765 protein-coding genes, 1 tRNA gene and 68 pseudogenes (2 of these 834 only partly in view) are annotated in these 922,746 nt (G+C 57.4%); 434 read left to right on the top strand and 400 right to left on the bottom strand.

Annotated elements, in window-relative coordinates; genetic code table 11:
- From ACYZT7_RS18035 to ACYZT7_RS18015, 5 genes and pseudogenes are all read right to left on the bottom strand, one after another.
- On the bottom strand, positions 1-62 hold the 5' end (the start) of the coding sequence (locus ACYZT7_RS18035) for an enoyl-CoA hydratase/isomerase family protein (RefSeq protein ID WP_462037621.1). Its footprint begins 1,045 nt before the window's first position; 62 of the gene's 1,107 nt are visible here — the first part of the coding sequence; its start codon is at positions 60-62; its stop codon lies off the left edge, out of view.
- A gap of 134 nt (positions 63-196) precedes the next feature.
- The gene (locus ACYZT7_RS18030) at positions 197-907 is read right to left on the bottom strand and encodes an HPP family protein (RefSeq protein ID WP_462037620.1); all 711 of its coding nucleotides are present in this window, start codon (positions 905-907) and stop codon (positions 197-199) included.
- Positions 908-1,067: 160 nt separating this feature from the next.
- Positions 1,068-1,274, bottom strand: a pseudogene (locus ACYZT7_RS18025) (MFS transporter); the annotation flags it as partial.
- Positions 1,274-2,118 (bottom strand): annotated as a pseudogene (locus ACYZT7_RS18020) (ArnT family glycosyltransferase); the annotation flags it as partial. The pseudogenes ACYZT7_RS18025 and ACYZT7_RS18020, both read right to left, overlap by 1 nt.
- Positions 2,091-3,470 (bottom strand): UDP-glucose dehydrogenase family protein, encoded by a 1,380-nt coding sequence (locus ACYZT7_RS18015; protein ID WP_462037619.1) that lies wholly within the window; start codon positions 3,468-3,470, stop codon positions 2,091-2,093. The pseudogene ACYZT7_RS18020 and the gene ACYZT7_RS18015, both read right to left, overlap by 28 nt.
- Positions 3,471-3,750: 280 nt before the next feature.
- Here ACYZT7_RS18015 and ACYZT7_RS18010 point away from each other — a divergent pair, with 280 nt between their 5' ends.
- Positions 3,751-4,689, top strand: a complete 939-nt coding sequence (locus ACYZT7_RS18010; RefSeq protein ID WP_462037618.1) for a site-specific integrase — start codon at positions 3,751-3,753, stop codon at positions 4,687-4,689.
- 10 nt (positions 4,690-4,699) lie between these two features.
- Here ACYZT7_RS18010 and ACYZT7_RS18005 read toward each other — a convergent pair whose 3' ends face one another.
- The 10 genes from ACYZT7_RS18005 to ACYZT7_RS17960 form a co-directional block, all read right to left on the bottom strand.
- On the bottom strand, positions 4,700-5,770 hold the full coding sequence (locus tag ACYZT7_RS18005) for an ABC transporter ATP-binding protein (RefSeq protein ID WP_462037617.1): 1,071 nt from the start codon (positions 5,768-5,770) through the stop codon (positions 4,700-4,702).
- A complete protein-coding gene (locus ACYZT7_RS18000; RefSeq protein ID WP_462037616.1) occupies positions 5,767-7,365 on the bottom strand; it encodes an ABC transporter permease in 1,599 nt (532 codons plus the stop codon). Before ACYZT7_RS18000 ends, ACYZT7_RS18005 begins: the two co-directional genes overlap by 4 nt.
- 3 nt (positions 7,366-7,368) lie before the next feature.
- Positions 7,369-8,382 (bottom strand): iron ABC transporter substrate-binding protein, encoded by a 1,014-nt coding sequence (locus ACYZT7_RS17995; RefSeq protein WP_462037615.1) that lies wholly within the window; start codon positions 8,380-8,382, stop codon positions 7,369-7,371.
- 150 nt (positions 8,383-8,532) lie between these two features.
- Entirely contained in the window at positions 8,533-9,093 is a 561-nt protein-coding gene (locus tag ACYZT7_RS17990) for a PqiC family protein (RefSeq protein ID WP_462037614.1), read from the bottom strand.
- A 17-nt stretch (positions 9,094-9,110) separates the two neighbouring features.
- Positions 9,111-10,766: a PqiB family protein gene (locus ACYZT7_RS17985; protein WP_462037613.1), complete on the bottom strand. Its 1,656-nt coding sequence runs from the start codon at positions 10,764-10,766 to the stop codon at positions 9,111-9,113.
- Positions 10,747-11,403, bottom strand: coding sequence for a paraquat-inducible protein A (locus tag ACYZT7_RS17980; RefSeq protein ID WP_462037612.1), 657 nt, complete (start codon positions 11,401-11,403; stop codon positions 10,747-10,749). The genes ACYZT7_RS17985 and ACYZT7_RS17980 overlap by 20 nt, the downstream gene beginning before the upstream one ends.
- Positions 11,400-11,996 carry a paraquat-inducible protein A gene (locus tag ACYZT7_RS17975; protein ID WP_462037611.1) on the bottom strand — a complete coding sequence of 199 codons (597 nt, stop codon included), beginning with the start codon at positions 11,994-11,996 and terminating at the stop codon, positions 11,400-11,402. The genes ACYZT7_RS17980 and ACYZT7_RS17975 overlap by 4 nt, the downstream gene beginning before the upstream one ends.
- A 137-nt stretch (positions 11,997-12,133) precedes the next feature.
- Positions 12,134-13,435, bottom strand: coding sequence for an NAD(P)/FAD-dependent oxidoreductase (locus ACYZT7_RS17970; RefSeq protein ID WP_462037610.1), 1,302 nt, complete (start codon positions 13,433-13,435; stop codon positions 12,134-12,136).
- Entirely contained in the window at positions 13,432-14,520 is a 1,089-nt protein-coding gene (locus tag ACYZT7_RS17965; protein WP_134096930.1) for a polyamine ABC transporter substrate-binding protein, read from the bottom strand. The genes ACYZT7_RS17970 and ACYZT7_RS17965 overlap by 4 nt, the downstream gene beginning before the upstream one ends.
- 165 nt (positions 14,521-14,685) lie before the next feature.
- The gene (locus tag ACYZT7_RS17960; RefSeq protein ID WP_282378368.1) at positions 14,686-16,044 is read right to left on the bottom strand and encodes a glutamine synthetase family protein; all 1,359 of its coding nucleotides are present in this window, start codon (positions 16,042-16,044) and stop codon (positions 14,686-14,688) included.
- A gap of 161 nt (positions 16,045-16,205) precedes the next feature.
- On the opposite strand from ACYZT7_RS17960, the gene ACYZT7_RS17955 reads away from it, so the two are divergent.
- Complete coding sequence (locus ACYZT7_RS17955; protein WP_462037609.1) at positions 16,206-17,108, top strand: helix-turn-helix domain-containing protein; 903 nt, start codon at positions 16,206-16,208, stop codon at positions 17,106-17,108.
- A 16-nt stretch (positions 17,109-17,124) separates the two neighbouring features.
- Here ACYZT7_RS17955 and ACYZT7_RS17950 read toward each other — a convergent pair.
- A pseudogene (locus tag ACYZT7_RS17950) lies at positions 17,125-19,512 on the bottom strand (DUF3772 domain-containing protein).
- 182 nt (positions 19,513-19,694) lie between these two features.
- Here ACYZT7_RS17950 and ACYZT7_RS17945 point away from each other — a divergent pair.
- Positions 19,695-20,150 (top strand): hypothetical protein, encoded by a 456-nt coding sequence (locus ACYZT7_RS17945; RefSeq protein ID WP_462037608.1) that lies wholly within the window; start codon positions 19,695-19,697, stop codon positions 20,148-20,150.
- Here the strand turns inward: ACYZT7_RS17945 and ACYZT7_RS17940 are convergent.
- The 3 genes from ACYZT7_RS17940 to ACYZT7_RS17930 are packed head-to-tail and all read right to left on the bottom strand — an operon-like array spanning position 20,135 to position 23,841.
- Entirely contained in the window at positions 20,135-21,163 is a 1,029-nt protein-coding gene (locus ACYZT7_RS17940; protein WP_462037607.1) for a DUF2955 domain-containing protein, read from the bottom strand. The genes ACYZT7_RS17945 and ACYZT7_RS17940 overlap by 16 nt on opposite strands.
- The gene (locus tag ACYZT7_RS17935) at positions 21,153-22,292 is read right to left on the bottom strand and encodes an HlyD family secretion protein (protein WP_462037606.1); all 1,140 of its coding nucleotides are present in this window, start codon (positions 22,290-22,292) and stop codon (positions 21,153-21,155) included. The genes ACYZT7_RS17940 and ACYZT7_RS17935 overlap by 11 nt, the downstream gene beginning before the upstream one ends.
- Positions 22,285-23,841: an efflux transporter outer membrane subunit gene (locus tag ACYZT7_RS17930; protein WP_462037605.1), complete on the bottom strand. Its 1,557-nt coding sequence runs from the start codon at positions 23,839-23,841 to the stop codon at positions 22,285-22,287. Before ACYZT7_RS17930 ends, ACYZT7_RS17935 begins: the two co-directional genes overlap by 8 nt.
- 116 nt (positions 23,842-23,957) lie before the next feature.
- Between ACYZT7_RS17930 and ACYZT7_RS17925 the strand changes: the two genes are divergently transcribed.
- The 5 genes from ACYZT7_RS17925 (at position 23,958) to ACYZT7_RS17905 (ending at position 29,563) form a co-directional block, all read left to right on the top strand.
- Complete coding sequence (locus ACYZT7_RS17925) at positions 23,958-24,482, top strand: transporter suffix domain-containing protein (RefSeq protein ID WP_462037604.1); 525 nt, start codon at positions 23,958-23,960, stop codon at positions 24,480-24,482.
- Positions 24,483-24,628: 146 nt separating this feature from the next.
- Positions 24,629-25,153, top strand: coding sequence for a cupin domain-containing protein (locus ACYZT7_RS17920; RefSeq protein WP_462041820.1), 525 nt, complete (start codon positions 24,629-24,631; stop codon positions 25,151-25,153).
- Positions 25,154-25,801: 648 nt separating this feature from the next.
- Positions 25,802-27,637, top strand: coding sequence for a Mu transposase C-terminal domain-containing protein (locus tag ACYZT7_RS17915; protein WP_462037603.1), 1,836 nt, complete (start codon positions 25,802-25,804; stop codon positions 27,635-27,637).
- A 1-nt stretch (position 27,638) separates the two neighbouring features.
- Positions 27,639-28,499 carry a TniB family NTP-binding protein gene (locus ACYZT7_RS17910; protein ID WP_462037602.1) on the top strand — a complete coding sequence of 287 codons (861 nt, stop codon included), beginning with the start codon at positions 27,639-27,641 and terminating at the stop codon, positions 28,497-28,499.
- A complete protein-coding gene (locus ACYZT7_RS17905; protein ID WP_462037601.1) occupies positions 28,496-29,563 on the top strand; it encodes a TniQ family protein in 1,068 nt (355 codons plus the stop codon). The genes ACYZT7_RS17910 and ACYZT7_RS17905 overlap by 4 nt, the downstream gene beginning before the upstream one ends.
- A 68-nt stretch (positions 29,564-29,631) precedes the next feature.
- On the opposite strand, the gene ACYZT7_RS17900 is transcribed toward ACYZT7_RS17905, so the two are convergent.
- Positions 29,632-30,528: a TIR domain-containing protein gene (locus tag ACYZT7_RS17900; protein ID WP_462037600.1), complete on the bottom strand. Its 897-nt coding sequence runs from the start codon at positions 30,526-30,528 to the stop codon at positions 29,632-29,634.
- Positions 30,529-30,750: 222 nt separating this feature from the next.
- Between ACYZT7_RS17900 and ACYZT7_RS17895 the strand changes: the two genes are divergently transcribed.
- The 3 genes from ACYZT7_RS17895 (at position 30,751) to ACYZT7_RS17885 (ending at position 36,288) form a co-directional block, all read left to right on the top strand.
- Entirely contained in the window at positions 30,751-35,094 is a 4,344-nt protein-coding gene (locus ACYZT7_RS17895; RefSeq protein ID WP_462037599.1) for an NACHT domain-containing protein, read from the top strand.
- Between the two features lie 80 nt (positions 35,095-35,174).
- Positions 35,175-35,387, top strand: coding sequence for a hypothetical protein (locus ACYZT7_RS17890; protein WP_462037598.1), 213 nt, complete (start codon positions 35,175-35,177; stop codon positions 35,385-35,387).
- Positions 35,388-35,466: 79 nt separating this feature from the next.
- Positions 35,467-36,288, top strand: a complete 822-nt coding sequence (locus tag ACYZT7_RS17885; RefSeq protein WP_462037597.1) for an abortive infection family protein — start codon at positions 35,467-35,469, stop codon at positions 36,286-36,288.
- 94 nt (positions 36,289-36,382) lie between these two features.
- Here ACYZT7_RS17885 and ACYZT7_RS17880 read toward each other — a convergent pair whose 3' ends face one another.
- Positions 36,383-37,363, bottom strand: coding sequence for a hypothetical protein (locus ACYZT7_RS17880; RefSeq protein ID WP_462037596.1), 981 nt, complete (start codon positions 37,361-37,363; stop codon positions 36,383-36,385).
- A gap of 191 nt (positions 37,364-37,554) precedes the next feature.
- On the opposite strand from ACYZT7_RS17880, the gene istA reads away from it, so the two are divergent.
- Both istA and istB read left to right on the top strand, forming a co-directional pair.
- Positions 37,555-39,069 carry an IS21 family transposase gene (gene istA, locus ACYZT7_RS17875; RefSeq protein WP_462037595.1) on the top strand — a complete coding sequence of 505 codons (1,515 nt, stop codon included), beginning with the start codon at positions 37,555-37,557 and terminating at the stop codon, positions 39,067-39,069.
- 20 nt (positions 39,070-39,089) lie between these two features.
- A complete protein-coding gene (gene istB / locus ACYZT7_RS17870; RefSeq protein WP_024264899.1) occupies positions 39,090-39,845 on the top strand; it encodes an IS21-like element ISPsy14 family helper ATPase IstB in 756 nt (251 codons plus the stop codon).
- Here the strand turns inward: istB and ACYZT7_RS17865 are convergent.
- From ACYZT7_RS17865 to ACYZT7_RS17840, 6 genes and pseudogenes are all read right to left on the bottom strand, one after another.
- Positions 39,842-42,265, bottom strand: coding sequence for an SNF2-related protein (locus ACYZT7_RS17865; protein WP_462037594.1), 2,424 nt, complete (start codon positions 42,263-42,265; stop codon positions 39,842-39,844). The two genes, istB and ACYZT7_RS17865, sit on opposite strands and share 4 nt — an antisense overlap.
- A gap of 186 nt (positions 42,266-42,451) precedes the next feature.
- Positions 42,452-43,030, bottom strand: coding sequence for a plasmid pRiA4b ORF-3 family protein (locus ACYZT7_RS17860; RefSeq protein ID WP_034112255.1), 579 nt, complete (start codon positions 43,028-43,030; stop codon positions 42,452-42,454).
- Between the two features lie 3 nt (positions 43,031-43,033).
- Positions 43,034-44,539 (bottom strand): annotated as a pseudogene (tnpC, locus tag ACYZT7_RS17855) (IS66 family transposase).
- Between the two features lie 37 nt (positions 44,540-44,576).
- A complete protein-coding gene (gene tnpB, locus ACYZT7_RS17850; protein WP_020723502.1) occupies positions 44,577-44,921 on the bottom strand; it encodes an IS66 family insertion sequence element accessory protein TnpB in 345 nt (114 codons plus the stop codon).
- A complete protein-coding gene (gene tnpA / locus ACYZT7_RS17845) occupies positions 44,918-45,295 on the bottom strand; it encodes an IS66-like element accessory protein TnpA (RefSeq protein WP_158243614.1) in 378 nt (125 codons plus the stop codon). The genes tnpB (ACYZT7_RS17850) and tnpA (ACYZT7_RS17845) overlap by 4 nt, the downstream gene beginning before the upstream one ends.
- Positions 45,296-45,517: 222 nt before the next feature.
- Positions 45,518-46,207, bottom strand: coding sequence for a DUF5677 domain-containing protein (locus tag ACYZT7_RS17840; RefSeq protein WP_462037593.1), 690 nt, complete (start codon positions 46,205-46,207; stop codon positions 45,518-45,520).
- Positions 46,208-46,579: 372 nt separating this feature from the next.
- Between ACYZT7_RS17840 and ACYZT7_RS17835 the strand changes: the two genes are divergently transcribed.
- Positions 46,580-49,675: a TrlF family AAA-like ATPase gene (locus ACYZT7_RS17835; RefSeq protein ID WP_462037592.1), complete on the top strand. Its 3,096-nt coding sequence runs from the start codon at positions 46,580-46,582 to the stop codon at positions 49,673-49,675.
- A 279-nt stretch (positions 49,676-49,954) separates the two neighbouring features.
- Here ACYZT7_RS17835 and ACYZT7_RS17830 read toward each other — a convergent pair whose 3' ends face one another.
- Positions 49,955-50,554 (bottom strand): hypothetical protein, encoded by a 600-nt coding sequence (locus ACYZT7_RS17830; RefSeq protein WP_462037591.1) that lies wholly within the window; start codon positions 50,552-50,554, stop codon positions 49,955-49,957.
- A 420-nt stretch (positions 50,555-50,974) separates the two neighbouring features.
- Between ACYZT7_RS17830 and ACYZT7_RS17825 the strand changes: the two genes are divergently transcribed.
- Positions 50,975-51,631, top strand: a complete 657-nt coding sequence (locus ACYZT7_RS17825) for a hypothetical protein (RefSeq protein ID WP_462037590.1) — start codon at positions 50,975-50,977, stop codon at positions 51,629-51,631.
- A gap of 84 nt (positions 51,632-51,715) precedes the next feature.
- Here the strand turns inward: ACYZT7_RS17825 and ACYZT7_RS17820 are convergent, their stop codons facing one another.
- Complete coding sequence (locus ACYZT7_RS17820) at positions 51,716-52,615, bottom strand: TIR domain-containing protein (protein ID WP_462037589.1); 900 nt, start codon at positions 52,613-52,615, stop codon at positions 51,716-51,718.
- Entirely contained in the window at positions 52,612-52,890 is a 279-nt protein-coding gene (locus tag ACYZT7_RS17815) for a hypothetical protein (protein ID WP_462037588.1), read from the bottom strand. Before ACYZT7_RS17815 ends, ACYZT7_RS17820 begins: the two co-directional genes overlap by 4 nt.
- 246 nt (positions 52,891-53,136) lie before the next feature.
- Here ACYZT7_RS17815 and ACYZT7_RS17810 point away from each other — a divergent pair, with 246 nt between their 5' ends.
- The 3 genes from ACYZT7_RS17810 (at position 53,137) to ACYZT7_RS17800 (ending at position 55,292) form a co-directional block, all read left to right on the top strand.
- Positions 53,137-53,406: a hypothetical protein gene (locus ACYZT7_RS17810; protein WP_462037587.1), complete on the top strand. Its 270-nt coding sequence runs from the start codon at positions 53,137-53,139 to the stop codon at positions 53,404-53,406.
- 466 nt (positions 53,407-53,872) lie between these two features.
- Positions 53,873-54,904: a GGDEF domain-containing response regulator gene (locus ACYZT7_RS17805; protein WP_462037586.1), complete on the top strand. Its 1,032-nt coding sequence runs from the start codon at positions 53,873-53,875 to the stop codon at positions 54,902-54,904.
- A gap of 67 nt (positions 54,905-54,971) precedes the next feature.
- A complete protein-coding gene (locus ACYZT7_RS17800; RefSeq protein ID WP_462037585.1) occupies positions 54,972-55,292 on the top strand; it encodes a hypothetical protein in 321 nt (106 codons plus the stop codon).
- A gap of 560 nt (positions 55,293-55,852) precedes the next feature.
- Here the strand turns inward: ACYZT7_RS17800 and ACYZT7_RS17795 are convergent.
- Positions 55,853-57,405, bottom strand: a protein-coding gene (locus tag ACYZT7_RS17795) for an IS3 family transposase (protein ID WP_462037356.1) whose coding sequence is annotated in 2 segments (ribosomal slippage) — positions 55,853-56,943 and positions 56,943-57,405 — 1,554 coding nt in all. Because the reading frame shifts where the segments join, the coding sequence is not laid out codon by codon here.
- A 140-nt stretch (positions 57,406-57,545) separates the two neighbouring features.
- Here ACYZT7_RS17795 and ACYZT7_RS17790 point away from each other — a divergent pair.
- On the top strand, positions 57,546-57,980 hold the full coding sequence (locus ACYZT7_RS17790) for a hypothetical protein (RefSeq protein ID WP_462037584.1): 435 nt from the start codon (positions 57,546-57,548) through the stop codon (positions 57,978-57,980).
- Positions 57,981-58,181: 201 nt separating this feature from the next.
- On the opposite strand, the gene ACYZT7_RS17785 is transcribed toward ACYZT7_RS17790, so the two are convergent.
- The 3 genes from ACYZT7_RS17785 to ACYZT7_RS17775 form a co-directional block, all read right to left on the bottom strand.
- Entirely contained in the window at positions 58,182-59,321 is a 1,140-nt protein-coding gene (locus tag ACYZT7_RS17785) for a phospholipase D-like domain-containing protein (protein WP_462037583.1), read from the bottom strand.
- Positions 59,322-59,523: 202 nt separating this feature from the next.
- The gene (locus ACYZT7_RS17780; RefSeq protein WP_462037582.1) at positions 59,524-60,462 is read right to left on the bottom strand and encodes a ketopantoate reductase C-terminal domain-containing protein; all 939 of its coding nucleotides are present in this window, start codon (positions 60,460-60,462) and stop codon (positions 59,524-59,526) included.
- The gene (locus ACYZT7_RS17775) at positions 60,420-60,779 is read right to left on the bottom strand and encodes a 2-dehydropantoate 2-reductase N-terminal domain-containing protein (RefSeq protein WP_462037580.1); all 360 of its coding nucleotides are present in this window, start codon (positions 60,777-60,779) and stop codon (positions 60,420-60,422) included. Before ACYZT7_RS17775 ends, ACYZT7_RS17780 begins: the two co-directional genes overlap by 43 nt.
- Before the next feature lie 302 nt (positions 60,780-61,081).
- Between ACYZT7_RS17775 and ACYZT7_RS17770 the strand changes: the two genes are divergently transcribed.
- The 3 genes and pseudogenes from ACYZT7_RS17770 to ACYZT7_RS17760 all read left to right on the top strand — a co-directional run.
- On the top strand, positions 61,082-62,788 hold the full coding sequence (locus ACYZT7_RS17770; RefSeq protein ID WP_462037579.1) for a hypothetical protein: 1,707 nt from the start codon (positions 61,082-61,084) through the stop codon (positions 62,786-62,788).
- A gap of 214 nt (positions 62,789-63,002) precedes the next feature.
- Positions 63,003-64,055 carry a phospholipase D family protein gene (locus ACYZT7_RS17765; protein WP_462037578.1) on the top strand — a complete coding sequence of 351 codons (1,053 nt, stop codon included), beginning with the start codon at positions 63,003-63,005 and terminating at the stop codon, positions 64,053-64,055.
- A gap of 121 nt (positions 64,056-64,176) precedes the next feature.
- Positions 64,177-64,730 (top strand): annotated as a pseudogene (locus ACYZT7_RS17760) (TolC family protein); the annotation flags it as partial.
- Between the two features lie 161 nt (positions 64,731-64,891).
- Here the strand turns inward: ACYZT7_RS17760 and ACYZT7_RS17755 are convergent.
- A complete protein-coding gene (locus ACYZT7_RS17755; protein ID WP_462037577.1) occupies positions 64,892-65,254 on the bottom strand; it encodes a hypothetical protein in 363 nt (120 codons plus the stop codon).
- A 50-nt stretch (positions 65,255-65,304) separates the two neighbouring features.
- Positions 65,305-66,177, bottom strand: coding sequence for a hypothetical protein (locus tag ACYZT7_RS17750; protein WP_427630147.1), 873 nt, complete (start codon positions 66,175-66,177; stop codon positions 65,305-65,307).
- 393 nt (positions 66,178-66,570) lie between these two features.
- On the opposite strand from ACYZT7_RS17750, the gene ACYZT7_RS17745 reads away from it, so the two are divergent.
- From ACYZT7_RS17745 to ACYZT7_RS17710, 8 genes and pseudogenes are all read left to right on the top strand, one after another.
- A complete protein-coding gene (locus ACYZT7_RS17745; RefSeq protein WP_462037576.1) occupies positions 66,571-67,395 on the top strand; it encodes a WYL domain-containing protein in 825 nt (274 codons plus the stop codon).
- 27 nt (positions 67,396-67,422) lie between these two features.
- Positions 67,423-68,112, top strand: a complete 690-nt coding sequence (locus ACYZT7_RS17740; RefSeq protein WP_462037575.1) for a hypothetical protein — start codon at positions 67,423-67,425, stop codon at positions 68,110-68,112.
- Positions 68,113-68,524: 412 nt separating this feature from the next.
- Positions 68,525-68,857, top strand: a complete 333-nt coding sequence (locus ACYZT7_RS17735; RefSeq protein WP_462037574.1) for a hypothetical protein — start codon at positions 68,525-68,527, stop codon at positions 68,855-68,857.
- Between the two features lie 134 nt (positions 68,858-68,991).
- Positions 68,992-70,611: an SIR2 family NAD-dependent protein deacylase gene (locus ACYZT7_RS17730; protein WP_462037573.1), complete on the top strand. Its 1,620-nt coding sequence runs from the start codon at positions 68,992-68,994 to the stop codon at positions 70,609-70,611.
- A 344-nt stretch (positions 70,612-70,955) separates the two neighbouring features.
- Positions 70,956-71,333 (top strand): IS66-like element accessory protein TnpA, encoded by a 378-nt coding sequence (tnpA, locus tag ACYZT7_RS17725; RefSeq protein ID WP_158243614.1) that lies wholly within the window; start codon positions 70,956-70,958, stop codon positions 71,331-71,333.
- Positions 71,330-71,674, top strand: a complete 345-nt coding sequence (gene tnpB, locus ACYZT7_RS17720; protein ID WP_020723502.1) for an IS66 family insertion sequence element accessory protein TnpB — start codon at positions 71,330-71,332, stop codon at positions 71,672-71,674. The genes tnpA (ACYZT7_RS17725) and tnpB (ACYZT7_RS17720) overlap by 4 nt, the downstream gene beginning before the upstream one ends.
- Before the next feature lie 37 nt (positions 71,675-71,711).
- Positions 71,712-73,217: pseudogene (gene tnpC / locus ACYZT7_RS17715) on the top strand (IS66 family transposase).
- A 3-nt stretch (positions 73,218-73,220) separates the two neighbouring features.
- Positions 73,221-73,799 (top strand): plasmid pRiA4b ORF-3 family protein, encoded by a 579-nt coding sequence (locus ACYZT7_RS17710; protein WP_034112255.1) that lies wholly within the window; start codon positions 73,221-73,223, stop codon positions 73,797-73,799.
- A gap of 421 nt (positions 73,800-74,220) precedes the next feature.
- On the opposite strand, the gene ACYZT7_RS17705 is transcribed toward ACYZT7_RS17710, so the two are convergent.
- Both ACYZT7_RS17705 and ACYZT7_RS17700 read right to left on the bottom strand, forming a co-directional pair.
- Complete coding sequence (locus tag ACYZT7_RS17705; RefSeq protein WP_462037572.1) at positions 74,221-74,670, bottom strand: antitoxin Xre/MbcA/ParS toxin-binding domain-containing protein; 450 nt, start codon at positions 74,668-74,670, stop codon at positions 74,221-74,223.
- Between the two features lie 45 nt (positions 74,671-74,715).
- Entirely contained in the window at positions 74,716-75,024 is a 309-nt protein-coding gene (locus ACYZT7_RS17700) for a helix-turn-helix domain-containing protein (protein WP_462037571.1), read from the bottom strand.
- 91 nt (positions 75,025-75,115) lie between these two features.
- Between ACYZT7_RS17700 and ACYZT7_RS17695 the strand changes: the two genes are divergently transcribed.
- Genes ACYZT7_RS17695 through ACYZT7_RS17685 form a run of 3 tightly spaced genes read left to right on the top strand, consistent with a single transcriptional unit; the run spans position 75,116 to position 76,402 of the window.
- Positions 75,116-75,538 (top strand): hypothetical protein, encoded by a 423-nt coding sequence (locus ACYZT7_RS17695; protein ID WP_462037570.1) that lies wholly within the window; start codon positions 75,116-75,118, stop codon positions 75,536-75,538.
- Positions 75,539-75,547: 9 nt separating this feature from the next.
- Positions 75,548-75,922: a hypothetical protein gene (locus ACYZT7_RS17690; protein WP_462037569.1), complete on the top strand. Its 375-nt coding sequence runs from the start codon at positions 75,548-75,550 to the stop codon at positions 75,920-75,922.
- A 15-nt stretch (positions 75,923-75,937) separates the two neighbouring features.
- Positions 75,938-76,402, top strand: coding sequence for a hypothetical protein (locus tag ACYZT7_RS17685; protein WP_427630134.1), 465 nt, complete (start codon positions 75,938-75,940; stop codon positions 76,400-76,402).
- Positions 76,403-76,573: 171 nt separating this feature from the next.
- Here ACYZT7_RS17685 and ACYZT7_RS17680 read toward each other — a convergent pair whose 3' ends face one another.
- A complete protein-coding gene (locus ACYZT7_RS17680; protein WP_462037568.1) occupies positions 76,574-76,765 on the bottom strand; it encodes a hypothetical protein in 192 nt (63 codons plus the stop codon).
- A 182-nt stretch (positions 76,766-76,947) separates the two neighbouring features.
- Between ACYZT7_RS17680 and ACYZT7_RS17675 the strand changes: the two genes are divergently transcribed.
- From ACYZT7_RS17675 to ACYZT7_RS17655, 5 genes are all read left to right on the top strand, one after another.
- Entirely contained in the window at positions 76,948-78,219 is a 1,272-nt protein-coding gene (locus tag ACYZT7_RS17675; RefSeq protein ID WP_462037567.1) for a TIR domain-containing protein, read from the top strand.
- 412 nt (positions 78,220-78,631) lie between these two features.
- Positions 78,632-79,048 carry a TIR domain-containing protein gene (locus ACYZT7_RS17670; protein WP_462037566.1) on the top strand — a complete coding sequence of 139 codons (417 nt, stop codon included), beginning with the start codon at positions 78,632-78,634 and terminating at the stop codon, positions 79,046-79,048.
- A gap of 103 nt (positions 79,049-79,151) precedes the next feature.
- On the top strand, positions 79,152-80,426 hold the full coding sequence (locus tag ACYZT7_RS17665; RefSeq protein ID WP_462037565.1) for a tetratricopeptide repeat-containing protein: 1,275 nt from the start codon (positions 79,152-79,154) through the stop codon (positions 80,424-80,426).
- 62 nt (positions 80,427-80,488) lie between these two features.
- Entirely contained in the window at positions 80,489-80,965 is a 477-nt protein-coding gene (locus ACYZT7_RS17660) for a TIR domain-containing protein (RefSeq protein ID WP_462037564.1), read from the top strand.
- 4 nt (positions 80,966-80,969) lie between these two features.
- The gene (locus ACYZT7_RS17655) at positions 80,970-81,833 is read left to right on the top strand and encodes a DUF4231 domain-containing protein (protein WP_462037563.1); all 864 of its coding nucleotides are present in this window, start codon (positions 80,970-80,972) and stop codon (positions 81,831-81,833) included.
- Positions 81,834-81,916: 83 nt separating this feature from the next.
- Here ACYZT7_RS17655 and ACYZT7_RS17650 read toward each other — a convergent pair whose 3' ends face one another.
- The 3 genes from ACYZT7_RS17650 to ACYZT7_RS17640 form a co-directional block, all read right to left on the bottom strand.
- Positions 81,917-82,759, bottom strand: a complete 843-nt coding sequence (locus tag ACYZT7_RS17650; protein WP_462037562.1) for a hypothetical protein — start codon at positions 82,757-82,759, stop codon at positions 81,917-81,919.
- A gap of 275 nt (positions 82,760-83,034) precedes the next feature.
- A complete protein-coding gene (locus ACYZT7_RS17645) occupies positions 83,035-83,553 on the bottom strand; it encodes a phage infection protein (RefSeq protein ID WP_462037561.1) in 519 nt (172 codons plus the stop codon).
- A gap of 138 nt (positions 83,554-83,691) precedes the next feature.
- On the bottom strand, positions 83,692-84,258 hold the full coding sequence (locus tag ACYZT7_RS17640) for a phospholipase D-like domain-containing protein (RefSeq protein WP_462037560.1): 567 nt from the start codon (positions 84,256-84,258) through the stop codon (positions 83,692-83,694).
- Between the two features lie 297 nt (positions 84,259-84,555).
- Between ACYZT7_RS17640 and ACYZT7_RS17635 the strand changes: the two are divergent.
- Positions 84,556-85,043, top strand: a pseudogene (locus tag ACYZT7_RS17635) (IS21 family transposase); the annotation flags it as partial.
- Positions 85,031-85,491: pseudogene (locus ACYZT7_RS17630) on the top strand (helix-turn-helix transcriptional regulator); the annotation flags it as partial. The pseudogenes ACYZT7_RS17635 and ACYZT7_RS17630, both read left to right, overlap by 13 nt.
- 198 nt (positions 85,492-85,689) lie before the next feature.
- On the opposite strand, the gene ACYZT7_RS17625 reads toward ACYZT7_RS17630, so the two are convergent.
- Entirely contained in the window at positions 85,690-86,613 is a 924-nt protein-coding gene (locus ACYZT7_RS17625) for a LysR family transcriptional regulator (RefSeq protein WP_462041819.1), read from the bottom strand.
- Between the two features lie 105 nt (positions 86,614-86,718).
- Here ACYZT7_RS17625 and ACYZT7_RS17620 point away from each other — a divergent pair, with 105 nt between their 5' ends.
- The 3 genes and pseudogenes from ACYZT7_RS17620 (at position 86,719) to ACYZT7_RS17610 (ending at position 88,885) form a co-directional block, all read left to right on the top strand.
- The gene (locus ACYZT7_RS17620) at positions 86,719-87,471 is read left to right on the top strand and encodes an SDR family NAD(P)-dependent oxidoreductase (RefSeq protein ID WP_140678581.1); all 753 of its coding nucleotides are present in this window, start codon (positions 86,719-86,721) and stop codon (positions 87,469-87,471) included.
- A 214-nt stretch (positions 87,472-87,685) separates the two neighbouring features.
- A pseudogene (locus ACYZT7_RS17615) lies at positions 87,686-87,997 on the top strand (nuclear transport factor 2 family protein); the annotation flags it as partial.
- Positions 87,998-88,480: 483 nt separating this feature from the next.
- Complete coding sequence (locus ACYZT7_RS17610; RefSeq protein WP_140678585.1) at positions 88,481-88,885, top strand: nuclear transport factor 2 family protein; 405 nt, start codon at positions 88,481-88,483, stop codon at positions 88,883-88,885.
- A 50-nt stretch (positions 88,886-88,935) separates the two neighbouring features.
- Here the strand turns inward: ACYZT7_RS17610 and ACYZT7_RS17605 are convergent, their stop codons facing one another.
- Positions 88,936-89,841 (bottom strand): AraC family transcriptional regulator, encoded by a 906-nt coding sequence (locus ACYZT7_RS17605; RefSeq protein WP_462037559.1) that lies wholly within the window; start codon positions 89,839-89,841, stop codon positions 88,936-88,938.
- A gap of 109 nt (positions 89,842-89,950) precedes the next feature.
- Between ACYZT7_RS17605 and ACYZT7_RS17600 the strand changes: the two genes are divergently transcribed.
- The 3 genes from ACYZT7_RS17600 (at position 89,951) to ACYZT7_RS17590 (ending at position 91,296) form a co-directional block, all read left to right on the top strand.
- The gene (locus ACYZT7_RS17600; protein WP_462037558.1) at positions 89,951-90,292 is read left to right on the top strand and encodes a carboxymuconolactone decarboxylase family protein; all 342 of its coding nucleotides are present in this window, start codon (positions 89,951-89,953) and stop codon (positions 90,290-90,292) included.
- Between the two features lie 174 nt (positions 90,293-90,466).
- Positions 90,467-91,042: a reactive chlorine resistance membrane protein RclC gene (gene rclC, locus ACYZT7_RS17595; protein WP_462037557.1), complete on the top strand. Its 576-nt coding sequence runs from the start codon at positions 90,467-90,469 to the stop codon at positions 91,040-91,042.
- Positions 91,039-91,296 (top strand): DUF2790 domain-containing protein, encoded by a 258-nt coding sequence (locus tag ACYZT7_RS17590; protein WP_462037556.1) that lies wholly within the window; start codon positions 91,039-91,041, stop codon positions 91,294-91,296. The genes rclC and ACYZT7_RS17590 overlap by 4 nt, the downstream gene beginning before the upstream one ends.
- Before the next feature lie 77 nt (positions 91,297-91,373).
- On the opposite strand, the gene ACYZT7_RS17585 is transcribed toward ACYZT7_RS17590, so the two are convergent.
- The gene (locus ACYZT7_RS17585; protein WP_462037555.1) at positions 91,374-92,876 is read right to left on the bottom strand and encodes an aldehyde dehydrogenase family protein; all 1,503 of its coding nucleotides are present in this window, start codon (positions 92,874-92,876) and stop codon (positions 91,374-91,376) included.
- A gap of 437 nt (positions 92,877-93,313) precedes the next feature.
- Here ACYZT7_RS17585 and ACYZT7_RS17580 point away from each other — a divergent pair, with 437 nt between their 5' ends.
- Both ACYZT7_RS17580 and gorA read left to right on the top strand, forming a co-directional pair.
- Entirely contained in the window at positions 93,314-93,547 is a 234-nt protein-coding gene (locus ACYZT7_RS17580) for a hypothetical protein (protein WP_462037554.1), read from the top strand.
- 46 nt (positions 93,548-93,593) lie between these two features.
- Positions 93,594-94,955 carry a glutathione-disulfide reductase gene (gene gorA / locus ACYZT7_RS17575; RefSeq protein WP_462037553.1) on the top strand — a complete coding sequence of 454 codons (1,362 nt, stop codon included), beginning with the start codon at positions 93,594-93,596 and terminating at the stop codon, positions 94,953-94,955.
- Between the two features lie 144 nt (positions 94,956-95,099).
- On the opposite strand, the gene ACYZT7_RS17570 is transcribed toward gorA, so the two are convergent.
- A protein-coding gene (locus tag ACYZT7_RS17570) for an IS3 family transposase (protein ID WP_462037356.1) occupies positions 95,100-96,652 on the bottom strand; the annotation gives its coding sequence in 2 pieces (ribosomal slippage) (positions 95,100-96,190 and positions 96,190-96,652; 1,554 coding nt in all).
- Positions 96,653-96,727: 75 nt separating this feature from the next.
- On the opposite strand from ACYZT7_RS17570, the gene ACYZT7_RS17565 reads away from it, so the two are divergent.
- Complete coding sequence (locus ACYZT7_RS17565) at positions 96,728-97,291, top strand: ferric reductase-like transmembrane domain-containing protein (protein WP_462041818.1); 564 nt, start codon at positions 96,728-96,730, stop codon at positions 97,289-97,291.
- Between the two features lie 303 nt (positions 97,292-97,594).
- Positions 97,595-98,218 carry a glutathione S-transferase family protein gene (locus tag ACYZT7_RS17560; RefSeq protein WP_462000915.1) on the top strand — a complete coding sequence of 208 codons (624 nt, stop codon included), beginning with the start codon at positions 97,595-97,597 and terminating at the stop codon, positions 98,216-98,218.
- 503 nt (positions 98,219-98,721) lie between these two features.
- On the opposite strand, the pseudogene ACYZT7_RS17555 reads toward ACYZT7_RS17560, so the two are convergent.
- Positions 98,722-99,563, bottom strand: a pseudogene (locus ACYZT7_RS17555) (IS3 family transposase); the annotation flags it as partial.
- On the opposite strand from ACYZT7_RS17555, the pseudogene ACYZT7_RS17550 reads away from it, so the two are divergent.
- From ACYZT7_RS17550 to ACYZT7_RS17535, 4 genes and pseudogenes are all read left to right on the top strand, one after another.
- Positions 99,560-100,202 (top strand): annotated as a pseudogene (locus tag ACYZT7_RS17550) (LysR substrate-binding domain-containing protein); the annotation flags it as partial. The pseudogenes ACYZT7_RS17555 and ACYZT7_RS17550 sit on opposite strands and share 4 nt — an antisense overlap.
- Positions 100,203-100,342: 140 nt before the next feature.
- Positions 100,343-100,972, top strand: a complete 630-nt coding sequence (locus ACYZT7_RS17545; protein WP_462037552.1) for a glutathione S-transferase family protein — start codon at positions 100,343-100,345, stop codon at positions 100,970-100,972.
- Positions 100,973-101,176: 204 nt separating this feature from the next.
- Positions 101,177-102,097 (top strand): LysR substrate-binding domain-containing protein, encoded by a 921-nt coding sequence (locus tag ACYZT7_RS17540; RefSeq protein ID WP_462037551.1) that lies wholly within the window; start codon positions 101,177-101,179, stop codon positions 102,095-102,097.
- Entirely contained in the window at positions 102,097-103,008 is a 912-nt protein-coding gene (locus ACYZT7_RS17535) for a LysR family transcriptional regulator (RefSeq protein WP_462000912.1), read from the top strand. The genes ACYZT7_RS17540 and ACYZT7_RS17535 overlap by 1 nt, the downstream gene beginning before the upstream one ends.
- A 41-nt stretch (positions 103,009-103,049) precedes the next feature.
- On the opposite strand, the gene ACYZT7_RS17530 is transcribed toward ACYZT7_RS17535, so the two are convergent.
- Positions 103,050-103,826 (bottom strand): alpha/beta fold hydrolase, encoded by a 777-nt coding sequence (locus tag ACYZT7_RS17530; protein ID WP_462037550.1) that lies wholly within the window; start codon positions 103,824-103,826, stop codon positions 103,050-103,052.
- Positions 103,827-104,089: 263 nt separating this feature from the next.
- On the opposite strand from ACYZT7_RS17530, the gene ACYZT7_RS17525 reads away from it, so the two are divergent.
- The 4 genes and pseudogenes from ACYZT7_RS17525 (at position 104,090) to ACYZT7_RS17510 (ending at position 108,281) form a co-directional block, all read left to right on the top strand.
- Positions 104,090-104,713, top strand: a complete 624-nt coding sequence (locus ACYZT7_RS17525; RefSeq protein WP_462000910.1) for a DJ-1/PfpI family protein — start codon at positions 104,090-104,092, stop codon at positions 104,711-104,713.
- Between the two features lie 43 nt (positions 104,714-104,756).
- Positions 104,757-105,302 (top strand): cysteine hydrolase family protein, encoded by a 546-nt coding sequence (locus ACYZT7_RS17520; RefSeq protein WP_462041817.1) that lies wholly within the window; start codon positions 104,757-104,759, stop codon positions 105,300-105,302.
- Between the two features lie 32 nt (positions 105,303-105,334).
- A pseudogene (locus ACYZT7_RS17515) lies at positions 105,335-106,014 on the top strand (glutathione S-transferase family protein).
- A gap of 194 nt (positions 106,015-106,208) precedes the next feature.
- Positions 106,209-108,281, top strand: a complete 2,073-nt coding sequence (locus tag ACYZT7_RS17510; RefSeq protein ID WP_462037549.1) for a 2Fe-2S iron-sulfur cluster-binding protein — start codon at positions 106,209-106,211, stop codon at positions 108,279-108,281.
- A gap of 17 nt (positions 108,282-108,298) precedes the next feature.
- Here the strand turns inward: ACYZT7_RS17510 and grxC are convergent, their stop codons facing one another.
- From grxC to cynS (ACYZT7_RS17490), 4 genes and pseudogenes are all read right to left on the bottom strand, one after another.
- Positions 108,299-108,562, bottom strand: coding sequence for a glutaredoxin 3 (gene grxC / locus ACYZT7_RS17505; RefSeq protein WP_214383432.1), 264 nt, complete (start codon positions 108,560-108,562; stop codon positions 108,299-108,301).
- A 30-nt stretch (positions 108,563-108,592) separates the two neighbouring features.
- A pseudogene (locus tag ACYZT7_RS17500) lies at positions 108,593-109,255 on the bottom strand (carbonic anhydrase).
- Positions 109,256-109,292: 37 nt separating this feature from the next.
- Complete coding sequence (locus ACYZT7_RS17495; protein ID WP_462037548.1) at positions 109,293-109,541, bottom strand: DUF2790 domain-containing protein; 249 nt, start codon at positions 109,539-109,541, stop codon at positions 109,293-109,295.
- Positions 109,542-109,645: 104 nt separating this feature from the next.
- A complete protein-coding gene (cynS, locus tag ACYZT7_RS17490; RefSeq protein WP_462037547.1) occupies positions 109,646-110,113 on the bottom strand; it encodes a cyanase in 468 nt (155 codons plus the stop codon).
- 151 nt (positions 110,114-110,264) lie between these two features.
- Here cynS (ACYZT7_RS17490) and ACYZT7_RS17485 point away from each other — a divergent pair, with 151 nt between their 5' ends.
- Positions 110,265-110,807 carry a hypothetical protein gene (locus ACYZT7_RS17485; RefSeq protein ID WP_462037546.1) on the top strand — a complete coding sequence of 181 codons (543 nt, stop codon included), beginning with the start codon at positions 110,265-110,267 and terminating at the stop codon, positions 110,805-110,807.
- A 98-nt stretch (positions 110,808-110,905) separates the two neighbouring features.
- On the opposite strand, the gene ACYZT7_RS17480 is transcribed toward ACYZT7_RS17485, so the two are convergent.
- The 8 genes and pseudogenes from ACYZT7_RS17480 to ACYZT7_RS17445 all read right to left on the bottom strand — a co-directional run bounded on the left by ACYZT7_RS17480 (position 110,906) and on the right by ACYZT7_RS17445 (position 118,666).
- Complete coding sequence (locus ACYZT7_RS17480; RefSeq protein WP_462037545.1) at positions 110,906-111,265, bottom strand: hypothetical protein; 360 nt, start codon at positions 111,263-111,265, stop codon at positions 110,906-110,908.
- Positions 111,266-111,447: 182 nt separating this feature from the next.
- Positions 111,448-112,047 carry an NAD(P)H:quinone oxidoreductase gene (wrbA, locus tag ACYZT7_RS17475; RefSeq protein ID WP_462037544.1) on the bottom strand — a complete coding sequence of 200 codons (600 nt, stop codon included), beginning with the start codon at positions 112,045-112,047 and terminating at the stop codon, positions 111,448-111,450.
- Between the two features lie 44 nt (positions 112,048-112,091).
- Positions 112,092-112,568: a nuclear transport factor 2 family protein gene (locus tag ACYZT7_RS17470; protein WP_214383422.1), complete on the bottom strand. Its 477-nt coding sequence runs from the start codon at positions 112,566-112,568 to the stop codon at positions 112,092-112,094.
- A gap of 68 nt (positions 112,569-112,636) precedes the next feature.
- Positions 112,637-113,269 (bottom strand): carbonic anhydrase, encoded by a 633-nt coding sequence (locus ACYZT7_RS17465; protein WP_462037543.1) that lies wholly within the window; start codon positions 113,267-113,269, stop codon positions 112,637-112,639.
- A gap of 206 nt (positions 113,270-113,475) precedes the next feature.
- Positions 113,476-114,448, bottom strand: a pseudogene (locus ACYZT7_RS17460) (LysR substrate-binding domain-containing protein).
- 366 nt (positions 114,449-114,814) lie between these two features.
- Positions 114,815-115,144 (bottom strand): annotated as a pseudogene (locus tag ACYZT7_RS17455) (EamA family transporter); the annotation flags it as partial.
- A gap of 140 nt (positions 115,145-115,284) precedes the next feature.
- Positions 115,285-116,574 (bottom strand): hypothetical protein, encoded by a 1,290-nt coding sequence (locus tag ACYZT7_RS17450; RefSeq protein WP_462037542.1) that lies wholly within the window; start codon positions 116,572-116,574, stop codon positions 115,285-115,287.
- 811 nt (positions 116,575-117,385) lie between these two features.
- Positions 117,386-118,666, bottom strand: coding sequence for a tyrosine-type recombinase/integrase (locus tag ACYZT7_RS17445; protein WP_462037541.1), 1,281 nt, complete (start codon positions 118,664-118,666; stop codon positions 117,386-117,388).
- Between the two features lie 1,520 nt (positions 118,667-120,186).
- On the opposite strand from ACYZT7_RS17445, the gene ACYZT7_RS17440 reads away from it, so the two are divergent.
- Positions 120,187-121,464, top strand: a complete 1,278-nt coding sequence (locus ACYZT7_RS17440; protein WP_462037540.1) for a hypothetical protein — start codon at positions 120,187-120,189, stop codon at positions 121,462-121,464.
- Positions 121,465-121,595: 131 nt separating this feature from the next.
- Here ACYZT7_RS17440 and ACYZT7_RS17435 read toward each other — a convergent pair.
- From ACYZT7_RS17435 to ACYZT7_RS17425, 3 genes and pseudogenes are all read right to left on the bottom strand, one after another.
- Positions 121,596-122,776 (bottom strand): IS3 family transposase gene (locus ACYZT7_RS17435; protein WP_462037539.1). Its coding sequence is split into 2 segments (ribosomal slippage): positions 121,596-122,512 and positions 122,512-122,776, totalling 1,182 coding nucleotides; the frame shifts between segments, so codons are not numbered across the junction.
- 64 nt (positions 122,777-122,840) lie between these two features.
- Positions 122,841-123,479: pseudogene (locus tag ACYZT7_RS17430) on the bottom strand (UvrD-helicase domain-containing protein); the annotation flags it as partial.
- Positions 123,476-125,545, bottom strand: coding sequence for an ATP-dependent nuclease (locus tag ACYZT7_RS17425; protein WP_462037538.1), 2,070 nt, complete (start codon positions 125,543-125,545; stop codon positions 123,476-123,478). The pseudogene ACYZT7_RS17430 and the gene ACYZT7_RS17425, both read right to left, overlap by 4 nt.
- A gap of 469 nt (positions 125,546-126,014) precedes the next feature.
- Between ACYZT7_RS17425 and ACYZT7_RS17420 the strand changes: the two genes are divergently transcribed.
- From ACYZT7_RS17420 to ACYZT7_RS17410, 3 genes are read left to right on the top strand one after another with little or no spacing between them, the layout of a single operon-like run.
- Positions 126,015-127,049, top strand: coding sequence for a restriction endonuclease-related protein (locus tag ACYZT7_RS17420; RefSeq protein ID WP_462037537.1), 1,035 nt, complete (start codon positions 126,015-126,017; stop codon positions 127,047-127,049).
- A complete protein-coding gene (locus tag ACYZT7_RS17415; protein WP_462037536.1) occupies positions 127,037-130,177 on the top strand; it encodes a hypothetical protein in 3,141 nt (1,046 codons plus the stop codon). The genes ACYZT7_RS17420 and ACYZT7_RS17415 overlap by 13 nt, the downstream gene beginning before the upstream one ends.
- Positions 130,155-132,515 carry an RNaseH domain-containing protein gene (locus ACYZT7_RS17410; RefSeq protein ID WP_462037535.1) on the top strand — a complete coding sequence of 787 codons (2,361 nt, stop codon included), beginning with the start codon at positions 130,155-130,157 and terminating at the stop codon, positions 132,513-132,515. Before ACYZT7_RS17415 ends, ACYZT7_RS17410 begins: the two co-directional genes overlap by 23 nt.
- A gap of 105 nt (positions 132,516-132,620) precedes the next feature.
- On the opposite strand, the gene ACYZT7_RS17405 is transcribed toward ACYZT7_RS17410, so the two are convergent.
- Positions 132,621-133,379, bottom strand: a complete 759-nt coding sequence (locus tag ACYZT7_RS17405; protein WP_462037534.1) for a hypothetical protein — start codon at positions 133,377-133,379, stop codon at positions 132,621-132,623.
- Between the two features lie 126 nt (positions 133,380-133,505).
- Here ACYZT7_RS17405 and ACYZT7_RS17400 point away from each other — a divergent pair, with 126 nt between their 5' ends.
- A complete protein-coding gene (locus ACYZT7_RS17400; RefSeq protein WP_462037533.1) occupies positions 133,506-133,697 on the top strand; it encodes an antitoxin Xre/MbcA/ParS toxin-binding domain-containing protein in 192 nt (63 codons plus the stop codon).
- 57 nt (positions 133,698-133,754) lie between these two features.
- Here ACYZT7_RS17400 and ACYZT7_RS17395 read toward each other — a convergent pair whose 3' ends face one another.
- The 4 genes from ACYZT7_RS17395 to ACYZT7_RS17380 all read right to left on the bottom strand — a co-directional run bounded on the left by ACYZT7_RS17395 (position 133,755) and on the right by ACYZT7_RS17380 (position 138,606).
- Complete coding sequence (locus ACYZT7_RS17395) at positions 133,755-134,393, bottom strand: hypothetical protein (protein WP_462037532.1); 639 nt, start codon at positions 134,391-134,393, stop codon at positions 133,755-133,757.
- Positions 134,383-135,261, bottom strand: a complete 879-nt coding sequence (locus tag ACYZT7_RS17390) for a hypothetical protein (protein WP_462037531.1) — start codon at positions 135,259-135,261, stop codon at positions 134,383-134,385. The genes ACYZT7_RS17395 and ACYZT7_RS17390 overlap by 11 nt, the downstream gene beginning before the upstream one ends.
- Positions 135,262-135,467: 206 nt before the next feature.
- Positions 135,468-136,889 (bottom strand): UvrD-helicase domain-containing protein, encoded by a 1,422-nt coding sequence (locus ACYZT7_RS17385; protein WP_462037530.1) that lies wholly within the window; start codon positions 136,887-136,889, stop codon positions 135,468-135,470.
- A complete protein-coding gene (locus ACYZT7_RS17380) occupies positions 136,876-138,606 on the bottom strand; it encodes an ATP-dependent nuclease (RefSeq protein ID WP_462037529.1) in 1,731 nt (576 codons plus the stop codon). The genes ACYZT7_RS17385 and ACYZT7_RS17380 overlap by 14 nt, the downstream gene beginning before the upstream one ends.
- A 140-nt stretch (positions 138,607-138,746) precedes the next feature.
- Between ACYZT7_RS17380 and ACYZT7_RS17375 the strand changes: the two are divergent.
- Positions 138,747-139,043 (top strand): annotated as a pseudogene (locus ACYZT7_RS17375) (DUF7693 family protein).
- Positions 139,044-140,173: 1,130 nt separating this feature from the next.
- Here the strand turns inward: ACYZT7_RS17375 and tnpC (ACYZT7_RS17370) are convergent.
- From tnpC (ACYZT7_RS17370) to ACYZT7_RS17285, 18 genes and pseudogenes are all read right to left on the bottom strand, one after another.
- Positions 140,174-141,488, bottom strand: a pseudogene (gene tnpC / locus ACYZT7_RS17370) (IS66 family transposase); the annotation flags it as partial.
- Between the two features lie 61 nt (positions 141,489-141,549).
- Complete coding sequence (gene tnpB / locus ACYZT7_RS17365; protein ID WP_462037528.1) at positions 141,550-141,885, bottom strand: IS66 family insertion sequence element accessory protein TnpB; 336 nt, start codon at positions 141,883-141,885, stop codon at positions 141,550-141,552.
- Positions 141,886-141,940: 55 nt separating this feature from the next.
- Complete coding sequence (tnpA, locus tag ACYZT7_RS17360) at positions 141,941-142,213, bottom strand: IS66-like element accessory protein TnpA (RefSeq protein WP_462037527.1); 273 nt, start codon at positions 142,211-142,213, stop codon at positions 141,941-141,943.
- A gap of 107 nt (positions 142,214-142,320) precedes the next feature.
- Positions 142,321-143,124, bottom strand: coding sequence for a LuxR C-terminal-related transcriptional regulator (locus tag ACYZT7_RS17355; protein WP_462041816.1), 804 nt, complete (start codon positions 143,122-143,124; stop codon positions 142,321-142,323).
- A gap of 125 nt (positions 143,125-143,249) precedes the next feature.
- On the bottom strand, positions 143,250-144,482 hold the full coding sequence (gene eutH, locus ACYZT7_RS17350) for an ethanolamine utilization protein EutH (RefSeq protein WP_462037526.1): 1,233 nt from the start codon (positions 144,480-144,482) through the stop codon (positions 143,250-143,252).
- Between the two features lie 81 nt (positions 144,483-144,563).
- Complete coding sequence (locus ACYZT7_RS17345) at positions 144,564-145,328, bottom strand: SDR family NAD(P)-dependent oxidoreductase (RefSeq protein WP_462037525.1); 765 nt, start codon at positions 145,326-145,328, stop codon at positions 144,564-144,566.
- A 509-nt stretch (positions 145,329-145,837) separates the two neighbouring features.
- On the bottom strand, positions 145,838-147,331 hold the full coding sequence (locus tag ACYZT7_RS17340; protein WP_462037524.1) for an aldehyde dehydrogenase: 1,494 nt from the start codon (positions 147,329-147,331) through the stop codon (positions 145,838-145,840).
- A complete protein-coding gene (locus ACYZT7_RS17335; RefSeq protein ID WP_461959793.1) occupies positions 147,328-148,233 on the bottom strand; it encodes a dihydrodipicolinate synthase family protein in 906 nt (301 codons plus the stop codon). Before ACYZT7_RS17335 ends, ACYZT7_RS17340 begins: the two co-directional genes overlap by 4 nt.
- A gap of 95 nt (positions 148,234-148,328) precedes the next feature.
- The gene (locus ACYZT7_RS17330; protein WP_462037523.1) at positions 148,329-149,660 is read right to left on the bottom strand and encodes an MFS transporter; all 1,332 of its coding nucleotides are present in this window, start codon (positions 149,658-149,660) and stop codon (positions 148,329-148,331) included.
- 172 nt (positions 149,661-149,832) lie between these two features.
- On the bottom strand, positions 149,833-151,152 hold the full coding sequence (locus ACYZT7_RS17325) for an NAD(P)/FAD-dependent oxidoreductase (RefSeq protein WP_461959791.1): 1,320 nt from the start codon (positions 151,150-151,152) through the stop codon (positions 149,833-149,835).
- Positions 151,153-151,249: 97 nt separating this feature from the next.
- Complete coding sequence (locus ACYZT7_RS17320; RefSeq protein WP_461959790.1) at positions 151,250-151,972, bottom strand: GntR family transcriptional regulator; 723 nt, start codon at positions 151,970-151,972, stop codon at positions 151,250-151,252.
- 297 nt (positions 151,973-152,269) lie between these two features.
- On the bottom strand, positions 152,270-153,253 hold the full coding sequence (locus ACYZT7_RS17315) for a GlxA family transcriptional regulator (protein ID WP_462041815.1): 984 nt from the start codon (positions 153,251-153,253) through the stop codon (positions 152,270-152,272).
- Between the two features lie 134 nt (positions 153,254-153,387).
- Entirely contained in the window at positions 153,388-154,386 is a 999-nt protein-coding gene (locus ACYZT7_RS17310; RefSeq protein ID WP_462037522.1) for a 4-hydroxyproline epimerase, read from the bottom strand.
- 12 nt (positions 154,387-154,398) lie between these two features.
- Positions 154,399-155,250 (bottom strand): ABC transporter permease, encoded by an 852-nt coding sequence (locus ACYZT7_RS17305; RefSeq protein ID WP_462037521.1) that lies wholly within the window; start codon positions 155,248-155,250, stop codon positions 154,399-154,401.
- Complete coding sequence (locus ACYZT7_RS17300; protein WP_461959787.1) at positions 155,247-156,095, bottom strand: ABC transporter permease; 849 nt, start codon at positions 156,093-156,095, stop codon at positions 155,247-155,249. Before ACYZT7_RS17300 ends, ACYZT7_RS17305 begins: the two co-directional genes overlap by 4 nt.
- Positions 156,092-157,210: a quaternary amine ABC transporter ATP-binding protein gene (locus tag ACYZT7_RS17295; protein ID WP_462037520.1), complete on the bottom strand. Its 1,119-nt coding sequence runs from the start codon at positions 157,208-157,210 to the stop codon at positions 156,092-156,094. The genes ACYZT7_RS17300 and ACYZT7_RS17295 overlap by 4 nt, the downstream gene beginning before the upstream one ends.
- Before the next feature lie 74 nt (positions 157,211-157,284).
- Positions 157,285-158,133: a glycine betaine ABC transporter substrate-binding protein gene (locus ACYZT7_RS17290; protein ID WP_461959785.1), complete on the bottom strand. Its 849-nt coding sequence runs from the start codon at positions 158,131-158,133 to the stop codon at positions 157,285-157,287.
- A gap of 187 nt (positions 158,134-158,320) precedes the next feature.
- The gene (locus tag ACYZT7_RS17285; protein ID WP_461959784.1) at positions 158,321-159,007 is read right to left on the bottom strand and encodes a GntR family transcriptional regulator; all 687 of its coding nucleotides are present in this window, start codon (positions 159,005-159,007) and stop codon (positions 158,321-158,323) included.
- Between the two features lie 529 nt (positions 159,008-159,536).
- Between ACYZT7_RS17285 and ACYZT7_RS17280 the strand changes: the two are divergent.
- Positions 159,537-159,830: pseudogene (locus ACYZT7_RS17280) on the top strand (IS21 family transposase); the annotation flags it as partial.
- A 209-nt stretch (positions 159,831-160,039) separates the two neighbouring features.
- Positions 160,040-160,228: pseudogene (locus tag ACYZT7_RS17275) on the top strand (AbrB/MazE/SpoVT family DNA-binding domain-containing protein).
- A gap of 75 nt (positions 160,229-160,303) precedes the next feature.
- Here the strand turns inward: ACYZT7_RS17275 and ACYZT7_RS17270 are convergent.
- The 8 genes and pseudogenes from ACYZT7_RS17270 to ACYZT7_RS17235 form a co-directional block, all read right to left on the bottom strand.
- A complete protein-coding gene (locus tag ACYZT7_RS17270) occupies positions 160,304-161,071 on the bottom strand; it encodes a methyl-accepting chemotaxis protein (protein WP_462041814.1) in 768 nt (255 codons plus the stop codon).
- Between the two features lie 93 nt (positions 161,072-161,164).
- Positions 161,165-162,247, bottom strand: a pseudogene (locus tag ACYZT7_RS17265) (cache domain-containing protein); the annotation flags it as partial.
- Between the two features lie 799 nt (positions 162,248-163,046).
- Positions 163,047-164,126 carry a quaternary amine ABC transporter ATP-binding protein gene (locus ACYZT7_RS17260; protein WP_461959783.1) on the bottom strand — a complete coding sequence of 360 codons (1,080 nt, stop codon included), beginning with the start codon at positions 164,124-164,126 and terminating at the stop codon, positions 163,047-163,049.
- The gene (locus ACYZT7_RS17255; protein ID WP_461959782.1) at positions 164,119-165,006 is read right to left on the bottom strand and encodes an ABC transporter permease; all 888 of its coding nucleotides are present in this window, start codon (positions 165,004-165,006) and stop codon (positions 164,119-164,121) included. Before ACYZT7_RS17255 ends, ACYZT7_RS17260 begins: the two co-directional genes overlap by 8 nt.
- An 88-nt stretch (positions 165,007-165,094) precedes the next feature.
- Positions 165,095-166,144, bottom strand: a complete 1,050-nt coding sequence (locus ACYZT7_RS17250; RefSeq protein WP_461959781.1) for an ABC transporter substrate-binding protein — start codon at positions 166,142-166,144, stop codon at positions 165,095-165,097.
- A gap of 714 nt (positions 166,145-166,858) precedes the next feature.
- Complete coding sequence (locus ACYZT7_RS17245; RefSeq protein ID WP_462037519.1) at positions 166,859-167,809, bottom strand: ornithine cyclodeaminase family protein; 951 nt, start codon at positions 167,807-167,809, stop codon at positions 166,859-166,861.
- A gap of 97 nt (positions 167,810-167,906) precedes the next feature.
- A complete protein-coding gene (locus ACYZT7_RS17240; protein ID WP_461959779.1) occupies positions 167,907-168,878 on the bottom strand; it encodes a D-2-hydroxyacid dehydrogenase in 972 nt (323 codons plus the stop codon).
- A gap of 11 nt (positions 168,879-168,889) precedes the next feature.
- Entirely contained in the window at positions 168,890-170,281 is a 1,392-nt protein-coding gene (locus ACYZT7_RS17235) for an NAD(P)/FAD-dependent oxidoreductase (protein WP_462037518.1), read from the bottom strand.
- A gap of 339 nt (positions 170,282-170,620) precedes the next feature.
- Between ACYZT7_RS17235 and ACYZT7_RS17230 the strand changes: the two genes are divergently transcribed.
- Both ACYZT7_RS17230 and yddG read left to right on the top strand, forming a co-directional pair.
- Positions 170,621-171,673: a GlxA family transcriptional regulator gene (locus tag ACYZT7_RS17230; RefSeq protein ID WP_461959777.1), complete on the top strand. Its 1,053-nt coding sequence runs from the start codon at positions 170,621-170,623 to the stop codon at positions 171,671-171,673.
- Between the two features lie 166 nt (positions 171,674-171,839).
- Positions 171,840-172,736, top strand: coding sequence for an aromatic amino acid DMT transporter YddG (yddG, locus tag ACYZT7_RS17225; RefSeq protein ID WP_461959776.1), 897 nt, complete (start codon positions 171,840-171,842; stop codon positions 172,734-172,736).
- 19 nt (positions 172,737-172,755) lie between these two features.
- On the opposite strand, the gene ydiJ is transcribed toward yddG, so the two are convergent.
- From ydiJ to ACYZT7_RS17205, 4 genes are all read right to left on the bottom strand, one after another.
- Positions 172,756-175,812, bottom strand: coding sequence for a D-2-hydroxyglutarate dehydrogenase YdiJ (gene ydiJ, locus ACYZT7_RS17220; protein WP_462037517.1), 3,057 nt, complete (start codon positions 175,810-175,812; stop codon positions 172,756-172,758).
- A 178-nt stretch (positions 175,813-175,990) separates the two neighbouring features.
- Positions 175,991-176,344, bottom strand: coding sequence for a RidA family protein (locus ACYZT7_RS17215; RefSeq protein ID WP_461959774.1), 354 nt, complete (start codon positions 176,342-176,344; stop codon positions 175,991-175,993).
- A gap of 2 nt (positions 176,345-176,346) precedes the next feature.
- Positions 176,347-176,697, bottom strand: a complete 351-nt coding sequence (locus tag ACYZT7_RS17210) for a cupin domain-containing protein (RefSeq protein WP_462037516.1) — start codon at positions 176,695-176,697, stop codon at positions 176,347-176,349.
- Between the two features lie 79 nt (positions 176,698-176,776).
- On the bottom strand, positions 176,777-178,096 hold the full coding sequence (locus tag ACYZT7_RS17205) for an NAD(P)/FAD-dependent oxidoreductase (RefSeq protein ID WP_462041813.1): 1,320 nt from the start codon (positions 178,094-178,096) through the stop codon (positions 176,777-176,779).
- A 339-nt stretch (positions 178,097-178,435) separates the two neighbouring features.
- On the opposite strand from ACYZT7_RS17205, the gene ACYZT7_RS17200 reads away from it, so the two are divergent.
- From ACYZT7_RS17200 to ACYZT7_RS17170, 7 genes and pseudogenes are all read left to right on the top strand, one after another.
- Complete coding sequence (locus tag ACYZT7_RS17200) at positions 178,436-179,221, top strand: pyrroline-5-carboxylate reductase family protein (RefSeq protein ID WP_462037515.1); 786 nt, start codon at positions 178,436-178,438, stop codon at positions 179,219-179,221.
- Positions 179,222-179,309: 88 nt separating this feature from the next.
- Positions 179,310-180,953 carry an acetolactate synthase large subunit gene (locus ACYZT7_RS17195; protein ID WP_461959771.1) on the top strand — a complete coding sequence of 548 codons (1,644 nt, stop codon included), beginning with the start codon at positions 179,310-179,312 and terminating at the stop codon, positions 180,951-180,953.
- 75 nt (positions 180,954-181,028) lie between these two features.
- Complete coding sequence (gabD, locus tag ACYZT7_RS17190) at positions 181,029-182,480, top strand: NADP-dependent succinate-semialdehyde dehydrogenase (RefSeq protein ID WP_462037514.1); 1,452 nt, start codon at positions 181,029-181,031, stop codon at positions 182,478-182,480.
- 546 nt (positions 182,481-183,026) lie between these two features.
- Complete coding sequence (locus tag ACYZT7_RS17185) at positions 183,027-184,361, top strand: MFS transporter (RefSeq protein WP_462037513.1); 1,335 nt, start codon at positions 183,027-183,029, stop codon at positions 184,359-184,361.
- A gap of 96 nt (positions 184,362-184,457) precedes the next feature.
- Complete coding sequence (locus ACYZT7_RS17180; RefSeq protein ID WP_462037512.1) at positions 184,458-185,510, top strand: proline racemase family protein; 1,053 nt, start codon at positions 184,458-184,460, stop codon at positions 185,508-185,510.
- A 125-nt stretch (positions 185,511-185,635) separates the two neighbouring features.
- Positions 185,636-185,920, top strand: coding sequence for a site-specific integrase (locus ACYZT7_RS17175; RefSeq protein WP_462037511.1), 285 nt, complete (start codon positions 185,636-185,638; stop codon positions 185,918-185,920).
- 139 nt (positions 185,921-186,059) lie between these two features.
- A pseudogene (locus tag ACYZT7_RS17170) lies at positions 186,060-186,302 on the top strand (transposase domain-containing protein); the annotation flags it as partial.
- Positions 186,303-186,381: 79 nt separating this feature from the next.
- On the opposite strand, the gene ACYZT7_RS17165 reads toward ACYZT7_RS17170, so the two are convergent.
- Entirely contained in the window at positions 186,382-186,999 is a 618-nt protein-coding gene (locus tag ACYZT7_RS17165; protein WP_461959767.1) for a helix-turn-helix domain-containing protein, read from the bottom strand.
- A gap of 131 nt (positions 187,000-187,130) precedes the next feature.
- On the opposite strand from ACYZT7_RS17165, the gene lhpI (ACYZT7_RS17160) reads away from it, so the two are divergent.
- From lhpI (ACYZT7_RS17160) to brnQ, 3 genes are all read left to right on the top strand, one after another.
- Complete coding sequence (lhpI, locus tag ACYZT7_RS17160) at positions 187,131-188,081, top strand: bifunctional Delta(1)-pyrroline-2-carboxylate/Delta(1)-piperideine-2-carboxylate reductase (protein WP_462037510.1); 951 nt, start codon at positions 187,131-187,133, stop codon at positions 188,079-188,081.
- A gap of 90 nt (positions 188,082-188,171) precedes the next feature.
- Positions 188,172-189,419: an NAD(P)/FAD-dependent oxidoreductase gene (locus ACYZT7_RS17155; protein WP_461959765.1), complete on the top strand. Its 1,248-nt coding sequence runs from the start codon at positions 188,172-188,174 to the stop codon at positions 189,417-189,419.
- Positions 189,420-189,477: 58 nt separating this feature from the next.
- On the top strand, positions 189,478-190,806 hold the full coding sequence (gene brnQ / locus ACYZT7_RS17150) for a branched-chain amino acid transport system II carrier protein (RefSeq protein ID WP_461959764.1): 1,329 nt from the start codon (positions 189,478-189,480) through the stop codon (positions 190,804-190,806).
- A 326-nt stretch (positions 190,807-191,132) separates the two neighbouring features.
- Here brnQ and ACYZT7_RS17145 read toward each other — a convergent pair.
- From ACYZT7_RS17145 to glnT, 6 genes and pseudogenes are all read right to left on the bottom strand, one after another.
- Positions 191,133-191,375: pseudogene (locus ACYZT7_RS17145) on the bottom strand (transposase); the annotation flags it as partial.
- 1,022 nt (positions 191,376-192,397) lie between these two features.
- A complete protein-coding gene (locus tag ACYZT7_RS17140; protein ID WP_462037509.1) occupies positions 192,398-193,726 on the bottom strand; it encodes an ammonium transporter in 1,329 nt (442 codons plus the stop codon).
- Between the two features lie 170 nt (positions 193,727-193,896).
- On the bottom strand, positions 193,897-195,219 hold the full coding sequence (locus ACYZT7_RS17135; RefSeq protein WP_461959762.1) for an FMN-binding glutamate synthase family protein: 1,323 nt from the start codon (positions 195,217-195,219) through the stop codon (positions 193,897-193,899).
- 15 nt (positions 195,220-195,234) lie between these two features.
- Entirely contained in the window at positions 195,235-195,918 is a 684-nt protein-coding gene (locus tag ACYZT7_RS17130; RefSeq protein ID WP_461959761.1) for a GltB/FmdC/FwdC-like GXGXG domain-containing protein, read from the bottom strand.
- A gap of 11 nt (positions 195,919-195,929) precedes the next feature.
- Positions 195,930-196,835, bottom strand: coding sequence for a class II glutamine amidotransferase (locus ACYZT7_RS17125; RefSeq protein ID WP_462037508.1), 906 nt, complete (start codon positions 196,833-196,835; stop codon positions 195,930-195,932).
- Between the two features lie 73 nt (positions 196,836-196,908).
- On the bottom strand, positions 196,909-198,243 hold the full coding sequence (gene glnT, locus ACYZT7_RS17120) for a type III glutamate--ammonia ligase (RefSeq protein ID WP_462037507.1): 1,335 nt from the start codon (positions 198,241-198,243) through the stop codon (positions 196,909-196,911).
- A gap of 235 nt (positions 198,244-198,478) precedes the next feature.
- On the opposite strand from glnT, the gene ACYZT7_RS17115 reads away from it, so the two are divergent.
- The 9 genes from ACYZT7_RS17115 (at position 198,479) to ACYZT7_RS17075 (ending at position 207,970) form a co-directional block, all read left to right on the top strand.
- The gene (locus ACYZT7_RS17115) at positions 198,479-199,084 is read left to right on the top strand and encodes a helix-turn-helix domain-containing protein (protein WP_462041812.1); all 606 of its coding nucleotides are present in this window, start codon (positions 198,479-198,481) and stop codon (positions 199,082-199,084) included.
- Positions 199,085-199,389: 305 nt separating this feature from the next.
- Positions 199,390-200,256, top strand: coding sequence for a formyltetrahydrofolate deformylase (purU, locus tag ACYZT7_RS17110; RefSeq protein ID WP_461959758.1), 867 nt, complete (start codon positions 199,390-199,392; stop codon positions 200,254-200,256).
- Positions 200,253-201,158 (top strand): bifunctional methylenetetrahydrofolate dehydrogenase/methenyltetrahydrofolate cyclohydrolase FolD, encoded by a 906-nt coding sequence (gene folD, locus ACYZT7_RS17105; protein ID WP_461959757.1) that lies wholly within the window; start codon positions 200,253-200,255, stop codon positions 201,156-201,158. Before purU ends, folD begins: the two co-directional genes overlap by 4 nt.
- On the top strand, positions 201,140-202,381 hold the full coding sequence (locus tag ACYZT7_RS17100) for an FAD-dependent oxidoreductase (RefSeq protein ID WP_461959756.1): 1,242 nt from the start codon (positions 201,140-201,142) through the stop codon (positions 202,379-202,381). The genes folD and ACYZT7_RS17100 overlap by 19 nt, the downstream gene beginning before the upstream one ends.
- A 13-nt stretch (positions 202,382-202,394) precedes the next feature.
- Entirely contained in the window at positions 202,395-202,700 is a 306-nt protein-coding gene (locus tag ACYZT7_RS17095) for a sarcosine oxidase subunit delta (protein WP_461959755.1), read from the top strand.
- Positions 202,697-205,594, top strand: coding sequence for a 2Fe-2S iron-sulfur cluster-binding protein (locus ACYZT7_RS17090; protein ID WP_462037506.1), 2,898 nt, complete (start codon positions 202,697-202,699; stop codon positions 205,592-205,594). The genes ACYZT7_RS17095 and ACYZT7_RS17090 overlap by 4 nt, the downstream gene beginning before the upstream one ends.
- Before the next feature lies 1 nt (position 205,595).
- Positions 205,596-206,186 carry a sarcosine oxidase subunit gamma gene (locus ACYZT7_RS17085; RefSeq protein ID WP_462037505.1) on the top strand — a complete coding sequence of 197 codons (591 nt, stop codon included), beginning with the start codon at positions 205,596-205,598 and terminating at the stop codon, positions 206,184-206,186.
- Positions 206,187-206,283: 97 nt separating this feature from the next.
- Positions 206,284-207,063, top strand: coding sequence for an IclR family transcriptional regulator (locus ACYZT7_RS17080; RefSeq protein ID WP_461959752.1), 780 nt, complete (start codon positions 206,284-206,286; stop codon positions 207,061-207,063).
- A 655-nt stretch (positions 207,064-207,718) separates the two neighbouring features.
- A complete protein-coding gene (locus tag ACYZT7_RS17075; protein WP_462037504.1) occupies positions 207,719-207,970 on the top strand; it encodes an AbrB/MazE/SpoVT family DNA-binding domain-containing protein in 252 nt (83 codons plus the stop codon).
- A 352-nt stretch (positions 207,971-208,322) separates the two neighbouring features.
- Here the strand turns inward: ACYZT7_RS17075 and ACYZT7_RS17070 are convergent.
- The 12 genes and pseudogenes from ACYZT7_RS17070 to ACYZT7_RS17015 form a co-directional block, all read right to left on the bottom strand.
- Positions 208,323-208,487, bottom strand: a pseudogene (locus ACYZT7_RS17070) (transcriptional regulator); the annotation flags it as partial.
- 109 nt (positions 208,488-208,596) lie between these two features.
- Positions 208,597-208,818 (bottom strand): annotated as a pseudogene (locus ACYZT7_RS17065) (aconitase X swivel domain-containing protein); the annotation flags it as partial.
- A gap of 281 nt (positions 208,819-209,099) precedes the next feature.
- The gene (lhpI, locus tag ACYZT7_RS17060) at positions 209,100-210,035 is read right to left on the bottom strand and encodes a bifunctional Delta(1)-pyrroline-2-carboxylate/Delta(1)-piperideine-2-carboxylate reductase (protein WP_461959750.1); all 936 of its coding nucleotides are present in this window, start codon (positions 210,033-210,035) and stop codon (positions 209,100-209,102) included.
- Positions 210,036-210,328: 293 nt separating this feature from the next.
- Positions 210,329-211,609 (bottom strand): NAD(P)/FAD-dependent oxidoreductase, encoded by a 1,281-nt coding sequence (locus ACYZT7_RS17055; RefSeq protein ID WP_461959749.1) that lies wholly within the window; start codon positions 211,607-211,609, stop codon positions 210,329-210,331.
- Between the two features lie 71 nt (positions 211,610-211,680).
- Entirely contained in the window at positions 211,681-212,403 is a 723-nt protein-coding gene (locus ACYZT7_RS17050; RefSeq protein WP_461959748.1) for an amino acid ABC transporter ATP-binding protein, read from the bottom strand.
- A complete protein-coding gene (locus ACYZT7_RS17045) occupies positions 212,396-213,043 on the bottom strand; it encodes an amino acid ABC transporter permease (protein WP_461959747.1) in 648 nt (215 codons plus the stop codon). Before ACYZT7_RS17045 ends, ACYZT7_RS17050 begins: the two co-directional genes overlap by 8 nt.
- A gap of 10 nt (positions 213,044-213,053) precedes the next feature.
- Positions 213,054-213,719: an amino acid ABC transporter permease gene (locus ACYZT7_RS17040; protein ID WP_461959746.1), complete on the bottom strand. Its 666-nt coding sequence runs from the start codon at positions 213,717-213,719 to the stop codon at positions 213,054-213,056.
- Positions 213,720-213,965: 246 nt separating this feature from the next.
- On the bottom strand, positions 213,966-214,784 hold the full coding sequence (locus tag ACYZT7_RS17035) for an ABC transporter substrate-binding protein (protein WP_462037503.1): 819 nt from the start codon (positions 214,782-214,784) through the stop codon (positions 213,966-213,968).
- A 487-nt stretch (positions 214,785-215,271) separates the two neighbouring features.
- Entirely contained in the window at positions 215,272-215,850 is a 579-nt protein-coding gene (locus ACYZT7_RS17030; RefSeq protein ID WP_462037502.1) for a plasmid pRiA4b ORF-3 family protein, read from the bottom strand.
- Between the two features lie 3 nt (positions 215,851-215,853).
- Positions 215,854-216,771 (bottom strand): annotated as a pseudogene (gene tnpC, locus ACYZT7_RS17025) (IS66 family transposase); the annotation flags it as partial.
- 6 nt (positions 216,772-216,777) lie between these two features.
- Positions 216,778-217,035 (bottom strand): annotated as a pseudogene (gene tnpB, locus ACYZT7_RS17020) (IS66 family insertion sequence element accessory protein TnpB); the annotation flags it as partial.
- A pseudogene (locus ACYZT7_RS17015) lies at positions 217,032-217,328 on the bottom strand (transposase); the annotation flags it as partial. The pseudogenes ACYZT7_RS17015 and tnpB (ACYZT7_RS17020), both read right to left, overlap by 4 nt.
- Before the next feature lie 714 nt (positions 217,329-218,042).
- On the opposite strand from ACYZT7_RS17015, the gene ltrA (ACYZT7_RS17010) reads away from it, so the two are divergent.
- Entirely contained in the window at positions 218,043-219,329 is a 1,287-nt protein-coding gene (gene ltrA / locus ACYZT7_RS17010; protein WP_462037501.1) for a group II intron reverse transcriptase/maturase, read from the top strand.
- Between the two features lie 217 nt (positions 219,330-219,546).
- Here ltrA (ACYZT7_RS17010) and ACYZT7_RS17005 read toward each other — a convergent pair whose 3' ends face one another.
- Both ACYZT7_RS17005 and ACYZT7_RS17000 read right to left on the bottom strand, forming a co-directional pair.
- Positions 219,547-219,912 (bottom strand): histone-like nucleoid-structuring protein, MvaT/MvaU family, encoded by a 366-nt coding sequence (locus tag ACYZT7_RS17005; RefSeq protein WP_462037500.1) that lies wholly within the window; start codon positions 219,910-219,912, stop codon positions 219,547-219,549.
- Between the two features lie 56 nt (positions 219,913-219,968).
- Entirely contained in the window at positions 219,969-220,325 is a 357-nt protein-coding gene (locus ACYZT7_RS17000) for a hypothetical protein (protein ID WP_461959742.1), read from the bottom strand.
- Between the two features lie 134 nt (positions 220,326-220,459).
- Between ACYZT7_RS17000 and ACYZT7_RS16995 the strand changes: the two genes are divergently transcribed.
- Both ACYZT7_RS16995 and ACYZT7_RS16990 read left to right on the top strand, forming a co-directional pair.
- Entirely contained in the window at positions 220,460-220,696 is a 237-nt protein-coding gene (locus tag ACYZT7_RS16995; protein WP_462037499.1) for a hypothetical protein, read from the top strand.
- A 185-nt stretch (positions 220,697-220,881) separates the two neighbouring features.
- Entirely contained in the window at positions 220,882-221,286 is a 405-nt protein-coding gene (locus tag ACYZT7_RS16990) for a hypothetical protein (RefSeq protein ID WP_461959741.1), read from the top strand.
- Between the two features lie 193 nt (positions 221,287-221,479).
- Here the strand turns inward: ACYZT7_RS16990 and ACYZT7_RS16985 are convergent, their stop codons facing one another.
- From ACYZT7_RS16985 to ACYZT7_RS16965, 5 genes are all read right to left on the bottom strand, one after another.
- Positions 221,480-221,827 carry a hypothetical protein gene (locus ACYZT7_RS16985; RefSeq protein WP_462037498.1) on the bottom strand — a complete coding sequence of 116 codons (348 nt, stop codon included), beginning with the start codon at positions 221,825-221,827 and terminating at the stop codon, positions 221,480-221,482.
- Positions 221,828-222,125: 298 nt separating this feature from the next.
- A complete protein-coding gene (locus ACYZT7_RS16980; protein WP_462037497.1) occupies positions 222,126-222,536 on the bottom strand; it encodes an antitoxin Xre/MbcA/ParS toxin-binding domain-containing protein in 411 nt (136 codons plus the stop codon).
- A 27-nt stretch (positions 222,537-222,563) separates the two neighbouring features.
- Entirely contained in the window at positions 222,564-222,941 is a 378-nt protein-coding gene (locus ACYZT7_RS16975) for a hypothetical protein (protein WP_461959739.1), read from the bottom strand.
- A 19-nt stretch (positions 222,942-222,960) separates the two neighbouring features.
- Positions 222,961-223,374, bottom strand: a complete 414-nt coding sequence (locus tag ACYZT7_RS16970) for a DUF6957 family protein (protein WP_461959738.1) — start codon at positions 223,372-223,374, stop codon at positions 222,961-222,963.
- 627 nt (positions 223,375-224,001) lie between these two features.
- Positions 224,002-224,733, bottom strand: a complete 732-nt coding sequence (locus ACYZT7_RS16965; RefSeq protein WP_462037496.1) for a metallophosphoesterase — start codon at positions 224,731-224,733, stop codon at positions 224,002-224,004.
- Positions 224,734-224,996: 263 nt separating this feature from the next.
- Here ACYZT7_RS16965 and ACYZT7_RS16960 point away from each other — a divergent pair, with 263 nt between their 5' ends.
- Positions 224,997-225,455, top strand: a complete 459-nt coding sequence (locus ACYZT7_RS16960; RefSeq protein ID WP_462037495.1) for an XRE family transcriptional regulator — start codon at positions 224,997-224,999, stop codon at positions 225,453-225,455.
- Positions 225,456-225,811: 356 nt separating this feature from the next.
- Here ACYZT7_RS16960 and ACYZT7_RS16955 read toward each other — a convergent pair whose 3' ends face one another.
- The gene (locus ACYZT7_RS16955) at positions 225,812-226,819 is read right to left on the bottom strand and encodes a DNA-binding protein (RefSeq protein ID WP_462037494.1); all 1,008 of its coding nucleotides are present in this window, start codon (positions 226,817-226,819) and stop codon (positions 225,812-225,814) included.
- Between the two features lie 198 nt (positions 226,820-227,017).
- Between ACYZT7_RS16955 and ACYZT7_RS16950 the strand changes: the two genes are divergently transcribed.
- Complete coding sequence (locus ACYZT7_RS16950; RefSeq protein ID WP_462037493.1) at positions 227,018-227,965, top strand: site-specific integrase; 948 nt, start codon at positions 227,018-227,020, stop codon at positions 227,963-227,965.
- Between the two features lie 393 nt (positions 227,966-228,358).
- Positions 228,359-229,879 (top strand): RNA-directed DNA polymerase, encoded by a 1,521-nt coding sequence (locus ACYZT7_RS16945; RefSeq protein WP_462037492.1) that lies wholly within the window; start codon positions 228,359-228,361, stop codon positions 229,877-229,879.
- Positions 229,880-229,945: 66 nt separating this feature from the next.
- Here ACYZT7_RS16945 and ACYZT7_RS16940 read toward each other — a convergent pair.
- From ACYZT7_RS16940 to ACYZT7_RS16880, 13 genes and pseudogenes are all read right to left on the bottom strand, one after another.
- A pseudogene (locus ACYZT7_RS16940) lies at positions 229,946-230,233 on the bottom strand (DUF6957 family protein); the annotation flags it as partial.
- Between the two features lie 562 nt (positions 230,234-230,795).
- A complete protein-coding gene (locus ACYZT7_RS16935; RefSeq protein WP_462037491.1) occupies positions 230,796-231,179 on the bottom strand; it encodes a histone-like nucleoid-structuring protein, MvaT/MvaU family in 384 nt (127 codons plus the stop codon).
- Positions 231,180-231,295: 116 nt separating this feature from the next.
- Positions 231,296-231,589, bottom strand: coding sequence for a hypothetical protein (locus ACYZT7_RS16930; RefSeq protein WP_462037490.1), 294 nt, complete (start codon positions 231,587-231,589; stop codon positions 231,296-231,298).
- A 916-nt stretch (positions 231,590-232,505) separates the two neighbouring features.
- The gene (locus tag ACYZT7_RS16925) at positions 232,506-235,067 is read right to left on the bottom strand and encodes a TniQ family protein (protein WP_462037489.1); all 2,562 of its coding nucleotides are present in this window, start codon (positions 235,065-235,067) and stop codon (positions 232,506-232,508) included.
- Complete coding sequence (locus tag ACYZT7_RS16920; protein ID WP_462037488.1) at positions 235,067-235,933, bottom strand: TniB family NTP-binding protein; 867 nt, start codon at positions 235,931-235,933, stop codon at positions 235,067-235,069. The genes ACYZT7_RS16925 and ACYZT7_RS16920 overlap by 1 nt, the downstream gene beginning before the upstream one ends.
- Before the next feature lie 2 nt (positions 235,934-235,935).
- On the bottom strand, positions 235,936-237,762 hold the full coding sequence (locus ACYZT7_RS16915; protein ID WP_462037487.1) for a transposase: 1,827 nt from the start codon (positions 237,760-237,762) through the stop codon (positions 235,936-235,938).
- A gap of 62 nt (positions 237,763-237,824) precedes the next feature.
- Entirely contained in the window at positions 237,825-238,367 is a 543-nt protein-coding gene (locus ACYZT7_RS16910; RefSeq protein ID WP_462037486.1) for a hypothetical protein, read from the bottom strand.
- 588 nt (positions 238,368-238,955) lie between these two features.
- Positions 238,956-239,414 (bottom strand): RES family NAD+ phosphorylase, encoded by a 459-nt coding sequence (locus ACYZT7_RS16905; RefSeq protein WP_462037485.1) that lies wholly within the window; start codon positions 239,412-239,414, stop codon positions 238,956-238,958.
- On the bottom strand, positions 239,414-239,896 hold the full coding sequence (gene parS, locus ACYZT7_RS16900) for a type II RES/Xre toxin-antitoxin system antitoxin (RefSeq protein WP_462037484.1): 483 nt from the start codon (positions 239,894-239,896) through the stop codon (positions 239,414-239,416). Before parS ends, ACYZT7_RS16905 begins: the two co-directional genes overlap by 1 nt.
- Before the next feature lie 130 nt (positions 239,897-240,026).
- Positions 240,027-240,227, bottom strand: a complete 201-nt coding sequence (locus ACYZT7_RS16895; RefSeq protein WP_462037483.1) for a hypothetical protein — start codon at positions 240,225-240,227, stop codon at positions 240,027-240,029.
- Between the two features lie 30 nt (positions 240,228-240,257).
- The gene (locus ACYZT7_RS16890; RefSeq protein WP_462037482.1) at positions 240,258-240,830 is read right to left on the bottom strand and encodes a hypothetical protein; all 573 of its coding nucleotides are present in this window, start codon (positions 240,828-240,830) and stop codon (positions 240,258-240,260) included.
- A gap of 376 nt (positions 240,831-241,206) precedes the next feature.
- Complete coding sequence (locus ACYZT7_RS16885; RefSeq protein ID WP_462037481.1) at positions 241,207-241,521, bottom strand: type II toxin-antitoxin system Phd/YefM family antitoxin; 315 nt, start codon at positions 241,519-241,521, stop codon at positions 241,207-241,209.
- A 474-nt stretch (positions 241,522-241,995) separates the two neighbouring features.
- Positions 241,996-242,523 carry a hypothetical protein gene (locus ACYZT7_RS16880; RefSeq protein WP_462037480.1) on the bottom strand — a complete coding sequence of 176 codons (528 nt, stop codon included), beginning with the start codon at positions 242,521-242,523 and terminating at the stop codon, positions 241,996-241,998.
- 84 nt (positions 242,524-242,607) lie between these two features.
- Between ACYZT7_RS16880 and ACYZT7_RS16875 the strand changes: the two genes are divergently transcribed.
- On the top strand, positions 242,608-242,883 hold the full coding sequence (locus ACYZT7_RS16875) for a helix-turn-helix domain-containing protein (RefSeq protein WP_462037479.1): 276 nt from the start codon (positions 242,608-242,610) through the stop codon (positions 242,881-242,883).
- Positions 242,884-242,991: 108 nt separating this feature from the next.
- Here the strand turns inward: ACYZT7_RS16875 and ACYZT7_RS16870 are convergent, their stop codons facing one another.
- The 3 genes from ACYZT7_RS16870 to ACYZT7_RS16860 form a co-directional block, all read right to left on the bottom strand.
- Entirely contained in the window at positions 242,992-243,642 is a 651-nt protein-coding gene (locus ACYZT7_RS16870; protein ID WP_462037478.1) for an alpha-ketoglutarate-dependent dioxygenase AlkB family protein, read from the bottom strand.
- 33 nt (positions 243,643-243,675) lie between these two features.
- The gene (locus tag ACYZT7_RS16865) at positions 243,676-244,263 is read right to left on the bottom strand and encodes a cytochrome b (protein ID WP_462037477.1); all 588 of its coding nucleotides are present in this window, start codon (positions 244,261-244,263) and stop codon (positions 243,676-243,678) included.
- Between the two features lie 604 nt (positions 244,264-244,867).
- Positions 244,868-245,770: a LysR family transcriptional regulator gene (locus ACYZT7_RS16860; protein ID WP_462037476.1), complete on the bottom strand. Its 903-nt coding sequence runs from the start codon at positions 245,768-245,770 to the stop codon at positions 244,868-244,870.
- A 147-nt stretch (positions 245,771-245,917) separates the two neighbouring features.
- On the opposite strand from ACYZT7_RS16860, the gene grxB reads away from it, so the two are divergent.
- The 7 genes and pseudogenes from grxB (at position 245,918) to ACYZT7_RS16825 (ending at position 251,620) form a co-directional block, all read left to right on the top strand.
- Positions 245,918-246,577 (top strand): glutaredoxin 2, encoded by a 660-nt coding sequence (gene grxB / locus ACYZT7_RS16855; RefSeq protein ID WP_462037475.1) that lies wholly within the window; start codon positions 245,918-245,920, stop codon positions 246,575-246,577.
- 549 nt (positions 246,578-247,126) lie between these two features.
- Positions 247,127-247,819: a 3-oxoacid CoA-transferase subunit A gene (locus tag ACYZT7_RS16850; protein WP_462037474.1), complete on the top strand. Its 693-nt coding sequence runs from the start codon at positions 247,127-247,129 to the stop codon at positions 247,817-247,819.
- An 8-nt stretch (positions 247,820-247,827) separates the two neighbouring features.
- Positions 247,828-248,469: a 3-oxoacid CoA-transferase subunit B gene (locus ACYZT7_RS16845; RefSeq protein ID WP_462037473.1), complete on the top strand. Its 642-nt coding sequence runs from the start codon at positions 247,828-247,830 to the stop codon at positions 248,467-248,469.
- A gap of 169 nt (positions 248,470-248,638) precedes the next feature.
- Positions 248,639-249,067, top strand: a complete 429-nt coding sequence (locus tag ACYZT7_RS16840; protein ID WP_462037472.1) for a MarR family winged helix-turn-helix transcriptional regulator — start codon at positions 248,639-248,641, stop codon at positions 249,065-249,067.
- 49 nt (positions 249,068-249,116) lie between these two features.
- Positions 249,117-250,373, top strand: a complete 1,257-nt coding sequence (locus ACYZT7_RS16835; protein WP_462037471.1) for a M20 family metallopeptidase — start codon at positions 249,117-249,119, stop codon at positions 250,371-250,373.
- A 7-nt stretch (positions 250,374-250,380) separates the two neighbouring features.
- Positions 250,381-251,007, top strand: coding sequence for a trimeric intracellular cation channel family protein (locus ACYZT7_RS16830; RefSeq protein WP_462037470.1), 627 nt, complete (start codon positions 250,381-250,383; stop codon positions 251,005-251,007).
- 284 nt (positions 251,008-251,291) lie between these two features.
- Positions 251,292-251,620 (top strand): annotated as a pseudogene (locus tag ACYZT7_RS16825) (OprD family outer membrane porin).
- Between the two features lie 96 nt (positions 251,621-251,716).
- Here the strand turns inward: ACYZT7_RS16825 and ACYZT7_RS16820 are convergent.
- Entirely contained in the window at positions 251,717-252,181 is a 465-nt protein-coding gene (locus ACYZT7_RS16820) for a transcriptional regulator, SarA/Rot family (RefSeq protein ID WP_462037469.1), read from the bottom strand.
- A 252-nt stretch (positions 252,182-252,433) separates the two neighbouring features.
- On the opposite strand from ACYZT7_RS16820, the gene ACYZT7_RS16815 reads away from it, so the two are divergent.
- The 4 genes from ACYZT7_RS16815 (at position 252,434) to ACYZT7_RS16800 (ending at position 257,401) form a co-directional block, all read left to right on the top strand.
- On the top strand, positions 252,434-253,054 hold the full coding sequence (locus tag ACYZT7_RS16815; protein ID WP_462041811.1) for a TetR/AcrR family transcriptional regulator: 621 nt from the start codon (positions 252,434-252,436) through the stop codon (positions 253,052-253,054).
- 121 nt (positions 253,055-253,175) lie between these two features.
- Positions 253,176-254,684: an efflux transporter outer membrane subunit gene (locus ACYZT7_RS16810; protein ID WP_462037468.1), complete on the top strand. Its 1,509-nt coding sequence runs from the start codon at positions 253,176-253,178 to the stop codon at positions 254,682-254,684.
- A complete protein-coding gene (locus ACYZT7_RS16805; protein ID WP_462037467.1) occupies positions 254,681-255,868 on the top strand; it encodes an efflux RND transporter periplasmic adaptor subunit in 1,188 nt (395 codons plus the stop codon). Before ACYZT7_RS16810 ends, ACYZT7_RS16805 begins: the two co-directional genes overlap by 4 nt.
- 12 nt (positions 255,869-255,880) lie before the next feature.
- Positions 255,881-257,401, top strand: a complete 1,521-nt coding sequence (locus ACYZT7_RS16800; RefSeq protein WP_462037466.1) for an MFS transporter — start codon at positions 255,881-255,883, stop codon at positions 257,399-257,401.
- Positions 257,402-257,426: 25 nt separating this feature from the next.
- Here the strand turns inward: ACYZT7_RS16800 and ACYZT7_RS16795 are convergent, their stop codons facing one another.
- Positions 257,427-258,329 (bottom strand): LysR family transcriptional regulator, encoded by a 903-nt coding sequence (locus ACYZT7_RS16795; RefSeq protein WP_462037465.1) that lies wholly within the window; start codon positions 258,327-258,329, stop codon positions 257,427-257,429.
- Positions 258,330-258,495: 166 nt separating this feature from the next.
- Here ACYZT7_RS16795 and ACYZT7_RS16790 point away from each other — a divergent pair, with 166 nt between their 5' ends.
- From ACYZT7_RS16790 to ACYZT7_RS16775, 4 genes and pseudogenes are all read left to right on the top strand, one after another.
- Complete coding sequence (locus tag ACYZT7_RS16790) at positions 258,496-258,693, top strand: tautomerase family protein (protein WP_003445639.1); 198 nt, start codon at positions 258,496-258,498, stop codon at positions 258,691-258,693.
- An 86-nt stretch (positions 258,694-258,779) separates the two neighbouring features.
- A complete protein-coding gene (locus tag ACYZT7_RS16785) occupies positions 258,780-259,133 on the top strand; it encodes a putative quinol monooxygenase (protein ID WP_462037464.1) in 354 nt (117 codons plus the stop codon).
- A 70-nt stretch (positions 259,134-259,203) separates the two neighbouring features.
- Entirely contained in the window at positions 259,204-259,818 is a 615-nt protein-coding gene (locus ACYZT7_RS16780; protein WP_462037463.1) for a nitroreductase family protein, read from the top strand.
- 356 nt (positions 259,819-260,174) lie between these two features.
- Positions 260,175-260,383, top strand: a pseudogene (locus ACYZT7_RS16775) (arsenical resistance protein ArsH); the annotation flags it as partial.
- Between the two features lie 9 nt (positions 260,384-260,392).
- Here ACYZT7_RS16775 and ACYZT7_RS16770 read toward each other — a convergent pair.
- Complete coding sequence (locus ACYZT7_RS16770) at positions 260,393-261,784, bottom strand: MFS transporter (protein WP_462037462.1); 1,392 nt, start codon at positions 261,782-261,784, stop codon at positions 260,393-260,395.
- A 103-nt stretch (positions 261,785-261,887) separates the two neighbouring features.
- On the opposite strand from ACYZT7_RS16770, the gene ACYZT7_RS16765 reads away from it, so the two are divergent.
- Complete coding sequence (locus ACYZT7_RS16765; protein ID WP_462037461.1) at positions 261,888-262,760, top strand: LysR family transcriptional regulator; 873 nt, start codon at positions 261,888-261,890, stop codon at positions 262,758-262,760.
- Between the two features lie 87 nt (positions 262,761-262,847).
- Here ACYZT7_RS16765 and ACYZT7_RS16760 read toward each other — a convergent pair whose 3' ends face one another.
- Positions 262,848-263,642: an SDR family NAD(P)-dependent oxidoreductase gene (locus ACYZT7_RS16760; protein ID WP_462037460.1), complete on the bottom strand. Its 795-nt coding sequence runs from the start codon at positions 263,640-263,642 to the stop codon at positions 262,848-262,850.
- Between the two features lie 139 nt (positions 263,643-263,781).
- A complete protein-coding gene (locus tag ACYZT7_RS16755) occupies positions 263,782-264,690 on the bottom strand; it encodes a LysR substrate-binding domain-containing protein (protein WP_462037459.1) in 909 nt (302 codons plus the stop codon).
- Between the two features lie 167 nt (positions 264,691-264,857).
- On the opposite strand from ACYZT7_RS16755, the gene ACYZT7_RS16750 reads away from it, so the two are divergent.
- The gene (locus tag ACYZT7_RS16750; protein ID WP_462037458.1) at positions 264,858-265,811 is read left to right on the top strand and encodes an alpha/beta fold hydrolase; all 954 of its coding nucleotides are present in this window, start codon (positions 264,858-264,860) and stop codon (positions 265,809-265,811) included.
- 19 nt (positions 265,812-265,830) lie between these two features.
- On the opposite strand, the gene ACYZT7_RS16745 is transcribed toward ACYZT7_RS16750, so the two are convergent.
- Positions 265,831-266,730, bottom strand: a complete 900-nt coding sequence (locus tag ACYZT7_RS16745) for a LysR family transcriptional regulator (protein WP_462037457.1) — start codon at positions 266,728-266,730, stop codon at positions 265,831-265,833.
- 109 nt (positions 266,731-266,839) lie between these two features.
- Between ACYZT7_RS16745 and ACYZT7_RS16740 the strand changes: the two genes are divergently transcribed.
- From ACYZT7_RS16740 to ACYZT7_RS16725, 4 genes are read left to right on the top strand one after another with little or no spacing between them, the layout of a single operon-like run.
- Positions 266,840-267,469 (top strand): NADPH-dependent F420 reductase, encoded by a 630-nt coding sequence (locus ACYZT7_RS16740; protein WP_462037456.1) that lies wholly within the window; start codon positions 266,840-266,842, stop codon positions 267,467-267,469.
- A 20-nt stretch (positions 267,470-267,489) separates the two neighbouring features.
- A complete protein-coding gene (locus ACYZT7_RS16735) occupies positions 267,490-268,332 on the top strand; it encodes a DODA-type extradiol aromatic ring-opening family dioxygenase (RefSeq protein ID WP_462041810.1) in 843 nt (280 codons plus the stop codon).
- Complete coding sequence (locus ACYZT7_RS16730) at positions 268,325-268,996, top strand: alpha/beta hydrolase (protein ID WP_462037455.1); 672 nt, start codon at positions 268,325-268,327, stop codon at positions 268,994-268,996. The genes ACYZT7_RS16735 and ACYZT7_RS16730 overlap by 8 nt, the downstream gene beginning before the upstream one ends.
- A 17-nt stretch (positions 268,997-269,013) precedes the next feature.
- Positions 269,014-269,415, top strand: a complete 402-nt coding sequence (locus ACYZT7_RS16725) for a DoxX family protein (RefSeq protein WP_462037454.1) — start codon at positions 269,014-269,016, stop codon at positions 269,413-269,415.
- A gap of 70 nt (positions 269,416-269,485) precedes the next feature.
- On the opposite strand, the gene ACYZT7_RS16720 is transcribed toward ACYZT7_RS16725, so the two are convergent.
- Positions 269,486-270,367, bottom strand: coding sequence for a LysR family transcriptional regulator (locus tag ACYZT7_RS16720; protein WP_462037453.1), 882 nt, complete (start codon positions 270,365-270,367; stop codon positions 269,486-269,488).
- A 158-nt stretch (positions 270,368-270,525) separates the two neighbouring features.
- Between ACYZT7_RS16720 and ACYZT7_RS16715 the strand changes: the two genes are divergently transcribed.
- From ACYZT7_RS16715 to gfa (ACYZT7_RS16680), 8 genes are all read left to right on the top strand, one after another.
- Complete coding sequence (locus tag ACYZT7_RS16715; RefSeq protein ID WP_462041809.1) at positions 270,526-271,542, top strand: LLM class oxidoreductase; 1,017 nt, start codon at positions 270,526-270,528, stop codon at positions 271,540-271,542.
- Positions 271,539-272,339: a sugar phosphate isomerase/epimerase family protein gene (locus tag ACYZT7_RS16710; RefSeq protein WP_462037452.1), complete on the top strand. Its 801-nt coding sequence runs from the start codon at positions 271,539-271,541 to the stop codon at positions 272,337-272,339. Before ACYZT7_RS16715 ends, ACYZT7_RS16710 begins: the two co-directional genes overlap by 4 nt.
- Positions 272,340-272,354: 15 nt before the next feature.
- On the top strand, positions 272,355-273,161 hold the full coding sequence (locus ACYZT7_RS16705) for a sugar phosphate isomerase/epimerase family protein (RefSeq protein WP_462037451.1): 807 nt from the start codon (positions 272,355-272,357) through the stop codon (positions 273,159-273,161).
- 35 nt (positions 273,162-273,196) lie between these two features.
- Positions 273,197-274,180 (top strand): LLM class flavin-dependent oxidoreductase, encoded by a 984-nt coding sequence (locus ACYZT7_RS16700; RefSeq protein ID WP_462037450.1) that lies wholly within the window; start codon positions 273,197-273,199, stop codon positions 274,178-274,180.
- A gap of 14 nt (positions 274,181-274,194) precedes the next feature.
- Positions 274,195-274,557, top strand: a complete 363-nt coding sequence (locus tag ACYZT7_RS16695; protein ID WP_462041808.1) for an ArsR/SmtB family transcription factor — start codon at positions 274,195-274,197, stop codon at positions 274,555-274,557.
- A gap of 185 nt (positions 274,558-274,742) precedes the next feature.
- Positions 274,743-275,018 (top strand): formaldehyde-responsive transcriptional repressor FrmR, encoded by a 276-nt coding sequence (frmR, locus tag ACYZT7_RS16690; RefSeq protein WP_103408668.1) that lies wholly within the window; start codon positions 274,743-274,745, stop codon positions 275,016-275,018.
- 67 nt (positions 275,019-275,085) lie between these two features.
- On the top strand, positions 275,086-276,195 hold the full coding sequence (locus ACYZT7_RS16685) for an S-(hydroxymethyl)glutathione dehydrogenase/class III alcohol dehydrogenase (protein WP_462037449.1): 1,110 nt from the start codon (positions 275,086-275,088) through the stop codon (positions 276,193-276,195).
- 67 nt (positions 276,196-276,262) lie between these two features.
- Positions 276,263-276,841, top strand: coding sequence for an S-(hydroxymethyl)glutathione synthase (gene gfa / locus ACYZT7_RS16680; RefSeq protein WP_462037448.1), 579 nt, complete (start codon positions 276,263-276,265; stop codon positions 276,839-276,841).
- A 118-nt stretch (positions 276,842-276,959) separates the two neighbouring features.
- Here the strand turns inward: gfa (ACYZT7_RS16680) and ACYZT7_RS16675 are convergent, their stop codons facing one another.
- The 6 genes from ACYZT7_RS16675 to ACYZT7_RS16650 form a co-directional block, all read right to left on the bottom strand.
- A complete protein-coding gene (locus ACYZT7_RS16675) occupies positions 276,960-278,084 on the bottom strand; it encodes a glycerol dehydrogenase (RefSeq protein WP_462037447.1) in 1,125 nt (374 codons plus the stop codon).
- A 74-nt stretch (positions 278,085-278,158) separates the two neighbouring features.
- Positions 278,159-278,941 carry a (S)-acetoin forming diacetyl reductase gene (locus ACYZT7_RS16670; RefSeq protein ID WP_128871343.1) on the bottom strand — a complete coding sequence of 261 codons (783 nt, stop codon included), beginning with the start codon at positions 278,939-278,941 and terminating at the stop codon, positions 278,159-278,161.
- Positions 278,942-279,001: 60 nt separating this feature from the next.
- Positions 279,002-280,333 (bottom strand): carbohydrate porin, encoded by a 1,332-nt coding sequence (locus ACYZT7_RS16665; protein ID WP_462037446.1) that lies wholly within the window; start codon positions 280,331-280,333, stop codon positions 279,002-279,004.
- Between the two features lie 112 nt (positions 280,334-280,445).
- A complete protein-coding gene (gene gabD / locus ACYZT7_RS16660; protein ID WP_462037445.1) occupies positions 280,446-281,894 on the bottom strand; it encodes an NADP-dependent succinate-semialdehyde dehydrogenase in 1,449 nt (482 codons plus the stop codon).
- Positions 281,891-283,570, bottom strand: a complete 1,680-nt coding sequence (locus tag ACYZT7_RS16655; RefSeq protein ID WP_462037444.1) for a flavin-containing monooxygenase — start codon at positions 283,568-283,570, stop codon at positions 281,891-281,893. The genes gabD (ACYZT7_RS16660) and ACYZT7_RS16655 overlap by 4 nt, the downstream gene beginning before the upstream one ends.
- Before the next feature lie 126 nt (positions 283,571-283,696).
- Complete coding sequence (locus tag ACYZT7_RS16650; RefSeq protein WP_462037443.1) at positions 283,697-284,497, bottom strand: SDR family NAD(P)-dependent oxidoreductase; 801 nt, start codon at positions 284,495-284,497, stop codon at positions 283,697-283,699.
- A 313-nt stretch (positions 284,498-284,810) separates the two neighbouring features.
- Here ACYZT7_RS16650 and ACYZT7_RS16645 point away from each other — a divergent pair, with 313 nt between their 5' ends.
- Positions 284,811-286,679, top strand: coding sequence for a sigma-54-dependent Fis family transcriptional regulator (locus ACYZT7_RS16645; protein WP_462037442.1), 1,869 nt, complete (start codon positions 284,811-284,813; stop codon positions 286,677-286,679).
- A gap of 42 nt (positions 286,680-286,721) precedes the next feature.
- On the opposite strand, the gene ACYZT7_RS16640 is transcribed toward ACYZT7_RS16645, so the two are convergent.
- Genes ACYZT7_RS16640 through ACYZT7_RS16615 form a run of 6 tightly spaced genes read right to left on the bottom strand, consistent with a single transcriptional unit; the run spans position 286,722 to position 293,284 of the window.
- On the bottom strand, positions 286,722-287,651 hold the full coding sequence (locus ACYZT7_RS16640; RefSeq protein ID WP_462037441.1) for an electron transfer flavoprotein subunit alpha/FixB family protein: 930 nt from the start codon (positions 287,649-287,651) through the stop codon (positions 286,722-286,724).
- Positions 287,652-288,416, bottom strand: coding sequence for an electron transfer flavoprotein subunit beta/FixA family protein (locus ACYZT7_RS16635; RefSeq protein WP_462037440.1), 765 nt, complete (start codon positions 288,414-288,416; stop codon positions 287,652-287,654).
- A gap of 59 nt (positions 288,417-288,475) precedes the next feature.
- Positions 288,476-289,714: a CaiB/BaiF CoA transferase family protein gene (locus ACYZT7_RS16630; protein ID WP_462037439.1), complete on the bottom strand. Its 1,239-nt coding sequence runs from the start codon at positions 289,712-289,714 to the stop codon at positions 288,476-288,478.
- 24 nt (positions 289,715-289,738) lie between these two features.
- Complete coding sequence (locus ACYZT7_RS16625) at positions 289,739-290,941, bottom strand: 3-oxoadipyl-CoA thiolase (RefSeq protein WP_462037438.1); 1,203 nt, start codon at positions 290,939-290,941, stop codon at positions 289,739-289,741.
- Between the two features lie 24 nt (positions 290,942-290,965).
- Positions 290,966-292,495, bottom strand: a complete 1,530-nt coding sequence (locus tag ACYZT7_RS16620; RefSeq protein ID WP_462037437.1) for a 3-hydroxyacyl-CoA dehydrogenase — start codon at positions 292,493-292,495, stop codon at positions 290,966-290,968.
- 3 nt (positions 292,496-292,498) lie between these two features.
- Positions 292,499-293,284: an enoyl-CoA hydratase gene (locus tag ACYZT7_RS16615; RefSeq protein WP_462037436.1), complete on the bottom strand. Its 786-nt coding sequence runs from the start codon at positions 293,282-293,284 to the stop codon at positions 292,499-292,501.
- A gap of 237 nt (positions 293,285-293,521) precedes the next feature.
- Here ACYZT7_RS16615 and ACYZT7_RS16610 point away from each other — a divergent pair, with 237 nt between their 5' ends.
- From ACYZT7_RS16610 to ACYZT7_RS16600, 3 genes are all read left to right on the top strand, one after another.
- Positions 293,522-294,388, top strand: a complete 867-nt coding sequence (locus ACYZT7_RS16610) for an IclR family transcriptional regulator (RefSeq protein WP_462037435.1) — start codon at positions 293,522-293,524, stop codon at positions 294,386-294,388.
- A gap of 61 nt (positions 294,389-294,449) precedes the next feature.
- Positions 294,450-295,604, top strand: coding sequence for an acyl-CoA dehydrogenase family protein (locus ACYZT7_RS16605; RefSeq protein WP_462037434.1), 1,155 nt, complete (start codon positions 294,450-294,452; stop codon positions 295,602-295,604).
- 55 nt (positions 295,605-295,659) lie between these two features.
- Positions 295,660-296,934 (top strand): MFS transporter, encoded by a 1,275-nt coding sequence (locus tag ACYZT7_RS16600; RefSeq protein ID WP_462037433.1) that lies wholly within the window; start codon positions 295,660-295,662, stop codon positions 296,932-296,934.
- An 84-nt stretch (positions 296,935-297,018) separates the two neighbouring features.
- Here ACYZT7_RS16600 and ACYZT7_RS16595 read toward each other — a convergent pair whose 3' ends face one another.
- The 5 genes from ACYZT7_RS16595 to ACYZT7_RS16575 all read right to left on the bottom strand — a co-directional run bounded on the left by ACYZT7_RS16595 (position 297,019) and on the right by ACYZT7_RS16575 (position 303,508).
- Positions 297,019-298,470: an aldehyde dehydrogenase gene (locus ACYZT7_RS16595; RefSeq protein ID WP_462037432.1), complete on the bottom strand. Its 1,452-nt coding sequence runs from the start codon at positions 298,468-298,470 to the stop codon at positions 297,019-297,021.
- A 27-nt stretch (positions 298,471-298,497) separates the two neighbouring features.
- Positions 298,498-299,643, bottom strand: coding sequence for an NAD(P)-dependent alcohol dehydrogenase (locus tag ACYZT7_RS16590; protein WP_462037431.1), 1,146 nt, complete (start codon positions 299,641-299,643; stop codon positions 298,498-298,500).
- Positions 299,644-299,691: 48 nt separating this feature from the next.
- The gene (gene catA, locus ACYZT7_RS16585; protein WP_462037430.1) at positions 299,692-300,630 is read right to left on the bottom strand and encodes a catechol 1,2-dioxygenase; all 939 of its coding nucleotides are present in this window, start codon (positions 300,628-300,630) and stop codon (positions 299,692-299,694) included.
- A gap of 80 nt (positions 300,631-300,710) precedes the next feature.
- A complete protein-coding gene (gene salA / locus ACYZT7_RS16580) occupies positions 300,711-301,994 on the bottom strand; it encodes a salicylate 1-monooxygenase (protein ID WP_462037429.1) in 1,284 nt (427 codons plus the stop codon).
- Between the two features lie 176 nt (positions 301,995-302,170).
- Positions 302,171-303,508, bottom strand: coding sequence for an MFS transporter (locus ACYZT7_RS16575; RefSeq protein WP_462041807.1), 1,338 nt, complete (start codon positions 303,506-303,508; stop codon positions 302,171-302,173).
- A 334-nt stretch (positions 303,509-303,842) separates the two neighbouring features.
- Here ACYZT7_RS16575 and ACYZT7_RS16570 point away from each other — a divergent pair, with 334 nt between their 5' ends.
- From ACYZT7_RS16570 to ACYZT7_RS16555, 4 genes are all read left to right on the top strand, one after another.
- On the top strand, positions 303,843-304,745 hold the full coding sequence (locus ACYZT7_RS16570; protein WP_462037428.1) for a LysR family transcriptional regulator: 903 nt from the start codon (positions 303,843-303,845) through the stop codon (positions 304,743-304,745).
- Between the two features lie 130 nt (positions 304,746-304,875).
- On the top strand, positions 304,876-306,771 hold the full coding sequence (locus ACYZT7_RS16565) for an oxidoreductase (protein WP_462037427.1): 1,896 nt from the start codon (positions 304,876-304,878) through the stop codon (positions 306,769-306,771).
- Complete coding sequence (locus ACYZT7_RS16560) at positions 306,768-307,310, top strand: VOC family protein (protein WP_462037426.1); 543 nt, start codon at positions 306,768-306,770, stop codon at positions 307,308-307,310. Before ACYZT7_RS16565 ends, ACYZT7_RS16560 begins: the two co-directional genes overlap by 4 nt.
- A gap of 166 nt (positions 307,311-307,476) precedes the next feature.
- The gene (locus ACYZT7_RS16555) at positions 307,477-308,403 is read left to right on the top strand and encodes an AraC family transcriptional regulator (RefSeq protein WP_462037425.1); all 927 of its coding nucleotides are present in this window, start codon (positions 307,477-307,479) and stop codon (positions 308,401-308,403) included.
- Positions 308,404-308,460: 57 nt separating this feature from the next.
- Here the strand turns inward: ACYZT7_RS16555 and ACYZT7_RS16550 are convergent, their stop codons facing one another.
- Positions 308,461-309,399 (bottom strand): LysR family transcriptional regulator, encoded by a 939-nt coding sequence (locus ACYZT7_RS16550; RefSeq protein WP_462037424.1) that lies wholly within the window; start codon positions 309,397-309,399, stop codon positions 308,461-308,463.
- A gap of 119 nt (positions 309,400-309,518) precedes the next feature.
- On the opposite strand from ACYZT7_RS16550, the gene ACYZT7_RS16545 reads away from it, so the two are divergent.
- Complete coding sequence (locus tag ACYZT7_RS16545; protein WP_462037423.1) at positions 309,519-309,746, top strand: DUF2790 domain-containing protein; 228 nt, start codon at positions 309,519-309,521, stop codon at positions 309,744-309,746.
- 21 nt (positions 309,747-309,767) lie between these two features.
- Here ACYZT7_RS16545 and ACYZT7_RS16540 read toward each other — a convergent pair.
- Positions 309,768-310,160 (bottom strand): annotated as a pseudogene (locus ACYZT7_RS16540) (methyl-accepting chemotaxis protein); the annotation flags it as partial.
- Between the two features lie 494 nt (positions 310,161-310,654).
- Positions 310,655-311,923 (bottom strand): OprD family porin, encoded by a 1,269-nt coding sequence (locus ACYZT7_RS16535; protein ID WP_462037422.1) that lies wholly within the window; start codon positions 311,921-311,923, stop codon positions 310,655-310,657.
- Between the two features lie 340 nt (positions 311,924-312,263).
- Here ACYZT7_RS16535 and ACYZT7_RS16530 point away from each other — a divergent pair, with 340 nt between their 5' ends.
- From ACYZT7_RS16530 to ACYZT7_RS16515, 4 genes are all read left to right on the top strand, one after another.
- The gene (locus ACYZT7_RS16530; protein WP_462037421.1) at positions 312,264-313,187 is read left to right on the top strand and encodes a LysR family transcriptional regulator; all 924 of its coding nucleotides are present in this window, start codon (positions 312,264-312,266) and stop codon (positions 313,185-313,187) included.
- Positions 313,188-313,522: 335 nt separating this feature from the next.
- The gene (locus tag ACYZT7_RS16525; protein WP_462037420.1) at positions 313,523-314,812 is read left to right on the top strand and encodes an MFS transporter; all 1,290 of its coding nucleotides are present in this window, start codon (positions 313,523-313,525) and stop codon (positions 314,810-314,812) included.
- 4 nt (positions 314,813-314,816) lie between these two features.
- The gene (locus tag ACYZT7_RS16520) at positions 314,817-316,001 is read left to right on the top strand and encodes a M20 aminoacylase family protein (protein ID WP_462037419.1); all 1,185 of its coding nucleotides are present in this window, start codon (positions 314,817-314,819) and stop codon (positions 315,999-316,001) included.
- A 212-nt stretch (positions 316,002-316,213) separates the two neighbouring features.
- Entirely contained in the window at positions 316,214-317,554 is a 1,341-nt protein-coding gene (locus tag ACYZT7_RS16515) for an OprD family outer membrane porin (RefSeq protein ID WP_462037418.1), read from the top strand.
- An 84-nt stretch (positions 317,555-317,638) separates the two neighbouring features.
- Here ACYZT7_RS16515 and ACYZT7_RS16510 read toward each other — a convergent pair whose 3' ends face one another.
- From ACYZT7_RS16510 to ACYZT7_RS16430, 17 genes are all read right to left on the bottom strand, one after another.
- Entirely contained in the window at positions 317,639-318,097 is a 459-nt protein-coding gene (locus tag ACYZT7_RS16510) for a cupin domain-containing protein (protein ID WP_458961943.1), read from the bottom strand.
- A gap of 386 nt (positions 318,098-318,483) precedes the next feature.
- Positions 318,484-319,644, bottom strand: coding sequence for an L-talarate/galactarate dehydratase (locus tag ACYZT7_RS16505; protein ID WP_462037417.1), 1,161 nt, complete (start codon positions 319,642-319,644; stop codon positions 318,484-318,486).
- 37 nt (positions 319,645-319,681) lie between these two features.
- Positions 319,682-320,998 carry an MFS transporter gene (locus tag ACYZT7_RS16500; protein ID WP_462041806.1) on the bottom strand — a complete coding sequence of 439 codons (1,317 nt, stop codon included), beginning with the start codon at positions 320,996-320,998 and terminating at the stop codon, positions 319,682-319,684.
- 251 nt (positions 320,999-321,249) lie between these two features.
- Complete coding sequence (locus tag ACYZT7_RS16495; RefSeq protein ID WP_462037416.1) at positions 321,250-322,302, bottom strand: LacI family DNA-binding transcriptional regulator; 1,053 nt, start codon at positions 322,300-322,302, stop codon at positions 321,250-321,252.
- A 362-nt stretch (positions 322,303-322,664) separates the two neighbouring features.
- Positions 322,665-324,308 carry an arylsulfatase gene (locus tag ACYZT7_RS16490; protein ID WP_462037415.1) on the bottom strand — a complete coding sequence of 548 codons (1,644 nt, stop codon included), beginning with the start codon at positions 324,306-324,308 and terminating at the stop codon, positions 322,665-322,667.
- Between the two features lie 54 nt (positions 324,309-324,362).
- Entirely contained in the window at positions 324,363-325,157 is a 795-nt protein-coding gene (locus ACYZT7_RS16485) for a cyclase family protein (protein WP_462037414.1), read from the bottom strand.
- Positions 325,135-326,139: an NAD-dependent epimerase/dehydratase family protein gene (locus tag ACYZT7_RS16480; protein WP_462037413.1), complete on the bottom strand. Its 1,005-nt coding sequence runs from the start codon at positions 326,137-326,139 to the stop codon at positions 325,135-325,137. The genes ACYZT7_RS16485 and ACYZT7_RS16480 overlap by 23 nt, the downstream gene beginning before the upstream one ends.
- Positions 326,140-326,149: 10 nt before the next feature.
- Positions 326,150-327,133, bottom strand: a complete 984-nt coding sequence (locus tag ACYZT7_RS16475) for a fumarylacetoacetate hydrolase family protein (protein ID WP_462037412.1) — start codon at positions 327,131-327,133, stop codon at positions 326,150-326,152.
- Positions 327,130-327,711: a cupin domain-containing protein gene (locus ACYZT7_RS16470; RefSeq protein WP_462037411.1), complete on the bottom strand. Its 582-nt coding sequence runs from the start codon at positions 327,709-327,711 to the stop codon at positions 327,130-327,132. Before ACYZT7_RS16470 ends, ACYZT7_RS16475 begins: the two co-directional genes overlap by 4 nt.
- A gap of 13 nt (positions 327,712-327,724) precedes the next feature.
- Entirely contained in the window at positions 327,725-328,972 is a 1,248-nt protein-coding gene (locus tag ACYZT7_RS16465) for an MFS transporter (protein ID WP_462037410.1), read from the bottom strand.
- Positions 328,962-331,427, bottom strand: a complete 2,466-nt coding sequence (locus tag ACYZT7_RS16460; RefSeq protein WP_462037409.1) for an efflux RND transporter permease subunit — start codon at positions 331,425-331,427, stop codon at positions 328,962-328,964. The genes ACYZT7_RS16465 and ACYZT7_RS16460 overlap by 11 nt, the downstream gene beginning before the upstream one ends.
- A 4-nt stretch (positions 331,428-331,431) precedes the next feature.
- Positions 331,432-332,526 (bottom strand): WD40/YVTN/BNR-like repeat-containing protein, encoded by a 1,095-nt coding sequence (locus tag ACYZT7_RS16455; RefSeq protein WP_462037408.1) that lies wholly within the window; start codon positions 332,524-332,526, stop codon positions 331,432-331,434.
- A gap of 61 nt (positions 332,527-332,587) precedes the next feature.
- Positions 332,588-333,976: a DUF1329 domain-containing protein gene (locus ACYZT7_RS16450; RefSeq protein WP_462037407.1), complete on the bottom strand. Its 1,389-nt coding sequence runs from the start codon at positions 333,974-333,976 to the stop codon at positions 332,588-332,590.
- 12 nt (positions 333,977-333,988) lie between these two features.
- On the bottom strand, positions 333,989-335,686 hold the full coding sequence (locus ACYZT7_RS16445; protein ID WP_462037406.1) for a DUF1302 domain-containing protein: 1,698 nt from the start codon (positions 335,684-335,686) through the stop codon (positions 333,989-333,991).
- 57 nt (positions 335,687-335,743) lie between these two features.
- Positions 335,744-336,868, bottom strand: coding sequence for an FAD-dependent oxidoreductase (locus ACYZT7_RS16440; protein WP_462037405.1), 1,125 nt, complete (start codon positions 336,866-336,868; stop codon positions 335,744-335,746).
- 87 nt (positions 336,869-336,955) lie between these two features.
- Positions 336,956-337,366: a Rieske (2Fe-2S) protein gene (locus tag ACYZT7_RS16435; protein ID WP_462037404.1), complete on the bottom strand. Its 411-nt coding sequence runs from the start codon at positions 337,364-337,366 to the stop codon at positions 336,956-336,958.
- A 7-nt stretch (positions 337,367-337,373) separates the two neighbouring features.
- The gene (locus ACYZT7_RS16430; protein ID WP_462037403.1) at positions 337,374-338,312 is read right to left on the bottom strand and encodes a VOC family protein; all 939 of its coding nucleotides are present in this window, start codon (positions 338,310-338,312) and stop codon (positions 337,374-337,376) included.
- A gap of 277 nt (positions 338,313-338,589) precedes the next feature.
- Between ACYZT7_RS16430 and ACYZT7_RS16425 the strand changes: the two genes are divergently transcribed.
- Together ACYZT7_RS16425 and ACYZT7_RS16420 are read left to right on the top strand one after the other, a co-directional pair.
- Positions 338,590-339,552: a LysR family transcriptional regulator gene (locus tag ACYZT7_RS16425; protein WP_462037402.1), complete on the top strand. Its 963-nt coding sequence runs from the start codon at positions 338,590-338,592 to the stop codon at positions 339,550-339,552.
- Between the two features lie 59 nt (positions 339,553-339,611).
- Positions 339,612-340,769, top strand: coding sequence for an alpha/beta hydrolase family protein (locus tag ACYZT7_RS16420; protein WP_462037401.1), 1,158 nt, complete (start codon positions 339,612-339,614; stop codon positions 340,767-340,769).
- A gap of 68 nt (positions 340,770-340,837) precedes the next feature.
- Here ACYZT7_RS16420 and ACYZT7_RS16415 read toward each other — a convergent pair whose 3' ends face one another.
- Positions 340,838-341,224 (bottom strand): nuclear transport factor 2 family protein, encoded by a 387-nt coding sequence (locus ACYZT7_RS16415; RefSeq protein WP_462037400.1) that lies wholly within the window; start codon positions 341,222-341,224, stop codon positions 340,838-340,840.
- Positions 341,225-341,484: 260 nt separating this feature from the next.
- Between ACYZT7_RS16415 and ACYZT7_RS16410 the strand changes: the two genes are divergently transcribed.
- On the top strand, positions 341,485-342,834 hold the full coding sequence (locus tag ACYZT7_RS16410) for a metal-dependent hydrolase family protein (protein WP_462037399.1): 1,350 nt from the start codon (positions 341,485-341,487) through the stop codon (positions 342,832-342,834).
- An 11-nt stretch (positions 342,835-342,845) separates the two neighbouring features.
- Positions 342,846-343,280, top strand: a pseudogene (locus tag ACYZT7_RS16405) (GlcG/HbpS family heme-binding protein); the annotation flags it as partial.
- On the opposite strand, the gene ACYZT7_RS16400 reads toward ACYZT7_RS16405, so the two are convergent.
- The 4 genes from ACYZT7_RS16400 to ACYZT7_RS16385 form a co-directional block, all read right to left on the bottom strand.
- Positions 343,277-344,212: a LysR family transcriptional regulator gene (locus ACYZT7_RS16400; RefSeq protein WP_462037398.1), complete on the bottom strand. Its 936-nt coding sequence runs from the start codon at positions 344,210-344,212 to the stop codon at positions 343,277-343,279. The pseudogene ACYZT7_RS16405 and the gene ACYZT7_RS16400 sit on opposite strands and share 4 nt — an antisense overlap.
- Positions 344,213-344,444: 232 nt before the next feature.
- Positions 344,445-346,493: an AAA family ATPase gene (locus ACYZT7_RS16395; RefSeq protein ID WP_462037397.1), complete on the bottom strand. Its 2,049-nt coding sequence runs from the start codon at positions 346,491-346,493 to the stop codon at positions 344,445-344,447.
- Positions 346,490-347,023, bottom strand: a complete 534-nt coding sequence (locus ACYZT7_RS16390) for a hypothetical protein (protein ID WP_462037396.1) — start codon at positions 347,021-347,023, stop codon at positions 346,490-346,492. The genes ACYZT7_RS16395 and ACYZT7_RS16390 overlap by 4 nt, the downstream gene beginning before the upstream one ends.
- The gene (locus ACYZT7_RS16385; RefSeq protein WP_462037395.1) at positions 347,023-348,342 is read right to left on the bottom strand and encodes an SIR2 family protein; all 1,320 of its coding nucleotides are present in this window, start codon (positions 348,340-348,342) and stop codon (positions 347,023-347,025) included. The genes ACYZT7_RS16390 and ACYZT7_RS16385 overlap by 1 nt, the downstream gene beginning before the upstream one ends.
- Positions 348,343-348,785: 443 nt before the next feature.
- Here ACYZT7_RS16385 and ACYZT7_RS16380 point away from each other — a divergent pair, with 443 nt between their 5' ends.
- The 4 genes from ACYZT7_RS16380 to ACYZT7_RS16365 are packed head-to-tail and all read left to right on the top strand — an operon-like array spanning position 348,786 to position 353,716.
- Positions 348,786-350,285, top strand: a complete 1,500-nt coding sequence (locus ACYZT7_RS16380) for an SAVED domain-containing protein (RefSeq protein WP_462037394.1) — start codon at positions 348,786-348,788, stop codon at positions 350,283-350,285.
- A gap of 1 nt (position 350,286) precedes the next feature.
- Positions 350,287-351,429 (top strand): SMODS domain-containing nucleotidyltransferase, encoded by a 1,143-nt coding sequence (locus ACYZT7_RS16375; protein WP_462037393.1) that lies wholly within the window; start codon positions 350,287-350,289, stop codon positions 351,427-351,429.
- Positions 351,426-353,219: a ThiF family adenylyltransferase gene (locus ACYZT7_RS16370; protein ID WP_462037392.1), complete on the top strand. Its 1,794-nt coding sequence runs from the start codon at positions 351,426-351,428 to the stop codon at positions 353,217-353,219. Before ACYZT7_RS16375 ends, ACYZT7_RS16370 begins: the two co-directional genes overlap by 4 nt.
- A complete protein-coding gene (locus ACYZT7_RS16365) occupies positions 353,216-353,716 on the top strand; it encodes a Mov34/MPN/PAD-1 family protein (RefSeq protein ID WP_462037391.1) in 501 nt (166 codons plus the stop codon). Before ACYZT7_RS16370 ends, ACYZT7_RS16365 begins: the two co-directional genes overlap by 4 nt.
- Before the next feature lie 322 nt (positions 353,717-354,038).
- Here ACYZT7_RS16365 and ACYZT7_RS16360 read toward each other — a convergent pair whose 3' ends face one another.
- The gene (locus tag ACYZT7_RS16360; RefSeq protein WP_462037390.1) at positions 354,039-354,911 is read right to left on the bottom strand and encodes a DNA-binding protein; all 873 of its coding nucleotides are present in this window, start codon (positions 354,909-354,911) and stop codon (positions 354,039-354,041) included.
- Between the two features lie 69 nt (positions 354,912-354,980).
- Between ACYZT7_RS16360 and ACYZT7_RS16355 the strand changes: the two genes are divergently transcribed.
- A complete protein-coding gene (locus ACYZT7_RS16355; RefSeq protein WP_462037389.1) occupies positions 354,981-356,093 on the top strand; it encodes a site-specific integrase in 1,113 nt (370 codons plus the stop codon).
- Positions 356,094-356,636: 543 nt separating this feature from the next.
- Here ACYZT7_RS16355 and ACYZT7_RS16350 read toward each other — a convergent pair.
- Both ACYZT7_RS16350 and ACYZT7_RS16345 read right to left on the bottom strand, forming a co-directional pair.
- Positions 356,637-357,218, bottom strand: coding sequence for a DNA-binding protein (locus tag ACYZT7_RS16350; RefSeq protein WP_462037388.1), 582 nt, complete (start codon positions 357,216-357,218; stop codon positions 356,637-356,639).
- Between the two features lie 31 nt (positions 357,219-357,249).
- On the bottom strand, positions 357,250-358,188 hold the full coding sequence (locus ACYZT7_RS16345) for a hypothetical protein (protein WP_462037387.1): 939 nt from the start codon (positions 358,186-358,188) through the stop codon (positions 357,250-357,252).
- 253 nt (positions 358,189-358,441) lie between these two features.
- On the opposite strand from ACYZT7_RS16345, the gene ACYZT7_RS16340 reads away from it, so the two are divergent.
- The 5 genes and pseudogenes from ACYZT7_RS16340 to ACYZT7_RS16320 all read left to right on the top strand — a co-directional run.
- Positions 358,442-359,110 carry a hypothetical protein gene (locus tag ACYZT7_RS16340; RefSeq protein WP_462037386.1) on the top strand — a complete coding sequence of 223 codons (669 nt, stop codon included), beginning with the start codon at positions 358,442-358,444 and terminating at the stop codon, positions 359,108-359,110.
- A 10-nt stretch (positions 359,111-359,120) separates the two neighbouring features.
- A complete protein-coding gene (locus ACYZT7_RS16335; protein ID WP_462037385.1) occupies positions 359,121-360,983 on the top strand; it encodes a hypothetical protein in 1,863 nt (620 codons plus the stop codon).
- Positions 360,980-361,960 (top strand): TniB family NTP-binding protein, encoded by a 981-nt coding sequence (locus ACYZT7_RS16330; protein WP_462037384.1) that lies wholly within the window; start codon positions 360,980-360,982, stop codon positions 361,958-361,960. Before ACYZT7_RS16335 ends, ACYZT7_RS16330 begins: the two co-directional genes overlap by 4 nt.
- A gap of 25 nt (positions 361,961-361,985) precedes the next feature.
- Positions 361,986-363,455, top strand: coding sequence for a hypothetical protein (locus tag ACYZT7_RS16325; protein WP_462037383.1), 1,470 nt, complete (start codon positions 361,986-361,988; stop codon positions 363,453-363,455).
- A gap of 724 nt (positions 363,456-364,179) precedes the next feature.
- Positions 364,180-364,254 (top strand): annotated as a pseudogene (locus tag ACYZT7_RS16320) (hypothetical protein); the annotation flags it as partial.
- Positions 364,255-364,271: 17 nt separating this feature from the next.
- Here ACYZT7_RS16320 and ACYZT7_RS16315 read toward each other — a convergent pair.
- Positions 364,272-364,463, bottom strand: a complete 192-nt coding sequence (locus tag ACYZT7_RS16315; protein ID WP_462037382.1) for a hypothetical protein — start codon at positions 364,461-364,463, stop codon at positions 364,272-364,274.
- A gap of 72 nt (positions 364,464-364,535) precedes the next feature.
- On the bottom strand, positions 364,536-370,091 hold the full coding sequence (locus tag ACYZT7_RS16310) for a CHAT domain-containing protein (protein ID WP_462037381.1): 5,556 nt from the start codon (positions 370,089-370,091) through the stop codon (positions 364,536-364,538).
- Between the two features lie 338 nt (positions 370,092-370,429).
- Between ACYZT7_RS16310 and ACYZT7_RS16305 the strand changes: the two genes are divergently transcribed.
- Positions 370,430-371,233 (top strand): hypothetical protein, encoded by an 804-nt coding sequence (locus ACYZT7_RS16305; protein WP_462037380.1) that lies wholly within the window; start codon positions 370,430-370,432, stop codon positions 371,231-371,233.
- An 892-nt stretch (positions 371,234-372,125) separates the two neighbouring features.
- Here ACYZT7_RS16305 and ACYZT7_RS16300 read toward each other — a convergent pair.
- A complete protein-coding gene (locus ACYZT7_RS16300; RefSeq protein ID WP_462037379.1) occupies positions 372,126-372,803 on the bottom strand; it encodes a dTMP kinase in 678 nt (225 codons plus the stop codon).
- Positions 372,804-373,185: 382 nt separating this feature from the next.
- On the opposite strand from ACYZT7_RS16300, the pseudogene ACYZT7_RS16295 reads away from it, so the two are divergent.
- The 4 genes and pseudogenes from ACYZT7_RS16295 to ACYZT7_RS16280 form a co-directional block, all read left to right on the top strand.
- Positions 373,186-373,278: pseudogene (locus ACYZT7_RS16295) on the top strand (TRIC cation channel family protein); the annotation flags it as partial.
- Positions 373,258-373,668, top strand: a complete 411-nt coding sequence (locus tag ACYZT7_RS16290) for a trimeric intracellular cation channel family protein (RefSeq protein WP_462037378.1) — start codon at positions 373,258-373,260, stop codon at positions 373,666-373,668. The pseudogene ACYZT7_RS16295 and the gene ACYZT7_RS16290, both read left to right, overlap by 21 nt.
- Positions 373,669-374,075: 407 nt before the next feature.
- Positions 374,076-374,192: a DUF7693 family protein gene (locus tag ACYZT7_RS16285; protein WP_462037377.1), complete on the top strand. Its 117-nt coding sequence runs from the start codon at positions 374,076-374,078 to the stop codon at positions 374,190-374,192.
- A 54-nt stretch (positions 374,193-374,246) separates the two neighbouring features.
- On the top strand, positions 374,247-374,489 hold the full coding sequence (locus ACYZT7_RS16280) for an AbrB/MazE/SpoVT family DNA-binding domain-containing protein (RefSeq protein ID WP_462037376.1): 243 nt from the start codon (positions 374,247-374,249) through the stop codon (positions 374,487-374,489).
- Positions 374,490-374,706: 217 nt separating this feature from the next.
- On the opposite strand, the pseudogene tnpC (ACYZT7_RS16275) reads toward ACYZT7_RS16280, so the two are convergent.
- Positions 374,707-375,850 (bottom strand): annotated as a pseudogene (gene tnpC / locus ACYZT7_RS16275) (IS66 family transposase); the annotation flags it as partial.
- A gap of 1 nt (position 375,851) precedes the next feature.
- Between tnpC (ACYZT7_RS16275) and ACYZT7_RS16270 the strand changes: the two are divergent.
- The 8 genes and pseudogenes from ACYZT7_RS16270 to ACYZT7_RS16235 all read left to right on the top strand — a co-directional run.
- Positions 375,852-375,983 (top strand): annotated as a pseudogene (locus ACYZT7_RS16270) (hypothetical protein); the annotation flags it as partial.
- 31 nt (positions 375,984-376,014) lie between these two features.
- Positions 376,015-377,242, top strand: a pseudogene (locus tag ACYZT7_RS16265) (NAD(P)/FAD-dependent oxidoreductase).
- A gap of 433 nt (positions 377,243-377,675) precedes the next feature.
- Positions 377,676-378,485, top strand: a complete 810-nt coding sequence (locus tag ACYZT7_RS16260) for a response regulator transcription factor (RefSeq protein ID WP_008145715.1) — start codon at positions 377,676-377,678, stop codon at positions 378,483-378,485.
- Positions 378,486-378,590: 105 nt separating this feature from the next.
- Positions 378,591-379,718: an ABC transporter ATP-binding protein gene (locus tag ACYZT7_RS16255; RefSeq protein ID WP_462037375.1), complete on the top strand. Its 1,128-nt coding sequence runs from the start codon at positions 378,591-378,593 to the stop codon at positions 379,716-379,718.
- Positions 379,719-379,757: 39 nt separating this feature from the next.
- Entirely contained in the window at positions 379,758-380,900 is a 1,143-nt protein-coding gene (locus tag ACYZT7_RS16250) for an ABC transporter substrate-binding protein (protein WP_462037374.1), read from the top strand.
- Between the two features lie 31 nt (positions 380,901-380,931).
- Complete coding sequence (locus ACYZT7_RS16245) at positions 380,932-381,849, top strand: ABC transporter permease (RefSeq protein WP_462037373.1); 918 nt, start codon at positions 380,932-380,934, stop codon at positions 381,847-381,849.
- 1 nt (position 381,850) lies between these two features.
- Positions 381,851-382,678 (top strand): ABC transporter permease, encoded by an 828-nt coding sequence (locus tag ACYZT7_RS16240; RefSeq protein WP_095128548.1) that lies wholly within the window; start codon positions 381,851-381,853, stop codon positions 382,676-382,678.
- Positions 382,671-384,143 (top strand): aldehyde dehydrogenase family protein, encoded by a 1,473-nt coding sequence (locus ACYZT7_RS16235; protein WP_462037372.1) that lies wholly within the window; start codon positions 382,671-382,673, stop codon positions 384,141-384,143. The genes ACYZT7_RS16240 and ACYZT7_RS16235 overlap by 8 nt, the downstream gene beginning before the upstream one ends.
- A 55-nt stretch (positions 384,144-384,198) precedes the next feature.
- On the opposite strand, the gene ACYZT7_RS16230 is transcribed toward ACYZT7_RS16235, so the two are convergent.
- From ACYZT7_RS16230 to ACYZT7_RS16185, 10 genes are all read right to left on the bottom strand, one after another.
- Positions 384,199-385,155 (bottom strand): NTP transferase domain-containing protein, encoded by a 957-nt coding sequence (locus ACYZT7_RS16230; RefSeq protein WP_462037371.1) that lies wholly within the window; start codon positions 385,153-385,155, stop codon positions 384,199-384,201.
- A gap of 25 nt (positions 385,156-385,180) precedes the next feature.
- Positions 385,181-386,689: an aldehyde dehydrogenase family protein gene (locus ACYZT7_RS16225; RefSeq protein ID WP_462037370.1), complete on the bottom strand. Its 1,509-nt coding sequence runs from the start codon at positions 386,687-386,689 to the stop codon at positions 385,181-385,183.
- Complete coding sequence (locus ACYZT7_RS16220) at positions 386,676-387,743, bottom strand: aminoglycoside phosphotransferase family protein (RefSeq protein WP_462037369.1); 1,068 nt, start codon at positions 387,741-387,743, stop codon at positions 386,676-386,678. The genes ACYZT7_RS16225 and ACYZT7_RS16220 overlap by 14 nt, the downstream gene beginning before the upstream one ends.
- A gap of 5 nt (positions 387,744-387,748) precedes the next feature.
- A complete protein-coding gene (locus tag ACYZT7_RS16215) occupies positions 387,749-388,093 on the bottom strand; it encodes a cupin domain-containing protein (protein WP_008145703.1) in 345 nt (114 codons plus the stop codon).
- 25 nt (positions 388,094-388,118) lie between these two features.
- Positions 388,119-388,487: a cupin domain-containing protein gene (locus ACYZT7_RS16210; RefSeq protein WP_462037368.1), complete on the bottom strand. Its 369-nt coding sequence runs from the start codon at positions 388,485-388,487 to the stop codon at positions 388,119-388,121.
- Positions 388,480-389,763 carry a nucleotide disphospho-sugar-binding domain-containing protein gene (locus ACYZT7_RS16205; RefSeq protein ID WP_462037367.1) on the bottom strand — a complete coding sequence of 428 codons (1,284 nt, stop codon included), beginning with the start codon at positions 389,761-389,763 and terminating at the stop codon, positions 388,480-388,482. Before ACYZT7_RS16205 ends, ACYZT7_RS16210 begins: the two co-directional genes overlap by 8 nt.
- A gap of 33 nt (positions 389,764-389,796) precedes the next feature.
- Positions 389,797-390,876 carry an ABC transporter ATP-binding protein gene (locus tag ACYZT7_RS16200; RefSeq protein WP_462037366.1) on the bottom strand — a complete coding sequence of 360 codons (1,080 nt, stop codon included), beginning with the start codon at positions 390,874-390,876 and terminating at the stop codon, positions 389,797-389,799.
- Positions 390,869-391,675: an ABC transporter permease gene (locus tag ACYZT7_RS16195; protein WP_462037365.1), complete on the bottom strand. Its 807-nt coding sequence runs from the start codon at positions 391,673-391,675 to the stop codon at positions 390,869-390,871. Before ACYZT7_RS16195 ends, ACYZT7_RS16200 begins: the two co-directional genes overlap by 8 nt.
- On the bottom strand, positions 391,672-392,532 hold the full coding sequence (locus ACYZT7_RS16190) for an ABC transporter permease (RefSeq protein ID WP_008145697.1): 861 nt from the start codon (positions 392,530-392,532) through the stop codon (positions 391,672-391,674). The genes ACYZT7_RS16195 and ACYZT7_RS16190 overlap by 4 nt, the downstream gene beginning before the upstream one ends.
- 97 nt (positions 392,533-392,629) lie before the next feature.
- Positions 392,630-393,685, bottom strand: coding sequence for a polyamine ABC transporter substrate-binding protein (locus ACYZT7_RS16185; RefSeq protein ID WP_462037364.1), 1,056 nt, complete (start codon positions 393,683-393,685; stop codon positions 392,630-392,632).
- 193 nt (positions 393,686-393,878) lie between these two features.
- Here ACYZT7_RS16185 and ACYZT7_RS16180 point away from each other — a divergent pair, with 193 nt between their 5' ends.
- Together ACYZT7_RS16180 and ACYZT7_RS16175 are read left to right on the top strand one after the other, a co-directional pair.
- Positions 393,879-394,811, top strand: coding sequence for a GntR family transcriptional regulator (locus ACYZT7_RS16180; protein WP_462037363.1), 933 nt, complete (start codon positions 393,879-393,881; stop codon positions 394,809-394,811).
- Between the two features lie 96 nt (positions 394,812-394,907).
- Positions 394,908-396,209: a nucleotide disphospho-sugar-binding domain-containing protein gene (locus tag ACYZT7_RS16175; RefSeq protein ID WP_462037362.1), complete on the top strand. Its 1,302-nt coding sequence runs from the start codon at positions 394,908-394,910 to the stop codon at positions 396,207-396,209.
- Between the two features lie 89 nt (positions 396,210-396,298).
- On the opposite strand, the gene ACYZT7_RS16170 is transcribed toward ACYZT7_RS16175, so the two are convergent.
- Together ACYZT7_RS16170 and ACYZT7_RS16165 are read right to left on the bottom strand one after the other, a co-directional pair.
- Positions 396,299-396,658 carry a cupin domain-containing protein gene (locus ACYZT7_RS16170; RefSeq protein ID WP_462037361.1) on the bottom strand — a complete coding sequence of 120 codons (360 nt, stop codon included), beginning with the start codon at positions 396,656-396,658 and terminating at the stop codon, positions 396,299-396,301.
- An 18-nt stretch (positions 396,659-396,676) separates the two neighbouring features.
- A complete protein-coding gene (locus ACYZT7_RS16165; protein WP_462037360.1) occupies positions 396,677-398,074 on the bottom strand; it encodes an NAD(P)/FAD-dependent oxidoreductase in 1,398 nt (465 codons plus the stop codon).
- Between the two features lie 158 nt (positions 398,075-398,232).
- Here ACYZT7_RS16165 and ACYZT7_RS16160 point away from each other — a divergent pair, with 158 nt between their 5' ends.
- Both ACYZT7_RS16160 and ACYZT7_RS16155 read left to right on the top strand, forming a co-directional pair.
- A complete protein-coding gene (locus ACYZT7_RS16160; protein ID WP_462037359.1) occupies positions 398,233-399,051 on the top strand; it encodes a helix-turn-helix domain-containing protein in 819 nt (272 codons plus the stop codon).
- A 109-nt stretch (positions 399,052-399,160) separates the two neighbouring features.
- Positions 399,161-399,451 (top strand): annotated as a pseudogene (locus ACYZT7_RS16155) (P-loop NTPase family protein); the annotation flags it as partial.
- 223 nt (positions 399,452-399,674) lie between these two features.
- Here ACYZT7_RS16155 and ACYZT7_RS16150 read toward each other — a convergent pair.
- Positions 399,675-400,712: a GGDEF domain-containing protein gene (locus ACYZT7_RS16150; RefSeq protein WP_462041805.1), complete on the bottom strand. Its 1,038-nt coding sequence runs from the start codon at positions 400,710-400,712 to the stop codon at positions 399,675-399,677.
- A 478-nt stretch (positions 400,713-401,190) separates the two neighbouring features.
- Positions 401,191-401,436: pseudogene (locus tag ACYZT7_RS16145) on the bottom strand (transposase domain-containing protein); the annotation flags it as partial.
- On the opposite strand from ACYZT7_RS16145, the pseudogene ACYZT7_RS16140 reads away from it, so the two are divergent.
- A pseudogene (locus tag ACYZT7_RS16140) lies at positions 401,431-401,648 on the top strand (DUF4158 domain-containing protein); the annotation flags it as partial. The pseudogenes ACYZT7_RS16145 and ACYZT7_RS16140 sit on opposite strands and share 6 nt — an antisense overlap.
- Positions 401,631-401,884 (top strand): annotated as a pseudogene (locus ACYZT7_RS16135) (cupin domain-containing protein); the annotation flags it as partial. The pseudogenes ACYZT7_RS16140 and ACYZT7_RS16135, both read left to right, overlap by 18 nt.
- A 299-nt stretch (positions 401,885-402,183) precedes the next feature.
- On the opposite strand, the gene ACYZT7_RS16130 reads toward ACYZT7_RS16135, so the two are convergent.
- From ACYZT7_RS16130 to ACYZT7_RS16095, 8 genes are all read right to left on the bottom strand, one after another.
- Positions 402,184-403,095: an ABC transporter permease subunit gene (locus ACYZT7_RS16130; RefSeq protein WP_462037358.1), complete on the bottom strand. Its 912-nt coding sequence runs from the start codon at positions 403,093-403,095 to the stop codon at positions 402,184-402,186.
- Entirely contained in the window at positions 403,092-403,973 is an 882-nt protein-coding gene (locus ACYZT7_RS16125) for an ABC transporter permease subunit (protein WP_462041804.1), read from the bottom strand. The genes ACYZT7_RS16130 and ACYZT7_RS16125 overlap by 4 nt, the downstream gene beginning before the upstream one ends.
- A gap of 35 nt (positions 403,974-404,008) precedes the next feature.
- Positions 404,009-405,151, bottom strand: a complete 1,143-nt coding sequence (locus tag ACYZT7_RS16120; RefSeq protein WP_462037357.1) for an ABC transporter ATP-binding protein — start codon at positions 405,149-405,151, stop codon at positions 404,009-404,011.
- A gap of 111 nt (positions 405,152-405,262) precedes the next feature.
- Positions 405,263-406,815, bottom strand: a protein-coding gene (locus ACYZT7_RS16115) for an IS3 family transposase (RefSeq protein WP_462037356.1) whose coding sequence is annotated in 2 segments (ribosomal slippage) — positions 405,263-406,353 and positions 406,353-406,815 — 1,554 coding nt in all. Because the reading frame shifts where the segments join, the coding sequence is not laid out codon by codon here.
- 87 nt (positions 406,816-406,902) lie between these two features.
- Complete coding sequence (locus ACYZT7_RS16110) at positions 406,903-407,811, bottom strand: helix-turn-helix transcriptional regulator (RefSeq protein WP_462037355.1); 909 nt, start codon at positions 407,809-407,811, stop codon at positions 406,903-406,905.
- Positions 407,808-409,229 carry an aminotransferase gene (locus ACYZT7_RS16105; protein ID WP_462037354.1) on the bottom strand — a complete coding sequence of 474 codons (1,422 nt, stop codon included), beginning with the start codon at positions 409,227-409,229 and terminating at the stop codon, positions 407,808-407,810. The genes ACYZT7_RS16110 and ACYZT7_RS16105 overlap by 4 nt, the downstream gene beginning before the upstream one ends.
- A gap of 31 nt (positions 409,230-409,260) precedes the next feature.
- On the bottom strand, positions 409,261-410,364 hold the full coding sequence (locus ACYZT7_RS16100; RefSeq protein ID WP_462037353.1) for a polyamine ABC transporter substrate-binding protein: 1,104 nt from the start codon (positions 410,362-410,364) through the stop codon (positions 409,261-409,263).
- Between the two features lie 278 nt (positions 410,365-410,642).
- On the bottom strand, positions 410,643-411,587 hold the full coding sequence (locus ACYZT7_RS16095) for a LysR substrate-binding domain-containing protein (RefSeq protein ID WP_462037352.1): 945 nt from the start codon (positions 411,585-411,587) through the stop codon (positions 410,643-410,645).
- 93 nt (positions 411,588-411,680) lie between these two features.
- Between ACYZT7_RS16095 and ACYZT7_RS16090 the strand changes: the two genes are divergently transcribed.
- The 7 genes from ACYZT7_RS16090 to ACYZT7_RS16060 all read left to right on the top strand — a co-directional run bounded on the left by ACYZT7_RS16090 (position 411,681) and on the right by ACYZT7_RS16060 (position 424,770).
- A complete protein-coding gene (locus ACYZT7_RS16090) occupies positions 411,681-413,123 on the top strand; it encodes an aldehyde dehydrogenase family protein (protein WP_462037351.1) in 1,443 nt (480 codons plus the stop codon).
- 13 nt (positions 413,124-413,136) lie between these two features.
- Positions 413,137-414,123 carry a dipeptidase gene (locus tag ACYZT7_RS16085; protein WP_462037350.1) on the top strand — a complete coding sequence of 329 codons (987 nt, stop codon included), beginning with the start codon at positions 413,137-413,139 and terminating at the stop codon, positions 414,121-414,123.
- A gap of 57 nt (positions 414,124-414,180) precedes the next feature.
- Positions 414,181-415,731, top strand: a complete 1,551-nt coding sequence (locus tag ACYZT7_RS16080) for a BCCT family transporter (protein ID WP_462037349.1) — start codon at positions 414,181-414,183, stop codon at positions 415,729-415,731.
- Between the two features lie 26 nt (positions 415,732-415,757).
- Positions 415,758-417,452: a hypothetical protein gene (locus ACYZT7_RS16075; protein WP_462037348.1), complete on the top strand. Its 1,695-nt coding sequence runs from the start codon at positions 415,758-415,760 to the stop codon at positions 417,450-417,452.
- A 2-nt stretch (positions 417,453-417,454) separates the two neighbouring features.
- Entirely contained in the window at positions 417,455-418,147 is a 693-nt protein-coding gene (locus ACYZT7_RS16070) for a DUF3726 domain-containing protein (protein ID WP_462037347.1), read from the top strand.
- 33 nt (positions 418,148-418,180) lie between these two features.
- Positions 418,181-418,564: a RidA family protein gene (locus ACYZT7_RS16065; RefSeq protein WP_462037346.1), complete on the top strand. Its 384-nt coding sequence runs from the start codon at positions 418,181-418,183 to the stop codon at positions 418,562-418,564.
- Positions 418,565-419,154: 590 nt separating this feature from the next.
- Positions 419,155-424,770: a putative Ig domain-containing protein gene (locus tag ACYZT7_RS16060; protein WP_462037345.1), complete on the top strand. Its 5,616-nt coding sequence runs from the start codon at positions 419,155-419,157 to the stop codon at positions 424,768-424,770.
- A gap of 221 nt (positions 424,771-424,991) precedes the next feature.
- Here the strand turns inward: ACYZT7_RS16060 and ACYZT7_RS16055 are convergent, their stop codons facing one another.
- A complete protein-coding gene (locus tag ACYZT7_RS16055) occupies positions 424,992-426,362 on the bottom strand; it encodes an HlyD family type I secretion periplasmic adaptor subunit (protein WP_462037344.1) in 1,371 nt (456 codons plus the stop codon).
- Positions 426,355-428,076, bottom strand: coding sequence for a type I secretion system permease/ATPase (locus ACYZT7_RS16050; RefSeq protein WP_462037343.1), 1,722 nt, complete (start codon positions 428,074-428,076; stop codon positions 426,355-426,357). The genes ACYZT7_RS16055 and ACYZT7_RS16050 overlap by 8 nt, the downstream gene beginning before the upstream one ends.
- A 469-nt stretch (positions 428,077-428,545) precedes the next feature.
- Between ACYZT7_RS16050 and gfa (ACYZT7_RS16045) the strand changes: the two genes are divergently transcribed.
- The 9 genes from gfa (ACYZT7_RS16045) to ACYZT7_RS16005 all read left to right on the top strand — a co-directional run bounded on the left by gfa (ACYZT7_RS16045) (position 428,546) and on the right by ACYZT7_RS16005 (position 441,253).
- A complete protein-coding gene (gene gfa / locus ACYZT7_RS16045) occupies positions 428,546-429,124 on the top strand; it encodes an S-(hydroxymethyl)glutathione synthase (protein WP_462037342.1) in 579 nt (192 codons plus the stop codon).
- A gap of 667 nt (positions 429,125-429,791) precedes the next feature.
- Positions 429,792-431,030 carry a non-hydrolyzing UDP-N-acetylglucosamine 2-epimerase gene (gene wecB / locus ACYZT7_RS16040; RefSeq protein WP_462041803.1) on the top strand — a complete coding sequence of 413 codons (1,239 nt, stop codon included), beginning with the start codon at positions 429,792-429,794 and terminating at the stop codon, positions 431,028-431,030.
- A 42-nt stretch (positions 431,031-431,072) separates the two neighbouring features.
- A complete protein-coding gene (locus ACYZT7_RS16035) occupies positions 431,073-433,286 on the top strand; it encodes a hypothetical protein (RefSeq protein ID WP_462037341.1) in 2,214 nt (737 codons plus the stop codon).
- Between the two features lie 12 nt (positions 433,287-433,298).
- Positions 433,299-435,413 (top strand): glycosyl transferase family protein, encoded by a 2,115-nt coding sequence (locus tag ACYZT7_RS16030; RefSeq protein WP_462037340.1) that lies wholly within the window; start codon positions 433,299-433,301, stop codon positions 435,411-435,413.
- Positions 435,410-437,953 (top strand): NfrA family protein, encoded by a 2,544-nt coding sequence (locus ACYZT7_RS16025; RefSeq protein WP_462037339.1) that lies wholly within the window; start codon positions 435,410-435,412, stop codon positions 437,951-437,953. Before ACYZT7_RS16030 ends, ACYZT7_RS16025 begins: the two co-directional genes overlap by 4 nt.
- An 8-nt stretch (positions 437,954-437,961) precedes the next feature.
- Positions 437,962-438,615 carry an alginate O-acetyltransferase AlgF gene (locus tag ACYZT7_RS16020; RefSeq protein ID WP_462037338.1) on the top strand — a complete coding sequence of 218 codons (654 nt, stop codon included), beginning with the start codon at positions 437,962-437,964 and terminating at the stop codon, positions 438,613-438,615.
- Positions 438,612-439,601 (top strand): alginate O-acetyltransferase AlgX-related protein, encoded by a 990-nt coding sequence (locus ACYZT7_RS16015; protein WP_462037337.1) that lies wholly within the window; start codon positions 438,612-438,614, stop codon positions 439,599-439,601. Before ACYZT7_RS16020 ends, ACYZT7_RS16015 begins: the two co-directional genes overlap by 4 nt.
- Positions 439,602-439,678: 77 nt before the next feature.
- Positions 439,679-440,461, top strand: a complete 783-nt coding sequence (locus tag ACYZT7_RS16010; protein WP_462041802.1) for an alpha-amylase family protein — start codon at positions 439,679-439,681, stop codon at positions 440,459-440,461.
- Between the two features lie 132 nt (positions 440,462-440,593).
- A complete protein-coding gene (locus ACYZT7_RS16005) occupies positions 440,594-441,253 on the top strand; it encodes an MliC family protein (RefSeq protein WP_462041801.1) in 660 nt (219 codons plus the stop codon).
- A gap of 20 nt (positions 441,254-441,273) precedes the next feature.
- On the opposite strand, the gene ACYZT7_RS16000 is transcribed toward ACYZT7_RS16005, so the two are convergent.
- The 5 genes from ACYZT7_RS16000 to ACYZT7_RS15980 all read right to left on the bottom strand — a co-directional run bounded on the left by ACYZT7_RS16000 (position 441,274) and on the right by ACYZT7_RS15980 (position 447,186).
- Positions 441,274-442,458: a patatin-like phospholipase family protein gene (locus ACYZT7_RS16000; protein ID WP_462037336.1), complete on the bottom strand. Its 1,185-nt coding sequence runs from the start codon at positions 442,456-442,458 to the stop codon at positions 441,274-441,276.
- 101 nt (positions 442,459-442,559) lie between these two features.
- Positions 442,560-443,024, bottom strand: coding sequence for a MaoC family dehydratase (locus ACYZT7_RS15995; RefSeq protein WP_462037335.1), 465 nt, complete (start codon positions 443,022-443,024; stop codon positions 442,560-442,562).
- Between the two features lie 66 nt (positions 443,025-443,090).
- Positions 443,091-444,191 carry an AI-2E family transporter gene (locus tag ACYZT7_RS15990; protein WP_462037334.1) on the bottom strand — a complete coding sequence of 367 codons (1,101 nt, stop codon included), beginning with the start codon at positions 444,189-444,191 and terminating at the stop codon, positions 443,091-443,093.
- 78 nt (positions 444,192-444,269) lie between these two features.
- Entirely contained in the window at positions 444,270-444,905 is a 636-nt protein-coding gene (locus ACYZT7_RS15985) for a response regulator transcription factor (RefSeq protein ID WP_462037333.1), read from the bottom strand.
- A gap of 4 nt (positions 444,906-444,909) precedes the next feature.
- Positions 444,910-447,186 (bottom strand): PAS domain-containing sensor histidine kinase, encoded by a 2,277-nt coding sequence (locus tag ACYZT7_RS15980; protein ID WP_462037332.1) that lies wholly within the window; start codon positions 447,184-447,186, stop codon positions 444,910-444,912.
- Positions 447,187-447,416: 230 nt separating this feature from the next.
- On the opposite strand from ACYZT7_RS15980, the gene ACYZT7_RS15975 reads away from it, so the two are divergent.
- The 10 genes from ACYZT7_RS15975 (at position 447,417) to ACYZT7_RS15930 (ending at position 460,425) form a co-directional block, all read left to right on the top strand.
- Positions 447,417-449,039 (top strand): acyl-CoA synthetase, encoded by a 1,623-nt coding sequence (locus ACYZT7_RS15975; RefSeq protein WP_462037331.1) that lies wholly within the window; start codon positions 447,417-447,419, stop codon positions 449,037-449,039.
- Between the two features lie 132 nt (positions 449,040-449,171).
- Complete coding sequence (locus tag ACYZT7_RS15970) at positions 449,172-449,498, top strand: DUF485 domain-containing protein (RefSeq protein ID WP_462037330.1); 327 nt, start codon at positions 449,172-449,174, stop codon at positions 449,496-449,498.
- Positions 449,498-451,168, top strand: coding sequence for a cation acetate symporter (locus tag ACYZT7_RS15965; RefSeq protein WP_462037329.1), 1,671 nt, complete (start codon positions 449,498-449,500; stop codon positions 451,166-451,168). Before ACYZT7_RS15970 ends, ACYZT7_RS15965 begins: the two co-directional genes overlap by 1 nt.
- 64 nt (positions 451,169-451,232) lie before the next feature.
- Positions 451,233-453,005 (top strand): acyl-CoA dehydrogenase C-terminal domain-containing protein, encoded by a 1,773-nt coding sequence (locus tag ACYZT7_RS15960; RefSeq protein WP_462037328.1) that lies wholly within the window; start codon positions 451,233-451,235, stop codon positions 453,003-453,005.
- A 129-nt stretch (positions 453,006-453,134) separates the two neighbouring features.
- On the top strand, positions 453,135-454,403 hold the full coding sequence (locus ACYZT7_RS15955) for an OprD family porin (protein ID WP_462037327.1): 1,269 nt from the start codon (positions 453,135-453,137) through the stop codon (positions 454,401-454,403).
- 102 nt (positions 454,404-454,505) lie between these two features.
- Positions 454,506-455,012 carry a polyhydroxyalkanoate synthesis repressor PhaR gene (gene phaR / locus ACYZT7_RS15950; RefSeq protein ID WP_462037326.1) on the top strand — a complete coding sequence of 169 codons (507 nt, stop codon included), beginning with the start codon at positions 454,506-454,508 and terminating at the stop codon, positions 455,010-455,012.
- A 332-nt stretch (positions 455,013-455,344) separates the two neighbouring features.
- The gene (locus ACYZT7_RS15945; protein WP_462037324.1) at positions 455,345-456,202 is read left to right on the top strand and encodes a c-type cytochrome; all 858 of its coding nucleotides are present in this window, start codon (positions 455,345-455,347) and stop codon (positions 456,200-456,202) included.
- 15 nt (positions 456,203-456,217) lie between these two features.
- On the top strand, positions 456,218-457,588 hold the full coding sequence (locus ACYZT7_RS15940; RefSeq protein WP_462037323.1) for a cbb3-type cytochrome c oxidase subunit I: 1,371 nt from the start codon (positions 456,218-456,220) through the stop codon (positions 457,586-457,588).
- Complete coding sequence (locus tag ACYZT7_RS15935; RefSeq protein WP_462037322.1) at positions 457,588-458,403, top strand: AAA family ATPase; 816 nt, start codon at positions 457,588-457,590, stop codon at positions 458,401-458,403. Before ACYZT7_RS15940 ends, ACYZT7_RS15935 begins: the two co-directional genes overlap by 1 nt.
- Positions 458,404-460,425: a nitric oxide reductase activation protein NorD gene (locus ACYZT7_RS15930; RefSeq protein WP_462037321.1), complete on the top strand. Its 2,022-nt coding sequence runs from the start codon at positions 458,404-458,406 to the stop codon at positions 460,423-460,425.
- Between the two features lie 93 nt (positions 460,426-460,518).
- Here the strand turns inward: ACYZT7_RS15930 and phaP are convergent, their stop codons facing one another.
- On the bottom strand, positions 460,519-461,088 hold the full coding sequence (gene phaP / locus ACYZT7_RS15925; RefSeq protein WP_462037320.1) for a TIGR01841 family phasin: 570 nt from the start codon (positions 461,086-461,088) through the stop codon (positions 460,519-460,521).
- Between the two features lie 255 nt (positions 461,089-461,343).
- Here phaP and ACYZT7_RS15920 point away from each other — a divergent pair, with 255 nt between their 5' ends.
- Positions 461,344-463,773, top strand: coding sequence for a DUF3141 domain-containing protein (locus ACYZT7_RS15920; protein ID WP_462037319.1), 2,430 nt, complete (start codon positions 461,344-461,346; stop codon positions 463,771-463,773).
- A 57-nt stretch (positions 463,774-463,830) separates the two neighbouring features.
- Here ACYZT7_RS15920 and ACYZT7_RS15915 read toward each other — a convergent pair whose 3' ends face one another.
- A complete protein-coding gene (locus ACYZT7_RS15915) occupies positions 463,831-464,835 on the bottom strand; it encodes an AraC family transcriptional regulator (RefSeq protein WP_462037318.1) in 1,005 nt (334 codons plus the stop codon).
- A 325-nt stretch (positions 464,836-465,160) separates the two neighbouring features.
- On the opposite strand from ACYZT7_RS15915, the gene phbB reads away from it, so the two are divergent.
- The 7 genes and pseudogenes from phbB to ACYZT7_RS15880 all read left to right on the top strand — a co-directional run.
- Entirely contained in the window at positions 465,161-465,907 is a 747-nt protein-coding gene (phbB, locus tag ACYZT7_RS15910; RefSeq protein WP_462037317.1) for an acetoacetyl-CoA reductase, read from the top strand.
- Between the two features lie 64 nt (positions 465,908-465,971).
- Positions 465,972-467,150, top strand: a complete 1,179-nt coding sequence (locus ACYZT7_RS15905; RefSeq protein WP_462037316.1) for an acetyl-CoA C-acetyltransferase — start codon at positions 465,972-465,974, stop codon at positions 467,148-467,150.
- A 96-nt stretch (positions 467,151-467,246) separates the two neighbouring features.
- On the top strand, positions 467,247-468,950 hold the full coding sequence (gene phaC, locus ACYZT7_RS15900) for a class I poly(R)-hydroxyalkanoic acid synthase (RefSeq protein ID WP_462037315.1): 1,704 nt from the start codon (positions 467,247-467,249) through the stop codon (positions 468,948-468,950).
- 550 nt (positions 468,951-469,500) lie between these two features.
- Positions 469,501-470,010, top strand: a complete 510-nt coding sequence (locus tag ACYZT7_RS15895; RefSeq protein ID WP_462037314.1) for an antitoxin Xre/MbcA/ParS toxin-binding domain-containing protein — start codon at positions 469,501-469,503, stop codon at positions 470,008-470,010.
- Positions 470,007-470,495, top strand: a complete 489-nt coding sequence (locus ACYZT7_RS15890; protein ID WP_462037313.1) for an RES family NAD+ phosphorylase — start codon at positions 470,007-470,009, stop codon at positions 470,493-470,495. The genes ACYZT7_RS15895 and ACYZT7_RS15890 overlap by 4 nt, the downstream gene beginning before the upstream one ends.
- A gap of 157 nt (positions 470,496-470,652) precedes the next feature.
- Positions 470,653-471,807 (top strand): MalY/PatB family protein, encoded by a 1,155-nt coding sequence (locus ACYZT7_RS15885; RefSeq protein ID WP_462037312.1) that lies wholly within the window; start codon positions 470,653-470,655, stop codon positions 471,805-471,807.
- 41 nt (positions 471,808-471,848) lie between these two features.
- A pseudogene (locus ACYZT7_RS15880) lies at positions 471,849-472,195 on the top strand (SDR family oxidoreductase); the annotation flags it as partial.
- Positions 472,196-472,204: 9 nt separating this feature from the next.
- On the opposite strand, the gene ACYZT7_RS15875 reads toward ACYZT7_RS15880, so the two are convergent.
- Both ACYZT7_RS15875 and ACYZT7_RS15870 read right to left on the bottom strand, forming a co-directional pair.
- A complete protein-coding gene (locus ACYZT7_RS15875) occupies positions 472,205-472,654 on the bottom strand; it encodes a DUF421 domain-containing protein (RefSeq protein WP_462037311.1) in 450 nt (149 codons plus the stop codon).
- A 7-nt stretch (positions 472,655-472,661) separates the two neighbouring features.
- Positions 472,662-473,180, bottom strand: coding sequence for a hypothetical protein (locus ACYZT7_RS15870; RefSeq protein WP_462037310.1), 519 nt, complete (start codon positions 473,178-473,180; stop codon positions 472,662-472,664).
- Between the two features lie 301 nt (positions 473,181-473,481).
- Here ACYZT7_RS15870 and ACYZT7_RS15865 point away from each other — a divergent pair, with 301 nt between their 5' ends.
- The 3 genes from ACYZT7_RS15865 to ACYZT7_RS15855 all read left to right on the top strand — a co-directional run bounded on the left by ACYZT7_RS15865 (position 473,482) and on the right by ACYZT7_RS15855 (position 476,042).
- Positions 473,482-474,825 (top strand): cation:proton antiporter, encoded by a 1,344-nt coding sequence (locus tag ACYZT7_RS15865; protein WP_462037309.1) that lies wholly within the window; start codon positions 473,482-473,484, stop codon positions 474,823-474,825.
- 188 nt (positions 474,826-475,013) lie between these two features.
- Positions 475,014-475,310, top strand: coding sequence for a hypothetical protein (locus ACYZT7_RS15860; protein ID WP_462037308.1), 297 nt, complete (start codon positions 475,014-475,016; stop codon positions 475,308-475,310).
- A 255-nt stretch (positions 475,311-475,565) separates the two neighbouring features.
- Positions 475,566-476,042: a hemerythrin domain-containing protein gene (locus ACYZT7_RS15855; RefSeq protein ID WP_282378026.1), complete on the top strand. Its 477-nt coding sequence runs from the start codon at positions 475,566-475,568 to the stop codon at positions 476,040-476,042.
- 69 nt (positions 476,043-476,111) lie between these two features.
- On the opposite strand, the gene ACYZT7_RS15850 is transcribed toward ACYZT7_RS15855, so the two are convergent.
- Positions 476,112-476,648: a hypothetical protein gene (locus ACYZT7_RS15850; protein ID WP_462037307.1), complete on the bottom strand. Its 537-nt coding sequence runs from the start codon at positions 476,646-476,648 to the stop codon at positions 476,112-476,114.
- An 83-nt stretch (positions 476,649-476,731) separates the two neighbouring features.
- Here ACYZT7_RS15850 and ACYZT7_RS15845 point away from each other — a divergent pair.
- A pseudogene (locus tag ACYZT7_RS15845) lies at positions 476,732-476,976 on the top strand (hypothetical protein).
- 9 nt (positions 476,977-476,985) lie between these two features.
- On the opposite strand, the gene ACYZT7_RS15840 reads toward ACYZT7_RS15845, so the two are convergent.
- The 4 genes from ACYZT7_RS15840 to ACYZT7_RS15825 all read right to left on the bottom strand — a co-directional run bounded on the left by ACYZT7_RS15840 (position 476,986) and on the right by ACYZT7_RS15825 (position 483,974).
- Positions 476,986-478,908 carry a hybrid sensor histidine kinase/response regulator gene (locus ACYZT7_RS15840; protein WP_462037306.1) on the bottom strand — a complete coding sequence of 641 codons (1,923 nt, stop codon included), beginning with the start codon at positions 478,906-478,908 and terminating at the stop codon, positions 476,986-476,988.
- A gap of 86 nt (positions 478,909-478,994) precedes the next feature.
- Positions 478,995-479,903 carry a zeta toxin family protein gene (locus tag ACYZT7_RS15835; protein WP_462037305.1) on the bottom strand — a complete coding sequence of 303 codons (909 nt, stop codon included), beginning with the start codon at positions 479,901-479,903 and terminating at the stop codon, positions 478,995-478,997.
- Between the two features lie 127 nt (positions 479,904-480,030).
- Complete coding sequence (locus ACYZT7_RS15830; RefSeq protein ID WP_462037304.1) at positions 480,031-482,310, bottom strand: ATP-dependent DNA helicase; 2,280 nt, start codon at positions 482,308-482,310, stop codon at positions 480,031-480,033.
- A complete protein-coding gene (locus ACYZT7_RS15825; RefSeq protein WP_462037303.1) occupies positions 482,307-483,974 on the bottom strand; it encodes a VRR-NUC domain-containing protein in 1,668 nt (555 codons plus the stop codon). Before ACYZT7_RS15825 ends, ACYZT7_RS15830 begins: the two co-directional genes overlap by 4 nt.
- 207 nt (positions 483,975-484,181) lie before the next feature.
- Between ACYZT7_RS15825 and ACYZT7_RS15820 the strand changes: the two genes are divergently transcribed.
- Complete coding sequence (locus ACYZT7_RS15820) at positions 484,182-484,406, top strand: YgdI/YgdR family lipoprotein (RefSeq protein WP_462037302.1); 225 nt, start codon at positions 484,182-484,184, stop codon at positions 484,404-484,406.
- A gap of 119 nt (positions 484,407-484,525) precedes the next feature.
- Here ACYZT7_RS15820 and ACYZT7_RS15815 read toward each other — a convergent pair whose 3' ends face one another.
- The 11 genes from ACYZT7_RS15815 to ACYZT7_RS15765 all read right to left on the bottom strand — a co-directional run bounded on the left by ACYZT7_RS15815 (position 484,526) and on the right by ACYZT7_RS15765 (position 497,840).
- Entirely contained in the window at positions 484,526-486,379 is a 1,854-nt protein-coding gene (locus tag ACYZT7_RS15815; RefSeq protein ID WP_462037301.1) for a polyurethane esterase, read from the bottom strand.
- Between the two features lie 62 nt (positions 486,380-486,441).
- Entirely contained in the window at positions 486,442-487,806 is a 1,365-nt protein-coding gene (locus ACYZT7_RS15810) for a TolC family outer membrane protein (protein WP_462041800.1), read from the bottom strand.
- Positions 487,807-487,808: 2 nt separating this feature from the next.
- The gene (locus tag ACYZT7_RS15805; RefSeq protein WP_462041799.1) at positions 487,809-489,143 is read right to left on the bottom strand and encodes an HlyD family type I secretion periplasmic adaptor subunit; all 1,335 of its coding nucleotides are present in this window, start codon (positions 489,141-489,143) and stop codon (positions 487,809-487,811) included.
- Between the two features lie 11 nt (positions 489,144-489,154).
- Entirely contained in the window at positions 489,155-490,930 is a 1,776-nt protein-coding gene (locus tag ACYZT7_RS15800) for a type I secretion system permease/ATPase (protein WP_462037300.1), read from the bottom strand.
- A 157-nt stretch (positions 490,931-491,087) separates the two neighbouring features.
- Positions 491,088-491,510, bottom strand: a complete 423-nt coding sequence (locus ACYZT7_RS15795; RefSeq protein ID WP_462037299.1) for an AprI/Inh family metalloprotease inhibitor — start codon at positions 491,508-491,510, stop codon at positions 491,088-491,090.
- 68 nt (positions 491,511-491,578) lie between these two features.
- On the bottom strand, positions 491,579-493,036 hold the full coding sequence (locus ACYZT7_RS15790; protein WP_462037298.1) for a serralysin family metalloprotease: 1,458 nt from the start codon (positions 493,034-493,036) through the stop codon (positions 491,579-491,581).
- A gap of 362 nt (positions 493,037-493,398) precedes the next feature.
- Positions 493,399-493,863, bottom strand: a complete 465-nt coding sequence (locus ACYZT7_RS15785; protein ID WP_462037297.1) for a hypothetical protein — start codon at positions 493,861-493,863, stop codon at positions 493,399-493,401.
- Positions 493,864-494,039: 176 nt separating this feature from the next.
- Positions 494,040-495,125 carry a polyamine ABC transporter substrate-binding protein gene (locus tag ACYZT7_RS15780; protein WP_462037296.1) on the bottom strand — a complete coding sequence of 362 codons (1,086 nt, stop codon included), beginning with the start codon at positions 495,123-495,125 and terminating at the stop codon, positions 494,040-494,042.
- A gap of 60 nt (positions 495,126-495,185) precedes the next feature.
- Positions 495,186-495,527: a cupin domain-containing protein gene (locus tag ACYZT7_RS15775; protein ID WP_462037295.1), complete on the bottom strand. Its 342-nt coding sequence runs from the start codon at positions 495,525-495,527 to the stop codon at positions 495,186-495,188.
- Positions 495,528-495,570: 43 nt separating this feature from the next.
- Complete coding sequence (locus ACYZT7_RS15770; RefSeq protein WP_462037294.1) at positions 495,571-496,974, bottom strand: NAD(P)/FAD-dependent oxidoreductase; 1,404 nt, start codon at positions 496,972-496,974, stop codon at positions 495,571-495,573.
- 50 nt (positions 496,975-497,024) lie between these two features.
- Entirely contained in the window at positions 497,025-497,840 is an 816-nt protein-coding gene (locus ACYZT7_RS15765) for a helix-turn-helix domain-containing protein (protein WP_462041798.1), read from the bottom strand.
- Between the two features lie 265 nt (positions 497,841-498,105).
- Here ACYZT7_RS15765 and ACYZT7_RS15760 point away from each other — a divergent pair, with 265 nt between their 5' ends.
- On the top strand, positions 498,106-498,378 hold the full coding sequence (locus tag ACYZT7_RS15760; protein ID WP_033054957.1) for a DUF1652 domain-containing protein: 273 nt from the start codon (positions 498,106-498,108) through the stop codon (positions 498,376-498,378).
- Positions 498,379-498,442: 64 nt separating this feature from the next.
- Here ACYZT7_RS15760 and ACYZT7_RS15755 read toward each other — a convergent pair whose 3' ends face one another.
- Positions 498,443-500,917 (bottom strand): UvrD-helicase domain-containing protein, encoded by a 2,475-nt coding sequence (locus ACYZT7_RS15755; RefSeq protein WP_462037293.1) that lies wholly within the window; start codon positions 500,915-500,917, stop codon positions 498,443-498,445.
- A 280-nt stretch (positions 500,918-501,197) separates the two neighbouring features.
- Between ACYZT7_RS15755 and ACYZT7_RS15750 the strand changes: the two genes are divergently transcribed.
- Positions 501,198-501,893, top strand: a complete 696-nt coding sequence (locus ACYZT7_RS15750; RefSeq protein ID WP_462037292.1) for a pirin family protein — start codon at positions 501,198-501,200, stop codon at positions 501,891-501,893.
- Positions 501,894-501,984: 91 nt separating this feature from the next.
- Here ACYZT7_RS15750 and ACYZT7_RS15745 read toward each other — a convergent pair whose 3' ends face one another.
- The 6 genes and pseudogenes from ACYZT7_RS15745 to ACYZT7_RS15720 all read right to left on the bottom strand — a co-directional run bounded on the left by ACYZT7_RS15745 (position 501,985) and on the right by ACYZT7_RS15720 (position 511,827).
- Positions 501,985-503,175: a reverse transcriptase domain-containing protein gene (locus ACYZT7_RS15745; RefSeq protein WP_462037291.1), complete on the bottom strand. Its 1,191-nt coding sequence runs from the start codon at positions 503,173-503,175 to the stop codon at positions 501,985-501,987.
- Between the two features lie 241 nt (positions 503,176-503,416).
- Positions 503,417-504,686: pseudogene (gene ltrA, locus ACYZT7_RS15740) on the bottom strand (group II intron reverse transcriptase/maturase).
- A gap of 824 nt (positions 504,687-505,510) precedes the next feature.
- Positions 505,511-507,157, bottom strand: coding sequence for a phosphoglucomutase (alpha-D-glucose-1,6-bisphosphate-dependent) (pgm, locus tag ACYZT7_RS15735; protein ID WP_462037290.1), 1,647 nt, complete (start codon positions 507,155-507,157; stop codon positions 505,511-505,513).
- A gap of 110 nt (positions 507,158-507,267) precedes the next feature.
- The gene (locus ACYZT7_RS15730; protein WP_462037289.1) at positions 507,268-508,668 is read right to left on the bottom strand and encodes an aminotransferase-like domain-containing protein; all 1,401 of its coding nucleotides are present in this window, start codon (positions 508,666-508,668) and stop codon (positions 507,268-507,270) included.
- 82 nt (positions 508,669-508,750) lie between these two features.
- On the bottom strand, positions 508,751-510,226 hold the full coding sequence (locus ACYZT7_RS15725; RefSeq protein ID WP_462037288.1) for a hypothetical protein: 1,476 nt from the start codon (positions 510,224-510,226) through the stop codon (positions 508,751-508,753).
- 578 nt (positions 510,227-510,804) lie between these two features.
- A complete protein-coding gene (locus ACYZT7_RS15720; protein WP_449645500.1) occupies positions 510,805-511,827 on the bottom strand; it encodes a zinc-dependent alcohol dehydrogenase family protein in 1,023 nt (340 codons plus the stop codon).
- A 268-nt stretch (positions 511,828-512,095) separates the two neighbouring features.
- Between ACYZT7_RS15720 and ACYZT7_RS15715 the strand changes: the two genes are divergently transcribed.
- On the top strand, positions 512,096-513,010 hold the full coding sequence (locus ACYZT7_RS15715; RefSeq protein ID WP_462037287.1) for a LysR family transcriptional regulator: 915 nt from the start codon (positions 512,096-512,098) through the stop codon (positions 513,008-513,010).
- Between the two features lie 183 nt (positions 513,011-513,193).
- Here the strand turns inward: ACYZT7_RS15715 and ACYZT7_RS15710 are convergent, their stop codons facing one another.
- The 4 genes from ACYZT7_RS15710 to ACYZT7_RS15695 all read right to left on the bottom strand — a co-directional run bounded on the left by ACYZT7_RS15710 (position 513,194) and on the right by ACYZT7_RS15695 (position 517,304).
- A complete protein-coding gene (locus ACYZT7_RS15710) occupies positions 513,194-513,571 on the bottom strand; it encodes a fe2+ zn2+ uptake regulation protein (protein WP_462037286.1) in 378 nt (125 codons plus the stop codon).
- A 70-nt stretch (positions 513,572-513,641) separates the two neighbouring features.
- Entirely contained in the window at positions 513,642-515,876 is a 2,235-nt protein-coding gene (locus ACYZT7_RS15705; protein ID WP_462037285.1) for a TonB-dependent receptor, read from the bottom strand.
- A gap of 110 nt (positions 515,877-515,986) precedes the next feature.
- Positions 515,987-516,388 (bottom strand): ParB N-terminal domain-containing protein, encoded by a 402-nt coding sequence (locus ACYZT7_RS15700; protein WP_150655993.1) that lies wholly within the window; start codon positions 516,386-516,388, stop codon positions 515,987-515,989.
- A 25-nt stretch (positions 516,389-516,413) separates the two neighbouring features.
- Positions 516,414-517,304 carry an HpcH/HpaI aldolase/citrate lyase family protein gene (locus ACYZT7_RS15695; protein ID WP_462037284.1) on the bottom strand — a complete coding sequence of 297 codons (891 nt, stop codon included), beginning with the start codon at positions 517,302-517,304 and terminating at the stop codon, positions 516,414-516,416.
- Positions 517,305-517,331: 27 nt separating this feature from the next.
- Between ACYZT7_RS15695 and ACYZT7_RS15690 the strand changes: the two genes are divergently transcribed.
- From ACYZT7_RS15690 to ACYZT7_RS15600, 19 genes and pseudogenes are all read left to right on the top strand, one after another.
- A complete protein-coding gene (locus tag ACYZT7_RS15690) occupies positions 517,332-517,643 on the top strand; it encodes a hypothetical protein (RefSeq protein ID WP_462037283.1) in 312 nt (103 codons plus the stop codon).
- Positions 517,644-517,913: 270 nt separating this feature from the next.
- A complete protein-coding gene (locus ACYZT7_RS15685) occupies positions 517,914-519,308 on the top strand; it encodes a Y4yA family PLP-dependent enzyme (RefSeq protein WP_462037282.1) in 1,395 nt (464 codons plus the stop codon).
- A 14-nt stretch (positions 519,309-519,322) separates the two neighbouring features.
- Positions 519,323-520,366, top strand: a complete 1,044-nt coding sequence (locus ACYZT7_RS15680; RefSeq protein WP_461963782.1) for a PLP-dependent cysteine synthase family protein — start codon at positions 519,323-519,325, stop codon at positions 520,364-520,366.
- Between the two features lie 28 nt (positions 520,367-520,394).
- Positions 520,395-521,555 (top strand): NAD/NADP octopine/nopaline dehydrogenase family protein, encoded by a 1,161-nt coding sequence (locus tag ACYZT7_RS15675; protein ID WP_462037281.1) that lies wholly within the window; start codon positions 520,395-520,397, stop codon positions 521,553-521,555.
- A 36-nt stretch (positions 521,556-521,591) separates the two neighbouring features.
- On the top strand, positions 521,592-523,442 hold the full coding sequence (locus ACYZT7_RS15670; RefSeq protein WP_462037280.1) for an IucA/IucC family protein: 1,851 nt from the start codon (positions 521,592-521,594) through the stop codon (positions 523,440-523,442).
- A 13-nt stretch (positions 523,443-523,455) separates the two neighbouring features.
- Positions 523,456-524,700, top strand: coding sequence for an MFS transporter (locus ACYZT7_RS15665; RefSeq protein WP_462037279.1), 1,245 nt, complete (start codon positions 523,456-523,458; stop codon positions 524,698-524,700).
- Between the two features lie 15 nt (positions 524,701-524,715).
- A complete protein-coding gene (locus tag ACYZT7_RS15660) occupies positions 524,716-525,900 on the top strand; it encodes an aminotransferase class V-fold PLP-dependent enzyme (protein ID WP_462037278.1) in 1,185 nt (394 codons plus the stop codon).
- Between the two features lie 85 nt (positions 525,901-525,985).
- On the top strand, positions 525,986-526,501 hold the full coding sequence (locus tag ACYZT7_RS15655) for a sigma-70 family RNA polymerase sigma factor (protein WP_462037277.1): 516 nt from the start codon (positions 525,986-525,988) through the stop codon (positions 526,499-526,501).
- Positions 526,502-527,479 (top strand): FecR domain-containing protein, encoded by a 978-nt coding sequence (locus ACYZT7_RS15650; RefSeq protein ID WP_462037276.1) that lies wholly within the window; start codon positions 526,502-526,504, stop codon positions 527,477-527,479.
- A gap of 97 nt (positions 527,480-527,576) precedes the next feature.
- Complete coding sequence (locus ACYZT7_RS15645) at positions 527,577-529,991, top strand: TonB-dependent siderophore receptor (protein ID WP_462037275.1); 2,415 nt, start codon at positions 527,577-527,579, stop codon at positions 529,989-529,991.
- A gap of 62 nt (positions 529,992-530,053) precedes the next feature.
- Positions 530,054-531,235 (top strand): ABC transporter substrate-binding protein, encoded by a 1,182-nt coding sequence (locus ACYZT7_RS15640; protein WP_462037274.1) that lies wholly within the window; start codon positions 530,054-530,056, stop codon positions 531,233-531,235.
- Positions 531,232-532,293 (top strand): FecCD family ABC transporter permease, encoded by a 1,062-nt coding sequence (locus tag ACYZT7_RS15635; RefSeq protein WP_462037273.1) that lies wholly within the window; start codon positions 531,232-531,234, stop codon positions 532,291-532,293. Before ACYZT7_RS15640 ends, ACYZT7_RS15635 begins: the two co-directional genes overlap by 4 nt.
- Positions 532,287-533,042, top strand: a complete 756-nt coding sequence (locus ACYZT7_RS15630) for an ABC transporter ATP-binding protein (RefSeq protein WP_462037272.1) — start codon at positions 532,287-532,289, stop codon at positions 533,040-533,042. Before ACYZT7_RS15635 ends, ACYZT7_RS15630 begins: the two co-directional genes overlap by 7 nt.
- 542 nt (positions 533,043-533,584) lie before the next feature.
- A complete protein-coding gene (mexE, locus tag ACYZT7_RS15625; protein ID WP_462037271.1) occupies positions 533,585-534,838 on the top strand; it encodes a multidrug efflux RND transporter periplasmic adaptor subunit MexE in 1,254 nt (417 codons plus the stop codon).
- Between the two features lie 15 nt (positions 534,839-534,853).
- Positions 534,854-538,036, top strand: a complete 3,183-nt coding sequence (locus tag ACYZT7_RS15620) for an efflux RND transporter permease subunit (RefSeq protein WP_462037270.1) — start codon at positions 534,854-534,856, stop codon at positions 538,034-538,036.
- Positions 538,033-539,454, top strand: coding sequence for an efflux transporter outer membrane subunit (locus ACYZT7_RS15615; RefSeq protein WP_462037269.1), 1,422 nt, complete (start codon positions 538,033-538,035; stop codon positions 539,452-539,454). The genes ACYZT7_RS15620 and ACYZT7_RS15615 overlap by 4 nt, the downstream gene beginning before the upstream one ends.
- Positions 539,455-539,633: 179 nt before the next feature.
- Positions 539,634-540,689 (top strand): tetratricopeptide repeat protein, encoded by a 1,056-nt coding sequence (locus ACYZT7_RS15610; protein WP_462037268.1) that lies wholly within the window; start codon positions 539,634-539,636, stop codon positions 540,687-540,689.
- Positions 540,690-540,806: 117 nt separating this feature from the next.
- Positions 540,807-540,989, top strand: a pseudogene (locus tag ACYZT7_RS15605) (ATPase domain-containing protein); the annotation flags it as partial.
- Positions 540,990-541,033: 44 nt separating this feature from the next.
- Positions 541,034-541,461, top strand: a pseudogene (locus tag ACYZT7_RS15600) (response regulator); the annotation flags it as partial.
- Between the two features lie 96 nt (positions 541,462-541,557).
- Here the strand turns inward: ACYZT7_RS15600 and ACYZT7_RS15595 are convergent.
- From ACYZT7_RS15595 to ACYZT7_RS15575, 5 genes are all read right to left on the bottom strand, one after another.
- Positions 541,558-541,935: a response regulator gene (locus tag ACYZT7_RS15595; RefSeq protein WP_462037267.1), complete on the bottom strand. Its 378-nt coding sequence runs from the start codon at positions 541,933-541,935 to the stop codon at positions 541,558-541,560.
- 77 nt (positions 541,936-542,012) lie between these two features.
- Positions 542,013-543,194: a hybrid sensor histidine kinase/response regulator gene (locus ACYZT7_RS15590; RefSeq protein WP_462037266.1), complete on the bottom strand. Its 1,182-nt coding sequence runs from the start codon at positions 543,192-543,194 to the stop codon at positions 542,013-542,015.
- The gene (locus ACYZT7_RS15585) at positions 543,188-543,781 is read right to left on the bottom strand and encodes a chemotaxis protein CheB (protein ID WP_462037265.1); all 594 of its coding nucleotides are present in this window, start codon (positions 543,779-543,781) and stop codon (positions 543,188-543,190) included. The genes ACYZT7_RS15590 and ACYZT7_RS15585 overlap by 7 nt, the downstream gene beginning before the upstream one ends.
- Positions 543,778-544,593 (bottom strand): CheR family methyltransferase, encoded by an 816-nt coding sequence (locus tag ACYZT7_RS15580; RefSeq protein ID WP_462037264.1) that lies wholly within the window; start codon positions 544,591-544,593, stop codon positions 543,778-543,780. The genes ACYZT7_RS15585 and ACYZT7_RS15580 overlap by 4 nt, the downstream gene beginning before the upstream one ends.
- A complete protein-coding gene (locus tag ACYZT7_RS15575; RefSeq protein ID WP_462037263.1) occupies positions 544,593-548,063 on the bottom strand; it encodes a response regulator in 3,471 nt (1,156 codons plus the stop codon). Before ACYZT7_RS15575 ends, ACYZT7_RS15580 begins: the two co-directional genes overlap by 1 nt.
- Before the next feature lie 260 nt (positions 548,064-548,323).
- Between ACYZT7_RS15575 and ACYZT7_RS15570 the strand changes: the two genes are divergently transcribed.
- The 17 genes from ACYZT7_RS15570 (at position 548,324) to ACYZT7_RS15490 (ending at position 570,108) form a co-directional block, all read left to right on the top strand.
- Positions 548,324-548,683 (top strand): response regulator, encoded by a 360-nt coding sequence (locus ACYZT7_RS15570; protein ID WP_462037262.1) that lies wholly within the window; start codon positions 548,324-548,326, stop codon positions 548,681-548,683.
- Positions 548,684-548,748: 65 nt separating this feature from the next.
- Entirely contained in the window at positions 548,749-550,044 is a 1,296-nt protein-coding gene (locus tag ACYZT7_RS15565; protein ID WP_462037261.1) for a glycosyltransferase, read from the top strand.
- Positions 550,045-550,181: 137 nt separating this feature from the next.
- On the top strand, positions 550,182-551,045 hold the full coding sequence (locus tag ACYZT7_RS15560) for a phospholipase (protein ID WP_462037260.1): 864 nt from the start codon (positions 550,182-550,184) through the stop codon (positions 551,043-551,045).
- A 188-nt stretch (positions 551,046-551,233) separates the two neighbouring features.
- Positions 551,234-552,121: a phospholipase gene (locus tag ACYZT7_RS15555; RefSeq protein WP_462037259.1), complete on the top strand. Its 888-nt coding sequence runs from the start codon at positions 551,234-551,236 to the stop codon at positions 552,119-552,121.
- 81 nt (positions 552,122-552,202) lie between these two features.
- Positions 552,203-553,108 carry an AraC family transcriptional regulator gene (locus ACYZT7_RS15550; RefSeq protein WP_462041727.1) on the top strand — a complete coding sequence of 302 codons (906 nt, stop codon included), beginning with the start codon at positions 552,203-552,205 and terminating at the stop codon, positions 553,106-553,108.
- Between the two features lie 228 nt (positions 553,109-553,336).
- Complete coding sequence (locus tag ACYZT7_RS15545) at positions 553,337-554,647, top strand: ABC transporter substrate-binding protein (protein ID WP_462041726.1); 1,311 nt, start codon at positions 553,337-553,339, stop codon at positions 554,645-554,647.
- A gap of 168 nt (positions 554,648-554,815) precedes the next feature.
- On the top strand, positions 554,816-555,715 hold the full coding sequence (locus ACYZT7_RS15540) for a carbohydrate ABC transporter permease (RefSeq protein ID WP_282383457.1): 900 nt from the start codon (positions 554,816-554,818) through the stop codon (positions 555,713-555,715).
- 10 nt (positions 555,716-555,725) lie between these two features.
- Positions 555,726-556,556, top strand: coding sequence for a carbohydrate ABC transporter permease (locus ACYZT7_RS15535; RefSeq protein WP_462041725.1), 831 nt, complete (start codon positions 555,726-555,728; stop codon positions 556,554-556,556).
- Between the two features lie 33 nt (positions 556,557-556,589).
- Positions 556,590-557,693: an ABC transporter ATP-binding protein gene (locus ACYZT7_RS15530; protein ID WP_462041724.1), complete on the top strand. Its 1,104-nt coding sequence runs from the start codon at positions 556,590-556,592 to the stop codon at positions 557,691-557,693.
- A 15-nt stretch (positions 557,694-557,708) separates the two neighbouring features.
- Complete coding sequence (locus ACYZT7_RS15525; RefSeq protein ID WP_462041723.1) at positions 557,709-559,184, top strand: mannitol dehydrogenase family protein; 1,476 nt, start codon at positions 557,709-557,711, stop codon at positions 559,182-559,184.
- Positions 559,185-559,213: 29 nt separating this feature from the next.
- Positions 559,214-560,710 (top strand): xylulokinase, encoded by a 1,497-nt coding sequence (gene xylB, locus ACYZT7_RS15520; RefSeq protein WP_462041722.1) that lies wholly within the window; start codon positions 559,214-559,216, stop codon positions 560,708-560,710.
- 13 nt (positions 560,711-560,723) lie between these two features.
- On the top strand, positions 560,724-561,662 hold the full coding sequence (locus ACYZT7_RS15515; protein ID WP_462041721.1) for a carbohydrate kinase family protein: 939 nt from the start codon (positions 560,724-560,726) through the stop codon (positions 561,660-561,662).
- A 177-nt stretch (positions 561,663-561,839) separates the two neighbouring features.
- Positions 561,840-563,894 (top strand): type VI secretion system Vgr family protein, encoded by a 2,055-nt coding sequence (locus ACYZT7_RS15510; protein WP_462041720.1) that lies wholly within the window; start codon positions 561,840-561,842, stop codon positions 563,892-563,894.
- Positions 563,885-564,748 (top strand): DUF4123 domain-containing protein, encoded by an 864-nt coding sequence (locus ACYZT7_RS15505; protein WP_462041719.1) that lies wholly within the window; start codon positions 563,885-563,887, stop codon positions 564,746-564,748. The genes ACYZT7_RS15510 and ACYZT7_RS15505 overlap by 10 nt, the downstream gene beginning before the upstream one ends.
- A gap of 36 nt (positions 564,749-564,784) precedes the next feature.
- Positions 564,785-568,081, top strand: coding sequence for a hypothetical protein (locus tag ACYZT7_RS15500; protein WP_462041718.1), 3,297 nt, complete (start codon positions 564,785-564,787; stop codon positions 568,079-568,081).
- A gap of 15 nt (positions 568,082-568,096) precedes the next feature.
- Complete coding sequence (locus ACYZT7_RS15495) at positions 568,097-569,071, top strand: tetratricopeptide repeat protein (RefSeq protein WP_462041717.1); 975 nt, start codon at positions 568,097-568,099, stop codon at positions 569,069-569,071.
- Positions 569,072-569,073: 2 nt separating this feature from the next.
- Positions 569,074-570,108 (top strand): tetratricopeptide repeat protein, encoded by a 1,035-nt coding sequence (locus ACYZT7_RS15490; protein ID WP_462041716.1) that lies wholly within the window; start codon positions 569,074-569,076, stop codon positions 570,106-570,108.
- Between the two features lie 218 nt (positions 570,109-570,326).
- Here the strand turns inward: ACYZT7_RS15490 and ACYZT7_RS15485 are convergent, their stop codons facing one another.
- Both ACYZT7_RS15485 and ACYZT7_RS15480 read right to left on the bottom strand, forming a co-directional pair.
- The gene (locus ACYZT7_RS15485) at positions 570,327-571,304 is read right to left on the bottom strand and encodes an IS5 family transposase (protein ID WP_462041715.1); all 978 of its coding nucleotides are present in this window, start codon (positions 571,302-571,304) and stop codon (positions 570,327-570,329) included.
- Positions 571,305-571,407: 103 nt separating this feature from the next.
- Positions 571,408-571,704 (bottom strand): hypothetical protein, encoded by a 297-nt coding sequence (locus tag ACYZT7_RS15480; RefSeq protein WP_462041714.1) that lies wholly within the window; start codon positions 571,702-571,704, stop codon positions 571,408-571,410.
- Positions 571,705-572,212: 508 nt separating this feature from the next.
- Between ACYZT7_RS15480 and ACYZT7_RS15475 the strand changes: the two genes are divergently transcribed.
- The gene (locus ACYZT7_RS15475; protein ID WP_462041713.1) at positions 572,213-572,479 is read left to right on the top strand and encodes a DUF2790 domain-containing protein; all 267 of its coding nucleotides are present in this window, start codon (positions 572,213-572,215) and stop codon (positions 572,477-572,479) included.
- A 94-nt stretch (positions 572,480-572,573) separates the two neighbouring features.
- Positions 572,574-572,969, top strand: coding sequence for a hypothetical protein (locus tag ACYZT7_RS15470; RefSeq protein ID WP_462041712.1), 396 nt, complete (start codon positions 572,574-572,576; stop codon positions 572,967-572,969).
- Here the strand turns inward: ACYZT7_RS15470 and ACYZT7_RS15465 are convergent.
- Entirely contained in the window at positions 572,966-573,235 is a 270-nt protein-coding gene (locus ACYZT7_RS15465) for a DUF1652 domain-containing protein (protein WP_462041711.1), read from the bottom strand. The genes ACYZT7_RS15470 and ACYZT7_RS15465 overlap by 4 nt on opposite strands.
- A gap of 296 nt (positions 573,236-573,531) precedes the next feature.
- Between ACYZT7_RS15465 and eco the strand changes: the two genes are divergently transcribed.
- Positions 573,532-574,014, top strand: coding sequence for a serine protease inhibitor ecotin (gene eco, locus ACYZT7_RS15460; RefSeq protein ID WP_462041710.1), 483 nt, complete (start codon positions 573,532-573,534; stop codon positions 574,012-574,014).
- Positions 574,015-574,033: 19 nt separating this feature from the next.
- Positions 574,034-574,339 carry an NIPSNAP family protein gene (locus ACYZT7_RS15455; protein ID WP_074876451.1) on the top strand — a complete coding sequence of 102 codons (306 nt, stop codon included), beginning with the start codon at positions 574,034-574,036 and terminating at the stop codon, positions 574,337-574,339.
- Between the two features lie 24 nt (positions 574,340-574,363).
- On the opposite strand, the pseudogene ilvA reads toward ACYZT7_RS15455, so the two are convergent.
- A pseudogene (gene ilvA, locus ACYZT7_RS15450) lies at positions 574,364-575,359 on the bottom strand (threonine ammonia-lyase, biosynthetic); the annotation flags it as partial.
- Positions 575,360-575,607: 248 nt separating this feature from the next.
- Between ilvA and ACYZT7_RS15445 the strand changes: the two are divergent.
- Positions 575,608-575,940, top strand: a complete 333-nt coding sequence (locus ACYZT7_RS15445; protein ID WP_462041709.1) for a DUF2834 domain-containing protein — start codon at positions 575,608-575,610, stop codon at positions 575,938-575,940.
- On the opposite strand, the gene ACYZT7_RS15440 is transcribed toward ACYZT7_RS15445, so the two are convergent.
- Positions 575,921-576,844 carry a magnesium transporter CorA family protein gene (locus ACYZT7_RS15440; RefSeq protein WP_462041708.1) on the bottom strand — a complete coding sequence of 308 codons (924 nt, stop codon included), beginning with the start codon at positions 576,842-576,844 and terminating at the stop codon, positions 575,921-575,923. The two genes, ACYZT7_RS15445 and ACYZT7_RS15440, sit on opposite strands and share 20 nt — an antisense overlap.
- 7 nt (positions 576,845-576,851) lie before the next feature.
- A complete protein-coding gene (locus ACYZT7_RS15435) occupies positions 576,852-578,426 on the bottom strand; it encodes a RimK family protein (protein WP_462041707.1) in 1,575 nt (524 codons plus the stop codon).
- Positions 578,427-578,518: 92 nt separating this feature from the next.
- On the opposite strand from ACYZT7_RS15435, the gene rimI reads away from it, so the two are divergent.
- A complete protein-coding gene (gene rimI, locus ACYZT7_RS15430) occupies positions 578,519-579,616 on the top strand; it encodes a ribosomal protein S18-alanine N-acetyltransferase (protein ID WP_462041706.1) in 1,098 nt (365 codons plus the stop codon).
- A 22-nt stretch (positions 579,617-579,638) separates the two neighbouring features.
- Here rimI and ACYZT7_RS15425 read toward each other — a convergent pair whose 3' ends face one another.
- A complete protein-coding gene (locus ACYZT7_RS15425; RefSeq protein ID WP_462041705.1) occupies positions 579,639-580,790 on the bottom strand; it encodes a PQQ-dependent sugar dehydrogenase in 1,152 nt (383 codons plus the stop codon).
- A 51-nt stretch (positions 580,791-580,841) separates the two neighbouring features.
- Positions 580,842-581,198: a hypothetical protein gene (locus tag ACYZT7_RS15420; RefSeq protein WP_462041704.1), complete on the bottom strand. Its 357-nt coding sequence runs from the start codon at positions 581,196-581,198 to the stop codon at positions 580,842-580,844.
- Between the two features lie 203 nt (positions 581,199-581,401).
- Between ACYZT7_RS15420 and ku the strand changes: the two genes are divergently transcribed.
- Positions 581,402-582,250, top strand: a complete 849-nt coding sequence (ku, locus tag ACYZT7_RS15415) for a non-homologous end joining protein Ku (RefSeq protein ID WP_462041703.1) — start codon at positions 581,402-581,404, stop codon at positions 582,248-582,250.
- Positions 582,251-582,395: 145 nt separating this feature from the next.
- Here the strand turns inward: ku and lpxO are convergent, their stop codons facing one another.
- Complete coding sequence (gene lpxO, locus ACYZT7_RS15410) at positions 582,396-583,295, bottom strand: lipid A hydroxylase LpxO (RefSeq protein ID WP_462041702.1); 900 nt, start codon at positions 583,293-583,295, stop codon at positions 582,396-582,398.
- A gap of 414 nt (positions 583,296-583,709) precedes the next feature.
- Between lpxO and ACYZT7_RS15405 the strand changes: the two genes are divergently transcribed.
- Positions 583,710-585,299: an ABC-F family ATPase gene (locus ACYZT7_RS15405; RefSeq protein WP_462041701.1), complete on the top strand. Its 1,590-nt coding sequence runs from the start codon at positions 583,710-583,712 to the stop codon at positions 585,297-585,299.
- 247 nt (positions 585,300-585,546) lie between these two features.
- Positions 585,547-586,734 (top strand): MFS transporter, encoded by a 1,188-nt coding sequence (locus ACYZT7_RS15400; protein ID WP_462041700.1) that lies wholly within the window; start codon positions 585,547-585,549, stop codon positions 586,732-586,734.
- A gap of 64 nt (positions 586,735-586,798) precedes the next feature.
- On the opposite strand, the gene ACYZT7_RS15395 is transcribed toward ACYZT7_RS15400, so the two are convergent.
- Complete coding sequence (locus ACYZT7_RS15395; RefSeq protein ID WP_462041699.1) at positions 586,799-587,836, bottom strand: alpha/beta hydrolase family protein; 1,038 nt, start codon at positions 587,834-587,836, stop codon at positions 586,799-586,801.
- Positions 587,837-588,015: 179 nt separating this feature from the next.
- Complete coding sequence (locus ACYZT7_RS15390) at positions 588,016-588,627, bottom strand: FMN-dependent NADH-azoreductase (RefSeq protein WP_462041698.1); 612 nt, start codon at positions 588,625-588,627, stop codon at positions 588,016-588,018.
- Positions 588,628-588,756: 129 nt separating this feature from the next.
- Between ACYZT7_RS15390 and ACYZT7_RS15385 the strand changes: the two genes are divergently transcribed.
- Both ACYZT7_RS15385 and ACYZT7_RS15380 read left to right on the top strand, forming a co-directional pair.
- On the top strand, positions 588,757-589,665 hold the full coding sequence (locus ACYZT7_RS15385) for a LysR substrate-binding domain-containing protein (protein ID WP_462041697.1): 909 nt from the start codon (positions 588,757-588,759) through the stop codon (positions 589,663-589,665).
- Positions 589,662-590,021, top strand: coding sequence for an MmcQ/YjbR family DNA-binding protein (locus ACYZT7_RS15380; protein WP_462041696.1), 360 nt, complete (start codon positions 589,662-589,664; stop codon positions 590,019-590,021). The genes ACYZT7_RS15385 and ACYZT7_RS15380 overlap by 4 nt, the downstream gene beginning before the upstream one ends.
- Here ACYZT7_RS15380 and ACYZT7_RS15375 read toward each other — a convergent pair.
- Positions 590,018-590,446 (bottom strand): DUF1294 domain-containing protein, encoded by a 429-nt coding sequence (locus tag ACYZT7_RS15375; RefSeq protein WP_462041695.1) that lies wholly within the window; start codon positions 590,444-590,446, stop codon positions 590,018-590,020. The genes ACYZT7_RS15380 and ACYZT7_RS15375 overlap by 4 nt on opposite strands.
- Complete coding sequence (locus ACYZT7_RS15370) at positions 590,443-591,273, bottom strand: undecaprenyl-diphosphate phosphatase (RefSeq protein ID WP_462041694.1); 831 nt, start codon at positions 591,271-591,273, stop codon at positions 590,443-590,445. Before ACYZT7_RS15370 ends, ACYZT7_RS15375 begins: the two co-directional genes overlap by 4 nt.
- 294 nt (positions 591,274-591,567) lie before the next feature.
- Between ACYZT7_RS15370 and ACYZT7_RS15365 the strand changes: the two genes are divergently transcribed.
- From ACYZT7_RS15365 to ACYZT7_RS15325, 9 genes are all read left to right on the top strand, one after another.
- Positions 591,568-593,202 carry a methyl-accepting chemotaxis protein gene (locus tag ACYZT7_RS15365; RefSeq protein ID WP_462041693.1) on the top strand — a complete coding sequence of 545 codons (1,635 nt, stop codon included), beginning with the start codon at positions 591,568-591,570 and terminating at the stop codon, positions 593,200-593,202.
- A 92-nt stretch (positions 593,203-593,294) separates the two neighbouring features.
- Positions 593,295-593,858 carry a nicotinamide riboside transporter PnuC gene (gene pnuC / locus ACYZT7_RS15360; protein WP_462041692.1) on the top strand — a complete coding sequence of 188 codons (564 nt, stop codon included), beginning with the start codon at positions 593,295-593,297 and terminating at the stop codon, positions 593,856-593,858.
- Positions 593,855-594,379 (top strand): AAA family ATPase, encoded by a 525-nt coding sequence (locus ACYZT7_RS15355; RefSeq protein WP_462041691.1) that lies wholly within the window; start codon positions 593,855-593,857, stop codon positions 594,377-594,379. Before pnuC ends, ACYZT7_RS15355 begins: the two co-directional genes overlap by 4 nt.
- Positions 594,380-594,710: 331 nt before the next feature.
- Positions 594,711-595,148 carry a hypothetical protein gene (locus ACYZT7_RS15350; RefSeq protein WP_462041690.1) on the top strand — a complete coding sequence of 146 codons (438 nt, stop codon included), beginning with the start codon at positions 594,711-594,713 and terminating at the stop codon, positions 595,146-595,148.
- A 1-nt stretch (position 595,149) separates the two neighbouring features.
- Positions 595,150-595,722: an adhesin gene (locus ACYZT7_RS15345; RefSeq protein WP_462041689.1), complete on the top strand. Its 573-nt coding sequence runs from the start codon at positions 595,150-595,152 to the stop codon at positions 595,720-595,722.
- Positions 595,723-595,773: 51 nt separating this feature from the next.
- A complete protein-coding gene (locus ACYZT7_RS15340) occupies positions 595,774-597,222 on the top strand; it encodes a heme utilization protein (RefSeq protein ID WP_462041688.1) in 1,449 nt (482 codons plus the stop codon).
- 63 nt (positions 597,223-597,285) lie between these two features.
- Positions 597,286-597,966: a C39 family peptidase gene (locus tag ACYZT7_RS15335; protein ID WP_462041687.1), complete on the top strand. Its 681-nt coding sequence runs from the start codon at positions 597,286-597,288 to the stop codon at positions 597,964-597,966.
- A gap of 33 nt (positions 597,967-597,999) precedes the next feature.
- Positions 598,000-598,740: a hypothetical protein gene (locus tag ACYZT7_RS15330; RefSeq protein ID WP_462041686.1), complete on the top strand. Its 741-nt coding sequence runs from the start codon at positions 598,000-598,002 to the stop codon at positions 598,738-598,740.
- A 46-nt stretch (positions 598,741-598,786) separates the two neighbouring features.
- Positions 598,787-600,067 carry a hypothetical protein gene (locus ACYZT7_RS15325; protein ID WP_462041685.1) on the top strand — a complete coding sequence of 427 codons (1,281 nt, stop codon included), beginning with the start codon at positions 598,787-598,789 and terminating at the stop codon, positions 600,065-600,067.
- 70 nt (positions 600,068-600,137) lie between these two features.
- Here the strand turns inward: ACYZT7_RS15325 and ACYZT7_RS15320 are convergent, their stop codons facing one another.
- The gene (locus ACYZT7_RS15320) at positions 600,138-601,133 is read right to left on the bottom strand and encodes an IS110 family RNA-guided transposase (RefSeq protein WP_462030744.1); all 996 of its coding nucleotides are present in this window, start codon (positions 601,131-601,133) and stop codon (positions 600,138-600,140) included.
- A gap of 381 nt (positions 601,134-601,514) precedes the next feature.
- Complete coding sequence (locus ACYZT7_RS15315; RefSeq protein WP_462041684.1) at positions 601,515-602,840, bottom strand: sigma-54 dependent transcriptional regulator; 1,326 nt, start codon at positions 602,838-602,840, stop codon at positions 601,515-601,517.
- Between the two features lie 343 nt (positions 602,841-603,183).
- Between ACYZT7_RS15315 and ACYZT7_RS15310 the strand changes: the two genes are divergently transcribed.
- From ACYZT7_RS15310 to nhaB, 3 genes are all read left to right on the top strand, one after another.
- Positions 603,184-603,453 (top strand): hypothetical protein, encoded by a 270-nt coding sequence (locus ACYZT7_RS15310; RefSeq protein WP_462041683.1) that lies wholly within the window; start codon positions 603,184-603,186, stop codon positions 603,451-603,453.
- Between the two features lie 240 nt (positions 603,454-603,693).
- A complete protein-coding gene (locus ACYZT7_RS15305) occupies positions 603,694-604,983 on the top strand; it encodes an NHL repeat-containing protein (protein WP_462041682.1) in 1,290 nt (429 codons plus the stop codon).
- Between the two features lie 78 nt (positions 604,984-605,061).
- The gene (gene nhaB, locus ACYZT7_RS15300; RefSeq protein ID WP_462041681.1) at positions 605,062-606,564 is read left to right on the top strand and encodes a sodium/proton antiporter NhaB; all 1,503 of its coding nucleotides are present in this window, start codon (positions 605,062-605,064) and stop codon (positions 606,562-606,564) included.
- 107 nt (positions 606,565-606,671) lie between these two features.
- Here nhaB and ACYZT7_RS15295 read toward each other — a convergent pair whose 3' ends face one another.
- From ACYZT7_RS15295 to gnd, 3 genes are read right to left on the bottom strand one after another with little or no spacing between them, the layout of a single operon-like run.
- Positions 606,672-607,496 (bottom strand): HAD family hydrolase, encoded by an 825-nt coding sequence (locus tag ACYZT7_RS15295; RefSeq protein ID WP_462041680.1) that lies wholly within the window; start codon positions 607,494-607,496, stop codon positions 606,672-606,674.
- Positions 607,493-609,016, bottom strand: a complete 1,524-nt coding sequence (gene zwf, locus ACYZT7_RS15290) for a glucose-6-phosphate dehydrogenase (protein WP_462041679.1) — start codon at positions 609,014-609,016, stop codon at positions 607,493-607,495. The genes ACYZT7_RS15295 and zwf overlap by 4 nt, the downstream gene beginning before the upstream one ends.
- Positions 609,013-609,993, bottom strand: a complete 981-nt coding sequence (gene gnd, locus ACYZT7_RS15285; RefSeq protein WP_462041678.1) for a phosphogluconate dehydrogenase (NAD(+)-dependent, decarboxylating) — start codon at positions 609,991-609,993, stop codon at positions 609,013-609,015. Before gnd ends, zwf begins: the two co-directional genes overlap by 4 nt.
- Positions 609,994-610,264: 271 nt before the next feature.
- Here gnd and ACYZT7_RS15280 point away from each other — a divergent pair, with 271 nt between their 5' ends.
- The 4 genes and pseudogenes from ACYZT7_RS15280 to ACYZT7_RS15265 all read left to right on the top strand — a co-directional run bounded on the left by ACYZT7_RS15280 (position 610,265) and on the right by ACYZT7_RS15265 (position 615,099).
- Positions 610,265-610,447, top strand: coding sequence for a DUF6026 family protein (locus tag ACYZT7_RS15280; RefSeq protein WP_056739988.1), 183 nt, complete (start codon positions 610,265-610,267; stop codon positions 610,445-610,447).
- Between the two features lie 199 nt (positions 610,448-610,646).
- Positions 610,647-612,379 (top strand): annotated as a pseudogene (locus ACYZT7_RS15275) (phosphoethanolamine transferase CptA).
- 168 nt (positions 612,380-612,547) lie between these two features.
- Positions 612,548-614,785 (top strand): TonB-dependent siderophore receptor, encoded by a 2,238-nt coding sequence (locus ACYZT7_RS15270; protein ID WP_462041677.1) that lies wholly within the window; start codon positions 612,548-612,550, stop codon positions 614,783-614,785.
- 98 nt (positions 614,786-614,883) lie between these two features.
- The gene (locus ACYZT7_RS15265) at positions 614,884-615,099 is read left to right on the top strand and encodes a hypothetical protein (RefSeq protein WP_462041676.1); all 216 of its coding nucleotides are present in this window, start codon (positions 614,884-614,886) and stop codon (positions 615,097-615,099) included.
- Positions 615,100-615,145: 46 nt separating this feature from the next.
- On the opposite strand, the gene ACYZT7_RS15260 is transcribed toward ACYZT7_RS15265, so the two are convergent.
- The 5 genes from ACYZT7_RS15260 to ACYZT7_RS15240 all read right to left on the bottom strand — a co-directional run bounded on the left by ACYZT7_RS15260 (position 615,146) and on the right by ACYZT7_RS15240 (position 618,593).
- Positions 615,146-615,637 carry a GNAT family N-acetyltransferase gene (locus ACYZT7_RS15260; RefSeq protein WP_461964218.1) on the bottom strand — a complete coding sequence of 164 codons (492 nt, stop codon included), beginning with the start codon at positions 615,635-615,637 and terminating at the stop codon, positions 615,146-615,148.
- A 100-nt stretch (positions 615,638-615,737) separates the two neighbouring features.
- The gene (locus tag ACYZT7_RS15255; RefSeq protein ID WP_462041675.1) at positions 615,738-616,319 is read right to left on the bottom strand and encodes a DinB family protein; all 582 of its coding nucleotides are present in this window, start codon (positions 616,317-616,319) and stop codon (positions 615,738-615,740) included.
- An 18-nt stretch (positions 616,320-616,337) separates the two neighbouring features.
- Positions 616,338-617,456: a cell division protein ZapE gene (gene zapE, locus ACYZT7_RS15250; RefSeq protein WP_462041674.1), complete on the bottom strand. Its 1,119-nt coding sequence runs from the start codon at positions 617,454-617,456 to the stop codon at positions 616,338-616,340.
- Positions 617,457-617,482: 26 nt separating this feature from the next.
- Complete coding sequence (locus ACYZT7_RS15245; protein WP_449643258.1) at positions 617,483-617,824, bottom strand: nuclear transport factor 2 family protein; 342 nt, start codon at positions 617,822-617,824, stop codon at positions 617,483-617,485.
- A gap of 52 nt (positions 617,825-617,876) precedes the next feature.
- Positions 617,877-618,593 carry a helix-turn-helix transcriptional regulator gene (locus ACYZT7_RS15240; RefSeq protein ID WP_462041673.1) on the bottom strand — a complete coding sequence of 239 codons (717 nt, stop codon included), beginning with the start codon at positions 618,591-618,593 and terminating at the stop codon, positions 617,877-617,879.
- Positions 618,594-618,732: 139 nt separating this feature from the next.
- On the opposite strand from ACYZT7_RS15240, the gene ACYZT7_RS15235 reads away from it, so the two are divergent.
- On the top strand, positions 618,733-618,882 hold the full coding sequence (locus ACYZT7_RS15235; protein WP_462041672.1) for a hypothetical protein: 150 nt from the start codon (positions 618,733-618,735) through the stop codon (positions 618,880-618,882).
- 115 nt (positions 618,883-618,997) lie between these two features.
- On the opposite strand, the gene speB is transcribed toward ACYZT7_RS15235, so the two are convergent.
- Both speB and ACYZT7_RS15225 read right to left on the bottom strand, forming a co-directional pair.
- Positions 618,998-619,957, bottom strand: coding sequence for an agmatinase (gene speB / locus ACYZT7_RS15230; RefSeq protein ID WP_140678502.1), 960 nt, complete (start codon positions 619,955-619,957; stop codon positions 618,998-619,000).
- A gap of 13 nt (positions 619,958-619,970) precedes the next feature.
- Positions 619,971-621,062 (bottom strand): polyamine ABC transporter substrate-binding protein, encoded by a 1,092-nt coding sequence (locus tag ACYZT7_RS15225; protein ID WP_462041671.1) that lies wholly within the window; start codon positions 621,060-621,062, stop codon positions 619,971-619,973.
- A gap of 102 nt (positions 621,063-621,164) precedes the next feature.
- Between ACYZT7_RS15225 and ACYZT7_RS15220 the strand changes: the two genes are divergently transcribed.
- The 3 genes from ACYZT7_RS15220 (at position 621,165) to ACYZT7_RS15210 (ending at position 623,323) form a co-directional block, all read left to right on the top strand.
- Positions 621,165-622,067, top strand: a complete 903-nt coding sequence (locus tag ACYZT7_RS15220) for a LysR family transcriptional regulator (RefSeq protein WP_462041670.1) — start codon at positions 621,165-621,167, stop codon at positions 622,065-622,067.
- A gap of 209 nt (positions 622,068-622,276) precedes the next feature.
- A complete protein-coding gene (locus ACYZT7_RS15215; RefSeq protein ID WP_462041669.1) occupies positions 622,277-622,750 on the top strand; it encodes an LEA/WHy family protein in 474 nt (157 codons plus the stop codon).
- 27 nt (positions 622,751-622,777) lie between these two features.
- Positions 622,778-623,323 carry a GNAT family N-acetyltransferase gene (locus ACYZT7_RS15210; protein ID WP_462041668.1) on the top strand — a complete coding sequence of 182 codons (546 nt, stop codon included), beginning with the start codon at positions 622,778-622,780 and terminating at the stop codon, positions 623,321-623,323.
- Positions 623,324-623,359: 36 nt separating this feature from the next.
- On the opposite strand, the pseudogene ACYZT7_RS15205 reads toward ACYZT7_RS15210, so the two are convergent.
- Positions 623,360-623,470: pseudogene (locus tag ACYZT7_RS15205) on the bottom strand (carbon-nitrogen hydrolase family protein); the annotation flags it as partial.
- Positions 623,471-623,494: 24 nt separating this feature from the next.
- Here ACYZT7_RS15205 and ACYZT7_RS15200 point away from each other — a divergent pair.
- On the top strand, positions 623,495-624,421 hold the full coding sequence (locus ACYZT7_RS15200; protein ID WP_462041667.1) for a LysR family transcriptional regulator: 927 nt from the start codon (positions 623,495-623,497) through the stop codon (positions 624,419-624,421).
- Here the strand turns inward: ACYZT7_RS15200 and ACYZT7_RS15195 are convergent.
- Positions 624,405-624,656 (bottom strand): hypothetical protein, encoded by a 252-nt coding sequence (locus tag ACYZT7_RS15195; RefSeq protein ID WP_282379433.1) that lies wholly within the window; start codon positions 624,654-624,656, stop codon positions 624,405-624,407. The genes ACYZT7_RS15200 and ACYZT7_RS15195 overlap by 17 nt on opposite strands.
- 165 nt (positions 624,657-624,821) lie before the next feature.
- On the opposite strand from ACYZT7_RS15195, the gene ACYZT7_RS15190 reads away from it, so the two are divergent.
- Positions 624,822-625,139: an ElaB/YgaM/YqjD family protein gene (locus ACYZT7_RS15190; protein WP_462041666.1), complete on the top strand. Its 318-nt coding sequence runs from the start codon at positions 624,822-624,824 to the stop codon at positions 625,137-625,139.
- A 79-nt stretch (positions 625,140-625,218) separates the two neighbouring features.
- On the opposite strand, the gene ACYZT7_RS15185 is transcribed toward ACYZT7_RS15190, so the two are convergent.
- Positions 625,219-626,259 carry an Ldh family oxidoreductase gene (locus tag ACYZT7_RS15185; RefSeq protein ID WP_462041665.1) on the bottom strand — a complete coding sequence of 347 codons (1,041 nt, stop codon included), beginning with the start codon at positions 626,257-626,259 and terminating at the stop codon, positions 625,219-625,221.
- Between the two features lie 231 nt (positions 626,260-626,490).
- Here ACYZT7_RS15185 and ACYZT7_RS15180 point away from each other — a divergent pair, with 231 nt between their 5' ends.
- Positions 626,491-631,338, top strand: coding sequence for a dermonecrotic toxin domain-containing protein (locus ACYZT7_RS15180; protein WP_462041664.1), 4,848 nt, complete (start codon positions 626,491-626,493; stop codon positions 631,336-631,338).
- A 97-nt stretch (positions 631,339-631,435) separates the two neighbouring features.
- The gene (locus ACYZT7_RS15175; RefSeq protein ID WP_462041663.1) at positions 631,436-632,437 is read left to right on the top strand and encodes a FecR family protein; all 1,002 of its coding nucleotides are present in this window, start codon (positions 631,436-631,438) and stop codon (positions 632,435-632,437) included.
- A 55-nt stretch (positions 632,438-632,492) separates the two neighbouring features.
- On the opposite strand, the gene pvdQ is transcribed toward ACYZT7_RS15175, so the two are convergent.
- Positions 632,493-634,838, bottom strand: coding sequence for a bifunctional acylase PvdQ (gene pvdQ, locus ACYZT7_RS15170; RefSeq protein ID WP_462041662.1), 2,346 nt, complete (start codon positions 634,836-634,838; stop codon positions 632,493-632,495).
- Positions 634,839-635,083: 245 nt separating this feature from the next.
- Here pvdQ and ACYZT7_RS15165 point away from each other — a divergent pair, with 245 nt between their 5' ends.
- Positions 635,084-635,455, top strand: a complete 372-nt coding sequence (locus ACYZT7_RS15165; protein ID WP_462041661.1) for a fe2+ zn2+ uptake regulation protein — start codon at positions 635,084-635,086, stop codon at positions 635,453-635,455.
- Between the two features lie 19 nt (positions 635,456-635,474).
- On the opposite strand, the gene ACYZT7_RS15160 is transcribed toward ACYZT7_RS15165, so the two are convergent.
- On the bottom strand, positions 635,475-635,663 hold the full coding sequence (locus ACYZT7_RS15160; protein WP_461960119.1) for a hypothetical protein: 189 nt from the start codon (positions 635,661-635,663) through the stop codon (positions 635,475-635,477).
- Between the two features lie 150 nt (positions 635,664-635,813).
- On the opposite strand from ACYZT7_RS15160, the gene ACYZT7_RS15155 reads away from it, so the two are divergent.
- The 11 genes from ACYZT7_RS15155 to ACYZT7_RS15105 all read left to right on the top strand — a co-directional run bounded on the left by ACYZT7_RS15155 (position 635,814) and on the right by ACYZT7_RS15105 (position 648,820).
- Positions 635,814-635,951 (top strand): hypothetical protein, encoded by a 138-nt coding sequence (locus ACYZT7_RS15155; RefSeq protein ID WP_462041660.1) that lies wholly within the window; start codon positions 635,814-635,816, stop codon positions 635,949-635,951.
- Between the two features lie 255 nt (positions 635,952-636,206).
- Positions 636,207-637,448 carry an MFS transporter gene (locus ACYZT7_RS15150; protein ID WP_462041659.1) on the top strand — a complete coding sequence of 414 codons (1,242 nt, stop codon included), beginning with the start codon at positions 636,207-636,209 and terminating at the stop codon, positions 637,446-637,448.
- Between the two features lie 21 nt (positions 637,449-637,469).
- Entirely contained in the window at positions 637,470-638,600 is a 1,131-nt protein-coding gene (locus ACYZT7_RS15145; protein WP_462041658.1) for a LuxE/PaaK family acyltransferase, read from the top strand.
- A 1-nt stretch (position 638,601) separates the two neighbouring features.
- A complete protein-coding gene (locus ACYZT7_RS15140) occupies positions 638,602-641,004 on the top strand; it encodes an acyl-CoA reductase (RefSeq protein ID WP_462041657.1) in 2,403 nt (800 codons plus the stop codon).
- A gap of 64 nt (positions 641,005-641,068) precedes the next feature.
- The gene (locus ACYZT7_RS15135) at positions 641,069-642,358 is read left to right on the top strand and encodes a phenylacetate--CoA ligase family protein (protein ID WP_462041797.1); all 1,290 of its coding nucleotides are present in this window, start codon (positions 641,069-641,071) and stop codon (positions 642,356-642,358) included.
- Positions 642,358-643,311, top strand: a complete 954-nt coding sequence (locus ACYZT7_RS15130) for a GNAT family N-acetyltransferase (protein ID WP_462041656.1) — start codon at positions 642,358-642,360, stop codon at positions 643,309-643,311. Before ACYZT7_RS15135 ends, ACYZT7_RS15130 begins: the two co-directional genes overlap by 1 nt.
- Positions 643,312-643,709: 398 nt before the next feature.
- On the top strand, positions 643,710-645,701 hold the full coding sequence (locus ACYZT7_RS15125) for a methyl-accepting chemotaxis protein (RefSeq protein ID WP_462041655.1): 1,992 nt from the start codon (positions 643,710-643,712) through the stop codon (positions 645,699-645,701).
- 161 nt (positions 645,702-645,862) lie between these two features.
- Positions 645,863-646,309, top strand: coding sequence for a DUF411 domain-containing protein (locus ACYZT7_RS15120; RefSeq protein WP_462041654.1), 447 nt, complete (start codon positions 645,863-645,865; stop codon positions 646,307-646,309).
- A complete protein-coding gene (locus ACYZT7_RS15115) occupies positions 646,309-646,743 on the top strand; it encodes a YqaA family protein (protein WP_462041796.1) in 435 nt (144 codons plus the stop codon). The genes ACYZT7_RS15120 and ACYZT7_RS15115 overlap by 1 nt, the downstream gene beginning before the upstream one ends.
- A gap of 84 nt (positions 646,744-646,827) precedes the next feature.
- Positions 646,828-647,853 carry an alpha/beta fold hydrolase gene (locus ACYZT7_RS15110; RefSeq protein WP_462041653.1) on the top strand — a complete coding sequence of 342 codons (1,026 nt, stop codon included), beginning with the start codon at positions 646,828-646,830 and terminating at the stop codon, positions 647,851-647,853.
- A 13-nt stretch (positions 647,854-647,866) separates the two neighbouring features.
- Positions 647,867-648,820: a D-2-hydroxyacid dehydrogenase family protein gene (locus ACYZT7_RS15105; RefSeq protein ID WP_462041652.1), complete on the top strand. Its 954-nt coding sequence runs from the start codon at positions 647,867-647,869 to the stop codon at positions 648,818-648,820.
- Between the two features lie 64 nt (positions 648,821-648,884).
- On the opposite strand, the gene glgB is transcribed toward ACYZT7_RS15105, so the two are convergent.
- From glgB to ACYZT7_RS15090, 3 genes are all read right to left on the bottom strand, one after another.
- Complete coding sequence (gene glgB, locus ACYZT7_RS15100; RefSeq protein ID WP_462041651.1) at positions 648,885-651,116, bottom strand: 1,4-alpha-glucan branching protein GlgB; 2,232 nt, start codon at positions 651,114-651,116, stop codon at positions 648,885-648,887.
- 2 nt (positions 651,117-651,118) lie between these two features.
- Positions 651,119-654,460 carry a maltose alpha-D-glucosyltransferase gene (gene treS / locus ACYZT7_RS15095; protein ID WP_462041650.1) on the bottom strand — a complete coding sequence of 1,114 codons (3,342 nt, stop codon included), beginning with the start codon at positions 654,458-654,460 and terminating at the stop codon, positions 651,119-651,121.
- A gap of 154 nt (positions 654,461-654,614) precedes the next feature.
- Positions 654,615-656,609, bottom strand: coding sequence for an alpha-1,4-glucan--maltose-1-phosphate maltosyltransferase (locus ACYZT7_RS15090; RefSeq protein ID WP_462041649.1), 1,995 nt, complete (start codon positions 656,607-656,609; stop codon positions 654,615-654,617).
- Positions 656,610-656,839: 230 nt separating this feature from the next.
- Here ACYZT7_RS15090 and ACYZT7_RS15085 point away from each other — a divergent pair, with 230 nt between their 5' ends.
- Positions 656,840-657,007, top strand: coding sequence for a hypothetical protein (locus ACYZT7_RS15085; protein ID WP_449643286.1), 168 nt, complete (start codon positions 656,840-656,842; stop codon positions 657,005-657,007).
- An 11-nt stretch (positions 657,008-657,018) separates the two neighbouring features.
- On the opposite strand, the gene ACYZT7_RS15080 is transcribed toward ACYZT7_RS15085, so the two are convergent.
- Entirely contained in the window at positions 657,019-657,525 is a 507-nt protein-coding gene (locus ACYZT7_RS15080) for an MgtC/SapB family protein (protein ID WP_462041648.1), read from the bottom strand.
- Between the two features lie 137 nt (positions 657,526-657,662).
- Here ACYZT7_RS15080 and ACYZT7_RS15075 point away from each other — a divergent pair, with 137 nt between their 5' ends.
- The 3 genes from ACYZT7_RS15075 to mapR all read left to right on the top strand — a co-directional run bounded on the left by ACYZT7_RS15075 (position 657,663) and on the right by mapR (position 661,062).
- Complete coding sequence (locus ACYZT7_RS15075; RefSeq protein WP_462041647.1) at positions 657,663-657,896, top strand: DUF3203 family protein; 234 nt, start codon at positions 657,663-657,665, stop codon at positions 657,894-657,896.
- A 195-nt stretch (positions 657,897-658,091) separates the two neighbouring features.
- The gene (gene ccoG, locus ACYZT7_RS15070; protein ID WP_462041646.1) at positions 658,092-659,522 is read left to right on the top strand and encodes a cytochrome c oxidase accessory protein CcoG; all 1,431 of its coding nucleotides are present in this window, start codon (positions 658,092-658,094) and stop codon (positions 659,520-659,522) included.
- Positions 659,523-659,652: 130 nt separating this feature from the next.
- Entirely contained in the window at positions 659,653-661,062 is a 1,410-nt protein-coding gene (mapR, locus tag ACYZT7_RS15065) for a GntR family transcriptional regulator MpaR (RefSeq protein ID WP_462041645.1), read from the top strand.
- Positions 661,063-661,212: 150 nt separating this feature from the next.
- On the opposite strand, the gene ACYZT7_RS15060 is transcribed toward mapR, so the two are convergent.
- From ACYZT7_RS15060 to ACYZT7_RS15025, 8 genes and pseudogenes are all read right to left on the bottom strand, one after another.
- Positions 661,213-661,959, bottom strand: a complete 747-nt coding sequence (locus tag ACYZT7_RS15060) for an SDR family oxidoreductase (protein WP_462041644.1) — start codon at positions 661,957-661,959, stop codon at positions 661,213-661,215.
- Positions 661,960-662,052: 93 nt separating this feature from the next.
- A complete protein-coding gene (locus tag ACYZT7_RS15055) occupies positions 662,053-664,134 on the bottom strand; it encodes a putative bifunctional diguanylate cyclase/phosphodiesterase (RefSeq protein ID WP_462041643.1) in 2,082 nt (693 codons plus the stop codon).
- 205 nt (positions 664,135-664,339) lie between these two features.
- A complete protein-coding gene (locus ACYZT7_RS15050) occupies positions 664,340-665,821 on the bottom strand; it encodes an efflux transporter outer membrane subunit (RefSeq protein ID WP_462041642.1) in 1,482 nt (493 codons plus the stop codon).
- Positions 665,818-668,925, bottom strand: a complete 3,108-nt coding sequence (locus ACYZT7_RS15045) for an efflux RND transporter permease subunit (RefSeq protein ID WP_462041641.1) — start codon at positions 668,923-668,925, stop codon at positions 665,818-665,820. The genes ACYZT7_RS15050 and ACYZT7_RS15045 overlap by 4 nt, the downstream gene beginning before the upstream one ends.
- Positions 668,922-672,026: an MdtB/MuxB family multidrug efflux RND transporter permease subunit gene (locus tag ACYZT7_RS15040; RefSeq protein WP_462041640.1), complete on the bottom strand. Its 3,105-nt coding sequence runs from the start codon at positions 672,024-672,026 to the stop codon at positions 668,922-668,924. Before ACYZT7_RS15040 ends, ACYZT7_RS15045 begins: the two co-directional genes overlap by 4 nt.
- Entirely contained in the window at positions 672,023-673,339 is a 1,317-nt protein-coding gene (locus ACYZT7_RS15035; protein WP_462041639.1) for an MdtA/MuxA family multidrug efflux RND transporter periplasmic adaptor subunit, read from the bottom strand. Before ACYZT7_RS15035 ends, ACYZT7_RS15040 begins: the two co-directional genes overlap by 4 nt.
- Before the next feature lie 178 nt (positions 673,340-673,517).
- Positions 673,518-674,018 (bottom strand): thiol peroxidase, encoded by a 501-nt coding sequence (gene tpx / locus ACYZT7_RS15030; protein WP_462041638.1) that lies wholly within the window; start codon positions 674,016-674,018, stop codon positions 673,518-673,520.
- Between the two features lie 167 nt (positions 674,019-674,185).
- Positions 674,186-674,362 (bottom strand): annotated as a pseudogene (locus ACYZT7_RS15025) (polyketide cyclase); the annotation flags it as partial.
- Positions 674,363-674,430: 68 nt separating this feature from the next.
- Here ACYZT7_RS15025 and ACYZT7_RS15020 point away from each other — a divergent pair.
- The 15 genes and pseudogenes from ACYZT7_RS15020 to ACYZT7_RS14950 all read left to right on the top strand — a co-directional run bounded on the left by ACYZT7_RS15020 (position 674,431) and on the right by ACYZT7_RS14950 (position 692,628).
- Positions 674,431-674,856, top strand: a complete 426-nt coding sequence (locus ACYZT7_RS15020; protein ID WP_462041637.1) for a YciI family protein — start codon at positions 674,431-674,433, stop codon at positions 674,854-674,856.
- Between the two features lie 272 nt (positions 674,857-675,128).
- A complete protein-coding gene (locus tag ACYZT7_RS15015; RefSeq protein ID WP_462041636.1) occupies positions 675,129-675,920 on the top strand; it encodes a hypothetical protein in 792 nt (263 codons plus the stop codon).
- Between the two features lie 10 nt (positions 675,921-675,930).
- Positions 675,931-677,382 carry a DUF1254 domain-containing protein gene (locus ACYZT7_RS15010; protein WP_462041635.1) on the top strand — a complete coding sequence of 484 codons (1,452 nt, stop codon included), beginning with the start codon at positions 675,931-675,933 and terminating at the stop codon, positions 677,380-677,382.
- Between the two features lie 27 nt (positions 677,383-677,409).
- The gene (locus tag ACYZT7_RS15005) at positions 677,410-678,813 is read left to right on the top strand and encodes a DUF1254 domain-containing protein (RefSeq protein WP_462041634.1); all 1,404 of its coding nucleotides are present in this window, start codon (positions 677,410-677,412) and stop codon (positions 678,811-678,813) included.
- Positions 678,814-678,825: 12 nt separating this feature from the next.
- Positions 678,826-679,779: a SphA family protein gene (locus tag ACYZT7_RS15000; RefSeq protein WP_462041633.1), complete on the top strand. Its 954-nt coding sequence runs from the start codon at positions 678,826-678,828 to the stop codon at positions 679,777-679,779.
- Between the two features lie 18 nt (positions 679,780-679,797).
- Positions 679,798-680,834 (top strand): annotated as a pseudogene (locus ACYZT7_RS14995) (hypothetical protein).
- Between the two features lie 27 nt (positions 680,835-680,861).
- Complete coding sequence (locus ACYZT7_RS14990; RefSeq protein WP_462041632.1) at positions 680,862-681,842, top strand: AAA family ATPase; 981 nt, start codon at positions 680,862-680,864, stop codon at positions 681,840-681,842.
- The gene (locus tag ACYZT7_RS14985; protein WP_462041631.1) at positions 681,839-682,774 is read left to right on the top strand and encodes a DUF58 domain-containing protein; all 936 of its coding nucleotides are present in this window, start codon (positions 681,839-681,841) and stop codon (positions 682,772-682,774) included. Before ACYZT7_RS14990 ends, ACYZT7_RS14985 begins: the two co-directional genes overlap by 4 nt.
- The gene (locus tag ACYZT7_RS14980; protein WP_462041630.1) at positions 682,771-683,376 is read left to right on the top strand and encodes a DUF4381 domain-containing protein; all 606 of its coding nucleotides are present in this window, start codon (positions 682,771-682,773) and stop codon (positions 683,374-683,376) included. The genes ACYZT7_RS14985 and ACYZT7_RS14980 overlap by 4 nt, the downstream gene beginning before the upstream one ends.
- Positions 683,363-684,355, top strand: coding sequence for a vWA domain-containing protein (locus ACYZT7_RS14975; RefSeq protein WP_462041629.1), 993 nt, complete (start codon positions 683,363-683,365; stop codon positions 684,353-684,355). The genes ACYZT7_RS14980 and ACYZT7_RS14975 overlap by 14 nt, the downstream gene beginning before the upstream one ends.
- A 1-nt stretch (position 684,356) precedes the next feature.
- Positions 684,357-685,937 (top strand): vWA domain-containing protein, encoded by a 1,581-nt coding sequence (locus tag ACYZT7_RS14970; protein WP_462041628.1) that lies wholly within the window; start codon positions 684,357-684,359, stop codon positions 685,935-685,937.
- Complete coding sequence (locus tag ACYZT7_RS14965) at positions 685,934-687,241, top strand: hypothetical protein (RefSeq protein WP_462041627.1); 1,308 nt, start codon at positions 685,934-685,936, stop codon at positions 687,239-687,241. The genes ACYZT7_RS14970 and ACYZT7_RS14965 overlap by 4 nt, the downstream gene beginning before the upstream one ends.
- A complete protein-coding gene (locus ACYZT7_RS14960) occupies positions 687,238-688,266 on the top strand; it encodes an HAD family hydrolase (protein WP_462041626.1) in 1,029 nt (342 codons plus the stop codon). Before ACYZT7_RS14965 ends, ACYZT7_RS14960 begins: the two co-directional genes overlap by 4 nt.
- Before the next feature lie 73 nt (positions 688,267-688,339).
- The gene (locus ACYZT7_RS14955) at positions 688,340-689,920 is read left to right on the top strand and encodes an arylsulfatase (RefSeq protein WP_462041625.1); all 1,581 of its coding nucleotides are present in this window, start codon (positions 688,340-688,342) and stop codon (positions 689,918-689,920) included.
- A gap of 194 nt (positions 689,921-690,114) precedes the next feature.
- The gene (locus tag ACYZT7_RS14950) at positions 690,115-692,628 is read left to right on the top strand and encodes a spermidine synthase (protein ID WP_462041624.1); all 2,514 of its coding nucleotides are present in this window, start codon (positions 690,115-690,117) and stop codon (positions 692,626-692,628) included.
- A 133-nt stretch (positions 692,629-692,761) separates the two neighbouring features.
- Here ACYZT7_RS14950 and ACYZT7_RS14945 read toward each other — a convergent pair whose 3' ends face one another.
- The gene (locus ACYZT7_RS14945; protein ID WP_462041623.1) at positions 692,762-693,433 is read right to left on the bottom strand and encodes a DUF3313 domain-containing protein; all 672 of its coding nucleotides are present in this window, start codon (positions 693,431-693,433) and stop codon (positions 692,762-692,764) included.
- A 215-nt stretch (positions 693,434-693,648) separates the two neighbouring features.
- Between ACYZT7_RS14945 and ACYZT7_RS14940 the strand changes: the two genes are divergently transcribed.
- The gene (locus tag ACYZT7_RS14940) at positions 693,649-696,000 is read left to right on the top strand and encodes a tetratricopeptide repeat protein (protein ID WP_462041622.1); all 2,352 of its coding nucleotides are present in this window, start codon (positions 693,649-693,651) and stop codon (positions 695,998-696,000) included.
- Between the two features lie 71 nt (positions 696,001-696,071).
- Here the strand turns inward: ACYZT7_RS14940 and ACYZT7_RS14935 are convergent.
- The 3 genes and pseudogenes from ACYZT7_RS14935 to ACYZT7_RS14925 form a co-directional block, all read right to left on the bottom strand.
- Positions 696,072-696,547: pseudogene (locus ACYZT7_RS14935) on the bottom strand (DUF934 domain-containing protein).
- A complete protein-coding gene (locus ACYZT7_RS14930) occupies positions 696,544-696,726 on the bottom strand; it encodes a hypothetical protein (protein WP_462041621.1) in 183 nt (60 codons plus the stop codon). The pseudogene ACYZT7_RS14935 and the gene ACYZT7_RS14930 overlap by 4 nt, the downstream one beginning before the upstream one ends.
- Positions 696,727-696,737: 11 nt before the next feature.
- Positions 696,738-697,184: pseudogene (locus ACYZT7_RS14925) on the bottom strand (nitrite/sulfite reductase); the annotation flags it as partial.
- Between the two features lie 57 nt (positions 697,185-697,241).
- Here ACYZT7_RS14925 and ACYZT7_RS14920 point away from each other — a divergent pair.
- On the top strand, positions 697,242-697,643 hold the full coding sequence (locus tag ACYZT7_RS14920; RefSeq protein ID WP_462041620.1) for an integrase core domain-containing protein: 402 nt from the start codon (positions 697,242-697,244) through the stop codon (positions 697,641-697,643).
- Positions 697,644-697,699: 56 nt separating this feature from the next.
- On the opposite strand, the gene ACYZT7_RS14915 is transcribed toward ACYZT7_RS14920, so the two are convergent.
- Complete coding sequence (locus ACYZT7_RS14915) at positions 697,700-698,194, bottom strand: hypothetical protein (RefSeq protein WP_462041619.1); 495 nt, start codon at positions 698,192-698,194, stop codon at positions 697,700-697,702.
- 149 nt (positions 698,195-698,343) lie between these two features.
- Between ACYZT7_RS14915 and ACYZT7_RS14910 the strand changes: the two genes are divergently transcribed.
- Complete coding sequence (locus tag ACYZT7_RS14910; RefSeq protein ID WP_462041618.1) at positions 698,344-699,042, top strand: aspartate/glutamate racemase family protein; 699 nt, start codon at positions 698,344-698,346, stop codon at positions 699,040-699,042.
- A gap of 2 nt (positions 699,043-699,044) precedes the next feature.
- Here the strand turns inward: ACYZT7_RS14910 and ACYZT7_RS14905 are convergent, their stop codons facing one another.
- The 3 genes from ACYZT7_RS14905 to ACYZT7_RS14895 form a co-directional block, all read right to left on the bottom strand.
- Positions 699,045-699,566 carry a GNAT family N-acetyltransferase gene (locus tag ACYZT7_RS14905; protein ID WP_462041617.1) on the bottom strand — a complete coding sequence of 174 codons (522 nt, stop codon included), beginning with the start codon at positions 699,564-699,566 and terminating at the stop codon, positions 699,045-699,047.
- Positions 699,567-699,618: 52 nt separating this feature from the next.
- Entirely contained in the window at positions 699,619-700,596 is a 978-nt protein-coding gene (locus ACYZT7_RS14900; RefSeq protein WP_462041616.1) for a LysR substrate-binding domain-containing protein, read from the bottom strand.
- 87 nt (positions 700,597-700,683) lie between these two features.
- The gene (locus tag ACYZT7_RS14895; protein ID WP_462041615.1) at positions 700,684-701,124 is read right to left on the bottom strand and encodes a carboxymuconolactone decarboxylase family protein; all 441 of its coding nucleotides are present in this window, start codon (positions 701,122-701,124) and stop codon (positions 700,684-700,686) included.
- A 207-nt stretch (positions 701,125-701,331) separates the two neighbouring features.
- Here ACYZT7_RS14895 and pdxR point away from each other — a divergent pair, with 207 nt between their 5' ends.
- The 4 genes and pseudogenes from pdxR to ACYZT7_RS14875 all read left to right on the top strand — a co-directional run bounded on the left by pdxR (position 701,332) and on the right by ACYZT7_RS14875 (position 704,098).
- On the top strand, positions 701,332-702,765 hold the full coding sequence (gene pdxR, locus ACYZT7_RS14890; RefSeq protein ID WP_462041614.1) for a MocR-like pyridoxine biosynthesis transcription factor PdxR: 1,434 nt from the start codon (positions 701,332-701,334) through the stop codon (positions 702,763-702,765).
- A gap of 122 nt (positions 702,766-702,887) precedes the next feature.
- A complete protein-coding gene (locus ACYZT7_RS14885; RefSeq protein WP_462041613.1) occupies positions 702,888-703,181 on the top strand; it encodes a putative quinol monooxygenase in 294 nt (97 codons plus the stop codon).
- A gap of 97 nt (positions 703,182-703,278) precedes the next feature.
- Positions 703,279-703,404: pseudogene (locus ACYZT7_RS14880) on the top strand (cupin domain-containing protein); the annotation flags it as partial.
- 227 nt (positions 703,405-703,631) lie between these two features.
- Positions 703,632-704,098 (top strand): annotated as a pseudogene (locus ACYZT7_RS14875) (hypothetical protein).
- Between the two features lie 196 nt (positions 704,099-704,294).
- Here ACYZT7_RS14875 and ACYZT7_RS14870 read toward each other — a convergent pair.
- From ACYZT7_RS14870 to ACYZT7_RS14855, 4 genes and pseudogenes are all read right to left on the bottom strand, one after another.
- Entirely contained in the window at positions 704,295-705,485 is a 1,191-nt protein-coding gene (locus ACYZT7_RS14870; RefSeq protein WP_462041612.1) for a reverse transcriptase domain-containing protein, read from the bottom strand.
- A gap of 239 nt (positions 705,486-705,724) precedes the next feature.
- Positions 705,725-706,994: pseudogene (ltrA, locus tag ACYZT7_RS14865) on the bottom strand (group II intron reverse transcriptase/maturase).
- 829 nt (positions 706,995-707,823) lie between these two features.
- Positions 707,824-712,725 (bottom strand): NAD-glutamate dehydrogenase, encoded by a 4,902-nt coding sequence (locus ACYZT7_RS14860; RefSeq protein ID WP_462041611.1) that lies wholly within the window; start codon positions 712,723-712,725, stop codon positions 707,824-707,826.
- A gap of 422 nt (positions 712,726-713,147) precedes the next feature.
- A complete protein-coding gene (locus tag ACYZT7_RS14855; protein ID WP_462041610.1) occupies positions 713,148-714,542 on the bottom strand; it encodes a hypothetical protein in 1,395 nt (464 codons plus the stop codon).
- A 317-nt stretch (positions 714,543-714,859) separates the two neighbouring features.
- Here ACYZT7_RS14855 and ACYZT7_RS14850 point away from each other — a divergent pair, with 317 nt between their 5' ends.
- The 7 genes from ACYZT7_RS14850 (at position 714,860) to ACYZT7_RS14820 (ending at position 722,351) form a co-directional block, all read left to right on the top strand.
- Positions 714,860-715,213 carry a hypothetical protein gene (locus tag ACYZT7_RS14850; RefSeq protein ID WP_462041609.1) on the top strand — a complete coding sequence of 118 codons (354 nt, stop codon included), beginning with the start codon at positions 714,860-714,862 and terminating at the stop codon, positions 715,211-715,213.
- Positions 715,214-715,508: 295 nt separating this feature from the next.
- Positions 715,509-716,468, top strand: coding sequence for an AAA family ATPase (locus tag ACYZT7_RS14845; RefSeq protein ID WP_008150800.1), 960 nt, complete (start codon positions 715,509-715,511; stop codon positions 716,466-716,468).
- Positions 716,469-716,473: 5 nt separating this feature from the next.
- On the top strand, positions 716,474-717,418 hold the full coding sequence (locus tag ACYZT7_RS14840; protein WP_462041608.1) for a DUF58 domain-containing protein: 945 nt from the start codon (positions 716,474-716,476) through the stop codon (positions 717,416-717,418).
- Positions 717,415-717,909, top strand: a complete 495-nt coding sequence (locus ACYZT7_RS14835; RefSeq protein WP_462041607.1) for a DUF4381 domain-containing protein — start codon at positions 717,415-717,417, stop codon at positions 717,907-717,909. Before ACYZT7_RS14840 ends, ACYZT7_RS14835 begins: the two co-directional genes overlap by 4 nt.
- A complete protein-coding gene (locus ACYZT7_RS14830) occupies positions 717,902-718,978 on the top strand; it encodes a vWA domain-containing protein (RefSeq protein ID WP_449643316.1) in 1,077 nt (358 codons plus the stop codon). The genes ACYZT7_RS14835 and ACYZT7_RS14830 overlap by 8 nt, the downstream gene beginning before the upstream one ends.
- On the top strand, positions 718,975-720,714 hold the full coding sequence (locus tag ACYZT7_RS14825) for a tetratricopeptide repeat protein (RefSeq protein ID WP_462041606.1): 1,740 nt from the start codon (positions 718,975-718,977) through the stop codon (positions 720,712-720,714). The genes ACYZT7_RS14830 and ACYZT7_RS14825 overlap by 4 nt, the downstream gene beginning before the upstream one ends.
- On the top strand, positions 720,711-722,351 hold the full coding sequence (locus tag ACYZT7_RS14820) for a BatD family protein (protein ID WP_462041605.1): 1,641 nt from the start codon (positions 720,711-720,713) through the stop codon (positions 722,349-722,351). The genes ACYZT7_RS14825 and ACYZT7_RS14820 overlap by 4 nt, the downstream gene beginning before the upstream one ends.
- A gap of 6 nt (positions 722,352-722,357) precedes the next feature.
- Here ACYZT7_RS14820 and ACYZT7_RS14815 read toward each other — a convergent pair whose 3' ends face one another.
- Positions 722,358-723,941: an ABC-F family ATP-binding cassette domain-containing protein gene (locus ACYZT7_RS14815; protein ID WP_462041604.1), complete on the bottom strand. Its 1,584-nt coding sequence runs from the start codon at positions 723,939-723,941 to the stop codon at positions 722,358-722,360.
- A 212-nt stretch (positions 723,942-724,153) separates the two neighbouring features.
- Here ACYZT7_RS14815 and ACYZT7_RS14810 point away from each other — a divergent pair, with 212 nt between their 5' ends.
- The 4 genes and pseudogenes from ACYZT7_RS14810 to ACYZT7_RS14795 form a co-directional block, all read left to right on the top strand.
- Positions 724,154-725,398 carry an exonuclease SbcCD subunit D C-terminal domain-containing protein gene (locus ACYZT7_RS14810; RefSeq protein ID WP_462041603.1) on the top strand — a complete coding sequence of 415 codons (1,245 nt, stop codon included), beginning with the start codon at positions 724,154-724,156 and terminating at the stop codon, positions 725,396-725,398.
- Positions 725,395-729,036 carry an AAA family ATPase gene (locus tag ACYZT7_RS14805; RefSeq protein ID WP_462041602.1) on the top strand — a complete coding sequence of 1,214 codons (3,642 nt, stop codon included), beginning with the start codon at positions 725,395-725,397 and terminating at the stop codon, positions 729,034-729,036. The genes ACYZT7_RS14810 and ACYZT7_RS14805 overlap by 4 nt, the downstream gene beginning before the upstream one ends.
- Positions 729,033-729,629, top strand: coding sequence for a glutathione S-transferase (locus tag ACYZT7_RS14800; protein WP_462041601.1), 597 nt, complete (start codon positions 729,033-729,035; stop codon positions 729,627-729,629). Before ACYZT7_RS14805 ends, ACYZT7_RS14800 begins: the two co-directional genes overlap by 4 nt.
- A gap of 143 nt (positions 729,630-729,772) precedes the next feature.
- Positions 729,773-730,387, top strand: a pseudogene (locus ACYZT7_RS14795) (IS110 family RNA-guided transposase); the annotation flags it as partial.
- Between the two features lie 408 nt (positions 730,388-730,795).
- On the opposite strand, the gene ACYZT7_RS14790 reads toward ACYZT7_RS14795, so the two are convergent.
- The 13 genes from ACYZT7_RS14790 to pedF form a co-directional block, all read right to left on the bottom strand.
- Positions 730,796-732,523, bottom strand: coding sequence for a PAS domain-containing hybrid sensor histidine kinase/response regulator (locus ACYZT7_RS14790; RefSeq protein WP_462041600.1), 1,728 nt, complete (start codon positions 732,521-732,523; stop codon positions 730,796-730,798).
- A complete protein-coding gene (ercA, locus tag ACYZT7_RS14785) occupies positions 732,507-733,670 on the bottom strand; it encodes an alcohol dehydrogenase-like regulatory protein ErcA (protein WP_462041599.1) in 1,164 nt (387 codons plus the stop codon). Before ercA ends, ACYZT7_RS14790 begins: the two co-directional genes overlap by 17 nt.
- A 137-nt stretch (positions 733,671-733,807) precedes the next feature.
- Positions 733,808-734,950, bottom strand: a complete 1,143-nt coding sequence (gene pqqE, locus ACYZT7_RS14780) for a pyrroloquinoline quinone biosynthesis protein PqqE (RefSeq protein WP_462041598.1) — start codon at positions 734,948-734,950, stop codon at positions 733,808-733,810.
- On the bottom strand, positions 734,928-735,200 hold the full coding sequence (gene pqqD / locus ACYZT7_RS14775; protein ID WP_462041597.1) for a pyrroloquinoline quinone biosynthesis peptide chaperone PqqD: 273 nt from the start codon (positions 735,198-735,200) through the stop codon (positions 734,928-734,930). Before pqqD ends, pqqE begins: the two co-directional genes overlap by 23 nt.
- Positions 735,197-735,949, bottom strand: coding sequence for a pyrroloquinoline-quinone synthase PqqC (gene pqqC, locus ACYZT7_RS14770; RefSeq protein ID WP_462041596.1), 753 nt, complete (start codon positions 735,947-735,949; stop codon positions 735,197-735,199). Before pqqC ends, pqqD begins: the two co-directional genes overlap by 4 nt.
- A gap of 127 nt (positions 735,950-736,076) precedes the next feature.
- A complete protein-coding gene (gene pqqB, locus ACYZT7_RS14765; protein WP_462041595.1) occupies positions 736,077-736,991 on the bottom strand; it encodes a pyrroloquinoline quinone biosynthesis protein PqqB in 915 nt (304 codons plus the stop codon).
- Between the two features lie 55 nt (positions 736,992-737,046).
- Complete coding sequence (gene pqqA, locus ACYZT7_RS14760; RefSeq protein WP_003253598.1) at positions 737,047-737,118, bottom strand: pyrroloquinoline quinone precursor peptide PqqA; 72 nt, start codon at positions 737,116-737,118, stop codon at positions 737,047-737,049.
- Positions 737,119-737,375: 257 nt separating this feature from the next.
- Positions 737,376-738,896, bottom strand: coding sequence for an acetaldehyde dehydrogenase ExaC (gene exaC, locus ACYZT7_RS14755; protein ID WP_462041594.1), 1,521 nt, complete (start codon positions 738,894-738,896; stop codon positions 737,376-737,378).
- A gap of 246 nt (positions 738,897-739,142) precedes the next feature.
- Positions 739,143-740,921: a PQQ-dependent methanol/ethanol family dehydrogenase gene (locus ACYZT7_RS14750; protein ID WP_462041593.1), complete on the bottom strand. Its 1,779-nt coding sequence runs from the start codon at positions 740,919-740,921 to the stop codon at positions 739,143-739,145.
- A 276-nt stretch (positions 740,922-741,197) separates the two neighbouring features.
- Positions 741,198-742,136 carry a quinoprotein relay system zinc metallohydrolase 1 gene (locus ACYZT7_RS14745; protein WP_462041592.1) on the bottom strand — a complete coding sequence of 313 codons (939 nt, stop codon included), beginning with the start codon at positions 742,134-742,136 and terminating at the stop codon, positions 741,198-741,200.
- A gap of 16 nt (positions 742,137-742,152) precedes the next feature.
- On the bottom strand, positions 742,153-742,914 hold the full coding sequence (locus ACYZT7_RS14740; RefSeq protein WP_462041591.1) for a quinoprotein dehydrogenase-associated SoxYZ-like carrier: 762 nt from the start codon (positions 742,912-742,914) through the stop codon (positions 742,153-742,155).
- Complete coding sequence (locus tag ACYZT7_RS14735; RefSeq protein WP_462041590.1) at positions 742,914-743,789, bottom strand: substrate-binding periplasmic protein; 876 nt, start codon at positions 743,787-743,789, stop codon at positions 742,914-742,916. Before ACYZT7_RS14735 ends, ACYZT7_RS14740 begins: the two co-directional genes overlap by 1 nt.
- Positions 743,790-743,792: 3 nt before the next feature.
- The gene (gene pedF, locus ACYZT7_RS14730; RefSeq protein ID WP_462041589.1) at positions 743,793-744,254 is read right to left on the bottom strand and encodes a cytochrome c-550 PedF; all 462 of its coding nucleotides are present in this window, start codon (positions 744,252-744,254) and stop codon (positions 743,793-743,795) included.
- 252 nt (positions 744,255-744,506) lie between these two features.
- On the opposite strand from pedF, the gene ACYZT7_RS14725 reads away from it, so the two are divergent.
- From ACYZT7_RS14725 to ACYZT7_RS14700, 6 genes are all read left to right on the top strand, one after another.
- Positions 744,507-745,691, top strand: coding sequence for an ABC transporter substrate-binding protein (locus ACYZT7_RS14725; RefSeq protein WP_462041588.1), 1,185 nt, complete (start codon positions 744,507-744,509; stop codon positions 745,689-745,691).
- Positions 745,692-745,729: 38 nt separating this feature from the next.
- Positions 745,730-746,689, top strand: a complete 960-nt coding sequence (locus ACYZT7_RS14720) for a YVTN family beta-propeller repeat protein (RefSeq protein ID WP_462041587.1) — start codon at positions 745,730-745,732, stop codon at positions 746,687-746,689.
- Positions 746,686-747,417 (top strand): ABC transporter ATP-binding protein, encoded by a 732-nt coding sequence (locus ACYZT7_RS14715; RefSeq protein ID WP_462041586.1) that lies wholly within the window; start codon positions 746,686-746,688, stop codon positions 747,415-747,417. The genes ACYZT7_RS14720 and ACYZT7_RS14715 overlap by 4 nt, the downstream gene beginning before the upstream one ends.
- A complete protein-coding gene (locus ACYZT7_RS14710; protein WP_462041585.1) occupies positions 747,414-748,205 on the top strand; it encodes an ABC transporter permease in 792 nt (263 codons plus the stop codon). The genes ACYZT7_RS14715 and ACYZT7_RS14710 overlap by 4 nt, the downstream gene beginning before the upstream one ends.
- Positions 748,206-748,430: 225 nt before the next feature.
- A complete protein-coding gene (locus ACYZT7_RS14705; RefSeq protein ID WP_462041584.1) occupies positions 748,431-748,988 on the top strand; it encodes a PQQ-dependent catabolism-associated CXXCW motif protein in 558 nt (185 codons plus the stop codon).
- A 56-nt stretch (positions 748,989-749,044) separates the two neighbouring features.
- Positions 749,045-749,707 carry a response regulator transcription factor gene (locus ACYZT7_RS14700; protein ID WP_008149733.1) on the top strand — a complete coding sequence of 221 codons (663 nt, stop codon included), beginning with the start codon at positions 749,045-749,047 and terminating at the stop codon, positions 749,705-749,707.
- Between the two features lie 113 nt (positions 749,708-749,820).
- Here the strand turns inward: ACYZT7_RS14700 and nahK are convergent, their stop codons facing one another.
- From nahK to ACYZT7_RS14680, 4 genes are all read right to left on the bottom strand, one after another.
- Positions 749,821-752,415: a hybrid sensor histidine kinase/response regulator NahK/ErcS' gene (gene nahK, locus ACYZT7_RS14695; RefSeq protein ID WP_462041795.1), complete on the bottom strand. Its 2,595-nt coding sequence runs from the start codon at positions 752,413-752,415 to the stop codon at positions 749,821-749,823.
- Positions 752,384-753,547 (bottom strand): nitric oxide-sensing protein NosP, encoded by a 1,164-nt coding sequence (nosP, locus tag ACYZT7_RS14690; RefSeq protein WP_462041583.1) that lies wholly within the window; start codon positions 753,545-753,547, stop codon positions 752,384-752,386. The genes nahK and nosP overlap by 32 nt, the downstream gene beginning before the upstream one ends.
- A 155-nt stretch (positions 753,548-753,702) precedes the next feature.
- Complete coding sequence (locus ACYZT7_RS14685) at positions 753,703-754,887, bottom strand: porin (RefSeq protein ID WP_462041582.1); 1,185 nt, start codon at positions 754,885-754,887, stop codon at positions 753,703-753,705.
- Between the two features lie 208 nt (positions 754,888-755,095).
- Positions 755,096-755,902 (bottom strand): sulfite exporter TauE/SafE family protein, encoded by an 807-nt coding sequence (locus tag ACYZT7_RS14680; protein WP_462041581.1) that lies wholly within the window; start codon positions 755,900-755,902, stop codon positions 755,096-755,098.
- Between the two features lie 162 nt (positions 755,903-756,064).
- Here ACYZT7_RS14680 and ACYZT7_RS14675 point away from each other — a divergent pair, with 162 nt between their 5' ends.
- Positions 756,065-756,928 carry an MBL fold metallo-hydrolase gene (locus tag ACYZT7_RS14675; RefSeq protein ID WP_462041580.1) on the top strand — a complete coding sequence of 288 codons (864 nt, stop codon included), beginning with the start codon at positions 756,065-756,067 and terminating at the stop codon, positions 756,926-756,928.
- Between the two features lie 137 nt (positions 756,929-757,065).
- Here the strand turns inward: ACYZT7_RS14675 and bkdR are convergent, their stop codons facing one another.
- Positions 757,066-757,554 carry a Bkd operon transcriptional regulator BkdR gene (gene bkdR / locus ACYZT7_RS14670; RefSeq protein ID WP_008005367.1) on the bottom strand — a complete coding sequence of 163 codons (489 nt, stop codon included), beginning with the start codon at positions 757,552-757,554 and terminating at the stop codon, positions 757,066-757,068.
- 185 nt (positions 757,555-757,739) lie between these two features.
- Between bkdR and ACYZT7_RS14665 the strand changes: the two genes are divergently transcribed.
- The 5 genes from ACYZT7_RS14665 (at position 757,740) to ACYZT7_RS14645 (ending at position 763,998) form a co-directional block, all read left to right on the top strand.
- Positions 757,740-758,975 carry a thiamine pyrophosphate-dependent enzyme gene (locus ACYZT7_RS14665; protein ID WP_462041579.1) on the top strand — a complete coding sequence of 412 codons (1,236 nt, stop codon included), beginning with the start codon at positions 757,740-757,742 and terminating at the stop codon, positions 758,973-758,975.
- A 1-nt stretch (position 758,976) separates the two neighbouring features.
- Positions 758,977-760,035, top strand: coding sequence for an alpha-ketoacid dehydrogenase subunit beta (locus ACYZT7_RS14660; protein ID WP_048394689.1), 1,059 nt, complete (start codon positions 758,977-758,979; stop codon positions 760,033-760,035).
- On the top strand, positions 760,036-761,307 hold the full coding sequence (locus ACYZT7_RS14655) for a dihydrolipoamide acetyltransferase family protein (protein ID WP_462041578.1): 1,272 nt from the start codon (positions 760,036-760,038) through the stop codon (positions 761,305-761,307). It begins immediately after the preceding gene.
- An 18-nt stretch (positions 761,308-761,325) separates the two neighbouring features.
- Positions 761,326-762,708 (top strand): dihydrolipoyl dehydrogenase, encoded by a 1,383-nt coding sequence (gene lpdA / locus ACYZT7_RS14650; protein ID WP_462041577.1) that lies wholly within the window; start codon positions 761,326-761,328, stop codon positions 762,706-762,708.
- A 270-nt stretch (positions 762,709-762,978) separates the two neighbouring features.
- Positions 762,979-763,998, top strand: a complete 1,020-nt coding sequence (locus ACYZT7_RS14645) for a branched-chain amino acid aminotransferase (RefSeq protein WP_462041576.1) — start codon at positions 762,979-762,981, stop codon at positions 763,996-763,998.
- Between the two features lie 54 nt (positions 763,999-764,052).
- Here the strand turns inward: ACYZT7_RS14645 and ACYZT7_RS14640 are convergent, their stop codons facing one another.
- From ACYZT7_RS14640 to ACYZT7_RS14630, 3 genes are all read right to left on the bottom strand, one after another.
- On the bottom strand, positions 764,053-764,895 hold the full coding sequence (locus tag ACYZT7_RS14640; RefSeq protein WP_462041575.1) for a TIGR03915 family putative DNA repair protein: 843 nt from the start codon (positions 764,893-764,895) through the stop codon (positions 764,053-764,055).
- Entirely contained in the window at positions 764,892-766,112 is a 1,221-nt protein-coding gene (locus tag ACYZT7_RS14635; RefSeq protein WP_461970790.1) for a putative DNA modification/repair radical SAM protein, read from the bottom strand. Before ACYZT7_RS14635 ends, ACYZT7_RS14640 begins: the two co-directional genes overlap by 4 nt.
- A gap of 79 nt (positions 766,113-766,191) precedes the next feature.
- A complete protein-coding gene (locus ACYZT7_RS14630; RefSeq protein WP_462041574.1) occupies positions 766,192-767,091 on the bottom strand; it encodes a LysR substrate-binding domain-containing protein in 900 nt (299 codons plus the stop codon).
- Positions 767,092-767,196: 105 nt separating this feature from the next.
- On the opposite strand from ACYZT7_RS14630, the gene ACYZT7_RS14625 reads away from it, so the two are divergent.
- Positions 767,197-767,805, top strand: coding sequence for a LysE family translocator (locus ACYZT7_RS14625; RefSeq protein ID WP_449646271.1), 609 nt, complete (start codon positions 767,197-767,199; stop codon positions 767,803-767,805).
- On the opposite strand, the gene ACYZT7_RS14620 is transcribed toward ACYZT7_RS14625, so the two are convergent.
- Positions 767,802-768,566, bottom strand: a complete 765-nt coding sequence (locus ACYZT7_RS14620) for an ArsR/SmtB family transcription factor (RefSeq protein WP_462041573.1) — start codon at positions 768,564-768,566, stop codon at positions 767,802-767,804. The two genes, ACYZT7_RS14625 and ACYZT7_RS14620, sit on opposite strands and share 4 nt — an antisense overlap.
- An 82-nt stretch (positions 768,567-768,648) precedes the next feature.
- Between ACYZT7_RS14620 and ACYZT7_RS14615 the strand changes: the two genes are divergently transcribed.
- The 3 genes from ACYZT7_RS14615 (at position 768,649) to ACYZT7_RS14605 (ending at position 770,629) form a co-directional block, all read left to right on the top strand.
- Complete coding sequence (locus ACYZT7_RS14615; protein WP_462041572.1) at positions 768,649-769,770, top strand: cytochrome P450; 1,122 nt, start codon at positions 768,649-768,651, stop codon at positions 769,768-769,770.
- A gap of 71 nt (positions 769,771-769,841) precedes the next feature.
- On the top strand, positions 769,842-770,114 hold the full coding sequence (locus ACYZT7_RS14610) for a pyocin S6 family toxin immunity protein (protein ID WP_462041571.1): 273 nt from the start codon (positions 769,842-769,844) through the stop codon (positions 770,112-770,114).
- Between the two features lie 179 nt (positions 770,115-770,293).
- Positions 770,294-770,629 (top strand): hypothetical protein, encoded by a 336-nt coding sequence (locus ACYZT7_RS14605; RefSeq protein ID WP_462041570.1) that lies wholly within the window; start codon positions 770,294-770,296, stop codon positions 770,627-770,629.
- Between the two features lie 77 nt (positions 770,630-770,706).
- Here the strand turns inward: ACYZT7_RS14605 and ACYZT7_RS14600 are convergent, their stop codons facing one another.
- A complete protein-coding gene (locus ACYZT7_RS14600) occupies positions 770,707-771,045 on the bottom strand; it encodes an FKBP-type peptidyl-prolyl cis-trans isomerase (RefSeq protein WP_462041569.1) in 339 nt (112 codons plus the stop codon).
- A 185-nt stretch (positions 771,046-771,230) separates the two neighbouring features.
- Here ACYZT7_RS14600 and ACYZT7_RS14595 point away from each other — a divergent pair, with 185 nt between their 5' ends.
- A complete protein-coding gene (locus tag ACYZT7_RS14595; protein ID WP_462041568.1) occupies positions 771,231-772,304 on the top strand; it encodes a diguanylate cyclase domain-containing protein in 1,074 nt (357 codons plus the stop codon).
- Between the two features lie 12 nt (positions 772,305-772,316).
- Here the strand turns inward: ACYZT7_RS14595 and ACYZT7_RS14590 are convergent, their stop codons facing one another.
- Positions 772,317-772,625, bottom strand: a complete 309-nt coding sequence (locus tag ACYZT7_RS14590; RefSeq protein WP_462041567.1) for an RcnB family protein — start codon at positions 772,623-772,625, stop codon at positions 772,317-772,319.
- 156 nt (positions 772,626-772,781) lie between these two features.
- Here ACYZT7_RS14590 and ACYZT7_RS14585 point away from each other — a divergent pair, with 156 nt between their 5' ends.
- Positions 772,782-774,590, top strand: a complete 1,809-nt coding sequence (locus ACYZT7_RS14585; protein ID WP_462041566.1) for a monovalent cation:proton antiporter-2 (CPA2) family protein — start codon at positions 772,782-772,784, stop codon at positions 774,588-774,590.
- 30 nt (positions 774,591-774,620) lie between these two features.
- A complete protein-coding gene (locus ACYZT7_RS14580) occupies positions 774,621-775,727 on the top strand; it encodes a DNA alkylation repair protein (RefSeq protein WP_462041565.1) in 1,107 nt (368 codons plus the stop codon).
- On the opposite strand, the gene ACYZT7_RS14575 is transcribed toward ACYZT7_RS14580, so the two are convergent.
- Positions 775,708-776,280, bottom strand: a complete 573-nt coding sequence (locus tag ACYZT7_RS14575) for a cytochrome b (protein WP_462041564.1) — start codon at positions 776,278-776,280, stop codon at positions 775,708-775,710. The two genes, ACYZT7_RS14580 and ACYZT7_RS14575, sit on opposite strands and share 20 nt — an antisense overlap.
- A gap of 205 nt (positions 776,281-776,485) precedes the next feature.
- Here ACYZT7_RS14575 and ACYZT7_RS14570 point away from each other — a divergent pair, with 205 nt between their 5' ends.
- From ACYZT7_RS14570 to ACYZT7_RS14540, 7 genes are read left to right on the top strand one after another with little or no spacing between them, the layout of a single operon-like run.
- Entirely contained in the window at positions 776,486-777,163 is a 678-nt protein-coding gene (locus ACYZT7_RS14570; RefSeq protein ID WP_462041563.1) for a thermostable hemolysin, read from the top strand.
- A complete protein-coding gene (locus tag ACYZT7_RS14565; protein WP_462041562.1) occupies positions 777,153-778,634 on the top strand; it encodes an AMP-binding protein in 1,482 nt (493 codons plus the stop codon). The genes ACYZT7_RS14570 and ACYZT7_RS14565 overlap by 11 nt, the downstream gene beginning before the upstream one ends.
- A complete protein-coding gene (locus ACYZT7_RS14560) occupies positions 778,631-779,305 on the top strand; it encodes a TenA family transcriptional regulator (protein ID WP_462041561.1) in 675 nt (224 codons plus the stop codon). The genes ACYZT7_RS14565 and ACYZT7_RS14560 overlap by 4 nt, the downstream gene beginning before the upstream one ends.
- A complete protein-coding gene (locus tag ACYZT7_RS14555; protein ID WP_462041560.1) occupies positions 779,292-780,101 on the top strand; it encodes an SDR family oxidoreductase in 810 nt (269 codons plus the stop codon). The genes ACYZT7_RS14560 and ACYZT7_RS14555 overlap by 14 nt, the downstream gene beginning before the upstream one ends.
- Entirely contained in the window at positions 780,098-780,742 is a 645-nt protein-coding gene (locus ACYZT7_RS14550) for a tetratricopeptide repeat protein (RefSeq protein ID WP_462041559.1), read from the top strand. The genes ACYZT7_RS14555 and ACYZT7_RS14550 overlap by 4 nt, the downstream gene beginning before the upstream one ends.
- An 11-nt stretch (positions 780,743-780,753) precedes the next feature.
- Entirely contained in the window at positions 780,754-781,416 is a 663-nt protein-coding gene (locus tag ACYZT7_RS14545) for a response regulator (RefSeq protein ID WP_462041558.1), read from the top strand.
- Positions 781,413-782,780: an ATP-binding protein gene (locus tag ACYZT7_RS14540; protein ID WP_462041557.1), complete on the top strand. Its 1,368-nt coding sequence runs from the start codon at positions 781,413-781,415 to the stop codon at positions 782,778-782,780. The genes ACYZT7_RS14545 and ACYZT7_RS14540 overlap by 4 nt, the downstream gene beginning before the upstream one ends.
- 11 nt (positions 782,781-782,791) lie before the next feature.
- On the opposite strand, the gene ACYZT7_RS14535 is transcribed toward ACYZT7_RS14540, so the two are convergent.
- Positions 782,792-783,688, bottom strand: a complete 897-nt coding sequence (locus ACYZT7_RS14535) for a LysR family transcriptional regulator (RefSeq protein WP_462041556.1) — start codon at positions 783,686-783,688, stop codon at positions 782,792-782,794.
- A 120-nt stretch (positions 783,689-783,808) separates the two neighbouring features.
- Between ACYZT7_RS14535 and ACYZT7_RS14530 the strand changes: the two genes are divergently transcribed.
- The 3 genes from ACYZT7_RS14530 to lldD all read left to right on the top strand — a co-directional run bounded on the left by ACYZT7_RS14530 (position 783,809) and on the right by lldD (position 788,516).
- Positions 783,809-785,458, top strand: coding sequence for a GMC family oxidoreductase (locus ACYZT7_RS14530; protein WP_462041555.1), 1,650 nt, complete (start codon positions 783,809-783,811; stop codon positions 785,456-785,458).
- Positions 785,459-785,538: 80 nt separating this feature from the next.
- Positions 785,539-787,161 carry an MFS transporter gene (locus ACYZT7_RS14525; protein ID WP_462041554.1) on the top strand — a complete coding sequence of 541 codons (1,623 nt, stop codon included), beginning with the start codon at positions 785,539-785,541 and terminating at the stop codon, positions 787,159-787,161.
- A gap of 212 nt (positions 787,162-787,373) precedes the next feature.
- The gene (lldD, locus tag ACYZT7_RS14520; RefSeq protein WP_462041553.1) at positions 787,374-788,516 is read left to right on the top strand and encodes an FMN-dependent L-lactate dehydrogenase LldD; all 1,143 of its coding nucleotides are present in this window, start codon (positions 787,374-787,376) and stop codon (positions 788,514-788,516) included.
- Positions 788,517-788,585: 69 nt separating this feature from the next.
- Here lldD and ACYZT7_RS14515 read toward each other — a convergent pair whose 3' ends face one another.
- Positions 788,586-788,954, bottom strand: a complete 369-nt coding sequence (locus tag ACYZT7_RS14515; RefSeq protein ID WP_462032231.1) for a DUF427 domain-containing protein — start codon at positions 788,952-788,954, stop codon at positions 788,586-788,588.
- A gap of 547 nt (positions 788,955-789,501) precedes the next feature.
- Here ACYZT7_RS14515 and ACYZT7_RS14510 point away from each other — a divergent pair.
- The 6 genes from ACYZT7_RS14510 (at position 789,502) to ACYZT7_RS14485 (ending at position 796,326) form a co-directional block, all read left to right on the top strand.
- Entirely contained in the window at positions 789,502-791,562 is a 2,061-nt protein-coding gene (locus ACYZT7_RS14510) for a C1 family peptidase (RefSeq protein ID WP_462041552.1), read from the top strand.
- Positions 791,563-791,854: 292 nt separating this feature from the next.
- Positions 791,855-792,313 (top strand): hypothetical protein, encoded by a 459-nt coding sequence (locus ACYZT7_RS14505; RefSeq protein ID WP_462041551.1) that lies wholly within the window; start codon positions 791,855-791,857, stop codon positions 792,311-792,313.
- A gap of 173 nt (positions 792,314-792,486) precedes the next feature.
- Positions 792,487-794,436, top strand: a complete 1,950-nt coding sequence (locus tag ACYZT7_RS14500; RefSeq protein WP_462041550.1) for a DNA topoisomerase III — start codon at positions 792,487-792,489, stop codon at positions 794,434-794,436.
- A 99-nt stretch (positions 794,437-794,535) separates the two neighbouring features.
- The gene (locus ACYZT7_RS14495; RefSeq protein WP_462041549.1) at positions 794,536-795,039 is read left to right on the top strand and encodes a GNAT family N-acetyltransferase; all 504 of its coding nucleotides are present in this window, start codon (positions 794,536-794,538) and stop codon (positions 795,037-795,039) included.
- A 520-nt stretch (positions 795,040-795,559) separates the two neighbouring features.
- On the top strand, positions 795,560-795,889 hold the full coding sequence (locus ACYZT7_RS14490) for a hypothetical protein (RefSeq protein ID WP_462032228.1): 330 nt from the start codon (positions 795,560-795,562) through the stop codon (positions 795,887-795,889).
- Positions 795,890-796,026: 137 nt separating this feature from the next.
- The gene (locus tag ACYZT7_RS14485; protein ID WP_462041548.1) at positions 796,027-796,326 is read left to right on the top strand and encodes a hypothetical protein; all 300 of its coding nucleotides are present in this window, start codon (positions 796,027-796,029) and stop codon (positions 796,324-796,326) included.
- Here the strand turns inward: ACYZT7_RS14485 and cynR are convergent.
- Positions 796,312-797,217 (bottom strand): transcriptional regulator CynR, encoded by a 906-nt coding sequence (cynR, locus tag ACYZT7_RS14480; RefSeq protein ID WP_462041547.1) that lies wholly within the window; start codon positions 797,215-797,217, stop codon positions 796,312-796,314. The two genes, ACYZT7_RS14485 and cynR, sit on opposite strands and share 15 nt — an antisense overlap.
- Before the next feature lie 123 nt (positions 797,218-797,340).
- On the opposite strand from cynR, the gene cynS (ACYZT7_RS14475) reads away from it, so the two are divergent.
- Positions 797,341-797,829 carry a cyanase gene (cynS, locus tag ACYZT7_RS14475; RefSeq protein WP_462041546.1) on the top strand — a complete coding sequence of 163 codons (489 nt, stop codon included), beginning with the start codon at positions 797,341-797,343 and terminating at the stop codon, positions 797,827-797,829.
- Between the two features lie 39 nt (positions 797,830-797,868).
- Positions 797,869-798,531, top strand: a complete 663-nt coding sequence (locus ACYZT7_RS14470) for a carbonic anhydrase (RefSeq protein ID WP_462041545.1) — start codon at positions 797,869-797,871, stop codon at positions 798,529-798,531.
- A gap of 80 nt (positions 798,532-798,611) precedes the next feature.
- Here the strand turns inward: ACYZT7_RS14470 and ACYZT7_RS14465 are convergent, their stop codons facing one another.
- From ACYZT7_RS14465 to glsB, 3 genes are all read right to left on the bottom strand, one after another.
- Complete coding sequence (locus ACYZT7_RS14465) at positions 798,612-798,962, bottom strand: BON domain-containing protein (RefSeq protein WP_449646145.1); 351 nt, start codon at positions 798,960-798,962, stop codon at positions 798,612-798,614.
- 171 nt (positions 798,963-799,133) lie between these two features.
- Positions 799,134-800,636, bottom strand: a complete 1,503-nt coding sequence (locus ACYZT7_RS14460; RefSeq protein ID WP_462041544.1) for an aldehyde dehydrogenase family protein — start codon at positions 800,634-800,636, stop codon at positions 799,134-799,136.
- A 147-nt stretch (positions 800,637-800,783) separates the two neighbouring features.
- Positions 800,784-801,692: a glutaminase B gene (glsB, locus tag ACYZT7_RS14455; RefSeq protein WP_449646147.1), complete on the bottom strand. Its 909-nt coding sequence runs from the start codon at positions 801,690-801,692 to the stop codon at positions 800,784-800,786.
- 252 nt (positions 801,693-801,944) lie between these two features.
- On the opposite strand from glsB, the gene ACYZT7_RS14450 reads away from it, so the two are divergent.
- The 6 genes from ACYZT7_RS14450 to ACYZT7_RS14425 all read left to right on the top strand — a co-directional run bounded on the left by ACYZT7_RS14450 (position 801,945) and on the right by ACYZT7_RS14425 (position 806,318).
- Positions 801,945-802,148: an HvfA family oxazolone/thioamide-modified RiPP metallophore gene (locus ACYZT7_RS14450; protein ID WP_462041543.1), complete on the top strand. Its 204-nt coding sequence runs from the start codon at positions 801,945-801,947 to the stop codon at positions 802,146-802,148.
- A 57-nt stretch (positions 802,149-802,205) separates the two neighbouring features.
- On the top strand, positions 802,206-802,721 hold the full coding sequence (locus ACYZT7_RS14445; protein WP_462041542.1) for an HvfX family Cu-binding RiPP maturation protein: 516 nt from the start codon (positions 802,206-802,208) through the stop codon (positions 802,719-802,721).
- A 133-nt stretch (positions 802,722-802,854) separates the two neighbouring features.
- Entirely contained in the window at positions 802,855-803,553 is a 699-nt protein-coding gene (locus ACYZT7_RS14440) for a dienelactone hydrolase family protein (RefSeq protein WP_462041541.1), read from the top strand.
- A 186-nt stretch (positions 803,554-803,739) separates the two neighbouring features.
- A complete protein-coding gene (locus tag ACYZT7_RS14435) occupies positions 803,740-804,225 on the top strand; it encodes an adenosine-specific kinase (protein ID WP_449646151.1) in 486 nt (161 codons plus the stop codon).
- 113 nt (positions 804,226-804,338) lie between these two features.
- Entirely contained in the window at positions 804,339-804,629 is a 291-nt protein-coding gene (locus tag ACYZT7_RS14430) for a hypothetical protein (RefSeq protein WP_449646152.1), read from the top strand.
- A gap of 261 nt (positions 804,630-804,890) precedes the next feature.
- Positions 804,891-806,318 (top strand): GGDEF domain-containing protein, encoded by a 1,428-nt coding sequence (locus tag ACYZT7_RS14425; RefSeq protein ID WP_462041540.1) that lies wholly within the window; start codon positions 804,891-804,893, stop codon positions 806,316-806,318.
- Between the two features lie 84 nt (positions 806,319-806,402).
- Here ACYZT7_RS14425 and ACYZT7_RS14420 read toward each other — a convergent pair whose 3' ends face one another.
- Positions 806,403-807,023, bottom strand: coding sequence for a cell wall hydrolase (locus ACYZT7_RS14420; protein ID WP_462041539.1), 621 nt, complete (start codon positions 807,021-807,023; stop codon positions 806,403-806,405).
- Between the two features lie 175 nt (positions 807,024-807,198).
- On the opposite strand from ACYZT7_RS14420, the gene ACYZT7_RS14415 reads away from it, so the two are divergent.
- Positions 807,199-808,050, top strand: a complete 852-nt coding sequence (locus tag ACYZT7_RS14415; protein WP_462041538.1) for a CAP domain-containing protein — start codon at positions 807,199-807,201, stop codon at positions 808,048-808,050.
- Between the two features lie 74 nt (positions 808,051-808,124).
- Here ACYZT7_RS14415 and ACYZT7_RS14410 read toward each other — a convergent pair.
- A pseudogene (locus tag ACYZT7_RS14410) lies at positions 808,125-808,268 on the bottom strand (DeoR/GlpR family DNA-binding transcription regulator); the annotation flags it as partial.
- Between the two features lie 248 nt (positions 808,269-808,516).
- Between ACYZT7_RS14410 and ACYZT7_RS14405 the strand changes: the two are divergent.
- The 3 genes and pseudogenes from ACYZT7_RS14405 to ACYZT7_RS14395 all read left to right on the top strand — a co-directional run.
- Positions 808,517-808,720: pseudogene (locus ACYZT7_RS14405) on the top strand (serine hydrolase domain-containing protein); the annotation flags it as partial.
- Positions 808,721-808,956: 236 nt separating this feature from the next.
- The gene (speF, locus tag ACYZT7_RS14400) at positions 808,957-811,140 is read left to right on the top strand and encodes an ornithine decarboxylase SpeF (RefSeq protein ID WP_462041537.1); all 2,184 of its coding nucleotides are present in this window, start codon (positions 808,957-808,959) and stop codon (positions 811,138-811,140) included.
- Between the two features lie 227 nt (positions 811,141-811,367).
- Entirely contained in the window at positions 811,368-813,044 is a 1,677-nt protein-coding gene (locus ACYZT7_RS14395) for an MFS transporter (RefSeq protein WP_462041536.1), read from the top strand.
- A 102-nt stretch (positions 813,045-813,146) separates the two neighbouring features.
- Here ACYZT7_RS14395 and ACYZT7_RS14390 read toward each other — a convergent pair.
- Both ACYZT7_RS14390 and ACYZT7_RS14385 read right to left on the bottom strand, forming a co-directional pair.
- Positions 813,147-813,311: pseudogene (locus ACYZT7_RS14390) on the bottom strand (GTP pyrophosphokinase); the annotation flags it as partial.
- Between the two features lie 69 nt (positions 813,312-813,380).
- Positions 813,381-813,752, bottom strand: a complete 372-nt coding sequence (locus tag ACYZT7_RS14385) for a PH domain-containing protein (protein ID WP_046049313.1) — start codon at positions 813,750-813,752, stop codon at positions 813,381-813,383.
- 197 nt (positions 813,753-813,949) lie between these two features.
- Here ACYZT7_RS14385 and ACYZT7_RS14380 point away from each other — a divergent pair, with 197 nt between their 5' ends.
- A complete protein-coding gene (locus ACYZT7_RS14380; protein WP_462041535.1) occupies positions 813,950-814,375 on the top strand; it encodes a hypothetical protein in 426 nt (141 codons plus the stop codon).
- Positions 814,376-814,379: 4 nt separating this feature from the next.
- Here the strand turns inward: ACYZT7_RS14380 and ACYZT7_RS14375 are convergent, their stop codons facing one another.
- Together ACYZT7_RS14375 and ACYZT7_RS14370 are read right to left on the bottom strand one after the other, a co-directional pair.
- Positions 814,380-814,853 (bottom strand): GNAT family N-acetyltransferase, encoded by a 474-nt coding sequence (locus tag ACYZT7_RS14375; protein WP_462041534.1) that lies wholly within the window; start codon positions 814,851-814,853, stop codon positions 814,380-814,382.
- Between the two features lie 226 nt (positions 814,854-815,079).
- Positions 815,080-816,129, bottom strand: a complete 1,050-nt coding sequence (locus tag ACYZT7_RS14370) for an AraC-like ligand-binding domain-containing protein (protein WP_462041533.1) — start codon at positions 816,127-816,129, stop codon at positions 815,080-815,082.
- A 526-nt stretch (positions 816,130-816,655) separates the two neighbouring features.
- Here ACYZT7_RS14370 and ACYZT7_RS14365 point away from each other — a divergent pair.
- The 5 genes from ACYZT7_RS14365 (at position 816,656) to ACYZT7_RS14345 (ending at position 821,505) form a co-directional block, all read left to right on the top strand.
- The gene (locus tag ACYZT7_RS14365) at positions 816,656-817,468 is read left to right on the top strand and encodes a transporter (RefSeq protein WP_462041794.1); all 813 of its coding nucleotides are present in this window, start codon (positions 816,656-816,658) and stop codon (positions 817,466-817,468) included.
- Positions 817,469-817,558: 90 nt separating this feature from the next.
- Positions 817,559-818,599 (top strand): phenylacetaldoxime dehydratase family protein, encoded by a 1,041-nt coding sequence (locus tag ACYZT7_RS14360; RefSeq protein ID WP_462041532.1) that lies wholly within the window; start codon positions 817,559-817,561, stop codon positions 818,597-818,599.
- Between the two features lie 29 nt (positions 818,600-818,628).
- Positions 818,629-819,249 carry a nitrile hydratase subunit alpha gene (nthA, locus tag ACYZT7_RS14355; protein WP_462041531.1) on the top strand — a complete coding sequence of 207 codons (621 nt, stop codon included), beginning with the start codon at positions 818,629-818,631 and terminating at the stop codon, positions 819,247-819,249.
- On the top strand, positions 819,249-819,881 hold the full coding sequence (locus tag ACYZT7_RS14350) for an SH3-like domain-containing protein (RefSeq protein WP_462041793.1): 633 nt from the start codon (positions 819,249-819,251) through the stop codon (positions 819,879-819,881). The genes nthA and ACYZT7_RS14350 overlap by 1 nt, the downstream gene beginning before the upstream one ends.
- 106 nt (positions 819,882-819,987) lie before the next feature.
- A complete protein-coding gene (locus ACYZT7_RS14345; protein WP_462041530.1) occupies positions 819,988-821,505 on the top strand; it encodes an amidase in 1,518 nt (505 codons plus the stop codon).
- Between the two features lie 80 nt (positions 821,506-821,585).
- Here ACYZT7_RS14345 and ACYZT7_RS14340 read toward each other — a convergent pair whose 3' ends face one another.
- Positions 821,586-822,065: a VOC family protein gene (locus tag ACYZT7_RS14340; RefSeq protein ID WP_462041529.1), complete on the bottom strand. Its 480-nt coding sequence runs from the start codon at positions 822,063-822,065 to the stop codon at positions 821,586-821,588.
- 260 nt (positions 822,066-822,325) lie between these two features.
- On the opposite strand from ACYZT7_RS14340, the gene ACYZT7_RS14335 reads away from it, so the two are divergent.
- Positions 822,326-822,694: a DUF5064 family protein gene (locus tag ACYZT7_RS14335; RefSeq protein ID WP_462041528.1), complete on the top strand. Its 369-nt coding sequence runs from the start codon at positions 822,326-822,328 to the stop codon at positions 822,692-822,694.
- 16 nt (positions 822,695-822,710) lie between these two features.
- Here ACYZT7_RS14335 and ACYZT7_RS14330 read toward each other — a convergent pair whose 3' ends face one another.
- The 3 genes from ACYZT7_RS14330 to ACYZT7_RS14320 are packed head-to-tail and all read right to left on the bottom strand — an operon-like array spanning position 822,711 to position 826,072.
- Positions 822,711-824,480: a SulP family inorganic anion transporter gene (locus ACYZT7_RS14330; protein ID WP_462041527.1), complete on the bottom strand. Its 1,770-nt coding sequence runs from the start codon at positions 824,478-824,480 to the stop codon at positions 822,711-822,713.
- 49 nt (positions 824,481-824,529) lie between these two features.
- Positions 824,530-825,351, bottom strand: a complete 822-nt coding sequence (gene ppk2 / locus ACYZT7_RS14325; RefSeq protein WP_462041526.1) for a polyphosphate kinase 2 — start codon at positions 825,349-825,351, stop codon at positions 824,530-824,532.
- Positions 825,352-825,409: 58 nt separating this feature from the next.
- Positions 825,410-826,072, bottom strand: a complete 663-nt coding sequence (locus tag ACYZT7_RS14320; RefSeq protein WP_462041525.1) for a hypothetical protein — start codon at positions 826,070-826,072, stop codon at positions 825,410-825,412.
- Between the two features lie 180 nt (positions 826,073-826,252).
- On the opposite strand from ACYZT7_RS14320, the gene ACYZT7_RS14315 reads away from it, so the two are divergent.
- The 11 genes and pseudogenes from ACYZT7_RS14315 (at position 826,253) to ACYZT7_RS14265 (ending at position 836,827) form a co-directional block, all read left to right on the top strand.
- Positions 826,253-827,527 (top strand): flavohemoglobin expression-modulating QEGLA motif protein, encoded by a 1,275-nt coding sequence (locus tag ACYZT7_RS14315; RefSeq protein ID WP_462041524.1) that lies wholly within the window; start codon positions 826,253-826,255, stop codon positions 827,525-827,527.
- Between the two features lie 160 nt (positions 827,528-827,687).
- Positions 827,688-828,998, top strand: coding sequence for a flavin-containing monooxygenase (locus tag ACYZT7_RS14310; RefSeq protein WP_462041523.1), 1,311 nt, complete (start codon positions 827,688-827,690; stop codon positions 828,996-828,998).
- A 24-nt stretch (positions 828,999-829,022) separates the two neighbouring features.
- Entirely contained in the window at positions 829,023-829,439 is a 417-nt protein-coding gene (locus tag ACYZT7_RS14305) for a RidA family protein (protein ID WP_462041522.1), read from the top strand.
- 162 nt (positions 829,440-829,601) lie between these two features.
- Positions 829,602-830,279, top strand: a complete 678-nt coding sequence (locus ACYZT7_RS14300; RefSeq protein ID WP_462041521.1) for a DUF1028 domain-containing protein — start codon at positions 829,602-829,604, stop codon at positions 830,277-830,279.
- Entirely contained in the window at positions 830,276-831,427 is a 1,152-nt protein-coding gene (gene argE / locus ACYZT7_RS14295; RefSeq protein WP_462041520.1) for an acetylornithine deacetylase, read from the top strand. Before ACYZT7_RS14300 ends, argE begins: the two co-directional genes overlap by 4 nt.
- 354 nt (positions 831,428-831,781) lie before the next feature.
- Positions 831,782-833,197: pseudogene (locus ACYZT7_RS14290) on the top strand (purine-cytosine permease family protein).
- Between the two features lie 175 nt (positions 833,198-833,372).
- Entirely contained in the window at positions 833,373-833,762 is a 390-nt protein-coding gene (locus ACYZT7_RS14285; RefSeq protein ID WP_462041519.1) for a VOC family protein, read from the top strand.
- Between the two features lie 50 nt (positions 833,763-833,812).
- Complete coding sequence (locus ACYZT7_RS14280) at positions 833,813-834,031, top strand: PLD nuclease N-terminal domain-containing protein (protein ID WP_462041518.1); 219 nt, start codon at positions 833,813-833,815, stop codon at positions 834,029-834,031.
- Between the two features lie 164 nt (positions 834,032-834,195).
- Positions 834,196-834,387 (top strand): annotated as a pseudogene (locus ACYZT7_RS14275) (transposase domain-containing protein); the annotation flags it as partial.
- Between the two features lie 554 nt (positions 834,388-834,941).
- Positions 834,942-835,613 (top strand): hypothetical protein, encoded by a 672-nt coding sequence (locus ACYZT7_RS14270; protein ID WP_462041517.1) that lies wholly within the window; start codon positions 834,942-834,944, stop codon positions 835,611-835,613.
- 23 nt (positions 835,614-835,636) lie between these two features.
- Complete coding sequence (locus ACYZT7_RS14265; protein ID WP_462041516.1) at positions 835,637-836,827, top strand: LTA synthase family protein; 1,191 nt, start codon at positions 835,637-835,639, stop codon at positions 836,825-836,827.
- Positions 836,828-837,122: 295 nt separating this feature from the next.
- Here ACYZT7_RS14265 and ACYZT7_RS14260 read toward each other — a convergent pair whose 3' ends face one another.
- From ACYZT7_RS14260 to ACYZT7_RS14245, 4 genes are all read right to left on the bottom strand, one after another.
- Positions 837,123-837,671, bottom strand: coding sequence for a cupin domain-containing protein (locus ACYZT7_RS14260; protein WP_007895886.1), 549 nt, complete (start codon positions 837,669-837,671; stop codon positions 837,123-837,125).
- Positions 837,672-837,911: 240 nt separating this feature from the next.
- Positions 837,912-839,210, bottom strand: coding sequence for an NAD(P)/FAD-dependent oxidoreductase (locus tag ACYZT7_RS14255; RefSeq protein WP_462041515.1), 1,299 nt, complete (start codon positions 839,208-839,210; stop codon positions 837,912-837,914).
- Between the two features lie 52 nt (positions 839,211-839,262).
- Positions 839,263-840,753 carry an aldehyde dehydrogenase gene (locus ACYZT7_RS14250; RefSeq protein ID WP_462041514.1) on the bottom strand — a complete coding sequence of 497 codons (1,491 nt, stop codon included), beginning with the start codon at positions 840,751-840,753 and terminating at the stop codon, positions 839,263-839,265.
- 167 nt (positions 840,754-840,920) lie between these two features.
- Complete coding sequence (locus ACYZT7_RS14245; protein ID WP_462041513.1) at positions 840,921-842,297, bottom strand: glutamine synthetase family protein; 1,377 nt, start codon at positions 842,295-842,297, stop codon at positions 840,921-840,923.
- A gap of 280 nt (positions 842,298-842,577) precedes the next feature.
- On the opposite strand from ACYZT7_RS14245, the gene ACYZT7_RS14240 reads away from it, so the two are divergent.
- The 5 genes from ACYZT7_RS14240 to ACYZT7_RS14220 all read left to right on the top strand — a co-directional run bounded on the left by ACYZT7_RS14240 (position 842,578) and on the right by ACYZT7_RS14220 (position 847,633).
- Complete coding sequence (locus ACYZT7_RS14240; protein ID WP_462041512.1) at positions 842,578-843,339, top strand: gamma-glutamyl-gamma-aminobutyrate hydrolase family protein; 762 nt, start codon at positions 842,578-842,580, stop codon at positions 843,337-843,339.
- A 209-nt stretch (positions 843,340-843,548) separates the two neighbouring features.
- Positions 843,549-844,691: a polyamine ABC transporter ATP-binding protein gene (gene potA, locus ACYZT7_RS14235; RefSeq protein ID WP_462041511.1), complete on the top strand. Its 1,143-nt coding sequence runs from the start codon at positions 843,549-843,551 to the stop codon at positions 844,689-844,691.
- A gap of 29 nt (positions 844,692-844,720) precedes the next feature.
- A complete protein-coding gene (locus tag ACYZT7_RS14230) occupies positions 844,721-845,602 on the top strand; it encodes an ABC transporter permease subunit (protein WP_462041792.1) in 882 nt (293 codons plus the stop codon).
- Positions 845,599-846,483 carry an ABC transporter permease subunit gene (locus ACYZT7_RS14225; RefSeq protein WP_347804263.1) on the top strand — a complete coding sequence of 295 codons (885 nt, stop codon included), beginning with the start codon at positions 845,599-845,601 and terminating at the stop codon, positions 846,481-846,483. The genes ACYZT7_RS14230 and ACYZT7_RS14225 overlap by 4 nt, the downstream gene beginning before the upstream one ends.
- Positions 846,484-846,535: 52 nt before the next feature.
- Positions 846,536-847,633 carry a polyamine ABC transporter substrate-binding protein gene (locus ACYZT7_RS14220; protein ID WP_462041510.1) on the top strand — a complete coding sequence of 366 codons (1,098 nt, stop codon included), beginning with the start codon at positions 846,536-846,538 and terminating at the stop codon, positions 847,631-847,633.
- Positions 847,634-847,885: 252 nt separating this feature from the next.
- Here the strand turns inward: ACYZT7_RS14220 and thpR are convergent, their stop codons facing one another.
- Positions 847,886-848,425, bottom strand: a complete 540-nt coding sequence (gene thpR, locus ACYZT7_RS14215) for an RNA 2',3'-cyclic phosphodiesterase (protein ID WP_462041509.1) — start codon at positions 848,423-848,425, stop codon at positions 847,886-847,888.
- A gap of 60 nt (positions 848,426-848,485) precedes the next feature.
- Here thpR and ACYZT7_RS14210 point away from each other — a divergent pair, with 60 nt between their 5' ends.
- Complete coding sequence (locus ACYZT7_RS14210; RefSeq protein WP_449643609.1) at positions 848,486-848,680, top strand: hypothetical protein; 195 nt, start codon at positions 848,486-848,488, stop codon at positions 848,678-848,680.
- Between the two features lie 13 nt (positions 848,681-848,693).
- On the opposite strand, the gene ACYZT7_RS14205 is transcribed toward ACYZT7_RS14210, so the two are convergent.
- Both ACYZT7_RS14205 and ACYZT7_RS14200 read right to left on the bottom strand, forming a co-directional pair.
- Positions 848,694-849,047, bottom strand: coding sequence for a DUF1428 domain-containing protein (locus ACYZT7_RS14205; protein ID WP_462041508.1), 354 nt, complete (start codon positions 849,045-849,047; stop codon positions 848,694-848,696).
- A 2-nt stretch (positions 849,048-849,049) separates the two neighbouring features.
- Positions 849,050-850,138 (bottom strand): hypothetical protein, encoded by a 1,089-nt coding sequence (locus ACYZT7_RS14200; protein WP_462041507.1) that lies wholly within the window; start codon positions 850,136-850,138, stop codon positions 849,050-849,052.
- Between the two features lie 327 nt (positions 850,139-850,465).
- Between ACYZT7_RS14200 and ACYZT7_RS14195 the strand changes: the two genes are divergently transcribed.
- The gene (locus ACYZT7_RS14195; protein WP_462041506.1) at positions 850,466-850,729 is read left to right on the top strand and encodes a hypothetical protein; all 264 of its coding nucleotides are present in this window, start codon (positions 850,466-850,468) and stop codon (positions 850,727-850,729) included.
- Here ACYZT7_RS14195 and ACYZT7_RS14190 read toward each other — a convergent pair.
- The 6 genes from ACYZT7_RS14190 to ACYZT7_RS14165 form a co-directional block, all read right to left on the bottom strand.
- On the bottom strand, positions 850,701-851,648 hold the full coding sequence (locus ACYZT7_RS14190) for an NAD-dependent epimerase/dehydratase family protein (RefSeq protein WP_462041505.1): 948 nt from the start codon (positions 851,646-851,648) through the stop codon (positions 850,701-850,703). The genes ACYZT7_RS14195 and ACYZT7_RS14190 overlap by 29 nt on opposite strands.
- A gap of 7 nt (positions 851,649-851,655) precedes the next feature.
- Entirely contained in the window at positions 851,656-852,768 is a 1,113-nt protein-coding gene (locus tag ACYZT7_RS14185) for an HlyD family secretion protein (protein ID WP_462041504.1), read from the bottom strand.
- 6 nt (positions 852,769-852,774) lie between these two features.
- Positions 852,775-853,623, bottom strand: a complete 849-nt coding sequence (locus ACYZT7_RS14180; RefSeq protein ID WP_462041503.1) for a hypothetical protein — start codon at positions 853,621-853,623, stop codon at positions 852,775-852,777.
- Position 853,624: 1 nt separating this feature from the next.
- Positions 853,625-854,953: a glycosyltransferase family 2 protein gene (locus tag ACYZT7_RS14175; RefSeq protein ID WP_462041502.1), complete on the bottom strand. Its 1,329-nt coding sequence runs from the start codon at positions 854,951-854,953 to the stop codon at positions 853,625-853,627.
- Between the two features lie 6 nt (positions 854,954-854,959).
- Complete coding sequence (locus tag ACYZT7_RS14170; protein ID WP_462041501.1) at positions 854,960-856,108, bottom strand: TackOD1 domain-containing metal-binding protein; 1,149 nt, start codon at positions 856,106-856,108, stop codon at positions 854,960-854,962.
- Between the two features lie 767 nt (positions 856,109-856,875).
- On the bottom strand, positions 856,876-857,766 hold the full coding sequence (locus tag ACYZT7_RS14165) for a LysR family transcriptional regulator (protein ID WP_462041500.1): 891 nt from the start codon (positions 857,764-857,766) through the stop codon (positions 856,876-856,878).
- 134 nt (positions 857,767-857,900) lie between these two features.
- Between ACYZT7_RS14165 and ACYZT7_RS14160 the strand changes: the two genes are divergently transcribed.
- Positions 857,901-859,331, top strand: coding sequence for an MFS transporter (locus ACYZT7_RS14160; protein WP_462041499.1), 1,431 nt, complete (start codon positions 857,901-857,903; stop codon positions 859,329-859,331).
- A 13-nt stretch (positions 859,332-859,344) separates the two neighbouring features.
- Here ACYZT7_RS14160 and ACYZT7_RS14155 read toward each other — a convergent pair whose 3' ends face one another.
- From ACYZT7_RS14155 to ACYZT7_RS14145, 3 genes are all read right to left on the bottom strand, one after another.
- Positions 859,345-859,785 (bottom strand): cupin domain-containing protein, encoded by a 441-nt coding sequence (locus tag ACYZT7_RS14155; protein WP_462041498.1) that lies wholly within the window; start codon positions 859,783-859,785, stop codon positions 859,345-859,347.
- A gap of 536 nt (positions 859,786-860,321) precedes the next feature.
- Positions 860,322-861,725: an MFS transporter gene (locus ACYZT7_RS14150; RefSeq protein ID WP_462041497.1), complete on the bottom strand. Its 1,404-nt coding sequence runs from the start codon at positions 861,723-861,725 to the stop codon at positions 860,322-860,324.
- 628 nt (positions 861,726-862,353) lie between these two features.
- Positions 862,354-862,590, bottom strand: coding sequence for a hypothetical protein (locus tag ACYZT7_RS14145; RefSeq protein ID WP_462041496.1), 237 nt, complete (start codon positions 862,588-862,590; stop codon positions 862,354-862,356).
- A gap of 173 nt (positions 862,591-862,763) precedes the next feature.
- Here ACYZT7_RS14145 and ACYZT7_RS14140 point away from each other — a divergent pair, with 173 nt between their 5' ends.
- Positions 862,764-864,527: an L-lactate permease gene (locus ACYZT7_RS14140; RefSeq protein WP_462041791.1), complete on the top strand. Its 1,764-nt coding sequence runs from the start codon at positions 862,764-862,766 to the stop codon at positions 864,525-864,527.
- A gap of 30 nt (positions 864,528-864,557) precedes the next feature.
- On the opposite strand, the gene glcC is transcribed toward ACYZT7_RS14140, so the two are convergent.
- Positions 864,558-865,325 (bottom strand): transcriptional regulator GlcC, encoded by a 768-nt coding sequence (gene glcC, locus ACYZT7_RS14135; protein WP_462041495.1) that lies wholly within the window; start codon positions 865,323-865,325, stop codon positions 864,558-864,560.
- A gap of 234 nt (positions 865,326-865,559) precedes the next feature.
- On the opposite strand from glcC, the gene glcD reads away from it, so the two are divergent.
- Genes glcD through ACYZT7_RS14115 form a run of 4 tightly spaced genes read left to right on the top strand, consistent with a single transcriptional unit; the run spans position 865,560 to position 869,766 of the window.
- Complete coding sequence (gene glcD, locus ACYZT7_RS14130; protein WP_462041494.1) at positions 865,560-867,059, top strand: glycolate oxidase subunit GlcD; 1,500 nt, start codon at positions 865,560-865,562, stop codon at positions 867,057-867,059.
- Positions 867,059-868,123, top strand: a complete 1,065-nt coding sequence (glcE, locus tag ACYZT7_RS14125; protein ID WP_462041493.1) for a glycolate oxidase subunit GlcE — start codon at positions 867,059-867,061, stop codon at positions 868,121-868,123. Before glcD ends, glcE begins: the two co-directional genes overlap by 1 nt.
- Before the next feature lie 3 nt (positions 868,124-868,126).
- Positions 868,127-869,344, top strand: coding sequence for a glycolate oxidase subunit GlcF (gene glcF, locus ACYZT7_RS14120; protein ID WP_462041492.1), 1,218 nt, complete (start codon positions 868,127-868,129; stop codon positions 869,342-869,344).
- 20 nt (positions 869,345-869,364) lie between these two features.
- A complete protein-coding gene (locus ACYZT7_RS14115) occupies positions 869,365-869,766 on the top strand; it encodes a heme-binding protein (RefSeq protein WP_462041491.1) in 402 nt (133 codons plus the stop codon).
- A gap of 69 nt (positions 869,767-869,835) precedes the next feature.
- Here ACYZT7_RS14115 and ACYZT7_RS14110 read toward each other — a convergent pair whose 3' ends face one another.
- Complete coding sequence (locus ACYZT7_RS14110; protein WP_462041490.1) at positions 869,836-871,365, bottom strand: MFS transporter; 1,530 nt, start codon at positions 871,363-871,365, stop codon at positions 869,836-869,838.
- Positions 871,366-871,778: 413 nt separating this feature from the next.
- Here ACYZT7_RS14110 and yghX point away from each other — a divergent pair, with 413 nt between their 5' ends.
- Positions 871,779-872,666, top strand: coding sequence for a YghX family hydrolase (gene yghX, locus ACYZT7_RS14105; protein ID WP_462041489.1), 888 nt, complete (start codon positions 871,779-871,781; stop codon positions 872,664-872,666).
- Positions 872,667-872,773: 107 nt separating this feature from the next.
- On the opposite strand, the gene ACYZT7_RS14100 is transcribed toward yghX, so the two are convergent.
- Positions 872,774-873,091, bottom strand: coding sequence for a carboxymuconolactone decarboxylase family protein (locus ACYZT7_RS14100; RefSeq protein WP_462041488.1), 318 nt, complete (start codon positions 873,089-873,091; stop codon positions 872,774-872,776).
- 196 nt (positions 873,092-873,287) lie between these two features.
- On the opposite strand from ACYZT7_RS14100, the gene ACYZT7_RS14095 reads away from it, so the two are divergent.
- The 4 genes from ACYZT7_RS14095 (at position 873,288) to ACYZT7_RS14080 (ending at position 878,943) form a co-directional block, all read left to right on the top strand.
- Positions 873,288-874,661 carry a glutamine synthetase family protein gene (locus ACYZT7_RS14095; RefSeq protein WP_462041487.1) on the top strand — a complete coding sequence of 458 codons (1,374 nt, stop codon included), beginning with the start codon at positions 873,288-873,290 and terminating at the stop codon, positions 874,659-874,661.
- A gap of 7 nt (positions 874,662-874,668) precedes the next feature.
- Complete coding sequence (locus ACYZT7_RS14090) at positions 874,669-876,060, top strand: aldehyde dehydrogenase family protein (protein WP_462041486.1); 1,392 nt, start codon at positions 874,669-874,671, stop codon at positions 876,058-876,060.
- Between the two features lie 3 nt (positions 876,061-876,063).
- The gene (locus ACYZT7_RS14085; RefSeq protein ID WP_462041485.1) at positions 876,064-877,224 is read left to right on the top strand and encodes an iron-containing alcohol dehydrogenase; all 1,161 of its coding nucleotides are present in this window, start codon (positions 876,064-876,066) and stop codon (positions 877,222-877,224) included.
- A 153-nt stretch (positions 877,225-877,377) separates the two neighbouring features.
- Positions 877,378-878,943, top strand: coding sequence for an amino acid permease (locus tag ACYZT7_RS14080; RefSeq protein WP_462041484.1), 1,566 nt, complete (start codon positions 877,378-877,380; stop codon positions 878,941-878,943).
- Positions 878,944-879,301: 358 nt separating this feature from the next.
- Here the strand turns inward: ACYZT7_RS14080 and ACYZT7_RS14075 are convergent, their stop codons facing one another.
- The 9 genes from ACYZT7_RS14075 to ACYZT7_RS14035 all read right to left on the bottom strand — a co-directional run bounded on the left by ACYZT7_RS14075 (position 879,302) and on the right by ACYZT7_RS14035 (position 888,909).
- Complete coding sequence (locus tag ACYZT7_RS14075; protein ID WP_462041483.1) at positions 879,302-879,796, bottom strand: cation:dicarboxylate symporter family transporter; 495 nt, start codon at positions 879,794-879,796, stop codon at positions 879,302-879,304.
- A gap of 55 nt (positions 879,797-879,851) precedes the next feature.
- Entirely contained in the window at positions 879,852-881,264 is a 1,413-nt protein-coding gene (locus tag ACYZT7_RS14070) for an aldehyde dehydrogenase family protein (protein WP_462041482.1), read from the bottom strand.
- Positions 881,265-881,274: 10 nt separating this feature from the next.
- Positions 881,275-882,318 (bottom strand): homoserine dehydrogenase, encoded by a 1,044-nt coding sequence (locus ACYZT7_RS14065; protein ID WP_462041481.1) that lies wholly within the window; start codon positions 882,316-882,318, stop codon positions 881,275-881,277.
- A 174-nt stretch (positions 882,319-882,492) separates the two neighbouring features.
- Positions 882,493-882,930 carry an Lrp/AsnC family transcriptional regulator gene (locus tag ACYZT7_RS14060; RefSeq protein WP_008073846.1) on the bottom strand — a complete coding sequence of 146 codons (438 nt, stop codon included), beginning with the start codon at positions 882,928-882,930 and terminating at the stop codon, positions 882,493-882,495.
- A 22-nt stretch (positions 882,931-882,952) separates the two neighbouring features.
- Positions 882,953-884,332 carry a threonine synthase gene (thrC, locus tag ACYZT7_RS14055; RefSeq protein WP_462041480.1) on the bottom strand — a complete coding sequence of 460 codons (1,380 nt, stop codon included), beginning with the start codon at positions 884,330-884,332 and terminating at the stop codon, positions 882,953-882,955.
- A gap of 16 nt (positions 884,333-884,348) precedes the next feature.
- Positions 884,349-885,239 carry a LysR substrate-binding domain-containing protein gene (locus ACYZT7_RS14050; protein WP_462041479.1) on the bottom strand — a complete coding sequence of 297 codons (891 nt, stop codon included), beginning with the start codon at positions 885,237-885,239 and terminating at the stop codon, positions 884,349-884,351.
- 60 nt (positions 885,240-885,299) lie between these two features.
- On the bottom strand, positions 885,300-886,730 hold the full coding sequence (locus ACYZT7_RS14045; RefSeq protein WP_462041478.1) for an amino acid permease: 1,431 nt from the start codon (positions 886,728-886,730) through the stop codon (positions 885,300-885,302).
- Positions 886,731-886,881: 151 nt separating this feature from the next.
- Positions 886,882-888,159, bottom strand: a complete 1,278-nt coding sequence (locus ACYZT7_RS14040; protein WP_462041477.1) for a cystathionine gamma-synthase family protein — start codon at positions 888,157-888,159, stop codon at positions 886,882-886,884.
- Between the two features lie 249 nt (positions 888,160-888,408).
- Positions 888,409-888,909, bottom strand: a complete 501-nt coding sequence (locus tag ACYZT7_RS14035; protein WP_462041476.1) for an Lrp/AsnC family transcriptional regulator — start codon at positions 888,907-888,909, stop codon at positions 888,409-888,411.
- 118 nt (positions 888,910-889,027) lie between these two features.
- Here ACYZT7_RS14035 and ACYZT7_RS14030 point away from each other — a divergent pair, with 118 nt between their 5' ends.
- From ACYZT7_RS14030 to ACYZT7_RS14020, 3 genes are all read left to right on the top strand, one after another.
- Complete coding sequence (locus ACYZT7_RS14030) at positions 889,028-890,062, top strand: histone deacetylase family protein (RefSeq protein WP_462041475.1); 1,035 nt, start codon at positions 889,028-889,030, stop codon at positions 890,060-890,062.
- 51 nt (positions 890,063-890,113) lie between these two features.
- The gene (locus ACYZT7_RS14025; protein ID WP_462041474.1) at positions 890,114-891,166 is read left to right on the top strand and encodes an ornithine cyclodeaminase; all 1,053 of its coding nucleotides are present in this window, start codon (positions 890,114-890,116) and stop codon (positions 891,164-891,166) included.
- A 162-nt stretch (positions 891,167-891,328) separates the two neighbouring features.
- The gene (locus ACYZT7_RS14020) at positions 891,329-892,744 is read left to right on the top strand and encodes an amino acid permease (RefSeq protein ID WP_462041473.1); all 1,416 of its coding nucleotides are present in this window, start codon (positions 891,329-891,331) and stop codon (positions 892,742-892,744) included.
- A 235-nt stretch (positions 892,745-892,979) separates the two neighbouring features.
- On the opposite strand, the pseudogene ACYZT7_RS14015 reads toward ACYZT7_RS14020, so the two are convergent.
- A pseudogene (locus tag ACYZT7_RS14015) lies at positions 892,980-893,446 on the bottom strand (helix-turn-helix domain-containing protein).
- Here ACYZT7_RS14015 and ACYZT7_RS14010 point away from each other — a divergent pair.
- Positions 893,442-893,702 (top strand): annotated as a pseudogene (locus ACYZT7_RS14010) (NAD(P)-dependent oxidoreductase); the annotation flags it as partial. The pseudogenes ACYZT7_RS14015 and ACYZT7_RS14010 overlap by 5 nt on opposite strands.
- Positions 893,703-893,747: 45 nt before the next feature.
- Here the strand turns inward: ACYZT7_RS14010 and ACYZT7_RS14005 are convergent.
- Positions 893,748-895,049 carry an Nramp family divalent metal transporter gene (locus ACYZT7_RS14005; RefSeq protein ID WP_462041472.1) on the bottom strand — a complete coding sequence of 434 codons (1,302 nt, stop codon included), beginning with the start codon at positions 895,047-895,049 and terminating at the stop codon, positions 893,748-893,750.
- A gap of 265 nt (positions 895,050-895,314) precedes the next feature.
- Here ACYZT7_RS14005 and ACYZT7_RS14000 point away from each other — a divergent pair, with 265 nt between their 5' ends.
- Positions 895,315-896,448: a lactonase family protein gene (locus tag ACYZT7_RS14000; protein WP_462041471.1), complete on the top strand. Its 1,134-nt coding sequence runs from the start codon at positions 895,315-895,317 to the stop codon at positions 896,446-896,448.
- Between the two features lie 413 nt (positions 896,449-896,861).
- Here ACYZT7_RS14000 and ACYZT7_RS13995 read toward each other — a convergent pair whose 3' ends face one another.
- From ACYZT7_RS13995 to ACYZT7_RS13985, 3 genes are all read right to left on the bottom strand, one after another.
- A complete protein-coding gene (locus tag ACYZT7_RS13995; RefSeq protein WP_462041470.1) occupies positions 896,862-899,948 on the bottom strand; it encodes an efflux RND transporter permease subunit in 3,087 nt (1,028 codons plus the stop codon).
- Entirely contained in the window at positions 899,945-901,066 is a 1,122-nt protein-coding gene (locus ACYZT7_RS13990) for an efflux RND transporter periplasmic adaptor subunit (protein WP_462041469.1), read from the bottom strand. Before ACYZT7_RS13990 ends, ACYZT7_RS13995 begins: the two co-directional genes overlap by 4 nt.
- A gap of 178 nt (positions 901,067-901,244) precedes the next feature.
- Positions 901,245-901,865 carry a TetR/AcrR family transcriptional regulator gene (locus ACYZT7_RS13985; RefSeq protein WP_462041468.1) on the bottom strand — a complete coding sequence of 207 codons (621 nt, stop codon included), beginning with the start codon at positions 901,863-901,865 and terminating at the stop codon, positions 901,245-901,247.
- Between the two features lie 87 nt (positions 901,866-901,952).
- Between ACYZT7_RS13985 and ACYZT7_RS13980 the strand changes: the two genes are divergently transcribed.
- A complete protein-coding gene (locus ACYZT7_RS13980; RefSeq protein ID WP_462041467.1) occupies positions 901,953-903,419 on the top strand; it encodes an efflux transporter outer membrane subunit in 1,467 nt (488 codons plus the stop codon).
- A gap of 80 nt (positions 903,420-903,499) precedes the next feature.
- On the opposite strand, the pseudogene ACYZT7_RS13975 reads toward ACYZT7_RS13980, so the two are convergent.
- A pseudogene (locus tag ACYZT7_RS13975) lies at positions 903,500-903,880 on the bottom strand (SMP-30/gluconolactonase/LRE family protein); the annotation flags it as partial.
- A 1-nt stretch (position 903,881) separates the two neighbouring features.
- The gene (locus ACYZT7_RS13970; RefSeq protein ID WP_462041466.1) at positions 903,882-904,727 is read right to left on the bottom strand and encodes an SDR family NAD(P)-dependent oxidoreductase; all 846 of its coding nucleotides are present in this window, start codon (positions 904,725-904,727) and stop codon (positions 903,882-903,884) included.
- 181 nt (positions 904,728-904,908) lie between these two features.
- Here ACYZT7_RS13970 and ACYZT7_RS13965 point away from each other — a divergent pair.
- Positions 904,909-905,049 (top strand): annotated as a pseudogene (locus ACYZT7_RS13965) (LysR family transcriptional regulator); the annotation flags it as partial.
- 209 nt (positions 905,050-905,258) lie between these two features.
- On the opposite strand, the gene ACYZT7_RS13960 reads toward ACYZT7_RS13965, so the two are convergent.
- A complete protein-coding gene (locus ACYZT7_RS13960) occupies positions 905,259-906,824 on the bottom strand; it encodes a carbohydrate porin (protein ID WP_462041465.1) in 1,566 nt (521 codons plus the stop codon).
- 168 nt (positions 906,825-906,992) lie between these two features.
- Between ACYZT7_RS13960 and ACYZT7_RS13955 the strand changes: the two genes are divergently transcribed.
- The 6 genes from ACYZT7_RS13955 (at position 906,993) to ACYZT7_RS13930 (ending at position 913,830) form a co-directional block, all read left to right on the top strand.
- Positions 906,993-908,267: an ABC transporter substrate-binding protein gene (locus tag ACYZT7_RS13955; RefSeq protein ID WP_462041790.1), complete on the top strand. Its 1,275-nt coding sequence runs from the start codon at positions 906,993-906,995 to the stop codon at positions 908,265-908,267.
- Between the two features lie 21 nt (positions 908,268-908,288).
- Positions 908,289-909,251 (top strand): carbohydrate ABC transporter permease, encoded by a 963-nt coding sequence (locus ACYZT7_RS13950; RefSeq protein ID WP_462041464.1) that lies wholly within the window; start codon positions 908,289-908,291, stop codon positions 909,249-909,251.
- A complete protein-coding gene (locus tag ACYZT7_RS13945) occupies positions 909,248-910,090 on the top strand; it encodes a carbohydrate ABC transporter permease (RefSeq protein ID WP_462041463.1) in 843 nt (280 codons plus the stop codon). Before ACYZT7_RS13950 ends, ACYZT7_RS13945 begins: the two co-directional genes overlap by 4 nt.
- A gap of 27 nt (positions 910,091-910,117) precedes the next feature.
- Positions 910,118-911,263: an ABC transporter ATP-binding protein gene (locus tag ACYZT7_RS13940; protein WP_462041462.1), complete on the top strand. Its 1,146-nt coding sequence runs from the start codon at positions 910,118-910,120 to the stop codon at positions 911,261-911,263.
- Positions 911,260-912,762 carry a glycoside hydrolase family 32 protein gene (locus ACYZT7_RS13935; RefSeq protein WP_462041461.1) on the top strand — a complete coding sequence of 501 codons (1,503 nt, stop codon included), beginning with the start codon at positions 911,260-911,262 and terminating at the stop codon, positions 912,760-912,762. Before ACYZT7_RS13940 ends, ACYZT7_RS13935 begins: the two co-directional genes overlap by 4 nt.
- A gap of 75 nt (positions 912,763-912,837) precedes the next feature.
- Positions 912,838-913,830 (top strand): LacI family DNA-binding transcriptional regulator, encoded by a 993-nt coding sequence (locus tag ACYZT7_RS13930; protein WP_462041460.1) that lies wholly within the window; start codon positions 912,838-912,840, stop codon positions 913,828-913,830.
- 65 nt (positions 913,831-913,895) lie between these two features.
- Here ACYZT7_RS13930 and ACYZT7_RS13925 read toward each other — a convergent pair.
- Positions 913,896-914,075, bottom strand: a pseudogene (locus ACYZT7_RS13925) (Si-specific NAD(P)(+) transhydrogenase); the annotation flags it as partial.
- Between the two features lie 102 nt (positions 914,076-914,177).
- On the opposite strand from ACYZT7_RS13925, the gene ACYZT7_RS13920 reads away from it, so the two are divergent.
- Positions 914,178-915,290 (top strand): CapA family protein, encoded by a 1,113-nt coding sequence (locus tag ACYZT7_RS13920; protein WP_462041459.1) that lies wholly within the window; start codon positions 914,178-914,180, stop codon positions 915,288-915,290.
- A gap of 155 nt (positions 915,291-915,445) precedes the next feature.
- Here the strand turns inward: ACYZT7_RS13920 and ACYZT7_RS13915 are convergent.
- The 5 genes from ACYZT7_RS13915 to ACYZT7_RS13895 form a co-directional block, all read right to left on the bottom strand.
- Positions 915,446-915,521, bottom strand: a tRNA-Gly gene (locus ACYZT7_RS13915).
- A gap of 62 nt (positions 915,522-915,583) precedes the next feature.
- Positions 915,584-916,144, bottom strand: coding sequence for a CDP-diacylglycerol--glycerol-3-phosphate 3-phosphatidyltransferase (pgsA, locus tag ACYZT7_RS13910; RefSeq protein WP_017339130.1), 561 nt, complete (start codon positions 916,142-916,144; stop codon positions 915,584-915,586).
- Between the two features lie 33 nt (positions 916,145-916,177).
- A complete protein-coding gene (uvrC, locus tag ACYZT7_RS13905; protein ID WP_462041458.1) occupies positions 916,178-918,001 on the bottom strand; it encodes an excinuclease ABC subunit UvrC in 1,824 nt (607 codons plus the stop codon).
- Between the two features lie 2 nt (positions 918,002-918,003).
- The gene (gene gacA, locus ACYZT7_RS13900; protein WP_008015884.1) at positions 918,004-918,645 is read right to left on the bottom strand and encodes a response regulator transcription factor GacA; all 642 of its coding nucleotides are present in this window, start codon (positions 918,643-918,645) and stop codon (positions 918,004-918,006) included.
- A gap of 126 nt (positions 918,646-918,771) precedes the next feature.
- Positions 918,772-919,215, bottom strand: a complete 444-nt coding sequence (locus ACYZT7_RS13895) for a GNAT family N-acetyltransferase (RefSeq protein ID WP_462041457.1) — start codon at positions 919,213-919,215, stop codon at positions 918,772-918,774.
- Between the two features lie 221 nt (positions 919,216-919,436).
- Here ACYZT7_RS13895 and ACYZT7_RS13890 point away from each other — a divergent pair, with 221 nt between their 5' ends.
- From ACYZT7_RS13890 to ACYZT7_RS13870, 5 genes are all read left to right on the top strand, one after another.
- Positions 919,437-919,565: a hypothetical protein gene (locus tag ACYZT7_RS13890; protein ID WP_462041456.1), complete on the top strand. Its 129-nt coding sequence runs from the start codon at positions 919,437-919,439 to the stop codon at positions 919,563-919,565.
- 336 nt (positions 919,566-919,901) lie between these two features.
- On the top strand, positions 919,902-920,990 hold the full coding sequence (locus tag ACYZT7_RS13885) for a 3-deoxy-7-phosphoheptulonate synthase (RefSeq protein WP_462041455.1): 1,089 nt from the start codon (positions 919,902-919,904) through the stop codon (positions 920,988-920,990).
- Positions 920,991-921,277: 287 nt separating this feature from the next.
- Positions 921,278-922,159 (top strand): lipase family alpha/beta hydrolase, encoded by an 882-nt coding sequence (locus ACYZT7_RS13880; RefSeq protein WP_462041454.1) that lies wholly within the window; start codon positions 921,278-921,280, stop codon positions 922,157-922,159.
- 108 nt (positions 922,160-922,267) lie between these two features.
- Positions 922,268-922,549, top strand: a complete 282-nt coding sequence (locus ACYZT7_RS13875) for a peptidylprolyl isomerase (protein WP_462041453.1) — start codon at positions 922,268-922,270, stop codon at positions 922,547-922,549.
- Positions 922,550-922,682: 133 nt separating this feature from the next.
- Positions 922,683-922,746: the start of an extracellular solute-binding protein gene (locus ACYZT7_RS13870; protein ID WP_462041452.1), read on the top strand. Its footprint extends 1,805 nt past the window's final position; only the first 64 of its 1,869 coding nucleotides appear in the window; it begins with the start codon at positions 922,683-922,685; its stop codon lies off the right edge, out of view.

The following is a 922,746-nucleotide window of genomic DNA, read 5'->3' as shown; positions in this document are numbered from 1 at the left end:
AGCACTTCGTTTTGCGTGGCATCCATGGACGAAGTCCCCTTCGATGAAACCTGAGCAGTCATCACTAACTCCCTGCTTTTATTGTTCTTTATAAAGAAGCTCGCGCGCGAGCGATGCTGGATCGTAACAGTGCAAATTTGTGATGTACAACCGGGATCCATGCAGGTTTGGTCTGCATTTTTGCCTTAAGCAATAACTACTGAACGCTTCGGGACAACACTTCGCCAATGCTGCGGCGTCTGGCCTGCAATTCGGTGGCATGAATCAGCTGTTCGAGGTCTTCCGGGGTCACGTCAATGAACGCTTCCATGTCCGCCAGCGCTCGTTTCAGGTCCTGGGCGGTGATGGCCTGGTTGTCTATCGGCGGATGGTCGGCCGGCACCATGGATACCGGTTCACTGGCGCGTTTCGGATAACGAATGCGCGTCAGGTTGTTGTAGGCCAGGGCGCTGAGCAGCAGGGTCGATGCGCCAAGCATCACCGGGCCGAGGGCATTCCAGTCCAGAGCAATTGTTGCCGGGTCTGCCAACACCAACAGCAGCGCCAAGGCCCCGGCCGGTGGATGCAGGCAACGCAGCCAGCACATCAGAATCAGCGCCATGCCGGCCGCCAGGCAAGCGCCGCCAAGGGTTCGTCCGAGCACGTGAGCGACCAGCAGCGAAACCACCCCGGCGCTGAGGTAGCCGCCAAGAATCGACCAGGGCTGGGCGAGGGCGCCGGAGGATACGGCGAACAGCAACACGGCCGATGCGCCCAGCGGACCGATCAGATGCTGCGCCACTTGCATGCCAAACACCTGGCTACAGAGCCAGACGCTGAACATCGTGCCCAGGGACATGCCAATGGCAGCACGGTTCCATTCAGAGGGCCGAGTATTGATGGCGGCGGGTAACCAGCGAGAGAACATGAGGCAGACAATCCGTTGGCAAAAATCTATGCAAAAAAAAGGCTTAGCTGGGATACCCAGAAAGCCCTTGAAGTAGTTCCAACTATTGGGGGAGGAACGAGGCACAGTGTGCCGTTGATTCCTGATGCTTACAAATTCATATTAATGAAGTTTCAGTGCATTAATTTTGATGTAATACCACTCGACGACCGCTCATGAAACACAGGAAACCACCCATGGCGGTCAGCGCGCTCAGGGCATAGAACATGGTTGGCGCGGGGGTGTGCATCAGCAGGAAACCGCAAATCACCGGGCTCAGGGCACCGCCGAGGGCAGCGAGGTTTTGCGCGCCGTAATAGCTACCGCGCAGTTCTTCCGGGGCCAGAGATAGGCGAGCGCATAGTTGCCCATCGAACTGGTGAAGTAATACAGCGAGCCGCTGACACCTTCACTGCCGTCCATTCGCCCCATGAATTGCATGCGCACCACTTCGTGCATGAAGTCCGGGCCGCCGCTGCATTCGGCCAGCCACAACAATGCGCCGATGCATACCGTCAAGAGTACCGCTGCCGTCAGGCCGAAGCCGAAGCCGAAGCCGAACAAGCGTTGCCATTGACGATTGAGCAAAAAGTAGCTGCACAACATGCCAGTGGGAATCACCAGCCCGATCGGCCCGCGAATCCCGAAACCCAGTATCAGCAAGGCAAAGATCAGGACCCACCGGCGCTTTGCCGCAAAATGATCGGCGGCATAGCCCAGGTAGAATACTGAAAACGCCACCGCTGCGAGCATCAGGTCGAGAGACACCGCACGGGTTTCAGTGACAAAGGTGTTGGTCAGCAGCATCAGGGCGATGCTCAGCAACGCCATCGCTGGGAGTAGGGCGCCAGCAGCCGGTGCATCAACGTGACGATTACCGCCCCGGCGATAGCGCTCGGCAACCAGGCACTCAGGCTGTTGACCTGCCCGAACGGCAGCGACAGCAGCCAGATGAACAGTGTCGAAAGTGCCGAATAGTCGGCATAAGGCTGGCCATAGGTGGTCGGAAAAAATGACGGCCCGTGGCGCAACATTTCCTGAGCGAACAGCACGAAGCGCGAATCGAAACCGATCACCGACTGCTGATACACCCCGGCGCTGAACAACAGCAGCGCCGACAGCCCTAGCCCCAGGGACTGTCGGCGGATATCGGCTGACATCGCAATCAAGCGACGACCGAAGCCACTGGCCATTGCAGATGCGGGATCGGCAGATTGCGCGATTCACCGCGGCCCATCGGGAAGTACATGAACCCGGCGCGAGCCAGGCGATCGGCGTCGTACAGGTTGCGTCCGTCGAAGATCACGGAGGCGTTGAGCCGCTGCTGGATCAGGCTGAAATCGGGTGCCTTGAACTGTTGCCATTCAGTGCAGATGATCAACGCATCGGCGCCGGACAATACCGATTCCGGCGTGCCCATAAGCATCAACCGGGATTCATCGGGATACAGCAGCTGGGTTTCCTGCATGGCTTCCGGGTCGAACGCGCGGACATTGGCCCCGGCGGCCCACAGCGATTCCAGCAACACCCGGCTCGGTGCATCGCGCATGTCGTCGGTGTTCGGTTTGAACGCCAGGCCCCACACGGCAAAGGTTCTGCCGCGCAAATCGCCCTTGTAGAACGCGTTGATCCGCTCGAACAGCTTATGCTTCTGACGCTGGTTGATCGCTTCCACCGCTTGCAGCAGATCGCTGGAGCAATGAGCCTCTTCGGCGCTGTGGATCAGCGCGCGCATGTCCTTGGGAAAGCACGAACCGCCATAACCGCAACCGGGGTAGATGAAGTGGTAGCCAATGCGCGAATCGGCGCCGATGCCCAGGCGCACCGATTCGATGTCGGCGCCCAGGTGTTCGGCCAGTTCGGCGATCTGGTTGATGAAGCTGATCTTGGTCGCCAGCATGCAGTTGGCGGCGTACTTGGTCAGCTCGGCGCTGCGCAGGTCCATGAACATGATCCGGTCATGGTTGCGGTTGAATGGCGCGTAAAGGTCGCGCATGACGTCACGTACATCTTCGCGTTCGCAGCCGATGATGATCCGGTCCGGGCGCCGGCAATCGGCCACGGCCGAGCCTTCTTTCAAAAATTCCGGGTTGGAGACGATCTCGAACTGCAGCAACCGGCCGACCTTGATCAGGCACTTGTCGATGTGCGCGCGCAAGGTGTCACCCGTGCCCACCGGCACCGTGGATTTCTCCACCAGAATCACCGGTTGTTCACGATGACGCGCCACGGCTTCACCCACCGACAGCACATACCGCAGATCCGCCGAACCATCCTCCCGGGACGGCGTACCGACCGCGATAAACACCACCTGGCCATGCTGCACCGCGAGCTTTTCGTCGGTGGTGAACTGCAGCCGTTTGGCTTCCAGGCTTTCGCGTACCAGGCTGGCCAGCCCCGGTTCGAAAATGCTCACGTGGCCTTGTTGCAGCTGCTCGACTTTCTTCTCATCAATGTCCATGCAGACCACGTCGTGGCCGACTTCAGCCAGGACGGCCGCTTGCACCAGGCCAACGTAACCGCTACCAAATACACTGATTTTCATAGGGCACTCCTGAGTGCGGATCGACTTGCTGCCGTGCGCCATCAGAATAGGCAAGGCCATATTTCAATTCGCCTATCGTGTTGTATAACGTCACGTCCGGGCGTTTCAGGCGCCAGGCCCAACACCTGTGTTTATTCTGAAAGTCATACAGCCACTGTTCTGACTTCTGCCGCTCATCGAGTTTTTTAGTAGAAAGTCTTACAGAAGTGTTCCGCTTTATAGGAAGGATGTTTCAATCCTTAGTTGTTTAATGAACTGTTTCTACTCAAGGCCGTTTCGTTTGATTGACTTACCCGCTACCGACCCAATTCCCTCAAAGACCAACCCGCTGACCCTGTATCTGGCGCGCCTGGCGCCCTCCAGCCAACTGACCATGCGTTACGTTTTGCAGGATGCCGCTGACCGGTTGGGCTTCGAAGACATGAACGTCGAGGAGATTCCCTGGCACAACCTGCAACCTGAAGATGTCATTGCGCTGGTGGCCACCTTGCGCTCGGACGGTTACGCGCCGAACACCTCTTCGCTGTACGTCAACGCAGTGCGCGGGGTGATGAACGAAGCGTGGCGCATGAGCCTGATCAGTCAGGAACACTTGCTGAAAATGCGTTCGGTCAAGGGGATTGCCGGCACGCGACTGTCCCAGGGGCGCAACCTCAAGCGCACGCTGATCCAGGAATTGATGGCGGTCTGTGCCGCCGACCCACGGCCACAAGGTCTGCGGGACGCGGCGATTATCGGAATTTTGTACGGTTCGGGGATGCGCAAATCGGAATCGGTGAACCTGGACCTGAATCAGGTCGATTTCACCGAGCGCAGCCTTTGTGTGACCGCCAAGGGCAACAAGCAATTGATCAAGTACGCACCGGCCTGGGCGTTCGCCAAACTCAATGACTGGCTGGAACTGCGGCGCTCACTGCTGAAGGATGGCGAAACGGACGATCCGTTCCTGTTCAACCGCATCCGCCGCGGCAGTCACATCACCCGCGAGCGCATCACCAAACATGCGATCTATTACATCGCCCGACAGCGGGGCGCGCAGGTCGGGGTGAAAATCATGCCGCATGATTTTCGACGTTCGTTCATTACCCGAGTGATTGAAGAATATGACTTGTCGATCGCCCAGAAACTCGCCCATCACAGCAACATCCAGACCACGGCCAACTACGATGTGCGCGATGACAACGAGCGGCGTCGGGCCGTGGACCGGTTCGATCTTTGATGGAGGGGGTTCAAGATTCGCTCAGTACGTGGGCATGGCCGATCGTCGAGACGTGAACCGCGCTGCCGGCGGGTGGCGCATACAGGCCCGAACTGCGCACCATTAATGATCGACCAGGCTGGCGCCCGGAAGCCAAAGTCTCCAGTTCCACCGTCAATGTGCAGGTATTGCCGCTGAAATCCCGCTCGGTCACCACGGCGCGGCACCCCGCAGCCTTGGTTGAGCTGGGCTGGAGGCTGACCAGTTGCAGCTGCTCTGGACGCAGCATGATCTGCGCCGATTTGTTGTTCCGATGATTGTTCACCGGTATACGACCGAGATCGCAATGGGCCCACCCGGCTTCGATTCTGGCGGGCATGACCACGGCATCCCCTAGAAACAGTGCGGTTTGTTCATCGTCGGGGTAGCGGTAAAGATCCAGCGGATGGCCTGACTGCACCAGCCGACCGTCGCGCATCACCGCCAGCTGATCGGCAAACGACAAGGCCTCACTCTGGTCATGGGTGACCAGAATGGTGGTGACGCCAGCGTCTGTCAGCAGCCGAGCGACCATTTTGCGCATGGCGCCCCGAAGTCCAGTGTCGAGGGCCGAAAATGGCTCGTCCAGCAACATCAAGCGCGGCTGTTGCGCCAACGCCCGCGCCAGCGCCACGCGCTGTTGCTGGCCGCCGGAGAGTTCGTGGGGCCAACGGTTGGCCATGTTCGCATCCAGCGCCACGCTGTCCATCAACTCCGCGATTCGCTCCTGTTTTGCGCCGCCCTTGCTCGAAAGCCCGAAACCGATATTGGCGGCCACGGTCATGTGCGGGAACAGGGCGCCGTCCTGCGGAACATAGCCAATCAAACGCTGATGCGCCGGGACTTCGTGGGTGTCGTCGACGAGCGTTTGGCCATTGAGTGACAGACGGCCCGTGTCGGGGAATTCGAAGCCGGCGATCATCCGCAACAGCGTGGTTTTTCCTGAACCGGACGGGCCGACGATGACCGTTCGGCTGCCTGTTGGCACCGACAGGTTGATGCTCTCCAGCGCCTGATAGGCGCCATAGGACTTGGAGATGGAATGGAGTTCAAGAGCGTTCATCGGCCAGCCGTTCGTTTGGATTGGTGATAGAGAAGCCCGGTCAACGGAAGCGACAGCAGGATCATCAACAGGGCGTAGGGCGCCGCGGCGGCGTAATCGATTTCGCTGGTCATCGCCCAGAATCCGGTGGCCAGGGTGCGCGTGCCGTTGGGGGCGAGCAGCAGGGTGGCGGTCAACTCATTGGTGATCGCCAAAAATACCAGCGCGGCGCCTGCTGCAGCGCCGGGCGCGGCCAGGCGCAGGGTGATCAGCCACAATGCCCGGGTGGGTGAGCGGCCGAGGCTGCGGGCCATGTTTTCCAGCTCGACCGGCGCCTGGGCGATACCGGCACGCAAACTCACCAAGGCGCGCGGCAAAAACATCAGCAGATACGCCAGCAACACCGTGATCGTCGTCTGGTAAATCGGCCGGGCAAAATGGATGGTGATGGTCACCAATGCCAGGGCAACAACGATCCCAGGCAACGAGCTGGTGATGTAGTTGCAGCTTTCCAGCACACGTTGCAACCGGCCCGGAGAGCGAATCGACAACCAGGCAATCGGGATCGCGGCGCAGGTGGTCAGGGCTGCACCCGCAACGCCGAACAGCAGCGTCTGTTCCAGCGCCGGCAGAAGCTCGTCCATCTGCCAGACCTGCGTGCCGCCGGCTATCAGCCAGTTACCCAAGGTCACGAGTGGCACGCCCAACGCCAGCGCGCAGGTCGCTATCTGTACGGTCAGGGCGAGGAGGGTGGTTCCAGATTTCAGGCGCACCACCCGCTGTTCGCGAGCGCTTCCCGACCCGACGCGGGCGTAACGCGCCGTGCCGCGAGCGGCCGATTCTGCGGTCAGCATCACCAGGCAACACAGGGCGAGCACGCTGGCCAGCATGTGGGCGGCGGGGCCGTTGAAGGTGGACTTGAACTGATCGAAAATGGCCGTGGTGAAGGTGTCGAAACGGATCATCGCGTACAGGCCATATTCGGCCAGCAGGTGCAGGCCCACCAGCAAGGCACCGCCGCAGATGGCCAGGCGCAGTTGCGGTAGCACCACGCGGAAAAATATCGCCCAAGGTTTGAGGCCGAGCGATTCGGCAACGTCTTCGATGGCCGGATCGAGCCGACGCAGCGTTGCAGCAATCGGCAGGTACAGGAACGGGAAGTAGGCGATGACCGACACCAGAACCCCGGCAAACAGCCCGTGAATCGGTGGGACCAGACTGACCCACGCATAGCTGTGAACAAAGGCTGGCACCGCCAGCGGTGCAGTCGCCAACAACGACCACCAGCGTCGACCCGGCAGGTTGGTGCGTTCTGTCAGCCAGGCCAGAGACAGGCCTAACGTGACGCACAACGGAATCGTGATCACCACCAGTAAAACCGTGTTGATCAACAGTTCAGCGACCCGCGGCCGCAATACCAGCGGCACAAGGGTCGCCCAGCCTGTCTGAAAGGAAACGCCGATGACGAAGGCAATCGGCAGCAACGACATTAGCGACACCAGCACCGACAAACCGATCACCCACGCGCCACCGCGCGCCGCGAAAATACCGCGGGATCGTCGTCGCAGGTTCGCGGGTATCGCTTCAGCGACACCCGCCGGCAAGGTTTCAGGCATCAATTAGAGCAGTCCGGCCTGAGTCATCAGCTCCACGGCTTTTTTACTGTCGAGTTTTGAGGCGTCGACTGTCGGCGCGTCGAGTTGCTGCAAAGGCACCAGTTTGGGGTTGGATTCAGCGTTCTCGCCCACGGCGTATTCGAACGATTTGCCGGTTTTGAGGATGGCCTGGCCCTCTTTGCCGGTAATCCACTTGAGGAACGCCTGGGCTTGTTCCTTGTGTTTGCTGGACGCCAGAACGCCGCCGCCGGAGACACTGACAAACGCGCCCGGATCCTTGTGCTTGAAGTAATGCAGGGCGGTGTTTTTGCTGTTTTCGCCGGTCTTGGCCTGGTCGCCGAAGCTGTAATAGTGGTAAATCACGCCGCTGTCGATCTGCCCGGCGTTAACCGCTTTCAGTACCGCACTGTTGCCGCGATAGATCGTGGCATTGGCCTTCAACCCTTTGAGCCATTCCAGAGTGGCGGCTTCACCCTTGAGTTCCAGCACGGCAGCGACGATGGCCTGGAAGTCGGCACCGGCCGGTGAAGCGCCCCAACGACCTTTCCAGCTCGGGCCGGCGAGGTCCATCAGCGACTTGGGCAGTTCGGCTTCGGGCAGTTTGCTCGGATTATAGACAAACACTGTGGAGCGCGCGGCGATCCCCACCCATTTGCCGTGGGCCGGGCGGTAAGCATCGCCGACCTGTTCCAGAGTGGTCGGCGCAACCGGCGCAAACAGCCCCGCGTTGTCGACCAGCACCATGGCCGGGGAGTTTTCGGTCAGGAACACGTCGGCCGGGGAGGCGGCGCCTTCCTGCACGATTTGATTGCCCATCTCGGTGTCGTCACCATTGCGTACGGTGACCTTTATGCCGGTTTCCTTGGTAAAACCCTCGATCCAGGATTTGGTCAGGCTTTCGTGTTGAGCGTTATAGACCACGATGCCATCAGTCTCTGCTGCGTACACGTGACCGGCGCTCAGCAGAGCGGTAGCCAGCAGTGCTGTTTTCAGGAAAGAAGGGATGTGAGAAATCATGCAGTGACAGCTCCTGGTTTTTTTAGAATCGAGCACGAAGATTCGACAGAACCAACGGGGAAGGTCGTCGATCAGTGTAGATCAATACGAATCATTTGCATGTTTAAGGCACGGCAAATGTAAAGGGCAGTATGAGAAAAAAGCGTTAAATCACTGGGCCGATGGACACCCTTTTTGCGTTCCGCCAGCGGCCTGGCTGATAAGCGCGGCGAGGCGTTTGACGTTGTTTTGTTGCGCCGCCACCAGCTCATCTATGGAAGCGCCTGAAGGCGTCTGCACGGTGCTGCGGCAGGTGACCAGCGCAGCATCACCTTCGCTCAGATTACGCAGGCGCCACTTGACGTCGATCAAAGCATATTGACCGGGAACCGAGTCGAAGCGCTGCACATCCACTCGCACCGACAGGTTGTGCCGGGGATTGGCGTTGACCATTTGATCGACCAGAGCACTGCGCAATTCATCCACCAGACTCGCAGCCCACCACTCGGTTTCAAGGATCGCCATGCCGCTGTTGCCCTGGCGAATGACGATCTGCGGACGATCCACCTGGGGCGGCACGCTGATGCCCTCAATCTGGATTTCCGCACCGCTGTTCCGTGCAGCAAGGCCCGGTTGAGCCGGAATCAGGGTGTGGAATTGAATCGGATCACTGCGGCAAGCGGCGAGCAGCACCAGCGCGGTGAGCAAGGTGATCTTCAGCGGAAAAGCCATGGGTGATGCTCCTGTGGTCATTTGCGCGGTGGCCCTTGCAGATCCATCGGCGCGGCATTGTCGGGGCGCCCGCGAATCAGCGATTCCGGGTGGCGTCCCAGGTAATCCGAGAGTTCACGCAAGGAGCGCGACATGCGTCCGAGTTCGTCCAGGGTCTGGCCTAATTGTTCGCGTTGCGGCGAGTCTTCGGCCAAGGTCGAACTGGCCGATTGCAGGGTCTTGCTGACGTCCGCCAGCGTCGTCTGCACGCCAGGCAGGGTTTTGGCGTTGAATTGCGCCAGGCCTTTACGCAGTTCGACGAGGTTGCTGTCGAGGTTGCCGGCAATGCGCTCGATTGGCAGCTGGTTGATCTTGTTGACCATGCCCTCCAGTTTTTCCTGCAACTGCTCGAGGCTGCCAGGAATGGTGGGGATGGAGACCGGCCGGGCGGTCGGATCGAACACGATTTTCTCCGCTTTGGGGTAGAAGTCGAGCGCGATGTACAGCTGACCGGTCAACAGGTTGCCGCTACGGGCCTGGGCCCGCAGACCGTTGTCGATGAAGCTGCCCATCAGCCGTACGCCTGCGGCTTCGTCGTTGGGGTCATGCTTCAAGACCTCGAGCATTTTAGTGTGGGCCTGGCCGAGTCGTTGCGGGTAGATCACGATGCCGACATTGACCGGGAAACTGCGCTTTTTCGCGTCGAAGTCCAGATTGACCGACACGACTCTACCGAACTCTATGCCAAGGAATTCCACCGGCGCACCGACCCTGAGCCCGCGCAAGGCCTGATCGAAACGCAAACTCAAGAATTGTCCCTTACCGCTGGGCGGGGCGAGGGCGGTTAGCTGGTCTTCGAACAGGTCGAAGGCTTTTTCCTCGGTAGCCGGTTGATCGTTGGGGCTGTATTCCGGAGCGCGGAAGGCGATGCCGCCCACCAGGATGGATGACAGCGACTCGGTTTTCACCGAAAAGCCGTTGGCGCCGACATTCACGTCGATCCCGCTGGCGTTCCAGAACCGGGTGTTTTCAGTGACGTAGGCGTCGTTGGGCGCGTGGACGAACACTTCGATGTTCACCCCTTTACCGTCGGCGTCCAGGGCATAGGCCACCACCTGACCCACCGGAATCTTGCGGTAGTAAACCGGAGAGCCAATATCCAGCGAACCCAGGTCCTGGGTATGCAAGGTGAAGCGCTTGCCCGGCTCGCCATAGGTTATCGGCGGAGGGTTTTCCAGGCCGGTAAAGTTCTTTGAGCGAGCATTGGCCTGGCCGATGTCTGCGCCAATGTAATCCCCGGACAGCAGGGTATCGATACCCGACACCCCGCCGGCGCCAATACGTGGACGCACGACCCAGAATTGCGAGTCTTCGCGGGTGAAACTTTCCGCCTGCTTGGACAGTTTGATGGTGGCGTTGACACTTTTCTGATCGCTGCTCAGTTCCACGTCCGAGACATGACCGATCACCACGTTGCGGTATTTGACCTCGGTCTTGTTGGCCGTCAGGCCGCTACCGGTTTTGAACGTGACGGTAATGGTCGGACCTTCCTGCAGCATGGTGTGTACGACCAGGGAAATCCCCACCAGCACCGCGACGATCGGCACGATCCAGACCAGCGAAACGCTGAAACGACGGGTTTTGACAGGGGCCTGACCGGGGGCTTGCGGCCCGTCAGTGGCTTGCGACTTCATCCTTGACCTCCTCGTTTGGGTGATCCCGCTCTTTTTTATCCCAGATCAGGCGTGGGTCGAAACTCATGGCCGAGAGCATGGTGAACACCACCACCAGGCCAAAAAACAGAATGCCCACGCGCGGCTCGATATCGCCCAGCGCCTGGAACTTCACCAGCGCCGCCACCAGCGCGACGACAATCACGTCGAGCATCGACCAGTAGCCGATGAGCTCGACGAATCGGTAGAGCTTCGAGCGCTCTTTGCGCGCCCATGAGCTGTCGCGTTGCACGGTGACCAGCAGCAGCGTCAGGGCGACGAACTTGACGCCCGGTACCGCGATGCTGGCGATGAAAATAATCAAGGCAATGTCCCAGGCGCCGTGCTGCCAGAACTCCAACACACCGCTCATGATGGTGCTGTCGGCACCGGAGCCGAGCATGGTGGTGTTCATCACTGGCAGCAAATTGGCCGGGATATAGAACACCAGCGATGTCAGCAGGTAGGCCCAGGTCCGGGTCAGGGAGTTGCTTTTGCGCCGGTGCAAGGGCGCGCCGCAGCGCTCACATTCGTGAGGTTCATGGGTCATGTCGCAGGCCAGGCCGCAGCTGTGACACAGGCAGAGGTTGAGTTCGCTGGCGGTCGGTGGCGCGTTCATTGGATGTCCCACAGATCGCGAATATCGCGTCCGGCAAGGCGGATCATCATCAGGCTGAGGACGGCCAGGGCAAATAGGCCAATCCCGGGCAGCACGTCGAGCAAACCTGCGAGTTTGAACACCGCCACCATGGCCCCCAGCAAGCACACTTCCAGCATGCTCCAGGGCCGGAGTATTTCCAGCCAGCGCATGCAGAACCTGAAAACGGGCGAACGTCGCTGCACGAGCGCGAAGCTCAGGACCCAGATCAGCAGGACTAACTGGAAAATGGGCGCGATGATGATAGAAATCGCCGCCACCATGGCAATAAACGTGATCGGCCCATGACTCAGGGCCAGCACCGAATCCCAGAGCGTAGCGCTATTTTTCAGGCCCTTGAGGCTGATGCTCATGACCGGATAGAAATTGGCGAAAATCCACAGCACCGCGGCGGTGAAGGTCAAGGCCAGCCGCTGCTCCACCGACAGGCCGTTATAGCGCTGCAGCACGCCGCCGCAGCGCATACAAAGGGTTTTCTGATGTTTGGCGAGCGTGACTTTTTCATACACGCAGTCGCAGTGCTCGCAGATGATCAGTGGGTCAGTCGTAGCCATAGGCCGCACTCGCGAGGACGCAGGGAAGTCAGAGCACTTCCTCAATATAGAAGCGCCTCGCGATTGAGCAAATTAAAAGGCTGTTCAATGGGATAAGTAGGGGCGGTGCGCTAGGGCTCCGCGAGGGTGGAGGGCGGTCAGCCCAGCAGTTCACGCAGGCGATACCAGAACATGCCGAGCGCCAACAAAGGAGAACGCAGCATGGGGCCGCCGGGGAACGTCATGTGCGGCACGGCGCTGAACACGTCAAAGCCCTGACTGTGTCCGACATGGATCGCTTCACCCAACAACTTCGCGCACCAGTGGGTCACGTTCAGGCCATGGCCGGAGTAACCCTGGGCGTAAAACACGTTCGGATGCTGGCTCAAGCGCCCGACCTGTGGGAAGCGATTGGCCGAGATGCCGATCTTGCCGCCCCATTGATAGTCGATGCGCACATTGGCCAGCTGCGGGAAGACCTTGAGCATGTGCGGGCGCATGTAAGCTTCGATGTCCGCCGGATCACGCCCGGAATAATGACAAGCGCCGCCGAACAGCAAGCGTCGATCTGCCGAGAGCCGGTAGTAATCCAGGCCGACTTTCTGGTCGCAGAGCGCCAGGTTATGCGGGATCAATTGCGCTGCCTGTTCGGGCGTCAACGGCTCGGTGGCGATGATGTAGCTGCCCGCCGGGAGAACCTTGCCGCTCAGTTTCGGTTCGAGCTCTTCCAGGTGAGCGTTGCACGCCAGCACCAGACTGCCGGCGCGCACCGTGCCGCCGGCACAGCGAACCTGCACAGTGCTGCCATGGATCAACTCCAGCACCGGGCTCTGCTCGAAGATCCGTACCCCGAGAGATTCGGCTAGCCGCGCTTCGCCGAGCACCAGGTTGAGCGGATGCAAATGACCCGAGCCCATATCGACGAGACCACCGGCATACACGCCTGAGTTCACCACCTGCTGACGGATCTGCTCCGGCCCGACGAGTCGGGTTTCGTGGGCGTAACCCGATTCGGCAAGGACTTGCTGCTCAGCCTTGAACGCCGCGAACTGCGCTTTAGTATTGGCCAGTTCACAGAACCCCCAGCGCAGGTCGCAATCAATCCCGTGTTCACGAATGCGGTTGCCCACAAGAGCGACCGAGTCGACACCCGCACGCTCAAGGTAACGCACGCCTTCTTCACCGACATGACGGGCGAAACCGCTGATGTCATGGCCGATGCCGCGGATCAACTGCCCGCCGTTACGCCCGCTGGCGCCCCAGCCGATCCGTCGGCCTTCCAGCAAAATCACCGAGAGCCCGCGCTGAGCCAGTTCGATCGCCGTGTTAACGCCGGTAAAGCCGCCGCCGATTACACAGACATCGGCTTCAAGATCCGCGGCCAGTGTAGGGTAGGGCGCCATTCCATTGGCTGACGCCGCGTAATAGGAGCGAGCATGTTCGTTGCTGTACTGGTTCATTGGTTGGACTTCACTTTGCTCCAGGAACGGGTCATCAAACGCATGATTGCCTGGGGCGGGGTGGTGGAAATGTAGAGCTTGTCGAGGACTGCCTGGGGTGGGTAAACCTCAGGGTTGTTGACCAGCTCAGGGTCCATGTCTTGCTTGGACGCCGGGTTAGGGTTGGCGTAACCGACCGACGCGCTGACCTTGGCAATCACTTGCGGGTCCAGCAAGTAGTTGATGAAGGCGTGCGCTTCTTTCTGGTTGCTGGCGTCTGCGGGAACCGCCAACAGGTCGAACCACAAGTTACTGCCTTCCTTGGGAATCGCGTAGGCGATGTTCACGCCGTTCTTGGCTTCCTTGGCCCGATTCGCGGCCTGGAACACGTCACCCGAGTAACCGAAAGCCACGCAGATGTCGCCGTTGGCCAAATCTGAAACGTACTTCGAGGAATGGAAGTAGGTGATGTAAGGCCGAATGGTCAGCAGCTTGGCTTCGGCTTTTTTGAAGTCTTCAGGATTTTCGCTACGCGGGTCCATGCCCATGTAATTGAGAACGGCGGGGAACACTTCATCGGCCGAATCCATCATCGACACACCGCATTGACTGAGTTTCTTCAGATTCTCGGGTTCGAAAAACACTGCCCAGGAGTCGATGCGATCGATGCCCAGGACTTGCTTGACCTTGTCGACGTTGTAGCCAATGCCGTTGGTGCCCCACAGGTACGGAACCGAGTGTTCGTTGCCCGGATCGTTTTTCTCCAGCAGCGCCAACAGTTTCGGGTCGAGGTTCTTGAAGTTGGGCAGCTGCGAACGATCGAGCTTCAGGAACGCGCCGGCTTTCACCTGGCGAGCGAGGAAGTGGTTGGACGGCACCACCACGTCATACCCCGTGCGGCCGGCGAGCAATTTGCCCTCCAGGGTTTCGTTGGAGTCGAACACGTCGTAGATCACCTTGATCCCGCTTTTCGCCTGGAAATCGGCGAGGGTGGTCTCGCCGATGTAATCGGTCCAGTTGTAGACGCTGACCGTTGGCTGAGCCTGCGCAACGGCGCTGAACAACACTGCCAGCGCGACCGGAACCATGGATTTCAATAGACGCATACGACACCTCTTATAGTTATTGGATTCTTCCGGAGTTTCTTTGGTGTTCTTGCGGCCGCCATCGCGAGCAAGCTCGCTCCCACAGGGGAATGCATTCCAAATGTGGGAGCGAGCTTGCTCCGGGCGGCGTTCCGACGATGAGGCCCTCAGGGGCAAGCGCAGATCTCAGACGCTGAGCAGCAGGAACTCTCGCTCCCAGGAGCTGATCACGCGCTTGAAGTTCTCGTGCTCCGCTCGCTTGACCGCCACATAGCCGCGGACGAATTTGCTGCCCAGATAACGCCCGATGGTTTCGCACTCCTCCATCTGCGTCAGGGCGTCTTCGATGGTGATCGGCAGGCGCAGATTGCGGCGCTCATAGGCACGACCCTGGACCGCAGCGCTCGGTTCGATGCGCTCGACCATGCCCAGGTACCCGCACAACAAGCTCGCTGCGATGGCCAGATATGGGTTGGCGTCGGCCCCCGGCAAACGGTTTTCCACGCGCATCGCGTCTGGCGTGGAGGTCGGCACGCGCAGGCCCACGGTACGGTTTTCTTCGCCCCATTCGACGTTCACTGGCGCCGAGGTGTCCGGCAGGAAGCGGCGGAACGAATTGACGTTGGGCGCGAACATCGGCAGCACTTTGGGAATGTATTTTTGCAGGCCACCGATGTGGTGCAGGAACAGTTCGCTCATCTGCCCGTCAGCATCGGCAAAGATCGGCTGGCCGGTGGCGATGTCCACGACGCTCTGGTGGATATGCATGGCGCTGCCGGGCTCATCGCCAATCGGTTTGGCCATGAAGGTCGCGGTGACGTTGTGCTTGAGCGCCGCCTCGCGCAGGGTTCGCTTGAACACGGTGATCTGGTCGGCCAGGTCCAGTGCGTCGCCATGACGGAAGTTGATTTCCATCTGCGCCGGGCCGTCTTCGTGGATCAAGGTATCGAGGTCCAGACCCTGAAGTTCGCACCAGTCGTAAACGTCTTCAAACAGCGGGTCGAATTCGTTGGCGGCGTCGATGGAAAACGATTGACGACCACTTTCCGCACGCCCTGAACGACCCAGCGGCGCCTTGAGCGGCAAGTCCGGATCTTCGCAGCGCTGGGTCAGGTAGAACTCCATTTCCGGCGCGACAATCGGCCGCCAGCCTTTGTCGGTGTACAGCTGCAGGACTTTCTTCAGTACGTTGCGCGGCGACAGCTCGATCGGGTTGCCGAACTTGTCGAAGGTGTCGTGAATCACGATAGCGGTGGGCTCGATGGCCCAGGGAATCACGTAAACCGCGTCGGAAACGGGCTTGCAAACCATGTCGATGTCGGCCGGGTCGAGCAGGTCGTAGTAGATGTCGTCATCGACAAAGTCCCCGGTTACCGTTTGCAAAAGCACGCTTTCCGGCAGGCGCATGCCTCGCTCATGCAGGAACTTGTTGGTGGGTGCAATTTTGCCGCGTGCAATGCCGGTCAAGTCGCTGACCACACACTCGACTTCGGTAATCTTGTGATCTTTCAGCCACGTGAGCAACTGATCGAAAGGGACATTCATAAAGACCTCGTTATTGGTTTTTTTAACGCCGGGGAGGCGGGTTTCATCCACCACACACTTCCCCTGTGGCGCGTTGACGACTATCTTGGGCGAGCCTTGACGTTCTATCTATCCACTTTCAGCAGCACCAAAACGCACCAAACGAGTGCGTAAGGTCACCCATGACAACGTGCAACCCCTTACAAGTCCAAGCGTTCAACACCGCCGACGTGGCCGAGCAAATCCGCGCCACACCGGGTTGGGTGCAGCATTATCAGCAAATGTCGCCGGGGCATTTCGCCGGGAGGGTGCGCTATCTGGACCTGCAAGGCGTGGAGATTTACGAGGAACACATGAACACGCGGGTCGAACAGAATTTCAGCGCCCCTGAAGGCTCCCTGGCGTTCTGTTTCGATCGCAGCGACAACGCGCTGTACGTGTTGAATGGTGAAAGCCGCAACATCTGGATCACCCCGGAGAACTACCAGGAAATCGCCGTGGTGTTCGGTCCGGCGTTCGTTCAGCGTCACGGTTTGAATGTGACCAGGCTCGAAGGCCTGTTCATGGCGCCACTGAACTCGGGACAGAACGCGCTGTTCAGTCGCTGGCTCAGCGGGACGTTGACCCGACTGACGCAGACGCTCGATCCACCGAGCAAGGAAGCGTTGACCCAACAGTTGCTGGAAGACTGCCTGTACATCCTCGACAACGCGTGTGTGTGCCTTGATCGCGGAGGTTTACAGCGCCGCGCCGAAGAGCGATCGGTGATGAAGCGCATCGGTGAGTGGGCGGCTGATGCCCCGGAAGAAGCCCTGAACCTGTTGGAGCTTTCGCAGGTCGCCGGGGTGTCACTGCGGCAGTTGCAGCATGCGTTCAAAGCCTATACCGGGATGACCCCGACCCATTGGCTGCGCTTGCGTCGACTCAACAGTGCGCGCCGAGAACTGCTCAACCGTACAGCGATGGAGACTACCGTTGCCGAAGTGGCGATGCATTGGTCGTTCTGGCATTTAGGAAGATTTTCCAGCAGTTATCGGGCGTTATTTAAGGAATTGCCGAGTGAAACGCTGAAACGCAGCCGTTAAATTTTCAAGCGTTTTGTCATGTCGCAGGAACAGGCTTGGCCAATTCGATGCCGGCCGCACTCAATCGCTTCAGGATCTCAAAGAGCAGATCGCTCTTGGTCGTACTGACAATCCTTGGGCTGCTGACATAGCCGGTGATGGTTAACGTGATGCCTTCAGGGCTCAGATTGCTGAATCGAACAACGGGGGCGGGTTTGTCGAGGATGGTTTCATGTTCACAATAGGCGGTGTAGAGCAGGGTTTTGACTTGTTCGGGGTCGATATCCAGAGGGAACACCAGCTCGAGTGTGGCCACCCCTTGGGCGCTGCCGCCCATGGTCACATTGCGCAGGTTCTGGGAAATAAGCTGCGAGTTGGGCACGATCACGATCGAGCGGTCACTGAGTTGTATCTCGGTGGCCCTGACATTGATCCGCCGGATATCGCCTTCGACCCCGCTAATGCTGATCAAGTCGCCGACCTTGACCGGACGCTCAGTGAGCAGGATTAACCCGGAGACGAAGTTCTTGACGATCTCCTGCAAGCCAAAGCCGATCCCCACCGACAACGCACTGACGATCCACGCCAGATTCGTCCATTTGACGCCCAATGAAGACAATGCAAGCAGAATGACCAGTGCGTACCCGATGTTACTGAATAGGGTGCTTAGCGACGCACCCATGCCGGGGTCCATGTCGGTTTTCGGCAGGAACTCGTTATCCAGCCATCTGCGCAGCGATCGAATCAGGTAAATACCGATCAACAGCGCCAGGAGCGCATTCAGCAGATTTCCCGGAATGATATTCAACTTGCGCAAACCATCGCCGCCGAGGATCGCTGAAACCCTGTCTGTCAGTTGTCCAAAGGTCGCTCCAATCCCCCCCACAAACGTTGTAATCACGGCAATTAACAGCAATGCCGCTCTGCCAATACCCGACACAACAACCTCGATTTGTTCAAGCCGTACGTCGCCGACTCCCAGCAGCTGTTTGATCGCCTTGCCGCTTGGGTGCTTTGGCGAAAACAGGTAATCACACAAGTCCCTGAACAACTGCGTCAGCAAATAGAAGCTGGCAATAACGATATAGAGCCAGACGATTTCGTAAGTGATGAATCGGGCCAGGGAGATGTAACCGACCAGCAGGCCAAAAATCGAGATCAAAACAGCGATGCTGACGCCGCTATAAATCACACCCGCCAGCGTAGTACCAGATTCAGGGGCTTCCCCGGCAATGACCATCGCTCGGCGGGTTTTACTGACGCGTAGCAATAACGCTCCAATAATCAAGATGACGACTAATGACACGACACCCCGGCTGAAGAGAACCACCTGCGAACTCATCCCCGTCGCATTGGTTATTTGTACCAGCGATATCAGTATCAACATTGATCCGGCCAACAGCGCCGGAAAAGGGCTTATCGAATCCGCCACTTCATCGGCGATGCCAGGCAACCGCCATGAGGGATTGTGTTTAGACAGCAGCGCCCGACTCAGGCCGATGATCATGGCGCAGGCATAAGCGACCTTCTCGACATCGTCAAAATAGCCTTGCAGTGGTTGCGGCAATGGTTGAAACCGGGTAGCGGCAATAGAGATGAGCTGTATTGCGCAACCTGCGCTCAACAGCGTGGCGAGCACTGTCGCTATCGCCAATGAACTTCTACGCAATCGACCTTCCGGTAATCGATGGATGCAGATCCATGTCAAGCCACGCTCAGCCAGTCTTCGCCCCGGCGTCCAGAAGGCCAGGGCCAGCAACAACAACGTGACGGTCACGGCACGCCGGCCGGGTTGCCAGACGGACTGAATGACACTTTTAGACTGGTCGATTAACACCGTCAGACGGTTTTTATCCTCCTCCAGTGGAAAAAACAGCGGTGACCAGAACCGGGGGTTGAGCAGGCTGGCGGTGCGCTGGGCCAGTTCGGTTTCCAGTTGAGTGCGCCGAATGCTGGCAATCTGAGCGATGAGGTTAGTAGCGCCTTCCTTGATGGCCCGCAGTATTTTGAGATCGTCATCCACCTTGTCTTTTTGTGCAGTGAGATAGGACCTCTGCTTCACGAGATCAGCCTTTTCCATAGCAAGGCTGCCAGGGGATGCAGTCCCGAGCACACTGAGTTGCCCTTGCAATTGCGCCTGCTCGGGAAGTAACACGGTCGCCAACTTGTCCGCATCACTGAAGAGCAACTGAACGTTGTCCTGAAAACGTACCAACTAGGTGAAGTTACTGGTCAGTGACACCTGCTGTTTAAGGTTGTCCAGCCTTAATTGCAGGGCTTCCAGATCGCTCTTGGACACCGCAGTAGTTGAACTGGCGTCGGCGGTGCTTGAAGGCATTGCCATTTCTTCTGCCGACAGCACGCCGATGTTCGCCCCCGACAGCGCAAACACAATGAACATCAGTAACTTCAATGCAGGACGCATAGATATGCTCCGGCGGCGTTAGCCATTCAGGTTAGGTCATGGCGTGCACCGCCGCGAAAAATTGTTATTCGACGGCATAGCCCCGGCGAAGTGAGAGGAGGGGTGATCTACAATCTTCTGTGTTGAGCTCGGTTTTCAGAGCCACAGTGTGTGGAGTAGTAAGGTCTGTTCAGGAGTTCATCATGAGAACGTTGTCGTCGATTAGTCTGTGCATCGCACTGTCGGTTTCCTTGACCCAGGGATGGGCGGAAACGGTCGTGCCGATGAAAGGGCAGAGTTCGCAACAAACCCAAGTGGACATCACCGATTGCCACAACATCGCGGCCAGTCAGAGCGCCTCGACTGCACCGCCTCCTGCCGGTGGAAGGCTGAAGGGCGCCGCTGTGGGCGCTGCCGCCGGGGCTGCGGGGGCGCAGGTGCGCGGCCGTCAGCACGACGAGTTTTATGATCGCGTCGATGATGACGTGAAGCAGGACTATCGCCAGAACCAGGCAAAAGGGACAGCGGCAGCGGGAGCCGTAGTGGGTGGCTCGCGCCAGCGTCAGGAACGCCGGGCGCAGCAGAAAACCAGTGCTGCGACCAGTTCAACGGCCTACACAAGCTGCTTGCAAGGGAAGGGGTATCAGGTCAGCCCTTGAGCATTTTTGGGCTGACGCTGATCGAGCAAATGCACCATCAGACAGGCATACAGCGTCACGGCGATGAACAGCCCCATGCGCACGGCAAACGCGGTGTAGACGTCCTTGCCCGCTGCGCTGTCCTGAACCGATTGGCCCAGCAGGATAATCAGCGTGATCAGGCTACTGAGCCAGAACCCCGGACTCAATCGCGTGGGACTCAGGGCATAGAGCTTGCGCGCCACTATCAGGCCGAACAGCAGCATCCACAGAAAGAACATCCACAGATGTACAAACAGGCTGAGCGCGCACCAGAACAGAATGGCCAGCAAGCCACCGAGCAACGTTGAACCGACCAGTTCACGACCGGCATGGCGTGTGGTCGTCGTCGAGCTTTGCTGACCCAGGCTGACCGCCTTCAAGATGATCGGCAGATAACTGGCCGGATCGATCAGCGCCAGCAGGAATGTCGGCAGCACGATCAGGGTGGCACGTAGCGCCACTCGACCGACTTCTTCGTCCGGTAGAACCGGGGGTGGCGGTGGTGACGGGGCATTAATCGGCTCGGGAAACAGCCAATGAGTGAGTGCCAGCACTATGACGGCCAGGAGCAACCCCTTGACCAACGCACCAATGACCATCGCGGCCAAATCAAAATCCACCACACCGGCCGAAGAGATCATGGTCAGGCCAATCACCAGAAAAGTGACAATCAGGTTGTTACCGCCACGCAGTCCAAAACGGAAAGCCAGGAACAGACTGGCGCCGATCAGTAGCACGCCGCTGACGGGGTAATAACGCAGGATCGGGATCAATAACAGGCCGACGCCAGTGGTCAACATCGCGGTCAGTGCGAGCACTACTCCAGCCTTGAAGGGCAGCGCACGATTAAGCGTGGCCAGCAGCAGCAAGCAAAGCACTGGCGCGATAAACGGGATCGGCAAACCCAGGCCGAAACTGGTCGCCAGGCACAACGCCGTGCCGGTGGCGAGGCGCAGTGCGCGTTGAACCCGGGGGGGGCGTTCAGTAGGCATAGGACAGCCAACTCATCAGTCCCAGGAATACGCGACCAAGCGGGTTGAGCGGGTTGCCCTGGGTGGGGAAGGCCATGACTTCGGCCTGCCCACCGGCACGGATGGCGCGACTTTCACGCAGTGTGTTCATTGAGTCAGTAGAAAACTCGATAATCACCGGGAAGCGCTGTGCCGGGCGCAGCCAGTCGCGGCTGTTCTGCACACTGGGCAACGTGCCGGGCGCAGGCGTCTGACCCACGCTGACACCGTAGCCGACACTGCGCACGCGGCCCTCGAAAACCTGGCCTGGCAACGCATCCAGTACTATCGCCACCGCAGTATCGGGCTTCACCAGGCCGAGGTTGTTCTCGGTCATGTCCGCACTGATCCACACATCGCGGATGGCGATCAGGGTCATGACCGGGCTACCGGCCGCTGCGAATTGGCCAACGTCAGTGCGCAGGTCCGTGATCAGGCCGTCCGAGCGCGCGCGAATCTGCGTATTGGCCAGGTCGAGTTCGGCTTTTGAGAGCGCCGTGGCGGCGCTGCGCAGCAAGGCGTTCTCTTCGTCACTGCCACCTTCCTGCTCTTGCGCACGCTGAATTTCGGCACGGGCAGCGGCCACCTGGCTAACCGCCTGTTCATGGTTGGCGCGAGACACTTCAAGCAGGCGCACGGATACGGTACCCGGGTCTTCGCGATACAAACCTTCAAGACGCTGACTGTCCTGCCGGGTCTTGCGTTCGTTGGCCTGAGCAGCACGCAACGACGCTTGCGCCGACGCGATTCCGGCAGTGCTGGCACCGATCTGCCGGCGTGTCGACTCAAGGTCAGCGCGTGCACGATCGACGGTAATCTGATAGGGCTGAGAGTCCACCTCAAAAAGCACTTCGCCGGCCTTGACGTCCTGGTTGTTACGCACGTTTACACGGGTCACTCGGGCTGCTACTTCCGCAGCCACCGGAATCACAAAGGCACCCACCCTTGCCTGCTGCGTATAGGGTGTGAAGCGGTCCGCCAACAGGTACCAGGCCAGGCTCAGGATGATCAACAGCAACACCCACTTGATGCCTTTTTTCGCCGAGTCGGGGGCCGGCTCTGGCGCTTTGGCGACGGGCGCATCGGGGGAGGGCTGCGCGGTTTCACTCATCTTTTCTTACCTTCTGTGGGATGGGAAAGGCTGGCTGCGCAGCGGTAGGCTCATCCAGCAGATCGCCCCAGTCCGTGCGTTTTTCCATCTGCTTGCGGGTAAGGTAGTCAACGTTCGGCTGGGCGCTGTACCAACCGCCACCCAGGGATTTGTACAGCGCAATCACATTGCTCACCGCGTTGCTGCGAGCGATCAAGTAGTTGTCCTGCTGTTCGAGCAACGCGCGCTGCGCATCCAGCACCCGCTGGAAGTCCGAATACCCTTCGCGGTAGAGCGAGCTCGCCAACACCAGCGAGCGCTTGGCTGCCACTTCGGCCTCACGCAGGATTCGTTCACGCTCCAGTGATTTGATCAGGCCGCTGGCGGCGTCGTCAGCCTCACGTGCAGCCTGACGAACCTTGTCGCGGTAGGTCTCAATCAGTTGCTGCAAACGCACATCCTGCACGCGCACGTTGTTGCTGATCTGGCCGTGGTCGAACAGGTTCCAGCGCAGGCTGGGGCCGCCGATCAAGTCCAGGCTTTTGGAAGTACCCTTCAGCGTGTCGGCCGACCAGACGATACTGCCCAACAAGGTTAGTGACGGGTAGAAATCGCTTTCGGCCACGCCGATCAGCGCCGACTGGGCCGCGACATTGAGCTCGGCGGCGCGCACGTCGGGTCGACGCAGCAGCAGATTGGCCGGTACTTCCTGCAACACGGCCCGGTCGACCAGCGGGATCAATCCTTCATTTTCCATCAGCAGCGGCAGCGCGCCGGGCGGCTGACCGATCAACATGGCCAACGCATTGTGGGTGCGCAACAACTGGTCTTCGAGATTGGGGATGGTGCTCAGTGTGCCCAGGTACTGGGTCTTGGCTTGTTGCAGGTCGAGCTCGGCAGTCTGACCGCTGTTGAACAACTTCTCGGTGATCTCGAAGCTGCGCTTTTGCTGCCTGGCGTTTTCCCGTGCGACGCGCAAACGCGCTTCGGTGGTGCGCAGCGAGAAGTAGGTGTCGGCCACTTGCGCCCGCAACAGCACGAGCACGTCTTCATAGTTGGCCTGGGCGGCGAAGTAATTGGCATCGGACGACTCGATGGCGCGACTGAAGCGTCCCCAGAAGTCAAGCTCCCAGCCAACATCAAAACCGGCGCTGTATTGCCAGAAATGGCTGTCCTGCGGATTGATGCCGCCCGATTGTTTTCGATTGAAGTACAGACTATCGACGCTGGCCTGCTGCAGTTGCGGATAAAGCCCGCTTTGGGCGATGCCCAGCTGGGCACGGGCTTCCATCACGCGCAGGCCGGCGATCTTAAGGCTGGTGTTGTGAGCATCCGATTCGGCAATCAGGTGGTCGAGAACCGGATCGGCGAAGACTTGCCACCACTGACGCAGATCCGGGTTAAGCCCACGTTGGCTGGATTGTTCAAGGGCAGGGGTGCTCCAGTGCTTGACCCATTCTTCGCCGGGCGACTGGAAGTCCGGGCCCAGCCGTATGCAACCACTGAGGCCGAATACACCCAGCAGCAGGAGCTGGCCTGGCCGATTCAGCAGGGATCTACTTGGATGCATTACGCATTTCCCGACCAACGAAGATCACTGGAGCATAGCCGCCCGAATCGACAGGCGGCTGCTACGCTTTTTAAGCTCCTTCAAATCTACTGCAGCCGGCTAAATAGGTACGACGAATGAATACCACCCAGGGCAGTGTTGAACCCCATTCAGCCGGCTGGCGCTTCAAAATGGGAATAACCATTATCTGCTTGATGTTGGGGTCCTGGCTGATGGTGCCTGTCGCAGCAGCGGCCGGTGTACCTGGCTCAAAGATCGCTGCGCTGACCGGCGTACTGTTCATCAGCAACAAAGTCCTGCTGATTCTTGTCATCACCATCATGGGCAAGTCGGGCTTCCAGCAACTCAAACGCAGCGTATTCGGTTACGTGTCCACGCTCGCGCCCAAAGCAGATCTCGAAGTAGGGCCGGTTCGTCATCGAATCGGCATCGTCATGTTTTGTTTGCCGCTGATCTCATCCCTGCTTGAACCCTACATCGACAGCCTTTGGCCTGGACTCAGGCCCAACCTCTGGCAGCTTCAAGCGTTGGGCGACGCAATGCTGATCGGCAGCTTTTTTGTGCTGGGGGGGAATTTCTGGGAGAAGGTGCGCGCCTTGTTTATTCGCACCGCTCGTGTAGCAAACACAAGTGCGGTGTGAGTAAAAGTATCGACATAGCAGCTGTGGGCGAGGGCAATACCGTGCGTCCCGGCTCTAAATAGCTAGCTCTACTAAAGAGCTATTTAGTATAGTTAATATTAATTGATTATATACGGTCGATAGTGTGTAGGTATTAGGTGAGTGCTATTTCAAAACTGGAGAACCCAATTTTCAGCCCCAGCGCTGAGGCAGTGATCAGGGCACTGGACCTGGAACCCCACATGGAAGGCGGTTTCTACCGCAGAACCTTTCAAACCGATCACCTCGCGATGGTCGAGATCGCGAGTGGCCGGCGCCATCTGATGACATCCATTTATTACTTGCTGACCAAGGATTCGCCGATAGGTCATTTTCATCTGAACCAATCGGACATCGAGCATTACTACCATCTAGGAGATGCGATTCAGTACAGCCTGATATTTCCGGACGGTACAATGAAAACGGTTGTGATGGGCAGCGATATCAACGCCGGACAATGTTTGCAGTTACATGTGCCTGGTGGCGTCTGGAAAGCTTCGCAGCTTACAAATGGATTGGCGGGATACGGTCTGATCAGTGAAGCGGTTTCACCAGGATTTGATTTTGCGGATATGGATTTGGACAGTCGCCAGAAGCTTGGCGAGCAATTTCCTGAGCATTCGGAGCTGTTTGAGAAGCTGATGGGAAAATGAGGGCTGATGGGAATTGTGTGGGAATTCAAGATTCACCGGAAAATAATAAGTCTATGAATTTTATTAATTTTTTCAAAAAAATTCACGATTCACCGGAAAATAAACAGAAATTTAGTGTTTTTTCCGGTGAATCATGAATTTTCCGGACCAAGGCGTTTGCGGGACATTAGGCCGAAACTTGTAAAACTATGAGAGGTTGTAGATGGAGAGTGCGAGGTTTGTTCAGAGCTAATAGCCGGCGGTACGTTTGTAGCATTCACCGCCAGAGATCGGCATAACGGATGCCGAAATCGCACACCTCTTTAACGTAACCGCGTCGCATGTCGTATAAGGATCTGAGTGGTTATACGAATGGGATCCTTTTACTGAATTTAGACGATTTAGCTATATAAATTGTAAAGAATGCGGATTGGGGTTATAAAAATACCGTGAGTATAAAATTTTAATAGATCATTTTGGAATAGCCCAAACCTTATGTAGTACTACTTCCAATATGTGCAGTAAATGGCAATGACAAGTTTGCTTAAGTCGTTGTTTTTGCAGAAGGGAGGTATGGTTTTCATATTATTATATATGATAAATTTTATTGTTGATTTTTTAGCAGAGCATAAGAATTATGTGACGATCTAATTAGTCATCGGTTATCAAATGCGCCATACGGAACTCAAGCCAAATCTAGTTGTAGTCGTACGAGGGGAGCCTGCCATAGTAATCAATGATCGGCTGCCTGACGCCCAAGTGGAGGTTCAGCTTTCCGATTCAAGAAGAACCTTAATCGTAGACATAGAAGAACTAAAGTTTTTGCCTACGCCTGCTAATTCTAGCGATGATAATGGGCATGAATGCCAACCTTTACCGTGCGATGAAGATATCTCTCTTGAAGCTATTAAAATAGCTAGCGAACGCGCTTATGCTATAGATCAATACCTTTCAAAAAAGATTAGCATTAGGCGAGCGATGGAGATCGCGAAAACAAAAAAAACTGCTTTTTATAAGCTGCTTGAGAAATATGATAGTGCAATTGGCCCTAGCTCTCTTTATCCCAAAAAATCAGGTGTAGAAAAGTTTACAAAAATAGTGTCAAGTGAATTGGAAGAGATTATAACCGCTGCGATTGATAAGCTGTATAAAGGAAAATCTGCATCCTATAAAAAAGTATGGGAAGAAGTACAGGCTCAATGTACAAAGTTAAAAATAACAATGCCTTCAGAAAGCACTGTGAACCGACGAATTTTGGAGAGGGGGGAGAAGGATTTATATCGCTTGAAAAACGGCGCGGAGGCAGCTAATCAGAAGTTCGGGGCAAAGCCGGGGCGAATGGAAATGTCTTATCCTTTACAGATGGTACAGATTGATCATACGGTGGTAGATTGCATACTAGTAGATGAGGAAAGTCGCGAGGCGTTGTTTAGACCTTGGCTTACATTGGTAATTGATATCTACACACGGGTAATTTTGGGTTACTACATTGCCTACCATGCACCCTCAATTCTAACTGTTGCTTGCGCGATTACTCATGCGGTATTGCCTAAAAATCGGTATCTGCAAAACTTGGGCTGCACCAATATAAAACATCCTTTTTTTGGTGTGCCCGAAATACTTCATATGGACAATGCTTCAGAGTTTCGCACTCCAAAACTTCAGCGGGCGTGTGCGCTGCATAACATCATGCCCGAATGGAGGCCTGTAGGGAAAAAACATTATGGCGGCCATATCGAGCGTTTGATTGGCACTATGATGAACAGCAGAGTGCATTTTTTACCTGGCACTACTATGTCGAATGTTATCAAAAAGGGCGATTACGATAGTAAGAAAGCTTCATCATTGACGATTGAAGAGTTTACTAAGTGGTTTGCGGGAGAGGTTGAGATATATAATTATAGCGTGCATTCATCCTTGAAATGCTCACCAGCCGACATGTGGAATAAGGCTTTTTTATCGAGCACTCTGGGCATTAAACAAAAACTCATTACAGATCCATTCAAGTTTAAGCTTGATTTCATGCCTGAACAACGTCGAGCGATAAGTATTAAGGGTGTTCAGTTGAACCGTCATTTTTACTGGACTCCCGCGTTGAGCCATCATGTAGGTTTGAAAAATGTGATCATAAAATACGATCCGTTCGCTTTACACGTAGTCTGGGCTAAGATCGATAATGAATATATGGAGCTTCCTTTTTCTGATGCGACAACGGACAGTTTAAGTTACGAGGAATATCTGATAGCGAGGGGTCATTCTCGTAGAACAAGAACTAAAGAAATGCCTAGTAATGTTGTCGCTGTTCGTGATGACAATGAGGGGATTGTTGACGAGTCTAAAAAGATCACCAGAAAAACCAGAAAGCAAATTAAAGCAGAAAAAGCACATGCAAAACACGTTCTCGATCAGCATTTTACTCCAAGTGAGCAAGAATCTAAAGCAGTTGCAAAATCGAAAATTGATTTTTCCAAAAGTCCTGTAATTTTTGATAGCGAGGACGTTTGAGGTGGAGAACAATATCGAACAACTCGATGAGCTTGACACAAGTGACGTCAAGTTGAGAATCAGTAATATCCATAAGGATATTTGGATAGACTGCCCTAGCGCACGTCGTCCCCTCGACGCGATTCTGACGCTACTGGACGTTCCGAATCGCACCACAGCACCTTGCATGCTCGTGTGCGGCGCGGGGGGCAGCGGGAAGACCACCATTGTTAATCAGCTCATGAAAATGAACCGGGGCCTGGGATCGCCAATGGTCTTCCTCTCTCTCGCAGAAAATCCTAGTAACCTGAAGTTTAAACATCTGATTTTGGAAGCTATCGGATTGCCAGTGAGGTTAGCAGTAGGCAGAGACATGCTATCGAAAGATGTAGCGAATTATATCCATTTGCATGGCATAAAAGCCCTCGTCATAGACGAATTCCATGAATCAATGTTAGTTACACGAAGTGAGCAATTGAAAAACCTGTCGTTGCTGAAGGCGCTTTCTGGTTCGCCGTACAACCTGATTGTTATAGGGTTCGGGGTGCGGGCTGCGAAAAACGCACTTCAGCATGATGAGCAATTGGCTCGGCGCTTTCATACCCATGACTTGTTACCATGGGTGCTTGATGATGGCTTCAGAAACTTCTTGGCAACCCTTGAGAAAAAAGTAAAACTAAAAAAACCTTCAATGTTGCACCAAGAAGAAATGGTTCGCCTCATACATAATTGTTCAGGGGGGACGATGGATAACGTTGTAAAAATTATTAAGTCTGCTGCAAGCTATGCTATAACAACCGGCGAGGAGTGCATTACCAAGGAAATAATAGCGGTAGCTGTAGCGGAACCGTGGGGTTATTACCAAAAAGGTTCGAAGTTGTGAAGTTTTCTGGTTTGCTTCGCCCAATCCATGATGAAACATTGCCCTCGTGGCTAACGCGGTGCGCGCTGAACCCAAAAGTATTGGGTGTTTCGGAAAGAGATATAAATGAGTGGGAGTCACTAGATAATCGTAAAAGACTGTTTTCATTTGCTGGCTTAGGTATGGAGTTCGACTTTGAGGATTCGCGAGGATTAGAGTTGGTGCGTGAATTGAAATTGGATGTTTGCATTATAAAAAAGATATTCAGGCCAACGTCAACACTTCTTCTGTCTCCAAAATATCGCGCTGCTTATTGCCATCTGTGCATCAAGTCAGACGTCCTCCAGAAGAGATTTCCATCATGGAGGAAATCCTGGTGCTATGTAACTCAGTCGTATTGTCCGATTCATTGGTGTTTGCTAAGTCATCTTGATGGGTACCCAATTCTTGATAAGCAGTGGAACGCTTATGTACGTGGGGATCTCGGTGACTATTATCAAGGGCGTAAAGGAAGTTCCTATACTCGTCGTCACATGCATGGGCTCACTCCTAACAACATTCGTGCATGGTTGACTTTGCGTGTTCAGATGTGGATAAACAAGATTAATTGTTCAAAGTTTTGCATTTTGCCCGGCACAGATGTTCCCGTGGACTGTACCAAATTAACAAGTGCAGTAAATTTTATCCTGCGATTATTTTTAGTTCCTAGAACAGATCGAAATAGATCTGGCGTGGCAAAGCAATTGCTCACTGCTTCCAATCCTCTTATTGTGCATAAGGTTTTAGATTTGAATGAGAGATTAGATTACGGTGCCTCTAATAGCGTGCCGTATGAGAGGATGTGTGCCTTACTATTACTTGGAAAAATTTTTAATATTTTTTCGCCGAAGGAATATTTGATGTTTGAACAAATGGTTTTAAATTCAGAATTTGATTTTCCAGACTCGAAGACATTGGGAGAACTTAGCGCAGACCACGTTCATGCAGTTGAATATTCAACTCTTGAGAGGCAGCTTGGCAGTTTGGATATAGTCTCGGATTATTTGAGTGACTTTATCGAAGGGGTACTTTGGCAGCCAGAATAAAACTGGGACGGCTTGTATGCTATTTGTAATCCGTGTGAGGACTGTTCTCATCGGCCCTAAACTGAGCGTCATCGATCCAAAACCACCTCGGCTAACTCATTCGCTATCTCTTCAATCGTCATCATCGACGAGTTGAGGGCTACCTTGTCGGCCAAGGTAGGACTGAATTTTATGACCTCGCTTTTAGACGTCTTGTGCCAAATCGGGAGGATCATCTTTCTGCCGTTCATTTCTAATGCCGTCATCCCATCGAGTTCGTATTGAGGCCATTGCTTGGCGAAAAAGGCAGAGGAAAGGACGACTGTTCCGAAGCGTGAGTTCGACAGGCCATGATCGATTTTTTTCCGCAGACTATCCCCGACCCGCAGTGCTTGTTTGTCGTACCAAACCTTGACCCCTAAAGCCTGGAGCGCTTCAACTAACGGTTCCACCAAATCCTTTTTGTCATTAGAAGCGTGAGAGATGAAAAGATCGTATTCAACCTCTGGCTCGTCATCTAATACGGGGAGGGAGGACTGAGCCTCGCCGAGGTTGGTAGTTGCAGCACGTTCAGTATTGATCTCGCGCTCAAGCAGCAGCCTCGATACCTGACCTCGCCGGACTAGTTCGTTTTCCTTCCGGTTCTCTCGTTCATGGGCGGTTGAGATACGTTTCCGCTCACGTTCCTCTTCCTTAGCGAGGTCTTGTCTTGCCTTCAGCAGTTGGCCGTTTTTATCGGCTTCTTTTTTTGCCAGAGCCGCCTTTTTGCCAGCGATCGTTGCGATCTGTTTTTGCTTACGTTCGATCTCGCTACGTTTGGTGTTTAAGGCACTTAACGTGGTGCTCTTCGTAATCGAACGCTGGATCTGACCGATACGGCTTAGGAGGTCCACTTCCTTTTTCGTCTCCTGGCTGACACTTTTGGAAACGTCTGCGAGTTCTCTTTGTAAGCGGTTGATTGTGTTCGTAAGCGTGGAAATTGACATCCCTGACCTCAATTTGACGCCCGTGAGAGTTTGGGTTATTCACCGTCAATCACGAAGCACGTAGGTTTGCGCATCAATGCGATTTGCGTTTTAGATCGTCCGGCAGATCCAAGATTAAGAGGCTTGGGAACGTCATCTTACCAGCTAGAATCAACAAATCTTGCACGTATGATAGCGCTGAAAAAACCGTTCTGGCTTAACTGAAAAGGATGCAGGCCGCTGATGCAATCACCACAAACAAATCGCCATCGTATTCAGCGTACCTTCCGCAATTTATCTCAGGAGGAGATCGCCGACGTCGAGCACGCATCCATGCTGTCACGATTGGGCTGGGCAAAAGATGTTGGGTGGGAAACGCTGCTGGAATCGCAACGTATTTTGATTGTTTCGGAAGCCGGTGCGGGAAAGACCTATGAGTGCCGCGTACAGCAGCAGGCATTGTGGGAGAGCGGACAGCCGGCGTTCTATCTAGAGCTATCCCAGCTTGCCGCAAACAATTTGTCGGATCTGCTGTCCCGAGAGGAAGAAGAGCGGCTTGATGCTTGGCTTGCTGCCCAGTCCGTAATAGCCACTTTTTTTCTAGATTCGATCGATGAGTTGAAGCTGACGCTCGGCTCGTTTGAGGTCGCTCTCAGGCGGTTGGGCAAGGCTATTGGTAGTCAACTTGGAAGAGTGCGGATTGTCATAACCACCCGACCTGTCGCTGTGGATCAGAAAATTATCGAGCGGCATTTACCCGTGCCTGACCGGGTGGAACTCGCACCGAGCGGAGATGATTTTGCAGACATTGCGTCGGGCCGCGTGCGGCGTGCGACCAAAAAGGAGGAGGTACCTCTGGTATGGCGTAACGTCGCGTTAATGCCCTTATCTGACCAGCAAATTCGTGAGATGGCGGTCATTGAGGGTGTCGATGATGCTGATGCGTTAATAGCGGATATACGTAAGCGCAACGCGGAGGACTTCGCACGGCGACCGCAAGATCTTGTTGAACTCTGCTCTGACTGGCGAGAGTACCTTCGAATTCGCACCCATCGAGAGCAAGTGGCGCAAAACATTCACGTCAAACTCAAGCCGCGTACTGATCGAGGAGAGCCTGCGCAACTCTCACCCGATCGGGCGCTGGATGGAGCAAGCCGGCTTGCGCTTGCTGCGCTGCTTACCCGGAAGCTGACCATACGCCTTAGTGTGGAGGCGGATCGTGGTGGTGAGCCTGGCGGAGCACTGAACCCCGAAGTGGTTCTACATGACTGGACTCCACAAGAGCGGGAGACATTGCTGGAGCGAGCGCTATTCGGGTTTGCAAGTTACGGGCGAGTCCGATTCCATCACCGCTCGGTCCTCGAGTTTCTTGCAGCTCAATATCTCAACCTGCGTATGAGCCAGGGAGTGCCAATCAAAGCAGTAAAGCGATTGCTCTTCGCTGAGACTCAACAGAACGATAAAGTCATCCGCCCAACAATGCGTCCCGTCGCGGCATGGCTAGCCGCATTACTGCCGACTATTTTTTCCGAAGTCCGTGACCGAGATCCCAGCGTTCTGCTGAATTACGCTGACCCGGAATCGCTCACTCTTTCTCAGTGCGAGGACGCATTAAGGGCATACGTTGGGCATTACGGCCCTGGAGGATGGCGTGGACTACAAGCTCCGCAGGTGCAGATCCATCGTTTCGCTAGACCAGAGTTAGAACCACTAGTTTTAAAACTATGGGGGGAGGGCATCGAGAACCATGAGGTTCGTGAGCTGTTGATTGATCTCATCGGCGCAGGGCCTATGCCCGCGTGTGCAGATATCGTCCATGCAGTCGCAGTCGATGTATCTGCTAGGGCAAGTGAGCGTCTTGATGCAATTACGATGCTGGCTCGTCTTGGTGACCCCCGGGTAGAACTCTTAGCACAGTCGATGGAAGAGGCGCAGGCGCTATGGCCTGATGAAATTGTGTATGGAGCCATAGTCAGATTACTCCCTCTATTTTTCGCGCCTGCTCGACTCTGTGGGATTTTGAGGGGCTTTTCAGAGTCATCCAGCAAGGAGTTCGAGCAGGAGTGGTCGTTACCGTACAGCTTTGCAGAGCTTCAATTTCCTTCAGGCTATCTGGAGGCGCTACGCGAAGGTCTGACCGACTTGGTCACGGAAGATTTGGCTTGGGGAGATGAGTGGCCGCATGTAGTCAGTAAGCGTCCATATTTGCTTTCAACGCTTGCAGCGGTGTGCTTAAGACTTATTCAAGAGGGCGAGTATCGAGTAGCGGTGTTGCGCTCTTCCACGATTGCCCTGGGTCTTACGCCAGATGATCACGTTCATGAGGAGCCATTGAATAAGCTGCGAAGGGCACTTGCGGATTTGGAGTCAGAACATCGTGAGACCGTCTTCTGGGCTGATGACGCGTTCAACGAGAGTCTTCATTCACGCGCTGACCCTTGGGCGCGATTTTGCCAAGTTTCATTCCGCGGACCTCTCCAATTAAATTACGTCCAGGATGCAGGTTGGGTACGACGCACTTTGGCTGACTCCAGTCGCACGTTCCCGGAGCGCGCGATGATGCTGCATGCATGTACGCGAGGGGTATGGGACGGTGTTGGCGATTCCCATGACCACATCGAAAGCCTGAAGCAGTACGTTCTCGATGCGCCAGAGTTGATCGCTCTTATCGACCAACAGCTTGTTACCCCGGAAGTCGATCCGGAAAGGCTCAAGCTAGAAGCAGAATTAACTCAGCACCGCGTAGCCAATGAGGAGCGTCAGGCACAGCGACATGCGAGCTGGGTGACTTTCTGGCGTGAGGTAGCTGAGCAACCTGATGTTGCCTTTAAGCCTGACCGCGAAGGGAATACCGCTTGGAATCTCTGGCAGGCGATGCAACGTTCTGGAAACGAGAGCCGTGCATCTGGTTGGGATCGGCTTTTTGTTGAGAGCCACTTTGGTAAAGCGATCGCCGATAGATTACGTGTCAGCATGCGCTCGATGTGGCGTGGCGATAATCCCACGCTTCGTTACGAAAGGCCGGATGGGCAAAAGGGGACGTTTCTTATTAGGTGGCAGCTCGGACTGGCGGCGATAGCCGCAGAAGCCGAAGACCCTAACTGGGCGCAAAAGCTTTCGATCGATGAGGCGAAATTGGCCACGCGTTACGCTCGAATTGAGTGCAACGGATTTCCCGCATGGTTCGAATCCCTAGCTCGGGCATTTCCAGATGCGGTCGAAGAGACCCTTGGTCCCGATTTGTCTGCTGAACTCGATGAAGCCGCTACGACAAATTCATTTGCAATGCTTCTCCAGGACGTGAGCTATGCCCCAGCTGTCGTCGCGCAATTGTTTGTGCCGCGATTGCTCACGTGGCTCGATACTTTTGTCAGCAATCCTTGTGATGGAGAAGATGAGACTGGTGCGTTGGGTCGAGTCGAGCGCGTACTGAAAATTCTACTCCAGCACGGCGGCGACAATACACGGGACAAGATTCGCATTTTGGCTGCGCAGCAGCTCAACATTTCCACCAACGGCTCCATCAGCCAGGTTTGGTTAACTACATTAATGCGGCTTGACCCGGCGGCAGGAACGGAAGCTCTTGAGCTTTTCCTAGCGCCGCTTCAGCCCATGCCAACTGGCCCCGCTATCAATATTTTCAGCACCTTGTTTGGCAGCCGTTTCGCTAGTCTGCGTGTCGATCTGAAAACACCTGGTTTCACCCCGCAACTGCTCCTGCGATTATTGCGGCTTGCATATCGTTATGTGCGGCCCACCGACGACATTAGCCATCGAGGTACCTTTTCACCTGGGCCTAGAGACGATGCTCAAGACGCACGAAATTCGCTCCTTAATGCAATACTCGACACTCAAGGTGCGGAAGCTTGGGCGGTGAAACTCGAGATGATCGCAGACCCGCTTTTCGCTCATTTCCGTGATCGCCTAGCGCTACTTGCGCGCGAGAAATCGGCAGAAGAAGTTGATGGCGCGGTGCTCACAGAATCAGAGGTGGTAACCCTGAATCGCTACGGCGAGGCACCACCTACCACCGGCGACGACATGTTCGCCGTGCTTGTCGACCGGTTCGAGGACATTGATGATTTGTTACTCCAGGATGTTTCGCCCCGCGATGCTTGGGTGTTGATCGGAGAGGAGAAAGTGATGCGGCGGGAGATTGCTCGGGCATTAAGAGACGCATCCAATCATGTCTACACAGTCGATCAAGAAGGAGCCACTGCTGACGAAAAAGAAACGGATATCCGTATGCGGGCCATATCAGGACAGCAGGCAACAATTGAACTCAAAGTCGGAGAAAATAACTGGTCGGGTCGGGTACTGCGCGACACGATAAAAAATCAGCTCGTCACGCGGTACATGGCGGCGGAGAGCTGTCGATCTGGCTGTCTTCTGGTGACTGTAGCAAGCGACCGGAAATGGGAGAACCCGGAAACTGGCGAATTAATAGACATTGATGGATTGCGAGCGCTGCTTGAATCCGAAGCGTCTAAAGTTATGACCGAGATGGGCAACAGTGTCAGGTTGCTAATTAAGGTGCTTGATCTGCGCCCACGCCTTTCTACCGGCGCTGGAGGATTGGTTAAGTGAGTCAGTAGCGACGTGCGCCAGCAGATATCTACAGTCCGGCAGTATTTGGTAAACCTAAGTGATGTGGAAGGAGCCTACTCATGAGCGACGAATATTCCCTGCATAGCGTATTAGAGAGGATGTATCAGAACCAGCTTGCCCTGGAAGCAGCGCTAATGGAGCTTACGCTTCATGCCGAGCAAAGTGGGTTGGAGGAGGTCGGCGGAAATATTCGAGGAGCGCTGTCAACGATCGGAGAGAACGCGGGCTTCATCAATCAGGGGCTGGCCAGGCTTCGAGGCAGTCAAATCTGAGTATCCAGTTCAGCATGCTTATTGGCAGTGAATGCTAATCGCGAAATCAGCTTCGTTTCTTTGAAGGGATGGAAAAGGAATGGCCGACAATCCACCGCTGACCGATGCCGTCATTGTGGCGTTAGCGCTTCTGGTAGACGATTCTCAGACAGAAAAGCGCGATCCTACGCACTACGACCTCGATGTGTTGTTTGCTCAGTATCACCTCTCGGGAGGCGAGCAACAGGTCCCCGGTGGTAGGCCTGTTGGCAAAGCTAAGCGCATTCGTGGTGCGCTGAATTGGGCGATGATCAACAACCAGAAAAGCGGTGAGGCCTTTGTCTCGGCCCTGATATCCAATGTTCAAGGTAAAGGTGGATTTCGATCTCAATCCTCGAACTACTGTGGCTCCGAAGCGATAGCGAATCTCGTTGCCACGATTGCGAACAATGGTTGGGACCTGTCCACAGACGGTAATCTGGCACCACGGGTCCTCGAAGCGATGAAGGGCCGAGAGCTAACAGCTGCTCTAGCTGCTTACGCCGATAGAGCGCGACGGGGAGCATTGGACAGCCCGCTGTTGGCAGGTACAGCGAAAGATCTATTGGAGGCTACGGCGGCCCATGTGTTGGTTGAGAAGTGGGGCAATTACCCTAGTCACTCGAATTTTCCGACACTTCTGGGCCAGGCGTTCACGGCGCTGGACTTCGCAACCCCTATGAACCCCGCAGAGAAAGATGAACCAGTGAAAAAGCGCGTCGAGCGAGCGGCCTATGACCTGGGATGCGCTCTCAATGCGCTGCGTAACAAGGAAGGGACAGGTCATGGGCGGCCTTGGCTTAGTACCGTAACTCGTAGCCAGTCTCGGTTTGCGATCGAGTCCATGGGGAATATTGCTAGCCTTATGCTTGATCACCTTTGATTAGAAGGAGCATTTTTATGTTGAACATAGACGTTCATCTTCCAGAAGTAGATGGATCAATATCCAATGTCTAATAGCGTCTATGGCTACTCTTTCAGTCCGCACTCGCCAATCCATAGCCCAAAATGCAAGCGACAATGCGCTCTTCCCAACGTCTTCGTAGCTCGACTCCATTCAGTTTTTTCAGCAGCACGTCTACTTCGATGGGGTGACTTTTAAGGCCTGGCTCAAGGTCGCGAAGTCGCATCATCGAGGCTCGACGCCCCTTCTTTTCTAGAATTTCGGCGCTCCGGGGACGCATCAGTTCAAGCCAAAGCTCAGCCAAATGCGCCCAATCTGGTGTTAGCTCTCCTGCGACCCCCTCAAATAATTCCAATAGTTTTTTAATTTGATCGGCCTGATCCGTTGAGGTTACCCAGTGTCGATCGCGCGCCCACATTTTCACTGCCCAATGAAATTGCTTTAGCGCTCGCTGCTTGCGTTTCGGCAAAAGTAGCTTCTCCATCTCGCATAGACAGTTCAAAAACTTTTGCAGCTCGCCCATTGCTGCTCGGGTTGGGTCGAGGGTCTGCACTTCATTCGGCAGACGGTCACGCAGTTGTCTGGCGATTTCACGCAACTCTATAACTGGTGGATCAGCCAGGTTCGGTAGCAAAATCCATCGGGGTGCACGCGCACGCTCTCCGGCTAGACAAAGAAACACCCAAGGTTTGGTCGCGCGGACGACGCTCACCCTAGACAACACCTTGCTCGTCTCACAACGATATTGCTCGTACAGAGCAGGTAAAACGAGTGCATTGGGGCCAGATACAAGCCCTCGGACTGGGGCAAATGCATCTTCGATTCCATCCCAATATCTGGATTCCCGGGCACGCCTTTGTTCTTCTAGTTCCTCCGGCGTAATGATGCGGTCTTCTTTCTGGGTGCGCATGTCTTCCGGAAGCAACAAATTCCCCCCGATTAAACTGTCTACTTCATCTATTCGGCGGAAAAACGTCTCATCTGATCTCAAAGCAAACTCGGCGCCATCTCTAGGCCACCGCGATTCAATTTCCGTATGGCGTGGGGATTCCATGCGCACTTGGACACCCATTCCACGCTAACTTGGACACTCATTCCACGGCCACTTGGACACTGATTCCACGAGCACTTGGACAGTGATCTCTCACTGATCCGACCCAAGCTCAGGCAGGCAGCAACGCAGGATTATTCACTACCATCGACCTCTTTTCTCGAAGCGAAGAGGTCGTCGTGGAGCGTATATCCATGCGTAAAATCCGAGAGGTACTACGCCTAAAGTTCGACGCCGGCCTGTCCGTGCGAAAAATTGCCACCAGCCTGCGCATCAGCAGCGGCAGTGCCGGCAATTATCTGCACCGCTTCAACGCTTGCGGGCTGACTTGGCCCACGCAGTTGTCGGACGCCGAACTGGAGCGATGTCTATTCCCGCCAGCGCCGACGGTGCCCAGCGATCAACGTCCGATGCCGGACTGGGCTCATGTCCATGCCGAGTTACGTCGCCCCGGCGTCACCTTGGCCCTGCTCTGGCAAGAGTATCGGCTCACCCACCCGCAAGGTTTCCAGTACAGCTGGTTCTGCGAGCACTACCGCCTCTGGGCCGCGAAGATCGATGTGGTCATGCGCCAGGAACACCGTGCCGGCGAGAAGCTGTTTGTCGATTACGCCGGCCAGACCGTGCCAGTCATTGATCGGCGAACGGGCGAGATCCGCCAAACGCAGATCTTCGTCGCCGTCCTCGGCGCGTCCAGCTACACCTTCGCCGAGGCCACCTGGTCGCAGAAACTGCCCGACTGGCTGGGCTCGCACGTGCGCTGCTTCGCCTTTCTCGGCGGTACATCGCAGATCCTGGTACCGGACAATCTGCGCAGCGGCGTTACCAAAGCGCATCGTTACGAGCCCGACATCAACCCCAGTTACCGCGACCTCGCCGAGCATTACGGCGTAGCCGTGCTGCCCGCGCGTTCGCGTAAACCCAAGGACAAAGCCAAGGTTGAAGTCGGCGTACAGGTAGTCGAGCGGTGGATCCTGGCGGTGCTGCGCAACCGCCAGTTCTTCTCCTTGGGCGAACTCAACACAGCCATCGGATTGCTGCTGGATCGCCTCAATCAGAAGCCCTTCAAGAAGCTGCCCGGCTCACGCCGGTCAGCCTTCGAGACCATCGACCGGCCGGCGCTGCAAGCGCTGCCGGAACACCCTTACGTCTACGCCGAATGGAAAAAGGTACGCGTCCACATCGACTACCACGTCGAGGTCGACGGCCATTACTACTCGGTGCCGTACCAGCTGGTGAAGCACCAACTCGAAGTGCGGCTAACCGCTAAGACCGTCGAGTGCTTCCACGCCAACCAGCGGGTGGCCAGCCATCTGCGCTCGCCGCACAAAGGCCGCCACACCACCCAAACCGAGCACATGCCCAAAAGTCACCGCGAACATGCCGAATGGACGCCGCAGCGACTGATCCACTGGGCTGAGCAGACCGGGCCGAACACCGCTGGTGTCATCGCTCATATCCTCGAACGCCGAATCCATCCGCAGCACGGCTTCCGCGCCTGCCTGGGGATTCTGCGCCTGAGCAAACAGCACGGCGAAGAGCGGCTGGAAGCCGCTTGCCAGCGAGCGCTGGCACTGGGCGCGTGCAGCTACAAAAGCCTCGAATCGATCCTGCGCCAAGGACTGGAACGGCTACCGCTGGCCCAGCAGAACCTGCCGTTACTGCCCGAAGAACACATCAACCTGCGCGGCCCTGGCTACTACCACTGACCTGAAAAAGGAGCACCAAAATGCTGCCCAACCCGACACTCGACAAGCTACAAACCCTGCGCCTGCACGGCATGATCAAGGCGCTTGGCGAACAACACGCAACGCCTGACATCAACGATCTCAGCTTCGACGAACGCCTCGGTCTGATGGTCGACCGCGAGCTGACCGAGCGCGAAGACGCCCGCCTGACTACTCGCCTCAAAGCCGCACGACTGCGCCATAACGCCTGCCTGGAAGACATCGACTATCGCAGTCCGCGTGGCCTGGACAAGGCCTTGATCCTGCAACTGGGCAGCGGCCAGTGGCTGCGCGATGGCTTGAACCTGATCATCGGCGGCCCAACTGGCGTAGGCAAAACCTGGCTCGCCTGCGCGCTGGCTCACAAGGCCTGCCGCGACGGTTACAGCGTGCGTTATCTGCGCTTGCCGCGCTTGATGGAAGAACTAGGCCTGGCCCACGGCGACGGCCGCTTCGCGAAACTGATGGCGGGTTATGCCAAGACCGACTTGCTGATCCTGGACGACTGGGGCCTCGCGCCGTTTACCGCTGCGCAACGGCGCGACATGCTCGAACTGCTGGACGACCGCTACGGCAACCGCTCGACACTGGTGACCAGCCAAATGCCGGTGGACAAATGGCACGCACTGATCGGCGATCCGACCTTGGGCGATGCGATCCTCGACCGGCTGGTGCACAACGCTTACCGGATCGAACTGAAGGGCGAATCGATGCGCAGACGCGCAACGAAATTGACGGCGACAGAGACTTCAGACTAACAATGCAAACCTGCGTCGCTGCGCTCCGACTGCCTGTCCAAGTGGACGTGGATCAGGTGTCCAAGTGAGCATGGAACGAGTGTCCAAATGATCGTGGGCTGAGTGTCCAAGTGTCGTGGAATCCGCATATGGCGACTATCCATCCGATCAATGCGTCCTACCCGTTGCTCGGCGACTCGTACAACGCTGGGCATGTCCAAGTGGACAAGAGTCGATGCACGCTGGAGATTTACTCCTTCTGACATGGCATCACTGCACAGGACTATCAACCGTCCCACAGATTGCCCCTCTGGATTCAGGAGCATTTGTATGTGCTCATGGCTTCGTGGGTCACCGCCAATGCCCAAAACCACGTCGAAGGTCTTTTGCTCAGGGCGAGCTTTCGTCAAAAGGTGTTCGAAGTATTTCAGCGTCAGGGGATAATGGTCGAATGCCAGAATCTGATCATGCCGAGCGAGAAGCTCTACCAAGAGGTTGACCTTGTACGCTTCGCGATGGCCGCTCATCCTCTCAAGCTTGTCGCGAATGGCCGCATATATTGAGCATTCTTCCTCGCAGGCGCGCCCATGTTCCGAACTGTCCGAAAGCCAGTAGGGCAGAGTGATCCCAAGATGATTTTCTGGGATCCTGCCGGCGAGCTTGGCAACGCGTTGCAGCATATTCCCCGTATCGTCATCCCCCCCTTTAATAGAATCGCTCAACCCCATTCTGCGACAGGCCGCGTGGACTCCTTCAATGTGCCGGTAAAGCGCCAGGCGTGATGATCGTAAGCTGGACATCACATGAAAAAGAGCCGATGAGCGGGCCGCCTTTAGGCGAATGATCATGTAAACATCCGGGGTGACGCCGTTCTGTCTAAAGCTTTCCGAGAGCACTAGCGGCTTTTGAAAATGTGAAATCCCTTTGAGTTGAAGCGCTAGCTCGCGAATTTCTTGCGCCAACTCCCGATCCAGTGCAGGTTCATCCAACGAGTAGCTCGTAGAGATCTGGTTCGGATAACGACACACGTGGCCTCCTGGCAGCCGGTAGGCTTCAGGGTCGAGATCAACCATTGCATTGAGCTGCGATTTGGTGCGGCGCAGGGTGAAGCTGGCGATTGCTAACTGGAGTGCTTCCAGATCTTTGGCGTGAATATCTGTCAAGCCTGCACCGCCTTTGCTCAATCTCTCAAAGACAGTTAGCACTTCATCCTCGAAATTATCGGCGCCCAGAATGTCAATCAAGCGCAGTAGATCCGCGCGCGTACGATTGATAGGGGTTGCGGTAAACAGCACCACCTGGTCCGCAAGATGGTGCTTGAGGCTCCGTGTTCGCTTGGACATTTGATTGTGAAAATTGTGAGCTTCGTCCACGGCGAGTGTTTGTGCTGACGACAATCGAATGGCGAGGTTGGAGGTATCTTGCTTGCTCATCCTGCTCAGCAAACCATGAGAAACGATGGTGACGTTCACCCCGCACTTGGCCGTTTCGCGATCCCAATTTTTCCTGACTAAGGGCGGGCATATCAAGAGCATTGCGCCTTTGCGGGCTTTGGCTGAAGACCAATTTCGATCATGCATCGCCCGGAGAAGGTGAGCCCCCAGGCGTGTCTTCCCAGACCCAGTTGCATCCGCAACTAGAACAGCACCAAGGGTGTCGAGGAGGTACAAGGCTTGCCCTATCCCTTGGCGCTGCGATGGCCAGAGGTTAGCAGGCTCAATTTCAATCATGGATTCCAGGTAGTGATTAGCCCATTCACTTTCAAGCAGTTCAGCGCTAGCTCTGGCCAAAGCTTCTTGCCAAGTGACGAATTTCAGAAGCTGCTCCAGCAATGCCACGAATGCGTTATCCGCATCCATACCCTGACTCCAGAAGAACTCAGCGACTCGCCACCCGTCATTGAATCGGGCTCGATCCCCCGATGTGAAGCGCATATTTCCTTCAAGCTGAGTATACAAACCCGGTGAAGTGAAATTGCTCGACCCCAGAGTCACGGCCCCCGCGGAACAGTAAATCTTGGCGTGTAGTCGTCGACTACCTGTGGGATAGCGGATACGGACATGCCCAGCCCGTACAAGCTCAATGCAGTGCAAAACCTGCCCACTTAACGCTAAAGAAATTCCACGTTCGAGCCAATAGGCTCGTATTTCCGCCGAAAAATCATAGCCTTTGAGATTGAGTCGGGGGTTTTTCACCGTTACGGGTTCAGATCCAAGGATCAGGCGCATAGGGTTAAGCGCTTTTCCACGTGCGGTGATCAATCGGATGAGCTGTTCTAAACCGCTGTATCCAGTAACGACCAAAGCATCCCATTGATTGCAGAGGTCACCAAAGACCACGTCGTGAACGGTACGCGCGCCCAGATTCAAGGGCATTCTTGATTGAATGGGCAGGTCTCCATCGAATGGATGCTGCTCCTGATCGAATAATGAGCCTTGCATTGCCGCCTCGATGTCAACGTGTCTGACAACGAAGATTAGGCTGGCCGGCAGGAATCGTTGCGAACTGGCTGCATTTGGTCGAACGTTGCCTGGCGCGAAGGGCCGGAGTCGACCCATAGCTGCCGTTAACTGCTTCGCCATAATAGCGGTAACACTGTAAGCGTCCGAGCTACACCGTCTTGCAACTCAAATCTTAATCCGTTTAAACCACTGGTTCACGCGCTCGCACTCAAATGCCGCTGGATCAAAAACATCTCCATACCATTCAACCATCGCGTCATGCTCTGGATGATCGGGGTTGGCCATCGCTTCTAGAAACTCCTCATAGCCAGGCCCGCCTCCTACGTCTTCCGGTGGGCAAGCATTGGCGCCGTCGATGCAATACGGAACCTGAGGACAGGCAATAGCAGGTAGCATTTTTTCGACCTTGATACGGTGATGCCAACTGTCACCAAAGTCGTAAAGATAATTAAATGTCCGCTTTCCGTTCAGCGCCTTGATCAGCGTTTTACGGGCTTCCGGGTTCACCGTCGGCCCCCAGCCATCAGGATCGGGAATACCGTAATTCTCACCGGCAATTTCAAACTCATGCAGATGGCTATCACTCCAGCCCATCACGACCTGGATGACATGGTGCAGTTTGCCCAAGGTAATATTTTCAGGCACCGCGAACCGACGCCAGATCGTCGGAGTGATCCACTTCAGCTCAATGTGCAGCAGCAACAAGTCGGAGGCGGGTTTGGGTAAACGGACAGTTTTAACCATGGATCAGGCGGCCTCGCAGTGTTCAGTGTGGTTCAAAGAAATGTTCCAGGGCAGCAACTCGCTCACCCGATTGATCGAGTGTTCGGCAATGCGCTCAAGCACGTAGGTCAGATAGGCCTGTGGATTTAACCCGTTTAACTTGGCAGTGCCCACCAGGCTGTAAATCGCATCCGCTCGTTCTCCGCCTGCATCGGAACCGGCAAACAGGTAATTTTTTCGACCCAATGCGACGGCGCGTAACGCGCGTTCGGCGGCATTGTTGTCGATTTCGATTCGGCCGTCATTGCAGTAACGCGTCAGCGCCTGCCACCGGTTGAGGGCATAGAGGATCGCACCGCCCAATGCCGATTTTTTCGACAGTTGAGTCAGCGTCTGGTTAAGCCATGCGTGTAGTTGTTCCAGCAGCGGACTGGCCCGGCTTTGTCGAACCGCTTTTCTCTGATCTGGCGGCTGTCCTCGGATCTCGCTCTCGATGGCATACAGGGCCGCAATCCGTTGCAGCGCCTCGCTGGCAAGTGGTGAAGCCTGATCTTTGTAGACATCGTAAAACTTGCGGCGGGCGTGAGCCCAGCAGGCGGCTTCCTGAATGGTGCCTTTAGCATAAAGCTGAGCAAAACCGGCGTAGCCGTCAGCCTGCAAGATCCCGCTGAAACTCTTGAGATGAGCGCGGGGATGTTGCCCCTTGCGATCCGGCGAGTAGGCAAACCATACCGCTGCCGGTGTTGAGTCGCCCGCAGGTCGGTCGTCCCGCACGTACGTCCACAGGCGAGCCGTTTTGGTTTTGCCGTTGCCCGGCGCAAGTACACCAATCGGCGTGTCGTCGGCATGGACTTTATGGCCGCTCAGGACATGGCGTTCAAGGGCGCTGATCAGCGGCCTGAGTAATTGACTGCTCTGGCCGACCCAGTCGGCCAGGGTTGAGCGCTCCAGCTCCACGCCCTCACGGGCGTAAATCTCGGATTGCCGATACAGCGGCAAATGGTCAACAAACTTGGAGACCAGCACGTGGGCCAGTAGCCCAGGGCCTGCAAGGCCTCGGGCTATCGGGCGACTCGGTGCCGGCACCTGAGCGATGTGCTCGCAGCAGCGGCAAACCAGCTTCGGGCGAACATGGCGGATCACTTTGAAACGCGCCGGGACGTACTCCAGCACCTCCGACACATCCTCGCCCAAATGGCGAAGTTTCCCACCGCAGCCAGAACATTTTGATTCAGGCTGATGGACGTGAATTTCGCGAGGCAAGTGTTAAGGTAATGGCTTGCGCCGAGAGACAGGGCGAGATGGCGGTTCGGTTGGCGGTGTCAGTTCAGTCTGGCTGACTTGCAACTCTTCAAGACTCAGTTGGAGCTGATCGATCATCGCGTCCAGTTGCTCGGAGCTGCGACCGAACTGCATACGACGCAGCTTGGCGATCATCATTTTCAAACGCTCAATCTCTGCCCGCTGGGCAGAGACCAGAGCCTTCAAGGCTTGAAGATCGTTAGGCAGGGAGTCGGTCGCGAGAGTCATGACCGAATGTTACTTGGGATTTTTTCAGCGTGGCAAGTCAGACCGCGAGGACGGGCGCTGTACGAATTGGCCTGCGCCAATCAATGCCTTCCAACAGCATCGACAACTGCGCAGCCGTCAGCGACACGCTGCCGCTGGTTGCTTGCGGCCAGACGAAGCGCCCTTGTTCCAGCCGTTTGCAAAACAGGCACAACCCGTCGCCGTCCCACCATAGCAGTTTGATCCGGTCACCGCGCCGTCCGCGAAAAGCAAAGATCTGACCCGAGAAAGGATCGGCTTCAAGCTGAGTCTGCACCAGCGCGGCTAAACCGTCGAAGCCACGGCGCATGTCCGTGACGCCGGCGGCGATCCAGATGCGGGTTCCAGCAGGAGGAGCAATCATCGCAGTAACTGCTGCAAGATGAGTTGCAAGGTCTGCGGTTCTGGCGTGCCAGTGATGCGTAGCGTGGCTTTACCCACTTCAACAACCAGCTCGGAATGAAACTCGAATTGAGGCCGGGCGGCTTGCGAGACATCCGGCGACGCCTCGATCACCTGGACAGGCAAAAATGTTGCACTCTGGTTAACCGGGCCGAAGGCTCCTTCCTGATACTGGTGCCGCCAGCGAAACACCAGGTTGGCATTGACGTCATGCTCACGAGCGATCAACGACACGGAGGCGCCAGGCTGAAACGTGGCCTCAACGACCTGGCGTTTGAAGTCCAACGGGAAGTTGGGGCGGCGGCCGGTTCGACGAGCGGGGGCAACTGTATCCAAGATAGTGTCCACTAAAAAATGGTGTCCACTATCTTGGCCAATTTGGAGGGCTGTCAGGAGAGGGTGCTGGCCGGACGGTTACGTAACACTAAGGCGCCAAGGTTATGGTCGACTCACCAAAAAGGGCAGGGAATTAGGGATATTCTCCTGACTTTCGGCGTTCGGGCGTGAAAACCTATTCAGGCGGATTGAGGACCCCGGTCGTCATTTGCAGTGGTGTCGCTAAGCACTAGCAGTCAAGCCCAATACCTTACGTATGGACTCGTTGTCTGGCCAATGCCGATGCATTAGCCACCAAACGCATGCCTGGCCGATAGCTCGACTAATGCCACCTATACCTTGAAGGTGGGTCACGCACAGAGCGGCGATCTCAGATTCTTCTGTTGGAGTCTTATTGTGGCCGTGCGTTTCAAGCGATAACAATCTATAAAAAACGGTGTATAGATCTAGAATGTCAGCTTCCTTCGCTTGATCCTCAACACTTTTACGTCGACGACTCTGTTGTGCTTGCTCGCTTTCCAGATAGGTAGCAGTCACGTCCTCCCCCGTGTGGCGGTCAAAGATCTTGGCGCTACCTGCTTTCAAGTTAATCCTGAGTGCCTTCGCCAGTTCCGCAGGACCCGCGCCGATCTGAGACTCCGCATTTTCAACAGATCTAATGCCCCACAGAACCGTGATCAATTGTTCGAGTAAGCTACGGCTCAAGATTCCCAAGCAGGCGGCATTTCCAGCCGAGCCTAACGACGCCGCTCCGTTGAGTAGTTCCGCTGCGCGCCTCAACTGATGACGAGCAAATTCGTCGCGGGGATCAGGCGACCCAGCGGCTTCAATCTCTGATGAAGCAATCAACAATGTAGCTTGCGTCTTTAATGACTCGACCAGTCCATTCCTTTCTTCTGAGGAGATGCTCATGCGGTACCAACGCCTTCTGACTGTAGAGATGCAGGACAATATCGATGAAAACGGTTTTTCTACCTAGTGGTGGTGATCAAGGTTGAAGTCTGTCCCGCCACGCCCTGTAAAGCCAGTTAGGTGATACCTGTACGTTGGCTAGGGTGTCATAACCCCAGCAAATGCCCCCCATTACCGCTGGCACCTTTTCGGACATGTCGGTTTGACCGACTCAACCACACCACGTCTGTCCAGTAAAATCAGGCGGGCCAAACGGATATGCTTTGTTAACTTTTCCCGACTTGTAGGTGCTGGAATCGCAACTAACATCTGGCTAGCCCTGATGCAGTAAGCGAACGGGGCGGAGCAGTCTAACGCACTGGAAGGTGGGCAATGGCGATTCAAAGCGGCAGTGAACGCGGGTCAGAGTGGCGGCAATGGGATTTGCACATTCATACTCCAGCTTCATTCGAGTGGAGAGGGGCGAAGTTCGACCGGAAGAACCCGGATTCAGCGGCGAATAAAGCGCTCGTTGATGAGATGATCAAGGCGCTTAATGAAGCGAAACCCGACGTATTTGCGCTTATGGATTACTGGACGTTCGACGGATGGTTTGCACTTAAGCGCAGATTGGCTGAGGTAGACGCGCCGAAGCTGACGAAGACTGTTTTCCCTGGCATCGAACTCAGACTCGCAGCTCCAATGAGGGGACGGCTGAATGCACACGTAATCTTCTCAAACGAGCTTGACGACCAGATTCTGAAGGACTTCCTTGCTCACCTCCGTATCGCGCTTATTGACAGACCTTTGTCTGACGCAGCTCTCATAACCTACGCGCGAGAAGCACCTGAGGGCTTGCTGAAACCGCATGGGATCAAGGCCGAACAGATTGCAGCCGATGATGAGCAGGCTTACATAGCAGGCGCAAAAATCATCGAACTGACGTGCGAGAGCTACAAAGAAGCGATTGCCAAAGTCCCAGACGAACAAGCCATTGGTTTCATGCCGTACGATACAAGCGATGGTTTGAATGAGGTGAAGTGGACAGAACACTATGCCTATTTTTTGGGCCTGGTCAGGTGCTCCCCGATTTTCGAGAGCCGGAACTTGGACGTGCGCTCAGCGTTCGTTGGAGAAGAAACGCCAGGGAACGCCAAATTTTACTCAGGCATTAGGAAAGGATTGAACGATGTCTCTCGATTGGTAGTGGCTGGTAGTGACGCCCACTGCTTTGTCGGTGTACCAGGAAGCAATGATCGGCGTGGATACGGCGACTTTCCATCTGACAAGAAAACCTGGATCAAAGCTGATCCCACATTCCGTGGATTGCAGCAGGCCATTCGAGAGCCTGCGAAACGTTCGTTCATAGGCGTTACACCGCCCAAGCTTGACCAGATTGCTGCCAACAAAACATTTTTCATCGACCACGTGGTAATCAGCAAGGTGGAGGGTTCCCCACTAACCTCGCACTGGCTGGGCGATGTCCATCTTCCGCTAAGTTCTGACCTAGTCGCCATCATTGGCAACAAGGGGAGCGGCAAGAGTGCTTTGGCCGATGTCCTTGCTCTGTTAGGCCATTCCCGGCAAACCAACCATTTCTCATTTCTTCGAAAGGAGCGATTTCGGGGCAAAGCTGGAGAGCCTGCTCGACAGTTCGAGGGCTTTCTCACCTGGCATGACGGGACCATCAACACTTGCAATCTAAACGCTGACCCGCCTGCCGAGAAAGTCGAGATGGTGAGGTACATTCCACAAGGGCATTTTGAAGATCTCTGCAACGCGCATGTTACGGGCCAGTCTGACGCCTTTGAAGATGAGCTTAGATCGGTCATTTTTTCGCATACCGATGACACAATCCGACTAGGAGCACTGGATTTCAATCAACTGATCGAGCAGCAGGAAAGCACCTTCCGTCTCCAGTTAAACGAGTTTCGCAAAGATCTAAAGAGGGTCAATCTTGAAATCGCAGGTTCCGAAAACCAGCTCCATCCACTGATCAAGAAAAGCCTGGTGGAACAGCTTGCGCTCAAGCAACGTCAGCTCGCCGAACACGGAGCCTTGAAGCCAGCAGAATTGGAAAAACCATCTGTTGATCTATCGCCTGAGCAACAGGTGACGGCTGCGACTCTTGATAGAATTGCTGCCGAACTCAAGCGTCTGGATGAGGAGCGGAACGCAGCCAATGAGACAGCTTCACAGCTCGCCGCCAAGAGCAAGGCCTTGAAGGATGTGAGGGAGCAGGTCCGATTACTCCAACGCACTTATGACCAGTTTATTGCCGACACGAGTAAAGATCTCACCCTACTAGGGTTGGAAGTCGCCGACATTGTGACAGTCGAGACCAATTTCGCCCCGTTACAACAGTTGGCAGACGCTGTTCTGGCTGACCAAGCAGCCATAGGGTCCAGCACCAAAGCTAGAGAAGATGCGCGTCAGCAATTTTTGGAGCAGCAGACAGAAGCCAAGGCGCAGCTGGATCAACCTCAACTCATTTATCAAAATTATCTGCTCGCGGTTGACGAGTGGCAGCGTAAATATCAGGACCTTGTTGGTGCTGCTGACGCCCCAGAAACAGTGAAAGGGCTGGAAGCTAGGATCGCGCAGATCGATGCTCTGCCAGAGGGGCTAGAGACGCAAAGAATTTACCGGAAGCAGTTAGCAGGTGAAATCTACGACATCCTTGATGCTCAGCGCCGGGCGAGAGAGGCATTGTTCAAGCCGGTTCAGGAACTAATTCAGGCCAACAGCCTGATTCGCGAGGAGTACAAGCTCGGGTTCAAAGCGAAACTCGGAGGTTCAATCGACGCTTTTGCCACCAACCTATTTACCTTGCTCAAGCAGAACGTTGGCCCGTTCCGAGGTGACGATGAGAGCTTCAACACGGTGCGACGCCTGGGTGAGGCTGCGGACTTCGACAGCCGTGAAGAGGCCGTGGCCTTTGCCCAGGCCCTGCACGACAAAATTTCAGCATCGGCAGCTACGATAGGTGACAAGGTCGAGTACGGCATCGACTCAATGTTACGCAAAGACAAAACCGCGAATGAAGTTTATGACCTTTTATTCGATCTTTCGTATCTGGAGCCTCGGTATTCTCTACTGTTCCAAGACGCGGAAATCGAGCAGCTCTCGCCTGGTCAGCGTGGGGCGCTGCTCCTGATCTTCTATTTACTGGTGGACAAGGGGCGCAATCCCATCATTCTGGATCAGCCGGAAGAGAATCTCGACAACGAGACTGTGGTGAGCCTTCTGGTGCTGGTGCTAACTGAAGCGAAGAAGCGTCGGCAGATCATTATGGTCACCCACAACCCGAACCTTGCGGTCGTCTGTGACGCGGAGCAAATCATTTGGTCTCACTTCGACCGGGCTAACGACCAGAAAATCTCTTACACCGCAGGTGCCATTGAGAGTCCGACTATCAACGAGCACGCGGTCAAGGTGCTTGAGGGAACGAAGCCTGCATTTGATAACCGCAGGTTCAAATACCACTGAGGATCTGTCTACTGGATGGTGTGCATTCAGCCCTGCCAGAGTCCTTCAGTAGGGGGCTATGTTGGAGACTATCGCATGGATGCGAATCGGCTGGAGTCGGGCCATATGCCATTTACTAGCGTCTTCAAGTGGTAGAAAGCAGTCACTCCCCACGGCTTTCGATCCCAAGATGCCTTTCAGCGCAGGCAATAATCGGCCAGAAGCAGGTCTCAAGGTGGCCTTCTCGGTTGAGCCCAGCAATCACTTGGTATTCTGCCGGCTATATGATGAGAATGCGGATCAAGACGGCATCAGTAAAATGTGCGTGGCGCCGACTCGTTCGAGGTAATCCTCCCCTACCAGTTGAGGGTGATACTGCATATCGGAGGGCATGTCATCTGGATGCAGGAAACACATGCGGCCAATGACGCTCGGCACTTGATTCACAACGCCGTACGTCGTGCCGAATGTCATATCAATAATCTCATGGCTGGGCAGCGTGAGCCACGCATGCAGATTCAGCGCTGGTGAAGGTAATCCTTTTTTCAACATCGCCTTAAGCTCGCGGTTAATGGTATGAAAAACATTGCGCCCATCGTATTCGACGTAACCTAGAGTGAAGGCGAGCGGCACCCCTAGTGCCTTCTCTAATGGGGCTTTGAGCATCCCAGTTACTGCAAAACACTGCTGCGAAACATCTTCAGCTTGGTAATGGGATAGATGCGATGCCGCCACCTGCTGGAAGACCTGGAGGTTGCGCTCGCTGACAAAGCGCTCTTCGGTCCGACTAAAGCCTGAAGGGGCGAGGCCCCAGGCTTTGCTGCGCTTCAAGGCTTGGTCAAATCGTTCTTCGTAATCGTGGGCTTTTGAGACGGCGAACTGCTTGATCCATGAAAACAATGGGAATTCCCCTTACACGTAATAAACTGGAAGCTTCTTGTCAGATAGAAACGAAATCAAGGGATATGGCTGCTTAGTCGACACGGTACCAGCGCCGAAAAAGTATCTGCCCGCCGCGAAGGGCAGTAGCCGTCTCCGACAGGCAACTATCGGGCGAAAGCAGCCAGTCAGATAAATTCTCGAACCCTTCGCATTGCAACCCTCATGATTTAGATCGCTTAAATCACGATGCAATCTCTTTCGCTCGATCGATAATAATGGCAATCTGCCGCATGCGACAAGTGGTCAATTTGACAGGGCTAGTCAATAGAACGTAGATCGACGGCACGACGACCTTTCTTGAGACTTGGCGATTAAAGCCCGGGCAACCTCAATATTTGATCCGAACACTACTACTATGATCTGACAGTAAGGCGCATCGTGAAAACAATTACAGATGAAATATCAAAAAAACAAATATATGTGATGATTTTGGCTCCTAACATAACGCTCTGGTTTTTTGCATTCTGTATTATCATGTCTATAGCGTGGTACTTATCAGGAAGCGCTCTCATAGGTATTGGATCAGCATTCGCAGTCCCATATTTTTTAATAAAAAAATCAGCAGACAAAAAAATAAGTCTGATAAATGAGTTGTTGAGCAGCGTCTACGCCAAAACGATGTCATCTCTAAAGAATATTGACTATTATTACTATCATGCAAATGGCTCAATTGCTGTGGACGCCAAAAATGGCATGATTTCATATATAAAAGTATTACCAACAATGGAGATTTTACCTCCGGTGATATTCAACGGCTCGGATATAATCGAATATTATTTTTACGACCCAGGCATGACCACCACAAAGTATTACGGTAGAGATCTAGCTGTAGCCCAAGAAACCCTCACGGATAACCTCAAAGCGGTGGCCGCGCGAGCGGAAGAAAGGGGGTTGCACATGAAAATCAACGATCTTCAGAATCCCAAAATTGTAATGAGCATGAAGGCAAAAGAATCTGACCACTGGACTCTTATTCTTAGAAAGCTAATTGACGGATCCCTTGAGCCAACCAACAGTCCAATATTGATCCCCTAACGAAGTTTCGATCGACTTGCTGTGAGCGCACTGCAAGTCGAAAGGTAACCTAGGCAAGGATTACGATTGTATCAAGTCGAAAGGTTAGGAGAAGAGTTTGGAGGCATCGAACTCTAATCCTGCCTCTTTCATCTCAATTACTAGCCTTTTTTGCCATCCCTCGTGCGGGTCTAGCTCTGTGTACACGACACCGAATAGATCGGACGGTATCTCGACGTCTCCCTTTCTAAGTAGGCACACCCGGCCACGCCCCAGTTTGCCGGCAAAATATCCAAGCTCGAAGATAACGTTTTGCCGTGCACGGGCCGATGGCGCATCTGCTTTTACTGCGCTGCCCATGTCGTCTGGCGTCAGCAAAACAACCGCATAACCCACGTCCGACGATCGTTCAAATTTCTCGATGATCGTCTGACCGCGATCAGGCTGCTCTTGAAGTACGATTGACTCTAGCCCTAATCGGTCGAGAAACCGCGCAAGCATGTGCTTAGCGCCATCGTCGTGACCATGGACGATGAAAACCTTATTGGACGAAATTGTTGATCTGGTCAGTGAAGCTTTACTGATTTTGACGTGAGCCTTGTAATCTCGTGCAAACGGAACTACCACTTGCGTCACGAAAGAATGCAAACCGGAGATTAATTTCGAACTGCCGTTACTGAAGTAGTGATATGCAAAATTAATCGTAAAATCTGGATCTTCGGCGAGCTTCTCAAACAACAATATCGTCAATCCTAGCTTGAGCTTGTCATCATCAGGCCAGGCGAGCCGGTAACTCCCCGCGAAGCTCCCGCCAGTGCCTTCGCTTTCCTCCAAGAAGGCCTCAAGGTCGGCATCTTCTTTGAGAGCGGTGTTGATCGGTTCAAGGTCCTCACTGGACAACAGCCGTACGAGTTTTTTCAGTGGTGCTTCATATGTTTGGAGCTGGGATAACTGTAGGTCCAATACGCAGTTGTTGATCTGCGTGAAAATATCAGAGGAACTCATTCTTCATCTCCTGCCAGACGTTTCTCTGCCGCCTGCTCAATTATCTGTGTGCGATAATTTTCTTTCATTTCTTCGATCAGAGGACCAACGAAGGGGTTGGAGGCGTATTGGCCGACGCGCTGGTCAATGGTGTCTCTGACTTTTTGTATCGCCTGTTCGATGCTAGCTGGGTCGAAGGGGTCATAACTGACCGTACACAGATTGCCGTCTAACTCCCGAAATGCTGCCTCCACCTGCTTCAAGTCGCGTTGCAGCTTATCCAGCCCTTTGATCATGACGCTCTCCATATCCGTAGTGGTGGCATTCTGGCAAAGGTTAATCGTCCCACATCGTAAGCGTCCCCGGAACACGCCGCCCGCAGATTTGGCTGGTGGCTGATCGAGATGCGTGCTCGGAGGCAAATTTCCATCTGTATCGTCGCAGGCTGCCCACCCGCTGATCGCGCCTGGACTATGCTGAAAATGACCCAGCGTGACGCAACCTTTGTGAGCCGTTGGTAATCCACGTGATGGGAGGTTGGTATGAAGAACCCTAGCGATTATGAAGCCGGCTGGACTACACGAATAATCAATCCGAAAACGGGAAAGCCGTGTTCCGGTGGTGCAGCACGGAATTTGCACCTAGCCGAGAAGGGCGGCGCTGAAGCAGTTTTCAATGCAGGTGGCATTGCGGTTTTGAATCAGGTAACTCCTCTGCTTGAGCGGATGCAGGTTCAGTTGGATATTGCTCAGCAACTCAACGTGCAGATGATGAGAGAGCTTCAGAAGGCGCAGGATCGGAACAGGGCTTGAGTTATGTTGATCCTCAGAGAGCCCGCACGTGCGGGCTTCTCAATAACTGGTGCTCTGCCCTCAATTACCATAGCCGGCCTTGCCGGAATCCAGCCAGGGGGAGGGGGCGGGTAGGAGGAGATTTGTGTCCTGCCTTTTCGAACACGCGAGCCCGATTACCGAATACCCCTGAGCAGGGGGCCGGATCGAGAGTTAGCGGTCGCTTATGATCCAGCAACTGTGGGATATTTTCTTACTAAATTCATGGATTTCGACTACGGTAATGATGTACTTCTATCTACGGCTCCGCTGAAGCAATTTGCTTCAGCACTAAGGGCGCGATCAGTGCAGGTTCAAAGATGGGGAAGATCGATCACCAGCTTTCATTCGCTTTGCTTTTAATAATAAGCTGCTCGTATTCTGAATAGGGACCACCAATCGTTCTGTTCCTTCTTTTCCTGGGCTAGCAAACCAACCGGGGTTATGCATGAATGATTTCCACGCTCAAGAGTTGTTCAGTAATGATATCGACACTGTCATCGTGCTGCTGGTCGATGATCAACCCCTTATTGTTGAAGCAGTACGCCGTGACTTAGCTAGTGAAAGTGACATTAAATTATATTACTGCGATGACGCAAACCAAGCCGTAATGGAAGCCGAAAAAATCCGGCCCACTGTGATACTGCAAGATCTGGTAATGCCCGGATTAGACGGTTTGTCGTTAATTAAGGAATATCGAAAGAATCCCCGAACTCAAGGCATTCCTGTGGTTGCTTTATCGACAAAAGAAGATCCGGATGTAAAGAAGCGAGCGTTTGAAGCAGGTGCAAGTGACTATTTAGTCAAATTACCTGATCCCATCGAACTAATAGCTCGCGTACGCTACCATTCTCGCTCATTCAATACCACAAAACATCTAGATCAGACGTATCGAGCACTTAGAACGAGTCAACAGCAATTATTAGATACCAACCTTGTCCTGCAACGAATGAACAGTGCTTTACAACGCCAAGCAAATTCTGACGGTATGACGGGACTGTCAAACCGTAGGCATTTTGATGAATTTTTATCCCGCGAATGGCAGCGAGCATGCGAGGCTGGGTCTGAGATATCTTTGTTGATGGTCGATGTTGACTTCTTCAAACTCTATAATGATAAGTTTGGACATTCGTCGGGCGACGATGCATTGAAAAACGTTGCAGCGGCAATGCGAGACACGATAGTCGATGAAACGTACTTCCCTGCGAGGTATGGGGGCGAGGAGTTCGCTATAGTTTTACCAGGGGCGTCGCAATTACAGACTATAGAAATTGCGGAAAACTTGCGTAAAAATATTGAAGCGCTGAATATCCCTCATGTATCACCTCGGCTTGATTCTGTAATCACGGTTAGCATTGGACTCGCTACTTTGGTGCCAAAAGTTTCGGAAAATAGTAAAGTCTTGATCGAGCTAGCCGATAAGGGGCTTTACCTGGCTAAAAACAGAGGTCGTAATCAAATAGCTATTTTTGGAGAATAGATTCTTCGGTGTCGTCCCGCTGTGGCAAAATATCAACGGCAAATCAATCAATAATAAGGGTGTATACATGGCAAAATATATTTACGTTGTTTGCTTGGATCGTGGAAGGAGTAATCCTGAACATCATATTTTCTATAAGAATGTATCGGAGCTGAATGCAAAGGACCCAGATTTTGGTGGGATAAATAATATGTGCATTATCGGTCATCACGTGGATATTAGAACAATGCAGATGCTTTGCTCCACCGGTCTAAAGAAGAGAGACGCTGTTACCATTGAGGAAATAACAAGGAAAACACTAGATCCTGATACCGGTATACACAAAATGCATACTGATCTCGTCGAAAATTATTTTTTACCACATGGTGATTATCCGAATATCAAATAATTTTTGTTGAATACACAACCCCATTTCCGACCGAGGGCATCGATGTATCAGATATGGGGGCGCCGGCAATCATCAAGGTATCGGAAGGATCGACTTTTAGGGCCGCGTAACGTGGATGGTCGCATGTCGCTCACCAGCGGGGCGAGTTGGCGCAGGATGCCACCGTCTCTGATATATAACTAAACCATACGGTTGGACGCTCTTGTCCCGCCACAAGGAGGATAAGATGGAAGAGCGGCATCCAGATACTTGTGCGGTAATAATCGATCAAGCGAATCGACGCATCATTGAGATTCGCAAATCGATGCTTGTTAACCAAATAACACGTGATGCTGAACGGATCGCGAAATCTTTCGACGCGTTGCACGCTGGTGAGCTTGAGAAGGTCAGCACCCAATTTGCGCAGTCTTTTGGAATTCTTACATCTGGGATTCTCAAGGCTACAAACGAAGGAGATGATCTTCGGATTGCTTGCGGGGAGCTTCTGTCAAATTCACTCAACTCAATAGCTGCCGCAGCCTACGGCGTTTTTCAAGGTAGTTGTCGCGTCAACCGTTCAACTATGCCGCTCTTTTCTCGTCCTGCTGCTCCCGATCCGGATTCAGCATCACCGCTCCTATCGGCTCCCAGTTCCGCGTCTGGCCTGACCAACGTTCCGGGCTTTTCTTGCGCGCTCGCTGGTACAGTTCATGCCGCCGCGCCAGGATCTGCTGGTCCAGCCCTCGATGCCGCTCCGTCGGTGTCACGAAGCGGATCCGGCTATGCCGGTGCTCGTTGTTGTACCAACGCATAAAATCTCTCACCCACGCGCGTGCGGCGTCCAAGCTGGCAAAACCCTCCTGCGGCCATTGCGGGCAATATTTCAGCGTTCTAAACAGCGACTCCGAGTACGGATTGTCGTTGCTCACTCGCGGTCGGCCACGGGACGGCGTGATACCCAGGTCGTACATCTTGCTCAACAGCGTCAGCGATTTCATCGGCGCACCATTGTCCGAGTGCAGCACCAGCGGCTCGTGTAAACACTGCTCGCCGATCACGCTGCGTTGCAGCAGCGCAGCGGCTTTTTCGCCGCTTTCTTCTTCGTAAACTTCCCAGCCTACGGCCTTGCGGCTGTAAATATCTTCGATCAAATACAGGTAGTAGTACTTGCCGCGTATCGGCGACGGCAAATACGTGATGTCCCACGACCACACCTGATTGGGCGCTTTGGCGACATGCGTCGTCGGTGCCGCATGCCGTCTGGGTCGCTGGCTACGGCCCCGATGATGTTGCTGACCGGCTGCACGCAGGATGCGATAAAACGTCGCTTCCGACGCCAGATAACGCCCCTCGTCAGCCAGCCTCGGTACGATCTGACTCGGCGGCAAATGGGCATACGCAGGGCTGTTACACAGCGTCACGATCGCTTGTCGTTCGATCTCGCTCAACGCATTACGCGGCGTGGGCCGCACGGTGGTTGTGCGGGCATCGGCTTGAAGATCCTCACTCTGCGTCCATCGCTGCAAGGTTCTGAGCGACAGCCCCACCTCTTGGCACGCTCTGATTTTTCGAGCACCGGCCTCGATGGCTTCGATCAACCAAGCCACCAACAACTGCCGTTCCGGCAAAGAGGTCAGGTGTCCTCGTTGTCGATCCCCCAGTAATCGTTGAGCTTTTTTCGCAGCACCAACAACGCGGCGGTTTCGGCCAGCGCCTTGTCTTTACGCAGCAGTTCGCGCTCAAGTTGCTGAATACGTTTCTTGTCCTTGCGAGATTGTTCGCGGTCGACCTTTTGTTGGTTCTGAACACTCTGCTGCCCCGTGATACAGGCTTGGCGCCAGGCGCTGACGTGTTCGGGGTACAGACCTTTTCGTCGGCAGTACTCACCCAGTTCGAGCTGCGACAGACCGGCGGTTTCAAGGACGACAGCGAACCGGGCTTCAGCAGACCAGTTCTCGGGGAGTGGCTTGTCTTCAGGCACTGCGCTTCCTTCAGAACTGACCTTCTTGCGCCAGTTGGACAAAGACATTTCGCTAACCCCTTCACGCCGGGAAACCTCGGCCATCGTCAGGTTCAGCGGGGGAAGCAGCATCTTGAGTAATGCGGCTTTGCGTTCAGGTGAATAGTACGGCACGACCAGTCTCTTTCCGCCCCCGATATGCTTTTTCAGGAAAATTCGGAGAGGCGACAACTATCCTGACACCGGGGGCCTATATGCTTCGTGGCGGATTTGTCTTACAGCCTGGGCCTGTCATTCGATCCGCAATAGAGTCAATGGCCGTCGCATTGCACCTCATGCAGTTTCAAACAGACCTTCAGAAGCATCGAGAGCACAAATTCGACTCCACCCGTGCCATTGCTAGTGCTAAGCGTGTGTTCCCGCCATTTGGCCAGTTCTACGGTCTGCTCAGCAAAGAGTTCACTCACGTAGGCCAACTCTATAAGCAGTTTACGCCAATCTGCGAATACACAAGTTCCTACGAGCCGTTAGGGCTAAACCTACAGTTCATAACCGCAGGTGTATGGATGTGCTATGTGACGTGTGAACTGGTATTTTTAGATGTGGTTGCTCAGCCCAGATATTGGAATGAAGTTCCCACTGAAGCGCAGGACGAGACCCCATACTGTTACGATCCATCCGCAGATGAGAAATCCTGGATGGCGGATTTCTTCGGCACGGAAAACTCCAACCTCGAGGCGGCGGGGTGATGCACGCTCCGTTCTGAGTGGTTTGTAATTGAATGATAGGAAGCTAATTGCAGTATGTGTGTTTCATAGTGCCTTATCGAGGCAGTTTACCAATCGCGGCGGCATCACCCTTTTCAGTCAGATGCCGTCTCTGTTTGAGTAAACTAAATCTCGATTAGATAATTCTTAGCAAGTGAGTTTTGAGGGTTAACTCTCTGCTAGCTATTGTTCGATAAAGATATCGATGAGTTTCATGCCAATAGGGTTAAGGTCCGGTAGAACGCTACTCGCATAGTTTTCTGGTGATTCAGAAACGGAGAGGGAGAACGCATATTCTTCAAGATATTTTTGAATAATTGCTGCTTCTTTAATTAGAACTGCGTTCTCGAGACTATTTTTCGCATTATACGTCAAATTAAATGATCCTGTCCACACAGCGTAAGGCTTTAGTGTGCACCTTTGGCCCAGCTTTTCGAGTGCCCCATTATCGCTATCTATTGCGCGTTTCAGAAATATTAGAAATTTGTGATGCATGAGTGGAAAACCGTCCTCGCTACCAATTACTCGCAGGGGGGATATGTGAGTTTCTACAAATTTTTCGGAAGGAAAACCTTCGATTTCTGAAAGTTCAATCCCTTGCTTGAGAATTCCTGACAGGCTTAGAATGCTGTTATTGTCAAATTTGAGTTCGCCTTTCTGGGGTGGGCGTAGTGTTTTCTTGGGTTTTTGCATGATTATTTGACAAGGTTTTTTAGATAGATTTTCTAGAGTGCTCGCATCTTTTATATAACAAACACAACCCAAAATAGCATCTGAATTTAGGATGTTTTTGTTAAGTTCATCCGCAATATTATCAAAGTAAGCCTCGGTGCCTGTTCCGTGAGCGTTGGTAGGTCTGGCAAGTGTAGCAAGGTTGACCGACTTGTTACCAAATGCTCTAAGCTTATTCAGATTTGAAGGGGGCGCCGAATTCAGTTTGCAGAATTTATCGTCGCAGCTGTTTTCAATGCCATCACATTTCTTGCAGTAAAAAATCTCGAAATGCTTGTAATAACTTTCTCTGTGCTTTTCGTACATTTTTTCGTATATCTGTTCGATTACACATCTATCAAAACACTTCTGGCAGAAGTAATCTTGCTCGATATGCTCCTTAAGCAATTCAATGGATAGCTTCTGATGAACAAGAACTCCGCAACAGTTGCAGAATGATTTCTCCAATTTGTTTGGAAAATCTCGGCAGTCATGGCATATGACTTTATTTTCTGCCTGCTTATCAAGATGCTCACGGCACAGGATACAAAAATTTCCATTAATAACAGTGGTCTTATGTAGTTTAGGTGGTGAAAAAACTGTGCTTGCCATTTAGATCATCCGCTGCGATTAAATTTTCGCCGCTAATGTACAAAATCGGCTGCGGCAGATCAATGCATTTTGGACGTTTCACTTTTAGCAAACTTCTGTTCGTAGTGAAATAAAAAAGAACATGGGTATTCTCTGTTATGTGCTTCCGAAAAATATGCTAGGTCGGAAGTGCCTATGGGATCAATGAACCAAGTCGCCTCAATCATTCATTGGGTATTTTGTAGTGCGTTTTTTCCGAGCACGGCGATTTTTGCCACGGATAGCCCTGTGCGGCGAGTTGATAGGCGTAATCGAACAAACTCCTTATGTAGTCGCCATCGAAATTTTGCCCATGGGGGAAGTTAAAGTCGGAGCCAATGTACGCAAGATTGAAATCCGCTTCGTCTTGCTGCGCCATACGGTAGATCCGCTCCAGGTCGCTGATCCCCTGAGTTTGAATCAATGTGCTGATAGCGCGGCCGCCGATGTTCAATGTACGGCGCTTCGTCCCGGACCACTGAGGGTCCAGCGTCCCGTTACTAATGACGTAGAAATTACGGTCGCGTCGTAAAGGTGATCCAGTAGATTTGCTCAGCTCCGTAATGGTGGTAGGTGGGTAGAGAAACACTTGAGTGATTACCCCTCCGTCCACGTGCATTTCCTGGAACTGTTTGCCATCAACTTCCACATCGATCATGACGGGTGAGACTGCACCGGGAATGCTCATTGAGCCTTCCAGCGTCAGCAGGCGGCGGGCTTCCGTTAAGAACGGTTTACTTAGCTGGTGACCTACTGCCTGGATGATTGTCACCACCTCGTCGATAACTGCATTAGCAAATTCGCGTCCGCCTTTTACCGAGACGACATCACCAATGCTGCCTCTCATCAGGCAATTGATGCTTCCCATGGCCGCGAGCAGAGTCCATTTTTCCCACATGTCGCGGGAGATCGTATTCGATGTTTTGGCATCGAAGCCGGCATCGAGCATGAACTCGTGGACATTGGCGACTCGATCAGAGTCGGTGCCATCTAATTCGCCATAGGCAATGTCGTTAAACGTTCCCTGTTGGACGATACGACCGTTGTCATCAAGGCTTGTCGCTACTTTGCATGCGCACCCTAGGAGGCGGTCCTTGCCGAATTTTTCGGCGAGTAATTCCATGTGACGCATCCGTTGAGCAAGGGCAGGATCACGGTACCAGGGCCAACAGCAGCAGCCATATCTTCCAATGCTGCCTCAAGCGCATAGGCTTTGACTGCAACCAAGACGATGTCGAATGGGCCCTGGATTTGGGCCGCGGTGACGAGTTGTGGCTCTATTCCTATGTCACCCGCGGGGCTCTTGACGTGGAGGCCGTCCTGCTCAAGCTGAGCGAGTCGTTGGGGGCGAACGAGGAACGTAACATCTCGTCCTGCCTTGGCGAGCTTTGCACCGAAAAACCCACCGGTCGATCCGGCCCCTACGATCAAAATGCGCATTGGGTTACTCCTGAATGAAGCATCACTAATTAGAATTGTAGTATGCGGGTATATACCCGCATATCAGACAAAGCTACACGAAATTCGGAAAAATCAAAACGGGGAGGGGCGGGGCAGCGTGTTGAGAAGCGAGCCAGGAGCGGCGTGAACTGAAAAATGTTGCTATCCATTGATGGAGTCTTGGGAGGGAGGACTAAGTCGCGCAACAGGTCTACGACTAATGGCTATAAGCCAGTGATTTAGCTTTTAGAGAACCAGCGAAGTGGATAGGATGATGCCTATTTGACATCAAGGAAGATCATATGGCCTGGCTACCAAGCAAAGCATCCCTCACGTCTATGAAGGACGCCTTATCCGAAGCGACGAACCGGGTCAGCGAGTCTGTAGCGTCCTTTGATATCAAGGATGCTGCGCAGAGCGTGAAAAACAGCGCCGTTAGCGCTGCCGGAAAGACCAAAGAGACTTCAATCACCGCCTACGGTTTCACCAAGGAAAAAACGGTCGAAGCTTACGTCGCTGTGTCGGATAGTGTTCGTAACATCAATTATGAAGAGCTGCGTCGAGCTGAGTTCTACAAAGATACATTCACCCAATACAAGGACCTAGGCACGGCTAAAGTGGCAGCTTCCTTTCGCGCTACTTTCGAGATAGAGAAAACAACACTGGAGATGGTAGAGGGAATCCGCAAAGGCCTACCCGTGCCCGCCAAATCCATTGACGATATCTTTGACCAATGCAAGCGTGAAGCTATTCGCCGCACTGTCGCGTCGTTCGCTTTGGGCGATGTCATGCGCGACGTCGACAATCATAGCGCTGCAAAATACGAAAATCTGTCGGACTCCTATAAAGCATTCTCAGGGCGCACCGGTGCATCGATGTTCGATGATCCGAACTTTGCAGCAATGAAGGATGCGCGTTACGCAGCCCGTGAGACATGGACGCCTGAAGGATTCGACAAGCTTGATAACGGGTATCACAAGGACCAGCAACTGGATCCCTGGGGCGCAGATATTGAGCATGTGATCGCCCGCAAGGATTACTACGAAGATCTTCTGCTGCGCGCAGGCACTACGGATGATCAGTTCTTCAGCATCATCAACTCTAAGGAAAACTTAGTATTTGCTGATGACTCGCTAAATCGCTCGCTCCAAGACAAGAATATCTATAGGTACCTCGAACAAAACGGTACCCCGCGAGCCGACGATGCTGACCTGATTGATGTAACCATACAGAAAACCGGCGAGATCGTTACGGTGCGTAAATCCGATATTGATGAAGCCTTTAACAGGGCGGAGGCGAACCGGAACGATCACCGTTGGGATGCAGCAGTAGAAATTGGATCGACGATAGCGTTGACTGGGGCAACCATGGCCGCTCAGCAAATCGTGGGCCTGATCGTGCTGGAAACCGTGGATATCTTTATTGATGAGATCCGCAACTTAACCGTCAACGGACGAATTCTTAATGAAGACGGCTGGCTACAGAACTCAAAGGATGCCACTGCACGTATCCAACAACGTCTAAGCGAACGTTTTGAAGAAAAGCAGATATGGGCGCGCGCACGAGCTGTTGGCCTGGAGGCTGGCGTCGCAGGGGCTCTGAGTGTCATCCCACAGATACTCATTTCGTTGATCGTCAAGATGCCCGCCTTCGTACTAGCGCTAGTGCGTGAATGCACGCTGAGCTTGGTGCGTTGCGTTCGTATCATGCTGAGCAAGGATGAGGCTAAGCTCGACGCAATTACGGTAGTGCTCGCGGGGACGGCCTCGGCAATCGTCGGCGTTTATGTTGGGCGGGTGATCAGTAACGCAATGGCCGGTGTGCCCCTGCTGAACAAATTCAACTCCCAGGTCACCAGCGTGTTAACCGGGGTTTTGGTAACCGCCGTCCCGTTGACTGCCATCTACACATTTGATCAGAACAAAAACAAATTCACTTTCGTGACCTCTCGCCTGGGTCGGTCTGATGATGGGCAGCCAAGTGAAGCTCATGAGACTGTTGCATCATAACCGGATGGCAGACGTCGCCAATCATTTGTGGATTTGCGCGTGGTGCTGGCGCAGCGGGTATTATCGCTATGGATTCGCTGGCCAACAAACTTCACGCCGTCGCAACCATGTACCTTCCGGCTCCGCCGAAATTGACCAGCCGGTTGGGCTTCACTTCGAAACCTTTGGTTTTTGGCGCGAGTTCCATCGATAGATTTGAGGAAAGGAGTTCCGGATGTTTGTGCTGCCTGCTGACTATAAAAACCAGTTGAAAAGCTTGATCGCCGAAGAACAAAACTTGGATTTTGCCGTCGCTTTCTGGGGGGGCGGAGCGGAAAATTTGATTCCACTGAATTCTGCTCGCTCTGTTCGCATCATCTGCAACCTCAGAACCGGCGGAACCAATCCCGCTGTCGTTCGATACTTTTTATCAAAGATAAAGGACGGTAACTCTTCGCTTCAGATCAAACATTCGAGCCACCTGCATGCCAAAGTTATCGTTGGTCAAAAGCAGGCTCTGATTGGCTCGGCGAACATGTCTACGAATGGCTTAGGGCTTGAGGACGGAGGGTTAGCGCATTGGATGGAGGCAGGTATCCATACTTGTGATTCTCAAGAGGTGGCGTCGGCACGCGAGTGGTTTAATTCCCTATGGGAGTCTGACGCCGTCTCGACAATCGAAAATGAAGATCTCCTGGCTGCTCAGATAGCTTGGGATCGTAAGCAGAATGCTCGACCACCATTGGATGGCGATCCCATGGCTCCATTTACGATGGGGCGGTTCAGCGTTGATGAACTCAAAGGTAGGCCTGCTTACGTCACAATTTATCGCAAATGGCTATCGAAGGAGGCGAAGGCGGCGCAGGAAGCAGAAGAACAGTCGGCGAAGTCAGCGATGAAGGACGCAGGAAAAATCCGGTGGTGGGCTTATGAGTGTTGGGACGGCCTCCCCCAAGCACCGGCTGAGATGATCGGAATCTACTGGGGAACAAGAGGGAAGCTTTTAGTTGAAGGAGTATGCAGGCTCCTAGAAAGCGATAGCGTTCCCTTTACCTACGACAATGGAGATGAGGGCTGGATCGAATTGGCAGCTCCGAAAAAGCAGCTGTTGGGTCGGCCATTCGACATCAAGGATGCCAAAGCGCTACAGGGCGAGCTTAGCGATTTCATTGATGTGCTATGGCATAAGGCTGTGAAAACTGAAAACGGGGAGTATGCATGCGTGATCCATCTGGCTGAGATGGTTAGAGTTTGGGAAGAGTGGAGGGTAGGAAATGAGGCTCCCTGATAGAGCTTCTTTCTGACAAAGCCAAAATGAATCCGGTTGGCTTGGTAAAAATGACTCTGTTTGGGTACGCGTCTTCATATTGTGCTTCTTCCGAAATTTTCGGGGAAGCTGGTCACCAAAGCAGGCGTTGCTGATCGGCAACGTAGGCGAGCTGCTACAGCGGCGCCCGGATATCCTGGCTGCGGATCGTCGGTTAGCTGCGGCCACCACTAATATTGGCGTGAACACGGCGGACCTGTTTCCTCGAGTCACGTTGAGCAGCTTCCTAGGCTTCACGGTGGCGCTGCACAAGCGTGGGGACTTGGTCCGAGCATTACCTGGGCGGCGTTCGACTTAGGCAGCGTGAAAGCTCGAATCCGTGGAGCCAACGCCGAGGCCGAGGGTGCGATGTCCTCTTATGAGCAGCAAGTGTTACTTGCTCTTGAAGAATCATCGAATGCGTTCAGCGACTACAGCAAACGCCAAGAGCGCTTGGTGTCTTTGATCCGGCAGAGTAATTCCAGCCGTGCTGCTGCGGATATTGCGGGGCTTCAGTACAAAGAGGGCATCGCCGACTACTTGGTGTTGCTCGATGCCGAGCGCGAACGTCTGAATGCAGAGGATGCACAGGCACTTGGGGAGACGGAGCAATACCGATCCATCGTTGCGATCTACAAAGCGCTCGGAGGAGGGTGAGATGCGGGCTCCGGTTCGGGTGTAAGCGTCAATTCACCGAAAGGGTGACCATCCACGTGTAAATGAAAAATCCCCAGAGCTATTTGGCCTGGGGATTTTTTGTGTTGGATCGACCCTAATATCTCATCACAGCAATATTGTTGCGGCCTTCACTGGAAGCTTTACGGTGACTTCCGCGCTCGTGCTTTCTGAATCATGTCGTCTAACTGAGCGATCATTTCGTCGACATCGATCTCGTGCCATTTATCACCGCAATCTGTCGCAATAATCATCTCTGCAAACTCCGAGCTGCACTCTTGGTTGTCATCCATGTGTACCTCTGCAACAGAAGTAAACACCCAGACACCGGTTATCTCCTGGCCGGTTAATCGTCCGCGATCTTGGAGCGACAGCAGCGCGGAAAAATACTTGCTGTCTCGTAGGCCTGGATGGGCCGACATCACCTCTCGGCGAAGCGCCGGTGAGGCGATGCCACCCTTGGCAAGCCGCAGGATCAAATTTTCCAACTCCGTTGTATCGTCCATGGGAATCTCACTGCCAGTTAGTCAAGCGGACGCGGATATCGGGCATTGAGTCAGAGGTTTTCTGCACCCAGGTCGTAGCCTCGCATGAACAAGCTATTCTCGATGGCCATCCGAATGTTTTCAGGCTGCTCGACGTTGCGGAACTGGGTATCGAGTAAACGAGCACGCTCTGCGACTTGGTTCAGTACATAGCTGGCGCGCAGGTTCCAGCGCGCATGGTGGGATCCGGATCGCAGGCGTTTGAAGTGCAAGGTGCGAGTGCTTGGGTTGCGGCGCTTAGGGGCTATTGCATTCGTACCTTCCTTCGCGGCGGCCCATGGAAAGCACAAAGCATCAGGTACTTTAGCCAAGGCATTCGCCTTGCAGTATTCAACGACCAACGCCCCAAGGCCCGCTGCGACTCGGCTGTCATAGATGCAGATGCCAGGGCACAACAAGGAATACACTTTGGTCATCCCCGAGTTGAATCGCAATGCTTTGGATCGCAGTACGGGCGAGTGTTCATCACCCGTCATCAATGCCGATTGCACCGCCTGGATCGTGCGGCCAAGGCCATTTTTGTTGGCCTTGAGCCAGTCTACGTTGCGAGCGATGACGCCGCCCCAGGCCATGATATCGATGACCGCTTGAAGCATAGGTGCGTCATCGCTGCCGGCGGCGATGATATCCTCGCGCAGTGCTTCGAGGGCTCCAGCATTGGCTGCGGCAGAAATGCCGGATTTGTATCCCAAGCGCTCGTTGCCAGGGAAGTTCCAACGGTAGGACTCATAGGCGCCAAACAGGCTTTCGCAGGACCACTTGGCGCCGTTACGGCGATCAATGTATTCGTGCTTAAACAGGGTCTTGGAATCAAGCTCGGCAGCCAGCCAAGTGATGAAGTCAGCGACATGGGGAAGAGTAGCGTAGGTCTGTTGGGTCTTCATTTGATGCTCCAGTGGGTTGGCGATTTAAGCGCAAGATTGCGTGCCAACGAGGAGATGTTATTCACTGGTAGGACCATATTTTGTCCTCATTTTGATAAAAGGAATTTTTCTTTGGCCGGGTCGAAATACTCTGCTCCAGACCGGGAGCGACGTCGAAAGGCGCTGCGGAAATTGCTTCAGGACGCAACCACAGCGCAGAAGACTGAACAGCTACACAGCGTCCTGGAGGAGCAGTTCGGCCCTTATTCGATTAGAACGACTCGTCGGGATCTTGTCGCCATGGCGGGTCGGCCAGGTTTGGTAAAACCGCTTCCCAAGGATCCAACCGCGAAGTCACTGTTGTGGGCCGAGGGGCGAGGAAGTGTTGATTTGACCTTGTCTCCCATGGAGTGCATGACCCTCACCGCCATGTTCCAGCACGCTGATCGTTTCGGCTTTCGGTCGGACACCGAGGACCTCACGAAGCTCAGAGAGTATGCGTCGACGGAATTGTGGAAGAAGACCCATCGCGACCTGGTTGCAGAAGGCCGCATCACTACCGGAACCCGGTTCACGGTTCTCAAGCCAGGCGCGTACAAGGAAGAGCACCTGAGAGTCATTCAGGAGGCGCTGCTCGATGGCGTCATCAGCCTGGACATTGTTTATCGCCCGAGAGATGCCGGTAACGCTGAGACGTGCTGGTATCGGCTGAAGCCGCTTGCCCTTTCATACCAGGATTCGAACATTTACCTCACCGCGCTAGTTCACCAGGAGCAGTGGCCTGAGGGGCTCGAGCCACCTGCTGATGCGCCTCGTGGCAAGTACAGCAGCAATGGTCCTGGGAAGACGTGTGCGCTTATGCTTCACCGGATGGTGGAAGTTAAGACCCATTGGATGGAAATACCTGAGCGAACCGCCTACGACTTTGGCTCCGTGGAGGTTCAGAAGGACCTCATGACGATCCACAGTGTCGGGCCAATCGATATCGAACTCAGCCTTAGCGATAACCTACACAATCGCTTGAGCGAAAACCCGCTAGCAGAGGGGCAGGTGATCACTCCGAGTGCAGAAAGTTGGATGCTCAAGTGTCAGATAGCCGATACGCAGGGGCTACGTTTGTTCCTTCTGGGCAACGCTGGAGACATCCAAGTTGTCGCCCCACGCCATTTAAGGGATCACATTCGAGGTGTCTTGAAACAGGCTCTTGAGATCTACGACAGTGAGTTGTCATCCCAATGAGGGACGGTATAGTCCTCGACTTTGATCATGAACACACCAAAGGAACAGGTGATGCCGCTCGACTCGCTTCAAGTGAAAAAATTAAGTGACGCAGTCAATGGCTACTCGTTTCCGACGGCCCACTTTGACTTCTTAGCCCAAACCCCAGTCATCGGCCTTTCTATGGCCCAGTTGGAGACTCGCATTCGGCAGCAGCTGCTCAGCTCATCACTGGTAGATGTAAAAGATGGCCTGTCGAATATTTTGTATTGGGGATTTACGCAAATGGGAGGGCTGGCTGTAGTTCGTGTGGAGCGCTTCCGGTCTGCTGTCACAGATGCACAGCTTGAACAGGCATCGGCGTTGTTTGCAAAGCACCGGCGCCCAGCGCTTTACGACATCGCACGTCTGAAGCTGCCGCAGTTTTCGAAGGTATCATTTGCAAGCAAGATTCGCATGTATCTTGATCCTATCCGCTCGGCGACACTGGACAGGCAGATCATGCAAATGCATCGAGTTCACAAAGATACCGTGTTAGGTGAAATTAAAGAGGACTTGACCAGCATTCCCACGACCATCGTGAATTCGAATGCTTATGAGGTCTGGTGCGAGCGTCTCGGTCAAATCGCTCAAGCGTATTTACCTTCCGCTCGAGTCGTTGACATCGAGCGTGGGCTCTTTCAGATGATTCAATCGGGGGATGTGGCAGGGGCCGCTGGTATTCTGAAAAACGCCTAGAGGGCGAAGCTCGCATTCGGGTTAGTCAGCCTTGGCTGCCCCAAATAGGTAAAAGCTGTTAATCGGAATTGGGGTTGCCCGCTAAGAAGGTATATCAACTTTAATGATATTGCCCCTCTCACGAGGGAAGCGGCCAGGGGATAGCGGGGTACCCGAGAGCACTAGCGTGGATCTGATTCCAGAAGCTTTGCTGAAAGCTTCCGAGATATTGGCCTTCTGATAAATGGAGTGATAATAGCTCCCGTAATTTTTTACTGGTTGAAATATGATGTCATTTTTCTGCGAAACGAAAGCGTCGATGCAAAGGCCTGAGTGGAAAAATATTATGTGTCCGTCTCACTCTGCCAACTCGGACGTTGACTGTCTTCGTCACCGTTGGGGATTTCACAACTTAACGATAGGGTGACCATAAATGGCAGTAGAGTTGAGTGAGGAGGAGATGCGCCAGGCGCTATTTGGCCCGTCGAAACAAGCCCAGTCAGAGCCGTCAGTGACAACACCTCCTCCCGCGTCGCAGCCTGAGGTGGAGCTTCAATGTCGGCCGCCTAGTCGACCCGCATCGAAGCCTCTGTCGCCTAAACTGCGAGTAACGCTGCACGTAACAAGAGAATTCGAAGGAAAAGTAGAGGTCTTAGTCTTTGATGCGAACACGCTCAGTACTCTAACTGCTGAGCAGGAAGCCAAAGCTGAGGCGAAGAAGCGGAAGTTTAGATATTTCGATGTGGTCTCAGTTCTGCCCATTTAGTCCTTATGATCCATGCAGGCGAGCACCTTTGAGTTCGCACAATTTTATCCAAACTAAAACGGTTTGACGGAACGCGAAAATTCGATTCCGCTCGCCACATTTTGATTACTCAAATATTCACTGGGGGCGCAAGGATGGCCACGAAGTACCTACAGTTTTTCCCGAAACCGGTTTTGGATGATCTTGTCTCCGGCCGTTGGTTGCCCATCGTAGGCGCGGGGATGTCGTTGAACGCGCACGTTCCCTCTGGAGCGCGGCCCCCGCTTTGGGGGGAGCTTGGAAAGATTCTAGAATCCGATCTCGCGGACTTCAGTTCTACGGGGCCGCTTGATGCAATTTCCGCCTATGAGCACGAATTTGGCCGGGCACGACTGATGGATCGGTTATCGCAGATATTACTTCTTCACGAAGCGCAGCCGGGTGAGGCACATCGCAGCTTTTGCTCTATACCGTTCGATATTGTTTGCACCACCAATTTTGATTTCCTTTTAGAGCATCAGTATCGATTGGAGCCTAGGGTCGTATATCCCATTTTGGAGGAAGAGCAGCTGTCGCTTAACGCATCCAAGGCTGGGACCGCTCTTCTGAAGCTGCACGGCGACCTGCATCACCCCAATAGGATGGTGGTCACCGAATCTGACTACGACGGATTCTTGGCAAACTACCCACTTTTCGCTACATACCTCTCGAATCTGCTGATCACAAAAACAGCTGTTTTGATCGGCTACAGTCTGGATGACCCGGACTTTCGCCAGATGTGGCACGTTGTGTCTCAGCGCTTGGGGCGCATGCGCAGAATGGCGTACACGATCGTCGTAGGAGCCAAACCGTCCGATGTTGCAAGGTTCGAGCGGCGTGGCGTTAAGGTGATAAATCTTCCGGGGACTAGGGAGCGTTACGGTGCCGTGTTAGCCGACGCATTTGCCGAGCTGCGAGAGCTTGTCATGGAGAAGGTGATTAGCGTCAGCAAAGTCACAGAAGAAAAGCCGCTTAGAGAGCTTTCGCTGCCCAGAAGCGCAGCAACACGGCTCTGCTTTTTTTCTGTCCAGCTGGACTTGTTACCTTTTTACCGTGAGCGTGTTTTTCCTGCGGTGGAAGCCATCGGGCTTGTGCCTGTTACTGCGGATGACGTAGTGGCTCCTGGTGACAACATCAGCGCAAAAATTGAGGCGCTGATCGATCGCTCCGCAGTTATGGTTATAGAGTTATCATCGTCATGGACCTTTGCCGAACTGCGGATGGCGCTGGCGCGCAAGAGCAAAGACTCCAAACCATTCGAACTCATCTTGGTTGTCAAAGATTACCAACAGATTCCAGCAGACGCTGCGGAATTTCAAGTGCTGCATCGACAAGAGTCATGGCTAGGCGATTCGGATGAATTTGTAGATCAGTTGATCCAGAGTTTGCGACGCATCGTTCCAGATGGAGAGCATTCTAGAGGGTCAGAGGCGAGAAGATTATTGGAGGCTAAGGAATATCGAGCGGCGGTAATTGCGGCGATGACGCACCTGGAAGCGATGCTCAGGGAGCGAATGCAAAAAAGTGCATGGTCCGATGTTCGAAGGCCCATGAGCTTGAGGCATCTGGTCGATCAGGCTGCGGAGCAAGGGCTCATTCCTATTAGTTCAAAACCTGAAATCATGAATTGGGCCCATATAAGAAACGATGTCGTCCATACCCAGGCGGCGGTCACACCGAAGGTGGCCAAAGCCATCGTGACAGGGGTGGAGAGGATAATTCAGGAGCGCGAATAGCTTATCGCCAAGCGAAGTGTCCACCCCACCAAGTGACAGTCTGTAAGCGGGCCGATGCACCAACTCACGGAAAAATTCGGGCACTTTTGGAGTGCCCGAGGGCGTGTAGGCGGCGAAATATCATTTCTGAATTCTAGAGTGCCGTTCGAACTGGTTTCCAACCAAGCCAGTTGCTGACTAGGTTTAAAATCCCGGAACAAAAGGGCAGGCAAGTTGTTTGTCCCGCCCTTCTTTTTGCTGTTTAGTCAGATTAGGCTAGTTCGTAACCGTCCGGCCAGCACCCTCTCCTGACAGCCCTCCAAATTGGCCAAGATAGTGGACACCATTTTTTAGTGGACACTATCTTGGATACAGTTGCCCCCGCTCGTCGAACCGGCCGCCGCCCCAACTTCCCGTTGGACTTCAAACGCCAGGTCGTTGAGGCCACGTTTCAGCCTGGCGCCTCCGTGTCGTTGATCGCTCGTGAGCATGACGTCAATGCCAACCTGGTGTTTCGCTGGCGGCACCAGTATCAGGAAGGAGCCTTCGGCCCGGTTAACCAGAGTGCAACATTTTTGCCTGTCCAGGTGATCGAGGCGTCGCCGGATGTCTCGCAAGCCGCCCGGCCTCAATTCGAGTTTCATTCCGAGCTGGTTGTTGAAGTGGGTAAAGCCACGCTACGCATCACTGGCACGCCAGAACCGCAGACCTTGCAACTCATCTTGCAGCAGTTACTGCGATGATTGCTCCTCCTGCTGGAACCCGCATCTGGATCGCCGCCGGCGTCACGGACATGCGCCGTGGCTTCGACGGTTTAGCCGCGCTGGTGCAGACTCAGCTTGAAGCCGATCCTTTCTCGGGTCAGATCTTTGCTTTTCGCGGACGGCGCGGTGACCGGATCAAACTGCTATGGTGGGACGGCGACGGGTTGTGCCTGTTTTGCAAACGGCTGGAACAAGGGCGCTTCGTCTGGCCGCAAGCAACCAGCGGCAGCGTGTCGCTGACGGCTGCGCAGTTGTCGATGCTGTTGGAAGGCATTGATTGGCGCAGGCCAATTCGTACAGCGCCCGTCCTCGCGGTCTGACTTGCCACGCTGAAAAAATCCCAAGTAACATTCGGTCATGACTCTCGCGACCGACTCCCTGCCTAACGATCTTCAAGCCTTGAAGGCTCTGGTCTCTGCCCAGCGGGCAGAGATTGAGCGTTTGAAAATGATGATCGCCAAGCTGCGTCGTATGCAGTTCGGTCGCAGCTCCGAGCAACTGGACGCGATGATCGATCAGCTCCAACTGAGTCTTGAAGAGTTGCAAGTCAGCCAGACTGAACTGACACCGCCAACCGAACCGCCATCTCGCCCTGTCTCTCGGCGCAAGCCATTACCTTAACACTTGCCTCGCGAAATTCACGTCCATCAGCCTGAATCAAAATGTTCTGGCTGCGGTGGGAAACTTCGCCATTTGGGCGAGGATGTGTCGGAGGTGCTGGAGTACGTCCCGGCGCGTTTCAAAGTGATCCGCCATGTTCGCCCGAAGCTGGTTTGCCGCTGCTGCGAGCACATCGCTCAGGTGCCGGCACCGAGTCGCCCGATAGCCCGAGGCCTTGCAGGCCCTGGGCTACTGGCCCACGTGCTGGTCTCCAAGTTTGTTGACCATTTGCCGCTGTATCGGCAATCCGAGATTTACGCCCGTGAGGGCGTGGAGCTGGAGCGCTCAACCCTGGCCGACTGGGTCGGCCAGAGCAGTCAATTACTCAGGCCGCTGATCAGCGCCCTTGAACGCCATGTCCTGAGCGGCCATAAAGTCCATGCCGACGACACGCCGATTGGTGTACTTGCGCCGGGCAACGGCAAAACCAAAACGGCTCGCCTGTGGACGTACGTGCGGGACGACCGACCTGCGGGCGACTCAACACCGGCAGCGGTATGGTTTGCCTACTCGCCGGATCGCAAGGGGCAACATCCCCGCGCTCATCTCAAGAGTTTCAGCGGGATCTTGCAGGCTGACGGCTACGCCGGTTTTGCTCAGCTTTATGCTAAAGGCACCATTCAGGAAGCCGCCTGCTGGGCTCACGCCCGCCGCAAGTTTTACGATGTCTACAAAGATCAGGCTTCACCACTTGCCAGCGAGGCGCTGCAACGGATTGCGGCCCTGTATGCCATCGAGAGCGAGATCCGAGGACAGCCGCCAGATCAGAGAAAAGCGGTTCGACAAAGCCGGGCCAGTCCGCTGCTGGAACAACTACACGCATGGCTTAACCAGACGCTGACTCAACTGTCGAAAAAATCGGCATTGGGCGGTGCGATCCTCTATGCCCTCAACCGGTGGCAGGCGCTGACGCGTTACTGCAATGACGGCCGAATCGAAATCGACAACAATGCCGCCGAACGCGCGTTACGCGCCGTCGCATTGGGTCGAAAAAATTACCTGTTTGCCGGTTCCGATGCAGGCGGAGAACGAGCGGCTGCGATTTACAGCCTGGTGGGCACTGCCAAGTTAAACGGGTTAAATCCACAGGCCTATCTGACCTACGTGCTTGAGCGCATTGCCGAACACTCGATCAATCGGGTGAGCGAGTTGCTGCCCTGGAACATTTCTTTGAACCACACTGAACACTGCGAGGCCGCCTGATCCATGGTTAAAACTGTCCGTTTACCCAAACCCGCCTCCGACTTGTTGCTGCTGCACATTGAGCTGAAGTGGATCACTCCGACGATCTGGCGTCGGTTCGCGGTGCCTGAAAATATTACCTTGGGCAAACTGCACCATGTCATCCAGGTCGTGATGGGCTGGAGTGATAGCCATCTGCATGAGTTTGAAATTGCCGGTGAGAATTACGGTATTCCCGATCCTGATGGCTGGGGGCCGACGGTGAACCCGGAAGCCCGTAAAACGCTGATCAAGGCGCTGAACGGAAAGCGGACATTTAATTATCTTTACGACTTTGGTGACAGTTGGCATCACCGTATCAAGGTCGAAAAAATGCTACCTGCTATTGCCTGTCCTCAGGTTCCGTATTGCATCGACGGCGCCAATGCTTGCCCACCGGAAGACGTAGGAGGCGGGCCTGGCTATGAGGAGTTTCTAGAAGCGATGGCCAACCCCGATCATCCAGAGCATGACGCGATGGTTGAATGGTATGGAGATGTTTTTGATCCAGCGGCATTTGAGTGCGAGCGCGTGAACCAGTGGTTTAAACGGATTAAGATTTGAGTTGCAAGACGGTGTAGCTCGGACGCTTACGCTAGTTCGGCCTTGGCCATGGCAATATTCGCTTTCGGTACGTCTGCCACGGCATGCAGTCTTACATGCCTAACGGCAGCTCGACGTGCACTCCTCATTCGAGCAGGCTGGAATCTAGATGAAAATGGCCTGTTCGGAGTCCCCGAGATTCGAGTTGTGGTGTCTGAGAAAACGCACATCACTATTCTAAAAGCACTCCGAATTCTAGGGTTCGGCTCGTCGCGGCATTTGGTTGCCCCAGTCGATGAGAATGGCCGTATAGATCCATTGAGAATGCCTGCTCAGGATGAAAGGACGATCGTTTGCCTTCAGGCTCAGATGAAACAAAAAGCTCTGCATCTCAATCGCGTGTAATTTCCTCATACCTTCGGAGGGAAAACTGACCTAACGCTCACGCCGCGACTCCGTTTTCGATCTTCCAAATGAAAGTCTCTACTAATTTCATACCAACGAAGGTGGATAGCAGCTCCGCTGGCGTCTTCTGGTCCAAGGCCAGGGCAGGTCGATTCAGCCACTCCTGCGTAGCTAATTTGTCTCCTCCAAACAGGCCTAGCGCGGCGTAGAGGACGATTGCGGTTTGAAAGAAATAGTCGCTTTCTTTCAAATTCAGGACACCTTTCTTTAACCATCGTTTGCGGGCGGACGGTTTTACACCAATGAGTCGAGCCAATTTGCTGGGCGCTAGTCCGATCAGCGTACTCAGGTCATTGAAGAGGGAGGCGGGCAGTCCATCACGCATGAGTTTTGAACTCGTCGACCAATCTGATTTGGCCTCAAGCATTCCCATGAGCAATTTCGGAAGCGGCTCGGTCTCTTCAAGGTCATTGATGTAATCGATCATTTGAATGTCTCATCGGATCCGCGCAGATTTGAATACCACCCCAGCCTAATCGTCCAGGTCCGTCTCGTCATTCTCAAGTCCGCCCCAAGAAAGGTCTGCCTGGATCTGCTGAATGAGCGAATTAAGATCTTCGTACGGCGAAGCTTCTAAGTAGCTTGCAATCACAAGGCTTGCTGGATGGACGCTCATAACCGCCGCGAGGTCTCCAACCTTATCCAGCGTGGGCGATCGCATACCTCTCTCAAGCTGGCTCATGTAGCCGCGACTCGTTACCGATACAAAATCCTCCTGAGTGAGCTTCCGTCGCTTTCGTAGTTTTTTCAGCGCGTTAGCAAATGCAGCATTCAGTTCCATTTTCTCATCTCATAAAAGAGATGATGAAGCATGAAATGAGCACTATAATGCCACGCACTATACTGCTCATTTCTACTTTTCGAGAAATTATATGTTTGAAACCTATGAGGCGGCGAGGCTGCCGGTGCTGCCGTCTTTCGGGCTCAGCACGACTCACTGGGCCTTCATCGCTCAGTCCGAAAATCGCGAGTGGTTTTATGTGACCCACCAGTATTTTCAGGATGGCGATGCCGAATGCGTGTGCACTCAGCAGTTTTTGATCCCAGATGTCATGGGCCTGCTGAGCTTGGTGCAGTCGGACTCGGACACTGCCTTCGTCAGTGGCGTACAGCTTGTATCGCCCGGATGGTTGAACGGTATGGACGAGTGGCGGATGGAAACGCTTTCAAAGCTGATCGTCATTCCGGGTGAAGAGTGCAGCAAATACTCCTACCAGGTTGCGAGTGGGAGTACTTATCCAATTCCTTCCGCTGATACACAGCCGGTGGGAAAAATCATATGGCCAGTCAGGTAGAAGTCCCCAATGAGCCCAGACCGCGAGCATTTGCTCTGCAAGCCAAACCTGTCGCTGTTCCCGAATGCCACGATCATCAACGATCACTTCTTCTGGGGGTTCGAATGTGGTGATGGTTGGTTCGATATCCTCAACCATGCATTCGCCCTCGTTTCCGCACGAACAGATATCAGCCCAGGCTGTGGCGAGGTGACCGTCGTGGAGGTGAAGGAAAAATTTGGAGGGTTGAGAATTTATTATCAAGGTGGTGATGATTTTGTCGAAGGGGTTTTCAACCTTGCGGAATCAGCCTCGGTTCACATTTGTGCCATCTGCGGTGATCGCGCCCCAAATCGACGAATGCATTATCACCACCCGCGATGCGAGATCCATTATGGGGACTGACCGATGAGATACAGCATGGCGAACCGCGAAAGGTTGATTGAAGTCCTGCACAAGCAGCTTAAATGCGGCGATTCGCTGATCGACCTGGATGAGGTTCGAAGCTACGTCTCTTCACCGAGATTGTTTGACGTCACCGTGCGAAATCTGAAGCCTTCGCTGGAGTGTGTAGGCGACACATTCTTGGACAAGCGCTCGATGCTTGCGGATTGGCCGCAGCGGACATACGGCACTTCTCTGGAGAAGTGGAAGGCAATGTCGTCCAGCGCTGAGCTTATTGACGATTTTCATCACAACGATAGTAGCGTTGCGAAGATCCAGGTGTGGTCATTCGAACCCTCGAGTATCGGAGAGGAGCAGCTTCGCCTCGCAGTGGCTTTGTCGTACACCGCAGCCGAGTTCCGTGCAGAATCCAGAATCGTAGGCTCGCTAAACCATGTGCTCAACAACCTTGGATTTTACGTCGATGGAGATCGCTACTGACCGTATTTTAACGGGTAGGGCGAGACAGAGCGCAAACAAGCAGGTTTGTGTCCCGATTTTCCGCGCCGTTGCACCCAAAATGTTTGATGTAAAACGAGGCTGCAAATACACCACTAACGAAGGAGTAACGCGATACCGCGGCTCGCATGGCCTCAAGGCTCTGCTTCGGGATTAGACTAAGACTGCCAAGTATTTATTAAGCTTGTCTTCGCCTTCTTTGGTAAGTCTAAAGTAACGCTGCAAAAGATCAGCCTCGGCATCATCGACCGCGTTAAAATAAGCGGCGGGCAGGTTTAATTCTGCCGCTAGGCGTTCGACTAATTCGGGGTCTGGCATCCGCTTGCCCAACTCGTACCGATTCATCCTGGTGCTCGCGGATGCTGGCTCTTTGTTGTGTTTACTCTCCCCGCATTCTGAAAAACCTCCGCTCGACGAGGACGTCGACGGGCGCCGTGCGTTGGGAAATGACAATCCAGCCACTGGCGTAAGCCCACACCTCAAGATTAATGTGTACGATCCGCTGTAATCACCCGTCGAGATTCACGATGACCGCAGAACAATCATTCAAGTACGAAGTTGCTCTCTCGTTTGCTGGTGAGCAACGCAGCTATGTCGAGCGCGTTGCCCGGTCATTGAAAGGGTTCGGGGTGAGCTGCTTTTTTGATACTGATGAAGCCGTTCTTCTGTGGGGAACGGATGGCATCGTGTCACTTGACGGTATTTACGGTACCGATGCGCGGTACGTGGTTATGTTCGTATCTAATGAATATGTCGCCAAACCTTGGTGCAAGGTCGAACGGTGTGCGGTCTTGGCCTCGCGCCTTGAGCGCAACGATGACACCGTGCTCCAAGTGGTTTTCGATCGCGTCAAAGTCCCAGGTATGCCGCCCAGCGAAATTTACATTGAAGCCAAGAATTTCGAACCTGAGCAGCTTGCCTTGCTGATATGCAAGAAACTGGGTGTAGACCTGTCGACTCAGAAGGCAAGCGTGGTGGCGCCCCCATTCAGCCCTGAAGACGCGAAAACTGTGCGGTTCGGCTACGGCAGCTATGGAGGTCGACACACCATAGGTTCAGGGGATTGGAGTTTTGAGCTTCACTTCAGCAGAGCAAGCAGCGAGTCGATTCATATTTACAACGACACCCCAACAGTTCGGGGCTTGGCCTTTGCTCCTGGTGCCTGGGAGTGTTCAGATGTAACGGGCGCGGCCTCATTAGATTTCTCATCGCCCAACCTCAGTCCCCACGTCGGTTCGCTGTTTGTCGTACAAAACCATCTGGGTTTTTATGCTCTCGTAAGAATCGAATACATCGCAGACCAATCCCGAGGCTCAGAAATCGACGAGCTGATTTTCAGCTATCGGATTTTGCGGGACCGCAGTGATGATTTCAGCAAGGTTTCGCCGTTCCAGCCCCTTGCGCCCAGCATTGCGCTCGATTTTGACGTGGCCAACGGGACATTGAGCATACATAACACCACCAGGGAGCCCATTAAATGGTATCTGACGGCAACTGATACCTCCGGTTTTCCTCCTCCCCCGAATGCTACTTATCGGGAGCTGGATGCCGTCACGGTCGCTGGTGGTAAATGGATGCCGGCCTTGAACTGTAAATTCGAAATGAAGCCCATGCCTCCGCGGTCGGTCCGGGTCAACGACCTTCACATGGACATCTACATCTCAAACAGTATCGATGAGTTCTACAGAATTCGATTTGTCTTGAAGATGACCTGTCGGGGTAAACCGGACGGTGAAGCAGCCTTGATCAGTGTCGTAAGCCGTTTAGAGGCGGCTGATTTACTGGATACTGATGAGTAACAAGCGCCCAGACACTCGACTTCTTGTGACGCCGGAGCAGAAGTCTCGGGTGCTCCGAACTGGTGAAAGCAAAGCAAACTTATCTCCAAGGTCAGGATACTCTCAGTAACGACAGCTTTTCTCAAAAAAACGACTATCGATGCCTGGTGGGTGTTGATTTCGCGCCGGTTTCTGTCATTGTGGGATTATGGGTGTCATGCTTGGCCTCGAAATCCCTCTGCATGACTACGTAAATTGGTCGGTTTCATCTGCATCCAATAATTACATACGCTCCTTGCTGCGGATTATTCGTGTCTGTTTGATTAAAACAGCTGCGTGAGAATCTGTGCATGGTTGTTCGGTGTGGCTGTCAGGCATTTTGTTCGGTTAACGTTCCTATCTAATAAATTTACAATCAAAGGGAAGTGTATTAATGGCTAAGCATAAGGTTTTTATCAGTTACGACCACTCGGAAGACGTTCTCTACAAGCGTTTGCTGCAAGCTTGGGATGCCAACAAAGATTTCGATTTCGAGTTTGACAGTCGCGGGCCGGACGTAGCTATTAACAGCACCAATGCGGGTGTGGTAAAAACCGCGCTGACGAAGATGATGATGGAAGCGACCCACATCCTGGTACTTGTCGGTGAAAAAAGTCATGAAAGCGACTGGATGAAGTGGGAAATCGAAAGAGCCAAAAAAACTGACGTTAAGCTCAAAATTACAGCCATCAAGCTTGCTCAAGATAACAAATCTCCAGCAGGCTTGTTGAACGTCGGAACCGCATGGGCAACCAGTTTTACGAGGGATCGAATCGTCGAAGCATTGAACAAAGCGTCGAACGGTTACTGACCTTTTAGTACTTCAATTCAAGCCTAAGCTAACCCCACTGGATTATTTCGAAGTGCCTTAGGCGCTTCGGGATTCTCTCTGCTCCCGATTTAAGAGTGCCGTCATGCCTGGTACAGATTTACATGCTGATTCTGAAAATATGAAAGTATGTTTCGTTATTATGGGATTCGGGAAGAAAACTGATTTCGAATCAGGCCGCACCTTAGATCTGGATGCTACGTACGAATCGATTATTCAGCCTGCTGTAGCTGCACAAAACATGCGGTGCATTCGTGCAGATGAAATCGTGCACTCGGGGATAATTGACACGCCAATGTACGAGATGCTGCTTCGTGCAGACCTGGTCATCGCCGATATCTCCACTGGTAATGTCAACGCCGTGTACGAGCTTGGCGTCCGGCACGCTTTGAGGCCGAATTCGACCATCATAATGGTCGAGGATGAAGGAAGGCTGTATTTTGACCTTAACCACGTCAGCACCTTTCGCTACAACCACATCGGCTTTGATATCGCGGCAAGAGAGGCGAGGAGGGCCAGTGCTGCCCTGGGAGACCTAATTGCCAGCGTAATGGTCTCGAAACAACCCGACAGTCCCGTGTACACATTCTTGCCACGACTCCAACGTCCTCGTCTAACCGACGAGCAGTTCGCTGACTTATTGGATGACGCAGAAGCTGCGCAAACTCGCCTCGCGGGCCTGATGCATAGGGCTCAGATGTTTTCCGATACGAGCCGACATGCTGATGCCAAGGAGACTCTGAAGCTCGCGGCTGTTATTAAACCGGGAGAGCCCTTCATTCTTCAACAACTGGCGGTTGCTACCTACAAAGCGAAGGTTCCGACCTTATCAGTCGCATTGTTTGAAGCGATGGATGTGTTGTCCGCTCTGACACCTGACAGTTCTAATGATCCAGAGACGCTGGGGATTGCTGGTGCTATCTGCAAGCGGCTTTGGCTCGAGCTAGATGAAAGGCACTATCTCGATTCGGCCATTAAGCACTACGGCAGAGGTTATGAGGTCCGCCGCGATTACTACAACGGAGAGAACCTGGCACTCTGCTACGAATACCGCGGTGAGAAACAGTCGGATGCGGACGAAATGAAGTTCGATTTCATGTCGGCGCGCAAAGTTCGTGCCTCAGTCGTTGAAGGATTGGAGCGTATTCTCGCAGAAAGCGATTCTGTCGATCGATCAGACATAAAGTGGGTATACGCCACCCTCTCAAATTGCTATCTGGCACTAGGTCACGCGAAGGAGGCCGTCGCTTACGAAGCCGAATTCATGATTAACATGTCAATCCAATGGATGATTGAGACCTTCCAGTCAGGAAAGAGTGAAATCATCAACCTCGATACTCGCAGACAACAAAACGCTTAGTCTGCTGTGCGATATCGATTTCTAGGAATAAAGCGACACTGATTGTGTAAAAGGAATTTTGTATGGTGACTCGGAAAGTCATTGTTGGCTTCACCAGCAGTGACGTTCACATGTTTGGGATCATGCTCGGCTGGAGCGATGCAGAGTACGCGGATGTTAGCTTATCGAACTGTAATCTCATTGGCGCGCTAGATCCAGAAGATGAAGGACAGATCAAACAAAAATGCAGGGAGCACCTCAGGGCTGCGGATACATTCGTGATCCTGATCGGGAAAGATACTCGCTACAAACATAAGTATGTGTGCTGGGAGCTTGAGGTGGTAATCGAAAAAGGTTGTCGCATCATTGCGGTCAATCTAGATAATGCAAGAACCATGGTAGAGCATACGTGCCCATCGTTACTCATAAGCGCAGGGGCGATTGTCGTACCTTTTTCAGCCAAGATTGTTTTATATGCGCTCGAAATTTTCTCAAAAATGTCTGCCAAGAACTACTACTATGGCGATGATATTTACAAAAACTGGGTTATTAGGGAGTAGCGTCGTGCAGGAAAAAGACTTTCCAGCGTTGTATCAATCTACAGATCAGCTATCGAAGGATCGCCAGGGGGATTTTTACCGTGCCTTGGGCGTGAATCTGTTTCTTCTGGTTTGTGCAGCCCTGCTTTCCGTGATCAATTTCCCTCATTGGTCCATGGCCGTGTTGCAAGCACTCACGCTGCTCGGAGCGCTGGGATGCTCGGTTTTCCTCGCAACTCAACGTCCTGAAAGATTCTGGTATGCGGGTCGGGCTGTCGCAGAATCGATCAAGACTTTGACCTGGAGGTACATTTCCAAAGCCGAACCGTTTGACGATGAAGATGATGCTGCGAAAGAAGTTTTCAGACGGAAAATTAAGGCCGTTTTTGACCAGAATCGCGATATCGCTAGCGTCCTGACCTCCCACCTGGACAGCCCTCAGATCAGTGAGGAAATGTCGCGGCTTCGCTCGCAGAGCTTGGAAGCGAGGAGGGCGGCGTACCTGGAGCATCGCATCGAAAATCAGCTGGCTTGGTACAACGCAAAGGCGACTTCCAATGCCCGCGCAGCCAAGTGGTTCTTCAGATTGTTGATCGGCGTCAACGTTGTCGCAATCATATTAGCCCTCGTCAGAATTGCCTTTCTGACCGCGCCTTATTGGCCAACCGACGTGATGGTGGCTGCCGCAGCAAGTCTACTCAGCTGGATGCAGGCGAAAAGGTACACCGAACTGTCAGCGTCCTACGCCTTGACCGCCTTTGAGATTCAGTTTGTCCGAGAACAATCTCAGGTAGAGATGACCGAACAAAGGTTTTCCTCATTCGTGGGGGACGCCGAAAACGCCTTCTCCAGAGAGCATACGCAATGGGTTGCGCGCAAAGATAATTGACGAGTTGGCTGTGGCCTGTAGGTCAGCGTCACAGCCCGACTTTACCCACGCAGAGGTTTGTTCAGCTACATCGGGTCTCTTGGTCAGCCTCCGCGCAAAGTCCGTATCCTGGCGAGCAGCTGAGCCTCTAACGTAGCCAGGCCGTCATTGTTCGGGTGGTAATGCAGATACCGAAGGTGAGCGAGGTCGAAAGGGATATCAGCCTGGTTTTGCGTGATCAGGATTACCTCTTTGCCCCAAGCGTGCGCTAAGCCAATCTCGTAAAACACGTTAGCGTTTCGGCCTGTGCAGTCGCATACCACGATTGCAGACCGATCAATCAGTGCAACAACGTCCTCCATAACCGTCTGGTGGTCCCAGATATCATCGGCCCGGTCACATCTCATACCTGCCGACCCCGCGGCCCGCTGTATGGCTGCAAGTACTAAGGCAGAGTTCGCAAATGGCATCATTACAGATAGCTGGTCGTTTACGAGTGTCGCTGTCTCCGGTAACTGGAAGATCCTCGGATGACGACGAGAACCTCTCAACTCGGTCAGCATGAATCTGAAAAGATCGACATCCTTCACCGCCCAATGTGTGCGCGAAAATTCGTAGTCATTGATGCCGAGCCTGGAGCGCAAGCGATAGATTTCTGCGATAGGGATCGGGGGGACATTCGCGTCGTAGATGTAATCTAAAAGCACCTGACCTCGAGCCCCGTCTCGAATACTCATAATGGTGCCAACCCTTGCAAACTCTTCCCCGTCCACCCGCATTTCATCCATAAAAAGGGTCGGCATGGCGGTCAGAGCGGCGATGTTAAGTGCCCCGTCAACTCTCATTTGGGTTACCAGCGCAGGGGTCGTGTACTCCAGAATTCTTCCGTGACTGAAAGTGTCGTGATTGTCCGCCCAGCCACCGGCGTTAACCAATAAATTGAACATGAAACCGCACTCCTTAGCATGCTCGATATCCCGTGACTGTGCATTTCACAACGCTACACATCCCGCCGGAATGCACATCATATCGTGTCGGCACACCTCGGTCTCACCAACTTTGCCCTAGATTTTTCCATCTTACTGGGTTGGCTTTTCGCCAAAAGAATTACCCCCAGTAAAGTAGGATGCGCACCCATAAAAAAACCCGGCTATATAGCCGGGCAAGTGGGGAGCAGAGCAACGATTGAAACAGGAATTTCGGGTCGTACCTAAGAAGTACTTTAGGCCGCTCGATTCTGGATCAGGCGATCGGAACCACCTTCAGCCAAGCGGCGCTCAGCCAGACGATCTGCACCACCTTCGGCTACACGATTCTGTTGCAGATGATCCGAGCCACCTTCAGCTACACGATTCTGAATCAGGCGATCGGAACCGCCTTCAGCCAGGCGGCGCTCAGCCAAACGATCTGCACCACCTTCGGCTACTCGATTCTGTTGCAGGTGATCCGAGCCACCTTCGGCTACTCGATTCTGTTGCAGGTGATCCGAGCCACCTTCAGCTACACGATTTTGAATCAGGCGATCGGAACCGCCCTCAGCCAAGCGTCGCTCAACCAGACGGTCTGCACCGCCTTCGGCTACGCGATTCTGTTGCAGGCGATCCGAACCACCTTCAGCAACACGACTTTCAATCAAGCGATCCGAGCCGCCTTCAGCGAGGACTTGTTTAGCGGAAGAAGCTGCAAAGGCGTTTGCCGCGAGTACCGAGAAAGCGATGCTAAGAATGATTTGGCGTTTCATGGCTGCGTGCTCCGGATCTAATTGGTCGGTATGGAGTGGATGTTACGCGCCGTATTATTTAAGAGAACTTCATTGGGTCGATGGTGACTATCGATGACAGGAATGTTTGCCTCTTTGGCCAGAATCTCACCATCTGGTTCAAGGTTTGTATCGCGCTACGAGGTGCTCGAGATAATCGTTGAACATTTCATGCTGCACGTCTCCGACGGTTCCGTGGTGAACCGTTGACAACTCATCATTGTGAACAAGGCCTCCCGCGGTGATATTGGCTGAGCCAACGATCGCCGCGTAGCGCGTGTCAGACTCGAAGTAGTAGAGCTTCGTATGCAGCCGAAATTTCTTGGGGACCACCACGTGCCTTAGGGCACTCAATGTCGCGAGGGAGGGTATACACGACCGGGCGGTATTCTCCGCATTCGTGAAAATTGTGATCTCTGTTCCACGTCCAAGTGCTGCGGCTAAATGTTCAACGAGGAGATCCACACCGCACTGTTTGATCCATCCGGAACAGATGACAATTTTGTCCGCATTGTTGATTAGATCGGTGACGACAGAAAGATGGTTCCGTCCCCAATGGTTTGAAATGACTTCCACGTGTTGGCCCTGCAACAGAAATAGGGGCGAGTCTACACAGTGGTATGGGTTGCTGCTGCGCGGGTGATAAGGCTTCTGCCGGTCCACCGGGTTGATGAACGCCTCGATCATCCCGGCGCTCAGGTCGTGATTGCCCCTGGCTGTCACGGATTTTTGGCGAGTGCTGAGGCGAGATAGAATGTAAATCGATATCCATTTTTCCAGAGCATTCAGGAATTGGTTTTCTTTGCCCGTTCCTGCGTTGGAGTCAATCCTCAGATTTGCTTGAATGCTCTGTTGAACGCGTTTTCAGACGAATATCCTACTCTGCTCGAAATCTCGGTGATGTGTTGCCGCTGACCCAAAACTGACCCAGGTGTTCAACTGCTTCTGCTCACTTTTCGAGCAGGAGAACACAGGGTGATCAGCATGGAAATGTTGGGAAAAATCCGGCGGATGTACTTCCTCGACAAGCTCTCGCTGCACCAGATAGCCAAGCGTACCGGGCTGTCGAGAAACACCATCCGAAAATGGGTCAGAGCGCCCGAAGCCACTCAGTCGGCGTACCAGCGGTGCGCGACCTTCAACAAACTCAGCCCATTCCACGACACGCTGGAACAGGCACTCAAGGCCGATTCGTTCCGGGCAAAGCACAACCGCAGGAGCGCCAAAGCACTTTTCGAGCAGATCAAGGCCGAGGGTTATGACGGCGGCTACAGCCAGCTCACGGCGTTTGTACGCTCGTGGCGAGGTGAGCAAGGCAAGTCTTTACGCGCTTTTGTACCGCTAACGTTTGCGCTCGGTGAAGCCTTTCAATTCGACTGGAGCGAAGAAGGGCTGCTGATCGGTGGCCTGTTTCGACGCATCCAGGTCCCCACATGAAGCTGTGCGCCAGTCGCGCATTCTGGTTGGTTGCATAGCGCTTTTACGCGCAGAGTCGAGTGGTGAGCAGGCTGGCTCCAAATTCATGCTCGATGCGCTATCCCAAGCTTTGTTTACCTTGCTACTGCGCGTTCACCTAGCAACGCACCGGCTAGCGGCACATTGGCGCTGCTCGCAGATAAGCGTTTAGGCCGAGCTTGGCAGAATATGCTGGAGGATCCGGGGCGCGATTGGACCATTGAAGCCTTAGCAGAAGCGGCCACGATGTCGCGAGCAACCTTCATGCGTGCATTCGCGAAGGTTGCCGGAACATCTCCATGGGTGCTCTTAACCCAGATTCGGATGGAGCTGGCATTCAGTCTGCTCAGCCGATCACACCTCGGTCTAATCGACATCGCCGAGCAGGTTGGGTATCAGTCTCAAGCGGCGTTTAGCAAGAAATTTAAGGAAATCTACGGGGAGGCGCCGGGGTCGAGTTCGTAAAGCGATTTAGCTCACGTGTCTCCATCATCAAACAGCGCGAGTTCAAACCGGCGACCGTTTGAAGCCTTCAACGAACCTCTTCGCTGCTAGCTTCACCATCGAATATCCGTCATCAGTGACCTCAGCCAAATCACCGATTGTACAGGCCGCTTCCTAACGGCCGACATTTGCCAAGTTTATGCTTACCCACCCGGGAGCCTAAGAGCGATTATTCATGCGCCACGCCGGATCAGATAATTTGGCTATGAGAAAATCCGCGAGCACATCCACTTTGGCTGGCCGGGTGCGAGCAGTCGGCGTCACAAAATACAGGCCTCCCTCCTGCATGCTCCACTCTGGCAGTACCACTTGAAGTCTTCCGTCGCGAAGATACTCACTGGCTACGAATTCCGGAAGTTCAGCAATGGCAATTCCTGCAAGTACGGCAGGGATCAGCGCTTCTACGTTCGTGACACGAAGTGAGCCAGCGGCCGAAACGCTGACCTCATCTCCTGATTTATTGAGTAAACGCCAGACGTCACTCTGGGCTCGATAGGCGTATCCCAAGCAGTTTCGACCGACGAGTTCATGCGGGTGTTTTGGATGACCATGCTGTTTGAGGTATCCAGGAGACGCCACAAGATAGCGAGCTACTCGGCTAATTCGTCGTGCCACTAGCGACGAATCGGGAAGTATGGCGATCCGCATCGCAGCATCGAAGCCTTCCCCAATGAGGTCGACTGACGCGTCGGACAAGTGGAGATCGACTGACACTTCGGGATAAGCGAGAAGAAATTCCGGTAGGATTGGGGCCACCCAGCGGACGCCGTAAGTCATCGGTATTGCCAACCGCACGAGCCCTCTAGGTTGTGACGAAAGTTCGCGTGCGAAACCCTCTGTTTCTTCAGCCTCTCGGTACAGGCGACTAGCGCTTTCCGCTATGTTGCGTCCGAACTCTGTGAGTGCGAGCTGTCGGGAGGTCCGATTTAAAAGACGGGCACCAAGCCTTTCTTCCAAGCGTCCAACTCCTCGTGAAACCGTCGCGACGGAGACACCCATCACCCTCGCAGCCGCCGCAAAGGAACGCTCCTCAGCTACCTTTGCAAACATCGCTAATCCTTCAAAATCCGGCATCTTTGACATCGACAGTTCTGCAATGATGGTTTGCAATCAATTCTATTTCGAAAGGTAGGGTTCGTCGATATTCTTCGGTCATGCGCTTTCCGGCGCCAACCTGAGGAACGTCAAATGTCACGCAAACTTGAAGGTAAAATCGCCGTCGTCACCGGCGGAACCAGCGGCCTTGGATTGGCAACCGCTATTCGTTTCGCTAAGGAAGGTGCTCATGTTTACATCACCGGTCGGCGCAAAGCTGAGCTTGATGCTGCTGTTTTAGCTGTCGGCAATGCAACCGGCGTTCAGGCCGACTCTTCCAAACTGGATCAATTGGACGCGTTGTACGAACAGGTGAAAGCACAACACGGTCGTGTTGACGTTTTGTTTGTGAACGCCGGCGGCGGTGAAATGAGCAATCTGAAAGATGTCACTGAAGAGCATTTCGACGACACCTTCGGCCGAAATACCAAAGGCGTTCTTTTTACGGTCCAAAAGGCGCTGCCACTGCTGTCCAAGGGAGCTTCCGTGATTCTCACTGGCTCTACTGCGGGTAGTGTTGGCACCCCAGATTTCAGTGTTTACGCCGCTTCGAAAGCAGCCGTAAGGTCCTTCGCCCGTAACTGGATCCTCGACTTGAAAGGTCAGGAAATTCGCGTGAATACTCTTAGCCCTGGTCCGATCAAGACGCCAGGTCTCGTAGAATTGGCAGGCCCAGACGCGGCACAGCAGCAAGGTCTGCTGGATCACTTTGCTTCATTGATTCCAATGGGCCGCGTTGGCGATCCAGATGAAGTCGCAAAGGTAGCAGTATTCCTGGCCTCTGATGATTCAAGCTTCGTGAACGGCAGTGAAGTATTTGTCGACGGCGGCATCGCCCAAATTTGATCCGGAACGTATTGGGAAAGTGTGAGCTTTCCCAATACTGGTCAATCTATTAACAACAAGATTGATTTGAAATGGACACCAAATTGGGTCGCGGCAGCGGCTGAGCATTCAAATGAATAACGAAGACCAAACGCAGCAATGATAGATGTCGCCAAGCTTTATTTTATTAAAGGTGATGCTTGCGATCTGACAATATTGGACCTTTTTTAGTGACGATGTTCAGCTGTATTTTCCCAAGTTTGGAACGCGTATTGGGAAAAATGAGATTGTTGCATTTATTCAGGGTTTGATGGGGAATCTCGGCGGCCTAAAGCACGAGGTAGAGCACTACAACTACATCGCACTGGGAAATACAGTGGTTGTAGAGGGAGCCGAGAGCGGAGTCATGAAAAACGGCTCGCAATGGCCAGTTGAAGGGCGATCCGAAGGTCGGTTTTGCAACGTATTTGAGTTTCAAAAAAAACGACTGACAATGGCTGCCGATCCTGCGCGTGTATTGGCGCCCAATGGCTTAATCGGGCGGTGAGTGCTTACTTCAACTACCTCGCGGTGCCAGGAAACTTGAAGCTGTTGAGTGGCTTCAGGAAGCCATACGCCGACACTGGCGTCAGGATCTCGGGCAACGCAGCTAGCGAAATCGGCTGCAATGGTCTCGCTTCGGGTGGCTGACAGATCACTACATACCGAGCCCAAAGAGTGCGCACCCGTACCATCAGGATCGCTTCGCTTCACGCACTTGCGGCAGGAGCCGTATGCGGTAGGTCTGCACGTTCCGATCTGTGCGGGTGGGGCAGGTGACTGCCATCCCTACCGCGACCAAAAAAGGCCCATATGGTTACCATTGCAAGGCTAATCACTACCGGGGTGGCGCTTAGCATTAGCAGTGATCGCAGTCGTGTTTTTAAGGCTGCTGGTGTATGTCGCTGAGATTATCTGTGTCCAGTGATCTAACCTCTGCTTCGACGCCAACACTATCTAATCCTTCAAAACGACCAGAAGTTTACTGACGATGAACGGGCAAGCCAATTTCGAGTTCGCACAGGACTTTTTGCAGAAACTGGGCAGTGGCGACGCTGAGGCATTAGCGCTCCTATTCGCTGAAAATGCGAATTGGGAAATTGCGGGTGACGTGGGAGCGCTACCTTGGCTCGGCAAGCAGCAGGGCAAAGAAGCAATTGTTAATTTCGTAAGGGACACTGCGACTCTGCTCACCAGCGAGAGCTTCACTGTTCAGGATATTTTGGCGAATGAACATCGCGCAATGATCCTGGGTGCGCTTGCATCACGGGTCAACGCCACGGGCAAACTCATTGAAACATCATTTGTGCTTGTGCTGGAAATCAGCAATGGGCTGATCAGTAGTTTCAAGATGCTCGAGGATACGTTTGCCGTGTCGCAAGCCGCTCGAGGCTGATCCGTCCTATCGAGCGCATTGTTCTCCGGCAAATGGAAATGTCGGAGAAACTAAATTCCATGCCGCACCCGTCCCGGCGCCTCACCATAAATCTCCTTGAATTTCTTGCTGAACGCGGCCTGCGATTGATACCCAACCTGGGCTGCAATTTCGTTCAATCCCAAGTGCGAGTGACTCAGTAGGCTAAAGGCCAATTCCATTCGGACCTGCGTAAGCAACACCCACGGTGATACGCCGGCCACCTTGACGAAAGCCCGCATAAAGGTTGCACGAGACATACTCGCAGTCTCGGCCAGGCCCTCTATTGTCCATTTGTAAGCAGGGTCAGCCAACATCGCCTGCCAGGCGCGCCCCAAACGTTTATCACTGAGTAATGCAAGCGTGCTGCTGTCTTGACCGTGACTTGCTAAGTGCGCGCGCAGAATCAAAGTGAACAACGCTTGAGACAACGCATCGAGCAAAAATCGAGCGCCCACCTGATCGTCATCTGCTTCACCGCGCAACATCTCGACCAACGCCGCTAGTGGACCATTGTCCGGTAAGGCCCCACTGGGAATCACCAGATACTCAGGTAGAGCTGCAAACAACATCGAAGCCCAATTGTAGTGAAATCCACCGCATAGCATGTCCAGATCTGTGCTGACACTCCCAATGCGGTATGTCGGCAAAACCCCACTAGAGACGAGTTTTGGTGATGTTGGCTGAACAGTTTTCCCAAGACTATGCATGACATGTGGTGCGCCCCGAGGTAGCAGCAATATGTCACCGGCGCGCATGGGGAGGCGCTGGCCATCCGGAAACTCCACTCGGCACGCTCCCTCCAACACAATGTGATAGGGCGCTTTTCCCAAGACTTCCTGCTCGTGATCTCGAGCCCAATCCCCTTGAAACTGACAACGCAGATCCAGGCTGCCTCGAACGTTAGCCAAGCTGATGAGTTTATCGATTGAATTCATTTGAGAGCTTCGCAGAAAAAACTCAGCGGATTGAACAAACCCGAATCTCGCCACAGGGGAAAACTGAGCGTGTTGAAACAGTACACCAACCCGCTCAGGAGTTAATGCAATGTTCAGCAATTGGTCCGAATTGTTGCCTACCATCCAGAAAGCCTTCGGCGCGCTGGGCAAGAGCAATCCAAAAATGGTCAAGGCTTACATGGCCCTCGGTGAAGCCGCTGCCGAAAACGATGTACTGGATGTCAAGACACGCGAGCTGATCTCGATCGCTGTTGCCGTCACTACTCGCTGTGATGGCTGTATCGCTGCTCATACGAATGCAGCAATTAAGGCCGGTGCGAGCCGCGAAGAGGTGGCGGCGGCCCTGGCCACGGCTATCTCGATGAACGCGGGCGCTGCATACATCTATTCGTTGCGCACGCTTGAAGCGTATGACACGTTGAAAAACTAGTATCACATGCGTTCACTTGGAGCCTCGTCACTGCAAAGTGTCGAGGCTTTTTTACGCCATCAAAATGTCTAGGACACCTTGAGACGATCAAGCAACAACTTGAGCATGACGAACAAAAGCACCGTTCGCTAACACCGCAGACTACCTCCACATTCAATGTTCTGGAGAAGTCTCATGCTCACTTCATTTACTGCCTGGTTAAGATTCATCAGCAAACTGGATACCTTTGGCGCATCGCTCATGCGACTAGCAATCGGCGTTGTGTTCCTGTGGATCGGAGCGCTTAAATTCGTACCCTACGAGGCTGATAGCATCACACCGTTTGTCGCTAACAGCCCGTTCATGTCGTTCTTCTATGAACACCCGCAAGAGTATAAGACTCACCTGACCCATGAAGGTGAACTGAACGTCGAGAAGCGCGCCTGGCAGACAGCCAACAACACGTACGGGTTCTCGACCGGGCTGGGTGTTGTCGAACTCCTGATTGGCTTGTTGGTGCTGTCCAACCCTATCTCACGACGCACTGGGCTGCTTGGTGGTGCATTGGCCTTCGGCACGCCACTGGTGACCTTGAGCTTTCTGATCACCACGCCCGAAGCCTGGGTGGGTGCTCTCGGCGACGTTCAACACGGGTTTCCCTACCTGTCCGGTGGCGGTCGCCTGGTACTCAAAGACGTGTTGATGCTGGCAGGCGCTCTGCCGGTGATGGCGGACTCCGCTCGTCAGCTGCTGAGGGAGAGTCGCGCATGAATCGCTTATCGGAAAACATTTTGAAACCCGTGATTGCTCTGACGTTTGCCATCGTTTCCAGCAGCATCTTGGCAGCACCGGCTGATGAGGTTGCACGGACTGGGGCGCCCCTTGATATCGCCAAAACGATCAGCATTACCGATGTAAGTAATGCCTGCGGAATCGTCCCCGTGGTGCTGACGTATGACGATTCGCAGGGCCAGCGTCACACCGTAACGTATCAAGTGTGGGGGACGGCGTGCAGCGGGGGCTAAGCGTCCCTGGCCGCACGCGATAGGCCCCCGTGTCCTTCCAGCGACCTCACAGTCGGATGGTCGCAGGAAGGACGGACTTAGCGTTTGACGCCAAGATCGATCTGGGTCATGCGGCTACGAATGGTGAACACGCCATCGCCCGACAGAATCGCGCTGCGGGCAAACAGACGCCCGCTTTCCCAGTTCGACAGGCCCAGTTCCGGCTTGTTGAGCGCGTACTGGCCGTCGACCCAACGGGTGATGCCGTTGCCGACAAAAGGCGCGTTGACAGCGTTGTAGAAACGCTCATGGGCCGCGGCGTCTTCGCTGATCAATGACACGGTGAACTGCGGGCTGTAGCGGTTGAACAAGGCGATGGCGCTGTCCAGGTCGTCGACGATTTTCAGGCTCACTTCCGGGGTTTCTTCCCACTCCCATTCCCGGCCCAACTGATCTACAGGTAAGGATTCGGCCAGTGCTTCGGTGCGGTAGCCTTCGGCGCGATAGACCTCGACGGTTGCGCTCTGCCAATTGGCGGGCAGGAAAGTTTCGCTGCCTTCGATGATGTGCAGTTTGCACCCCTGACCTCGTGCCTTGCCGGCCTGTTGCAGGGCATCGAGAAACAGTGGCACCAGTGCAGTGGCGCGGTCGCGGTGGATCAGGCAGACATTGAGGGTGTTGCAGACTTTACGGTCGAGGGAGTTGCGCACCACCCTGGCGAAGCGCGTGGCATCGGCCCCGGTATCGGCGATCAGCCAGGCACCGCCGGTGCCGTGCAGGCTGACGGCGGTACCGGCCTGTTGTGCGATGCTGCCCAATTGACTGACGGCGCGACCGGAACCACGGGCTACAGCCAGCGACAGACGCCGGTCAGCAAACATCGCCCAGCCGGCAGCATGGTTGACGCTTTCTACGAGCGACACTGCACCTGCCGGCAATCCGGCGTCGGCGAGGGCAGGGTTCAAGGCGTGAGTAACGATGGCCTGGGCCGTGCCCAACGCATCGCTGCCAATGCGCAGCACCGCCGTGTTACCGGTGCGCAACACACCGGCGGCATCGGCGAAGACATTCGGCCGGCCTTCAAAGACGAAGGCGACGATGCCCAAAGGCGACACAACTTGCTCAACTTTCCAGCCGTCGTGCTCGACGCAACTGATCACCTTGCCGCGCGAGGCCGACGCGTCTCGCCAGGCGCGCAGGCCGGCGATCATGTCGCGACGCATGCGCTCATCAGCTAGAAGACGGGTGGTGGAACGGCCGCGCGCCTTGGTGCGTTCGATATCCGCCAAGTTGGCGGCCTCGATCAAGGCCCAGCAATCGGGAGTTTCCAGCCGTTCGGCAAACAGATCAAAGAAGGCGCTGATGGCCTGATCTGATACGGCAGACAGCGCTAAGAAAGCTGCTTCGGCACGCTCGATTGCTACCGCCGCTGCTTGCTGATCCACCACTGGAACCAGCAACAGCTCACCGCTGGTCTGCTCCACCAACAGGTGGTCCCCGGGCTGGAAGCGAGCTGCCAGTTCGGGGCTGACCACAGTGACACGATTACCGGCGAAAGGGATCGGCGTGCCAGCGACTAGACGTTCGAGCGCAAGAGACATGAAGCGGTTTCACCATGCTGTGGGCGGACGGGAAGGGGACCGATCGGGTTTATCCGTAGCTCGGCAGAGAACTGATTTTTTCAAGGAAGTGTGTTGGCTATGTGTCACGAAGACTGTCCAGTTTAACTTCATGTATCTCAAAGGACACCAGATATATTTCAGTACATTGCGAAGTCTCCGGTTGACCAATGGTGCACTCGAACGAGAAGGCGTTTCGGAGCCTGGAATTTGGAGACAACAATGACCTCGCATAAATGACGCTGATGCCAAGCCTGATCAGTATGTCCAGAGCAACGCCTCGCTGGATTATTTCACTCAGCACAATTAAGTCATGACATCCCTGCTGGTTCTCTAATTGCCCATAGATGGTGAGACTGAGCCCAGAAGCAATTGACCCATTTCGGGTTAATGCAGTGTCCATCCCCCGGAGTCCCCTCATGATTGATGTCACTCATTCCTGCGACGACAGCCTTTGGTTGGACACTCCAGCCATGGCCCACACCGAATACGAAGGCGGCTTTTTGCTGCCCCAATTGATGGGTGCGCTGGCTAGCGAATCCAGAGCGCCTGCTGTCATGCACAGATCCAACACGCATCAGAACAAGGCTTCGGTCCTGGAACTGTGCGCCCCGCTTTTGCGTGCATTGAAACTTCGTTTTTCTCCCCTTTAACGACATTCGACAGCACATGTGTAGTGCGACCTTGCAGAGAATTGAGATGACCTACGACTTTGATTTATTTGTAATTGGTGCAGGTTCCGGCGGTGTGCGTGCAGCGCGTTTTGCCGCAGGATTCGGTGTGAAAGTAGCGGTAGCCGAAAGTCGTTACCTCGGTGGTACATGCGTCAACGTCGGTTGCGTACCGAAGAAACTGCTGGTCTATGGGTCCCATTTTTCTGACGACTTTGAACAAGCCGAGGGCTTTGGTTGGACTGCGGGCAAGGCACAATTCGACTGGGGAAAATTGATCTCCAACAAGAACCGTGAGATCGAACGACTCAATGGTATTTATCGCAAACTGCTGATCAACAGCGGCGTAACATTACTCGAAGGTCATGCACGACTGACCGACGCGCATCATGTGGAAATCAATGGACAGCGTTTCAGCGCCGAACGCATTTTGATTGCAACAGGCGGCTGGCCACAAATTCCGGATATTCCAGGTCGCGAGCATGCCATCACATCGAATGAAGCATTCTTTCTGGAGCAACTGCCCAAGCGAGTACTGGTGGTGGGCGGCGGTTACATCGCCGTCGAATTCGCCGGTATCTTCAATGGCCTTGGTGCCGACACCAGCCTTCTGTATCGCGGTGATCTATTCCTGCGTGGGTTTGATCAATCAGTTCGCACGCACCTGGTGCAGGAGCTGACCAAGCGCGGACTGCAATTGGAATTCAACACCGATATCGTTCAGATCGATAAACAGTCTGACGGTAGTCTACTGGCGACACTCAACGACGGTCGTCAACTGGAAACCGACAGCATTTTCTACGCCACTGGCCGCCGGCCAATGCTCGACAATCTGGGCCTGGAAAATACCCGAGTCGAACTAAATGACAAGGGTTACATCGACGTCAACGACAACTTCGAAACCCGCGAGCCATCGATTCTGGCGTTGGGTGATGTGATCGGCCGAGTGCAACTGACCCCAGTCGCCACGGCGGAAGGCATGGCGGTCGCTCGTCGATTATTCAAACCTGAAGAATATCGTCCAGTAGATTACCGCCACATTCCCACTGCTGTGTTCAGCCAGCCCAACATCGGAACCGTTGGACTGACGGAGGAACAGGCGCTGGAGAATGGCCACAATGTGACCGTTTTCGAAAGCCGATTCAAGCCGATGAAACTGACCCTCACGGATTCGTCTGAACAGACGTTGATGAAGCTGGTGGTGGATGCTGTTACTGATCGGGTCTTGGGCGCGCACATGGTGGGTCCCGACGCCGGAGACATCATCCAAGGGCTGGCCATCGCGTTGAAAGCGGGTGCGACCAAGCGCCTATTCGATGAAACCATCGGTGTGCACCCGACCTCGGCAGAAGAATTTGTGACCCTGCGTACACCTGTCTCTGGCAGATGACAGCAGACGGCCAATCCAAATACTTTTTTCAAGAGCGTTGTTATGAAAGTCCAATTACCTCATTACGAAGGCTGGTCGCTGTTCGGTCTGCTGTGTTTGCTGATATCGGCGTTTTTCAAGGTAGTTGTCGCGTCAACCGTTCAACTATGCCGCTCTTTTCTCGTCCTGCTGCTCCCGATCCGGATTCAGCATCACCGCTCCTATCGGCTCCCAGTTCCGCGTCTGGCCTGACCAACGTTCCGGGCTTTTCTTGCGCGCTCGCTGGTACAGTTCATGCCGCCGCGCCAGGATCTGCTGGTCCAGCCCTCGATGCCGCTCCGTCGGTGTCACGAAGCGGATCCGGCTATGCCGGTGCTCGTTGTTGTACCAACGCATAAAATCTCTCACCCACGCGCGTGCGGCGTCCAAGCTGGCAAAACCCTCCTGCGGCCATTGCGGGCAATATTTCAGCGTTCTAAACAGCGACTCCGAGTACGGATTGTCGTTGCTCACTCGCGGTCGGCCACGGGACGGCGTGATACCCAGGTCGTACATCTTGCTCAACAGCGTCAGCGATTTCATCGGCGCACCATTGTCCGAGTGCAGCACCAGCGGCTCGTGTAAACACTGCTCGCCGATCACGCTGCGTTGCAGCAGCGCAGCCGCTTTTTCGCCGCTTTCTTCTTCGTAAACTTCCCAGCCCACGGCCTTGCGGCTGTAAATATCTTCGATCAAATACAGGTAGTAGTACTTGCCGCGTATCGGCGACGGCAAATACGTGATGTCCCACGACCACACCTGATTGGGCGCTTTGGCGACATGCGTCGTCGGTGCCGCATGCCGTCTGGGTCGCTGGCTACGGCCCCGATGATGTTGCTGACCGGCTGCACGCAGGATGCGATAAAACGTCGCTTCCGACGCCAGATAACGCCCCTCGTCAGCCAGCCTCGGTACGATCTGACTCGGCGGCAAATGGGCATACGCAGGGCTGTTACACAGCGTCACGATCGCTTGTCGTTCGATCTCGCTCAACGCATTACGCGGCGTGGGCCGCACGGTGGTTGTGCGGGCATCGGCTTGAAGATCCTCACTCTGCGTCCATCGCTGCAAGGTTCTGAGCGACAGCCCCACCTCTTGGCACGCTCTGATTTTTCGAGCACCGGCCTCGATGGCTTCGATCAACCAAGCCACCAACAACTGCCGTTCCGGCAAAGAGGTCAGGTGTCCTCGTTGTCGATCCCCCAGTAATCGTTGAGCTTTTTTCGCAGCACCAACAACGCGGCGGTTTCGGCCAGCGCCTTGTCTTTACGCAGCAGTTCGCGCTCAAGTTGCTGAATACGTTTCTTGTCCTTGCGAGATTGTTCGCGGTCGACCTTTTGTTGGTTCTGAACACTCTGCTGCCCCGTGATACAGGCTTGGCGCCAGGCGCTGACGTGTTCGGGGTACAGACCTTTTCGTCGGCAGTACTCACCCAGTTCGAGCTGCGACAGACCGGCGGTTTCAAGGACGACAGCGAACCGGGCTTCAGCAGACCAGTTCTCGGGGAGTGGCTTGTCTTCAGGCACTGCGCTTCCTTCAGAACTGACCTTCTTGCGCCAGTTGGACAAAGACATTTCGCTAACCCCTTCACGCCGGGAAACCTCGGCCATCGTCAGGTTCAGCGGGGGAAGCAGCATCTTGAGTAATGCAGCTTTGCGTTCAGGTGAATAGTACGGCACGACCAGTCTCTTTCCGCCCCCGATATGCTTTTTCAGGAAAATTCGGAGAGGCGACAACTATCCTGACACCGGGGGATATTGGTGATGACGGCGTTGATACTGGCGCTGAATTCAGATTTAGTTGAAGGTCTACGTAGCGCAATCCGCGCCACCGCGCGCACCTCGTTTGCTCTGTTTCTTGTGGCTTTTACCGCCTCTGCATTCGCTGTTTTGGTACCGTCCCCGTTTTCCAAAGCGCTTGTGCGCGAGCGTCGTTTCATTGGTCTGGCATTCGCGTTCTCTCACCTGCTGCATGCGGTATTGATCTACAAGTACGGTCAGCTGAACACCGAGTTCTGGCCCGGTCGAAGCACTATCACCAACATCCCTGGCACGCTTGGCTATTTGTTTATCCTGTTGATGACAATTACGTCCTTCAAGACCACCACACGTCTGATTGGTCGCAAGACCTGGAAGGCCTTGCACCTCACCGGTATGTGGGTGCTAGCAGCAGTTTTTGCTTACTCCAACTTCAAACGCATCCCCCTGAGCGCTTGGTATGTATTGCCGTTTGGCATCATGTTTTCGGCAATTGCCATTCGGGTTGTGGGTAAGCTCGCACAGAAGAGCAAACGGAATCAGCCTCGCGCTTTTGCTTGAAATTCGATTTGGTTTGAGCGGAGCAGGGGAGAGCGTATGTCGATAAATATGGTCGTGAACATTCCGTTCACTCGTCATTGGATTGGTCTACATTGAATGGGCTTGCCTAGGTGTACGTCACCACCAACATCGGTTACAGCACCGTCAAATTGACGTTGACCTCCCTCGCGGCCTGCCTGCCGCCGTTGCTCCCGTATACCGACAAGCTCGTTTTGATGTGTTGCAGACTCGGTTCCTCTGGCATCGCAACACTGCTTACAAGCCAGGGGCTCGATAACGTCCATCTATGTTGGAGCACGCGTCATGAGCCTTACTCTCTACGGTTTTGACGGCAGTCCATACGTTCGTACGGTGAAAATGCTGCTGAAGGAAAAAGGAGCGGAATTCAATCAGTTACAGGTAAACGTGATGAAAGGTGAACCGCATCAGCCGGAACACCTCGCACGGAATGCGTTCGGGAAAGTGCCGGTCATCGATCACGACGATTTCAGGGTGATTGAAACCAGTGCGATCATGAGCTACCTGGATGAAGTCCTGCCTGGCATTTCACTGACGCCCAAAACCGCTCGGGACCGCGCCAGGAGCCACATGGCCCAGGCGATCTATGATTCCTATGGTTATGGTTCGATGGCCTCCGTCTTCGGTTATTACCTGTTCCCCGACTTCATTGGCGGGCAGAACGACGCCTCTCGCCTCCAAGGCATCGAGAAATCGAAACTGGTGCTCAGCGAGTTGATGAAGATCAAAGGTAACGACCCGTTTCTGGGTGGGCCAGCCTTAAGCATCGGCGACCTGTACTTGGCACCGGCATGTGCTTACTTATCGATGACGCCGGACGCAGAGGAAGTATTTGCCACAACAGGCTTCGCTGACTGGTGGACACGAATTCAAGAACTGCCCAGCTTCAAGGCCACACCACCGCAATAGTTTGTAGGGTGATCTAAGAAATTTTGCCCTGCGCAACGACGGAACGTCACCCTTCGATAAGCTTGGATCTGACATTCAAAATCCCTCTTTGACGTTTTTACACATCCTCGATTGAGGTTTGTGTAAAAACGTTTTTATGCGACTGGAGTCCAGTTTGTTTTTCGCGTCATCAATCCGCCGGAATAACCTTCGGTAGTCTACTAAGTCCAACCATACCCATTTTGGTGCGTGGACCCAGTTTGGTGCTTTGCATTTCATAACACCGTTTAACATCTCTTTACTCGTTGCCACGTCTTCGGACGCTCATAGTTTTCCCTTCTCCCGCTCATAACCTGATCAGGTGTCACTGATCTCGTTGCCAGCCCACGGAGTTGAAAATGACAGACCAATCTCCGCTTTCCCATGATGAGGCGACGCGCCGTAGCCTAGTGCCAATCGGCCTAGGCGCAGCCATTACCACCGTGTCGGCGTTTTTCAAGGTAGTTGTCGCGTCCACCGTCTCGCTACGCGACTTTTACCACTACGGTTAGCTCCCTTTCGGGGTTCAGATACACCGTCCCGCGGGTTCCAGTTACGCGTTTCACCCGACCACCGTTCCGGCCTTCTTTCTCGAAAGCCCGTAGATCGCGTCCCGGCGCGCCAGGATCTCTTTGTCTTTCCCGTCGTGGCGTTCAGCCGGGGTTACGAAGCGGATTCGGCTGTGACGATGCACGGTGTTGTACCAGGTCATAAAATTCCTCACCCAGATTCGCGCATCATCCACGCTGCTAAACCCATCGTGCGGCCATTGCGGGCAGTACTTGAGCGTTCTGAACAGTGATTCCGAGTACGGGTTGTCGTTGCTCACCCGTGGTCGGCCGCGCGATGGAGTGATGCCCAATTCATACATTTTGGTCAGCAGCGTCACCGATTTCATCGGCGCACCATTGTCCGAGTGCAACACCAAAGGCTGACGCCAGCATTTTTCAAGCGTTACGCTTCTCTGTAGTAACGCTGCTGCTTTTTCGCCGCTCTCGGCTTCGTGGACTTCCCAGCCCACGGCCTTGCGGCTGTAGATATCCTCGATCAAATAGAGGTAGTAAAACTTTCCGCGAACCGGCGATGGCAGATAGGTGATATCCCATGACCACACCTGATTGGCCGATGTCGCTGCGTAAGTGGTCGGTGCCTCATGGCGATGCGGTCGCTTAGCTCGGGAGCGATGATGCTGCTGACCTGCCGCATGCAGCACGCGATAAAAGGTCGCCTCCGAGGCCACGTATCGTCCCTCGTCGGCCAATTGCGGCACGATCTGGCTCGGTGGGAGATGCGCATAGGCTTTGCTGTTGCACAGCGTCACGATTGCAGGATGTGAAGGATCTGTCCCGTGGCACCCTGCGCCTGGCCATTACACCGACGTTCATGGCGTACCTGGTAGGACCGTTGATGCGCGACTACATGGCTCTCTATCCAAATATCCATCTGGAGATCTTTGAACTCTCCATTGCCGATATCGAAACCGGCCTGGCGGATGACTCACTGGATATCGCCATTGCGTTTGATGAGGTGAGAAACCCGGACATCGAAACGATCCCAGCTTTTATTGAAACCCTGGGGCTGGTGGTGGGGCGGGATCATCCGTTATACGACTGTAAGAAACCGTTGACCGCCGAGCAGGTCGCTCAACTGGACTCTGCGTTGCTGACTCCCGACTTCGCCACCCGCATCTGTATTGACGAGTACTTCGCCACAGACGCAGATCACACCCAAGGTGGTGATCGAGGTCAATTCGGTCAACACTTTGCTGGAAGTCATGCGGCACACGGCAGTCGCCACTATTCTTCCGGAACCCATCGCTACCCAGGACCGAGCCCTGCGCAGGATCGCGCTGCTGGACAAGGGGCCACGGCCCGGAGAAGTCCTGTTACGGCGTAAAAACAACTATCACAGCGCGGCGTCAGTCGCCTTTATGGACCTGATGTTGGGAGTGTCGGTGGGTCAGTAGGTTCGGCAAAAAAATGATCATTACACGCAATGAAATGCTGGATTGTAATTGCTGGTCATTCCGCTGTTTACGAGAGGAGGGGAAGATAACTCCATCGACGCGATCACCGGGTCGAACTCAGACAACAATCGGAGCACGTCATGTCTCAGCAAACGATCAAACTTTATCGTCACCCTTTGTCTGGCCACTCTCATCGGGTCGAACTGATGCTGTCCCTGCTGGGACTGCCAACCGAACTGGTATTCGTGGATCTGATGAAGGGCGCGCACAAAGCGCCTGACTTCCTGGCTCTCAACCGCTTTGGCCAAGTGCCGGTGATCGATGACAACGGCACTGTCCTGGCAGACTCCAACGCTATCGTGGTTTATCTCGCCGCCAAATATGGCAAGGGCCAATGGCTGCCGACCGACCCGGTAGAGCAAGCCAAGGTTCAACGCTGGTTGTCGGTGGCCGCCGGTCAAATCAATTCCGGCCCTGCCACCGCGCGATTGATCACCGTGTTTGGTGCCGGTTATGACGCCGAAGAAACGATCAAACGTTCTCATGCCCTGCTCAAGGTCATGGAGGAAGAGCTGGGTCAGAGCAAATTCCTGGCCGGCGACAAGCCGACCGTCGCCGATGTTGCTGCCTACACTTACGTGTCCCACGCACCGGAAGGTAACGTGGCGCTGACTGACTACCCGAATGTCCGTGCCTGGTTGAGCAGGATCGAAGGGTTGCCGAACTTCGTTGGCATGCAACGTACTGCTGTAGGTTTGCAAGAGGCTTGACTCGATTCTGAAGGAGCTTGCCGGGAGAATAATTCCGGCCCGCTCCTTTTCATCTGTTTCGCAGTTCTCCCAGGACGCTTTACGTACATGCAGCCAGCCCGACGGCGCGTGCGAAAGTCGCTGTAGCCGACGATACTGGCAATCAGGTCTTCCCGCGCAAGCGGCCAGATACCTCGCTATCCTCTCATCAAGACAGGGGCGCCTATGGATCGTTTTCAAGAAATGCAGATATTCATGGCAGTAGCCGAGGAAGAAGGCTTTGCCGCCGCCGCCCGCCTGTTGAATATCTCTCCCCCCAGCGTGACCCGAGCCATCGCCGCGATGGAAGAGCGAATCGGCACACAGCTCCTTTCTCGAACCACACGCAGCCTGCATCTCACCGAAGCGGGTCAACGCTATCTCGAGGATTGTCGGCGTATCCTCAGTGATATCGACGAGGCGGAGGAGGCGGCTGCTGGTAGTTACTCGATACCCTGCGGGCATTTGACCGTGACCGCGTCGGTGCTGTTTGGCGAGTTGTACATCGCGCCGCTGCTGGCCGACTACGTGGACCAGTTTCCTTCGGTGCACCTCAATGCCTTACTGGTGGATCGTGTAGTGAACATGGCTGACGAGGGTATCGATGTGGCCATACGCATCGGCCATTTGCATGAGGCTAATCAGCACGCCATCAAAGTCGGCGAAGTACGCCAGGTGATCTGCGGTACCCCCGATTATTTCGAACGCTACGGCAGGCCGCGTCATCCCGGTGAACTCAGTACCGCCAACATCGTCATGTCTTCGGCCAGCCATTTGCTGAGCGACTGGCAATTCGTCAACGACGGCAACGCACTGAGCTTTCGATTCGAACCGCGATTGGTGGTCAACGCCAATCAGGCTGCGATCAATATCGCCAGCCTGGGCTGGGGCGTGACGCGAGTATTGTCCTATCAGGTGGCCAGCCAGGTGGCGGCTGGCGAACTGGAATTGGTGCTGGAGGACTTCGAACCGCCTGCGCTACCCATTCAAGTGGTCTACCTCAAGAGCACCCGAATACCGGCAAAGGTTCGTACCTTCGTGGATTTTCTCGCGGATCGACTCGGCAAGGATTCGGCGCTCAAGGCTGTGGTGAAGGTTTCCAACTGATGGATCGCTACCATGAAATGCTGATGTTCGAAGCGTTATCGGAGCGTCCCAGTCTGGCTGCTGCGGCCCGTCGTCTGGATGTGTCCGGACCTACGGTCGTTCGCGCCATTGCACGGCTGGAGGAACGTCTTGGCGTGCCTCTGTTACTTCGAAGCACCCGCGGGGTGTCGCTGACCGAGGCCGGCGCCGGCTTCATGGCCGATTGTTCACGCATTCTCAAGGCCATCGAAGACGCAGAGGCTTCGGCCAAGGGCTTGCACGTTCAGGCCCAAGGCAATCTCACGGTGCTGATGCCTTTGCTGTTCAGCCGTTATGTCATGACCTCGATTCTGACGGACTACATGAGTCTGTATCCTGAGGTAAAAGTCTTTGCGCAATACCATGATCGTTTTCCGAACATGAATGAAGAGGGCATCGATGTGGCGGTGCTGGTCGGCAATCTACCAAGTTCGTCATTGATCGCACGACAGGTGGGCTATGTACGCTCGATGGTATGCAGCAGCCCTGCTTATCTGGCTACTCACGGTGAGCCCGGCGTACCTGAGGATCTGCAAAATCATCGACTGGTCGCCACCCATGCTTATCGAGACAGGGTCCAGTGGGACTTCCAACACGACGGTGAGGTGAATCACTTAAAAGCCCGGACACGGATCAGTTGCGCGACGGTACAGGCGGCCATCGATGCAGCCGCTCATGGCGCCGGCATTACCCGTTGTCTGAGCTATCCGTTGTACGAGTATTTGAACACTGGGCGATTGCGGCGTGTGTTGCAGCCCTATGAGTTACCGGCGCTGCCGGTGCACGTGGTGTACCGCGAAGGGCGCAAGGCCTCGATGCGGGTGCGCAGTTTTGTTGACCACATCGTCGACGGCCTGCGCGAGCATCCGGCCATGCAGCCGGATGTTCTTTGAACGCTTGCAGCGCACGCAACAGCGGAGGTCGCTGCTAGTCATTACTTAGCAGTGGCAGCTGTTTCAATCAGGCTGGCAACGACTTTCGGATTGGACACCATCACCACATGGGACGCGCCTTTGACTACGACAGTCTTCTTGGCGTGTGCCCGCTCAGCCATGAACACCTGGGCTTGCGCAGGGATGTTCTTGTCCTTGTCGCCATAGACGAAATACGACGGAACGGTTTTCCAGGCGGGTTCGCTCGAGGCTTCATTGAGCGCCGCTACGGTCACGGGACGTTGGGTCGCTGCCATCAATTTTGCGTCAGCATTCGACACATCGGCGGCGAACTGATCGTGGAACTTGTCCTGGTGGATGAACAGATCCTTTCCACCATCGGCCAATTCAACCGGTGGAGCCAGGGTTTGCCCCAAGGTATTACCCGGGAAACGACCCGCCAGGTCGGCGGTGGATTCACCGGCTTCAGGCGCGATTGCCGCGACGTAAACCAGCGCCTTGACGTTGGCATTCCCGTAGGCGGCTTCGCTGATCACCGGGCCACCGTAGGAGTGACCAACCAGTACCACTGGGGTTTTGATGCTTTTCAGTACATCAGCCACCGATTGCGCATCGCCTTTGAGGCTGCGCAGCGGGTTGGAAGCCGCGATCACCGGGTAGCCGTCTTTTTCCAGAATCTTGACCACGCCGTTCCAGCTGCTGGAGTCGGCGAAGGCGCCGTGCACCAGCACGACGGTAGGTTTAACTGGAGCAGCAAGCGCAGCGGTGGCGCTGACCATAGCTGCGGCAAGGGCCAGACCTGCGAATAACTTGTTCATCGGGTGTTCCTGTACGGGGTGGGAGTAGTGAAGCGACAGGGCCATTTGAACCGGATGTTGTGTCCCGTATGTGTCTGACTTGCCCGACCGGCGCATGGAAATATGTCTGAAATCGCCTGAGCTACAAACGTATACAAACGCCGTTCGGGCATTTCAGTGAGCGAAATAGTGGATTGTATTTTGTGGTCGTTCTCTACATCGCGGTTAAGGCGGAGCATAAGCACACACACTCTTCCATGCTGTACAGCAGAGGCTCATGACCGATGAAACGCGTGCTTATGTTACTGGCCAACGGCGTAGAGCCCCTGGAAATGGCCGCTTTTACCGATGTGCTTGGCTGGGCCAACCTGCTGGGTGATCACCCTGTGGAACTGGTCAACGCCGGCCTTCGCAGAAAGATCGTGACCACCTTCGGTCTCATGCTCAATCCGAGTTTTTTATTGAGCGATCTGGACGTGAGCAGCTTCGATGCCTTGGCACTGCCGGGTGGTTTTGAACCATCTGGTTTTTACGAGGAAGCCTTGAGCGAACCCTTCCTGGCGACCATCCGGCATTTCGTCGAAGCCGGTAAACCCGTTGCCAGCGTTTGCGTGTCTTCCGTGTGCCTGGGCGTGGCCGGCGTGCTGCGTGACAGGAACGCCACGACCTACCACCAGGAGGGTGGCAAACGGAAAAACCAACTGCTGGAAACCGGTGCACGCTTTGTCGATCGCCCCGTGGTTGTCGATGACCAGATCATCACTTCAAGCGGGCCGGGCACTGCCACCGAAGTTGCATTCGTACTGCTCGAAAAAATAACCAGCGTCGAAAATGCCGCTTTTATCCGCAAGAAGATGCGCTTCGCCACCCCCGACCGTGATTGGTACGAAACGCCGCAAGTGCCCTGAAATGATCAACCAACTCCGATCGACTTTTTACCAAGGTAACCATATGACCAACACAGCACTCATCGTCGTTGATATTCAGAACGACTATTTTTCCGGCGGCAAATGGGAACTCAACGCTACTGACTCGGCCGCTGAAAATGCTGCTCGTGTGATTGGAGCGGCACGTGAACGGGGTGACTTAGTCATCCATATCCGCCACGAGACTTTAGCCCCCAATGCACCGTTTTTTGTCCCTGGCTCCGACGGTGCGCAATTGCACGAGAAGGTGCGCAATCTCGCGGACGAGTTTGTCATCGTCAAACACTTCATGAACCCGTATCGCGAAACCGAACTGCTTGATGTGCTTGAACACAACGAGATTGAACGGGTCACTGTGGTCGGGAACATGAGCCACATGTGCATTGATGCTGTCACCCGCGCGTCTGACGACTTCGGGTTTGAGACGACGGTGATTCACGATGCCTGTACGACCCACGACCTGGAGTTCAACGACGTTAAGGTTCCTGCGCCTCTGGTGCATGCGGCGTTCATGGCCGCCTTGAAGTTCGGGTACGCCGAAGTGCTGAGCACTGACGAGTATGTGGCCTAGGTTTTCATTCTGCTGCCGAAAAAGGTAACCCAATGTTCAATCTTTCCAATGCTGTCGATTACTACTACTGGCCAACCCCCAACGGGCAGAAGGTCGCCATTTTTCTTGAGGAGTCGGAACATCCCTACGTCGCGCATCCCGTCAATATCAGCAATGGCGAGCAATTTTCCACTGAGTTCACCCGAATTTCGCCCAATCAGCGCATTCCAGCGATAGTCGACAGAGAGACTGGTGTATCGGTCTTTGAGTCAGGGGCGATTTTGTTGTACCTGGCTCAGCGCCGCGGGCAATTCATCCCCGCCGATGCGAAAGGGGCGGCTGAAGTTATGCAGTGGCTGTTCTGGCAAGCGGCGAACCTGGGGCCGATATTGGGACAGGCAGTGTTCTTCCTTAATTACGCCTCTGAACATGTGCCGCTCGCCGTGGCACGGTTTAGTAAAGAGACCGAAGTTTGTATGGCGTTCTGGAGCAGCAAGTGAGCGAACGACCTTACGTCGCCGGCGAGTACTCCATTGCCGATATGGCGATCTATCCTTGGGTGCTGCAACATGACAAGCAAGGAATGACGCTCGATGGTTATCCTAACGTCGCCGCTTGGCTAGAAAAAATCAGTATGCGACCAGCAGTGGTTCGGGCCTACGCTAAAGGGGAGCAAATTCGTCCATCTGGTCAAACTGATCAAGACAGAAAAAAGCTTTATGGGCTTCCATAACGGGGTCGCTACCCACTTAGGCGATTCCAGGTTGCTTGAGTGCGTGCAGGGTCTGTCTCGAGCTTCAGGAGGTTGCAAAGCGCAGAGTTGATGATCACCGGCAACTGCGTATTAGACCCCGCTGCCGGGGATTCAACCATTCCTCGCCGGGCGGCGGGTGAAGGGCACCTGTTTATGAATGCGTAGAGGTGATCATGAATCAGTCGGACGCGCCAGGAGCATCCCCTTGGCATGCGGGTGAGCGTGAATTGCAGGAAAGCGTCGGCGTCGCGGATCAAATGGAGATCTTCGGACGCAAGGTCGTACGTGACTACATGCCTGATCAGCATCGATTGTTTTACAACCAGTTGCCTTACGTGGTGGTGGGCGCGGTCGATGAACAAGGGATGCCTTGGGCCACATTGATCGAAGGCCCCCCTGGCTTCATCCATTCACCCGATCCGCGAATGCTGCAACTCGACCGCCTGCCCGCCGAGGGTGATCCAGTTAGGGCGGCCCTTAAGCAAGGCGCTGCGGTGGGACTGCTGGGCATAGACCTGAAGACCCGAAGGCGCAATCGCATGAACGGCAACATCAGCACCGCCTCGTCAGGCGGTTTTGCCGTTTCTGTGGTGCACGCTTTCGGCAACTGCCCGCAATACATTCAGTTGCGAGGCGTTGAGCCGGTCAGCCTTGGCCAAGCCTCTGCAAATGTTGCGGCCGAATGTCTCAGCGAACTGGATGAAGCCGCGAAGTCAGCCATCAGCAAGGCCGATACCTTTTTCCTCGCCAGCTATGTCGACCTGGATGGCGATGCATCCCGGCGCTCGGTGGACGTTTCTCACCGGGGTGGCAATTCAGGTTTTGTCAGGATCGAAGGCAACGTGCTGACGATTCCCGATTTCGCCGGCAACCTGCACTTCAATACCTTGGGTAATTTCCTGCTCAACCCGCGCGCAGGGCTGGTGTTCATCGATTTTGAAACAGGCGACATGCTGCAAGTCAGCGGGCGTACCGAGATCATTCTCGAGGGCCCGGAGATTGCCGCCTTTCAGGGGGCTGAGCGGCTCTGGACGCTGACCGTGGAACAGGTGGTCCGACGTCAGGCTGTGTTGGCCCTACGTTGGCGGTTTGAAGGTTTTTCGCCTAACAGCCTGATGACGGGCAGTTGGGAACAAGCTGAGGGCCGATTGCAAGCCGATAACCTGCGCGATCAATGGCGACCGCTGAGGGTGACGCGGATCGTTGACGAGAGCAGCTCCATTCGCTCCTTCTATTTTGAACCGGCCGATGGCGCGGGCATACCGCGGTTCGAGGCTGGCCAACATTTGCCGGTGCGCTTTTGCCTTGCTGAAGGACAGGCGCCTCTGGTCAGAACCTACAGCCTGTCGAGTGCGCCGTCGGACAGTTTTTTCCGCATCAGCGTCAAGCGTGATGGACTCATCTCGTCGCATCTGCACGACCGCGTTCAGGTTGGGGATCTGGTTGAAGCCCGTGCCCCTCAAGGGCGCTTCACGGTGCAAGCCGATGAATATCGACCGTTGGTTTTGCTGGCCGCGGGCGTGGGCGTGACCCCACTGCTGTCGATGCTGCGTGAAGTGATTTATGAAGGCGAACGTATCCGTCGCACTCGACCCACTTGGTTCATTCAAAGTGCACGCAGCCTGGGGGAGCTTGGGTTTCGCGATGAGGTGTACGAACTGGCGACCCGTGCCAAGGATAAAATTCGTGCGCTGCGTCTGCTCAGTCAGCCGGAAACTCATGCTCGCGTTGGTGAGGATTTTGAGGTGGCGGGGCGTGTGGATGTCGAACTGCTCAAGGCATTGCTGCCCCTGGACGATTACGACTTTTACCTGTGTGGCCCTGGTGCTTTTACCCAGGCGCTGTACGACGGTCTGCGTCAGTTGCGTATTGGCGATGATCGTATTCACGCGGAGACTTTCGGTCCTTCGACCCTGGTTCGCCAACGGGATCATTTAACCCCGGCGGTCGAGCAGATACCCGCGGCAAGCAGCCCGGTCAAAGTGCTGTTTTCGGCATCGGCGAAGGAAGCTCGTTGGGAGCCGGGTGGCGGGAGTTTACTGGAACTGGCCGAGAGCCGTGGCCTGAACCCGGACTTCAGTTGCCGGGGCGGTTCGTGCGGTACATGCCGGACCCGATTGGTCAGTGGCCAAGTGCATTATCTGAACCTGCCGGCTGAGATGCCGGCCGAAGGGGAGGTACTGATTTGCTGTGCGGTACCAGCGCAAGCCAAGGAGGGCGACGCCCCCCTGGTGCTGGATTTGTGAGCTGGCGTCATCGGTGCTCATCCCGCCATGCGCGGGTTGAGTACCTGGTCGATGCCGCCTTCGCTTTCAAGTTGAGCCAAGTCATCGAAGCCGCCAACGTGCCAGTTTCCGAAAAAGATCTGCGGGACGGTACGGCGACCGCTTCGGCTGACCATTTCGTTCTTCACGTCGACTGAGCGTACATCGATTTCTTTGTACGCAACCCCTTTGGCATCAAGCAAACGCTTGGCATTACGGCAGTAGGGGCAGGTCGTGGTGGTGTACATAGTGACTTCAATCATGTTGAGTACTCCTGAAAATTAGAGGCTGATTTAGGCAACAGCTTTTGCTGGACGGGCATGAACGGCAACGGTGTTCGGATGCTTGACCAGTGACTTGAAGGTCTTGTTGTCGGCGTCTAGGGCGTCGATTGAACCGGTCCCGATGTCGTAGACCTAGCCATGCAGATTCACCAGACCTTTTTCCTGAGCCAGGCGCACGCTTGGATGTGTCTGAATGTTGGCCAGTTGGGCGATGACGTTTTCACGCACCATGGAACTGACTTTGGCGGCTTCACTGGCGTGAGGACGCGATTCGTTGATGACTTTCGCCGACTCGGCATGTTGCAACCAGCCGGCGACCGCAGGCAGGTGATCCATGCACTTGCACTTGGCGACAGCGGTCATGGCACCGCAATCGGAATGGCCGCAGATCACGATATCGGTCACGCCCAGTACGGCGACGGCGTATTCGACCGTGGCCGACACACCACCGGAATGCGGGCTGTAGGACGGCACGATGTTGCCAGCGTTACGGATCACGAACAGTTCGCCAGGCTCTTGCTGGGTCAGCAGTTCTGGCACCACACGGCTGTCGGAACAGGTGATGAACAGAGTGCCTGGATGTTGCGTGGTGGCCAGGTGTTTGAACAGGTCAGTGCGTTGTGGAAATGCTTCTTTTTGGAACTTCAAAAAACCTTCGATGAGCGCTTTCATGATGTTTACCTTTCATTGAGTGTTGAGTGAGTGATTATTAGTTGGTGCAGCCTCTACCGATCACGCTGTATTCCAGGATGTGGGTTTCACCGTGCGAATCGCGGTAAGTCATTTGCACTGGCGTCGGGCCACAGACATCCGCCGTCGGCGTGATATGGATGACCTTGGCGATATCCAGGTGCATGCCGTACGCATACGGAATGGCTTCTGGCGCGACCACGGCTGGCTGGGCGTAGGCCGACAGCGAAGCGGTCAGGGACAGGGCGAGAAACAGAATTTTTTTCATGACGAATCCTCCATTCAAATGTGGTGATTGATCGAAAAGGGTTAAGAAATTTTTTGAAGCAGGCCCGCAAGGCTGCGGGCCGATTTACAGGTCCGGTTGCATCCTTAGAAAGGACGCAGTGGCAGGAACTTGCCGTCGAGAGTGATCACTGCCCGGTGGCCGCCTTCCGGGTCTTCGACCTTCTTCATGTCGAGCTTGAAGTTGATCGCGCTGATGATGCCGTCGCCGAACTGCTCGTGAACCAGGGCTTTCAAGGTGGTGCCGTAGATCTGGATCATTTCGTAGAAGCGGTAGATGGTCGGATCCGTTGGAACACTCGACAGGCTGCCGCGCAGTGGAATGATTTGCAGACGGGCGACCGAGTCGGCGTCCAGGTCCAGTTTTTCGCCGATCACTTTGGCAGCGGCTTCAGGCAGTGGGTGCTGACCGAGCAGGGCGGCGGTGACATAAGCCAGACCGAAGCCGGTGCCTTGAGCCATGTCTTCGAAGGACAGGTTTTTGCGCGCCTTGGCGTCGAGGATTTTCGCGGTCAGCTCGAGGCTGGTGTCGTTGTAAGCGTGGGACTGTTGCATGGTGTTTCTCCTATCGGGTTTGCTTGGTGGCTGTTGCCAGGTTTGTGTTGCTTGGGTGTGAAGCAATCTTCTGCCGTTTGCTCGATAGCGTCCAAGACCGATATACAATCCTGCGCATAAGTCGTTCCTATAGATGCAGGTCGGAGCGTTCATGAACGTTGAAAACTCAGAGGCGCTGCTGTTGATCCCCAACGGCTTTCCGGTGTGGATTGACGTGGCTCAGGCAAGCATTGGAGGGGCGGGCACGGCGATGCGCTTTGTATTGCCCTTACATGCTCACAACCTACCGTTGATGCATCGTCAGGAAACCAAACTGGTGGTGGCGCTCAAGGGCGAACTGGATATTCGTGCCGGTCGACAGCGAATCGCGTTACTTCAGGAAGGCGAGGCTATAAAACTCGACCCCGGGATCGCTCACCGCATCCATCAGTACGGAACGGTGGCGAGCACTGTCGGTGCGGTGTTATGGCCAGGTGCGGTCGAACAAGCCTTTCGAGAACTTGCGGTGGCCGCCCTTCAAAAGGCTTTTCAGCGCAGTGACATGATTGAGATCCTCGCTCGTTACGATGTGGTCTGGACCACGCAATTTCATGAACATGATCCTGAATCGATAACGGTCCGGCCTTTCCGGGATTGGCTAAGCGATCTGCCAGAGGCATTGGCGAGGCTATTAGCGCTGCGGTGGGGATGGTGAAGCTTTCGCCTCGATCTGGCCGACGAGGCGAAGCTTTGTGTAAGTCTCAGAGAAAAAAGTCAGGGACTGGCGCAATCTACTTCCATAGCCGTAAATTTTTAGGGCGTAACGGCATGCAGTCGTCTGCCTTTGACACTTACCTGTTGGCCGATGGCAAACTCTTCGCGCGGAGAGCGCACTACTTGTTCTTCGCCTGTATTACTCCGAACGGTGTAAGCGCGCTCCTCCAAACCGCTTGCTGTCTGGACCTCACGTCCTCCCAACAATCCTAATCCAGCTCCGATTAACGCTCCTAAAGGTCCGCCGACTGCACCTCCAATTAATACTCCAGTTCCTGCGCCAAATGCGGCGCCCGCTGTGGTGTCGCCAGCTTGTGAGAGGACCTCGTCGGCTCGCGTTGTACCTGCGATGAAAAGTGAAAGTCCGACAATAACGGTTAAAACACTTAGGTTTTTCATGCTGCCTCCGAATGGCAAGCACCCGGTACCTACCATATTGATCATCATGAGCGACTGACATAAATCGCTCCCTAACCTTTCTTGAACGTCAAACAACACGGATATTTCTGTGGCACTGACTAGCAATCACCTCAGCCAAAAGGCACCACCATGTGGGAGCCTGGGAGCTATTGGGGGAAGACCTATTCCTTCAGTTTCGATGCAATTTTTGCGACGTATTGCCCTTGGTGGTGAGCAATACCTAATTCACGCGGGTCCGGTTGGCGGGAGCCATCAGCACCTGCAATGGTGGATGCCCCATAGGGGGTACCGCCACCTGGTTGCGATACATCGAATAAGGCTGGATCGGAATAACCGATAGGCACAATGACCATGCCGTGATGAGCAAGTGTCGTCCACGTCGAGGTGATGGTCATTTCTTGGCCACCGCCAGTACCCGTTGATGTAAATACACTTGCGACCTTGCCAACCAGTGCTCCGCTAGCCCACAGGCCGCCAGTCTGATCGAGGAAGTTGCGCATCTGTCCTGACATATTGCCAAAGCGGGTAGGCGTGCCAAATATGATGGCGTCATAGCCAGACAATTCAGCAGGGTTTGCCACTGGAGCCGCCTGGTCAGTTTTGCCGTGTGCCGCTTTGAATGCCTCAGGATCCATGGTTTCAGGAACACGCTTTACCGTGACTTCAACCCCCGGGACGCTGCTAGCACCCTGAGCTACATGCTGCGCCATAGTTTCGATATGGCCGTACATCGAATGATAGAGAACCAGAATCTTGACCATCTTCACTTCCTCGTTTCGCTACATCGTCTGTCGAACGCCGGTTGTTACAGGCCTAAATCAGAAAGACCTGGATGATCGTCAGGGCGACGGCCTAACGGCCAACGAAATTTTCGCTCCGACTCTTTGATTGGCATGTCGTTGACGCAGGCAAACCGATGAGCCATCAGTCCGTTTTCAGCAAACTCCCAATTCTCGTTTCCGTATGAGCGATACCAATTACCGGAGTCATCGTGCCATTCGTAGGCGTAACGTACCGCGATGCGGTTATCGGTAAATGCCCACAGCTCTTTGATCAGTCGATAGTCCAGTTCTTTGTTCCATTTTCGGGTCAGGAATGCTGCGGCTTCAGCCCTGTTTACTGCGAAGTCGACTCGATTTCGCCATTTGGTATCAGTTGTGTAAGCCAGTGAAACTTTTTCTGCATCGCGGGAGTTCCAGCCATCCTCTGCAAGCCGGACTTTGAGAATTGCCGATTCGCGATCGAAAGGGGGTAGTGGGGGACGGGTTTCAGATTCAGCCATGATTTTCACTCCGAACGTGTGGGGACATCGTGGTCAAGCAGGCAATGTGCTTAGGGAGCAGGTGAGCCCTATGCCGTTGTTTCCGGAAATTCCGCCAATGGAACGAATTTGTTGGTTCTGCCATCGAGCGCGACGATGGACCCTGTTTCGATGTCATAGACCCAACCATGCAGATTCAGCTTTTTCTGTTCCAGAGCCAATCTGACGCTGGGGTGGGTTTTCAGGTTGGAGAGCTGAGCGATAACATTTTCCCGAACCATAGAGCTGACACGTTCTTTGTCGGATGCGTGGGTACGGGTCGCGTTCATTACCTTCGCCGACTCCGCATAGCTCATCCAGGCCGCCACTGCCGGTAAATGATTCAATGATTTGCCACTGGAAACCGCCGTCATTGCTCCGCAATCCGAGTGACCGCAAATGACGATGTCATGGACCTCGAGTACCGCAACGGGATACTCGACAGAGGCGGTGACACCACCCGGCTGTGGTCCATAGGATGGAACTATGTTTCCAGCGTTGCGTATAACGAATAGCTCTACGGGCTCTTGCTGTGTGAGCAACTCCGGAATGACTCTACTGTCGGAGCACGTGATAAATAACGTTTCTGGATTTTGGGTAGTGGCGAGATATTTGAAAAGGTCCGTTCGCTGCGGAAAAACTTCTTTTTGAAACTTGATGAAACCATCGATGAGTGCTTTCATGTGCAAGTTCCGGCGTTAAGCGTCTGGGTGAAATTGCGAAGACCGATGTTAGAGGCCTTACTAAATATCGTCCAAGAATAAGAGGGAGCAATGATTTATTTGTTATATAGGATAAATCTAATGCTGTTTAACTTTCATGCTATCTGCGTATGATTGAAGGGTAAGTCGTGACCTCGCTCATCAATTACTGCAATAATTAGGCTTGATTAACCTGAATTATTGACGGAAATTTTAAGCCGCTTTTTTTTTGCACTTATTTCGAGCAATGTTCCACTTTTTTCGCTCAAATAATCAGCAATTAGGCAGCGTAACCAACGCTCGCCTGGATCGTTGTCCAGCGTGGCGCTCCATGACATGGATAGATCGAGGGTCGGGAGAGTCATCGGGACGGGGTCCGCGCGCAGGCCACCTTGTCGACTCATGGCCTTGGCCACGTAATCGGGTACGACGGCCAACATCTGCGTGTCCTCAAGCAGTGTTTTAAGCGCACTGTATTGCGGAACCGCCAGGATGATCTGGCGTTGCCGCCCCAGAGATCCCAACGCTCGGTCAATATAATCGGACGCTTCACCGTTGACCGAAACAGAGACATGTGGGCGATTACAGTACTCGTTGAGGTCCAGAAGACCCGCCATGGTGTTGGCACTTAAAACAGTCGGGCGGATGCTGCGCAGAAATTTTCGTTTGGCATTGGCAGGGAGTTCCCGGCAGTGGCACACGCCCAGTGACACCTCGCCTGTAGCCAGCTGGTTGGCCAGCAATGAATGGTCGGTACGGCGCACGACGAAACTGACTTGAGGCGCTTCCATACGCAGTTGGCGAAGCAGGCCTGGCAGCAAGGAATACTCCACATCATTGGAAAGTCCAATTCTGAAGACGTTGGTACTGGTCGTGGGATCAAATTCGCTAATGTTGCTCAGCGCAGCCGCCATGGTGTCCAGCGCAGGAGTCAACGTGAGTTGTATTTCAAATGCTCTGCTCGTGGGCTCCATGGTTCTACCCATCCGAATGAACAGCGGATCAATCGAAAAATTGACGCAACCGATTTAAGGAAGCACTGATTGCCGATTGACAGAGAAATAATTTCTCACCGGCACGGGTAAGATTTCGTTCGTGCATCAGCGTTTCGAAAACGATCAAAAGACCGAAGTCGATTTTGCGAAGATCGTTTCTATTCATCATCATCACCAAAAGGGTTGCGGCCCGTCATTGTGCTTCAGCGCGCAAAGAGCGATGTTCAAAGGACATCTGACTCATTGCCTATGAGCCTCTAAGCGGACGGTAACCAAATCAATTAAACAGCTTTGGAGGCCAGTATTTAATTGAAGTGCCGCCGTAGGTTTGATTTATCTAAGGTGTAAGTGGTAGAGGCTAATACTTGAGTGTGTGGGTGTTAATTAAGTAGATTAGACGAGGGCGTCGGAAAAGTGATAATTAATATTTTGCAGTTAAACAGTTGGGCTTTGCTGGACGCATCGCGGTTGTCCATTTACGATAAGGCCTGTCTCTCTATTTCTCAGGATTTGCTCAATACAGTCAATCATTTAACGCGGTGAGAACGACTTCCAGATTGAGCATCAGCGAAGCGGTGGCGCCGGATGTCCTGGTTAATCCAAACATCAGCGCAATGGGTCCAACAATGCCCCCGAAAACGACGGCGCCGATTAGCCAAGGCCATTCAGAGGGGACAATGCCCACATTTTTCCAGCCCTTATCACGCACAAACCGAGCAATTGTAAGGCCTAGACCACTACCCAGGTACAGAAGGCCCGCGAGTAATACAGGCGAGACGTTTGGGCCAAGCAGCTTCGCGAGCGGCGTGCTGGCACCGAATAATGCGGCAGCAGCTAGCGCATACAAGATACTTACGTTCATCGCTAACCCCACACCTAGATTCGTTGGGAACATCATACCGCGAGGAACACGGCCGCCTCGCGTGCCGTAACCTGAGATGCTGCTGGTGACGATTGCCGGCAGGGGCCTAGACAATTTTTTACCGCCATTGAAGAAACTTCTTATGATTCCGGAGGCATCCAGCTCTCGAAATGCTTAAGCGCGTCCAAGTCACCGATCAGCTCCTTAGCTTTTGCCAAGCGATTTAGGATCGCGTGTCGCTCCTCCGGCCCAAGGCGTCCGGCACCCAGCTCTATGTCATCGAAGAACGCACGGATACTGTTCACCTTCGTCCAAGTCTGAATCACCGCTGCAAGCTGATCTCGGCTGTCCTGAATCGCTTTCAGCCGACGCTTCTCGTCTTCCTTACGTCTCCATTCTTCCATCTGTAACTCATGCTGATGTCGTTCCTGTTCGCTCCGCACTCGCTCGATCTCAACCTTACCGGCGAGAATTGGAGCCTCGGTTTTCAGTGACTTCACGATGCTTGGAATTTTGCTGATCAAGTCGCCAGGCTTGTTCTCAGTCCATCGCTGAATCCACTCCACACCGTAGTACGGGGAGTACACCTGCAAGCAAAGTCTGCCCGTCGGCATATCAGCGCTCATCATCCATCCGTCTCGATAATCAGAACGCCGTTTGGTCACCGGCAGCTCTGTCACCCGGACGTATTTTTTGTCCGGCCGCTTAACGTGAACGTATTCGCTGATTTCATAAATGGACAGACCAAACACCACAGTGCCGACGTAGACGACCGTGGGACGTTGAGGTCGCCATAGGGCAGGGTGCACGTATCTATTTGATGCGACCTCTCGATGATCCACGGACTCACGGCCCATGTGGGTAGTTGGATCAGAAAGCGCTACCTCGAAGCTCTTTCCCATGAGCGCCAAGTACAGCATGTTTGCGAAGTCAACGGCATGATTTACGCCCGAGCGACTGACAATTATATCTGCCATAGAGCGCTTTGAAGGCCGGAGATAGCCCTCGTCGGTCTCTTGGGCTTTCTTAAAATGCTCTTCAATGTCCACCAGTAGCGGATGCTTAAGAGGAAGTGTTGTAAGGCGACTCGTCTGTTTACTGCGGGTTTTTGACGGGGCTTTGGGAAGCGACCGTGAAATTTGTTCTGGCGCGCCGTTCCGGCTCCAAGCGACAAGAGCGCCTGGCTGGACCTCCGGAAGCGGCGGACTGGCTTTACGCTTCCCCGCGGCCACCTGCGCCCAATACCCGACAGCGGGGCGGGGAATATTCAGATGGGTGAATACGCGGGCCAGGTAGCTTGAGGACACTCCATAACGTTCCGCGATCTTCGTCATCGGGGTCGACCAAGCTTGCTCGTAGAGTGACTCCCGGGTAACGGTATCCACGGATGAATCATCAATCACTGCTGGATTATTCGGAGTGTCTTCCATGCATGAGCGCTTATGAGGTGGCTGACGGAGTCTATGACCAGACAGCCTAGCTCATGAGTTGTGACGCTTGAGCTGGGAAGCACGAGCACAGCGCTGTCATCCCCTGGCGCAATTACGGCAAGGCCGGGACCAGGATTACCTACCACCTCGGTGATCATAGAGAATCGCTACCGCGCATCACTCACAGGGAAGTCGCGTCCTAAGCTAACGGTCTAGCGCAGGAGTGCAGCGTGCGATGCATGAGTCGCTAACGCCTGACTCTGCTCAGCTCGCTTTGCGCGTATCGTCGAGCCGGTCATCGATTCGTGCCACACGACGCGCCATGCGGGCTCGGCTGACCACGGAGGGGGAAGGCGTGAACGCATCCTCATTATCTACAGTCGAACGTGCGGTCGACGTATACGTGAACGCTGAAAAAATTACGTTCAAGCCAAAGACATTTTTCACAAGAGACTCCGGATAATCGACAAGTTGGAGCTACGGTAGTCCTGCGTCATCACCCTTGAAAAACTAAGAATGGACATATCAGTTATCAACCGATGCGATTCCAGCTAAGCGTTGGAAAAATGAACGGTTGTAGAACGACGGTGCGTAGCGTCGCTAAGTGGAGTATTCAGCCACCGCGGCCCAGAACGGTTGGAAGGATTCTAAAACAGCGTGCGTGTATTAAACGCCAGTCACACCTTATTCAACTTATTAGTACACCACATGTACCATTTACTTGGCGTGATCGGTGCCGATCCATCACCACGACTCCATTGGGACAAAGAACGAGAGACAGCGTTGTCGATTCCGAGTCATTCAAGCCCCACTATTTCAACTTAAGGTGTTTGACCGAGTGCGCGCGCTGCTCGTCGAGCGAATTGTAATAGGTATTTTGGGTGGTGCTCAGACTGTTGTGACGCAGGTCCGCCTGCAAATCCTTCATATCACGAAAGGGCGCATCAAAGGTTGCCGATGTGTGTCGCAGCCAATGCAACGAAGCAGAACGCAGGTTATCGATCTCATCATCACTGCGGCCTTCTGCGGTCATCTTTAGCAAGGCACGATCAAACACCTGCTGAAGCAATAAGCGCAGGTGTCGACCTGAAAGGCCGCCCCGGCCATTCAATGTGGTCAGCAGCGGGTAGGTCTCATGCGGTGAGGGCAGGGCACTTAGCCCCAAGTGTCTGCGATAGCGGGTCAAATAGGTGTGGACATACTCATCGCGCACGCTGATTTTGGCCGACTTGTTGCCTTTCCCAACCACATGAAACCACCAGTTGCCCATGGTGTCCCGCCGAAAATCACCCATGGTCGGTTCCCAGTTATCGCGACCAACCAGGTCAGAAACTCGTAAGTACATGGCAAACAATGTCGTGAGCACAAACAAGGTACGTTCATGGACCGGGTCTTCTTCCGCCATTTCTTCCGCGGTTTCGATCACATAATCCCACTGTAGGTGGGAGAGGGCGCGGCCGGACACCTCCTGGGTATGGCGTTGCTTGTAGACCGCCTTTTGTTTGACTGCGCGAAACGGGTTGGCTTCGGTGAGGCCTTCGTCCATGGCGTACTGATAGAAGCTGCCACAGACGGCAAACACTTGGGCCACTGACCCCTGGGCCATCTTGTAGCGGTTCTCTGTCGTGGCCGGCTCCAGAAGATGTTTCTCGCGTTTGGGCGCCGTCTGGCTGAAAGGACGCCACGCCGCATTGAGTTGGTAAGTGTCGGCGCTGCTTTTCTGCTTACCACCGACCCGGAGGAAGCGAGACTTGACCACAGGGCCAACCCAAGCCGCCGTCGGCCGCAAGCAGAATTCCATAAACCCCTCGGCGTCGCTGCGGCGTAATGCCAGCAATGGTTTCTGGGCCACCAGCAGTGACCAAAGCAGCAAACGTTCCACGTGCGTGCGGTAGGAATTGAAAGTCGCTTCATTGCCGGCATACGATTTGAGGAAACCACGCGCAGCGATATAGCCCTGGTGAGCCTCCAGTTCCTCGGGAAAGCTTGCCAAGTAATCCCGAACCAGAGGTAATTCTTCACTTATCTGGTGAAAGTTCAGCTCCAAAAAGCGTCGGTAGCTTTCAAACAGGGGTTGCGGTGACGAAGGCATGGGACGTCCTGCATGAAATGGGAACTTGCGGGAATGAAATATCCGGGTCTGGGAATTATCGGATATTGAGCGTGAGTTGGAGGCCTCAGGCTGAAACATGAACTCGATTGCGATAAAAGTTAACTACACTAAATAGCCGTTTAGTGTAATTAACCTTGGTGCCGTTTTCGCGCTCATCAGACGGATGGTAACGGCGAGTAGTTGGGAACTCAAGTCTTGCCACTTTCTGAAAAACTTAGAATTGATATTAATGCCAACCAATGAGCCTGCGGCGCATATATATTATCGACTTAACTATTGAGGGATATCCGGAAGTACTCCGCCTTTTTGCTGGAACCCATCCATTACAAGTTTTCTAATCGCTGCACCAATATCTGGGGATTTTCCGGTGAATCGTGACTTTTTTGCGTTTTTTCCGGTGAATCAAGAATTCATCGAAACCCCTCTAGAACGGGAGCATCTGAGGTATATAGGGTCAAGACGGGTAGCTTTTTTCCAATTACGTTGGGGATTTCCGTGTTTTTTCCGGTGGTTCATGAATGTGTGGGTAGCGCCCATAGATGTGCTCCCTGAGCTACATAATCCTCCGAATTGACGTATTTTTCCCTCTAGCAGCCCCCCAGGAGCATTTTGCTCATACCGCAAGAGCCAATTTCCGGTGAATCGTGACTTCTTTGGTTTAGCTGTGTTTTTTCCGGTGAATCGTGACTTTTCTCTTAAAGGATGCTGGTCTGGATCGCTCTAGAACGCTATTCCTAGCCACGAGCCAGTGATGAGCCAATCCATGTTTTACGCGTAGGGGGGTCATTTGCAATTTCTAGATAGGGGTTGAGGATTATGCCTTAACGTCATGATTTTTCTAGGATTCCGGTGAATCAAGAATTATTGTCCGGTGAATCGTGAGTCGCCACAATTGATCGCTTCAAAATCTGTGTGCAACCGGGCCAATCCTGAAACACCTTGTTACGTGTAATGTATATTATGTTAAACGCCAGGTCATGTCATAGATGTTCATGAGCCGCCTAACCCCTCGGTATTCATTAGAAATGAGAGCGATGTCATTAGACTTGCGATTCCGCGAAATTGAAACCTTTGGCCCCCAATCTGTCACCGGTAGCTGAAAACCAGACTTTGCTCTTAATGAGCATACTCGCAGAAAATCAATCACATACCACCTCGTCCTCATGCTGCTCCTTACGTTAAGCAGCCTCATGGGGATGTTTTGACGCACGTAAAGACCATACACCCCTTTAGACCGGAGACCGGATCAGGCTAGCTCTCAGCCGGTGCAGCATCCCTCGATACAGTCTAGGCTGATATCTCAGATACAGGTGACCGCTCGGCGATTGGCAGCTTGCTACTTTAAGAAGATCTTCCCGGCCAACCAAAGTCCGGAAGTTTCAGCTCCATCGCTTCGGTACCCACTTGTTGGCAACCAACTATGACCTGGTGACTACGGCCTCAACCGTTCCAGTGGCCGCTTCCGTCAGGCACATCATATTGCCCAGGACTGCAGCTTAATGGTTACTTCGCGCCCACCGTTTCCTTTGTATCCACCGCTGACCCTACTGAATGAGCATTTGCAGGTTAGGCGGCCTATCAATAATGACGTCCGCAGCCGGCTGGATGAGTTTCCATCGAGCTTAAAGCCTTACAGTACATGGCAAATGGGATTAGATTTTCTAGCGGAGCAACGGACAAAATCAGATTTCGGCGAAAGGCACTACAACAACCTTTGCCCAATCATTGAGTCGATGATGCACTGGAGCTGGTCGATCCGACACAAATGCTTGGAAGATTGGTGCAGTAACGATGCCGATGACTTCATGCATTTCATCATGCGCCCGCCAGCGTCTTGGGTATCGACTGCAGGGGGCTCACGTTACGCCCGAAATACCAGAATGGACTTTGCTGACAAGCGGATCTATGAAGGTTGGCGACCAATATTCAGGAAGTCCTCCTCTGGTTCGGATCCGGGCCTAAGCTCCTATCATCACCTTCAATGGTTTCTAGGACGCGGCAGAGAGTTCTTTGACTACCTAGCTTCGGCACCAGCCTGGCAACGTCCAGTAGTAAACGAAAATCCATTCCGTGACGTTCGGCCGAAAGACTTCGAGGTGCGCGAAAAAAAGGCCAGGACTTGCTTTACGCCTGAGCAGCTGCAGGATTTGCTGGATATTGCAGAGTCTTTAGCCCAGAAAGACGACAAGTGGGAGCCGCTTCTATTCATGATGGCTGTGGCAGTCCATTCGGAGATCCCCTTGCGTGCGCTAGGGTCTACACCCACGATCAAGGCGACCTTCTCCCATTTTTTCGACCCTACCTCTCGCAACGACGGTGATACCAGAGGCTTGCAACCCCGGGCGTTTGAAAGCCCTCATTACCCCGGCAAACGCTATTTTCTGGCATCTGCGTTTGGTGACTGTTTCAGGCGTTTTGCTCAATATAGGCATGAGAGAGACTCTGACGTGAACGCCAGAAGCTTCATGTTTCCCTTGGAGCATGGGGCTGATGCATATGGAAATGGCAGTTTAATCGGGCTGTTTGGCAAATTTACGGCTCAGATATTGAAAGAGCTTCGCTCAGGCCGCCTGGCGTGCAGCATGTACTGGAAGTGGTCGGACAAACTCGCTCCCGATGCGACGCTTGCTTTCCTTGAGCTGAGGAACTCTGCAAGAGCTGCCGGCATGATTCCGAAGGTAGATAAATCTGTAGAGGTCGAACCGACCAACAATGTTTGGCCTGATATTGGTATCCGTCAGGGTTTGCCAGGATCGCAGTGGTTTCATGAAAATTGAAGAAACTGAAGGTTAGGAAATGAGCGCCAGTAATTGAAGGATACGAATGGAAGGGAACAGAGGCGTAGCGGCCACTCACCTCCTCCCCCCCTTCACAACCGGTAGCCGCTTGGGATTATCGACTGTAGTGGTCAACTAATTCCGGACACCTCGATAGGTGGTTTTGATGCCATCACCCGTTCGTAAACGGTTGGTGGCAAATAGCCTAGTTTCGAGTGCAGCCGTTTGTTGTTGTAAAACCCAACGATGTACTCAGTAATGTCGCGGATTGCTTCGCCGTGGTTTGCGTAGTCACGTCGCCACACTCGCTCCATTTTCAAGCTGAGGAAGAAGCGTTCCATTACCGCGTTATCCCAACAGTTACCTTTGCGGCTCATGCTTTGCTGCATGTCATTTCGCGCCAGCAACGCTCGATAGCTCGCGCTGGCGTATTGGCTGCCACGGTCTGAGTGAGCGATCAGGCCCGGTGGCGGTTGACGTTGCGCGATGGCCAACTGCATTGCGCTACACACCAACTCCGCCGGCATGTTCGGGGCCATGGACCAGCCGACGATTTTACGGGAGTACAAGTCCAACACCACCGCCAGGTATAACCAGCCGCTGCGGGTCCGGATGTAGGTAATGTCAGCCACCCAAGCCTTGTTCGGCGCCACGGGGTCAAACTGACGGTTGAGCACATTTTCGGCAATGGGCAGGTCATGGTTGCTGTCGGTGGTATGGACAAACTTGCGCTTCCAGGCCGAGCGCAGACCGTTGGCACGCATCAATCGGCGGATTTTATAAAGACCCACCACCATGCCCTTGCCACGCAACGCATTGCGTAACGGGCGGCTGCCGAAGCAGCCTCCACTTTCCTCAAACGAAGCCCTGAGCTGAACCGTAACCGGACAAATAGATGCCGGCGCAGCAACACGCTTGCGAGCCTCATAGAAACCGGATCGACTGACGTTGAGTACACGACAGACATGCGCTACGGAGTAAGCCTTCTGTTGCAACTGTTTGACCAGCCGATAAGTCACTTCAGCTCGCGGGCAAAGAAGGCTGTAGCCTTTTTTAAGATGTCATTGTCCATCTTGAGCTGGCGGTTTTCCTGCTCCAGCTGGCGAATACGTTGTTGCTCGGCGGTCAATGGCTTACCGATGCCGGTCTCTCCCAGTATCTCCGCATCGTACTGACGCACCCATCGGCGCACAGCCGTCTCACCAAGATTGAGATCCAGGCAGACCTGCGGAACGGTCACGCCTTGGTCCTTGATCATCTTCACGACTTGTAGCTTGAAGCTCTCGTCGAATGTTCTGCGTTTGTCGGTCATGAAAAACTCCTCGGTAGATGTATTTTCCACCTATCGGGGTGTCTGGGGAAATTAGACCACTGCATACCTCATCGAAGCAGAAGTAACCGGCCTTGGCTGCGCCGCTGAGCGATTTCACCACACTCTTGTAGGTGGCCGTGTGTGGCGCAAAACCAATATCTTCATCGCCGAGTGGTTGGTCGAAATCGGCAGACCGGATCCGCAAGCTGTGAAGACTTTTGAATTTTTTCTCGAAGGCGGCTTGTGCACCTAAGTGCTCGCGGTACGTCAGCTCTCTTCGGCGTGCTTTATGTGTGGCCTCATCGTCAATGGCCTGCAACGCGATCCCTTTCGAGCGTAACCATGGAGAGGTCAGGAATCGGCCGGTGAAACCATGGATGGTGTCGATGTAGTGAGGAAAACGCAGCAGCCGTTGCCCCACCTCGGTGCCGCCTAACCGTTTCTCGATCTCTTCTCGAGCCGCGTTGGTATGCGATAGCACGCAGATTCCTTGCATACGGCTCTTCCAATGGCGTGCCAGAATCGCCAGCTTTGCCACTACCAAGGTCGTTTTGCCGCTGCCGGGACAGGCCGCAACATCAACGGTATCCATCGACTTCAGAAAATCTCGACGAGGCTCGTCTAGCGCCTCAAGCCCCATCAGCTCCATGACCCAGTCCACATCGGCGTCAGTGATGGGGGCAACCAGTTGGCTGAGCGTCATTTGGCGACCTCCTCCACCGGGTCAGCCGATCCTGGATTCGGTGCGGCGGGCACGATCACGGTGTGAGCCGAACTGGAGGACGTGGCCAGTGCTGAACCCCGCGTCGCATATTCGATCGCGTGGACAACGTAGGTGGGCAGCAGCCCGCGCAGCGTTATGGCATCCAGAGTGCGGTCTTCGAAACGTTGGTCAATCAGGTCGATCAGGTGCTGTGCTGCGATCGCTTTGGAGGCCCTTTTGAACAGCTTGTAGATCGCGGAGCACCGAGCTTCCTCGGTGGCATGGGTGGACTGGATTTTAGCGAAGGCCGTGTCTGCTTTTTTCAGCAGGCTGTCTATGGTTTCCTTGTCTTCATCGATCTTGTCCTCATTGATGGCCAGGTATCCGGCATGATGGACTTCTTTCGAGAGACCTTTGAACGCCAGGTCGTATTCGAGCGTCCAGTGGTCGGCAACGAATGTGCGCACACATTGCCCATCACTCTTGGTTCGTTTGTCGCGATGCTCCTTGAGACCTTTTTCAAGGTCGGCCGGTGTGCTACCAAAGTCTTTCATGGCGCGCCAGCGCCGGTCAGCTTTGTCTGGCCAGACCGATCCCTTCACCCCCTTCAGACTCGTAATCTCGGGCGCGCAGTCCGGCATCACGTCCATGTCGGTGATGCATGCCGTAGGCACGGTGATCTCGCCTTTTGAAGGATCTTTGCGTTGCAAGATTTTTGAGTAGCGCCGCAGCCCTACACCGCCCACATTGATGATCGATACGCCGTGCTTGGTGAGATCCTTACCCAAGCGTCGAGCAAGCGAAGGCAGCAAGATTGCTTCCGCATCGCCCTCCACGACAAGTAAGCCCTTTGCGAAGAACAGCCCTGTCTTGGTGACGTCCAGGAAGCGGCTGAGGAAGCGATAATCATCAGGCGCCAGACAGGTCTGACTCTGTGCGAGCGAGAAGGCCTGTTGCCGCTGCATCAGCACCAGGTTCTGCAACGGTATCTTCGAGCTTAGGTTGGGACTATGGGTGGTGAGGATGACCTGAACCGGCCTCAAGCCTGCGGAAGGCCTCGCCGCTGCTTCGAGAAACTCCATCAATTGGAGCTGACGTTGCGGATGCAAGTGGGCTTCTGGCTCTTCGATAAGGAGTAGCGGGAGTCCGTCGGGCTCCTTACCGAGCAGTAGTAATTCGCAGGCCATGAACAACACGTTGTTTGATCCCAACCCGTAGATGCCTCGCGCCTCTCCAGTGGCATGATCCAGCAGCCCCAGCTCCAATCGCTCCAGGATCTGCTTGAGCTTGGCTGGATCAGTTCCGGCTTCCCCAAAGCCGATGCTACTCGTGAGGGGCTGGCCAGCGAGCGATAGTGGGCGAAGGTAAGTTTCGTTGATCTCCTTCTGAGCGGAGACGATGGCACCGTGACGGTTTACAAGGTGGCGCAGGAGATCGCCCATGCCGGCAATGCTGAGCGCCTCTGCGTCAGGGAGGTCGGCCGGCAGTGCAGAGGGATCGAACGAGTTGCCCGCATCAATATTAGGGAAACTGCTTAATACCTGGGACAGCCTGGAATTGCGGCCAGGGGACATTTCCCGCTCAGCGTCCCGCAGTGGTTTCAGGTATGCAGTGGCTAACAGTTGCCGTACACCCACATCCAGAGCCGGGCCTTCTCCGTTCTCACCCGATCGAACCGAGATATCGACCCATTTGCGGGTTGAGGCCGATGCAACGACGCGGCGAGCCGACCAGTGAACGTACAGTCGCCCCACGCCACCGGTGTAAGTCACATACTCAGCGAAAGCGCCGAGTTCTGCCACGCTTAGACCTTCCAGGGTGCATCTGAGGGTGATGGTCTCCGACTGAGTGCCATCGCTGGCAATGTGGAAGTCCTCGATTTGCAATCGAAGGTACTCAGCATCCCGGGTCTGCAAAACGTACCGGATCGCATCGATGACGGCAGTTTTACCCGCATCGTTTTCACCTACGAGAGCGGTCACGCCTTCGTTGAATTGGATGTTCAACGCATGATTGTCATGGCCGAATTGGCGGAAATTTTTGATTTTCAAAGCCGAAAGGTACACAGCGCTGCCCCATCCTGATTCCGTGGCAGGGAGAGGGTTTGCCCAGTGCCAGCCTGGCTAAAACCATTCCTCCCTGAATGTGGTAGCTATATGCCACGAAAGCCTGTCGAAGGCTACTCGATTCGGCCGCGTGAATCCTGCTAGCCCAAGGAGATGCAGTGTCCTGGCGTCGGGCGAACATACAGCAACATGCTTCCTCGCTCTGGAGACGGCGGTATGGTAATCGATCGCCATCATCACCCTTGCGTCGCCATTTATCGGAACCTACCCTCCCGATATGAAACCGAAACGGGGCAGCGATCCAGGCATCATGGGCTTTGCGCTAGGTCGCTGGGGCCAGCCCACAAAATGCGGCCCGACCGGTTGTCTTGCGGTTACCGATATATTGGGCCAGCCTGCTTGATCAGGTAGTAAGAAGTGCGAGCACGATGCTCCGCAAGGACGCATGCTTCCAATTCAAGGGGGGCTTATGGACTCAGTGGACAGCAACGCCCAACGCTTGCTTATCTTGATCGTGAAGGCTGCGCAGCTCGATGCCCATCAGCACGCCGAGCGGCACGACCTTCTGCGCCAGGCCAGCGCATTGCTCTGGTGGCTGGAGCCTGGATCCCCTCCCCGCACAATCGCCAACCTGCTCTCCTGTCTAAGCCTGCCACTTGAGCAATGGCTTGATAGCCGTTTCAGGCAAGGGTACCAAGGCGTGTTGAAGTTTGCCGACGAGCCCACCATGCTGTGCAACGCGATCGCGCTGGAGAATAATCCTCGCGTGGGCTGGGAGCGTGTTCAGCAGATCGTGAAGAACGTTCGCGACCTCTGCAAAATTCGACCCCGTGGGGGTGATGAGTACCGGCTGTTCCGGATGTTTCTGATCGACCATGGTGTCGTTGATGCTGACCGAAGCCTCGACTTTCTGATCCCGCTGCAAGTCAGCTTCAACTCGCTGTACGAGCCGATCCCTGAGCATCTGATCCGTTTGGGTCAGGTCTACCTGTGCCCGGGCTGTGGATGGCCAATGGAAATTTGCCGCCACGCTGTGTCCTGTGGCGCGCACTGGTGTGAACAAACGGTCGGAATTTTCCAGTGGATGGATGACGAACTGGTGAGCGTCAGAAACGCGAAGGTAATCCAACCACACCCCGCCAAGAACAAGTATCGGCTCACCCCACCTCTGTGGACATTTACCTTGATTCCGGGGCTGCTGGAGCTGCGCCTGCTTGATGGCATCAGTCGACTGGGGGTATCTGCCGAATTGTGGCCAGACGTTGATCAGGATGACCTGCGTTTCACCCTCGATGATCAGACCTACTCGCTGGATGCCAAGGTATGGCACTCCACCAGGAACCTTGGGCTACATCTGGCCAGTACTCCGTTTACGGAGACGGTCATCGTCATCCCTGACTACCAGGCGCAATTCCTGGACACACTGAATGAGCAGTGCTGGCCCAAGCAGATCATGTCTGAGTCCCAGTGCCTGCGTTGGGTGAAAAAACTATGCCAACGCTAACTGAAAATGCCACCGCCCTTGCGCTAGGGTTGGCCATCAAACATATCAGCAAGGAGCCAACTCTTGCTGACGCCGAAGTCTTCCTGGTGGGGCGCCCCCATCTCTGGAGCGGCTGGGAAAGTGCTTCTGAGGTGGTGCGCGACCAGATCATCACGCTCATCAAGTACCGCCCTGTCGACCTGAACCAGACTGGGCGATTTCTTGAGGAGGCCGGGCGAATAATTTTCGGTGGTGGTGCGCCTTTTCGAGTAGCGGCGGCTGATATCTTGAGTGACCAGCAAGCCCCTCCGCGCCTCAAGGAGACTGATGTCTACTATTTCCAAGTGGGCTTTGATCTCGACGGTCTGATCGAGGAGAAACTCTACGCCATCAAAACTGAGCCCACTGCCCCGACATGCACCAAATGGCCCACTGAAGGACAGATTCTCCTTCGGGAGACACAATCTGATGGCTACCGCACTTTCGTGATCTCCGAGGCGCAGCGTTCCCGGTTGGTGTTGGATGATGCCCGTCTACCCTTGGTGGAGGCCTCGGATGTCACGACGTTCTCCTGGGAGAAGGCTTCGCTATACGAGATAGCCAGTGCGCTGGATAAAGCTGGATGTGACCCCGCAAACCATCTGCACCAAAGCTATCGAAGCTCCTTGCATTCAATCGTACGCAACGACGGTTGCGTAGAAGCCCATGCAGGGAAGTTCTTTCGGGTCAATGCGCCGACGGGGTCGGGGAAAACTGTTGTGATGCAGTTGATGGGCATTCACACCGCCTTGCAGCGGCATCGCGTGGTGATCGCGGTGCCCAACCTGACTGACGTACGCAACATGGTTGAAGCCTTGAAGCGCTCGGTACGTATCGTGGCCCCTCATCTGAAGATCGCTCCGCTGCACTCCCAGCGCCGGATCGCCAAAGCGGGTGATTATTACTTTGCCCGCGCAAGGGAGGATCATCCTTACGACTATCGATGCCTGCTCGATGCCTGTACCACTGACGGGAGCGTGAGCCCGCGCGATGAGGAGCCTTGCTTCAACCTGCAGCTTCCAGGCGAGCGCCGGGGGCGGGAGACGTTCAAGCGCATTCGTAGCTGTCCGTTTTTGAATCAGTGTGGTAAGCGCACCATGCTCGAACAAGCTTTGGCGGCCGACATAGTTGTGGTCAACCACCATGCCCTGATTTCCGGAACCACACGCATCGCTATAGAAGGTGGCGGCGGAGAGTCGAGAAGCCTGCTCGAGCTGCTGCTCCGTTCGGCCTCGCTCTTCATGGTCGACGAGATCGATGGGCTGCTGCTGAGTGCGATCGATACTAGCGTCTTCGAGCTCCCTTTGAGTAATCACATCGAGCACAGCAGCCTTGCTGAGCTGCATATGGAAATCTTTGGGCGGGACAGCATTCCAGACGTCGACGCCTCTACCCTGTACCGTGCTCAACGGGCCTGCAACGCAGTGATTCTCCATACCACACGGCTGCTCCAGTTGGCCCTGAAGCATCTTACATGGCCTGACCGCGAGACGGTGTGGGAGCGTGCGGAAGATCAGATGATTGCCGATTACCTGGGCGTCGATCCATTGGTGCTAGACGGCGTCTGCGGATATGGTGAGCAGGCCATCCCTCCCCAACTGGCGCCGCTGCGAGAGCTCTTGCAAGCCTTCTCACACAACGACCCACTGCCGAGCCCGACTGAGGTAGTCGTCAGCATCGGCGCGCTGCTAGGCACCCTGGCGAAGCGGAAAAACCTGGGGCAGCGGCTGAACGACAAGAAGCTCGAAAAGCTCAGGTCGTCATTGGTCATCAGGACGAGTTTGCACTTTATTGAGAGCAGCCTTCGCACCCTCTATGCAGACGTCCCCGTGTTGGCGCGCGCAAAGGTAGCCGCAGCACTGAGGGTGCAGCAGGATCTTTCAGGTTCAGCGCCCTTCAGCCCTACGCCGCTTGGCCCGCTTCAGCGCGTCGTTTACGGCTTCAAACGCAAGCAGGAGGGACGGGACACGTGGTCGCTCCAGGTAGTGGCGATGTCGGGCGACCCTCACCGGACGCTCCAATACCTGCCCAACCTGACATCGAAAATCCACGCCGGCGTGAATCGCACCTTCATCGGCTTCAGTGCTACGGCATTTTTCCCTGGCGCCAGCTGCTTCGACTTGAACGCCAGGACGCTGATCGACGTACCGGATGCCAAGGGGAACATTCGTTTCGAAAACGTCAATGTCTCAGTGCATGTATCGGGGACATCGCTTGATTCTCGACTCATTCATGTCCGGGATCTGGCCTATGAGCTGTGGCCATGGCTTACCAGCCGCTTGGCAGCACTGGAACAAGATGACAGCACGTGCCATCGAGCACGTTTGTTGCTGGTCACGGGGAGTGATGCCGAGGCAGAGCAACTCGCCTCGACGCTCTACGAGATTTCAGCGGGCCAGCGCAAGGTCGCATGGATTCGGGGAGGCAAGAAAGCGGATCGACAGGAACGGTTGCCCCTGGCGAACAAGCTCACCTACGACGATCTAGTGGAGTTCGCTGACGGCCCCAATGCTGATGTGCAATTGATGGTCAGTTCCATCTACCCAATGGCGCGTGGTCACAACATAGTGACCAAGGACGGAAAGTCGGCCTTGGGTGGAGTAGTTGTTTGTGTGCGACCGTTGCCCTCTTCCGATCAGCCAGGCAACAACCTTGCACACCTTTGCTACAGCGTTGGCGAAAGCGTGGAAGCGTCCCCATGCCCGGGGCTGGCCCTATTGAAGGAGCGTGCCATGGCGAACCGAATACTCAATGGCATCCGGCTGGCTCCCCCCTACTTTTACAGCCAGCCCAAAGCCATACGGTTCTTCACCATCATGAACGTGCTGGTGACACTCACCCAGCTTGTCGGGCGTGCCAGGCGCGGCGGCACGCCCGTCACCTGTTATCTAGCTGACGCGGCCTTCTTCGACAGCCGCTACACTTGGGCGATGCTTTTGGATCGGACGATCGAGAAGCTCAAGCAGGATGGCCACTGGAGCGAGTTTTCAACGCACCATGCGGGCCTGGTGGAAGCCATGACGCTTTACATCGAAGCAGCAGGCCCGCAAGCCACTGCAGGCACTCAAGAGACAGAGGGGCTACCTGATGACGATTTCCCTGAGGACTAACCTGTTCCGATTCGACCCGGACGAGCTTCCTCCCGTCATGCAGTACCACGCTTCACGGGACTTCGTGAATGGATGGCAACTGCTCACCAATCATTTCGGTAAGCCCTATCTGCCCACTGAGTCACTTGAAGAGATCCTCAGTTACCTGTCAGGCGGCCCGGTCTGGGTGAACGCGCAACTGCTCAAGAGCAAGGAAGCGCCAGCCATCGCGTCACTCAAGCCCATCGACCCAGGCAAACTGAACCGGGCAATCAACGTATGGGCTCAGCACATCCTGCGAAAAACAGCGCCAAGCCAACAGGACTTCATTGATCTGCTCGTGCCAGAGCGCCCAGTTCCTATCCACGCGTCTGATGTCATGCTCGACCCACGACAGTTAACGGTGGCTTACAAGGTCGTCCCGTGGATGCTCGCGCAGCAATTATCGAGCAAACCGATGGAGTCTTCCGTCCCGTTAAACCTCTCTGTCTGCAGCGATGGCTCCTTGCTTGCCTGGGACAACCCGCTGTTCTACGAACGTGGCGATCGCCGCGCAGTGGCCATGCACTCCGTTTCAACGAATTTGTTGTTGCTGCACAAGGTGCCCAGTCAGTACGCGTCCGTCACGGTTCACCTGAGCCATATCCTGCCCGAGTGGCGCCACACTACACACTCGACCTGGATCAAAACCGCTCGCGGAATTTCAAAGTTCCAGATCCGCACATTGCGAACAGATGGTGGTCACTTTCAGACCGTCTACACCAGTCCTGCCGCCGAACTCATCCAACACATGGGCGAAGGAAGCTTGCCGGCGCTGGGAGGCGATGAGATTTCTATGGCCGGGGCCCTCCGGCCGATTCATGCCCACACGCCGATTGCCTCGCCCATTGGCAGTGGTGTCGGGACGGTCATCCTCGATCAGGCAAGCTTTCACGTCCAGAAGACCCTGACCTCAGCCAAGCCCATGCTGACCCGCTATGTGGGCCGGCTCATCGCCCAGCGAGACAAACCGTCAGACGAGCCAGTGCGGCCAATCCGGATCGCAGTGGTGACCGCGCACACGGACATCATGATGCGCATCAACACGGCCTACGAGAACCTGGAGTTTCTTTCTCCCGTGTTCAAGGAAAAGCCCAAGCCTAAAGTCCTACTCCAGCAGATCCAGTGCAAGGATTCGCAGCGGGTACTGACTTCCAAGACAACCTCGACGGACATTCAGAACTGGTTTACCCATGAATTGCTGCCACGGCTGACTAGCCTGGCACCGGACGCCGCGATTATCGAGACAACCCCCGAGGTGGCCACGAAGGACGAAAACGACCCGAAGCATGTGTTGCGGGCACTCTGCGCCCAACATGGTATCTCCACGCAGTTCATCTTCCACCTGCCGCCTCAAGGCGAAGGAGCCACGTCATCGAAGGGCATTGCTCCAGGACTGAAGGGCCGGCTACGGAAAGCCAAGACTGAGCGGTCTGATCCGCCTGAGGATTACCCTGCCATCAACAGTCTCATCGATGCGATCCGTGGTACCGGCTATGTACCGCTACCCCTGGAGCGTACCGCAGGCATCCCGACCGATACGACCGTCGTTTCGATTTATGTCGATTACCTCCACAAGCCCAACGCTTACCTGCCCGTGATCACGCGCTCCTTGGTCAATACGCGGTATCTACAGGTCTACGTTGATGGTGCCGGTGGTCAACCAGGTCAGTGGAAAAGCTACAGCGAAGGACTCTGTGCCATCCATGCAAGCCCGAAGTTGCTGGATCAGGACGCTGCCAAACTGCTGATCAGGCAAGCACTCCTCGCGCCTACTGTCGTGGCCGACAGTCCATTGATTGTGTACATCAACGCCGGTGCGAAGCGCCTGTACCCAGGCATGAATGATGGCGCAGGCCATGGATTGCCTCCCGTTCCGAAAAACGCTTGGTTGATACGCACGCGGTCTGATTACCAAACGGCTCAAATGACCGGTGTGCACTCACTTTCGCCTCTGGCGCCGATGTACATAGGGAATCGAATCGGTGTGCACCAAGCTGAGCACCAGGAGCTGGTGTACTACTTCACGTCCTACTCCAAGACCTTCAATAAGGTGCGCTCTCACCGCTACCACACCCGCTACGACATCACCCAGTCGCAGCTCAAGGATTCGTGGCAGCAGCTGGGAGTGACGGAGTTTGTGATGATCCAGGAAGGGAGTTTTGCGAACAAAGATCAGCTGGCGCTGCAGGCCGGATACTGGTGCAAAAATGCTCCATTGTGGGATGGTTTTCTTCGGCTTCCCTCCCCGCTTCACGCGGCCCGGCAAATTGCAGAGGATCATCCGGTTGCCGAAAAGCTGAGGAAGGGTCGGTTCTGATTGAGTCTATGGGTTGGCACGGCCTGCTGCTCGCCTGATCTAGCTGGCGTTGAGCAGGCTGCGAGCGTCCAGTCGATACGCAGGGCTCACATCAATAGACCGTGCTCACGAAGGAACTGGCGAAAACCCTGATATGCCGCCCTCATCCAGCATCATGTTCAGCAGGGAGGCTCCTGCGGAGTAATCCGCACTCTCGAAATCAGGTACCAAGCCCTCGAAAGCATCAGCACCTTTCAGTACAAGTCCGTCACCAAAGATGATCAGAGGGCGATTCGGTTGCCCGCCTAGGGTCAGGGCCAAGGACTTTTGCTCCATCAGCCACCGATTGTTCTCAATCAGAGCAGGTACGGCGTCATGGAAATACTCAGGCCCTTTGATTTGGCTGATTTGCGTCACGAAATGAGCATAGCTGTGCTCGAAGAATTCATCCTGCCTGTTGCGCCAGAATGGCACCAGATCGAAGATCAAATCAGTGCTAAAGGACAACGCGCCGGCTGTCGAGCGACGAGCCAATTCGTTCACGACGCTATGGATTAGTGCTGCTTCCGGAGAAACCACTACCATGCGTCTCGACTGGTCAGCCGCTAAGACGTGGCCGTTACCGTAACGTCTGTTACCCAGTGCATCCTCAATCCGTTGGCAACTGTCCTTAAGCATTTGCGTGGGCATATTCAGTAGCAAAGTACAAAGACCTGCGGCGAGCGAGATCCCATCGACTGCCTCGGGCTGGCGTGCTGCAATCGAGACAGCATGAGCAAGGGTTCCGATGCTCGCCAGAGCTTGAGAATAGCCCCGGCAAGGAATGCACGTCAGCAGCCGCCTTCGAAAGCTCCAATTCGCAAAGATCGATGCGCCGTTCTGCACATAACGTTACTTAGGAAGCCCAGCCAACGCATGCATCAACCGCGGGTATACTCCTGCTGTCGCACAGAAAAACGCTAAAACAGAGTGCCTCCGGCCACCATCAATGGGTCTCAAGTGAGTCAGAAAATGAATTATGTTGAGCTGGTTCAGCGCCAGGCCGAGCGGGTCTTTGGCAACAAAACAAAAGCGAATATTTGGCTGAATCAGCCGAAAACTGAATTCGGCGGATCCACTGCGCTGGAGCACGCACACAGTGAAGCTGGATATCTAGAGGTCAACGATGCGCTTGAGCGAATCAGTCATGGTTACTCCTTCTGATCATGGCACCCACCTCTCAATTCAACAGCGAGACGAGCTGTACGGATTGCGTGGGCACTAAAAAAGGAGATGGCTTGCGAACACATCGGCTCGGTGCTCAGTGCGCTGGAAAGAAATGATTTCCGGATATCCATCTAACCCGATGACGTTCACGCTGCCTGGTAGATGACCATGCATGCACACCAGCGTAGAGGTAGCGACATGCTGCGGTACAACTGCTTCGTGGTAAGCATGGCATTCAATTTGATACGTCTCTCCGCTTTGCATGGAAGTGCCTTGCTCAACGGTGGGTATGACGCGCGTCGCAGTGCGACGAAGGATGTTCGAGGTAGTCTGTGAATATCGGTCTCCCTCGTAGCGGACTTCATAGAGCGGCTGCCCACCTGCGGTCGTTGTAGCCACCTGATATTGGATGTCGGTTAGCGTGCCCTGCAAAATTCGACTTTCGACGTGACGATCATGAGTGTGGATGCGCGCGGGCATGCCAAGAATGTTGGGAGATCCTGGGGGCCAATAGTGGAAGCGCCACTCTTGAGTTTCAATGCGACCGAGCAAAACGATATAAAAGCCATGGGGATGGAGCAAGCATGTGGGATTGGTCGATTCCATCCAGGATTTAAGGGCGCGTCGTAATACTGATACAGGGGCGTCGCGAACGTATTCCCGGGTTAATGGAAAATCTAGATCAGCGAACATAAGGCGATCCAGAATGGGTGGCTCCTATCGCCAAGGTTTCGAGAGTGGCGATATCGGGGTTTTCTCCAAACATCTCATTCAGCGTGGCGGGTAGCAATCCGGAAGTATCCTTGGCTACTGCATAAGCTTCGTCTCGAATCCAGCCAAACTCCGTAATGTACGCGGAAAAATCCCTATGGGTGCGAGAATAACGTGATGCCAAATCCTTTGGGTCTTCCCGCGTAACCAGTATTTGTTCAGACGAGCCTTCGATGCGGAAAGTCGACAGTCGCTTGCTTAAAAACAATTGAACATCGACCAAGCCGGGGTTGCTTCTTGATGCTTTAGAAAGCATGAGAATCGTCGCTAGAACCTCTTTTTGCACATAGCCTTTGTCCCAGAGCCGGCGATCAAAGGAAGAGGTTTTTCGGTAATTGGCGTACCTCTCGCATACGTTGTGGTCGCGAAAATCCAGCAGCACTACCTCTACTTGAATTGGATGTCTCGACTTACGAGCCTGTGTGATCAAGAGCGGCATCACCTCTGCGCGAAAATGCCTTCCAGTTCTCACGAAAATTTTGTAATTCACAGCCTCAGTGGCAATGGCTTGCAGCGCCTGATCAATATCTTGGGGAAGCAATGTTGATTCCGCCTGGATATCACTAGGATCAACAAAAAAGTAAGAAATGTATAAGCCGGCAACTATCGCGAATATCCCGCTTGCAATCACTGAACTGAACAAGCTATTCAGCGCATTCCAGATGGGTTTGCTCGATGCGAATTGTGAAATCGCGATCGTTGCCAAAATGGAAATAAGCAACACCGTGCAGGTTGCGAGCAGATAGCTTCGTCGTTGCGAAGGCGAGCTGAGGATGCCAGAAAGTGTCATTGGTGAGGGCCTTGTCTTAGGTGGGGGCATCTACCGCTGCCAACATAAATCTTGAGTCGGACTCAACACTAGCGCAAGCGTCTTAGGCCAAATCATCACTGCCCTTCCCTTTGGCGCCAGGAGGCATTCTATTGAATTGTGAACCCATGATAAGTGAAGTTTTTCGCTCCCCTGGACAGCAAATTTTGCTATTGCTCATCGAACATTCATTTGGCCTTTGGTCGCAAAATTGGCGTACTGGAGCACACGACTAGCTGTCGTGCCCCCCTGGTTAATGCGACATAGAGATGGTTGGCATCCATCTCCTCAGGATTCAACACCACTGCGATATCTGCCTCGAGTCCTTTGAGCAAAAGCGTACTGCCCACGGATCGCCGAGACATTGGCCGCCCCACGTATCGATTCTGTTCGCGGATACTGACAGCCGCATTCTCAAACGTCATCGATCCATCGGCTGCGAGGCTGAGGGCTTTTTTGCAATGGCGCAAAATCTCTGGACGATAGACGCGAACCTCTGGTTGATCCCGAAGGGCATCGAGTAACAACAAAGCTGAACCGAAGTTTGGCGCTACCATAAAACGCATCCCAAATTGCTCCGCTTCTGTCGCAGGATTGTGAGCTTTGCCTGTGCTCAGGCTACCCAACCGCCTGATGAACACCGCAATATCGAGATTAGTCATCAGCCCTTGCGCAAACTTGAGCAGCACGTTCAGTGCATCAGGTGAGCCGGGATTGAACGTTCGTCCGAAGGCAGTCAAATCCTTTAGATCGGCCGCTTCAACAGACACTGCGCCTGGTGTCTGGCTAGCGACTTTCCGTTGTCCTCTCGGATTGAAGCTATCCCCGATGACAAGCACCTGGTGGTCGACTGACGTCGTTTTTACTCTAGCCGCTTCAAGTCGTTGTTCATGGGCGCTTGCCGCTTCGAGGGCAATCCACTGCACTTGCGCAGGCGCCACCCGTAGGTCGATTGCTTGTCGAGTTTGTAGGGATGCACGTATCTGCAGGAGCCACTGGCCCAGCGGCTCATTCTGGACATTACGCCAGCGCCAAGGAGTCGAAAGGTGTCCGGCACTTGGAAAGTAACTGAGGACGTCAGTCTCCCAGTTAACCAAGGGATCATTGAACCCAAAAATTGCTTGCAGGGGGTCACCCAGGACGCAGGTTGGTAATGCAGTTGCTAACCAGGCAATGATCTGATGTTGCGGTAACGTGCAATCTTGATATTCATCAACAAACACGCGGGAGTACGTGGATTGAAGGGCGTCGAAAACGTGACCCGATGCCAGCAACCCCCACGCGGCATCTCGAATGCTGGCGTAATCTGTTTTGCTTTTGAGTTTCAAGATCTCGGGGTTGTGCTGACTCCTGCCTGGAAAGGTTGCTATCAATCTCATTACCCATCCATCGATCGTTGATACACGATAGGTAGAGGGGGCTACGCCAGCCAACTTCAGTCGTGCCCGCAGTGCTCCAACCCCTGCATTGGTATGCGTCAAGATCAACACAGGTTTCGCGAAGTGATGCAGCTTAAGCGTGTCGGTGATTAGCTGAGTCTTCCCGCAACCGGCGGGTGCAGTGATGGAGCCACAACCGAAGGCCAATAAGTCGATTTCAGGATTCGGCATGGGCCCACACCAGCAATGTTGATATCGCGATATTGAATGTCGGCTGGCTGGTGGCCAAATGAGGGCCGACAATTAACTGACCAACATCCTGCATTTTTGTTATCGATTTGTACCACCCACCTTTTTTGGTGCGAGACGCGCGGCCGAGCATCGCCCGAATCACTGGTGAGTAACCTGAGATCAATGCTTCTGTTTCAACCCCTTCGAGCGTGTACACGCCGTTCGATGCAGATTTAATGTGTTCGTCGACCCTGCCTTCCTCCATGAGATCGTTCGCCATGTCGATCATGCTCGTGATCGCTGTAGGTGGCAGGCTTAGGAATAGTTCGTCTTCCAACGCGCGTCCAGGCTGCCAAGAAATAAGCATCCCGCCTGCAGCTTTGTATGCTGCTACGAGACTCTCGGTGGGCGGTTTATCGCTATCTGCGACTACTAGCACACGATATCCCAAGCGCAGCAGCGCATTGGCCCGGTGAAAGCATCGGTCTGGGTCACTACCTCCTGTATCAACGTAGGAAACTCCGGCGGAGGCTAACGGTGGCCTACCCTGGCTTGTCCAAAATAGATCAAGTCCACGAATCAACCCCACTTCACTCGCCCCCTCACACACGATCACAGAGCGAGAAAGAAATGCTTCGGGTTCCGTGCGGATCGTGCTCTGGACATCGTCATCGTTGCCGACCGGCAAAATGAGGTGATTTGAGACTCCGCGCCTAACGATGAACAATTGATCCCCAGAAAGCTCACGCAAGGCAACCGGTGAATGAGTGGTTAAGAACACCTGAAGTGCGGATTTGGTGTCCTTCGCTCCCAACGAGTCCAACAGCCTGACGAGACGGTGCGGCTCTAATCCGAACTCGACCTCATCGACCAGTAAAATGGATGCCGACTTGGCTGCCATTTTCTGGAGTCCAGCAACCAGAAGACGAGATGATCCTGTTCCGAGGCTCCGCAGTGGAATGCCTTGCTGGCTGTGCAACGAGATCGCGCCATCATTGAAGGGGGTCGCATGGGTATCCAGCAGTGCACGCGCACTTGTGCCTACTGGAATGCCGAGTCCAATCGCCGTCTGGGTAACCAGTTTCAGCGTGTCACCCAGTTGGTCTTGAGCGTGATCTCCAAATGATGATCGCGCGAGTCTCGCAGCCTCAATCAATGCAGCCCCCACCTCTGCACGCTCGTCGGTGAGCTTGTTCAGCACCGATCCTCGCGTCCAGGAGAGATTGGAGTTTGAGTATCCTCCTAGCCTTGTGGGGGCTACGAGCCCCCTGTCCTTCCACGACAAATGACGGATGGTTCCAAGGCTCTCGGCTTGTGCTGATGTCAGCGACCAGACGGGCTCAAGGTCACCCTCCACGATCAATTGAATGGTTAAGGCCGTCGGCCAGTCTTTATGGGGTTCCTCTTCGATGTCCCTGGTCGCTGGATTTATGGAGCGCAGGAAGATTCCGTAGCTCTCCACATTTTTCAGCGGTGCGTCGAGATCGAACAGCGTGATCGAGATCTTGATGGGTTTGGTGACGTCCAGAGCATGAAAGTCCACGTCGCTGAACTGGGCGTAGCGGCGTGCGCCCAAGCACAGGTCAATGGCATCTAGGATGGTAGATTTACCGCTGTCCCCTCTGCCAATCAGACAGTTAACGCCGGGCGCTGGAAACCAAATAAGACTTTGGATTCCCCTAAAATTGAGGATCTCAACTTTAAAAATTTTAGCCATGATCGATCCCTGTTTTAAGTCGAACTAGCCGACAGGCTTCCTGCTTTTATTTATGTAAAAAAATACGAAGTTTTGGGAGAGTAGACGAAAACCAGCTCACGCCCTCGAAAGAAAGGCGAAGCGCAAAGGCATATCTCCACGTGAAAATTTTGAACACAACCTCCCCTCTCACGGCCCGCAAGGTCTACCAGGTGATGACGGAAGTCGCGCTCGGCAAACGCTTAATGACGCGAAGCGCAATCCAGTCATGGAGTGAGATCTATCACGGCCTCATGCCCATTGAGATATAGGGCTGGCAGCTCTCACTCTTCAATGACTGTTACACCCTGGACTACTGCGAGTACTGCAGGTCGCCTGAGGGCCGAGTCGGGACACTTGAACTCTGGCAGCGCGACGGAGCCGATCGGAACTGGATGTCGGCGACGCTGTGTACCTGATAGAAGAATTTGTCGGCAACACGCGCTGCCTAGTCCTATCAAAAAAGCCTCAAATCACAGATCGGATAGACGAGCGTATGCGTCCGGCCAACACACCTTCCTGATCCCGGTGTTCAAGACTATGGGGTCTGTCTTTGCCGATGGCTACGCTGGTTGAGCATCGGCTCTAGATTGATCTACGGAAGCTCTGATGGCATCAATTGCGTCTAGAGTGAGCACCATAACTGTCGTTGTACTGACTTCAATCCGACTGATAATGTCTGCTCGCGGGCCCTGTTCCAGGCAGCGCTTGCGTAAAAAGTATCTTGAGATACTAGGCGATGGTTCTCGCTTTCATAGGAGCGAATCAGGTGATAGCTGTCACAATCATGTAATGAGCTGCCATAAGAAACAACATCTGTGCCAGCTTCTAGGTGAAGCGGAACACTTACATTCTGCATTATTCGATGAAAATCCAATCCCGATCCTGGCTTTAAGGCGTACATCAGGATTTCAATAATTCGAGTCATTCCAAGTCTTCCATGTGGCGTTTCAACGTGAGCATCCGTACATCCCAGCTTAGTTTATTTGGCGGGAGTCCAGTTATGCGGCAGCAGTTGCGTAATCTCACTCGCCCGCTGCGTCGGCAATTGTGTGAGTACGTCCTTCAAGTATCCAACCCATTACAGGATGGCGTTCGCTTTTTCCTCGTTCCTTCGCCCGCACCGCCATGGGCAGTTTTTACAAACGGCTTTCCCTGACGGGAGCGATACGGGATTTCCACGTTCCGCCTACTGAAGTGCGTCGGGTTAGGTGCCTGCTATCGACCGGGAGGTATGTGGGTCACGAATGCGTAGTAGAAAGACGCAGTTCCCACCTCCATTACCTTTTGGTTCGAGCGTGTAAGCCATTTCCGCTCGTTCAACTTAACGATCGTTGCGCAGATTCACATGCGTTCACCATACCGACTATCTAGCACTTATCCGGCCATGGCTGCCAGAAGGGTACGCCTCTCACGATTGGTACCCCGCACCTTGCGGCGCCTCGTTACATTGTCGAAGGCGCTCTTGATTCAGCCTTCTAGATTCACCCGGTGACACGGGTGGTTCCCGCAGAGGGGAACAACTTCATTAAGCGACTTCGTGTCGCACCTCGACTTGGTTGTTGTCGATGGGCACAGCTCCATCGTCCAGGTAGCGCGTCAGCGCTATCCAGCGTTTAAGGCTGTAATCCAGGGATTTGGCAGTGGCTGATCCGTTGGGCACTAGATCGCGCTGGGCCGACATCCAGTCATGCAGTGTTTTTACTATTGGAGCAGCTTTTTCCTGCCGTATTCGCCAACGATCCTCATTGCTCATGTACCGCGCTTGGCGTTCGACTTCGTACAAGCCGCCAATCGAGTACAGTGCTTGCTCAGCCAGCTGGCTTTTGTTCGCCACGTGCAGATCGAAAAACTTTCGGCGGGCGTGGGCCATGCAGCCATTTCGGTGATGCCTTTCTCGAAACCGGCTTTGTAGCCAGCGAAATCGTCGCATACCAGCTTGCCGCTCCGTTGCCCCAGGAAGTTGCGCGCATGCTCACCCGCACGGCTGGGGGTGAAGTCATAGACCACAGCCTTGAGTGCCGAAAATGGCGTGGTGCTATAGGCCCACACGTAAGCGCGGTGGGTTTTCTTTTCGCCTGGTGCGAGCATCTGAACCGGGGGCTCATCGGCGTGGATCACGCCCTGGGCCAACACTTGCTCACGCAGCGCATCGACCAGAGGCTGGAGTTGCACACAGGTCTGTCCGACCCATTGCGCCAGTGTCGAGCGAGCAATTGCCAGTCCGGCCCGACCAAAAATCTTCTCCTGCCGGTACAGCGGCAAATGGTCGGCGAACTTCGCCACCATCACGTGGGCCAACAGGCCTGCGGTCGGATGCCCTTGTCGATCACTTGGGCCGGTACAGGCGCCTGGATCAGTGTTTCGCACTGACGGCACGTCCATTTTCCACGCACATGCTGCTCAACGGTGAACACGCCCGGATTGTAATCGAGCTTCTCGCTGACGTCTTCGCCGATTCGCTGAAGCTGGCAGCCGCACACGCACTGGGTATTCTCTGGTTCGTGACGGATCACGGTTCGCGGAAACTGCGGCGGCAGTGGTGCACGCTTGGGCTTATGACGTGGCTCGGCCGGTGCGGCCGGCGGATTGGCTGCCTTCAGCTCGGCTTCGATAGCTGCGATATCGGTATCGAGCAGATCGTCGAGCAGACTGCCTTGGTCGGGGCTCAGTTGCTCGCTGCGCTTGGCGAACTTGTGTCGCTTGAGGATGGCGATTTCATGAGTCAGTTGCTCGTTGACCGTTTCGAGGCGTTGGATTTTCTGGCTCATGGAGTCGACCTGGGACAGCAACTGCATAGCCTGTTCGGCCAAGCCGCGCAGCTGTTCCGGTGTCATCTGGTCGAGATTGGGCGAGGAAGTCATGCCGCTGATTGTGCCAGAGCAGGCCGTCAACAGCGATAAACCGATAGGCTAATGGTCGGTGCTAAAGCACTGTGATCGCGCCGCCCGCGCCGACCCGCTGCCTCGGCAAACCCAATACCAAGGCTTGAAGTTGCTCGTTATCGAGTTCGACTTCCGATCCGTGACGGATGCCGGGCCAATGAAACTTGCCTTGGTTCAATCGTCGCGCTGCCAGCCAAATGCCCACACCGTCATGCACCAAGACTTTCATTCGGTTGGCACGGCGATTAGCGAAGAGGTATGCGCAGTGCCGCTTCGCCACACCGAACACCGCGATCACTCTGGCCAGCGCAGTCTCGGTACCGGCGCGCATGTCCATAGGCTCGGTGGCAAGCCAGATGGCATTGATGCGAATCATACCAACAGGTCTCGCAGAAAGGTGGCACAGGCGACAGCGCTTTCGGTCGGCCAGTTCACTTTGACGGTGCCACGCGGGTGCTGGATTTCAATGCAGATACTCGATGAAGCACCTGCGAATGTCCTCCGGCTAGCGGCAAGGGCACAGGAATGAAAGCAGGTTGCAGCGCCATGGTTTTGTTCGTGTGTACCCTAATCCATTTATGGACGAGGTTCGCGTTAAGGCTGTGCTTCTGCGCGACGCTGGCAATCGATGCGCCGGGCTGGGCGCACTCTTGGACAACTTGGGCCTTGAAGGATTTTGAATAGGAACGGCGTTGTGACTGCATGGAAAGACCCGCTTAAAAGGCTAGAAATGGTTCCACTTAAATTAGGTGGACACCATCGCCTTTGGCGTCGGGGTCAGGAAGGTGAGTTGGCCGGACGGTTACGACGTTCAGAGAGGCCCCGTCAGATAGCTGATGAACAGACGAAACAGCTCAGCATTCGTGGAAATATCGAGTCGCTGGTAAATATTGTGCTTGTGAACCTTAACCGTGCCCTCCGATATCTTCAGAACAGTAGCGATTGACGTACTGCTGTGACCCTGCAATATCAATTTGGCTATGTAACGCTGTGTTTCCGTGAGTTGTCCTTTGAGGATGTGGACGAAAGCATCCTCCGATCTGGCATCCGTGCTCTCTGTGTCTGTATATAAATCGCTAAGCCTTAGCCGGCAGTGCAATTCCAGCAAGGAATTGATCACCGGTGCCAGCGTTTCCAACGCCTTCATTTCACCCGTCAGAAAAGCTCCATTCTTCAAACTCCTCATCAGCGAATAAACAATCGCGACTCGTGGCTGGACGGGAATGATAAAACCTATTTCTTCAATTAGCGTCCCGTGCTCGGAAGAAACACACGGATGTAAATCCTTAGAAATTGAAAAACCCGACGAAAAGAAACTGTCGGGGGCCAAGTCGCTCATCCGCCATAAACCGGCTGGGTGATTGTTAATGCAGGCGACATAGAAAGGGTCGAGCAGGTAGCCACCGCGAATGTAGGCATTCAGCGTTTTTTCAGGAACCGACTTGTTGTACCCGTTGTGAATCAATATGGGCGGCTGATTGAAGCGGAAGAGATAACCGCAACTCATATCAAACCCCAATGTGCTTCTCAGGCCCGAATCAATGGACGCTCCAAGACGATCCGACCCTACGGCACCTATCAGGGTTGATAGCATTTTTGCGTCACAGGCGTTCATGTTCATTACGCTTCTGGTTCGGAAAATGGAGCCGCCCTGGCGGTTCGAAGGTAGCCGCACGATAGCTTACGCAACCATCCCGCGATACTTCGAACTCACCAGGGCGCACTGACATTACGCAGCTATCAGGACAATTCAGGGGCGACGTTCCTCCCCTCCTCTGCGATATCCTTCTCGCCAAGTTCCAGCGCCTTGGGCACAGCAAGCCAATAAGCGAGCATCATGCCAATCAGGCCACCGCTGAGCTTCCCAATGATCAGTGGAAGAATGAGAGACGGTTGAAAGTTGGCGGAATAGGCCAAGTGGTCGCCGAAGGTGAACGCAGCGCAAACCGAAAAGGCGATCACCAACACTTTGTCCTTGGGCGGCATGTCGGAGACCAATCGAAACATCGCCAATATGTTTGCCGATGCCGCGAGCAGACCTGCGGCGCCCACAGGCGAGAGTCCCAGCAGGGAAGCCACCTTTTCAATGGGTCTGGAAAGAAAACGCTTGATCAGGTAGACCATTGGAAAGGCACCGCACAGCATGATGCCGACGTATCCGGCAATTTCCAGAGCTCGGAATTGATCCTCTTTGTCGGCAATGATGGGAGCGAAACCCCAGGTGCCAAACACCGAACTGAAAAACGAAGTGAAATATTCGACGATGGAGGCCACCAATACCAATGTCACGGCTCCGTACACAACCTGGCCAAGCCTGAGGAACAGCAGCACCATTAGGTTTGGCAAGTAGCGCAACGCTGCGGCGAGCGCGACGCAGAACAGAATCAACGGCATAAGATTCCGAACCAGCATCCCAAGATTGAAATTCAGCGCTTGCGTGGCTTCACCCACAGTCGCTATGTCCGGCCGTACGCCCAGTCCAAGAAACTGCATACCCATCGCAATGATGATGATACTGATCGGAATACTCAACAATCCCGCCATGATGCCCAGGGCCATATACTTATGATCGGCCTTGGCCAGCATCGCCAGGCCCACGGGTATGACAAAGATCACGGTAGAGCCGGATTGGAAGCCGGTAATAAGGCCAAGAATCCAGCCTTCGGGGCTTTGTGACAGGGCATGAGCCAGTTGATATCCACCAAGATCGGAGGCAATGAATATCGGCCCGGCAATGCCGGCATCCGCGCCCATGGCGAGAAAGATCGGCGCCAGAATCTGGCTGATGAAGCTGGATATAAAGGGGATGGCGGCCATGATACCCGCCACGGGCAAGAAGATCGGGCCAATGCTGTTGATGCCGGCGTTGAATTCCTTTGCGAGCTCAGACTCTGCATTAAAGATGGATGCCAGACCGCCTATAACGGCGCACACCATAATGATATAAATTACATACGTGCCTATATGTTCCATTGCTGCCTCTGCTATTAGGAGTTTATTGTTTGGCAGAATTGAGTTGCAGAAGGTCTTATTATTGGCGGTCAGTATTCTGACTTAGAGTGCGGTATATCCGTTATCGACAAAAAGATGGGTGCCATTGACGAAGCTGGAATCATCGCTGGCTAGAAACAGCGCGGCGGATGCGACTTCAGAGGGTTCACACAGTCGACCCTGCATTGCACCGATTGCCTCGTCGGAAGCGTCCACGCCAAAACTCTGCAGCAAATCAAGCTCGCGCTTGCCATGAGCTGTACTGATAAAGCCCGGACAGATGGCGTTGCTGCGAATATTTCGATCACGGAACTCCACCGAAATGGCCCGCGAGAACATATGGCACGCCCCTTTGGTGGTGCAGTACAAGACTTCCATGGGCGTACCGACCACCCCGGAGATAGACGACGTTGAGATGATGCTGCCGCCTCCCGCCTCTATCATTCCAGGCAGGACAGCTTTCGTGACGAGGAACATGCTTTTGACGTTGATGCTCATCAGGCGATCCCAGTCCGCCTCATCCGTTTCCAGGAAAGGCCCGGCGGAAATCGTACCGGCATGATTCATCAACACGGTGATCGCTCCAAAGCGCTCTTCGGCTTGCCTGACCGCGCGATGAACCTGATCGGCAACAGAAACATCGCCAGGCAGGAAACATGCAATTCCGCCGGCAGCATTAATACGCGCAGCGACTGCTTCACCTTGGCTGGCTGGAAGATCCAGAATCGCGACTTTCGCCCCTTCTTTGGCAAACAACTCCGAAACGGCCAGACCACAGCCCCCTGCCCCACCACTAATCAGCGCCACCTTACCTTCTAGTCGACCCATTTCGTTTTCCTTAGTGATAACCCAAATCAAGGTTTGTCGTTTCAAGCTAAAACGTCGACATAGGCAGTGTCCATATATCGACCGATATACATGATCACAACCAACTGTTTTATATGGATTTTTAATGCCATTGCGGCATAAACGACATCGAGAAATGACTGCTAATCTGCCCTCGCCGCTCGACTAGGGGAGCAATCGCTAGAGAATTACAGCTTTCCTAAAGCGGACGAATATGATGATCACAATTGTCAGGATCGCTGCCTAAACACACAGCTCTGCAACGCTGCATTGAAAAAGAAAAAAAGCCTCCGAATCGCTCCGGAAGCAAACTGTTGAACTCAACGATGGGTGACCAAACCGCAAGAAAACGACTGCTGTTTTTCAGCGTGAATTTTGCTTGCGTGTCCAAGCAGAGATAAATCCCGTATACCCAGACACACACACTCATCTCGACCTCCCTGATGGATAATCGAGATGAATGTGCATCCCTGCGATATTGAAGTAGTGCCCTACTCAGATACGTCAATCCAGATCGTCTTGATCTCGGTGTACTGATCGTGCGCCCAGATCGATTTGTCGCGCCCGCCAAAGCCAGACTCTTTGTATCCGCCAAACGGTGTCGAGGCATCACCCTCACCGAAGCAATTGACTGTCACGATTCCTGCGCGTATTTCACGCGAGAGCTTGATAGCGTTACGCAAGTTGTCGGTGTAGACCGATGCCGCCAGGCCATACACCGAGTCATTGGCCAGGGCGATGGCTTCGTCGATGGTGGTGAACGTCGTAACGGCGAGCACCGGGCCAAAGATCTCTTCCTGGAACAGCTTGCTATCAACACCCACGCCATCTACGACAGTAGGCTCAACAAAAATATCGCTCTCGGTGTTGCCGCCAAAGACAACCCGCAGTTTCTCAACGCCAGCCTGTTCAAGGTAAGAACGGACTTTCTCGAAATGCGATTTGCTGACCATGGAGCCGATACGGTTTTCCGGATCCAGTGGGCTGCCCATTTTCCATTCCAGCATCTGGACGCCGATACGCTTCAGCAGTTCGTCCTTAACATCGGCATGGACGATCAAGCGCGAAGAGGCCGAGCAGTTTTCACCCATGTTCCAGAATGCGCCATTGACCACATGGCTCGCGACCGAATCCAGATCCTCTACATCATTCATCACAACAGCCGGGTTCTTGCCACCGCACTCCAGCACAATGCGTTTGAGATTCGAATCTGCCGCATAGTTCAGGAAGCGGCGACCGGTCGCTGTCGAGCCTGTGAAGCTGACCATGGAAACATCCATGTGCCGACCAAGCGGCTCACCTACTTCATTGCCACCGCCCGATAGCACGTTGAAGACACCAGCTGGTACACCAGCTTCAAATGCCAACTCGGCGACACGCAGGGCGGTCAACGTGGTTTCCTTGGCGGGTTTGACGATGATCGAGCAGCCTGCGGCCAGCGAAGGGCCTATCTTCCACGCCAACATCAGCAATGGAAAATTCCAAGGCAGAACCAGGCCCACAACACCGATGGCCTCTCGCACCACGAGGCTCAATGCGCCGGAACCGACCGGTGCGGTACTGTCGTAAATTTTGTCGATCAGCTCTGCATGCCAACGGATCATATGAATGGTTTCAGGAACGTCCGTGAGTTGGCATTCACGAACGGGTTTTCCGCTATCCAGGCTTTCCAGGACAGAAAGCTCGTGGGAGTTCTGCTCCAGCAGATCGGCAAAGCGCAGCAACACCTTCTTGCGTTCGCCGGGGCTCAGTTTATGCCAGCGACCATCTTCGAAGGCCTCCTTGGCTTTGGCCACTGCGAAGTCAACGTCTTGAGCGTTGCAGGCGGTAACTTCGGCCAGGACGTCATTGGTCGCCGGGTTCGTTGTCGTAAAAGTCTTACCCGACACCGATGTGTAAGACTCACCGTTGACGAACGACTGAGTCGGGAACTTCAGTTCCCGAGCGATGGTGGCATATTCTGCCGCGCTGAGAAGGCTAGTCATTTTGCGCTCCCGGTCACCTGGGCGACGTCACGTTTCAGAGTGGTGATGATGTCCTGCAAGGCCTGCTTTTCGTGTTCGTATAGAGGTTGCAGAGGCGAACGTACCCCGCCGGTGCGAAGTCCATTCAGTTCGCAGCCAACCTTGATCGACTGAACGAATTTCCCGCTTTCCAGGAAGTCCATCAGAGGCATGAAGGCACTCATGATCTTGCGACCTTTATCGAAGTCTTTTTCGATCACGCAGGCTTCATACAACGCCACGTGTTCGCGCGGGATGAAGTTGGAGCCGGCACACACCCAACTGCGGGCGCCCCAGGCAAAGAACTCCAGCGCTTGGTCATCCCAGCCGCAGGACAGGCTGATGTTCGGGTATTCCCGTGCCAGGCGGTGAACCTGCGCCATGTCGCCGGAGCTTTCCTTGATGGCGACGATGTTCTTGCTCTCGGCCACCGCAGCGAAATACTCCGGGCCCATGCTCACGCCCATGCGCGCAGGGTAGTTGTAGAGCATGATCGGCAGATCGGCGGCACGGTCGACAGTCAACGCGTGGATGGCGTTTTCTTTCTCGGTCGGCAGCGCGTAGGGCGGCGAACCCACCAGGATGGCATCGGCCTTGATGGCCCGGGCGGCCTTGGCATATTCGACCGAGTCTTCAGTGCGGATGGCGCCGGTGCCGATCACCAGAGGCAGGCGTGTGCCGATGACATCCTTGGCCTGGGTCGCCAGTTCGATGCGCTCTTGAGCCGTATGCGCGTAGTACTCGCCGGTGGAACCACCGATGATAATGCCATGCACTTTCGACTCGACCAGGTACTCCAGCACGTCGGCGAAAGCGGCCTTGTCGATTTCACCGCTCGCGGTCAAAGGAGTGATTGCCGGGGTATAAATGCCTTCGAATTTCATGATTGCCTCTCCATCACTAAGGGAATGTTATTCAACCTGGCGTCCACCGCCATTTATCAGGGACAACTCATTGCCTACGGCTCAGTTGCAACTTCTCAAGTGCTCAGCGCCGCTGCGTCGCGCAAATTCAACGAACGTGTTTCAGGTGCCATGGCCCAAGCCGCCATCAGGCCGATAAAGGTGACCACGGCAGCCACATACATCGTGTTGCCGATACCCAACGTCTGTAGCGAAACAGGTACCAGGTAAGTGCCAACCGCTGCTCCCACACGGGAAAGGGAAGTTCCAATGCCTACGGCAAATGCTCTTATCTCTGTAGGGAACAACTCGTTTGGATAAACAAGCTGCAGAACTTGTGCTCCACCGATAGATACCGCGTAGGCGCCGAACAGGAAGAGCACCAGCACTTCATTGCTGTGTGAAAAGGTCGCCAAGCCCAACAGAGCCAGACCCGACCATAGAAAGCTGTGAATAAGCATGCAGCGCCGGCCAATCGTGTTGATCAGCCTTGTCGCGAGCACACAACCGACCACAAACAGCATCGTGATGATCATGGAACCGTATGAGGCCCACTCCCCTTTCAAATTCAACGCCAGGAGAACCTTGGGGGCGAACCCATAGACTGCAAAAACAGGAATAATCGAGCATGACCAAAAGATGGAAACAAAGAACAAGCGTTTCCCATACCCTGAATGAAGCAAATCCAGGAAAGACGTTTTCTTCTGGTCTGGCTCCTCAGGGAGATCGCGAAGCGAATAGTGCTGACCGTACACATGCTTGATCACGCGTTCTGCGTCAGCCTCGCGCCCCTTGCTCAAGAGCCAGCGCGCGGACTCAGGGGTGCCTACACGTAGCAATAGCAGCAACAGCCCGATTACGGAGGCACTCGCCAGCGCATAACGCCAGGCGTCATCTCCTCCCACATTGAGGATTGAAGTACCAACAACGTAGGCAAATGCCGCACCGGCAAACCACAGGATGGTCAGTGCCGCGAGCCTGGGGCCGCGCTGTTTTTTCGGCAGGAACTCGACCAGTAATGACGTGGCCACCGGGTATTCAATGCCCACCGCCAGACCGATGATAAATCTGAGGGCGAACAAAACTGGCGCTGATTCAACCCAAAACTGTGCAAACGAGCAAATGATGAACAGCGTAGGCCCAACGAAATAAACCTTTTTGCGACCCAACCTGTCGGTCAACCAGCCACCGATGAAGCCGCCAAAAAACACTCCCATGAGTGCCGATGCGGCAATTATTCCTTGCCAGAACTCTGACAAGTTCAGTGCGGATGTTATTTGCATCATCGCTATACCGACAATGCTCAGTACATAACCGTCTACAAATGACCCGCCCCCGGAGCGGGCTGTCAGTAACCGGTGAAAATTATTGAGAGGCACATCCTCAATAGAGGTATTAGGACTTGTCATTATTGTCTCCCATTTCGCTTCGGTCATTCAGAGGGCTGAAGCGCAAACCCAAAATCCAGGCGAATCAATGCCGCCACGATAAGAAACCATAAGTCTTAATGGACTAGCCAATAAGCCAAGAACTTCTAACCAATTATTTAATGTGTAACTTGCCTGTCAGAGTGTTGCGTAATCAGCTTTCTTTTCCTGCCCGGCACTGTCCCCACAGCAAGTTCATATTCACGCCTGCTGAAAGTAAGGGTTCAGGTGGGTTTCTGTTAGGCCCCGGGGACTCCAACAGAAAATCGATAAGTGGATCGTTCTTACCCGCCAGCCAGTCGGCCAACAGGGTTCCTGTCACCGTGCCACGGGTTACACCCAATCCATTACAGCAGAGTGCACCATAGACGTTGTTGGCCAGCTGCCCGAAGTGCGCCATGTGGTTGCGCGACAACGCCAGCGACCCGCCCCAGGTGTATTCGAAATTGACATCGGGGAGCATGGGAAACCTGCGCGCAAACGAATCCTTGTGTCGTTGGCTAAACCGTTCCAGGTATTTTTGATGGCTACGTCCATCAGCATTGAAGCTGAAGCTGTTACGCACCAACAGCCGGTTGTCTGTTGTCCGGCGCAAGGTAGTGCCGAAAGGATCGGCAGGAATCACGCCCCAATAGGGTTTGCCGCCCAGACGTGCTTGCTCATCTTCCGTTAGCTGCCGGGTCAGGCTGCCGTAGGTGAAGATCGGCAGCATGCGCCCTTTTAGAAAACCGAAGCTCATGGCGAACGCGTTATTGGTCAGTAACAACTTGTCGGCAACAATACGACCGTTCTTATGGGTGAGGATGGTTTTGTCGCCATACTCCACTTCAGTAATCGGCGTGTTTTCATAAAGCGTCACATTGGCCGGCAGGCTGTCGGCCAGGCCCTTTACCAAGGCGGCCGGTTGGATGAGTGCCGTGCCCGGGGTGAACAGAGCTTTGCGATAGAAATGCGTGCCGATGTGATCCGGCAAGTCCTTCTCTTCGATCACTTCGTATGCTTGACCGAGCTTGTCCAGACCACGGCGATAAGCATCCAGAACCGAGATACCCCGGTCTTCGATGGCAGCTTGATACTTCCCGCACATGCGCAACTGGCAGTCGATTCCGTATCCTTCCACGAGATCCCTCAGAATGCTTTGACCTGTCAGGTTCAACGCCATGCTGATTTTTGCCGTCTTGATATCGCCGATATAGTCATCGGCACCGATATCGTGTGGCAGGTCGATGGCGAAGCCGGCATTTCTGCCGGAGGCCCCGTAACCGACCTCCTGGGCCTCGATCAGGACAACCTCGTCATCCGGAAAATTCAGCGCCAACTGGCGAGCTGCCGCAAGCCCGGTAAACCCGGCACCTAGCACGACCCAGCGGGCCGAACGGACGCCGGAGTGGGACGGACGGGCCACTCTCGGCTGGCTGAGGTGGAACCAGCCGCATGTAGAGTCATCTGCAGGTGTGTATCTGATTTTTGCCATTTTTCGCGACCTGGGCTCTTTTATATTTGTAGTTACTAAAAGCGTCCCTTCTGCACGTTCTCGTCACACGGTTCATGCAAGTGGCATCGGTACTGCTTTAGTAGGTAAGTGCTACATCCAATCCTTCCGGAGCGGCGTATTCGGACATACGACGTCGCGACAATTCCAGATGTGCGCGCACGATATCTCCCGCCAGAACCTGATCATGGTTTTCAATGGCACTGATCATGTCGTCATGCTGTTGCGCCGCCACTTCCAGGTCTTCTTGCATATCCACCGTCGTGGGATGGCGATAGAAGATCTTCCCCAACCGCGCATGGTCGATCAGCAAGCGTTGCAGGCTTGGCATCAAGTAAGCGTTGTGCGCCATCTTGCCGATCTGCAGATGGAACTCGTCGTTATAGAGCACGCGCTTCTCTACATCTTTCTCTTCGATGGCCGTGCGGAAGAACGCCTGAATGCGTTTCAGCTCTGCAATCTCCGATGGCGTTGCATGGGCAGCCGCCAATTGGGTGGTGGCGATGTAAATCAACGGTGCTGCCAGGAAAAAGCTTCTGAGCGACTGGTAGCTCATCGACGAAACGCGGGCGGCGCGATTCGCTTCAAGATCGATGTATCCCTCGGCCGCCATCTGCCGCATAAGCTCGCGCACAGGTGGACGGGAAAGGCCAAACTCGTCGCACAAGGCCAGTTCGTCAACGACTGCACCAGGTGCCAGCTCCATGCTCAGGATCCGGCGGCGCAACGCCTCTCCCAGCACAGCTTTACGGTCAACGGGCAGATCCGCGATGGCCTGCAGATCGAGTTCTTTGGTAGCCATTTATTAGAAACCTTTGTACGGGTGAGTGAACGCTGTCTACTACCTGTATTCTCACTATAAAACAACATTATTCTTTGTGTCTACAATTAAAATACACAATCAAAACAACCTTTATTTCGAAGCGACGGATGGTTCTGGCAGACGGATAACGAAGGCGTCAGAGCGCCGGATTTTGGCGAAAACAGGCGTCAGAGCCGCTTCGCTTGCGAGATCAGGGGGGTGATCGTCGTGACGCCGCCCTGGCATGTCCCTGAGTGTGTTGGCCTCACGAATGGCGGTTGTTCAATGAAGGCTTCTTTACTTGACCAGCCGGACTTCCTTCGACGGGCGATAGCCAAAGTATGAGCTGTAGCACTTGCTGAAATGGCTGGGCGAAACAAAGCCACAGGCAACCAGCACATCGACTTGCGAGAGCTCGGTATGCTGCAGGAGCCGACGCGCTTCAGTGATTCGCAACTCCAGGTAATAGCGTTGCGGCGTTGTGCCCAACTGCTCCCTGAACAGGCGCTCGAGTTGCCTGCGTGAACGACCGGCGTAGACCGCCAGTTGCTCCAGCTCCAGCGGCTCTTCGAGGTTGGCATCCATCAGCTTGACCACCTCCCGTAGCGGAGCACTCAAACAGATGTTTTCTGTCGGCTTAATGCGCCGGTAGCGAGACTCTTCAAAAGCAAGAATATCCTCGATGCCTTCGACCAGCGCCTTATCGTGCAGCCCCTCGATCCAGTCCAGCGCCATGTGGAATGCCCCGGAAGGACTGGAGGCTGTAAGCCGATCTCGGTCAATCACATAGGGCTCACTGCTGACCTGAGTTGCCTTGCAGAACTCGGCAAGTGCAGGACGGTGTTCTGGATGAATGGCACATCGGTAGCCCGTGAGTAACCCGGCGCGCCCCAAAAACCATGCGCCATTCCACAATCCAGCGAGTGTGATGCCTAGACCTGCGGCTGTTTTGAGTAAATGGTTGAACTCATCGGAAGCCCTAAGCTCTGTTCTGTAACCACCACAAACCACCAGCAGATCCAGGTCTTGAAGTACTGAACAATTGATATGGGTATCTGGCCGGATAACCAGGCCCAGATCACTGACGACCTCCCCATCGTTCAGGCCGAACGTCTTGGAGGAGAATAGCTTGGGACGCAGGAGATTCGCGGTGACAATCGTATCCAGCGCTTGGGTGAACGCGGGTAACGAGAAATGCTCGAGCAGCAAGAATCCTGCTCTAACCATTTGCGCCGACTGGTTGGGGTTGTCATTCACATAGCGAAGATTCTTCCCCTTCATGCCTCCGCTAAATTGGCGTCTCTCGATCAATCTTCAATCCACTCTTTTACGTTTGAGAATGCGTCATTTGTAGCGTTGCGAATTCCCAAAGCAAAACAAACAACGCCCCTCATCCTGACACCAAGCCGATCTGCTCAGGCAAGTTGAAAACCGTGGCGCAGGGGGTCTTTGTCGTCGACAAAGATCGTGTTGTGTCCGGTGATTTGTGCCCAGCCACCGATACTTGGCCTGATTCCGTCATACGCTCCCACTTTCACAGAGGCTTCGACTTTTCCTTCGAAGATCGTACCGATCAGGCTTTCGTTGCGGTATGTCTCCCCGATCTTCAACCTTCCTTTGCCAAACAGTTGCGCCATTCGTGCCGAAGTCCCTGTACCACCGGGAGAGCGATCAATCGCCTTGTCACCGTAAAATACTGCGCCGCGCCCGTCTGCTGCGGTCGAATGCTGCTCGTCACACCAGATGACATGGTGAACGCCGCTGATTCTGCTGTTCTCTGGATGCACGGGGTCACTGAGGTCAGCCAGGGCCGTGCGCAACTTCTGACTCAGACTGACGATGTCTGCCGTCGTCAACCCGCTCAAGCCCGACCAGTTTTTCTGTGGTTCAACCACTGCGTAAAAATTGCCGCCGTAGGCAATGTCCACGATGAGCTCGCCAATGCCAGGCACATCCACCACCACATCGGCACTGTGTAGATAGCTGGCCACGTTGAACAGGCGGATGGAGTCAACATATTCACCGTTCATGGTGTAGTCGACATCCACGCGACCTGCCGGGGTCTCTATGGCCAGCCGGCCAGGTTCGCGAGGTGTGACCAGGCCTTCCTCAATGACAACCGTGGACAACCCGATAGTGCCAGCTCCGCACATAGGCAGACACCCACTGACCTCGATAAACAAGGCACCGAAGTCGCAATCCTCACGGGTGGAGGGATAGATGATCACGCCGGACATGATGTCGTGCCCACGCGGCTCGAACATCAATGCCGTGCGCACCCAGTCATGATCACGAACGAAGATCTCGCGTCGCTCGGCCATTGAAACGGAGGGCAACAGAGGCCCACCACCTGTCACTACCCGAACCGGGTTCCCGCACGCATGTGAGTCAACACAAAAAAAGCTACGTCTCATTCCGAAAATCTCTCAAACCAGTTTGCGTGGGGAATGACGCTGCAACGCTCCGCGTGACAGTCGATCCAGAAGCAGTGCCACAGCGACAATTGCCAGGCCTGCCCGAAGGCCTAATCCCATCTCCATCCTTGTGAGGCCACGGGTTACTTCAGCACCAAGGCCACCAGCCCCCACCAGACCTGCCAGAACCACCATCGCCAAAGAAAGAAGGATGCATTGGTTCAGCCCAACCAGCAGCGTCGGAGCGGCAGTCGGTAATTCGATCTTGAAAAGAATCGACCTCGGCGATGCACCGATAGCTTGCCCCAGTTCGAGGAACTCCTTGGGCAGTTGCTTGAAGGCCAGGGTTGTCAGCCTGAGCATCGGCGGGATGCCGTATACGATGGTCGCGATGATTGCCGGTACTCGACCAAGGCTGAACAGCATCACGGCGGGAATCAGATAAACCCAAGGTGGAACCGTCTGCATGATGTTGAGGATTGGCAAAAATGCGTCATCAACCTTTTTTACACGAGCGGCAAGAACACCGAGCGGAAAAGCGATTGCAACCGAGATCAGCACCGCAACAGAAACCAGCGCAATGGTCTGCATCGACGCAACCCAGAGCCCAGAGAACAAGCAAAATGCCAACATCAAGGCGGCAAACACCGCGACTCTCTTGTTAGCAAAAAAGAAAGCTAGCAACGCCACACCGCCGATCATGGCGTAAGGATGCGGCGCAAGCAGCGCGCTTTCAACTCCGCCAAGTACCGCTTCAATTACCTGGCTAATAAGCTTGAACAATCCATGCCAATTAGCGTTTAACCAATCGACTGCGGGCGCCAGGAACTCTCCTGGAGAAAAATGGATTTCTGCTGAAGTCATTGGGATTCTCCCATCCGAGAACGCGCAGCGCTCTGCGCTAATCGATCCAGAATCATGGTCAAAATCACGATGGCAATTGCCGCATTTATCGATTTGGCGATATCGAGTGTGCGAACGGCGCCGTAGATCGATTCACCAAGGCCACCGGAACCAACGATGCCTGCGATGACGACCATACCAAAAGCCATCATCAGGCTTTGGTTCACCCCTGCCATGATGCTTGGCATGGCGAACGGTAAACGGATCTTGAAGAACATCTGCAATCCGGTGACGCCGCTGGCCTCCCCTAGTTCGATAAACTCTTTGGGAGTCATTCGAATGCCAAGAGAGGTCAGACGCATGGCAGGTGGCACAGCAACGATAAAGGTCGCCAAAAGTGCTGTGGCCGTGCCATAGCCAAGCAGCGCAATAGCCGGAAGCAGATAGATATAAGGAGGCATGGTTTGAACCAAATCCAGGCACGGATCCACGACTCGATCAAACGACGGAGCGAGCCCTGCCAGCACGCCCAATGGTATAGCTACGACTAACGCGAGCACGGTGGCTGTCAGCACCAAGGCGAGAGTACTGACCGTTTCTGGCCACAATCCCATGACATCGCAGAACAATATCGCTAAACCTGTAAGAATCGCGAACCGCGCACCCACGGCGCGCCAGCCAATCAGGGCCATGGCAATTGCGATTACGTAATACGGGGGATAGGAGATACACCATTGCACGCCTTCAAAAATCCCCTTCAACACCTTATTAGCCGTGTCGAATACAAACTCGCCGTTATCCATAAGCCATTCCAGGCTCGAGTCGATGGCTGCGTCGAATTGATTAGAAAAGTCAGGAATGCTCATGTCGACGCCTCCAGAACTGTGCCTGCAGGTGAAGCCGCGAATTCGTTCGGAATGCCTTGAACGCCACGAAGCAAATCACGGGGTGTGATAATCCCGACTACCGTACCGTTATCCAGTACGGCGAGTGCATCGCGCTCGGACTTCATTGTCAATCCGATGAGCTCGTTGATATCAGCGTTGAGCGTGGTTTTTGGAAGCCGAGAGATGTCACAGCTTGGGTTTGCCACCTTAAATGGCTCGACGGGAGTCATGACTGAATGAGCCCTGACCAAATGCAACCTGGAAATGCCTGCCACAAACTCCGCGACGTAATCATCAGCCGGATTGAGAACAATCTCCTCGGCCGTTCCCACCTGAATGATCGCCCCATCTTTCATGATTGCGATCCGGTCACCTATTCGAATCGCTTCGTCCAGGTCGTGAGTAATAAATACAGCAGACTTGCCCAACTCTTTGGTCAGTTGGCGGAACTCATCCTGCAACTGCCTGCGAATCAAAGGGTCGAGTGCACTGAAAGGCTCATCCATCAGGATCACTTCCGGGTCTGCGGTTATCGCCCGAGCTAGACCTACACGCTGTTGCATGCCCCCCGACAACTCACTGGGGTATCTTGACACCCAATCGCTCAAGCCAACTTTGGCAAGGGCCTGCTCGGCGACCTTGTAGCGCGCGGCTTTACCCACACCCTGTACTTCCAACCCAAAAGCCGTGTTTTCCAAAACCGTACGGTTAGGCAGCAACGCAACGCTCTGAAAAACCATCCCGATGTGACGTGCTCTCACCTCACGCAGTTGTGCGGCATTCAATGACGAGAGCTCCTTGCCCTTGACTACGATCTTGCCGGCGCTAGGTGTGATGAGTTTGTTCAACAGCCTTATCAATGTAGATTTGCCACTGCCGGACAACCCCATGATGCAAAAAATCTCTCCTCGGCGAACCTGGAGACTGACGTCTGATACACCAACGACGCAGCCGTAGTTTTGCAGGATCTGAGTCTTGGTGAGCCCCTGCTGAACGACAGCATTCATCGCAGCAGGTGCGGCCTTCCCGAAGATTTTCCAGACTGACTGACAATCTATTAGCACTTCGTTTGTATCAATCTTGGGCGTTGTCATTTTTCGTACCCGTCGAACCAGTTTTCTGGCTTCTCTAATTAACTAAAGGGCGGCAGTGGCGATGTAGTTATTTATTATTTCTTTATATTTTCCCAGCGCTTAAGTAGCTCAGCGTGGTTGTCTGTCCATCCTTTGATGGCTTGTTCCATTGTTTTTCCGTCTTTCACCTCGCCGTTGATAGCAGTGATATCTGCAATCGGTACGTACACGCTCGCCATCACCTCACGGGCACGAGGGTATTCTTTGGAGAAATCCTTGTGCCCGATCCAGTAATAACCTTGTGGTGGAGGGAAAATACCTTTTGGATCCTTGAGGAATTTCAAGTCATACTTTTGAGCCATCCATGACGGCTCCCACACAGTTACTGCTACCGGCTCTTTACGATCAACCGCCGACTTTAACGCCGCCGTCATAGCAGCAGTACTGCCTTCCAGCAATTTTAGTTTCAGCCCATACGCACCGACTGCATTGGTTGCATCGTTCATCAAACCGGAGCCTGGCTCAATGCCAATAATTTTGCCGCCCAGTTTTTCTGCGTTGTCATTAAGCTGATCGATAGAGTCAATATCTACGTACTTGGGAACAGCAATCCCTTGATACAATCCAAAAGAAACAGGGGAAAGTTTCTCTAGACGGTTCTTATTCTTGTTCCAATAGTCATTCGCAGCGTAGTCTGTTTGGGACGCAAGAACCTGGATGTCACCTTTCCCCAATGCGGCGTAGGCGATACCCCATTCGGAAAACTCAATAACCTTAACGGTATAACCAGAGTCTTCAAGTACCTTTTTGGTTATACCGGTAATAGGTGTCAAGTCTTCCCATGTCAGTGTACCCATCGTAATTATTTTTTCTTCCGCGTGAACGGGCAGCATTACCATGCCCATCATCGCGACCGCGCAAACTGCCTTCCAAATCTTCTTCATGGCGTTCCTCGATCTACGGTTAAACTTATTATATTAGCCTCTAAACAATAGAAGCGCGTGGTGCACAGCTGTAAGCTCACCATCTGTTCCCGTTGTTGTTGCCTATCAATCCATAACCGGACTGATGCTCAATGCCGTCGTTGCTTCGGCATGAACCTGTATCGACCCTTTTAGTAGAGGATCGGCATTACTTTAGAAGAAATGGCAGGTCGGCCTTCATCCCATGGGGAGCGATAAACATTTCCATGTTTTCTCGTGAGAGTTCCCAATGTTCGAAAACCAGATCAACTACAGCACTCTCGTCACGATTCTCAATTGCTTCTATAAAAGAATCGTGGTGCTCTGCGGAAAGCTGTAGCCGTTGCTCCGTATCTTCGTCACAAGGGCGGAAAAATGTGTGGCCAATACGCGCGTGATCAATCAACAGTCTTTCGAGGCTAGGCTCAAGGTACTGATTACCTGACATTTCGCCCATGATCGCGTGGAACCGATTGTTTTCAACGACCATCATCAGGGCATCACGCGATACCGTAGCGGCGCGGAAGCGGCGTTGAGTTTCCTTCAGGTCAACCAACTGATGAGCTTTGAAATTTTGAACCGCAAGTCGACCAATCGCGGCGTACACCATCGGGGCAACAAGGAAAAAGTTCCGTAGCGTTGAGTGGTTCATTGGAATCACTCGGGCACCCCGGTTTTCCCTGATATCGATGTATCCCTCACCAGCAAGACGTCGAAATACTTCTCGTACTGGGGTTCGTGAAAGCCCGTACCGCTCGCTGATAGCAACCTCATCCAGTGCCTCGTCAGGATTCAGTTCCATCGTGAGGATCTGACGCTTGAGGTCGTCATATAGACTGCTCTTGCCGTTTTTCAAAATGACCTCCCGAGGCAACCAGATCAGCGGTACGGCTTGTTGTTGAATTGAGATTCGCACGGGTTTGGTGTGTCGTCAATGCTTTGTATTATTTATGTATACAGAGAAAATACTGTGAAAATTCACATACAAAATCAATTTATTACTTTTAAATCATGCAGTTAGCATTTTTATTCGAATCTAGGTGGTCGTTAACAGAAATGTAACCTGTCGCAAATTGAACGCCCCCTACCCTTGAAAATACGGTGTTTCACCGAATCGGATGTCTACAGGCGCCATTCAAAAGACCGCAAACGACATGCTGTAGCCACGACAGAAACGGTAATGTTCGAGACTCCCGATTCGTGTCAGTGAGCAGCAACTGGGGCGTCTGCTAAATGGCACTGACGCGGCAAGAAATCCGAGATCGTCGGCCTACTTCCAGCGAACCCCTTCCGGTCGGGCTGGTCTTCTCCTGTATCAGCTCTCAGGCAGCAACACAGGACTATTCACTGCCATCGACCTCTTTTATCGAAGCGAGGAGGTCGTCGTGGAGCGTTTATCCAGGCGTAAAATCCGAGAGGTACTACGTCTAAAGTTCGCCGCCGGCCTGTCCGTGCGCAAGATCGCCACCAGCTTATCCATTGGCTATTCGAGTGCGGGCGACTAGTTTTACCGGTTCGCAGCCAGCGGGCCTCATTGGCCCATCGATATCTCTGATGCCGAGTTGAACCGACGCCTGTTTCCACCGGCAGCTCAGGCGCCGAGCGACCAACGCCCGATGCGTGACTCGGCATGGGCTCACACCGAGTTGCGCCGCCCCGGCGTGACTCTGGCTTTGCTCTAGCAGGAACATCGACTCAATCACCCACAAGGCTTCCAATACAGCTGGTTCTGCGAGCGCTAGGCGGGCTAACCCACGCTTGGAATAGCAAACAGCATGCCAGCGCCAATAATAATGTACTCCCGGTGTATCGAATCGAGGCCCCGTGATGAAACACGTCAGGTTGATTCGGCACGCGGAAAGCTCCACAAACGCAGGCCTATGGAGCCATCCGAATTCCGGATGAGGCCCTGTAGGAGCTCGAGCTGTACGGCAGTGATTCCCTGTACTTAATCGAAGAGTACATCGGCAACACTCGCTGCCTAGTGCTATCGAAGACGGCCCAGATAGCGGATCGAATAGATGAACTCACTGAAGCTTGGAATAGCGAACAGCACGCCAGCGCCAATAAAAAATAAGGCTCTCCCTCTGTATAAAGTCGAGCCCTTGCGATGAAATATGTCGGTTGATTCGGCTGCTCCAGGCAATACAGACTAGAATTTGAAGCGTCCGACCAAGCCCTTTAGTTGACCGGAAATGTCTGTCAGACGGCCCGATCCGGTCTGTGCCGAGTGCGCAAACTCCTCTACAAGCTGTGCATCAGCATGGATCTGCGCAATGTGCCGGTTAATGTCTTCGGCCACCTGATGCTGTTCCTCTGCCGCAGTTGCGATCTGAGTATTCTGGTCACGAATCAAGTCCACTGAGCTGCGGATTTTGTCAAAACTGTCGCGAGCCTGCTGGATGCGTTCAACACTGGTTTGTGACATCTGCAGGCTGCGCTGCATCTGCTGGGTCACTTCCTGGGTGCGCCGCGCAAGGTTGCCGAGTAGGCTGTCGATTTCGCCAGTGGAATCGGCCGTACGTCGTGCCAGAGCCCGCACCTCGTCGGCTACTACGGCAAAGCCACGGCCCTGATCGCCGGCGCGCGCCGCTTCGATGGCTGCGTTGAGGGCCAACAGGTTGGTCTGTTCGGCGATCGATCGAATGGTATCGAGAATGGTGTTGATGTTTTTGCTGTCCTGTTCAAGCATCTGCATGGTCTGGGTTGATTGCTGCAAGTCTTCGCTCAGTTGAAGGACGCTACCTGTGGCCTCACCTATATGATGCTGCCCGTCGTGGACGTCGCGATAGCCAGTGTCCGCACTGAAGGCGGCCTGGCTGCAGGAGCGGGCTACTTCGTTGGAAGTTGCGACCATCTCGTTGAAGGCGGTGCTGACCAATTCCACCGCTTGGCGCTGCCGACCGGCGGCTTCGTTCATGTTCATGGCCACTTTACTGGTGTCGGCCGCCGTATTTTGCAGGTCGGAAGAAGCGCTGCCGATTCGCTGCACCATCTGAGCAATCATACCCAGGAACTGATTGAACCAGCTCGCCAGGGTGGCTGTTTCGTCCTTGCCCTGTACGGAGAGTTTTCGGGTGAGGTCGCCTTCCCCTTCGGCGATTTCCTTCAGGCCATCGGCAACGCCGCGAATCGGTCGCACGATCACGCTGGCGAAACTCGCGCCCACGATCGCAAAAGCGACAGCCAGCGCGGTAGCAATGACTGCGATCATCCAAATCAGGCTTGAGGCGCTAGCCATCACCTCGTCGCGTTTGATCAGGCCGATGAAGCGCCAGCCGAGGGTTTCGGAACTGACCACATTGACCATGTAGGGAACGCCATCAATCTCAATCCGAGTCACGCCGTCGCCGCTCTTGGCGAGTTCGGCATAGTTTGGGCCCAGGTCAGCCAGAGACTTGAAATTGTGCTTGGCATCGCTCGCATCCACGAGAACGTTGCCGTTGGCTTCGACCAGCATGAGGTAGCCGCTATCGCCCAGCTTGATGTTTTTGACCAGTTCGGTCAGTTGTTTGAGCGACACGTCGAGGCCGACTACGCCCACTAGGTTGCCGTTGGCGTCGGCAACGGTGCGTACGGTGCAGATCAGCGATACATCATCAGGCGCCCAGTAATAAGCGTCTGTGCGGACGGTAGTGCCCGGCGCAGCCATGGCGGTCTTGTACCATGGGCGCACGCGGGGGTCGTAATTGGACATTTTAGGATCATTAGGCCAGCTAGCGTAGCCGCCGTCGTTCAGCGCTACGGAAAGATAGGCTGTGGTCGGATGGCTCTTGGCGAATCCGTCGAAAATCTCCAGAAGCTGTTGGTTGATTTCAGGAAGAGGAGTTTGTGCAGCGTCGGCCCCGGAGTAAATTTTTAAGCCCTTTGCGCTGATAATCCGCGGGTCATTGGCGAAATATTCGACATTCTGGCTGATGCCATTAAAGAACTGCTTCATACCGTTGTCGATCTGACGGATTTCACGGCTACTGCTATCAAGGAAACTGGTTTGTGCCGCGTCGCGCAGGTTCAAAACGACGAGCACCGCCACCAGGATAACCGGGAGGCAGGCGATGGCCGCGAACGCCCATGTCAGCTTCTGCTTGATACTCATGACTTCTCCTGCGGATATTTTTATAGGTGTTGAAACGACGGAAGCAGCACAGGTGCGCTTTGCGAAGTTCTGGGAGGGAAAAGCATCCATGCCTAGGTGGTACGCATCATGTAAGTTGCGACGGAATCCCTGATTGGTTCGATTTTAGTGAGGCATAGGGCGTCGCACGACGACGGCCGAGGGTGTGGACGCTAATTCAACAACCTCCTCCCTTTCTGCTTCTCCAGCGCGCATCAGGTTTAACAGTAAGGCGTCTTGGAAGATCTCACGCTGAGCGCCGCTACCACCGTTACGCACTACCTCATGAGCAATGGGTTAGAGATGCGGGAACAGTCTATGTAACGCCCTTCTGCTAACGCCTGTATTGCATAGCAAAGCGCGGGCACAAGAAGCCCCGCTTGCAGACTTTCTTGACTTACCAAGCTGGCCAGCGATGCAGCTCTACGCTCAAGAGTTGGTAAGTCAGCAGTGGCCGCTGCCATGAAAACGATGTGGAAATTAGCAAAGGCCAAGTCCGGTTGCTGGAAGTAACTGGATGCATACCGGCAGCGTCATCCCATATGCCGGCAGGGCACTTCCTGTCCATATGCATGCATGCTTCACAGGAAAGATGACGAGTCGCACAAGACTCTCCCGTAGTAAGCAGTACAGCTGGCTCAGACCTAACCACAGCAGTTGACGCAATCTCACAAGGGAGGCCGGCGCGATGCATGGCTCCGCTGGCGGTGGGTCGACCAAAGAATCAGCCGACACAACACGCCATCAGCAGCCAGCCAAAGCGACCCTTGCGATCAAATGCTTACTGCACAATCGCGAGGTTATGCTCTCGATGGGCCGGCAACTCGTGTGCGTTTACCATGGCTTCGGCGAGACGCCGGAAAGTGACAACCCCGAGCGGTTTACCGGATGCAGAAACGACCGTGACATCGCCCTCTGGCGCTAACGCGAGGGTACGCACAGCCTCCTCAACAGTGGTGCCTGCCATAATAGTGGCTCCATTCGCTGGTGCTCCTGAGCGCAACGGCAACATTACGGCCTCCACATTCAGCACCCGCCCACGGTTGACCTCTTTGACGAAATTCGCAATGTAGTCATCAGCCGGACGCAGCACAATATCGTGACTTGTTCCCTGCTGAATAACCTGTCCATCACGCAAAATGGCAATTTGATCCCCGAGGCGCAGGGCCTCATCAAGGTCGTGTGTGATGAAGACAATGGTTTTCTTAATCTCTTTTTGCAGATCCAGAAGCACGGCCTGCATGTCAGTGCGAATCAGCGGGTCAAGCGCGGAGTAGGCTTCGTCCATCAAAAGGACTGGTGCGTCATTGGCAAGCGCTCGCGCCAAACCAACCCGTTGCTGCATGCCACCCGACAGTTGATTTGGATATTTTTTCTCGAAGCCTTTGAGCCCCACTCGCTCGATCCAGCGCATCGCAATGTCGGTGCTCTTGGAGCGGGACATTTTTTGGATATCCAGCCCGTAGACGGTATTCTCAATGACGTTACGATGGGGAAGTAATGCAAACTTCTGAAAAACCATTGCTGTCTGCTGACGGCGAAAATCACGGAGTTCAGCTTGGCTCATTTTCACTACATCGACACCGTTAACCAGCACCTCCCCTGCGGTAGGATCGATCAACCGGTTGATGTGACGAATCAGCGTGGACTTGCCCGAGCCAGACAACCCCATGATCACCTGGATGCAGCCTGCCGGCATTTCCAGAGTGATGTCCTTCAGGCCAAGCACGTGGCCAAAACGCTCCATAAGCTCCATCTTCGACATGCCGTTTTTCACGGCATCGACATGATTAGCCGCATTCGGGCCGAAGATTTTGTATAGATTGCGGATCTTGATGCCGTCAAAATGTTGGTCAGCCATGTACCACCTCCAGGTGTTTCTGAAGTCTTTGCCCGTATGCCTGACTGACCCGGTCAAAGATGACGGCGATACCGACAATCGCAAGGCCGTTGAAAATTCCAAGTGTGAAGTACTGGTTGGCGATAGCTTTGAGTACTGGTTGGCCAAGGCCCTGCACCCCGATCATTGACGCGATGACGACCATGGCGAGCGCCATCATGATCGTCTGGTTGATGCCCGCCATGATGGTCGGTAATGCCAAAGGCAATTGAACGTTCTTTAGCTTTTGCCAGCTGGAAGAGCCGAAAGCGTCGGCGGCTTCGAGAACATCTTTGTCAACCAGGCGAATACCAAGGTTGGCCATGCGGATCATCGGGGGAATCGCGTAGATAACCACTGCGATCAGCCCTGGAACTCTGCCGATGCCCAGCAACATGACAACGGGAATCAAGTATACGAAGCTTGGCATCGTCTGCATGACATCCAGGATAGGATTGACTAGCCTCTGAAGGCGGTCAGAGCGCGCCATCAGAATGCCGATCGGCAAACCAATCGCGATGGACAGCACCGTACAGACAAAGATCATGGATATGGTGCGCATTGAATCGTCCCACATACCGAAGTATCCGATGGCCATCAGCGCCATGAGTGCACCCAGTACGATCTTGATGCTTCGGCTGGCGCCCCAGGCGATGGCCAGAATGATCAAGACGATAATCGGCCAAGGCGTCTGGGTCATGAACTTCTCGGAGATGAGGAGGAACTTCTGCAGGGGAGAAAAGAACCCCTCGATGCCCTCGCCGTAGCTGCGGGTAAACGATCGAAATCCCTCGTCGATAACTTGTTTGAGCCCGCGCAGGGAGTCTTCGTCCATTTGAGGAAATTGTTGAAACCAGCTCATATGCTCACCTTTTTCATAAATGCCAGGCTCATTTTTTGTTTTCTACCTGGTGGACTCGGCGTCCAGAAACGCCGAGCCGCAAAGCAAATTACAACGCTGACTTGATCTTCTGAGCTGCTTCAGGCTCGACCCACTTCGCCCAGACATCAGGATGCTTTTTCAGGAATTGCTTTGCACCATCAGCACCGGTCGCCTGGTTGGCCGCCATCCAAGCCAGCATCTGACTGACTGCAGCGTTCGGCCAGGTGCGTACTGTCAGATATTTATAGGCAGATCCAGCACGGTCGGAGAATGACTTAGTGACAATCGTGTTGACTTCGTCAGCAGGCCACTCATTCGGTTTTGGATCCGGGCAATTCTCGACCTTGTTGCAACGGTTCCACTCAGCCTCATCGTAGGGAACGCCTGATGGAAGGCGAACCATCTCGTATTTGCCCAGCAGCGAGGTCGGATCCCAGTAGTAGCCAATCCAGCCCCTCTTGCGCTCATAGGCATGTATGAGCGAACCGTCGTGCCCTGCCGCAGATCCGGTATCAACAAGACGAAAGCCCGCTTCTTTGCCCTTGTACGCCTTGTAATACTGGCTAGCGATGATGGTGCCGCCCCACCCTTGCTGTCCGGCAGACCAGGCGCCTTTCGACGGATCTTCAGGATCAGGAAAGAGCTCAGGATGCTTCAGGGCATCTGCGATAGTCTTGATGTCAGGATGTTGATCAACGATGAACTTGGGGATGTAGATACCCTGCACGCCGCCATCAGCGAAGGTTTTGCTTGCAATGAGCAATTTACCTTCGACGATACTCTTCTGTGTAATAGGCGGTCGCAAGCTCGTCCAAGACTCGGGCGCCACGTCCGGTTTTCCTTTCTCGGCCATTGAGGTCAATGTCGGAACCGTGTCGCCGAGTACGATGCTCGCATCACAACCGTAGCCGTTCTGCAAGATGAACCTGTCGACCTCGGCAAGGAGCTCTGCAGATGCCCAGTTCATACTCGCAATCGTCACGGCGCCACAGTCTGCAGCATTGGCAACCGGCGTAATGGCTGCAAGACCCAGCACCAGCGACATGCTAGAGACCAAGCGTTTGATTGCAAGCCCTCTGGTATCCATCTGGACGGAGACATCTTTTTTTATTTTCATTTGCAGTCACCCTTCTTATGTTCATCTAGGAAGCTTATTCAGACGTACATTCGCGCCTGTTTGCGCGCTCACGTCTATAAAGCGAGCAATGCCGTTAGCACACCCGCAAGTACGAAATTAAGGACGCTCAGAAACGACTTACTCGACCAGCTCCTACCGCAGCGACACTCCAGTCCAAACGGGCAGTGAATGTTCCATATTTGGTGGTCGCCTTGTTGGCGTTAACTAAGCGCAGGCATAGCTTGTTGCCAATCTCCAAGGCTCGGCCTTTAACATACAAGTGACGCGATCAATGATCAGGGAGAAGGCACCCAATACAATCCGGTGCTTACGTGGGTAATCATCAGCCGAGTACTCTTTAGCTTCATGGCGGTCGAGCCTTCGAGGTCTGAGTTGATTCTGTTCCGGCTGAAGATCCACAGCTATAAGGAAACGGACGATTACCGGCAGAATCTGACAGCTACGATTCTTACTTTTCGCTGCGGTTGAGACGCGCCCGCACAACTCAGTCATTTCTGAACATTTGGACTAACGGAAATCCTTGAAGCACCGGGCAGCAATGGCTGTGCGAGCCGCAGATTGGCTTTTCTTGAACAGTGTTGGCCTGAGCTGCGGCTCGCGGTAAACCGCCAAAGCTGGCCGTGGTGCAAGGCTAAGGTGGTTTTAATGGCGGATCGATTGAGTACCGATTCTTCTGGCCGAACGAAGGGATCTTTAGTGGGTGCAAGCAATCCTGCGAAGCACCAATTGGCTTATCACAAACTGACTAATCACCAGATCGAAATGCGCGCCGCCGGCGTTTTTGTAGACGGTGATATCGCTTGGTGCGCGGATAAATCCCTCGTCCTGGCAAATATCGTACAGGTCACCCTCGATCTGCGTTTCGCTAATCGCGCCGAGGGTCAAGGGGATATGGATATCGCCGGACACATATGCGGTGGAACGGTCATCCACGAAGATCCTCGACCTGCGCATCAGATCGGTATCTGCTTCCTGCATATCTTGGCGATAGCCGCCTACAAGGTCGACGTGGGTACCTGGTTTAACATTCCTACCCTCGATCAAAGGTATCGTCGAACTGGTGGCCGCGCTGATGATGTCCGCCTCACCGACTGCCGCAGACAGATCTTCGACGATCTCGACTGGCACACCTCTCCCGCGCAGTTCCTGGCAAGTCAGGGTCAGTTTTGAAGGCGTGCGATTCCACAATAGCACTTTGCTAATGGCTGGGCGGATATGCAGGTAGGCATCGACCAGGGATTTGGACACGGGGCCGGCCCCCAAAACGAGCAAGACACCACTGTCCTTACGGCTGAGTTTTCTCGCTGCAACGATGGAGTCTGCAGCAGTTTTCCAGCGAGTAATCTCAGGGCCATCCAGCACGGCCTGAATGGCCTTAGTCGTCTCATCGATGACCACAAATGCGGCGTCCTCGACTGGGCGGGGTGGTCGTGCACGGCTATTGACCGGGCACATAGACGCGATCTTCAGCCCTGCCCCGAACCCAGGAAGGATGACACCTCTACTTAGTAAACCATAATCGGCATCACCCAAAAAAAAACTGTCCCCTATCGGTCGAGGCCCAAGATGAGCCGTGTATAACGCTTCCAACACAGCGTCCCACTCCATCACCGAATTGATTTCGCTCGCCGAGATGATCCGCATTTTGTGCCCCTCATGCTCTCTAACAAAGTGCTGCACACAGGGTATGTGAGTAGCACTAAGCAAGAACCTTTGATCCTTGAATGCTTAGCCGTGGATATTACTCAGCGATGCCGGGCAAGCGAGCATCTACGCGTGAAAGCACAAACTCCGTGATGTTCTCAACGCTGCGACTGATCAGATGCTGCATCGCGTCTCTGCTGCTCCAGGCAACGTGAGGTGTAAGGATGAAATTGTGCATTCCAATCAACTGCAGGATGGGGTTGTCCGGTTGTACTGGCTCATCCACCAGGACATCCAACGCAGCACCGCCGATACGCCCAGCCAGCATCGCATCTATCAGCGCACCTTCGTTGACAATGCCACCGCGCCCTGTGTTGATGAGAATTGCATCCTTCTTCATCTGGGACAATTCAGCAGCCCCTACAAGATCGAGTGTTTCCTCAGTCAAGGGACAGTTGATCATGAGCACATCACTGATCTGCAATAACTTCTCCATACGAACGAACTCCGGCCCGACGTAGCGACCATCACGATCATAGAAAAACACCTGCATGCCGATTGCGCGTCCGAGCTCTGCTACTCGTTTCCCGATAGAGCCATGCCCTACGATACCAAGCACTCGACCACATAGATCCCTGATCGGGAAGTCGAAATAGATGTTGCGAGGCTCTGTTTCGCCCCTCTGAACTTTCTGCATCAAATCACTGTAGCTGGAGACGTTGCGAAACAGCTCGAACATCATCGCCAGCGAGTGCTCTGCCACAGTATTGGTTGCATAGCCTGGAACGTTGGTGACTTTGATTCCTCGCGCCTTGCAGTACTCCACATCGACGATGTCAGTACCCGTAAGCGCAAGAGAGATCATCTGCAAATTGGGCAGTTGAGCGAGATGCTCCTCGCGTAATGCAACGCTGCAGGTCAGCGCGACTGTAGCGCCGCGCAGGTGCTCAACCACCTGATCGGGTTGGGTATAGCGATAGCTCACCCAGCTGTGATCAAACGGCATTTCTGGCAAGGCGACATCCGGCCCAATGCCTTCGTCATCGAGGAACACGATGCGATGCTTCATGAGGGACATTCCTATTTTTTCTGAGCGGGAACGTAGCCAGCAGGTGCCAGCGATGCGAGTTTGGAAGTCAGAACGCTGGCATCCATGTTTCGATCCTCCAGTGACTCCTTGCGTACAAGCGCGTCACGTACGAGGTGTGCACCAATGAAGCGGAAGGGCTCGACTGGGAATAGCTTCATCTTCTGATTCACCAGACCGCAGTTCGACCACTCATCGTTGGCATTTTCCACCAGAGATTTGATGATCCGGCTAGCGAACACAGTCGTACCAACGCCGTTACCAGAGAAACCGATGCCAAAGACGATATTTGGGTGTCCGCCAAGCTGACCGAAGTTCGGTAAGCCTTTCATTGCACGGTCAATAGGCCCTGTCCAACTGCTGATGATAGGAACATCGCTCAGTTGCGGGTAGAAGCTGCGCACTTCTTCAGTGACTTTATCCACTGCGGGCGTTGGGCGCTCATAGAGGTCACCGATCTTGCCGGCGAACGCGAATTTACCCAGTGGCTTGCCAAATACGATTCGCCCATCGGGCGTGTTGCGGTAGTAGTTCAGCACCGTGCGTGAGTCTGTGATGCACTCGCCGCCACTGAAGCCTATTTGGTCAAGACGCTCTTTGACCGGCGCGGTCGCAACCATATCACTCGACATGATCGCAATCATGCGACGCAGTTCGGGGAATTGGGCTCCCCAAGCATTCATCGCCACGACAACTTTATTCGCCTGAACACTTCCATGCTCGGTATGAACAACAGGTTTGTCTGACCGCTCTAAGGTGGTCAGGGGCGACTTTTCGTAAATCACAACGCCGAGCTTTAATGCAACACGGCGCAGGCCACGGGCCAACATCGCAGGCTGCACGGTTGCGGCGTTAGGATCGAAGATCCCGCCCATCATGCGCGCAGAGCCCGTGCGGCGACGTACCTCTTCGCGAGTCAGTGGGCTGAACGGATTCACGCCGTGTTTTGCGAGACTTTCGGTCAGTACCTTCCAGGAATCGACTTGACGCTGGTTGCTCGCTGTCCAGATCCAGCCATCTTTTCGGTATTGAGCGTCGATGCCATGCTCTGCGCAGAAAGAACCAATCTCGTCGATGGCAGATTCCGCAGCCTCGCAGATGCGGCGAGCCTCTTTTTCACCACAGATGCTCATCACGGATAGGTATTTTGCCCACCAGTTGGTCGCGATACCGCCATTACGTCCGCTTGCACCAGAACCACAGCGATCTCGCTCAACGATCACGATGCGCCAGTCGGGGTGAGCCTGCTTCAGGCGGATCGAAGACCACAAACCGAGAAAACCACCGCCAATGATGCAAACGTCCGCCTTTTCATTACCCTTCAGAGAAGGTGCAAGATGGCACTCCTGATCCAGAGCTTGCGCATACCAAAAGCCACGGTACATGTGTGTTCACCCACAATTAGATTGATCGATGGGACACATGTTGCCGAACGGACGGATCTACCACTATCAGGTTACGGACAGATGCTATTAGCCGGCTGCCGTTATGAAGAAATATGCAAAAAGAATTTCTAGCTGAACGAAGCAGCTACCTGCTGTCCGAATTTTTATACAGATGGCATAAATATTATATCTTCTGATAGCGCTGTTATATTTAAGACGGCAGAGTGAGCATAAGCTTTCGCTCACAGAGGGTGCTGCGCGCGCAACAGCTTACTCTTCTAGTAATAACGCAGCACCCAATCCACCTAACGGTGCGTGAGGCCAGTGAGGACAATAATAATGAAAATTTCCAGCGTCTATGAAACAGGCGGCAAAGACCCCGAGGCTCAGGTAGTCAAGCCCGACCTGCGCGTCGGCTTCATTCTCATGAACCAATTCACTCTCGTTCCAGTTGCGGGATTCGTGGATTCATTGCGCTTCGCAGCCGACAAATCCTTTCGAAGCCAGCAGATCTTCTGCAAGTGGGATTGGATGACCTGCAACGATCAGCCCATCACCGCAAGCTGCGGAATGCCCATCCATCCGACCAAACCCTTGACTGACATCGAAAGTTACGACTATGTCGTCCTGGCTGGTGGACTGCTGAGCGAAACACGCAACCCGCCAGAATGGCTACTGGAAATGCTGCGCCGCGTTCATGCTGCGAAGATTCCGCTCATTGCCCTGTGCTCCGGTTCCTTCGTTCTCGGGAAAGCAGGTTTGCTGGAAGACAGGCGTTGCGCAATCCACTTCACCATCCGTGAAGAGTTCATGCAGCGCTTTCCGGAAGCTGAAGTCCTGGTAGACAAAAGCTTCGTTGACGATGATGGGATCATAACCTGCCCGGGCGGCACGGCCATTGATCTAGCTGCACACATCATCAGTCGACATTGCGGCTCGATACGAGCACAAAAAGGGCTTGAGTATTTGCTCGTCAACGATGAAGAAATTCAACGACAAGCCAACGATGAAAAAACCGGCATAACCGAGCTGCACGTTTACAAAAACGCTATGGTAGAACGTGCCATCAGCTACATGCGAAACCACATGGACTCCCCTACGTCTCTGAAAGAGGTCGCAGAAAGTATTGGTACCAATGAGCGCCAACTGCATAGAGCGTTCATGTCCAGTACAAACGAATCTCCCGCGCAGTACTGGCGAAAACTCCGCCTGGAATATGCACGCAAATTACTGATGAACACTGAGATGCATGTTACTCAAATTGCTTTTCAGACTGGGTTCTCGGACGCCTCGCACTTCATCCTCTGGTTCCGCAAGCAGTTCGGTGAAACGCCGTGCTCCTTCCGAAAGCGCCGCCATGATGTGGAGAAGCTCATCAACTTCGGGCACTAAGCGCTTGCGCTTGCGCTTACCGCCGCTGTAACAAGCGGCAGCTGAGCTCACTAGAGTCCTCCTCTATCTACACATACTGAATCTTTGGCCCCTCAATCGCGGGCGGCACTCGCACCGTTCTCGAAACCAACAGTCCACTGCCCCTTCGCTTCACATCAGGCAAATAATGACAAAGGCCACTTCACAACAAGCCAAAGGCAACTTTCTGGGCGTCGGTGCAATCCTGCTCTGGAGCACCATGACTTCCCTGATGCGACTGCTTAGCGAGACATATGGCCCCACTGCGGGCGCGGCGCTGATGTATACAATAGCAACTATTGTTCTATCGCTATTGCTTGGCTGGCCGTCGATGAAGCGCTTTCCACTGCGATACCTGATTGTCGTGGGGTCGCTGTTCGTAATCTACGAGATCGCACTGTTCTTCGCTTTAGGGTTAGCTCAAAACCGCTCGCAAGCCATTGAGGTCTCCATCCTCAACAACATGTGGCCATGCCTGACCGTCGCCTTGGCGGCGCTGATGGGATTACAACGGGCAAGCCTTTTGTTGGTTCCCGGCATGGCGATTTCCTTGTTGGGCGTAGGCTGGATTCTCAGTGGCGGTCAGGGGCTAACCATCGACAGCATATTGTTTAATGCAAATCAGAATCCGCTCAGTTACGGTCTCGGATTATCGTGTGCATTTCTATGGACTTTCTACTGCTGCCTATCGAAGAAGATGGTGCACTCGGAAGACGGAACGGTACCGTTTTTTGCGTTCGCTAGCATCGTCCTATGGATCATATACGCGGTTAATGGCGAGCCATTGCCCAAACCTGGGCTCGCAAGTGTGGGTTTACTGATCGCCACCGCAGTGGTCATCGCTCTCGGTTACGCCGCTTGGAACAGAGCACTGCGAACCGGCAATCTGATGATGCTAGCAGCCATCTCGTACACCTCCCCAGTTCTATCCGCTTTTCTGAGCTCTTTGCTTCTCAGCACCACCCTGCAGTTCAGCTTCTGGCAAGGTGCGGTGATGGTGACAATGGGCTCGCTGATCTGCTGGTGGGCCTCGCGAAGAGGCTGAAGGTTGCACTAAACGCCGGCTACATGCCGGCGGCACCGCGAACATGAGCCAACAGCGCCTGGAGTGGATGCAGCACCGTTTTTCCATCCATGCGTTTCACCTGGCTCCGGCAGGAGTAGCCGTCTGCGAGCAAACTGCCGTCAGCCCGATGCTTGTCGATCAGTGGGCCCCACGACTGCGCATAAATTTTCCGGGATGACTCAGCGTTCCTGGTCTCGTGCCCATAAGTACCGGACATGCCGCAACATCCCGTAGTCAGCACTGAGAGCTTCAGTCCAAATCGCTCAAACACTCTTTGCCACTGAGTGATGCTCGCCGGGGCATTCGTTTTCTCGGTGCAATGAGCCAACAAGTTGTAGGCAGCCATTGGTGGCACATCAATTTCCGTATCAGGCAAGATTTCGCATAACCACTCCTGGATGAGATGCACTTGAGGCGCGCCCTCCCCCAGCACTTTTGAATACTCCTGCCGGTAGACGAGTGTCATCGCAGGATCGAGTCCCACCAATGGAATACCATAAGCAGCCAATGCTCCCAAAGTCCCACCGTTGCGCCGAGCCGCCCTCTCGAAAGCACCAAGAAAGCCTTGCACTTGCAGAGGCTTGCCATTTGGAGCGTACGGTGCGAGGTACACTTGGTAACCGAGGCGGGAAACCAGTTCAATCCAATCTATGGCCACCGTGGTCTCGAAGTAACGGGTGAACGCATCCTGCACGAAAATTACGCTGCCCTCGCGCTCAGCTTGCGACAAACATCCAAGTTTTTGCGTGGTCGCCAACTGCACATTCCAACGTTTGCATGCAGTCTTGAAATTGAGCGAACTGATTAGAGGACTATCAACCATCCCAGCAACTCGCTCCAGCAGCAATCTCACTGGCGGCAAACCCATCAGGCCGTTGTAGAGACGCGGGAATCGCGCAAGCACAGGAATGCTGAACTCAAGAGAGCCAATCAGATAGTCTTTCAAAGGCCGTCCATATCGGCTGTGGTAAAGCTCCAGAAAACGTGACCGAAATTCAGGAACATTTACTTTTACCGGGCATTGGCCGGCGCAGGACTTACAAGCCAAACAACCTGCCATTGCGTCGTAAACTTCGTGAGAAAAATCAGGCTCTCCCAAAGACCTGGCAATCGAATTACGCAGCCGAGCTAGAGGTGCGAACAAGCTCGATCTCTGTCGAATGGCGTCGCTCTGAGCCAACACATCGACCCCAGCCTGCCCTTGCTGACGGAGCCATTCGCGAATCAGCGAAGCGCGTCCTTTTGGCGACTGGGTTCGATCGCGAGTCGCCTTCCAAGACGGACACATGGCATCGTTTGGATCGAAGTTGTAACAAGCTCCGTTTCCGTTGCACTGAACGGCGGTGTCGTAACTCTCCCACACACGTTCGTCAATAACCCGATCCAGGTCTCCCCGCAGCGGGACTTCATCTACTCCAGTTAACTTCGCATTGGTCATGCCCGCCGGCGTTGAGATCTTGCCAGGGTTCAATTGGTTATGCGGGTCGAAGGCAGCCTTCAGCGCCTGCAACTCAGGATAGAGCTCCCCAAAAAAGGCCGGTGCATATTCCGAACGCAGCCCCTTCCCATGCTCTCCCCATAACAAGCCACCGTATTTATGGGTTAGCGCTGCTACAGCATCGGAGATAGGACGAATCAACGATGCCTGTACAGGATCTTTCATATCGAGGAGTGGACGCACATGAAGCACACCCGCATCAACATGCCCAAACATGCCGTACTGCAACCCATAGCCGTCGAGCAACTCACGAAATTCGACAATAAAATCTGCAAGGTTCTCGGGTGGTACCGCAGTGTCCTCAACAAAGGGCTGGGGTCTTGCCTGCCCTTCAACATTGCCCAACAAACCAACTGCCCGCTTGCGCATCATATAGACACGCTTAACCGCCGCCTCGCCAATGGCCAGCGTGTGCCCTAAACGACGTACGGAAGTATCCCTGTATAAATGCTCCACGAAGTCATGTACACGCGATTCCAGTTCCGGCCAGTCATCGCCACTGAATTCGATCAGATTGATACCCAAAGTTGGCGCATCATGATCTTCAGGGAAATACTCAGCGACACCGTGCCAGACAATGTCACGCATCGCCAAAAGCAACACCTTGGAGTCGACGGTCTCAATGGACAGTGGCTTGAGTGCCATCAGCGCTTTGGCATCGCGCAAGGCATCCATGAAGCTTGCGTATCGCACATTGACCAAGACTGTATGTTTCGGAATCGGAAGCACATTCAACTTGGCTTCGACAACAAAACCGAGGGTACCTTCAGACCCGCACAGTACGCTGTTGAGGTTGAATCGACCGTCAGCTTCACGCAGATGCGCCAAGTCATAGCCAGTCAGACAGCGGTTGAGTTTGGGGAATTTATGGGCAATCAGATCGGCATTGCGGTCGACAATATCGCGGGCGCAACGCAGCACTTTAGCGCTGCGGCTAGCGCCAGTAATCTCGAACTCCAGTGCTTGCTCCTCAATGACGGAGCTGTTCAACAGCTCACCACCCAACAGCACAGTTTTCAGCTCAAGCACATGATCACGAGTCTTCCCATAAGTGCAGCTGCCTTGCCCACTCGCGTCGGTATTGATCATCCCGCCGATGGTTGCCCGGTTGGAAGTCGAGAGCTCTGGCGCGAAGAACAGTCCGTAAGGTTTCAGCGCGGCGTTCAACTGATCCTTGACCACTCCTCCCTGAACCCGAACCCAGCGCTCTTCAGGATTGATTTCCAGGATGTGCGTCAGATGGCGTGAGAGATCAACGACAATACCTTCGGTCAGCGATTGGCCGTTGGTTCCTGTTCCTCCTCCGCGTGGCGTCAACACTACCTCTTGGAATTCTTCTTGAGCAATCAGCGTGGCTAGACATGAAACATCCGCAGCATCCCTTGGAAAAACTGCGGCCTGTGGCATCCGCTGATAAATGGAATTATCGGTGGCGAGCACCGTCCTGGTCGCCTGATCCAGAGTAATTTCCCCGTCAAAACCGACAGCACGCAACTGAGTGAGAAATGATCGGTACGCCTTGGCGAGCTGAGGTTCGGCGTGAAGACGGGCAATCATTCGATCACTCCTGGAAGTATCTATGAAACACGATTAATAGAGCCTGCAAGAGCTGCAACACATTGGCTAAAGCAGGATTGTAGAGATGGTTTTATGGGCTCGACCTCACCCTGGGCGAGGTCGATACGAAGCCAGCTCATCTACGATGATGACGCTGGCTATTACCTTCGCATCTCGTTTAGCGGTGCGCCGAAGCTTGAATCTCAATCAAGTAATCAGGGGTAGCAAGCTGCGCACCGACGCAGGCGCGAGCAGGCTGCAACTTGGCTCCCACCCAGGCGTCATATACTTCGTTCATGGCGTCAAAGTGCTTCATGTCTGCGAGCCAGATCTGCACCCGCATTAGCTCTTCACGACCGACACCGGCCTTTCCTAAAAGCTCTTCGAGCTGGGTAAGCACATCGCGAGTTTGGCCTGCGATGTCCTGCGTGACATCGTTGGCCACTAGGCCAGATGTCTCAATCCAGTCGCCAGCGATTACCAGCTTGCTGGCTCGATGCGATGCGTCAATTCGAGAAACCACGGCGTGCATCCTCAGAAAATGACATAGGTCTTTCGGAAGGTTTCGCGGATGTCCCAAACACCTTCGCAGTTGGCCGGGAAAAACACCGCATCCCCTGCACGAAGCTCGACCGGCTCCCCACCATCTGGAGTGAAGATGCACCAGCCTGCTACGACGTGACTGAATTCGCGATTCATGATGTGGCGGCGAAACACACCTGGAGTGCACTCCCAGATACCTACGGAGGATGAAGACTCTTCCAGTGTGACATCCTGGCCAAGCTGCGAATGAGCAACCACATCTCCAATTGGCAGTTTTGCAGGCGTGGACTCGCCCATCGGAGAGCGCTCTGCATTTGTGATCACTGTAGGTTTAACGGACATTGGTTTTTTTTCCTGTTCATGGGTGCCTTCATGTTTCAGGCACAGTTTTACAGTTGATTACTGAAAGGGGGCTGCACTCTTAACTTTCCAGGCGTGCGCGACGTTGCCCCCAATGCAAATTGGCGTTCACGCCTAGGGATAGGAATGGCTCTGGCGGATTTCGGTTGGGCCCAGCGCTAGCGAGCAAGAAGTCGATTAATTCATGGCGCTTACCGGCCAACCAGTCGGCCAACAGAGTGCCTGCCCCAGTTCCACGAGTGATGCCCAAACCATTACACCCCAGCGACCCGTAGACGTTAGGAGCCAGCTGACCGAAATGTCCAGAATGATTGCGGGTCATGCACATAGCACCGCCCCAGGTGTAGTCGAAATTTACACCCGGCAGCATGGGAAAGCGGTTCTGGAAAGAACGGCGCTGGTTAGCCTCAGCGCGAGCAAGAAGATGGGCGTTTATCTTTCCGCTGGGGTTGAAGGTGAAGCTGTTGCGAACCAGCAAACGCTGATCTGGAGTACGCCGCAGGGTGCTGCCAAACGGGTCGGCGGGAATAACGCCCCAGACTCGTTTTCCGCCCAGTCGAGCTTGCTCATCTGCGCTCAACGGCCGAGTCATGCTGGCATAGGTGAAAACGGGCAGCAGGCGTCCTTTGAGAAAGCCAAACTGTGTTGCGAAAGCGTTATTGCTGAGTATCAGTTTATCGACAGTAACTGTCCCTTTCGCATGGGTCAGCACAATCGGATTGGAATAGTCGACAGCAGTGACAGCGCAGTTCTCAAACAAAGAGACGTTGGCCGGTAGGCTCTCGGCCAAACCTTTAACCAGGCTGGCGGGCTGGATCAACATTGTCCCAGGAGTGAACAATGCGCGTCGGTAAAATGAGGTTCCTAAATGCGAAGGAAGCTCCTCAGACTCAATGATTTCGTAAGGTTGGTCGAGCTTGTCCAGGCCGCTCTTATAAGCCTCCAAAACTCGCAGACCTTTCATTTCTACCGCTGCCTGATATTTGCCGGCGAGCTCTATCTGGCAATCGAAACCATGCTTTGCAATCAGAGAAGTAATGATGTTCTGGGCGAAGAGATTCAGTTTCAAATTCATCTTGGCAGTCACAGGGTCACCGATGTAATCCGCTGCACCGATGTCATGCGGCAGATCGATAGCGAACCCTGAGTTGCGACCCGAAGCGCCAAAACCGACTTCCTGAGCCTCTAACAACACGATTTCGTCGTCAGGAAAGTTCAACGCAAGCTGGCGCGCGACCGCAAGTCCGGTCAGCCCGGCACCTACGACCCCCCATCGGGCGCGGACATGACCTTGGCGAGCAACACGGGGCGTTCGCGGAGGACTGAGATGGAACCAGCCACAGCCATTATCGTCAGCAGGGGTTTCTTTTATTTTCATAATTTTCGGCTCTCACAACTGTGCACCGATTCTGGGTTGTACTCCTCTCCTGCGCCTATAACGATACGGACGATTGCCAGCAAGTTTCTCCCTCAACGTCCAAATTGATCCTTCGAGCATCCATTTCCCTGATCCACAGATGAACTCCCAGGCTCAAGCCCATCGAAGCAACTAACCCATAACCTCCTATGACTTGTCCCCCCTGTTATATGGCCAGGCAAGGCACGAATGAGATAGTTAGATGATCGAGAGCCACACCCATCACGCTCCTTCATGGAGTGATTGGTTTTCCACCCACCTTTTCGCCATTGAATAAAAAGGCGGCATTGAAAGGAGGTACTCATGCAGAAACTTGGAATACTTGGTGTCGGCGACCTAACAGATAAGATCGTTCGCGGTTTACGCCGTAGTGGACACAACGAGAGCATTTTTTTGTCACCGCGCAATGACGAGCGTTCAGCCCAACTAGCCTCCGATTGCGGCTGCCAAGTGATGCCCAGTAACCAGGCGGTCGTGGATAGTGCAGACCTCTTGATCATCGGAGTGCGACCAGATGCTTTACCAGGCCTGGCAGCCGAGCTGGTCATCCCGGCAGGGAAAAAGGTCATTTCAATTGCAGCCGGCGTGGGCCTTGACGCGTTGAAACGCCATTTCCCCAATGCTCAATGTGTTCGAGCAATGCTCTCCTGCGCAGCGCAGTTCAACCAATCAACTGTTGTTATCTGCCCACCAGATACCACTTGCGAACAGTTACTCCTCCCCCTCGGGAAGATTGTGGATCTCGAAGATGAAGCTGATTTCGAGCTCGCTACGGTTGCCGCCTGCATGAACGGCTGGTTCTATTTTTTCCTTCATGACCTGCAACAGTGGCTGGTGGAAAAAGGGCTGCCTTCGGACAAAGCTCGCAGCCTCGTGCTGGATAACATGCAGGATTGCATCGCTTCAGCTCGACACCATTCGACTATTGATCTGAAAACACTGGGGCAAGCGATAGCGACGCCAGGCACGTATACAGCAGATGGGCTCGATATGCTTTACCACCTGCAAGCCAATGCCCACTGGGGGGCCGCTTGTGAAATTGTGCTGGGAGCATTGCAGGCCAGCTCAACTCCACCAAGCCATTTTTGATAACCGACGCTCTACACCCATCGTCCAGATGAGAGATCCATCTGGGCAAAGGGTGCGCGTCACCAAACCGTTTGAGGTAGTAAGCAAGATGACCAAGGCCGCCGATCTAGTAGTGCAATGCCTGGAAAACGAAGGTGTCGAGTATGTGTTCGGCATCCCCGGCGAGGAAAACCTCGATCTACTGGAGTCCCTGCGTAAGTCGCATATCAAGCTCGTGCTGACCCGCCACGAACAATCAGCTGGCTTCATGGCCGCGACTTATGGCCGTCTCACTGGTAAAACCGGGGTTAGCCTATCTACCCTTGGCCCGGGCGCTACCAATCTGGTTACTGCAGGCGCCTACGCCTACCTAGGCGGGATGCCGATGCTGATGATTACCGGCCAGAAACCCATCAAAAAATCCAAACAAGGCAAGTTCCAGATTTTGGATGTGGTAGGCATGATGCAGCCGCTAACCAAATACACCCACCAACTGGCTTCGGCGGACAACATCCCGTCCCGTGTGCGCGAGGCCTTCCGTTTGGCAGAGGAAGAAAAACCTGGCGCGGTACACCTTGAATTGCCGGAAGACATCGCCGCCGAGCAAACCGACAGTCTGCCGATCCCGCCGAGCCTGCACCGTCGCCCACTGGCTGAACACAAGGCTATCCAGGCCGCAGTCGATAAACTGAAGACCGCCCGTAGCCCAATCCTGGTCATCGGCGCCGGTGCCAACCGCAAGATGACCGCCAAGGTACTCAAGCAGTTGATCGACAAAACCAATATTCCGTTCGTGACCACCCAGATGGGTAAAGGTGTGGTCGATGAGCGTCATCCACGTTTCCTTGGCAACGCCGCACTGTCATCTGGGGACTTCGTGCACCGCGCCGTCGAAGCCGCTGATCTGATTGTGAACATTGGCCACGACGTCATCGAGAAGCCTCCCTTTTTCATGGTTCGCGGAGGCACCCAAGTCATCCACATTAACTTCCGCTCGGCCGAAGTCGATTCCGTGTATTTCCCGCAGATCGAAGTAATCGGTGACATCGCCAACGCTGTCTGGCAGATAGGCGAGGCGCTTAACGATGTCTCGCACTGGGACTTCTCCCGCCTGATGACCATCCGCGAAGCGAACGAGGCACAGGTTGCCGAAGGCAGCGACGATGCGCGTTTCCCGGTATACCCACAACGCCTGGTTGCAGATGTGCGTAAGGCGATGCCATCCAACGGGATCGTCGCGCTGGACAACGGAATCTACAAAATCTGGTTCGCGCGGAACTACAAAGCCCATATGCCTAACACCGTGCTGTTGGACAACGCCCTGGCCACAATGGGTGCTGGTTTGCCTTCTGCGATGGCAGCTCACCTGGTCTATCCAGACCGTCCAGTCCTTTCGGTATGCGGAGACGGTGGCTTCATGATGAACAGCCAGGAGCTGGAAACCGCTGTGCGCCTGAAGATGAACCTGACCATCGTTATCTTGCGTGATGACGGCTACGGAATGATTCGTTGGAAGCAAGCGAACATGGGGTTCACTGACTTCGGCCTGAATTACGGCAACCCTGACTTCGTTCAGTACGCACAAGCTTACGGTGCTTACGGCCATCGGGTTGAAAGCACAGAGGGCTTTTTGCCGCTCCTGGAAAGATGCTTGAGCACGCCTGGTGTACACCTGATCGACTGTCCGGTGGACTACTCCGAGAACGACCAAATCCTGAACACCGAGCTCAGAACCCGCAGCTCGAAAGTTTAACAAAATAAGCGTCGCAACCCTGCACCGCACCCTCGTGCAGCTTTCGCACTCATCCTGAAATGAACAGGAGCTCCCATGCAACTTAAAGACAATTCGCTGTTCCGCCAACAAGCCTACATCGACGGAGTTTGGCTCGACGCCGACAGCGGCCAAACCCTCAAGGTCAACAACCCGGCCACCAATGAAATCATCGGTACCGTGCCAAAAATGGGCGCGACCGAAACCAGGCGCGCCATTGAGGCCGCTGATAAGGCACTGCCGGCCTGGCGTGCCTTAACAGCAAAAGAGCGCGCAGGTAAGTTGCGCCGCTGGTTTGAATTGATGATTGAAAACCAGGACGACCTGGCACGTTTGATGACTATTGAACAGGGCAAGCCGCTGACGGAATCCAAAGGCGAAATTGTCTATGCTGCCGCGTTTTTCGAATGGTTTGCGGAAGAAGCTAAGCGCGTTTATGGCGACGTTATCCCAGGCCATCAGCCTGACAAACGACTGCTCGTTATAAAGCAGCCTATTGGGGTCACTGCTGCGATTACCCCTTGGAATTTTCCATGCGCAATGATTACTCGCAAGGCCGGGCCAGCCTTGGCTGCCGGTTGCACGATGGTGCTCAAACCGGCCTCCCAGACCCCCTACTCCGCCTTGGCGCTCGCTGAATTAGCAGAACGTGCCGGCATTCCAAAGGGTGTGTTCAGCGTCGTCACTGGCAGTGCTGGAGACGTCGGCGGTGAGCTGACCAGTAATCCGATCGTTCGCAAACTCAGCTTTACCGGCTCTACTGATATCGGTCGCCAATTGATGGCTGAATGTGCCAAGGACATCAAAAAAGTGTCCCTGGAGCTAGGCGGGAACGCCCCGTTCATCGTATTTGATGATGCCGATCTGGACGCAGCCGTAGAAGGCGCACTCATCTCCAAGTATCGCAACAACGGTCAGACCTGTGTTTGTGCAAATCGTCTGTATGTTCAGGACGGTGTGTACGACGCTTTTGTCGCGAAGCTCAAGACGGCAGTAGCTAGGCTGAATATCGGCAACGGGTTGGAAGAGGGTATTACGACCGGCCCACTGATTGACTCTAAAGCAGTCGCCAAGGTCGAAGAGCATATTGCGGATGCGGTTAGCAAGGGTGCCAGAGTAATTGCCGGGGGCAAACCGCACGCCTTGGGTGGCACCTTCTTCGAGCCGACCATTCTGATTGATGTCCCTCGAAATGCGCTGGTCTCCAAAGACGAAACTTTCGGCCCCCTAGCACCTGTATTCCGTTTTAAGGATGAAGCAGAAGTCATCGAACTCTCCAATGACACCGAGTTCGGCCTTGCTTCTTACTTCTACGCGCGAGATATGAGTCGCGTCTTCCGTGTGGCCGAAGCGTTGGAATACGGCATGGTAGGGGTCAACACCGGCCTGATTTCCAATGAGCTTGCACCTTTTGGAGGGGTCAAAGCTTCTGGGCTGGGCCGTGAAGGCTCAAAGTACGGTATCGAAGATTACCTAGAAATCAAATACATCTGCCTGGCCATCGAGTAAGGCGCTACAGCCCGTCAACATAATGGATTTCGTTGATGGCGGTAGCACCGCCATCAGCATTTCTTACGTTTAAAATCAGCACTGCTTCTCCCCAATTGGCGCGCAGTTATCCCCCTGTTCAAAAACCAGTCTCTTCCCCAGCGAGTCGTTCACAACCCAGTCCCTCCTGCACCTCTAAATCAACGATTTTAAAACACTTCTCAGTCGAGCTGGGCGCACTTTTTGCCTGAGGAAGAATCTCCCATAAGTAGTCAGGCCTGTTATATGGCTCCCAAATGAACGGTGAGATAGTGCCGTCCAAGGAGCAAGTATTACGTTTCTGTTTATCGCCCGTAATTGGATAAAGCGATGGCCGTTGATTGGTGTGATGGGCAAAAGTCTCCCAGACTCTTTGCCCGACCAATCGCGTAATTATCTCTATAGGTGAATCACCCCCTAATGCAACACCGATGACACCTTATAACAATTCTAAAAACTCAGCAGATTGGCGCTAGTAAGTCTTGTCCGCATTGGCCGACAAACATACTCAGTGCTGATGGAGGCACGATGACCAACAGTCAAAAAATCTCACTAGAAGACGCTCCACTAAACGCCTTTCACAAAAAACTGGCGGTTTACTCTTCTGGTGCGCCATTCCTTGACGGCTACATCCTGAGCATTATCGGTGTCGTCATGGTACAGCTCAGCCAAGCGCTGCAGTTGACCACTCTGCAAGAAGGCATGGTAGCGGCAGCTTCGTTAGTAGGGATGTTCTTCGGTGGCTTCGTCGGTGGTCTCTTTACTGACCGTTTAGGTCGAAAGACGATGTACGTACTCGTACTCGTAGTCCTTGGTCTGTTCTCTCTCTGTCAATTCTGGGTCGCCTCGGCCTGGTCGCTAATTACGCTGCGCCTTATGCTTGGTATCGCAATAGGCGCCGACCATCCGCTTGCGACATCGCTTCTCGCAGAGTTCCTACCAAAAAAGCAGCGGGGGTCGATCCTGGCGTCACTGGTAATGATGTGGTTCGTGGGTGCCGCAGTGGCGTACATTGCCGGAGAGCTCATCCTTCGTACAGCAGGCCCTGAAGCGTGGCGTTGGGCTCTGGCAAGTGCCGCAGCTCCTGCACTACTGTTTTTGATCATGCGTGCTGGAACGCCTGAATCTGCACGTTGGCTTTTGAGCAAAGGCCGAGTTCAGGAAGCTGATCAGGTGATTAAAAAAGTCTATGGCAATCAGTGGTCTGTTCACAACCTGCCCGAGAAAACGCCGGAGCAAAACGTGTCGGTGTGGTCACTGTTCCATTCCAATTACGGAAGACGCATCTTCTTCGTGAGCATTTTCTGGACTTGCTCGATCATTCCCCAGTTCGCGATCTACGCCTTTGCTCCCAAGATTCTGAACACCATGGGGCTGACCGGCGAACTGGCAGCTTGGGGCGCAGTCGCAATCACGGTGATGTTCGTCTTTGGCTGTCTGTTGGGCGTTAAACTGATCGACCCTCTGGGGCGTCGCAACATGCTTATGCATAGCTTTCTTTGGTCTGGCCTCGCACTACTGCTGCTGGGGCTTTACCCGGAGAGCGGGACTATGCTGACTCTGGCTCTCTTTGGTAGTTACGCCCTGTTTATTGGGGGCGCTCAAGTGTTGCAATATGTTTACCCTAACGAGCTTTTCCCGACTTCGATTCGCGGTACCGCTGTCGGGTTGGCAACCTCTCTATCGCGTATAGGCGCAGCCATCGGCACATACTTTGTTCCGTTGTCTCTGGACAGTATTGGGATTGGAAACACAATGCTCGTGGCATTCGGTATATCCATGGTGGGGCTGTTTTTTACTTGGCTAATGGCTCCAGAAACGCGCTCTCTGGATCTGCATCAGGCCAGTTCGGTTCGCTGCTGAAACTATCCAACTGGTGGGAAGCTCGCGCTCCGCGAGCCCTCCCCCTTCGTGAGCTAGCATCTTCAACGCCAACCCCGTATTCGTCAGGTAGAGAAAATGGCATTCAAAAGAACAATTCACGCTGTAGACACTCACGCCGGCACCCCTATGCGTGTCATCACCGGCGGCGTCCCGAACATCCCAGGCAATAGCGTTTACGAGAAGATGAAATGGCTTGAGGAAAATGATGATCAGCTGCGCAAGTTGATGCTGCGAGAGCCGCGTGGCTATCCAGCACATTGCTGCAACATTATCGTGCCACCGAATCACCCGGAAGCCGATGCTGGCTACATCATCATGGAGCAAATCGAATACCCAGTGATGTCGGGAGGCAACACCATTTCTGTGGTAACCGTTCTTCTCGAAATGGGCATGCTGCCTATGAAAGAACCGGTCACCGAACTGACACTTGAAGCTCCTGCCGGATTAATTCGGATTAAAGCGGAGTGCAAGGATGGCAAGGTAAAAGGTGTAACTTTCAAGAACGTGCCTGCCTTTGCCGCTCACCTCGATGCCATTATCGACGTTCCGTACCTAGGGAAGGTCAAAGTAGACGTGGGCTGGGGCGGGATGTTCTATGTCATCGCTGATGTTCGTCAGTTCAAAGATCTGCAACTGATCCCTCAGCACGGCGCTGAAATCGCACGTATCTCCTCCATGATTCGCCAAGCTGCCATTGAACAGTTGCCTGTGGAACACCCGGACTATCCTGGCGTAGGCATCACTATTTCGCAGTTGTCTGGCCCGTCCGATGACCCTAATGCCGATTGGAAAAACGTAGTGACCATGGCCTCTGGAGATTTCTCTTGGGACGATAAAGCAACTTGGACTGGAGCCCTGGATCGCTGCCCATGCGGCACTGGTACGTGCGCCAAAATGGCAACGCTTCACGCCAAAGGTGAGTTGCCACTAAATCAGGACTTTCGTCACCAAAGCATTATTGGGAATATCTACACGGGCCGCCTTATCGAAGAAGCTCGCATAGGCGACCACAAGGCTGTAGTGCCTACCATCACCGGCAAGAGTTGGATTTATGGCCTGAACACGCTTGTTCTTGACCACGACGATCCATTCACCGAAGGCTTCACGGTGGGCGATATTTGGGCCTAAACCGAATGGCGTAAGCAGCGAACCGCGCCGTTGTGAAAGAAAACGGACGTCGAGATCCGTCACTGGCTGCAGTACGTTGGTTTGCGGGCGGAGCAGACCCTATTACAAGCCCACGCGGACTGCCGATGACGCGCTCGAGTGTGGCTGAGCGGATTGCCTTGACTGTCACTGGGGCGATAAAGACGTGTCCCCAGTTGCAGCAACGCAAGGTAATCACCACACACGCCGCGTCATTCGGCAGCCATGCACCTTCTGACGGCCGGGTGGATATCACCGTCATCGCTCTATGGTTGGGCCACGAAAGCCAAGTCACCACTCACGGTTATATCGAAGCCGATCTAGCCATGAAGGAGCGTGCGCTTGCCACCATCGACCCACCCGAAATCAAGCGCGCGCTAACGTCCGACTGACGCCCTGCTGAAGTTTCTGGAATGTCTCTGAAATGCAAAATCGGCAGTGGTGGGCAACCAGGCGCGCTGCCACCATCGCCGCATACCCGTCATAACTTCCGACTGCGGATAATTGCGATTATGCCAAGCTTGGCATAATCGCAAGAACTGGCTCTTCACGGGATCGCTACGCAGTGGAAAAACGCGCGGCCGCGATCATGAGTTTGATCAGTCTGCGCGGCTGAATGGGTAGGATCCGTATGCATACTTGAAGGATGTACTCACGCGCCTGCCGACGCAGCGGGCGAGTGAAATCGATCAGTTGCTGCCGCATAGTTGGCGCCAGTCTAATCAGGCAAGGCTTGATGCCTGGACGCATACGAAGGGAAGGTATAATGCATAACATCCCAGTCATACCCATGCTAGCTGCGAAATGCTATAGCAGATATCGGTTTTACTTATCAGGCAACATGAGCAGAACTTTAGCGCAGTTCCGCATGAGAGCTGATCCACAACACCGTTGCGTCTTCTGCTGTGCCAGAAACACATGCATGCCCCATGGTGCTGTCGAAATAGCAGGAGTCTCCTGCCCCCAAATGCAGGGGAGCATAACCATCGGTATGCAATATTACTTCTCCGGTCAGGACATAGATCAGCTCTTCGCCATCATGACTCAGTAGTTGTGGAAACTCAGCACGGTCATGGGCTCGGATAGTCGTCACCAACGGAATAAAGCGTTTGTCCGTCATGTCGGGATGCAAAATTTCATAGTTGTACTGGTCTGTGCGGTGCGCAATACCTTGTCCGCGACGCGTCACACTTCTTCTCCCCGACATTGAGGCTTTTGCAGCCGGGCTGAAAAGCTCGCCCACCTCAATATTAAGTCCTGATGCCAACGCAGCAATTTTTTCGTACGTCGGCGAGAGTTGGCCATTTTCGATCTTTGAAAGCGCAGATGCGGAGATGCCACAGCGCTGGCTCAACTGCTGCAGGGTCAGGTCAGCGTTGCGCCGCAGCATGCGCAGTTTGCCAGCAAGCACACTGCTGGAAAGCTCGGGGGCAACGAACGTCAACGTATTTTCGGAGTTTTCTGAGGTCATGGCAGGCGTTCCGCGCAACAACCGTTCGAGCAGAAGCCCTAGACGAACAGGTTACTTTGCGCTATAAATTTCCTATACGAAATATAAATGTAGGATAAGCACATTATCCCCGGCAATGAGTGGAGCATAGCATGCGAGTTCTAACTAACCACCAAACGGCAGCTCACCTGCCTTTCGACGGTTTGATCGAGGCTCTGGAAGGGTTCTTCAGAGAGGGTTGCGAGGTGCCGCTGCGGCACAATCATGCCATTGCTGGCGACAACGCCTCACAGGACGGCATCCTGCTCCTGATGCCTGCATGGCAACCAGGCAAGCGCTTGGGGGTGAAGACGGTCTCGATTTTCCCTGACAACCACTCACGTGGCCTACCAGGGCTGCACTCAGTGTTCATTCTGTATGACGCCACCACGGGCGCCCCCCTTGCAATCCTCGACGGTGATGTCATCACCTCCCGGCGTACCGCAGCTGCTTCGGCGCTCGCGGCGAAGTGGTTGAGCCGGCCGGACGCCAGCACATTGCTGGTAGTTGGTGCCGGACGCGTTGGGAGCCTGTTACCAGAAGCTTATCGCAGTGTGCGCCCGATTGAGCGAGTACTGGTCTGGGATCGTAACGCCGAAGCAGCCACCACAATGGCCACCCACCTGCGCGGGCAAGGCGTTGATGCCCTGGCAGTGGATTGCCTCGAAGATGCAGCCCGCACAGCTGACATCATCACCTGTGCGACGCTTGCCACTGCCCCGCTCATCCTGGGCCAATGGCTCAAACCCGGCACCCATCTGGACTTGATTGGCGGCTTCACTCCAGCCATGCGCGAAAGCGATGATGAATGCCTGCGCAAAAGCACAGTATTTATCGATACAACCGAAGCGTTGCTCAAAGCCGGCGACATCCTCACCCCGATTGCCAACGGTGCGTTCAGTGAGCAGCAAGTGGCAGCGACCCTGGAGCAATTATGCCGTGGGCAGCACGCCGGCCGCACCGATGCCGAAGAGATTACCGTATTCAAAGCGGTGGGCACTGCCTTGGAAGATCTGGCTGCGGCGTCATTGGCATTCGACGCGTTCGAAGCAACCGTCGCATAAGGGGTCAACACCTCGACAATCAGCAGCAGGTTACCTGTGCGCTGAGGTGGCCAAAATGGCTATACCCGCTTGTTATCTGGGGACTCGAAAATGGAATCATCCAATCATTACGCTGTTGTGGGCGCCGGCATCATTGGCCTGTGCACCGCCCTGGAACTGCTTCGGCGCGGCAGCCAGGTAACGTTGCTTGAGCAAAACGCTCCCGGCATGGGAGCTACGTACGGTAACGCCGGGTTTATCGCCACCGAGCTGATCGAACCTTTGGCCAACGCAGAAAACATTCGCAATGCGTGGTCATTGCTCAAAGACCCCCATGGCGCCTTGTCTGTACCTGCAAAAAACTGGCAACAAAGCCTGCCGTGGATGATCCGCTTCGCGTTATCCGCTCGTCATAACTCGGTGGTAAAAGGCCGGGAGGCATTGGCGAAACTACTGAAACCCGCGGTGCCCGCGTGGCAAGATTTATTGGGACGCGAGGGGCTGACCGAACACCTAGTGCAAACCCATTACCTGCGCATATGGGAAAAGGCCGAAGGGGCTGAAGCCGCTCGTGCAGAGCAGGACTTTTACTCCGCCTGGGGGATTGCCGCCCAGTTTGCGGACAGCGAACAGGTAGTAGCGCTGGAACCGGCTCTGCGCGGTCGCGTTAATCATGCCGTTCTGCTGCCCCACGCACATCGGGTCAGTGACCCCTATCGCTTGAGTCAAGCCCTGCTGGAGCGCTTCATCGCCCATGGGGGCGTATTACTGCAGGAGCAGGTATTAGCGCTGCGCCCGGTCGCAAACCATGTGGAAGTGCTGACTAACGGCGGGCCGCGCACGTTCAACAAAGCCATTGTTTGTACCGGTGCACATAGCGCGAAGTTGCTGCAAAAGCTGGGTATAAGCGTGCCGCTCATGGCCGAGCGCGGTTATCACCTCAACTTGCCGAGTGTACAAGGGCTGATCAACGGCCCTATCTGCTCGGCCGAGCGCAACGTATTTATCTCCCCATTGGAAACAGGCCTGCGGATAGTCGGTTTCAGCGAATTGGGTGGTTTGAAACTCCCTGCCAACCCGGCTCGCTATCAGACCCTTCGCCATCATCTTGGCTCGCTCTTGCCCCAGACGCAGTCCCACCTGGCGCAAGCGGGAGAATGGATGGGGATGCGGCCTACGTTGCCTGATTCGTTGCCGGTCATCGACACCCATCCCAATTACCCAAACATCGGTTTCGCCTTTGGCCACCAACACGCCGGACTGACGTTGGCCGCGATCACCGGCAAGCTCATCAGCGACCACATGAGCGGTGCGAAGGTCGGACTCGACCTCAACGCTTACCGCGTTACCCGATTCTAGTTCTGCCCCAGAACCGGATATTCCGAAGCGACACTATTAATAACAATAGGCACTTTGTATGACCCAGCACATCAGCATCAGGAAATTCCTCTCCCTTTCGTTCTTTCTGTTTTCGATGTTTCTGGGGGCGGGAAACATCATCTTTGCCCCTCCTCTGGGCCAGGCCGCTGGGACTAACACCTGGGTCGCGATGTCAGGGTTTCTGATCACTGGGGTAGGCTTGGTGCTTCTGGCAATCACTGCGCTGTCAATCGCCGGCGGTACTATTGACACGCTGGCAGGTCGGGTAGGCCCCCGTTTCGCCAAGGTCTTTTCGCTACTGCTGTTCATGACCCTCGGCCCTATCTACGTGGTGCCTAGGACTGCGGCAGTGGTATATGAAATTTCCATCACTCCCTTCGTCGCGCAAGACTGGGCTTTGATGGCATTCTCAGTGTTGTTTGTCGGTCTCTCTGTTTACCTCGCGCTGGAGCCGAAAAAACTCGTTGATCGCCTGGGTAATGTGTTGACTCCCACGTTTATCATTCTGCTGCTGATCATCGTGCTCAAGTCGTTGGTTACGCCGATAGCCGACTTCGCAGAGCCTTCAGGTGATTACATAAACCACGCATTTAGCCGCGGTTTTACCCAGGGTTACTACACCATGGATGTATTGGCGGCATTTGTCTTCGGCAAAATTTTCCTAGACGCTGCCAAGCTCTACGGCGTTGCACCGCAGCAGTTGTCCAAGCTGTTCGTGCGGGCAGGCATCTTCGCGGTGACTGGTTTGGCGGTAGTGCAGTTGTCTTTGGCAGGCATGGGTGCGAGCAGTTTTGCGGTGCTGGGTCTGTCCACCAACGGTGGTCAGGCGCTGACGCAGATTGTTGACCTGCTACTCGGCAACACCGGCGTCATGATGCTGGCGGGGATTATCTTCCTGACAGGCTTGACCACTGCGGTCGCTTGCCTTGCTGCGGTGTCTGAATACTTCAGTCGGATTTTTCCGGTACTCAGTTATAAATCCTGGAACCTGGTATTGGGTCTGCTTAGCCTAGTGATCACCAATTTCGGGCTGGTCTCGATCCTTCATCTGGCCTCGCCTATTCTGCTGTTGCTTTATCCTATCGCGATCACTCTAGTTGCATTGGTATTTCTGAACCGTTTCTTTAAAGGGCATCAAGCCGTGTACGTCGGCGCGGTAACGGGTGCCGGGGTCATGGGGTTAATTGATGCATTCAATGCATTCGGCATGATTCCGTCCGGCATGACGGCCATTTTGAACGAGGTAGTCCCACTGTATACCAGTGGTTTAGGTTGGATCGTTGCGGCGACGCTGTTCGGCCTGATGGGGCTCGCGACGATCCCGCTGGCCCGTGGTCGCGTCTTTCACAATGCGCCCGTTGCGTAAGGTGTTCCACGCAAGCGTCGACCCATCGGGTTGACGCTTTGATCAGCCTTCATTTGTCAGAAATGGCAAGCCGGCCCATAGGCTTTGCGGGACACAAACCTTTCCATCGAAAAGCAGCCGTGCCGTGCGGATCATCCCGCGATCGCCCTTATCGACCGGGCTCGGAAGGTGTGTTCGCCGGCCCCTTACGATTCTCGTCCGTGCCCCCTCTTCCTCGCTAACTAAAAAGAGCCCTCGAACAGACTGTGTGAAAACACACTGACAGGCCCTAGACCAAACGCCCCGACTTGTTCGGGGCGTTTGTTTTTTGCGCTGTAAAAGGCCTTTCAACCCATCAGTTGCATCATTTTTCGGGCACCCAGAACGGCAACAGCCCGCTTGAGGTTGTAGGCAGTCACAGCCAAGGCCATTTCAGCTCTCGCCCCGTCAAGTTGTCGCAGCAAGAACCGCCCGTTTCCAAACAGCCATTGTTTGAGGTTCCCAAACGGGTGCTCCACGATGGATCTGCGCCGTTCCATCATCTCCGGATGCAGTTGCATCCGCTGCGCCATACGCTCAAAGGCTTCCTCTTACCAGTGGTGTTGCTTGGATTGATGCTAAGGGAGCCTGGGCGCGGATACCTCGATCAACTTCACACGAAATCGGCGCAGGCAAGCCTGATGGGCACCATCCGCTACATCCGCTCACATGAGGCCCTTTCGCATATCATGAAGGGGGCCACTCTATATTTGTTCTGGGGATGGGGGATCGTGTGGTGGCTACCGGCCTATCTCTCCAGAGCATACGGGCTGTCCACTGGCGCTGCTGGACAAGTCATGGGGCCCATACATGCCATCGGCGGCACCTCGCTCATGTTCGTGACAATTGCCCTCATGGCATGGCTGCGAACCAGGTCTGCAAGTTGGCAGGCGTTATATGTTGGTGGCGTCGCGGTGCTTGCCACCATTCCTTGCGTACTGCTGTTTACCTTTTCCACAGATGGGAACTACCTCATTTTCCTCTGGATGTTCGTCCCGTCCATTTACGTGTATCTCGGCCCGACTACCGCACTCATTCAGAATTATCTTCCGCCTGAAATGAGAGCTAAGGGCTCAGCGATCTATATGTTCAATTCGAACATCTCATGTCTGGCAGCAGCCCCTTTGATCATCGGAGCGGGATCAGACATGTTGCAGACACTCGGCGCGGACTCCCTTCAATCGCTGCGCATTATGTTGGCAGGCATCGCATTCTTTGGTCTTTGGTCAGCCTTCCATTATTGGTCGGCTGCACAGATCATCCGGGCACGCGACACGAGCAACACCTAAAGCACTCGAATTGCACTGCCCAACAGAATGAGAGATCTGTTCATTGTTCCGGAAGTGATGAAAGCGTTCACCATCGCCTTTACCGTGTCGGCGATTCGCACGCAAACTTGAAGGAGGCCTCACACGCCCGTCAATACTACGAGCGAGTGAGAATATTGAATCGCAGAAGGTAGCTGAGATTCAAATGCCACCGTGCCAATGGCTGTCTCAGTCACGCAAGGTGAATTAGACAAACGCTTCTTCATCGAAAACGCCGAGAGCCAGCGTTGAGTTGATTTAGGCAATTAGCGATAGTTGTAAGCACTCTCATTGTGTTCGGCCAAGTCCAGCCCAATCTCTTCGACATGCTCGTCCGCGCGCAATCCAATCAGCGCCTTGACCACTTTCAGAATGATCCAGCTGACCGCAAAGCAATAAACCACAGTGAACAATACACCTTTGATCTGCGCGACCACTTGGTCACCCATGGTCACGCCTTCGACTAGACCGCCAAGCGACGGTACGCAAAATACGCCGGTTAATACAGCGCCGATCATCCCGCCAATGCCGTGCAGGCCAAACACATCGAGGCTGTCGTCATAGCCAAAGCTTTTTTTCAGCACCGTGACACTTAGGTAACAGAACACGCCACACAACAGGCCGATTGCCAAAGCACCGCCGACACCGACATACGCACACGCTGGCGTAATGCCGACTAGGCCGGCCAAGGCTCCGCTGGCCAGGCCCAGCGCACTCGGTTTTCCGACCCTGAACCACTCAGTGAACATCCAACCGAGAATACCGGCACAGGCGCCCAGTTGAGTGTTGAGCATGACGATGCCCGACAGAGCGTTTAACCCGCCACCAGAGCCGATATTAAAGCCGAACCAACCGACCCAAAGCATTGCCGCACCGACCATGGTCAGGCTGAGATTATGCGCAGGCATTGGCGCGTTTTCGTATCCTTTGCGCTTGCCCAGAATCAAACATGCTGCCAACGCTGCGACGCCAGCGTTGATGTGCACGGCTGTCCCGCCAGCGAAATCCAGCACCCCCCAGTTATGCATCAAGGCACCCGCCCCGCCCCAAACCATGTGCGCCACCGGCGCGTAGACCAGGGTAAACCAGATCGCCATGAACAGCAGCGCAGCGGAGAACTTCATGCGCTCAGCAAAGGCACCAGCAATCAGCGCAGGAGTGATGATCGCGAAGGTCATCTGGAAAGTCACGAACACGCTCTCGGGAATGTCGCCCACCAGGCTTTCTGGCGTCATGCCTGACAGAAACGCACGACTCAAGCCACCGACGAAGCTATTGAAGCTGACCTCGCCCTCAACCATGTTGGTGGTGTCGACCACCATGCTGTAGCCATAAATCACCCATAACACGCCGACCAGTCCGGCGATACCGAAGCACTGAGTGAACAGTGACAACATATTCTTGGCCCGCACCAGACCGCCGTAAAACAGCGCAAGGCCCGGGAGACACATGAACAGCACCAACACTGCTGCCGTGACCATCCACGCGGTACTACCGGTATTAAGTGTTGGTGCATCGGCAGCCTGGGCCAGAGGAATGAGGGCGCCGAGCGCCAGTAATGCAAGAAGGGATTTGCCGATTAGACGGTTTACCATTTTCGAAGCTCCTGCAATGAATGGAAAAGTGTCTGGCAGAAAGCGAGGTAGAAGTGACGGGCCTTGATGGCCTCTTCGAGGAAGTAATTAGAAGTCGAAGCATTTGTAAAAGCGCACTCGTCAGCGACAATTCCTATCGCGGGCCAGCGCGCTCAGAGGTGGTTAGCGTCTCAATACTGCTTTCCTGGAATCCACGAGGTTCCTGCCAGCGGCACCCGGGCCATTGCTGCCGATTCCACAGTCAATGCCACCAAATCCTCGGGATCGAGGTTATGCAGATGGGATTTACCACAGGCGCGCGCCATGGTTTGTGCTTCAAGCACCAATACGCGCAAATAGTTGGCCAATCTGCGTCCGCCCTCGACCGGATCGAGACGTTTTGACAGCTCCGGGTCTTGGGTGGTGATACCTGCAGGGTCACGGCCGTTCTGCCAATCATCATAGAAACCGGCAGCAGAACCGATTTTCTTCAGTTCCTCGTCCAGACGCGGATGGTTGTCGCCCAGAGCGATCAGCGCCGCCGTACCGATGGCCACTGCATCAGCGCCAAGCGCCATGGCCTTGGCCACGTCAGCACCGTTGCGGATACCGCCGGAGACGATCAGTTGCACTTTGCGGTGCATGCCCATTTCCTGCAGTGCCTGCACTGCCTGCGGGATAGCTGGCAGAATCGGGATACCAACGTGTTCAATGAATACCTCCTGAGTTGCCGCAGTACCGCCCTGCATGCCATCGAGCACGATCACATCGGCACCGGCCTTCACCGCCAGCTTGACGTCGTAGTAAGGGCGGCTAGCACCAATTTTCACGTAAATCGGTTTTTCCCAATCGGTGATTTCGCGGATCTCGGCAATCTTGATCGCCAAGTCGTCTGGCCCTGTCCAGTCGGGGTGGCGGCACGCTGAGCGCTGGTCGACACCGATCGGCAAAGTCCGCATGCCTGCAACACGCTCGGTCACTTTCATGCCCAGCAGCATGCCGCCGCCACCCGGTTTAGCACCCTGACCCAGCACAATTTCGATGGCATCGGCCTTGCGCAGGTCATCCGGGTTCATGCCGTAACGCGAAGGCAGGTACTGATAAACCAGATGCTGCGATTGACCACGCTCTTCCGGAGTCATGCCGCCGTCACCGGTGGTAGTGCTGGTGCCGGCGATAGTGGCGCCACGACCCAGGGCTTCTTTGGCATTGGCTGACAGCGCGCCGAAACTCATGCCCGCAATAGTCACCGGAATCTTCAGGTGAATGGGATTCTTGGCGAAGCGGTTACCGAGGATTACATCAGTGCCGCACTTCTCGCGGTAGCCTTCCAACGGGTAACGGGAAACGCTAGCACCCAGCAACAACAGGTCGTCGAAGTGCGGCAGCTTGCGCTTGGTGCCGCCGCCGCGAATGTCATAGATGCCGGTTTCCGCAGCACGCTGAATTTCTTGGATGGTCAGGCGATCGAAGGTGGCCGATTCGCGCAGGACTGGAGGGGTTTTCTCGCTCATGTTCTTGCTCCTGAATCAGTACGCTGAGGCGTTATCGACTTTGAAGTTGTACAGCTGACGGGCCGAGCCATAGCGCTTGAAGTCCGACGCTTTCTCGTTGAAGCCGGCTCGGTTCAGCAGCTCCTGAAGCTCTTCGATGTGTTCGACACGCATCTCTTTGGCAATGCAATCCGAGCCTAAGGACTCGACCTTTCCTTTGACGTAAATGCGGGTTTCGTACAGCGAATCACCCAGTGCATCACCCGCGTCGCCGCAGACCACCAAGCGCCCGGCCTGGCCCATGAAGCAACTCATATGACCGATGCTGCCACCGACAACGATGTCGATGCCTTTCATGGAAATGCCGCATCGGGCACCAGCATCACCTTCAATCACCAGCAACCCGCCATGGGCAGTGGCGCCGGCCGCTTGCGAGGCGCTACCTTTGACTCGAACGTAGCCGGACATCATGTTCTCGGCGCAGCCCACGCCGACATTGCCATGCACAGTCACCGAGGCTTTCTGGTTCATGCCCGCGCAGTAATAACCGGCGTGGCCTTGAATATCGATGGACACCACTTCATCGACGCCAACCGCAAGATTGTGTGCGCCGTTGGAGTGGGTCACCACCCACTCGCGATCTTCGAGATTCTTAGCCTGATCGTGCAGGGCCTGATTGAGGTCGCGCACGGTAGAGGTGGAAAGATCGATAGTTTTCATATGAGTGCTCCTTAAGCCGACTCGCGTTCCCAGATGTACATGGTGGCGGGAACGGGTTCCCAGACTTTGGCTTTCTCGATACCTGGCAGGCTCGACAACGCTTGATATTCCGAGGCCATGGCAACGTAGTCGTCGGTCTCGGCGAGGATCGCCGGCTTACAGGCGATCGGATCGCGGATCACTGCAAAACCGTTGCGGGTGCCAATAGCGAAGGTGAAAAACCCATCCAACGCTTCAAGCGAACTGTCCAACGCGGTCTTCAAGGAGTCACCTTGCTGCAGGCGCCAGGCCAAGTAACCGGCCGCGACTTCGGTATCGTTTTCGGTGTCGAAATTGATGCCTTCGCGGCGCAGTTCTTGACGCAGCCGGAAGTGATTGGACAGCGAGCCGTTGTGCACCAGGCACAGGTCGGCGCCGGTGGAAAACGGGTGGCTGCCTTCCATGGTCACGGCGCTTTCGGTGGCCATGCGGGTGTGACCGATGATGTGGCTGCCCTTCATGCTGCCCAAGCCGAAGCGCTCGGAGATTTCTTTGGGCAATCCCATGCCCTTGAGAATTTCGATGCTCTTACCGGCGCTCATGATGCGCACGGTCGGTGCCAGTTCGCCCAATGCAACGCGTACGGCGGCTTCTTCAGCCTTGATCTTCAGCACAATCGCGCTGGCGTTTTGAAACCAGTCCAGCGATGCGCCGAGCTTGCCTTCAAGCGCCGCAATCAGAGTCTTGAAGTCGTACTCTTCGGTGGTGGCCTGCAGGGTCAACTTGACCCAGCCATCCGCTACTTCATCGCCGTAGATGGCAAAGCCGGCACTGTCCGGGCCACGGTCGGTCATGGCTTCGAGCATGGGTTCGAAGAGCTTGCCGAGCTGTGATTCCAGCGCCAGGTTTTTCAAGTAAAGACCCACGATTCCACACATATTCATATCTCCTGGGCAGAAGACGCCCAACCCATTAGCTGGGCGTCAGAAACAGTTGGTTAAAACGGAAGGATTAGAAAAACTCGGTGTAGCGCTTCACTTCCCAGTCCGAGACGTGGCGGCTGTACTCCACCCACTCCATGCGCTTGAGCTTGATGAACTCACCGACAATCTCTTTGCCCATCACTTCGGCAAAAAGCGGATCGGCTTCCAGCGCATCGCAGGCTTCCTTGAGCGATTGCGGCAAGGTTTTAATGCCCTTCGCCGCAATGGCTTCCAGCCCAAGGCTGTAAAGGTTTTCATTGCAGATTTGATCGGGCATCAACTGGCGCTCAATGCCGTCCAGTCCCGCAGCGATGATCGCGGCACTGACCAAATACGGGTTGCAGCCGGCATCAGGCAGACGGAATTCGAGACGGCCATAAGGCACGCGAACCATGGCCGAGCGGTTGTTTGCGCCAAAGGCGATGAAGGCTGGTGCCCAAGTTGCGCCAGACAGCGAATTGCCGACGACAAGACGCTTGTAAGAGTTAACGGTCGGTGCAGCAAAGGCACACAGCGCTGGGCCATGGGCTAGAAGTCCGGCGGCGAAGTGATAGGCCAACTTCGACAACCCCATACCGTTCTTGTCGGAAGCATCGAAGAACAGGTTCTTGCTCTCGGCGCTGGCAATGGAGAGGTGAAAGTGCATGCCGTTACCAGCACGCCTAGGATCGGGTTTAGGCATGAACGAGCAAATCATGCCCAGATCATTGGCGATCTCACCGGCGGCCATGCGAAAGAACGTGAATCGGTCAGCCGACTCCATCGCGTCGCTGTAGGTGTAGTTGATCTCGAACTGGCCATTGGCGTCTTCATGGTCAATCTGATAGATATCGAAACCCACTGGCTGGAGCGCTTCGGTGAGTTTTTCGAGAAACTCCCTGGAACGCGACAACCCTTTATAGTCATAACAAGGCTTGTCCAGAGTATCGCTGGCGTCGACCAATTGGAGCTTACCGCTGTTATCCCGACGCATAAGATTGAACTCGGGCTCCAGGCCCGTGTTAAGCGTCCAGCCTTTCGCCTTGAGCCGTTCTACTTGCTGCTGAAGGACGTAGCGAGTGTCGTAGGGCCATGGCTCGCCATTGACGTGACCAATGCAGACGATGCGGCCATAGCCTGGTTGCCACGGAACTGGCGTCAGCGTTGACAGATCGCCCTTGGCCATAAAGTCTGGGCCGTGTGGCTCCATACCCATTCCGCTAATCGCGAAACCGGCGAAACCAGCACCACCTTCTGCAACCATCGGAAGACCGGAAATCGGTACCGACTTCGTCTTGGCAGAACCATGGATATCCACGAACTGCGCCAGCACGTATTTGATCCCGTGCTGTTCAATCAGGCGCTGAGTCTCTGCTGGTAACATTTTATCTATGCTCCGTATTCCGACGAGGAAATTTACTTTCCCTTTGGGAATGCAAGGTGCTTGCCAAAATCGTATTCCTGGATCATTTCGCCGTTGGCGAAAGATTTTTTTCTGTTTATATGGGAATATTGATTTCCCGACAGGAATACTGACCGGGCTACCTTACACAGAGTTTTACGTTTCGCACATTCCCAGTGCGAAATATTTTTTACTGAGCGGAAACAGTGCGCACGTGATGAATATGCCAACCGAAACAAAGCCGAAATTGAAGCTTGAGCAATACTTAGGCATTGAGATAAAGCGGCAGCGGCAGGCTCAAGACCTAAAACTTTCAGACGTCGCACGGATTGCAGGTATCAGCCAGGGCATGTTGAGTAAGATCGAAAACGCTCAAGTGTCCACCAGCCTCGACAATCTGAGCCGGCTATGCGACGTGCTGGGTATGCCAATGTCGAAGCTGTTTAGCCAGTACGACCAACCAGGTAGCAGCGCGCTGCTCGTCAAGCGTGATGACGGATTGGAAGTCGTACGCAGAGGTACCGAGAAAGGGCATACCTATCACTTGCTCAACCACACTCGCGGGCCGAAAAAAAGCTTCGAGGCGTACATGGTTACCATGGACGACGCCAGTGAAGAGTTTCCGACCTTCTCCCATCCCGGTACGGAGTTTCTGCACCTGCTGGAGGGCGAACTTGTCTATCGCCACGGTAACCAGCTGTATCACATGGAGGCTGGGGACAGCCTGACCTTCGATGGCGACATCCCTCATGGCCCGGAAGAGCTGGTGAGGGTGCCGATTAAACTGCTGTCGATTATGAATTATGGGTCGCAGGCGGAGTAATCTAAGCCACTGATTAACCCGCAAGAAAGCGTTTACAGCGCTGATCTCCCCCCACCATCATCCAGGCGTATCCACAACCGCATTGCGGGCGTGGGCCGCCTCGGCCGCCAGACGTAGCAAAGTCAAATATTCCTGACAGTTAAAAAAGTTTCCATATAATTCTGGACTCGCAGGATTCTTTCGCCTATAAATCCGCACGAAGAATAATTAATTCTCAAGAGGAATTTTTATTCATATCTTAAAACATTTTTCACCCCTGAATTTCAACCTGCTTTCAGCTGCCGCCATATCTCTGAGGACACGTGATGCAACACGAAAAGAACCATTTCATTCTCAAAATCAGCTGCCCGGCGACCTCCGGCATCGTTGCGGCGATCACCTCATACCTTGCAGGCAACGCTTGCTACATCGGTGAAATGGCGCAGTTCGATGATGAATTCAGCGGCAAGTTCTTCATGCGTGCGGTGTTCCGTTTCAACGACGGTCACGTCGGCGACATCGCGCAGTTAAAGGCCGGTTTCGATGACGTCGCCAAGGGTTTCGATATGCAGTGGGAACTGCACGATACCCGCGAGCCTATGCGCGTGCTGCTGATGGTCAGCAAATTCGACCACTGCCTCACCGATCTCCTGTATCGCTACCACAAAGGCGAGATGGACATGAACATCACCGCCATCGTCTCCAACCACCTCGACTTGCGCCCAATGGCCGAGCGTGAAGGCATTCGCTTCATCTACCTGCCGGTGACCAAGGACACCAAGGCTCAACAGGAAGCCGCGCTGATGAAAGTGGTCGATGAAACCGGCACTGATCTGGTGGTACTTGCCCGTTACATGCAGATCCTCTCCGACGATCTCTGCAAGCAGATCTCGGGTAAAGCCATCAACATTCACCACTCGTTTCTGCCCGGTTTCAAGGGCGCAAAGCCATACCACCAAGCGTACGAGCGTGGTGTAAAACTGATCGGCGCCACCGCTCACTACGTTACCAGCGATCTGGACGAAGGCCCGATCATAGAGCAAGAAGTACAGCGTGTTGATCACGCCTATCTGCCAGAGGATTTGGTAGCCATTGGACGCGACACCGAAACCGTGGCGCTGTCCAAGGCGGTGAAATACCACCTTGAACACCGTGTCTTCCTTAACAAGGACAGAACGGTGATTTTCCGATGAACACCTCCAAACTGATCGATGGGAAAGCTGCCGCCAATCGCATCATGACTTTGGTCAAAGCCGATGTCCAACGCCTCAAAGCCGATGGCATCGAACCTGCGTTGGCGGTAATTTTGGTTGGCCAGGATCCGGCCAGTCAGGTTTACGTTCGCAACAAAATTCTGCGTGCCGAAGAAGCCGGCATCCGCTCGCTTGAATATCGCCTGAGTGCCGAAACAACCCAGACGCAGTTGCTCAAGCTCATCGCCGAGTTGAACGATGACGACAGCGTCAACGGTATCCTTCTGCAGTTGCCGCTGCCCTCGCACATCGAGGAGCCCCTAGCGTTACAGGCCATCGCTCCGGGCAAGGATGTGGACGGTTTTCACAGCGAAAACGTCGGCGGCCTGAGCCAGGGTCGCAACGTTCTGACGCCTTGCACCCCAAGTGGCTGCATGCAGTTGCTGGAGGATGCCTGCGGAGACCTGAGCGGTAAGCACGCGGTGGTCGTCGGCCGTTCCAACATTGTCGGAAAGCCCATGGCCGCCCTGCTACTCAAGGCTCATTGCTCGGTCACCATACTGCATTCACGCAGCATGAACGCCCGGGCCCTGTGCCGTCAGGCCGACATCGTGGTCGCCGCCGTTGGCCGCCCACGGATGATCGATGCTAGCTGGCTCAAGATCGGCGCGGTGGTCATCGACGTCGGCATCAATCGCATTGATGAGGACGGCCGCAGCCATCTGGTGGGCGATGTCGATCTCGAAAGCGCCCTGCCCCAAGTTTCGGCCATTACCCCGGTACCTGGCGGAGTCGGCCCGATGACCATCGCGTTTTTGATGAAAAACACGGTGATCGCTGCCGTACAGCAAGCCCACATACAACGCAGCTCTTCGGAGGCCCCATGCCTTTCAATCTCCTGAAATACGGGCTCAGCTCGGAGTATCCCGTAGAGGTGGATCTGCCTGCGCCAAAAGAGCTCAAGTCTTCCTATGATGTGGTGATCATCGGTGGTGGCGGTCACGGCTTGGCCACCGCCTATTACCTTTCGAAGTACCACGGCATCACAAACATTGCGGTGTTGGAAAAGGGGTACTTGGGCGGAGGCAACACAGCACGCAACACAGCCGTGATCCGCTCCAACTATCTGACAAGCGAAGGCGTGCGTTTCTACGCTGAGTCGGTGCGGATGTTCGAGGGCCTATCCAATGAATTCGACTTCAACATCATGTACTCCCAACGCGGCCAACTGACCTTGGCGCACACCGATGCAACGGTGCGCTCGTTCCGTCAGCGTGCAGAGGTCAATAAGCACTTTGGTGGCCGCACCGAAATGATTGATCGTCAGCAGATTCGGGAACTGGTGCCAACGCTGAATCTCGATCCAGGGCATATCCCAGTACTCGCGGGCTTGTGGCATATGGATGGTGCCACCGCTCGTCACGACGCTGTGGCCTGGGGTTATGCCAAGCAGGCGGCCAAGCGCGGTGTGGAGATTCATCAGCTCACTGAAGTGCAGGAGCTGGTCATCGAAAATGGCACCATCACTGCCGTCAAAACTAATCGTGGCACCATCAAATGCGGCTGTGCAGTACAGGCCGTGGCGGGCATGAGTTCCCAGCTAATGAAAAAGGCCGGTATCCGTTCGCCAATCCAGACCTTTCCGCTGCAAGCGATGGTCACCCAGCCATTCAAACCTTTCCTTGACCCACTGGTGAGTTCGTCGGCCCTGCACTGCTATGTGCAGCAGACCAGCCGTGGTGAAGTGGTATTCGGTGGCGGCTCTGACCCGTACCCGCTGTTCAACACTCGCTCGACGCTGGACTTGAAGGAAAGCCTATTGGCCCACGCCATCGAAATGTTCCCGTTCTTGGCCAACGCCAAGCTGATGCGTCAATGGGCCGGAATCACCGACATGACCCCTGATTACAGCCCGATCATGGGCTTGTCGCCGGTCAAACATTACTATCTTGATGCCGGTTGGGGCACTTGGGGCTTTAAGGCCACGCCCATCTGCGGCAAGACCATGGCCGAACTTGTGGCAAGCGGTGGCAAGGTGCCAGAACTGATCAAGCCGTTCGGCCTTGAGCGCTTCTCCACATTCCAACAGGTTAACGAAATGGGCGCGACAGCGGCCAGCCACTGACGGAGAGCGACAGATGAAAGTCATGACTTGCCCGCTCAACGGGCCGCGCAATATCAGCGAATTCACCTATGGCGGTGAGTTCAAGCAGATGCCCGATCCTCAGACCTGCACCGACACCGAGTGGGCCGACTACGTATTCAATAGCGAGGACTCCTTGGGCGTCGTGCGCGAATGGTGGATGCACAACCCTTCCAGCTACTGGTTCCTGGCAGAGCGCCACACTGGCAGTGACGAAATACTTCGCACCTTTGATCCTAAGGAAGTGTTCAACGCCCGCGTCGACTTCCATGCCGCCACCCCCAAGGAGACCTCCAAATGAGCCGCCTACCCGCTCCCATGGGCCTTCTAATCGACCGCAATCAGCCGCTTAATTTCAGTTTCGACGGCAAGCCATATCAGGGTTTCGAGGGTGACAGCATCGCCAGCGCGCTGCTCGCAAACGGTCGGTTTCTACTGTCTCGCTCGTTCAAGTACCACCGTCCGCGTGGCCCGCTGACCATGGCTGGGCAAGACGCCAATACCCTGGTGCAACTGCCGAGCGAACCCAACGTGCTCGCCGACAGTTACCTGTTGGAAAACGGCGTGCAGGTGACCGGGCAGAACTTCAATGGCTCGCTGGACAACGACAAGGATGCCTACCTCGGCAAGTTCTCGAAATTCATGCCGGTGGGCTTTTATTACCGCTCGTTCTACAAGCCAAAAGGTATGTGGAAAGTCTGGGAACCGATCATCCGCAAGAAGGCCGGTCTGGGTGTACTCGACCTGAAGTTTCAGCCCGAGTATTACGACAAGGTCTATCTGTTTGCTGATCTGGCGGTCATTGGCGCAGGCCCGGCCGGTTTGCAGGCCGCACTGACTGCCGCCAATTCTGGCGCCAAGGTGCTGCTGATCGAGCAACAACCTGTGCTCGGCGGTTCACTCACCTATGCCCGTTTCGATCTCGAAGGTACCCGCGCCGAAAACCTACGTCGTGAACTGGTCAGCGCCGTCGAAGGCCACGCCAACATTCATGTACTGAAAAAGGCGACCTGCAACGCCTGGTTCGCCGACAACTACTTGCCGGTGATTCAGGGCAAACGCATGTACAAAGTCCGTGCGACCCAGTGCCTTGTCGCCAGCGGCTCGTTCGATCAGCCGGTGATCTTCCGCAACAACGACCTGCCCGGGGTGATGCTGACCAGCGCCGCGCAGCGACTGATGAAGTTGTATGCCATTAAACCGGGCAAACGCGCTGTGGTTCTGACTGGCAACGATGACGGTTACCTCGCAGCGCTGGATCTGCACGAGCAGGGTGTCGAAGTCTCGGCACTGGTGGACATGCGGGTGAATCCGGCTGACCGAGCCCTGCTGTTGGCACTGGAGAAGCGCGACATTACCTGCCACCTCGGCAGTACCGTTTACGAGGCACTGCATGAAAAAGGCATGCGCCATGTCAACGGTGCCGACATTCGCAAGATCACCGGTCAAGGCCAGGTGGCCAGTAGCGGCCTGACCCTGGACTGCGACCTGCTGTGTATGTCCGGCGGTTACATGCCGGTGTATCAGTTGCTGTGTCAGGCTGGCGGCAAGTTAGCGTACGACGATCAACTGGCAGAGTTCACACTCACAGGTCTTCCGAAGAACCTTGGCGTCGCGGGATCCGCCCATGGTTATCACGCGCTGGAGAACGTGTTGGCAGACGCGACTCATGCTGCCGCAGAGATTGTCATCGCGCTCAATCTCGGCCTCACAAACAAACCTTTGCCGATGCACGCCGAAGCACAGGTCAACTTCCCTTGGCCGATCTTCCCGCACCCCAAGGGCAAGGATTTCGTCGATTTCGATGAAGACCTGCAAGTGCGCGACATCATCAACGCTACCAGGATTGGCTATCGCGACGTGCAGTTGGTCAAGCGCTACTCCACCGTAGGCATGGGGCCGTCCCAAGGGCGTCACTCTGCGTTGCCAACCGCGCGGCTGGTAGCCGCTTCGACTCAGCGCAGCATCAGCGAAACCGGCGTGACCACCGCGCGACCACCCTTTGAAGCGGAAAAACTGGCCCACGTTGCAGGCCGAGCTTTCGACCCCTATCGGCAGACGCCGATGCACAAGCGGCATTTGGACGCTGGTGCGAAGATGATGCCCGCCGGAATCTGGCAGCGCCCCGCCTACTACGGCAAGGCTAGTGACCGTGACAAGTGCATGCAGGCCGAAGCGCTGCATGTGCGCAACAAGGTCGGCATTATCGACGTCTCGACCCTCGGCGGTCTGGACGTACGTGGCCCGGATGCCGCTGAACTGCTCAATCGCATGTACACCTTCGCCTTTCTCAAGCAACCCGTGGGTCGCTCACGTTATGCGCTGATGACCAACGAACATGGCGTGGTGATCGACGACGGCGTCTGTGCACGTTTCAGCGAAAATCATTTCTACGTCACCGCCACCACAAGCGGCGTGGATCGCATCTATCAACAGATGCTCAAGTGGAATGCGCAATGGCGGCTGAACGTCGACATCGCCAACGTCACGGCCGCGATCTCGGCGGTCAACGTCGCAGGGCCGGATTCACGCAAAGTGCTGGAGAAGGTCTGTACCAATCTGGATTTATCGTCGGAAGGATTCCCGTATCTGGGCGTGCGTCAAGGTACGGTGGCCGGGATCAAGGCACGTCTAATGCGAGTCGGTTTTGTCGGTGAACTGGGCTATGAAATTCACGTCCCTGCCCGGCACGCGTTGAAGCTCTGGGACGCATTGATGGAGGCTGGCAAGTCTTTCGATATCCGCCCTTTCGGCGTCGAAACCCAGCGTCTACTGCGTCTTGAAAAAGGCCACGTGATCATTAGCCAAGACACCGATGGGATGACCCATCCGGCCGAGATCGATATGGGTTGGGCAGTCAGTCGGAACAAACCGTTCTTCGTGGGTCGTCGCTCGGTGGACATTCTCGAAGCCCAACCGCAGAAGCGCAAACTGGTCGGCTTCACCCTGCCTAAATCCAGTCCCTTGCCGCTGGAGGGTCATCTGGTGCTCAACGGCCCGGCCATCAGTGGCAACGTAAGCTCCTGCGAGTATTCGCAATCCCTCGGCCAGATCATTGGCCTGGCTTACGCAGGTTTTGATCAAAGCGCCCCAGGACAGCAGATTCCGATCCGCGTCGAGAACGGCGTAATTGTGCATGCTACCGTGGTGAAACTGCCTTTCTTCGACCCTGAAAACAAGCGCCAGGAGCTCTGACATGTCCAGCCTCAATGCAGAAAATCATATCGGGCTGAGCCCATTGCAACGATGCGCCGTGGTCGATTTGACCGAAGTACCTAGAGTCGGATTTCGTGGCACGGACAGCGCAGCGTATTTGCTGGCACGAGAATTCATTCTGCCGAACTCACCAAATCGTGCAGTGACTCAGGCGGACGGAAGCCATGTCGTACGGCTCTCGCAAACCGAATTTCTGCTCTTGGGCAGTTTGCTAGATCGTGGTGAGCGCATCGCTGGCGAAGAAGCACGTTGGGAAATGGATCACAGCGCCAACTACTTGCTACCTCGCGAGGACAGTCATGGCTGGCTGCTACTGAGCGGAGTCCACATTGCCGAGGTCATGGCCAAACTTTGCAGTGTCGACCTCCGGCCGCAGGCGTTTGCGCCTGGTGCCGTGGCACAGACACCAGCAGCACGTATCAACGTGATTGTGATCAATCTGGGTTCGGTAGCTACGCCAGTTTTTCATATCCTCTTTGATCGCGCTTCTCTGGACTATTTCAAGGGCGCATTGATGGATGCCATGGGAGAGTTCGATGGAGCCGAGCTAGACATCGAAGCGTCGATCTGAAACTCAACGCAGGCAACAGCATAGATTGTTGAGCAGCAAAGTCTGCTCAACAATTGCCGTCGAAATACTCTCGCTCATATCTCCATCAGAGGCCACGATGACCATTCTCGACACGCCGGATAAGGAAACTGACTACAGTGTGCCGGCCCTGGCTCGGGGGCTAAGCGTGTTAGGACTGTTCGATGCAAGCACACGCAGTCTGAACATCCATGAAATATCTGAAAGGCTGGGCGTCAGCACTTCGGCTGTGTACCGGATATTGTTCACGCTCATCAACACCGGCTATCTGAATAAGATAAACACACAGTACGAACTGGGCGCACGAGTCATCAGTGACGGATTTAGCTATCTGGCTAATCGCGATATTGTCGAAGTCGCTATGCCGCACCTCAACCTGTTGCGAGACCGTACTTCGCTGTCTTGTCATCTGACTATTCGTGAGCAGACCGACAGCCTCTACGTATACCGAGCGTTTGCCGCTCAACGCCTCTCTGTCAACATCCCCATCGGGACACGAATCGCTTGTCACTGCACAGCTATGGGAAGGATTTTGCTGACCGCGCTGGATGACATAGAGTTAGGGGCGCTCTATCAACACATCAGGCTGGACGACTATCCCTCACCAGCACCTCGAACTCTTCCTGAGCTCCAAGCCCTGATCCTAAACGACCGCCAGCGTGGCTGGGTGCTACATCGATCTGATTACTCAACTGCAATTGCTACATCGATCAAAGACCATAAGGGGGCGGTCACTGCTGCGATCAACCTTTCAGGCCCCGATGCAGTGATGGATCCTCCTGGTGCGCAGGATCAGTTCAAAAACTTACTATTGACGTGCAGTGCAGACATCAGCCGCGAGCTAGGCTATGTCCCATAATTGACGATTTGAAGCGCGCGCTGAACGCGCGATAGTTAACGCGACTTGCTTTGTTATCACGGAAAGTAACTGATGGTTGGCCACGTAGCTGTATTGACGCCAGTCCATTTGCCGGTTGCAACGGCGCAGCAACAAACTAGAGGGTTACCCATCAGGCACATGGCCATGTCGACACCTTTGCGAATAACGGCTCCCCTCTTTTGCCGATAACATGACTCAACGACGAGGTCAGGCCTGTCTCATTGTGCGTAAGGGCGGCGCAATTGCTATATTGCTACGCGAGAAAGAGGGTGAATTTCCCTTGCGGAATGGTCAAACTGCGGTGCCGGGAAACCTGATACGTCTTGGTGGCTTTCGTTCAGCGGTCTGCCGTCTATGGCGGCAAGCCCTCAAACGGCGCAGCCAGCGCAATAGACTTCAATGGTCACGCTACGGACGCCTCGCCGACCTCTACATACCTAGACCCAGAAATGCACATCCTTACCCTGAGGATCGCTTCGCGTCACATACCCGAGGCAGGAGCCGTATGCGGTAGTTCCGCACGTACGGATCTGTGCGGGGGGTGGCAGGTAACTGCCATCCCTACCGCGACCGTGTCGCCGGGAATCTACGGGCGTTGAACTGCTTGGCGGATCAGAAGCAATGGAGACCACACGTGAGAAAGCCACCTATGAAAATCATCATCGAAGAATGGGACGGCGACGGCGCAATTCGAATTCCCGATGAGGCGCTGCAGGAACTGGAACTCGATGTTGGCGACTCGCTGTATTTGATCGAGGAGTTTGTCGGCAATACGCGATGCCTAGTCCTATCAAAAAAGCCTCAAATGGCGAATCGAATACGTAGTGAGGCTGGCGACAAGGCAGTACCAATGCGCAGGGAAACCCGTGGCCCGGCCATTCTTTGATCGAATTCCAGGGGGGTGTGCAAGATATTACCACCCTCAGCTAGCGGCCTGTTTTACAATTGGTTTATCTATTTAAATTATTTGGCCGTATCTTTCTGGGCGAGTTCAATTAACGAACTACCCGTACTGATAACTAGCTACACCGTCCATTAACTTACTACGAATGCAAACAGATCACTGTTTCATAATGCACTCCGCCCTACACAGATACCTCTGCAATATAGCGGCCTATTTTTACGACACTGGACAAGTAATTGTCCGTGCGAGCAAACCCCATTCCAAACACCCTAAATTATTCTTGACTCCTATTTCTTACACTATGTTTTTGGGCATCACTATCAACATGGTCGGAACCTATCAAATCGGCAATTGCATCCCCAGACTCTACCCGAGACAGCCAATTCAACGCCGCTTGCTTAATCAACCAGTGCGGGGTTCGGTCTATAGAAGCAGCCGCTACTTTTAGTCGTTCAATATCCTTAATTTTTAGCTTAACTCCCAAGGTTGTTTGCGACATATAAACTCCATTTGTTTACTATACGGATACAACTCAGCCAAAGCGGTCGCGTCGCTGAGTGAAAATTCTACCGCCTAAATAAATTTATTCGTTGCATGCGCTTGTGAAATTGCATCGTTACACTGCTACCCGTACAAAAGCCTCGACCGCCTGGAATAGTGAACACACAGCCAGCAAGACGTTTTCCAACTGACAAATGGTGTTGATCGATAATTTCTCCAGTGAGTGAATCTACTCCACCCCAAAAGCTCAGACCAACATCCGCATACAGCAATCTTCCTTGCGCTGAGCCGTCAATAAGGCACCACCCGACATAGGGTTTACTTAACATTCGACACCTCCGATTCTCTATCAGCAGGCGGAGCACCTCGCATCTAGCGGCCTGTACGGGTAGTTCGTTAACCTAAGTCACCCAGAAACACGCGACCAAATATTTTAAATAGATAAACGAATTAAGCAAACACCCACTAGTTAGCGCCACACATGTTTAGCCGAGCAGCCTCCCTAATCGTTAAGAGTGGGTGTACCATTGTAACTAAGGGGAGAGGCGTCTAGTGCCACCTCTCCGGTGCTCAGCCACTAGTATTAAGGCTCATGCAACATGAACAGGCTTTAAGCGTTGAGACCCAAGGCTGCCAAGGCGACCCGTGCCGCAGCTAGATCCCAAGCCGCGGTTCCCACACTTTTGAAGACAACAGGGCGCGCAGGATCTAATTCATTATTCAGTGCGGTAGCTAAAGATTTGACGCGAGTCCAGTCAACGCCGGCTTGAATCAGGTCACCGGCCTCGTGCATGGCGCCTGGTGGATCGTCAGCATAAATATCGCTGCCCGACAATGTGGTCGCACCGATTTCCGCCATGTCAGGCTTGAATGCGCCTACCCCGATAACAAGACGACCAACCACGGCGTCTTCATCATAGACGGCTTTGGTGCTGGTGGTCACCGTGATGACTACGTCAACACCGCTGGGGAGCTCTACGGGGCATGGGCTCAAGTGTGGGTGGTACTGACTATTGCCAGTGCAGAAGTCCTGAACCATTTGCTCGTTCAGGCCTCGGACTAATACCTTAGTCTGCGGATGCAGTGCATTGATCGCCTGCAAGTGGTAACGAGCCTGAACACCCGTTCCGTAGAGGAGAATGACTTCAGGCTCTTTTTTCAAAAAGTTTCGAATGGCGAGCATGGTAACTGCAGCGGTTCGTCTGCCTGTCAGTTCAGGGCCATCAAGAAGGCACATCACTTGGCCTTTCGCCGAGTCACAGACGGTAACGGTACCGTTGATAGTGGGTAGTCCCAGTTTAGCATTGGATGGCATTACGCATACCAGCTTATGGATGCAAATGTCATGCGTCGTAGCCGGCATGCTCAGGAGGACATTCTCTCCGCTTATTGGGACGACCATTCGTTCAGGGCTAAGGATAGTCCCGCGCTCCAACTCGGCTGCAGCGACTGCAACCGCATCAACGAGCCGTTTAAAATCTAATAATTTAGCTGTTTCTTCTTGGTTGCACACTGGAATGGGCAAAGCGTTACCATGGGTAGACATAATGATCCCTATACCTCTCTCGGTTGTTTTGTTGCTTTTGGTAAATTTTTTGCGAGTAGTTCTCAGTTTTAAATCTAATGACGAGAGTTCACTCGTGCGCTCAGGAGGCCGCACTTAGCCATAGGGCAAATAACGCCTCGCTAGAAAATTACTGAGTTGCGCAAAAGCTAACAACGTAGACTTAATTTTGTAAACTTATTTTTGACAAGCTGCTGAATAATTCGAACATGCGAATCTTCAGCAGCCTCGGATTAATTAGATTCTCTCTTCTTTATTGGTCAGTTGTGCAACCCTTAACCTGTCGGGGAGTTAAAATCGCCAGACAGAACAAAACGTGTGGCTTTAAAAGGTGAGAGATCGATTTTGTCTTCGCCCAAAATCATCCGGCTACTGATAAGGTCTGCTGTTGCTGCCGCCAGTGTTAAACCGACGTGAGAATGTCCAAAAACAAAACCCAAGTTCGGAAATGCAGGGTGCGTATCGATAATTGGCTTCGAGTCGGGCAAGGTGGGCCGCATCCCCATCCACTCAGAAGCTCCAGTGAGAAGATGTTCGGAACCAGGAAATAGGCCATTGAAATGCCACCTCAGCGTATCAAAGCGCTCCGGAACAGGTGGCAAATCCACTCCGCCCATCTCACTGAAGCCTACTACGCGAAGGGCTTCATCCAATGGGTTGAAGAAGACATTTCGATCCGCCGAACATATCGGCCCGTTGAGAAGACCCTTCGCTCGCGTGAGGTTCAAGTGGTAGCCGCGTTCGGCCATAAGCGGCACACGCAATCCTAGAGGTTGCATCAACTTGGCGCTATGGGCTCCTGCACAGACAACTGCATGAGTAAAAGACTTCTGAGCGGTAGTAGAGGTAACCGTGACAGATCCAGATATGGGGCGAACCTCCCACACGTCCTCTTTTTTAAGTTTCCCGCCACGCAAGGTGAAAGCTTTGAACAGCGCCAGGCTAAGTTGGTACGGGTCTCGCACGCGATGAGCATAGGGTAGAAGCACAGCATGATGGACTCGGCCCTTAAGCACAGGCTCCAACTCAGCGACGCGCCGCTGGTCAGCAAATTCAGCTTCAGTGCCCCAGTGGTTGTAAAAGGCCTGTTCCGCGCGGGCTGCCGCCACTCGGGTACTATCTTCCCATACCTTCATATAGTGAGTCGGAACCAACTGATCCAGGAGCCGCTCCTGCCCTAGTAGGTCTTTCCAGGCGGGGACTGCGAGTCGCTGAAGGCTTGCCAGCGCTTGACGTGTACCTTGAACCACTGCTGGTCGTGCGGAAGCCGCAAAGCGAAACATCCACGGTACGCTTTGGGCCCAGTTGCCCAATGGGACACGAAGCGCGCCGTGACGATCGAGCAGCAGCGGGATCGCTTTTCGAATCGCCTGCGCGGTAGCAAGTGGATTCACCAATTCGGTCGCAATGAAACCGGCATTTCCGAAGGATGCTCCGAGCCCTGGGCCTTGGCGATCGTAAAGAGTAACCGCAAAGCCCTTCTCAATAAATTTCAGGGCTGTACATATTCCTACGAATCCCGCGCCGATCACGGCACAGCTGGGTTTGCTATTCATGCTGTATTTCGCCTTAACACGCTACGTTCAAGGAATAACTGGGGTCTGACTAAAATAAGATCCCGTGCAATTCATTTTATTGAGCGCAAAAATTCAATCGTTTCTGGCCGTGTTGGATTTCCGATCACTTGGTCTGGGGTACCGATTTCATGTACTAGCCCGTTCCGGAAAAATGCCACGCGGTCTGATACGTCACGAGCAAAACGAATTTCGTGGGTTACCAAGACCATCGTCATACCGTCTTCGGCAAGCATGCGCATTGTGTCAAGTACTTCGCCCACAAGTTGGGGGTCAAGAGCAGATGTTGCCTCATCGAACAGCATATAATCAGGAGACATCGCGAGTGCGCGCGCAATTGCCATCCGCTGTTGTTGACCGCCGGAGAGCTTCCCCGGGAAGGTTTTTAGCTTTTCACCCAGCCCAACGTGCTGCAATTGCTGGACTGCGATAGCTTCGGCTTCTTGTTTAGACTTCCCCAGTACCTTTCTCGGCGCGAGCATAACGTTTTCAAGCACAGTGAGGTGCGGAAAGGCATTCCACTGCTGAAAAACAATGCCTATTTTCTGGCGAAGTTTATTGATATTGGTTTCTTTATTATGCACCTCTACGCCGTCGACTCGAATGCTGCCTTTCTGAATCGGTTCGAGCCCATTGATACACATAAGCAGAGTTGACTTTCCAGAACCTGAGCCGCCAATGATCGAGACGACCTCCCCTTTCTCAACTTGCAAGCTTACGCCTTTAACAACTTCCAGTTTGCCAAAAGACTTATGAACGTTGGTAATCTCAATCATTTTGCCACCTCTTTTCTAGACCGGCCCCTAAGCGCGCCACCACCAGGCTCATGACATAATAAATAATTCCCGCGATACAAAGCACTAATAACGGCTCTTGAATACGCGTAACGATAGTTTGAGATGAACGCAGAAGCTCAACTATACCAATCCACATCACTAGTGCGGTGTCTTTCATCAATCCAAGCACGAGGTTCAGCCAGCCCGGGAAGCTTACACGCATAGCCATAGGCAGAACTATGTAACGCATATCTTGCCAATAACTCATTCCGAGCGATCGACTTGCACGCCTGATCGATGGTGATACTACCAACACACCGCTACGAACTATCTCTGTTATGTAGGCCGCAGCGTATACACCCAGCACTACACACCCTACGGTGAACGCACTTATATTGAGACCGACAATACTTTTGAGTGAGTTTACCAACACAAACTGTATCAGCAACGGTACGCTGCGGAATATATCCAACACCCACGCCAGCGGCATAGAACCATAAGGAAATATCGCACGGAGTAGACCAAAAATCACCCCGGCGAATGTACCAATAATCATTGCGACAAATGTTAACTGCAGGGTCACCCATGCGCCATGCAACAAAAATAACAAGTCGCTAGCAGTTAGGCTGGTGGAGAACATTTACAGCTCCTCAGTAGCGGAATAGTCGCCAGCTCATTAGGCGCGCCAGGACAACAATGAGTTTGGCGATCAAGTAATAAAGCACGGCTGCGATGGCAAAATACTCAAAGGTTCGGAAGGTCTTTACGTTGTAACTCTGAGTGATGCCTGTAAGGTCGTCAGTGAGACCAACAATGACCCCCAAAGAGGTCATCAAGACTGCCCAGACCATCTGGTTACTCAGCGGATAGAAAACTATTCGGAGCAATTGAGGAACTATGATCATGCGATAGGCCTGAAAGGCACTCATGCCCAATGATCTCGCTGCCCGCATTTGAGTACCAGGTACAGCCTTAAGCCCTCCACGGAAATATTCTGCCAAATAACCTGCGTTGTTGAATGTAATACCGGCCAACAACGCGGCCCAAGAACTCACATGAATCCCTAGAGAGCCCAGTCCAAAATACAGGATGTATACCTGGAAGAGCGCGGGCGTATTCCGCGCTAAAGAAACCCAACTGTTCCCGAACCCTCGCATGAAAAGGCTAGGCGCCTCACGCATCACGGTCAATGTCAGGGCTAACAGTACTCCGAAAATCATGGACAACGCCGCAGTCTCAAACGTAACTAAGGCGCCTCCCAGCATGTCCGGTAGAGCTCGCAACGCCGTTCGCCACTGGAAAGAGTAATCAAACATAAATAATAATATCTCCGAGCGCTATTAGATCCGGCTCTACAGGGTCTCACATTGCAGACAAGGGGTGCTGAAGCCTAACGGCAACTCAATCATCAGTTTGCCAAAATTAATCCACCTTCGAGTATTTAGACCCGCACCGACGAAGATGGCACGAGCCTACTCTTTCTCAGGGGAGAGCGTTTGCTATATGCAAATTTTTAGATACTTAAGCACCCGCACTAAATCTAATCGATCACGACAACAAACTTAATAGTAGACCTTGGGGGCGATAAGATCCGTAGGGGGCAACTCTGCACTAATCCATTTCTTGTTGAGTTCTTCGTAACGGCCGTTCCGCACTTGCTGATTAATGAAAATATTTAGATAGTTGAGTAGTCCATACTCATTCCGCTTTACGCCCAAGGAAACGTAATCCAGAGTGTACGGTGCGTTGCCTGCGATTTTGAGATTCTTGTATTTACCGGACTTGATGGTGGCAACCGCAATGGTGTTGGTGATTACCGTAGCGTCAATATGCCCTTGGGCCACAGCGAGGATGGTATCATTCTGCGACTGGTAGGCCCGATAAGTCCCGACCCCCCATTTTTTTACGTCTTTTTCAAGAGCAATACCCTCGAAATTGCCCGCTGTGTTGCCAACTGCTCGCCCTTTCAAATCATCGAAGCTATTAATCTTCGCATCATCGCGAGTGAGCACGACCAGTTGGAAGGCAAAGTATGGAATCGACATGCCGATGGTTTTTGCTCGCTCAAGCGTATCGGAGGTGGAAGCCACAATGACATCTGCACGATCAGACATCAGCGCTGGAATACGATCGGGGAAAGGCGTTTCTACAATCTCGGCTTCTACGCCCAGCACCTTCGCCAAGTCATTGCAGTAATCTACGTCAAAGCCTGCAGGCTTGTTCGCTTCGTCCCTAAACCCCATTGGCGGAAAGTCCAGTGTTACGGCGCAGCGAAGCTTGCCCGAATCGATAATGCTATCCAGCTTGTCTGCCTGGACGGTGCCGGCATAGGTGCCGCCGATCATGGCTGTGAAAAGAACCGCATGAGCCAATTTTTTCATAAAAACCTCGAAATAATCTGTAGCGACGGATAATTTGTTTCGTATACGAATGTTTATTTAGCAAGCGACGTGCCATTTCGTCAACGGGATCACTTTCGTTGCCTAAATCGGCGCGACATAGCGGGTTCAGGCCTGATTAGCGTTTGCTAAATAGGGTGGGCTCGTTTTCGATTGATGGCGAAGTGTTACAAATTGGAGCACTCCTCGTACCAGGCGCCCCGAACGAGGTCGGTTCGGTAACATTTTTATCGGCTAATGATATGTGGAGACCGTAGACCAAAAAGCGTGCCTTGATGTGAAGCATTAGTGCCGCGCGGCTGGGTTGAAAGAGTCGTTTACTCCCTGAGCTAGGCCACCAGCTATCGGTCGCGGTAGGGATGGCAGTCACCTGCCTCCCCCCGCACAATCCGCACGTACGGTATTACCGCATACGGCTCCTGCTTGCTGTGGTCGAGGCGTAACCGTCCGAGCTACACCGCCTTGCATCTCAGACCCTAATCTCCTTTAACAATTGGTTGACACGTTCCCATTCAAAAACTGCTGGATCGAAGGTACTGCCATGCCACTCCAGCATGTCTTCATGCTCTGGGTGGTTGGGGTCAGCCATCACTTCAAGAAAGTCGGCATAACCCGGCCCACCGCCAATATCCTCCGGTGGGCAAGCATTGGCGCCGTCGATGCAATACGGCACTTGAGGACAGGTTCCAGCGGGCAATTTCTTCTCGACTTTGATCCGGTGATCCCAGCCGTCGCCAAAGTCGTAGAGGTAGCGGAACGACTTTTTCCCGTTCAACGCTTTGATCAGAGTCTTGCGGGTTTCCGAGTTCACGGGTGGGCCCCACCCATCTGAGTCGGGAGTACCGTAATTTTCACCGGCAATTTCAAACTCATGCATATGTCCGCCCTCCCAGCCCATCGCGAACTGGATCACCGTGTGCAATTTGCCCAAGGTGATATTCTCGGGCACCGCCACACGGCGCCAGATGGCAGGTTCGATCCACTTCAATTCAATGTGCAGTAGCAACAAATCAGGTTCGGGTTTTGGCAAGCGAACAGTTTTGACCATGGATCAGGCGGCCTCGCAGAGTTCCGTAGGGGTGAGAGAAACGTTCCAGGGCAGCAGTTCGTCGACCCGATTGATCGGGTGTTCGGCGATGCGCTCCAGCACGTGTGTCAAATAGGCTTGCGGGTTCAGGTCGTTGAGTTTGGCCGAACCCACCAGGCTGTAAATCGCAGCCGCTCGTTCTCCGCCGGCATCGGAACCGACAAACAGGTAATTTTTGCGACCCAACGCCAAGGCGCGCAGCGCCCGTTCGGCGGCGTTGTTGTCGATCTCGACTCGGCCGTCATCACAGTAGCGCGTCAACGCCTGCCACCGATTGAGGGCATAGAGGATCGCACCGCCTAATGCCGATTTTTTCGACAGTTGAGTCAGCGTCTGGTTAAGCCAAGTGTGTAGTTGTTCCAGCAGCGGACTTGCTCGGCTTTGCCGAACCGCTTTTCGCAGATTGGGCGGTTGTCCTCGAATCTCACTTTCGATGACATACAAAGCCGCAATCCGTTGCAGCGCCTCGGCGGCAAGTGGTGAAGCCAGGTCTTTGTAGACATCGTAAAACTTGCGGCGGGCGTGATCCCAGCACGCGGCTTCCTCAGTAGTGCCCGTGGCATACAGCTGAGCAAAACCGGCGTAGCCGTCAGCCTGCAAGATACCGCTGAAGCTCTTGAGATGAGCGCGGGGATGTTGCCCCATGCGATCCGGCGAGTAGGCAAACCATACCGCCGCCGGTGTCGTGTCACCGGCAGATCGGTCGTCCCGCACGTAAGTCCACAGACGAGCCGTTTTGGTCTTGCCGTTGCCCGGCGCGAGCACGCCAATCGGCGTGTCGTCGGCATGGACTTTATGGCCGCTCATGACATGGCGCTCAAGGGCGTTGATCAGTGGTCGCAGCAACTGACTGCTCTGGCCGACCCAGTCGGCCAGGGTCGTCAGTGACACACTGCCGCTGGTTGCTTGCGGCCAGACAAAGCGTCCTTGCTCCAATCGTTTGCAAAACAGGCACAAACCGTCGCCATCCCACCACAACAGTTTGATCCGGTCACCACGCCGTCCGCGAAAGGCGAAGATCTGACCGGAGAAGGGATCGGCTTCCAGCTGTGTCTGCACCAGTGCCGCTAAACCGTCGAAGCCACGGCGCATGTCCGTGACGCCGGCGGCGATCCAGATACGGGTTCCAGCGGGAGGGGCAATCATCGCAATAACTGCTGCAAGACGAGTTGCAGCGTCTGCGGGTCTGGTGCGCCCGTGATACGCAGCTTGGCTTTTCCTACCTCAACTGCGATCTCGGAATAACACTCTGCCTGTGGCTGGACGACTTGCGGCAGATCCATTGGCGCCTCGATCACCTGGACTGGCAAAAGCGTTGCACTCTGACTAACCGGGCCGAATAGTCCTTCTTGGTATTGCTGCCGCCAGCGAAATACCAGGTTGGCATTGACGTCATGTTCGCGAGCGATCAATGACACGGAGGCGCCAGGCTGGAAGGTGGCTTCGACGACTTGGCGTTTAAAGTCCAGCGGAAAGTTGGGGCGGCGACCGGCTCGACGGGCTGGGGCAACTGTATCCAAGATAGTGTCCATTAAAAAATGGTGTCCACTATCTTGGCCAATTTGGAGGGCTGTCAGGAGAGGGTGCTGGCCGGACGGTTAGTGCGCCAGTTAAAGCTGGCGGAGGATAGTCGATGAAAGTTCGATACTGGTAAGAAATGGCGAATCAACCAGACCCCAAGTCATGCATGTTGCACCGTGAGGTGCAGGGTGAAGCGTTGACAGGGGAAACCGATGGGCCAGCCATTGAGCCGCGTAATCAGGAATTCGGGATGCCGATGCTGTTAACCGAAGCAGAAGGCAATACGGAGCATGGCGATATACGCCAGTCATGCTCTGATCCCGCGCGGTCGGAGACCCTGTGCACGTCGGGAAGTCCTTCGCACAGAAACTGGGAGATCTCAGCGGTGCCCGGTGCGCAAGCACCGGGCGGAGCAGGAAAGGCCAAAAGCCGTAACCCTGCTGTCCACGTCGCTGAGAAGTCGGATACGTCCGTAGTACCTGAGAAGCCATCGAACAAAGGGCCTGGCCCTGCGGAGATAGTGGAGGAAAGGGACGTAGCCAAGGGAAACACCGACAGGCCTCCCGCGTCCCGGACACTGAGCCGGATCAGTTGCGCGTCGATGGGACTTGAAGGTGTACGTGAAGCGGGGTATGCGATTCACGGCATTGCTGCACCACATTACACCGCAGTTATTGGCGCAGAGCTTCTATGCACTTCGCCGTGATGCTGCGGTAGACGTGGACGGTATGTCGTGGCGAGAATATGAGGAGGGTCTTCTCCAGCGGGTGACCGAGTTGCACGGAAGGCTCCAAAGTGGAGCCTATCGGGCAACGCCGTCGCGACGGGTCTATATTCCCAAAGCCGACGGCAGGCAGCGTCCGCTGGGTATTGCCTCTCTGGAGGACAAGATCGTACAGCAGGCGGTTGTTACTGTTCTGAATGCGATCTATGAAGAAGACTTTCTGGGATTCTCGTACGGGTTTCGGCCGGGACGCAGCCAGCACGATGCGCTGGATGCGTTGACGGTCGCGCTCAAGGGCCAGAAGGTGAACTGGATATTGGAAGCGGATATCACGTCGTTCTTTGATGAGATCGACCATGAATGGATGCTGATGTTTCTAGGACACCGGATTGCAGACCGACGCATGCTCGGGCTCATCTGCAAATGGCTTCAGGCGGGAGTAATAGAGGATGGCCGTAGGGTGGCTGCGACCAAGGGGACTCCCCAAGGCGCAGTGATCTCGCCGCTGCTGGCGAATATCTATCTTCACTACGTGCTGGATCTGTGGACAAGGCAGTGGCGCCAGCGGCATGCCCGTGGCGATGTTATTGTTGTGCGCTATGCGGACGACAGCGTGGTGGGTTTCAGGACGCAATGGCAGGCTCAGCAGTTTTTGGTGCAGTTGCAGGAGCGCTTGGCCAGGTTCGGTTTATCCCTCAATGCCTCGAAGACACGGCTGATTGAGTTTGGTCGTTTTGCTGCGAGAAATCGTAGGAAGCGAGGCTTAGGTAAACCGGAGACTTTTGACTTCCTGGGCCTCACACACTGTTGTAGTACCAACAGAAGCGGTGGGTTTCAAATTCTGCGACTGACGGTCAAGAAGCGAATGCGTGCGACGCTGCTGGCTATTCGGGATGAGCTGAAACGTCGACGCCACGAATCTGTTCAAGTCGTGGGTCAGTGGCTTACCCGGGTGGTCACGGGATACTTCAACTACCACTCGGTGCCGGGGAACCTGATACGTCTTGGTGGTTTTCGTCTGGCGGTATGCCGTCTATGGCGGCAAGCCCTAAAACGTCGCAGCCAGCGTAATCGGCTTCAATGGTCACGCTACGGACGCCTTGTCGACCTCTACATACCTAGACCCAGAAATGCACATCCTTACCCTGAGGATCGCTTCGCGTCACGTACCCAAGGCAGGAGCCGTATGCGGTAGTTCCGCACGTACGGATCTGTGCGGGGGGTGGCAGGTAACTGCCATCCCTACCGCGACCGTCGAGGCAGGCATGATCGAGGATGGTCACTACAGTCTCCACGTCGCCAGTTGCAGGTAGCACTTTTGCCGCGAGCGAACGGAGTCCGCTGTGCAATGACCCCTGCTTGATACCAGACTGCTGGCCCTCCACGGGCACTTTGTTAGCATTAAAATAGGATTACGTGGTCAACCAGGACTCTACGGTGTCCGAACCAAATTTTGCTTTCCACTCTTTCAGCGTTTTGTGGTTGCCGCCTTTAGTTTCCACGACTTCGCCAGAATTCGGATTTTTGTATACCTTCACTTGACGAGGCTTACGGGTGCCCGCTTTGGATTCGATGGCCGGAGCGCGACGGCGAGCTTGAGGATCAAGCAAGCTGATCACGTTCGGCAGGCTGTAGCCGTACTCACCCAGCAAAACGCGCAGTTTGCTCTCAAATTCCATTTCCTTCTTCAGGCCGGAATCACTTTTCATCGACTCGAGCTCCGCCAACTGGGCGGCCAGTTGTTGTTCAAGTTTACGGTATTCAGCCAGACGAAACATTGGTAATTTCCTTCAATTTGGATAACACGTAGTGTCGGGACACATAATAGATCGTTTTACAGCCCCAAATCTCTTTGGAGTTGCTCCTCTTGAATCTCCTCAGTTGCATGCCCACCCTTCACCAGATACCACTGGAGCTGAGAGCGTAGGTGGTCTTTGAGTCGAGACCGCAGTTCAAGGTAACCAGGAACATCAATACAGGATTCAGGATCAAGCCCTCGTTGCCGCAGCACTGCACGCAGTACCTGAACACCTAGCGGGCCAATGTCGGAAGCATGTAATCGCACTAGAGGATCATATCCCGGATGCCTCTTGAAACTATCCACGGCCCGCTGAATTAATGCTTCAAACGTTAAGGCGTCACACGCTTGCTGTGCCGATAGCCACACTTCAGATTCGAGTTCACTGTTCATTCACATATCACTCCTCGCTTACTAGGAGCTCCCACCCAGATGTTGTCCGACACGGGTATTTTTTAGAAAAATTACTCGTTGTTTGAAATCAAACTGGAAAGCAGCGGCTCACGCCGCGAAGTGGCGATTTTGCTATGCCCACAGGGCAGTCACACATCAGCGTCAACAGGATAAATCGCAAGAAAAGGCCAGAAGCAGGAGCACTGCAAAAGCAAAAATCACATCGTTTTGCCAGAAGGGTCGGTGAAAGGTGGAGCGCCGAGATCGCTGCTTTTTTGTTGGTCTCAAATAATAAAGATCCGTCGCTGAAAAAAAATTTCAAGGGGCCTTCTGAAAAAATATTTTTGTTGACACTGCCCAGCAAGAAATAATGACGGCCCAATACGCTGGCTTTCAGAGGTGTGCGATGGGTGCATTCAAATCTAAACGTCCAGCAGCGTACAATTGCGTATCCTGTTGGAACGCATGGGTCGTCCAGGAAGGTGGTGGCTTAAATTGAATCCGCCCCTGCAGATACACGCTAGCGCAGAATGTAAATGTATTAAGGGAAATCTTGATGGCGGTCGATTTGAAAAGCCTGTGGCAGCGCGAGCGTGCGAGACGGGCGGCTTTGTGGGATCTGGAGGGATTGCGACCCGGTGATGAACGCGCAATACCCCACCTGAGCATTCTCGATGAGATTGATCGGCAAGATCTCGAACAATCTCATGGGGAAGCTCAGCTCATGACGATTGAGGAGTTGCGAGATTCTGTGCCAGAAACGCCTTTCGAAAGCTGCGATGGCCACCATTTCGTGATCGTTCTAGACCAACACATACCTGAAGTTTGGCGAACGAGATTCGAAGCAGCCAATGCGCTCTCCGAACGTTTTTCTGAAGGAAGTTATGCCCACGACTGGCGCCAATTTCTGAGGGGCTGGATTCGAGACATGGAGCATTTAGCGGCTCACCGTCTCTCCTAATTTCCCCTGGTTTGCGACGGCGACTATCCCCTCCTCGCCAGCGGCCCGTCGCACAAAAAAAAGTCCTGAAAGCCGACATGGTTTTGACGCGCAAGACTGCTTAACCCGAGCCACGAGGTGCGGGCTGAAGTAAATGACGCGCATGGAAAAGTTTGGATCGAAGGTGTGGCGGCACATCAGCAATGTGGCCCGGTTACATACCTAAATCTATGCCCAATTGATCCTCCTTCATTTCGTCAGTTGCCAGGTCATTGACCACGAGATGCCATTGCAGCTGCTGACCCAGATGATTTGTCAGACGGGATCCGATCTCGATGTAATCCTCTGAGATGCTGGCATATAAACCTCGACTGCTCACTACACCTTGCAAAACCTGAACGCACGGTAACCCGAGTTCGGATACGTGAACTCGAGTCGGCCAATCATATATAGGTACACGCTTGTAGCTGGTGAGCGCCTCTTCAACCAGCCGCACAAATTCAGTGACACCACATGTCTCATATACTGAACACCAAATGGCTAAATCACGTTCCCTATACATCACTCTCCCTTATTACGAGGTTTTGCGTGGCATGAGCCGGTGAAACCCGAATTGGACGAGGATCAGAAAGCGAGCCTGCATCGTTTATCATCGAGCACGAGCGGTGCGTCCAGGTCAATGTCCCCATCACGACTAGCAAGGTGATGCGTGCGACCAACTCCAGTGGCAAAGGCCGCACTGTTCGGGCTGATGAAAAATGCCGGTGCTCAATAAAGTCAGCATCTGGGCTACTGCGCGTATTCATTCAAGAAACTCCCCGTTTGGCGTCCTGTTTGTCAGCGCGTAAACAGGAAAGCATTCAAGTGAGTACGCCGTGTTCGAGCTTTCCGATTAGATCGATCACGGCGCTCGCGCCCTCCTCCGTAATGAGCATTTCCAAAGGTGGCTTTGAGTTAAAACAACGCAGCGGCGAGCGTAAGAAAGCCCTGGCTGCCTGAACGTCGCCTTCGAACAGTTCGCAGGAAGCCCGTAGAGCAACAATCAATCCATACAGACGTCTGCTCTCGCACAAAGAAAAAAAACCTACCTTCGCCGCGCTCGACATGAGTTCGGAAGAAATACCGATGTGCTTACCAAGCAGCTCTTCATCGATACACAACATCTCGGCTAGAAACTGAAATGAGGGAAAAGGCATACGGCGCCGAACGACATCGTGAAGTTCAATGCCTGGCGAAGGCAAATTCACAGTGACCCAAATGTCTGTTTTCATGAATTCAACAAGGAGCTTTCCGTGAGTTCATGCGCAATCGCCTGAGGGTGACCAGTTGACGTGATCGAGGCATCGTACGCTGATCCAACGCTCCCCTCCCAAAGTCCCGGCTTGCCCACAAACCTCGCAGGTCGACATTGACCGCTGCTCTGCAGAAGTAACCATTTCACGGCACGCCGCATCACCACCGGAATAGTAGAAACGTAACCCCCCGAATTTTTCCTTGACCTGACGCACCTGAATCGACGGCAGCTCAGGGTGAGCATCCATGTAAATTTTTAGCGTGCGGCAAAGCTCATCGATTAAATCCAGCCAACCTGGCAGGCATCCGATTTCGCGAAGAGGCGCGCTACAGAAAAACGCTGGGTAACGATCACGCAGGACAGGCAGTAGATCTTCAATCATTGGATTTTGTGCTCGCTTACTAATACGCAGATAGTGCCTGGACAGCGGGAAAGCTCGCATGCTTGCGCGCGCCTTGGCCTGCCAGGATGAAGATCGTGTCGTCACTTTCAAAAAAGCAGCCATCAAAATCACGTTGATATCCGCTTACGATCCTATCGCCAGGCTGGTACTTGTTCTGGCTGTCGAATACCGCTGCATGGGCATACAAAAGTGTTGCCTCAAGCCCCTGCGCTTTGATTTCTCGCTCCTGAAACTCTGGGAGCATCACATCCAAAACCATCCAATGTCTGACGATGCAAAAAGGCCTTTCTCTGAAGGTATCGGCGGCCAGTACGATCAACTCATCGTCGCCAAGTTTTGAGCCTCCTAGAGGGCGTGCTGAGCCGAACAGTAAATCGCCCAGCAGGTCTGCATCCGTAACTCTTGTATTCATAATCTCGCTTCAACTCTTGCCGCGGGTACCAGCCCAAGAATCATTTTCCCGATCCCCGTTACCACCTGGATAACCCGAAGCTTTTTTGCGACGCGTATCCGCATTTGCAGATCGCTCAGTGATAAATCCGATTCATATAGAGGTTGTTGCCACCCGGCGCCCAGCTGACTACCAGGTACCGACTTCCTGCAACGGTTTGAAATATTGAATAGCCATTGACGAAGTCGACGCTTGTAATCCTGGACGTTCGTATGCTGGCGCCTTCGCGAAAACGCCCCGTTGTATCGCCATAAACTGTCCCCATCAGTATTGGAGGGCTATCGACAGCTGCGAGCAAATACGCGGAGATGGGCGTACCGAAATCCATTTCCATTGCCATGGCGACTGCTGGCGGAATCGATGGGCCACGCTCTACCTCGCTCATACCGCTGCAACTAAGAAGTGCCTCTGGGTCACCAAGGGTCGTATTTGGTCTTTTCTATGCATCATTCGAAATCCGCATATCATGAAAAATCGGACACCGACCTGCGCGCTGACAGCATTGGAATGTAGACACGGTCGATATGTGCCAGAACCGTTTCACAGGTTTGAAGGCGCACTTAGTGGGCGCATGACGTCTGACCGCACTCACGAAAGGTTGATCATCAGGTTGGGATCAAAGCCAGTGTCTTCATATGGGTAGCCGCGAGGGTTGGAGACCACGCGACACCGGCCCAGTGTGATGTCGATGGCCCGGTGTGTATGTCCGAAAATCCAAAGATCCGCTTTATCCAGAAGCTCGTGCCAACGGTTTGAGTAAGCAGCACTCAAATGGCCCTCATGCTTGTCACCCATTACCTCGGCAATTGGTGCGTGATGCGTCACGACCACAGTTTTGCCATTGAATGGCTCATCGAGCTCCTTAGAGAGCCAGGCAAACGACGCGTGGTTTCGATTGATGAGGTCGGACGGGCGCAGCCGGCGATAGTTTTCTCCAGTCCGAATGACCCGAAAATCATTCATCCAATCCCACGCAGTTTGGGTAGCTGCAACGACGTTCCCGGTGGACGAAAAATCAGTCCACGCAGTGGCGCAAAGGAACCGTGTTTGATTCCAAATGAAGGTTTCGTTTTCCAAGACGTGGACGTTCGGTAAGGCGACTTCCTTCATTTTGCGCAGCGTGTGATCGATGTGGCCACCATAGAACTCATGGTTGCCGCAGACGTAAATCACCGGGCAAGAAAAGGCCTCGCCGGCCCAGATGACGCCTCTCGCTTTCGTGTAGATGTCGCCCGCGAGGATGGCGACATCCGCGGCGCCGGCAGGCACCGCGAAGGAGGCGAACTCGTTGTGCAGGTCTGAGTAAATTTGGAGCTTCATGGTGAACAGGCAACTTCGATTAAGCGATATATTGATAGCCGTCTTACCGCTCAAACATTTCGGGCTAACCGATTAGGGACTCAAGGAAAAGATCAGCACGGATTGCATGCATCTGGCTCAGGCTCATCCCAGCAAAAGACGATCCATGTGAAAGCCGTGTCCAAGTGACAATCCCAGTAAGGGGACTATATTCCATGGATCGGGATTGATCAATATGGCTTTATCCTCAGCTTTGGGGATTTGTAATGCCGTTGAGAGTTCCGTTGGCAGCTGTCATCCGCCTCGTTCGGTCGGCCCGTGGCCTGGCGAAAGAGGATTTCCATGGCCAAGTGGATGCCAAGCATGTCTATAACTTGGAGCACGCCAAGGCCAGCGTAACCCTCGACACCCTGGAAATACTCGCTAACCACCTGGACGTAGAGCCGCTGGCTCTTCTCGCCGTTGCGGCCAGCTTTGAAAAGCAGCTGTCACCGGAAGACTTTCTCAAGTACCTCAACAAAGAGATCAAGAAGCTCAAAGATCTGGGGGTTTTGGAGGGATTGCCGGCGCAATTTGTAGGCGGTGCCTTAATACCCCGACTACCAGGTCAACGCACCTCGCCGGAGAAGGTCAGCGCGGTGCTCCGCTGCCGGGCACACGGACTGACTCAAAAGCAGGCTTCGGACATTCTGGGTATGCCGACATCCACGGTTGGTAGGATCTGGAAGCGCGTTGAAGAGTGACTGATCGCACCGGTAACACCTCGCCAGGTGCGATCAAAAGCAAAAAGCCTGTTGGGCCGCGGACGTTTTGTCTTATCTCGATACCGCCCTCTCAAAGGCCGCAAGTCAAGACAACCCCTAGAAATTCGCAGCGACTTTCCTTTAGCCCTCTACGCATCGAGGCCTTCCGTGCTCATTTTGGGCGTCACTTTCTTCACGCGTGACGCTACTCGGCCAATACGCTTCAGTGGCCCCGAACAATCATCCGAGGAAACCATCTCATTCAGGCGCTCGTGCGCATGTTTCAGGTCAAGGGTGCTCGCAACAAAACCGCTACACACCGCGTCAAATTTGATCAATCTAACTCTCCCCTGGTTTTATTTTGTGGAGCTTTCATTGTCAGTGCCGGGATGATCCGTGGTTTGCCGTAGCTGAGAGAGCTCCGCAGAATATTGCTCCGACAATCTTCTGGCTTCGGCCAATTGCGCGCTTGCCTGCGCCAGCCCCTCCTCTTGCCGCTTGGATTCGGCGCGTGACATACCAAGCTGCTCTTGAAGCGCTTCTCTCGCCCCGTCTGCCTTGGCAACTGCTGTCTTCATGGCAGCAATCTCCCTGGTCAATCGAAGCGCCGCGTCTTCGTTCATCGCCACCGCTTTGGCCTGCTGTCGCGCCTCGCTCAGCAAGCGCTCGTTGTCTCTATTCAGTCGAGTCAACTCATCTTGTTTGATCATCAACGACTGCTGGAGCTGTCGTAGCTCAACCTGCACTTGTTGCACTTGCCCTTCGTGTCGCTGTTGATCCTGATCCCGCTGTTCCTTGACCGCGTTGCGGTAATGCTCCAATGCTTCTCGAGAGTGAAGGTGCTTCTCTTCCAGAGAACGGATCTGCTCATCCTTCTCCTGCACACGAACTTCTAGGTCACTGCAATTTTGGCTAAGACGTGCATTGCGGGTGAGCTCAGCTTGAAGGCTCGCCTGGCAAATCTTTAACTCATCGGCTTGAAGCTCTAGCGCCTGCTTCTGACTAACCAATTGACGCTGCAACGAGGCGAGCTCGTTAATCGATCCATCGAGCTTTCGCTCCAGCTCGATGCGCTGCTCGTCGAAACGCGCTTGGGCGTGCGCGGTAGCCTCACCTCCCTCCTTCGTCATTCGCTCCAATAAGCCCGCTATAAGCTCGGTTAACTCGTCACTCAATCGTTCCCTAGAGGCACGCGGTCTAGGATCAAAATCTTCGATTTCCTTCAAATATCGATGAATTGTTGTCTTCGAGCCGGTATTACCCAGTTCGATTCGCACGGCGTCAATGCTCGGATTCTCTCCCCGAGCCAGTAGCGATTCTCGCGCTTTTTGGACAATCGCCTTATTAATTCCGCCGCGTGCCATTTTCCTCTCCTACGATTTCGTACTGTTTTACATACTACGTATATACATAGCACTTTACTTACAAAAAAAAGATAGATAACACCTATTTCTTTGATAAAATAATGGAGGCTTATGGCTTCTTGACTCTTAGGATGCTTCCAGATAACCATCAATTGGCGTGTGCGGGCATAAACGCTCCGATTTTGAAGGCACAGTACGATGGAAAAGGCAGATCGGTACCTCAGCGCTGGCACCCGGGAGAACACCCGAAAAAGCTACCGGGCGGCGATCGAGCACTTCGAGGTGACTTGGGGCGGGTACCTGCCCTCGACGGGCGCGGGCGTCGTTCGCTACCTGGCGGAGTACGCGGACAAGCTCTCCATCAACACTCTGAAGCAGCGTCTGGCAGCTCTTGCGCAATGGCACATCAATCAAGGCTTCCCTGATCCGACAAAGACGCCTGACGTTCGCCAGATGATCAAAGGCATCAGGGTCGTGCACCCTGCACAGGTTAAACAGGCCGCCCCACTGCTGCTGAAGCACCTGGAGCAAGCGGTCACATGGCTTGAAAGGGAAGCAGCAGTCGCCATTGAAAGCGGAGATTACAAAACGCTAGTGCGTCACCGTCGTTCGGTGGCGATCATTTTGATCGGGTTCTGGCGTGGCTTTCGAGGTGACGAGTTGGCCAGGCTAACGGTGGAGGACACCCAAGCCTCAAGCGGTGAAGGCATTACCTTTTTCCTACCCTACACCAAGGGTGATCGCCAGCACGAAGGCACAATATTCCAAACACCAGCACTGACGATGCTCTGCCCTGTCGAGGCCTACATCAACTGGATAACGGTTGCGGGGATCGCTAAAGGCCCGGTGTTCCAACGGATTGATCGCTGGGGCAATCTGTCAGGCAAAGCCATGCGGCCGCATAGCCTGATCCCCATATTGCGCCGCATTTTCAAAGAGGCAGGATTGCCAGCGGAGCTGTATAGCAGTCACTCAATGCGGCGCGGCTTTGCAACATGGGCGTCCGCCAACGGGTGGGACATCAAAGGGCTGATGAGCTATGTGGGCTGGAAGGATATGAAATCGGCGCTGCGCTATGTGGACGCCAGCATGTCCTTTGGTGGCCTGGCTGCAAAGACCGCCCCCGCGCGCTTGGAGACGCCCTAATCTGATGCGCCACGCGCGGGCGGGCTGTTCAAGAACAACGGATGCGGAATGGATTGAAGGCAAGGACTCCCCATGTTTCACACGTTGAATTCCTGCAGCGGCTGAAGAAAACGCTGTACGACGGCTAAAAGTGAGCTCTTTCAGTTCGGCGACTGGCCCAGGGCAGCAAGTGCCACTGCAGATTTATATGCAGCTCTGAATGGCAACGACCGCATTTATACGACTGGTAATTGTGCGACATCTCTCTGCCCCCGATTTCGTACGTCAGAATCAGCCCCTGCTGTCGTAGATTGCCGCCAGTGATTTGCTTTCAAAGAGCTGATGACCATGACGTGAATCCCGAATATGCTCAGGAGCATCCCATCACATCCTGCGAACCTCAAGGAAAATAAAATGCTGCTCACGGAAGATGCTCTTGAGTTCGCCCGCCGGCACATTCATGCCTACTACGACACCGATTTCTTTCCGAAGCCGTTCGAGTTTCTTGCGATTTGGCACTGTTGGGACGAAGTTAAAGCGTACCTGCTGACAACCCCGCTCAAGGACATTCTGAGCAACCCTCCGCGTGTCCTGTCGTGGCATAAAGCACGGGGCGGCCACCGGGTTGTGCATCAGCTAGAGCCGCTAGATGCCCTGATCTACACCGCCCTCGTCTACTTGGTCGCGAATAAGGTTGAGCGGGCGCGTATGGGCCCACACATTTCGTGTGCCTACCGGATCGAAGTCAGTCCAACCAGCTTTTTCTCGCGCGGTTCTGGCTTTGATACTTACCGTCGACGCTGTGAGTACCTGGCCAGCCGACATGCATACGTGCTGTCCACAGACATCAGTGATTTCTACAACCAGATTTATCTGCATCGTATCCGTAACGGTCTAGAGGAAATCAGCGCTGGTGCTGACGTGGCGAAGGAGATTGAGGCCTTTCTAATGAGGCTCAATAGCAAGTCCTCCCAAGGCTTACCGGTGGGCCCGGCAGCGTCCATTATCCTTGCTGAGGCGGCGCTGATCGACGTCGACCAGTTTATCGCCCAGAGGGGCCTGGAGCATGTCCGCTACGTTGATGACTACCGAATATTCGGTGATGACGAAGCAGCGCTCAAGATCATCCTCGAAGACCTGGTGGTGTACCTGCACCAGCAGCACAGGCTTGGCCTGGTCTCCGAGAAAACCAAGATCCAGGACTCATCTACTTTTCTCCATGTGGAACTGCAGAACGCCTATCAGGTTGAGAAGCTGGATCTCATGCGCAGCATCGAGGCCGGAAACCACTATGGGGAATACCGGGAAGATCCGGATGAACACAATCAGGATGAAGAAGACGAAAGCAGCCTTGGCGACCGCCTCTCCAGCGCAATGGAGCGCGCCAAGGAGTCCGGCCTGCTTGACCTTGGAGTCATGCGAGCAATCATCCGCCGGGCAAAGCATGCCCACGATTTTACCATCGCTCCTCTGCTGTGTGACGACCTGGAGTTTTACCTTCCAGTGATCAATGACGTGGCGCTGTATTTCGACGCACTTCCCGAAGAGGATCACCTTCTCCTCGCGCCAGCGCTGTCGGACGCGTGCCAGCAGGGTCATTTGGACAGCCAAAGCGCGAAGGTCTGGATAGGTTGGTACCTCGCAAGGCATGTGGACAGCAACACCAGCGTGCTGAAGCAGTACGTTCGGCGATGCTCAATATCCACCGCAACAACCGCCGAACTCGCCAGGGGCAATCGCGCCTGGTCGAAGGAAGCGAAACAAAAGGTGTCTGCGACGGCTTCATGGGATCGTCGGGCTTATATCCTGGCGCTCAGCGGGCTGTCGCCGGATGAGCGCAAAGTAAGCCTTCAGCAGCTAAAGAACAGCGTCGCATTGACCAAACTTGATGGCTGGGTCTGCAAATGGGTGCAGGACGATCTGCCGGGACTTTGAGGTAATCCCGATAATGTTCCACTCGGAAAGATACGTCGCCCCTGCGGGTATGCGCTGCTTGAAGCACTAGCGCATTTTTTCCAGTGCCAGCAGCGCCGGCAAGCTCGCATGCCTTCGACCTATTGTGCCGGCGAGTACGTACAACGTTTCCAGGCTTGTGAAGAGGTGGCCATCGTATTCCTGCTGGAAGCTCGATCTCATGGCTCCCGGGCGCGCTCCGCCGGTTTGGGTGTCGTAGACAACGCTGCGATCATACAGAACGGTGGGTTGAGGCCCACAGCCTGAGAGCACATTGATAGCGACGTCACTCAACATTACATCCATCACCATCCAATGTCGCACAATCCAAAAGCGCCGCCCTTGGAAAAAATGTGTCTGCCACCGCTAAAATATGATCCATATCATCGTGGGCGCCTTCCAAGCGGCTGCCCGGGTCGACCAGCAAGCTCGCTAGTCACGCTGGATAAGCGCCAGATGCTGTCATCAGCTCTCGGCGCCAGCACCGCAACCTTCGTGGCGCTGGCCATGGCCGTTGACGGCGACACGGACGTGGAATCAGCTCTCCAGCAGATTACGGATGAGCTTCGAGCCTTTTGTGGCAGCGGGCGGACTGAGTGAGGCGAAGGCCCAGATCAGGAGCGGTGAACTGGCTGCCAAGCCTGCCGGGGTGCCAGTCAATGCTGAACTGCTACGTGGTGTTCTTGAGTGCAAGGCCAACGGTATGACCCAGAATGACACAGCAATGCAGTTGGGGATGAGTAAGGCGACGGCGCACCGGTACTGGAAACGTTCCTTAAGCCGATGGGCGTGGCGCCGGCTTGGCCGTCGTATCAGACAGTCGTATTCAGTTCGGCGCCCTCAAGCGGGACTCGCGAGATTGCCGGCGTGGTGTCTTGGTCTTCATGACGCCTTAGACTTACAGCTCGCGCCAGGAAACGACAGTCTCAGCCCCATAACGTTTTCTCCATTCCTTGAGCTTATTATGGTTAGAGCCACGGGTTTCAACAGTCTCGCCAGTATGAGGATTCTTGTATCGTCTAAGGGACTTGGCGGTAGATCGTGCAGCCCCACCTGCTTCTATATTAGTCTCTAGTAATTGATAGATAGAATCCGCAGTCTCAATCATTGCAAATGACTCTTCAGGCTTAAGCAATCGCAAGACCTCATCTGGCGTAAAATCATAACGATTTTTTAGAGCTATGAATTCAGATACAAATGCACGCTCCTTGAGGAGCGCTGAGTCGCCTTCGAGCTTCTCAATCCGCCCTTTGAGGGTAAGATAATCTATCAGGGACGTCATCAAATACTCCGATATCAAATTACTTTCGGGCCTCACCCTTAAAACCGAACTCTATGCCATTTCTATCATGCTCTATTGCTAACCACATCCATGATCTGCAAACACAACATTTTAACTCACGTGACGGCAGAGGCTTTCGCGTCAGTATCTTTAAGGCTTTGATCCTTTTGTAAAAGCTCGCCGATATTGATATCGCCTTGAGACTCCAATTCCCGAACAACCTCGATAAGGCGAACAACCTCCTCATTTGAATATCCATATCGTTCAACAAGCTGATCGAACTCTTTACTGAACTCAAGATCCAACTGATAGTTGAGGTCTTTGGCCTCTAGCTCTTGAATCTCGCTAGTCACACGTGCCAGCAAGGACTGGATTTCTCTAAGCCTTACGAAGGTATGGGTTCGTTTCATGGTTCCGTACCTATCCGGGTTCAAGGTGATTGTAGCGCAACCTCAAACGCTGTTAAAGGCGCTAGGCGATTTGCCGCTCCAGTGGCAAACAACCTTTTCCTAGCAGCTTGCACCTAGAAAGCACGCTTTGCGAGTGGTTCTGGTTGAATGGGGAGCGAATCTGATTCAGGACTGACAATTGACATCATCGATACACCGAACAAGGTATCAGTTCCTGATAATTAGCCACTATATCCATTAATATCAATTAGTTATGGCTATTCAAAAGCTTTCTGCAACAATTGACAATGGTGGTTTTCGTTTCCGAACATGGGTGCCATCATGGCCCCTTCGTTTGGATAGCCCAAAGCCATAAGTCAATTTAGGCCAAAAAGGTCGATGGCTGAAGGTAGGTGCTGGTAGCATCGGTTCAGCCACTGTAGCCTGGCAATAGTCGCGAAAAACGCTTCAGCAGTCCTTCCTTCGTAAAGCCAGTCACAGGAATTTTTCGAGGCGATCCAAATCATCAAAAAGCCCTAGCGATTACTTAAATATCAATGATTTAGCGAAACTTAATATCGCATATATTGCCAATCGGGTCGCTGACTGATTGAGCAACCACACCCCATGCATAAGGGGCGGGAGACTGCCTTGAAATTCGTCTTTCTACAGCTACTTGCCTACCAGCCATCACGATTGTAAACCTGCAACGCCCCATCAGTGGAAGTTGCAGCACTCCGGGCCACGTGAAATGGTTGATAGCTTGTGTTGTTTGCCTGGAGTCAGCTGGCTCAGCAATTCGACATTGTAGCGCCAAGACGGCACATGAAGCGAGTCTGGGCCGGAGGCCCGCAGCCCATCAAAGTTATATATAGTTCTAGAGTTTCAATCACTAGACCTTCTGATAGTCGCAGTCTGGATTATGGAGAACCCCTTATTAATATTTCCTCAGCAACCACTCTAGATGACGGCAATCTTCCGGTGAAAGGTTACGATATGCGCTCTCCCAAACCGCAATCATATGATAAGACTGAAAGCATTGACTAAGGGACTTGAGCTCGCCGGGAGTGGCTGGAAAAAGATAGTCAGTGAAGTCTAGGGCACCTCTGAGAAACGTGATCTCAGCTGCCGTCAAAAGTTCGAATGCGGAACCCGCGAGCAGGTAACCCATCGACATAGCCCGTGGGCTTGCTGACTCAATGTTTTTGATCATCTGGGTGATGGTCGGTTTTTCGAACGAGCGTAAATTTAGCTTCTCGCCCTGTGGTGATTTGATGAACCATCGGGCCACTCCTCCTTCACTCACGAGATTCGCTTGATAGAGGAAAAAACCTAACAAGAAGTAAAGCGCATACTTTGAGGGCCGGCTGGTAGTAGGCAGTGCAGGTGCATACTCAACCCAGTCTTGGAGCCGCCGAACGATCCGACAGATCCTCGATTCAGCGGATATGCCTTGATAGCCGCAGGAGTTGCGAGAGATCAATCCAACGCCATGATCGTAGTCCTCACGTTGAGTGTGCTGCATGTAAGCCTGCCAAGCCCCTGAGAGCTGGCTGAGGGTGCCCCGCTCAAGTTGCTGAAGCAGAACCGGCTGCCTATGCTGCGTGCACACAGCAGCCCCGCGCTTGCGCCATGCTTTTCGCAAAGCGGGCGCCCGCAGAGCTGCGACGTCATCGGCGATGCACTGGGCGCAATAACGACGGTTGTGAGTGTTCTGAACAGCATTCGGTGGCAACGAGAACCGGCTAGCTAGATGAGGGCGCAACGTCGCTGGAAATGCGTCCAGGAATTCTTGGGATCGAAATAGCGTGTCGTATTCAATAGGGGCTCCCAAGTCTGGAGGCATTTTGGAGCGGGTACCTCCCAGCAAGATAGCCGGGTTCCAGGTAGGCTCTTCGGCAATATCGTTCTCTTGCGACTCCAACGGCAATTTGATCGGTCGGGCCGGATCAGCCACATACTGATTTTGTTGTGCCTGCAAGGGCATAGCCATCTGGACTCCAGCCTTGTTGTCGCCCCCGTGGGTGTTCGGCCCCGAGGCCTGAGCTAGCTCGTCCCTCTCGATCAGCCTCCTGCACCACTCCAGGAAGCCACCGTGGATAGAGTCGATGGATTTCGCGGCAGCGTTTCGGCAGAGCCATGACCCCAAGGTTTCATCGATCACCGGCTTCAAGTACAGCCGGAAAGATCCTGCTTGCTCGTTGTGGCGCGTTGAATGACGGTTGTTATGGCTGGTTACGGCCTGGCCAGAGCGAGCCGACACCACTGCCGCCGCCTGACGACTGAAAACGCCCCCCTTCGCGCCACTGAAACCCTTGGCGCCTGGATCAGAGAGGTTGCAAAGGTGAGGGGTAACAAGGCCTCCCGGATCATTTGGTGACCCGGCCTGAGGTTCATCAAGTTGCAGTTCAAGCTGGAATGTGATTCGTGAGGCCAACAGATCAAAGAGCGGTAGTAGAATTTGTGGATCCGCTTGGGAGGTGGCTGAGGCGTTGGCAGCGGGTTGGATGCTGTGATCGTTGCCACCTCCATCCTGTGTGACCTCAGGAATAGGCAGCAACGTCGACTTGATGGTGGCGCTTGCAGGTATAGCTGCACTCCGCTGTTCGCCGATATCCGCAATCTCTAGGCTATGAGCCGCGCGCCGAACGTGCTCCGCCGTTTTACCCACCAGGCCGGAGGTGTAGGTGTGCAGCGCGCGGACGTCGAGGCCATAGGAAGTTATGAAAATAGGAGACAGATTTCTGACTGTCGCCGCTGCCAGATTCAAGTCAGGTGCAGATTCGGTCTCAGCGCACACATTACCGCGCAATTCGCTGGGCGAGGTACCCAAAGGCGCGGTGAGGATATCGTGGCGAATTGGGATGGGTGTGGGGAGGTGGGTTGACTGCAATAGAGGCATACTTACGCGATGATCTTTGAACAAAGCCTCAACGAGATTGAAGTAGGCCTCATCATAATTCATGGGCCTTAAATCGATCATTTCAACGATCATGCCCAAAACTCTGGCCCGCAAACCTATCTCGGTCAGCTTATCATGCAATCCACACAGTACGATGTTATAGCCGAATGGCGGCCTAGTTAGCTGGTGAACGGAATCATAAATACCCTGCAACTTGGAGGAATACATATTAAAGTAATCGTGAGCATCCTCGCATATCACTGCCTGGTACTGGCGCAGATGAAGCGCAGCTTTGTAGTGGCGGCTAATCCTTTGATTAGCACCGAGTTCTGAAGAGAAGATGGGAAGTTGTAGAGACCGAAATATATGAGCGAGCAGTACGAAATCAGAATTCACCGCCGACCGCTCGATGTGGATAGACCTTATACCGTTACGGGTGGCCAAGGCTTGCAGTCGTGAAGCGAAAGCACTACTGCCCGCTCCCGCTTCACCACGTACGATGATGAGCTTGCCCTGGCCACCACCTTGGCTGATCAGGGCAAGCGCGCGTTCAAGCGGCACTTGGTTGGCGGAACCGTCATGCCAGATTCGCCTCATCAGATGAGACCAAAGTCCGCCAATCCCATATCGAATGCAACCTCCAGCAAGTCAAGATCAATGAACTCCTGCCCGGACTCGATAGCCAATTTGGCAGCGGCGATCAGTACGTACCGAATATTGCGCGTGCTTCCCATGCACGCATTAACCAAGGCCACCTGGATTTCCTTCGTATCCAATACCGATGGCTTTTGAAGAGGAATGAACCGAACAAAGGCCTTGAGAAAGCGAGAGAAATCTACAGACTCTGCTTCCCACGAAGGAACCTCCCACACACTGAAGCGAGAGCGAAGCTGAGGATCGATCCCCAAATGCGCTTTGAGCTCTTCGGTTCCGGCGACCACTACGCTCAACCCGATATCCGGGTTAGCCAATGCTCTGAGGTAGGTATTGTTCGGCTGCACCAGTGCGTATTTCGTACCGGCCAGTGCATTCCCCTCGTCAAGAATGCAGACCGAGATATTTTTCTGCTTGATCCTTTCCCTGATCTGCTTGATACCACTGGCAGTGCACAACGACTTGACTGACTCGGTGAATCCAAGTTCGGTCAAAAAAATCTGCTGCAGATCGAGGTACCTGCCGTAGGGTGCGAGATCAATGGTCATGATAGGCGTCGAATCAGGGGTATTGATCAAGCGCTGAGCTCGCTCGATCATCGTTGTTTTCCCAATACCACTGATACCAATGAGTGCCATGCAGGAGCAACATCCCCAACTCGACAACCGAATCATGCTCTTCAAGCTATTATTGAACGAGCTGTTGGTGGATGTCTTGATCCAAACTGGCTGATCACAATATGCGATCCGTTCAGCAGCACTCAGCAAAGCAATGTGTTGGACGCTTGAAGCAAGGTGGGTAACGTCCATCGCTATTCTCCTTCGAAGGGCTCGACATCAGTCGAAAAATTGCGCTGTTGAAGTTTCAGCTTTTTCACCGCGAGTACGTGGTGACGCAACAGCGGGTCGTGTTTGTCGCCATCAATGATCTCCATCTGCCGCCTCATCGCTGGAACGTCCAGCGCAATAGCATTCAGAAGAATTGCTTTGCGTGCCAGAAAGGCTTTGACTGCGCGCTCACCCAACTTGCCTGCCTTCTTCAGATACTTCAGCATGATTGCTCTAGCGGTGAGAGTTACGGTGGTTTTTTCGCATGACGGAATTTCAATCCACTCACCCTCAATCTTCGCAAGGATTTGGGTCAAGTTCACAGGGTCATATTTGACCCTGACCTTTTTCCCGACCATGTTCCGGATAACATTATTGGAATAACGGAACCCGTTGACCTGAAGCCCAGTCCTGGTAACTTTGGGATACTTCTCAGGCAGTACCTCGATCACAAAGTTTTTCACGTCACGTACTTGGCGGGGAAACAGCGGCTTACCGTTTTCGCCGGTCATTACCTCCGCCCAGCGATCACGGGGGGTTTTTCCATCTGCCGCCGCCGTGTCATGGTATTCACAGACGGACAAGGTGAAGTATTCGATGAACTCATCCAAGGTCATGACTTTGTGTACTTCCGGGTTGTAGTCCCTGTCTTTACGAGACCTGGAGGCAGTGCCGCCTGGCAGCATTTGGACATGGCCGATGTTCAGCGTCCCCAGTACGCGCTCGCAAATACCGCCATCTTGTTTCTGGGAGCGGTGCCGAAGCTTGATCCCTTCCATCGAACACGCAGACTTCAAATTCCCAGAACGAAACTCGCGAGCGTTATCAGTCAACAGCTCGTCGAAGACGCCGTGGAATTCGTAGCCATGGTCTTGCAGCCCAAGCCTTTTCATGAATGCGTCCTTGCTCATCACCGAATGCTTCAAGGTATGCGCAACACTGCACAAACTCGGATACCGGAGGCTGATATAGAACCCAAGGATGACTTTGGTTTTTGCGCAAATCGCCAAAGTGATCCATGGCCTCCCTACGGGGTGTTTCCTGTCGTGAGAGCTGGCGAGGAACACGTCCGCGACCGTATGATCCATCTGGACTTGTTCAAGCGCCCGGCTAAACCCGCGAAAGCCGTCCCTCAACGTGAAGTTGTCATCGGCAAAGTTTTTGTTATGCTTTTGACAGGCCTTGCCATGTTCGGGCAGGTTGTTCATCCGGTCACAGACGGTTTCGTATGACGGTACCTCCTCAATACCGCGTTCGTGACATTCTGCTTGCACGCCCTTCCATACCGTGCGGTAGGACGCGCCATGGCCCCGGTACAGCCATACTTGATCTGCAATGATTTGCTCTAGCTCCGGGGAGATGACTTTAGTCCCGACCTTACGACCAGGTTTCTTTCCCAGAAGACTGATGGGCCCGAGTTCCTGATTGAAGAGACGCCGCACTTCATAATACCGGGGCCGGCTCAACTTGCAGATTTCAGCCGCATCATCCACAGTCAACTCGCCTCTCATCTCCTTCTCGATCATTTCAAAACGATGGCGAGCTTTTTCCATTTGTTCAGGGGTGTAACCCTCAACCATGATCAAAGCGCGCTTCGCTGTTTTGTCGGCTACATGTGCTGCAGCCGCGTTGTTCAAGATCTCATGATTAACGGGTTCGACTTTGTCTGCACCAGCTAAACACAGCTTGTCGTTACGTAAGCTACGCAGATGCAACTTGCGAGTCCCGCTTTCTACTCCTTCCACGACCCAAAGATCGTTTTCAAATTTTACCAATTGAGTGCTGCCATCAGCAGCTTTATAAGCACCCATGACATCTTCCTCCGATCATTTAAGTAGGCGCCATGCATTGGCAGTGACGCCTTGGCCGAAAACTAATTCGGGAAGTGGATTCGCAAAACTTCTTGCGAGAACATCGAATCAAGTCGCGAAGCGACCGTCTTATACGACGGGGGCTTAAGTCCCAAGACTTCACAACGAGCCTGTACTTGCTTCCAGACTGACCGCTTGGTCATCGAGCCATGCAAGTACTCGCATTGGAATACAGCCGAAACGACTTCCTCGACCTGTTGAGGAAGAGCAGAGCGCTCTTGGGCCATCAAACGAATATCGGCAAGAGCATTCTCGCCCAGCGAGGTCACATCTAACGCGAGCACATAGGGCCGCTCCGTTTTGGCCAGGTTTGGCGCTGGGAAATCAATGTCAGATTCAAAATTTTCAGACCGCGTTTCGTGCTCATTTGGCATCCAGCTACGCGAGCGATCAGACCCCTCGTGGTTCGGGGGGTCGCTGACATGGGGCGAGCTCTGGGGAGCCTTGGCTTTCTTTGAATGGCTAAGCGGCTTACCGTGGTATTGCTCAACATTCGGGAGGTGAACCGGGTTTCCGGGCGTGGTGTTGTTGGTCTGCTTTTGCATGATGAACCTCTGCTAGTCCTTGTCGCCAATTTGGCTCAGGAAGTCGCTAGGGCCGTAGCTCAAACATCCTCGCTACCCAATTCAAGCGTGTCTTCCCGAACGTTCAGGCCCGCAAACAAATCTCAAAAACCGTCTCAAACGATTTTCAAATGTTTGCGGGTCGTCTTTGAGGTCTAGACCTTTAAACTGAGGTTGCAAGTGCTGGATTTTCTTCTTTGAGAAAATGATTGAAAATCAATCGAGTAGCGCCGATTAATTTTTCTGTCATGTAATTGAAAAGAAGAAAATCCGGACTGGATTTTCTTCTTTTAGGTGGCAGGGGCGGCAAAGCCCCGGTTTACCGGGGGGGGCAGGGGGATCGAGATTCAAAGACTACTGACACAATCGCCTTTGGACATTCTGTTGTGGAGGTAAACTGATACTCCCGCGTGGATTGATACGTAAATCTGAAACTTTTGGGATTAGCTCCTGCCTTTCGGCCGTAAAGACGTACAGCATCGTATTTACGAATCGCTAGATTTCGGAACTCCTGTGGTGCAAAGACAGTTGCTAGCCGTCAAGTGATTGCCTAGCGATTTCAGAGCAGTTTTATTTGAACATGCGTGTGTCGTACATGAAGTCAAACATATCGACCGCCTTGATCTCCTTGACGGCCGGGTGATTCGGATTGATCACGACATTGCGCTCGAGCACCATCACAGCAGAAGGCACGATCAATCCCAGGTGTGTGTTCGCCTTTAACCAATGGGTTCCGAAATCCATGCTAGGCCGGTCAGCGGGGAGACTTGCCCAACCCTCTGGCAAGGTTTTCGGATCAGGCTCCAAATAAAGCGTTGGATCAGCGGGCAGTTCGAAACAGGTGATCTTCATCGGGAACGTGGGCTCGCCCCCGGCGTGTACGAAGGTTTCCAAGCAGCAAATCGCAGGTGTCAGCCCCATGTAAACGGCTGCTACATCCTGATCATTCCACCTCCCTCCTTCAATTGCCGCACCCATTCCTGACAGATCGTTCGCACGTTTCGCCTTCGCGATTCGCCACGCCCTCATCAGGCTGCGCCTCCCCACTCAAGCGCATGAAGGACTCGGCGGACTTGTTTGGCGCCTATCTCTGTTTCGCAGAGCATAATCGGCGCGATTCCACCGAGCGCTTTATTGGCCGTCGACATCCAATGAGCAGCATTCTCTTGGCTTTCAAAAACCTCTTCGGCCAGGTGACTGACTGTTGCAATCCGATCCAGGCGTTCAGACGCAACGGGATCAAGATTCTTTTGCTCACGCCGCCGTCTTTCGAGCGTAGAGATGGATGCATTTAGCAGCGTCTCAACGTTGCGTTCCTGAAGATCGAAGGTCAGACGAATGGCGTGTACCAGATGGGCAGGAAACCCTTCCTTGATCTGGTGAATGCGTTCAGAGTCCTTGAGTGAGTCCCGACCGTAACTGAAATGCCAAAACGCAGCGATCCCCATTTCGCGAGAGTCATCTTTCTTTCTCGCCGGCAGCCGGGCAGTTGTTGGAGCGACCATCAGCATTTACTCCAAATGAATTAATTTTTAAGTCAAATGAACTATAGGGTATCTGTTTGCTCAGCGGTACTACCACTGAGCAGCAATATGGCGCTAGCAGAGTGGACGGTGGCGTACCTGGAAAATATGTCCCGACCTACTGATTCAGTTTCTGCTGCAGCTGCATGAGCTCTGCGGAGGACTCCGTCAGCTGGCTCTTCACTTGGGTCAGTTCGGCAGATGACGGCTTAATCACAGCTTCAAGCCGTTTGGCTGAGCCAGCGAGTTGCTCCCTGCCCCCCTCCTCCTTGGCGACCGCAGTTTTCATGGCGTTGAGTTCGCCCGTCAGGCGCAGCATGGAATCTTCCTGCTCTCCGCGACAGGCCCCTTAACCATGCATGACACCGCTTGCTTCTTCGTGTGCAGCTGAAATCACGCGATCTGGCTCGGTGGAAAGAAGGTCCTGTGGACGCTTGCCTCCAAGCCATCCATTGGGGGAAATAAACCAGAATGAAACTCCCCAACCATCTTTCATGGGGCAGAGAACGGATATTACATCTCTAAGGCCGGGAATCGGACTGGCGCCGCCTTGCGATGGGAACGCGTAAACTGGAAAATACCTACAACCATCGTGATTGATCGAGAAAATTCGGTGGTCCGTCTCCCACCGCATAAGTGCAAGACTCAGGAGCTCGAAGTCGATACCCAGATGGATAGCTAAGTCCTGAACAAGAAGGAAGTCGCCGCAGGTCAGAATTTGAGCTCTGGCCAAGGCATCCATCTCCCCTTCTCTTTCTTCGTTAGACCGACGCTTCTCTTCTCTTGCTGCAGGCGCCGTCCCTGGACGAGGACACGCGTCTAGCTCCTGACCCTTTAGAGGGTTATCCGCAAGAGCAGAGCTTTCGGCCCGACTGACCTCGTTCGCGGAGGCTTTGACATCTTTGTCGGGATCAATCGTCATGAGTTTGTCTCCTGGGTACCCTGCAGTTCTCCTGCTGCATGAAGCGCATTGCTTGAGTATATAACGCCAAATATGCTGCCCGGACGGTTACTGGCAGCTCAGCATGGTTGATCCGTATCGGCCTGGTGGTGAGCCTGCCATTACACCTTCCTACGCTGGAGGTAGGCCTACCCGCCTGGTTTGCACAACATATTCTTCGCAATTTCCTTTTGGTAGAAATGTGACGTCAATTCCGTTTAGAAGCCTGCAGGGCCGATTGCAGTAATAGCTTAGCTTCCCCTTTGCAAGCCAATGGGGCTCCCGAGGGGGCGGTAGGAATGGCAATTATCTGACACCATCCGCAATGATCCGTACGTGCGGAACTACAGCATACGTCTCATACCCCAGGTACGTGACGCGAAGCGTTCCGCTGGATAAGGGTGAGCATGACGGGGACGGCACCTAGACGCGAGTCAGCAGACCAAAGCGTGACCACTGAAGCAGGTGACGTTGGCTGCGACGTTTGAGCGCTTGCCCCCAAAGCCTCAAATTCCAAATCCGATAGCGTGCCGCGCTGTTTAAGATTCGTTACAGGAGAGAGCTTGGCTACAGGTATGTCTCCATCGGTGAAGATAATTGTTTCTCCGTCCACTACCGCATCGATGAGTGTAGAAAAAAGCGTTTTGGCAGTTTGTATATCGTGAGTCTGCATTCCGTTATGTCCCCCCAACCTTTTCTGGCCTTACTTGCCTATCACCACCGCAATTAGTGCTGCCTGATCGGCAGGTCAGTACTCAATTATCTTGAGGTAAGGCAGGGTTCGAACCGCCCGCGAGGCGCCCTGTTGGCTCGTACCCAGCTCCGAACTGCAATGCGGCATCAAGAAATCTGTTTGCTACATTCTTTGATCTGCTTGCGCACATTTGTTGAGCTTCGGCCTCAAATTTAGCTTTCAAGAACCACTTGGATTTGCTGACTTTACGCCTTCCTTTCATGACAGTTCTCTCGTGGATGCGGTGAGTTACGGATGTTCCTTCGATCGCACTCATTGTGGCTTGCTACCAATCGTGAAGTGTTTAGTCATCGCACCGAAGATCGACTCGCGTAGATTTTCGTGACCCTCGAGGAACACCTCTTACCCCTACTTCATAAAGGTTGAGTTACGTGACAGCTTGAAACCCGAACATTACTCAGAATCTTCCGCTTCGTCAGGTAGATTCACTGCATTGACCAACCGAGTTATGACGATGGATAGCCACGTTTGATGGGCGACAAGTTCCGAGTCGACGTTGCCACCCGCATTGGACGTTTCATAGAGTGATCTCCAGTCTAGAATATCCGCTGGGTCGACCTGGGCGTTGTCCCGGAACACTGCTTTTGAAGCAAGTCGATATGCGTATGTATCCAAAGAAACCTCCCCCCTCCCCCTGAGCTTGACCCGAGCAAAATCAAACACATTCTCGGCGACCCATCGTGGTGAGCCGTTGAGTTTTGGAGGAATCGCTAATAGGACGCCAACGATGGCCTTATCTGAATCAGGTCGATCGATTTCGTTGAAGAGATCAACCAATTTTTGGCCTGAAAGGCATTTTTCCATCTCGACGCCCTGCTCCGGCTGGGCAACGTTCGCCACCGCGACAATCAGCATGGTTGAAGGGCTGTCCTCGTTACCCGTCGTAGATATCTGACGGGCGCTAATCTGTAGTGCGGGCATAAATCCCTCCCAAAATGAACACTATAGATTGTAGCTCTATAGAGTTCAAAAAGGCTTCATCGTTCCTTTTGTGGGTGAAACAAAATGGAACTGAGGGAAGCGTTCGCTATTGCGTTACGTAACACACGTCTTCGTCGGGGTTTGACCCAAGAAGATTTTGGAATCGTCAGCAGTAGGACATATCTCAGCACCCTTGAACGTGGCCTTAAAAATGTCACGCTGGAGAAGGCGTCGGAGCTTGCAGGTAGAATGGGGGTACACCCGCTTACCCTCCTTCTTGAGAGTTTTTTGCTGCTTGAGCCTGATACGGATTTAGACTCGTTGCTTGAACGGATCCGACAAGAGTCCACTTCGGGCTAGTCTTGCGACTTGTGCACGCGCTCCGACTCTTCGCAAAAGTACGGCCTTGGTACGCTGCTAGAGAATTTCTCAGGCATACCTGGGTCGAGCCGCAATTCCGCCCCGACCTCATGCACCGTATCTCTGACTACGCCATTGCTCCGGAAAGCATCGAAACGTCAGGCTGATTCGTGGGCCTACGGATTTCTTTGTCTTCATAACTGAATGTAGCCAGTGACGCTGGGTCTCGCCGCGCATCACGATAACCTGACCGTGCTCCAGCGTAAGCTCACGGAGTTCACCCGTCGCTTTATGCTTGAGCGCAAACTTTCGTGCGGCCCCCAGGCTGAGAGACGCGATAACGTCATTTGACGCTATGGCTTCAACGTCAGCGTGCCATCCTATCCCTTGGGACCCGTCATGGTAGAGGTTGAGCAAACAAGAATTGTAACGCTGGCCGGTCAGCTCCTCTATTTTACGTTTCAACTGCAGCAAATTGGCTCCTTGCCACTGAAGAGCTTGGCGTTCAACTCCTGAATGAATGTATCGGAACGGACTATCGGCGTACCAAGCAACCTCACGAGCAGTCTTGATCAAGCGACCATTCAAAAGTGCCGAGTCAGGCTGCCAGGCAGTATCTCCCCTCAGCTCGGTGAAATGGCTGTCACCCTCCTCGGCAGACATCACACGACCGTAATCATTAAGCACACCATGCTTTGGTAGCAGATTCAGAAGATGAGCCTGCTCGCTGAACAGGTCAGTATTAGGTGAGATCCACATATGTTATTTCCGATAAACGAGAGCAGTGCCATGTTATCTGTTGCCTGTTACTTGCGAATAACTAATCATTTTTTGGCTCCGTGGCAGCATCCCCGTCAACACTTGATCTTTGTCGAACAAATGATGTTTTAGCGCAATCAGCAGATGTCCTCCTACCAATGCCCCACAGGCCCAAGCTGTCCAGGTATGAACATACTTCGCGATATCGTAGAGATCGGGATTGGGGTCAGCTAGAGGAGGCAACACAAACAGCCCGGCTACGAGAATCGGCTTGTCAGCCACAGAGCTCCAATACCAACCCGAAATCGGGAGCATCAATAACGCAATGCCGTACAACATAAGGTGACCAACTACCGCTCCACGCTTCATTATCGAACTCATGCTTTCCGGCAATGCGGGAGGTTTATGTGTAAGACGCCAAGCAATCCGCGCGATAACTAGAAAAAGCAGAGTGCTCGCGGTAGCCTTATGCAAAAACGTCAACTCATGATGAGGGTTTAGTTGGTCACGCCAATGTGTCGCAATGATTCCTACTACCCAACCCGCGACCCATATCAGGGCCATTCCCCAGTGAAGCCACTTGGCGGTTCCTGTGTAGCTTTCCTTAACCTGCGGCATCATGTTCTTCCTTCCAGTTTAATGTTGACTAAAAGCTCTCTTGAGAGAGCTTAATAAGTGATCACTATCAACGAATCGTTAGCGCTTGCTGTCCAATCTCCATAAGTTGGCAGGAACTGCTGTTAGCGTTTGAGTCTGCTCGGCAAGCCCTAAATCACTTCCACTTATCTGCCTCAGCTAAATAGTTCGCAGCTTGCTGATCTCATTCGCAGTGACCTAACCGAAGTATTGTGGCAAGCCGCACACGTGTGCCTGGAGTCAGCGGATAAGTATCGATACATTGATGAGATAAACCTGTTTCGGATCGAATCAGACCGCAATAGCCCATGACAGATTAAACTGTACTGGCATTGGGCATCATGAGGTGAGCCGCAATGGGCTAAGAAGCTACTCAATGATATAGATGACAAAGTCTTGGATAAACAGGCTCAAAGTCTCAATTGAGCAGAAAAAAACTCTACGCAAAATTCAATTCTTGGGGGCTGAACGAGCACGAGGGCTACTATCCTTGGCCGCAGCACAAGACGCGGCGGTGCCGGATCGATGGCAGCGGTTACACACCCACTCAGGCTTTCACGCTAACTGCCCAGGCTGAGTGAAACCGCCCCTAAATTGGAATGGCGGCAACATCGCATGCGTCCACCAGCGACGGAATGCGTCGGCGACAATACTCCAGGTAGGTGCGGACGACGGCAGAAGGATGTCGATGCGCAGGGTACAAAAGGTTCAATGCATATTCTGGCAGTGGGTAGTCCGGCAGCAGCGGCACAAGTAAGCCTTGCTCAATCGCGTCCTTGACGATGAAGGGTGGGAGTTCGGTTATAACCTCACCTGCCAGTACACTGTGCAGAAGATGCATGCTGTCATTTGTCGACAACACTGCGTTCGGAGCCACTGCCACATTCGGGAAACGCCAAGTGATGCTGGTGTTTGTGCCAAGGCTCCAGGTTGCACAGGGGAGTCTGCTCAGATCATGCGGGTGTTCGGGCCTTCCATGGCGGGCCAGAAATTTAGGGCTGGCGACCAGCACGTGTCGGTATTTGAGCAGGTGCCTTACGATCAAAGCTTCATGTTCCACCTCGCCCACACGAAGTACCACGTCTATGCCGTCCTCGACAGGGTGAACTCGACGCTCCGTCGAAAGCAGTTGTACGCGGATATCGGGATGATCTTTTTGAAAGTCCGAGATCAGCGACCACCAGGGCGAGAATGACGGAGGTACGGAAAGGCGCAGTTTGCCTTTGATATGGGCCTGATCGCTTACCACGGCGTCATGCCCCTCGTGCAGGATCTCCAAGCCTCGACTGGCATGCTCGAACAGTCGGGCGCCGGCTTCAGTCAGCTTCACACCCCTGGCAGAGCGCTCCAGCAACTCGACCTTAAGCGCCTGCTCCAGCGCGCGAATCCTGCGACTGGCAGTGGGCAGTGGAACCCCCAGGCGCTCAGCGCCCGTTGTCATACTTCCAGCCTGGACGACCGCTACGAATATTTGCACCGCGTTAAGATCCACACGCCTGCCCTCTCATTTATGAAAGGCATGGTCTCACTTGCGGGGATTCTCTTCCAATCATGTAACACATAAAGTGGCACTTCAATTCTACCGCGTAGGGATCCACCAGCCCGGCCGCGTCCTCCACTTTTTCAGGATTCAAACTTTATGCAGCTCTACGTTTACGATCACTGCCCCTTCTGCGTTAAAGCACGCGCTATTTTCGGCCTGAAAGGCATCGCCTTCGATCTCGTCATCTTGTTGAACGACGATGAGGCGACCCCAACCCGCATGATTGGCAAAAAGATGGCCCCCATCCTGGAGGACACCGGCAACTACCTGGCCGAAAGCATGGATATCGTCGCGCATATCGATGGAATAGATGGCCTCCCGCTCCTGACCGGCCCCCGCAACGAGGTGCTGGCGCAGTGGAACAACGACGTATCTGGCCCGCTGTTTTCCCTCGCGCTTCCACGCTGGTCAGCAGCAGACTTCAAGGAGTTCTCCACACCTGAGGCACGTGCGTATTTCACTCGCAACAAGGAACGCATGATCGGCAGTTTCCAGGAGCGTATGGCAGCCAGCCCCGTCTACATAGCCGAGATAAACCGTCATTTGCTGGCCCTCGAACCCCTGATCAGGGCACCCGATGCGGTGAACGGCGAACTGTCGGAAGATGACATCCACCTGTTCGCAACGTTGCGTAGCATGTCGATCGTGCGTGGCATCGAATACCCGCCCGCCGTCGAAGCTTATCGCATGCGCATGGCGGAGCGTGTTGGCATCGACCTGCACGATCAAATAGCGAATTTAGTTGTTCTTGCATAAAGAGGTCATTACCGGCAAATCCCCTCAACGCTTGGACACAAGGAATAAGGAAATATGACACCTATGCGGCGGACACCTCGAGGCCGTTTGAATGCTACTCCTGCGGTGGCCCGTATGAGTTCATCTTTATCCGCACGGGCGATGGCTGGAAGATCACTCGGCACAAGCTGAGCCGAAGTTGGGCGATGGGCTACGATCCTTCCGGAATGTTGACAGAGAAGAAGTAGGACCTACCGATTGGGTCCGCCGGGGACGCGAAAGCCCGTTACCATTGCCGACCCGGAAGCGATGAATCACGTACATCAAAATCAGCGCCGTGCGCGACGGCGTCAGCATCCTCAATCGCGCCAAGTGTTTCATCACCCATGCGCTTTCAGTCATGCCCGTTCACCTACTTACGGTTTCGTTCGCTAATCGCACGACATCTCGTGCCGAGATACCCTCCCTCACCCGTTGTTTGGCAGGCTATGCACACTCTGCAGAAACTGTGATTCATGCGGTTTGCCGTCGGATCATTCTGTTCAGCCAACATAAAAACGGGAGTACGTCTTGATCAACAAAACATTTGAATCCGTCGCTGCTGCACTAGACGGCATTGCCGATGGTTCGGTCATAATGGTGGGTGGCTTCGGCACTGCCGGGATGCCGTCGGAGTTGGTAGATGGCGTCATAGCGTCGGGCGCTCGCGATCTGACCATCATCAGCAACAATGCAGGCAATGGTGAAATCGGTCTGGCCGCATTGCTCAAGGCCGGGCGCGTTGCCAAGGTCATCTGTTCGTTTCCACGCCAATCCGATTCTTATGTATTCGACGAACTCTTTCTGGCAGGAAAGGTGCAGCTTGAGGTCGTGCCACAAGGCAATCTGGCCGAGCGTATTCGCGCGGCAGGCTCTGGAATCGGTGCGTTTTATTCGCCCACCGGATATGGCACGTTGCTGGCCGAAGGCAAGGAAACCCGGGTGATCGACGGTCGTAACTATGTGCTGGAAATGCCGTTGCATGCTGATGTCGCACTGATCAAGGCCGAAAAGGGCGATCGCTGGGGCAATCTCACCTATCGCAAAGCCGCGCGTAATTTTGGACCGATCATGGCGATGGCAGCGAAAACGACAATCGCCCAGGTCAAGCGGGTCGTCGAGTTAGGAGAGCTGGACCCCGAGCACATTGTCACTCCGGGGATCTTCGTTCAGCGCGTGGTCGCAGTGCCGCTCGCCCCTATCTCGAATGCCAACGTCAACTGAGGCCCGCCATGACTGTTATGAAAAAACTCTCGCGTAGTGAAATGGCCCAACGTGTAGCCGACGATATTCTCGAAGGCTCTTACGTGAACCTGGGCATTGGTGTACCCACGCTGGTGGCCAACTACCTGGGTGACAAGGAAGTGTTCCTGCACAGTGAAAACGGTGTGCTGGGCATGGGACCGAGTCCTGCGCCGGGTGAGGAAGACGATGATCTGATCAACGCGGGCAAACAGCATGTGACGCTGCTGGCCGGTGGTGCCTATTTTCACCACGCCGACTCGTTCTCGATGATGCGCGGTGGGCACATCGATATCGCCGTGCTTGGCGCCTTCCAGGTTTCGGTCAACGGCGACCTTGCCAACTGGCACACCGGTGCCGAAGGTTCCATACCGGCAGTGGGTGGCGCGATGGACCTCGCGACAGGCGCACGTCAGGTATTCGTCATGATGGATCACCTGACCAAGACTGGCGAAAGCAAATTGGTGCCGCAATGTACCTACCCGCTGACCGGCATTGGCTGCGTGACTCGGATTTATACCGACCTGGCTATTCTGGATGTCACTGCAAAAGGCTTGAAGGTCCAGGAGATCGTCGCTGATATCAGCTTTGAGGACTTGCAAACGCTCAGTGGCGTGCCGTTGATCCGATAACGGATTGGATATTCCTGGTCACGCAGCTATACGCCGGACGGCTTTAAGCGTGTCCGGCAACGGGTATTAATGGCTCCAGGGCTCAAGCAAGAGAGCGGCCAGCGACTGAAATTATAGTTGAATATTTCAACTATATAGCTATACTTCAGCCATACGACTGGAGCCTGCCATGTATTCCGACTTTCTGAATTTCAAGCTCGATATGACCAGTGCTCTGCTGATGGAGCGCGCGAATGAGGTGTACCTTCAGCATTGGGATCTGGATGTCCGAGGATTGCGGGTTTTGCGTTTGATTCAGGCTTGCCCTGACATCACTCCGAAAGAAGTTTCATCACGCGCCTTTCTGGAAAAGACACTGCTCTCCAAGACTTTGGCACTGCTGGAGTCCCGCGATCTCATATCGCGCTCCCCTCACCCTGTCGACCGCCGCAGCGTTGGTTTGCGTACCACCGCTGCGGGCTCGCAGATCGCTGACGACTCCTCGGTCGTTGGCTCCGAACTTGAAGATCAACTCGTTTGCGCGCTCTCGCCCAAGGAGCGCGTGGCACTGGACGGGCTGCTTTCAAAACTGATGGAAAGTCTGCTTCCGCCTTCCTGACACCGTCTCTCTCCCACTTTTTGCGCCCTCTTTTAACTTGGAGTACCCCATGTCGCCCCTCGAAAAGTTGATTCCCGATCTTGATGGCTTGTTGCCTGAACTGGAGGAAGTCTACAAGGACTTGCACCTTCATCCTGAACTGTCGATGTATGAATATCGCACCGCGAAAATCGCCGCCGACTACCTCGTGCGCTATGGATACGAGGTGACACGCGAAATCGGTGTCACCGGCGTTGTCGGCGTACTGCGCAACGGCGAAGGCCCGGTGGTGATGCTGCGCGCCGACATGGACGCGTTGCCCATGGCCGAAGCAACAGGCCTGCCCTATGCCAGCGACGTGGTCACCCGTGACGAAGATGGAATGGAGGTTTCTGTCTGCCACTCGTGTGGGCATGACATGCATGTCACCTGGTTGATGGGGGTTGCTCGGGTATTGTCCGAAAACCGCAGCACCTGGCGGGGTACTCTCCTGGCTGTTTTCCAGCCGGGTGAAGAAGTGGGTGTGGGCGCGCAAAACATGATCGACGACGGCATGCTCGATCGCTTCCCCAAGCCGGACATCATTCTTGGTCAGCATGTAATGGTGGGGCCAGCGGGTACTGTGGGACACCGTAGCGGCACTATCCTTTCGGCCGGTGACAGCCTGAAAATCAAGATGTTCGGCCGTGGCGCCCATGGCTCACAGCCACAAACTTCGGTAGATCCGGTAGTCATGGCGGCATCGACGGTGCTGCGCCTGCAGACCATTGTATCGAGGGAAATCTCCCCTCTGGACCAGGCAGTCCTGACGGTTGGCTCGTTACAGGCGGGCACCAAGGAAAACATCATCCCGGACAATGCGACGTTAAAGCTCAATATGCGCACCTACGACGAGGGTGTGCGCGAGCACATGCTGGGTGCCATCAAACGGATCTGCTGCGCCGAATGCTCTGCATCCAATGCTCCACGCGACCCCGAGATCACAACAATCAACCGCTACCCGTTGACGGTCAATGATGAGCGCGCCTCTAGCCGTTTGGCTGAGGCCTTTGGAGCCTGGTTTGGCGACAGAGCCTATGAAACGGCACCGGCCGCGGCGAGTGAGGATTTCAGTGTGTTCGGCCGCGCATGGAAGGTGCCCTACGTATTCTGGTTTGTAGGTTGTACAGACCCGCAAGTGTACGAACAGGCCAAGGCCAAAGGAAAAATAAACAATATCCCAAGCAATCACTCGCCTCAGTTCGCACCTTTACTGCACCCTACTTTGCGTACGGGTCTCGAAACGATGCTTTGCGCAGCATTCGCCTGGTTCGGGCACGCTGAGTAGCACAGTAATGGACACTCACCTGATATACACCGTCCTGGATCTGCTCGGCACGTTTGCATTTGGTGTAAGCGGCGCAGTTGCCGCGCGTCAGCAACGATTGGATCTGTTCGGCATCGCTACCATCACGTTCATCGTCGCGTGCGGTGGCGGGATTCTTCGGGATCTGTGTCTTGGCACACTGCCGCCGGCCGCGCTGTCGAGCTGGCGCTATCTGGTGGTGTCGCTGATCGCTGCAGCGTGGGTGGTGTGTGCTTACCCGATGGTGTGTCGAATGAAATCCCCCGTACAACTATTCGACTCCATTGGCCTTGGACTGTTTGCAATGGCAGGCGCGAAAAAGGCACTGGCCGTCCAGGCCGGTGCCGAGGTCGCGATTTTACTGGGGATGGTCAGCGCTGTCGGGGGCGGCGTACTCAGGGATATTCTGCTGTCACGCGTGCCGAGCATCCTGCAACGGGAAATCTACGCGTCGGCCGCGTTGGCATGCGCAGGTGTTGAGGTTTTGCTTAGCTACAGCGGTGCTAATACGGTGGTGACCTCGTGGCTGACCGCAGCAGGATGTACCGTGTTGCGGATGGCGTCACTTCACTACGGTTGGCGGCTGCCTTCCATTGACGATGATTCTGACAATTAGCCAGACAGTGAACTTTAGGCCCGGTGCAAACCGGGCCCGATTATTACTCGGATGCTTGTAGCCTTACTTGAGCAGCGAGCCAACCGCCTGCACTAACGCGCAACGCATGGTGCAAATAAAAAAAGGCCCGCGCGTGGGCGGGCCAAAAAATTTCACCAAAGGAGTGATGAGTTGGAGATTTACCTGCACTAGGGGCGAGAGCCGCACCCTCTGCATTCATCCCAACCAGCTTACCTGTGTTTCGGATTACTACATCATTGATTTCATTGAAATTGGAATCGTAAATAGGACTTATCTACGAGGTCCTTCCAATAGTATTTATCGTCCCACTGCAACGGGCTCCTGCTAGTTACGGGCTGGACTTCTCGGAGTTCGGCGTGCCGGGGCTGACGTACAAGACGGCTTACGTGCGCGGCAGCAACATCGATGCAGGGGGGAGCAAGACGGTACGGAGCGTGAGTTCTTCAACCAGGTCAAATACGTGGTGCAGGACGGCTCATTCAAGGATCTGTCATTCAAATTGAGAAACTCAATCTACCGGGCAGACCGCGATGTCGGCCCTAACCTGAATGAAGTCCGGGCCTTCATCGAATACCCTCTAGACATACTCTAAGCAATCGCGCGGTGTGACTGGACGATTCGTGGAGAGTGGCGCGGCGGCGTGGATTCAATTGCCGCCTTGAATGAGCCAGTATCGCCTTCATCATTTTTAAACGGTTGAACTCCTTTCCCGTAGAAAATTTTTAACCAAATCCCCAACTGGCGCTGAAGTTGGGGCAGCTAGAAGTGCAGCCATTTGCATTACATCGGTGCCGACATTGCTCAGTAAGGTTCGCCACCGCTCATTCAGCGAGTTCAGAGCAAGTTCATATATTTCAAGACCCTCGTCAGACAACTCCAAAAAAACCATTCGCCTGTCCGGTCGGTCACGCCGACGTTGCACAAAGCCAAGTTTTGCAAGTTTCTCGACGCTCAGGGATACTTTGGAAGTCATGATATTTAGATGCCGGGCGCACTGGTCCGTACTAGCTGCAGTGCCCTGCACCAAGCTATCAAGGATGCGAAAGTCCAGAACTGACAGGTTGTGGCTGGCTATGGAACTCTCTATCCAATCCCCCATCGCTTTATTTACGTTCTCAAGTACATTAAATGCGTCAATTAAATGCGTAACCACTCATACCTCCAAACAGCTGTTGCGCGGGTGATGTTTTAATGAGCAGAAACAGGAAAAGCAGCGCGCGACCAAAATAATTATTACTGTAACATCAACCTCCGCAATAGATCATAACCAAACACCATACTTACTATTCACGGATTGAATACTTGAAATGAGCTTCTCTTATTGACTGAAGATGTTTTTAAATCTATAAATACTCACAGTTTCTATAGGCAATTTTTACTATCGCAAAACCATTCAGAACAGCATATGACCTCCAAGCCCGACCAGCCCAAACCTGCCAAAGCGCGGAGCCGATCCTCTATCGGCGCTGTGCGCAGTCCTCAGAGTACAGAAGCCATTCTTGAGGCCGCTGCGGCGATCCTTGAGGAGCGCGGCTATCACGCATTTACGATGGATGCGCTGGTGGAGCGTGCCGGTTCGAGCAAGCCTACGATCTATCGCTGGTGGAAGAATAAGAGTGCTTTGCTCAGGGATGTGTATGAACGCACCGCACTGACGTTTGTGACGCAGCCGAACACAGGGGATATGGAGAAGGACCTGAGCGTTCACTTGCGCTCCCTCTGGAACTGGTGGCGTACTTCGAGCGCGGGCGAGACATTGCGCAGCTTGATTGCCGAGATCCAGCACGAGCCCAGAGCGCTTGAGGAGTTCAGGAAAGAGTTCTTGCCACGTCGCGAGCGCACGTTACGAAAGATTTTTGCCCGGGCGGTGGAATCAGGGGATATCCACGAAGGTCCCGCCGTTGATAGCGCCGTCTCGATGCTGACCGGTATGTCCTGGCTTCACCTGGTCACGGCAAACCTGGAAAACCTGGATTACATCGACAGTGCGGTTGCCATTGTCGTGAAAGGCTTGAGGTCTGGATAAACCGACAATACCGCTTCGGCGGTTTTTTAATACGCCTAACGACACTAACAGTGTTTATTACCGTTCTTGGTGACCCCCCTGCCCTTACTCATTTTCACCGCAGGATTCAGAGAAATCGTAAATGAAAACTCCATTAATTCAGAGGGCAAAGGACAAGCCGCCCTTCGCGAAACCTGGCAGGAACGCATCGTTAGCGATAGTGCTTGTGATGCTCGCTGGATGCACGTTCAGCGATCTGAAACCGCATTCACGCCTGCTGCAGCCTTCCGAGGTCAACGAAACGCTTGCCAATAGCGGCATCAAATTCTCTGAGGCTTCGTGGCCGACCGACAACTGGTGGAGCAGCTTCAAAGATCCCCAACTTAACGAGTTGATCAGTGAAGCGCTGGCCAACAGTTCTACCCTTCGTTCTGCCGCTGCGCGTGTCCACCAGGCCAGCGCACTGGAAGCGATACAGGGTGCTCAGCTGTTCCCTGACGTCGGCGCCTCCATGAGTGTTACCCGCGAGCGGTTCAGCTCCAACGGTACGACCCCTGCGCCTGCCAAGGGCACATGGCAGAACGTCCACCAAGCGACCATGAATGTCGGATATGAGTTGGATTTTTGGGGGAAGAACCGCTCTTCAGTCGAGGCGGCTGTGGGTAGGCGGCGGGCATTGGAAGTTGATGAGCGCGCAGCCGCCCTCATTCTTTCCTCCTCCATCGTACAAACCTATATCGCCTTGCAAAATGTCTATGACCAAATCGACGTTGCGCAGGCCCTGCTCAACCAGCAAGAGCAGATTGAGGAACTTACCAAAAAGCGTTTCGTCGCCGAACTCGGTACGGAAATTGACATCAAGCAGTCGCAGGCAGCATTGCCTGCCAGTAGAGCCAATATCGCCGCGCTAAAAGAGTCCATCGAACTCAATCAAAATAAACTCGCCTCATTGCTAGGCAAAGGACCTGACCGTGGCCGCACAATCACCCGACCTCACTTGGGAGCAAGCGACATGGTCGTGATGCCGTCGAATATCCCGGCTGAGCTGATCGGTCATCGCCCGGATGTTGTGGCTCAACGCTGGCGTGTGGAAGCCTCTGGTCATGAGATTGATGTTGCCAAGGCACGCTTCTACCCGGACGTGAACCTGACTGCTTTCATCGGATTGCAGAGCTTGGCTTTCGACACATTCAACGACCACAGCAGTCGCATTTTGGGAGTCGCGCCGGCAATCAGTTTGCCCATTTTCGAAGGAGGCCGTTTGCGCGGCAACTTGGATGCTCAGGACGCGGCCTACGATCTCGCTGTTGAAAACTACAACCAGACGGTCATTGATGCGCTGCGTGACATCGCCGATCAATTGTCCTCGCTGCGCTGGTTGAAGGAACGCCTTGCTCAACAAAACGAAGCTGTGGTGACCGCCTTGGCCGCAGCGGACCTCGTTGATAAGCGCTATGCCGCGGGCCTGGCGACCTATCTGCAAGTCCTGGCAACGCAGAACGCAACGCTCGTTGAAAAACGCCAATTGGTCGACCTGCAATCCAGAGCGCTTTCCTTGCAAGCGAACTTGAGCCGGGCTTTGGGTGGTGGGTACCGCCCTGAAATGCCTTTACCTGCCGATGCAAACTCTACCGTAGCTGATAAATCATGACGTCCAATACTTCCCCCGTTACTGAACCTGCAACTCGAAAAGCCCCTGTATGGCCTCGACTTCTTTTGATTCTCGTCATCGCGCTGTTAGTGATAGCGCTCGGAGGCTGGTACGTCCTGAAGCAGGGAACAGAAACCACCGACGATGCCTATGTCGACGGCAACATCGTCCAGGTGACGTCTCAGGTCAGCGGTACGGTGACGGTCATCAATGTCGACAATACGGATCACGTCGACTCTAACTCACCGCTTGTCACACTGAATGCCGTGGACGCCGAGATCCAATATGAGCGCACGAAATCCAACCTGGCCCGAGCTGTTCGCCAGGCACGCACTCAGTATTATCAAGTGCAGCAGTTGCAGGCGGAGGTCAACCAACGACAAAACGACGTGCGCAAGGCACAGGACGATGTTCGCCGCCGCAATCAGCTTGCCTCCAGTGGTGCCGTTTCCCGTGAGGAGATCAGCCATGCCGAAGAGGTTCTCAAGAATGCTGTAGCGGGCCTGGAAGGTACTCGGCATGCCTTGGCAGTTCGCCTGGCCATGGTGGACAACACGACGCTTCGAACCCACCCTGACGTTCTCGTTGCAGCAAGCAATCTGCGTGATGCGTACATCTCACTGCACCGTACGCAGGTCTACTCTCCCACCTCAGGCATCGTGACCAAACGCAGCGTGCAAGTTGGGCAGCGGATCAGTCCGGGCGTGGCACTCATGTCGGTTGTTCCCATGGACCAGGTGTGGGTGAACGCCAACTTCAAGGAATCTCAACTCGAACATTTACGTATTGGACAATCCGTCCAACTCAGTGCCGATGCTTACAGCCGCCATGTGGATTTCCACGGAACGGTTGTCGGGCTGGACGCGGGCACCGGAAGCGCTTTCTCTCTGATGCCGGCACAAAATGCTACAGGCAACTGGATCAAAGTCACCCAGCGCGTACCTGTGCGCATTGCACTGAAACCTGTAGAGGTTGCACAAAACCCGCTTCGCCTCGGGTTGTCCATGCGAGTTTCGGTTGACACCTCTGACACCAGCGGCCCTGTTCTTAACACTCGAACACCGCCGCAACCTGCCTACAGCACCGACATTTTTAACAATGAGCTTAAAGATGCCAACGACATTGTCGAGCAAGTGATCAGTGCTAACGCAGATCGTCCTGGCTCCAAAGATATGAATCTGTAACGGGGCCTGACCATGTACAGAAAGAATGCCGCCTTATTGCTGACAGTGGGACTGTTATGCGCGCTGGAGTATTTGCAGGCAGGCATGATTGCATTTGCCTCGGCGCCTATCCGCGGAGAAATCGACGCCAGTCCCGAAGAGTTCACGCTTGTCGCCGCGCTGTATGCGTGCATCGCCGTTGTGGTCATTTCCAAGCAGCGCTGGCTGGTCGAACGTCTGGGTTGGCGCAACTTCATGCTGGGTTCAATCAGCATTTACGTAGTGGGCGCGTTCGTGTGTGGCGTGGGGACTGATCTGAATACCTTCACGGTCGGTCGGGTCATCATGGCATTGGGCGGAGCATCGTTCATGACGTCCGCGCGCTTGATGGTCAATCTGCTCCCACCTGGCCCTGGACGTTTTACCGGCGTCAAAGTGTTTGCTACCGGTCTGGCGGGCGGTACGGCTTCGGCGCCATTTCTCTCGTCACTTGTAGTGGTGGAAGACACCTGGCACGCCATTTTCGCGATATTGGCCGCAGGCGCGGTGATAGCCGCTTTTCTGTGCACGCGTTTTCTGCCCAACACCCTCGCTCCGGAGGACGAAAGAACGCCCTCCAGCCCGGCCAATATCCTCTTGTTATCGGTCAGCAGTTTTTTCCTTCTTTATGTTCTGCAACGCTCCTACTACGAATTTTACAACGAGTCATTCATTCTCATCGCATTTGCGCTACTCGCTGCGCTGGGCATCTATATCTTTTTTCAGACCGAACACGGCAAACATGAGCCTTTCCTTAAGGTAAAAGACCTGATGCAACCCCGCTACATGCTAGGGGTAGCCCTCTTCTGCTTCACCTACATAGTGTTGGGCGGCAACAACTACATTTTGCCGTACTTTCTGCAAAGCGGGCTCGGCTACTCATGGGACACAATTGGTACCTTTCAGGCTTTCGGCCTGGCGGGAGCGCTGATCACCTGGGGCATCATGTCCGTTGTCATTCCTAAATTCCCCGCTCCGAAAAAGTTCTTCGTGGCCGGATTCGCAGCGTTGCTCGGCTTCGGCTGGTTGTCCTCATCCCTCACGCCTGGCGCGAATATGTGGTCAAACATCTTGCCTGCACTGGTGCTTAACGGCTGTTTCGTGATGTTGGTACTTGCCACGGCGGCCATGCAGACATTTCGCGATGTGACACACCACGACACGCTGTTCGCCCACGCTTATCAAATCAAAAGTATGCTGGCTCAGATCGCCATGGCACTTGGTACAACGGTCGCGACCTTGTTCCTGCAATGGCGCACCACCGTGCAATATAACAACATCAACGGTCACTTCAGCTCAGGCGATCCGCTCTATCTGGAACAGACTCATACATTGACTCAGGCACTGACACCCGCTGTAGGTGCGGGTCCAGCCAGTCAGATTTCGGTAGCGACACTTGCCCAATCGCTGCACCAACAATCAACCCTGGTCGCGAGCATGGAGTATTTCTGGGCAGTCATCATTGTCGCCGGTGTTGCGCTGGTCATTTCCGTGACGCAGAAGACCTTCAAGTGAGGCCTGCTCCGCTTGCCAGTCTGAATCACTGCAAATGCGCACATAGCTTGACCAGCTCATCGACCACATACCTGACCTTCGGTCGCAGGTGAGACACCTTTGGCCACACGGCATGTACGTCGACAGCTTCGGGTTCATACACTTGCAGAACCTCCACCAGCCTGCCCGCTTGAATATCGTCTTGGAAAAGGCTGCGTGGCATCTGGCACAAACCGGTGCCGGCGACCGCCGCGAGAATCATCGCTTCCCCGTCGCCAATCTGATGGGTCGAAGGTGGTGCGTAACGTACGGTCTGCCCCGCCTGCATGACTCGCCACGACAATGGCTGGCCGCGTCGATGCCCGACGATACAACGGTGATGGCTCAAGTCTTCCAGGGTGTGGGGAACACCGAAGCGCGTCAAATAGTCGGGGGCGGCACAAATGGCCCAGCGTTGTCGGGTCAGCCGCCGCGCCACTAGACCGCTGGTGTCTTGCAGTTCTCCAAAGCGAACCAGCAAATCGATGCCCTCCTCGAAGGGATCAACAAGGTGGTCAGAGAACGTCAGGTTCAGTTGCAAAGCCGGGTACTTGTTGGCGATCTCAAACAGCAACGGGGCCACGACCCGACGCCCGAACGCGACCGGAATGTCGACGCGTAGGCGTCCGGAGGGCTCACCACCACCGGGCCCCAACCCGCTCTCTGCAGCACCAATTTCTTCAAGGGCGCCAGAGCACGCCACAAAATAAGCATCACCATCCGCAGTCAGGGAAATTCGGCGCGTCGTGCGGTGAAACAACTGGGTGCCCAGGCGTTCTTCCAGGCGAGCAATGGCTTTTCCCACGGCGGATTTGGACACTCCGAGACGCTCGGCAGCCTGGGTGAAGCTGGTCGAGCGCGCCGCGACGACGAATGTGATGACGCCTTGAAACGAATCGATAGGTACCATGCCAGCTCGCTGATTGTAGAGTTTTAATCTACCCAGATTATAGTTTTAGATTATTTATCGCCAGAATATTCAACAGTAAGATGAGTTCCGGCAATGCAACGGTGCCGATCGTGATCCTACGTCGCGCACCTTTCTCCCGATCATCAATTATTAGAAGGACAACATCATGCCTGTAGTACGTGTGAGCTGGTTTGAAGGTAAGGAACACGCGCAAAAAGCCGCTGTTGCCGCAGACATCACCGAAAGCATCGTTAAACACACCGGTACCGATGCCAATTACATCTACGTGATTTTCGAAGATGTAGCCGCATCGGATTGGGCCGGCGCCGGCAAGCTTTTCGGGGAAGCACCCGAAAAGTCCTGACGCCCCCGACTTGCACCGCATGCATCGGCTAGACCAGCGATGCTGCCGTGCAGGTATTTGTTATAAATCTGCTGGAGAAAACAACCATGCATCCGCATATTTCCTGCCTGTTCTCTCTCGCGGTCAAACCCGCGGAATTCGCTGAGTTCAAGGCACTTATCGCCACCATCGTTGCTGCCACCCGTGCTGAGCCGGGCACACTGGTTTACGAATACAGCGTCAATGAAGACAACAGCACCGTTCATATCCTTGAGCGTTATAACGTCGATGCTGTGGTGAGCCACGTAGACACCACGTTCGCGCCTTTCGGCCAGCGATTCCTGGAGCTGTGCTCCATCAAAAGCCTGTTGGTCTACGGCACACCCGACGCTGAAATCCGCAAGCGCCTGGACCCCTTCGGCGCCGTCTACATGACCCCATTTGATGGCTTCAGCCGCTGAATTCAATCAAGGCGCAGGCTCAGGAGCGACAACCGTTCCCTGCGCATCGATATCCCACACAGAGACCGCCATGTTCGTAATCGCCGAAGTTATTAAGTCCCGCATTTCCGCCAACAGCTACGACACTGAACGTTCATTAACGGACGCGCAGATTGCCGAACTGATTGACCTGGCTACCCACGCCCCTTCCGCCTTCAACCTGCAAAACTGGAAGTTTCTAGCCCTGCGCAGCACCGAAGCTAAAGCGCGCTTGTTGCCATTGGCATTCGGCCAGCAAAAGGTCATGGACGCCTCCGTGACATTTATTGTCTGCGGTACCCTGAACCCGCATGCGACCCTCCCTGCTGCATTGAAGCCGACACTTGATGCCGGGATCATTGACCAATCGATCTACGATATGTGGGTGGGGGCGGCTCAAGGCATGTACCAGGAGAATCCTCAGCTGCAGCGCGACGAAGCAATCCGCTCTGGCTCGCTCGCCGCGATGACCCTGATGTTGGCCGCCAAGGGCCAGGGTTTAGTATCGACCCCGATGATCGGGTTCGATCAGGCTGCAGTCGCCAAAGAGTTCGGCCTGTCGGATGAAGATGTGCCCGTGATGTTAATCACCGTTGGCTACCCTGGCTTGGCCAACTGGCCACAGAAACCGCGTAAAGCCGTGAACGACATTTTGCAGTTTGTTTAAGCTGCGGGCCCGTATGTCAGGTTAATCCGGGCATGCGGGTAGATTTCTAACTTTTTGGCAACAATACTGCCGCAGATTTGCTCCTAGAACTCCCCGCCATCGACCGCAATACCCTTCCCTCTTCCCCCTCTACGCACGCTCAAGCTTTTGGCGAGGTTGCCCGTCGTTGCGCAGGGCGCTGTTCGTCCAATCGGCGCCCGAATCTGTATCAGCAGTGAGCTGGGTAATTTTCCCAGTGCTAAGTGAACGCACGTCCAAACTAAACCGCATCGGTTCGCTTTGAAAGGTAATTGAGGTGGTGCTTGTTGGGCGCACCCGAAGGGATTTTATCCAAGACACATTCCCGAATGTACACGCCGGAAGATGCACCCGACACTCACCCCAAGGTTGCGGTGCTGCGGGAGCTGATGCAATAGCCGGAAGGCACGTGTGGTGCTCTCCGCCACGGTTCGATGAGCGCATTGTTCAAGGCTCGGATGGACTGGGTGCCGCAGGCAATCGGTGCTGTGCGGCCGACCCAGGGTAAAAACTTGCGGTCATCCAGCTCTGCCGAAGTAGAGAGTCTGCTAAGGATTTATTCAAGCGTATCAGCGTTGACGGGCACTCGGGACGCTCGGCCGACCCAAAAATTCACCGCTATGCAGGCCAACAAAACTATCGCTGAGACAATCATTGCAGTCGATAACCCTCGAGAAAAAGCAGCAGGTTCGGTGCTGGTGATCATGGCCCCGAACACTGCCACACCGATCACGCCGCCCAACTGTCTGGCGGACGCCATCAGTCCCGACGCCATGCCGGCGTCATGCGAAGAAACCGACGACAGCATCGAGTTCGTAATCGAAGGCACAGACGATGCACTGCCAATACCCACTACCATCAGGGCAATATTCAGGTACCAAAGCGATGTCTCAGGGGTGACGCGCGCCAACGCCACAAAGCCGACTGCCTGAATCAGGAAACCTATAGTAATGATGCGCTGTGCGCTGACGCGCCTGGCGATCCGAGACGAGATCATCGTGGAAATAGTCAGCACTGCCGTGAGCGGTATGAACGCCAGCCCAGTTCTGAACGCGTCGTAATGCAGGAACGACTGGAAGTAGATGCTGAATATGAACACGGTGCCGTAGAAAGTGAAATTGATGGTGGCACCGGCCAATGCAGTGGTTGCCAGAGTTCTGTTTCGGGCCAGTCGAGTTGGCAGCATAGGGGCCTTTACGCGTTGCTCAATCAAGACGAATGCAAATGCGCAAAGTACGGCGATTGCCAGGGTCGATAGCGTTACAATTCCCCAGCCTTGGGAACTTGATTCAGTCAGAGCGTAAGTCAGTGATGCCAGGCAAATACCGATACTGACTTGCCCCGGAAAATCCACTTTCTTATCGACCCTTGGAGAAGGTGGTGCATACCGAAAGATTAATCCGATGGCAATTAGGCCGATTGGGACGTTGAGTAAAAAAACACTGCGCCAGCCGAGCGACTCGATCAGCAGACCTCCTATGACCGGCCCCGCAGCCAAGGCGATACCTCCACAAGCACCCCACGCTGCCACGGCTGATCGCCTTTTGGCAGGATCCTCGAATGCCAGCCGTATCAATGTCAGGGAGGTAGGCACCAAGAAGGCAGCTCCCACGCCTTGGACGATACGCATCCCTATTAGCATGCTCATGCTGTTGGATAGGCCGCAACCTATGGAGGCAATGGTGAATATTACAAACCCTGAGGCGAACACTTCTCTGGCACCGAATTTGTCACCCCACGCGCCTCCCATGATCAGCAACGCCGAGAATGCAAGTGCATAACTGTTGATGACCCATTGCAGACCGGTCAGGTCCGTATCGAATGCGGCTTTTAACGCACCTAGACCGACGTTGACGACACTGACGTCGAGTTGGACGACAAGAAAACCAAGACAAGCTGCGATATGGATAGCTGACAGGGATATAGTTTTGGGTGCGGTGGCGGACATGATGTGGGGTCACGGTGTTATTTCAGTAGCTAAACGGTAGCGCTTGACAAGCAATGCGTAAATACTAATATTCGCACACATTCAATGCAAAAACGCATGGCATATGGACTGGGAAGATCTGCGATTTTTTTTGGCGATTGCAACTGCAGGCAGCCTGTCGGGCGCTGCACGTAATCTTAATGTTAATCAAGCCACAGTCAGCCGGCGGCTCGCCGCATTGGAAGCTCAACTCAATGTACGCTTGGTAGATCGACTCCCGCGTGAATCGCGCCTGACTGAAATAGGTCAGCTGATAATGCAGGACGTTTTGGATATTGAAGCAAAGGCCTTCGCCGTTGAGCGCAAGTGCTTGTCTTCTAGGTCGACCGTGCGGGCGAAGGTGTCTATCACTGCCCCACCTATCCTGGCCAGGCATTTCCTGACACCCAATCTGGCTGAGCTGGCCAGAATGCTTCCGCGGGTGCAGCTTTCTATTCTCAGCGAGCCCCACTTCGCATCCCTCTCACGGCTTGAGGCAGATCTGGCATTGCGTCTTTCGCCGCCTATCGACGAAACCGACATCACCCGAAAGGTGGGTCTGATGCACTTTGCGCTCTACGCGAAGGCTGGCTACGCGAATGCGCTGAATGAGGAAAAATGGGAATTCGTTGGTTATACCGATCGGCAAGGTGACTTTGCCCACAAGCGCTGGCTATACGAATTAATCGGTCCGAGGCGGGTTGCCTGCGAGGTCACAGATTTAAGCCACCAATATGAAGCAGCCTGCACCGGGATCGGCGTTGCAGGATTGCCGTGCTTTATTGGGGACAGTGACGATCGTTTGGTAAGGCTAGACAGCCATCGTGCAATGCTCGACCTCGACATTTGGGTCGCCATGCACCCCGACCGCCGTAATGACAAGGTGGTACGCAAGACCACAGAGCTGATTTTGCAGTTACTGGAGTCCCTTGGCTTGGGCTTGCCCTCGAAAGGTTGAGCCTCGGCGGTCCCGGCTGAGGCTCGATCAGAGGGTGGTATATCGTGGTGGTGAAACCATAGGTGTCACGCCAGCTTTGAACGCCTGTCAGACGATATCGTCTACCACGCCACCGTCGACTCTCAACGAAGCGCCAGTGGTAGCCGATGCCTGCATCGAGCAGACATAAACAATCATGTTAGCCACTTCCTCCACGCTGGCCGCACGCTGAATGATCGAGCTTGGGCGATGCTGCATGACAAACTCGGCGACCACCGACTCAAGGGATTTGCCGGTGCGTTCGACTTCGCCCTTCATCATGTCCGCGACGCCATCAGACAGCGTAGGCCCAGGCAGCACGCTATTAACGGTCACACCACTGCCCGCAACCCTTTTAGCCAAACCACGGGCCAGTGCCAATTGGGCTGTCTTGGAAACGCCGTAGTGAATCATATCCGCCGGAATGTTTCGTGCAGACTCAGACGCAACGAACACTACCCGCCCCCATCCGCGATCAACCATGGCAGGTAGCAGCGCACGGCTCAAACGAACGCCCGACATCACGTTGGTATGCCAGTAGTTGTCCCACACGTCATCACCGGCTTCGAAGAAATCCTGCGGCTCATAAATGCCGGCATTGTTCACCAAAATGTCGATATCACTGATACCGGCCAACAAGGTTGCCACGCCTGGCGCGGTGCTCAGGTCTGCAGCCACACCACTGACACTGGCACCGGGCACTTCAGCCAGCAGACGGGTAACCGCTGCGTTCACAGAGCCTTCACTGCGGCCATTGACGACGACGGCGGCGCCTGCCTCGGCAAGCCCCTTGGCCACCGCAAAACCAATGCCACCGGTCGAGGCGGTAACCAGTGCGCGTTTCGTCTTCAGTTGGATATTCATCATTTCTCCTTCAAGAATGTACGGGCCGGTATGCCCGCCATCAGTTCCTACCGTTACGTAGAAAACAAAGCGGCCATTGTATGGCTTAGCCGCTCTTGGAAAAATGTCGATTCAGGTTGGTCATCTACAACAGCCTGTTTCAAAAGAGCTCAGTCTCAACGAAATCAGCACCGAATGTCCGCGTGGCGAAGTCGAGAAAACTGCGCAATTTCGGCGTGAGCCGGCGGTCGGGCGCGTAGAGCACGTGCAGGGGGCGACTGGGTGGCGGGTAATCTGGCAGCAGCGTGACGAGCTCGCCGGCGAGCAGTGATTTGCGTACCAGTTCCACCGGTTGAAGCAGTATCCCCAACCCGGCCAGCGCGGCGCACAGCAGCGGTTCGCCGTGATCGGCCATGAATCGACTGCCTACTGGAACAACGACTTTTCCTTCAGGCCCATCGAATGTCCAGTGCGTGCGCAGCTCGGTGTGGGAAAACCCCAGGCACTCATGATTCTGCAGGTCCCACGGAGTTTCAATCGCAGGCTTGCCTTCGAGGTAAGACGGCGCAGCGCACAACACTAGTCTGTAGGGCGCCAGTGCCCTGGCGACCAAGCCACTGTCGGCCAGCACACCGACTCTGAAAACTACATCAAAGCCCTCATCGATAAGATCAACAGCACTATTGGCCAAGCTCAGCTCGACGCTCACCTGCGGGTTGGCCTCCATAAACGCCGGCAGGCATGGCGCAAGGGACTGCATGCCGAAGCTGACGGGCGCATTGATGCGTAGCCGTCCGCTTGGGGCAGCCTGGGTATGGGCTGCCAGGTTTTCGGCGGTTTCAACTTCGGCCAGGATGAATTTGGAACGCTCGTAAAACTCGCGCCCGAAGTCGGTGAGGCTTTGTCTGCGCGTGGTGCGATTGAGTAAGCGCACGCCGAGGTGCTGCTCCAGGTGATGCACATGCTTGCCGATCAATTGCGCCGACATCTGCAACGCATCACCAGCGGCACTGAAAGACCCCATTTCCACGGCTTTGACAAATGCCGCCATACTGCTCAGACGATCCATTACCAATGATCCGTTTCGAATGTTCAGGCATTTTGAGTATTTATCCTCTAACTGTCCAAGGGCTATCTTGGCTTGGAAGCGAGTTGACGTAATGGGGGGCGGCCAACTGACAGCCGGCGCCGGAAATCGTCGATTGAACGTTATTTAAAACGACACAGGATTGGACCGTGAAATACCCCCTGATCAATCAATCACTCCCGGCTATGCTCGGCGAAGACTTTTACTTTCCCCACGAAATAATCGGCCAGGCATTCCGCGCCTCGGATTTTCCCGACCTTAAAGTCAGCAGCTTCACCACCAGTGACCGTGTAAATCTGGCTTACTGGGAAGCGGGTGCAGGGCAGCCATTGATTTTTATCCCGGGCTGGTCGGCCAACGGTGCGATGTATTTCCACCTCATGCACATCCTCAGCAATCACTATCACGTCTACGTGTTGGATGTTCGCAACCAAGGATTCTCCGAGAAAACGGCGTCTGGAAATCGCATTTCCCGTTATGCCATGGACGTAAAAGAGTTTGCCAAACATCTGGGCGTGCCCGACGCGCATTACTGCGGGTGGTCGATGGGTGCCTCGGTCATGTGGGCCTACATTGATCTGTTCGGTACACAAGGTATTCGCACTTTGAGCATCATCGACCAGGCACCTTCGATATATTGTCACGCTGATTGGACGGAACAACAGCGACTGGATGCCGGCGCGTTCACCACCTCGCCGGAACGCATGATCGATTCCTACGTGAATATGACACCGACCAACCAATTGATTTCAGGAAGTCGGGTTGTCGAGCGCGCGGTGGTGCTTGACTCCCCCTACTTCCACAATGCAATCAGCCTGGTCCAGGCGGCTATAAAGGATGACATGGCGTTTACCGGGTTGGTGCTTTTCGATCACGTCACCAACGACTGGCGAGATGTCATCCAAACCAAGATCGACGTGCCCACCGCGATTTTTACCGGGGAATACAGTGACTGGCTGGACAGTCAAAAGTGGATGAATTCAGTGATCAGTGACTCGGTACTGTATGTGTACGACAAGGCCGAACAGGGCGACCACTTTCTGGCATTCAAGAATCCGCAGAAATTCGCCGCTGACCTGCACAGCTTTTTGCAGCGCTCCTGATGCGTGCCGCTTAAACCCTTCAGCGCTCCCACTCGGGATGGGCGAAACGGTCAGTCAGAAAGCTGATCAGCGCTCGCACCTTGCTCGCCAGGTGTTTGCGCGTGGGATAAACCACGTAAATGCCCAACTCGATGGAGCGGTATTCAGGCAGGATTTCCACCAGGGCTCCGCTGCGTAAATCCTCACTCACCATAAAGCTTGGCTGCAGGGCAACACCGCCACCCGCAATGGCGATACTGCGGCACGTATCGCCATTGTTGCAGCGAACGCTCGAGCGTGTGCGCACGCTGACGCGACCGTCGGGCCCGTCGAACGGCCATTCATTGCCCGTCGCAAAGTTGGTATAGGCAATGACCCCATGTTCAGCCAGGTCCGCCAAGGTGCGTAGCGGTGGATGACTTGCCAGATAATCAGGGGATGCACACAGGCACATACGCGTGCCAGCCAGCCGCCGCCCCACCAGGGATGAATTCTCCATGCGCGCAATGCGTATCGCCGCGTCAAAGCCCTCATCCACCAGGTCCACCAAACGGTCATTCAGGCTGATATCCAACTCGACGTTCGGGTGGGCACTCATGAACGCCCCCCACAGCGGCGCGAGGTGCAGAACGCCGAAACTGACTGGCGCATTCACCCGTAAAATCCCGCTAGGTTCAGGCACTGCGGACGATACCGCTTCCTCTGCCTGATCCATCAGGGCAAGCACCTCTCGTGCCTGATGGTAGAACTGCCGCCCCTCCTCGGTCAGCGAAAGCTTGCGTGTGGTGCGATGCAGCAGCCGTGCGCCCAATCGTTCCTCGAGGGCACTCACATACCGCGAGATAGCGGCCTTAGACATTTCGAGCGGTTCGGCCGCACCTACAAAAGTCCCTTTATCGACCACTGTGCAGAACACCTGCATTTCCAACGCTCTGTCCATGACTGTCTCACCTACTGGAACTATGCATCACATTCGGCCTTATTTATCTCAGATTTACAACCTATAAACTGAGCCCATCGAAACACAAACCAACGCAAAAGAGGTCGATATGAAAATTACAGTAGTGGGTACCGGCAACATGGGTTCCGCGTTCGCCAAGCAGTTGTCTGGCGCCGGTCACGTTGTCCGTATTACGGGCCGTGATATCCAGAAGGCAGAAGCGCTGGCAGCCCGGTTCGAACAGGTAACCGCCTTTACAGCCGACCAGGCGCTGGGCGACAGCGATGTGGTGGTGCTTGCCACTGCCTACGCAGATGCCGTCGCAGCTCTGCAGAGCCTGGGCGATCTGACCGGCAAGGTCATCATCGATATCACCAACCCGCTCAGCGCCGATTACATGTCGCTGACCATCGGCCACGTCACCAGCGCCAGCGAAGAAATCGCCAAGGCAGTCCCTCAGGCCCAGGTCGTCAAAGCCTTCAACACCCTGTTTGCTCAAGTGCTGGGCGATGGACCGACTTTCGCCGATGACCAGCGTGGGAGCGTGTTTGTGGCCAGTGACAGTGAACGCGCCAAGCAGACAGCAACAGCCCTGGCTCGCAGCTTGGGTTGGAACACCGTCGATACCGGCGGACTGATCAACTCTCGCTACCTGGAGCCGCTGGCAGGCCTGAACATTTACCTTGGCTACGGCGCTGGCCTCGGCACTTCCATCGCCCCTGTCTGGCTTAACAAGTAACCCCTTCGGAGCATTCCACCATTAACACCCCCTTCCCCCTGCTGTTTGTGTCTCATGGTGCTCCTATGTTCGCCATTGAGCCTGGCCTGGCGGGTCCCCGCCTGGCTCAGGTCGGTCGCGAGCTACCGCGACCTGACGCCATCGTCGTCCTCTCTCCGCATTGGATGACGCGAGGCGAAGTCGTTGTCACGGCGAGCACCGCGCCTGCGACCATCCATGATTTTGGAGGGTTTCCCGACGCACTGTATCAACTGAGCTATCCCGCACCGGGCGCGCCCGCCCTGGCTGGGCACATCGTAGACCTGTTGCAGGTAGCCGGCTGGCAGTCGCGGCTGGACGCTCAACGCGGCCTGGACCATGGCGCCTGGGTACCGTTGTTGTACCTGGCACCCGAGGCGGATATCCCGGTGGTCCAGGTCTCCATGCCGGCCAGTCTTGACACCCATCAGGCCTGGAAGCTGGGCGATGCGCTCAAGCCGCTGCGAGATATGAATGTACTGATCGTCGCGTCAGGCAGCCTGACTCATAACTTGTACGAGTTCCGCGGAGCCACCCGCGAGAGCGCCGCCTATGTCGACGCGTTCGCCGCGTGGACAGCTCAAACCCTGAAAGACGGTAACACCGGGCAATTGCTGGACTTCAAGCAGTATGCGCCGTCGGCTGAGCGGGCTCACCCCACCGATGAACACTTTCTGCCCTTGCTGATCGCCCTTGGCGCAGCGGGGGAAGGCTACGAGACACAGGTACTGGAGGGCGGCGTGACCTACGGCGTGCTGGCAATGGACAGCTACTTGTTCTCTTCGGCCCCGACTAATGGCCACGAACCTATTCCACTGACTCAAGGCGCTATCGACCATGCGTGACACTACATTTTCCGACGCAGCCCGCGAACCACAAACTGGTCTGTTTTTCCGCAAAGGCTGCAGCACCTTCACGCCTAAAGGTCGCCTGATCCTGCTGCATGGTGTGGGCTCGAACGAGGGCAATCTTGCTGCCTTGGCCGAATCGCTTCCCGAAGAGTTGGAAGTCATTCTGGTTCGCGCACCCTTGCAGGTCGGCCCGCAAGGCTTTGCCTGGTACCAGGTGAACTTCACCAGCAACGGTCCGTCCTTCAACCAGGAACAGGCGGAATCCAGCCGCCAGCTTTTGCAGCGCTTTATCGAAGCGCTGCCCGCCCTGCCGACCGTGATCGCAGGTTTCAGCCAGGGCGGCATTATGAGTGCGAGCCTGGGCGTCACCGAGCCGGAACTGGTGGCTGGCTTTGCAATATTGAGCGGCCGCATGCTGCGCGAGATTGCCCCAAGGATTGCCTCAGCCGAGCGCCTCAAGTCGGTCACGGCCTTCATTGCCCACGGTCACCAGGACGCCGTCCTGCCGATGGACTGGGCGAACGAGGCAGATGCCTGGCTGGATCGCATCGGCGTCAAGCACGAAACCCATTTCTACAACATGGCCCACGAGATTATCGGTGAAGAACTGGCCGACTTTTCTCAATGGCTTCGCCACACGCTGTCCCTTCCCAACTAAATAAAAGGAGCTACACCATGATTGATTCTCGCACTGCACCCTACGCTGCACTCGTAATGCGCCTAGCGCTGGGCATCATGTTCATCGCCCACGGCTTAACCAAAGTGCTGGTGTTCACCCCGGCGGGAACCGCAGGCTTTTTCGAGTCCATCGGTTTTCCAGGCTTCCTGGCCTATCCGGTCATGGCTTTTGAAGTGATCGGCGGCTTGATGCTGGTATTAGGTGTCTATGCACGCTGGGTAGCCGCACTGGCAGTGGTCCAGCTGTTCGTCGCGGCGACCGTACACTTCGGTAACGGCTGGAGCTTCACCAACGCCAATGGCGGCTGGGAATATCCGATCTACCTGAGCATGACTGCACTGGTCGTTGCATTGCTGGGTGAAGGCGCTTTTGCGGCCAAGTCATCCAATAATGCTTGATTGAGCCCACACGCAAGCTGCCGGCGCCCTGTGAACCCAGAGCGCCGGCAACTGCGTCTGGGGCCAGCGCTCACGTCAGGCGTGACGCCATGAAGCTGACAAACGCCTTGATCTTGGGCAGCGGATGCCGGCTGGACGGCCACAGGATGCTGAACGTGCGGTGATCACTGATATACCGGTCCAACACCGGCACCAAGCGCCCCGCGGCGATGGCATCCTCGATAAAAAAGTCGGGCAGGCAGGCGATACCCTGCCCCGCCTCCGCCATTGCCAGCAAGGCTTCAATCGCGTTGGACGTCGCTGATTGCCCCAGCTCCAGCGTGTCTTGCCCTTTCTTCGTCACCAGCGGCCAGGGATCAAGCTTACCGCTGGTGGGATAGCGGTATCGCAGGCAAGCATGGTTCGAAAGGTCCGTCGGCCGCGCAGGGACACCGCGACGCGAGAGGTAGTCTGGCGATGCGACCAACCGGTGACTGTAGCCATTGAGCTTACGCATCATCAGTCGGGAATCGTCGACTTCGCCGATGCGCATCACCGCATCGAAGCCCTCCTCGATCACATTGACCAAGCGATCACTGAACTCCAGCTCCAATTCCACTTCTGGATACGCTTGCTGAAACGCAATCAAATGAGGCATCAACCGCATGCCGAGCTGCGGCAAACCGAGGCGTAACTTGCCCTGGGGGTTGCCTGCAGCCTGCGTGAGCTCGCGCTTGGCGACTTCATATTCGGCAAAAATACGCTGGCAACGCTCCAGAAAAAGACTGCCCTCGGCCGTCAAGGTAATCGCCCGCGTGGAGCGATGAAATAACCGCACGCCCAACTCTTCCTCAAGCCGCGCGACGGCTTTGCCAACGGCCGAGGAAGACACCCCGATCCTGCGCCCGGCCTCAGTGAAGCTGCGGGTCTGCGCCGCCTGAACGAATGCGCTGAGCGCGCCAAAATGATCCATGAACAGCCTCGCCTATTTGAGCGTTTTATTCGTAAATGATCGGAACTTCATCCTGTTTTTCTTTCAAATCATACCGCTTATAGTCCTCTCCATCGTGACTTTATGCAGTGCTTCTCGCCTTCAACGTCACCGCCATCCGTTACTACGAGCGTACCTCGATGACCTCTCTACCTCGCGCGCGCGCAATCGCCCAGGAGCTTCAGCAACACCTTGGCTATGCCCGCGTATTCAAACCGGGACATTTGACCTTCGGTTTCATTGCCCCGCTGGAAAGCTACCCCAACAGCCCGGGCCCCACCTTGCAGGATCACGCGCAGATGGCTCAACGCGTAGACGAAGCCGGATTTTCCGCGATCTGGCTGCGCGATGTGCCATTTTATGACCCCAATTTCGGGGACGTCGGCCAAATCCTCGATCCACTGGTCTATGCGGGTTACCTGGCTGCCGTGACCAAGCGAATTGCGATTGGCACGGCGGGTATCGTCCTGCCATTGCGCGATCCTCTGATTGTTGCCAAGCAGGCCGCGAGCGTGGACCAACTGGTCGGCGGGCGATTCATACTGGGGCTGGCCACCGGCGACCGGCCGATCGAATACCCAGCTTTCGGGCTGGATTTTGACAACCGCGCCGAACGCTTCCGGGACGCACTGGGCATCATCCGCGCCACCACGCAAAGCCATTGGGCAAAGCATACGTCGCGTTTTTATGGCCAGTTGAACGGTGAAATTGACCTGATCCCCAAACCCGTCGGGGCGCGCTTGCCCACCCTTATCGTCGGCCACGCGGGTCAGTCGCTGGAATGGATCGGTGAACACTCTGACGGGATTCTTTCCTACACCTCCAACCCTGCGTTGATTCCCCAGGTGATCGAGCGCTGGCGTGCCGTCTGTGGCAACGAGGTGCACAAACCCTACGGCTACGGCACGTTGTTCGATCTGGATCGAGATCCGAACCATCCTGTTCAGGCGGGACGCGTGCTGCGCGCCGGGCGTAATGCGCTGATAGAGCATTGGAAACGCCAGCAGGATCAGGGGGTGGGTCATGTCGCCCTGCACTTCAAACCTCAACGCCGCCCTGCCGCTGAAGTCATCGATGAGCTGGCTGAATACCTGCTGCCTCATTTTCCAAGCATCGCCCTCCCCGTCGACCCTCAACCCATGCAGGCCGCCCAATGAAACACCCCCTTCACCATATGGATTTCATCTTCCAGACCGCCATGGGCACCTATCCCCTGGCCGCACAGTGCGAAATGCTCGCCGAGCTTGGCTACCAAGGCTTGACGATGTCTGCGTGGAGCCAAGACCTGAAGTCGATTCCTCAAGTCAAACCGACCTGGGGCCTTGACGTGGGCGCGGTCTACTTGATCTACCGCAAGGGCCTCGAACAGTTCGTGACCCAGGTTTTCGAGAGCATTGAGGGTTGCACCACCATTGAACTGGCGCTGCATTCAGGTGATGAAGTCACGAACTTTGACCGCCGCATGCTTGAGCGCCTGTTGCCTATCTGTGAGCGCAGAGGCCTTCGCATCAACCTTTATCCGCACGCACGCTACGGCATGCAAACGACCTCGGAAGCCGTCGCACTGTGCCAGCAATTCAACCATCCCCTGCTCAATATCGTGTTCAACGGTTATCACTGGTACGCCACTGAAGAGCATGCCTTGGAACAACGCCTTGATGCGATGTGGCCTTGGCTCCAGCACGTGAACATTGCCGGCACACGACGTTCTCCGTTGGGTTGGGGCGGGCTGGCGACCATCGAAACACTTGATGAGGGCGAGATGGATAATTTCGTCCTGCTGGGCGCCCTGGAACGCCGCGGCTTCACGGGTCGAGTCGGCGTGCTGGGATGGCAAAGTATGGGAGGCGACGTCTACGGCAACCTGCGCCGTTCAGCGACGGCATTTCGCTCCATGGAGCAACGTCTGGCCGCACACCCTGAATGGGCCCTATTGACCGAGACGCCACGCTAGGCGAGGAGATAGACCGTGGCACATCGCGTCCATGCACTCGATTCATTTTTTTACTCTTCAATGGGCGTTTATGCCTTCCAGTCACAGTGCGAAATGCTCGCCGAACTCGGTTATGACGGCCTCACTGTTTCAGCCTGGGGTGGCACGCCGCTGACCGACCTGCGCCTGCTACCGCGCGTTGGCGAGCAGCACGGCCTGCGTGTCGAGGGCTTGTACCTGGTGCTGCACGAAGGCCGCAATGATCAGCTTATACGGCGCATCATTGAAAGCGTCGAAGGGGTCGAACTCATCGAACTGGCGGTCCAGACCTCGGTCAACGGCAGCCAGGCCATCATGCGGTTCATCGAGTCGCTGCTACCCATCGCAGAACGTCGCGGCTTGAGAATCGCTCTGTATCCCCATCTTCACCACGTCACCCAGACCACGGCTCAAGTGGTGCAAATCTGCGAATACTTTGCTCACCCGCGCCTGGGTGCATCATTCAACGGCTATCACTGGTACGCCAGTCAGGAAGACGAGCTTCAGCTGCATCTTGAAGCCATGCAACCCTGGTTGATGCAAGTCGTACTTTCAGGCAGCGCGCTCAGCGAACTGGGCTGGGGCGGCGTGGCCACCATGGAGCCGGTTGACCGTGGAGAGCTGGACAACTTTGCCGTGGTCGCGGCGCTGAACAGCGTCGGCTACACAGGCAGCATTGGCCTGCTCGGCTGGGACTACGGCGGCGATATTTACCTGAAACTGCAACGCTGCCTGGCAACGCTTCGCGACATTGATCGTCGCCTGGAACGTCATCCACATTGGGCGGACTTTTCATCGCTGTAACGCCCCCTCCACCTGATATGAAAAAGGAGCCTGCAATGACTGCCCTCTCTGTGCTTGACCTCATGATGATTGGCGAAGGTAAAACCTTCACTGACACGCTGGATGACGCGGTCGCACTGGCCCGACATGTGGAAGCCCATGGTTACAAGCGTTACTGGATCGCCGAGCATCACGACCTGCCGGGCATAGCGTCCTCGGCAACCACCCTGCTCGTCCAGCATCTAGCGGCGGCCACCCACACCCTGCGTGTGGGCTCTGGCGGCATAATGCTACCCAACCATTCCCCATTGATGGTGGCCGAGCAGTTCGGCACATTGGCCACCTTGTTCCCTGGCCGCATCGACCTGGGTATCGGTAGAGCGCCGGGTTCAGCCGGGGCGGCGATTCGCGCCTTACGCGGTGACGCATCGGAACGGGACTTCGTGCAGGATATTCAACACTTGCAGGACTATCTGGCAGACAACGGGCATCAGCCGGTCCGGGCGATTCCCGGAACCCACGACGTACCCCTCTGGCTCCTCGGTTCGAGCATGAACAGCGCAGACCTTGCCGCAAAGATGGGGCTGCCCTACGCATTCGCCTCGCATTTCGCGCCGCGCTTCTTGATGGATGCGATTACACATTACCGTACTTCGTTTCGCCCATCAGCGGCGCTCAAGCAGCCTTATGTGATCGCAGGCGTCAATGTCTTTGCTGCCCCCTCACGGGCCGAAGCCGATTACATCGCAAGCTCTCACCGGCAGTGGGTGTGCAACCTGTACGCCGGGAAAGCAGGCCCGTTACCACGCCCCTCGGAGGGCTTTATGGATACGCTTACAAATATTGATCGGCACACGCTTAATCAGGCGATGCAGTGCACGGCGACAGGTGACCAGGACGACGTCAGCAGTTGGCTACGCCAGTTCATTACAACGACCCAAGTGGACGAAGTGATCATTGATGCGCGCATTTATGACGCCAAGGCTCGCTGCCGATCCTACCAACTCATCGCCGAATCCTTGGCCGACATGGCGGGTTGATCCAGCCTGGAGCGATGGGACAGTCCATGTGTGAAAAACAGCAAAAATGCCCATCGCCTGACGTCGATGCCGCTGTGCGCGCGATTGCCCACCCGCTGCGACGGGAAATCCTAAAGTGGCTAAAGGTGCCACTTTTGTATTTCCCCCAGCAGGAGTGGGACGTTGAACGGGGAATCAGTGTCGGCCAGATCACGCAACGTTGCGGCCTGTCCCAATCCACCGTGTCCCAACATTTGGCCGTACTCAGGGAGGCAGCCTTGGTTGATGTCTGTCGGACGGGCACCTTTCACTTCTATCGGCGCAACGAGGCGGCAGTAGAAGCGCTGGCGATCTCGCTACGAGACCAACTCCAGATTCAACCTGGTCGCCCCCTCTAGACACTCGCTCCATAGCCGTTGCAGCCGGCGCACCGCGGGCCATTAGAAACAGATTGCGATCAGTCCCCAAACAAAATGCCGATGTTTGTTTGCAAGGCAGGCCAATATACTCCCAGCCAGTATATTCACATGCTCCCCTCAGTACCGGCGTACGATGGCCACCACGCCCATACTGGAGACGTTCAATGCCACATTCGCCCGCAGAAAAAAAACGTGTATTAGGCAGAGTCAATCGGGTCAGGGGCCAACTGGATGCCCTGCAAGCTGCACTTGAACAAGGCGCCGAATGCGGCCCGGTTCTGCAGCAGATTGCAGCGCTGCGTGGCGCGGTAAACGGCTTGATGGCTGGCGTTCTAGAGAGCCATCTCAGGGAAGAGTTTTCACAGCTAACCGACACGTCGCAGGCACAGCGTGCCTCGATCGATGAAGTGGTTTCACTGGTGCGCACTTACCTCAAGTAAGCACCGAACCTTTCGGGCCCTACCTTGCACCAGCCATACGAGCATTACCACTTGGAGAAAAACCTTTATGAAATCCCGAGCTGCAGTTGCATTTGAACCGGGCAAGCCACTTCAAATCGTCGAGATCGATGTTGCGCCACCCCGCAAAGGCGAAGTGCTGATCAAGATCACCGATACCGGTGTGTGCCATACCGATGCCTTCACCTTGTCGGGTGATGACCCTGAAGGCCTGTTTCCTGTGGTCCTGGGCCATGAAGGTGCTGGCATCGTCGTGGAAGTGGGCGAAGGCGTCACCAGCCTCCAGCCCGGCGACCACGTTATCCCTCTGTACACCGCCGAATGCGGCGAATGCCTGTTCTGCAAATCCGGGAAGACCAACCTTTGCGTGGCGGTCCGAGAGACCCAGGGTAAAGGCGTTATGCCCGATGGCACTACGCGCTTTTCCTACAATGGCCAGCCGCTCTATCACTACATGGGTTGCTCGACGTTCAGCGAGTACACCGTAGTGGCAGAAGTCTCTGTCGCGAAGATTAACCCTAACGCCAACCCTGAGCATGTATGCCTGTTGGGCTGCGGTGTAACCACGGGGATCGGTGCAGTGCACAACACCGCCAAGGTACAACCGGGGGACACCGTTGCAGTATTCGGTCTTGGCGGTATTGGTCTTGCCGTTATTCAAGGCGCGCGCCAGGCCAAGGCCGGCCGCATCATTGCCGTAGACACCAACCCGGGCAAGTTTGAACTCGCCAAGTCCTTCGGTGCCACCGATTGCATCAACCCGAAAGATCATGAAAAGCCGATCCAGCAGGTCATTATCGAAGCGACCGGCTGGGGTGTCGACCACTCGTTCGAATGCATTGGTAATGTCAATGTCATGCGCGCTGCGCTGGAAAGTTCGCACCGTGGCTGGGGGCAATCCATCGTCATCGGCGTCGCTGGCGCGGGCCAGGAGATTTCCACACGTCCCTTCCAGCTTGTTACCGGTCGCACCTGGAAAGGCTCGGCGTTCGGCGGCGTCAAAGGCCGCACGCAACTGCCAAAAATGGTTGAGGACGCCATGAAAGGTGAGATCGAACTGGCGCCTTTTGTCACCCACACCATGCCACTGGAACGCATCAATGAAGCGTTCGACCTGATGCATGAAGGCAAGTCGATCCGCACCGTCATCAAGTACTGACGTGAAGCCCAGGGGGCGCAAAGCCCCTCGGGTCATTTCGAGTTCCTTACCGATCTGGAGATACACAGTGAGCGATATCAAACTTCATCCGTCACTGGATAACGGCCTATCCGCTACTGCTTCTGACTTTACCGGGGGCACACTGCAATGCCTGTGCGCGGCGGATAAGGTCGAGGTGACAATCGCGGCCCAGACCCTGCATAACCATGCCTGTGGCTGCAGCAAATGCTGGAAACCGGCGGGCGCGACATTTGCGGTCATTGCGGTGGTACCGCGTGACACTATCAGCGTCACTGCACATGCAGACAAGCTCGCTATTGTGGACAAGAACGCGGTCATTCAGCGCCACGCCTGCACCGCGTGTCATGCGCACATGTACGGGCGCATCGAGAACAAGGACCACGCTTTCTACGGCCTGGACTTCGTTCACACTGAACTGTCGCCACAGGCTGGTTGGTCTGCTCCGGGATTCGCGGCGTTCGTTTCTTCGATCATAGAAACCGGCACGCCTCCTGAGCAGATGAAGGGCATCCGCACGCGTCTGCGTTCAATCGGACTGGAGACCTACGACTGCCTGTCCCCGGACTTGATGGATGTATTGGCAACCCAAGTCGCCAAGCTCAAAGGTATCGCACAGGCTCACTAATACGGGTAACCGTCAGTTCTGTGCTCAAAAAAAGGCGCCGCCAATCCGTTTGTACGATTGACGGCGCCAAACCGTTTGAGCGCTATGGACGCCTCAAAACGGGTACTCAATCAAGTGGCTAATGCACAGCCTTTTGTCTCTTGAACCCATGCAACAATGCGTCAGTCGCCACGATCGCGTCATACACCAGGTCCGGCGTCACCGTGAAAGGCATGTTGTGCATCGTGTCGTTTTTATCGCAGGCCAACTCGGCGACTTTTCTCCACTCCGCTTCCTTGAAGTGTTTAAGCCCCAAGTCTTCGAGCGTCAAAGGCAAACCGACGGCCATCGCAATGTCCACCACCTCCTCAATCTCAGCCATAGGCGCAGCTTCCATCACGAGCTGGGTAAACAGGCCGAACACAACTTTTTCGCCGTGCTGTGCGCCATGCAGATCATGCACGTTGGTCATTCCGTTATGGATCGCATGCGCAGCGGCGCAACCACCCGACTCAGCCCCGACAGCCGACATGTAAATGGTGGCTTCAATCGTATTCTCCAGGGCGGCGGTAATGGCTTTCTTCTGCACCGCGAATGCCGCCTGGGCCGAATACTTTTTGATGGTCTCGTAGCACGTTTGGGCAATCGCAAACCCGATCAATGTGGGTTTGAGCATCTTGCCGTGATTGCCCAAGATTAGATTGTCGCGTTGCGCGGCAAAACACGCCCGAGCCTCGAAATATGTGGCCAGAGCGTCCCCCACGCCCGCTGCAAAAAAACGCGGGGGTTGTTCCGCCAGAATGCGTGTGTCGGCTAAAACAACGTCCGGGTTTTTGGATAAAAACAAGTAGCGATTAAACGTATCGTCGTCGTTGTAAATCACCGAAATCGCCGTACAGGGCGCATCCGTGGAGGCTAACGTCGGCAGGATCAACACGGGTTTTTTCAGGAAATGTGCCGTAGCCTTGGCGGTATCCAAGGTTTTTCCGCCACCGATCCCAACGACATAATCAGCCCCACACGCCGCTTCCACGTGCCTGTTGATTTCACTGTCGGAACACTGCCCGCCAAACACGGCCAACTCCGCGCGTTGTTCGTTCTTGAACCCCGGCATCGCTTTCTCATGAACCCGGCCGACGATAAATTGATCGCAGATCAAATAGGCATTGGCCCCGAAGGCTTTGCCATGAATCGCTAAATCCACCAGCGCATTGGCCTGGACCAGAAATTTGGCCGGCGATGCAATGCCTTTGGTAATAGTCATCTCACTCCCTCACGTCGCATGCGCAAAACGTTCAACGTGTGCACGCTTGAACGTTCCATTGCGCTGATGACGAATCAGTTAAATACCATTCCGCCATCAATGATCACCGCCTGACCGGTCATGTAGTCGGAGTCAGGGCCGGACAGGAAGGAAACGCAGGCCGCCACGTCCTCAGGCTGGGAAAGTCGCTTTAAGGTGATGTGTTGGGCAAATTGTTCCATCCCCCATTCAATGCTTTGATTGGCGTTATCGGCCACGTCCTGGGCGACCTTGCGCATCATCGGTGTATTCACGATGCCAGGGCAGTAGGCGTTTACCGTGATACCCAGGTGAGCCAATTCCCGGGCCGCTGTCTGGGTGATGCCACGCACGGCAAACTTAGTCCCGCCGTACACCGCCAGGTCGGGATTGCCGATATGACCAGCCTGCGAGGAAGCACTGATGATTTTGCCGCCGTGACCTAACGCCTTGAACGCGTTTACTGCCGCCTGTATGCCCCAGAGAACACCACCCACGTTGATGTCGAACGTTCGCCGATAGATCTCTGGCGTAATCGCTTCGATTGGAGCAATGGGCGCAATACCTGCGTTATTGATGACCACATGCAGGTCACCCAAGCCATCCACCGCTGCCTGCACGGCCTTGAATACATCCTCACGATCGGCAACATCGACCTTTATCGCCAGGGCTTTTCCGCCCGTTTTCCTGATGTTTTCAGCCACCTGATCGGCTGTTTCAAGATTCATATCGGCGCAGGCTACGGCGAAACCATCTGCCGCCAAGCGCAATGCAATGGCCTCTCCGATCCCTTGACCGGCACCGGTTACAAAAGCAACTTTTCCCAAGGACTTACTCATTCTGGTGTTCCTTCTTATTCGTGATGGGGGGTTAAAGACTGCTCACACACCTGCCCCGGCTCAAAAGCTCGCCTGGAGCTTCACACCGGCAACCCAGGCATTGTCCACCTCGTAGACGCCGCCTGGATTGCGCACGTACTGCACGTTCGGGCGCACGGTTAGCCAGTTGGTCGCGTGTACGCCGTAATTGAGTTCGATGTTGTATTCGCTGTGCTGCACTGGAACGTACTGCGGATCGTCGTAGTCGCTGATGCCCGTGCCGTCATTGATCAGGCGTTGGCGCTTGGTGACATCGTCATTGACCTTCAGGCGTGCGATGCCCACGCCGAGGTCATCCTTGGGCCTCCCATCAAACGGGCCTTTGTAGACCGCACCGATGTTCTGAAAACTCTCGATACCGCTGGTGGCCTTGTCATGCACGGTCAGGCTGGCAAATACGCTAAGGCCGCGTGAGGCATCGCCGTTATGGGTAGTGAGCTGCTGTTGGCCAATGATCCATGCGCCGTGTTTGCTGCTGCGCGACTTTGGCGCCTGGCCAGTCAACACCTGCGGGTTACCGTTGACGTCGTCGAATAGATCGTTGGCGCTAGCACTGCTGTGGTAGTAACCCAGGCGGTATTCACCGGGTAAGGCTTCTTTGCCGACTGATGGCTTCCAGATAACCTCCACCGGCATCAACGCGCCTTTGGTGCCACTGCCGCTGAGCTTGAAGCCATTGCCGGTGCTGAGGTTCGACGGGTTCTGCTCATACACCCCGACCTGCACCGCCCAGCGTTCATCGAGGTTGTAGCGCACCCGCCCGCCCCACTGGCTCACAGGCCCGCTGTACCAGACATCACCGGCGACGTTACCGATGGGTGCACTGCAAAAAGACAGGCTCTGGAAGTCGCATGGGAAACTGGCGAAGTCTTCGTTGACGCCCACGCGGCCAAACTTGAGATCCAGGGCACTGTCGAAAAATTTCTGGCGGTACCACATCTGGGTCAGGCGCCAGGTCTGCCCCCTGCCCCACACCTCTTGCACCGAACTGAGTTGCGGCGCGCGTGGATCAGAAACGCGATCGTTGGAGAGGTTGTTGCCATTGCGTTCAGTTACCAGCAGTTGGAACTCGGCGTCATTCCAGCCCAGCAACTTTTGCAGGTCCATGTGAGTGCCCAGTGCCCATTGCGCGGTGTAGCGCGCAGTGCGGTCATGGTCATAACCGCCGTGAACATTGGTGGCGGCTTCGCCGACGTAACCGACGATCACGTCAACCCCCTGCTCCAGCAGCTCACTGCGTACCCCGCCCCAATCTCCGGTTCCCCATTTCGAGGAAGCGTCGTCGGCGGATGCAGGCACGGCGATGCATGACAAGAGCCCGATCCCCATCGGCAATTTCCAAGCGATGTTCATGTCGATTTACCCTATTGTTTTTATGTTTACGACAAAGCGTTGACTGAACCGCAGGGCAGCGCCCTCGCGGTCACTCAAGAAAGCAATCAGTTGAAACGTGGGCAGCTGCAGATCAAATGCCAGCCAGGCACAGGTATTTGATCTCCAGATAATCCTCCAGCCCGTATTTGGAGCCTTCCCGGCCGACACCCGATGCCTTGACCCCACCAAACGGCGCGGCTTCGGAGCTGATAATCCCGGTGTTGACCCCGACGATGCCGTACTCCAGCGCCTCGCCCAAACGAAACACCCGGCTCAGGTTCGCGGTGTAGAAATACGCCGCCAGGCCGAATTCGGTGTCGTTGGCTTTAGCGATGACTTCGGCGTCATCGAAGAAGCGGAAGACCGGCGCCAATGGCCCGAAGGTTTCTTCCTTGGCGACCCGAGCGGTGTCCGGCACGTCCACCAGGATGGTGGGCTCAAAGAAATTGGCGCCCTGGGCATGCCCACCGCCGCCCTGGACCACCTTGGCCCCTTTGGCCAAGGCATCCTCGACATGCTCGCGCACCTTGGCGACAGCCTTGCCATCGATCAGCGGGCCGAGCGTGACGCCATCGGTGAAACCATCGCCAATCTTCAGAGCGCCCACCGCTGAAGCGAGCTTGTCGACGAAGGCGTCGTACACTTTGTCATGCACATACAGGCGATTGGCGCAGACGCAGGTCTGCCCGGCATTACGAAACTTCGAAGCCAGTGCGCCCTCAACGGCAGCATCCAGATCGGCATCTTCGAAGACGATAAAGGGCGCGTTGCCGCCGAGCTCCAAAGAGACTTTCTTGATGTCGTGAGCACATTTTTCCATGATCTGGCGCCCGATCTCGGTGGACCCCGTGAAGGAAATCTTGCGCACGACCGGGTTGCCGGTCAGCTCTTCGGCAATCTCTGCAGCTGCGCCCGTGACCACCGACAGCACTCCCCTGGGAATGCCCGCTTGTTCGGCGAGGTACACCAGCGCCAATGCCGAGAACGGCGTCTGGGAGGCCGGCTTGATGACCATGGTGCAACCGGCGGCCAGCGCCGGCCCGGCTTTGCGGGTGATCATTGCGCTGGGGAAATTCCACGGCGTAATGGCGGCGCAAACACCCACGGGCTGCTTGATGACCAGCAAGCGTTTGTCCGTTGCACCCGGAATAATATCGCCGTAGACCCGCTTAGCCTCCTCCGCATACCACTCGATATAGGACGCGCCGAAGACAATTTCACCCAGCGCTTCAGGCAGCGGCTTGCCCTGCTCCAGGGTCATGATGTGAGCCAGATCGTGCTGGTTTTCGATGATCAAGTCGTACCAGCGCCGCAACGCATTGGCGCGGGCCTTGGCAGAAAGCTCACGCCACGCCGGCAGCGCGCGCTCGGCCGCTTCGACGGCACGGCGTGTTTCAGCCTTGCCCATGCGCGGCACCTGGCCGACGGTCACACCCGTCGATGGATTGACCACGGTGATGGTACTTTCGTTGTCGGCAGCTAGCCACTCACCGTCGATGTAGGCTTGATGACGCAAGAGTTGAGGGTTGTTCAACTTCATTTCAGGAGCTCCGTAGCGCGGCGCGATTGCGCCTGATCAATACTCACAGCCTTGAACTTGAAGCCCCGGTAGTCATCGTTCTTGACCGCTGCCAGTTGTTCGCTGAACGCGCCCAAACCACCCATGTAGAAATAAACCTTGTTGCTTTTGCCGGGGATATTGGCGCCGAAGATCCATGAGTCGGTCTTGGCGAACAGCGTCTGATCGGCAATGTCCTGGCAGGTCTTGCCCCATTCCTGCTCGCTTTGCGCAGACGGTTCCACGCAGGCCAACTCGTTCTGCTCCATGAACCCGACTAGATCGGAGACCCACTCCACTTCGGTTTCAATCGTCGGCGGAAGATTGGTAAACGGACCGTTAGGCCCCAGAATCATGAACATGTTCGGGAAATTAGCGGTGGCCACCGACAGGTAGCTCGATGGCCCGTCAGCCCAGTGATCCTTCATCGAGACATTATCGCGGCCGCGAATATCGATGCGTTTGTAGTTACCGTCTACGGCGTCAAAACCGGTAGCAAACACCAGCACATCAAGCTCGTGCTCGACGCCATCTGCCGTACGAATGCCCCTGGCAGTGATCTCTTCAATCGGGTTGGCCTTAACGTCGACCAGCGACACATTGACCCGGTTGAAGGTGGCGTAGTAGCCGCTGTCGCAAAGCGGGCGCTTGGCGTACAGGTCGCGTGGCATAAGCTTGCGTGCGGTTTCTGGGTCGGTGACGATCTCGGCGATTTTCTCGCGAACAAAGTTTTGCGCCTCGATATTGGCCTCTTCACTGGTGGCTATATCGTTGAAGGTCTGGAACATGTAACGGAAACCGCCGCCACCTTCCCAGGCGCGTTGGAAGATGGCTTTGCGTTCAGCCGCATCCACACTCATGGTGGGAATGTCGCTTTCGGGGAAGCCGAACGCCAAGCGCGAGGAACGCACCTCCTGCCAGATTGCGTCATAGTTGCGCTTGATGTCTTCGACGTAGTCGCGACTGACCGGACCGTTGCCCACCGGTACGGTGTACTGCGCAGAGCGCTGGAACACGGTCAGGTGGCCGACGGTCGGTGCGATCGCGGTGATGACCTGGCAACCCGTCGAACCTGTGCCGATCACACCCACGCGTTTGCCTTCCAGCACAGCATCTGCCGGCCAGTTGGCGGTGTGATACATGTGCCCCTTGAATTGATCGAGGCCTTTGATCTTGGGCACATTCGTTGCCGACAACAGGCCCAGCGCCGTCACCAGGTATTTGGCGCTGTATTGATGACCGTCATCGGCAGTGACCAGCCAGCGACTGCTCTGCTCGTCGAACACGGCGGCGCTAATCCCTGTTTCAAGCTGGATATCGCGGCGCAAGTCGTGACGATCCACTGCGTGGTTCAGGTAGGACAGGATCTGCGGCTGGGTCAGGTAGCGCGTGGTGATGTCCCATTCCTGGCACAGTTCGCGGTCCCAGGAGAAGCAGTAGACAAACGATTCACTGTCGGATAACGCGCCGGGGTAGCAATTCCAGAACCAGGTACCGCCGATGCCACCGGCCTTGTCAAAGGCGCGCACTTTCAAGCCCAATTCATCGCGCAACTTCTTGAGCATGTAAATGCCGCCGAAGCCCGCGCCGATCACAATGGCGTCGTAGTTGATAACGTCGGTGCCAACGGAACGTTTAGCCAGAACTGTAGTTGTCATTATGTTCTCCTGTTTCGATCAGTGCGCCTGCAGGCTTGAGCTCAAGAGCAAAGCTGCAGGCAAGCCGTATCCGCTCCCCTGAATTAGGATTCAGCGGACATAAACTTGGTAAGTGAACGGGGTCAGTTAGAGCGAGAAGCCGCCATCAACAGCGATCGCCTGCCCGGTAACGTGAGGCGCGCACGCCAGGTAAACGGCCAATTGGCCCATGTCTTCCACGGTTTGCGCTTTCCCTTGAGGCAGCAGGCTGGACTGATGGCGCTCCCAGGATTGCGCTTCGGTTTCGCCGGGTTGCGCCCAACGCGCGGAAAGCCCTTCATCACCTCGCCACATACCGGTGCCCACCACACCGGGGCAGAGGGCGTTAACCGTGATGCCTTCGCGGGCAACCTCCTTGGCAAAGGCGTTGGTAAAACCGATCACGGCGAACTTGGAAGCGCTGTAGTGGGATAGGTCCGGGAAACCGACTTTACCGGCAATCGAGGCCAAGTTGATGATGCGGCCGAAGTTGTGCTCGCGCATCAGTTTGAGTTCGGCCTGGCAGCAAAGGAATACGCCACGGGCGTTGATGTTCATGATGCGGTCCCACTCGCTGACCGCTAACTCATCGACCCGACCGAGGCTGACTACGCCGGCATTGTTGACCGCCACATCCAGACGGCCAAATTGTGCCCTGACCTGCTCAATCAAGCTGGCGACACTCTCGGGTTTGCTGACGTCAACTTGCAGTGCCACAGCCCGACGACCCAGGGCCTGGACCAAGGCGGCAGCCTCTTGCGCGATACCCAAGTCGTAGTCGGCCAACACCAGGTCTGCGCCCGCCTGTGCCAAGCTCAGCGCAATACCCTGCCCAATGCCACGGCCAGCGCCTGTTACCAGTGCAACCTTGCCGTTCAGGGAGAAATTCACAGCGTTGAATTCGCTCATGTACTGCCTCTGTCTTTATTGTTGTTGAGATGCGACCGTTCGACGCGGCCTGCTGAAACTGACAGAGCAAGTCGGATGCCAACACTTTGATAACCGGCCACAACGCCCGGAATAGAGCGCTAAACGCATGATTGGTCACAACCACCCGCCCCGCCGCCGCAAGACATAACCGCTCGCGTCTCAGGTGGTACGCTGCGACTGCTGAGCGGTTATGTCTCACCGGCACAGGCTGACGGATTCAGCTTGAAGGGATTGGCCAAGCCGCCTTTAATGGCCATCAACAGAAAAATAAGATCTAACCTTCGGAGGTACCATGTCCTCTGGTTTTTCGAAGACTCATGTGGAACACGTGAGTCGCGTACTGCGCACTGCCCAGAATGCCCCGACTCTGCCGGTGCCCAACGCCATCCTCGATTCCTGGCGTCGCTCGGTACAGCATTACAAGCTCGACCCGGGGTCCTTACAGGGGCCTAGGGTGTTGGAGGCTCACCAGATCAATGAGCACCGTCAGCGTGTGGACGATTTCCTGCACCTGGCAGGTGATGAAATGTCACGGCTGCACAGCCGCGTTCGCGACGCCGACTACTGCGTGATGCTCACCGATACGCTCGGTTGTACCGTCGACTACCGGATCGACTCGGCCCTGCGCGGCGAATACCGCCGCTCCGGGATGGACGTCGGCACATGCTGGTCGGAGAAAGAAGAAGGCACGACAGCTGTCAGCGCGGTGTTAATCGACAAATTGCCGGTCACCGTGCACAAACTCGATCATTTCCGTGCGGCATTCATTGGCAATACCTGCTCCGCGGCGCCGATATTTTCACCCAGCGGCGAGATCCTCGCGGTATTGGACGTTTCTTCAGTACGTGCCCCAGATGACAGGCGTAGTCAGCATTTGATTCGGCAAATGGTCATTCAAAGCGCTACCGAACTCGAAAATGCGTACTTCATGTACAGCACCCAAGATCTATGGGTATTACGGGCACACCCCCTGCCGGGTTACGTTGACAGCCAACCGCAATGCCTGTTCGCCTGGGATCGGGATGGCCGCATAGAAGCGCTTAACCCCGCAGCGAGGCGCCTGCTGTTACAGCGTTGCGGCCGAATCCCCGCCCATATTGACGAGGCCTTCGCCTCAGCAAAGCTGCCCGCCGCTGGGGATGACAGCATCCACTTTATGCCGTCGATGGGGTTGCACGTGCGCCTCAAGGCGCCCCGCCGCCCCATCAGCTCGCCACTGGCCAGCAACCCGGCATCAGCGCTGGACCCCAAGGTTGCGCAGGCGATGGAGTTGGCGATACGGGTCAAGGACCGCGGTTTGCCCGTACTGATCCATGGTGAGACCGGTGCGGGCAAAGAGTTTTTTGCCCTGCAACTGCATGCCGCCAGCAAACGTCGAGACAAGCCCTTTGTCGCAGTGAACTGCGCGGCGATACCCGAGAGCCTGATAGAGAGTGAATTATTCGGTTATGCCGCTGGCGCTTTTACCGGCGCTTCGACCAAAGGCATGCGGGGTCTGTTGCAGCAGGCTGATGGCGGCACGTTGTTTCTTGATGAAATCGGCGACATGCCCCTGGCCCTGCAAACCCGCCTATTACGAGTACTCAGCGAAGGTGAGGTGGCTCCGCTGGGTGGTGCGCGCACCCAGGCCATCGACATTCAGGTGGTTTGTGCCAGCCACCGAGATATTGCGACGCTGGTTGAAGCCGGAAGCTTTCGTGAAGACTTGTTTTTCCGCCTGAGCGGCGCACGCTTCGATATACCGCCGCTACGCGAACGCAAAGACAAACTGGCATTGATCAACACACTGCTGGAAGACGAGTGCCAGCGCTCGGGCGAGCGTGTGGAACTGAGCGAGGCTGCGCTGGAAATGCTCTTGAATTACAGCTGGCCGGGCAACATGCGACAACTGCATCACGTGCTGCGATACGCGTGCGCCGTGTGTAAAAGTGAGGTAATCGGAGCGGATGATCTGCCAGTGACGCTCGGCGCGAGTGCGCCGGTAAACGGTCAGGAGACCGTCAGTGGCAGCCCGGAACGCCAGGCGTTGATCGACACGCTTGTGCGCAACCGGTGGAAACCCCTGTTGGCCGCGCGCGAACTGGGTATTTCCCGGGCAACGCTATACCGCAAGGTGAACGTGCATGGCATCAAAATGCCCGGTAAAGGCTCTTACGACTGAGCCTGCGGCAGGCGAGCTCTTTGCGCGCCTGCCGATGGATCCTTACAAAGCCTGCTGCAGCGCCGGGACGGCTTCGAACAAGTCCGCCACCAGGCCGTAATCGGCCACCTGAAAGATTGGCGCTTCTTCGTCCTTGTTGATCGCAACGATCACTTTGGAGTCTTTCATGCCGGCCAGGTGCTGGATCGCGCCGGAGATACCGACCGCGATGTACAGCTGTGGAGCAACGATCTTGCCGGTCTGACCGACCTGCATGTCGTTGGGTACAAAACCTGCGTCGACCGCGGCGCGGGAAGCACCCACGGCAGCGCCCAGCTTGTCGGCCAGGGCGTACAGGTGTTTGAAGTTGTCGCCGTTCTGCATGCCACGACCGCCGGAAACGACGATTTTGGCAGAGGTCAGTTCCGGACGATCGGACTTGGCCAGTTCTTCACCCACGAAGCACGACGTGCCGGCGTTGTGCGCAGCAGCAACGGCTTCAACGGCAGCCGAACCACCTTCAGCGGCAACCGGGTCGAAACCGGTGGCACGCACGGTGATCACTTTGACCGCAGCGTTCGACTGAACGGTAGCGATGGCGTTACCGGCATAGATCGGGCGCTTGAAGGTGTCAGCGCTTTCAACCGAGATGATCTCGGAGATCTGGTCAACGTCCAGTGCAGCGGCAACGCGCGGCAGGATGTTTTTGCCATTGCAAGTGGCGGCAGCCAGGATGTGGCTGTAGCTCTTGCCCAGTTCGGCAACCAGAGGCGCAACATTTTCCGGTAGTTGGTGAGCGTAGGCAGCGTTGTCGGCCACCAGCACTTTTGCCACGCCAGCGATTTTCGCAGCGGCTTCAGCCACGGCGCCAGCGCCCTGACCGGCAACCAGCACGTGGATGTCGCCGCCGATTTTGGCAGCAGCGGCCACGGTGTTCAGCGTGGCCGGGGCCAGCACTTTGTTGTCGTGTTCAGCAATAACCAAGATAGTCATTTAGATTACCTTCGCTTCGTTTTTCAGTTTCTCGACCAGTTCAGCCACCGACTTGACCTTGATACCCGCGCTACGTGCAGCCGGCGCTTCGACTTTCACGGTCTTGTTGGTGGAGGCGGTGGAAACGCCCAAAGCGTCCGAAGTCAGCACTTCGAGAGGCTTCTTCTTGGCTTTCATGATGTTTGGCAGGGACGCATAACGCGGCTCGTTCAAACGCAGGTCGGTGGTGACGATGGCCGGCAGTTTCAGGGAAACCGTCTGCGCGCCGCCGTCGATTTCGCGGGTCACGGCGACGCTGTCGCCGGACACTTCGACTTTCGAAGCGAAAGTGCCCTGACCGTAGCCGCTCAATGCCGCGAGCATCTGGCCGGTCTGGTTGTTGTCGCTGTCGATGGCTTGTTTGCCAAGGATCACCAGCTGAGGCTGTTCCTTGTCGACAACGGCTTTGAGCAGCTTAGCAACAGCCAGGGAAGTCAGATCTTCAGCGGATTCGACGAGGATGGCGCGGTCGGCACCCAGAGCCAGCGCGGTGCGCAGTTGCTCTTGAGCGGTGGTCGCGCCGATGGAGACGACGACGATTTCAGTCGCCACGCGCCCTTCTTTTATAGAGAGTTCTTTCAGGCGTACGGCTTCTTCCACGGCGATTTCGCAGAATGGGTTCATCGACATCTTGACATTAGCAAGGTCGACCCCGGACTGGTCCGCCTTGACGCGAACTTTCACGTTGTAGTCGACCACCCGCTTGATGGCTACCAGGACTTTCATGGATAACTCCATAGCAAAATATTGAACCCGACATGCCACCGGCATACCGGAAAAAAACCTCAGCGCTCGCCCAGTTGCTCGATCACGCCGCTGGCCTTCAACTGTGCCAGACGCTCGTCATCCAGCCCCAGTCGACGCTTAAGCACTTCATCCGTGTGCTCACCGAGCATCGGTGCCGGACGCAAGTATTCCACCGGCGTGCCGGACATCTTGATCGGGCTGCCAACCGTCACGAAGTCCGCCTTCAGCGGGTGTGGAATCGTCACCAGCATATTGCGCGCCTTGACCTGAGGTTCATCCAGGGCCTGGGCGATGCTGTTGATCGCACCGATCGGCACACCACGCGGATGGACAAGGTCAATCCACTCCTGTGCACGCCCCTCAAGGAAGTGCCGTGACAAGATCTCGATGATCGCTTCGCGATTGGCCACACGGTCGGCGTTACGTGTAAAGCGAGGGTCTGCTGGCAGGTTCGCCAGCCCGATGGCGTCACATAGCGCGACGAATTGCGAGTCGTTGCCGCAGGCGATGATGAAGTCCTGGTCGCTGGCACGGAACACCTGATACGGCACAATATTGGCGTGGGCATTGCCGTAACGCCCAGGTGGTTTGCCCGAGGCCAGGTAGTTCTGGCTCTGGTTGCACAATGTTGCAACCTGCACGTCCAGCAGCGCCATATCGATGTGCTGGCCTACACCGGTTTTTTCCCGGCTGAGCAACGCCGCCTGGATGGCAACCGTGGAATAAAGGCCGGTCATCAGATCGGAAAAGGCCACGCCGACCTTCTGCGGGCCGCCACCGGGCAAGTCGTCGCGCTCGCCGGTAATGCTCATCAGCCCGCCGATGCCCTGCACGATGAAGTCGTATCCTGGTTCAGCCGCGCGCGGGCCAGTCTGCCCGAAGCCTGTGACGGAGCAATACACCAGTCGCGGATTGAGCTGTGACAACGCGGCATAATCCAACCCGTACTTGGCCAGGGAGCCGGCTTTGTAGTTTTCGATCAGCACATCACAATCGGTCGCCAACGCACGCACCAATTCCTGTCCTTCCGGGCTGGCCAGATTCAGCGCTACCGATAACTTGCCGCGATTAGTCGATTGGTAATACGACGCTTCAGAGGTCAACTCATCGCTCTGGCCTTTCATCCAGGGTGGCCCCCAACCACGGGTATCGTCGCCTACGCCCGGCCGTTCGACCTTGATCACTTCGGCACCCAGGTCGGCCAGCGTTTGCCCACACCAAGGGCCTGCAAGCACTCGGCTCAAGTCGAGTACGCGGTATCCAGTCAAAGCACCCATGTCATTTCACCTTTGCTTGAGCGATTACACACGCTCGATCACCATCGCCAGCCCTTGGCCAACACCGATACACAGACTCACCACGGCATAACGCTTGCCGTTGCGCTGCAACGCTCGCGCAGCGCTGAGCGCCAGGCGCGCACCGGAGGCGCCCAATGGATGGCCCACCGCGATCGCGCCGCCATTGGGATTGACTCGAGGATCGTCGAACGCCACGCCGAGCCCTTTGAGGCAACCCAGAACCTGGCTGGCAAATGCTTCGTTGATTTCAATAATGTCCATGTCCGCCACGGTCAGCCCTGCCCGTGCCAGTGCTTTATTGATCGCCTCGACCGGGCCGACACCCATGATGCGAGGCGCGACACCTGCAGCCGCGCTCGACAGGATACGTACCATGGGCACCAAGCCATGCCGCTCGCCTGCGGCACGCGTGCCGATCAGCAGCGCCGCTGCGCCGTCGTTGACACCTGACGCATTGCCGGCAGTGACTACGCCACCCTCGTGCAGAGGTCGCAGGCGGCTCAAGGCAGCAAGGTCAGATTGCGGGCGCGGGTGTTCATCGTGCTCCACAAGGTTGGGCGGCGTTTTACGGCCTGTGGGCACGTTGACACCCAGAATTTCATCGTCAAAGAAACCGCTTTCGCGCGCGGCTTCGTACTTGCCCTGCGAACGGGCTGCGAAAACGTCAGCATGTTCACGGTCAATGCCGTATTCCTGCGCCACGTTGTCGCCGGTCTGCGGCATGGTGTCATTACCAAACTCCGCAACAATTTTCGGATTCGGAAAACGCGCGCCGATGGTGCTGTCGTACACCGTAAAATCTCGGCTGTAGGCGGCCTCGGCCTTGGCCATGACGAAGGGTGCACGTGACATGCTCTCTACACCGCCCGCTACAAACAGCTCACCTTCGTGACAAGTGACTGCGCGGGCTGCATCGATCACGGCTGCCAGTCCGCTGGCGCATAATCGGTTGACCGTCTGCCCAGGTACAGTGACCGGCAACCCGGCAAGCAATGCCGCGTGACGCGCGATATTGCGGCTGTCCTCACCGGCCTGATTGGTATTGCCGAGGATGACGTCCTCGATAGCGTCGCCAGGGATGGCATTACGCGCAAGCAGTTCCCGAATCACATGGGCTGCAAGATCGTCAGGCCGTACCGGCGCGAGTGCGCCCGCATGGCGACCGAAAGGCGTACGTAACCCCGCAAAAATATAAGCATCGAGCATGGCAGTTTCCTAAGCGTTGAAAGGTCAGGGCAGTGTCGGTTCCGGGTGGCGCAGCGATAGGCCGAGGGCCGCGCGACGGCGCAGCCAAGGGCCGGGGCGATAACGTGGGTCACCAGTCAGTTCGGTCATGCGTTCGAGGATGGTCAGCACGCGCTGAGCGCCGACACTGTCGCCCCAGGCCAGCGGACCCTGCGGGTAACCCAGCCCACGACGTACGCCTTCATCCAGGTCTTCGGCGCTGGCAATGCGCTGTTGGACGATATCGCCCGCCAGGTTGACGATCAGCGCCAGCACTCGCTGAGCGACGAAGCCGACACTGTCATTGATCACGCTGACGCCCACACCGTCGCGAGCCAGCAGCGCATGGGCGGCACTGCGCATATCGGAGCGGGTTGCCGGTGTCAGCATCAGCGTGCGGTAGCGCGTGCAATCCAGCAGCGGGTCAATACATACCGTGCGCGTCGGGTCTACGCCAAAACGTTGCGCCGCGCGCGTTGCGTCAACTCCATAGGGAGCCAGCAGGCAAAGAGCGCTATCGGACGCAATGGCGCCCTGCTCTACCTGAGCGCCCAGTTGTTCCAGCAATGTGCTGAGGCTGGCACGGTCGGCATCGTTTTCGGTACCCAACCACACCGGTGGCATAGCCTCCACGACGGGCACGGACTGGGGTTGCGGCGCGTCGACCATTTGGCCGTTGGCATAGCGATAAAAACCGCGCCCAACCTTACGCCCTACATAGCCGGCCTCAAGCATTTGGCGGGTCAGCGCGGCGGGCCGATAACGGGGTTCCTGGTAGAACTGGTTATAAATAGATTCGATCACTGGGTGGGAAACATCCAGTGCCGTCAGGTCGAACAGTTCCAGCGGCCCCATGCGAAAACCCAGGCCTTCGCGCAGAATGCGATCGATCTCGGCCGGCTCAGTGACGCCTTCCTTGAGTATCTGCAAGGCTTCGGTGCTGTAAGCGCGCCCCGCGTGATTAATGATGAAGCCGGGAGTGTCCTTGGCCCGAATCCCGCGGTGCCCCATCCGCGCAGCCAATGCCTGCAGACTGTCACCGACGCGAGGATCACTGGCCAGGCCATCAATGACCTCCACCACTTTCATCAGCGGCACCGGATTGAAGAAGTGAAACCCCGCCACACGTTCAGGCTTGCGACATTCGCGAGCGATGCTGGTGACTGACAGCGAGGAAGTATTGGTGGCAAGAATGCAATCGTCGCGAACGACGGCCTCAAGCTGGGCGAGCAAGGCTTGCTTGGCATCGAGGCGCTCAATGATGGCTTCCACCACTACGTCAACGTCGCTGAGATCAGTCAACGCGCTGGCAACACGCAGACGCTCAAGGGTTGCGTGGGCGTCACTGGCCGCAATTTTGCCTTTGACCACCAACTTGTCCAGGGTCTGTTGCAGGTTTTCGCGAGCGGTCTGCGCGGCACCTTCACGGTTGTCGAACAGCATGACGTCCACGCCGGCCTGGGCCGCAATCTGGGCAATACCCGTTCCCATGACGCCCGCGCCCACGACAGCTATACGTTTGATTTCACGTGTCATGGGTCATTCTCCAGAGAAGATAGCTTGGCGTTTTTCAAGGAACGCATTGGCGCCTTCCTTTTGATCCCTGGAATCAAACAGCAACTGAAACGCCTTGCGCTCCAATGCCAATGCGCTGTCCAGCGGCAAGTCGGCACCAAGCAGCATGACTTCTTTGATCTGCGCGACTGCCAGAGGCGGCAATGCGGCTATTTGCGCTGCCAGTTCGAGTGCCCGGGGCAGTGTGCGCTCATCACTGACCACTTCGCTGACCATGCCCATGGCGAGTGCCTCTGGCGCGGGCACCAGGCATCCTGTCAGTGCTATTCGCATGGCCTGGAATTTGCCGACAGCGCGGATCAACCGTTGAGTGCCACCGGCTCCCGGCATCAGGCCTAGCTTGACCTCGGGTTGGCCGAAGCGCGCCGATTGGCCCGCCACAATAATGTCGCAGTGCATCGCCAGTTCGCAGCCGCCGCCCAGGGCGAACCCATTCACTGCGGCGATGATCGGTTTGGGGCAGCGAGCGATAGCGTCCCACAGGAGTTCCGTGTGGCGAAGATACATCTCGACAGGGCTGGCCTGAGCAAACTCGCGGATGTCGGCCCCTGCAACGAAGCACTGCTCGCCGCCGGTGAGGACGATTGACCGCACGCTGCCATTCCCGGCCAAGGCGCGAAAGATATCTGCCAGTTGTTCGCGAACGGCGCTGTTAAGTGCGTTCTTCACTTCGGGCCGTTCAATGCGCACGACAGCGACCGCATCGTCTTGGATGTGCAGATGCACGACGGGCTCTGGATGGGAGTTCATATTGACCTCTTATTATAGTTTCGCTAGGTGAAACTGAATTCCGTAATTACAATCAATCATAGATATCCTTTCAAAGGCCTGTAAACAAAAAAAGCAAAAACCTGCTTAATGCCCAGTAAACACGCGACCTTGATTGCTCTACGCAAGGCGCTTGGTTTTTAAAACGCCAGCGCATATAATTTCGCCAGACGAAACCATGTTTTATTTTCTTGCATTTTTTTAAAGTGGAGTTCTACCATGGCTCGCATCAAGGCAGATCAACAGGCCGCCGACACGACAACGGGAGCGGACGAAATCGGGTTACTGAAAATGGGCATGCTCGACCCCGCCAGCGCATTGAGCGACGACGAAAGCAGCGGCCAGTTCGTTACGGCGCTGGCACGCGGGCTGGAATTGATGCGCTGCTTTACCCCACGCGACAACGTGCTGGGTAATCAAGAGCTGGCACGTATGACGGGTTTGCCCAAGCCGACTGTGACCCGTCTGACCAATACATTGATGCGCCTGGGTTGCCTCAAACGTGAAGTGCATTCCGGCAAGTATCAGTTGGATGTCGGGGTGCTGGGTTTTGGCTACGCCATGCTGTCGAACCTGGCGATTCGCACGGTGGCCCATCCGTTGATGGAAGAGCTGGCCAATCATGCGCAGGCGGCCGTCGCCATGGCATCCCGCGATCGCCTGCAGATGGTGTACCTGGATGTGGTTCAGGGTCAGGGCAACATGACCATGCGTCGCCAGACCGGTAGTTACTTGCCACTGGCACAGAGCTCGGTAGGCCGTGCTTGTCTGGCGGCAATGCCCGAAACCGAGCGGGAGTTTCTGCTCGACCACATCCGCCAGCGCGAATCGGAGCAGTGGCCAACCATTCGCAAGGGGCTGGACCGGGCATTCCGGGATTACGCCGACTATGGCTTCTGCCTGTCGATCGGCGAGTGGCATCGCGACGTGAACTCGGTGGCGGTACCGCTGCTGCATCCGCAGTACGGCTTGCTGACCTTCAACTGCGGCGGGCCGAGTTTTCAGCTGCCACGTGAGCGACTGATGGACGATATCGGGCCTCGCCTGATCAACATGGTTAACAACATTGGCGCCGCTGCTCGCTGACGCAACGGGGTAACGGCGCCCTAATAAAAGAACCGCTCGCCCGCGAGCGTTAGGAGCGCACATGATCCGTGATACCGAAACCCTGCAAATCCTGCTGGACTCCCTTCGTCAGTTTGTCGGCGAGGTGCTGATCCCTCGCGAAAACGAAGTGGCTGACACCGACGCGATTCCCCAGGACATCGTCGAACAGATGCAGGCCATGGGGCTGTTTGGCCTGACGCTGCCGGAAGAGTTTGGCGGGTTAGGCGTCACCATGGAGGAAGAGGTGAATATCGCCTTTGAGCTGGGGCGCACGTCACCGGCATTTCGCTCCTACATCGGCACCAACAACGGGATTGGCTCCATCGGTATCCTCCTGGATGGGACTGACGAGCAGAAACAGCATTACCTGCCCAAGCTAGCCAGTGGCGAGTTGCTCAGCTCTTTCTGCCTGACCGAGCCCGATGCCGGGTCTGATGCCGCCTCGCTAAAAACCAGCGCCGTGCGGGACGGCGACAGCTACATCCTCAATGGCACCAAGCGTTTCATCACCAACGCCCCACATGCCGGCATCTATACCGTGATGGCTCGTACAAGCACCGAAATAAAAGGCGCTGGCGGTATCAGTGCGTTTATCGTCGAGCGCGGCACGCCAGGCGTATCCCTGGGCAAGCCCGACCACAAGATGGGCCACAAAGGCGCCCATACCTGTGATGTCATCTTTGAAAACGCCCGGGTGCCAGCCGACCAATTGATCGGTGGTGTCGAAGGCGTGGGCTTCAAAACCGCCATGAAAGTCCTCGACAAGGGCCGCCTGCACATTGCGGCCTTGAGTGTGGGGGCGGCTGAACGGATGCTCGACGATGCCCTGCGCTATGCGCTGGAACGCAAACAATTCGGCAAACCTATCGCCGAGTTCCAACTGATCCAGGCGATGCTGGCCGACAGCAAAGCGGAAGTCTACGCCAGCCGCTGTATGGTCCTGGATGCTGCCCGCAAACGCGACGATGGCCACAACGTGAGCACCGAAGCCTCGTGCGCCAAGATGTTCTCTACGGAAATGTGCGGCCGCGTTGCCGATCGCTGTGTGCAGATCCATGGCGGCGCCGGTTACGTCAGCGAATACGCCATTGAGCGCTTCTACCGCGATGTGCGCCTGTTCCGCATCTATGAAGGCACCACTCAGATCCAACAGATCGTGATTGCGCGAAACATGATTCGCGCCGCTCAAGGCTGAGGCAAACGCCCTTCCCTGCTCCAGTTCCACCCCATAAATACAATAAGGTAACTCTATGGACGCTGCTGCTCAGGCAAGCGCGACTGCGCACGCCAAGTCCAGTACTTGGGTACTGGTTTTTATTTTTTGTTTTCTCGGCTTATTAATCGACGGCGCAGATTTGATGTTGCTGTCGTATAGCCTCAATAGCCTGAAGGCTGAGTTTGGCCTCACCAACGTAGAGGCCGGCAGCCTGGGCAGTTTCACCTTGGCCGGGATGGCAATCGGCGGAATCTACGGTGGCTGGGCGTGTGACAGTTTCGGCCGAGTGAAAACCGTGGTCTGGAGTATTTTGCTGTTCTCCGTCGGCACAGCCGCCCTGGGCCTGACACAAACCTACTGGCAGTTCGCGACTATCCGGTTCCTGGCTTCATTGGGAATCGGTGCGTTGTATGTGGCGTGCAATACCCTGATGTCCGAGTACGTCCCTACCCGTTATCGCACCACCGTACTTGGAACCCTTCAGGCCGGTTGGTCTGTGGGCTACATTGTCGCGACCCTGCTGGCTGGCTGGATCTTGCCGGTCCATGGCTGGCGCTGGCTTTTCTACATCGCGATTATCCCGGTGATCCTTGCTCTGGTGATGCAACGTTTCGTACCGGAACCACAGGCCTGGATCAACGCCCAGGCCGAGCGAGCCAAAGAAAAACTCGCGGGAATTCGTCAGGGAGCAGTGGTGAAGCGTGACAGCATGTACAAGCTGATTTACAGCGATCCGCAGGCGCGCCGGATGTTTTTCTGCTGGGCACTGACTGCCGGTTTCCTGCAGTTCGGCTACTACGGCGTAAACAACTGGTTACCGACCTACCTGGAGAGTGAGCTGGGTATGAACCTCAAGTCCATGACCGGCTACATGGTAGGCACTTATACCGCCATGATCCTCGGCAAAATTCTCGCTGGCATGGCCGCAGACCGCATTGGACGTAGAAGCGTATTCGCCTTTGGCGCGCTGGGCACGGCGGTGTTTCTGCCGGTGATCGTGCTGTTCCAAAGCCCGGAAAACATACTCTGGATGCTCGTGGTGTTCGGCTTTTTGTACGGTATTCCCTACGGCGTGAACGCCACGTACATGACCGAGAGCTTCGAAGCCAAATTTCGTGGATCTGCCGTGGGCGGTGCCTACAATATCGGGCGTCTGGGGGCGGCCATTGCTCCGGCCGCTATCGGCTTTCTCGCCTCCCATGGTTCGATAGGTGTAGGTTTTCTGGTGATGGGCGCGGCCTACTTCATCTGTGGCGTGATTCCAGCGCTGTTTATCAGGGATAAGCAGTTCGATCCGCAAAGACAATAGCGCCTTGTAATATCTCGAAGCCTGGCGGTGCGGCGGTAGTACCCGAATACAAAAAAACCGGCGCATTACGCGCCGGCTTAAAATTCAGAATGGATAAGGCTGGTTAGAGGGTTCAACCGTGACCCACTTGACCTCAGTAAACTCCTCGATGACTGCGCTGCCATCAAAGCGACCGTAACCGCTCTTCTTCATCCCACCATACGGGGCCTGCGGCTCGTTTTGCACGGTGGCGCCATTGATGTGCACGCAACCGGCATCCAGTCGGCCGGCCAACTCCAATGCCCGAGTGACATCGCGACTGAAGATTGAAGAGGAGAGACCGTAGGCGGTGTCGTTGGCCACCTCCAGCGCTTGCTCGGCTCCCTTCACCCGGACGATCGTTGTCACCGGGCCAAAGGTCTCTTCATCGTAGATAGACATCTCACGGGTCACCCGATCGACCAGTGTCGGGCCCATCAATGCGTTTTCCGCCAGGCCGCCAGCCACGATGTCAGCTCCCTTTCCAATGGCGTCATCGAGTAAATGATTGATCCGTTGTACCGAGCCTTGGCTGATCATCGGGCCAATTACGCAGTTGGGTGTCGTTGAAGGAACGCCCGTTTCCAGCGACCGTACGCGTTCCACAAAACGCGAAACGAATTGGTCGGCAACCGCTTCATCGACCACGAAACGCTCGGTCGACATGCAGATTTGACCCTGATAAAGGAACGCTCCGAAAACGGCCGCGTTGACTGCCCCGTCGATATCCGCATCGTCCAGAACAATAAAAGGTGCTTTACCACCCAGCTCCAAGAGGCAACGTTTGAGATGACTGGCGCAAGTCTGGGCAATCATGCGGCCGACTTTGGTCGAGCCGGTGAAATTCACTCGACGCACAATGTCATGCGCTACCAGCGCTTCAGTCACGGCAGACGCGTCCTCTGGCGCGCTGATCAGAAAGTTCAATACCCCCGCCGGCAGACCGGCATCGTAAAACGCTTCGGCCAACAACGCGTGCGTACGTGGGCTACTTTCTGAACCCTTGAAGATCACCGTATTGCCACACGCCAGAGGGTAGGCGATAGCCCGTGCACCAAGGATGACCGGCCCGTTCCAAGGCACGATGCTCAGTACCGCGCCCACCGGTTGGCGCAACGTCATCGACAGTGCGCCGGGCTTGTCGGTAGGTATGGTTTCGCCTTTGATTTGTGTGGTCAGGGCAGCGGCTTCACGCAGCAGGTTGGCCGATGCGCCCACGTTGAATTGTGCCCAGAGTTGCGAAGCGCCAATCTCTTCGGCCATGACCGAGCAGAACTGCGCCATTTTCGACTCCAGGGCATCGGCTGCCGCGAGCAGAATGCGACGGCGTTCGGTTGGGCCGGTTTTTGACCATGTCCGGAAAGCGCGCTGGGAAGACTCGGCAGCACGGATGGCGTCCTCGACGCTGCAGGCTGCACCTACAGTCACGGTCGCGGCACTGAGCGGATCGATGCGCTGGAAAGTCTTGCCATTGGAGGCGTCGAACTTTTGATTGTCTATTACGATTTGAACGGTCATTGTTGGTTCCTTTGGAGATCGAAAAAGTCAGACCGGAGCAGGGACTGGCATGCGAAGAATCGGTTTGATGGTGACACCGCGCTCGCTATCGGCCATCGCCTGGTTGACCTCGTCGAACTCATAAAACTTGCATAGCTTGTCGAAGGGGAATCGGCCCTGCAGGAAGAGTTCAACCAGCTTCGGAATAAAGGCATTGGCAACGACATCGCCTTGGACGATGCCCATGATCCGTTTGCCGGGAATCATCACATCGTTGATATTGAAGGCCACTTCGGTGCCCACTTTGGTGGCACCGACGATCCCACAGGTGCCAAGCGTGGTGAGTGAGTCGATCGCCTGGCGCAGAACCTCGGCGCGACCAGAGCATTCAAGGCTGTAATTGACGCCGCCCTGGGTGATAGCCTGAATGCGCTGAACCGGATCCTCCTCGCGGCTATTGATGACGTGGGTTGCCCCCAGTTCGAGCGCCAGTTCCAGCCGACTCGGAGTGACGTCCACAGCAATGATGGTCGTAGCGCCAGCGACCTTCGCCGCCATTACCGCCGCCAGCCCGACCGCGCCTGCACCAAAGGCGGCGAAGCTCGATCCTGCCTCAACCCTGAGTGCATTCAGCACTGACCCTGCGCCAGTCTGAATGCCGCAACCCAAAGGCCCCAAGAGTTCCAATGGCGCCTGCTTCGGGACTTTGACGACGTTGCGCTCATTGGCGATCGTGTAAGTGGAAAACGAGGATTGACCAAAGAAATGGTCGTGGATGGCGTGGTCGTTGCCACATGCGCAAGCGGAGGTACTGCCATCGAGTCGGCCGCCACCGAAGTTAAGCGGGTGCATGTGCGTACAATGTGCCGGGTGGCCTGTTTCGCAAGGCAGGCAAAGGCCGCAAGACATGTACGTCATGACCACGTGATCGCCCGGTTGTACCGTGGTGACAGCAGAACCCACTGCATCGACGACACCGGCACCTTCATGACCGAGGATGATGGGCAGTGGTGTGGGAAACAACTGATCACGCACCACCATGTCAGTGTGGCAAACACCTGTTGCGACCACTCGCACGCGCACTTCGGTTGGCCGAGGAGCCTCGAGCAAGACATCCTCAATTTGCAATGGGGCTCCCGAGGTGCGCAGTACTGCGGCACGGATTTTCATCGATTGTGCATCGGTCCGGGACATCGTTGTCTCCTTGAAGTGGTTCGTCGACGTCGAGTAAACGTCGGTTTATCAGGCAGACTGCAACGCACGCGGGCGTTGGCTGCGATGGGTTGCTTGTTCGCTGACGGCCGGGCGCAGGCTGAAATTGAAAGTCATCTCGGCAAAGCGCCCTGCCACACCCATGGCGGCGGCTCGTTCCTCGTCTTCCACAAAGCGAACTTCACCGATCAATCCGTCACGTGTCGCATAGGCGAAGTCGTCCCACAGGTACTTGTCATTCGACAGGTTGATCTGGGTGGTTAGATGTTCATGCCCCGGGGCAGAAATGAAGAAGTGGACATGCGCAGGTCGCTGACCGTGGCGGCCCAACTGGTCGAGGCATTCCTGAGTCGGGCCGGCTGGATCGCAACCGTAGCCCGAGGGCACGATGCTGCGAGCCCGGTAACAACCATTGGCGTCCGTGAGAATCCGGCGACGCAAGTTGAATTCAGACTGGCTCTTGTCGAAGTAGGAGTAGTTGCCCTGGGTGTTGGCTTGCCACAAATCTACGGTGGCTCCTGGGATCGGCTGACCGTTCAAGTCGGTTACGCGCCCTTCCAGAAACATCACCGTTGCCGTGCCATCCTCGGTCCCATCATCCATTCGAGTTTGGTACTCATACAGTGGCGCACCGGTGACGTACAAAGGGCCTTCAATTGTCCGTGGGGTGCCACCGGTACGACCCGCTTCGGCGTCCTTGGCATCCGCCAGCAGATCAAGGAAGTGTTCGATGCCAAGCCCAGCGACCAGCAAACCTGCTTCGTTTCTGGCACCCAGGCGGTTGAAGTAGTCCACCGCACACCAGAACTCATCGTCGCTGATCTGCAGATCTTCGATCACTCGAGCGACTTCCTGCAGCAAACGAAAAACGATCTGCTTGCGGCGCGGATCGCCTTCGGTGTTGTCCAGTCCCGAGGCTTCTCGGAAGAATTGCTGCAATTGTGGCAGTTGAGAAATTTTCACTGTCATTTCGATTCACCTGATCTTATTGGTATGCACCCACGAAGAGAGCCGCTGGGTGCTCCCTTCGCGCGTGTCGGTTCAAATCATTAGGCGACTGCTCGCCAGCCCAACTGGGCACGGGCCACTTGAAGGTCGGACTGCATGTCGTGATTCCACAGCCAGTCGAAGCGCTCGGCGAGGGTTTTGCTCAGTAGTTGTTCGTCATCGGCCACAGCTGGATCACGCATTTCATAAAGCTCCCCGGCTTCCCAGGAGGTACGCTGCACACGGCAGGCACGGGGACGACGGATGGCATCGTAGGCTTCGAGCACCGCCTGTGGCTGGCTGTCCAGGACCTGTGGATCGGCCAGCAATCGCGCCAGAAGCCAGGCGTCTTCCAGGCCCTGACCTGCTCCAGCGCCCTGGTGTGGCAACATCGCATGCGCAGCATCGCCGATCAGACCCACGCGGCCGTGCACGTAACCTGGCAACTCATCGAGTTCATGCAGCGCCCAAAGGGTGGGGGATGGAATGCATTCGAGCAGAACCCGAGCAGCGTCTCCCCAATGGTTGAAGGCAGAGAGCATTTCTTCCTGGCTGGCATTGCGTACCCACGGAGCATCGCTTGGCCAGGTTGGATCAGGACGACTGCGATCGGAAATGAAGGCTACAACGTTGATAAGCCGGCCCTGTTTGACAGGGAACGTGAGGATATGAGCATCAAGCCCCAGGTACATCTGCGGGACGTCGATCAAGTGTTCATCGACACCCCGGGCACGGTAGGCCTCGCGCAGCTGTTGGCTGTCGATCATCCCGCGATAGGCGCAGGTACCACTGAAACGCGGCGCCACCAGGGGTTGGCCAAGACCGTTGAGAACATGATCACGAATCGATGACTTGATACCGTCCGCGGCGATCAACAGGTCGCAGCGATACTCAGTGCCATCAGTGAACACCACTCGAGCCTGTTCGGCATCCTGCTCCACGCTGACGGCGCGCTTGCCGAATTGGGCGATCCCTTCGGGTAACTGGCTGGCCAGCGCATCGAGGAAGTCAGCACGGTGTACCGACGACTGCCCTACCCCTTCGGCCAGGCTTGCGCCCAGATAACCGGCATCTTCACCACGACGCCATTCGAACCAGATGTCCTGCCACGGATCCTGCGTCTGGTCGGCAATCTTGCGGTAGGGTTCGGCAATACCCAGGCCCGCAATGGCACGAACGGCGTTGGCGCCGAACGAGACACCCGCTCCGACCTCGCCAAAGGCAGGCGCCGATTCGAATAATTGCACGTCGAGGTGGGAATGACGGCACAGGTCCAAGGCCAGAGCCACGCCGGCGATTCCGCCGCCAACAATGCCGATTTGCAGTTTGGATTGAGAAGTATGCATAGCAAAATACCCATGAGGCTGATTGTTATTGGAGTAAGCAAATCATCGCCATCCGAGCGCTATTGATAAATACCGCAACTCCCATACATCCCATCATGGGTGTGAATATTATTCTTCAGGTCGAACAGGCATCGGTCAGATGAGCCCTCCCCCGGGCTCGTCTTTATCTGCAAAAGTTACTGCGCGGGTTGCCGGGATAAAGCAGCCTGGCGGCCAGGAGCCTTCTGAATCAGAAACACCATAATGGCGATGGCCCCTATCAATCCTGGTATGGCGAAGATGAGAAAGCTGGCCTGCAGTGGTAGTGACGAAGCGTGCAGTGCCCCACCCAGCAGCGGACCGATAATGGCACCGGTTCGCCCGATACCCATCGCCCAACCAAGCCCGGTAGACCTGATGTGCGCGGGGTAATACTGCACCGTGCAGGCGTTGGCCAGGATCTGCGTACCAATGGTGCACGCCCCTGCAATGGCGATGAGCAGATAAAGAACGGGTAACGGCGCCTTGAGCGCCAACAGGCTAAGGGCTAACGCTCCGCAACTGAAAAACGCGAACAAGACCTTGGCGATCCCAATACGGTCCCCCAGCCACCCACCAGCCACCGCGCCAATTATCGCGCCGACGTTTAACGCCAGCAGAAACGCCAGACTGGAGTTCAATCCGTAGCCTGCGGCCGTCATGAGTTTCGGCAGCCAGGAACTCAGTGCGTAAACCATCAGCAAACAACAGAAAAACGCCAGCCACAGCATGAAAGTGTTCACCTTGCGCCCGTCCTGGAACAGCTGCGCAATCGATACTTTCGTGCCTTTGGCGACCATCTGGTTCAACTGGTCATTGGGAGTGGGTACGTAAGACGGCTCGGCTTGTGCCAATAGATTTTGAGCCTTCACGGACTGCCCGGTGCGCAGTAGAAAATCCATCGACTCCGGCAGTTGGCGTATTAAAAAAGGCAAGGCCAACAGAGGTATCAGCGCTACATAGAACACGGCTTGCCATCCCCATTGCGGGATGAGCACCATGCCCAGGCCCGCCGATAGCATTCCGCCCAACGAGTAGCCGCTGAACATGATCGCCACCAGGGTGCTACGGGATTTCTTTGGCGCGTACTCGTTCATCAACGCCACAACGTTGGGCATCACCCCACCGATCCCAAGACCGGCGATAAACCGGCACAACGCAAACGCCTCTGGGCTCTGCGCCAATCCGTTGATCGCTGTGACGCCACTGAAGATGGCGACACACATCATGATGGTTTTACGTCGACCTATACGATCGGACAGTGAACCGAAAAACAACGCCCCCAGCATCATGCCCACCAGCGCGCAACTGCCCAGCGCACCAGCCTGCAACGAACTGAGGCCCCACTCGGACATCAATGAGGGCAGCACAACCCCATAGATGACCAGATCGTATCCGTCGAAAATGATGATCAGCGCGCACCAGAACAGTACGCGCGCATGGAAGGCATTGAACCGTGCCCCGTCAATCAGGGCTGACACATCTATCGTACGCATGGCTTCGCTCTTCTTGTCATTGTTATAGAGCCGGAGGATCTGACGCCTCCGGAAAATTGCGAGCTGCCCAATGGACGCGGAGCGTTCAGAACCGAGCATGGATTCGATCATGGGCAAACCAACAAGCGGGATAAATGCAGCCAGGCGAATACTCATTATTTCGAACGTGAATAAAGCTCGAGACTAAGCAAAAGGCCCGAATATCTCTCAATGGACGCGATGGTAGGCGCTTGTTAGGCTTGGGACCCTTGCAGCGGCGAATTTAGAGCGGTTCAGACCCAATAACGGGCAAAGATCTATCGCCCTCATGAGCACGCAATCTGCACGAGGCGTTATGGAATTACGTGAGCTTGACCTCAATCTTCTGCTGGTATTTAACCAACTGCTGGTTGACCGTCGGGTATCGACCGCGGCGGATAATCTCGACCTGACCCAGCCCGCTGTCAGCAACGCGTTGAAACGCCTGCGTGTCGCCTTGAACGACGAGCTTTTCGTGCGCACTTATCAGGGAATGGAGCCCACGCCTTATGCTCGGCAGTTGGCCGAACCCGTCGCAATGGCCATTCAGACCTTACGCGACGCACTGAGCCGACAGGACACGTTCGACCCGCTCAACAGCAATCGCAGATTTACCATGGCAATGACCGATATTGGCGAAATCTACTTCATGCCACGGCTGATGGACGCGCTGGCTGAACGCGCCCCGGGGTGCTCGATCAGTACACTGCGCAACACTTCCGATACCCTGGCCGAAGGGTTGCAAAACGGTGCGATCGACCTCGCCGTTGGATTACTGCCACTCCTGCAAGCCGGTTTTTTTCAGCAGCGCCTGTTCCACCATCGCTATGTCTGCATGTGCCGTAAGGACCACCCCGCTACCCGGGAACCGTTAACGCTTGAGCGTTTTTGCAGTTATGAGCACGTTCGCGTGGTGGCGGCGAACACGGGGCACGGCGAAGTTGATACGTTTCTGGCGCGGGCCGGTATTGAGCGAAACATACGCCTGGAGGTCCCCCATTTCGTTGCAGTTGGCCACATCCTTCAACGCACCAACTTAGTGGCGACAGTGCCTGAACGATTCGCCAGCAGTTGCGAACAACCCTTTGGCCTCGCGGTTCTACCGACGCCTGTGGAACTGCCGAACATCGAAATCAACCTGTTCTGGCACGCACGCTATAACAAAGACCCCGCCAATCGTTGGCTTCGCCAACTGATGTTCGAGTTGTTTTCGGATTAAACCACCTGAACAAGTACCGCTACGCCGCCAAGGCAGGATTCTTCAACGCCTCGACATGAATGTTCAATACTCATGCCGGCACTCATTCCATGCTTGAACCTCAAACAAAAAAAATAATGAGGAGATGGCAATGGCACACCCAGACATCCGAAACCTTGTGATTTCAGACGGCCCTGCCGCGGCGCTTTACCAACCCGGACGTATTGGCACCTTGCAGTTGCGCAATCGCTTCGTGCAAGCACCGATCTTCACTCAGTTCGCCAGCACCTTCGGTGAGGTTGACGATAAGCTCCTCGAATACCATAGAGCCCGCGCCCGAGGCGGCGTTGGTCTGATCATCACCGAGAATACCTCTATCGATTGGGAGGTCGGTCGCACCGCGGGTCACCCGATGCGAATCGACCATGACAGGTTCATTGGCGCACTCAGCAACCTGGTCGACGCGGTCCACGGTGAAGGCGCGAAGATTGCCGTGCAGCTGCACCATACCGGGCGCCAGAACTCCCAAAGCAACACAGAGCGCAACGAGCCACCACTGGCACCGACAGCCGGTATCACCAGCGCATTCGGTACCCCACCGCGTGCAATTGAAGAAAATGAAATACCAGGACTGATCGATAAGTATGTCCAGGGTGCCCGACGTGCGGTGGCCGCAGGCTTTGATGCCGTTGAGCTGCACGGTGCACATGGCTATCTGCTCGGCCAGTTTCTCTCTCCTTTCACAAACAAACGCACTGACCGCTGGGGCGGATCCCTGGAAAACCGTGCCCGTTTCGCCCTCGACGTCGTGCGTGGGATCCGTGAACAGGTCGGTGCGGATTATCCGATCCTGTATCGGCTCAGCGTGATGGAGCCTTACGAGGGCGGCCTCTCACTGGAAGATGGCCTGGCCTTTTGCGAAATGCTCGAGCCTTACGTTGACGCCCTGGATGTCAGTGCCGGGAACTACGACACCGCAATGACGTTGCTGCCGATGGTCCCGCCAGGATCATTAGTCAACTACGCCAAGCTGGTGAAACAGCGTGTCTCCATCCCGGTGATCGGTGTTGGTCGGCTCACCTGGCTGTTCGACGAGATGGCACAAGCGGTGTCTGACGGCGAACTCGACTTTGTGGCCTTGGGTCGATCGGGTCTGGCGGACCCCGAAACAGTCAACAAGACACGGCGCGGGCAACCGCAAAGCGTCCGCCGCTGCCTGGCGGTCAATGAATGCATCTCGCGGTGGATGTTCAACGGCAAAGGCACCCAGTGCGTGATCAATCCGACCCTCGGACAGGAGCGTCGCGCAAGTGATGCTCGCCGCCCTGCTTCCAGACAGGAGCGAGTATTGATTGTCGGTGGCGGACCGGCCGGTTGTGAGGCCGCAATACTGGCTGCCGAGCGTGGACATAGTGTGAGGTTGGTCGAGAGAGCGGATCGCATCGGCGGCCAGCTCCATGCGTGGGCAGCCGCGAGCCCGTTTCGCATGGAGGTCAAGAACATGATTGCGTTTTACGAGAGCGAACTCGAACGCGTAGGCGTCGACGTTCATCTCAATACCGATGCAGCTGACTTGGACCTGAGCCCATGGGACACCGTACTGCTTGCGACCGGTACCGTTGCGCAGGATCGCGGCCCGGATGTGGCCGATATGCTGGCAAGCGCCAATTTGCCTGTGACGGACGAGGTCACCGTATTTGGTGAAACCGAGGCGGCAATGTTCGCTGCCCTGTGGCTGGCGGAGCAAGGCAAAAAGGTCAGCCTTGTTTCACCCGCGGATAGCGTGGGTATCGACACCAATGATATGCAGCGCGAGCATCTCGCCGGCCTTCTCAAACATCTGGACGTATCGATCAACACTGCAGCAAAGGTGCCTGATGATGGTTACGTAGTAATGGCGACTGCCCGTGCGCCTTCAACGGTTCTGGAGGAGTCGGTCGATGACATTCGCGTTCACAGCATCGGTACAAGGTCCCGTGGTGGGCGGATGTATGAGGCGACCCAATCCGGTTTCTGGGCAGCGGCGAAAATAGGAGAGTTGTCATGAATGTTCGTGCAATTGAACACGTAGGCATCACCGTTCCCGATATGGAAGCGGCAACCCGATTCTTCATCGATGCCTTTGGTGCCGAGAAACTTTACGACATGCTCGACGCGCCCCTGGGAGGGCCTGAGGTAGAAGCGGGACTCGGCATTCCGCCCGGTGCAGTGATTGCCTCAATCCGGATGCTGCGTCTGGGCAACGGCCCCAACCTGGAGCTGTTTTCCTACACTGGCGTCCAGCAGTTGCAGCCGATTGTTCCGAGCGACTTTGGTATTCAGCACATCTGCATTTACGTTGACGATATCGATGCCGCTGCCAATCGCCTCGAGAAGGCCGGCGGGGTTCTGCTCAGCCGACCAGGCGACCTCCCGGGTGGTGACGCCGGACCAGGTAATCGCTACGTGTACACCCGCACCCCTTGGGGAAGCACAATTGAATTGGTGACTTACCCCTCATCGCAAGCCTATGAGCGTCACACTCACCTGCGCCGCTGGCGACCGCACTTGACCGGGCCGGGTGACCACGAAATCCAGGCGCAGTAAGAAAAGGCTTGCCAGACGAGCGGTGGAAATTCCCCCGATCGATGGCAAGCCTGTTTTGCGTACAAATTTGAAGGATGTGTTAATTTTTAAATCTGTGCTCTCAATGCCTTCAACGTTCAAAAGCCGATAAAACTCCACAGCCAATACAAATAAAAAGGGAGTTGTGATGAGTGCCATCCTGCTAACGCCAGAAAAAATGCTGGACGTTATCCCTGGTGAAGTAACGATCAAGGGAACCGTTGAGAGCGCGTCTGATAACGGCGTGTCGATTCGGGGCTACCGCTTTGACAAAACCGAAGTCAGCATCCCGTGCATGCGCGATTACGAGTTGGTGAAATGGAAATCGGGCACGTCAAATCTGGGCTTCCACGATGGCAAGCAATGGCAAAAATGGTCCGTTGGCGATAACGATGTCACCATTTTGACCCGAGGCGAATCATCCAGGTGGTACTGGATGAACGATATCGAAGTCAGTCATATCTACATTTCGCAAGCCATGATGGCCAAAGTCGCCAATGAAGTCTTTCAACAGGATGTTGACGGTGTTTTTGTCGACCACTGCCCGCTCGTCAACGACGCGAAGCTCTCCAGACTCATGGCGACCTATGAAATGGAGTGCCTGAGTGGCGAACCGGGGAGCAGCATCTTCGCTCAGACGTTGGAAATACAGATGTGCATCCATCTGCTGCGTCAGTACGTGCGGTGTGACCTCAGAGACAGCGATCAAGCGTCTCGCCTGACAAACCTCAAACGCGACCAGCTTCAGCAATACATCGATTCACATCTGTCCTGCCCCATTTCGGTCAAAGACATGGCCGCCATCGTCGACCTGAGTCCGTCCTACTTTGTACGAGTGTTCGGGGCGGTGTATGGCGTATCTCCCCACCAGTACGTTCAGTCGCGCCGCTTGAAAAAGGCCGAGCGCATCTTGTCGACTGTGCGCGATATTCCGTTGAAAGCTGTGGCCATGGATTGCGGGTTCTCGGACCAAAGTCATATGACCCGACTGTTTCAGGAAAAACTGTTCATGACGCCCAAACAGTATCGCGAGAAAAACGTCTCCAGGCTTTTTAGCTCATCGGCCTTGCAGTAACGAATCCGCGCGTCGGCCAATCAGCAATACACCGCCCGAGAATGTTGCACTTATCAGCTAGCCCACTCCCCAATACCGAACATCATTGGCTGTGACCTCATGCCCGGAAAAAAGCCCGGGCAATTCCGCCTTGAGAAAGTCCACCCAGGTCTTCACTTTGGCATCCAGAAACCGCTTGGAAGGATAGAGTGCATAGACGTTTCGCTCCCTGAGCCGGTAGTCGCCCAGCAGGCGCAGCAACGTGCCCTCGCGCAGCGATCGGGTTGCGGTGTAGAACGGCAACAGGCTGATCCCCATCCCGGCCTCCGACGCATTGACCATCGCCTCGGGTACGTTGCTCTGAAAGGTGTTGCCGGGCACCACTGAATGCTCGCCCTCCTTGTCACGGAACGCCCACTCATCGCCGTACAATGGGTCAAGCATGCGCAGGCAGCTATGTTGATTCAATTGTTCCGGGTGAGTGGGCATGCCCCGACGCGCAATGTACGCAGGCGATGCGCAAAGCATGCTGAAAATGCGTCCTACCGTTTGGGCAACGAATTGTGAATCCTCCAACTCCTGGGCAATGGAGATGACCACGTCGTGTCCGTCTTCAAGGGGGTCGGGGTTGCGCTGTGACAAGGTCAATTCAACAACCACGTCCGGGTAAAGCTCGCAGTAGCGGGCAATCAGTGGCGTCATCAAAACGCCCAACCCGTTCAAACAATGCAAACGTAAGCGGCCACTGGGCTTGAGGTGAGCTCCACGCGCTTCCGCGGTGGCCTCGGCCATGTCGTCCAGAATTTGCCGCGCCCGCAGCAGAAAGCGTTCACCCGCTTCGGTCAGACTCAAACGGCGAGTGGTGCGCTGCAGCAGGCGTGCCTGCACGTGCTGCTCAAGATCAGCCACTAGCCGAGACACTTGTGCCGTGGAAAAGTCCAGCGCCTGTGCGGCGGTGGTAAAGCTGCCTGCGTCGGCTACACGCACAAATACACGCAGGCTGTTAAGCAAGTCCATGAACTCTCCCTTGGCAACGACTGTTGCATCTGATGTAACGCTGCATCAAGTACAGCCCTCTTTATCCGTATCTGCAGAGGAATAAAATTGACTCATCAAACAACGACGGAGAACAAAGCATGAAGACTTTATTGAGCGTACTGCTGGCCCTGACCACAACTGCCGTAATGGCTGCCGAGAGCAATCCGGCCCCGGCACCTCAAACCCTGGATATCGCAAAGGTCATTTCGGTAACCGATACCTCGACTGCATGCGACGTCGTGCCGGCGACGATGGTCTACATCGACCACCAGGGTGAAAGCCATAAAATTACCTACCAGGTGATGGGCATGTGCTCGGGCGTTTGAGATACCGGGACGCCCCCTTGTTCAAACCGCTATCCGGGTTGCCTGCAGTGCCAACTCATGCAAACTGGCCAAACGTTGCATTACGCGCTCGACCACTTCCAACCTGGCGACCGCACCACTGCGTAACTCCCCCATCGACTGCAACGCGACCTCGGCCTTGTCCAGGCCCAAACGCGTTGAATCGGTAAGCTGCTCAAGTCCCTGACGGGCATCCTCTGCCGATTTTTCAAGACCAGTGGCGATCTGCCGGATCTGCGCACTGGAGTCCGCTGCCTGACGCGATAGATTGCGTACCTCGTCCGCCACCACTGCGAAACCGCGCCCATGATCACCTGCCCGTGCGGCCTCTATCGCCGCATTGAGCGCTAGCAGGTTGGTCTGCCGGGCGATGTCCTGAATGCTGCCGACAATCGCACCGATGCGTACCGACTGGCTGCCTAGCTCATCGAATACCTGATCCAGGCGCTGCAGATACTGATCGAGATCTCCAAGCACGGCTGCCGAAGACTGCATGCTCACGGCACTGGCCTGTACCCGCTCGCCCGCGCCACGTGCCAACTGGTTGGCAAAGCGCATGTCTTCTTCAGTTTGCAGCACCACTTGAATCAAGTGTTCAAGTGCCAACTTCACTTGAGCGCCTGGCCAAGCGGGCTCGGCCACTGGCAGCGACGCGAGCGGGACTGGAGCACTGGACATCACCGGGTCCGGCTCCCTCTGTACAAGCACTTCAACCACCCGCACTGGCTGACGGTGATAAAGCACCGCCGCCGCCAGCAGCAACAGGTCAATGATGCCGGCAAACATCAGGTGCATTCCGTTGCCGGCAGCGAGCAGCACCACTGCGCTGCCAGCTGCAACCAGGGCCGATCGTGCCCAGATTTTATTGTTCATACTCTTCTCCATGTCACTCACAGCAACGTCCAGGTGTAGCTCAGGATCAGTCGGTTCTCATCGATATCGGTGCGGTAATTGGAGCGCGCCATGGCATTGCGCACCCGGATGCCAAGCCCCGCGAGGGTGCCACTCTGTACGACGTAACCGAGATCCAGGTCGCGTTCGCGATCCCTGCCTTCGAAGCCTTTGCCGGTGTCGACGTTGTTGCCGGCGATGTAGCGCACGGTGCTGGTCAGCCCTGGCACGCCGAGGGCGGCGAAGTCGTAGTCATAGCGCGCCTGCCAGGAACGCTCGTCGGTGGAGGCGAATTCATAGGTCGGCACTTCGTTACCCAGTGGCGAGATGTTGGCGAATACACGAGGAAACGCGCTTTCACCGTAGATGCCCTGGTAGCCGATGTAGAAGGTATGGCCGCCGTGCTTGGCCGACAGCAGGGAGAAAAATGCCTGGTTGTCGATATTGCCCAGCAGCTTCTTGCCATCCTCCCTTGCGTCGAAATAGCCGAGGTTGGCGCCCAGGGTCCAACTGCCCAAGGGCTCGCTGTGTTTCAGGCCCAGAAAGCCTTGATGGTAGATGTCTTCCAGTTGCCCGTACCAGGCACTGACGCTGGTGCGCTTTTCATTGAAGGCGTAGTCGCCGCCGCCGTAGTTGAAGGCGTCACTGCTGACCTGGCGCTGGGGCACGTAGCCGAGCATGGCTTGCATCTTCTCGTCGCCGCCCTCATTGCGCAGGTGCGTGGAGCTCAGATGGCCGCCTTGCAGCGTCAGGCCATTGACCTCGGTGGAAGTAATGCTCGCCCCCTGGTAACTGGGCGGCAGCAGACGGATGTCACTGAAAACCAGCACCGGCAAGTTGGGTTGCAGCTCGCCGACGCGCAGTTCGGTCTTCGAGTAGCGCAGCTTCAACGCCCCTTCCAGGCGACTGTATTCATCGGCCGCGCGGCCATCGCCGTGCACCGGCAACAGGCCCGTGTTAACGCGGTCCGGGCTGCTGTCGAGCTTGAGTCCAAGTAAGCCGATGACATCGACGCCGACACCGATCGGCCCTGGGGTGTAACCGGACTTGGCATTGAGGATAAAACCCTGGGCCCACTCCTCGGCCTTCGACTGTCGGTTAGCGCCGACAATGTCCGAGTAGTCTCGGCTGAAGTAGTAATTGCGTGCCTGCAAGGTAACGCTGGCATCATTGATAAAACCGCTTTCGGCGGCCATCAATTGGCTGGAAATACCCAAGGCGACAGCCATGGGCAGCAGCGTTTGGGTTGCATGAATGGTCGGCTTCATCGATGTGCTCTTATTTTTGTTATGTACGAGGCAAGGCGTGGTGGCAGAACTGTTGCGCGCCATGTAAAGCACTGTTACGCAGAGTGCTAGTTGAGGGTATTGAGACCGTAAGCGCAGCAATATCCGCTTTGCGCATATCGCTATCCGCTTTGTGCAAAGGGAGATAACGCCAGAGAAACGGTTCCTGGCTTTTTGGCTTATGGGCCTTGCAGTAACGAGCGTCCACCAGCGAACCTGCTTCCGGTATTCTTCGGATGGCCACCGCATTGTTGCGGCAGTGACAGGCATGACACTATGCAAGCGATTGAATCTTCATCGCACCGCAAGGACCTGTCAGTACGTGAAACTCCATCAAATCAGGGCACTGGTCGCCATCCACCAAACCGGGAGCATCAGCGAGGCCTCGCAGATCCTGCACGTCACTCAACCCGCCATCAGCCGATCGATCAAGGATCTGGAGAGCGAGCTGGGCCTGGCTCTACTGCAGCGCTCCCACAGGGGGATGTCGCTCACTGACGAAGGCCGTCGCATCATTCGCCATGCACAGTTGACCGTCGAGAGCATGCGACGGCTGCAACTGGAGGCTGAAAATATTAAGGATATGCAGGTCGGTGAAGTCACCATCGGCGTCACGTCCCTGACTTCAGTGCTCAAAGGACTGGGGGAATGTATCGCCGGGTTCCAGGCCAAGAATCCGCGTGTACGCATCCGCCTGGTGAATCTGCGCCCCAACCAGATGCTGCAGCGACTTAGGGACGGCACCCTGGATTTCGCCATTACTTCGCAGCAGCATACACAGAGGCTAAACCTGGATTGGGAAGCGCTGAGCCGCATGCGGGGTCTGGTGGTCTGTCGAAAAAACAATCCGCTTCGCCACTCCCATTCGCTGCGTCAGTTGCAGTTTGCAAACTGGATCAGCCTCGATGCCATAGACGATCACTCGTCGCAGTTCTATCAAATGTTTGAAGACAACGAGATACCTCCGCCGCAGCGGATAACCGAGTGTTCATCAGTCTTGTTGGCCCTTGATCTGTTACATCACGCCGATGCGTTCATGACGCTCAGTGAAGCCGGAATGGAAAACACGTTACCCAAAGGACTCAATGAAGACCTGATGCAGGTCATGATCGAAGAAAGCATCCCTGACTACCCCATCTATCTGGTCTGCATTGATCGCCACGCGCTGACCACAACGGCACGAGACCTTTACTACGCGATCAGAAGCGTGCTCTCGAAGAACCAGCCAATGGATGCTTCACGCTAGAGCGTAGCCGTAATCGAGAAACTTAAGAAAAACGCAACGATATGCCCAACGGTTAAGTCTGTCCCTGTTCCTTGGGACCGACCACCATAACCTCAAGAACATTGAGTCAAACCCTGTGTTTTCCGCCTGTGTTGGTTGCCATGACGACTGTGTCGCTGTCGTCAAACAGTGCGTGTGATCGATAATCGGGCGAAACCGCACCGATCTGGCGCCGAGTTTCACTGGGGCTGCTGGACGTCATAACCAACGGTTAATCATCGAAGAAAAGCGCAAGTGCGCGGTGACAGTGTTTGCCGGATATTCGGCCCACAACAAAACTGTCACAGGAAATATCGATGACTACTCTGCAAGCGCCCCCTCTCCCCCGCGCCACCGCGCCATCCGTAATCGGGTCCAGGAAAGCCACCGTCGCCTGCGCTCTAGGCAATGCCCTGGAAATGTATGACTTCACGATCTACAGCTTCTTCGCCGTGGTGATTGCAAAGAACTTCTTCCCCGCACAGTCGGCAATGGCATCGCTGCTGATGTCGCTAGCCACATTTGGCGTCGGCTTTCTCATGCGGCCGGTGGGCGCTCTTGTGATTGGTCGCTTTGCCGATCGCCGTGGCCGCAAGGCCGCTTTGAGCCTCACGATCAGTTTGATGACTTTCGGCACAGCGATGATTGCCTTCGCGCCTTCCTACCAGACCATTGGCCTGTTCGGCACCTTGATGTTGGTGGCTGGCCGGCTCCTGCAGGGCTTTTCTGCAGGTGGGGAAATAGGGACTGCATCGGTTTATCTGATGGAGTCCAGCGCTACGGCAAATCGCTGTCGAAATGTGAGCTGGCAGGCTGCCAGCCAAGGCTACGCCGCCCTGGTTGGGGCCGGTCTGGGTTTACTGCTCAACAGCACGTTGAGCGCAGATGATCTTGAAAGCTGGGGTTGGCGTATCCCCTTTATGCTCGGGTTGCTCATCGGACCGCTTGGCTGGTACATCCGTCGCTGCCTGCCAGAAACCCACGAAGCTGAACCGACCAAACGCGATGGTCGACTACGCGATCACATAGACCTGCGCCATACCCTATTGGCAATCGGTCTTATGGCTAGCGCCACCATCGGCATATACCTGTTCATTTTCTATTTGCCCGCCTACCTGACTGTCACCCTGGGTTACCCGCAACGTAGCGCCTTGGCAATCGCTTGTGTGGCAAGTGCTTGTCTGGCCGTTATCACGCCTCTGGCCGGACGCGTTGCCGATCGCCACGGGCTGCGCAAAAAACTGCTGGCCTGGACGATCACCCTGCCGGTGCTACTGGCATGGCCAGCTTTCTACTTACTCAGTTTGAGCACCGATTTGTTCGTAGCGATGTTGGTCATTGCGATTCTGGTGCTACCTGGATGTATCGGGTCGGGTGCCTTCTTCGCCCTGATCATGGAAGCCTTTCCAAAAAATCGTCGCGCCCTGGGTACCGCCGTCAGCTACAGCTTCGGCGTCACCTTGTTCGGCGGTTTCTCGCCGTTGATCGCCACCTGGCTCACGGCTGCCTTGGATAACCCCCAAGCACCAGCACTGTACCTGCTCGCCGGCGGCGCCATCAGTTTGGCGTGCCTGGCTGTATTCCCCGAAAACCCTGGTCGGGAGTGACCTGATGAATACATTGAACCAAATCCAAACCCGGTCCGTTGGCGAACTTGACCTGGATGCTTTTACCCAGTTGCGCCGGGATATCCACCAGAACCCTGAACTGGGCGCGCACACCCCGCTGACCGCCGAGTTGGTGGCGGGCAAGCTCGAAGAATGGGGCTATGAGGTTCATCGCAACATTGGTGGGCATGGCTTGGTCGGCGTACTGCGTCGAGGCAATGGCACTCGCCGACTGGGCCTGCGTGCCGACATGGATGCCCTGCCGATGCAGGAGAAAAACCGCTTCCCACATGCCAGTCGAATCGAGGGACGTATGCACGGCTGCGGCCACGACGGCCATACCGCTATCCTGCTGGCTGCCGCATGGCGAATCGCTAAAGCGCCTGATTTCAATGGCACGCTCAATCTGATTTTCCAGCCTGACGAGGAAGGCCTGGGCGGCGCCAAGTCCATGATGGATGACGGTCTTTTCAAACGTTTTCCTTGCGATGCGATCTTTGCCTTGCACAATTTGCCGGGCATACCGGTGGGTACCGCTGTGGTCCAGGCCGGCCCCACCATGGCTTCCTCGGAACGTGTGAAAGTGTTGATTAAAGGTCGCGGCGGTCATGGCGCAATGCCCGAACGCGCCGTCGATCCGGTGCCGGTACTGGCCAGCCTGATCAATGCGATCCAGACAGTGAAATCGCGCAATCTCTGCGTTGATGAACACGCCGTGATCAGCATTGGCATGGTCGAGGCCGGCAGCGTCTACAACATCATTCCCGACACGGCATCGATGCTGATCAGCGTGCGTACCGATACAGCGCAGACCGAAGGCAAAATCAATCAGCGCCTGGCAGAGATCGCTCGAGGCCATGAGCAGATGTTCGGCGTTGAAATCGAATTGGAAATCACGCAACTAGCACCGGCGCTCGTCAACACAGCGGCGCAAACGCAGGTGCTGCGCCAAAGCCTGGAGCCGCTATTCAATCCCGGCCAGTTATTGCCGCACACAGCGAAGATCATGGCGACAGAAGACTTCGCGTGGATGCTGACTGAGGTCCCCGGTTGCTACTTCTTCCTGGGGAACGGTGAAGGCGAGTTTCATGGCTGCTCAGTGCATAACCCCCACTACGACTTCAATGACGAGCTGATTCGCATCGGCTCCGACTGCTGGCTGAAACTGGTGGGGGACTATCTCAACTGATGGCGCAGGCTTTAGCGGCGTCTTCATCGCTGTTTGATGACTCCGAAGTGCTCGAGCCACTGAACCAACAACCCAATACCTGTACGACCACCAGCAAGCCGCTTGCGGCCTGCTGGACAAGTCGGGCCACGCCCTGCCCGCACAATATCTTCATAACGATTACTCGGCGACTTTCTTCTGATCTGCCCTAAAAACAACAACAGGCAAAGTCTATGTATCGCAAAAGTAATTTGGCGCTTTTCACCGCTGGCTCGCTGGCGGCCGCGGTTTCTACTTCTCAGGTCCATGCCCAGGAACAAGGGTTTCTGGGGGACAGTTCACTGACACTTAATACCCGACACTGGTATTCACACGAAGTCGGCCACAAGGCCACATATTTCAAACTGCAAACACCAGACGGTGTACGCAAGCTGCGCGACCGTACTGCCTGGCTGCAAGGCGTCAGGCTCGACTTCGTCTCCGGTTTTACTGAAGGGCCGGTGAGGTTTGGGCTGGATCTTTCGACCTTCTCGGCAGTGGCGCTGGAGCGCAGCCGGACAGCGGCGGCAGGCGGCAGTAATCGAATCTTGGTGGACAAGGACGGCGATGTGGTCGATGACTGGAGCAAACTCGGTATTGCAGCGCTGAAGTTCAAGTTCGCCGACACGCTGCTCAAGGTGGGCAGGCAGCAAGTCAGGACACCGATGATGTCCTATACCGACACCCGTACGTTGCCTTCAACGTTCAATGGCGTGTCTCTGGAAAGTCATGACGTCGAAGGGTTGACGATCAAGTCGGGCTACTTCGACAAGGGCTCGCCGCGTACCGGGGCCGGAAGCCAGGATTTGACTCCTACTTACGGTTCGCCCCTGGTCACCAGTGCCTTTAACGCTTACGCCGGGGCCGACTACTTGTCGAACGCTGGCTGGCGCAGCAGCGCCTATGTCTCTCGATTCGACGATATCTGGGACCGTGAGTATCTGGGCCTGGGCATGAAAACCCACTGGGGACCGGTTAACGTCGATGTTCAATTGGATGCCTATAACACCCAGTCCAGTGGTCGCGAAATCGGTGGCAATATCGACCAGCAGGCCTACGGCCTCAGTATCACGCCCCAGTGGCGCAACCACTCGCTGAAGATCGGCCTTCAGCAAATCAAGGGCGACGAATATTTCGATTATCCCTTCGAATCCAATGCCATCAACCTGCCCAATACCATGATGTCGTTCTTCAACGGCCCCAATGAGCGCTCGATCGGGGTGTTCTACAACAACGATTGGGTCGCTTATGGTTTGCCTGGTCTCAAGACTACGCTCTGGTACATCAAGGGCATGGGCATCGACGGCAGTCATTACGACGGTGGGCCGAACGGCATCTACAACTCGGTACTCAAGCAACGGGGTGAAAGCCACTATGAAGTGGGCGTCAATGCCAGCTACACAGTGCAATCGGGCACCTTCAAGAACATCAGTCTGATCACGAGTTATTCCACCCATCGAGCCAGTGAATATCAACTGGAGGGTAATCTTGATGAGCTCAGGCTTATCGTCAACGTACCGATCAAGGTGTTCTAAGCCAACCCGTAGCATGTTGACAGATGAATGAGTGAAACGACCGCAAGGCCCACAATCGGCCTTGCGGTCCATCCACCTAGCGTTTTATTCGACGTGTTCGAACTCAGCCTTTTCGCCTTTGTCGGGAATAGAGAGAGGGGTGCCCTCGACACCCGAGTAGGTCACTATCACGACAGCCGCCTGATCGCCGGTTACGCCGCGATGGCTGGCCCCCACCGACTCAGCGAATGCTTGCCCGGCGGTCACCTTATGATGTGCCCCCGACGCCCTGTCCTCGATCGTCAATTCCCCTGACACCACGTAGGCCGCGTTAGGAACGGGATGGTGATGCCAAGGCAGTGCCGTGTGGGGAGGAATGGTAATTTCCAGTATCGAGAGTTGCGGCTGCCCCTTGGGGTAAGGCTGATAAGGCGTCCCGTCCCACGAAACGCTCTCCTTCAATGCAACTTTCGCCTTGATTTCAGGCTTGTCAGCGGCCTGTGTGACACTGGCGAGTGTGGTCGCAACGAAGAGAAGGCTGGCGCAAATATTGAGTATCTTCATGACTTCCTCATAACTGTTATTGTTCTTGAGAGGTCAGTTTCAGAGGGTTCAGCGAGCGGTGTATTGAATAATGCTGCGCATCTTTTGAATGTATCGTTTGATTCGCCACCCCGGCAACTCGTTATAGACATGATCTCAATAGCGATTTTCTTCCGCTATCCGTAGGTTGATATTCCTCAGGACATGCCTCACATGATCGTGTCCCAATACAATGGCCTGATCTAAGGGGGGAGTCTTATCCTATTGATCTGCTGGGTGCGATGGACATGCACTTATTCATGTAAAGAAGCAGTGAAAAAGATGTTTCTTCAGGTGGTTGCGAGACCGTAAGCGCGGAGAAATTTGGCCGCCCGGTGTGCAACACACACCGGGGAACCAAAGGTTCTTCAGGGACGAGCACCAACCTCAGCTTCTTCCGCTGTCCACGGTTTGACTTGCTCGCTGAGTGAAAGCCCCAAGCCCGGACGTGTGGGAACCAGCATTCTGCCGTCGCGAGTTTCCAGGCGCTCATTGAACAGCGGCTCAAGCCATTCGAAATGTTCAACCCACGGCTCGGTGGGGTATGCGGCCGCCAAGTGAACGTGTAACTCCATGGCAAAATGTGGGGCCAACATAAGCCCTGCTTGCTCGGCCATTGCGGCTACCTTCAGGTAAGGAGTAATGCCGCCTACTCGTGGTGCATCGGGCATCAGGAAGTCTGCGCCGCGCAACTTGATGAACTCGGCGTGCTCGGCAACGCTGGTGAGCATTTCACCTGTGGCAATCGGCGTATCGAATTGTTGTGCCAAAGCGGCGTGGCCTTCAGCGTCATAGCAGTCCAGCGGTTCCTCAATCCAGATCAGGTTGTACTCTTCGAACTGGCGGCACATGCGCTGGGCAGTCGGGCGATCCCATTGCTGGTTGGCATCAACCATCAGAGGGAAGTTTTCACCCAAGTGCTTGCGCACTGTGCTGACACGCTGAATATCGATGGCACAATCTGGCTGCCCGACTTTCAGTTTGATACCGCCGATGCCTTTTTCACGGGACAGGTCGGTGTTCTTCATCAACTGGTCGAGCGGAGTGTGAAGGAAGCCACCCGAGGTGTTGTAGCAGCGCACCGAATCACGTTGAGCGCCAAGCAATCGCGCTAGTGACAAGTTAGCGCGCTTGGCTTTCAAATCCCACAGAGCCACGTCGAAGGCGCCGATGGCCTGAGTGGACATGCCGCTGCGGCCTACTGACGCTCCGGCCCAGCACAGCTTGGTCCAAAGCTTGGAAATGTCACTCGGGTTCTCCCCAAGTAACGCTGGGGCGATTTCCTTTGCGTGGGCGAATTGCCCCGGCCCGCCTGCTCGTTTGGAGTAGCTGAAACCAAGGCCACGGTGACCATCGATGGTTTCGATTTCCGCAAACAAAATAGCGATCTCGGTCATCGGCTTTTGCCGGCCCGTCAGCACCTTGGCATCGCTGATCGGATTAGCCAGAGGCAAAATGACCGAAGAGACCCGAACCCAGGCAATGCGATCATCGTCGGAGGATTTGATAGATTCTTGTTGTGCGAGCATGGAGCTCTCCTTAACAGTGATGAGGTCTTGATAGCGATCAGGTACGAGGGTTGGTCAATTTGGAGTTGAGCGGAGCGCCTTCGACTGGGTTGGAAGGTAGCTCTTCAAAATCTTCGAGATGCAGGCGCTTGAGTGGCCCGACGATGAACAGGTAAGAAAACGCGCCCAGCAAACCCATACCCGCGACGTACATCAGTGCAACATCGAAGGAGCCCAGCTGGTTGATCATTACGCCGATGGCGATAGGAGTAACAATGCTGGCGAGGTTGCCGCAGAAGTTGAACATGGCGCCGCTGACCCCCATGGCCCGTGCCGGGGACACGTCACCGACGATGCACCAGCCCAGGTTGCCCACGCCTTTGGCGAAGAAGGCGACGGACATCACCAGAATCACCAAAGTGATCGACTGGGTGTAGTTGGCGACCATGATGCTGCTGGAGAGTAACAAGCCACAGATGATGGGGGTCTTGCGTGCTGCGGTGAGGCTGAAGCCTTTGCGTAGCATCCAGTCCGACCAGACGCCGCCGATCATGCCGCCCAGACATCCTGCGATGGGTGGAATAGCCGCCACCAGTCCGACCTTCAGCATGGTCATGCCTTTGGCTTCAATCAGGTAAGTCGGGAACCAGGTCAGGAAGAACCAGGTGATGGATGTCAGGCAAAACTGCCCAAGATAGATACCCGCCATCATGCGATTGCCGCCGATGGCCTTCATGCGCTTCCAACTGAATGGCGTCTTAACGTCACCAATGGTTGGCAATCCACCTCCGGCTTCGATGTAGTCGAGTTCAGCCTGGTTGGCGCGTTTGTCTTTGCGCGGTTCCTGAACCATCCGGAACCACAAGAAGCCAATCAGGATGCCGGCGCCACCTGTAACCCAAAACACGTGCTGCCAACCCCAGGTGCTGACCAGCCAGACCATCAAGGGAGTGAAGGCAGCCAGTGCAAAATACTGAGCGGACTGGAACACCGCCGTGGCCAAGCCACGTTCGTGGCGCGGAAACCACATAACGGTCAAGCGGTTATTGGCAGGAAACGCAGGTGCTTCTGCAACGCCCATCATAAATCGCAAAACAAACAGCGCGAGAAAGGCCGAACTGAACAGATCAACGTAGCCTTGCAGGAATGTAAAAACCGACCAGATGATGAGGCTCATCCCGAGAACGACGCGAGAGCCAAATCGATCGAGAATTATGCCACCAGGCAGTTGCATGGAGGTGTACGCCCAGCCGAATGCCGAAAAGGCAATGCCCATGGTCATGGCATCAAAGCCAAGATCTGTGCGCATGCTGGGGGCCGCAATGGACAGCGTCGCCCGGTCAACGTAATTGAAAACTGTGACGATGAAGATCATCACGAGGATTAGATAGCGGACGTTTGTCTTCGCTACCGATTGCGTAGGGTTGATCACTATTATTTTCCTTATTGTGAGTAAAGCATTGAATCCGTATGGCCCTTACAGCTCCTGATAGCGGCTTGATCGTGCAATGATTGCGCAATCATCAGAGTGGAGAAAAAAGGCCCGTCGATAGAGCCTTTGAACCAATACTACACTGATTGCGCAATCATTCAACCGTGCATTGGTAGGTAAAAGAGAATTTCAGGTTAGGTACTGGCGCGATCGATGAGGGTGAAGCCTGTGTCGATTCGCACAGGAGGATGACTGGCATTGGGGAATTCAAAGCGCTCAAGTAGCGCCTGAGCTACTTTCAGACCAATTGTTTTGCCATCGACGCTGACCGTCGATAGCGATGGGTAAACTTGCGCTGCGCTGCTCAAATCCCCGAAGCCCATCACTGCGAGGTCAGACGGTACATTCATCGCACGACTGGCGGCTTCTGCTAAAACACCTTGAGCTACGGTATCAGAGCTGCACACCACAATGTCAGGCCGCACCGGCTGCTCTAATAGCCGTCGAAGCCCTTCCCTGCCTACTTCGAGCGTGGCTGGCGGAGCCAAAACTTCCATGGGCACCTCTTCGATACCCTGCCGCTTCAGCTCGGCGATAAGGCTATTGCAACGGCGCAGCCCGCGAGGGTCACTGATTGTCACCACCGAGAAGCGCTTATAGCCCTTTTTCAACAAATGCCGTGCGGTCTCCTCCCCCACTTTTTCATGAGAGAAACCGACCAGCATATCTAGTGGGGCCTCGCTCAAGTCCCAGGCCTCTACTACCGGGATACCCGCCTGAGCGAGGCGGAGCCGACTTGATTCGGTGTGGAGTGTGCCAGTCAAAACAATCCCATCCGGACGCCGACCAAGAACAGCTTCAAGCAGGTTTTCTTCCTGCTCGGCGGAGTAGCCTGTAAGACCTAGCAGGGTTTGGTAGCCCGCTTGAGTCAGGCGGTCCATCAGTGATTGCACCGTGTCTGCGAAAATCGAGTTCGCGATAGTTGGGAGGAAAATCGCTACCAAACGGCTTCTATTACTCGCCAACCCCCCCGCCAGCATGTTCGATACATATCCAGTCTTGCGCACGGCTTCACGAACTTTTTCGCGAGTATCTTCGGTCACCAGTTCAGGTCTATGCAATGCCCTGGAAACGGTCATCGGCGAAACACCCGCAACCTTGGCAACATCGATCAAGGTTAGACTGGAACCCTTCTTGGCTGCTGTCATCGATGCGTCGGTGGAGGGTGCTGCTGATTTCTTTGCCATGAAGATTTCCGAATTTAAAGCTCAGTATCTGAAGCTGCGTGCCAAGCAGTCCTTTTGTCAGCCGAATCTACCAAAGACCAGCACAACATTCACGATACTTGATTTAGCTAAAACGAGTGGTATCGCTTGTTGATCCGTGTCTGTCAAAGGTTTAATCGGAGCCCGTCAGCCAAATGGCTTTATAGCGTGCGATGCCGACAAGTTGATGGCTGCCGCAAAGAATGAGGTGCGATATTATCACCCACGCACAGATCAAAAAGGGTCCGTGTCCGGTGTCTGCCCCATGCATCTGACCAGATCTATAAAGGCAGCCCTCCCCCAATATATGGAATCGCAGTTTCTGGGCACACTGAAGTCACAGGTCAATGCGCAGCAAACACCACACCCACCTGCTCGGCATACTTCAACCAAGCCTCCTTCAGTCGCTGGACCGTCTGCGGTTGGGAAGCCGCCAGGTCGGTGGTTTCGCCACGGTCCTGCGTCAGATCGAACAATTGCCATTGCACTGGCTGGGCGTTGTCGCCGAACCCCGCCTGCGGTCGCATGCCCAACAGTTTGAAGTTGCCTTCTCGGTAGTACGCATTGCCGAACAACTCTCCGGCCAGGCTATCGTTGCTGTGCGGACTGCCTTTACCGGCAAGCATGGGCAGCATTGATTTCCCGGTAATCGGGTGTTTGCCGGTATCCGTTGGCAAGGCGATACCCGCCAATTCCAGAAAGGTCGGTGCCAGGTCATCCACCCTAGCAACGCCGCGCTCCAGACCCTGCCGACGCAATGCCTCGGGCATCCGGATAATCGCCGGTACGCTGATGCCGCCTTCGGCCGTGGTGCCTTTGAACAGGTGGAACGGTGCCGCGCTGACTTCGGCCCAGCGCAACCCGTAGTCGATTTGTGATCCCTTCTGACCGAGGTTGGCATACCTGTTGTCGGTGTGCGTGCCCGGTGGATAGAACTGTGCATGGTTCTCCCCCGCTGCTCCGTTATCCGACATGAACACGATCACGGTGTTTTCGTACTGCCCGCTCTGACGCAGGTAATCGATCAGTCGACCGATATTATGGTCGAGGTTATCCACCATGGCGGCGTAGATTTCCATCTTCCGCGCTTCGATACGTTGCTGTTCAGGGCTCAGCTGCGTCCATCCCGGCAGCTTTGGATTGACCGGCAGTGGCTTGGCCGGTTGGACATCGTTGGCGATGAGGCCCAATCGCTTCATCCGCTCGATCCGCGCCAGTCGCACATTGTCATAGCCTTGGTCAAACTGCCCTTGGTATTTGTCCAGGTAGGCTTTGGGGGCTTGCAGAGGCCAATGCGGTGACGTGAATGCCGCGTAGGCGAAAAACGGCTTGCCGTCCTTTTTGCTGCTTTGCAGATAGCTGATCAACTTGTCGGTGTAGAAGTCCGAGGAGTAAAAGTTCTCCGGCAGCTCTACGTCTTTGCCGTTTTCCCTGTAGTGCACCTGTTCGATCTTTGCCGGTTCGACACTGGACGGCTTGAAGTGCGATGCGCCGCCCTCCAGCAAGGTGAAGGATTGCTCGAACCCCCGTTTATCTGGCCCTTGATCCGGTTCCAGGCCCAAGTGCCATTTCCCTACCATGAGCGTGCTATAACCACCCTGTTTCAGCAGCTCGGCAATCGAGTATGAACGCTGGTTCAGATAGCCCTCATACCCAGGCTTGCCTCGTTGAAATGGCTGCAAGGCTTCCGCCATAGTGCCGAGCCCGGCAAGGTGGTTGTCGGTGCCGGACATCAGCATCGAGCGCGTAATCGAACAGGTCGGCGCAGCATACATGTTGGTGAACTGAAGGCCGCCCCTGGCCAATTGATCAAGGCTAGGGGTGCTGATTTCTCCGCCATAGCTGCCCAGGTCGGAATAACCCAGGTCATCGGCCACGATCAGCAGAATATTGGGTTGCGCTGAATCAGCGCTGGCCGCCAGCACCAGGCTGCTACTCAGCACCAGCGCGGTCATCAGTAACGTTTGAGGCAGACGCAAAAGAGCCATGTGTTCTCTCTTATTGTGTTTTACAGGGGACGGTTCTCTGTTTGACGGCGCGGCTTATTCTTCGAAGATCGCCACCGCTCGTACAAAACCGGCTGATGCGTGTTTGATCTTGTAGGGAAAACACGAGACCACGAATCCATTGGCCGGCAGGGATTCCAGGTTGGCGAGCTTTTCCATTTGCCCATACCCGATATCGCGCCCGGCCTTGTGCCCTTCCCAGATGATCGAGGCATCGCCGTCGGCGGCGAAACGCTCGCGGGTGTATTTGAACGGAGCATCCCAGCTCCAGGCGTCGGTGCCGACCACCCGAACGCCCCGCTCCAGTAGATACAAGGTGGCTTCACGGCCAATTCCGACCCCGGCATCCAGGTAACCCTGCTGTCCGAACAATGCACCGGCACGGGTGTTGATCAGCACGATATCCAGAGGCTGCAATTGATGGCCAATGCGCGCCAGTTCGGTTTCGATTTCGTCAGCCGTCACAACATGACCATCCTCCATATGCCGAAAATCCAGTTTCACCCCCGGTTGCAGGCACCAATCCAGTGGCAACTCGTCGATACCGAAAGCTGGCTGACCGCCGTCAGTGGTCGAGGCGTAGTGCCAGGGCGCATCCATGTGCGTTCCGCTATGGGTGGTGATCTGCAAACGTTCGGCAGCCCAGGATTCGTTGCCCGGCATCTGCTCGAGTTGCAGCCCCGGGAACATAGCGGCCATCTCGGGCCAGCCCTGCTGGTGATCCATGTAGTCGATCTTCGGCAGAAGCGGTGGTGGATCGGTGTAAGGGTTGTTGTCGAGGGTGACAGAAAGGTCCACGAGACGACGTTTAGGCTTGGTGGGCAGTGACATGAAGAGTGTCTCCGATCAGAGGTAGATTTCGGGGGGCAGCGGGGTTCAGTGCATTTCGGACCAACGCGGCGGCAGTCCGGTCATGGTTGAAGCCGGCGGCACGGGACTGGGGGGTTTTCAAAGGTGGCATGCGGCCGAACTGCGCTTCCAGTGCGAAGTCGGGCACGTAGCTGATCAAGCTTCGACGCTCCTGCCCATAGCGCTCGGCCATTGCGTCGACCACCTGGCTGATGGACAAATGCAGCACCGGCAACTGCCACACCCGTTGGGCTTCGAGCACGGCACCATCCAGTTCGGCGGCGTGGATCAGGTTGTTCACGCAACAGCGGGCCGACATCCACCACGCCGTCGCCTCTGGCGAGACCGGGCATTGATAGCGTTCACCGTCGGCAAACGCCCGCATCAGGTCGCTCATGAACGCCGAGCGCAATCCATTGGGCTCACGAGGCCGTGCGACGATACCCGGCAAGCGCAACACCCTACCCTCTACATCGCCCCGCCGGGCAAGGTCGGTAACGGCGCTTTCCACCATGGCTTTGTGGGTGGCATAGGACAACTCGGGCCGCAGTTCGGCTGTTTCATTCATGCGTACAGGCAGTTGACCGCCGTACACCGCAATGCTGCTGGCGTACACCAAAACAGGTGGCTGGTCTCTGTTGCGCAATTGGTTGAGCAGTTCAAGGCTGGCCAGCAGGTTGACCTGATAGCCAAGGTCGTACTGCACCTCAGCCGCGCCACCGGGAATACTGACCAGGTGGAACACCACATCGATGCCGTCGGCCAACACCCGGCGCATCAGTGCCGGATCGGTCACGCTACCAAAATGACGGCGCAGCCGGGCATCCTCCGGCAAGCCCTGCAGGTCCCTGTCCAGCACCAACAACGAACCGATGCTCTGGCCGCGCAAACTGCCCCGCGCCAGCAGGCAACGCACCAACTCCCGTCCGACAAATCCGTTCGCGCCGGTAATCAACACACGCATAGAGCGCCCCTCAGCCTTGGGCCTGAACGACACGTTGATCGATCGCCCCGAACAACGACTGGCCATCGTTATCCAAAACGTCCATGTGCACGCGGTCGCCAAAGCGCATGAAGCCGGTTTGCGCGGCTCCCTGCTCGATCATTTCGATGGCACGGCGCTCAGCGATGCAGGCCGACCCGGCACTGCGCTCGGCATTTGAGACGGTGCCGGAACCGATCAACGTGCCCGCGCGCAACCGGCGAGTCAGCGCGGCATGGGCGATCAACTGGCCAAAGTTGAAATTCATCTGCCCGCCGTGGGGCTGACCGAACCACTGGCCATTCCAGTGCACCTGCAAAGGCAGATGCACTCGACCGTCACGCCAGGCGTCACCCAACTCGTCTGGGGTGATGGCCAGTGGCGCGAAACTGGATGATGGTTTGGCCTGCAGGAACCCGAAACCCGTGCGCATCTCACGTGGAGCCAGGGCGCGCAAACTGACGTCGTTGATTTGCAAAACCAATTTGATGTGCCGCAGCGCCTGTAGCGCGTCGCACCCCATCGGCACCTCATCCACCAGCACCCCGAACTCGCCTTCGAAGTCGATGCCCTGGCTTTCGCTCGGCAATGCAATGTCGTCGCGCGGGCCGATGAAATCGTCACCGGCGCCCTGGTACATCAGCGGAGTGTGTTCAACGCCGTCGATGGGCTCAAGATTGAACGCTTTCTGCATCAAGGCGCCGTGGCTGAGAAATGCCGAGCCGTCGCACCACTGATAGGCGCGGGGTAAAGGCGCCATGGCCTGGGCGGGATCAAACGGGAAAGCGCCTGTCGCTGCGCCCGCATTCAATTCGCTGGACAACGCCTGCAAGCGCGGCTCGACACTGCTCCAGTTTTCGATGGCGTGTTGCAAGGTGGGTGCCACTGAACCGGCATCCAGAGCCCAGGCGAGATCCCGCGAGACGACGACGAGTCGCCCGTCACGACTTTTGTTTTTCAAGGTGGCGAGTTTCATGCTGATGTTCCTTGTCCGTTGGCCAACTCGGCGCCAAAGCGCCCGTCGAGCAGAATGAAGACCATGCGCGCCATCGCTTCGGTGCGGTTGCTCCAGGCATGGTTGGTACCGCGCTGGACCACGACGTCGCCGCGCTTGAGGTGCACCTCTTCCTCATCCAATACCAGCCACACCTCACCCTCGGTGACGATGCCGTAGTCGAGGGTTTCGGTGCGGTGCATCAACTTGTGCTTTGAGCCGGGCTGGCTGGTGCCGGCGTGGGACTCACCATTTTCTGCGAATGCTGCCGCGGCACTTTCAGCACTGACCTGGTTCTGCACGCTGTCCGGGGGAATATCCACTACCCGAATCACGCTGCCCAAGGGGCCGGGGCTCAGTTGCAAGGGTTTGTTGCTGGGGTCACTGGCGTTGTCGAGTAAAACCGGGCTGGTGCTGCTGTTCCACAGTTCATGAAACACCGTGCCCGGCACCGACGACAAAGGGAACACGTTCGGCGTCGGCCCGTTGCTGGCGACAATGGCCTGGCCATGTTTGTCGTGACCGGTGACCACTCGTTTGAATTCAGGTAGCGCTTGCATGGAAAATCCTCGATCAGTTTTCGTCGCCGATGCTGGGGCCACCAACAACATTCGCGTGGGGCAACATGCCACCGAGCCTGGGTACGGCCAGACACAAAACCGCCACCAGCAGTTGCAACCCACCCACAATGGCCAAAGCATGGGGCAGGACCGTAGGGTCACCCTGGGTCACAGCGAGCACCACCAGGGGGCTGCTGAATTCGCCGGCGAAGATGGCCGCGGTAAAACACCCGGCCGCCCGCCCGCGTTGATGGAAATTGACTTGCGACATGATCCAGGTGATCAGCGTTGGCAACATCAGGCCAATGCCCAGGCCGTTGATAGTCACTGCGACCACCACCTGAACATGGGTCAAGGCGTCAGCCATCAACAACCCGCCGCTGCCCGCCAGCACATAGGCGATCAACAACATGTGCTGCCCACGCATCCCACTGAACAGACGAAAACTCAAGGCGCCGACGAGCACGCCCAGTTGGTTGGCGCCCATGGACATGCCGATCTGTTGCGGTGCATCCACGTGCAGCAGATTGAGCAGGTAACCGGCCTGCACCGGCACGATAAACAGGCTCAACCCCGCCAACAGCGACAACACATACAGGGGCGTGAGCGAGCGCCACGGAAACAGGCCGACGGGCACCGACTGGGTGGTTGGCCCGGGTTGCGGACCGGCCTGTGGCTCCCACAGTTTCCAGGCCATCAGCGGCAGGAAAACCAGGCCTACGGCGTACAGCGCAAACGGCGTGCGCCAGTCGTTTTGCCCGAGGAAGCCACCCAGCGCAATGAACACCGCAGCCGACAACGAGGTCGCGACCATCTGCAAGGCAAACAGACGCTCACGCCTGGCGCCGCTGTAGTAGTCGCCCATCAGCGTGGTGCAGCAGGTCATGATCCCCGCCTCGGCCAGGCCGATACCCGCACGACTGAGTACGATCGCCGGCAGCGAGTCGAGCCACAGCGGCAGCACACCGCAGAGCACATACACCGACATGCTCGCCAGTAGCAACGGCTTGCGCCCCATCCGATCGGCGATCAGCCCGGCGAACGGCGCCAGCAGGGCAATCATCAGGGCCGGCAAGGTCAACACTACCGGTACCAGCACACTGCTGCCGGGCACGTCGGCAAAATGCGCCTGCATCCGTGGCAACACAGGGGCCAGCAACACCGCGCCCAGCACCGGCAGACAGCTGCCTAGAAGCAACAACAGCGATTGCGACCATCCGGCTTGGCGGATGGGCTTTACTGCAACGGCATTAGCGACCATGGCACTGCTCCTTGATGCGCAGGTTTTGAACGTTGGTAACTAACTTCGTATCGGAACTCGCGACGTTGAGCGCCATCACTGGCCCCTGCGCCTCGGTGCGTGCGGGCAACAGGAAGTACGCCAGTGCCGGCAGTAATACCAAGGCGCCGACCATGTTCCAGACGAACATGAAGGCCAGCAGCACGCCCATGTCCGCCTGGAACTTGATTGGAGAAAACGTCCAGGTAGCCACGCCAATAGCCAGGGTGATCCCGGTCAGCATCACCACCTTGCCGGTGGACACCAGCGCACGGTAATAGGCTTCGGACAGACTCGCCCCTTGGCGCAGGTGCCCCAAGAGGATGCTCATTACGTACAGCGCATAGTCGACGCCGATGCCCACGCCCAAAGCGATGACAGGCAGCGTGGCGACTTTCACCCCGATGTTCAGCCAGACCATCAAGGCTTCGCAGAGGATCGACGTCAGCATCAAAGGAATTACCGCGCATAGCGTGGCGCGCCACGACCGGAAGGTGATCAGGCACAGCAAAATCACCGCTCCGTAGACCCACACCAGCATCTCGCGATTGGCTTGCTTGACGACGATATTGGTCGCCGCTTCGATACCGGCGTTGCCGGCAGCCAGCAGGAATTGCACCTCGTCAGTGTTGTTCTCTGCGGCAAATTTCTCCACGTGCTCGACCAGCCGGGTCAGCGTCTCGGCTTTGTGGTCAGTGAGGTAGGCGTACAAGGTCAAGAGACTGCAATCTTCGTTGTACAAGCCACGGGGCGCGCTGGCGGTGATCATGTTGAGCATCGCCTGATTGTTCTGTAGCTCGTACCATTTCGGGTTGCCTTCACTGAGACCGACCAGCATGCGGCGGTTGAGCAAGGCCAGCGAGTTGGTCGAGTCGACGCCCGGCAAGGCGCGCAGTTGCCAATCCAGGGCGTCGACTTTGGCCAGAATGTCGTAGCGCGCACAGCTGCTGGCCGGGGTTTTGACCATCACCGCGAACAGGTCGCTGCTGGCGCCGTAATGCCGGGTCAGAAAGGCATCGTCCTGGTTGTAGCGCGAATCCGCCCGCAGCTCCGGTGCACCGGCGTCGAGGTCGCCGATTTTCAGTTGCAGGCTGACCACAAAACCAAGCGCCGCCAATGCAAGGCTGATGGCGATGCACAGGCTGGCCCAGCGACGATGGGTGAACAAGTCAAGAAAGCGCCAGAACCCATGGCGCGTCTGACCGTTTTGCTCGGCCTGTTCGCTTTTGAGGCTCAGTTGTGCCGCACGCGGCGTGACGCCGACATAGGACAGCAGCACGGGTAACAGAATCAGGTTGGTGAAAATCAGCACTGCCACGCCGATACTGGCGATCACTGCAAGGTCTTGAATGACCTGGATCTTGATCAGCATCAGCACCGCGAAACCCACGGCATCACACAAAAGCGCTGTCAGCCCCGCCAGGAACAGCCGCCGGAAGGTGAAGCGCGCGGCGACCACCCGGTGCATGCCGCGGCCGATGTCCTGCATGATGCCGTTCATTTTCTGCGCGCCGTGACTCATGCCGATGGCGAACACCAGGAATGGCACCAGCACCGAATACGGGTCCAACTGGTAGTTCAGCAACGGCAGCAAACCGAGTTGCCAGACCACCGCCACCAGCGAACACAACACCACCAGCACCGTGCTACGCAGGCAACGGGTGTACCAGAAAAGCACGGCGGTGGTGATCAGGATCGCGACGGCGAAGAACAGCAGGATCTGCTTCAGACCGGCAATCAGGTCACCGACTTTTTTTGCGAAACCGGTGATGTGGATTTCGATTTTGTCGCTTTGCCAGGTGCTGCGCAGGGTTTCCAGTTGCTCGGACAGCACTGCGTAATCAAGCGGCTTGCCATCAGTGGTGGCGGCCAGCAACGGCACATAAATGATGCTGGAGGTCTGGTCGAACGCCACCAACTGACCGAGTTCATTGGAGCGCTGCACATTACGCCGCAGCGCATCGAGGTTGGCTGCGGTGCTGCTGTAGTCATCCGGTATCACCGGGCCGCCGTCGAGGCCGTCTTCGGTCACGGCGACCCAGCGGGTGGCCGGTGTCCATAGCGATTTCATGTAGGCCCGGTCGACACCCGGCAGCAGATAGAGCTGATCGCTCAGGGCCTGCAGGGTTTTCAGGTACTCGGCGTCGTAGATCTCGCCCTGCCGGTTGGCCACCACAATGCGCAGGGCATTACCCAGGCCACTGAGCTGTTTCTGGTGCTCAAGGTAATTGGCAATGTACGGCTGCTGGGTGGGAATCATCTTTTCAAAGCTGGCATTGAGCTCGATACGGGTGGCTTGATAACCCAGTACCAGTGTTGTCAGCACACACACCAACAGCACCCACAGGCGGTGGTTGAACAGTGTGCGTTCCACCACTGAACCGGAGCGTGGATCGAAATTCGCCAGGCTTGCCGTGGCGTTGTCGAAAGACTTCATAACCTCACTCCGAAGCGGTGGCGATTGACGGCGATACGCGCGTCAACCCAGTGAAACCAGCCAGCGTCAGGCTGCCGTCGGCGGCCTGTAGAACGCTGGAAACGGGTTTGCCGAGCGGTTTGCCATAGGGTTCGAGCAGTGCACCGGGCAGGCTGCTGGTACGAAACAGGGCACCACTCTGGTTGACCAGCAGTAACTGGCCGTCCTCGGTACGGATTGCATCGCTGAAAGACACCGGCAGCGAAACCGGCGCCGGCTGGAAGTTCTGGCCGAGGTCGCTGGAGGTAAACGCGTTGCCCTTCAAACCGGCGACCAGCAAGACGCCGTCATCGCGTATTTGCAGGGTGAAAAAGCTTCCCGCGTAGGGGCTTTCCAGCTGGCTGAATGACTGGCCGGCATCGTCCGAGCGAGCGAGGTAACCCTGCTCCCCGGCCAAAAACCAGTGCTCGCCCTGTTGCGCGATGGCGGACAAGTGCGCGCCCAGCGGGTTGTCGATTTGGCCGATGATGGACTGCCAGGTGGTGCCGCCATCGTCAGTCTCGAAGGCCAGGCCGTACGCCCCGACGATCAGGCCGTGTCTGTCATCTACGAACTGCAGCGCCAGAAAGGGCTTGTCAGCCCCCTCGCGGGCCAAACGTTCCGCCGTCTGCACACGTGCGGCCGCGGCATCCTGATCGCGCGCGCTGGACAATTGCTGCCTGGCGGCGGTCAACTCAAGTTGTGCCGCACGCCGCCCATCCAGCTGTACGACCCAGTGTTCACCGCCGTCGTGGGAGGCCAGCACGACACCTGCATGCCCGACGGCCCAGCCTGTGCTGGCGTTTACAAACTGCACCGCAGTAAGGCTGACCGAAACCGGTACCGCCGCTTGGCGCCAGCTTGCACCGTTGTCATCGGAGAGCAGCACGATGCCCCGCTCCCCCACTGCCACCAGCCGCGTGCCTGCCCGAGCCAGGTCCAGCAGCACCGCGTGTTGTGCTTGGGGCACCTGCATCGCCGGAGTGTTCAGCGCGTCGCCCACCGCAGCGGCCTGAGCCAGGCTCAATGGCAACGCCATAAGCCACATCAGTCGACCAACCACCTGACAAATTCTGTTCATTACCGACCTCGAAAACCCTGTGAAACCGGGTCACGATCCGCGAACCGTGACCCGGTCTGACTCAACGAACCCCGGCACCCGCCATCGCCGCCGGCGAGAACTCGGAGGACTTGTAGCGGTCCACCATGCCGTACTGCTCGGGCTGGCCGGTGTAGACGTTCTGAATAAACCAGGCGCCGGAGGTCAGGTCGTAAAAGCCTGAGGACAACTGCGCTTGTGCTGGCAGGTCTGGCAGCACTGCCGGTAGCGACCACAGTGTTTTGGCGAGTTGGCCGTTGGCGTCCCAGCGATCGCCCAACATGGCTTGCCAAGTGTCTTCATCGAGGTAGTAGCGTCCCTTTGGCAATTGGTGACGCTTGCCCGGTGCCAGTTCCGCCTCCACCACCCATACCCGGTGCAACTCCCAGCGCACGTAGTCGGGGCTCATGTGATGGGCGAGGAACAGATCCTCAGGTTTGCTCGCGGTCTGCACTTTGTTGGTGTTGTAGGGGATGTACATCTCCTGCTTGCCCACCAGCTTCCAGTCGAAGCGATCCATGCGGCCCTGAAACACGCTCAGTTCGTCGAACGACATCACCCCGGCGGTCGCCGGTGTCGGTGTATCGCAGCAGGCATTCGGCAGCTTGCGTACGCGGCGTTGACCGGTCAGGTAAACGTGCGCCTGGGACAGATCGCCATTGAGGTTGGTGCGACCCATGATCTGCTCGCCGGCGCGCAGTGGTGGCCCGACGTTGAGCAGGCGGAACAACCAGTAATCGCCGGCAAAGGATTCAGGCGAACCGTCCTGGTAGTAGTACGGCATTTCCTGAATGGCCTGGCCGTCGGTGGTCATCACCTGTTTGCCATCAGCGGTCATCAGATAGTGACGAAAGTGCATCGACAGCGAGGTACCGCGCCAATTGAGCAAGTGGTTCCACATGGCTTCAGCGCCGTTTTGCGGTATCGGGAACGGAATCCCGCCGAAGGCACCTTGCGGGACGGGGCCGGCGCTGCTGTCGACCAGTTTGGCGCGTGTCGCGTTTTTCAGCGTGTTGTCATACACCCACTGAGGGGCAGCGGCCGTACGCCGTGTCGGGTAAACGTCGATGCGATAAGTGTCCGGGAAACGCTTGAACATTTCCTTGGTGCCATCGCTGAGTTTGCCGGCGTACTGTGCGAGGTTTTTCGAGGTAATGCTGAACAGCGGCTTGTCTGCGGCGAACGGATCGCTGCGTTTGCCGCCTTCCTTGAACGACGGGTCGACCTTGGTGTATCCACCGTCCCAGGCAGGAATAGTGCCCTCGGCATTACCGGCACGCTCGGCGCCGAAAGGTGTCAGGTTCTTCGACAGTTTGGCAGCGTCTTCAGCCGTCGCGGCAAGCGTGATCTGGCTGCAAATGGCCAGGCTTCCGAGCAGCGCGAAGCACAAGGCCTTGAGCTTGAATGCTGCGATTTTATTGTTGTTGATCATGCGCAAGTCCTCTTAAAACGTGGTCTTGACGGAGAAAGCCAGGTAGTCCCGGTCTTTCAGCGATTGCTTGTAATTGAACTGGCTGGCCGCGTTGAGGTTGGTGTCCTCGGGGCCGTAGTAATGCGTATAGGTCAGGCCGGCAGTCACGCGGTCGAGGTAGGTCGCGGTGATACCAATATTCATATCGCCGCCTTTGTCCGATCCGAATGTGCTGACAACTGCCGACTTGCCGAGCGGGAAGTAACTGAGGCCAATCGGAATGCTGATGTCGATACCGGAGAAAAACTGGCGATAGGTTGGGGTGTAAACCATCTTGAAGCCGAGGCCGTCATCGGTGGCATTGGGGTCGAGCGCGGCACGGTTTTTCGTGACACTGAGCAGGCGGTTCCAGGCGATCTCGCCGACGAATCCCGACTCTTTGGCAATGAAACTCGGCCCGAACGAGGCCAGCACGTTGAGGTTGACGTGAGCGGTACGGCCGACGGCGTAAAGCGGATTGTTGTCGTTGTCGGCGTCAACGCCTGGCAAAACGGTCTGGCCGTTGGAAACCAGCGGCATGTTCCAGCGCATCGACGCTTCACCAGCGAAGCTGTATTCCTCGACCGTGGTGGAAAAACTGGCGCCCAAGGCGCGGATGTCTTCCGGGTACACCCAGTAGTAATCACCGATTTGTCCGGTACTAAAATTCGGCGTACCCGTGGACGGCCGCAGGTAAAGCTTCGGTGTCTTGTCGTGGTACTGAATAGCGTAAAGGCCGTACTCAACCGTTTCCGCGCTGTACTTCAACTGCAGGCCGCCCTGCCCCGAACTTTTCGCTTCCTTGTCATTGCCGTGGAAGAACGCCGCCGGGCTGCTGGCGTTGCCACCCAGAAATGCCGGAAATGGCGTGCCGACGATCAAGCGTTCGTTACCTTCACCAATGGTGTCGCTGGTGGAGAAGTAACTGCCCGCGCCAGGCAGGCGCGTTTCTTCCCACTCCAGCTGGTAGAACGCGCCCAGAGATACGTCATCGGTCAGTTGAAAAGTGCCCGACAGTTGATTGACCGGACGGGTGATTTCCTTGAACTGGGTGTTAGGTACCGACTGTGCTTTAACCACGTCGACCGGCGCCATGTCACCGGCAATGCCGTTGGCCCCGAAGAACAGGCTTTCGCCCCAGATCAACCCGTGGCGACCGGCACGTACGGACGTGGCGCGATCGGCGATCTCGCCATTCCAATACACAAACGCGTCCAGCAACTCACCATCGCCGCCGTGCAGATGGCGGGTGTCATCGGTAAATTCGTCGTAGGCTACCGAACGCGCGTTGGCACGCGCCGGGTTGTCGTTATCGTTATCGTGCTGGTATTCGGTGTCGTACCAGGCGGCACCACTGAGGCGCGCACCGACGTTTTTAAAGGACATGTCCAGTTCGGAAAGGATGTCAGTACGGTTGGAGATCAGGCCCTTCTTAAAGGCGCGATCACCATCGTCCTGGTTAAGCGCGACCTGACCCTCGGTCAGTTTGTGGCTGGGATTCTGGGTTCGCCACGCGGCGCTGTATTTCACCGTGTTATCCCAACGCAGCTTGAAGTCGGGATTGCCGGTGTCCACTTGAAAGGCATGGGCCGCCTGGCTGCACAGCACCAACGCCGCGGCCAAACTGAAACCAAAGGGTGCAGACATGCTGACCTGGCGGCGCGCGAGCGTCGCAGTCGTAGAGCTAACCATCGCGTTAACCTCTTGTTTTTATAGTGGTAACTGCTGTGGATGAACCGTCGTTTTGAATCAGATAGGTTCAGCCGTGCGTGCGAGCATCTGCTTGACCAGGCCGATACGATCGAAGTCGCGGTCGTGTTGCATCTCTTTGTCGCCGGCCAGCACCGAGCTTTCACTGATGTATTTGCAGCGCTCGAAACGGCGCGCCATGAAGCGCTGAAGCTGTTGTTCGACGTTGCCGCCGCCGGTCAGCTCTTCGCTGAGCACGATGGCATCCTCGATTGCCATTCCGGCCCCCTGCCCCAGGTGCGGCGTGGTCGCGTGGGCTGCATCGCCGATCAGCAGCACACGGCCGCGATACCAGGGCTCGTTGACGAACACCACTTCCATCGGCTTGTAGACCACCTGGCGGCTGTCGGTGATTTGCTCCCGCAGTTCGCCAATAAGGCCGGTGAAGCCTTGCAAGCGCTGGCGCATTTGCTCGGCCAGGATCGCGGGGTCCATCCAGGGGTTGGACGGTTCGTGGGATGTCAGGAACATGTACATCAGGTCGCCGGCCAGGGGCACCAGTCCGGCATTGCCTTCGGCGCTCTGGTAGTTGGCCAGGTGATCGATTTGCGGGTTACGCGGGAAGTTGTAGCGCCATACCGACTGGCCGGTAAAACGTGGTGTATAGGTGTCGCCGAACAGTAAAGTGCGGACTTTGGAGAACAGGCCGTCCGCGCCAAGCACAAGGTCGTAGACCCCGCTGCTGCCATCGGTGAACAGCACTTCGACGCTGTCGCCGTTGTCGTTCAAGGATTCCACGCTAAGACCCAGGCGTACTTGAGCTCCGAGCTGCAGCGCCGTTTCGCTGAGGACCTTGTGCAGCGCCAGTCGTGAAATACCGACATTCGCCGGGTACGCAGGTCCGGCCAGACGCTGCCCCGGGATGCGCGCCAGTTGCTGGCCGCCCGGGCCGTAAATGGCGACGTCTTCAAAGGCGTACGCCGCGTCAAGATAACCGTCGAGCACGCCCAGCCTGGCCATCTCACGAACCACGTTGCTTTGCTGGATGATGCCGACACCGTAAACCGTCCACTCTGACTTGAGCTCGATCAAGTCGACCTCAATGCCCTTGCGCCGCAGTGCGATGGCCGCACACAAACCACCGATACCACCGCCCACGATCAGAACTTTGTTCACTGCACTCATGGTTCTCTCACTTTTTATTCTTGTGATTCGAAGCAGCGCCGGGCGCTGCGTCGTTGGGTTCAGCTTCCCGTCAATCCAGGGATTTGACTAATCGCGAGTAGGGATGCGATGTATCTTGAAACGCGATACCTCGACCCGGGTCCCCGCGACCTCTATGCCGGGCATTTGCAACACCAGCCAGCCCTCCTCCACCCGCCATGGCAACGCCTGCAGTTGCTGGCCCAGGCAGGGGCCGTAGACACATTCGCCGGTGCCCGGCAGGAACTGCGCACCGTGGGCGTAGCAGACGATCATCTGTCCATCGGCGGACAGAAAACGGTCTTTGCGGTACTCCAAGCGCACATCCAGATGTGGGCAACTGTTGCGATAAATCCGCGGCTGCCCCTCGTGCATCAAGGCAAAAACACTGTCCTTGCCGCGCTGTAATGGATCGAATCCGCGGGCCTGTCCTTCCATCAGATCGTCCATCCGGCACAGGGGGAAATCGCTGCGGTCCATGCCACCCTCAACTGTGTTTCGGTGGCGGGCCGCCGGGTGCCCATTTTTCTTTCGAGCTAAACAGGAACAGCTGCGAGTTATCCGCCGACAGCGGCGCTCGACGTGCCTCCCAGGCGTCATCGTGCTTGTCCATGTCGGCGTCGTACTCAATGTGGCAACCCAGCGGACTGTTGAAGTACCAGAACCAGTTGGAGCCAAAGAGGTGGCGGCCCGGGCCCCAGAAACTGGTCCAGCCCTTCTGTTCGAAACGCGTGCCGGCCAACAACACCTCAGTGCCGCTGCCCATGTGGAAGGTGAAGTGTTCACAGCCCTTCATGTGCGCAGGGGTCTGGATCATGAACAGGCAATGGTGATCGTCGGAACCTGCCGGGCGCATGAACGGTCCGGCGCCGACAAAGGTATCGGTGGTCCTGAAACCCAGGCGCTCGGCATAGAACTTCTCGGCCTTGGCCGCGTCCGGGACGAAATACACCACGTGAGACAGGGTACGTGGCATCGCCGCCATGTCGAGGGTGATGCCAGGCTGGTTCAGCGGGCGTTGCGGTGAATGGCCGGCGGCGTTGGTCAGGTCATTCGGGGCGTCGTACGCTTTGCGCACAGTGACCTGGAAAGCAATCGCGAACCCCATGTCGTCGACGCTGTGCAGGATGCCATTTTCACGGGTGACCTGACGATCGCGTGCCAGTTCGTCTTCGATGGCGTCCAAATCCGCCGCGCTGGCAACGCCGTAGACGGTTTCGCGAATCGATGGTGCCGGGCCGATGGCGGCTGGCAGGGTTAGGTCGTCGGCCCGGCGGATGATCACCGCGGTACCGTCCAGTGCTTCAAAACGCCCGCCGTTGCTGTCGACGTCAACCGGCGTCAGGCCGTAATCACGCAGGCAATCGGTACAGGCTTGGATGTCATCGACGCCAAAAATCAGGGCGTCAAGGCCAATGATGTTCATGGCTACCACTCCATTGAAATTATGATCCGGAGACTGCCGCCGAACGCTCGAGATAGCCGTTCGAAGCTGCATGGATTCCGGTGGTGGTGTCGGCAACAAGTCCGACTGCGGCGAAGATTGACGCGGGGATTGACAGCTGACTAATCGAGTCGCGGGATGCGACCTATCGGCAAACGCGATACCTCAAACGAGAGGATTCGGAGCTGAAGCGGGGTTGACGAGATGATGAATTCGCAGGAATGTATCGTGAAAATAAATACAACAGCGGATGTGCCTGATGCGTTTCAACCACCTGGACCTCAATCTGTTAGTCGCACTCGATGTGTTGCTGGAAGAGCAGAACATCACCCGCGCCGCCGAACGTCTGCACATGACTCAGTCCGCCACCAGTGGCGTATTGGGGCGCCTGCGGACCTACTTCGAAGACGAATTGCTGGTGCAGGTCGGGCGAAAAATGCAGACCACCCCCTACGCCCGGGAGCTCATCAACCCGGTGCGCGAGGTGCTGCTGACGATCAAGTCATCGATTACCGCCAAGCCGGTGTTCGCCCCCACCACCAGCAAGCGGCACTTTCGCCTGGTGACATCGGATTACCTGATCAGCGTCCTGTTTGCCCAGGTCATCCAGAAGATTCATCAGGAAGCTCCGAATATCACTTTCGAAATGCTCGGCCCCAGCGATAACTCAGGGGAGTTGCTGATTCGCGGCGAGGTGGATCTGATGATCGTGCCCGAGCGGTACATCATCGAAGGTCACCCCTCCGAGTTGCTCTTTGAAGAAGAACACGTGTGCGTTGTGTGGCAAGGCAACGCCCTTGTCGGTGACAGCCTGACCCTTGAGCAGTACATGGACATGGGTCACGTCTCGGTCGGTTTTGGCCGCACCCGGCACATGAGCATCGAAGAGTGGTTCATGAACCAGTACGGCTTCAATCGTCGACTCGAAGTCATCACCAACGATTTCAACACCCTGCCCCAACTGGTGGTCGGCACCCAGCGTATCGCCACCATGCACCAGCGTCTGGCGCGCTTATATGCCGAATATCTGCCACTGCGTATCCTGCCTCCACCGGTCAAGATTCCGGTCATGCGCGAGTTCATGCTCTGGCACCGAAGCGTGGATGGCGATCCGATGCATCGCTGGCTGCGCGAGCGCATAAGTGAGTTCATCCAGCACCTGGATCAGGCTCCTATCGCCGCTCGCGATACCTCCCATCCCGCGTCACGATTGGCGAATTAGCGGGCGCGTCCTTAACGTGCCTTGAGAACATCAAGGCAACCACAAGGACAACAACAATCATGTTCCGTTATTTTCCGACCAATTACGTGTGGAATCTCTCTGTCGACCTGGCCATCGAAATGGGCGCCCGCATGGGTGAAATCGAAGAAATGTGCGCCCCGCTTCAGGAGGCCGCCCAGCAGCCCGACGCGGCCGGAACCAAGGCCTTCCGCGAAACCTGGGCGAAAATGGCCGACAAACTGTGTGGCCTCGCCGAAGAAGACGAAGGCCATGGCCGACTGCTATCCGCAGGCGAAAAGTACAACCGTGCCGCCACCTATTACCTCACGTGCGAACGTTTGCAGGCCCATGGCGCCCCCGGTCGTACCGAGTTGTACCAACGTTTCTTGCACACCTTCAAACGTGGTATCGAGTTGTCGCGGGAGAACTGCGAACGCGTTGAAATCCCTTACGAGGGTAAACACATTTCCGGCTTGCTGGTGCGGGCAGAAGGCGTGAGCGGGCCGGCACCGATTCTAGTCCAGGTCAATGGGCTGGATTCCACCAAAGAGATGAAATACCGCGTAGGTCTGCCGGCCTGGCTGGCCAAACGCGGCATCTCGTCGCTGATCATCGACCAGCCCGGCACCGGTGAAGCGTTGCGCCTGCACAACCTGATTGCCCGCTTCGACAGCGAGCACTGGGCCAGTCGCGTGGTCGACTGGCTGGAAACCCGAAGCGACGTGGATGCCAAGCGTATCGGCCTTGAAGGTGTCTCTCTCGGCGGTTATTACTGCCCGCGCGCGGTGGCCTTCGAACCCCGGTTTTCCTGTGGTGTGGTGTGGGGCGCAAACCATGACTGGCGCGATGTGCAAAAGCGTCGTCTGGAAAAAGAAGGCAGTTTCCCTGTCCCGCACTATTGGGCGCACGTGTGCTGGGTGTGGGGAGCCAAGGACATGGACGAGTTCATGGCCATCGCCGAAAACGTCCATTTGGACGGCGTCCTGGATCGGATCAAGGTGCCGTTCCTCGTGACCCATGGTGAAAAGGATTCGCAGATCCCTCTGAAGTGGGCACATCGCACTTACGAGCAACTGGTCAATAGCCCAAAACGCGAGCTGAAGATCTTTACCGAACGCGAAGGCGGCGTGCAGCACTCCAGCTTCGACAACAGCATCAACGCGGGTCAGTACATCGCCGACTGGATCGCCGAAAACCTGGGTGGCCACACTGCCTGATTCACTCGCAAAAAAAACGCCGGATAACCCTGGGGTATCCGGCGTTTTGCATTGAGGGATGAACGCATTCAGTTGGGGGAACGAGTACCGTGAAACGAGCTGATCTGCCAGCCCTCGGTGCCGAACGTCCACACCTGCGTGACAAACCCGTCACCGCGAATCGACTGCTCGCCGCCGCGCTTGCATAACGTGTTGCATTGAGTACCCGTCATCACCGCCAGGTGGTCTCCGTAAAAGCGGACCAGCAACTCGCCACGCTCAATGTCCAAATACTGAACGGCACTTCTTGCGTACTCCAGATAGTCCGCCTTGCCTTGCACCAATCCGGTGGTGTGCACATACACCAGGTCATCTGCGAACAACTCGGCGACGCGTGGGTAGTCTTCTTCAACCAATGCCCGGTGACGTTCTTGCTCCAGTGCCAGGAGTTCGGTTTTAACGGCTGTGGTAGTCATATGAATGGCTCTCTTTGGATGATGAGCGCGCACCATAGACTCAGGATTCAAGGTATAAAAAATCGTCGATCCCGATGCCTGCCATCGTTACTCGCGATACCCGAAGATTGATCTTGCTCATCGCAACGAAGTCCCCATGCATGCTGGCGTGCAGAAGCTATCGACCCCATCAATACGCGGGCATTGATGCAAGTTGTTGGTCGAATCCATAGCCGCGCCCTAGCCTCGCTTTGCATAACAATCAGCAAAGTGAAAACGCCATGAATGCCCTGCACCTGAAATGTCAGACCCTGTTCGACGGTACCGGCCTGAACACCCGTCAACAGCAAACGCTGGTCGTTGAAAACGGCCTGCTGTCGTATGTCGGCCCGACGGCCATGGCGCCGCAGCCGAAACCGGGCGACACCGTCCTCGACGCCGGTGACAACTTTGTCATGCCGGGTCTTGTGGACGTGCATACGCATTTGGCGTTCGGCAATGCTCAGAGCGAAGAAGACATCGATATTTGGACCAGCGACGAATTCCGTGCGCTGCGAGGCATGTTTTTCGCACAACATGTGCTGGCTGCTGGCGTCACCAGCATGGTTTGCCCGGGCGATAGCGGCCAGCTCAGCATCGCAGTGCGCAATGCGATCGCTGCTGGCTTGTACGAGGGCCCGCGCATCGCGGCCAGCAGCCGGGTCATCACCAATCGGCAGAGTCTCAACGACTGGTTTCCGAGCCGCGTGGGCGCTCCGGAATACTTCACCGCGCGCCTGGTTACCAGTCGCAGCGAAGCGTTGGCGGAAATACGTAAACAGGCCAAGGATGGCGTAGACCTGATCAAGATCGCCATGGACGGCACCCACCGTCGGCCGAACGGCGAAATCATCGCAGCATTCACTGCCGAAGAAACCTGTGAAATGGTCCAGGAAGCTCATCGCCTGGGCTGCAAAGTAGCCACCCACGCCTATGGTCGTGAGGCAGTAATGTACGCCGCCCGTGCCGGTGTCGACCTGGTGTTCCACGCCTTCTACATGGACGACGCTTGTATCGAGGCCCTGCTCGAGGCCGGTAGCATCCTCGCGCCGACCATGACCTTCCCGCAGAACACCGTGGACTTCTGTCAACCTCACGACCCGGCCATCAGTACCGGATATGCCGGGTACTGCGCACGCACACTCGAAGTCGGATCGGCGGTGCTCAAACGCGCCAAGGCCGCCGGCGTGCCCTTCGCCTGTGGCAGTGACAGCGGTTTTGCCGTGACGCCTTATGGCGAGTGGCACGCCCGCGAGCTGGAATTGCTGGTGACTCGCTTGGGCTTCACCCCCGCCGAAGCGCTATATGCCGCCACTGCCGTCGGCGCACGCTGCATGCCGCGCAGTGAAACCATCGGGTCCCTTGAAGTCGGCAAGCAAGCGGATTTCCTGTTGCTCGACGGTTCACCGTTGCACGACATCCGCATCCTGCAAGACCGCTCGCGCCTCAAGGCCGTGTACAAGGCCGGTCAGCCGGTACGTATGGAGCGCAGCCCCTACAACCCCAAGCAAGTATCCGATTTCAACTCATTGAAGTGGACTGACCTGTACACCCGCGACCGGGTTGCCCAATTGGGTAAGTGGACCGTATGAAGAGCGACATCATGAACACACTCAATCTATTCACAGCCATTCACATCGCCGGCAGCGCTATTCGAATCGCTCAAGAAACCGGGATCAAACCCTTGGCCGTCGCCGTCCTGGACTCGGCAGGCCATCCGTTGGCCGTCGTGCGAGATGAACAAGCGAGTTTTCTTCGCCCGCAAATCGCTACCGGCAAAGCGCGGGGCTGCCTGGGAATGGGCTTTGGAGGGCGAGAGTTGGCGCGCCGTGCGCAAGCCATGCCGGCATTCTTTGATGCGATCAATAGCCTGACCGCAGGTGAAGTGATTCCGGTGGCTGGTGGCGTGTTGATTCGCAATGCCGAGGGGAAGATTCTCGGCGCCATCGGCATCAGCGGCGACACCTCGGACAATGATGAACACTGCGCCGTGCAGGCAATAGACCGAGCCGGACTCGTGGCTGATACGGGGGATCAGCCGGCGGATTGCTCAAGCAATGCGGCCTGCTCCAACAACAGGCCGCGAAACCACATCATCGCCGGGTCGTGCTCCTGATATGGGTGCCACTGCAGCACTTGCACGGCCTCCGGAAAAGCCACCGGTGCGGGGAGAATGCGCAACGGATAACGCTTGGCGAAACGTTTCGCTTGCCGATGAAATACAGTGGCAATTCGAGAAGTACCAACGATGAACTCCGGCATCAGGGCGAAGCTTTCAACAGTCACCGCCACACGCCGGTGAACACCGAGCTCATGAAGATGCATGGCATCCATCGCCAGGTTTCGCCCGTCGGCAAACTCACGCACCACATGTTCGGCGGCGCAATAGGCAGCCAGGTTCAAACCCTCGACGAACTTCGTCTGCTCTGCACAGACGATGCAACACAACTGGTCGCTCATCAACGGCACATGGGGGTAAGCCGAGTTCAAGCGGCGCTGCGGCACAATCACACAGTCACTGCGACGATAGTCGAGCGCTTCGCTGACCACATCGCCGTCTCGCGGTACCGGCAAGTCCCGCAGGCTCAAACGTACACCCGGCGCGACGCGCGCCAACTCGAGACTGACCGCAGGAAAAAGCACCCCGGCCACGTAGTCGGAAGCCACCAGGGTAAATTGCCGAATGCAGTTGGCTGGTTCAAAGTTCACCGGTGCATCGATAATCTCCCGCGTGAGAGCGAGGGCTTCATGCACCTTGGGCAAAAGCTCCAGCCCCAGGGCAGTGGGCTCCAGACGCCGCCCGACTTGAACCAGCAACGGATCATTGAAATGCTCCCGCAAGCGTCCAAGCGCCGAACTGGTCGCAGACTGCCCCAAACACAAGCGTTCGGCTGCCCTGCTGACGCTGCATTCACTCAACAAGGCATCAAGGGCAACCAACAGGTTCAGATCGAGGCGTCGATACCGCATGCTCTTTCCGTATAAAAATAGATGGATACACGTATGAATTTTCTTTCGAGGCTGACCTGGTACGTGTCGCAATGGAATCACTCACACACGTGTAGGTTTTGCTTTATGACACTCACACCATTGATTAGGCGAGAAACGTCAATTTAACGCTCCATGTATCGGACTCGCCAATCGCATACTTAGCTATGAGATATCGCGATTGAAAATACCTCGTGTAGCGCGCTCTCGGCTTTCATGCGGTAGCGACGCTGCGTAGGACACTAACCGGCATCGGATGGATCTCTTGGTCGGTGACCACGCTCGTTGCGCCGAGCGGCCCGAGGTCGATGTCAAGACGCCGGCCCCCCTCAGTCGCGGTGCTCACCAAGCGGCGGCACAAGAGATCGGCGAGCGCGGGGTCCTCAACGGCGCAGATGATCTGACGCCCATCCAAGCGCAATGCAGCAAGCACTTCCACCAGGTGAAGAGCCCTAAAATCATCGATGTGCTGAACGGGATCGTCTAGCAGCAAAGACCTGAGCGGTGTCCAGGCCCGCGCGAGATGGACAGAGAGAAGGAAAGCGAGACCGGCGGCACGACGCTGACCACTACTGAAGACAAATTGCGGATTTAGGCCGTTTCCGACCCTAAGGCTCAAAAAACGACGGACGTCACCGCGAATGCTGTAATCAATTGTGCGCCAGTCGGCGTGTGGTCTTAGGCGCTGGTACAGCTCGTTGAGAAGCGGGCTAATCTGAGCGAGACGTTCATCGATTATCTCGGCGCTCACACGCTTGACCGAGCGTTCGATCTCGCGAGCTGCTGTAGCGGCAGTTTGCGACCGACTGACCGCCCGCGCCAGTTTCTCTACTTCAACTCGCAGCACCGAGATGTTGCTTTCGATTGACGACGTTTGCGATACCGCTAGCGAGGCTTCCAGCACTATCAACGCGCGCTCAAGGTCGATCAGCCGGTCGCGCTCCGAAGAAATGGCCCGCTCCAGCCCGTTAACATCATTGATGAAGCGAAAGTCGAGATCCCAATCCTCATAGAACGAGACATGAGCCTCTTCCTGCCTGCACAACCGTCTCAGCTCGTCTGCATGAGCTTCAAGCACGGCTACAGCGGCTTGGAGCGTAAGACTGGATAGCCGCGCATTTCCTTTCGCAGTAGAGAGAGCATCGCGAGCGGCCTGAACGCCCGACGCCAGTGATGTGATCCGGTGCAGCGCCGCAGCCACACCTGCGGAAAACTCCTCCGGCGTCCGGTAGGCTGCGCATAACGGGCAATGATCTTCGTGCAACCCGAGGCGCTCACCGTGCTCGACCAGAAGGCTCAGCGATGCCGCAATTGCGTCCATCTCCTCTTCGCGCTCGAGGCGTTGTTCGGCTTCCAAGACCGCTTGCTGCGCGGCCTGATGCTCGCGTTGCGCCGCTTCGTGCGCCCTTGAAGCGGCCTCCCGATCCCCAACGGCCTCCGGCATTTTGTAAGCCGCCTGCGCCAACTCAACCTCGCGACCGATTTGAAGCGCTTCGCCCATTCGATCCAATCGGGTTCGTCCGTTCGCGAGTGCATTTCGACCCGCAGTCAGTCGTTCCCCCAGCTCAGGCGGCGCATCCGGCGCGGCTGTGTCGATCACCTGGAGTGCGGAGGACATATCACCTGAGCGGCTTAGGGTCGCTTGTGTCTCAGACAGTTGCGTTAATCTGTCCGCCAACCGCGAACGGGCAGTTTCATAGGCGGATTCGTCTTCAGAAAGCGTGGCTTCGGCAGCCGCCACAACCGCCTTGGCTCTACTACCTGCCTCCGAGCCTTCTAAAGCACCGAGCGCCGAGCGCACAAGATCGAATCGCTCCGTTTCCGTGAGGTCTACGCTGAGCGCGGCGATCCATTCGTCGCGGATGATTGAGGTTCGAGTGAGCTGCCAGAGTGCATTTTCTGGCACAGGCCCGCTGCAAAGCGCAGCCTGGATTTCATCCGCTGAATGATCAGCACCTGACTCACGTGTGCGAGTGATGGTGAACGACTTGCCATCGTCGTCGACAAACGAGACCGTTACATAGTGGGCCTTTGGAACGCCTTCGCCACGCCACCATAAATAATCGCTAAGGCTTTCCTTCGCCGACTTCTCAACAGCATATTTGTCGATAGAACCGATGATCGCAAACTCGACCGCATCGCATATCGTGCTTTTGCCAACACCGTTCCGGCCCGTGATGACAGTGAAGCCCCGTCCGAAGTTAATCCGGACGAGATCCCTGAATCCACGAAAACCGCATACTTCGATGAAGTCGAGCCTCATGATGTCGCTCCCAAGATGCGAGCAACCTCCGCTGGCGTTGTCGCGTTATTAATGAACGCAGTTACTGCCTCAGAAGAAATGTCGTTCAGCCTAGTGCGCAGTCTCGTCTCGAAGTTTGCGACGCCAAGCAACGGCTTGGCGCGTAAGGACAGCAGCGGCAGCAGCGCTTTCTCAACGTCATCCGTTGTGATGATTGAGGCCCTGGCAATTTTTCGCGTCAGAGAGAAATCCTCTTCGATTCGCTCAATCTCACGCGCTCGGCGTGCATCTTGATCCGGGGTCAGAAAGATTGAATAGACATTCCACGCTTTCGCTCCTGCGGCGCGCAACGAAGCAGCATGACGGGCGAGTGCCACTTGCTGGCTCGCACGCCAAGTGCTGAGAAGAGTATCTGCGGTGTCGAAGACATGGACGAATCCCATCAGCGCTGCGCTTTCGAAACAAGTCACTGGGCCGGCTGAGCCAGGCCACATCCAAGTTTCGTACTGGGCGTCGCGAAGGAGAATTTCGACTTGCGTGAGGATATCCATTAGATGCCCAACTCTGCTCTTGCCCCTGGGAGGTCGTACCATTCGCCCGCTGGGTTAGGACGAATCACGTCGCCGCTGCGTCCGCTTCGCACGACGTTATCCGGCACGCCCAAGTCGGTCGCACCCACTGCTACAACGATATCAGACTGTATCACGGCGGGTGGCTCGACGAATTTCCCGCGTAGCGTCCCGAGGACGGATTGCACTCCGTTGAGAACCCGGATGCTCCGGCCATTCAACTCATAACCATCGGCGCGTTGAACGGCCCCAGCCTGACGCAACAACAAATGGAAGAAACCGAGAGTTTCCGGATTTGCCGGGCGCAGGAGCTTGGCCGGCTCCGCCGCCGAGACGCCTTCGGCATCCCTCCTCAGACCATACAAAACCTCGCTATCGAAATTATCAACGTTTAGCCAAGCCGGATCGCACTGGACTCCTGTGGAGTGCTCAAAGGCGGCTCGCCCGGCGTCCAGAACCTGGCGAAGGTAATTCGATGAGAATGCGCGACGAAGTTCGTCGAGTGCCACAGCCCCGGACTGTTGAACATGTTCGAACGTCACGTTTTGTGCGTGCGCGATCTCCCAGAGCTGGGGGGCCTTTTGCTCGAGCGCATTTGTTGGCGACAGGTCGATAACGGTCACGGACAGCGGTTGAACGTCGATCAGTGCGGCGCCGATCACGGAATTGAGGTATTCCCAGTCTGACCAGAAGCCCACGACAAGCAGGTCCTTCTGCCGAAGGTTGGCAGCCATCCAGACTTTGCTTCGCGCAATACGGGCCGAGATATTCGGATCATTGAGCTGTGAAGGCGCCCAGACGGTGGCTAGTCGATCGCGGTGAGAACAGCCATGGAATTTCAGCAAGGGCGCCTGACGAACAGAATCGGCGGTGGCTTCATCTCCGTCAAGCGAGCCGCGGAAGTCCGCGCCATAGTCCCAGGCGCGTCGTTCGATGAGGGTATCGTAGTTGCTAGATATGCCAGCAACGGCTGCGCGAGTGATGAGAAAATCCGCTATCGCGGCATGCCCAGTGTTCGATGGCCGCATAAAAGCTGGCCAAGGCACTAGATGTTCGATGAAGACCGATTGAAGGGCGTTGAGTCCTGCGAAGTGTTCGGCGAGCGCCTCCAGATCGTTTCGAAGCGCTAGGTCACAGTTCGGATCAGACTCAAGACGGTATTTGTCAAAGCACCGCTCGGAAACTGTCCAGGCCGACGGCAGGTTGCTAGGCGGCGCCATTGATAGCCCGGCACCACAGATCACTAGAAGGCGGCCAGCGTTCATAGCAGCTAGCAGCCGAGTGATTGTCTCAGGCGTCATCTTCGCGTCCACCAAAAGCAAGCTTGCCGACTTGATTTGATTGCGACTGGATCGATCCAGCTGATCGTATTAATGATATTCACTGCTGTCCCTCGCTAATGCCTGAGCCCGCTTCTCGCTGGGAAAAACTAGTCCAATCTTTGGGTCCCTTTGCCCTCCGGCTGGATTTCTTGGTATGAGCCTGCGGTTACATCGTAGCACTCAATGATGGCCAAGCGCCCCGTGACCAGCAAACGCTCCGACTCTGCTTGCAATCCGTCCGCTTCTGAGCGGTTACTGCCTGTCGTGATGGGCAGCAACCAAAAGTAGTCACTTGCTGCCAACAGAGTGAGCCCTAGATTTTCCTGTCTGCCGATCAAGAGATCGCATAACCATCGTTCCGGCTTGATTCCAGCGTGGAGAGGAGATAGCTTTTCGCCATTGAGCTACATAAGGAATTGAGCATGGCAAACGCGGTTTTGGCTGGATGGCACGGGCATGACTATCAAGCTCGCTTCTTCTGGATTCATGCCTCCGCATTAAGGGACCCGGACCAGTCGCACGTTATTGAGGTCTCTTACGAGGCTGACGGCCCTAAAGCTTTCGACGACGTGATTATTCGCTATGACCCACCGCGGGCGAGCACTGGCCCCGCGCGCATCTCGGTGGACTACCATCAGATCAAGTTTCATGTCACAGGCGCAGGTCGATTCGGCTACGCAGATCTCATCGACCCGGCCTTCATAGGCGCCGAATCGGTGTCTCTCCTGGAAAGATTGAAGCAGGCAAAAGAGAACGCCCCTCAGAACTCTGCTTTTCACCTCGTTACAATCGACAGCGTTAAAGATGGCGATCCACTGGGTGAGATCATTTCGGCCGTGGACTATTCCCTGCGCCTGGACAAGCTCTCGGTTGGCAAGACGGACACCAGCAAAATGGGCAAGGTTCGCAAGCTGTGGCGCGAACACCTTAAGCTCGCATCAGATGACGAATTGAAGAAGGTGCTGGAAGGACTCCATATTGCTACCGCGCAGCGATCCCTGACTCAGCTTCGTGAAGAAGTGAACCTTCGCTTCCGAGTAGTTGGCCTGATCAGCTGCCATGACAGTTCCGAATTCCGCTTCGATGCTGCTGCAAGGTCTCTCAAGAGTAAAGGCCTGTACCAGTTTACGCGTGAGCAGTTCGAAACCCTTTGCAAAGAGGAAGGTTGGGTTCGTTCCGATACTCCTGAGAATCGCCTCAACGTAGCCCTTCGCTCGTTTGCAGATGGCCCAACCGACCGAATAGATGCGCTACCGGAGAACACTCTTTCACTCTTGCAGCACTTTGACGGCCGTCACCTCAGACCAGGCGAGGATTGGGCATCTGCAATTCAACCAGCGGTTGAGTCGTTCCTGGTGCGAATAAAGCAAGCGGAACGCCGTATTCGACTCTTTCTGGACGTTCATACCTCTATCGCATTCCTGGCAGGGCGATGCCTCGGGTTGAAATCCGGCATGGAGGTTGAGCTCGTTCAGAAGGGGCGCTCAGGGACATCCGTTTGGCGGGTAGATGACGGCAAAGACAAGTGCGCGGCCAGTGTCACTGTTGAGCAGCTCCATGCTGGTCCAGACATTGCGCTCGCGCTGAGCATCTCTCGAGACGCTTTGGACGATGTGCGGGAATACGTTGCCAAACAGCCGACGATAGGCAAGATTTTGCACATTACTCCTGCAGAAGGGCCAGGCCAAAACGCTGTAGCTGGAGGAGCCCATGCCGCCCGCTTGGCGGACGACGTTGCCAAGGCAGTGGCCAAGGCTCGGGTTCCATTCGGCGCTCAAATCCATGTGTTCAGCGCGGCGCCGAATGCGGTCAACTTTTTCGTGGGGCAACACGTTGAAGCCATGGGCCCATGCGTCTTCTACGAATTCGACTTTAACCGCCGCGTCGACGGTAGCTACCACTCCACCTTCAAGGTTCAATGACATGGAACTCAAACCTCAATTCGCGGAGTTCCTTGCCGGAATTCGGCCAACGACCTCGCAGCAGGAAGATTGGAAAGTCGGGTCGAAGACCTTGCGGAGTCGGCTCGAGTCCGATGAAAAACTCAAGGACATCGTCGTAGCCACCTTCCTACAAGGCAGTGTTCGCAGGTCAACAGCCATCCGCCCCTTGGGAGAGAAACGCCCAGATGTCGATGTCGTGGTGGTGACGAATCTGGACTACAACCGACTGACACCGAAAGAGGCCATGGACCTCTTCGAGCCATTTCTTGAGCGGTACTACAAAGGAAAATGGCGACCCCAGGGGCGCTCATTTGGAATTGAACTTTCCTATGTGGATCTCGACCTGGTAATCACAGCTCTGCCCACCGACGGTTCAAGTCGCAGTCTCTTGGAACAGCTCTACCGGTCGCAGTCGGTGTTGACCACTAACTCGCTCGAAGAAGAGACCAGCTGGCGACTGAACCGCAGTTGGACACCACCTAGTGGCCTGCTCGGCAACGTGACGCTTTATCAGGATGCCCCTCAGGAGGAGTGGAAGCCTCACCCACTGTTTCTTCCTGATCGGGATGCCGGCAAGTGGGGACGCACTCACCCACTCGCACAGATCCAATGGACGGCAGCAAAAAATCGAACGTGCAACGGCCACTACGTGAACCTTGTGCGGGCAATAAAGTGGTGGCGCCAAGAAAATGCTGACCGTCTTCCCAAGTACCCGAAAGGCTACCCACTGGAGCACATGATTGGGCATGTCTTGGCGGACGGTACCACTTCTATGGCAACGGGCCTGGTTCAAGCCTTGGAGAGCTTCAAGGATACCTGGTCCTACTATGACCTGCTCAATGTAGTCCCAACACTTGCCGACCATGGAGTTCCAGAGCACAACGTTCTCGCGCGCTTGCCGGTAGAGGACTTCAAGGCCTTCTACGCGGCAGTATGCGAAGCAGCCAAGCTGGCTAGGAAAGCGCTCGACTGCACAGATGCCCAGGAAAGCGGTCAGTTGTGGAAAGACTTGTTGGGGAGCAAGTTCCCGCTGCCCGGCCCAAAAGGTGGTGACAGGTCGAATGGCGGCTTTACCGCACCGACCCACTCTGCCCAGCCAAACAAGACTGAGCGGTTCGCTTGACTGCCCTTCAAGCGATAACGCCCCACGTTCTGTTGTCTGTTGTCGATGCCATCAACAGCGATGCACGCACCCGCACAGACAGCAGCTGGGAGTTGCATTCCGAAGGAGAATGGTCGCTACGGTTTTCCGCACGTCTTTCCGTACCGGCGACCGACTTTGTGCCAAACGAATCGATCTGGCACCTGGTGGTCTGGACAACTCCCGGTGGGGAGAAAGCTCACGTTTATCCGGATGCTACTAACGGCATCACCGCTACATTCCCTCATCAGGATTACAACGGCGAAGCGCATCCACCGCGTCATTGGAGGCTCGGCAAACCATGCTTGGAAAAACCCATCGGCGTTTTCAATCGTACTAGTTGGTCGAACGAACCTCGCAACTTGGCCGAACGCTTGCTTTGGTTGCAGCAGCGTTTGTTGGACTGGATTGACGCGGCAGCAAGCGATTCCCTTAGCGTTGAGGGAGACCCACTAGAACTGCCGGCATTAGCCGGGCAATCCCTTTTTCCCCTGTTGGGATTTCGAGAAATCGCCGGCGACCTTTCGCAGTGGATGCCTCATCATGGGAGCTGGGGGTACGCAAGCACGAGCCCGTTGCGAGGGGCCGATAGCACCCGTGTCGTAACGGCATTCCAACTGCCCGATGGCGAAATCATCAAGACCATTGAATGGTCGCCTTCGATGCTGGGCAAAGGACGTACATCCGATGCCGTATGGCTTGTCTTACCTGAGATTCCAGTCACGCGCCCCTGGCAAGCGCCTACATCTTGGCTGGAGCTGAACGAACGGCTAGCAGCTAACCACATCAATCTTGAAAAAATACTCGTTGAAATGGGGAGCGCGGTTAGGCGAAGTCTTCGGAGAGCCCCTCCCTGGGTACTATTTCTCGGATTCCCGATCGCGGAGCAGGTCGGGTCAGCACCATCCCGATTGCACTGGCTCGCGATTAGATCCCCCTCACTCGCCAACAAGACAGCGCGGCGAAAGGGTTTCAGGTCCTGCGAGCACAACCATCGCAGCTGGGATGCTGAGATTGCTACGTCCAAAGAACCCTTGAAGTGGCAGCGAACAGCCAACTGGGCCTCCGACCAACTGCGAACTAGGGGGGCTGCCGAGAATGAGATGTGCGGGAGCCGAATTCTGCTGATAGGTGCAGGTTCCCTCGGAAGCTCAGTCGCGGAGAACCTCCTCCGCATGGGCGTTTGCGAACTGGGCATTCTGGATTATGACTGGGTGATGATGGGCAATCTCAGTCGCCATACACTCTCAATGCAGGCTGTGGGACACAAGAAGGCCAAGGCTCTTGCTGCGCACCTCAACGAATGCATGCCCGATGCAAAGGCCAGGGCGTTTGATACTGTGTTTCCGCCCCACAACGAACAGCTAAAACAAGCAGTCAGAAGCTATGACGTGATAGTCGACTGCACGGGTGCCGATGAAGTATTGGATGCTCTGGCTTCGTTCGACTGGAAAAGTGAAAAGCTCTTTGTGAGCCTAGCAATGACATGGCGAGCGGAAGGCCTTTTCGCATATGCGGCTTCCGAATCAAGTTTTCCGGCCGTAGATGCCAAATCCCAATTTGCGGCCTCTCCTACCCCGCCACTCAACGAGTTAGGCGCACAGATTGAAGGCATTGGATGCTGGCATGCGGTATTCCCTGCGACTGCTGATGATGTTCAGCTATGGGGAGCGGTTGGTAGCAAATTCATCCGTAGGGCAGTTTTGAGTCCAGGACGGCGCTATGAGTATTTCCGGCAGATGTCGGACGGCACAGTCGAGCGCGCAAAATGAACGACTCCGGTCCACTGTCATTTTCGAGCCCTAGTGCTCCATACACTGTGACCCTTGAGGTTGCAGTCTTGAGCAAGATGGTGAGTGACTGCACCCGGGCAGGAGCACACGAAACAGGCGGCATCCTGATAGGTAATTACAGTAGCGACGGGAGCATTGCCCTGGTCTCGGAGATTACGTCACACCCCAAGGACTCGATCAGCAGCTCAGTAACCTTTCAACGCGGAATCATCGGCCTGAAAGAATTGCTCGCCGCGCGCTGGGATGAAGGTTTTCACTACGTCGGTGAGTGGCACTATCATCCTGGCGGGTCACCGGAACCAAGTAGCCCCGATTTACATGCCATGCGATCCATCGCGACAAACTCCAAATATTCGTGTCGAGAACCGATTCTGATCATATTAGGTGGACGGCCCCCACGAGAAGTAAAGCTCAGCGTCACAGTTTTTCCGGCCAATAGGCCATGCGTTAGATTAAATCCATTCTCCTGCTTTTGAATCGCCCCGCCTTTCCTGCCGGCTGTTCAACCTAGATGCGGTCCTAATACGGTTAGCTCAACCGACGGCCGCTTCTGGCCGAGGCTGTGTAAAAACGTTTTTGAGCGCGGCAGGTACTCAAAACCGGACTGAAAATCGCGCTTCTACGCGAAATCCACATCTGCTGACGTGCCGATAAATTTCAGATTTAACGTAGACGCGCACACTTCAATTTTGGTGAAGCGTTTTTACACACGCTGGGCCGATAGCAGCCCTTGATGACGAGCGTGCAATCTATTACATCGACTTACGGTGTATCGCCGTGCGGATGCCGACTTCTCCCTCAGGGATTGGACATTGTCGATGCGGGCTTACGGGACCTTGGCTTGCGCTTAGTCACGGCAGTCTGGCGTAGCTGCGTCAATTGCTGTTCCAACGTATCGGCACGAGCCTGCTGCGCCGCGGCGCGTTGCAGCGTTTGGTTGAGCTCGGTTTGGTTCGATTCTAGTCGCCGTTGCAGTTGCTCAATTCGCCGTCCGGTCTCCTTGAGCTGGATCGACATCACCTTGCCCTCCTCCCGCGTGCGGTCGATCTCACGGTGCGCGCGATCCTCGACGCCGCGCAAGTAGCTCTCCTGCGCGACGCGCTCCTGCTCGGTCTTGAGCTGCAGCGCCTGTAGTTCCAGCTGTAATGTCTGATTCTGTTGCCGAGCATCACCGCGCTCGCACAGCAGAATTTCGCGCTGTTGTTGCAGGTCCTCGATTTGCATCTGACGCTGCGCCAGCAGCAACTCGAGGTCAGCCAGTCGCGCCTCGGCGGCTTGGCGCCCAGCCACCGCCTCAGCTGCTTGCTGGCGATATTGCGCCGCATCCTGACGCGCCTGATCCTCAATCTCGGCGACTCGCTCGCGTTCTGCGATCAACGCCTGGCGTTGACCCACCAACCCTTGTTCGGCGACGCCTTGCGCCATAAGGATTGCCTGTTGCCACACCGCAACGAAGGCCTGTGACACCTCGCCGGGTAGTGTCGGCAGACGGGTCTCGCCGCTTAAACGTTCCGCGAGGCGCGCCCACCATTGATCCAGCAGCCCGCCAACCCGCGCCGGGCTGCCGCGCCCCAGTTCCTGGCGCACCCGCTCCACGGTCGGGCGCTCGCCGCGGGCCAGCACCGCATCCGCTGCGGCAAACACCTCGTTTTCCGGCACTCCTACTGCCATGGTTCATCTCCCGCTATATTAGGTCTGATAATAGAATGTTATCCGATCTAACACCAATAGGAAAATACGGTGAACGTATTAAATAAAACGACCCTACCGATTATAGCGACAAAAACGCATTTAGACCCGTCCGTGCTGGCCTGCAGCACGCAGGCGGCCGCTGCGGCTTTTATCGCCGCCGGTACCGCGGCCAACACGGTACGCAGTTACCGCAGCGCCCTAAATTACTGGCAAGCGTGGCTGCAGCTGCGCTACGGCCGGGTGCTGGGAGATGACGCCCTCCCTGTGCCGGTCGTGGTGCAATTCATCGTCGACCACTTGGCATGCCCCGTCACTGATGGGACCTGGCACCACCTGTTGCCCGTCGAGATCGACCTGGCCCTGTGCAAGGCCCGGGTCAAAGGCAAGCCCGGCCCCTTGGCCTTCAGCACCGTCAGTCACCGCCTGGCCGTCCTGGCCAAATGGCACAAGCTCAAGCACTGGGACAACCCCTGCGCCGCGCCCGCAGTCGCCACCTTGCTCCGAGAAGCGGGCAAGGCGCAGGTTCGTCAAGGCATCCGAGTCCGTAAGAAAACCGCCCTCACCCGCGAGCCCCTGCAGGCGCTGCTGGAGACCTGCACCGATGGGTTGCGCGGCCTTCGTGACAAAGCCTTGCTGTTGCTTGCCTGGAGCGGGGGCGGGCGGCGCCGGTCGGAGGTGGTGGCGTTAAGAATGGAAGACTTACGTCGGCTGGATGAGGAAACCTGGCTGTATGCACTCGGGGCCACGAAAACCGAGACCAGCGGTCAGGTTCGCGAAAAGCCGTTGCGCGGTGACGCGGCGCGCGCCCTCGACGCCTGGCTCACGGCCGCGCCCTGCCCTGGCGGGCCGATCTTCCGCCGGCTGCGCAAGTATGACCAGGTGACGGAGACCGCCCTGTCAGGGGATGCGGTAGCCCGGATGATCAAGCGTCGGGCGACGCTGGCGGGCCTGACCGGGGATTGGGCGGCGCACAGTTTGCGTTCCGGTTTTGTGACCGAAGCGGGACGCCAGGGAGTCCCCCTGGGCGAAGTCATGGCCATGACCGAACACCGTAGCGTCAATACCGTCATGGGCTATTTCCAAGCCGGCTCCCTGTTGTCCAGCCGGGCCATACGATTGCTGGAGGAGGAAGACGTTGCTCCGCCCCCACGCCGTGTGTGATCCGCCAGCGATGGCGGATGAGACCTGGCACCGAGTCGGCAGTACGCTGGGCCAGCGTCTTCACGCGTGGTCAAGAAAGCCCGAGTCATCGCTGGGTCACCCTGTGCCTCAGCGGGCCCTGCGAACCCGTGAGCCGCGCCACCATCGCGGTGTTGATGCTACCGCGTTGAATACAGCAGAGGTACGTCAGCCCCTAACTTTTGCCTCATCTCCAAGAATAAAGGCATAAAGTCAAAACAAAGATCATCGACCGTGCGCCGGTAAACCGTTGCCTGCTGCCGAAGCTCCTCGAGTAGATGCAGGTCAACCAGCAACTGCGCGAGGCATCGGTCTCGCTCGGTTTTACTGAACGCGAAACCTTGCTCTGTGCACTCGGCACTTAACAGGCGGCGCAGCTCATCGAACCGTGGTCCGAAAATGCACTGCGTCTCTTCCAACAGCGGCATAAAGTCTCGCCAAAGGTTACCCCCGGCGCCATCTGGTGCGGATCCGGCGATTGCCGAAGGATCTGCGACCAATAGGGGCGACTAACCAGTTCTAGTTTCATCGCGTGTAACTCCAACGCTTGCTCGTGATCATATCGACGGTCCCGCGCGTTGAATGCCTGGGCAACTGCCAGCTGCCGCTGCGCTTTATCCAGATGATTATGCGCAACACGCACAGCAACTTTGGCGTCCTTGGCGGTTTCGCGTGACTGCTACAGACGTTCGCGCCACCGCGTGTTCTGCTCAATAAACGTTGACGTTGATCGGCGAACGCCTGTCGCTCCCTGGTCAGGCTTTGCTCAAGCGCCTGACGCTGCTTGGCGAAGGCTTTCTCCATCACACGGCGATCGTCAAGCCAAGCTTGTCGCTGGCGCGCGGAGGTCTGTTCCGCGTCCTGGCGTCCTTGTGCCGTCGCCTGCTCCCAGGGCAGGCCTAAGGCGTGGTTGATCGGCGCGGGTAGCGTATTCCTGTGCAGCCGATCGAGCAGTTGCGCCCACCATCGATCCAAAAGCGCGCCACTACGTTGTGGACTTCCGCGGCCCAACTGTGCGCGCACGCGCGCGGTGGTGGCATTGCGACCGCTGGCCAGAACCGCATCGGCCGCGGCGAAAATTTCTTCATCGCTCAAATCAACCGTCATTTCTGATGCTCTCCTACACCTCTAGATTGGCTCACGACCAAGGTATTACCCAAGGGAAAGGTAGCGTGCGACCTCGCGTGGGGTCGCACCACCGCCATGTCCCCGGCACAGCCTGCGCAAAGCTGACACGATCGCGCTGGGCTTGGCGAAACCGATGGCGCAAGTGCCTGATGAGGTCACCTCTCGCCAAATCGACAGTTGGGGCGGCACTGGTAAGCAACCGCAACAACACCGCCCGGTTCCAAAGTAAATGCCAAAACAGCAGACGCTCCCTGAGCCCCCATCCAAGAATCCAGCCTCTGGCTTGCAAGCGCTGCCTGATCCTTTTGAAACGGCGCAGCCTGTGCTGAAAGTCTTCGGGAGAGCTCGGCCAGGCTCTGAGAGGCCCAAACTTGTCCAGACGGTTCGCCTCTTGCAAGACACCGTATACGCCGAGCGGATCAGTCTGTGCGGGCAGATCCAAACAAGCACAGAGCACGTAACGAGCAAATACGACACGCAGCCATGAGCGCGAGCGGGCGTCATACAGACGTTCGCTGCCCATCAGCGCAAGAAGGCTTGCCAGACGTCGCCAATCCGGCACTTCGCAAAGCCGTTGCAGGCGCGCAACGGAGAAGTACCGCAATGGGCGTCGATTGAGGCGTAATTGTGTGGCCCAGCAGCCTGTGTCCTCCAGCGGATGAACCAGGCGTTGCAGTAGAGGCCAGAGCGGATCGTCCAGTACCGTTTGCAAGATGGGAAAGTCCTCAATGAGGGCTGCGCGCAGCGGGTTTCGGGGCAATCGGCCAGTGAGATAGTCAGGCCATTTGTGATTACACGAATCGGGAATCGGAAGTCCCTTGCGCGTCGCCCACCACGTGTCTCCCCAACGCGCAATCGCAGGTCCCGTGGCGGCAAACCCAGCCGCCTCGGCGAGCGTTTGGCCAAAGAAAATCGCCCGTAGTTGACCAACAGACTTGTTGTCCGACATCAGATGAGCTCCTCCCAGGTGCCATCATTGCCCCGCTAAATAATGGACCTAACTGGCGATTTTTGCTCACGGTTGCCAAGCCGTTACCCGAGGTGTGGTCAATGCGAAAACTTTTAGTGACTCTGAAACAGCCGAGTCAGAGCGATTGTTACGTCGTAGTACGTAATCGGAGTCGGTTAGATTTTTAGAACTAGACGTTAAATAATATAAACACTGCAGGCCCCAGGCTCTTCGACACCTAAGGAGGTCGGAAATGTTGGCCAGTATTAACAGCATGCCGTGTGATCCGATTCCCGCTTTCTCTTGGCCGAAGGCAGGTCATCGCAATTTTTCAACAACCTTTCCTTCTCAAAAGAACCGACGTTCGCTTCGCTGCGGGACTCGTTTGCAGGCTGACTTTTGCGTACGCCTGGAACATGACGCGCACGTTCAGCGATATTGGGCGCAGCCCCATGTGTTCAAGTGGACGGAAGGTACGAAAAAATTTCGCTATGCCCCCCATTTTCTGGTGGAGAACGACGACGGCGGCGGGTGCTATTGCACCGTGCAGGCGAACTTCACCAGCATGACTGCGCCGCAGGGCGAAACCTTGCTCGCCTTTGATGCGTTGTGTCGTGAGCAGGGCTGGCAATTTTCCCGTATAGCTGATGAAACCGTCCACACGCCGAGCTTTGCCACACTGCAGAAGCTGTACCTGCGCAGCTTGGACAGCACCCCTGAAGAGTACGCGGTTTGCATACAGATTTTGCCCGCGCTGGTTTGGCCTGCGACCGTCAGAGAGGTATTGAACGCCCTCCCACCGTCCTCACTCGCGGCACTCTGTAGCTGCTTATTTTCAGGGAGACTTCTGGCGGATCTGAGTCAGGCACTAAACCCGGACCTGATCATCCAAGGTCTGCACACGGGTGAAGGCAGTGTATAAGGAACTACCGTTGCCGGTAACCGGCGCTCAGTACCTGATCGACGGCATCGTTTATGAAGTGATAGAGATCGACGACGAGCTGGTCACCCTATCGACGCTCACGCACCTGCGCGTTATAAACATTGCCTTCGGCTCGTTCATAAGCGATCTCAAGCGTCGCAACATCACCTTGTTCGCCGATAAGCCGGGGGGTGGATCCAGCGCCATCGCTTTTCTGTTTCCCGACGATCCCAAGGTAATCGACGCTAAACGCAAGTTTCGCTACATCCGCACAGCGCTGAGCGAACTGCACAACCACCTACCCGAGAAGGCCACTAAAGCCATCATCCAGCGGATAGCGGGCGAAACCCAGGATCTCCATCCTCCCGGCTACTCGACGCTGTGCCGTTGGATCGCGCGTTTTCGAGCTAACGGCAGCGACGAATTTTCTCTGTACAAACGACCGAGCACGATGCCCCGCGGTCGCCAGCTCGCGGCGGAGATTCAGGCCAAGCTCAAAGAGCTCGTCGACGAGGAATACATGAAGCGTGACGAACGCATTACCATCCAACGTGTCTATCAATTGCTGGACGGTCACGTGTTACAGCTCAATCGACAACGCGCGGCAGCCCTGCAACCGTTACTGCGCCGACCCTGCCGCTCAACCGTGGTGCGCGCCATCGCCAAACGCAGCGGTTACCACTCGGATCGTGCGCACCTAGGGGCCGAAGCTGCCTACAAAAGGCATCAGTTTAGCGGTGAACAGGATCGGCCCAGTGCGCCACTGGAGGTCTGTGAGATTGATTCGTACCCCGTCGATATGAGTGTTGTTGATAAGCAGCACAACGTACTTGGCAAGATTGCCCACCTTTCCGTTATCTTTGACCTTCACTCGGAAATGGTCATCGGCTGGGACCTTTCGTTGACGTACCCATGTGCGGAAAAAACGTTAAAAACGCTTCGCATGGCGGTCGAGGCCGTCCCCGGAGAGGAGTATCAGCGAGGAGCAATGATACTTCTGGTCAGCGACGGAGGACCTGAAAATCAAAACAGCATGGTTGCCACCGTTCTTGATCGCTTGGGCATTAAGTGGACGTTGCCACCGCCCAAAAGCCCCAACACTCGCGCACGTATTGAGCGTTTATTTAGGACATTCGCGGCCTGGGTACATGAGCAGTACGGCACAACCTTCTCAAATCCGGAGGCGTGCCGCGATTACGACTCAGCGCGCCACGCCTGTTACACGATAGAGAATCTGGTGGACTATTTTCGCGAGTGGCTTGAGGACGTCTACCACAATACCAAACATGGGACGCTGCATATGCCGCCCCGGGTGGCTTGGGAACGCGCAATTCAGAACCAGTTGCCACCGAGAAAGTTTTCGTCTGAAACGCTCAACCAGTTGTTTCGCGGTGTCGAATACTCCGCACTCAGTGGCAACCGCGCCGCTTTTTTCAGCCTGACGTGGACCGGACCCGGGCTTGGGACAGTGAAGGCCAAGCTTCACAAGAACCAAAACGCGATCTGCTACTACGATCCATCTGACCTTGGGGTGATCTGGGTTGCGGCGCCCGATTCACCACGCGATCTGGTACCCGCCAGCGGCACCAAGAGAATTTACCAGGAGGGTCTGACGCTCTCCGAGCATCGACAAGTCCAAGCCAAGCTTGCTGCAGACGGTAAAGAATTCGATGATGGTGTTGCACACCTCGCCTTACTGCATCTGCGACAACGCATGAGCGTGGCTCACGATACGTTTATGGCGAATAAGCCCAAGCTTATTCGTCACAAGCAGGAAAGCCCCGACGCGGCGTCCCCCTGTTTTGAGCCGACCGCTTTCGAAGAACCTTGGGATGAGGACATCACCGGGCCCTGGCGGGTGGATGGAGCATGAGCACGAATCCGGAACGCCAAACCTTGGTGCTTAAGGCGCTCGAGCAGTGCGTGGTGTGGCACCCAAGCTTTTCCCGGGCTCATCAACTGGCACGAAAAAGCATGAGCACGACCAGGGATCGTCAAGCTGCCGCGTCGATGATGCTGACCGGTGACACCGGGGTTGGCAAGTCCACGTTGTGCAAACGGATTGAGGCGGAACTCAATATTGATACGGAACACGAAGCTGGGTGCAGCCATGTTTTCACAAAGCACTGTCTGCTTGTCGAAGTGCCGCCCAATGCCACTATCAAAACGCTGGCTATAGAACTGCTGACGAAACTTGGCCTGGAGGACCGTGGCCGCCTTGAACACATGGGCAGCGCTTCTCTAAATCGGCTCATCCTTCAGCGTCTGATCACCATGCAGGTACGACTAATTATTCTGGACGAATTTCATCGAATCCTTGATCAAGGCGCGACTGCGACAAAAAAAATGGTCTGCCGGTGGGTAAACCAAATCCTCAATCAGGCCACCATACCTATCGTCCTCGCTGGATTGCCGACGATTGAAACGCTGATAGACACCATTTCAGAACTCAGTGATCGTTATCCCTATCGCGCCCATTTGAGATACTTCAACCTTGCCGATGAGGCCGCGACCGCCCAATTCCGCAAAGTGATTCAGTTGATTGATGAAAAAGTCATTGAATTCGCAGAATTTACTGAACGAGTTACCCTCATTCAAGATCTGCTATTCAAGGCTATTTGCTTAGCCACCGGCGGAAACTTCCGTCATCTAAACATCCTCCTGAATGACAGTCTGACTCTCGCACTAGAGCGAGAGGACAATAAGCTCACCCTTGAAGACTTCGCCCGCGCCGCAGACGATCTCGATTTCTGTCGACCACACAACCCATTCCGTCTCTCTAGTCGAGACTTGACTGCAGCGCTAAGAAGGAAATATGCACGAGCTCTGTTACCTACCAAAGCCGACTGAGTTCGAGGGTCCCAAAAGTTTGTTGATGCGTATGGCGCATTACAACGGATTCGGTACGGTGAGGAATATGTGCACGTACTTTGCTATTAGTCCGCGCCGATGGGTCGACGTGCTCGGTCAAAACTCTCCATTGCTCAAGACCGTCGACAAAGAAGCCCCATTACTGGCCGACGGCCTGCGCAAAGCTTTTTACAATGTTGCGGCGGATAATTCGAGCTTTATAAAATATGACGATATATCTCTACTGCGCGGAGCTTGCCCAAACACTTTTTACTATTGTTCGCAGTGCATTGAGTCAACGCAATCGCCCATATTTCACGACATTCGCAATATTGGAATGTGCCTGCTGCATGGTACGGAATTGATTTCCGTATGTCCAAACTGCAGGACCTCAGAGCACTGGTACAACGCCCAACTGTTTCACTGCAAATGTGATTTTGAACGCAGGACGGCCAACCGAACTGTCGCCAATTTTACACCCGGTTTGTTTGATCCGTTTCAGTCGCCTCAGCTAGTTGAAGATACTCAGTTCAAACACGTTATTGCTAAGCTTTGCGTGTCTCTATGGGACGCACGCCGAAATGATGAAAACCATAAATCCTGCGACCTCCCCCTAGAGGTCATCGAACACATTAATATCACCGTCGCGGCACAGGTGGCGAAGTACCCAGGGTTTATTAAATCGTTGCATAGGGCCCCGTGGATCAACTACGGTTCTGCTTCTATCGCTTGGCTCGCAGATCGTGCTTTAAATCGGATTTGTATCGATAAACAGTCATGTCCGGATGACTGCTGTCGATTCGCCATAATAGACCGCAATAACGCAAGGCGGGCGATGTTTGAGGACGAGCAGTTATTGATTAAAATGGTCGACAGCTGCATAGTTCGCGGTTGGATGGAACGGCAGTCTTCTTGGCATTACACTCGTCCACCACGTTGCGAAATTATCCGCGATATCAACGCCGAATACTCTTCAGACGTCGATCAATGCCCAGCTAATGTAGAGGGTCTTACCGAGGATGAAGTGGCCGCACTGCTAAAATGCCCATTATCAGCGGTCAGCGGCTTGCTCAGGCAAGGCTGGCTGAAACATCTTGAAACGACGGTGCGGTTTCAATTACTCTTATCCGGCGTACTTGACCGCCCCTCAACGGAGCAGTTTGCTAAACGATACATTCTGCTACATGAGCTATGTGAAGTTTTTGATTTACCAGATTATCTGCTAGTCAAACTTATGGATGCAGCCAGAGTACAAACAAATTGTTTCACTTCAGGACCGAAATTTTTCCCTCGTGCCTCGACCTTGGCACTTATTAGCCAACTTCAGAACTATGCTTCGCTGAGCGCTGACGATATACACCGATTGCCCACCCAAATAATGCCTGACATGCTCGAAGACATCCGCTGTGCGCTCATGCAAATTAATGCATTTAAAAAAAATCAGGCAGAACATGTACCAGATCAAAAGCCAAAATATTTTTGTTTCGCCAAATAATTATCAGAATCTCAATAGAGACAACTAGGCGCAAATTATTTTTATAATGCTAAAGTCTTAGGGGTTCTGCCCCTCCCTGCTACCAATGGCCTGAAATCGTTGCGAGAAGAGACTAAACCCTCCAAAAACCCGGTCTAAAAAAACAAGATAACGGCTTTTGCGACATCGAGATTACTCCATCATTGGCCCCTCCAGCCGGCCAGCAACCTGCTGACAATAAAGGGTTGGCGAAAAATGTTGCGGGCCCGATCCTGCTCATGCCGGACGACTTCGAATCTGGCGACACGCTTCAGCTAATTCTCAAAACTAATGGACCAAGCTTCTCACATCTATTGAGCCGACCCCCGCTATAACCCCTATCCAGCGTTGCTAAATTCTCATTTCTGAGGGCCACCTAAGTAACCAACTGATTCGACAAACCCTGGTCGCTATTCGATTCTCGGCGTGACAGCCACCTCAAGGACTTTTCCATCCAGTTCGTAGCTGAAAGAAACACCACCCTGAAGCCATCGAACCCGCGTCGCGCATCGTCTGCCAGTAGCTCGAGTGGTGCCGCTTCGCCGGCCCGGATTCGCGCATCGGTGCGCAGCGCTGGCGGAAAACACTCCGCTGCGTCATTGCCAGTCTCCGCAGCGCCAGGCTCGCCGCCGGCAATGATCTATCCCTGCTTCCTCGATCGCGAAGAGCTGCCCAGCGGCGTCCTTGAAGAAGGCATTAAGAAGGCATTAAGAAGGCGCTTGGGGAATCTGGGGCGCTGATTGTTATTTGCTCGCCTGACTCTGCGAAAAGTATCTGGGTCAACAAGGAGATCCTTTTCTATGAGAGATTGGGACGTGGCGACCGCATCTTCGCCATCAGGTTTTTGCCGCGCGAATCGCCGCTGAGGGCAAACGAGCCAAGCTGGGGCGAAATACGATAGTTCTCGAGGGACCGATGCAGGCGTTTCGCGAAAGCAGCGTCCTTGCTGGAATAACTGATAAACGCTGCGTAACGCCAAAGGTCCGTCATGATTGCTCCTTTCAGCGTTCACCGCTGCCTTCGTGTGAAAAAAAATGTAGTGGTCTACTTATCCTGGGCGCTTCAATCCTGCGCTTTAACCCAATCCATCATCTTCTCCTTGAACGCGGTCACTGCCTCCTTCTCCGCTTTACTGGCCTTAGCCTTGTAGCGGTCCAACACAAAATCGGCCTGCATCTGTACTTCTCGCCACCTCAGCACGGCCGGCACCCGCCGCTTCAGGTCGGCGAACTCGTTGAGCAACCGAGCGCCATTGAGTTTCAGCGTGCCGCTAAGCAGTACCAAATACAGACCGGCGCGAATCATCGCGGCCACATTGTCGAAATCGGGATTGCTTTCCACCCAGGGTTTGAGCTGCGCCTGGACTCGCAGGATGTCAGCCTTGACGGGGGCTGATGCAATGACGAACAGTTGTGCGGCGAGACGCTCCAGGGCGGGCTCGTAAGCGCGGCCCGGGTCGCTGGCGATGGCACGTCGTTCAGCCTCGGCAAAATATTCTTCCATTTTCTGCAAGGCCAGGTGCTCGGCGGGCTTGTCGTGGGCCAGCACCTCGATCCAGGCCAGGCGCTTGTACGCCGTTCCGCAAAGGCTGGTGCGCCCCAGGGTCGGCTGCACTTTGCACACCCGAGTCAGCAGATTGATCGCCCCACGGATCTGCTTACGGGCCGAGCTCAGCACGGCATTCAATGCCTGCGGCGACTCCTTGGCTGCTGCGTTTACGTTCAGCCAGGCTCGGCGCGCCCGCAAATCGCCCAACTGTTCGCTGGCCTTGAGGCTGGCGCTGCCGTCGTTGGCGCTGATGGCGCGCTCGAACCAGTCGATCGCACGTTCGGTTTCCCCAGCTTCGGCCCAGGCCTGGGCGAACGCCTCGCACACTGTTCCCATCTCGATCCACAGGCGGGCGAAGCGGCTTTCCAGGATCTCGATCATATTGATGACTTGCGCCTTCGGTACTTTCTTGTAGCGGCTGTCATCGATGGCGATTTCCAATGCCAGCACCAAGGCCTGGGCCGATGCGATGCTGTCGAAGCCCTGATCCGCAGCCAACGCGGGCTGGTTGGCATCTCCCGGTGTGCGCGTGAACACCCAGTCCGGATCGCCGTAACACTGGAAGGCTGCCCAGGTATAGCCTTCGGGGGCGGCCTGCCAGGCCTCCCGGCGCGCCGATGCCACCGCATCGATGAACCGATAGCCGTTGAGCACCTGGTTATAGAACTGGGTTGCAAAGAGACTGGCCACACTGTCATCCACCGCCCAGCCCGCGACGACAACGCAACGCACCCCGATGGCAATCAGCTCCTCGGCCACCGTAGCGGCGAAACGGGTACGGTCGTAACTCAGATGCGCGACCTTCAACAACCTGGACGGGTCGATCGCCCCCTGGTAGCAACAGTTGATGAACACCAGCTCGGGCACTACGCGCATGCTCTTCATCTCCCTTGGACCAAGAAAGATGTTGTTGGACAATACGATTCCGCGCGGGTCCAGCATCTTGGCCTGGGTTTCACCGACCATGGTCGGCGCATCGATGTCCGGCACGGGTAACGCCTCGAACAGCGGCGGCTCGCCGTGGCCGGCGATGTGCACGATTCGCCAGTCGTGGGCCAGCAAGGCGCTGGTCACCGCCAAGGCATCGACCTTAAGGCAGGGATCGGTGTCCTCGGATATCAACGAGCGCACTTTGTCGGCCGGCAAGTAGTTTTCCATCAGGCGAGTAATGGCAAGGGCTTCGGCGCGCGCACCAGGCAGCCGCGGATACCGTTTGGCGTCGGTGAGCGGCTCGCCAATGATCAACACATAGGCGTCGGTGGTGGCATCGAGTACCTGTTCACGATAGTTCTCGGTGCGCAGCTTGCGCAGCAGTTTGCTGCGAATCGCCCAGGGTTCCTGATCTTCCGCCGTCGGTCTGTCCGGATCGCGCTCGGTATTGAGCAGCTCCCAGGGGATCGCGGCGGTGGAGCTGTCCAGTTCGATCTGCATTTCCGTGGTGCCACCGAGGTAGGCGTCCATCTCGAGTGGCACCAGCAATTTGAAAAGGGTCTGTCCGATGGTGTTTCCGGCCGAGGACAGGTTCGACGAGGCGCTGACCAACTCGTGCAGCAACGCCACTTGCGTCGACTGAGCCCGAACTTCGGCGCGGGCGCGCCGGGTGTCCAAGGTATAGGCAATCATCGGCAGCTGATTTTCATCGTATTGGGTGACGGCGGAAATGAAGTCGTAGCGAGTGCTTCGGTAGCCGCCCTCCAGCGGTCTACGCAGCCAGCCGGTGCCGGTCTTGATGGTCGGCGTCACCAGGAAATCTTTCGGTCGTGACTCGCCAAGCACGTGCACTGCTCGCCAGGCTTCGGTGGCGCGATCCAGGTACAGTTCGGTCAAGTGCAGGTGGCTGACAGTCGGCCACTCCTTTTGTTTGAGGCGAATGTTCGCGTCGCGCACCCCTTGGGCAATCAACGCCGCCGACTGCCCCGGCGACATGCCTGCCCCGCCGCTGCCGATCAGCGCCGCTGCGATCTCGAACTGCATCGGTGCCCCGCGGTGTTGTTCGGCCAGGCGCTGGGCCCAGGCCAGAACGCCTTGGCGCACCGTTTCCACCAGGTCGCTAGAGCTCAACTTACCCTCTTGCCCCAAGCCTACTACTACGGCTGCTTCGGGACGCGGCAGTTGCAGTGGATTTTCGCCATTAGCGGCGATGTTCATGAACACCTGGTTGCTGCACGGATACGAGGGATAGAGGCTCATCTTCAACGCATCGCCAAGCAGCCCACCGACCATTTCATCAACCACCCTTTCGGTGCCGGTAAGGCCGGCGCTCGCGTAGTGGCCAACTATCAGCGGATCGCGGGTGAACTTGAGGTTACAGTTGATCACCGTCACCGGCAGCGGTGGCAACTCCTCCCGCGCAGCTGGAATGATCGCCTGGCTGTAAAGGCTGAATACATCGTAAACACTAATCGGCAGAGTGATCCGGTTGTCCCGCACCGGCCTGCTCGTCACGTACGCCAGCGACCTGCGTGTGGAACCTCCTCGACTGGGCGTCTCACCCAGCTCCTTCAGCTCAGTGGTGCGGCCGGTCTGCAACAACGAAAGAAATGCCGGAAACGCCGCATTCTGTTTGGGCAAGTCACCGTGTGCGCAGCCCAACCGATAGGTCTGCACACCAGGCAGCAGAGCACTGCGCAAGGTCACGCGGCCATCGCCGCCGCCCACCGCATCCAGATAATTGAAGCCCTTTTCAGCACTGACCGCATAACCATCGGGGGTGAATTCCGCTTCGCCCACCACCATCGACAATTTGCCCTGCCAGGGGCTCAGGTCCTGAGCATCCAGCGCCTTGCGCAACCCTGTCGCGGCCTTCAGCACTTCAGCGCTGGGAACGCCCCAATCGTAGTAGTCTCGCTGGATACGCAGCTTGTGCCAGAGGCTGTGCTCTTTAAGCCACTGACGATCCCTTTCAGCCAGATCCGCCCAAACCGTGGGATCGGCCAGGTTTAACACTGGATCGAGTAAGTTGGCCTGTAGCTGGATAAATCCCGGCAACGTGGCCATCAATGCCCGGGAGTTTTGCGGCGAAAACGGTGCCCCGGCGAATGCCAGGCTATTGCCGAACGAGTCGTCCCCAGACAAGACCTGCATCGGCGCCCAGGACCCGCCATTGGGTGTGCCAAGCATCAACAAACGTGCTTGTGGGTCGGCCATCATCCGCTCCCACACTCGCGGGCACACGAGCAGCATCGTCCGCGCCAGCAAGCCGCCCATGGAGTGCGCCAGTATCCTGACTGGTTGCCGAGTCTTGGACCTGGCGTCGAGGGCGTTTTCCACGGCGTCCCCGAGACGCTGAGCCTCCCGTTCCATCGGCAGACGCCAATCGTAAGCGAACTCGATCACCTCGTGGGTCGCCTCGAGGTAATCGATCAGCTTGTCGTAGACCAGGCCGACCGCGCCATCAGGTTCTACGTCGTCGTGCCCCTCCTCCTTGTAGCTCAATTCGTCAAGGCCATTGATCAACCAAGGGCCTAACCAAATGCGTCGATCGCCAACCTTGAGGTTGCTGCCCAAAATGCCTGGCAGCACGAATACCGCTGGCTTCAGCGCAGATGGTTTGTCACTGCCCCCGCCACGACTGCCACCGGCATCGCGACCTTGCCAAGACAATGGCCCGATGGTTCGAAAATCCTTGGGCTCATCCAGGGTCAAGCCCTCGACAATGGCAGTCGCGGTGCGCTCGTTACTGAAATAGGAAAAGTGCGAAACAGCGCCGCCTTGATTGAGCAAAAATTTTTCTGACCTCGCTCTGGGTGCACCGCCGTACATTGAACTGGTTTGCACCACCAGGTCGTTGTCGGTCCAGAAATACGTGTCGGCGAGCAGGGTCTTGAGCCAACTGACCACCGAATCTCCTTCCATATCACCGGCGATGACCCGCAACTCACTATCGACGGGCGTGCGAATCAGGTGCAGCCACTGGACCAATGGGCTGTTGGGCATCTGTGCGGCCAGGCCGGGCATAAGCAACGGGTCGCTACGGCGTCGCGCCACTTCGGCCATTAAATCGATAAGCTGGGGCACCACTGGCAGACCGCTCAACTCCATGCTCCATTTGAGCACCGAAAGGTAGGCATCCAGTCTGTTCGACGCCAGTAGCGTACCGCGTGCTGGGCAGGCAACCCGCAGGAAACGCGTGACCTTCAGATGCTTGTTTTCGACCAGCTTGATCAACTGTTGCAGATCTTCGCGCTGGTCTTTGTAGTCATCACCCTTGGCCAGGTCTTCGAAACTTTGCAACAGGCCTGAACCGCCGCTGCAAACTTTCGCCAGCACCTCGCCGATCAACCCACCCCGCGAATGCGAAAGCAAATGAAGCACCGCCCCCTCGGGCAGCGCGTTAGCCAATTCCATGGCGTTCTGAATTGGGCTGACGGTCAAGGTTGGATGGTCCAGTGCATAGACACCGCTGTAGGTGCCAAACAGACGCTTGACCTTGGCCGGATGGTCGGTCCAAAGCTTGCCGAATGTGCCCTGAGTGTTGGAGAAGGTACCATGCAGCAACACCAGCAACGGCTTGCCGTCGATGACAATATCGGCGGCCTGCGTTCTGCCCTTGAGTGAGTCGAGGACCCTGTCGTTGAGCCGGTAGAGACCAGGGTCAACCTGGCTGTCGACCTTATTCGAGGCGAGCGTGGCGGCGGCATCCGCGACGTTGTCCTTACCGACACCGGTGACAATCTGGATCAACTTCACCAGCACCTTGCCAATCGGACCGCGTGAAGGGCCACGGGTCTGCCCCTGAGTTTCGGAAAGTCCATCCCACACCAATTGCGCGGGTATGCGTACGCTGTCACCGCCCTGTGCGCTTCGGGATGCCGCGTTCTGCTGCGCCAGAAACAGTTCGCGCGCGGTCTGCGGGTTAAGAATCAGCACGGGACCGTTGGCGACATGCACGGCCATTACATCTTTGTCCGGGTCTACGTCGAGCGATAATTCGCTACCAGTACCACGACGTACTGCTACCTGAACCGAATATTTCACCGCGCCTTCCGTCAGCCCGGCGGGCAAATGCAACGGTGCGCCAGTACCGGATGTGTTTTGCTCATGCCCCGAAACAACAAAAGTAATGTTCACTTATATGTCCTTGGCGCACGACCCATTCGTATTGATCAATACACAATAGGCGAGCGGAAAAGTTATCTTTATAATTTTTCGCCACGTACATTAGATCAAATAGTTTGCACTGAACAAGCAACAATCCGTTAAGTGTCAACGCTGTGATACACATTCAACCAAACATCGACAAAACAACAGCATTGGCTGGCTATTGATGGCCTGCGCGTTATGCTAGACAGCAAGACACATAATTTGGCGGCATCTGCTTTGTAACTATTCACTCTGAGTTGGAAGTACCGAGTCTACTGCCCGTACTTCACTCACATCCCCGCCATCAAGTTACCCGGGTACGTACCATGGCCAAGCTAAGTCTTACTACCGCCCTCAAAAAAGAATACGAGCAGTTATTCAATAGCTGCCTAATAAATCCGACACGTTTTAATGACGTAAATACCCTGGTGAAAAATCTGTACGACCACCGCGACCAGTATCAAGGTGTGGCCGAAAAAACGGCTATCCCCTGGGGATTTATCGCAGTCGTGCACAACATGGAGTCCAGCCAGAACTTCAAGAAGCACCTGCATAACGGAGATCCATTGAATGCGCGAACCGTGCACATACCTCCAGGCAGACCCCTTGGCCAACCTCCTTTCACTTGGGAAACCAGTGCCATTGACGCTTTGAGCCTGCGCAAGTTAGGTGCGAGGACGGATTGGACACTGCCCGGCACCTTGTATGAACTTGAGTTGTTCAACGGCATCGGTTATCGCATGTATCACCCCCATGTGCTATCGCCTTACCTATGGAGCTTCAGCAACCACTACCAAAGCGGCAAGTATGTCAGCGACGGCACCTGGTCGGATTCGGCAAAGTCGGCGCAATGCGGTGCGGCGGTGCTGCTGCGGCGCATGGCGGAGAACGGCTATATCGATTTCGTCGATCAACCTTCTCCTGTAGCACAGGACGGTCCGATCATCGTTAACTACTCGTCCACTAAGCCGGACAGCCCCGACGAAGTGGCCAAGGCGGAGAACCTGCAACTCTGGCTCAATACGTTCCCTGGAATATTTGTCAAGGTTGATGGTTCGCCAGGAGACAGGACGTCAGCGGCGTATTTTAAAGTGACGGGGCATTATTTGCCGGGTGATCCACGGCGGTAAGTTGGACCGCACATCAGCGGTGTATCTAGCCGTTGCTTACGTCGTATCTGATTTCAGTGGGGATTCGGGCGATCTCATCGAAGTCTGGGATGTGGAGACTGGAATGCTATCGGGTGTTGTGCCAATCTGCTATGACTGATGAAGAGCAGGAGAGACCTCCTTGTTGGCAATCCAACGTCAGGCAAAGCTGAGCGATCATACATACGGAAAGATGCCCGCTCCGGTGCATAACGAGCGCTCGTTACCACACCATAGTCAGGACTCCTTAATTGGGGAAAGTCATCGGTTATGAATCAAGCCAATACAGCACGTTGAAAGAGAACCTTTGGTATAAATCGGCGGGTGCGAGGATTACTTCGCACGCTATAAAATCATGCGTGCGCGTCTGAGTAACAGTGTTTGAGCTACGCATTCAAAATGCAGCAACAGCGAGCCGGTTGGCACGGAGTCTCGGCGTGGTTGCAACTGTCACCGCAGTGTTGGTGCCCGGGGCGACGGCTGGGTATGGCCTGAGGGCCGCGAACCGCGGTATTCAGGAGTTAATCTAGGTCAATGACTTACTCATGAACAATTATTCGTGAACTCACGAAAGACCTAACTACTGAAAGAGCTTATTTTTTCCAATGAGTTAGATGGAACATGAATATCTGACATCGCCCCATTGTTAAATGATGTGTCAGGACGGAACTTGTACCAAAGGTTCTTTCAAGCTACCAATCCCCGATCCCTCCTGTTCGAGCCAACTCAATACCCCGGCTCCAGCAATCGACGCTCGAACCGTCTTATCATGTAAGACCACCCCGGGCAGCTCGGCTCAGAGTTCGATGACAGGCACCCAGATCAAAGCGTCAGCCGGCTACCGCTGCGGCGACAAATCACCCGTTCGATCCTGCTAACAATCTATATCTACGGCTATCTCAACCATATCAAGACCGGCGCAGCGAACTTCGCCTACGGGACATCGAAGGACTCTATAGATCTCCGAAATCACCTGCATCGTTGCGTCTTCGATCGTTCCTTCATTACGGCATAAAACCCAGCCGTGATCTGCAATCGCTCGCTCAAAGGCCTTGGTACAAGCAACATGTTCTTCCAGCTTATGGATCACAGTACTGCTCAGCCCACGCCGTCGTGCCGCTGCCCTCCCCCATGAAATATCAGGGTCGGTGACAACCCCGACATGCAGGTCTGGCACTCGCACGTTTCGATCAATGTTCAACTGTAGAATCTCTGCAAACGGGACTATCCGGCGAAACGCGGCATCAGACGGGTACCAGCGATCGATCAAGATGATGCTGCCTGGTGGCTGTTTAGCCAGCACGTGCTGGGAAATCCAGGTACGGCTATTAGCTAAGCGCTCACAAACCCCCAACTCCAAATCCCGGGTGGGATTTCTGACGAGTTTGTTAACGAGGGTCATTGTTTCCCCCCTATAGGGATCGCTTTTTTTCTCGCAAAGTCGGATCACCTTTTTGTTGTCTGCCCTCAGTACTTTCGTAACGGCCTCCAACAGTGTGGTTTTGCCGGTTCCCTTGGGCCCATCTAGAGAAACAAACAGCGGACGATTCATTCTTCAAATAACGATTGATATACGGTTTTTTTGCCCGGTTCGTTCGCTGGAACCGCTTGGCGCGACTACGCGAATCGAATGGAGGGACCTTATGAACAGACATTGATGAACACTCTAACCTGATTTCTGGCTAACGGGTCTCAAAATCCAGGGTTACAGCCGCTTATGAACATCGGTCATCGCCCATAAGTTAAAGACAGGACGTTCCGTGAGCGTTGCATTTCCACCCACCCTTGCGACTCCGCCAATTTGAAAGTTTTCATGTCCAATTCGATCTCCGTCCGCTACATTGCAACGCACATTTGAAACTCAAGCGTGCGGTATTCGGTAAAATTTAAACTTAATGGCGCACCGAAACGCCGAATGAGCCGGTTGCTCAGGTTCGGCCATACGAGATCTGCTGCTGGGTTTACCGATCTTCTGGATTGCAGATTTCAATTACATTTGGGCTGCGTTGCTCGCCGCACTGCTTGCGTTTTTTCTTACCCAACGATTACAACGACGTTACCGCCTGCTGCTCTATCTGGATGGTTTGGCCGCTGCACTTTTTGGGCTGGCTGCTACTGAAAAAGTGCTGGCATTGCACCTTGCCGCGCCTTTGGCAGTCATGATGGGAGTGCTGACCAGCTTTGGAGGCGGTATAGCACGCGATGTCCTGGCTGGAAGGGTTTCACTGTTGATGTCACGGGAGATATACGCCACGCCGATCTTGTTGGGGTGCACCCTCTACGTCGTGTTGCGCAACATATTCCCGTCGGTCTGGGTCGCCGGTTGGATCGCTTTAATTTTCACTTTTGGCCTGAGGTTTTTGGCCATTTACCTGCATCTTCAAATGCCAGCGATTTTCTCTACCAAGCAGGGATAATTCGTCCGGAAAAACGGCACTGTCTTGAAATCTGGCAGCGCTACGCGGGTGGTTGCGTCAGTCACATAAGCAGCCCCTCATCACCTCGAACCTCCACTGCCTAGGTCGAAGAAATACGAATCCCCCATACGCCCCGCGTACATCGTGCGTCTCAAGTAGAAAGACACAATGCGCTGTCATAAATTGTCTCAGCTCAGCCCTGCATAATTGTTGAAATCAAGGAGTCATACCGGTACTCCTACAACACCATTCTTTAGCAGGGAACGTACCATGCAACCAAGATTCAAGGTGATCCAAACCACCAGACTGGAAGATGGCATGAAGCAATATCGGGTTGTAGATCTCGTCGAGGGAGGCTCAGCTAGCAAGCATGGGGTGTTCAAGATCAGGGCGGAGGCCGACACTGTTTGTTCGCTCCTGAATGCCAAGCATCCGCGTCGGAGCGGTGCGACGGGACTGATCCAGTCAACCTATTGAGTGCCTGGGAGTGTGAACAGCTCGAACGTTTGCTCGCTGAGCTCTGAGCCTGTACGCAAAAGACGTTACCATTGACGACTCAGAAGCAATGGAGACTACACGTGAGAAAGCCACCTATGAGAATCATAATCGAAGAATGGGATGGTGACGGTGCGATTCGAATTCCTGATGAGGCGTTGCAGGAATTGGAACTGGATGTCGGCGACGCTGTTTACCTGATAGAAGAATTTGTCGGCAACACGCGCTGCCTTGTCCTATCAAAAAAGCCTCAAATCGCGGATCGAATAGACGAGCTCACTGAAACCTGGGATAGCGGACAGCCTGGCAACACCCAGGAGAAATGAGGAAGCCATAAAATGCTTCGCTGAACCAGTACATCAGGCTGAACTTCAGAGTCCTTCGCCAGGCCGGAAACGCATACCTGGGCACATCACCTGAAGGCGCGAGATCGAGTCGGGCTTAAAAGGAGCGACCTCTCCATTGACGTCACTTCACACCACAGCTTAGCTATGGCTGCCATGTGGAATGAACGTATGCGTCCGGGCATCCCGTCTTGCGCAACTAAGCCGGTTGCCACCTGTGCGGCAGCAGCTCAGCGATATCACTCGCCCGCTGCGTCGGCAGACGTGTGAGGACGTCCTTCAAATACTCATATCGATCATGCCCATTGAGTCCCGCCGACTGGATCAAGCTCATGATCGCGGCCGCCCGTTTGCCGCTGCGCAGCGAACCTGCAAAGAGCCAGTTCTTGCGACCCAACGCCCACGGTCGGATCTGCTTTTCTGCCCAATTATTGTCAATGGGACGGCCCCGTCATCGAGATAGCGCGACAGCGCCGTCCAGCGTTTGAGGCTGAATCCAAAGCTTTGCTTATCGCCGAGCCGTCGTGCACGATCTGGCGCTGGGCGATCATCCAGGCATGCAAGGCGCCCATCACCGGTACAGCTTTTTCTTGCCGTATTCGGCGCCGTAAATCCGGTTCCAAATCACGGACTTCACGCTCGATTTCGTACAGCAACTGGATGTAGCGCAAGGCCTGCTCGGCGAGCTGGCTCTTGTTGGTGGCGTGTAACTCGAAGAACTTGCGCCGCGCATGGGCCATGCAGCCGATCTCGGTCACGCCAAGTTCGAAGCTGGCCTTGTAGCCACCAAAATCATCGCAGACCAGCTTGCCCTTCCAGTCTTGCAGGAAGTTGCGGGCGTGTTCTCCGGCGCGGCTGGGGCTGAAGTCGTAAACGACCGCTGCCAAGTCCGAGAACTGGCTGGTGGCGTAGGCCCAGACATAGGCGCGGTGGGTTTTCTTCGCCCCGGGGGTGAGCATCTGCACCGGGGTTTCATCGGCGTGGATCACGCCATGTTCCAAAACGGCATCACGCAGGGCATCGACCAGCGGCTGCAACTGCACGCCGCAGTTGCCGACTCATTGCGCCAGTGTTGAGCGGGCGATGGCCAAACCGGCTCGACCAAAAATTGATTCCTGGCGATAGAGCGGTAAATGGTCGGCGAATTTCGCGATCATGACGTGGGCCAGCAGCCCGGCGGTTGGGATGCCTTTGTCGATGACTTGCGCCGGAACCGGTGCCTGGATCAGGGTTTCGCACTGATCGCAGACCCACTTGCCACGGATGTGACGCTCGACGGTGAACACGCCCGGCGTGTAGTCGAGTTTCTCGCTGACATCCTCGCCGATACGCTTGAGGAAACAATCGAGCTGGGCACGTGATGTCTTTGGCAAGGAATTCCTTGGCGTCTATCTGGCAGTCAAACGCGCTGAGTACCGGCAATTCATGGCCGAGGTCGGTGAACTGGACTGGCGCTGGTACCTGACCCAGGCCTGACCGGCATTTATTTATCAGAAGGATCGATCCCATGACTGCAACAACACGCAATGTCACTAACGCTGCCCAGCGCAGCACCTCCTATTACACCGCCAGCCTCAACGACCCAATCCAGTACCCGACATTACAAGGCCAGGTCAGCGTCGACGTTGTGATTATCGGTGGCGGCTTCACCGGTGTCGCCACCGCCGTAGAGCTGGCCGAACGCGGGCTTAAGGTCGCGATTGTCGAAACCAACCGCATCGGCTGGGGTGCCAGCGGGCGCAACGGTGGCCAGGTCACCGGCAGCCTGTCGGGAGACGAGGCCATGCGCCAACAGATGCGCAGCCGCCTAGGCGATGAAGTGGACGATTTCATCTGGCACCTGCGCTGGCGTGGCCATGAAATCATCGAGCAACGGGTGAACAAGTACGCAATCACCTGCGACCTCAAGCACGGTCATCTGCATGCAGCGATGAAACCCTCGCACATGAACGAACTGCGAGCCTTTCACGACGAAGCACAACGACGCGGTATGGGGGGGCAGGTCACGCTGCTCGACCAGGCCGACGTGCGACAGCATCTGGACAGCGAGCTGTACCAAGGTGCCCTGAAAAACACCCGCAATCTGCACCTGCATCCGCTCAATCTATGCCTGGGTGAGGCTCGCGCCGCGCAGAGCCTGTGCGCGCCAGGTTCTGCTGGCCGGCGACGTCTACCACAAGCTCGAGCGCAAACAGCTCAAGGGCAAGATCTTCCCGGCCATGGGCGGAATTGTCACCACTGCTCCGCTGGGCGAGTTGGCGCGCAGGATCAACCCGCACGACCTGGCCGTTTATGATTGTCGGTTTGTCCTCGATTACTACCGCCTGACGGGCGATGGTCGATTGCTGTTCGGTGGTGGTGCCAACTATTCTGGACGCGACTCGCGAGATATCGCCGCCGAGCTGCGCCCGTGCATCGAGCGCACTTTCCCGGCACTGAGGGGCGTGGACATCGAGTTCCAGTGGAGTTGTGCGATGGGCATTGTGATGAATCGCATTCCGCAGTTGGGCAAGGTTTCGGACAACGTCTGGTATTGCCAGGGCTATTCGGGGCATGGCATCGCTACCAGCCATATCATGGGGGAGATCATGGCTGAGGCTTTGACTGGCACGTTGGCGAAGTTCGATACCTTTGCCGGGTGCAAGCACATCAAGGTGCCGCTGGGCGATGTGTTCGGCAATCCGATGCTGGCGGTGGGGATGTGGTACTACCAGATGTTGGAAAAGCTTCGCTGATAGCCAATAAAAAGGTTCTTCACGGATTACCGGGAAAGGCACTCTTGATCTTCATCGATAAAAAATTTGCTATCCCGGTAACCGTAGTCTGCATCCGCTTGATGACCTTTATCCGGTCGTTTTCCTGAATGTTTTCGTCGAGCTCGCCTACCGGTGCGGGACCTGGCTTCAGCCATGCGTTGTAGCCGAGCGTCTCAACACTCTCAACACTCTCAACACTCTCAACACTCTCAACACTCTCAACCTCTGCAACCTCTGCAACTACGCATCCACCCTATCACCTCTTACTAACCCTGTAGCATTCGGTAACACCCGGCCCTGTTGCGGTGTGTCGTTTCAACGACTTGCCGACACCCGTCCCACCACAACAGGCCAATCCTGCCATGGCGTGCTTTGTGCATCTAATTGCAATCCAATCCTGCTTGAAGCCGCCATGCGCCCCAAGGAACTGAAACTCTGGACTACCGGTGTTGCCCATTTACTGGACCTTCCTCCCGGGCATGCGCGGTTAGCAGGCTTAAGTCACTGGTTGCGGCAAGTATGCCCGGTCGATCACTTCGTTCTGTTCGTCTACGAAGGCAATCATCGGCCGTTGGCGCTGTTCGACACCTTCGCAGCCGACAAGCGTGCGGTGTATGTCGATGACTATCAGTGCGGGCCCTATTTGCTTGATCCGTTCTACCTGGCATGCACTCGCGGGCAAGCGCCGGGACTGTGGCGTTTGCGACAGTTCGCACCCGACCACTTCTACCTCGGCGAGTATTACCTGACGTATTACCAGCAAACCGGGCTGGCTGAGGAAGTGGCGTTTTTCGTCGACCTCGGTGGCGGCGCCATGGCCGTTCTGTCGTTGATGCGATCCACCGCCAGCTGTGCTTTTGGTCGTGACGAGATGCAGTTGATCGAGTGCGCGCAGGCCGTGGTTGAACAGGTCATCAATGAAGCCTGGCGTTTGCGTCAAGCCCAGCAACCACGCCCGGCGCAGGACCTGGACTTCAAGATCCGCGAAGCCTTCGATCAGTTCGGCGCGCACATCCTCACCGGCCGCGAACAAGAGATTGTGCAGTTGCTGCTACGCGGTCACTCCAGCGCCTCGGTCGCCGAACAACTGAGCATCAGTCCTGGCACGGTGAAGATTCACCGCAAGAACATCTACGCCAAGCTCGGCATCGGCAGCCAGTCCGAATTGCTCGGGCTGTTTATCCGCGACCTTACCGGCCAGGAACTGGTCGTCGAAGCCTGACACCTGAAACCGACTCTATCCCCCAAGGGATATATACAGCGCAAAACCCTGATTGCTAGTTTGGCCCCCGACGCACTGATTCATCACTGCAAGGGAGCCCGCCTCGTGAACAACAGCGTGAACGACACTTCGCCAAGCGATATCGAATTCTGCAACGTGGTCAAACGCTATGGCGAGGTGTCAGCCGTCAATGGCCTGAACTTCGCGGTGCGTCGCGGCTCATTCCATTCCTTCCTCGGCGGTTCCGGCTGCGGCAAAACCACCACCCTGCGCATGATCGCCGGCTTCGAACAGCCCAGTAGCGGCGAAGTGCGCCTGTCGGGCAAGAACGTTGCCGGAGTGCCTGCGTTTGAGCGGCCGGTGAACATGGTGTTCCAGCATTACGCCCTCTTTCCGCACCTGACAGTGGCGCAGAACATCGCCTATGGGCTGCGTTATCGCACCCCGCGACCCGATAAAAAAACTCAACTGCGCATGGCTGATGAAGCGTTGGAAATGGTGCGCCTCAGCGGCTTCGGCCAACGCAAGCCGAGTGAACTTTCCGGCGGCCAACAGCAGCGCGTGGCCCTGGCCCGGGCGCTGGTCAACAAGCCAACCGTGTTGCTGCTGGACGAGCCGCTGGCGGCGCTGGACCGCAAGCTGCGCAAGGAAATGCAATCCGAATTGCTGCGCCTGCAACGCGAAGTCGGCATCACCTTTGTGCTGGTCACCCACGATCAGGAAGAAGCCTTGTCGATGAGTGACAGCATCAGCGTGATGCACAACGGTTCGATCATCCAGACCGCCACCCCGGAACAACTGTATGAAGCGCCGGCCAGCCGTTACGTGGCCGACTTTATCGGCGAATCCAATTTGTTCAACGGCACGGTTCGCCAAATGCAGGGCAATTCAGTCGTGCTGCGCACCGAGCAAGGGCTGGAACTGACCAGCCCACTGACGCCCACCGGCAAAGCCTTAAACGCAGACGCCGCCGGTTGCATCGCGGTGCGCCCGGAGCTGATCAGCATCGCCAGCGCCAACGCCGACATGACCCGCGAAGTGAAGCTGAAAGGCTACGTGGAAGACCGCATCTACCTCGGCAACTCCACCGAATATCGCGTGCGCACCCAAGCCTTTGGCGTGGTTTGCGTGCGTGTGCCGCGCCAGCAGGATCACGGCGCCAATGCATTCGAACACGGCGCGGCAGTGAGCGTCGGCTGGGATCACGCCAATGGCCTGGCCATGGCGTTGTAAATCATCGATTCGTTTCATCAACCGAATGTGGAGCGTGCTATGGACCAGAAGACGTTTATCAAAACCCTGCGTAGCTGGCAGAACGGCTCGATCAGCCGCCGCGAGTTCCTTGGCCGCACAGGCCTGGGAATTGCCGCAGCGGTGGTCGCAACCCACATGCCCGGCCTGCTGACCTCCACCGCCGAGGCTGCCGAGCAGGCCAAGCTGGGCGATCGCCTGTCGCTGGCAACTTGGCCGAATTACCACAGCCAGGAAAACCTCGACACCTTCGCCAAAACCACCGGTGCGCGCGTCTCGATGAGCGTGTTCGGTTCCAACGAAGAGATGCTTGCCAAATTGCAGGCCGGTGGCAGTGGCTGGGACGTACTGGTGCCGACCAACTACACCATCAGCACTTACGTTGGCCTGGGCCTGATCGAACCATTGGACCTGTCGCGCATTCCCAACTTCGAGGCGCCGGCGTTCCAGCAAAAATTCATGGCCCAAGGAACGGTGGACGGCAAGGTGTATGCGGTGCCGAAAAACTGGGGCACTACCGGCATGCTCTACGACGCCGGCAAACTGAAGAACGGCCCCGCCAGCTGGAAAGAATTCTGGGCAGCAGCTCAAGGCCCCGCCAGCGGCCGGACGATGGTTCACGACTACCAACTGACCGCCATCGGCAACGCGCTGAAAAGCTTCGGCTATAGCTTCAATTCCCTGGACCCGAAAGAACTCGCCGATGCCGAAAAACTGCTGATCGAGGTCAAGCCGCACCTGTTCGCCATCAACTCCGACATCCAGCCGTCAATGCGCAGCGGCGATGCCTGGCTGGCGATGTCCTGGACTGGCGATGCCTCTCAGTTGCACCGCGACAACGCGCAGATGCAGTTCGAACTGGGCAAGGAAGGTGGCGAACTGTGGAGTGACTTCTTTGCCATTCCCAAAAGCTCGGAGCACAAGGACGCGGCCTACGCCTTCATCAACTACCTGCTCGATCCGCAGCACAACAAGCTCGAAGTGTTGAGCCACGGATACCCGAGCGGCGACAAACGCGTCGATGCGTTGCTGCCCACCGCCATGCTCGACGATCCGATCATGTACCCGGCCGCCGAAGCGCTCAGTCCGCTGGAGTTCGGTGCCGCGGCGACGCTCACCAGTCCAGCGCGCGCCGAACTGATGGCTCGCTTCAAGTCCGCCTGATCGCCTGGTCATGGCCAATGAGGAGTCCCCCATGAACGCCACCGCCCACCCGCAAATGGTGCAGCCGGGCAATACCCTGTCGGTCGAGGTTCGCCAACGGCGCAGTCTTGGCCGGCGGATCACCCTGCTGATGCTCTTGCCCTCGACCTTGTGGTTCCTGCTGCTGTTGTTGATGCCGCTGGTGATCATCCTGGTCTTCAGTTTCGGCGATCGCAGTACCGTGGGCGGTTACGCCGGTGGCTTCACGCTGGCCAACTACCTGAACCTCGGCTCCCGTGGCGCGGCGTTCAGTAACACGCTTATGTTGGCGCCGCTGGGCACGCTGGTGTGCCTGGTGGCGGCTTACCCGCTGGCGTATTTTCTGGCGGTCAAGGTCAGCAAGAACCGCTCGCTGCTGCTGACGCTGGTGATTGTGCCGTTCTGGACCAGTTTCCTGATCCGCACTTACGCCTGGATTTTCATCCTCAGCGGCAAGGGCATTCCGGCCCTGCTCGCCAGCCTTGGCCTTGAAGACGTGCGGCTGATCAATACGCCGTGGGCGGTGCTGATCGGCATCGTTTACGGCTACTTGCCGCTGATGGTGTTTCCGATTTACGTCAGCCTGGAAAAACTCGACAAGCGTCTGCTCGAAGCCTCGGCGGACCTGGGTGCCAGCGCTTTCGAAAGTTTCCGGCGGATCACCCTGCCACTCTCCGCGCCCGGGATCATCACCGGGGTGATGCTGGTGTTCATCCTGTTGATGGGCGAGTTCCTGATCCCAGCCATCCTCGGTGGCGGCAAAGTGTTCTTCGTCGGCAACGCACTGGTCGACCTGTTTCTGCAATCGCGCAACTGGCCCTTCGGCAGCGCGCTGGCGATGACTCTGGTGGCGATGATGCTGCTGATCATCGGCGTGAATTTGAAACTGGTGGCGCGCTATGGCGGCCGCCCTGCCGACGGAGGGTTGTGACATGTGGCTGCGCAGCTATTCGACTTCGCTGTACCTGTTTCTCTACGCACCGATCGCGTTGATCGTGCTGTTCAGCTTCAACGCCGGGCGCAGCGGCCTGGCATTCGAGTGCTGCTCGGTGCAGTGGTTTGGTCGCGCGTTTGGCAACCCGTTCATCATGGAAGCACTGGGCCATAGCGCGTTCATTGCCTTCACTTCAGCGGTGATTGCCACGCTGTTCGGCACGCTCGCGGTGTTCGGTTTGCAACGTGCCGGCGCCAAAGTGCGGTTGCTGTTCGATGCGCTGACCTATTGCGCAATCATCGTGCCCGGGATCGTCATCGGCATCTCGACGCTGATTGCGTTCATTAGCCTGTTCGACCTGATCAACCCGTTGCTGGCGAGCTGGATCCCGAGCGTTCCACGGTTGAACATGGGTTTCTTTACCGTGATCGCCGCGCACTCGCTGTTCACCATGGCGTTGGTCATGGTGATCGTGCGCAGCCGCGTCGACTCACTGGACAAGGCCTTGCTGGAAGCCTCGGCCGACCTCTACGCACCGCCAATGCAAACGTTCTGGCGGGTCACCCTGCCGCAGATCAGTCCGGCGATCATGGCCGGGTTTCTGCTGGCGTTCACCTTCAGCTTCGACGATTTCATCATCGCGTTCTTCGTCGCTGGCTCCGAAACAACCTTGCCGATTTACATCTTTTCATCCATCCGCCGCGGCGTGACCCCGGAGATCAACGCGGTTTCGACCGTCATCATCTGCGCGTCGCTGGCGCTGCTGTTCACTTCCCGTCACCTGCAAAACCGCCGCACCGGCGTCCAGGAGTCTCACCATGCGTGATCAGCTTTACATCAACGGCCAGTGGGTCAGCCCGGATCTGGGCGGTTACCTGGACGTCATCGACCCGGCCACCGGACAGGCTTTCCATCGGGTAGCCGCGGGCACCGAAGAAGACGTCGATCATGCGGTGCGCGCCGCCAGGCGAGCGTTCGATAACGGCTGGAGCCAAACCACTGGCGCCGAGCGCGCACAGTGGCTGGAAGCGTTGGCCGATGAACTGGACAGTGGTCAACAGGCGTTGGCTGAACTGGAAGTGCGCGACAACGGCAAACCGTTGCCCGAAGCGCAGTGGGACGTTGGCGACGCGATCGGTTGCTTGCGTTACTACGCCGGGTTGGCCCGGGAACTGGATCAACAGCAGGACCAACCGCTGGCGCTGCCGGACGAGCGTTTTCGCTGCCGCATCCGTCATGAGCCGATCGGCGTTGCCGGGCAGATCATCCCCTGGAACTACCCGCTACTGATGGCCGCGTGGAAGGTCGCACCCGCCTTGGCCGCCGGGGCCACGCTGGTGTTGAAACCGTCCGAACTGACACCACTGACGGCACTGGAACTGGCCGCGGCCGCCGACCGCATCGGTCTGCCGGCCGGGGTCCTGAACGTCGTGACCGGTCTTGGAGCCGACGCCGGCGGTCCGCTCACCGAACACCCTGGCGTGGACAAACTGGCCTTCACCGGCAGCGTGCCCACCGGGGCAAAAATCATGTCGGCGGCCGCTCGCGACATCAAGAACATCAGCCTGGAGCTGGGCGGAAAGTCTGCGTTCATTGTGTTCGACGACGCCGATGTCGAAGCGGCGGTGGAGTGGATTCTGTTCGGGATTTTCTGGAACCAGGGTCAGGTGTGCAGCGCCACTTCACGCTTGCTGGTACAGGAAAACATCGCCTCGCGCTTGATCGAGCGACTGGTTGAGGAAACCCGCAAGATCACCATCGGCCCAGGGTTGGAACCCGGCGTGTTGTTGGGCCCTTTGGTCAGCCGAGGTCAACACGACAAGGTCCTCGGCTTTATCGATCAGGGACTGGCCAGCGGCGCACGCCTGCTCACCGGAGGTCGGCAGCCGGCGTATCTGCCAGAGGGTTATTTCATCGAACCGGCCATCTTCGACGAGCCCGGACACAGCAGCATCCTCTGGCGCGAAGAGGTGTTCGGCCCGGTGCTGTGCATCAAGCGCTTCAAGACCGAAGAGCAAGCCTTGCAAATGGCCAACGCCAGCCGCTTCGGCCTCGCCGCCGCCGTGATGAGTGCTGATTTGCAACGTACCGCCCGCGTCGCCAACCAACTGCGCGCCGGGATTATCTGGGTCAACTGCTCGCAACCGACCTTCGTCGAGGCACCGTGGGGCGGCATGAAACACAGCGGTATTGGCCGGGAACTCGGCCAATGGGGGCTGCACAATTATCTGGAGGTGAAGCAAGTGACCGAATACGTCAGCGACCAGCCATGGGGCTGGTATCTGAAATAGACGGTCGGTGCCTCAGCTCACGCGACATGACAGCCGCTGCCAGGCCGAAGGCGATTTACCGCCCAACTCCCAGCGGCTGCTCCAGCCGAATATTTTCCAGACGACTGAACGCGTCGATCCGCACCCCGCTGCCCACGCTCACCCCCGGTCCAAACACCACACAAGGTTCGATGCATACGTCCTTGGCGAGCTGCGTATCAGCACTGAAGAACACCGTATCCGCCGCCATCAGGCTGACGCCCGACTGCATGACGGCTTGGCGTCGACGCTGCTGGAAAAGCTGTTCGGCAGCATGCAATTGCTCGCGATCATTAACCCCGAGCACGTCGTCTTCATCGACCTCCACCGCCGTCACTTGCAGCCCGGCGCTGTTGGCCACGGCCACCGCGTCGGTGAGGTAGTACTCGCCTTGCGCGTTTTGGTTGCCGATGCGTTCCAGCAACCAAAGACAGGTGTCGGCACGCAAGCCCATGACACCGCCATTGCAGAAGCCGACGTCCAATTCTTGCGGGCTGGCATCCTTGGCTTCGCGGATCGCCAGCAAGCGCCCCTCTTCCACCAGCAGTCGCCCATAAGGCCCCGGTCTTTCAGTGTGAAACCCTGCAACAGCAACCGCTGCACCGTCGATCAGCGTCTGACGGAGTTGCAACAACGTCTGCGGACTGATCAACGGTGAATCGCCAAACAGCACCAGCACGCAGCCCTGCTCATGAGCCTGTAATGCGGCGCGAGCCGCGAGCAACGCGTGCGCCGTGCCCAATTGTTCGTGCTGGGTAAACAGCTGCGCCGTGGGCGCAGCCAATTGCAAGTAATCGGCAACCGGTCGACTGCCGGCACCCAGCACCACCGCTACTTGCTCAATGCCCGCCGCCTCGACCGCCGCCAGCACATGGCCGAGCAGCGGCCGATTACCCACTGGGTGCATGACTTTTGGCAGCTGCGAACGCATGCGAGTGCCCTGCCCGGCCGCGAGAATCACCGCCAGGGTTGACCAGGAAATGTTGTCGCTCATTGCGATCCTCCCAAGTACCGCGGCGTTAAACCTGATCGCGATAGAACACGTCGTCGGCATACGGATACCACCAGTCCTGAATCTTCGGCTGGTGATCGATGATGACCATTTTCGAGCGACGGAACGCTTCAAGGCCCTGACGCCCGAGTTCGCGTCCCAGACCCGACATCTTCCAGCCACCAAACGGCAGCGCGTCGTTATCGATCAGTGGGTTGTTGACCCAGACCATCCCGGCTTCGAGACGCTCGGCGGCTTCCATTGCCTCGCAAAGATCGGTTGTGAACAGCGATGCGCCGAGACCGAACGGCGAGTCATTGGCCAGACGCACCGCTTCGTCGAAATCGCTGACACGGCAAATCGCCGCGACGGGGCCGAAACACTCTTCCTGGTGAATCGCCATGTCGTGGGTCACGCCGGTGAGAATGGTCGGTTCGTAGAACCAGCCCACCGTGTGCTGTGGCGGAATCCGCCCGCCGCACACCAGTGTTGCACCTTTGGCCACGGCGTCGTCGACCAGGCGCATGACCTTGTTGCGTGCGGCCTCACTGACCATCGGCCCGATTTCCGTACGCTCCAGACCATGGCCTATGCGCAAGGCGCGGGTACGTTCGGCGAACTTCTCGACGAACTCATCGTGGATCTCATCGACCACGTAGAAGCGTTCTGCCGAGGTGCAAATCTGCCCGCTCAGGTGGAACGCCGCGGTCACCGCTCCCGCCGCCGCGACGTCCAGTGGTGCGTGTTTTGAGATGATCAGCGGGTCGCTGCCACCGGCCTCGATCACGCACGGTTTCATCTGTTCTGCACAGGCCACCGCCACCGCTTTGCCCGCCGCGACGCTGCCGGTAAAAGCCACGGCGTGAGTCCCGGCCGACTTCACCAGCAGCTGTGCAGTCACCGCATCGCCCGGCACGCAAGACACCAGCCCCGGCAACAGCGAGGTGAAATGCTCCATGAACTTGAGCGTGCAAAGGGTTGTGGCTTCGGCCGGTTTGACGATGCAGGCGTTACCTGCCGCCAGCGATGCAGCGACCGTCCAGCACATCAACAGGATCGGAAAGTTGAACGGCATGATGTGCACGCTGACGCCGTACGGCTCATAACGCACATGCTGGAACGAGCCGATCTGCGTGGTGCCGGCGACCTTGCCCGCATCGTCCCGCGCCATTTCCGCGTAGTAGCGAAAGATCGGCGCGCAGTTCGCCAATTCGCCCATGGCTTCGGGAAACGGCTTGCCCATTTCCAGGGTCATCAACCGCGCGACTTCACGATTACAGGGAACGTCCTGTTCGATGGCATTGGCCAACTGATGCAAGCGCGCGGCACGGCTTTTGGCGTCGATCAACCGCCATTGTTTTTGCGCGGTGGTGGCGGCATCGACGGCGGCTTGCACGTCGGCTTCGCCGCATAGGCCGACTTGCCCGACAGGTTGCAGCGTCGCCGGGTCAAGCACTTCGCGGGCCCGGGCATTTGTCAGGGGCAGGTACTCGGCGTTGATGAAACGCAGGGCAGTGTCAGTGTTAAACGTGGCCATGGGATGATCCTTGAACCAATCGATAAGGGGTTTCGCGCAACGTCGCCAAGGTCGCGGGCGATAGTTCCTCGCGCCAACCCGGTACGTGCCGGTTGAGCCAATCGCGCAGCGGAGCAAAGGCCTCAGCGTCCAGCGCTCGAACAAACAAACCGAGGGTGCGCGGCAGATGCGCCAGGTAACCGTGTTTGCCATCGCGGCCCGCCAGGCGCACAAAAATCCCCAGCACCTTGGCGTGACGCTGGGCGGCCAGCCGCCGGTAATCCTCGAGAAAACGCGGCGCATTGAGCTCCGGACGTTGCATCAGGTAGTGCGTCAGCAGCGCCACGCGCAATGCTTCGGGCACGTCGCGGCGAGCGTCTTCGAGCAGCGACATCAAGTCGTACGCCGCCGCACCGATCAGGGCGTCCTGAAAATCCAGCAGTCCGCAAGCAGCGACACCTTTGCGGCCTTCCAGCAACATCAGGTTGTCGACGTGGAAGTCGCGCAATACCAAGGCTTCGCGACGTTGCGCGACATCGCCGCAAGCTTCGGCGAACAGTTTCAGAAACGAATCACGCAGGTCGAGCACCGCGTCCTTGCCAATCAGCAGCGGGATGTACCAGTCGATCAGCAGCGCACACTCGTCACTCAGTTGTCGGGCATCGTAAGGCGCCATTTCTGCCCCCGGCGGTGCGCGATGCAACGCCACCAGCGTATCGACGGCCAAGCGATACAGCACCGCTTCCGGATGCCCGGCCGCCAACAACCGGGTGTAGGTGTCGTGACCGAAATCTTCGATCAGCGCCAAACCCGCCTCTTCGTCAACCTGCACCAGGGCCGGCGCGGAAAGCCCCAGCCCGTGCAAGTGACGGGCGACCTGCACAAACGGACCGATCGGCTCGCTGTGCGGTGGCGAGTCCATCAGCAGCAAACTTTCACCGCTTAAACGAAAGTAGCCCCGGGTCGAAGCATCCGCCGGCAACGCCACCAGCTGCGCCTCGGCGAAGCCGGCACGCGCCAGAAAGGCTGCACGCTGGTCCTCACGAGTTGGCGATAACGCACGTGTTTCAGTCATGGCATTCACCGGATCATGTAGACCTTTTTCACCGTCTCATGGACGGTGCATACGCCTTTCCAGTCCTTACGGAAAAAGGCGGCCGTGTCGGGTTTGATCTCGATCACTTCTCCGGACTCATGGACATAAGTGCAGCGGCCTTCGAGGAAATGGCAGAACTCGTCGCTGGTGACATGGCAAAACCATTTACCCGGGGTGCAGATCCACACACCGCACTCGGACTGGCCTTCGGGGCCTTTGTGCAGCACCACGCCAGAGACATGGGATTGACCTTCGAGCATGGTCGGGATCACGCCCCAATCCTTGACGTCGGTGATGCTCAGCGGGTCGTACAGAAACGGGGTAGTCATGTGTTGCTCTCCAAAAAATTCAGGCTCAAGCCAGCATGTAAACGTTGCGCAGGGTTTCCCGGACGTGGCATTCGCCGGTCCAGCCAGCCGGGAACAACACCAGTGTGTTGGGACGAACTTCGATCACTTCACCGCCGTCTTTGCGGTAAGTGGCATTGCCTGCGATGAAATGGCACAGCTCGTCACGGGGAATCGACAGCCGCCAGCGACCGGGCGTGCAGACCCAAAGTCCGGTTTCGGGACTGTTACTCGGGCCTTTGAACAACAGTCGGCCGCTGGAGTGCGAAACGCCTTCGACGGCGTCGCTCTGCACGCCCCAGTCCACCAGATCGGTGCGACTGCTGACGGCTTCGAGGTACGGCGTAAAACCCGCCGTCGTGTTTTGATCAGGCATTGTTAAGCACCTTGTCGAGAATGTCGGCCGCGTCCGCTGGCCCTTTGCGTGATTGCATTTGCACGCTGGTGTGCTGCAAACGTTGGCGCATCGCTTCGTCGTTGAGGCAGGCGGCGAGTTTTTCCGCCAACTGCGCTTCGCTCCAGTCGTAGCGATCGAGCTTGAAACCGTGACCGCTTTCTTCGGCGCGCATGGCGTTGTCGTGACCGTCCCAGACGTACGACATGACAATCGCCGGTTTGCCGAAGAACAGGCACTCGGTAAAGCTGTTGTTGCCGCCGTGGTGGATCACCGCATCGACCTGGGCAATCACCGACGGCTGCGGGAACCAGTTGGAGATCAGCACGTTGTCCGGCAGGTCCGGGTATTCATCGAGGTGCTCACCGACATTGAACAGCGCGCGGTAAGGCAACGTGCCCACCGTCGCAATCAGGCGCTTGAGCAAATCGACATCGCCGGAACCGAGGCTGCCAAAACTGACGTAGAGCAATGGCTTGTCGTTGTTGGCGCGGAACTCGGGAATCTCGTACGTCGTATCGTGACGCACGCACCCTTGCAGGTAGTGAAAGCGCTCGGCCGGCAACGGATGACGGCGCTCGAACTTGACCGCGTCCGGGTACAGCAACAGGTTCATGTAAGGCGAGGCTTCGAAGAATGTGCCAAGCGGATACGGCTGCTCGCCATGGGCTTGCAGGAACTGATTGAAGTCTTCGTGAATCGGCCCGATCACGTCTTCAAAGCGCTGCCTAAACTGTGCGTGACCGGCCTTGTCATCGATGCTCATGCCTGACAGATGCGGCGGGATATCCGGGTCTTCGATCTCGTTTTCCGAGCAGGAAATGATCCGCACCCAGGGCTTGCCGTATTGCTTGATCGCCGGGAACAGAATCACGTTGTCGACGCAGATCAAGTCCGGTTTGACCTTGTCCAGCACCGCTGGCAGATCCTTTTGCGCCCACTTCGCGGTGTCGACAATGGCGGCCCAACATTCCTTTACGTAGTTGTCGATTTGATCCATCGGGGATTTGCGGAAGTTGGGAATGTGGCCGTTGATGAAATCGACCCAATAACGGGCCATTTCTTCGGCGGGCATTGGCGCCGACATGTTGACCATGTGCTCTTCAAAACCATAGCCGGCATACACGCCACTCATGCCGGGGTCGGTGAGGAATACAGCTTTGTGGCCGAGGGCTTCGCACGCCTGGGCGATACCGACTGAGTTGAGCGCCGGGCCATAAGCGGCTTCCGGAAAGAAGGCGATCACTTTCTGTTTCATCGAGCGGTACTCCTGCCTGGTCTTTTTTATTGTTCAGCGCGTCAGAACACGGGCGTGGCGAGCCTGCCAGCCGAGCCGGACGCTCATACCGATAGCAAAATGAGCAAATTCGAATTGCGAGGACGGCACCCGGACGATCAAGGCCTTGTCGCTGAGCGCCGTTTGCACATGCACGTTGGTGTCGAGGCCGTGATAGGCGATTTCGACGATGTTGCCGGTCACCCGATTGGCGCAGTCGGTGCCCTCCTCCGCCAGCACCTGTAAACGTTCCGGGCGAACGACGACGGCAACTTTTTGGCCCGGAATCAACGGCGCGTCGGTCTCGACTGCTAGCTCCTGGCCGTTGACGCGCACCGAACGCTCCCCCGAACGCACGCCTTCGAACAGGTTGCTGACGCCGATGAAGTTAGCGACAAATCGGCTGTTGGGATTTTCGTAGAGTTCGGTCGGGCTGCCGCACTGGCAGACCTTGCCGTCATCGAGCACGGCCATGCGATCCGACATCACCAACGCTTCTTCCTGATCGTGGGTGACGATGATGAAAGTGATGCCGCTCTCAAGTTGCAGGCGTTTGAGTTCGAGCTGCATTTTTTCCCGAAGCTTTTTGTCGAGTGCGCCCAACGGCTCATCGAGCAGCAACACCCGCGGCCGTTTAACCAGCGCCCGCGCCAGTGCGACACGCTGACGTTGACCACCGGAGAGCTGATCCGGTTTACGGTCCGCCAGCTCACCGAGCTGCGCGGTGCTCAGCACCTCATCGACCCGACGACGGATTTCCGACTCGGGTAGACGCTCCATTTCCAGTCCGTAGGCGATGTTCTTGCGCACGGTCATGTTGGGAAACAGCGCGTAAGACTGGAACATCAGGTTCAGAGGGCGCTTGTTGGCCGGCAGCGGCGAGATGTCTTTGCCATCCAGATAAATGCAGCCGGCGCTGGGTGTTTCGAAACCGGCGAGCATGCGCAACAGCGTGGTCTTGCCGCAGCCGGACGGGCCCAGCAGCGCAAAGAATTCGTTCTCGCGGATGTTCAGCGACACCTCATCGACCGCCAGACCGTTGCCATAAGACTTGCTGACCTTGTCCAGGATCAGTACCGCAGATGAATTATTCATGGGTGCGAGGAGCCTTGTTGAGACGCTGCGAAGCCAGCAGCGCGGTGATGCTGACCAGCATCACCAGCGTCGCCAGAGCGTTGATTTCCGGGGTGACGCCAAAACGGATCATGGCGTAGATCTGCATCGGCAACGTGGTGGAAGCCTGGCCGGAACCGGAGTTGAAAAAGGCGATGATGAATTCGTCCACCGACAAGGTGAACGAGAGCAATCCACCCGCCAGCACGCCGGGGAAAATCGCTGGCAGCAGCACCCGGCGAAAGGTGGTGAACCAGCTCGCACCCAGATCGATCGAGGCCTCGAGAATCGAATAGTCGAAGTCCTTAAGCCGCGTGCGCACCACTGCGCAAACGAAAGCGATGTTGAACACGGCGTGGCTGATGATGATCGAGTGCAGGCCCAGCCCAACCTTGAGCAGGTTGAAAAAGCTCAGCAGCGCAATCGCCAGGACGATGTCGGGAATGATCATCGGCGCCATCAACAAGGTGTCGACGACTTGTCCCTTGTCATTGCCCTTGCGGCGCAACTCGATGCCCAGCGCCAGGAACGTCCCGAGTACGCAGGCAATGAATGTCGCCGACAGCGCGACGATCAAGGTGTTGAGGGCTGCCGACAAAATGGCCGAGTTATGCGCCAGCGCCACGTACCACTTCAGCGATACGCCGCCCCAGGCCGTGGGCAAACCGGACTTGTTGAACGACAGCAAGATCAACACCAGGATCGGCACATAAAGGAAGGCATACACCAAACCCAGGTGCGTGCCGAGCACCGTGCCGCCAACCGAACGAGACTGACTCATGCGCGGCCTCCTTCTGCACGGCGGGCAACCAGTGCCTGAACGAACAACAGAATCAGCATGATCGCGATCAGGAAGAAGCTCAGCGCAGCGCCGAATGGCCAGTCCCGCGCCGTCAGAAACTGCGAGTAAATCAGGTTGCCGACCATCTGCACCTGCTTGCCGCCCAACAGGTCGGCCGTGATGAAGTTGCCGATGCTCAAGACGAAGACAAACACGGCGCCGGCGGCGACACCGGGAACGCTCAGCGGCAGGATGATCCGTCGAAAAGTCATCCAGCCCGAGGCACCAAGGTCTTTCGACGCATCCCAGAGCTCGTTGTTGATCCGTGACAGCGAAGAGAAAATCGCCAGGATCACAAACGGGATGTAGTTGTAGACCAGCCCCAGCACTACCGACGCTTCGGTGTACAGCAAGCTGATCGGTTCGCCGCTGTAGCCGAACATCTGCAGCATCCGGTTGATCAAGCCTTCGCGATTCAGCAGGACGATCCAGGCATAGGTGCGGATCAGGTAGTTGCTCCAGAACGGCAGCATCACCAGAAACAGGAACACCGCTTGCCGGCGCCGCGGAGCACGCGCAATGGCGTAGGCAGCCGGGTAGCCGATCAGCACCGCAAACACCGTCGCCAGACCGGCGATCTTTGCCGATTTGAGCAAGATGCCCAGGTACAGCGGATCGAACGCGCGCTGGTAGTTTTCCCAGGTAAACAGCCAGTCGATACCGCCATAAGCACCGCGCTCGACGAAGCTGTAGACCAGCACCAGCAGGCACGGAATCACCAAAAAGGTCAGCAGCCAGCCAAAGCCGGGCGCAAGAAGCCAGGCCGACAGACGCCTGTCAGCATGCAGAGCACTCATTACCCATATCCTCCCGCCCCGGAATGGAGGCGGCGTGCGAGCGTGGCGAGGCATGCCGGGCATGCCTCGGTTCGGTGCGGCTTACGTTTTGTGAGGCTTAGTTCTGTGCCGCCATGATTTCGGTGACGGCCCGGGTGTAGGCCTTTTGCGTAGTGCCACCCAGATCGCGCAACTGTTCCATCTTCAACAGCTCGCTCGGGGCGATCGTCAAGTTGGGGTATTGCTTGAGCAGGTCAGCGGACAAACCAGCCATTGCGGCCTGGTTGGGGATTTTGTAGAGGATGTTTTCAGCCACCCAGACGTGGTTTTCCCTGGCGAGCATGAAGTTGACGAACTTGAACGCCTCCTCCTGATGCTTCGAGCTTTTCAGCACGACCATGGTGTCCACCCAAAGGTCGGAACCTTCCTTGGGCACGACAAACTTGATGGCTGCATTGGCTTGGGTGCCGTAGTTGCACCAGCCATCCCACGCGTGCGCCATCAGCGACTCGCCGGAAGCGAGTTTGGAGTAGAAGGTGGTGTCGTCGAAGGAGAGGATGCGTTTCTTAGTGGCAATCAGCTGGTCGCGTGCCGCTGCGATATGGCTTGGGTCGTTGTCGTTGACCGACCAACCCTTGGCCAGAAAACCGGCCCCGAGCATCCAGCGGTCAGTGGCAAGCATCGTCACTTTGCCTTTGAGCGCATCGCTTGGGTTGAGCAGTTCGCTCCAGCTTTGCGGCGCTGGCGTGACCTTGTCGGAGCGGTAGCAAATCCCGGTCGTGCCCCAAGTGTACGGCACCGAGAAATGATTGCCCGGGTCATATTCCAGCTGGGTGGCTTCGGGATAGAGGTTTTTCAGGTTGGGGACTTTGACGGGATCAATGTCTGCTAGCAGACCTTGCTTGTGCAGGACTTCGGCGAAGGGAGAGGAGACAAACACAACGTCATAGCCTTCACCGCCAGACGCCATCAGCTTGCCCATGATTTCTTCGTTGGTCGCGTGCAACGCCTTGTCGACGTCAACGCCGCTGGCCGCTTTGAACTTGTCCAGCGCATCCGGGGCCATGTAGCCGTCCCAGATCGAAATCACCATGTCTTTTGCACTTGCAGCCTGTGAAGCGATCGCCAGGGAGACGCTCAATCCCAGACACATAAGGCCTTTCAGCTTTCTCATAATACTCACCCGACGATTGATTATTTTTGTGTTCGAAGGCAGTACGGTGTAAAGAGAAACGATTGCATGTGTTTTTTTTTAGAAATTAGGACCAGCGTGATTGGATGTCAACGGTTTTTTTTGCGCCTGACGGTTTGGCGATGCATGGCATAAGATGAGCACCTGAGTCGACGCGCCCAAAAGAGATAGACGCTTGAGCACAACACCCGAGAAAAAACCCCGCACCAACCACCTGGAACTCGCCCGTCGGATTCTGGAGCACACCCAGGAAACCGGGCTGGTGGCCGGCGATCCGGTCGCCGAACAAGCGCTGGCGCGGACATTCCAGGTGTCACGCACACTGATTCGTGGCGCACTTAAAGTGCTGCTGGAAGAAAACCTGCTGAGTCATGAGGCCGGCAAAGGTTATCGACTGATCGCACCGCCGACCGGCCAGGCGTTCAATGCCGCATTGCCACAAGCCGAGGAAGAAGAGCTGGCGACCTCGGTACTGCGCGACCGCATGGCCGGACGCCTCGGGGACAGCATCAGCATCAGCGAATTGATGCGTCGTTACGACATCGGCCGGCCGGCCGCTCAAAAAGCCCTACAACAACTGAGTGAAAGCCAGGCCATCGAGCGCGGCCCCGGCCAGTCCTGGCTGTTTCGCCCTTCGCTGAACAGCCTTGCCGCCCTCGAAGAAAGCCTCAAATTCCGCTTGATTCTGGAGCCGGAAGCCTTGCTCAGTCCCAACTTCAACGCCGACCCACAACGCTTGGCGTTACTGCGAAGCGCTATGCAAATCTTGCTCTCGAGCCCCTTAGAGTATTTCGATATCCAGCAATTTCGCGAACTGGATATCAGCTTCCACGAACTGCTCGGCCAAAGCTGCGGCAATCGTTTTATCGGTGACGCCCTACTCCAGCATCAGAGCCTTCGCCGCCTGCCGAACCTGCTTCCGACGGTCAGCGTGCACCGCCTCCAGGAAGCTCTGCGCGAACACCTGCAAATCATTGCGCACATCGAGCGCGGACAGCTGGAGATCGCCGCCGATCTGCTGCGACTGCACCTGCGCCTGAGCGCCGCCCAGCGCCCGCAAACTGCCAACCGCGGGATCCCGCAGGGCCAGTTGTTCGGGCGTCGCTGAACAGCTCAAAAAACATGATGATTTTTTTTATAAAATAAGACAGCATCCAGTCATATTCAGGCACGGCGGGCGTTACCCGCCTCGGACGTCCTCGCCATGCACACACAAAAACTTATCGCCTTGTTTCCGGAAGCCAGTTTCGGCGCGGCCTTGAACTGCATTGGCATCGCCCAATCGCTGCGTGAGCTGGGAGCAAAACCGGTCTTCATCTGCCACGAACATTTTCAGGGACTCTTCGCCGAATACGGCTTCGACGAGCACCCGATTCCACAAGCCAGTCCATTGTCGGCAGCGGAACACCAGCATTACTGGGAACGTTTTATCGAGCGCAACATTCCCTACTTCGACCAGACTCCGCTGGCACAGATCGACAGCTATGTGGCGCCGGCCTGGGAAGCCATTATCGACACCGCGATTGAAGCGGAAAAACCGCTGCAACAGTTGCTCGGGCGCCTTAAGCCGGACGTCATCGTCCTCGACAACGTGGTCATGTTCCCCGCCATCGCCAACGCGGGATGCCCGTGGGTACGGATGGTCTCCTGCGCTGAAACCGAACTGCCGGATGCCGCCGTGCCGCCGTATTTGTCAGGCTGCCTGGCCAGCGACGCGGATGCCCGCGAACGTTTTGCCGAGCATTATCAGAAGGCCGTAGCACCGGCCCATGAACGCTTTTCGCAGTTTCTCGCGAACAACGGCACGGCACCCTGTCCACCCGGCCAGTTCCTCAACGATTCACCGTGGCTCAACCTGTTGTTGTCGCCGACGCCGGTGCGTTATGAACGCCAGTCGCCGCTGGACCCGCAGCGCTATGTGTACCTCGACGGTTGCGTACGCCGCGAGGCGCCTTACATCGTTCCTGACTTCCCACGGCACAACGACGCGCCACTGATCTACATCAGCTTCGGCAGTCTCGGTGCCGCCGACACCGACATGATGAAGCGCCTGATCGGGACCATCGAAACCTTGCCCTATCGCTTTCTCATCAACGTTGGGGCTTATCGGGACATGTACACCACCGTCCCGGACAACGTGTATCTGGACAGCTGGTTTCCTCAGCCGGCCGTGCTCAAGGAGTGCCAGTTGTTCATCCACCACGGTGGCAACAACAGTTTCTGCGAAGCGCTGTACTTCGGCTTGCCGTCACTGATCATTCCTTACTGCTGGGACGGTCACGACAATGCCGTACGCGCCGAGGAAGTCGGCGTCGGCCGCTACTTGCCGCGTTTTGCCGATCCACTGTCCGCGCTACCCGGCGCCCTCGAACAACTGCTGGCCGATCAGTCGATGAAACAACACCTCGAAGCGTTCAGCAAGAATATGCAGGCGACTCGCGGCACGGACATTGCGGCAAAGGCGATCATGGCGCTCCCCAACACTGAAGCGAACGCCACACTGTAGGAGCGAAGCTTGCTCGCGAAGGCGATTTTCAGTGAATAAAGCTGTGACTGACCTACCGCTTTCGCGAGCAAGCTTCGCTCCTACAGGCATCAGCCCCTGAGGATCATGAACACCTTGCGCACCGGCGTCAGGTTCTCCCAGGTGCCTTTGAAGCCCGCGGCGACCACAAACGTGGCGCCGGCCTTGAACTCCTGGCTGACGCCATTGCTGTCGGTCAGACGAACGTGTCCTTCGAGCAAATGACAGAGTTCGTCGTAGTCGCATTCACATCGCTCGAGGTGCTCCGGTGCTTCCCAGATGCCGCCGACTGCTTTTTTCTGCGGCGCCACAAAGTGCCGCCAGCTACGACTGCGATACGGAGTGTCGACCAGTGCGGGATCGCTGGTTTCCAACTCGACGATGGGCAAATCAGGGTTGGCAAAATCGATGATGTGATCAGGTTTACTCATGGTCATTCTCACTCCAGTTCAAGAATCAAAACCGATGCCCAGCGCATCAAACCCTTTGAGCAGCCAGTCGCGGTGTCCGGTAAGGTCTTCGCGGGCCAGTGAACGCTGCGCCAGCGAAACGCCCACATAACGCAGGGGCTCGGGTGGAAACGGAAAAGGTGCTGTCGAGGTCATTGCCAGTTTCGTGCGCTCGGTAGATTTGCCCTCGAGCAAATCAAGCATGGTCAACGCCGCGAAACGACTGGCGGACACGCCCTGCCCGGTGAAGCCCTGGGCATAGGCAATGCGGCCGCCCGACGAGGTGCCGCAGAACATGGTGGTGCGCGCGGACGTATCGATGATGCCGCCCCAGGCATGGCTGAACGTGACGTCCGCCAACGCCGGGAAAGCCGATTGAAATTGCCGTGCCAATGTCGCGAAGCTTTCCGGACGTTGCGTCAACGCCTCATCGCGCCGGCTCCTGAAGTGATAGATGGCGTCGTAACCGCCCCAGAGGATGCGGTTGTCTTCAGTTTTGCGCAGGTAATGAAACTGGTTGCCACTGTCGGCAATCCCGTAGCGGCCGACCCAACCGATGGCGCGCAGCTGAGCATCGTCGAGCGGCTGAGTCGCTAATGCGTAGTCATAAATGGGAATGACCTTGGACTTCAGCTCCCCCAGCAACGGCGGCGCGATGTTGGTGCCGAGTGCGACTTTGATCGCTTTGACAGAGCCCAGCCCGGCTTCCAGTACCTGATGATTGCGATCTTGATGCAGTGCGGTCACCGGCGAATGTTCGAACAGCTGCACACCTTGTGCAAGGCACACGCGTCGCAGTTCCAAGACCATCTTGACCGGGTTCAGCAACGCATAATTGGGCTCGAAAACGCCCGCCACATAGGCTGGTGAGTCGAGGTGTGACTTGAGCCTCGCGCCATCCAGAAATTCGCAGGCGATGCCAAAGCGCTCGTAGTTATGCTGCATCGACCTTAGCCCTTCAACCTGCCAGGGCTGACTCGCGACATTCAATTTTCCGGAACGCTCAAACGCTACGTCCATGCCATAGCGCTGCAGATCCTCCTCAAATGCCACCAGGTTTTCCCTGCCCAGTCGCACCAGTTGCTCTGCTTCCCTGGGCCAACGTTTCAGCGCATTGGAAACACCGTGGGAAATACTCGGCGCACAGAACCCGCCATTGCGCCCACTCGCCTCGCCACCGCACTGCCCGGCCTCAAGCACAACGATGGTTGCTTCAGGCCAGCGCTGACGCGCCATCAACGCAGTCCATAGCCCGACAAATCCGCCGCCCACAATCGCAATATCACACTTCACTTCACCCGTGAGCCTCGGCGCGGCGGTCGCTGGCGTTCGTGTTTCCTGCCAGACAGGATAAGGCCGAGCGTCCGCCAGGGACTGGTTCGCGATGTGAAGTGTCATGCGCTCATGCTCCGTAAAATTCATGGGCTGACGCTAAAGCATTCACCGACGCTTTCACAGGCACAACGGGCAGGCAAACATCGCAGCGGACACGGGCGGAAAAGTACGGCTTCTGGAATACTCTTGGCTTTTCCCTGATCTGCACCCTGGAGTTCGTCGTGGAAGTACCTGATTTACCCACCACCCCAACCTTCCTGGCGGATCCTTCGAGCACACAGACTCATGAAGTTGCGGTGCGTTATCACGAGGCGTGGAAGCGGCGCGACCTGGACGCGGTGATGGCGCTCTATCACCCGGCCATCGAGTACAACGATTTTTTCCAGAACCAGACCATCGAGTACGCGCAATTGCGCGACTATCTCGCGGCAAGCATGCCGGTGGGATCAGAAGAGTTTCAGGTATACACCGATCGCTTGCGCATCGATGGCGACACCGCGTTCTTGCAGTACCGGGTGACGCTCAATGGCAGCGAGGGTCTTGTTTCATTCCGCACTGTTGAAGCGCTGTTGGTACGGGACGGGCTGATCATTAAAGTCAACGAGCACGCGATGCTGGTCAGCCATGCCCCAACGTTAACCCGCCCGACCTATAGCGCTGAGGCGGTCAGTCGTTTGGGATTATCAGCCCGTCAGGTCGGGGCGCTTGCCAATGATTTGCAGCAGTACTTCGAGCAGACGAAGCCCTATCTCGATCCACGGCTGGACCTGTCGCATGTCGCGGCATCGACTGGCTACACACGCAACCAGATCTCGTTCTTTCTCAATCAGGTACGGGGGCAAACGTTTTATACGCTCCTCAATCAGCTGCGCCTGGATGAAGCTCTTTCACGTTTGAATGCGCAACGCCACGCCTCGCGCATTGACGAGATTGCCAGCGCCTCAGGCTTTAACTCGCTGTCCACGTTCTACCGTTGCTTCAAGCAAAAAACAGGGTGTTCGCCGAAGGCTTATTTGCAGCAACTGTCTCGTCCCGAATAAGGTTTGCGCCGTCTGGCTTCTTATCAGTAGCAACACAAAATTCATTTTCGTGGCGCGGTCGCCCCATCCATCAGCCTTTAACTGGGCTTCTTCGCGACAGGAAGTCCTCATGCAACGGATTGTAATTCTGGGCAATGCCGGTAGCGGCAAATCCACCCTCGCCCGCGCCCTCGGCAAGCGCCTGAGCCTGCCCGTGGTGCACCTGGACACGCTGTTCTGGGAGCCCGGCTGGGTCGAACCCGACGCTGAGCAGTTCCGCGCACGGGTCCGCGAAGCGATCGCACCGGATGCCTGGATTTGTGAAGGCAACTATGCGCGGCGAACTTTCGACCTTCGGCTGCCCCGTACAGACCTGATCATCTGGCTCGATACGTCGCGGCTCACCTGTTTCACCCGGGTGCACGTTAGCTTATTTTCTGATGACCACTGAAGACGGCGTTGTGGCTGCATGAAAGACCCGCTTAAAAGGCTAGAAATGGTGTCCACTTAAATTTAAGTGCACACCAAGTGCTGGCATCGCAGAGCGGGCTAGATGACTTGGCCGGACGGATGCGAATGAACGCGAATCAAATCACCTTATCCTGTGGGGCTATGTGATTGCAGCTAGAGTCCGAACGCCAGTTTCAATTCACTCGGTTGCGCCCGCTGCGCTTGGCTTGATAGAGGGCATCATCGGCACGAGTCAGAAGGCTTTCCACATCGTCACCCGCTTTGGCGAGGGCGACACCAAAGGACGCAGTTACAGTGTCTAGCACCTCATCCGTGCCACGAACCTTGATCCGCAGCGCCTGAATTTTTAGGCGCAGCTGCTCAGCAAAAGTATGAGCACTGGTGAGATCAAAACACTCTTGCAGGACTACACAGAACTCTTCACCACCATAGCGTGCCGCCAGGGCCTGAGACGGGATTGAATTCCGTAACACCTGACCAACATGCTCAAGTACGCGGTCGCCCAAAGGATGGCCATACCGGTCATTGAACTGCTTGAAATGATCGATATCCAACATGACCAATGCCACCCCATGAGGAGCATTGATCAATGCATGCGCCAGCAAGCGAGTGAAGGTAGCTCGGTTCAACACCTTAGTCAGACCATCCAAAGATGCAGCCAGTTGGGCTCGCTCGAGCTTGTCTCTCAGACTCTTAATTTCATTTTGCGCTGAGTGCAACTGGGAGAGGAAAAGCTCTTGCTGATCCTGCATGACCTGGGTGCTCTGTTGCAGCTCGCTCAGAATGGCGGGCAACCTCGTGTCGACCGGCTCCGCGAGCATTTCCATGCAATGCCCAAGACTGGCTTGAAAGGTGGCACTGCCATTCACGCAACGCGAGACATCACGCTCCATGTCGTCAACCAGATTGATCGCTTGCTGTTGCCCTGCGCGCGCCTCCTCCAATTCGTCACGAATGATGTAGTCGCGAAAAAGCTTCGTAGCGGATTCTGGAGGGAAACAGTCGAAGTCTTTGACCACCCTGTCCAGATGGCGATTAAGCTCCGGCTCCTGACCTTTGCTGTAGGTGTACCAGAGAGCATAGTGAACGGGATTGGGTGGAATGTTGTGACGCACCATCAGTGGTACGGCCTGTTTCAGCAGAGCCGCCGCCTCGCGGGAGTCCTCTGGATACAGCGTTAGGGCAGTCGCACGCGTCTCTGATTGGCTCATAACGTCACTGTGGTTGGTTTTTGTTGGCATCTATGAAGTCGGGGCAGCATATCCTTACGTACACCAAGCGGCCATACATAATGTATGCCTACTCCCTGTTGGACTGGCTATAGACCGGACTACTGCAACTTGCTGATGAAATAGCCCTAGCTATCAGCTCACGCCATCGGTTGGTTTGCTTTGTACTCTTTCACTGCCTGCGTTCCTGTCGAAAAGGAGTCATCCCAAGCATGTACCCAATTTGACATGATCGCCGTGTTGGAAGAAATTGATGATCCGCCTCTTCTCTTCGACTTGAAATCCTGTGGCTGAATCTGCAGCTCATATTTTCGACACGATCTCCCAACCGGCCACTGGCCCAGTCGATTACTGGGTGCCTGGTTTCCTAATAGGAGTGACAAATTGCTGACTCGTCCCGACAAAGCCGCGCTTCTTCGTGCCATGCCGGGTATGCGTCCGGGCATCACGCCTTGCGTGTTTAAACCGGCTGCCACTTATGCGGAAGCAACTGCTCGATTTCACTCGCCCGCTGCGTCGGCAGGCGCATGAGAACATCCTCTAGATAGACGTACGGGTCATGACCATTCAGCCGCGCAGACTGGATCAAGCTCATGATCGCCGCAGCCCGTTTTCCGCTGCGTAGCGACCCAGCGAAGAGCCAGTTCTTGCGCCCAAGAGCCCATGGTCGGATCTGGTTCTCCGCCCAATTATTATCAATGGGTACGGGGCGCGCATAGTTCCTCGTTATGCGAATCCCCGTACCCTGTACCGTCATCAAACAGCTATCCGCCAATATCTACAGATCACCCGTTTTATGGGAGCGATGCCCTAAAAATTGCGGTGGAAACCGCCCACGAAGCGGTAGTGGTCCTTGATCAACGTGTTGACGTCATCAATGTCTTGATTGGCGAACTGCTTGAGCGAAACCGGCAACTGGAAATGCTCCATTCGCGCTTTCCGCCCGGCACCTATAGCCAGCAAAGCTACAACCACGAAGGCGAAGAAGCCGGTTACTTGCTGTCCGGCAGTTTCGAATTGTGGGTCGGCGAGCGCTACTTTCAGCTCAACGAAGGCACAGCTTCAGCTTTTCCAGCCAGGAACCGCACCGCTATGGCAACCCTGGCGAGGTGGATGCGGTGGTGATCTGGGTGATTACCCCGCCAACGTTCTAACGGCGCCCGCGGCCACTCGCCGGGGTGATCACTTCTTAATCACGCAACTGGGCAAAACCCAGCTCACTGCAAGCAATAACATCGTGGCGGCAGTCCTTGGTACTGCCAGGACTGTCATTCCCGTACTTTCGGACCTCGTTTGCTTTTCGCGACCTTTTTGGGCGGGATGTTTCTAGCCAGCGCCAGCCGAGACGAGGATGGCCGCCCATTCGACCCACGCCTTCTGTCCGAGCAGATGGAGGTCTTCGAGCTGGCATACCAAAATGCGTACTCGGTGGAAGATCGAACATCGATCGTGGTCAGGTGACTGGAGCAGCTTTGGAGCGCTCGGTGCGTTTTTGAAGTGGGGCAATAGGTTGTGGCTTGGCCGAAGCAGCAGCACCTTCTTCGATCGCCTGCTGAATCGCACGCTTGCGCGCTTCTTCGGCACGGCGGCTGAAGAACCAGACCAGGAACGTCATAAACGACACCGCCAGCAGAATCAGGCTGGCCACGGCATTGATCTCGGGTTTCACGCCCAGACGCACCGCCGAGAACACTTCCATCGGCAGGGTCGTCGAACCCGGGCCGGACACGAAGCTCGCCAACACCAGGTCATCCAGGGACAGGGCGAAGGACATCATGCCGCCGGCCCCCAAGGATGGCGCGATCATCGGGATGGTGATCAGGAAGAACACCTTCCATGGCCGCGCACCGAGGTCCATGGCCGCTTCTTCAATGGACAGGTCCAGCTCACGCAAGCGCGCCGACACCACCACCGCCACATACGCCGCACAGAACGTGGTGTGGGCGATCCAGATGGTGATGATGCCCCGCTCCTGTGGCCAACCGATCATCTGCGCCATCGCCACGAACAGCAGCAACAGCGACAGACCAGTGATCACTTCAGGCATCACCAGCGGCGCGGTGACCAGGCCACCGAACAGCGTGCGTCCCTTGAAGTGGGTGATACGGGTCAGCACGAACGCAGCCAATGTACCCAGCGCCACCGCCGCCACCGCCGTGTAGCAGGCGATTTCCAGCGAGCGCACCACCGAGCCCATCAGCTGGGTGTTGTCCATCAACCCGACGTACCACTTGATCGACCAGCCACCCCACACCGTCACCAGTTTCGAGGCGTTGAACGAGTAGATCACCAGGATCAGCATCGGCGCGTAGATGAACAGCAAACCCGCTACCAGCATGAAACTTGAGAAACGGAAGCGCTTCATTCCTTGCCCTCCATTTCTTTGGCCTGACTACGGTTGAACAGGATGATTGGCACAATCAGGATCAGCAACATCACCACTGCCAGGGCAGATGCCACCGGCCAGTCGCGGTTGTTGAAGAATTCTTGCCAGAGCACTTTACCGATCATCAGGGTTTCCGGACCGCCGAGCAGTTCCGGGATCACAAACTCGCCCACGACCGGGATGAATACCAGCATGCAGCCGGCGATGATGCCGTTCTTGGACAGCGGAATGGTGATCTTCCAGAAGCTGTTGAAGGTGCTCGAACCCAGGTCGGATGCAGCTTCCAGCAGGCTGTTGTCGTGCTTCACCAGGTTGGCGTAGAGCGGCAGGATCATGAACGGCAGATAGGAGTAAACGACCCCAATATAGACCGCGAGGTTGGTATTGAGGATCTGCAGCGGTTCATCGATCCAGCCCATCGTCATCAGGAAACCATTGAGCAGGCCGTTGTTGCTGAGGATGCCCATCCACGCGTAGACGCGGATCAGGATCGCAGTCCAGGTCGGCATCATGATCAGCAGCACCAGCACCGTTTGCATCTCTTTGCGGGCACTGGCGATGGCGTAGGCCATCGGGTAGCCGATCAGCAAACAGAGGATGGTGCTGATCAGCGCCATTTTCAACGAGCCAAGGTAAGCGGCGATGTACAACTCGTCGCCGGCCAGCATCGCGTAGTTGCTCAGATTAAGCAGCAACTGCACCTTTTGGTCGATGTAGCTGTAGATCTCGGTGTACGGCGGAATGGCGACGTCGGCTTCGGCGAAGCTGATCTTCAAGACGATGAAGAACGGCAACATGAAGAACAGGAACAACCAGATGAACGGAACCCCGATGACCAGCTGACGGCCACCGGGAATTATTCGGTTGAGGCGGCGTTTGAATTTGCGCATGTTCATGAGCGAAGTACCACGCCGCTGTCGTCTTCCCACCACACGTAAACCTGGTCACCCCAGGTCGGACGCGCGCCACGGCGTTCGGCGTTGGCAACGAAGGACTGGACGATCTTGCCGCTCGGCAGCTCGACGTGGAACACCGAGTGACCGCCGAGGTAGGCGATGTCATGCACCTTGCCACTGGACCAGTTGTACTCGCAGGTCGGCATGTCGACCGTGACCAGCAGTTTTTCCGGACGGATCGCGTAGGTGACCGATTTATCCTGCACCGAGGTGCTGATGCCGTGGCCCACATAAATCTGACGGTCCAGGTCCTTGCAGGTGATGGTCGCATGGCCTTCGGCGTCGTCCACCACTTCACCGTCGAAGATGTTGACGTTGCCGATGAACTCGCAGACCAGACGGCTGGTCGGGGTTTCGTAGATGTCGATCGGGCTGCCGATCTGGGCGATCCAGCCCAGGTGCATGATCGCGATACGCTCGGCCATGGTCATGGCCTCTTCCTGGTCGTGGGTCACCATGACGCAGGTTACGCCGACCCGCTCGATGATCTCGACCAGCTCCAGCTGCATCTGCGAACGCAGCTTCTTGTCCAGCGCACCCATCGGTTCATCGAGCAGCAGCAGCTTCGGTCGCTTGGCCAAAGAACGCGCCAGGGCCACACGCTGACGCTGACCACCGGACAATTGATGCGGCTTGCGCTTGGCGTACTGGCTCATCTGCACCAGTTTGAGCATGTCGGCTACGCGAGCATCGATTTCTGCGCCGGAAAGCTTGTCCTGCTTGAGGCCGAAGGCGATGTTCTGCGCCACGGTCATGTGCGGGAACAAGGCGTAGGACTGGAACATCATGTTGATCGGCCGCTCGTACGGCGGCATGTCCGTGATGTCGACACCATCGAGGAAAATGCGCCCCTCCGTGGGCCGTTCGAAGCCTGCGAGCATGCGCAGCAACGTGGATTTGCCCGATCCAGAACCGCCGAGCAGGGCGAAAATCTCGCCTTTCCTGATTTCCAGGGACACGTCGTCCACGGCAATCGTCTCGTCGAACTTCTTCGTGACCCGGTCGATTTTGACCAACACCTGTTTAGGTGACTGGTCGCCCTCGAGGGCTTTCTTATAGGCGCCGGAGGCAACTGCCATCTTTTTATCACTCGCGCAGAGGGGCCGCTTGCCTGAACAAGGCAACCTTATTGTTATTAGGATTCGCTGATGGCGGCGTTTTTCAAGGTAGTTGTCGCGTCAACCGTTCAACTATGCCGCTCTTTTCTCGTCCTGCTGCTCCCGATCCGGATTCAGCATCACCGCTCCTATCGGCTCCCAGTTCCGCGTCTGGCCTGACCAACGTTCCGGGCTTTTCTTGCGCGCTCGCTGGTACAGTTCATGCCGCCGCGCCAGGATCTGCTGGTCCAGCCCTCGATGCCGCTCCGTCGGTGTCACGAAGCGGATCCGGCTATGCCGGTGCTCGTTGTTGTACCAACGCATAAAATCTCTCACCCACGCGCGTGCGGCGTCCAAGCTGGCAAAACCCTCCTGCGGCCATTGCGGGCAATATTTCAGCGTTCTAAACAGCGACTCCGAGTACGGATTGTCGTTGCTCACTCGCGGTCGGCCACGGGACGGCGTGATACCCAGGTCGTACATCTTGCTCAACAGCGTCAGCGATTTCATCGGCGCACCATTGTCCGAGTGCAGCACCAGCGGCTCGTGTAAACACTGCTCGCCGATCACGCTGCGTTGCAGCAGCGCAGCGGCTTTTTCGCCGCTTTCTTCTTCGTAAACTTCCCAGCCTACGGCCTTGCGGCTGTAAATATCTTCGATCAAATACAGGTAGTAGTACTTGCCGCGTATCGGCGACGGCAAATACGTGATGTCCCACGACCACACCTGATTGGGCGCTTTGGCGACATGCGTCGTCGGTGCCGCATGCCGTCTGGGTCGCTGGCTACGGCCCCGATGATGTTGCTGACCGGCTGCACGCAGGATGCGATAAAACGTCGCTTCCGACGCCAGATAACGCCCCTCGTCAGCCAGCCTCGGTACGATCTGACTCGGCGGCAAATGGGCATACGCAGGGCTGTTACACAGCGTCACGATCGCTTGTCGTTCGATCTCGCTCAACGCATTACGCGGCGTGGGCCGCACGGTGGTTGTGCGGGCATCGGCTTGAAGATCCTCACTCTGCGTCCATCGCTGCAAGGTTCTGAGCGACAGCCCCACCTCTTGGCACGCTCTGATTTTTCGAGCACCGGCCTCGATGGCTTCGATCAACCAAGCCACCAACAACTGCCGTTCCGGCAAAGAGGTCAGGTGTCCTCGTTGTCGATCCCCCAGTAATCGTTGAGCTTTTTTCGCAGCACCAACAACGCGGCGGTTTCGGCCAGCGCCTTGTCTTTACGCAGCAGTTCGCGCTCAAGTTGCTGAATACGTTTCTTGTCCTTGCGAGATTGTTCGCGGTCGACCTTTTGTTGGTTCTGAACACTCTGCTGCCCCGTGATACAGGCTTGGCGCCAGGCGCTGACGTGTTCGGGGTACAGACCTTTTCGTCGGCAGTACTCACCCAGTTCGAGCTGCGACAGACCGGCGGTTTCAAGGACGACAGCGAACCGGGCTTCAGCAGACCAGTTCTCGGGGAGTGGCTTGTCTTCAGGCACTGCGCTTCCTTCAGAACTGACCTTCTTGCGCCAGTTGGACAAAGACATTTCGCTAACCCCTTCACGCCGGGAAACCTCGGCCATCGTCAGGTTCAGCGGGGGAAGCAGCATCTTGAGTAATGCGGCTTTGCGTTCAGGTGAATAGTACGGCACGACCAGTCTCTTTCCGCCCCCGATATGCTTTTTCAGGAAAATTCGGAGAGGCGACAACTATCCTGACACCGGGGGATGGGCAATAACTTAACTCGTTCGTAACCACTCGAAAAACAGTGCAAACAATTCCGACTGCGAATTGACGTTCAGCTTTAAATAAAGACCTTTGCGGTGCATGCGGACAGTCTCAGGCGAAATACCGAACTGACTGGCCGTGGATTTCACGGAGTGCCCGCGGAGTACCATGTGCGCGACCTCGCGCTCGCGCTGCGTCAGCAGATCGCGACCGAAATTCTCAAAAGCGTCCTGCAATCGCTGTTTGAAATCGTCATGCTCGGTAGTGGCTTCGCCATCGGCGTGCGTTGCTACAATGTTTTGCAACCCGCGTTGGCCAAACTCATGGATGAACTCCCGTACTAGCGGCTCGACCGCCCGCAACAGATTGAGTTGTTCCGCCTTGAGCGCCTCGCCACCGAAGCCTTGAAACAAACTCACTGATATTTGCGATTCATTCACCGTGTCGACAATATAAAAACTGTCTTCGGAGCTCCCTGATTTCAAGTAGTAAGTGTTGTAATACTCACTTTCAAAGAAGTTGTCAGGGGCAATTTCCTCAAGATGATAAAAACCTTCAGCCAGGCCCTGCTCCACTGCCAGGCAAAACGGATCAAGCAAGTAGCCACCGGAAAAATAGCGGTCGATGATCGACTCCCGATATTTTTCCGGAATGCCGCGCTGATACAGCAACTGCGGTGCACGGTCCTTGTGTTCCAGGCTGATCATCACCGATTCGACGGACACCAGATGCCCGAACGCCGACGCCAGATATTGCAGCGCGTCAAGCTTCTCGACATGGGAAAATGCCTCGCGCATGTCGCGATGCCAGTTATGCAATGCCCCAAAACGCAAGGCAATCAACGTCTCTTCGTCAGGTTTGTTCATGCCCCGCAGTCTAGCGGGTGAACCGGCACCTGTTAATTGCAGACTTGAATTCATTGGCCGAAATACTGGCCGCTTTGCTCAAGTTCAGCGGCCACCTCAAGAATGCACACCCGCAGGATCTCGACGATTTCATCGACCTGAGCGCGCGTCAGAATCAGCGGCGGTGACATCACGTTGAGATGCATGATCGGGCGCACCAGCAAACCTCGAGCCTGGGCGCGGGAATGAATCATCTCGCCGATGTTGATCTCGTCGGCAAACAACGCTTTGGTGCGCTTGTCGGCCACGAACTCGACGCATGCCATGAGCTTCAGGCAACGCACCTCGCCAACCAGCGGCAGATTACAGAGTGTCGCGAGCCGCTCTTCCAGATAGCCGCCGACGTCGTCGACATGCGCCAGCAGGTTTTCTCTTTCGATAATCTCTATGTTCTTCAATGCCGCCGTACAGCACACAGGATGGCCGCTGTAGGTAAAACCGTGAGTAAAGCAGCGCCCGTTGCCGGGTTCGGCAATCACCTTCCAGATACGGTCGGAAAAAATGCACGCTCCCAGCGGCAGATAAGCGGACGTCAGCCCTTTGGCGGTGGTGATAATGTCCGGTTGCACATCGAACAATTCATAAGAAGCGAAGAACTTGCCCAGCCGGCCAAACGATGTCACCACCTCGTCAGCGACAAAAAGAATGTCGTAGCGTTGGCATATTTCCCACATGCGCTTGAGGTAGCCCTTGGGCGGGATGATCACTCCGCCGGATCCCATGATCGGCTCGGCAAAAAAACCCGCCACCTTATCTGCACCGATAGACAGGATCTTGTCTTCAAATTCCTTGACCAGAAATTCAAGGAACTGCGCCTCGTCCATACCGCTCGGCGCGCGATATGGGTTGGGGTTGGAGATGTGGTGAATTCTGTCGTTGGCGTAATCGAATTCAGGCACCCGGTCGGCGGCCTTGTTGCCGATTGACATCGTTAGAGTCGTGGAGCCGTGATAGGCGTTATAACGCGCGATTACATGCTTCTTGTCCGGTTTGCCACGGCAGTTCTGATAGTACTGAATCAGTCGGTACGCGGTGTCAACTGCAGTAGAGCCACCCGTGGTCAGAAACACGTGATTCAGATCCCCTGGCGCCAGGCTGGCGAGCTTTTCGCACAGTTGGATCGCGACATTGTTGGACATGTCGGAAAACGGATTCGAATACGCCAGTTGCCGCACCTGATCGGCAATCGCCAGCGCCATTTCCTCGCGCCCCAATCCGATATTGGTGCACCACATTCCACCAACGGCATCGAGAAAGCGGTTGCCATGGGCGTCGATGATATAGGCACCGTCACCCGCCACAATGTTCAAGGAACCCTGTTCGCTGTGCTCGTCGAACATGTGGTAGCCGTGCATGTAGTGAGCTTTATCGGCGCTGACCAACCTGGCGTCATCTACAACAGCTGACAGTTGTTTATTGGCTGCAGTAACCATACAAAAAACCTCAAACCAAATAATTGAAGAATTAAAGTCCGCTCTTTACGGTGCTCCAGACCCGAGTGATGGCACGCGTGTCTTTCGCGTTTTGGCTCTTCTGTGGAAACAGCCGTTGACGCGTCTGCTCATCGGGGTAGATAGCGGGATTGTTTCGTACATCGGCACTCAGCAACGGAGTGGCGGCCGCGTTGCTATTGGCGTAATGAATGTAATCACTCACCTCAGCCATCACCTGAGGCTGCATCAGATAGTCGAGGAACTTGTGGGCATTCGCGACATGGGGTGCGTCCACCGGAATGTACATATTGTCGAACCAGATCAACGAGCCTTCCTTGGGAATAAAGTAGGCAAGATTGATATTCAGTTTCGCTTCTTCGGCACGCGCCATCGCCGTCGCATAATCACCTGACCAGGTCATGGCCATGCACACGTCACCATTGGGCAGGCTGGTCAGGTAGTTGACCGAATCGAATTTGCGAATATATGGCCGCACCGACAACAACAAATCCTGGGCGGCTTTCAAATCTTCCGGCGCAGCGCTCTCAGGGTCGCGTCCCAGATATACCAGGGCTAACGGGATCACTTCCGTTGGCGCATCTACCAGCGTTACTCCGCAGTCGGCGAAGCGCGAGACGATTTTTGGATCGAAGATCATCGCCAACGAACCGATCGGCGCGTCCGGCATGCGCTCCTTGATCTTGTCGACGTTGTAGGTGATGCCATTACTGCCCCAGGTATAGGGCGCCGAGTACTTCGTGCCGGCATCGAATCCCTGTTGCCCCTCCAGAACCTTCGGATCAAGGTTGGTCCATTGGGGCAATAAACTCTTATCCAGCGGCTGGAAAACCTTGGCATGGATCAATGGCGGTGCGAGGGACGCATTCAACACGACCAGATCGTAGCCGGAATGACCGGTCATGAGCTTCGCCTGAACCGTTTCATAGGCGTCGAACGTGTCATAGATCACGTGGATGCCGGACGTCTTTTCGAAGTTGGCGATGGTTCTTTCGCCAATGTAATCTGCCCAGTTGTAAAGCCGCAGCGTATTGGCCTCATTCTCCTCACCAGCCTGTACACCGACCGCTATGAGTACCAGGAGCGTACTGAAAATCAACTTGAATGCCTTGCGCATAGCAAAATCACCTTATCAAGCGAAGCCAGTTCTGGATGACCGGTTGGGCTCACTATTAAGGGATTCGGCCAATGACGCCATAACCCAAATGGGGGGCTATCAGGATTGAGCACTCCCGAGCTGAACGGGATGGCAAAAAACAGCAGCTATGGTGACACGTCTTGTCATAGCGCCGAATCCGCCGCAGTTAGACTTGAACGCCAGCAAACACCAACCCGCCTAGTTGCTGCGTAAGACGCGGCGCGTGAAAATCGGCCGCCGCCTGGAGTTGCGGTGGTTCATCTTGATACGCTTTTCTGGGAACCTGGTTGGATAGAAGCGGATAACGGCAACTGTCCCCCCGAAGGCGCCGTGTTCGCCTGCAAAAACTTCATTAACGCTCCCGCCGCTGGCGACAGGCTCCGCCCTTTGCGCGTGAGCATGCCGATCTGGCGCTCCACCTTCGGCTCGGCCAGGGGCAAAAAGGCGAGCTTTTCGTTCTCCTGTGGAAACGCCAGGTAAGGCAAGGTACTGATCCCGACGCCCTCCTCCAGCATCGCAATGAGCGAGATCATGTTGGAGATGAACAAGCGACTGTGCTCCAACAAGCATTCGGCATCGGTGCCTTCCAATAGCCGTGAGGTGCCGTTACGGATCATTGGCAAGCCCTGCAGCTGCGACCAATGCAACGCCCCTCCCGCGTGTACCAAGGGATGGTCGGCCCGGCACACCACGCCCACCTGGTCGTTGAGGATCGGTGCGAACTCGACCTGCTCGTCGGCCATCCACATGCTGCTGATGCCAAAGTCCACCTGCCCTTGGGCCAACAACTGTTGGACGCTATCGGCGGTGCCGTCCTGGATGCTGATCTGCACATTCGGGTGCTCGGCCACGAAGCGCCCCAAGGGGCCCGGCAACAAACGGCTGGCCACGGAAGGCACGGTGGCGATGCTGACCTGGCCTATCTCATGCTGGACCAGCAACGTGACCTCGCGGGCGATGCGGTCGTGGTGCTCGATCAGGCCGCGGAACAACGGCAGGCAATGTTCGCCGAAGGGTGTCAGCTCAACCCGGCCACCGCCCTTTTCGATGAGCGTCTGGCCCAGCTTCTGCTCCAGCTCGCGCACCGCCAGGGACATCGCCGGCTGGGTGCGGTAGGCCTGGCGTGCGGCGGCATGGAAACTCTTGAGCTCAGCCACCAGCAGGAAGTAGCGCAACTGAGCGATTTTCAGCTCGGGCAACATGATTATTAATCCTTATCGAATCATTTTTTTTATTAATTTTTATTTGCGCCATATTGCTCGCAAGATGAGAGCCAGGCAAACGGAGGCTTCTCAATGTCACTCACTTCCTACAAAAACTACATCGATGGCCAGTGGTGCGAAGGTCACACCACACTGAGCAACCACAGTCCCTCGGACAGTCGCGACTTGATCGGTGAATACCACCAGGCCAATGCCGAACAAACACGGCTAGCCATCCAGGCCGCCCGCAGCGCGCAGCCGCTGTGGGCCGCCACTGGCCTGGAAGCGCGCCAAACTTTGCTGATGGCCATCGGCGACGAGCTGATCGCCCGCAAAGAAGAGCTCGGTCAACTGCTCTCGCGTGAAGAAGGCAAGCCACTGGCGGAGGGTATCGGTGAGGTCAACCGCAGTGGCCAGTTCTTCCACTACTACGCTGCCGAGGTACTGCGCCAAATGGGCGAGACCGCCGCCTCCGTGCGTCCCGGTATCGACATCGAGGTACACCGCGAGCCGGTGGGCGTGGTGGGCATCATCACCCCTTGGAACTTCCCCATGGCCACCGCTGCCTGGAAGATCGCCCCAGCCCTGGCCTTCGGCAACGCCGTGGTGTTCAAGCCGGCCAACCTGGTGCCAGCGAGTGCCTGGGCACTGACCGAGATCATCAGTCGCCAGGCCCTGCCCCACGGCACGTTCAACCTTGTCATGGGCAGCGGCGCGAGCGTCGGCGAGGCCCTTGTGCAGTCAGCCGATATCGATGCCCTGACCTTCACCGGCTCGCTGGCCACCGGTCGACGTGTCGCGGTCGCCACTGCCGGCAACCTGGTGCGTTGCCAACTGGAGATGGGCAGCAAGAATGCCCTGGTGGTGATGGACGATGCCGACCTCGACGTGGCAGTGGAATGCGCCCTGAACGGCGCGTTCTTTGGCACCGGACAGAAATGCACGGCGTCCTCGCGGCTGATTGTCTGCGAAGGCATCCACGACCGCTTTGTCGAAGCTCTGCGCGGGCGCATGCGCCAGCTCAAGGTCGGCCCCGCCCTGGAGGCCGGTGTGCAAATCGGCCCGGTGGCCGAGGCACGGCAACTGGAACAGAACCTGGAGTATTTGCGCCTGGCCCAGGCCGAGGGCGCCACGCTCGTCGAAGGTGGCGAGCGCCTGCAACTGGAAACCGACGGCTACTTCATGCGCCCGGCACTGTTCATCAACAGCCGCAATGACATGCGCATTAATCGCGAGGAAGTGTTCGGGCCGATCGCCTGCGTCATCCGTGTACGTGACTTCGAGGAGGCTTTGGCGACCCTTAACGACACCGAGTACGGCCTCACCGCCGGGATCATCACCCAATCGCTGCGCCATGCCAGCGAGTTCAAGCGCCGTGCCCAAACCGGCTGCGTGATGGTCAATCTGCCCACCGCCGGCACCGATTACCACGTGCCGTTCGGCGGCCGCAAAGCCTCGAGCTTCGGGCCACGCGAACAAGGGCAATACGCCCGCGACTTCTACACCGTGGTCAAGACCACTTACGTCCGGCCTTGATGGAGCATCCGCCATGAACGACCTTCTGATGATCGACGGCCTGCAGTACTCCAACTGGAGCCCTGAAATATTCCAGCAAATGCAGGTCGGTGGCCTGAGCGCGGTGCATGCCACCATCGCTTACCACGAGAACGCGCGCGAAACCCTCTCGCGCCTGGGCGAATGGAACCGTCGCTTCGAAACCTGGCCCGAGCTGATCCGCCCGGTACGCTCGGCCAGCGATATCCGCCTGGCCCATGAGGAAGGTCGGGTGGGCGTGTTCTTCGGTTTCCAGAACTGCTCGCCGATCGAGGACGACATTGACCTGGTGGAAATCTTCCGCCAACTGGGCGTGTTCGTCATGCAGCTCACCTACAACAACCAAAGCCTGCTCGCCAGTGGCTGCTACGAACATGAAGACAACGGCATCAGCCGCTTCGGCCGCCAGGTCATCGCCGAGATGAACCGGGTCGGCATGCTGATCGACATGTCGCACAGTGCCGAGCGCAGCACCCTTGAGGCCATCGAATTGTCGACCCGGCCAGTGATCATCTCCCACGCCAACCCATCGAGTTTCCATGCGGCCAAGCGCAACAAGTCCGATGCGGTACTGCGCGGCATCGCCGAATCCGGCGGGTTGCTGGGTTTCAGCACCTATCCCTTCCACCTCAAGGGTGCCTCGGCCTGCAGCCTGGAGAGCTTCTGCGACATGATTGCCCGTACCGCCGACCTGATGGGCGTCGATCACATCGGCATCGGCACCGACCTGTGCCAGTCGCAACCGCTGTCGGTGCTCGAGTGGATGCGCAACGGGCGCTGGAGCAAAGAAAAGGACTACGGCGAAGGTTCCAAGGACAACGCCAGTTGGCCGGCTCCGCTGCAGTGGTTCCGCGACAGCCGCGACTTCCCCAACATCGCCAAGGGCCTGCGTGCCCGAGGCTTTGCCGAAGACGATGTGAGTAAGATCATGGGAATGAATTGGCTGCGCCTGCTGGAAACCGCCACCACGGCGCAGACCTGAGCCATCCCTGCACGGACAGCATGAACAATAAAAACAATCGCAGGTTCCGGAGGTTTCATGAAAAATCCAAGCACCCTACAGGCTGACGGCGAGGCCATGAGCCTGCCGATCGCCCGAGACATCGACTGGCCGCTGTTCCTGATCAGCGGCGGTTTCCTGGGGGCGTTCCTGATCGCGGCGCTGGTCGATATCGACGCGGTGTCGGCACTGGTCAACACCCTCTTCGCCTGGTCAACCAAGGCCTTCGGCCTGTATTGGCAGGTGCTGATGCTGGCGACCTTCGTGGTCAGTCTGGGAATCTGCTTTTCGAAATGCGGACGCGTGCGCCTGGGCGGCATCGAGCAGCGCCCGGACATCAGCACTTTCAACTGGATCGCCGTGATCATGTGTGCATTGCTCGCCGGCGGCGGCGCTTTCTGGGCCGCGGCTGAACCGCTGATGCACTTTGCCAGCCCACCACCGTTCTTTGCCGGCGTGCAGCCGCACAGTGAAGCGGCGGCTACCGCGGCGCTGGCGCAGGCCTTCGTGCACTGGGGTTTCCTGGCCTGGGCGGTGCTCGGCAGTTTGCTGGCAATCGTGCTGATGCACTTGCACTACGACAAGGGTTTGCCGCTGGCTCCGCGTACCCTGCTTTACCCGCTGTTTGGTGAACGCGCGCTGAAGGGCCCGATTGGCACCTTCGCCGACGCCACCTCGATCATTGCCGTCGTCGCCGGAACCATCGGCCCGATCGGTTTCCTCGGCCTGCAGATCAGCAGCGCCCTGCACGCGGTGTGGGGTGTGCCCAACGGCATCCTGACCCAGTCGATCACCATCGTCCTGGTTACCCTGATGTACACCACTTCCTGCCTGGTCGGTCTCAAGGGCATCCGCTTCGTCAGCGAGATCAATGTCTGGCTGATGCTGGGGCTGGCGCTGTTCATGGTGGTGTTCGGCCCGACGCTGTTTATTCTCGGCGGCTTCCCGTCGGCCTTCGCCCTGCACGTGGAGCAATTCATCCCGCTGACCCTGTTCCGCGCAGATCCCAAGTGGCTGGACTGGTGGACGGTGTTCTACTGGGGCTGGTTCATCGGTTATGCGCCCATGGTCGCGCTGTACGTCGCACGGATCTCACGGGGCCGCACTATTCGCGAGATCATCATGACCCTGTCGATCATCGCGCCGCTGGTGACCATGTTCTGGTTCACCGTGGTCGGAGGCACCGGCATCGGCCTGGAGCTGCAGACACCCGGGATCGTTACGGCCCATGGCACCCAGCCGGAAGATCTGCTTTTGGGCGTGACCCAGAACCTGCCACTGGGTGGCCTGATCAGCGCACTGTTCCTGTTTCTGAGCTTCATATCGGTGGCGACTAACGGCGATGCCATGGCCTTTACCGTGGCGCTGGCGATGTCCAGCACCAACAAACCCAAGAAATGGCTGTGCGGTTTCTGGGCGATAGGCATGGGCCTGGCGGCTGTGGTGCTGATCACCATCGGTGCCGGCGGCGTGACAGCCCTGCAGTCCTTCATTGTCATCACCGCGGTGCCGGTGTCCCTGCTGATTCTTCCGGCGTTATGGGATTCCGTGCGCATCGCCCGGCACATGGCCCGCGAGCAAGGTCTCTGATCATGATGCATCCAGGAACAATAACAATGTCCGACAACGCGTTTGCAGCGCTGACGCCGCGTCCTGCCAGCCAGGTCATGGACCTGGCCCGGTTGGGCAGCCACTTCCAGAGCCCATTGAGTTTCGTGCGCAGCAGCATGCGCCGGATGATGAACCAGCAGTGGCGCATCCAGCGCAGCCGTTTCGACCTGGATGGCGACGGCTTCGGCACTGTCATCTACCGCATCGACACGCCGACCGCGCACTACCACTGCGTCATCTTCTCGGCCTACCTGCCACCCGAGAAGCGCAGCGACCGGGTCATTGCCGATCAATGGGACGTCTGCTTCGTGCTGGTTGCCGGAGATGTCGACGAAGCGCAACTGATCGACCTGCAAAATAACGTGCCGTTGCAGGAAGCTGGCCGCTTCGACGCGCGGGTGCTGGTGCTGTCCCGCGCCAACCGCAGCCTGCGCAATTTCGAACGATTCCTCGTGGCCCTGGCCGAGGGTAATCAACCGGACCCACGTCAGTTGGCCGACGTCGGCTACCTCTACCGCACCACCGCCGTCTACGGCAATGGCAAGTTCGGCATCGCCGACTTCGGTTGCCTGCAGAACAACGCAGACTTCAATCAGCCGTTCAGCGCGCAGATGTTCACCGTGTACCTGTTGCGCCATTTCAGCATCGAACAGATTGAGCACATGGCCCGGGCGCGCAATCCGCAGCGCGCAGCGAAACTCGACATCAAGCTGCAGCGTTATCTGGGCGTCGGCAACGCCACCGGGCTAGGCATGGCGCCCTTCCTGCTTAACCATCCGCAACTGATCAACCAGTGGATCTGGGCGCGGGAAACTGGCCTGGCCCGGGTCCTCGCACAACCGGCGGATCCCGCCCGAATGCAGCGTTTCCATGAACTCCTGCACCGGGCACGCCTGCATCTTCAGCAGACCCTGACCGAAGATGTGCGCCAGCACGACCAGGACCGGCAGACCCTGGCCGACCTGACCCCACTGGCCGACTGGCTCAATTGCCAGCCCTGCAGCGACGATCTCTGGTCGCGCTTGCTGACCTGGAGCGAAGCGCACGCGGGCATCGGCTGCCAGGAATTGTTGGTCAGCCTGTTGCTGGAGCTGTACCCCGAGCAAGTGACGCCGTTAGCTGACCAGATGGGCGTCGTCGAAGGCTGGCGCCTGGATGCACAAATGCCCTTGGCGCAGCTGCGCGAGCTCATCGAAAACCACTACGCCTGGGCCCTGGCCTACGATTTCAACGACGCCGATGCAGAACACTTCTTTTGGTACCGTTCCGCAGAAAAGGAAGAGCCGCGCTTGGGAATGCGTGCCGAGGAGCCGGGCGCCGAAAAGGAGATGCAACTGGGCATCGCACGCAACATCCAGCGCTGCCATCGAGCACTGCTCGATCACCTGCGCGCGCACCCCGACGAGTTGACCGCGCACTTCCTGATCGCCCATCCGGCGTTCAAGGGCACTGTCCGGCGCCTGCGGGACATGGCTCAGTGTGCCTATGGCGAGATCCGCGCCAACCTGCTGGCCCGCGACATGCTGCCCATTCACTTGTTGCGCTGCAAACTGGCGTTCTTCGGTGCGGGAAAGTTCGACCCCAAGTCCAGCCGCTGGGTGCGTATAACCCTGTTCCAGGGCGCGCCGCTGGTGGGTGAGATTGGTCAGCCGTTCGATGACGACTGGAACTTTGCGGTCATGCCGAACGGAGATCAATGACCATGCGCGTATCCCTTAACGAAATCCAGGTAATGTGCCGTAAAGCCTTCGAAGGGATGGGCTTTGCTGCCGGCGATTGCGAGGATGCCGCCGACATGGTCGGCTGGCTGCAACTGCAAGGGCTGGACGGCGTCGGTGCGCTGGAAAAGGCCTTGGACTATCTGGAAAGCGAAGCTGACCAGCCCTTTGCCCTGCGCTTCGAAGACAGCGCTTTGCTGGTAATCGATGCCAAGGGCCAGAGCGTGCTGCGCTGTGCTGCGACCGCGGTGGAGCTCGTGTTGGGCAAAGCGCTGCGCAGCGGCCAAGCCGTGCTGCGGATCCATCATTGCCACAACCGACTCCTATTGCTCGGTTACCTGTGCCGGGCTGCCGAGCAGGGGATAGATGTGCAGGCGCGCTGGGGCGATGCCCGCCAGGTTCGCATCGCATCCTTCCACGCCGGCAACAGTCGCCCTGACCTGCACAGCGAAGAGCGACTTTGCGCCAAGGACGTGGAGCAAAGCATCACCGTCGTTTTCCGCCGCCCGGCAACACCGGCCCGCCACCAGGTCTGTGCGCAAACCGCGCTCGCGGAGGGATTCACCGTTAGCGAGCCCACCTGGCAGCGGCTCAAGCAGTTGGCAGAACACATACTGGTCGAAAGCACCGAAGCCTCGCGTCGCCACGGCGCGGGTGGCGGCAGCGATGCCGACTGACTGGCCCCGTCCCGTTCATTTAGGAATACACCGATGAAATACGCCATCAAGACCGACCTGTTTGCGTCCAAAGCCCCACTTGAGTGGGCTGTCGTCGGCAACGGCACCCTCTACACCGCACAGATCCCCATCGATGCCCACGGCCAGGTGGTCGCCGGTGGCATCGAAGCCCAGGCGCACCAGACCCTGGCCAACCTGCGCCATACCTTGGAAGCTGCGGGCACGTCGCTGGATGCCGTGACCCAGGTATTGATCTACGTCACCGACCGCAGTTACCTGGCCACGGTCAATGCCATGTATACGCAGTACTTCCAGGCCCCCTACCCCAACCGCGCGGCGATCGTGGTGGCGGGACTGGCACGCGAGGAAATGCTGGTCGAGTTGGTGGTGTACGCCTGCCTGCCGCAGGCGGCTTGAAGCGCCGGTTCAGACTGCTAGTGGCAAGTACTGCTACCTTCAGGATTAATACGGCCGCATGGCGATCAGGCGGTTGTGCTGCCACTGATTGCTTGCGATAGCAGTCCTTCGCGACAGGAAGCAATCGGCCCAGAGTGTGTAAAACGCTTCGCCAAAATTGAAGTGCGCGCGTCTACGTTAAATCTGAAATTTATCGGCACGTCAGCAGATGAGGATTTCGCGTAGAAGCGCGATTTCCAGTCCGTTTTTGAGTTTGTCGCGCTGAAAAACGTTTTTACACAGCCTCGGCCAAAAGCAACCGTTCAAAGCTGTCAAATACCTTCCGCCACGAACAAACCTGTGAATGCCGTCTGAACCTCCATCTATCGCGAGCAAGTCGCTCCCACAGGGCATCGCTTGCTATCTGCGCAAGCGTCAACAAATCGTTACTTTTTTTGATACATCCTACAACCACTGATCAGTAAGTCTGGTTCTTTGACACTTCACCGATGTGCGGTCACAACTTTTGCGCTCCGCTGGGTCCTAACACGATGGCTGTCGATGGAATATTGGCATCTTTCGAGGTTTTGGCCTGATACGGAGATAAGCTCATGATTTTCAATGTACAAAATTTTGGCGCCAAAGGAGATGGCATCACAGACGACACGGCGGCGATACAAAGTGCGATTGATGCAGCGGCCGCCGCAGGCGGGGGGCAGGTGTATATGCCGACCGGAACTTATATCGTTTCGGGAGGTGAGGAACCTTCCGACGGCTGCCTGATGCTCAAGAGCAACGTCTACCTGTACGGCGACGGCATGGGCGAAACCACCGTCAAGGTGGCTGACGGCTCCGACACCAAGATCACCGGTGTCATCCGCTCGGCCTATGGCGAAGAAACCCATGACTTTGGCGTCAGCAACCTCACCATCGACGGTAACCGCGACAATACCACCGGCAAGATCGACGGTTGGTTCAACGGCTACATTCCCGGCGAAGAAGGCTATGATTCCAACGTCACCCTCGACAGCGTCGAGATCAAGGATTGCTCCGGGTACGGTTTCGACCCCCACGAGCAGACCGTCAACATGGTCATCAAGAACAGCGTGTCCCACGGCAATGGCCTGGACGGCTTCGTTGCTGACTTCCTCAGCGACAGCACCTTCGAAAACAACGTCGCCTACGACAATGACCGCCACGGTTTCAACGTCGTCACCAGTACCCACGACTTCACCCTCACCAACAACGTTGCCTACAACAATGGCGGCAATGGCATCGTGGTGCAGCGCGGCAGCGAGGACATCCCCTCCCCCAGTAACATCACCATCACCGGTGGCGAGGTGTACGGCAACGGCGCCGAAGGCGTGCTGATCAAACTGTCCAGCGACGTGACCGTCAGCGGCGTCGATATTCACGACAACGCCAGCGCCGGGATCCGCATCTACGGCAGCAACCACGTCGAGATCATCGACAACACGCTCAACAACAATTCCCTGGGCAACCCCGTACCGGAAATCATCATCCAGTCCTACGACGACACCCTGGGCGTGTCCGGCAAGTACTTCAACGGCAGCGACAACACGATCCAGGGCAACATCATCAGCGGCAGCGACCTGTCGACCTACGGTGTTGCAGAGCGCAATGAAGACGGCACCGATCGCAACGCCATCATCGGCAACACCATCAGCCACACCAGCAAGGGCGCCACGCTGGTCTATGGCGACGGCAGCTACGTCAGCGCCACGGTGCCGATGACCACCGTGCAAGGCACGGCTGGCAACGACACCCTGCTGGGCAGCGCCACCAGCGAGATTTTCTATGGCGCAGCCGGCAACGACACGATCAATGGCGGGGCCGGTGGCGACATTCTGGTGGGCGGTGCAGGCATCGACAAACTCACCGGCGGCACGGGTGCCGATACGTTCCGTTTCATCGCCCAGTCCGACAGTTACCGCAACGCAACCGCAAGCTTCGATGACACCCTTACCGACTTCGACGTCACCCAGGACAAGATCGACCTCGCCGGCCTGGGCTTCACCGGCCTGGGTAATGGCCGTGGCGGCACCTTGCAGGTCAGCTACAGCGCCAGCAACGACCGCACCTACATCAAGGACTACGATGCCGACGCCAGCGGCAATCGCTTCGAGTTGATTCTCTCGGGCAACCTGGTCAGCACCCTGACCGCCAGCAACTTCATTTTCAATCGGGTGGTCACCGGCACCAGCGGCAGCGACTCGCTGTTGGGTAGCGATTCGGCCGACACCTTGCTCGGCCTGGCGGGCAACGACAGCCTCAGTGGCGGCGCAGGCGACGACAAAATTGACGGCGGCGCCGGCATGGACACCCTCACCGGTGGCACCGGAGCGGACACTTTCGTGTTCTCCAATCGCCTGGACAGTTATCGCAACTACAACACCGGCGGCGTCAACCTTGGCGACCTGATCACCGACTTCGATGTCACCGCCGACAAGATCGACCTCTCGGCCATGGGTTTCACCGGCCTGGGGGACGGCAAAAACAACACCGTGTACCTGGTGCTCAACACGGCCGGCACCAAGACTTACATCAAAACCCTGACCGCCGACGCCAATGGCAACCGCTTTGAAGTGGCGCTGGATGGCAATTACCTCGACAAGCTGACCAGCGCCAATTTCGTCTTTTCCACTTCGCCAACAGTCAACCACGCGCCGGTGGTGGCGACAGCGTTGCTGGATCAGAACGCCACCGAAAACACCCCGTTCAGCTACGTGGTGCCGGCCACTGGTTTTACCGATCCGGATAACGACAGCCTCAGTTACACCGCCAAAATGGCCGATGGAAGCGCCCTGCCCGGTTGGCTAACCTTCGACGCCGCTACCCGTACCTTCAGCGGCACGCCCAGCGACACGGCATCGGGCACTTACTCCATACAGGTCACCGCGTCCGATAGCAGCAATGCAACCGTCAGCGACAGCTTTACCCTGGCCGTACAGGACGTACCCGCCGCACCCACTGTGATCAATGGCACGTCGAACAACGACACGCTGACGGGCACCGCTGCCAACGAACAACTGTTCGGTGGCGCCGGTAACGACACCCTGAATGGCGGCGCCGGCAACGACATTCTGGTCGGCGGCACCGGCGCGGACAAACTCACCGGCGGCGCGGGTGCCGACGTATTCCGCTACACCTCAACGCTCGACAGCTACCGCACCGGTTCCACCAGTGCCAGTGACCAGATCCTTGATTTTGACGTGGCCGCCGACAAGATCGATGTGTCTGCACTCGGCTACACAGGCCTGGGTAATGGCCTGAACGGCACGCTGCAAGTGACCTACAGCGCTTCGAGCAACCGCACCTACCTCAAGGACCTCACAGTCGACGCCAACGGCAACCGCTTCGAAGTGTCGCTGGCGGGCAACCTGGTGAACAGCCTGACGGCGAGTCATTTCGTCTTCGCCGACCAGAACACCCCCAGCAATGCAGCGCCGGTGGTGGCCATCCCCCTCCTCGACCAGAACGCCACCGAAAGCACGCCGTTCAATTACACCGTGACCCACGACAGCTTCACCGACGCCAACCAGGATGTGCTGACCTACACCGCGACCCTCGCCGACGGCAGCGCCCTGCCCGCTTGGCTGAGTTTTAACGCAACCAGCCTGACCTTCACCGGCACGCCGATCAGCACGGCGTCCGGCAATTACAACGTACTGGTCAAGGCCACCGATCCTTCAGGTGCGTCGGTCAGCGACAGCTTCGCCCTGGCGGTGGCCGATGCGCCTGCCAACACCATCACCGGCACCAACAACGCCGAAAGCCTCAACGGCACGGCAGGCGCAGACCTGATCCTCGGCCTCGGTGGCAACGACACCATCAAGGCCGGCACCGGCGCGGACATCGTCGACGGCGGCGCCGGACGCGATTCGCTGTACGGTGGCGACGGTGCCGACGCCTTCCGCTACACCAACGTACTCGACAGCTACCGCGACTACGACACTGGCGGTGTCACGGCCACCGACACGATTTATGACTTCACCGTGGGCGTCGACAAGATCAATGTTTCGGGCCTTGGCTTTCTCGGCCTCGGCGATGGCAGCAATGGCACGTTGTACATGACGCTCAACGCGGCCGGCGACAAGACCTACATCAAATCCGCCGAGGCCGACGCCGATGGCAATCGTTTCGAAATCGCCCTCAACGGCAACTACCTCAACACCCTGACCGCCAGTGATTTCGTGTTCGGCGAGCGCGCCCAGCAAGACATCCTCTACCTACCCACACTCGGCCAATCCAATGCGCGCCTGCTGCGCATGACGGAGGACGACGATCAGTCCGGCACCTCGATGCTGGTCAACGACCTGGACCGCTATACCCCCTATGACGTGCGCAGCCAGTTCACCGACGCCGATGGCAATGGCATCGACATCGCGGTGGGTGGCAGCACGGTCAATGGCCTGTCGACCCTGGGCGCCGAGCAACTCAAGTTGTGCTGGTGGCTGACCGACACCAACCAACCCGGGCCTGCGCTGTTGCGTGCCGTGGCGTTGCTGCAGGACCAGCTCACCGAACTCAAATCCATCGATAACGTCACCATGGGCATCATCTGGGGCCAGGGCGAAGAAGCCGCCCAGGAGATCGCCCGCGCCACGGACAAACCGGCGGCAGCAGCGGCCTACAAGACCGCGACCCTGAACGTGTTTGATTACCTGCATGCCCAGTTCGGCAACTTCAGCGTGTACATGATGGAAACCGGTCACTACGAGCAGGACGCGGCGCGTGCCCGTGGCTACTCGGAAGATAAGATTGCCTCGATCGTCGAGGGTGTCGGTTACGTCCGCGCCACCCAAGAGGCCATCGCCGCAGAGCGCGCCGACGTCAAGCTGGCGGTGGACTACACCGACCTGCCCTTGCGCTACGAGGTCGATCCGCTGGTGTATCCCGACGACGTCTGGCACTTGCATGAGGAATCGGCGGAAATCGTCGGCCAGCGTTTGGCCGATTACATTGCCAATGACCTTGGCTTCCAGGGCAACCCGAACGACAACAACAGCGTGCAGGCTATTTTCGACAACGCCCAGAACCAAGGCGGGATGATTTCAGGTACTGATCAAGCGGATACCCTGGTGGGCAGCTCGGGCAACGACACACTGGATGGCGACCTGGGCGCCGACACCATGACCGGTGGCGATGGCAACGACATCTACGTGGTCGATAACGCGTTCGACAGCGTGGTGGAAACCAACACCTCGACCTCGCAGATCGATACGGTGCAGGCCTCGGTCAGCTGGACGCTGGGCGCCAATCTCGAGAACCTGGTGCTCACCGGCGTGTCGGAGATCGACGGCACCGGCAATGAGCGGCGCAACTTCATCACCGGCAATGCCGCCGACAACGTGCTCGATGGTGCCGCAGGGGCCGACAGCATGAGCGGTGGCGATGGCGACGACACCTACTATGTCGACGATGCCGACGACACCGCGATCGAGACCAACAGCAATGCGGTGCCTGGAGGGATCGACAGCGTGCACAGCAGCCTGACGGCGTATACCCTCGCCAGCAACGTCGAGAATCTGTATGTCGACAGCGCTGGTGCCGCCAATGGCACGGGCAACGCGCTGGACAACACGCTGTTCGCCGGTGCCGGCAACAACGTGCTGGACGGGCGCGATGGCAATGACACGGTGTCTTTTGAGCGTGCCTTGGCGGGGGTTACCGCAAACCTCTCGACGTCCGCACAACAAAACACCGCGGGTTCGGGGCTCGACACCTTGAAACTCTTCGAAAACGTGACGGGAAGCGCCTACGCCGACAGTCTGTCGGGCAACAGCGCCGCGAACATCCTGAACGGTGGCACCGGTAACGACACGCTGGTGGGTGGTTCGGGCGATGATCGGCTGATCGGTGGTGCAGGCACCGACAACCTCACCGGTGGCACGGGCGCGGACACCTACGCGTTTGGTGCGCTGTCGGACATGGGCGTCGGGGCTTTACGCGATGTGATCAGCGGTTTCAAAACCGCCGAGGGTGATCATCTGGATTTCACCAGCCTGGACGCCAACCCGCAGACCTCCACCCTCGACGCCTTCATGTTCATCGGCAGCAACGCCTTCGACCCCACCAACGCCACCGGCCAACTGCGCTTTGCCGATGGCATCCTCTACGGCAGCGTCAACGCCGACGCCACCCCCGAGTTCGAATTCGAAGTGGTGGGCGTCAAGGAGCTGCAGGCCAGCGATTTCACAGCCTGACCTGATATGGGAGCGAGCTTGCTCGCTCCCATAAGGGATTAGCAGTGCCCGAAAAATTAAAGACCACCACAGACCGAATGTGGCGAGGGGATTTATCCCCGTTGGGCTGCGAAGCAGCCCTGACATCAGCCGTCGCGGTGTTTCAGGCTGACTTCAATTGGCTACTTTAGGGCTGCTACGCAGCCCAACGGGGATAAATCCCCTCGCCACGGCGGTCATGCTCATTCCTCTTTGAAGGCCGCAAGCAAGCGTTCACGCAAAGGTTTCATCAGGTAGTTCATCAAGGTGCGCTCCCCCGTCACCACCGTGACATCGGCGAGCATACCGGGGCGCACCAGCAGGCCGGCGGCCTGCAGCGAGGCGACGGTGTCGGCGGGAATTTCGACCTTGGCGGAAAAGTACGGCTGGTGCGTCTGTTCATTGATCAACTGGTCCGCCGACACCGTAGCCACGGTGCCAGTGACGGTCGGCGTATCCACCCGTTGCAGCGCGGTGAAATGCACATGCACTGGCAGACCCGGGCGCAACTTATTGGCCATCAGCGGCTCGAAACGCGCGGTGATCGCCATCGGCGCATCCAGCGGCACCACCTGCATCAGGGTTTGGCCGGCCTGTGCAACGCCCCCGACCGTATGAATGCTCACGTCCATGACCTGCCCGGTCACCGGCGCACGGATCGCACCGTTGTCGACTTCAAACTGCAAGGCATGAATCTGATCGGCATAACCTGCCGCCTCGGCAGAGACCTCGCTGAGCTGGGTTTCGGCATCGCGGCGAAATTCCTGCTGCGCCTGCAAGGCCTTGAGACGGCTTTCGTTGATCGCCTGGCGGGTCCTGCCGACATCGCCCACCCCGGAGGCAATCTGCCCGGCCAATTGGGCTGCGTTGCGCTCGGCCTCGAAGAGTTTGTTACGCGGTATGTAGCCTTCAAGGGCCAAATTACGCAGGCCTTCCAGCTCCTGCTGCTGGAAGCGCATCTGAGTATCGTAGTTACGCTTGACGCCTTCGTAGCCGAGCAGTTGCTGCTGCAATGCCGCGGCTTCGTGTTCGATGATCTGCAGGCGGCTGCCCAGTTCTGCGCGGCGGGTCAGAAACAACTGGCTCTGCAAGGCCATGGCGGCCTTGACCCGCGACTCGTCGGCGCGTTCCAGCAGTTCAGCGGGCCATTGGATCTCGGCTGAGCCCAGGCGCTCGGCAATCAACCGTGCCTCAACGCTGCGATCGTTGAGCAACTTGCCCAGGGTCACGTCCCGTTGCGACTGCGCCTGCACCGTATTGAGCTGCACCAGCAACTGTCCCTGGGTGACGCGGTCGCCATCACTGACCAGCAGCTTTTCCACCACCCCACCGACCAACGACTGCACAGCCTTGCGTTCGCCCGCCACCACCACGGTGCCGCTGCCCACGACACCCTGGTCGAGCGGCGCCAGGCAGGCCCAGAGCAGGAAGCCACCCAGCGTCAGGACCAGAAAACACACACCATAGCGTGCAGCTCCCCCGGCGTCGGTACTGGCGCGGGGCTGCAGTGTGGTGCCGCGCACACTCAGTCCCTGCTCGTTGTACGTTTGTGCCTCTGTGGTCAGATCACGCATCTCTGCCAGCCTCCCTGACCGCGGCCGGTCTTGGCCCCGGTCTCAATGCCTTGAGCACCCGATCCCTTGGACCGAATGCATGTTGAGTGCCGTCCTTGAGCACCAGGATGTGATCGACCACCGCCAGCACATTAGGCCGGTGGGTAATCAGCACCACGGTGCTGCCAGCAGCCTTGAGCGCATTGATGGCCTGCACCAGCGCCATCTCTCCGGCTTCATCGAGATTGGAGTTGGGCTCATCGAGCACGATCAGCGACGGGCGCCCATAGAGCGCGCGAGCCAGACCGAGGCGTTGCTTTTGTCCACCGGACAAGCCAAGCCCGCCGGGGCCCAGCGGTGTGTCGTAACCTTTGGGGAATTTCAGGATCATCTCGTGAATGCCGGCGTGACGCCCGGCGGCGATGATCTTGTCGGCGTCCTGCTCGCCGAAGCGGGCAATGTTGTCGGCCACACTGCCGTCGAACAGCTCAATGTCCTGCGGCAGGTATCCAAGGTGCGGGCCCAGGGCGTCGTGGGACCATTGACTGATCTCGGCGTCGTCCAGGCGCACCGACCCGCCCATGGCCGGCCATACCCCGACCAGCGCCCTGGCCAGCGTTGATTTACCACTGGCGCTGGGGCCGACGACGGCGAGCACATCACCTTTGGCCAGGCTGAAATTGATGCCCCGCAGGATCGGTTGCGAGGCGCCGGGCGGGCCGACATACACCTGCTCGAGGCGCACCGCGCCGGTAGGTGGTGGCAACGGCATGCGCAGGCGCTCGCGCGGATGCTGGGCAAGCAGTTGGCTCAGGCGCTGGTAGCTCTGGCGGCCGGAGTTGAATTGCTTCCACGAGCCAATGGCGATTTCCACGGGCGCCAGGGCACGCCCCAGCAGCAGCGACATCGCAATCATCATGCCCGCTGACAATTGGCCTTCAAGCACCAGCAACGCCCCCAGGCCCAGGGCCAGCGACTGTCCGGAGATGCGCACAAAACGGGTCGTCGAAGTGATACGCGCGCTGCGATCGCTGGCATGGGCCTGGGCGGCAATGATGCGTTGCTGCAGCAGGCTCCAGCGCTGGCGTAACGGCCCGAGCATGCCCAGGGCCTGGATGACTTCGGCATTCTGTAGCGTGCTGTTTACATAGATCGACGACTGCACGCCCAGGCGATTGGCTTCGCCCAGGCGCGTGCGAGTCGCCAACTCGCCCCACAGCGCCAGGCCGATCAGTACCAGCGCCAGAACCAGCGTCAGCACGCCGAACCAGGGATGAAAGATGAACGCCACCAGCACGAAGATGGGCAACCACGGCGCATCGAGCAAGGCGATCAGGCCCTGGCCGGTGATCAACTGCCGCAGCGTCGCCAGATCGGTGAGCACCTGCGCCGGGTTGGCGTTGTGCTCACGCAGGCTGCGGGCGAAGGCGGCGTCGAAAATCCGCTCGCCCAAGGCCTCGTCCAGCCCCGCGCTCATGCGAATCATCACCTCGCCGCGTGCCCACTCGATCAGGGCGCTGAACATGAACAGTCCCAGGGCGATCAAGGTGAGCATGAACAAGGTGGTTTCGTTGCGGCTGGTGAGGACCCGGTCGTACACCTGCATCATGTAGAGCGACGGCACCAGCACCAGCAGGTTGATCACGCCACTGAACAGCGCCAACGACCAGAACACACGGCGATAGCTTAATAAAGCGGCATCAATGTCATGACGCGGATCGAGAAGCAAACCCATAGAGTGTCGCTCGCAAAAGGAATAGTCGGTCGAAGACGCAATCCATCGCGAGCTTTTGCCCGAAGGCATTGGAGAAACACTAAACGTAGCCTGACGTGCCGCTATCAGAGACGAATCTCGTCGCTACAGGCGCCAATTACTGACAACGCATCCACGGGTTAGTGCCGGTTCGACGGGCTGGGTTTTCAAGTGGGTGACGGGCGGGAATGTTGCATTCATTCGGAATGGGGCACGAAATCTCATGAACATTCAACATTGCCCATCAGTCAAATGATGCATTGGAGTCCGCCCGTCCCTTCCAGATGCTCACACCGCCCCCAGTTGCCGAAGAGGGTCTAGGATGCGATGAATGGCGAGATTGAATGGGCGCCCGACGTCACTCACGCCATGCCGCTGGAGCGAATGATCTACCGGCCTGGTGCACGGCCCCAGGCACTTTCGTCTGACACCCTGAAACGGAGAAGCCAACGTGAGCACCTTGAAACTTCACCCCGCACTGGACAATGGTTTTCAACCCGCCGCCGCGAATTTCACAGGTGGCACCCTGCAATGCCTGTGCGCGACCGACAAAGTCGAGGTCAAGATCGACGCACAAACCCTGCATAACCACGCGTGTGGCTGCAGCAAATGTTGGAAACCGCAAAACGCGACATTCGCCGTCATTGCCGTAGTACCTCGGGATAAGGTCAGCGTCACTGCCCACGACGAAAAACTGTCAATTGTCGACGAAAGCGCTGCCATCCAGCGCCACGCCTGCAAGCAGTGCCACGCCCATCTCTTCGGGCGCATCGAGAACAAGGACCATGCGTTTTATGGCCTGGACTTCGTCCACACCGAGCTCTCTCCCCAGAGCGGATGGGCTGCGCCGAGCTTCGCAGCGTTCGTGTCCTCCATCATCGAAACCGGCACACCTCCAGCGCAAATGAAGGCCATCCGTGAGCGCCTGCGCTCGATCGGCCTGGAGCCCTATGACTGCCTGTCCCCGGACTTGATGGACGCACTGGCGACTCATGTCGCCAAACAGAAAGGCCTGCTCCCCACCGCTTGATTGATTGGCTGCCGCGGTTTCTTCGCCGGACCGCGGTCAAGGCCAGTCCCCGCGTAAAATCAGCGCATGCGGCCCATCCCATTCGGCGAAAATTTGGCGGCAAAACAGTGTCATTACAGACTGAGGAGATATCAATAATTAAAGGGGGAGCGAAAGTTCATTATTACTTCACAAAAAATACTTAATTAATCACGACAATATACAGGCGTCATTTCAGTGACTATTATAAGCCTCACTCTAGAAAGCCAGCCCGCCAACATGCAAACCGCGACTATTATAACAAATGAATAATTCATTCGCGCCGACGAATGGATATATGATTGTATAATACCTATAAAAATCAACGTGTTATGACTTACATAATAATAAAATCAAACTTTATAAAAAATACAAAAAACTAGACGAGACCGGAAGCAAACATAAAAGTTTCAAACTTCGATCATTAAAAAAATAACGCATATAACACTTTAAAACATTCACTATCGATGCTAATAATCCGGCCGGTTCCGGGCTTATGGCGTCGCACCCCCCTCACAATGAAGTGAACATCTGATCTCACGCTGATTGCCCCGGTCTTTACTAAATTCAAATAACGCTGCCGCGCTTAAGTTCAATAAAACTTGAGCCGCTGTTGTGCTGCGCACTAAAACTGCGCAAGGAAGACATCATCGCTCGCCATCATTCAAGGGTTAAAACCCTTTCGATCTTCGGTACCCGTCCAGAAGCCATCAAGATGGCGCCTTTAGTCAAAGCCCTCGCTGCGGAACCTGGCATTCATTCGCAGATATGCATTACCGGCCAACATCAAAGCATGCTTAAACAGGTGCTGGATCTGTTCGACCTCAAGGCCGATTACACCCTCGATGTGATGACGCCGCACCAGTCGCTCAACTCGTTGACTGCGGCGCTTTACGGGGCGATTGACCCCGTGCTGGAAATGACCCGCCCGGACCGGGTGCTGGTGCATGGCGACACCACTTCGGCCATGGTTGCCTCAATGGCTGCGTTCCATCGACGCATTCCGGTCGGTCATGTTGAGGCCGGGCTGCGAACCGGTGATATCTACAGCCCGTGGCCGGAAGAAATGAACCGCCGCTGCATCGACCTAGGTGCGGACATGTTGTTTGCGCCGACCCACGAGTCGCGCCAGAACCTGCTCGACGAACGCCTCCAAGGTCGCGCCTTCGTGACCGGCAATACGGTGATCGACGCGTTGCAGATGACGGCGCGGCGCATTGAGCAAGACGCTGACCTGCGTGCAAGCCTGGACCGGCAGTTCTCGTTCCTGCAAACCGGCCGCAAGGTTCTGCTGGTGACCGGGCATCGCCGGGAAAACTTCGGCGAAGGATTCCTGGATATCTGCAAGGCCTTGAGCCATCTGGCGCGGCGCGCTGATATCCAGATCGTCTATCCGGTGCATTTGAACCCCAACGTCCTGGGCCCGGTCACCAAGCAGCTGGGCGATCTGCCGAACGTGCACCTGATCAATCCGCTGGACTACTTGGCCTTCGTGCGCCTGATGCAACGTGCGCATGTGATCCTCACCGACTCCGGTGGCGTGCAGGAAGAAGCGCCCTCCCTGGGCAAGCCGGTGCTGGTCATGCGTGATGTGACCGAGCGCCCCGAAGCTGTCGCGGCGGGCACTGTGCGTCTGGTCGGCACCTCGCCGGACTCGATCATCGCTGGCGTCAACGCATTGTTCGATGACGACCTGCTGTGGCGTCGCTGCTCTCAGGCTGCCAACCCTTACGGCGATGGCAAGGCCAGTGCGCGCATCGTCGATGCCCTGATGGGGCGCCCAGTCGATGATTTCGTCGTGGCCGGACAGCCCTTGCCCAAGTTCCTGCACTACCCGTCAGCGGTGCCTGTGCCCGAGAAAAATTACCCGGCTTTTACTTCGAAATAAACCAAACCGCTCCTCCCCCTTATCAGCTTGAGATCTACCTGAATGAAGTCTTCCGTTGCCATCCATACGGGTGCGCTCAGCGCCCTTGCCTGTGGCGTGAGCCTGCTCGCGCTCATGCCGACCTTTGCCTTGGCCGCGGACAGCCCGCTCACCCAGGCGATCAACCGGCTCAACGCCGACACCCGACAAGAGCGTGAGATTCGCTTGAGCGATCTGGGGATCGATGCACCGATCATCCTCGGCTCCACCGACGCCCGACGCGACCTGTATCTGCCGGTACCGGCGGGTGTGCCGCTGACGGAAGCCACCCTGAATTTCGACGCCAGCTACCTCAATGGCGAAGGTGGACGCAACACGCTGTTGCTGTCGCTGGACGGCTATCCGGTACGCGCCGAAGGGCTCAGCGAAGCCCAAGGTGATGCCAGCGCCACACTGGGCGTGGACAAGAAAGCGCGTGACAGCGGCTCGCTACGCCTGGGGATTGCCTGGTCGTCGATCGTGTCCCGCGTGTTGTGCGAAGACGAACGCGCCATCGGCAACGTGTTGCGTATCGAACCGGACACTCGCCTCAATTACAGCTATGACGCCAGCCAGTTACAGGACGTCGGTGCTGCATGGACGGCGCTGCCCGGTAAACCGGGAATCATGGTCGCGCCGGGCACCTTGTCCGCCGACAGCTACGATGCGGCCTGGCGTCTCGGTGTCGCACTGGAGCGGATTGGCAAGCACAGCCGCGTTCTGCCCTTCCCCGCCGTACAAGACACTGTCGACCTGACCAGCCTGCGCATCCCGGCCGAACTGCAGACTATTCCAGCGTTCGCCAGCCTTAACGGCAAAGGCTCGCACGTTCTGGCGAACCCGGCGCAAATCGGTGCGCTGTTGATGTTGGGGCAGACGCCGAACGTCCAGGCGGACCTGGCAATCAACGACCCGCAACTGCTCAAAGCCGTGAATGAATCGCTGGACGCGCTGCAGAGCCAGATCCAGGGTCTCGACGCAACGGCAGCCAACGCCTTCACGCAATGGCGTGAGCGGCATATCAATGCAGGTCTGGCCGCCACCGGTACCGACAACGTACGTCTGGCATTGCTGGGCACACGTCCGGTGTTGATGATCGCGCCGCAAGCGACCGGCAAGGCATTGGCCCTGTTCAGCTCGGCCTGGAACACCCTCGCACGCAGCCGCCAATTGACGGTCAGCGAAGCACAGATGCCATTGAGCGCCGACGGCCGTGTGGCCTTGTCACGCCTGGGCGGTAACCCCGGCGCCATTGACGTGCTGGCCAAATCCGACTGGAGCACCTCGTTCCCTCTGGGCAGCGTGGCTTACGACGGTCGCCTGCCGGTGAAGGCGGTGGTCGATGTGTCGGCCGCCCCCGGTGCCTCTGACACCGCGCCGGTGGCCTCGCTGTTTCTCAACGATTACCTGATTGGCGCGCAACAGCTCGTGGCCAACGGTGAACAGCAACGCATCGAAGCACGTATCCCGCGTTACGCCCTGGGTTCGAAGAACGTACTGCGCGTGTCGTTCCAGCGTCAGCCGGTCAGCGATCGTTGCCTGGAAACGCCACAGGCCTTCCCGGTCTCGGTGTTGCCGACCAGCCACATCGTGCTGGAAAAAACCGCGCTGGATGATGACTTCTCCGGCATGGCTGCGCGCTTTGCCATGGACACGCAAATCCTCGTGCCGCAGGCCTACCTCGAGCATCCGGCGAGCAGCTTGCCGCAGGTGATTTCGGTGGCTGACGCCGCCGGTGTTTCGCCGCTGCGGGCGCAACTGAACGTCAGCGCCGACCCAAAGGTTTCGGTCACGCCGGACAAAGCCTTCCTCGCCTTCGAGCTGCCGATCAAGGACAGCAAGGAATCGGTGCAGGTCGATGATCAGGGTCGCTTGCGCATCAATCACAAGGATCAGATGTTGTTGGACATCCATCCCCTCAACCACCTGGCCTCGTTGCAAGTGGTGGATGCCGGCGGCCAGCATGGTCTGGTCTATCGCGCCCTGGGCAATGACGCGCCACGCTTCGCCAAACAGATTCTGCTGACCCGCGGCGATGTGGCCATCCTCGGTGACAACGGTGCACTGACCACCTTCGACACCCAGGACCCAAGTGGCAGCCAATTGATCGACAACGAAGAACCCAAGGGCCTGGACGCCTGGCGCAAGCCGTCGCTGTTGTGGCTGATTCCGAGTGGCATCCTGTTGCTCCTCATCCTGTTGCTGGCTGGCCGTAGCGCCCGTCGCAATCGCCAGTAACGGAACCTTTCGATGACGTCGCTTTATTGGCCCTATTGGCTGGCCCACTACTACAGTTTCCTGGAGATCTCGACCATCGTGGTCGCGGTGCTGATCCTGATCTCCAGCCTGGACGATCTGTTCATTGACCTGTGGTACTGGTCTCGCCGCCTGTTTCGCAAGTTCACCGTGGATCGCAAATACCGGCCGCTGACCGCCGAGCAACTGATGGCCCGGGATGAACAGCCGTTGGCGATCATGGTCCCGGCCTGGCTGGAATATGACGTCATCGCACCGATGATCGAGAACATGGTGTCGACCCTGGACTACCAGAACTATGTGGTCTTCGTCGGCACCTACATCAATGACCAACGCACCATCGATGAAGTGGAACGCATGCGTCGGCGCTACAAGCAGCTGCATCGCGTGGAAGTCCCGCATGCCGGGCCGACCTGCAAGGCCGACTGCCTGAACTGGGTGATCCAGGCGATCTTCCTGCACGAGAAAACCCACGGCATGACCTTCGCTGGCGTCGTATTGCACGACAGCGAAGACGTACTGCACCCGATGGAATTGCGCCTGTTCAACTACTTGCTGCCGCGCAAGGACATGATCCAGTTGCCCGTGGTTTCGCTGGAGCGCAACTGGTACGAATGGGTGGCCGGCACCTACATGGACGAATTCGCCGAATGGCATGGCAAGGATTTGGTGGTGCGTGAAAGCATGACCGACACGGTGCCGTCTGCCGGGGTCGGTACCTGTTTCTCCCATCGTGCCCTGCGCGTGCTGGCCGGGGAAACCCAGAACCAGCCGTTTAACACTGACAGCCTCACCGAGGATTACGACGTCGGCGCCCGCCTGGCCAAGGTCGGCATGAACGCAATCTTCGTACGCTTCCCGGTGCAGTTTCGCGTGTTGCGTAAATCATGGTTTCGCAAACCTTACGAATCGACCCTGAAGATGCCGTTGTGCGTGCGGGAATTCTTTCCCGACACCTTCCGTACCGCGTTCCGCCAGAAAGCCCGCTGGACGCTGGGCATTGGCCTGCAAGGCTGGGAGCAAATGGGCTGGAACGGTTCGCTGGCCAATCGTTATCTGCTGTTTCGTGACCGCAAAGGCGTGGTGACGGCCTTCGTCAGCATCATCGCCTACGTGATTCTGGTGCAGTTGCTGGGCCTGATCATCCTGCGCCAGAGTGGCCTGTGGGACGTGAGTTTCCCGACACCGTTTGAAACCAATGGCTTTATCCAAACCCTGCTACTGGCCAACGGTATCGCGCTGGCCTGGCGTATCGCCCACCGCTGCTATTTCACCACCGTGCTGTACGGCTGGCAGCATGGTTTGCTGTCCATCCCGCGCATGGTGGTGGGCAACTTCGTCAACTTCATGGCCGCATCACGCGCCTGGCGCATGTTCCTGGTCGGCAAGGCGCTGAACCGCAAACTGGTGTGGGACAAGACCATGCACGACTTCCCGTCCACGGACCTGGTGGCTGCCGCACCGCGCAAACTGGGCAGCGTGTTGCTGTCCTGGCAGGCGATCAACGATGCTGATCTGCAAAGCGCCCTCGCCGAACAGAAAACCCGGCACATGCCTCTGGGGCGGATTTTGCTCAGCAACGGCTGGCTGGACGACGAGACGCTGGCTGAAGCCATCGCCTTCCAGAACGATCTGCCACGGGTGTTCGATGTGGCCGCCAAGGCACGGGACTCGATCCTGACGCTGGACGATGAGTTCGCCCTGCGTTGGCGCGTGGTGCCGCTTGGTTTGAATGCCGACGGCCGCGCGCAAGTCGCCGTCGCCAGCCCTCTGCCGGCCGAAGGTCTGCAACAGGTCAGCGATGAACTGGGCAGCGAACCGGTGCAGCTGATTGCCCGTGAAAGCGAAATCGTCGCGCAATTGCGTCAACTGAACGTGCGTGAGGGCCAATCCGTGCCGGATGCCCGTGCGCCGCTGCTGGGCGACCTCTTGATCGAAATGGGGCTGCTGGATCGCGACGTGTTCAGCCGCTCCATGTTGCAGTACCGCCCGCAGCATCACGGACGCATTGGCGACTATCTGGTCGACAGCGGCGTGCTGCCCCGCTCCACCATCGAAAAGGCCGTGGCGCGTCAGCACAGCCACTACCCTGCGGAGCTTGCGACATGAACCGCCCCTTCCTGACCCTCATGGCCACGGGGCTAAGCCTGTTACCTGGCCTTGTTCATGCCGAGACGCTGCCCCTGCCGTTGACCGGCCCGGCCTATGAAACGGCCAACGAGGCGTACAGCGCGTACGAGCGTAAAGACTACGACCTGGCCATCGCCAAGGCCCGTGAAGCGTTGCGTCAGCGCGCCGACATCACCCGTTTGAACACCCTGATTGTGCTGGCTCAGCGCGACAAGGACCTGCGTGATCATCCCAAACGCTACCCCCAGTCGCGTCAGGCCCCTGGCTTCGGCGCCGCGGCACAGGCCTTCAAGGCCTACGATCGCGATGACTTCGGCGCGGCTGCCCAAGCGGCACGCAAAGCCATCGCTCAGGCGCCCAAACGCGTGGATTATCGATTGCTGCTGATCGAGTCCTTGCAGCGCCAACAGCACTTGCAGGAAGCGGATCAAGCTACCACCCAGGCACTGGCCGTGTTCCCTGACGACGATACGTTGTTGATGCGTCGCGAAGCGATTCGTCGTCAACTGGCGGCGCCGCTGGCGGTTCAGGGCTATCGCGCCCTGGAGCAAGGCGATGCGACCCTCGCCGTTGACCAGGCTCGAAAAGCCGTCGCCCTGGCCCCGGAAATCGGCGCCAATCAGCAATTGCTGATCAGTGCCCTGCTCGCGGCCCGCGATTACCAAGGCGCCGAGCTGGCGGCGTCAGGCGCGTTGGCTCAGGACGATGGAGAAATCGCACCGTGGATTCTGCATAGCTACGCCCTTGATCGTCAGGGTAAGACTCAGGCCGCCCAGGCTGATCTGAATCAAGCTTTGGCCATCGATGGCCTGCTGGAAGCGGAAATTCGTGACATTCGTTTCTTCGCCGCGGACGCCGCACTGGCCCGTGGCGAGCCTCAGCAGGCGCTCGATCATCTGCAGCCACTGGTCGACGATGAAGGCCGCGAAGTGGCCCGCCGACGTACCGCCGCCCGAATGGCGCTGCGGCAGAAAAACAACGGCTTGAACGCCATTGCCCCTTTTCCGGCACCGGCCTTGAATTGTCAGGAAACCGCCTTCGGCCTGGTCTGTGACATTTGGCCTGGCAATCAGCGTGATGCCGGAACCGACAAAGCCGCTCAGGCCTACGCGGCCCTGGCCGGCAAGGACCCCGCGTCCGCGGTGGTGCTGGCGAACGAGGCGATTGCCCGGGCGCCACAGAATCCGGCGTACCGACGCCTGCTGGTCAGCGCCTTGAGCGAGCAGAAGCGCGTGCCCGAAGCCATCGCGGCGGCCAGTGACGGTCTCAGGCTCAATGGCGATGACGCGCGGCTGCTGGCCCAGCGTGGTCGTTTGCGCCAGCAATCGGGTGACGATGCCGGGGCACGCAAGGACTTCACCCAAGCCCTGGCCCTCGGCAGCCTGCCCGCTTACGAAGAGGCCAGTCTGTATGCCGCCATCGGCCAGCGCAGAACCGCGCGCGAACGGCTGCAACAAGCGCGGGACACGGGCGAACTGGAATCAATGAGTGACCTGCAGATCGCTTATTTGTCGGTCCAGGCCGGTGACGATGACGGCGCCCTCGGCTCGTTCCGCAGGGCTGATGCCGACACCCGGCTCACACCGTCGGCCACTCAGGATGCGGCCTACACCGCAATGCGTGCCAACGAAGACCAGCAAACCGTAGGCTACTTCGAGCGCGTCATCGACGCGCAGCATGCCGGTGAACTGGACATGTCCGCGCAGCAGCTGTTCGACACCCGCCGTGCGGTGGGCGATGTCTCGCGCAGAATGGGCTTGACCAGCACCACCAGTTATCGTGGCAACAGTTCCAGTAGTGGTCTGAGCTCCGCGCCGAGCAGCGGCAGTAGCAGCAATGACAGCCTGCAAAACAGCACCGAACTGTCCTGGCGTCCTCTGGGCTATCGCAACGCACGCTTCGTCGAACTCTATGGCCGTGTCACCGACACGCTCTGGAGCAAGAACGACGATTCGGACACCGGTTTCGATGCGCTGCAAGGCGCCGTGGGTGTACGGGTCAAACCCTTCACCGCTCTGAACGTGATGGCCGCCGTCGAGCGCACATTCCCCTTGGGATCGTCGGACGTTGACGGCGACTGGCTGCTGCGTTTGGGTTACGGCTCAAGCGTCGGCACCGACCTGCGCGTCGATGCCTCCAGCTGGTGGACCTCGCAGTTGTTCGCGGAAGCGGGTCATTACGTCAACGACTCGCGCAACTACTTCAACAGCGAATGGCAGGTCGGTCGCAGCTATGCGATCGGTGGCGCTGGCTCGCGCTGGGTGAGCTTCCCGCATGTCGTGGCCGCGTTCGACTATGACTCGAAGATGAACAGCGGCACCGATGCCGACGGCAGTTCGGAGTCATCATCCGGCAAGGCCGGCGGGGTGGGTATCGGTAACAACGTCCGGTACTGGTTCCGCGAAGACGCGTACAACGCGCCCCGTTCCTACGTCGATTTTTCCCTGCAGTACCGCGTAAAGGTGCTGGGCGATGACCGTGCCGAAGGCGTGTTTGCTCGCCTGACCTATTCCTACTGAGGACTTACATGAACGTTCGAATCTGTGTGTGGCTGGGTCTTGGCCTGCTCTCGACAGGCGCACAAGCCGCCCCGGAAATCGCCCAGCTGTACGCGCCAAAATTGCCCGAAGGCTCCGCGTATGTGCGGGTGGTCAATCCGGCCGACACCGCGATGCAGGTCCAGGTGGGCCAAAGCGCAAGCTTTAGCCTTTCCGCCCGGAGCACGGTGGCCAGCCCCTTCCAGGTCGTGAACTCGCGGCAGCCGCTCAAGCTGACCGTCAATGGTCGCGAGATAACAGGCCTGAGCGCACCGAAAAGTGCGTGGGTGACCCTGATTCTGGACAGCGACCCGGCACGGGCGCCACGCCTGGTCATCGACCCGCCGCTGCGCGGTAAAGACCTGCGCGCCGAACTCAACGTTTATAACCTGAGCAGCGGTTGCGAAAAGGCTGAGGTCAAACTGGCTAATGGCGCCCCAGTATTCAACCAGCTGCCGTTCAATGGACAAGCCCAGCGCACGATCAACCCGGTGCAGGCAACGCTCATTGCCAGCTGCAATGCAAACGTCAGCCTGCCGATGAAGCTGGCGCCCTTCAAGGCCGGCGATCGCTATAGCCTGTTCCTGATCGGCTCCCGCCAGGCTCCACGCCTGATCGGCCTTGTCGACCAGACCGCCCCATGACCCTTCAATTCAAACCCGAACGGTTTATCCGTCGATTGTCGATGCCCGCCATGTTCGCCGGCCTGTTGGCGAGCCTGTCAGGCACCGGCGTTCAAGCGGCCTCGGCGGTGATCACCGGCAACGGCGGCTGGTTATTCCCTGCCTGGGAAAGCCTGAACAAGGTCGACAACACCGGCATTGCCCGCAACATTGCGCTGGTCAAAGAACTCCAGGAGCAACTTGAACGCGAACACATTGGGCTGGTCGTGCTGGTGGTGCCGATGAAAGCGCCCTTTTACGCTCAGCGTCTTCCTGCCGATCAGCCCTTGAGCGCGGCCGTGATGCAGCGCTATGACCACCTGCAAAACGACCTGACACAAGCAGGTCTGACCACGCTGAACATCAAGCCGATCCTGCAACGGACCGAGCAAGGCAAACAGACCGCGTTTTACCGCGCCGACTACCACTGGACAGCCTGGAGCACCGAAAACACCGCCGACGCCACGGCTCAACTCATTACCGAGCGCTACCGCCTGCGAGGTGACCCCGGTGGTGGCTCGGTGCTGGGCCAATGGTTCGACAGGCGCGCGTTCGGCGACCTGGCCAGTAATTTCCTGCCAGCGATCAAGCGCAAGGTGATTGGTCGCGACATCTACACCGTTCGCCATCAGGTAGAGAAAGACTTGCTGATCGATGACACGCCGGCGCCGGTTCAGGTGATCGGCAACAGCTTTGTCCAGCCTTACCTGGGTTTTACGCAGAAGCTCTCAAATGCCCTGGACCGTCCCGTCGCACTGACATGGAACCCCGGCGACGTCGGTCCGTGGGCTACGCTGCTGCAATACTTGGAGTCGGCGGATTTTGCCGAACACAAGCCACAAGTGATTGTCTGGCAATTCAACGAGGGCCAGTTCCACCTTGGCCCTGACGCGGCAGCCAACTGGAACGCAAAAGGCGTCACCTCGCTGAGCCAATGGCATCAACGCATCAAAAAGGCACTGCCGTGAAAATCTTCGGCTACACCGCCAGTCGCGCGACCGTTGTTGCTCTGTTGCTTGCCGTCACCGTCGGGGCAGGTACCGGCATGCTCTACGTGACGAAGACCAAGGCCCTGGACCCGGGGATTGTTGGCATCGTCTGGCAGCCGGACAACAAGACCGTCGGAATCAGCGGACCCTGGGAAAAACTGGGAGCGCGTGAGCTGCTGGTCCAATGGACCGTCGTGGACGATCAGGCATTCGTTCCCGGTACCGGCCTGCCCGCCGTACCGGTCCTGCCCGATTGGGCGCGCATAGCCAAGGCACCCTGGGCGCAGGATGTCATCCTTGGGCTGGCAGGTTATTTCAGCGAGAACCGCTCACGGGACAACATCGAGGAACTGGCCAAGGTCTCGGAACGAATCGCCAAATTGCCTACGCCGTTACACGTGACTGGATGGTATTTCCCGGCCGAAGTCGACCCCAGCTGGACCCGCGCCAAAGAGCTGCCCGCCCTGTTGGCCAAGCTGCCGCGACCGTTATGGATCAGCGTTTATGATGGCGCCAATATCGGCCCCGTCGCCACGGCCGAATGGCTCAAGCAATGGCTGCCGGACGACATCGGTGTGTTCTTCCAGGACGGCGTCGGCGTCTACGCCCGCACCGCACCGGTCGCCCGAACCTACGCCGACGCCATGCGCCAGCGTCTGGGCAAAGAGCGTGTGCGGATCATCGTCGAAGCCTTCCGCCCCAACTTCGGCGGCGGCTTCCGCTCCGCGACCGCTGCCGAGCTCAAACCGCAGCTGGCAGCCTATGACGGTTATCCGCTCTACCTGTTCGACGGGCCGCACTACGTGACGCCGGAGTTGGTCGAGGAATTGCTGCGATAAAGCGAAATCGTGGCAAGTTTTGAACGCTGACTTACACTGCGATACACCCAATGCGAATGAATAACTGTTCAACGGACCGATATGTCTCACGGCAATCCGGGCATCACACGTAATGACTTGGGTGTAGCCAACATGAAAACGGTCACGGCCCTTTTCACCTGTCTGCTCGCTGCCAGCGTGTGCGCGGCGACGAGCACCTGCGCAAATGCTGCGTCGTTCGTGACCAGCTTCGACTGCTCCACGGCAAGGGCATCCGTCGAAAAGCTTATCTGTCGCGATCCGCAACTGGCGCAGATGGATATCGAACTGACGCGTCTTTATCGCCTGGCGCTCACCGATGAACATTCAGTACCGCGTCCAGACAAAGTCATGATCGACCAGCAGTTCTGGATCGACACCCGCAATCAGTGTGGCTCCGGGCCTGCGCCCAAGGCGTGCACGATCCGGAGTTATGCCGAGCGCGCGCACCAGCTACGCCAAGGCTCGGCCATTGTGAGAACCAAGGATCCAGACCGACTTACCGAAGGCCCCCTGGCTTTTCGTTGTACTGGGTTTGACGTGCTGATTGCTGCCACCTTCTTTACCACGCAGCCGGGTGTCGTGTACCTGAAATGGGCGAACACCTCGATCACCCTGAGCCAGGTGCCGAGTGATTCGGGAACCCAATACACTGGCAAGGATTACCAGGGGAACTACCGGTTCTGGCAAGACGGCAACCTGGCCCTTTTCCAGAAGCCGGGCTCAGGAGAAATGAGTTGTACGGCCGAGCCGGACTTAACTGATCGGCATTAGGCAATAGCGCCGGTCCTCTCTCACGTATTCGGCGATTTATGCCACGGATAGCCTTTCGCGCTGAGTTGAAAGGCGTAATCGAATAAGCGCTTCATGTACTCGCCATCGAATTTATGATTGCGAGAAATATCAAAATCGGCGCCGATGTACGCCAGATTGAAGTCCGCTCCATCCTGCTGCGCAATTCGGTAAATACGATCCAGATCGCTGATCCCCTGAGTCTGGATCAATGTGCTGATGGCGCGACCGCCGATGCTCAAGGTACGGCGCTTGGTTCCGGACCACTGCGGTTCCAGTTTCCCGTTACGAATGACATAGAAATGACGGTCCCGGCGTATACGCGCTCCGGTCACGCTGTTCAGCGCCATCACAGTGCCCGGCGGGTAAAGGAACACCTGAGTGAGGACGCCTCCATCCACGTGCATTTCCTGAAACTGTTTGCCGTCGACCTCCACGTCGATCATGACCGGTGAGACGGCGCCGGGAATACTCATCGACGCGACCATGATGTTGCGAAACAGGTGGAGCGCTCCCGGTGCTTCGCTTGCGGCAATAGCGCCCATGTTCCAGGTGACGGGCCGCCCGGCATCAAGGTCGGTGGTGCCGATCATCAGCAGTCGTCCTTTGGCGTATTGCGCGGCGATGGCCGCAAGCACGTCGGCGGTGATGTACTTGGCAATGAGGCGCGCCAGTGGCTTGCTGTCCGCTATACCGTCGCTGGCCAAGCGGGTCAGCACACTTCGCGAATGGAAAACGTCTTTTGGACCGATTGCCTTGCAGATCCCCAGAATGACAGCATCATACTCAGGCCCCAGGTAAGCGAACGGGGCGACCAGGGCACCCGCGCTGATGCCGGTAACGACCTTGAACGCAGGTCGGGTCCCATGCAGGGTCCACCCCGCAATGATGCCCGCCGCGAAGGTGCCGGCGTCGCCGCCCCCCGAAATGGCCAGGTAATAGCCCCGTGGCAGCATGTCGGTCGGCAACTCTGAGTCGGCGAGCGCCTCGACCTCTCGAGCGTTGGCCAAAGTCGCGTCCCGAATAAACAGCGTCAGGTCCTGGTCCAGCCAGTAGCGCGCACTCGGGATGCCAGGGATGACCGCTTGTTCCGTTAGCGCTTGCGGTACCGCGTCACGGCGTTGCAGGCACCTTTCACGCAACATGTTCAGCGTTGAGGCACTGGGCCTGAGCAGAAATGGTTTCACAACGCCTCCTCCGGTCCCTGCAATCGACAAAGAACGCGCTCAACTTACTGGGTGAGGGGCCTCAGCCATCATGCGCGCGCCACCTACCCATGACTACGCTCTCAGTCAGGTGGCGGTCGTCTGAACACCAGCAATTTTGCGGTTGCGCGCTGCACCACCTTGTCGTTCTGATTGCGGGTCTCCATGAGCATGGTCACCACGCCCCGGTCCGGCTTGGTGGCGGACGGTTCGATGGCCTGCACAGTGGTTTTGAGCAGTAACAGGTCATCGGGGTACGTCGGCGTCGGCCAGCTCAACTCGATGCCCAGGCCGATGATCCCGTCCGCTAGCGGTACGCTGGCAACCAGCAGTTTCATGGTCAACGCCGCCGTGTTCCAGCCACTGGCGGCCAGCGCACCGAACAGGCTCAAGCCGGCGGCCTCGGGATCAAGGTGAAAAGGTTGCGGATCGTACGCTTGAGCAAAGGCCAACATCGCCGCTCGTTCGACTCGAACGGTGTCGCTTTCGAACACCTGACCCAGGCTCAGGTCATCGAGGTAGAGTTTTTCCCAGGCATGGATGGTCATGATTCAACCCTCTCTCGTCAGGGCGAGCGGCCTGAACATCTTTCATGCTAGCGCAAGCCCAGGCAGTCATAACGTCGGCGGGACGTCCGGTCTGTCCTGCGGCTGATCCTTCACCCATTGCCAGAACAACCGATAGCCGACCGCAAGCACCACCGGGCCGATGAACAGTCCGATGATGCCGCTGGTGACCATGCCGCCCAAGGCACCGATCAACACCACCGGCATCGGCACATCGACACCGCGCCCCAACAGCAACGGTTTAAGTACGTTATCCACCAGGCCAGCAACGAAGACATAGATGGAGAAGACGATGGTCGCCGTGCTGGCACCCTCGGTGGTGAATACAAACGCAATCACGGGCAGCGTAATCAGCGTCGCCGGTAATTGCATGATGCCGAGCAGCAGCACCCCCAAGGCAAGCAGACCGGCACCCGGAACACCCTTGAGCACGAAACCGAGGCCCACCAGCAGCATCTGGATGAAGGCAATGCCGACCACCCCCAGCGCGACCGCACGGATCGTCGCGGTACACAGCTCGGCGATTTTCGGCCCCTTGCCCGGACCACTGACGCGGGTCGCGATCTCGACCGCACTGCGGCTGCCGCTCGCGCCATGGGCCATGAAAATGCCGGCGATGATCAGCGCAAAGATAAAGGTGAGGAAGCCCATGCCGACGCCGGCCAGCTTGCCCAACAATGTCAGGCTGACGCCTTTGATCTGCGGTACGTACTTCTCCGTCAGACCGGGAAGATCGGTTGAAGCCTGCAGCCAGAGGGCCGATAGCGGTTTGCCGACCAATGGCCAATCGGCGACTGAATCGGCCGGTGGCGGAATATGGAAACCGCCGTTCTTGACCACGCTTATCGCGTGCTCGACCGAGTCGGCAATCGAGGTGCCCAACAGATAGATCGGCACCATGAGAATAACGATGGCGACCAGCACAATCAGCGTCGCAATACGCCCCTCTTTCTGACCCAGCGGCCCCTTGAGCCGCTCTTGCAGGGGATAAAGGGTGATCGCCAGGATCAGCGACCACAGCATCAGGTCGCGGAACGGGCTGAATATCTCGAAGCAGAAAAGCACCAGAATGGCGATCAGCCCGGCACGAATCAGGACGTCAAGCAGACTGCGAGTGAACGCCTTCTCGGAGCTGGATGTGGGCACCATGGCTGCCTCCTTGCAGATCGCTGCAGAGGTATGAGATCGGTTAGCCCAGCATAGACGCTCAACAGAAAACGCGAGAAATCACCGCAGCTTGAGCGGATCGACCAGTTCAGCGGCGATGGCCATGCCCACCAGATCCGGCAAGGTATTGGCCTGCATGCGTTTCATCACCCGCGAGCGATACAGGTCGACGGTTTTTGCGCTCACGCCCAGTTGTTCAGCGATTTCACGGGTGGTGTAACCCTGCACCAGTGGCAGCAAGACATCGCGCTCCCGTGGGGTCAGTGTGAGCAAACGCGCCTGCAGTTCTTCGTGTCCCTGATTGCCTGAGCGGTTGGCCGCGCAGTTGCTGAGTGCCTGTTGCACGCTGTCCAGCAGCAACTGCTCGTTATAAGGTTTCTCGATGAAGTCATGGGCGCCTGCCTTGAAAGCGCGAACCACGATCGGCACATCGGCGTGCCCGCTGACGAAAATGATCGGCAGGTTCAGCTCACGTGCGCGCATTTCTTCCTGCACGTTCAAACCGCCCATGCCGGGCATGCGAACATCGAGCAGCACGCAGGCATCGAGCGTGGCATCACAGGCACTGAGAAACTCTACGCCACTGGTAAACGGCAAGGCTTTGAGCCCTACCGACTCCAACAACCAAACCGTTGAATCGAGCATGCCTTGGTCATCGTCGACCACATACACCACGTGCTCCGTCACACCTGCCATTACGTTATTCCTGTTGTTGTTTTGTTGGGCCGGCCAGCGGCAAGCGGCAGCACATCAGCAACCCGACAGGTTGGCGTCGGGCCTGCAATTCGCCACCAAAACCTTCGATGATGCTACGGCTCATGGACAAGCCAAGTCCCAGACCATCGGCCTTGCTGGTATAGAACGGGGTAAATATCTGCTCCAGTTCGGGCTCGCTGACGCCCGGCCCCTGGTCTTGCACACTGATTTCCACGGTTGCACCACCGCCCTGCCCGGCAGCCATCACGATCAGCGAAGGTTGCCCCGGATGTTGTTCGCGGTTGGCATCAATGGCATTGCGCAACAGATTGAGCAGGACCTGCTCCAGCAGCACCCGGTCGGCATAAATCGGCGGCAGATTATCCGGCAGTCGATCCTCGATTGTCACTTGGCAATTGCTTGCCTCCCAGGCACACAAACGCACAGCCTCGCGGGCGACGTCGGTGAAATTCAGGGCCTGCATCCGGCGTTGTCCCTTGCGCAAAAACGCGCGCAAACGTCTGATCACTTCCGAGGCATGCGTGGCGTGATGGGTAATGCGTTCCAGCCCTTGCGCCACTCGGGCGGCGGCCTGGGGATTGGAATCCAGCGTCTGTAAATAGCGCTGGCTGGCATTGGCGTAATTGACCACCGCCGCCAACGGCTGGTTGATTTCGTGAGCGATGCCCGAGGCTAATTCACCCAGGGTGACCAACCGCGCGGTGTGTGCCAGTTCGTCCTGATGGCGGCGCTGTTGCACTTCACGCAGTTCACGCTCGGTCATGTCCCGTGCGACCAAGGAGTAATAGCGCTCGCCGCCGGCCGAACGGTGCGCCAGCAGCACCAGCGATACCGGCACGGAAGTGCCGCCACCCGGTGGCTGCAACCGCGCATCGGTGCTCCAGACACCGTCACGTTCGGCGCTGCTCCAGCCATCACGCTGCAGACGTGCCAGGTCGCTGCTGGCGAACAATTGCGCCAGGGCCGGCATCGGTTGTTGCTCGTCGATCCCGAGGATGCGCCGCGCCGCCGGGTTGAGATAGGTGACCTGCCCCTCGGGGTCGATGAACAACACCGGATCGGTGTTGGCCTCGACGACTTCCGCCAGGCGCCGCTTGTTCTCTTCGGCTTGCACCCGGGCGGTAATGTCCCGGGAGACGCTGACCACTTCGACCACCGTCCCGGTGTAGGTTTCACGAATCGCCCGGCTCGCGGTTTCGAACCACAGGTAATGCCCGTCTCGATGGCGAATGCGGTACGTCATCGTGTGATAACCGTCCTGCTCCAGGGCATCCCGCGCACGCTGCACCAGGCTGGCCAGGTCCTGACCATGGAACAAACCCTGGGCCATTTGCCCGCGCAACTCCTCCGGCCAGTAGCCGAGCAATGTCCAGGACGCCGGCGAGGCATCGAGAAAGCGTCCGTCCGGTGTGTGCCGGGAAATCAGGTCGGTGGTGTTCTCGATGATCAGCCTGTACAGCCTGCGTGCCGTGGCGGCTTCACGCTCGGCCAGCACTTGTGCCGTGGCATCGCGGCAACGGGCGAGCACACGGTTGTCCTGCGGATCAGGGATAAACGTCCAGATCAGGATCTGCGCTTCGAACTGGGCTTCGACCCCGTCGATGGCGCGTTGCTGGTCGAGGCAGGCACGGACCAGCACCCGGTGATTGACCGGCAGAAAACCCAGCACATCAGTCAGCGGTTTTTCGGCGAGCAGTGCCAGCAGCGCCGCGTTGAACTCCAGCGGTCGGCCCTGTGCATCGAGCAACAGACTCGGTTGCGGATCGTGACCCAACAGCGGCGAGCCGCGCAGCATGCCATTGACGCTGCTCAGCAAGGTCGTCAGCAAGTCCTGCACCCAACCCAGCCAATCAAGACTCACGCCCTCGCACACTTCCACCAGCAACAACCCCGGCAGCCCCGGTTGCAAGGCCAGATCAAACACCTGGCCATGGCTGATGGCGGCCCGACGCAATCGACCGGACAACCAGCAATCGAGTTGGCGTACTTGCGCCAGATCCAGGCGCCCCGCCTCGACCAGCCGATCAAACAGCAACTGATCGCTGGCCAGCGAAGGGTCGCCCAGCCCCGGTGGAAAATGCTGGGCGGCGCCCTCGTGACTGTAAATCCGCGCATTGGCTTGCCAACTCAGATAAACCGCCCGGTGCACCTCTGGGCATTCCTGCAACGCACGGCACAACGCATCGGCCCGGGCGGCCAGAGACACCCCCTCGCGCTGCAGGCGCAACCAGCTGTGCAATCGAACGGGAGTCAGGGTCATCACAGGTCCGCTTCGTTGGGGAAGCCAAGGATATACCGGCCTTGGCGGTGTCACTGTATTCATTTAGACCTGCCAGAATAAAATATAGTACATATACTATATAACGTAGGTTGTACTTCCATATCTGTAGCTGAATGTTATATAAAGCAAGCCGGACATAAAAGGTGCCCTCAGCGGCGACGCTGCAAGGTCACCTATAGAGCTAACAATCAGCCACCGAGTACCCGTACATGTCGATCTATGAACAAGGGCTAGGCCCTGCGGCTGTCAATCATATTGCCTTGTCTCCGCTCAGCTTCATCGAGCGCACCGCCAGCGTTTATCCGGACTACCCCGCCGTCATCCATGGCTCTATTCGCCGCACCTGGGCGCAGACTTACACCCGCTGCCGCCGTCTGGCTTCGGCGCTGGCCGGTCGCGGCATCGGCAAGAACGACACGGTGGCGGTGATGCTGCCCAACATTCCCGAGATGCTTGAAGTGCATTTCGGCGTGCCAATGATTGGCGCGGTGCTCAACCCGCTCAACGTGCGTCTGGACGCCGAAGCCATCGCCTTCATGCTGCAACATGGCGAAGCCAAGGTGCTGATTACCGACCGCGAGTTCCATGATGTGATTCACGCGGCGATCGGCATGCTGGATCACCCGCCGCTGGTCATCGACGTTAATGACCCGGAATACGGCGAAGGCCAGGCGGTCAGCGATCTGGACTATGAAGCGCTGTTGGCCGAAGGCGATCCGGCCTACGCCTGGCAATGGCCGACGAACGAATGGGACGCCATTTCGCTGAATTACACCTCAGGCACCACCGGCAATCCGAAAGGTGTGGTTTACCACCATCGCGGTGCTTACCTGAACTCGTTGGGCAACCAGATGACCTGGGCCATGGGCAACCATCCGGTCTACCTCTGGACCCTGCCGATGTTCCACTGCAACGGTTGGTGTTACCCGTGGATCATCACCGCGCTGGCCGGTGTGCATGTGTTTCTTCGCCGTGTCGATCCACAGAAGATCCTCACGTTGATCCGCGAGCATCAGATCACTCACTTGTGTGCTGCGCCGATCGTGCTCAACGCGCTGGTCAACATGCCGGAGTCGGCAAAAGCGGCGATCGATCACCCGGTCAACGCCATGGTCGCCGGCGCCGCGCCGCCGGCCAAAGTGATCGGTGCCGTGGAAGAAATGGGCATCAAGGTCACTCACGTTTATGGCCTGACCGAAACCTATGGTCCGGTGACGCTCTGCGCCTGGCATGCCGAATGGGATGAGTTGCCGCTGGAAGAGCGAGCGCAAATCAAATCCCGTCAGGGTGTGCGTTACCCGACGCTCGAAGGCGTGATGGTCGGCGACTCGAAGACGCTGGAACCCACCCCGCGTGACGGTCAGACCATCGGTGAGATCTTCATGCGCGGCAACACCGTGATGAAGGGCTACCTGAAGAACCCGACCGCCACGGCCGAAGCGTTCGAAGGCGGCTGGTTCCACACCGGCGACCTGGCGGTGTGTCATCCCAACGGTTATGTGGAGATCAAGGACCGCCTCAAGGACATCATCATTTCCGGTGGCGAGAACATTTCCACCATCGAACTGGAAGGTGTGCTCTATCGCCATCCGGGTGTGATGGAAGCCGCCGTCGTCGCCCGTCCTGATGAGAAGTGGGGCGAAACGCCCTGCGCCTTTATCACATTGAAGGCTGATCACCAGGACGTTCGCGAGGCCGACATCATCAGTTTCTGCCGCGAACACCTGGCCGGTTTCAAAGTCCCGCGCACGGTGATTTTCACCCTGTTGCCGAAGACTTCAACCGGCAAGATCCAGAAGTACGTTCTGCGCGACAGGGCCAAAGCGCTCTAACCGAATCGACGTTGTACCCGTCAAGCGGCCGGTGTTTTTACCAGCCGCTTCGGGCTCGTGCAGGCCGGATTCGGCTCTGCCCTGCCCTTAAATACCAAAAGCACCGATAACAACAACAAGGTGGAGCCACCCATGATCGACATCCATTCAACCGATACCCAACGCTGTGAACGCATTCGGTCCAACCCGAAATTTCTTCAATTGGTGAGCAGACGTTCGCGTCTGGCCTGGTCACTCAGCGCTGCGGTGCTGGGCACTTACTACGCGTTCATGCTGGTGGTGGCGTTTGCCCCGCAGTGGCTGCATGCGCCGCTCGCCGAGCATCGGATGTTGACCCTGGGCATGCCGGTTGGCGCGGCGATCATCATTTTTTCCTGGCTACTGACCGGTTGGTACGTCTACAGCGCCAACACGCGCTTCGATGCCCTGGGCGCCGCTATTCTCGAGGAGAGCAAGTAATGACTTTGCTCCGTAAACTGATCCTCGCCGCTGTCGGGCTGGTGCCGGCCTCCGTTGTGCTGGCTGCGCCCGCGCTGGGTGCGGTGGAAAAACAACCGCTCAACCTGCATGCGATCGGCATGTTCTTCGTCTTCGTTCTGGGCACGCTGGCCATCACCTGGTGGGCCGCGCGGCAAACCAAATCCACGTCTGACTTCTACACCGCGGGCGGTGGCATCACCGGGTTCCAGAACGGTCTGGCGATTGCCGGCGACTACATGTCCGCGGCCACGCTGCTGGGGCTGTCCAGCCTGGTGTTCGCCAAGGGCTACGACGGCTTCATCTATACCATCGGCTTCTTCGTCGGTTGGCCGATCATCACCTTCCTGATGGCCGAGCGCTTGCGCAACCTGGGGCGCTACACCTTTGCCGACATCGTGTCCTATCGACTGGACCAGAACAAAGTGCGGATTTTTGCCGCGTTTGGTTCGTTGACGGTGGTGTGCTGCTACCTGATCGTGCAGATGGTCGGTGCGGGTCAATTGATCAAACTGCTGTTCGGCCTCGACTACCCGGTTGCGGTGGTGATCGTCGGCGCACTGATGCTGGTGTATGTAATTTTCGGCGGCATGATCGCCACCACCTGGGTGCAGATTATCAAGGCTGTGTTGCTGCTTGCTGGCGGCACGACCCTGGCGTTGATGGCCATGTCGCAATTCGGCTTCAGCTACGAAACCCTGGCCAGCAAAGCCGTCGAAGCCCATGCCAGTGGCTGGAACATCATGGGCCCCGGCTCGATGCTCGCCGACCCGATCAACACCGCTTCGATGTCGCTGGGCCTGGTGTTCGGGATTGCCGGCCTGCCGCACATTCTGATGCGTTTCTTCACCGTGCCTAACGCCAAAGAAGCTCGCAAATCGGTGTTCTACGCCACCGGTTTCATCGGCTTCTTCTTCCTGGTGGTTTGCACCCTGGGCTTCGCCGCGATGGTGATCATCGGCACCGACCCGCAGTACTACGTCAATGGCGAAGTCGGCGGCGCCTTGATTGGCGGCGGCAACATGGTCGCCATGCACCTGGCCAAAGCGGTCGGTGGCAACCTGTTTTTCGGTTTCCTCGCAGCCGTCGCCTTCGCCACCATCCTCGCGGTGGTCTCCGGGCTGGCCCTGGCCGGTGCTTCGGCGATTTCCCATGACCTCTACGCCACAGTGTTCAAGAAGGGTAAAGCCAGCCAGAAACAGGAAATGCGCGTGACCCGCATGGCCACGGTTGGCCTGGGCATCATCGCGATTCTGCTGGGCATTCTGTTCGAGAAGATGAACGTCGCGTTCCTGGTGGGCCTGACGTTCGGCATCGCGGCGTCGACCAACTTCCCGGTGCTGATCATGGCCATGTACTGGAAAGGCTTGACCACCAAAGGCGCGATCATCGGCGGTTTCGCCGGCCTGCTCTGCGCGCTGGTGCTGGTGATCCTCTCGCCAGCGGTCTGGGTCACTGTGCTCGGCCATGCTCACGCGATCTTCCCGTACGACCACCCGGCGCTGTTCTCCATGCCGCTGGCGTTCTTCGTGATCGTCATGGTGTCGAAACTCGACCGCAGCGTGCGGGCCGACAAGGAGCGTGACGCTTACGCCGACCAGTTTGTTCGCGCCCAGACCGGCCTCGGCGCCGCCAGCGCTTCCAGCCATTGATTGAAAGGGCACGGCCTGCTCAAGCGGCGCCGTGCCCATCGCACAACCTTTTGAGGTTCACGTTATGCCCGAATTCAACGCCCCGCTGCGCGACATGCGCTTTGTGCTGCATGAAGTGTTCGACGCCCCGGCACTGTGGGCACGCCTGCCAGCCCTGGCCGACAGTGTCGACGCCGCCACCGCTGACGCCATTCTTGAGGAGGCGGCCAAAGTCACCTCGCACCTGATTGCGCCATTGAATCGCAGCGGCGATGAGGAAGGCGCCCAGTGGGTCGATGGCCAGGTCAGCACGCCAATCGGTTTCAAACAGGCTTATGCCACCTACATCGAAGGCGGCTGGGTGGGCCTTTCCGGTAACGCCGATTTCGGCGGCATGGGCATGCCGAAGATGCTCGCCGTGCAGTTCGAAGAAATGCTCTACGGCGCTAACTCCAGCTTCGCCCTGTATTCGGCGTTGAGTTCCGGTGCCTGCCTGGCGCTGGATGCCCACGCCAGCGACACCCTGAAAAACCTCTACCTGCCGCCGATGTATGAAGGCCGCTGGGCCGGTTCCATGTGCCTGACCGAAGCCCACGCCGGCACCGATCTGGGGATTATCCGCACCCGTGCCGAACCTCAGGCCGATGGCAGCTTCAGCATTACCGGCAGCAAGATCTTCATCACCGGGGGTGATCAGGACCTGACCGAAAACATTGTCCATCTGGTGTTGGCCAAACTGCAGGACGCGCCTGCGGGGCCCAAAGGCATCTCGCTGTTTGTCGTCCCCAAAGTGCTGGTCAATGCCGACGGTTCCCTCGGCCATGCCAACGCCGTGAGTTGCGGATCAATCGAACACAAAATGGGCATCAAGGCCTCGGCCACCTGCGTGATGAACTTCGACGGCGCCAGCGGTTGGTTGGTCGGCGAAGCCAACAAAGGCCTGGCAGCGATGTTCACCATGATGAACTACGAGCGCTTGTCCATCGGCATTCAGGGCATTGGCTGCGCCGAAGCGTCCTATCAGAGCGCCGTCACCTATGCCCGCGAACGTGTGCAGAGCCGCGCGCCGACCGGTGCCATCGCACCGGACAAAGTGGCCGACCCGATCATCGTCCACCCGGATGTGCGGCGCATGCTGTTCAGCATGAAAGCCATGACTGAAGGTGGCCGTGCGTTCGCCAGCTATGTCGGGCAGCAACTGGACTTGGCGAAGTTTTCCGATGACGCCAAGGAGCGCGACAGCGCGCAAACCCTGGTCGCGCTGCTCACCCCCGTGGCCAAGGCGTTTTTCACCGATACCGGACTGGAAAGCTGCATCAACGGCCAACAAGTGTTCGGCGGCCATGGCTACATCCGTGAATGGGGCCAGGAACAATTGGTCCGTGACGTGCGCATCGCGCAGATCTACGAAGGCACCAACGGCATTCAAGCCCTGGACCTGCTCGGACGCAAAGTGCTCGCCGATAAGGGCTTCGCGCTGCGCCAGTTCACCGCTGAGATCCGTCATTTCGCCCATCAGCCTGATGCGCCCTACTCCACTCAACTGTTCGCTGCCGTGCAGCGTCTGGAAGACCTGAGCGACTGGCTGCAGGATCAGGCCGCGACCAACCGCAACGAAGTCGGCGCCGCTTCGGTGGAATATTTGCACCTGTTCGGTTACGTCGCCTACGCCTGGCTTTGGGCGCGCATGGCACAGGTTGCCAAGCAAAAGCTGCACGAAGACGAAGGGTTTTATGGCGCGAAAATCGCCACCGCCGACTTCTATATCCACCGCCTGCTGCCACGCATTTTTAGTCTGGAGCAATCCATTCGCGCGGGCAGTGCCTCCTTGTTTGGCCTGAGCGCCGAACAGTTCTAACGATTGAACCGCACGCGGCGCCACGCTCCTATCTTTTCGGCGTTCGCGTTTTTTTATTGATAAGCCCTCGCCCACCTGGCGAGGGCCGCGGGACCTGTCTTTCCATAATAAAAACAAAGGGGCTTCACCATGGACCGCAACACCCGCACCCTCGCTACCCGACTGTTGCTGGCCGGCGGCGTCATCAGCCTCTCGGCCCCCGCCGCCGCTGACTTAGTCAAAGACAGCAAGGCCAGCCTCGAGCTGCGCAATTTCTATTTCAACCGTGACTATCGCCAGGACAACGCCGCCCAATCCAAACAAGAGGAATGGGCCCAGGGTTTCCTGCTGCGCTATGAATCGGGCTTCACCGACGGTTTGATCGGTGTCGGTTTCGATGCCATCGGCCTGGTCGGCGTCAAGCTCGACTCCAGCCCCGATCGCGCAGGTTCTGGTCTGCTCAAACGTCACCGCGACACGAGCAAAGGGGCGCAGGACGAGTACGGCGAACTGGGCCTGACCGCCAAAGTGCGTGCCTCCAAAAGCACGCTGAAACTCGGCACGCTGCTGCCGAAACTGCCCACGTTACTGGCCAACGACTCACGGCTATTGCCACAAACCTTCAAGGGCGGCCAGTTGACGTCGCTGGAACTCGACGGCCTGACCGTGGATGCCGGGCGACTGACGCAGGTCAATCAGCGCGACTCCTCGGACTACGAGGACATGGGCATCACCCGAACCGGCGCCAAGGGCATCACCACACGTCATGTCGATAGCGACAGCTTCGATTTCGCCAGTCTGAACTATAAATGGACCAGCAACCTCGCCACCGGTTACAGCTACGGTCACCTCGACAACTTCTACAGCCAGCACCTGGTCAACCTGACCTACGTGTTGCCGGTCACAACCGGCCAGTCGTTGAAGACGGATCTGCGCTTCGCTCGCTCCACGGACGATGGCGGCAGTAATATCGATAACAATGCCATCGGCGCGATGTTCACTTACAACCTCGGCGGGCATGCGTTGGGCCTGGGTTACCAAGGCATGAGCGGCGACACCGGCTACGCCTACGTCAACGGCACCGACGCCTTCCTGGTGAACTTCGTGCAGATCGGCGACTTCGCCAGCAAGGACGAAAAATCCTGGCAGGCGCGTTACGACTACAACTTTGCGGTGATTGGCGTTCCGGGCCTGACCTTCATGACCCGCTACATCACCGGCTCCGATATCGATCTGGGCAACAACCGCCCGGAGGGCAAGGAATGGGAACGTGATACGGACATCGGCTATGTCGTGCAGAGCGGCCCGCTGAAAAATGTTGGGGTGAAGTGGCGGAACGCGACGGTGCGCTCGACTAACTTCGGCAGCGATCTGGATGAAAACCGCCTGATCGTCAGCTACACCTTGCCGATCTGGTAGTGCTTGATCGTTCCCGCGCTCTGCGTGGGAACGATCATCCGCGGCAGTGGCCAGAGTAGGATAAGATGCCTGCAAATCAGGTTCGCCACGAGACGCCCCCGTATGTCAGATAACACCCCCCGCCTGATCAAGAAGTACCCCAATCGCCGACTGTATGACACCCACACCAGCAGTCATTTGACGCTGGCGGACATACGCCAGTTGGTGGTCGACAAAATTGCCTTTCAGGTGGTCGATGCCAAGAGCGGCGAGGATCTGACGCGCAGCATCCTGCTGCAAGTGATTCTGGAAGCCGAAAGCGGCGGTGAGCCCATCTTCACCACCGAGATGCTGATGGGGGTTATCCAGTTCTACGGCCCTTATCAGGGCGTGCTCGGCAGTTACCTGGACAAGAGCATTCAGACCGTCATCGACATTCAGTCCCAGACCGGCGCGCAGTCGTCCGAGGCCTGGAGCGACTTCATGCATCAACAGGCCCCGGTGATGCAGGACCTGATGCGCCAGTATGTCGACCAGTCGAAGGCGCTTTATCTGAACACCCAGAACCTGTTTGGCATGTTCGGCGGCAAGCCAGACGCTGATGGCGGAAAGAAAAAAGACGGTGAATGAAGTCCACCCGAGTCATTGACAGTCGCGCGACGTCTACTAGGCTCACAGTCATCCTGCCTCCCCCACTGAACCACGGCACTTAACCGCAAGGCTTGGTGAAGTCGTCAATCTTTAGCGCCTGTTCGCAGCTGTTCGAATGCAGACCTCAAGCAATCGTCAGCGCAACGGGCTAACGCTCTTTCCACCTGCACTTTCAGATTGGGAGGCCGTCGTGCAAAAAGTCTTGAAGCTCGTCAGCTATGCAGTGCTCGTGCTGATGGCCAGCGCGGTCGTCTATGCCGGAGTGATCGGCATCACCTATTGGACCGGTATCGGCGTATAGGGAGTTCGCAATGAACAAACGCCAGACACGCTCGTTCGCGCTGATATCGACGGCGATCGCCGCTGTGGTGTTTCTGGGCATGACCGTTGATAGTCACCGGCAGTTCCCCACACTGACCAATGCCCAGCAAATCACGCCGCAGGTCACTCGCGGCAAGGATGTCTGGCATCAATACAATTGCATCAATTGCCACACCTTGTTCGGCGAGGGGGCTTATTACGCCCCGGACCTGACGAAAATCACCCAGCAACGCGGCGCCCCGTATCTCACTGCGTTCCTCAAAGACCCCTCAAAGTTCTATGACGAGAAACGCCATCGTCGTCTGATGCCGAACCTGAAACTCGGTGACGAGGAAATCGCCGATTTGATCGCCTTCCTCGACTGGGTGAGCAAGGTCGACAATCAAGGCTGGCCGCCGCGCCCGATTCTGGTGACCGGTGCGTCGATCCCCGGCATGGACCTCACCGTGGCACAGCAGAATGCCACCGACGACCAACCACCTCCCGCCGCCCGCCCGGTGTCCGGCAAGGAAGACCCGATCGCCTTGGGCGAGGCGTTGTTTCGAACGACCGCAACGCCGGTGTGCAGCGCTTGCCACTCGATTGCTCCGGGTGTCAACCTCGCCGGGCCATCACTGGCCGGGTTGGCCAGTCGGGCCAAGCAGGTCATCGCCTCGCCTGACTACAAGGGCAAGGCCAAGGACGCCGAAGGTTTCATCCGCGAATCCATCGTCACGCCGAGTGCCTACCTGCATCCGGGCGACATGTTTTCCGCCAACGGCATGTCCTTCATGCCGGACACCTTCGCCAAATCGCTAACGCCCGAACAGATCGATCAACTGGTCGCCTATCTGGCGTCGTTCCAGTAACCGCAGGGGATGACCATGCGCTACAGATCTCAATCCGTCGCCTACTGGTATTTCGCCGTTGCCATGGTGCTGTTCGGCCTGCAACTGGTCTTCGGCCTGCTATCGGCAGCGAAATACCTCGGGCCGGACCCACTACTGAACCTCTTGCCATTCGATGTCACCAAGTCCATTCACACCAATCTGTTGATCGTCTGGGTGCTCACCGGTTTCATGGGGGCGACCTACTGGATGGTGCCGGACGAATCCCGTGGCGAGCTGCACAGCACCAAACTGGCCTACATTCAGCTCGGGTTGTGGACGGCCATGGGTGTCACCGCCGTTCTTGGCTATCTGTTCGGTTATGGCACCGGGAACAAGCTGCTCGAACAGCCGCTGCCCCACAAGATCGTGATCGTGATTTGCATGCTGATGTTTCTCTACAACATCGGCATGACAATCAAGAAAGCCGGGCGTTTCACCGCCACCGAGGGTGTCCTGCTGCTGGGCTTGGCCAGCGCCGCAGTGCTCTTTCTGCCAGCGCTGCTGCACTATGAAAATTACGTGGTGTCGATCTATTACCGCTGGTGGACCATCCACCTGTGGGTCGAAGGTGTTTGGGAGATGATTCAGGGCGGCTTTCTTGCCTATCTGCTGATCCGGCTGTCCGGTGCTGACCGCGAGGTGATGGAGAAGTGGCTGTACGTCATCGTCGGCCTGGTGTTCATTGCCGGCATTCTGGGCACCGCTCACCATTATTACTGGATCGGTGTTCCCCATTACTGGCTGCCACTGGGCGGCTTCTTCAGTGCGCTTGAGCCGATGGCGCTGATCGGTATGGCGATCTATGCCTACAACGCGATGCGCCGCTCCGGCCTCTCTCACCCCAACAAACTGGCCTTGCACTGGACCTTGGGCAGTGCGGTGTTCACCATGTTCGGCGCCGGTCTGCTGGGGTTGGCTCACACCTTCCCCGACGTCAACAAGTGGACCCACGGCACCCTGATTACTGCGATGCATGGCCATGCGGCCTTCTATGGCGCTTACGCCATGATTGTCCTGGCGATGATCACCTATGCGCTGCCCGGCATGACCCGTCGTCCGGCGGAGGAAAGCAGTATCGGTTACTGGGCATTCTGGCTGCAGTTGGGCGGAATGTTCGGCATGACCCTGTCATTTGCCACGGCGGGCATTGGTCAGGTGTACCTGGAGCGCATTCTCGGCCTGGGCTACCTGGACGTGCAGCTGAAAATTCAGGTGCACTTCCTGATGCTGGTGGCGACGGCGTCGATGTTCAGCCTGGGTGCCGGACTGTTCATCTTCGAATTTTTCCGCCATGCGCCGGACTTCAATGTCGATGAAGCCGATCCGGTCCTGGCCACACCTCGAGCCTCAGGCGCGGCGCTGTGATGGAACGTTCGCTGATGCACACCGAACCCGCAGCGCTGCAAGCTGAACCCTATTACCAGCCCAGCGGAGACGAGGTGGCGATTTTCGAGCAATGCCATGCGCAGCAACTGGCCGTCATGCTCAAAGGCCCCACCGGTTGTGGCAAGACCCGTTTTGTCGAACACATGGCCTGGCGTCTAAAACGCCCGCTGATCACTATTTCCTGCCATGACGATCTGAGTGCCAGCGACCTGGTCGGGCGTTTCCTGATCGGTCATCAGGGCACCCATTGGACGGAAGGCCCGCTGACCCGAGCCGTGCGCGAAGGCGCTATCTGTTACCTGGACGAAGTGGTCGAAGCACGGCAAGACACGATTGTCGTCCTGCACCCGCTGACCGACCACCGACGCATCCTGCCGCTGGACAAAATCGGCGAGATCCTCGAAGCCTCACCACACTTTCAGCTGGTGGTGTCCTACAACCCCGGTTACCAACGCATTCTCAAGGATTTGAAGCCGAGTACCCGACAGCGCTTTGTGGCGCTGGATTTTGACTTCCCGCCGGCCGAGCGCGAAATCGCCATCGTCATCCATGAGGGTGGCACCGACTACGCCACCGCGCACGCCCTGGTCACCCTCGCCCAGCGGCTACGCGCCTTGCAAGACCGCGGTCTGGCGGAAGTCCCCAGCACCCGTCTGCTGATTGCCACGGCACGGCTGATCACCCACGGCATTGCTGCGCCCATCGCGTGCCGGGTCGCGTTGATCTCGCCGCTGTCCGATGACGCCGTGTTGGTCGCGGCCATGCGCGACCTCGTCGACCTGACGTTTATCTAGATGGCTGAAGCCGAAGACCTCATCACTGACGTCGCTCGCCACGCTACGGTGTATGCACAGGCGTTGTGGCGTCGTCACCGGGCACCCTCGGACGCTGCAAAAATCGTCACCCTCGGGGATGTCGCACAACACCTCGATTTACTGATCAAAGCGGTGTTTGACACCCACTATTCGCTGCGTGTCGCGCAACCACCCTCGCCCCCCACGTTCCTGAAAAAGCTTTTGCTGCGTCATGAAAAGCCGTGTCGGCAAAGCGCCGTCCCGGCGACCGATGGCGTGACTATATGGCTGCCGGAGGACTTGGGCAGCAACGAGGCTCCGCTCACGCTGCAACGCTATAAAACCCTGGCCTTGCAACAGGCGATGCGTGCCAGACGAGGCAGTGCCAGCGCCCTGTCAGCCCTCGGCAACCCGATGCAGCGCAGCGTCTATCTGCTTTTAGAAGCCTGGGCCGCCGATACGGATTTAGTGCGACTGTTGCCGGGGTTGGCGCCATCGATCCATGGCTTGCGCCAACATGCCCTGGCGACTCGCCCGCCGCTTCACGCCTTTCCAAACCCGCGACACCCCCTGGAAAATTTTCTTCGTTTACTGCTGCGTAGCGAATGCGGTAAGCCTCTGGAAGGGCTGGAGATACCCGACAAAGCGGCCGACTCGGTGCAACAGTCAGAAACCCTCGCAAGACGTCTCCTGTCCGTCGACGAATCTCACGGGCTCGGCGCTCATCTGTTGCTGCTCGATGCGTGGACCGGCGACCTGCGCGAGCCGTCGGTGGGTCTGAAGGTGCAGCCCTTGCCCGGCGAAATCGACACCGCCGATACCCTGCCCCGCAGCGCCCGCCTCGCACGTCAGCCCACTGTGCGCGAAGCCTCTGCCGACGAGGACGATGATCAGGAACAAGGCCTGTGGATGGTGCAACCCGCCGAACCGCTGGAAAAGGCCGAAGACCCCATGGGGATGCAGCGCCCAGCCGACCGGGATACCGATACCCCGCCGGCTGATTTCGCCGACTCATTGTCCGAACTCAACGAAGCCCGACTGGTGATCACGGCAGGTCGGCCGAAAGAAGTGTTGCTGTCCGACAACCCGCCACAGACCCGCGTTCAGCACGGCGCACAAGATCTCGCCAGCAACGCAATCAGCTACCCCGAGTGGGATTACCGCCGCCAGGCCTACCGTGATCCGGGTGCGACGCTGCACCTGTGTCCCGCCTTGGAAGGTCCGCAGCAGTGGGTCGAGCGAACCCTCGACACTCACCGTCCGGTGCTCGATGCCATCCGCCGGCAATTTGAAAGTCTGCGAGCCCAACGCGTCAGGCTGCGCAAACAATGGGAGGGCGACGATATCGATCTGGAGGCGTATATCGACGGTTGCGCCGAGGCCCGCGCCGGGCTGAGCATGCCGCAGGCGCTGTATCAGACCCAGCGCCGTGGCCGGCGCGACATGGCGATCATGTTGCTGATCGACGTCAGCGGCTCTACCGACAGCTGGCTGTCCAGCCATCGCCGGGTCATTGATGTCGAGCGCGAGGCGTTGCTGCTGGTCTGTCTGGCGCTGGAGAGCCTGGGCGAGCCTTATAGCGTGCTGGCGTTTTCCGGCGAAGGGCCGCAGCGTGTCACGATCCGTACCCTGAAAGCATTCGATGAGCGCTACAGCGATGAAGTCGGTCGGCGCATTGCCGCCCTCGAGCCGGAACGCTATACCCGGGCCGGTGCCGCCCTGCGCCACGCCAGCACATTGCTGATGCGCGAAGCCGCCACCCACCGCCTCTTATTATTGCTCTCCGATGGCAAGCCGAACGATGTTGACCAGTACGAAGGCCGCTATGGTGTCGAAGACATGCGTCAGGCAGTGATCGAAGCCAAGCTCCAAGGCATCTATCCCTTCTGTTTGACCATCGACCGCCAAGCGGCGAATTACCTGCCGGCGGTATTCGGATCGCGGCAATACGCCTTGCTGCACAGACCAGAATTGTTGCCCAGTGTAATGCTGGACTGGATCAGACGACTGGTATCAACGTGAACCAGAGCCTTCCTTCCAAAGTTTTTCGCGGCACACAAAAAATGGCGATGGGGAATGATCCCATCGCCATTGGTGCCGCTTGCTTGACGTGACTTACTTGTTACCGCTGGTAGCCTTGGCGCTGGCTTCCGGGGCCGCTTTCGTGGCCGCGGCAGTCGCTGCGTCGAAATTGCTCTGAGCCACATCGGCAGCCTGTTTTACGGCTTTCTGTGCACTTTCGAACACAGTACCGGCATTCGCCAGGCTCGACTTGAACGCGGCCACAACAGGCTCGGAGCCGGCCGGTGCATTCTTGCTGATCGCTTCCACGAACTCTTGCACTTGTTGGGTGCCAGCTTCGACCTGACTCGAGGTCAGTTTGGCGATGTCCGACTGAGTACCGACGATCAGTGCTTGAACCTGACGGTTGAACTCGGCCAGGCGTTCGGTTTGCGCGCTCGGCTGGGTGAAAGAAGCCTGCAGCTCAGCGAAACCTTGTGGATCACGGACGGCCAGCAGCTTGCGAACACCTTCGAACTGCTCTTCGGCGGATTCGCGCAGTGCCTTGAACTGCAACTGGCTGAGCTGTTCAACGCTGGCGAAGACTTTGCCGCTGATTTGCTGCAGAAGATCGAGGTTGGCTTTCTGAGCGGTTTGCAGTTTTTCCGAATTGAAAAAAGACATGCTTGAATCTCCTGGTACTGGAAGGCCCTGATGGACCTGAAGACGCGATAGCGATCCGGCCAGTCATCGCGTTAGCCTTGATATTGCAGTGCACAAAACCATTTGGCAACGTCTATTTTTGTGCGGTGCAAAATAAACTTTGCTCATGCTCTCCCTATTCGCTATAAACTCCAGTCTATCGAACGGCGAGCCTAGCCCTCTTTAACTAAAGGGTTCAGATGCGCAGGTTCCCACGTAGAGCGTCAGGAGATCACGATGGGTCAGGAAGTCAATATTGCGCTGCAAGATGAAGAGCTTTCCGGACCCATCGGTTTGTTCGAACACCTGAATCATCTGCAACGCCTCAATACCCGTAACGTCCTCGACGCCGTGCAGAAGCGCCAGGCAAAAACCTTCGCGCCTTTAAACCTTGGGCAACTTAGACAACCGACGCCCGCTGACTGGCAGGAATACTTCACGGACTTTGGCCAGCGCAGCGTGTTGTTCTGGGACACCTTGCGCCAGCGCGGCGACAACACCCTGGCCCACGAACGCGCCGGTTATCCGCTGCTGCTCAAGTTCAATCATGAAACGCTGGTCGCCGGGGAAGACCTGCGCCGCCCGGTCAACTATTCGCTGTTGCAAATCCTCGGTGGCCCCGGTCAACAGATCGACAGCAAAAAACAGCCGGTGATCATCATTGACCCGCGCGGCGGCCACGGCTCGGGTATCGGCGGGTTCAAACAGGATTCGGTCATCGGCGAAAGCCTGAGAGCCGGCCACCCCACCTACTTCATCTCCTTCAGTCACTCGCCCCGCCCTGGGCAAACCCTCGCGGACATCGTCGAAGCCCAGGCGCGGTTCATCGAAGTCGTCAGCGCCCGGCATCCGGACAGCGCCAAACCTGTCGTCATTGGCAACTGCCAGGCGGGCTGGGCGTTAATGGGCCTGGCCGCCACCCGGCCGGAGTTGCCAGGGCTGATCATCGTCAACGGTGCGCCGTTGTCGTACTGGGCCGGCGTCAACGGGCGCAATCCGATGCGCTACACCGGCGGTTTGCTGGGTGGTGGCTGGATGGCGCGCCTCGGCAGCGACCTCGGCAATGACCGTTTCGACGGCACCTGGCTGGTGAGCAATTTCGAACACCTGGACCCGGCCAACACCTATTGGGGCAAGTACTACCACTTGTTCAGTGAAGTCGACAGCGAGGCCGCACGTTTTCTGGATTTCGAACGCTGGTGGGGCAGCCCGACCCTGCTCAATGGCGAAGAGATCGAGATGATTGTCGACGACCTGTTCATCGGAAATCAGCTGTCCGGCGGCCTCGGTCGCAAGAGCAGCGGGCTTGACCTCAAACTGATTGAAGTGCCGGTGGTGGTGTTCTGCTCGTATGGCGACAACATCACCTCCCCGCAGCAGGCACTGGACTGGATCACCGACGTCTATCCCAGCGACCTCGCGTTGCAAAATGCCGGACGCACCATCGTGTACCTGCGGCACGCGAGCATCGGTCATCTGGGCATCTTCGTCTCCGGTGAAGTGGCGCGGCGTGAGCACCGTGAGTTACTCGGTGCGGTCGATGAAATCAATGCGCTGCCAGCCGGGCTGTATGAAATGCTGATCGAAGACCTGCCGGAAAACTCGGCGACGCCGTATGCCGTGCGTTTCGAGCCCCGGCGCATCGCCGACATCCATGGCGAAGTGCAGAAGCCTCGTGATGACGATCGCGAATTCGCGCTGGTCCAGCGCGCGTCCGACATCAACAACGGTGTGTACGACGAATTCATACGCCCATGGCTGCGCCAGCTGATCAACGAACCCAGCGCCGAACTGCTACGCCGGGCACACCCTTTCCATCAGCAGCAAGTGGCCTGGAGCAGTTTGAACCCGGCGTTGTGGTGGCTGGCAGGAAGCGCCGCCCAAGTGCGCAAGGATCGTCACCCCGTCAGCCAAAACAACCCGTTGCTGGTCTGGCAGGAACTGTTTTCCAACCAGATGCAGGACGCCTTGAACGGCTATCGGGATCTGCGCGATGCGGCTCAGGAAATGTGTTTCTACGGCGTGTATGGCGTACTCAATAGTCTCACCGGGAATGCACCCGGGCGAAATCTCCAGGAACATGCCAAGCAACACGATAAGGTCCTGATCGAGCGCCTGCAAGATGCCCTGCCCCTTGGCGGTCTGATGGAAGCCTTGATACGGATTCTGTTCCTGCTCGGCCGCGACAGCGACGAGCCGGGCAAGGAAAGTGTCGAAAAATTGATCCTGCAACTGCAGGTGTTGCTCCAGGACTACAGTGCCGGGCCGCTTGATCTGCGCGAAACCCTGCGCCTGCAAAAACTGCTGGTCGCCACTCACCCGCAAGAAAGCCTGCACAGTCTGCCCTTGATGCTGGTTGAGGTCGAAGAACGCCAACAAGTGTTGGCGGCCGTCGCCAATTTGCTGCCGGATCTGCTGACCAGTGGCGCAGACAACCCATTCTGGTGTGAGCTGCACACGCTGCTCGACGTCCCCCTGCCAGGTTTCAGCCTGACCCAACCACCCGCTGAGGCCGATGCCATCGAGGAGAAAATCCCGACGGCAACCCCAGAACTGATCAAGCAGAAAGCCCCGGTGGTAATTCCCGAGCCCATCGCCAAGGTTGCGAGTCCAGTGCGCAAACCTGCCAAGGGCAAGAAAGGCGTAAAAAAACCTCCGGTGAAATAACGTTTAACGCTGAGGAGAACCGCGTCACACCGGCGCGGCTTCCACGATTTCAAGCGATTAATCGGCCCGATACTGACCGGGTGTCATGCCAAACCAGCGGCTGCACGCTTTGTTGAAGCTGCTGTGGTCATGAAAACCAAGGAGATACGCGACATGCTTCATGTTGAAGCGAGAATTGCGCAAGTAGAATTCGGCCAATTGCCGGCGCACGGCATTCTGCACGTCCTTGAATTGCGTCCCGTCTTTTTCCAGGGTGCGTTGTAGCGTTCGCTTGCTGATGTTCAATGCGGCCGCGATCGACTCCATATCGCACGGCCCCTGGCCCTGACTCAAGCGCTTGGTAATGAGTGCCCGAATTCTGCCGACGATGGTGAAGCCATGCAGCGAAACCAATCGAGCTTCGGCAAAACTGTCATGCAGTACCGCCAGTTCTTCGTTAGCCATGCTCAGCGGACGCAGAAGCTCCTGCCCGTCAAACAGGATGCTGTCATAGGCAGCCCCAAAATGCAGGTCGCAGCCAAACAGCCTTTGATGCTCGGACGTGTCTGCAGGTTCGGGATAGGCGAACTCCACACTCAACGGTTGCGGTACGTTGCCTCCCGCCAGCCAACGGCAAAAACCCAGCAATGAAGCCATGCCTGCATCCGAGTACTGCCGGGGTTTGACCGACCCCTTTTGCTGATGATCCAGCGACGCCAGTCGATAATGCTGTTGCTCCGGCAAAAAGAAGAGGCTGAATCCGATACTGATCAAAGGGCTGAAACGTACCAGGCGTTCAAGTGCTTTTTTCAGATTCAAACTGGACATCATGGTGTAGCCGACGATCTGAAGGTTACCGGGATGGAAGTTTCCATAGGCCTTCAAACCGATGTCTGGATCGCCAGCGGCCTGGGCTCCCAGTTCCCATAGCCGATAAATAGCCCTTCGTTCGCAGTACGCTCCCGGGTTTTTAACGGACTCCATGTCCATCCCTGCCTCCCGACACAGACTGGCAACATCCAGCCCTTGTGCCGAGAGCGTATTCACCAGCACGCTGGCATAACCTGAACTCATTCTATACATGGCGTCCTCAATGACCCGTGGAACCGAACATCCTGTCTGGAGCCATGACTGATCTGCGTTGAATCAAAATGCTAACGGGTAGTTCAGCTGCCAATATTGATCCCAGTATAGGTAATCCTCACTTTTAGCCAGTTTTTCTGTCCATTCGTCACCCTGTAGCTGCCAAGCCTGCGAGGCGATGCCAACAGCAGTGAACAGTTCAGTTTCATTCCATGCATGGCACCGTTGGACACCAGACAGTCACCTCTCAACACTTCCGCACTCCCCGCCAATACCGAACAATCCACCCATCTTGCAGCGCAAAATACAAAAAGGAAGAGAGCTTATGAAGTCGCTTGGTCGTATTGCGTTGGTAACGGGTGGTATGGGTGGGATTGGCACTGCGATAAGCCAACGTCTGTACAAGGAAGGATTCAAAGTCATCGTGGGCTGCAGCTCTGACTCCGCCCGAAAGAACGAATGGATAGCGAGCCAACTGGCGGCGGGTTATCAATTCGAATGCATTTATGGCGACATCACCGATTGGGAATCAACGCGCAAAGCGTTCGAGATGGCACGTGAGCAATTCGGCCCGATCGATGTATTGGTCAACAACGCGGGCATCACTCGCGATGCGTCCTTTCGCAAACTGACTCCAGAAGATTGGAACGCAGTGATCGGCACCAACCTGACAGGCCTGTTCAACACCACTAAACAAGTGATCGAAGGGATGTTGGCCAAGGGTTGGGGACGGGTCATCAACATCTCCTCGATCAACGGTCAGCGCGGCCAGTTCGGCCAGACCAACTACAGCGCGGCCAAGGCCGGCATCCATGGTTTCACCATGGCTCTGGCCCGGGAAGTGTCCGGCAAGGGCGTGACCGTCAACACCGTTTCCCCAGGCTACATCCAGACCAGCATGACCGCGGCCATCCGTCCGGACATTCTCGACACCATGATCGCAGCCACACCGGTCGGGCGCCTCGGCCAACCTGAAGAAATCGCCTCCATCGTGGCCTGGCTGGCTTCCGATGAATCGGGCTACAGCACCGGCGCCGACTTCTCGGTTAACGGCGGCATGAATATGCAGTAGACCGGCCAGGGCAAGGACGCCCTGCTCGCGCTAGACGAATGTTGTCTTTTTTATGAGGTCACGCATGAACGAAGTCGTAATCGTTGCCGCTACTCGTACCGCTATTGGCAGTTTTCAAGGTGCCTTGTCCGCGATTCCAGCCACTGAACTGGGCGCAGCGGTCATTCGCCGCCTGCTGGAAGAGACAGGACTGGACGGCTCACAGATCGATGAAGTGATCCTCGGCCAGGTACTCACCGCAGGCTCGGGGCAAAACCCCGCACGCCAAACGGCCATCAAGGCCGGCCTGCCCCATACCACCCCTGCCCTGACCCTGAACAAGGTCTGCGGTTCTGGCCTCAAGGCTGTTCAGCTTGCGGTCCAGGCCATCCGTTGCGGCGACGCCGAACTGGTGATTGCCGGCGGTCAGGAAAACATGAGCCTGGCGCCCTATGTTCTGCCCAAGGCACGCACCGGTTTGCGTCTGGGTCATGCGCAACTGCAAGACAGCGTGATTCAGGACGGTTTGTGGGACGCCTTCAACGACTACCACATGGGCATCACCGCAGAGAACCTGGCGCAGAAGTATGACCTCAGTCGCGAAGCCCAAGACGCCTTCGCCGCAGCTTCGCAACAGAAAGCCGCTGCTGCCATCGAAGCGGGTTACTTCAAACGTGAAATTACCCCGATCCTGATCCCTCAGCGCAAGGGTGAGCCGCTGGCGTTCGACACCGATGAACAGCCGCGTCCGAACAGCACGCTGCAAGCATTGAGCAACCTCAAACCCGCGTTCCAGAAAGACGGCAGCGTGACGGCCGGCAACTCGTCGACCCTTAACGATGGCGCCGCCGTGCTGTTGCTGGCCAGCGCCGCCAAGGCCAAGGCCCTCGGCTTGCCGGTGCTGGCACGCATCACGGCCTATGCCAGCGCCGGCGTGGACCCCTCGATCATGGGCATCGGCCCGGTACCGGCCACTCGCCTGGTATTGGCTAAAGCCGGCTGGACCCTGGACGACCTCGACCTGATCGAAGCCAATGAAGCGTTCGCTGCGCAATCACTGGCGGTCGGCAAAGAACTGGGTTGGGACACCAGCAAGGTCAACGTCAACGGCGGCGCGATTGCCCTGGGCCATCCGATCGGCGCATCGGGCGCGCGGATTCTGGTGTCGCTGTTGCACGAGCTGATTCGTCGCGACGGCAAAAAAGGCCTGGCCACGTTGTGCATCGGTGGCGGCCAGGGTGTCAGCCTGGTCATTGAGCGCTAGAACACAGGAGTGTTCGCTTAAGTGGCTGACGCGGCGCCGAAGTCCGGCGCCGCGGTTTTTTTTCTGCCCTGTTTACAGATGTGGGTAAGGAGTTCCATGGACAATAACGCGCATACCTTCAACACCTTTTGGTCAGGCCAAGTTCCGTTCATTGCCTCCTTTGCAGTGCAACAACTACGACTATGGGTCAGCACCAATCCGTGGTTTACCGGCCAGGCCTACAACGAGTGGTTTGACCTGCCGCGCGGGACCCTGGACAGCCTCCAATCGGATTACCAACAGCAATGGGGCGAACTCGGCCAGCGTCTGCTGACCGGTCAGCCCTTCACCTTCGACGATCGACGTTTCGCCAGCGGTAACTGGAGCCAGCCACTGTTCGGCTCACTCGCCGCCTTTTACCTGCTCAACGCCGGGTTTCTGCTGAAACTGCTGGACACGTTAGCGATCCCGGACAAAAAACCGCGCCAGCGCCTGCTCTATCTGGTGGAACAAGCCATCGCTGCTGGTGCGCCGAGCAATTTCCTGGCCAGTAACCCCGATGCGCTGCAACGGGTCGTCGATACCCAGGGAAGCAGCCTCCTCACAGGCCTGTTGCACCTGGCCAGCGACCTGCAAGAAGGCAAGATGCGCCAGTGCGACGCCGGCGCGTTCAAAGTGGGCGTCGACCTCGCCAACACCCCCGGCGAAGTGGTGTTCGAGAACGAACTCTTCCAGCTGATTCAGTATTACCCGCAAACCGAAACCCAGTACCGGCGCCCGGTGTTTGTCGTGCCGCCGTCAATCAACAAGTACTACATTCTCGACTTGCGCCCGGACAACTCGATGGTGGCCCATCTGTTGAAACAAGGACACCCGGTCTTTCTGATGTCGTGGCGCAACTTCGACCAGGAGCACGCGGGCACCACCTGGGATGACCTGATCGAAACTGGCATTATCAAAGGCCTGCAAGTGACCCGCGAGATCAGCGGCGAGCAGCGACCCAATTGCGTCGGTTTCTGCATCGGCGGCACCTTGTTGAGCTCGGCGCTGGCCGTCCTGGCGGCGCGCGGCGACCGCGAGATCGGCAGCGTGAGCCTGTTGACCACCTTCCTCGACTACCTCGATACAGGCCCCATCGACATATTCGTCGACGAACAATTGGTGGCCTACCGCGAGCGCACCATCGGCGGCAAAGATGGCCCCATCGGCCTGTTTAAGGGCGAGGACATGGGCAATACCTTCTCGCTGCTGCGCCCCAACGACTTGTGGTGGAACTACAACGTCGACAAGTACCTCAAGGGCCAGAAACCGATCCCCCTTGACCTGCTGTTCTGGAACAACGACAGCACCAACCTTCCAGGCCCGATGTACTGCTGGTATTTGCGCCACACCTATCTGCAGAACGACCTGAAATCCGGTGAGCTGGACTGTTGCGGGGTCAAGCTGGACCTGCGCGCCATCGATGCTCCGGCGTACATCCTCGCCACCCATGACGATCACATCGTGCCGTGGAGAAGCGCTTACGCCAGCACCGCGTTGCTCTCCGGGACCAAGCGTTTTGTGCTGGGCGCTTCGGGGCATATCGCCGGGGTGATCAACCCACCGGCCAAGGAAAAACGCCATTACTGGACCAACAATCGGGTCACTAAAAACCCTGAAACCTGGTTCAAGAATGCCGAGCAACATGCCGGTAGCTGGTGGAATGACTGGTTCGTCTGGCTGGCTGAACAGTCCGGCGAACACCAGCCCTCGGTGCTGCATACCGGTAACGCCCAATACCCGGCGATTGAGTCGGCACCGGGGCGTTATGTGATGCAATGACAGACGGCCCCGCGCAATAACTTCTATTGCGTGCTGATGTCGAGCGCGAAAAAAACGGGCGCTGTGGTAATGCCATTTCAGCAGTAACGCATACCTTGTAGCTGGCGAAGCCTGCGCCCCCCCTCGCCACAGAGGCAGTGGTTACTCAGATGGGTCGAGTTGATCCAGCGCCAGTTCACCGCGAGCTCGGGGGGTTCTTACGCACCTGTAGGCAACGACGCAAGGTGTTGTAGCCTCCGCGAAGTAACACTGAGTGTCTTTACACACGCGATCTTTGGATTTGGCGTCAGCGCGGTCCCACAAGTGGTGTCGAAAATCAAAAAATCGAGTATTTGTCCCACCTGTTTTTCGGGTTGGCCGTCGGACGCGCAACGTTTAACGTGGTAGCACCAGTCAGGCAAGAGAGATTAGAGCACCTGGCGCCCGGCAGGCTTGTTTTCATGCTGTGGACGGAACGTGCGGGAGCAATACTCTCGCCGACAAACTCTATTGCGCAGGGCGCGACATTTGGCGCTATTATTGCGTCAAATGTCGTATGGAGGTAATCGGTATGCCCGCCGCGAATCAAGCAGACAAGCCTGCCGTCAAACCCACAGGAACAGCAGTCGTAGGGACGGAGACAAAGAGTGTCATCCGAAAACCGACTGAGGTGCTGTTACATGGCCGCAAAGGTGATACGCGCATGTTGATCATCCGATACACACAGGAAGGCTTTGACCTGAGCGACGTCAGGGACATGCTTTCCATATCCGATCTTTACATGGCGCACGGCCTTGTTCAGCGCATTACAGGGAAGTCCCTCAGGACCGTCCAGCGCTTAGCGAAGGAGACCAAACCAGTGCGGCTAAACCAGCAACAAAGTACAGTCGCCTTCCAGTATGCGCAGGCCCTGGAGCACGCCATCAATGTGTTTGGCAATCAGCAGTTGGCTGAGGACTGGTTGAAGAAACCCTGCAAATACCTGGACGGAAATATCCCGCTGGAGCTGATCGACAACTCGCTTGGCTTCCAGGTAGTCGAGGACTATTTGACCCGGATTGAACACGGGGTTTATCAATGAATCCTTTGCCCTGGGATGGGAAGTGGCACGCTTGGCGCCTTGACCGCGAGGTCTTCAAGGACACGTGGGACAGTGGCATTGGTGCGCAGCAATCTGGTGGTCGATGGAACCCTCCCGGCCGCCGAGTTATTTATGCTTCGGCCGACCCGTCCACTGCCATTTTGGAAGTCGCGGCCCACGCAGGCTTCGATACGCTCGATAGGGTGCCTCACGTGTTGACGTGTTTCGAAGTGCTGGATTCGAATTTCATCAAGGTTGTTCAGCCCGAAGATGTGCCGAACCCGAATTGGCTCATCCCGTCTCAACTCTCGCCCAATCAGCAGTTGTTTGCTGATGAGCTGCTGGCCGAGCATCCCTTTCTGCTTATCCCCTCTGCGGTTACCCGTCATTCGTGGAATCTGTTGGTGAGCTGCGACTTGGCCGCGGATCAATTCAAACTTGTGTCTCAGGAGCGCTTTGGGCTGGATGCCCGGTTGCTCAGTTGAAAGGAAAAATGGCGGAAGGCCGCCGGAGTCGAACCTGAATCGTTCGGGACTTCGGCGTTGTCGGGCCGAGCATCGGCCTCCGCAAGCAGGCTCGCTCCCACAGGGCTTAGCGCTTATCATGGCTACCGAATTAATCCCGGCTTTTATGAGACTGAGCATGACTTTCGATTTTGATCAGGTGTTCGACCGCCGCAACACCGGCAGTACCAAATGGAGCCGTTACCCGGCCGACGTGTTGCCGATGTGGGTGGCCGACATGGACTTCTGCGCACCGCCGGTGATCAGCCAGGCCCTGCAAAAACGTCTGGAGCACCCGATGCTTGGCTACAGCGTGGCCCAGGATGACTTGCGCGATGCCATCGTCGCCGACCTCTGGAACAAGTACGCTTGGCGCGTCGAGCCTCATGAGCTGATTTTCCTGCCAGGCGTGGAGTCGGGTTTCAATATGGCCCTGCATGCGCTGGTCCAGCCGCAGCAGAACGTCGTGGTCCAGACGCCCAACTACCCGCCGCTGCGCCATGCCCCAGGCCATTGGGGGCTGAACAAGGTTGAACTGAATTTCGACGCGATGGCGGACGGTACGTATGCCACGCCGCTCGACTCCTTGCGCCAGTCCCTGGAAGGTGGCGGCGCCCTGCTGCTGAGCAATCCGCACAACCCGCTGGGCAAGGTCTTCCCGAGGGAAGAACTGCAAGCGGTGGCTGACATCTGCCTGGAACAGGACGCCTGGATTATCTCCGACGAGATTCACGCCGAGCTGTGCTTCGACGGACGCAGGCATGTGCCGATCGCAACGTTGAGCCCGGAAGTCGCCAAGCGCACCATCACGCTGATGTCGGCAAGCAAGGCCTACAACATCGCCGGACTGAAAACCTCGTTCATGATCATCCAGGACCGGGCCATCCGCGAGCGGGTCAACCACGCGCGCTGCGGTCTGGTCGACAGCGTCAACCCGCTGGGCCTGGAAGCCACCCGCGTCGCCTACCGCGAAGCCGGGCCCTGGCTGGTCGAGCTGATGGCCTACCTGCAAAGCAATCGCGATTACCTGGTCGACGCCGTTCGCACCCGATTGCCGGGTGTCACTATGAAGGTGCCCCAAAGTACCTATCTGGCGTGGCTCGATTGCTCGACGCTGGACCTGGACAACCCACAGCAGTTCTTCCTTGAACACGCCAAAGTCGGGTTAAGCGCGGGTCTGGAATTCGGTGATGACAGCAAACAGTTCGTGCGCCTGAACTTCGGCTGCCCACGGTCGTTGCTGGAAGAAGGCATCGCGCGGATGGAGCGTAGTTTGCTCAATCGAAAGGCCTAACCTTTTGATTGATTGTTCCCACTCCCTCGTGGGAACAATCAAGTTCGATCATCAACACCAGCTCGGTCAATTCGGACATGCCCAAACCTACCCCCTGCCTTACGCCACCACCAAGGGAGCGATTGCCAACTTCACCGCTGGCCTTGGGCAGATGCTGGGGCCGAAGAACATTCGGGTGAACTGCGTGGCACCGGGGCCGATCTGGACGCCGTTGATTGTCTCGACCATGCCGGATGAAGAAGTGCAGAACTTTGGTGGGCAGACCCCGCTCGGCCGGCCGGGCCAACCGGTGGAAGTGGCGCCGATTTATGTGTTGCTGGCGTCGGATGAGGCCAGCTACATCACGGGCCAGCGCTATGGAATTACCGGTGGCAAGCCGATGCTTTGAGCAGCAGCTTCACGACCGCTCTTGAGCAATCACCGATATCTTGCCGTTGCGCTCCAGGATCGCAAACTTGATTTGATCAAGAGTCTCGATGCCCTGACTGGAGCGTGCGGCTTCCATGATGTCGGCCTCGATCAATCGCGCGTGGCGCAGGCGCTTGTGTAGAAACTTGCCATTCTCGACGATGATCGTCGGCCCACCATCGATCAGCTGTGATATCCATTGCGAACGCTGTTTGAGCAGCGACAGGCCGACGTCGATGACAATCAGCGTGACGATCACCAACATCGAATTGGTCAGGGAAAAGTCATCGCCCAGCAACGCCTGTTGCGTCGCCTCACCGATGATCATCAACAGCAAAAAATCGAATGTCGTCAACTCGGCCAAAGAACGCCGGCCAGCAATCTTGAACAGCACCATCAGCGCCAGATACATCGCGGCCGCGCGCAATACCGAGTCCATAGGTCACCTAAGGGAAAATGAATTGATTGAGGTTCACGGGCATGGCGCCGGGCGATGCAATGCGGCTGCGAAACAGTCCCAGCCCATCGCCGCGCAACGTCAGATAAAGGGTTGCCTGGCCCTGAGCGTCGGTCTGCACCCAAAGCGTCATGCCCTGCCCGGCACTGATGGCACGCAGGGGGTGCGGTTGCAGGGTTTCGATGTTGAAACCGTCCAGCAGCGCCCCGGTCAGTTCCAGCTCAACGGTGGCATTGGGCGCACCGTTCACGCTGATCTGCATCGGGTTGGACGATCCGTGGCGGTGGAACATCTCGTATTGCACCCGGACCTTGCCGTCGTCACCGTGAACATCCCGGGTGCTCAGCGGCCCGCGTGAAAACAGCCCGAGCAGCGCCAGCAACACCAACAGCACCAGGGTGTACCAGCCCCAACGCTCGAATCGCCAGACCTTGACCTGATGCGTCATGTCTTCGCGCACCGGATAGTCGCGGCTGTGGTAATCGGTATGGCCGGATTCATCGTTCATCGTGTGCGCCCTGCCCTTGCTCTCCGGCCAATGCCCGTTGATGGAAATGCGGAAGCAGTTCCAACGCGTGCTCCGCGGCCAGTAACTGGACTTCAGTTCGGTTGACCTTCGCCACCTCCAAACAATTCCCTCCATCGGGCCACGCTCGGGTCAGCGGATAAAAAATGAACGCCTGACAATACTGACCCCTCAATACGTTTAGGGACCCTTGCCACGGGCCGCGCCCGGTTCAGGCTGCGCGCGACCGTCGGTTGATTGCCAGAGGCCCTACTTCGCGGCACGCACCCGACGAGTACAGAGCATGAGTTTCATTTTATGGGTGGCGGTGTTGGGCGCCGTGCTGCTGACGCTGGCGCTGACGTCGTCGTACCTGCGATGGATGCCGGTGACCACGTCGGCGGTGTGTCTGGTGCTGGGTGTGGCCATCGGGCCCGCAGGGCTCGGGCTGTTGAAACTGGACACCGATAATGCGTCCACCTGGATGGAACACTTGACGGAAGTCGCGGTGCTCTTTTCGTTGTTTGTCTGCGGTTTGAAGTTGCGCTTGCCACTCAAGGATAAAACCTGGCGCATCGCCTACGGCCTGGCCGGTCCGGTCATGGTATTGACCATTGCCGGCGTCAGCCTGTTGCTGCATTACGGATTCCAGTTGTCGTGGGGCGCATCCGTGTTGATCGGCTCGATTCTGGCGCCTACCGACCCGGTACTCGCCGCCCTGGTGCAAGTCAACGACGCCCGGGATGATGACAGCGTGCGCTTCGGGCTGTCGGGTGAGGCCGGGCTCAATGACGGAATCGCCTTCCCGTTTGTCATCCTCGGCCTGCTCCTGGTGCAACACGACGGCAACCCCGGCTGGCTGAGCGATTGGGTGCTGCGCAGTCTGTTATGGGCAGTCCCGGCCGGTTTGCTTACCGGCTACTGGATGGGACGCGGTATTGGCCGACTGACTTTGTTAATGCGCATCAAGAATGACGACAGCACCCTTTCCCCAAATGACTACCTCGCCCTCGCCTTGATTGCTCTGGCGTATGTCGGGGCCGAGTCGATTGGAGGGTACGGCTTTCTGTCGGTGTTCGCCGCAGGTCTGGGTTTGCGTCACGAAGAAGTCAAATCCACGGGCGGCGACGAACTTCCCGCCGAGCATCTCGTCCAGCCTGTTGTGGGCCATCAGAACGTCGAGCCGCAGCACGCGGTTCATGGCGATACCGCAAGCCTTGAAGAAACTCAGGTCGCCGCGGGCATCATGATGGGGGACATGCTCGCCTTCGGCAGCCTGGTGGAACGGGCCATGGAAGTATTTCTGGTGACGCTGCTCGGCGTGGTGCTGGTGGCGCACTGGGACTGGCGTGCGTTGCCAATCGCTGGCGTGTTGTTTTGTCTGATTCGACCGCTGAGCGTCGTCGCCATGCCCTGGGGCAGTTTGCTCAACGGTCACCAGCGAATGTTGATTGGCTGGTTCGGCATACGCGGCATCGGCAGTCTCTATTACCTGTTTTATGCCCTGAACCACGGGCTGGGCGAGTCGATCTCTACACTCTGTATCGATCTGACCTTGTCCGTGGTCGCGCTTAGCATCCTCATCCACGGGCTCAGCACTCAGCCGATCCTGGCTCGATATGAACAGCATAAAAAACAGGATACTTGATTTGATGTCTGTGCTTTCAGGGTCCGAGTTATCGAATTTTAACGTCTATAAAATTGAAGTTCTATGGCCATCCGGCCAGTCACAACTTTAATCTCGCCCGGCTTTTTCACGGCGGGACATACCAGGTTCGGTTCCCCTGCGGCGTCGATACCTATCAAAAGGGACCTCGAGAAAATCAGGTGCTGGTCATGATTCACTATTCCACCTCCGATGAAATCAAAGCCTGCCGGGCATTCGCCCTGGAACGTAATCGTCAAATGTTTGAAGAGGCCCAGGCGCTGAGCCGCAGCGCTTTTGCATTACTCGAGGGCAGTGACATGGACGTGGAGCTGTTTGATCGCTATCAGGCCATGCGCAGCAAGGCCGACTTGACGTTCCAGGATGCGATCGAGCACTTGCGGGTGCTCAACGAAGATTTTCCACCTGTCTCGATGTCCACGCAAAACGCTCATCGCTTGCACCCGCCGCTCGAACCCAGAACATGAACCTGAAAAGCCCGGCACAGTCGCCGGGCTTTTTATTGTCCGGGACATCAATGCTCCACCGCGAACTGCATGAGTCGATGTCCAGACTCATGCAGGCTGCATGACCGCAGATTGCCATTAGTTACTTCAAGCTATTGTTTTATATGCAAGTTATCGCACCGTAAAATCGGCACGACAAATGCTCAAGGTCTATGAGCGACTTTCGGCCTTGAGACCGTTCGCGCTTACCCCCTGACTCGTTGGAGAGACTCGACCATGAACGCCATAGACCTGTTGAAAGCCGACCATGAACGTGTAAAAGGCATCCTGACCCAGTTAAGCGAATCCACCGAACGTGGTGTAAAAAAGCGCAGCGAGTTGCTGGCCAAGCTGGAAATGGAGATCGCCATCCATACCCGTCTCGAAGAAGAAGTCTTGTACCCGGCGTACAAGAAAGCCGGGGGTAAGGAGCAGGACATCATGTATTACGAAGCCAAGGAAGAACATCGCACTGTTGATTCGCTGGTGCTGCCAGACCTCAAAGTCACGGACCCGTCCACCCCGGAATTTGCCGGTCGCGTGAAAGTGGTCAAGGAACTGCTGGAACACCACATCGAAGAAGAGGAAACGGAAATGTTTCCTCAGGCCAAAAAGCTGCTGGGTAAAGCCACCCTCGAGGAATTGGGCGCACAGATGGAAAGCTTGAAAGCCCAGTACAAGAAAGAAATGAGTGCAGCCAATCTGGCGGCTTGATGCAGTTGGCAGGACAGCATTACCGGCATATGCCGGCGGGCATATGCCGGGCTTTTTTGGTTGTTCGGTTCACGCACCCGGGTTGGTCACCTGAATGTAAAACGCGTAGCTGCCCAACAGCACCCAGAAAGTGGTGAAAATCCACGGCGTACGCACAGAAAATAACAACGACTTGCGATATCCCTTATGGGACGATTCCATCTCACTGAACAGCGGCGACTCATCGTAAGCGAGGCCCATCAAGGGCTCGCTGCGTAGCAACTCACTCTGCTTGAAATGCCAATGATCGATGATGTCGTACGCCGCGCGAATGCCCGGCCAGGCGTTGAGCGAACTGAGCAGTCCCAACAGGGCCAACAAGGGTGGCACCACCAGCGTGAAGAGTTTCCCCCACTCGGGGTTGAGGTTGGACATGCACGATGCGAAGGCAATCACCAGAAACGATTGCGCCGCCAGGTAGGCGTCGGTGCGATTGGCCAGAATGCTGGTTTCGTACTGGATTTCCCGGCGGTAGAAATCCAGACGCTCCTTGGGTGAACCGAACATCTTGGCGTTGTGTTCGGTCAGGGTTTCTTCGGCCGGGGCCTCGGTCAGTATTTTTGGCACAAGAGTCACGCACGGGATGGAAAACGTTTAGAAGAAACACCTCCCGACAAGTTCAGCTGGAATGACAGACAAAGGGGTCTGCAATGGGCTATCTCGATTGGGTGCAATGGCCAGCGATGCTGGTCACGGTGCTGGCGGCGTGGTTGATCGGTTCGCAAAGTCCCAGGCGCAGGGTCTCGGCTTCGTCTGTTTTATTGTCAGCAATTTTTTGTGGGTGATATGGGGTTACCACACCCAGGCCTATGCACTGATCGTGTTGCAGTTTTGCCTGTGCGCCATGAACGTGCGTGGTTTCAAGAAGAACGCGGGATCCGAGGCCGAACGTTGAGCTCGCTTGTCATTTCATGGTCAAGGCGATGATTTCCACCAGATTGAGTTGGGTAAAGGGTTTGGACAGGCGCGGAAGCCTGGTTGCGAAACCTTCCAGGCGCTCGGCGTAACCGGTGGCAAGAATGATCGGCAGGCTCGGCTTTATGACCCGGATAGCCTGCGCCAGTTGCGCGCCATTCATCTGCGGCATGGCCATGTCCGTGATAACCAGATCAATCGCCTGTTCGCTGTCGAACATTGCCAGCGCCTGTGCACCGGACGCTGCACCGATCACTCGATGCCCCAGGTCCTCGAGCAACAGGCAGGTACTGGTCAAGACCAGGCTGTCGTCATCCACCACCATCACGCACAGACGGGGCACGGGCGGCGCAGCTTGCTCCTCGGCAACAAATTTGGCGACTGAACCAGCGGTGGCGACGGGTATCCACAGTTCAGCGGTTGTGCCTTTGTCTTTCTGACTCTTGAGAACGAATCGACCGCCCAATTGCTCGATAAAACCATGAACCATCGACAGCCCCAGGCCAGTTCCTTTGCCGACGCCTTTTGTGGTGAAAAAAGGGTCCATCGCCGACCCCAGCGTGGCGTCATCCATTCCCTCACCGGTATCGGTGATACTCAGGCAGACATAACCACCGGGCGCCAGGGAAAGCTGCGCCGTGTCCGGAACAGCATCTGTCTGGGCACTGATCACGATTTTTCCGCCTTGGGGCATTGCATCACGAGCGTTGGTCACCAGATTCAGTATCGCCAGTTCGAGCTGGTTGACGTCAGCCAGAACTGGTTCGAGTTCTGGCGGAAAACGCGTTTCGAGCACCACGGAGGGACCGAGGGAGCTGCGCAACAGTCCTGTGACCCCTTGGACCAGCGCCGGGATCTCGACGGGTTCGGCTTTGAGCTCCTGGCGTCTGGCAAACGCCAGCATGCGCTGAGTCAGGGTTACGCCACGCATCGCACCCTGAGTGGCGTTGTCCACCAATCGGGTAATTCTCGAATCGTCCCCGACGCGTTTGCGGATGATTTCCAGATTGCCAAGAATGACGGTCAGCAAATTGTTGAAGTCGTGGGCAATGCCACCACTGAGTTGACCGATGACCTGCATCTTCTGCGCCTGAAACAGCGCTTCGCGGGTTTGCTCCAGGGCCTGCTGGGCTTGAGTGACTTCGGTGATATCACGGGTGATCTTGGCAAACCCGAGTAACGTGCCGGTGTCGCCCCAAATCGGGTCGACCACGACGTGTGCCAGAAACCGCGTACCGTCCTTGCGCACGCGCCAGGCTTTGTTTTCGAAGCGCCCCTCACGGGTTGCAATGTCCAGAGTCCGCTGTGGTTCGCCGGCCTCACGGTCCTCCGGGGTGTAAAACATCGAAAAATGCTGGCCGATGACTTCTTCGGGCAAGTAGCCCTTGATCCGCTGGGCCCCGAGGTTCCAGTTGGCCAGGCGGCCCTCCGGGGTGAGCATGTAGATGGCGTAATCAGTGACGCTTTGAACCAGTAGCCGGAATTGCTGCTCGCTTTGCTTGAGGGTTTCTTCAGCCATCTTGCGGTCGGTCAGGTCCCGGGTGATCTTGGCAAACCCCAGCAACCTGCCCGACGGGTCGAGAATCGGATCGATAACCACATGGCACCAGAAATGCGTACCGTCCTTGCGAACCCGCCAGCCTTCCCCCTCGAAACGACCCTCCCTGATCGCCGTGTCCAGTGCTCGCTGGGGCAAACCGGCACGGCGGTCCTCTTCGGTATAGAAGCGCGAGAAGTGTTGGCCGAGAATCTCGGCCTCCTCATACCCCTTGAAACGCTTGGCGCCAGAGTTCCAGCTGGTGATGATTCCATCGGGATCAATCATGTAGATCGCGTAGTCAATCACAGCATCGATCAACAGGCGAAAACGACTGTCCTCGATGGCGCTGGTTTTGGTCCGATCCTCGCTCATTGATCCCTCACGTCACTGGTGTTTTTCTGGAGTATGCGACAAACCGGGATATTGGAAAGCCAAAAAACACCTCTCGACGTAAAGTGTTATCGGTGCACGTATTTGGCGATATAGGTGTACAGGTCGTTGTAGACAAAGGCTGGGACATAGGAGGCATGCGTCCCGGCCTTGAGCAATGCCAAATGGCACTCTTTGACGATTTCGTAGTGACCGTTCACCGCGAAAACGTGGTTATCCGTAATGCGCGAGTAAACGATGTACTCAAAAGGCCTCATGGTCGTCGAAGTAGTCACCGAGCCGTCGGCAGCTATGGTGTAGGTGCTCTGAGCACGCACCGTCCGCTGGTTCAACACACCGAACCCACGTTCGTACACAGTGATTTGCGAACCGCTGACTGCCTTTGCAGCCGTCTCGAAAGCCAGGATGATCGCTTGTGCGTAACCCATGCTGGTATTCAGTTTCGACACCGTAAGAAACCTTTCCATTTCCTGATTTTCAAGGCTTTTGAGTGCTCGTTTAATGCTCGACACATGAGCAAACTCTTGAGTGCAGCCAACGATGTGACTCTCGAACTGATAACCCTGGGCTGTTGCCGTCGGTGGAAAAGCCGCGAAATCGATACTGTCGAACGCACATTCCATGATGAGGTTGTATTTGCCGGTGAAGGCCTGCGTAAAGATTTTCGCACTGACTTCTCGGACGAATGCCTCGGTATGCTCATACGCATGCAAGACGCCAAGTTTGATCATCTCTGGGTATTGGGGGTGTTTTTTGCGGTAGTCGGGCAGGTACAGACGAACATAGTTGTCGTAGCGTTTTGAAGGCAGCAGGTTCTTTTCCAGCAGATAGGTTTTGCCTGACCCTTGCAGCCCGGCAACGACCAGCATTTTTGGGATTGCCTCGATCGTGATGCCGCAGAACAGCCTTGCTTTTATTTCATCGAATGCTGCGGTGACCTGCTCAGGGGTGTACGTGTATTTCGGTGCTGCTGACATACCTTGATTTCCTTATCAAAGATTGGTTTGAAAGTGATGACTCGCCCTTTGAATAAAGCGGGCATTCGCTGTTTGTTCAAATCGGCGTGTCTTTCAAGATATGTCGATGTTTTTAAAGTAAAAAATCCTACTCGGTTGAGTGAACAAACCTCGGGGCAATCGACCACCAGCGCGGCAGTAACTGCTTGACCTTGTTATCGCCAAACCGGTCATCGATCAACATCACTACTCCTTGATCCTGCTGGGTGCGGATCACCCTCCCCGCCGCCTGCACCACTTTCTGCACACCGGGAAACAGGTAGGTGTAGTCATAACCGGCGCCGAAAATCGCCGCCATGCGCTGTTTCAATTGCTCGTTGACCGGGTTGAGTTGCGCCAGCCCAAGGGTGGCGATGAACGCACCGATCAGGCGCGCACCGGGCAAGTCGATGCCTTCGCCAAAAGCCCCACCCAGCACCGCAAAACCGACGCCCTGACTGTCGGTGGTGAACTGATCGAGAAAGTCCTGACGCTGCCCTTCCCCCATGCCCCGGGACTGCGACCACAGATTGATGTCGGGATGCCTCTCGGCCAGCAACTGCGCCACTTGCTGCAAATAATCGAAGCTGCTGAAAAACGCCAGGTAGTTGCCGGGACGTTGGCTGAACTGCCGGGCAATCAGCTCGACAATCGGTGCAAGGGATGACTGGCGATGGACGAACCGAGTGGAGATCTGACTAACGATGTGCACTTGCAACTGGTCGGCATGAAACGGCGATTCGACGTCGATCCACACCGTGTTTGCCGGCGTCCCCAACAGATCGGCGTAGTAGTGGCGGGGGCTCAAGGTCGCCGAAAACAGTACGGTGCTGCGGGCAGCCGTCAATCGCGGGCGGATGAAACCGGCGGGCACCACGTTGCGCAGGCACAGCTGCGACAGGTTGCGCTTGCGGTCGAGGTCGCGCTTGCTGATGTCGAACAGGAACTGTTCATCGAAGAGTTCGGCCACGCGGCAAAATTGCAGCAAGTCGAAATAGAAGTTCTGTAACGGCCCGTCCAGGCCCTGAGGATGATCGTTCAGGTAGTCGCCGATGCTCGCACTGCACGACGACAACGCCTGGAGCAGTTTTTCCGGAGCCTTGTCATAGGCCTGATAGGCGCCGAGTTGCAGATTATGCAAGGCATTCCACTCACGGTTGACCCGCTGCAAGGGTTTTTTCAACGCCTCAGGCGCGGTTTTTCGTACGCCGTTGAGGGTGGATTGGTCGAGGCTGGCGCTGTACATCTGCCGACCGCGCTCTACCAGGTTGTGGGCTTCGTCCACCAGCACTGCGACTTTCCAGTTATTGGCCTGGGCCAGCCCGAACAGCAGCGCGCTGAAATCGAAATAGTAGTTGTAGTCGGCGACCACCACGTCTGCCCAGCGGGCCATTTCCTGGCTCAGGTAGTAGGGACAGACGTCGTGTTCCAGAGCGACCTGGCGCAATGCGCTCTGGTTCAACAGACTCAGTTCGCTGGCCGCCTGGCGAGCGGCGGGCAAGCGATCATAAAAGCCCTGGGCCAGCGGGCAGGATTCACCGTGACAGGCTTTGTCCGGATGCTCGCAGGCCTTGTCCCGGGCAATCATTTCGAGGACCCGCAAGGGCGGCGCGTCGGCGCTCTCAAGGATCACCTGCGCGGCGTCCAGCGCCAGTTTGCGCCCCGGGGTTTTCGCCGTGAGGAAGAACACCTTGTCCAGTTGCTGCGGCGTCAGGGCCTTGAGCATCGGGAACAGCGTGCCCACCGTCTTGCCGATTCCCGTGGGCGCCTGCGCCATCAAGCAACGACCGGTGCTGACGGCCTTGAACACCGATTCCGCCAGATGACGTTGCCCGGGTCGAAAGTCGGCATGGGGAAACGCCAGGTGTTGCGCGGCCCGATTACGCCCTGCGCGATGAGCCATTTCCTGTTCGGCCCAGTGCAGAAACAAGGCGCAATGTTCTTCGAAGAACAGCCCCAGTTCCGCGGCGTTGAACGCCTCGACCAGGCAGGTTTCCTTTTCGCTGACGATGTCGAAGTACACCAGGGCCAGATTGATCTGCGCCAGATCCAGTTTCTGACACATCAACCAGCCGTAAATCTTCGCCTGCGCCCAGTGCAGCTGACGATGATTGGCGGGTTGCTTGCTCAAGTCTCCGCGATAGGTTTTGACTTCTTCCAGGCAATTTTGCACGGGGTCGTAGCCGTCGGCCCGGCCCTTCACCTTCAACGTTTGATACAAGCCTTCAAGCGCGACTTCACTCTGGTAGCCCTCGTTACGCCGGGACGCCACCGTACGGTGCCCGACAATCCCTTCCAGCGCCGTCGGCGAGGGCGTAAAACGCAGGTCGAGGTCACCGACCTTGGCGGTGAATTCACACAGCGCCCGCACCGCGATGCTGTAACTCAAGCGCTCTGCTCCGCCCATTGCACGTAACAGACGGCAATCGGCATCTGATGTTCATGGCAGAACTCGAGCCAGCGCAATTGATTGTCTTGCAGGCGATCACCGGGCCCTTTGACTTCGATCATCCGGTAGGTTTTGTCCTGCGGCCAGAACTGGATCAGGTCCGGCATACCGGCGCGATTGGCCTTGATGTCCAACAACAGTCGATTGAACCAGTGCTTGAGGTGCTCGGCCGGCAGGCAATCGAGTGCCTGATCCAGCAACTCTTCGCTCAGCACACCCCAGAACACGAAGGGCGACTGCACGCCCCACTTGCTGGCATAGCGTTCACGAATCGTCTGCAGGTAACGCCCGTCATCGAGTTCAGCCAGGCAGTTTTGGAACAGCCCCGCGCGGCGCGCGTGAAAATCTTCATTGAGCAGATCCACCGGCCCACGCTGGAACGGGTGGAAAAACGCCCCCGGCAACGGTGCGAAGATCGCCGGCCAGCACAGCAGACCGAACAGCGAGTTGACCAGGCTGTTCTCGACGTAATGCACCGGTGCCGAATCTTCCGCCAAATGCGCCTGAACGTAATACTCCACGGACAACGCCGGGTCGGTTCTGGGCAGGTGCAAGTCCAGGCGCAGCATCGCGCTTGGGGATACGCGCTTGATCGCCGGCCCGCCCAGCTTGCGCCGCAGCCTGGGCAGCACACGCAGCAATTGTTGCTGCTCGGCGGCACTTTCCGGCGATTGCTCCACCGCGACGGCCAGGTCCATGGCCAACTGGTATTCACCGCAGCGCTCCAACACGCGAATCAACCGCAATCGCGCGCCGGGATAGATACACTCGCGGTAGATCGTCAGTGCGGTAGAGAAATCCGCCAGGCGCTCGCAATGCTGACCGATCTGGAACAACAGTTTGCCGCGACGTCGTTGCAGCCAGGGATTGCTCAGCGCCAGTCCGTTGATCTGCTCGACAATGCCTTGCACTGCTTCGCCGGCCTCGAAATGCTGCTGACACTCATGAAGGAAGAGGCAGGCATCCACGTCGTCACGGCTGCGCAGGCCTCTGGAATCGGCGCAGAACTCGACTTTTTCATAGGTAAAGATGCCCAAGTCAGCCAGCACGAACTCGGACCAGTCCTGGTAAAGATTGCCGAAAAACATCAAACGCAGCCGGTCGCACAGGCCCATGATGGTCAGGCTGAACAATCGGTCATCCAGCGACGGGCACCACTGGCCGAAGCTGTGAGTCTGGGGGAACTGTTCGCTCAGTGCGGGCAGCCAATCGGTCTTTTTTCCCTTGGGCTGCTCGATGGTGGTGCCAAAACACTGGAAAATTTCCGCCTTGAGCAGCACCTCGAACAGCGCCTCGATTGACAGCGGCGATTGCTCATCGATCCAGCCCAGCGCCAGCAGTGGGCCGGCGGCGATGCCGATGTCGCCGATCTCGAGGTAATGCAGCTTGCTCGCCCTGAAGTGATTCCCCTTGCGCATCACCATCCTGACCAACAGCGCCCTGGACTCACGGGGTAGCCGATTGAACTCGCGGATGAAGTGTTGCTCTTCGACACTCAACACATCGGCATAGCGATGCTCAAGCCAATCAAGCACTTGCATGAAGTTGTTCAAGTAGTAGAACGGATCGTCGAGAGGATTTGCAGTCACAGGAAAAAAGGCCATGGCGAGCGAGTACTGGTTATGCGTACAGATACCAGCTACGCCCTGCCTGGTGCAAACGGAAAAGGATAAGCGGCGGCGCTATTCGGTAATTTTTCGGGTGCCTATGAACTTTCTGCCGATCCATCGCACCAACCGCGTTAGAGGTGCAGTGATGATTGATTTCGTTCGCGACAGTCGCGCTGATTTTTTGAAGTATAAGAGGTGGTTATGATTATCAAGACTCTGGGCTTGCCCCTGGCGGTAGCGGCCTTTCTGGTCCTGGCCGGTTGCTCGACGCCAACGGTAGTGACGCTGCAGAACGGCACCCAGTATTTGACCAAGGACATACCGAAAACCGAGACCAAGGATGGCTTCTTTGAGTTCGAAGATATTTCCGGGGCAAAAGTGAAGGTCAAGGCCGATGAAGTGACCACGATTCGGCAGGAAGACTGAATACCGCGTCATCGTTCATCGCGAGCAAGCTCGCTCCCACATTGGATCTGTGGCGTTCACAAATCCCCTGTGGGAGCGAGCTTGCTCGCGATGGGGCCATTACAGCCACCAGATCAAGCTCAGGCGATAACAACCCCTGAGCTGGACAAACTATCCAATCCCACCCCGACCAATGTCACCGAATCCCCCCCAAACGTCAGCACCGTGTCGTGCCCCACCGCCGTGGCATGCGCCCGAAAGCCGTCGTTTGGCGTTACCCCTTGAACCCCGAGAAACACCAGTTTGTCGCTGGCCTGGTAGCCAACCACCCGGTCCTGACCAAACGCGCCGCTAAACAAAAAGGTATCGATCCCGCCTCCCGACTCCAGCAGGTCATTTCCCACCCCACCGACAAACACGTCGTTACCCTTGCCGCCGATCAAATGATCGTTGCCGTCCAGCCCCAACAACCAATCGCCTCCTGCATGTGCCTTGAGCGTATCGGCACCGGCGCCGCCCTTTACCGTTGACGCGTACTGAGTCAGGTTGTTGCCCGCCTTAAGGCCTTCGGCAGTGACGCTGTGAGTCACGTCATCCTTGAACAGCCCCCACAGAAACCCCGGTTCCTTGGTAACAATGCTGCCGATGTCGCGGGTAATGCTAATACCGCCATTGGCGTCGCGGATGAACAGGTTTCCGGCACCGTCATTGGCGAAGTCAAAGTTTTTCACCGACTGCTGCAAGTCCAGCACGTTGTTGCCCTTGCCGCCCAACAGAATGTTGTAGCCACCGCCGTCGCGGAAGGTGTCGTTGCCATCGCGGCCTTCCAGATAGTCGTTGCCCTTGCCACCCTGGATCAGATCGTTTCCGTCGCTGCCGATAATGAAGGTGCTGCCCTTATGGGTGTCGGCGTTGCGGTTCAGATCCTGGACCCAGGTGTTGCTGCGCGCCGGGTCTGACAGGTTGGCAACGATGATCGTCGAGTCTTTGCTGGTGAGGTCGTAGAACGCCGACTCCAGCACTCGGGTCATGCCGTCGCCGTAACCGGTGGGCAAATGTGAGATCCAGGTCGCAATGTTGAGGATCGAGAATGGCAGCACGTTCCACGCCGTCGAGGCGTAGTGATCGTTGAAACTGACGATGTTATTGGTCGCCGAGTCCTGATGGACGTCGTGCACGCCCACCGACGACAGGTTGAACGATGAGCCGTCGAGGGCACGGAACACCGGGTCGTTTTCGTAACCGACGTTGAGCACTTTGTCCGTGTTGCTTTGGGTCGGCGAGGCGTAGGCGATGTAGTTGGAATCCTGGTAGAACCCGGCCCATTTGTCGTTGCTCAAATCCGCCAGGCTATTGACCGCCAATCCACCGAGGCTATGGCCGCTGACCAGTACGTCCTTGCCCGACAGGCCATTGACCCGGGCAAATGCCGCAACGTCACTGAGCAGGTCGCCGAAGGCTTCACCCACGTAGTTCTTGGCGTAATCCTTCGGCCCCAACGCCGCCATCAGATCGTTGATCACGTCTGCGATTGAATCACTGACCAGGGTTTCCCGGGGGCCGCTGGTGCCGCGAAAGGCGATACCGATTTCGCTGAGATGACCCTGCGCGTCGTACTTGCCGAGGATTTCCACCTGAGCGCTGGTGTAGCCGTCCTTCTCGCCGAAGAACGTTCCGCGTGCGTCGACCTTGCCGTCATAGCCCAGCTGTGTGGCGGTGATGGGCGTCCAGCCGGCGTTCCGCACCGCGTCCAGCGCGGCTTTTTCCGAATCCGGATTCCACGGAACGCCGGGGATGACACCTTGGGAGTCGGTGCCGCCGATCAACGCCGTGACCAGTGTCGCCGGCAAGCCAAGGCCGAAGCCGTTGTGCTGGTAGCCGGTGGCAAAGCCGTTATCAAGGTTGTGATAGGAATACAGCGTGATTGCCATGGCGTCGTTGAACAACGCTTTGGCGTCTGCTGTGCCGAGGTTTTTGTAGTCATACACACCCATGGGTATTACCTCTCTTTTTGTTGGAATTGTCAGAGATGGTTTGAGTTGCAATCTTTCAGGCGTTACTGAATCCTCGGGCCCTGGCCGAACGCCTCGTCAACCTTGGCGAGGTCCTGCTCGCTCAAGGTTCCGGCGTAGTAATGCAACTTGGTCCAGGCCATCAAGTAGTCATAACGTGTCTGGGCCAGGTCCCGGCGGGTGGTGAATAGTTGTTGTTCGGCGTTCAGCGCATCGAGGTTGACGCGTTCACCGCCAAGGATGCTTTGCCTGGTCGACACCACCAGCGCTTCGGCGGAAGCCAGGGCTTTCTGGTAGGCCCGCAGTTTGCTCACACCCGACAGGCAGGCGCTGAATTGCCGACGCAGCTCGATCAGCGTTTCCCGGGTCTTGCCGTCCAGTTCGTATTCAGCCTGTTCCATCGTGCGGCTGGCCTGGCGCGTCGAGGCCGAGACCCCGCCACCGGCATACAGCGGCACGTTGACTTCGATGCCGATGGTGTTGGTGTCGTAACGCTGGTTGTAGGTGTTGCCGCTTTCCGACTCGTTCTGCCGCACGGAGGCGTAAGCGCTGACTTTGGGCAGGTGCCCGGCGCGGTTGCGTTCAACCTCGTAGCGCGCCACCTCCAGCGCCTGGCGCTGGGAGGCCAGGTTCGGGTTGTTGGCCACCGCGATCTCGTGCCAGGTGTCGTAGTTGACCGGTTGCAGAGTGAACGTCTGGAAATGCGGGTCCAGTGGCGTCAAATCGTTGATGTCGATGGTCGGCACACCGATCAGCGCCCCCAGTTCCCGCAGGGATGCATCCTGTTCGTTGCGGGCCTCGATTTCCTCGGCGGTGGCCAGTTCGTAGCGCGACTCGGCCTCAAGAATGTCGGTGCGCGTACCCTCACCCTGACGAAACATCTGCTCGTTCTGCTGGAACTGCTGCTCAAAGGCTTTTTTCTTGGCCAAGGCAATGTCGATCTGATCCTGAGCGAACAGTGCTTTAGTGTAATTCTCCAGCACCCGAACCAGCAGCTCTTGGCTTTTACCGCGAAAGTTCTCATCGGCGAACAGCGACTGCGCCACGCCCTTGCGATACGCCGCGTAGGCCTCGTAGTCGAGCAACGGTTGCTGCAAGGTGAACGTCGAGCCGTAACTGCTGTAGTTACGATCATCGCTCTGGCTGCGACCGCGATCATTCAAGTACGTCACTTTGGAGGTGTTGCGGCCCTTGTTGTAGTTGTAACCCAGTTTTGGCAACAGCCCGGCGCGGCCAATGGCGCGGTTTTCGAGGCCTGCATCGCGTTCTTTGATGGCGCCGAGAAACACCGGATCGTTGCGCAACGCTTGTTCGTAGACGTCGAACGGCCCCATGGCCAGCACACTGTTGCAGATCAGCAACGCCAGGGTTGCGGCGAGCATGGAAAGCTTATTCATACAGCCGAATATCCTTATTCCTCGGTCAACGCGGAGCCTGCCCGGTCGAGCAGCGGTTTGAACAAATAGTTGAGGAGTGAACGTTCACCGGTGCGCACGAACATTTCCGCTGGCATGCCGGGCTTGATCACCAGCCCGTTGAGTTTTTCCATGGCCTGATCGCTGACGCTGCTGCGCAGCACGTAATACGGCGCACCGGTTTTCTCATCGATCATCTGGTCGGCGGAGATCAGACTGACCTCGCCGGGCACGCGCGGCGTGCGGCTCTGGTTGAACGCCGTGAACAGAATGTCCACCGGCAAGTGCGTGCCGACCTTGTCGACCAGGTTGATCGGCAGATGCCCTTCCACCTCCAGACTCGTCCCCTGAGGCACGATCTCCAGCAGGGTTTCGCCCTGACGCACCACCGCGCCCACGGTGTGAACCCCGAGGTTGACCGCGATGCCATCGGCGGTGGCGATGATCTCGCTGTGTTGCAGGTCGAACCCGGCGGAGGTCAGTTGCTCTTCCAGCGTCACGCTTTTCAATTGCGCATCGGCCAGTTGGGTGCGGACTTCTTTCTGGTATTCCTCGATGTGCTGCTGCAGTTTAAGCCGCGATTCGAGAATGCCTTGCTCTACCCGTCCGCTTTCGCCGGCGTTTTCCGCCAATTGTTGCTGAACTTGCGACAGCTGACGCTGGTACTCCATCAACCGATTGCGCGGGATGTAGCCGTTATCCGCCAAGGGCTGAAGGTTGCTCAGCTGTTGTTGCAGAGAGCTGGCCTGGGCAGTCAGGTCAGTGCGGGCGCCGCGCATGCCAACCAGTTGCGCGCTGGCGCCTTCGATGCTGGCGCGCAAGGCAGCCTGTTCGCGGGAAAACGCTTCACGGCGACTGCTGAACAACTGCCGCTGGCCTTCGAGGACCAGCGCCAGGCGTGGGTCGGGATCGTTGCTCAGCTCAGTGGGGAAACTCACCTGCTTGAGGTTGTCCCGTTCACTCTGCCACCGCGCCAGACTGGCCCAGGCCATGCGGTATTGCGCTTGCAGTGATTGCACGTCAGCGGCGACTTGCGTCTGGTCGAGCTGGAACAAAGGCTGGCCCTGCTTCACCACTTGGCCCTCACGCACCAGAATCTGGCTGACCACGCCACTGCTCATCGATTGCACGGCTTTGCGTTTGCCCGACACCACAACCGTGCCTTGCACAGGAATGCCTTGGTCGAGAGGCGCGAGACTGGCCCACGTGAAGAAACTGCCGGCGCCGACGATCGCCAGAATCCAGCCCATGCGGGCGAAGAAACCCGCGTCGCGCTCAGGGCGTTCAGCGATGTAGTCGTGTTCCATAGTCGCTTCGTTTTGACTGTCCATCTGTGCGCTGCTCATACACCCGAATTCCCTGTCGAGGCCTGATACTGCCGGCTCATGCTAAGCCCGCCCGGTGCCGGCGCAGCTTTTTCACGTTGTTGTTCCTGGGCGCCGGAGAGTGCCTTGAGCACCTCTTGGCTCGGGCCGAAGGCCTGCAAACGCCCTTCGCTGAGCACCAGCAACTTGTCGGCCTGGGCCAACGCCGAAGAGCGATGGGTGACCAGAATCACGCTGGTGCCCCGGGCTTTCATGTGGGCGATGGCGCCAGCCAGTGCCGCTTCGCCTACGGTGTCGAGGTTGGAGTTGGGTTCATCCAGCACCACCAGACTCGGATTGCCATACAGGGCGCGAGCCAGAGCCACACGCTGTTTTTGGCCACCGGACAGTCCACTGCCGTCCTCGCCGAGCACAGTGTCGTAGCCCTGAGGCATGCGCAGGATCAGTTCGTGAACGCCGGCCTGCTGCGCGGCTTCAACGACTTTTTGCGGATCCGCTTCGCGAAACCGGGCGATGTTTTCGGCGATGCTGCCACTGAACAGTTCGATGTCTTGCGGCAGATAACCGATGTAGGGGCCGAGGTCGTCGCGGTTCCAGCGATGAATGTCCGCGCCATCGAGCCGCACCGTGCCGCCAAGCGTTGGCCAGACGCCAACCAGCACCCGGGCCAGGGTCGATTTACCGGAACCGGACGCCCCGAGCACGCCCATCACTTCACCTGCGCCAAGGTTGAAATTGACCAGGTGCAACGTCGCTGCCCGTTGCCCCGGCGGACCGGCGCTGACCTGCTCGAAAGTGATCTGGCCTTTCGGCGCCGGCAGCGCCATGGCCTCGTCACTCGGTGGAAAGGCTTGCAGCAACGAATCAAGACGACGGTAGGCAAGTTTGGCGCCGCTCCACTGTTTCCATACGGCGATCAACTGATCGATGGGGCTCAGGACGCGACCCATCAGAATGGAGCCGGCGATCATCATCCCGGCCGTCATATCACCCTTGATCACCAGCAAGGCGCCAAGACCCAGCACCAGCGATTGCAGGCACAGGCGCAGGGTTTTGCTCAGAGAGCTGATGACTGCACCGGTGTCGCTGGCCTGATTCTGCAGGCCGAGGAAACGTGAATGAACCTGAAACCAACGTTTACGCAACACCCCGAGCATGCCCATGGCCTGAATGGTTTCGGCGTTGTGCAGGTGACTGGTGGCCAGTTGGCTGGATTTCTGGGAAAACCCTGCCGCTTCGCCCAAGGGCTTTTTGGTCATTGTCTCGTTGAGGCAAGCAAGGCCGATCAACAGCACCGCGCCCACCGTCGCAAACACGCCGAGCCAGACATTGAACAGGTAGATCACGAACAGATAGACCGGGAACCACGGCGCATCGAAGAAGGCAAACAATGCCGGGCCGGTGACGAACTGGCGAATATGGGTCAGGTCCCCCAACGACTGTCCGGCGTTGCCTTCGCCTTTGAACAGGTTGCGCTCGAACGCGGCCTGATAGACCCGCAAATTGAAGCGGCGCTCCAGTTGACTGCCGATGCGAATGACGATGAAGCTGCGCACAATCTCCAGCAAGCCAATGAAGGCAAAAAATCCGACGACCATTAATGACAACATGGCCAGCGTTGTTTCGTTTTGCGACGACAGTACGCGGTCATAGACCTGGAGCATATAAATCGACGGAACCAGCATCAGCACGTTAATCAGTGCGGTAAAACAACCGACGCTAATCAGGATGCTCTTATAGTCGCCCAGGGCCTTGATTAAAGGTGCGGTGGCCGGGCTCTTTGCCATCTTCATGGATTCTTCCTGAGGTGTTATCCCTCGCCATACCTGGCGAGGTCTGTTTAATCTTTTTTTGCAAGTGCCGCTTACACTTCAATAACAACTCTTTGTCGTCGACCAAGCGCTTCGATTATTGATCTGCGGCTTATAACGCTATTGGCAAGCGTTAGACTTAATGCACTTCTCGCTGGAGCGTAATGATCAACCCGGATTTCAACGTGCTTTGATAAAACCCATCACGATGCCGACTGAAAAACAGCACTTTTGAGCCTTCAGGCCCAGTGATTGCAATGCCGTCAGGCTCCGTAAACCAACCGATTGTTTGCTCGCTTAGCCAGGCGCTAAGGCACTTGGCACCCTCGCCCAGGGTTTGGTTCGCTTGAAGTTCGAGGGTGCACACGTTTGACGGTTTGTCCTGCAATGCCTGGGACGCTGGCGAGTCACCCTTGGCGATGAGGGTCACCTGCCATTTGCCGGCCAGTTCCGAGGGGTCTGCTAATTTCAGGCTGCTCGCCATGGCTAAATCTCCAAAAAACATGATGAACGTCGCCAATAGCCACGCGGTTGTTCTGCAGGTGAAGTCGTTATGGATCATAAAGCGCTTTACTCATCTCAAGGGGCAGAGAGCAGCGCCTCTGCGCTGCCCTCCTTTTTCACCTCACATCACGCAGCGATGTCGGAGTAAGCCGCCTGGCCCACGGTGCTGACCAGGAAATCAGCCACGCCATGCCCGGAGAAGTCCACCGACAACAGGCTGTTACCGCCCGACGTGGTTAACACTGCATCGCCTGCTGCACCGGTGAACGAGTTCACGAAGTGCAGGCCTGTGCCGTTGGTGATGCCAGTCAGGTCGATCTTGTCCAGGCCGCTGACAAAATCGAGGATCTGGTCGACTGCACCTGGCTTGGAGTCGTTGCTGGCCGCAAACACAAAGGTGTCCGAACCTACACCGCCCCACAGCTTGTCCGCACCGCCCGCGCCGTAGAGGATGTCATTACCGGCACCGCCTTTCAGTTCGTTGGACACGCTGTTGCCGATCAGCAGGTCGTTACCCGAACCGCCGATAGCGTTCTCGACGGTGACGCCCTTGGCGATGGAAACGTTACCCACCAGGCCGCCAACGTCGGAGAACGAGGCTTCATTGAGGTTGATCTTCTGGTTTTGGGTAAAACCGGAGAAGTCCAGCGTGTCTTTTCCACCCGCATCCCACACCGTAAACACAACCTTGTCCGACGACGAAGTCGCGCTCAGGAAGTCGCGACCGGCGTTGGAGTTGAAGCCGTAAGTGGTGTCACCGGTACGGGTGGTGGTGTTGGCACCGTAGAGCTTCTGGATGGCCGCGATATCGTCCATCAGCGGACCGGACGAATAGGCTTCGACGCCGCCCTTGCTGAAGTTCTGGCTGGTATTGCTTTCACTCCAGTAGCTCATGACGCTGTAACCGCGGGTGTCTTGCCCGTAAGACGCGTCGTTGTAGGTCGGAGCGCCCTCGCCGGCGTTGTAGTCGCCAGGATGGGCAAGGCCCAGGGTGTGACCGATTTCGTGAGTCAGGGTCTGCCGGCCGTAATTGTTCAGGTCCGGCGTTTTGTTTGGCGTGTAGCTGCTGTTGGTCAGGTACCAGGAAGAACCGTCGTAACCCGCACCCGTGCCTGGCAGGTAGGCGAAGGCTGCCGCGCCATCCTGGCCGCCGCTGTAGTTGCCGAAGGTCATGTGACCGTCGCCGCCCGTGGCCTTATCGGTGAACGTGACATTGGCCACGTCGGCCCAGGATTGCATTGCAAGCACGGCTTGGCCTTTCTGCTGAGCGCTGAACTGGCTGAACCCGGTAATCCCGTGCTTGTTCATGGTGCTCGACGAGGCCGAGGTGAGGAACGTGTAGGTGAGTTCAATTTTGCCGCTGCCGTCCTTGTCCTGGTAGGCAGCGCCATCGCGTAGCAATTGGGTCGCTGCCTGGTCGACGGAGAAGGAGGGTTTGCCATTGACCGTGAGGTTGCCACCCCGATCATATTGATGGCTGAAGCTATTGATCTGGTTGAACGCAGAACTGGATGCCGCCAATGCTTGCAGTGGCTGGAACGCCTGTTCGGCGGAGTCAATAGCGTTGTTTTTTACTTTCGACATAAACACACTTCCTTGTTTTGCTATGAACAGTTTTTTGTCAGACAGCGACAATCTCTGGCGAGATCGTCCTATCACTCGCCCAATGAAGGCGAAAGAAAACTGACACAATTCGAAATCAAACGTCTACATTTTTTTTGACGTCAAATTGTGATGTTCCAGCAAGTACCCGGAAACAATGCCTGTGCTGTCGAAATATTATTTGTAGTTGAGGGTTTCGAGGGAATTGTCTGACAATCGACTATTTAAATATTAAATACAGGGAAGTTATTTTTTGTCGAAGGCATCTCACTTTTGCTGGGTTGTTAGTAGAAATGCCAGCACATTGCCCGCCTGACACAACGCGTCAGGCGGGGCACGTAGATTTAGAACTTGGTGATGGAATATTCCACATCGACGCGATATCTGTCGTCCATGATCCCCGCATTGAAACCAAGCTTGCCGGAGATGGGCTTATCCGGATAAGCATTTATGAGCTCGACGTCACCTCTATTTGCCTTGTAGTAATGCACTTTCGTGCTATCGGCGACGTCTTGTTTAAAGTAGGAAAGATGGAGTACTTTCTCGCTGTCAAACCGATAGGTTCCGGAGGGCGTGTCTACTTTAATGAGCTGAAGCGCGACACCCACTATATTCGCAGGGTTTTCAGGGTCCACCATCGACCCATGAAAACGAAGCGTTCCCTCCTGTTCATCGCGCCAGATCCCATCAGCATTGAACTTATACTCTTCATTGGTCTGACGATTAGTGACGGTTCCTTTGATAAAACCCGTCGCTGATCCTTTTCCGCTTCTACGCAGTTCGCCTGTCTGTAGCTCATTAATGGACATGTTCATGCTCCTTGCAGTGGAGGGGGGCGATTATTCGCCCCGCCGCACCGTATTAAGCATTAGTATCCGAGCTTTGTAACCTGTCATAAATGACAGGTATAAATACGACTTTTTTATCTCCAAATCTCACTGATACCTACGCCAGGCTTACGACGCCTGCCTTGCGCTGTTCGGAATCAACTCCCCGTCCGAATCTTGTTCCACACTCGCGTGCGCACTCGGTCAATGTTCAGCGGCATCGCCTCCAGCGCAAACAATTTCCCCATCATCTCCGGGCTCGGGTAGACCTTGGTGTCGTTCTTGATCGCCGGGTCGATCAAGCTGTCGGCCTGTTCGTTGCCGTTGGCGTAGTGCACGTAGTTGCTGATGCTGGCCATGACGTCCGGGCGCAGCAGGTAGTTCATGAAAGCGTAACCGGCCTTTTCGTCCGGGGCATCTACCGGCATGGCGACCATGTCGAACCAGATCGCGGCGCCTTCCTTGGGAATCGAATAGCCGATGTCGACGCCGTTCTTGGCTTCTTTCGCGCGGTTTTCGGCTTGCAGGATGTCACCGGAGAAGCCGACGGCCACACAGATGTCGCCGTTGGCCAGATCGCTGGTGTACTTGGACGAGTGGAAATAGCTGACATACGGGCGGACTTTCATCAGCAGCGCTTCAGCCTTTTTGTAGTCTTCCGGGTTCTTACTGTGATGCGGCAGGCCCAGGTAGTTCAGTGCCGCTGGCAACAGTTCGGGGCCGTTGTCGAGGATGGCCACGCCGCACTTCTGCAGCTTTTGCATGTTTTCGGGCTTGAAAATCAGGTCCCAGGAGTCCACTGGCGCGTCATCACCCAACACGGCCTTGACCTTGGCGATGTTGTAACCGATGCCGGTGCTGCCCCAGAGGTACGGGAAGCCGTGTTCGTTGCCCGGATCGTTGGTTTGCAAGGCCTTGAGCAACGCCGGGTTGAGGTTTTTCCAGTTCGGCAGTTGGCTCTTGTCGAGTTTCTTCAGCGCCACGCCTTGAATCTGTCGCGCCATGAAATGGTTGGATGGAAACACCACGTCATAACCGGATTTGCCGGTCATCAATTTGCCGTCGAGGGTTTCATTGCTGTCGAAGACGTCGTAGCTGAACGCGATGCCGGTTTCTTTCTGGAAGTTTTTGGTCGTGTCCGGGGCGATATATTCCGACCAGTTGTAGATCTTGACGGTCTCGGCCGCGTGGCCGAGGGTCGCGAAGAGCGCAAGTGGAGCCAGAGTCAGTGTCTTTCGGATCATGAGTCGATTCCTGTTTGGTTTGTCTTATTTTTATTGGAGAGCTGGCAGGCAATCAGAGGATCAAAAAATCAAAACGTAGGTCTTGCGCACGGTTTCCTGGATATCCCAGATGCCGAGGCTGTTGGCTGGCAACATCAGTGCATCGCCGGCTTCTATGTGCAGGGTTTCACCGTCATCCGGGGTAAAGGTGCAGCGTCCCTGGATGAAGTGACAGAACTCCTTGGCGACGATCTGTCGCCGCCAGCGCCCGGGCGTGCATTCCCAGACGCCGGTTTCGACGCCATCGTCGCGCTCAACGCTGGTGGTCGAGGCCACCGCCACGGGTATGCCCAGTGGTACGGCGACCGGGTTCGACGCTTCCAGCTTCAGGGTTGCAGTGTTCTTGAATTGCGTGATGCTCATGGGAGTACCTGTCGATTGAGCCTATAGATGAAGAGCGCGCCGTTTACTGCATGAAACCTTCCATGAAGCCGGCAATACCCGTGGCCAGTTTGCGACGCCAGGGTGCGGTGGCCGGATTGGCCAGGGTCTGGTCTTCATGGGCGAAGCTGCGGATGATCGCGTTGTAACCGAGCCAGCGACAGGGCTCCGGCTCCCACGCCCTGAGCGCGTCGAGACCACCCTGGATGACCCACGGCTGGCGAACCAGCTCGGTGTCACGCTGCAGAATCAGATCCGCCAGGGTCCGGCCGCCCAGGTTGCTGGCACCGACGCCCTCCCCGCCATAGCCGCCGGAAATCGCAATGCCGCTCGCTTGATCGCACAGCATGTGCGGCTTGAAACGCCGGGACATCCCCAGATTGCCGCCCCAGGCATGGGTAATCCGCACGTTCTTGAGTTGCGGGAAGAGTTCGCCGAACAGATAGCGCCGCAGCTCCACTTCGCTGGTGGTCAAGTCGAAGTCATGGCGCAACTTGGCAGCAAACTGATAACCGCCCCGCGCGCCGAACACCAACCGGTTGTCAGCCGTGCGCTGACCGTAAGTGACCTGGCGACTGTTTTCGCTGAAGGCCTGGCCGCGACTCAGGCCGATTTCATCCCACGTGGCAGCGGATAGCGGCTCGGTGGCCACTATCAAGCTTTGCACCGGCAGCTGATAACGCCCCAAAGGTGGCAAGGTGACCGAGTAACCTTCTACCGCCGGTACGATCCAGCGGCTGCGAACCGAGGCTTTCGCCGTGCGCAGACCACCCGATTGCCACTGGGTGACCGCGCTGTTCTCGTAAATCCTGACGCCCATTTTCTCCACCGCCCGAGCCAGACCTCGCACCAACTTTGCCGGGTGAATGGTCGCGACGTGCGGTGCATAGATACCGCCATAAGGTTTGGCGACTCTGATTTGTTGCGCCAACTGCTCGGGGCTGAGCCAGCGGTAATCGCTTTCGGTCAATCCCTGGCTGTAGAGCGTGTCGAGATAATGCCGAAGGCTGGCTTCCTGTTCCGGGTAGCGTGCAGCGCAATACAGCGCCCCGCCTTTGCGGTAATCGCAGTCGATGTCTTCACGTTCGAGGACCATACCGACTTCATCCGGAATGCCGTGCAGCAAATCGAACGAAGCCCGGCGCTGTTCAGGCGGCAAGTCGGCGAGCAAGCGGTCTTCGCCCAGCACATTGCCCATCAACCAGCCGCCGTTACGCCCCGAGGCACCGAAACCGGCGGTTTGCGCTTCAACGATGGCGATGCTCAGGTCAGGCGCCAGGCGCTTGAGGTAGTACGCGGTCCAGAGCCCGGTGTACCCCGCGCCAATGATGGCGACGTCGACGTCCAGATCCTGTTCCAGCGAGGGACGCGCCAATAATGGCTCGTCGAGTTGATCCATCCACAAACTGATAGTGCGCCACGCCGGCATGCAAGACTCCGCCACTCAAACTTCGATGGCGTCGATCCTAGTGCGTGGACTTAGAGGCTGTCTTGCGCGCGTGCACGCAAAGAAATTTGTTTTACGTACGCCTTGGGCGACTGGCCGGTGTGCTGACGGAAGCAGCTATAGAACGCCGACAGCGAATTGAACCCGGCGGCAAACGCCAGTTCGTCGATACGCAGTGGCGGCGTGGCGTTATCCAGTGTTGCGAGCAAATGCTGCAGCCGCGCCTGGTTGACGTATCGATAGAAGCTCTGGCCAAGCACCTGATTCAGCAGATAGGAAATCTGATTGCGGCTATACCCGCACTCCTTCGCCACCCGTTGCAGGTCGAGTTCGGGATCGAGATAAGGTTGTTGGCGCTGAAAATACTGCAGCAAGTCTTCAGCCATGAAACTCAGCTGGCGCGCAGACAGCCCGAGCCGACTGACCGCCGGGCGTTGGCTGCTGGCGGCCTTGCTGACGGGCTGCTCATGCACCAGCGAGGCGTACTCGTTGACCCGCCAGATCAGTCCGTCACGGACGGTAATCGCCTCGCTGGCCCGGAACGACACCAGCCCTTCACCGCCGCGAAGGGTGATGCGGTACTGAATGAACGCCGTGTTGCCGTCCAGGCGAATACGGTCCGAATGCTCCAGGGCTTCATCGGGATCTCGAGGCATGCTGCTGCGCACGTATTCACGTAATTCAGACAGGCCCATCACACGGTTCTGGAAAAAATCGCTGTACTGAATCTCTGGGTGATAGAGCGCCATGACCCCGTCCAGATCCCGGTGTTTCCAGCGCAAGTGATAACGCATCACCGTGTCGCCCGTGGCCTGGGTTTGCAGCGGACCATCATCATCGGCGTGCATAAAGGACTCGGCGAGAAAAAAGCCGAGCTTGCCGAAGTTCTGCGTCAGCTTCAATGGCCAACCGGTGGTGGCCAATCGCTTAAGAACCGACGCTCACGTGACCTGCATCAAAAAAAACTGAACCAATCGCTAAACGGACTGAAAAATCCACATTAATTTCACATCTGGATGCTACTTTTAAAGGCAGTCACCGGTTGAGCCATTGAAGGCTCTTCCCTCCTAACATGAGCTAAAGGAAGCGCTCGATGAATAAGGCGGGCAACACATGAATAAAGGGTTCAGTAAGGTCACCTTTCCAAACGCCTGCCAGCTGATGCGCTGGCATTTTCATCCCATGGGTTTCGAGGCGAGCATGGACGCGCCGGGCAGCATGATTGCCCGTCTATTTGACCGTGCCAGTGGCGAGACCATGATCGCCATCGCGGGTATTCCTTGCGCGACGGTAATGAATGCTGCGGATGTAGAGCGAATAATCGAAGCGGTGGAAGATGAGCTAGAGGCTTTCATTCCGCCAGTCGCCCTCAGGAGCTATGCCTGAAGGCAGAACATTCAACAACAAGCCCACGTTAAGTGGGCTTTTTTGTGGCGCAAGATTTTACGGCTCACGCCAATGTCTTGCCCTGTCGGTGATCGGCAAAGAACGCCTTGCCCTTGCCAATCCGATCGGAAGCTTTAGGCATGTTGGCCGCTTGGGTGTCTTGCCCATCGACATACCAGTAGCAATGACTCACCGCCCGAGTGATGCCGACGTAAGCCAGCCGTAGGGTCTCGTCTTTTTGTGCGTTGTCGTACGCTTCGTTGTCGCCAGCCTTTCCCAGACCTGCCATGCGGTAGACCTGGTTTTTGTAAGGTGAACTGGTCAAGTGCTGACAATCACCCAGCAGGAACACGGCGTCAGCCTGAAGCCCCTTGGCGCTGTGATACGTCAGTTGTTTCAGCCGCCGCGCTTCGTACGGCAAGCTGGAATCAACATTAACTACAGACTGAATATTCCCTTCTATCAATGACTTATCGCTACTTTTTCGATAAAGCATCAAGATTGAATCGCCCTTTCTGTAATGCTCTATCAGGCGTTCGGCCATGCCTTGATCGTCGCGATCGAGAACGTTCACCGGCAGTAACGCCTTCGGCTCGCCACTTGCCCTGGCTTTCTTGCCAGCGATCGCCGGCGCCGCACGCACGATATGTTCGGCGGCATCAATGATGTGCTGGTGGCTGCGGTAGTTGTCACTGAGCATGACTTGGGTCGTGCTCGGTGAAGGGAATTCCTTGTTGAATTCCATGAAATACGTCGGCGAACTGCCCCGCCAGCCATAGATGGACTGCCAGTCATCGCCTACACAGAGCAATGACGAACGTTGTGCGCCGCGCCCCACGTGCATGGCCGGTCCGCGACTGCGGATTTCGGTCAGGCACGCGCGGATCCAGGAAACGATCTGCGGCGACACGTCCTGAAATTCGTCGATCATCAAGTGCGACATTGGCCTGAGCAGCTCATCGCTCAGCAGCTTCAGGTTTTCCGGAGAATGTTCGCTGAACAAGGCGAACATCCGGTTGTAGGTCATCACCGGTGGCTTCTGATCGAGCAGATGATCTTCCAGAGCTCGCCAGTACAGACTCAAGGCCTCGAAGAAAAACCGATCTGGGTCGTCCTTGGCAAAACTCATCTGACCCACGGCATTGGGCACATCCAGGCCGAGGTTCTCGATAAACCCCGCCGCAGCGACAAAACAGTCCAGCAACGGAGCAGAACCGAGTTCACCCTTGACCTTGTAATCGAAACCCGGGCCAGCACTGGCATCACCGGCAATAGAAGCCAGTACGCGCTTTGAAGATTCGTAACTATCTAGCCATATCAATGGCTTACGACAGAAAGCTTGAAACAGAGTGCGTTTTACCGCCCATTCTGCCCGGACGGTCAGTTTGGCATTCGGGCGGCTGACCTGCGGGTTTTCCCGAGGATCGAACCCCAGAACCACCCAAGCGTCAATGCTCGGAATATAGCCATGACAATGAAACGTTGAGCCGTTGATATCGAACGTCTGGCGATTCGGCTCGATGCCTTTGATCGGCCAGGCACCCGCGCGAAACCACAGATCTTCGATAGCATCGCAGAGCTCTTCATCACGCTTGGCGGCCAGTGCGGTCACGGCCATGCGTTTCTGCACGTCCGGGTGATCGCGCTCCACCTCCTTGAGCTGCAGTGCGTGACGGGACAATGGCTTGATCAATTCTCGAAAGCGCTCATTGCGAGTGTGCAGGCTGTGATAGCAAGCGTTGAGTTGCTGGCGCTGGGCGTCGTTGATGCGCAGGTCGAAAGGATTGCTGTCGACCTCCTCATCGCCGCTTTGCGCACGGTGACTGAGGTTTTCGAAGGCTTGCAGCCTCTCGAAGCCCGGCAGACTGCGAACCATTGGCAGGATTCGCGAATGGAAGGTGCGCACCAGATCACGCGCCTCCTTGAAACTGAGCGACCGGCCCCAGCGTGCAAACATCTCGATCAGTTTACTGATGAAGTCTTTGCGCGATTCACGGGTAAAGGTCACCACCGTCATCGAACTCAGCTCGAACCCCAGATAATGGGTGAGCAGCAAAATACGCAACACCAACGTCGTCGACTTGCCCGCACCCGCGCCGGCAATCACCGAGGTCGAGGGCGTGTCGCTGAAGATCATTTTCCACTGCGCGGTGCTGGGCTGGGCGTGCGGTGGCAGCAGTCGAGCGACATCCGTCTTCATGCGCTTCTTCAACTCGGTGCTCAATGGCAGACGCCAATCGTCGAACAGATTCTCGTCAACGTTGGGCGGCCGGTGTTCGGTCGAGCGCGAGTCGCGGATCAGCAATACCTGTCGGCCTTCCTCCAACCCTTCAAGTTTGCCTTCCTTATAGCCGTAATCCACCCCGGCACTGTGCCCACTGCGAAAGCCGTCAGCCTGGCCGTGCAGCCAGGATGCCCGGTGTTGTGCGCGCAGACGCGTCAGGCCGTGACCAAAGAACCGGGCGGCCAGACGCTTGAGCAGTGGCATCTCGGCCAAGGGACGAAGTTCAGGAGGAAGATCGGGGGTGTGTTGCGGCACGCGGGCTGACTCCAGGGTGTGAGGCTGTTGGGGGCTATGGTGTCTGCATTTGCCGTTCAGTTCTAGTGAAATGCTTACAGGTCATTGGCTTATGCGATGAAGTGAAGGTTGGGTGAGAATCTTTCGAGGTAATTTGATATCAAATTATTCGATTGTATTGAGGCATTTTTTACGCTTTTTATCGATTGGTACCTGATAGATGATGCTCGCCATCAACCACCGGTTCGCGTTTCGTGGCTCAGGCGCTCTGCCCCATGACGAACCTTTTCAGGAGACGATCATGCTTGAACTCAGACCCTTCAAATCCCTGGGCGGCGCCAACCATGGCTGGTTGGATGCTCATCACCACTTTTCGTTCGCCGAATACCATGACCCAAAACGCATGAACTGGGGCAACCTGCGGGTGTGGAACGACGACGTGATTGCCTCTGGCACCGGTTTCCCGAAACACCCGCACCGGGACATGGAGATCATCACTTATGTCCGTGAGGGCGCAATCACTCACGAAGACAACCTGGGCAACAAGGGTCGTACCGAAGCGGGCGACGTTCAGGTCATGAGCGCCGGCACCGGGATCGCCCACAGTGAATACAACCTGGAAGCAACCGAGACCAGGATCTTCCAGATCTGGATCATCCCGAACGAATCCGGTTTGGCACCGTCCTGGGGCGCCAAGCCCTTCCCCAAAGGCCAGCGCGAAGGTTTCGTGACACTGGCAAGCGGCAAGGCCGGCGACGATCAAAGCCTGCGGATTCGAGCCGACGCCCGATTGGTGGCAGCGAACCTGAAGGCCGGTGAATCCGCTGAGTATCGCCTGGACAATGGCCGCCGTGCCTATCTGGTTCCCGCTACCGGCGTCATTGAAGTCAATGGCTTGCGTGCAGAAGCTCGAGACGGTATTGCGGTTGCCGATGAGCAGGTGTTGCGGGTGACCGCCATCGAAGACAGTGAAATCGTTCTGGTGGACTTGGCTTAATCGTCAAACGCAGGGATCGAGTAGGAGGCGGATTTACATCCGCCGTCCTCTCACACCACCGTACGTACGGTTCCGTATACGGCGGTTCAGGTTATGCGATTAAGCCGTTTATCGTATCCAGTATCGAGATCAAACCGAGTCGATCCCACAGTCTCTTCGGCAGCGCCTGATTCATATGTGACGCTCCCGAGTTCCACCATGGGCCCTGCCCATTGGACGCTGATCTACGAGCACGTCCTTCGTTGATCCCCAAGCCCATCAGGTTACGCGCCCTCGTTGAGGACTGCTTCCATTGGCGCCAGAGGATGCAGCGAAGTTTTCGACGCACCCAGCCGTCCAGTTCCTCAAGAGGCCCCTTGCTCTGACTGAGCTTGAAGTAGCCAGCCCATCCGCGCAGTACGGGGTTTATCCGCTCGATGACGCTCGCCATCTTGCAGCCCCGCGCTCCGCGCAGCAGGTCTCTGAGTCGGTCGCGTAGACGCCCCAGACTCATCCTCGCCACTTTTAGCCTTGGCTGTTGATGCCAGCTCATCCCATAACCCAGATAATCACAGGCCCACGGTCGCGCCACGCGGCTCTTTTCCCGATTCAGCGTCAGTTTCAGACGCTGGCTCAGGAAGCATTCGACGCTGTTCATCACTCGTTCGCCAGCACGACGGCTGCGTACATAAATGTTCGCATCATCGGCATAGCGCACGAAACGATGGCCCCGCCGTTCCAATTCGCGATCGAGTTCGTTGAGCAGGATATTCGACAGCAACGGCGAGAGTGGGCCGCCTTGCGGCGCCCCTTCCTGTCGTCGACTGACAAGACCACCTGACATCGTTCCCGCTTCGAGATAACGACGGATCAGCGCGAGCACCCGCTTGTCTTCGACTTGACGCGCCACGTGAGCCATCAGGACATCGTGGTTGACTCGATCAAAGAACTTCTCCAGATCGAGCTCCACACACCAGCGGTGGCCCGCCGCCACATGGGCTCGGGCTGTTTCGCAATACTGTTTCACGTAGCCCGCCAAGTCGTCGACCGTCATGCCATCGGCACCCGGTGCGCCCTTGTTGCTGACCACGCGTTGATACGCACGCTTGAGGTTGGCCGGTGCGAGCACCCGCGCCATCAGCGTGTCCGGCTCCGCGTTCGTCCACGTCACAGATGCCGCCGATACCTCTGCGCTGTCAGCCGTCATCCTCGGATTCTGTCCGGGACTCGGAGTGACAGTCTTCTCTGGGAGAAATTTCTGCATTTCGGTATTCAACGAGACTCTGACGCCTACTGGCGGCATAACCTGTTCGGCCCTTGGTGAGACGGAGTTACTCGTCACTTACTACGGCCTCGGCTGACTTCTGCGCGTTCATCCCGTCGCCTCGCGGCGCTCGGTAGCACTCAGGCAAACGTGCAGATCTCCCAGGGTAATTCGCGCGACCTTCCTGCTTATGCCTGTCGGATCTACGTCACAGCGTTCCGTGGTAAGTAGGCCGTAGGAGTTTCACCTTCAGCCTCTCGCAGAACCGTACGTGAGCCTCTCAACTCATACGGCTCCCGTTGCCCAGTCGAGACTCATCTCCATAGACATGCCAGTGCACGAACAACGATGGACATGCTTCCTTCATTCGGTTGAGCCAGTCAGCACTGCGGCGCTTGCGCCCCGCCAATGGCTTGTATTTCCGACGGGCCCAGCGTTGCAGCTTCAAATCAAAGTGATTGAAGACCTTGTGCATCACCGTTTTGTAGAAAGCTCCATAGTAATTCCACCATCCACGAAGAATGGCGTTGTACTGCGTTGACAGTTCAAAAAGGCTGGCTGGTGTTTGCCGTTGGATATTCCAGCTGCGAGTTCGTTGACGCATTCGTTTTAACGCCTCATTACTGGCTCCGGGCAGAAAGCTGGTAAACCGGCGTCCATTATTGCCCCATGCCTCCCGTGGCCGGAAGGTGAACCCCAGGAACGTGAACTGCGTCGTTGGGTACGCTGCCTTGCGGTTACTGTCCTTGCAATAAACGATCTTCGACTTTTCCGGGTGCATGGTCAGTAGGCACTCTTCCAGACGGGCCTTGATTGCCGCCATGACCTCACACGCCTGCTTTTCGCTACGGCAGTGAACCACCGCATCGTCGGCGTAGCGTGCAAATGGACAACCTGGAAAAGTCCGTTGTATCCAGGCATCGAACGCATAGTGCATGAACAGATTCATCAATAAGGGACTGACAATCCCACCTTGGGGTGTACCGCTTTCACGTGGTACCTGAACGCCGTCAGCAGTCTCAAACGGCGCTTTAAGCCACCGTTCGATATACAACAGAATCCAGACATCCTTCACATGATGCCTCACAGCTTTGAGCAGCAGCTCATGATCGATATGATCAAAAGCCCCCTTGATATCAAACTCCACCACCCAATTCATATTCCAGCAGCGCCTGCGAGTGATCTCGACCGCCTGTTTGGCTGATTTTCCCGGCCGGTATCCATAGGAATCCGAATGAAAAAAGACAGTCCAGACGCGGCTCTATAAGCAGCTTGACGGCGGTCTGAGCCACCCGATCGGCTACTGTCGGAATACCCAGCTTGCGTTTGCCTCCTGATTGCTTCGGAATTTCCACCTGCCGAACCGGTGGCGGATAATAGGAACCCGACGACATGCGGTTCCAAACCTTGTACAGGTTCCGTTGCAGCTTCTGCTCGAACTGGGCAATAGATTGTTCATCTATCCCAGCGGCTCCTCGATTGGCTTTCACTCGCTGGAAGGCCTCCCAAACTATCAGTTTGGAAATGCTGTACGACTTTGCTGCGCTCATGCCGCTCTTCCCCGCCGAAGCCGGTTGACGACATAGGCGAGCTGGGCAACGCCATCCCTTCGCTCCATTCTCATTACAAGAACTTCATCACTACTACGAATGGCTCCGCCCCTCGGCCTTTGCATCGGTATTCTTTCTTGCGGTGATAGCCGCTTGTCATTTCCCTTGGCATCAAAGGCGAGGTTCTCACGCTCCATATCAAAGCCTGTATTGAGCTCATGCCGCCTATACACCGGCTGCCATCTGGACGGTAAGCAGGTGTCCTCCAGACTTGCTCCCAAGGCTACTTGCCAGCCTCGGTTCTGACAGCGCTTGAGCCCTTAACGATGCGTCTTCGGACGGTTTGCTTTCGCTCATCTGCTCAATACGTACCCGACGCCTTTATTGACGCCTTTTCCACGGTCGCTCACCACCACGCCTTTTGAACGCAGCAGCACCGGGCGGTTTGAAGCCAGCTCCTGCAAGCGGACTTCGGGAGGCCTACTCCCATCTTCGATACAGCATCGCTGGCTTACGCCAGCGTTCGTGACACACGCAAGTATTGGGCTTTGGCAATTTTGGCTACCTTACCCCGCTGCACCGCCTAATCCGCTTCCTGTTCGTCAGGCCAGCATTTTGCCTCGGGCTTCCTTCAGATTCGCAGTCACCCGCGACACCCTTGCCTCTGGCTAACACTTCCCCTTGCCGGGTGTGTAGAGGACTTTCACCTCCAAGTCACCAGCGTGGCCACCACAGCCAAGCTGGTTGCGCTTCGCGCAACGCGCCATGCCTGGCGCACCAAAAAAAGGGGCGACCATCATGGCCGCCCCTTTTTACATTCTGGATTACTTCGCAGAGATCGCGCCGTCCACCAGTGTTTGCGCTTCTGCCACCAATTGCTTGAGGTGTTCGTCACTGACGAAGCTTTCTGCGTAGATCTTATAGATGTCTTCAGTGCCCGACGGGCGCGCCGCGAACCAGCCGTGCTCGGTCATGACTTTCAGCCCCCCGATCGCCTGGTCGTTGCCCGGTGCGTGACTGAGGATGCTCTGGATCGCTTCGCCCGCCAGTTGGGTCGAGGTGACCTGGTCCGGCGACAATTTGCTCAGCAGCGCCTTCTGCTCAGGGTTGGCCTTGGCATCGACCCGTACCGAGAACGGTTCGCCCAGTTCATCGGTCAAGGCGCGATAGGCCTGACTTGGGTCACGGCCGGTGCGGGCAGTCATTTCTGCTGCCAGCAGCGCCGGGATCAAGCCGTCCTTGTCGGTGCACCAGACGCCGCCATCCTTGCGCAGGAACGAAGCACCGGCACTTTCTTCGCCGCCAAAACCCAGAGAGCCGTCGAACAGGCCGTCGGCAAACCACTTGAACCCGACCGGCACTTCGTACAGGCGACGACCCAGACGTTTTGCAACGCGATCGATCAAGCCACTACTGACCACGGTTTTACCCACGGCGGCATCGGCGCGCCACTGCGGACGGTTTTGGAACAGGTAGTCGATCGATACCGCGAGGTAGCTGTTCGGCGCGAGCAATCCACCGGAAGGAGTCACAATGCCATGGCGATCGTGGTCCGGGTCGCAGGCAAACGCTACGTCGAAACGCTCTTTCAGACCGATCAGGCCCTGCATCGCGTGACTGGACGATGGGTCCATGCGGATTTGGCCGTCCCAGTCGACTGTCATGAAGCGGAAGGTCGGATCGACCTGTTTGTTGACCACTTCCAGATCCAGTCGGTAATGCTCGGCGATCGCTGACCAGTAGCGCACGCCTGCTCCGCCCAGCGGATCAACACCCAGATGCAGCTTGGCATCGCGGATAGCGTCGAAGTCGATCACGTTGATCAGGTCGGCGACATAGGTATTGAGGTAATCGTGACGATGGGTCGTGCTGGCCTTCAGCGCCTGCTCATAGCTGATGCGCTTGACGCCGGCGAGCTTGTTGCCCAGCAGTTCGTTGGCCTTGGCTTCGATCCACTTGGTGATGTGAGTATCGGCCGGGCCACCGTTGGTAGGGTTGTATTTGTAGCCACCGCTTTGCGGCGGGTTGTGCGACGGCGTGATGACGATGCCGTCCGCCAGGCCCGAAGTACGCCCGCGGTTGTAGCAGAGAATCGCGTGGGAAATGGCCGGTGTCGGGGTGTACTCGTCACCTTCGGCAATCATCACCGTCACGCCGTTGGCAGCCAGCACTTCAAGGGCGCTGGCGCCGGCCGGGGTGGACAGCGCGTGGGTGTCGATGCCGACGAACAGCGGGCCATCAATGCCTTGGGCTTCGCGGTACAGGCAGATCGCCTGGCTGATCGCCAGAACGTGCCATTCGTTGAAACTCAAGTCGAACGAGCTGCCTCGGTGCCCGGACGTGCCGAAGGCAACGCGCTGGGTCGAGATGGCGGCATCGGGCTGGCCGGTGTAATAGGCCGTTACCAGTCGCGGGATGTCGACCAACAGTTCTACCGGTGCCGGTTTGCCCGCAAAAGGACTGAGTGTCATGCAAAACCTCTGAAAGAGAGTGGTTCAGGAATAGGACGCAGTTTACTGGCAGTTTGACCGCAACGCGATGGGATCGATTCACGCGTGCCAAGGATGTTTTGTGGCCCCGTTCAATCGATCGACTCCAGACGCAAGGCATCCCCTAACAGGCCCAGTGCCGCGGCCAGGTCGTGGTCGCCGCCGAAGGTGTGACTGAGGCGCAAGTGTTGCGCGTGCAAACCCTGGAGACTGAACAGCTCTCCCGGTGCGATCACCACTTGGTGTTTGAGCAGGCGATGGAACACCCGCCGTACGTCGACCCGGCGCAGCGAATGGGCCCAGATGGTTGCGCCGCCCTGAGGCTCGACGAAGCGCAAGGCATCGCCCAGACGCTCCTGCAACAGCTGAGTCATCTGCGCCTTGCGATCCTTGAGCATCCGCCGCAATACGTGAAGGTGCTGATCGACACGTCCGTTGTTGTACAAGCGAGCGATGGCTTTCTGGCGAATCGGTGACAGGCGAAACGAACGCAGTAGAAAGTGCCGTTGCAGTTCAGCACTGAAATGCCGCGAGAGCAAATAGCCGTAGGGCGCTTCTGGCCCGATGATTTTCTCGAACGTGGAAAACACGATCAGCCGATCGGGGTCCAGCAGGTCGCGAAACCGCTGGCTGTCCGGTTCGAATCCGAGTTCGCCGTAGCAGTCGTTTTCCAACACCCAGCTGCCATGTCGTTCCAGCAATTGCGCAACAGTTTGTCGGTTGTCCTCGGGCGCCAAGCTGCCTCGCGGCATGTTCAGCCCGGATGAAACCATCACCAGCCGCACCGGTTCGGTCTCCAGCAACTCCTTGAGCCACTCGACGTCCAGGCCGCCGCTGGATTGCACCGCCAGTTCAATCACTCGTACCTGCGCAGCCTGGAGCAACCGCAGAATTGCCCAGTCGCACGGCGACTCGACCAGCACCGTAGCGTCCTTGAGGCTCAACACGGCGATCAGTATTTCCAGCACGCCACGCAGGTCGGCGCCAATATAGACATCGTCGGCGTGCCAGCATCGCAGCGGCGAGGTGGTGTAGCGCGCCGCCAAGGCGATGCGTAGCTCCAGCTCGCCACACGGTTGCGATGACGATTGCGGTTGGCGCGGATACTGGCGCAGCAGTTCTCGCTCCAGCAGTAACAGCGGGCTGTCGAGCGGCTGTAACAGCGCAGGCTCATCGGCGCTCAAGACCAGCATTCCTGGGCGCCTGGCGTTGACATAGACGGTTTCAAGCAGGTCATTGCCGCTGCTGAGTGCGCGGATGGAGGACACCGGTAACGCGTAATAGCCGGATTTGGCGACCGAATAAACGCGCCCTTCCTTCTCCAGCAGCGAATAAGCGTACTGAATGGTCGAGATCGATACACTCAGACGGTCCGCCAACTGTCGTAACGAAGGCAGACGGATGCGCGTGTCACCCACCGGTTCATTGATCAGATTGGTCAGATATCGGTACACCGCCTGATACGCGAAGTCGGTTTCTCGTGGCCCTTTCATGGGCAAGGGCCGAATGCCATGCAAACGTGATCATGCATCGTCAACAAGTCCGTCAAACCAGGCACTTTCAGCGCCCCGCTGACTATTCATCCGCCACAGCCGTGTCGTCGTCATATTCGGCTGCTTCGGTCTGCAAACCTGCGCGGCTTATTTCCGGGACGCCTGCCCTGCCCTCATCCGCAGACACCGGATCCATGCGGTAAAGCTTGCTGATCAGGTGGACAGGCAGCCCGCTGACGTCGGTCATCCATTGCAGAACCTGCTCCGGCACCGGGTTACCCTGCATTGCCCGGTGCAAATCGGGCATTGCCACGAGCATGCCGGGGTGGCACTGACGCAGAAAACGCTCAAGCGCCGCGCCATTCTCGACAAACGGTGAATAGAGCAGGCACACCAGTTGCGCCTCGCTCAGGCCAAGGTCTTTTTGAGTTTCGGCCGCTGCCAGAACTCGCTGCTCGGCCCACGTTGCCGGGTTGCCAAACGCCTCCACCGCCTGTTCGCACAACCGTTCCGCCAGTTGTTTGCGGCGCATCATCACGAATGTCCGTTGCAGATATTCGGCGACACCCGTCTCGTAGCTCCGGCCGTGCACGAAGCACGACTGCAAACCCCGAACGTGTGCGCAGATAGAAAAGCTGAGGTGCTCGTTGTCGCTGAGCTGTGCCGCCGGCTCATCGGATTGAAAACCAAGAAACTCGGTGGTCAGTGGCCAGCGCTCTTCGAGGTTGCTGACCACCATGTCGTGAATGTCGATGTACGTGGCGCGGCGACACACCTCAAATCGTTCGGCCGGGCGCCACACTGCCTGCTCATGCTCAGCATAAAAAGCGCGGTAACAGTCGCTGCCCAGTTCATCCAGCAGCGCGAATAGCTCCTCGTAGCCGCTTTCGTAGTGATTCGAGGACTTGAGCCCGGCTTTGGCGGCAGCACGCTTCAATCCGCCGAGAAACTGTTTCTGCTGGCGAGGCGTGTCGCTACTGACTAATGCATCGACACCGCTGTCCCAACGAGCAATTTGCCCATAGAACTCGCCGGTGGCCAGGTACCCGTCGTCCCACAGATCAAGCAGCCCATTACAGGCGCGACGATGGCCAACCATTAAAAGATTGAGCCGATTCGACTCACGGCCGGCGTCGGAGATCGGTGTCAGGTGGGTGAACGGCAGGACTTCCCGGTTATCGACCATCAACACTTCGACCCGAGGATCGTCGTAGAGGAACAAGGCGCTGTAGCTGCGATGGATATTTTCCAGGGCCGTCGAGCTTACGCCGTTCAAACGCAAGGAAGCCACTCGCAACCGGAATGTCGCAGGCGCCCGACCGGCAATACTCAGTTGTGCTGCGCGCAGCAGCGCCAGAGTGTAGCAACTGTCGCGGGACCCGGACTGAATCGCCAGGACCTTGTAATCGCCAATACGCTCCATGCCCCCGGCGGCTACCACCAGGCGCTGAATCATAAGCTGCAATGCCGTGCGTTCGGCGCGAGAGAAGAAACTCAACAATCGCTGCAGCACTTGCTGATAGACATAGTTCATCGCTTGATCATGAATATTGGTCATCTTAATTTACCTGATGCTTGTAAGTTCGATATCGCACTAACAACGACATGCACTGCGCAATGGGTTGTCTGCCACGATTGAAGTACTGGGCGCTATTGCCAAATGCTAACACTTAAGTTTTTGGTAATTATTTGAAATGTTTGGACGCCACCCCTGCTCCGGCCAGAGACAGGTTGCCGCGAGGCCGTGCAGAGTCTGCCTCTTGCGGCTGCGCGCAACGTCCTAGGAAATGTCCGACAGCGTCCCACAGACATTTAGCACAAGAAATAAAGAAAGAAGTCGCCCATGTTTTGTCGGCAACTGCGCAACGACACGCTATTTGTCGGATATCTATTAACAGTGTGTATTGAAAAGTATCAACCAGATACCCAGCCATGACTCATTCCTTGAGATGAAAGTAATCATTCAATTATCAAGGCTTATATGATGATTAGAAGATACAGATTGAGAGCAAAAACCAGTTCAGTTGCTGAACTGCCCCATTGACCGGTCAATGGAAGGTCTCATTTATGGCAGATGACGCATGCAAAAGAGTCCGTGGGGGCACGGACTCTTGCAGAGGGGCTTATCTAAAGGGCTTATGCAGGTTGGACCTGGAGGGCGACCCGTTCGCGGCATGGACATTCGTCCATGTAGCGGTGAGCTTCGACAAACTCGGCAAACGGGAAGACCCGTGTCTTGAGCGGCAGCAGCACGCGGTCGGCGGTCAGCTGGTTGATGTCGCGCAAGGCACGTTGCAGTGCGACCTGGTCCTGAATGATGCCCAGCTCCGGCTTGCCGGTGAAGTTACCGATGCAGTGCACAAAGAATTGAATGTTCTTCTGGAACGCTGCGCAGGCCGGGAATGGCGTCTGGTTGCCACCTTGCAGGCCGTACAGCACCAGACTACCGCGAGGTGCAAGCACGTCGCCGAGCAAGGACATCTGTGGACCGCCGAGACCATCGAACACCACGTCCACGCCGCGATTGTCGGTGATCTTGTTGATCTGCATCAGCAGGTCCTGTTCTTCGGTGACGATGACTTTCTCGGCGCCGAGGGACAGCAGGTATTCACGTTCTTCCGCGGTTTTGGTAGCGGCAATCACCCGAATGCCCAGCGCCTTGCCCAGTTGGACGAAGGACGGACCGGCACAGTGACTGGCGTCGGTCACCAGCGCGAATTGCCCCGGTTTGACCCGTGCCAGATCGACATAAGCAAAGTAGGCGATCAGCAGCGGCGTGTAATGCACGCTGGCTTCGATCGGGCTGAGCACGTCCGGGTAACGGGTGAGTGCCGAGCGCGGCAGAACAATCTGCTCACCGTAGACCGGATAGTCGTTCGGGCTTTCAGCCGGGAAGCTGGCAACCTTGTCGCCGACCGCCAGATCATCGACGCCCTCGCCGACCGCCGTGACGACGCCGGACATTTCATGGCCAAGGCCTGAAGGCAGACGAGCGTGGGACGAGGCCAGGTTCTGGCGCCAGAGAATGTCGTACCAGCTGATGCCAATCGCCTCGACGCGCACCTGCACTTCGCCCGGCGCAGGGAGAGCGGCCGCATGCTCTTCGCATTTGAGCACCTCGGCTGGACCAAACTTGTGAAAACGGATCGTGCGGGACATCGCAAACCTCGTCAAAGAAACCTCTAATGCCATGAACTCTATCTGGGCTTTCTACCCAAGACTATCAGTGGCTATTAATAGTCGACATGCCTGTCATTGATTCCGCAGCGCCGGCGACATCGTCAAATGCCATGAAAACCGAAGCATCCTTTTCAGGAAAACTGAATTACTCGGTGCAGAGTAGCAGTCTTTCCCCTTAATATTCATGCCGGCCATTGTTCCCATATGGCCGCTTTCGTCAAGCTTGATGACTCTGCCAGGACTCCAGATGAATCGTAATGACCTGCGTCGTGTCGACCTGAACCTGTTAATCGTTTTCGAAACATTGATGCACGAACGCAGCGTGACCCGCGCTGCGGAGAAATTGTTCCTCGGCCAGCCGGCCATCAGTGCGGCACTCTCGCGCCTGCGCGGCTTGTTCGATGATCCGTTGTTCGTGCGTACCGGCCGTAGCATGGAACCGTCCGCCCGAGCGGTGGAAATCTTCGCCCTGCTCTCGCCTGCACTGGATTCGATTTCCACCGCGGTCAGCCGTGCCGCGGAATTTGACCCAGCCACCAGCACGGCGGTGTTTCGCATCGGTCTGTCGGACGATGTCGAATTCGCCCTGCTGCCGATGCTGCTCAAGCGTCTGCGCGCCGAATCACCGGGGATCGTGCTGGTGGTGCGTCGGGCCAACTACATCCTGATGCCGAGCCTGCTGGCCTCGGGAGAGATTTCCATCGGTGTCAGCTACACCGCCGACTTGCCGGCCAACGCCAAACGCAAGGTGCTGCGCCGCAGCATGCCGAAGCTGTTGCGGGCCGACACGGTACCAGGGCCGTTGAGCCTGGATGATTTCTGCGCGCGGCCTCATGCACTGGTGTCCTTCGCCGGCGACCTGAGCGGCTTTATAGATGAAGAGCTGCAAAAGCTCGGGCGCAAACGGCATGTGGTCCTCGCGGTGCCGCAATTCAACGGACTCAGCACGCTCATCAGCGGGACCGATATTGTCGCGACCGTGCCTGATTACACGGCTGATGCGCTGACAGCCGCTGGCGGTGTGCGGGCTGAAGACCCGCCATTGCCGGTGCGCAGCTTTGAGTTGCACATGGCCTGGCGTGGATCGCAAGACAATGATCCGGGTGAGCGGTGGCTGCGGTCGAGGATTCAGATGTTCTTCGGCGACCCTGAGAGTCTTTAAAGGGGATGGCATATGACTTTCATGGGTTCGCACCTTGAGCGCGCGATTAGGCTCAGGCATGACGACACATGTCGCGGGTGAATCATGACAAGTGTTGAAGCCCGTAAAAGCCTCGACACTTGTCACTGTTCAAACCTGGATCATTCGAGGGCCGCGACGAAAACAGCCAATCGAAAACACCTTTCAGCCATCCAGATGCTGCTTCAGCATCGCCCAGGCTTCGTCGGTGATACGGTAGCTCTTGTCGGCCTGAAGCAAGATCACGCCCTCGTCGCACAGGCGTTTAAGCACTTCGCGCACACTGACAAATGTCATCCCGGAAGACAGCGACACCAGATAGGCATGCACCTCACTGACACCAACGCCACGCCCATTCAAAGTGGCGGCGACCAGTGCATTGAGGACCTTGAAGCGGATCAGACTGGTGCGCAGTCCATAGAAACGTAGCAATTCACGGATGTGTTCATTCGAGCTGCGATCACATACGAACGCCAGCTGATTGGTCGCTGTCCGAAACGGTGAAGGCGCGCTTACAGCCGCTGAGCCTGAGTTGTTCAACATGCGAATACTCCCTTTCCGAAATGTTCAGATGGGGTTGCTACATCAGCCGTAGCAACCCTTCCCGTCTTCATCAGAAGTCGACGGTGGCCGACAGCTGTAAGGTCCGCGGATAACCCGGGGAAAATGCGCCGTACGAAGCAACGCCCGACCAGTACTCACGATCAAACACGTTCTGCACGGTGGCGCGGAATGTCGTCGGCCGGCCTTCGATCTTGGTGGCATAACGCGCGCCGGCATCGAAGCGGGTCCAGGAACCCAGCTCCTGCGTATTGGCCTGATTGACGTATTGGCTGTCGGTGTAGATGGCACCACCGGTCAGAGTGAAGCCTTCAAGCCATGGTGTATCCCATTCGGCCCAGAGGTTGGCTTGCACATCCGGCACACCCACCGGTTTGTTGCCGCGGTTGGCCGCTGTCGCCGAATCGGTCAACTCGCCGTCAAGCACAGTCACGCCCCCCATCAAGCGCGTGCCCGGCGCGATTTCGCCGAACATGCTCAACTCGATGCCGCGGTTGCGTTGTTCGGCCTGCACCGAGAACACGTTGCCAGCGCCGATTTCACCACTCGGCTTCTCGATCTGGAACAACGCCAGCGTGGTCATGAACGTACCGTGCTCATATTTGACGCCGAGTTCATGCTGCTTCGATTCGTACGGGGCGAACGTCTCACCGGCGTTGGCCGCCGTGCCTGGTGCGATGTCTCCTTTGCTCAAGCCTTCAACATAATTGTAATAGAGCGAGACATCTTCCCAAGGCTTGACCACCACGCCGACCAGTGGAGTCGTGGCACTGTCGTTGTATTTCGAGCTGACCAAACCTGCGGCGTTGTAGTTGCGTGATTCGATGTCCTGGCGACGCACACCGAGGGTCAACTGAAATCGGTCATCGAGCATGGACAACGTGTCAGTCACCGCGACGCCGGACAGATCCGATTCGGAAATGCGCAGCACCTTCGGCGAGTTGATGAATTGCTTGGGCACATCGATCGGGTGGTAAATGTTCGAACGGATTTCGGTGCCGTTGTTGATCCCTCGGGACAGTTCATCCTGGTACTGGGTCGCCATCAGCGTGGTCGTGTGAGTGATCGGCCCTGTAGCGAACACGCCGCGGATGCCGACATCGGCCGTCGAACGATCGACGTTGAATTTGTAGTAACCCGGAATGTTGCTGGTATCGCCAGCCTCATTGAGGATTCTCGGCACTTGGTCAGACATCCTCTTGACGTCCGATTTGCCGCCACCGGCATGGGCAAATACCGTAACCGTGTCAGTCAGGTCATATTCGCCCCCTAGCAAAGCCGACTGCTCCTTGGTGTCCGACCAGCCCCAATCCTGCGACAGGTTGGTGCGCCCATTCGGCGCGGACGGGACATCTACACCCGGTGCGACGGTGAATGGCCGCGAAGCTGCGTCGAAGCTTTCTTTCTGACTGATGTAATCAAGGTTCAAGCGTAAGCGCTCGCCGCGATAATCGAGGGCAATGGCACCGATACCCACGTCTCGATGCTGATCATCAATGGCCGTATCGCCACCCTGCAGGTTACCGTTGAAGCGCACGCCAAACTGATTTTCCTCGCCGAAGCGACGACTGAGATCCAGATGACCGCCGACCTGAGAGTCCGAGGCGTAACTGCCGGTAAAACGGGTCAGGTCTTCATCCAGTGGACGCTTGGGAACGATGTTGATTACGCCACCGACGCCACTGTTGGGCGAGATGCCGTACATCAGCGCGCCCGGTCCCTTGAGCACTTCAACACGCTCGGCGTACTCGGTGAACACCCGGTAGTTCGGCGCTACACCGTACACGCCGTCGAACGCCAGTTCACCGAGGTTACCTTCACCGATCGGGAAGCCACGGATGAAAAACGAGTCTACGATACCGCCCGTCTGACCGGTGGAGCGCACCGAAGGATCACGCTGCAGCGCATCGGCCACAGTCACGGTTTGCAGGTCGGCCAGGGTCTTGGCGGTGTAACTGGTGACACTGAACGGCGTGTCCATCACGTCCTTGTTGCCCATCATGCCCAGCCGGGCACCACGTGCGACCTGGCCACCGGCGAAGGTTTCCGGCAATGCGGTCGGGCCGCTGTAACGGGCGTTGACATTGGTGGTGTCGAGGGTCAGCGCATCCATGCTGTCATCGGTCGGCGTTGCAGCCGCAATGTTCGAGGTCTTGTCGGCAGCAACGTCTCGTTGCTCGGGGCTGGCGGCCCAGGCGCTTCCTGCGACCAAAACGAAATTCAACATGGCGGTACGAATGGCGAGTGTTAACACGCGCTCACCGCAAGGACGACTGACAACAGGCATGACGTGAGGATCCTTTTCATCAAGGGAAAATGGTAATCACTCCTATTGCCAGTCGATCTGCGAAAAAGTATCACTCGCAGTAAAGTTTTTTTGCTTCTGTGCAGCCAAGGCTAGGCATACAAGTGTTCCAGCGGTATCGCGACCACCGGCAACGCGGGGTCAAAAGCGTGTCGGGTGGTCTTGTACGGAAAGATCTCGCCGCGAGCGATCGTGGTGAAAATTCGCGCCACTTCGAACGCCTGTCCAGTCTGCCAATGCCGCACACACACCCGCGGATCGGTGTAATCGAGCTGGATGCACGGCACTCGCTTCAAGCCCAACTGCAACGCCGCGTTGAATCGGTGATTGCCGTCCATCACGATGCCTTGCGAGCGCTCGACGATGATCGGCTCCAGCCAATGCCCGGCCCGGATAATCGACTCGCGCAGCATCGTCACGTTAACCGGGTCGACCTGCTCCGATTGCAGCACTTCGCAAATCGGTCGCAGTGCAATCTGATAACCGTGTTCCATGGTTGATCTCCTGATTCGCCGGGGGTCAGCAGGCATTTGCGCGGACAATCGGCGCGTATTGGCTGGCCATATCGAGCAGCCGCTGGGCGTGTTCGATCAGCGGCAAGTCGACCATCTCGCCATCCACTTGCACCGCGTGGCTGCCCGTCGCAACCGCTCTCATCACCCGATCAGCCCACGCCAGTTGACGCGAATCCGGCAGGAAGGCGCGCTGCACTGTGGCCAGTTGCGATGGGTGGATGCACAGCTTGGCGCCGAAGCCTAGCGATCGCGCGTAATGCGAGTCCTTGGCGACCACCGCCAAATCGCTGATCGCCGGGGTGACGCCGTCGATCGGCGACGGCAAATCCGCCGTGCGCGAAGCCAGCACGATACGGTTGCGGGCGAACAGAAACGCCTCGGGAATCTGGCTGCAGTTGATGTCCAGGGAGAAATCCAGCGAGCCGAACGCCAGCCGCGTCAGCCCCGGAATCGCGGCAATCGATTCGACCTGTTGCAGGCCTTTGGCAGTCTCGATGATGGCAACGATCTTCAGTTCCGGTTGCCACTCCAGCAGGCGCTCGACCACCCGCGTCAGCGCCTCGGGGCATTCGGCCTTGGGCAGGAAAATCCCGCTGCAACGCTCGGGGTAGCGCATGTCGCTGAGCCAGGTCAGGTCCTGGCGGAACAGCGAACTGCTCACGCTGTTCAGGCGGATGTAACGTTCGCAGGCGACGCTCGGCGTAGCCTCTTGCCAGGCCCAAATGGCGGCGCGTGCGGCGGCTTTGCTGTCCGGATGAACGGCGTCTTCGAGATCGAGGATGATCGCGTCCGGCCCTGCTTCGACGGCTTTGGAAAACCGCTCGGGACGGTTGCCCGGCACGAACAGGTAGCTGATCGCGAGTGGGGTTTTGCTGCTGAGTCGATCGGATTGCATGGTGTTGCTCCTTGGCGTGAACCAGTCGTGATCTCTGAAAATTTTCAGGCCCCTTCAGCGGCAGATTTGCATGCTGTTCCGGGGTTTCTCGCAACAGCCCTTAACGCCTTATTGTTCAAGGAATTAAAAGACTTTTTATCTCGGGGCGAACGAGTCCTTGAGCGTGTAAATACACCTTCATGCGTTCGCCTTGAGCAGGTATTTATTCAAAAATATTTGAAAACCTTACTTGATAATCGTTCCCGTTCGCAATATTGTTCACGCCGCCAAGAGGAACTATCCTCGCTTCAAAGCAAGTCATCAGCATCTCGGGAAGTACCTGCCAGTGATGTCATTTGAATGTCAGTTACGGGTATTTACAGGGGATTGGCCCTCAACCAGTGGCCAATTAACACGTCCGTACAAACCTTATGGAATGGGTTCTCATGCAATTGTTTTGTGAACCATTTATTACGATCAGCGCTTCGAACCCAGACCCGGATTTCGCCTGGCATCCACCTCCAAATTGTTTAAACCTCGTATCTGACGTGTAAAAAGACTATATACGTCGATAACGCTTAGTTATCGAAACATCAATGGCGACGTCATTTACGGCGCTAGGGGTTAACTATGCCTACAACAAATACACCACCGGTTGAACAACGAAATAAAGTTCATCATCCGGAGATGTTAAAGCCGCTGACTGACCCACTTATTTCCACGTTCATCAATGACTTTCCGGGCACACTTAAAGACTTGGTCAAACAACACGGCTCACCATTGAATCTGGTCTGGCCCCATGCCTTTGAATTAAACACACATGCCTTGCTGGCGGTGTTGAAGCAGTACAACGTGCCTCATGCCCTCTTCTACGGGGCCAAGGCCAACAAGTCCCAGAGCATGCTCAGTGCAGCGGCAAATTCGGGGATCGGCGTTGATGTATCGAGCATCCACGAGTTGCATGCAGCGCTGCGAGCCGGCACGCCAGCAGAAAAAATCTGTGCCACAGGACCGGCCAAAACTGCCGCGTTTCATCAAGCACTGATCAGCGCCGGTTCATTGATTTGCGTGGACTCGCTGGAAGAGTTTGACCACCTGAAAAGCGTGATCAACGCACAGCCACGCCTTGCCAAAGCCAGAGTTTTGCTGCGCTACAGACCTAAGAGCAGTCCAAGGAGTCGATTTGGAATAGGCTCGGAAGATTTGCTCGAAGGCCTTCAACGGTTGATGAAATACGCTGAGTCTTTCCACTTCGAGGGTTTCCATTTTCATCTCGGCGGCTATGGATTTGAATCCCGTGCACAAGCCTTTCGTGAGGTCACCGGGTTCGTCGAGGCGGCCAGGGAAATGGGCTTGAATCCGCAGATGATTGATATTGGCGGTGGCCTGCCGATTCGTTATGTCGAGCCCGAGGACTATGCTCGGTTCCTGCAAAACGACAATAACCCCAGCCATTATTACAACCTGAAAGTTCCCGCTACTTATTACCCTTACGGCGGCGACCTGACAGCGTCGCAATGGTTGACGTTATTACTCGAGGCCGAACACTCACAAGGCCTCTCCATTGCAAACTATTTGAACCGACAGAATATAACCCTGGCACTGGAACCCGGTCGAAGTCTGGTGGACCAGGCGGCCATTTCAATATTCCGCGTAACACGCACAAAAAAACTGGCCGACAACAAAACCGTCATTTTTGTTGAGGGCAGCAGTTTCAGCGCCTGCGAAACCTGGTTCGCTTCTGAATACCTGATTGATCCAATACTGATCAGCACAAAAGAACTGCCCGACACACCGACCCAAGCGTATATCGCGGGCCATAGCTGCCTGGACGATGACGTCATCACTCATCGCCTGATCAACTTTGCGACTGCGCCTCAAGCCGGCGACTTATTGATTTACGTCAATACCGCCGGTTATCAGATGGACTTGCTGGAGAACGAGTTTCATCGCCACCCCCTGCCCCGTCGGTTGACGGCGACCTGTTGTACGGAAGGTAACTTTGCGTTTTCACCTGACTACTAAAGGGAACAATTGAAATGATCTTGAATAAAGTATCTGACCTTATTGGCAATACACCGATGTTGGGCATTGATATTCCGGACACCAACGCCCGTTTGTTGTTGAAGATTGAAAAAAACAATCCCGGCGGCAGTATCAAAGACCGTATGGCGCGCAACATGGTATTGGCTGCGCTGAAGTCCGGTCGATTGAAACCCGGCGGCGTGGTCGTCGAGTCGTCCTCCGGCAACACCGGGATTGGCCTGGCCATGGCAGCGGTCGAGTTCGGCCTGCACTTTATCGCTGTGGTCGACCATCACGCGGCGCAAGACAAGATCGCGGTGATGAAGGCTCTGGGTGCCGACATTCGTTTCGTCAAGGGTACATATCGCGAAGATGAAGTCGCGGTGGTCGAGCGCCAGCGGATGGCAGCCGAACTGGCGGCCGAGATCCCCGGGGCTGTGTTCATGAACCAGTCCGACAACGCAGCCAATGCCGGCGGCTACAGTGATTTCGTCCGCGAAACCATCGCTCAGGCTGAAGGCGTTATCGGCGCTTACGTTGGTTGTGTCGGCACCGGCGGTTCGATGACCGGCATCGCTCGCGGCTTGAAAGTGCACAACCCGGACACTGTGACCGTCGCGGTGGAACCCGCCGGTTCGATCGTCTTCGGCCACCCCGGCTATCCCTACTACCAATCCGGCACCGGTACGCCGGCCGGTGACACCGTCGGCCTGGTGCTCGACTACAGCTGCATCGATCTGGGTGTGCAGGTCACCGACTCTCAGGCGTTCGAAACGGCCCGCTACATCGCTCGCAACTTCGCCCTGCTGGTCGGCGGCTCGACCGGTGGTGCGATTTTCAAGGCGCTGGAGCTGATCCACAAAGGCGTACTGACCGGCAACGTAGTTGTGCCGATTGCCGACGGCGGCGAGAAATACCTGCACACCGTGTTCGACGATAAATGGCTGCAAGAGCGCGACCTGATCGACCCGAGCATCGCACCGCAACTGGATGCCTGGCTGGGCAAGACCCAATGGCTGGAATCCGTTTCCGCGCCGCTGCAACTGAGCGTCGCATGACTCACCGATCACACAGGAACGCCTCTCGATGAATCTGTTGAAAGTCGCCATCTGTGGTGGCGGCAGGACCGGCCATCTCAACGCCATCCTGTTCAAGCAGCTGCCCAACGTTCAGGTTTCGATGCACACCCATAATCCGGAGGTCATCGAACAGCACGCCCGACACACGCCGATGCAGGCCTTGCTGCCCGATGGCTCGACCCTGAGTGCCCGGCTGGATCGGGTAACCAGCGATGCAAAAGCGGCGGTGGAAGATGCCGACATCGTCATCATCACCGTGCCCGCCCATGCCCGACCGCAAACGCTGAAGGCCATTGCGCCGCATCTGAGCACGAGCAAACCGGTTTACGTCGGCGCGATTCCGGGATTTTGTGGTTTCGACTGGCTGGCTGAAGCCACCCTGCCCGATCGGCCGAATGTAGTGATCTGGGGCATGAAGGATGTTCCGCATACTGCGTTCGAGCTGACACCGGGGCGCTCGATCAAAATGGGCGGCGGTAAAAGCCAGTTGTATGTGGGGACCCATGCCCGCGAGTCGCAGGCGTCCAGTCAGCAACTGGAGGAAATCCTGACGCGGTTGTACGGCCCGTGCGTGACGATGCTCGACCACTATCTGGAAATCACCCTGACGCCGGGTAACCCGATCATGCACAGCTCGGTGATCTACGGCCTCATCGGCCCGTACGGCCAGTGGCATCGCAAGATCTTCCCGCAACGCATGTGTTGGTGGACCGAGTGCCCGGAACTGGGCGCTTACTTCCTCGAACGCATGGATCAGGAAAGCCAGGACTTGTGCGCAGTGATCAGCCAGCGACTGGGCATCGACCTGTCCTCGGTGAAATCCCTGAAACAGGAAATCGTCGAGGCCTACGGCGAGCAGATCCGCGACCAGAGCAGCATGCTGTCGATCCTGCGCACCAATCAGGCCTACAACGACATCCTCGCGCCGATGGTGCCCGCCGCCGACAACCGCGCCGGTTACGTGATCGAGCGCGAGAGCCGCGCCTTCAACGAAGACGTCGCCTACGGCCTGGTGCTGCTGGTGGAAATGGCCAAACGTTTCGACCTCAAGGTGCCGTATATCGAGGAAGTCCTTCAGTGGAGCGTGGCCTACATGCAAGGCCTGCGCGACTCGGCGCTCGATTACTTCCCGAGCCACTGGCCACACACGACAAACGCCGCCGCTTGATCTCTTTACTCAATTTTCGACGAGCAGACCGCTGATATGAATGACTTCAAGACACTGATCGCCTACTCCCGCAAAAACGCCATGCGCCGCTTGGTTCGCTGCCTTTTTGCGGAAAACATCCTCGACCGTTCGGCCCTGAGCTTTTCCGTCGAGGGCAACCAGGCCACTTACCCGCTCAAGGGCGGCCGCGCCCACCTGGCTTTTTCCGACATCGCCAAAGGCCCAGCCGACACGGTGGTCAATGACGGTGACGTGGTGCTGGTGACCGACGAAGGTGTGCGCCAGGTCATCACCAACCATCAGGACATGCTGGATGTGCTGCGCGACAGCTTCGACTTCGAACCTACTGACGAAGGCGTGGCCGGGCTCAAATCCGACATGGAAAACAGCCTGACCAACGACGCTCACGCCCGTCAGCATCGCCAGCAATGGAACGCCCGACTGCAACAGGCCGCCAAGGATCAAGGGCTCAACAGCTTCACTGACTACCTGCGCCAGCACGCCAAGACCAAGGACGCGGCGATCCTGCTCGACCAGTGGGGTTCACTGGAAGGCCATCCGTACTACCCGACGTGGAAAGCCCGGCCGGGCCTGTCCGATGAGGAAGTCGAGCAACTGTCGCCCGAGTTCAACGCGCAGGTGCCGCTGCGCATCGCCGCGTTGCGCGCCGACAACGCAAAAAGTGAAAGCATGCCTCACGTGACCAGTTACCACGACTGGTTCGCTGGCAACTTTCCGGCGCAATGGGAACAATGGAAAGCCTCGCTCAACAGCAAGGGCCTGGACGAAACCGAGTGGCTGCCGCTGCCGATTCACGCCTGGCACTTGCAGGCCTATGTGCTGAAGACCTTCGCGGCGGAAATCGAAGAAGGCATCCTGATCACCGACGGCCCGGACATCCCAACCCTGCCGACCATGTCCTACCGCACGATGATGCCGGTGCTGGACGAATGTGCGCCGCTGATCAAATTGCCAATCGCCGTATGGATGACCAGCGAGCTGCGCAGCCTGCAAGCCAAATCGATTCACATGGGACCGCGCATCAGCACGGTGATCACCAAGATTCTGGAGGCCGAAAACGGCTTCGATCAGCGCCTGGAAATCTTCCCGGAAGAAATCGGTGTGCGTTACAAAAACGCGGTGACCCAGGACGATCATCCAGGCCGTCATTTGTCCGTGGTCTATCGCGCCAGTGCGCCAGCGTTCGAACGCAATGACGATTGCCTGCCGATTACCGTGGCCTCGCTGTTCACTCGTTTGCCCGGCAGCGGTCGGCCGTTGTTCACCGATCTGATCGAGCGTGATGGCGTGCGGGCCAATGCAGCACAGGTCGAGGGCTGGTTCCGCGAGTACGCCAAAGTGGTCACCCACCCGGTGGTGGCGATCTATTTGATGTACGGCATCGGCCTCGAAGCCCACCAGCAAAACACCATGGTGCTGTTCTCCCCCGACGGCAAAGCACGTAGTCTGCTGATCCGCGATTTCGGCGATGGCCGCACCTACGCGCCATTGCTGGAAGAACGTGGCTACAGCCTGCAACCGCATGTTCAGCTGGGTATTCTGCCGACGGTGTTCTCCGGTGATATCGGGCCGGTGCGCATGTTTGTGCTGGACGCGGCGTTCCTCACGCATCTGCACGAGATCGCCCTGTGGCTGACCAAGGAGTACGGCTTGAACAACACGCGGCTGTGGCAAGTCTTGCGCGAGGAAACCGACCTTGCCTTCGAGGCCGTGCGCAATCGTGTCTCGCCAGCAGTGTGGGAAACCGAGCACAAGGCGTTCGTCGAAGATCCATGGCCGACCCGGTCGTTGTTGCGCATGCACTTGATGCAGTACAGCAACTATCGTTTGCAACACACCCTGACCAACCCGCTCGCTAGCGTTTAACCGAGGCTGACTCATGTCCCATGCAGGTGTCATCCAGGGTTCAAGAGTACGAATCCTGATTTATCTTCTATTTGCGATCCAGTTGGTGTCGATGGGGGCGATGGAAATGAGCGGGCCGTTCTGGCCTGTCCACCTGCGCGGGCTGACGACTTCGGAGTCGGTTTTCAGCTTCGCCAGCATCGCCGTGTACGTCGGGCCGATGCTGGGCATTATTCTGACCAGTGCATTCTGGGGCCGTATCGGTGATCGCTACGGCCACAAGTTGATGATGATCCGCGCCCTCGCCGGTTTGTCTTTGACCCAGCTTGGGCTGGCCCTCTTCACTGACATCTGGGTCATTCTGATCCTGCGTTTCCTGCAAGGCGCGTTCGCCGGTTACATCGCTCCGGCGCAGGCGTATGGCGTCAGCATTGAAGCGCCTTCGCGACGGGCGCGGCTATTCGCCATTCTGCAAATCTCGACCAACGTCGGCTCACTGCTGGGTGCGGTAGTCGGTGGTTTGATCCTCGATTACGCGACGTTCTTCTGGATCAACATCATCGCCTCGGCGTTGTGTGCGGTGTGCACCGTGATCGCCGCCGTGACCTTGCCGGATGTGCCGCCGGTGAAGAAAGCAGTGGTCGCGGGCAAGACCGCGCCGGCCAGCCGTTCCGGCAGCCTCTGGCAAGGTTCGCCGTTGCTGTCGCTGCTCGGCGTGATGGGCATTCTGTTGCTGGCGCGGATGCTGCCGCAGACGTCGTTCTCGCTGTATGTCAGCTCGGTGTTCGAGGTCAGCAATTCAGTGGTCGGCCTGTGCTACGGCTTGCTGGCGCTGGGTTTCATTCTTTCGGCCACTGCGTGGTCGCGTTATTTCGAACACCGTGGCCAGCAAGACACTTTGCAGCGCATGACCTACGTCGTCATCGGCTGCATCGTCCTCACCGCCGTGGCGGGCGCCACCCGTAATCCGGTGGTGTTCGTCATCGCCTACTTTATCTGGGGCGTATTACTGGGTGCGACCACGCCGGTGTTGATGGCGCTGATCTCGAAAACCGCCGACAGCTCGCAGCAGGGCCATGTGCTGGGAATCGCTCAGGGCACCGCGCAATTTGCCTCGATTGCAGGGATCTCAGCCGGTGGTCTGCTCAGTCAGGTCTACGGTTTGCAGTACACCTATCTGTTCGTTTGCCTGGCCTACGTCGTGGCGCTGATCCCGATTGTTGCGCTGCGTTACTGGCCTGCGGTGATGCAACCGAGTCCTGCCCCGCCCGGGGATTGATCAAGGAGTTAGCTTTTGAACATTGAACAACTGCGTGCCGACACACCCACCGTCGCGCAACTGATCCACTTCAACAATGCCGGCGCGGCGCTGATGCCCGCTCCGGTGATCGAAACCATGACCCGCCACATTCAGCTTGAAGCGAGTCTTGGCGGGTATGAAGCGGCCGGGCAGCAATCGGCCGAAGTGGACAATGTCTATGGCGCCATCGCGCGCCTGATCAACGCGCAACCCGATGAAATCGCGGTGATCGAAAACGCGACGCGCGCCTGGGACATGGCGTTCTACTCATTGCCGCTGCAACCCGGCGATGTGGTGCTGACGTCGACTACCGAGTACGCCGGAAACTACATTCCTTATCTGCAATTGAAGCAGCAACGCGGCATCGAGATTCGCGTCATTCCCAACGATGAGCACGGCCAGGTCTCGTTATCTGCGCTCAAGGATATACTCGACGATGATCGAGTTGCGCTGATCTCCCTGCCCGTGATCGCCACCAACGGCGGGCCGGTGCAACCCATCGAGCAGATCGGCGCCCTCGCCCGCGCGGCGGGTGTGCTGTTTTTGCTCGATGCTTGCCAGGGGGTTGGGCAGATGCCGATCGATGTGCAGAAAATCGGTTGCCACATGCTCGCCGCTACCAGCCGCAAATACTTGCGCGGGCCGCGAGGGATGGGATTTTTGTATGTCGAAAGATCGCTGTGCCAGAAGCTGGAGCCAGCGTTTCTCGACCTGCATGCGGCGTCTTTGCAAACTGCGGACGCGTTCAAAATCCGCCCCGACGCACGGCGTTTCGAAAACTGGGAGTGTAATGTCGCCGCCAAACTGGGCCTCGGGGCAGCGGTGGAGTACGCACTGGCCCAAGGCATCGAACCGATGTGGCTGCGGATTCAGCATCTGGCGGATTATCTGCGCCAGCGACTGGCAGATATCCCGGGCGTGACGCCGCGAGACTTGGGGGCGGTCAAATCCGGCATCGTTACCTTCATTCATTGCAATAGCAGCGCCGCGCAGGTTCAGCAGTGGCTGGCCAGTCAGGAAAAACGCATCAACGTCACCACTTCGACGTTCCGCTCAACCCTGCTCGACATGCAGCACAGGGACTTGCTGGAGGTCAGCCGCGCGTCGCTGCATGCGTACAACACCGAGGCAGAAATCGACACGATGATTGCTGCGCTGCGCCGTCTGCCGCAAGTCTGAACAGGACAACAATCGGCGCTTGCGTCGCAGCGGGTTTGTAAACTAGCATTGGGAATACTTCTCAATTGCATGAAAATCTGCAGCCATGAGCGAAACCCTTCCCGCGAATAATGACAATCACCTGCGCGCGATCGAAGCCCTGTACAGCGGCCATCACGGCTGGCTGTACGCGACGCTGAGGAAAAAACTGGGTAACGCCATGGATGCGGCGGATCTGGCGCAGGACACTTTCACCCGCATCCTCGCGTCCCAGGTCACCGTCATCGAGCAACCTCGCGCGTACCTGAGCTGCGTGGCCAAAGGTATTCTGGTGAACTGGTATCAGCGCAAGGCACTGGAACGCGCCTACCTCGATGCCCTCGCTCATGTGCCCGCGCCGGAAGTGCCTTCGCCGGAACTGCGTTTCATGGTGCTGGAGACCCTGCACGAAATCGACGCGATGCTCGACGCCCTGCCACCGCTGGTCAAACGCGCATTCCTGCTGTCGCAGATCAGCGGCCTGAAATACGACGACATCGCCGAGCAATTGGGCGTTGCGCTGATCACCGTCAAACGCTACATGAAGCAAGCCTTCGTGCAGTGCCTGTTGCTGGTGGAATGAATGCTTGCACGGCGCAATGAACCGCACCTCGACCACCTGGCCCTTGAAGAAGCGGCCGACTGGTTGATCCGCATGAGTGAAAGCGAACTCAGTGACACCGAACGTGCCGAATGGGAGTGCTGGAAAGTCAGCACGCCCGAACGCAGCAGAGCCTGGTCGCGCGCGCAGTTGTTGCAGACCAAACTCGGCGGCTTGCCACCGTCACTGGCCATGTCGGCACTCGATCGCCCAAGCAGCCCGGAACGGCGCGCGGCGCTGGGCAAACTGGCGATGATTCTGGCGATCCTGCCAGCCGGTTGGGGCAGCTGGAAACTGGCCGAATCGCAGCAGTGGTCCGCCGACTATCACACGGCCGTCGGTCAGCAGCGCGAACTGACTCTGGCCGATGGCTCGAAAATCACCTTGAACACCGACACCGCCATCGACGTGCTGTTCGACGCCAATCAACGCCTCATCCACCTGCGCGAAGGCGAAATGCTGGTGCAAACCGCACCGGACATTTCCCCGATGGCCCGCCCCTTTCTGGTCAGCACCCGTCAGGGCCGCATGCAGGCACTAGGGACGCGGTTTACCGTTCGAGAACTGCAACCTCGCACTCACCTTGTCGTGCTGGAAGGCGCGGTGAAAGTCGAACTCGCGGAAAATCGCCAAAGCACACCGCTGATCGTCAATGCCGGTCAACGCACCGACTTTTCTTCCCATACGTTTGGCCAGCTCAGCGTCGCCGACCGCTACGTCGGCGCCTGGACCCAAGGCATGCTGATGGCGGACAAAATGCGCCTGGCCGATTTCGTCGCCGAACTGACGCGCTATCGCCGTGGCGTCGTGCGTCTCGATCCGGCACTTGCCGATCTGCGCATTTCCGGCGCCTACCCCATCAGCGACAGCCAGCGCACGTTGAACATGCTGGCGCAAACCTACCCGATTCTCGTCAGCGGCCATTTGAATGGCTACTGGGTCATGCTCTCCCCGGCCTGAGTCAAAAAATATTTGCCGAACCGGTGATACTTTTTTTGATCTCGACTGGCTACAGGGGAGAAGCACTTTTCCGTCCTGTTCATAGGCTCACTCATCCATGCTTGCTGCACGCCTCCTGCGCCCGGATCGTCAGTTCAAACCAGTTGTTCGCAGTGCGTTGCTAAGCCTTGTCCTGATCGGTGCCGTTTGCCCGTTTGCCTTGGCCGTCGTGCCGGTGCAACTGGACTCTGTCGCGGTCCGCACCTACAACATCCCCGCCGGGCCACTCGGTGCCACTCTGTCGAGCTTCGCGGTGGGCGCCGGCATTGCTCTGTCGTTCCAGCCATCGTTGACCGAAGGCCTGACCAGTCCTGCGCTGATCGGCAATTTCTCTACCCTGGAGGCGGTCAATCGTTTGCTGGAAGGCAGTGGCCTGGACATGGTTTTACGCAGCGACGGCAGCTACACACTGGTCCCGCGCCGGGTGACACTGGATGAAACGGCCGTCATCGGCACTGAAAAGCGCGCCGATTCTTTGCCGGCGGTGTATGCCGGCGGCCAGGTGGCCAACGGCGGACGATTGGGCATTCTGGGCAATACCGATGTGATGGACGCGCCTTTCAGCGTCAGCACCTACACTTCGGCACTGATCAAGGATCAACAGGCAGTCACCGTCGGCGACGTGCTGGAGCGCGATTCATCGGTACGCTCCACTGGCCAGACCGGGGGGATTGTCGACTCGTTCTTCATCCGTGGCTTTCCCGTCGGCGAAGGCAATTTGGGGGAACTGGCATTCGACGGCGTGTACGGCGTGGCGCCCAACTACCGGGTGTTCACCGAATACGCCGAGCGTATCGAACTGGTCAAAGGCCCCAGCGCCCTGCTCTATGGCATGTCACCGAACAACGCGGTCGGCGGCGTCATCAACGTGGTGCCCAAGCGCTCCCTCGATGAAGACCTGACCCGTTTCACCGCCAGTTACGCCATGGACTCGCAGCTCGGTGGTCACCTCGATGTCAGTCGGCGTTTCGGTGAAGAACGCCGCTTCGGTGTGCGCATCAACGGCAGCACACAGCTGGGAGATACAGTGATCGACGATCAATCGCGCCATGTCGATATCGGCGCCATTTCCCTCGATTATCAGGGCGAACGCCTGCGCACCACCTTTGATTGGCTCAACCAGAAAGAAAGCTTCGACGCTGCCTCACGACCGTTTCTGATCGCTTCGGGCGTGGACATTCCCTCGGCCGCCAACGGCCGAACCAATGTCAGTCAGGATTGGGGTTGGTCGACAACCCGTGACAAATCGGCGTTGCTCAGCGGCGAATACGACCTCAGCGACACCCTGACCGTGTTCGCCCACGCGGGCGGCGGCAAATCGGATGTTGCGCGGATGTCCGACCAGACCCCGACCATTATCAACGCCGCTGGCGACACCTCGTCGATCCCCGGCTACTACAAGTTCGAAGTCGAGCGTTACACCGTCGACGCCGGTGCGCGCCTGCGTTTCGACACCGGGCCGATCAGTCATCGCACGGCTTTGCAGGTCAGTCGTTACCGCGACATGTTGTCTCGCGGGATCATTTCCGGCGCGCCGATCCTCTCCAATATTTACCACCCGGTGGATCGCCCGAAGCCTTACATCCCCAAGCCGGACACGCCAAAAGTGTCCGAGAGCGAACTGACCGGTGTGGCGCTGGCTGACACGCTGTCGATTCTGGATGACCGTGCACAGATGACCCTCGGCATGCGCAAACAGAACATCAAATCCGACAACTACAATGCGTCCGGCGTCGTCACCACGTCCTACGATGACGGCCGAACCACACCGTTGTTCGGCGCAGTGCTCAAGCCCTGGGATCACGTTTCGTTCTACTACAACTACATTGAAGGTCTGAGCAAAGGCGACATCGCGCCCTCCACCGCTTCCAATGCCGGCGAGATTTTCGCCCCTTACGTTTCCCGCCAGCATGAACTCGGGGTCAAGGTCGACTACGGCACCTTCACCTCCACCCTCAGCCTGTTTCAGATCACCAAACCCAGCGGCGAACTGACCTCCGGGGTGTTTTCGGTCCAGGGCGAACAACGCAATCGCGGGCTGGAGCTGAATGTATTCGGCGAAGTCACTCCGGGCACTCGTGTGCTCGGTGGTGTGACCCTGCTCAATGCCGAACTGACCAAAACCGGCGTGGCCGCCAACCGTGGCAATAAACCGGTCGGCGTACCCGAAGTTCAGGCCAACCTCTGGGCCGAATGGGACACCTCGTGGGTCGAAGGCCTGACGCTTTCCGGTGGCGCTATCCACACCGGCAGCCAGTACGTGACTCAGGCCAACACGCAAAAACTGGATGACTGGACTCGTTTCGATGTCGGCGCACGCTTCACCACCCGCATCGATGAACGACCGACCACGTTCCGCGCCACCGTGCAGAACGTGTTCGACCACGAATACTGGTCGGGCGTCGCCTCTTATGGCGCGTTTTCCCAAGGTTCACCGCGCACCTTATTATTGTCGGCGACTGTCGATTTCTGAAACGTTCAGCCGGATGACGGTGTGAACCGTTGACCGAACTGACTTTTGCAAAGGCTTTTACCATGGTGATTTTTGATCGACGCAGCCTCGCTTTTGCTGCGCTGTTACTGGCAGGACTGCTGAGCCTGTTTTCGCTGATGCCGCGCAATGCCCACGCCACCGAAGCAGACGCGGCGCGCACCGAAGTCACCGACCTCTTGGGGCGCAAGGTCAAGGTTCATTTGCCGGTCAGACGGGTCATCCTCGGTGAAGGCCGGCAGTTGTATCTGGTCGCCGCCCTCGACACACAAAACCCGATCGAGCGCATCGTCGGCTGGCGCAAGGATCTGATCCAGTCGGACCCGGACACCTACAACGCCTACCTGCGCAAATTCCCCGGCATCGCCAAGATCCCCACCTTCGGCGGGTTTGAGGACGGCACTTTCGACATCGAGCAGGCCATCTCGCAGCGCCCGGACGTGATCATCCTCAACATCGAGGCGCAGCATGCCACCGAAGATGCGCGCTACATCGAAAAGCTCGACGCCCTGGGCATCCCGGTGGTGTACGTCGACTTTCGCAACAATCCGATCCAGAACACCGAGCCGACCATGCGCCTGTTCGGCCAACTGTTCGGCAAGGAGCAACGAGCCGAAGCCTTCATCGATTTCCGTAACCAGCAGATTCATCGCGTCACCGACATCATCGAGAAACAACACCCGCCCCGCCCCAGCGTGTTCATTGAGCGCATCGGCGGCTACACCGATGATTGCTGCCTGAGTTTCGGCAACGAGAACTTTGGCCTGTTCGTCGATATGGCCGGTGGCGACAACATTGCCCGCCGCATCATTCCGACCACGTTCGGCCAGTTGAACCCCGAGCAAGTCGTCGTTGCCAATCCTGCGCACGTAGTGGTCACCACCGCCAACTGGGAAGCTTTTGCCCCCGGCGGCCACTGGGTCGGCGTAGGTCCGGGGGCGGACATGACAGAAGCCAGGAAAAAACTCGCGTGGTACACCCAGCGTCCGGCCTATGCCGGCATCAAGGCCCAGGACAATCAAGCCTTCCATGCCATCTGGCATCAGTTCTACAACAGTCCCTACCAATTCGTCGCCATTCAGCAAATGGCGAAATGGTTTCATCCGGAGCTGTTTGCCGATCTTGATCCGGACGCGTCATTCCGCGAACTGCATGAGCGCTTCCTGCCGGTGCCGTATGAGTCAGGCTACTTTGTCAGCCTGCGCCAACCCGAGGTCAAGCCATGAGCTCATTGACCGACGCCGTGGTTGTGCAGCGCGAAACCTACCGTCGTATGGTGCTGCGTAAACGCCTGATTCTTTCCGGGCTGGTAATTCTGTTGATGTGCAGCGTGCTGCTCGATCTGGCCCTGGGTCCGGCGAGCTACAGCCTCAGCGAAGTGCTCGGCGCACTGTTTTCGCCAGACAGCGCTTCACCGCAGGTGCGCGTGGTGATGTGGGATATCCGCTTGCCGGTGGCGTTAATGGCAGTTGCCGTTGGCGCGGCGTTGTCGCTGGCCGGCGCGCAGATGCAGACGATCCTCAACAACCCGTTGGCCAGCCCATTTACCCTGGGTATTTCCGCCGCCGCCAGCTTCGGCGCGGCGTTGGGTTTGGCATTCGGCGTCGCGCTGTTCCCGCTGGCGGCGCAATTCATGGTGCCGCTGAACGCGTTCATCATGGCCATGCTGTCGGCGCTGCTGATCCACTTTCTGAGCATGCGTCGCGGCGTCACCGCCGAAACCATCGTGTTGCTCGGTATAGCGCTGGTGTTCACCTTCAATGCGCTGTTGGCGCTGGTGCAGTTCTTCGCCACCGAACAAGCCGTGGCCGCCGTGGTGTTCTGGACCATGGGTAGCCTGACCAAAGCTACGTGGCCGAAACTCGGCATTATCTGTCTGGTGATCCTAATCACCCTGCCGATATTCGCCAAACGCGCCTGGGCCCTGACCGCCCTGCGCCTGGGCGACGACAAGGCCGCCAGTTTCGGCATCAACGTACGCAGCCTGCGCTTTCAGACGCTGATCATGGTCAGCCTGCTCGCCTCGTTTCCCGTGGCGTTTGTCGGCACAATCGGTTTCATCGGGCTAGTCGGTCCGCACATCGCCCGTATGCTGATCGGTGAGGACCAGCGGTTTTTCCTGCCAGCCTCCTTGCTGACCGGCTCGTTGATTCTGTCGGCCAGCTCCGTGGTCAGCAAAACCCTGATCCCCGGCGCGATATTCCCCATCGGCGTGGTCACGTCGCTGATCGGCGTACCGTTCTTCATATCTCTGATTATCGGCGGGAAGAAAAACTCATGGTGAAGCTGCAACTGGAGAATCTCGGTGCCCGCTACGGCCAGCGCGAGATCATTCGTGATGTCTCGACGGCGACGTTTTTCGGCGGTCAGGTGGTCGCCGTAGTCGGGCCCAACGCGGCGGGCAAATCGACGCTGTTCAAACGAATGGCCGGACTGATCGACGGCCCCGGACAGGTGATCTTGCAGGAGTCGAAAAAAGGGCTGACGGGCATCAGTTACATGCCGCAGGGTCTGAATGCCAGTGCGCGGTTGACGGTTTATGAATCCGTGTTACTGGCGCGCAAGCAACTGACACCCGGGTGGGTCGTTCATGATGACGAACTGAAACTGGTCGACGAGATTCTCGCTGCGCTGGGCATCACCGGATTATCCTTTCGCAACCTCGGTGAACTCAGCGGCGGTCAGCAACAGTTGGTGTCCATCGCGCAAACTCTGGTGCGCGAACCGGAAATACTGCTGATGGACGAACCGACTAGCGCCCTCGACATGCATCGGCAGGTTCAGGTACTGAACTTCATGCGCAGCCTGGCCCGAAAACGCGAGGTCATTGTGTTCATCGCCATCCACGATCTGAATCAGGCACTGCGTTTCGCCGATCAGGTTCTGGTAATTGCCGACGGCACCACGCAAGGTAGCGGCCCGTGTCACGAGGTGATTACCGAATTGATGCTGCGCAGCGTTTATAAGATTGAGGCTCGGATTGAGCAGTGCAGTCGTGGACAACGGCATATCGTGATTGACGATATTGTTTGATGGCTTGCAATGATCGCCCCGGAGCGCCCGGTTTTCGCGACGGTGGTACTGATTCTGCACTATGTTGTAGCAAACGCAGGATGCGAGGGCAGCACTGATCCGGGCAATTCCAATATGGAGCTACACTGAAAACCACCCAGTGCCATACTGGAATAAACTCAGCATACCCGGTCGCGATCGCCCGAGCACGCCTTGCAATCGGGGGCAAGTATAGGGGCAGCCGCAATAGTTTTCCTGATTATGTGTGAGGGCTTCTGGCCCCATCGCGAGCAAGCTCGCTCCCACATTGGAATGCATTACCCTGTGGGAGCGAGCTTGCTCGCGATGGCAGCGACTCGATCTAACGCCTTATCTTTGCACTCCCCGCAACACTGAATTGTCATCAATCCAATTGATAGCCACCTAACGAAAGGTGCACGCTAGAGGGCTTGCCTAGGCCTTATATCATTCCGAATGATAGTTACCTTTGCCTCATTCGATTCGTGCGATACATCCTCGCCGAGCATCATCCGTCCATTCTCAATACATTGGCGGATGCATCCATGGAACAATCACTTAAACATTTGCGCTTCCCGTTGGCCCTGTTGGCCGTGCTGGTGATGAGCGCCTGCGGCAAGACTCCGGACACGGCCGCCACTATGCCCGCAGCCAAAGTCAGCGTGGCCAAGGTGCTGGAACAACCGGTCAACGAATGGGACGAATTCACCGGCCGCCTCGAAGCGCCGGAAACCGTAGAAATTCGTCCACGGGTCTCTGGTCAGATCGATGAAGTAGCTTTCACTGAAGGCGCTTTGGTCAAGAAAGGCGACCTGTTGTTTCAGATTGACCCACGTCCATTCCAGGCCGAGGTCCGCCGCCTCGAAGCCCTGGTTGCCCAATCCCGCGCCAACGCCACCCGCAGCGAAAATGAAGCCCAACGCGGTGAGCGTCTGCGCACCAGTAATGCGATTTCCGCCGAACTGGCCGATTCGCGCACCAGCGCTTCGCAAGAAGCCCGCGCTGCCGTCGGTGCCCTCCACGCACAACTGGACCTGGCCAAACTGAACCTGAGCTTCACCCGTGTCACCGCACCGATCAGTGGCCGCGTCAGCCGCGCGGAAATCACCGCCGGCAACCTGGTGACCGCCGATACCACCGCGCTGACCAGTGTGGTGTCCACTGACAAGGTCTACGCCTACTTCGACGCCGACGAGCGTGTATTCCTCAAGTACACCGCGCTCGCTCGCCAAGGCAAACGCGGTGCAACCACCCCGGTTTACCTGGGCCTGTCCAACGAAGACGGCAATCCGCACCAGGGCGTGATGAATTTCGTCGACAACCAGGTCAACCCGAAAACCGGCACCATTCGCGGTCGTGCGGTGTTCGACAACAGCGACGGCGCCTATACCCCAGGCCTGTATGCCCGCCTGAAACTGGTCGGCAGCGGCACCTACTCTGCCGTGCTGATCAATGACGAAGCGGTCGGTACCGATTTGGGTAAAAAGTTCGTGCTGGTGATGGATGCCGACAACAAGACGGCGTATCGCTCAGTCGAACTGGGTCCGAAGATCGAAGGCTTGCGCATCGTGCGCAGCGGCCTGAACAAGGACGACACCGTCATCGTCAAGGGGCTGCAACGGGTTCGCCCTGGCTCGCCGGTCACCCCTGAAGTGATTCCGATGGCCAGCGAACAAACCCTCGCCGCTCTGGCTCAACAACGACAAGCGCTGGAAGCCAGCAACCTGCCCCAAGTCGCACCTGCCAAGGTCGCGCCGGGTTCGGTTGTGAAACTGGCTACTGCGACTCCACGCGGTTAAGGGACGACAACTCCGATGAATTTTTCCCAATTCTTCATTTCGCGGCCGATCTTCGCAGCGGTGCTTTCCCTGCTGATCCTGATCGCCGGCGCCATCTCGCTGTTCCAATTGCCGATCAGCGAGTACCCGGAAGTGGTTCCGCCGACCGTTGTGGTCCGTGCCAACTTCCCGGGTGCCAACCCAAAAGTCATCGGTGAAACCGTGGCTGCTCCGTTGGAGCAAGCCATCACCGGTGTCGAGAACATGCTGTACATGTCTTCGCAGTCCACCGCTGACGGCAAGATCACCCTGACCATCACCTTTGCGCTGGGCACTGATCTGGACAACGCACAGGTGCAGGTGCAGAACCGCGTGACCCGGACCGAGCCGAAACTTCCCGAGGAAGTGACGCGCATCGGTATCACCGTGGACAAGGCTTCGCCCGACCTGACCATGGTTGTGCACTTGACCTCGCCGGACAAACGCTACGACATGCTCTACCTGTCCAACTACGCCTTGCTCAACATCAAGGATGAGCTGGCGCGTCTGGGCGGTGTCGGTGACGTGCAGTTGTTCGGTATGGGCGATTACTCGCTGCGGGTCTGGCTCGATCCGAACAAGACCGCTTCGCGCAACCTGACCGCCACCGACGTCGTGACCGCCATCCGTGAACAGAACCGTCAGGTGGCTGCCGGTGCATTGGGCGCACCTCCTGCACCGAATGCCACCGCATTTCAGCTGTCGGTCAACACGCAAGGCCGTCTGGTTTCTGAAGAAGAGTTCGAGAACATCATCATTCGCTCCGGCGACAACGGTGAAATCACGCGCCTGAAAGACATCGCTCGGATTGAATTGGGTTCCAGCCAGTACGCCCTGCGTTCCTTGCTGAACAACCAACCGGCGGTGGCGATCCCGATCTTCCAGCGCCCAGGCTCCAACGCGATTCAGATCTCCAACGACGTTCGGGAGAAAATGGCCGAGCTGAAGAAGAACTTCCCGGAAGGCATGGACTTCAGCATCGTCTATGACCCGACGATCTTCGTGCGCGGCTCCATCGAGGCGGTGGTTCACACCCTCTTCGAAGCACTGATCCTCGTTGTATTGGTAGTGATCCTGTTCCTGCAAACCTGGCGCGCCTCGATCATTCCGTTGGTGGCGGTGCCGGTTTCGCTGATCGGTACGTTTGCGGTGATGCACTTGTTCGGCTTCTCGCTGAACGCCCTGTCACTGTTCGGCCTGGTATTGGCCATCGGTATCGTGGTGGACGACGCCATCGTGGTGGTGGAGAACGTCGAGCGAAACATCGGACTGGGGCTCACTCCGGTCGAAGCGACCAAGCGGGCCATGCGTGAAGTGACCGGTCCAATCATCGCGACGGCGCTGGTGCTGTGTGCGGTGTTTATCCCGGCGGCCTTCATCTCCGGATTGACCGGGCAGTTCTACAAGCAATTCGCCCTGACCATCGCGATCTCGACCGTGATCTCGGCGTTCAACTCGCTGACCCTATCGCCTGCCTTGGCGGCTGTGTTGCTCAAGAGCCATGACGCGCCGAAGGACGGTTTCTCCAAGGTCCTCGACAAGATCTTTGGTGGCTGGCTGTTCCGCCCGTTCAACCGCTTCTTTGACAAGGCCAGCCACGGCTATGTCGGAACCGTGGGCCGGGTTATCCGCAGCAGCGGTATCGCCCTGCTGTTGTACGCAGGCCTGATGGTGCTGACCTTCTTCGGTTTCGCCAACACCCCGACCGGTTTCGTACCCGGCCAGGACAAGCAATACCTGGTGGCCTTCGCTCAACTGCCGGATGCCTCGAGCCTGGACCGTACCGAAGACGTGATCAAACGCATGTCCGACCTGGCCCTGAAACAGCCTGGCGTGGAAAGTGCCGTGGCCTTCCCGGGCCTGTCGATCAACGGTTTCACCAACAGCCCTAACGCCGGCATCGTGTTCGTCACCCTGAAACCGTTCGACGAGCGTAAAGACCCAAGCATGTCCGCCGGTGCGATTGCCGGCGCATTGAACGGCCAGTTCGCCGGGATTCAAGAAGCCTACATGGCGATCTTCCCGCCGCCGCCCGTACAAGGCCTGGGCACCATCGGTGGTTTCCGCCTGCAGATCGAAGACCGGGGCAACCTGGGTTATGACGAGCTGTACAAAGAAACCATGAACATCATCAACAAAAGCCACAACGTGCCGGAACTGGCCGCCCTGTTCACCAGCTACACCGTGAACGTGCCGCAGGTCGATGCGGCTATCGACCGGGAGAAAGCCAAGACTCATGGCGTGGCCGTCAGCGACATCTTTGACACCCTGCAGATCTATCTGGGTTCGCTGTATGCCAACGACTTCAACCGCTTCGGTCGTACCTATCAGGTCAACGTTCAGGCTGAACAGCAGTTCCGTCTCGAACCGGACCAGATCGGTCAGTTGAAAGTGCGTAACAACAAAGGCGAGATGATCCCGCTGGCGACCTTCATCAAGGTCAGTGACACCTCGGGCCCGGACCGCGTGATGCACTACAACGGTTTCATCACCGCTGAAATCAACGGTGCAGCCGCCCCCGGCTACAGCTCCGGCCAGGCCGAAAAAGCCATCGAAAAACTGCTCAAGGAAGAACTTCCGAACGGCATGACCTACGAGTGGACCGACCTGACCTACCAGCAGATTCTGTCCGGCAACACTGCGCTGTTCGTGTTCCCGCTCTGCGTACTGCTGGCGTTCCTGGTACTCGCGGCACAGTACGAAAGCTGGAGCCTGCCACTGGCGGTGATCCTGATCGTACCGATGACCTTGCTGTCGGCTATCACCGGTGTGATTGCTTCGGGAGGTGACAACAACATCTTCACTCAGATCGGCTTGATCGTACTGGTGGGACTTGCCTGTAAGAACGCGATCCTGATCGTCGAGTTCGCCAAGGACAAACAGCAGGATGAAGGCCTCAGCCCGCTCGCCGCGGTACTGGAAGCTTGCCGACTGCGTCTGCGGCCGATCCTGATGACTTCCTTCGCGTTCATCATGGGTGTTGTGCCTCTGGTCTTCTCCAGCGGTGCGGGTGCCGAAATGCGTCATGCCATGGGTGTGGCGGTGTTCTCCGGGATGCTCGGGGTGACCTTCTTCGGCCTGTTGCTGACGCCAGTGTTCTACGTATTGATTCGTAACTTTGTGGAGCGCGGTGAAGCGCGCAAAGCGGCCAAGGCCCTGAAACTGGAGGCGCAACAATGAGCCTGAAAGCCTTCCTGCCGAGCCTTCTGGTACTGGCCCTGAGTGCCTGTGCCGTCGGCCCGGACTACAAGACTCCAGCCACTGAGCCGGCCAACATCACGACCGCCACCGATGGCAGCGCCGGTCAGAAGAACTTCGACCGCTCGCGTTTCGAAGGCATCTGGTGGCAGCAGTTCGAAGATCCGACCCTCAACCAGTTGGTGACCCAATCGCTGCAAGGCAACCGTGATTTGCGCGTAGCCTTTGCCCGCTGGAAAGCGGCCCGGGCAATTCGCGATGACGTCAGCAATGACGCCATGCCAACCATCACCAGCCGGGCCAGCAGTGACCTGGGCAAGGGTCAGATCCCGGGGCAGACCACCAAGCGGGTCAGTAGCGAACGCTACGACCTGGGCCTGGACATGGCGTGGGAGATCGACCTGTTTGGCCGTATCCAGCGCAATCTGGAATCTGCCGACGCCGAACAGCAAGCGCTCGAAGCCGATCTGTACCAACTGCAAGTCTCGATGATTGCCGAACTGGTGGATGCTTACGGTCAACTGCGCGGTGCGCAGCTGCGGGAAAAGATCGCCCTGGCCAACCTGAACAATCAGCAGGAGTCGAGCAAGATCACCGTCAGCCTGCGTGATGCCGGTGTCGGCGATCAGCTCGATGTGGTCCGCGCCGATGCGCGCCTGGCATCTGTCGAAGCCAGCGTGCCGCAGTTGCAGGCTGAACAGGTTCGTCAACGCAACCGCATCGCCACCCTGCTGGGTGAACGTCCGGACAGGCTGACCGTCGACCTGAGTCCAAAAGATTTGCCGGCGATCGCCAAGGCCCTGCCGATCGGTGATCCGGGTGAACTGCTGCAACGTCGCCCGGACATCCTTAGCGCCGAGCGCAAACTGGCTTCCGCCACTGCCCGTATCGGCGCGGCCAAGGCTGATTTGTTCCCTCGGGTCAGCCTCAGCGGTTTCCTTGGCTTCACCGCCGGGCGCGGTTCGCAGATCGGTTCCTCGGCGGCTACCGCCTGGGCACTGGGCCCGAGCATTACCTGGGCTGCATTCGACCTTGGCAGCGTGCGCGCCCGTTTACGTGGCGCCGATGCTGATGCCGAAGGTGCCCTGGCGACCTACGAGCAACAAGTACTGTTGGCGTTGGAAGAGTCAGAAAACGCCTTTAGCGACTACGGCAAACGTCAACAACGCCTGATCTCGCTGATTCGTCAGAGTGAATCCAGCCGCGCCGCGGCCGACCTGGCCGACATTCGCTACCGCGAAGGCACGGCGGACTTCCTCGTCCTGCTCGACGCCCAGCGCGAGCGTTTGGCGGCTGAAGACACCCAGGCCCAGGCCGAAGTCGATCTTTACCGCGGCATTGTCGCGATTTACAAAGCCCTCGGCGGTGGCTGGCAACCAGAGACGGTCGCCAGCAAGTAATGTTTTAACGAGCTCCTTTGGTTGGCCGCAACCAACCAATTCCTTTGCCCTGCGCCTCATCTGGTCGCGGGGCTTTTTTTGTCTGCTCGCCACGTCCCCCCAACACCGGGTTTGACTCACAGCCCTGCCTGACCGAAGCTGGCAGCCTTGCGACAGCTTGCCAGCTCCCGGATTCCTGCATGCCCCAGTCCCGCCGCTACCTGCTCATCAGCCTCTGCGTCCTGTTTGCCATCGGCCTTGCCTGGGTTTTCCTGCGCAGCACAACCCCCGCAGTGCCGGAGGCGATCAAGCGTGGCTACAGCGAAGCGCTGAACCAGGCGCGCGCAGGCCAGCCGGGCGCAGCGCGGGTCCTCTACCAGCAATTGGGCCGCGCTGATATATCGGCCAAACGCCGCATCTGGTTGCATGCCGAACTGCCCAACTACCCCAGCTCCGTGGCGCTGAAACTGGCCGATGCGGACTTGCAGCATGAATCGCCAGACGTGCGCATTGCGGCGATCAAAAGCATCAGCGGTCTTGTGCCCAGCGGTCAGCGCAGTCTGCTGCTGGGCCCGTTACTCGATGACAGCGAACAGCGCGTCCGCTATGCCGCCGTCAACGCCTTGTTGGGGCTTACGCCGGACGATCTCGGTTTGTATTTCGGGCCGCTGGAACAAGCCATCGATGCCTGGGAACAGGATCTGAAGAGTCAGCCGGAGAACGCCGACAACCACTATCAATTGGCTCGACTGCATCTGCACAACGCCGAATTGAAAGAGGCGCGGCAGGCACTGGAGAACACCTTGCGTCTTGCGCCCGGCAACCTGCCGGCGCTGGTGATGCAAATCGAGGTGCTGGATCGACAGGGCCAAAACGATGCCGCCCGGCAGCTGTTGGCCAAGCAGCTGAAGGCCCAACCCAATTCAGCCTACCTGCAACATGCCCTGGGTCTCTGGCTGCTGCATCACGGGCAAAGTGAGTTCGCCCTGCTCGGCCTTTCTAAAGCCGTGGAGCTGGAGCCGGACAACAAGGAATACCGTTACGACCTGGCCACCACGCTTCACGATGAACAGGAGCTGGAAGCGGCGCAGAAACAGTTGCAGGAGATCGTCCAGCGCCACCCGGCCGACCGCAAGGCCCGGGTATTGCTGATCAACTACTGGAAGGAAAGCGGACAGCTGCAAAACGTACAGATTCTGTTGGCGCAACTTGAACAACTCAATCCCGACGACCCTGCGTTGCAGCAAGGGCTTTAACAACAGCAAAAAATCTCGTTGAACTCGTCGTCTCGGCCAAGGGTCAAGTGAACAGGCAGTCCATTCAGGCACTTACGGCCTGCTGCCTCGTTTCCCCTGGTCATGAGAGGGCATTTTTTGTCTACATCTAACGAGTTGATCAGTGCAAAAGCCGCCACCGGCATCGAAGGTCTGGATGACATCCTGGCCGGTGGATTGTCCCGCGGCCATATGTTTTTGCTGGAGGGTGAGCCTGGAACCGGCAAAACCACCGTCGCTTTGCATCTCCTGTTGGCCGACGCGCGTGCCGGCGAACGCTCATCCTGTTGCGCTACTTCGAAGCACTGGGCAAGGTTCGCCGGGCGATCTCGATGATTTATGGTTTCAGCAAACAATCGCGCGGCCACGTCGCCATTCCTTCGCACAGAACGGCGAAACGGTGCTAATCGTCGAGGATGATCCGGCGGTGCGGGGGTTGGTCAGCACGGTATTGAGTGATTTGGGTGATGCCTTCGTCGAGGCAGGCGATGCCGACAGCGCGGTGCCCATTCTCGATTCCGCGCAGCGTATCAATCTGTTGATCAGCGACGTCGGGTTACCGGGCATGAATGGCCGGCAACTGGCGGAAATCGGCCGGCAGTACCGGCCCGAGCTCAAAGTGTTGTTCATCACCGGGTATGCCGAACACGCGGCTGTGCGTGGCGGGTTCCTTGACCCAGGCATGCAGATGATCACCAAGCCATTCACCTTCGACCTGCTGACGGCGAAGGTGCGGGAGATGATCCGGATTTGAATGCCCCTGTAGGAGCGAAGCTTGCTCGCGAAGGCGTAAGTTCTGACACACCGCGTTATCGTTCTTCGCGAGCAAGCTTCGCTCCTACAAAGGGCCTTACGACAGCATTTCCTGCATAAGCTCTTGCAGTACATCCAGATCGAACGGCTTGGCCAGGATCGGCGCCTTACGGGTGATCGGGCTGTCCGTCTCGCGGATCTCTTGCGGATAACCGCTGATAAAGATCACCTTGAGCTCCGGTCGCAGCTTCACGGCAGGTTCAGCAATCTGGACGCCAGAAATTCCGCCCGGCAGGCGGAAGTCGGTGATCATAATGTCCAGGTGGGGTTTGCTCGACAGAATTTCGAAGGCCTGCTCGCCGTTTTCGGCCTGCAATACCCGGTAGCCCTCACCCGACAGATAGGCCGAGAGCACCATCAAAATCGAGGGGTCATCTTCGACGATCAATACGACGTCTTGTGCATCTTCACTCATGGGAAGCCTTTGTTCGGTCAATAGCTGCTGATACGACCGTGGGGTCGATCAGAGGTTGCGTTTACCTGGCTGTTTTCCTACAGCGGCAGACAAACGCGAAACAAGGCGCCTTCGCCAATCCGGCTTTCGACGGTAATGGAACCGCCATGGGCGGCCACAATCTGCTCGGAAATAAACAAGCCCAGGCCCAACCCCGCGACAGCGTGTTTGGCCGTGACCCTTTCGAACTGCTGGAAAATACGTTTCTGATTCTCTTCGCCGATGCCGATCCCAAGATCGCGCACGTCCACCTGAGCCTGACGGCTCTCACTGTACACCTTAACGGTGATCGGACTCTTGGCGCCGTATCGTAAAGCATTGGTCAGCAAGTTGGAGATCACCTGCTCAATGCGAAATTCGTCCCAGTTGCCCACCACGGGTTGCTCGGCTTCGAGCGTTACCGAGCACTCGGCAGCATCGATCTGCGGGGCGAAGTTCTGCAACATGCCGCGAACCAGCGCCGACAGATCGAAGCGCGTCGGTCGGATCGACAACTTGCCGGTACGAATTCGCGACACATCGAGCATGTCTTCGATCAGGCGAATCAGGCTTTTGATCTGCCGCTCGTCGCGATCGACCATCGCGTGCATTTTGTCCAGAGCGAACGCCGCGGCGTTATCCCGGGCAAGGTGCATCTTGCGCAACTGGGTTTCGAGGATCAGGCCATTGAGCGGCGTGCGGACTTCATGAGCAACGATGGACATGAAGTCATCGCGCATGCGCACCGCTTGCTCCAGTTCCAGCTGGGTACTCTGTAACTGTTTGAGCAGCGCTTCCTGCTCACGGCGACTCTGCTCCAGCTCCTCGACCTGCTGTTTCATCGCCTTGCTTTGGCGGAACAGATCGACGAACACATTGACCTTGCTCTTGACCGCGTGGATATCCAGCGGCTTGTAGAGGAAATCCACGGCACCGCTTTCGTAGCCCTTGAACGCATAGTTCAGCTCTCGGCCGGCGGCGCTGACGAACACAATCGGGATGTGCTTGGTCTTTTCCGTGCCGCGCATCAGCTCGGCCAGCTCGAAGCCGTTCATCCCGGGCATCTGCACGTCGAGAATGGCCATGGCGAACTCGTGTTGCAGCAACAGCGACAAGGCTTCGTCGGCGGACAAGGCTTTGTAGACCATACGGTCTTCGCGCCTGATCAGCGCCTCGAGCGCCAACAGGTTCTCCGGCAGATCGTCGACGATCAGCAGTTTGGCTTGGATAGTACTTAGCATGCGATTCGTTCCAGCTCGACAAGCAGACGGCCGATGCCGCGTATAGGGAGGATGTGGTCCGGCTGGTGAGTATCCAGCGCTGCCAGGGGCATGGTCGCGACTTGGGCTTCGTCCGGGTCCTGAACGATGGTCATGCCTCCACGATATTTGACTTGGGCCAGACCGCGGGCGCCATCGCGGTTGGCACCGGTTAACAACACCGCCGCCAGGGATGAACCATAGGCATCGGCGGCCGATTCGAACAGGTAATCGATGGCCGGTCGCGAATGATGCACGCGGGCTTCAAGGCTCAACGAAAAGCTGCGGTCCTGCTCCACCGACAAGTGGTAACCCGGAGACGCGAAATAGAGCGTTCCAGCGCTCACCAGCGTCTTGTCGCAGGCTTCCAATACAGGCATGGAGACTCGCCGGGCGAACACCCCGGCCAGCTGGCTGCGACGCTCGTCAGGGAGATGCAGTACCACGATGATCGGCAGCGTGAAGCCTTCTCGCAGTGGGCTGAGGATATTCACTAGCGCCTCTACACCACCGGCCGAGGCGCCGATCACGATAGCCTTTATAGAAGGCAAAGCCGCTGCACTGTTCATGATTTGCGGTAAATCCGTTCGTGTTTGACCAACGGTTCAAACTGGCTCCCGAAGGCAGAAAAATCCGGTGTTTCCTTGCTGCCCAGCACCAGGAATCCACGATGGCAAAGTGATTCATGGAACAATCCGAACGCACGATCCTGAAGCTTTTTATTGAAATAAATCAAAACATTACGACACGAAATTAATTGAGTTTCTGAAAAGACACTGTCGGTCGCCAGGCTGTGATCGGCGAAGGTCACGTTCTCACACAGCGTCTTGTCGAAAATGGCGTAACCGTAGGCCGCCGTATAGTAATCGGCGAAAGAACGCTGGCCACCTGCCTGCTGGTAGTTATGAGTGTAGGCGCGGACATTCTCCATGGAGAAAATCCCCTGCTTGGCTTTGTCCAGTGAGCGTGGATTGATGTCGGTGGCGTAAATGATGGTGCGCTCGAGCAAGCCTTCTTCGCGCAGCAGAATGGCCATCGAATAAACCTCTTCCCCCGTGCTGCAACCGGCGATCCAGATCTTGATCGAGGGGTAAGTCCTGAGCAGTGGCACCACTTCCTGACGGATCGCCAGGAAATGCGAAGGGTCACGAAACATTTCGCTGACCGGGATCGTCAGCAATTGCAGCAACTGCATGAACGCCGTCGGGTCGTGCAGGACCTTTTCCTGCAACGCCGAAATAGTGGCGCACTCGAACTGGCTCAACGCGTGATTGACCCGACGCTTGATCGAAGCGCCGGAGTAGTCGCGAAAGTCATAGCTGTATTTGAGGTAGATCGCCTCGATCAACAAGCGCAATTCGATTTCGCTATTTCGCTCCACTAAATGCGTTCCATCTTCGGTAACCACACGCGAATCAGCGAGAACAGGCGATCCAGGTCGATGGGCTTGGCCAGGTAATCATTGGAGCCCGCTTCCAGGCAGCGCTCCTGATCGTCCTTCATGGCCTTGGCCGTCACCGCAATGATCGGCAGCTTGCGCCAGCGCGGGTCCTTGCGGATCTCGATGGTGGCTTCGTAGCCATCCATCTCCGGCATCATCACGTCCATCAACACCAGATCGATGTCCTCGACTTCATTCAGCTTTTCAATCGCTTCACGGCCATTTCGACCGATGACCACGACTGCACCCTTTTGCTCCAGGGCACTGGTGAGGGCGAAGATGTTGCGTACATCGTCGTCCACCAGCAGCACCTTGCGACCCTCGAAAACCTTGTCGCGGCTGCGCGCGGTCTTGAGCATCCTCTGTCGTTCATGGGACAACCTGGACTCGACTTTGTGCAGAAAGAGTGTGACCTCATCCAGCAAACGCTCGGGCGAGCGCGCACCCTTGATGATGATCGAGCGCGAATACTTGCGCAGGTCCGCCTCTTCGTCCCGGGTCAGGTTGCGCCCGGTGTAGACGATCACCGGCGGGAACGAGCAGATATCTTCGGTGGACATGCGCTTGAGCAGGTCGTTGCCGAGCATGTCCGGCAGCTTCAAGTCGATGATCATGCAGTCGAAAATCGTCGTTCGCAGCAGGTTCAGGGCATCCTGTGCCAAGCCAACGGCAGTGATCTCGATATCATCGTCGCCGATCAGCCGGGCAATGCTGTCGCGCTGCAAATCATCGTCTTCGACCAGCAGGATGCGTTTGACCTTCTGGGTCAGCTTGGCTTCAAAGCGGGCAAACACGTCCTTGAGTTCTTCGCGAGTGGTCGGCTTGACCGCATACCCGATGGCGCCCATGTGCATCGCGGCCTCGACCCGGTCTTCCACCGAAATCACATGCACCGGAATGTGCCGGGTTTCAGCGTGTTCCTTCAGGCGTTGCAACACGGTCAAACCGGAATGATCCGGCAGACGCATGTCCAGCAGAATGGCGTCCGGGATGAACTCCTTGGCCAGGTCGTAACCTTCGTCAGCCCCGTGCGCCACCAGACACTGATAACCCAGTTCATGCGCCAGGTCGTAAAGGATGTGCGCAAAGTTCGGCTCGTCTTCCACCACCAGAATGCACCGAGTGGCGAATGGCGCCTTGGTGCGATCGTCGTCGAAACGCGGGATATCAACGTCGGCAATCAGCGGTACCCGCGCGGCGGTCGGCATTCTCGGCGCAATGGCAACCGGCGTGGCTCTCATCGGCTCGACAGGCTCTTCGCCCGGTTCAACGTATTGCTGCGGCAACACCAGCGTGAACACACTGCCCTGCCCAGGCTCGCTGGTGACACTGATGGAACCGCCCAGCAAGGCGGCCAGGTCACGGGAAATCGACAAGCCCAGGCCGGTGCCGCCGTAACGGCGATTGGTGGTGCCATCGGCCTGGCGGAAGGCTTCGAAAATGCTCTCCTGCTGATCCTCGGCAATGCCAATCCCCGAGTCGCGAATGATGAAGGCGATACCGTCGCCGGGCTGGCTGGCGACAGTCAGGCTGACGGTGCCTTTTTCGGTGAATTTCACCGCGTTGGACAGCAGGTTCTTGATGACCTGCTCCAGGCGCTGGCGGTCGGTGAAGATCATCATCGGCGCACCGGCCTGCACCTCGACCTGGAAATCCAGCGTCTTGTTGGCAGCCAATGGTTGGAACATCCCGCGCAAGCCATCCACCAGACGCGCGACACTGGTGTTCTCCGCTCGTATCTCAAGCTTGCCGGCCTCGACCTTGGAAATGTCGAGAATGTCGTTGATCAAGTTGAGCAAGTCATTGCCGGCAGAGTAAATCGACTCGGCAAACTTGACCTGCTCGGCGCTGAGGTTTTCCTGAGGGTTTTCCGCCAGCAACTTGGCCAGGATCAACGAGCTGTTCAGCGGCGTGCGCAACTCGTGGGACATGTTGGCGAGGAATTCAGACTTGTACTTGCTCGAGCGCTGCAACTCTTCGGCGCGTTCTTCGAGCTGGGACTGGGCTTGATTGAGTTCGGTATTCTTCAGGTCCATCGCGTCGCGCTGCTCGGCGAGCTGTTCATTGGTTTGTTCAAGCTCGACCTGCTGGGTTTCCAGATGCGCCTGGGACTCCTTGAGAATCCGTGACTGCTCTTCCAGCTCTTCGTTGGCGGTCTTGAGTTCTTCCTGCTGAACTTGCAGCTCTTCATTGAGCTGCTGGGTTTCGGCCAGCACCTCCTGTAAGCGCTGGCGATAGCGAGCGGCCTCGATGGACGTGCCGATGTTGCCGGCAATCAGTTCAAGCAATTCGACATCACGGTCAGTCAGCGGGCGCAAGAAGCCCAGTTCGATCACACCGTTGACCCGATCGTCGTCACTGGTCGGCACGACCAGCACGCTATGCGGCAGACCTTCGCCCAGGCCGGAGCTGACCTTGAAGTAATCGCTCGGTACGTCATCGAGACGAATCAAGCGAGCCTGGCTCGCTACTTGGCCGACAATGCCTTCATCGCTGTAAATCTGCTGCTCACGTGCTTCCTGCTCGCGGGAGAAACCGTAGGATGCAATGCGTTTGAGGCCACCGTGTTCTTCACGAACATAAATAGCCGCTACGGCCGTGCCGAGGTACTGCGCACAAAATTGCAAAATATTGCGGCCCAGCAGATTAAGCGACAGTTGCCCCAACACTTGCTCGGCCAGCTCGGTTTGACCATTGCGCAGCCAGGCCTGCTGTTCCAGACGCTGGGCGCTGGCCTGTTGCGCGGTGAGGTTGGCGCTGTAACTGTGCGAAAGGTTGAGCAAATCCCGACGGCCAATGTAGGCCAGCAATGCGCTGATCCCGGCGATGAACAACAGATAAAGGCTGATGCTCCAGATCGTGGTGCGGCGCACTTCCTCGTTGCGCGTGGTGCGCAACTGCTGCTCCATGTCGATCACGTCTTCGAATTGCTTGCGGATCTCATCGGTCAGCCGTTTGCCGCGCCCGGCCTTGACGGCGCCGCGGTAATCGCCGCTGGCGCGTTGCAAATCGATCATTGTTTTTGCGTAAGTGGCCCACTCATCCTGCAAGGCCTGTAGCCGGTGCAGGCGGTCGGTCTGCACCGGGTTGTCCGCGGTCAGTTCGAGCAAGGTCCTGAGGGCGACATTGATTCGCGGCTTGGCCGTCTCGTAAGGTTCAAGGAACTGCTCGTTGTCCGTGAGCAGGAAGCCGCGCATACCGGTTTCCAGATCGACGGTCAGCTTGATCGCTTCATTGGCGTTATTGATCACCCGGTCGGTGTGCTCGACCCACTGGATCACCGACAGCAGGTAAGTGATCAGCGAGACAAAGAACACCGCACTGAGCACGCCGACACCCAACGGCAGGCTGACGTTGCGGCTCAGGAGTTTACGGAAGCGTTGCTCATCAACCGAAGACGCGGATGTCATGGGGGAGCCTTGTCGAACTGTCGAAAACCACGGAGTTTGCCCCAAAAGTGGCACATTGATCCAATTTTCTGACACCTTTTCGCGCAAAATCCTACATTCCACTGCTCCAGCGCAAAGGAGCGGTTATCCTTGCCGGCACGTGTACGGCTATTCTTTTTTCTACCGCGTGGGAACTTGTCGGGTTCCGTCACTTACTCAAGCAAGAGCCCGGCGATTTCGATCGGCCGGCAACCGTGAATTCAACCTTTGAGAACGCCACTATGTCCGCCACCGCGTCCATCATCCTTGTAGTCGAAGACGACGCCATCGTGCGCATGCTGATTGTCGATGTGCTGGAGGAGCTGGAGTTCAAGGTGCTCGAGGCCGATGGCAGCGAACAGGCGCTGGAGTTTCTCAACGATGAAGATCAGTACATCGATTTGATGATGACCGACGTCGGGTTGCCGGTGATGGATGGCCGTGAACTGGCCACCCAGGCCCGCATGGTTCGCCCTGAATTGCCGATCCTGTTCGCCAGCGGCTATGCCGAGAGCATCGATGTGCCTGAAGGCATGCAGGTGATCGGCAAGCCGTTTTCGATTGATCAGCTGAGGGACAAGGTCAAAGGCATTCTTGCCTGAGCCTGGTATCCTCGCTGCCCCGTTTTCTCCCCCTGCCCTCTACCCGCACCAAGGAATACCCGTTCATGATTCAGCCCCACGCAACCAAAGTCCTGGTCATTGGTTACGTCTGGCCCGAGCCCCGCTCTTCTGCGGCCGGCGGGCACATGATGCAAATCCTCGATACTTTCTTGCAGCAGGGCTGGGACATTACATTCAGTAGCCCGGCCGGCACCGGCGAACACCGGGCGGATCTCGGCGCCTTGGGCATTCGCGAAATCCCGATCGAATTGAACAACAGCAGTTTCGACACATTCATCAGCGAACTGGCGCCGGATGTTGTGCTGTTTGACCAGTTCATGATGGAAGAGCAGTTTGGCTGGCGTGTGGAAAAGCACTGTCCTGACGCGTTGCGAGTGCTTGAAACCTCGGATTTGCAAAGCCTGCGACATGCCCGGCATCAACGACTCAAAGATCGCTTGAAGGCCAGTGACGACAACAATGATTTCAGCGAGTTGTTTGCGCCGGCGTTGCGCGAAGAGTTCGAATTGATGGCCGATACCGATCTGGCCAAACGGGAGATTGCGGCGCTGTATCGTTGCGACTTGAACCTGATGATCTCCGAAGTGGAGATCGAGTTGCTGGTCGAGCAATTCGAGCTGCCGCGTAACTTGCTGCACTGGTGTCCACTGATGGTCGATCTACCGAGCGTGCCGCCGGCGGCTTTTGAAGACCGGGCGCACTTTCTCAGTATTGGTAACTTTCGCCATGCGCCAAACTGGGATGCGGTGCTCTGGATGAAAACCGCGATCTGGCCGCTGATCCGCGAGCAACTGCCCAAGGCCCAGTTGCACCTTTACGGCGCTTACACACCGCCCAAGGCAACTGCACTGCACAACGCCAGCCAGGGTTTTCATGTCATGAATTGGGCCGAAGATGCATTAGAGGTCATGTCTGGCGCGCGGATTTGTCTGGCACCTCTACGCTTCGGTGCCGGTATCAAAGGCAAGATTGTCGACGCCATGTTGTGTGGCACGCCCACGATCACAACGCCCATCGGCGCCGAAGCGATGCACGGCGAACATCTCTGGCCCGGCGCCGTGGCCCGGACAGCACAGGCGTTCGCCGATTGCGCGGTTCGGCTGTACAAGGATGAAGCACTTTGGACCGACGCCCAATCCCTGGGACAGACGTTGCTGGCCGATCGTTATCGACAGTCTGTACATGGCCCGGCATTGATTGAAAAGTTGCTGTACTGCCAACAACACCTGGCACACCTTAGAAGCGATAACTTTACCGGCAGCATGTTGCGTCATCACCACCACAAAAGTACGCAATACATGGCGCAATGGATTGAAGCTAAAAATCGAAATCCGCTATAGAGCTCGCGCCAATATAAATATCCTGCATTACCACTATTATTGACCAGGTCTAATACCACCTCTATAAACACCCAACAGAACTAAAGCTAAGTTCAGCACAACTAATGTATTGTATAAATCACGCAAGGATGCCTTAAATGGACAACATTGTTCAGAGCACTTACACGCCTAATAACTGGATGGCCGCCACTCCCGCGATAGATACTTTGTCGCTCTGTGAACTGACGCTGCCGGGCACCCATAATGCAGGCAGCGACTGGAAAGCGTCCTGGCCGCTGATTCCAGGAGCCCACTGGCTAGCGTGTCAGCACGACTCGTTTTATGCCCAACTGCGCCACGGCTCTCGTGCGCTCGATATCCGATTAATTTACGAAGCCGACGCGCAGGGACTCGGGAAATTCGGCATTCATCACAACGGTTACCGCAATTCTCGTACCTTGGGAAACCTTGTAACCGACGTGAAAAAGTTTCTTCAAGAGAACCCCAATGAATTCATCATCCTGGACTTTCACACATTGGAGGGTAAGTTTGATTTCGCTTACTTCAACGACATGATGATTCGTTTTCTTGGCGATCGCGCCATTCCAACCAACAACGTGTCGCTGAGTCTCCGCCAACTCAAACAAATCAGTTCTGTACAAAGAGTGTTGATCGCAACTCCTTGGCGCAGGGAACTTGATCGAAACGTATTTCTCGAGCAGATCGTGCACAAATGGTCTGGCAACAGCATCACCAGTGCCGCCGAATTGGAAAAGCACATTATTGGAGTGCTAAAAAACCCGCCAGGCACGTGGGCACCGTGGTCACTATCCGCCACCAGTTACAGCGCTCTCGGCGGCCCCCTGGACATTCATGAGGCGCTTGATTCGTGGTTTGACCCGACTAAAAGCGACTGGGCGACAAAGTGCAACATTATCAACGTCGACTTCATTGAAGAGAGCCAAATTGTTTCATATTGCCGAACCGCGAACCTGAGCAAAGCCGCTAAACGGGTCAGCTAGTCGCGGCGCTATCAAATGGCTATTGTTGTGCAAGTATTTCCGTGACTGGCAATGCTGTCGCGCACTTCTATGCTGGGTCATGAAAGCCTTTTTACGCAGGCAGATAAAACGGTTGTGAAACGAAACCACAGCCGACACATGAACTTCGTCGCTCCCACGGAGGGGCGTATCAAAGACAAGGAACTGTCATGACCCGCAACACAGCAATCACGTTCGATAAACAAAAGTGGATGAGCAATGTCCTCGACATCAATCGTATAAAACTGACCGATGTCGTCTGGCCCGGCACCCATAACGCCGGCATGGATAAACAAGCCCCTAATTATGAAGTGGTCATCGGCAACTGGACGACGTGTCAAAACGGTTCATTTGCCTGGCAACTATCCAATGGTGCACGGGCATTTGATATCCGCCTGGGCTACACCGAGGGCGCTGACCAGTCGATCTTCTATTTTCATCACAATGGGTACCAATCCCATCGAGTCCTCGAGGAGCTTATCAACGCGGTTTCATCTTTCCTGGACCGTAATCAGGATGAATTTGTGGTTCTCGATTTTCATCAATTAGGGGATGGCAACAAACCCTTCGACTATCAGAAACTCAATGATCTTCTGGTGAGTCAACTCGGACAGCGAGTGATACCGCCCACCGATGCTGCGAAAACGGTGGGTGAACTCAAGCGTATCAGTACTCACCGAAGAGTGGTGTTGGCGGCGCCTGCATTGCGGGAACTGGATGAGGATTACTTCTGGCGGCGCATCACCCACAAGTGGAGTAACAAGAGGTTCACCGACACCGAAGATCTGAAAACCCATATTTCCAGCACACTCAAAGACGTGCCTTACGAAACATTTCTATGGTCGTTATCGGCCACCAGCTACGCATTTCTGGGAGGTCCTCAGGACATCAAAAACCACATCAATGACTGGTTCGATCCCACCCGAGACTGGGTGACGCGCTGCAGCATCATCAATACCGACTTTTTCGATGAGTCAGAGATCGTTCGTTATTGCTGGACCGCCACCAGCATGAAAGCGGTTTACGGTCGTGCGTTGCATGATCGGTCGCCACGCTAACGTCCGGGTCGCTGCACGCTGGCATTCCCTACTCGGAAAGAGGCATGATCAGGGCGCAATGACAATAAAAAGCGCCCTGACATGACCCGAACAGCCAGAGTCACTGATCCTTCCTACGAACTGATGGACGACCACAACGGGTTGTCGGTCATCTATCGCCAGCATGGATTCCCCTGCCCTTTGGTGCGTTGGCATTTCCACAAGGAATATGAACTGCACCTAATCGTCGCCAGTTCCGGCAAGGTGTTCATCGGCGATTACATTGGCAACTTTTACCCGGAAACCCTGTTCCTGACCGGGCCTAATCTGCCCCACAACTGGATCAGCCAGGTGGCCGAAGACGAAGTAGTGCCCAAACGCGACATGCTGGTCAACTTCACGGACGAGTTGTTCGACAGCGGCCACCTGGTATTTGCCGAGCTCAAGACGCTGGCGCCGCTGTTGGAGCGCGCCCAGTACGGCATCGAGTTTCGCTGCAAGCGCACCATTCGTCAGGCCATGACCTTGATGCAACGTATTGCCGACACCCAAGGCGTAACCCGCCTCGGGCACTTTTTCATTCTGCTGGAGGTGTTGGCCGCCTCTGATGACTATCAGCTGCTGTCCGGAGCCACGACGCCGCAATTGGCCGACGAGCACAATATCGATCGCACTAACCGGGCGGTGGATTACATCTTCGCGCATTACGCCCGGGAACTGCCGCTGGAAGAAGTCGCCGAACATCTGGGCATGAAGCCGACTTATTTCAGTCGAGTGTTCAAGCAAGCGACTGGTCGCTGCTTCATCGAGTTCGTCAATCGCCTGCGCATCAGCAAATCCTGCGAGCTGCTGGCCGATGGTGACAAACCGGTGACCGATGTGTGCTTCGAATCGGGGTTCAACAATATTTCCAACTTCAATCGGCGATTTCAGCAACTCAAGGGCATGACGCCGTCGCACTACCGGCGGTTGGCCGTACAACGGTTGACTGAGCAAAATCTGGGTTAAACGCCTGAAAACCTATACGAATTCCATAGGGTGCAACCGCTGAAAAGCCGTTCCCTGCACCTCGCCCTGCAAACCCCAGTGCAAAATAGTATCGATTGAAGTGCGATGGATGATTTGTCACGTCATCAATAGAAGGCTGTAATCAGTGCACATTCTTCCCTCCGCAGGAAGACACAAAAACAATAACTGTCCTTCTGTAACCCGCCGGGTGCAGAAAAGGAGTGCACGATGCAACCTTCTGTAAAAGCTCTGCTTGCCCTCACCTGCATGACCCTTAGCAGCGTCAGCCTCGGCGCCCAGACCCTGACCATCGCCACCGTCAACAACAGCGACATGATCCGCATGCAAAAACTCTCGAAAACCTTCGAGACCGAGCATCCGGACATCAAGCTCAATTGGGTGGTGCTGGAAGAAAATGTCTTGCGCCAACGCCTGACCACTGACATCGCCACTCAGGGCGGACAGTTCGATGTGCTGACCATCGGCATGTACGAAGCCGCACTCTGGGGTGCCAAGGGTTGGCTGGAGCCGATGAAGGACCTGCCGGCCAGCTACGCCCTCGACGACGTGTTCCCGTCGGTGCGTGAAGGCCTGTCGGTCAAGGGTTCGCTGTATGCGTTGCCGTTCTACGCCGAAAGCTCCATCACCTATTACCGCACCGATCTGTTCAAGGATGCCGGGCTGACCATGCCCGAACACCCGACCTGGACCCAGATCAGCGAATTCGCCAGCAAACTCACCCATAAGGATAAAGAGCAGTACGGTATCTGCCTGCGCGGCAAGGCCGGCTGGGGCGAGAACATGGCGCTGATCACCACCGTTGCCAATGCCTATGGAGCGCGCTGGTTCGATGAGAAGTGGCAACCGGAATTCACCGGCCCCGAGTGGAAAAATGCGCTGAATTTTTACGTCAAGACCATGAAAGACTCCGGTCCACCCGGCGCTTCCAGCAACGGTTTCAACGAAAACCTGGCGCTGTTCAACAGCGGCAAGTGCGCGATCTGGGTCGATGCCAGCGTCGCCGGCTCCTTTGTCACCGACAAGACCCAAAGCAAGGTCAGCGACCACGTCGGCTTCACCTACGCACCACACGAAACCACCGACAAGGGCTCGGCCTGGTTGTATTCCTGGGCGCTGGCGATTCCGACCAGTTCCAAGTCCAAGGACGCGGCGAAAACCTTCAGCGCCTGGGCCACTTCCAAGGAGTATGGAGCGTTGGTGGCAGAGAAAGACGGCATTGCCAACGTACCACCAGGTACCCGCGCTTCGACGTACAGCGATGAGTACATGAAGGCTGCGCCGTTCGCCAAGGTGACCCTCGAGTCGCTGAAAGCTGCGGACCCGAGCAAACCGACCCTCAAACCCGTGCCCTATATCGGCATCCAGTTGGTGACCATTCCGGAGTTCCAGGCCGTGGGCACCCAGGTCGGCAAATTGTTCTCGGCGGCGCTGATCGGCCAGACCACGGTCGACCAGGCCCTGACCGCTGCCCAGCAAACCACCGAACGTGAAATGAAGCGCGCCGGTTATCCCAAGTAACTAGCAATCAATGTGGGAGCGAGCTTGCTCGCGATGAGGCCATAACATTCAACATCTATGTTGGCTGATGGATCGCTATCGCGAGCAAGCTCGCTCCCACAGTTGATCTTCATTTGTCTGTTCCTTATCGGTTTTAACGCCATGAATATTTCAACTGCCAACGCTCACATGGACATTCCCCAACCGGTGCGTAAAAGCCGGTTGGCCAACCCCGGCTGGTTCCTGGTCAGCCCCTCGGTAGCGTTGTTGCTGCTGTGGATGATCGTGCCGCTGGGCATGACCGTTTACTTCTCGCTGATCCGCTACAACCTGCTTTACCCCGGTGAGAACCAGTTCGTCGGGCTGGAGAACTTCAGCTACTTCCTCAGCGACTCGGGGTTCCTCCCCGGCGCCACCAACACCTTGTTGCTGGTCGGCAGCGTGCTGTTGATCAGCGTGGTGTTCGGGGTGCTGATCAGTGCGCTGCTGGAGGCCAGTGAGTTTCTCGGTCGCGGCATCGTGCGGGTGATGCTGATCTCGCCGTTTTTCATCATGCCCACCGTCGGTGCGCTGATCTGGAAGAACCTGATTTTCCACCCGGTCTCGGGGATCCTCGCCTACGTCTGGAAGCTGTTCGGCGCGCAACCGGTGGACTGGCTGGCGCATTACCCGCTGCTGTCGATCATCATCATTGTCTCCTGGCAATGGCTGCCCTTTGCGATCCTGATCCTGATGACCGCCATGCAGTCCCTCGACCAGGAGCAGAAGGAAGCCGCGCGCCTCGACGGTGCCGGACCGATCGCGATTTTCTGGCACCTGACCCTGCCGCACCTGGCGCGGCCGATTGCGGTGGTGGTGATGATCGAAACCATCTTCCTGCTCTCGGTGTTCGCCGAAATCTTCACCACCACCAACGGTGGCCCCGGCTACGCCTCGACCAACCTCGCCTACCTGATCTACAACCAGGCGCTGGTGCAGTTCGACGTCGGCATGGCGTCCGCCGGCGGCTTGATCGCGGTGGTGATCGCCAACATCGCGGCCATCGTGCTGGTGCGCATGATCGGCAAAAACCTGACAGACAAAGCCTGAGGCCTGCGCCATGACCCTTCAACAATCCCGCCGTCTGCAAAGCCTGCTGCTCGGCACCCTGGCCTGGGCCATCGCGATCCTGATCTTCTTCCCGATCTTCTGGATGGTGATGACCAGTTTCAAAACCGAAATCGATGCGTTCGCCACGCCGCCGCAGTTCATCTTCATCCCGACGCTGGAGAACTACCTGCACATCAACGAACGCAGCGATTACTTCAGCTTCGCCTGGAACTCGGTGGTGATTTCCTTCAGCGCCACGGCCCTGTGCCTGCTGATCGCGGTGCCGGCGGCGTACTCGATGGCGTTCTACGAAACCCAGCGCACCAAAGGCACGCTGCTGTGGATGCTCTCCACCAAAATGCTGCCACCGGTGGGCGTGCTGATGCCGATCTACCTGCTGGCCAAGAGTTTGGGTCTGCTCGACACGCGGATTGCGCTGATCGTGATCTACACGCTGATCAACCTGCCGATCGTGGTCTGGATGATTTACACCTACTTCAAAGACATCCCCAAGGACATCCTCGAAGCCGCGCGCCTCGACGGTGCCACGCTGTGGCAGGAAATGGTCCGGGTGCTGTTGCCGATCGCCAAGGGCGGCCTGGCGTCCACGGTGCTGTTGTCGCTGATCCTGTGCTGGAACGAGGCGTTCTGGTCGCTGAATCTGACCTCGTCGAAAGCCGCACCGCTGACGGCGTTGATCGCCTCGTACTCAAGTCCTGAAGGTCTGTTCTGGGCCAAGTTGTCGGCGGTGTCGACGCTGGCCTGCGCGCCGATCCTGATCTTCGGCTGGATCAGCCAGAAACAATTGGTCCGCGGCCTGTCGTTCGGCGCCGTGAAATAGCCCTCAAAGAATAAGCACAAAAGGAGCGCCACCATGGCCAACCTGACAATCAAGAATCTGCAAAAAGGCTTCGAAGGCTTTTCCATCATCAAGGGCATCGACCTGGAAGTGAACGACCGCGAGTTCGTGGTGTTCGTCGGCCCGTCGGGCTGCGGCAAATCCACCTTGCTGCGACTGATCGCCGGCCTGGAAGAAGTCAGCGGCGGCACCATCGAACTGGATGGTCGCGACATCACCGAAGTCAGCCCGGCCAAGCGCGACCTGGCGATGGTGTTCCAGACCTACGCCCTGTACCCGCACATGAGCGTGCGCAAAAACATGTCGTTTGCCCTCGACCTCGCCGGCGTTCCGAAAGCCGAAGTCGAGAAGAAAGTCGGCGAAGCGGCGCGCATCCTTGAACTCGGGCCGATGCTGGAGCGCAAGCCGAAGCAGCTCTCGGGCGGTCAACGTCAGCGCGTGGCGATCGGCCGAGCGATTGTGCGCAATCCGAAGATTTTCCTGTTCGATGAACCGCTGTCCAACCTCGACGCCGCCCTGCGGGTACAGATGCGGCTGGAACTGTTGCGCCTGCACAAAGAACTGCAAGCCACGATGATCTACGTGACCCACGACCAGGTCGAAGCCATGACCATGGCCGACAAGGTTGTCGTACTCAATGGCGGCAAAGTCGAACAAGTCGGCTCGCCCCTGGATTTGTATCACCAGCCGGCCAACCTGTTTGTCGCCGGATTCCTTGGCACGCCGAAAATGGGTTTCCTCAAGGGCAAAGTCACCCGCGTCGAAAGCCAGAGCTGCGAAGTGCTGCTGGACGCCGGCACCCGCATCACGTTGCCGCTGAGTGGCGCCAACCTGAGCGTCGGCGGCGCAGTCACCCTGGGCATTCGCCCGGAGCATCTGAATCTCGCGCAAACCGGCGACTGCACCTTACAGGTCACCGCCGACGTCAGCGAACGCCTGGGCAGCGACACCTTCTGCCACGTCGTGACCTCTTCCGGCGAAGCACTGACCATGCGTGTTCGCGGCGACCTGGCCAGCCGTTATGGCGAGTCGCTGAGCCTGTATCTGGACGCCGAGCACTGCCATTTATTCGATGCCGACGGTGTGGCGCTGACCCGCCCACTACGCGCTGCGGCCTGATTTCGAGACCTTGTGATGAAACTCAATAAACAGAACCTCAATCGCCTCGCCTCCGAGGTGCTCCTGCCCGCCTACGCCCTGAGCGACACCCGCCAAGGCATCGCGCACATCGGCGTCGGCGGTTTCCACCGGGCGCATCAGGCGTATTACACCGATGCGTTGATGAATATCGGCGAAGGTCTGGACTGGGCCATTTGCGGCGTCGGCCTGCGCGCCGAAGACCGTCGCGCCCGAGACGATCTCAAAGAGCAGGACTACCTGTTCACCCTGTTCGAGCTGGGCGATACCGACGACACCGAAGTCCGGGTCATCGGCGCGATTCGCGACATGCTGCTGGCCGAAGACGGCTCGGCAGCGCTGATCGACAAACTCGCCAGCCCCGAGATCCGTATCGTTTCGCTGACCATCACCGAGGGCGGCTACTGCATCGACGATAGCAACGGCGAGTTCATGGCCCAGCTACCACAGATCCAGCACGACCTGGCACACCCGAACGCACCGAAAACCGTGTTCGGTTTCCTCTGCGCCGCGCTGGCCAAACGCCGTGCAAACGGCACGCCTGCGTTCACCTTGATGTCCTGCGATAACCTGCCGCACAACGGCGCAGTCACCCGTAAAGCGTTGCTTGCGTTTGCTGCCCTGCGCGATGCCGATCTGCGGGACTGGATCGCCAGCAATGTCAGTTTTCCGAACGCGATGGTCGACCGAATCACGCCGATGACCAGCACCGAACATCGCCTGCAACTGGCCGACAAACATGCGCTCGACGATGCCTGGCCGGTGGTCTGCGAACCCTTCGTGCAATGGGTGCTCGAAGACAAATTCGTCAATGGCCGACCGGCCTGGGAAAAGGTCGGCGTGCAGTTCACCGACGACGTCACGCCTTACGAAGAGATGAAGATCAAACTGCTTAACGGCAGTCACTTGGCACTCACTTATCTGGGGTTTTTGAAGGGTTACCGCTTCGTTCACGAAACCATGAATGATCCGCTGTTCGTGCAGTACATGCGTGCCTACATGGACCTGGACGTCACGCCACAACTGTCAGCCGTGCCGGGGATTGACCTGACCGAGTACAAGAACACCCTGGTGGCACGCTTCTCCAATCAGGCAATTGCCGATCAGCTGGAGCGCGTGTGTTCGGACGCTTCGTCGAAGTTTCCGAAGTTCACCGTGCCGACGATCAATCGATTGATTGCTGATGGGCGGGAGACCAAACGTGCGGCGTTGGTGGTAGCGGCGTGGGCCCTGTATTTGAAGGGCGTGGACGAGAATGGCGATAACTACAGCATTCCTGATCCGCGCGCGGCGTTTTGTCAGGCGCTGGTGGCGGATGATGCGTTGATCACTCAGCGGTTGCTGGAGGTTGAGGAGATTTTTGGTACGGCGATTGCGCATTCGCCAGAGTTTGTGGCGGCGTTTGAGTGGTGCTGCAACAGCTTGCGGGATGTTGGGGTGACGCGGACGTTGGAGCGGGTGCTCGCCAACTGATCGTTCCCACGCTCTGCGAGGTCATTTACATGACAAACCAACAACTATTCCTCGGCATCGACTGCGGCACCCAAGGCACCAAAGCCATCGTCCTCGATGCCATCAGCGGTCAGGTGTTGGGCCAGGGTGCCGCCGCCCACGCCTTGATCACCGGCGCCAACGGCCGCCGCGAGCAAGACACCTGCCAATGGCTGGAAGCCTTTGCGCTTGCCACCCGCCGCGCATTGCTCGCGGCGAAGGTCGACGGTCAGGACATTCTCGGCATCGGCGTTTCCGGCCAGCAACATGGGTTGGTGCTGCTCGACGACCAAGGTCAGGTGCTGCGTCCGGCCAAACTTTGGTGTGACACCGAATCCACCCCGGAAAACGACCGTCTGCTTGTCCATCTGGGTGGCGAAAAAGGCTCCCTGGAACGCCTCGGCATCGTCATCGCGCCGGGCTACACCGTTTCCAAACTGCTCTGGACCAAAGAACAACACCCGCAGATTTTCTCTCGTATCGCCCGAATCCTGCTGCCCCATGACTACCTCAACTATTGGCTCACCGGCCGCAGTTGCAGTGAGTATGGCGACGCCTCGGGCACCGGGTATTTCAACGTGCGCACCCGCCAGTGGGACTTGCAACTGCTGCGCGACATTGATTCCACCGGGCGTCTGCAAGCCGCGCTGCCGGAGCTGATCGATGCCCATCAAGCGGTCGGTAGGATCCTGCCCAGCATCGCTGAACACCTGGGCATCAACCCGCAGGCGCTGGTCTCCAGCGGCGGTGGCGACAACATGATGGGCGCCATCGGCACCGGCAACATCAAACCCGGCGCAATCACCATGAGCCTCGGTTCCTCGGGGACGGTGTACGCCTATGCTGATCAACCGACCGTGAGTCCGGACGCTTGCGTCGCAACGTTCTGCTCCTCCAGTGGTGGCTGGCTGCCGCTGATCTGCACCATGAACCTGACCAATGCCACCGGTGTGATTCGTGAGTTGTTCGAGCTGGATATCGAACGGTTCAACGATCTCGTCGCGCAAGCACCGATCGGTGCCGAAGGCGTGTGCATGCTGCCGTTCCTCAACGGCGAGCGTGTCCCCGCCCTGCCCCATGCCACCGGCAGCCTGCTGGGTTTGACGATGACCAACCTGACTCAGGCCAACCTGTGCCGCGCGGTGGTGGAAGGCACGACCTTCGGGTTGCGTTATGGGCTGGACCTGCTGCGCCAGAATGGCTTACAAAGCCTGCGCATCTGCCTGATTGGCGGCGGCTCGAAAAGTCAGGTGTGGCGGCAGATCGTCGCTGACATCATGAACACGAAGGTGATCTGCACCGAACAAAGCGAAGCCGCAGCCCTCGGCGCGGCGATACAGGCGGCGTGGTGCACGTCCTGGGAAAACGGGCATGAACACAGCCTGGAGGATCTTTGCGAGCGTTGCGTGAAGCTCGATCCGGCCAGCGAAACCTTGCCGATCGCCGACAATGTGGCGGCCTGTCAGCAGGCCTACGAACGCTATCAACAGCATGTCGTAACCCTTTAAAGAGTGAATAACTATGTACCTTGTGTGTGGCGAAGCGCTGTTCGATTTCTTCAGTGAAGACGACGCCAGCGGCCTGGCTTCAAAAGTGAATTTCAAGGCGATTGCCGGCGGTTCGCCGTTCAACGTGGCGGTGGGTTTGCGCCGTTTGGGGGTGGAGGCTGCGCTGTTTGCCGGCCTGTCCACCGACTACCTCGGCCGGCGCTTGCAGCAGGTGTTGCAGGATGAAGGCGTGCGCCCGGATTACCTGGTGGATTTCGCTGCGCCTACGACCCTGGCGATGGTTGCCGTCGGTGCCAACGGTTCACCTCATTACAGCTTCCGGGGCGAAGGCTGCGCGGATCGGCAGCTGAAAACCGAGCACCTGCCGGAACTGGGACCTGAAGTGCGCGGCCTGCACATCGGCTCGTTTTCGCTGGTTGTTCAGCCGATTGCTGACACGCTGCTGGCGCTGGTGCGGCAAGAAAGTGGCAAACGCTTAATCAGCCTTGATCCGAACGTACGGCTCAACCCTGAGCCGAATATCGACCTCTGGCGTTCGCGGGTTGCCATCTTGGTTGAGCTGGCCGACCTGATCAAAGTCAGCGATGAAGATTTGAGCCTGTTGTACCCCGAGCAGGATCCGCAACGGGTGATTGAAGGCTGGCTGCAGCATCGCTGTCAGTTGGTGTTTCTGACCCGTGGTGGCGAGGGGGCGACGGTGTTCAGCAAGGGCCATGGTTCGTGGTCGGTGCCGGCGTGTTCGGTGAAGATTGCCGATACCGTGGGGGCTGGCGATACGTTTCAGGCAGCGCTGATTACTTGGCTGACCGAGCAGCAGTTGGACTCGGTTGAGGGCGTGCAATCACTCGGCCGCGGGCAGATCGACGGGATGCTGAAGTTTGCGGTGCAGGCGGCGGCGCTGACCTGCAGCAAGACCGGGCCGGATTTGCCGTATCGCCAGCAACTCACCTGACAGATCGTTCCCTCGCGCAGCAAAGCAAATGCAGCCCGGGACGCTCCGCGTCCCCTCCAGAGCCGGCTGTTACGGGCTACAGACCACTGTAGTCTGTAAATGACGGCGTTGCCTTGAACGGGGCGCTTTAATCCTGCACCATCCGCCCCAGCTTATTCAAAGGACGGAATTAAAGGCATGCTGGACGCGAACGCAACCCATATTTCCCTGACGCTGGAAGGCGTTTCCGTTGACCTTCAGGTACTCAGCTTCGTCGGTCGCGAAACCCTCAATCAGCCGTTCTGTTTCGACATCGAACTGGTCAGCGCCCGCCCCGACCTGAAACTCGAAGAGTTACTGCACAAGCCCGGCAGCCTGACCTTCGGCGCCACCGGAAAAGGCATCATCCACGGTATGGTGTACCGCATCGAGCAAGGCGACTCGGGCAAAAGCCTGACCCGCTACAGCATCAGCCTGGTGCCGCAACTCGCCTACCTGCGCCATAACCATGACCAGCAGATTTTCCAGCATTTAAGTGTGCCGAAGATCATCGCTCAGGTCCTCGAAGCGCGCGGCATCCTGGCCGACGCCCACAGCTTCCAGCTCGGCGCGATTTACCCAGAACGCAATTACTGCGTGCAGTACGACGAATCCGACCTGCATTTCATCCAGCGCCTGTGCGAAGAGGAAGGCATTCACTTCCACTTCCAGCACTCTGCCAGCGGCCACAAACTGGTGTTCGGCGATGACCAGACGGTGTTCCGCAAACTTGCGCCCGTGGCCTATCAGCAAGACTCCGGCATGGCTGCCGAGAAGCCGGTGATCAAGCGCTTCAACCTGCGCCTGGAAACCCGCACCACCCGCGTCAGCCGCCGCGACTACGACTTCGAGAAACCGCGCATCCTTCCCGAAGGCTCCGCCAAAAGCGAATTCGCCCCGGACCTGGAAGACTACGACTACCCCGGCCGCTTCCTCACTCGCGAACGCGGCAAGCAACTGGCAACCCGTGCCCTGGAACGCCATCGCAGCGACTACAAACTTGCCGAAGGCAAAGGCGACGAACCCACGCTCGTCACCGGCCACTTCATGGCCCTGAGCGAACACCCGCGCGCCGAGTGGAACGACCTCTGGCTGCTGCTGGAAGTGGTGCACGAAGGCAAACAGCCGCAAGTGCTCGGCGCAAACGTCACCAGCGACGTCACCCAAAACAAAGACGATTTCCACCAGGGCTACCGCAACCGCTTCCTCGCCACCCCGTGGGACGCGCACTTCCGTCCTGCCCTCGAACACCCGAAACCCAAAGTCCTGGGCAGCCAGACCGCCACTGTCACCGGCCCACCGGGCGAAGAAATCCACTGCGACGAATACGGTCGCGTCAAAGTCCAGTTCCACTGGGACCGCGAAGGCCAGGCCGACGACAACACCAGTTGCTGGCTGCGCGTCGCCACCGGCTGGGCCGGCAACGCCTACGGCGGTATCACTTTCCCGCGCATCGGCATGGAAGTGCTCGTCACCTTCCTCGAAGGCGACCCCGACCAACCACTGATCACCGGCTGCCTGTACCACAAGGAAAACGTCGTCCCCTACGACCTGCCGGCAAACAAAACCCGCAGCACCTTCAAGACACTCAGCTCACCGGGCGGCAACGGTTACAACGAGTTTCGGATTGAAGACAAGAAAGGTGCGGAACAGATCTATCTGCATGCCCAGCGCGATTGGGATGAAAACATCGAGCACGACCAGAAGATTCGCATCGGCAACGAACGCCACGACACCGTTGAGGCCAATGTTTTCAGCGAGTTCAAGGTTGAAGAACATCGGACTACCCATCTGGATCGCAAGACTGAGACCAGGGCGGATGATCACCTGACGGTTGCCGTGACTCAGCACGTGAAGGTTGGGACGGCGCAATTTGTCGAGGCTGGACAGGAAATTCACTACAACGCTGGGGAAAAGGTTGTGGTTGAGGGCGGCATGGAGCTGACGGCCAAGGCTGGCGGGAGCTTTGTGAAAATTGATGCCGGGGGCGTGACCATCAGTGGTGCGCAGGTCAAGGTTAACTCGGGGGGTGGGCCGGGGTCGGGGACGCCTGCTGCGCCGCTGTTGCCGGGGCCGATGAAGGTGGCGGATGCGGATAAGGCCGGCAAAGTCCCGATACCACTGCCAAAACGCTTGAACGAGTCCGGTATCACGCCGTTGTGCGGCAAACAAAGCAACGGCGCCTGCAGCCGTAAGGATTGCACATGCCTGTAAAAGCGTTGAACGCCCTCCTCGCCGAACCCCGCCATTCGTTCGAGCAACTGCCGAGAGAACCATCGAGCCAGACGCTGTGCTTCATCATCGACCGCACCCGCCAGCCTGAGGCCATGAGCCGCCTCTACCGTGTCGGCGAACCGATGAACTCCCAAGGCTTGTTCATCGGTACCGATTTCGCCGAAATCGCCGCTGATGGCCCCTTGTGGCTCAACGCGCCATGGGGCAGCCGCCTGGCCGCCGAAGCCGCGAAGCTTTGCGAGGAAAACTTTTCCGGCATCGCCCTGACCACTGACGACCCGGTCAAGGCTTTGGCCCATGCGCACTGGCTGTTACGCGCCAATGACGGCTCCGGTGGCCAAAGCCTGCTGAGCTATCACAAACCCAGCCTGTGGGCCGCACTGGCCTACACCGCTGGCGAAACCTCGCATCAGCTCTTCGGCCCGTGGCAATACGTCTACACCCCTGCCCCGGCTTATTTCGGTGCCGGCAACGGTAATTGGCTGAGCTGGGCCCCAACCTCGGAACTCGAATGGCTGGGTGACGTCTCAGCGTTCAATATCCCGGACGATGCACCAAAGGTTCAAGAGCGACTCGGTTGGGTTTACTGGGTCGACGAGCAGTACGCTGCATTTGGCGAACCGACTGTCGAAGAGCTGCCAAACATCGCGGCAAACCTCGATGTGCTGGTCAATCACAACATCTACGAAGGCCGGCATTTGCTCAAGCTGGCCCACATCGCCAATGGCCCGCTGCTCGAAACACAGCCCCAGGCCATGGCCATCCTGCAATCCAGGGAAGAGTCGTTCATCAAGGTTGAACAGCTGAAGCAACTCGCCACCAGCGCCGCCTGATGAACCCGTCCGCGTAACGAATGAATGGAAGCATTTATGGAATCCAATACCAGTGCTGTACCCAAGGTCGACGTCTCTACTCCCGCTACACAGCCATCGGCAGGTGCCGCCCCCGTCGAAAAACCGCCCGTTCAGGAACTTGATCCGCAGCCTGAAGCGCCACAAAGCTGCTCGAACGCCTTTGACAAGGTAAAAACGCCCTGCTCGACGACTTATGGCGAAGTGATTTACGCCACGAAAGAAAAGATGTTCTACCTGTTGCCTGAAAAAGCGGCGAGTTCCATCAAAGAAGCGATGAATGAGCTGGAACAGCACGTCAGTGCCAGCAAATCGCCTGAGGAACGGCTGAAGGGGATGAATGCAACGGGATTGCTGGAGTACTTTCTGGAACCCAAGCTGACAAATTTTCTGAAAGGCGAACAACAAAGCAGGATGCTGGAGATTGAGGCGCAAGAGCCAGATATCGCTCAGCCGACAATGGCGATGCGCTTGAAGGCCGTCAGCAGAGAAGCCGCAAATGCAGCCAAGCTCGACAAAATGCCTGACCAATCCGATTACTCCCGCAATCGTGAATTGGCCAGCCAGCAACAGGACAGCTTGCTTGAAGCCAACAATCAGGGACAAAAGCTACAAAAGCTTTATCACGAGTGGACGCAGCTGAAAAATATCGCTGTCGCTCAAGCTAAAGAAGAAGGCTACTTCTATGAAAGTGGCAACCTGTTCTCGCCCGGCGCTATAGAGGCACGCAAACGCGTACAGACCTATCTGAAGGCTCGCCAAGCCCTTACGGTGAGCGGAAAGCTGACCACGTTGAAGGAAGAAGACTTCAAGAAAAACAAGAAGGCTTATGCCGACGCTACCAACTGCGTAATCGATGGCAAAGCTCGCATGTGCAGTTACTTGGAAGGCGTCGCCAGTGACCGCAAAAAGGTCGAAAACGACTTCACCGCCTATATCGATTCGATTTTGAAGGTTGCAGATTACGGCTTGGCATTGCCAGAGTTCGCTTTCATTCCAGACACCGGAGACATTAGTGCTGGGGTCGAGAAGTTCAAGTCGTATCTTGAGATGGAGCAACAGCAAACAAAACTCAGCGAGCAGATTCGATCGAAGTACAAAGCATGGATCGACGCAAGCGGTCAAAACGTCGCCGCTCCCGCAGGCATCGTAGAGCCAGAGGAAGCTGAATGGCAGCGCATTCAACAAGCTCGTTTCCAGCTCCGGGAAGATGCTGAAGCTGTCGTCGCCGCTGCATTGCCACTACGACATCTGCTTTGGGAACCTGAACAATTCCAGCCAAAGCCTGAAGAGCGCCTGGTCAAGGCGGGTTTTCCTCTGCGAGAGGTTGCCCTCTTCAACAGTCCGAACACGGCCTTGAAACACTTGAGTCTTCTGAACCTGGAAGGCATCGAAAAATCGTTGAAGAAAGACTGGAGTGAAGTCGGCGCCAGTGCAAAGAAAGGACTTAGTAAAACTCCTGGCGACAGCAGTGCTAAAGCGGGGACGGACACCGAAGACAATCCCTTCCATGAGTGGCTACGCCTACAGGGCGCAGTAGCTATCAAGGACCAGCAAAGTAACTGGTTTGATGAAAAAGGTTGGTTTGATGTTGAAATCTTTCACACCTACCTGAAATCCAAAAACTATAAAGTCGACACAGTGGATGACGAAGGCGCACGCAAAGCTTGGGGTCTGCGCCTGCGCCAGCTTCTCTTCAAAGAAGAGGTCCGCAGCTCTCTTCGACTGTTCGACAATAGCCCACAGGCGCAATTGGTTCGGTGCCTGACACCCCCTCAATCGTCAATCCATGTCTCCGCTAAGGTCACCGGCCCGAGTTTCAGCGTGGCCGATAACTTCAAGGCGTCTGCCAAAGCAGAAGTAAGCTTAGGAATTGACCTCGCTCGTGGCGAAGTCGAGTTGATGAAACTGGATCTGCCAGGCAGAGATCAGGCCAAAGACATCCTGATTCCGTACCTGGATTACGAGAAAAATCGCAAAAACTTGAATCTCGGCAGGTTCTCCCTTCACTTAGGAGCCAGAGCTTGGGGCTATACCGGCGCATCCCTACTCCTTTCATCCAGCGTGCAGCTAGGGCGAGCCAATGTACAAGGCGGCCTAAACCTTCCAGAAATTCAGGACGCCAAACGGCCAGAAACCTCTAAAGCAACAGCCGCAACGGTACGCAGTGGGCAAGAACTTACTGGGGACGCAGCGAAAGTCAGGATCGAAGACGCCGGTAAAGCGGAGTTCAACCTATTCGCGGGTGTACAGGCAGGGATCTTGTTGACCGGTGCGTTGAACTGGGCACCTCCCAAAGAAATCGCGGCCCTGCGCACCCCACCAGCACCGGGAATGGCAAACAGTGCAATCAACGCGAAAACCAGTCAATGGTTCAGCTTGGCGCGACTGACAGCAGGCTTCACCGCTGCATACGGCTTGGGGGTAAATGCCGATGTCGCCATTTCTCTGAACGAAGGCCGCTTTATCATGCGGTTCAAGGCATCGCTCATCGTCGGACCGGGGGCTGGTGGGGAATTCCAGTTCGAAGTGGGCTACGACGGTGTCACTGATCTGATCAACTTGCTACGCCGCGAAATGCATAAAAACCAGGATAAATCCCTGATCTTTGTGACCGATGAGGCAGCCGATTATATCGATAAACTAAACTTCCTCGGCGCTGCCGGCATGGAAGTCGCCATGGTTTACATGGTGGGCATTGATATGGTGATGTCGTTGTATGAGGCGTTGACTGGTGGTGGTCGTGGTGCATCCATTGCTCATTCGATCATGACCTATCGCCAACAAGCAGAACTTGAACAATGGTTCCTGACTGCAACACCAGGTGCTCTTGGCCCTATGTTGATGACTCTTGTTTCGGCAGCGGAATCTTTCAAAATTAGAGAGTATGTAACTGTAGGTACAGAATCCAAGCCTGGTGAAAAAGCCTATACAAAAGATCAATGCCATTTACTCCAACAACAAGCAGTTGAGCGCATACTTGGCTGGATTGTGAAGCAAGCCACGGCGCAAGGAACGATTCCTCTAGCGCAAGCGCAGTTTGAAGAGGCATGTATGAGCATGAATCGATTTGGTACAAAAGCTTCGAGCAATGCGGAGCAAAGTTACTGCGAGAATAGATTGAGAATGGACAATTTTATGTCCGAAGCAGTTCAAAGGCTTTTTGGTGACCAGAACGATGAAATGCGCGCAAGATACAAAACGCACGTAAATACGCTCGGCGCTCGCCTAGACGGGTTTTGTCATCGAGTTCAATACTACGGAAGGACCTTTGTACCGGGTGGAAAAGCAACCTACATTGGCCAAACCCAGTAACTTCAAGGTAAAAAAATGTTACGCAAGCCCCTTTTCACTATAGCTCTATTTTTACTGGCATTTACCAACAATGCATTTGCACAACTATCACCCGAGCAACAGATTGCTAAAACTCGAGGAGTCACCCTATACAACCAGTACAAAACGGCCGCACCAGAGTTACGTATTGCAGCTGAAGTTGGAGATGCAGAAGCACAGTTTTATTTAGCCGAAGAACTGCGCAAAGAAAAACAGCTTATGACCGCCGAAGCTCAAAAGTGGTACGAAGCTTCTGCGGCTCAAGGCGACTACTACTCAATGTTTCAGCTCGCCACAGCCGGAGGGGACCTATGTGCGGTGGCAAATAAGTGTCCTTCTGGAATTAAAAGTGCTGGCGATTGGTTGGATTTATTAATAAAAACGGCAGAGCCTCGGGCTATGAAAGGGGATGCCGAAGCAATGGCCATTATGTATAACGCAACCTCTGATTTAACATGGCTAGAAAAATCGGCAGAAGCAGGCTACGCCCCCGCACAATGGTTGCTAGCCAATCGTTATTCGGAGGGACAAGGTAGTTTTTTACTACCTTGGAATCGTAAATCCGCCGAAGAGAAGTGGTTGAAAGCATCTTCCGAAGGTGGATACCCGAAGGCCATGATCGAATACATTTCTATCTTGTATGAGCGTGGTGACTTAGAAGGCGTTCGTCATTGGCTTGAGATCGCTGCCAAAACTGGTTACCAAGACGCTGTGAGTAGTTATGGCGCCTATCTTTCTCATACTCCCGATAAAGTCGGCTACCCTATCGACCTCATAAAAGGCTATGCGTTGGTATCGTTACTGAAAGAGCTAGACGGAGGTGGACACGTGCAAGTTTATGTCGAAGGAAAACTTCCTCTTATTTCGGCAAAGATGACGCCCGAACAAATCACCGAGGCCAATAATTTTGCTAAAGACTGGAAAGCCACACACCCACCACTTTCTTTTTATCCAGAAAAATTAGGCCTGTAACTTTGAGTTTTAGAATCTACCCACAGACGCATCAAGGCACACAACCGCATCTGTGGACACACCCTATAAAAACCAGAATCGCACTAGCCATTTTTATTCTGTTTATGATGAGTTGCCACGCCCGAGCAGATCTTACCTCTCAGCAGCAACAGAGCAAAATTCAAGGAGTGGTACTCTACAATCAATACAAGGTCGCAATACCAGAGTTAACGATCGCGGCAGAAGCGGGAGACAGAGAAGCACAATTTTATTTAGCGGAAGAGTTACGTCAGCAGAAGCAGTACATTACCGCAGAGGCCCAAAAATGGTACGAGGCAGCGGCGGAGCAAGGTGACTACTACGCATTGTTTAAACTTGCTACATCAAAAAGTGACTTGTGCAGCACGATGAACAATTGTCCTAAAGGCTCAAAGAAACCAGGTGATTGGCTTGAGCATCTATGGAAAATCGCCGAGCCTAAAGCGAATAGCGGCGACGGCGAAGCCATGTACATCATGTATCTCGCTACAACCAAATTAGACTGGCTTGAAAAATCAGCCGAAGCTGGTTACGCACAGGGTCAATGGCTACTGGCGAATCGATACAAGGAAGGAGAGAAGTTTTTTTTACCCTGGAAACGCCAAGAAGCGGTTGGTCGATGGTTGAAGGCTTCTGCAGAAGGTGGTTTTCCAAAAGCTATGCTTGAATTCTCAGCATACCTTTATGAGAACGGAGGTGATCTCAGCATTGCACGCCATTGGATTGAAGAAGCAGCAAAATCGGGGTATGAAACAGGTGTAAGTAGCTATGGTGCTTATTTGGCACACGCGCCATCACTTTACGATTTCCCGCTCGACTTGGTTAAAGGGTACGCATTGACATCCCTACTCACTGAGCTCGATGGAGGAGGAAACATCAAACCCTATGTGGATGAGGTTTTGCCTGAAATAGCGGCAAAAATGTCCCTTGGACAAATCGACGAAGCTAAGATACTTGCTAAAAAGTGGAAAGACTCTCATCCCCCTCTTTCATTTTATCCTGACAAACTTGGATACTGATTTATCTATCAATTTACGGCCAATGATAAAAGTCTCTTGGTAACTCAACTCTCCCAGACAAGCCAGCTCCTTAGGGAAGGTCTGAAGTACCCACCGATTTTTCATACCCTCGCTACTTGAGGCTCAAAAATCATAAGTCGGTCGAAAATCAGACCTTTCTTGCCCTTAATTCATGGTTCTTTCCTCGGATCGCGCTGTTTCAGGGCGATCAGCCTGCATTACAGACGCACCTCGCCCATACCCATCAACCGTTTTCGCACCATCCACAAGTTCGACAAAGCGAACAACGTTGTCTGCTGCGCGATGTTTTTCGACAAACCACGAAAGCGCACTTTCGTATAACCAAACTGGCGCTTGATCACGCGAAACGGATGCTCAACCTTGGCCCGCACCTGCGCTTTCGCGTATTCGATCTTGCGTCGCATGCGCCCGATCAGACTCTTTTTTGCGTGCTTTTTATAGCTGCTTGGCCGGGCGGCAATCGACCAGATCATCTTGCGATCCTGATGCTCGGGACGTTTGTCCACGCCGGTGAAACCGGCGTCGCCACACACGTAAGTTTCCTCACCGTGCAGCAACTGATCGACCTGCGTCACGTCCGCCACATTGGCCGCAGTGCCCACCAGGCTATGCACCAAGCCGGATTCGGCATCGACGCCGATGTGCGCTTTCATACCAAAAAAATACTGATTCCCTTTCTTGGTTTGGTGCATTTCGGGATCGCGTTTACTGTCCTTGTTCTTGGTCGAACTCGGCGCGTGAATGATCGTCGCATCGACCACCGTGCCGTGACGCAACAGCAGGCCCCGGTCGCCCAGATAGCCATTGATGACCTGCAAAATCCCGCCTGCCAACTCATGTTTTTCCAATAAACGGCGGAAGTTGAGGATCGTGGTTTCATCGGGAATCCGATCCAAATTCAAGCCCGCGAACTGGCGCAGAATCGTCGTTTCATATAGTGATTCTTCCATCGCCGGATCGCTGTAGCCGAACCAGTTCTGCATCAAATGAACGCGCAACATGGCCATCAACGGATACGCCGGACGGCCCCCTTCGCCCTTTGGATAATGCGGCTCGATCAAAGTAACCAAGCCCTTCCAGGGCACGACCTGATCCATCTCGATCAGGAAGCGCTCGCGGCGGGTCTGCTTACGTTTGCCGGCGTACTCGGCATCGGCGAAGGACATCTGTTTCATCGGGACTCAACCATCGTGTTCGTGTCAGGCGGGTATTTCACCAGATTTGGAAGTCTTCTTCAGAGTTTCCTTAGGAGCTTGGCTTGTTCGTTGAGGTATGCCGTCAGACCGGCGCCTTCCACCCCATCATCTGCTGCTGCGCAACCAGCAGCAAATCGCACCCATCCTGCGTCAGCAGATAAAGCGCGTGAGTAATGTGCGGAATATCTTGAACATCACCGTGCTTGAAGCATTGGCAATGAAGCGTTTCAAGTAACTGGCTGGAGGCTCGAATACGCTGTAAAGCGGCTTCGAGAATGTCTTGGGGATCGGCCTCTGTATCGATGACCATTGGGTTTGAGTCGGTAACGCTGCTTTTGATTGAGCGATAGCGATCGGGAAACGGATTTAGTGTTGGCATAGTAATTACTCGAGTATTAATTAGTAATCGCCAGCACCGTGACCAAACGATGGAGGCGGCTGTGTACAGGCTTGGTCAACCGCTAACACTCAAAACGGCTCGCTCGAAAGCGTCCTGCACACAGCCACCATTGCAACGCACTACGAGACGTAGAAGTCCGCAGCGCGAATGATGGCACATATATGTGCAGTGTTAATCAGGTGACCAAACCTGCTCGCTGATTTTGCAGCGATGCTAAACAGTAAACGCTGGCAGCTTGCCGGCGAAAGACGACAAAGCGTCCGAGCGTGTAGGAACGGGCCGAAGCACCCTCAGTTTTTTTACCTGCATGAAATCTCTGTCAGAAACATCATCGCGACAGACGGCATTCAGTGGGGTTAACCATCGCTTAACCCCGCGGTCCAAAACTTTACTGGACCGCACGCCTTCAGACTCTTCTGACGCCCAGTGCGGCAGGTTCGGCGCCTCACACGCCGAGCTGACTTTAAGCCTGCACTGGAGACTATTCATGAACATGCGCACTTTGCTGATAACCACCGCCCTCGCCTGCACCGCGTTCGCCGGACAGGCTCAGGCCAATGACACTTCAACTTCCCAGGCCGTGCCCTATCACTACGGCATGCCGCTTCACGTGGGTAAGGTCGTTGCCCTGACTGAACCGAATACGCTGGATTGCAAAGTGATAACGGCCGAGATGAAGTACATCGACACCTCTGGCAAACCTGCAGAAATCACCTACCGGAAGTTTTCCGACGCTTGCAGTTATCAAAACTGACTGAAAGGTCTGATTCAACACGTTGCGGTATTCCTGTGAGGGGTGGTTCTGGCGCTATGCTCAGCGCCTCCCCCCACTGCCGCAAGGATTAGCCATGCAGTTATCGTTTCGTACCTTGTCGACCTTCACTGCCCTTCTGTGTTTTTTGCTGACCCTGGTCTGGGGTTTGATGCCAGACGGGTTGCTGTCAATCTGGAGCATCGAATACTCGTTGGCGGTGGGCGTTGTCGCGCGGCGCAGCGCCATGCTGTTCGCGGTGTTGGGCATGATGTTTTATCTGGTTCGAAACGAGCCGCCTTCGATTACCCGCCATGCGTTGAGCAATGGCTTCATGGTCGGCTGTTGGGGGTTGGCAGCACTAGGCTTCGGCGAATGGCTCAATGGCCATGCCGGTCCGGGCATATTGCTTGCGGTGGTGGTCGAACTGGCGCTGGGTCTGGCTTTTCTCCAGACCAAGCGCGTGTCGGTGGGACTCGAAACCGTGGGTTAAAGCGCTTTCCTGTCGGGATGCAGAGTCTGGGCACCCGCCTGATGCTCCATGTCAGAACGCAGTCCAGCAATCAGGTCGTTGATTTCTCGACAACCATTTAGCTGTTGAGCATTTATTCCGGTCTTAATTAGATCGAGGTGATCGGTTTCACGATCGGAATACACCTTAACGGTCATAGACAGGTCCGGCGACAGCGTGCACTGACAACGTTTCGGCAGAAAACTGCTTTCAATGATATTGCGAAGTTCCAAGGCAGAAAGAAACATAACGACCCTCTCCTTAATGTGAGCAATTAACTACCGATACTGACTCAATGAAATCCCCGGTCAGCTCAAGACCAGCTACAGCATAAAACATGCCCAGGATTTCGCCCTGCAGCTCATCGGTAAATCAAAGATTTAGCGAAACCACCGCTAAATGACCTCATGCAATCTGCAAGCAAGGCCGGTTGTGCCCCTGCAATTTGCACACATCCTTGATGTTTGCATTCGCAGCTGACGGCAGTAAGAATGCGGCCAGACATTCAGTATCCGCCGACCCCACACACACGCAAGGAGGCATCATGGGTTCTTTGAGCTTAATCACTACCGTTGGGCTGATTGTTGCCGGGCTGTCGACCATCGCTCACGCCGCGAAACTTGAAGAGGTTGCGCCGTTTCCCAAGGCTGAGAGCGGTTTTACCCGCCAAGTCATTCACCTTGGCCCACAGACTCAGGAAGACAGCTTCCAGGTCGAGATCCTCGCCGGCAAAACCCTGGCCGTCGACTGCAATCGCCAACGGCTGGGCGGTATTCTCGAGGAGAAAAACCTCGAAGGCTGGGGTTATCCGTTCTACCGACTGGAAAAAGTTATCGGCCCAATGAGTACGCAAATGGCCTGCCCGGATGGCATGAGCAAAAAGGACTTCGTGCCGGTGGTCGGTGACGGGTTCATGCTCCGCTACAACAGCAAACTGCCAATCGTGCTTTACGTGCCCAAAGACGTCGAAGTCCGTTACCGGATCTGGTCGGCGTCGAGCAAGGTCGAGAAAGCCATCCAGGAATAACCGTTACAGGAGCGCCATGTTGATTACCTGCCACGTCAAATATGTGATCGACCCGTATCAACTCAGTGAGTTCGAAGCCTACGCCAAAGCCTGGCTGGGCATCGTCGAGCGTTTGGGCGGTACGCACCACGGATACTTCCTGCCTTCGGAGGGCGCGAGCAATATCGCCTACTGCCTGTTCAGTTTTCCTTCGCTGGCGGACTACGAAAGCTACCGGCATATCGCGATGACTGACGCCGAAAGCGCCGCGCTCGTGGCTTCGCTGGTCGAGAAGAAGTTTATCGTCAGTTACGAGCGGACCTTCCTGCGCCCGCTGCTGGCCTGACACCCCTTACACCGGGGCGCCGCTCAATGCGGCGCGTTCGGCGACATGCCGCAAACTATCAAAATTGATGTTGGCCCCCGAGTCGATGGCGACCAGGGTCTGGCCTCGGATACCGGTTTGCGCCACGTATTTCTTGATTCCGGCCACGGCCAATGCACCGGAAGGTTCGGTGATCGAGCGGGTATCGTCGTAGATGTTCTTGATGGCGGCACAGAGTTCGTCGTTGCTCACGGTAATCACTTCATCGACGCAGAACTGGCAGACTTCGTAGCCATAGGCACCGATCTGCGCCACTGCCACGCCATCGGCGAAGGTTCCTACACTGGGCAGGACCACTCGCTCACCGGCCTGCAATGCAGCGTACAGACAGGCGGAATGTTCTGACTCGACGCCGATGATGCGGACTTCAGGTCGCAGGTATTTGACGTACGCCGCAATGCCAGCGATCAGGCCACCACCTCCCACCGGGACGAAGATCGCGTCCAGCGGACCTTGATGCTGACGCAGGATTTCCATGGCGACGGTGCCCTGCCCGGCGATCACGTCCGGGTCGTCGAAGGGCGAGACAAAGGTGCGACCGGTTTGCCGCGCCAGGCTCAGTGCATGTTCCAGCGCACACGGAAAACTCTCGCCATACAGCACCGCGTCGGCGCCCCGACTGCGCACACCGAGCACCTTCAACTCCGGCGTCGTGCATGGCATCACAATCGTTGCGGCGATCCCCAATTCACGCGCCGCCAGCGCCACGCCCTGGGCATGATTGCCTGCCGAAGCCGTGATCACGCCGCGAGCCTTTTGCTCATCGCTCAGTTGCACCAGTTTGTTGTAGGCACCGCGGATCTTGAAGGAAAAGGTCGGCTGCAAGTCTTCGCGCTTGAGCAGTATCTGATTGCCGAGGGCCTCGGACAGCGCCGGTGCCATTTGCAGCGGCGTACGCACCGCCAGTTCATACACTGGCGCGGCAAGGATCTTTTTCACGTATTGCTCAAGCAAGGCCTGCTGGGCGGGGATGCTGCTCATGGTTGACTCCTGACTTTAATCGGAGCCCAAGAGACAGAAAGTAAAAACCCGCCTCTAGGGCGGGTTGGGTGCTGCAGTCGTGAGCTAGCCCGCCAAATAAGGAATGGCGGTAATAATGCTTGGCTGGCAGCGCAATACGGTGGAAGTCATGGCTGGAAATTAGCCGGGCGCTGATGGCAAGTCAATGGCCAATTTTCCTCGGCCGCTGTAGGCTGACGATTCTGCTCATCGTCCCAAGGAAGGAAACCATGAAGACTGTCACCCTGCCTCTCATTGCCCTTATTGCCTTCGCGGGTTACACCGTTTCGGTGATGCTCCAGGCCGAACAGTCGTTGATCGATTTCGGCATCAGCCTGATGTCGCGACCTGATACTGCGCAGGTGGTGATTGATTTGTACCTGCTGGCGACATTAGCCGGCGTGTGGATGTACAAGGATGCGCGCAAGCGTGGACAGTCGGCGTTGTCGGTGATGCCCTACTTGCTGATCACGGCGATTTTTGTGTCCGTTGGGCCGTTGTTGTACCTCGTCGTCCGTGGCTTGCAGGATCGGAGAAAGGCCGTCACTTTGCCAGTCGCCTGAGCCCGAGCACCATTACTCCTGCTCCAATCATCATCGCGGTCAGAAACAGCGGATATGAAACCCACCACGGCACGCCCGCCGTCATCATGCTGAACTCGGACATGCCGCCAACACTTGCAATCAGGTTCAGCGGCAGAAACACCACATTGATCAACGTCAGTTTGCGCAGCAAATTGTTCATGCTGTTGTTCATCAGGTTGCCCCGGGCGTCGATGAGGCCAGAGAACACCGTGGAGTAAATTTCCGCCTGTTTGTAGCACTGGTTGTTTTCGATGATCAGGTCGTCGATCAGCCCAATGGCTTCGGCGCTGAAATGTTCCTTTGCGGCGTGATTGCGCAACCGGGTCAGGACTGCGCCGTTGCTGTGAATCGCGTTGATGTAATAGATCAGGCTTTCGCTGAGGTTGAACATCTGGAAAAGTTGCTGGTTCTGCATCGACGCGTTGAACTTCTGCTGCAATTCCCGGGCAACCAGCTTGATCACCTTCAGGTGGCCCAAATAGTGATGGATGTTGTTAAACAGCAGGTCGAGCAACACATCCAGCGGCGTGTTCAGCGGCTGGCGCATGCCGAGGCCACTGAGCGGCGAGTCGTCGGTGGCGATCACCAGCAAACGATGCTCGGAAAACAGCAAACCGCAGGACGACACTTCGAAGGCCAGGCTGCCGGCGCCGGAATAATTTTCCGGGCGTTTCCAGATCAGGAACAGGTTGTCGGGGTGAAACTCGATGCGTGACACCTCGTCGGGGTCCAGGGCCGAGGCAAGGGCATGTTCATCGACTTTGAAATGGCTGTGCAGCAAGTCCCGCTCGGCCGCATCGGGGTTGTTGAACAGCATCACTTCAGCGTCCAGCCGTTCGACCGCTTTCAGGGCGCCGTGAATCAGTTGAAAGCTCTTGATCATCCGCCGCTCACCAAGCCTGGCCGCGGCGCTTGAGCTCCAGGCGACGAACGAACTCTTCCAGCACCAGTGAATACAGATCATCCTGCAAGTAAGCGTCTTCGATGCCGGCGTCCATGTTCGGGTTGTCGTTGACCTCGATCACCACCACTTTGTCGCCGGACTGCTTGAGGTCGACACCGTAGAGGCCATCGCCGATCAGGTTCGCAGTCTTCACCGCCAGTTCCACCACCGCCCGCGGGGCTTCGTGAACGGCCAGGGTGCGGCATTCGCCGTTGATGTCCTGGCCCTTGGCCTTGTGGTTGTAGATCTGCCAATGGCCCTTGGACATGAAGTACTGGCAGGCAAAGATCGGTTTTCGGTTGAGTACGCCGATGCGCCAGTCGTATTCGGTGTAGAAGAACTCCTGGGCCAGCAACAGCACGGAATGTTCAAACAGTTCGGCCGTGGCTTCGAGCAAGGCTTGCTGGCTTTCGACCTTGATCACCCCCCGAGAGAAACAGCCGTCGGGAATCTTCAATACCAACGGGAAACCGAGGCGCTCGCCCACCCGCTCAAAGTCTTCCGGTCGCTCTTTGTAGAGAATCTCGGTGGCGGGCATGCCCAGTTGATGGCTCTTGAGCAGATCGGTCAGATACACCTTGTTGGTGCAACGCAGAATTGACGCCGGGTCGTCCATCACCACCAGCCCTTCGCTCTCGGCTTTCTTGGCAAAGCGGTAGGTATGGTTGTCGACGCTTGTCGTCTCGCGGATCAGCAGCCCGTCGTATTCGGCGATACGCGCGTAGTCCTTGCGCTCAATCAGCTCGACGTCGATGCCCAGCGTCTTGCCAACCCTGACGAAGTTGTCCAGCGCCTTGGCATTCGACGGCGGCAACGCTTCCTGGGGATCGTGGAGGATTGCCAGGTCATAACGGGCCAAACGCCGGGAACGCGGCACGCGCCAGATCTTGCGGCTGAAACTGTCGAGTGAGTGGGCGAACTGGTCTTCCTGATCTTCGCGCAACTTATGTAAGGCACCGGACTTTATGCCTTCGATGTGCCAACCATTCGTTCGACGAAACTCAACTAACAATATCGGACACGGAAAGATTTCGAACAACTGTCGCGCCAGATCCTGTAACGGCTCGATATTAGTCTTGCCAAAGTACAGTGTCAGGGTAAAGCCTTCGGTATCACTGTAAAGATGATGACTGAGGGCTTTTTCCAGGGTTCTATCCAGATCATCCAGGGCCAGGCCGTACAAGGATTTTCGAGTCAGTTCGCTGATGGTCCGCACCGACGGAATCACCTTGTGTCCACGGGCTTCGGCCAACAGCGAACAGTAATAACCGTGCCCCAGGTACTTGTAGCTGCGGCACAGGTTGATCACCTGGACCCGCTTGCCCTGCTCGTTCGCACGGGTTTTTTCGAGGTACTCCTGGGCGCTGACGATGTCTTCACTGGGGAAGTAGGAGGCCCAGTCTTCCTTGCGTTCGACGATGATAATCAACTGGCTGGAAGTTCTAACTCCATCATTTAAATACGTTGCTGCCGGCAAAGTTTGCTCGGATACTTCGCGCCAATGACCTTGTACCGCTGACATAGTGATTGATCCGTTGGAGAACAAGACCTTTCCTATTAAGCACGAAGTTTTCCGAAAGTCCCGTTTCGTTACGCAACTTTTACGGTGGTCATATGAATCTGGTTTTTCGCCTGGCGGTCGTTGAAGACTTGCCCGCATTGCTGGAACTTGAACAACAATGTTTCACCACGGATCGGCTTAACAGTCGCAGTTTTCAATGGATGATCACCCGGGCCCACGGGCAACTTCTAGTGGCCCAGCGTGGCGAGCACGTGGTCGGTTACGCCGTGGTGCTGTTTCACCGGGGGACTTCGCTGGCTCGGCTTTATTCAATTGCAATCGCGACCGAGGCGCGCGGCAGCGGACTGGGCAAGCAGTTGCTTGACCGCATCGAAGCCTGTGCGCTTGAGTATGATTGCGCCTACTTGCGGTTAGAGGTACGCATCGACAATCCAGCGGCGATTGCCCTGTATGAGCGCAATGGTTACCGACGCTTTGCACTGATTCACGACTATTACCAGGACCATGCCGATGCGCTGCGGCTGGAAAAGCGCATCCTTCAGCACCGCGACTCACGCAATATCAAGGTGCCTTATTACCCGCAGACCACCGATTTCACCTGTGGCCCGGCCTGCCTGCTGATGGCCATGGGTGCACTGCAACAGGATCGAGTGCTGGAGCGCCGCGAAGAACTGCAGATCTGGCGCGAGGCGACTACCGTGTTCATGACCGCCGGCCACGGTGGCTGCAGCCCTCAAGGCCTTGCATTGGCGGCATCACGACGGGGGTTTCGGGTGGGCCTGCAACTGAGTATGGCCGGGCCATTGTTTCTCGATGGCGTGCGCGATGAGCATAAAAAAGACGTAATGCGTCTGGTGCACGAGGAGTTTACGCAGCAGTTGCAAGCCACTGACGTCGAACGGGTGATTGGAGGGCCACTGGATCTGCGCCGGTTGCTGGAAGCTGGCGGCCAGCCGTTGGTGCTGATCAGCTGTTATCGACTCACCCGCTCGAAGTCACCGCATTGGGTGATCGTCACCGATTGCGATGAAGAGTTCGTGTACCTCCACGACCCGGATGTCGACCACAGCCAGCATTGTCAGCCCATGGACTGCCAGCATTTGCCGGTCAGTCATGGGGAGTTCGACAAGATGTGCAGCTTCGGCCGGGGCAAGCTTCGGGCTGCGGTGATTCTGTATGCCCGAACGTGACGTCGGGCAAGCGTCGGACTGGTTACTTCAATCCGACTTTGTACAGCGCCCCGTCGTCTTCATCGGTCAACACATACACATACCCGTCCGGCCCCTGCCGCACATCGCGAATGCGCTTGTTGAGTTCGCCGAGCAAACGCTCTTCGTGCACCACTTTGTCGCCGTCAAACTGCAAGCGGATCAACTCCTGACTCACCAGCGCGCCGATAAACACGTTGTGCTGCCAGGCCTTGAAGCGATCAGCATCGTAGAACGCCATGCCGCTGAGGCCAGGGGATTTTTCCCAGACATGGTGTGGTGCGACGGTGCCTTCGGCGGACTTGCCGTTGGCTTCCGGAATCGGCCGGCCGGAATAGTTGATGCCATGGGTTGCCATCGGCCAGCCATAGTTCTTGCCTCGCTCGATGATGTTGATTTCGTCGCCACCCTGGGGACCGTGCTCGTTTTCCCAGAGGGTGCCGGTCCACGGATTGAGCGCCGCGCCTTGCGGATTGCGCTGGCCATAGGACCAGATTTCCGGACGTACGTCGGTCTGACCGACAAAGGGGTTGTCATTCGGCACTTTGCCGTCCGGATAGATCCGCACGATCTTGCCTTGCAGCTTGTCGAGGTCCTGAGCAGTCGGCCGGTCGTTGTTCTCGCCAAGGGTGATGAACAGATAGCCGTCGCGGTCGAACACCAGGCGCGAACCAAAGTGGTTGCCGACCGAAAGCTTGGGCTCCTGGCGAAAAATCACTTTGAAATCCTTGATAGCCGTCAGGTCGTCAGACAGACGTCCGCGTCCGACCGCCGTCCCGGCCTTGTCGCCCTCACCGCCACCTTCGGCATAAGACAGATAGACCGTGCGGTCTTGCTTGAAGTCAGGCGACAACACCACATCCAGCAATCCGCCCTGCCCCTTGGCCCAGACCTTTGGTACGCCACTGAGCGGAGCGGAAAGTTTACCGTCGGCGCTGACCACCCGCAGGTTGCCGGGTCGTTCGGTCACCAGCATCCCTTGCCGATCGGGCAGAAACGCCAAGGCCCAGGGATGTTCGAGCCCTTTGGTAATCTGCGTCACCTCAAGGGTGCCCTGTTCGCTTTTCAAATTCTGGGTCGGCGCCGCGAAAACGGGTGTCGTGGCGGTGATCAGTGCGCCGGCACACAGTGTGGCCAGAAGAGTCTTACGCAACATGCACGATTCCTTTTGTCGTTCGAATGGCTTGAAAAAACGCTGCCCTGCCGTTCAACGGTTGCTGGTGTCCGCATCTCGATGAGGTGGATTGGGGATGAATTTCGGTGGGGTGGCGGGAGGCGGCCGGTCTTGGGGATAGCGGTTGCCAACACCACCGTTGTCAAGCGTCGGTGGGCGCGGCACGGGCACTGTGTTCGGCCCACGGATGGCCGGCACGCTGGGTTGCGTGCCTTGCATGCTGTTGGGATTAGCCCGGCGAATCGGGCTGTTGTAAGGATTGCTGGTGTTGCCCGTCGGGCTCTGGGCCAACAGCAATGAAGAAGCTGACGCTGCGCTGTCGGCGTCGGCCAGATTGCTCAGCACGCCACTCAGCGCCAACGCGGTGCAGCCGAGCACAAATCTGTTCATGGGAAGCCTCTCGACATCGGCGTGGATAGGGTCTTCGATAGCACGCTACGCCCGAGGTTCGGATTTGTTAACTAAAACCTCCTTCACAAGATGTAACACGAGTTGACCCCACCGCCGATCCGCCCGCCTGACCGGGCCGAAACCCGCTGAAACTTTTGCACAGCGCCACCGGTCACCTGAACATCACTCGCGAGAAGACGACAATGGCACGGGCAATCTGGAAAGGCGCAATCAGTTTCGGTCTGGTGCATATTCCTGTCGCGCTGGTCTCGGCGACGTCTTCTCAAGGGGTGGATTTCGACTGGCTCGACAGCCGCAGCATGGACCCGGTGGGCTACAAGCGCGTCAACAAGGTCACCGGCAAGGAAGTCACCAAGGAACACATCGTTAAAGGTGTGCAGTACGAAAAGGGTCGGTATGTGGTCCTCAGCGAAGAGGAAATCAAGTCGGCGCACCCACTGTCCACTCAGACCATCGACATCTTTTCCTTTGTCGACAGCGAACAGATCCCACTGCAAAACATCGATACGCCCTACTACCTCGCACCGGATAAACGCGGCGGCAAGGTGTATGCGCTGTTGCGCGAAACGTTAAGCAAAACCAACAAGGTCGCCCTCGCCCACGTTGTCTTGCATACCCGTCAGCATCTGGCGGCGCTGATGCCACTGGAATCGGCGATGGTGCTGGTGATGCTGCGCTGGCCTGCCGAAGTGCGAAGTCTGGATACGCTCGAGTTGGGCAGTGAAGTCACCAAGCCCGAACTGGCCAAGGGTGAACTGGACATGGCCAAACGACTGGTTGAAGACATGAGCGCCGACTGGAAGCCCGAGGATTATCGCGACAGCTTTGAAGACAAGATCATGGCGCTGGTTGAGAAGAAGGCTAATGAAGGCAAGATCGAGGATGTGGAAACGGCGACGGGTGAAGAGGAGCGTAAAACCGCGGATGTTATTGATTTGACCGAACTGCTCAAACGCAGTCTCGGCGGCAAAAGTGCCGGTAAAGCCAAACCAGCCGCACACAAAAAAGCCACGAAGACTTCTCGTGGATGATTGATGATTTTGCGGTGAATGTTATGGCCCCATCGCGAGCAAGCTCGCTCCCACACTGGATCTGAGTTGTACACAAATCCAATGTGGGAGCGAGCTTGCTCCGGGCGGCGCTCCGACGATGGCGTCTTCCGCCGCGATACTACATTTAGATCAGAACGAAAATCGCCAGCAAGCCACCAAAAATCGCCCACTTTTCGAGGTAATAGAGCTTGCGGTTACTCTTCTTGAGCGCTTTGCCCCGCAGGCGAATTTTATAAATTTTGGTGAACAATCGGTTGATACCGCCGGTCTTGTCACCGACATCGTTCGGCGCGCCCGCCGCCGACATCACGTTACGGCTGAACCAGCCATTGAACGCCGTCGCCCAGCGATACTTCATCGGACGCTCAACGTCACAGAACAGAATGATGCGGTTCTGCTGGGTGGTGTTTTCGGCGTAATGAATGAAAGTCTCGTCGAACATGACCGCTTCACCGTCGCGCCAGTGGTAGTTCTCACCATCGACGTTGATGTAGCAACCGGCATCGTTCGGTGTTTCCAGGCCAAGGTGATAACGATAGGAGCCGGCATAAGGATCGCGGTGACGGACCAGTTTCGAACCCGGTGGCAACTCAGCAAACATCGCGGCCTTGATGGAGCCGATGCTTTGCACCAGTTCGGTGGTACGCGGGCAGAGTTTCATGGCCGAAGGATGACTGTCGCCGTACCACTTCAGGTAGAAACGTTTCCAGCCAGTCTTGAAGAACGAGTTGAAGCCGACGTCGTCGTATTGATTCGAGCGCTTGATCTCTCCAGCCTTGAGCAGGCTCTGGCCCTCGGCGCGAATTTCTTCCCAATGGTCCTGCAACGGACTCAGATCAGGGAAATCGGCCGGGTTGAGATAAGGCTTGCTGGGGATTTTCGAGAACAGATAAAGGAAGCAGTTGATCGGCGCCAGAAACGTCGAGTGGTCGCTCAGTTGGCGGCCCAGCTTGTGGCGCACGCGTCCGCGCAAGTGAACGTACGTAATGGATACAACGTAAATAGCGGCGATGATCAGTTTCACAGTAATCGTCACACGTCAGAAGTGAACAATCTGCGTCCTTGCCGATCCATCGGCCCAAGGGTCTTGGCATTTTAGCCACAGTTTGTAACAAATAGTTAACCTTCAACGGTGAAAATCTGTCCGCTGATGCTGCCAAAGCGGCCGTGCGGCCTTAACACCCTATCGTTTAAAGAGCCAGACCAGTACAATCGCCGCCAAACATTACGCGCCCCCCTTGGTTGATGACGGGAATGAACCCCGTCTCAGCGCACGTCGACTCGGGCCAAGCGCTCCATATGCTGCTGTCCACTTATTGCCAGATGGACCTTCCGCTTCTGACCGGGATGCAATTCCTGTGGTTCGAATACCGGAAACGGGTACTGAATCGGTACTGCCGCAACCCTAGCTACTCTGAATGCTTCGCAGGAAAAACCTTTGATCTCTACAGCTAACATCACGATGCAGTTCGGCGCCAAGCCGCTATTCGAAAACGTTTCGGTCAAATTCGGCGCGGGCAACCGCTACGGTCTGATCGGCGCCAACGGTTGCGGCAAGTCGACCTTCATGAAAATCCTCGGCGACGACCTCGAGCCATCCGGCGGCCAGGTCATGCTCGAGCCGAACGTGCGTCTGGGTAAATTGCGCCAGGACCAGTTCGCTTACGAAGAATTCACCGTGATCGATACCGTGATCATGGGTCACGAAGAGCTGTGGAAGGTCAAGGCCGAGCGCGACCGCATCTACTCGCTGCCGGAAATGACCGAAGAAGACGGCATGGCCGTGGCAGAACTGGAAACCGAGTTCGCTGAAATGGACGGCTACACCGCCGAATCCCGTGCTGGCGAACTGTTGCTGGGCCTGGGTATCGGCATCGAGCAGCACTTCGGCCCGATGAGCGAAGTGTCCCCAGGCTGGAAACTGCGTGTATTGCTGGCGCAGGCGCTGTTCTCCGATCCTGAAGTGCTGTTGCTCGACGAACCGACCAACCACCTGGACATCAACACCATCCGCTGGCTGGAAAACATTCTGACCCAGCGCTCCAGCCTGATGATCATCATCTCTCACGACCGCCACTTCCTGAACAGCGTGTGCACCCACATGGCTGACCTGGATTACGGCGAGCTGCGCCTGTTCCCGGGCAACTACGACGAGTATATGACCGTGGCGACCCAGTCCCGCGAGCAACTGCTGTCGGACAACGCCAAGAAGAAAGCGCAGATCTCCGAACTGCAATCGTTCGTCAGCCGCTTCTCGGCCAACGCCTCGAAAGCCAAACAGGCCACTTCCCGCGCGAAGGCGATCGACAAGATCCAGCTGGCCGAGGTCAAGCCTTCGAGCCGTGTAAGCCCGTTCATCCGTTTCGAACAAACCAAGAAGCTGCACCGTCAGGCGGTCATCGTCGAGCGCATGGCCAAAGGCTTCGACGGCAAGACACTGTTCAAGGACTTCAGCTTCCAGGTTGAAGCTGGCGAGCGCGTCGCGATCATCGGCCCGAACGGTATCGGTAAAACCACCCTGCTGCGCACCCTGGTCAACGAACTGACCCCGGATGCCGGCACCGTGAAGTGGACCGACGCCGCGGAACTGGGCTACTACGCCCAGGACCACGCGCACGATTTCGAAGACGACTGCAACCTGTTCGACTGGATGGGCCAATGGACCCTGGGCGGCGAGCAACTGGTTCGCGGCACCCTCGGCCGGATGCTGTTCTCCAACGACGAGATTCTCAAGTCGGTCAAGGTCATCTCCGGTGGTGAGCAAGGTCGCATGCTGTTCGGCAAGCTGATCCTGCAAAAGCCGAACGTGCTGATCATGGACGAACCGACCAACCACTTGGACATGGAATCCATCGAAGCGTTGAACCTGGCGCTGGAGAACTACCCGGGCACGCTGATCTTCGTCAGCCACGACCGTGAGTTCGTATCGTCGTTGGCCACCCGCATCATCGAGTTGAGCCCTAGTGGCGTGATCGACTTCAGCGGCACGTATGACGACTACCTGCGTAGCCAGGGCGTTGTGTTCTAAGCGTTCGCTATAAATGAAAAGCCCTGTCCTGGTGACGGGGCTTTTTGCATTTCAATATTCAAGAATTTCTGTGGTGCGTAAACCATCGCGAGCAAGCTCGCTCCCACATTTGACCGCGGTCCACTGTGGGAGCGAGCTTGCTCGCGATGAGGCCCTCAAGGCAGATGAATATAGTTAGCCTGCTTTCTTTTATTTCATGCCCGCGCCATGATGCAGTTCTCCCACCGCCGCCCGCGAACGAGCCCTCATGTCTGCGCAGCAACTGCCACCACCAAGCTCTATGGCGATCACCCTGCAGATCGTCTCCATCGTCCTCTATACCTTTATTGCCTTCCTCTGCATCGGCCTGCCGATTGCGGTGTTGCCGGGGTACGTCCACGAACAGCTGGGTTTCAGCGCAATCATCGCGGGGCTGACCATCGGCTCGCAGTACTTGGCCACCCTGCTCAGCCGCCCAATGGCCGGGCGCATGTCGGACAGCATCGGCACCAAGCGAGCGATTGTTTACGGGTTGTCGGGGATTGTGTTGAGCGGCGTGCTGACGTTGATTTCAACGCTGCTGCAAAGCTTTCCATTGCTGAGCCTGCTGATCCTGATCGCTGGCCGCTTGTTGCTGGGGATTGCCCAAGGCTTGATCGGGGTCGGCACCATCAGTTGGTGCATGGGTCAGGTGGGCGCTGAACATACCGCGCGATCGATCTCCTGGAACGGCATCGCCTCCTACGGCGCCATCGCCATTGGTGCGCCGCTGGGCGTGGTGATGGTCGGTGAGTTGGGGTTCGCCAGTCTTGGGATCGCGCTGTCGGTGTTGGCGTTGGCGGCGTTGTTGCTGATCCGCAACAAGTCTTCGGTGCCGGTGATCCGTGGCGAGCGCCTGCCGTTCTGGGCGGTGTTCGGGCGTATTGCACCGTTCGGCGCGAGCCTGAGCCTCGCCTCCATCGGTTACGGCACGTTAACCACCTTTATTACCCTGTATTACGTCAGCCGTGGCTGGGCCGGCGCGGCTTATTGCCTGACGGTGTTCGGTGTCTGTTTCATTCTGGCGCGGCTGTTGTTCATCTCCAGCATCAACCGTTTCGGTGGATTCACCTCGGCCATTGCCTGTATGAGCATTGAAACAGTGGGCCTGGTGCTGCTGTGGCTCGCGCCTTCGACCGGTTATGCACTGATCGGCGCAGGCCTGACCGGGTTCGGTCTGTCGCTGGTCTATCCAGCACTGGGGGTCGAAGCAATCAAGCAAGTGCCCAATTCCAGTCGCGGGGCGGGATTGAGTGCTTACGCGGTGTTTTTCGATCTGGCGCTGGCGATTGCCGGGCCGTTGATGGGCGCGGTGGCGTTGAACCTGGGGTACACGTGGATTTTCTTCAGCGCGGCGTTGTTATCGGTAAGCGGGCTGGGCCTTACCTTGATACTGAAACGCCGCGCAGTAACCTGACGCATGCAATCCCTGTGGGAGCGAGCAAGCTCGCTCCCACAGGGGTTAAGTGATGGTCATAAAATCATTGATCGGCTGTCTGCATTCCGGCCCGGGTCGGTTTGCCAAGCGCATGAGAGAAGAAACGCCCAGCTTCGGAAATCATGTTGCGATGGATGTCTTTGCGGTCGACACCATCGGCATCCGTGCACAGCGCCGGCATAGCGATAAGTTGTTCTTCATTGCAGGGCGCAAGGAACACGAAGTGCCCTGCCCCGGCCAGCAACTTGAAGTCCGGTGCGATCGGCAGTTTGCGCGCCAGGGCGGCGGCATTCTTGTCGAACGCCACCAGTTTGTCGCCGTCGCCGCTGTATAGCAGCACCGGCACATGCACGTCGGCGAGGGTATGGCGGCCAAACTTCAGGCTCAGCGGCGCCATCAGCAGCAAGGCGCGAACCCGAGGGTCAGCCACCGGTTGCAAGTCATCACGGTCGACAATCAATTCGCCTTGGGTGTTGCAGGCATCGCGGTCGTCCGGGCGCTCCCGACAATAGCGGCGCAGACGGTCCAGATCTGGCGTCGCGCCGGACAGAATCAGCGCCGTCTCCCCACCTGCCGAATAGCCGATCACGCCGACCTGATCGGCATTGACGAAGGGCGCGAGCATACGGTCGCCGAGCGTCGCGGTAATGGCTTCGGAAATCTGGATGGGCCGACCGTAAAGGTTACTCAACGTACCGAGGCGGCTGTGGTCTTTGGAGTTGTCACCGGGGTGGATAACCGCCACCACCACAAACCCTTTGCGTGCCAGCGACGTGGCGAGATCGTTTAAAGCCAGCGGGGTTCCGGTGTTGCCGTGGGACAGCATCAGCATCGGGAAACGGCCGATGGCGACTCGGGTGTCTTCGCCCGCTTCGACCGTGTAGCCCTCGATTTTGCTGGAGTGCTCCTTGTCGCTGGAGGGATAGAAGGCGATGGCGCGCATCGGCTGCAAGTCCAGAGGGTCAAGAAAACTCATCTCATGGAAGCCGACGCTCCAGTGAGGATGCGGCGCAGGCGCGGCATGCACTGAATTCAGGCTGCTGAGCAGGCAAATCAGTAACGTTGCACAAAGACGCACCATGGGAGGCTCCACCTGGCTACTGACCGGGGACGTTAACCCTCGACTGCATAACTCGGGCCACTACTTAATGAAATTCCGAAACATCCAAAAACAGAAAACTCCGCATCTGGCACTTGCGTGATCAGAATACAGAGTTTTTTTGGTACTGCCCGAGCTGTTTGATTTTCTTTACACACCCCTTACGCGGCAGCGAACAACTGCTCATTGATTTGCGTGTGAGCGTCGCTCATGGCTTTGGTGCGGACATCGTCACCGTAAGCAAGGCCATGTGCACGGACGAACTCGATGTCCGTGATACCGATGAAGCCGAACAGGACTTTCAAGTACTCTTCGTGAGCCACGCCAGTGGCCTGACCCGCATGCAGACCGCCGGAAGTCGATACGATCACGACTTTCTTGCCGCCGCACAGGCCTTCAGGGCCGGCTTCGGTGTAACGGAAGGTCTGACCGGCAACGGCGATGCGGTCGATCCAGGCCTTGAGTTGAGTCGGGATAGTGAAGTTGTACATCGGGGCTGCAATCACCACGGCATCGGCGGCGAGGAATTCGGCCAGCGTCGAGGCGCTCAGCTCGGCTTCGTGCTGCTGGGCGGCGTTGCGCAGTTCAGCGGTGGTGCCGGCGGCGACCAGGGTGGTGGCGGAAAAATGGCTGATCGCATCGGCGGCCAGGTCGCGGTAAGTCACCACGGCAGTCGGCTCGGCGGTTTGCCAGGCTTTAACGACTTCGCTACTCAGCTGACGGGAAGCCGAGTTGTCACCAAGAATGCTCGAATCGATATGCAGCAGTTTCATGTGGGATCTCCAGGTGAGGATCGCTACGAGGCGATCTGATGGGGAGAATCCTACAGGCGAAACCAATAGCTGATTAGACCGCAACAATGCGATAGTTCGTCCCACTGATAGAACAATCGAGCTCACACTATGCAAGACCTTAATGATCTCTACTACTTCGCCAAGGTGGTCGAAGCCGGTGGCTTCGCGGCAGCCGGGCGTTTGCTCGGAATTCCCAAGTCGCGGTTGTCGCGGCGCATCGCCGAGCTGGAAGAGCGTCTCGGCGCGCGCCTGCTGCAACGCACCACCCGACAACTGAAGTTGACCGCCGTGGGTGAACGTTACCTGCGGCACTGTCAGGCGATGCTGCTGGAGGCCGAGATGGCCGACGAAGCCGTCGCCAGCATGTCCAGTGAACCTCGCGGGCGTTTGCGGGTGTCCTGCCCCGTCGGGTTGGCACACGAAATTCTGCCGACAGTGATCAGCGATTTCCTTGAGAAGTTTCCTCAGGTTCAACTGGAGGTCATGTTGCTCAACCGCCGCGTCGACCTGGTGACCGAGGGCGTCGATGTGGCGCTGCGAGTGCGTGAGTTGGGCGATGAGGATCCGCTGCTGGTCACCCGACGCTTGCGCCAGGCGCAGATGGCAATGGTCGCCAGCCCCGCGTTTTTGCATGGACGTGAAATCAACCACCCCGAAGACCTGAAAAACCTGCCCGTGCTCGGCGCCCTGGAAGCCGACCGCCTGGTGCATATACGCATGCTCAACCAACAGGGCAAAAGCTTTGAGTTGAGCCTCGAAGCGCGATTGGGCATCGATGACTTTATCGTGCGCAAGGCCTGCACCCTCGCCGGCCAGGGTTTTACCATGCTGCCGATGATGTATTGCGAGCAGGAACTGGAAAACGGCTCGCTGGTGCAGTTGCTGCCCGATTGGTCGCTGCCTGGCGGCTGGCTGCAAGCGGTCTACCCTCATCGGCGCGGGGTGATGCCGGCCGTACGCGCCTGGCTCGACCATTTGATCGAATCATTCAATGCCTGTGGGGACCGACTGATATGAAGGCTGGACGTATGAGCGAAGAGGATGTCGCGCAATTCTGTCTCGCGTTGCCGGGTGCGCGGGAAGACTACAAGTGGGGTGGCGTACGGGTGTTTTCGATTGCAGGGAACAAGATGTTCGCCTTGCAGAATCTGCGGGGCGACTCCCTGGCCTTCAAGGTCGACAAGGACTTGTTTCTCGGTCACTGCGACCGCCCGGGAATCCGCCCGGCGCCGTATCTGGCGCGGGCTCAGTGGATCATCATGGAAACGCCCTACCCTGTGGGCACCGAAGAGCTGCAAGGCTTGTTGCAACGTTCCCATCAACTGGTGGTGAGCAAGTTGCCCAAGCGTACCCAGGTCGGACTGCTGGTTTAGAGCAGCGCGAACAGATGGGCGCCGAGAAACAGCTGGTCGATCCAGAACACCTGATGCATCAGCACGATGATCCAGAACACCAGCTGAAACGAGATCTTGCGCGTCTTGTGACGAAACAGTTGCTGTGCCAGCAAGGCGCCCGGCCAGCCGCCGGCGAGTTCCACCGCATGCAGCACGTTCTCCGGCGTGCGCCAATTGTCGGCCCGCGCCTTGCGCTTGTCGCACCAGTACAGAAAGAACGCCAGGACGCTGACGATCCCGTACGCCGCCAGGGGAATCACCGAAACCCCGCGCAGCCACAACGACATCGCGCCGAATAGCGGCAGCGCGCACAGGACCGCGAACACCAGCAGTTTCAGCCGAGGTTTGCGGATCTCTCCACCGGGCTTGCGTCCGGGCTTGTTGCGCGAACTGCCATCATTCATGGCTTGACCGCGGTCCAGTCGACCCAGCCGAACTGCCAGGTGGCCAGGATGACCAGGCCGAACGCGATGCGATACCAGGCAAACGCCGCATAGCTGTGGCTGCCGATGAACACGAGCAAGGCTCTGACGGCAATCATCGCGAAGATGAACGCCGTCACGAAACCGATCGCGAACACCGGAAAATCAGACGGAACGAACAGGTCGCGATACTTGTAGCCCGAGTACACCGCCGCGCCGACCATGGTCGGCATCGCCAGGAAGAAAGAAAACTCGGTGGCGGTCTTGCGCGACAAGCCGAACAGCAAACCGCCAATGATCGTCGAGCCGGAGCGCGAGGTGCCGGGAATCATTGCCAGGCACTGGGCAAAGCCAACTTTCAGCGCGTCTTTCCAGGTGATTTCGTCGACGGTGTGGGCATGCACTTCATGCTGACGCTGCTCAGCCCACAGCATGACGATACCGCCCACGACCAACGCCGTGGCCACGGTGATCGGGTTGAACAGATACTCGTGGATCAGATCAGCGAAAATCACCCCCAATACCACGGCCGGCAGGAAGGCGATCAGCAGGTTCGCGGTAAAGCGTCGAGCGCTCGGCTGCGTCGGCAAACCGATAACCACATCGAATATCTTGCGGCGAAACTCCCACACCACCGCCAGAATCGCCCCCAACTGAATAATGATATTGAAGGCCATGGCCCGCTCGCCACCGAAGTTGAGCAAGTCCGCCACAATGATCTGGTGTCCGGTACTGGAGATCGGCAAAAATTCCGTCAGCCCTTCTACAACCCCAAGAATCAATGCCGAAAAGGCAGTCCAAAGATCCATCAATCCCCCAAGAAGCGATGCGCCACGGCATGCCCCGTTAATATTTTTTCAGAACGTTTACTGCGATCAGCCTAGCTGAAGGCCCGCGCGCACAGGATCCAGACGGAACCATAAAAATTCCGTGAAAAATCAACTTTGATTCAGGTTTTTCCGTGCGGGGCCGAAATCCTATCAGACAAGTCCGATTAGCGCTGCCGCGTTATTGGACTTGGGTCGGATATGACCGATAGGCAAAGTGTGGTTGGATGCTGGCGATCATTTATAACAAGAAAAAGAAACCGGAGTGACAGCGTTATGAACAGCTTGCGCAGTATGTCGATCAGCCGACGTTTGTGGCTCATCTTGATCGTGGCCGTGATGATGCTAATGACGTTGGGCGTCTTGATGCTCAAGCAGATTCACGATGACCTGTACCACGCCAAAGCTCAGAAAACCCAGCATGTGGTGCAAACTGCCAGTGGCATTCTGACCTATTACCACGACCTCGAAACCGCCGGCACGCTCACCCGCGATGCTGCGCAGAAGCAGGCACTGACAGCCGTTCGCGGTCTGCGCTATGACCAGAATGACTACTTCTGGATCAATGACCTGACGCCGGTGATGATCATGCACCCGGCCAACCCGAAACTCGATGGCCAGAACCTCTCGGCGATCCGTGACCCGGATGGTTTTGCCCTGTTTAACGAAATGGTCGCCGTCGCCAAGAGCAAGGGTGCCGGCACCATCGACTATCGCTGGCCTAAACCGGGGGCCAGTGCGCCGGTAGAAAAAACGTCCTACGTCAAACTGTTCGAACCCTGGGGCTGGGTGATCGGTTCGGGCGTGTACATCGATGACATGCAGGCCGAGTTCTATAGCCAAGTCTGGAAGGCCTCGTTCGTGGGGCTGGTGATTGCCCTGATCATGGCGCTGCTGGTGATCCTGATTGCCCGCAGCATCTTGCGTCCACTGCAGGAAACCGTGAACGCCATGGCCAACATCGCCAGCGGCGAGAGCGACCTGACCCGCAGCCTCGACACCCATGGCCAGGATGAAGTCACGCAACTGGCACGACACTTCAACGCCTTCACCGCCAAGCTGAGACTGGTGATCAAAGAACTGCAAGTGTCCGCCAGTGCCCTGGGCCAGTCGTCCAGTGAACTGGGCAACGACGCCGCCCAGGCCCAGCAACGTAGCCAGCAGCAGTCGCAACAAATGGAATTGGTGGCCACTGCCATCAATGAAGTGACGTATGGCGTGCACGATGTTGCGAAAAATGCCGAGCACGCCGCCAGCGAAATGCGCGATGCCGAGTCTCAGGCGCAGCAGGGCCAGATCAATATCGATGGCAGCCTGCAACAGATCGACAAATTGTCGTCCACCATTGATCAGGCGGTGGAAGTGATTCGCACCCTGGCCGCCGAAAGCACGCAGATTGGCAGCGTCCTCGAGGTGATCCGCTCCATCGCCGAGCAAACCAACCTGCTGGCCCTCAATGCGGCCATCGAAGCCGCCCGGGCCGGCGAGCAAGGCCGCGGTTTTGCGGTGGTGGCCGATGAAGTGCGACTCCTGGCCCAGCGTACCCAGAAGTCCACGGCCGAGATCCAGTCGATGATCGAGCGCCTGCAAAGTCATTCCGAAGCGGCGGTCAAAGTGATCGGCGACAGCAGCCGTGCATCGCAGTTGACCATCGAGCAGGCCGGTCTGGCCGGTGCAAGCCTGAATGCCATTGGCCAGGCGCTGCGCAACCTCAACGGGTTGAACGCCTCCATCGCCAGCGCGACCTTGCAACAGGCGCATGTGGTCGAGGACATCAACCAGAACGTCACCCAGGCAGCCGGCTTGTCCCACAGCACGGCGCTGGCGGCCGAACAGTCGAGCGTGGCCAGCGTTCACCTGAAGGAATTGAGTGAGCAGTTGAACGGTCTGCTCAAGCAGTTCCGGGTTTAACCGCCTACAAGGGACAGCGCACGCTGGTTCTACTCGGTAGCGTCTGCCGTTACAATCCGCCCCCCTCTTCGATTTCCCCTAAAGGAACCGCCATGTCCGGGCTTGAACTGTTTGCCGCCGCCCTCGGTGTCATTGCCGTTTGGTTGACCGTCAAACAGAACCCCTGGTGCTGGCCGATCGGCCTGGTCATGGTGCTGCTTTACAGCTGGATCTTTTTTGAGGTGAAGCTGTACTCGGACATGCTGCTGCAGGTGATCTACGCCGCGTTGCAGCTCTATGGCTGGTGGCAGTGGACGCGTGCGGGGGATGCGCACCAGGGTCGGCAAGTCAGCCTGCTCGAGGGTAAATCGGTCGCTTTCGGCCTGGTCATTGGAGCAGTCGGCAGTTTGTTGTTGGGTGCTGCTATGGCGAACTGGACCGACGCCGCGCAGCCTTGGCTCGATGCTGCGCTGACGGGCTTCAGCCTGGTGGCGCAATTGTGGATGGCGCAAAAACGCGTGCAGTGCTGGCCGCTGTGGATCGCCCTGGATGTGATTTTCGTCGGGCTGTTTATCTACAAAGAGATGTACCTGACCGCCGGGCTCTACGCATTGTTCACCCTGATTGCCGTGCAAGGCTGGCGGGAATGGCGGGCTGATCCGGCGTTGCGCACATGAAAGTTCTGGTACTCACAGGCCCCGAATCCAGCGGCAAGAGTTGGCTGGCAGCCGAGTTACAGCAGCATTTCGGCGGGGTCCTGGTAGACGAATATGTGCGCTGGTTCATCGAACAAAATCCACGAGACACCTGCCTGGCCGACATTCCGGAAATCGCCCGAGGGCAGCTGAAATGGGAGGACGAGGCACGCGCCCGGCAGCCGCATTTGCTGATTCTCGACACTCACTTGCTGAGCAACATCCTCTGGAGCCAGACTTTGTTTGGCGATTGCCCGACGTGGATCGAGCAAGCATTGCTGGCACGGCACTACGACCTGCATTTGCTGCTGAGCCCTGAAACCGTGGCCTGGCATGACGACGGGCAGCGGTGCCAACCGCAACTGGCAGAACGCCAGGCGTTTTTCCAGGCCAGCCGCCAATGGCTTGACCTGCACCACCAGCCTTGCCAGGTGCTGCAAGGTGATTGGCAACAGCGCAAGGACGCGGCATTCGAGGCTGTGACGCGCCTGCTCAAGGCCTGACAGGGGTACCCCGCCCTGCCGAAAATGTCCGTTCCTGAAACACCCATCCCTGCGCAAACCCTCGAGTTAAAGCGGCTCGAGCACTGCGTCAAGAAAATGTTAAGCCACTGATACAACCCGCCTTCAGCGCCCTTAGCGAGCAATGACGCCAGCATGGACGGCGCTTTTGTTTGGCTCTGTCTCAGTGGCGTTACAAACTTTTTCTAACCACCTCAACATCTAAAGCCAATCAACTGTTTTTAAAAGAAAAATAAAAACCGGCACACCTTCTGCTCTCTTCCTCGTAACGCTGATAAGGGCCAGCGTTCCACTTACAGAAGGAATTGCCGCTGTGGGGAAATTTGATAAAAGCTTCTATGGCCTTCTGCTGATCGGATGCGCACTGGGCTCAAGTGTTTGCCTGCCTGTACAGGCTGATAACGGCATTATCATTATCAAACGTGATGTCCAACCGCGCATGGCAACGCGTCCGCCGGTGATGCCCGACCCTAACCCCACGACCGCCAATGCCAACCCGTCCAAACACATCCTCAGCCAAACGAACGAGCTGAGCGACGGTGACTTTGCCAACGTCGCCAGTGGTGCAGGCATCTCCCGCCTGGTCGCTCAAGGTTCCAACAACCTGGGCGGCAATATCACCAACCAGACCCAGCTTTCCAACCTCCCCGCTGGACGTTCGGGAAACTCGGGTAACGGTATTGCCAACATGGTCAATTCAAACATCCAGCAAGGCCTGGGTGCTCTGAAAGTCATAACGGGAGACCGTTAAGATGAATCGTACGCTGCTGATTATCGCCATGTTTTGCAGTGCATCGACCTTTGCCCAACCTCCCGTCATCAATAACGCCGAAATCGACAGTTCGGGCATGCAGTACCACGGCAACCTCACGGTCAACCAGGCTGCGGGCGATCAACAGCAACAGGCCAACGCCCGGGCCATCGCCATTGGCCATGGAGCCAGCGCGACCACACAGATTCGCCAACGGTTGCGTACGCGGGTCGACCCCAGGATCGATGCCCATTCCAGCATTCAAGGCGACTCCTTCAGCCACGGCAACGGCGTACTGGGCGTCAACCAGAGCGCGGGCGCCAGTAACCAACAAGCCAATGCACTGCGTATCAGCGTCAGTGCTCAGCCGCAAAGTATCGACGACAGCGTCCTCAGGCAACAGAACGTGACGCTGATCACCAACTCCGATCCAACTGACTCTGCACCAGGCTATCGCCAGGTCGCTACCAGCGATCAGGCCTTCACCGGTAGCCGTGGGGTGATCCAGTTGAATCAGAGCGCCGGGGTGGGAAACCGAACTGCCAACACCCTGAGCGTACGGGTCATGGATTGACCCAAACAGGTAAGAACAACACTTAACCTAAAATAAGTACGGAGAATCACCATGAAACCTTCGATGGCAATAAAGCCTCTGGTTTTTGCAATCGCTGCGGTCTTGGCTGTTGCTGCACAAGCTGGTCAGAACGATAGACGTGGTGGCAACCACACCCCTCGTCCAATATGGATCCAAACCGACGCGACCGCCAATGCGAGCGATAGGCAGAACAGTACCGGCAACCGCATCTACAACGAAGGGACTCAGAACTCAGCCGAGATGAGCAGCTCTGGCTCAGGTTCGAGCGGCAACGTCGGCATCAACGTGGCAGCAGGCGCGGGCAACCAACAAGACAACGCGGCCGCCATCGCAAACGCTGGCTCCGACTCCAGTCTCGATAACAGCTTCGTGTTCGGCACTGCCAACGCCAGCGCTAGAGTCCAGCAACACAGCAACAACAACAAGGTCTACAACCACGGCACCACAAACTCTGCCGTTATGAGCGGATCGGCCGATGGCAGCAACGGCAATATGGGGATCAACATTGCTGGCGGCGACCTTAACCAACAGAAAAACACCATGGCAATTGCCAACTCCAACTCCCCGCTGGGTAGCGCAAGAGCCACCGCCTCTGCCAATCAAAACGGTCCTGGCCTGACAGTGAATAACAACGCCGATCGGACGTACCGTGTGGATACGATTACGGTTACCAACACGGCCAGCGGTAGTTTCTCTAAAGATAAGTCATTCGAGGTCAGCGGCAGTGAAAGCGCTTCTTCGAGCTGGGCCGCGGCCGGTTCCAAGAGCTCTAATAGCAGCGGTTCCCTAAGCATTGATGTAAGCGGTTCTTCCGCCAGCAATGCGAGTGGTTCCAACAGCAGTTCTGCGAGCGGTTCTAACAGCAGTTCTGCAAGCGGTTCCAACAGCAGTAGTGCAAGCGGTTCTTCGAGTGCATCCTTGAACGCTTCCCTGGGCGCTACTTTGGACATTGATACGGCGGCTTCCAGTTCCACTACCGTCAACAATGGCTTTGGCGATCGCACCCGCAGCAGGAGTTCCGAGGCATCGCTTAACGCATCGCTTGACGCAACGCTTGACGTAGCGGTAAACAAATCGTTCGACAAATCGCGCGAATCCTCGTTCGACAGATCTTACGACTCCTCGTTCGACAAGTCTCGCGAATCCTCGTACGACAAATCGCGCGAATCCTCGTTCGAAAAATCGTTCGATAAGTCGTTCGAGAAATCGAACGCCTCCTCGTTCGAAAAATCGGCCAGTAAATCGTCCGAATCCGAGTTCGCAAAAGCGGGAAGCTTCAGTGAGAGCAGTTCATTTGATTTGAGCAACACCTATTCCTATCAAGTGCTGACTCCAACTGGCTGGGCTAACCCTGTGACCAACACTGCAACCCTGAGCGGTTCGGTGAATGGCGGCAGTGGCAACCTGGGCGTCAACGTGGCTGCCGGTGTGGGTAACCAACAAAGCAACTCGCTGTCCATTGCCAACCAATCGTTCTAAATGCTGTCTCTGGAGGCCCCCTTATGGGGGCCTTTTTTCAACACAACCAGAAGGCGTTCCATTATGCGCATTATCGCCTTGGCATTTTTGCTTTGCGTGGCCAGTGTGATTGAGGCTGCACAACTGCCGCTTTCCGTCCTGCCGGGTGGCGCGGTGGTGTTCAAGCCGATCCAAAGCGTGCGTGAGCGCAAGTTTTCCGACCTGGTGCAACAGAAAACCGACTTCAGTTGCGGCGCAGCTGCGCTGGCGACCGTATTGCGCCAAGCCTATTGGCTGGACGTGAATGAAGAACAACTCATCGAAGGCATGCTGTCACACTCCGATCAAGATCTTGTCCGAGTCCAGGGCTTTTCCATGCTCGACATGAAGCGCTACGTGGAAAGCATCGGCATGCGGGCCCGCGGTTACCGGGTAGCGCCGGAAACGTTGAGCGAAATCAGAATTCCGGTTGTGGTGCTCATGGATATCCGTGGCTACAAACATTTTGTGGTCATGCAAAGAGTCCACAAGGGCTGGGTCTATATCGGAGATCCGGTACTCGGTCATAAACGTTACAAAGTCGACGACTTTGTCAAAGGCTGGAACGGCATCATCTTTGCCGTCATCGGCCAGGGCTACGACAAAACCAATGCGTTGCTCGACCCACCCCTGCCACTGACCGCCAAGAACCGCATCAACACCTTCAGCCCGGTGCAAGACGCAGAGTTGATGGATTTCGGATTCATCCAAAGCGACTTCTTCTAATAACAAGGGAGCACGACGCTCCGGGAGTATCCTATGAAGACTCCAATCTGGCTGGCCGTGGTTTGCCTGGCCGCCAGCCTGCCGACCCCTGCACAGACGTTCAAACCCATCGAACTTAACGATCAGGAATTGGCGACCCTGCGAGGCCGCTATGTCATGCCGGGACGGGTCATCAGTTTCGGCATTGTCATGACCAGCGCTTGGCAAAATGCCAACGGTGAAGTGATCGGGGCAACTTCCTCGATGCAAATTCAACAATCGACCATCAAGCCACAGTTCTATGTGACGATGATCGACGAAAAAGGTAATGGCTCAGCGCGTTCGCAAGGCACCGGTACCGTCACTGGCGGCAGCGGCCTCAACAGCACCGAAGGCGTCACTCAAGTCGTGCGTGCTGCCGGCGACCATAACACTGCCTACAACAACGTTGAAATCAACGTCACAAAGGCCAACCAAGCGCCAACAACGCAACAGCAGGGCCAGGCATTGGCCGCTGGCTCGACGTTGGTCGGCGCCAATGGCGCGGGCTCGCTGAGCATTTCCTCGACCGGTACGGGTGTGCAACTCAACATTGTGGCCAACAACAACCAGGGCAGTACCGTACAGCGTCTGGCCCAGGGTGGGCTGATGCAGAACACGACCTTGCTCGGCGGTGGCAACCAGGTCATCAACCTCACGTCCCTCAATGTCGTGCTGCGTGACAACGGGCCGACAGGCGGGTCACTGAACGGCAACCTGGACCAGCTCAAAGGTCTTCGTACTAGCGGATTCTGATCTACGCTCAGTCTCATCAGATGTAGTCAGAAGGGACGGCTAACCCATGCACCGATCGTTAACGTTCAAAGCTATCGTTTGTTTGAGTAGCCTGGCCCCGGCCACACTGCTATACGCAGCACCGGACCCCCAGGTCGAGTTACTAAAACAAGAACTCATGGAGTTGAAACAGCGTTACGAACAACAACAGAACGCGCTGATGGTACTCGAGCAACGCGTTCGCCAAGTCGAAGAAACACCTGTGACACCTGCTCCCAAACGCCTGACTAAATCCCCCGCCGAAACGCCCCGAGGTGGCCAGACGGTGGCCGCCGGTGCGCCGGGAACCACAGGCAGTTCATACGGCCAATCGCTCAAGGATGATTCGGAGCCTGCGCAAAGCGTTTCCAACCTGTATGACGAAGCCAGCGGCTTCTTCGGTGGCGGCAAGTTCAGCCTCGAAACCGGCCTGACCTACACGCACTACGATACCCGGGCGCTGACGCTCAATGGCTTTCTGGCACTGGACTCGATTTTCCTCGGCAGCATCGATCTTGACCGTATCAAGGCGGATAACTGGACACTGGACCTGACCGCCCGCTACAACACGGGACAACGCTGGCAGTTCGACATTAACGTCCCCGTGGTTTATCGCGAATCAACGTATTCCTCCGGTGGCGCCGGTGGCGCAGGCCCGGTGACGTCGGACGCAACCGTTACCCGCGACCCGGCCATCGGCGATGTGAATTTTGGCGTTGCTTACAAGTTTCTGGATGAGTCGGCCAACCTGCCCGACGCGGTGGTGACACTGCGCGTCAAGGCGCCGACCGGTGATGACCCTTACGGCATCAAGCTGGTCCAGGTCCCGAACAACGATAACCTCGCGGTACCCGAGGACTTGCCTACCGGCAATGGTATCTGGTCGATCACCCCGGGTATCTCGCTGGTCAAGACCTTCGACCCGGCCGTGCTGTTCGGCAGCCTGGCCTACACCTACAACATAGAGGACTCTTTCAGCGACATCAGCCCTCAGGTCGACTCCAAGGTGCGGGGGGACGTGAAACTGGGCAACTCCTGGCAGGTCGGCGCCGGCATTGCATTCGCCTTGAACGAGAAGATGAGTATGTCGTTCTCGTTCACCGATCAGTTCGCCCGCAAGAGCAAGATCAAACCGGACGGTGGCGATTGGCAATCGATTTCCAACAGCGATTACAACTCGGCCAACTTCAACATCGGCATGACCCTGGCAGCAACCGATAACCTGACGATCGTTCCCAACCTGGCCATCGGCCTGACCGACGACGCGCCAGACTTTTCCTTCAGCCTGAAATTCCCGTACTACTTCTGATCCGGCACCCACAAAAAACCCGCTTTTTCGGCGGGTTTTTTTGTTGATCCTGTAGATACTCTGTTCACGGTCAAGCTTTCGCGAGATGTTTTTCGCTAAAAAGCTTGGCCGTATCAAATTCTTCGCCGGAGCGCATGCAAGCCCATAAACCCGTCAGGTACTTGCGCATCACTGCTCCGATGGCTTGCATTTTCTTCTTGCCCCGAGCCACCAGAGCTTCGTAGAAGGCTTTCACGTTCTCATCGCAACGGATTGCCGTCATTGCCGGCATGAACATCGCTGCGCGTAAGTAGGCGTTGCCACATTTCGACATTCGGCCAGGGCGGTTCACACTTGTTCCTGACTGGGTCAATCTCACGTCCAGCCCCGCATAACGGCTCACCTGTGCCGATTTGAGCGTTACAGGTAGCGTCGTCAACTCAGCCAGTGCAGCAATCGCTGAAGCCTCTCCCACGCCGGGTGCCGCCATCATGCAGCGAAACTGCAAGGTCAGGTTCGGGCACTTGGCGATGGCGTCGCGCGCAGCCTTTTTCAAACGGTCAACGCGTATATCCAATGCAGCAATCGCGTCTTTCTCATCTGCGATTAGCAACTCAATACTCGTATCTGTCGCTTGTAGCGCATGCAGCTCATTCTTGGCTCTGGTCCGATGGCCAATCAGTCGATTGATATGACGGCCAATCGCACGCAGCATCATTTGATCCGCCGTAGGCGGGACCCAAAGCCTGGGTGCCATGCGCTCGCCATATTCAGCCAGCAACTGCGCATCGATCTGGTCAGTCTTGCTGTTTTGCAACATCAACTTGGCAAAGTTGTGGAAGCTTTTTGGGTTGATCACCGAGACCGGTAAGCCGGCGGCATGCAACTCCAACGCAAGATCCAGGTAGTAAATACCGGTGGCCTCCATGACCACGCTCAGCGGTTTGAGGCCCATCATCTTATTCACCGCGGCCTTACGACCCTTGGGCGTGTGCTGAATGTCCCACTGGCCGACTGTTTTGCCGTTCTGCCGCCATCCCATGGCAGACGTTTTGGCACCAATGTCTATGCCGACATGAGTATTCATGCTTTTCACTTCCCTGACTTTAGGTAAGATTGCTTCCGGTTCCCCCGACCTCGAACTTCATGCCACTGCAACCTTGTAATGCGAAGTCCGACTTGTCGGCTTCTCGATACTCTTCGTGGTGGGCAATGAGGCGGGGGGGCCTCTCTACAGACAAGGTCAGGAGCAAATCCTGCCTTCAGGAGCGATCGGCCTCCCCCAGAAACGCACTTGCTGTTGAATGAATCCTTGAGCGTAACCTCTCTCGCTGGAGTCAGGGTCAACATACAAGGAGCGAGGCTTGCCCGCGAAGAACGATAGCGCGGTGATTCAGTTAAACCGCGTAGCGTTCTTCGCGGGCAAGTCGGATCGCCGCACCGCTCGCTCCTACGGGTCTGCAATCGCTCAACGTATCTGATGCTTGTGCAACAAACGGTAGAAGGTAGGCCTGGATATCCCCAGCACCTTGGCGGCGATGCTCAAATTATCGCTGTGGCGGTTAAGTACATCGCACAAGGCCTGGCGCTCTGCCCGGTGCTTGTAGTTTTCCAGCGTGCCCATCGGCGCGGCAACGGCCTGCTGGCTGATCAGCCCCAGGTCTCGCGCCTCGATCTGCCGGCCTTCGGCCAGTACCAACCCGCGACGTACCCGGTTGGCCAGCTCGCGAACATTGCCCGGCCAGTCATGCTTGCCCATGGCAATCAAGGCGTCTTCACTGAAGCTGCGCGGACGGCGGCCGGTTTCATGGCTGTAGAAATGGGAAAAGTGGTTGGCCAGCATCGACAGATCGCCATTGCGTTCACGCAGGGGCGCGGTCGCGACCTGCAACACGTTCAGGCGATAATACAAATCTTCGCGAAAGCGTTCCTTCTCGATCGCGGCCTCAAGATCGACATGGGTCGCGGCCAACACCCGCACATCCACGGGAATCGGCTGACTGCCGCCCACCCGCTCGATGTGCTTTTCCTGGAGGAAACGCAACAGGTTCGCCTGCAGCTCCAGGGGCAGATCACCGATTTCGTCGAGAAACAACGTGCCGCCATTGGCCGCTTCGATCCGTCCGACCTTGCGTTGATGGGCGCCAGTAAAGGCACCTTTCTCGTGACCAAACAGTTCGGATTGGATCAAGTGTTCTGGAATTGCGCCGCAATTGATCGCGACAAAAGGTTTGCTGTGACGCAGGGATTGTCGATGCAGCGTGCGGGCGACCAGTTCTTTGCCGGTGCCGCTTTCACCACGGATCAATACCGGAGACTCGGTGGGCGCCAGCTTGCTCAGCAACTTGCGCAGTTCGCGAATGGGTTTGCTGTCGCCAAGCAGCTCGTGTTCAGGCTGATCAATGTGAACCGTGCCCTGCCCACGCAGGCGTGCCATCCCGAATGCTCGGCCCAGCGTCACCTGAACCCGGGACACATCGAACGGCAAGGTATGGAAATCAAAAAACCATTCGCAGACAAAGTCCCCGACATTCTGCAATCGCAGGACTTCCTGGTTGAGTACGGCGATCCACTCGGTACCGCTACGGCTGATCAGCTCTTTGACAGCTTCTGGGTGTTCGAGGTGAAAAGGCTGCAAACGCAACAGGCCGACATCGCAGGTTTTGTCGCCAGCATTTTCCAGCGTACAGCTGTCAACGTCCCAACCCACAGAGCGCAAACCCGGTAACAGACGATGACAGTCGTCGCAAGGGTCCACTACTAACAGACGTCGTAAGGCAGGCACTTCGATCATGACTGTTCCTTGGCGCCAAATTTAGGAAATATTATTAAAAACAGTCGTTTGGCGGACCTGGCTGTAACGTTAGCAAGAATTTGACATGACCTTGTACCGTTTGACTATAGGTCTGTTGCGTTATTAGTTATAAGAAGCAAACTTGTTAGTTACCTATCGAGTTAAACCTTTCATTCAGCTTTCAAAACCTGTCTGAGCCTTGAGCCCATGAAAGAAAGTTAAAATTTCTTTTTAATTGTATGTGACCCGCCCCATGGTTGAGGGCATCAGTACAAGTAACCAGCCGAACGGTAAGCCCAACCGACGGCACATCACTTGATTGGGCATACAGAGAGAAGATCCCATGAACGCCCCGCTCCGTATCAACGAAGCTCTTTTGATTGCCGACCGCGCATTTCAGCCTTTCCAATGCGTGGCCTGGGCCCCACAAGACGGCAATGGCGAACTCAGCCTGACCGTTATCGATCGCACCAACACCCGCAGCATCGGCCGTAAGCAGATCCCGAGCAGTGCCTATACCGATCCTGCGCAACTTGAATGCCTGCTTGAAGCGGCACGTGCGGAATTGAGCGAGGAGGGTTACCAACTCCAATCGTGGTCGATGCCACACTAAGCGTTTTTGCGGGTTACCAAACGGTAACCCGCGCCCTCCCCCGCTTATTATTCGAACTTGCACGCGCCCAACTACTTGGCAGGCTTGTCAGTGGTTCGAAAAGACACTGTTCTGGCACACAGCGACCCTCCGTCTGTTAGTTATGACAGTTGTGCATCCAGGCGTTCAGGGATTGAATGTTTCCTTATACAGTCGCCACCCAAACTCCCGGTTCAGGACGACTCGCAAGGAGCTGCGTGCATGTCAATCCAGACCGCGTTTGCATTACCGGCAACACTGAGTGACGCCGGGAAACTTGATACAACCTTTGCCTCGTCTGGCAAAACCCAGGTGTATTTCGCTGGCAGCCTCTCAAGCATGGCGAACGGGGTCGCGATTGATTCACGTGGCAGGTTGTTAGTCGCGGCGAAGGTAGGAACGCCAGGCGGTAGCCGCTTCGGCCTGGCTCGCTTGCTCGAGGACGGCTCGGCTGATCTGGCGTTCGGCAATCAAGGCAGCATCATCGGGCAATTTGAACTCGGCTTCGAGGCCATGGCCGGCAAAGTCCACGTACTGCCCGATGGGCACATTCTGGTAGCCGGCCTGCACTACGAAAATGCTCACCGAACACTGCCCGCCCTCGCCCTGTTTGATCAGCATGGTCGGCCGGCTCAATATTTTGGCGACAACGGCCGCTGCGTCGTGCGTCTGCCGGGCGGTCTTTCCCAAGGCGTGCGTGACGCCTGGTTACCACCCGGCGTACCGGGAGCAGAAGCCTGTGATATCTGCGTACAGGAGGACGGTCGAATCCTGCTGCAGGCTAATCATCACTTCGAACTGGCCGATCATGTCGGCATCCTGATACGGCTCAACACCGATGGCTCGCTGGACGATACCTTCAACGGTCGTGGCTTCGTGATTGTCAGGCACTTGCTGATGAACACTTGGCTCAGCAGCCTGAGGGTGCAACGAGACGGTCGACTCCTGGTGGGCGGGTCGATCAACTTTCCTGAAGAAGGTCTGCTGGCCCGCTATCACAGCGACGGCAGGCTCGACGATTGTTTCGCCGTGGATGGTTTCATGACCTTCAAGGCACGGGGGTATAGCGCTCAGGTCAGTCAGATCGTCCAACAGGACAATGGCGATGTGCAGTGTTTTGGCAGCAGCCGCGAGCCGATGCACTGCCTGGCCCTGAAAGTACACAGCAACGGTCGCCCGGACATTCATTGCAATGGTGGCCACGCCCAGTTGCTGCAGATCGGCCACAGTGGCTGCCAGTGGACCGACGCAAAGGCACTGCCGGACGGCTGCGTGGTGACGGTCGGGGCCACGATCGGCGGCGTCGAGGCGGATTTCATTCTGGCGCGGCATCTACCCGACGGGCAACTCGATCGCAGCTTCGGCAATGGCACCGGCTGGGTTCGCACCCGCCTTGGCCGCAGCCTGGATACCGCGACTTCAGTGGTCATGCAGGCCGACGGAAACATTGTCGTCGGAGGCTATTCACTGGACGGCAACTATCGAGCGATCGTCGCACGCTATCTGGGGTAGGCCTGCACAGTTTTCCTACACTTGATCTTCCCTTCCGCTTACGGCAAGTTGCGCGCTTCTTAATTCAAGGAGTAGCCGATGCCCGGTTCAATGGCTCAGGCGTTCGCGCACAATTTTCTCGGGCATTCACCCCGCTGGTACAAGGCAAGCATTGTCGGCTTCCTGATTCTCAACGCACTGGTGTTGTGGACCGTCGGCCCGGTGGCGGCTGGCTGGCTACTGGTGCTGGAATTCATCTTCACCCTGGCCATGGCGCTCAAGTGTTATCCGTTGATGCCCGGCGGCTTGCTGCTGGTCGAAGCGCTGCTGCTGAAGATGACCACGCCCCAGGCACTCTACGACGAACTGGTGCACAATTTTCCGGTGATCCTGTTGCTGATGTTCATGGTGGCCGGGATCTACTTCATGAAAGACCTGCTGTTGTTTCTGTTCTCACGGCTGCTGCTCGGGATTCGCTCCAAGGCGCTGCTGGCGTTGATGTTCTGCTTCCTGTCGGCGTTTCTGTCGGCGTTTCTTGATGCCTTGACGGTAACCGCTGTGATCATCAGTGCGTCCGTCGGGTTTTACTCGGTGTATCACCGCGTCGCCTCGGGCCATGATCCGCGTCAGGACAGCGAGTTTGGCGATGACCAGCACCTGCCCAAACTCCATCACGCCGACCTCGAACAATTCCGCGCCTTTCTGCGCAGTCTGCTGATGCACGGCGCCGTGGGTACCGCGCTGGGCGGCGTTTGCACATTGGTCGGTGAGCCGCAGAACCTGTTGATCGGCCACGAGATGGGCTGGCACTTCGCTGAGTTCTTTCTGAAAGTCGCCCCGGTTTCATTGCCGGTCCTGGTGGCCGGCCTGGTGACCTGCGTCCTGTTGGAGAAACTGCGTTGGTTCGGTTACGGCACGCTGTTGCCGGACAATGTGCGTGCGGTACTGGCCAATTACGCCGCCGAAGACAATGCCGAACGCACCTCACGCCAACGTGCAGCGCTCGTCGTGCAGGGATTGGCAGCGCTGATTCTGATTGCAGGGCTGGCGTTCCACATTGCCGAGGTCGGCCTGATCGGCTTGATGGTGATCGTGCTGATCACCGCCTTCACCGGCATCACCGACGAGCATCGAATCGGCAACGCGTTCAAGGACGCCATGCCGTTCACAGCGCTGTTGGTGGTGTTTTTCGCGGTGGTGGCGGTGATTCACGATCAACAACTGTTCACGCCTTTGATCCAATGGGTGCTGGCCCTGCCGGCGGATCAACAGCCGGGCATGCTGTTTATTGCCAACGGTTTGCTGTCGGCCATCAGCGATAACGTGTTCGTCGCGACCATTTACATCACCGAAGTGAAACAGGCCTTCATCTCCGGCCACATGAGCCGTGAGCATTTCGAAACACTGGCGATTGCGATCAACACCGGCACCAACCTGCCGAGCGTGGCAACGCCCAATGGTCAGGCTGCGTTTTTGTTCCTGCTGACCTCGGCGATTGCACCGCTGATTCGCCTGTCGTACGGGCGGATGGTGTGGATGGCGTTGCCGTACACCGTGGTGATGGGTGTTCTTGGCTGGTACGCCGTGAGTTTCTGGCTTTGAGTCAGCAGGTTTGACGCCTTCGCGGGCAAGTCGGATCGCCGCACCGCTCGCCCCTACAGGGGTGAATCTGTAGGAGCGAGGCTTGCCCGCGAAGAACGATAACGCGGTTAACCTGCGTTGAGGATATAGCGCTCGATTGCCTGCGCCGCGCCGTCCTCGGTATTGGCGCCAGTCACCACATCGGCCTGACGCTTCACCGCCTCTTCCGACTGCCCCATGGCGATCGACAAGCCTGCACGATGAAACATCGCGGGGTCGTTGCCGCCGTCGCCCAGCGCCGCGGTCTGCTCCAGCGGCACACCGAGAAATTCAGCCAAGGTCGCCAGCGCCGCTCCCTTGTTGGCTTGCATCGCGGTCACGTCCAGGTACACCGGCTGCGAACGCGAGACCTGCGCCTGGCCCTCGACCTTGGGCAGCAGCTGCGCTTCCAGCTCGATCAACAACTGAGTGTTATTGCTGGTGGCGACGATCTTGTCGATACGTTCAAGAAAAGGCTCGAAACTCTCGACCACCACCGGCGGATAGCCCAGCCCGTGCTGCTCGCGAGGGACCATTGGCCCGAGCGGATCCTTCAACAGCCAGTCGCCCCCGCTGAACACCCAGACTTCAACGTCCGGTTGATCGGCAAACAGCGCCAATGCCGTCAGCGCCGCCGTCGCCGGCAAGTAATGCGCGACCAGTAAACTGCCGTCCGGATTGACAATGGTGCCACCGTTGAAGGCTGCCGTTGGCAGGTCGACGCCCAAGGCTTCGATCTGCTGCAACATGGCTTTCGGCGGACGGCCGGTGGCCAGGCTGAACAGCACGCCGGCCTCGCGCAAGGAACGAACCGCTTCAATAGTGCGCTGGCTGAGGCTGTGATCGGGCAGCAGCAAGGTGCCGTCCATGTCGCTGAGCAGAAAACGGATGGGATGTTGCGTTGCATCACTCATCCCAGGCTGTGCCAGGCGCGACCGTCGCGGGTGAGCAATTCTTCTCCAGCCTTCGGCCCGTCTTCGCCAGCGGCATACCTCTGCACGCTCGCGTCCTGCTGCCAGGCATCAAGGAAAGGCTGCACGGCGCGCCAGCCATTCTCGATGTTGTCGGCGCGCTGGAACAGCGTCTGATCGCCGGTCAGGCAATCGTAGATCAGCGTTTCGTAGCCGGTGGACGGCTGCATTTCAAAGAAATCCTTGTAGGCAAAGCCGAGTTCGATATTGGCCATCTTCAAGGCCGGGCCGGGTCGTTTGGCCAGCAGATCGAACCACATACCTTCGTTGGGCTGAATCTGGATCCGCAGGTAGGTCGGTTGCAGCTCATCGACCTCGGTATCGCGGAATTGCGCATACGGCGCCGGTTTGAAGCAGATGACAATCTCGGTATCGCGCACGCTCATGCGCTTGCCGGTGCGCAGGTAGAACGGCACGCCGACCCAGCGCCAGTTGTCGATCATGACCTTGAGTGCCACGTAGGTTTCGGTGTTGCTGTCGGGCGCCACGTTGTTTTCCTGGCGATACCCCGGCAACGGCTTGCCGTCAATTTCGCCGAGCGTGTATTGGCCGCGCACCGAGTTGGCCAGCGCTTCCTCCACCGACCAGGGGCGAATCGCACCGACCACCTTGGCTTTCTCGCCGCGTACCGCATCAGCGCCGAAGGCGGCCGGCGGCTCCATCGCGACCATCGCCAGCAATTGGAACAGGTGATTGGGCACCATGTCCCGCAAGGCGCCGGTGTGTTCATAAAAACTGCCACGGGTTTCCACACCGACGGTTTCGGCGGCGGTGATTTGTACGTGGTCGATGTAGTGATTGTTCCAGAACGCTTCGAACAGGCTATTGGAGAACCGGCTGATCAGAATGTTCTGCACGGTTTCCTTGCCCAGATAGTGATCGATTCGGTAGATCTGGTTTTCCGTCATCACCTTCAGCAAGCAAGCGTTCAAGGCTTCGGCAGTGTGCAGATCGGAACCGAAAGGTTTTTCGATCACCACCCTTCTGAACGCCTCGGGCGTTTCCGCAAGCAAGCTGGCGGCACCGAGACGGCGCACCACTTCGCTGAAAAAGCGTGGCGCGGTGGCCAGGTAGAAGACGGCGTTGCCGGTGCCACTGGCGGCGATTTTCGCCGCCAGCGCTTGATAGGTGCTGTCGTCCAGGAAGTCACCCTGGACGTAGCTGATGCCTTTGGCCAGCTTGGCCCACAAGTCCGGGTCAAGGGCTTGATCGCCCTTGCCGACCTTGGCGGCCACTTCGGCCCGAATGAAGTCTTCGAGTTTTTTCGCAAAGGCTTCATCGGTGATGGCGTTGTGGTCAACGCCGATGATCCGCAGTCCATCCCCAAGCAGACCGTCACGACTCAGGTTGTACAGCGCCGGCATCAGCAGACGCTTGACCAGATCACCATGGGCACCGAACAGGAACAGCGTGGTCGGTGGTGCGGGTTCTGCTTTGGATTTATTGCGGATCAGACGGGTCATTTTTTCGAAGTCTCCACGTGGCCGCCGAAGCCGAAGCGCTGGGCCGAGAGAATCTTGTCGCCAAAGGTGCCTTGCCCGCGCGAACGATAGCGGGAGAACAGCGAGTTCGACAGCACCGGTACAGGTACCGATTGCTCCATGGCGGCTTCGATGGTCCAGCGACCTTCACCGCTGTCAGCCACCGAGCCTGAGTAACCGTCGAGTTTCGGATCGCTGGCCAGCGCGTCGGCGGTCAGGTCGAGCAACCACGAAGACACGACGCTGCCACGGCGCCAGACTTCGGCGATGTCGCCAACGTTCAGGTCGAACCGTTGGTCTTGCGGCAGGTTGGTGCTGGCTTTGGTCTTGAGGATGTCGAAGCCTTCGGCGAAGGCCTGCATCATTCCGTATTCGATGCCGTTGTGGATCATTTTCACGAAATGGCCAGAACCGGCCGGGCCTGCGTGGATATAACCGCGCTCGGCACGATCGTCTTCGGACTTGCGGTCCTTCGTCCGCGGGATGTCGCCCAGGCCCGGTGCAAGGCTCTCGAACAGCGGATCAAGGCGTTTAACCACCTCGGCTTCGCCGCCGATCATCATGCAGTAACCACGCTCCAGGCCCCAGACGCCGCCGGAGGTGCCGACGTCGATGTAGTGCAGGCCTTTCTCCGATAGGGTTTTCGCCCGGCGGATGTCGTCCTTATAGAAGGTGTTGCCGCCGTCGATAATGGTATCGCCGGCTTCAAGCAAGGTGCTCAGGGTGTCGATGGTGTCTTCGGTCGGTGCGCCGGCCGGCAGCATGACCCACACCGCACGTGGCTTGGCCAGGCCAGCGACCAGCGCCGGCAGGTTGATGACGCCAGAGGCGCCTTCTGCGGCCAGGGTGTCGACAAAGGCGGTATTGCGGTCGTAAACAACGGTGGTATGCCCGTTGAGCATCAGGCGCCGCGCAATATTACCGCCCATGCGGCCCAGTCCAATAATCCCGAGTTGCATGTGCTGATGCTCCCTACTACAAATAATGTGTGTCAAAGGTTATAGCCCAACGCGACTAATGTGGGTTAGTCCAGAGCGTTGGCACATAGTTTCCGGGCATTGTGCCCGATCCAGATTGATAACGTCGGTAATCGCACCGAAGACACAACGACCATAAAAAATAAAAAAGTTCCCTTCTGGGGCAAAAGAAATCAAAATCAGCGCCGATAGTAAGTCAGCACCCGATTTCGGGGCAGGTTTACAGTTGAGACAACCATTTGCGAGGTGAGCAATGGGCACAGTACACGCAGCACTGCCAGCACAAACCCTTTACGTCACGATCCGTCGCGATGAATTGCGCCAGTTGAAAGACGAGCGCGACCAGTTGAAGCAGGAGCTCGCGCAACTGCGCTTGTTGACACAAAGCAATCAGGCCCAGCCTTTGCCCGTCACTCACCGTGTGCCTCACGCCTGAGCCCCTCGCTTGATTCGGAAGCAGCCCACCGCTGTTTCCGACCTGTTATCGCCCTTTTGACAAACCCGGCAACTCACGAAGTTTTCACACCCGTTTCTTGATACTCCGGCTCATTGTGGCCGTTCGGTATCCGCGCGGCGCCCGTTCGTCGGTGACAAAGATGTCCCGGCGGGGAAGTGATTATTGGCTGGAGCGCTGAATGGCTTTGTTTAAACGCAGCAATACGTCTGCGAAAGGTTTCGACTGGACAGGATTTCTCTGGCTGTTCCTGTTCTTCTGGTATTTTTCCGGCATTACCCAACTGCTGATCCAACTGACAGGCACCTCTGGTTTTACCGGGTTTCGCCAGGCCTTTGTGATGAGCGCCATCTGGCTCGCGCCGATGCTACTGTTCCCCAAACAAACACGTGTCATGGCCGCGCTGATCGGCGTGGTGCTGTGGGCCTGCTCGATGGCCAGTCTGGGTTATTTCTTCATCTATCAGCAGGAATTTTCCCAAAGCGTCATCTTTATTATGTTCGAGTCGAACATCTCTGAAGCCGGCGAGTACATGACTCAGTACTTTGCCTGGTGGATGGTGGCGGCGTTCCTCGCTCACACCGCTTTCGCTTACTTCCTCTGGACTCGCTTGCGCCCGGTGTACATGCCTCGCGGTCGGGCACTGGTGGCTGCAACGGCCATTGTGGTTGCCGTCGTCGGTTATCCGCTGATCAAGCAAACCGCGCGTACCGGCAGCCTCGCCGGCGGTTTCGAGAAATTCGAAACGCGCATCGAGCCCGCCGTGCCTTGGCAGATGGCCGTGGCCTATCACCGCTACCTCGATACCCTGGCCGGAATGCAAGACATGCTCCATAGCGCCAGCAAGATTCCACCCCTGCACAATCTGAAAGATTCGATGGCCAATCAGCCGGCTACCCTGGTGCTGGTGATCGGCGAATCCACCAACCGTCAGCGCATGAGTCTGTACGGCTACCCTCGGGAAACCACCCCGGAACTGGACAAGCTCAAGGATCAACTGGCGGTCTTTGATAACGTCATTACCCCGCGCCCTTACACCATCGAGGCGCTGCAGCAGGTTCTGACCTTCGCCGACGAAGAAAACCCGGATCTGTACCTGTCGACCCCATCGCTGGTGAGCATGATGAGCAGGCGGGTTACAAGACTTTCTGGATCACCAACCAGCAGACCATGACCAAGCGCAACACCATGCTGACGACCTTCTCCCAACAGGCCGACGAGCAGGTGTACCTGAACAACAACCGCAACCAGAATGCCGCACAGTACGATGGCGACGTGATTGAGCCGTTCAACAAGGCATTGACCGACGCTGCGCCGCGCAAGCTGATCGTCGTGCATTTGCTCGGCACGCACATGAGCTACCAGTACCGTTATCCGTCGACCTTCGATAAGTTCAAGGACCGCAAAGGCGTTCCGGACGGTGTGCGCGACGATCAGGTGCCGACGTACAACAGCTATGACAACGCGGTGCTGTACAACGACTTCGTGGTCTCGAGCCTGATCAAGGACTACGCCAAGTCTGACCCAAACGGGTTCCTGCTGTACCTCTCCGACCATGGTGAAGACGTGTTCGATTCCCCTGGCCACAGCACGCTGGGTCGCAACGAAAGCAAACCGACGGCGCCGATGTACACCATTCCGTTCATGGCCTGGGCCTCGCCGAAATGGCGCGAAAACCATGACTGGAGCTTTGCCGGTGATCTGGGGCGGCCTTACAGCAGCTCGCACCTGATCCACACCTGGGCTGATCTGGCGGGTCTGAGCTTCGATGAACTGGATCGCAGCAAGAGCCTGGTCAGCGACAGTTTCAAGCCACGGCCATTGATGATCGGCAATCCTTATGAGCGCGAGCAAAAGGCATTGATCGACTTCAGCCTGATGAAACCCAAGGCGGTGGCAGTCATTCAGCAGTAATCCTTTCAGGGGCCGGTTCCGACCCCTTTTTCACTGCGCCAATGGCGCGACTGCGTTGTCCGAAACAATTACAAATAACAATAATTCTCGTTAATCGCTAAATCTCTCCTCCCCTCTTCGTCTTTGAACAAACGGAATTTTTCCCTCGAAGACAAGGAGTCGGCTGCGATGTTCGCGCCTATCACCCGCTCCATGACCTTTACCCTGGGCCTGTGCAGTGCCGCCCTGTGCCCCGATCTGCTGGCCGAAACCAGCCCTGATCAAGAACCCGGCCGCACCCTCGAACTGGGCGCCACCAATGTGACCGCCCAAGGTTTGGGCAGCACCACCGAAAACACCGAGTCGTACACCACCGGCGCCATGAGCACTGCGACGCACCTGAACCTGTCGATCAAGGAAACGCCGCAATCGGTTTCCGTGGTCACGCGCCAACAAATGGACGATTTCAAACTCGGTACGCTGTCCGAAGCCATGAGCCAGACCACCGGCGTGGTGGTTCAACACAACGATTCGGACCGGGTCAGCTATTCGTCCCGGGGTTACACGATCAACAATTTCCAGATCGATGGCATGCTGAATACCTTCAGCTACATGAAATCCGATTCCGACACCATCATCTACGACCGCATCGAAGTGGTTCGCGGTGCGACCGGCCTGACCACCGGCGCAGGCGACCCTTCGGCCACCATCAACATGGTGCGCAAACGGCCGACGGCGCAGTGGCAAGCCCAAACCGGCGTCAGCGGCGGCAGTTATGACGACTACTACAGTTATCTGGACGTCGGCGGCCCACTGGCTTTCGACGGACGCCTGCGCGGACGCAGCGTGCTGGCCTATCGCGACAGCCATTCGTTCCGCGACAAGTACCAGCAGCAACGGGAAGTCGGGTACGGCATTCTCGAAGCCGACCTGACCGATGACACCGTGTTGGCGGTGGGTTACGACTATCAGGACAAGCAGGTGCAAGGCACCTCGTGGGGCACCGTGCCTTACTGGAACGCGGATGGCAGCAAAGCCAACCTCGGACGCTCTACCAACATGGCCACGCCTTGGAGTTCCTGGCCGCTGAAAGACAAGACCGCGTTTGCCACGCTGGAGCAGCAACTGGGTGCCGGCTGGCAGCTCAAGGCCGCCTACACCCACCGCGAAAGCGACACCGACGGCAAGATCTACTACGGCGGCGGGGGTTTTCCTGAGGCAGATCGCAGTGGCATGAGCGCCAACGTCAGCCACATGATCGGCACGCAAAAAATGAAGGCCTATGACTTCAACGTGTCGGGACCTTACTCGCTGTTCGGGCGTGAGCACGAAATGATGATCGGCTATGGCGAAGCCGAACGCAGCGAAGAAAACCCTTACACGGTAGACGGCGCACGGCCGTCGGATTACGAAAACGTCCCCGACTGGAAGTACATGGGTGGCATCCCCAAATTCCCCGACACCGTCACCAGCCTGCAAGGTTCCAATGAAAGTACCCGGCAAAAAGCCGGTTACCTGGCCACTCGCTTGACCCTGACCGATGACCTGCACGCGGTACTCGGCAGTCGTTATGGCAGCTGGGAAATGTCGAAGAAGACCAACAAATACGACAACAACCTGCAACTGACCGATGTCGAAATCACTCGCCAACAGCACAACGACATGTGGACCCCTTACGCCGGGCTGCTCTACGACATCACGCCTGAGTACACGGCTTACGTCAGCTACACCGATATTTTCAAACCGCAAGAAGACCGTGACAGCCATCATAAATACCTGGAACCGGTGGTCGGCAGCAACTATGAGCTGGGGCTCAAGGGCAGCCTCCTGGAAGAGCGCCTCAACCTCGCCACCGCATTGTTCTGGAGCAAGCAGGATAACGTCGCCGAACTCGATGATTCGGTGCCACCGGACCCGGTCACCGGGGAGGAATTCTTCAAATCGGGCGGCAAAGGCAACAAGGTTCAGGGTTTCGAAGCCGAGGTATCCGGCGAGGTCATGGCGGGCTGGAACATGACAGCCGGTTACACCTACACCCATTCAGCCAATGGCGAGAAGCAGCGCAACAACACCAACCATCCGTTGAATATGTTGCGCTTCTCCACGGCCTATCGCCTGCCCGGCGACTGGCAGGCACTGACCGTGGGTGGTGCGGTGAATTGGCAAAGCGACGTCTACCGCGCCGCCAGGCGCCCGGTCGGACGTGGCGCCGGTGGCGAGGTGATTACCGCCAGCACGAACATCCGCCAGGAGGCTTACACCGTGGTCAAGTTGATGTCGCGTTATGAGTTCGACAAGCACCTGTCGGCCTCGCTGAACGTCGATCACCTGTTCGACAAAAAGTATTACGACAACGTCGGGTTTTACAACGGCGTCTTTTGGGGCGACCCGCGCACGGTGACCCTGAGCCTGGATTGGAAGCTCTAGGCTTTGTTAACTCCCACTTAACCGAATCGTCGAAAACTGTGCCTTCGACACTGGCTCATGGACGAAAGGCACCCGACAATCGTAGTGGGAGGCAAACCATGAAACGTACACCCCTGATCATCGCCGGCCTGATGACGTTCGTCTCGGCAAGCGCATTGGCCGAAGGTGGCGCCGAACGCATGCGGTATTACTTCGACACCCTGCGGTACAACCAGCAGCTGGCGCTGGGTAACACCACCGAAGGCAAAAGTTCTGAACTCCGGGTTCCGGACGATCAAACCGCACAGGTGACCGAGTCCTACAGACCGAAATAAACAAAGGGCGTCCTGATGGACGCCCTTTTTTTATGCCCGCAAGTGATTAAAGCGCCTTGGTCCAGAACAGCATCCGACCGTGCGCCGGGTCGAACATGCCCGCGGCAAAACCGAACTTGCCATAGGACGCCTGGGCGACAGCATTACCTTCCAGTACCTCCAATGTGATTTTGCAGCAGCCACGCTGGCGGGCGATGTCCTCGACCTTTTGCAGCATCTTCTGGCTCAACCCCAAGCCGCGAAACTTCTTCACCACCATCACATCGTGCACATTGACCAATGGCCTACAGGCGAAGGTCGAGAAACCTTCAAAGCAATTGACCAACCCGGCCGGCTCGCCACCGACAAAGGCCAGAACGCTGAACGCGTGGGGACGCTTGGCCAGTTCCGCCGGCAGTTGCTTCAACAAGTCGGCGGGCAACGAGTGGCCGCCGCCCATCGGGTCTTCGGCATAAGCATTCAGCACCCGGCCAATAGCCTCGGCATGCACCGCATTGGTGTAACTGGCCTGAAGCACAAGAATTTCTGCGGATTCCATTTCCACCCTCGTTAACACATCAAGTAGCCCCAGCACGCAGCTCGTACTGGAAAGCCGAATGACAATATCGCGAGTGCTGCTCACGCTGCAATCTTTACGCTCAAGCGCCCCAGATCAACGTTTCGGTCCACCCCAGCTCGGCAAAATCCTCGGCCCTCAAGCCTGACTCGCCGGCACAGAAAAATTCGTCCAGTTGCGGCGGTTTGACCGAGGTACCGCTGAGCATGGCGTGAACCTGCCCTCGATGATGAATCTGGTGCTCCAACAGATGGGAGAGCATACGTACGCGGCTCTCATATTGCGGCGTGTCCCGGGCGATCGTCACGATCTTCCCGAGGTCGGCGTCGCGCATTTGCTCGCAGTAGGCGATCAGTCGCCGGTCTACCAGCGCTTGTTCGCGCTTGAGGTCGACCGCGTGCGTAAACGGCTCGTCCTGGTTGAAAAACACGTAGCAATCGGGATGCGGATCGTCGCCGCGCAACTCCCGCTCCAGCGCATCCACGTAAAACCAGTCGCAGGTCAGGATGTGATTGAGGGTAGCGCGCAGACTGGGAAAGAAACTGACCCGTGGTGCCGCCAGCTCGGCCGGGCTCAACTGGCTCCAGGTCTTGGCGAGTCGATGATTGGCCCAGGCGTTCTGGTAGGCCATGGTCAGCAAATGGTGCGACAGAGGCTGATTCATGTTCGCGGCTCCTTGGGTTCAAGCTTCGGCGAAACGTTGCAGCTGCATTTCCTGTAAACGGCTGAGGGTGCGGCGGAACGGGAATTCCAGATAGCCTTCGGTGTACAACGATTCCATGGGCACCTGCGCTTCGAGGCACAGCGGCACCTTGCGGTCATAGCACTCGTCCACCAAGGCAATGAAACGCCGCACACCGTCGTCATTCACCGACAACTGCGGTAATTCACGGTCGCCCGCCACCACGCGCTCGACGCCATCTTCAGTGCCCCGGGCGATGCGCCCTTTGCGCTTTTGCGCGCTGAGGTTGGGCACGTCACTCAACAGAATAGCGCTGAAGGTGTCGCACAGGGCGATGAAATCCATGGCGGCAAACGGCTGTTCACAGAGATCGGCGTAACGACTCCAGAGCACGGTTTCACTGGCCTGCACGACATTAAGTGAGCGATAGCCAACCTTGATCGGGTCACTGGACACCGACTGGCCGACGGTCAGTGCCTTGAACACTTCGCCCAGCGCACCGGGCTGTCCCGGTTCCGTCACCCAGTAACGTTGCAAACCAATGCCTGGGTGCAGCCGATGATCTTCGCCACCGTCCACCGCAATCACCTGCATATGTTTCTTGATGGCCTCGATGGCGGGCACGAACCGGTCGCGGTTGAAGCCATCGGCGTACAGTTGATCCGGGGGCTGATTGGACGTGCAAACCACGACCACGCCCTGCTCGAACATCACCTGAAACAAACGGCCAAGAATGATGGCGTCGCCGATGTCGTTGACGAACAGTTCGTCAAAGCACAGTACCCGCACTTCCTCGCTCAGTTCGCGAGCCAGTGCCTTTAACGGGTCAGCGGTGCCGGTCAGCTGAAACGAACGCTGATGCACCCAGCCCATAAAATGGTGAAAGTGTTGGCGGCGGGCCGGGACCTTCAGGCTTTGGTAAAACTGGTCCATCAACCAGGTTTTACCGCGTCCGACCGGCCCCCAGAGGTACACGCCGGTGATCGGCGCGCGCCCTTCATGCAACGCTTCGTAGCATTTTTGCAGCGCCCAGACGGCATGTTCCTGGGCTTCGTCCTGGACGAAGCCCTTCTGTTCGATGGCGTGTTGCCAGGCGCTTAAGGGAGAGTCGACATTCATGCGCGGCAGTATGCCACGCGCTCTGGTCAGAGAGAGATGTCTAGCCGGGCGATCTTGCCTTGTTCGTTCAGGCGAAACATGTAGCGCAATTCCAGAGGGCTGCCAGGAAACGTCCCGGAGATCAGGTTGTGCACCAACACTTTGCCGGTGCGCAGTTGCACGTCGAGCACTTCAACGCGTGGCTGGTAACGCTGGGCGGTGTCTTGCATCCATTGTGCGATGGCCTGGGTGCCGACCTGGTGTTGGCCTTCATCGAACACGTTGGCATCCTCAGCGAAAAAACTGGCGACCCGCGAGGTGTCGCGGGCATTGGCCGCAGCAATATAGTCGGCGATGGCGGGTGCCAGTGAAGCGTCTGGATTGGGCATGTTTACAGCTCCTTGTTTGTTGATTCTGGAGCCATGCTAAAACACGCCTGTGTCAGTTCTTGTCAGGAGTGAAACGTCCAGCTTCATCCAGTTGCATCTGATTGCGCCAGGTCCGCAACAGGTCGCTGCGCCGCCCCGGATAACGCTCGCCCTGCGCACTGGCGGCCGAGATCCGGTCGGTGCGAAAGGTGCGATAGGCACTGCGCAACTCACACCAGGCGACGATGATTCGCACCTCGTTCAGAAACCCCAGGGCCAGCGGCCAGATCAGCCGCTGACTCGGCACCTGATGGGCGTCCGCGTAGTCGATGTGCAGCTTGGCCTGATCGCGGATGGCCTGGCGAAACACAGTCAGTGGCACCGCGTTTGGCGCAAAGCCATAACCTCGCGGGCCCGGCAGGACTGTCGGGTTGCGTAACGCGTCGAGCGCTTCAGGCGCCAATACCGCGGCAATCTTGGCCAACGCATCCGCCGCGGCCTTGCTCAATACTTCATCCCCGCGCTGATCCACATAGCGCAAGCCCAGCACGATGGCTTCGGTTTCATCGGCGTTGAGCATCAACGGCGGCAGAAACAAACCGCTGCGCAGCACGTAACCAATACCCGCTTCGCCGTAGATCGGCGCACCCAGTGCGGTGAGTTCAGCGATGTCGCGGTACAGCGTACGCTCGGAAATTTCCAATTCGCCGGCAAGCGTCGCCGCGGTCACCGGACGACTTTTGCCGCGCAGCAGTTGCAACAAGGTCAGTAGACGAGTGGTACGCGACACGATCGGCAGGCTCTGTCCGGAAAAGTTGTCGGAGCTTAGCAGAGCACCCTGTCAGAAAGTGGCAGTAGCTTGCCGGCGCGCACCAGACCGTCGAACCGCGCAGGCCAGTTTTGCGGCCGAAGACTTTGTAATGCATGGGATGACTCTGCAATTTAGTGCTGAACAGTTGTCGCGACTTGAGGGTGTCAGCTCTGTGGCGATGGGCGTGCCCCATGAAACCATTACCGGGTCGATGACGCGATTTACCGGGGCTGAAACATTGGACCTGCCGATCATTCCAGTGACCTGACCCAGATCAAATGTGGGAGCGAGCTTGCTCGCGATAGCGGCCTTACATTCAACACATCTGTTGCATGTGCCGGCCCCATCGCGAGCAAGCTCGCTCCCACATTTTGGTTTGTGTGTTACCGGTCGACCTTATGCTTCGCTGCATAGAGGCACAGCATTTCCATCGCCAACGTCGCCGCCGCCAGTGAGGTAATGTCCGCGCTGTCGTAGGCCGGCGCCACTTCCACGACGTCCATCCCCACCAGATTAATCCCGCGCAAGCCACCGAGGATTTCCAGTGCCTGCACCGTGCTCAGACCGCCGCACACCGGCGTTCCGGTGCCCGGAGCGAATGCCGGATCGAGGCAATCAATGTCGAACGTCAGGTACACCGGGTTATCGCCGACCCTAGCCCGAATCGCTTCGACAATCGCATCTACACCACGTCGATGCACTTGCCGCGCATCCAGCACTTGAAAGCCCTGGTGATCGTCATTGGTAGTGCGCAAACCGATCTGCACCGAACGCGACGGATCCACCAGCCCTTCCTTGGCCGCATGCCAGAACATCGTGCCGTGATCGACGCGCTTGCCGTCTTCGTCCGGCCAGGTGTCGCTGTGGGCGTCGAAGTGGATCAACGACAGCGGACCATGTTTACGCGCATGGGCCTTAAGCAGCGGATACGTGATGAAGTGATCCCCGCCGAACGTCAGCATCGCGCTACCGGCGTTGAGAATGTGTTCGGCATGGGCTTCGATACTTTCCGGCACCGACTGCGGTGTGCCGTAATCGAAGTCGCAATCGCCGTAGTCGATGACCGCCAGATGGTCGAACGGGTCGAACGTCCACGGCCAGTGGCGTTCCCAGGCAATCCCGGTGGACGCGGCACGAATGCCCCGTGGTCCGAAACGCGCTCCGGGACGGTTGCTGGTGGCGGTGTCGAACGGGACACCGCTGACCGCTACGTCGACGCCGCGCAAGTCGCGACTGTAGCGACGACGCATGAAACTGGTGATACCGGCGTAGGTACTTTCTGCGGCAGTGCCGTAGAGGCTGTCGCGGGTCATGGCCTGATCGTTTTGCATCGGGACGTCCATCTCAGGTTCCTTATTATTGGCGGCTACGGAAAGTGGTCCACAAGCGAGTGCGTTGGCGCAGGTCCTTGAAGCTCATACTGCGATCGGCGTATAGCCGGTCACGCACGTCAGCCCGTGGGTAGATGTCCGGATCGGTGCGCACCGCCTCATCCACCAGCGGTGTTGCGGCCTGGTTGGCCGTCGCGAAGAAAAGTGTGTTGGTCAGTGCTGCGACGGATTCGGGGCGCAGCATGAACTCGATAAAGGCGCGGGCCGCTTCGGGGTGTGGCGCGTCCTTGGGGATCGCCAGGTTGTCCTGCCAGACCAGCGTGCCCTCTTTCGGAATCCGGTACGCCACTTCGAACGGCTTGTTGGCCTTGCGCGCCTGATCGGCGGCCATGCTGGCGTCACCGTTGTAAGTCAACGCCAGGCATACGCTGCCGTTGGCCAGATCGCTTATCTGCCGACCGGTGGCGACGTACAACACATTGGGTTGCAGCTGATGCAGCAGCGCTTCGGCGGCTGACAGATCCGCCTTGTCGGTGCTGTAAGGATTTTTACCCAGGTAATGCAGCGCCAGGCCGACCACTTCCTGGGGTGAATCGAGAATGGCAATGCCGCAGTCTTTCAGTTTGCTGGCGTATTCCGGCTTGAACAGCAGGTCCAGGCTGTTGAGCGGCACATTCGGCAAACGCTGCTTCACGGCTTCGACGTTCATCCCCAATCCCAGGGTGCCCCAGGTGTAGGGCACCCCATAGCGGTTACCGGGATCGACGGCGGCGAGTTTTTCCAGCAAATCCGGATCGAGGTTGGCGTAACCCTTGAGGCCTTCGTGAGGAATCTCTTTCAACGCACCGGCTGCCAGTCCGCGGGCCAGCACACTGGAAGACGGCACGACCACGTCGTAACCGCTGCCTCCGGTGAGCAACTTGGTTTCGAGTACCTCCGAAGAATCGAAGGTGTCGTACCGCACATGGATGCCGGTTTCCTGTTCGAAACGCTGCAAGGTTTCGGGAGCGACGTAATCAGCCCAACTGTAGAGGTTGACGACTTTTTCCTCCGCCTGGGCCGATACGGCCATGGCGAGAAACAGCGCGGGTAAACACAGCTTGAACGTGGGAGCCATGACGAAACACCTGACCAGATGAAGTGGATGCAGAATGCGTCGTCGGATACATTGGAAAAATACCAAGTTAGTTATCCTGACTTTATCCAGGAGTAATGTTTGATGCTCGGCCAACTCCATGATCTTGATCTGCAACTGCTGCGCCTGTTCGTCAACGTGGTGGAGTGCGGCGGCTTCAGCGCGGCTCAGGGTGAACTGGGCTTGAGCCAGTCGAGCATCAGCCAGCAAATGGCCAAACTGGAAACCCGACTCGGCTATCGGCTGTGCAGTCGCGGCAAGGGTGGTTTCAAAATCACGCCCAAGGGCGAACAACTGCTCAACGCGACTCGCAGCCTGTTCGAGTCCATCGAAGCCTTCCGCCATCAATCCAATGGTGTGGCCGGGCGCTTGATCGGCGAGGTGCGTCTGGGGCTGTCCGAAGCGCTCGATCAATCCGTGTTGCAACGGGTGGCCGATGCGATCCGGCGCTTTCGTGAACGGGACGAATCGGTGCGCATCGAGTTGATCAGTGCCATGCCCGGTGAAATGGAACGGTTGCTGCTGCAACAGCGGCTGGACCTTGCAATCGGCTATTTCTCACAAGTGCAAAGCGCTTTTGACTACCGCGAACTGTTTACCGAAACCCAGCACCTGTATTGCGCCGCCGGACATCCGCTGTTCACCGACGATGCGCCTGACGATCACGCGCTACAGGCGTGTGATCGAGTCGATCACCCTTACCGTTTCCTGCGCAGCGACGAACCCTTCCAGGGGAAGCTGTGTTCGGCGCGTTCGGAGCAAGTCGAAGGCACCCTCGCCTTCATTCTTTCCGGTAAACACGTTGGCTATTTGCCCAATCACTTTGCCCGCAGCTGGGAAGACAAAGGATTGCTGCGGGCCGTACGCCGAGAGGGCATGAGTTTCGACGTGGCGTTTCATCTGGCCCGGCATCGCGCCCAGGTGCCGGGGGATGCGCAAAAGGCATTTGAAGAGGATTTGCTGGCGGCATTCACGGCACCCGTTTGATAATGATCGTTCCCACGCTCCGCGGGGGAATGCCTCACCGGACGCTCTGCGTCTGTTGGAAGTCTTCGATCCTCCGGGTCATGGAAAACCCGGATGTCCCGGCCAAGGGTGAACCCGTCTCGCCTGCAGCTGTCGCACCCTTGAACCTCTAGAAAATGCTCGAGTCCGAGCCACTGGTGGTTCGGCCTTTTCTTTAAGAGAGCATGTCCATGCGCAGTGTCCACGCCGTTATCCTTTCCCTGCTTTTGCTCTCCCTGAGCGCCTGCGCCCTGTTCCCCAATCGCGATCCGCTGAACATCAACGTGGTCGGCTTCGAGCCGTTGCAAAGCCAGGACATGGAAGTACGCTTTGCCGTGAAAATACGCGTGCAAAATCCCAATGAGACAATCATCAACTACAACGGCGTAGCCTTGGACCTGGAAGTCAACGGCCAGCCACTTGCCTCCGGTGTCAGCGATCAATCGGGCTCGATTGCACGCTTTTCCGAAACCGTGCTGACGGTGCCGGTCAGCGTTTCGGCGTTCTCGGTGCTGCGTCAGACTCTGGGCCTGAGCCAGACACAAACCCTGAACAACCTGCCCTACGTGCTGCGAGGCAAACTGGCCGGTGGCTTGTTCGGCACCCTGCGTTTCGTGGACAGTGGCAAACTCAGCTTCCCAGCGTCGACGACCGGCACCTGGTAATTCCGACTCAAGGAGCGACAAAAGAACATGGAAGTCACACCCACGCTCGACACCGAACGCTTGATCCTGCGCCCGCTGGAGTTGGCCGATGCAGACGCCATCCAGCAACAGTTCCCGCATTGGGAAGTGGTGCGTTATCTGAATGCCCTCATCCCTTGGCCGTACCCTGCTGACGGCGCACTGACCTATCTGCGTGACATCGCGTTGCCGGCGATTGCCGCCGGCAAAGAGTGGCATTGGTCTATCCGCTTAAAGTCCGCGCCCGATCAGTTTATTGGCAATGTCAGCCTGATGAATGAGCAGGACAACAACCGCGGCTTCTGGCTAGGACCAAAATGGCAAGGCCAGGGTTTGATGACCGAAGCCAGTGCAGCGGTCACCGAGTACTGGTTCCAGACCCTTGGCCGGTCAGTGCTGCGGGTACCGAAAGCGGCGCCCAACATCGGCGCGCGCAAACTCTCGGAACGCACCGGCATGCGCTTGATCCACAGCGATGAGGGCGAATTCGTCAGCGGGCGATTCCCCAGAGACCTCTGGGAAATCACCCGTGAAGAGTGGTTAACGCAACCCTAGAGATCCAATGTGGGAGCAAGCTCGCTCCCACAGGGGTTATGTGTTGAAGCGCACGCCGGGTTTAGGCCGCTCATCTACGGTCAGCTCAAACACGTCCGGGCGTGCGTAGTGCCTCACCACGTCGTAGTCGTAACGGGCGCGGATCAGAAGCCCCGTTTGCTGCTGAATGATATGAATCAAATGAATATCGCCACTGTTGATCTCAACCTGCTGAAAGTCTTCGAAGCGCTACACGAGGAGTCCAGCGCGAGCCGGGCCGCGTTGCGTCTGGGCGTGACGCAATCGGCGGTCAGCGCGGCACTGCGAAGGCTACGCGAGGTGTATGGCGATCAGTTGTTCGTGCGCACCGGCCGAGGCCTCGCGCCCACACTCAAGGCCAACCAGTTGAAACCGGTGGTCAGCGATGCCCTGAACAAATGCCGGCAGAGCCTGGCGATGGTCGATCCGGCCGCCCACCATTACGACGGGCGCTCGGTGACCGTGGGTATGTCCGATGATTTCGAAATCGCTTATGGGCGCCGGTTGATCGAGGAAATCGCCCGAGTCGCGCCGAAGCTGCGGCTGATCTTTTGTCAGACCCATAGCCAGATCGTCGCCCAGGCGTTGATGGAACGCAGCATCGATCTGGCGATCACCGCCGGCGGATTTGCCGAGCGCTTGCTCAGCCGTCAGGTGCTGGGAGAAGGAGGCTATCTGTGCCTGGCAGACCCGATGAGCCTGGCCGAGGGACAGCAAACCATCAGTCTTGAGGAATTCGTCGCCCGCGAGCACATCCTGGTGTCGTCGGGTGGTTTTATCGGGATCACCGATGAGGGGCTGGCGGCGCTGGGGTTGAGTCGGCGGGTAAGCGCGTCGACCACACACTTTGCGGCATTGCCGCACTTGCTCAAGGGCAGCCAGGCCGTGGCGACCATTCCGGCCCATGCGGCGCAAAGCATTGCGGCGCTCAGCGGCCTGGCGCTACTGCCCTGCCCCCTGGCGTTGCCGCGTTATCCGATCGAACTGGGCTGGCGCACCAGTACGCAGCTCGATCCGCTGGTATTGAAAGTACGTGAGGCCATTGTCGCGAGTTTCGCGTGTTCTACTTGGCAGCCATGAGGCGATTGATCTCGCTGCGCACCATGTTCGCGAATTCCGGGGGTGACATGCCGTCAAGTTCGGCACGGACCCACTCGGACCATTTGCCTTTGCGCTTGGCGCGCTCACCGAACAACCGTGCGGCCTCGCCCTTGGACTTGCCCAGGTTGCTTTGCCAGAGATCGAACAGACGGGATTTCTCATCTTCAAGCGCAGCGCGCTCGGCAAGGGGTTTGTCGGCCAGATTGAAGCTCATGGGAGTTACCTGCTGCGTAAATTAGGCGACATCTTACACTGTAGGAGGAAACGTCCGACTCAGGATTTTTCTTCAGGGTGGGGTCAACGCGAAAACTCACTGCAACTTTTTCGCTGACGACAGACTCCATTGTTCACTGCCCATTTACCTGCAAGGAGTACCCCAATGGCCCGAAAAACCGCCGCACAAGTCGCCGAAGATCAAATCAAGGATCAGGCCTTCAGCGAACTTCAGGTCCTGATCGAAGAGTCGGAGAAACTGCTCAAAAGCAGTGCCTCACTCGTCGGTGAAGAAGCGGACACACTTCGTGGGCAAATCGCCCAGAAACTTCAGCAGGCTCGGGACTCCGTCACCAGCGTTCGTGACCGGACCAAACCTGCGGTCGCAGCCACTGAAACCTACATCGGTGGTCATCCGTGGCAAACCGTGGCCATCTCCGCCGGTTTTGGCCTGGTGGTCGGGCTGTTGCTGGGCCGGCGTTAAGCGGTATCGCTTTAATGGGTACTGAGCAAAAAGGCGAGCCTTTCGCTCGCCTTTTTCATGCCCGGGTTTTAGGCAGACCTCAGAGCCCGGCCAATTCCCGCAAATTCGCCAATGTCTGAGTGTCGAGCTTAATGCCTTCGGTGCTGGCCTTGGCCCGCTGCTGGTGACGTCGATCACCCGGCAAACGCTTGAGCCCCACACCGTGCATCTGCCGGACCAGCTCCTGGCTGCGCTCGGCAAAACTCTGCCCGGCCGCCTTGCTCGGGTCGATCACGATCAGCAGTTGGCCAGTCCACGGTGTCTTGGCCCCCGGATGGTTCGACCAATCGAACTCGAAGGAAAAATTCCCGCCGGTCAACGCCGCCGCCAACAGCTCGACCATCATCGACAGCGCCGAGCCTTTATGCCCGCCAAACGGCAGCAACGCGCCGCCTTCAAGAATCGCTTTCGGGTCCTGGGTCGGCTGGCCGAGACCATCGACACCCATGCCTGGCGGCAAACGCTCGCCCTTGCGTGCGGCGATCTGCACATCGCCATGGGCAATTGCGCTGGTCGCCAAATCAAAGACAATCGGTTCGCCATCAGCCCGAGGGGCGGCAAACGCAATCGGATTGGTCCCGAACAACGGGCGATCGGCACCGTGCGGCACCACGCAGGTCATGCTGTTGACCACGCTCAGCGCCACCAGCCCTTCGTAAGCGAAAGGCTCGACATCCGGCCACAAGGCTGCGAAGTGGTGGGAATTACGAATCGCCAGCACCGCAATGCCGGCACTGCGGGCCTTTTCAACCAGCAGTGCGCGTGCTGCCGCCAGGGCCGGCTGGGCGAAACCATTGCCGGCGTCGACCCGGACAAAACCCGAAGCGACATCCTCGACCACCGGCACGGCCTGGCCATTGACCCAGCCGCTCTTGAGCGTCGATACGTAACCGGGAATACGAAACACGCCGTGGCTATGGGCGCCATCGCGCTCGGCGCCGGCGCAGTTGAGGGCCAGTGTTTGGGCGACATCGGCGCTGGTGCCATGACGCTGGAAAATCTGCTCAAGCAAAAGAACGAGCGCGTCGAAATCGAGCGTTTGAGTGCTCGAACTGACGGCCATTTCGGGCGTTGCGGTCATCTGAAGCTCCAGTTTTATTATTGAGTACGGGCACCAGGGTGAAACGAGGTTGCATGGCAACCAAAAACAGTTGTCGATTAAGCGCTGTTTTACCGGCGTCCTGTCAAGTCTCGACAGCCTGTTCGGATCAAGCAATATGTACCGCACTCGAGCCTGCCCCTGGCCGTACTGTTTTTCCTCAATCCAACGGCCGGCGATTACCCGCCGATCGCAGCACATTGAGGAAGAACCATGATTGCTCCCCCACTGCCGTATTTTTTCGACGAGGCAGAACGCGCATCCAATGCAAAACAGCCCGGTGATCGCGAGAAAGCGCTTTCCTTCACGCTTGATGACCTGAATTGGTTGCAGGGTGTTTATCTACCGACCCATGAAGCCCGTATGGCCACTACCAAGCCCATACATATCGAACGATTGCTTCTGGGCCCGACGGACATTCCATTGGCCGGTGCTTTCGCCATGAGCCGGCCCAATAATGGAGAAGTCATGCTCTACACACCGTGGAAAGGCCTGGTCAAATTCGCGGGTATGGAGAACCTCAAAAGCAACCTCAAGGAGTTGTTGTCACAGCAGACCGGAAAACGGGAACTACTGCGATATCTTTCCATTGAACAACGTAACGCAGTGCAGGCAGCCGCTGTGCCTGAGATTTCTACAACAACCATCGAAGGTGCGGTATTCCAGGACCAGGAGCTCATACTCGAACTCAATCAGACACACAACATCCAGTCGATGATGGCCGAACTGGTCAAGATGCCGACACTGCAGTCGATGCTGGACGAAAGTCTCAAGATTGCGTTGGTCATGCGATTCCCCAGGCTGGACCAGCGCCAGACAAGGCTGGAAAGCTTCATCAGCACGGTTTCCACCTTCGACACCCGCGAGTACCGGTACAAGATGTCCTCGCAGCCACTGAGCGACGTCCTCTTGCAGTACTACCTGACCCATCAGTGGCCAACGGGTGATTCCAGGGTCTTTTCCAATCCCGCACACGGCGTGAGCAGTAACGCCGATAACCAGGCATGGGAAAGCTCAATCATAGAGATCGCGCAACGCTTTACGCCTCACTTGCGAAGCCTGTTGGAAACGTTCTGGAACTCCCCCACACGCGCTGGCCAGTCACCCTCAGAGTTTCTTACCGAAGGGATTCGCGACACCTTTCACGTCAATCTTTTATTGAAGCGCCAGCAAGGTGTTTTAACCACGCAGCAATACCTGCGCTTGATGAATGTGAGCCTCGCGCCTGCCTCCAATGATTCCCTGCGCATCGAAAAAGTACGTATCACCGCTCCCTTCAAGCACTACGCGGAACTGGCCTGCACCTTGATGATCGGCAGCAGCGACGCCCTCGGCTTTCTGTATACCCGGTCCAGAGGTATCGAAGCCACGAGCAATCTACCCGCAATCAGACACATCGTGCTGGCGATGATCAAAAGTGAAGGGCATGAGGACACGCTGCTCAATTACATGTCTCTGGACGAGCGCCGTACGCTGCTTTCAATGAAACCGGATGAACGCATGATTATCGGAGAGCCGATCGTTGGCCCGGTGTTTGAACAATTGATGGCAGACATCCTCGACAAGCAACTGCAGAACCTGACTTACGCCTTGAGCCGCTGCCGCGAAAGTGAAGGCTCGCTGGACCCGCATGCATTGCTCGACAAGGCGCTGGATGTCCGGGGACTGATCGATGACCGGCTGTTGGCCGTCGATGCCACAGGGCGCTGGAGTACACGCGTGGACCAGCGCTGGAGTGCCCAACCGGTCACCGTTCGCGCCGAGTCGGCCAAAGAACAATGGGCACTGCTCTCCACCGCAGAACAAGCGCTTGAACAACGCCTTGAAAACCACCCCGCCATTCCTGCCGCCACCCGCACGGTCACCGAGGCCCAACGTTTCGTCGGTTCGTCGCTGGAAGGCTTGCAATCAAGTTTCACCCACACCCTGTCAACGGCATTGCGCAGCGAGCTCAAACTGCAGACAGTTGCCCGCACGCTGGGTGTGACGGAACAGGCGATCATCAAAACGGTGCTCGATACGCCGGTACGCTTGCAACGGGGCGCGTTGAACGGTTTTCTGCCGGACGTATTTTCCCTGGCGTTGAAGGCAGGCGACGTTACGGATCCGTTGAAACTGGCCAGTTGTTTTGTGCTGACTGAACGAGGAGGCCTGAACCCGGTGCATTCGGGCAAGGCTATTTTGTGGACGCCCGCGATGGGGTTTGAAGCCTTCAAGGCATTGACACCATTGCTGACCGAACTCGGTCGACGCCTCGCAGACGTCAACCATCGATCAGCGCTTCTGGAGAACCTTGGCCGCAGTGAGCGATTGCCTGGCAAGACTTACACGTTGGCGCCCCTGCAGCGGGTAGATGGGCATTTTCTTGATCATCTACAAAAAACCTCTGTGCATCTGGCCCCGTCGTGCCTGACCAACGCGCTGGCGACGAAGCTCACCACCACGCCGCTGACCCATCTCCTGAATCTCGTGGCACTGCGTAAGCCGATGACCGGACTCGACCGTGCGATGGACATTGCGCGGTCACTGACGACTCAACAAAAACTGCCGGCATGGCTGGCCAAAGCGTCCGTTAACGATCTGATTCTGCATGCCGAGCTGCTTCAGCAATACCTCAATAACGTTCAAGACGACCAGGATTACCTGAGCGGCATACGATCACTGCAGCGCACGGCACACCTGGAACTTGAAAAACAACTCAAGGCTGACACCTTCAACATCAACCCGGACAACGTCCAGGTCCAAATCAGTGCCCGCCCGACATCTGCAGCCAACACTCAAACGCTGACCGACTTTGCTTTGACTCACCTGAAGGATCTGGATCAGGTCCATTTCAAACTGGTATCGCTTGATACCACCGTGATTCCCGAGGGGATGGACGAACGCTACATCAAAGACCTGATACGAAACCTGAAACCGGGCGAACATCAGCAGAAAATTCTGAGCGACGCCTTGGCAGATACCCAGGCGAATGTGGGCCGCAGGAAGCGGTTTTACACACAATTGCCCTGGCAGTTGATGCATTACGCCCATGAGGAAAAACTGCAGGAACGTCTGAGCGAGACGGGGTTTGATCTGATCCGGCAAATCATGGACATGCCAGACGCCATTGCCCGCGCAGCAGTCAACGGTGCCCATGCGATCATCCGCCCACTTGAGTTCCTGGGTATCAAGCGTGCACAGACGATCAAAGTGCCCGGTGTGTATCTGATCGGCTCAACGGCTGATCGCTCTGCACCACAAGTGCTTATTGCGCCTCACAGCCCTCGGCACGGGGTGAAAGAATATGAAAATGAAGCACAACTGCTAACAGAACTGACGACCCGCGGACCATTGCTGGACTGGCTACTCTTGAATCTGCCGCCGCCTGATCGGGTACTGCTGGAAACCCGGATGGCAACCACTAATCACCGCGTTGCCAGAGCCACGCCGACGAGTACCGGTCATCGCTTCACCGAGACCACACTGGCCTCCAATCCGATCAAGGGGAACCTGTTCAACCATTTACTCAATGACAACGCCGCGTTGTTGACCCGCTTGCTCGGTTGTCAGTCCGATGACAGAAAACAGGGCGAGTGGGCGACCATCAAACAGGTGTTGGGCGAAGATTTGCACGCGGCATTTTCGTTTTGTATGGGCAAACTTGCGTACCCCATCACGGTATGGCGCAGTTACCGCGACATCAAGCAATCCGCCGAAGACCTGCAAACACATAAATGGGGAGCCGCAATAAAAGAGTTCATCAGCGGCATTGCACAACTGGCCTCGTTGCGCCAATCGATGGAGGATCCCGTGACGGAGCCTTCGACGATCAGCGCGCCCGCGCCAGAAACGCCCGACACCCGACTCAAATGGCAGGACATCGATATCACTGCACCCGAGCGCACGCAGTTGAAGCGTCATGAGAGCATCGACGTCGATCTGGGTTCGCTGACACACAACGCCAAGCTTGGGCTCTACTCTCATCCAACGACAAAACAACTTTACGGGCCGGTTGAAGGAAAAGTGTATCCGGTCGCAAAACCCGGCACCCGTTGGCGCATCGCCGACACCCCCGCTCCCATCCCTTATCTGCGTCAAAACGAATCGAAACAATGGGTTCTGGACAGGGAAAAACCAGCACCCCGCTTCAGCCTCATCAGCCGGTTACAGAACGCGATAACGGTTTTGGAAAGCATGAATGTTGAAGCACATGGAATGCCCCAAATCCGTCAAATTTTTCCGCGAAAGGCTCGTCAGATTGACGAGGCGCTGGATCTGGCAACCACCTATGCCTGGAACAGCTTCCGCAACCTGCAACTGCTCAAGACTTCTGATGGTACGGTCACGCCCGTGCACCAGCTCATCATGGATTTTATCGATGTGCCTACCGTGTCGGACGCGCAGGTGGAGAAGCTCGAAAAAGTCGTGGGCGACATTTTTGCGGCCCTGTTGGACCCCACACTCAGGAAGCCGAACTCCAAGCGTTTTGTTGTTGGCAGGATCCTCAATCACGCGGAAAGTACGTTCGGCTTCACCCTTCCAACGGACGTAAAAAGGAAAATTTACCTGACAGATAGATTTTTCGCCCCCAATTTCGAACACTACCGCAAACATCTGTCCGACGCCGCCTTCCCCATCAACACTCATGCTCGGGCGGCAACCCTGATCCATGAGGTTTCGCACATTGCCGGCAAAACCGAGGACATTTCTTATCTCGATTCCAGCAGACCCTTCGTCGACCTGATAGGAACGGCCAGTGCTTCCGCCACTGATCTCAAAACAGCCTTGAGCGAACTTCAGGACAGCGCACTGTCAATCAAGACGCCTTATACACAGCTGTTCAAAATCCAGGACCCTGATGACGGTGAATGGGAGGACCTGGGCAGTACTACCGATGAAAATACTGATCGGATAAAGGAACATATTTTGACCTTGACCGGCGAGGACAACCTGAGCGGTGCCCGCACCACCTTCAAAAAAGATCCACTGATCAGACTGGCGGTGCAACTCGCTAACGCTGACAGCGTTACTTGGCTGATCACCCATCTGGGGCGCCAATTGCATACCAGTACCCCGTGAGTTTAAAAAATAAGTGCCTGTTTGATGGGTAATTGCCATGACGGTTGTTCTCGCAGATTCCTCACAAGGTTAGAATGCAGGAAATCAGGATGAGTCAATGACCGACAACCCGCTCTCGCAAGCCCAATATGACGCAATCACCGATGCCGCTGCGCATTGGTGCATGCGTCTGCACGCCATCGATTGCACGGCTGAAGAGCGGCTCGCGTTCGAGCAATGGCATAACGCTCATCCGCTTCACGCGTTCGAGTACGAGGCCATGCTGGAGATCTGGGATGTCGCGGGGGACCTGCCACGTCCCGAAACCGTGATACCGGCGGCTCGCGCCAAACCTGCAACGCCTTGGCGCACCTTCGGTATCGCTGCCGCGGTTTGCGCCATGGCGCTGCCATTGGCGGCCTATAGCGGCTGGAACCTGGGCTGGTTACCCAATTCGTACCAATATTTCGAGGCGAGCGATACTGTCCGTCAGATCACCCTGAGCGATGGCAGTCAGGTGGAACTGAACCTGGGCAGTGAGCTGACGTTCAGCAACTACAAGGACCAGCGCCGGATCACTTTGGAGAAAGGCGAAGCCTTCTTCAGCGTCAGCCACGACACTCGGCACCCCTTCATTGTCAACGCGGCCGAAGGCAGGGTTCGGGTAACCGGAACCAAATTCAACGTCTGGATGTATGAAGATCAGGTACGCGTGAACCTGATTGAAGGTTCGGTGTTGGTGAGCAGCAATGATGCCCTTGCGGGTGACGGCTTGCGCCTCGAGCCAGCGATGCAGGCGAGTTACAGACGCGGCGACTTCACTCCCCGGATCAGTCAGACCTACGACAACGACAACTCACTGGCGTGGCGCAGTGGAAAACTGGTACTCGATGATCTGGCGCTGGCCGACGCACTGCCATTGATCAATCGCTACTTGAACAAACCTGTGATGGTGGCCGACACCAGTACCGGCTCGATTCGTATCGGCGGCATCTACAACATCAAAGAACTAAACAACCTGGTGGCTTCCTTGCCCAAAGTATTGCCGGTCTACCTGACCCGCAACAAGGATGGGAATCCGGTCCTCAATTCCATTCCGCAACAAGCCCCGAAAAGCTGAAGGCCGCGGCCCTTGCGGGGTGCGGCCTTCATTCCTGGATCAAGCGCCATCAGCGTTACTGTACAGCCACCTTCCCGGCTTTTTCATCCTGCTCGCGGATTGTCTGAACCTGGTACTGCGGATCGGACGTGATCTGCTGCTCGGTGAACGGCATCACACTCAACTGCTTCCTGGAAAATGCCAGGGTCTGGTCTCTGGAGTACTTCGAGGCCGGGTCACTGGATAGCGAGAAAGCCAGCAGCCCCTGGGCCTGCGGTCCCTTGTCATCGAAGGTCACCACCTGCAAATAGCTGGTACCGCTGACGACTTCGAGTTTACCGTCCGTTCTCGGCACGCTCTGAATGGCGTTATAAACCCCCAGAGTGCCAGGTCCACCGTGAATCGGCGTCTGTTGGCCACCACTGCTGACCACCTGGATATCACCCCAGCGACTATCAGCCTTGAGCCCCCTCTTATTGATCTGCGCTACCGACGCCAGCATCGCGGCGCGAACCGCTTTTTCGACTTCCGGGCGATCGACCGCCAGGCCACGCGGGGTGTGTTGCGGGTCTTTCGGATCGAACGCCACACGCCAGAGATCAGGTGTTTCCTCTAGCGACTCCATGACATTCTGGAAATGCACAAAGCCCAGACCACTGTCCAGATTCGCACTGCGGTCCCAGGCCTTGAGACTGGCACACAGCGGCGCGAGCGCTGGCGCATCGCTACCCAGTGCCGCCGCACAGAACTGCAGCAGGTCCGGCATCACTTGAGCCGCCTGATACACCTGGTCGTCCATCACCATGTGTTGCAGATCCGTCGCCGAAATTGCACCGGCCTTGTTCAACGTATTCAGGCGATCCAGTGCAAAGCGTGAGCGCAGACCCAACGGCTGGCCGTCCTGACTGATCAGTGGCGAAAAACCGGTGAGCGGTTGCGCCGGGTTGGCCATCCAGGCCGAATCGTTGGAGTGCTGCACAAAATCCTTGCGCAACAGCTGCGGCAATTTGTCTGACGCATATATCCCTTTTTGCGCAGCCTGCGGGTCGATGTCCCAGGCACAAGCGCTATTGGAACCGTCGAGGACGATCATCTGCAACCCGGCCCGAGGATCACTGCACTTGGCCAGTTTGTCGGCACTGACGTTCGGCACGACCGAGAGGTTCATGTACAGCGTCTGCCCCTGATCATCCGTCGCCAGGGTGTTGACCCACGGGATCCCCTGAATATTGTGCACCGACGCCTGAAAATCCTTGAGGCTGACCGCGCGGTTCATTGCATACCACTGCTGCAAGACCCGGTCGTTATCCAGATTGGCGTCGCGCAGGCTGTAGGCAAACTGGTTGTCCCAGTCGAGTTTTCCGGGCCACTGCACGACAGGGCCAAACTGCGAACTGTAGACCACATGAGAAATCGGTCTGGTCTGGCCATCCGGTTGTTTCACGTTCACGGTCAGGGTCTGTTTCTTCATCGGCAATGACTTGCCGTCGAGCAGATAACGGGTCGAATCCTTGGGATCGAGTTGCAGGCGATACAAGGTGAAATGCTTGGACGAGTCCACCGTGTGGGTCCACGCCAGGTGCTGGTTGAAACCGATATTGATCATCGGCAGCCCCGGCAGCGCCGCGCCCATGACGTCCAGTTTGCCGGGAATGGTCAGGTGCATTTGATAGAAACGCATCCCGCCGACCCAAGGGAAATGCGGATTGGCCAGCAACATGCCGCGGCCATTGAACGAACGTTCACTGCCGACTGCCACCGCGTTGCTGCCGCGATCCAGAGCAAACCGCTGCATGCGCGAGGCAGCCACCTGGAACGCCACGGGGTCGCCTGCCACATGAGTAACGGCCTTGGGTGGCGTCGCGCCGGCCAAGGCCTCGGCAAACTGCCCTACTCCGCCTTCGACCAGCAGACGCCGCGTCAACTTGACCAGGTCCTGGGCGGTAATCTCGCGCACCCAGTCGCCCTGACACTGCTGCGGCAAACCCTGCACCCGACGTTCCGTCAGCGAACGGTTATAGCCCGCCACATACCCTTCAATGAGATCGCGCACTGGCGGGGTTTGCGCCTGCCAGAAACCCTCGACAGCCTGTGGCGTGTTCAGCCAATTGAAGAACAGATCGCTGACCAGGTTTTCGCGTTCTTCGACCGTGAACTGATCCGGGCCGAAATAGCGTGAACGTTCGCCGTTCACGGTAGTGATCTCATTGGCCAGCAGGCACAGGTTGTCCTGAGCGTAGGCGTAACCAATGCCATAACCGAGCCCGCGCTCGTTGTCAGCACGGATATGCGGCACGCCGAAACTGGTCCGGCGAATGTCGGCGGTCGCCTGCTCTGGCTGACTGCGTGCGTTTGCCGCAAGACTCAAGCCAATAAACATACCCGCAAGGCTCAACCTGGTTAACTGCCTGGAAATAATCACGCTCGCTCCTGATCGAAAAGACAAACACCCTGCGTCATACACGCACTGCGCCTTCCCCTACAAACGAAAGAAACGACAAAAAATTTAGGCCCTGAAAGGCGCTTTTCTCGGGCATCTCACAGGCTGCTGACGTGATGGCGACAAAATTTCTACATTCGGGGCTTCATTATTTGCCCTGCTCGTACGTCTTATTGAATGAGAGCACCCATCACATTTCCTGGCCGGCTCGGAAAAGGAGTTTTTGCATGTACAACTCGCAACTGCCAACGGACGGTAGCAATGCGCCAAAGGGCTCTGCCATGGGCTCCGGTGTTTTCAGTCAACGGGGCGAGCGCAATGGCAACGAGCGGATCAGGCTGCTGCTCAAAAGCTTTGGTCTGCGAACCAGTCTGATCCGCCTCAAAGTCATCGATGCGTTGCTGACTGCCGCCGAAAGCGACCGCAGCCTTGGCGTGCGCGGCGTGCACAGTCACTTGCTGGACCTGGACATTCCCCTGTCCTTTCTCAGTGTGAGAGAAGTGTTGAAACGCTTGTGCAGCGAAGGCGTGATCACGCTCAACCCGGACAAAAGCTACAGCCTGCATCCGCACGCTGCAGCCATGCTCCAACGCGAGTGATCAGCCCAAGGTGCGTCGCTCAGGCTTTGACCTTGCGACGCATCACGCCATTGATCACCACCACGATCACCGCCACACCGATGGCGATGTACTGAAACAGCTTCTCGCTGATGACGCCTGCGTTTTGCAGATACGAAAGGCCGAACATGATCCCCAACACCACGAGGGAGATCAGAATCGAGTATTTCAAACGTTGCGACTGAGTCATTGCGAATTCCTGAACCTGAAAAATGTATCCCTTTTGTATCCAAATGCATGCCAAGCCCCTACCTTTCTCCGGGGATGGGACGCTACAAACGGGGTCTCATGTTACAGCCGATCAAGAGATTTGGCTTTATTGCCCCATGAGGATTCTGAAATGTTCCGTCGAATCACACTGCTGATTCCGCTGCTTGCCATACTTCCCCTGAGCGGCTGCATCATTTTCCCCCACGGCGGCTGGCACGGCGGTCATCATTACGACCGTGGTGGGCCGGGCTATTACCAGCATCGATAACGTGAATAATTGAACGTTCATTCGCAAGCTAATTACCCCACCCAGTAACCTCTGAATAAATGCCCGCCTGTCGCGGGCATTTTTCGTACATGCATATTCACTTCTTATTTCCTTCCTGGTACACATCGAAACATAGCGAAAACAATTGAAACGTTGAGTCTCAATAGTTCATTGGAGCTATCCATACTCAATGATTAATCTCGGCGCCTCGCAATAAAACCCATTATTAAATTTCGCGCAACAACCAGGAGTGCCATGCACAAGCCTTTAATCAATATCAACCCCCACCATTTATTAGGCTTTTGTCTTGCAATCACTTTTTTCGAACTTCTGACCTATATGGCCAGCGACATGATCATGCCGGCCATGTTGACCGTTACCCGACAACTGGGTGCCAGCCCCGACCATGTCCCCTACGCTTTCAATCTTTATCTGGCCGGTGGCATTCTTCTGCAATGGCTTATTGGTCCGTTGTCTGATCATTTCGGTCGCCGCCGCATGTTGCTCATCGGTTGTGCGGTATTCGCCATGGCCTGTGCAGCCGCGTTCAACGTGCAAAGCATTTATGCGTTCAACGGCTTGCGACTGATTCAGGGCATGGGGTTGGGGTTTGTCATCGCGGTCAGCTATCCAGCCCTGCAAGAAGTTTTCTGCGAAGCCGACGCGGTAAAAATCATGGCGTTGCTGGGGAACGTCGCGTTGCTCTCCCCGCTTCTGGGGCCGTTGCTCGGGAGCCTGCTGCTGGAATGGCTGTCCTGGCGGGAGCTGTTTTTACTGCTGGGTTTGGGCGGCGTGATGGTCTGGCTTGGGCTTTACCTGTTCATGCCGGAAACCGTGGGCACCCTGCGCCACGACGGTCAGCAACTGGAAGCGGTGCGTTTTGAATGGCGCAGCACCGTGTGCCGCTATCTGGCGTTACTGACTAACCCGCGATTCCTGAGTGCAACTGTCGCGCTGGGCGTGATGAGCCTGCCGTTGATTGCGTGGATCGGGCTGGCGCCGCTCTTGCTGATCCAGAACCAGGGACTTTCACCTCTGCAGTACGGCCTGTGGCAAATCCCGGTGTTTGCGGCGGTCATTCTCGGCAACCTGATTCTCAACCGACTGATTGCCCACACTGAATTGCCACAATTGATTCGATACGCGCTTTGGCCGTTTTGCGGTGGCCTCATCGCGCTGGTCGCCGTCAGCTTCTACGGCGCTTCGACAGCCGTGCTGATCTGCTGCCTGGCGCTTTACGCCGTTGGGCTAGGCATGAGCAATGCCGCGCTGTACCGGCTTGCGCTGTTTGCAAGCGACGACAGCAAAGGCTTGGTCTCGGCGATGATCGGCATGATGTCGATCGCCGTCATGGGCGGTGGCGGCTCGATTATCGCTGCGGCCGGGGCCGGTAATAGCCACGAATCATTTGCCCTGATGGCGGGTATTGCGGGGCTTCTGTGCCTGGCACCTCTACGCCTGTTTCTGCGGCGTTCCAACATCGCGCTTGCCGTCTGACACCACAACGTAGGTCTTTTGATGATCCATTTACCCCACACCGATGCGCTCTGCGCGTTAACGCAACCCTATTGCCTGGATTCCGTGCCCGACGGCCTGTTCGACCAGGCGATGGGGGAAATCAGCCTGTTTCATTGTCACCACACGCCGGGTTACGAACGCTGGCTAAACGCCAACGGGCTCGAAGCCCGAGACCTTGAAACACTGGATGACTGGTCAAGACTGCCGCCGATCTTCGCCAACTATTTCAAACGTCACCTGTTGTTCAGCCCCACAGGTGAAGGTGCGCTGGAGCTGACATCATCGGGTACCAGTGGCCAGAAGAGTCGCATGCGCTATGACCTTCGCAGCATGGCGACGGCCCAAGGCATGGTGAGCCACATTTTCCGCCACTACGGCTGGGATACCCCGGACAGCCCCTGCAATTACTTGCTTCTGAGTTACGAACCCGAGGCCGCCAACACCTTGGGCACCGCTTATACCGACCAGTTTCTCTGCAGCTATGCGCCCGTCAACCGGGTTGTCTACGGATTGCGCCTGACCCGTAAAGGTCACGAGTTTGACCTGTTTGGTGTTATTCGCGCCTTGCAGGAGTTTGCGGACGAAGGCTTACCCGTTCGAATTCTCGGATTTCCAGCGTTCCTTTCGCATGCGCTACAGCACATGGAAGACACCACTGCGCCGAATCTCAAGTTACCTGCCCAGTCACTGGTGCTTCTGGGCGGCGGCTGGAAAACCCAGGCAGCGCAGGAAATACCGTTGCTTGAGTTGTATGCCCGAATCAATCGGCAATTAGGTGTCGACCTGTCCCGCTGCCGGGACGGCTACGGCGCAGTAGAGCATGCCGTGCCTTACCTCCAGTGTGCCCACCATCATTTCCATGTACCGGTTTACTCGAAGGTTTTCGTGCGCAACCCATCCGATTTTACTGTCCAGCCATACGGCCAGCGCGGCTTGCTGGAATTCGTCTCCCCGTACATTTCGTCAAGCCCGGCGCATGCCGTGGTCATGGGCGATCTGGCGACATTGCACCCCGGAGCCTGTTGCGGATGCGGCCTGGCGACCGATTGGTTCGAGCTGCATGGACGTGCCGGCACCACCGCCAGTCGCAGCTGTGCCATGGCTGCCTCAGAACTGCTCGAAGGAGTTTGATATGTACTTGATCAATGGCCAATTGCGTGACGACATTACCCTGGAAAGCGCCCTCGACCTCCTTCAGAAACAATTGCCTCAGTTGCTTTCTGCGCCGATCGACAGCGATACCGTCATCGATTCTGCGGCTCGTTTCGCCACGCAATTACAGGCTCGCAGTCTGGATCTGTTCCTCGAAGACGATCATCGTCAGGGACTTATGGATTTCTGCCAGCCCGACAATCTGAGCACAAAGCTGGAGCGGGAACTGGGCGTGCACCCTCGTTCGCTGAGGCGTATCGACTACCAACAGCCGCGCTTCGAAAGTTGGCACCCTTTGGGGCTGGTGGTGCATGTCACACCGGGCAATGCGCCAATGCTGGCATTCTGCGCAGTCATCGAAGGCCTGCTGGCCGGTAACATCAATTGGCTACGCCCTAGCTCAAGTGATGAGGGTTTTACCGCGAAGTTGCTGGCCGCCCTTGTGCGCTGCGACATCAGCGGCAGGCTTGCCGAATTCGTCGCGGTTTTGCCTGTGAGCACCTCTCGCATACCTCAGCTCTGCGCTCAGGCCGACGGCGTGTCAGCCTGGGGTGGGGAAAAGGCGCTTAAATCGATTCGACAGCAAATCCCGGCCGGATGCCGCTGGATCGACTGGGGGCACAGGATCAGCTTTGCCTATCTATCGCCCGACGCGGCGAGTCTTTCGACGATGGATGTGTTGGTGGATGAGGTCTGTCGTTTCGATCAGCAGGCGTGTTCCAGCCCGCAATGGGTGTTGGTGGACAGCAACGATCCGGCAGTTCTGAAGGATCTGGGGGAGCGTCTGGCCGAAGCCTTCAAACGTCGCGCTGCCCATTGGCCAGCGCTGGAGCCCACAGACCCGGAGGCTTGCGAGATCACAACCCGCACGACCATGGCGCGGCTGGAACACTGCTTTACGAACCAGTCCGGCCATGTCTGGAACGGCCTCGGTTGGCGTGTGATCTGGGAGCACCATCAAACGCTCGCACCGTCGCCACTGTTTCGTACGATTGTGCTGAAGCCAGTACCCCGGCACCTGATCGCCGAGACGCTGTTGCCCTGGCGTACGGTGTTGCAAAGCTGCGCGCTGATGTGCACCCCGCTAGAAACACCCGAGGTCGTTCGAACACTGGTCAACGCCGGCGTCACCCGCATTGCGCCTTGCGCGTCGATTCATGACGGCTACGCCGGTGAGCCCCACGATGGTGTCTTTGCACTGTCGCGCTTGAGTCGCCGTCTCTCGGTGAGTCTTGTCCCTGAAGTCTCGACGGGCCGAGCAACGCTCGACCCGGTTCCACCCGCCCCCGACACCGCCAATGATCCGATCATGGACAAAGACACCTTCACGGCCCAGCCGATTGGCTGCGGGGCACAGTTGTATTTCCGCTCCGGAGGTAGCAGCGGGACCCCGGCCCTGGCCGGTTTAAGCTATCGCGTTTATCAACGAGAGATGCGCGCCGCGGCTGATGGCATGTTCGCTGCGGGGCTAGATCCGTCACAAGACCGGGTCATGAACCTGTTCTACGGCGGCAACCTGTACGGCGGGTTCTTCAGTTTTTCCACAATCCTTGAACAGATGAGCGTTACGCATTTCCCCATGGGGGCGCCCCAGGAGGATGACTTCAGCGAAATCGCCCAATTGATCGTAGACCGGGGCATCACCGTGTTGATCGGCATGCCGAGTACCTTGCATCGCCTGTTTTTCACCGAGCAGGCTCGACTTCGCGCGTACGCCGGCATTGGCAAAGTGTTCCTCGGCGGAGAGCATCCAGGAGAGGCCAGTCGGCGCCTGATGGCAAACTGTGGGGTCACGACAATTCGCTCTGCACTCTATGGCTCCGTTGACGCAGGTCCCCTGGGGCATGCCTGCGCGGCAACAGCGGATGGCGTGTTTCACTTGATGAGCGACATCCAGCACCTGGAAATCGTGCAGCTCGAACAGGACTTACCGGTGCAGAACAACGAGATGGGTCGCCTGCTCTTTACTTCCCTCGCTCGGCAAGATCAAACCGTACGTCGATATGAGGTAGGAGATACCGGTCGCTGGATACCCGACGCCTGTCCCTGTGGACTGGATTCGCCGCGATTCGAGCTGCTGCAGCGGCACGGCAAGCTGGTGCGAATTGGCACAGAATTCATTTCGCCTTCCGCGCTGCAACAAACTGTGGGTTTACCCATTCAAGTTCTGCTGGACCACACCGCCAGCGGCGTCGAACGCATGCGGATCCGAGTGGGTGCTGATGCCGACCGAGTTCACGACCAACTAATGACACACACAGCAGTGGCGAACGCCGTGCGTGCCGCGTTGTTGATAGTGGACATTGAAGTGTGTGCCGAACATGAGTTCAGCCGAAACAAACACAGTGGCAAGACACCTCTGGTCATCGATCAAAGAAAATAAAAATAAACTGTTTATTCCGTCACCTTGTTGTTTAACCAGACGCCTGATAGCAAACGAGAACCCAGTGAAATCACCCTATTCGCTTGAGCAACTTGTGCCTTATGTACGGCAACACTCCAACTTCTATCGCACACATCTAAAACACTTACCGCTGAACAGTATTGATTTAACGGATTTACCACTGATCAACTTGACCGACTATTGGGCCGACAGCAATGATCTGCATCGCTGGCCCGTCCTGACAGGCACTGTCGATGATGCTCTGGTGTTTAAAACTGGAGGCTCGACCGGCCAGGGCAAACTCTCGGTTTACTCCCGAGACGAATGGCACGCCATGGTCAGTACGTTTGGTCAAAGCCTCGCAACTCAACTGAACCACGGCGACCGGGTGGCGAATCTGTTTTTTTCCGGAGACCTTTACGCCAGTTTTCTGTTCACGCATCACTCATTGGCGCATGTCGGGAAATCCATCTGTGAATTTCCGTTCACGGGCCAAGTCTATCTGGAAGGACTGGCAGAGGCCATTGCCCGGCATCGAATCAATGTTCTGGCCGGAGTGCCGGCACAATTACTACGATTCGCCGCGTACCTGGCACAGCATCGGCAAGTGCTGTCGGGGGTCGAAACGCTGCTTTATGCAGGAGAAAGTCTGTTTTCTGCGCAACTGACAATCTTCGCCGAAGTGTTCCCCAACGCCCGCATCGCTTCGATTGGCTATGCCAGCGTGGACGCCGGTCTCATCGGGGCCTCCGACCGCGACTGTGCATTGGGCGAACATCGGGTGTTCGAACGCCATACCCTATTGGAAATCGTCGATGAACTCACCGGCGAAGTCATCGAAGAATGCGATCGCACCGGGCTGTTAGTAGTGACCAATCTGGCTCGTCGGCTCATGCCCTTGCTGCGTTACCCGGTGGGTGACCTTGCCTGCTGGCGTGAACCCGGCGCGACCCCGAGGCGTAAATTTGCTTTAAAGGGACGAAGTGCGTACAGCCAGCGGATACGAGTCGGTGTGATGTCGCTGTTTCCCGCCGAAATAAGCGAGATCGTCGAGCGGATTGCCAACAGTAACCAATGGCAGTTGCTCATCGAAAATACCGGTTACAAGGACATTCTGAGTGTGAAATGGGTACCCGGGCCCCAGCAACAGAGTGTCGAGCCAATGCTCCGGGCATTACAGGAAGCGCTGGTCACCCAGTACCCCGACATCGACGACCTGAGTCGCGATGGACTGCTCGAATTGCGAGTCCTGCCCTGCGCAGTCACAGACCTGAGCCTGCATCCCCGCTCCGGCAAACAACCGCGGGTCCTGGACTTACGCGTGTATGACGCCCCCTCGCCGGAGCCCGCGTGATGAGCCAATTGATTTTTCGGCGCTACCAGCCTTCCGACGCACAGGCCGTGAGCCAGTTATTTCGAGAGATCTACGGCGATCATTACGCCAGGCCAGATATTTACTTGCCGACGATGATCAATCAGCACAATACCGAGGGCCGCTGGCAATCCGTCGTTGCGGTGGACGACAAGCACGTCCTGGGACACGCGGCGTTGTGCCTCGATGCGCTTTCATTAACCGCTGAACTGGCGCTCATGGCGGTGCATCCAGCCGCTCAAGGGCAAAACGTCGCGACGCTTCTTGGCTCGCAACTCATCGAGCTTTCAGAATCCTTGAAACTAAAAAGCCTCTCGATCAAGCAAGTGACCCACCATCCGTACACTCAACGCATGGCAGAAAAAATCGGCTTCCATAGCACTGGTTTGCTTCCCGACTACATTGCGTCGCCACTCACTGAACCGTTGCGGGAAACCATGGTGCTGGGTTGTCACATGAATGAAGGACATGAACGCCCGCTCCCCGATACCCCATGGCCCGAGAGTTGCCGAGCGTTCATGCAGTACCTTTGTTCAGTATTTGGCACTCACCAGGGCATGGCGACTTGCCTCCCTCTGCCTGTGCAAATCGAACAACACCATGAACGGTTCGAAATACTCATTCATCGCTTGAACAAACATCTTCTGGATCAAATTCGGCACCTGCCCAGGCGTTGGTTGATCTCGGCCAAACTCGAACTGTCCTGGCACTTTGCCGAGGATTTAAGCAGTTTGTCGGCCCTCGGTTTCACCTTCACCGGGCTGATGCCCACGCAATACAGTCAAGGGTGGTTCGCGCTGTTTCATCGAGGGGCCGAGCCTCGGCACCTCGAACTGCATTGCCCGCACATGCAACGGTTGCATGACGACTTACAGCAAAACGGCAACACCCTCAGCAGCAACGCCCCACAGGACAGCGCTTGCTCAGCCGCTTGAGTCTTTTCGATGAAAGTCATTACCCGGTTGCGCGCAACGCTGAACACCGCGTCGGTTTCCCTGCGTTGAATTTCGCATCCGGGTTCCTTGACCAGCAAACCTGCCTTTGCCGTCCAGGCCCCGGTATAGCCGATAGTCATGACCGAACTCCCGACTGGGCTACCTGATGCACACGTCTGTGTAAGGCGACCATAAAACGTTCCTTGTACAAGTACTACGTACACGTTGGTTAGTTAGTGTGTATCCACTACGACACCTTTCACGGCGCGCCACCCGTCACCTCACGCCGTTCTTGCACTATCGTACCTAAAGCTCGGCTTTCCCAAGCCGATAGCCCTGAAAGCGCCTAAATTCCATACCAATAATCACAACAAGAACGCTGCACAAGGACCGGTCCCATGCCCGCATTCCGTACCATTCAGGCTCGTTACACGCTATTTCTGGTCCTGTTCATTCTGCTGTTGTCCGTGCTGACAGTGGTCGGCATCAGCCAGTTGGTCGCACCCAAGCTGCGCCACACCGAAGAACAAGTGGCCCTCAACCGCATCGCCGAAGTCGCCGAGCAAATCCAGGGCGAATTAAACAAGGTTCAGGCGCAACAGCGCAGCATCACCCAGACCATTCCCCTGCTCGACAGTGCGGCCATCGACAGCGTTCTGCCGGGGTTAGTCGACCAGTACGGTGAATTGAAAGTCTTCGGCGGCGGCATCTGGCCACTGCCCGGTCAGCGTGAAGCCGGACGCAACAAGTTCAGCACCTTCTGGCACCGCGATGCCTCGGGAAAATTGGTCGTTAACACGTACTGGAACAGCGATGTCGCGCCCAACTATTACGACCAGACCTGGTACAAGGGTGGCATGCAGACCCCACGCGGCCAATGCGCCTGGGCAGCTGCTTATAAAGATGACGCCAGCGCCGAGCCGCGCACCAACTGCGCCATGGCAATCCAGAAGAATGGCGCGGCCTACGGTGTCTCGACCATCGACGTGACCCTGGGCTTCTTCAATGACCTGATCGCGCGCAAGGAAAAAGACCTCGGCGCCGAAATGCTGATCGTCGAGGCCGACGGCAAGATCATCAGCAACAGCTCGCGCATCAGCGGGCCGATCGTACTGAAGAACATCAGTGAATTGGCCGGCAACTCGCCATTCGCCGCTCAGGTGAAGGCCGGCCTGCAAAACCGTGACCAGTCGCAGCGTGTCGAATTCGACGACAACGGCGAACCCAATACTTTCTTCATGCGTCCGATTGAAGGCACACCCTGGTTCCTCGCCACGGCCTTGCCGACCAAGCTGATCACCGCCCAGCGCGACGACGTGCTCAGCACGCTGAGCCTGCTTCAAATCCCGATGGTGATCCTGCTGGTGTTGTTGCAGATCTACGCGATTCGCCAACTGATCCAGCGGATGAAAGCCCTAAAGGCCAACATCGACGCACTGTCTGCCGGTGACGCCGACCTGACGAAACGCATCACCATTCGCGCCGAAGACGAACTGGGCGCCATCGGCCACTCGGTCAACGCCTTCATCGCCTACTTGCAGAACATGATTGGCGAAGTCACCCAGGCCACTGGCGCCATGGCATCCAGCCTGGATAACCTGCAACGCACGTCCGCCCACACCAGCCAGATTCTGGTGCGTCACGCTTCGGAAACCGATCAGACCGTCACCGCCATCACCGAGATGAGTTCCACCGCCGAGAGCGTCGCGCAGAACGCCGCCGAAACCGCTGCCTTCACCCAGCGCGCCAACGAAAACGCCGACCGTTCGCGGGTCGTGGTGGGCGAAGCGTCCAGCAGTGTGATTGCGCTGATCGACGAAGTGGCCAGCGCCACTCATAAGGTCGAAAGCATGCAGCAGGACGCGCAACGCATCACTGAGATTCTCGGAGTGATCGGCGCCATTGCCGGGCAAACCAACTTGTTGGCACTCAACGCTGCCATCGAAGCGGCCCGTGCCGGCGAACAAGGCCGCGGTTTTGCGGTGGTGGCGGATGAAGTGCGTGCCCTTGCCGCACGCACTCAGGCCAGCACCTCGCAAATCAACGAAATGCTGACCCGCCTGACTCAGGGCGTGAGTTCGTCGGTAAGCGCCATGGAAAACACCCAGGCCAGCTGCCAATCGGCCGCCGATGCCACGGCACGGGTCAACACGGGTCTGGATGAAATGGCCGGTTCCGTCAGCCATATCAACAGCCTCAGCACCCAGATCGCCACCGCCGCCGAGCAGCAAAGCGCGGTGACGGAAGAGATCAACCGCAGCATGGTGCAGATCCGCCACATGGTCGATGAACTGGTGAAAAGCGGCCAGGCCAGCGAGCTCAACACCCAACAACTGCTGGAAGCCAACAGCCGCGTGAGCGCGATTATGGGCCGGTTCAAGGTCCGCTGATTTCCTTTCAAGCAAACGATGCTTCCTGTGGCGAGGGGGCAAGCCCCCTCGCCACAAATGATTCTGCGTCCGCGGTATTACTTCGAAACAATCTCCTGCCTCGATGTTGGCTAAACGGGTCAGAATGTTTTTTTTGACCGCAATTCGAGACGAGATTCCCCATGCGAACCCATCTACGTCTGGTCGCCCTGAGCGCCCTGTTGATTTCCTCCCTGGTCCAGGCCGCTGACCTGATCCCGATCGAAGTTCACCGTGATGCCAATTGCGGTTGCTGCAAAAAATGGATCAGCCATCTAGAGGCCAACGGCTTCAAAGTCGACGATCACGTCGAAACCAACATGAGCGAATTCAAGCAACAGCACGGCGTGCCTCCGCGTCTGGCGTCGTGCCACACCGGCTTGATCAACGGGAAATTCGTTGAAGGCCATGTTCCGGCCGATCAGGTGTTGGCCTTGAGCAAGCGAGACGATCTATTGGGCGTTGCCGCCCCCGGCATGCCCATGGGTTCGCCCGGCATGGAAATGGACGGCATGAGCGACGCATACCAAGTGATCGGCCTGAAAAAGGACGGCACTGATGTGGTGGTGGCGGACTACCCCGCCCATTGATCTTCAGTGCGTACTTCGGGCTGTTTTTCGCGGCATTCGGTGCGGCAACCCTGCTGCCCTTGCAGTCCGAAGCGGTGTTGGTGGGCCTGTTGCTCAGCGGCAAGTATGGGCTCTGGTCGCTGCTCGCCGTGGCGACGTTGGGCAATGTTCTGGGGTCGCTGGTGAACTGGTGGCTGGGGCGGGGTATCGAGCGGTTTCGCGATCGGCGCTGGTTTCCGGTCAGCCCGCGTCATCTGGAAAAAGCCCGAGTCCATTATCAGCGCTATGGTCATTGGTCGTTGCTGCTGAGTTGGGTGCCCGTGATCGGTGATCCATTGACCTTGGTGGCCGGCGTGATGCGTGAGCCGCTGGGGCGTTTTTTATTCATCGTGACCCTCGCCAAGGCCGCCCGTTATGGCGTGCTGGCTTTGGCCACAGTGGGCTGGATGGGTTGAACGATCATGCACCGCGATTGCCTGTGTTTAATGTCGCCCTAATCGTGCCGATCCAGCATCGGCCGATTTTCAACGGAGTTCCCCATGTCCCTCACCCTTTCCCGCTGGCTACCCGGTCTGCTGCTGACCGCTGCACTGCCCGTCATTGCTCACGCCGAAGGCCCGGAATATGGTCAGGAACTGCAGGGTTTCGAGTACCCCTACACGGTCAAGCATTTCGCCTTTGAGTCCCAGGGCAAATCCCTGCAAATGGGTTACATGGACGTTGCCGCGTCTGGCAAGGCCAATGGGCGCAGTATCGTACTGATGCACGGCAAGAATTTTTGCGGTGCGACCTGGGAAACCTCGATCAAGGCCCTGAGCGAAGCCGGTTACCGGGTCATCGCCCCGGACCAGATCGGTTTCTGCACCTCCAGCAAACCGGACAACTATCAGTACAGCTTCCAGCAACTGGCCGCCAACACTCAACAACTGCTCAAAGCTCTCGGTATCCAGAAGGCCAGTCTGCTCGGGCATTCCACTGGCGGCATGCTTGCCACCCGCTATGCGTTGCAATATCCCGAACAGGTCGACCAACTGGCCCTGGTCAACCCTATCGGTCTTGAGGACTGGAAAGCCCTCGGCGTGCCGTATCTCACAGTGGATCAATGGTATGAACGCGAGCTGAAGGTGACCGCGCAACGCATCCACGACTACCAGCGCAGCACCTATTACGACGGTCGCTGGAAACCCGAGTTTGACCGCTGGGTGGACATGTACGCGGGCATGGCCAAAGGCCCGGGTAAAACCCAAGTGGCGTGGAACTCGGCGCTGATCTACGACATGATCTTCACCCAACCGGTGTACTACGAATTCAAAGACCTGAAAGTGCCGACGCTGCTGCTGATCGGCACCTCTGACAGCACGGCCATCAACAAGGACATCGCACCGCCAGAGGTCAAGGCGAAAATCGGTCATTACGACGTCCTTGGCAAAAACGTGGCAAAACTGATTCCCCGGTCGACGCTGGTCGAATTCCCCGGCATGGGCCACGCGCCGCAAATGGAACAACCGGCGCAATTCCACCAGGCCCTGCTCGCCTGGCTGAACAAAACCAACCCCGTTCATTGATGAGGTAAGGCTGATGGCTGTGCAGATTGCGGTGATTGATGACTGGCAGGATGTGGCCCGTGGCGTGGTGGACTGGTCGGTGCTGGACGCCACTGGCCAGGTGAACTTCATCCATGACTACCCGGCCGACAACGACACCCTGGCGGCACGGTTGAGTGAGTTTGAGGTGATCTGCGTGATGCGCGAGCGTACCCGGTTCGATGAAGACCTGCTGCGGCGCTTACCGAAACTCAAGCTGCTGGTCACCGGCGGCATGCGCAACGCCGCTTTGGACCTGAAAGCCGCCACCGCGCTGGGTATCCAGGTCTGTGGCACCGACAGTTACAAGCACGCCGCCCCGGAACTGACCTGGGCACTGATCATGGCCGCGACCCGCAACCTGGTGGCCGAAGCCAATGCCCTGCGAGCAGGCAAATGGCAGCAAGGGCTGGGCGGCGACCTGCATGGCAAGACTCTGGCGATTCTGGGTCTGGGCAGCATTGGCTCTCGCGTTGCCCAGTTCGGTCAGGTGTTCGGTATGCGGGTGATCGCCTGGAGCGAAAACCTCACCGCCGAGCGCGCGGCCGAAACCGGCGTGACCTATGTCAGCAAGCAGGAGCTGTTTGAACAGGCCGATGTGCTGTCGGTCCATCTGGTGCTCAGCGATCGCAGCCGAGGCTTGGTCGACGCCCAAGCGCTGGACTGGATGAAACCCACGGCGCTGCTGGTCAACACCGCCCGCGGGCCGATTGTCGATGAGGTGGCGTTGATCAAGGCGCTGCAGAAACAGCGACTGGCAGGCGCGGCGCTGGACGTCTTCGAGCAGGAACCCTTGCCCGCTCATCACCCGTTCAGAACCCTGGACAATGTGCTGGCCACGCCCCACATCGGGTATGTCAGCCAGCACAACTACCAGCAGTTCTTCTCGCAGATGATCGAGGACATTCAAGCCTGGTCGGTCGGAGAACCGATTCGCCTGTTGAGCTGACTCCGCGTCATCGCACATCGCAAGCAGGAGCCTGCTCGCGTGATGGCGGCGACGCGGTGTTAAATCAACCCTCCGGACGCAGCATCAACACCGCCAGCGGCGGCAAGTTCAACACCAACGACAATTCCTGCCCATGGCTCGGCACTTCCTCGGTAAACGCCCCGCCGCTGTTGCCGTAATTCGAACCGGCATAGGTGCCGGCATCGCTATTGATCAGCTCGGTCCAACGCCCGGCAAACGGTACGCCGATGCGATAGGCCTGGCGCGGCACCGGGGTGAAGTTGGCCACCACCAGCACTGGTCGGCCCTCCTTGCTCCAGCGCATAAAGGCGTAGACGCTGTTGATTGCATCATCACCGATCAGCCACTGGAAGCCTTGCGGCGCGTCGTCCTGATCATGCAGCGCCGGCTCTTCGCGATACAGCCGATTCAGATCGCCGACAAGTTTCTGCACACCTTTGTGTTCCGAGTACTGCAGCAAGTACCAGTCGAGTTGCTGATCGTGGTTCCATTCACGCCACTGACCAAACTCGCAGCCCATGAACAACAGCTTCTTGCCCGGATGCGCCCACATGAAACTGAGGTAGGCGCGCAGGTTGGCGAATTTCTGCCAGCGGTCGCCGGGCATCTTGTCGATCAGCGAGTGCTTACCGTGTACCACTTCGTCGTGGGAAATCGGCAGGATAAAGCGCTCGGACCAGGCATACACCAGGCCGAAGCTCAGCTCGTTGTGGTGATGGGCGCGGTATACCGGGTCCTGCTGGATGTAGTGCAGTGAATCGTGCATCCAGCCCATGTTCCACTTGTAGTCGAAGCCCAGTCCGCCCTGTTGCGTGCCCTGGCTGACACCCGGCCACGCGGTGGATTCTTCGGCGATCACCAGCGCGCCGGGGGCTTCGAGGTCTATCACGTCATTGAGATGGCGCAGGAAGTCGATGGCTTCGAGGTTTTCCCGGCCGCCGTGACGGTTCGGCACCCATTCGCCAGCCTTGCGTGAGTAGTCTCGATACAGCATCGATGCCACGGCATCGACCCGCAGGCCGTCGACGTGGAAATGTTTGAGCCAGTGCAGCGCCGAGGCCAGCATGTAGCCGTGCACTTCGGTGCGACCCAGGTTGTAGATCAGCGTGTCCCAGTCCTGATGGAAGCCTTCCTGCGGGTTGCCGTATTCGTACAGCGCGGTGCCATCGAATTGCGCCAGGCCATGAGTATCGGTCGGAAAATGCGCCGGCACCCAGTCGAGGATCACGCCGATGTCAGCCTGGTGGCAGGCATTGACGAACGCGGCGAAGTCATCCGGCGTACCGTAGCGGGCGCTCGGGGCGAATTGCGACAGCAGCTGATAGCCCCAGGATCCGCCGAACGGATGTTCCATGATCGGCATCAGCTCGATGTGGGTAAACCCCAGATCCTTCACGTAAGGAATCAGCCGCTCGGCCAACTCATGCCAGGTGTACAGGCGCGCAACTTCGCCCAAATCGTCCAACTCACATTGCCAGGACCCGGCATGCAATTCGTAGATCGACAGCGGCGCACTCACCCGATGACGGTCACCCCGGGATTGCATCCACTCCTGATCCTGCCAATCGATGTTCAGCGGCGAAGCGACTTTTGACGCGGTATCCGGCGGCAGCGAGGTGGCCAGCGCCATCGGGTCGGCCTTGAGCGGCAGAATGCCGTGGGTACCGAGGATTTCGTATTTGTACGTTTCCCCCGCTTGCATGCGCGGGACGAAAATTTCCCATACGCCGGTAGGATGGCGCAGGCGCATCGGGTGCCGGCGACCGTCCCAGTTGTTGAAGTCACCCACCACCGAGACCCTTTTGGCATTCGGTGCCCATACGGCAAACCGCACGCCATCGACCCCATCGACCGTCTTCAGCTGCGCACCGAGGCAAGCGCTGAGATCGCGGTGATTGCCTTCGGCGAACAGGTACAAGTCCATCTCGCCGAGTAACGGGCCGAAGCTGTAAGGATCCTCGGAAACTTGTTCGCCGCCGGCCCAGCGGGTTCGCAGCAGATAGGGCTGCGCCCGATCGAAATGCCCGACGAACAAGCCTGGCGTCTGGGTCGCCTCAAGGTTGCCGAGTTCTTCCCCGGAGTCCTTGGCCAGTACCTGCACGCTCAAGGCGTCCGGTAAATAGGCCCGGATGAATTGCCCACCGGCACCATCGCCGTGGGGGCCGAGAATTGCAAAGGGGTCCTGATGTTCGGCGCGTACCAATGCGTCGATGTCCCGCGATCTGGGCAGCAACGCTTCTTCAGCGTGACCCTGTTCCTTGTTCGAGAAACTCATGACTACTCTCCACCAAGATCGGAAAAGGGTTTAAGCCCACTCAATAACCCATACAAACCGTGCAACGGCACGGGCAACCAGGTGGGGCGATTTTCTGCCTCATAGGCCACTTCATACGCTGCCTTCTCCAGGCCGAACAACGCCAGCGCGGCGTCCTCGCCTTCCGGATCTTGCCATGCATGAGCAAGACTAGCTGCCGCCAGCCGATATGCGTCGACAAATGCTTGTCTTGCTTCATTTAAATAGCGATCGGCGACACGTTGACGGGCGGCTTGGGCATCGGCCGTGTTATCGACGTTGTGCACATTGATCGCCATCGCCGCAGCGTAGTCAAAGGAACGCAATACGCCACTGACATCTTTGTACGGGCTGTGTTTGCCCCGACGTTCGTGCAGCGGCCGCGCCGGCTCGCCTTCGAAGTCGATCAGGTAAGCGTCGCCCTTGATGACCAGCACCTGGCCCAAGTGCAAATCGCCGTGGACGCGAATCCGCAGACCACCGACGGCTTTTTTACCCAGCTCCTGAACATGACTGAGGATGGTTTTTTTGTTGTCCAGTAAACGACTGACCAAGGCTTTGTCTGCCGGATCCAATTCGCTTTGATGCTGCTTGAGCAACTTCAGCGCGTGCTCCAGTTGCGCCGCCACGTCCTTGGCGCAGGCCAGGGCATCTTTCTGGGTGGTGACCTTCGGGGCGAAGTCCGGGTTGTCGCTGGGCGCCGCCAGCAGCTGATGCATTTCACCGAGACGCTGACCGAGCATGCCGGCGAAGTCTCTCAGTTCGCCCAAGGCGTTGTAGTGTTGCTCTTGCTCGGACATGGCGTCGGCCAGTTCATCGCGCAGTGCCCGTTCGAGGTTGTTCTGGGTCCATTCCCAGGCGTCGCCCTGATTGCTCAAGTAGCCTTGGGCAATCATCAGCAGATTGTCCTCGCCCGCCGGATCACGGCGCACCACCGAACCCAGCAGTGGCGAAATATTGCGGAAACCGGCGTTGGTCAGGTACGCGCTCATTTCCAGTTCCGGGTGCACGCCAGACGCGACCTTGCGGATCAGTTTCAGCACCAGGCTGTTGCCGATCACCACCGAACTGTTGGACTGTTCGGCGGACAGGTAACGCACTTCCGATTCCCCGGTCAGACCAAGTTTCGCCAGTTCCGCCGTCGGCTCAAAGTGAATCTCGCCCGCGCTGGATGGCAATACGGAATTACTTTGTATGCTATGCAAGACCGTATGCACAAAGGTGTCGAGGCTGAAGGCGTCGGTGATCAAACCGACCTGACGCACGCGCCGGACTCGAGACAAGGCCAGTTGCTGAGGCAATGCGGCACCGACCTGATCTTCGGAGATAAAGCCGAACGGCAACTGATAGCGACTGGTCTGGCCGCCGCTGGTGACGTCGATTTCACTCAACAGCACCGGATGTTGCGGATCGCCGAAGCGCACACCGTAAGCGATGTTGACCTGCTCGATGGCCGCATCCTTGCCGGCAAACCAGCGGCGATTCTGCAGCCAGCTCGGCAAGATGCCCTGCTCCAGCGTGCCGCGGGACGGCGCTTCGAGCAGTTCTTCCATGCGTTTCTTCAGCACCAGCGTGGTGAAGTCCGGCAGGCTTTGCGCCGGTTCCACGTGCCAGCTCGGCATCTGGTTTTCCGCCGCGAGCACGAACCAATAGAAACCGTAAGGCGCCAGGGTCAGCAGGAAATTCAACTGGCCGATCGGCGGGAAGGCGTTACCGCCGAGCATCTCCACCGGCACCATGCCGACGTAAGCCGACAAGTCCAGCTCCGCCGCTTGTGCGCTACGGGACACGTTGGCCACGCACAAGATGATCTCGTGCTTGCCGTCGGCCCCGGTGAATTCCCGGGTGTAGGCCAGAATCCGCCGGTTGCTCGGCGAAAGCATTTTCAGCGTGCCGCGACCGAACGCCTTGGACTGCTTGCGCACGGCGAGCATGCGTCGAGTCCAGTTCAACAGCGAATGCGGGTCGCCGGCCTGGGTTTCAACGTTGACCGACAGGTAGCCGTATTGCGGGTCCATGATCGGTGGCAGCACCAGGCTGGCCGGGTCGGCGCGAGAGAAGCCGCCGTTACGGTCAATCGACCATTGCATCGGCGTACGCACGCCGTCACGGTCGCCGAGGTAGATGTTGTCGCCCATGCCGATTTCGTCGCCGTAATACAGGGTCGGCGTGCCAGGCATCGACAGCAGCAAGCTGTTGAGCAGTTCCACACGACGACGATCGCGCTCCATCAACGGTGCCAGACGTCGGCGAATCCCCAGGTTGATCCGCGCCCGACGGTCGGCCGCGTAGTAATTCCACAGGTAATCGCGCTCCTTGTCGGTGACCATTTCCAGGGTCAGCTCATCGTGGTTGCGCAGGAAAATTGCCCACTGACAGTTGGCCGGGATCTCCGGGGTCTGGCGCAAGATGTCGGTGATCGGGAAACGATCCTCCTGGGCCAACGCCATGTACATGCGCGGCATCAGCGGAAAGTGGAACGCCATATGGCATTCGTCGCCGTTCAGGCCTTTGGCGTCGGTGTCGCCGAAGTACAGCTGCGTGTCTTCCGGCCATTGGTTGGCCTCGGCCAGCAGCATGCGGTCGGGGTAATTGGCGTCGATTTCGGCGCGGATCTGCTTGAGGACATCATGGGTCTCGGGAAGGTTTTCGTTGTTGGTGCCGTCACGTTCGATCAGGTACGGAATGGCGTCCAGACGCAAACCGTCGATGCCCATGTCCAGCCAGTAGCGCATCACCGACAGCACCGCTTTCATGACTTGCGGGTTATCGAAGTTCAGGTCGGGCTGGTGGGAATAGAAGCGATGCCAGAAGTACTGACCCGCCACCGGATCCCAGGTCCAGTTGGACTTTTCGGTGTCGAGAAAGATGATGCGAGTGCCGTCGTATTTTTGATCGTCATCGGACCAGACATAAAAGTCCCGTGCCGCCGAGCCAGGTTTGGCTTTGCGCGCACGCTGGAACCAGGCGTGCTGGTCAGAGGTGTGGTTGATGACCAGTTCGGTAATCACCCGCAGGCCACGTTTGTGGGCTTCCGAGATGAACCGCTTGGCATCGGCCATGGTGCCGTAGTCAGAATGCACGCCACGGTATTCGGCAATGTCGTAGCCGTCGTCACGCCGTGGCGAGGGATAGAACGGCAACAGCCAAATGGTGTTGACGCCCAGATCGGCAATGTAATCGAGTTTGGCGATAAGGCCGGGAAAGTCGCCGATCCCGTCATTGTTGGAGTCGAAAAAAGACTTAACGTGAACCTGGTAGATCACCGCATCCTTGTACCAGAGCGGGTCTTTGATAAAGGTGGCAGCCTTGGGTTTCTTCGCCATTTGAAGCTCCTGTTGAAAACTGGAAAGCGCCTCGGCCCAGATCGTTCCCACGCTCTGCGTGGGAATGCCTCCACGGACGCTCCGCGTTCGGCTCTGGATGGGACGCGGAGCGTCCCGGGCTGCATTCCCACGCAGAGCGTGGGAACGATCAGTGCTAAACGGTGATTCGCCAAATGCCGAACGGTTGATTCGCCGGGTCGATCCGCATGAACTGGTACTTGCCGTGCCAGGTCCAGCGATGACCGTTCATCAAGTCTTCGCCCTGGGTGCTGGCGTCGTCGGACAAGCCCATTTCCCACAGCGGCAATTCGAAATTCGCTTCCTGGACGTTTTGCGGATCAAGGCTGACGGCCACCAGAATGAAATTGCTGCCATCCGCGCTGCGTTTGCCGAAATACAGAATGTTGTCGTTCCACGCGTTGTAGACCTTCAAGCCCAGATGCGTCTGCAGCGCCGGGTTCTGCCGGCGGATACGGTTGAGCTGGGCGATCTCGGCAATGATGTTGCCCGGCGCATTGAAGTCCCGTGGGCGGATTTCGTACTTCTCGGAACTGAGGTATTCCTCCTTGCCCGGCACCGGTGCCGCTTCGCACAGTTCGAAGCCGGAATACATGCCCCACAGACCAGAGCCCATGGTTGCCAGCGCCGCGCGGATGAGAAACCCCGCGCGCCCCGACTCATGCAAAAACGCCGGGTTGATGTCCGGGGTGTTAACGAAGAAGTTCGGCCGGAAGCATTCACGCCACGGCGACTCGTTGAGTTCGGTGAAGTAGGTCGCCAGTTCGGACTTGTTGTTGCGCCAGGTGAAGTAGGTGTAGCTCTGGGAGTAACCGACCTTGCCCAACCGCGCCATCATCGCCGGGGTGGTGAAGGCTTCGGCCAGGAAGATCACCTCGGGGTACAGCGCCCGCACATCAGCGATCAGCCACTGCCAGAACGGCAGAGGTTTGGTATGAGGGTTGTCGACGCGAAACAGCTTCACGCCCTCCTCGACCCAACCGACCACGATGTCGCGCAACTCGACCCACAGACTAGGAATCGCATCGGCGGCATAGAAATCGACGTTGACGATGTCCTGGTATTTCTTCGGCGGGTTCTCGGCGTATTTGATCGTGCCGTCCGGCCGCCAGTTGAACCAGCCCGGATGCTGCTCCAGCCACGGGTGATCCTGGGAACACTGAATCGCGAAGTCGAGGGCGATTTCCAGCCCATAGTCAGCGGCTGCCGCGACAAGACGCCGGAAGTCTTCGCGAGTGCCCAGCTCGGAATGAATCGCCTCATGCCCACCCTCTTCGCTGCCGATGGCATACGGGCTGCCCGGATCGTCCGGCCCGGCGGTGAGGGCGTTGTTCGGGCCTTTGCGGTAACTGCGGCCGATCGGGTGGATCGGCGGGAAGTACAGCACATCGAAGCCCATGTCCTGGATCATCGGCAGCCGCGAATGCACATCGTTGAAGGTGCCATGACGGGCCGGATCGTCAGTGATCGAACGCGGAAACAATTCATACCAACTGGCGAACTGCGCCAGGTCCCGTTCGACGTCGAGCGGGTACTCAGGGCTGATGCTCAAATAGGCCCGATGATCGGCCTGCGACATCATCTCGGCGCTACGTTGGTGCAAAAACAGCTCGACCTGCTCGGTTTCGAGCAGACCCGACAATTCATGGTGCAGCGCCGCCAGTTGTTCACTCAGCAGCCCTTCCATGCGTTCGGCGGCTTGCTGGACCAGCGTTCGCCCTTCCTGTAATTCCAGACTGACCGGCACCCTGGCCGCGTGTTTTTTCTCCAGCTCATAACAGAAACTGGCGAACTGATCGATCCAGGCCTCGATGCAAAACACATAACGGCCCTGGCGTGCGACCCGGAACTGGCCCTGCCAACCGTTATTGCCCAAGTCAGTCATGACTTCGCTTTGCCAGGTTTCCTCACCCTCGGCACGCGAGCGCACTCGCACGGCCAACCTGTCGTGACCGTCGGCGAACACTTTGCTGGTCACCACCACATCCTGGCCCACCACGGCTTTGACGGCGAACTGCCCGCCATCGAGGGTCGGCATGGTGTTTTCGATTGCGATGCGCGGTAGCAGTAAAGCCTGCGACAGCGGCATATGAGGGTTGTAGTTCAGCTCTGTCGGTTTTTCAGCAGTCATCGAGCATCTCTCCTTTACGCCCCATGGACGCTCTTGTGTCTGTGGCTTGTAACAGGATAGCCATCCCGCAGGATCGTCCGCCCCGCAATGAACTCACTTAGGTTCCGAGCGACAGGCGCCGGTAAAAGTTCACGAGGATTTGCCTGGGCCTTCGGAGGAATCAATTCCTTTACACAGTGGTCAACACACTTAAGCACGACTTACGCCATGTGCCACTGGAGGCTAAATTCATGAGCATTCCGATCCCTGCCGAAACGCCTGACCCAAACATCGATAGCCCGACCATTCCGCCGACCGAGCCTGAACCTGTGCCTGAGCAAGATCCGCCCGGCACCACCCCTCCACCTCGGGAAGAGCCACCGAGCACCATGCCGCCGGTGGTTGTCACACCCGAGTAACGATCATCAGTTCACGGATTTTGATCTTTGTCCTTGTCGATCATTCGCACAACGGCGGGCATCACACTGAGAATCGCCAACGCCAGCAACGTACTGAGTACAGCCGTCGCCTCTCGCCCCAACCCGGCCGAGACGCCAATGGCGGCGGTCATCCACAACCCGGCGGCGGTGGTCAGGCCTTTGACGTGCCCTTCGTCGCCCTCGGTGTTTTTCAGAATAGTCCCCGCGCCAAGAAAGCCGATCCCTGCGATCACACCCTGTACCACCCGGCTCATGGCATCGGCCTGCGAACCGGACATTTGCGGTACCAGCACGAACAGCGCGGCGCCGAGGGCCACCAGCATGTGGGTGCGCACGCCAGCGGCCTTGCCCTTCTGTTCGCGCTCGAAGCCGAGAATCCCGCCCAACACCGCGGCCATCAACAAGCGCACGGTAATGCGCGTCAGTTGTGAAGCGTCGCCAATGTCGGCGAACTCCGCTTGCAGGGTCACCCAAACCTCATGCCACCAGGCGTTCATGGTGTTGTCCTTGTGATGACTGAAAAGAAAGTTGCCCTATTGAGGATGGACCGCGTCGACCATTAATCGGTTGCACAGAACGATGATCCTCGGCTGTGCCCTAACACTTTAGAACCCGCAGAAAAAAGGACACTTCCATGACTGTGCGCATCGAAAACCAGACCTGCTTCTTCATTACCGAGAACGGCGAAGAAATTCGTTTGTGTCCCGACGTCACCATCATTACCGACTCGGAAAAAGCCATGTCGGCGGTGGAGCTCGACGGCCAGCGCGTCTACATCACCGAAGCAGAAGCCGACGCATTGACCGTAGCAGGCGCAGTCGACGGTCGTAAGCATTTGAAGGCTACCGACAGTGATTCGGTGATTTGACTGACCCGGATCAACACCACCCGCAGACACTTAATGTAGGCGTCTGCATCCTGTTGCAGCGGGTGCTTCAACGTGTCGCAGGCAGCGGATCAACGCCCATCTGATCCGCTTTTTATTGCAATAGGTGAGTCTGTTATGCAAACAGATCGCCGCTCATAGTGCTCAGGCCTGATGGAGGCTGATGAGCGAAAGACCATGAGCGATAGAATCCCCGTCCGAATTGTTGAAAGTGCACCGCTAGTGCAAAGCTACGAACCTTCGCGTCCAAAGATGAAGGTCAAGTCCAGCGACAACCTGATTCACACCCGCAGCTTCACCGGTTTATTCCGCACCCTGCGCGTGAGCGGCGCGGGGTTTCTGTTTTTGCTGTTCTTCGGCACGGTGTGGTTGAACTGGGGCGGCCGCCAGGCTGTGCTCTGGGACCTCTCCGAAAGCAAATTCCACATCTTCGGTGCGACCTTCTGGCCGCAGGATTTCATCCTGCTGTCGGCGCTGCTGATCATTGCCGCGTTCGGCCTGTTTGCGATCACCGTGTTCGCCGGGCGAGTCTGGTGCGGTTACACCTGCCCACAGAGCTCCTGGACCTGGATCTTCATGTGGTGCGAGAAGCTCACCGAAGGCGAACGCAACCAGCGGATCAAGCTGCAAGCCGCACCCTGGGGCCTGAACAAACTGATCCGTCGCTCGGCCAAGCACACCTTGTGGCTGGCCATCAGCCTGTTGACCGGCCTGACCTTTGTCGGCTATTTCACCCCGATCCGGCCGCTGGCCGAGGAACTGCTGACCTTGCAGATGGGCGGCGTCAGCCTGTTCTGGGTGCTGTTCTTTACCGGCGCGACTTATATCAACGCCGGGTGGCTGCGTGAAGCAGTGTGCATGCACATGTGCCCGTATGCGCGGTTCCAGAGCGTGATGTTCGACAAGGACACCCTGACCATCTCCTATGACGTCGCCCGTGGCGAAAACCGTGGCCCGCGCAAACGTGACGTGGCGCCGGTTGACGTCGGCCTCGGTGATTGCATCGACTGTCAGTTGTGCGTGCAGGTCTGCCCGACCGGCATCGACATCCGCGACGGTTTGCAGATGGAATGCATCGGCTGCGCCGCGTGTATCGACGCCTGTGATTCGATCATGGACAAAATGGGCTACGCCCGAGGGCTGATCAGCTATACCTCGGAGCATGAGTTGCAAGGTGGCAAGACTCACCTGCTGCGGCCGCGGTTGATCGGTTACACCGCGGTGCTGCTGGTGATGATCGGTGCGCTTGCCCTGGCGCTGGTTGAGCGGCCGATGGTCTCGCTGGATGTCAGCAAGGACCGTGGCTTGTTCCGCGAGAACAGTCAGGGGCAGATCGAAAACATCTACAGCCTGAAAGTCATCAACAAGACCCAGCAACGTCAGGACTATCGTCTGACTCTGGTCGATGGCGACGGCTTCCAATTGCAAGGCAAGACCGAACTGAGCCTCGCGCCCGGTGAGATTGTGGATGTGCCAGTGTCGGTGGCGATGACCACGGAACGGCCGAGCAGCAGTTCGCAGAGCATCAGCTTCAAGATTGTCGACAGTGATGAGCCTGACATTTATAGCGTGGCGAAGAGCCGGTTTGTTGCGCCGATGAATCGGTGATCCCTTAGACTGCGTTGCTGCCATTCGCGAGCAAGCTTCGCTCCTACAGTCAACACCGGACCGTAGGAGCGAGGCTTGCCCGCGAAGAAGTCACCTCGATTTTTCTGTATTACACCTATCCAGGCACTCGATGAAACGCTACGAAAAATTCGCCGACGACATCGCTGAACTGATCCGCTCCGGCGTCCTCGGCCCCGGTCAGCGCGTGCCATCGGTGCGCTACGCGAGCCAGACCTATCGGGTCAGCCCGTCCACAGTGTTCCAGGCCTATTACCTGCTCGAACGCCGAGGCCTGATCCGCGCTCGCCCGCGTTCTGGCTACTTCGTCAACGCGCACGCGCCGAGCCCGTTCTCGGAGCCGGTGATCAGCAGCCAGGTCAGCGAGTCCACCGAAGTCGACGTCAGCGAACTGGTGTTCTCGGTCCTCGACTCGATCAAAGACCCGAACACCGTGCCCTTCGGCTCGGCCTTCCCCAGCCCGACCCTGTTCCCGCTGCAGCGCCTGTCGCGCTCCCTGGCCAGCGCCGCCCGAGAGATGGACCCGCGCATGGTCGTCACCGACATGTCGCCGGGCAACCCGCAACTGCGTCGACAAATCGCCCTGCGCTACATGGTCGGCGGGCTGATGCTGCCCATGGAAGAACTGCTGATCACCAACGGCGCGCTGGAAGCGCTGAACCTGTGCCTGCAAGCGGTCACCGAGCCCGGCGATCTGGTGGCCATCGAAGCCCCGGCGTTCTACGCCTGCCTGCAAATCCTGGAGCGGCTGAAGCTCAAAGCCGTGGAAATCCCTGTGCATCCGCGCGATGGCATCGACCTTGGCGTACTCGCGCAAACCCTGGCACGGCACCCGATCAAGGCTGTCTGGTGCATGACCAGTTTCCAGAACCCCATGGGCGCGACGATGCCCGAGGCGAAGAAACAGGAACTGGTTGAGCTCTTGCGCAGCCATCAAGTGCCGCTGATCGAAGATGACGTCTACGCCGAACTCTATTACGGTCAACAGGCGCCGAAACCGGCGAAGGCATTTGATACCGAAGGGCTGGTGATGCACTGCGGTTCGTTCGCCAAAAGCCTGGCCCCCGGCTATCGCATCGGCTGGGTCGCTGCAGGACGCTATGCGCAGAAGATCGAACGGCTGAAACTGATGACGTCGCTGTGCGCGTCGATGCCGGCCCAGGCGGCCATTGCCGATTACCTGCAACACGGTGGCTACGACCGGCACCTGCGAAAACTGCGGTACGCCCTTGAAGAACAGCAAAGCGCCATGCTCGCCGCTATCGCGCGCTACTTCCCGGCGCAGACTCGCGTCAGTCAACCAGCCGGCGGCTACTTCCTGTGGCTGGAACTGCCACCGCAGATGGATTCGCTGAAGTTGTTTCAGATGGCGTTGGCGCAAGGGATCAGCATCGCACCGGGGCCGATTTTTTCACCGACCCAGCGGTTCAGGAATTGTATTCGGCTGAATTACGGCAGCCCTTGGGATGAGACTGCCGAGAAAGCGATGGAGACGTTGGGACGGATTGTGCGGTCGTTCTGAAGGTTTGATGGCGTCATCGCTGACGCATTCGCGAGCAAGCACGCTCCCACAGGGATTGGTGTTGTTCACAATTATTGTGTTCACATCCATCCAATGTGGGAGCGAGCTTGCTCGCGATGAGGCCAGATCAAACAGTGCAAGTCTGAAGTGTTAGCGCCCGCCGCCGAGATCAACGAATGTCCCAGTCGCATAGGAAGCCTTGTCCGACAGCAACCACACAATCGCCTCAGCCACTTCATCCGGCCGCCCACCCCGGGCCATCGGAATCGCCGACTCCAGCTTGCTGACCCGATCGGGATCACCGCTCAACGCATGAAAGTCGGTATAGATGTAACCAGGACGCACCGCGTTGACGCGAATACCTTCGCCGGCCACTTCTTTGGACAGGCCGATGGTGAACGTATCCAGCGCACCTTTGGAGGCGGCATAGTCGACGTACTCGCTGGGGGCGCCCAAGCGTGCGGCCACCGAGGACACGTTAACGATGCTGCCGCCCTGCCCGCCATGTTTGGGCGACATGCGCAGGATCGCGTGCTTGGCGCAGAGGATCGGTGCCAGGACGTTGGTTCTGAGGATTTTGAGGATACGGAATTCGGACATTTCATCGACCCGGGACTTATGCCCGACGGTGCCGGCGTTGTTCACCAGTGCCGTGACCCGGCCCAGTTCCGTGTCCACGCGGTGGAACAGCGCGATCACTTCGTCTTCGATGCTGACGTCAGCGCGCACCGCGATGGCTTGGGCGCCGAGGGCGCGGACTTGATCCAACACAGTTTGCGCAGCCGATTCGTCGGACAGGTAGTTGATACAGATCCGATAGCCTTGCTCGGCAGCCAACAGGGCTGTGGCGGCGCCGATACCGCGGCTGCCGCCAGTGATGACGATGACTTTGTCCATGCGAACTTTCCCCCTTTCCAAGCGTTAGCAGTCGGGGCCAAGAATAACCGTCATCGCAGGCTTTTGCATGGGCTCACATCAATCAGCTGGTTCTCAACACACCGCCAAATTCTCTGCGTGGTGAATATCCACCATGAAGCGTTCGGCCGGCAGCGGGTGCCCCAGCAGGTATCCCTGCAACGAGTCGCAACCGAGTTGCGTCAGGAAGTCTTGCTGCGAGTTCGTTTCCACGCCTTCGGCGACGATCCGCAACCCCAGCGCCCGGCCGAGGGCGACGATGGCGGAAACGATGGCGGCGTCATCGCTGTCACGTTCCAGATCGCGGACAAACCCCCGGTCGATTTTCAGTTCGTTGGCTGGCAAGCGCTTGAGGTACATCAAACTCGAATAGCCGGTGCCAAAGTCATCGATCGACAGGTCGACACCCATTGTCGAAAGCTCCTGAAGCACCGTCATGCTCGCATCGGCGTCGCTCATGGCGGTGGTTTCAGTGATCTCAAGGGTCAGGCTGTTGGCCGGCAAATGGTGAGTGGCCAGGGCGTTGGCGACACTCTGGACCAGACCCGCGTGGCAGAACTGCAAGGCTGAAAGGTTCACGGCGATGCGCCAGTCGGTGTACCCGAGCACATACCATTCGCGCATCTGACGGCAGGCTTCGTTGAGCACCCACTCGCCAATCGGAATGATCAGCCCGGTCTTTTCCGCCAGTTCAATGAACTTGTCCGGCAGCAGCATGCCGTGGGTCGGGTGCACCCAGCGCAACAACGCCTCGGCGCCGACCGGCCGGCCATTGCCGGCATCGAACTTGGGCTGGTAATAGAGACTGAATTGCTGCTGATCGATGGCGATACGCAAGTCCTGCAGCAATTGCAGCTGTTTGCGCGCGTTGCTGTTCATCGAGGCATCGAAGAAGCTGTAACCGTTTTTCCCGGCGCCCTTGGCGTGATACATCGCCGCGTCGGCATTCATCAGCAATTCTTCGGCGGTTTCACCGTTACCCGGATAAATCGCGATGCCAACGCTGGCGGAAATCTGCAAGTCATGTTCAGCGACCCGGAACGAGCGCGCGATCAGCCCGACCTGACGGGCCGCCAGGTTCAATGCGTCGTTCTGCTCGCCGAGTTGCACCAGCAACACGAACTCATCACCGCCGATCCGCGCCAGGGTGTCCTGGCTGCGCAAGTCCTCCCGCAGGCGCAGGCCGACCTCACGCAACAACTGATCGCCCATATGGTGACCGAAGGCATCGTTGACCGGTTTGAAACCGTCCAGATCGATGAACATCAACGCGAAACAACCGCCCTGCTCCTGCACCATGGACATTGCCTGATCGATGCGGTCAGCCAGCAACACGCGATTCGGCAGGCCGGTCAGGGTGTCATGCAGGGCCAGTTGAGTCAGTTCGCGGTTGGCCTCGGTCAATGAGTGGGCAAGGCCTGCGGTGCGGGCCTCGAGGCGCGCATCGAGGATCGAGGTCAACAAGGCAAGGCTCAACACTGCCAGGGTGGTGATCAGCACCAGATTGTCCAGGCCCTTGCCGTTCAAGCCGCTGACGGCCGCGCCGCAGAAGCTGCCATCCGGGAAACGCGCCGCCGCCATGCCGGTGTAGTGCATGCCGACGATCGCGAACCCCATGATCACCGCCGCACCGCCACGGATCAGGCCGACATAAGGCGTGTGCTGGCGCAAGCGGAAAGCGATCCATAACGCGGCGCCCGAAGCGACTACGGCGATCAGCAGCGAGGCGCCGAATAGCGTCGGATCGTAATCGATACCCGGCTGCATGCGCATGGCGGCCATGCCGGTGTAGTGCATGGCGCTGATCCCGGTGCCCATGACCAGCGCGCCGAATGCCAATTGCCAGGCCGGTAATTGTGGCTGGCTGACCAGCCACAGGGCAAAGCCGCAGGACAGGATGCCAATCAGTAGTGACAGCAACGTGATGCTGATGTCGTAACCCAGGTCGATGGGCAATTCGAACGCGAGCATGCCGATGAAATGCATCGACCACACGCCAACCCCCATGGCAAAGGCGCCACCCGCCGTCCATAAATGCACGGCGCGACCCTTGGCTGTGGCGATGCGTTCGGTCAGGTCGAGCGCGGTATAGGAAGCGAGAATCGCCACAAAAAACGAGATGATAACCAGCGTGGGGGAATAGCTACCGATAAGCATGAGACGACTCGCGACTGCCCCTCCGTACTGCTTCCATTCTCGGGGGGTAAATCGGGCGATTGTACTGATTCCGCAAACGAAAGCACTGACAAAATTAGCAAAGGGCCATCAAACCGATGAAACATTTGTTTTAAGGTTTCACATTAACTGCCCCCCTGATGATCGTTCCCTCGCTCTGCGTGGGAACGATCAGTAGCGCTGGCGCCTATTCTTTTTCGCTCACCTGTAGCTGACCATCCCAGCCACCGCCCAACGCCGCAATCAACTGCACGCTCGCTATCAGCCGGCTCTGCAACAAGCTCAGCACGCTGCGCTCATTGCTCAATGCCGTGGCCTGAACCACCACCACATCCAGATAAGCAATCACCCCGGCCTTGTACTGGTTCTCGGTCAACCGCAACGACTCACGCGCCGAATCCAGTGCCTGCTGGCGCACTTCGGATTCGTTTTCCAGAACCTTTAGCTGAACCAGGTAATTTTCCACTTCGCGGAAGCCATCGAGCACGGTCTGACGGTATTTGGCCACGGTTTCGTCATAAGCCGCTTCGCTGCGGTCGACTTCCGCCGAGCGTTGACCGCCGTCGAACAAGGTCATGGCCAACTGCGGCCCGACCGACCAAAAACGGTTCGGCACGCTGATCCAATTGGAGGAGGTGCTGCTGCTATACCCACCGTTCAAACTCAGCGTCAGGTCCGGGTAGTAGGCCGCCTTGGCCACGCCGATGTTGGCATTGGCAGCCATCACCGAGCGTTCGGCAGAGGCGATGTCCGGGCGGCGTTCAAGCAACTGCGAAGGCAGGCTCAGCGGAATCTGAGGCAGCACCGGGATGTCTGGAGTTTCAGCCAGGCTGAACTCGGCCGGCGGCAAACCGATCAACACGGCTATGGCGTTCTCAAACTGAGCGCGCTGCCAGATCAGGTCGACCATGTCCGCCTGGGTGCTTTTGAGCTGAGTCTGTGCCTGCGCCACCGCATCCTTGCCGGAGACACCGGCGCGGTACTGGTTTTCGGTCATTTTCAACGAGCGCTGATAGGCCTCGACCGTCGCTTCCAGCAGGCGTTTCTGCTCGTCGATCACCCGCAGTTGCAGATAGTTCTGCACCAGTTCCGACTGCTGACTCAAGCGCATCGCCGCCAGATCGGCAAAACTTGCCTCGGCGTTGGCGGTGTCGGCCTCAAGTCCACGGCGCAGTTTGCCCCAGATATCCGCTTCCCAACTGACCCCGGCCTGAGCGGTGTAGGTGTCACGAATACCGCTGGAAGAGCTGGTCAGGCTCGAACTGCTGCTGCCGGTGCCCTGACTGGAGCGGTTTTTCCCAACGGTCAGGTCCACGGTCGGGAAAAACGCACCACGGGCACTGCGCACCAAAGCCTGGGCCTGACGGTACTGGGCTTCGGACTGGGCGACGGTCTGGTTGGCGCTGTTGAGTTTTTCGATCAGGCCATTGAGCTGTTGATCGCCATATAACTCCCACCAGGCGCCACGTGCCAGGGAATCACTTGGGTTGGCCTGACGCCAGCCGGCAGCTTCCTTGTATTGCACCGGCGAGGCGGCTTGCGGGCGCTGATAGTCCGGGCCAATGGCGCAGGCGCTGAGCATCGCCACGCACAGCGCCAGGCTCAACAAACGCGAGCCTCGGGCCGTAACCAGCGGTGCAGCCAGAGTGATAAGCGAACAGTCAGTCATAGCGGAGTTTCCAGAGCAGCATCGGTACGCACCCCACGCCAGTGGTTGAAGCGATGGCGCAGTTTGTCGAGATAGAGGTAAACCACCGGGGTGGTGTAAAGGGTCAGCACCTGGCTGAAGATCAGCCCGCCGATGATGGTCAAGCCCAGCGGCTGACGCATTTCCGCACCTTCGGCGCGGCTCAGCAGCAACGGTAACGCGCCGAGGATCGCCGCCAGGGTCGTCATCAGAATCGGCCGCAGACGTTGCAAGCAGGCACTGCGAATCGACTCCAGCGGCGCCAGGCCTTGATGCCGTTCCAGTTGCAGCGCCAGGTCGATCATCAGAATGGCGTTTTTCTTCACCACACCGATCAGCAGGAACAGCCCGAGCAACGAAATCAGGCTGAATTCACCGCCCAGCGCATAAATCGACAGCAACGCGCCGACCCCTGCCGACGGCAAGGTCGAGAGAATGGTCAGCGGATGGATGTAGCTTTCATACAGCACACCGAGCACCAGATACACCGCCACCAGTGCCCCGAGAATCATCCACGGCTGGCTCTTCTGGGTCGCGGCGAAAGCGTCGGCGGTGCCGGCCATTTTCACGATCACGTCTTCCGGCATACCCAATTTGGCGATGGCCCGCTCGATGGCCGCCGAGCCCTGCTCCACCGTCACACCTTCGGCCATGTCGAAGGAAATGCTCTCGGAGGCGAACTGGCCTTCGTGGCTGACGCGGTCGTCTTCCAGGCTGTTTTCGTAATGCGCGATGGTCGAGAGCGGAATCCGCGCCCCGTCAGCGGTGATCACCTGAACCTGTTTGAGGGTGATCGGGTCCTGGGCATATTTCGGATTGACCTCCATGACCACCTGATACTGGTTAAGGCTGTCGTAAATCGTCGAAATCTGCCGCTGGCTGTAGGCGTTGTTCAGCACCGCGGTGACCATGTCCATGTCGACGCCCAGGCGTTTGGCCTGATCACGATCGACAATCAGCGTCACCTGTTGGGCGCCGCGCCCTTCACGGGCATCGATCGCCGTCAGTTCCGGCAAGGCCTTGAGCGCAGTCACGACTTTCGGGTACCACTCGCGCAACTCGCCAAGGTCGGCGCTTTGCAGGATGTAGGAATACTGCGACGTGGTCTGTTCACGACCGCCACCAAACTGCAGGTCCTGATCGGCCATCAGCATCAGCTGCGCACCGGCGACCTTGGGCATTTCCTTGCGCAGACGTTCGATGACCTTTTGCGCAGAAATGTTGCGTTCCTTGATCGGCTTCAGCCGCACCAACATGAAGGCATTGTTGGTGCCATTGGTGCCGCCGATGAAGCCGGCGACGCTTTGCACCGCATCATCCTTGAGCACGGCCCGGCGGAAGATTTCCATTTTCGGCTGCATCACACTGAATGACAGCCCGTCGTCGCCGCGCACGAAACCGATCAACTGGCCCGTGTCCTGCTGAGGCATAAATGTTTTAGGAACAACAAAATACAGTGCAATGTTAACGCCGACTGTCACGATAAGACTAAGCAAGGTCAACCGGCGGTGGCGCAACACCCAGTCAAGACTTGTCGCGTATTTGCCGACCATCCACTCGTTGGCGCGCTGACTCCAGCGCTGCAATCGGTTTTCCTCGCCCGGTGTATGCGGCTTGAGCCAACGGGCGCAGAGCATCGGCGTCAGCGTCAACGAGACCACCAGCGACACCACGATAGACGCCGCTAATGTGATGGAAAACTCGCGAAACAGGCTTTGGACAATCCCGCCCATGAACAGGATCGACAGGAACACCGCCACCAGCGAGACGTTCATCGACAGCAAGGTGAAGCCGACTTCCTGCGCCCCCAGGTACGCGGCCTTCATCGGCGGCACGCCTTTGTCGATGTGCCGGGAAATGTTCTCCAGCACCACGATGGCGTCGTCCACCACCAGGCCGGTGGCCAGAATCAGCGCCATCAGCGACAGATTGTTCAGGGAGAATCCGTAGAGGTACATCACCGCAAAGGTGCCGACCAGCGACACGGGCACCGCGAGGGTCGGAATCAAGGACGCGCGGAAGTTACCGAGAAACAGGAACACCACCAGAATCACCAGCGCCACGGCAATCAGCAGGGTCATTTCCGCTTCGTGCAAGGTCGCCTTGATCACCGGCGACCGGTCCATCGCCACGTTCAGCTTCACGCTGGCCGGCAACACGGCCTGCAACGCCGGCAGTTGAGCCTTGATTTCGTTGACCGTCTCGATGATGTTGGCGCCGGCCTGGCGGTTGATCACCAGCAGTACTGCCGCGTCGTTGTTGAAAAAACCGCTGTTGTAGCGGTCTTCGACGCCGTCGCTGACCTTGGCCACGTCCTTCAGGCGCAGGGCCGCGCCGTCCGCGTAGTGAATGATCAGCGACTCGTAATCCTTGGCTTTTTCCAGTTGATCGTTGGCCTGAACCTGCCACAGCCGCTGGCCGTCTTCGACGGAGCCCTTGGGCCTGCGCACGTTGGCGTTGGCGATGGTGTTGCGCACATCGTCCAGCGCCACGCCGTATTGATTGAGCGCCTGCGGTTCGAGTTCGATGCGCACCGCCGGCAAGGAACTGCCGCCGATTTGCACTTCGCCGACACCCTGCACCTGAGATACGCTCTGGGACAGAATCGTCGAGGCCAAATCGTAGAGCTGGCCTTTTTCCAGTACGTCGGAGGTCAGCGACAGCACCATGACCGGCGCCTGGGACGGGTTGACCTTCTTGTAGGTCGGCATGCTGCGCATCCCGCTCGGCAGCAAATTGCGCGAGGCGTTGATTGCCGCCTGCACTTCCCGCGCCGCGCCGTTGATGTCGCGGTCCAGGTCGAACTGCAAAATCACCCGGGTCGAGCCCTGGCTGGAGCGGCTGCTCATGGTGTTGACCCCCGCGATGGCGCCGAAGGAACGCTCCAGCGGCGTGGCCACGGTCGAGGCCATGACCTCAGGGCTTGCACCGGGCAGACTCGCCTGGACCACGATCACCGGGAAGTCCATCTGCGGCAGCGGCGCCACCGGCAACAGGCCGAAGCTCACGCCGCCCATCAGCAGGATCGCCAGGCTCAGCAACATTGTCGCGACCGGGCGCTTGATGAAAGGTCCGGACAGGTTCATGGCTGTTCTACCGCTTCCACGGATTCAGTCTTGCGCCCCCAGCGCCGGCCGAGGCGGTCGAAGTACAGATAGATGACCGGAGTGGTAAACAGCGTCAGCACCTGACTCACCAACAAGCCACCCACCATCACCAGACCCAACGGTTGACGCAGTTCTGCACCGGAACCGGTCGCCAGCATCAGCGGCACAGCGCCAAACAACGCGGCCAGTGTGGTCATCAAAATCGGCCGGAAACGCAGCAACGCCGCTTGATAGATCGCCGTTTCCGCGTCCATGCCCTGATTGCGCTCAGCGTCGAGGGCGAAGTCGATCATCATGATCGCGTTCTTTTTCACGATACCGATCAACAAAATGATGCCGATGATCGCGATCATGCCCAGGTCATTACCGCTCAACAGCAACGCCAGCAAGGCACCGACCGCCGCCGAGGGCAAGGTCGAAAGAATGGTGATCGGGTGGATGTAACTCTCATAGAGCACGCCGAGCACGATGTACATGGTGACCACCGCCGCCAGAATCAGCAGCAAGGTGCTCGACAGCGACGCCTGGAATGCCTCGGCCGCGCCCTGGAACTGGGTCTGCACGCCAATCGGCATGCCGATGTCCTTCTGCACCTGGTCGATGATCTCCACCGCATGCCCCAGCGCCACGCCGGGTGCGAGGTTGAAAGACATCATCACCGCCGGGAACTGACCGATGTGAGTGATCGCCAGTTGGGCCTGACGCTCCTCGATGTGCGCCAGACTGGACAGGCGCACTTGCCCGCCGTCGGTGGTTTTCACGTGAATCTGATTCAGCGCCTCCGGACCGATCCTCTCGCCGGACTGCGACTGCAGCACCACGCGATATTGGCTGGCCTGGGTGTAGATGGTGGAAATCTGCCGCTGACCGAAGGCGTCGTACAGCGCATCGGTGATGTTCGACACCGACACACCGACCCGCGACGCCGCATCGCGGTCAATCACCAGATAGACCTGCAGGCCTTTGTCCTGCAAATCGCTGGCAACGTCGGTCAGCTCCGGCCGTTGGGCCAGGGCTTCCACCAGACGACTACTCCACAGACTGAGCAGCTCGGAATCCGGCGACGACATGCTGAACTGGTATTGAGTCCGGCTGACGCGGTCTTCGATGGTCAGGTCCTGCACCGGTTGCATGTACAGGCGTATGCCGGTGAGCTTGTCCAGTTCCGGTTGCAGACGTGCGATCACCTCGGTTGCACTCAAGTCACGGTTGCTGTGGGATTTGAGGTTGATCAGCAGGCGACCGCTATTGAGCGTTGAGTTATCACCGTCCACACCGATGTAGGACGACAGGCTTTCCACCGCCGGATCCGTCAGGATCACTTTGGCCAATGCCTGCTGACGCTCGCTCATGGCGGCGAAGGAAATCGACTGCGGCGCCTCGGAAATGCCCTGGATCACCCCGGTGTCCTGCACCGGGAAGAAGCCCTTGGGCACCACCATGTAAAGGAACACAGTCAACGCCAGCGTGCCGATGGCCACCATCAGGGTCAGCGGTTGATGCTTGAGAACCCACTTTAACTTGCGCCCGTAAGCCGCGATCATCCAATCAATTGTGGCGCCGCTGGCCCGGTAGAAACGGCCCTGTTCTTCTTCCTTGGGTTCACGCTTGAGCAGCCGCGCGCACATCATTGGCGTCAGTGTCAGGGAGACGACAAGGGAAATCAGGATCGCCACCGCCAGGGTGATGGCAAATTCGCGGAACAGCCGCCCCACCACGTCGGCCATGAACAGCAGTGGAATCAACACTGCGATTAGCGACAGGGTCAGGGAAATAAGGGTGAAACCGATCTGCTTGGCGCCCTTGAGCGCCGCATTCAGGGGGCTGTCGCCCTCTTCGATAAATCGGGAGATGTTCTCCAGCATGACGATCGCATCGTCCACCACGAAACCGGTGGCGATGGTCAGTGCCATCAGGGTCAGGTTATTGACCGAGAAGCCCGCGAGGTACATCACGCCGAAGGTGCCGATCAGCGACAGCGGGACCGCGACCGACGGAATGATCGTGGCGCTGGCTCGACGCAGGAACAGGAAGGTCACCATCACGACCAGCGCAATGGCGATCAACAATTCGTGTTGCACGTCGGTAACCGAGGCGCGGATGGTCTGGGTGCGGTCGGTCAGCACGGTGACTTCGAGACCGGCCGGCAGGTTGTCGGTGATGCTCGGCAGCAGGGCTTTGATCCGGTCGACCACTTCGATGACGTTGGCACCGGGCTGACGCTGGATGTTCAACAACACCGCCTGGTTTTCATTGGCCCACGCCGCCAGACGTTCGTTTTCCGCGCCATCGACAATCTCCGCCACATCCTTGAGCCGCAACGGCGCGCCGTTGGCGTAGGCGAGAATCAGGTTGGCGTAGTCCTTGGGCGAAGTCAGTTGGTCGTTGGCATCGAGCATCGAGACCCGGGTCGGGCCGTCGAAATTGCCCTTGGGCTGGTTGACGTTGGATGCGCCGATCAGGGTTCGCACGTCGGAGAGGTTCAGGCCATTAGCCGCGAGGGCTTCAGGGTTAACCTTGATCCGCACCGCCTGACGCTGGCCACCGGCAATGCTGACCATGCCGACACCGCTGATCTGGGCGATTTTCTGCGCCATGCGCGTGTCGACCAAGTCATTGAGCTTGGGCAGTAGCATGGTCTTGGAGGTGATGGCCAGGGTCAGCACCGGGGTGTCCGCCGGATTGACCTTGTTGTACACCGGCGGCGCCGGCAGGTCCTTGGGCAGCAAATTGGTCGCGGCATTGATCGCCGCCTGCACCTGCTGCTCGGCGACGTCCATGTTGATGTCGAGGCTGAAACGCAGGGTCAGCACCGAAGCACCGCCGGAACTGGTTGACGCCATCTGCGTCAGGCCGGGCATCTGCCCGAATTGACGCTCAAGGGGCGCGGTCACGGCGCTGGTCATGACATCCGGGCTGGCGCCGGGATACAGCGTCATGACGCGGATGGTCGGGTAATCGACCTGAGGCAATGCCGACACCGGCAGCAGCCGATAGGCGATCACGCCGGCCAGGATAATGGCCAGCATGCTCAGGGTGGTGGCTACCGGGCGAAGGATGAACAGCCGCGAGATGTTCATGCGCCGCCCTTTTTCGCCTTGTCAGTGGTCGCTGGCTCAGTCGCATTGGCCGCCGATTTACCTTGCAGATGGCCGGTCGGGGTCGTCGGCACGTCCTTGGTGTCGTTGACCACTTCCACTTCGCTGCCTTCCTTCAAGCGGTCGGTGCCTTCAAGGACCACGCGATCCCCAGGGGCCAGGCCTTCGGTAATCACGGTGTTTTCACCGTCACTGGCGCCGACTTTCAACTGACGAATCGTGACTTTCTTGTCGCCGTCCAGGGCGTAGACAAACGTGCCATTGGTGCCGAACTGAATCGCTGCCGAAGGTGCGAGCACCACGCCTTTGAGGGTGTCGGCCAGCAGATGGACGTTGACGAACTGATTCGGGAACAGCGCCTGATCACGGTTCTCATAACGAGCCTTGAATTTCAGGGTGCCGGTGGTGACATCGATCTGGTTATCCAGGCTCTGCAAGACGCCAGTGGCCTGCAACTTGGTGTCGCCACGGTCCCAGGCTTCGGCGGGCAGTTTGGCGCCAGTGCGATAACGGGCCAGCACGGTTTCCAGGTTGTTTTCCGGCAAGGTGAAGGCAACGCTGATCGGTTGGGTCTGGGTGATGATCACCAGCGCCGTGGTGTCGTTGGCTGCCACCAGGTTGCCGACATCCAGCTGACGCAAACCCACACGCCCGGCAATCGGGGCGCGGATCCTGGTGAATTCCAGATTGAGCTTGGCGTCGTTGACCGCCGCCTGATTGGTTTTGACGGTGCCCTGATACTGGCCCACCAGCGCTTCGGCGGTGTCCAGAGTCTGCTTGGCAATACTGTCTTCGCGATACAAGCCGCGATAGCGCTCCACATCGACCTGGGCGTTTTTCAGTTGAGCCTGGTTCTGCAGCAACGTGCCTTCGGCCTGGAGCAAGGCGTTCTGGTAAGGACGCGGGTCGATTTCAGCCAGCAGATCGCCAGCTTTGACCATCTGCCCTTCCTCGAAGGAGATCTTCATCAACTCACCACCGACGCGGCTGCGCACATTAATGGTGTTCAGCGCCGTCACGGTGCCCAGCGCCCTGTAGTACAGCGGGAAGTCGCCCTTGACCGCTGGCGCGACACGCACTGGAACGGGCCCGGTCGCCCCGCCGAAACCCGGACGCATCCCTCCCGACCTGCCGGTGTGTCCGGCAACGGCTTTTTGCCCTGCGCCCTCTTTTTGGGCAGTGCCGGCGGGCCAGAATTTCCAGCACAGGCCAGCGATGACCAACAGGACAAGCAGGCCAAACAGCCAGCGACGGGGACTACGGGAAACGGAGGATTGCATGGAATGATCAACCATTGGGCGCGTGGGCTTCTTCTACGGGAGGCTGAACGATAAGCACTGGAGAGTTTTTAGCAAAGCGCCTTTACCGGCAATTTACCTTCGGCTTACGTAACAGGAGGTTTATCTAAGACACTGAAGCACAAATGAAAACGGCCTGGACAGGGCCAGGCCGTTAACAATTGTAATGCTTTACTTACTTCAGAACGGCAAGTGCTGCTTCGTAGTTCGGCTCTTCAGCGATTTCGCCGACCAGTTCGCTGTGCAGAACGTTGTCGTTTTCGTCCAGCACCACGACGGCACGGGCCGTCAGGCCTTTCAGCGGGCCGTCAGCGATGGCAACACCGTAGTTCTCGATGAACTCGACACCGCGCAGGGTCGACAGGTTTTGTACGTTTTCCAGGCCTTCGGCGCCGCAGAAGCGCGCTTGAGCGAACGGCAGGTCAGCGGAGATGCACAGCACGACCGTGTTGGCGACATCACTGGCCTGGGCGTTGAACTTGCGAACCGAAGTCGCGCAGGTCGGGGTATCGACGCTTGGGAAGATGTTCAGCACTTTGCGCTTGCCGGCGAAGCTCGCCAGGGTCACATCGGACAGATTGCCGGCAACCAGGGAAAAGGCTGGCGCCTTGGAACCGGCTTGTGGCAGTTGGCCGTTGACTTGAACCGGGGAGCCTTTAAGAGTGACTTGAGCCATGAACGGAGTCCTTCTGAACGTTGTTGTAGAGAATTTTGAAGAGGCCGAAGTTAACCACGAAATGGCCCGACGACCTATGCCCAGATACAAATTGTGAAGTGTCGCCCCCTAAATTGGATACAACTCTCACAAACGACACAAAACCTGTGGGATCGAATGCATGCACACTATCTCAACAACCGCAGCATATTGCGGTGCCGCACCTCAAAAATCCGGCGCATGTAAGCATTCACCAGTAGCGCTTCTGTTAACGCGCCACCGATAGCGGAATACGTCACACGGTCGGTGTACAGCGTACCGCCCCCGCCGGCCGCAACCCGGTGTTCATGACAAAAGGCTGCCAGCGCTGTCGATTTAAACGACGGCCATTCGACTAGCCTGTGAGTCACTCACATCCAGCGGAGATAAGACCATGCGATTCATGATCATTGTGAAAGCTAGCCAGGATTCCGAGGCCGGTATGATGCCCAGCGAGGAACTGATGACCGCGATGGGCAACTACAATGAGGAGCTGGTCAAAGCCGGCATCCTCATCGAGTGCGATGGCCTGCAACCCAGCAGCAAAGGCGCCCGCGTGCGTTTCTCGGGTGAGCAGCGCACGGTGATCGACGGCCCCTTCGCCGAAACCAAGGAGCTGATCGCCGGTTACTGGCTATGGCAGGTGAAGTCGAAACAGGAAGCGATCGAGTGGGTCAAGCGCTGCCCCAACCCGATGCCAGGCACCGACGCCGAGATCGAGATTCGCCAGGTGTACGAGGCCGAGGATTTCGGGGCCGAGTTCACACCGGAACTGCAGGAGCAGGAAGAACGGCTGCGTGCGCAGGTGAAAAAGCACTGAATAGTCCGATCATTGTGGCGAAGGGGCTTGTCCTCTCGCCACATCTAGCATCCCGTCGATCTCAACCCCCTGTTTCGTATTAAGTTTTTAGTACACACGAATCCCCACAAACGTGCACAAAAAAACCAAAGAATTCCCCCTTCGACTGGCGAACCCGGCGTTAGCTGCTAGCTTCAACAGACGTGTCCTACAGGCTTGATAGGAAAGAGATTTCGCAGTAACGGCCGAGAAGTGCCGAGTCGTCCAATGAGCCACGAAGGAACGGGGGATTCATGTCGAACAATGCGGGAGCACACGCCTTTCTATTGGCGGCATCAATGGCGTCTGCCGTTTATGCCCACGCGGATAACGCCGAGACGGCCAACAAAAGTAACAACCCGCTGAACTTGGCGCCCGGCGCCAATCTTCAGGATTACTACACGCCCAAGCTTTACGATACCAATGCCCATACCAACGACCTCCTGATGCGCGGCACTTTGCCCATTGCACCCGGCGACGTCATTGGTGTCCCGCAATTGCTGCGTGCCACCGTGCCGATCAGCACTCGCCCCGATCCAAACGGCGGCTATAGCACCGGTGAAGGTGATCTGAACATTTTCGACATCTTCTTGCTCAAGACCGACGGTGTGCAGCTGGGCATCGGTCCGCAAATCACTGCACCCACCGCCGATCAGGACGAACTGGGCACCGGCAAATGGCAGGCTGGTCTGGCAGCCATTGCGATTGATTCATCGCCGCGCGGCCTGCTCGGCGCATTGGTGCAATACCAGAGTTCGTTCGCCGGCGACCATGATCGCGCCCACGTCGAAACCGCGACGATGCAGCCCTTCATCATTCATAACCTGGCCAAAGGTTGGTATTTGCGTTCGACCGGCACCTGGACGTTCGACCTGAAAAACTACACCCATTACATCCCACTCGGTTTGGGTGGCGGCAAAGTGTGGAAATCCGGTTCCAATATTCTCAATGCCTTCATCGAGCCTCAGTGGACCGTGGAACGCAAAGGCGATGGCCTGCCACAGTTCACGCTGTTCGCCGGGATCAACGTCACGTTTGGCAAATAAGGACTTTCGTATGCACGGTGCAATTCGCGCAGCCGGTTTCAGCCTGATGACGATGTTCGTCAGTTGCGGTGTCGGTGCCCTGGACCTCGATACGCGGATCGGCAAGATCGCGATGGAAGGCGAACTGCCGGCTCATGAATCGATCGCCAAACTCTACGCCGAGCTGGATTTCCAACAGGCGACCCAGAGTTATCTGTGGGCCTTACCACTGGTGTCCTACGCCCAGTGGCAGGAAGAATTTCGCGACAAACTCGGCGCCCACAGCGGCGACCTGATGGTGCTCAACAGTTACGAAGACAAACTGGGCGTGATCACCGCCAACGCCACCACGCCGTACATCCTTGGTTTCGTCGACCTGAATGAAACCGGTCCGCTGGTGATCGAACTGCCGCCCGGCCCGACGGCTGGCGGTGTGGGTGATTTCTGGCAGCGTGCAATCATCGACATGGGCCAGACCGGCCCGGACAAAGGCAAGGGCGGCAAGTATCTGGTGCTGCCACCGGGTGCCGAGCCACCGGCCGACGCCGGCAAGTATTACCTCGCCAAGTCGGAAACGATGAACGTGCTGGTGGGTTTTCGCGTCCTCGATCCGGACCCGGCCAAGGGCAAGGCACTGGTCGAACAATTCAAGATGTACCCGTACGCCAAACGCGCTGAACCGGCCAAGACCCGGCTGCTCTCCCCCGGCGGCAAGGCCTGGTCCGGTACTCAGCCACGCGGACTGGCGTATTGGGAGCGCTTGCACCAGATCATCCAGAAAGAGCCGGTCAACGAACGTGACCGTTTCTACATCGCCATGCTGGCCAGCCTGGGCATCGAAAAAGACAAACCCTTCAACCCCAACGACAACCAACGCAAAGCGTTGGAACAAGGTGCGCAAGTCGGCGAGCTGATCGCCAAGGCCAACACCTTCGCCAAGCGTTTTCCAGACGCCCAGTACTGGAAAGACCGGCAATGGGACACCGTGCTGAACATCGCCGAGCCGTCGCAGCGCGTCGCCTATTACGACCAGTTGTGGGAACGCAGTGCCTGGTTCTACGAAGCGGTGACCAACACCAAGGGCATGGTTTCCAAGACACCGGGCCTGGGCCAGACCTACCTCGGCGCCTACACCGACGCCAAGGGAGACTGGCTCGACGGCGGCAAAAGTTATCGCCTGCACGTCGGCGCCAACCCGCCGGCCAAGCAGTTCTGGTCGATGACCGTCTACGACATCGACAGCCGTTGCCTGATCGACAACCCGCAGCGCAAGGCCGATCTGTCGTCCCGTCAGGATCTGAAAAAGAACGCCGACGGCTCGGTGGACCTGTACTTCGGCCCGACCGCGCCCAAAGATTTCGAGAACAACTGGGTGCAAACCGTACCGAGCAAACACTGGTTCAGCTATTTCCGTCTGTACGCGCCCACCGAAGCCTACTTCGATAAAAGCTGGAAACTCGACGACATCACGGCTGTGGAATGACGCCCAAGCGTTTTATAAGGAAGTTTTATGAATAACCGCATGCTGCTCACCGCGCTCTCGCTCACCCTGAGCACCAGCGCCTGGGCCGACTTCACCGCCACCCCGGAAGAGGCCCGGGGCATCGCCAAGGAAGCCTATTTGTATGGCTTCCCGGTGGTAGAGATGTACAAGACCCTCTACACCCAGGCCGTGGACAAGAAGAGCCCGAACTTCAAGGCACCGTTCAACCAGATCGGCAACACTGCCAAGGCGTTTACCGCCAAAGACACCGCCTTCGTCACCCCGAATGCTGACACGCCCTACTCCTTCATCTGGATGGACCTGCGCGCCGAACCGGTGGTGCTGACCTTGCCGGCCATCGACGAGCACCGTTACTACTCGGTGCAGTTGATCGACGCCTACACGCAAAACTTTGCGTACCTGGGTACACGTAGCACGGGCAACAATGGCGGGCATTTCATGATTGCCGGGCCGAACTGGCAAGGTCAGCAACCGGTGGAAATCGATCGGCTGCTGCGCAGTGAAACCAACATCGCCTACGCGCTGTATCGCACGCAGTTGTTCGATGAAAAGGACTTGGGCAAGGTCAAGGAGATCCAGAAGGGTTACAAGGTCGAGACGCTTAGCCACTACGTCAAACAAAAAGCCCCGCCCGCCGCGCCGAAGATCGACTGGCCGAAACCCACGCCGACCATGAGCGAGTCCCCTGAACTGTTCCGCTACCTGAACTTCATGCTGTCGTTCGCCCCGCCCCAGGACGTGGAAAAAGACCTGCTCGCACGCTTTGCGAAAATCGGCATTGAAGCCGGCAAGCCTTTCACACTGGACGCGCTCACGCCTGAACAGCGCAAGGCGCTGGAGGACGGTATCAGCGATGCCAAAGCCGAGTTTGCCCAGTTCAAAAAAGACAAGGTCGATAGCCATCAGGTCACCAGCGGTGACTTCTTCGGCACTCGCGATCACCTCAATGGCAACTACCTGTACCGCTACGCCGGCGCCAACATGGGGACCTTCGGCAACTCCGCCGAAGAGGCGAATTACATCGGTTATTTCGTCGACAAGGACGGCCAGCCGGTCGACGCCTCGAAACAGGATTACACCCTGCATTTCGACAAGGGTGCCCTGCCCCCGGCCGACGCGTTCTGGTCGCTGACGATGTACGACGGCAAGAACAAATTGCTGGTGGCCAACCCGTTGAATCGTTACCTGATCAACTCGCGGATGTTGCCGGATCTCAAGCTCGACGCCGACGGTGGGCTGACCCTTTATGTGCAGCACAAGGCACCGGCCAAGGACCTGCAAAGCAACTGGCTGCCAGCGCCGAACGGTCCGTTCTACGGCGTGTTGCGCTTGTACCTGCCGAAGCCGGAAGTCACCAGTGGCCAATGGAAAATGCCGCTGCTGACCCCCCTCGATCAACCAAAACAATAAACGGAGTCCGGCATGGTCAGGCCTTATGTTGTGCGTCCTTTAGTGGCCCTGTGCGTGCTCAGTGCAAGCCCGCTGGCCCTCGCGGCCGAGGGCGGTGTCGGCCGGCCGATCACCGGGCAACAGGTATTTTCCAATGCCGGGATCGTGCCGCCGGAACCCGGCTGGGTCATGTCGCTGACCAGCATCTGGTACGACGGTGACCTCAAGGGTAGCAAGGGTGTGCCAATTGTCGGTGAAATCGGCGCGGATCTGGACATGAAAGTCTCCTACACCATGGCAAACTTCACCCATATCTGGGACACCGGCAAGGGTCGCTGGAACTACGCCTCGGCCATCGGCGTGCCCGTGCAGTACACCGACATCAACATCAGCATTACCGGCCCGCGCGGCCGGACACTGGGCACCGAAGACACCGGCACACAGTTCGCCGACATGCTGATCACGCCGATTGCCGCCGGCTACCACTTCGATGAGGTCAACCACCTCTCGCTTTCCCTGCCGATCTACGTGCCTACCGGTGCCTATAACGACGATCGCCTGGCCAACCCCGGGCAGAACACTTACACCTTCATGCCCACCGTGGCCTTCACCCATCTGGACGGCAAGGGCGGCGAGTTCACCCTGTCGAGCGGTCTGGAGTTCTACACCGAGAACGACGCGACGGATTATCGCAATGGCAACATTTTCACCCTCGATGCGCTGTGGACCCACGGTTTCGGCAATGGCTGGAGCGCCGGCGTTGTCGGCGGTTACATACAACAGATCACCGATGACAAGGGCCAGACCGCCGATTCACTCGGCGGTTTTCGCGGCCGCTCGGTGGGCGCCGGTCCGGTGGTGGGCTGGGCCGGGAAATTTGCCGATGCCCAGGCCAGCGTCAGCGCGCGTTGGGTGCCGGAGTTCGACACCAAGAACCGCCCTGAAGGTAACGGCTTCAGCATCAACCTGACGTTGGCGTTTTTCTAGGAGTGACCAGGGATGACCATGGGTTCCAGATTATCCTTATGCAGCGTGTTGTTCAGCGGTTTCGCCTGCGCCAGCGGCGACTTGCCCGCCCTCGGCAGCACGCCAGCGCACCCCTTCGCCAAGGGTGACCCAGAGACTTGCCATCGACTGCAACAGGACTTCGACATCGACCTGAAAAAGGTCGTGGCGGCTGGCTGCGATCCGTCCACGGAACAGATTGCCAAGCTGATGGACAACCCGGTGGGCAATCTGGTGCTGCTGTTCAACCAATTCGACTACACCGCGCTGAAAGGCCCGCACAGCAATGGCACGCGCTATCTGGGCAAATACAGTTTCATGCCGACCTTCCCGATTTCCCTCGGTGAAGACTGGAACCTGATCAACCGCCTGCCCATCAGCTACGTCAGCGCCCCGGTCAACCATAAGGCCGGCAACCTGATCGGCATGGGTCCCAATGAACTGCTGCATGACCGCGGCGACTTTACCTCAGTGGTGCAGGACCCGTTCGACCGCACCAGCGGTTTCGGCGACCTGGCCTATGTCGGCGTGTTTTCGCCCAAGGAGCCGATCCGCTTCGCCGGGGGCGGCAAGCTGGTCTGGGGGTTCGGCCCGACCGCGATGTTCCCCACGGCTGAAGAAGACGTGCTGGGCACCGGCAAATACTCCCTCGGCCCGGCGTTCGTCGCGGCGTACCTGGGCGAAGACTGGACCCTCGGGCTGTTCCCGCAGCACTGGTGGTCGGTGGGTGGCGACAGCAAGCGCAAGGACGTGAGCCTGACCAACATTCAGTACTTCATCCAGGCAACATCCCCGGCCCCGAGCAATGGCGAGTCGGCATGACGCCCAACGTCACCGTCAACTGGAAGGCCGAGGGCGGCAACAAAGTCACCTTCCCCATCGGACTCGGCGCAGGGCGGATTTTCAGTTTCGGCAAGCTGCCGGTACGCATTTCCGGGGAGATTCAGTACTCAGCGATCCACCCGGACGACCTGATCAGCAGCCGCTGGAATTTCCGCCTGTCGTTCATTCCAGTCATTCCGACGTTCATGCTTTGAGCATGCCTTTGAGAAAGGGAACATCCCATGACTGCACTCCAAGACCTCAACGCCCTGCAGGCCAGCATCGCCGAAGCCGTGCTCGGCCAGGATCAGGTGATCCGCCAGATCATCCTGGGCCTGTTGGCCAACGGGCACTTGTTGCTCGAAAGCCTGCCCGGTCTGGCCAAGACCCGCACGGTCAAAGCGCTGGCTAAACACCTGGACGCGAAGATGAGCCGCATCCAGTTCACCCCCGACCTGCTGCCGTCGGACATCACCGGCGCCGAGGTGCTGCACCAAATCGATGGCAAGAACGAGATCCAGTTCCAGCCCGGCCCGCTGTTCGGCAATCTGATTCTGGCGGATGAAATCAACCGCGCCCCGGCCAAGGTTCAGGCCGCACTGCTGGAAGCCATGGAAGAACGGCAAATCACCGTGGCCGGCAATAGCCATGTGCTGCCGGAGTTGTTCATCGTGGTGGCGACCCAGAACCCGATCGAGCAGGAAGGGACTTACCCACTGCCGGAAGCGCAGATGGACCGGTTCCTGATGAAGGTTTTGCTGGACTACCCGAGCGCGGAAAACGAAAGCCAGGTGCTGCGACTGTTACGTGAAGAAGAGTTTGCGTTGGGCGCCAAAACGGCTGCGGTGCAGGGCTTCGCGCTGTCCCAGGACGTGATCTTCGCGGCGCGTCGGGAAGTCAGCGCCATTCACGTGTCTCCGGCGATCGACCGCTACCTGATCGGCCTGATCAATGCCACCCGCCACCCGGCCGATTACGATGCCGACCTCGGCCGCTGGATCAGCATTGGCGCCAGCCCTCGCGGCGGCATCGGCCTGGATCGCTGCGCTCGCGCCGATGCTTGGTTGCAGGGGCAGGATTTCGTCTCGCCCGATAACGTCCGCGCCGTGGTGCATCCGGTGCTGCGTCATCGTTTGCAGCTGAGCTATGACGCGGTGGCGGACGGTGTGACGGCTGATCAGGTGCTTGATCGCCTGCTCGACAAAGTCGCGATTCCGGCATGAACGTCGACGGTCTGGTCTATGTCTCGTTAGCGCAGTTAATGGCGCTGGAGTTCAAGGCGCGTGACCTGAGTTTTGTGGCGCGTCAGCCGCAGGGCAGCCTCCTCGCCGGCAACCATGCCTCGCGCCTGCGCGGCCGTGGTTTGAACTTCGATGAGTTGCGCCGCTATCAGCCGGGGGACGACTTGCGTCATCTGGATTGGCGGGCATCGCTGCGCACCGGCAAACCGGTGGTTCGCACCTTCACCGAAGAGCGCGACCGCCCGGCGTTGATTTTGGTAGACCAACGCATGTCGATGTTCTTCGGCTCGCAACGCAGCTTCAAATCGGCCATCGCCGCCGAACTCGGGGCGCTGGCGGCATGGATGGTGTTCAACGCGGGAGATCGGGTCGGTGGCCTGGTGTTCAACGATTTACGCATCGACAGCATCACCCCGCTGCGCACCCGTAAGCGCGTCGAAGCGCTGTGCAGTCGCATCGTTCAGCAGAATCAGCAGCTTAACGCAGCCAATCCTGATGCCGAAGGTGAGGACCAACTCGACAAGGTTTTACAGCATTGCCTGGCCGTGGCCGGTCACGATCACCTGATTTGCATCGTCAGCGACTTTGCCGGTGCCGGTGAGCGCACCTTGCAGTTGATGCGGAAATTGGCGGCTCACAACGATGTGATTGCCATGCAGGTCTACGACCCGTTGGCGCTGAACCTGCCGAAGAACGGGCGTTTGCTGATCACTCAAGGCCAGCTACAGGTGGAACTCGCCGTCGAGCAACGCAGCGTTCATCAGCCGTTGGGGGATTTTCTCAGTGGCCGGCTCAAGGACGTCGCTACGTTGCTGCGACGCAGTCAGGTGCCGCTGATGATGTTTAGCACCGCCACCGAGGCGCAGGAACAATTGCGTGCCGAACTGGGCAAGGTCGGCGGAGGTCGGCGATGAACCCGAGCATTCCGAGCATCGAGCAGCTCAAGGAAATCGCCCTGCCCACGCCGGTCAACTATGCGCCGCAGACATGGGGTTGGTGGGTGTTGCTCTGCCTGTTGGTGATTGCCGTTTTGCTGGTCAGCGCACGGAGGTATTGGCAGTGGCGGCGGGACCGGTATCGGCGTGAGGCGCTGGTGCGGTTGGCGGAGTTGCAGAAAAGCGATGATCCGCTTAACGCTTTGCGCGAACTCCCGGAACTGTTGAAACGCGTAGCCCTGTCGATGCCCACCGATTGGAATACAACCCCTGTGGGAGCAGGCTTGTCTCCGGGCAGCGATCCGACGATGAGGCTAGCACATTCAAAATCCCTGTCGACTGAGCTGACGCCATCGCGAGCAAGCTCGCTCCCACAGAGTCCCGCGGCACTAGGGAAAGAGGAGTGGCAATTCTTCTTGCAGCGGCACAGTTCGCAGCCGTTGCCGGCGGACTTCAGCCAACAACTGGCGCAGTTGGCCTATGCGCCCGATTCAACGTTACTGGCCCTGCCGATCGAACACCGCCAACACCTGTTCGACACCTGCAAACACTGGGTGGAGCATCACCATGTGGCAGCTTGATTACCCTTGGCTGCTAATCCTTTTGCCACTGCCGTGGTTCGGCTACCGCTACCTGCCCGATTACCGCGAAGCCCGCAGCGCCGTGCGCGTACCGTTTTTTGCTGCCATGAGCCGAGCGGTCGGCCAGACACCCAGCCAGGCCGGGACTCGCAGCAATCGCTGGCAGTTGCTGCTGAACCTGCTGGTCTGGGCGCTACTGCTGTTGGCAGTCGCCCGCCCGGTGTTCGTCGAAAAAACGATCGAGCGCCAGCAACCGGTGCGTGACCTGATGCTGGCCATCGACATTTCCCAGTCCATGGAAACCACCGATTTTACCGACGCCAACGGCCAGAAGATCAATCGTCTGGCGGCGGTCAAGGACGTGGTTCATGGCTTTATCGACAAGCGTAAAGATGATCGGCTGGGCCTGATCGTGTTCGGCAGCGGTGCTTATCCGCAGGCGCCGCTGACCCTCGATCACGCCAGTCTGTCGCTGTTACTGGACGACACCGGCATCGGCATGGCCGGGCCCAATACGGCCATCGGCGACGCCATCGGCCTGAGCCTGAAACTGCTCGACCAGGCCCACGAACAGGAAAAAGTCCTGATCCTGCTCACCGACGGCAACGACACCAGCAGCGCAATCACCCCGGATCACGCGGCGTCCATGGCGGCCGCCAAAGGCGTGGTGATTCATACCATCGGCATCGGTGACCCTGACGCCTCCGGCGAAGCCAAGGTCAATCTTCAAGGGTTGCAGCAAATTGCCGACGCCACTGGCGGAAAGTTCTTCCGCGCGGAGGACCGCAATGCGCTGGATCAGGTCTACAGCACCCTCGACAAGCTCACCCCGCATCATGTGAAAACCCTCAGCCATCAGCCCAAGCGCGATCTGTTCTGGTGGCCACTGGGCGCCGCGATCGGTTTGCTCGCGCTCTACCACTTGGGCGCCCTGCTCCGTCCACACCTGACACTCGCGCGTCAGCGGCAGGAGGCTTGAGATGGAGATCAACCTCAGTGACTTCCATTTCCTGCGTCCACTGTGGCTGTTGCTGGTGCCGTTCGCCGCGTTGCTCCTGGTGCTTTGGCGCCGCAGCCGCGATGTGCAACGACGTTTACGCAGCAACATTGCCGAGCACTTATTGCCACATTTGCTGATTACGCCCCAGGATCAACAGCGCTTTCGGCCCGTGCACCTGGTTTGCGCGTTGTTGATACTGGGCGCCCTCGCTGCCGCCGGCCCGACCTGGGAGCAGGACCGTCCGGCATTTCTGGAAAACCGTGCGCCGCTGATCATCGCCATCGATCTGTCGCCCTCAATGGACGCCAACGACGTGCAGCCAAGCCGCCTGGAAGCGGCCAAACACAAGCTGCATGACCTGATCCAACGTCGTGCCGGTGCTCGCAGCGGGTTGATCGCCTATGCGGGCAGCGCGCATCTCGTACTGCCGCCGACGGACGATCCGGCACTGCTCGACATCTTCATTCAGGCCCTGAGCACCGATCTGATCGGCAAACCGGGAAAAAATGTCGGCGCGGTGATCGAACAAGCCAAACGCCTGTTAATTGCCGAGAAGACTCCCGGAACCCTGCTGCTGATCACCGATGGCGCTGACATCTCGGCACTCAGTGGTCTGGACAAGCAACTGGACGACAGCGCGCTGCAAGTGCTGATTCTGGCCGTCGGCAGCGAGGACGGCGGGATCATCCACGACGCCAACGGCCAGCCACGTACCGACAGCAACGGTCGTCCGGCACTCGGCAGTTTCGATCAAGCAGTACTTAAGCAACTGGCGTCGGCCGTCAATGCACCGTTGGGCAGCCTGACGCTCAATGATGACGACCTGGACTGGATCGAGCTGCACGCCCAACAGCATTTCCAGGATGCCCTCGATGAGCAGCGTGAGGTGCACTGGAAAGACGCCGGTTACTGGCTGTGCTGGCCGCTGTTGCTGATCGCCTTCTTCAGCGTGCGCAAGGGTTGGAGCCTGAACTGGATGGCTGGGTGGTTGCTGGCACTGGGCATCGGATTTCAGCCAGCACCGGCCGAGGCCAATGCTTTGACCGATGCCTTCTTCACCCCGGACCAGCAAGGCCGCTGGGCCTTCGAGCACGAGCACTTCCCGCAGGCAGCCGCACTTTTCGTCGATCCCTACTGGAAAGGTATCGCGGCTTACAACGCCGCCGATTTTGACCTTGCACTGGCCAGCTTTGCCCGCCTGGAAACACCGCAGGCGTATTTTTACCTGGGCAACATTTACGTGCGCCGCTTCAAGTTTGGCGAGGCCATTACTGCGTATACCCAGGCGTTGAAGTTGCAGGCGCAATTCCCTGAAGCCACAGCCAACCTGGCCTTGGCAGTCGCCTTGCAGAAAGACACCGAAAGCGCCGAACAGAACGCACCCGAGGTCAAGCCCGACGAGATCAAAATGGACAAGGCACCGGGCAAGGGACAAAGCAAAGCGGTCGAGACCGAGCAGGCGGCGTCGGATGAGCTGTGGTTGCAGAACCTCAGTACGTCGCCTGCGAAATTCTTGAAGCAGAAATTCAGTTTGCAGGATCAGGCGGCGGGCAAGCCATGAACATGCGCCTCCTGATGCTGTGCTGCCTCATCAGTCTGAACACGTTCGCCGCTGAACCGGAGCTGCGAATCCAGGCCCGCCTGCAACCCGCCGACTCGGTCATGGTCGGCGGCATGCTGGAACTGCAACTCGATGTCCTCACCGACAGCTGGTTCACCGATGCCCCCATCCTGCCCGACCTGAAGCTATCCGGCGCACTGGTCATGCCGCCCGACGGCCACGCCGAACATCTGAACCAGACGCTCGACGGCAAGTCGTTCAATGGCATGCGCTACAGCTACCTGATCACCCCGAATCTGGCCCAGGGTTTCGACATCCCGGCGTTGACGGTGCGCGCCACGCCCGGTCAGGCCAGCATGCCGTTGACCGCGCAAAGCCAGCCACTGCACTTTCGCGCCACACAACCCCTGGGGTTCAAGCCCGGCGAGCCGGTGCTGGTGGCCCAAGGGCTGCGTTTTACGCAAAAAATCGTCAACTCGGCGACACCCCTGAAGGTCGGTGACAGCATCACCCGGCAACTGACGCTACAGGCCGACGACGCCCTGGCAATGTCGCTGCCAGCGCCGTCACTGGGCGATGTCACCGGCCTGAGCCGCTATCCGAAAGCCGCGCAAATCAGCAACCTCGACGACGGTCGCGGCAACTTCAACGGCGGCCAGCGCATCGACACCGCGACCTATCGGATTGACACCGAAGGCCGCCACAACCTGCCGGAGATCGAGTTGAAATGGTGGGACGCCAGCACCCGACAGACCCGCACGGCCCAAGTCCCGTCCGTCACCTTCGATGCCGCGCCCAACAGTGCGTATCGCCCGGTGTTTTCGATCACCGAAGACCTGAAAAAACTGGGTCAGCAGGGTCGCGTGCATCTCTCCGGGCACTGGCTGGTGCTTTTTGCGCTGCTGGTGGCCGTGGCGCTGCTCGGCTGGTTTTCCCGTCCGCTCATCCATCGCACGTACCTTCAATGGCAGGCCCGACGCCGCGCCCGACGCGCCGCCTGGCTGGAATCCGCCGACTACGCCTGGCGGCAAATTCCGGCGCAAATCGACGGCAAACCGGCACAGCTGAGCGCACTGTACCTGTGGGCCAGACGCAGCCGCATGGGCCTGAAGCTGACGAACCTTGGCCCCCGCCTGCAAGACCTGTTGCGCGCCTGTTACAGCCGTCAACCCACCGAAGACCAGGCGCTGCGCCACCTCAAGCAATCCTTGGCTACGCTGCATAGTCAGGCCAAACGCGACACAGAATCAGCCGCCCCCGCATTGCGTCCACTCAATCCCGTTCACGAGAAGGATTTCCCATGACGAACCCGATTTCGCTGCGCCACCGATACGGGCTGACGCTGCTGTTAACCCTTGCGCTGAGCCTGCCGGCGCTGGCCCAGACCCGCGAGCCCCTGCCCTCGTGGAACGACGGCCCGGCGAAGAAGAACATCATCGAGTTCGTCCAGGCAGTGACCGATCGAAGCAGCAAGGACTTCGTCAAACCCGCCGATCGTATCGCCGTGTTCGACAATGACGGCACGCTGTGGAGCGAGCAGCCGATGTACTTCGAATTGCTGTTCGCCCTACAAGAGGTCAAACGCACCGCACCGCAGCACCCGGAGTGGAAAACCACCCAGCCATTCAAGGCCGTTCTGGAAAACGATCACAAGGCCCTGGGCGAGTCGGGCATGGACGGCATCCTGAAAATCTTCGGTGCCACCCACACCGGTATGACCACCGAAGCCTTCGATGACTACGCCAAAACCTGGCTGACCCAGGCGCGCCATCCGAAAACCGGCAAGCCCTACACCGAGATGATCTTCCAGCCAATGCTGGAAATGCTCGATTACCTGCGCAGCCAGGACTTCAAGACCTACATCGTCTCCGGCGGCGACACCGCATTCATGCGCGCCTTCGCCGAGAAGGTCTATGGCATCCCGCCGGAACAAGTGATCGGCACCACGTTTGTCACCGCCTACCAGCTCAAGGACGGCCAACCGTCGATCCTGCGCACCGCCAAACTGGCCCACAACGATGATGGCCCGGGCAAACCGGAAAGCATCGACGCGGTCATCGGCCGGCGTCCCATCCTCGCGTTCGGCAACTCCGACGGCGACCTGCAAATGTTGCAGTGGACTGCCGCCGGGCCGGGCAAACGCTTCATGGGTCTGGTGCATCACACCGACGCCAAACGCGAATGGGCCTACGACCGTCAATCCCGGATCGGTCGTCTGGACAAGGCCCTGGACGAAGCAAAAACCCGCGGCTGGACTATCGTGGATATGGCCGCCGAATGGCGCCGGATCTATCCCTTCGAGCCCGCCGCACCCGAGCACGTGCAATAAAAAAGCGTAACGCAGGACTGCAAAAAACGTTTGTCGCGCATGAGCGACGCAAGTGAGCAAAGGAGCAAGTCAGATGACTCGCATACGCAAGTGGCTACCGAAACTCGCCCTGGTGGCGGCGTCGGTCATGGCGATTTCGGCAACTGCCGGAGCCGCTGAAAAACCCAACATTCTAGTCATTTTCGGCGATGACATCGGCCAGACCAACATCAGCGCCTATTCCATGGGCGTGGTCGGCTACAAGACGCCGAACATCGACCGGATTGCCAAAGAAGGCATGATGTTCACCGACTATTACGCGGAGAACAGCTGCACGGCTGGACGCTCGTCGTTCATTACCGGGCAGACACCGTTGCGTACCGGTCTGTCGAAAGTCGGTATACCGGGTGCCCCGGTGGGCCTGCAAAAACGCGACATCACCATCGCCCAGGCACTCAAGTCCCAGGGCTACGCCACCGGCCAGTTCGGCAAGAACCACTTGGGCGACCGGGATGAATACCTGCCGACCAATCACGGTTTCGACGAGTTTTTCGGCAACCTGTACCACCTCAACGCCGAAGAAGAACCCGAACGCCCGTACTGGCCAAAGGATGACCCTGAGTTCGTCAAGGCCAACTCCCCGCGTGGTGTGATTCACAGCTTCGCCGACGGCAAGATCGAAGACACCGGCGCCTTGACCGCCAAGCGCATGGAAACCATCGACGACGAAACCACTGCTGCGGCGCAAGCGTTTATCGAGAAACAGGCCAAGGCGGACAAGCCATTCTTCGTCTGGATGAACACCACCCGCATGCACTTGTTCACTCACGTGCGCGATTCGATGAAGGGCCAGAGCGGCATGCCCGGCAACGAGTATGCGGACGGCATGCTTGAGCATGATGGCGATGTCGGCAAACTGCTGAAAACCCTCGATGACCTGAAAATCGCCGACAACACCATCGTCGTCTACTCCACCGACAACGGCCCGAACCAGTTCTCCTGGCCGGACGCGGCGACCACGCCGTTCCGCAACGAGAAGAACTCCAACTGGGAAGGCGCGTACCGGGTACCCGCGATTGTTCGTTGGCCGGGCAAGATCAAGGCCGGTGAAGTCTCCAACGAAATGTTCTCGGGCATGGACTGGTTCCCGACCCTGCTGGCTGCTGCTGGCGATGCCGGTGTGAAAGACAAACTCCTGAAAGGCTGGGCCCCGACTTCGGGCGGCAGCAATTTCAAGGTGCACCTGGACGGTTACAACCAACTGCCCTACCTGACGGGCCAACAACCTAAAGGCGAACGCAAGGAGTTCTACTACTTCAACGACGACGGTGTACTGGTGTCCATGCGTTTCGATAACTGGAAAGCCGTGTTCTGCGAACAACGCGCACCGGGTGGCTTCAAGGTCTGGAGTGAGCCGTTCGTATGCCTGCGGGTGCCGAAAATCTTCAACCTGCGAATGGACCCGTATGAACGCGCGGATATCGTTTCCGATCAGTATTACGATTGGCAAACCAAGAACGTCTATCTGGCCGCTGTAGCGGTCGGTAAGTCAGCGGCGTTCTTGCAAACGTTCATCGAGTATCCGCCGAGCCAGAAACCGGCCAGCTTCAGCATTGACCAGATCCGTGCGGCCGTAGACAAAAAAATCGAAGAAAAAATGAAAGCTGCACAGTAAGACCGCGTGACCGCCGCTCGCCTTCACCGGCGAGCGGCCCTATTTTGACTTGAGACCGCGTCGGCCCCATCGCGAGCAAGCTCGCTCCCACAATGGGATATGCGGTGCGACACAAACCCCTGTGGGAGCGAGCTTGCTCGCGATGGGGCCGGCAGGGTCGCAGGCTTATTTGAATTGGAACAAGGCAATCCACAATGTCCTCACGTGTCGCCAGCAAGTCGTCGGCCATCCCTGCCACTCAGATCAAATCTCCGGCGTTGCTGATTCCCGCCCTGTTGCTGTTCATCTCCGGTGCCGCGGCGCTGGTGTATCAGGTGCTGTGGATCAAGCAGCTGTCGCTGGTGGTCGGCGTCGAGGTGTATGCCATTACCACCGGGATCAGCGCCTTTTTTACCGGATTGGCGTTAGGCGGTTTGTTGTTCGGCCGGTGGGCCGATCGCTTGCAAAAGCCGGTTCTGCTCTATGCAGGGCTGGAAGTGCTGGTGGCCGTGCTCGGTGTCGGTGCGACCTTTGCCATGAGCCTCGCGGCCAGCCCGTTTGCCTGGCTGGAACAGCATGTGGGCCTGCTGGCCTGGGTGTTGCCGTTTGCGCTGGTGGGCATTCCGGCGCTGCTGATGGGCGGCACCCTCCCGGTGCTGGTTCGTTCATTGGCAGCAAACCCGCAACAACTGGGCAAGGCCGGCGGTCAGCTTTATGCGGCGAACACCGCCGGGGCGATCGCCGGCACCTTGCTCGCCGCGTTTGTGTTGATTTCGACCCTCGGTGTACGCGGCAGTGCCTTGACCGCGGCGATGCTGAACCTACTGGCGGCGGCGGGAGCCTTGTGGTTTCAACGCCATCGCTCATTGCCGAACGAAGCGCCGGTAAAGCATCACGCCAACAAAGCACCCGATCGCATTGCCCTGTGGCTTTACTCAATCGCTGGTGGCGTGGCCCTCGGTTACGAAGTGGTCTGGTCGCAGTCCATCGTGCAGTTCATGAGCACTCGTACTTACGCCTTTGCGGTGGTGCTGGCGACGTACCTCACCGGGCTGTTTCTCGGCAGCATCCTGCTGGCCCGTCGGGTTGATCGCATTCGCGATCCCTGGGGTGTGTTCGGTTTGCTGATTGCCGGTGCCGGGCTCGTCGCGCTGCTGGAAATCGCCTTGCTCGGACGCTGGCTGGTGGTCGCCCAAAGCCTGGCCGAAACCTGGGTGTTGTCGTTGGGTGCGAGTGAGCTGCTGGGCATGAGTGCACGGTTTGCGGTGGCGGCATTGAGCATCGTGTTTGTACCGACGCTGCTGCTCGGTGCCGCATTTCCCCTGGCCCTGCGTTTGAGCGTCGGCCGCGAGCGGGTCGGTCAAGACGTCGGCGCGGTGGTGGCGTTCAATACGTTGGGCGGGATTGTCGGGGTGATGCTCTGTGGCTTTGTGCTGACCCCGTGGCTGGGGCTGGTCCGGACCCTGGGCCTGCTGGCGATTGTCGCCGCCTGGATTGGTTACTTCGCGGTGCGCAAGGGTCATGGGGTCAAGAAAGGCCGACGGCAGGCTGTGGTCGCTGTCGGCCTGCTGTCGATTGCGATGGCCATTTTTACGCCAGTCAACAAACTCGCCAGCCTGCTTCCCGGCGCGCGCAACGCGACGTTGGCTTTTTACGAAGAAGGACGCGGTGGGACGGTCGCCGTGGTCACTCAGGGCAAGGGGCAGAAAGCGTTCCAGCGTTTGTACATTCAGGGCGTGTCCAACACCGGCGACGCCATGCCATCGCTGCGCTACATGCGTATCCAGGCGTTGCTGCCGCTGCTGATCCACAATGGCGAACCGCGCTCGGCGCTGGTGATCGGTTTTGGCACCGGCATCACCGCGGGTGCCCTGACGCGCTATCCGGGGCTGGAACACCGTGTCGTGGCCGAGTTGCTGCCATCGGTGGTCAAAGCCGCGCCGTTGTTCAAAGGCAACTTCAATGCGGCCGCTGACCCCGGCGTTGACGTACGCCTGCACGATGGCCGACAGGAATTGCTGCGCAACCCACAACGCTACGACTTGATCACCCTCGAGCCACCACCGCCCTCCGCTGCTGGCGTGGTGAATTTGTATTCCCGGGACTTCTATCAATTGGCCGCCAGTCGCCTGGAGAAACAAGGCCTGGTCGCTCAATGGTTGCCGCTGCCCACCCAGAACATCGACGATTCGCGCTCACTGGTGCGCAGCTTTCTCGACGTCTTCCCCTACGCCACCCTGTGGACCAGCGAATTCCACGAAATGCTGCTGGTGGGCTCGATGGAACCGATCGAACTGGATGTGGCGAAAATCAGCCAACGCTTCCAACAGGAAACGGTGCGCAGCACCTTGCAGGACGTGGGCATTGGCTCCGCTGCAGCATTGCTCTCGACCTGGGTCACCGATCGTGCAGGCCTGGAACGTTTCGCCGCCGACGCCCAACCCGTGACCGACGATCAGCCGCGGATCGAATATGCGCCGTGGGTGCGGGCCAAGGAGATCAGCCGGGTACTGCCGGCCTTGCTTGATCTGCGTCAGCCGTCGGTGCTGGTGAACGCCGATGCGGGCTTCAACGAACGAATGAACGCACACCAGCAGCGCCTGATGCAGTTTTATCGGGCGAGCCTGCATGCTTATGACGGTGACCGCGACGCGTGGGCCCGGGATATTCGCGAGGTGATGCGCGGGGATGGCGGGAATCCGTATTTCCGGTGGTTTGTCGGGGAGTGATTCGGCGCGAAGGAGACCGCTATCGCGGGCAAGCCCGCTCCCACAAGCTTAAGTGTCGTTCACAACATTTGGGTACGACATAACACCCTGTGGGAGCGGGCTTGCCCGCGATGGGGCATTCAGCCCCAGCGCATCATTTGGACTTGAGCTTCAAATATGACTGATGCAGATCGGAGGCCCAGCCATCGATCACACCTTTCACATCATCGGCCTTCATTACCTGAGACTCGTTTTCCAAGGATTTACCAGTGCCTTTGCGCACAACCTGCGCCAACACATGATTGTTGGCTCCATCGAGAAACACCGCCTCAGTGGCCAGGTCGGTTTCCTGATCGCGAATGCCACTGGCCGTGCTCACCGCCGCTGCCACCAGGGCGATAGGGATCACTTCATAAGGCTTCAGGCCTTCGGTCTTGCTGCTCACGGCGGTGATGGCGGCGCGCACCACAATCACACCTGGGCCAGGGCCAGCGGCCAACGGCAGGGATTTACCGATTTCGCGCTTGAGGGCCTGATCGTAGTAACTGGTGATTCCATTCAGGGTGGCCTGCGGGATTTTCACAGTCGGTTGAGGTTTGGGATAGAGCTGGGTCGGTTCGATGTAGACACTGGTGAACTTGTTGATGTCGAGTTTGGGGTCCATCCAGCGCATCACCGTGGCGCCCGATGGTGACTTGGCTTCCTTGAGCTGGCTGTAGTCCTTGAGAAACCCCGAATACTGACCCGGTTCAACCACTTTACTGGAGCAGCCCACCACTCCGATCGAGGCAATGCACAGAGTGCTCATCATTAACGCTAGTTTCATGCTGTAACTCCTGTAAGTAGCTCGACATCAGTACGAATAAAGATGTTACAGGTATAGCCAATGCAGCGCAGTTTGTTTGAAAAAAACACACTATTCATCTAACGCGCGCGCAGCGGATCATAACCGTCATTTGACAGACGCCGGCCATCCGGCAAAGCTGCATCGAGCTTGAACGCGCGCCTGACGGCAAACGTACCCGGACTATGGAAGTCGCAATGCCGAAACATAAAAATAAAGCGGTACACCCAAACCCTGATTCGCCACCGACCTTGATTAACCGTTACCTGTTTCCCGTCACCCTCGGCGTCTTGCTATTGGCCGTCGCGGGCATCGGCTGGTTTTTGCTCAGCAGCAAACCGGCCCCTGTGACCTATGCGCCTGTCAGCACTCCAGTGGCTCAGCCGGCCAAACCGCAACCGGTCGCCGTGTCGCCGGCCAAGATGGTCGATGAGCAACAATGTCAGGGCTGCCATAGCGAGCAGGTCAAGGACTGGCAAGGCTCCCATCACCAATTGGCGATGCAGGAGGCCAATGCCGAGACGATGCTGGGCGACTTCAATAACGTCACCTTCAAAGCGGCAAGCGAAACCACCCGTTTCTCGCGCAAGGGCGACGGGTTTTGGGTCAACACCCCCGGCATTGATGGCAAGAATGCCGACTTCAAGGTCGCCTACACCTTCGGCATCGCGCCATTGCAGCAATACCTGATCGAGGTCGGTGAAGGTCGGTTGCAAGCCCTCGGCGTGGCTTGGGATACCGAGAAGCACCGCTGGTTTCACCTCTATCCGGGCCAGGGCGTGAACTTCAAGGATCCGCTGCACTGGAGCAAACCGAGCCAGAACGCCAATTTCATGTGCGTCGAGTGCCACACCACCGGTTACAAGCGCAATTTCGATGCTGCGAAAAACACCTTTGAGAGTCACTGGAACAGCCTCGGTGTCGGCTGTCAGGCTTGCCACGGCCCGGCCTCCAATCACCTGGAATGGACGGCGAAAAAAGGTGACTTGATCCATGCCGGTTTTGCCGTCGACCTGAAGGATAAGAACGCCACCGTCGAAATTGAAACCTGTGCCCGCTGCCACTCGCGCCGCGCGCCGCTGGGCGACGGCTTCACCGTTGGCAAGCGCCTGATGGATGACTACCTGCCGAGCACCCTGACCCGCGAGTTGTACGCACTGGACGGCAAGATCAAGGACGAAGTGTTCGAACACGGCTCCTTCGCCCAGAGCAAAATGTTCGACAAGGGCGTGCGCTGCAGCAACTGCCACAACCCGCACAGCACTGAACTCAAGGCGCCGGGCAACGGTGTCTGCCTGCAATGCCACAACACCGGCGGCAAGACCTCGGTGGAAGGTGTCGACGGCAAGGGCCTGCAAGCGAAGAACTACGACGCCATCGAACACACCCGCCACACCATGGGTCAGCCGGGCTCGCAGTGCGTGGATTGCCACATGCCCGGCAAGTTCTACATGGGCAATGACTTCAGGCATGACCACAGCTTCAGCATCCCCAACCCTGAGCGGGCGAAAAAACTCGGCACGCCGGACGCTTGCCTGACCTGTCACCAGGGCAAGGCTGGCGACAAGGTCACCGAGCAATTCAAGCTCTGGAACACCACCACCGCGCAGGCACCACGTTACGACGAGAGCCTGTGGCTGATTCGCAACGGTCAACCCGGCGCGGCACAAGCCTTGTACGAGCAGCTTCAGCGCAGCAATCTGCCAGCGATCCAGCGCGCGACCCTGCTGGCCGAGTTGCCGCTGTATCCAAGCGAACAGGCGTTGAAACTGGCCACCCAGGACTTGAGCAATCCGGCACCGCAAGTGCGTGAAAGTGCCGTTCGGGCAATCAGCGCGTTCCTGCCGCCACCGGAGCGCGCGCCGCTGTTGACGCCGTTACTGGGCGACCCGGTGAAGGCTGTGCGGATTGTCGCGGCCCGGGATCTGCTGAGCGTGGCTCGTAATGGCCTGGGCAGCGCCCAGGACAACTGGAATGCGGCCATCGCCCAATACGAGGAGGTCCAGAAGAGCCTGGCCGAACGCGCCGAAGCCAACCTCAACCTGGCCATGCTCTATCAGGCCAGCGGTCGTAGCGCAGAAGTCGAAGCGCAGCTGCGCACTGCCCTCAAGCGCGACCCGGATTTCTACCCGGCGCTGGTGACGCTGGTGCAATGGCTTGAGGCGGGCGGACGCAGTCAGGAAGCTCAGGCGCTGCTGGAGCAGAGCCTGAAAGAACACCCGGACGCCGCCCTGCTGCAACACACTCAAGGCCTGTCGCTGGTGCGCGCGGGCAAATCTGCCCAGGCCATGCAGGCCTTGCGCAAAGCCGCGCAACTTGAGCCTCAAAACGCCCAATACGGTTACGTGTTGGCGGTGGCGTTGCACGACAGCGGCAAGGTCGATGAGGCGTGCGAAGAGCTGGAGCGATTGTTGAAAGTACAGCCGGCGAATCGTAATGCACGGTTGTCGTTGATCCAGTACTACCTGGACAACGGGCAGGAACCCAAGGCCCAGGTATTGCTGCAAGGCTGGAAGAAAATGAACATGGGGGATCCGGCGTTGAAGTGATTGATGGTGGACGCCCGTGAAACGTGTACTCCCTGAGCTGCCGCAGGCTGCGATCTTTTGATCTGGAGTCCTTACCTTCGGCGAAACAACGGTCGCGCTCAATCACCGAACGCCCATACAGCACACTCATCCTGAATCCCTTGAGCGCTTCTTCAGCCGATTTGTCCTCGCGAACCGCGAAGCTGTCGAACCCGCATTGGCGCATGTGACTGAGTTGATCGCGCAGTACATCGCCGACCGCACGCAACTCGCCCGTCCAGCCCAATCGAGTGCGCAGCAAGTACGCCTGGCTGTAACCGCGGCCATCACGGAGACTCGGAAAATCCAGGGCAATCAGCGGCAGGTGTGAAAACCACGGTTTGAGGCTTTCCACCTCATCGTCCGGCCCCAACCACACCCCCTTTTGCGGTGGCCCTTCAAGCCAACGGGTCAACGGCAGAATCACTGCACCCGCCGGCCATTCATCGTTGACATCCCTGACCAGGGTCCAGGGATCGTCAGCGACAATCCGCGCCACGCCCTCCTCCAGTCGCAGTAAATTGTTCATGCCGACACCTCCAGCATCTTCGGATAGACCTGCTCTTTGAACGGTTCCAGACCGATGCGCTGCAAGGTGTCGACGAACAGTTCTTCGCTCTCGCGGTAATCGACGAACGTGTCGATGATCCGCTCGATCACCTCGGGCACTTCGGCGGCGCTGAAGGACGGGCCGATGACTTTGCCCAATGCGCTGTTCTTGCCCGGTCCTGTTCCGCCGAGCAGATGGCGATCTTGAACTTGCGCGGCAGGAACAGGAATTCCGGGTTGATGGTCGACCACTGCCGCAGAATCTCCGCCAGCGGTCGCGGGTCGATCATTTCATCCGCCGCCACCCCGGCAAAGGCTTCGGTGGTGATGTTGCGCACGCAGTTGCCAGAGGTCTGGATCGCGTGCATTTCCACTTGCGCCAGGCGTTCGAGAATGTCCGACACCTGAGCCAGTTCGATCCAGTTGAACTGCATGTTCTGCCGCGTGGTGAAGTGGCCATAGCCACGATCGTAATCCCGGGCGATGCTCGCCAGCGTACGCATTTGCAGCGCGCTTAACGTGCCGTATGGAATCGCCACGCGCCGCATGTAGGCGTGTTTTTGCATGTACAAACCGTTTTGCAAACGCAGCGGCAGGAATTCTTCTTCGCTCAACTCATCCACCATGAAACGATCAAGCCAGGACGCCCGGATCAGAACGGTCGGCATGAACGCATGCATCGCACGCTAAAGGCCGCCGTCCTCAGGCCGCCGGCGGAAAACATGCTGCGCCAGCAGCTGGCCTTTGAGGACTTCGTACAGGATTTCAATAACGTACGGCCTCATACGGCGCTGGAGATGAAAACGCCAGCGGACATCTTTCGTCCGTCACTCAGACCTTATCGAGGATATTTGCCAGCAGTCGAGTACGGGGCCGACGTCGAAGTACGGCGGGTGCGCAAGAATGGTGAGATCAAGTGGCAAGGGGCCCTGATCTTTCTGGGCGAAGCGCTGATTGACGAGCATGTCGCGCTAAAGGAAGTGGCTGATGGCGTGTGGGAGTTGCACCTTTGCGCTTTCCCTTTAGGCAGGCTTGAACGCGGCGCCAAACGCGTCTCAAGCCTCGCAAATGTGTAAAGGATGTACCGGTCCCTACAGAGGGGTGGCTCCTGAGGCTAATACAAAAATGCCTCTCAGACACGCTCGCGGGGAATCAAACTCTGCAACTGCTGCGCCAAAAAGTTCGCATCGAACGCAAACGTATCCGGATCTTTCAACCCATTGGTCTTGCGCCATTGCCAGCTACTGGACGGCGGCAGGCACACCAGCGAAATGCTGCCGTAGCGCGCGGCCGTCAGGCCCATCACGGCCAGCGAAATCTGACCACCGACACCCATCACATCCGGTACAAACTCCACCGGTTTACCGGCAATCACAATCGTCAGCTTCTCGGTCTTGAAAGTCGACGTCTCGGCCGGCACGTTCGGCCCCGAGGCGACATACACTTCGCGGCTCACCTCAAGCAGATTCGGCGCCTGGACCGGTTCCAGCCATTGCTGGATCTGATCGAACAGCTCACCAATGCGCGTCGCCCACACGGCCGATTGCGACTCGAACAGTTGCTTCTTGTGCGCTTCGCTTTCTGCGTAATGGCGAAGCATCTCACCCAGTTGCTGTACGTCGTCCATTGCGGTGTTCCTTTGTTGAAGCGGTGTTGCGGACTTTGAGCATGGCAGATGCGCGCTGCCGGCGTACGACTAAAAGCGTGAACGGTATTGGCTGGGGGTCATGGCAAGGGCATGCTTGAACAAAGGGTTGCCATCAACAGGAGCACGACATGCGTACCATCGGCCTAATCGGCGGCATGAGCTGGGAGTCCAGCGCCGAGTATTACCGTCTCATCAACCAGCAGGTGCGCGACCGACTCGGGCCGTTGCGTTCGGCGAAATTGCTAATGTACAGCGTCGACTTCGGGCCTGTCGAACAGGCCCAGCATGCCGGGCGCTGGGACGATGCGGCGGCGATTCTGGTGGACGCGGCGCAACGGTTGCAGGCGGGTGGCGCCGATTGCGTGGTGTTGTGCACCAACACCATGCACAAGGTGGCCGGGCAGATTCAGGCAGCGATCGACATTCCATTCCTGCACATCGCCGACCCGGCGGGTCAGGCTGCCGTCGATACGGGTGCGCTGAAGGTTGGATTGCTCGGCACAGCGTTCACCATGGAACAGGACTTTATGAAGGAGCGCCTCACGTCGATGGGGCTGACCGTGCTCGTGCCAGAGGCCGATGAACGTCAGGCCGTCCACCGAATCATCTATGCCGAGTTGTGCGTCGGGGTGATCAGCGAGGTGTCACGCAAGGTGTATCAGCAGGTGATCGAATCACTGACCCGGCGTGGCGCCCAGGCGATCATCCTCGGCTGCACGGAAATCGGACTGCTGATCAAGCCCGAGCACAGCGCCCTGCCCTTGCTCGACACCACCGAACTGCATGCGCAGGCGGCGGTGGCGTTCGCGTTCGCGTTGGGCGAGTGACTTCAACCGGCCTTGGGTGTGCGACGCAGGCGCGCCATGCTCAAGGCATCCACCAGCGCGCCGTCACGCACTGCGTAGTCGCGAAACAGCCCTTCGGTTTCAAAGCCGAACTTGCGGTAGAGCCCGATGGCGGCTTCGTTGTCGGCGTAGACCGAAAGCTCGACCCGTTGCAGGTTCATCCAGTTGTCGGCGATGTCCAGCGCCGCCGTCAGCAGTTTCGAGGCAACGCCCTTGCCCTGCCACGCCGTCGCGACGGCCATTCCCAGATTTCCGGCGTGGCTGCGACGTATCCGCGAAAACTGCTCCAGGCCAATGTTGCCGATGACCATCCCTTGATGCAGCGCCACCAGTTGCACCACACGCTCGTTATCCGGCGCCAGGCGTTTGCGCCAGACCTCTGTGGACTGAAACGGCATTTGCAGCACCTGCCGGGTAATGGCCGGGTCGTTGTAGAGCGCGGTAATGCCGTCGAGGTGGGATTCGTTGAAACGTTCGAGGGAGATGACAGCATCAGTGGCGGGCATGGGTGATTCATCCTTGATACAGACATGGCCGCTTACTCTATACCGCCGAAGGTTATTCGAACCACTCCCGCCGTTCACTGAAGGTGTTCTGGATCAGCTCAACGATCATCTGCACCTGCGCTGAATCCTCGGACTCAGCATTGACCGCCATCCACGCCTGGCGCTGCATCGGTTGACTGAACAGCCCCGGCAATTCAACAAGGCCGCGATCGAAACGGCTGATGTATCCGGGCAGCAGGCCAATGCAGGCGCTGCAACGGATCATCTCCAGCATCAACTCATAGGAATGCAACTGCACCACCCCGGCCAGGCGCTGGTCCACGAGGCTATTCCACGGCCGAAAACTGTCGACCTGACGGTCATGCTGCCATTGCACCAGCAGGAAATCGGCGAGGTCATCGAGGCTGTCAGGGCGGGACGCGACCCGTGAATAACGTTTGGCGATGTGTGGCAGGTAGTCGAGCCGTGCCAGACGTTGGGGCTCGCTAACCGCAAAATTCGGGCCTGGCAGTGGTGAATCGGTGCCGGCCAGCCACAGCACCACATCGGCACTGACCGCTTGCAGGGACAGTTCGCTGTCGAGGGTAATGATGTCCAGACGCACGCTGGCGTTGCGCCGCAACAGAGCAACCAGGTCGCGACCGAGAATGTCATGCAGGATCGATTCGGCGACGGCCAGGCGTATCAACGGTTGTTCGATCACCGGCACGTCGCGCTCGTGGGCCAGGGTAATCAACTGCGATTGCAGCTGCAACCCGTCATGACTGAGGGCAACGCCATTCTCTAAATGGCTGAACAGGGAACACTGCAGTTGCGCTTCAAGCTGCGCCAATTGTTTGCGCAGCTGGGTTGCCTTGATGTTAAGACTGCGGGCCGCCTGCATGAAACAGCCGCAGCGCGCACTGACCCGAAAGGACTGCGCCAATACCGGATCGATCCCTGCCGCCAGTGTGCCCCAGGATAAGGTTTTTTCTACGGGCGAGCGGTACTGGGCAACGCGCTGACGAGCTGTGGTTTCCATAAATGGCATCGCTGACTCCCTGTCGATCTGTCCTTGAAAGCCTCATCCTGCGCAGCGTTTATGAACCTGATGTGACGCTCGGGGTGGAAAATCGATTCAGCCTCCAGGGGTTTGTCGAAAACTCACCGCCAGGCGATTCCAGCTGTTGATGGTGGTGACGGCGATGGTCAGATCGACCATCTCGCCTTCGTTGAACTGCTCCCGGGCCTGCGCGTAGACCTCGTCCGGTACATGGCTTTCAGAGAGCAAGGTGACGGCTTCAGTCCAGGCCAGCGCCGCGCGCTCTCGCGGATTGAAGAAGCCGCTGTCGCGCCAGACCACGATCGAATACAAACGTCGGTCAGTTTCGCCGAGTCGCCGGGCATCCACCGAGTGCATGTCGGTGCAGAAAGCGCAGCCATTGAGTTGCGAGGCACGGATTTTGATCAAGTGCAGCAAGGCCGGCTCGATGCTGAGGTTGCTGGTCAAGGCCTCCATGGCAATCATCGCTTTCATCGCCTTGGGCGATGCGCTGTAGTAATCCAGGCGGGCGTTCATGGAGCAACCTCGTGGATCGGATATGTGCCCCTCAAGGTAGGCGTTGATGCGCTGGCGTTACAGATCCAATTCTGCGAAATACCCGTTGACCACTCAGGCATCAGACCAATCGGAGGTTTTTCGCCCACGCAACTTTTGCGCAGGCGTTCATGCGGGTAATCTGGCCCGACGCACACGCGCCTCAATCGCCCCAGGAGCCTCGCCGGTATGGAACTTCACGTTGTCATCAACGGCCGCAAGGACCTGGCAGGCCAGTTGTACAACCAACTGCGCAGCGCCATCGAATCCGGTCGCCTGGCAGCCGGGACGCAGCTACCGCCCAGTCGTTTACTCGCTGAACAGCTGGGCATTTCCCGCAAGACCATTTCCGACACCTACACGCAACTGACCTACGAAAACTTCCTCACCGGGGTCATCGGCAAAGGCACCTACGTCAACGCCCGACCGGCGAAAATCACCCATAAACAGAGCCATTCGGAGTTGGCCAGTGCCGAGGTCATCGAGTCCTGGCGCAACCTGCCAATGTTCCTGCGCCATCCGACGTTGGAAGGCTCGTTGCGCTACGACTTCATCGGCGGCGCCACCAGCAAGGGCCAGTTTCCCCAGGATGACTGGCGGCGCTGCACCTCTCACGCCTTGCGCCAGATCGCCGCTTCCAAGGGTTTCTACAGCCTGCCCGAGGGCCTGCCGGCGCTACGCAATGCGATCGCCCGGCACATCGCGTTTTCTCGCGGGGTTAATTGCCAGGACGAAGACGTGGTGGTGTGCAACGGCGCGCAACAGGCGCTGGACCTGATCTCCCGGGTGCTCACGCGCCCCGGCAGCATTGTCGCCATGGAGGACCCCGGCTATCCGCCCGCACGCCTGTTGTTCGGGACCCACGGCGCCACGGTGATCGGTGTCCCGGTGGATGCCGAAGGCATTCAGGTGGACAAGATCCCCCTTGGCACCCGGCTGATTTACGTCACGCCGTCCCACCAGTTCCCGCTCGGCATGCCGATGAGCCAGGCGCGCCGGGTGGCGCTGCTGGAGCGGGCTCATGAGTTGCGCGCGATCATCATCGAGGACGATTACGACAGCGAATTCCGCTACGAAGGTCGGCCCACCGACTCACTGCAAAGCATGGACGAACGTGGCATCGTCGCCTACGTCGGGACCTTTTCGAAAACCCTGCTGCCGGAGCTGCGGCTGGGTTATGCGATCCTGCCGCCAGCGATTCTCGAAGCCGTCATTCGCGCCAAGCAGCTCACCGATCTGCACACCTCCACCCTGCCCCAATGGGCGCTGGCCAAATTCATCGCCGAAGGCTGTCTGCTCAAGCACATTCGGCGCTGCCATACGATTTATGCCGGGCGTCGTGAGCGGATCCTCGAGCGCATGGCCGGCGATCTTTCACCGTGGCTCGAGGCGGTCCCGACCACCGCAGGGTTCCATATGGTGGTTATGTGCAAAGTGCCTATCGATATTCCATTGGTGATTACACTTGCGAAAAAGGTCGAAGTCGGGGTGTATCCCATCGACAGCTTTTTCTATCAGCAAGCGCCACAGTCCGGGCTTTTCCTCGGTTTTGGCGCCATCGAAACCCTCGACATCGACATCGCCCTGGACCGCCTGCGGGACATTTTGCAGCAGGTTGCCTGACGATTGGTCTGCGTTTTTATCCCGCGATTGGCTATTGGTGGTCCGGGGATGCAGGCCTATCCTGCATAAACGTTATCCCTCAATGAGCAGGATTCGTCCGGCCTGATTCAGGAGTGTGAGCAATGTCCAACGAAGTGATCAATACCGTTAAGGTGCAGGCCGCCGCCGGCCGCTCGGACGAACTGGGCAAGCAACTGCAAAAGATTGTCGACACCCTGCGCGAACTACCGGGCTGTGATTCCTATATGGTCGACCGCTGCCCCGAGGACGACAACCGCTGGACTGTCAGCGCCCGCTGGCAATCGGAAGCGGACATGCAAATGCATTTCAACTGCCCTGAAGTACAAGGCTTTATCGGCCTGATCGACAGCCGCCTGGCCAACAGCGTCGACTTCAACAGTTTTCCTATCGTTTAGAAAATTAGGTCGCCGCCTTCGGCTACTCCTACAGGGCAATGGGTACCCCTGCAGAAGTAGCTGGAGGCGGCGATCTTGTTGTTTAAACGCGCATGATTGGTATGAACCGGCCGGCTCGGAACATCGGGTCTCGAAAAATGCCAGTGCGACCAAGCCAGCCAAACTGTTGGTGTTTATGGTGTTGTCCCCGGACGAGAAAGTGTTGATCCCGCTGGAAAACTGATAGCTGAACGTACAGCCATAAATAAAAAGGCCTGAACCACCTATTCGCACCTTTTTATTTCCCGGTGTAATTAACCGCACACTTTTAAACCAAACAAAACTATTGGCCACCTGATAAGCGCCCGAATTGGCTATTTCATTCAGCAGGCTCAGATTTAGTCTGGAATCACTGCCGACGCCCGGCAACTTCAACGTTCCGACTCAAGTTGTTTCACTGGAGAAACACTTATGAAACTTGCACTTGTCAGTAGCTTGACGATCGCCGCTGTTTTAACCGGATGTTCAATTCCCACTGCGCCGACGGCTGTTTGTTCGCTCAACGGTATCTTCACTGCGCCAGTCGGCCGCAGCAGCGCCACCCATGTCTCGGTTCGGCTCGGTGACGCTGTGCCCGGACATGCAAAGTCTCAGGGCCGCTAAACCGGATGTGGTCGCTATCGTCGACAGCCGCAGTCAATTGATGACATCGCGCAGTTCGGACATCAAGGCCGATGTCAGTACAGACTTCTACGATACGAATTTCAATTACATCGGCACTGCACAAGGGCATGACGCCAAAGAACTCAGCCCGTTATGGGCGGACTATAAACGCAGCGAAGAGATAGTTGCTGACATTAACGAACTCGCTCAGTAATTTATTGACCAGGCCGACAGATAAAGTGTCGATGATCGATAAAGGCAAAAAGTTGTATTGAGGTTGATGGCCCCTTCGCGAGCAAGCTCGCTCCCACATTAGTTCTGTGTACGACGCAAAACCAATGTGGGAGCGAGCTTGCTCGCGATGGGGCCCGCCCAGACACCCCAAATCCTTCAGAATCGAGTAGGAGGCGGATTTACATCCGCCGTCCTCTCACACCACCGTACGTACGGTTCCGTATACGGCGGTTCAGGTTATGCGATTAAGCCGTTTATCGTATCCAGTATCGAGATCAAACCGAGTCGATCCCACAGTTTCTTCGGCAGCGCCTGATTCATATGTGACGCTCCCGAGTTCCACCATGGGCCCTGCCCATTGGACGCTGATCTACGAGCACGTCCTTCGTTGATCCCCAAGCCCATCAGGTTACGCGCCCTCGTTGAGGACTGCTTCCATTGGCGCCAGAGGATGCAGCGAAGTTTTCGACGCACCCAGCCGTCCAGTTCCTCAAGAGACCCCTTGCTCTGACTGAGCTTGAAGTAGCCAGCCCATCCGCGCAGTACGGGGTTTATCCGCTCGATGACGCTCGCCATCTTGCAGCCCCGCGCTCCGCGCAGCAGGTCTCTGAGTCGGTCGCGTAGACGCCCCAGACTCATCCTCGCCACTTTTAGCCTTGGCTGTTGATGCCAGCTCATCCCATAACCCAGATAATCACAGGCCCACGGTCGCGCCACGCGGCTCTTTTCCCGATTCAGCGTCAGTTTCAGACGCTGGCTCAGGAAGCATTCGACGCTGTTCATCACTCGTTCGCCAGCACGACGGCTGCGTACATAAATGTTCGCATCATCGGCATAGCGCACGAAACGATGGCCCCGCCGTTCCAATTCGCGATCGAGTTCGTTGAGCAGGATATTCGACAGCAACGGCGAGAGTGGGCCGCCTTGCGGCGCCCCTTCCTGTCGTCGACTGACAAGACCACCTGACATCGTTCCCGCTTCGAGATAACGACGGATCAGCGCGAGCACCCGCTTGTCTTCGACTTGACGCGCCACGTGAGCCATCAGGACATCGTGGTTGACTCGATCAAAGAACTTCTCCAGATCGAGCTCCACACACCAGCGGTGGCCCGCCGCCACATGGGCTCGGGCTGTTTCGCAATACTGTTTCACGTAGCCCGCCAAGTCGTCGACCGTCATGCCATCGGCACCCGGTGCGCCCTTGTTGCTGACCACGCGTTGATACGCACGCTTGAGGTTGGCCAGCGCGAGCACCCGCGCCATCAGCGTGTCCGGCTCCGCGTTCGTCCACGTCACAGATGCCGCCGATACCTCTGCGCTGTCAGCCGTCATCCTCGGATTCTGTCCGGGACTCGGAGTGACAGTCTTCTCTGGGAGAAATTTCTGCATTTCGGTATTCAACGAGACTCTGACGCCTACTGGCGGCATAACCTGTTCGGCCCTTGGTGACGGAGTTACTCGTCACTTACTACGGCCTCGGCTGACTTCTGCGCGTTCATCCCGTCGCCTCGCGGCGCTCGGTAGCACTCAGGCAAACGTGCAGATCTCCCAGGGTAATTCGCGCGACCTTCCTGCTTATGCCTGTCGGATCTACGTCACAGCGTTCCGTGGTAAGTAGGCCGTAGGAGTTTCACCTTCAGCCTCTCGCAGAACCGTACGTGAGCCTCTCAACTCATACGGCTCCCGTTGCCCAGTCGAGACTCATCTCCATAGACATGCCAGTGCACGAACAACGATGGACATGCTTCCTTCATTCGGTTGAGCCAGTCAGCACTGCGGCGCTTGCGCCCCGCCAATGGCTTGTATTTCCGACGGGCCCAGCGTTGCAGCTTCAAATCAAAGTGATTGAAGACCTTGTGCATCACCGTTTTGTAGAAAGCTCCATAGTAATTCCACCATCCACGAAGAATGGCGTTGTACTGCGTTGACAGTTCAAAAAGGCTGGCTGGTGTTTGCCGTTGGATATTCCAGCTGCGAGTTCGTTGACGCATTCGTTTTAACGCCTCATTACTGGCTCCGGGCAGAAAGCTGGTAAACCGGCGTCCATTATTGCCCCATGCCTCCCGTGGCCGGAAGGTGAACCCCAGGAACGTGAACTGCGTCGTTGGGTACGCTGCCTTGCGGTTACTGTCCTTGCAATAAACGATCTTCGACTTTTCCGGGTGCATGGTCAGTAGGCACTCTTCCAGACGGGCCTTGATTGCCGCCATGACCTCACACGCCTGCTTTTCGCTACGGCAGTGAACCACCGCATCGTCGGCGTAGCGTGCAAATGGACAACCTGGAAAAGTCCGTTGTATCCAGGCATCGAACGCATAGTGCATGAACAGATTCATCAATAAGGGACTGACAATCCCACCTTGGGGTGTACCGCTTTCACGTGGTACCTGAACGCCGTCAGCAGTCTCAAACGGCGCTTTAAGCCACCGTTCGATATACAACAGAATCCAGACATCCTTCACATGATGCCTCACAGCTTTGAGCAGCAGCTCATGATCGATATGATCAAAAGCCCCCTTGATATCAAACTCCACCACCCAATTCATATTCCAGCAGCGCCTGCGAGTGATCTCGACCGCCTGTTTGGCTGATTTTCCCGGCCGGTATCCATAGGAATCCGAATGAAAAAAGACAGTCCAGACGCGGCTCTATAAGCAGCTTGACGGCGGTCTGAGCCACCCGATCGGCTACTGTCGGAATACCCAGCTTGCGTTTGCCTCCTGATTGCTTCGGAATTTCCACCTGCCGAACCGGTGGCGGATAATAGGAACCCGACGACATGCGGTTCCAAACCTTGTACAGGTTCCGTTGCAGCTTCTGCTCGAACTGGGCAATAGATTGTTCATCTATCCCAGCGGCTCCTCGATTGGCTTTCACTCGCTGGAAGGCCTCCCAAACTATCAGTTTGGAAATGCTGTACGACTTTGCTGCGCTCATGCCGCTCTTCCCCGCCGAAGCCGGTTGACGACATAGGCGAGCTGGGCAACGCCATCCCTTCGCTCCATTCTCATTACAAGAACTTCATCACTACTACGAATGGCTCCGCCCCTCGGCCTTTGCATCGGTATTCTTTCTTGCGGTGATAGCCGCTTGTCATTTCCCTTGGCATCAAAGGCGAGGTTCTCACGTTCCATATCAAAGCCTGTATTGAGCTCATGCCGCCTATACACCGGCTGCCATCTGGACGGTAAGCAGGTGTCCTCCAGACTTGCTCTCAAGGCTACTTGCCAGCCTCGGTTCTGACAGCGCTTGAGCCCTTAACGATGCGTCTTCGGACGGTTTGCTTTCGCTCATCTGCTCAATACGTACCTGACGCCTTTATTGACGCCTTTTCCACGGTCGCTCACCACCACGCCTTTTGAACGCAGCAGCACCGGGCGGTTTGAAGCCAGCTCCTGCAAGCGGACTTCGGGAGGCCTACTCCCATCTTCGATACAGCATCGCTGGCTTACGCCAGCGTTCGTGACACACGCAAGTATTGGGCTTTGGCAATTTTGGCTACCTTACCCCGCTGCACCGCCTAATCCGCTTCCTGTTCGTCAGGCCAGCATTTTGCCTCGGGCTTCCTTCAGATTCGCAGTCACCCGCGACACCCTTGCCTCTGGCTAACACTTCCCCTTGCCGGGTGTGTAGAGGACTTTCACCTCCAAGTCACCAGCGTGGCCACCACAGCCAAGCTGGTTGCGCTTCGCGCAACGCGCCATGCCTGGCGCACCAAAAAAAACCCCGCCTCTTTCGAGACGGGGCTTTTTTACTCAACGCCTGATCAGGCAGCCGGCTCCAGCTCGACGCTGGCAGCGGCAGTGGCGGGCACCACCGCTTGACCGCTCAACGCCAGATCCAGCAACTCACGGTTGGCCACCGCATACATGGCGTAATCAGTGCCGCTGGCGGCACGGATTTCTACCAGCATGGCGCGCCAGCGTTCGATCATGCCTTCGTGCTCTTCCATCCACAGCTCAAGACGAGTTTCCACGTCCTGGGTACCGTCGCCCTGTTGCAGGACGGAGATGGTGATCGCACGTTGTTGCCAGTCGACGTCATCGCGGAACGCTTCACGGGCCAGGGCCTGCCAGTTGTTTTCAACCGGCAGAGCGCTGATCTGTTGCAGGTACCAGGTGATGTCCAGCGCGCTGCCGACGGCGAAGTAAGCCTTCGCCACGTCGGCTGCGTTCTGACCGGTCACGTCGGACGCTTCGATGATCGGCAGCAAGGTGTACAGGTGAGTGGTGCCTGCAACCATGCGCGCCAGCAACTCAGGAACGCCAGCCGCGACGTACGCCTGATAACGGGTCTGCCAGCCTTCGCGGGTCGGGCCTTCCAGCAGTTCGTCGAGCTTGAGGCCCAGCGCTGCCAGGTGTGGACCGAAGTGCGCGACGTCACGGGCAGCGTTCTGCTCGTTACGACGGCTGCGCAGGAACCAGCGCGTAGCGCGACGGCCCAGACGCATCAGCTCGTCCATCAGCTCCAGTTGTACGTCAGCCGAAACCTGGTAATCCAGGGCTTCTATCTGCCGGAACCAGTGCGGGAGGTGGAAGATATCCCGAACTATTACATAGGCACCCGCAACATTCGCCGGGCTCATGCCGGTCGACTCTTTCAGTCGTTGAACGAAGGTGATGCCCATGTGGTTCACCAGATCGTTGGCAATCTGGGTGCTGACGATTTCGCGCTTCAGACGGTGACGGCGCATGGCGTCGGAGAACTTGCTCACCAGGGTCGGCGGGAAAGCGGTTTCCATGTCGCGCGTCAGGTAATCGTCGTCCGGCACCTGAGAATTGAGCAGCGCTTCCTTGAGGTCGATCTTGCTGTAGGAGATCAGCACCGACAGCTCGGCACGGGTCAGGCCATGGCCTGCCGCGATGCGCTCGTTGATCGCTTCTTCAGCCGGCAGGAACTCGATGGCGCGATCCAGCTTGCCGCGGCCTTCCAGATCGTTCATCAAACGCTTGTATTCGGCAATCCGCGGCAAGGCACGACGGGCCGCCAGGGACAGGGCCTGAGTCTGCTTGTAGTTATTGCCGAGCACCAGGTTGCCGACTTCGTCGGTCATGCTCGCCAGCAACTGGTTACGTTGCTTGTCGGTCATGTCACCGGCGTGAACCACTTCGTTCAGCAGGATCTTGATGTTTACTTCATGGTCGGAGCAGTCAACACCACCGGCGTTGTCGATGAAGTCGGTGTTGGAACCGCCGCCATTGAGGCCAAATTCGACACGACCCAGCTGGGTCATACCGAGGTTACCGCCCTCGCCCACGACTTTGCAGCGCAGCTCGTTACCGTTTACGCGCAGTGCATCGTTGGCCTTGTCGCCGACATCGGCGTGGCTTTCGCTGCTGGCTTTAACGTAAGTGCCGATACCGCCGTTCCACAACAGGTCCACCGGTGCCTTGAGCAAGGCATTCAGCAGTTCGGTCGGGGTCAGCTTGTCCGCCTGAATGTCGAAACGCTCTTTCATCTGCGGGGAAATCGCGATGCTTTTCGCGCTACGGGAGAAGATCCCGCCGCCTTCGGACATGATGCTGGTGTCGTAATCCGACCAGGCCGAACGCGGCAGGTCGAACAGGCGCTGACGCTCGGCGAAGCTGTTGGCCGGTTCAGGATTCGGGTCGATGAAGATGTGCAGGTGGTTGAACGCTGCGACCAGTTGCAACTTGTCGGACATCAACAAGCCGTTACCGAACACGTCACCGGCCATGTCGCCGACGCCCACCACGGTGATGTTGTCTTCCTGAACATTGATCCCGCGTTCGCGGAAGTGACGTTGAACGCCAACCCACGCGCCCTTGGCGGTGATGCCCATTTTCTTGTGGTCGTAACCGGCCGAGCCGCCCGATGCGAACGCATCGCCGAGCCAAAAGCCGTAGTCGATGGCGATACCGTTGGCGATGTCGGAGAAGGTTGCAGTGCCCTTGTCCGCTGCCACCACCAGGTACGGGTCATCGTCGTCATGACGCACAACGTTGGCCGGCGGTACCAGAGCGCCGTCTTTCAGGTTGTCGGTGATGTCCAACAGGCCCGAGATGAAGATGCGGTAGCAGGCGATGCCCTCGGCCGCGATCTCGTCTCGACCGCCACCCAGTGGCAAGCGACGCGGCAGGAAGCCGCCCTTCGCGCCAACCGGCACGATGACCGAGTTCTTCACTTGCTGGGCTTTTACCAGGCCCAGGACTTCGGTGCGGTAGTCTTCTTCACGATCAGACCAGCGCAGACCGCCGCGAGCAACGTTGCCGAAGCGCAGGTGCACGCCTTCGACGCGAGGCGAGTAAACGAAGATTTCGAACTTCGGTACTGGCTTCGGCAGCTCTGGAATCTGGTGCGGGTTGAACTTGAAGCTGAAGTAGGACTTGTTCTGACCGTGCACGTCGGTCTGGTAGAAGTTGGTCCGCAGGGTGGCCTTGATCAGGTCCAGGTAGCGACGCAGGATACGGTCTTCGTTCAACACCTGGACGTCGTCCAGTGCGCTCAGAATCGCGTGTTCCAGGCGTTGCTGCTTGTCTTCCAGATCGTCAGTACCGAGCTTGCGGGCCAGGTAGAAACGGGTTTTGAACAACCGGGTCAACTCGCGAGCGATGTCGGTGTGGTTGTTCAGGGTGCTGGCGATGTAACCCAGGTCGAAGCCCAGGCGAATCTGCTTCATGTAACGAGCGTAGGCACGCAGCAGCGCCACATCGCGCCATGGCAGGCCGGCGGTCAGCACCAGACGGTTGAACGCATCGTTCTCGGCATCGCCGCGCACGATGTGGACGAAAGCGTCCTGCAAGGTGTCGTTGAGTTGCTGGATGTCGAGTTCCAGGCCTTCAGCGGCGGTGAACGCGAAATCGTGAATCCAGAACTCGCGGCCACTGTTGTGACGCAGGCGATACGGGAACTCACCCAGCACGCGCAGGCCGAGGTTTTCCAGGATTGGCAGCACGTCGGACAACGCCAGCGGCGTATCGGCGTGATACAGCTTGCAGTGCAGCATGCGCTGGCCGGAGACCTGACCCAGCGGCTGATAGAAGCTCATCACCAGCGGATTGGATTCTTTCAGGCTCAGCAGGTGCTGCATGTCGACCACAGCCGAATGCGCGGCGAAACGCTCGCGGTAACCGGCCGGGAAGCCTTTCGGGAAGTCGGCCAACACGTTGGTGCCTTGGGCTTCGCCGAAGGTTTCGACGGTCAGGGCCGAGTAGTCGTCCTGCCAGCTGCGGCAAGCCTGGATCACTTCGTTTTCCAGCTGCTGCGGGTCGATGTCCAGACGGTTTTTCGGGTCGACACGCAGAATCAGTTGCACGCGGGCCAGCACGGACTCGGAGAAGAAGGTCCAGAACTCGCAGTCCGAGGCTTTCAGGCGATCCATCAGCACTTGCTGGATCTTCTGGCGCACTTCGGTGGAGTAGATGTCACGCGGCACGTAGGCCAGGCAGTAGCAGAAGCGACCGTACGGGTCTTTGCGCAGGAACACGCGAATCTTGTTGCGTTCCTGGATCTGCACGATCGACATCACGGTGCTGAACAGCTCATCGACCGGGGTCTGGAACAGGTCGTCCCGCGGCAGCACTTCAACCACCTGAGCCAGTTCCTTGCCCAAGTGAGCCTTGGCCTGGAAGCCGGAACGGCGTTCGATTTCTTCGACCTTGCGGCGGATGTACGGGATGACCCGCACGCTCTCGCCATACACCGAGGAGGTGTACAGGCCCATGAAACGGCATTCCTTGATGACGTTGCCGTCGGCGTCGATTTCACGGATCGACACGTAATCCGGGTAAGCGGGACGGTGTACACGGCTTGGGTGTGCAGCCTTGGCGAACGACAGCAGGGTCGGTTCGCGCAGGTAGTTCACGGCGTAGTCTTCGATGCGCAGGTCATCGTAGGTCAGGCCGGTGCGCAGCAATTTGGTCAGGCCGAGGAAGGAATCCTGGTCGTAGACGATGTGGCCGCCGTCGGCTTCATCGCGAACCACGAATTCTTCATAACCCAGGAAGGTGAAGTGGTTGCCCACCAGCCATTCCAGGAAGCTTTTGATTTCGGCTTTTTCTTCAGGGTCGACGGCGAACTGGCTGTTGTCCAGGCCGGTGAGGATTTCCTGGACCTTGGCTTTCATCGGTTCGAAATCGGCGACCGCAACGCGGACTTCACCGAGAACCTGTTCCAATTCCTTGCTCAGGACATTCAGTTCGGCCGAGTTGGCGCAACGGTCGATTTCCAGGTACATCAACGACTCTTGCAGAACGTCGTCGCCCTGGGTGCCTTTCGGCAGGATTTCCAGCAACTCGCCCTTGTTGCCGCGACGCACGCTCAGCACAGTGGTTTGCAGGGTATGGATGCTGTAGCCGCGACGGTTCAGCTCGGTACGCACCGAGTCCACCAAAAATGGCAGGTCGTGGTGCAGCACTTCGACCGCGGTGTGGGTCGACTGCCAGCCGTGGCGTTCGTAGTCAGGGTTGTAGACGCGCACTTGTGGTTGCGCGTGATCGAAGCGCTCAAGCAGGCGCCACGCAGAAAGGGTGCAGCCGGCGAGGTCGGACAACCGACGTTGAGTCAGCTCGTCGAGGGAAATGATGCCGAAAAATTGTTCCGCGAACAGCGCCACTTGTGGCAGTGCCTGTTCACTGATGTGCTGCGCCAGTGCCGCTTGCAGTTGGTGCTGGAAGTCGGCTTTGCTGGCTGCGGTGAAGAACGCCATCTGTGGTACTCCGCTTGGGCTTGTTATTGATGGAAGCGTCGCGTGCAAAACCCCTTTCGGGGCTATCCGTCACCCTGTTCCTGATTCTCGGGCAGAGGAAACAGGGTGACAGGTGGGTGAAGCTGGACGAGACACTCAGGTCACATTCACCTTCCATAGAATGGGCATCTGCAAAAACGACTGGCGACGTGCCGCGCAATGTCTTTACAGGTGCTCATCCGTTGCGCAGCTTAACGAGTGCGGCAAGGCCCGTGCTTGCAGCGCTGCGACATATTCGGTCATCGGCACGTAACTCGCGGCATGTGCCTGGGACAACACTAGCAGCCGTACGGAAAAATGGCTGGTTTAAGCAGCGAATACGCGTTGCGCGTACCGGATGTGACCAACAGACGCCAGGACGTTCTCAACATGTCGCCGGCAGATCAATCAATCAGATCCTCAAAAGCCTGGTACTTGCTGACGGTCGCACAGTCGTAACACTGCATTTCCAGCATCACCTTGTCCATTTTCACGTCGATGTTGCTCGAATCGCATTCACGGCAGAACAATTGCAGGCCACCGATCAAATCCGCACCAAATGTTCCGCCTGAAAAGAACTGCGGCGCCAGTTCGTCGCGCCAGTAAATGCCGGGAGATTTCGAGAACCCTGCCCCGCTGTCCTTAAGCACGACGTCATACAAAAGCCGATGCAGCGCCGATTGAGGCACCCGGGAATCGCGATAAGCACGCTTGCGCCAATGCTTGGCCAAGGCATCCTGCGCGGTATTCAGCATGTTGCCAGGAATGGTGTTGGAGGCATGGGACCTGCCCTTGGATTTACCGGTTTGATAAAAGTGCGCGGCATTCTTAACCGCAAGCCGTGCGAAATAATGAATCTCGCTAACAGAAAAATCCTGAAGCAGTTGATTGACTACCGACTCGGCACGACTTTCGGCCGTAAACATAAAGTCGACTTCATTAGCCAGAACATGGATGAATTGAATCGCCTCTTTTCTCGCCAGATCAAACAACGCCGTATAAAGCTCACTCTTCCACGGTAATTGAACACCTTCGGAAAGTTCTTCATACAACGCCACATACAAGGCCTGACATGAACTTCTAACTGTATTGTCCAGCGTCACATTTATCAGCCAGCGGATGGCGCCGAAGTCTCGAATACCAAAAGCGTTTTCCCGATCGAAGGCCTTTATCGTCGAGTCGAGGTCCACCACCAGAACACCGGCCTCAAAGAGCTGCCTGAGCAGCGCTTCCGAGGCTTCATCGTCGGGCGTGAGTAGCTCCGCTCCCGACATCGACGCAAGCGGTTCGATACGTTCCAGACCTGGTTTGGCCCGGGACTCCAAAAGGGCCACCAACCCCAGCTTTTGCATAAACCCCAGCGTGTGGCACGGCACGGGCTGAGGAATCACACCGTAACGCCTCGCCAACTCGTCCCGGTCCAGTTGAGCCTGTGCGGCCAGGGCTTGCTGTTTGACCTTGAAGCATTCGACACAGGTACAGCCCATCCGCCGCCCAAAGTGCCCGACGGCAAAAAATGTGTGCTCGCATTGCAGGCATTTGAAGGGAGGAGCATCTGATTCGCGGGTGGTTTTCGCGCGCCTTTTTGCCCACATCGGCACGTCGCAATAAGGGCAACGCAGGTGCTTGCTGATAATCGGCGGCAGCACTTTGAGCAGCGCCCGAGGTTCGACCTCAATCTTGTATTCGAGCAGTAAATCAGCGTTTTTTTCGCCACACAGATAACGCCCATACAGTGTCTCGATATCGGACTCGGACAGATGCGCCACCTCGCTTGACTTTTCGAAAAACTGGTCCATCAGAACACGCTCCTTTTTTTCAATTTTTTGCTGAAGCAATCACTCGCAAAACAAACTAACGCCCAGACTCAAAAAAACAAGAAAAAAAGGCATGAAACCACTATTAAAGTTGGAGAAGAACTATTACTTACATCGCCCAATGAAACTTCTTTCGACAATAAACCCGCGGTCCTTCGGCAACTTCCTACAAGGCCGCAATAACGCTAACACAGTAGCTTTTGCGCAAATTACACATACAAAGCAGCAGAAAACCCTCCGGACTGGCAAAATCGCTCCTTTGATTGTCTTTACCGGACGCCTCGAACCAGGAATTCCCCATGCAAATGACCACCCCCCTTTTGATCGTCAACCCGTGCGACGACGAAGAAGACGACATGGCCATGCTCTGCTGCCACAGCGAACAGGGCGACATGTTCCTGATGACCCGTTACCCGGACGAGGACGCGCTGGACATCACCCTCGACGGCGAGCCTTCGACGCTGGACGGTGTGAAAGTCACCCTCAGCCCTACCCGCCTGTTGATCGAAATCGCCGCCGCGGACGCGGATGCACTCAATGGTGATGATTCGCTGGAAATCATTCACAGCACTGATGCAGCGGATTTGGCCGAAGTGGAAGAAACACTGCAAAACATCCTTAAAGGCACTGGCACCTATATCAGCCAGCTCTAAGCCTCGGATTCTCGAGTGTCTGAACTGGCCCCATCGCGAGCAAGCTCGCTCCCACATTTGATCGCATTTTCATGAAACAACTCGGTCACCTGTGGGAGCGAGCTTGCTCGCGATTAGGCCCGAAAGAACACCACCACCCTTTGAGTCCTACAAAATTCAAACAATCTCGCCAATCAATTCGCACACTTTGCACAAAATGCCGTTAGTCGCCGCCCCCCGCGATAGATTAAAGTAACGCCCCCAGCCCTGGCGTTATTCGAACGTCTTCGGTCACCCTTTCCAGGAACAGTCATCGATGGAACATCGTGAAGCGCTGCTAGCGCTGCGAACCTTTCTTTCAACGCAGATTCTCGGCCAGGAAAAACTCATCGAGCGCTTGCTCATCGCCTTGCTCGCCGACGGCCACATGCTGGTCGAGGGCGCTCCGGGCCTGGCCAAGACCAAGGCCATCAAAGAACTTGCCGAAGGCATCGAAGCACAGTTCCATCGCATCCAGTTCACCCCCGACCTGCTGCCCGCCGACATCACCGGTACGGAAATCTATCGCCCGGAAACCGGCAGTTTCGTGTTCCAGCAAGGCCCGATCTTCCACAATCTGGTGCTGGCGGACGAAATCAACCGCGCCCCGGCCAAGGTTCAGTCCGCCCTGCTCGAAGCCATGGGCGAACGCCAGGTCAGCGTCGGGCGCAGTACTTACGAGCTGTCGCCGCTGTTTCTGGTGATGGCCACACAAAACCCGATCGAGCAGGAAGGCACCTATCCACTGCCCGAAGCGCAGCTCGACCGCTTCCTGATGCACGTAAAAATTGGCTTCCCTGACGCCGCCGTCGAACGTCGGATCCTGCAACAGGCCCGTGGCGAAGCGTTGAACGGCGAAACCAAACCCGAGCGCCGGGTCAGTCAGCAGGCGATCTTTGCCGCGCGCAAGGAAATCCTCGGCTTGTACATGGCCGACGCCGTGGAGGAATACCTGGTGCAACTGGTCATGGCCACGCGCACCCCGGCCAAATTCGACCCGGAGATGGCCGAGTGGATCGCCTACGGCGCCAGCCCGCGCGGCTCGATTGCCCTCGACCGTTGCGCCCGGGCCCACGCCTGGCTGGCCGGTCGCGACTTCGTCAGCCCGGAAGACATTCAAGCGGTGCTGTTCGACGTACTGCGCCACCGCATCATTCTTTCCTTTGAAGCCGAAGCCGCGGGCATCGACCAGGACCGGGTGGTCCAGCGGATTCTCGACGTCGTAGCCGTCGCTTGACCCCGATGAACGCCATCCTGCCAACCGAACCGGGCATCCGTGTCAGCCTCGCCGAGCTGATCGAGATGCGCCATCGCGTGCGTGAAGTGCAGTTGTTCTCCACGCCGAGCCAGCGCAGCCCGCTGATCGGCCTGCACCACTCCAAACTGCGCGGGCGCGGGGTGGATTTCGATCAGGTGCGGGTCTATCAGGCCGGCGATGATGTGCGAAGCATCGACTGGCGCGTCACCGCCCGCACACAGGAACCCCATACCAAGCTGTTCCATGAAGAGCGCGAGCGACCGATTTTTATCATGGTCGAGCAAAGTCGTCGGCTGTTTTTCGGCTCGGGGCTGATGTTCAAATCAGTGCTCGCCGCCCAAGCCGCGAGCCTGATCGGCTGGGCCGCACTGGGTCATAACGATCGGGTCGGCGGACTGGTGTTCGGCAACAATGAGCACTATGAAATCAAGCCACGACGCAGCAAACAGAGCCTGCTGCAGTTTCTCAACCGTATGGTGCGGGTCAATCAGTCTCTGCACACGGAAAGCGAGCCGGACCGGGACGCCTTCAACATCGCCCTGCGCCGAGCCCGGGAAGTACTGCGTCCCGGCAGTCTGGTGATCGTGATCTGCGACGAACGCACCCTGACCGAGGGCGCCGAACAACAGCTGAGCCTGTTGTCGCGGCATTGCGATCTGTTGCTGCTGCCGGTGTCCGATCCACTGGATCACGCCCTGCCCGCGGCCGGGCTTTTACGCTTCGCCGAACGCGGGGCGCAACTGGAACTCGACACCCTCAATTTCGAGCTGCGCCAGACCTATCGCGCCCAGGCCGAAGCGCGTATCGCTCGCTGGGAACTGCTGGCGCAGAAGCTGCGGGTTTTGCTGATGCCCTTGAGCACGCAGAGTGAGATGGTCGAACAACTGCGCGAGTACCTGAACCCACAGAAACCGGGGAAAGGTCGATGAGCAGCCTTGATCAACTGCAACCACTGATCTCCCCGCCACCGATCGAATTCTGGCCACCGGCACCGGGCTGGTGGCTATTGCTGTTGCTACTGCCACTGATCGGTTTCGGTCTGTGGAAGGCAAGGCGCTACTTTGCAAACAAACGCCCTGTAGTGCGCGCCGAACAACCGCTGGACCCGGTGCGCCTCGCCGCGCTGGCCGAACTGGCGCGGATGCCCAAACCCTACGACGGCGCTCCGGCGGGTGCCTGGTTGCAGCAACTCAACGGTTTGCTCAAACGCCTGTGCCGCAACCACTATCCCTACAGCCAGAGCCACACCCTCAATGGGCGCAAATGGCTGGCATTCCTCGACAATCGCTGCCCGGCCGCTGGTCTGACCCGCTGGATGGTGCTGGTCGAAGGCGCCTACAAACCCGAATGCAAACTCGACGACAAAGCCATCGCCGGCCTGACCCAAGCCGTCGACACCTGGATTCGTAAACATGTTTGAGTTCGCCTGGCCGTGGATCTTTGCCCTGCTGCCGCTGCCCTGGCTGATGCGCGTCGTGCTACCTGTCGCCGACAGTGGCGAGCCGGCCCTCAAAGTCAGCTTCCTCAGTGACCTCGAAGGCCTCGCCCGCCGCCGCGCCCGGGCCAACCTGCCGGCCTGGCGTCAACAAGCGCCGTTCATTCTGCTGTGGCTGTTGTTACTGATCGCCGCGGCGCGCCCGCAATGGCTCGGCGAACCGCTGCCGATTGCCGCCAGCGGTCGCGATCTGCTGGTGGCGGTCGACGTGTCCGGCTCCATGGATTTTCCCGACATGCAATGGCAGGGCGAAGACGTCAGTCGACTCACACTGGTTCAGCACTTGCTCGGTGACTTCCTCGAAAGTCGTGAGGGCGATCGGGTCGGGCTGATCCTGTTCGGCAGCCGGGCGTATCTGCAAGCACCGCTGACGTTCGATCGGCACACGGTGCGCGTGTGGCTCGACGAAGCGCGGATCGGCATCGCTGGCAAGAACACCGCCATCGGCGATGCTATCGGCCTGGCCCTCAAACGCCTGCGCCAACGCCCGGCACAAAGCCGCGTACTGATTCTGGTCACTGACGGCGCCAACAATGGTGGTGAAATCGACCCGCTCACGGCGGCGCGCCTGGCGGCTAATGAAGGCGTGAAAATCTACCCGATCGGTATCGGCGCCGATCCGGAGCAAAGCGGCACGTTGGGTTTTTTGGGGGTCAATCCGAGCCTCGACCTCGATGAAGCCTCCTTGAAGGCGATCGCCGAAGCCACGGGCGGCCAGTATTTTCGCGCCCACGATGACAAGGAACTGCAAGCGATCAAAGGCACCCTCGACAAACTGGAACCCGTGACCCAACAACCGACTCAGGCTCGCCCGGCGCAGGCGTTGTACCACTGGCCTTTGGCGATGGCGTTGCTGTTGAGCATGCTGCTGGTGGTTCGCGAGCGCTGGCCGGACAACCCGTTGCGGCGACTGTTCACCAAGGATCTTCTGCAAACGCAACTGCCCGACTGGCGCCAGCGGCTTAAACGCCTGCGTCTGCGGAGGCGCCGATGAGTGCGCTCTGGCCGTACTGGTTCCGCCCCTGGTGGTTGCTGTTGTTGCCGTTGCTCGGCTGGTTGCTCTGGCAACTCTGGCATCGGCAGAAGCGCGCCGGGCGCTGGCAGATGATTCTGCCACCGGCCTTCCATGCGGCGTTGCTCAGTGGTGGCAGCGGTCGCGACAGCAAATTGCCGTGGGTCATCCTTGGCTGTGCCTGGGTGTTGACCGTTCTGGCGCTGCTCGGGCCGAGCTGGGAACGTGTCGAGCAAACCAGTCAGAAACCCGCCGACCCTCTGGTCGTGGTACTTGAGCTGACCCCGGAAATGCTCGCCACTGACGTGCCACCCAATCGGTTAGAACAGGCCCGGCGCAAGCTATTCGACCTGCTGCAGAATCGCAGCGACGCCCAGACCGCGATCGTCGTCTACGCCGGCAGCGCTCACACGCTGGTGCCGCTGTCGGATGACCTGTCGACCAGCCGCAATTTATTGGATGCCCTCAAGCCTTCGCTGATGCCCGAGGCGGGTCATCGTGCCGATCTGGCGGTGGCCAAGGCCCTTGCGCTGCTGGATCAGGGCGCCCTCGGCGACGGCCGAATCCTGCTGATCGGTTCAACCTTGACCGAACAGGAACGCCAAGGGATTCGGCAGGTGCTGGACGGCAAGTCGACGCAATTTCTGATGCTCGGTGTTGGCACTGCCGAAGGAGCGCCAATCACCCAGGAAGACGGCAGTTTTCTCAAAGACGACCAGGGTGCGATTCTGGTGCCTCATCTGGACGAACCCAGCCTGAAAGCCTTTGCCAATGACCTGGACGGACGCTATCGCCACGCACGCCTGGACGATGCCGACCTGCGCGCCCTCGGCTTGCTCGAGGGTCCACGCACGCTGCGCAACGACGGCCAGACCCTGCGCCTCGACACGTGGGCCGATCAGGGTTACTGGCTGTTGCTGCCGCTGTTGTTGCTGGCCGCCTGCGCCGGCCGTCGCGGGTGGTTGTTCTGCCTGCCACTGCTATTGCTGCTGCCACAACCGAGTTATGCCTTGGACTTCGAAGATTTGTGGCTGCGGCCCGACCAACAGGGTTTGCTATTGCTCAAGCAGAAACGCCCAGCCGAGGCTGCGCAGCATTTCGACGATCGACAATGGCAAGGTGTGGCGCTTTACGAAACCGGCGATTACAGCGGCGCCGCCCAGCGGTTCGCCGAGGGCAACGACGCCCACGCCCACTACAATCGTGGCAACGCCCTGGCCAAAAGCGGTGAGCTGGAAGCAGCGCTGGACGCCTACGAACAGGCGCTGGAGCGTCAACCGGATTTGCGTCCGGCGCAGACCAACAAGGCGCTGGTGGAAAATCTGATCAAGCAGAAAAACACTCCACCGCCCGTTGCACCGGACAAAAACGCCGGCAACGAGACCGAGCCCCCCACGCAAGAACCGCCGCCGGGCGCGGCCACTCAACCGTCGGATAATGGCGAACCGAAAACCGACGACCAACAAGCCACGAAGGACTCCGAGCAACCGCGCAAAACGCCGCCGAAACCCGGCACCAATGAAGTCCCGGGCAGTGAGTTGGGGGACGAACAAAGCACCAGACCACCGATGCGTCCGGCCAGCGACAGCATCGATGGTGAACAGCGCCAGGCGCTGGAACAATGGCTGCGCAAGATCCCGGATGACCCGGGTGAATTGCTCAGACGCAAATTCTGGTACGAACAGCAACAACATCAGGATCAGGGAAAAACTCGATGACCCGCTTCACCACTTTCTTGCTCGCGCTGCTGCTCTGGACTGCTCAGGCCCAGGCTGCGGGACTGGTCGCCAGTGTGGATCGTAGTCGCCTGAACAGCGGCGAAACGATTGAACTGACCCTGGAAACCAGCGACGTAACGCAGTTCGGCAAGCCTGACCTGACACCGCTGGAGCCGCTGTTCGAAGTGCGCGGCACCCGTCAGGTCAACCAGTTAACCACCCTGAACGGCGACAACCGTGCGACCACCCGCTGGATCATCACGCTGCTGCCTCGGCAGAACGGCAGCGTGGTGATTCCATCACTGAAACTGGGTGACGTGCAGAGCCAGCCGATCACCGTGCAAGTGGTCGAAACCGAAACCCAGGACAGTCCGACCAAACGGGGCCCGGTATTCATCGACGCCAGCCTCGATCAAAACAGCGTGTACGTGCAAGCCCAGGCGATCCTGACTTTGCGCATCTACCATTCAGTGTCGCTGTACGACGACAGCAGCCTGCCCCCTTTGCAAATCCCCGATGTGCGCATCGAGCAACTGGGCGAGGCGCGCACCTACGAGAAAGACATCAATGACCTGCGCCACGGCGTGATCGAAATGCGCTACGCGATCTACCCGCAACACAGCGGTGAGTTGGTCATTCCGCCGCAGATATTCAATGCCGCACTCGTGGACGCACAGCCCGCCCAGGACGCCGCCGCCCAGGCACCGAAATCCGGCAAACTGATGCGGGTCAGCTCCTCAGAGCTTCTGCTGACGGTCAAGGCCAAACCCATCACGTACCCGGCCGACAGGCCATGGCTGCCGGCCCGTAGCCTCAGCCTGAGCGAAAGCTGGAACCCGGAACCGGATCATGCGCAGGTGGGCGATTCTTTGACCCGCAGCCTGACGGTGAAGGCTGAAGGCCTGGCCAGCACGCAATTGCCACCGCTGCCCGCCACCGACGTCAACGGCTTGCGGCGCTACCCGGATCAACCGGTGCTGGGTAACCAGAACAGCGAGCGAGGCCTGGTCGGCAGTCGCGAAGACCGTGAAGCCCTGGTGCCGACGCGTAGCGGCGCAATCGAGTTGCCAGCGGTTGAAGTGGTCTGGTGGAACACCTTCGAGGACCACCTGGAATACAGCAGCCTGCCGGCCAGAACCCTGCCAGTGGCGAACAATCCGAGCCTGATGGTCGACACCCCGGCCGGCACGCCTCAAGTCCTTTCCGTCGCCGACAACGAAGCCCTCCGGTGGTGGAAACTCAGCACGCTGATCCTGGCCTGCACCACCCTGCTGGGCATCGGTCTCTGGTGGCGCGCCCGCTGGCAACCGGCGATCCTGCGCGCGGCGCAGGCCGGCCCGAGCCCGCGCACCGTGCTCGACGACCTCAAGCGCGCCTGTCAGGCCAATGACTCCCACGCCACCCGCCAGGCCCTCGACGCCTGGGCCCGGCAACAACCGGAAACCCTGGCCGATATGGCGGCGCGTTTTGTGCCGCTGTCCGACGCCCTCGACGGCTTGAACGGCGCGCTCTACAGCGAAACCGGCCAGCATTGGCAAGGTGAAGATCTGTGGCGAGCGATCAAGGCGATTCCGATTGCCGAGCGGGTTCAGGACCCGGTGGGCGACAGTGGACTGCCGCCGCTTTATCCGAAGTAACGGTCCCTAGCTGTCGAGATGGAACTCGGCGTCCAGATGAATGGCCTGTAAAAAAGCGCTGTCGTGTGAGACGACAATCAATGCCCCTTGGTACTGATTGAGCATCTGCTCCAGCGCAATTTTACTGGGCAAGTCCAAATGGTTGTCCGGTTCGTCCAGCAACAACAATTGTGGTGGTCGCTGGGCATACAACTGCGCAGCCAACGCTATTTTCAGACGTTCGCCGCCGCTCAACTGGCAAGTCTTGAGCGTCGCACGATCCGCATCAATGCCCATCTGCGCCAATCGGGTTCGCGCCTCGGCTTCGGGCAACTCCGGATTGCTCTCGTAGAGCCATTGCACCGCCGTGCGTTCGGGGTACTGTAATCCGGCGTGTTGATCCAGCCAGCCAACATGGCAACTGCGGATGAGTTCGCCTTCGCCCACCGGCAGTTGGCCGGCGATCACTCGCAACAGGGTCGACTTGCCGCTGCCGTTGGCGCCCAGGATTGCCATGCGCATAGGCCCTGTCAGCGTCAGATTGACCGGCGCCGCGTAACCGAACGGGAGAATGACGTCGTTGAGCTGCACAATCAGCTTGCCATTGGGCACTACGCTTTCCGGCGACAACATCATGCGTTGAATGTCCGGCGCACACCGCGCACGGGCCTCGACGATACGTTGTTGCTGCTGCTCCCGGGCCACCTGTTGATTGAGGCGCAATTTTCCCTGACTGTTTTCACTGCGCTCTTTCTGAGCATTGGTGATCAGTTTGGTCTGATTGCCGTCACGGGCCTGACGGTCACCGCGCGCATTACGCCGTTGCTGACGCTCCATCTGCACGGCCATCTCACGCTGCTCGCGCTTGGCCTGTGCCCGCTCCCCTTGCAATGCCGACTGGAACGACTGCTGTTCTTGCTCACGTGCCGCCGCATACTGACTGTAGTTGCCGCCATAAACCGCCAGCCCCAAGGGTGAAAGCTCGACAATTTCGTTCACGTGTTCCAGAAGCCCCCGGTCGTGGCTGATCAACACCAGGCCGTTGGGCCAACGATCTATCTGCTGCGCAAGTTTGTGTTGCTGATCAACATCCAGGTGGTTGCTGGGCTCATCCAGGATGAGCCAGTCGGCTCTGGATAGCCACGCCCCCAGCAACGCCACCCGTTGCCGTTCGCCACCACTGAGTGCGTCGGTGCGCGCGTCGGCATCCAAATGACCCAGGCCGATCTGCTGCAGCTCCGCCTCAAGGCGTGTGGCGCAATCCCATTGATCGACCGCCAGCGCATGATCCTCATCGTCAACACTGCCCTGAGCAATGCGATCCAGCGCCGCCAGAATAGGGGCGACACCGGCCAGCGCGGCAACGCTGGGATAGCGCTCGGGTTCCAGTAACTGCGCCACGGCGTAAACACGCCCTTCGCGACGGACGATGCCGCTTGTGGGCAGTTGCTCTCCCGTCAGGAGCCGGCCAAGCAAGGACTTGCCACAGCCATTGGCGCCCACGATGCCGGTGGCCCTGGTACTGAAAGTGTGGTTCAAGTGATCGAACAGAACACGCCCGTCGGGCAGGTTGAACGACACTTGATCCAGTTGAAGTAACCGTTGGGTCATGACGTCTCCTTAACTATTCAAAACTCCCTGGTGTTGCGCAACAGCGTCCGCCTCGTCACCTCGGCCGCGGTCTACCATACTGAGGCCCCGTCCAATCGATAAGCAATCTTTCAAGGCTTTCAGCATCCCCGGTCTTTTGCCAGTAAACTCCCTCCCCTTTAGCCGCCATCATTTTCCTCGCGGCCATCACCTTATTTCCTACGGAGTTCACCTTGCGTCTGTTTCACACCTCCGACTGGCACCTTGGACAAAACCTGCACGGCCAGGAACGCGATTTCGAACACGGCTGCTTCCTTGAATGGCTGTTGCGCCAGCTGAAGCTGGACCAGCCCGACGTGCTGCTGATCGCCGGCGATATCTTCGACACGGTCAACCCGCCGGTGAAAGCCCAGGAGCGTCTCTACGACTTCATCGTCAGCGCCCATGAACAGCAGCCAAAGCTGACCATCGTGATGATCGCCGGCAACCACGATTCCGGCTCGAGGATTGAACTGCCCGCACCGCTGATGCGGCGTTTGCGCACCCATGCTTTGGGCCGTGTGCTGTGGCTTGATGACGGTCAACTGGACGCCGAACGCCTATTGCTGCCTCTGCCCGACGCCACCGGGGACATTGCCGGCTGGTGCCTGGCGCTGCCATTCCTGCGACCGGCCGAAGTGACCGGCGCGCATCTGGGCGACAACTACCTGCGCGGTATCGGTCAGGTTCACGAGTGGCTGATCGAAGCGGCCAATGCCAAACGCCAGCCTGGCCAGGCGCTGATCGCCATCAGCCACGCGCACATGGCCGGTGGTTCGGTGTCGGAAGACTCCGAGCGCAGCCTGATCATCGGCAACGCCGAAGCGCTGCCCGCCAGCCTGTTCGGGCCGAGCATCAGTTACGTCGCCCTCGGTCATTTGCACAAGCCGCAGAAGGTCAACGGTGAAGAGCGCATCCGCTACAGCGGCTCACCGATTCCGTTGTCGTTCTCCGAGATCGGCTATCAGCACCAGATTCTCGACATCAAACTCGAGGGCGAAACCCTCGTCAGCGTCGAACCCAAACTGATCCCCCGGGCAGTGAATCTGCAACGCTTCGGTCCCGCGCCATTGGCGGAAATCCTGCTGCAACTGGCCGACCTGCCGAACATCGACCTGCTGGCCGATATCCAGCGCCAGCCTTGGCTTGAAGTTCGCGTGCGGCTCGACGAACCGCAACCCGACTTGCGCCACCAAGTGGAAACCGCCCTGCAAAGCAAAGCCGTGCGCCTGGTGCGGATCGCCGCTGAATACGCCGGCAACGGCAGCCGCGATGGCGTCGATGACGGCACGACCTTGATCGAACTCGACCAGCTCTCGCCTCAGGAACTGTTCAGCCGCGCCTGGCAGGACAACTACGGCAGCGAGGTCGACGAGCAAACCCTCAAGGACTTCGCCGAACTGTTGCAAGACGTGCAGATGGAGAGCGAACAACCATGAAGATCCTCGCGATCCGCCTGAAAAACCTCGCCTCACTGGCCGGGCCCTTTGAAATCGACTTTACCGCTGAGCCGTTGGCCAGCGCCGGTCTGTTCGCGATCACCGGGCCGACCGGCGCCGGTAAAAGCACCTTGCTCGACGCCTTGTGCCTGGCGTTGTTCGGTGCGGTGCCTCGGCTGAGCAATGCTCAGGTGTCTGCCAAAGCGCCAGACGCCGACGGCGAGATCAGCACTGGCGACCCCCGCACGCTGCTGCGTCGCGGCACGGGTGAAGGTTATGCCGAAGTAGATTTCGTTGGCATCGATGGCAGTCGTTACCGCGCTCGCTGGGAGGCTAATCGCGCCCGCGAGAAGGCCGGCGGCAAGCTGCAAGCCAGCCGTCAGAGTTTGCGCGACATCGATCTGGATCAACTGCTAGCCAGTCAGAAAGTCGAATTCAAAACCCAGCTCGAAGCCGTACTGGGCCTGAACTTCGAACAGTTCACCCGAGCCGTGCTGCTGGCCCAAAGCGAGTTCAGTGCCTTCCTCAAGGCTAACGACAACGAACGCAGCGAACTGCTGGAAAAACTCACCGATACCGCGCTCTATACGCGCCTCGGTCGCCGGGCTTTCGACAAAACCAAAGAGGCTCGCGAAGCGCACAAGCTGTTGCAGGACCAGGCCACCGGCGTGACGCCGTTGTCGCCAGAAGCCCGGGCGGAACTCGATGAGCGCTTCAACGAGGCTCAGCAACAACTCAAGACCCAGCAAGGGCAACTCAAGCAATTAGAGCTGCAGCACACCTGGCTCAAGGACCTGCGTCAATTACAGGACGAGCAACAGAGCGCCACCGAGCAGCTGCAATCGGCCCAGCAGCGTTGGGAAGGTCTGGCCGGCGAACGTTTGAAGCTGACTCGCCTGGAGCAACTGGCCCCGCAACGGCACCAGTTCGCCCGCAAGACAGAACTCACTGCCCAGCTCACACCGCTGGCCGCGCAGATTCAGCAGCACACCCAACAGCAAACCGAGCTGAATGAGCGCCAGGCGCAACTCGAACACAGCCTGAGCGCCGCGCAGACCGCACTCGTCGAAGCCCAAAGCCAACACACCACCAGCGCTCCACTGCTGCGTCAGGCCTTCGAAGAGCAAAGCACCCTCGCCCGCCTGGTCAAGGACGCCAGTCTCAGTGCCGACCTCAAGCAGCAGGCGGAACTGGCCTGCACTCAGGGCCAAAACACGATCCAAGGACTGCTCGACCAACAGAAACAGGTCGCCGAACGTTTGCAGCGGATTGCCGGGGAGCTTGAACAAAGCACCCCTCTGGCGCCCTTGAGCGATGCCTGGAACGCCTACCGTGATCGCCTGCAACAGCTGATGCTGATCGGCAATCGCCTGAACAAGGGCCAGGCCGAACTGGCCGCTCTGGAACAGAGCGCCGCACGCGCTGCCGAGGACCTGTCCACTCAGCGCCAGAGCCTTGAAGTGCTGTACAAGGAGGCCGGCGCCGAACCGGAAGCGGTGGCCGAGCAGATTCAGATTCTCGGGAGTCTGCTGCAGGACAACCGCAAGCAACAGCGTGCCTTTGAAGAGCTGACGCGCCTGTGGGCCAGTCAGCAGGAACTGGACAAGCGTGCGTCCGAACTTCAGCAGCGCCAGCTGATCGCTCAGCAAGAACGAGAACGTCTGACTCAGGACGGTGTGAAAGCCAAGAACGAATTGGTGGTTGCCGAACAGACCCTGACCGTGACCCGCGAATTGCTGGAACGCCAGCGTCTGGCCCGCAGCGCCAGCGTCGAAGAACTGCGCGAGCAGTTGCAGGACGATCAACCGTGCCCGGTCTGTGGCAGCCCCAACCATCCCTATCATCAGCCCGAAGCCCTGCTGCAGAGCCTTGGCCGGCATGATGAAAGCGAACAGGCCAACGCCCAGAAAGCCGTCGACCTGTTGAAAGAAAAGCTCACTGACCTGCGCGCTGAAGTGGGCGGCGTGATTGCGCAGCAAAAGGAATTGCTGCAACAACAAGAACACCTCGCGACCCAGCAGCAGAGCCTGGCACCGAGCCTTGAAGCACATCCGTTATCTGCGCAGCTGCTCACGCAGGATGCGGCTAAACGCGATGCCTGGCTGGAGCAGCAAAACAACCAGTTGAACCAAAGCATCACTCAGGACGAACAACGGCAAACCGCCCTGCTCGCTCTGCAACAGGACGCCGCACGCCTTCAACAGCAACTGCGTAGCGCTGAAGCGGCGAGCCAGCAAGCGGCCCAGCACCTGGCCAACCAGCAACGTGAGTTGAGCAGTGACCGCCTGCGTCTGGACGAAGAGCTGACAGCGTTCAGCACCCTGCTCCCGGTCGATACGTTGCAAGCGCTGCGCAACGAACCCGCCGCGACCTTCATGCAACTGGACCGGCAGATCGCCCAGCGCCTGGAACAACTCGATCAGCAACGCGATGAACTCAGCGAACAGCAACAACGGCAGCAGACGCTGGAGAAAGAACAGGACCGCCAACTCACTCGCCTCCAGCAGTTGGAAACGGCCCGACAGCAGTTCACCGCCCTCGTCGACCAGCAACAGGCCTGCCAGCAAAAACTCACGCAATTGCTCGGCGAACACACCAGCGCCGAGCAGTGGCAGCAGCAACTGGATCAAGCCGTCGAACAGGCGCGCAATGCCGAAGCGACGGCCAATCAGGAACTGCAAACCGTGCGTACGCGGCTGGCGCAGCTGGGTGCCGAACTCAAGGCCCAGCAAGAACGCGCGCGGGCACTGGAAACCGAAGATCGCGAGCTGAGCGGCAAGATTGCTGACTGGCGTGCATTGCATCCGGAACTGGATGACGGTGGTCTGGAAGATCTGCTGAGTGTCGACGACCAGCAGGTCAGCGAACTGCGTCAGCAATTGCAGCAAAGCGAAAAAGCCATCGAACAAACCAAGGTCCTGTTGCAGGAACGCGATCAGCGTCTGCTCAATCATCAAGCACAACACAACGGCAATCTCGACGCCGAACAACTGGCGACAGCGCTTGCCGAGCTGCAAAACCTGTCCGCCGCCAGTGAACACCGTTGCGCCGAACTGCGCGCCGAACAGGCCGAGGATCAGCGCCGGCAAAACGCCAATCAGGCCCTCGCGCAGCAGATCGCCGACGCCTACACCGAGTACCAGCGCTGGGCACGTTTGAATGCATTGATTGGTTCGGCCACGGGCGACACTTTCCGCAAGATCGCTCAAGCCTACAACCTCGACTTGCTGGTGCATCACGCCAACGTGCAGTTGCGGCAACTGGTGCGACGCTATCGCCTGAAACGTGGGGGCAGCATGCTCGGCTTGTTGGTAATGGACACCGAGATGGGTGATGAACTGCGTTCGGTGCATTCGTTGTCCGGCGGCGAGACGTTCCTGGTGTCGCTGGCCCTGGCCTTGGGCCTGGCATCAATGGCGTCGAGCACACTGAAAATTGAATCGCTGTTCATCGACGAAGGCTTTGGCAGCCTTGATCCGGAATCTCTGCAACTGGCCATGGACGCCCTGGATGGCTTGCAGGCTCAGGGCCGCAAGGTCGCGGTGATTTCCCATGTGCAGGAAATGCATGAGCGGATTCCGGTGCAGATTCAGGTCCGCCGCCAGGGCAACGGCCTGAGTACCCTGGAGGTGAAATGAATACGCTGTATTCCTTCCTCCGCTGCCCCTACGCAATGCGGGCGCGCATGGCCCTGCGCTACTCCGGCGTTGCGGTGAATATTGTCGAGGTCAGCCTGAAGGCCAAGCCTGCCGAAATGCTCGCCCTGTCGAGCAAAGGCACGGTGCCGGTGCTGAGCGTCGAAGGTCAGGTGATCGATGAAAGCCTGGCGATTATGCACTGGGCCCTGGCGCAGAACGATCCGCAGGATTGGTTGCTCAAGGATGACCCTGTCGGGCAGCGACACATCGCCGGGCTGATCGAAGAAAACGATCAGGTGTTCAAGGTGCACCTGAATCACTACAAGTACGCCGAACGGTATCCCGAGCAGCCGATGACGTTCTATCGCGCCGAGGGAGAGGTGTTTTTGCGCAGGCTCGATGAGTTGCTGGAGGGACGCGACTACTTGCTTGCCGAGCATCCGAGTCTGGTGGATGTGGCGCTGATGCCATTCGTGCGGCAGTTTGCTCATGTGGATCGCGAGTGGTTCGGGCAGACGCCCTATCGTCGTTTGCAGGCCTGGTTGCAGCGGTTTCTGGAGTCCGAGTTATTTGTTGGCGTAATGCAAAAGTAGCCACACCTGATCCCTGTAATTGGATGGACTCGCCCAAGCCGAGGCGTCAATGCGCCACGGTGGCAGTCTAAACAGCCAACGACAGCGAGGGCGAGTCCATGAAAAAGCTTACTTCGATTGATCAATCCGTGTCTTCTTCCGATTTGTCGGCCTGCACAACCGTGGCGGTCGATCTGGCCAAGCAGGTCTTCCAGGTCGCCGGCGAAGACGTCCTCGGCCAAGTGCACTACGAGCAGCGGATCAGGTCGCGCGAGGCGTTTTATGAGTTTCTCCGCCAGTTGCCGCCTCATGTCGTGGCTCTGATGGAGACCGGTCCGGGAGCTCAAGCTTGGGCCCGACAGCTGCAAGACCAAGGCAATCTGGCGCGGATTCTTCCAGCCGGCTTGGTGGCCACACATCGCAGCGGGCCTAAAAATGACCGCAACGATGCGCTGGCGATTCTGCGGGCTGGTCGCGATGAAAAGATCTGCGCAGTGCCGGTCAAAAGCGTTGCGGCGCTGGCAATGCAGGCATTGCATCGCGCCCGCCAGGGTTATGTGCGTCGACGCACGGCGGTGAGTAATCAGATGCGCGGCCTGCTGCTTGAGCACGGCGTGGCCTTGGCGCAGGGCGATGTTGCGATCAGCCAGAAAATTCCGCGGGTACTGGAAGATGCCACCCAGCCGGTCCCGGGCCTGCTGCGTGAACTGATCGACGAACTGTTGGCCGAGTGGCGCCATTTGGGCGAGCGCATCAGCGTGCTGACGGGGCGCCTGGAAGTGGGACGGGTAATGGCCAGCAAGCGACGATGAGCCACTGAGCGACACAGTTCTGCCACCGAGGTACTAACTGTCCGACCCTTTGCTGAAAAAACATTGACCCCAGGTAAGACCGGCGTGGATTGATGCCTAAGCTGCTACTGGCCTTCGAGGCCTGACTGTAATCGGCATACCACGAGCTCTTCCAATTTTGGCCAGAAGCCGAAGACGGCTTCTTTGAATAGGCCTGATACATAGATGCAACGGGGCGGCGGTTTTTCAAAAGCGGGTAGACAGTGGGGGCGAGTCCATACATAGCAGCTGCCGAAGGCTGCGTTCGGTTCGGGCCGCGTTCGGACGTAGCAGTCGTAAAACCATACGGCGCGGTGCATCAGGAAAATCGCATCCACCGGATTGACGACTGCATCGCTACCCCAGCAACTGACTCAGCACCGCACGCAACTTGCCGGGTTTCACCGGTTTGTTCAGCAGCGGTGCGTCGAGTCGCTGCAATGAGCGCCGACACTGATCCGTGCGGTCGGCAGTGATGATGACCGCCGGAATCGCCTGGTGGTAATGCTCACGCAAATGCCTGACCACATCACAGCCCACCACCCCGTGATCGAGGTGGTAATCCGCCAGAATCAGTTCCGGCGGTCGCCCCTGCAAGGCTGCCAGTGCGGAGAATTCATCGGTGGCCGTCACCACTTCGCAGCCCCATTGCCCGAGCAGCGCGCTCATGCTTTCGAGGATGCTCACTTCATTGTCCAGTACCAACAAACGTCGGCCCGGCAATGGATTTCCGGTGCCCGGCAGTGGCGCGGCCAGACTGATGGGTAGCGGAACCTCATGGGAAATCGGCACGTCGATGCTGAACACCGAACCGCGTCCCGGCCGTGAATGAACCTGGATTCTGTAGTTAAGGATCTTGGCGATACGCTCAACGATGGCCAGCCCCAGGCCCACACCCTTGCGGTCGGCGGCGCGTCCGACGTCCAGTTGATTGAACTCGAGGAAGATCGAATCCAGCCGGTCCGCCGCGATCCCGCGCCCAGTGTCCCAGACTTCCAGGCGCAGCATGTCACCCCGGCGTCTGGCCCCCAGCAGGATGCTGCCCTCGTCAGTGTAGCGGCAGGCGTTACTGAGGAAGTTGCGCAGGATCCGCGTCATCAGGCGCAAGTCTGTACTGATGGCGTAATCGCCCATGTGCACCCGCAGATTCAACCCTGCAGCTTGAGCCACTGACTGGAACTCCGACACCAACGGCGCGAGCAATTCGTCAAGACGGTACAGCGCAATGTCCGGTTTGACCGCCGCCTGATCGAGCCGGGAAATATCCAGCAAATCGGTGAGCAAATCTTCCGCCCCTTCCAGCGCCTGGTGCGTACGCTCCACCAGCACCTGTTCGACGTCGGGCAGCTTGCGCTCACGCAGGGTCGAAATCAGTAAACGCGCCGCGTTGAGCGGTTGCAGCAGGTCATGGCTGGCGGCGGCGAGGTATTTGTCCTTGCTGCGATTGGCGGCCTCGGCGGCGTCCCGGGCATCGCGCAACGCTTGGGCAATCTGTTTACGCTGGGTGATCTGCTGTTGCAGGTTGCGGTTGGCTTCCAGCAGCTCGTCGGTGCGCGCGGTGACTCGCTGCTCCAGTTCGTCGTTGAGTTGCTGCAGGCGCTGCTGGGCGAGTTTGCGTTCGGTGATATCAGCGACAAACCCCTCCACCAGCCCTTCCTGATCGGGCTTGAGCAACAGGTTCATCAGCACATCGAGGCTGCTGCCATCCTTGCGCCGCAATTGAGTTTCGTAACCGAGCAGGCTGCGCTCGCGCTTGAGCATTTCACCGATGTTTTCCAGCTCTTGAGCACCGCCGACAAACAGGTTGCTCGCCAGGTCGGCCAGTGAGAACAGCACCTCTTGCGGGTTCTGATAGCCAAGCATCCGCGCCAGTGCCGGGTTGGCGGCACGCATGCCTTCCAGGAGGCTGGCCTGGAAGATCCCGTGGACCGCGTTTTCGAACAGCCATTTGTAGCGATTGCGCTCGGCTTCCAGCTCGTCAAGGCGCGCGGCCAGTTCCGGGTAATGACTCTTGCGCGCCGAGTGGCTGCCTAATCCCAGTAACCCCGCCAGCGCCCGTTGCTGTTCGTCAGAGGGCTTCGCCATAGACGACCTCGACATCACGCTGACTGGACTGGCGCGGGTTGGTCAGGATGCACGGATCGTGCATGGCGTGTTGCGACAGGAACGGAATGTCCGCAGTGCTGACCCCGTGCAGTCCCAGGGTTTCGTGGAAGCCGATCGCATGTTTCAGAGCGATCAGATGCTCCACCAGGCGCCCGCAAATCTGCCGATGATTCAAGCCACGGCAATCGATGCCGAAGGTCTCGGCGATGATCTTGAAACGTTCCGGTGCCGAGCTGTAATTGAAGGCCACCACGTGTTCCACCAGCACGGCGTTGCACAAACCGTGCGGCAGATCGAGAAAACCGCCCAGGCTGTGGGACATCGCGTGCACCGCGCCGAGGATCGCGTTGGAGAACGCCAGCCCGGCCTGCATGCTGCCGAGCATGATCTTCTCGCGCAGGGCGATGTCGTTCGGGTTGGCGATCATCTGCACCAGGTTGCCGTTGATCAGGCGCATCGCCTCGAGTGCGTGAGGATCGGTCAACGGCCCGTGGCCGGTGGAAACAAACGCTTCGATGGCATGCACCAACGCATCGATGCCGGTACAGGCCGACAGGAACGGGTCCATGCTCAACGTGGTTTCCGGGTCGATCAGCGACACGTCCGGGACCACTGCCTTACTGACGATGGAGAACTTCATGCGTTCTTGCTGGTTGGAGATGATCACGAATTGCGAGACATCGGCTGAGGTCCCGGCCGTGGTCGGAATCAGGATCAGCGGCGGGCTCGGGACACGGATGGTGTCCACGCCTTCGAATTCGAGGATGCTGCGTCCATGGGCGACGACAATGCCGATGCCTTTGCCGCAATCCATCGGGCTGCCACCACCGACGGCAACGATCACATCGCAATGATTTTCCCGGTACAGATCGGCGCCGAGCATCACTTCTTCGACCCGTGGGTTGGGCGAGACCGCGCTGTACATGAAATACTCGATGCCCTGGGCTTGCAGACTGGCCTCGACATCGGCGACCCAACCGGCAGCAATCACACCGGGGTCGCTGACCAGCAGCACCTTGCGCGCACCAAAGGTTTTGGCGCAATTGCCGACGTTGTGCCGGCAGCCGGCACCAAAGATGATTTCAGGCGAAACGAATTTACGTAGCTGACTAAGACTCTGGCTCATTGGAAAGCCTGTTTTTATTGTTTTGGAAGGTAATGTCCACACTAAAGCATCCGGCCATGAATGCAATCAGACCAATGGGTAGGAGGCAGGGTGTACTCAGACTCTGAATTCACCGGATAACCCCTGTGTCGCTTGATTCACCCGCGGTAGATCAATCGCGAAGCCTTCTCGTTACGCAACGTCAGGTGTTCCATGCCCAGCCCTGGTGCCTCGGCTTCCTCGCGAGCCTTGAGAATCACACCGTGGTGCGGTGATTTGCTGCACACCGGGTCAGCGTTGGCGGCATCACCGGTCAGCATGAATGCCTGGCAGCGGCAGCCGCCCAGATCCTTGTGCTTTTCATCGCAGGAGCGGCACGGCTCTTTCATCCAGTCATCGCCACGAAAGCGATTGAAACCGAAAGAATCCGTCCAGATGTGCTCGATACTGTGCTCGCGCACGTTGGGAAATTGCACCGGCAACTGTCGGGCGCTGTGGCACGGCAACGCCGTACCGTCCGGGGTGATGTCGAGAAACAGATTGGCCCAGCCGTTCATGCAGGTCTTGGGGCGCTCTTCGTAGTAATCCGGGGTGACGAAAATCAGCTTGCACGGGTGGCCCTGCGCTTCAAGACGCTCGCGATATTCGTTGGTGATGCGCTCGGCGCGCTGCAATTGTTCGCGGGTGGGTAACAGGCCAGCGCGGTTGAGTTCGGCCCAGCCATAGAACTGGCACGTCGCCAACTCGACGAAATCTGCCTCCAGCTCCAGGCACAAGTCGATGATCTGCGCGATCTGGTCGATGTTGTGCCGATGGGTGACGAAGTTCAGCACCATCGGATAGCCCTGGGCCTTTACCGCGCGGGCCATGGCGAGTTTCTGGGCGAAGGCCTTGCGCGAACCGGCGAGCATGTTGTTCACCGCTTCGTCGGCGGCCTGGAAGCTGATCTGAATGTGGTCCAGCCCCGCGACTTTGAAGTCGCGGACTTTCTGCTCGGTCAGGCCGATGCCCGAGGTGATCAGGTTGGTGTAATAACCCATGTCCCGGGCGGCCTTGATCAGCTCGGCCAGGTCCTGACGAACCAACGGCTCGCCGCCGGAAAAACCCAGCTGCGCGGCACCCATCTCCCGGGCTTCGCGAAACACCCGAATCCATTCCTCGGTGCTCAATTCCTCACCCTGCTGGGCGAAGTCCAGCGGGTTGGAGCAATACGGGCATTGCAGCGGGCAACGATAGGTCAACTCCGCCAACAGCCACAGCGGCGGCCCCGGGCGCGAGTCACTCGATCCAGAATTGAGCATGGGCCACCTCCAGAAACGCCAGTACATCTTCGTCGATCCCCGGTACGCCGGGAAAACTTGCGGACAGTAGATCGATGATCGCCGCAACGCTGCGCTGTCCATTCACCAGATCGAGAATCTGCCCGGCGCTGTCGTTAAGTTTGATCATGCCTTCGGGGTACAGCAGCACGTGACAGTCCTGACGAGGCTCCCATTGCAGGCGAAAACCCCGGCGCAGCGACGGTGATTGCTCGCGGTTGATCAGGCTCACAGGGCAATCCCGCGGTGCCAGACGTTTTCAGTGGTGACGGTGTGATACGGCGGACGCTCCAGCTCGTAGGCCATGCTCATGGCATCAAGCATGCTCCACAGCACGTCGAGCTTGAACTGCAGGATTTCCAGCATGCGTTGCTGGCCTTCGACCGTGACGTAGTGCGCCAAAGTGATGCGCAAACCATGCTCTACGTCGCGCCGTGCCTGACTCAGGCGAGTACGGAAATAGTCGTAACCGCCGACGTCGATCCACGGGTAATGGGTCGGCCAGGCATCGAGCCGGGATTGGTGAATCTGTGGCGCAAACAGCTCGGTCAGCGAACTGCTGGCGGCTTCTTGCCAACAGGCGCGGCGGGCGAAGTTGACGTAGGCATCCACGGCGAAACGCACACCGGGCAACACCAATTCCTGTGAGAGGATTTGCTCGCGATTCAGCCCCACCGCTTCGCCCAGCCGCAGCCAAGCTTCGATGCCGCCCTCGCTGCCGGGTGCGCCATCGTGGTCGAGAATCCGTTGCAGCCATTCGCGGCGTACGTCACGGTCCGGACAGTTGGCGAGAATCGCTGCGTCCTTTAGGGGGATGTTTACCTGGTAATAGAATCGATTGGCGACCCAGCCTTGAATCTGCTCGCGACTGGAGCGCCCGGCGTACATGGCTTGGTGGAATGGATGGTGGATGTGGTAATAGGCGCCTTTGGCGCGCAGGGCTTGCTCGAATTCGGCGGGGGACATCGGGGTGTCAGTCATTGCGGTTCTCCTGGAAGCTCTGCTGTGTCTGGTCTGGCCTCATCGCGAGCAAGCTCGCTCCCACACTGGATCTGTTGCGAACTTGATTCCCCTGTGGGAGCGGGCTTGCCCGCGATGAGGCCCTCCGCTACAGCTCAATACTCATGCCGTCATAAGCCACTTCAATCCCGCGCCGCTCCAGCAGCGCCCGCTCGGCCGAGTCTTCATCGAGGATCGGGTTGGTGTTGTTGATGTGGATCAGCACCTTGCGCTGGCGGGTGAAGCCTTCGAGGATTTCGAGCATGCCGCCAGGGCCGCTTTGCGACAGGTGACCCATTTCACTGCCCAGGTTCTGGCCGACTTCGCAGATTCGCATCTCGTCGTCGCGCCACAAGGTACCGTCCAGCAACAGGCAATCGGCGCGTTGCATCCAACTCAGGACTTCGTCGTCGACTTGACCCAGGCCTGGCGCATAGAACAGTGAGGCGCCGGTGCGTCGGTCTTCTACAAACAGCCCGATGGTGTCGCCCGGCTGCGGATTGCCGCGATTGGGCGAGTACGGCGGTGCGTTGCTCACCAAGGGGATCGCACGAAATTGCAGGTGTTCGCAGGCCGCGATGCTGAACGGCTCGCGGTCCAGTCCGACCGGTTGCCACTGCAACCCGCCGTTCCAATGCTTGAGCATGGTGAACAAGGGGAAGCCGCTGCTCAGGTCTTCATGGACGCGTTCGGTGCACCAGACCGAATGCGGGCAGCCTTCGCGCAGACTCAACAGGCCGGTGCAATGGTCGATCTGGCTGTCCAGCAGGACGACGCCGGCAATCGCCGTGTCACGAACCCGGCGCGCCGGTTGCAGCGGCGCGAAGCTCTCGAGTTGTGCGCGAATGTCCGGTGAAGCATTGCACAGCACCCAATCCACACCGTTGTCGCTCAGGGCAATCGAGGACTGGGTGCGCCGTTGGGCCCGCAGGCTGCCATTGCGCATCGCGGCGCACTGGCGGCAGTTGCAATTCCATTGCGGAAAACCGCCGCCAGCGGCGGATCCGAGAACGCGAATGTGCATGGGCAATGCTCCAGAAGGCAGGCCCGGCCAACGCAACAGCTGGCCGGGTGAACAATCAGCGGTTGGCGAAATACATCGTCACTTCAAAGCCAATGCGCAGATCGGTAAACGCGGGTTTAGTCCACATGGGTCAATCCTCTTCTTGTGCCGGACGATTCCGGTAAAGCCATTAATGCACGGGGGGCCAGGCACCCGAATGCTACTTTCGAACGAGGTAGCGGCGTGCATTGGTAGGGGGTGTTGCCAAATTTTCAGCACACCCAAAACCAATGTGGGAGCGAGCTTGCTCGCGATGAGGGCAGCACATTCAACATTGATGTTGACTGTCAGACCGCTATCGCGAGCAAGCTCGCTCCCACAGGTTCTTCAGTGTTCTTGCGGAGGTTAGAAGAACCCCATCGGATTGATGTCGTAGCTCACCAGCAGGTTTTTGGTCTGCTGATAGTGGTCGAGCATCATCTTGTGGTTTTCACGGCCGACACCGGATTTCTTGTAGCCACCAAACGCAGCGTGCGCCGGGTACAGGTGGTAGCAGTTGGTCCAGACACGCCCGGCCTTGATCGCCCGGCCCATGCGGTAGGCACGGTTGATGTCGCGGGTCCAAAGACCGGCGCCGAGGCCGAACTCGCTGTCGTTGGCAATCGCCAGGGCTTCGGCTTCGTCCTTGAAGGTGGTGATACCCACCACCGGGCCGAAGATTTCTTCCTGGAACACGCGCATTTTGTTGTGGCCCTTGAGCAGGGTCGGCTGGATGTAATAACCCGTCGACAAGTCGCCCTCAAGACGCTCGGCCGCGCCGCCGGTGAGCAGCTCGGCGCCCTCTTCCTGAGCAATTTTCAGGTACGAGAGGATCTTGTCGTATTGCTGTTCGGACGCCTGGGCGCCGACCATGGTTTCGGTGTCCAGCGGGTCGCCGCGCTTGATCTTGACGATTTTCTTCATCACCACTTTCATGAAGTCGTCGTAGATCGATTCCTGAACCAGCGCTCGCGATGGACAGGTGCAGACTTCGCCCTGGTTGAAGAACGCCAGCACCAGACCTTCGGCGGCCTTCTCGATGAACTGCGGCTCGGCTTGCATGATGTCTTCGAAGAAAATGTTCGGCGACTTGCCGCCCAGTTCGACAGTGCTCGGAATGATGTTCTCGGCCGCGCATTTCATGATGTGCGCGCCAATCGGGGTGGAACCGGTGAAGGCGATCTTGGCAATGCGCTTGCTGGTGGCCAGCGCCTCACCCGCTTCGCGACCGAAACCCTGAACGATGTTCAGCACGCCGGGTGGCAGCAAGTCGGCGATCAACTCAGCGAAGACCATGATTGACAGCGGCGTCTGCTCGGCAGGTTTGAGTACCACGCAGTTACCGGCGGCCAGGGCCGGGGCGAGTTTCCAGGCGGCCATCAGCAGCGGGAAGTTCCACGGAATGATCTGACCGACCACGCCCAATGGCTCGTGGAAGTGATAGGCCGTGGTCAGCTCGTTGATCTCGGCGGCACCGCCCTCTTGAGCGCGGATGCAACCAGCGAAGTAACGGAAATGGTCGGCGGCCAGCGGCACGTCGGCGTTCAGGGTCTCGCGCACGGCCTTGCCGTTGTCCCAGGTTTCGGTGACGGCGAGGATTTCCAGGTTCTGCTCGATGCGGTCGGCGATTTTCAGCAGCACCAGGGAGCGGTCCTGCGCCGAGGTCTTGCCCCAAGCGTCGGCGGCGGCATGGGCGGCATCGAGGGCTTTTTCAATGTCGGCAGCGCTGGACCGAGGGAACTCGGCGATCACTTCACCGTTGACCGGCGAGGTGTTGGTGAAATATTCGCCATTGACCGGGGCGACGAACTCACCGCCGATGAAGTTGCCGTAGCGCGCTTTGAACGTAACGACGGCGCCGGGTGTTCCAGGTTGTGCGTAGATCATGATGGGCCTCTGTCTGGGTCGATGCCTGTCGGGCAAACAGGCGATGAACCGATAGTAGAGAGCCCCGCGCGTCAGACGAATGCGCCGTTGGCAGGGGGATTCTCGTTATTTGGTAGTAGATGATCGCGAATCCCTGTGGGAGCGAGCTTGCTCGTGATAGCGGTCTGACAGTCGACAACAATGTTGAATGTGCTGACGCCATCGCGAGCAAGCTCGCTCCCACAGGTTAGGTGGCTGTCTTCTGGATCAGTGCTTCGCCACCACCAGGTCTTTCGGCAGCTTGAAGGTCCAGAGCATGCCGCCCTGGTTGAAGTCCTTGATGCGCTTGGCCACTTCGCCGCCCCACAGCGGAACAGCACCACCCCAGCCGGAGAGGACCGAGACGTACTGTTCGCCGTCCATTTCCCAGGTCACAGGCGAGCCGAGTACGCCGGAGCCGGTCTGGAATTCCCAGACTTTCTCGCCGGTCTTGGCATTGAACGCCTGCAGGAAACCTTCCGGCGTACCGGTGAACACCAGGTTGCCCTTGGTGGTCAGCACTCCGCCCCACAGCGGCGCGAAGTTCTTGTGGCGCCAGACTTCCTTGCCGGTTTTCGGGTCGATGGCACGCAGCACGCCGATGTAGTCTTCATTCAATGGCTTGATGGTGAAACCGGCACCGAGGAACGCCGCGCCTTTCTTGTAGGCGATGCCTTCGTTCCAGATGTCCATGCCCCACTCGTTGGACGGCACGTAGAACAGCCCGGTGTCCTTGTTGTAGGCCATCGGCATCCAGTTTTTCGCGCCGAGGAATGCCGGGGCTACGAACACCGAACTGCCTTTGGCTTCGATGCCTGGCGCGCCTGGGCGGCTGGCTTCGTTGTAGATCGGCCGGCCCTCTTTATCCAGGCCGGTGGCCCAGGTGATCTTGTCCACGAACGGGAAACCGCGAATGAATTTGCCGTTGGTGCGGTCCAGCACGTAGAAGAAACCGTTGCGGTCAGCGGTCGCGGCGGCTTTGATCTCTTTGCCGCCTTCTGTGTAGTTGAACGAGACCAGCTCGTTTACGCCGTCATAGTCCCAGCCGTCGTGAGGCGTGCTCTGGAAGTGCCATTTGATGGTGCCGTCGTCCGGGTTGAGCGCCAGACGCGACGACGAGTAGAGGTTGTCGCCAGGACGCAGGTGCGAGTTCCACGGCGCCGGGTTGCCGGTGCCGAACAGCAGCAGATTGGTTTCCGGGTCGTAGTAACCGCCCAGCCAAGGGGCGGCGCCGCCGGTTTTCCAGAGGTCGCCGGGCCAGGTCTTGCCGGCTTCACCGCCGGAGATACCATTCTCCACCGCTTTGCCGTCCTTGTAGGTGTAGCCCATGTGGCCTTCAACGGTTGGACGGGTCCACAGCAAGTTACCGTTTTTCGGGTCGTAGGCTTCGATTTTGCCAACCACCCCGAACTCGCCGCCGGCGACACCAGTGATCAATTTGCCGTTGATTACCAACGGCGCCGCGCTGATCGAATAGCCTTCCTTGTGGTCGGCGACTTTCTTGCTCCAGACGACCTTGCCGGTGTCTTTGTTCAGGGCCACAAGCTTGGCGTCGAGGGTGCCGAAAATCACCAGGTCGCCGTACAGCGCGACACCACGGTTGATCACGTCGCAGCAAGGGCGGATGTCATCGGGCAGGCGCGCATCGTATTGCCAGAGCTTCTTGCCGGTGCGCGCATCCACCGCAAACACCCGCGAGTAGGAACCGGTCATGTACATCACGCCGTCCTTGATCATCGGCTGTGCTTGCTGACCGCGTTGTTTTTCACCGCCGAAGGAGAATGCCCAGACCGGCCGCAAATCCTTCACGTTGTTGACGTTGAGCGTGTCCAGCGGGCTGTAGCGTTGACCCTGGACGCCCAGACCGTTGGTGACGATCTGCTCCGGGTTCTTGGGGTCCTGGAGAATGTCTTGATCGGTGACGCCGGCCAATGCCGAGCCAGACAACAGCATGGCACTGAGCAGCACACTCAAGACGAAGGGTTGGCGACGTGCGGGTTGGGTCATGACGGCTACCTCTGCGGTTTTTGTTATACCCGGGAAATTTTCCCGGTCTGGTGCAGATTCTTGGGCGCCGCCGCCCTTGGGACAATTGCCCGCAGTGCTGAGATTGCTAGTTCCTTAGTACCGGGTCGGAAAAGACGAACATCATCAATACTGTGGTCCACACCGATTCCCTGTGGGAGCGAGCTTGCTCGCGATGAGGCCCTCACATTCAGCATTGATGTCGGCTGATACACCGCCATCGCGAGCAAGCTCGCTCCCACAGGGGTTTTGTGTTGCTCACTTATCTGCGGCGGAATCGACGCGGGTCATTTGTGCGCGTTCATAGCGGGGGTACAAATGGCTGACGCTGCGGATCATCTCGTAACGACTCAGGCTGATCCCGGCAAAACGTTCGGGAATGGGGCTGCGGATCATCTCGGCCATATCACTGCCATTGGCGGCGCCATCGCGCATGAACTGGTCGAGCCAGGTCAGGTAGTCGCGCATTTGCTCGAACGGCTGTTGATCCGTGGCCACCGGGCCGTGGCCGGGAACGATGAGCGTCCAGCGCAAGCCTTGAAGTGTGGCAATGTCCGCCAGCCACACCGACAGCCCCGGACTGTTGGGCGTGGTCAGCGCCCGTTGATAAAACACCAGATCCCCGGCAAACAACACGCCGGTTTTCTGGTCGAGAATAGCCAGATCCGCGCCCGTGTGCCCACCCAGGCCCAGCAGACGTAAATCGTGATCCCCAAAACTTCGCACGCCGGGCGTCAGCGTTTCGGTCGGCAACACCACTTCGGTGCCACGCATCCAGTCGCCCACCAGTCGATACAGGTTCTCGGCCATGGAATCACCCTGCTGATGCAACAGCTCGGTGGTGCCGGCCAGCGCACCGATCGGCACGTCACTGAAGGCCTGGTTGCCAAGCACATGATCAGGATGATGATGGGTCAGCAGAACCTCAATCACCGGTTTATCGGTGGTCGCGGCAATCGCCTTGCGCATCGCTTCGCCGTAGCGTTTCGACGGTCCGGTATCGATCACCACCACGCCGCGCTCGGTGACGATGAACGCGGTATTGACGATGTTGCCGCCGTTGGCCTTGGCAAAATTGTCAGTGCTGCCTTCCAGCAGCCAGGTGTCTTCGGCGATCTGCCGGGGCTTGAGTGAATACTCGAGCTCGGCCAGCGCCGGCAGGCTCAGGCTCATGAACAACAGCAGCATCCAGCGCATCACGCGCTCCTTTGGGTCAGGGTATGGCCGCATCGAATTGATTGCCGCTGTTGTCCCGCAGTAACAGGCGCATCTGCCCTGCTCCTTCGATGTCGAAGGTCAGGTTGGGGTTTTCGCTGACGGCGGGAAATAGCTCAAGACGGGCCAACAGCTGATCGTTCTGATCCCGCAGTTCGGCATGGTTGATGAAGAACTCCGGGATGCCGCTGACCATGCCGTTATCCATGGGATGCGCCACCTGCAGCCGCACACGACTGAATTCGCCACGGGGATAACGACCGCCCAGCACTTCGCCGATGTGGTCTTCCCAGCCCGCCTGAGTACGCACCACACTCGGCGCCGTGCAACCGCCGCCCGCCGCATCAATCAGAGTCGAGCCGACATGCCACAACCCGTCACGGGTCAGTATCGCCGCGCGCAACGGCGTGGCCTGTTCGATACGGATGCGGATCGACAGCCAGGGCAGCACGCGGTCCAGCGGCTGGAAATCGACGATTTTCGGCAAGGGGTTGAGTTCGGCCCAGGCAAGGATTTTCACCACCTCGCCCTTGAACGCTCGCGCGTCAATTTCCAGCGGTACTTGCCGGGAATCTTCGGCGAACGGCGGCGCCAGCAGCTTGACCCGCTCGTCGAACACGAACGGCGCATCGCCGAGCATTTGCTTGTGATAGAAGGCCCACATCACCGAGGGCACCGGGTCTTTGCCCGGGTCGATGTCCACGGCGTGCGCCGCCATGGGTAACCAACAGGCCAACAGACAACCCGCTCGCCAGTTCACTATTGATACATCTCGGGCACGTCATAGCGCAGGCCGTAATGGCCATAAATGGTTTTGACAGCGCCCTCGCGGATCAAGGCTTCCAATGCCTCTTCCACGGCATAGGCCAGTTGACGGTTGCTTTCGTGCACCGCCATACCGATCTCCCAAAGCTGCTTGCCCATGTTCGGGTAGGCGTTCTCCGCCAGTGCCACTTGCGGGTCGTTGGCTTCATGAACCTGCCAGTCGATCTCGCCGCGCATGGCCATGACTGCATCGACTTCACCGGCCTTCATGGCCGCGAAAGCCTGTGCCACACCAGGGTAGTGATGGGTTTTGCCAGCGAGCATGCCGCTGAATACCGAGGTCAGGTAGAACGACGGCACACTGTCGACTTCGACGCCGATCGGGTGGTGCTCGAACACGGCGACGCTGCCCACCTTATCCAGTCGGCGACGGTCGAAGGCGACCTGCCATTGTTCGTTCTGGTACGGGCCGAACATCACCACATGGCCGTTTTCCAACTCACCCAGTTCATTGCGTTTCTGCGCGTAATCGCGATCGTATGGCACGCGCATCATCAGGTCGGCCAGTTGCAGATCGTGCAACTGACTGGCACGCCAGATGTAATCGCGCAGGTCGTCATCGAGCTTCTCGCCGGCGGGCGCCCACATCAACGTCAGGCGCACGCCGAGGGCCTTGGCCAACGCCTCGGCGAGTTCGACATCAACGCCACGGGCGTGGCCGGCGTCTTGAAAACTGTAGGGGGCGAAGTCCTTGTAGACCGCGACTTTCAGCTCCCCGGCGGCGATCATTTCGTCATAGGTTCGGACCTGCGCCTGCACTGCCTGGCAGCACAGCAACACAGCGCTGATCAACACAGCGAGCAGGCGCATGGGTTACTCCTCGACGCGAACGGTGTCCAGGTAAGTGCGTACCGCCCACAAAGCTTCCTGGCTCAGATAGTCGGCCATCTTCGGCATGTAGACCCGGCCGTCACGCACGGCGCCGTGGCGCACGCGTTCGACGAACCATTCATCACCGGCCTCGCCGACATCCAGCATGCGCAAATCGGGGGCGATGCCGCCGGACTTGGCTTCCAGGCCATGGCAGGCCGCGCAGTTCTGGTTGTACGCCGAAGAGCCGATTTCCACGGCCTTATCGTGTTCCGGGGTGGCGCGATAAGGGTTCACCGCGGCCCAACCATCGGCATCGACCGGCACGCCAGCGTCCTTGATCGGGGTCAGGCCCGGAGTGGCGACAGCCTGGGGGACTACGTTGCCGTGTGCCCAAACGGAACCTGCGCTGATAAAGCCGGCCAGCAGTCCGGCAACGAGTAAGGCGTTGCGTTTTGTTTTCATTGTTATGCCCTCTTGATTGCACGCAAAACCTCTTTGAAGAGGCTATGGCACCCATCTTAGGAACGGCTTCGCGCAAGCCCCATGCTGCTTTGGTGGCCGCCGTCTAGTTCCTTGGTAGTAGGGCTTGTGGTGCGCACCCGGGTACGCTTCCGGCGCCTTTACTACCTTGGTACTGACTCATTGGTACTTTCTGCATATTTCCTTCTGCCTCGCAGCGTTCCTATGCTGGCGCTACCTGTAATGGAGTGCCCTATGCGCCAGCTTGCCCCTTACGCCCTGATCTACCTGTTGGCGATTACCTGCGCCGCCGGAGTGGCGACCCAGAGCCAGGCCGCCGACGCGCCGTTGCAGGTGAAAATTGGCTACCTGGGCTATCGCCCCGACCCGGGCCCGTTGCTGTCGAACGTCATTCCCGAGCCCGTCGATGCCGGGCTGCGTGGCGCCGAACTGGCGATCACTGACAGCAACAGCACTGGGCGTTTCCTCAACCAGAGCTACAACCTGGTCAGCGCCAACGTCGACAATCCCGATGCCCTGGTCGAAGCGGCCAAGGCTCAGCATGAACAAGGTCTGCGCCTGTTTGTCGTCAACGCACCGGCCGCCAGCCTGCGCCGGCTCAGCGCCGTGCTGCCCGACAGCTTGCTGTTCAACGCCGGCAGCCCCGACGACAGCCTGCGCACCACCGACTGCCTGCCGAACGTGCTGCACAGCCTGCCGAGTCGGGCGATGCTCGCCGATGCGCTGGCGCAGTTTCTGGTGGTGCGCAAATGGCAACGGGCGCTGCTGATCGTCGGCCCGACCCCGGACGATCAAGCCTATGCCGCCGCCCTGCGCCGCGCCGCCAAACGCTTCGGCCTGAAACTGGTCGCGGAAAAAACCTGGAGTTTCGACAACGATCAGCGCCGCAGCGCCCAGGCCGACATGCCGCTGTTCACCCAGACCGCCGAGTACGACGTGGTGCTGGTGGCCGATGAGCGCGGCGATTTCGGCGAATACGTGCCCTACCAGACCTGGTACCCACGGCCGGTTGCCGGCACTCAGGGATTGACCCCGGTGGGCTGGCACAAAACAGTGGAAACCTACGGCGCCGCGCAGTTGCAGAAACGCTTCGAAGCCCTGGCCGGGCGCTGGATGAATGACCGCGATTTTGCGGCCTGGATCGCCGTGCGCAGCATCGCCAGTGCGGTGAGCAAGTTGCGTCAGACCGATCCGATGGCGATCCGTACGCTTGAAACCAGCGATCAATTGCCGCTGGACGGTTTCAAGGGTCGCAAGCTCAGTTATCGGCCGTGGAACGGTCAGTTGCGTCAGCCGATCCCCATCGTCCAGCCCCGGGCGTTGGTCAGCACTTCGCCGCAGGACGGTTTCCTGCACCCCTTTAACGAAATGGACAGCCTGGGCTACGACAAGCCCGAGGTCAGCTGCCGCTTTCCCTGATCTCACCTCCACAACAATGACAATAAAAGGAATCCGCCATGCGCCGCACCCTGCTCTCTTGCGCCCTGCTGCTTGCCGCCGGGCACGCCGCGGCCAGCACCGCCTGGGTCTCCAACGAAAAGGACAACAGCCTGAGCCTGATCGACCTGCAGACCCTGCAAGTCACCGACACCCTGCCCGTCGGCCAGCGCCCACGCGGCCTGCTGCTGTCCCACGACAACAAGCTGCTGTACATCTGCGCCAGTGACTCGGACCGGGTCCAGGTGATGGACGTCGCCACGCGCAAAATCATCAAGGAGCTGCCCTCGGGCAAAGACCCTGAGCAGTTCGCCCTGCACCCCAACAATCGCTGGCTGTACGTTTCCAACGAAGACGATGCGCTGGTGACGGTGATCGACACCGAAACCTCCAAGGTGCTGAGCCAGATCAACGTCGGTGTCGAACCCGAAGGCATGGCCGTCAGCCCCGATGGCAAGTGGGCGGTGAACACCAGCGAAACCACCAATATGCTGCACTGGATCGACACCAGCACCCAGACCCTGGCCGACAACACGCTGGTGGATCAGCGGCCGCGCTTCGTCGAGTTCACACCGGATGGCTCGAAGCTCTGGGCCTCGGCGGAAATCGGCGGCACGGTGACGATTCTCGACGTCGCCACCCGCCAGGTCCTCAAGACCCTGACCTTCCAGATCAAGGGCGTGCACCCGGATAAGGTTCAACCGGTGGGCATCAAACTCAGCGCCGACGGCAAGTACGGTTTCGTCGCGCTCGGCCCGGCCAATCATGTGGCGGTGATCGACGCCAAGACCTTCGAGATTCTTGATTATCTGTTGGTCGGGCGACGGGTCTGGCAGATGTCGTTCACCCCGGATCAACGGCAATTGCTGGCCACCAACGGTGTCAGCGGCGACGTGTCGGTGATTGATGTCGACAGCCTCAAGGTCACCCAATCGATCAAGGTCGGGCGCTATCCGTGGGGCGTGGTGGTGACCCCATGAACGCACTGGAAGTTAGCGACCTGAGCTTCGCCTATGGCGCGCGCGAGGCGTTGCGTCAGGTGAGTTTCAGCCTCGCACCCGGGCGTTTCGCGGCGCTGCTCGGGCCGAACGGCGCGGGGAAATCGACGCTGATTGCCCTACTCACTCGGCTATACGACTTGCAGCGTGGCGACATCCGCGTCGGCGGCTGTTCGTTGCGCAACGCGGCGCGTCCGGCGCTCAAGCAACTGGGTGTGGTTTTTCAGCAAAGCACGTTGGACCTGGACCTCAGCGTCGAACAGAACCTGCGTTATCACGCCGCACTGCATGGCCTGTCCCGGCGCCAGACCGGCCTTCGGGTCGACGCCGAACTGGCCCGTCAGTCCCTGACTGAACGCCGTCGCGAGCGGGTCCGCGAACTCAATGGCGGCCACCGTCGTCGGGTGGAAATCGCCCGTGCCCTGTTGCATGAGCCGCGCCTGCTGCTGCTCGACGAGGCCAGCGCCGGCCTCGACCCGGCCAGCCGGCTGGCACTCAATCAACACATCCGCAGCCTGTGCCGCGAGCAGAACATCAGCGTGCTCTGGACCACCCATTTGCTGGATGAGGTGCAGCCCAGCGACGATTTGCTGATTCTCCATCAAGGCCGGCTGGTGGCCAGCGGGCAGGCGGATGCCTTGAGCCAGGAGCATGGCGGCGACCTCGGGTCAGCCTTCACCCGCCTGACGACATCAGGAGTCGCCCAATGAATGCCTACTGGCAATGTTTCAGCGGCATCGTGCTGCGTGAATGGCTGCGTTTTGTGTTGCAGCGCACGCGGTTTCTCAGCGCTTTAGTCCGGCCGTTGCTTTGGTTGCTGGTGTTCGCCGCCGGTTTTCGCGCCGCTCTCGGGATCGCGATCATCGAGCCCTACGACACCTACATTCCCTACGAGGTCTACATCATTCCCGGGCTGGCTTGCATGATCCTGCTGTTCAACGGCATGCAAGGTTCGCTGTCGATGGTCTACGACCGGGAAATGGGCAGCATGCGCGTGCTGCTGACCAGCCCCCTGCCCCGGACTTTCCTGCTGTGCAGCAAACTGTTGTCCACCTCGCTGATCTCGCTGTTGCAGGTCTATGCCTTTCTGGCGATTGCCTGGGTGTATGGCGTGCAACCACCGGCCATGGGCTTGTTGATTGCGCTGCCGGCATTGTTGCTGGTGGCGTTGATGCTCAGCGCGTTGGGTTTGTTGCTGTCCAACGCGATCCGTCAGCTGGAGAACTTTGCCGGGGTGATGAATTTCGTGATCTTCCCGCTGTTTTTCCTGTCGTCGGCGCTGTATCCGCTGTGGAAGATGCGCGAATCCAGCGAGTGGTTGTACGGGTTGTGCGCGTTGAACCCGTTCACCCATGCGGTGGAACTGGTGCGGTTTGCCTTGTATGAACGCTTCAATCCGTTGGCATTGGCGGTGTGTGTGGGGCTGACGCTGATATTCGCGCTGCTCGCCGTGTTCACCTTCAACCCGCAACACGCCGCCCTGCGCAAAACCAACTAACAACACACCCCCCCTGTGGGAGCGAGCTTGCTCGCGATAGCGGTGTATCAGTCGGCATCAATATTGGATGTGATGCCCTCATCGCGAGCAAGCTCGCTCCCACAGGGGATTTGTGTTGATCAGGGTGAAATTACTACTTTAGTACTGCTTTACCTGTCTATCGTCGCATTCCCAACGCACCGAGACTGGCATGTAATGGGTTCATAACTATAAGGATTGAACCCCATGCCGCGTGCCCGACGTCGTCTGCTGCGCCCTTCCCTCGCTGCGCTATCGCTGAGCCTGTTGCTGGGCGTCGCGCAGGCCGAAACACCGCTGTTCTCAGCCGCCGGCTATCGCATCGGTCTTTACCGCAGCCCGACCCCGAATCAAGTCCAGGACGCCGGCATCATTGATACCGCGGCCCTGCAAACCCTGCTGACCCAGACGCCCCGTCCGGTGCTGATCGACGTCTACCGCCGTCAGTGGTTGCAAGGGCGTTTCATCGAGGACCAGCCCCACGAAAACCTGCCCGGCAGCCATTGGCTGGCCAATACCGGCGACGGAGACCTGACGCCCGACTGGCAGGACTATTTTGCGCGTAAGCTGATCACATTGACCGATGGCGATCTCGCGCAACCGCTGGTCTTCTATTGCCGCTCCGATTGCTGGCTGAGCTGGAACGCCGTGAAACGCGCCGCCGCCATGGGGTATAAGACGCTGTACTGGTATCGCGACGGCCTGGACGCCTGGCAGGCAGCCAACCTGCCCGTGACGCCGGCCCAGCCCGAGCCCTTTCCCTGATCTTTACGCGTGCGCGCTGTTGCCACACCCTAATCAAAATAATGAGGTGAAAGGCTATGTACAAAATTCTGATTGCCGACGATCACCCGCTGTTTCGCGAAGCCATTCATAACGTCATCAGCGATGGTTTTCCGGGCAGCGAGGTGATGGAAACCGCCGACCTGGACAGCGCTCTGGTGCTGACGCAGGAACACGACGACCTGGACCTGATCCTGCTCGACCTGAACATGCCCGGCATGCACGGCCTCAATGGCCTGATCAACCTGCGCAACGAGGCGCCGACCATTCCGGTGGTGATCGTCTCGGCCGAACAGGACAAACAAGTCGTGCTGCAAGCCATCACTTACGGCGCGGTGGGTTTCATCACCAAATCCTCGCCACGGGTGCAGATGACCGAGGCCATCCAGCAGATCCTCAACGGCAATGTCTACTTGCCGCCGGACATCATCCGCACGCAAAAATGCGGTACAAGGCGCATGAACGATGCCCCGAGCTTCCCACCTGAATTGCTCCAGGCCTTGACCCGCAAGCAGTTGCTGGTGCTCGAACGCATGACCAAGGGCGAGTCGAACAAACAGATCGCCTACACCCTGGAAATCGCCGAAACCACGGTTAAGGCGCATGTCTCGGCAATCCTGCGCAAACTCAATGTGCACAACCGGGTGCAGGCGATCCTCAGTGCCGGCGATATTGATTTCGGATCGTATTTACGGCGTTGAGACCGAGTCGCCTTCATCGCGAGCAAGCTCGCTCCCACATTGGATCTGAGTGAACTCGGTCAAATGTGGGAGCGAGCTTGCTCGCGATAGGGCCGGTGAACACACCAGAAGCCTCAAGGCCTGCCGAGCAGATGACTCATCGCCGTCTTGAGTTTCATCGGCCGCACCGGTTTGTGCATCAGGGTGTGGCCCAGTTCGCGGATCTGCTGCTTGAGTTCATTGCTGTAGTTGGCAGTAATCATCATCGCCGGAATCGCCGAGCCGCGACGGGCGTTGATTCGGGCCACGGCATCGACGCCGTTCTGATCGTCATTCAGGTGGTAGTCGGCGATCAGCAAGTCGGCTTCTTCGTGATAGTTGTCCACTTGCCGCGCCAGGTCCTCCTCGGACAGCGCCGTGACCACCAGACACCCCCACCCTTCGAGCAACGTGCGCATGCCGGCGCAAATGGCCGCGTCGTTATCCAGCACCCACACCCGCGCCCCACGCAGACGTTCAAGCATCGGCTCACTCATCAGCAGACTCGGCAGCGCCTTGGGTGCCGTAGCACTCAAAGGTACTTCGACGGAAAACATTGAGCCCTTGCCCGGCCACGAACGCACGTGAATGCGGTGACCGAGAATCCCGGCAATCTTTTCCACGATCGCCAGGCCCAGACCTAACCCGCGATCCTGATCCGGACGCTGCACGTCACCGCGCTTGAACTCCTGAAAAATCTCTTCCAGACGGTTTTCGGCGATGCCCATGCCGCTGTCCCAGACCTCGATCGACAGGCGCTGGTGATGACGCCGGCAACCGAACACCACACGACCGCTGTAGGTGTAGCGAATGGCGTTGCTCAACAGATTTCGCAGGATCCGCGCCAGCAACTGAATGTCGCTGCGCACCAGAGCGGAACACGGGATGAAATGCAGCTCCAGGCCTTCACTGCGGGCCACCTGGGTGTACTCGGCCGCGAGGTTTTCCAGCAATTCGCTCAGGGCAAACGGCGCAATGTCGGCCTTGATCACCCCGGCATCCAGTTTGGAGATATCCACCAGGGTGCCCAGCAAGTTTTCCACGTCTTCCAGGGAGTTGCTGACGTTACGCACCAAAATCGCATTGGCCACCGGTTCGCGTCGTTCCAGCAAAGCGCTGGTAAACAGCCGCGCGGCGTTCAGCGGTTGCAGTAAGTCGTGACTGACGGCGGCGAGAAACTTGGTCTTCGACAGGTTGGCCTGCTCGGCCTCGAGTTTGGCTTCACGCAGGCGAGACTCCGCTCGCCGACGCTCGTCGATCTCGCGCAGCAATTGGTCGTTGAGCGTCGTCAGTTCCGCCGTCCGCTCGCGCACCCGCAACTCAAGATTCTGATAGGCCTGGTGCAGCGCCTCGGCGGTGCGGCGGCGCTCGGTGATGTCGCGGATCAATACGAAAATCCCCACCACTTCCCCGGTGGCCAGGCGATTGGGCACATAGGAGCGCAGCATGTAGCGCTCCTGGTTGTTGATGTTGGTTTCGGCGAACTCGAACGTCACGCTCTCACCGGCCAGGGCCCGGGCCACGTAAGCTTCCAGGCGCTGGTAATGCTGTTCGCTGTGGACTTCGCGCAGGCTCTGCCCGAGCATCACGCCCCGAGGCCAGCAGTACCATTCTTCATACACCTTGTTGGTGAACTCGTAGACCAGATCGGCATTCAGATAGGCAATCAGCGCCGGCACGTGGTCGGTGATCAGGCGAATCCAGCGCTCACTTTCGCTCAGCGCTTCGGCGTGTTGGTAGCGCTCGGTGATGTCGGTGAAGGTGTTGACGAAACCGCCGGTGGGCAACGGATGGGTGCGGATTTCCAGCACCCGGCCATCGTAGAGGCGCTGCTCGCATTCCTGCACGTGCCGCCCGTTTAGATCGCGACTGGCCGGCGTCAGCAAGTGCAACTCGCTGTCGGCGATCACCTCGGCGAACGGACGATGGGCCGCCACCGGCGCCAGGCCGCTCAGCTCGAGGAAACGTCGGTTCCACAGTTCCAGAATGCCCTCGGCGTTGACCATGGCCACCCCTTGGGAAAGATTGTCGACCGCCCGTTGCAACAGATGCGATTTCTGCGCCACCGCCTGCTCGCGGCGCACGGTTTCGCTGAGTTTGACGTCGGTAATGTCGGTGAACAGGATCACCCGTCCGCCCTCTTGGGTCGGTCGTTCGCTGACTTGCAACCAGCGACCGTCCTGCAAGCGATAAAGCAGATTTTCGTCGGCATGCCCGCGCGGTTCTTCGGTGAACAGCCCGGTGGCGGACATCAGCCGCTTGACCTCGGCCAGACGCATGCCGGCGTTGATCCGCACCCGGCTGTTGCCCCAGAACGCCTTGAAACGGCTGTTGAACAGCACGATCCGCTGGTCCGCATCGAACAGCACGAACGCATCGGAAATGCTCTCGATCGCATCGATCAAATGCTGATGCGCGGTTTCCGCCCGCAGGCGTGCCTCGCTGAGTAAGTGATTGCCCGACTTGAGTTCAGCCATGGCCTGGTTCAAGGCGTCGGTGCGCTCACGTACCTGCTCGGCCAGCACCACCGAATGCTGGAACGCCGCGTACGGGTCATTGCCGCGAGTGATGCCGGACTCGATCCGCTCGATCAGCGCGCCATTGATGCGTTGCAGTTTGTGGTTGTCGCGCTGCAGGCTGGCGATCTGCGCCTGAAGCTCAACGGTGTCCAGGGGACCGGCCTCGGGCAATGGCAACCCCGGTGAAGGTCTGGTTGATGTGCATGCCATTGAACTGTTCTCCGTAGGTGTTGAAACCCATCACCCGTTGGTCACGCAAAAAAGCCCCTATCTGCTCCAGACTCCCACCGTCTTCCAGTTCCAGACGCCTGAGAAAGCAGTCGCAGCCGATGGTCAGCAGCAGATCGCCGAGGCGCTCCTGCAACCCTTCGAACAGGGTTTGCAGGTTAGGCAGCATCGGGCCGGGCGTCATGACCGTGAGGACGATGCCGTTTTCCACCGCGCAGTAGAAACTCAGGCTCAAGTCCGGATGAACCTGCTGAATCGCCCGCACGTAATACTGATCGTTGATCCGCACGGCCAAAGGGTGCGCGGCGAAGATCCGGTGATCGAGCTCCGCCACCGGCACACCGATGTGCCGGGCGTACTCCTCGGCGGCCGGCTCGGCATTGAGTTCAAACACCCGGCGCGAGGCGCTGTCGGCGCCGGTGACCACCAGTTTTTCCGCCCTCGGCAAGATGTGGTGAGTGGTGAACACCTCGAAATCCAGCCAGGTGTTGACCAGCACCACCACCGCCGCGCCGCTGTGGAACTCGCCATTAAAATAGACGTGGGTGTGGGTCAGGTAATTGTCGTCGCCGGCCGAACCGCCGAAATGCGGAATGTCGCCCAACGCCGCGCTCAGGGCGGCAAGGACCATTTCTTCACGGCTGGACAAACCATCGAGGAGGGTCAGCGCAAAGCTGTTGCCCTTGATCGGTGCCTGGGTGTTGCTGCGACAGCCGCTGACCAGTCGCTCGACCATTTGCTGGGCGTCGATCAGGCTGAAGCGCTCCATCTCGGAGATCAGTTCGGCGTCGATAGAAAAATGCCGATGGTCAAAGCCCACCGCGGTCACGCAGTTGCGACCGTAGCCCAACGGCGTGATTTCCCCGGCGCTGGTGCAACCCACCAGGCGAATGCCACCGAAGCTTTGTTGCAAGGCCTGGCCCAGCGCCTGCAAGTCGTACTCGGCGGAACAGAAGAACAGCACAAATCCCAGATGCGGGTGCAACAACTGCCGCGCCAACGCCTGGGCAACCTCCTGGGCATCGGTGGCCTGGGACATTGCACTGACAACACCTTCGTTCTGGACCTGCTGCATCGTCGCCTCCCGCAGGTGCGCATGTATGAGGCACGAGTGTACGAAGCCTGCGAGCTGCTACGTATGCTACTTGGGTAGCGGGTAGCCGCTTCGATGGGATGAGAGCGGTGGCGACCCTCGCCGCGATGCGCGCAGCCGGAGCCACCACCAAAGGGTTACCAGGTCAGCACCGCCCCCACCGCAAAGGTGTCGGTGTCTTCGTTCTGGTCGCTGGTGTCGTGGCCGTTGATTGCGAACTGGTTGTACTCGGCCACCAGCTTGAGGTTGTCGTTGACGTCATGGAACAGCGCAATGCCACGCGTCTCGTAGTCCGCGCCGCTGCCGACCACGCCATTGCCGTCGTCGTTGGTCTTGCCGTAAGACAAGGCCAGTCGGTTCTTGCCGAGTTTGTAGGAACCCTGCAGCAGATAACCGTCACTGTCGACGTTGCGCAAGGTTGGTTCGCCGGCGTTGTTGGTGAAGAACGGATTGATGCCCTTGGCCTGGAAGCCGGAGCCGGTAAGAGACAGCCCACCCATCTTCGCTTGCACACCGTAGCCGACGCCTTTGGAGGTGACGGACTGGACAGTGGCATCGGTATTATCGGAAGTCTGGTAGCTGCCGTTGACCCAGCTGTAAATCTTCGCCCCGGCAACGTCGAACTGATAGGTGATCTCGCTCTCGGTGCGCGGGTTCTCCTGATAGGCCTTGCCCAATGGACTGCTGTCGTTGGTGTCCACCGGGTCCATGATCCCCACTGCCACCCGCAAGCCCTCCATCACCGGCGTGCGATAGGTAATCTGCGACGTAGGGAACGGGTACGGATAACCCGTGCCGATGTTGCCGAACGACACCCCGCCACCGTCCACCAGCCCCAGGGAATCGCTGACTTGGCCGTAACCGGCGAGCATTTCATCCAGCAGGATGTTGGAACGGGCGAACAGGCCGAAGTCCTTGCCGATCAGCACTTCGCCCCACTCCGGGTTGGCCACCGTACCGTAGAACTGCCGCACGTCGATGGCGGTGTCGGTACCGTTGGTTTCGCTGTCATTGATAGTCACCCAGAAGGAAGACCGGGCGCCGAGCTTGAGGTCATCGACCTGCTTGCTCATGTTGAAACCCAGGTAGTTGGGCAAAAAACCCATTTTGACCCGCGCCTGTTTACGGTCGAATTGGTCGCCGGCACGATCCACATCGCTGTTCACATAGAAGGCGTTGATGTAGCCGTCGGTGGAAAACGTGGTCTGGTCCTTGTCGTACAGCATGATCTCGGCTTCGGCCATTGAGCTCAAACCGAGGGTCGACAGGCTGGCGATGAAGGCAGGCAAGAAACGATGCTGGATGTTCTTATTGTTGTGCATGACGCGCTCCGCAGCGGGGGACTGGATGTCGGAGGCGATTATCGAAAGCTGACCGGCGGCGTCATACGCTGCCTTGGAGGCGGTTTTGAAGTGCTTTGGAGTGGCAGGTGATGCGCGGCAAGTTCGGTGTAAGACCGCGCGTCGGCAGGCCCGGAACTTAGGGTGTACGCCTGTGGACCGGACTGGCGTCCACAGGAACCGGTACTCGCTAGCCACCCGCTCTAAACAGCATGTAAGCGGCGACTACGACACAGGTGCTGGCGAAGCCGATCTGCAACCCCCGGGCCGGTACTCGCGCGCAAAGCCTGCGGCCAATGATCATGCCAACGATGCTCGCGACGATAAATGCCACGCCCACACCGTCGATTCGCACCCCGGCCTGAAACGCGCCGATCACGCTGATAGCGGAAATAAGGCTGATCACCATCAAGGAGGTAGCGACGATTCCACGCATCTGCACATCGGTCAGCTGCTTGAAGGCCGGGACGATCAAAAAGCCGCCGCCCACCCCGAGCAGTCCGGAGACAACCCCGGTCACCGCGCCCAGTGCCGCGAGGGTCGCGGTGCATTTGGCGGTCCAGGAAAAGCGCCCGGTCTGCTGATCGAGCATGCAGTTCTTCTGGCCCCAGTTGGCGTGCCCGTGGTCGCTTGGACCTTCGTCCTGGCGCTCACGACGCAACATCCGCCAGGCCACCATGACCATCAGCAGGCTGAAGAGGATCATCAGGATTTTTTCCGGCAACTGATGGGCGAAGTAGATGCCGACCGGCGAAAAAACCGCCCCCAGCAAAGCGATCAGCATCGCCGCGCGATAGCGCACCAGACCATGGCGCAAACCATCGATGGCCCCGACAGCCGCTGCACTGCCCACCGCAAACAGTGCGACCGGCGCGGCCTGGGTCATGGTCAAACCCAACCCCAGCACCAGGGCCGGCACCGCAAGAATGCCGCCGCCAGCGCCCGTCAACCCCAAGACCAGCCCCATCACCACCCCAAAAAAACTTGCCAACAACATAAAACGCTCGTGATCCGCGGAATAAAGCCGGGAACGCCCGGTATCGATGACAGACAGGATAGAGCCCGCACAGCTTTTTTCCTTCTTTGAATTGACTGGGGGCTGGTCAGCGCAGGGAAAATGAAACTACCCTCATGGCTTATCCAGTAAGAAACGGCCACCATGCCCGCCTTGATTGAAGCTTTTTTAGACCCTGCCTCGTCGACCTACAGTTACGTGATCTACGAAGCCGATGGCGGGCACTGCGCGATCGTCGACCCGGTGCGCGATTACGACCCGGCCGCTGGGCGAACCGCCAACGTCCAGGCCGACAAGATCATCGCCTTCGTTCGCCAACATCAGCTGCACGTGCAATGGCTGCTCGAAACCCACGCCCATGCCGATCACCTGTCCGCCGCACCGTATCTGCGTCGGGAACTGGGGGGGAAGATTGCTATTGGTCAGTCGATCAGCAAGGTTCAGGGCGTGTTCAAGACCCTGTTCAACCTTGAGCCGGAATTTCGCAGTGACGGTTCGCAATTCGACCATCTGTTCGCGCCGGATGAATCGTTCATGATTGGCAACCTCAAGGCCACGGCCCTGCATGTTCCCGGGCACACGCCAGCGGACATGGCCTATCTGATCGACAGCGATGTGATCCTGGTGGGCGATACATTGTTCATGCCGGACGTGGGCACTGCTCGTTGTGATTTTCCCGGCGGCAACGCCAACCAGATGTTCGCCTCGATTCGCAAACTGCTGGCCTTCCCTGCCAGCGTGCAACTCTATGTCTGCCACGATTACCCGCCCGAGGGTCGCGAACCTCAGTGCATGAGCACGGTGGGCGAGCAGCGTAAAAGCAACATTCACATTCATGACGGTATCGACGAAGCCGCGTTCGTCGCCATGCGCACCCAGCGCGATGCGGGGTTGGGCATGCCGACGCTGTTGCTGCCCGCGATTCAGGTGAATGTGCGGGCGGGGAATTTGCCGCCGGCGGAAGACAATGGCGTGACCTACCTGAAAATCCCCATTAACAAGCTGTAAACGCAAAACCTGTGGGAGCGAGCTTGGTCCGGGCGGCGTTCCGACGATGGGCCGGGCCAGTCGACATAGATGTTGCCTGACACACCGTCATCGTCGGAACGCCGCCCGGACCAAGCTCGCTCCCACAGGGGTTTCGCTTAGTTGTTGAGGGTTAACCCATTCGCCGGCAACGGCAACGCGGTCTTATAGCGCACCTGCTTGAGCGCAAAGCTCGAGCGGATGTTCGCAACCCCGGGCACCTTGGTCAAAAAATCCATCATGAAGCGCTCAAGCGACTGAATGGTCGGCACCAGCACCCGGATCAAATAGTCCGGGTCGCCGGCCATCAAATAGCACTCCATCACTTCCGGGCGATCCGAGATCGCCTCTTCAAAATGCTGCAGCGCTTCCTCCACCTGTTTCTCCAGGCTCACATGAATGAACACATTCACGTGCAGCCCCAACAGGTCGGCATCCAACAGCGTCACTTGCTCGCGAATCAACCCCAATTCTTCCATCGCCTTGACCCGGTTGAAGCACGGCGTCGGCGACAGATTGACCGAGCGTGCAAGGTCGGCGTTGGTGATGCGCGCGTTCTCCTGAAGGCTGTTCAAAATGCCGATATCGGTACGGTCCAGTTTGCGCATGAGACAAAACCACCTGTTTTTTATGTTTATGCAGATTTTTTATCCTCAAATGATCCGAAGCGCAACGAAACAGAGAGAAATATTCTTCTTGGCCGGGACTATGATTGTTGTAGGACAAGATTTCTTCCACAGAAGAATGACAGTCAGCTCACTACAAGAAATTCACAAGATCGAGCGTAGAAGCCATGAACCAAGCGTACGAACCGCTGCGTCTGCACGTTCCCGAACCTTCGGGCCGCCCCGGCTGCAAAACCGACTTCTCCTACCTGCGTCTCACCGACGCCGGTACGGTGCGCAAACCCCCAACCGACGTTGAACCGGCCGACACCGCTGATCTGGCCAAGGGCCTGATTCGCGTGCTCGATGACGAGGGCAATGCCCTCGGTCCATGGGCTGAAGGCGTACCGGCCGAGATCCTGCGTAAAGGCATGCGCGCCATGCTCAAGACGCGGATCTATGACAACCGCATGGTGGTCGCCCAGCGCCAGAAAAAAATGTCGTTCTACATGCAGAGCCTTGGCGAAGAAGCCATCGGCAGCGGCCAGGCCCTGGCACTGAACGTCGATGACATGTGCTTCCCGACGTACCGCCAGCAAAGCATTCTGATGGCGCGAGACGTGCCGCTGGTGGACCTGATTTGCCAACTGCTGTCCAACGAGCGTGATCCGCTCAAGGGACGTCAGCTGCCGATCATGTATTCGGTCAAAGACTACGGTTTCTTCACCATTTCCGGCAACCTCGCCACCCAATTCGTACAAGGCGTGGGCTGGGGCATGGCCTCGGCGATCAAGGGCGACACCAAAATCGCCTCGGCCTGGATCGGCGACGGCGCCACCGCTGAATCCGACTTCCACACCGCCCTCACCTTCGCCCACGTTTACCGTGCCCCGGTGATCCTCAATGTGGTCAACAACCAGTGGGCGATCTCCACGTTCCAGGCGATTGCCGGTGGTGAAGCCACCACGTTTGCCGGACGTGGCGTCGGTTGCGGCATTGCCTCCCTGCGGGTCGATGGCAACGATTTCGTCGCGGTCTACGCCGCCTCTGCCTGGGCCGCCGAACGCGCCCGCCGCAACCTCGGCCCGACCATGATCGAATGGGTCACCTACCGCGCCGGTCCGCACTCCACTTCTGATGATCCGTCCAAATACCGTCCTGCCGACGACTGGAGCTACTTCCCGTTGGGCGACCCGATTGCGCGCCTGAAGCAGCACCTGGTGAAAATCGGTCAGTGGTCCGAAGAGGAACACGTCGCCGTCAGCGCCGAGCTGGAAGCCGAAGTGATCGCCGCGCAGAAAGAAGCCGAACAATACGGCACCCTCGCCGGCGGCCAGATTCCGAGCGCCGCGTCCATGTTTGAAGACGTCTACAAAGAGATGCCGGAGCACTTGAAGCGCCAGCGTCAAGAGTTGGGGATCTGACATGAACGATCACAACAACAAAATCGAGTTGGAAACCGCCATGACCACAACCACCATGACCATGATCCAGGCCCTGCGCTCGGCCATGGATGTGATGCTTGAGCGTGACGACAACGTCGTGGTCTTCGGCCAGGACGTCGGTTACTTCGGCGGCGTGTTCCGTTGCACCGAAGGCCTGCAGAACAAGTACGGCACCTCCCGGGTGTTCGATGCGCCGATTTCCGAAAGCGGCATCGTCGGCGTCGCAGTGGGCATGGGCGCTTACGGCCTGCGACCAGTGGCCGAGATCCAGTTCGCCGATTACGTTTACCCGGCGTCGGACCAGATCATTTCCGAAGCCGCTCGCCTGCGTTATCGCTCGGCCGGCGAGTTCACCGCACCGATGACCCTGCGCATGCCTTGCGGCGGCGGCATCTATGGCGGCCAGACCCACAGCCAGAGCATCGAGGCGATGTTCACCCAGGTCTGCGGTTTGCGTACGGTCATGCCATCCAACCCTTACGACGCCAAAGGCTTGTTGATCGCCTCCATCGAAAACGATGACCCGGTGATCTTCCTCGAGCCAAAACGCCTGTACAACGGCCCGTTCGACGGTCACCACGATCGCCCGGTAACCCCGTGGTCGAAACACCCGGCCGCACAAGTGCCGGACGGTTACTACACCGTGCCGCTGGACGTTGCCGCCATCGCGCGTCCCGGCAAGGACGTGACCATCCTGACTTACGGCACCACCGTTTATGTGTCGCAAGTCGCGGCTGAAGAAACCGGGATCGACGCTGAAGTCATCGACCTGCGCAGCCTGTGGCCGCTGGACCTGGAGACCATCGTCAAGTCGGTGAAGAAAACCGGCCGTTGCGTGATCGTTCACGAAGCGACCCGCACGTGCGGTTTCGGCGCCGAACTGGTCGCCCTGGTGCAAGAGCACTGCTTCCACTACCTGGAAGCGCCTATCGAGCGCGTCACCGGTTGGGACACTCCCTACCCGCACGCACAAGAGTGGGCGTATTTCCCTGGTCCGTCCCGAGTGGGCGCGGCTTTGCATCGGGTTATGGAGGTATGAATGGGCACGCACGTTATTAAGATGCCGGACATTGGTGAAGGCATTGCAGAAGTTGAATTGTCGGTATGGCACGTCAAAGTCGGCGACATGGTCGTCGAAGATCAGGTACTGGCTGATGTAATGACTGACAAAGCGATGGTCGACATCCCTTCGCCGGTTCACGGCAAGGTGATCGCGCTGGGCGGTGTGCCGGGCGAAGTCATGGCCGTCGGCAGCATCCTGATCAGCATTGAAGTCGAAGGCGCGGGCAACGTTAAAGAATCCGCTCAACCAGCAGCCGTTAAAGAAGCGCCGGTTGCGGCGCCGAAAGTTGAAGCCGTTGTGGAAAGCAAACCGGTCGCGACTGCAGCGCCGCGAGCTGCCGTTTGCCAAGGTCCGATGGTCGCTCGCGAGGCCGATGAGCGCCCGCTGGCCTCCCCCGCCGTGCGCAAGCATGCGCTGGACCTCGGCATCCAGTTGCGTCTGGTGCGTGGCACCGGCCCTGCCGGGCGGGTGCTGCACGAAGACCTCGACGCTTATCTGGCGCAAGGTCAACAACCGCAATCGACCGTTGCCGCCGCTTACGCCCAGCGTCACGACGAAGAACAAATCCCGGTCATCGGCATGCGTCGCAAGATCGCCCAGCGCATGCAGGACGCCACTCAGCGCGCCGCGCACTTCAGTTATGTCGAAGAAATCGACGTTACCGCCGTGGAAGAACTGCGCGCGCACCTGAACGAAAAACACGGCGCGACCCGTGGCAAGTTGACCTTGCTGCCGTTCCTGGTCCGCGCGCTGGTCGTCGCCTTGCGCGATTTCCCGCAGATCAACGCCCGTTACGACGACGAAGCCCAGGTCATCACCCGCCTCGGCGCGGTGCATGTCGGCGTCGCCACGCAAGCCGATATCGGTTTGATGGTGCCGGTGGTCCGTCACGCTGAAACCCGCAGCCTGTGGGACAGTGCTCAGGAAATTTCTCGCCTCGCTACCGCTGCCCGCAATGGCAAGGCCAGCCGCGATGAATTGTCCGGTTCGACCATCACCCTGACCAGCCTCGGCGCCTTGGGCGGGATCGTCAGCACGCCGGTGCTGAACCTGCCGGAAGTGGCGATCGTCGGCGTCAACAAAATCGTCGAACGCCCGATGGTGGTGAAAGGCCAGATCGTGATCCGCAAGATGATGAACCTCTCCAGCTCCTTCGATCACCGCGTGGTCGATGGCATGGACGCGGCGCAATTCATCCAGGCCATTCGCGGCTTGCTCGAACAACCCGCCACGCTGTTTGTGGAATAAGCATTTGTGGAGCAAGGCATGCAAACTCTGAACACCACGCTGCTGATCATCGGCGGCGGCCCTGGCGGTTATGTGACGGCGATCCGTGCCGGCCAGCTGGGCATTTCGACCATTCTGGTGGAAGGCGAATCACTGGGCGGTACGTGCCTGAACATCGGCTGCATTCCGTCGAAGGCGTTGATTCACGTTGCTGAACAATTCCACCAGACGCAGCACCACAGCCAGCACTCGGCGCTGGGCATCAGCGTGTCGGCGCCGACGCTGGACATCGGCAAAAGCGTCGAGTGGAAGGACGGCATCGTTGATCGCCTGACCACCGGTGTTTCGGCGCTGATGAAGAAGCACAAGATCCAGGTCATAAAAGGCTGGGCGAAAGTCATCGACGGCAAGACCGTCGACGTCGGCGACACGCGCATTCAGTGCGAGCACCTGGTGCTGGCCACCGGGTCGAAAAGTGTGAACCTGCCGATGCTGCCGATTGGCGGTCCGATCATCTCCTCCACTGAAGCGCTAGCGCCGACGTCCGTGCCGAAACGGTTGGTCGTGGTCGGTGGTGGTTACATCGGTCTGGAGTTGGGGATTGCCTATCGCAAGCTCGGCGCCGAGGTCAGCGTGGTCGAGGCTCAGGATCGTATCCTGCCGGCCTACGACGCTGAACTGACGCAGCCGGTGCATGACGAACTGAAAAAAATTGGTGTGAAGCTTTACTTGAAGCACAGCGTCCAAGGCTTTGATTCTGCTGGTAATACGATGCAAGTACTTGAGCCAAATGGCGACACCCTGAACCTGGAAACCGATCAGGTGCTGGTGGCCGTCGGTCGCAAACCGAACACTCAGGGCTGGAACCTCGAAGCGCTGAACCTGGACATGAACGGCTCGGCGATCAAGATCGACAACCGCTGCCAGACCAGCATGCGCAACGTGTATGCCATCGGCGACCTGAGCGGCGAACCGATGCTCGCCCACCGGGCCATGGCTCAGGGCGAAATGGTTGCAGAACTGATCAGCGGTAAATCCCGCGAGTTCAACCCAACTGCGATTGCCGCCGTGTGCTTTACCGACCCGGAACTGGTGGTGGTCGGCAAGACCCCGGACGACGTCAAGGCTGCTGGACTGGACTGCATCGTGTCGAGTTTCCCGTTCGCGGCCAATGGCCGGGCGATGACCCTGGAGTCCAAAAGTGGCTTCGTGCGGGTTGTGGCGCGGCGTGACAATCATGTGATTGTCGGCTGGCAGGCAGTCGGTGTGGGCGTGTCGGAATTGTCGACCGCGTTCGGTCAGAGCCTGGAAATGGGCGCCCGGCTGGAAGACATTGCCGGCACGATCCACGCGCATCCGACGCTGGGTGAGGCGGTGCAGGAAGCAGCGTTGCGTGCCCTCGGCCACGCGTTGCACCTCTAACTCAGGGGATTGATGGGGTCAGTGATGGCCTCATCGCGAGCAAGCTCGCTCCCACAGGGGATTTGTGGTGTTTGTAGATTTCAAGGCAGACCGGGATCAAGTGTGGGAGCGAGCTTGCTCGCGAATTCTCAAGGGCAACACGATATATCTGTCTGTCATCCGATAGTCCGGGCTGCGAAATGGGCCCGGAATGAAGTATTGTTGTCCCCATCCAGAAAAACGTCAGAAGCCTTGAACCGTTTCGGCGGTTGTTAAGTGATAGAGGGTGTCATGGGTAACGAAAGCATCAATTGGGACAAGTTGGGTTTTGACTACATCAAGACAGACAAGCGCTATCTGTCGCACTGGCGTAATGGCGAGTGGGACAAAGGCACCCTGACCGAAGACAATGTGCTGCACATCAGCGAAGGTTCCACTGCCCTTCACTATGGCCAGCAATGCTTCGAAGGCCTGAAGGCCTATCGTTGCAAGGACGGTTCGATCAATCTGTTCCGCCCGGATCAGAACGCCGCACGCATGCAACGCAGCTGCGCGCGCCTGCTGATGCCGTTCGTGGAAACCGAGCAGTTCATCGAAGCCTGTAAAGAAGTAGTCCGCGCCAACGAGCGTTTCATCCCGCCTTATGGCACCGGCGGCGCGCTGTACCTGCGTCCGTTCGTGATCGGCGTGGGTGACAACATCGGCGTGCGTACCGCCCCCGAGTTCATCTTCTCGATCTTCTGCATCCCGGTCGGCGCCTACTTCAAGGGCGGCCTGACCCCGCACAAGTTCCTGATCTCCAGCTACGACCGCGCCGCTCCACAAGGCACCGGTGCAGCCAAGGTCGGTGGTAACTACGCGGCCAGCCTGATGCCAGGCTCCCAGGCCAAGAAAGCCCACTTCGCCGACTGCATTTACCTGGACCCGATGACCCACACGAAAATCGAAGAAGTCGGTTCGGCCAACTTCTTCGGGATCACCCACGACAACAAGTTCGTCACCCCGAACTCGCCGTCGGTACTGCCGGGTATTACCCGTCTGTCGTTGATCGAGCTGGCAAAATCGCGTCTGGGCCTGGAAGTGGTCGAAGGCGACGTGTTCATCGACAAGCTGTCCGACTTCAAGGAAGCCGGCGCTTGCGGTACTGCCGCGGTGATCACACCGATCGGCGGCATCAGCTACAACGACAAACTGCACGTGTTCCACAGCGAAACCGAAGTCGGCCCGGTCACCCAGAAGCTCTACAAAGAGCTGACTGGTGTACAGACCGGCGACGTCGAAGCGCCAGCGGGTTGGATCGTCAAGGTTTGATCTGACATCCGCTGCATCGAAGCCCTCCATCGCATTGGCGATGGGGGGCTTTTTTCATGAGCCTTGGCCACGTTCGCCTTCTCCCAGCGCAATGCGCTTGCCACCCCGGCCCTTGATGCCGCTGGCCTGACCGTCCTGTTGCTTGCCGGTCCGAGCCTGAGTGATCAACCCCGGAATCAGCACGCCTTCAGGCAGGTTTTTCCAGAACCGCGCCGGCAAATGCCCCTGCATGACTTTCGGGTTCAACCGCGCCGGATTGAAGATGTGGCTGTAGTAGGTCAACCACATGTCGCCGTGCGGGTCGTCGACGTTTTGCGCCAGCTGCTGCCATTCAACCGGGCATTGCCGTTGGTGAATCAACTGCTCGCCATCGTAGTACACCCCGTCCCGAGGCGTGGCGATCAGCCAACGGTGACGACCCATTCGGCCGATGAAGTGTTCACTGGCGCTGTTAAGGATGTCATGAGCCGGTTCATACCAGGCAACGTATTGCGGCCCCTCATTTTCAGGCATCGCGACAAATCGGACGAATGCATGTAAATGATGAGATTCACGCTGTATCTGTTTGATTCGTCTCTGCAATTCACTACCGAGTTTGTCACCCGCGAGCATTGCCGTGCGATCGCCGTGACTAACCCGCCACAGCACCTCGTACAACAGACTCCAGCGCTGATCGCCTCGATAACGGGCGGCGCGCTCAAGGGTGTCCAACAGCGCTCTCGGAACTCGTGCCTGATACGGCCCCTGCGTTTCGGGCGGTACATCGTCACTGGCGAACAGGTCTGCCACGCCTTCACTGGCCCAGCTCACCACACTGGGATCGACCTCATGACTGAGCAACCAACGCGCCTGCTGACGCCAGGTGTCGAACAGGTCGTCGCAGTCCAGATTAATCATCCCCACAATCCCATTTGCTGTGGTTGCGGACGGTCGCGCAGTTGCTGGTACAGCAGATGACTGGTGACCTCTGCCTGCTGCGGGTGGTAATCACTGGTGATGAAGAACGGCTTGGCCTTGGCCAGCACACAGCGCATCCGTGCCAGATCTTCATAACGAATGCGTCGCTGCTGACGCAGTTCCACCAGACGCTCGGTGGTTCGTAGGCCGATGCCGGGAATACGGGCGATCAGCGATGCCTCGGCGCGATTGAGATCCAGCGGGAAGACCTCACGATTTTCCAGCGCCCAGGCCAGTTTCGGGTCGATGTCGAGCGCCAGATGTCCCGGCCCCTGGAACAATTCGCCCGCCGTGAAGCCGTAGCTGCGCAGCAAGAAATCAGCTTGGTACAGCCGGTGCTCGCGCATCAGCGGCGGCGCGGCCAGCGGTACGCTCTTCGGGCTGTTGGGGATCGGACTGAACGCGGAGTAATAGACCCGACGCAAACGGAAGTTGCCGTAGAGCGCCTGGGCACTGTGAAGAATGGTGCTGTCGTCGGTGTCATCGGCGCCAACGATCATCTGCGTGCTCTGTCCGGCCGGGGCGAATTTCGGCGCGCGCGGTTCGTTGAGCACCGTTTGCTCGCCGGTGTAGATCGTCTGCATCGCTTGCTTGATCGAGCCCAGGTGTTTTTCCGGGGCCAGTGTTTGTAGACTTGCGTCGGTGGGTAACTCGATGTTGACGCTCAAGCGATCGGCATAACGCCCCGCTTCCTCGATCAGCGCAGGGTCGGCTTCGGGAATGGTCTTGAGGTGGATGTAACCGCGAAACTCATGGTCTTCGCGCAACAGCTTCGCCACGCGAATCAACTGCTCCATGGTGTAATCCGCCGACCGAATGATCCCGGAGCTGAGAAACAGCCCGCTGACGCAGTTGCGCCGGTAGAAATCCATGGTCAGCGTCACCACTTCTTCCGGCGTGAAGCGGGCGCGGGGCACGTCGCTGGAGCGTCGATTAACGCAGTATTGACAGTCGTAGAGACAGAAGTTGGTCAGCAGAATCTTCAGCAACGAAACGCAACGTCCGTCCGGTGTGTAGCTGTGGCAGATGCCCATGCCATCGGTCGAACCCAACCCGCTCTTGCCCTCGGAGCTACGCTTCGGCGCGCCGCTGCTGGCGCATGAGGCGTCGTACTTGGCGGCGTCGGCGAGAATGCTGAGCTTGTCGATGAGTTCCATGGGGCACGCCTATACTGTGTGGATATACAGTACAGATTCAACGCTCCCTGTTCAAGTCGCCATCGAACCCTTGGTCGGGTCACAGCACTCGAGTCGCCTCCTGAGCAATCCGCGCAAACAACCATTGCACAAACACCTGTGTCTGCGCCGTCACCTCCGGTGCAACCCCGTAGTAATAACGCGGCAGCGGCATGCGCAACTCGGGCAACGGGCAGATCAGGCGTCCGCTCGAGAGGTGGGTGCCCAGCAAAGAGGTTGGGCACAAGGCAATGCCCTGTCCATCCACGGCGGCCTCAAGTACCCGGTGCATGTGATCAAACTGCCGGGTGACCTGAGTGGATGATTGGGTTTGACCAAAGTGCATGACCCAATTGTGCCAGTCTTCGCGACGCGCCTTGGCGGTCAATAACGTGTGCCGGCTCAGGGACGTGAGGTCTTCAAGGGCCTGGCGCTCGATCAACGAGGGTGCCGCGACCAGTAACAGTTCGTCTTCGAAGAGGGCTCGCGCCTCAATCGCCGGCGCCCAGTCGTCACGACCACGGCGAATGACGATGTCGAACCCGTCGCGCGCATGATCGGGTGCCTGGGTTTGGGTGATCACCTGCGGATTGATGTCCGGGTGCTGCGCAATGAAATCCGCCAGCCTGGGCGTCAGCCAAAGCATGGCAAAGGACGGACGGACATTGATCTTCACGGTCGGCAGCGAGGTATGTTGCTTGAGCGCAGCGGCGGCGTTGGCAATCTGCGACAACCCGGCACTGACTTGCTCATAAAAGCGCTGGCCGACCGGGGTCAGCACCGATTGACGGATGCGCCGCTCGAACAGCAGCACGCCCAGGTGTTCCTCAAGCAATTTGATGTGCCGACTGACGGCACTGTGACTGACATGCAGCTCTTCGGCCGCCAGGCTGAAACTCTGATGACGAGCAGCAACGGCGAAGGCGCGGACAGCATTAAGCGGGGGAAGTTGATTCATCATGCGTCTAATTTAGTCACATATGCGGCGCAATTAAAGCGTTTGTCATGCCCTCCTCGTCACGCCAATCTGCCCGCGTGCAGCCAACGCCACCTGACGGAGCAAGACATGAACAGCTACGGACTCTTTCTACTTTTCGCCACCCTGACTATTTTGAGCCCGGGACCTGGCGTGGTCCTGACCCTATCCAACGCTGTGCGTCACGGCTGGACGGGCGCAGTGCCGGGAATTCTGGGGATCGCGTCGGGGGCGTTTGTCGTCGCCGCCATCAGCGCCACCAGTGTCGGCCTGATACTCAGCACCTCCGCCAACGCCTTCACCGCGTTGAAATACGCAGGGGCCGTCTATTTGTTGTACCTGGGTTACAAGAGCTGGCGCTCGGATCGTTTCAACACGCTGCTTGAAACGCGCCCCTCAAGCCCGGGCTACCGCTTCCTTGAAGCCGCTTCGATCCAGTTTTTGAACCCCAAGGCTGTGTTTTTCTTTCTGGCGGTGTTCCCGCAATTCATCGACACCTCGGCGCACTTCTCCACCCAGTTCTTCAAGTTGGTGGCCTCCTACGGCGTACTGGTGATTCTGGTGCATGGCAGCTATGCCTTGCTCGCCAATGCTGCCAAAGGCTGGTTATCGAGCCCGAAGGGTTCCTGGCTGGCGGCGAAAGTCTCGGGCGTGACCTTCGCCGGTTTCGGCGTGCTGATGGCCTCGGCCAGTCGCTAAGGTGCAGCACTGGAGATCGCGCGACGCCTGGTCTGGGTGGACGTGGGCTGTGCTGTCGATACGTGAATCGGCAGTTCAACGGCGAACCGGCTGCTGAGTTCCTTGCGCCCCGTCGCCGTCAACGCCAGCGCGCGGCTGTCCAGGTCCTGCGTCACCCATTTGCGCTTGATCGCCGTTTGCAACAACGCCACCCCCAACGAGCCGCCCAGATGCGGCCGGCGCATGCTCCAGTCCAGGCATGGGCAGGCGAAGCGGCGACGCAGCGTGCTCAAGTCCTTGACCTCGATACCCAATCCTTCGAACAACGCCTCACCGCTGTCGCTTAGTTGATAGACATGTTCATCGGTTTCCAGCAACCACCCCGCTTCGATCATCCGGTCATGCAGCAGCACTGCCAACGTGCCGGCCATGTGGTCGTAGCAGGTGCGGGCAAATTGCAGGCGATCCGGGGTACGCGGGTTGAAGGTCGGCGCGGCGTTCTGGCCGATCACCATCAACGCTTCCAGCGCCTGGGCGACGCGCTTGTCCGCCAGGCTGTAATAGCGATGGCGGCCCTGAACATGCAAACGCACCAGCGCCAGTTCCTTGAGTTTGGCCAGGTGCGCGCTGGCCGTGGAGGCGCTGACTTCGGCAATCGCCGCCAACTCGGTGCTGGTACGGGCGTGGCCGTCCATCAGCGAACAGAGGATTTTCGTCCGGGCCGGTTCAGCGATGGCCGCGGCCACCTGAGAAACGCCGATATCGTGCTGTTCTACGTTCATATTTCGCTCCCGGACGAATCAAGACCCTTTCGGACTGGAGATAGTAGCAACACTTCTCCAACCACGAACAAGGCTGCGCCCCATGGACCCGATCATCGCTGCGACTCATGCCGATCCTTATCCCTATTACGCGCAACTGCGCGCGCAGGGCGGGCTGGTTTTTCACCAAGGACTGAACGTGTGGGTGGCGGGTAGCGCACGAGCCGTTGCGGCCGTGCTGGCGCATCCAGACTGTCATGTCCGGCCGTACCACGAGCCGGTGCCCAAGGCGATTGTTGGCGGCATGGCTGGACGGGTATTTGGTCAGTTGATGCGGATGAATGAGGGCGAACGGCAGCGTTGCCCGAGGTCGGCGATTCAACCAGGGTTGGCGTTGATTGATGTTGATGAAGTCAATTCGCTGGTTGGCGCTCGCCTGCTCACTCCGGCCGCCGATGGGTTGTACAACGCGATGTTCCGCGGACCGGTTTGCGTGGTGGCTGCATTGCTCGGGTTTTCCCCTGCTCAGGGCCGCGCCATTTGCGAGCTGACCGCCGACTTCGTGGCCTGTTTATCGCCCCTCAGCGATCAGGTGCAATTGGACGCTGCACAGGCCGCCGCCGAACAATTGAGCGGCTATTTCGTTGAGCTGCTGGATGACCCGAGCCATCAGAGCGCCCTGCTCGCCGGGATCCGCCAGCGCTTCGCGGCGACAACTGACGATTCTCAAACGTTGATCGCCAACCTGATCGGCCTGTTTTCCCAGACCCATGAAGCCACCGCCGGGCTGATCGGCAATGCGCTGTTGGCGTTGATTCGAAATCCGTCGTTGCGCAGCCAATCGACATGCGTTGACGACTTGATTGCTGAAGTTCAGCGCTTTGATCCGTCGGTGCAGAACACTCGCCGGTTTGTCGCTGCGCCTTGTGAAATCGACGGGGTAAACTTGAATACTGGCGACGTGATTCTGGTGCTGCTGGCTTCGGCTAATCGTGATCCGCAGTTCAATGACCATCCAGACGTATTTCTTCTGGATCGTCCAGACCGGCGCAGTTTCACTTTCGGTGCGGGGCGGCATCAATGTCCGGGGCAGATTCTGGCCCTGAGCATTGCCTGCGCTGCATTGAAGGAAATTCTAGCGATGAAGCCTGCTTTGGATCGCCTGACCTGGCACTACAGGCCTACGCTGAACGGGAGGATTCCGCTCTTTAGCGATTGGCCGTAGACCGTGTCATCTGATCGTTCCCACGCGCGGGAACGATCATCACCACCCCGAAATAAATTAAGAGGCTATTTATGTTTTTATGGATTAGTGGGTTTCTAAAAGGTGATAACGAGGATGACGCCTTAAAATACGAACTTACAGTTCGCCCTGAGTTTGAAGCCGCGGTATTGGATTGTCTTGGCTGGAAAAGTCTTGATGAAAGCGCGGAGGGGGAATGGTTACTAACCGTTGAGCAAATCCAACAAATCGCCATAGTAATCAATGAGCGGTTACCGACTGAACTGGACCTCTTCATAGGGGTACGGGAGCAGGCACAACTGAGATGGAGGCAGGATTATCTGTGATCAGCTTCCAGCACGGATTGAACCATTTAATTGCAGCGAGGGTGCTTGCCCCTCTGGTTACGCAGCAGTCGTGATTCGGACAAACACGGTTTGCCTGAAACATCTCGTGCGCCAAATGCGCCCGCTTGCCGCCCATCTGCATGCCCATGAGACAAGGGCAATATTCTGGGAGTTAAAAAGTGAGCCTTCTCTATCAAGACCCATCAATGAACCATGATGAAGCAACGACGCTTCTTGCAAGCTGCGTGGATACGAATGTTACTGCAGCATTGGTTTCCATCGGTCTGAATGAAGCAGACATCACCTGGGCTCAGAACACTTGCCTTAAATACCTCGCAAGTGAGACCGAATCAGTTGCAGCATCCGCCATCACGGCTCTTGGTCATCTCGCTCGCCGTCAGGGCGAACTGGATAAGGAAACGGTGCTGGCGGCACTCGAAAAGGTGAAAAGCAAATTCCCTTCCCTTGAAGGAATTATTGCTGACACGCGTGACGATATTGACGCATTCACCTGATCCGCCAGGGACCTCGAACGCACGAACATTGTGGCGAGGGGGCTGCCCTCGTCATAAAGCTAATTTCAACTCACGCATCAATCATCGCGCGTCAGCACTTCCAGCAATTCAATCTCGAAGATCAGGTTCGAGTTCGGCGTGATCTTGCCCATGGTCCGCTCGCCATAAGCCAAATGCGCAGGCACCAACAGCTTGCGCTTACCGCCAACCTGCATACCGATAATCCCCTGATCCCACCCTTTGATAACCCGACCAGTGCCGATCACGCACTGAAAAGGCTTGCCACGGCTGTAGGAAGAATCGAACTCGGTGCCGTCTTCCAGCCAGCCACGGTACTGCGTGGTGATCAGCGCGCCTTTGACGGCGGCTTTGCCGTCGCCCGATTGGAGGTCGATTATCTGAAGCTCGTCATTCATTGCATGCACTCGCGTATTCGTTTGCCCGAAAGGCTTTATGGGCGCCGTTTTCCCAGATTTTCAGCCGATTGGCAACCATTCGAATCGACTGGCGAGGGGTTTAAACCTGTTTCCTGCAGTGACCGTGAACTAAGATATGCAGCACCTACCCGCACGGCTCAACACGCAATGATGGCAATTCCTGAATGAATGGAGACTGGACCAGCGCAACCATCGGCTTAGTGATGCTTGCCCTGATCATCGCGTTGATCTGTCGCGAGCGTTCGCTGCAAAAGCAGCTGGCCGAGTATCGCGTGCTGATCACCCGCCTGACTGACGGACAAAATATCCGTCAGGACGGCGACGCCGAACGCTTCAAGCGCAGCCAATACTTCGCCCGCATCGGTACCTGGGACTGGGATGTCGATACCGACAAGCTCTATTGGTCGGACGCGATCTACGCCATGTTCGGCTTCAAGATCGAGGAAGTAACGCCCTCCTACGCGCTGTTTTGCTCATGCGTTCACCCGGACGACCGGACCAAGGTCCGGGCCGGCGAGTTGCGCTGCCTGGAAACCGGCGAAAACCATGACGAGGAATACCGGGTCATCTGGCCCGACGGCACCATTCGCTGGTTGCGCGAGACGGGCAATGTGGTCAAGAACGACCACGATGCAACGATCAAGATGATGGGCGTGGTACGCGATATCACCGAGGAAAAAGCCTCCGCCAGCTACCTGCAACACTTGGCCCACTTCGACCCGCTGACCGGTCTGCCCAATCGCCTGGTGCTCGAAGAGCGTCTGTCCGAAGCGCTGGAACAGGCGCGCATAAGCGCCACGAGGGTTGCGCTGGTGTTTGTCGACCTCAATGGTTTCAAGGCGATCAACGATGTTTACGGCCATGCGGCTGGCGACCGGGTATTGATCACCACCGCCACCCGACTGAAGCGAATCCTGCGTTCAACCGATACCGTCGCCCGGATCGGTGGCGACGAATTTGTGGTCATCCTGCAAGGCCTGCCCCAGGGCAACAGCCTGCAGGACGAAGCCCGCAGCATCTGCCAGAACATCTTCGTCGAGCTGTCGCCACCAGTGACCATCGGCAATGACCAACGACACATCGGCACCAGCCTGGGGGTCGCGGTGTTCCCGGACCATGCGCCGAGCATGGACCGGTTGATTCATATAGCGGACCTGGCGATGTATGAGGCGAAGCGCAGTGGGAATAATCAGTATCGGTTGGGCACTGAAAGCCCGGTGAGTGCTTACAGCGAATAGCCTTTCGGCGGTTTAACGCTCCACCGGCGTGATATCCACAATCGTCCCGTTGGTGATCATCACCATCATGTACTTGTCGTTGATCTGCACCCACTGCGCCTGAGCCTTTGGCGCTTTCAGGCCTTTCTGCTTCCAATTAACCAGGGCTTTTTCGCTGCGTTGGTAAACGTCGGGGGCGCGGTCGCCGACCACCAGTTGGCGGGAATTGTTAACCCCGGGCTGGACGGTTTTTTGCGGGGGGTCAGCCGCTTGAACGATCGGGCTGATACCGGCAATGCCTGCGACAAGGGCGAGGCTGGCGATAAGGGTCTTGTTGTTCATCGGTGAACCTCCATTGATGTCGTGGTACCTGAAATCCGACTGCGCTGGCGCTGAATCATTCCTTAATGCTGCGATGAATTCGATTGCATTGGCTGACGCATGCTTCTCAAGCCTTTATCCTGAGCGCCCCCGCCGTACCGATTTCTGGAGTAAGCCATGCCCCACGAAGGCAACCTGTTGCAAGCCGCTGTCGTGTTTCTGTTCGCGGCGGTGCTCACCGTACCCTTGGCCAAGCGCCTGCAACTGGGGGCGGTGCTGGGTTATCTGTTTGCAGGGGTGATCATCGGGCCATCGGTGCTGGGTTTGATTGGCAATCCGCAAAGTGTCAGCCACATTTCCGAACTGGGGGTGGTGTTGCTGCTGTTCATCATTGGTCTGGAACTGTCGCCGCGACGTTTGTGGGTAATGCGCAGATCGGTGTTTGGCGTAGGTCTGGCGCAGGTGCTGCTGACGGGGTCGGTGATTGGAGTGCTGGCGCTGTTCGTGTTCGGCCAGCCGTTGAACAGCGCGATCGTATTGGGCTTGGGCCTGGCGCTGTCGTCCACCGCCTTCGGTTTGCAAAGCCTGGCCGAACGCAAGGAACTGACCAGCCCTCACGGGAGGTTGGCATTCGCGATTCTGTTGTTCCAGGACATCGCCGCCATCCCGTTGATCGCGATGGTGCCGTTGCTGGCGGGCGGCGATCACACCACCAGTACTGCCGAAGACCTCAATCACGGTTTGCGCGTGCTGGGCAGCATCGCAGTGGTGGTGATCGGTGGGCGATATCTGCTGCGACCGGTGTTCCGGGTGGTGGCCAAGACCGGTTTGCCGGAAGTCTCCACCGCCACCGCGTTGCTGGTGGTGATCGGCACGGCGTGGTTGATGGACCTGGTCGGCGTGTCCATGGCGTTGGGGGCGTTCCTCGCCGGGTTGCTGCTGGCGGACTCCGAATACCGCCACGAACTGGAAGCGCAAATCGAGCCGTTCAAGGGATTGCTGCTGGGGCTGTTTTTCATCAGCGTCGGAATGGGCGCCAACCTGAGTCTGCTACTGAGCGCGCCAATCACCGTGCTGGGCCTGACCCTGTTGCTGATCGCAATCAAATTGCCGCTGCTGTTTGTCGTCGGTCGGCTGGCGGGTGGTCTGGGCAAGGTCAGTGCCATTCGCCTCGGCATCGTGCTGGCCGCCGGTGGTGAGTTTGCCTTTGTGGTGTTCAAGATTGGCCGCGACGAGGGGCTGTTCGAGCCGCACCTGTACGACTTACTGGTGCTGACAATCACGTTGTCCATGGCGGTGACGCCGCTGCTATTGCTGTTGTGCGCGCGACTGGTCAGCCCCAAGGTTCAACCCGTGGTGGTGCCGGAGAAATTCCGCGAGATCGATACCGACGCGCCGCGCGTGGTGATCGCCGGCATGGGCCGTATGGGGCAGATCGTTGCGCGGATTTTGCGCGCGCAAAACATCAAGTTTGTCGCCCTCGATACCTCGGTGGAAACCATCGAACTGTCGCGCAGCTTCGGCGGCGTACCGGTGTTCTACGGCGACCCGATGCGCCCGGAGATCCTCAGTGCGGCCAAGGTCGAGCAGGCAGAATACTTTGTCATCGCCACCGACGACCCGGACACCAACATCAAGACCGCCGAGCTGGTGCACAAACTCTATCCGCACATCAAAATCATCGCCCGGGCCCGTAACCGTCAGCATGTGCATCGGCTGGTGGACCTTGGCGCCGAGGCCATTCGGGAAACCTATTATTCGAGCCTGGAGATGAGCCAGCGCACGTTGGTCGGCCTGGGTTTGACCCAAGCCCAGGCGGATGCGCGGATCAAGCGTTTCAAGCATCACGACGAACAGGTGCTGGAAGCCCAGCATGCGATTTATGACGATGCGGCGAAGGTATTGCAGACGGCGCAGGAAGCGCGGGCGGAACTGGCGAGGTTGTTTGAGGCGGATCAGTTGGAAGAAGAATCAAGCAAGGCGTAACTGATCGTTAACTGACATAAGGAACTCACCATGGCTGACCAACCCGCCCCCGCCCTAAAAGAAATCTTCAACGCCGATCGCCTCAAACACATCGCCACCGAGATGACCGCGGTCTACCCCGAATTCAACGCCAAAGCCTTCCTGAAAATGGCCAACGACGGGCTTGCGCAATTATCGATCATGCAGCGCATGGCCCGGGTCAGCGAGTGCCTGCACGCGGTACTGCCGTTGAGTTATGAAGAGACGCTTGAGGTGCTGCGCGCCCTCGCTCCGCGCCTGAACAGCGGCTTCGTCAGCATCTCATTGCCGCATTACGTCGCAACGTATGGCGGACATGCATTCGAGTTGTCCATGGACGCACTCAAATACTTCACCGCGTTCGGTTCATCGGAGTTTGCGATCCGCTATTTCCTGCGCAGCGATATCAAACCCACACTGGCGCTGATGCACGACTGGTCCCTGGATGGCAACGAACACGTCCGGCGCTTGGCCAGCGAAGGCAGTCGACCGCGCCTGCCATGGTCGTTCCGACTGGAACAGGTGCAAGCCGACCCGACACTCGCCGCCACGATCCTCGACAACCTCAAGGCCGACGACAGCCTCTACGTGCGCAAGTCCGTGGCCAACCACCTCAACGACATCATCAAGGATCATCCAGAGTGGGTGCTGGACCTGATCGAAGGTTGGTCGCTGGACAACAAACACACCGCGTGGATCGCCAAACATGCCCTGCGCAACCTGATCAAACAGGGCAACCCGCGAGCGTTGGCGATCATTGGCGCGGGCGGCAAGCCTGAGGTCGAGATCATCGATGTGAAGGTGGAACCGGCGGTGATTCGCCTGGGTGAAAAAATCACCCTGTCCTTTGGCGTCAAATCCAGGGTCGAGGACAATCAACGATTGGTGATCGACTACGCCATCGATTACGTCAAAGCCAACGGCAGCACGTCGGCGAAGGTGTTCAAGCTCAAGGCGCTGACGCTTCCCGGCAAGGCGACCGAGACCATTGCGCGAGGTCAGCACATCAAGGAACTCACTACCCGCCGGCATTACACAGGCAAGCACGCCGTGCACATTCTGGTGAACGGTGAGCGCCTGGCCAGTACCGGGTTCGAGATTATCGCTGACGCTGATTGACCGTGTTGCCGGGTCGACCGGGCAGCATGCGCGTCAGGGTGTTGTCGCGGACCCAATAGTGATGGAACAATCCCGCCGCTACGTGCAAGCCGATCAGCCAGTAACCGGCGCTGCCGAGCAATTCGTGCCAGTACTTGAACTGCTTGGCCAGGTCCGGATCGACGGCCACCAGCGATGGCAGGAAGAAATCAAAATAAGGCATCGGCTTGCCACCTGCCGACAGCATCAGCCAGGCCAATAATGGCGTGGCGATCATCAGCCCATACAGCGCCAGGTGCATCAGGTGCGAAACGCCAGTCTGCCAGCCGGGCAGCGCCGGCGTGATGGGCGGACGCGGGGTAAGCCGCCCGAGCAAGCGCACCCAGACCAACACAAAAATGCTCAGTCCAAATACCCCGTGCAGCCCCAGGAACAAGCTCCTCAAAGCATGCCCGCGGGGCAACAGCCCTTTGATTTCGATGCAGGCATACACGCCGACAAACAGCACGAGCATCAGCCAGTGCAAGGTGATCGAGAGTTTTCCATACCGGTGAGCGAGTGCATCGCGGGTCATAACAGGCCTCGTGAACGTTATTGTGGCTGCCGACTCATTCGCGCAGCCCGGTTCCGCTTTGTTGCCGAACCGATTGGCGCCACCCTGCCCGCCCAGTCTTAACGCAATCTGAAGACAGCCCCAACCGATCTTTCGGCCACCTTCAGACTCCGTTAAGAAATGCCTCCGATACTCCTCCCACACTTACCCAGGGAGGCGTCTTCCAATGCCCGATTTCGACTGGAACATCCCTCTACCCCTGCATTTCGGCCCCGCCGAAACCCCGCAGATGAGTCTGGCCAGAGCCCTGCCGGACGAACCCAAGCGTGAAGTCTTCCAAGCCTTTATCCAGCAACGTTTCCGTAAGGCCCACGGGGCCGACATCCGTCATTTCATGCCGGAGCTGTTCGGCATGAACAACGCTTCAGGTGAACTCTGTGCCGTGGCCGGTGTGCGTCTGGCGAGTAGTGAACAGCTGTTTCTGGAACGTTACCTGGACGAACCGATCGATCCGCTGATCAGCGCCGCTGCCGATTGCGCAGTAGACCGGACTGGCATCGTCGAGGTGGGCAACCTGGCCGCCAGCGACACCGGCAGTGCGCGAATGAGCATCATCGCCATCACTTACCTGCTGGCCATGGGCGGTCTGGAATGGGTGGCATTCACCGGCAACATCGGCCTGGTGAACAGCTTTCACCGTCTGGGCTTGAAACCCGTGACCCTTTGCGCCGCCGATCCTGCGCGGCTGGGTGACGACCGTCACAGCTGGGGCAGTTACTACGAGAGCAAGCCTTGGGTGCACGTTGGCAACATCCGCGCCGGCTTCATCCATTTGCGCAACATCGGGATGTTCAATCGCCTGGGGTTGCCGTCGTCCATCGAGGAGTCCAGCCATGTCGCCTGAAAAGGAGCGTTTCAAACAGACCCTGCGCAGCCATGCCGAACGCAAGACCAATGCCATCGCCTTGTGGGGTGATCAGCTGAAACTGGACTACGCCACGCTGTACGCCGAAGTGGTGTATCGCCAGCAACGCCTGCGCGATGAAAACGTCAAGGTGGTTGCACTGGCCTTGGACAATGGCGTCGCAGCCATGCTCTGGGACTTGGCCGTGTTGTTCGAAGGCCAGACCTGTCTGACGTTGCCACCCTTTTTCAGCCCGGCTCAACGCAGCCATTGTCTGGAGCTGAGCCAGGCCGGACTGGTGATTGCCGAACCAGCACTGGAAGCGGAACTGCAAACGGCCGGCTACGAGAAAACCGGCGAGTTCTGGCGCCGCACCTTCAGCGGCCCCAACCGGATGCCCAAAGGCACCGCCAAACTGACCTTCACCTCGGGCACCACCGGCACACCGAAAGGCGTGTGCCTGAGTGCCGAGAGCATTCTGCGGGTCGCCCGCGAACTGGATCAGGCCAGCAAACCCACCGATCCCCAACACCACCTCGCGCTTCTGCCCCTGGCGATTCTGCTGGAAAACCTCGGCTGCTATGCCGCGTTGTACGCCGGCGCGACGTTGAGCTTGCCCAGCCAGAAAACCCTGGGCATTCAGGGTGCCAGCGGTGTTGATGTGCCTCGGCTGCTCGGTTGCCTGGCCACCCGTGCCCCCGAGAGTTTGATCCTCGTACCGCAGCTGCTATTGATACTGGTCAGCGCCGCCGAGCAAAAAGCCTTCAGCCCTTACGCGTTGCGTTTTGCCGCGGTGGGTGGGGCGCGGGTCAGCGAAGAATTACTGCACCGTGCGCAACGGATCGGCCTACCGGTTTACGAAGGCTACGGACTGTCGGAGTGCGCGTCGGTGGTGTGCCTCAACCGGCCAGAGGCGCGTCGCCCCGGCAGTGTCGGCCGGCCACTGCCCCACGTGGACATTCGCCTGGCCGACGACGGCGAAGTGCTGATCAAGCGCTCGACCTTGCTCAGTTATCTGGGCGAAGCGCCGCACACCGATGAATGGTGGCCCAGCGGCGATCTCGGTGAATTCGACCCCGAGGGTTTTCTCTACCTCAAGGGGCGCAAGAAACATCAATTCGTCACCAGTTACGGCCGCAATGTGAACCCGGAATGGGTCGAGGCTGAATTGACCCAACGCCTTCATATTGCGCAGGCCTTTGTCTATGGCGAAGCGATGCCGAGCAACCACGCACTGCTCTGGCCCCAACGCCCGGACTGCACCGACGAAGACCTGGCCGCCGCCGTGGCCCACGCCAACGAAGCCTTGCCCGATTACGCCCAGGTCCATCACTGGACCCGTCTGGCTCAACCTTTCACACCCGCCAATGGCCTGCTGACTGCCAATGGCCGACCGCGCCGGGACGCGATCGTCGAGCGTTACCGCGCGCAACTGACTGAAGCTGCCTTTTCAGAGGAATCTGCGTCATGAGTTTTTTCGACACGCTGCAAGAAGCCACCCAACAGGAACGCCACGCGCTGTTCAATCTGCCGATCATTCGCGACGCCCTTGAGGGCAACGTCAGCCTGGAAAGCTACCGAGCTTTCCTGGCGCAAGCCTATTACCACGTGCGCCACACCGTGCCATTGATGATGGCCTGCGGCGCTCGCCTGCCGTTGCGTCTGGAATGGCTGCGTGAAGCGGTGTGTGAGTACATCGAGGAAGAATACGGCCACGAACAATGGGTACTCAACGATATCGAAGCCTGCGGCGGCGACAAGGATGAGGTGCGCGACGGTCGTTCATCCTTGCCGATCGAATTGATGGTCAGCTTCCTCTACGACCTGATTGCCCGGGACAACCCGGTGGGGCTGTTCGGCATGGTCAACGTGCTCGAAGGCACCAGCATCGCCCTGGCCACCCATGCTGCCGGCAGCATCCGCGAGCGCCTGGACTTGCCGCAAAGCGCCTTCAGTTACCTCAGCTCGCATGGCTCGCTGGATATCGAGCACATGCAAACCTATCGCCGATTGATGAACGCTCTCGATGATCCGGCCGACCAGGCCGCGGTGATTCACGCCTCCAAAGTGGTGTACACGCTTTACACCGACATGTTCCGCGGTTTGCCACGCGATGGGGAGAACCTGCATGCGCCTGTCTGAGGCTCGCGTGGTACTGACCGGCGCCAGCGGCGGCATCGGGCTGGCGATCACTACCGCCCTGTGCGCCAGTGGTGCCAAGGTATTGGCCGTGGCTCGGCATCGGGAACCGTTGGAGCCTTTACTCGAACGCTATCCGCAGCATTTGTCGTGGGTCGACGCCGACCTGACGTCCCTCGCCGACCGCCGCAAAGTACTGGCCGCCGCGGAAGCCATCGGCGGCATCAACCTGCTGATCAACGCCGCCGGGGTCAATCACTTCGCCATGCTCGAGCAGCTCGATGACAGCGACATCAACGCTATGCTGGCGGTGAACATCGGCGCGCCGATCTGCCTGACCAAATTATTGCTGCCGCTGCTCAAGCAAGCCGAGAGCGCGATGGTGGTGAACGTCGGTTCGACCTACGGCTCCATCGGCTACCCCGGTTACGCCAGCTATTGCGCCACCAAGTTTGCCCTGCGGGGTTTTTCCGAGGCCCTGCGCCGGGAACTGGCTGACACCCGGGTCGGCGTTTTGTACGTCGCGCCACGTGCCACCCGCACCCGCATGAACAGCCCGGCGGCGCAGGCCTTGAATGACGCCCTCAAATCCAATGTCGATGACCCGAAAAAAGTCGCCTCGGCGGTGATGCACGCCATTGCCGGTGACCGCCGCGACTTGTACCTGGGCTGGCCCGAACGCTTTTTCGTGGGCCTGAACAGTCTGTTGCCAAACCTGGTGGATCGCGGCCTGCGCAAGCAGTTGCCACTGATCCGTCGCCTGAGTCAAAAGCCTGATAACGAGAACCGCAAACCATGAAAAAACTCTTTGCCTGCTTACTGATGGGCGCCTTGAGCCAAAGCGTCTGGGCCCTGGACGCCGCCGATCAGCAACGTCTCAATGGCATCCAGCAACGCTGGGCGCACATTCAATACGAACTGCCGGACGAGCAACGCACCGCCGCGTTCGAAAAACTTGCCGGCCTTGCCTCGACCTTCTCTCGGGAACGCCAATCCGTCGCAGAAGCCTGGATCTGGTCCGGTATCGTCACCAGCAGTTGGGCCGGCGCCCAGGGCGGGCTCGGTGCGCTGATCAAGGTCAAGGATGCGAAAGTCGATCTGGAGAAAGCCCTGGCCCTGGACCCAAAAGCCCTGCAAGGCTCGGCCTACACCAGCCTCGGCGCGCTCTATGACCGCGTACCGGGCTGGCCCATCGGTTTCGGTGACGCCGACAAGGCCGAACAGTTGCTCAAGCAGGCCTTGCAACTCAACCCGAACGGCATCGATAGTCTGTACTTCTGGGGTGATCACCTTTACCGTAAAAAACGCTACAGCGAAGCCCGGGGCGCGCTGCAAAAAGCCCTGCTAGCAGACCCACGGCCAGGCCGGGAAACCGCCGACGCCGGGCGCCGCAAAGAAATTGAAGCGTTGCTGGTGGACGTGAACAAGAAACTCAACTGACAGGAGTCCGTGTGCGCTTATTACTGATCGAGGATGACGTGGCGCTGGGCGAAGGCATTCATCAGGCCCTGGGCCGCGAAGGTTACACCGTCGACTGGTTGCAGGACGGCAGCAGCGCCTTGCATTCGCTGCTCAGCGAATCCTTTGATCTGGCGGTGCTCGACCTCGGCCTGCCACGCATGGACGGCCTCGAAGTGCTGCGTCGTTTGCGCGACAGCGGCTCCAACTTGCCGGTGCTGATCCTCACCGCGCGGGATGCCACCGAAGACCGTATCGCCGGGCTGGATGCCGGAGCCGACGACTACCTGATCAAGCCTTTTGATCTGGCCGAACTCAAGGCGCGTCTGCGCGCCTTGCTGCGGCGCAGCGCCGGCCGTGGCCAAATGCTGATCGAACACGCCGGCATCAGCCTCAACCCCGGCACCCAGCAAGTCAGCTATCAGGGCGAACCGGTCGCGCTGACGCCCAAGGAATATCAGCTGCTCCACGAATTACTCTCGCCACCAGGCCGGGTCATGACCCGCGATCACTTGATGCAGTTGCTTTACGGCTGGAACGAGGAAGCCGAAAGCAACACGCTGGAAGTGCACATCCATCACCTGCGCAAGAAATTCTCCACCGACCTGATCCGCACCATTCGTGGTGTCGGTTACCTGGTGGAGGAGCGTCGATGACTTCGATCCGGCGTCGCACCCTGACGCTGATCATCGGCCTGATGCTCGCCGGTCTGGCGGTGATCAGCGTGTTCAACTGGCACGACAGCAACCACGAAATTGCCGAAGTCTATGACGCTCAACTGGCGCAGAACGCCCGGCTGCTGCAGGGAGTGATGCGCATGCCGCTGGCCAGCAAGGAACACGCCGAGCTGTATCAGGCGTTCAACAAGGCCCTGGGCGAAGCAGTGCCTAGGGTCGATGGCCATCCTTATGAAAGCAAGATTGCCTTTCAGGTCTGGAATCGTCAGGGCGAAGTGCTGGTGCACACCGCCAGCGCGCCCTCCTTCACCGCGCCCCCATCGAAACCCGGCTTCAGCGATGTGGTGGACCTGAACAACCGCCACTGGCGCGCGTTCATGCTGGAAGACAGACAAACGGATGTGCGCATCTGGGTGGGCGAACGCGACGATGTGCGTTCGGACCTGGTGGACCGGATCCTGCGCCATACCCTGTGGCCCAATGTGCTGGGCAGCCTGATTCTGGTGGCGATGGTCTGGCTGGCCTTTGGCTGGGGCCTCAAGCCCCTGGCCGATATGGCGGCGACTCTGCGGGCACGGCACAGCGGCTCTCTGGAACCACTGCAACTGACCCCGCTGCCCAGCGAGCTCGAACCGATGCAAGCAGCGCTCAATCGCATGCTCGCGCAAATTCAGGAAGTGCTCGGCCGCGAGCGGCGCTTTATCGCCGACGCCGCCCATGAAATGCGCACGCCCCTGGCGGTGCTGCGGGTGCATGCGCAAAACCTGCTGGAGGCCGGCACCGAACAGGAGCGTCGGGAATCCCTGGCGTTTCTGATCGCCGGCGTCGACCGCACCAGCCGTCTGGTCAATCAGTTGTTGACCATGGCCCGCCTCGAACCCAAAGCCATGGCTCCGGTATTGCACAGCATCGACCTGGCCGAAACCGTGCGAGAAAGCCTGGTACAGCTCACGCCCTGGTTACTGAGTAAAAACCTTGAGCTGACCTTCGACGTCACCGATCGTCCCTTTAAAGTGGTTGCCGACGCCGCCGCCATCAACATCGCCCTGAACAACCTGATCAGCAACGCGGCAAATTTTTCCCCCGAGCACGGCGTCATCACCGTGCAGCTGAATCAAGCGGACGGCTTCTATTCACTGAGTGTCGAGGATCAGGGACCGGGCATCGACGAAGCGGAACGCGGGCGCTTGTTCGAACGCTTTTACAGTCGGGGAAACGTCCAGGGGGCGGGGTTGGGGCTGACGATCGTCAACACCATTGCGACTCGCCTGGGCGGACGAATCACACTCGTCAACCGGCCGGAGGGCGGGTTGCGGGCGACCCTGTCGATTCCGGACGTTTGAAACGAGGGCTCCTACCCGGGATTGGGCCCGAGCAACAACCCCTGCTCGCGCTCACACAACTCCACCACGTAATCCCACAACACTCGCAACCGCACGGATTTGTGCAGCTCGCGGCGGGTGCTGATCCAGTAGCTGCGCTGGATGCTTTCATCCGGCATCAACGGCACTAAATCGGGGTCAGCGCTGGCCATGTAGCACGGCAACACGGCGATGCCCAAACCTGAGCGCGCAGCCTGTTGCTGAGCGATGACGCTGGTGCTGTGGAAGACCACTTGGGGATTGCGGCAGAAGCTATTGAGGAACATCAACTCCTGGCTGAACAGCAAGTCATCGACGTAGCCGATCCAGGCGTGGCGACCGAGGTCCTCGCGGCTGCGCAGTGGCGGCGAGCGGTCGAGGTAGTCCTGGCTGGCATACAGCGCCAGGCGATAGTCAGTGAGTTTACGGGTGACCAGCATGTCAGCGGACGGACGCTCCAGGTGGATGCTGATCTCGGCTTCGCGGTTAAGGATGCTGACAAACCGCGGCACCGCCACCAGTTCCACTTCCAGCCCCGGATAACGTTCGAACAGACCGTTCATGCGGCTGGCGAGGAACATGATGCCCAACCCCTCAGTCACCCCGACACGGATTTTGCCTAACGGGGCGCTCGACTGAGTGATTTCCTCCTGAGCCAGCAACGCGACGTTTTCCATGGCTTCGGCATGTTTGAGCAACGCTTCGCCGGCCGGGGTCAGCTCATAACCCTGGGCATGCTGGACAAACAGCGCAGTGCCCAGGCTCTTTTCGATGGCCTCGATGTGCCGGGCCACGGTGGCGTGGGTGGTGTTCAAACGGCGGGCAGCGGTCAGCAGACGCCCGCTACGCTGCAACTCGAGAAAAAACCGCAAGTCATTCCAGTCGAACATGAGTCGTCCTTGAAGCGAAGTGTTTAAAAACGCACAGCGGCTGCGCAAAAACTAACATTCTTTTGACGAAAGCTAACAACTAGGATGACCGACAACAAGAACAACACCATAAGGTCACGCATGCAGACTTCTCTGGATGAATACGACTACATCGTGGTCGGGGCCGGGCCGGCCGGTTGTTTGCTGGCCAATCGGTTGTCGGCCAAACCGCAGCATCGCGTGTTGCTGCTGGAAGCTGGCGGCCGCGATAACTATGCATGGATTCACATTCCCGTGGGTTACCTGTTCTGCATCGGCAACCCGCGCACCGACTGGTGCTTCAAGACCGAAGCACAACCTGGCCTTCAAGGTCGGGCCCTGAGTTACCCGCGTGGCAAGGTGCTCGGCGGCTGTTCATCGATCAACGGCATGATCTACATGCGCGGCCAAGCGGGCGACTACGACGGCTGGGCCGCCCAAGGCAATCCCGGCTGGAGCTGGAACGACGTGCTGCCGTTGTTCAAAAAAAGCGAAAACCACTTTGCCGGCGACTCGCAATTTCACGGTGCTGCCGGGGAATGGCGGATCGAGCGCCAGCGCCTGTCGTGGCCGATTCTGGATGCCTTCCGCAGCGCTGCCGAGCAAAGCGGCATCGCCAGCATCGATGACTTCAACCAGGGCGACAATGAAGGCTGCGGTTATTTTCAGGTCAATCAGAAAGCCGGTATTCGCTGGAACGCGGCCAAGGCGTTTCTCAAACCGATCCGCAACCGCCCCAATCTCACCGTGCTGACCGACGTCGAAGTGGATCGCGTGCTGCTGGAAAACGGCCGTGCGTCTGCGGTCAGCGCGCGTTGGCAGGGTCAGGCGAGAACCTTCAAGGCGCGTAAAGAGATCGTGCTGTGCGCCGGCTCCGTCGGCTCTCCCAGCATCCTGCAACGTTCCGGGATCGGCCCTCGCCCGCTACTGCAACGACTGGGGATTGGCGTTGCCCATGAACTGCCCGGCGTAGGTGGCAACCTGCAGGATCACCTGCAACTGCGCCTGATCTACAAACTGGAAAACACCCGAACGCTGAATCAAATTGCCGGCAGCCTGTGGGGCAAGATGGGCATGGGCCTGCGTTACCTGTATGACCGCAGCGGCCCGTTGTCCATGGCACCCAGTCAACTCGGCGCCTTCGCTCGATCAGGACCGGAGCAGACGTCAGCGAATCTCGAGTACCACGTGCAGCCACTGTCGCTGGAGCGTTTCGGCGAGCCATTGCACACCTTCCCCGCCTTCACGGCGTCGGTGTGCGATCTGCGCCCGCAAAGCCGGGGTCGCATAGAGATTCGCTCCACCGATCCGCAGGAAGCACCGCTGATTCAGCCCAATTACTTGAGCCATCCGGAGGACTTGCGGGTCGCAGCGGATGCCATTCGCCTGACCCGCCGCATCGTCGCCGCACCGGCCCTGCAAGCGTTCAAACCGGTTGAATATCTGCCCGGAGACAGCTTGCAGACTGAAGAGCAATTACACGAAGCCGCCGCCCGCATCGGTACAACGATTTTCCACCCGGTCGGCACCTGCCGCATGGGCAACGACGCAGACGCCGTGGTCGATGCGCAACTTAAAGTCCATGGCATCCCCGGCCTGCGCATCGCCGACGCCTCGATCATGCCGCGCATCACCTCGGGCAACACGTGTTCGCCTACGCTGATGATTGCCGAAAAAGCCGCGCAACTGATCCTGGACACACCCACAAGGAGTTTTGCACCCGACGAAAAAGCACTGACCGCAGTCTCTTGAGCAAAGGAATAGCGGCGCCAGCCCATAAGACCGGCGCCGACAGTGGAACAAAAAGAACAATCACTGTGAGGGATACCGATATGTCAGAACATGTTCAGCCTCTGGAAGCCGTACGCAGCGCGGGCACCAGCCGCGAGACCCAGAAAGTTATCTTCGCGTCGTCGCTTGGGACAGTCTTCGAGTGGTACGACTTTTTCCTCTACGGCGCACTCGCGGCGGTGATCAGCAAACAGTTTTTCGCCGGAGTCAACGACACCACGGCGTTCATCTTTGCGCTGATGGCATTCGCCGCTGGCTTCATCGTGCGACCGTTCGGCGCGCTGGTGTTCGGACGGCTAGGGGACATGATCGGGCGAAAATACACCTTCCTCGCCACCATCATCCTCATGGGGGTGGCGACCTTCTGCGTCGGGCTGCTACCGACCTACGCGAGCATCGGCATCGCCGCGCCGATCATTCTTGTGGTGCTGCGCATGCTTCAGGGCCTGGCCCTGGGCGGTGAATACGGCGGCGCTGCCACTTACGTGGCCGAACATGCGCCGATGGGTAAACGCGGCTTCCACACCAGCTGGATTCAGTCCACCGCGACCCTCGGGTTGCTACTGTCGCTGCTGGTGGTGCTCGGTTGCCGCTACTTCACCGGCGACCAGTTCGAAGTCTGGGGCTGGCGGATTCCGTTTCTGTTTTCGATCATTCTGCTGGGCATCTCGACCTGGATTCGCATGAGCCTGCACGAGTCGCCTGCATTCGTGAAAATGAAAGAGGAAGGCAAGCTCTGCAAGTCGCCATTGCGCGATTCATTCGGTAAATGGGAAAACCTTAAAGTCGTATTGATCGCCCTGTTCAGCATCAACGCCGGGCAAGCCGTGACCTTCTACGCTGCGCAGTTCTACGTGCTGTTCTTCCTTACCCAGTTCCTGAAAATGGACCCGGCGCTGGCCAACAGCCTGCTGATCGTCAGCGTGATCATCGGTGCACCGTTCTTCATTTTCTTCGGCTGGCTGTCGGATAAAGTCGGACGCAAACCGGTGCTGATGATCGGCCTGCTGCTGGCGACTGCACTGTACTTCCCGATCTTCAAGTCCATCGCCCACTACGCCAACCCGGCCATCGACCTGGCCAGCCGTCAGGCACCGATCACCGTACTGGCTGACCCGGCCACCTGCACCTTCCAGTTCGACCCGGTGGGCAAGGCAAAATTTGATAGCCCTTGCGACAAGGTCAAAACCTTCCTGGTGAAACAGGGCCTTCCTTACAAGAGCGAAGCGCTACCTGCCGGCAGCGATGTGCAGGTGAGCGTCGGTGAAGTTAAACTCGATGGTTACGATGAAGCGGCCCTGCGTGGCGCCGTGACCCTGGCTGGGTATCCCTCACAAGCCGACACCCAGTTGATCAACAAACCGATGATCGTGGCGCTGATGGTCGCGCTGATCATCATCTCCGCCATGTGCTACGGCCCGCTGGCAGCGTTGATGGTCGAGCTGTTCCCGACCCGCATTCGCTACACCTCGATGTCCCTGCCGTACCACATCGGCAATGGCTGGTTCGGCGGTTTCCTGCCAACGGTGTCGTTTGCCTTGGTGGTGTACACCGGGGACATCTTCTACGGGCTGTGGTACCCGGTGCTGATTACCGGGGTGAGCCTGGTGGTGGGCATGATCTGTTTGCGTGAGACCAAGAACGTGGACCTGGATACCAACTGAGCTGACCACAATCCCCTGTGGTGAGGGGATTTAGCGAAACGTCGCACCGCCCCGTTGGGTCGCGAAGCGGCCCCGATCCAGCCGACTCGATTGTTCTGACACACCGAGGCGGCTGGTTTAGGCCTGCTGCGCAGGCCAACGGGGATAAATCCCCTCGCCACAGGTAAGCTCAATGGCATCGGCAGCCCCGCCACTCACCAGACCGAGGCCTCATGATCATTTCATCCGCATCTGACTATCGCGAGGCAGCACGCCGAAAACTTCCGCGTTTTTTGTTTGATTACATTGATGGCGGAGCTTATGCAGAGCACACGCTGAGGGCCAACAGTGCCGACCTGACGGGCATCAGCCTTCGGCAACGCATTCTGAAAAACGTCGAAACCCTGAGCCTTGAAACCACCCTCTTCGACCAACGACTTTCCATGCCGATCATATTGGCCCCGGTAGGACTGACGGGCATGTTCGCCCGTCGTGGTGAAGTGCAGGCGGTAAAAGCGGCGGAAAACAAAGGCATCCCTCTCTGCCTCTCAACCGTATCAGTGTGCTCGATCGAAGAAGTCTCGGCACACAGCCAGCAATCCATCTGGTTTCAGCTGTATGTGTTGAAGGATCGGGGCTTCATGAAAAATGCACTGGAGCGTGCGAAGGCAGCCGGGGTGAAGAACCTGGTGTTTACCGTGGACATGCCCACACCCGGCGCCCGGTACAGGGACGCACACTCGGGCATGTCAGGCCCTTTTGCGGCATCGCGGCGAATGCTTCAGGCCATGACCAAACCCGACTGGGCATTCAACGTCGGTGTCATGGGGCGTCCACACGACCTGGGCAATATCTCGATGTACCTTGGTAAAGCCGTGACACTCGAAGACTACATGGGCTGGTTGGCCAATAACTTCGATCCTTCGATCAGTTGGAGTGATCTGGAGTGGATTCGTGATTTCTGGAAAGGCCCGATGATCATCAAAGGCATTCTCGATCCTCAGGACGCCAGAGACGCGGTCAGCTTTGGTGCGGATGGCATTGTCGTGTCGAACCACGGTGGGAGGCAGCTGGACGGCGCACTCTCCACCACCAAGGCATTGCCGCCCATCATGCAAGCCATCGGTAATGATCTGACGGTGCTGGTCGACTCGGGCATCCGCTCGGGGCTTGATGTCGTACGGATGTTGGCGCTGGGAGCAAAAGGCGTATTGCTGGGGCGTTCCATGGCTTATGCACTGGCCGCCGATGGTCAACGCGGGGTGGAGAATATGCTGGATATCTTCGCCAAGGAAATGCGCGTCGCCATGACCTTGACCGGGGTGACCTCGATCAGCCAGATTGATGAATCCACACTGGTGGATGCTGTCCGATGAGCTGAACACCTGACCTTGAAAACGCCGCGCCAATGCGCGGCGTTTTCGTAGATGCCTGAAAAGCGGCCATCACTCGACGTCTTTGAGAACCTCAAAGATCACTTGATCGGGATAGAACGCCATGTAGCCGCGAATCTGTTCTACCGACACTTTTGGGTCTTCATAGCTCCACACCGCGTTGGCGCCTTCATGTCCCGGGATTTGCAGGCTGAAATAGCTGGCATCGCCCTTGTAGGGGCAATAGCTCGTGTGATCGGTGCGGGCAAAGTACTTTTCATCGATGTCCTCCCGGGGGACGTAATACACCGGAGGATAGTTAGCCTCGAGCAACACCAGCGCCCGTGCGGACGCGGCCACCTGAATACCGTGAAACTTTACAAGCAGGCAGCCCGGCTGCTCTGCGATGGTGATGACAGGACTAGGACCGGAAGTTTTCATCAGATTCTCCTGGGTTATCGGGAGTGCCCACGCTCCTGTGGCGAGGGAGCTTGCTCCCGCTGGGCTGCGCAGCGGCCCCAAAATCTGAGACTGCGAACTCTCAGGTATAACCCAGATTTCGCAACCACGACTGCTTCGCAGCCGAACGGGGCGGTGCGGCGTTCCGACAAGCCCCTCGGGCCCTTGAAACCAGCGTCCTGCGAATTGTCGGCAAAGGTCTCAACCGCTGGTCCAACGTGCACATCGATGATGAACAGACCAACGGCTCAAATGGAGCGAAACATCGTCTACGATCAATAGCACCGTTGACATTCCTACTGCGCAGTCACGCAGTCGTGGCGTGGGGTTCGAGTCTCAGACACTTGAGGATCCCCGCATGCCTGCCACGAAGTTTTCTCTGGATTAGATAATCATTACCCTGGATGCCCGTCCCGATCGCCTCGACCTGCGTGACCGGATCTTCACCCCTCGGGTCCAGTCACTGCCGCCCACCTGGCCCGCAGACAAGGCCATTGCCTCCGAGCTCTCGGGTTACCTGGACAAAAACATGGTGCTCTACCCAGGCAACGAGGGGGCCTGCACCGGGTTCGGGCTGGCGGCGGTCGTCAACTACCTGTTGTGGTTGCGCGACAGAGCCTCCACCAAAACCAGCCCGCGCCAGCTCTATCATCTGGCCAAGCTCTATGACGAATGGCCAGGCGAAGATCATGCGGGCTCCAGTTGTCGCGGCGCATTGAAGGGATGGCACAAGCACGGCGTCTGCGCGCAGGAGCTGTGGCCCTATACCGTCAAGCCGGACGGATCGGTTCCGGCGTTTGAAGCACCGGACGGAAATTGGGCCATGGACGCCGTGACCCGGCCGCTGGGGGTTTACTACCGCGTAGAGAAAGACGATATCACCGCCATGATGGCGGCGCTGTACGAAGCGCGTGCGCTGTACGTCTCCTCCAATGTGCATCAGGGCTGGGCTTTGATGCAGCCTAAAGGTAAGAAACGTCCGCCGGCGGTGTTTCAAAGCATGTCTCAGCTGCCCGTCATCAAATGGCCGGCAACCCGTCAGGGCAGTCACGCCTTTACCTTGATCGGTTACACCAATCAGGGGTTCATCGTGCAGAATTCCTGGTCAACCGATTGGGGATTCTCGGGCTTCGCCATTCTGACGTTCGAGGACTGGCTGGCCAATGGAACCGACGCCTGGACCGTGGCCCTCGGGGTGCCGATCGAACACGGCGCGTTGTCGCAAAACGCGCGGCCTTCACGTTCCCGGGCCGATGTTCAATCAGCGTTTCGTAGCGCGCTGTCGAGCTCCAGCGCCAAGCGCGAAGGTTTCTCGCTGTTCACCGCCGGTGCCCGCGATACCGATCGCAAAGGGCTTCCCCTGTTGACCATGGATCAGGCGTACGGCCTGACCATCGTGATGGAAAACAACGGCAGCATCGGCCCCCGACTCACCGACGTCGAAAACGTCCGCGCGGGCGTCAGGCGAATCGTCCACGAGGCGCCTCGCGCCTGGTACGACAAGCTGCCGGCGGCAAACAAACCCGCCGTGCTGCGCATCGCCATCATTGCCCACGGCGGGCTCAATTCCGAGCAGGACTCCATCAATCGAATTTGTGCGATGGCGCCCTACTTTCATGAAAACGGCGTCTATCCACTGTTTGTCACCTGGCGCACCGGGGTGCTGGAGACGTTTGCCGACATCGTCCAGGACGCCCTCCCGGGTCTGTTTCCCGAGGCGGGTGGCATCAGCGATGTGTTGAAGACCATCAAGGACAAGGCCCTGGAAGGCTTTGATCGCACGGTGGAACTGGCCACCAAAAAACTCGGCGGCGATCAGTGGAGCCAAACGAAGCAGAACGCCGAAGCCGCCTCAGTGGCAGGCTTTACCCCGCGCGGGCTGGTGGAAATGGCGGAGAACCTGAAAAAACTGGTCGCCGACATGGGCAAAAAGAACGTCGAGCTTCATCTGATCGGTCATTCCGCCGGGTCCTTGATCAATGGCCACTTGATTCAACTGCTGTGGGCCAGAGGCCTGTCCATCGAAACGTCGACGCTGATGGCCCCGGCCTGCACCCTCGATTTCGCCAACCAGACCTACCGTAAAGTCATCGAAGGTGGAGGACTCAAGCGCAAGGCCTTCCACCTCTACATGATGTCCGACAACCGCGAACAAGATGACAACGTCATCGGCGTGTACCACAAGTCGCTGCTGTACCTCGTTCCCCGTGCCTATGAAGAATTGCAACGCATGCCGCTGCTGGGCATGGCCAAGAGTCTGGACAAGAACTTCCAGGACTTCAGCGATCCCGATCTGGCGGAGTGGAACATTGCCGCCAAAAACATGACCGAGCAGTGGAACCAGTTCTACTGGGGTAACACCATTCCGGTCGGTTTTGCCGTAACAGGCCGTGGGCTTCCCGAAGCGTTCGCGAAAACCCTGCATATCTTCAACGATCCGAAAATGAACTACGGCGCGGGCACCAAAACGGACACCTCCCACGGTGGGTTCGACAATGATGTGAACGTCATTACCGCCGCGTTGCTGACCATCCTCAGACGAGAGCCGGACGGGAAGCTGGATCAGCCGGTGGTTAACCTGAACTACTGACCCGCCCACCGCCGTCGGAGACTGCTCATGCCCGATTCGCTTGTTGCGCCGTTGGGGGCTGGGTTGCACCGGCATCCGGTCAATTCTTCTGCTTCGCCAACGACGTGCGATTGATGTACGTCAACAATCACGACGCCATCACCTTGGAGGTATGGACCACCTGATACAGGTCAGGTGCTGATCTGGTGTTTGCTCGTTCAATCCAACAAAAAATGGCCGGGCCATTCCCACAGGTAAAGGTGTGGTCAACATTGGCAACTACCGTTTCATCGGCCCCTGGATCCGGCCATCCATGACTCGTAAAAACATCCTTGACCCGGTCGCTCAGCGCAAAATCGTTGCCGACTTTATCGATAAGCTCAATGCGATGCTGAAGTCCGTCGCCGACAGCAATACAGGCGTTTACTACCTGGATCTACGGGAGCTCATCAGCGACGATGACTGGATCAATGAACTGCATTTGAACGCTCCCGCTTACCGGCGAGTGGCCGCCAAGTTTGAAGTCCTGATGGACTCCCTGCTGTCGAAAAAGGACGCCACCATTCAGCTGGCCGCGAAGGCCTCCGCCGCCGAATCGTTCCAACGACTTGAGCAGTCGCTGGTAACGGCACAACCGGTGGGGCAGGCGCCCTTCCAGGCGCAGCGAATGATTCCCCCACCCGCGCCAGCTGGCGCACGATCCACCCGGTCCAGGGGAGCCAAAGCGACTAAAGCCAAAGCCAAGACCAAACTCAAGTCCAAGTCCAAGTAGAAACGCGGGCCGTCGGTCGCTGTCCGGCCGACGAGCCACACCCGATTGGGATCAATCACCCTTGGCAATCATTCGCAACGTTCCGACTGTACATCCATACAGATAAAGATTGCCCCATCGCTCATCAGCCGCCATTCTGTCCGCCTCTCGACAGTTGATGAGCGATGGTGGTTATGCGGCTGTACCTCTGTGAAAAACCTTCCCAGGCCAAAGACATTGCCGCCGTCCTCGGCGCCAGGCGTCGGGGCGACGGCTGCTGGCTGGGAACGGACGTCACGGTGACCTGGTGCATCGGCCATCTGCTGGAAACAGCGCCGCCGGACGCCTATGACGCGCGTTACAAGCGCTGGGTGCTGGCGGATCTGCCGATCATTCCAGAGAAGTGGAAGATGACCGTCAAACCGCGCACGGCCAGCCAGTACAAAGCGGTCAAACGGCTGCTCGGCGAGGCCGATGAATTGGTGATCGCCACCGACGCCGACCGTGAGGGCGAGATGATTGCCCGGGAACTGGTGGAGCATTGCCGTTATCGCGGGCCGATCCAGCGGCTATGGCTGTCGGCGCTGGACGATGCATCCATCCGCAAGGCGTTGGCAGCGCTGAAGCCGGGGGCCGAGACCTTTAGTCTTTATCATTCGGCACTCGGGCGTTCGCGGGCCGACTGGCTGATCGGGATGAACATGAGTCGGCTGTTTACGCTGTTGGGGCGTCAGTCCGGTTATCAGGGCGTATTACCGGTCGGTCGGGTGCAAACACCCACCCTGCGCCTGGTGGTGGATCGCGACCGCAGCATCGCCGATTTCGTACCGGTCGCCTATTGGGCCATCGATGTGCAACTGCTGCACGACAGTACCGCGTTCACCGCCCAGTGGCGCGCGGCCTCCGAGGTTTGCGACGATCAGGATCGCTGCCTGAATCAAGCGTTGGCGCAGCAAGCAGCGGCAGCGATTGGCAGCGCGGCGAGTGCTCGGGTCATCAAACTGCGCACCGAGCGGATGCGCGAAGTGGCACCCCTGCCCTTCGATCTGGGCACCTTGCAGGAAGTCTGCTCGAAGAAACTCGGGCTCGGCGCCCAGGAAACCCTCGACATCGCCCAGGCCCTGTACGAAACCCACAAAGTCATCACCTATCCGCGCAGCGACTGCGGTTATCTGCCCGTAAGCCAGCACAGCGAAGCACCGGGCATTCTTGCCGCGCTGAGGCAGGCTGATCCGGCACTGAACGCCTTGAACGATTTCCTGGAGCCTCAGCGCCGCTCACGGGCCTGGAACGATGCCAAGGTCAGCGCTCACCACGGCATCATCCCCACCGCTGCGGCGAAAAACCTCGAGCGGCTGGCGGGCAAACAGCGGGCGGTCTACACCCTGATCCGCGCGCGTTATCTGGCGCAGTTTCTGCCCAACTATGAATACGACCGGACCCAGGCCGACTTCGACTGCGCCGGTGAAGCCTTGCGTGCCGTCGGCAAGCAAATTGTCGAGCCCGGCTGGAAGCGCGCCCTGCCCGAGGCCCTCGCCCCGGCCAAGGGCCGCGAAGTACCGGCGCCGCAAACACTGCCGGCATTGGCCGAAGGGCGTGACTGCGCGGTGGCCGACGTAAAGCTCAAGGACCTCTGGACGCAACCGCCCAAACCGTTCACCGAAGGCGATCTGATCAAGGCGATGAAGAACGTCGCCAAACTGGTAGAAGATCCGCTACTAAAGCAGAAACTCAAGGACACCACCGGCATCGGCACTGAAGCGACCCGTGCCTCGATCATCCAGGGCCTGCTCGACCGTGGTTATCTGATCAAGAACGGCAAGGCCCTGGCCGCTACCCCGGCCGCTTTCAGCCTGATCGATGCCGTGCCGCGTGCCATCGCCGACCCGGGGACCACGGCGATTTGGGAGCAGGCGCTGGACATGGTGCAGAGCGGCGAGATGAGCCTGGAAGAGTTCGTCACCAAGCAGGCCGCGTGGATGAGCAAACAGGTCGCCCGTTGCGCCGGCCTGAGCCTGACCATCAGCGGACCGGCAAGCCCCGCCGGGCGCGGTGCCACGCAGTGGAAAAACAAACGCAAGCCCGTCAAACGCAAGCCCTCGACGGGCACTAAACGCGCGGCAAAACCGGCAAGCAAGGCATGACGGCACTTCGGGCAGGCCACTTTCTGGAGAAACATCGACCATAATTATCGTGCAGCGCACCAGAGCCACGACGGACCTGCGCCTCAGGAGCCTACCCGCATGCCCTTGATAGAACTGCACGTCGCCCATCGCGACGAACTGGAAACGATTGAAAACCTGATGCAGTTCTATCTGTATGACTTCAGCGAGTGGCTGCCGCTAAAGCTCGGGGAGCATGGCTTCTTCAATGCCCAGCCTAAACCGGGTTACTGGCGCAAACCCGAAACCAGGCCGTTTCTGATCAAGGTCGACGGAGAATTGGCCGGTTTCGTGACCGTGGACGACGAAACCCATACTCACGGCGCCGAGCACAACATTGGCTACTTTTTTGTCAGTCGACGCTTTCGTGGCCAAGGCGTCGCGAAGTTTGTCGTTTCCACCCTCTTGAGCCGGTTCCCCGGTCAATGGCAAATTTTCCACCTCGACGCGAACCAGCCTGCGCGGGCGTTCTGGGCCCGGGTCATAGCTAATCTCACCCATGGCGAGTTCACCCTGCACCAGCTATCGGTAGACGGTTATCCCTGCACCTTTTACCGATTCCAGATATCGCCGCCCTCGTCCTGACTGGCGCCTTCCGTTCGCGCTTTTTAATTCCAAACGACTTTGTCTGACAATATGTAGTGACCAAAAATAATCACTACAAAACCGTTGACGCGTCCGATTTGCCCTTGCATGATGCAGACATCTCCCCGATCGGGAGTACAGGCAACACGTTTGAACAAGCTCGTCTGACCGCCGAGCTGTTTTTCCCGGATACACGCTGCCCACAAGGCAGATTGAAGAAGCTGACCTGGCCTGAACGTCCAGTACAAGGACGAGAAACGCTGGCGATCAATCCTCATGAAGCTTGTGGCCGACCCTGAAAATGTCGGCAGTGGCCTGAAGGTTTTCGCTGCTTCTCCTCGTTGTGACGCTATTGCGTAGCAGTTATTCAACACGACTACATGCAACAGACGCGTGACCCCGTCAATTTGGCGGCCGACCGCTGACGTCCTGGTTTCGGTGCCAGGGATCAACTAACCGATGGGCTACCTGTATTAGCGAATCAACTTTGAAAGATCACCAAATGGTCAAGGGGCTTACTATGAATCTGAACAATCAACCCACTATCGATGAACTGGCTCATCTGTTCGCTGCGCAAAAAGACAGCCATGACAGCCATATTCTGTGGATCAGCAAATCGGGCCAGGTGCATATCGACTGCCTGTCGCCTCACGCCCATGAAGCGGAGTTCGACAAGAACAACCAGAATCTGCTCGCCCGACTGAAGATGTACCGTCGCGGCCAAGGCTATGTCGGCAAGAAAGCCGCGGCCGACAAGGACTTCATCGGTCATGTTCTGCAAACGCTGAAACAGGCGTGGGCATCGATGCAGAACCAGAACGAAGTTCGGGTGATTGACCGGTTCTCCTGATACCCCAGGGGTTTTAATCCAGACCCCATCCATAAAAAGGCCCCACTCGTTACATCGAGTGGGGCCTTTTTGTTTGTCTCGTGCGCACCAAACAACGCTATCGTTAACCGTGTGCACTGGATCATTGGAGGTTTGCGATGAAAAAACATCTGACAGGCTTGCTGCTGGTGCTGGCCAGTGCTGCCCTTGCAAACAGCGTCCCCGGAGTTCCCTCATTCAATATGGACTGCCCCGGAAACATCGTCGTCCAGGCGGATCAGGACGGGCCGGTATTAATCAACAGCAAGGAAGCCGCCACCAAAGCCATCAACGATCGCCGCTTCGAAGCCAAGGGTTCGGGCTACACAATCTCGATCATCCTCACCGAGGATGACTCGGTCACGGTGTCCTCCACTGGCAAGGCGCCTAATGGTGTGTGCCAATCAATGGATGACTGATGCCGTCGACTCACCTGTAGCCGCACCCAACACCAACTCCATAAACGCCACCGACGCCGCACTGTGATAGTTGTTTTTGCGTCGAAGCAGCGCGGCCCCTCTTTTGGGCGCCTCCCCCTGCAACGGGATTTTGTGCAATGCACGGTCCTGGGTGGCAATGGGCTCTGGAAGAATAGTGGCGATGGCCGTGTGCCGAATGACTTCCAGCAAGGTGCTCACCGAGTTGACCTCGATCACCACCTTCGGCGTGATCTGCTCTTGGGCAAAGTACTCGTCAATGCGGGTGCGGGTAACGAAGTCCGCAGCCAGCAGCGCAAATTGCAGTTGCGCTACCTCTTCAGCAGACAACGCCACCTGGCTTTCGTATAACGGGTGATCGCGCCCCACCATGACGCCCAATGTCTCGGTAAACGCCGGGATGGACTCGATGTCGGCATTTCTGACCTGGGTAAACGCGATGGCGATGTCCAGTGAGTCATCCACCAGACCGGCTTCGATGTCATCCATCGACAGCTCGAAAATCTGCAGATGGATGTTCGGATACCGCGCCACGTAATCGCGCACCAACGGCCCCACCAGGTACGCCATGAACGTTGGCGTCATGGCCAGTCGCAAGGTGCCGCGGGACAAGTCCTTCACGTCATGCAGCGCACGTTTTCCCGCCTCCAGTTCCACCAGCACCCGACGAGCGCATTCGATGTAGGCCTGTCCCGCATCGGTGGGTTTCACCGTGCGCGAGGTCCGGTCAAACAGGCTCACGCCCAGGGTTTCTTCCAGTTGCCGGATCTGTTGGGACAGGGTCGGTTGCGAGACGTGAAGCGCCTCGGCGGCCCGGGTGAAGCCGCCGTGGTCGGCCACCGCCAGCAAATAGCGCAAATGTCGTAGCAGCATGGGGGATCACCCTCTATAGGCTGTGCTTATGCGCTGCATTGTATATGGGTCTTGGACGCTATGGATCGATCGGCAGAAGATTGCTCCACACCCAAGCAATTCCACCCCGGCAGGAAAAACCCCATGCAACAGTCCCACGCTTACAACGACCCAAGTCTGGCCCTGACCACGTCTATCCTCGATGCAAAAGCGCGTAAAAACCTGTCCTGGCAGGAGCTGACCGACGGCACCGGCCTGGGTCTGGCCTACGTCACCGCCGCCCTGCTCGGTCAGCACCCACTGCCGGAAAGCGCCGCCAAAGTCATTGGCGAAAAACTGGACCTGGACGCCGAAGCCGTGGCCCGCCTGCAGATCATCCCGTTGCGCGGCAGCCTCTCGGGTGTCCCGACCGACCCGACCATTTACCGCTTCTACGAAATGATCCAGATTTACGGCACCACGTTGAAAGCCCTCGTTCATGAACAATTCGGCGACGGCATCATCAGTGCGATCAACTTCAAGCTCGACGTGAAGAAAGTCGACGACCCGGAAGGCGGCTCTCGCGCAGTGATTACCCTAGACGGCAAGTTCCTGCCACTGCGTCCTTTCCAAGTGGATGCCGGCCCGCACTGATGTGCGGGCTAAACCCGACTCACGCATGAGGACATCGCCATGAAAGCGCTCATCGAAGGTTTTTTGAAGTTCCAGAAAGAAGCCTTTCCGCAACGCACCGACTTGTTCAAACACCTGGCCACCACCCAGCATCCGGGTACGCTGTTCATCACCTGTTCCGACAGCCGGGTCGTGCCAGAACTGCTGACCCAACAAGAACCCGGTGAACTGTTTGTGATCCGCAACGCCGGCAATATCGTGCCCTCTTACAGCCCGCACCCCGGCGGTGTGTCGGCCACGGTCGAATATGCGGTCGCCGTGCTGGGTGTTACTGACATTGTGATTTGCGGGCATTCGGACTGCGGCGCCATGACCGCCGTTGCCAAGTGCACCTGCATGGACCACCTGCCCGCCGTCAGCGGCTGGTTGCAACATGCCGAGTCGGCGAAAGTCATCAACGAATCCCGTCCTCACGCGAGTGAAGCGGCGAAGGTGAGTTCAATGGTTCGGGAGAATGTCATCGCGCAACTGGCCAATATCCAGACGCACCCAAGCGTGCGCCTGGCTCAGGAGAAAGGCCTGTTGAATTTGCACGGTTGGGTCTACGACATCGAGACCGGTTCGGTCGACGCCCTGGATGCCAACAGCCGCAGTTTCGTGGCGCTGGCAGAGTATCCGGACACCTGCGCCCTTCAAGCTCGACCCGTAGAAGCAGCAGCCTGAAGCTTGAATCTACTCGCCGCGAGACGATCGATGCAGCGCTCCCGGCTCACGGGAGCGCTGCGCTGACACAATCGACAGGGTCATTTATCGTCCATCTTGGTTGACGATTGAGGCCGAATTTCAGTGCTCTCTTCGGCGTTGGGTGGTTCTGGAAAAGTGCCTGGCGTGAACACGTGAGTCAGCAAGTCTTTGGCATCGACTTCGACGACTCCTTGAACCGAACGGGCCAGAGCAACAGCCTGCTCACACTGTTTATGGGTGTTGACGCGACCGCTCAACGCCACCGTGCTCCCATGGGTTTTGACATGGATTTGCAGGCCGAAGCTTGGTTCGGCCATTGCCAGGGCTGACTTCACCCTGGCGGTAATCCACGTGTCGTGAACGCCCCTTTCCAGATCCTGAGAGTAATGTTGAAACGAATGAAGTTTCATGGTGCAACCCTCTTCACGTAATCAGATGCGCTGTCCGTCCCATTTGCTATGCAGCCCTCTGCCTCTCAGGCGAGCGTTATGGGACATCTGATTCGTTTTGGAGTGCTCGCCACGCCAATACAGGCGCACATTAAGTATAGTGCGCCTCTCGACTGGGGTCGGTGTGCCGTCTCAGCGTTTGACCGACAGATCCGTCTGGGTCATGCGACTACGGATCGTGAACACCCCATCGCCCGAGAGAATCGCACTACGAGCAAACAGCCGACCGCTCTCCCAGTTCGAAAGACCCAGCTCCGGCTTGTTCAGCGCGTACTGTCCGTCGACCCAACGGGTAATCCCGTTGCCGACAAAAGGTGCGTTGACCGCGTTGTAGAAGCGTTCCTGAGCCTCGGCATCTTCACTGATCAACGACACGGTGAACTGCGGGCTGTAGCGATTGAACAACACGATGGCGCTGTCCAGGTCATCGACGATCTTCAGGCTGACTTCCGGGGTTTCTTCCCATTCCCACTCGCGGCCCAACTGATCCACGGGCAGCGGTTCGGCCAAGGCTTCGGTTTGATAGCCTTCGGCGCGGTACACCTCAACGCTTGCGGTCTGCCAATCGGTCGGCAAGTGCTGCTCGCTGCCCTCGACGATGTGCAATTTGCAGCCCTGCCCCCGTGCGGTGCCGGCCTGTTGCAGCGCGTCCAGGAACAGCGGCAGCAATTCGGTGACACGGTCACGGTGGATCAGACAGACGTTCAGGGTGTTGCAGACTTTGCGATCCAGCGAGTTACGCACCACCGCGGCAAAGCGCTTGGCCTCGGCATCCTTGTCGGCAATCAGCCAGGCGCCACCGGTGCCGTGCAGGCTGACGGCGGTGCCGGCCTGTTGGGCGATGCTACCCAGTTGGCTGACGGCACGACCCGAACCCCGGGCCACCGCCAGCGACAGGCGCCGGTCGGCGAACATCGCCCAGCCGGCGGCGTGATTGACGCTTTCCACCAGCGACACCGCGCCAGCCGGCAACCCGGCGTCGCTCAGTGCCGGATTCAACGCGTGGGTGACGATGGCTTGCGCCGTGCCCAACGCATCGCTGCCGATGCGCAGCACCGCCGTGTTACCCGTGCGCAACACACCGGCAGCGTCGGCAAAGACGTTCGGTCGGCCTTCGAAGACGAAAGCGACGATGCCCAAGGGCGAGACCACTTGCTCGACTTTCCAGCCGTCATGCTCGACGCAACTGACCACTTTGCCGCGCGTGGCTGACGCATCGCGCCAGGCCCTGAGGCCGGCGATCATGTCGCGGCGCATGCGTTCATCCGCCAGAAGCCGCGTGGTGGAACGTCCGCGAGCCTTGGCCCGCTCGATGTCGGCCAGGTTGGCGGCTTCGATCAAAGCCCAGCAGTCAGGATCTTCCAGGCGTTGGGCAAAGCGATCAAAGAACTCGCTGATGGCTTGATCCGAGACCGCGGACATTGCGCTGAAAGCCGCTTCGGCACGCTCGATTGCAATGGCCGCCGCTTGCTGGTCAGCCACCGGGATCAGCAACAACTCGCCGCTGACCTGCTCCACCAGCAAATGGTCCCCGGGCTTAAAGCGCGCGGCCAGTTCGGGGCTGACCACAGAGACACGATTCCCGGCGAAAGGGATAGGCGTGCCAGCGACTAGACGTTCGAGCGCAAGAGACATGAAGCGGTTTCACCATGCAATGGGCGGCCGGAAAATGTATAGGAAAATCCCTGGAGCGTCATTACCCGCACGCCTGACCGGAATCGAAAACCCGGCAACCCGTCACCCCCTACGCTAAAAGACCACTGTGACCCGGCACCACCGTGTCTAGAACACCGACCAGCCAATCCGCTGACTCAGCAACTCCAGCGCGGCCATGCCCGCGAGGGAGTTGCCGGCGGTGTTCAACTCCGGTGACCAGACGCACACCGTGAATTGCCCCGGCACCACCGCGACAATTCCCCCGCCCACACCACTTTTGCCGGGCAAACCGACGCGATAGGCAAAGTTGCCGGCTTCATCGTAGAGGCCGCTGGTGGCCATGATCGAGTTGACCTGCTGGGTCTGGCGGGCGCTGAGGATCTGTTCGCCGCTGTGTTTGCAGAAACCGTCGTTGGCCAGAAAACAGAACGCCCGGGCCAGATCCACGCAGGTCATGCGTAGCGCGCAATGGCTGAAGTAACTGCGTAGCACCGCTTCGACGTCGTTATGAAAATTGCCGAAAGACTGCATCAGATAAGCCATCGCAGCGTTGCGCGCGCGATGCAGGTATTCGGAATCGGCGACCTTGCCGTCCACCATGACTTGCGGGTTGCCGGACAGCCGGCGGACAAAGTCGCGCATGGACAACGCTGGCGCGGCAAAGCGCGACTGGTTGATGTCGCAGATCACCAGCGCACCGGCGTTAATGAAGGGATTGCGCGGGCGCCCGCGCTCAAACTCCAGTTGCACCAGCGAATTGAACGGTTGGCCGGAAGGCTCGTGACCCAGACGTTCCCATATGGCCTCGCCGGAATGTTCAATGGCCTGCACCAGACTGAACACCTTGGACATACTCTGCACCGAGAACGGCGTGTGAGCATCGCCGGCGCAATACAGTTCGCCGTCATTGCCATACACCGCAATGCCCAGCTGATCGGCCGGCACCGTGCCAAGGGCGGGAATGTAATCAGCCACCTTGCCTTGGCCGATCAGGGGACGTACTGCGTCAAGGATCTCGTTCAACAGCGCCTGCATGCGGGCTCCGAAGTCTCGCCCCATGGGATTGCGGGGACACTGACGCTAGACGCCGCTGGTCAGTGGCGGATCACAGTTTGGCAACAATCGCCGTTACGTATCACATTGTGTACAGCCCCCCTTCGGACACACCCTACCCCTAAAACCCCGCGCCAAAGACACATCGCAGATACACCTGCCTGATGAACTGTGCCTGTCGATTGGCCTCGCCGATCAAAGCGCTCAACTCACTCAATGCTACGGAGTATCACCATGTTCAAGCTCTCGACTTCTTCTTTAACCCTCGGCCTGATCATCACTGGCGGCCTGGCCTTGTCCAACGCGGCTTCAGCCTCCGAGTCCGAAGCGTTCAGCATGAAACAACTGGCCCACGGCTACAGCCAGGCCCAGGCTGACACGGCAGAAAAACCCGCTGAAGGTAAATGTGGCGAAGGCAAGTGCGGCGCCGGCGAGTAACCCCTTGCGTGGGGCACGACGCTGCCCCACTCCCCTGACTGAACGGAGATCAAGCCCATGACCACCTCACTCTCATCGGCCGTGAAAGGCCTGCACCTGAACCTCGACCGTGCCGGCAGCTGGATCGCGCCGCTGACTTTGCGGGTGTTCCTCGCCTGGGAGTTCTTCGAGTCTGGCCTGGAAAAATTCAATGGCGGAAATTGGTTCGCCGATATTCAGGACAGCTTCCCGTTTCCCTTCAACCACGTTCCGGCCACGCTGAACTGGGAACTGTCGATGTGGGCCGAACTGATCTGCGCCCTTGCCATACTGGTCGGCCTGGGAACGCGGATCTCGGCAATCATTTTGATCGTGGTCACGGTCGTTGCGACCGCTGCCGTTCACTGGCCCGCCGATTGGTCTACATTGAGTGAGCTTGCTCAGGGTTACGCCATCAGCAACAAGGGTCACGGCAACTTCAAACTGCCGCTGATCTACCTCGCGGCCTTTATGCCGCTGTTGCTTTCGGGTGCCGGCAAGCTCAGCCTCGATGCGCTGCTGGCTCGATTTTTCTGGCGTCGTAATAATCGCTAAACACCAGCACGCCGATAATGCCTCGAACTCCACAAGAACGGAGCAATCGTAACGTATGCAGGCACTCTCAAGCTTCCAGGCCACACAACCCCAATAAGCCTCACCCCACTCACATGCGAAGACAGGAGCCACCATGAGCGTGACCACCCAATGGATCGAGATCGACAGCCCCGACGGTAAATTCGGCGCTTACCTGGCAATTCCGCACACCCGCAAAGGCCCGGGGATCGTGTTGATCCAGGAAATCTTCGGCGTGAATGAACACATCCGCTCGGTCGCCGAACAATACGCCGCCGACGGCTACCTGGTGATTGCACCGGACCTGTTCTGGCGCAGCGGCCCGCGCATCGAACTGGGCTACGACGAAGCCGGCTGGAAAAAAGCGGTCGAGTTGATGAACGCCACCGACATCGGCAAGGCGCAAGACGACGTCAAACTGGCCATTGAAGCCTTGAAAGCCCAGCCCGGCCTGGACGGCGGCATTGCTTCCATCGGTTACTGCTTTGGCGGTTTGCTCTCATACCACACCGCCGCCAATGGGCTGGTGGACGTGGCCATCGCCTACTACGGCGGGGGGATCCAGAATCATCTGGACCGGGCCGATGAAATCGAGGTGCCGCTGCTGATGCACTTCGGTGAAGCGGACAGCCACATCCCACTGGAAGCCGTGGAGAAAATCGCCGAGCGTTTCGATACCAACGATAACGTGGAAATTGTCGTGTATCCCGAAGCCGAACATGGCTTCAACTGCTCGCACCGCGACAGCTACAACCAGCGCGCAGCGGCTGAGGCACATGGCAACACGCTGATCTTTTTGGGGATGGAACTGTAAGGCCGACACAAACTAGCGAGAAACCTGTGGACAGGGAGCTCGACTGTGGCGAGGAGGCTTGCCCCCTCGCCACAGAGTGTTCACCAGGCTCAAGATCTACGTTAACTGACAGGCATTAGCCTATGAGTAGCTATGCTTGATGTGTGGCAAGCCCCTGGTAGCAACATCGTGAAGGAGGCGTTCGAGATGCAACTCATCACGTTGAAAATCGATAAACCGGAAGCGACGAACTTCATTTTAGGCCAGACGCACTTCATCAAGTCCGTCGAGGACATCCACGAAGCGTTGGTCAATACCGTACCAGGCATCCGCTTTGGCGTGGCCTTTTGCGAAGCTTCCGGCAAATGCCTGGTAAGGGGGTCCGGCACCGACACCGCCATGATTGAACTGGCCCAGAAGAATGCGGCAGCCATCGCCGCAGGGCATAGCTTCATCATTTTCCTCGGCGATGGTTTCTATCCGCTGAACGTGTTGAACACCGTCAAAATGGTGCCAGAGGTGTGCCGTATTTTTTGCGCAACGGCCAATCCGACTGAAGTCGTTCTCGCCGAGACGGAACAAGGGCGAGCGATTCTGGGCGTCGTGGATGGCTTCTGTGCCAGTGGCATTGAAGACGAGGAAGACATCCTGTGGCGCAAAAACCTGTTGCGACAGATCGGCTACAAACTTTGAGCACCTTGCGCTAACCAGGCGTTTTTCACGGCCAGGAGCTGCCGGTGGTCGTTGCATTTCGCTTGTCACCGGCGTTTGACTAAGCTGAACAAATCGGTACGAAGGAGACGACTATGTATGCGGTTATAAGAACCTACTCGGGTCCCGGCGCAAAGCAGCTTTTCGATGTTTTAGAAAAGCAAAAGGCCGACGTCGAAGCTGCCCTCCGTAAAGTCTCTGGCCTCGCAAGCTACACACTGCTACCTCTCGGTGATGGCGGTATGTCGGTGACTGTTTGCACGGACAAGGCCGGCACCGATGAGAGCATGAAAGTCGCTCGCGACTGGATTCAGAAAAACGCCTCGCACATCCACGCGAACCCGCCGGTCGTCACGGAAGGTCCAGTCATTGTGCAGATCAATTAGCGCGCCCTGGCGATCCCTCACGACAATATCGCTGTCGCAGTCATTGCTTTTGCCGGTCCTTGGCACTGCGCAGCCAGCTACCCCCGTGAACATTTTCACCTGCTTGTGCAGCAGAAATTGTGAAGGAGTCTAATATTGAAATGCCATAGATCGGTCCATCACATAGTTGCGTAAGGGTGCGAGGGACCGTTGGCATGTAGGTGGCTTTGGAGCCAACACGGGACCGGTGCTGGCTTAATAGATTTAAAATTGGAGGGAACCATGAGCAATCTCATCGCCAGCGGCGAGCCACCTGAAGCCGTCCACCTCATGGTCAAGGTTTACGCCGGCTTGCTGCTCGCAGGATTTGCGTTTGTTCCGGCCTATCTGATTGGCTACTTATACGTCTTTCAAGACCCCACCCTTATATTCGAGAACCACCTGTTCCATATAATTGCGATCACGGCAGCCACCTTGGCAGGTTTGTTTGTTACTTACGTAACGTGGCGTTGCTATCAGTCATCGGGAGACCCGCTGTTGCGATGGATGACGCTTGGCTTTCTCGGTTTTGTACTGATCTACGGGTTGCATGGTGCGTTCACTGGGCAAGCACACCACAATATCTGGCTCTTCCTGCTGTATGGACCGGCCTCTCGACTGGTCATGTCAATTCTGCTGTTAGTCGGAATGCTGTCGTACCACCGCCCACCTGATACCGCGGACCAACGAATGAAGACCCGCGCCTGGTTGACCTGGATAGGACTGTTTCTGCTGGTTGACGTGGCAGTGGCGTACGTCGCGAATTCGCCGATCGCCGGCAATCTCGCGGTGCGCCTCACAATGGAAGGTGGTGCCCTCGTTCTTTCCACATTGACCGTGACAATGCTCCTGTTGCGCCGTATCCGTTCGCCGCTGATGATGATTTTTGTCATCTCGGTCACCGCGTTCGCGCTGTCATCTCTTGCCTTCATCCTTGCACGTCCGTGGAATCACATGTGGTGGCTCGCTCATGCGATCTTCGCCGGTGGATTCTTCATGTTGAGCTATGGGGTAGTGCAAGCGTTCCTCACCACACGGTCGTTCTCGAAGATTTACAGCCAAGATGAGTTGATGGTACGTCTTGCCGAAGCGATGGCGTATACCGAGAGCGCCCTGCAGGAACTCCAGCGCACCAATCAAGAGCTCGGACACCTTGCGGCGACCGATCCACTGACAGGCGCTGATAATCGGCGTCGGTTCATGGAGCGGGTCGAAGTCGAAATTGGCCGGACCAAGCGCGGGGGGGCGCCGTTCTCCGTGTTGGCACTCGATCTGGATAATTTCAAGTCCATCAACGATCGCTTCGGGCATCAGGTTGGCGATGACATCCTGAAGATTTTCGTGGAGAAATGTCTCGATTCGATCCGGCCGTATGACGGCGTAGCCCGAGTGGGTGGGGAAGAATTCATGATACTGCTACCTCAGACTTCACTTGAAGGCGCGCACGTAATCGCTGAGCGTCTGCGAAGCAGCGTTGCAAATAATTCTTTTCATGGCGTGCAGCGGTCAAACATGGTCACAGTGAGCATCGGCGTATCGCAATCTGGCTGCGACGGCGACACCATAGACGCAATTCTGCGTACAGCCGATCAACGCCTATATCACGCTAAACACGAAGGCCGTAACCGTGTGGTCACTTCCATCAAAACCAGCCTCCAACCTCTGCCCTGACCATCTGATGCTCTTTAAATGGTCGGCAACCCGGACGTTTACCAATCTCGGCTGGCAGATGTCGCTCATTACAGGCTCACACCCCTACCGTGCCGACCCACCACGCGGCTTATAAAAGAGGAACATCGAGGTCTCGGTGGTCTTGAGGTATTTCCTGACCCAATTGGGTTTCACATTCCTGTCGTGGAAATAGATCGCGCCATGGGTTCGGTCGTTCAGTTGTTTGTTGAGCGCTTTGCGCGCGATTTCCTTGGCAATCGCGTATTGGGTTTCTTCCTGGACCTGATCCGAGCGTCCATCACACCACCACGAAAACTGACAATTCTTGCTTTCAGACCCCTGCTTGACCACGGCGCATACCGTTTCCGGAAATCCCTCATGGCCCAGTCGGTTCATGACGACGCTGGCGACGGCTTCCATGTTGGCGGGCGATTTGCCTTTGGCTTCCCAGTAAATGGAACGGGCCAGACAGGTAATTGCATCGTCCATGGGCGACTGACCGGCCGGATCGACCGCCTGAACTTCGGATGTGGTGATGGTTTCGGACTTGGGCACCGGTACATCGGAGCCCTTCTGCGCAGCTTTTTGTTCAAGGACCTCGGCCTTGTCTTCAGCCACTTCCTTTTTTTGCTCCTGCTCAGATGCAGTGGAGTCGCCGAAGACAAGGGTTATTGCGAAGCAGGCGGCTATCCAGATTACTCGCATGATCAACCCTTCCGACTGAACCGGGAGCACGCCACGCTGGCGACTTTGCTTGATTGTAGTTGCGAAAATTCATTCCTACAGACGGACAAAAAAACTGTATTTGGGCGCGAAAAGGCATTGCACTTGCGGGGGTGAAATCGCGCATCATGGGTGCAGTCAGCTCAAGGGGAATTCCATGCGCTTCAAATCATCCGTTACGCGTTTTGCCACGTTGTCACTGGGTCTGTTGTTCGCCGTGAATGCGTTGGCGGCCGACGAGACACAACTGATTGATTCGATCAACGTCTACCGCAGCCAGGTGCAGCGCTGCGCGGGTCAGGTCTCGCAGGAACTGCCACCGCTGGCAGGCGATCCACGGTTGGCGCTGTCCGCCACCAGCATCGGCAATCTGCAGCAGGCGATGGCGACCGCGGGTTATCCGATGAAGAACGTACAGGCGATCAGCCTGTCCGGGCCGCGCGATGCGCCGTCGGCGATGAAAGCCATTCAGGAAAGTTTTTGCCAGATCGTGCTGGACCCGCAGTTCGTCGATGTCGGTGTGAGCCGCCAGGACCGCGAGTGGCGCATCGTGCTGGCACGACCGCTGTTGAGCGCTCGCTTGGGCGACTGGCAGGCGGAAGGCCAGAAGCTGCTGGCCGAGCTCAACGCCGCGCGCACCCAGCCGCGCCAGTGCGGCACGCAATCCTTTGCCGCCACCACGCCACTGACCTGGAACGTCACGCTCGCGACCGCGGCCGAGGAGCACGCCCGGTCAATGGCCAACAACAATTACTTCGATCACAAGGACCGCGATGGCCGTACGCCGGGCGACCGGGCTGAACTGGCGGGTTACAGCGGCGGGCAGATCGGCGAGAACATTGCTGCCGGGCAAGACTCTGTGCGCATAGTGGTCGATGGCTGGGTGTCCAGCGCCGGTCACTGCGCGAACCTGATGAACCCGCAGTACCGGGAGTTGGGGGCTGCGTATGCGGTAGATCCGAAGAGTGATTCGGGGATTTACTGGACGGCAATGTTCGGGACGCCATAAACGCCCGTTTTTTTTGCAGGGTCATCCATAGCGATTGGACGACCTGCCAAGTCACGAAGTACTGATGGGGCGCTTCACGTATCCGCCTGCACCACCTCGATCCCAAGCTTTTGATAATCCTCGACATTGCCCGACGCCACACGACGCTCGGTGATCAGGGTATGGATGCGCTGACACGGCGCGACCACGAACGGCTCCACCGCTCCCAGTTTGTCGGCAAAGCGCGGGATAAACACAAACAACCGGACATCAATTCTTTCGATGATTCAAATCAGAAAGCCGAATTTTGAATTTTTTTGTGACCTGTTCAAGATGGCGCCATCACACATGCTTTGGATGAAAACTTCATGAATCTAAATTTTGCCTTTGCGTGCATGATCGTCGTCTCGTTTGCTATTGCGTTGGGGCACGCCTGATCAGCTGAAACCAAGGGCGATGCGCACCCTCCTCCCTCCAGAGTCGACTGATGCTTTTTTCCCTTGTATCGAACGGTTCACTTCTCACGCCTGAACAGCCTGATACAGCGGTGCCCTGGTGGAGCTTTACCAAAACCGTGCTCGCCGCCACCGCGCTGTCGCTGATGCGTGACGGCTTGATCGACCTTGACGACAGCGTTGCTGCAGGCCCCTTCACGCTGCGCCAATTGCTGCGGCACGAGGCCGGGCTGGCTACCTGTTGCGCTGTTTTTCATGAAGGCGCCAACCAAGGCGTTGCTGAAGCAGAAGTGGTCGAGCGCCTGTCGGCGGTCCTTGGGGAAAGCCGGTAGAAAAACCATAACCCTTGCCAAACATGGTCTATAACCAATGTCGACATGATTTGGATCAGGGGACCTTGAAGGCTCCCTCGGTAAATTGATCTCTTGAAAAACAGCGGACAAGTGAGTGTCCGCTAGGAGATTCCCCCCGCATGAAAACCTTGAAAATAGCCGCCAGTGATTCCGCGCTTGATTGTTTCCACACCTCCCGAGAAGTGATTTCGCTCAAACAAACCGACTACACCGACGTCGCCGTTGCGGTGTTCTCTGTCGAGGATGTGATGGCTGGCGCCCTGGACGCTCTGCAGCGTACCGGTTTCGATATTCCCATTTTCCTCGTTGCCTCTCCCGGTTCCGGCAACCGCGCCCGGGACGTCTACAAGCACCTGCAAGATGTTCTGCTTCAGGTAAATGGTATTTTTGACCCCTCGCGCAACAACGCCGAATACCATGGCAACCAATTGGAGACCGCGGCAAAAGCCTATGAAGAAAGTCTCCTGCCGCCCTTCTTCGACGCGCTCAAGCACTACACCGAATCGGCAAACGCCACGTTCGCCTGCCCTGGCCACCAGGGCGGCCAGTTTTTCCGCAAACACCCGGCAGGCCGGCAGTTCTTCGACTTCTTCGGCGAGACCCTGTTTCGCGCCGACATGTGCAACGCCGACGTCAAGCTCGGTGATTTGCTGATCCACGAAGGCCCGGCACTTCTGGCGCAAAAACACGCGGCGCAGGTGTTCAACGCCGACAAGACCTACTTCGTACTCAATGGCACATCCGCCTCTAACAAGGTGGTCACCAATGCGCTGCTCACCCCTGGCGATCTGGTGCTGTTCGATCGCAACAACCACAAATCCAATCACCAAGGGGCGTTGATCCAGGCGGGGGCGACCCCGGTTTACCTGGAAACCGCGCGCAACCCTTATGGTTTCATCGGCGGGATTGACGCCCATTGTTTCGAAGAAGATTACCTGCGTGAACTCATCAGCGAAGTCGCACCGGACAAGGCCCAACTGCCACGGCCGTTTCGCCTGGCGATCATTCAGCTGGGCACCTATGACGGCACCATCTACAACGCCAGACAAGTCGTCGATCGCATCGGCAAACTGTGCGACTACATCCTGTTTGACTCGGCGTGGGTGGGCTACGAACAGTTCATTCCGATGATGAAGGATTGCTCGCCACTGCTGCTTGACCTGCATGAAAACGACCCCGGTATCTTTGTCACGCAATCGGTGCACAAACAGCAGGCGGGGTTTTCCCAGGCTTCGCAGATCCACAAGAAAGATCGCCATATCAAGGGCCAGGCCCGTTATTGCAACCATGCACGGCTGAACAACGCCTTCATGTCCCAAGCGTCCACCAGCCCTTTTTACCCGCTGTTCGCCTCACTGGATGTCAACGCGCGCATCCATTCCGGGCGCAGTGGTCTGCGCCTGTGGGAAGACTGTGTGAAGTTCGGTATTGATGCGCGCAAGTTGATTCTGGAAGCGTGCACCATGGTCCGTCCATTCGTGCCGGACACCATTGACGGTCGCCCATGGCAGGACCATCCGACTGAGGACATCGCCAACGACATCCGTTTTTTCGAGTTCCATCCGAAGGATCGCTGGCACGCATTCGGCGGTTACGCCGACAAGCAATACTTCATCGACCCCTGCAAGTTGCTGTTCACCACGCCAGGTATCGACCCGGTCGATGGCAGTTACACCGACTTCGGTATCCATGCCGGCATCCTCGCCAACTTCCTGCGGGAGAATGGCATCATTCCGGAAAAGTGCGACCTGAACTCGATTCTGTTCCTGCTCACCCCGGCCGAAGACTGGGCGAAGATGACTCATCTCGCCTCACAGATCGCGCGTTTCGAACGCTTCATCAGCGATGACGCGCCGATGAGCCGGGTGTTGCCGGCCATTTATGCGCAACACCAGGAGCGCTATCACAACTACACCATTCGCCAACTCTGCCAGGAGATGCACGACCTTTACCGCGACCACAACGTCCAGCAATTGCAGAAGGCAATGTTCCGCAAAGAACACTTCCCGAAAAAGGCCATGAACCCTCAGGCAGCACAGTTCGAATTCATCCGTGGTAACGTCGAATGGGTGGCGCTGGCAGACGCCGAGGGTCGCATCGCTGCCGAAGGCGCCCTTCCCTATCCGCCCGGCGTGCTTTGCGTAGTGCCCGGGGAAATATGGGGGGGTGCAGTGCTCAAGTACTTCCTGGCGCTGGAGGAAGGTATCAACTCACTGCCTGGCTTCACGCCAGAACTACAGGGCGTGTACTTGAAACAGGAAGGGGGTCGCATTCGCGCCTATGGGTACGTGATCAAGACTTGAGTCTTCACACCTCCAGCGGCGTGTCAGCCTGGGGCTAAGCGCGATGGCGAGTGGATATCTGCGCGGAGCCGATTATGCTTCAAGAAACCTTGCAGCGATGCGAGGCCGTCAGCCTGTGTGCATGCTTAGCGCAATTCGTCATCGACGACATCAGCCCCAGGGCCTGGGTGCGGAAAAAATGTAGTGAGGTACTCCGGCCTACAACAAGAGCAAGACGGAGAAGACTCATGGCCGCAATCGACAACACTTCCACGGGCAGCGCGTCCCACCACGGGCTCACCAAGGAGGAGCGCAAGGTCATTTTCGCCTCGTCCCTGGGCACCGTGTTCGAGTGGTACGACTTCTATCTTTACGGCTCTCTCGCCGCGATTATAGCCAAGCACTTCTTCGCCGGCGTCAATGAGACGACGTCCTTCATCTTCGCGCTGCTCGCATTCGCCGCGGGGTTCGCCGTACGCCCCTTCGGCGCCATCGTGTTCGGCCGACTGGGCGACATGATCGGGCGCAAGCACACCTTTCTCATCACCATTGTGATCATGGGTATCTCCACGGCCATCGTGGGCTTTTTGCCCGGCTATGCGACCATCGGCGTGGCGGCGCCGATCATCCTGATCACCCTGCGCCTGCTGCAAGGCCTGGCCCTGGGTGGTGAGTATGGCGGCGCGGCGACTTACGTGGCCGAGCACGCGCCGAAAGGCAAGCGCGGCTACTTCACCTCGTGGATCCAGACCACCGCGACCCTCGGCCTGTTCCTTTCTCTGTTGGTGATCCTCGCCTGCCGCACTATCCTCGGCACCGAAGCCTTCGAGGCCTGGGGCTGGCGGATCCCCTTCCTGCTGTCGATCCTGCTGCTGATCGTCTCGGTGTACATCCGCCTGCAACTCAGCGAGTCGCCGGTGTTCTTGAAGATGAAAGCCGAAGGCAAGTCCTCCAAAGCGCCGCTGACTGAATCCTTTGCCCGCTGGGACAACCTTAAAATCGTGATCATGGCCCTGCTCGGCGGCACTGCCGGCCAGGCCGTCGTCTGGTACACCGGGCAGTTCTATGCGCTGTTCTTCCTGCTGCAGACGCTGAAGATCGAACCGCAGACCGCCAACTTGCTGATTGCCGGCTCCCTGCTGATCGGCACGCCGTTCTTCGTCATATTCGGCAGCCTGTCCGACCGCATCGGCCGCAAAGGGATCATCATGGCCGGCTGCATTATCGCAGCGCTGACTTACTTCCCGATCTTCCATGCGTTGACCCAATACGGAAACCCCGACGTGTTCATCGCGCAGGAGAAGAACCCGGTCACGGTGATCGCCGATCCTGACCAGTGCTCGTTCCAGTTCGACCCGGTGGGCAAGGCCAAATTCACCAGCTCCTGCGACCTCGCCAAGACTGTTCTGGCGAAGAGGGCGATCCCCTACAAGAACGAGAAAGCTGAGCCTGGCGCCGTCGCGCAGGTCCGCATCGGCGACAAGGTGATCCCGAGCTTCGAGGGCACCGGCATGCCGGCCGCCGACTTCAAGGCCAAGAATGACGCCTTCGCCGCCACCCTTGGCACCGCGCTCAAGGACGCCGGCTACCCCGAGAAAGCCGACCCGGCCAAGACCAACTACCCGATGGTGCTGCTGCTCCTGACCATCCTCGTGATCTACGTGACCATGGTTTATGGCCCGATCGCCGCCTGGCTGGTGGAGCTCTTCCCGGCGCGCATCCGCTACACCTCGATGTCGCTGCCGTACCACATCGGCAATGGCTGGTTCGGCGGCTTTCTGCCCACGGTGGCGTTCGCCATGGTCGCGGCCACGGGTGATATCTACTACGGGCTGTGGTACCCCATCGTCATCGCGGTGATGACGGCGATTCTTGGCACGTTCTTCCTGCCGGAAACCAAGGATCGGGACATTCATCACACCTAGGCTGGCATCTGCCCTCTCCCACAAGGGAGAGGGCAATCCTTCCGTATTTAGTGTGTTGTAGGGAAATGGAGGAAATGAGGACGGATCTATTTGTTCGGCTCGTTACGAGCGCAACACGCCAATCGCCCGTCGATATTTTTCAATGCGCTCCAGGTCTTCCCACGACGGCTGCGCGATCCGCGACAAGTCGCTGTTCTCTTCCCGGTGCGCGGTGGCGGCGATGGCAATGGCAACGGCGCGTTCAGTGTCTGGCTCATATCGTTCTCCCTGGGTAATCGGCGTCCGCATTGCGGCGAGGGGTAAACCTCCCGACGCAATGCCCGTATAAATCCGGACTCAACCCAACAGATGCTGTGAGATGAGTTTGGAAATCTCGACCATCGACGTCCTTCCGGTGAATTCAAACTTCACTCTGCCCAGCGCCGAGAAGTAGATTTCCAGCTCAGAATCCAGGTCGAAGGTGCCCGAGGTTTCCACGGAGTAAGCGACGATGTTTTTGTAAGGCAACGAAGTGAAGTCTTTTTTGCTGCCGGTGATGCCTTGGACGTTGACCGCAATAATTCGTTTATTGGTAAACACCACGCCGTCGCGCATGGATTTATAGGCATCAATGACCTGCTCGCCGTCCAGCAGCAGCGCGGTGACTCGCTCCGCGTACTCGTTGTTTTGCTTGAGTTTGAAAAAGCCTTTGTTGTTGAAATCGATCATCCGCCATCCCCTTCCTTAAAGAGTGTTCCCTGGATTGCCAGCGCGTGGCGCGGCGAGCATACCATCGGCCCTGCGCTTTTTGCGCCCCCCCACAGCGGATCTGAAAAACCAATGGAACCCCGCGCCTCATCGCGTTTTCGAAACCCTATCAGCGCTGATCTTTGATCAAACAAGGCGCCATTGGAGAGGAAATCCCGATGAACAGTAGACTGCTGTTTCTGCTTGCCAGCCTGAGTCCCACCCTGGTCATGGCTGAAGGCTGTGACGTGCTGACTCGCTCCCAAAGCCCTTCCGTGCCGGTGGTCGAAACGCATAGCTGCTATGAGTACGAAGGCATGCCGGTGAACTCCATCGATTGGTCATGCAGCAACGAGAGCAAAGACATGCTGACCAGCACCAAGAAAAAAGTCGAACAGTGCGCCGATCATTCTCAGGCCACTTGCATCGCCACGTTGACGCAAGATTCGCTGGCCAATCCTCACTCCACCAGCAAGGACAAGAGCAGCACATCGCTGAATATTCCGAACAATGCGAAGGTCACTACGTACTACTACGGCGCTGAGCATTTGAGTCAGGCGAAAATTGATTGCGAGTCAGGTGGTGGTCACTGGAAAGCGCAGTAGCCACTCAAGAACACAAAAGCGCCTTCACCATCGGAATGCAAGCGAGTTGCAGACCGGAGGGCGAATGGTAAATGGCCGTCTGTTCACCGACAAAACCGCATTGCCGGTAGAAGTGAGCAGCGTTCAACGTAGCGTCCAGATTAACTTCCTCCAGCCCCAGATCCCGCGCCAGGCACTCAAGGTAATCCAGAATGCGCTTGCCAATGCCCCGCTGCATAAAGCCAGGCAAGACAAAGATTGCGCCGATTTCACGCTTCTCCAGATCAAGCATGCCTGTCGCCACAGGCTCTCCTTGAATACACCCCAGATAAAAGTGTTTTTCCATCAGGTCGCAATATCCGTCCACAGCGGCCCCTGCCGTCCAGACGTCCATTTGCTGCGGGGTATAGGCGCCGATGCACTGATGCCGTATCGCTTGACGGCGAATGTCGAATGCCGTCCGGCAATCGCCGTGATGGGCTCGTTTGATCTCTAACATTGCAATCTCCATTAGCCATCGGCGGACGGAGAACTAAAAAGCCCCGTCCATTTCTGGCGGGGCCTTGGTTAATACGTCAGGTTCCAGGCACGCATGACCTCATGGCCCGCCGGAAGCGGTCATGGAGGAATACATCATGTACATGCGAGGTGTGTAGGTCATGGGCAGATAGTGTTGTTGGAAGGTTGGCTTGTCAATCTTGAAGCTCAAGGGCGTGCCGGCACTGCTACTGCCGGAGCTGAGCCTCGCGCCAGTCCCTGGGGGCATGACCATAGACGCCTCGAAAAACACGGCTGAAGTGCGAGAGGTCGTTGAAGCCCCAACGAAACGCGATATCGGATATCCGCAATGTGGCGTTGGCCGGGTCCAACAGATCAGTACTGCAGCGTTCCAGGCGACGACGCAACAGGTAGCGCATCAGCGAAGAACCCTCATGTTCAAACAGCTTATTGATGTAACGCGCGGAAAGACCTGTCCCCAGGGAGACGTGCTGTGCATTGAGTGTCGGATCGCGAAGGTTGTCGTTCACAAAGACCTTCACCCGCATCAAGGTCAGCGCCTGGCTGCGAGAGTGCTCAGGGTCCAGGGTTTGCAGATTGCCAAGCGTCAGCGCAATCAGATTGGTGGCCGACTCAGACAACTTGACCATCTCGGCGGCAGAGAACTGACTGATTTGTGAGGTCACACTCTCCAGAAACATGCGCATGACACGCCCGACCGGATTGTCCATGGAGACTCGTGTGGCCATCCGGCTTTCCATACCCACGACGAGTTGATTCAGGCTGCACCTTGGCAGGCTCACGATGATCTGTCGCCAATCATTGGCAAAGCTCAGTTGATGCGGTCGTGTCGCATCATAAATAGCGAAATCCCCCGGCCCGATAATCGCCCGGTTGCCGTCCTGCTCCAACTGCTCGGTGCCCTCCAGCATCAACACCGCAAAGTATTTGTCTTCGTCCCGCGATCTTGGTTGCAGGTGACGACGATTGACGGCCTGAGCCGCTGCGCTGACGTCACTGATCCGCAGTAGCTCGCACTTCTGCGATCTGACTTTTCCGAAGAACCCGGGGTTTGGAACAGCGCCGATTTCAACGTCGGCAAACATCCGCAGAATCATTTCTCGCCAATAATCCACTCGCTCGGATGTGGAGCCGCCTTCAGTGGCAACGTCGATGTTTTCGCAGGACCAATTGGTCACCGGCGCGCGTCTGCTGCCACTGAGGTCAACGGCACCTGCTCGCCATCCCTTCAAGTCCCCCTCCAGTTGATTGCCCATGTGCGAAGCCCCCTTCCTGTGGAAGTGATTTTTAGAATGACCTAGCAAGCCTCATACCTGGCACATCCGTGGGCCTAACGAAGCAACCTCTGCATGCAACGTCTGCCAAAAATCGATTGGCAATTCTGGAAGACATACACCCCCGGACGTCGAAACGACGCCCGACCGGTTTTCTCCAACCGTAGAACCCTTCTTACATCACTCCCCGATAGCTTTTCCACCGCCAGCGACCAAAGGGCCGCCTGAGAAAACTTTTTGTTCCGCTACAGCCAAGAACCCAATCCGGGACCGCCGCATCCTTGAGTCAGCGCCGAACGGCAGTGGGCTCCAGACACGGTCATCAGTCGTTGCTACCTCACCGGCTTTGGTTGGTGAAAACCACCAAGGGCAAGTTCCTTAAATGTCCCCCTACGAAGGGACAATCCACAATAGGCGACAGACAATGAGCAAAGTTAAAGCGTGGCTAGTGCAAAAGAGAAAGTCCGTTTTGCTTGGACTGATCCTGATAGGTACGTCGTTTGCCACCATGGCGGTGGAAGTGGCACCGGGTGACTACGAGCAATACCCGATAGGGGCGACTATCGGAGCCGTCTATTACCAGCATGCAACCACTGACTCATTTCGATCCAATGGCCACCAGGCCAGTTCGGACTTCAACCTGACCTCCGATATCGGCATTCTGCGGTTGCTGCATGTCTATCAACTGAGCGATTCGGTCACCATCGACCCGCAGTTCCTGCTGCCGTTTGGCCAAGTTTCCGGCCATGGCAGCGCCTCGATGCTCGGTGACGCCAGCGGCACCGGCGACCTCATCCTGACCGCACCGATCAAGGTGCTCCTCAACAGTGCCCGAGACACCCTCAGCGCCAACGCCTACCTCTACGTACCGAGCGGTACCTACGATAAGAACGACCCGATCAATCTGGGTGGAAACCGCTGGAAAATCGACTTTCAGGCCGCCTACATCAAGCACTTTCTCGACAAGTGGGCGGTGGACCTGGTGGGCGATGCCATCTGGTATGGCGACAACGATGCATTCGGCCCCGGCTCATCGGTGCTCAAGCAGAAAACCTCCTACAGCGCGCAGATCATGACTCGCTACATGCCGGACCCCACCACCTCTTTCGCCGTGGGCGTGGGCCATATCTGGGGTGGGGAAACCGAGGTTGATCAGGTCGACCGCGATGACGCCATGCGCACCACCAACATCCGTTTGACCGCCACCAAGTTCGTCACGCCCAAGGATCAATTCCAGCTCCAGCTCGGCCGGGATCTCTCGGTCGAAAACGGTCCCAAAGAGGACTTTCGCATGAACCTGCGCTATGCGCGGGTGTTTTGACGCCCTGCCCGCCTTCAAGCAAGCACCCGCTCACTTGCACCAGTTGCGTGCAGTTGGGATGACATGATCTGAATAAAAAGAGAGAAACGTATGGAATCCGCGATTGATAAACACCTGATGTGCCCTCGGTCTCGTGACCGCAGAATTGAAGATGACTACACCCCGCCATATCCGGGCTGGGTCGGTCGCGCCGATGGCTCGGTCGAGCAAGTGGTCATGGGCTATTTCGGCGTTCAGTCCAAAGGCGAGATTTACCTGGGGCCCGCCTGCGCGGCGCTGCGCAAAATCATGCAGCGTTTCGACCTGGTCGACGGACCGGGCCATCACGACATCACTCACTACGTCGACGCCGCCGGCTACGACAACATGATTGCCATCGCCTATTGGGATAGCCCTCAGTCTTTCCTCCGCTGGCAGTCCAGTGAACAGGTCGCCCAATGGTGGAACGCCGACGAGCTGGGCAACGACGGCCTGGGTTACTTCCGGGAAATCCTGACCCCCGGCGTCGAACGCTTTGAAACCTTCTACGCCATGCCCAATGACCTGGAAGGGATCGGGGTGGTGATGGGTTCGCGCAGTGACGAAATTCAGGAACACGGTTACTGGGGCTCAATGCGCGACCGAATCCCGCTGTCCCAAACCGACACCATGGCCCCTAGCGGGCAGCTTGAGGCGACCCCGGCTTCACGGCGAAAAGTGATCAAGGGCCATGAGAATCTGGTGGTCATTCGTTCGGGCCAGGACTGGAGTGAAACCGAAGGCACGGAGCGTGACCTGTACCTGAACCAGATGGAACCGGCGCTGCGAGCGGGCATGGAGTTTCTGCGCGACGACGGCTTGCCAGTCGGCTGTTACAGCAACCGTTATATGCAGCATCTGAACGCCAACGGGCAAAGGCTGGAGAAGACGTTTTCAGTCAGTCACTGGCGCTCCCTCGCGCACCTTGAGCGCTGGTCCGAATCCCATCCGACTCACATCGAGATATTCGGCACCTTCATGAAGATCGTTCAGAAACTGGGGGGTGAGCTCAAGTGGAAGGGCTATCACGAGGTCAGCGTGCTGCGCGCCGAAGATCAGCTTTACGAGTACATCAATTGCCATGCCGAGACCGGCCTGATGCATCACAGCTGACATTCCGTATCGTCTAGAGGATAGCGATCATGAACGATCATTCCCATCACGCACAGGCTTCCGCTGCCGTCCGCGCTGTCGCCCTGAAAAACGCCCTAGAAGAACGCGAACTGGTTCCCGAAGGGTACATCGAGAAATTCACCGAAATCATGGAAAACGATTTCGACCCGGCCAATGGCGCACGCGTCGTCGCCAGAGCCTGGGTCGATCCGCAATACCATCAGCTGCTGCTGACCGATGGCACCGCCGCCTGCGCGCAGTTCGGTTACACCGGCGTACAAGGTGAGTACATCGTTGCATTGGAAAACACGCCGACCCTGCAAAACGTCATTGTCTGCACCTTGTGTTCCTGCACGGCCTGGCCGGTCCTCGGCCTGCCACCCGACTGGTACAAAAGCTTCGAATACCGCGCCCGCGTCGTCAGGGAGTCCCGAACGGTACTGCGCGAGATGGGCCTGGATCTGCCGAACGAGGTGGAAATACGGGTCTGGGATACCAGTGCGGAAACCCGCTACATGGTCCTGCCTTTTCGCCCGTCCGGCACCGAGGACTGGACCGAAGAACAACTCGCCTCCCTCGTCACCAAAGATGTGCTGATCGGCATCGCACGTCCCGAATCCCCCTCCCTTGCGCCGCGAGTGAAGCAATGATGGATGGCATACATGATTTGGGAGGGGTTCAGGGGTTCGGACGCGTGCAGCACAGCGCCAATTCGCAGAGCTACAAACCGGTGTTCCATGAAGACTGGGAACACCTTGGCTACAGCCTCCTGTTCCTCGGTGCGGGGGAACTGGGACTGTTCAATGTGGATGAGCTGCGCCACGCGATCGAGCGAATGGAACCAAGGCAATACCTCACGTCCAGCTACTACGATCGAATCGTCGTGGGGGTCGCGTCACTGTTCGTCGAAAAAGGCGCGATCACCCAACAGCGTCTTGAGGAACTCGCCGCCGGGGCGTATCCGTTGGCGCTGCCTCTGGGGCCCGGGCGCGCCGCCCATCCACCAGCCACTGCGTTCCAGATCGGTGAACAGGTACGGGTTCGCGACGAACACGTCGACGGTCATGTCCGCATGCCCGGCTATGTACGGGGCAAGCACGGGGTTGTAGTGCACCGCACGACACAGGAATGGCCGTTTCCCGACACAGTCGGTCACGGCCTGCCGAGTGGCAGCGAGCCGACCTACCACGTGCTCTTCACCACCGAGGAACTCTGGGGCGATGCCGCGGACGCGGGCACTGTGGTTGTGGACCTGTTCGGCAGCTACCTGCTCAAGGTCTGACGACTCTCCCTTCCAGAGGCGTGCTGCCGGCACTCAACGAATGGGGAAAAAGCCCCATTCATTTGGCTCCCGCAGCTCGCCTCTCTTTTTACAGTGAGGATACAAAATGTCTGTTATTCGACCCAACAGCGACGAACTCGAGGCCATTGCCAATAGCCTGGGCATTCACCTGACGGCCAAACAACTCGAAGATTATCAGTCCGTACTGCAGGCCAATTTCGACGCCTATGACGTGCTTGATCAGCAGGCCGACTTCCTCCCGGAGGTCACTTACCCACGGTCGGCCGGTCACGTCCCGAGCGCCGCGCAAAACCCTCTTGGCGCGTGGCAGTGCCAAGCGAATATCCAAGGCAATAGCACGGGCCCACTGGCTGGAAAAACGGTGGTCATCAAAGACAACATCGCTGTCGCCGGCCTGCCGATGCTCAATGGATCCTTTACCTTGGACGGCTATCTGCCCAACGTGGATGCAACCGTAGTGACCCGCCTGCTGGAGGCCGGTGCAAGCGTCGCGGGCAAGGCGGTCTGTGAGGCCCTTTGCTTTTCCGGGGGGTCGCACACCTCGGTCAGTGGTCCGGTGCACAACCCGCTGCGCCAGGGTTACTCCGCCGGCGGTTCTTCCTCAGGTTGCGCAGCGTTGGTTGCCGCAGGCGAGGCCGACCTGGCGGTGGGCAGCGATCAGGGCGGATCGGTGCGCATCCCCGCCTCTTTCTGTGGTGTGTATGGCATGAAACCGACCCACGGGCTGGTGCCCTATACCGGCGCCATGCCGATAGAAAGCACCCTCGATCATCTGGGGCCAATCACCCGCTCTGTGCAGGACAATGCGCTGATGCTCGAAGTATTGGCCGGCGTCGACGGGCTGGATCCGCGTCAATTGGCCGGGACCAGGACGGCGCGCTACACCGAGGGCCTGTCTCGCGGAATTGCGGGGCTCAAGATAGCGGTCCTCAGGGAAGGCTTTGGCCATGCAAACTCCGAGGCGGATGTCGACCAAGCGGTACGTCAGGGCAGCGAAGTGTTCCGCGCTCAGGGCGCGACGGTCGAGGAAGTGTCCATCCCCATGCACTTGCTGGGTCCAGTTATCTGGCTGGCGATCGCCGCCGAAGGCGCCACCCAGCAAATGATGCAAGGCAACAGCCATGGCTTCAACTGGCGGGGGCTCTACCTGACCGACATGATGGAGCACCATGCGAGCTGGCGAAATCGAGTGAATGATCTACCCGATACGGTCAAGACCACGATGATCCTTGGCGAGTATTTCAGCCGCAAATATCATGGGAGCTATTACGGCAAAGCCCAGAATCTGGGGCGCAAGCTGCGCCAGGCCTATGACGAGATATTGACCCGCCACGATCTGCTGCTCATGCCGACACTCCCCCTCAAAGCCACCCCGCTACCGCCCACCGATGCTCCGTTGGCGGACTACCTGGGACGCAGTTTCGAGATGCTGGCAAACACCTGCGGCTTCGATGTCACGGGGCACCCGGCCCTGTCACTTCCCTGTGCCATAAGCGATGGCTTGCCTATCGGCTTGCAACTGGTGGGCAAACACTTTGCCGAAGCCGATATCTATCGCGCGGCCTATGCGTTCGAACAGAGCGCTGACTGGAAAGTCTGTTAAGACGACACACCCCGGCGTGAATAACCTCACGTCGGGATCCCGCCAAACTTCATTCGCTCTTCAGCCCCAAGCAACGCTGGTTAACCCTTAACAGCCGCTTCAATCCCAGCGATGTCGATCTTTCCCATCCCCATCATGGCGTCGAACGCGCGCTTGGCCACTGCTTGATCAGGATTGGTGATCGCGGCTGTCAAAACGCGTGGTGTGATCTGCCATGACAATCCCCACTTGTCCTGGCACCAGCCGCATACATTTTCCTGGCCGCCATTTCCGACAATCGCATTCCACAAGCGATCCGTTTCGGCTTGGTCGTCGGTCGCCACCTGGAACGAAAAAGCCTCGTTGTGCTTGACCCCCGAGCCCCCGTTCAGTCCGAGGCAAGGGATGCCCATCACCGTGAACTCGACCGTCAGGACATCGCCCTGCTTGCCCGCCGGATAGTCGCCGGGCGCGCGAAGGACCGCTCCCACCTCGCTGTCCGGGAACGTTTCGGCGTAAAACGTCGCAGCGGCCAGCGCGGTGCCGTCGTACCACAGACAAATCGTGTTTTTGCTGATCATCTTGGTTCTCCAGTATCGGAACGGGTTCGTGCATTCTGGTACGGATTGTCTTTTCGTGCACCTTGAAGGTAGAAAACCCCAAGCGTTCACCTAAGCTCTAAGGGGAGATTTTGTGCTGCTACAAATTGATAGCACCACACTATGGAACACGCTCCGTTAATGCGATTTCCATGGACTGAAATCCAAGTCATTTGGCCTCAATCGAACCTCGAATCCAGCCGATGCCAAGAAGGTAGCCATCCACCCGAAAGGAGCCTCTCATGTTCACGCCCGGTCACCTGAACCGTACTAATGCTCCTGGCACTCCCGGAGTCCCGGAATACAACATTGATGTCTTCTATGAAGTCCGCCGCGACCCCAAGGAAGGCATGCTGATGCACTTCAAGATGGACGGAGCGGTATCAGGTAAAAGCTTCACCGAAGAATTCGATATGCACCGCGACACGGCCTTCAACTTTGCCAGCCGCGTGGCAAAGGCTGCGGCCAAGCATGGAGTGCCCGCCAATGCCAGTCTCATCATGCGCGGGCACAAGGAGTACGACGCGATGTTCGAGGATATTCGCGACAAACTCGGCGTCCAACCGGGCGATCCAGTCAATCTGGATAACGCGGAGAAAGACCGGCGCTGAGTGACGCCAGTGCCACTCAGCGCGCCCCATCCACCGGATGGATCACTAGGTAGCTGTCGACGGCATTGCCTATGGTCGGAAAGAACGCCGTTTCGCCAAGCCGCGCGAACAGCCCGAATCGCTTCAGCTTGTCCTTCACCGGGTCCTTCATCTCGGCCACGCACAATTTGATGCCTGCCGCGTGCAAGGTGTCGTCCAGCTCAGCCAACATGTCGGCAGAGGTCACGTCCACACTGGTCACGGGTTCCGCCGCAACGACCAACCAGCGCACGGGCGTAGGCGATGCCGCCACTGCGTCGAGCACTCGCTCATTGAACAGTTCGGCGTTGGCGAAGAACAACGGCGCATCCCAGCGAAACAGCACCAGGCCGGGTATAAGGTGCGCGTCGGGATAGCGCTGGATGTCGTGGTAGCCCTTGACGCCATCGACTCGCCCCAGCACCGCCGAATACGGCCGCCAGCCATCCCACAGAAATTCGATGACGGCGATCACGATGGCCAGGCCGATGCCCTCGATCGCGCCGAACACGGCCACACCGACGGTGCAGACGATCGACAACCAGAACTCCCAGCGCTGGATGCGATAAATGCGTCGCAGGTCGGCGACTTCAATCAGGCCGATGGCCGACGCGATCACGACCGCTGCCAGTGCGCTGCTGGGCAAACTCTGCAACAGGTTCGGCGCCACCATCAGCAATAAGGCGACTGCCAACGCGCCGACAACCCCGGTCAACTGGGTTTTGGCGCCTGCGGCTTCGGCCACGGGGGTGCGTGAAGAACTGCTACTGATTGGAAAGCCCTGGAAAAATCCAGCCGCCAGATTGGCAAAACCGAGCCCTGCCATCTCCTGGTTCGGATCGACATAGGTGCGAGTCCGTGCTGCATAGACACGAGAGAGCACGCTGGTGTCGGCGAACGACACCAGGGCTACGGCGAAACCGCCGATGAGCACGGGGACAATATCGGCGCGGGTGATCCAGGGGATGGCGAACGCAGGTAAACCTTGTGGAAGAGCACCGAGGACCGACACTCCCGAGCGCGCGGCAAGGTCCAGCACACCGACGGCAACGGTCGCGCCTGCCACGGCGATCAAGATGCCCGGCACGCGCTTGAAGCCCTTGAGCAGCAGGATCACGGTCAAGGTGGCCGCGCCGATCATGAACGCGGTCCAGTTGGTCTTTCCTTCCATCACCGCGGTGACGATAGCCCATATGTTTCTCAGCGGGCCGTCGGACTCAATCGAAAAACCGAAAAACTTCGGTAATTGGCTGATCAATACAGTCAGCGCGATGCCGTTCATGTACCCGTAGCGGATCGGCTTGGACAGCAACTCCGTAATGAAGCCCAAACGCATGATGCCCGCCAGGATGCACACGGTTCCTGAAACGATCGCCATCATGCCCGCAAGGGCGACGGCGCGATGCGGGTCGCCGCCCGACAGGGGCAGGACGACTGCAAGGATAACGGCGGCCAGTGAGGAATCCGGGCCCAGCACCAGAATCCGGCTAGGCCCGAACAATGCGTAAGCGAGTAGCGGAACGATGGTCGCGTAGAGGCCATAGATGCCGGGTACGCCCGATGCCACGGCGTAGGCGATGCCGACGGGGACCAACATCGTGGTGAGCACCAGCCCGGCCATGATGTCGTGACGCAACCAGGCAACCTGGTACCCTCGCAGCGTGCGAAGTCCAGGAAGCCAGCGGCCCCAGCCGGTATCGTCGCCGGTATCCCGGCGTGCAATCCGGCCCGGTTCCGGGACGGGAGGCGAAGAATCCGAATCGCTCATAGAGCTGTGGCCTATAGGTGTACAGCGCAGATTCGCTTAAACGTGCCCGTCAGAATTTTTCGGGCACTCGCCGGTGCGGATAATCCGGGTCGCGATAGCCGCCTGGCTTCTGCCGTTTAGGCAAAATCACCTCCTCGCGCGGTACATCCTTGTACGGGATGCGGCTGAGCAAATCAGTGATGATGTTAAGGCGCGCCCGCCGTTTGTCGTTGGAATTGGCCACCAGCCATGGGGCATGATCGGTGTCGGTTGCCTTGAACATGTCGTCACGGGCACGTGAATAGTCATACCAGCGGCTGTATGACTTGAGATCCATGGGGGTCAGTTTCCAGATTTTGCGCCCATCCTTGATGCGTTCCTGAAGCCGGCGGGTCTGCTCGTCTTCACTGACTTCCAGCCAGTATTTGAGCAGGATCACACCCGAGTCGACGATTGCACGCTCCACCAGAGGCGTTGTCTTCAGGAAACTGGCAACCTGCTGTTTAGTGCAGAACCCCATCACACGCTCGACGCCCGCCCGGTTGTACCAACTGCGATCGAAGATCACCACTTCGCCAGCCGCGGGCAAGTACGGCAGGTAACGCTGGACATACATCTGGCTTTTCTCTCGATCACTCGGCGCCGTTAGCGCCACCACCCGAAAGACACGCGGGCTGACGCGTTCGGTGATCGCCTTGATCGTCCCGCCCTTGCCTGCGCCATCGCGTCCCTCGAAGACGATACAGATCTTGATGCCCTTGGCTTTTACCCACTCCTGTAACTTGACCAGTTCGACGTGCAGGGTGCGCAGTTGCTCAAGGTAATCCTTGTTCTTCAGCTTCGGGTTTTCAGCAGATTTACTCTTAGGGGCTTTGTTCTTGTCCTTTGCCATGACCAAGACCTCATAGATGCCAGTCGCCGATAGGTATTCAGCGTAGGTTGCTTTCAACTCATCCGCCGAGCGCGATGATCGCTGTGATCAGTACAGCACCGGTGACTGCCGTCGCAAGACCGCCTTGCCACGGTTTTGCGCCGGCGTACTTCGAGAGCATCCAACCGGCGATGAACAGCACCCCGAGGCCTACCAGGTTGGACAGGCGTACCGCGAGCGCTGTCTGATCAAGTAGCAGAAACGGCACGACAAGCGGGAATGTCGAGAACACCACCAACAGGAAAACGCCGACAGCGCCCCTGAAATCATCCCAACCGAGGCGCGGCTGTACCGGCATGGATGAATACTCGACCAGGCGGCGACGCAACGATTCCAGCTCTTCAGGGCCGGCCGCTGCTGCGAGACGCGGGGGCAACGCCTCGGCAATGAGCGCTTGCCCGGCGGCTGCATCCGTCGCACCGAGCAGGTTGGTACGAAGCGTACGGTTGCGTGTGCGCTCGATCAGGGTTCGCAGTAAATACATCACGGCGTCCGCGAGTCCCCAGGCGAGGTTGCAACCCAGCGCGGCGATCATCATCGTCCGTTCCGCCTCCTGGCCAGCCGTCGCCACGCTGACCGTCCCAGTGAAGGTCATTGCCATGAGCAGGCCGAAGATGACCTCCGTGACACGATCGACCGGATCAAGTACACGGGCCCGCTTTTGATCTCCAGTGCTTTGCATGCGCTCATCCTCACCACGGCTGCGTCAGCGTGGTCCCGGTTTTCAGCCGTGCCAGGATGGTCAAGACCCAGCATCCGCAAGCACACCGAACAGCTTAGTTCAGACTTGACCTGTCACAACGCGACGTATCGACAACGACTAAACTTTTGCGATTGAACCTTGTTTCCCAAGGAGATCTCCATGAGCACCGCTCCCTTGTCCGAACTCGATGCCGCCCTGCCCGGGCTGGCCCGCAAGATCCGCGTGCTGGATGCCCTGGCCTGGCCGGATGGGGTCGAAGAAGCATTCCTGACACGTTGGCGCGCCGGGCAGGCAGAACTGCCCAGGGTTGAACTGCGCCCGCGCGACCACAGCACCGACATCGCCGCCCTCGAAGCCTTTATCGGCCGCTGCGATGAGGGTCATCCGGCCGGGCGCCACCTCGCCATGACGGCGCGCAGCTATGCCACGGCGGGACACATGCTCGGTGCCATCGGCACGCCCGCTTTTACGCAGTATTCGTCAGCGCTGTACCGACGCCCGGACTTCTACTACTCGCGCCTGAAACTGAGCATGCTGGACGCGGCCCAATTCTTCCTCAAGACCACCGATGCCCTTCTGGGCGGTGCGCGGATTCCACCGAGCCCGGCCGAGATCCCGGCCGAAGTCTTCGCCGCCTGGATGCAGCCGGAACTCGACCGCTTCTTCGGCCCGGGCCGGATCACCGTCGTGCTCGATCCAACCCTGGCCGCCAAGGCCATCGCCGGGGCCAGTCGCATCCGCCTGCGGGCCAGCGCGCTGTTCTCGGAACTGGACAAGAACCAGCTGTTGCAGCATGAGGCCTTCGTGCATGTCGCCACGGCACAAAACGGCGCGCTGCAACCCAACCTCAAAAGCCTGGGCCTGGGGGCGCCACGCACGACTCAGACCCAAGAGGGCATCGCCACCCTGGCCGAGCTGTTCACCGGCAGCATGGACATCAACCGCCTGCGCCGCCTCGCCCTGCGCGTGCTCGCGGTCCAGCAGGCGCTGGATGGCGCCGATTTCGTCCAGGTATTCGAAGGTTTTCTCGCCGCAGGTCAGTCACAGGAGGAGTCCTTCCGCTCGACCCAGCGGGTTTTCCGCGGCGCCGACCTGCGCGGCGGCTCGGCGTTCACCAAGGATGCCGCCTACCTGACCGGCTTGCTCGGCGTGCATACCCTGTTGCGCATCGCGATTCGCGACAACCGGCCGGAACTGGTGGGCCACCTGTTCGCCGGGCGCCTCAGTCTGGGGGATACCGTTCGCCTGGCCCCGCTCTTCGAGTCTGGCTGGCTCCAGGGGCCGGTCCATCTCCCGGCCTGGGCCTCCGATCTGCGTCTACTCGCCGCCAACCTGGCGTTCTCCGCTTTTGTTTCCCGGATCAAGCTGGATGTACTCGATCTGGAGGTGCTCATGGCCTTCGCCGACGAGCATGAAGCCGATGCCAGCGCCTAGCGTTTAAAGGGAAAGCCACTGAACCAAACGCTCTGCATCAGTTATTTATACTCAAATGCCAGCTTAATAATATTTTACCGATACCAGGGTGATCCCTAGTCTTGACCCCAAGAAATGGCAGGCCGTTACCGACCTAAATCCAACTTCGAAGGGTATTGCGATGACCACTGAAAAAATAAAAACAGATACGCTGATTGTTGGCGCCGGTCAGGCTGGCGTGGCCATGAGTGAACACTTGAGCAAACTCGGCGTGCCGCACCTGGTGCTGGAGCGCAACCGTATCGCCGAGCGCTGGCGCACCGGCCGTTGGGATTCGTTGGTGGCCAACGGCCCGGCCTGGCACGACCGTTTTCCCGGTCTCGATTTCGACGACCTCAGCCCCGACGACTTTGCCCCGAAAGAACGGGTCGCCGACTACTTCGAAGCCTACGCCAGGAAATTCAACGCCCCGATCCGCACCGACGTGGACGTGCTGAAGGTTGAGCGCAATGTCGGTCGCCCGGGCTTCACCATTGAAACCTCTGAAGGCGTGATCGAGGCCAACCGCGTGGTGGCTGCCACCGGGCCTTTCCAGCGTCCGGTTATCCCGCCGATTGCGCCGAAAGATCAGCCATTCCTGCAGATCCACTCCGCTGAATACCGCAACCCGACACAACTGCCTGAAGGGGCTGTTCTGGTCGTCGGTGCCGGTTCGTCGGGCGTGCAAATCGCCGATGAACTGCAGCGCGCTGGAAAGAAGGTGTACCTCTCGGTCGGCGCACACGATCGCCCTCCCCGCGCTTATCGCAACCGTGATTTCTGCTGGTGGTTGGGTGTGCTCGGCGAATGGGATCAGGCGGCCATGAAACCCGGCCGGGAACACGTCACCATCGCTGTCAGCGGTGCGCATGGCGGTCGGACGGTGGACTTCCGTGGTCTCGCTCATCGCGGCATGACGCTCGTCGGTCTGACCCAATCGTTCAACGGCGCCTTGGCGACCTTCCAACCGAACCTTGCCGACAACCTGGCGCGCGGCGACGAGAACTATCTGGCACTGCTCAATGCCGCCGATGCCTACATCGAACGCAACGGCCTGGACCTGCCGGAAGAGCCTGAAGCGCGCATTACCTTCCCGGATCCGGAGTGCGTGACCAACCCGATTCTTCAGCTCGACCTGGCCGAGGCCGGTGTGACCTCGATCATCTGGGCCACCGGTTTTGCCACGGATTACAGCTGGCTCAAGGTTGATGCCTTCGACGACAACGGCAAGCCACAGCATCAGCGCGGCGTCTCGAGCGAGCCGGGCGTGTATTTCCTCGGCCTGCCGTGGCAGTCCCGTCGCGGCTCTTCGTTCATTTGGGGCGTTTGGCATGACGCCAAGTACGTGGCTGATCACATCGCCATCCAGCGTTCATACCTCGACTACCACGATGCCGCGCAACGCGAGGCTGAAACCGTCCCGGTTGCCCATAAAGCAACTGTCAGCGCTTGAGCCATTTTTCTTTAGGAGCTTCAAATGTCCACGCCAACCCATACCCGTATTCGCATGTTCAACACCAAAGAAACCTACCCGAACCAGAGCTTGGACAATGACCTGTGCCAGGCCGTCCGGGCCAGCAACACCGTTTACGTTCGCGGTCAGGTCGGTACCGACTTCGAAGGCAACCTGGTAGGCCTCGGTGACCCGCGTGCGCAAACCGAGCAAGCCATGCGCAACGTCAAACAGTTGCTGGAAGAGGCCGGCAGCGACCTTAGCCACATCGTGAAAACCACCACTTACCTGATTGATCCACGTTACCGCGAGCCGGTGTATCAGGAAGTGGGCAAGTGGCTTAAAGGGGTGTTTCCGATTTCGACCGGGTTGGTGGTGTCGGCGTTGGGGCAGCCGCAGTGGTTGATGGAGATTGATGTGATTGCGGTGATTCCTGAGTAAGCAGGTTTACCGAGTCGCGGCCATCGCAGGCAAGCCAGCTCCCACAGGTTATTCGTCGCTCACATATTTGTGGCCACTAAAGATCCCCTGTGGGAGCGAGCTTGCTCGCGATAGCGTCCGCACAGACGCCAATTTTACCAAGGCAAACCAAGGAGCAAAACCATGACCTTCTCCATCGCCGCCCGTTGCCCCGAAACCGGTCAGTTCGGCATTGCGATCAGTTCCTCGAGCATCGCCGTCGGCGCACGTTGCCCCTGGCTGCTGCCAGGTGTCGGCGCCGTCTCTACACAAAACATCACCCTGCCCTCCCTCGGTCCGGAAGCCCTTGCCCTCATGGAGCAAGGCCTCGCGCCTGCTGAAGCACTGGACAAAGTCCTGACCCGCAACGGCTACAGCCAATATCGGCAGATCACCGCGATTGACCATCTCGGCCGCACCGCGCACTTCAGCGGCGCGCAAACCCTGGGCAACCACAGCGCCGTGTCGGGCGATCAATGCGTCGCTGCCGGCAACATGCTGGCGGACCGTTCAGTGATCGAAGCGATGGTTGAGGCATTCGAGCATGGCGAAGGTCAACTGACCGACCGCTTGCTCGCTGCCATGAAAGCAGCCATCGCGGCAGGCGGCGAAGCCGGGCCAGTGCATTCGGCGGCGGTGGTGGTGGTCGGCGAGTTGACCTGGCCGATCATCAACCTGCGGGTGGATTGGGCGGATCACGATCCAATCGGTCAATTGGAGAAACTCTGGGACGCCTATCGCCCACAGGTTCAGGACTACATCGACCGCGCCCTGGCCCCCGACAAGTCCCCTGGCTACGGTGTCGCCGGAGACGACCGATGAGCAACAGCCTCGATTTGCTGAGAACGTTGGTGGCGTTCGACACCACGAGCCGCGAATCAAACCTGCACCTCATCGAGTTCGTCCGCGACTACCTCGAACGCTTCGACGTGCCTTGCGAGCTGGTCTACAACGAGCAGCGCAGCAAGGCCAATCTGTTCGCGACCATTGGCCCAGCGGATCGACCGGGCATTGTGCTGTCGGGCCACACCGACGTGGTGCCTGCCGACGGCCAGCCGTGGACTGTTGCGCCGTTCGAAATTACCGAACGCGACGGCAAGTTGTACGGTCGCGGCACGGCAGACATGAAAGGCTACATCGCCTGCGTGCTCGCCCTGGTCCCGTCGTTGGTAAAGAGCACGCTGCGGCTGCCGGTGCACATCGCGCTTTCATACGATGAGGAAGTTGGCTGCCTCGGTGTGCGTTCGTTGCTGTCGGAATTGGAAAAGCGCCCGGTCAAACCGATGCTCTGCATCATTGGTGAGCCGACCGAACTCAAACCGGTGCTCGGTCATAAAGGCAAACTGGCGATGCGTTGCGATATTCATGGTGAAGCGTGCCATTCGGCGTACGCCCCGCTCGGGGTCAATGCGATTGAATACGCCGCCGAACTGATCGGTGAACTGGGGCGGATTGGCCACCGGCTCAAAGCGCCTGAGCATCACGACACGCGTTTCGATCCGCCCTTCAGCACGGTGCAAACCGGCGTCATTTCCGGCGGCAAGGCCTTGAACATCGTCCCCGCCGATTGCCGCTTCGACTTTGAAATCCGCGCCCTGCCCTCGCATGATCCAAGTGAGGTTGCGCAGCAGCTGAAGGCTTATGCCGAACAGCAGGTTTTGCCGCGCATGCGTGCGGTGAGTGAACAGAGTGAAATTCGATTTAGCGAGTTGTCGGCGTATCCCGGTTTGGCAACTGATGCGCACAGCGAGGCTGCTGAGTTGATTGCTGCTTTCTGCGGCTCCCGAGAATTCGGCACCGTAGCCTTCGGAACCGAGGGCGGTCTATTCGACGCGGCAGGAACTCCCACCGTCGTCTGCGGCCCCGGCAGCATGGATCAAGGCCACAAACCCGACGAATTCGTCAGCCTCGAACAACTCACCGCCTGCGACGCCATGCTGCAACGAATGCTGCTATCAATCAGCGAATAGCAAAGATTTTGAACACCCAAAAATCCCCTGTGGGAGCGAGCTTGCTCGCGATGAGGGCCTGACAGGCAAAATTGATTTGGCTGACAGACCGCTATCGCGAGCAAGCTCGCTCCCACAGGTTTTGTGCCCATCCACTGACTGGCATTCAACCCCGTCGGCCCCCGCGTGGACACCGTAAAACCAGCCATCACACCCTCCCCAACTGACATACATTTTTTAGCGTCTATACCCACAAACTTACTAATTTATCTCTCACTCCCCACCGCACATCATCAACTCCAACAAGAAAAGCGTCGCCCCCGCGCGGCGCTCACCGAAGTACGTCCACGTACTCAAATTGCCTTGGAGTCCGTCATGGTTACCGCAGCAACAACCTCCGCCCCGCTCATCGAAAAACACACCATCGGCTACGTGCCACCCGAAGATCGCCACGGAAAAACCAGAGACCTGTTCACCCTCTGGTTCGGTGGCAACATCGCGCCGTTGCCCATCGTCACCGGCGCCCTCGGCGTGCAAATGTTCCACCTGAACCTGGTGTGGGGCATCGTCGCCATCCTCGTGGGTCACCTGGTCGGCGGCGTGCTGATGGCACTGCACTCGGCGCAAGGCCCGCAGATGGGCATTCCGCAGATGATCCAGAGCCGCGCCCAGTTCGGCTCCCTCGGCGCACTGCTGGTGGTGCTGATCGCCGGCATCATGTACATCGGCTTCTTCGCCTCCAACATCGTCCTCGCCGGCAAGTCCCTGCACGGCGTGGTCGACAGCGTGCCAGTGCCGGTGGGCATTGTCATCGGCGCCCTCGGTTCCGGCATCATCGGCATCATCGGCTACCGCTTCATCCACGTACTCAACCGCATCGGCACCTGGGTACTCGGTGCCGGTATCGTGCTGGGCTTCGGCTACATCTTCACCCACGTCCAGACCGCCGACTTCCTCACCCGCGGCAGCTTCAACATCTCCGGTTGGCTGGCCACCGTGTCCCTCGCCGCGCTCTGGCAAATCGCCTTCGCGCCCTAGGTCTCCGACTATTCGCGCTACCTGCCAGCCAACGTGCCCGTGGCCGCAACGTTCTGGACCACTTACCTGGGCACCGTGCTCGGCTCCAGCCTCTCGTTCATCTTCGGCGCCGTCGCCGTCCTCGCCACGCCGGTGGGCATGGACACCATGGACGCCGTCAAACTCGCCACCGGCTCCATCGGCCCGTTGATGCTCGTGCTGTTCCTGCTCAGCGTCATCAGCCACAACGCCCTCAACCTCTACGGCGCCGTGCTGTCGCTGATCACCCTGGTCCAAACCTTCGCCTACCGCTGGATCCCGACCGCCAAAAGCCGCGCCGTCCTGTCGGTCATCGTCCTCGCCGCCTGCTGCTTCGCCGCCGTCGGCGCCTCCGCCAACTTCATCGGCCACTTCGTCGACATGGTGCTGGTGCTGCTCGTCGTGCTGGTGCCGTGGACCGCGATCAACCTGATCGACTTCTACGCCATTCACAAAGGTCAGTACGACATCGACTCGATCTTCAAAGTCGATGGCGGGATCTATGGCCGGTACAACCCGCAGGCGCTGTTGGCTTATGCAATCGGGATTGCGGTGCAGATTCCGTTTATGAACACGCCGCTGTATGTCGGGCCGATTTCGGAGCACATCGATGGGGCGGATTTGTCCTGGTTGGTGGGTCTGCTGATTACCTCACCGCTCTATTACTGGCTAGCCAACCGCGACACCGCCTACAAACGCCGCCTCTCAACCGGAAAACTGGCTAACTCGATCTAACTAAACCCCCAATCCCCTGTGGGAGCGAGCTTGCTCGCGATGAGGCCCTGACAGTCAACATAGACTTTACTGACAGCCATCATCTCCAGAAAAACCGCCTCCCACCGGGCACATCCTGCCTATTCGAATCTGCTACATTCCTCATTCAAAACACCAAAACAAGGAATGTTCGCCCATGAAATTCGGCTACCTGATCATCTACGTCCCCGACGTCCCCGCCTCCCTCCAATTCTTCGAAACAGCCTTCGGCCTCGCCACTCGCTTCCTCCACGAATCAGGCACCTACGGCGAACTCGAAACTGGTGAAACCGCCCTGGCCTTCGCCGCCAACGAACTCGCCGCTATGAACTTCAGCAGTGGCCACGTCTCCGCTCACTCTTCCGCTAAACCGCTGGGCATCGAAGTCGGACTGGTGGCCGACGACGTCCCCACCGCCCACGCCAAAGCCCTGAGCGCAGGCGCCACCGAAATAACCGCCCCTGCCCTAAAACCCTGGGGTCAAACCGTCTCCTACGTGCGCTGCCCAGACGGGACGCTGGTAGAACTTTGCACACCGATAAAATGAACCCTGCCCACCACTGCCCACCTAACTGAATGACTATCAGGAGGTGGCTAATGCAAATCGAAACAATCTGGATCGTGCTCGCGGCAGTACTTTTGCTGGTTGAGCTATGGGCGATTAACAGGGTGCGTAAAGCCGAAGGTAAATCGAGCAACAAGCTGGTGTGGATGGTGGTCATCGTGTTTGTGCCGCTGATCGGGCTGTTGCTATGGGCGTTGGCGGGGCCGAAGCATGTTGTTCAGAATTCGCATTCAGCGCAGGCCAGGCGGTAGCGCCGGACGCCATGCAATAACGATCTGCGAACTGCGCAATTTGAAAGGACAAAGCCCTGATGATTCGGGGCTTTGTTGTTTCTAGGCATTCGATCAGCGTGGAAGCCGCCGAAAGCCGAAATCTTTTAATCTTACGATCCGAAAATCACGTAGGAAACCACCCTCTGTGCAGCGATACGCCCAAAGGCGCGACTGCCAGCGCCCAGATCTACAGCCTGGTCGAAACCGCGAAGGTCAACGGCCAAGAGCCCTATACGTGGCTGCGCCACGTACTGGAGCGACTGCCGCATGCGCAGTCAGTAACCGACTATGAAGCATTGCTGCCGTGGAACTGCTCACCGGAAATACCACGGTAAACGGGAAGCGCATCTGACGGTAGGTGTGCTTCATGGATCGCATACGAGTAAGAGCGCTGCAAGCGCGTATTGTGACGGCTACAAGACGGCAGGCATAACAAGGCGAAAGCCCTGCAATGGTTGCTGACTCACTCGTTCAGCGGCAAAGCATTGGCCGTGAAACGGGTGTCTGAAAACAAAGGCAAAAACACCCCCGGTAATACGTGGCAGCGCCACGCACTTGAACACCTGCCACAGGCAACCTCGGTTGAAGATTACGAAGACTTGCGGCCTTGGAACTGCTCGCTCGCATCGCCTCGCTAAGCGCGCCGCCTATTTCTGAATAGGGGGTTAATGGAGCACTTACGCACGAACTGACGGCCGCAGTCCTATCAAGCGGCAAAAAAACCGATGCGAGCCCTGATGCCGCTGCTCACTCAAGCCCCGGGTTTACTTGCGCAAACAAAGGTTGGGTGCTTAAGTTGATGTAGTGGGGATTCTGCCGGTGGATGGTTCTCTGCCTGTCTCTCGTTTCAAACGTTGCACTATTTCTATGAATTCAGGGACTGAACACCATGTGGAAAAAAACATATTTACTAAACACAGCTCTCCTTCTTGCTGTTTCTCTTTTTCTTGCGCCGAAGATTATTTTGATAGAATTTTTCTCTAACAGATGGATTGATACTGGGATACCCAGTATTTTTTTGTTCTTACTACAAGACTTGATTCTTTCAGCAATTATATATCTGACAGCAATAACTATAATAAGCAAGAATAAATTGTATTTTTACGTGTTGAGTATTTCCTCAGGCTTTCTTTTGCTATGTCTAATACTGGATATGAGGGTTAGAGAACTATGGCTCAAACCGTTAGATTTTCCAATAATAAGATACGGCTTACAAAATGCGGATGAATTAACCGCAGGAGTAGAAATATTTTTCAACCAGTCCTCTGGCTTTGGATTTACATTTCGATTCATTGTATTTATCCTCTTCCTTGCTTACCTGGCAACTTGGTCTCTAGTTGGATTGGCCACATATAAATTACACAAAGACCAAAGAACAAACAAAGAGGAGAAAAGCAAATACAGGATAATGTTTATATTATTCTTATCAAGCATGTTTTTATGGTCAATTTATACGAAAGACGCTCGCTACGACTTGAACAAAAATATCTTCACAAACCCTTTAATTGCTACTTTTAAAAGCATCATCTCTTTAAATGCAACTCAAGCTAAACCACACTAGAATTCGAACAACCAACTTACCCTTTGTCAGCAATCAACGACATTAAAAAGCTTAATTCCCAGCCCACTCCAGACTTTAAGAACCTGGTATTTATTGTCCTGGAATCGGTTCGATGGAACAGTATTTTTGGTGCCGGTGTAAAAACCGGTGAAAAATACCCAGTATTTGAAAAACTTTCTCAGGAGGGAATGCTTTCTAAATCGTATGTGTCAGTCCCTCACTCATCTAAAGGCTATTACTCAATACTTACCGGATTGCATGCATATCCAGACATTGAAATTAAAGAGGCGATGCACCTATATCAACCCAGTATAATTCATGAATTAAAAAAGAAAAAAAATATGGAAGCAATTGCATTTAGTTCATTATTTTTACAATTTGAAAACATGGGTGGTTTTCTAAAATCTGTAGGCGTGTCGAACTCATATGTAGCTTCTGATCTTATCCCAGATAAAAATAACCCCCAAAACAATAGCAGCTTCGGAGAAAGTGATGAATATTTATTCTCGTCAAGTGTTTCTCACTTGGAAGATATTGCTAAAAAAGGCAAAGGGTTCATTGCGCTATATTTTCCAACCGCAGCACATTACCCCTACAACTGCACTACCAATTCAACTTCTCAGACAGCGATAAAAAAATACGAAGAATGCATAATGAAAATAGACACGCTAATAGGTGGAATGTTAGATGCATTCGACAAGTCAGGCATCTTAAATTCAACATTATTTGTGCTTGTTGGAGATCATGGAGAATCTTTTGGGGAGCATGGGGTATTTATTCATAACTCCTCCATGTACGAAGAGGAAGTTACTGTGCCTTTAATATTTTGGGCGAATGGTAAAATACTACCTAAGAACACATCAACAACGAGTCACCAGACTGACATCATACCAACAATTGCTGATTTTTTCGGAGCGACTGATTCTTCCCTCAATATACAAGGCGTTAGTTTGTTGAGGGAGCAAGGGGAACGGGCGTTTTTTATGTCTACTTTTTTTGACGAACTGTCATCAGCATTAGTTGACCACCCCTATAAATACATATATGAATACAGTCCAGACACTATTACAAAGTATAATATTGAAGACGATCCGCAAGAAAAAACACCTCAAACCGTTCATGGCAATGAATTCAACACCATTAAAAACAGATTGCTTTCTTATAACTTATACCAAAAAGCTATTTTTGCAGAAAAAACTGAACACACTGAATGACTCAATCATCGTAGCTTTGTAAATGACTCGGTACTTGAATTCATAGAATAAGTGCGATGCTTTAAACGTGAAACAGAGAGCGAGCCCCCGGCGTTATGCAAGTTAGTTGTCGTGTCAACCGATCGCGGCAGGAATGGCAGTCACCTGCCACTCCCCGCACAGAGCCGTACGTGCGGAATTACCGCCTACGGCTCCTGCCTTGGATTTTGACACCGAAGCGGGTTATGGGATAAGGGTGCATCAAAAACGCTGTTAGCTATGGTGTCAAAGCCAGCTCACCGTCACGTCTTTCCCATCAGAAGTTAGCCGGCGTATTCGCACTAATAATCTCCGCCTCATCAGCCCCAATATTCCGAAACCGATGTGGCAACGTCGTCGGAAAGTAATACCCATCCCCGGCATTCAGCACACTAATCTGCCCATCAACAGTCAGCTCAACAGTGCCACGGGTTACGAGCCCACACTCCTCCCCTTCCGAATGCACAATCGGCTCTTCCCCCGAACTCGCCCCAGGTGCGTACTGCTCGCGCAACAGCCGCATCTGCCGACTCGGCACCGAAGCGCCAATCAGTAGCAACCGCAGCCCATGGCGCCCGAGATCCGGCTGTTCATTGGCGCGGAACACGTACTGATGTTCGCGGGGCGGTTGGTCGAAGGTGAAGAAGTCCGCCAAAGACATGGGGATGCCTTCGAGCAGTTTTTTGAGGGAGCTGACGGAGGGACTGACGCGATTCTGTTCGATCAGGGAGATGGTGGCATTGGTGACGCCGCTACGCCGGGCCAGCTCGCGCTGGGAGAGTTTGTAGCTTTCGCGTACTAATTTGAGTCGTGAGCCCGTGTCCATGACAGCCTTATGCGAAGAATACTTAAGGGTTATGGGGGTGGATGGCGGGCGACTTTTGGCCGCGAAAGTACCGCTTCCCTGTCCCGGAAATGTGAAAGGCGGGTATTAAATCACGTTTGGTGGTGTTGCTCAGCAGGTTCGATAAATGGCTGAATAAAAAGCCAAAAGCGGGGACCGCTTCGCGACCCAGCGGGAGCAAGCTCCCTCGCCACAGGGAAGGGAGCTGTCCGTTGGTAACGCTTAGATGCCGAACCGATCACGCAGCGCGTAATACGCGGCGCCCATGGCGGTGAGTGGGGCCTGGAAGGTGCGGCCGCCGATCATGGGCATGTGCGGCAGGGACGCGAACGCGTCGAAGCGTTCGGCGTCGCCGCGGATCATTTCCGAGATCAGTTTGCCGGCCAGGTGCGAGCAGGTGACGCCGTGGCCGCTGTAGCCTTGCATGTAGTAGGCGTTTTTCTCGATGCGGCCGAACTGCGGCATGCGTGACATGGTCAGCAGGAAGTTGCCGGTCCAGCGGTAGTCGATCTTCACGTCTTTGAGTTGCGGGAAGGTTTTGAGGATTTTCGGTTTGATCAGCTGCTCGATGTCGTCCGGTTCGCGGGCGCCGTAGACCACGCCGCCGCCGTACAGCAGGCGGTTGTCGGCGGTGAGGCGGTAGTAGTCGAGCAGGTAGTTGCAGTCTTCGACGCAGTAGTTGTTTTTGATCAGGCTGCGCGCGACTTTTTCGGACAACGGTTCGGTGACGACGATTTGCGAACCGCACGGCATGCTTTTGCGCGTGACGCGGTTGTCGAGGTCTTGCGACAGGTAGGCGTTGCCAGCGATCAGCAGGTATTTGGCGCGCACCAGGCCTTTGGCGGTGCGTACGGTGATCGGTTCGCCATAGGTGATTTCCACTGCGGCCGATTGCTCGTAGATTTTGCCGCCCAGGCCGATGATGGCCGAGGCTTCGCCGAGGGCCAGGTTCAGCGGGTGGATGTGGCCGCCCTGCATGTCCAGCAAGCCGCCGACGTAGTTGTCGCAACCGACTTCGCGCTTGATGTCCGACGCGTCGAGCATTTTCAGGTTTTTGTTGCCGTAGCGTTCCCAGCTGCTTTTCTGATCGGCCAGGCCTTTGAGCTGCTTCTTGTTCAGCGCGGCAAAGATGCCGCCCGGCTTGTAGTCGCACTGGATGTCGTAGTGTTGTATGCGCTGACGGATGATGTCGGCGCCTTCAAAAATCATGCTGCCGAGGACTTCGGCGGTTTTGTCGCCGTAGCGTTCTTCGATGACATCAACGTCGCGGCTGTAGGAGTTGACCAGTTGGCCGCCGTTGCGACCGCTGGCGCCGAAACCGACTTTGGCGGCTTCGAGCACGGTCACGCTGTAGCCCGCTTCGCAGAGGAACAGGGCCGAGGACAAACCGGTGTAGCCGGCGCCGATCACGCAGACGTCGCAGTCCACCGCTTGTTCGAGCACCGGGAAGTCGCCGGTGAAGTTGCGGGTGGCGGCGTAGTAGCTGTTTACATGATTTTGTTTAACAGAGCTTTGTTTCATAGGTTTCTCCGATGGCCGCCGGCACCTGCCGGCGACCGCCGTTGTAGAGGTGTTAGAGCTTGATCCAGGTCGCTTTGAGTTCGGTGTATTTGTCGAACGCGTGCAGCGATTTGTCCCGACCGTTACCCGACTGCTTGTACCCGCCGAACGGCGCGGTCATGTCGCCGCCGTCGTACTGGTTGACCCAGACGCTGCCGGCGCGCAAGCCGCGAGCGAAGGTGTGGGCCTTGCTCAGGTTGCTGGTCCACACGCCGGCGGCCAGGCCGAAGATGCTGTCGTTGGCAATCGCCAGCGCTTCATCGAAGGTGTCGAAGGTGATCAGCGACAGCACCGGGCCGAAGATTTCTTCACGGGCGATGGTCATGGCGTTGGTCACGCCGTCGAAAATCGCCGGTTCCACGTACAGGCCACCGGTGTCTTCGAGGGTGCGACTACCGCCCGCGATCAGTTGCGCTCCCTGGTCTTTGCCGACCTGGATGTAGCGCAGCACGTTGTCCAGTTGACGCTGATCGACGACCGCGCCGACGGTGGTTGCCGGATCGAGGGCGTGCCCCGGTTTCCAGGCTTGCAGCGCTTCTACCAGCAGTGGAATGAATTGCTCGCGAATAGAACGCTCCACCAGCAAGCGCGAACCGGCGGTGCAGACTTCGCCCTGGTTGAAGGCAATCGCACCGGCCGCTGCTTGTGCTGCCGCGCGCAAATCCGGTGCGTCGGCGAACACCACGTTCGGGCTCTTCCCCCCTGCTTCGAGCCAGACGCGTTTCATGTTGCTTTGCCCGGAATAGGTCAGCAGTTGCTTGGCAATCGCGGTCGAGCCGGTGAAGGCCAGCACGTCGACGTCCATGTGCAACGCCAGCGCCTTGCCGACGGTGTGACCGTAGCCCGGCAGGACGTTGAACACGCCTTTCGGGATGCCCGCGTCCAGCGCAAGCTGGGCGATGCGGATCGCCGTGAGTGGCGACTTTTCCGAAGGCTTGAGGATAAACGAGTTGCCGGCCGCGAGGGCCGGTGCGAACTTCCAGCTGGCCATGATCAGCGGGAAGTTCCACGGCACGATGGCGGCGACCACGCCTGCAGGTTCGCGGGTGATGAGGCCGAGTTGGTCGTGCGGTGTGGCGGCGACTTCGTCGTAGATCTTGTCGATGGCTTCGGCGCTCCAGCGGATCGCGTTGGCGGTCGCCGGGATGTCGATGTTCATCGAGTCGCTGATCGGTTTGCCCATGTCGAGGGTTTCGAGCAGGGCGAGTTCTTCCTGGTTGGCCAGGATGAGATCGGCGAAACGGATCAGGATGCGCTTGCGCTCGGCCGGGGCGAGTTTGGCCCAGATGCCGGATTCGAAGGTGCGGCGCGCGACGGCGACTGCCTCATTGGCGTCGGCTTCGTCGGTGCTGGCGACGTTGGCCAGGAAGCGGCCGTCGACCGGGCTCATGCATTCAAAGGTGTCGCCGGTGAGTGCCGAGCAGAATTGGCCGTCGATGAATGCGCGGCCTTCGATTGTTAAGGACTGGAAGCGTTGTTCCCAGTCGCTGCGAGTGTTTGTCATTGTTGTGACTCGACGCAGAGGAGTAAGTGATCGTCAGTTAAAACCTTGAGATGCAATCCCTTGTGGGAGCGAGCTTGCTCGCGATAGCGGTGTATCAGGCGACATCAATGTTGACTGTGCCGCCCTCATCGCGAGCAAGCTCGCTCCCACAGGTGATTCACCAGCCGTCAGACGGTGTGCAGATACCAGTTGTACTCAAGGTCCGAGATGGAGTTCTCGAACTCGGCCAGCTCGCTTTCCTTGCACGCCACGAACACGTCGATGTACATCGGGTCGATGTAGCGCGACATGACTTCGCTGTCGTCCAGCTCGCGCAGTGCATCACGCAGGTTGTTCGGCAGGCTCTGCTCGTTCTGCTCGTAGCTGTTGCCTTCGACCGGTGCGCCCGGCTCGATTTCGTTGGTCAGGCCGTGGTGAATACCGGCCAGGACTGACGCCATCAACAAGTACGGGTTGGCATCGGCGCCCGCCACGCGGTGTTCGATGCGCACCGAATCCGGCGAACCGGTCGGCACACGCACCGCAACGGTACGGTTGTCGATACCCCAGCTCGGCGAGTTCGGCACGTAGAACTGCGCGCCGAAACGACGGTACGAGTTGACGTTCGGGCAGAGGAACGCCATCTGCGCCGGCAGGGTCTCGAGCACACCGCCGATCGCGTGTCGCAGCGCGGCGTTCTGCTCGGGATCCTCGCTGGCAAAGATGTTGTTGCCTTCTTTGTCGAGAATCGAAATGTGTACGTGCAAACCATTGCCCGCCTGGCCCGGATACGGCTTGGCCATGAAGGTGGTGTCCATCTCGTGGTCGTAGGCGATGTTTTTCACCAGACGTTTGAGCAACACCGCGTAGTCGCAGGCCTTTATCGGGTCATTGACGTGATGCAGGTTCACTTCGAACTGCGCCGGGGCGCTTTCCTTGACGATGGCGTCGGCAGGAATGCCCTGCTCTTTCGCGCCTTCGAGGATGTCTTGCAGGCAATCGACGTATTCGTCCAGATCGTCGATCAGGTAGACCTGGGTCGACATCGGACGTTTGCCCGACACCGGCGAGCGTGGCGATTGCGGACGACCGTTCACGTTGTCTTGGTCGATCAGATAGAACTCGAGTTCGAACGCGGCGCAGATGGTCAGGCCCATTGCATCGAACTTGCTCACGACCTGACGCAGCACTTCGCGAGGGTCAGCGAAGAACGGCTGGCCTTCGAGTTCGTGCATGGTCATTAACAGTTGCGCGGTTGGGCGCTTCTGCCAAGGCTCGATGCTGAGGGTATTGGGGATGGGAAAGCAGATTCGGTCTGAGTCGCCGATGTCCAGACCCAGGCCGGTGCTTTCCACCGTAGAACCATTGATGTCCAGAGCAAACAGTGACGCCGGGAGGTTGATGCCTTTTTCGTAAACCTTATGAAGACTGGTGCGCTCGATGCGCTTGCCGCGCACCACACCGTTCATATCCGCAATCAGAAGGTCGACGTACAAAACCTCAGGATATTTCTTAAGGAATGCGTTTGCTTCGTTGAGTTGAACGGCACGCAGAGGGACCGACATGATGCACCTATTAGCTGTTAATTATTATGTTCACTACCCTTTCACGAGCCCAGTCAATCCGAAAGGCAAAGTGAAGTCAATAGCGAACACTTGGCCTTTCAATCTTTATTTTCAGGCCTTTTTTGGGCACGAGAGTGCCAGACCAGTCTTGAGAGCTGCGTAAATCCTCAACATCGGACGTGCGGCGTTTAGAATTTTTTACATGAGAGTTGTTAATTAAAATCAACAAGGCTAAGCTCCGGAAAAGCTCGTTCAAGTGTGAAACTTCGAGGTGATAAAAATGGCACTCAAGCCATTAATCGGCGTTACTGCGTGCGTCAAACAGATTGGCCTGCACCCCTACCATGTCAGCGGCGACAAGTACTTGCGTGCTGTCAGCGTCGCGGCTTTGGGGCTGCCGGTCGTCATTCCTTCCTTAGGCGAACTGACTGAGATTGATGATGTGCTCGCGCATCTCGACGGTCTGCTGCTGACCGGCTCACCCTCGAATGTGGAACCCTTCCACTATCAAGGCCCCGACAGCGCCCCCGGTACGGATCACGATCCGCAACGGGACGCCACGACCCTTCCTTTATTGCGTGCGGCCATTGCGGCCGGCGTGCCGGTGCTTGGCATCTGCCGGGGCTTTCAGGAAATGAACGTGGCGTTTGGTGGCAGCTTGCATCAGAAGGTCCACGAGCTTCCCGGCATGCTGGATCACCGGGAAGCGAATCATCCGGACCTGGCCGTGCAGTACGCAGCGGCTCACGCGGTCAACGTGCAACCGGGCGGTGTGTTCGAGGCTCTGGATTTTCCGCAGGTGTTCCAGGTCAATTCGATTCACAGCCAGGGCATCGACCGGCTGGCTCCCGGCCTGCGCGCCGAAGCCGTCGCACCGGATGGTTTGATCGAGGCGATTTCGGTCGAGCACAGCAAGGCTTTCGCCGTCGGCGTGCAATGGCACCCGGAATGGCAGGTGCTTTCGAACCCTCCTTATTTGAGTATTTTCCAGGCGTTTGGCGAGGCGTGCCGGCAACGGGCGGCGCTGCGTAATACGCGCTGACTTAACACTCGATTAATCAATTTACTGCCCCCGTGAGTCAGGCGGGCGCGCCGTTGCGCGCCAGTCCCTCACGACAACAACAAACGCGATAACAACAAGTACGAACAGGCAGCCAGGACGGCGGCGCCGAATAAGCCCGACCGGGCTTGTAATCCACTATTAAGTCAGGCCGCGTTGGCCCGACGACTGAAACCTGTTGGGAGTTTCACATGGCAAACGCCTCCAGCATCTACAGGAAGGCTCTTGAAGGTCACCAGGCACCGAAAAAGGTGCTGGTGAAAGTCGACCGCGTCACCAAGAAATTCGACGAAACCACCGCCGTGGACGATGTCTCGCTTGAGATCCATCAAGGCGAAATCTTTGCCCTGCTCGGCGGTTCCGGCTCCGGTAAATCGACCCTGCTACGCATGCTCGCAGGCTTCGAGCGCCCGACCGAAGGGCGGATTTTTCTCGACGGTGTCGACATCACCGACATGCCGCCGTACGAACGGCCGATCAACATGATGTTCCAGTCCTACGCCTTGTTCCCGCACATGACGGTGGCGCAGAACATCGCCTTCGGCCTGAAGCAGGATCGGCTGTCCAACAGCGAAATCGACGCCCGCGTTGAAGAGATGCTGCGGCTGGTGCACATGACCCAGTACGCCAAACGCAAGCCGCATCAACTGTCTGGCGGTCAGCGTCAGCGTGTGGCATTGGCTCGTTCCCTGGCCAAACGCCCGAAGCTGTTGCTGCTCGACGAACCGATGGGCGCGCTGGATAAAAAACTGCGCTCGCAGATGCAACTGGAGTTGGTCGAGATCATCGAGCGCGTTGGCGTGACCTGCGTGATGGTGACCCACGACCAGGAAGAGGCCATGACCATGGCCCAACGCATCGCCATCATGCATCTCGGCTGGATCGCGCAGATCGGCAGCCCGGTGGACATCTATGAGGCGCCGGTCAGCCGCATGGTCTGCGAATTCATCGGCAACGTGAACGCCTTCGACGGCACCGTTGTGGAAGACCTTGAGGGGCACGCGATCATTCACAGCCCGGATCTGGAGCAGAAGATCTACGTCGGTCACGGCGTCAGCACCTCGGTGCAGGACAAGTCGATTACTTACGCGATCCGCCCGGAAAAACTGCTGGTCAGCACGACCAAACCCGATACCCGCTACAACTGGTCCCAAGGCAAAGTGCATGATATCGCCTACCTCGGCGGTCACTCGGTGTTCTACGTGGAATTGCCTGGCGGCAAGGTCGTGCAGTCGTTCATGGCCAACGCCGAACGCCGTGGCGCCCGTCCGACCTGGGACGACAACGTCTACGTGTGGTGGGAAGACGACAGCGGCGTGGTACTGCGCTCATGAAAACACTCAATCAGCAGTTTATGCGGCTGATGCCGAGTGGTCGAAAGCTCGTCATCGGGATTCCTTTCCTGTGGCTTTGCCTGTTTTTCCTGTTGCCGTTCTTCCTGGTGATGAAGATCAGCTTCTCGGAAGCGGCGCTGGCCATTCCTCCTTACTCAGAGATCTACACCTTCGCCGAGCAGAAATTTCAGCTGTTGCTCAACATCGGCAACTACTCGCTGCTGACCCAGGATGAGCTGTACATCTCGGCCTACTTCGGCTCGTTGAAGGTCGCGTTTTTAAGCACGCTGATGTGCCTAGCGCTCGGTTTCCCGATGGCCTACGCGATCACCAAGGCCAACAAGGAAACGCAAAACGTTCTGCTGTTGCTGATCATGATGCCGACCTGGACCGCGATCCTGATCCGCGTCTACGCGTGGATGGGCATCCTCAGCAACAACGGTTTGCTCAACGGGTTCCTGATGTGGACCGGGCTGACCGACCACCCGATCGAGATCCTCAACACCAACACCGCTGTGTATATCGGCGTGGTGTATGCGTATCTGCCGTTCATGGTGTTGCCGCTGTACGCCAACCTGGTCAAGCACGACGGCAGCTTGCTGGAAGCCGCGTCGGACCTGGGGTCGAGCAACTTCAACAACTTCTGGAAAATCACCGTGCCGCTGGCCAAGAACGGGATCATCGCTGGCTGCATGCTGGTGTTCATTCCGGTGGTCGGTGAGTTCGTGATCCCGGAACTGCTGGGTGGCCCGGAGACGCTGATGATCGGTCGTGTGCTGTGGCAAGAGTTCTTCAACAACCGCGATTGGCCGGTGGCGTCTGCCCTGGCGGTGGTGATGCTGTTGATCCTGATTGTGCCGATTCTGCTGTTCAATCGTAGTCAGGCCAAAGAGATGGAGGGTCGGGGATGAAACGCTTCGGATTTTCAAAGTTCATGCTGATTTTCGGCCTGTCGTTTATCTACCTGCCGATGTTGATTCTGGTGATCTACTCGTTCAACGCCTCGAAACTGGTAACCGTATGGGGCGGCTGGTCGTTCAAGTGGTACGCCGGCCTGCTCGATAACTCGCAACTGATGGGTTCTGTGGTGCGCTCGCTGGAAATCGCCTGCTACACCGCGATTGCTGCCGTAGCGCTGGGGACGTTGGCCGCGTTTGTGCTGACTCGCGTCACGCGCTTCAAGGGCCGCACGTTGTTCGGTGGTTTGGTGACGGCGCCGTTGGTGATGCCGGAAGTGATCACCGGTCTGTCGCTGTTGCTGCTGTTCGTGGCGATGGCGCAGTTGATTGGCTGGCCGCAGGAACGCGGCATCGTCACCATCTGGATCGCCCACACCACGTTCTGTGCGGCGTATGTGGCGGTGGTGGTTTCGGCGCGCTTGCGTGAGCTGGACCTGTCCATCGAAGAAGCGGCGATGGATTTGGGCGCGAAGCCGTTCAAGGTGTTTTTCCTGATCACCATTCCGATGATCGCGCCGTCACTGGCGGCCGGCGGCATGATGTCGTTTGCCTTGTCGCTGGATGATTTGGTGTTGGCGAGCTTCGTGTCCGGTCCGGGTTCGACGACCCTGCCGATGGAAGTGTTCTCGGCGGTGCGTCTGGGCGTGAAGCCTGAGATCAATGCCGTGGCCAGCCTGATTCTGCTCGCCGTATCGATCGTGACCTTCATGGTCTGGTACTTCAGCCGTCGCGCCGAAGCCACCCGTAAACGTGCGATTCAGGAAGCGATGGACCAGACCGCCAGCGAATCCTGGCAGCAACCTAAAAAGCAAATGGTAGAAGCGACGGCCTAGTGCCGTCGCGTTTCACGGTTTTGCGTTAAATAAAAAGAATGGAGTTGTTCCGATGAAAATGTTTGGCAGGACTCTGCTGACACTGTCCTTATTGGGCGCGATCGCCACTGGCGCCCAGGCCAATGACAAGGTACTGCGCGTCTACAACTGGTCGGATTACATCGCCCCGGACACCGTCAAGAAGTTCGAAGACGAGACCGGCATCCGCGTGACCTACGATGTGTTCGACAGTAACGAAACCCTCGAGGCACGGCTGCTCGCCGGCAAATCCGGCTACGACATCGTCGTGCCGTCCAACAGTTTCCTGGCCAAGCAGATCAAGGCTGGCGTCTATCAGGAACTGGACAAGTCGAAGCTGCCGAACTGGAAAAACCTAAACCCGGTCCTGCTGAAAAACGCCGCAGCCAGCGACCCGGATAACGGTCATGCCTTCCCGTACATGTGGGGCTCGATCGGCATCGGCTTTAACCCGGACAAGGTCAAGGAAGTACTCGGCACCAACGCGCCGACCAACTCCTGGGACCTGCTGTTCAAACCGGAAAACGCTGAAAAACTGAAAGCCTGCGGCATCAGTTTCCTCGATTCGCCGACCGAGATGCTCCCGGCCGCCCTGCACTATCTGGGCTATCCGGTGAACTCGCAGGACAAGGATCAGATCGCCGAAGCTGAAGCGCTGTTCATGAAGATTCGTCCTTCGGTGGCGTACTTCCATTCGTCGAAATACATCTCGGACCTGGCCAACGGCAACATCTGCGTGGCGGTCGGTTACTCCGGCGATGTGCTGCAAGCCAAGGCTCGGGCCAAGGAAGCCGGCGACACGGTGAAGATCGACTACAGCATTCCGAAAGAAGGTGCCGGCAGCTTCTATGACATGGTCGCCATCCCACAAGACGCGGCGAACGTGGAAAACGCCTACCTGTTCATGAACTTCCTGATGCGCCCGGACATCATCGCCGAGATCACCAACAACATCGGCTACAGCAACGCCAACTCCGCTGCTACGCCTTTGGTGGATGAAGCGATTCGGGACGATCCGGGGTCGTATCCGTCGCTGGCTGTGATGGCGACGTTGTATGCGATTCCAGATATGCCGATTGGCGTTCAGCGGGTGATGACTCGCGGATGGACGCGGGTGAAGCTCGGCAAGTAATGCACTCGAAGCCGCCATCGCGAGCAAGCTCGGCTCCCACAGGGTCTGTGGTGGAACACAAAATGATGAGCGACGCTGATCCCTGTGGGAGCCGAGCTTGCTCGCGATGAGGCCACAACATCCAACATCAAACGGTGTCAAAGATTTCCGTTCACGCAGCGCCTTACCACCGCTGCACTCCTATCTGCAGAACGGCCTCACCTGGCTTCCTCGGTTAAGGTGAATTTTGGCGCCCTCCTCGGGCGCCTTTTTTTATGATGGAACGAGCGGCCACTCGGCCAGCGCTCGGTAGCGGCCCTTATGGGATTCGAACAAGGTGAAGTGATCAGCTCGCAGGTAAAACTCGGGCGGCGTCGCGGACTCAGGCACCGGCACTCGGTAGTCGCGCATCAAGGTCAAATGCGGACGGAATTCCTTGGGTGATTCCTCAAAGCCAAACGGCAGCATTGCCTGCTCCAGGGCATACACCAGACGAAGCAACTCCGGTGATGCCTGCTCAGGCGCGAGCACCAACACCCCTGCCCTGCGCCAGACATCCAGCCGATCAAGCGCAACCCTCAAAGGCATACCCGGCGTTCGAACATTCGCGGCGGCCGTGCAGATATCGGCAATCTGTGCCACGCCAACTGCGCCCAAAAACATCAACGTCAGGTGAAAGTTTTCCGCCGGCACCGGGCGTCCGCTCCTGAGCCCAAGTGCGCTGCGCCACTGGGCAATGGCCCGACGTTGCTCGGGTGCGCAGTTCAGGGCAAAAAACAGTCGTTTTAACGGCTCATGGGATTCGTCGCTCATACCTGGCACCTCCTGACATCCAAGTTATAGTTCATGCAAACGATTCAACGGGAGGGGGCCATGCGAGAGATCATCAGCAAGGAGCCATGGTGGGCCGTGCCACCGAAACCCGGTCAGGATGAGTCCGAGCTGGAATGGGGCTGGCTGGTTCATTACAACGAAGGTGAGCCGCGCTTCGAGTTCGTCAAAGAACGGCCGACAGACAGCGAGATTCGTCATCGCAAGAGTTGCAGGACCACCCCGACGCCGGAGTGATCCTGCCGTTAGCTCAGGCTTTGACGATCATTTCGAAACCGCCAAAGATCAACCGCTGACCATCGAACGGCATCGGGTTGACGTCCTGCTGCATGCGCGGATCGGTCATGAGTTTTTCCATGCCTGCATCGCGGGTGGCCTTGTCTGGCCAGACGATCCAGGAAAACACGACGGTTTCGTCGTTCTTGAGTTTTACCGCCATCGGAAACGAGGTCACTTTGCCGTCTGGCACATCGTCGCCCCAGCATTCAGCGAGGCTGAGGGCACCGCTTTCCTTGAAAATGGCGGCGGCTGTCTCGGCGTGTTTCTTGAATTTTTCGCGGTTGGCGGTGGGTACGGCTGCGATAAAGCCATCAACGTAGGACATGGTCATTCTCCTGCTGGAGGTAGAGGGTCGATCTGCTGGTTAGTCGATTCCGTCGGGCCCCAATCGACAGATCCGCTACCCGAACTGACCGACGGTACTTCTGCGCTCCCCGCCAAATTGCCCTCGATCTGCGCCGCCATGTACAACGTTCCGGCCATCACTCCGGTGGTCGGGTTCTGCACCAGTTTCATCCAGGCCTTGTCGAACGTATTGCCCAGACTGCTGCGAATCAGCGCCTCGCTGTCCGGCCGATCGTTGGCCTGAATGATCGCTCGGATACCCGCCACACCCACGGAAATCAAGCCTCCGGCCAATTTCCCCGCTGCAGCGGCGACTGCACCGGCCGCACCTCGCGGGACCATTTCGGCTTCCATCCGTTGGCTGGCGCGCTTGGCCACCGGCGCCATGGCGGTGCCGGTCGAATCCACGCCTCGGTCGCCACCTGCCTTGTGGATCTTGTCGATCAGCGCCGCGTAGGCCGGCAGCGTGTTCAGCGGTTGGGTGTGCACGACCTGATACAGCGAGGCATTCCGGGCGGGCGGCGGGCCCAGGGCAATCGCGGGAATTTTCTGGATACGGCCGTTGAGCTGAGCCATCGGCACGCCGTGGCGCTGGGAGATTCGCTGCAGTTCTTCCTGAAGAATGTCCACATAGAACGCCGCTGCCAGGCCGAGAATCGCGTCGGGATCGATCTCCACCGCGACCGGCGCCAGCACGCGCTGTTGGTATTGCTCCAGCAGATAGGCTGCCAGGCGCTTGGCCGAGGCATCCTGCTCGCCCTTGGCGCTGAGGGTGTACCAGCTGACCTTCATCGATAGCCATTCCTGGGTCCAGTAACTGCTGAACCATGGAATGAAGTTCTCTTCGGTCAGTTGATAGACCCGCGTGCGCCAGTAATCCATGGCTCCGCGCGCGTAGATCTTGGTCTGCTCGGTGGCCGATTGCGATGCCGCGACAATCTCACGATCCACCAGTTGCCATGTGCTTTGGGAAATCACCACCGGCGGCGCCACTTCCACCGGGGCACGCGCAGGCGTGACGCATCCCGCCAACACCACCAACGCGGCGACGATCAGCGAACGCAGGTTCAAGATCGCGGTTTCCTACAGACTTGCCCGAACGGAATGTCCGGTGTTCAAAGGCCTATTAATTTGAGTATAGGTGCCGGTGTTTGTTCGCTTGGGGTTGAGGGTGTTCTTCAAGAACATCCAAAAACCGTCCATCACTTATGTCGATACTCACCATCGCCGCGAATGCCTTCCGCTCAAAAACCGTCAGCGTAGGATCACCCACAACCCACCACAAAACCCCGTATCGGAGGGGCGAATCATGATTATCCATCTCCTGACCTGCCTGGCCCTGACGGCCGTCACCCTGAGCGTATTTTCCTGGTACGTCCTGTCCGAGGAGCGCACGTCATGATTCACTCCGTTACCTTGGCCGTGAGCTTCCCGGTGTTTGGCAATAACTTCTATTCCCAATCATTCGCTTCGCGCAAAACGCTCGAACTGGTGTTCGACGAAAACTACGAGGCGTTGCTGATGCCGGCAGCCGCCCACCACTTCAACAATGAAGTGGTCGGGCTCAATGATCAGTTCCGGTTCTTGAATGATGTGCTGGCTGAGCATTTGCTGGCGACTGAGCTCGCCTCTTCTACCGCCCGCCGGAATCAATACTTCTGAGCAGTTGCCCCAGGCCCTCGGCAAAACAGGTCGGCGTGCTCGGGGCGAAGCACTGAAGCAGTCGGCTGTTGTCGGCGCGCGAATGCTTGATATCACCGGACCGCGGCGCGTCGTAGTTCAACGTCAGGGGCCGCCCGAGGAGTTCACTTAACGCTGCCGCCAGATCGTTAAGGCTGGTGGATCGGTTAAACCCGATGTTGACCGGCCCGATGCTCGGCTTTGACGCTTTGACCGCCTGTACCAGGACCTTTACGAGGTCCTCTATGTAGACAAAATCCCTTGTTTGCTCCCCGTCACCGTAAACCGTGATGGGGAGATTTTTTTTGGCCCTTTCGCTGAAAATACTGATGACACCGGAATAAGGCGATGAAGGGTCCTGGCGCGGTCCGTAAATATTGAAAAAACGCAGAATGACCGGTTCGAGACTGTGCTGACGTCGATAGAAATCGAGGAAATGTTCGCTGGCCAGTTTGTCGGCGGCATACGGAGTCAGCGGATTCTTGGGCGTGTCCTCGGTAATTGCCATGCCCTCGCCATTGTTGCCATAGATCGCCGCACTGGACGCGTAAACCACCCGTCTTAAGCCTGTCTGACGCATGGCTTCGCAGATATTCAGCGTACCGACGAAGTTGCTTTGGTGAGTAGCGACCGGGTCTTCGACCGACGCCTGCACCGACGCCACCGCAGCCAGATGAACCACCGCACTGCAGTCTTTCATCGCCCGCTCCACCGTCGGCGCATCCGCGACATCCCCCACTACCAAGGTCAAACGGCAGCGATCAATCGGCAAATTCGACAATTTGCCAGTAGAAAGATCGTCCAGAACCCGGACGCTATAACCGCTTTCAAGCAGTGCTTCGACAAGGTGCGAACCGATGAAACCGGCACCGCCCGTCACAAGAATTCGATCTGCAGTCATGATTTATTTACTCCCCCGGTGCGGTGGTGGGTGTTCGATCCATCGCAATGAAGTCCCCTAATTGCTCGATGAGCTCACGGCTGTCACTGAGCATTCGTTGCCAGTCGGTCGGAAAGCGAACATTCAACGGCAGTTGATCGATTCTCCACCGCGGCGACAGGGGGTGATCAAACCGGGCGGCGACCTGCAAGCCCATTTCACTGGCGGCGAACGGCCCACGCAACACCGTCGGCGTGCGACCGGCGCTGTCGACGGCCTGGACAACATGGGCGGCCAACCACTCGCCATCGGGCATGCGAACGCGCAACGGCTGACCAATCGCGGCGTAGCTGATGTTCAGCGGTTCGAGATAGATCCACAGCAGGGGCTCTTCCAGCCGTTCAAGGCGCATCAACAACGTACCGGCACCGACGTTTTCGCCGGGAGTGACCAATACCTCCGCAACCCGACCGCTCTGCGCAGCCTTGACCGACAACGCGGCGAGGCGCGTTTTCAACCACTGTTGCTCGGCGTTCTGTTGAATAATCTCGCGTTCAACGCTCAACGGCGACTGACGAGCCAGTTGCTCGCGGCGCTCGAACGCCAACAGGTCCGCTTTAAAAGCATCGAGTTCGGACTGGGCGGCCAGCACTTCTCCACGAGAGACGGCGCCTGAAACAACGAGGTCTTCAAGCACCTGCACGCGTTGCTCTGTCCTGCTCACTCGGGTCCTGAGCAACTGACGCTCCCGAGTGTCCAGTTTGGTGTTGGTGGCGCGCACCGTATTAGTCGGCATCGCGGCGAGCTGCATTAGCCGCGCACGCCATTCGGGATTGTCGAGACTGACCAACGGCTGATCGACCTGGACCTGTTCCCCGGCCATGACAAACAGCTGATCGACCCGACCGGCATCCCGCGCGCGCACCTCGAGAATCGGCAGGCGCAATTGCGCCGGCGCGTCGATCATCAGCATGCCGTAGGTCAGTTTTCCTCCCAGCCAGATCAAGGGGCTCGCGACCAGGAACAAGATCAAATACCAACGCACGCGAAACGCCATGCGCTTGCCCGGAGCGTAGAGCACACTCAAACCCTGTTCCTGAGTGGGGTTCAGTTCTTTACGACTATCGAATCGAATCTTCATGACGGCTCACCGTTTTGGAAAGTCTCGCCAGGCTTGCCAGTCAATGCCGGCAATTCCTCGTGGTTGTAGCTGTTCGCGCCAGGCACGGGTCTGGTGCTGCAACTGCTCAGTCGACGCGCCAGCCCAGGATTCCGTGGCATCCAATTGCGGCTCGGTGCTTTGCGCCAGGCGAAACTGCAGATCGGGCCAGCGTTGAGCGATCTGCTCTGCCATTCGTGCGCTGTTTTGCGGGTTGCGGGTGTAAATCATCAGGCTGACCTGACGCACGCCCGCGTCGGGCAGCGCGCACGGCAGACAGGTTTTTCCGGGTTTTGTCTCGGCGAACCAGCGATGATGGCTTGAAATCTCTACCGGCCAGGGGCTCGCTGCGGAGGCCGCGCGCAAGGTGTCGAGCAAGTCCTTCAAACGCTGATCCGGGACCGGTACGCCCAACTGCTCGACTTCCAGGTCCAGGTGCAGGCTGGCGAATGAAAGCCCCTCCAGCTTCGCCAATAAATCGGTGAGCTGATGGCGTCCCTGCGGCTCGATCCAGGCCGAATCGCCGAGCAACAGGCTGACTTTCACCCCCTCGCCTGCCGCGTCCTGCAGCAATTGCTTCAGCCGTTGGCGCGTCGTGACAAGGTCTTTCAACTGGGCGGCCTTGAGGCCAAGGTAGATCTTGTCCATCCCGGCTTTACGCAGTTGCTCAAGCTCCGCTCTACGCTGATCGGGATCGAGCAATGCTTCGCTGTCCCAGACATAACTGGCCTGGGACCATTGGCTCGACTGCGACCCCGCTGCCTGAAGCGGCAGTGGTTGTGCGGCCATTATTGTCGTTGGCAACGACAACGTCAGGAGCAAAAGTATCGATCGCATATCAAAACCTCGTGGCTCGTTTAAGCACCCACCACGGCGCCATCGAGGTTTCTTCATGGCCCCGACGAAATATCTCGTTGAGCATGGCCACTGCGCTCCAGCATCGCAGGAGTAGCATGAACAGCGGGAAGAAAGGCACCAACAACCCCAGGGTCATGTCCTTTCCAGGTCGGTCAGACACCATCAACAACATGGCGCCGAACAACAGCGCGGTGATCGTCAGGTACAGCGCATAGATCAGTACAAACAGAAACAACAGCGTCTTGCCCGGTAGAACAAACAACGCCAGCAAGGTGTAGCTGAAGATGAGGAACGGCAGCACCAGCTGAAAAAAGAAGCCGCTGAGCAGGATCATCAGAAAGGTCGGCCAGCCCAACAAGTTGGGGTTGATGTTGTGGTTGTGCTTTCTGATGTACAGAAAAAACAGGTCGCCATCCCAGCGCAAGCGCTGCATCAGAAACTGACTGAGCGTCGCCGGTGCATCGGTGTGTCCAATCGCTTCCGGCTCGAAGGGAATCCTCAAGTCGTGTCGCTTGAAGTAACTTTTGATGCGCAACGTCAGGTCCAGATCCTCTGCGGTGTGCGTGTTCCAGCCACCGATTTTCACCAGAAAGCTGCGGCGGAATGCCCCGAACGCTCCCGAGACGTTATTGACCAGGTTCCATTCGGCCAGACCGATTTTCGACATGTGGATGGACAACAGGTATTCCAGCGCCTGCATCGCGGTCACCCAGGAAGCCCAGACATTGCGCACTCGCAGGCTACCGGCGACCGCAGGCACCGACGGGTCCTCGAAATGGCGCACGATGGAGCTGACCATGTTGTTGTCGAAGGACGTGTCACCATCAAGCGCCATCACGATTTCACCGCTGGCAAGCGACAGGCCGGCGTTCAACGACGACACCCGCCCGCCCCTCTGCCATTTGGCGATCGGGCGCAAATGACGCCTGGGGTACAACTGCGGATCCACGTTAAAACTGCGAACGGCGCTGAGCGTCGGCTGATTCACCGTGGCCCCGTCCACCACCGGAATCATCTCGATGTGGCCGGGGTACGTCTGCTCGCACAGGCTTAACAGCGTGGTCTGAACATCCATCCCTTCGCTGTAGCAGGTAATGATGCAAGAGACCTTGGGGCGATAGACGCTGATCTTCGGTATACGAGTGCGCCGACGTGTGAACCAGCGCAAAACACCCAGCATCACCATGATCATCAGGGGCAATTCAAAGATCAGAAACAAGGGGAAAAGCATGAAAAACAACCGGCTCAAACCATCCGGCCCCATCAACGCGCTGAGTGCGTTGTAGAGTTGCTCCAGTAAAGGGCTCATGGCGGGTCACGCCAACTCACTGGCCAGACGGGCCAGTAGTAGTTCGCCATCTTCTTGTTCGAGAAGATCGTGGGGCGCCGTGATGCTGACGACACGCAGGGAAATGTCACTGACCTCCGGTGCTGAAAACAACTCGGCGACCCGGCTCAAGCGTTGTTTGACGCTTTCCAGGCCCTTGCCATCGGTATGTGGAAGCATGATCCACAAGTACTCTTCCGTACTTCGAGAGCAGCGGTCGGTTTCCCTGACGGTTTCCTTCAAACGATCGGCCACACTGTCGATGAAGGCATGGCCGTGGTGTTCGCCCAGGCGAGACAACGTACTGGCCAGGTTGATGAAGCGCAGACCGATCAGTGAGAAGGCAGGCAACGGGTAGCGGCGCACGACCTGGATCTGCCAGGTCAGCAGATCATAGAAATCCTTGCCGCCTAACAGAGTGAGTCGACCGAAGTGATGAACCGATTGATCGCCGAACTCCTGGCGGCAGCGGAAACGTCCGGCCTCGGCCAGGCGGAAATCTCTGACCTCGCGTACTCGCAACTTGTCAGGCGTGTGTGACAGGCCGCAGTCCAGGCAGCGCGCTTGCACTTCGGCATCGACAAAAAACGCCTGGCATGACCGACAGCGATAATTCTCCATAGGGCGGTCGTAATCACTGCCGATATGGCGCAGCCGGTTCAAGCAGTTGGGGCACAACAACACCCCGTCTTTGAGAAAGGATTCCTGTGGCCCCACATGCCCGCAGGTAAAGCAATGCAATGAAGGCTGGCGTGAAATGTCCAGCGCCTGACATTCGGCACACACATCAATGTAATTGAGCCGGCCCGAACCACAGTCCGAACAGAGGCGAACACGATCGACCAGAACCCCCTCTTCCAGCCAGTCCTGCTGCACCATCAAACTGAGCCAGACAAACGAATTGACCTGCTCGTTATCAGCCAGGGCGTCCAGCAGCGGATAGCGATAATGCTGAGGCACCTCCGGGTCTCGCAGGGCATAGACGTGGGAGTTGTCGCGCAACCACAACCAGGAAAGCACCCGACTTTCAAAACGCTCGGGGGCGGAGCCCTGATTGAACAGCCGGTAGCGTTCTTGCCATACCCACCAGAGGGTCCTTATTTCGCTGGATTCGACAGGGCACGCACCGTCACCCAAGGCTTCACACCAGTCATTCTGATCACGGCAACAAAAAATGAGGGTGTAGCGATATGAGGGTGTAGCGATAAAGGGGAATCGATCGCAACTTTCGAAGCACCCGCCCGGAATAAGCCGCTGGCAGGTCCAGCAGCAAGACATCAAATGCGTGTGCAGCCAACAAGCTGCCCAAGTCGGCGAAGTGTTCAAGCTCCGGAAGATTCAAGCTTGGAACTTTATTACCGAGTATCGCAATCCGTGGAGTTGGAGTCGGCATGTCGCACGGCCTCTGCGGACAGACAAGTGCGGTTAAAAGGAATTACAAACACTACCACCGCGCCAGAAAAGCGCCAACTTTATTGTGAAGTTATTTTTTGATAGGCCGAATGCCACTATTTTGTCATTAATTTAATCGCATTCCGTGTTGAACACTGCACTTCGACACGACCTAAACCCACGATATCACAGTATATAATTGTTTATATTTCAAATGCCTACATGCGCTTATTAACGAAAATGTTACAACTACGCTCATCACTAGTTAATTGCCACCATTGATAGCGTTGCGCCATTCAATAGTATTAGCGGCTAATTCTCATTTACGATACCGCCCTTCAGCCACACTTTCGTGTTGCATCCAATACCGTACTCATATTAATAAGTTCAAGGGGGTTTTATATCAAAATCGACCATCCACATACCAACAACCAAACTACGAAACCGGATAGTTACACGAGTGAAACATGCAGTGTTTCATTAATGAACATTAGCTCAAATCTGACAACTTTTTAATCAGCACAAACATCCCGAAGGCAGCTGCGCAACCAGCGATGCACAGGGTCGGCATCCAGCCGCGGATGCCAGAGCATAGCGACGGTGAACGCCGGCAGAGACAGTGGCAGCGCAAAGCTGTGCATGCCGGCGCGAAGGTTGGCGGTGTGCCGTTCGGGAACGCTGGCGATCAGGTCGGTGGCCCGGGCGAGTGCCAGCGCAGTGGAGAAGCCTGCGACGATTGTTGCTATCTGCCGCTCCAGTTCCAGGGGCTCAAGGGCCTCATCAATGGGCCCCTTGTCGAGCCCGCGCCGAGAGACACTGATGTGGCTGCCCGCCGCATAACGCGCGGGGGTTATCTCGTCTTGGCTGAGTGGATGCCCCCTTCGCACAACGCCAATGAAACGGTCGCGAAACAAGCCCTGCGTGCGCAACTCCGGACCAGCGGCCATCCCCACCACACCCGTTTCCAAATCGACCGTCCCGTCGCGCAGTGACGTGCTGTCTTTGTCGGGTTTGTGCATGAAGCGCAGCCGCACGCCTGGGGCTTGCGCGGTGACGCGCGCAATCAGGTCCGCGCCAAAATTCTCGACAAAGCCTTCACTGGTGCGCAGCGTGAACGTGCGGCTCAGCTGTTTGAGATCGGGTTGCTCGGCAGGCCGAAGGACCGCTTCTGCGTCCTGCACCAGTTGACTGACCCGCTCGCGCAATTCGAGCGCTCGCGGGGTGGGCACCAGACCACGTCCGGCCCTGACCAACAGCGGATCGCCGGTGGTTTCACGCAATCGCGCCAGCGCCCGGCTCATCGCCGACGGGCTCAGCCGCAAGCGTTTGGCGGCGCGCGCTACGCTGCCTTCAGCGAGCAGCACATCAAGGATGATCAGCAAGTTGAAATCGGGAGTGGACATGCATCGCCCCGCGGCAGAGTGATATGGCGTTTGACGCACGAATAAAGTGCAAAGGGTGCGCCTTCCGCCATGTTAGGCCGGGGCGTAGATTTCTGGTAGCTCCGCTTCGGGAGTGGCCAGAAATGAGGAACAGCATGAAATCGATCAGTGCAGTCGCAGAGCAAGCACAACAGACACCGTCCGTTCGGTGGGCGTTGGCCAGTCTTTCGCTGTCGATGCTGCTCTCCTCGCTGGGCACCAGTATCGCCAATGTCGGATTGCCGACCTTGGCCCAGGTGTTCAACGCTTCCTTTCAGGAAGTGCAGTGGATCGTCCTCGCCTACCTTCTCGCCATCACCACCCTGATCGTCAGCGTCGGTCGGCTCGGTGACATAACGGGCCGTCGGCGGCTGCTCTTGGCCGGCATCGGCGTGTTCACGCTGGCGTCGGCGCTGTGCGGCTTTGCGCCCACGCTCTGGCTGCTGATTGGCGCCCGGGCGCTGCAGGGACTCGGTGCGGCAATCATGATGGCGCTGACTATGGCCTTTGTCAGCGAGACGGTAGCGAAGGCAAAAACCGGCAGCGCCATGGGGTTGCTCGGGACGATGTCGGCAATAGGCACCGCGATGGGGCCGTCGCTCGGTGGCCTGCTGATTGGCGGGTTCGGCTGGCGGGCGATCTTCCTCATCACCGTACCGCTGGGCTTGCTGACGTGGGTGCTCGCACATCGCTATTTGCCCGCCGATCGCCAGAAACCCAAGACCGATCGTGCCGGCTTCGACCCGCTGGGCACACTGCTGCTGGCGTTGACACTCGCCGCTTATGCGCTGGCCATGACCCTTGGGCGAGGCAGTTTCAGCCCAATCAACATCGCCTTGCTGTTGGCGGCGGGCGTCGGCGTCAGCCTCTTTGTGTTCGCCGAGGCTCGCGTCACTTCACCGTTGATTCGACTGGCGATGTTCCATGATCCCGTGCTCAGTGGCAGCCTGGCCATGAGCCTGCTCGTCGCGACGGTGATGATGGCGACTCTCGTGGTCGGTCCCTTCTATCTCGCGCATGGACTCGGCCTCGATGCCGTTCTGGTGGGGCTGGTCTTGTCAGTCGGGCCGTGTGTCGCGGCACTGACGGGTGTGCCCGCAGGCCGTATTGCCGACCGCTTTGGCGCCCGACGCATGACCCTCGTCGGGCTCGCGGCAATGGCCATCGGATGCTTCACGCTATCAGCGCTGCCGGAGACATTCGGCATCGGTGGCTACCTCTTGCCCATGGTCGTGATAACTCTCGGCTATGCCCTGTTCCAGACAGCCAACAACACGGCGGTCATGGCGGATGTTCAGCCAGAGCAACGGGGCGTCATCTCCGGCATGCTCAACCTGTCGCGCAATCTGGGGCTCATCACCGGTGCGGCCGCCTTGGGCGCGGTGTTCACGCTCGCATCGGCCTCGGTCGACATTGCAACGGCGCGACCCGAAGCGGTTGCCAGCGGTCTGCGGATCACCTTCGCCGTGGCGCTGGTGCTGATCGCTGTCGCACTGGCCATCGCGCTGGGAAGCCGCGCGCTGGCAATGCGTCATAACCGCCGGTAACCCGACACGGCGTTTACTTTTCCAGCACTACCAGCGGCGTGTCTTTCTTCACAATGTACGTCGCCAGCTCCGACGCTTTGTTCGCGCCGATATTCTTCGCGACGTGCGCGGTGCCGGCGGGGATGTACAAGGAGTCGCCAGCCTTGAGCGTTACCGGTGGCCGACCCTCGAGCTGATACTCAAACGTGCCCTCAATCACGTAGGCCACTTCCACCCCGGGATGAGAATGCTTGGGGGACACCACACCCGGCTCGAAATCAACGCGGACCTGGATCACTTCACGCCCGGCGACGTCGAGATCCTGGCGCAGCAGATCGGTGCGGTGAAGACCCGCCTGCCAGCTTTTTACCGGAGGCGCCTCTTGAGCTTGAGCGAGGCCCGCGAAGGCAGTGAGTGCCGCGGCAACGGCGACGCCGAGCATGCCAGCGGAGATACGGTGATTGAGACGGGACATGGCATTTCTCCAATGAGTGCGCGGAAAGTTGCGCGCAGGTTGCCGCGGATGCGGTGGCTCTATTCAGAGGCCGCCGTGTATCGCGCAAGTGTCGAGAATGCCTTGGATTTGTATGCGAAGTTAGCTGCAGACGCGCAGGATACGTTCCGATACAAACGGACCCTGCGCACACGAAAAAGCCCGCACAAGGCGGGCTTCGAAATCGAGTAGGTGGCCGGTGCTGGTCTCCGGCTTACAAGGTTTATCAGGACTCCCACAGAACAGTTTTGTGCTGTCCTGCTTCACACGGCATAAGGGCTGGATCTCAGCGCGGAGATCTTTCTAACCGTGTACCCTTCGGAACGCGCCCCACGTTTCCTCGCCATCCGCTTGCGCATCAGTCTGCGTCTTCACCTACAACTTCAAGAGTAGTACAAAGTCCGAAGCGCAAGGTGGGCTTTTTTAGAACGATTTTGTCCTGTGGGAAGCGTGGCAGGATTGAAAGATGCTATCGCCAGTGATGCACCTCTGTGGGTCAAATGCCGAGCGCCAGCCGTTTACAGATCGGTGATTTCCTTATGGCGTGGCACCAGCGTCTTCATCACGCTCCACGCCACCAGATAGGCCACCGCACAGATGGCAAACATGATCATGTAGCCGGTATGAATATCGCCAATCAGTTTGTAATGGTCGATCACCCAACCGCCGGTCTTGGTCATCACTACGCCGCCCAAGCCGCCTGCCAAACCACCAATACCGACCACCGAAGCGATGGTTTTTTGCGGAAACATGTCAGACACGGTGGTGAAGATATTGCACGACCACGCCTGGTGCGCGGATGCGCCCACGCCGATCAACAGCACCGGTACCCAGAAACTGAGGTAACCCAATGGCTGCGCCAGTAACACCAGCAGCGGGAAGAAGGCGATCACCAGCATGGCTTTCATACGGCCGTCATACGGCGCGTCGCCGCGCGACATGAAATAGCTGGGGAACCAGCCGCCGCCGATGCTGCCCACCATGGTCATGCTGTACAACACAGCCAGCGGCAACACGATGGCTTGACCCTTCATGCCGTATTGCGCTGACAGATAGGTCGGCAGCCAGAACAGGAAGAACCACCACACGCCGTCGGTCATGAATTTGCCGAAGGCAAAGGCCCAGGTCTGGCGGTAGGTCAGCAACTTGAACCACGATACTTTTTTGGCAGCAGCACCTGAGTCTGTGCTGGTGAACGCCTGCGCGCCCTGATCGCTGCGGATGTAGGCCAGTTCCTGCACCGACAGGCGTTTTTGCTCTTCCGGTTTTTCGTACAGCGCAATCCATACGCCCAGCCAAACGAAGCCCAACATACCGACCACAATGAAAGCCGCTTCCCAGCCCCACAGGCCGGCGATCAGCGGCACGCAGATCGGCGCCAGGATCGCGCCCACATTGGCACCGGAGTTGAAAATACCGGTGGCAAAGGAACGTTCCTTCTTCGGAAAATATTCGGCGGTGGCCTTGATCGCGATCGGAAAGTTACCCGCTTCGCCTATCGCCAGCACGGCGCGCGACAGCATGAAGCCTGCGATCGAGACCGGGATGACGGCAATGCCGAGCGCGCTGGATATGGCGCCGATCCCCTCACCCATCGACACCGCAAAGGCGTGCATTATCGCGCCGGTCGACCAGATGCCGATGGCCCACACAAAGGCGGTCTTGGTGCCGATCCTGTCGACCACGCGGCCGGCGAACAGCATGGAAATCGCGTACACAAACTGAAAAACGGAAGCGATGTTGGCGTAATCGGTATTGCTCCAGCCAAATTGCGTCGACAGATCCGGCGCCAACAGACTGAGCACCTGGCGGTCCAGGTAATTGATGGTGGTGGCAAAAAACAACAGCGCGCAGATAGTCCAGCGATATTTGCCGACGGCCTGGCCAACGCGTTGCGGGTTGATGGACTCGTTCAGATTCATAGCATCACTTTATTGTTGGATTAGGCTCGAAAATGGGTAATCAATGCTCAGCGACCGGAGTTAACCGTATAGCAAGTGCTATCAGGGGTTTGGCGAAACAGCCGTATGTAACGCGCAAGACTGCGGGGATGGGCAAGCAGTCAAGGTCGAGCCATAAGAAGGGGCATTCAGGGAGGCGCGCAGGCGGGTTGAATTCATGATGGGGCAATACTCTTTTTTATTTTTAGGGTTTAATCATCGACAATTGTCCGTCGTCGTACAACTGCACCTTTTATATCGAGTTCACTCCTAGGCTGTCAATCTGAAAAATAGCCGCACGTCTCAACAATGACTGCCTCTTAAGGGCATTAAGCGCAGGGTATGGACGATTGGGTGATTGGGCATTGTTATACGTTATACGACAACGCCTTTCACAAGCTCATGACGAGAGACATCGATAGCGGTCATCTCGTCAGGGTTTCGCAGGGCCGCTTATTCAGCCGATTGGGTGCGAGGGGCTGCTCGTGTCGAGGTGTTCTCGCGTCGATCAGCTGAGAGGCTGAATCTCCTCCCTCTTCTTCTTTTGCACCGACCTGCTCTTTCTTCATGGTGGTTATAGCCTTGTTCATGTGGGTGTCCAGAGCCGGGCTTATAGTGTTCTTTGGCTGTTACCGACGTCTTTCGCCGTTTCGATACCCCAATCCAAGGCGGCCTCCATGTCCAGCAAATGTGGTTTTGGATCGTGATCCTCAAAAATGGCCGTGCCGTCCGGCCGGTACACACCGATGAACATCCCCAGCGAGCCGTCCTTCAATATCTCGGTTTTGACCTCGATCTTGCATCCGTTCGACAGCGTTTCCTTGTGGTGAATATGGCGTTCAGTCATTGCTGCATTCCTCTCGTCGTTGAAGTCCGAGTAGCGCATTTACCTATGGGCCATGTTAGCTCAGTGCGGTCCACGAGAAGGCCTGCCAGGACCGCGGCGTAATGCCACCTATACTGGAAGCCACCGCCCCCACCGGGGTCAGCACGCCCAAAAATAAAAAGCAGAGGTGGAACATGGTCTGGCAGCAAATCTACGATCCGTTCGGCAACCCGATACTTTCAACCCTCATGGCAGCAGTACCGGTCGTGGTGATGCTGGCAGCCCTGGCGTTTTTCCATATCAAGGCGCATCTGGCGGCATTGATGGCCCTGGCCTCGGCACTAGTGATCGCGATTTTCGCTTTCGGCATGCCGGCGAACATGGCCGGCTCGGCCGCCCTTTACGGCGCCGCCAACGGTTTGCTGCCCATTGGCTGGATTGTGCTCAACATCATTTTCCTGCATCGGCTGACCACCGAGAACGGCTCGTTCAAGGTGCTGCAGGACTCCCTGGCGCGCATCACCGACGATCGACGCCTGCAATTGCTGCTGATTGCTTTCTGCTTCGGTGCTTTCTTCGAAGGGGCTGCCGGATTCGGCACGCCGGTGGCGGTGACCGGGGCGATTCTGATCGGGCTGGGCTTCTCGCCTCTGGCCGCGTCTGGCCTGGCGTTGATCGCCAACACCGCACCCGTGGCGTTCGGCGCGCTGGGCACGCCGATCATCACCCTGGCCAAGGTGACCGGGCTGGATGAAATGGAGCTGTCGATGATGGTCGGCCGGCAACTGCCGTTCTTCTCGGTGATCGTGCCGTTCTGGTTGATCTGGGCCTTCGCCGGATGGCGCAAGATGCTGGAAATCTGGCCGGCAATTCTGGTGACCGGGGTCAGTTTTGCCGTGCCACAGTTCGTGGTGTCCAACTACCACGGGCCGATGCTGGTGGACGTGATCGCCGCGCTGATCTCCATGGCCTGTCTGACCGGTTTCCTCAGGGTCTGGAAGCCGGCCATGGTGCATACCTCCGCCGCACTGTCCGGGCGAGTCGACAACTCCAAAATAGCCGAAGAGCATGACGAAAAACCCGTCGCCAGTGCGGCCTTTGCCACCGATGCCAAGCCTGCTGTGATGCGCGCGTGGTTGCCGTGGATCATCCTCACCGTGTTCGTGTTCGCCTGGGGCACCCAGGGTTTCAAAAACATGTTCGATACCCGCCCGGCGATTGATCCGGCCACCAACTCGGCCAAGCTCGACCCTCAGGGCAAACCGATGCGCGAAGCGAACCCGATCTTCGCCCCGGTGCTGACGTTCACCACGATCCACCAGCAGATCGAAAAGGTCCCGCCTGTAGTGCCCGCGCCTAAAACCGAGGAAGCGGTCTACAAGTTCACCTGGCTCACCAGCACCGGGAGCGGCATCCTGCTGGCGGCGATTCTCGGCGGGCTGCTGATGGGCTATTCCATCCCGCAACTGATCCACCAGTACCTGCGAACGATCTGGGTCGTGCGTTACTCGCTGATCACCATCGTCGCGATGCTCGCCCTGGGTTTCCTCACCCGCTATTCAGGCCTGGACGCCACCATGGGCCTGGCCTTCGCCGCGACGGGCATCTTCTACCCCATGTTCGGCACCCTGCTCGGCTGGCTCGGCGTGGCCTTGACCGGCTCGGATACGGCGTCCAACGTGCTGTTCGGCGGCTTGCAACGGGTGACCGCCGAGCAGTTGGGGATCAGCCCGGTGTTGATGGCTGCTGCCAACAGTTCCGGCGGGGTCATGGGCAAGATGGTCGACGCTCAGTCGATCGTGGTGGCGTCCACCGCCACCCGCTGGTACGGGCATGAGGGGGAAATCCTGCGTTATGTGTTTTTCCACTCGATCATCCTGGCCATTCTGGTCGGTGGTTTGGTGACATTGCAGGCGTATGTGGCGCCGTTCAGTCATATGGTGGTCGGCGGGAATTGATTGACGTAGCCCGGGTTCACCGCCCGGGCCTTACGCCCACCCCTCAAGTCGCAGCGTGGCCCGAACCAGACGTTGTTCCTCGCTTTCGATTTCCTTGAGGTTTTCGCAGATGCTCTGGATGTGCGCGATGGCCGCCTTGCGTGCCTGTTCCGGCATACGGCCGGTGACCGCGTTGTAGAGCCGCGCATGATGACGGTCGATCTGACGTTTTTGCGGCTCGCGGTGGTAGAGGTTGTTGACCGAGGCAAACACCGTATTCAGCAGCAAGTCCGTCAGCGAGCGCAAGGTCTGCACCAGCACCGGGTTGTGCGAGGCCTCGCAAATCGCCAGATGAAACGCATGATCGAGCCGGGCGTGTTCGGAAGCCTCCAGCGAACGGGTGTGGGCGTCGAGCAACGCCTCGTAGCTGCGGGTGATGAGGACAAAGTCGGCGTCGGTTCCGCGCAACGCCGCCAGGCGTGCGGACTCGCCTTCGAGCAGGCTGCGGACCTCGAATAAATCGTAGAGCGTGCGTGGCTGTGAGCTGAACAAGTGCATCAGCGGCGACGCCGCACCGTGACCCGAAAGGTCGGCTACAAATGAACCTTTGCCCTGCTCTGTCTTGATAATCCCGCGAGCGCGCAACAGCTTCAGGCCCTCGCGAAGTGCCGTGCGGGAAACGCCGAGTTTTTCGGTCAGACGACGCTCCGACGGCAACAGTTGCCCGGTCTTGAGTACCCCGTCCACGATCAGCCGTTCTATGCGTTCACAGACCACGTCTGCGACTTGCGGATTACGGCTCGTTTCTGCCCTTTCCATCGACTCTCCAACTGGTATGACCAGCCTCACTGCCAAAACCAAAAATGCTAAAACACAAACATAACCTTATGTTTTAAAAACGTTTTTCTAAACGAATAAAAAACCATCGAATAAAAAACTGGTTCGACCAGCCAAACAACACATAGACAGTAGAACGCCTCAGGCCAATGATGCAAGTCAGTGGTAAACGGACACAGACCTCCTATAAAAACAACTGAGGGTCGTCAACCGACTATGAACATTCTCTACGATGAACGCGTCGACGGCGTCCTGCCTGACGTCGACAAAACCGCCCTGCTGCAAGCCCTGCACACGCAGTGGCCGGATCTGGAAGTCCTGTATCAACAGGAAGAGCTCAAACCGTACGAATGCGACGGACTTTCTGCTTACCGCACCACGCCCATGCTGGTAGTGCTGCCGCGCCACATCGATGAGGTACAAGGCGTGCTTCGGCTCTGCCATGAGCGGCATGTCGCGGTGGTCGCCCGCGGTGCCGGCACCGGTTTGTCCGGGGGTGCATTGCCGCTGGAAAAAGGCGTGCTGCTGGTGATGGCGCGCTTCAATAGTATTCTGCACATCGACCCCGCCGCCCGCACGGCTCGGGTTCAGCCGGGCGTGCGCAACCTGGCGATTTCCCAGGCCGCTGCGCCGTTTGGCTTGTACTACGCGCCGGACCCCTCCTCCCAGATCGCCTGCTCTATCGGTGGCAACGTGGCCGAAAACGCCGGTGGCGTGCATTGCCTGAAGTACGGGCTGACCGTGCACAACCTGCTCAAGGTTGACATCCTGACTGTCGACGGCGAACACCTGAGCCTGGGTTCGCAGGCGCTCGACTCTCCGGGCTTCGATCTGCTGGCGTTGTTCACCGGTTCCGAAGGCATGCTCGGTGTCATTACCGAGGTTACGGTCAAACTGCTGCCCAAACCCCAGACCGCCAAAGTGCTGCTGGCGGCGTTCGATTCCGTCGAGAAGGCCGGTCGCGCGGTGGGTGACATTATTGCCGCCGGCATCATCCCCGGCGGCCTGGAAATGATGGACAACCTGGCCATTCGCGCCGCCGAAGACTTCATCCACGCTGGCTATCCGGTCGACGCCGAAGCCATCCTGCTGTGTGAACTCGATGGCGTTGAAGCCGACGTTCATGATGACTGCGATCGCGTGCGCCAAGTGCTGGAACAGGCCGGCGCCACCGAAGTTCGCCAGGCTCGCGATGAAGCCGAACGCGTGCGTTTCTGGGCCGGACGCAAGAATGCCTTTCCGGCGGTGGGCCGTCTCTCACCGGATTATTACTGCATGGACGGGACGATTCCGCGCCGCGAGCTGCCCGGAGTGCTGCAGGCGATTGCCGCGTTGTCCGCCGAGTACGACCTGCGGGTGGCCAACGTTTTCCACGCCGGTGACGGCAACATGCACCCACTGATTCTGTTCGATGCCAATCAACCGGGCGAACTCGATCGCGCCGAAGCCCTGGGCGGCAAGATCCTCGAATTGTGCGTGAAGGTCGGCGGCAGCATTACCGGTGAACACGGCGTGGGTCGGGAGAAAATCAATCAGATGTGTGCGCAGTTCAATAGCGATGAGCTGACCGTGTTCCATGCCGTCAAAGCCGCCTTCGATCCGAGTGGTTTGCTCAATCCTGGGAAAAACATTCCGACGCTGCACCGCTGTGCCGAGTTTGGCGCCATGCACGTTCATTTGGGTCAGATGCCTTTCCCTGATCTGGAGCGTTTCTGATGCGCAGTGAACACGATATCGACGACAGCGGCGCGCTGCTCGAGCAGGTCAACCAGGCGCTGCAAAACGCCACGCCGTTGCGTATTCAAGGCGCCAACAGCAAGGCGTTTCTTGGGCGCATCGTGGCGGGTGAAGTCCTCGACACGCGCAGCCACCGAGGCATCGTCAGCTACGACCCGACCGAGCTGGTGATCACCGCCCGCTGCGGCACGCCGTTGACGGAGCTTGCTGAGGTGTTGGATGCAGCGCAACAGATGCTGCCTTGCGAACCGCCCTCCTTCGGCGACGGCGCCACGGTCGGCGGCATGATCGCCAGCGGGTTGTCGGGACCACGACGTCCCTGGTCGGGCTCCGTTCGGGACTTCGTCCTCGGGACACGGGTCATCACCGGTCATGGCAAGCATTTACGCTTCGGTGGCGAAGTCATGAAAAACGTTGCCGGCTACGATCTGTCGCGGTTGATGGCCGGCAGCTACGGCTCGCTTGGCGTGGTGACCGAAGTCTCGCTCAAGGTGCTACCCAAGCCACGTCAAGCCTTAAGCATCAGTCTGGAAATGGCCAGTGATCGCGCCTTGCTTCGCCTCGCAGAATGGGGGCAACAACCGCTGCCGATCAGCGCCGCGTGCCACGATGGGCAGCGCCTGCACTTGCGGCTTGAGGGTGGCGAAGGCTCGGTGGCTGCGGCTCATGAGCGACTGGGCGGCGAGTTGCTGGACTCCTCGTATTGGGCTGATCTCAACGAGCATCGATTGAGCTTTTTCGATGAGGACCAGGCACTTTGGCGCCTGTCCGTTCCTCACAACACGCCTCGACTTTCCCTGCCTGGCCGTCAGCTGATCGATTGGGGCGGTGCACAGCGCTGGCTCAAAACCGACGCAGAGGCAACGTTCATTCGCTCGATCGTGGAAGAAGTCGGCGGGCATGTGACCTGCTACAGCCATGGCCTGATCGACAGCCCGTTCCAACCGTTGCCTGCCGCACTGATGCGCTACCACCGGAACTTGAAGCAACAACTCGATCCCCGGGGAATCTTCAACCCAGGACGCCTGTACGCGGAGCTTTGACCCATGCAGACCACCTTGAGCGAACACGCACGCCAACTGCCCCGCGCCGAAGAAGCCGAAAGCATCCTGCGCACGTGCGTGCACTGCGGTTTCTGCAATGCCACGTGCCCGACCTATCAATTGCTGGGCGATGAACTGGATGGACCGCGGGGCCGCATCTACCTGATCAAGCAGGTTCTGGAAGGCAACGAAGTCACGCAGAAGACCCAACAGCACCTGGATCGCTGCCTGTCGTGTCGTAACTGCGAAACCACCTGCCCTTCCGGCGTCGACTACCACAACTTGCTGGACATCGGCCGGGCCGTGGTCGATGCGGCGGTGCCGCGCCCACTCGGTCAGCGGTTGTTGCGCGAGGGACTGCGCAGCGTCGTCCCCAATCCTGCGCTGTTCAAAGGGTTGGTCAGCAGCGGCCAGGTGTTCCGGGCGTTGTTGCCCAACACCTTGAAAATAAAGTTACCCCGCCGCGTCTATCCGGCCAAGCCGCGCCCGACCACTCGCCACGCCCGGCAGGTGCTGATGCTCGAAGGCTGTGTGCAACCGAGTCTGTCGCCCAATACCAACGCGGCCGCCGCCCGAGTACTGGATCGACTGGGGATCAGCGTCACCGCGACCCACGAAGCCGGATGCTGCGGTGCCGTGGATTATCACCTCGACGCTCAGGCGGCCGGCCTTGATCGCGCCCGCCGCAATATCGATGCGTGGTGGCCGAGCATTGAAAAAGGTGCCGAGGCCATCGTGCAAACCGCCAGCGGTTGCGGCGCTTTCATCAAAGACTACGGTCACCTGCTCAGCACCGATCCGGTCTATGCCGAAAAGGCTAGAACGGTCAGTGCGCTCGCCAAGGATCTGATTGAAGTGCTGCGCGACGAACCGCTGGAACAGCTCGGCATCCATGGCGACCAACGCCTGGCGTTTCATTGCCCCTGCACATTGCAGCACGCGCAGAAACTGGGTGGCGCGGTTGAAGCGATTCTGACGAGTTTGGGTTTCAACCTCACGTCGGTCCCCGACGATCACCTGTGCTGCGGCTCGGCGGGCACCTATTCGCTGACCCAACCCGAACTGTCCCGGCAACTGCGCGACAACAAGCTCAATGCGCTGGAAAGCGGACATCCCGAAGTCATTGTCACGGCCAATATCGGCTGTCAGTCCCACCTCGACGGTGCGGGCCGAACCCCTGTCAGGCACTGGATCGAACTGGTCGAAGCCGCCTTGCCATAACCGAGCACTGGAGAATTGCCATGAAAAGCAAAGCCGTACTGAGCCAGACCGAAGTCAGCCAAATCCTCGCGGCTGCACGCACCGAAGCGCAGAACAATCAATGGGCCGTAACCATCGTGATTGTCGATGACGGCGGCCATCCCCTGGCCCTCGAACGCCTCGACGGTTGCGCTCCGATTGGCGCCTACATCGCCACCGAAAAGGCCCGCACCTCGGCCCTCGGTCGGCGCGAATCCAAAGGCTATGAAGAGATGGTCAATGGCGGCCGCCACGCCTTTTTGTCGGCGCCATTGCTGACCTCGCTTGAAGGTGGCGTGCCGATCATCGTCGATGGCCAGGTGGTCGGCGCGGTCGGGGTATCCGGTGTGAAAGCCGAGCAGGACGCACAAGTCGCCAAAGCCGGCGCGCAATGCCTGAACTGAGCCGAACTGATTTGAGCTGTGCGCTGAAATAGTCGGGCCGTGTGATAACGGCCCAACGTTCGTTCTCGATCACTGCCCTTCAGCAAGTTCCGTCTTCGGTGTCCGCAGAGCGCGCCAGGCAATTAAAATCGCCATGAGTGCCAAACCGAACGTCACCCACGAAACCAAATTAATTCCACCCTCAAATGCACTTCCCGCCTGCGTCATCAGCGTACGTGCTTGATCTCCCGACAACTGCACCGCCACATGATTAGCACCGGATAGCGTCTCACTCGCCAGCATCGTCTGCACCTCGCTCAAAAAACCCGGAAGTTGCAATGCACCGCGATAGTAGGCAGTGACGAGACCACCGAGCACTGTCGTCCCCAAAACCACACCCACCTCATAGGCTGTTTCACTAATGGCCGACGCCGCACCCGCCTTTTCCGGCGGTGCGGCGGATAAAATCACGTCGTTGGATACCGTCGCGATCGCGCCCACGCCAATGTTCAGCAAGGCAAAAGCCACCACCAGAACGAACAGGCTGCTGCCGATGCTGGCGACCAACAAAAACGCCGCCCCAACAAACGCCATCAGAATCGGCACCAGCACATGCACCTGTACTCGACGCGCCACAGGCACGACTGCCATTCCCACTACGATTGCCATGATCTGACCAGGTACTAACGCCAAGCTAGCCCTCAAGGGCGACATCTGAAGGACGATCTGTAAGAACTGAGTGGTGAAGAATACAAAGCCGACGAGAAACGCGAGGCTCATCAGATTAATCATCACCGAGCCGCTAAAGGTGCCACTTCGGAACAGACTCAGATCCATCAGCGGCACAGGCAGACGTAACTGCCGACGCACAAACATCCACCCAGCAACCATGCCGATTACAAATGCTGTCAGTGCCAACCCGTCAACACCATTACTAGCGCTGTGTTTAATGCCGTAAACGATGGCACTGAGGGCAACCATCGATTGCAGGATACTGAGCGGATCCAATGGTCCTGAACAGTCTTGCTCGGACTCGGGCAACAACACCGGTCCCAATACCAATAACGGCACCAATACGGGTATCGCCAACAGGAAAATCGCCTCCCAGCTGAAAAATTCCAGCAAAACCCCACCGACCAAAGGACCGAGTGCCGATCCTACCGTCAGCGTTGTTGCCCAGATCGCGACAGCTACTCTCCGTTCCTCTCGATCCACAAATACCGAACGTATCAATGCCAACGTTGAGGGCATCAGCATTGCACCGAAAATCCCCATGCAAGCTCGCCCGGCAATCAGTTGTGTAGCCGTATCGGAATAGGCGGTCAGCACCGACACAATGACAAAACCCAAAGACCCAGCCAATAACAACTTACGATGACCGACTCGATCGCCCAAACTGCCCATCGACACCAGCAATCCCGCCAATACCAGCGAATAGGCATCGATCATCCATAACTGCTGACTAGCGCTCGGACGCAGGGCCTCGGCAATCTTTGGTAACGCGAATCCAAGGACCGTATTGTCTACTGTCACCAGTAGTACTGGCAGCATCAGCACGCTTAGGGCTGACCATCGTTTTGATTTTGCTCTTTGTTGCGCTGTCTCACTTATTAACACCATTGCTCCAAGCTCCTTATTACCTCAAAAAAATCACGGGACATTTTTCAATGCTTCCGTGAAACGAACCCTGCGCACTTCCATGGCGAGGGTTTAAGAATGCAACTTGCAACGTAAGAAAAATTAACTTTTCTCGCGGGAAAGCAGAACACTTCTATAGTTTCGTTACATTACAACTCAATCGACTATTTGTTTCATATTGTTTGATGGCACTGATGGGCTGAAAGCCCTTTTCCGTCTGCCCCACCCCAAAAGCAAGCGCCCCAAACAATCTTGGGCGTTTGCTTGAGTCACCCTCTCCGCGTTTTCACCCAGTCTTCGAGGCCTCTTATTTTTGTGAACGGCTACGCTCGATAGGTATCGCTCACGCTGTCCAACCGACAGAGCAATCGACCCGCCCAAGAGGAAGCGCACAGATGACCCGTCTCACTGCGAAAGACTTTGCCCCGGAACTGCTCGAACTGTACGACTACTACGCCCACGGCAAGATCAACCGGCGAGAGTTTCTGGATCGAGCGGCGCTGTTCACCCTAGGTGGTTTGACGGCCAGCGCGCTCCTCGCCGCCCTGAGTCCGAATTATGCGCTCGCCGAGCAGATTGAATTTACCGACCCGGACATTGTTGCCGAATACATCACCTATCCATCGCCCAAGGGCAACGGGCAGGTCCGTGGTTATCTGGTGCGCCCGGCGAAAGCCACCGGCAAAGTGCCGGCCGTGGTGGTCGTGCATGAAAACCGCGGGCTCAACCCTTACATCGAAGATGTCGCGCGGCGTGTGGCCAAGGCAGGATTCATCGCCCTCGCGCCCGATGGCCTGACGTCGGTGGGCGGCTATCCTGGCAACGATGACAAAGGCCGGGAGCTGCAGGCGACCGTCGACCCTGAAAAGCTCATGAACGACTTTTTCGCCGCCATCGAGTGGTTGATGAAGCATGACGCGACCACCGGAAAAGTCGGGATCACCGGGTTCTGCTACGGCGGTGGCGTCGTCAATGCCGCAGCCGTGGCCTATCCGGAACTGGGGGCTGGCGTGTCCTTTTATGGCCGACAGCCAGACGCCAAAGATGTGGCCAGAATCAAGGCGCCGGTGATGCTTCACTACGGTGAACTGGATACGCGCATCAACGAAGGCTGGCCCGCCTATGAGAAGGCATTGAAAGCCGCGGGCAAGACGTATGAAGCCTACATCTACCCCGGCGCCAACCATGGTTTCCATAACGACTCCACGCCTCGATACGATGACGCCGCGGCCAGGCTGGCCTGGGACCGGACGCTGGGGTGGTTTCGGCGGTATCTCGTTTAATGGTGTAGCTGAAGTCTGCTTTGACTCTGTTGCCAGATTCCGCATGAATGGAGGTTTTCGAAAAGCTGACGAGTCAGGTGCTCAAACGCGGCTCCATAGGCCCTCGTTCATGTCTCAATCACATCGTCCGCCCAACTGATGGCCGCAACGACGGTCGGGAAACCGATCGTGCTCGTCAGTGAGATCAGCGCGTGACGGATCTGCTCTGGCGTAGCGCCCGCTTCCAGTGCCCGTCGGGTATGACTGTGCACCGCGCCCTCAGAGCGAATGGCCGCCGCAGCACCGAGCTGGATCATCTGGACAACGATCTCCTCCAGTGGGCCGGTGTGACGCACCGCCGTACCCAGGGCCTCCACTGCGGCCAAGTAATCCGGGTACTGCTGTTCGAGACGTTGGTAGGTGTTGTGCTCTCTCTTCTTTGCCATCTTTGTGTCCTCGCGTGGGAGGTGCGAACAGAATCATCAGCCTTCGATTTCCGAAACTTGCACTCTGCGGCAGTAGGCTACGCTTACATCAGCTCATTGCTCACGATGCTCGCGTCTGCAGGTTTTGGTTTGTTCTGGAGAGCGTCTGCAACAGCTATTTCAGACAGGCCCAAACAATTCACGCAGGACTGACGTGATGACCGAGCCCTTCCTCAGCTTAGCCGAACTCAAACGTGCCGCCGTCTCCGGCGAGATCGATACTGTTCTTGTCTGCATGGTCGACATGCAAGGCCGACTGGTCGGCAAGCGATTCCAGGTCGAGTTTTTCATCGACAGCGGCCACGAAGAAACCCACTGCTGCAATTACCTGCTGGCCGACGACATCGACATGGAGCCGGTGCCAGGTTACGCCGCGGCCAGCTGGAGCAAAGGCTATGGCGACTTTGTGCTCAAGCCCGACATGGCCACGTTGCGACGGGTGCCCTGGCTTGAATGCACGGCGCTGGTGCTCTGCGATGTGCTCGATCATCACCATCGGCGCGACCTGCCACACAGCCCGCGGGCGATCCTGAAAAAGCAGATCGAGCGACTGCGCGAGCGCGGCTACACCGGCATGTTTGCCTCGGAACTGGAGTTCTACCTGTTCGACGAAAGCTACGAGGCCATCCACGAGCGCAACTACCACAAGCCGAAGACGGCCGGTCACTACATCGAGGACTACAACATCCTGCAGACCACCCGCGAGGAACCGGTGCTGCGGGCGATTCGCAAACATCTGCAGGCCTGCGGCATTCCCGTGGAAAATTCCAAGGGTGAGTGGGGCCCGGGCCAGGAAGAAATCAATATCCGCTATGCCGATGCCCTGACCATGGCCGACCACCACGTCATCATCAAGCACGCCTGCAAAGAGATCGCGCAACTGCAGGGCAAGGCGATCACGTTCATGGCCAAGTGGCGTTATGACGCCGCCGGTTCCAGCAGCCACATCCACAATTCGCTGTGGGACAAGAGCGCCAAAAAGCCGCTGTTCTTCGACCCCAAGGCGGAGTTTGGCATGTCGAAATTGATGCGCTCCTGGGTGGCCGGGCAGCTCAAATATGCCAACGACATCACCTGTTTTCTCGCGCCCTACATCAATTCATACAAGCGCTTTCAGGCCGGCACCTTTGCACCGACCCGGGCGGTGTGGAGTCGGGACAATCGCACCGCAGGCTTTCGTTTGTGCGCAGAAGGCAGCAAAGCCATCCGCATTGAATGTCGCATCGGCGGCGCCGACCTCAATCCTTATCTGGCCTTCGCCGCCTTGATCGCTGCGGGACTGGCCGGTATCGACGAGAAGCTCACCCTCGCGCCGCCCTTTGAGGGCGATGCCTACCTCGACGAGCATTTGCCTGAAGTCTCGAAGACGCTGCGCGAAGCCAGCGCCTCGCTCCAGGCCTCAACGATGTTACGCGAGGCGTTTGGTGATGAAGTGATCGACCACTACGTGCACACCGCCGAATGGGAGCAGAAAGAGTACGACCGGCGGATCACCGACTGGGAACTGCAGCGCGGCTTCGAGCGCTATTGAGACCTCCATGACCTCGACCATTCAACTCATCTCACCGGTCGATGGCCGGGTCTACGCCGAACGCCGCTGCGCCGATGCTGCGCAGATTGACCAGGCGCTGGCGGCTGCCGAAGCTGCCCAGGCGCAATGGAAACGTCGGCCGCTGAGCGAACGCGCCGCCTTTTGCAGCGCCGCGGTGGACGCGATGCTGGCCATGAAGGCCGATATCGTGCCGGAACTGGCCTGGCAGATGGGCCGCCCGGTGCGCTTTGGCGCTGGCGAACTGCGCGGCTTCGAAGAACGTGCCCGCCATATGATCGCCATTGCGCCTGAAGCGTTGGCAGCGCTTGAACCCACCCCCGTCGCCGGTTTTCGACGCTGTATCAAACGCGAGCCGCTGGGTACGGTATTGGTCGTCGCGCCTTGGAACTACCCCTACCTGACGGCAGTGAATACGATCATCCCGGCGCTGATGGCCGGCAACAGCGTCATCCTCAAACACGCTTCGCAAACGCTGCTGGTCGGTGAACGGTTCGCCGAGGCGTTTCGCCGTGCCAATCTGCCCGAAGGATTGTTCCAAAACCTGCTGCTGAGTCATCTCCATACCGCGGTGATCATTGCCTCTGGACGGGTGCAGCAGGTGAACTTCACCGGCTCGGTCGAAGCCGGCAAGACCATGGAACACGCTGCTGTCGGAGGTTTCCTCGGCGTGGGCCTGGAGCTCGGTGGCAAAGACCCGGCCTACGTCCGCGCAGACGCCAACCTCGAACATGCGGTAGAAAATCTGGTGGATGGCAGCTTCTTCAATTCCGGGCAAAGTTGTTGCGCGGTCGAGCGCATTTATGTCGATGAAAAAATTTACCCCGCCTTTGTCGAACGCTTCGTCGCGCTGGCTCGCCAATACGTGCTGGGTAATCCGCTGGACGAAGCCACCACACTGGGTCCTCTGGTCACACCGACCGCCGCTGATTTCGTTCGTGGTCAGATCGCCGAAGCACTGACACAGGGCGCTCGGGCACTGATCGATCCAAAGGATTTTCCTGCCGATGCGCCGGGCAGCGCCTACCTCGCGCCGCAAGTATTAGTCGACGTCACCCATCAAATGTCGGTGATGCGCGAGGAAAGCTTCGGTCCGGTGGTCGGCATCATGCCGGTGGCCTGCGACGACGAAGCCATCGCCCTGATGAACGACAGTGAGTTCGGGCTCAGCGCTTCCATCTGGACGCAAGACCTTGTCGCCGCGGAACGCCTGGGCAACGAGATCGACACCGGCACCGTGTTCATGAACCGCTGCGATTACCTCGACCCGGCCCTGGCCTGGACCGGGGTGAAGAACAGCGGGCGCGGCGTCACGCTGTCGCGCCTGGGCTATGACAACCTGACCCGAGCGAAATCCTTCCATTTGCGCCACGAGATCTGAGCCATGAGCCTGACCGCGAACTGGAACTACCCCACCAGCATCCGCTTCGGTGTCGGCCGCATTGCCGAGCTCGCCGAAATCTGCCGCAGCCAAGGGATCCAGCGCCCGTTGCTGGTCACCGACAGTGGCCTGGCGCGTGCACCGATCACCACCTCAGCGCTGGACGCCTTGCGCGCCGCCGGCCTTGGCGTCGCGCTGTTCTGCGACCTTAAACCCAACCCGGTCGAAGCCAATCTGGCAGGCGGACTTGAGGCCTGGCGCGCCGGCAAACACGATGGCGTGGTCGCCTTCGGCGGTGGCAGCGGCCTGGACATGGGCAAGCTCATCGCCTTCATGAGCGGCCAGACCCGCCCGGTCTGGGACTTCGAAGACATCGGCGACTACTGGACACGCGCCGACGAAAGCAGCATCGCTCCAATCATTGCGGTGCCGACCACGGCGGGTACCGGCTCGGAAGTGGGCCGTGCGGCGGTGATCATCGATGAGCGTACGCACACCAAACGCATCATCTTCCACCCGAAAATGATGCCGCGCGTGGTCATCAGCGACCCGGCCCTCACCGTCGGCATGCCGGCAAAGGTCACCGCGGGCACCGGCATGGATGCGTTCGCGCATTGTCTGGAATCGTATTGTTCCCCGGGTTTTCATCCCATGGCCGAAGGCATTGCGGTGGAAGGCATGCGCCTGGTCGCCAATGCCCTGGTGCGAGCCGTACACACACCCTCGGACCTTGAGGCGCGAGCGCACATGCTCGCGGCTGCCGCGATGGGCGCTACCGCCTTTCAGAAAGGTCTGGGCGGGATGCACGCCCTCTCACATCCGGTGGGTGCCCTGTACGACACCCATCACGGCATGACCAATGCCACGTTCATGCCCTATGTGCTGAAATTCAATCGCCCGGCCATCGAGGAACGCATCACCCGCCTCGCGGCTTATTTGCGTCTGCCCTCTCCCGGCTTCGACAGTTTTCTGGCCTTCGTCCTCAAGTTGCGCAAGGACATCGGCGTGCCCCATACGCTGTTTGAGCTGGGGGTGGATGACCAGCAGGCCGACCTGATAGCAGACATGGCGATTGTCGACCCTTGCGCCGGTGGCAACCCGCTGCCATTGACCCGAAATGGCGCGGCAGAAATTTTCGACGCGGCGTACCACGGCCGTCTCTGAAGCAGTCGTCTGTCCATGGTCAAGTTGTGAACACGCAGCATGGACAGGGTTTATCGGTAAAAAAAGGAGCAGTACGACAAGGGGTTGAAAGCCAGCCCATCCGGTCACGTACAACCCGGATGGATGCGTATCAAAACCTAAGGGGCACACAACATGAAGCCAGCAAGCCAGCCCGGCACGAGCGCGCCGCAAGACGATGACGTCAAGGTGCTGCACAGCATGGGCTATGCCCAGCAGCTCTCGCGACGGATGGGCGTTTTCTCCAACTTTGCCATTTCCTTTTCGATCATCTGCATTCTCTCGGGTGGTATCAATTCACTCGCCCAGGGCACCTCGGGTGCGGGCGGTGCGTCAATCGGCATCGGCTGGCCGATCGGTTGCCTGATCTCCGGGGTTTTCGCCATGGCCATGGCGCAGATTTCCTCGGCCTACCCCACGGCCGGCGGCCTCTATCATTGGGGTTCGATTCTCGGTAACCGCTTTACCGGCTGGCTGACCGCGTGGTTCAACCTACTGGGGTTAGTCACCGTGCTCGGTGCGATCAACGTCGGTACCTATTACTTCTTTTTCGGTGCCTTCGGACCGGCCCTTGGGATGGAAGACACCACTACGACCAGGGTGATTTTTCTGGCCATCCTGACCGGCCTCCAGGCCTTGTGTAACCACCTGGGTATCGGCCTGACGGCAAAGCTCACCGACTTCTCGGGCTATCTGATTTTCGCCACGGCGCTCGCGCTGACCATCGTTTGCCTGATATCGGCGCCCAGTTATGAGTTCGCCCGGTTATGGACTTTCAGCAACTATTCCGGCGAAGCAGGCGGCAGCGTCTGGCCACAGGTCTCGAACGGCTGGATTTTCATGCTCGGCCTGCTGTTGCCGATCTACACCATCACCGGCTATGACGCCTCCGCGCACACCTCGGAAGAGACCCGCAATGCGGCCATGTCAGTGCCACGTGGCATGGTCATGTCGGTGGTCTGGTCGTTGCTGTTCGGCTGGGTCATGCTCAGCTCGTTTGTGCTGATGCTGCCGAGCATGGACGAGGCGGCCAAGCATGGTTGGACCGTGTTTTTCTGGGCGATGGACACTCAGGTGAACCCGACAGTAAAAACGGCGCTGTACGTGGCGATTTTCATCTCGCAGTTTCTCTGCGGGTTGGCGACTGTGACCTCGGTCTCACGCATGATCTTCGCGTTCTCCCGTGACGGCGGCCTGCCCTTCTCCAAAGCACTGGCCTCGGTCTCGCCGACCCGTCGCAGCCCGGTGGCGGCGATCTGGACGGGTGCCACGCTCGCGGTGTTGTTCGTTTGGGGATCCTCCGTGATATCGATCGGTGAAACGCCGGTCTATACCATCGTGGTGTCCTGCACGGTGATCTTCCTGTTCTTTTCCTTCGTCATCCCCATCGTGCTGGGCCTGTTTACCTACGGGACTTCGAAGTGGCCGACCATGGGGCCGTGGAACATGGGGCGCTTCTGGTACTCGGTGTTCGCCCTCCTCTCGATCCTCTCGATGGTGATCATTTTCGTCATCGGCATCCAGCCACCGAACGATTGGGCGTTGTACATCACCATCGGCTTCCTGGTGCTGACGGCCATCGTCTGGTTCGGTTTTGAAGCCCGCCGCTTCCAGGGGCCGCCGATTGGCGACGTGATCGTCAAGCGTCAGGCTGAAATTGCGGCGGCTGAAGAGGCATTGAATAAACGCGCTGGAAGCTGATCCACAGTCAGCTAATAGATAGAACGAACGATGAGTAACCTGTGGCGAGGGTACTTGCTCCCTCGCCAGTTGTTCGCCAAGAAACTGCGCGAAAAACGTACCCATTGGGGCTGGACTTAAATGTTTTCAGGGAATGTAGCGGGACGAACCAAGGAAAGACTTTTCTTCGGACGAAAAAAATGGACCTCTTTTCAGAGATCCATTTTTCAATACTTGGAGCGGGAAACGAGACTCGCATCTGGTGTCCGACCCCTTGAAATCTAAAGGGTTTCTTTTCTTACCGAAGCAGGAAAAAACTCAATTCTGGACTTGTTTTTGGGGTGTATCAAGGGCTAAAAAGGAACTATTCCAAGATACGCTATTGGGTTCTCTTCCCACTTGGCAATGAACAGCGTGGCAACACCGTTGCCGATGAAATATCGCCCTCGGCAAAGGCGCCCAACACGGTACTGGTCACGATATGAGTGAGGAACCCCACCACACTCTGTTCGTGCGCCAGCTTGCTGTAGCTGTCGACGGCATGGACGTCGAGGGTCGCCGGGTTGATGTGCATGCCTGAGCCGGGGTGCATCAGGTTGACCCCGATCAGCCCGACCATCAACGCCAGGGTGGTCAGCAATTCGAAGTACAGCAACGACTTGAAGCCAACCCGGCCGATTCGCTTGAGACTCTGCATGCTGGCAATGCCACTGACCACGGTGCAGAAGATGATCGATGCAATCAGCATCTTGATCAGCTTGATGAACGTGTCGCCCAAAGGCTTCATTTCTTCGCCGAGGCTGGGGTAGAAATGGCCAAAGATAATGCCCAACACAATCACTAGCAGCACCTGCACATACAGATGACGGAACATGCGGCGCAGTCGTGAATGAATGCAAAACGACCTGATTGGATGTTCCTCGAATCGATTAGCCCAGCGTGTTCAGGCACACCACCTTGGGTTGGGTCATTTCCTCATAGGCGAAGCGCACCCCTTCCCGGCCCAGGCTGCCGTACTTGGAACCGCCAAACGGCATCGCATCGAAGCGGTAATCGGAGGAGTCGTTGATCATCACACCACCGGCTTCGATTCTTCGTGCGGCGCTCATGGCCGTTGCCAGATCATTGGTGAAGATCCCTGCATGCAGGCTGTATTCGGGCTCGTTGGCCAATGCGATGGCCTCATCGAAGGTTTCGAAAAGCTGCAAAACCACCACCGGCGCGAAGACTTCGGCGCGCCACAGCCGACTGCAATGATCGACGTTTTCCAATACCGTAGCGGCGTAGCACGAGCCTTGGCGCCGATGGCCGCAGAGCAATGTGGCGCCCTCTTGCAACGCGTCGTTCACCACCTGCTCGGCATTCTGCGCGGCTTGCGGGGTAATCATCGGGCCGATATCAGTGTCGGCACGCATAGGGTCGCCGTTCACAAGCGCCTTGGCCTGGCTGACAAAACGCTCACGGAACGCTTCATAAATCGACGCCTGAATCAGCAAACGCTGAGTGCCTATGCAGTTCTGCCCCGCTGCCCAGAAGGCCCCTGACAAGCAACTCTCGACGGCGGCCTCAAGGTCGCAGTCGCCCATTACGATAACCGGCGCATTGCCGCCCAAGTCCATGGCGAGTTTCTTCAGGCCGGCCGTGCGTGCAATCTGCTCCCCGGTGACGAAGCCACCAGTAAAGGAAATCATCCGCACCTCACGTGAGGCGACTAAGGCCTTGCCCAGTTCCGCCCCCCCGGTGGCAACCGTGACCACCGATTCGGGCAACCCAGCCATGACCAGATACGACACCAATTTGATGGCCGACAACGGCGCCAGCTCAGACGGTTTGAGAATCACCGCGTTGCCGCCGGCAATGGCGGGACCGAGCTTGTGCGCCACCAGATTCAGCGGATCGTTGTACGGGGTAATCGCGACGATCAGGCCCAGGGGTTCGCGAGAAAACCAGCCCTGGCGCGACTCAGAGCCCTCATAGGCGTCGAAAGGCACCACTTCCCCGGCATTACGCCTGGCCTCTTCGGCAGAAAGCTTGAGGGTGTTGACGCAGCGTTTGACTTCTTTTTCTGCCTGCTTAAGGGTCTTCCCAGCTTCGTCGACGATCAGCCGGGCAAACGCCACGGCATCGCGTTCGATGTTCAATGCAGCTTGCTCGAGAATGCGTGCCCGACGATGACGCGGTAACTCGGCGCAAGCTCGCGCACCGCTGCGCCCGGTCTCCAGCAACTGCGGCACTTGCGACGCACAGACATCCGCGACGGTCCCGATGACGGTGCCGTCAAATGGGTTAAAGACTTCGATTTGCGGCTCCACAACGGCCAGGGCCAGACGTGATAGGTTCACAGGCTTTCTCCTAGTTGCGCGCAACAGACTGGTGGATGCTGATGATGTCAGACAGCAGCGCAAACGCTGTTTCCATGCGCCCGGCCCCCGGCCCCGAAACCGTCACCGTACCGAGCAATACGGAAGTAAACGACACGGCATTGGTGGCGCCGGAAATACCGGCCAGCGGATGATCGTGTTTCAACAGCCGCGGTTCGACACTCGCACTGATCGCCCCATCGGCATGACGCATGGCTGCGCCGATCAGCTTCCAGCGAGCCCCGTCCTGCCGGGCTTTTTCAATGTCGCCAAGGTCGAGTGAGGAAATACCGCTGCAAGTTACATCGCTGACCTTCAGCTTGGCGTCCAGCAGTTCGTTGGCCAGGATCACTACTTTGAGGCGCACGTCATGCCCCTCGATATCCGCTGTCGGGTCGGCTTCGGCGTACCCCAAGTCCTGTGCTTTGCTGACCGCTTCGGCAAACCCCAATCCACCTTCCATACAGGTAAGAACGAAGTTGGACGTGCCGTTGAGAATCCCCTCGAAACCGACTATCTGACTGCCTGCCAACGACTGCTTGGCTACGCGAATAACCGGCGTGCCACTCATCACCGAACCTTCGTATTCAAAGGCGACGTTATTGCGTCGGGCCAGTGCTTTCAGCTCGGCGCCGTGCAAGGCAATGGGTCCCTTGTTAGTGGTGACTACATACTTGCCGCGTTCTAGCGCCCAGCGACAGAACGAGGTGGCCGGCTCACCGTCCACCGGGTTGGTGAAGGTGGCTTCGACAATGATGTCTGCGCCGGAGTCCTTGATCACTGCTTCGTTGAGGGCATCTGCTTCGCCACCCGGCAACTGCGCCAATGCACCTTTGACTGCCGGCAGCTTGGCCAGCAACGCGGCGTCCAGCCCTTCGCGGCCAATCACCGAACCGAGATACAGGTCGGTCACGCCAACGATTTTCAGGGTAAAACCCAGTTCGGTTTTCCAGTTTTCGTTACGTTCGGCAATCAGCTGAGCCAATGCCCGGTTCACACCGCCGAAGCCGACCAGCGCCAGTTTGTATTCAGTCATTTTTATGCCCTTTTTCCGGGTGATGGGTTGTTGGGCTCTAGGTTAGGGGCGCGACAAGGGCAGTGAAATAGGCCAATTTGCTCTATTTTGTGGGCGTTTTGACCAGCACCCGGGCAAAACGCCACGCATAAAAAAAGCCAACACAGGTTGGCTTTTTTCAGAACGTTAAAGGGGTTAGACGACGGACGACAGCACGAACGAAGTCACGGTATTTTCCACCCCGGGCAACGCGGAGATTTCATTCCAGACCTTATGCACCCGCTCCGGACTGGCAGCGCCAACCCGCAGCATCAGATCGAACTCGCCACTCATCACATCGCACTGAATGACTTCCGGTATTGCCCGCAGGGCCTGCAGCACTTCCGCGCCGCGCATGCGGTCGTAGCGGTAGACGAAAATCACCGCATTGATGTTCGAAGAAGCTTGTCGTCCCTCCCCCGTGCGTACCGTATAACCCTGTATTGCACCGTCGCGCTCAAGCCGTTCAATGCGCTGACGCACGGCATTGCGCGACAGGTTGACCTTCGCCGCCAGCTCGGCGTGGGCAGCCCGGGCATTGAGCCGCAGTTCCGCGATGATGTGTTCATCGAGAGGGTCCAGAATTCGCTTCACTTGGCCTCCTGTTGCTGCGCCTTCACAGCGCGCCGAGTAGCTGATGGATCGTGTCGAGGTCGTCCGGTTGAATCCGGTAAAGCTGCGCCGGCCCTTGCTCCGCGACCGGACCGTGTTGCGCCGGCGTGCTGATCCCCAGCTCGCCGAGCAGCACCGCCGATTTGGCCGGCGAGATTTCCCCCAGGGTAACCATCGGCGCCACCAGGCTTCGGCGATACAACCTGGCCGCGAGGACTCCGGTGGCGGTATGCGGGTCGATGACGTAACCGGTGTCGCGATACAGCGAGGTGATTTCCTTCAGCGTCTCCTCATCACTGACCGCGTAAGAGTCGATGATCATCCGCGCCTGCAACCAGAACTCGTTGGCGATGGTCATCTCGCCGCTGGATTCGAACGCTGCCATCAGCGCGCTCACGGCCTGATCGTCATGCCCGTAGAGCTCCCAGAGAAAACGTTCCAGGTTAGAAAAGATCGACAGGTCCATGGCCGGCGACAAGGTCTTGTTGGCTCGCGACCTGGAGTAGTGGTTCTTCAGAAACAACTGATGCAACGCGTCATTCTGATTGGTCGCAACGATCATCTGGATGATCGGCAACCCCATTTTCTGCGCGATGTAGCCGGCATAGACCTCGGCAAAACTCGCGGCTGGCACGCTGAAACCGATCGGACGCTGACCGCCCCCCAGTTGCAGCACGGCATGGAAATAAAACACCAGTTGTGCCAACACACTGACCCAGTTGCTGGAGTTGAAACTGATCGCCTCGTGCTGCATGCACGGCCACTGCCGGAACAGCCGGGTGACGATGGTCTGGCACTCGTCGAAGCTGCCATTCACTGCGAACTGATGAACCTTGGGATGCGCCACCGCTCGCAGATGCTGGAGTTGGTCTTGCGGTACACCTGCCTCCGGGTAAAACACCACCACGTCCGTTTCGTCGCAGTGCTTGAATGCCTCGATGGCGGCGAGTCCGGTATCGCCGTTGGTGGCACCGAGCACCACCGCGCGGCGCCCGCGTTTGCGCAGAAAGTATTGCACCAGCCGTGCCTGCAACTGAGCGGCAAAATCCTTCGAGGAGCGGGTCGGTCCATGGAACAGTTCCAGCACCCATTCGTTGCGATCCACCTGATGCAAAGGTGCCAGGGACCGATGGCTGAAGTCGCTACCAGCCTCCTTCAGCACACGCTTGAGGTCTGCCTCAGAGATCGCCTCACCAACAAACGGACTGATCACCCGATAGGCCAATTCGTCATAGGGCAAGGTCGACCAGTTGGCAATGTCCCGTGGCTCAAACAGCGGTAGTTCAAGCGGTACGAACAGCCCACCGTCCTCGGCAATTCCAGACAACACGACCTTTTCGAAATTGACCTGCACGGCCGAATTTCGGGTACTTACATAGCGCATGGTTGGCTCCGCCCATTCATTTGAAACGATGTGCCTGCTCGACCAGCCAGGTGGAAAACATGACCGCGTCGGGGTGCTGGTCGGCCCCGGAACCGCGTACGAGGTAAAACGACTCGCTGGCTTCGATGCGCTGGGCGAAGGGCTCGACCAGTCGCCCGTCCTGAAGCATCTCTTCAACCATTGAGGACCGGGCCAGGGCAATCCCCTGTCCCAACTCGGCCATGCGCAAGGTGGAAATCAGTGTGTCGAACTGCATGCCGGTCGACGAATCGACGGTATCCGCACCGACCATGTTCAACCAGTAACCCCAACCCTCTTCGTAACCCAGGACATGCAACAACGAATGGTTCGCCACGTCCGCCGGCACCGTCAGCGGCGAGCTCGCCATCAGGGTTGGCGAGCAGACCGGAAACAAGGTGTCCCAGGTCAGGCGCTGCGACACCAGGCCGGGCCATTGACCATGGCCCCAGCGAATTTCCATGTCGTCCTCACCATCTAGTTCTTTAACCCAAATGTTGCTGATGTAGCGGATGTCGACCTGTGGATGGGCCTGGCGAAAATCCACCAGCTTGGGCGCCAGCCAGTGCACGAAAAACGCCAGGCTGCCGCGCACCTTGATCGGCCGGCGTTTGTGCTGGCCAAAAATCTCGTTGGTCCCCACCGCCAGTCGAGTGATTGCATCCTGCACGACCGGCAGATAGGCCTGACCTTCCTCGGTCAGCCCCAGGCCACGGGGCAAACGCTTGAACAGCGCCACCCCCAGATGGCTTTCCAATTGGCGGATCTGCTGGCTTACCGCACCCTGGGTCAAAAACAGTTCTTCAGCAGCGTGAGTGAAGTTCAGGCAACGGGCGGACACCTCGAATGCCCGCAACCAGTTCAATGGGGGTAACGTCTTTTGCTTCATGGTCTGAACCTCAATGACGCCCCCTCCACCGAGCACGCTTGCCCACCCCGTCGACAGTGCCTAGAACGCATCGGACGGTTGTGCCAAGGGGGTAACCGACAAGCGTCGCTCGCGGCTTTTGCGGGTAATGTAATACACGAAATAGCACCAAGCGATGAATGGCAAACCGAAGTACAGAGCCACCCGCTGTTCGGGGTCGAAAGCAATCCCGACGCACGCCAGGCTGCAGCAGACCAGCGCTCCCAGCGGCACCCACGGATACCCCCGGACGCGGAATTTAAGGTCGCGGACATCGCCTCCATTGGCCACATAGTGACGGCGGAAAGCAATCTGGCTCGCGGCGATGCTCATCCACACCACCACCACTGCCAAACCGGAGATCGACACCAGCGCCAGATAGATGGTGTCGGCGGCAAACACGCTGCTGAGCAACGAGGCGGCACCACCGGCCATGCTGACAATAATGGCGTTGAGTGGTGTGCCCATGCGGGTCAAGGCCGAGAACTGCTTGGGCAGATGGCCCTGGTCACTCAGGGTCCAGAGCATCCGTGAAGCAGCGTACAAACCGGAGTTGGCGGCCGACAACAAGGCACTGATGATCACGAAGTTCATGATATCTGCGGAGTACGGAATACCGATGTAGGTGAACACGGTGACGAATGGACTCTCTACGAGCCCGGCCTGTTCACGGGGTAACAAGGTCGCCAGGACGAAAATGGTCCCCACGAAAAAGATTGCCAGGCGTAGCACTGTAGTGCGAATGGCACGCGGCACATTGCGCTGGGGGTCCTTGGTTTCACCCGCGGCGATGCCGATCAGTTCAGTGCCGGAGAACGCAAAGGAGACCGCCAGTAACGTCATGACAATCGGCATGAAACCGGTAGGGAAAAGCCCCTCGCGAGTGAAGTTGCTCAGCCCGATACTGTGAGCCTGATCGATATGCAGCAGGCCGAGAATCGCGCCACCACCGATTAGCAGAAACACCACCACGGTCACCACTTTGACTAGTGACAACCAGAATTCGGTCTCAGCGAACAAGCGCACCGATATCACGTTGGTCAGAAACACCAAGCCTGCGAACAACGCACTCCAAATCCATACCGGTGTATCCGGAAACCAACGCGCCATCAGAATCCCGGCGGCAGTAAATTCAGAGCCGATTGCCACAGTCCAGGTCAGCCAATACAACCACGCCACGGTGTAGCCGGTGCCGGGTCCGAGAAAACGCGTGGCGTAGGTGCTGAACGAACCCGTTTCCGGCATCTGCACCGCCAATTCGCCCAAGCACATCATGACCATGTAAACCATGAGTGCGCCGATGATGTAAGCGATGACCGCACCCAACGGACCGGCCTGGTTAACGGTGTACCCGGACGTGAGAAACAGCCCGGTACCAATGACGCCACCCAATGCCAACATGACAATATGGCGCGTCTGCATTTCCTGTTTAAAACCGGTACGTGTGTTGAGTTGTTCTTCTTTTATGGACATGGTTGTTCTCATGAAAGTTGTTAGGGCGCGCATTAACTTCTGCGATGAGTTACGGGGCAGAGTAAAAACAGGTCGCCACTAAGTTTTATTATTATTCCACTTCATGAACGCCTCACTAACGGCCTTGTCGTGAGGTACTAACGTTAGAACTTCAGCTTGCTGCCTCGATGCACGTTTTGTTGTTTGAGTGCTGTGTGTTTGCCTGTACCAGCTCATCGCGCGAACACCTGACAAAAGCGAACGCCTGCTTCAAATCGTCGAGCAGATCGTCAGTGTCTTCAATGCCGACCGAGACCCGCACCAGTCCTTCGGAGATACCCAGAGCCAGTCGTTCCTCCAGCGTGTTCTCGACATGGCTGGTGGTCCGGGCCGGGCCGTAAATGGTTTCCACTGCACCGAGATTGCCCGCGCAGTGGGCGAATCGAAGACGTGGCAAGAGCACCTTGACCGTGTCCATCCCACCAACCAGAACAAAACTGACGATGGCGCCGAAGCCGGACATTTGCGTGCACGCCACAGCGTGGTTCGGATGACCGGGCAAGCCGGGATAATTGACCGACTCCACCAACGGTTCCGTGCAGAGGAACTCCGCCAGGGCACGGGCACTGCGTTGCTGTTGACGCATGCGCAGCACCAGCGTTTTCATGCCCCGGATGATCATGTAGGCCGAGAACGGGTCGAGCGTTGCACCGTTGATTTCCCGATAATGACGAACCTTGTCCATCAAGGATTCGCTGCCGCACACCAGGCCGCCAAGCACGTCGCCATGACCGCTGAGGAACTTGGTCGCGCTGTGGATGACCACGTCCACCCCTAACGCCAGGGGGTTCTGATTCAGCGGCGTGGCAAAGGTGTTGTCCGCCACCACCACGGCACCGACGCGCTTGGCTGCAGCTACCAAACGCTGGATATCGAGTATTTTCAGGGTCGGGTTAGTCGGCGTCTCCAGGTACACCAACTGGCAGCCTTTGGCGATTTCACGCTCGATCTCCTCGTGATCGAACGTCTCGCACAAGGTCACCTTAACGCCCGTGCGCGGCAGGAATTCTTCGAAAATCTTGTTGGTGCCACCGTAGCTGTCCTTGGTCGACACCACACGATCGCCATTGGCCAGGAAGGTGAAAAGTACACTGCTGATCGCCGCCATGCCGCTGCTGAAGGCCACGGCGGACTCGGCCATTTCCAACTCGCGAATTTTTGCTTCGAGGGTCTCGACCGTCGGGTTGCTCATGCGGCTGTAGATAAAGCCCGGCGTCTTGCCCAACGCAACGTCGTACCAGACGTCGATGTCGTCGTAACCGTAAGCGGCGCTGACCACGATCGGTGTTTGAGTGGCGTTGTAGGGGTGCCTGACTTGCTCCCCGCCCCAGACCGCTCGGGTCCCCGCTCCGGCGTTATCAAGCCCTGCGTTGTCAGGTTTATTGTTCATTAAGACTACTCGCACTGAGGGTGGTGAGTGTTGAGTCATTCACCAGATCTGGCGGCCAATATATTGAAAAGCGGTGCGCCCGAGAAACGATGTTATCGGTGCCAAAGGGCTGCTTTTTTTAATGGCTGTGTCTAGTCCTGAAATAGGTTTACACCTTCTGATCTGTTTTTCAGGAGGACATGATTGTTCGGCGGCTGTCGCCCAATGTTGCCTGGGTCATCGTCGGGGCTCCGGACTACCTCAATCGTTTTACTCCCTGCTGGATTTGGGTATCGCTATACGGCTACTGGTCTTGACCTCGCGTAACGACAAACTGGACTGGATGGATGCAATACCCACCTGACGCCTGAGTACCTGCTCGATAAAGTCGCTGTAGCTATCAAGATCCTCTGCCAGCACTTGCAGCACGTAATCGGCATCCCCGGTGATCTTGTGACAGGACAACACTTCGGGCAGTTGCGCAATCACCGCCTCGAAGGCGTCCGGAGCGTGATCGGCGTGGGTGGAAAAACGGATGTGCACGAACGCCATGATATCCAGCCCCAGCATTCGTCGATCAAGGTTGGCCTGATAGCCCTTTATCACGCCCGCCTCCTCCATTCTCTTACGCCGCCGCCAGCAAGGCGTAAGGCTTAACGACAGCCGCTCACTGAGCTCGGCGTTGGAAATACTCGCGTCCTCCTGCAGCAACGCGAGAATCGCCAGGTCGGTGTCGTCGAGACTGATGCGTTTGGATGATTTTTTCTGCATTACGCCATTCCTGAGTAAAAACTCCCGATTAATCTAGTAAACCACGAAAACAAAGCAAAGAAAGTGCTTCCCAGCCGGAACAGAATATTTGCACTGCTCACATCAACGGATGCGCACAATGTTTACAGTTTTCAGTGATTCCCACCGTTTGCACCACGGCACCGAATTGAAAGACGGCGTGCTCAAGCCGTCCTTCGAACAGCCCAGTCGGGCCGATACCGTCCATCATCGGGTCAAACAGGTAGGGCTTGGCCAGGTCATCGAACCGCGAGTATTTGACAGGGCGTGCTATGTCAACGCGCACAGCGAGCGCTATGTAGCCTTTCTGGAAACCGCCTGGTCTGAATGGTGCGCAACCGGACGCGCCCACGATGCCTTGCCGCTGGTATGGCCGGTGCGTGATCTGGCCAACGAGCAAGTGCCGACTTTCATCGACGGCAAACTGGGTTTCTACGCCATGGACGCCGGCTCGCCCATTACCGCCACCACATGGCAAGCGGTAAAAACCAGTGCCGATATCGCGCTGACCGGACTGGCGTTGATCGATGAAGGCCACGACAGCGCCTTTGCCCTATGCCGTCCGCCCGGCCATCACGCAGCGCGTGAATACATGGGCGGCTATTGCTATCTGAACAACGCAGCCATTGCCGCACAGCAGGCCATTACCCAAGGCGCCAAACGTGTCGCGGTACTGGATGTCGACTTTCATCATGGCAACGGTACCCAGAACATTTTCTACGGGCGCAGTGACGTCATGTTTGTCTCGCTGCACGGCGAACCGACGGTGTCCTATCCGTACTACTCAGGCTACAGCCACGAAGTCGGCGCTGGCCACGGCGAAGGTTACAACCTGAACTATCCGCTGGCGAAGAACACCACTTGGGAAAGCTACCGCAACGCCTTGCTCCAAGCCTGCAAGAAACTCCAGCAATTTGCCCCTGAAGTGCTGGTTATTTCACTGGGCGTCGACACGTTCAAGGACGACCCCATCAGCCACTTCTTGCTGGAAAGCGAAGACTTCATCGGCATCGGCGAGCTGATAGCGGGCGTGGGCTGCCCCACCCTGTTTGTGATGGAAGGCGGCTACATGGTCGATGAAATCGGGATCAATGCGGTCAACGTGCTGCATGGCTACGAGAGCAAACGCGCCTGAGTCATCCCCCTGAATCGCAGCGCTTCAACTATTGAATCGGAGAATAAAAACATGACTCTTTTTATAGACGTCGATCATGCCGCACGCCTGTTCGCCAAGGTGGGAATCCGCCGGGCTATCCGCGAAATGGCGGCGTACATCGAAGCTGACTATTCACGCTGGGCGCAGTTTGATAAGTCGCCCCGCACCGCCAATCATTCGGTCGACGGTGTGATCGAGTTGATGCCGACCGACGATGGCCAACAGTACTCGTTCAAATACGTGAATGGCCACCCGGACAACGGGCAAAGGAATTTGCTGACGGTCATGGCCTTCGGAGTCCTGGCCGATGTGCACAGTGGCTATCCAACCTTGCTCAGTGAACTGACGCTGACCACAGCCGTGCGCACTGCCGCGACCTCTGCCTTGGTCGCGCAGTCTCTGGCACAACCCGGTGCAAGCATCATGGCAATCATCGGCAATGGCGCTCAGAGCGAATTTCAGGCCCTCGCCTTCCACGAAATGCTGTCCATCAAGGAACTACGCATTTTCGATATCGATCGCGACGCTTCACTCAAGTTGAAGCACAACCTGTCCGCGTTCCCGGATATTGAGGTGATTCTGGCCAACTCGGTACAGGAGGCGGTCAAGGGCGCGCACATCGTCACCACAGTCACCGCAGACAAAGCCTATGCGACGATTCTGACGCCCGAGATGATCGAGCCCGGCATGCATATCAATGCCGTCGGCGGTGACTGCCCGGGGAAAACCGAACTGCACGCCGAGATCCTGCGCAATGCCCGGGTCATCGTTGAGTTTGAACCTCAAACCCGGATTGAAGGCGACATTCAACAATTGGAGGCCGACTTTCCCGTCGTCGAATTCTTCCGGATTGTTCAGGGCGAAGTCCCTGGCCGCGAGAACGCCGCACAGGTCACCGTTTTCGATTCGGTGGGTTTTGCCCTGGAAGACTTTTCGTCACTGCGCTACCTGCACGACCTGGCGCGCAAGCATGCAATCGGTGAGCGCATCCATCTGGTGCCGACGCCTGCCAACATAAAAAATCTCTACCAACTGCTTGGGCAGCAACCAGCAGTTCTCTCGCGCCAGCGCACCGTTAGCTGATAGGCCCCTTACCAAGTGCCAATGGGCCGCGCACCTGGTTAGCGGAGGAGAAACCCCGCCACCCGCAAACCACCACCGTCAGTAGCCGTTGCATCTCTAACAAGAACGCTAGACACCCACTTTCTGCCAAAACTCAAAAACATAAAATCAAGAGGTTTTGTAATGAAATCGACTCCGTCCGAGCGGGTTGAACAGCCCGCGCTGCAGCGCACGCTCAGCAATCGTCACATTCAATTAATGGCCATGGGAGGCGCGATCGGTACAGGCCTGTTCATGGGTTCCGGGAAGATCATTGCTCTCTCAGGCACGTCGATCATCCTCATTTATATGATCATCGGTCTGTTCGTCTACTTCGTCATGCGCGCCATGGGCGAACTGTTGCTGTCCAACTTGAACTTCAAAACCTTCGCGGATTTTGCCGGTGCCTACCTTGGCCCGCGAGCGGCATTCTTCCTCGGCTGGTCGTACTGGCTGAGCTGGAGCGTCGCGGTGGTGGGCGATGCCGTCGTGGTCGGCGGATTCTTTCAGTACTGGTTCCCCAATGTACCCGCCTGGATCCCGGCCATCGGTATGCTGATGACGCTGTTCGCCCTAAACGTGCTGACCGTCAGACTTTTCGGTGAAGTGGAGTTCTGGTTCGCGATCATCAAGATCATTGCCGTCGTCACCCTGATTGGCGTCAGCATGGTGATGATTGCCAGCTCCTTTGTATCACCTAGTGGCGTTACTGCATCCCTGAACCACCTGCTGGATAAACAGGCAGCCTTCCCCAACGGCCTGTTTGGTTTCTTTGCCGGATTCCAGATGGCAATCTTCTCCTTTGCCGGCACTGAGCTGATCGGTACTGCAGCCGCCGAAACCCGTTCCCCCGAGAAGACCCTGCCTAAAGCCATCAACTCGATTCCGCTGAGAATCATCCTGTTTTATGTGCTGGCACTGGCCTGCATTATTGCAGTGACTTCTTGGCAACAGGTTTCGCCCAACAAAAGCCCTTTCGTCGAACTGTTTCTGGTTGCAGGGTTTCCCGCAGCAGCAGGTATCGTTAACTTTGTGGTGCTGACGTCTGCCGCCTCATCGGCCAACAGTGGCGTATTTTCATCCAGTCGCATGCTGTTTGGACTGGCCAGCCACGACAATGCGCCTGGGATTTTTCGGCGTTTGTCGGGTAATAGCGTGCCTCTGCTAAGCCTGGCGTTTACCACACTGTTGATGCTGGTGGGTGTACTGCTGCTGTTCATCGTTCCGGAGGTCATGACAGCGTTTACCATCGTCTCTACCGTGTCGGCGATCCTGGTGATTTTCACTTGGTCGACCATCCTCGCGTCGTACATTGCCTATCGCAAAAGCCGACCCGACCTGCATGCGCAATCGACCTACAAGATGCCTGGCGGCGTGCCGATGGCCTGGTTCTCCCTGGCGTTCCTGGGATTTGTTCTCTGCCTGCTGGCATTAAGACCTGACACTCGTATTGCCTTGCTGGTCATGCCAGGGTGGTTCATTTGGTTGGCAATTGCTTATCAGCTGACCCATTCCAGGAAGCTAAAATCCGCTGCTGGTTCGGCAAATCAGTACAGCTGAATGCTCACCTGCCGCCTCCAGGTTCCGATGCAGTGAAACGCGCTTGAGCAACGTGGCGTTTGTGGGGCGCTGCGTTGCGTCCCACAGCCGATCACCCCACCCCCAATCCGGTGGGCTTGGTCGTGTAGAAAGAAGCGAAAATCTGGTCGGTGTTTTCCGAGGCGAATCAACCTCGACAATTCGGTGCGCCCGGATCGACCTCGATACCTACCGCCACATCACCCATAGCTGTCGATCACGTGTTGGATGGTAATTGCGGAGTATCAGGATTGAGTTGCTGACGCCTGAATTGCCCGGGTGGCTGGCCATGTATCTGGCGAAAGCGTCGGGAGAAATAAGCCTCGTCAGCGAAACCGCACAATCTCGCCACCTCCCCCACCGGTCGTGTCCCATTGAGCAAATAATTGCGTGCCGCGTGCATTCTGCGCTCGAGCACCAGCTCAGTGAGTCCTCATCGCCCAGAATGAAATCCAGATGCTCCTGAAAGCGGAACGGCGATAACTCCGGGGCCAGGAGCATCGAGACTTCCTCCAGATCCATCGGGTCGCACTGCAAATGCGGCAGGATGAAGGCTAGCGTATTGCGCGGAAACGGACGTTCGACGTTGCCGATGTGCTGCACAGTATCGCCACCGAGGTTGACCTGGATCTGGAAATACTCATGGCGATGCGGGCTGGTTTCCGCGCGCCGTCCCTTCAACATGGCGCGCGGCAAGCTGGTCAACGAGGTCGATCTGGTGGCAACGCTTGCCGCTGGCGAGATCGCGGGTGCGGCACTAGATGTGTTTGTCGATGAACCGAACGTACCCGAGGCACTGTTCGGCAACGAGAACGTAGTGCTGCAACCCCATCGTGCGAGTGCGACGCTGCAAACCCGCACGCGAATGGGAGAGATGGTGGTGGCGAGCCTGGTGGACAGTTTCGCCGGGAGAATACCGCACGGTTCCGTGACTGACTGAAGCTTGGCCACCGAGGGGACGTTGCGTCCCCTCGGTGGCTCGGTGTCAGGTAAACAGATCGACGCCCAACTGGAAGGCGACCCACAGCGCTAGGCCTGTAGCAAAGAGCAGCGCAATGTTTTCAAACAGGTTGTTGCGATATTTCTTGTCCAGCAGCGACTTCTGGTTGGACATGATCAGCAGGCCCAGGGAAATGACCGGCAAGCCAATGATGTTCAACGCGCTGACACCAATGGTCAGGGTCACGAAATCCGGCATGCCTGGCAGCGACCAGATCAACGGCGTCACGAGGATAAAAAGCATGAACCATTTGTGCATCGGATCATGATGAAACTCTTTGCCGTACTTTTCGCGACGTCCAGGACGAACGTGCTGGAAGGCATCGGTAATCAGCATCGGGAACGCGGTGGTCTTGCCTGAAATGCTGGCAAACAGTGTCGCGAACACGCCGATGAAGAACACATACCAACCAATCGGGCCGAAGAAAATTTCCAGCGCCTTGCCCAGATCGCCCAAGGTCTTCACCTCGATGCCGTTGGGCCGCAGGATTTCCGCGCCGACGATCCAGATGGCCAGGTTGATGACGATCCCGACGAACACTGCAAACAGCAAATCGTTACGTTGAACACGTTTGTGCTGCGGCCCTACCCAGCCCTTTTGGCGCATGACATACGGATGTACGAAGTTGGCGATGGAGCCTGCAACCGCGCCGATGACCGATACCGCCACCAGCAGCGCGCCATGCACGCCTTCATCCGGCGGGATACTGAATCCAATAGTGCCTTTGACGATGCCGACAACATCAGGACCGGACATCACGGCCAAGGCGATACAGGCCAGGGTCATGATCGCCAGCAACACCTTCATCACGCCTTCGATCATCGAATAAATATTACGCCCCACCAGCATCCATACAGCGAGTACCACCGCCAGTGAACACAGCAGTGGCTGGTCGATTTTCAACAGCATCGCCAGCGACTCACCCGCCCCCTTGATCATGTAGGCGTTCATCAAGTGCCCCATCAACAGGGCGTAGACGAGCATGAACCAGGCGAAAAAGGGATTCAGCTGCGCATAGCCTTGCAGGATGGTCATGCCCTGGTTATTGCACAACTGGAAGCGAGCGATGATGTTTACGATCAGGTATCTCAAGAGCAGAGAGACCGCCAGCACCCACATCATCGCGTAACCGTAATTGGCACCGGCCACGGACGACGTGATCAGGTCTCCTGCGCCCAGCCAGGACAGTACGGCGATGATTCCGGGGCCCAGCAGTTTGAGTATTCGGGAAAATCGATTTTGTGCGGGCGCCGCAACCTGGCCTTCGACGGTAGGAATGCTCGTCATAGAGGTTTTCTCCATTTATTTTTTTTGTGAGAACGAGCGCAGTCGAACATGATAGATACGACGTCGTACAACAATTTTTGAGCGAGTATGTTTAGAAATGTTTCAAGCTAGCGGTTGTGTGAATGGCATCGAACCAGGCTCTGTTCGCGCAAACACTGCGCCTGAGCCACGACGTATCTTTCCAATCTGAGAAAAACAGCAATTGATGTCGTTTAAGCACAGTCATAGGATGACCTACCACAACCATAAAAATAAAGAATCACCTGTGAGAAAACCCCTCCTCATGGCCGCTGCCGTTGTCTACGGCCTCAGCCTGCAAGCCAATGCCGCCACTTTTGCCTATATCTCGAGCCCGGGAGACGGTCTGATTTCCCAGTATCGCCTTGACCAGAACAACGGCGCGCTGAGCCTGATTGAACAGGTCAACGCCGGTGATCAGGTCAACCCCATGGCCATCACCCCTGACGGCAAAGTGTTGTTTGCCGCCTTGCGGGTCAAGCCGTTTCAGGTGCTGGGCTACCGCATAGATCCCAAGAGCGGACATCTGACTCCGCTGTCCAAAGCGTCACTGGCAGAAAGCATGGCTTACCTGTCTACCGATAGAAAAGGACACTATCTGCTCGGTGCATCCTACGGTGCCGACACCGTCAGCGTTCAGGCCATCGACAAGGCCTATCAGCCTTCGGCCAGCATCCTGAGCTACAAGACAGGCCCGCATGCACATTCGGTTCGTACCGACCCGAGCAACCGTTTTGCCTACGCGGGCAATCTTGGCGCGGACCAGGTGCTGCAATATCGCCTTGATGCCAAAACCGGCGTGCTCACCCCCATTGGCAGCGGCTACATCAGTGTCCCGGACAATACCGGGCCTCGGCACCTGGCCTTTTCCCCGAACGGCAAATACCTGTACGTGGTCGGTGAAATGAGCGGCACGGTCACAGCGTTTTCAATCAATGACAGCACCGGCGCATTGACTTGGATTGCCGTTGCCAATGGTATTCCCGAGCGTTTGAAACTGGCCCACGGCGAAGTGCGTGATGCACGTAACAACGACTTGAAGGACGACCCCACACCACGTATCTGGGCGGCGGACCTGCGGATCTCGCCCGATAGCAAGCTACTGTTGATGACCGAGCGCACCAGCAGTTCGGTTTCGGCATTCGCGGTTGACCCTTCAACAGGCGGCTTGAGCTTTCTCGAAAACTATCCGGTGGAAGAGAAGCAGCCACGCAATATCGCTTTTTCACCCAACGGGCGCTGGTTGCTCGTGACGGGCGAGAAAAGCGAAAAAGTCGGCACTTACTCGGTCAGCAACAACGGCGCCTTGAAACGTGTCGGTGAAGCGGCGTCGGGCAAAGGCGCGTTATGGATTGAGGTACTGCAAACGTCGGCGGAGTAATCTTCGGGCGGAAAAAGACGCGACGCATGGAGGTCGGGAGTTGGCTCATTCCGATCTCCATGGTTTGGCGGTCATCCATAAAACGTAGCGCAAGGTGTTTGCCGTGAATCGCCGTGGGTTTCTCCGGGCACATTCGACTGCTGGTTTTTATCCGCTATTTACCGGGTGCGGCGGGCAGTAATCAGTCGAGAGTAGCCAATCCGGTGGGTTCGCTTTCGCCCGACAGCGGAGGTCCACTCTTCATACAGGATGGTCCCTACCCGGCAATCCCGCCTGAAGCGTTACACCGAAAACCACCAAGAGCCATACTGGACTGCCGTTTTATATTTGATCTTGATCACGACTTTGCCTTTGGCGCGGCCTTGGGCTAAATATTCTCCTTTGCGTCTCGAAACGGTCCAGGCTCGCATTGCTCATGCGAATTGAGTACGCGCAACCACATCACTTGCAGACTCAGGTCTGATCTTGAACCAGAGGGAGTACATCGCTGGCAGGAACACCAATGTCAGCACTGTGCCGGCAAACGTACCGCCAATCAGCGTGTACGCCAGCGTGCCCCAGAACACCGAATGGGTCAGCGGAATGAACGCCAACATCGCTGCCATCGCCGTGAGGATCACCGGCCGCGCCCGCTGTACAGTGGCTTCGACCAATGCGTCATAAGGCGCCAGGCCGGCTTGCTCATTGGAATGAATCTGACCGATAAGGATCAGCGCGTTGCGCATCAGAATCCCTGACAACGCAATCAGTCCCACCAAGGCGTTGATCCCGAACGGCTGTTGGAACAGCAGAAGAATCGGCACCACACCAATCAGTCCCAGGGGCGCGGTGGCGAAAACCATGATCATCGCCGACATCGAGCGCACCTGAATAATGATGGTCAGCAACATCAGCGCGATCATGATCGGGAACAACGGCAGCAATGCCTTGTTCGCTTTACCCGACTCCTCGATCGCGCCTGCCAACTCAATCCGGTAGCCCACAGGCAACTGCTCAATGACCGGTTGCAGTTGCTTCATCACGGCGCTGGAGACATCTGGTGGCTGAAGACCTTCAGCCACATCACCGCGTACGGTGATGGTCGGCGTACGGTCACGGCGCCGCAGAATGGGCTCCTCCATGCGCGCATCCACCGTCCCAACCTGAGACAGCGATACCCGTTGACCCTGAGCACCAGTCAGCGTGAAGGCGTCAATTTTTGAAGGATCCAGACGTGTATTTCCCGCAGAGCGAGCGACCACCTGGACCGAACGGATGTCTTCACGCACTTGGGTGACAGGCGCTCCGGTCAACAGGAACTGCAGCTGCTGAGCAACATCAGTGGAGGTCAAGCCAAAGGCCTGCAAACGGTCCTGATCCAGTGTGAGATGGAGTGCCGGAGCGCGCTCGCCCATGTCGGTGTTGACGGTTCTCATCATGGGACTGGCAGCCATGACCTTGCGCACCTGTGCGGCGATATCGCGCAACACTGTCCGGTCCGCGCCCATAACTCGAAAGGCCACCGGGTACGGCGAATAAGGACCGAACACCAACTGTGTTACACGCACCCGTGCTTCAGGCGCCAAACCATCAGCCGCGGCTTGCCGGAGCCGGATTTTGAGCGCCTCGCGCTCTTCCTGGCTCGCCGTCAGCACGACGATTTTTGCAAACGAAGGATCGGGCAACTCAGGTGCTATCACCAGATAGAAGCGTGGCGCACCCTGACCTATGTAGGCGGTAACTATCCGAGCCTCCGGTTGTTTTGCCAACCACGCCTCGACCTTGGCCGCCGCCGAATCGGTTTGCTCGATCGACGTCCCGTACGGCATCTGCACCTCAACCAGTACCTCAGGCCGGTCTGATGTAGGGAAGAACTGTTTCTTCACCAAGCCCATGCCAAGAATCGCCACAATGAACAAGGCCACGACGGATATCGCTACAAGGCCTTTACGGCGAATAACCGCCCCCAACAGACGCCTGAAACGCAGGTAATTCGGTGTACCGTAAATCGCTGCATGCCCCCCCTCAGGCACCTTGATCTGCGGCAGCAGTTTGACGCCCAGGTAAGGCGTGAACACCACTGCCACCACCCAGGAAGTAATGAGCGCAATGCCGACGATCCAGAACATATTGGCGGTGTATTCACCGGCTGTGGACTTGGCAAAACCGTTGGGCATAAAGCCAATGGCAGTGACCAGCGTGCCGGACAACATGGGGGCAGCAGTATGGCTCCAGGCATAGGCGGAGGCTTTGATTCGGTCGTAGCCCTCCTCAATCTTCACCACCATCATTTCAATGGCAATGATTGCATCGTCCACAAGTAGCCCCAGCGCCAGAATCAACGATCCCAGCGTAATCCGGTCAAAGTCTTTACCTGTGGCGGCCATGACAATGAACACCGCAGCCAGAGTCAACGGCACCGCCGCAGCGACGACGATACCGACTCGCCAGCCCATGCTGAGGAAGCACACCAGCAACACCACCCCTAGCGCCGCGAAAAATTTGACCATGAACTCGTTGACGGACCCGTCAATATTCACCGCCTGATCGGTGACCTTGGTCAGCGTCATGCCTAAAGGCATTTGCTCATTGATCGACGTTGTCTCGGCGTCGAGCGCCTTACCTAGATCAAGGCCGTTCCAGCCATCGCGCATCACTACGCCGAGCAACAATGCCGGCTCTCCGTTGTTGCGCACCGAGAACGTAGAAGGATCCTCATAACCACGCTTGACCTCAGCCACATCGGATAATTTGAGGGTTCTGCCCTGCACTACCAGCGGCGTATCTCGAATCTTCTGCAAGTCATCAAACGCACCATCCAGTCGGATGAAAACCTGTGGGCCCTTCGCTTCAACCGAACCGGCCGGAGTCATCATGTTCTGCGCGTTCATCGCACTGAAGATATCTCGTGCGGAAACACCCAGTGTCGCCAGACGCTCGTATGAAAATTCGACAAAAATGCGCTCGGACTGCTCACCGATGATATTGACCTTCTTCACTCCCGCCACATGCAGCAGACGCTGGCGCAAGACCTCGGCCTCGCGCACCAGCAAGCGTTGCGGTTCGCCCTTGGCCTTTAGCGCATATAGAGCGAAAGTGACATCGGCATACTCATCATTGACCATCGGGCCGATCACCCCGGACGGCAACCCCTTCTCCTCATCAAGGATTTTCTTGCGTGCCTGGTAAAACTCCTCCGGGACGGCGGAGGGCGGCGTGCCGTCGAGCAGATAAACTGTGGTGAAAGCCAAGCCTGGTCGGGTAAAGGTCTCGGTCCGGTCGTACCAACGCAGTTCCTGCATGCGCTTTTCCAGCTTTTCAACCACCTGGTCCTGCATCTCCTGAGCAGTCGCCCCAGGCCAAGCAGTAACCACCGTCATTTGTTTGATGGTGAAGGCAGGGTCTTCCGCGCGCCCCAGTTTGAAGAAGGCATACAGCCCACCTACGGAAATCAGCAGGATCAAAAACAGCGTGATCGAACGCTCACGCACCGCCAGTGCGGACAGATTGAACCCGATCATCGGCGCACCTCGGCCACCGGTGCTTGGGCGCTGACTGCCATTTGAGACCTGACCCGTTCCCCTTCACTTAACAGATGCGCCCCCAGCGCAACGATACGATCGTCGATCTGGAGGTTGCCCGTAACTCGAGCAGTTTCTGCATTGCTTAGGCTGAGGACCGTGACAGGGCGCCACGTCACCTGCTCAGGCTCGCCCCCAACGGCCCAGACACCAGGACCTTTACCCGCGTCGTAGAGGGCAGCGATAGGCACTTGTAATTCATTGGAATTGGCGACTGGCGTACCGTCTATAGCAACTGAGATGGTCGAACCCAGGATGGCATCAGCAAGCGCGCCCTCCAACACATAGCGCGCCTCAAATGTACGGGTTTGCCGGTCAGCCGAATCGGACAACTGGCGTAAACGCGCGGTGCCTGCACGTTGGTTTTGCCCATAAAGTTCAACCGTCGCCGACGACCCTAATGCAGGACGTAGCGTTTCAGGCAACTGGATCACCGCCTCGCGCTGCCCGGAATGGGCAACACGGACCACTACCTGACCTGCGCCTATCACCTGCCCCGGCTCTGCCAAGGTGTCCACAACAACCCCGTCAGCATCAGCCAGCAAGGTCGAATAGCCGGTAGAGTTTCTCGCCACATCAGCCTGGGCTTTGGCCGCGTTAAGCTGCGCTTTCGCCGAGTCGGCAGCCGCTTTGATCCCTGCGTAAGCTGAAGCAGATACAGCACCAACAGACACCAAATCACGGTAGCGAAGCTCATCATCGGAGGCCTGCCGGGATCGGGCCATGGCGGCCAGCACCGCTTCCTGCTGCGCCCGCGCGGTCAGCGCCAGATCATTAGCATCGATTCGCATGAGTGGCTGCCCGCGCTTGACGCTCTGCCCAGCGTCCACCAAACGTTCCAGCACTTTGCCAGGAACTCGAAATCCGAGATCGCTCTGAACTCGAGCTGCGACGATACCGGTGAATACGCGATCGGCAGGCACGGAGGGTTGAACCACCGCGATGCGCACCAAGGGCGTTTGGAGGCGAGGATCTGAAGGTATGGCCTCGTTGCATGCGGCTAAGGCAAACGGCAATAAGCCAATGAAAATGAATGACATGTGGCGGCGCTGGATCATAGAGACCTCTTGGAAGCGGATGCACCATGCTTATTCAAGTGACCAATTATGTCAATGGTCACAATTCAGACAAATGAAAGTTGCCCTGATGATCAGGGCAACACAGAGCGATTTGAGATCTGATTATTTAGATACGCATGCTGCTGCGGATGCGCAACGGATCCATCAGCCAAGCCTTTTAAGGCATCAGGCCGCGTAGAATCAGGTTGGAAATGAGCCCAGGAGCCTCTTCAACAACATCGAGGTTGTACTGCAACAGCAAAGGATTGATGAAGGGCCGTAGAGCGAGATGAATCGATTCCACTGTCTCGTCCAACGGTGTCTTGCGCTCAAACTCACCGAGTTCCCGCCCCTCTCGCACAATCTGCAGCACGAAGCTCTTGATACGCGCGTCATAAACTCGTGAGCTGGGCCAGCTTTCCGAAGCGGCGAACGCCGCGATGTCATAAAGTTTTCGGTCGTTAAAAAACAGGTCTACACCCTTGGCGATCAAGGTTTTGACCAACCGCCGAAAGCGCTCAGTCGGGGAGAGACCCTCAACATTGGTGGCCTGCTCAACAGCCGCAACGATTTCCGACAGACAATTTCTACAAATAGCCTCACCAATCGCCTGCTTGGAATCGAAGAACTTGTAGATGTAAGCCTTGGAAAAGCCGATGGCTTTGGCCAGGTCGGAGACGGTTGTCTTGCTGTAACCGTATTGACTGAAGTGTTCGTTGGCCGCCGCGACAATCTGGTCTCGGATGTCGTGATCGGCTGGGCCACGGGCGCTGGGCGAAGAAACTGATGGCTGGTTCATGCGAGCAGCTTACGCACCCTAAAGGTGGTTGACAACTTGTGACCAAATTGTAATATCGTCACAAGTCGATCATTCCGAAGGTATCACATGCACCCTCCTCGTTTTGCCGTTTTGCTGTGGTTCGGTATGGTTGCGGGTTGCGCAGTGGGCCCTGACTATTCAGAGCCCGATGTGGAATTGCCTGAGCATTTTTTGGCGCAAACACCTAAAGCACACCAAGTTGATGCAGCACCAACTGATCTCGCCGCTTGGTGGAACGCGTTCAATGACCCCGTACTCAGTCAGCTGATCAATCGAGCACTTGAACAAAATCTCGATTTAGCTCAAGCAACAGCAAGGATCGAGCAGGCTCAGGCGGGTTTGGAGGCAGCTGACGCAGCGCTTTTGCCATCGGCTACAGTCAATGGCCAGGCGGCCAGAGCCTGGCAGTCCGTGGAGACACCGTTGGGCCAAGTATTGAGTTCAGACCCATCCTATAATCGCTACGGTAGCGCCTATGAGGCGAATCTGAATGCAGGTTGGGAACTGGACGTATTTGGCGGACTACGCCGAGGCAAAGAGGCAGCCTTCGCCGATTATCAGGCCTCCCAAGCCGGAGCGGTTGCCACACGCCTCGCGGTGGTAGCGCAGACTGCAGACCTTTACATCAGCATCCGTGGCCTGCAAGCACGCCTGGAAATTGCCCGAAAACAAGTAGACACGCGACAACAACTGCTCACCACCATCGAGCACCTGTATGCAAAAGGAATAGCTGCTGAACTGCAGTTGAACCAGACCCAAGGGTCGCTGAATCAAGCACAGGCAACCGTGCCGGTACTGCAGGCTGGCCTTGCAGCTGCGATGAATGCGCTGGATGTCCTGTTAGGCAAACCGCCGGGTACTTACAGCGCGCAATTGATTAAGTCGGCACGCATCCCTGATGTGCCAAGTCTCGCCGACATAGGCTCTCCGGCCGATCTGCTGCGTCGGCGTCCAGATTTGATCGTCGCTGAGCGCCGACTGGCGGCATCGAATGCTCGCATCGGCGAAGCCATCTCCGAGTACTACCCCAAGTTTTCTGTGGGTGCGCTGCTTGGCAGCGCTACATCGGTATCCAGCGGGAATCTTTTCAGCAACGGTGCCAGTCAGGCCTCGGCGGTCCTGGGACTACGCTGGAGGCTATTCGATTTTGGCCGCATCAACGCCCAAATTGACTTGGCGAAGGGTCAAGAAGCCGAAGCGATAGCCGTTTACCGCCAGTCAGTTCTACGGGCCTGCGAGGATGTCGAAACCGCTTTTTCGGCACTGATCAACCGCGAGCAGCAATCCGAAAAGCTAGCCCAGGGCGAGTCTGCTTTTGCAAAAGCACGAGCGACGTCGTTTACCGCGTATGAGAAAGGCGTGGTCAGTCTGATAGAAGTATTGGACGCCGATGAAAACCTTTTAGCGGCATCTGATGGTAGAGCCCAAGCACAAACTGAATCGGCTCGCGCTGCAGTGGCCACATTCAAAGCGTTGGGTGGTGGTTGGCAGCGCGAAGACTCAAATGGCCGTTTTATCTCGAGTGCACAATGAGCTTGAACGTGCTCATCCAGGCAAATATGGTCCAGCATCACCGAGGCGTTCAGCCCGGCGTCATATCGATACAGTTTGCCGGTATTTTTGCTGTGGGCTTCGTCCATCAATCCGGTGATAAAGCGTCCCTGAGGATCGCAAGCACCGTCATTGAAACGAAAGGACGAAAGCGTAATGGCCGGTTTCGAGTTATGGCTCACGCGCAGGCTGGTGCGATTGAGAATGGCGACGCCGGCATTCTGGGTAAAAATCAGGTTACCGGCATTGGTCAATGCCAACGCACCGATCTGTGATGGCGACTCGTAAAGCCGCGTAAGGTTGGCCTGTTCGTCCAGGACGTTGATCTGTCCTCCTGAAATATCCACGAACAACAGAGCGTTGCAGGTTTCGTCCCAAACCGGGCTTTCGCCCAGATCAGACTGACACGGTGAAAAAAGACGCGGCTCTTCCTGAGCAGGCATATCAACACTCCTTGATGTGGTCCCACAATTGAGCAATTTGCTCGGCGCTGGATGCGTTGACCCGGCCTAGGTCGACGGGATAGTCGACGCCCTCATTCTCGGAAAACCGTGTCGCAGTGAATTGGCCATTACTGGCTCGCAGAATGTAGCCGGTGTCCTGACACAGCTCCGAGGCCAGGAAAATCACACCGGGAGCCACCCACTGCGGCTTCAGATTGTCCGGCTCCCCGGTCACGCCCCACATTCTGGTTTTGGCGACGGGCGAAACCGCATTGACCAGGATGCCATCGGTCGCGCCTTCCATGCTCAGCGCGTTCATGATGCCCAGTTGCGCCATCTTGCCGGCCGCATAAGCCACCAGGCCCGGCTGAGCATATTGTTGATACATCGCCCGATCCGAAGAGGTCAGCACCACGCGCGCAGCCGCAGATTGCCGGAGGTATTTCCAGGCATGCTTGCACAACCAGATGGGCGTATAGATATTGATATCCACCGCGCGCTCGATAAAGGACAACTCGGCCTCTTCAATCGATTGATAACCGACCCAACCGGCGTTGTGAATCACGATATCGAGTTGGCCGTAGGCCTCGATGGCCGTCTCGATCAATTGCCGACAACCGTGCTCGTCAGCCAGGTCACCGTGGTGACCGACGACGCTGTAACCCTCGGACTGAAGCGTCCGTGCAGCATCGAAGGCAATGGATGTATCTGCACCATCGCCGATATTGTCCGCGCCGATATCACTGATCACGACATTGGCGCCCAGCCTTGCCAATTCCCGTGCATAGACGAAACCCAGACCTCGGCCAGCGCCCGTTACAATCGCAGTCTTTCCTTTAAAGTTCATTGATTTCCCCTCTTGATTGCCACCTCACCTTAACAATGAACAAGTGGCTTGTTTAATACTAATGAGGGGTGAAGTTGATACCAGGCTCATATCAAATCAATGTCTGGAGCAAGCTCGCAGCACTGATCAATTCAAATGAAGGAACGGAAGAATGATCGAAACCCGACTGCTCAGGTAGTTCATCGCCGTGGCTGAAGAATTGCATTTTCACAATGCCGCGATTCGCCTGCACATGGCCCAGCCACCCCTGAGTCAGGCCATCAATCGCTTGGAAGACAAATTGGGTTTCAGCCTGTTCACGCGTAACAAGCGCGGGGTAAAGGCGCCCTGGCCGAACAGGTTCGCTAGAGCGCCAGGTTGTAGTCCTTGAACCAAACCCCCAGGGAGAGCGCCGTTTAAAGATCGGCCAGGCTGACAACGCTGAACACGACCAACACTACTGCGCCAACGCACGTAAAGTGGAGCAGCGGAACGATCGACAAACGCCAAAGGTTGGTTACAGCACGAAACCTGTCGCAGATGAAGCGGATATCAAAACCAGGTTTCCATCTGTATGCCGTACTGCCATACACCTCCGGCGTTGAAGTCCGACTTGCCGAAGTTGTCTGTGGAACTGTATCTGTCCAGGTCCGAAGACCAGTTCATGAGGCTGGCGAACACTCGCAATTCGGGGCGTGTGAGCAGGTCTCCAACGTCGGGTTTGAATGTCGGGGCGATAGTGAATTTCCAGAAGTTGCCGTCGACCGCATTACGTTGTAGATAACCCTTGGGGTCGAGGTTCATGGTTTGCCAGCTCAACTCATAGGCCATCTCGAAATTGCTGTTGATTTCATTGGCCAAACGCACGTTCAGTGTCATCCAGCGATAGTCATCACCTTTGACGTATCGATCCTTGCTCTGTTCGGCCAGCAAACTGGGGCCGACTCGCCAACCAGGCGCAAGGGGTGTCTCGCCATAAAGCGCCAGCCGCAGAGCGCGGGCGTCGTCGATCAGTTCGCCATCCGAGCCAATGTTTTTGACTTCTGCCCCCAGACCTTGCCCATAGAGCAGTGCCGTTTTGAAGAAGCCTTCCCTGCCGAAAAAGTCTTTCTGGTGATTGGCCAGCATGCTGTGCAAGCCGGAATCCGCGGGCGCCAAGCCCGCTTCATTGGTGCGGGTGCCGATGTCGTTTTTCTTTGAGCCTATGGCATTGAACATCCACTGCCACTGACCACTGTCGAAGAACTGGTTGGAGGTCAGGATGTAGCTTTCCACATCGGCATTGACACCGCCCTCACTGAAATCCCCGTAGTTACGCCCGATCAAGGAGTAATTCGAGCGCCAGTTCTTGTTCATCTGTACATCGTAGATCCCACCTCCGGTGCCGGCCAGAAAGACGACATCCGAGTCCAGCCAGTGGATATCGAAATTGTCCCTGTCGAATCGCTTGCCTGCCCACAGGGTGGCGCTCTCGAACGCGGAGTTGCCCTTGAAGGCGGCGAGATGATCAAGCTCGGTAAAGACCTGACGTACGTTCAGGTTGCTCTCATCGGCCGTCCAGTCATTGGAACTCTCCACACCGTCGGCGATGGACACCGTGAATTTGGAATGGGTGCCGTTTTGCGCATAAGCCTCTTTCGACAGGTCGATGCGCATGTAGGTGTCGTCTTCATTGCCGAGTCGCCCGACGGCGCCACCGACTGAACCGGCCGGGGTTGTATAAGGGCCGCCACGTCCACCACCCAACCCATCGTTGATCAGCAATCCGGAGCGAGCGTAACCCTTGAAGCTGAACCCGTCGGTGAGGTGTCCGGTACTGCCCTCTTTCTCCATGTTTTGTTGACGAGCTTCGAGTTTTGCCAGCCGGGTATCCAAAGTGGGCCCCACAGCGGCTGTCGCAGTGGACGCGGCGGGGTGCAAGGCGGGAGCGGCGAGTTTGATCTGCTGCAATTCCCTGGCGAGTGCCTGGGTTTGCTGTTCGGCTGCGGCTGCGCGCTTTTCCGCGGCGCTGGCACGGGCTTCAAACGAAGCCAAGCGTTCTTCCAGAGTCGCGGCCTGAGAGGTCGCCGCCGAGGTGCCAAGCACGCCTGCGAGTAGCCAGCTTGATGCTTTCTGCATGTGGATTTCCCTGTTTTGTTTTTATTGTTTTGTTCCCGCGACCGGCCTTTTTTCCTGAGGTATGAATTGTCAAAATCGACGAAAAAAAGGATGCCTCATCGCAAATACGCTGCTACATTTGGCGATGTTAACGTTAACTTCTCTAAAAACAAAAATAAAGAGGGCTTTATGAAACAGCTGAAATCTCTCCTTCCAGCAGCGCTGCTCACCCTCTGCGCCGGGCTTCCATCTCTCTCGAGCGCAGCCGATTTAACGATCTCGTGCGGTGCGGTAGGTGCGGAATTGCAACTCTGCAAGGAGGCTGTCGAGGCGTGGTCGAAACAGACTGGCAACAACGTCGAGGTGGTTTCCACGCCTAACTCGGCAACCGAGCGGTTGTCGTTCTACCAACAGATTCTCAGTGCGCAATCCAGCGACATCGACATCATTCAAATCGATATGGTGTGGCCGGGGATGCTGGCCAAACACCTGATGGATCTGCGCGAGGTGCTTCCCGCTAACGCGACCCAAGGTTACTTCCAGGCACAGGTGGATAACGCCACGGTGAACGGACGGCTGGTGACAATGCCGTGGTTTACCGACTCGGGCCTGCTGTACTACCGCAAGGACTTGCTCGAGAAGTACGACAAGCAGGTTCCCCAGACCTGGGAGGAAATGACCGCTACCGCCAGGAATATTCAACAGGCCGAGCGCAATGCCGGGAATCCCAATGCATGGGGTTACGTATTTCAGGGGCGCGCCTACGAGGGCCTGACGTGCAATGCGCTGGAGTGGATCAGCAGTCAACCGGAAGGCGGGCTGGTCAATTCACGAGGAGACATCGTGGTCAACAGTCAGGCCTCAAGAGCTGCTTTGACCCTGGCAAAAAGCTGGGTCGGAGACATCTCCCCGCGTGGCGTGCTCAATTACACCGAGGAAGAAGGACGTGGCGTATTCCAGTCGGGAAATGCGCTGTTCATGCGTAACTGGCCGTATGTCTGGGCCCTGGTTCAAAGTCAGGACAGTGCCGTAAAAGACAAGGTCGGTGTCGCTCCCCTGCCCCGCGGCGGCGAAGCCGGCACCCATGCATCCACTCTCGGTGGCTGGGGCCTGGCGGTATCGCGTTATAGCGCCCATCCAAAACTTGCCGCAGAGCTGGTGAGCTACCTGACCAGCGCGCAAGAGCAAAAACATCGTGCCCTGATAGGCGCCTATAACCCGGTTATCGAGTCGCTGTATCAAGACCCCGAATTGCTCGCGGCCATGCCTTATTACGCTCAGTTGCACAGCATTCTCAACGATGGGGTGATGCGCCCCGCCTCCATCACTGCCGATCGCTATCCACGGGTCTCCAATGCGTTCTTCGATCGAGTGCATGGCGTGCTGGCGGGCGAGTTACCTGTCGATCAGGCGCTGGCCGAACTGGAAAGCGAACTCACGCGCATCAAACGCCGGAACTGGTAAGCCACAAGGAAGGAAATCACCATGTCTGTCTCTGCTACCTCTACCCCCTATGACGAGCTCCTACTCACCCGGGAAACACCTGTACAGCGTCGCCGAGTACGCGCTGCCTGGTTGTTTCTGACTCCGATGTTGCTGTGTCTGGCCCTGGTGGCCGCCTGGCCGCTGCTGCGGACATTCTGGTTCAGCCTGACCGATGCCAACCTGGCGGACACCGGTGGCGGAACCTTCATAGGCTTTAGCAATTATCTGTTCCACAACGGCTCCAGCTGGTCGGGCATCCTGGTCGATCCACAATGGTGGAACGCGGTGCGCAACACCTTGCATTTCACCATGGTATCGGTGGGGCTGGAAGTCGTACTGGGGCTGCTGGTGGCGTTGTTGTTGAACATCAAGTTCACCGGCCGTTCCCTGGTGCGTGCGTTGATTCTGATTCCCTGGGCGATTCCTACGATTGTCTCGGCGAAGATCTGGTCATGGATGCTTAACGACCAGTTCGGCATCATCAATCATATGATGCTGAGCCTCGGCCTGATTGACACGCCTCTGGCCTGGACGGCGGATGCGGACCTGTCGATGTGGGCGGTGATTATCGTCGACGTCTGGAAGACCGTCCCTTTTGTCACGCTGCTGATGCTGGCGGCCTTGCAGATGTTGCCGAGCGATTGCTACGAAGCCGCCAGGGTCGATGGCATTCACCCGCTGAAGGTGTTCTGGCGTGTCACCCTTCCCCTGTTGATGCCTGCATTGTTGGTGGCGGCGATCTTTCGCATCCTCGACTCGCTGCGGGTTTTCGACGTCATCTATGTGCTGACCTCGAACTCATCGAGCACCATGAGCATGTCGGTGTATGCCCGCCAGCACCTGGTGGAGTTCCAGGATGTTGGCTATGGCAGCGCGGCCTCGACGCTGCTGTTTCTGGTCGTTGCGGTGATCGCCATGCTTTACCTCTACCTCGGACGCCGCCAACTGGAGGTCCGGTCATGAGCCCGCGCCTACTGAAAAAAGCGCTGTTGCGCCTCGGGTTCTGGTGTTTGATCGGGGTGTTGCTGCTGTATGCGGTCTTCCCTTTCTACTACGCCATCGTGACTTCGCTGAAGCCATCCAGCGCCTTGTTCGAGGTGAATTACTGGATCGAAAATCCCGACTTCTCCAATTACTCGGCGGTACTCCATCAAGCCTCATTCCTGCGGGCGATCGGCAACTCGCTGGTGGTTGCACTGTGCGTGGTGACGCTGGCGCTGTTCCTCAGCCTGACCGCTGCCTATGCCTTGGGCCGGGTGAAGTTCCGCGGGCGTGGCACAGTCTTGATGATGGTCCTTGGCGTGTCGATGTTTCCCCAGGTCGCGGTGCTGTCGGGGCTGTTCGAAGTGATCCGCGCACTGGGTCTGTACAACACCTCCTGGGCGTTGATCCTGAGCTACACGATTTTCACCCTGCCCTTCACCGTCTGGGTGCTGACCACGTTCATGGGGCAACTGCCCCATGAACTGGAAGAAGCGGCAATCATGGATGGCGCGTCCCCATGGGTCACGCTGACCCGGGTGCTGTTGCCCCTGCTCTGGCCCGCACTGGTCACCACTGGCTTATTGGCCTTCATCGCAGCGTGGAACGAGTTCCTGTTTGCCCTGACCTTCACCCTCACCGACACCCAACGCACGGTGCCGGTCGCCATCGCCTTGATTTCCGGCGGCAGCCCCCATGAGTTGCCTTGGGGGTTGTTGATGGCTGCCTCGGTGGTGGTCACCGTCCCACTGGTGATTCTGGTGCTGATCTTCCAGCGCCGAATCGTTTCCGGTCTCACTGCCGGCGCGTTAAAGGGTTGATGCCCAACAAAGACAAGGAACAGCATCGTGATCAAATTGAAACTGGACAACGTGAACAAACAATTGGGCGGCATGCGGATTCTTCGCGACGTCAGCCTGGAAATCGCGGCGGGTGAATTCGTGGTGTTCGTCGGCCCTTCGGGCTGCGGAAAGTCGACCCTGCTGCGGCTGATCGCCGGCCTGGATTCGATCTGCGGCGGCGACCTGCTGATCGACGGACGTCGGGTCAACGACCTGGAGCCGCGCGAGCGTGGTGTCGGCATGGTGTTTCAATCTTATGCGCTATACCCGCACATGAGCGTCTACGACAACATCAGTTTTGGTCTCAAACTGGTCAAGACTGAAAAGAGCAGCCTGCGCGAACGCGTGCTGAAAACAGCGCAAATCCTTCAGTTGGACAAATTGCTGCAACGCAAGCCAAAGGAGCTGTCTGGAGGACAGCGTCAGCGTGTAGCAATGGGCAGAGCCATGGCACGGGAGCCGGACATTTTGTTGTTCGATGAGCCGCTCTCCAATCTGGATGCATCCTTGCGGGTGCAGATGCGTAACGAAATCGCCCGGCTGCATGCTCGACTCGGCTCGACCATGATTTATGTCACCCACGATCAGGTTGAAGCGATGACCCTGGCCGACAAAATTGTCGTGCTCAATGCCGGTCGCGTGGAGCAGGTCGGCTCACCGCGCGAACTCTATGAACGCCCAGCGAGCCGCTTTGTCGCCGGCTTTCTTGGTTCGCCCAAAATGAACTTTCTGGCGGCGCGCCTGCATGCTTCAGGCAAAACCAGTCTGGTCGATTGCCCCGTATTGGGTATGACCTCCCTGCCCTTTGACAGCTCGAACCTGGCAGCGGACGCGCAGTTGAGCCTCGGGGTTCGCCCGGAACACGTGTCGCTCAAGGCGGCAGACGGAACCGCCGGCGTCGTCGTGATAGTGGTCGAATACCTGGGCAGCGAAACCTATGTGCACCTCGATACAGGTCAGGACGAGCCACTGATCTGTCGTTGTGAGGTTAACGCCGGATGGCAGGTGGGTGATCGGGTCGAACTGCAACTGGAGATCGGCAATCTGCACTTGTTCGACGCCGACGGCGCGGCCTTGAGGCACCACCCACAAGCCATTGAAACCCTGCCGGATGGCCTCTCTCTGCGCTCGGCACGAGCAGGCGCCCTATGACCTTGCCCTTGAATACCATGAGCGATCCAATGTCTTCCCCCCTTGACCTTGCGCAGCGTGCGCTGAGTGACGGTCTGTCTCGCGTCATCCACGATTATCGGCCCGGTTATCATCTTGCACCCCAGGTGGGCTGGATGAACGACCCTAACGGGGTGGTGTACTTTCGTGGCGAGTATCACGTTTTCTATCAACACTACCCCTTCGAAGCGAAATGGGGCCCGATGTATTGGGGCCACGCCAAGAGTGCCGATCTGGTTCATTGGCAGCACCTGCCCATTGCGCTGGCACCCGGCGATGACTTCGACCGTGACGGCTGTTTTTCCGGTAGTGCGGTGGTGTACGGAGATACCCTGGCGCTGATCTACACGGGGCACACTTGGCTGGGAGACGTGGGTGACGAGCGCTCGATCCGTCAAGTTCAGTGCCTGGCCACCAGTGTCGACGGCGTCCGGTTCGTCAAGCATGGCGCCGTCATCGAGACCGCGCCGCAAGACACGATCATGCACTTTCGTGATCCCAAGGTATGGAAGGAGGATGACTACTGGTTCCTGATTGCCGGCGCACGTCTGGACGATATGCCGCTGCTTCCGCTGTACCGTTCCACGGATCTGCATACTTGGGAGTTCCTTGATTATGTGTCCAGCGGCAGCGAGGGCGATGGCTATATGTGGGAGTGCCCGGATCTGTTTCGACTGAACGGCCGCGATGTGCTGCTGTATTCCCCTCAGGGCATGCAACCCCAAGGTTACGAACGGCTCAACAAGTACCAGACCGGTTATCGAGTGGGCCGACTCGACAGCGAGTGGCACTTCACCGGCGGGCCTTTTATCGAGCTGGATAACGGCCACGATTTCTATGCCGCGCAAACGCTCCTGGCCGCCGATGGTCGGCGCCTTGTGTGGGCGTGGCTCGACATGTGGGAAAGCCCTATGCCGAGCCAGGCCCATCACTGGTGCGGCATGCTCGGATTGCCGCGCGAACTGGAACTGTGCGCCGATCGCCTTTGCGTGTATCCGGCACGGGAGCTCACCGCTCTGCGCAAAGCGCCATTGCCAGGCACGTCCTGGTGGGATGAATCGGGAACCCGGTGGGTGCCGGAAGTGAATGGCGATATGCTCGAAATCCACGTGCACCTAGATTTACTCGGCTGCACCGATGGCCACCTGGGAATCGCGTTGCGCTGCAGCGACGATGACCATGAACAAACCCTGCTCTACTACGATGCGGCGTTGCGGCGTCTGGTGCTTGACCGCAGCCACTCTGGTGCGCAAGTCACAGGCCAGCGCAGCGTGTCGATAGACCCGATACAAGAGCGACTGGCACTGCGTGTGTTCCTCGATCGCTCGTCCATCGAGGTGTTCGACGAAAACGGGCGCTTCAGCCTCAGCAGTCGCCTCTATCCGCGGCCCGACAGTCTGGGCGTGAAGCTGTTTGCCACCGGGAGTGGCGGGCGTGTCTCGATTCCCAAGGCATGGCCTCTCGACTCTGGATGGCTGTGAGCAACGTCATTCGAGTCGCGAGAAGCCCGGGCCGTGTGTCATGATTCTGCGTCAACCTGACCGGCCTCGCCTCGCATGACTTCAGTGAAAGACGTTGCACAGCTGGCCGGCGTGTCCCTGATGACGGTTTCTCGAGCGCTCAACAACCCGGAAAAACTGAGCCCCGAAACCCTTCTGCGGGTGCGTCGCGCCATTGATGAACTGCAATTCGTACCGAGCCTGTCGGCGCGCAGGATGCGCGGCGACAACCTCCAGTCGCGAACCATCGGTGTGTTCGCTCTGGACACCGCGACCACACCGTTCGCGGTCGAGTTGCTGCTGTCCATCGAACAGACCGCACAGCAGGCGGGCTGGAATGTGTTCATCCTTAACCTGTTGAGCAACCCGCCCACCGACCAGAACATCGACCTGATGTTGTCGCACCGTCCCGACGGATTGATCTTCAGCGCCATGGGGTTTCGCCAGGTGTGCATTCCCGAGCGGTTGAAGAGCAAACCACTGGTACTCGCCAATTGCCTGGCCGATGACAGTCGCCTGGTCAGCTATGTGCCAGACGACGAAAAGGGGCAGTATCGAGCCGTACATCACGCGTTAAGCCAAGGCTATCGGCGCCCGCTGTGTATCAATCTGCCAAAACAGAGTCTGGCCTGGGGCTTGCGACAAAAAGGCCTGCAACGTGCCTGTCAGGCATTCGGCCTGGCGCCTGACGCACTCCTGCAATACGACCTTTCCGATCATGACGCCTACGGTGAAACCGCAGCCATCCTCGACCGACATATCATCGAGGGTCGCCCCCAATTCGACATTCTGATCTGTGGCAATGACCGTATTGCCTTTTGTGCCTATCAGCTGTTGTTGGGCCGTGGCCTGAAGATTCCCGCCGATGTCGCTGTGCTTGGCTATGACAATATGATCGGTATCGCTGAGCTGTTCATCCCACCTCTAACCACCGTGCAACTGCCGTATTACGAGATCGGTCGCAATGCTGCCCGGCACCTGATCCAGGCCCTCGATGTATCGGGAGCCCAGCCAGTTGATTGTCCATTGGTGGTCAGGGCGTCGCTATGACAGATTGCGCCAGAAAATCCCGATGAACCCAGGCAGGACATTTCCGACTGCCTCGGCTCACTGTCCAAGTGAACGGTCTCCGACGCCTGATAACCGAAGCAGTAAACGCCCAGCACTTCCAGGGTCTCGCGGTGGAACAGAATCTTCAGCATGCCCTGAGGCTCGCCGGCGATCTGTGCACGCGCCATGCCCTTGAAGAACGCCTTGCCCACTTCGTACGGCACCTTGGCCTGAGTCAGCTCCACCTGGCTATAGTTGAGTTGTGATGATCGTTGTGATGGAGCCGCAGGTGAGCTAATCGGGGACTGTCCCCGGTTTGCGTCATTCGGGGTATCCGGGAGGGTGCCATGGCAGCTGTTACCGATACGCTGAAGCTGTTTCTCGCCGGCGACGTCATGACCGCCCGCGGCATCGACTCAATACTGCCGCATCCTGGCGATCCGCGGCTTTACGAATCTTACGTCAAGAATGCCGGCGACTACGTCCGGCTGGCAGAAAGACTCAGTGGCTCGATTCCATGCCCAGTCGATTTCACCTATGTCTGGAGCGTTGCGCTGGAAGAGTTCGAACTTCGCCAGCCACACGCACGCATCATCAATCTGGAAACGGCGGTGTCCCGCCGCGGACGACCGGAGCCAAAGGGCATCAATTACCGCATGAGCCCGGAGAACTTCCCGGTCATCAGCGCAGCCGGCATCGACTGCTGCGTGCTGGCCAACAATCATGTGCTGGACTGGGGGGCAGCGGGCCTGGCCGATACGCTAGATACCCTGTCGAACAACGGTATGTGCAGCGCCGGCGCCGGGCACAATCGGCAATCTGCCGAAGCGCCCGCCGTGCTGCCGCAGCCTGGTGGGCAGCGCTTGCTGGTGTTTGGCCTCGGCGCACCCGACAGCGGCATTGCGCCGGACTGGGCCGCCACGGATAGGCGCGCGGGCGTCGCGCGACTGGAGGATCTGTCGATGCAAAGCCTGCGCCCTGTGGTCAAACGGATTCTCGAAGGCAAAAATCCGGGGGATCTGGTGGTCGCCTCCATTCACTGGGGCGGCAACTGGGGGTTCGATATCCCGCGCGAGCAGGTCCGGTTCGCCCATGCCTTGATCGACGAGGGCGGAGTTGACGTGGTGCACGGGCATTCCTCGCACCACGTCAAGGGCATCGAGGTGTACCGCGAACGCCTGATTCTCTATGGCTGCGGTGATCTGCTGAACGATTACGAAGGCATCGAGGGCCACACCGCCTTTCGTGGCGACCTGGGGCTTCTCTACTTTGCCTCGCTGGACCCGGGTGGGCACCTGCAGTCACTGGACCTGATACCCACCCGCCTCCATCGATTTCGCATCTGTCGCGCCGAAGGGGATGACCGTCAATGGCTGCACGACACCCTTTCTCGCGAGTGCGCACGCTTGGGCAGCAGCATCCAGCCGGGCGCGAAAAATGCTTTCGAGTTGCGTTGGTAGGAGCGTCTGGACACGACTAAAGTAACCGCTCTACAACCCCCTCCTATCCAAGGCGGGGCATGTTTTTTTCAGAGGATGTCGCGGGAAAATCAAAGAAAGACTTTTCTTTGGACGAAAAAAATGGACCTCTTTTCAGAGATCCATTTTTTAATGCTTGGAGCGGGAAACGAGACTCGAACTCGCGACCCCGACCTTGGCAAGGTCGTGCTCTACCAACTGAGCTATTCCCGCGTCTTGGTGTGGCGCATTCTATAGAATCCAGAAGCCTCGTCAACACCTTGATTCAAAAAAGTTTATTTCTTTTCCACGTCGGTCTTCAGATGCGGCCAGGCAGCCCGCAAATATTGGACCATGGACCACAACGTCAGGCCCGCGGATATCAGCAACAAAGCGTACCCCACCAGCACCCAGAACGTGAAGTCCGACGGATTCGCCAGCAGAATCACCAAGGCCAGCATTTGCGCGGCGGTTTTCCATTTACCCAGGTTCGACACGGCGACGTGGGCGCGGGCGCCTAGTTCGGCCATCCATTCGCGAAGTGCCGAGACGACTATCTCGCGACCGATGATCACGGCGGCCGGCAGCGTGAGCCACAGGTTGCCATGTTCTTGCACCAGCAACACCAGCGCAACAGCGACCATCAGTTTGTCAGCAACGGGATCGAGAAAAGCCCCGAACGGCGTGCTTTGTTCCAGTCGGCGGGCCAGATACCCATCGAGCCAGTCTGTGGCGGCAGCAAATGCGAAGACCGAGGCGGACGCCAGGTAGCTCCATTGATAAGGCAGGTAGAACAGTAAAATGAAGATCGGAATGAGCAGGACGCGTAGTACGGTAATCAGATTAGGGATATTCATCGGCACAACTGGCTACGAGGTGAGGGGGGCATTCTACTCGCTGTGCAGATTTGCATAAATCAACTCTGCGAGCTTTTTACTGATCCCGGGGGCTTTGGCGATCTCTTCGATGCTGGCACGAGACAGCTCCTGCAATCCACCAAAATGTTTCAACAAATCGCGACGACGGGTCGGCCCGACACCGGCGACGCCCTCAAGTGTAGACGTTCGGCGGGTTTTCCCTCGACGTGCGCGGTGCCCGGTAATCGCAAAACGGTGAGCTTCGTCGCGGATCTGCTGGATCAAATGCAGCGCGGGAGAATCGCCGCGCAAGGTAAATTCGTGGGCAGCATCGTTCAGGTACAGGGTTTCGAAACCGGCCTTGCGCGTGGCGCCCTTGGCCACGCCCAGCAGAATCAGGTCAGGCACCGCCAGTTCATTGAGCACATCGCGGGCCATGGACAACTGTCCCTTGCCACCGTCCACCAGCAGAATGTCCGGTAGCTTGCCCTCCCCTTCCTTCAGTTTGCTGAAGCGTCGAGTCAGGGCCTGATGCATCGCGGCGTAGTCATCGCCTGGGGTGACGCCTTCAATGTTGTAGCGACGGTAGTCAGACTTGATCGGGCCTTCGGGGCCGAACACCACGCAGGATGCCACGGTCGCTTCGCCGCTGGAGTGACTGATGTCGTAACACTCCAGACGCTGGGGTGGCTCGTCCAGGTTCAGCACTTCTGCCAGCGCATCAAAACGTGCGGCAACGTGTTGACGATTGGCCAGGCGTGCACCCAGCGCCTGTTCGGCATTGGTGACCGCCAACTGCTGCCAGCGTGCTCGCGTGCCACGAACCCGATAACTGATGGTCAATTCGCGACCGCGCAACTCTTCGATGGCCGCGATCAGGGTCGGGAAGTCTTCGTGAACCACGTTGACGATCAGTTCGCTTGGCAAGTCGCGTTCGGGACTGCTGATGAAGTACTGACCGAGAAACGCCGCCATGACTTCGCAAACGTCTTCTTCAATACCCACCTGTGGGAAGAAGTTCTTGCTTCCCAGCACCCGCCCGCCGCGCACACTGATCAAATGCACGCAGGCACCACCCGGATTGACAAACGCGGCGATCACATCGACATCGCCCGTCCCGCCTTCCATGCTCTGCTGGTCCTGGACCCGGCGCAGTAATGAAATCTGATCACGCAACTCGGCCGCACGCTCGAACTCGAGGTTGACCGCTGCCTCTTCCATTGCTGCAGACAACTCATCCGTCAGCGCATTGCTGCGCCCCTCAAGGAACATCACCGAGTGCCGCACATCTTCGGCATACACCTCGGGCTCCACCAGCCCGACACAGGGCGCCTTACAGCGTTTGATCTGGTATTGCAGGCAAGGACGCGTGCGGTTCTTGTAATAGCTGTCTTCGCACTGACGAACGAAAAACGTCTTCTGCAGCAGGCTCAAACTTTCACGAATCGCACCGGCGCTGGGATAAGGGCCGAAATATTTGCCCTTGGCCTTTTTCGCGCCGCGATGGATGCTCAAGCGTGGAAACTGGCCATCCGAGAGAAAGACATAGGGGTAGGATTTGTCGTCGCGCAGCAGGATATTGTAGGGCGGACGCCACTCCTTGATCAGCGTCTGCTCAAGCAGCAAGGCTTCGGTTTCATTGGCCGTAATCGTCGTTTCGACCTGAGCGATACGAGCCACCAGCGCGGCGGTCTTGGGCGCCAGGCCGGATTTGCGGAAGTAGCTCGACAGACGACTCTTGAGGTTCTTGGCCTTACCGACGTAGAGCAGGCGTGCCTCGCTGTCGAACATGCGATACACACCCGGACGCCCACTGACTGTCGACAGAAAGGCGCTGGGATCGAAGGCTTCAGTCATGTTCAGAGGCTGGCATCAACCATGCCGTGACGAACCGCCAACAGCGTCAACTCGACATCGCTGCTGATCGAAAGCTTTTCGAAAATGCGGTAACGGTAGGTATTCACTGTTTTTGGTGACAGGCAGAGTTTGTCGGAAATGATCTGGACTTTCTGACAGCCGACAATCATCAACGCGATCTGGATTTCCCGCTCCGACAAGGCGTCGAAAGGCGAATCATTGGTCGGCTGGAAGGATTTGATTGCCAGCTGCTGTGCAATCTGCGGACTGATGTAGCGTTGCCCGGCGAATACCAGGCGGATGGCCTGGACCATTTCCGGCAGCCCGGCACCCTTGGTCAGATAACCCGCGGCACCCGCCTGCAACAACCTTGTAGGAAACGGATCTTCTTCACACACGGTGACCGCGACGACTTTGATATCCGGATGGCTGCGCAACAGTTTGCGCGTGGCTTCAAGACCACCGATTCCGGGCATCTTGACGTCCATCAGCACCACATCGGGTTTCAACTCACGCGCCTTGAGCAAGGACTCTTCCCCTGACTCAGCCTGGCCGACTACTTGCAGGCCATCGATGTCAGCCAGCATTCGTGTAATGCCTGTACGAACGAGATCATGGTCATCGACTACTAGCACCCTAATCAAGCAGACACCTCGCGATATGGTCTTATTGGGTTGCCGACACCTTAGCAAAAAGCGACTGGCAGACCTAGCGGCAAGCGTCATATAAAAAGTTTCAATACATCTTGAAAGGCTTGTCGTATGCGTGTTTCAGCCAGGCAAGGCATCGATATCGCGCTGCATTCTCAGGAAACACTCGTCCGTGCCGACGACCTTCAGGCCCTTTCTCTCATACAACCCTTGCGCGGGGTTGTTTTCAAAAACCGTCAAACGCAATGCCGGACGCCGCTCCTTGCACGCCATGGCGAATACCTGATCGATTGCCCAGGAACCCGCGCCCTGCCCTCGAAACGCTTCGATGACATGCAACTCGCGGATGTACAGGGCTTTGGCATCACGACTCAGACTGACGTAGCCCAGCAAGGTCTCGTCGCGCACAATCAACCAGTTCTCTCGCCCTGCCCAGCCCACATCGAAACCTTCGTCCTGCCACAACAGATCGTGCTGAATGTAATAGCGCAGCATGTTTTTGCGGGTCAGGTCACGAGCGAGGTCGAGGTCCCGGAGCGTCGCCGGGCGTAATTCAAATGCCATCAAACCTCCGCAACAGCCACTATTTGCCCCTTCCAACCGTCAGCATCGCGGCGAGCCACGACCATCAGGTTGCCTGCTGTGTTTTTAATTTAAGTTCAAAGTGTGTCACAACCGGCGACGCACTCAAGCGATAGAACACGCCGCCGGTGATCGATAGCATTTTCTGATTGAATCCGCGTACCGGCCTCGAGTAAGCTCGGCACATTCATCGGAGAAAGTCCATGTTCAACACCCTCTCACCGCTTCACACCGCCAGCGCCCTGCGCTCGGTTGCGGCTGCCCGGGTGAACGACATCTGTGCTCCGGTCAGCTTTTATTTTGGGTATTGGTTTAGCCACTGGCGCGCCTGATACCCACATGGCGCCCACTTTAAACGGGTCGCCACCAGAGAATTCTCAACCCCCGGTCGGCTTCCCGACCGGGGGTTTTGTTTTTTCAGCCCCGCACATTTTTAGCGACACACCAGACAACCAGAGGATTCAAAAATGAACTACGCCACTTATTACCGTCACGACAGTTTTACCACCTGGCGATTTAGCAGCCTCCGCTCGGGACAGCCTGCCGCCTCCGATCGGTCACCCACAGGTGGCAAGCACACACACGCAGCCAATCCGGCCAATTGTCGAACACCCCAGTAGGGCCGAGCGCGCGGGAAAGAACCCGCCGCCAGCTCAGGAAGCCTGAATATGAACTCCTCCGTCTCTGCTCTGCCGCTGTCCACTCTGAGCCCTGCCAATGAAGCGCTGACCTTGCGTTTGCCCAGCTCATTGCAACTCAAACAGCAATTACCACTTAGCAACGCCCTGAGCCAGCAAGTCGCCGCCCACCACCAAGCGGTTCGCGCGATCCTCAACGGTGAAGACTCCCGTCTGCTGGTCATCGTCGGCCCCTGCTCGATTCATGATCCAAAGTCCGCCCTCGAATACGCCGGCAACCTCGCCCGCCTCGCCGCCGACGTCAGCGGTGAAATGCTGCTGGTGATGCGCGCTTACGTCGAAAAACCCCGCACCACCGTCGGCTGGAAAGGCCTGGCCTACGATCCCCACCTGGATGGCAGCGATGACATGGCGGGCGGTTTGACGCTGTCCCGCGAGTTGATGCGCGAAATGCTCCACCTGGGACTGCCGATTGCCACCGAACTGCTGCAACCGATGGCCGCCGGTTACTTCGACGACCTGCTGAGCTGGGTCGCTATTGGCGCTCGCACCACCGAGTCGCAGATCCACCGGGAAATGGCCAGCGGCCTGAGCATGCCGGTCGGGTTCAAGAACGGCACCGATGGCGGGGTCGGTGTTGCCAGCGACGCCATGCGCTCCGCCGCCCATCCGCATCGCCATTTCGGTGTCGATAGCCAGGGTCACCCGGCAATCATTCAGACCCCGGGCAATCCCGACACGCACCTGGTCTTGCGCGGAGGCCATCGCGGGCCGAACTACGACCGCGCGAGTGTCGCCCAGGTGCACAGCGATTTGACCAAACTGAAGATCCCGGCACGGATCATGGTCGACTGCAGCCATGCCAACAGCGGCAAAGACCCGTTGCGTCAGCCGGCGGTGTTCAACGACGTGCTTGACCAACGCCTGCGGGGTGACCGATCGCTGATCGGCATGATGATCGAGAGCCATCTGTTCGAAGGTTGCCAACCGCTGGGCCCGTCAATGCGTTACGGCGTGTCAGTCACGGACGGCTGCCTTGGCTGGGGAGGGACGGAACAGCTGTTGCGCCAGGCAGCCGACCGGCTCAGAGCACAGAGCCGGGATCAACAACCGGCGTGAGCCACACCCTCGTCCAGTCCTCAATAGAGGACTGGACGTCGGAATCGAGACACGATTAGCAGGTAAATGGCGTTCCCGAAGTAGGCCATCGCAGAAAAACGCGCTGTTACAGATAAAAAGATGTCCAAATATTCCGACCAAGACCTCATGTACTTTCGAACTTTCGTACATTTTCTATTACGTTTTCATCAGGTTACAGCGGCTTTTTCATACAACGCCGAACAGCTGGTGTGCTTTAGAGTGAGCCCATCAACACACCTCTGAACGACTGCGAAAAAGGAAAGAACATGCTACGGAATGCAACTACTCAGTATCCGATCCTGTTGATCCACGGGCTCTTCGGCTTCGATCGCATCGGCAAGATCGAACTCTTTCATGACGTCAAGCAGGCCCTCAGGAGTGCAGGCGCAAGAGTGTTTATCCCGCACGTGTCGGCTACCCATAGCAATGAAGTCCGCGGCGACCAACTCCTGGCGCAGATCGAACGCGTGCTGGAAGGCACCGGTGCAAGCAAAGTCAACTTGATCGGTCACAGCCAAGGCGCACTCGCCGCACGTTATGCGGCGGCGGTCGCACCGCAAGCAATCGCTTCGGTGACTTCCGTCAGTGGACCGAATCACGGCTCGGAGCTGGCCGACTTCTTGCGCAAGGCGCTAACGCCCGGGCGCCTGCCGGAACACGTCGCCGCGACGGTTGCAACGTTGTTCGCAGACTTTCTGTCGTTGCTCAGTGGCAATCGCCAACTGCCGCAAAACGCCATCGCCGCGCTGAATGCCCTGACCACCGAAGGCGTCGGCGCGTTCAACGACAAGTACCCCCAGGGATTGCCGAAAACCTGGGGTGGCAAGGGTCGCGAGCTGGTCAATGGGGTACGTTATTACTCCTGGAGCGGCACCCTGCAGGGCGACATCCTCGACAAAGGGCTCGATGCCCTGAATCCACTGCACGGGTTTCTCCGCGCCTTTTCCCGCTATTTCACCACCGAAGCCGAGCAGAACGACGGTCTGGTTGGCCGCTACAGCTCTCATTTGGGCAAAGTCATTCGTTCCGACTATCCGCTGGATCATCTGGATAGCCTCAGCCAGACCGCCGGCCCGTTGCGCAAGGGCATCGACCCGATCGCCCTGTATGTGCAGCATGCCGAGCGCCTGAGAAATGCCGGACTATAAAGGCATGCCATACCGGCCTGCGCGGTCTGGACGGAACTTTGAGAAGAAATAGACCACTGAATCCGGTAGGCTCCGCATTTTACTGAACATTGAAAGGAGTATTTTCCCATGCCTAAAGCCACTGCCCGTCACATCCTGGTTACCTCGGAAGCCAAGTGCAACGAACTCAAAGCCCAGATCGAGGGCGGCGCCGATTTCGCCGAAGTCGCCAAAGCCAACTCCACGTGCCCGTCCAGCCGCCAGGGCGGTGATCTGGGTTCGTTCGGTCCAGGCCAGATGGTCAAGGAATTCGACACCGTGGTCTTCAGCGCACCGATCAACGTGGTGCAAGGCCCGGTCAAGACCCAGTTCGGTTACCACCTGCTGGAAGTGACCAGCCGTCAGGACTGATCAACCCTTGAGTTTTCTGCACAACGGCCCGCCTTTTGGTGGGCCGTTGTGTTTGGGATACGTGATACGGCTGGCGAGGGACGCGCCGCTAGCGTACAAATTGCGGTTATTGACCACCCTTCTAAGGCTGACAATGCGACTGGCGTTCCCTACTTTGTTGTTCACTGCCGTGACCCTGTTGTTGGGCGTCACCGGTG

Source organism: Pseudomonas sp. RT4P38 (genome assembly GCF_054897765.1).
The sequence above is the reverse complement of the archived record's forward strand: the minus strand, read 5'-3'. Positions and strand labels throughout refer to the sequence as shown.

Excerpts from the sequence above, each read along its gene's own strand:
- ACYZT7_RS16325 (WP_462037383.1), top strand. The coding sequence starts at position 361,986 with ATGCGTATGGCGCATTACAACGGATTCGGTACGGTGAGGAATATGTGC.
- ACYZT7_RS17765 (WP_462037578.1), top strand. The coding sequence starts at position 63,003 with ATGTTTGTGCTGCCTGCTGACTATAAAAACCAGTTGAAAAGCTTGATC.
- ACYZT7_RS17415 (WP_462037536.1), top strand. The coding sequence starts at position 127,037 with ATGCCAACGCTAACTGAAAATGCCACCGCCCTTGCGCTAGGGTTGGCC.
- ACYZT7_RS16930 (WP_462037490.1), bottom strand. The coding sequence starts at position 231,589 with ATGAAACGAACCCATACCTTCGTAAGGCTTAGAGAAATCCAGTCCTTG.
- brnQ (WP_461959764.1), top strand. The coding sequence starts at position 189,478 with ATGACCCAGCACATCAGCATCAGGAAATTCCTCTCCCTTTCGTTCTTT.
- ACYZT7_RS15955 (WP_462037327.1), top strand. The coding sequence starts at position 453,135 with ATGGACCGCAACACCCGCACCCTCGCTACCCGACTGTTGCTGGCCGGC.
- ACYZT7_RS14145 (WP_462041496.1), bottom strand. The coding sequence starts at position 862,590 with ATGACTGAACGCCATATTCACCACAAGGAAACGCTGTCGAACGGATGC.
- ACYZT7_RS16260 (WP_008145715.1), top strand. The coding sequence starts at position 377,676 with ATGCGCCCCAAGGAACTGAAACTCTGGACTACCGGTGTTGCCCATTTA.
- ACYZT7_RS17450 (WP_462037542.1), bottom strand. The coding sequence starts at position 116,574 with ATGGAAGACACTCCGAATAATCCAGCAGTGATTGATGATTCATCCGTG.
- ACYZT7_RS16060 (WP_462037345.1), top strand. The coding sequence starts at position 419,155 with ATGATTTTCAATGTACAAAATTTTGGCGCCAAAGGAGATGGCATCACA.
- istB (WP_024264899.1), top strand. The coding sequence starts at position 39,090 with ATGCTGCCCAACCCGACACTCGACAAGCTACAAACCCTGCGCCTGCAC.
- ACYZT7_RS16710 (WP_462037452.1), top strand. The coding sequence starts at position 271,539 with ATGAAACACCCCCTTCACCATATGGATTTCATCTTCCAGACCGCCATG.
- ACYZT7_RS16575 (WP_462041807.1), bottom strand. The coding sequence starts at position 303,508 with ATGCGTACGATAGATGTGTCAGCCCTGATTGACGGGGCACGGTTCAAT.
- istA (WP_462037595.1), top strand. The coding sequence starts at position 37,555 with ATGCGTAAAATCCGAGAGGTACTACGCCTAAAGTTCGACGCCGGCCTG.
- ACYZT7_RS15010 (WP_462041635.1), top strand. The coding sequence starts at position 675,931 with ATGCACGGTGCAATTCGCGCAGCCGGTTTCAGCCTGATGACGATGTTC.
- ACYZT7_RS14190 (WP_462041505.1), bottom strand. The coding sequence starts at position 851,648 with ATGACTGCAGATCGAATTCTTGTGACGGGCGGTGCCGGTTTCATCGGT.
- ACYZT7_RS14580 (WP_462041565.1), top strand. The coding sequence starts at position 774,621 with ATGGCTGACCAACCCGCCCCCGCCCTAAAAGAAATCTTCAACGCCGAT.
- ACYZT7_RS16875 (WP_462037479.1), top strand. The coding sequence starts at position 242,608 with ATGGAACTGAGGGAAGCGTTCGCTATTGCGTTACGTAACACACGTCTT.
- ACYZT7_RS14090 (WP_462041486.1), top strand. The coding sequence starts at position 874,669 with ATGACCTCGACCATTCAACTCATCTCACCGGTCGATGGCCGGGTCTAC.
- ACYZT7_RS17690 (WP_462037569.1), top strand. The coding sequence starts at position 75,548 with ATGAGCCCAGACCGCGAGCATTTGCTCTGCAAGCCAAACCTGTCGCTG.
- ACYZT7_RS16715 (WP_462041809.1), top strand. The coding sequence starts at position 270,526 with ATGACCTCTCTACCTCGCGCGCGCGCAATCGCCCAGGAGCTTCAGCAA.
- ACYZT7_RS14615 (WP_462041572.1), top strand. The coding sequence starts at position 768,649 with ATGGACCCGATCATCGCTGCGACTCATGCCGATCCTTATCCCTATTAC.
- ACYZT7_RS14900 (WP_462041616.1), bottom strand. The coding sequence starts at position 700,596 with ATGCCATTTATGGAAACCACAGCTCGTCAGCGCGTTGCCCAGTACCGC.
- ACYZT7_RS13895 (WP_462041457.1), bottom strand. The coding sequence starts at position 919,215 with ATGGCATTTGAATTACGCCCGGCGACGCTCCGGGACCTCGACCTCGCT.
- ACYZT7_RS13950 (WP_462041464.1), top strand. The coding sequence starts at position 908,289 with ATGTCTGTCTCTGCTACCTCTACCCCCTATGACGAGCTCCTACTCACC.
- ACYZT7_RS15330 (WP_462041686.1), top strand. The coding sequence starts at position 598,000 with ATGAAGACTCCAATCTGGCTGGCCGTGGTTTGCCTGGCCGCCAGCCTG.
- ACYZT7_RS15985 (WP_462037333.1), bottom strand. The coding sequence starts at position 444,905 with ATGGCAGGTGTGACGGAGCACGTGGTGTATGTGGTCGACGATGACCAA.
- rclC (WP_462037557.1), top strand. The coding sequence starts at position 90,467 with ATGCTCACTTCATTTACTGCCTGGTTAAGATTCATCAGCAAACTGGAT.
- ACYZT7_RS17640 (WP_462037560.1), bottom strand. The coding sequence starts at position 84,258 with ATGATCGAGGCGTTCATCAACCCGGTGGACCGGCAGAAGCCTTATCAC.
- ACYZT7_RS14895 (WP_462041615.1), bottom strand. The coding sequence starts at position 701,124 with ATGAACGCCCGCCTGGATTACTACAGCGCATCGCCCAAGGCGATGAAA.
- ACYZT7_RS17710 (WP_034112255.1), top strand. The coding sequence starts at position 73,221 with ATGGTTAAAACTGTCCGTTTACCCAAACCCGCCTCCGACTTGTTGCTG.
- ACYZT7_RS16910 (WP_462037486.1), bottom strand. The coding sequence starts at position 238,367 with ATGCAAAAGCAGACCAACAACACCACGCCCGGAAACCCGGTTCACCTC.
- ACYZT7_RS16635 (WP_462037440.1), bottom strand. The coding sequence starts at position 288,416 with ATGAAAGTCCTGGTAGCCATCAAGCGGGTGGTCGACTACAACGTGAAA.
- ACYZT7_RS17925 (WP_462037604.1), top strand. The coding sequence starts at position 23,958 with ATGAATACCACCCAGGGCAGTGTTGAACCCCATTCAGCCGGCTGGCGC.
- ACYZT7_RS16840 (WP_462037472.1), top strand. The coding sequence starts at position 248,639 with ATGTATTCCGACTTTCTGAATTTCAAGCTCGATATGACCAGTGCTCTG.
- ACYZT7_RS17310 (WP_462037522.1), bottom strand. The coding sequence starts at position 154,386 with ATGAGACGTAGCTTTTTTTGTGTTGACTCACATGCGTGCGGGAACCCG.
- ACYZT7_RS16600 (WP_462037433.1), top strand. The coding sequence starts at position 295,660 with ATGGACGCTGCTGCTCAGGCAAGCGCGACTGCGCACGCCAAGTCCAGT.
- ACYZT7_RS17835 (WP_462037592.1), top strand. The coding sequence starts at position 46,580 with ATGGCGATTCAAAGCGGCAGTGAACGCGGGTCAGAGTGGCGGCAATGG.
- ACYZT7_RS16595 (WP_462037432.1), bottom strand. The coding sequence starts at position 298,470 with ATGACCGTTCAAATCGTAATAGACAATCAAAAGTTCGACGCCTCCAAT.
- ACYZT7_RS17900 (WP_462037600.1), bottom strand. The coding sequence starts at position 30,528 with ATGTCAATTTCCACGCTTACGAACACAATCAACCGCTTACAAAGAGAA.
- ACYZT7_RS17175 (WP_462037511.1), top strand. The coding sequence starts at position 185,636 with ATGACGCGCTCGAGTGTGGCTGAGCGGATTGCCTTGACTGTCACTGGG.
- ACYZT7_RS17665 (WP_462037565.1), top strand. The coding sequence starts at position 79,152 with ATGCCTGGTACAGATTTACATGCTGATTCTGAAAATATGAAAGTATGT.
- ACYZT7_RS17865 (WP_462037594.1), bottom strand. The coding sequence starts at position 42,265 with ATGCAAGGCTCATTATTCGATCAGGAGCAGCATCCATTCGATGGAGAC.
- ACYZT7_RS14830 (WP_449643316.1), top strand. The coding sequence starts at position 717,902 with ATGTTTGAGTTCGCCTGGCCGTGGATCTTTGCCCTGCTGCCGCTGCCC.
- ACYZT7_RS17890 (WP_462037598.1), top strand. The coding sequence starts at position 35,175 with ATGAGCGACGAATATTCCCTGCATAGCGTATTAGAGAGGATGTATCAG.
- ACYZT7_RS15475 (WP_462041713.1), top strand. The coding sequence starts at position 572,213 with ATGAACATGCGCACTTTGCTGATAACCACCGCCCTCGCCTGCACCGCG.
- bkdR (WP_008005367.1), bottom strand. The coding sequence starts at position 757,554 with ATGCGCAAACTGGACCGTACCGATATCGGCATTTTGAACAGCCTTCAG.
- ACYZT7_RS17180 (WP_462037512.1), top strand. The coding sequence starts at position 184,458 with ATGGCATTCAAAAGAACAATTCACGCTGTAGACACTCACGCCGGCACC.
- folD (WP_461959757.1), top strand. The coding sequence starts at position 200,253 with ATGAACACCTCCAAACTGATCGATGGGAAAGCTGCCGCCAATCGCATC.
- ACYZT7_RS18000 (WP_462037616.1), bottom strand. The coding sequence starts at position 7,365 with ATGCCTGAAACCTTGCCGGCGGGTGTCGCTGAAGCGATACCCGCGAAC.
- ACYZT7_RS16815 (WP_462041811.1), top strand. The coding sequence starts at position 252,434 with ATGACCTCCAAGCCCGACCAGCCCAAACCTGCCAAAGCGCGGAGCCGA.
- ACYZT7_RS17055 (WP_461959749.1), bottom strand. The coding sequence starts at position 211,609 with ATGAATAGCAAACCCAGCTGTGCCGTGATCGGCGCGGGATTCGTAGGA.
- ACYZT7_RS14160 (WP_462041499.1), top strand. The coding sequence starts at position 857,901 with ATGAAATCGATCAGTGCAGTCGCAGAGCAAGCACAACAGACACCGTCC.
- ACYZT7_RS15635 (WP_462037273.1), top strand. The coding sequence starts at position 531,232 with ATGAGCTCATTGACCGACGCCGTGGTTGTGCAGCGCGAAACCTACCGT.
- ACYZT7_RS14970 (WP_462041628.1), top strand. The coding sequence starts at position 684,357 with ATGGAGATCAACCTCAGTGACTTCCATTTCCTGCGTCCACTGTGGCTG.
- pqqE (WP_462041598.1), bottom strand. The coding sequence starts at position 734,950 with ATGCTCAATTCTGGATCGAGTGACTCGCGCCCGGGGCCGCCGCTGTGG.
- ACYZT7_RS17245 (WP_462037519.1), bottom strand. The coding sequence starts at position 167,809 with ATGCGGATCATCTCGGCGAGCGAAATCAATTCGGTGATGGAGTGGGAC.
- ACYZT7_RS17525 (WP_462000910.1), top strand. The coding sequence starts at position 104,090 with ATGAAACGCGTGCTTATGTTACTGGCCAACGGCGTAGAGCCCCTGGAA.
- ACYZT7_RS17045 (WP_461959747.1), bottom strand. The coding sequence starts at position 213,043 with ATGTTCTCCACCAGCCTAACTGCTAGCGACTTGTTATTTTTGTTGCAT.
- ACYZT7_RS16170 (WP_462037361.1), bottom strand. The coding sequence starts at position 396,658 with ATGAGTAAACCTGATCACATCATCGATTTTGCCAACCCTGATTTGCCC.
- ACYZT7_RS14035 (WP_462041476.1), bottom strand. The coding sequence starts at position 888,909 with ATGCAGAAAAAATCATCCAAACGCATCAGTCTCGACGACACCGACCTG.
- ACYZT7_RS14570 (WP_462041563.1), top strand. The coding sequence starts at position 776,486 with ATGCCCGATTTCGACTGGAACATCCCTCTACCCCTGCATTTCGGCCCC.
- ACYZT7_RS17780 (WP_462037582.1), bottom strand. The coding sequence starts at position 60,462 with ATGGAATTACTCGCCGAAAAATTCGGCAAGGACCGCCTCCTAGGGTGC.
- ACYZT7_RS13935 (WP_462041461.1), top strand. The coding sequence starts at position 911,260 with ATGACCTTGCCCTTGAATACCATGAGCGATCCAATGTCTTCCCCCCTT.
- ACYZT7_RS16010 (WP_462041802.1), top strand. The coding sequence starts at position 439,679 with ATGCTCTACGTGACGAAGACCAAGGCCCTGGACCCGGGGATTGTTGGC.
- ACYZT7_RS15980 (WP_462037332.1), bottom strand. The coding sequence starts at position 447,186 with ATGACCCTGACTCCCGTTCGATTGCACAGCTGGTTGCGCCTGCAGCGC.
- ACYZT7_RS16410 (WP_462037399.1), top strand. The coding sequence starts at position 341,485 with ATGAATGCCCTGCACCTGAAATGTCAGACCCTGTTCGACGGTACCGGC.
- ACYZT7_RS17805 (WP_462037586.1), top strand. The coding sequence starts at position 53,873 with ATGAATGATTTCCACGCTCAAGAGTTGTTCAGTAATGATATCGACACT.
- ACYZT7_RS15645 (WP_462037275.1), top strand. The coding sequence starts at position 527,577 with ATGCTTGCTGCACGCCTCCTGCGCCCGGATCGTCAGTTCAAACCAGTT.
- ACYZT7_RS15805 (WP_462041799.1), bottom strand. The coding sequence starts at position 489,143 with ATGGACAGTCAAAACGAAGCGACTATGGAACACGACTACATCGCTGAA.
- ACYZT7_RS17235 (WP_462037518.1), bottom strand. The coding sequence starts at position 170,281 with ATGTACCGTGGCTTTTGGTATGCGCAAGCTCTGGATCAGGAGTGCCAT.
- uvrC (WP_462041458.1), bottom strand. The coding sequence starts at position 918,001 with ATGACTGAAGCCTTCGATCCCAGCGCCTTTCTGTCGACAGTCAGTGGG.
- ACYZT7_RS14110 (WP_462041490.1), bottom strand. The coding sequence starts at position 871,365 with ATGGTGTTAATAAGTGAGACAGCGCAACAAAGAGCAAAATCAAAACGA.
- thpR (WP_462041509.1), bottom strand. The coding sequence starts at position 848,425 with ATGAGCGACGAATCCCATGAGCCGTTAAAACGACTGTTTTTTGCCCTG.
- ACYZT7_RS16475 (WP_462037412.1), bottom strand. The coding sequence starts at position 327,133 with ATGAAACTCGCCACCTTGAAAAACAAAAGTCGTGACGGGCGACTCGTC.
- ACYZT7_RS14100 (WP_462041488.1), bottom strand. The coding sequence starts at position 873,091 with ATGGCAAAGAAGAGAGAGCACAACACCTACCAACGTCTCGAACAGCAG.
- ACYZT7_RS14240 (WP_462041512.1), top strand. The coding sequence starts at position 842,578 with ATGGCACTCAAGCCATTAATCGGCGTTACTGCGTGCGTCAAACAGATT.
- ACYZT7_RS15380 (WP_462041696.1), top strand. The coding sequence starts at position 589,662 with ATGAAGGCTGGACGTATGAGCGAAGAGGATGTCGCGCAATTCTGTCTC.
- ACYZT7_RS14360 (WP_462041532.1), top strand. The coding sequence starts at position 817,559 with ATGGAATCCGCGATTGATAAACACCTGATGTGCCCTCGGTCTCGTGAC.
- ACYZT7_RS17420 (WP_462037537.1), top strand. The coding sequence starts at position 126,015 with ATGGACTCAGTGGACAGCAACGCCCAACGCTTGCTTATCTTGATCGTG.
- ACYZT7_RS15575 (WP_462037263.1), bottom strand. The coding sequence starts at position 548,063 with ATGACATCCGCGTCTTCGGTTGATGAGCAACGCTTCCGTAAACTCCTG.
- ACYZT7_RS17745 (WP_462037576.1), top strand. The coding sequence starts at position 66,571 with ATGACCCTCACCGCCATGTTCCAGCACGCTGATCGTTTCGGCTTTCGG.
- ACYZT7_RS17465 (WP_462037543.1), bottom strand. The coding sequence starts at position 113,269 with ATGAAAGCACTCATCGATGGTTTCATCAAGTTTCAAAAAGAAGTTTTT.
- ACYZT7_RS14185 (WP_462041504.1), bottom strand. The coding sequence starts at position 852,768 with ATGAAGATTCGATTCGATAGTCGTAAAGAACTGAACCCCACTCAGGAA.
- ACYZT7_RS15720 (WP_449645500.1), bottom strand. The coding sequence starts at position 511,827 with ATGTCCCGCACGATCCGTTTTCACAAGTTTGGTCCAGCCGAGGTGCTC.
- salA (WP_462037429.1), bottom strand. The coding sequence starts at position 301,994 with ATGCATACTTCTCAATCCAAACTGCAAATCGGCATTGTTGGCGGCGGA.
- ACYZT7_RS16465 (WP_462037410.1), bottom strand. The coding sequence starts at position 328,972 with ATGGTCGCTAATGCCGTTGCAGTAAAGCCCATCCGCCAAGCCGGATGG.
- ACYZT7_RS14910 (WP_462041618.1), top strand. The coding sequence starts at position 698,344 with ATGCGTACCATCGGCCTAATCGGCGGCATGAGCTGGGAGTCCAGCGCC.
- ACYZT7_RS15110 (WP_462041653.1), top strand. The coding sequence starts at position 646,828 with ATGTCCCTCACCCTTTCCCGCTGGCTACCCGGTCTGCTGCTGACCGCT.
- ACYZT7_RS17620 (WP_140678581.1), top strand. The coding sequence starts at position 86,719 with ATGTCACGCAAACTTGAAGGTAAAATCGCCGTCGTCACCGGCGGAACC.
- ACYZT7_RS16650 (WP_462037443.1), bottom strand. The coding sequence starts at position 284,497 with ATGAGCGAATTCAACGCTGTGAATTTCTCCCTGAACGGCAAGGTTGCA.
- ACYZT7_RS17200 (WP_462037515.1), top strand. The coding sequence starts at position 178,436 with ATGCAGAAACTTGGAATACTTGGTGTCGGCGACCTAACAGATAAGATC.
- ACYZT7_RS17230 (WP_461959777.1), top strand. The coding sequence starts at position 170,621 with ATGAAAATTTCCAGCGTCTATGAAACAGGCGGCAAAGACCCCGAGGCT.
- cynS (WP_462041546.1), top strand. The coding sequence starts at position 797,341 with ATGCAACAGTCCCACGCTTACAACGACCCAAGTCTGGCCCTGACCACG.
- ACYZT7_RS16590 (WP_462037431.1), bottom strand. The coding sequence starts at position 299,643 with ATGTCCCGGACCGATGCACAATCGATGAAAATCCGTGCCGCAGTACTG.
- ACYZT7_RS14440 (WP_462041541.1), top strand. The coding sequence starts at position 802,855 with ATGAGCGTGACCACCCAATGGATCGAGATCGACAGCCCCGACGGTAAA.
- ACYZT7_RS17520 (WP_462041817.1), top strand. The coding sequence starts at position 104,757 with ATGACCAACACAGCACTCATCGTCGTTGATATTCAGAACGACTATTTT.
- ACYZT7_RS16450 (WP_462037407.1), bottom strand. The coding sequence starts at position 333,976 with ATGATCAACAACAATAAAATCGCAGCATTCAAGCTCAAGGCCTTGTGC.
- ACYZT7_RS17600 (WP_462037558.1), top strand. The coding sequence starts at position 89,951 with ATGTTCAGCAATTGGTCCGAATTGTTGCCTACCATCCAGAAAGCCTTC.
- ACYZT7_RS14020 (WP_462041473.1), top strand. The coding sequence starts at position 891,329 with ATGAAATCGACTCCGTCCGAGCGGGTTGAACAGCCCGCGCTGCAGCGC.
- ACYZT7_RS17995 (WP_462037615.1), bottom strand. The coding sequence starts at position 8,382 with ATGATTTCTCACATCCCTTCTTTCCTGAAAACAGCACTGCTGGCTACC.
- ACYZT7_RS15150 (WP_462041659.1), top strand. The coding sequence starts at position 636,207 with ATGCACAAGCCTTTAATCAATATCAACCCCCACCATTTATTAGGCTTT.
- ACYZT7_RS15930 (WP_462037321.1), top strand. The coding sequence starts at position 458,404 with ATGGCTGAAGCCGAAGACCTCATCACTGACGTCGCTCGCCACGCTACG.
- ACYZT7_RS17295 (WP_462037520.1), bottom strand. The coding sequence starts at position 157,210 with ATGACAACGCCCAAGATTGATACAAACGAAGTGCTAATAGATTGTCAG.
- ACYZT7_RS16205 (WP_462037367.1), bottom strand. The coding sequence starts at position 389,763 with ATGAAACAGAAAGTGATCGCCTTCTTTCCGGAAGCCGCTTATGGCCCG.
- ACYZT7_RS17340 (WP_462037524.1), bottom strand. The coding sequence starts at position 147,331 with ATGACTAGCCTTCTCAGCGCGGCAGAATATGCCACCATCGCTCGGGAA.
- ACYZT7_RS18015 (WP_462037619.1), bottom strand. The coding sequence starts at position 3,470 with ATGAAAATCAGTGTATTTGGTAGCGGTTACGTTGGCCTGGTGCAAGCG.
- ACYZT7_RS15855 (WP_282378026.1), top strand. The coding sequence starts at position 475,566 with ATGAACGCCATAGACCTGTTGAAAGCCGACCATGAACGTGTAAAAGGC.
- ACYZT7_RS15420 (WP_462041704.1), bottom strand. The coding sequence starts at position 581,198 with ATGAACAGATTTGTGCTCGGCTGCACCGCGTTGGCGCTGAGTGGCGTG.
- ACYZT7_RS14855 (WP_462041610.1), bottom strand. The coding sequence starts at position 714,542 with ATGGACCAGTTTTTCGAAAAGTCAAGCGAGGTGGCGCATCTGTCCGAG.
- ACYZT7_RS15815 (WP_462037301.1), bottom strand. The coding sequence starts at position 486,379 with ATGGGTGTGTATGACTACAAAAACCTCGGCACAGCAGACGCCAAAGCG.
- ACYZT7_RS15715 (WP_462037287.1), top strand. The coding sequence starts at position 512,096 with ATGAATCGTAATGACCTGCGTCGTGTCGACCTGAACCTGTTAATCGTT.
- ACYZT7_RS15505 (WP_462041719.1), top strand. The coding sequence starts at position 563,885 with ATGCCTGTAAAAGCGTTGAACGCCCTCCTCGCCGAACCCCGCCATTCG.
- ACYZT7_RS17580 (WP_462037554.1), top strand. The coding sequence starts at position 93,314 with ATGATTGATGTCACTCATTCCTGCGACGACAGCCTTTGGTTGGACACT.
- ACYZT7_RS15705 (WP_462037285.1), bottom strand. The coding sequence starts at position 515,876 with ATGCCTGTTGTCAGTCGTCCTTGCGGTGAGCGCGTGTTAACACTCGCC.
- ACYZT7_RS17305 (WP_462037521.1), bottom strand. The coding sequence starts at position 155,250 with ATGACTTCAGCAGAAATCCATTTTTCTCCAGGAGAGTTCCTGGCGCCC.
- ACYZT7_RS17445 (WP_462037541.1), bottom strand. The coding sequence starts at position 118,666 with ATGCCTTCGTCACCGCAACCCCTGTTTGAAAGCTACCGACGCTTTTTG.
- ACYZT7_RS16885 (WP_462037481.1), bottom strand. The coding sequence starts at position 241,521 with ATGCAGACTCACGATATACAAACTGCCAAAACGCTTTTTTCTACACTC.
- ACYZT7_RS15835 (WP_462037305.1), bottom strand. The coding sequence starts at position 479,903 with ATGTCAGCAGCACCGAAATACACGTACACCCCTGAGCAGGTCACCGCA.
- cynS (WP_462037547.1), bottom strand. The coding sequence starts at position 110,113 with ATGCAACAGTCCCACGCTTACAACGACACCAGCCTCGAGCTGACCGCG.
- ACYZT7_RS17140 (WP_462037509.1), bottom strand. The coding sequence starts at position 193,726 with ATGGTAAACCGTCTAATCGGCAAATCCCTTCTTGCATTACTGGCGCTC.
- ACYZT7_RS16415 (WP_462037400.1), bottom strand. The coding sequence starts at position 341,224 with ATGACTACCACAGCCGTTAAAACCGAACTCCTGGCACTGGAGCAAGAA.
- ACYZT7_RS17215 (WP_461959774.1), bottom strand. The coding sequence starts at position 176,344 with ATGCACGCCGTGGTTTCTCGAATTGACGCATCGCATCGAGCCAGCAAG.
- ACYZT7_RS16695 (WP_462041808.1), top strand. The coding sequence starts at position 274,195 with ATGGGACAGTCCATGTGTGAAAAACAGCAAAAATGCCCATCGCCTGAC.
- ACYZT7_RS16350 (WP_462037388.1), bottom strand. The coding sequence starts at position 357,218 with ATGACGGTTGATTTGAGCGATGAAGAAATTTTCGCCGCGGCCGATGCG.
- ACYZT7_RS14165 (WP_462041500.1), bottom strand. The coding sequence starts at position 857,766 with ATGTCCACTCCCGATTTCAACTTGCTGATCATCCTTGATGTGCTGCTC.
- ACYZT7_RS14985 (WP_462041631.1), top strand. The coding sequence starts at position 681,839 with ATGAACGTCGACGGTCTGGTCTATGTCTCGTTAGCGCAGTTAATGGCG.
- ACYZT7_RS15760 (WP_033054957.1), top strand. The coding sequence starts at position 498,106 with ATGAATAAAGGGTTCAGTAAGGTCACCTTTCCAAACGCCTGCCAGCTG.
- ACYZT7_RS16315 (WP_462037382.1), bottom strand. The coding sequence starts at position 364,463 with ATGACGGACCTTTGGCGTTACGCAGCGTTTATCAGTTATTCCAGCAAG.
- ACYZT7_RS15245 (WP_449643258.1), bottom strand. The coding sequence starts at position 617,824 with ATGCCCAATCCAGACGCTTCACTGGCACCCGCCATCGCCGACTATATT.
- ACYZT7_RS14465 (WP_449646145.1), bottom strand. The coding sequence starts at position 798,962 with ATGAAACTTCATTCGTTTCAACATTACTCTCAGGATCTGGAAAGGGGC.
- ACYZT7_RS15485 (WP_462041715.1), bottom strand. The coding sequence starts at position 571,304 with ATGAAACAGATGTCCTTCGCCGATGCCGAGTACGCCGGCAAACGTAAG.
- ACYZT7_RS16215 (WP_008145703.1), bottom strand. The coding sequence starts at position 388,093 with ATGACTACCCCGTTTCTGTACGACCCGCTGAGCATCACCGACGTCAAG.
- ACYZT7_RS15990 (WP_462037334.1), bottom strand. The coding sequence starts at position 444,191 with ATGGTGCCCACATCCAGCTCCGAGAAGGCGTTCACTCGCAGTCTGCTT.
- tnpB (WP_462037528.1), bottom strand. The coding sequence starts at position 141,885 with ATGATTCGCATCAATGCCATCTGGCTTGCCACCGAGCCTATGGACATG.
- ACYZT7_RS16365 (WP_462037391.1), top strand. The coding sequence starts at position 353,216 with ATGAACGACTCCGGTCCACTGTCATTTTCGAGCCCTAGTGCTCCATAC.
- ACYZT7_RS15340 (WP_462041688.1), top strand. The coding sequence starts at position 595,774 with ATGAAACCTTCGATGGCAATAAAGCCTCTGGTTTTTGCAATCGCTGCG.
- ACYZT7_RS14790 (WP_462041600.1), bottom strand. The coding sequence starts at position 732,523 with ATGGCGAAGCCCTCTGACGAACAGCAACGGGCGCTGGCGGGGTTACTG.
- ACYZT7_RS15710 (WP_462037286.1), bottom strand. The coding sequence starts at position 513,571 with ATGTTGAACAACTCAGGCTCAGCGGCTGTAAGCGCGCCTTCACCGTTT.
- ACYZT7_RS17090 (WP_462037506.1), top strand. The coding sequence starts at position 202,697 with ATGAGCCGCCTACCCGCTCCCATGGGCCTTCTAATCGACCGCAATCAG.
- ACYZT7_RS14685 (WP_462041582.1), bottom strand. The coding sequence starts at position 754,887 with ATGCACAACAATAAGAACATCCAGCATCGTTTCTTGCCTGCCTTCATC.
- ACYZT7_RS14065 (WP_462041481.1), bottom strand. The coding sequence starts at position 882,318 with ATGACTGAATACAAACTGGCGCTGGTCGGCTTCGGCGGTGTGAACCGG.
- ACYZT7_RS14540 (WP_462041557.1), top strand. The coding sequence starts at position 781,413 with ATGACTTCGATCCGGCGTCGCACCCTGACGCTGATCATCGGCCTGATG.
- ACYZT7_RS15745 (WP_462037291.1), bottom strand. The coding sequence starts at position 503,175 with ATGCCGCCAGTAGGCGTCAGAGTCTCGTTGAATACCGAAATGCAGAAA.
- ACYZT7_RS15060 (WP_462041644.1), bottom strand. The coding sequence starts at position 661,959 with ATGGACAAAGTCATCGTCATCACTGGCGGCAGCCGCGGTATCGGCGCC.
- ACYZT7_RS17000 (WP_461959742.1), bottom strand. The coding sequence starts at position 220,325 with ATGAACAGTGAACTCGAATCTGAAGTGTGGCTATCGGCACAGCAAGCG.
- glnT (WP_462037507.1), bottom strand. The coding sequence starts at position 198,243 with ATGTTACCAGCAGAGACTCAGCGCCTGATTGAACAGCACGGGATCAAA.
- ACYZT7_RS16425 (WP_462037402.1), top strand. The coding sequence starts at position 338,590 with ATGCGTTTCAACCACCTGGACCTCAATCTGTTAGTCGCACTCGATGTG.
- ACYZT7_RS17030 (WP_462037502.1), bottom strand. The coding sequence starts at position 215,850 with ATGGTCAAAACTGTTCGCTTGCCAAAACCCGAACCTGATTTGTTGCTA.
- ACYZT7_RS15790 (WP_462037298.1), bottom strand. The coding sequence starts at position 493,036 with ATGTCGAAAGTAAAAAACAACGCTATTGACTCCGCCGAACAGGCGTTC.
- ACYZT7_RS14445 (WP_462041542.1), top strand. The coding sequence starts at position 802,206 with ATGACCACCTCACTCTCATCGGCCGTGAAAGGCCTGCACCTGAACCTC.
- ACYZT7_RS15725 (WP_462037288.1), bottom strand. The coding sequence starts at position 510,226 with ATGACCAATATTCATGATCAAGCGATGAACTATGTCTATCAGCAAGTG.
- ACYZT7_RS15670 (WP_462037280.1), top strand. The coding sequence starts at position 521,592 with ATGAATGACTTCAAGACACTGATCGCCTACTCCCGCAAAAACGCCATG.
- ACYZT7_RS17485 (WP_462037546.1), top strand. The coding sequence starts at position 110,265 with ATGAACGTTGAAAACTCAGAGGCGCTGCTGTTGATCCCCAACGGCTTT.
- ACYZT7_RS15510 (WP_462041720.1), top strand. The coding sequence starts at position 561,840 with ATGCTGGACGCGAACGCAACCCATATTTCCCTGACGCTGGAAGGCGTT.
- ACYZT7_RS15965 (WP_462037329.1), top strand. The coding sequence starts at position 449,498 with ATGACTTTGCTCCGTAAACTGATCCTCGCCGCTGTCGGGCTGGTGCCG.
- ACYZT7_RS16435 (WP_462037404.1), bottom strand. The coding sequence starts at position 337,366 with ATGGACCGCAGCGATTTCCCCCTGTGCCGGATGGACGATCTGATGGAA.
- ACYZT7_RS14195 (WP_462041506.1), top strand. The coding sequence starts at position 850,466 with ATGATTCACTCCGTTACCTTGGCCGTGAGCTTCCCGGTGTTTGGCAAT.
- ACYZT7_RS16185 (WP_462037364.1), bottom strand. The coding sequence starts at position 393,685 with ATGAGAAAGCTGAAAGGCCTTATGTGTCTGGGATTGAGCGTCTCCCTG.
- ACYZT7_RS16630 (WP_462037439.1), bottom strand. The coding sequence starts at position 289,714 with ATGGGTGCTTTGACTGGATACCGCGTACTCGACTTGAGCCGAGTGCTT.
- ACYZT7_RS14815 (WP_462041604.1), bottom strand. The coding sequence starts at position 723,941 with ATGACCCAACGGTTACTTCAACTGGATCAAGTGTCGTTCAACCTGCCC.
- ACYZT7_RS17255 (WP_461959782.1), bottom strand. The coding sequence starts at position 165,006 with ATGAGCTGGTTTCAACAATTTCCTCAAATGGACGAAGACTCCCTGCGC.
- ACYZT7_RS15530 (WP_462041724.1), top strand. The coding sequence starts at position 556,590 with ATGGCCAACCTGACAATCAAGAATCTGCAAAAAGGCTTCGAAGGCTTT.
- lldD (WP_462041553.1), top strand. The coding sequence starts at position 787,374 with ATGATCATTTCATCCGCATCTGACTATCGCGAGGCAGCACGCCGAAAA.
- ACYZT7_RS16210 (WP_462037368.1), bottom strand. The coding sequence starts at position 388,487 with ATGCCTGATCAAAACACGACGGCGGGTTTTACGCCGTACCTCGAAGCC.
- ACYZT7_RS16950 (WP_462037493.1), top strand. The coding sequence starts at position 227,018 with ATGGAAAAGGCAGATCGGTACCTCAGCGCTGGCACCCGGGAGAACACC.
- ACYZT7_RS16385 (WP_462037395.1), bottom strand. The coding sequence starts at position 348,342 with ATGACGCCTGAGACAATCACTCGGCTGCTAGCTGCTATGAACGCTGGC.
- potA (WP_462041511.1), top strand. The coding sequence starts at position 843,549 with ATGGCAAACGCCTCCAGCATCTACAGGAAGGCTCTTGAAGGTCACCAG.
- ACYZT7_RS14560 (WP_462041561.1), top strand. The coding sequence starts at position 778,631 with ATGAGTTTTTTCGACACGCTGCAAGAAGCCACCCAACAGGAACGCCAC.
- ACYZT7_RS15155 (WP_462041660.1), top strand. The coding sequence starts at position 635,814 with ATGTTCCGTCGAATCACACTGCTGATTCCGCTGCTTGCCATACTTCCC.
- ACYZT7_RS17675 (WP_462037567.1), top strand. The coding sequence starts at position 76,948 with ATGACCGCAGAACAATCATTCAAGTACGAAGTTGCTCTCTCGTTTGCT.
- ACYZT7_RS16230 (WP_462037371.1), bottom strand. The coding sequence starts at position 385,155 with ATGAGCGACAACATTTCCTGGTCAACCCTGGCGGTGATTCTCGCGGCC.
- ACYZT7_RS16745 (WP_462037457.1), bottom strand. The coding sequence starts at position 266,730 with ATGGACAGAGCGTTGGAAATGCAGGTGTTCTGCACAGTGGTCGATAAA.
- ACYZT7_RS14965 (WP_462041627.1), top strand. The coding sequence starts at position 685,934 with ATGAACATGCGCCTCCTGATGCTGTGCTGCCTCATCAGTCTGAACACG.
- ACYZT7_RS16550 (WP_462037424.1), bottom strand. The coding sequence starts at position 309,399 with ATGGACTTGCTTAACAGCCTGCGTGTATTTGTGCGTGTAGCCGACGCA.
- ACYZT7_RS17210 (WP_462037516.1), bottom strand. The coding sequence starts at position 176,697 with ATGTCCGTTAAACCTACAGTGATCACAAATGCAGAGCGCTCTCCGATG.
- ACYZT7_RS17035 (WP_462037503.1), bottom strand. The coding sequence starts at position 214,784 with ATGAAAAAATTGGCTCATGCGGTTCTTTTCACAGCCATGATCGGCGGC.
- ACYZT7_RS17545 (WP_462037552.1), top strand. The coding sequence starts at position 100,343 with ATGTCTCAGCAAACGATCAAACTTTATCGTCACCCTTTGTCTGGCCAC.
- phaC (WP_462037315.1), top strand. The coding sequence starts at position 467,247 with ATGGACAATAACGCGCATACCTTCAACACCTTTTGGTCAGGCCAAGTT.
- ACYZT7_RS16935 (WP_462037491.1), bottom strand. The coding sequence starts at position 231,179 with ATGACGTCCCTGATAGATTATCTTACCCTCAAAGGGCGGATTGAGAAG.
- ACYZT7_RS17345 (WP_462037525.1), bottom strand. The coding sequence starts at position 145,328 with ATGGGTCGACTAGAAGGTAAGGTGGCGCTGATTAGTGGTGGGGCAGGG.
- ACYZT7_RS15945 (WP_462037324.1), top strand. The coding sequence starts at position 455,345 with ATGAACAAACGCCAGACACGCTCGTTCGCGCTGATATCGACGGCGATC.
- ACYZT7_RS14635 (WP_461970790.1), bottom strand. The coding sequence starts at position 766,112 with ATGGAACTCATCGACAAGCTCAGCATTCTCGCCGACGCCGCCAAGTAC.
- ACYZT7_RS17645 (WP_462037561.1), bottom strand. The coding sequence starts at position 83,553 with ATGAAACGCCAAATCATTCTTAGCATCGCTTTCTCGGTACTCGCGGCA.
- ACYZT7_RS16700 (WP_462037450.1), top strand. The coding sequence starts at position 273,197 with ATGACTGCCCTCTCTGTGCTTGACCTCATGATGATTGGCGAAGGTAAA.
- ACYZT7_RS14980 (WP_462041630.1), top strand. The coding sequence starts at position 682,771 with ATGAACCCGAGCATTCCGAGCATCGAGCAGCTCAAGGAAATCGCCCTG.
- ACYZT7_RS17940 (WP_462037607.1), bottom strand. The coding sequence starts at position 21,163 with ATGCCTACTGAACGCCCCCCCCGGGTTCAACGCGCACTGCGCCTCGCC.
- ACYZT7_RS17390 (WP_462037531.1), bottom strand. The coding sequence starts at position 135,261 with ATGACACTTTCTGGCATCCTCAGCTCGCCTTCGCAACGACGAAGCTAT.
- ACYZT7_RS13995 (WP_462041470.1), bottom strand. The coding sequence starts at position 899,948 with ATGATCGGGTTCAATCTGTCCGCACTGGCGGTGCGTGAGCGTTCGATC.
- speF (WP_462041537.1), top strand. The coding sequence starts at position 808,957 with ATGAAAACCTTGAAAATAGCCGCCAGTGATTCCGCGCTTGATTGTTTC.
- ACYZT7_RS14220 (WP_462041510.1), top strand. The coding sequence starts at position 846,536 with ATGAAAATGTTTGGCAGGACTCTGCTGACACTGTCCTTATTGGGCGCG.
- ACYZT7_RS14050 (WP_462041479.1), bottom strand. The coding sequence starts at position 885,239 with ATGAAGCAAAAGACGTTACCCCCATTGAACTGGTTGCGGGCATTCGAG.
- ercA (WP_462041599.1), bottom strand. The coding sequence starts at position 733,670 with ATGAGCCAGAGTCTTAGTCAGCTACGTAAATTCGTTTCGCCTGAAATC.
- ACYZT7_RS16395 (WP_462037397.1), bottom strand. The coding sequence starts at position 346,493 with ATGAGGCTCGACTTCATCGAAGTATGCGGTTTTCGTGGATTCAGGGAT.
- ACYZT7_RS14505 (WP_462041551.1), top strand. The coding sequence starts at position 791,855 with ATGACTCGTAAAAACATCCTTGACCCGGTCGCTCAGCGCAAAATCGTT.
- ACYZT7_RS17165 (WP_461959767.1), bottom strand. The coding sequence starts at position 186,999 with ATGACCTCAGAAAACTCCGAAAATACGTTGACGTTCGTTGCCCCCGAG.
- ACYZT7_RS15315 (WP_462041684.1), bottom strand. The coding sequence starts at position 602,840 with ATGATCGAAGTGCCTGCCTTACGACGTCTGTTAGTAGTGGACCCTTGC.
- ACYZT7_RS16035 (WP_462037341.1), top strand. The coding sequence starts at position 431,073 with ATGAAGTCTTCCGTTGCCATCCATACGGGTGCGCTCAGCGCCCTTGCC.
- ACYZT7_RS15055 (WP_462041643.1), bottom strand. The coding sequence starts at position 664,134 with ATGCTTATCGGTAGCTATTCCCCCACGCTGGTTATCATCTCGTTTTTT.
- ACYZT7_RS13875 (WP_462041453.1), top strand. The coding sequence starts at position 922,268 with ATGCCTAAAGCCACTGCCCGTCACATCCTGGTTACCTCGGAAGCCAAG.
- ACYZT7_RS15125 (WP_462041655.1), top strand. The coding sequence starts at position 643,710 with ATGCCCGCATTCCGTACCATTCAGGCTCGTTACACGCTATTTCTGGTC.
- ACYZT7_RS17560 (WP_462000915.1), top strand. The coding sequence starts at position 97,595 with ATGAGCCTTACTCTCTACGGTTTTGACGGCAGTCCATACGTTCGTACG.
- ACYZT7_RS17820 (WP_462037589.1), bottom strand. The coding sequence starts at position 52,615 with ATGAGTTCCTCTGATATTTTCACGCAGATCAACAACTGCGTATTGGAC.
- ACYZT7_RS16655 (WP_462037444.1), bottom strand. The coding sequence starts at position 283,570 with ATGACAACTACAGTTCTGGCTAAACGTTCCGTTGGCACCGACGTTATC.
- ACYZT7_RS15255 (WP_462041675.1), bottom strand. The coding sequence starts at position 616,319 with ATGAATCAGCCTCTGTCGCACCATTTGCTGACCATGGCCTACCAGAAC.
- ACYZT7_RS14715 (WP_462041586.1), top strand. The coding sequence starts at position 746,686 with ATGAACGCACTGGAAGTTAGCGACCTGAGCTTCGCCTATGGCGCGCGC.
- ACYZT7_RS14525 (WP_462041554.1), top strand. The coding sequence starts at position 785,539 with ATGTCAGAACATGTTCAGCCTCTGGAAGCCGTACGCAGCGCGGGCACC.
- treS (WP_462041650.1), bottom strand. The coding sequence starts at position 654,460 with ATGGCGAAGAAACCCAAGGCTGCCACCTTTATCAAAGACCCGCTCTGG.
- ACYZT7_RS14705 (WP_462041584.1), top strand. The coding sequence starts at position 748,431 with ATGCCGCGTGCCCGACGTCGTCTGCTGCGCCCTTCCCTCGCTGCGCTA.
- ACYZT7_RS16190 (WP_008145697.1), bottom strand. The coding sequence starts at position 392,532 with ATGAGTGCTCTGCATGCTGACAGGCGTCTGTCGGCCTGGCTTCTTGCG.
- ACYZT7_RS16685 (WP_462037449.1), top strand. The coding sequence starts at position 275,086 with ATGAAATCCCGAGCTGCAGTTGCATTTGAACCGGGCAAGCCACTTCAA.
- ACYZT7_RS14230 (WP_462041792.1), top strand. The coding sequence starts at position 844,721 with ATGCCGAGTGGTCGAAAGCTCGTCATCGGGATTCCTTTCCTGTGGCTT.
- ACYZT7_RS15935 (WP_462037322.1), top strand. The coding sequence starts at position 457,588 with ATGGAACGTTCGCTGATGCACACCGAACCCGCAGCGCTGCAAGCTGAA.
- ACYZT7_RS14485 (WP_462041548.1), top strand. The coding sequence starts at position 796,027 with ATGAAAAAACATCTGACAGGCTTGCTGCTGGTGCTGGCCAGTGCTGCC.
- ACYZT7_RS14860 (WP_462041611.1), bottom strand. The coding sequence starts at position 712,725 with ATGGCGTTCTTCACCGCAGCCAGCAAAGCCGACTTCCAGCACCAACTG.
- ACYZT7_RS16110 (WP_462037355.1), bottom strand. The coding sequence starts at position 407,811 with ATGAATTCAAGTCTGCAATTAACAGGTGCCGGTTCACCCGCTAGACTG.
- ACYZT7_RS15640 (WP_462037274.1), top strand. The coding sequence starts at position 530,054 with ATGGTGATTTTTGATCGACGCAGCCTCGCTTTTGCTGCGCTGTTACTG.
- ACYZT7_RS16620 (WP_462037437.1), bottom strand. The coding sequence starts at position 292,495 with ATGACACGTGAAATCAAACGTATAGCTGTCGTGGGCGCGGGCGTCATG.
- ACYZT7_RS15320 (WP_462030744.1), bottom strand. The coding sequence starts at position 601,133 with ATGAATACTCATGTCGGCATAGACATTGGTGCCAAAACGTCTGCCATG.
- ACYZT7_RS17915 (WP_462037603.1), top strand. The coding sequence starts at position 25,802 with ATGCGCCATACGGAACTCAAGCCAAATCTAGTTGTAGTCGTACGAGGG.
- ACYZT7_RS17730 (WP_462037573.1), top strand. The coding sequence starts at position 68,992 with ATGGCCACGAAGTACCTACAGTTTTTCCCGAAACCGGTTTTGGATGAT.
- ACYZT7_RS15400 (WP_462041700.1), top strand. The coding sequence starts at position 585,547 with ATGTCTGCGCAGCAACTGCCACCACCAAGCTCTATGGCGATCACCCTG.
- ACYZT7_RS16890 (WP_462037482.1), bottom strand. The coding sequence starts at position 240,830 with ATGACGATTGATCCCGACAAAGATGTCAAAGCCTCCGCGAACGAGGTC.
- ACYZT7_RS17650 (WP_462037562.1), bottom strand. The coding sequence starts at position 82,759 with ATGTTCAATTTATTGGTTAACGCCGGTGGCTGGGCGGACAATCACGAC.
- ACYZT7_RS17005 (WP_462037500.1), bottom strand. The coding sequence starts at position 219,912 with ATGTTTCGTCTGGCTGAATACCGTAAACTTGAACAACAACTGGCCGCC.
- yddG (WP_461959776.1), top strand. The coding sequence starts at position 171,840 with ATGACAAAGGCCACTTCACAACAAGCCAAAGGCAACTTTCTGGGCGTC.
- ACYZT7_RS15130 (WP_462041656.1), top strand. The coding sequence starts at position 642,358 with ATGAGCCAATTGATTTTTCGGCGCTACCAGCCTTCCGACGCACAGGCC.
- ACYZT7_RS16085 (WP_462037350.1), top strand. The coding sequence starts at position 413,137 with ATGAACGACCTTCTGATGATCGACGGCCTGCAGTACTCCAACTGGAGC.
- ACYZT7_RS16480 (WP_462037413.1), bottom strand. The coding sequence starts at position 326,139 with ATGCGTGTGTTGATTACCGGCGCGAACGGATTTGTCGGACGGGAGTTG.
- ACYZT7_RS17700 (WP_462037571.1), bottom strand. The coding sequence starts at position 75,024 with ATGGAACTGAATGCTGCATTTGCTAACGCGCTGAAAAAACTACGAAAG.
- ACYZT7_RS15040 (WP_462041640.1), bottom strand. The coding sequence starts at position 672,026 with ATGAACATCTCGCGGCTGTTCATCCTTCGCCCGGTAGCCACCACCCTG.
- ACYZT7_RS16390 (WP_462037396.1), bottom strand. The coding sequence starts at position 347,023 with ATGGATATCCTCACGCAAGTCGAAATTCTCCTTCGCGACGCCCAGTAC.
- ACYZT7_RS15470 (WP_462041712.1), top strand. The coding sequence starts at position 572,574 with ATGCAGTTATCGTTTCGTACCTTGTCGACCTTCACTGCCCTTCTGTGT.
- ACYZT7_RS15235 (WP_462041672.1), top strand. The coding sequence starts at position 618,733 with ATGACTCTGCAATTTAGTGCTGAACAGTTGTCGCGACTTGAGGGTGTC.
- ACYZT7_RS14600 (WP_462041569.1), bottom strand. The coding sequence starts at position 771,045 with ATGAATGACGAGCTTCAGATAATCGACCTCCAATCGGGCGACGGCAAA.
- gabD (WP_462037445.1), bottom strand. The coding sequence starts at position 281,894 with ATGAAGTTGAACAACCCTCAACTCTTGCGTCATCAAGCCTACATCGAC.
- ACYZT7_RS14565 (WP_462041562.1), top strand. The coding sequence starts at position 777,153 with ATGTCGCCTGAAAAGGAGCGTTTCAAACAGACCCTGCGCAGCCATGCC.
- ACYZT7_RS16725 (WP_462037454.1), top strand. The coding sequence starts at position 269,014 with ATGATTGATTCTCGCACTGCACCCTACGCTGCACTCGTAATGCGCCTA.
- ACYZT7_RS16835 (WP_462037471.1), top strand. The coding sequence starts at position 249,117 with ATGTCGCCCCTCGAAAAGTTGATTCCCGATCTTGATGGCTTGTTGCCT.
- ACYZT7_RS17100 (WP_461959756.1), top strand. The coding sequence starts at position 201,140 with ATGCCTTTCAATCTCCTGAAATACGGGCTCAGCTCGGAGTATCCCGTA.
- ACYZT7_RS16895 (WP_462037483.1), bottom strand. The coding sequence starts at position 240,227 with ATGCTGCGCCTGACGGGCGAACTCAACGCCATGAAAACTGCGGTCGCC.
- zapE (WP_462041674.1), bottom strand. The coding sequence starts at position 617,456 with ATGAATGTCGACTCTCCCTTAAGCGCCTGGCAACACGCCATCGAACAG.
- ACYZT7_RS14430 (WP_449646152.1), top strand. The coding sequence starts at position 804,339 with ATGTATGCGGTTATAAGAACCTACTCGGGTCCCGGCGCAAAGCAGCTT.
- ACYZT7_RS15080 (WP_462041648.1), bottom strand. The coding sequence starts at position 657,525 with ATGAACGCCTGGTGGCATGAGGTTTGGGTGACCCTGCAAGCGGAGTTC.
- ACYZT7_RS16380 (WP_462037394.1), top strand. The coding sequence starts at position 348,786 with ATGGCAAACGCGGTTTTGGCTGGATGGCACGGGCATGACTATCAAGCT.
- ACYZT7_RS14310 (WP_462041523.1), top strand. The coding sequence starts at position 827,688 with ATGACCACTGAAAAAATAAAAACAGATACGCTGATTGTTGGCGCCGGT.
- ACYZT7_RS13920 (WP_462041459.1), top strand. The coding sequence starts at position 914,178 with ATGGCAGCTGTTACCGATACGCTGAAGCTGTTTCTCGCCGGCGACGTC.
- ACYZT7_RS13970 (WP_462041466.1), bottom strand. The coding sequence starts at position 904,727 with ATGAACTTTAAAGGAAAGACTGCGATTGTAACGGGCGCTGGCCGAGGT.
- ACYZT7_RS16570 (WP_462037428.1), top strand. The coding sequence starts at position 303,843 with ATGGAATTACGTGAGCTTGACCTCAATCTTCTGCTGGTATTTAACCAA.
- ACYZT7_RS17755 (WP_462037577.1), bottom strand. The coding sequence starts at position 65,254 with ATGGACGATACAACGGAGTTGGAAAATTTGATCCTGCGGCTTGCCAAG.
- ACYZT7_RS15525 (WP_462041723.1), top strand. The coding sequence starts at position 557,709 with ATGAAACTCAATAAACAGAACCTCAATCGCCTCGCCTCCGAGGTGCTC.
- ACYZT7_RS17985 (WP_462037613.1), bottom strand. The coding sequence starts at position 10,766 with ATGAAGTCGCAAGCCACTGACGGGCCGCAAGCCCCCGGTCAGGCCCCT.
- ACYZT7_RS15435 (WP_462041707.1), bottom strand. The coding sequence starts at position 578,426 with ATGTCAGCGGTACAAGGTCATTGGCGCGAAGTATCCGAGCAAACTTTG.
- ACYZT7_RS15655 (WP_462037277.1), top strand. The coding sequence starts at position 525,986 with ATGAGCGAAACCCTTCCCGCGAATAATGACAATCACCTGCGCGCGATC.
- ACYZT7_RS15180 (WP_462041664.1), top strand. The coding sequence starts at position 626,491 with ATGATTGCTCCCCCACTGCCGTATTTTTTCGACGAGGCAGAACGCGCA.
- ACYZT7_RS14725 (WP_462041588.1), top strand. The coding sequence starts at position 744,507 with ATGCGCCAGCTTGCCCCTTACGCCCTGATCTACCTGTTGGCGATTACC.
- mapR (WP_462041645.1), top strand. The coding sequence starts at position 659,653 with ATGAAACGCTACGAAAAATTCGCCGACGACATCGCTGAACTGATCCGC.
- ACYZT7_RS17410 (WP_462037535.1), top strand. The coding sequence starts at position 130,155 with ATGACGATTTCCCTGAGGACTAACCTGTTCCGATTCGACCCGGACGAG.
- ACYZT7_RS16510 (WP_458961943.1), bottom strand. The coding sequence starts at position 318,097 with ATGAAGATACTCAATATTTGCGCCAGCCTTCTCTTCGTTGCGACCACA.
- ACYZT7_RS16070 (WP_462037347.1), top strand. The coding sequence starts at position 417,455 with ATGCGCGTATCCCTTAACGAAATCCAGGTAATGTGCCGTAAAGCCTTC.
- ACYZT7_RS17080 (WP_461959752.1), top strand. The coding sequence starts at position 206,284 with ATGACCATTCTCGACACGCCGGATAAGGAAACTGACTACAGTGTGCCG.
- ACYZT7_RS14085 (WP_462041485.1), top strand. The coding sequence starts at position 876,064 with ATGAGCCTGACCGCGAACTGGAACTACCCCACCAGCATCCGCTTCGGT.
- ACYZT7_RS16030 (WP_462037340.1), top strand. The coding sequence starts at position 433,299 with ATGACGTCGCTTTATTGGCCCTATTGGCTGGCCCACTACTACAGTTTC.
- ACYZT7_RS16645 (WP_462037442.1), top strand. The coding sequence starts at position 284,811 with ATGTCCTCTGGTTTTTCGAAGACTCATGTGGAACACGTGAGTCGCGTA.
- ACYZT7_RS17325 (WP_461959791.1), bottom strand. The coding sequence starts at position 151,152 with ATGGCAAAAATCAGATACACACCTGCAGATGACTCTACATGCGGCTGG.
- ACYZT7_RS17535 (WP_462000912.1), top strand. The coding sequence starts at position 102,097 with ATGGATCGCTACCATGAAATGCTGATGTTCGAAGCGTTATCGGAGCGT.
- ACYZT7_RS16535 (WP_462037422.1), bottom strand. The coding sequence starts at position 311,923 with ATGAAGCCGACCATTCATGCAACCCAAACGCTGCTGCCCATGGCTGTC.
- ACYZT7_RS15860 (WP_462037308.1), top strand. The coding sequence starts at position 475,014 with ATGATTCACTATTCCACCTCCGATGAAATCAAAGCCTGCCGGGCATTC.
- ACYZT7_RS17155 (WP_461959765.1), top strand. The coding sequence starts at position 188,172 with ATGGAATCATCCAATCATTACGCTGTTGTGGGCGCCGGCATCATTGGC.
- ACYZT7_RS14330 (WP_462041527.1), bottom strand. The coding sequence starts at position 824,480 with ATGAGCGATTCGGATTCTTCGCCTCCCGTCCCGGAACCGGGCCGGATT.
- exaC (WP_462041594.1), bottom strand. The coding sequence starts at position 738,896 with ATGATCTACGCACAACCTGGAACACCCGGCGCCGTCGTTACGTTCAAA.
- ACYZT7_RS17750 (WP_427630147.1), bottom strand. The coding sequence starts at position 66,177 with ATGAAGACCCAACAGACCTACGCTACTCTTCCCCATGTCGCTGACTTC.
- phaP (WP_462037320.1), bottom strand. The coding sequence starts at position 461,088 with ATGTCTTTTTTCAATTCGGAAAAACTGCAAACCGCTCAGAAAGCCAAC.
- ACYZT7_RS16485 (WP_462037414.1), bottom strand. The coding sequence starts at position 325,157 with ATGTCACTGCCCACCAAGCCTAAACGTCGTCTCGTGGACCTTTCTGTC.
- pdxR (WP_462041614.1), top strand. The coding sequence starts at position 701,332 with ATGGAACTTCACGTTGTCATCAACGGCCGCAAGGACCTGGCAGGCCAG.
- tnpA (WP_462037527.1), bottom strand. The coding sequence starts at position 142,213 with ATGCAGTCACAACGCCGTTCCTATTCAAAATCCTTCAAGGCCCAAGTT.
- ACYZT7_RS15960 (WP_462037328.1), top strand. The coding sequence starts at position 451,233 with ATGCCCGAATTCAACGCCCCGCTGCGCGACATGCGCTTTGTGCTGCAT.
- ACYZT7_RS16560 (WP_462037426.1), top strand. The coding sequence starts at position 306,768 with ATGAATGTTCGTGCAATTGAACACGTAGGCATCACCGTTCCCGATATG.
- ACYZT7_RS14825 (WP_462041606.1), top strand. The coding sequence starts at position 718,975 with ATGAGTGCGCTCTGGCCGTACTGGTTCCGCCCCTGGTGGTTGCTGTTG.
- ACYZT7_RS16880 (WP_462037480.1), bottom strand. The coding sequence starts at position 242,523 with ATGCCCGCACTACAGATTAGCGCCCGTCAGATATCTACGACGGGTAAC.
- nhaB (WP_462041681.1), top strand. The coding sequence starts at position 605,062 with ATGCCCGGTTCAATGGCTCAGGCGTTCGCGCACAATTTTCTCGGGCAT.
- speB (WP_140678502.1), bottom strand. The coding sequence starts at position 619,957 with ATGGACGTCCCGATGCAAAACGATCAGGCCATGACCCGCGACAGCCTC.
- ACYZT7_RS14915 (WP_462041619.1), bottom strand. The coding sequence starts at position 698,194 with ATGGACGACGTACAGCAACTGGGTGAGATGCTTCGCCATTACGCAGAA.
- ACYZT7_RS16120 (WP_462037357.1), bottom strand. The coding sequence starts at position 405,151 with ATGGCAGTTGCCTCCGGCGCCTATAAGAAAGCCCTCGAGGGCGACCAG.
- ACYZT7_RS16505 (WP_462037417.1), bottom strand. The coding sequence starts at position 319,644 with ATGCTCGCACAACAAGAATCTATCAAATCCTCCGACGATGATCGCATT.
- ACYZT7_RS16100 (WP_462037353.1), bottom strand. The coding sequence starts at position 410,364 with ATGCGCAAGGCATTCAAGTTGATTTTCAGTACGCTCCTGGTACTCATA.
- ACYZT7_RS14500 (WP_462041550.1), top strand. The coding sequence starts at position 792,487 with ATGCGGCTGTACCTCTGTGAAAAACCTTCCCAGGCCAAAGACATTGCC.
- ACYZT7_RS16920 (WP_462037488.1), bottom strand. The coding sequence starts at position 235,933 with ATGGACGTTACCCACCTTGCTTCAAGCGTCCAACACATTGCTTTGCTG.
- ACYZT7_RS15820 (WP_462037302.1), top strand. The coding sequence starts at position 484,182 with ATGATTATCAAGACTCTGGGCTTGCCCCTGGCGGTAGCGGCCTTTCTG.
- gabD (WP_462037514.1), top strand. The coding sequence starts at position 181,029 with ATGCAACTTAAAGACAATTCGCTGTTCCGCCAACAAGCCTACATCGAC.
- ACYZT7_RS14335 (WP_462041528.1), top strand. The coding sequence starts at position 822,326 with ATGTTCACGCCCGGTCACCTGAACCGTACTAATGCTCCTGGCACTCCC.
- ACYZT7_RS15730 (WP_462037289.1), bottom strand. The coding sequence starts at position 508,668 with ATGAAAGGGCCACGAGAAACCGACTTCGCGTATCAGGCGGTGTACCGA.
- tpx (WP_462041638.1), bottom strand. The coding sequence starts at position 674,018 with ATGGCTCAAGTCACTCTTAAAGGCTCCCCGGTTCAAGTCAACGGCCAA.
- ltrA (WP_462037501.1), top strand. The coding sequence starts at position 218,043 with ATGCGATTCACGGCATTGCTGCACCACATTACACCGCAGTTATTGGCG.
- ACYZT7_RS16765 (WP_462037461.1), top strand. The coding sequence starts at position 261,888 with ATGGACTGGGAAGATCTGCGATTTTTTTTGGCGATTGCAACTGCAGGC.
- ACYZT7_RS16375 (WP_462037393.1), top strand. The coding sequence starts at position 350,287 with ATGGAACTCAAACCTCAATTCGCGGAGTTCCTTGCCGGAATTCGGCCA.
- zwf (WP_462041679.1), bottom strand. The coding sequence starts at position 609,016 with ATGACCCGTCTGATCCGCAATAAATCCAAAGCAGAACCCGCACCACCG.
- ACYZT7_RS17660 (WP_462037564.1), top strand. The coding sequence starts at position 80,489 with ATGGTGACTCGGAAAGTCATTGTTGGCTTCACCAGCAGTGACGTTCAC.
- parS (WP_462037484.1), bottom strand. The coding sequence starts at position 239,896 with ATGCTGATGGTCGCTCCAACAACTGCCCGGCTGCCGGCGAGAAAGAAA.
- glcD (WP_462041494.1), top strand. The coding sequence starts at position 865,560 with ATGAACATTCTCTACGATGAACGCGTCGACGGCGTCCTGCCTGACGTC.
- ACYZT7_RS16970 (WP_461959738.1), bottom strand. The coding sequence starts at position 223,374 with ATGAATACAAGAGTTACGGATGCAGACCTGCTGGGCGATTTACTGTTC.
- ACYZT7_RS17290 (WP_461959785.1), bottom strand. The coding sequence starts at position 158,133 with ATGAAGAAGATTTGGAAGGCAGTTTGCGCGGTCGCGATGATGGGCATG.
- ACYZT7_RS15915 (WP_462037318.1), bottom strand. The coding sequence starts at position 464,835 with ATGTATAGAATGAGTTCAGGTTATGCCAGCGTGCTGGTGAATACGCTC.
- ACYZT7_RS16130 (WP_462037358.1), bottom strand. The coding sequence starts at position 403,095 with ATGAAGCGCTTCCGTTTCTCAAGTTTCATGCTGGTAGCGGGTTTGCTG.
- ACYZT7_RS14245 (WP_462041513.1), bottom strand. The coding sequence starts at position 842,297 with ATGTCGGTCCCTCTGCGTGCCGTTCAACTCAACGAAGCAAACGCATTC.
- ACYZT7_RS16665 (WP_462037446.1), bottom strand. The coding sequence starts at position 280,333 with ATGAACATCGCTTGGAAATTGCCGATGGGGATCGGGCTCTTGTCATGC.
- ACYZT7_RS15225 (WP_462041671.1), bottom strand. The coding sequence starts at position 621,062 with ATGGCTCCCACGTTCAAGCTGTGTTTACCCGCGCTGTTTCTCGCCATG.
- ACYZT7_RS16430 (WP_462037403.1), bottom strand. The coding sequence starts at position 338,312 with ATGAACATCATTGGCCTTGACGCCCTGATTTTTGGCGTCGATGACATC.
- nosP (WP_462041583.1), bottom strand. The coding sequence starts at position 753,547 with ATGCAGCAGGTCCAGAACGAAGGTGTTGTCAGTGCAATGTCCCAGGCC.
- ACYZT7_RS15675 (WP_462037281.1), top strand. The coding sequence starts at position 520,395 with ATGAATCTGTTGAAAGTCGCCATCTGTGGTGGCGGCAGGACCGGCCAT.
- ACYZT7_RS14660 (WP_048394689.1), top strand. The coding sequence starts at position 758,977 with ATGAACGATCACAACAACAAAATCGAGTTGGAAACCGCCATGACCACA.
- ACYZT7_RS14955 (WP_462041625.1), top strand. The coding sequence starts at position 688,340 with ATGACTCGCATACGCAAGTGGCTACCGAAACTCGCCCTGGTGGCGGCG.
- pnuC (WP_462041692.1), top strand. The coding sequence starts at position 593,295 with ATGTCCGGGCTTGAACTGTTTGCCGCCGCCCTCGGTGTCATTGCCGTT.
- ACYZT7_RS14375 (WP_462041534.1), bottom strand. The coding sequence starts at position 814,853 with ATGTTAGAGATCAAACGAGCCCATCACGGCGATTGCCGGACGGCATTC.
- ACYZT7_RS14940 (WP_462041622.1), top strand. The coding sequence starts at position 693,649 with ATGCCGAAACATAAAAATAAAGCGGTACACCCAAACCCTGATTCGCCA.
- ACYZT7_RS16730 (WP_462037455.1), top strand. The coding sequence starts at position 268,325 with ATGCGTGACACTACATTTTCCGACGCAGCCCGCGAACCACAAACTGGT.
- ACYZT7_RS17135 (WP_461959762.1), bottom strand. The coding sequence starts at position 195,219 with ATGAGCGAGAAAACCCCTCCAGTCCTGCGCGAATCGGCCACCTTCGAT.
- ACYZT7_RS15310 (WP_462041683.1), top strand. The coding sequence starts at position 603,184 with ATGAACGCCCCGCTCCGTATCAACGAAGCTCTTTTGATTGCCGACCGC.
- ACYZT7_RS14140 (WP_462041791.1), top strand. The coding sequence starts at position 862,764 with ATGGTCTGGCAGCAAATCTACGATCCGTTCGGCAACCCGATACTTTCA.
- ACYZT7_RS14205 (WP_462041508.1), bottom strand. The coding sequence starts at position 849,047 with ATGTCCTACGTTGATGGCTTTATCGCAGCCGTACCCACCGCCAACCGC.
- ACYZT7_RS15355 (WP_462041691.1), top strand. The coding sequence starts at position 593,855 with ATGAAAGTTCTGGTACTCACAGGCCCCGAATCCAGCGGCAAGAGTTGG.
- ACYZT7_RS18030 (WP_462037620.1), bottom strand. The coding sequence starts at position 907 with ATGTTCTCTCGCTGGTTACCCGCCGCCATCAATACTCGGCCCTCTGAA.
- ACYZT7_RS17965 (WP_134096930.1), bottom strand. The coding sequence starts at position 14,520 with ATGCGTCTATTGAAATCCATGGTTCCGGTCGCGCTGGCAGTGTTGTTC.
- ACYZT7_RS17680 (WP_462037568.1), bottom strand. The coding sequence starts at position 76,765 with ATGAATCGGTACGAGTTGGGCAAGCGGATGCCAGACCCCGAATTAGTC.
- ACYZT7_RS14870 (WP_462041612.1), bottom strand. The coding sequence starts at position 705,485 with ATGCCGCCAGTAGGCGTCAGAGTCTCGTTGAATACCGAAATGCAGAAA.
- ACYZT7_RS15445 (WP_462041709.1), top strand. The coding sequence starts at position 575,608 with ATGAAGACTGTCACCCTGCCTCTCATTGCCCTTATTGCCTTCGCGGGT.
- ACYZT7_RS15890 (WP_462037313.1), top strand. The coding sequence starts at position 470,007 with ATGAATCCTTTGCCCTGGGATGGGAAGTGGCACGCTTGGCGCCTTGAC.
- ACYZT7_RS14750 (WP_462041593.1), bottom strand. The coding sequence starts at position 740,921 with ATGACCCAACCCGCACGTCGCCAACCCTTCGTCTTGAGTGTGCTGCTC.
- nthA (WP_462041531.1), top strand. The coding sequence starts at position 818,629 with ATGAACGATCATTCCCATCACGCACAGGCTTCCGCTGCCGTCCGCGCT.
- ACYZT7_RS16400 (WP_462037398.1), bottom strand. The coding sequence starts at position 344,212 with ATGCGGTATCGACGCCTCGATCTGAACCTGTTGGTTGCCCTTGATGCC.
- ACYZT7_RS15840 (WP_462037306.1), bottom strand. The coding sequence starts at position 478,908 with ATGAGCGAGGATCGGACCAAAACCAGCGCCATCGAGGACAGTCGTTTT.
- ACYZT7_RS15390 (WP_462041698.1), bottom strand. The coding sequence starts at position 588,627 with ATGAAACTGCTGCATATCGATTCGAGCATTCTTGGTGACAACTCGGCT.
- ACYZT7_RS15425 (WP_462041705.1), bottom strand. The coding sequence starts at position 580,790 with ATGTTGCGTAAGACTCTTCTGGCCACACTGTGTGCCGGCGCACTGATC.
- ACYZT7_RS16165 (WP_462037360.1), bottom strand. The coding sequence starts at position 398,074 with ATGACACTTCACATCGCGAACCAGTCCCTGGCGGACGCTCGGCCTTAT.
- ACYZT7_RS17735 (WP_462037574.1), top strand. The coding sequence starts at position 68,525 with ATGGCAGTAGAGTTGAGTGAGGAGGAGATGCGCCAGGCGCTATTTGGC.
- ACYZT7_RS15440 (WP_462041708.1), bottom strand. The coding sequence starts at position 576,844 with ATGATCAAGAGCTTTCAACTGATTCACGGCGCCCTGAAAGCGGTCGAA.
- glcC (WP_462041495.1), bottom strand. The coding sequence starts at position 865,325 with ATGGAAAGGGCAGAAACGAGCCGTAATCCGCAAGTCGCAGACGTGGTC.
- ACYZT7_RS14555 (WP_462041560.1), top strand. The coding sequence starts at position 779,292 with ATGCGCCTGTCTGAGGCTCGCGTGGTACTGACCGGCGCCAGCGGCGGC.
- ACYZT7_RS14305 (WP_462041522.1), top strand. The coding sequence starts at position 829,023 with ATGTCCACGCCAACCCATACCCGTATTCGCATGTTCAACACCAAAGAA.
- ACYZT7_RS15105 (WP_462041652.1), top strand. The coding sequence starts at position 647,867 with ATGGCTGTGCAGATTGCGGTGATTGATGACTGGCAGGATGTGGCCCGT.
- ACYZT7_RS16945 (WP_462037492.1), top strand. The coding sequence starts at position 228,359 with ATGCTGCTCACGGAAGATGCTCTTGAGTTCGCCCGCCGGCACATTCAT.
- ACYZT7_RS14575 (WP_462041564.1), bottom strand. The coding sequence starts at position 776,280 with ATGACCCGCGATGCACTCGCTCACCGGTATGGAAAACTCTCGATCACC.
- ACYZT7_RS14425 (WP_462041540.1), top strand. The coding sequence starts at position 804,891 with ATGAGCAATCTCATCGCCAGCGGCGAGCCACCTGAAGCCGTCCACCTC.
- ACYZT7_RS14585 (WP_462041566.1), top strand. The coding sequence starts at position 772,782 with ATGCCCCACGAAGGCAACCTGTTGCAAGCCGCTGTCGTGTTTCTGTTC.
- ACYZT7_RS15465 (WP_462041711.1), bottom strand. The coding sequence starts at position 573,235 with ATGTTTCTTTCTGCCTTGGAACTTCGCAATATCATTGAAAGCAGTTTT.
- ACYZT7_RS14030 (WP_462041475.1), top strand. The coding sequence starts at position 889,028 with ATGTTTACAGTTTTCAGTGATTCCCACCGTTTGCACCACGGCACCGAA.
- ACYZT7_RS17670 (WP_462037566.1), top strand. The coding sequence starts at position 78,632 with ATGGCTAAGCATAAGGTTTTTATCAGTTACGACCACTCGGAAGACGTT.
- ACYZT7_RS16200 (WP_462037366.1), bottom strand. The coding sequence starts at position 390,876 with ATGAATAATTCATCTGCGGTACTGATCCTGGACAAGGTCAGCAAGTCT.
- argE (WP_462041520.1), top strand. The coding sequence starts at position 830,276 with ATGAGCAACAGCCTCGATTTGCTGAGAACGTTGGTGGCGTTCGACACC.
- ACYZT7_RS14845 (WP_008150800.1), top strand. The coding sequence starts at position 715,509 with ATGGAACATCGTGAAGCGCTGCTAGCGCTGCGAACCTTTCTTTCAACG.
- ACYZT7_RS14645 (WP_462041576.1), top strand. The coding sequence starts at position 762,979 with ATGGGTAACGAAAGCATCAATTGGGACAAGTTGGGTTTTGACTACATC.
- ACYZT7_RS15385 (WP_462041697.1), top strand. The coding sequence starts at position 588,757 with ATGCAAGACCTTAATGATCTCTACTACTTCGCCAAGGTGGTCGAAGCC.
- ACYZT7_RS14415 (WP_462041538.1), top strand. The coding sequence starts at position 807,199 with ATGCGCTTCAAATCATCCGTTACGCGTTTTGCCACGTTGTCACTGGGT.
- ACYZT7_RS16870 (WP_462037478.1), bottom strand. The coding sequence starts at position 243,642 with ATGTGGATCTCACCTAATACTGACCTGTTCAGCGAGCAGGCTCATCTT.
- ACYZT7_RS16515 (WP_462037418.1), top strand. The coding sequence starts at position 316,214 with ATGTATCGCAAAAGTAATTTGGCGCTTTTCACCGCTGGCTCGCTGGCG.
- ACYZT7_RS14535 (WP_462041556.1), bottom strand. The coding sequence starts at position 783,688 with ATGTTCGACTGGAATGACTTGCGGTTTTTTCTCGAGTTGCAGCGTAGC.
- ACYZT7_RS15050 (WP_462041642.1), bottom strand. The coding sequence starts at position 665,821 with ATGACTGACTGTTCGCTTATCACTCTGGCTGCACCGCTGGTTACGGCC.
- ACYZT7_RS17935 (WP_462037606.1), bottom strand. The coding sequence starts at position 22,292 with ATGAGTGAAACCGCGCAGCCCTCCCCCGATGCGCCCGTCGCCAAAGCG.
- ACYZT7_RS14420 (WP_462041539.1), bottom strand. The coding sequence starts at position 807,023 with ATGCGAGTAATCTGGATAGCCGCCTGCTTCGCAATAACCCTTGTCTTC.
- ACYZT7_RS15610 (WP_462037268.1), top strand. The coding sequence starts at position 539,634 with ATGCCCCAGTCCCGCCGCTACCTGCTCATCAGCCTCTGCGTCCTGTTT.
- ACYZT7_RS15545 (WP_462041726.1), top strand. The coding sequence starts at position 553,337 with ATGCAACCTTCTGTAAAAGCTCTGCTTGCCCTCACCTGCATGACCCTT.
- ACYZT7_RS16440 (WP_462037405.1), bottom strand. The coding sequence starts at position 336,868 with ATGAGTGCAGTGAACAAAGTTCTGATCGTGGGCGGTGGTATCGGTGGT.
- ACYZT7_RS17300 (WP_461959787.1), bottom strand. The coding sequence starts at position 156,095 with ATGAGCATTCCTGACTTTTCTAATCAATTCGACGCAGCCATCGACTCG.
- ACYZT7_RS16980 (WP_462037497.1), bottom strand. The coding sequence starts at position 222,536 with ATGAAAACAGACATTTGGGTCACTGTGAATTTGCCTTCGCCAGGCATT.
- ACYZT7_RS15750 (WP_462037292.1), top strand. The coding sequence starts at position 501,198 with ATGCTTGAACTCAGACCCTTCAAATCCCTGGGCGGCGCCAACCATGGC.
- ACYZT7_RS17320 (WP_461959790.1), bottom strand. The coding sequence starts at position 151,972 with ATGGCTACCAAAGAACTCGATCTGCAGGCCATCGCGGATCTGCCCGTT.
- ACYZT7_RS13985 (WP_462041468.1), bottom strand. The coding sequence starts at position 901,865 with ATGAACCAGCCATCAGTTTCTTCGCCCAGCGCCCGTGGCCCAGCCGAT.
- ACYZT7_RS14950 (WP_462041624.1), top strand. The coding sequence starts at position 690,115 with ATGTCCTCACGTGTCGCCAGCAAGTCGTCGGCCATCCCTGCCACTCAG.
- ACYZT7_RS16525 (WP_462037420.1), top strand. The coding sequence starts at position 313,523 with ATGACTACTCTGCAAGCGCCCCCTCTCCCCCGCGCCACCGCGCCATCC.
- ACYZT7_RS14075 (WP_462041483.1), bottom strand. The coding sequence starts at position 879,796 with ATGTTCCGTCATCTGTATGTGCAGGTGCTGCTAGTGATTGTGTTGGGC.
- lhpI (WP_461959750.1), bottom strand. The coding sequence starts at position 210,035 with ATGTCTACCCATGGTAACGCTTTGCCCATTCCAGTGTGCAACCAAGAA.
- ACYZT7_RS15015 (WP_462041636.1), top strand. The coding sequence starts at position 675,129 with ATGTCGAACAATGCGGGAGCACACGCCTTTCTATTGGCGGCATCAATG.
- ACYZT7_RS17895 (WP_462037599.1), top strand. The coding sequence starts at position 30,751 with ATGCAATCACCACAAACAAATCGCCATCGTATTCAGCGTACCTTCCGC.
- pgm (WP_462037290.1), bottom strand. The coding sequence starts at position 507,157 with ATGACACTCAGTCCTTTTGCGGGCAAACCGGCACCGGTAGAACTGTTG.
- ACYZT7_RS16105 (WP_462037354.1), bottom strand. The coding sequence starts at position 409,229 with ATGGTTACTGCAGCCAATAAACAACTGTCAGCTGTTGTAGATGACGCC.
- ACYZT7_RS16905 (WP_462037485.1), bottom strand. The coding sequence starts at position 239,414 with ATGAGGGCGTGGCGAATCGCGAAGGCGAAACGTGCGAACGATCTGTCA.
- ACYZT7_RS16755 (WP_462037459.1), bottom strand. The coding sequence starts at position 264,690 with ATGGATCGTCTGAGCAGTATGGCGGCATTTGTCAAAGCCGTGGAAATG.
- ACYZT7_RS14595 (WP_462041568.1), top strand. The coding sequence starts at position 771,231 with ATGAATGGAGACTGGACCAGCGCAACCATCGGCTTAGTGATGCTTGCC.
- ACYZT7_RS15145 (WP_462041658.1), top strand. The coding sequence starts at position 637,470 with ATGATCCATTTACCCCACACCGATGCGCTCTGCGCGTTAACGCAACCC.
- glcF (WP_462041492.1), top strand. The coding sequence starts at position 868,127 with ATGCAGACCACCTTGAGCGAACACGCACGCCAACTGCCCCGCGCCGAA.
- ACYZT7_RS14285 (WP_462041519.1), top strand. The coding sequence starts at position 833,373 with ATGAAATTCGGCTACCTGATCATCTACGTCCCCGACGTCCCCGCCTCC.
- ACYZT7_RS14180 (WP_462041503.1), bottom strand. The coding sequence starts at position 853,623 with ATGCGATCGATACTTTTGCTCCTGACGTTGTCGTTGCCAACGACAATA.
- ACYZT7_RS16925 (WP_462037489.1), bottom strand. The coding sequence starts at position 235,067 with ATGAGGCGAATCTGGCATGACGGTTCCGCCAACCAAGTGCCGCTTGAA.
- ACYZT7_RS15795 (WP_462037299.1), bottom strand. The coding sequence starts at position 491,510 with ATGATCCATAACGACTTCACCTGCAGAACAACCGCGTGGCTATTGGCG.
- ACYZT7_RS16545 (WP_462037423.1), top strand. The coding sequence starts at position 309,519 with ATGAAGACTTTATTGAGCGTACTGCTGGCCCTGACCACAACTGCCGTA.
- ppk2 (WP_462041526.1), bottom strand. The coding sequence starts at position 825,351 with ATGGCAAAGGACAAGAACAAAGCCCCTAAGAGTAAATCTGCTGAAAAC.
- ACYZT7_RS14820 (WP_462041605.1), top strand. The coding sequence starts at position 720,711 with ATGACCCGCTTCACCACTTTCTTGCTCGCGCTGCTGCTCTGGACTGCT.
- ACYZT7_RS15535 (WP_462041725.1), top strand. The coding sequence starts at position 555,726 with ATGACCCTTCAACAATCCCGCCGTCTGCAAAGCCTGCTGCTCGGCACC.
- ACYZT7_RS16095 (WP_462037352.1), bottom strand. The coding sequence starts at position 411,587 with ATGTTGCCCGAGCTGAAAATCGCTCAGTTGCGCTACTTCCTGCTGGTG.
- ACYZT7_RS15665 (WP_462037279.1), top strand. The coding sequence starts at position 523,456 with ATGTCCCATGCAGGTGTCATCCAGGGTTCAAGAGTACGAATCCTGATT.
- ACYZT7_RS17470 (WP_214383422.1), bottom strand. The coding sequence starts at position 112,568 with ATGGCTGAATCTGAAACCCGTCCCCCACTACCCCCTTTCGATCGCGAA.
- ACYZT7_RS15570 (WP_462037262.1), top strand. The coding sequence starts at position 548,324 with ATGTCCGCCACCGCGTCCATCATCCTTGTAGTCGAAGACGACGCCATC.
- ACYZT7_RS17315 (WP_462041815.1), bottom strand. The coding sequence starts at position 153,253 with ATGAAGGGGAAGAATCTTCGCTATGTGAATGACAACCCCAACCAGTCG.
- ACYZT7_RS15590 (WP_462037266.1), bottom strand. The coding sequence starts at position 543,194 with ATGCTAAGTACTATCCAAGCCAAACTGCTGATCGTCGACGATCTGCCG.
- ACYZT7_RS15870 (WP_462037310.1), bottom strand. The coding sequence starts at position 473,180 with ATGAACGATGAATCCGGCCATACCGATTACCACAGCCGCGACTATCCG.
- ACYZT7_RS17355 (WP_462041816.1), bottom strand. The coding sequence starts at position 143,124 with ATGAACGCCTGTGACGCAAAAATGCTATCAACCCTGATAGGTGCCGTA.
- ACYZT7_RS14945 (WP_462041623.1), bottom strand. The coding sequence starts at position 693,433 with ATGAAACTAGCGTTAATGATGAGCACTCTGTGCATTGCCTCGATCGGA.
- ACYZT7_RS14665 (WP_462041579.1), top strand. The coding sequence starts at position 757,740 with ATGAACCAAGCGTACGAACCGCTGCGTCTGCACGTTCCCGAACCTTCG.
- ACYZT7_RS13890 (WP_462041456.1), top strand. The coding sequence starts at position 919,437 with ATGTTCAACACCCTCTCACCGCTTCACACCGCCAGCGCCCTGCGCTCG.
- ACYZT7_RS14745 (WP_462041592.1), bottom strand. The coding sequence starts at position 742,136 with ATGCGCTGGATGCTGCTGTTGTTCATGAGCCTGAGCCTGCCGGCGCTG.
- ACYZT7_RS16090 (WP_462037351.1), top strand. The coding sequence starts at position 411,681 with ATGTCACTCACTTCCTACAAAAACTACATCGATGGCCAGTGGTGCGAA.
- ACYZT7_RS16615 (WP_462037436.1), bottom strand. The coding sequence starts at position 293,284 with ATGAACTCCCATCCAGAGCCCGTCGTGCATCTGCACATCCAAGACGAT.
- ACYZT7_RS15210 (WP_462041668.1), top strand. The coding sequence starts at position 622,778 with ATGGAAGTCACACCCACGCTCGACACCGAACGCTTGATCCTGCGCCCG.
- ACYZT7_RS17880 (WP_462037596.1), bottom strand. The coding sequence starts at position 37,363 with ATGGAATCCCCACGCCATACGGAAATTGAATCGCGGTGGCCTAGAGAT.
- ACYZT7_RS14435 (WP_449646151.1), top strand. The coding sequence starts at position 803,740 with ATGCAACTCATCACGTTGAAAATCGATAAACCGGAAGCGACGAACTTC.
- ACYZT7_RS17740 (WP_462037575.1), top strand. The coding sequence starts at position 67,423 with ATGAACACACCAAAGGAACAGGTGATGCCGCTCGACTCGCTTCAAGTG.
- ACYZT7_RS15495 (WP_462041717.1), top strand. The coding sequence starts at position 568,097 with ATGTTACGCAAGCCCCTTTTCACTATAGCTCTATTTTTACTGGCATTT.
- ACYZT7_RS16460 (WP_462037409.1), bottom strand. The coding sequence starts at position 331,427 with ATGAAGTCTTTCGACAACGCCACGGCAAGCCTGGCGAATTTCGATCCA.
- ku (WP_462041703.1), top strand. The coding sequence starts at position 581,402 with ATGGCACGGGCAATCTGGAAAGGCGCAATCAGTTTCGGTCTGGTGCAT.
- ACYZT7_RS14675 (WP_462041580.1), top strand. The coding sequence starts at position 756,065 with ATGCCCGCCTTGATTGAAGCTTTTTTAGACCCTGCCTCGTCGACCTAC.
- ACYZT7_RS15375 (WP_462041695.1), bottom strand. The coding sequence starts at position 590,446 with ATGAATGATGGCAGTTCGCGCAACAAGCCCGGACGCAAGCCCGGTGGA.
- ACYZT7_RS13955 (WP_462041790.1), top strand. The coding sequence starts at position 906,993 with ATGAAACAGCTGAAATCTCTCCTTCCAGCAGCGCTGCTCACCCTCTGC.
- ccoG (WP_462041646.1), top strand. The coding sequence starts at position 658,092 with ATGAGCGATAGAATCCCCGTCCGAATTGTTGAAAGTGCACCGCTAGTG.
- ACYZT7_RS15700 (WP_150655993.1), bottom strand. The coding sequence starts at position 516,388 with ATGGAACACGGTTATCAGATTGCACTGCGACCGATTTGCGAAGTGCTG.
- ACYZT7_RS16250 (WP_462037374.1), top strand. The coding sequence starts at position 379,758 with ATGGACCAGAAGACGTTTATCAAAACCCTGCGTAGCTGGCAGAACGGC.
- ACYZT7_RS16050 (WP_462037343.1), bottom strand. The coding sequence starts at position 428,076 with ATGGGTTTGCTTCTCGATCCGCGTCATGACATTGATGCCGCTTTATTA.
- ACYZT7_RS17990 (WP_462037614.1), bottom strand. The coding sequence starts at position 9,093 with ATGGCTTTTCCGCTGAAGATCACCTTGCTCACCGCGCTGGTGCTGCTC.
- ACYZT7_RS17495 (WP_462037548.1), bottom strand. The coding sequence starts at position 109,541 with ATGAAAAAAATTCTGTTTCTCGCCCTGTCCCTGACCGCTTCGCTGTCG.
- ACYZT7_RS15370 (WP_462041694.1), bottom strand. The coding sequence starts at position 591,273 with ATGGATCTTTGGACTGCCTTTTCGGCATTGATTCTTGGGGTTGTAGAA.
- ACYZT7_RS14345 (WP_462041530.1), top strand. The coding sequence starts at position 819,988 with ATGTCTGTTATTCGACCCAACAGCGACGAACTCGAGGCCATTGCCAAT.
- ACYZT7_RS15780 (WP_462037296.1), bottom strand. The coding sequence starts at position 495,125 with ATGATCCGAAAGACACTGACTCTGGCTCCACTTGCGCTCTTCGCGACC.
- gorA (WP_462037553.1), top strand. The coding sequence starts at position 93,594 with ATGACCTACGACTTTGATTTATTTGTAATTGGTGCAGGTTCCGGCGGT.
- ACYZT7_RS15770 (WP_462037294.1), bottom strand. The coding sequence starts at position 496,974 with ATGCCGGCGTGGCGCACTATCAGTTTGTGGATGGATCAACTCGACGAG.
- ACYZT7_RS17800 (WP_462037585.1), top strand. The coding sequence starts at position 54,972 with ATGGCAAAATATATTTACGTTGTTTGCTTGGATCGTGGAAGGAGTAAT.
- ACYZT7_RS13980 (WP_462041467.1), top strand. The coding sequence starts at position 901,953 with ATGCACCCTCCTCGTTTTGCCGTTTTGCTGTGGTTCGGTATGGTTGCG.
- ydiJ (WP_462037517.1), bottom strand. The coding sequence starts at position 175,812 with ATGATTGCCCGTCTTCACGCCGAACCTCAGCTCGCCAAGGCGTACCGA.
- ACYZT7_RS16915 (WP_462037487.1), bottom strand. The coding sequence starts at position 237,762 with ATGGGTGCTTATAAAGCTGCTGATGGCAGCACTCAATTGGTAAAATTT.
- ACYZT7_RS17040 (WP_461959746.1), bottom strand. The coding sequence starts at position 213,719 with ATGTTTGATTACTCTTTCCAGTGGCGAACGGCGTTGCGAGCTCTACCG.
- ACYZT7_RS14720 (WP_462041587.1), top strand. The coding sequence starts at position 745,730 with ATGCGCCGCACCCTGCTCTCTTGCGCCCTGCTGCTTGCCGCCGGGCAC.
- ACYZT7_RS17185 (WP_462037513.1), top strand. The coding sequence starts at position 183,027 with ATGACCAACAGTCAAAAAATCTCACTAGAAGACGCTCCACTAAACGCC.
- ACYZT7_RS15550 (WP_462041727.1), top strand. The coding sequence starts at position 552,203 with ATGACCCGAACAGCCAGAGTCACTGATCCTTCCTACGAACTGATGGAC.
- ACYZT7_RS14630 (WP_462041574.1), bottom strand. The coding sequence starts at position 767,091 with ATGATGAATCAACTTCCCCCGCTTAATGCTGTCCGCGCCTTCGCCGTT.
- ACYZT7_RS16670 (WP_128871343.1), bottom strand. The coding sequence starts at position 278,941 with ATGAGTAAGTCCTTGGGAAAAGTTGCTTTTGTAACCGGTGCCGGTCAA.
- rimI (WP_462041706.1), top strand. The coding sequence starts at position 578,519 with ATGAATCTGGTTTTTCGCCTGGCGGTCGTTGAAGACTTGCCCGCATTG.
- ACYZT7_RS16220 (WP_462037369.1), bottom strand. The coding sequence starts at position 387,743 with ATGACTGAAACACGTGCGTTATCGCCAACTCGTGAGGACCAGCGTGCA.
- ACYZT7_RS15515 (WP_462041721.1), top strand. The coding sequence starts at position 560,724 with ATGTACCTTGTGTGTGGCGAAGCGCTGTTCGATTTCTTCAGTGAAGAC.
- ACYZT7_RS15085 (WP_449643286.1), top strand. The coding sequence starts at position 656,840 with ATGAGCATTCCGATCCCTGCCGAAACGCCTGACCCAAACATCGATAGC.
- ACYZT7_RS14270 (WP_462041517.1), top strand. The coding sequence starts at position 834,942 with ATGTGGAAAAAAACATATTTACTAAACACAGCTCTCCTTCTTGCTGTT.
- lhpI (WP_462037510.1), top strand. The coding sequence starts at position 187,131 with ATGCGAGTTCTAACTAACCACCAAACGGCAGCTCACCTGCCTTTCGAC.
- ACYZT7_RS16015 (WP_462037337.1), top strand. The coding sequence starts at position 438,612 with ATGACCCTTCAATTCAAACCCGAACGGTTTATCCGTCGATTGTCGATG.
- ACYZT7_RS14370 (WP_462041533.1), bottom strand. The coding sequence starts at position 816,129 with ATGGGCAATCAACTGGAGGGGGACTTGAAGGGATGGCGAGCAGGTGCC.
- ACYZT7_RS17840 (WP_462037593.1), bottom strand. The coding sequence starts at position 46,207 with ATGAGCATCTCCTCAGAAGAAAGGAATGGACTGGTCGAGTCATTAAAG.
- ACYZT7_RS14620 (WP_462041573.1), bottom strand. The coding sequence starts at position 768,566 with ATGAACGTAGAACAGCACGATATCGGCGTTTCTCAGGTGGCCGCGGCC.
- ACYZT7_RS14610 (WP_462041571.1), top strand. The coding sequence starts at position 769,842 with ATGTTTTTATGGATTAGTGGGTTTCTAAAAGGTGATAACGAGGATGAC.
- ACYZT7_RS15865 (WP_462037309.1), top strand. The coding sequence starts at position 473,482 with ATGAGTTTCATTTTATGGGTGGCGGTGTTGGGCGCCGTGCTGCTGACG.
- frmR (WP_103408668.1), top strand. The coding sequence starts at position 274,743 with ATGCCACATTCGCCCGCAGAAAAAAAACGTGTATTAGGCAGAGTCAAT.
- ACYZT7_RS16565 (WP_462037427.1), top strand. The coding sequence starts at position 304,876 with ATGGCACACCCAGACATCCGAAACCTTGTGATTTCAGACGGCCCTGCC.
- ACYZT7_RS14800 (WP_462041601.1), top strand. The coding sequence starts at position 729,033 with ATGAATACGCTGTATTCCTTCCTCCGCTGCCCCTACGCAATGCGGGCG.
- ACYZT7_RS16770 (WP_462037462.1), bottom strand. The coding sequence starts at position 261,784 with ATGTCCGCCACCGCACCCAAAACTATATCCCTGTCAGCTATCCATATC.
- ACYZT7_RS15970 (WP_462037330.1), top strand. The coding sequence starts at position 449,172 with ATGATCGACATCCATTCAACCGATACCCAACGCTGTGAACGCATTCGG.
- ACYZT7_RS16640 (WP_462037441.1), bottom strand. The coding sequence starts at position 287,651 with ATGACTATCTTGGTTATTGCTGAACACGACAACAAAGTGCTGGCCCCG.
- ACYZT7_RS16360 (WP_462037390.1), bottom strand. The coding sequence starts at position 354,911 with ATGGCAGTAGGAGTGCCGGAAAACGAGGTGTTTGCCGCAGCGGATGCG.
- ACYZT7_RS14905 (WP_462041617.1), bottom strand. The coding sequence starts at position 699,566 with ATGCCCGCCACTGATGCTGTCATCTCCCTCGAACGTTTCAACGAATCC.
- ACYZT7_RS17885 (WP_462037597.1), top strand. The coding sequence starts at position 35,467 with ATGGCCGACAATCCACCGCTGACCGATGCCGTCATTGTGGCGTTAGCG.
- catA (WP_462037430.1), bottom strand. The coding sequence starts at position 300,630 with ATGACAGTGAAAATTTCTCAACTGCCACAATTGCAGCAATTCTTCCGA.
- lpdA (WP_462041577.1), top strand. The coding sequence starts at position 761,326 with ATGCAAACTCTGAACACCACGCTGCTGATCATCGGCGGCGGCCCTGGC.
- ACYZT7_RS15175 (WP_462041663.1), top strand. The coding sequence starts at position 631,436 with ATGACCGACAACCCGCTCTCGCAAGCCCAATATGACGCAATCACCGAT.
- ACYZT7_RS14340 (WP_462041529.1), bottom strand. The coding sequence starts at position 822,065 with ATGATCAGCAAAAACACGATTTGTCTGTGGTACGACGGCACCGCGCTG.
- ACYZT7_RS15325 (WP_462041685.1), top strand. The coding sequence starts at position 598,787 with ATGCACCGATCGTTAACGTTCAAAGCTATCGTTTGTTTGAGTAGCCTG.
- ACYZT7_RS15555 (WP_462037259.1), top strand. The coding sequence starts at position 551,234 with ATGACCCGCAACACAGCAATCACGTTCGATAAACAAAAGTGGATGAGC.
- ACYZT7_RS17610 (WP_140678585.1), top strand. The coding sequence starts at position 88,481 with ATGAACGGGCAAGCCAATTTCGAGTTCGCACAGGACTTTTTGCAGAAA.
- ACYZT7_RS17395 (WP_462037532.1), bottom strand. The coding sequence starts at position 134,393 with ATGTTCGCTGATCTAGATTTTCCATTAACCCGGGAATACGTTCGCGAC.
- ACYZT7_RS15825 (WP_462037303.1), bottom strand. The coding sequence starts at position 483,974 with ATGGCCTTTTTTCCTGTGACTGCAAATCCTCTCGACGATCCGTTCTAC.
- ACYZT7_RS15140 (WP_462041657.1), top strand. The coding sequence starts at position 638,602 with ATGTACTTGATCAATGGCCAATTGCGTGACGACATTACCCTGGAAAGC.
- ACYZT7_RS16845 (WP_462037473.1), top strand. The coding sequence starts at position 247,828 with ATGACTGTTATGAAAAAACTCTCGCGTAGTGAAATGGCCCAACGTGTA.
- ACYZT7_RS14045 (WP_462041478.1), bottom strand. The coding sequence starts at position 886,730 with ATGTCCATAAAAGAAGAACAACTCAACACACGTACCGGTTTTAAACAG.
- ACYZT7_RS15165 (WP_462041661.1), top strand. The coding sequence starts at position 635,084 with ATGTACAACTCGCAACTGCCAACGGACGGTAGCAATGCGCCAAAGGGC.
- ACYZT7_RS16795 (WP_462037465.1), bottom strand. The coding sequence starts at position 258,329 with ATGGTACCTATCGATTCGTTTCAAGGCGTCATCACATTCGTCGTCGCG.
- ACYZT7_RS15630 (WP_462037272.1), top strand. The coding sequence starts at position 532,287 with ATGGTGAAGCTGCAACTGGAGAATCTCGGTGCCCGCTACGGCCAGCGC.
- ACYZT7_RS14320 (WP_462041525.1), bottom strand. The coding sequence starts at position 826,072 with ATGCAAAGCACTGGAGATCAAAAGCGGGCCCGTGTACTTGATCCGGTC.
- ACYZT7_RS14515 (WP_462032231.1), bottom strand. The coding sequence starts at position 788,954 with ATGAAAACTTCCGGTCCTAGTCCTGTCATCACCATCGCAGAGCAGCCG.
- glsB (WP_449646147.1), bottom strand. The coding sequence starts at position 801,692 with ATGCAGGCGCTGTTGAACGAGATCCTTGACGCAGTACGTCCCCTGATC.
- ACYZT7_RS15120 (WP_462041654.1), top strand. The coding sequence starts at position 645,863 with ATGCGAACCCATCTACGTCTGGTCGCCCTGAGCGCCCTGTTGATTTCC.
- ACYZT7_RS15500 (WP_462041718.1), top strand. The coding sequence starts at position 564,785 with ATGGAATCCAATACCAGTGCTGTACCCAAGGTCGACGTCTCTACTCCC.
- glgB (WP_462041651.1), bottom strand. The coding sequence starts at position 651,116 with ATGAGTTTCTCGAACAAGGAACAGGGTCACGCTGAAGAAGCGTTGCTG.
- ACYZT7_RS14530 (WP_462041555.1), top strand. The coding sequence starts at position 783,809 with ATGCAGACTTCTCTGGATGAATACGACTACATCGTGGTCGGGGCCGGG.
- ACYZT7_RS14710 (WP_462041585.1), top strand. The coding sequence starts at position 747,414 with ATGAATGCCTACTGGCAATGTTTCAGCGGCATCGTGCTGCGTGAATGG.
- ACYZT7_RS18005 (WP_462037617.1), bottom strand. The coding sequence starts at position 5,770 with ATGAACGCTCTTGAACTCCATTCCATCTCCAAGTCCTATGGCGCCTAT.
- ACYZT7_RS13945 (WP_462041463.1), top strand. The coding sequence starts at position 909,248 with ATGAGCCCGCGCCTACTGAAAAAAGCGCTGTTGCGCCTCGGGTTCTGG.
- ACYZT7_RS14835 (WP_462041607.1), top strand. The coding sequence starts at position 717,415 with ATGAGCAGCCTTGATCAACTGCAACCACTGATCTCCCCGCCACCGATC.
- ACYZT7_RS17955 (WP_462037609.1), top strand. The coding sequence starts at position 16,206 with ATGACAACGTGCAACCCCTTACAAGTCCAAGCGTTCAACACCGCCGAC.
- ACYZT7_RS17975 (WP_462037611.1), bottom strand. The coding sequence starts at position 11,996 with ATGGCTACGACTGACCCACTGATCATCTGCGAGCACTGCGACTGCGTG.
- ACYZT7_RS14655 (WP_462041578.1), top strand. The coding sequence starts at position 760,036 with ATGGGCACGCACGTTATTAAGATGCCGGACATTGGTGAAGGCATTGCA.
- ACYZT7_RS15270 (WP_462041677.1), top strand. The coding sequence starts at position 612,548 with ATGTTCGCGCCTATCACCCGCTCCATGACCTTTACCCTGGGCCTGTGC.
- ACYZT7_RS16520 (WP_462037419.1), top strand. The coding sequence starts at position 314,817 with ATGAATACATTGAACCAAATCCAAACCCGGTCCGTTGGCGAACTTGAC.
- ACYZT7_RS16455 (WP_462037408.1), bottom strand. The coding sequence starts at position 332,526 with ATGAACAGAATTTGTCAGGTGGTTGGTCGACTGATGTGGCTTATGGCG.
- ACYZT7_RS14250 (WP_462041514.1), bottom strand. The coding sequence starts at position 840,753 with ATGACAAACACTCGCAGCGACTGGGAACAACGCTTCCAGTCCTTAACA.
- ACYZT7_RS16235 (WP_462037372.1), top strand. The coding sequence starts at position 382,671 with ATGCGTGATCAGCTTTACATCAACGGCCAGTGGGTCAGCCCGGATCTG.
- ACYZT7_RS16610 (WP_462037435.1), top strand. The coding sequence starts at position 293,522 with ATGGCTCGCATCAAGGCAGATCAACAGGCCGCCGACACGACAACGGGA.
- ACYZT7_RS15160 (WP_461960119.1), bottom strand. The coding sequence starts at position 635,663 with ATGACTCAGTCGCAACGTTTGAAATACTCGATTCTGATCTCCCTCGTG.
- eutH (WP_462037526.1), bottom strand. The coding sequence starts at position 144,482 with ATGGAACATATAGGCACGTATGTAATTTATATCATTATGGTGTGCGCC.
- ACYZT7_RS15265 (WP_462041676.1), top strand. The coding sequence starts at position 614,884 with ATGAAACGTACACCCCTGATCATCGCCGGCCTGATGACGTTCGTCTCG.
- ACYZT7_RS17960 (WP_282378368.1), bottom strand. The coding sequence starts at position 16,044 with ATGAATGTCCCTTTCGATCAGTTGCTCACGTGGCTGAAAGATCACAAG.
- ACYZT7_RS14095 (WP_462041487.1), top strand. The coding sequence starts at position 873,288 with ATGACCGAGCCCTTCCTCAGCTTAGCCGAACTCAAACGTGCCGCCGTC.
- ACYZT7_RS15220 (WP_462041670.1), top strand. The coding sequence starts at position 621,165 with ATGCTCGGCCAACTCCATGATCTTGATCTGCAACTGCTGCGCCTGTTC.
- ACYZT7_RS17250 (WP_461959781.1), bottom strand. The coding sequence starts at position 166,144 with ATGAAAATAAAAAAAGATGTCTCCGTCCAGATGGATACCAGAGGGCTT.
- ACYZT7_RS16470 (WP_462037411.1), bottom strand. The coding sequence starts at position 327,711 with ATGCAAGCGCTACCTGAATTCAAACGAGTGGTCACCGGTCACGACAAA.
- ACYZT7_RS13885 (WP_462041455.1), top strand. The coding sequence starts at position 919,902 with ATGAACTCCTCCGTCTCTGCTCTGCCGCTGTCCACTCTGAGCCCTGCC.
- ACYZT7_RS17810 (WP_462037587.1), top strand. The coding sequence starts at position 53,137 with ATGAAGAACCCTAGCGATTATGAAGCCGGCTGGACTACACGAATAATC.
- ACYZT7_RS15920 (WP_462037319.1), top strand. The coding sequence starts at position 461,344 with ATGGGTCAGGAAGTCAATATTGCGCTGCAAGATGAAGAGCTTTCCGGA.
- ACYZT7_RS16810 (WP_462037468.1), top strand. The coding sequence starts at position 253,176 with ATGAAAACTCCATTAATTCAGAGGGCAAAGGACAAGCCGCCCTTCGCG.
- ACYZT7_RS14460 (WP_462041544.1), bottom strand. The coding sequence starts at position 800,636 with ATGTCTCTTGCGCTCGAACGTCTAGTCGCTGGCACGCCTATCCCTTTC.
- ACYZT7_RS14025 (WP_462041474.1), top strand. The coding sequence starts at position 890,114 with ATGACTCTTTTTATAGACGTCGATCATGCCGCACGCCTGTTCGCCAAG.
- ACYZT7_RS14840 (WP_462041608.1), top strand. The coding sequence starts at position 716,474 with ATGAACGCCATCCTGCCAACCGAACCGGGCATCCGTGTCAGCCTCGCC.
- thrC (WP_462041480.1), bottom strand. The coding sequence starts at position 884,332 with ATGCGCTATGTAAGTACCCGAAATTCGGCCGTGCAGGTCAATTTCGAA.
- ACYZT7_RS15090 (WP_462041649.1), bottom strand. The coding sequence starts at position 656,609 with ATGACTGCTGAAAAACCGACAGAGCTGAACTACAACCCTCATATGCCG.
- wrbA (WP_462037544.1), bottom strand. The coding sequence starts at position 112,047 with ATGGTCAAGATTCTGGTTCTCTATCATTCGATGTACGGCCATATCGAA.
- ACYZT7_RS16785 (WP_462037464.1), top strand. The coding sequence starts at position 258,780 with ATGCATCCGCATATTTCCTGCCTGTTCTCTCTCGCGGTCAAACCCGCG.
- ACYZT7_RS16675 (WP_462037447.1), bottom strand. The coding sequence starts at position 278,084 with ATGACTATTACCAAAGGCATTGCATCGCCGGCCAAATTTCTGGTCCAG.
- ACYZT7_RS16150 (WP_462041805.1), bottom strand. The coding sequence starts at position 400,712 with ATGAGCCAATCAGAGACGCGTGCGACTGCCCTAACGCTGTATCCAGAG.
- ACYZT7_RS16760 (WP_462037460.1), bottom strand. The coding sequence starts at position 263,642 with ATGAATATCCAACTGAAGACGAAACGCGCACTGGTTACCGCCTCGACC.
- ACYZT7_RS14735 (WP_462041590.1), bottom strand. The coding sequence starts at position 743,789 with ATGCGCCTGCTCGCTGTGTTGATCAGCGCTGTGTTGCTGTGCTGCCAG.
- ACYZT7_RS16625 (WP_462037438.1), bottom strand. The coding sequence starts at position 290,941 with ATGCTCGATGCTTATATTTTTGCGGGGTTACGTACGCCTTTCGGTCGC.
- ACYZT7_RS17585 (WP_462037555.1), bottom strand. The coding sequence starts at position 92,876 with ATGTCTCTTGCGCTCGAACGTCTAGTCGCTGGCACGCCGATCCCTTTC.
- ACYZT7_RS17050 (WP_461959748.1), bottom strand. The coding sequence starts at position 212,403 with ATGATTGAGATTACCAACGTTCATAAGTCTTTTGGCAAACTGGAAGTT.
- yghX (WP_462041489.1), top strand. The coding sequence starts at position 871,779 with ATGACCCGTCTCACTGCGAAAGACTTTGCCCCGGAACTGCTCGAACTG.
- ACYZT7_RS14315 (WP_462041524.1), top strand. The coding sequence starts at position 826,253 with ATGAGCACCGCTCCCTTGTCCGAACTCGATGCCGCCCTGCCCGGGCTG.
- ACYZT7_RS17385 (WP_462037530.1), bottom strand. The coding sequence starts at position 136,889 with ATGCCGAATCCTGAAATCGACTTATTGGCCTTCGGTTGTGGCTCCATC.
- ACYZT7_RS17085 (WP_462037505.1), top strand. The coding sequence starts at position 205,596 with ATGTCCAGCCTCAATGCAGAAAATCATATCGGGCTGAGCCCATTGCAA.
- ACYZT7_RS14700 (WP_008149733.1), top strand. The coding sequence starts at position 749,045 with ATGTACAAAATTCTGATTGCCGACGATCACCCGCTGTTTCGCGAAGCC.
- ACYZT7_RS16175 (WP_462037362.1), top strand. The coding sequence starts at position 394,908 with ATGCACACACAAAAACTTATCGCCTTGTTTCCGGAAGCCAGTTTCGGC.
- ACYZT7_RS16340 (WP_462037386.1), top strand. The coding sequence starts at position 358,442 with ATGTTGGCCAGTATTAACAGCATGCCGTGTGATCCGATTCCCGCTTTC.
- ACYZT7_RS17195 (WP_461959771.1), top strand. The coding sequence starts at position 179,310 with ATGACCAAGGCCGCCGATCTAGTAGTGCAATGCCTGGAAAACGAAGGT.
- ACYZT7_RS17510 (WP_462037549.1), top strand. The coding sequence starts at position 106,209 with ATGAATCAGTCGGACGCGCCAGGAGCATCCCCTTGGCATGCGGGTGAG.
- grxC (WP_214383432.1), bottom strand. The coding sequence starts at position 108,562 with ATGATTGAAGTCACTATGTACACCACCACGACCTGCCCCTACTGCCGT.
- ACYZT7_RS17480 (WP_462037545.1), bottom strand. The coding sequence starts at position 111,265 with ATGAAAAACCTAAGTGTTTTAACCGTTATTGTCGGACTTTCACTTTTC.
- ACYZT7_RS16330 (WP_462037384.1), top strand. The coding sequence starts at position 360,980 with ATGAGCACGAATCCGGAACGCCAAACCTTGGTGCTTAAGGCGCTCGAG.
- ACYZT7_RS15885 (WP_462037312.1), top strand. The coding sequence starts at position 470,653 with ATGACTTTCGATTTTGATCAGGTGTTCGACCGCCGCAACACCGGCAGT.
- ACYZT7_RS17970 (WP_462037610.1), bottom strand. The coding sequence starts at position 13,435 with ATGAACCAGTACAGCAACGAACATGCTCGCTCCTATTACGCGGCGTCA.
- ACYZT7_RS16080 (WP_462037349.1), top strand. The coding sequence starts at position 414,181 with ATGAAAAATCCAAGCACCCTACAGGCTGACGGCGAGGCCATGAGCCTG.
- ACYZT7_RS17380 (WP_462037529.1), bottom strand. The coding sequence starts at position 138,606 with ATGGCTAAAATTTTTAAAGTTGAGATCCTCAATTTTAGGGGAATCCAA.
- ACYZT7_RS16075 (WP_462037348.1), top strand. The coding sequence starts at position 415,758 with ATGTCCGACAACGCGTTTGCAGCGCTGACGCCGCGTCCTGCCAGCCAG.
- ACYZT7_RS17335 (WP_461959793.1), bottom strand. The coding sequence starts at position 148,233 with ATGAAATTCGAAGGCATTTATACCCCGGCAATCACTCCTTTGACCGCG.
- ACYZT7_RS15215 (WP_462041669.1), top strand. The coding sequence starts at position 622,277 with ATGCGCAGTGTCCACGCCGTTATCCTTTCCCTGCTTTTGCTCTCCCTG.
- ACYZT7_RS16005 (WP_462041801.1), top strand. The coding sequence starts at position 440,594 with ATGAAAACGGTCACGGCCCTTTTCACCTGTCTGCTCGCTGCCAGCGTG.
- ACYZT7_RS15685 (WP_462037282.1), top strand. The coding sequence starts at position 517,914 with ATGCCTACAACAAATACACCACCGGTTGAACAACGAAATAAAGTTCAT.
- ACYZT7_RS16865 (WP_462037477.1), bottom strand. The coding sequence starts at position 244,263 with ATGATGCCGCAGGTTAAGGAAAGCTACACAGGAACCGCCAAGTGGCTT.
- ACYZT7_RS15335 (WP_462041687.1), top strand. The coding sequence starts at position 597,286 with ATGCGCATTATCGCCTTGGCATTTTTGCTTTGCGTGGCCAGTGTGATT.
- grxB (WP_462037475.1), top strand. The coding sequence starts at position 245,918 with ATGCAGCTCTACGTTTACGATCACTGCCCCTTCTGCGTTAAAGCACGC.
- phbB (WP_462037317.1), top strand. The coding sequence starts at position 465,161 with ATGAAGTCGCTTGGTCGTATTGCGTTGGTAACGGGTGGTATGGGTGGG.
- ACYZT7_RS14365 (WP_462041794.1), top strand. The coding sequence starts at position 816,656 with ATGGCGGTGGAAGTGGCACCGGGTGACTACGAGCAATACCCGATAGGG.
- ACYZT7_RS16025 (WP_462037339.1), top strand. The coding sequence starts at position 435,410 with ATGAACCGCCCCTTCCTGACCCTCATGGCCACGGGGCTAAGCCTGTTA.
- ACYZT7_RS14920 (WP_462041620.1), top strand. The coding sequence starts at position 697,242 with ATGCATCGCACGCTAAAGGCCGCCGTCCTCAGGCCGCCGGCGGAAAAC.
- cynR (WP_462041547.1), bottom strand. The coding sequence starts at position 797,217 with ATGCTGCTACGACATTTGCGCTATTTGCTGGCGGTGGCCGACCACGGC.
- mexE (WP_462037271.1), top strand. The coding sequence starts at position 533,585 with ATGGAACAATCACTTAAACATTTGCGCTTCCCGTTGGCCCTGTTGGCC.
- ACYZT7_RS16780 (WP_462037463.1), top strand. The coding sequence starts at position 259,204 with ATGTTCGTAATCGCCGAAGTTATTAAGTCCCGCATTTCCGCCAACAGC.
- ACYZT7_RS16300 (WP_462037379.1), bottom strand. The coding sequence starts at position 372,803 with ATGAATCGTCCGCTGTTTGTTTCTCTAGATGGGCCCAAGGGAACCGGC.
- pgsA (WP_017339130.1), bottom strand. The coding sequence starts at position 916,144 with ATGAATATCCCTAATCTGATTACCGTACTACGCGTCCTGCTCATTCCG.
- ACYZT7_RS14175 (WP_462041502.1), bottom strand. The coding sequence starts at position 854,953 with ATGAGCCCTTTACTGGAGCAACTCTACAACGCACTCAGCGCGTTGATG.
- ACYZT7_RS15295 (WP_462041680.1), bottom strand. The coding sequence starts at position 607,496 with ATGAGTGATGCAACGCAACATCCCATCCGTTTTCTGCTCAGCGACATG.
- ACYZT7_RS16555 (WP_462037425.1), top strand. The coding sequence starts at position 307,477 with ATGAGTGCCATCCTGCTAACGCCAGAAAAAATGCTGGACGTTATCCCT.
- ACYZT7_RS17095 (WP_461959755.1), top strand. The coding sequence starts at position 202,395 with ATGAAAGTCATGACTTGCCCGCTCAACGGGCCGCGCAATATCAGCGAA.
- ACYZT7_RS17125 (WP_462037508.1), bottom strand. The coding sequence starts at position 196,835 with ATGTGTGGAATCGTGGGTCTTTACTTGAAAAACCTGGCGCTGGAATCA.
- ACYZT7_RS14080 (WP_462041484.1), top strand. The coding sequence starts at position 877,378 with ATGAAGCCAGCAAGCCAGCCCGGCACGAGCGCGCCGCAAGACGATGAC.
- ACYZT7_RS15800 (WP_462037300.1), bottom strand. The coding sequence starts at position 490,930 with ATGAAGATGGCAAAGAGCCCGGCCACCGCACCTTTAATCAAGGCCCTG.
- ACYZT7_RS15000 (WP_462041633.1), top strand. The coding sequence starts at position 678,826 with ATGGTCAGGCCTTATGTTGTGCGTCCTTTAGTGGCCCTGTGCGTGCTC.
- ACYZT7_RS15185 (WP_462041665.1), bottom strand. The coding sequence starts at position 626,259 with ATGACCGCAACGCCCGAAATGGCCGTCAGTTCGAGCACTCAAACGCTC.
- ACYZT7_RS14550 (WP_462041559.1), top strand. The coding sequence starts at position 780,098 with ATGAAAAAACTCTTTGCCTGCTTACTGATGGGCGCCTTGAGCCAAAGC.
- ACYZT7_RS16800 (WP_462037466.1), top strand. The coding sequence starts at position 255,881 with ATGTACAGAAAGAATGCCGCCTTATTGCTGACAGTGGGACTGTTATGC.
- ACYZT7_RS15200 (WP_462041667.1), top strand. The coding sequence starts at position 623,495 with ATGAATCAAATGAATATCGCCACTGTTGATCTCAACCTGCTGAAAGTC.
- ACYZT7_RS16790 (WP_003445639.1), top strand. The coding sequence starts at position 258,496 with ATGCCTGTAGTACGTGTGAGCTGGTTTGAAGGTAAGGAACACGCGCAA.
- phaR (WP_462037326.1), top strand. The coding sequence starts at position 454,506 with ATGTCAGATAACACCCCCCGCCTGATCAAGAAGTACCCCAATCGCCGA.
- ACYZT7_RS16445 (WP_462037406.1), bottom strand. The coding sequence starts at position 335,686 with ATGGTTAGCTCTACGACTGCGACGCTCGCGCGCCGCCAGGTCAGCATG.
- ACYZT7_RS17685 (WP_427630134.1), top strand. The coding sequence starts at position 75,938 with ATGGCGAACCGCGAAAGGTTGATTGAAGTCCTGCACAAGCAGCTTAAA.
- ACYZT7_RS17260 (WP_461959783.1), bottom strand. The coding sequence starts at position 164,126 with ATGGCTGACCAACATTTTGACGGCATCAAGATCCGCAATCTATACAAA.
- ACYZT7_RS15775 (WP_462037295.1), bottom strand. The coding sequence starts at position 495,527 with ATGAGCATCACGCAATTCAAGAACACTGCAACCCTGAAGCTGGAAGCG.
- ACYZT7_RS15565 (WP_462037261.1), top strand. The coding sequence starts at position 548,749 with ATGATTCAGCCCCACGCAACCAAAGTCCTGGTCATTGGTTACGTCTGG.
- ACYZT7_RS16720 (WP_462037453.1), bottom strand. The coding sequence starts at position 270,367 with ATGGATCATTTTGGCGCGCTCAGCGCATTCGTTCAGGCGGCGCAGACC.
- ACYZT7_RS17980 (WP_462037612.1), bottom strand. The coding sequence starts at position 11,403 with ATGAACGCGCCACCGACCGCCAGCGAACTCAACCTCTGCCTGTGTCAC.
- pedF (WP_462041589.1), bottom strand. The coding sequence starts at position 744,254 with ATGAAAACAAAACGCAACGCCTTACTCGTTGCCGGACTGCTGGCCGGC.
- ACYZT7_RS16955 (WP_462037494.1), bottom strand. The coding sequence starts at position 226,819 with ATGGCACGCGGCGGAATTAATAAGGCGATTGTCCAAAAAGCGCGAGAA.
- ACYZT7_RS16305 (WP_462037380.1), top strand. The coding sequence starts at position 370,430 with ATGGCCAAGCTAAGTCTTACTACCGCCCTCAAAAAAGAATACGAGCAG.
- purU (WP_461959758.1), top strand. The coding sequence starts at position 199,390 with ATGCAACACGAAAAGAACCATTTCATTCTCAAAATCAGCTGCCCGGCG.
- ACYZT7_RS14490 (WP_462032228.1), top strand. The coding sequence starts at position 795,560 with ATGAATCTGAACAATCAACCCACTATCGATGAACTGGCTCATCTGTTC.
- ACYZT7_RS17815 (WP_462037588.1), bottom strand. The coding sequence starts at position 52,890 with ATGATCAAAGGGCTGGATAAGCTGCAACGCGACTTGAAGCAGGTGGAG.
- ACYZT7_RS15280 (WP_056739988.1), top strand. The coding sequence starts at position 610,265 with ATGGGCACAGTACACGCAGCACTGCCAGCACAAACCCTTTACGTCACG.
- ACYZT7_RS16490 (WP_462037415.1), bottom strand. The coding sequence starts at position 324,308 with ATGGCTCTTTTGCGTCTGCCTCAAACGTTACTGATGACCGCGCTGGTG.
- ACYZT7_RS15765 (WP_462041798.1), bottom strand. The coding sequence starts at position 497,840 with ATGCACGCCGATGATGATGGTCCGCTGCAAACCCAGGCCACGGGCGAC.
- ACYZT7_RS17400 (WP_462037533.1), top strand. The coding sequence starts at position 133,506 with ATGAATTATGTTGAGCTGGTTCAGCGCCAGGCCGAGCGGGTCTTTGGC.
- ACYZT7_RS14990 (WP_462041632.1), top strand. The coding sequence starts at position 680,862 with ATGACTGCACTCCAAGACCTCAACGCCCTGCAGGCCAGCATCGCCGAA.
- ACYZT7_RS16990 (WP_461959741.1), top strand. The coding sequence starts at position 220,882 with ATGGCGGTCGATTTGAAAAGCCTGTGGCAGCGCGAGCGTGCGAGACGG.
- ACYZT7_RS14495 (WP_462041549.1), top strand. The coding sequence starts at position 794,536 with ATGCCCTTGATAGAACTGCACGTCGCCCATCGCGACGAACTGGAAACG.
- eco (WP_462041710.1), top strand. The coding sequence starts at position 573,532 with ATGGGTTCTTTGAGCTTAATCACTACCGTTGGGCTGATTGTTGCCGGG.
- ACYZT7_RS16500 (WP_462041806.1), bottom strand. The coding sequence starts at position 320,998 with ATGATCTTCATCGTCACAGTTTTCAATTACGTTGACCGGGCGACGCTG.
- ACYZT7_RS14680 (WP_462041581.1), bottom strand. The coding sequence starts at position 755,902 with ATGTTGTTGGCAAGTTTTTTTGGGGTGGTGATGGGGCTGGTCTTGGGG.
- ACYZT7_RS15260 (WP_461964218.1), bottom strand. The coding sequence starts at position 615,637 with ATGGAATCCGCAGAAATTCTTGTGCTTCAGGCCAGTTACACCAATGCG.
- tnpB (WP_020723502.1), bottom strand. The coding sequence starts at position 44,921 with ATGATTGCTCCTCCTGCTGGAACCCGCATCTGGATCGCCGCCGGCGTC.
- ACYZT7_RS17770 (WP_462037579.1), top strand. The coding sequence starts at position 61,082 with ATGGCCTGGCTACCAAGCAAAGCATCCCTCACGTCTATGAAGGACGCC.
- ACYZT7_RS16055 (WP_462037344.1), bottom strand. The coding sequence starts at position 426,362 with ATGCGTGATCTGACCACAGAGGCACAAACGTACAACGAGCAGGGACTG.
- ACYZT7_RS13930 (WP_462041460.1), top strand. The coding sequence starts at position 912,838 with ATGACTTCAGTGAAAGACGTTGCACAGCTGGCCGGCGTGTCCCTGATG.
- ACYZT7_RS14470 (WP_462041545.1), top strand. The coding sequence starts at position 797,869 with ATGAAAGCGCTCATCGAAGGTTTTTTGAAGTTCCAGAAAGAAGCCTTT.
- ACYZT7_RS15345 (WP_462041689.1), top strand. The coding sequence starts at position 595,150 with ATGAATCGTACGCTGCTGATTATCGCCATGTTTTGCAGTGCATCGACC.
- ACYZT7_RS16240 (WP_095128548.1), top strand. The coding sequence starts at position 381,851 with ATGTGGCTGCGCAGCTATTCGACTTCGCTGTACCTGTTTCTCTACGCA.
- gnd (WP_462041678.1), bottom strand. The coding sequence starts at position 609,993 with ATGCAACTCGGGATTATTGGACTGGGCCGCATGGGCGGTAATATTGCG.
- ACYZT7_RS16420 (WP_462037401.1), top strand. The coding sequence starts at position 339,612 with ATGTTCCGTTATTTTCCGACCAATTACGTGTGGAATCTCTCTGTCGAC.
- ACYZT7_RS17240 (WP_461959779.1), bottom strand. The coding sequence starts at position 168,878 with ATGAAGCATCGCATCGTGTTCCTCGATGACGAAGGCATTGGGCCGGAT.
- ACYZT7_RS16830 (WP_462037470.1), top strand. The coding sequence starts at position 250,381 with ATGGACACTCACCTGATATACACCGTCCTGGATCTGCTCGGCACGTTT.
- ACYZT7_RS15620 (WP_462037270.1), top strand. The coding sequence starts at position 534,854 with ATGAATTTTTCCCAATTCTTCATTTCGCGGCCGATCTTCGCAGCGGTG.
- ACYZT7_RS14850 (WP_462041609.1), top strand. The coding sequence starts at position 714,860 with ATGCAAATGACCACCCCCCTTTTGATCGTCAACCCGTGCGACGACGAA.
- ACYZT7_RS17605 (WP_462037559.1), bottom strand. The coding sequence starts at position 89,841 with ATGAATTCAATCGATAAACTCATCAGCTTGGCTAACGTTCGAGGCAGC.
- ACYZT7_RS15895 (WP_462037314.1), top strand. The coding sequence starts at position 469,501 with ATGCCCGCCGCGAATCAAGCAGACAAGCCTGCCGTCAAACCCACAGGA.
- ACYZT7_RS14975 (WP_462041629.1), top strand. The coding sequence starts at position 683,363 with ATGTGGCAGCTTGATTACCCTTGGCTGCTAATCCTTTTGCCACTGCCG.
- ACYZT7_RS15905 (WP_462037316.1), top strand. The coding sequence starts at position 465,972 with ATGAACGAAGTCGTAATCGTTGCCGCTACTCGTACCGCTATTGGCAGT.
- ACYZT7_RS16245 (WP_462037373.1), top strand. The coding sequence starts at position 380,932 with ATGAACGCCACCGCCCACCCGCAAATGGTGCAGCCGGGCAATACCCTG.
- ACYZT7_RS15560 (WP_462037260.1), top strand. The coding sequence starts at position 550,182 with ATGGACAACATTGTTCAGAGCACTTACACGCCTAATAACTGGATGGCC.
- ACYZT7_RS15075 (WP_462041647.1), top strand. The coding sequence starts at position 657,663 with ATGACTGTGCGCATCGAAAACCAGACCTGCTTCTTCATTACCGAGAAC.
- ACYZT7_RS14150 (WP_462041497.1), bottom strand. The coding sequence starts at position 861,725 with ATGAATCTGAACGAGTCCATCAACCCGCAACGCGTTGGCCAGGCCGTC.
- ACYZT7_RS17590 (WP_462037556.1), top strand. The coding sequence starts at position 91,039 with ATGAATCGCTTATCGGAAAACATTTTGAAACCCGTGATTGCTCTGACG.
- ACYZT7_RS15595 (WP_462037267.1), bottom strand. The coding sequence starts at position 541,935 with ATGAGTGAAGATGCACAAGACGTCGTATTGATCGTCGAAGATGACCCC.
- ACYZT7_RS14510 (WP_462041552.1), top strand. The coding sequence starts at position 789,502 with ATGGTGCTCTACCCAGGCAACGAGGGGGCCTGCACCGGGTTCGGGCTG.
- ACYZT7_RS14005 (WP_462041472.1), bottom strand. The coding sequence starts at position 895,049 with ATGACGAGCATTCCTACCGTCGAAGGCCAGGTTGCGGCGCCCGCACAA.
- tnpB (WP_020723502.1), top strand. The coding sequence starts at position 71,330 with ATGATTGCTCCTCCTGCTGGAACCCGCATCTGGATCGCCGCCGGCGTC.
- ACYZT7_RS16605 (WP_462037434.1), top strand. The coding sequence starts at position 294,450 with ATGATCCGTGATACCGAAACCCTGCAAATCCTGCTGGACTCCCTTCGT.
- ACYZT7_RS17790 (WP_462037584.1), top strand. The coding sequence starts at position 57,546 with ATGGCCGTCGCATTGCACCTCATGCAGTTTCAAACAGACCTTCAGAAG.
- ACYZT7_RS14040 (WP_462041477.1), bottom strand. The coding sequence starts at position 888,159 with ATGAACAATAAACCTGACAACGCAGGGCTTGATAACGCCGGAGCGGGG.
- ACYZT7_RS16740 (WP_462037456.1), top strand. The coding sequence starts at position 266,840 with ATGAAAATTACAGTAGTGGGTACCGGCAACATGGGTTCCGCGTTCGCC.
- ACYZT7_RS13990 (WP_462041469.1), bottom strand. The coding sequence starts at position 901,066 with ATGATCCAGCGCCGCCACATGTCATTCATTTTCATTGGCTTATTGCCG.
- ACYZT7_RS13960 (WP_462041465.1), bottom strand. The coding sequence starts at position 906,824 with ATGCAGAAAGCATCAAGCTGGCTACTCGCAGGCGTGCTTGGCACCTCG.
- ACYZT7_RS17785 (WP_462037583.1), bottom strand. The coding sequence starts at position 59,321 with ATGGCAAGCACAGTTTTTTCACCACCTAAACTACATAAGACCACTGTT.
- ACYZT7_RS14395 (WP_462041536.1), top strand. The coding sequence starts at position 811,368 with ATGGCCGCAATCGACAACACTTCCACGGGCAGCGCGTCCCACCACGGG.
- ACYZT7_RS14960 (WP_462041626.1), top strand. The coding sequence starts at position 687,238 with ATGACGAACCCGATTTCGCTGCGCCACCGATACGGGCTGACGCTGCTG.
- ACYZT7_RS17695 (WP_462037570.1), top strand. The coding sequence starts at position 75,116 with ATGTTTGAAACCTATGAGGCGGCGAGGCTGCCGGTGCTGCCGTCTTTC.
- pqqB (WP_462041595.1), bottom strand. The coding sequence starts at position 736,991 with ATGCACATTCGCGTTCTCGGATCCGCCGCTGGCGGCGGTTTTCCGCAA.
- ACYZT7_RS15190 (WP_462041666.1), top strand. The coding sequence starts at position 624,822 with ATGGCCCGAAAAACCGCCGCACAAGTCGCCGAAGATCAAATCAAGGAT.
- ACYZT7_RS15975 (WP_462037331.1), top strand. The coding sequence starts at position 447,417 with ATGTCGATCTATGAACAAGGGCTAGGCCCTGCGGCTGTCAATCATATT.
- ACYZT7_RS15540 (WP_282383457.1), top strand. The coding sequence starts at position 554,816 with ATGGACATTCCCCAACCGGTGCGTAAAAGCCGGTTGGCCAACCCCGGC.
- ACYZT7_RS14115 (WP_462041491.1), top strand. The coding sequence starts at position 869,365 with ATGAAAAGCAAAGCCGTACTGAGCCAGACCGAAGTCAGCCAAATCCTC.
- ACYZT7_RS15305 (WP_462041682.1), top strand. The coding sequence starts at position 603,694 with ATGTCAATCCAGACCGCGTTTGCATTACCGGCAACACTGAGTGACGCC.
- ACYZT7_RS14385 (WP_046049313.1), bottom strand. The coding sequence starts at position 813,752 with ATGATCGATTTCAACAACAAAGGCTTTTTCAAACTCAAGCAAAACAAC.
- ACYZT7_RS16805 (WP_462037467.1), top strand. The coding sequence starts at position 254,681 with ATGACGTCCAATACTTCCCCCGTTACTGAACCTGCAACTCGAAAAGCC.
- ACYZT7_RS14260 (WP_007895886.1), bottom strand. The coding sequence starts at position 837,671 with ATGGACACGGGCTCACGACTCAAATTAGTACGCGAAAGCTACAAACTC.
- ACYZT7_RS14885 (WP_462041613.1), top strand. The coding sequence starts at position 702,888 with ATGTCCAACGAAGTGATCAATACCGTTAAGGTGCAGGCCGCCGCCGGC.
- ACYZT7_RS15045 (WP_462041641.1), bottom strand. The coding sequence starts at position 668,925 with ATGAACCTGTCCGGACCTTTCATCAAGCGCCCGGTCGCGACAATGTTG.
- ACYZT7_RS14625 (WP_449646271.1), top strand. The coding sequence starts at position 767,197 with ATGAACAGCTACGGACTCTTTCTACTTTTCGCCACCCTGACTATTTTG.
- ACYZT7_RS14590 (WP_462041567.1), bottom strand. The coding sequence starts at position 772,625 with ATGAACAACAAGACCCTTATCGCCAGCCTCGCCCTTGTCGCAGGCATT.
- ACYZT7_RS17705 (WP_462037572.1), bottom strand. The coding sequence starts at position 74,670 with ATGATCGATTACATCAATGACCTTGAAGAGACCGAGCCGCTTCCGAAA.
- ACYZT7_RS14225 (WP_347804263.1), top strand. The coding sequence starts at position 845,599 with ATGAAACGCTTCGGATTTTCAAAGTTCATGCTGATTTTCGGCCTGTCG.
- ACYZT7_RS15940 (WP_462037323.1), top strand. The coding sequence starts at position 456,218 with ATGCGCTACAGATCTCAATCCGTCGCCTACTGGTATTTCGCCGTTGCC.
- ACYZT7_RS17860 (WP_034112255.1), bottom strand. The coding sequence starts at position 43,030 with ATGGTTAAAACTGTCCGTTTACCCAAACCCGCCTCCGACTTGTTGCTG.
- ACYZT7_RS16965 (WP_462037496.1), bottom strand. The coding sequence starts at position 224,733 with ATGAAGCTCCAAATTTACTCAGACCTGCACAACGAGTTCGCCTCCTTC.
- ACYZT7_RS17330 (WP_462037523.1), bottom strand. The coding sequence starts at position 149,660 with ATGACAAGTCCTAATACCTCTATTGAGGATGTGCCTCTCAATAATTTT.
- ACYZT7_RS14300 (WP_462041521.1), top strand. The coding sequence starts at position 829,602 with ATGACCTTCTCCATCGCCGCCCGTTGCCCCGAAACCGGTCAGTTCGGC.
- ACYZT7_RS14280 (WP_462041518.1), top strand. The coding sequence starts at position 833,813 with ATGCAAATCGAAACAATCTGGATCGTGCTCGCGGCAGTACTTTTGCTG.
- ACYZT7_RS16995 (WP_462037499.1), top strand. The coding sequence starts at position 220,460 with ATGCCCACAGGGCAGTCACACATCAGCGTCAACAGGATAAATCGCAAG.
- ACYZT7_RS17130 (WP_461959761.1), bottom strand. The coding sequence starts at position 195,918 with ATGAAAACTATCGATCTTTCCACCTCTACCGTGCGCGACCTCAATCAG.
- ACYZT7_RS17270 (WP_462041814.1), bottom strand. The coding sequence starts at position 161,071 with ATGAACGAAGCCGCCGGTCGGCAGCGCCAAGCGGTGGAATTGGTCAGC.
- ACYZT7_RS15035 (WP_462041639.1), bottom strand. The coding sequence starts at position 673,339 with ATGGTTGATCATTCCATGCAATCCTCCGTTTCCCGTAGTCCCCGTCGC.
- ACYZT7_RS16225 (WP_462037370.1), bottom strand. The coding sequence starts at position 386,689 with ATGGCCACGTTTAACACTGACACTGCCCTGCGTTTCATCAACGCCGAG.
- xylB (WP_462041722.1), top strand. The coding sequence starts at position 559,214 with ATGACAAACCAACAACTATTCCTCGGCATCGACTGCGGCACCCAAGGC.
- ACYZT7_RS15785 (WP_462037297.1), bottom strand. The coding sequence starts at position 493,863 with ATGTCCATTAATGAGCTACAGACAGGCGAACTGCGTAGAAGCGGAAAA.
- ACYZT7_RS15695 (WP_462037284.1), bottom strand. The coding sequence starts at position 517,304 with ATGCAATCCGATCGACTCAGCAGCAAAACCCCACTCGCGATCAGCTAC.
- ACYZT7_RS14640 (WP_462041575.1), bottom strand. The coding sequence starts at position 764,895 with ATGATTAATCTGGACTGCGACGACCTGTTCGACACCTGGCGTCAGCAG.
- ACYZT7_RS16975 (WP_461959739.1), bottom strand. The coding sequence starts at position 222,941 with ATGATTGAAGATCTACTGCCTGTCCTGCGTGATCGTTACCCAGCGTTT.
- ACYZT7_RS14350 (WP_462041793.1), top strand. The coding sequence starts at position 819,249 with ATGGATGGCATACATGATTTGGGAGGGGTTCAGGGGTTCGGACGCGTG.
- ACYZT7_RS15615 (WP_462037269.1), top strand. The coding sequence starts at position 538,033 with ATGAGCCTGAAAGCCTTCCTGCCGAGCCTTCTGGTACTGGCCCTGAGT.
- ACYZT7_RS15195 (WP_282379433.1), bottom strand. The coding sequence starts at position 624,656 with ATGAGCTTCAATCTGGCCGACAAACCCCTTGCCGAGCGCGCTGCGCTT.
- ACYZT7_RS15875 (WP_462037311.1), bottom strand. The coding sequence starts at position 472,654 with ATGGACTCGGTATTGCGCGCGGCCGCGATGTATCTGGCGCTGATGGTG.
- ACYZT7_RS15365 (WP_462041693.1), top strand. The coding sequence starts at position 591,568 with ATGAACAGCTTGCGCAGTATGTCGATCAGCCGACGTTTGTGGCTCATC.
- ACYZT7_RS15680 (WP_461963782.1), top strand. The coding sequence starts at position 519,323 with ATGATCTTGAATAAAGTATCTGACCTTATTGGCAATACACCGATGTTG.
- ACYZT7_RS14210 (WP_449643609.1), top strand. The coding sequence starts at position 848,486 with ATGCGAGAGATCATCAGCAAGGAGCCATGGTGGGCCGTGCCACCGAAA.
- ACYZT7_RS17540 (WP_462037551.1), top strand. The coding sequence starts at position 101,177 with ATGGATCGTTTTCAAGAAATGCAGATATTCATGGCAGTAGCCGAGGAA.
- ACYZT7_RS15395 (WP_462041699.1), bottom strand. The coding sequence starts at position 587,836 with ATGGTGCGTCTTTGTGCAACGTTACTGATTTGCCTGCTCAGCAGCCTG.
- ACYZT7_RS14155 (WP_462041498.1), bottom strand. The coding sequence starts at position 859,785 with ATGTCCCGTCTCAATCACCGTATCTCCGCTGGCATGCTCGGCGTCGCC.
- ACYZT7_RS16985 (WP_462037498.1), bottom strand. The coding sequence starts at position 221,827 with ATGTATAGGGAACGTGATTTAGCCATTTGGTGTTCAGTATATGAGACA.
- ACYZT7_RS16020 (WP_462037338.1), top strand. The coding sequence starts at position 437,962 with ATGAACGTTCGAATCTGTGTGTGGCTGGGTCTTGGCCTGCTCTCGACA.
- ACYZT7_RS15005 (WP_462041634.1), top strand. The coding sequence starts at position 677,410 with ATGAATAACCGCATGCTGCTCACCGCGCTCTCGCTCACCCTGAGCACC.
- ACYZT7_RS14450 (WP_462041543.1), top strand. The coding sequence starts at position 801,945 with ATGTTCAAGCTCTCGACTTCTTCTTTAACCCTCGGCCTGATCATCACT.
- ACYZT7_RS17625 (WP_462041819.1), bottom strand. The coding sequence starts at position 86,613 with ATGTCAAAGATGCCGGATTTTGAAGGATTAGCGATGTTTGCAAAGGTA.
- ACYZT7_RS17530 (WP_462037550.1), bottom strand. The coding sequence starts at position 103,826 with ATGAACAAGTTATTCGCAGGTCTGGCCCTTGCCGCAGCTATGGTCAGC.
- glcE (WP_462041493.1), top strand. The coding sequence starts at position 867,059 with ATGCGCAGTGAACACGATATCGACGACAGCGGCGCGCTGCTCGAGCAG.
- ACYZT7_RS15585 (WP_462037265.1), bottom strand. The coding sequence starts at position 543,781 with ATGAACAGTGCAGCGGCTTTGCCTTCTATAAAGGCTATCGTGATCGGC.
- ACYZT7_RS16195 (WP_462037365.1), bottom strand. The coding sequence starts at position 391,675 with ATGAGTCAGTCTCGTTCGGTTGGCGGCACGGTGCTCGGCACGCACCTG.
- ACYZT7_RS14380 (WP_462041535.1), top strand. The coding sequence starts at position 813,950 with ATGAACAGTAGACTGCTGTTTCTGCTTGCCAGCCTGAGTCCCACCCTG.
- ACYZT7_RS14255 (WP_462041515.1), bottom strand. The coding sequence starts at position 839,210 with ATGAAACAAAGCTCTGTTAAACAAAATCATGTAAACAGCTACTACGCC.
- ACYZT7_RS17945 (WP_462037608.1), top strand. The coding sequence starts at position 19,695 with ATGAGAACGTTGTCGTCGATTAGTCTGTGCATCGCACTGTCGGTTTCC.
- ACYZT7_RS15480 (WP_462041714.1), bottom strand. The coding sequence starts at position 571,704 with ATGCCAACACTAAATCCGTTTCCCGATCGCTATCGCTCAATCAAAAGC.
- ACYZT7_RS15650 (WP_462037276.1), top strand. The coding sequence starts at position 526,502 with ATGCTTGCACGGCGCAATGAACCGCACCTCGACCACCTGGCCCTTGAA.
- pqqC (WP_462041596.1), bottom strand. The coding sequence starts at position 735,949 with ATGACTGACACCCCGATGTCCCCCGCCGAATTCGAGCAAGCCCTGCGC.
- ACYZT7_RS17440 (WP_462037540.1), top strand. The coding sequence starts at position 120,187 with ATGGTTACTTCGCGCCCACCGTTTCCTTTGTATCCACCGCTGACCCTA.
- ACYZT7_RS17115 (WP_462041812.1), top strand. The coding sequence starts at position 198,479 with ATGAATATGCCAACCGAAACAAAGCCGAAATTGAAGCTTGAGCAATAC.
- ACYZT7_RS16495 (WP_462037416.1), bottom strand. The coding sequence starts at position 322,302 with ATGGCAAAGAAATCAGCAGCACCCTCCACCGACGCATCGATGACAGCA.
- ACYZT7_RS14805 (WP_462041602.1), top strand. The coding sequence starts at position 725,395 with ATGAAGATCCTCGCGATCCGCCTGAAAAACCTCGCCTCACTGGCCGGG.
- ACYZT7_RS16065 (WP_462037346.1), top strand. The coding sequence starts at position 418,181 with ATGAAATACGCCATCAAGACCGACCTGTTTGCGTCCAAAGCCCCACTT.
- ACYZT7_RS16345 (WP_462037387.1), bottom strand. The coding sequence starts at position 358,188 with ATGTCGGACAACAAGTCTGTTGGTCAACTACGGGCGATTTTCTTTGGC.
- ACYZT7_RS15020 (WP_462041637.1), top strand. The coding sequence starts at position 674,431 with ATGCGATTCATGATCATTGTGAAAGCTAGCCAGGATTCCGAGGCCGGT.
- ACYZT7_RS17930 (WP_462037605.1), bottom strand. The coding sequence starts at position 23,841 with ATGCATCCAAGTAGATCCCTGCTGAATCGGCCAGGCCAGCTCCTGCTG.
- ACYZT7_RS13880 (WP_462041454.1), top strand. The coding sequence starts at position 921,278 with ATGCTACGGAATGCAACTACTCAGTATCCGATCCTGTTGATCCACGGG.
- ACYZT7_RS15995 (WP_462037335.1), bottom strand. The coding sequence starts at position 443,024 with ATGACCATCCATGCCTGGGAAAAACTCTACCTCGATGACCTGAGCCTG.
- ACYZT7_RS17775 (WP_462037580.1), bottom strand. The coding sequence starts at position 60,779 with ATGCGCATTTTGATCGTAGGGGCCGGATCGACCGGTGGGTTTTTCGGT.